General features: G+C 71.3%; 839 protein-coding genes, 7 tRNA genes, 3 rRNA genes, 17 pseudogenes and 3 riboswitches (2 of these 869 cut by a window edge). Of the genes and pseudogenes, 546 read left to right on the forward strand and 320 right to left on the reverse strand.

Annotation, left to right across the window (positions count from 1 at the left end):
* The 3 genes from QOL88_RS20130 to QOL88_RS20140 all read left to right on the forward strand — a co-directional run.
* A protein-coding gene (locus QOL88_RS20130; protein ID WP_179879129.1) for a response regulator transcription factor crosses the window boundary here: on the forward strand, positions 1–224 show its 3' portion. The gene continues 436 nt to the left of window position 1, outside the view; the window shows 224 of its 660 coding nt (coding positions 437–660); its start codon lies beyond the left edge, outside the window; it ends in the stop codon at positions 222–224.
* Positions 225–321: 97 nt separating this feature from the next.
* Complete coding sequence (locus tag QOL88_RS20135; RefSeq protein WP_097217968.1) at positions 322–1080, forward strand: ScbR family autoregulator-binding transcription factor; 759 nt, start codon at positions 322–324, stop codon at positions 1078–1080.
* Positions 1081–1199: 119 nt separating this feature from the next.
* A complete protein-coding gene (locus QOL88_RS20140) occupies positions 1200–2597 on the forward strand; it encodes a cytochrome P450 family protein (RefSeq protein ID WP_257027834.1) in 1398 nt (465 codons plus the stop codon).
* A gap of 4 nt (positions 2598–2601) precedes the next feature.
* On the opposite strand, the gene QOL88_RS20145 is transcribed toward QOL88_RS20140, so the two are convergent.
* The gene (locus tag QOL88_RS20145; RefSeq protein WP_097217970.1) at positions 2602–3528 is read right to left on the reverse strand and encodes an NAD-dependent epimerase/dehydratase family protein; all 927 of its coding nucleotides are present in this window, start codon (positions 3526–3528) and stop codon (positions 2602–2604) included.
* The gene (locus QOL88_RS20150; RefSeq protein WP_097217972.1) at positions 3525–4532 is read right to left on the reverse strand and encodes a ScbA/BarX family gamma-butyrolactone biosynthesis protein; all 1008 of its coding nucleotides are present in this window, start codon (positions 4530–4532) and stop codon (positions 3525–3527) included. The genes QOL88_RS20145 and QOL88_RS20150 overlap by 4 nt, the downstream gene beginning before the upstream one ends.
* Positions 4533–4799: 267 nt before the next feature.
* On the opposite strand from QOL88_RS20150, the gene QOL88_RS20155 reads away from it, so the two are divergent.
* The 4 genes from QOL88_RS20155 to QOL88_RS20170 all read left to right on the forward strand — a co-directional run bounded on the left by QOL88_RS20155 (position 4800) and on the right by QOL88_RS20170 (position 8491).
* Positions 4800–5483, forward strand: a complete 684-nt coding sequence (locus QOL88_RS20155) for a ScbR family autoregulator-binding transcription factor (RefSeq protein ID WP_097217974.1) — start codon at positions 4800–4802, stop codon at positions 5481–5483.
* A gap of 135 nt (positions 5484–5618) precedes the next feature.
* The gene (locus QOL88_RS20160; RefSeq protein ID WP_097217976.1) at positions 5619–7058 is read left to right on the forward strand and encodes a DUF2252 domain-containing protein; all 1440 of its coding nucleotides are present in this window, start codon (positions 5619–5621) and stop codon (positions 7056–7058) included.
* Between the two features lie 186 nt (positions 7059–7244).
* Positions 7245–8096 (forward strand): hypothetical protein, encoded by an 852-nt coding sequence (locus QOL88_RS20165; protein WP_097217978.1) that lies wholly within the window; start codon positions 7245–7247, stop codon positions 8094–8096.
* Positions 8097–8161: 65 nt separating this feature from the next.
* On the forward strand, positions 8162–8491 hold the full coding sequence (locus tag QOL88_RS20170; protein ID WP_097217980.1) for a rhodanese-like domain-containing protein: 330 nt from the start codon (positions 8162–8164) through the stop codon (positions 8489–8491).
* A 98-nt stretch (positions 8492–8589) separates the two neighbouring features.
* On the opposite strand, the gene QOL88_RS20175 is transcribed toward QOL88_RS20170, so the two are convergent.
* The gene (locus QOL88_RS20175) at positions 8590–9723 is read right to left on the reverse strand and encodes an acyl-CoA dehydrogenase family protein (protein WP_097217982.1); all 1134 of its coding nucleotides are present in this window, start codon (positions 9721–9723) and stop codon (positions 8590–8592) included.
* A gap of 388 nt (positions 9724–10111) precedes the next feature.
* Here QOL88_RS20175 and QOL88_RS20180 point away from each other — a divergent pair, with 388 nt between their 5' ends.
* From QOL88_RS20180 to QOL88_RS20190, 3 genes are read left to right on the forward strand one after another with little or no spacing between them, the layout of a single operon-like run.
* On the forward strand, positions 10112–11131 hold the full coding sequence (locus QOL88_RS20180; protein WP_097217984.1) for a DUF5819 family protein: 1020 nt from the start codon (positions 10112–10114) through the stop codon (positions 11129–11131).
* On the forward strand, positions 11128–12339 hold the full coding sequence (locus QOL88_RS20185; protein ID WP_097217986.1) for an HTTM domain-containing protein: 1212 nt from the start codon (positions 11128–11130) through the stop codon (positions 12337–12339). The genes QOL88_RS20180 and QOL88_RS20185 overlap by 4 nt, the downstream gene beginning before the upstream one ends.
* Positions 12336–13079 carry a TrmH family RNA methyltransferase gene (locus QOL88_RS20190; protein ID WP_097217988.1) on the forward strand — a complete coding sequence of 248 codons (744 nt, stop codon included), beginning with the start codon at positions 12336–12338 and terminating at the stop codon, positions 13077–13079. Before QOL88_RS20185 ends, QOL88_RS20190 begins: the two co-directional genes overlap by 4 nt.
* Before the next feature lie 104 nt (positions 13080–13183).
* Here the strand turns inward: QOL88_RS20190 and paaN are convergent, their stop codons facing one another.
* On the reverse strand, positions 13184–14875 hold the full coding sequence (paaN, locus tag QOL88_RS20195) for a phenylacetic acid degradation protein PaaN (RefSeq protein WP_097217989.1): 1692 nt from the start codon (positions 14873–14875) through the stop codon (positions 13184–13186).
* 160 nt (positions 14876–15035) lie between these two features.
* Between paaN and QOL88_RS20200 the strand changes: the two genes are divergently transcribed.
* Both QOL88_RS20200 and QOL88_RS20205 read left to right on the forward strand, forming a co-directional pair.
* On the forward strand, positions 15036–16556 hold the full coding sequence (locus tag QOL88_RS20200) for a 3-hydroxyacyl-CoA dehydrogenase (RefSeq protein WP_097217991.1): 1521 nt from the start codon (positions 15036–15038) through the stop codon (positions 16554–16556).
* Positions 16553–17143, forward strand: a complete 591-nt coding sequence (locus QOL88_RS20205; protein WP_097217993.1) for a TetR/AcrR family transcriptional regulator — start codon at positions 16553–16555, stop codon at positions 17141–17143. Before QOL88_RS20200 ends, QOL88_RS20205 begins: the two co-directional genes overlap by 4 nt.
* 15 nt (positions 17144–17158) lie before the next feature.
* On the opposite strand, the gene QOL88_RS20210 is transcribed toward QOL88_RS20205, so the two are convergent.
* On the reverse strand, positions 17159–17644 hold the full coding sequence (locus QOL88_RS20210) for an Lrp/AsnC family transcriptional regulator (RefSeq protein ID WP_097217995.1): 486 nt from the start codon (positions 17642–17644) through the stop codon (positions 17159–17161).
* A 190-nt stretch (positions 17645–17834) separates the two neighbouring features.
* Here QOL88_RS20210 and pdhA (QOL88_RS20215) point away from each other — a divergent pair, with 190 nt between their 5' ends.
* The 6 genes from pdhA (QOL88_RS20215) to QOL88_RS20240 all read left to right on the forward strand — a co-directional run bounded on the left by pdhA (QOL88_RS20215) (position 17835) and on the right by QOL88_RS20240 (position 25231).
* Entirely contained in the window at positions 17835–18980 is a 1146-nt protein-coding gene (gene pdhA, locus QOL88_RS20215; protein ID WP_097217997.1) for a pyruvate dehydrogenase (acetyl-transferring) E1 component subunit alpha, read from the forward strand.
* Positions 18977–19981 carry an alpha-ketoacid dehydrogenase subunit beta gene (locus QOL88_RS20220; protein WP_097217999.1) on the forward strand — a complete coding sequence of 335 codons (1005 nt, stop codon included), beginning with the start codon at positions 18977–18979 and terminating at the stop codon, positions 19979–19981. Before pdhA (QOL88_RS20215) ends, QOL88_RS20220 begins: the two co-directional genes overlap by 4 nt.
* Positions 19981–21438, forward strand: a complete 1458-nt coding sequence (locus QOL88_RS20225) for a dihydrolipoamide acetyltransferase family protein (RefSeq protein WP_097218001.1) — start codon at positions 19981–19983, stop codon at positions 21436–21438. The genes QOL88_RS20220 and QOL88_RS20225 overlap by 1 nt, the downstream gene beginning before the upstream one ends.
* A 183-nt stretch (positions 21439–21621) precedes the next feature.
* Positions 21622–22731: an NTP transferase domain-containing protein gene (locus QOL88_RS20230; RefSeq protein ID WP_179878913.1), complete on the forward strand. Its 1110-nt coding sequence runs from the start codon at positions 21622–21624 to the stop codon at positions 22729–22731.
* Positions 22728–24125, forward strand: coding sequence for a molybdopterin molybdotransferase MoeA (locus tag QOL88_RS20235; RefSeq protein ID WP_097218002.1), 1398 nt, complete (start codon positions 22728–22730; stop codon positions 24123–24125). Before QOL88_RS20230 ends, QOL88_RS20235 begins: the two co-directional genes overlap by 4 nt.
* Entirely contained in the window at positions 24122–25231 is a 1110-nt protein-coding gene (locus tag QOL88_RS20240; protein WP_097218004.1) for a potassium channel family protein, read from the forward strand. The genes QOL88_RS20235 and QOL88_RS20240 overlap by 4 nt, the downstream gene beginning before the upstream one ends.
* 112 nt (positions 25232–25343) lie before the next feature.
* Here QOL88_RS20240 and QOL88_RS20245 read toward each other — a convergent pair whose 3' ends face one another.
* Together QOL88_RS20245 and QOL88_RS20250 are read right to left on the reverse strand one after the other, a co-directional pair.
* Positions 25344–26192 carry an ABC transporter permease gene (locus QOL88_RS20245; RefSeq protein ID WP_097218006.1) on the reverse strand — a complete coding sequence of 283 codons (849 nt, stop codon included), beginning with the start codon at positions 26190–26192 and terminating at the stop codon, positions 25344–25346.
* Positions 26189–27208 carry an ATP-binding cassette domain-containing protein gene (locus QOL88_RS20250; RefSeq protein ID WP_097218008.1) on the reverse strand — a complete coding sequence of 340 codons (1020 nt, stop codon included), beginning with the start codon at positions 27206–27208 and terminating at the stop codon, positions 26189–26191. Before QOL88_RS20250 ends, QOL88_RS20245 begins: the two co-directional genes overlap by 4 nt.
* Positions 27209–27401: 193 nt before the next feature.
* On the opposite strand from QOL88_RS20250, the gene QOL88_RS20255 reads away from it, so the two are divergent.
* Positions 27402–28391 (forward strand): NAD(P)H-quinone oxidoreductase, encoded by a 990-nt coding sequence (locus QOL88_RS20255; RefSeq protein ID WP_097218010.1) that lies wholly within the window; start codon positions 27402–27404, stop codon positions 28389–28391.
* Positions 28392–28590: 199 nt separating this feature from the next.
* On the opposite strand, the gene QOL88_RS20260 is transcribed toward QOL88_RS20255, so the two are convergent.
* Entirely contained in the window at positions 28591–29247 is a 657-nt protein-coding gene (locus QOL88_RS20260) for a hypothetical protein (RefSeq protein WP_097218012.1), read from the reverse strand.
* A gap of 140 nt (positions 29248–29387) precedes the next feature.
* Between QOL88_RS20260 and QOL88_RS20265 the strand changes: the two genes are divergently transcribed.
* Positions 29388–29957 carry a PadR family transcriptional regulator gene (locus QOL88_RS20265; protein WP_097218014.1) on the forward strand — a complete coding sequence of 190 codons (570 nt, stop codon included), beginning with the start codon at positions 29388–29390 and terminating at the stop codon, positions 29955–29957.
* A gap of 85 nt (positions 29958–30042) precedes the next feature.
* Positions 30043–30582, forward strand: coding sequence for a bacterial proteasome activator family protein (locus tag QOL88_RS20270; protein ID WP_097218016.1), 540 nt, complete (start codon positions 30043–30045; stop codon positions 30580–30582).
* A 212-nt stretch (positions 30583–30794) separates the two neighbouring features.
* On the opposite strand, the gene QOL88_RS20275 is transcribed toward QOL88_RS20270, so the two are convergent.
* Positions 30795–32438, reverse strand: coding sequence for a protein kinase domain-containing protein (locus QOL88_RS20275; RefSeq protein WP_097218018.1), 1644 nt, complete (start codon positions 32436–32438; stop codon positions 30795–30797).
* 347 nt (positions 32439–32785) lie between these two features.
* On the opposite strand from QOL88_RS20275, the gene QOL88_RS20280 reads away from it, so the two are divergent.
* The 4 genes from QOL88_RS20280 (at position 32786) to QOL88_RS20295 (ending at position 38419) form a co-directional block, all read left to right on the forward strand.
* Complete coding sequence (locus tag QOL88_RS20280; RefSeq protein ID WP_097218020.1) at positions 32786–34375, forward strand: protein kinase domain-containing protein; 1590 nt, start codon at positions 32786–32788, stop codon at positions 34373–34375.
* A gap of 427 nt (positions 34376–34802) precedes the next feature.
* Positions 34803–35993 carry a pyruvate dehydrogenase (acetyl-transferring) E1 component subunit alpha gene (gene pdhA / locus QOL88_RS20285; RefSeq protein WP_097218022.1) on the forward strand — a complete coding sequence of 397 codons (1191 nt, stop codon included), beginning with the start codon at positions 34803–34805 and terminating at the stop codon, positions 35991–35993.
* Position 35994: 1 nt separating this feature from the next.
* On the forward strand, positions 35995–36972 hold the full coding sequence (locus QOL88_RS20290; RefSeq protein WP_031109371.1) for an alpha-ketoacid dehydrogenase subunit beta: 978 nt from the start codon (positions 35995–35997) through the stop codon (positions 36970–36972).
* 10 nt (positions 36973–36982) lie between these two features.
* Positions 36983–38419: a dihydrolipoamide acetyltransferase family protein gene (locus tag QOL88_RS20295; protein WP_097218024.1), complete on the forward strand. Its 1437-nt coding sequence runs from the start codon at positions 36983–36985 to the stop codon at positions 38417–38419.
* Positions 38420–38831: 412 nt separating this feature from the next.
* On the opposite strand, the gene QOL88_RS20300 is transcribed toward QOL88_RS20295, so the two are convergent.
* Complete coding sequence (locus tag QOL88_RS20300; RefSeq protein WP_097218025.1) at positions 38832–39731, reverse strand: D-alanyl-D-alanine carboxypeptidase family protein; 900 nt, start codon at positions 39729–39731, stop codon at positions 38832–38834.
* 208 nt (positions 39732–39939) lie between these two features.
* Between QOL88_RS20300 and QOL88_RS20305 the strand changes: the two genes are divergently transcribed.
* Together QOL88_RS20305 and QOL88_RS20310 are read left to right on the forward strand one after the other, a co-directional pair.
* A complete protein-coding gene (locus tag QOL88_RS20305) occupies positions 39940–40590 on the forward strand; it encodes a GntR family transcriptional regulator (protein WP_097218027.1) in 651 nt (216 codons plus the stop codon).
* Positions 40587–41882, forward strand: a complete 1296-nt coding sequence (locus tag QOL88_RS20310; RefSeq protein ID WP_097218029.1) for an MFS transporter — start codon at positions 40587–40589, stop codon at positions 41880–41882. Before QOL88_RS20305 ends, QOL88_RS20310 begins: the two co-directional genes overlap by 4 nt.
* Before the next feature lie 6 nt (positions 41883–41888).
* Here QOL88_RS20310 and QOL88_RS20315 read toward each other — a convergent pair whose 3' ends face one another.
* Entirely contained in the window at positions 41889–42623 is a 735-nt protein-coding gene (locus QOL88_RS20315; RefSeq protein WP_097218031.1) for an SAM-dependent methyltransferase, read from the reverse strand.
* Between the two features lie 319 nt (positions 42624–42942).
* Positions 42943–43767 carry a maleylpyruvate isomerase family mycothiol-dependent enzyme gene (locus tag QOL88_RS20320; protein ID WP_097218033.1) on the reverse strand — a complete coding sequence of 275 codons (825 nt, stop codon included), beginning with the start codon at positions 43765–43767 and terminating at the stop codon, positions 42943–42945.
* A gap of 182 nt (positions 43768–43949) precedes the next feature.
* Between QOL88_RS20320 and QOL88_RS20325 the strand changes: the two genes are divergently transcribed.
* The gene (locus QOL88_RS20325) at positions 43950–44747 is read left to right on the forward strand and encodes a carbon-nitrogen family hydrolase (RefSeq protein ID WP_097218034.1); all 798 of its coding nucleotides are present in this window, start codon (positions 43950–43952) and stop codon (positions 44745–44747) included.
* A gap of 10 nt (positions 44748–44757) precedes the next feature.
* Here the strand turns inward: QOL88_RS20325 and QOL88_RS20330 are convergent, their stop codons facing one another.
* Together QOL88_RS20330 and QOL88_RS20335 are read right to left on the reverse strand one after the other, a co-directional pair.
* A complete protein-coding gene (locus QOL88_RS20330) occupies positions 44758–45249 on the reverse strand; it encodes an LURP-one-related/scramblase family protein (RefSeq protein ID WP_097218036.1) in 492 nt (163 codons plus the stop codon).
* Positions 45246–46250 carry a GlxA family transcriptional regulator gene (locus QOL88_RS20335; protein ID WP_097218038.1) on the reverse strand — a complete coding sequence of 335 codons (1005 nt, stop codon included), beginning with the start codon at positions 46248–46250 and terminating at the stop codon, positions 45246–45248. Before QOL88_RS20335 ends, QOL88_RS20330 begins: the two co-directional genes overlap by 4 nt.
* A 52-nt stretch (positions 46251–46302) precedes the next feature.
* Here QOL88_RS20335 and QOL88_RS20340 point away from each other — a divergent pair, with 52 nt between their 5' ends.
* Both QOL88_RS20340 and QOL88_RS20345 read left to right on the forward strand, forming a co-directional pair.
* Positions 46303–46695 carry a cupin domain-containing protein gene (locus QOL88_RS20340; protein WP_097218040.1) on the forward strand — a complete coding sequence of 131 codons (393 nt, stop codon included), beginning with the start codon at positions 46303–46305 and terminating at the stop codon, positions 46693–46695.
* A gap of 124 nt (positions 46696–46819) precedes the next feature.
* Positions 46820–47807: pseudogene (locus QOL88_RS20345) on the forward strand (RNA-guided endonuclease InsQ/TnpB family protein).
* A gap of 34 nt (positions 47808–47841) precedes the next feature.
* Here QOL88_RS20345 and QOL88_RS20350 read toward each other — a convergent pair.
* From QOL88_RS20350 to QOL88_RS20365, 4 genes are all read right to left on the reverse strand, one after another.
* Positions 47842–48096, reverse strand: coding sequence for a DUF6458 family protein (locus QOL88_RS20350; RefSeq protein WP_097218042.1), 255 nt, complete (start codon positions 48094–48096; stop codon positions 47842–47844).
* An 88-nt stretch (positions 48097–48184) separates the two neighbouring features.
* Positions 48185–49483 carry a M18 family aminopeptidase gene (locus tag QOL88_RS20355; RefSeq protein WP_097218044.1) on the reverse strand — a complete coding sequence of 433 codons (1299 nt, stop codon included), beginning with the start codon at positions 49481–49483 and terminating at the stop codon, positions 48185–48187.
* Positions 49484–49559: 76 nt separating this feature from the next.
* On the reverse strand, positions 49560–51386 hold the full coding sequence (locus tag QOL88_RS20360; protein WP_097218046.1) for an acyl-CoA dehydrogenase: 1827 nt from the start codon (positions 51384–51386) through the stop codon (positions 49560–49562).
* A 134-nt stretch (positions 51387–51520) separates the two neighbouring features.
* The gene (locus QOL88_RS20365) at positions 51521–52327 is read right to left on the reverse strand and encodes a dioxygenase family protein (protein ID WP_097218048.1); all 807 of its coding nucleotides are present in this window, start codon (positions 52325–52327) and stop codon (positions 51521–51523) included.
* Between the two features lie 122 nt (positions 52328–52449).
* Here QOL88_RS20365 and QOL88_RS20370 point away from each other — a divergent pair, with 122 nt between their 5' ends.
* Entirely contained in the window at positions 52450–52914 is a 465-nt protein-coding gene (locus QOL88_RS20370; protein WP_030846788.1) for an SseB family protein, read from the forward strand.
* Positions 52915–52955: 41 nt separating this feature from the next.
* Here the strand turns inward: QOL88_RS20370 and QOL88_RS20375 are convergent, their stop codons facing one another.
* A complete protein-coding gene (locus QOL88_RS20375; protein ID WP_097218050.1) occupies positions 52956–53687 on the reverse strand; it encodes a TetR/AcrR family transcriptional regulator C-terminal domain-containing protein in 732 nt (243 codons plus the stop codon).
* A 147-nt stretch (positions 53688–53834) separates the two neighbouring features.
* Between QOL88_RS20375 and QOL88_RS20380 the strand changes: the two genes are divergently transcribed.
* The 3 genes from QOL88_RS20380 (at position 53835) to QOL88_RS20390 (ending at position 57812) form a co-directional block, all read left to right on the forward strand.
* A complete protein-coding gene (locus QOL88_RS20380; RefSeq protein ID WP_097218052.1) occupies positions 53835–55334 on the forward strand; it encodes an MFS transporter in 1500 nt (499 codons plus the stop codon).
* A 179-nt stretch (positions 55335–55513) separates the two neighbouring features.
* A complete protein-coding gene (locus tag QOL88_RS20385) occupies positions 55514–56491 on the forward strand; it encodes a pirin family protein (protein WP_097218054.1) in 978 nt (325 codons plus the stop codon).
* A gap of 253 nt (positions 56492–56744) precedes the next feature.
* Complete coding sequence (locus QOL88_RS20390; protein WP_097218056.1) at positions 56745–57812, forward strand: AI-2E family transporter; 1068 nt, start codon at positions 56745–56747, stop codon at positions 57810–57812.
* A gap of 92 nt (positions 57813–57904) precedes the next feature.
* Here the strand turns inward: QOL88_RS20390 and QOL88_RS20395 are convergent, their stop codons facing one another.
* Entirely contained in the window at positions 57905–60043 is a 2139-nt protein-coding gene (locus tag QOL88_RS20395; RefSeq protein WP_097218059.1) for an ATP-binding SpoIIE family protein phosphatase, read from the reverse strand.
* Positions 60044–60334: 291 nt separating this feature from the next.
* Here QOL88_RS20395 and aspS point away from each other — a divergent pair, with 291 nt between their 5' ends.
* From aspS to QOL88_RS20410, 3 genes are all read left to right on the forward strand, one after another.
* Positions 60335–62098 carry an aspartate--tRNA ligase gene (gene aspS / locus QOL88_RS20400; protein ID WP_097218060.1) on the forward strand — a complete coding sequence of 588 codons (1764 nt, stop codon included), beginning with the start codon at positions 60335–60337 and terminating at the stop codon, positions 62096–62098.
* A 117-nt stretch (positions 62099–62215) separates the two neighbouring features.
* On the forward strand, positions 62216–63190 hold the full coding sequence (locus tag QOL88_RS20405) for an intradiol ring-cleavage dioxygenase (protein ID WP_097218062.1): 975 nt from the start codon (positions 62216–62218) through the stop codon (positions 63188–63190).
* Between the two features lie 160 nt (positions 63191–63350).
* Positions 63351–64709, forward strand: coding sequence for an MFS transporter (locus tag QOL88_RS20410; protein WP_097218064.1), 1359 nt, complete (start codon positions 63351–63353; stop codon positions 64707–64709).
* A gap of 68 nt (positions 64710–64777) precedes the next feature.
* On the opposite strand, the gene QOL88_RS20415 is transcribed toward QOL88_RS20410, so the two are convergent.
* The 4 genes from QOL88_RS20415 to QOL88_RS20430 all read right to left on the reverse strand — a co-directional run bounded on the left by QOL88_RS20415 (position 64778) and on the right by QOL88_RS20430 (position 69384).
* Positions 64778–65023, reverse strand: a complete 246-nt coding sequence (locus QOL88_RS20415; RefSeq protein WP_097218066.1) for a hypothetical protein — start codon at positions 65021–65023, stop codon at positions 64778–64780.
* A 178-nt stretch (positions 65024–65201) separates the two neighbouring features.
* On the reverse strand, positions 65202–65567 hold the full coding sequence (locus QOL88_RS20420; RefSeq protein ID WP_097218068.1) for a PH domain-containing protein: 366 nt from the start codon (positions 65565–65567) through the stop codon (positions 65202–65204).
* A 145-nt stretch (positions 65568–65712) separates the two neighbouring features.
* Positions 65713–67428, reverse strand: a complete 1716-nt coding sequence (gene metG, locus QOL88_RS20425; protein WP_097218070.1) for a methionine--tRNA ligase — start codon at positions 67426–67428, stop codon at positions 65713–65715.
* A 177-nt stretch (positions 67429–67605) separates the two neighbouring features.
* On the reverse strand, positions 67606–69384 hold the full coding sequence (locus QOL88_RS20430; RefSeq protein ID WP_097218072.1) for a VWA domain-containing protein: 1779 nt from the start codon (positions 69382–69384) through the stop codon (positions 67606–67608).
* A gap of 279 nt (positions 69385–69663) precedes the next feature.
* On the opposite strand from QOL88_RS20430, the gene QOL88_RS20435 reads away from it, so the two are divergent.
* Complete coding sequence (locus QOL88_RS20435) at positions 69664–71760, forward strand: PhoX family protein (RefSeq protein ID WP_097218074.1); 2097 nt, start codon at positions 69664–69666, stop codon at positions 71758–71760.
* 28 nt (positions 71761–71788) lie between these two features.
* On the opposite strand, the gene QOL88_RS20440 is transcribed toward QOL88_RS20435, so the two are convergent.
* Positions 71789–72748 carry a LysR family transcriptional regulator gene (locus QOL88_RS20440; RefSeq protein ID WP_097218076.1) on the reverse strand — a complete coding sequence of 320 codons (960 nt, stop codon included), beginning with the start codon at positions 72746–72748 and terminating at the stop codon, positions 71789–71791.
* A 172-nt stretch (positions 72749–72920) separates the two neighbouring features.
* Between QOL88_RS20440 and snpA the strand changes: the two genes are divergently transcribed.
* Positions 72921–73595: a snapalysin gene (snpA, locus tag QOL88_RS20445; RefSeq protein ID WP_097218078.1), complete on the forward strand. Its 675-nt coding sequence runs from the start codon at positions 72921–72923 to the stop codon at positions 73593–73595.
* Positions 73596–73668: 73 nt separating this feature from the next.
* Here the strand turns inward: snpA and QOL88_RS20450 are convergent, their stop codons facing one another.
* Together QOL88_RS20450 and QOL88_RS20455 are read right to left on the reverse strand one after the other, a co-directional pair.
* The gene (locus tag QOL88_RS20450; RefSeq protein WP_257027836.1) at positions 73669–74670 is read right to left on the reverse strand and encodes an endonuclease/exonuclease/phosphatase family protein; all 1002 of its coding nucleotides are present in this window, start codon (positions 74668–74670) and stop codon (positions 73669–73671) included.
* A 43-nt stretch (positions 74671–74713) separates the two neighbouring features.
* Positions 74714–75523, reverse strand: coding sequence for an alpha/beta fold hydrolase (locus tag QOL88_RS20455; RefSeq protein WP_097218083.1), 810 nt, complete (start codon positions 75521–75523; stop codon positions 74714–74716).
* Between the two features lie 79 nt (positions 75524–75602).
* On the opposite strand from QOL88_RS20455, the gene QOL88_RS20460 reads away from it, so the two are divergent.
* Entirely contained in the window at positions 75603–76949 is a 1347-nt protein-coding gene (locus QOL88_RS20460; protein ID WP_097218085.1) for an aminotransferase-like domain-containing protein, read from the forward strand.
* On the opposite strand, the gene QOL88_RS20465 is transcribed toward QOL88_RS20460, so the two are convergent.
* Together QOL88_RS20465 and QOL88_RS20470 are read right to left on the reverse strand one after the other, a co-directional pair.
* Positions 76846–77814: a hypothetical protein gene (locus QOL88_RS20465; RefSeq protein WP_257027837.1), complete on the reverse strand. Its 969-nt coding sequence runs from the start codon at positions 77812–77814 to the stop codon at positions 76846–76848. The two genes, QOL88_RS20460 and QOL88_RS20465, sit on opposite strands and share 104 nt — an antisense overlap.
* A gap of 157 nt (positions 77815–77971) precedes the next feature.
* On the reverse strand, positions 77972–78412 hold the full coding sequence (locus tag QOL88_RS20470) for a hypothetical protein (RefSeq protein ID WP_097218087.1): 441 nt from the start codon (positions 78410–78412) through the stop codon (positions 77972–77974).
* A 204-nt stretch (positions 78413–78616) separates the two neighbouring features.
* On the opposite strand from QOL88_RS20470, the pseudogene QOL88_RS20475 reads away from it, so the two are divergent.
* From QOL88_RS20475 to QOL88_RS20500, 6 genes and pseudogenes are all read left to right on the forward strand, one after another.
* Positions 78617–79747, forward strand: a pseudogene (locus tag QOL88_RS20475) (PP2C family protein-serine/threonine phosphatase); the annotation flags it as partial.
* Positions 79748–80034: 287 nt separating this feature from the next.
* The gene (locus QOL88_RS20480; protein ID WP_097218091.1) at positions 80035–81096 is read left to right on the forward strand and encodes a hypothetical protein; all 1062 of its coding nucleotides are present in this window, start codon (positions 80035–80037) and stop codon (positions 81094–81096) included.
* A gap of 124 nt (positions 81097–81220) precedes the next feature.
* The gene (locus QOL88_RS20485) at positions 81221–81556 is read left to right on the forward strand and encodes an effector-associated constant component EACC1 (RefSeq protein ID WP_257027838.1); all 336 of its coding nucleotides are present in this window, start codon (positions 81221–81223) and stop codon (positions 81554–81556) included.
* Between the two features lie 3 nt (positions 81557–81559).
* On the forward strand, positions 81560–84298 hold the full coding sequence (locus QOL88_RS20490; RefSeq protein ID WP_097218098.1) for a substrate-binding domain-containing protein: 2739 nt from the start codon (positions 81560–81562) through the stop codon (positions 84296–84298).
* Positions 84298–85689 carry an extracellular solute-binding protein gene (locus QOL88_RS20495; RefSeq protein WP_097218100.1) on the forward strand — a complete coding sequence of 464 codons (1392 nt, stop codon included), beginning with the start codon at positions 84298–84300 and terminating at the stop codon, positions 85687–85689. The genes QOL88_RS20490 and QOL88_RS20495 overlap by 1 nt, the downstream gene beginning before the upstream one ends.
* A gap of 86 nt (positions 85690–85775) precedes the next feature.
* On the forward strand, positions 85776–86288 hold the full coding sequence (locus QOL88_RS20500; RefSeq protein ID WP_097218103.1) for a hypothetical protein: 513 nt from the start codon (positions 85776–85778) through the stop codon (positions 86286–86288).
* A 190-nt stretch (positions 86289–86478) separates the two neighbouring features.
* On the opposite strand, the gene QOL88_RS20505 is transcribed toward QOL88_RS20500, so the two are convergent.
* The gene (locus tag QOL88_RS20505; protein ID WP_097218108.1) at positions 86479–86913 is read right to left on the reverse strand and encodes an ATP-binding protein; all 435 of its coding nucleotides are present in this window, start codon (positions 86911–86913) and stop codon (positions 86479–86481) included.
* Positions 86914–86999: 86 nt separating this feature from the next.
* On the opposite strand from QOL88_RS20505, the gene QOL88_RS20510 reads away from it, so the two are divergent.
* Positions 87000–87848 carry a helix-turn-helix domain-containing protein gene (locus QOL88_RS20510; RefSeq protein WP_097218110.1) on the forward strand — a complete coding sequence of 283 codons (849 nt, stop codon included), beginning with the start codon at positions 87000–87002 and terminating at the stop codon, positions 87846–87848.
* On the forward strand, positions 87808–88005 hold the full coding sequence (locus QOL88_RS20515) for a DUF397 domain-containing protein (protein WP_097218112.1): 198 nt from the start codon (positions 87808–87810) through the stop codon (positions 88003–88005). Before QOL88_RS20510 ends, QOL88_RS20515 begins: the two co-directional genes overlap by 41 nt.
* Before the next feature lie 34 nt (positions 88006–88039).
* Here QOL88_RS20515 and QOL88_RS20520 read toward each other — a convergent pair whose 3' ends face one another.
* Positions 88040–88192 (reverse strand): hypothetical protein, encoded by a 153-nt coding sequence (locus QOL88_RS20520; protein WP_179878914.1) that lies wholly within the window; start codon positions 88190–88192, stop codon positions 88040–88042.
* 128 nt (positions 88193–88320) lie between these two features.
* On the opposite strand from QOL88_RS20520, the gene QOL88_RS20525 reads away from it, so the two are divergent.
* On the forward strand, positions 88321–89664 hold the full coding sequence (locus QOL88_RS20525) for a helix-turn-helix domain-containing protein (RefSeq protein ID WP_097218115.1): 1344 nt from the start codon (positions 88321–88323) through the stop codon (positions 89662–89664).
* Between the two features lie 295 nt (positions 89665–89959).
* Entirely contained in the window at positions 89960–90754 is a 795-nt protein-coding gene (locus QOL88_RS20530; protein ID WP_097218117.1) for a GAF and ANTAR domain-containing protein, read from the forward strand.
* 117 nt (positions 90755–90871) lie between these two features.
* Here the strand turns inward: QOL88_RS20530 and QOL88_RS20535 are convergent, their stop codons facing one another.
* A complete protein-coding gene (locus QOL88_RS20535; protein ID WP_097218119.1) occupies positions 90872–91657 on the reverse strand; it encodes a hypothetical protein in 786 nt (261 codons plus the stop codon).
* A gap of 348 nt (positions 91658–92005) precedes the next feature.
* Here QOL88_RS20535 and thrS point away from each other — a divergent pair, with 348 nt between their 5' ends.
* The gene (gene thrS / locus QOL88_RS20540) at positions 92006–93256 is read left to right on the forward strand and encodes a threonine--tRNA ligase (protein WP_306456179.1); all 1251 of its coding nucleotides are present in this window, start codon (positions 92006–92008) and stop codon (positions 93254–93256) included.
* Between the two features lie 29 nt (positions 93257–93285).
* On the opposite strand, the gene QOL88_RS20545 is transcribed toward thrS, so the two are convergent.
* The gene (locus QOL88_RS20545) at positions 93286–93831 is read right to left on the reverse strand and encodes a pyridoxamine 5'-phosphate oxidase family protein (protein WP_097218123.1); all 546 of its coding nucleotides are present in this window, start codon (positions 93829–93831) and stop codon (positions 93286–93288) included.
* Positions 93832–93922: 91 nt separating this feature from the next.
* Positions 93923–94843 carry an RNA polymerase sigma factor SigJ gene (sigJ, locus tag QOL88_RS20550; protein ID WP_097218125.1) on the reverse strand — a complete coding sequence of 307 codons (921 nt, stop codon included), beginning with the start codon at positions 94841–94843 and terminating at the stop codon, positions 93923–93925.
* Between the two features lie 151 nt (positions 94844–94994).
* Between sigJ and QOL88_RS20555 the strand changes: the two genes are divergently transcribed.
* A complete protein-coding gene (locus QOL88_RS20555; protein ID WP_097218126.1) occupies positions 94995–95537 on the forward strand; it encodes a YceI family protein in 543 nt (180 codons plus the stop codon).
* 91 nt (positions 95538–95628) lie between these two features.
* A complete protein-coding gene (locus QOL88_RS20560; protein WP_179878915.1) occupies positions 95629–96585 on the forward strand; it encodes a nucleoside hydrolase in 957 nt (318 codons plus the stop codon).
* A 112-nt stretch (positions 96586–96697) separates the two neighbouring features.
* On the opposite strand, the gene QOL88_RS20565 is transcribed toward QOL88_RS20560, so the two are convergent.
* A complete protein-coding gene (locus QOL88_RS20565) occupies positions 96698–97633 on the reverse strand; it encodes an LAETG motif-containing sortase-dependent surface protein (protein WP_097223095.1) in 936 nt (311 codons plus the stop codon).
* A 309-nt stretch (positions 97634–97942) separates the two neighbouring features.
* On the opposite strand from QOL88_RS20565, the gene QOL88_RS20570 reads away from it, so the two are divergent.
* Positions 97943–99604 (forward strand): glycoside hydrolase family 13 protein, encoded by a 1662-nt coding sequence (locus tag QOL88_RS20570; protein WP_097218129.1) that lies wholly within the window; start codon positions 97943–97945, stop codon positions 99602–99604.
* 222 nt (positions 99605–99826) lie between these two features.
* On the opposite strand, the gene QOL88_RS20575 is transcribed toward QOL88_RS20570, so the two are convergent.
* Positions 99827–100315, reverse strand: coding sequence for a hypothetical protein (locus QOL88_RS20575; RefSeq protein ID WP_097218131.1), 489 nt, complete (start codon positions 100313–100315; stop codon positions 99827–99829).
* 57 nt (positions 100316–100372) lie between these two features.
* A complete protein-coding gene (locus QOL88_RS20580) occupies positions 100373–100747 on the reverse strand; it encodes a DUF6479 family protein (RefSeq protein WP_097218133.1) in 375 nt (124 codons plus the stop codon).
* 127 nt (positions 100748–100874) lie between these two features.
* On the opposite strand from QOL88_RS20580, the gene QOL88_RS20585 reads away from it, so the two are divergent.
* Positions 100875–101810 carry a hypothetical protein gene (locus QOL88_RS20585; RefSeq protein WP_097223096.1) on the forward strand — a complete coding sequence of 312 codons (936 nt, stop codon included), beginning with the start codon at positions 100875–100877 and terminating at the stop codon, positions 101808–101810.
* A 206-nt stretch (positions 101811–102016) separates the two neighbouring features.
* Complete coding sequence (locus QOL88_RS20590; RefSeq protein ID WP_097218135.1) at positions 102017–102430, forward strand: DUF5994 family protein; 414 nt, start codon at positions 102017–102019, stop codon at positions 102428–102430.
* Position 102431: 1 nt separating this feature from the next.
* Here the strand turns inward: QOL88_RS20590 and QOL88_RS20595 are convergent, their stop codons facing one another.
* Complete coding sequence (locus QOL88_RS20595) at positions 102432–102794, reverse strand: DUF1304 domain-containing protein (RefSeq protein WP_097218137.1); 363 nt, start codon at positions 102792–102794, stop codon at positions 102432–102434.
* A 612-nt stretch (positions 102795–103406) separates the two neighbouring features.
* On the opposite strand from QOL88_RS20595, the gene QOL88_RS20600 reads away from it, so the two are divergent.
* Complete coding sequence (locus tag QOL88_RS20600) at positions 103407–103976, forward strand: tellurite resistance TerB family protein (protein ID WP_097218139.1); 570 nt, start codon at positions 103407–103409, stop codon at positions 103974–103976.
* Positions 103977–103994: 18 nt separating this feature from the next.
* Here QOL88_RS20600 and QOL88_RS20605 read toward each other — a convergent pair whose 3' ends face one another.
* Together QOL88_RS20605 and QOL88_RS20610 are read right to left on the reverse strand one after the other, a co-directional pair.
* Positions 103995–104867, reverse strand: coding sequence for a serine hydrolase (locus QOL88_RS20605; RefSeq protein ID WP_097218140.1), 873 nt, complete (start codon positions 104865–104867; stop codon positions 103995–103997).
* On the reverse strand, positions 104864–105814 hold the full coding sequence (locus QOL88_RS20610; protein ID WP_257027839.1) for a LysR family transcriptional regulator: 951 nt from the start codon (positions 105812–105814) through the stop codon (positions 104864–104866). Before QOL88_RS20610 ends, QOL88_RS20605 begins: the two co-directional genes overlap by 4 nt.
* Positions 105815–105929: 115 nt before the next feature.
* Here QOL88_RS20610 and QOL88_RS20615 point away from each other — a divergent pair, with 115 nt between their 5' ends.
* The 4 genes from QOL88_RS20615 to QOL88_RS20630 are packed head-to-tail and all read left to right on the forward strand — an operon-like array spanning position 105930 to position 109672.
* A complete protein-coding gene (locus tag QOL88_RS20615; protein ID WP_097218144.1) occupies positions 105930–107573 on the forward strand; it encodes a penicillin-binding transpeptidase domain-containing protein in 1644 nt (547 codons plus the stop codon).
* A gap of 32 nt (positions 107574–107605) precedes the next feature.
* Positions 107606–108607, forward strand: a complete 1002-nt coding sequence (bla, locus tag QOL88_RS20620; protein ID WP_179878916.1) for a class A beta-lactamase — start codon at positions 107606–107608, stop codon at positions 108605–108607.
* Positions 108604–108966 carry a DUF952 domain-containing protein gene (locus QOL88_RS20625; protein WP_097218146.1) on the forward strand — a complete coding sequence of 121 codons (363 nt, stop codon included), beginning with the start codon at positions 108604–108606 and terminating at the stop codon, positions 108964–108966. The genes bla and QOL88_RS20625 overlap by 4 nt, the downstream gene beginning before the upstream one ends.
* Positions 108967–108970: 4 nt before the next feature.
* Positions 108971–109672, forward strand: a complete 702-nt coding sequence (locus tag QOL88_RS20630) for a DUF4328 domain-containing protein (protein ID WP_097218148.1) — start codon at positions 108971–108973, stop codon at positions 109670–109672.
* Here the strand turns inward: QOL88_RS20630 and QOL88_RS20635 are convergent.
* Positions 109669–110532, reverse strand: a complete 864-nt coding sequence (locus QOL88_RS20635) for a putative RNA methyltransferase (RefSeq protein ID WP_097218150.1) — start codon at positions 110530–110532, stop codon at positions 109669–109671. The genes QOL88_RS20630 and QOL88_RS20635 overlap by 4 nt on opposite strands.
* A gap of 221 nt (positions 110533–110753) precedes the next feature.
* On the reverse strand, positions 110754–112316 hold the full coding sequence (locus tag QOL88_RS20640; protein WP_097218152.1) for a right-handed parallel beta-helix repeat-containing protein: 1563 nt from the start codon (positions 112314–112316) through the stop codon (positions 110754–110756).
* Between the two features lie 216 nt (positions 112317–112532).
* Here QOL88_RS20640 and QOL88_RS20645 point away from each other — a divergent pair, with 216 nt between their 5' ends.
* Positions 112533–113555, forward strand: coding sequence for a cytochrome c oxidase assembly protein (locus QOL88_RS20645; protein WP_097218154.1), 1023 nt, complete (start codon positions 112533–112535; stop codon positions 113553–113555).
* A gap of 388 nt (positions 113556–113943) precedes the next feature.
* On the opposite strand, the gene QOL88_RS20650 is transcribed toward QOL88_RS20645, so the two are convergent.
* Genes QOL88_RS20650 through QOL88_RS20665 form a run of 4 tightly spaced genes read right to left on the reverse strand, consistent with a single transcriptional unit; the run spans position 113944 to position 115931 of the window.
* On the reverse strand, positions 113944–114471 hold the full coding sequence (locus tag QOL88_RS20650; protein WP_097218156.1) for a hypothetical protein: 528 nt from the start codon (positions 114469–114471) through the stop codon (positions 113944–113946).
* Complete coding sequence (locus QOL88_RS20655) at positions 114455–114946, reverse strand: RNA polymerase sigma factor (RefSeq protein ID WP_031113208.1); 492 nt, start codon at positions 114944–114946, stop codon at positions 114455–114457. Before QOL88_RS20655 ends, QOL88_RS20650 begins: the two co-directional genes overlap by 17 nt.
* Positions 114943–115557: a class F sortase gene (locus QOL88_RS20660; RefSeq protein WP_097218158.1), complete on the reverse strand. Its 615-nt coding sequence runs from the start codon at positions 115555–115557 to the stop codon at positions 114943–114945. The genes QOL88_RS20655 and QOL88_RS20660 overlap by 4 nt, the downstream gene beginning before the upstream one ends.
* Entirely contained in the window at positions 115554–115931 is a 378-nt protein-coding gene (locus QOL88_RS20665; RefSeq protein WP_097218160.1) for a Tat pathway signal sequence domain protein, read from the reverse strand. Before QOL88_RS20665 ends, QOL88_RS20660 begins: the two co-directional genes overlap by 4 nt.
* Positions 115932–116141: 210 nt before the next feature.
* On the opposite strand from QOL88_RS20665, the pseudogene QOL88_RS20670 reads away from it, so the two are divergent.
* The 4 genes and pseudogenes from QOL88_RS20670 to QOL88_RS20685 all read left to right on the forward strand — a co-directional run.
* Positions 116142–116501: pseudogene (locus QOL88_RS20670) on the forward strand (NAD(P)/FAD-dependent oxidoreductase); the annotation flags it as partial.
* A gap of 109 nt (positions 116502–116610) precedes the next feature.
* On the forward strand, positions 116611–117948 hold the full coding sequence (locus tag QOL88_RS20675) for a hypothetical protein (RefSeq protein WP_097218162.1): 1338 nt from the start codon (positions 116611–116613) through the stop codon (positions 117946–117948).
* A gap of 138 nt (positions 117949–118086) precedes the next feature.
* Positions 118087–119334, forward strand: a complete 1248-nt coding sequence (locus QOL88_RS20680; protein ID WP_097218164.1) for an AAA family ATPase — start codon at positions 118087–118089, stop codon at positions 119332–119334.
* Positions 119331–120638, forward strand: coding sequence for a vWA domain-containing protein (locus tag QOL88_RS20685; RefSeq protein WP_097218166.1), 1308 nt, complete (start codon positions 119331–119333; stop codon positions 120636–120638). The genes QOL88_RS20680 and QOL88_RS20685 overlap by 4 nt, the downstream gene beginning before the upstream one ends.
* Before the next feature lie 8 nt (positions 120639–120646).
* Here QOL88_RS20685 and QOL88_RS20690 read toward each other — a convergent pair whose 3' ends face one another.
* The 3 genes from QOL88_RS20690 to QOL88_RS20700 all read right to left on the reverse strand — a co-directional run bounded on the left by QOL88_RS20690 (position 120647) and on the right by QOL88_RS20700 (position 124751).
* Positions 120647–122587, reverse strand: coding sequence for a glycoside hydrolase family 97 protein (locus QOL88_RS20690; RefSeq protein WP_097218168.1), 1941 nt, complete (start codon positions 122585–122587; stop codon positions 120647–120649).
* A 402-nt stretch (positions 122588–122989) separates the two neighbouring features.
* Positions 122990–123391, reverse strand: a complete 402-nt coding sequence (locus QOL88_RS20695) for an ATP-binding protein (protein WP_306456180.1) — start codon at positions 123389–123391, stop codon at positions 122990–122992.
* A gap of 145 nt (positions 123392–123536) precedes the next feature.
* A complete protein-coding gene (locus QOL88_RS20700) occupies positions 123537–124751 on the reverse strand; it encodes a helix-turn-helix domain-containing protein (protein ID WP_097223098.1) in 1215 nt (404 codons plus the stop codon).
* A gap of 37 nt (positions 124752–124788) precedes the next feature.
* On the opposite strand from QOL88_RS20700, the gene cutA reads away from it, so the two are divergent.
* Positions 124789–125025, forward strand: a complete 237-nt coding sequence (gene cutA / locus QOL88_RS20705) for a divalent-cation tolerance protein CutA (RefSeq protein WP_373559296.1) — start codon at positions 124789–124791, stop codon at positions 125023–125025.
* Positions 125026–125110: 85 nt separating this feature from the next.
* Here the strand turns inward: cutA and pip are convergent, their stop codons facing one another.
* Genes pip through QOL88_RS20720 form a run of 3 tightly spaced genes read right to left on the reverse strand, consistent with a single transcriptional unit; the run spans position 125111 to position 127696 of the window.
* Positions 125111–126073, reverse strand: coding sequence for a prolyl aminopeptidase (gene pip, locus QOL88_RS20710; protein WP_097218173.1), 963 nt, complete (start codon positions 126071–126073; stop codon positions 125111–125113).
* A gap of 43 nt (positions 126074–126116) precedes the next feature.
* Positions 126117–126749, reverse strand: coding sequence for an ankyrin repeat domain-containing protein (locus tag QOL88_RS20715; RefSeq protein WP_257028072.1), 633 nt, complete (start codon positions 126747–126749; stop codon positions 126117–126119).
* 2 nt (positions 126750–126751) lie between these two features.
* On the reverse strand, positions 126752–127696 hold the full coding sequence (locus QOL88_RS20720) for a LysR family transcriptional regulator (protein ID WP_097218175.1): 945 nt from the start codon (positions 127694–127696) through the stop codon (positions 126752–126754).
* A 105-nt stretch (positions 127697–127801) separates the two neighbouring features.
* On the opposite strand from QOL88_RS20720, the gene QOL88_RS20725 reads away from it, so the two are divergent.
* Positions 127802–128164, forward strand: a complete 363-nt coding sequence (locus QOL88_RS20725) for a YybH family protein (RefSeq protein ID WP_097218177.1) — start codon at positions 127802–127804, stop codon at positions 128162–128164.
* Between the two features lie 377 nt (positions 128165–128541).
* Here QOL88_RS20725 and QOL88_RS20730 read toward each other — a convergent pair whose 3' ends face one another.
* On the reverse strand, positions 128542–129528 hold the full coding sequence (locus QOL88_RS20730; protein ID WP_097218181.1) for a LacI family DNA-binding transcriptional regulator: 987 nt from the start codon (positions 129526–129528) through the stop codon (positions 128542–128544).
* A gap of 323 nt (positions 129529–129851) precedes the next feature.
* Between QOL88_RS20730 and QOL88_RS20735 the strand changes: the two genes are divergently transcribed.
* Complete coding sequence (locus QOL88_RS20735) at positions 129852–131906, forward strand: glycoside hydrolase (RefSeq protein ID WP_097218183.1); 2055 nt, start codon at positions 129852–129854, stop codon at positions 131904–131906.
* A gap of 141 nt (positions 131907–132047) precedes the next feature.
* On the opposite strand, the gene QOL88_RS20740 is transcribed toward QOL88_RS20735, so the two are convergent.
* Entirely contained in the window at positions 132048–132674 is a 627-nt protein-coding gene (locus tag QOL88_RS20740; RefSeq protein ID WP_097218185.1) for a TetR/AcrR family transcriptional regulator, read from the reverse strand.
* A 157-nt stretch (positions 132675–132831) separates the two neighbouring features.
* Here QOL88_RS20740 and QOL88_RS20745 point away from each other — a divergent pair, with 157 nt between their 5' ends.
* The 3 genes from QOL88_RS20745 to QOL88_RS20755 are packed head-to-tail and all read left to right on the forward strand — an operon-like array spanning position 132832 to position 137054.
* The gene (locus tag QOL88_RS20745; RefSeq protein WP_097218187.1) at positions 132832–133602 is read left to right on the forward strand and encodes an SDR family NAD(P)-dependent oxidoreductase; all 771 of its coding nucleotides are present in this window, start codon (positions 132832–132834) and stop codon (positions 133600–133602) included.
* A 45-nt stretch (positions 133603–133647) separates the two neighbouring features.
* Positions 133648–135456 carry a flavin-containing monooxygenase gene (locus tag QOL88_RS20750; protein WP_097218189.1) on the forward strand — a complete coding sequence of 603 codons (1809 nt, stop codon included), beginning with the start codon at positions 133648–133650 and terminating at the stop codon, positions 135454–135456.
* The gene (locus tag QOL88_RS20755) at positions 135453–137054 is read left to right on the forward strand and encodes an SMP-30/gluconolactonase/LRE family protein (protein ID WP_257027840.1); all 1602 of its coding nucleotides are present in this window, start codon (positions 135453–135455) and stop codon (positions 137052–137054) included. Before QOL88_RS20750 ends, QOL88_RS20755 begins: the two co-directional genes overlap by 4 nt.
* Positions 137055–137070: 16 nt before the next feature.
* Here QOL88_RS20755 and QOL88_RS20760 read toward each other — a convergent pair whose 3' ends face one another.
* The 5 genes from QOL88_RS20760 to QOL88_RS20780 form a co-directional block, all read right to left on the reverse strand.
* A complete protein-coding gene (locus tag QOL88_RS20760) occupies positions 137071–138519 on the reverse strand; it encodes a DEAD/DEAH box helicase (protein WP_097218191.1) in 1449 nt (482 codons plus the stop codon).
* A 151-nt stretch (positions 138520–138670) separates the two neighbouring features.
* Positions 138671–138874 (reverse strand): cold-shock protein, encoded by a 204-nt coding sequence (locus QOL88_RS20765; protein ID WP_003991681.1) that lies wholly within the window; start codon positions 138872–138874, stop codon positions 138671–138673.
* Positions 138875–139250: 376 nt separating this feature from the next.
* Positions 139251–140429 (reverse strand): serine hydrolase domain-containing protein, encoded by a 1179-nt coding sequence (locus QOL88_RS20770; RefSeq protein ID WP_097218193.1) that lies wholly within the window; start codon positions 140427–140429, stop codon positions 139251–139253.
* Positions 140430–140525: 96 nt separating this feature from the next.
* Positions 140526–141236 (reverse strand): response regulator, encoded by a 711-nt coding sequence (locus QOL88_RS20775; RefSeq protein WP_097218195.1) that lies wholly within the window; start codon positions 141234–141236, stop codon positions 140526–140528.
* Positions 141233–142408 carry a sensor histidine kinase gene (locus QOL88_RS20780; protein ID WP_097218197.1) on the reverse strand — a complete coding sequence of 392 codons (1176 nt, stop codon included), beginning with the start codon at positions 142406–142408 and terminating at the stop codon, positions 141233–141235. The genes QOL88_RS20775 and QOL88_RS20780 overlap by 4 nt, the downstream gene beginning before the upstream one ends.
* 170 nt (positions 142409–142578) lie before the next feature.
* On the opposite strand from QOL88_RS20780, the gene QOL88_RS20785 reads away from it, so the two are divergent.
* The 7 genes from QOL88_RS20785 (at position 142579) to QOL88_RS20815 (ending at position 149087) form a co-directional block, all read left to right on the forward strand.
* On the forward strand, positions 142579–142932 hold the full coding sequence (locus tag QOL88_RS20785; protein WP_143668872.1) for a hypothetical protein: 354 nt from the start codon (positions 142579–142581) through the stop codon (positions 142930–142932).
* Between the two features lie 208 nt (positions 142933–143140).
* A complete protein-coding gene (locus tag QOL88_RS20790) occupies positions 143141–144052 on the forward strand; it encodes a LysR family transcriptional regulator (protein WP_097218201.1) in 912 nt (303 codons plus the stop codon).
* Positions 144053–144216: 164 nt separating this feature from the next.
* Positions 144217–145386: a CaiB/BaiF CoA transferase family protein gene (locus tag QOL88_RS20795; RefSeq protein WP_097218203.1), complete on the forward strand. Its 1170-nt coding sequence runs from the start codon at positions 144217–144219 to the stop codon at positions 145384–145386.
* A gap of 19 nt (positions 145387–145405) precedes the next feature.
* The gene (locus QOL88_RS20800) at positions 145406–146182 is read left to right on the forward strand and encodes a crotonase/enoyl-CoA hydratase family protein (RefSeq protein WP_097218204.1); all 777 of its coding nucleotides are present in this window, start codon (positions 145406–145408) and stop codon (positions 146180–146182) included.
* Between the two features lie 7 nt (positions 146183–146189).
* Positions 146190–146936: an acetoacetate decarboxylase gene (locus QOL88_RS20805; protein WP_097218206.1), complete on the forward strand. Its 747-nt coding sequence runs from the start codon at positions 146190–146192 to the stop codon at positions 146934–146936.
* Positions 146933–147883: a 3-hydroxyacyl-CoA dehydrogenase NAD-binding domain-containing protein gene (locus QOL88_RS20810; protein WP_097218208.1), complete on the forward strand. Its 951-nt coding sequence runs from the start codon at positions 146933–146935 to the stop codon at positions 147881–147883. Before QOL88_RS20805 ends, QOL88_RS20810 begins: the two co-directional genes overlap by 4 nt.
* A gap of 1 nt (position 147884) precedes the next feature.
* Positions 147885–149087 carry an acyl-CoA dehydrogenase family protein gene (locus tag QOL88_RS20815; protein WP_097218210.1) on the forward strand — a complete coding sequence of 401 codons (1203 nt, stop codon included), beginning with the start codon at positions 147885–147887 and terminating at the stop codon, positions 149085–149087.
* A 13-nt stretch (positions 149088–149100) separates the two neighbouring features.
* On the opposite strand, the gene QOL88_RS20820 is transcribed toward QOL88_RS20815, so the two are convergent.
* Together QOL88_RS20820 and QOL88_RS20825 are read right to left on the reverse strand one after the other, a co-directional pair.
* A complete protein-coding gene (locus QOL88_RS20820; RefSeq protein WP_097218212.1) occupies positions 149101–149376 on the reverse strand; it encodes a hypothetical protein in 276 nt (91 codons plus the stop codon).
* Positions 149373–150206, reverse strand: coding sequence for a phytanoyl-CoA dioxygenase family protein (locus tag QOL88_RS20825; protein WP_179878917.1), 834 nt, complete (start codon positions 150204–150206; stop codon positions 149373–149375). Before QOL88_RS20825 ends, QOL88_RS20820 begins: the two co-directional genes overlap by 4 nt.
* A 70-nt stretch (positions 150207–150276) precedes the next feature.
* Here QOL88_RS20825 and QOL88_RS20830 point away from each other — a divergent pair, with 70 nt between their 5' ends.
* The 5 genes from QOL88_RS20830 (at position 150277) to QOL88_RS20850 (ending at position 155699) form a co-directional block, all read left to right on the forward strand.
* Positions 150277–151062, forward strand: a complete 786-nt coding sequence (locus tag QOL88_RS20830; protein ID WP_097218214.1) for an AraC family transcriptional regulator — start codon at positions 150277–150279, stop codon at positions 151060–151062.
* Between the two features lie 592 nt (positions 151063–151654).
* On the forward strand, positions 151655–152866 hold the full coding sequence (locus tag QOL88_RS20835) for a cation:proton antiporter (protein ID WP_097218215.1): 1212 nt from the start codon (positions 151655–151657) through the stop codon (positions 152864–152866).
* 530 nt (positions 152867–153396) lie between these two features.
* The gene (locus tag QOL88_RS20840; protein ID WP_097218216.1) at positions 153397–153840 is read left to right on the forward strand and encodes a hypothetical protein; all 444 of its coding nucleotides are present in this window, start codon (positions 153397–153399) and stop codon (positions 153838–153840) included.
* A gap of 33 nt (positions 153841–153873) precedes the next feature.
* The gene (locus tag QOL88_RS20845; RefSeq protein WP_097218218.1) at positions 153874–155007 is read left to right on the forward strand and encodes an FAD-dependent oxidoreductase; all 1134 of its coding nucleotides are present in this window, start codon (positions 153874–153876) and stop codon (positions 155005–155007) included.
* A 119-nt stretch (positions 155008–155126) separates the two neighbouring features.
* Positions 155127–155699, forward strand: coding sequence for a CGNR zinc finger domain-containing protein (locus QOL88_RS20850; RefSeq protein WP_097223103.1), 573 nt, complete (start codon positions 155127–155129; stop codon positions 155697–155699).
* Here the strand turns inward: QOL88_RS20850 and QOL88_RS20855 are convergent.
* From QOL88_RS20855 to QOL88_RS20885, 7 genes are all read right to left on the reverse strand, one after another.
* The gene (locus tag QOL88_RS20855) at positions 155677–155964 is read right to left on the reverse strand and encodes a DUF4190 domain-containing protein (RefSeq protein ID WP_031109362.1); all 288 of its coding nucleotides are present in this window, start codon (positions 155962–155964) and stop codon (positions 155677–155679) included. The genes QOL88_RS20850 and QOL88_RS20855 overlap by 23 nt on opposite strands.
* Positions 155965–156086: 122 nt before the next feature.
* Positions 156087–156683 carry a TetR/AcrR family transcriptional regulator gene (locus QOL88_RS20860; protein ID WP_097218219.1) on the reverse strand — a complete coding sequence of 199 codons (597 nt, stop codon included), beginning with the start codon at positions 156681–156683 and terminating at the stop codon, positions 156087–156089.
* A 19-nt stretch (positions 156684–156702) separates the two neighbouring features.
* Entirely contained in the window at positions 156703–158766 is a 2064-nt protein-coding gene (locus tag QOL88_RS20865) for a galactose-binding domain-containing protein (RefSeq protein WP_097218221.1), read from the reverse strand.
* A 227-nt stretch (positions 158767–158993) separates the two neighbouring features.
* Positions 158994–159341, reverse strand: coding sequence for a helix-turn-helix domain-containing protein (locus tag QOL88_RS20870; protein ID WP_097218223.1), 348 nt, complete (start codon positions 159339–159341; stop codon positions 158994–158996).
* A gap of 457 nt (positions 159342–159798) precedes the next feature.
* Positions 159799–160032: a CBS domain-containing protein gene (locus QOL88_RS20875; RefSeq protein ID WP_097218225.1), complete on the reverse strand. Its 234-nt coding sequence runs from the start codon at positions 160030–160032 to the stop codon at positions 159799–159801.
* A 43-nt stretch (positions 160033–160075) separates the two neighbouring features.
* Positions 160076–161560 carry a DEAD/DEAH box helicase gene (locus QOL88_RS20880; protein WP_097218228.1) on the reverse strand — a complete coding sequence of 495 codons (1485 nt, stop codon included), beginning with the start codon at positions 161558–161560 and terminating at the stop codon, positions 160076–160078.
* A 182-nt stretch (positions 161561–161742) separates the two neighbouring features.
* Entirely contained in the window at positions 161743–161946 is a 204-nt protein-coding gene (locus QOL88_RS20885; protein WP_028799214.1) for a cold-shock protein, read from the reverse strand.
* A gap of 553 nt (positions 161947–162499) precedes the next feature.
* On the opposite strand from QOL88_RS20885, the gene QOL88_RS20890 reads away from it, so the two are divergent.
* The 6 genes from QOL88_RS20890 (at position 162500) to QOL88_RS20915 (ending at position 169286) form a co-directional block, all read left to right on the forward strand.
* The gene (locus tag QOL88_RS20890) at positions 162500–163189 is read left to right on the forward strand and encodes a DUF4232 domain-containing protein (protein ID WP_097218230.1); all 690 of its coding nucleotides are present in this window, start codon (positions 162500–162502) and stop codon (positions 163187–163189) included.
* Positions 163190–163287: 98 nt separating this feature from the next.
* Positions 163288–163974, forward strand: coding sequence for a GntR family transcriptional regulator (locus QOL88_RS20895; RefSeq protein ID WP_097218232.1), 687 nt, complete (start codon positions 163288–163290; stop codon positions 163972–163974).
* Between the two features lie 127 nt (positions 163975–164101).
* Positions 164102–165433 carry a phosphatase PAP2 family protein gene (locus QOL88_RS20900; RefSeq protein WP_179878918.1) on the forward strand — a complete coding sequence of 444 codons (1332 nt, stop codon included), beginning with the start codon at positions 164102–164104 and terminating at the stop codon, positions 165431–165433.
* Between the two features lie 97 nt (positions 165434–165530).
* Positions 165531–166376: a hypothetical protein gene (locus tag QOL88_RS20905; RefSeq protein WP_097223104.1), complete on the forward strand. Its 846-nt coding sequence runs from the start codon at positions 165531–165533 to the stop codon at positions 166374–166376.
* A 171-nt stretch (positions 166377–166547) separates the two neighbouring features.
* Positions 166548–167387, forward strand: a complete 840-nt coding sequence (locus QOL88_RS20910) for an SDR family oxidoreductase (protein ID WP_257027841.1) — start codon at positions 166548–166550, stop codon at positions 167385–167387.
* Between the two features lie 120 nt (positions 167388–167507).
* Positions 167508–169286 (forward strand): cation:proton antiporter, encoded by a 1779-nt coding sequence (locus tag QOL88_RS20915; protein WP_097218237.1) that lies wholly within the window; start codon positions 167508–167510, stop codon positions 169284–169286.
* Positions 169287–169289: 3 nt separating this feature from the next.
* On the opposite strand, the gene QOL88_RS20920 is transcribed toward QOL88_RS20915, so the two are convergent.
* The 3 genes from QOL88_RS20920 to QOL88_RS20930 all read right to left on the reverse strand — a co-directional run bounded on the left by QOL88_RS20920 (position 169290) and on the right by QOL88_RS20930 (position 172931).
* Positions 169290–171122 carry a glycoside hydrolase family 15 protein gene (locus tag QOL88_RS20920; protein ID WP_097218239.1) on the reverse strand — a complete coding sequence of 611 codons (1833 nt, stop codon included), beginning with the start codon at positions 171120–171122 and terminating at the stop codon, positions 169290–169292.
* Between the two features lie 303 nt (positions 171123–171425).
* Positions 171426–172055, reverse strand: coding sequence for a sigma-70 family RNA polymerase sigma factor (locus QOL88_RS20925; protein WP_257027842.1), 630 nt, complete (start codon positions 172053–172055; stop codon positions 171426–171428).
* Between the two features lie 186 nt (positions 172056–172241).
* Positions 172242–172931, reverse strand: a complete 690-nt coding sequence (locus QOL88_RS20930; RefSeq protein WP_097218246.1) for a hypothetical protein — start codon at positions 172929–172931, stop codon at positions 172242–172244.
* A 260-nt stretch (positions 172932–173191) separates the two neighbouring features.
* Here QOL88_RS20930 and QOL88_RS20935 point away from each other — a divergent pair, with 260 nt between their 5' ends.
* Together QOL88_RS20935 and QOL88_RS20940 are read left to right on the forward strand one after the other, a co-directional pair.
* On the forward strand, positions 173192–173629 hold the full coding sequence (locus QOL88_RS20935) for an NfeD family protein (RefSeq protein ID WP_097218248.1): 438 nt from the start codon (positions 173192–173194) through the stop codon (positions 173627–173629).
* 29 nt (positions 173630–173658) lie between these two features.
* On the forward strand, positions 173659–174771 hold the full coding sequence (locus QOL88_RS20940) for an SPFH domain-containing protein (protein WP_097218250.1): 1113 nt from the start codon (positions 173659–173661) through the stop codon (positions 174769–174771).
* A 181-nt stretch (positions 174772–174952) separates the two neighbouring features.
* On the opposite strand, the gene QOL88_RS20945 is transcribed toward QOL88_RS20940, so the two are convergent.
* Positions 174953–175429, reverse strand: coding sequence for an ArsI/CadI family heavy metal resistance metalloenzyme (locus tag QOL88_RS20945; protein ID WP_097218252.1), 477 nt, complete (start codon positions 175427–175429; stop codon positions 174953–174955).
* 80 nt (positions 175430–175509) lie between these two features.
* Here QOL88_RS20945 and QOL88_RS20950 point away from each other — a divergent pair, with 80 nt between their 5' ends.
* Genes QOL88_RS20950 through QOL88_RS20960 form a run of 3 tightly spaced genes read left to right on the forward strand, consistent with a single transcriptional unit; the run spans position 175510 to position 177102 of the window.
* Positions 175510–175908, forward strand: a complete 399-nt coding sequence (locus tag QOL88_RS20950) for an ArsR/SmtB family transcription factor (protein WP_097218254.1) — start codon at positions 175510–175512, stop codon at positions 175906–175908.
* Positions 175905–176696: an aquaporin gene (locus tag QOL88_RS20955; protein WP_097218256.1), complete on the forward strand. Its 792-nt coding sequence runs from the start codon at positions 175905–175907 to the stop codon at positions 176694–176696. The genes QOL88_RS20950 and QOL88_RS20955 overlap by 4 nt, the downstream gene beginning before the upstream one ends.
* The gene (locus tag QOL88_RS20960) at positions 176680–177102 is read left to right on the forward strand and encodes an arsenate reductase ArsC (protein ID WP_097218259.1); all 423 of its coding nucleotides are present in this window, start codon (positions 176680–176682) and stop codon (positions 177100–177102) included. The genes QOL88_RS20955 and QOL88_RS20960 overlap by 17 nt, the downstream gene beginning before the upstream one ends.
* Before the next feature lie 87 nt (positions 177103–177189).
* Here the strand turns inward: QOL88_RS20960 and QOL88_RS20965 are convergent, their stop codons facing one another.
* Genes QOL88_RS20965 through QOL88_RS20985 form a run of 5 tightly spaced genes read right to left on the reverse strand, consistent with a single transcriptional unit; the run spans position 177190 to position 179396 of the window.
* A complete protein-coding gene (locus QOL88_RS20965; RefSeq protein ID WP_097223106.1) occupies positions 177190–177657 on the reverse strand; it encodes a DUF5994 family protein in 468 nt (155 codons plus the stop codon).
* Between the two features lie 53 nt (positions 177658–177710).
* The gene (locus QOL88_RS20970; RefSeq protein ID WP_097218262.1) at positions 177711–178124 is read right to left on the reverse strand and encodes a DUF5994 family protein; all 414 of its coding nucleotides are present in this window, start codon (positions 178122–178124) and stop codon (positions 177711–177713) included.
* Entirely contained in the window at positions 178121–178621 is a 501-nt protein-coding gene (locus QOL88_RS20975; protein ID WP_097218264.1) for a DUF5994 family protein, read from the reverse strand. Before QOL88_RS20975 ends, QOL88_RS20970 begins: the two co-directional genes overlap by 4 nt.
* A 60-nt stretch (positions 178622–178681) precedes the next feature.
* Positions 178682–179086 carry a hypothetical protein gene (locus QOL88_RS38615; protein WP_306456181.1) on the reverse strand — a complete coding sequence of 135 codons (405 nt, stop codon included), beginning with the start codon at positions 179084–179086 and terminating at the stop codon, positions 178682–178684.
* Positions 179087–179093: 7 nt separating this feature from the next.
* Positions 179094–179396 (reverse strand): hypothetical protein, encoded by a 303-nt coding sequence (locus QOL88_RS20985; RefSeq protein ID WP_097218267.1) that lies wholly within the window; start codon positions 179394–179396, stop codon positions 179094–179096.
* A gap of 595 nt (positions 179397–179991) precedes the next feature.
* On the opposite strand from QOL88_RS20985, the gene QOL88_RS20990 reads away from it, so the two are divergent.
* Positions 179992–180669, forward strand: coding sequence for a hypothetical protein (locus QOL88_RS20990; protein ID WP_097218269.1), 678 nt, complete (start codon positions 179992–179994; stop codon positions 180667–180669).
* A 33-nt stretch (positions 180670–180702) separates the two neighbouring features.
* Here QOL88_RS20990 and QOL88_RS20995 read toward each other — a convergent pair whose 3' ends face one another.
* Entirely contained in the window at positions 180703–182418 is a 1716-nt protein-coding gene (locus tag QOL88_RS20995; protein WP_257027843.1) for a SpoIIE family protein phosphatase, read from the reverse strand.
* Positions 182419–183001: 583 nt separating this feature from the next.
* Between QOL88_RS20995 and QOL88_RS21000 the strand changes: the two genes are divergently transcribed.
* The 3 genes from QOL88_RS21000 (at position 183002) to QOL88_RS21010 (ending at position 184724) form a co-directional block, all read left to right on the forward strand.
* The gene (locus tag QOL88_RS21000) at positions 183002–183598 is read left to right on the forward strand and encodes a DUF5994 family protein (protein WP_097218274.1); all 597 of its coding nucleotides are present in this window, start codon (positions 183002–183004) and stop codon (positions 183596–183598) included.
* Positions 183599–183615: 17 nt separating this feature from the next.
* Positions 183616–183918, forward strand: a complete 303-nt coding sequence (locus QOL88_RS21005) for a hypothetical protein (RefSeq protein ID WP_143668873.1) — start codon at positions 183616–183618, stop codon at positions 183916–183918.
* A 434-nt stretch (positions 183919–184352) separates the two neighbouring features.
* Positions 184353–184724: an STAS domain-containing protein gene (locus tag QOL88_RS21010; RefSeq protein ID WP_097218279.1), complete on the forward strand. Its 372-nt coding sequence runs from the start codon at positions 184353–184355 to the stop codon at positions 184722–184724.
* Here QOL88_RS21010 and QOL88_RS21015 read toward each other — a convergent pair.
* A complete protein-coding gene (locus QOL88_RS21015) occupies positions 184708–185949 on the reverse strand; it encodes a PP2C family protein-serine/threonine phosphatase (protein WP_097218281.1) in 1242 nt (413 codons plus the stop codon). The genes QOL88_RS21010 and QOL88_RS21015 overlap by 17 nt on opposite strands.
* Before the next feature lie 197 nt (positions 185950–186146).
* On the opposite strand from QOL88_RS21015, the gene QOL88_RS21020 reads away from it, so the two are divergent.
* Both QOL88_RS21020 and QOL88_RS21025 read left to right on the forward strand, forming a co-directional pair.
* Positions 186147–186329: a hypothetical protein gene (locus QOL88_RS21020; protein WP_097218283.1), complete on the forward strand. Its 183-nt coding sequence runs from the start codon at positions 186147–186149 to the stop codon at positions 186327–186329.
* A 61-nt stretch (positions 186330–186390) separates the two neighbouring features.
* Entirely contained in the window at positions 186391–186618 is a 228-nt protein-coding gene (locus tag QOL88_RS21025) for a hypothetical protein (protein WP_097218286.1), read from the forward strand.
* A gap of 148 nt (positions 186619–186766) precedes the next feature.
* On the opposite strand, the gene QOL88_RS21030 is transcribed toward QOL88_RS21025, so the two are convergent.
* The 3 genes from QOL88_RS21030 to QOL88_RS21040 form a co-directional block, all read right to left on the reverse strand.
* Positions 186767–187810 (reverse strand): fatty acid desaturase family protein, encoded by a 1044-nt coding sequence (locus QOL88_RS21030; RefSeq protein WP_097218288.1) that lies wholly within the window; start codon positions 187808–187810, stop codon positions 186767–186769.
* A gap of 731 nt (positions 187811–188541) precedes the next feature.
* Entirely contained in the window at positions 188542–188865 is a 324-nt protein-coding gene (locus QOL88_RS21035) for an aromatic-ring hydroxylase C-terminal domain-containing protein (protein WP_257027844.1), read from the reverse strand.
* Between the two features lie 382 nt (positions 188866–189247).
* Positions 189248–189673: a hypothetical protein gene (locus QOL88_RS21040; protein ID WP_097218290.1), complete on the reverse strand. Its 426-nt coding sequence runs from the start codon at positions 189671–189673 to the stop codon at positions 189248–189250.
* A gap of 175 nt (positions 189674–189848) precedes the next feature.
* On the opposite strand from QOL88_RS21040, the gene QOL88_RS21045 reads away from it, so the two are divergent.
* From QOL88_RS21045 to QOL88_RS21060, 4 genes are all read left to right on the forward strand, one after another.
* Positions 189849–191027, forward strand: a complete 1179-nt coding sequence (locus QOL88_RS21045; RefSeq protein WP_097218293.1) for a sensor histidine kinase — start codon at positions 189849–189851, stop codon at positions 191025–191027.
* 8 nt (positions 191028–191035) lie between these two features.
* Positions 191036–191719 carry a response regulator gene (locus QOL88_RS21050; RefSeq protein WP_097223108.1) on the forward strand — a complete coding sequence of 228 codons (684 nt, stop codon included), beginning with the start codon at positions 191036–191038 and terminating at the stop codon, positions 191717–191719.
* Between the two features lie 150 nt (positions 191720–191869).
* Positions 191870–192142, forward strand: coding sequence for a hypothetical protein (locus tag QOL88_RS21055; RefSeq protein WP_097218296.1), 273 nt, complete (start codon positions 191870–191872; stop codon positions 192140–192142).
* 5 nt (positions 192143–192147) lie between these two features.
* Positions 192148–194313 (forward strand): MMPL family transporter, encoded by a 2166-nt coding sequence (locus QOL88_RS21060; protein ID WP_373559297.1) that lies wholly within the window; start codon positions 192148–192150, stop codon positions 194311–194313.
* Positions 194314–195000: 687 nt separating this feature from the next.
* Here the strand turns inward: QOL88_RS21060 and QOL88_RS21065 are convergent.
* Entirely contained in the window at positions 195001–195504 is a 504-nt protein-coding gene (locus tag QOL88_RS21065) for a GNAT family N-acetyltransferase (protein WP_097218302.1), read from the reverse strand.
* A 390-nt stretch (positions 195505–195894) separates the two neighbouring features.
* Positions 195895–196371 (reverse strand): HD domain-containing protein, encoded by a 477-nt coding sequence (locus tag QOL88_RS21070; RefSeq protein WP_097223109.1) that lies wholly within the window; start codon positions 196369–196371, stop codon positions 195895–195897.
* On the opposite strand from QOL88_RS21070, the pseudogene QOL88_RS21075 reads away from it, so the two are divergent.
* Positions 196310–196475, forward strand: a pseudogene (locus QOL88_RS21075) (FtsK/SpoIIIE domain-containing protein); the annotation flags it as partial. The gene QOL88_RS21070 and the pseudogene QOL88_RS21075 overlap by 62 nt on opposite strands.
* A 1-nt stretch (position 196476) precedes the next feature.
* Positions 196477–196707, forward strand: a pseudogene (locus QOL88_RS38880) (tyrosine-type recombinase/integrase); the annotation flags it as partial.
* A 49-nt stretch (positions 196708–196756) separates the two neighbouring features.
* Here QOL88_RS38880 and QOL88_RS21080 read toward each other — a convergent pair.
* Positions 196757–196830, reverse strand: a tRNA-Gly gene (locus QOL88_RS21080).
* A 565-nt stretch (positions 196831–197395) separates the two neighbouring features.
* Between QOL88_RS21080 and dcd the strand changes: the two genes are divergently transcribed.
* Complete coding sequence (dcd, locus tag QOL88_RS21085) at positions 197396–197971, forward strand: dCTP deaminase (protein WP_030846430.1); 576 nt, start codon at positions 197396–197398, stop codon at positions 197969–197971.
* Positions 197972–197982: 11 nt separating this feature from the next.
* Positions 197983–198480, forward strand: coding sequence for a phosphoribosyltransferase (locus QOL88_RS21090; protein ID WP_097223110.1), 498 nt, complete (start codon positions 197983–197985; stop codon positions 198478–198480).
* 64 nt (positions 198481–198544) lie between these two features.
* On the opposite strand, the gene QOL88_RS21095 is transcribed toward QOL88_RS21090, so the two are convergent.
* From QOL88_RS21095 to QOL88_RS21120, 6 genes are all read right to left on the reverse strand, one after another.
* Positions 198545–199555 carry a Yip1 family protein gene (locus QOL88_RS21095; protein ID WP_097218307.1) on the reverse strand — a complete coding sequence of 337 codons (1011 nt, stop codon included), beginning with the start codon at positions 199553–199555 and terminating at the stop codon, positions 198545–198547.
* 134 nt (positions 199556–199689) lie between these two features.
* Positions 199690–201042 (reverse strand): FG-GAP and VCBS repeat-containing protein, encoded by a 1353-nt coding sequence (locus QOL88_RS21100; protein ID WP_097218309.1) that lies wholly within the window; start codon positions 201040–201042, stop codon positions 199690–199692.
* 17 nt (positions 201043–201059) lie between these two features.
* A complete protein-coding gene (locus QOL88_RS21105; RefSeq protein ID WP_097218311.1) occupies positions 201060–202505 on the reverse strand; it encodes an FG-GAP-like repeat-containing protein in 1446 nt (481 codons plus the stop codon).
* A 37-nt stretch (positions 202506–202542) separates the two neighbouring features.
* Positions 202543–203958, reverse strand: a complete 1416-nt coding sequence (locus QOL88_RS21110) for an FG-GAP-like repeat-containing protein (protein ID WP_097218313.1) — start codon at positions 203956–203958, stop codon at positions 202543–202545.
* Between the two features lie 199 nt (positions 203959–204157).
* Positions 204158–205573, reverse strand: a complete 1416-nt coding sequence (locus tag QOL88_RS21115) for an FG-GAP repeat protein (protein ID WP_097218316.1) — start codon at positions 205571–205573, stop codon at positions 204158–204160.
* A gap of 67 nt (positions 205574–205640) precedes the next feature.
* A complete protein-coding gene (locus QOL88_RS21120; protein WP_257027845.1) occupies positions 205641–207170 on the reverse strand; it encodes a VCBS repeat-containing protein in 1530 nt (509 codons plus the stop codon).
* A 680-nt stretch (positions 207171–207850) separates the two neighbouring features.
* Here QOL88_RS21120 and QOL88_RS21125 point away from each other — a divergent pair.
* Together QOL88_RS21125 and QOL88_RS21130 are read left to right on the forward strand one after the other, a co-directional pair.
* Positions 207851–208399 carry a hypothetical protein gene (locus QOL88_RS21125; protein WP_143668874.1) on the forward strand — a complete coding sequence of 183 codons (549 nt, stop codon included), beginning with the start codon at positions 207851–207853 and terminating at the stop codon, positions 208397–208399.
* Positions 208400–208417: 18 nt separating this feature from the next.
* Positions 208418–208798 carry a hypothetical protein gene (locus tag QOL88_RS21130; protein ID WP_097218324.1) on the forward strand — a complete coding sequence of 127 codons (381 nt, stop codon included), beginning with the start codon at positions 208418–208420 and terminating at the stop codon, positions 208796–208798.
* A 306-nt stretch (positions 208799–209104) separates the two neighbouring features.
* On the opposite strand, the gene QOL88_RS21135 is transcribed toward QOL88_RS21130, so the two are convergent.
* On the reverse strand, positions 209105–211441 hold the full coding sequence (locus QOL88_RS21135) for a (Fe-S)-binding protein (RefSeq protein WP_097218327.1): 2337 nt from the start codon (positions 211439–211441) through the stop codon (positions 209105–209107).
* A 309-nt stretch (positions 211442–211750) separates the two neighbouring features.
* On the opposite strand from QOL88_RS21135, the gene QOL88_RS21140 reads away from it, so the two are divergent.
* The 9 genes from QOL88_RS21140 (at position 211751) to QOL88_RS21180 (ending at position 222764) form a co-directional block, all read left to right on the forward strand.
* Entirely contained in the window at positions 211751–212770 is a 1020-nt protein-coding gene (locus tag QOL88_RS21140) for an MraY family glycosyltransferase (protein WP_097218330.1), read from the forward strand.
* Between the two features lie 94 nt (positions 212771–212864).
* Positions 212865–214724 carry a molecular chaperone DnaK gene (gene dnaK, locus QOL88_RS21145; RefSeq protein ID WP_097218333.1) on the forward strand — a complete coding sequence of 620 codons (1860 nt, stop codon included), beginning with the start codon at positions 212865–212867 and terminating at the stop codon, positions 214722–214724.
* Positions 214721–215377, forward strand: coding sequence for a nucleotide exchange factor GrpE (gene grpE / locus QOL88_RS21150; RefSeq protein WP_097218336.1), 657 nt, complete (start codon positions 214721–214723; stop codon positions 215375–215377). Before dnaK ends, grpE begins: the two co-directional genes overlap by 4 nt.
* A 33-nt stretch (positions 215378–215410) precedes the next feature.
* Positions 215411–216598 (forward strand): molecular chaperone DnaJ, encoded by a 1188-nt coding sequence (gene dnaJ, locus QOL88_RS21155; protein ID WP_097218338.1) that lies wholly within the window; start codon positions 215411–215413, stop codon positions 216596–216598.
* 5 nt (positions 216599–216603) lie between these two features.
* On the forward strand, positions 216604–217056 hold the full coding sequence (locus QOL88_RS21160) for a heat shock protein transcriptional repressor HspR (protein ID WP_062928190.1): 453 nt from the start codon (positions 216604–216606) through the stop codon (positions 217054–217056).
* Positions 217057–217406: 350 nt separating this feature from the next.
* Positions 217407–218516, forward strand: a complete 1110-nt coding sequence (locus QOL88_RS21165) for a sugar ABC transporter substrate-binding protein (protein ID WP_373559298.1) — start codon at positions 217407–217409, stop codon at positions 218514–218516.
* A gap of 852 nt (positions 218517–219368) precedes the next feature.
* Entirely contained in the window at positions 219369–219743 is a 375-nt protein-coding gene (locus tag QOL88_RS21170; RefSeq protein WP_143668875.1) for a hypothetical protein, read from the forward strand.
* Positions 219744–219915: 172 nt separating this feature from the next.
* On the forward strand, positions 219916–220602 hold the full coding sequence (locus QOL88_RS21175) for an ABC transporter ATP-binding protein (RefSeq protein ID WP_097218346.1): 687 nt from the start codon (positions 219916–219918) through the stop codon (positions 220600–220602).
* Complete coding sequence (locus tag QOL88_RS21180) at positions 220599–222764, forward strand: hypothetical protein (protein ID WP_143668876.1); 2166 nt, start codon at positions 220599–220601, stop codon at positions 222762–222764. Before QOL88_RS21175 ends, QOL88_RS21180 begins: the two co-directional genes overlap by 4 nt.
* Before the next feature lie 67 nt (positions 222765–222831).
* Here QOL88_RS21180 and QOL88_RS21185 read toward each other — a convergent pair whose 3' ends face one another.
* The gene (locus QOL88_RS21185; protein WP_143668877.1) at positions 222832–223608 is read right to left on the reverse strand and encodes a LuxR C-terminal-related transcriptional regulator; all 777 of its coding nucleotides are present in this window, start codon (positions 223606–223608) and stop codon (positions 222832–222834) included.
* A gap of 396 nt (positions 223609–224004) precedes the next feature.
* On the opposite strand from QOL88_RS21185, the gene QOL88_RS21190 reads away from it, so the two are divergent.
* Positions 224005–225042, forward strand: coding sequence for a helix-turn-helix transcriptional regulator (locus QOL88_RS21190; RefSeq protein ID WP_097218357.1), 1038 nt, complete (start codon positions 224005–224007; stop codon positions 225040–225042).
* On the opposite strand, the gene QOL88_RS21195 is transcribed toward QOL88_RS21190, so the two are convergent.
* Together QOL88_RS21195 and QOL88_RS21200 are read right to left on the reverse strand one after the other, a co-directional pair.
* Positions 225005–225991, reverse strand: a complete 987-nt coding sequence (locus QOL88_RS21195; RefSeq protein WP_097218359.1) for a helix-turn-helix transcriptional regulator — start codon at positions 225989–225991, stop codon at positions 225005–225007. The genes QOL88_RS21190 and QOL88_RS21195 overlap by 38 nt on opposite strands.
* On the reverse strand, positions 225988–227007 hold the full coding sequence (locus QOL88_RS21200; protein WP_179878919.1) for a helix-turn-helix domain-containing protein: 1020 nt from the start codon (positions 227005–227007) through the stop codon (positions 225988–225990). The genes QOL88_RS21195 and QOL88_RS21200 overlap by 4 nt, the downstream gene beginning before the upstream one ends.
* Positions 227008–227323: 316 nt before the next feature.
* On the opposite strand from QOL88_RS21200, the gene QOL88_RS21205 reads away from it, so the two are divergent.
* Positions 227324–227659, forward strand: coding sequence for a Rieske (2Fe-2S) protein (locus tag QOL88_RS21205; RefSeq protein ID WP_030846386.1), 336 nt, complete (start codon positions 227324–227326; stop codon positions 227657–227659).
* Positions 227660–227827: 168 nt separating this feature from the next.
* Here QOL88_RS21205 and QOL88_RS21210 read toward each other — a convergent pair whose 3' ends face one another.
* The gene (locus QOL88_RS21210; protein WP_097218367.1) at positions 227828–228244 is read right to left on the reverse strand and encodes a TIGR03618 family F420-dependent PPOX class oxidoreductase; all 417 of its coding nucleotides are present in this window, start codon (positions 228242–228244) and stop codon (positions 227828–227830) included.
* Between the two features lie 104 nt (positions 228245–228348).
* Here QOL88_RS21210 and clpB point away from each other — a divergent pair, with 104 nt between their 5' ends.
* The 5 genes from clpB (at position 228349) to QOL88_RS21235 (ending at position 235417) form a co-directional block, all read left to right on the forward strand.
* Positions 228349–230946: an ATP-dependent chaperone ClpB gene (clpB, locus tag QOL88_RS21215; protein WP_097218369.1), complete on the forward strand. Its 2598-nt coding sequence runs from the start codon at positions 228349–228351 to the stop codon at positions 230944–230946.
* A gap of 329 nt (positions 230947–231275) precedes the next feature.
* Complete coding sequence (locus QOL88_RS21220; RefSeq protein ID WP_097218371.1) at positions 231276–231686, forward strand: hypothetical protein; 411 nt, start codon at positions 231276–231278, stop codon at positions 231684–231686.
* Positions 231687–231744: 58 nt separating this feature from the next.
* Positions 231745–232437, forward strand: a complete 693-nt coding sequence (locus tag QOL88_RS21225) for an ABC transporter ATP-binding protein (RefSeq protein ID WP_257027846.1) — start codon at positions 231745–231747, stop codon at positions 232435–232437.
* The gene (locus QOL88_RS21230) at positions 232434–234722 is read left to right on the forward strand and encodes an FtsX-like permease family protein (RefSeq protein ID WP_097218373.1); all 2289 of its coding nucleotides are present in this window, start codon (positions 232434–232436) and stop codon (positions 234720–234722) included. Before QOL88_RS21225 ends, QOL88_RS21230 begins: the two co-directional genes overlap by 4 nt.
* A gap of 167 nt (positions 234723–234889) precedes the next feature.
* Positions 234890–235417, forward strand: coding sequence for a YbjN domain-containing protein (locus QOL88_RS21235; RefSeq protein WP_031106386.1), 528 nt, complete (start codon positions 234890–234892; stop codon positions 235415–235417).
* Positions 235418–235529: 112 nt separating this feature from the next.
* Here the strand turns inward: QOL88_RS21235 and QOL88_RS21240 are convergent, their stop codons facing one another.
* A complete protein-coding gene (locus tag QOL88_RS21240; RefSeq protein WP_097218376.1) occupies positions 235530–235976 on the reverse strand; it encodes an ATP-binding protein in 447 nt (148 codons plus the stop codon).
* 191 nt (positions 235977–236167) lie between these two features.
* On the opposite strand from QOL88_RS21240, the gene QOL88_RS21245 reads away from it, so the two are divergent.
* From QOL88_RS21245 to QOL88_RS21255, 3 genes are all read left to right on the forward strand, one after another.
* The gene (locus QOL88_RS21245) at positions 236168–237085 is read left to right on the forward strand and encodes a helix-turn-helix domain-containing protein (protein ID WP_097218378.1); all 918 of its coding nucleotides are present in this window, start codon (positions 236168–236170) and stop codon (positions 237083–237085) included.
* Positions 236982–237209 (forward strand): DUF397 domain-containing protein, encoded by a 228-nt coding sequence (locus QOL88_RS21250; RefSeq protein WP_257028073.1) that lies wholly within the window; start codon positions 236982–236984, stop codon positions 237207–237209. The genes QOL88_RS21245 and QOL88_RS21250 overlap by 104 nt, the downstream gene beginning before the upstream one ends.
* A gap of 198 nt (positions 237210–237407) precedes the next feature.
* Complete coding sequence (locus tag QOL88_RS21255) at positions 237408–238295, forward strand: hypothetical protein (protein WP_097223113.1); 888 nt, start codon at positions 237408–237410, stop codon at positions 238293–238295.
* 142 nt (positions 238296–238437) lie between these two features.
* Here the strand turns inward: QOL88_RS21255 and QOL88_RS21260 are convergent, their stop codons facing one another.
* The 3 genes from QOL88_RS21260 to QOL88_RS21270 all read right to left on the reverse strand — a co-directional run bounded on the left by QOL88_RS21260 (position 238438) and on the right by QOL88_RS21270 (position 240422).
* Positions 238438–238806, reverse strand: coding sequence for a PIN domain-containing protein (locus QOL88_RS21260; RefSeq protein ID WP_097218383.1), 369 nt, complete (start codon positions 238804–238806; stop codon positions 238438–238440).
* An 8-nt stretch (positions 238807–238814) separates the two neighbouring features.
* Entirely contained in the window at positions 238815–239072 is a 258-nt protein-coding gene (locus QOL88_RS21265; RefSeq protein ID WP_097223114.1) for a hypothetical protein, read from the reverse strand.
* A gap of 141 nt (positions 239073–239213) precedes the next feature.
* Positions 239214–240422, reverse strand: a complete 1209-nt coding sequence (locus QOL88_RS21270) for a pyridoxal phosphate-dependent aminotransferase (protein ID WP_097218386.1) — start codon at positions 240420–240422, stop codon at positions 239214–239216.
* A gap of 127 nt (positions 240423–240549) precedes the next feature.
* Between QOL88_RS21270 and QOL88_RS21275 the strand changes: the two genes are divergently transcribed.
* The 19 genes from QOL88_RS21275 to QOL88_RS21365 all read left to right on the forward strand — a co-directional run bounded on the left by QOL88_RS21275 (position 240550) and on the right by QOL88_RS21365 (position 260738).
* Complete coding sequence (locus QOL88_RS21275; protein ID WP_097218389.1) at positions 240550–240864, forward strand: hypothetical protein; 315 nt, start codon at positions 240550–240552, stop codon at positions 240862–240864.
* 563 nt (positions 240865–241427) lie between these two features.
* The gene (locus QOL88_RS21280; RefSeq protein ID WP_179878921.1) at positions 241428–241955 is read left to right on the forward strand and encodes a DUF2617 family protein; all 528 of its coding nucleotides are present in this window, start codon (positions 241428–241430) and stop codon (positions 241953–241955) included.
* Positions 241956–242089: 134 nt separating this feature from the next.
* Positions 242090–243742, forward strand: a complete 1653-nt coding sequence (locus QOL88_RS21285) for a polyamine aminopropyltransferase (protein WP_097218395.1) — start codon at positions 242090–242092, stop codon at positions 243740–243742.
* A gap of 159 nt (positions 243743–243901) precedes the next feature.
* The gene (locus QOL88_RS21290; protein ID WP_097223115.1) at positions 243902–244750 is read left to right on the forward strand and encodes an SRPBCC domain-containing protein; all 849 of its coding nucleotides are present in this window, start codon (positions 243902–243904) and stop codon (positions 244748–244750) included.
* Between the two features lie 88 nt (positions 244751–244838).
* A complete protein-coding gene (locus tag QOL88_RS21295) occupies positions 244839–245663 on the forward strand; it encodes an aldose epimerase family protein (RefSeq protein ID WP_097218397.1) in 825 nt (274 codons plus the stop codon).
* Between the two features lie 10 nt (positions 245664–245673).
* The gene (gene pyrE / locus QOL88_RS21300) at positions 245674–246222 is read left to right on the forward strand and encodes an orotate phosphoribosyltransferase (protein ID WP_097218400.1); all 549 of its coding nucleotides are present in this window, start codon (positions 245674–245676) and stop codon (positions 246220–246222) included.
* A gap of 148 nt (positions 246223–246370) precedes the next feature.
* Entirely contained in the window at positions 246371–247393 is a 1023-nt protein-coding gene (fbaA, locus tag QOL88_RS21305) for a class II fructose-bisphosphate aldolase (protein ID WP_097218402.1), read from the forward strand.
* A 237-nt stretch (positions 247394–247630) separates the two neighbouring features.
* Positions 247631–249097, forward strand: a complete 1467-nt coding sequence (locus QOL88_RS21310; protein WP_097218404.1) for an MFS transporter — start codon at positions 247631–247633, stop codon at positions 249095–249097.
* 102 nt (positions 249098–249199) lie between these two features.
* Positions 249200–249613: a DUF3151 domain-containing protein gene (locus tag QOL88_RS21315; protein WP_097218406.1), complete on the forward strand. Its 414-nt coding sequence runs from the start codon at positions 249200–249202 to the stop codon at positions 249611–249613.
* A 150-nt stretch (positions 249614–249763) separates the two neighbouring features.
* Positions 249764–250594: a tryptophan 2,3-dioxygenase family protein gene (locus QOL88_RS21320; protein ID WP_097218408.1), complete on the forward strand. Its 831-nt coding sequence runs from the start codon at positions 249764–249766 to the stop codon at positions 250592–250594.
* Entirely contained in the window at positions 250587–251774 is a 1188-nt protein-coding gene (gene kynU, locus QOL88_RS21325) for a kynureninase (protein ID WP_097218410.1), read from the forward strand. Before QOL88_RS21320 ends, kynU begins: the two co-directional genes overlap by 8 nt.
* 175 nt (positions 251775–251949) lie before the next feature.
* Positions 251950–252813 (forward strand): alpha/beta hydrolase, encoded by an 864-nt coding sequence (locus QOL88_RS21330; RefSeq protein ID WP_097223116.1) that lies wholly within the window; start codon positions 251950–251952, stop codon positions 252811–252813.
* 188 nt (positions 252814–253001) lie between these two features.
* A complete protein-coding gene (locus tag QOL88_RS21335) occupies positions 253002–254018 on the forward strand; it encodes an alpha/beta hydrolase (RefSeq protein WP_097218412.1) in 1017 nt (338 codons plus the stop codon).
* Positions 254011–255222 carry an acyltransferase family protein gene (locus QOL88_RS21340; RefSeq protein WP_097218415.1) on the forward strand — a complete coding sequence of 404 codons (1212 nt, stop codon included), beginning with the start codon at positions 254011–254013 and terminating at the stop codon, positions 255220–255222. The genes QOL88_RS21335 and QOL88_RS21340 overlap by 8 nt, the downstream gene beginning before the upstream one ends.
* A complete protein-coding gene (locus tag QOL88_RS21345) occupies positions 255215–256594 on the forward strand; it encodes a sensor histidine kinase (protein ID WP_097218417.1) in 1380 nt (459 codons plus the stop codon). Before QOL88_RS21340 ends, QOL88_RS21345 begins: the two co-directional genes overlap by 8 nt.
* Complete coding sequence (locus tag QOL88_RS21350; protein WP_097218420.1) at positions 256591–257274, forward strand: response regulator; 684 nt, start codon at positions 256591–256593, stop codon at positions 257272–257274. The genes QOL88_RS21345 and QOL88_RS21350 overlap by 4 nt, the downstream gene beginning before the upstream one ends.
* Positions 257275–257383: 109 nt before the next feature.
* On the forward strand, positions 257384–258724 hold the full coding sequence (locus tag QOL88_RS21355) for a sensor histidine kinase (protein WP_097218423.1): 1341 nt from the start codon (positions 257384–257386) through the stop codon (positions 258722–258724).
* Positions 258721–259386 (forward strand): response regulator, encoded by a 666-nt coding sequence (locus QOL88_RS21360; RefSeq protein ID WP_030846299.1) that lies wholly within the window; start codon positions 258721–258723, stop codon positions 259384–259386. Before QOL88_RS21355 ends, QOL88_RS21360 begins: the two co-directional genes overlap by 4 nt.
* Positions 259387–259535: 149 nt before the next feature.
* On the forward strand, positions 259536–260738 hold the full coding sequence (locus QOL88_RS21365) for a cytochrome P450 (protein WP_097218425.1): 1203 nt from the start codon (positions 259536–259538) through the stop codon (positions 260736–260738).
* On the opposite strand, the gene QOL88_RS21370 is transcribed toward QOL88_RS21365, so the two are convergent.
* From QOL88_RS21370 to QOL88_RS21380, 3 genes are read right to left on the reverse strand one after another with little or no spacing between them, the layout of a single operon-like run.
* Positions 260722–260946: a hypothetical protein gene (locus QOL88_RS21370; RefSeq protein WP_179878922.1), complete on the reverse strand. Its 225-nt coding sequence runs from the start codon at positions 260944–260946 to the stop codon at positions 260722–260724. The two genes, QOL88_RS21365 and QOL88_RS21370, sit on opposite strands and share 17 nt — an antisense overlap.
* A 46-nt stretch (positions 260947–260992) precedes the next feature.
* On the reverse strand, positions 260993–262621 hold the full coding sequence (locus QOL88_RS21375) for an ABC transporter permease (protein WP_097218429.1): 1629 nt from the start codon (positions 262619–262621) through the stop codon (positions 260993–260995).
* Positions 262618–263532, reverse strand: a complete 915-nt coding sequence (locus QOL88_RS21380; RefSeq protein ID WP_097218432.1) for an ABC transporter ATP-binding protein — start codon at positions 263530–263532, stop codon at positions 262618–262620. The genes QOL88_RS21375 and QOL88_RS21380 overlap by 4 nt, the downstream gene beginning before the upstream one ends.
* A gap of 74 nt (positions 263533–263606) precedes the next feature.
* Between QOL88_RS21380 and QOL88_RS21385 the strand changes: the two genes are divergently transcribed.
* Positions 263607–264122 (forward strand): GbsR/MarR family transcriptional regulator, encoded by a 516-nt coding sequence (locus QOL88_RS21385; protein WP_097218434.1) that lies wholly within the window; start codon positions 263607–263609, stop codon positions 264120–264122.
* Between the two features lie 115 nt (positions 264123–264237).
* Here the strand turns inward: QOL88_RS21385 and QOL88_RS21390 are convergent, their stop codons facing one another.
* Positions 264238–265119: a diacylglycerol kinase family protein gene (locus tag QOL88_RS21390; protein ID WP_097218436.1), complete on the reverse strand. Its 882-nt coding sequence runs from the start codon at positions 265117–265119 to the stop codon at positions 264238–264240.
* A gap of 185 nt (positions 265120–265304) precedes the next feature.
* Between QOL88_RS21390 and QOL88_RS21395 the strand changes: the two genes are divergently transcribed.
* Both QOL88_RS21395 and QOL88_RS21400 read left to right on the forward strand, forming a co-directional pair.
* Positions 265305–266588: an adenylosuccinate synthase gene (locus QOL88_RS21395; RefSeq protein WP_030846276.1), complete on the forward strand. Its 1284-nt coding sequence runs from the start codon at positions 265305–265307 to the stop codon at positions 266586–266588.
* 134 nt (positions 266589–266722) lie between these two features.
* Entirely contained in the window at positions 266723–267016 is a 294-nt protein-coding gene (locus QOL88_RS21400; protein ID WP_097218438.1) for a hypothetical protein, read from the forward strand.
* An 89-nt stretch (positions 267017–267105) separates the two neighbouring features.
* On the opposite strand, the gene QOL88_RS21405 is transcribed toward QOL88_RS21400, so the two are convergent.
* The 3 genes from QOL88_RS21405 to QOL88_RS21415 form a co-directional block, all read right to left on the reverse strand.
* Positions 267106–267756, reverse strand: coding sequence for a putative DNA-mimic protein (locus QOL88_RS21405; RefSeq protein ID WP_097218441.1), 651 nt, complete (start codon positions 267754–267756; stop codon positions 267106–267108).
* 121 nt (positions 267757–267877) lie between these two features.
* A complete protein-coding gene (locus QOL88_RS21410; protein ID WP_097218442.1) occupies positions 267878–268579 on the reverse strand; it encodes a GntR family transcriptional regulator in 702 nt (233 codons plus the stop codon).
* A 122-nt stretch (positions 268580–268701) separates the two neighbouring features.
* Positions 268702–270057, reverse strand: coding sequence for an aspartate aminotransferase family protein (locus QOL88_RS21415; protein WP_097218445.1), 1356 nt, complete (start codon positions 270055–270057; stop codon positions 268702–268704).
* 184 nt (positions 270058–270241) lie between these two features.
* On the opposite strand from QOL88_RS21415, the gene QOL88_RS21420 reads away from it, so the two are divergent.
* From QOL88_RS21420 to QOL88_RS21435, 4 genes and pseudogenes are all read left to right on the forward strand, one after another.
* Complete coding sequence (locus tag QOL88_RS21420; protein WP_097218447.1) at positions 270242–270856, forward strand: DJ-1/PfpI family protein; 615 nt, start codon at positions 270242–270244, stop codon at positions 270854–270856.
* On the forward strand, positions 270853–271329 hold the full coding sequence (locus tag QOL88_RS21425) for a MarR family winged helix-turn-helix transcriptional regulator (RefSeq protein WP_097218450.1): 477 nt from the start codon (positions 270853–270855) through the stop codon (positions 271327–271329). Before QOL88_RS21420 ends, QOL88_RS21425 begins: the two co-directional genes overlap by 4 nt.
* 79 nt (positions 271330–271408) lie before the next feature.
* Positions 271409–273433, forward strand: coding sequence for a serine/threonine-protein kinase (locus tag QOL88_RS21430; protein ID WP_097218453.1), 2025 nt, complete (start codon positions 271409–271411; stop codon positions 273431–273433).
* A 31-nt stretch (positions 273434–273464) separates the two neighbouring features.
* Positions 273465–274022, forward strand: a pseudogene (locus tag QOL88_RS21435) (substrate-binding domain-containing protein); the annotation flags it as partial.
* A 110-nt stretch (positions 274023–274132) separates the two neighbouring features.
* On the opposite strand, the gene QOL88_RS21440 reads toward QOL88_RS21435, so the two are convergent.
* Complete coding sequence (locus QOL88_RS21440) at positions 274133–274894, reverse strand: SLATT domain-containing protein (RefSeq protein WP_097223117.1); 762 nt, start codon at positions 274892–274894, stop codon at positions 274133–274135.
* 276 nt (positions 274895–275170) lie between these two features.
* Between QOL88_RS21440 and QOL88_RS21445 the strand changes: the two genes are divergently transcribed.
* The 3 genes from QOL88_RS21445 to QOL88_RS21455 all read left to right on the forward strand — a co-directional run bounded on the left by QOL88_RS21445 (position 275171) and on the right by QOL88_RS21455 (position 276858).
* A complete protein-coding gene (locus QOL88_RS21445) occupies positions 275171–275512 on the forward strand; it encodes a YbaB/EbfC family nucleoid-associated protein (protein ID WP_097218455.1) in 342 nt (113 codons plus the stop codon).
* Between the two features lie 94 nt (positions 275513–275606).
* On the forward strand, positions 275607–276206 hold the full coding sequence (recR, locus tag QOL88_RS21450; RefSeq protein WP_003991835.1) for a recombination mediator RecR: 600 nt from the start codon (positions 275607–275609) through the stop codon (positions 276204–276206).
* Positions 276199–276858: a DUF5063 domain-containing protein gene (locus tag QOL88_RS21455; RefSeq protein ID WP_097218456.1), complete on the forward strand. Its 660-nt coding sequence runs from the start codon at positions 276199–276201 to the stop codon at positions 276856–276858. The genes recR and QOL88_RS21455 overlap by 8 nt, the downstream gene beginning before the upstream one ends.
* Positions 276859–276862: 4 nt before the next feature.
* Here QOL88_RS21455 and QOL88_RS21460 read toward each other — a convergent pair whose 3' ends face one another.
* Positions 276863–277699 (reverse strand): PhzF family phenazine biosynthesis protein, encoded by an 837-nt coding sequence (locus QOL88_RS21460; protein WP_097218457.1) that lies wholly within the window; start codon positions 277697–277699, stop codon positions 276863–276865.
* Between the two features lie 172 nt (positions 277700–277871).
* Here QOL88_RS21460 and QOL88_RS21465 point away from each other — a divergent pair, with 172 nt between their 5' ends.
* Positions 277872–278399 carry an SgcJ/EcaC family oxidoreductase gene (locus QOL88_RS21465; RefSeq protein WP_097218458.1) on the forward strand — a complete coding sequence of 176 codons (528 nt, stop codon included), beginning with the start codon at positions 277872–277874 and terminating at the stop codon, positions 278397–278399.
* A 6-nt stretch (positions 278400–278405) separates the two neighbouring features.
* Here the strand turns inward: QOL88_RS21465 and QOL88_RS21470 are convergent, their stop codons facing one another.
* Positions 278406–279767 carry a sensor histidine kinase gene (locus tag QOL88_RS21470; RefSeq protein WP_097218459.1) on the reverse strand — a complete coding sequence of 454 codons (1362 nt, stop codon included), beginning with the start codon at positions 279765–279767 and terminating at the stop codon, positions 278406–278408.
* On the reverse strand, positions 279764–280468 hold the full coding sequence (locus QOL88_RS21475) for a response regulator transcription factor (RefSeq protein ID WP_097218460.1): 705 nt from the start codon (positions 280466–280468) through the stop codon (positions 279764–279766). The genes QOL88_RS21470 and QOL88_RS21475 overlap by 4 nt, the downstream gene beginning before the upstream one ends.
* A 234-nt stretch (positions 280469–280702) precedes the next feature.
* On the opposite strand from QOL88_RS21475, the gene QOL88_RS21480 reads away from it, so the two are divergent.
* The 4 genes from QOL88_RS21480 to QOL88_RS21495 all read left to right on the forward strand — a co-directional run bounded on the left by QOL88_RS21480 (position 280703) and on the right by QOL88_RS21495 (position 285406).
* The gene (locus tag QOL88_RS21480) at positions 280703–281980 is read left to right on the forward strand and encodes an aspartate kinase (protein WP_097218461.1); all 1278 of its coding nucleotides are present in this window, start codon (positions 280703–280705) and stop codon (positions 281978–281980) included.
* Positions 281980–283065, forward strand: a complete 1086-nt coding sequence (locus QOL88_RS21485; protein WP_097218462.1) for an aspartate-semialdehyde dehydrogenase — start codon at positions 281980–281982, stop codon at positions 283063–283065. Before QOL88_RS21480 ends, QOL88_RS21485 begins: the two co-directional genes overlap by 1 nt.
* 599 nt (positions 283066–283664) lie before the next feature.
* A complete protein-coding gene (locus QOL88_RS21490; protein WP_097223118.1) occupies positions 283665–284240 on the forward strand; it encodes a SigE family RNA polymerase sigma factor in 576 nt (191 codons plus the stop codon).
* On the forward strand, positions 284237–285406 hold the full coding sequence (locus QOL88_RS21495; protein WP_257027847.1) for a hypothetical protein: 1170 nt from the start codon (positions 284237–284239) through the stop codon (positions 285404–285406). The genes QOL88_RS21490 and QOL88_RS21495 overlap by 4 nt, the downstream gene beginning before the upstream one ends.
* Before the next feature lie 218 nt (positions 285407–285624).
* Here the strand turns inward: QOL88_RS21495 and QOL88_RS21500 are convergent, their stop codons facing one another.
* Both QOL88_RS21500 and QOL88_RS21505 read right to left on the reverse strand, forming a co-directional pair.
* On the reverse strand, positions 285625–286419 hold the full coding sequence (locus QOL88_RS21500) for an SURF1 family protein (RefSeq protein ID WP_097218464.1): 795 nt from the start codon (positions 286417–286419) through the stop codon (positions 285625–285627).
* A gap of 100 nt (positions 286420–286519) precedes the next feature.
* Entirely contained in the window at positions 286520–287344 is an 825-nt protein-coding gene (locus QOL88_RS21505) for a class I SAM-dependent methyltransferase (protein ID WP_097218465.1), read from the reverse strand.
* A gap of 102 nt (positions 287345–287446) precedes the next feature.
* Between QOL88_RS21505 and QOL88_RS21510 the strand changes: the two genes are divergently transcribed.
* Positions 287447–289306, forward strand: coding sequence for a S9 family peptidase (locus QOL88_RS21510; RefSeq protein ID WP_097218466.1), 1860 nt, complete (start codon positions 287447–287449; stop codon positions 289304–289306).
* A 254-nt stretch (positions 289307–289560) separates the two neighbouring features.
* On the opposite strand, the gene QOL88_RS21515 is transcribed toward QOL88_RS21510, so the two are convergent.
* Positions 289561–291453 carry a potassium channel family protein gene (locus QOL88_RS21515; RefSeq protein ID WP_097218467.1) on the reverse strand — a complete coding sequence of 631 codons (1893 nt, stop codon included), beginning with the start codon at positions 291451–291453 and terminating at the stop codon, positions 289561–289563.
* A 183-nt stretch (positions 291454–291636) separates the two neighbouring features.
* On the opposite strand from QOL88_RS21515, the gene QOL88_RS21520 reads away from it, so the two are divergent.
* From QOL88_RS21520 to QOL88_RS21530, 3 genes are all read left to right on the forward strand, one after another.
* On the forward strand, positions 291637–292695 hold the full coding sequence (locus tag QOL88_RS21520; protein WP_257027848.1) for a permease: 1059 nt from the start codon (positions 291637–291639) through the stop codon (positions 292693–292695).
* Positions 292692–293441, forward strand: a complete 750-nt coding sequence (locus QOL88_RS21525; protein ID WP_097218469.1) for a TIGR03943 family putative permease subunit — start codon at positions 292692–292694, stop codon at positions 293439–293441. The genes QOL88_RS21520 and QOL88_RS21525 overlap by 4 nt, the downstream gene beginning before the upstream one ends.
* Positions 293442–293505: 64 nt before the next feature.
* The gene (locus QOL88_RS21530; RefSeq protein WP_097218470.1) at positions 293506–293916 is read left to right on the forward strand and encodes a Pycsar system effector family protein; all 411 of its coding nucleotides are present in this window, start codon (positions 293506–293508) and stop codon (positions 293914–293916) included.
* Positions 293917–294025: 109 nt separating this feature from the next.
* Here the strand turns inward: QOL88_RS21530 and QOL88_RS21535 are convergent.
* The 3 genes and pseudogenes from QOL88_RS21535 to QOL88_RS21545 form a co-directional block, all read right to left on the reverse strand.
* Positions 294026–294731: pseudogene (locus tag QOL88_RS21535) on the reverse strand (DUF5994 family protein).
* Between the two features lie 40 nt (positions 294732–294771).
* Positions 294772–295119: a hypothetical protein gene (locus QOL88_RS21540; protein ID WP_097218471.1), complete on the reverse strand. Its 348-nt coding sequence runs from the start codon at positions 295117–295119 to the stop codon at positions 294772–294774.
* Positions 295120–295397: 278 nt separating this feature from the next.
* A pseudogene (locus QOL88_RS21545) lies at positions 295398–295610 on the reverse strand (phosphorothioated DNA-binding restriction endonuclease family protein); the annotation flags it as partial.
* A 252-nt stretch (positions 295611–295862) separates the two neighbouring features.
* On the opposite strand from QOL88_RS21545, the gene QOL88_RS21550 reads away from it, so the two are divergent.
* Together QOL88_RS21550 and QOL88_RS21555 are read left to right on the forward strand one after the other, a co-directional pair.
* Positions 295863–298553, forward strand: coding sequence for an AAA family ATPase (locus tag QOL88_RS21550; RefSeq protein WP_257027850.1), 2691 nt, complete (start codon positions 295863–295865; stop codon positions 298551–298553).
* A gap of 55 nt (positions 298554–298608) precedes the next feature.
* Complete coding sequence (locus QOL88_RS21555; RefSeq protein WP_097218474.1) at positions 298609–298980, forward strand: 6-pyruvoyl trahydropterin synthase family protein; 372 nt, start codon at positions 298609–298611, stop codon at positions 298978–298980.
* 334 nt (positions 298981–299314) lie between these two features.
* On the opposite strand, the gene QOL88_RS21560 is transcribed toward QOL88_RS21555, so the two are convergent.
* From QOL88_RS21560 to QOL88_RS21570, 3 genes are all read right to left on the reverse strand, one after another.
* Positions 299315–299388, reverse strand: a tRNA-Pro gene (locus QOL88_RS21560).
* Between the two features lie 47 nt (positions 299389–299435).
* The gene (locus QOL88_RS21565) at positions 299436–300206 is read right to left on the reverse strand and encodes a Pr6Pr family membrane protein (RefSeq protein WP_097218476.1); all 771 of its coding nucleotides are present in this window, start codon (positions 300204–300206) and stop codon (positions 299436–299438) included.
* A gap of 339 nt (positions 300207–300545) precedes the next feature.
* Positions 300546–301484 carry a metallophosphoesterase gene (locus QOL88_RS21570; RefSeq protein WP_097218477.1) on the reverse strand — a complete coding sequence of 313 codons (939 nt, stop codon included), beginning with the start codon at positions 301482–301484 and terminating at the stop codon, positions 300546–300548.
* Positions 301485–301619: 135 nt separating this feature from the next.
* Here QOL88_RS21570 and QOL88_RS21575 point away from each other — a divergent pair, with 135 nt between their 5' ends.
* Positions 301620–302084 (forward strand): GatB/YqeY domain-containing protein, encoded by a 465-nt coding sequence (locus QOL88_RS21575; RefSeq protein WP_030846180.1) that lies wholly within the window; start codon positions 301620–301622, stop codon positions 302082–302084.
* A 219-nt stretch (positions 302085–302303) separates the two neighbouring features.
* Here QOL88_RS21575 and QOL88_RS21580 read toward each other — a convergent pair whose 3' ends face one another.
* Positions 302304–304598 carry a transglycosylase domain-containing protein gene (locus QOL88_RS21580; protein WP_097218480.1) on the reverse strand — a complete coding sequence of 765 codons (2295 nt, stop codon included), beginning with the start codon at positions 304596–304598 and terminating at the stop codon, positions 302304–302306.
* Between the two features lie 407 nt (positions 304599–305005).
* Between QOL88_RS21580 and wblA the strand changes: the two genes are divergently transcribed.
* On the forward strand, positions 305006–305344 hold the full coding sequence (wblA, locus tag QOL88_RS21585; RefSeq protein ID WP_030846174.1) for a transcriptional regulator WblA: 339 nt from the start codon (positions 305006–305008) through the stop codon (positions 305342–305344).
* Positions 305345–305496: 152 nt separating this feature from the next.
* On the opposite strand, the gene bagB is transcribed toward wblA, so the two are convergent.
* Positions 305497–306915 carry an ATPase BagB gene (gene bagB, locus QOL88_RS21590; protein WP_097218482.1) on the reverse strand — a complete coding sequence of 473 codons (1419 nt, stop codon included), beginning with the start codon at positions 306913–306915 and terminating at the stop codon, positions 305497–305499.
* A 205-nt stretch (positions 306916–307120) separates the two neighbouring features.
* Positions 307121–308098: an ATPase BagA gene (gene bagA / locus QOL88_RS21595; RefSeq protein ID WP_097218485.1), complete on the reverse strand. Its 978-nt coding sequence runs from the start codon at positions 308096–308098 to the stop codon at positions 307121–307123.
* A gap of 107 nt (positions 308099–308205) precedes the next feature.
* Here bagA and sp36 point away from each other — a divergent pair, with 107 nt between their 5' ends.
* The 4 genes from sp36 to QOL88_RS21615 all read left to right on the forward strand — a co-directional run bounded on the left by sp36 (position 308206) and on the right by QOL88_RS21615 (position 310628).
* Complete coding sequence (gene sp36, locus QOL88_RS21600; protein WP_097218487.1) at positions 308206–308364, forward strand: Sp36 family protein; 159 nt, start codon at positions 308206–308208, stop codon at positions 308362–308364.
* The gene (locus tag QOL88_RS21605; protein WP_030846166.1) at positions 308364–308825 is read left to right on the forward strand and encodes a RidA family protein; all 462 of its coding nucleotides are present in this window, start codon (positions 308364–308366) and stop codon (positions 308823–308825) included. The genes sp36 and QOL88_RS21605 overlap by 1 nt, the downstream gene beginning before the upstream one ends.
* A gap of 106 nt (positions 308826–308931) precedes the next feature.
* Positions 308932–309801, forward strand: a complete 870-nt coding sequence (locus QOL88_RS21610; protein ID WP_097218490.1) for an NUDIX hydrolase — start codon at positions 308932–308934, stop codon at positions 309799–309801.
* Positions 309798–310628 carry an MBL fold metallo-hydrolase gene (locus QOL88_RS21615; RefSeq protein WP_097218492.1) on the forward strand — a complete coding sequence of 277 codons (831 nt, stop codon included), beginning with the start codon at positions 309798–309800 and terminating at the stop codon, positions 310626–310628. The genes QOL88_RS21610 and QOL88_RS21615 overlap by 4 nt, the downstream gene beginning before the upstream one ends.
* Positions 310629–310702: 74 nt before the next feature.
* On the opposite strand, the gene QOL88_RS21620 is transcribed toward QOL88_RS21615, so the two are convergent.
* Positions 310703–311377: a Crp/Fnr family transcriptional regulator gene (locus QOL88_RS21620; RefSeq protein ID WP_020129286.1), complete on the reverse strand. Its 675-nt coding sequence runs from the start codon at positions 311375–311377 to the stop codon at positions 310703–310705.
* A 335-nt stretch (positions 311378–311712) separates the two neighbouring features.
* Here QOL88_RS21620 and nth point away from each other — a divergent pair, with 335 nt between their 5' ends.
* The 3 genes from nth to QOL88_RS21635 all read left to right on the forward strand — a co-directional run bounded on the left by nth (position 311713) and on the right by QOL88_RS21635 (position 314936).
* The gene (gene nth, locus QOL88_RS21625) at positions 311713–312828 is read left to right on the forward strand and encodes an endonuclease III (RefSeq protein ID WP_179878923.1); all 1116 of its coding nucleotides are present in this window, start codon (positions 311713–311715) and stop codon (positions 312826–312828) included.
* Between the two features lie 199 nt (positions 312829–313027).
* Positions 313028–313723, forward strand: a complete 696-nt coding sequence (locus tag QOL88_RS21630) for an NUDIX hydrolase (RefSeq protein WP_097223120.1) — start codon at positions 313028–313030, stop codon at positions 313721–313723.
* A 13-nt stretch (positions 313724–313736) separates the two neighbouring features.
* On the forward strand, positions 313737–314936 hold the full coding sequence (locus tag QOL88_RS21635; RefSeq protein WP_097223121.1) for a MarP family serine protease: 1200 nt from the start codon (positions 313737–313739) through the stop codon (positions 314934–314936).
* Between the two features lie 67 nt (positions 314937–315003).
* Here QOL88_RS21635 and QOL88_RS21640 read toward each other — a convergent pair whose 3' ends face one another.
* The 6 genes from QOL88_RS21640 to QOL88_RS21665 all read right to left on the reverse strand — a co-directional run bounded on the left by QOL88_RS21640 (position 315004) and on the right by QOL88_RS21665 (position 323114).
* The gene (locus QOL88_RS21640) at positions 315004–315186 is read right to left on the reverse strand and encodes a hypothetical protein (RefSeq protein ID WP_078885154.1); all 183 of its coding nucleotides are present in this window, start codon (positions 315184–315186) and stop codon (positions 315004–315006) included.
* Positions 315187–315314: 128 nt separating this feature from the next.
* Positions 315315–316265 carry an alpha/beta fold hydrolase gene (locus QOL88_RS21645; RefSeq protein ID WP_097218500.1) on the reverse strand — a complete coding sequence of 317 codons (951 nt, stop codon included), beginning with the start codon at positions 316263–316265 and terminating at the stop codon, positions 315315–315317.
* Positions 316262–316750 (reverse strand): phage holin family protein, encoded by a 489-nt coding sequence (locus QOL88_RS21650; protein WP_097218503.1) that lies wholly within the window; start codon positions 316748–316750, stop codon positions 316262–316264. The genes QOL88_RS21645 and QOL88_RS21650 overlap by 4 nt, the downstream gene beginning before the upstream one ends.
* 121 nt (positions 316751–316871) lie before the next feature.
* Positions 316872–318308 (reverse strand): Na+/H+ antiporter NhaA, encoded by a 1437-nt coding sequence (gene nhaA / locus QOL88_RS21655; RefSeq protein ID WP_097218505.1) that lies wholly within the window; start codon positions 318306–318308, stop codon positions 316872–316874.
* A 197-nt stretch (positions 318309–318505) separates the two neighbouring features.
* Positions 318506–320461, reverse strand: a complete 1956-nt coding sequence (gene acs / locus QOL88_RS21660; protein ID WP_097223122.1) for an acetate--CoA ligase — start codon at positions 320459–320461, stop codon at positions 318506–318508.
* 283 nt (positions 320462–320744) lie between these two features.
* On the reverse strand, positions 320745–323114 hold the full coding sequence (locus QOL88_RS21665; protein WP_097218507.1) for a bifunctional SulP family inorganic anion transporter/carbonic anhydrase: 2370 nt from the start codon (positions 323112–323114) through the stop codon (positions 320745–320747).
* A gap of 290 nt (positions 323115–323404) precedes the next feature.
* Between QOL88_RS21665 and QOL88_RS21670 the strand changes: the two genes are divergently transcribed.
* Positions 323405–324697, forward strand: a complete 1293-nt coding sequence (locus QOL88_RS21670; RefSeq protein WP_097218509.1) for a polysaccharide deacetylase family protein — start codon at positions 323405–323407, stop codon at positions 324695–324697.
* Between the two features lie 132 nt (positions 324698–324829).
* Positions 324830–325654, forward strand: coding sequence for a Fic family protein (locus QOL88_RS21675; RefSeq protein ID WP_097218511.1), 825 nt, complete (start codon positions 324830–324832; stop codon positions 325652–325654).
* A gap of 379 nt (positions 325655–326033) precedes the next feature.
* Here the strand turns inward: QOL88_RS21675 and QOL88_RS21680 are convergent, their stop codons facing one another.
* Positions 326034–326867 carry an HAD family hydrolase gene (locus QOL88_RS21680; protein ID WP_097218513.1) on the reverse strand — a complete coding sequence of 278 codons (834 nt, stop codon included), beginning with the start codon at positions 326865–326867 and terminating at the stop codon, positions 326034–326036.
* A gap of 574 nt (positions 326868–327441) precedes the next feature.
* On the opposite strand from QOL88_RS21680, the gene ssd reads away from it, so the two are divergent.
* The 7 genes and pseudogenes from ssd to QOL88_RS38885 form a co-directional block, all read left to right on the forward strand.
* Positions 327442–328554 carry a septum site-determining protein Ssd gene (gene ssd, locus QOL88_RS21685; RefSeq protein ID WP_097218516.1) on the forward strand — a complete coding sequence of 371 codons (1113 nt, stop codon included), beginning with the start codon at positions 327442–327444 and terminating at the stop codon, positions 328552–328554.
* Positions 328551–329759, forward strand: a complete 1209-nt coding sequence (locus QOL88_RS21690) for a TadA family conjugal transfer-associated ATPase (protein ID WP_097218518.1) — start codon at positions 328551–328553, stop codon at positions 329757–329759. The genes ssd and QOL88_RS21690 overlap by 4 nt, the downstream gene beginning before the upstream one ends.
* Before the next feature lie 105 nt (positions 329760–329864).
* Positions 329865–330737, forward strand: a complete 873-nt coding sequence (locus QOL88_RS21695) for a type II secretion system F family protein (protein WP_097218520.1) — start codon at positions 329865–329867, stop codon at positions 330735–330737.
* Positions 330734–331525 carry a type II secretion system F family protein gene (locus QOL88_RS21700; RefSeq protein ID WP_097218523.1) on the forward strand — a complete coding sequence of 264 codons (792 nt, stop codon included), beginning with the start codon at positions 330734–330736 and terminating at the stop codon, positions 331523–331525. The genes QOL88_RS21695 and QOL88_RS21700 overlap by 4 nt, the downstream gene beginning before the upstream one ends.
* Positions 331526–331602: 77 nt before the next feature.
* Entirely contained in the window at positions 331603–331812 is a 210-nt protein-coding gene (locus QOL88_RS21705; RefSeq protein WP_078899406.1) for a DUF4244 domain-containing protein, read from the forward strand.
* Positions 331799–332158: a TadE family type IV pilus minor pilin gene (locus tag QOL88_RS21710; protein ID WP_031103557.1), complete on the forward strand. Its 360-nt coding sequence runs from the start codon at positions 331799–331801 to the stop codon at positions 332156–332158. The genes QOL88_RS21705 and QOL88_RS21710 overlap by 14 nt, the downstream gene beginning before the upstream one ends.
* A 95-nt stretch (positions 332159–332253) precedes the next feature.
* Positions 332254–332451 (forward strand): annotated as a pseudogene (locus QOL88_RS38885) (Rv3654c family TadE-like protein); the annotation flags it as partial.
* Between the two features lie 40 nt (positions 332452–332491).
* On the opposite strand, the gene QOL88_RS21720 reads toward QOL88_RS38885, so the two are convergent.
* Positions 332492–335101, reverse strand: a complete 2610-nt coding sequence (locus tag QOL88_RS21720) for a DEAD/DEAH box helicase (protein WP_257027851.1) — start codon at positions 335099–335101, stop codon at positions 332492–332494.
* A gap of 78 nt (positions 335102–335179) precedes the next feature.
* Here QOL88_RS21720 and bldG point away from each other — a divergent pair, with 78 nt between their 5' ends.
* From bldG to QOL88_RS21775, 11 genes are all read left to right on the forward strand, one after another.
* Positions 335180–335521: an anti-sigma factor antagonist BldG gene (gene bldG / locus QOL88_RS21725; RefSeq protein WP_003991900.1), complete on the forward strand. Its 342-nt coding sequence runs from the start codon at positions 335180–335182 to the stop codon at positions 335519–335521.
* Positions 335522–335643: 122 nt separating this feature from the next.
* Entirely contained in the window at positions 335644–336081 is a 438-nt protein-coding gene (locus QOL88_RS21730; RefSeq protein ID WP_097218528.1) for an ATP-binding protein, read from the forward strand.
* A 274-nt stretch (positions 336082–336355) separates the two neighbouring features.
* Entirely contained in the window at positions 336356–338761 is a 2406-nt protein-coding gene (locus QOL88_RS21735; protein ID WP_097218531.1) for a sodium-translocating pyrophosphatase, read from the forward strand.
* A 192-nt stretch (positions 338762–338953) separates the two neighbouring features.
* Positions 338954–339544 carry a small secreted protein gene (locus QOL88_RS21740; RefSeq protein ID WP_179878924.1) on the forward strand — a complete coding sequence of 197 codons (591 nt, stop codon included), beginning with the start codon at positions 338954–338956 and terminating at the stop codon, positions 339542–339544.
* Positions 339545–339834: 290 nt separating this feature from the next.
* A complete protein-coding gene (locus QOL88_RS21745; protein ID WP_179878925.1) occupies positions 339835–341373 on the forward strand; it encodes a DUF7059 domain-containing protein in 1539 nt (512 codons plus the stop codon).
* A 250-nt stretch (positions 341374–341623) separates the two neighbouring features.
* Positions 341624–341821 (forward strand): hypothetical protein, encoded by a 198-nt coding sequence (locus QOL88_RS21750; protein ID WP_097218539.1) that lies wholly within the window; start codon positions 341624–341626, stop codon positions 341819–341821.
* A gap of 246 nt (positions 341822–342067) precedes the next feature.
* Positions 342068–344899 carry a type I DNA topoisomerase gene (topA, locus tag QOL88_RS21755; RefSeq protein WP_097218542.1) on the forward strand — a complete coding sequence of 944 codons (2832 nt, stop codon included), beginning with the start codon at positions 342068–342070 and terminating at the stop codon, positions 344897–344899.
* 153 nt (positions 344900–345052) lie between these two features.
* Positions 345053–348331 (forward strand): dTMP kinase, encoded by a 3279-nt coding sequence (gene tmk, locus QOL88_RS21760; protein WP_097218545.1) that lies wholly within the window; start codon positions 345053–345055, stop codon positions 348329–348331.
* A 171-nt stretch (positions 348332–348502) separates the two neighbouring features.
* On the forward strand, positions 348503–349708 hold the full coding sequence (locus QOL88_RS21765; RefSeq protein WP_097218547.1) for a DNA polymerase III subunit delta': 1206 nt from the start codon (positions 348503–348505) through the stop codon (positions 349706–349708).
* A 161-nt stretch (positions 349709–349869) separates the two neighbouring features.
* Positions 349870–351492: an alpha/beta hydrolase gene (locus QOL88_RS21770; RefSeq protein WP_097218550.1), complete on the forward strand. Its 1623-nt coding sequence runs from the start codon at positions 349870–349872 to the stop codon at positions 351490–351492.
* 107 nt (positions 351493–351599) lie between these two features.
* Positions 351600–351676 (forward strand) — tRNA-Thr (locus QOL88_RS21775).
* A 55-nt stretch (positions 351677–351731) separates the two neighbouring features.
* Here QOL88_RS21775 and QOL88_RS21780 read toward each other — a convergent pair.
* Positions 351732–352613 (reverse strand): AraC family transcriptional regulator, encoded by an 882-nt coding sequence (locus tag QOL88_RS21780; RefSeq protein WP_283445901.1) that lies wholly within the window; start codon positions 352611–352613, stop codon positions 351732–351734.
* 206 nt (positions 352614–352819) lie between these two features.
* Here QOL88_RS21780 and QOL88_RS21785 point away from each other — a divergent pair, with 206 nt between their 5' ends.
* Together QOL88_RS21785 and QOL88_RS21790 are read left to right on the forward strand one after the other, a co-directional pair.
* Positions 352820–353713, forward strand: coding sequence for a glycosyltransferase family 2 protein (locus tag QOL88_RS21785; protein WP_097218553.1), 894 nt, complete (start codon positions 352820–352822; stop codon positions 353711–353713).
* Between the two features lie 425 nt (positions 353714–354138).
* The gene (locus QOL88_RS21790) at positions 354139–357192 is read left to right on the forward strand and encodes an AfsR/SARP family transcriptional regulator (RefSeq protein ID WP_097218556.1); all 3054 of its coding nucleotides are present in this window, start codon (positions 354139–354141) and stop codon (positions 357190–357192) included.
* Here the strand turns inward: QOL88_RS21790 and QOL88_RS21795 are convergent, their stop codons facing one another.
* Positions 357193–358980: a bifunctional 3'-5' exonuclease/DNA polymerase gene (locus QOL88_RS21795; protein WP_097218558.1), complete on the reverse strand. Its 1788-nt coding sequence runs from the start codon at positions 358978–358980 to the stop codon at positions 357193–357195. It abuts the gene before it with no gap.
* A 54-nt stretch (positions 358981–359034) separates the two neighbouring features.
* Positions 359035–359775 (reverse strand): Clp protease N-terminal domain-containing protein, encoded by a 741-nt coding sequence (locus tag QOL88_RS21800; protein ID WP_097218560.1) that lies wholly within the window; start codon positions 359773–359775, stop codon positions 359035–359037.
* Positions 359776–359872: 97 nt separating this feature from the next.
* On the opposite strand from QOL88_RS21800, the gene QOL88_RS21805 reads away from it, so the two are divergent.
* Positions 359873–360976 carry a DUF2786 domain-containing protein gene (locus tag QOL88_RS21805; protein ID WP_097218563.1) on the forward strand — a complete coding sequence of 368 codons (1104 nt, stop codon included), beginning with the start codon at positions 359873–359875 and terminating at the stop codon, positions 360974–360976.
* Between the two features lie 24 nt (positions 360977–361000).
* Here the strand turns inward: QOL88_RS21805 and QOL88_RS21810 are convergent, their stop codons facing one another.
* The 4 genes from QOL88_RS21810 to rpmB form a co-directional block, all read right to left on the reverse strand.
* Entirely contained in the window at positions 361001–361528 is a 528-nt protein-coding gene (locus QOL88_RS21810) for a DUF4232 domain-containing protein (RefSeq protein WP_097218566.1), read from the reverse strand.
* A gap of 434 nt (positions 361529–361962) precedes the next feature.
* A complete protein-coding gene (locus QOL88_RS21815; RefSeq protein WP_502961616.1) occupies positions 361963–362478 on the reverse strand; it encodes a hypothetical protein in 516 nt (171 codons plus the stop codon).
* A gap of 136 nt (positions 362479–362614) precedes the next feature.
* Entirely contained in the window at positions 362615–362920 is a 306-nt protein-coding gene (gene rpsN / locus QOL88_RS21820; protein ID WP_097218572.1) for a 30S ribosomal protein S14, read from the reverse strand.
* Positions 362920–363156 carry a 50S ribosomal protein L28 gene (gene rpmB, locus QOL88_RS21825; RefSeq protein WP_097218575.1) on the reverse strand — a complete coding sequence of 79 codons (237 nt, stop codon included), beginning with the start codon at positions 363154–363156 and terminating at the stop codon, positions 362920–362922. Before rpmB ends, rpsN begins: the two co-directional genes overlap by 1 nt.
* 64 nt (positions 363157–363220) lie before the next feature.
* Here rpmB and rpmG (QOL88_RS21830) point away from each other — a divergent pair, with 64 nt between their 5' ends.
* From rpmG (QOL88_RS21830) to QOL88_RS21850, 5 genes are all read left to right on the forward strand, one after another.
* The gene (rpmG, locus tag QOL88_RS21830; protein WP_097218577.1) at positions 363221–363385 is read left to right on the forward strand and encodes a 50S ribosomal protein L33; all 165 of its coding nucleotides are present in this window, start codon (positions 363221–363223) and stop codon (positions 363383–363385) included.
* A 2-nt stretch (positions 363386–363387) separates the two neighbouring features.
* Complete coding sequence (locus QOL88_RS21835; protein ID WP_097218579.1) at positions 363388–363645, forward strand: type B 50S ribosomal protein L31; 258 nt, start codon at positions 363388–363390, stop codon at positions 363643–363645.
* A 4-nt stretch (positions 363646–363649) separates the two neighbouring features.
* The gene (locus QOL88_RS21840) at positions 363650–364852 is read left to right on the forward strand and encodes a CobW family GTP-binding protein (protein WP_097218582.1); all 1203 of its coding nucleotides are present in this window, start codon (positions 363650–363652) and stop codon (positions 364850–364852) included.
* A 6-nt stretch (positions 364853–364858) separates the two neighbouring features.
* Complete coding sequence (gene rpsR, locus QOL88_RS21845; protein ID WP_097218584.1) at positions 364859–365092, forward strand: 30S ribosomal protein S18; 234 nt, start codon at positions 364859–364861, stop codon at positions 365090–365092.
* A gap of 702 nt (positions 365093–365794) precedes the next feature.
* Positions 365795–366013 (forward strand): DUF397 domain-containing protein, encoded by a 219-nt coding sequence (locus QOL88_RS21850; protein ID WP_045296613.1) that lies wholly within the window; start codon positions 365795–365797, stop codon positions 366011–366013.
* Positions 366014–366105: 92 nt separating this feature from the next.
* Here QOL88_RS21850 and QOL88_RS21855 read toward each other — a convergent pair whose 3' ends face one another.
* A complete protein-coding gene (locus QOL88_RS21855) occupies positions 366106–366621 on the reverse strand; it encodes an ATP-binding protein (protein WP_179878926.1) in 516 nt (171 codons plus the stop codon).
* 330 nt (positions 366622–366951) lie between these two features.
* On the opposite strand from QOL88_RS21855, the gene QOL88_RS21860 reads away from it, so the two are divergent.
* The 6 genes from QOL88_RS21860 (at position 366952) to QOL88_RS21885 (ending at position 372562) form a co-directional block, all read left to right on the forward strand.
* A complete protein-coding gene (locus QOL88_RS21860) occupies positions 366952–367788 on the forward strand; it encodes a Sco1979 family transcriptional regulator (protein WP_502961626.1) in 837 nt (278 codons plus the stop codon).
* 183 nt (positions 367789–367971) lie between these two features.
* Positions 367972–369435, forward strand: a complete 1464-nt coding sequence (locus QOL88_RS21865) for an aldehyde dehydrogenase family protein (protein WP_097218593.1) — start codon at positions 367972–367974, stop codon at positions 369433–369435.
* A 141-nt stretch (positions 369436–369576) separates the two neighbouring features.
* Positions 369577–370128 carry a DinB family protein gene (locus QOL88_RS21870; RefSeq protein ID WP_097218595.1) on the forward strand — a complete coding sequence of 184 codons (552 nt, stop codon included), beginning with the start codon at positions 369577–369579 and terminating at the stop codon, positions 370126–370128.
* A gap of 10 nt (positions 370129–370138) precedes the next feature.
* Positions 370139–370780 (forward strand): PadR family transcriptional regulator, encoded by a 642-nt coding sequence (locus tag QOL88_RS21875; protein ID WP_097218598.1) that lies wholly within the window; start codon positions 370139–370141, stop codon positions 370778–370780.
* A 73-nt stretch (positions 370781–370853) separates the two neighbouring features.
* A complete protein-coding gene (locus tag QOL88_RS21880) occupies positions 370854–371804 on the forward strand; it encodes an ATP-binding cassette domain-containing protein (RefSeq protein ID WP_097218600.1) in 951 nt (316 codons plus the stop codon).
* Positions 371801–372562, forward strand: coding sequence for an ABC transporter permease (locus QOL88_RS21885; protein ID WP_179878928.1), 762 nt, complete (start codon positions 371801–371803; stop codon positions 372560–372562). The genes QOL88_RS21880 and QOL88_RS21885 overlap by 4 nt, the downstream gene beginning before the upstream one ends.
* Positions 372563–373127: 565 nt before the next feature.
* Here the strand turns inward: QOL88_RS21885 and gad are convergent.
* Complete coding sequence (gene gad, locus QOL88_RS21890) at positions 373128–374534, reverse strand: glutamate decarboxylase (protein WP_097218603.1); 1407 nt, start codon at positions 374532–374534, stop codon at positions 373128–373130.
* Between the two features lie 38 nt (positions 374535–374572).
* On the reverse strand, positions 374573–375865 hold the full coding sequence (locus QOL88_RS21895; protein ID WP_373559299.1) for an ion channel protein: 1293 nt from the start codon (positions 375863–375865) through the stop codon (positions 374573–374575).
* A gap of 96 nt (positions 375866–375961) precedes the next feature.
* On the opposite strand from QOL88_RS21895, the gene QOL88_RS21900 reads away from it, so the two are divergent.
* On the forward strand, positions 375962–376723 hold the full coding sequence (locus tag QOL88_RS21900; RefSeq protein ID WP_097218605.1) for a MerR family transcriptional regulator: 762 nt from the start codon (positions 375962–375964) through the stop codon (positions 376721–376723).
* 19 nt (positions 376724–376742) lie between these two features.
* On the opposite strand, the gene QOL88_RS21905 is transcribed toward QOL88_RS21900, so the two are convergent.
* On the reverse strand, positions 376743–377108 hold the full coding sequence (locus QOL88_RS21905) for a YbjQ family protein (RefSeq protein WP_097218607.1): 366 nt from the start codon (positions 377106–377108) through the stop codon (positions 376743–376745).
* 134 nt (positions 377109–377242) lie between these two features.
* Here QOL88_RS21905 and QOL88_RS21910 point away from each other — a divergent pair, with 134 nt between their 5' ends.
* Positions 377243–378196: a DedA family protein gene (locus QOL88_RS21910; RefSeq protein WP_097218610.1), complete on the forward strand. Its 954-nt coding sequence runs from the start codon at positions 377243–377245 to the stop codon at positions 378194–378196.
* 109 nt (positions 378197–378305) lie between these two features.
* Here the strand turns inward: QOL88_RS21910 and QOL88_RS21915 are convergent, their stop codons facing one another.
* Together QOL88_RS21915 and QOL88_RS21920 are read right to left on the reverse strand one after the other, a co-directional pair.
* Entirely contained in the window at positions 378306–380003 is a 1698-nt protein-coding gene (locus QOL88_RS21915) for a threonine/serine exporter family protein (protein ID WP_097218612.1), read from the reverse strand.
* 119 nt (positions 380004–380122) lie between these two features.
* Positions 380123–380614, reverse strand: a complete 492-nt coding sequence (locus QOL88_RS21920; RefSeq protein WP_003975424.1) for an inorganic diphosphatase — start codon at positions 380612–380614, stop codon at positions 380123–380125.
* A 79-nt stretch (positions 380615–380693) separates the two neighbouring features.
* Here QOL88_RS21920 and dacB point away from each other — a divergent pair, with 79 nt between their 5' ends.
* The 6 genes from dacB to folE all read left to right on the forward strand — a co-directional run bounded on the left by dacB (position 380694) and on the right by folE (position 388327).
* Positions 380694–382280, forward strand: coding sequence for a D-alanyl-D-alanine carboxypeptidase/D-alanyl-D-alanine endopeptidase (gene dacB, locus QOL88_RS21925; RefSeq protein WP_097218614.1), 1587 nt, complete (start codon positions 380694–380696; stop codon positions 382278–382280).
* Between the two features lie 104 nt (positions 382281–382384).
* Positions 382385–383512, forward strand: a complete 1128-nt coding sequence (locus QOL88_RS21930) for an Rv3626c family coenzyme F420 biosynthesis-associated protein (RefSeq protein WP_097218617.1) — start codon at positions 382385–382387, stop codon at positions 383510–383512.
* A 196-nt stretch (positions 383513–383708) separates the two neighbouring features.
* The gene (tilS, locus tag QOL88_RS21935) at positions 383709–384746 is read left to right on the forward strand and encodes a tRNA lysidine(34) synthetase TilS (RefSeq protein WP_097218619.1); all 1038 of its coding nucleotides are present in this window, start codon (positions 383709–383711) and stop codon (positions 384744–384746) included.
* Between the two features lie 83 nt (positions 384747–384829).
* Positions 384830–385369, forward strand: coding sequence for a hypoxanthine phosphoribosyltransferase (gene hpt / locus QOL88_RS21940; protein WP_257027852.1), 540 nt, complete (start codon positions 384830–384832; stop codon positions 385367–385369).
* A gap of 186 nt (positions 385370–385555) precedes the next feature.
* A complete protein-coding gene (ftsH, locus tag QOL88_RS21945) occupies positions 385556–387595 on the forward strand; it encodes an ATP-dependent zinc metalloprotease FtsH (RefSeq protein ID WP_097218624.1) in 2040 nt (679 codons plus the stop codon).
* A gap of 126 nt (positions 387596–387721) precedes the next feature.
* Entirely contained in the window at positions 387722–388327 is a 606-nt protein-coding gene (gene folE / locus QOL88_RS21950) for a GTP cyclohydrolase I FolE (protein ID WP_097218627.1), read from the forward strand.
* A gap of 12 nt (positions 388328–388339) precedes the next feature.
* Here the strand turns inward: folE and QOL88_RS21955 are convergent, their stop codons facing one another.
* From QOL88_RS21955 to QOL88_RS21980, 6 genes are all read right to left on the reverse strand, one after another.
* Positions 388340–388828, reverse strand: coding sequence for a DUF3180 domain-containing protein (locus QOL88_RS21955; protein WP_097218629.1), 489 nt, complete (start codon positions 388826–388828; stop codon positions 388340–388342).
* 58 nt (positions 388829–388886) lie between these two features.
* A complete protein-coding gene (folK, locus tag QOL88_RS21960; protein ID WP_097218632.1) occupies positions 388887–389498 on the reverse strand; it encodes a 2-amino-4-hydroxy-6-hydroxymethyldihydropteridine diphosphokinase in 612 nt (203 codons plus the stop codon).
* On the reverse strand, positions 389495–389854 hold the full coding sequence (gene folB, locus QOL88_RS21965; protein WP_097218635.1) for a dihydroneopterin aldolase: 360 nt from the start codon (positions 389852–389854) through the stop codon (positions 389495–389497). Before folB ends, folK begins: the two co-directional genes overlap by 4 nt.
* A gap of 237 nt (positions 389855–390091) precedes the next feature.
* On the reverse strand, positions 390092–390598 hold the full coding sequence (locus tag QOL88_RS21970) for a nuclear transport factor 2 family protein (protein WP_097218638.1): 507 nt from the start codon (positions 390596–390598) through the stop codon (positions 390092–390094).
* Entirely contained in the window at positions 390595–391485 is an 891-nt protein-coding gene (gene folP / locus QOL88_RS21975) for a dihydropteroate synthase (RefSeq protein WP_097218639.1), read from the reverse strand. Before folP ends, QOL88_RS21970 begins: the two co-directional genes overlap by 4 nt.
* A gap of 71 nt (positions 391486–391556) precedes the next feature.
* Positions 391557–393392 (reverse strand): phosphatidylglycerol lysyltransferase domain-containing protein, encoded by a 1836-nt coding sequence (locus tag QOL88_RS21980; protein ID WP_097218642.1) that lies wholly within the window; start codon positions 393390–393392, stop codon positions 391557–391559.
* A gap of 230 nt (positions 393393–393622) precedes the next feature.
* Here QOL88_RS21980 and QOL88_RS21985 point away from each other — a divergent pair, with 230 nt between their 5' ends.
* Positions 393623–394741: an alpha/beta hydrolase gene (locus QOL88_RS21985; protein WP_097218644.1), complete on the forward strand. Its 1119-nt coding sequence runs from the start codon at positions 393623–393625 to the stop codon at positions 394739–394741.
* A gap of 134 nt (positions 394742–394875) precedes the next feature.
* Positions 394876–396222 (forward strand): hypothetical protein, encoded by a 1347-nt coding sequence (locus QOL88_RS21990; RefSeq protein ID WP_097218647.1) that lies wholly within the window; start codon positions 394876–394878, stop codon positions 396220–396222.
* Positions 396223–396362: 140 nt separating this feature from the next.
* On the opposite strand, the gene QOL88_RS21995 is transcribed toward QOL88_RS21990, so the two are convergent.
* Positions 396363–397697, reverse strand: a complete 1335-nt coding sequence (locus tag QOL88_RS21995; protein ID WP_097218649.1) for a PH domain-containing protein — start codon at positions 397695–397697, stop codon at positions 396363–396365.
* Positions 397694–398224, reverse strand: coding sequence for a PH domain-containing protein (locus QOL88_RS22000; protein WP_097218652.1), 531 nt, complete (start codon positions 398222–398224; stop codon positions 397694–397696). The genes QOL88_RS21995 and QOL88_RS22000 overlap by 4 nt, the downstream gene beginning before the upstream one ends.
* A 31-nt stretch (positions 398225–398255) precedes the next feature.
* Here QOL88_RS22000 and QOL88_RS22005 point away from each other — a divergent pair, with 31 nt between their 5' ends.
* On the forward strand, positions 398256–399407 hold the full coding sequence (locus QOL88_RS22005) for an NADH-quinone oxidoreductase subunit D (protein ID WP_097218654.1): 1152 nt from the start codon (positions 398256–398258) through the stop codon (positions 399405–399407).
* A gap of 7 nt (positions 399408–399414) precedes the next feature.
* Here the strand turns inward: QOL88_RS22005 and QOL88_RS22010 are convergent, their stop codons facing one another.
* A complete protein-coding gene (locus QOL88_RS22010; protein ID WP_097218656.1) occupies positions 399415–400410 on the reverse strand; it encodes an SAM-dependent methyltransferase in 996 nt (331 codons plus the stop codon).
* Between the two features lie 118 nt (positions 400411–400528).
* Between QOL88_RS22010 and QOL88_RS22015 the strand changes: the two genes are divergently transcribed.
* A complete protein-coding gene (locus tag QOL88_RS22015) occupies positions 400529–401722 on the forward strand; it encodes a sensor histidine kinase (RefSeq protein ID WP_097218658.1) in 1194 nt (397 codons plus the stop codon).
* 54 nt (positions 401723–401776) lie between these two features.
* On the forward strand, positions 401777–402445 hold the full coding sequence (locus QOL88_RS22020) for a response regulator (RefSeq protein WP_097218660.1): 669 nt from the start codon (positions 401777–401779) through the stop codon (positions 402443–402445).
* Positions 402446–402576: 131 nt separating this feature from the next.
* On the opposite strand, the gene QOL88_RS22025 is transcribed toward QOL88_RS22020, so the two are convergent.
* Positions 402577–403683 (reverse strand): DUF5937 family protein, encoded by a 1107-nt coding sequence (locus QOL88_RS22025; RefSeq protein WP_097218662.1) that lies wholly within the window; start codon positions 403681–403683, stop codon positions 402577–402579.
* Positions 403684–403842: 159 nt separating this feature from the next.
* Here QOL88_RS22025 and QOL88_RS22030 point away from each other — a divergent pair, with 159 nt between their 5' ends.
* A complete protein-coding gene (locus QOL88_RS22030; protein ID WP_097218663.1) occupies positions 403843–404028 on the forward strand; it encodes a hypothetical protein in 186 nt (61 codons plus the stop codon).
* Here the strand turns inward: QOL88_RS22030 and QOL88_RS22035 are convergent.
* On the reverse strand, positions 404021–405229 hold the full coding sequence (locus tag QOL88_RS22035; protein ID WP_097218665.1) for a threonine aldolase family protein: 1209 nt from the start codon (positions 405227–405229) through the stop codon (positions 404021–404023). The genes QOL88_RS22030 and QOL88_RS22035 overlap by 8 nt on opposite strands.
* A 181-nt stretch (positions 405230–405410) precedes the next feature.
* Here QOL88_RS22035 and QOL88_RS22040 point away from each other — a divergent pair, with 181 nt between their 5' ends.
* The 10 genes from QOL88_RS22040 to QOL88_RS22085 all read left to right on the forward strand — a co-directional run bounded on the left by QOL88_RS22040 (position 405411) and on the right by QOL88_RS22085 (position 413886).
* Complete coding sequence (locus QOL88_RS22040; protein WP_283445902.1) at positions 405411–406340, forward strand: Rossmann-like and DUF2520 domain-containing protein; 930 nt, start codon at positions 405411–405413, stop codon at positions 406338–406340.
* Entirely contained in the window at positions 406337–407338 is a 1002-nt protein-coding gene (gene panC / locus QOL88_RS22045) for a pantoate--beta-alanine ligase (RefSeq protein ID WP_097218667.1), read from the forward strand. Before QOL88_RS22040 ends, panC begins: the two co-directional genes overlap by 4 nt.
* Entirely contained in the window at positions 407335–409044 is a 1710-nt protein-coding gene (locus QOL88_RS22050; RefSeq protein WP_097218669.1) for an L-aspartate oxidase, read from the forward strand. Before panC ends, QOL88_RS22050 begins: the two co-directional genes overlap by 4 nt.
* A gap of 5 nt (positions 409045–409049) precedes the next feature.
* Positions 409050–410024: a carboxylating nicotinate-nucleotide diphosphorylase gene (gene nadC, locus QOL88_RS22055; protein ID WP_097223125.1), complete on the forward strand. Its 975-nt coding sequence runs from the start codon at positions 409050–409052 to the stop codon at positions 410022–410024.
* Between the two features lie 14 nt (positions 410025–410038).
* Positions 410039–410836 carry a type III pantothenate kinase gene (locus tag QOL88_RS22060; protein WP_097218670.1) on the forward strand — a complete coding sequence of 266 codons (798 nt, stop codon included), beginning with the start codon at positions 410039–410041 and terminating at the stop codon, positions 410834–410836.
* Between the two features lie 445 nt (positions 410837–411281).
* On the forward strand, positions 411282–411914 hold the full coding sequence (locus QOL88_RS22065) for a hypothetical protein (protein ID WP_097218672.1): 633 nt from the start codon (positions 411282–411284) through the stop codon (positions 411912–411914).
* 18 nt (positions 411915–411932) lie between these two features.
* Positions 411933–412121, forward strand: coding sequence for a hypothetical protein (locus tag QOL88_RS22070; RefSeq protein WP_097218674.1), 189 nt, complete (start codon positions 411933–411935; stop codon positions 412119–412121).
* A gap of 184 nt (positions 412122–412305) precedes the next feature.
* On the forward strand, positions 412306–412743 hold the full coding sequence (locus tag QOL88_RS22075) for a BlaI/MecI/CopY family transcriptional regulator (RefSeq protein WP_373559346.1): 438 nt from the start codon (positions 412306–412308) through the stop codon (positions 412741–412743).
* Between the two features lie 9 nt (positions 412744–412752).
* Entirely contained in the window at positions 412753–413286 is a 534-nt protein-coding gene (locus QOL88_RS22080; protein WP_031111859.1) for an amino-acid N-acetyltransferase, read from the forward strand.
* A 264-nt stretch (positions 413287–413550) separates the two neighbouring features.
* The gene (locus tag QOL88_RS22085; protein ID WP_010048839.1) at positions 413551–413886 is read left to right on the forward strand and encodes a histone-like nucleoid-structuring protein Lsr2; all 336 of its coding nucleotides are present in this window, start codon (positions 413551–413553) and stop codon (positions 413884–413886) included.
* Between the two features lie 9 nt (positions 413887–413895).
* Here QOL88_RS22085 and QOL88_RS22090 read toward each other — a convergent pair whose 3' ends face one another.
* The gene (locus QOL88_RS22090; RefSeq protein WP_097218680.1) at positions 413896–414612 is read right to left on the reverse strand and encodes an SCO3374 family protein; all 717 of its coding nucleotides are present in this window, start codon (positions 414610–414612) and stop codon (positions 413896–413898) included.
* 429 nt (positions 414613–415041) lie between these two features.
* Between QOL88_RS22090 and QOL88_RS22095 the strand changes: the two genes are divergently transcribed.
* Complete coding sequence (locus tag QOL88_RS22095; protein ID WP_097218684.1) at positions 415042–417567, forward strand: ATP-dependent Clp protease ATP-binding subunit; 2526 nt, start codon at positions 415042–415044, stop codon at positions 417565–417567.
* 68 nt (positions 417568–417635) lie between these two features.
* Here QOL88_RS22095 and QOL88_RS22100 read toward each other — a convergent pair whose 3' ends face one another.
* On the reverse strand, positions 417636–418280 hold the full coding sequence (locus tag QOL88_RS22100) for an HAD family acid phosphatase (RefSeq protein ID WP_097218687.1): 645 nt from the start codon (positions 418278–418280) through the stop codon (positions 417636–417638).
* Positions 418281–418720: 440 nt separating this feature from the next.
* On the opposite strand from QOL88_RS22100, the gene QOL88_RS22105 reads away from it, so the two are divergent.
* Complete coding sequence (locus QOL88_RS22105) at positions 418721–419434, forward strand: M23 family metallopeptidase (protein ID WP_097218689.1); 714 nt, start codon at positions 418721–418723, stop codon at positions 419432–419434.
* Positions 419435–419456: 22 nt separating this feature from the next.
* On the opposite strand, the gene QOL88_RS22110 is transcribed toward QOL88_RS22105, so the two are convergent.
* Positions 419457–420053 carry a TetR/AcrR family transcriptional regulator gene (locus tag QOL88_RS22110; RefSeq protein ID WP_097218692.1) on the reverse strand — a complete coding sequence of 199 codons (597 nt, stop codon included), beginning with the start codon at positions 420051–420053 and terminating at the stop codon, positions 419457–419459.
* Between the two features lie 123 nt (positions 420054–420176).
* Here QOL88_RS22110 and QOL88_RS22115 point away from each other — a divergent pair, with 123 nt between their 5' ends.
* From QOL88_RS22115 to QOL88_RS22125, 3 genes are all read left to right on the forward strand, one after another.
* Positions 420177–421760, forward strand: coding sequence for an MDR family MFS transporter (locus QOL88_RS22115; RefSeq protein WP_097218694.1), 1584 nt, complete (start codon positions 420177–420179; stop codon positions 421758–421760).
* Between the two features lie 116 nt (positions 421761–421876).
* Positions 421877–422311 carry a helix-turn-helix transcriptional regulator gene (locus QOL88_RS22120; RefSeq protein WP_097218696.1) on the forward strand — a complete coding sequence of 145 codons (435 nt, stop codon included), beginning with the start codon at positions 421877–421879 and terminating at the stop codon, positions 422309–422311.
* 131 nt (positions 422312–422442) lie between these two features.
* Positions 422443–422889 carry a VOC family protein gene (locus QOL88_RS22125; protein ID WP_097218698.1) on the forward strand — a complete coding sequence of 149 codons (447 nt, stop codon included), beginning with the start codon at positions 422443–422445 and terminating at the stop codon, positions 422887–422889.
* 15 nt (positions 422890–422904) lie between these two features.
* Here QOL88_RS22125 and cseC read toward each other — a convergent pair whose 3' ends face one another.
* The 5 genes from cseC to QOL88_RS22150 all read right to left on the reverse strand — a co-directional run bounded on the left by cseC (position 422905) and on the right by QOL88_RS22150 (position 427546).
* Positions 422905–424254, reverse strand: a complete 1350-nt coding sequence (gene cseC / locus QOL88_RS22130) for a two-component system sensor histidine kinase CseC (RefSeq protein ID WP_097218700.1) — start codon at positions 424252–424254, stop codon at positions 422905–422907.
* 14 nt (positions 424255–424268) lie between these two features.
* On the reverse strand, positions 424269–424970 hold the full coding sequence (gene cseB / locus QOL88_RS22135; protein WP_097218703.1) for a two-component system response regulator CseB: 702 nt from the start codon (positions 424968–424970) through the stop codon (positions 424269–424271).
* Between the two features lie 128 nt (positions 424971–425098).
* Positions 425099–425755 (reverse strand): hypothetical protein, encoded by a 657-nt coding sequence (locus QOL88_RS22140; RefSeq protein ID WP_179878929.1) that lies wholly within the window; start codon positions 425753–425755, stop codon positions 425099–425101.
* Positions 425743–426282: a SigE family RNA polymerase sigma factor gene (locus QOL88_RS22145; RefSeq protein WP_030251439.1), complete on the reverse strand. Its 540-nt coding sequence runs from the start codon at positions 426280–426282 to the stop codon at positions 425743–425745. Before QOL88_RS22145 ends, QOL88_RS22140 begins: the two co-directional genes overlap by 13 nt.
* A gap of 322 nt (positions 426283–426604) precedes the next feature.
* Positions 426605–427546: an HhH-GPD family protein gene (locus QOL88_RS22150; protein ID WP_097218706.1), complete on the reverse strand. Its 942-nt coding sequence runs from the start codon at positions 427544–427546 to the stop codon at positions 426605–426607.
* A 119-nt stretch (positions 427547–427665) separates the two neighbouring features.
* Between QOL88_RS22150 and QOL88_RS22155 the strand changes: the two genes are divergently transcribed.
* Together QOL88_RS22155 and QOL88_RS22160 are read left to right on the forward strand one after the other, a co-directional pair.
* Positions 427666–429243 (forward strand): sensor histidine kinase, encoded by a 1578-nt coding sequence (locus QOL88_RS22155; protein WP_097218708.1) that lies wholly within the window; start codon positions 427666–427668, stop codon positions 429241–429243.
* Positions 429240–429896, forward strand: a complete 657-nt coding sequence (locus QOL88_RS22160; RefSeq protein WP_097218711.1) for a response regulator transcription factor — start codon at positions 429240–429242, stop codon at positions 429894–429896. The genes QOL88_RS22155 and QOL88_RS22160 overlap by 4 nt, the downstream gene beginning before the upstream one ends.
* 169 nt (positions 429897–430065) lie before the next feature.
* Here the strand turns inward: QOL88_RS22160 and QOL88_RS22165 are convergent, their stop codons facing one another.
* Complete coding sequence (locus QOL88_RS22165) at positions 430066–430707, reverse strand: phosphatase PAP2 family protein (RefSeq protein WP_097223127.1); 642 nt, start codon at positions 430705–430707, stop codon at positions 430066–430068.
* A gap of 175 nt (positions 430708–430882) precedes the next feature.
* Here QOL88_RS22165 and QOL88_RS22170 point away from each other — a divergent pair, with 175 nt between their 5' ends.
* The gene (locus tag QOL88_RS22170) at positions 430883–431740 is read left to right on the forward strand and encodes a hypothetical protein (RefSeq protein ID WP_097218713.1); all 858 of its coding nucleotides are present in this window, start codon (positions 430883–430885) and stop codon (positions 431738–431740) included.
* Positions 431741–432097: 357 nt separating this feature from the next.
* Here QOL88_RS22170 and disA read toward each other — a convergent pair whose 3' ends face one another.
* On the reverse strand, positions 432098–433222 hold the full coding sequence (gene disA / locus QOL88_RS22175) for a DNA integrity scanning diadenylate cyclase DisA (protein WP_097218715.1): 1125 nt from the start codon (positions 433220–433222) through the stop codon (positions 432098–432100).
* A gap of 80 nt (positions 433223–433302) precedes the next feature.
* Positions 433303–434712: a DNA repair protein RadA gene (gene radA / locus QOL88_RS22180; RefSeq protein WP_097218719.1), complete on the reverse strand. Its 1410-nt coding sequence runs from the start codon at positions 434710–434712 to the stop codon at positions 433303–433305.
* Positions 434713–434908: 196 nt separating this feature from the next.
* Between radA and QOL88_RS22185 the strand changes: the two genes are divergently transcribed.
* Positions 434909–436633 carry a BACON domain-containing protein gene (locus tag QOL88_RS22185; RefSeq protein ID WP_097218721.1) on the forward strand — a complete coding sequence of 575 codons (1725 nt, stop codon included), beginning with the start codon at positions 434909–434911 and terminating at the stop codon, positions 436631–436633.
* 8 nt (positions 436634–436641) lie between these two features.
* On the opposite strand, the gene QOL88_RS22190 is transcribed toward QOL88_RS22185, so the two are convergent.
* Positions 436642–437460 carry a DUF3109 family protein gene (locus tag QOL88_RS22190; RefSeq protein WP_097218723.1) on the reverse strand — a complete coding sequence of 273 codons (819 nt, stop codon included), beginning with the start codon at positions 437458–437460 and terminating at the stop codon, positions 436642–436644.
* A 71-nt stretch (positions 437461–437531) separates the two neighbouring features.
* Between QOL88_RS22190 and QOL88_RS22195 the strand changes: the two genes are divergently transcribed.
* The 4 genes from QOL88_RS22195 (at position 437532) to ilvD (ending at position 442082) form a co-directional block, all read left to right on the forward strand.
* On the forward strand, positions 437532–438464 hold the full coding sequence (locus tag QOL88_RS22195; RefSeq protein ID WP_097218725.1) for a Ppx/GppA family phosphatase: 933 nt from the start codon (positions 437532–437534) through the stop codon (positions 438462–438464).
* Positions 438465–438546: 82 nt separating this feature from the next.
* Positions 438547–439371: a sugar phosphate isomerase/epimerase family protein gene (locus QOL88_RS22200; protein ID WP_097218728.1), complete on the forward strand. Its 825-nt coding sequence runs from the start codon at positions 438547–438549 to the stop codon at positions 439369–439371.
* Between the two features lie 37 nt (positions 439372–439408).
* On the forward strand, positions 439409–440041 hold the full coding sequence (locus tag QOL88_RS22205; RefSeq protein WP_097218732.1) for a TetR/AcrR family transcriptional regulator: 633 nt from the start codon (positions 439409–439411) through the stop codon (positions 440039–440041).
* 187 nt (positions 440042–440228) lie between these two features.
* A complete protein-coding gene (gene ilvD, locus QOL88_RS22210; RefSeq protein WP_097218734.1) occupies positions 440229–442082 on the forward strand; it encodes a dihydroxy-acid dehydratase in 1854 nt (617 codons plus the stop codon).
* Between the two features lie 61 nt (positions 442083–442143).
* On the opposite strand, the gene QOL88_RS22215 is transcribed toward ilvD, so the two are convergent.
* Both QOL88_RS22215 and QOL88_RS22220 read right to left on the reverse strand, forming a co-directional pair.
* Positions 442144–442284, reverse strand: a complete 141-nt coding sequence (locus tag QOL88_RS22215; protein ID WP_179878930.1) for a hypothetical protein — start codon at positions 442282–442284, stop codon at positions 442144–442146.
* The gene (locus tag QOL88_RS22220; protein WP_097218737.1) at positions 442265–444400 is read right to left on the reverse strand and encodes a protein kinase domain-containing protein; all 2136 of its coding nucleotides are present in this window, start codon (positions 444398–444400) and stop codon (positions 442265–442267) included. Before QOL88_RS22220 ends, QOL88_RS22215 begins: the two co-directional genes overlap by 20 nt.
* Before the next feature lie 181 nt (positions 444401–444581).
* Between QOL88_RS22220 and QOL88_RS22225 the strand changes: the two genes are divergently transcribed.
* Positions 444582–444902: an SH3 domain-containing protein gene (locus QOL88_RS22225; protein WP_097218739.1), complete on the forward strand. Its 321-nt coding sequence runs from the start codon at positions 444582–444584 to the stop codon at positions 444900–444902.
* Between the two features lie 132 nt (positions 444903–445034).
* A complete protein-coding gene (locus QOL88_RS22230) occupies positions 445035–445535 on the forward strand; it encodes a hypothetical protein (RefSeq protein ID WP_097218741.1) in 501 nt (166 codons plus the stop codon).
* 24 nt (positions 445536–445559) lie between these two features.
* On the opposite strand, the gene QOL88_RS22235 is transcribed toward QOL88_RS22230, so the two are convergent.
* Complete coding sequence (locus tag QOL88_RS22235) at positions 445560–446138, reverse strand: TetR/AcrR family transcriptional regulator (protein ID WP_097218743.1); 579 nt, start codon at positions 446136–446138, stop codon at positions 445560–445562.
* 71 nt (positions 446139–446209) lie between these two features.
* Between QOL88_RS22235 and QOL88_RS22240 the strand changes: the two genes are divergently transcribed.
* From QOL88_RS22240 to proC, 5 genes are all read left to right on the forward strand, one after another.
* Positions 446210–446803 (forward strand): dihydrofolate reductase family protein, encoded by a 594-nt coding sequence (locus QOL88_RS22240; RefSeq protein ID WP_097218746.1) that lies wholly within the window; start codon positions 446210–446212, stop codon positions 446801–446803.
* A 159-nt stretch (positions 446804–446962) separates the two neighbouring features.
* Positions 446963–447817, forward strand: coding sequence for a class I SAM-dependent methyltransferase (locus QOL88_RS22245; RefSeq protein WP_097218749.1), 855 nt, complete (start codon positions 446963–446965; stop codon positions 447815–447817).
* Between the two features lie 71 nt (positions 447818–447888).
* Positions 447889–448749 carry an ABC transporter ATP-binding protein gene (locus QOL88_RS22250; protein ID WP_097218751.1) on the forward strand — a complete coding sequence of 287 codons (861 nt, stop codon included), beginning with the start codon at positions 447889–447891 and terminating at the stop codon, positions 448747–448749.
* On the forward strand, positions 448746–449525 hold the full coding sequence (locus tag QOL88_RS22255) for an ABC transporter permease (protein ID WP_097218754.1): 780 nt from the start codon (positions 448746–448748) through the stop codon (positions 449523–449525). Before QOL88_RS22250 ends, QOL88_RS22255 begins: the two co-directional genes overlap by 4 nt.
* Before the next feature lie 116 nt (positions 449526–449641).
* The gene (gene proC / locus QOL88_RS22260; protein WP_179878931.1) at positions 449642–450454 is read left to right on the forward strand and encodes a pyrroline-5-carboxylate reductase; all 813 of its coding nucleotides are present in this window, start codon (positions 449642–449644) and stop codon (positions 450452–450454) included.
* Between the two features lie 44 nt (positions 450455–450498).
* On the opposite strand, the gene trpS (QOL88_RS22265) is transcribed toward proC, so the two are convergent.
* The gene (gene trpS / locus QOL88_RS22265; protein ID WP_097218759.1) at positions 450499–451533 is read right to left on the reverse strand and encodes a tryptophan--tRNA ligase; all 1035 of its coding nucleotides are present in this window, start codon (positions 451531–451533) and stop codon (positions 450499–450501) included.
* Between the two features lie 831 nt (positions 451534–452364).
* Here trpS (QOL88_RS22265) and QOL88_RS22270 point away from each other — a divergent pair.
* From QOL88_RS22270 to QOL88_RS22320, 11 genes are all read left to right on the forward strand, one after another.
* Positions 452365–453890 (forward strand): 16S ribosomal RNA (locus QOL88_RS22270).
* A 303-nt stretch (positions 453891–454193) separates the two neighbouring features.
* A 23S ribosomal RNA gene (locus QOL88_RS22275) occupies positions 454194–457313 on the forward strand.
* 96 nt (positions 457314–457409) lie between these two features.
* A 5S ribosomal RNA gene (gene rrf / locus QOL88_RS22280) occupies positions 457410–457526 on the forward strand.
* Together the 16S, 23S and 5S rRNA genes form the textbook arrangement of a ribosomal RNA operon.
* Positions 457527–457588: 62 nt before the next feature.
* Positions 457589–458233, forward strand: a complete 645-nt coding sequence (locus tag QOL88_RS22285; RefSeq protein WP_097223128.1) for an HAD family hydrolase — start codon at positions 457589–457591, stop codon at positions 458231–458233.
* 89 nt (positions 458234–458322) lie between these two features.
* The gene (locus tag QOL88_RS22290; protein WP_097218762.1) at positions 458323–459543 is read left to right on the forward strand and encodes an MFS transporter; all 1221 of its coding nucleotides are present in this window, start codon (positions 458323–458325) and stop codon (positions 459541–459543) included.
* A complete protein-coding gene (locus QOL88_RS22295; RefSeq protein ID WP_097218764.1) occupies positions 459494–460666 on the forward strand; it encodes an acetoin utilization protein AcuC in 1173 nt (390 codons plus the stop codon). The genes QOL88_RS22290 and QOL88_RS22295 overlap by 50 nt, the downstream gene beginning before the upstream one ends.
* 84 nt (positions 460667–460750) lie before the next feature.
* Entirely contained in the window at positions 460751–461566 is an 816-nt protein-coding gene (locus QOL88_RS22300; protein ID WP_097218766.1) for a phosphatase, read from the forward strand.
* 129 nt (positions 461567–461695) lie between these two features.
* Positions 461696–461908, forward strand: coding sequence for a helix-turn-helix domain-containing protein (locus QOL88_RS22305; RefSeq protein WP_004984898.1), 213 nt, complete (start codon positions 461696–461698; stop codon positions 461906–461908).
* Between the two features lie 155 nt (positions 461909–462063).
* Entirely contained in the window at positions 462064–462162 is a 99-nt protein-coding gene (locus tag QOL88_RS22310) for a 30S ribosomal protein bS22 (RefSeq protein ID WP_003948845.1), read from the forward strand.
* Positions 462163–462391: 229 nt separating this feature from the next.
* Positions 462392–463453, forward strand: a complete 1062-nt coding sequence (locus QOL88_RS22315; protein ID WP_097218769.1) for an NAD-dependent epimerase/dehydratase family protein — start codon at positions 462392–462394, stop codon at positions 463451–463453.
* A 14-nt stretch (positions 463454–463467) separates the two neighbouring features.
* A complete protein-coding gene (locus tag QOL88_RS22320) occupies positions 463468–464523 on the forward strand; it encodes a lysophospholipid acyltransferase family protein (protein WP_097218771.1) in 1056 nt (351 codons plus the stop codon).
* A 238-nt stretch (positions 464524–464761) separates the two neighbouring features.
* Here the strand turns inward: QOL88_RS22320 and QOL88_RS22325 are convergent, their stop codons facing one another.
* The 3 genes from QOL88_RS22325 to QOL88_RS22335 form a co-directional block, all read right to left on the reverse strand.
* A complete protein-coding gene (locus QOL88_RS22325) occupies positions 464762–466012 on the reverse strand; it encodes a DUF5667 domain-containing protein (RefSeq protein ID WP_179878932.1) in 1251 nt (416 codons plus the stop codon).
* Between the two features lie 236 nt (positions 466013–466248).
* Complete coding sequence (locus QOL88_RS22330; protein ID WP_030840376.1) at positions 466249–467019, reverse strand: ECF subfamily RNA polymerase sigma factor, BldN family; 771 nt, start codon at positions 467017–467019, stop codon at positions 466249–466251.
* A 349-nt stretch (positions 467020–467368) separates the two neighbouring features.
* Positions 467369–468286: an HAD family hydrolase gene (locus QOL88_RS22335; protein WP_097218776.1), complete on the reverse strand. Its 918-nt coding sequence runs from the start codon at positions 468284–468286 to the stop codon at positions 467369–467371.
* A 162-nt stretch (positions 468287–468448) separates the two neighbouring features.
* On the opposite strand from QOL88_RS22335, the gene QOL88_RS22340 reads away from it, so the two are divergent.
* The 5 genes from QOL88_RS22340 to QOL88_RS22360 all read left to right on the forward strand — a co-directional run bounded on the left by QOL88_RS22340 (position 468449) and on the right by QOL88_RS22360 (position 474344).
* The gene (locus QOL88_RS22340; RefSeq protein WP_086603661.1) at positions 468449–468727 is read left to right on the forward strand and encodes a glutaredoxin family protein; all 279 of its coding nucleotides are present in this window, start codon (positions 468449–468451) and stop codon (positions 468725–468727) included.
* 313 nt (positions 468728–469040) lie between these two features.
* On the forward strand, positions 469041–469802 hold the full coding sequence (locus tag QOL88_RS22345; RefSeq protein ID WP_097218779.1) for a redox-sensing transcriptional repressor Rex: 762 nt from the start codon (positions 469041–469043) through the stop codon (positions 469800–469802).
* Complete coding sequence (locus QOL88_RS22350) at positions 469799–471565, forward strand: glutamyl-tRNA reductase (protein ID WP_097218781.1); 1767 nt, start codon at positions 469799–469801, stop codon at positions 471563–471565. The genes QOL88_RS22345 and QOL88_RS22350 overlap by 4 nt, the downstream gene beginning before the upstream one ends.
* 164 nt (positions 471566–471729) lie before the next feature.
* Entirely contained in the window at positions 471730–472641 is a 912-nt protein-coding gene (gene hemC / locus QOL88_RS22355) for a hydroxymethylbilane synthase (RefSeq protein ID WP_373559347.1), read from the forward strand.
* Positions 472638–474344, forward strand: a complete 1707-nt coding sequence (locus QOL88_RS22360) for a bifunctional uroporphyrinogen-III C-methyltransferase/uroporphyrinogen-III synthase (RefSeq protein ID WP_097218782.1) — start codon at positions 472638–472640, stop codon at positions 474342–474344. The genes hemC and QOL88_RS22360 overlap by 4 nt, the downstream gene beginning before the upstream one ends.
* 20 nt (positions 474345–474364) lie before the next feature.
* On the opposite strand, the gene QOL88_RS22365 is transcribed toward QOL88_RS22360, so the two are convergent.
* Positions 474365–475753 (reverse strand): FAD-binding oxidoreductase, encoded by a 1389-nt coding sequence (locus QOL88_RS22365; RefSeq protein ID WP_097218785.1) that lies wholly within the window; start codon positions 475751–475753, stop codon positions 474365–474367.
* Between the two features lie 460 nt (positions 475754–476213).
* On the opposite strand from QOL88_RS22365, the gene hemB reads away from it, so the two are divergent.
* Positions 476214–477212, forward strand: coding sequence for a porphobilinogen synthase (hemB, locus tag QOL88_RS22370; protein ID WP_097218787.1), 999 nt, complete (start codon positions 476214–476216; stop codon positions 477210–477212).
* 8 nt (positions 477213–477220) lie between these two features.
* On the opposite strand, the gene QOL88_RS22375 is transcribed toward hemB, so the two are convergent.
* The gene (locus QOL88_RS22375) at positions 477221–477949 is read right to left on the reverse strand and encodes a DUF4232 domain-containing protein (RefSeq protein WP_097218790.1); all 729 of its coding nucleotides are present in this window, start codon (positions 477947–477949) and stop codon (positions 477221–477223) included.
* Between the two features lie 228 nt (positions 477950–478177).
* Between QOL88_RS22375 and QOL88_RS22380 the strand changes: the two genes are divergently transcribed.
* The 3 genes from QOL88_RS22380 (at position 478178) to QOL88_RS22390 (ending at position 482033) form a co-directional block, all read left to right on the forward strand.
* Entirely contained in the window at positions 478178–479632 is a 1455-nt protein-coding gene (locus QOL88_RS22380; RefSeq protein WP_097218792.1) for a helix-turn-helix domain-containing protein, read from the forward strand.
* A 105-nt stretch (positions 479633–479737) separates the two neighbouring features.
* A complete protein-coding gene (locus QOL88_RS22385; RefSeq protein WP_097218794.1) occupies positions 479738–480640 on the forward strand; it encodes an SAM-dependent methyltransferase in 903 nt (300 codons plus the stop codon).
* A gap of 160 nt (positions 480641–480800) precedes the next feature.
* Positions 480801–482033 (forward strand): aminotransferase-like domain-containing protein, encoded by a 1233-nt coding sequence (locus QOL88_RS22390; protein WP_097218796.1) that lies wholly within the window; start codon positions 480801–480803, stop codon positions 482031–482033.
* Here the strand turns inward: QOL88_RS22390 and QOL88_RS22395 are convergent.
* Complete coding sequence (locus tag QOL88_RS22395) at positions 481999–482784, reverse strand: DUF4253 domain-containing protein (RefSeq protein ID WP_097218798.1); 786 nt, start codon at positions 482782–482784, stop codon at positions 481999–482001. The genes QOL88_RS22390 and QOL88_RS22395 overlap by 35 nt on opposite strands.
* 95 nt (positions 482785–482879) lie before the next feature.
* Here QOL88_RS22395 and QOL88_RS22400 point away from each other — a divergent pair, with 95 nt between their 5' ends.
* A complete protein-coding gene (locus QOL88_RS22400; RefSeq protein WP_097218800.1) occupies positions 482880–483380 on the forward strand; it encodes a DinB family protein in 501 nt (166 codons plus the stop codon).
* A 63-nt stretch (positions 483381–483443) separates the two neighbouring features.
* Here QOL88_RS22400 and argS read toward each other — a convergent pair whose 3' ends face one another.
* Positions 483444–485207: an arginine--tRNA ligase gene (argS, locus tag QOL88_RS22405; protein WP_097218802.1), complete on the reverse strand. Its 1764-nt coding sequence runs from the start codon at positions 485205–485207 to the stop codon at positions 483444–483446.
* A gap of 149 nt (positions 485208–485356) precedes the next feature.
* Here argS and lysS point away from each other — a divergent pair, with 149 nt between their 5' ends.
* The gene (gene lysS, locus QOL88_RS22410; RefSeq protein ID WP_097218804.1) at positions 485357–487102 is read left to right on the forward strand and encodes a lysine--tRNA ligase; all 1746 of its coding nucleotides are present in this window, start codon (positions 485357–485359) and stop codon (positions 487100–487102) included.
* 47 nt (positions 487103–487149) lie between these two features.
* Here the strand turns inward: lysS and QOL88_RS22415 are convergent, their stop codons facing one another.
* The 7 genes from QOL88_RS22415 to QOL88_RS22445 form a co-directional block, all read right to left on the reverse strand.
* A complete protein-coding gene (locus QOL88_RS22415) occupies positions 487150–488247 on the reverse strand; it encodes a class I SAM-dependent methyltransferase (RefSeq protein WP_257027854.1) in 1098 nt (365 codons plus the stop codon).
* Positions 488244–489509, reverse strand: coding sequence for a tetratricopeptide repeat protein (locus tag QOL88_RS22420; RefSeq protein WP_257027855.1), 1266 nt, complete (start codon positions 489507–489509; stop codon positions 488244–488246). Before QOL88_RS22420 ends, QOL88_RS22415 begins: the two co-directional genes overlap by 4 nt.
* A 53-nt stretch (positions 489510–489562) precedes the next feature.
* Complete coding sequence (locus tag QOL88_RS22425) at positions 489563–490714, reverse strand: MFS transporter (RefSeq protein WP_097218808.1); 1152 nt, start codon at positions 490712–490714, stop codon at positions 489563–489565.
* The gene (locus tag QOL88_RS22430; RefSeq protein ID WP_257027856.1) at positions 490711–491826 is read right to left on the reverse strand and encodes an ATP-grasp domain-containing protein; all 1116 of its coding nucleotides are present in this window, start codon (positions 491824–491826) and stop codon (positions 490711–490713) included. The genes QOL88_RS22425 and QOL88_RS22430 overlap by 4 nt, the downstream gene beginning before the upstream one ends.
* 458 nt (positions 491827–492284) lie before the next feature.
* Positions 492285–493574, reverse strand: coding sequence for a DUF2637 domain-containing protein (locus QOL88_RS22435; RefSeq protein WP_097218813.1), 1290 nt, complete (start codon positions 493572–493574; stop codon positions 492285–492287).
* Between the two features lie 115 nt (positions 493575–493689).
* Positions 493690–494580 carry a DUF3558 family protein gene (locus QOL88_RS22440; protein ID WP_179878933.1) on the reverse strand — a complete coding sequence of 297 codons (891 nt, stop codon included), beginning with the start codon at positions 494578–494580 and terminating at the stop codon, positions 493690–493692.
* A 134-nt stretch (positions 494581–494714) separates the two neighbouring features.
* Positions 494715–495530 carry a hypothetical protein gene (locus QOL88_RS22445; RefSeq protein ID WP_097218818.1) on the reverse strand — a complete coding sequence of 272 codons (816 nt, stop codon included), beginning with the start codon at positions 495528–495530 and terminating at the stop codon, positions 494715–494717.
* Between the two features lie 171 nt (positions 495531–495701).
* Between QOL88_RS22445 and QOL88_RS22450 the strand changes: the two genes are divergently transcribed.
* On the forward strand, positions 495702–496895 hold the full coding sequence (locus tag QOL88_RS22450) for an RtcB family protein (RefSeq protein WP_097218821.1): 1194 nt from the start codon (positions 495702–495704) through the stop codon (positions 496893–496895).
* Between the two features lie 26 nt (positions 496896–496921).
* Here QOL88_RS22450 and QOL88_RS22455 read toward each other — a convergent pair whose 3' ends face one another.
* Entirely contained in the window at positions 496922–497698 is a 777-nt protein-coding gene (locus QOL88_RS22455; RefSeq protein ID WP_097218824.1) for an SDR family NAD(P)-dependent oxidoreductase, read from the reverse strand.
* Positions 497699–497795: 97 nt separating this feature from the next.
* Between QOL88_RS22455 and QOL88_RS22460 the strand changes: the two genes are divergently transcribed.
* A complete protein-coding gene (locus tag QOL88_RS22460) occupies positions 497796–498176 on the forward strand; it encodes an ester cyclase (RefSeq protein ID WP_097218827.1) in 381 nt (126 codons plus the stop codon).
* Between the two features lie 15 nt (positions 498177–498191).
* On the opposite strand, the gene QOL88_RS22465 is transcribed toward QOL88_RS22460, so the two are convergent.
* On the reverse strand, positions 498192–498527 hold the full coding sequence (locus QOL88_RS22465; RefSeq protein WP_030840287.1) for a YnfA family protein: 336 nt from the start codon (positions 498525–498527) through the stop codon (positions 498192–498194).
* Between QOL88_RS22465 and QOL88_RS38890 the strand changes: the two are divergent.
* Positions 498463–498717, forward strand: a pseudogene (locus QOL88_RS38890) (zinc-binding dehydrogenase); the annotation flags it as partial. The gene QOL88_RS22465 and the pseudogene QOL88_RS38890 sit on opposite strands and share 65 nt — an antisense overlap.
* Before the next feature lie 13 nt (positions 498718–498730).
* Here the strand turns inward: QOL88_RS38890 and QOL88_RS22475 are convergent.
* Positions 498731–499573, reverse strand: a complete 843-nt coding sequence (locus QOL88_RS22475; RefSeq protein ID WP_097218831.1) for a DUF6597 domain-containing transcriptional factor — start codon at positions 499571–499573, stop codon at positions 498731–498733.
* Between the two features lie 62 nt (positions 499574–499635).
* On the opposite strand from QOL88_RS22475, the gene QOL88_RS22480 reads away from it, so the two are divergent.
* The 4 genes from QOL88_RS22480 to QOL88_RS22495 all read left to right on the forward strand — a co-directional run bounded on the left by QOL88_RS22480 (position 499636) and on the right by QOL88_RS22495 (position 503623).
* Positions 499636–500226: a TIGR03086 family metal-binding protein gene (locus QOL88_RS22480; RefSeq protein WP_097218834.1), complete on the forward strand. Its 591-nt coding sequence runs from the start codon at positions 499636–499638 to the stop codon at positions 500224–500226.
* Positions 500227–500290: 64 nt separating this feature from the next.
* The gene (locus QOL88_RS22485) at positions 500291–501367 is read left to right on the forward strand and encodes an LLM class flavin-dependent oxidoreductase (protein WP_097218836.1); all 1077 of its coding nucleotides are present in this window, start codon (positions 500291–500293) and stop codon (positions 501365–501367) included.
* 117 nt (positions 501368–501484) lie between these two features.
* Positions 501485–502204 carry a response regulator transcription factor gene (locus QOL88_RS22490; RefSeq protein WP_097218838.1) on the forward strand — a complete coding sequence of 240 codons (720 nt, stop codon included), beginning with the start codon at positions 501485–501487 and terminating at the stop codon, positions 502202–502204.
* Positions 502205–503623 carry a sensor histidine kinase gene (locus QOL88_RS22495; protein ID WP_097218839.1) on the forward strand — a complete coding sequence of 473 codons (1419 nt, stop codon included), beginning with the start codon at positions 502205–502207 and terminating at the stop codon, positions 503621–503623. It abuts the gene before it with no gap.
* 25 nt (positions 503624–503648) lie between these two features.
* On the opposite strand, the gene QOL88_RS22500 is transcribed toward QOL88_RS22495, so the two are convergent.
* The 5 genes from QOL88_RS22500 to QOL88_RS22520 are packed head-to-tail and all read right to left on the reverse strand — an operon-like array spanning position 503649 to position 509170.
* On the reverse strand, positions 503649–504080 hold the full coding sequence (locus QOL88_RS22500) for a PPOX class F420-dependent oxidoreductase (RefSeq protein ID WP_097218840.1): 432 nt from the start codon (positions 504078–504080) through the stop codon (positions 503649–503651).
* A gap of 5 nt (positions 504081–504085) precedes the next feature.
* A complete protein-coding gene (locus QOL88_RS22505; RefSeq protein ID WP_097218841.1) occupies positions 504086–505333 on the reverse strand; it encodes an ATP-grasp domain-containing protein in 1248 nt (415 codons plus the stop codon).
* Between the two features lie 2 nt (positions 505334–505335).
* Positions 505336–506592: an ATP-grasp domain-containing protein gene (locus tag QOL88_RS22510; RefSeq protein ID WP_097218842.1), complete on the reverse strand. Its 1257-nt coding sequence runs from the start codon at positions 506590–506592 to the stop codon at positions 505336–505338.
* A gap of 57 nt (positions 506593–506649) precedes the next feature.
* Positions 506650–507885 (reverse strand): MFS transporter, encoded by a 1236-nt coding sequence (locus QOL88_RS22515; RefSeq protein WP_097218843.1) that lies wholly within the window; start codon positions 507883–507885, stop codon positions 506650–506652.
* Between the two features lies 1 nt (position 507886).
* A complete protein-coding gene (locus QOL88_RS22520; RefSeq protein ID WP_097218844.1) occupies positions 507887–509170 on the reverse strand; it encodes an ATP-grasp domain-containing protein in 1284 nt (427 codons plus the stop codon).
* A 140-nt stretch (positions 509171–509310) separates the two neighbouring features.
* On the opposite strand from QOL88_RS22520, the gene QOL88_RS22525 reads away from it, so the two are divergent.
* Positions 509311–510411, forward strand: coding sequence for a helix-turn-helix transcriptional regulator (locus QOL88_RS22525; RefSeq protein WP_097218845.1), 1101 nt, complete (start codon positions 509311–509313; stop codon positions 510409–510411).
* A gap of 138 nt (positions 510412–510549) precedes the next feature.
* Positions 510550–511584 (forward strand): LuxR family transcriptional regulator, encoded by a 1035-nt coding sequence (locus tag QOL88_RS22530; protein WP_143668879.1) that lies wholly within the window; start codon positions 510550–510552, stop codon positions 511582–511584.
* Positions 511585–511696: 112 nt separating this feature from the next.
* Here QOL88_RS22530 and QOL88_RS22535 read toward each other — a convergent pair whose 3' ends face one another.
* From QOL88_RS22535 to QOL88_RS22565, 7 genes are all read right to left on the reverse strand, one after another.
* On the reverse strand, positions 511697–513292 hold the full coding sequence (locus tag QOL88_RS22535) for a uracil-xanthine permease family protein (RefSeq protein ID WP_257027858.1): 1596 nt from the start codon (positions 513290–513292) through the stop codon (positions 511697–511699).
* A 105-nt stretch (positions 513293–513397) separates the two neighbouring features.
* Positions 513398–514633: an ATP-grasp domain-containing protein gene (locus QOL88_RS22540; protein WP_097218847.1), complete on the reverse strand. Its 1236-nt coding sequence runs from the start codon at positions 514631–514633 to the stop codon at positions 513398–513400.
* A gap of 56 nt (positions 514634–514689) precedes the next feature.
* Complete coding sequence (locus tag QOL88_RS22545; RefSeq protein WP_257027859.1) at positions 514690–515739, reverse strand: isopenicillin N synthase family dioxygenase; 1050 nt, start codon at positions 515737–515739, stop codon at positions 514690–514692.
* A 41-nt stretch (positions 515740–515780) separates the two neighbouring features.
* Positions 515781–516341, reverse strand: coding sequence for an LOG family protein (locus QOL88_RS22550; RefSeq protein ID WP_031102743.1), 561 nt, complete (start codon positions 516339–516341; stop codon positions 515781–515783).
* 19 nt (positions 516342–516360) lie between these two features.
* Positions 516361–517125, reverse strand: coding sequence for an FAD-dependent thymidylate synthase (gene thyX / locus QOL88_RS22555; protein ID WP_031102742.1), 765 nt, complete (start codon positions 517123–517125; stop codon positions 516361–516363).
* 53 nt (positions 517126–517178) lie between these two features.
* Entirely contained in the window at positions 517179–517364 is a 186-nt protein-coding gene (locus QOL88_RS22560) for a hypothetical protein (RefSeq protein WP_097218850.1), read from the reverse strand.
* Between the two features lie 209 nt (positions 517365–517573).
* Positions 517574–517894, reverse strand: a complete 321-nt coding sequence (locus QOL88_RS22565; protein ID WP_257027860.1) for a hypothetical protein — start codon at positions 517892–517894, stop codon at positions 517574–517576.
* Positions 517895–518546: 652 nt separating this feature from the next.
* Here QOL88_RS22565 and QOL88_RS22570 point away from each other — a divergent pair.
* Positions 518547–518867 carry a DUF6087 family protein gene (locus QOL88_RS22570; RefSeq protein ID WP_097218852.1) on the forward strand — a complete coding sequence of 107 codons (321 nt, stop codon included), beginning with the start codon at positions 518547–518549 and terminating at the stop codon, positions 518865–518867.
* Between the two features lie 46 nt (positions 518868–518913).
* Here the strand turns inward: QOL88_RS22570 and QOL88_RS22575 are convergent, their stop codons facing one another.
* Positions 518914–519351 carry a hypothetical protein gene (locus QOL88_RS22575; RefSeq protein WP_003974483.1) on the reverse strand — a complete coding sequence of 146 codons (438 nt, stop codon included), beginning with the start codon at positions 519349–519351 and terminating at the stop codon, positions 518914–518916.
* Between the two features lie 509 nt (positions 519352–519860).
* On the opposite strand from QOL88_RS22575, the gene hemL reads away from it, so the two are divergent.
* A complete protein-coding gene (hemL, locus tag QOL88_RS22580; RefSeq protein ID WP_097218857.1) occupies positions 519861–521177 on the forward strand; it encodes a glutamate-1-semialdehyde 2,1-aminomutase in 1317 nt (438 codons plus the stop codon).
* The gene (locus QOL88_RS22585; protein ID WP_097218860.1) at positions 521174–521872 is read left to right on the forward strand and encodes a histidine phosphatase family protein; all 699 of its coding nucleotides are present in this window, start codon (positions 521174–521176) and stop codon (positions 521870–521872) included. The genes hemL and QOL88_RS22585 overlap by 4 nt, the downstream gene beginning before the upstream one ends.
* Positions 521873–522040: 168 nt before the next feature.
* Here QOL88_RS22585 and QOL88_RS22590 read toward each other — a convergent pair whose 3' ends face one another.
* Positions 522041–522664, reverse strand: coding sequence for a LysE family translocator (locus QOL88_RS22590; protein ID WP_097218862.1), 624 nt, complete (start codon positions 522662–522664; stop codon positions 522041–522043).
* A 472-nt stretch (positions 522665–523136) separates the two neighbouring features.
* Here QOL88_RS22590 and QOL88_RS22595 point away from each other — a divergent pair, with 472 nt between their 5' ends.
* From QOL88_RS22595 to QOL88_RS22635, 9 genes are all read left to right on the forward strand, one after another.
* Positions 523137–524432 (forward strand): polysaccharide deacetylase family protein, encoded by a 1296-nt coding sequence (locus QOL88_RS22595; protein WP_097218865.1) that lies wholly within the window; start codon positions 523137–523139, stop codon positions 524430–524432.
* Positions 524433–524498: 66 nt separating this feature from the next.
* On the forward strand, positions 524499–525146 hold the full coding sequence (locus tag QOL88_RS22600; protein ID WP_097218868.1) for a TlpA family protein disulfide reductase: 648 nt from the start codon (positions 524499–524501) through the stop codon (positions 525144–525146).
* A gap of 13 nt (positions 525147–525159) precedes the next feature.
* The gene (locus QOL88_RS22605) at positions 525160–525933 is read left to right on the forward strand and encodes a cytochrome c biogenesis CcdA family protein (RefSeq protein ID WP_097218870.1); all 774 of its coding nucleotides are present in this window, start codon (positions 525160–525162) and stop codon (positions 525931–525933) included.
* Between the two features lie 3 nt (positions 525934–525936).
* On the forward strand, positions 525937–527673 hold the full coding sequence (resB, locus tag QOL88_RS22610) for a cytochrome c biogenesis protein ResB (protein ID WP_097218873.1): 1737 nt from the start codon (positions 525937–525939) through the stop codon (positions 527671–527673).
* Positions 527670–528752, forward strand: coding sequence for a c-type cytochrome biogenesis protein CcsB (gene ccsB, locus QOL88_RS22615; RefSeq protein WP_097218876.1), 1083 nt, complete (start codon positions 527670–527672; stop codon positions 528750–528752). The genes resB and ccsB overlap by 4 nt, the downstream gene beginning before the upstream one ends.
* Positions 528753–528978: 226 nt before the next feature.
* Positions 528979–529194 (forward strand): hypothetical protein, encoded by a 216-nt coding sequence (locus tag QOL88_RS22620; RefSeq protein WP_257027861.1) that lies wholly within the window; start codon positions 528979–528981, stop codon positions 529192–529194.
* Positions 529184–529840: a hypothetical protein gene (locus QOL88_RS22625; protein WP_143668880.1), complete on the forward strand. Its 657-nt coding sequence runs from the start codon at positions 529184–529186 to the stop codon at positions 529838–529840. Before QOL88_RS22620 ends, QOL88_RS22625 begins: the two co-directional genes overlap by 11 nt.
* Positions 529841–530058: 218 nt before the next feature.
* On the forward strand, positions 530059–530997 hold the full coding sequence (locus QOL88_RS22630; protein ID WP_097218883.1) for an alpha/beta hydrolase: 939 nt from the start codon (positions 530059–530061) through the stop codon (positions 530995–530997).
* Positions 530998–531007: 10 nt separating this feature from the next.
* Positions 531008–531775 (forward strand): helix-turn-helix transcriptional regulator, encoded by a 768-nt coding sequence (locus QOL88_RS22635; protein WP_097218885.1) that lies wholly within the window; start codon positions 531008–531010, stop codon positions 531773–531775.
* On the opposite strand, the gene QOL88_RS22640 is transcribed toward QOL88_RS22635, so the two are convergent.
* From QOL88_RS22640 to QOL88_RS22650, 3 genes are all read right to left on the reverse strand, one after another.
* Entirely contained in the window at positions 531772–533169 is a 1398-nt protein-coding gene (locus tag QOL88_RS22640) for a condensation domain-containing protein (protein ID WP_097218888.1), read from the reverse strand. The genes QOL88_RS22635 and QOL88_RS22640 overlap by 4 nt on opposite strands.
* Before the next feature lie 135 nt (positions 533170–533304).
* Positions 533305–533769 carry a nucleoside deaminase gene (locus tag QOL88_RS22645; RefSeq protein ID WP_097218890.1) on the reverse strand — a complete coding sequence of 155 codons (465 nt, stop codon included), beginning with the start codon at positions 533767–533769 and terminating at the stop codon, positions 533305–533307.
* On the reverse strand, positions 533762–534511 hold the full coding sequence (locus tag QOL88_RS22650) for a MerR family transcriptional regulator (RefSeq protein ID WP_097218892.1): 750 nt from the start codon (positions 534509–534511) through the stop codon (positions 533762–533764). Before QOL88_RS22650 ends, QOL88_RS22645 begins: the two co-directional genes overlap by 8 nt.
* Positions 534512–534604: 93 nt before the next feature.
* Here QOL88_RS22650 and uvrA point away from each other — a divergent pair, with 93 nt between their 5' ends.
* Positions 534605–537097, forward strand: a complete 2493-nt coding sequence (uvrA, locus tag QOL88_RS22655; protein WP_097218895.1) for an excinuclease ABC subunit UvrA — start codon at positions 534605–534607, stop codon at positions 537095–537097.
* 51 nt (positions 537098–537148) lie between these two features.
* Here uvrA and QOL88_RS38630 read toward each other — a convergent pair whose 3' ends face one another.
* Entirely contained in the window at positions 537149–537754 is a 606-nt protein-coding gene (locus tag QOL88_RS38630) for a DUF7848 domain-containing protein (RefSeq protein WP_097218897.1), read from the reverse strand.
* A 104-nt stretch (positions 537755–537858) separates the two neighbouring features.
* On the opposite strand from QOL88_RS38630, the gene QOL88_RS22665 reads away from it, so the two are divergent.
* Both QOL88_RS22665 and QOL88_RS22670 read left to right on the forward strand, forming a co-directional pair.
* Positions 537859–538818, forward strand: a complete 960-nt coding sequence (locus QOL88_RS22665; RefSeq protein ID WP_097218899.1) for a helix-turn-helix domain-containing protein — start codon at positions 537859–537861, stop codon at positions 538816–538818.
* A complete protein-coding gene (locus QOL88_RS22670; RefSeq protein WP_257028075.1) occupies positions 538766–538879 on the forward strand; it encodes a DUF397 domain-containing protein in 114 nt (37 codons plus the stop codon). The genes QOL88_RS22665 and QOL88_RS22670 overlap by 53 nt, the downstream gene beginning before the upstream one ends.
* A 1-nt stretch (position 538880) precedes the next feature.
* Here QOL88_RS22670 and QOL88_RS22675 read toward each other — a convergent pair whose 3' ends face one another.
* The 3 genes from QOL88_RS22675 to QOL88_RS22685 all read right to left on the reverse strand — a co-directional run bounded on the left by QOL88_RS22675 (position 538881) and on the right by QOL88_RS22685 (position 540245).
* Complete coding sequence (locus QOL88_RS22675; RefSeq protein WP_097218903.1) at positions 538881–539225, reverse strand: hypothetical protein; 345 nt, start codon at positions 539223–539225, stop codon at positions 538881–538883.
* A complete protein-coding gene (locus tag QOL88_RS22680) occupies positions 539222–539788 on the reverse strand; it encodes a DUF6232 family protein (protein ID WP_179879136.1) in 567 nt (188 codons plus the stop codon). The genes QOL88_RS22675 and QOL88_RS22680 overlap by 4 nt, the downstream gene beginning before the upstream one ends.
* 163 nt (positions 539789–539951) lie before the next feature.
* Entirely contained in the window at positions 539952–540245 is a 294-nt protein-coding gene (locus QOL88_RS22685) for a PLD nuclease N-terminal domain-containing protein (protein WP_030840172.1), read from the reverse strand.
* Between the two features lie 66 nt (positions 540246–540311).
* On the opposite strand from QOL88_RS22685, the gene QOL88_RS22690 reads away from it, so the two are divergent.
* Positions 540312–541763 (forward strand): menaquinone biosynthesis decarboxylase, encoded by a 1452-nt coding sequence (locus tag QOL88_RS22690; RefSeq protein ID WP_097218905.1) that lies wholly within the window; start codon positions 540312–540314, stop codon positions 541761–541763.
* Complete coding sequence (mqnP, locus tag QOL88_RS22695) at positions 541760–542662, forward strand: menaquinone biosynthesis prenyltransferase MqnP (RefSeq protein ID WP_097218907.1); 903 nt, start codon at positions 541760–541762, stop codon at positions 542660–542662. The genes QOL88_RS22690 and mqnP overlap by 4 nt, the downstream gene beginning before the upstream one ends.
* Here mqnP and QOL88_RS22700 read toward each other — a convergent pair whose 3' ends face one another.
* A complete protein-coding gene (locus QOL88_RS22700) occupies positions 542663–543271 on the reverse strand; it encodes a rhomboid family intramembrane serine protease (protein WP_097218910.1) in 609 nt (202 codons plus the stop codon).
* 115 nt (positions 543272–543386) lie between these two features.
* On the opposite strand from QOL88_RS22700, the gene QOL88_RS22705 reads away from it, so the two are divergent.
* The 8 genes from QOL88_RS22705 to QOL88_RS22735 all read left to right on the forward strand — a co-directional run bounded on the left by QOL88_RS22705 (position 543387) and on the right by QOL88_RS22735 (position 549405).
* Positions 543387–544049, forward strand: coding sequence for a UbiX family flavin prenyltransferase (locus tag QOL88_RS22705; protein WP_097218913.1), 663 nt, complete (start codon positions 543387–543389; stop codon positions 544047–544049).
* A gap of 57 nt (positions 544050–544106) precedes the next feature.
* Positions 544107–544562 carry an Lrp/AsnC family transcriptional regulator gene (locus tag QOL88_RS22710; RefSeq protein ID WP_031103084.1) on the forward strand — a complete coding sequence of 152 codons (456 nt, stop codon included), beginning with the start codon at positions 544107–544109 and terminating at the stop codon, positions 544560–544562.
* An 82-nt stretch (positions 544563–544644) separates the two neighbouring features.
* Positions 544645–545808: an aminofutalosine synthase MqnE gene (gene mqnE / locus QOL88_RS22715; protein WP_097218916.1), complete on the forward strand. Its 1164-nt coding sequence runs from the start codon at positions 544645–544647 to the stop codon at positions 545806–545808.
* 151 nt (positions 545809–545959) lie between these two features.
* A complete protein-coding gene (locus QOL88_RS22720) occupies positions 545960–546484 on the forward strand; it encodes a GNAT family N-acetyltransferase (RefSeq protein WP_097218918.1) in 525 nt (174 codons plus the stop codon).
* 102 nt (positions 546485–546586) lie between these two features.
* A complete protein-coding gene (locus tag QOL88_RS22725) occupies positions 546587–546886 on the forward strand; it encodes a DUF4229 domain-containing protein (protein ID WP_097218920.1) in 300 nt (99 codons plus the stop codon).
* A 140-nt stretch (positions 546887–547026) separates the two neighbouring features.
* Entirely contained in the window at positions 547027–547128 is a 102-nt protein-coding gene (locus tag QOL88_RS38635; RefSeq protein WP_324616928.1) for a putative leader peptide, read from the forward strand.
* Between the two features lie 66 nt (positions 547129–547194).
* The gene (locus QOL88_RS22730; RefSeq protein ID WP_097218922.1) at positions 547195–548517 is read left to right on the forward strand and encodes a dicarboxylate/amino acid:cation symporter; all 1323 of its coding nucleotides are present in this window, start codon (positions 547195–547197) and stop codon (positions 548515–548517) included.
* Positions 548518–548739: 222 nt separating this feature from the next.
* Positions 548740–549405 (forward strand): TetR/AcrR family transcriptional regulator, encoded by a 666-nt coding sequence (locus QOL88_RS22735; protein ID WP_097218924.1) that lies wholly within the window; start codon positions 548740–548742, stop codon positions 549403–549405.
* On the opposite strand, the gene QOL88_RS22740 is transcribed toward QOL88_RS22735, so the two are convergent.
* Positions 549393–550247, reverse strand: coding sequence for a MaoC/PaaZ C-terminal domain-containing protein (locus tag QOL88_RS22740; protein WP_097218927.1), 855 nt, complete (start codon positions 550245–550247; stop codon positions 549393–549395). The genes QOL88_RS22735 and QOL88_RS22740 overlap by 13 nt on opposite strands.
* On the reverse strand, positions 550247–551572 hold the full coding sequence (locus tag QOL88_RS22745) for a 3-oxoacyl-ACP reductase (RefSeq protein WP_097218929.1): 1326 nt from the start codon (positions 551570–551572) through the stop codon (positions 550247–550249). Before QOL88_RS22745 ends, QOL88_RS22740 begins: the two co-directional genes overlap by 1 nt.
* 134 nt (positions 551573–551706) lie before the next feature.
* On the opposite strand from QOL88_RS22745, the gene QOL88_RS22750 reads away from it, so the two are divergent.
* The 4 genes from QOL88_RS22750 (at position 551707) to kstD (ending at position 558457) form a co-directional block, all read left to right on the forward strand.
* The gene (locus QOL88_RS22750) at positions 551707–552996 is read left to right on the forward strand and encodes an acetyl-CoA C-acetyltransferase (RefSeq protein ID WP_097223134.1); all 1290 of its coding nucleotides are present in this window, start codon (positions 551707–551709) and stop codon (positions 552994–552996) included.
* 232 nt (positions 552997–553228) lie between these two features.
* The gene (locus tag QOL88_RS22755; protein ID WP_097218932.1) at positions 553229–555148 is read left to right on the forward strand and encodes an AMP-dependent synthetase/ligase; all 1920 of its coding nucleotides are present in this window, start codon (positions 553229–553231) and stop codon (positions 555146–555148) included.
* A 152-nt stretch (positions 555149–555300) separates the two neighbouring features.
* Positions 555301–556377: a sugar ABC transporter substrate-binding protein gene (locus QOL88_RS22760; protein ID WP_179879137.1), complete on the forward strand. Its 1077-nt coding sequence runs from the start codon at positions 555301–555303 to the stop codon at positions 556375–556377.
* Between the two features lie 298 nt (positions 556378–556675).
* Complete coding sequence (gene kstD / locus QOL88_RS22765; RefSeq protein WP_097218938.1) at positions 556676–558457, forward strand: 3-oxosteroid 1-dehydrogenase; 1782 nt, start codon at positions 556676–556678, stop codon at positions 558455–558457.
* 130 nt (positions 558458–558587) lie between these two features.
* Here the strand turns inward: kstD and QOL88_RS22770 are convergent, their stop codons facing one another.
* From QOL88_RS22770 to QOL88_RS22775, 3 genes and pseudogenes are all read right to left on the reverse strand, one after another.
* Complete coding sequence (locus QOL88_RS22770) at positions 558588–559241, reverse strand: class I SAM-dependent methyltransferase (protein WP_257028076.1); 654 nt, start codon at positions 559239–559241, stop codon at positions 558588–558590.
* A gap of 261 nt (positions 559242–559502) precedes the next feature.
* Positions 559503–559619: pseudogene (locus QOL88_RS38895) on the reverse strand (glycine zipper domain-containing protein); the annotation flags it as partial.
* A gap of 173 nt (positions 559620–559792) precedes the next feature.
* The gene (locus tag QOL88_RS22775) at positions 559793–559996 is read right to left on the reverse strand and encodes a cold-shock protein (protein ID WP_004984723.1); all 204 of its coding nucleotides are present in this window, start codon (positions 559994–559996) and stop codon (positions 559793–559795) included.
* 321 nt (positions 559997–560317) lie between these two features.
* Here QOL88_RS22775 and QOL88_RS22780 point away from each other — a divergent pair, with 321 nt between their 5' ends.
* A complete protein-coding gene (locus tag QOL88_RS22780) occupies positions 560318–561166 on the forward strand; it encodes a menaquinone biosynthetic enzyme MqnA/MqnD family protein (RefSeq protein ID WP_030840117.1) in 849 nt (282 codons plus the stop codon).
* Positions 561167–561258: 92 nt separating this feature from the next.
* Positions 561259–563145 (forward strand): serine/threonine-protein kinase, encoded by a 1887-nt coding sequence (locus tag QOL88_RS22785; RefSeq protein WP_097218944.1) that lies wholly within the window; start codon positions 561259–561261, stop codon positions 563143–563145.
* On the opposite strand, the gene QOL88_RS22790 is transcribed toward QOL88_RS22785, so the two are convergent.
* Positions 563060–563725 (reverse strand): hypothetical protein, encoded by a 666-nt coding sequence (locus tag QOL88_RS22790; protein ID WP_143668881.1) that lies wholly within the window; start codon positions 563723–563725, stop codon positions 563060–563062. The two genes, QOL88_RS22785 and QOL88_RS22790, sit on opposite strands and share 86 nt — an antisense overlap.
* Before the next feature lie 110 nt (positions 563726–563835).
* Here QOL88_RS22790 and QOL88_RS22795 point away from each other — a divergent pair, with 110 nt between their 5' ends.
* Together QOL88_RS22795 and QOL88_RS22800 are read left to right on the forward strand one after the other, a co-directional pair.
* Positions 563836–566235 (forward strand): serine/threonine-protein kinase, encoded by a 2400-nt coding sequence (locus tag QOL88_RS22795; RefSeq protein WP_097218949.1) that lies wholly within the window; start codon positions 563836–563838, stop codon positions 566233–566235.
* Positions 566236–566333: 98 nt separating this feature from the next.
* The gene (locus QOL88_RS22800) at positions 566334–570812 is read left to right on the forward strand and encodes a type VII secretion EssC family protein (RefSeq protein WP_097223135.1); all 4479 of its coding nucleotides are present in this window, start codon (positions 566334–566336) and stop codon (positions 570810–570812) included.
* A 68-nt stretch (positions 570813–570880) separates the two neighbouring features.
* On the opposite strand, the gene QOL88_RS22805 is transcribed toward QOL88_RS22800, so the two are convergent.
* Both QOL88_RS22805 and QOL88_RS22810 read right to left on the reverse strand, forming a co-directional pair.
* Positions 570881–571501: a DUF3592 domain-containing protein gene (locus QOL88_RS22805; RefSeq protein WP_143668882.1), complete on the reverse strand. Its 621-nt coding sequence runs from the start codon at positions 571499–571501 to the stop codon at positions 570881–570883.
* 304 nt (positions 571502–571805) lie between these two features.
* The gene (locus tag QOL88_RS22810; RefSeq protein WP_097218954.1) at positions 571806–572066 is read right to left on the reverse strand and encodes a WXG100 family type VII secretion target; all 261 of its coding nucleotides are present in this window, start codon (positions 572064–572066) and stop codon (positions 571806–571808) included.
* Between the two features lie 203 nt (positions 572067–572269).
* On the opposite strand from QOL88_RS22810, the gene QOL88_RS22815 reads away from it, so the two are divergent.
* Positions 572270–572530: a hypothetical protein gene (locus QOL88_RS22815; RefSeq protein ID WP_097218956.1), complete on the forward strand. Its 261-nt coding sequence runs from the start codon at positions 572270–572272 to the stop codon at positions 572528–572530.
* Positions 572531–572567: 37 nt separating this feature from the next.
* Entirely contained in the window at positions 572568–573407 is an 840-nt protein-coding gene (locus QOL88_RS22820) for a hypothetical protein (protein ID WP_097218960.1), read from the forward strand.
* Positions 573408–573455: 48 nt separating this feature from the next.
* Here the strand turns inward: QOL88_RS22820 and QOL88_RS22825 are convergent, their stop codons facing one another.
* From QOL88_RS22825 to QOL88_RS22850, 6 genes are all read right to left on the reverse strand, one after another.
* The gene (locus tag QOL88_RS22825; RefSeq protein WP_097223136.1) at positions 573456–574892 is read right to left on the reverse strand and encodes a PE-PGRS family protein; all 1437 of its coding nucleotides are present in this window, start codon (positions 574890–574892) and stop codon (positions 573456–573458) included.
* Positions 574893–575072: 180 nt separating this feature from the next.
* Positions 575073–575750 (reverse strand): hypothetical protein, encoded by a 678-nt coding sequence (locus QOL88_RS22830; protein WP_097218963.1) that lies wholly within the window; start codon positions 575748–575750, stop codon positions 575073–575075.
* Positions 575751–575882: 132 nt separating this feature from the next.
* The gene (locus tag QOL88_RS22835) at positions 575883–576665 is read right to left on the reverse strand and encodes a hypothetical protein (protein WP_097218965.1); all 783 of its coding nucleotides are present in this window, start codon (positions 576663–576665) and stop codon (positions 575883–575885) included.
* Positions 576646–577002 carry a DUF6406 domain-containing protein gene (locus tag QOL88_RS22840; RefSeq protein WP_097218983.1) on the reverse strand — a complete coding sequence of 119 codons (357 nt, stop codon included), beginning with the start codon at positions 577000–577002 and terminating at the stop codon, positions 576646–576648. Before QOL88_RS22840 ends, QOL88_RS22835 begins: the two co-directional genes overlap by 20 nt.
* Entirely contained in the window at positions 576992–578485 is a 1494-nt protein-coding gene (locus tag QOL88_RS22845) for a C2 family cysteine protease (protein WP_097218986.1), read from the reverse strand. The genes QOL88_RS22840 and QOL88_RS22845 overlap by 11 nt, the downstream gene beginning before the upstream one ends.
* Complete coding sequence (locus QOL88_RS22850; protein ID WP_097218989.1) at positions 578485–578841, reverse strand: hypothetical protein; 357 nt, start codon at positions 578839–578841, stop codon at positions 578485–578487. The genes QOL88_RS22845 and QOL88_RS22850 overlap by 1 nt, the downstream gene beginning before the upstream one ends.
* Positions 578842–579284: 443 nt before the next feature.
* On the opposite strand from QOL88_RS22850, the gene QOL88_RS22855 reads away from it, so the two are divergent.
* The 5 genes from QOL88_RS22855 (at position 579285) to QOL88_RS22875 (ending at position 583769) form a co-directional block, all read left to right on the forward strand.
* Positions 579285–579782, forward strand: coding sequence for a hypothetical protein (locus QOL88_RS22855; protein WP_257027862.1), 498 nt, complete (start codon positions 579285–579287; stop codon positions 579780–579782).
* 71 nt (positions 579783–579853) lie between these two features.
* Positions 579854–580669 (forward strand): hypothetical protein, encoded by an 816-nt coding sequence (locus QOL88_RS22860; RefSeq protein ID WP_097218994.1) that lies wholly within the window; start codon positions 579854–579856, stop codon positions 580667–580669.
* 122 nt (positions 580670–580791) lie between these two features.
* A complete protein-coding gene (locus QOL88_RS22865) occupies positions 580792–582030 on the forward strand; it encodes a mucin-2 (RefSeq protein ID WP_097218995.1) in 1239 nt (412 codons plus the stop codon).
* Positions 582031–582157: 127 nt separating this feature from the next.
* Positions 582158–582733 (forward strand): hypothetical protein, encoded by a 576-nt coding sequence (locus QOL88_RS22870; RefSeq protein WP_097218997.1) that lies wholly within the window; start codon positions 582158–582160, stop codon positions 582731–582733.
* 457 nt (positions 582734–583190) lie between these two features.
* The gene (locus tag QOL88_RS22875) at positions 583191–583769 is read left to right on the forward strand and encodes a hypothetical protein (RefSeq protein WP_097219000.1); all 579 of its coding nucleotides are present in this window, start codon (positions 583191–583193) and stop codon (positions 583767–583769) included.
* 242 nt (positions 583770–584011) lie between these two features.
* Here the strand turns inward: QOL88_RS22875 and QOL88_RS22880 are convergent, their stop codons facing one another.
* Positions 584012–585007, reverse strand: coding sequence for a hypothetical protein (locus QOL88_RS22880; RefSeq protein WP_373559300.1), 996 nt, complete (start codon positions 585005–585007; stop codon positions 584012–584014).
* An 89-nt stretch (positions 585008–585096) separates the two neighbouring features.
* Complete coding sequence (locus QOL88_RS22885) at positions 585097–585768, reverse strand: hypothetical protein (protein ID WP_097219006.1); 672 nt, start codon at positions 585766–585768, stop codon at positions 585097–585099.
* 456 nt (positions 585769–586224) lie between these two features.
* On the opposite strand from QOL88_RS22885, the gene QOL88_RS22890 reads away from it, so the two are divergent.
* The 5 genes from QOL88_RS22890 to QOL88_RS22910 all read left to right on the forward strand — a co-directional run bounded on the left by QOL88_RS22890 (position 586225) and on the right by QOL88_RS22910 (position 592879).
* On the forward strand, positions 586225–586557 hold the full coding sequence (locus tag QOL88_RS22890; RefSeq protein WP_097219008.1) for a hypothetical protein: 333 nt from the start codon (positions 586225–586227) through the stop codon (positions 586555–586557).
* A 50-nt stretch (positions 586558–586607) separates the two neighbouring features.
* Positions 586608–588593, forward strand: a complete 1986-nt coding sequence (locus tag QOL88_RS22895; protein WP_097219010.1) for a DUF6571 family protein — start codon at positions 586608–586610, stop codon at positions 588591–588593.
* A 34-nt stretch (positions 588594–588627) separates the two neighbouring features.
* Positions 588628–589254: a hypothetical protein gene (locus QOL88_RS22900; RefSeq protein ID WP_097219012.1), complete on the forward strand. Its 627-nt coding sequence runs from the start codon at positions 588628–588630 to the stop codon at positions 589252–589254.
* 531 nt (positions 589255–589785) lie between these two features.
* Complete coding sequence (locus QOL88_RS22905) at positions 589786–591681, forward strand: bifunctional polysaccharide deacetylase/glycosyltransferase family 2 protein (RefSeq protein ID WP_502961617.1); 1896 nt, start codon at positions 589786–589788, stop codon at positions 591679–591681.
* A gap of 34 nt (positions 591682–591715) precedes the next feature.
* Complete coding sequence (locus QOL88_RS22910) at positions 591716–592879, forward strand: LCP family protein (RefSeq protein WP_097219017.1); 1164 nt, start codon at positions 591716–591718, stop codon at positions 592877–592879.
* A 12-nt stretch (positions 592880–592891) separates the two neighbouring features.
* On the opposite strand, the gene QOL88_RS22915 is transcribed toward QOL88_RS22910, so the two are convergent.
* The gene (locus QOL88_RS22915) at positions 592892–593593 is read right to left on the reverse strand and encodes a hypothetical protein (protein WP_097219020.1); all 702 of its coding nucleotides are present in this window, start codon (positions 593591–593593) and stop codon (positions 592892–592894) included.
* Positions 593594–593652: 59 nt separating this feature from the next.
* Positions 593653–595647 carry a hypothetical protein gene (locus QOL88_RS22920; RefSeq protein WP_257027863.1) on the reverse strand — a complete coding sequence of 665 codons (1995 nt, stop codon included), beginning with the start codon at positions 595645–595647 and terminating at the stop codon, positions 593653–593655.
* Between the two features lie 737 nt (positions 595648–596384).
* On the opposite strand from QOL88_RS22920, the gene QOL88_RS22925 reads away from it, so the two are divergent.
* The 10 genes from QOL88_RS22925 (at position 596385) to QOL88_RS22970 (ending at position 603523) form a co-directional block, all read left to right on the forward strand.
* Positions 596385–597125, forward strand: a complete 741-nt coding sequence (locus QOL88_RS22925; protein ID WP_097219024.1) for a hypothetical protein — start codon at positions 596385–596387, stop codon at positions 597123–597125.
* A gap of 17 nt (positions 597126–597142) precedes the next feature.
* Positions 597143–598033: a hypothetical protein gene (locus QOL88_RS22930; RefSeq protein ID WP_097219027.1), complete on the forward strand. Its 891-nt coding sequence runs from the start codon at positions 597143–597145 to the stop codon at positions 598031–598033.
* On the forward strand, positions 598030–599337 hold the full coding sequence (locus tag QOL88_RS22935; RefSeq protein ID WP_097219030.1) for a TadA family conjugal transfer-associated ATPase: 1308 nt from the start codon (positions 598030–598032) through the stop codon (positions 599335–599337). The genes QOL88_RS22930 and QOL88_RS22935 overlap by 4 nt, the downstream gene beginning before the upstream one ends.
* Before the next feature lie 46 nt (positions 599338–599383).
* The gene (locus tag QOL88_RS22940; protein ID WP_179879138.1) at positions 599384–600334 is read left to right on the forward strand and encodes a type II secretion system F family protein; all 951 of its coding nucleotides are present in this window, start codon (positions 599384–599386) and stop codon (positions 600332–600334) included.
* The gene (locus tag QOL88_RS22945) at positions 600334–601257 is read left to right on the forward strand and encodes a type II secretion system F family protein (protein ID WP_179878934.1); all 924 of its coding nucleotides are present in this window, start codon (positions 600334–600336) and stop codon (positions 601255–601257) included. The genes QOL88_RS22940 and QOL88_RS22945 overlap by 1 nt, the downstream gene beginning before the upstream one ends.
* A 74-nt stretch (positions 601258–601331) precedes the next feature.
* On the forward strand, positions 601332–601583 hold the full coding sequence (locus tag QOL88_RS22950; protein WP_031107180.1) for a hypothetical protein: 252 nt from the start codon (positions 601332–601334) through the stop codon (positions 601581–601583).
* 46 nt (positions 601584–601629) lie between these two features.
* On the forward strand, positions 601630–602091 hold the full coding sequence (locus QOL88_RS22955; RefSeq protein ID WP_097219035.1) for a TadE family protein: 462 nt from the start codon (positions 601630–601632) through the stop codon (positions 602089–602091).
* On the forward strand, positions 602092–602520 hold the full coding sequence (locus tag QOL88_RS22960) for a TadE/TadG family type IV pilus assembly protein (protein ID WP_097219037.1): 429 nt from the start codon (positions 602092–602094) through the stop codon (positions 602518–602520).
* A complete protein-coding gene (locus QOL88_RS22965; RefSeq protein WP_097219040.1) occupies positions 602517–602987 on the forward strand; it encodes a pilus assembly protein TadG-related protein in 471 nt (156 codons plus the stop codon). Before QOL88_RS22960 ends, QOL88_RS22965 begins: the two co-directional genes overlap by 4 nt.
* Positions 602988–603292: 305 nt before the next feature.
* The gene (locus tag QOL88_RS22970) at positions 603293–603523 is read left to right on the forward strand and encodes a hypothetical protein (protein WP_097219042.1); all 231 of its coding nucleotides are present in this window, start codon (positions 603293–603295) and stop codon (positions 603521–603523) included.
* Between the two features lie 64 nt (positions 603524–603587).
* Here the strand turns inward: QOL88_RS22970 and QOL88_RS22975 are convergent, their stop codons facing one another.
* The 3 genes from QOL88_RS22975 to QOL88_RS22985 all read right to left on the reverse strand — a co-directional run bounded on the left by QOL88_RS22975 (position 603588) and on the right by QOL88_RS22985 (position 605944).
* Positions 603588–603968: a hypothetical protein gene (locus QOL88_RS22975; protein ID WP_097219044.1), complete on the reverse strand. Its 381-nt coding sequence runs from the start codon at positions 603966–603968 to the stop codon at positions 603588–603590.
* Between the two features lie 240 nt (positions 603969–604208).
* On the reverse strand, positions 604209–605297 hold the full coding sequence (locus tag QOL88_RS22980) for a hypothetical protein (RefSeq protein WP_097219047.1): 1089 nt from the start codon (positions 605295–605297) through the stop codon (positions 604209–604211).
* Positions 605294–605944: a hypothetical protein gene (locus QOL88_RS22985; RefSeq protein ID WP_097219049.1), complete on the reverse strand. Its 651-nt coding sequence runs from the start codon at positions 605942–605944 to the stop codon at positions 605294–605296. Before QOL88_RS22985 ends, QOL88_RS22980 begins: the two co-directional genes overlap by 4 nt.
* Before the next feature lie 439 nt (positions 605945–606383).
* Between QOL88_RS22985 and QOL88_RS22990 the strand changes: the two genes are divergently transcribed.
* The 5 genes from QOL88_RS22990 to QOL88_RS23010 all read left to right on the forward strand — a co-directional run bounded on the left by QOL88_RS22990 (position 606384) and on the right by QOL88_RS23010 (position 612973).
* Positions 606384–609278, forward strand: coding sequence for a BTAD domain-containing putative transcriptional regulator (locus QOL88_RS22990; RefSeq protein ID WP_373559301.1), 2895 nt, complete (start codon positions 606384–606386; stop codon positions 609276–609278).
* On the forward strand, positions 609275–610003 hold the full coding sequence (locus tag QOL88_RS22995) for a prepilin peptidase (protein WP_097219055.1): 729 nt from the start codon (positions 609275–609277) through the stop codon (positions 610001–610003). The genes QOL88_RS22990 and QOL88_RS22995 overlap by 4 nt, the downstream gene beginning before the upstream one ends.
* A gap of 25 nt (positions 610004–610028) precedes the next feature.
* On the forward strand, positions 610029–611018 hold the full coding sequence (locus QOL88_RS23000; protein ID WP_257027864.1) for a CPBP family intramembrane glutamic endopeptidase: 990 nt from the start codon (positions 610029–610031) through the stop codon (positions 611016–611018).
* A gap of 70 nt (positions 611019–611088) precedes the next feature.
* Positions 611089–612288, forward strand: coding sequence for a cyclic dehypoxanthinyl futalosine synthase (mqnC, locus tag QOL88_RS23005; RefSeq protein ID WP_097219057.1), 1200 nt, complete (start codon positions 611089–611091; stop codon positions 612286–612288).
* Between the two features lie 7 nt (positions 612289–612295).
* Positions 612296–612973: an imidazolonepropionase-like domain-containing protein gene (locus tag QOL88_RS23010; RefSeq protein WP_097219059.1), complete on the forward strand. Its 678-nt coding sequence runs from the start codon at positions 612296–612298 to the stop codon at positions 612971–612973.
* Positions 612974–613035: 62 nt separating this feature from the next.
* Here QOL88_RS23010 and QOL88_RS23015 read toward each other — a convergent pair whose 3' ends face one another.
* A complete protein-coding gene (locus QOL88_RS23015; protein ID WP_097219062.1) occupies positions 613036–614058 on the reverse strand; it encodes a chitinase in 1023 nt (340 codons plus the stop codon).
* 289 nt (positions 614059–614347) lie between these two features.
* Here QOL88_RS23015 and QOL88_RS23020 point away from each other — a divergent pair, with 289 nt between their 5' ends.
* From QOL88_RS23020 to QOL88_RS23035, 4 genes are read left to right on the forward strand one after another with little or no spacing between them, the layout of a single operon-like run.
* Entirely contained in the window at positions 614348–614656 is a 309-nt protein-coding gene (locus QOL88_RS23020; protein WP_306456183.1) for a hypothetical protein, read from the forward strand.
* A gap of 13 nt (positions 614657–614669) precedes the next feature.
* Positions 614670–616907, forward strand: a complete 2238-nt coding sequence (locus QOL88_RS23025) for a bifunctional polysaccharide deacetylase/glycosyltransferase family 2 protein (RefSeq protein ID WP_097219068.1) — start codon at positions 614670–614672, stop codon at positions 616905–616907.
* Positions 616907–618130: an acyltransferase family protein gene (locus tag QOL88_RS23030; RefSeq protein WP_097219070.1), complete on the forward strand. Its 1224-nt coding sequence runs from the start codon at positions 616907–616909 to the stop codon at positions 618128–618130. The genes QOL88_RS23025 and QOL88_RS23030 overlap by 1 nt, the downstream gene beginning before the upstream one ends.
* On the forward strand, positions 618127–618822 hold the full coding sequence (locus QOL88_RS23035) for a demethylmenaquinone methyltransferase (RefSeq protein WP_031105539.1): 696 nt from the start codon (positions 618127–618129) through the stop codon (positions 618820–618822). The genes QOL88_RS23030 and QOL88_RS23035 overlap by 4 nt, the downstream gene beginning before the upstream one ends.
* Before the next feature lie 46 nt (positions 618823–618868).
* Here QOL88_RS23035 and QOL88_RS23040 read toward each other — a convergent pair whose 3' ends face one another.
* Together QOL88_RS23040 and QOL88_RS23045 are read right to left on the reverse strand one after the other, a co-directional pair.
* On the reverse strand, positions 618869–619213 hold the full coding sequence (locus QOL88_RS23040) for a PASTA domain-containing protein (protein WP_257027865.1): 345 nt from the start codon (positions 619211–619213) through the stop codon (positions 618869–618871).
* Positions 619214–619287: 74 nt separating this feature from the next.
* Positions 619288–619812 (reverse strand): GNAT family N-acetyltransferase, encoded by a 525-nt coding sequence (locus QOL88_RS23045; RefSeq protein ID WP_097219075.1) that lies wholly within the window; start codon positions 619810–619812, stop codon positions 619288–619290.
* 100 nt (positions 619813–619912) lie between these two features.
* Here QOL88_RS23045 and QOL88_RS23050 point away from each other — a divergent pair, with 100 nt between their 5' ends.
* Positions 619913–621205, forward strand: a complete 1293-nt coding sequence (locus QOL88_RS23050; RefSeq protein ID WP_097219078.1) for a geranylgeranyl reductase family protein — start codon at positions 619913–619915, stop codon at positions 621203–621205.
* A 33-nt stretch (positions 621206–621238) separates the two neighbouring features.
* Here QOL88_RS23050 and def read toward each other — a convergent pair whose 3' ends face one another.
* Both def and QOL88_RS23060 read right to left on the reverse strand, forming a co-directional pair.
* Positions 621239–621928, reverse strand: coding sequence for a peptide deformylase (gene def, locus QOL88_RS23055; RefSeq protein ID WP_373559349.1), 690 nt, complete (start codon positions 621926–621928; stop codon positions 621239–621241).
* A gap of 20 nt (positions 621929–621948) precedes the next feature.
* Positions 621949–622779, reverse strand: coding sequence for a C40 family peptidase (locus QOL88_RS23060; protein WP_097219083.1), 831 nt, complete (start codon positions 622777–622779; stop codon positions 621949–621951).
* 725 nt (positions 622780–623504) lie between these two features.
* On the opposite strand from QOL88_RS23060, the gene QOL88_RS23065 reads away from it, so the two are divergent.
* The 15 genes from QOL88_RS23065 to recQ all read left to right on the forward strand — a co-directional run bounded on the left by QOL88_RS23065 (position 623505) and on the right by recQ (position 641939).
* Complete coding sequence (locus QOL88_RS23065) at positions 623505–623864, forward strand: NADH-quinone oxidoreductase subunit A (RefSeq protein ID WP_003974383.1); 360 nt, start codon at positions 623505–623507, stop codon at positions 623862–623864.
* A gap of 13 nt (positions 623865–623877) precedes the next feature.
* Positions 623878–624432: a NuoB/complex I 20 kDa subunit family protein gene (locus QOL88_RS23070; protein ID WP_018528252.1), complete on the forward strand. Its 555-nt coding sequence runs from the start codon at positions 623878–623880 to the stop codon at positions 624430–624432.
* Positions 624429–625169, forward strand: a complete 741-nt coding sequence (locus QOL88_RS23075) for an NADH-quinone oxidoreductase subunit C (RefSeq protein ID WP_097219085.1) — start codon at positions 624429–624431, stop codon at positions 625167–625169. The genes QOL88_RS23070 and QOL88_RS23075 overlap by 4 nt, the downstream gene beginning before the upstream one ends.
* Positions 625166–626488 (forward strand): NADH-quinone oxidoreductase subunit D, encoded by a 1323-nt coding sequence (locus tag QOL88_RS23080; protein WP_097219087.1) that lies wholly within the window; start codon positions 625166–625168, stop codon positions 626486–626488. Before QOL88_RS23075 ends, QOL88_RS23080 begins: the two co-directional genes overlap by 4 nt.
* A complete protein-coding gene (gene nuoE / locus QOL88_RS23085) occupies positions 626485–627345 on the forward strand; it encodes an NADH-quinone oxidoreductase subunit NuoE (RefSeq protein WP_097219089.1) in 861 nt (286 codons plus the stop codon). Before QOL88_RS23080 ends, nuoE begins: the two co-directional genes overlap by 4 nt.
* Positions 627345–628691 carry an NADH-quinone oxidoreductase subunit NuoF gene (gene nuoF, locus QOL88_RS23090; RefSeq protein WP_097219092.1) on the forward strand — a complete coding sequence of 449 codons (1347 nt, stop codon included), beginning with the start codon at positions 627345–627347 and terminating at the stop codon, positions 628689–628691. The genes nuoE and nuoF overlap by 1 nt, the downstream gene beginning before the upstream one ends.
* On the forward strand, positions 628688–631192 hold the full coding sequence (locus tag QOL88_RS23095) for an NADH-quinone oxidoreductase subunit G (protein ID WP_097219095.1): 2505 nt from the start codon (positions 628688–628690) through the stop codon (positions 631190–631192). The genes nuoF and QOL88_RS23095 overlap by 4 nt, the downstream gene beginning before the upstream one ends.
* Complete coding sequence (nuoH, locus tag QOL88_RS23100) at positions 631189–632598, forward strand: NADH-quinone oxidoreductase subunit NuoH (protein WP_283445903.1); 1410 nt, start codon at positions 631189–631191, stop codon at positions 632596–632598. The genes QOL88_RS23095 and nuoH overlap by 4 nt, the downstream gene beginning before the upstream one ends.
* Positions 632591–633256, forward strand: a complete 666-nt coding sequence (gene nuoI / locus QOL88_RS23105; protein ID WP_097219098.1) for an NADH-quinone oxidoreductase subunit NuoI — start codon at positions 632591–632593, stop codon at positions 633254–633256. The genes nuoH and nuoI overlap by 8 nt, the downstream gene beginning before the upstream one ends.
* Positions 633253–634095 (forward strand): NADH-quinone oxidoreductase subunit J, encoded by an 843-nt coding sequence (locus QOL88_RS23110; protein WP_097219100.1) that lies wholly within the window; start codon positions 633253–633255, stop codon positions 634093–634095. Before nuoI ends, QOL88_RS23110 begins: the two co-directional genes overlap by 4 nt.
* Complete coding sequence (gene nuoK, locus QOL88_RS23115) at positions 634092–634391, forward strand: NADH-quinone oxidoreductase subunit NuoK (RefSeq protein WP_003992252.1); 300 nt, start codon at positions 634092–634094, stop codon at positions 634389–634391. Before QOL88_RS23110 ends, nuoK (QOL88_RS23115) begins: the two co-directional genes overlap by 4 nt.
* 15 nt (positions 634392–634406) lie before the next feature.
* Positions 634407–636371, forward strand: a complete 1965-nt coding sequence (nuoL, locus tag QOL88_RS23120) for an NADH-quinone oxidoreductase subunit L (RefSeq protein ID WP_097219102.1) — start codon at positions 634407–634409, stop codon at positions 636369–636371.
* Positions 636372–636376: 5 nt separating this feature from the next.
* Positions 636377–637948 (forward strand): NADH-quinone oxidoreductase subunit M, encoded by a 1572-nt coding sequence (locus tag QOL88_RS23125; RefSeq protein ID WP_097219105.1) that lies wholly within the window; start codon positions 636377–636379, stop codon positions 637946–637948.
* Positions 637945–639594: an NADH-quinone oxidoreductase subunit NuoN gene (gene nuoN, locus QOL88_RS23130; protein ID WP_097219107.1), complete on the forward strand. Its 1650-nt coding sequence runs from the start codon at positions 637945–637947 to the stop codon at positions 639592–639594. Before QOL88_RS23125 ends, nuoN begins: the two co-directional genes overlap by 4 nt.
* Positions 639595–639803: 209 nt before the next feature.
* Complete coding sequence (gene recQ, locus QOL88_RS23135; protein WP_097219110.1) at positions 639804–641939, forward strand: DNA helicase RecQ; 2136 nt, start codon at positions 639804–639806, stop codon at positions 641937–641939.
* Between the two features lie 44 nt (positions 641940–641983).
* On the opposite strand, the gene QOL88_RS23140 is transcribed toward recQ, so the two are convergent.
* From QOL88_RS23140 to fahA, 8 genes are all read right to left on the reverse strand, one after another.
* Complete coding sequence (locus tag QOL88_RS23140; protein WP_257027866.1) at positions 641984–644800, reverse strand: fumarate reductase/succinate dehydrogenase flavoprotein subunit; 2817 nt, start codon at positions 644798–644800, stop codon at positions 641984–641986.
* 11 nt (positions 644801–644811) lie between these two features.
* Positions 644812–645657: an ABC transporter ATP-binding protein gene (locus QOL88_RS23145; RefSeq protein ID WP_257027867.1), complete on the reverse strand. Its 846-nt coding sequence runs from the start codon at positions 645655–645657 to the stop codon at positions 644812–644814.
* Positions 645641–646537 (reverse strand): ABC transporter permease, encoded by an 897-nt coding sequence (locus QOL88_RS23150; protein WP_097219112.1) that lies wholly within the window; start codon positions 646535–646537, stop codon positions 645641–645643. The genes QOL88_RS23145 and QOL88_RS23150 overlap by 17 nt, the downstream gene beginning before the upstream one ends.
* Complete coding sequence (locus QOL88_RS23155; RefSeq protein WP_373559302.1) at positions 646534–647895, reverse strand: ABC transporter substrate-binding protein; 1362 nt, start codon at positions 647893–647895, stop codon at positions 646534–646536. Before QOL88_RS23155 ends, QOL88_RS23150 begins: the two co-directional genes overlap by 4 nt.
* Positions 647896–647940: 45 nt before the next feature.
* On the reverse strand, positions 647941–648168 hold the full coding sequence (locus QOL88_RS23160) for a 4Fe-4S dicluster domain-containing protein (protein ID WP_097219115.1): 228 nt from the start codon (positions 648166–648168) through the stop codon (positions 647941–647943).
* A 33-nt stretch (positions 648169–648201) separates the two neighbouring features.
* Complete coding sequence (locus QOL88_RS23165; RefSeq protein ID WP_179878936.1) at positions 648202–648990, reverse strand: GntR family transcriptional regulator; 789 nt, start codon at positions 648988–648990, stop codon at positions 648202–648204.
* Between the two features lie 195 nt (positions 648991–649185).
* On the reverse strand, positions 649186–650124 hold the full coding sequence (locus tag QOL88_RS23170; RefSeq protein WP_097223142.1) for a M56 family metallopeptidase: 939 nt from the start codon (positions 650122–650124) through the stop codon (positions 649186–649188).
* A gap of 217 nt (positions 650125–650341) precedes the next feature.
* A complete protein-coding gene (gene fahA, locus QOL88_RS23175; RefSeq protein WP_097219120.1) occupies positions 650342–651553 on the reverse strand; it encodes a fumarylacetoacetase in 1212 nt (403 codons plus the stop codon).
* Between the two features lie 310 nt (positions 651554–651863).
* On the opposite strand from fahA, the gene QOL88_RS23180 reads away from it, so the two are divergent.
* The 5 genes from QOL88_RS23180 to QOL88_RS23200 all read left to right on the forward strand — a co-directional run bounded on the left by QOL88_RS23180 (position 651864) and on the right by QOL88_RS23200 (position 659016).
* The gene (locus QOL88_RS23180) at positions 651864–653123 is read left to right on the forward strand and encodes a DegT/DnrJ/EryC1/StrS family aminotransferase (protein ID WP_097219123.1); all 1260 of its coding nucleotides are present in this window, start codon (positions 651864–651866) and stop codon (positions 653121–653123) included.
* The gene (locus QOL88_RS23185; protein WP_257027868.1) at positions 653116–655383 is read left to right on the forward strand and encodes a lipopolysaccharide biosynthesis protein; all 2268 of its coding nucleotides are present in this window, start codon (positions 653116–653118) and stop codon (positions 655381–655383) included. Before QOL88_RS23180 ends, QOL88_RS23185 begins: the two co-directional genes overlap by 8 nt.
* 248 nt (positions 655384–655631) lie before the next feature.
* A complete protein-coding gene (locus QOL88_RS23190; RefSeq protein WP_097219126.1) occupies positions 655632–657449 on the forward strand; it encodes a glycosyltransferase in 1818 nt (605 codons plus the stop codon).
* Complete coding sequence (locus QOL88_RS23195) at positions 657446–657874, forward strand: hypothetical protein (protein WP_097219128.1); 429 nt, start codon at positions 657446–657448, stop codon at positions 657872–657874. The genes QOL88_RS23190 and QOL88_RS23195 overlap by 4 nt, the downstream gene beginning before the upstream one ends.
* Complete coding sequence (locus QOL88_RS23200; RefSeq protein ID WP_257027870.1) at positions 657871–659016, forward strand: glycosyl hydrolase; 1146 nt, start codon at positions 657871–657873, stop codon at positions 659014–659016. The genes QOL88_RS23195 and QOL88_RS23200 overlap by 4 nt, the downstream gene beginning before the upstream one ends.
* Before the next feature lie 13 nt (positions 659017–659029).
* Here the strand turns inward: QOL88_RS23200 and QOL88_RS23205 are convergent, their stop codons facing one another.
* The 3 genes from QOL88_RS23205 to QOL88_RS23215 form a co-directional block, all read right to left on the reverse strand.
* Positions 659030–659785, reverse strand: a complete 756-nt coding sequence (locus tag QOL88_RS23205) for a polysaccharide deacetylase family protein (RefSeq protein ID WP_097223144.1) — start codon at positions 659783–659785, stop codon at positions 659030–659032.
* Positions 659786–659868: 83 nt separating this feature from the next.
* Positions 659869–661251, reverse strand: a complete 1383-nt coding sequence (locus QOL88_RS23210; protein WP_257027871.1) for a glycosyltransferase family 2 protein — start codon at positions 661249–661251, stop codon at positions 659869–659871.
* 21 nt (positions 661252–661272) lie between these two features.
* Complete coding sequence (locus QOL88_RS23215; RefSeq protein ID WP_257027872.1) at positions 661273–662337, reverse strand: GNAT family N-acetyltransferase; 1065 nt, start codon at positions 662335–662337, stop codon at positions 661273–661275.
* A 192-nt stretch (positions 662338–662529) separates the two neighbouring features.
* On the opposite strand from QOL88_RS23215, the gene QOL88_RS23220 reads away from it, so the two are divergent.
* Positions 662530–663378, forward strand: coding sequence for an HAD family hydrolase (locus tag QOL88_RS23220; RefSeq protein ID WP_097219133.1), 849 nt, complete (start codon positions 662530–662532; stop codon positions 663376–663378).
* On the opposite strand, the gene QOL88_RS23225 is transcribed toward QOL88_RS23220, so the two are convergent.
* Positions 663342–664121, reverse strand: coding sequence for a transglycosylase SLT domain-containing protein (locus tag QOL88_RS23225; protein WP_097219136.1), 780 nt, complete (start codon positions 664119–664121; stop codon positions 663342–663344). The genes QOL88_RS23220 and QOL88_RS23225 overlap by 37 nt on opposite strands.
* Before the next feature lie 3 nt (positions 664122–664124).
* Positions 664125–664302, reverse strand: a riboswitch (cyclic di-AMP (ydaO/yuaA leader).
* 501 nt (positions 664303–664803) lie between these two features.
* Between QOL88_RS23225 and QOL88_RS23230 the strand changes: the two genes are divergently transcribed.
* From QOL88_RS23230 to QOL88_RS23245, 4 genes are all read left to right on the forward strand, one after another.
* Positions 664804–665814, forward strand: coding sequence for a polyprenyl synthetase family protein (locus QOL88_RS23230; protein WP_097219138.1), 1011 nt, complete (start codon positions 664804–664806; stop codon positions 665812–665814).
* A gap of 231 nt (positions 665815–666045) precedes the next feature.
* Positions 666046–667287, forward strand: a complete 1242-nt coding sequence (locus QOL88_RS23235; protein ID WP_097219140.1) for a LolA family protein — start codon at positions 666046–666048, stop codon at positions 667285–667287.
* Positions 667288–667328: 41 nt separating this feature from the next.
* Positions 667329–668315, forward strand: a complete 987-nt coding sequence (locus tag QOL88_RS23240; RefSeq protein ID WP_097219142.1) for an ABC transporter ATP-binding protein — start codon at positions 667329–667331, stop codon at positions 668313–668315.
* Positions 668302–669219, forward strand: coding sequence for an ABC transporter permease (locus QOL88_RS23245; protein WP_179878937.1), 918 nt, complete (start codon positions 668302–668304; stop codon positions 669217–669219). Before QOL88_RS23240 ends, QOL88_RS23245 begins: the two co-directional genes overlap by 14 nt.
* Before the next feature lie 3 nt (positions 669220–669222).
* On the opposite strand, the gene QOL88_RS23250 is transcribed toward QOL88_RS23245, so the two are convergent.
* The 3 genes from QOL88_RS23250 to QOL88_RS23260 form a co-directional block, all read right to left on the reverse strand.
* A complete protein-coding gene (locus QOL88_RS23250; protein WP_030839865.1) occupies positions 669223–669804 on the reverse strand; it encodes a flavodoxin family protein in 582 nt (193 codons plus the stop codon).
* An 86-nt stretch (positions 669805–669890) separates the two neighbouring features.
* Positions 669891–671015 (reverse strand): amidase, encoded by a 1125-nt coding sequence (locus QOL88_RS23255; RefSeq protein ID WP_097219144.1) that lies wholly within the window; start codon positions 671013–671015, stop codon positions 669891–669893.
* Positions 671016–671050: 35 nt separating this feature from the next.
* Positions 671051–671554, reverse strand: a complete 504-nt coding sequence (locus QOL88_RS23260) for a DUF6668 family protein (RefSeq protein WP_097219147.1) — start codon at positions 671552–671554, stop codon at positions 671051–671053.
* A gap of 159 nt (positions 671555–671713) precedes the next feature.
* On the opposite strand from QOL88_RS23260, the gene QOL88_RS23265 reads away from it, so the two are divergent.
* Complete coding sequence (locus QOL88_RS23265) at positions 671714–673252, forward strand: hypothetical protein (RefSeq protein WP_097219150.1); 1539 nt, start codon at positions 671714–671716, stop codon at positions 673250–673252.
* A gap of 15 nt (positions 673253–673267) precedes the next feature.
* On the opposite strand, the gene QOL88_RS23270 is transcribed toward QOL88_RS23265, so the two are convergent.
* Positions 673268–674218 carry a M28 family metallopeptidase gene (locus QOL88_RS23270; RefSeq protein ID WP_097219152.1) on the reverse strand — a complete coding sequence of 317 codons (951 nt, stop codon included), beginning with the start codon at positions 674216–674218 and terminating at the stop codon, positions 673268–673270.
* A 268-nt stretch (positions 674219–674486) separates the two neighbouring features.
* A complete protein-coding gene (locus tag QOL88_RS23275; protein WP_097219154.1) occupies positions 674487–674960 on the reverse strand; it encodes a VOC family protein in 474 nt (157 codons plus the stop codon).
* Between the two features lie 69 nt (positions 674961–675029).
* Between QOL88_RS23275 and QOL88_RS23280 the strand changes: the two genes are divergently transcribed.
* The gene (locus tag QOL88_RS23280; protein ID WP_097223146.1) at positions 675030–675605 is read left to right on the forward strand and encodes a CGNR zinc finger domain-containing protein; all 576 of its coding nucleotides are present in this window, start codon (positions 675030–675032) and stop codon (positions 675603–675605) included.
* Here QOL88_RS23280 and QOL88_RS23285 read toward each other — a convergent pair.
* Positions 675592–676041, reverse strand: a complete 450-nt coding sequence (locus QOL88_RS23285; protein ID WP_097219157.1) for a winged helix-turn-helix transcriptional regulator — start codon at positions 676039–676041, stop codon at positions 675592–675594. The genes QOL88_RS23280 and QOL88_RS23285 overlap by 14 nt on opposite strands.
* A 167-nt stretch (positions 676042–676208) precedes the next feature.
* Between QOL88_RS23285 and QOL88_RS23290 the strand changes: the two are divergent.
* A pseudogene (locus QOL88_RS23290) lies at positions 676209–677288 on the forward strand (MFS transporter); the annotation flags it as partial.
* 80 nt (positions 677289–677368) lie between these two features.
* Here QOL88_RS23290 and rarD read toward each other — a convergent pair.
* Together rarD and QOL88_RS23300 are read right to left on the reverse strand one after the other, a co-directional pair.
* The gene (gene rarD / locus QOL88_RS23295; protein ID WP_306456184.1) at positions 677369–678382 is read right to left on the reverse strand and encodes an EamA family transporter RarD; all 1014 of its coding nucleotides are present in this window, start codon (positions 678380–678382) and stop codon (positions 677369–677371) included.
* Between the two features lie 125 nt (positions 678383–678507).
* Positions 678508–679362, reverse strand: a complete 855-nt coding sequence (locus QOL88_RS23300; protein WP_097219162.1) for an SDR family oxidoreductase — start codon at positions 679360–679362, stop codon at positions 678508–678510.
* A gap of 91 nt (positions 679363–679453) precedes the next feature.
* Here QOL88_RS23300 and QOL88_RS23305 point away from each other — a divergent pair, with 91 nt between their 5' ends.
* Positions 679454–679834, forward strand: a complete 381-nt coding sequence (locus tag QOL88_RS23305) for a winged helix-turn-helix transcriptional regulator (protein ID WP_097219164.1) — start codon at positions 679454–679456, stop codon at positions 679832–679834.
* 34 nt (positions 679835–679868) lie between these two features.
* Here QOL88_RS23305 and QOL88_RS23310 read toward each other — a convergent pair whose 3' ends face one another.
* The 5 genes from QOL88_RS23310 to QOL88_RS23330 all read right to left on the reverse strand — a co-directional run bounded on the left by QOL88_RS23310 (position 679869) and on the right by QOL88_RS23330 (position 686729).
* Positions 679869–680948, reverse strand: coding sequence for a 2-oxoacid:ferredoxin oxidoreductase subunit beta (locus QOL88_RS23310; protein ID WP_097219165.1), 1080 nt, complete (start codon positions 680946–680948; stop codon positions 679869–679871).
* Complete coding sequence (locus tag QOL88_RS23315; protein ID WP_097219166.1) at positions 680941–682869, reverse strand: 2-oxoacid:acceptor oxidoreductase subunit alpha; 1929 nt, start codon at positions 682867–682869, stop codon at positions 680941–680943. Before QOL88_RS23315 ends, QOL88_RS23310 begins: the two co-directional genes overlap by 8 nt.
* A 178-nt stretch (positions 682870–683047) precedes the next feature.
* A complete protein-coding gene (locus QOL88_RS23320; RefSeq protein ID WP_502961627.1) occupies positions 683048–683707 on the reverse strand; it encodes a LuxR C-terminal-related transcriptional regulator in 660 nt (219 codons plus the stop codon).
* 230 nt (positions 683708–683937) lie between these two features.
* Positions 683938–685299 carry a sensor histidine kinase gene (locus tag QOL88_RS23325; protein ID WP_097219167.1) on the reverse strand — a complete coding sequence of 454 codons (1362 nt, stop codon included), beginning with the start codon at positions 685297–685299 and terminating at the stop codon, positions 683938–683940.
* 221 nt (positions 685300–685520) lie between these two features.
* A complete protein-coding gene (locus QOL88_RS23330; RefSeq protein ID WP_097219168.1) occupies positions 685521–686729 on the reverse strand; it encodes a sensor histidine kinase in 1209 nt (402 codons plus the stop codon).
* Positions 686730–686953: 224 nt separating this feature from the next.
* On the opposite strand from QOL88_RS23330, the gene QOL88_RS23335 reads away from it, so the two are divergent.
* The 12 genes from QOL88_RS23335 (at position 686954) to QOL88_RS23390 (ending at position 699024) form a co-directional block, all read left to right on the forward strand.
* On the forward strand, positions 686954–687361 hold the full coding sequence (locus QOL88_RS23335; protein ID WP_030234112.1) for an NADH-quinone oxidoreductase subunit A: 408 nt from the start codon (positions 686954–686956) through the stop codon (positions 687359–687361).
* Positions 687352–688014, forward strand: a complete 663-nt coding sequence (locus tag QOL88_RS23340; RefSeq protein WP_097219169.1) for an NADH-quinone oxidoreductase subunit B — start codon at positions 687352–687354, stop codon at positions 688012–688014. Before QOL88_RS23335 ends, QOL88_RS23340 begins: the two co-directional genes overlap by 10 nt.
* Positions 688011–689561, forward strand: coding sequence for an NADH-quinone oxidoreductase subunit C (locus QOL88_RS23345; protein WP_097219170.1), 1551 nt, complete (start codon positions 688011–688013; stop codon positions 689559–689561). Before QOL88_RS23340 ends, QOL88_RS23345 begins: the two co-directional genes overlap by 4 nt.
* The gene (locus QOL88_RS23350) at positions 689558–690526 is read left to right on the forward strand and encodes a complex I subunit 1/NuoH family protein (protein WP_097219172.1); all 969 of its coding nucleotides are present in this window, start codon (positions 689558–689560) and stop codon (positions 690524–690526) included. The genes QOL88_RS23345 and QOL88_RS23350 overlap by 4 nt, the downstream gene beginning before the upstream one ends.
* A gap of 2 nt (positions 690527–690528) precedes the next feature.
* A complete protein-coding gene (locus tag QOL88_RS23355) occupies positions 690529–691275 on the forward strand; it encodes a NuoI/complex I 23 kDa subunit family protein (RefSeq protein ID WP_097219174.1) in 747 nt (248 codons plus the stop codon).
* Positions 691272–691952 (forward strand): NADH-quinone oxidoreductase subunit J family protein, encoded by a 681-nt coding sequence (locus QOL88_RS23360; RefSeq protein ID WP_097219176.1) that lies wholly within the window; start codon positions 691272–691274, stop codon positions 691950–691952. Before QOL88_RS23355 ends, QOL88_RS23360 begins: the two co-directional genes overlap by 4 nt.
* Entirely contained in the window at positions 691952–692350 is a 399-nt protein-coding gene (nuoK, locus tag QOL88_RS23365) for an NADH-quinone oxidoreductase subunit NuoK (protein WP_097219178.1), read from the forward strand. The genes QOL88_RS23360 and nuoK (QOL88_RS23365) overlap by 1 nt, the downstream gene beginning before the upstream one ends.
* Positions 692347–694341, forward strand: a complete 1995-nt coding sequence (locus QOL88_RS23370) for an NADH-quinone oxidoreductase subunit 5 family protein (RefSeq protein ID WP_097219180.1) — start codon at positions 692347–692349, stop codon at positions 694339–694341. Before nuoK (QOL88_RS23365) ends, QOL88_RS23370 begins: the two co-directional genes overlap by 4 nt.
* Before the next feature lie 6 nt (positions 694342–694347).
* Complete coding sequence (locus tag QOL88_RS23375) at positions 694348–695922, forward strand: complex I subunit 4 family protein (RefSeq protein WP_097219182.1); 1575 nt, start codon at positions 694348–694350, stop codon at positions 695920–695922.
* Entirely contained in the window at positions 695919–697442 is a 1524-nt protein-coding gene (locus QOL88_RS23380; RefSeq protein WP_097219184.1) for an NADH-quinone oxidoreductase subunit N, read from the forward strand. The genes QOL88_RS23375 and QOL88_RS23380 overlap by 4 nt, the downstream gene beginning before the upstream one ends.
* A gap of 329 nt (positions 697443–697771) precedes the next feature.
* Positions 697772–698635 carry a zinc metalloprotease HtpX gene (gene htpX, locus QOL88_RS23385; RefSeq protein ID WP_097219186.1) on the forward strand — a complete coding sequence of 288 codons (864 nt, stop codon included), beginning with the start codon at positions 697772–697774 and terminating at the stop codon, positions 698633–698635.
* A complete protein-coding gene (locus QOL88_RS23390; RefSeq protein ID WP_031108328.1) occupies positions 698632–699024 on the forward strand; it encodes a YccF domain-containing protein in 393 nt (130 codons plus the stop codon). The genes htpX and QOL88_RS23390 overlap by 4 nt, the downstream gene beginning before the upstream one ends.
* 361 nt (positions 699025–699385) lie before the next feature.
* On the opposite strand, the gene QOL88_RS23395 is transcribed toward QOL88_RS23390, so the two are convergent.
* Positions 699386–700642, reverse strand: a complete 1257-nt coding sequence (locus tag QOL88_RS23395; RefSeq protein ID WP_097219188.1) for an APC family permease — start codon at positions 700640–700642, stop codon at positions 699386–699388.
* Between the two features lie 194 nt (positions 700643–700836).
* On the opposite strand from QOL88_RS23395, the gene QOL88_RS23400 reads away from it, so the two are divergent.
* Positions 700837–701103, forward strand: a complete 267-nt coding sequence (locus QOL88_RS23400; RefSeq protein WP_097219189.1) for a GlsB/YeaQ/YmgE family stress response membrane protein — start codon at positions 700837–700839, stop codon at positions 701101–701103.
* Positions 701104–701414: 311 nt separating this feature from the next.
* Here the strand turns inward: QOL88_RS23400 and QOL88_RS23405 are convergent, their stop codons facing one another.
* The gene (locus QOL88_RS23405) at positions 701415–701903 is read right to left on the reverse strand and encodes a YajQ family cyclic di-GMP-binding protein (RefSeq protein WP_031108414.1); all 489 of its coding nucleotides are present in this window, start codon (positions 701901–701903) and stop codon (positions 701415–701417) included.
* Between the two features lie 219 nt (positions 701904–702122).
* On the opposite strand from QOL88_RS23405, the gene QOL88_RS23410 reads away from it, so the two are divergent.
* The 4 genes from QOL88_RS23410 (at position 702123) to rox (ending at position 705883) form a co-directional block, all read left to right on the forward strand.
* Positions 702123–702204: transfer RNA gene (locus tag QOL88_RS23410), tRNA-Tyr, on the forward strand.
* A 345-nt stretch (positions 702205–702549) separates the two neighbouring features.
* Positions 702550–703377, forward strand: a complete 828-nt coding sequence (locus tag QOL88_RS23415) for a hypothetical protein (RefSeq protein ID WP_097219192.1) — start codon at positions 702550–702552, stop codon at positions 703375–703377.
* Between the two features lie 295 nt (positions 703378–703672).
* On the forward strand, positions 703673–704230 hold the full coding sequence (locus QOL88_RS23420) for a CAP domain-containing protein (protein WP_097219193.1): 558 nt from the start codon (positions 703673–703675) through the stop codon (positions 704228–704230).
* A gap of 222 nt (positions 704231–704452) precedes the next feature.
* The gene (gene rox / locus QOL88_RS23425; protein WP_097219195.1) at positions 704453–705883 is read left to right on the forward strand and encodes a rifampin monooxygenase; all 1431 of its coding nucleotides are present in this window, start codon (positions 704453–704455) and stop codon (positions 705881–705883) included.
* Positions 705884–706019: 136 nt separating this feature from the next.
* Here the strand turns inward: rox and QOL88_RS23430 are convergent, their stop codons facing one another.
* Positions 706020–706202, reverse strand: coding sequence for a hypothetical protein (locus QOL88_RS23430; RefSeq protein WP_097219196.1), 183 nt, complete (start codon positions 706200–706202; stop codon positions 706020–706022).
* A 160-nt stretch (positions 706203–706362) separates the two neighbouring features.
* Between QOL88_RS23430 and QOL88_RS23435 the strand changes: the two genes are divergently transcribed.
* Positions 706363–706575, forward strand: coding sequence for a hypothetical protein (locus QOL88_RS23435; protein WP_097219198.1), 213 nt, complete (start codon positions 706363–706365; stop codon positions 706573–706575).
* 32 nt (positions 706576–706607) lie between these two features.
* Here the strand turns inward: QOL88_RS23435 and QOL88_RS23440 are convergent, their stop codons facing one another.
* Entirely contained in the window at positions 706608–707264 is a 657-nt protein-coding gene (locus QOL88_RS23440) for an NAD(P)H-binding protein (protein WP_097223147.1), read from the reverse strand.
* A gap of 537 nt (positions 707265–707801) precedes the next feature.
* On the reverse strand, positions 707802–709061 hold the full coding sequence (locus QOL88_RS23445; protein WP_097219200.1) for an amidohydrolase family protein: 1260 nt from the start codon (positions 709059–709061) through the stop codon (positions 707802–707804).
* A gap of 238 nt (positions 709062–709299) precedes the next feature.
* Between QOL88_RS23445 and QOL88_RS23450 the strand changes: the two genes are divergently transcribed.
* The 9 genes from QOL88_RS23450 (at position 709300) to QOL88_RS23490 (ending at position 714554) form a co-directional block, all read left to right on the forward strand.
* Positions 709300–709372: transfer RNA gene (locus QOL88_RS23450), tRNA-Thr, on the forward strand.
* Positions 709373–709419: 47 nt separating this feature from the next.
* A tRNA-Met gene (locus QOL88_RS23455) sits at positions 709420–709492 on the forward strand.
* Between the two features lie 90 nt (positions 709493–709582).
* Positions 709583–709747, forward strand: a complete 165-nt coding sequence (rpmG, locus tag QOL88_RS23460) for a 50S ribosomal protein L33 (protein ID WP_003948671.1) — start codon at positions 709583–709585, stop codon at positions 709745–709747.
* 100 nt (positions 709748–709847) lie between these two features.
* Positions 709848–710300, forward strand: coding sequence for a MaoC family dehydratase N-terminal domain-containing protein (locus tag QOL88_RS23465; RefSeq protein WP_030839763.1), 453 nt, complete (start codon positions 709848–709850; stop codon positions 710298–710300).
* A gap of 8 nt (positions 710301–710308) precedes the next feature.
* Positions 710309–710737 (forward strand): MaoC family dehydratase, encoded by a 429-nt coding sequence (locus tag QOL88_RS23470; RefSeq protein ID WP_097219202.1) that lies wholly within the window; start codon positions 710309–710311, stop codon positions 710735–710737.
* A 169-nt stretch (positions 710738–710906) separates the two neighbouring features.
* Positions 710907–711461 carry a TetR/AcrR family transcriptional regulator gene (locus QOL88_RS23475; protein ID WP_179878938.1) on the forward strand — a complete coding sequence of 185 codons (555 nt, stop codon included), beginning with the start codon at positions 710907–710909 and terminating at the stop codon, positions 711459–711461.
* 92 nt (positions 711462–711553) lie between these two features.
* Positions 711554–712990, forward strand: a complete 1437-nt coding sequence (locus QOL88_RS23480; RefSeq protein ID WP_097219205.1) for an MFS transporter — start codon at positions 711554–711556, stop codon at positions 712988–712990.
* A gap of 30 nt (positions 712991–713020) precedes the next feature.
* Positions 713021–713401: a DUF3291 domain-containing protein gene (locus QOL88_RS23485; protein WP_097219207.1), complete on the forward strand. Its 381-nt coding sequence runs from the start codon at positions 713021–713023 to the stop codon at positions 713399–713401.
* A gap of 97 nt (positions 713402–713498) precedes the next feature.
* On the forward strand, positions 713499–714554 hold the full coding sequence (locus QOL88_RS23490) for a UDP-N-acetylmuramate dehydrogenase (RefSeq protein ID WP_097219209.1): 1056 nt from the start codon (positions 713499–713501) through the stop codon (positions 714552–714554).
* A gap of 438 nt (positions 714555–714992) precedes the next feature.
* Here QOL88_RS23490 and QOL88_RS23495 read toward each other — a convergent pair whose 3' ends face one another.
* Positions 714993–716024 carry an adenosine deaminase gene (locus QOL88_RS23495; RefSeq protein ID WP_097219211.1) on the reverse strand — a complete coding sequence of 344 codons (1032 nt, stop codon included), beginning with the start codon at positions 716022–716024 and terminating at the stop codon, positions 714993–714995.
* Positions 716025–716164: 140 nt separating this feature from the next.
* Positions 716165–717391 carry a pyridoxal phosphate-dependent aminotransferase gene (locus QOL88_RS23500; RefSeq protein WP_031102574.1) on the reverse strand — a complete coding sequence of 409 codons (1227 nt, stop codon included), beginning with the start codon at positions 717389–717391 and terminating at the stop codon, positions 716165–716167.
* Positions 717392–717697: 306 nt separating this feature from the next.
* On the opposite strand from QOL88_RS23500, the gene QOL88_RS23505 reads away from it, so the two are divergent.
* The 16 genes from QOL88_RS23505 to tuf all read left to right on the forward strand — a co-directional run bounded on the left by QOL88_RS23505 (position 717698) and on the right by tuf (position 737279).
* Positions 717698–717770 (forward strand) — tRNA-Trp (locus tag QOL88_RS23505).
* Between the two features lie 108 nt (positions 717771–717878).
* Entirely contained in the window at positions 717879–718163 is a 285-nt protein-coding gene (gene secE, locus QOL88_RS23510; protein WP_030839741.1) for a preprotein translocase subunit SecE, read from the forward strand.
* Positions 718164–718243: 80 nt separating this feature from the next.
* Complete coding sequence (nusG, locus tag QOL88_RS23515; RefSeq protein ID WP_097219213.1) at positions 718244–719107, forward strand: transcription termination/antitermination protein NusG; 864 nt, start codon at positions 718244–718246, stop codon at positions 719105–719107.
* 166 nt (positions 719108–719273) lie between these two features.
* Positions 719274–719708 (forward strand): 50S ribosomal protein L11, encoded by a 435-nt coding sequence (gene rplK / locus QOL88_RS23520; RefSeq protein WP_003992325.1) that lies wholly within the window; start codon positions 719274–719276, stop codon positions 719706–719708.
* 77 nt (positions 719709–719785) lie between these two features.
* Positions 719786–720511 carry a 50S ribosomal protein L1 gene (gene rplA, locus QOL88_RS23525; RefSeq protein WP_097219215.1) on the forward strand — a complete coding sequence of 242 codons (726 nt, stop codon included), beginning with the start codon at positions 719786–719788 and terminating at the stop codon, positions 720509–720511.
* A 128-nt stretch (positions 720512–720639) separates the two neighbouring features.
* On the forward strand, positions 720640–721497 hold the full coding sequence (locus QOL88_RS23530) for an SCO4651 family lipoprotein (protein ID WP_097219217.1): 858 nt from the start codon (positions 720640–720642) through the stop codon (positions 721495–721497).
* Positions 721498–721589: 92 nt separating this feature from the next.
* Positions 721590–722417 (forward strand): SCO4651 family lipoprotein, encoded by an 828-nt coding sequence (locus tag QOL88_RS23535; protein WP_097219219.1) that lies wholly within the window; start codon positions 721590–721592, stop codon positions 722415–722417.
* Positions 722418–722725: 308 nt separating this feature from the next.
* The gene (gene rplJ / locus QOL88_RS23540) at positions 722726–723256 is read left to right on the forward strand and encodes a 50S ribosomal protein L10 (RefSeq protein WP_030839726.1); all 531 of its coding nucleotides are present in this window, start codon (positions 722726–722728) and stop codon (positions 723254–723256) included.
* Positions 723257–723370: 114 nt separating this feature from the next.
* Positions 723371–723754, forward strand: a complete 384-nt coding sequence (rplL, locus tag QOL88_RS23545) for a 50S ribosomal protein L7/L12 (RefSeq protein ID WP_030839722.1) — start codon at positions 723371–723373, stop codon at positions 723752–723754.
* A gap of 570 nt (positions 723755–724324) precedes the next feature.
* Entirely contained in the window at positions 724325–727810 is a 3486-nt protein-coding gene (rpoB, locus tag QOL88_RS23550) for a DNA-directed RNA polymerase subunit beta (RefSeq protein ID WP_030839719.1), read from the forward strand.
* Between the two features lie 94 nt (positions 727811–727904).
* Positions 727905–731804, forward strand: a complete 3900-nt coding sequence (locus tag QOL88_RS23555) for a DNA-directed RNA polymerase subunit beta' (protein ID WP_097219222.1) — start codon at positions 727905–727907, stop codon at positions 731802–731804.
* A 274-nt stretch (positions 731805–732078) separates the two neighbouring features.
* Positions 732079–732600 (forward strand): DUF1707 and DUF4190 domain-containing protein, encoded by a 522-nt coding sequence (locus QOL88_RS23560; RefSeq protein WP_373559303.1) that lies wholly within the window; start codon positions 732079–732081, stop codon positions 732598–732600.
* Positions 732601–732920: 320 nt separating this feature from the next.
* Positions 732921–733292, forward strand: coding sequence for a 30S ribosomal protein S12 (gene rpsL / locus QOL88_RS23565; RefSeq protein WP_003948652.1), 372 nt, complete (start codon positions 732921–732923; stop codon positions 733290–733292).
* Between the two features lie 2 nt (positions 733293–733294).
* Positions 733295–733765, forward strand: a complete 471-nt coding sequence (gene rpsG / locus QOL88_RS23570; RefSeq protein WP_003992340.1) for a 30S ribosomal protein S7 — start codon at positions 733295–733297, stop codon at positions 733763–733765.
* Positions 733766–733804: 39 nt separating this feature from the next.
* Positions 733805–735931 carry an elongation factor G gene (gene fusA, locus QOL88_RS23575; RefSeq protein ID WP_097219227.1) on the forward strand — a complete coding sequence of 709 codons (2127 nt, stop codon included), beginning with the start codon at positions 733805–733807 and terminating at the stop codon, positions 735929–735931.
* Positions 735932–736085: 154 nt separating this feature from the next.
* Positions 736086–737279 (forward strand): elongation factor Tu, encoded by a 1194-nt coding sequence (tuf, locus tag QOL88_RS23580; RefSeq protein ID WP_030839706.1) that lies wholly within the window; start codon positions 736086–736088, stop codon positions 737277–737279.
* Positions 737280–737448: 169 nt separating this feature from the next.
* Here the strand turns inward: tuf and QOL88_RS23585 are convergent, their stop codons facing one another.
* The 4 genes from QOL88_RS23585 to QOL88_RS23600 form a co-directional block, all read right to left on the reverse strand.
* Complete coding sequence (locus QOL88_RS23585; RefSeq protein WP_097219230.1) at positions 737449–737706, reverse strand: hypothetical protein; 258 nt, start codon at positions 737704–737706, stop codon at positions 737449–737451.
* Entirely contained in the window at positions 737703–738140 is a 438-nt protein-coding gene (locus QOL88_RS23590; protein ID WP_373559304.1) for a hypothetical protein, read from the reverse strand. Before QOL88_RS23590 ends, QOL88_RS23585 begins: the two co-directional genes overlap by 4 nt.
* Complete coding sequence (locus QOL88_RS23595; protein ID WP_097219232.1) at positions 738137–739003, reverse strand: helix-turn-helix domain-containing protein; 867 nt, start codon at positions 739001–739003, stop codon at positions 738137–738139. Before QOL88_RS23595 ends, QOL88_RS23590 begins: the two co-directional genes overlap by 4 nt.
* Positions 739004–739215: 212 nt before the next feature.
* Positions 739216–739668, reverse strand: coding sequence for an ATP-binding protein (locus QOL88_RS23600; RefSeq protein WP_097219235.1), 453 nt, complete (start codon positions 739666–739668; stop codon positions 739216–739218).
* A gap of 155 nt (positions 739669–739823) precedes the next feature.
* Between QOL88_RS23600 and QOL88_RS23605 the strand changes: the two genes are divergently transcribed.
* Both QOL88_RS23605 and QOL88_RS23610 read left to right on the forward strand, forming a co-directional pair.
* Positions 739824–740702, forward strand: coding sequence for a helix-turn-helix domain-containing protein (locus QOL88_RS23605; RefSeq protein WP_097219238.1), 879 nt, complete (start codon positions 739824–739826; stop codon positions 740700–740702).
* Entirely contained in the window at positions 740699–740887 is a 189-nt protein-coding gene (locus tag QOL88_RS23610; protein ID WP_097219240.1) for a DUF397 domain-containing protein, read from the forward strand. The genes QOL88_RS23605 and QOL88_RS23610 overlap by 4 nt, the downstream gene beginning before the upstream one ends.
* Here QOL88_RS23610 and QOL88_RS23615 read toward each other — a convergent pair.
* Positions 740884–742278, reverse strand: a complete 1395-nt coding sequence (locus QOL88_RS23615; protein WP_097219243.1) for a S41 family peptidase — start codon at positions 742276–742278, stop codon at positions 740884–740886. The genes QOL88_RS23610 and QOL88_RS23615 overlap by 4 nt on opposite strands.
* Positions 742279–742416: 138 nt before the next feature.
* Between QOL88_RS23615 and QOL88_RS23620 the strand changes: the two genes are divergently transcribed.
* The 40 genes and pseudogenes from QOL88_RS23620 (at position 742417) to truA (ending at position 767415) form a co-directional block, all read left to right on the forward strand.
* On the forward strand, positions 742417–743112 hold the full coding sequence (locus QOL88_RS23620) for a hypothetical protein (protein ID WP_257027875.1): 696 nt from the start codon (positions 742417–742419) through the stop codon (positions 743110–743112).
* Between the two features lie 48 nt (positions 743113–743160).
* Positions 743161–743808 carry a hypothetical protein gene (locus QOL88_RS23625; protein WP_097219246.1) on the forward strand — a complete coding sequence of 216 codons (648 nt, stop codon included), beginning with the start codon at positions 743161–743163 and terminating at the stop codon, positions 743806–743808.
* On the forward strand, positions 743808–744275 hold the full coding sequence (locus tag QOL88_RS23630) for a hypothetical protein (RefSeq protein ID WP_097219248.1): 468 nt from the start codon (positions 743808–743810) through the stop codon (positions 744273–744275). Before QOL88_RS23625 ends, QOL88_RS23630 begins: the two co-directional genes overlap by 1 nt.
* 192 nt (positions 744276–744467) lie before the next feature.
* Complete coding sequence (locus QOL88_RS23635) at positions 744468–745172, forward strand: putative T7SS-secreted protein (protein WP_257027876.1); 705 nt, start codon at positions 744468–744470, stop codon at positions 745170–745172.
* Between the two features lie 335 nt (positions 745173–745507).
* Positions 745508–745627: pseudogene (locus QOL88_RS38900) on the forward strand (DUF6531 domain-containing protein); the annotation flags it as partial.
* 1462 nt (positions 745628–747089) lie between these two features.
* Positions 747090–747980 carry an SUKH-3 domain-containing protein gene (locus QOL88_RS23645; RefSeq protein ID WP_257027877.1) on the forward strand — a complete coding sequence of 297 codons (891 nt, stop codon included), beginning with the start codon at positions 747090–747092 and terminating at the stop codon, positions 747978–747980.
* 128 nt (positions 747981–748108) lie between these two features.
* The gene (locus QOL88_RS23650) at positions 748109–748318 is read left to right on the forward strand and encodes a hypothetical protein (protein WP_097219254.1); all 210 of its coding nucleotides are present in this window, start codon (positions 748109–748111) and stop codon (positions 748316–748318) included.
* A 13-nt stretch (positions 748319–748331) separates the two neighbouring features.
* Positions 748332–748844 (forward strand): hypothetical protein, encoded by a 513-nt coding sequence (locus QOL88_RS23655; protein ID WP_097219257.1) that lies wholly within the window; start codon positions 748332–748334, stop codon positions 748842–748844.
* Between the two features lie 53 nt (positions 748845–748897).
* Positions 748898–749536: a hypothetical protein gene (locus tag QOL88_RS23660; protein WP_097219259.1), complete on the forward strand. Its 639-nt coding sequence runs from the start codon at positions 748898–748900 to the stop codon at positions 749534–749536.
* Positions 749537–749951: 415 nt separating this feature from the next.
* Positions 749952–750260, forward strand: coding sequence for a 30S ribosomal protein S10 (rpsJ, locus tag QOL88_RS23665; protein ID WP_003948644.1), 309 nt, complete (start codon positions 749952–749954; stop codon positions 750258–750260).
* 17 nt (positions 750261–750277) lie between these two features.
* The gene (rplC, locus tag QOL88_RS23670; protein WP_030839681.1) at positions 750278–750922 is read left to right on the forward strand and encodes a 50S ribosomal protein L3; all 645 of its coding nucleotides are present in this window, start codon (positions 750278–750280) and stop codon (positions 750920–750922) included.
* A 7-nt stretch (positions 750923–750929) separates the two neighbouring features.
* The gene (gene rplD, locus QOL88_RS23675) at positions 750930–751586 is read left to right on the forward strand and encodes a 50S ribosomal protein L4 (protein WP_097219261.1); all 657 of its coding nucleotides are present in this window, start codon (positions 750930–750932) and stop codon (positions 751584–751586) included.
* Positions 751586–752005 carry a 50S ribosomal protein L23 gene (gene rplW / locus QOL88_RS23680; protein WP_031105224.1) on the forward strand — a complete coding sequence of 140 codons (420 nt, stop codon included), beginning with the start codon at positions 751586–751588 and terminating at the stop codon, positions 752003–752005. Before rplD ends, rplW begins: the two co-directional genes overlap by 1 nt.
* 40 nt (positions 752006–752045) lie before the next feature.
* On the forward strand, positions 752046–752882 hold the full coding sequence (gene rplB, locus QOL88_RS23685) for a 50S ribosomal protein L2 (protein WP_030839671.1): 837 nt from the start codon (positions 752046–752048) through the stop codon (positions 752880–752882).
* A gap of 12 nt (positions 752883–752894) precedes the next feature.
* Complete coding sequence (gene rpsS / locus QOL88_RS23690) at positions 752895–753176, forward strand: 30S ribosomal protein S19 (RefSeq protein WP_003992359.1); 282 nt, start codon at positions 752895–752897, stop codon at positions 753174–753176.
* A 42-nt stretch (positions 753177–753218) separates the two neighbouring features.
* Positions 753219–753566: a 50S ribosomal protein L22 gene (gene rplV / locus QOL88_RS23695; RefSeq protein ID WP_031141295.1), complete on the forward strand. Its 348-nt coding sequence runs from the start codon at positions 753219–753221 to the stop codon at positions 753564–753566.
* Positions 753566–754393, forward strand: coding sequence for a 30S ribosomal protein S3 (gene rpsC, locus QOL88_RS23700; protein WP_097219264.1), 828 nt, complete (start codon positions 753566–753568; stop codon positions 754391–754393). Before rplV ends, rpsC begins: the two co-directional genes overlap by 1 nt.
* Positions 754394–754398: 5 nt before the next feature.
* On the forward strand, positions 754399–754818 hold the full coding sequence (gene rplP, locus QOL88_RS23705; protein ID WP_003992362.1) for a 50S ribosomal protein L16: 420 nt from the start codon (positions 754399–754401) through the stop codon (positions 754816–754818).
* Complete coding sequence (gene rpmC, locus QOL88_RS23710; RefSeq protein WP_003974259.1) at positions 754818–755042, forward strand: 50S ribosomal protein L29; 225 nt, start codon at positions 754818–754820, stop codon at positions 755040–755042. Before rplP ends, rpmC begins: the two co-directional genes overlap by 1 nt.
* Positions 755042–755329, forward strand: a complete 288-nt coding sequence (rpsQ, locus tag QOL88_RS23715; RefSeq protein WP_097219266.1) for a 30S ribosomal protein S17 — start codon at positions 755042–755044, stop codon at positions 755327–755329. The genes rpmC and rpsQ overlap by 1 nt, the downstream gene beginning before the upstream one ends.
* Before the next feature lie 101 nt (positions 755330–755430).
* Positions 755431–755799, forward strand: coding sequence for a 50S ribosomal protein L14 (rplN, locus tag QOL88_RS23720; protein WP_003992364.1), 369 nt, complete (start codon positions 755431–755433; stop codon positions 755797–755799).
* Positions 755800–755801: 2 nt separating this feature from the next.
* Complete coding sequence (gene rplX, locus QOL88_RS23725; RefSeq protein WP_003992365.1) at positions 755802–756125, forward strand: 50S ribosomal protein L24; 324 nt, start codon at positions 755802–755804, stop codon at positions 756123–756125.
* Positions 756125–756682 (forward strand): 50S ribosomal protein L5, encoded by a 558-nt coding sequence (rplE, locus tag QOL88_RS23730; protein WP_030839657.1) that lies wholly within the window; start codon positions 756125–756127, stop codon positions 756680–756682. Before rplX ends, rplE begins: the two co-directional genes overlap by 1 nt.
* Positions 756683–756687: 5 nt before the next feature.
* Positions 756688–756873, forward strand: coding sequence for a type Z 30S ribosomal protein S14 (locus tag QOL88_RS23735; protein WP_003948630.1), 186 nt, complete (start codon positions 756688–756690; stop codon positions 756871–756873).
* A 213-nt stretch (positions 756874–757086) separates the two neighbouring features.
* Entirely contained in the window at positions 757087–757485 is a 399-nt protein-coding gene (gene rpsH, locus QOL88_RS23740; protein ID WP_030839654.1) for a 30S ribosomal protein S8, read from the forward strand.
* 24 nt (positions 757486–757509) lie between these two features.
* Positions 757510–758049 carry a 50S ribosomal protein L6 gene (gene rplF, locus QOL88_RS23745; protein ID WP_030839651.1) on the forward strand — a complete coding sequence of 180 codons (540 nt, stop codon included), beginning with the start codon at positions 757510–757512 and terminating at the stop codon, positions 758047–758049.
* Between the two features lie 3 nt (positions 758050–758052).
* Positions 758053–758436: a 50S ribosomal protein L18 gene (gene rplR, locus QOL88_RS23750; protein ID WP_007494754.1), complete on the forward strand. Its 384-nt coding sequence runs from the start codon at positions 758053–758055 to the stop codon at positions 758434–758436.
* A gap of 41 nt (positions 758437–758477) precedes the next feature.
* A complete protein-coding gene (gene rpsE, locus QOL88_RS23755) occupies positions 758478–759086 on the forward strand; it encodes a 30S ribosomal protein S5 (protein WP_097219269.1) in 609 nt (202 codons plus the stop codon).
* Positions 759086–759268 (forward strand): 50S ribosomal protein L30, encoded by a 183-nt coding sequence (gene rpmD / locus QOL88_RS23760; protein ID WP_005481207.1) that lies wholly within the window; start codon positions 759086–759088, stop codon positions 759266–759268. Before rpsE ends, rpmD begins: the two co-directional genes overlap by 1 nt.
* A 2-nt stretch (positions 759269–759270) precedes the next feature.
* The gene (gene rplO / locus QOL88_RS23765) at positions 759271–759726 is read left to right on the forward strand and encodes a 50S ribosomal protein L15 (protein WP_030839644.1); all 456 of its coding nucleotides are present in this window, start codon (positions 759271–759273) and stop codon (positions 759724–759726) included.
* Positions 759727–759961: 235 nt separating this feature from the next.
* Positions 759962–761275, forward strand: a complete 1314-nt coding sequence (gene secY, locus QOL88_RS23770; protein WP_097219271.1) for a preprotein translocase subunit SecY — start codon at positions 759962–759964, stop codon at positions 761273–761275.
* Positions 761275–761937, forward strand: a complete 663-nt coding sequence (locus QOL88_RS23775) for an adenylate kinase (RefSeq protein WP_097219274.1) — start codon at positions 761275–761277, stop codon at positions 761935–761937. Before secY ends, QOL88_RS23775 begins: the two co-directional genes overlap by 1 nt.
* 132 nt (positions 761938–762069) lie before the next feature.
* Positions 762070–762906 (forward strand): type I methionyl aminopeptidase, encoded by an 837-nt coding sequence (gene map, locus QOL88_RS23780; protein WP_097219276.1) that lies wholly within the window; start codon positions 762070–762072, stop codon positions 762904–762906.
* Between the two features lie 235 nt (positions 762907–763141).
* Positions 763142–763363 carry a translation initiation factor IF-1 gene (infA, locus tag QOL88_RS23785; protein ID WP_003948620.1) on the forward strand — a complete coding sequence of 74 codons (222 nt, stop codon included), beginning with the start codon at positions 763142–763144 and terminating at the stop codon, positions 763361–763363.
* Between the two features lie 56 nt (positions 763364–763419).
* Positions 763420–763533: a 50S ribosomal protein L36 gene (gene rpmJ, locus QOL88_RS23790; RefSeq protein ID WP_003974245.1), complete on the forward strand. Its 114-nt coding sequence runs from the start codon at positions 763420–763422 to the stop codon at positions 763531–763533.
* A 187-nt stretch (positions 763534–763720) separates the two neighbouring features.
* On the forward strand, positions 763721–764101 hold the full coding sequence (rpsM, locus tag QOL88_RS23795; protein ID WP_003974244.1) for a 30S ribosomal protein S13: 381 nt from the start codon (positions 763721–763723) through the stop codon (positions 764099–764101).
* 64 nt (positions 764102–764165) lie between these two features.
* Entirely contained in the window at positions 764166–764570 is a 405-nt protein-coding gene (rpsK, locus tag QOL88_RS23800) for a 30S ribosomal protein S11 (protein ID WP_003956432.1), read from the forward strand.
* Positions 764571–764735: 165 nt separating this feature from the next.
* Positions 764736–765758 (forward strand): DNA-directed RNA polymerase subunit alpha, encoded by a 1023-nt coding sequence (locus tag QOL88_RS23805; RefSeq protein ID WP_003966937.1) that lies wholly within the window; start codon positions 764736–764738, stop codon positions 765756–765758.
* A gap of 168 nt (positions 765759–765926) precedes the next feature.
* Positions 765927–766412 carry a 50S ribosomal protein L17 gene (gene rplQ, locus QOL88_RS23810; RefSeq protein ID WP_097219278.1) on the forward strand — a complete coding sequence of 162 codons (486 nt, stop codon included), beginning with the start codon at positions 765927–765929 and terminating at the stop codon, positions 766410–766412.
* Between the two features lie 148 nt (positions 766413–766560).
* Entirely contained in the window at positions 766561–767415 is an 855-nt protein-coding gene (truA, locus tag QOL88_RS23815; protein ID WP_097219281.1) for a tRNA pseudouridine(38-40) synthase TruA, read from the forward strand.
* A gap of 7 nt (positions 767416–767422) precedes the next feature.
* On the opposite strand, the gene QOL88_RS23820 is transcribed toward truA, so the two are convergent.
* Positions 767423–768292: a hypothetical protein gene (locus tag QOL88_RS23820; RefSeq protein WP_097219283.1), complete on the reverse strand. Its 870-nt coding sequence runs from the start codon at positions 768290–768292 to the stop codon at positions 767423–767425.
* A 74-nt stretch (positions 768293–768366) separates the two neighbouring features.
* Here QOL88_RS23820 and QOL88_RS23825 point away from each other — a divergent pair, with 74 nt between their 5' ends.
* The 4 genes from QOL88_RS23825 (at position 768367) to glmM (ending at position 771418) form a co-directional block, all read left to right on the forward strand.
* Entirely contained in the window at positions 768367–768678 is a 312-nt protein-coding gene (locus tag QOL88_RS23825; RefSeq protein WP_097219286.1) for a hypothetical protein, read from the forward strand.
* A 217-nt stretch (positions 768679–768895) separates the two neighbouring features.
* Positions 768896–769339, forward strand: a complete 444-nt coding sequence (gene rplM / locus QOL88_RS23830; RefSeq protein ID WP_010036634.1) for a 50S ribosomal protein L13 — start codon at positions 768896–768898, stop codon at positions 769337–769339.
* A gap of 42 nt (positions 769340–769381) precedes the next feature.
* Positions 769382–769894 carry a 30S ribosomal protein S9 gene (gene rpsI / locus QOL88_RS23835; protein ID WP_097219289.1) on the forward strand — a complete coding sequence of 171 codons (513 nt, stop codon included), beginning with the start codon at positions 769382–769384 and terminating at the stop codon, positions 769892–769894.
* Between the two features lie 165 nt (positions 769895–770059).
* Complete coding sequence (gene glmM, locus QOL88_RS23840; protein ID WP_097219292.1) at positions 770060–771418, forward strand: phosphoglucosamine mutase; 1359 nt, start codon at positions 770060–770062, stop codon at positions 771416–771418.
* An 81-nt stretch (positions 771419–771499) separates the two neighbouring features.
* On the opposite strand, the gene QOL88_RS23845 is transcribed toward glmM, so the two are convergent.
* Complete coding sequence (locus tag QOL88_RS23845) at positions 771500–772453, reverse strand: DUF389 domain-containing protein (protein WP_097219296.1); 954 nt, start codon at positions 772451–772453, stop codon at positions 771500–771502.
* Between the two features lie 31 nt (positions 772454–772484).
* Positions 772485–773453, reverse strand: a complete 969-nt coding sequence (gene coaA, locus QOL88_RS23850; RefSeq protein WP_179878939.1) for a type I pantothenate kinase — start codon at positions 773451–773453, stop codon at positions 772485–772487.
* 315 nt (positions 773454–773768) lie between these two features.
* Here coaA and glmS point away from each other — a divergent pair, with 315 nt between their 5' ends.
* On the forward strand, positions 773769–775616 hold the full coding sequence (gene glmS / locus QOL88_RS23855) for a glutamine--fructose-6-phosphate transaminase (isomerizing) (protein ID WP_097219301.1): 1848 nt from the start codon (positions 773769–773771) through the stop codon (positions 775614–775616).
* Positions 775617–775697: 81 nt separating this feature from the next.
* On the opposite strand, the gene QOL88_RS23860 is transcribed toward glmS, so the two are convergent.
* Complete coding sequence (locus QOL88_RS23860; RefSeq protein WP_097219303.1) at positions 775698–776057, reverse strand: hypothetical protein; 360 nt, start codon at positions 776055–776057, stop codon at positions 775698–775700.
* 155 nt (positions 776058–776212) lie between these two features.
* Here QOL88_RS23860 and QOL88_RS23865 point away from each other — a divergent pair, with 155 nt between their 5' ends.
* Positions 776213–776584 (forward strand): holo-ACP synthase, encoded by a 372-nt coding sequence (locus tag QOL88_RS23865; protein ID WP_097219305.1) that lies wholly within the window; start codon positions 776213–776215, stop codon positions 776582–776584.
* Positions 776585–776642: 58 nt separating this feature from the next.
* Here QOL88_RS23865 and QOL88_RS23870 read toward each other — a convergent pair whose 3' ends face one another.
* A complete protein-coding gene (locus QOL88_RS23870) occupies positions 776643–776915 on the reverse strand; it encodes a hypothetical protein (protein ID WP_097219307.1) in 273 nt (90 codons plus the stop codon).
* 139 nt (positions 776916–777054) lie between these two features.
* A complete protein-coding gene (locus tag QOL88_RS23875) occupies positions 777055–778209 on the reverse strand; it encodes a hypothetical protein (RefSeq protein ID WP_097219310.1) in 1155 nt (384 codons plus the stop codon).
* A gap of 165 nt (positions 778210–778374) precedes the next feature.
* On the opposite strand from QOL88_RS23875, the gene QOL88_RS23880 reads away from it, so the two are divergent.
* The 5 genes from QOL88_RS23880 (at position 778375) to QOL88_RS23900 (ending at position 783817) form a co-directional block, all read left to right on the forward strand.
* Complete coding sequence (locus QOL88_RS23880) at positions 778375–779808, forward strand: NAD(P)H-hydrate dehydratase (RefSeq protein WP_097219312.1); 1434 nt, start codon at positions 778375–778377, stop codon at positions 779806–779808.
* A 561-nt stretch (positions 779809–780369) separates the two neighbouring features.
* Entirely contained in the window at positions 780370–781536 is a 1167-nt protein-coding gene (alr, locus tag QOL88_RS23885; RefSeq protein ID WP_097219314.1) for an alanine racemase, read from the forward strand.
* Between the two features lie 133 nt (positions 781537–781669).
* Positions 781670–782929 (forward strand): alpha/beta fold hydrolase, encoded by a 1260-nt coding sequence (locus tag QOL88_RS23890; protein WP_097219317.1) that lies wholly within the window; start codon positions 781670–781672, stop codon positions 782927–782929.
* Positions 782898–783416 carry a tRNA (adenosine(37)-N6)-threonylcarbamoyltransferase complex ATPase subunit type 1 TsaE gene (gene tsaE, locus QOL88_RS23895; RefSeq protein ID WP_097219319.1) on the forward strand — a complete coding sequence of 173 codons (519 nt, stop codon included), beginning with the start codon at positions 782898–782900 and terminating at the stop codon, positions 783414–783416. The genes QOL88_RS23890 and tsaE overlap by 32 nt, the downstream gene beginning before the upstream one ends.
* A gap of 233 nt (positions 783417–783649) precedes the next feature.
* On the forward strand, positions 783650–783817 hold the full coding sequence (locus tag QOL88_RS23900; RefSeq protein ID WP_179878940.1) for a hypothetical protein: 168 nt from the start codon (positions 783650–783652) through the stop codon (positions 783815–783817).
* A 24-nt stretch (positions 783818–783841) separates the two neighbouring features.
* Here QOL88_RS23900 and QOL88_RS23905 read toward each other — a convergent pair whose 3' ends face one another.
* Complete coding sequence (locus QOL88_RS23905) at positions 783842–784408, reverse strand: hypothetical protein (protein WP_097219322.1); 567 nt, start codon at positions 784406–784408, stop codon at positions 783842–783844.
* 111 nt (positions 784409–784519) lie between these two features.
* Between QOL88_RS23905 and tsaB the strand changes: the two genes are divergently transcribed.
* The 4 genes from tsaB to QOL88_RS23925 are packed head-to-tail and all read left to right on the forward strand — an operon-like array spanning position 784520 to position 787008.
* The gene (tsaB, locus tag QOL88_RS23910) at positions 784520–785173 is read left to right on the forward strand and encodes a tRNA (adenosine(37)-N6)-threonylcarbamoyltransferase complex dimerization subunit type 1 TsaB (RefSeq protein WP_097219324.1); all 654 of its coding nucleotides are present in this window, start codon (positions 784520–784522) and stop codon (positions 785171–785173) included.
* The gene (rimI, locus tag QOL88_RS23915) at positions 785170–785676 is read left to right on the forward strand and encodes a ribosomal protein S18-alanine N-acetyltransferase (RefSeq protein ID WP_229829107.1); all 507 of its coding nucleotides are present in this window, start codon (positions 785170–785172) and stop codon (positions 785674–785676) included. The genes tsaB and rimI overlap by 4 nt, the downstream gene beginning before the upstream one ends.
* A complete protein-coding gene (tsaD, locus tag QOL88_RS23920; protein ID WP_097219326.1) occupies positions 785669–786754 on the forward strand; it encodes a tRNA (adenosine(37)-N6)-threonylcarbamoyltransferase complex transferase subunit TsaD in 1086 nt (361 codons plus the stop codon). The genes rimI and tsaD overlap by 8 nt, the downstream gene beginning before the upstream one ends.
* A complete protein-coding gene (locus QOL88_RS23925) occupies positions 786751–787008 on the forward strand; it encodes a hypothetical protein (RefSeq protein ID WP_097219329.1) in 258 nt (85 codons plus the stop codon). Before tsaD ends, QOL88_RS23925 begins: the two co-directional genes overlap by 4 nt.
* An 18-nt stretch (positions 787009–787026) precedes the next feature.
* On the opposite strand, the gene QOL88_RS23930 is transcribed toward QOL88_RS23925, so the two are convergent.
* Complete coding sequence (locus QOL88_RS23930; protein ID WP_097219331.1) at positions 787027–789327, reverse strand: beta-xylosidase/alpha-l-arabinosidase; 2301 nt, start codon at positions 789325–789327, stop codon at positions 787027–787029.
* Positions 789328–789464: 137 nt separating this feature from the next.
* On the opposite strand from QOL88_RS23930, the gene QOL88_RS23935 reads away from it, so the two are divergent.
* The 5 genes and pseudogenes from QOL88_RS23935 (at position 789465) to QOL88_RS23955 (ending at position 793871) form a co-directional block, all read left to right on the forward strand.
* Positions 789465–790526: a LacI family DNA-binding transcriptional regulator gene (locus QOL88_RS23935; RefSeq protein WP_097223151.1), complete on the forward strand. Its 1062-nt coding sequence runs from the start codon at positions 789465–789467 to the stop codon at positions 790524–790526.
* Positions 790527–790607: 81 nt separating this feature from the next.
* Positions 790608–790837: pseudogene (locus tag QOL88_RS23940) on the forward strand (cellulose binding domain-containing protein); the annotation flags it as partial.
* 73 nt (positions 790838–790910) lie between these two features.
* The gene (locus QOL88_RS23945) at positions 790911–791960 is read left to right on the forward strand and encodes an LCP family protein (protein ID WP_097219334.1); all 1050 of its coding nucleotides are present in this window, start codon (positions 790911–790913) and stop codon (positions 791958–791960) included.
* Between the two features lie 130 nt (positions 791961–792090).
* Positions 792091–792447, forward strand: coding sequence for a YciI family protein (locus QOL88_RS23950; RefSeq protein WP_097219336.1), 357 nt, complete (start codon positions 792091–792093; stop codon positions 792445–792447).
* 218 nt (positions 792448–792665) lie between these two features.
* Positions 792666–793871 carry an RNA polymerase sigma factor gene (locus QOL88_RS23955; RefSeq protein ID WP_257028079.1) on the forward strand — a complete coding sequence of 402 codons (1206 nt, stop codon included), beginning with the start codon at positions 792666–792668 and terminating at the stop codon, positions 793869–793871.
* A 3-nt stretch (positions 793872–793874) separates the two neighbouring features.
* On the opposite strand, the gene QOL88_RS23960 is transcribed toward QOL88_RS23955, so the two are convergent.
* Positions 793875–795038, reverse strand: coding sequence for a class I SAM-dependent methyltransferase (locus QOL88_RS23960; protein ID WP_097219338.1), 1164 nt, complete (start codon positions 795036–795038; stop codon positions 793875–793877).
* Positions 795039–795156: 118 nt separating this feature from the next.
* On the opposite strand from QOL88_RS23960, the gene QOL88_RS23965 reads away from it, so the two are divergent.
* Complete coding sequence (locus QOL88_RS23965; protein WP_179878941.1) at positions 795157–796095, forward strand: polysaccharide deacetylase family protein; 939 nt, start codon at positions 795157–795159, stop codon at positions 796093–796095.
* On the forward strand, positions 796092–796808 hold the full coding sequence (locus QOL88_RS23970) for a polysaccharide deacetylase family protein (protein ID WP_257027878.1): 717 nt from the start codon (positions 796092–796094) through the stop codon (positions 796806–796808). Before QOL88_RS23965 ends, QOL88_RS23970 begins: the two co-directional genes overlap by 4 nt.
* On the opposite strand, the gene QOL88_RS23975 is transcribed toward QOL88_RS23970, so the two are convergent.
* Positions 796805–797173: a transposase gene (locus tag QOL88_RS23975; protein ID WP_257027879.1), complete on the reverse strand. Its 369-nt coding sequence runs from the start codon at positions 797171–797173 to the stop codon at positions 796805–796807. The genes QOL88_RS23970 and QOL88_RS23975 overlap by 4 nt on opposite strands.
* 53 nt (positions 797174–797226) lie before the next feature.
* A pseudogene (locus QOL88_RS23980) lies at positions 797227–797463 on the reverse strand (maleylpyruvate isomerase family mycothiol-dependent enzyme); the annotation flags it as partial.
* 170 nt (positions 797464–797633) lie between these two features.
* Between QOL88_RS23980 and QOL88_RS23985 the strand changes: the two are divergent.
* The 4 genes from QOL88_RS23985 to QOL88_RS24000 all read left to right on the forward strand — a co-directional run bounded on the left by QOL88_RS23985 (position 797634) and on the right by QOL88_RS24000 (position 802300).
* Positions 797634–798536: a hypothetical protein gene (locus QOL88_RS23985; RefSeq protein WP_257027880.1), complete on the forward strand. Its 903-nt coding sequence runs from the start codon at positions 797634–797636 to the stop codon at positions 798534–798536.
* A gap of 512 nt (positions 798537–799048) precedes the next feature.
* Entirely contained in the window at positions 799049–799357 is a 309-nt protein-coding gene (gene groES, locus QOL88_RS23990) for a co-chaperone GroES (protein ID WP_003974211.1), read from the forward strand.
* Positions 799358–799478: 121 nt separating this feature from the next.
* On the forward strand, positions 799479–801104 hold the full coding sequence (gene groL / locus QOL88_RS23995) for a chaperonin GroEL (RefSeq protein ID WP_097219340.1): 1626 nt from the start codon (positions 799479–799481) through the stop codon (positions 801102–801104).
* Between the two features lie 140 nt (positions 801105–801244).
* A complete protein-coding gene (locus tag QOL88_RS24000; RefSeq protein ID WP_179878942.1) occupies positions 801245–802300 on the forward strand; it encodes a hypothetical protein in 1056 nt (351 codons plus the stop codon).
* 58 nt (positions 802301–802358) lie between these two features.
* Here QOL88_RS24000 and QOL88_RS24005 read toward each other — a convergent pair whose 3' ends face one another.
* The 3 genes from QOL88_RS24005 to QOL88_RS24015 form a co-directional block, all read right to left on the reverse strand.
* Complete coding sequence (locus tag QOL88_RS24005) at positions 802359–803066, reverse strand: ester cyclase (RefSeq protein ID WP_097219342.1); 708 nt, start codon at positions 803064–803066, stop codon at positions 802359–802361.
* A gap of 118 nt (positions 803067–803184) precedes the next feature.
* Entirely contained in the window at positions 803185–803958 is a 774-nt protein-coding gene (locus QOL88_RS24010) for an SDR family NAD(P)-dependent oxidoreductase (RefSeq protein ID WP_097219344.1), read from the reverse strand.
* 94 nt (positions 803959–804052) lie between these two features.
* Complete coding sequence (locus QOL88_RS24015; protein WP_097219347.1) at positions 804053–804721, reverse strand: MOSC domain-containing protein; 669 nt, start codon at positions 804719–804721, stop codon at positions 804053–804055.
* An 81-nt stretch (positions 804722–804802) separates the two neighbouring features.
* On the opposite strand from QOL88_RS24015, the gene QOL88_RS24020 reads away from it, so the two are divergent.
* The gene (locus QOL88_RS24020; protein ID WP_097219350.1) at positions 804803–805702 is read left to right on the forward strand and encodes a LysR family transcriptional regulator; all 900 of its coding nucleotides are present in this window, start codon (positions 804803–804805) and stop codon (positions 805700–805702) included.
* 62 nt (positions 805703–805764) lie between these two features.
* Here QOL88_RS24020 and QOL88_RS24025 read toward each other — a convergent pair whose 3' ends face one another.
* Complete coding sequence (locus QOL88_RS24025; RefSeq protein WP_097219352.1) at positions 805765–806094, reverse strand: WhiB family transcriptional regulator; 330 nt, start codon at positions 806092–806094, stop codon at positions 805765–805767.
* A gap of 380 nt (positions 806095–806474) precedes the next feature.
* Here QOL88_RS24025 and QOL88_RS24030 point away from each other — a divergent pair, with 380 nt between their 5' ends.
* The 4 genes from QOL88_RS24030 (at position 806475) to QOL88_RS24045 (ending at position 811022) form a co-directional block, all read left to right on the forward strand.
* Entirely contained in the window at positions 806475–807086 is a 612-nt protein-coding gene (locus QOL88_RS24030) for a response regulator transcription factor (RefSeq protein WP_003948568.1), read from the forward strand.
* A 460-nt stretch (positions 807087–807546) separates the two neighbouring features.
* On the forward strand, positions 807547–808134 hold the full coding sequence (locus QOL88_RS24035) for a sigma-70 family RNA polymerase sigma factor (protein WP_097219354.1): 588 nt from the start codon (positions 807547–807549) through the stop codon (positions 808132–808134).
* 153 nt (positions 808135–808287) lie between these two features.
* On the forward strand, positions 808288–809793 hold the full coding sequence (gene guaB / locus QOL88_RS24040) for an IMP dehydrogenase (RefSeq protein ID WP_031110302.1): 1506 nt from the start codon (positions 808288–808290) through the stop codon (positions 809791–809793).
* Positions 809794–809897: 104 nt separating this feature from the next.
* Positions 809898–811022, forward strand: coding sequence for a GuaB3 family IMP dehydrogenase-related protein (locus QOL88_RS24045; protein ID WP_031110303.1), 1125 nt, complete (start codon positions 809898–809900; stop codon positions 811020–811022).
* 545 nt (positions 811023–811567) lie between these two features.
* Here QOL88_RS24045 and QOL88_RS24050 read toward each other — a convergent pair.
* Positions 811568–812776: a nucleotide sugar dehydrogenase gene (locus tag QOL88_RS24050; protein ID WP_097219357.1), complete on the reverse strand. Its 1209-nt coding sequence runs from the start codon at positions 812774–812776 to the stop codon at positions 811568–811570.
* A 271-nt stretch (positions 812777–813047) separates the two neighbouring features.
* On the opposite strand from QOL88_RS24050, the gene QOL88_RS24055 reads away from it, so the two are divergent.
* Complete coding sequence (locus tag QOL88_RS24055) at positions 813048–814754, forward strand: glycerol-3-phosphate dehydrogenase/oxidase (RefSeq protein ID WP_097219359.1); 1707 nt, start codon at positions 813048–813050, stop codon at positions 814752–814754.
* Positions 814755–814964: 210 nt separating this feature from the next.
* Here the strand turns inward: QOL88_RS24055 and QOL88_RS24060 are convergent, their stop codons facing one another.
* A complete protein-coding gene (locus QOL88_RS24060) occupies positions 814965–816008 on the reverse strand; it encodes a serine hydrolase domain-containing protein (RefSeq protein WP_097219363.1) in 1044 nt (347 codons plus the stop codon).
* Between the two features lie 171 nt (positions 816009–816179).
* Here QOL88_RS24060 and QOL88_RS24065 point away from each other — a divergent pair, with 171 nt between their 5' ends.
* The 8 genes from QOL88_RS24065 (at position 816180) to QOL88_RS24100 (ending at position 831429) form a co-directional block, all read left to right on the forward strand.
* Complete coding sequence (locus QOL88_RS24065) at positions 816180–818234, forward strand: serine/threonine-protein kinase (RefSeq protein ID WP_097219365.1); 2055 nt, start codon at positions 816180–816182, stop codon at positions 818232–818234.
* 153 nt (positions 818235–818387) lie between these two features.
* Complete coding sequence (locus tag QOL88_RS24070; protein ID WP_257027881.1) at positions 818388–820943, forward strand: serine/threonine kinase C-terminal domain-containing protein; 2556 nt, start codon at positions 818388–818390, stop codon at positions 820941–820943.
* A gap of 168 nt (positions 820944–821111) precedes the next feature.
* Positions 821112–822824, forward strand: a complete 1713-nt coding sequence (locus QOL88_RS24075; RefSeq protein WP_097219371.1) for a serine/threonine-protein kinase — start codon at positions 821112–821114, stop codon at positions 822822–822824.
* 100 nt (positions 822825–822924) lie between these two features.
* Complete coding sequence (locus tag QOL88_RS24080; RefSeq protein WP_097219373.1) at positions 822925–824124, forward strand: serine/threonine-protein kinase; 1200 nt, start codon at positions 822925–822927, stop codon at positions 824122–824124.
* Between the two features lie 240 nt (positions 824125–824364).
* Positions 824365–826020, forward strand: a complete 1656-nt coding sequence (locus QOL88_RS24085; RefSeq protein ID WP_097219376.1) for a serine/threonine-protein kinase — start codon at positions 824365–824367, stop codon at positions 826018–826020.
* 72 nt (positions 826021–826092) lie between these two features.
* Positions 826093–827817, forward strand: a complete 1725-nt coding sequence (locus QOL88_RS24090; RefSeq protein ID WP_097219378.1) for a serine/threonine-protein kinase — start codon at positions 826093–826095, stop codon at positions 827815–827817.
* A gap of 145 nt (positions 827818–827962) precedes the next feature.
* Positions 827963–829600, forward strand: coding sequence for a succinic semialdehyde dehydrogenase (locus QOL88_RS24095; RefSeq protein WP_097219381.1), 1638 nt, complete (start codon positions 827963–827965; stop codon positions 829598–829600).
* Positions 829601–829638: 38 nt separating this feature from the next.
* The gene (locus QOL88_RS24100) at positions 829639–831429 is read left to right on the forward strand and encodes a GMC family oxidoreductase N-terminal domain-containing protein (RefSeq protein WP_097219383.1); all 1791 of its coding nucleotides are present in this window, start codon (positions 829639–829641) and stop codon (positions 831427–831429) included.
* 91 nt (positions 831430–831520) lie between these two features.
* Here the strand turns inward: QOL88_RS24100 and QOL88_RS24105 are convergent, their stop codons facing one another.
* On the reverse strand, positions 831521–832501 hold the full coding sequence (locus tag QOL88_RS24105; RefSeq protein ID WP_179878943.1) for an LAETG motif-containing sortase-dependent surface protein: 981 nt from the start codon (positions 832499–832501) through the stop codon (positions 831521–831523).
* Positions 832502–832715: 214 nt separating this feature from the next.
* Between QOL88_RS24105 and QOL88_RS24110 the strand changes: the two genes are divergently transcribed.
* Positions 832716–833858, forward strand: coding sequence for a hypothetical protein (locus tag QOL88_RS24110; protein ID WP_097219386.1), 1143 nt, complete (start codon positions 832716–832718; stop codon positions 833856–833858).
* A gap of 628 nt (positions 833859–834486) precedes the next feature.
* Here the strand turns inward: QOL88_RS24110 and QOL88_RS24115 are convergent.
* On the reverse strand, positions 834487–835104 hold the full coding sequence (locus QOL88_RS24115) for a chorismate mutase (RefSeq protein ID WP_306456185.1): 618 nt from the start codon (positions 835102–835104) through the stop codon (positions 834487–834489).
* On the opposite strand from QOL88_RS24115, the gene guaA reads away from it, so the two are divergent.
* Positions 835098–836678, forward strand: coding sequence for a glutamine-hydrolyzing GMP synthase (guaA, locus tag QOL88_RS24120; RefSeq protein WP_097219389.1), 1581 nt, complete (start codon positions 835098–835100; stop codon positions 836676–836678). The two genes, QOL88_RS24115 and guaA, sit on opposite strands and share 7 nt — an antisense overlap.
* A gap of 9 nt (positions 836679–836687) precedes the next feature.
* Here the strand turns inward: guaA and QOL88_RS24125 are convergent, their stop codons facing one another.
* Positions 836688–837161: a pyridoxamine 5'-phosphate oxidase family protein gene (locus QOL88_RS24125; protein ID WP_097219391.1), complete on the reverse strand. Its 474-nt coding sequence runs from the start codon at positions 837159–837161 to the stop codon at positions 836688–836690.
* 189 nt (positions 837162–837350) lie between these two features.
* Between QOL88_RS24125 and QOL88_RS24130 the strand changes: the two genes are divergently transcribed.
* A complete protein-coding gene (locus QOL88_RS24130) occupies positions 837351–838145 on the forward strand; it encodes a class II aldolase/adducin family protein (protein ID WP_097219394.1) in 795 nt (264 codons plus the stop codon).
* 12 nt (positions 838146–838157) lie between these two features.
* On the opposite strand, the gene QOL88_RS38905 is transcribed toward QOL88_RS24130, so the two are convergent.
* Positions 838158–838436, reverse strand: a complete 279-nt coding sequence (locus QOL88_RS38905) for a hypothetical protein (protein ID WP_373559305.1) — start codon at positions 838434–838436, stop codon at positions 838158–838160.
* A 162-nt stretch (positions 838437–838598) separates the two neighbouring features.
* On the opposite strand from QOL88_RS38905, the gene QOL88_RS24140 reads away from it, so the two are divergent.
* Together QOL88_RS24140 and QOL88_RS24145 are read left to right on the forward strand one after the other, a co-directional pair.
* Entirely contained in the window at positions 838599–839969 is a 1371-nt protein-coding gene (locus QOL88_RS24140) for a hypothetical protein (protein ID WP_373559350.1), read from the forward strand.
* Between the two features lie 147 nt (positions 839970–840116).
* Positions 840117–840647 carry a DoxX family membrane protein gene (locus QOL88_RS24145; RefSeq protein WP_179878944.1) on the forward strand — a complete coding sequence of 177 codons (531 nt, stop codon included), beginning with the start codon at positions 840117–840119 and terminating at the stop codon, positions 840645–840647.
* A 14-nt stretch (positions 840648–840661) separates the two neighbouring features.
* Here QOL88_RS24145 and QOL88_RS24150 read toward each other — a convergent pair whose 3' ends face one another.
* Positions 840662–840886, reverse strand: a complete 225-nt coding sequence (locus QOL88_RS24150; protein ID WP_097219398.1) for a hypothetical protein — start codon at positions 840884–840886, stop codon at positions 840662–840664.
* The gene (locus tag QOL88_RS24155) at positions 840873–842324 is read right to left on the reverse strand and encodes a PspC domain-containing protein (protein WP_097219401.1); all 1452 of its coding nucleotides are present in this window, start codon (positions 842322–842324) and stop codon (positions 840873–840875) included. The genes QOL88_RS24150 and QOL88_RS24155 overlap by 14 nt, the downstream gene beginning before the upstream one ends.
* 177 nt (positions 842325–842501) lie before the next feature.
* Here QOL88_RS24155 and QOL88_RS24160 point away from each other — a divergent pair, with 177 nt between their 5' ends.
* Both QOL88_RS24160 and QOL88_RS24165 read left to right on the forward strand, forming a co-directional pair.
* Positions 842502–843794, forward strand: a complete 1293-nt coding sequence (locus tag QOL88_RS24160; RefSeq protein ID WP_097223158.1) for an ATP-binding protein — start codon at positions 842502–842504, stop codon at positions 843792–843794.
* Positions 843791–844531, forward strand: a complete 741-nt coding sequence (locus QOL88_RS24165) for a LuxR C-terminal-related transcriptional regulator (RefSeq protein WP_097219403.1) — start codon at positions 843791–843793, stop codon at positions 844529–844531. Before QOL88_RS24160 ends, QOL88_RS24165 begins: the two co-directional genes overlap by 4 nt.
* Before the next feature lie 9 nt (positions 844532–844540).
* Here the strand turns inward: QOL88_RS24165 and QOL88_RS24170 are convergent, their stop codons facing one another.
* Positions 844541–845599: a C40 family peptidase gene (locus QOL88_RS24170; RefSeq protein WP_097219406.1), complete on the reverse strand. Its 1059-nt coding sequence runs from the start codon at positions 845597–845599 to the stop codon at positions 844541–844543.
* A gap of 421 nt (positions 845600–846020) precedes the next feature.
* Here QOL88_RS24170 and QOL88_RS24175 point away from each other — a divergent pair, with 421 nt between their 5' ends.
* The gene (locus QOL88_RS24175) at positions 846021–846374 is read left to right on the forward strand and encodes a hypothetical protein (RefSeq protein WP_097219410.1); all 354 of its coding nucleotides are present in this window, start codon (positions 846021–846023) and stop codon (positions 846372–846374) included.
* On the opposite strand, the gene QOL88_RS24180 is transcribed toward QOL88_RS24175, so the two are convergent.
* Complete coding sequence (locus tag QOL88_RS24180; RefSeq protein WP_097219412.1) at positions 846352–847293, reverse strand: SLAC1 family transporter; 942 nt, start codon at positions 847291–847293, stop codon at positions 846352–846354. The two genes, QOL88_RS24175 and QOL88_RS24180, sit on opposite strands and share 23 nt — an antisense overlap.
* 78 nt (positions 847294–847371) lie before the next feature.
* The gene (locus QOL88_RS24185) at positions 847372–848547 is read right to left on the reverse strand and encodes a C40 family peptidase (protein WP_097219414.1); all 1176 of its coding nucleotides are present in this window, start codon (positions 848545–848547) and stop codon (positions 847372–847374) included.
* Between the two features lie 8 nt (positions 848548–848555).
* A riboswitch (cyclic di-AMP (ydaO/yuaA leader) is annotated at positions 848556–848714 on the reverse strand.
* Positions 848715–849042: 328 nt separating this feature from the next.
* Here QOL88_RS24185 and pcrA point away from each other — a divergent pair.
* Positions 849043–851520: a DNA helicase PcrA gene (pcrA, locus tag QOL88_RS24190; protein ID WP_097219416.1), complete on the forward strand. Its 2478-nt coding sequence runs from the start codon at positions 849043–849045 to the stop codon at positions 851518–851520.
* A gap of 58 nt (positions 851521–851578) precedes the next feature.
* Here pcrA and QOL88_RS24195 read toward each other — a convergent pair whose 3' ends face one another.
* Entirely contained in the window at positions 851579–853156 is a 1578-nt protein-coding gene (locus QOL88_RS24195; RefSeq protein WP_097219418.1) for a M23 family metallopeptidase, read from the reverse strand.
* 219 nt (positions 853157–853375) lie between these two features.
* Positions 853376–854239, reverse strand: a complete 864-nt coding sequence (locus QOL88_RS24200) for an esterase/lipase family protein (RefSeq protein ID WP_097219421.1) — start codon at positions 854237–854239, stop codon at positions 853376–853378.
* Between the two features lie 527 nt (positions 854240–854766).
* Between QOL88_RS24200 and icmB the strand changes: the two genes are divergently transcribed.
* Positions 854767–855183, forward strand: coding sequence for a coenzyme B12-dependent isobutyryl CoA mutase small subunit (icmB, locus tag QOL88_RS24205; RefSeq protein WP_097219423.1), 417 nt, complete (start codon positions 854767–854769; stop codon positions 855181–855183).
* Between the two features lie 209 nt (positions 855184–855392).
* Here icmB and QOL88_RS24210 read toward each other — a convergent pair whose 3' ends face one another.
* Together QOL88_RS24210 and QOL88_RS24215 are read right to left on the reverse strand one after the other, a co-directional pair.
* On the reverse strand, positions 855393–857072 hold the full coding sequence (locus QOL88_RS24210) for a DUF5691 domain-containing protein (protein WP_097219425.1): 1680 nt from the start codon (positions 857070–857072) through the stop codon (positions 855393–855395).
* 133 nt (positions 857073–857205) lie between these two features.
* Positions 857206–858558 (reverse strand): SWIM zinc finger family protein, encoded by a 1353-nt coding sequence (locus tag QOL88_RS24215; RefSeq protein WP_097219427.1) that lies wholly within the window; start codon positions 858556–858558, stop codon positions 857206–857208.
* Positions 858559–858703: 145 nt separating this feature from the next.
* On the opposite strand from QOL88_RS24215, the gene QOL88_RS24220 reads away from it, so the two are divergent.
* The 3 genes from QOL88_RS24220 (at position 858704) to QOL88_RS24230 (ending at position 863664) form a co-directional block, all read left to right on the forward strand.
* Positions 858704–859834, forward strand: a complete 1131-nt coding sequence (locus QOL88_RS24220; RefSeq protein WP_030842011.1) for an ATP-binding protein — start codon at positions 858704–858706, stop codon at positions 859832–859834.
* Between the two features lie 127 nt (positions 859835–859961).
* Positions 859962–862361 (forward strand): DUF5682 family protein, encoded by a 2400-nt coding sequence (locus QOL88_RS24225; protein WP_097219429.1) that lies wholly within the window; start codon positions 859962–859964, stop codon positions 862359–862361.
* A 136-nt stretch (positions 862362–862497) separates the two neighbouring features.
* On the forward strand, positions 862498–863664 hold the full coding sequence (locus tag QOL88_RS24230; RefSeq protein WP_097219431.1) for a VWA domain-containing protein: 1167 nt from the start codon (positions 862498–862500) through the stop codon (positions 863662–863664).
* A 211-nt stretch (positions 863665–863875) separates the two neighbouring features.
* Here QOL88_RS24230 and QOL88_RS24235 read toward each other — a convergent pair whose 3' ends face one another.
* Positions 863876–864064 carry a hypothetical protein gene (locus QOL88_RS24235; protein WP_143668883.1) on the reverse strand — a complete coding sequence of 63 codons (189 nt, stop codon included), beginning with the start codon at positions 864062–864064 and terminating at the stop codon, positions 863876–863878.
* A gap of 744 nt (positions 864065–864808) precedes the next feature.
* Between QOL88_RS24235 and QOL88_RS24240 the strand changes: the two genes are divergently transcribed.
* From QOL88_RS24240 to sucD, 3 genes are all read left to right on the forward strand, one after another.
* Entirely contained in the window at positions 864809–865231 is a 423-nt protein-coding gene (locus QOL88_RS24240; RefSeq protein ID WP_097219434.1) for a hypothetical protein, read from the forward strand.
* 513 nt (positions 865232–865744) lie between these two features.
* Positions 865745–866923, forward strand: a complete 1179-nt coding sequence (gene sucC, locus QOL88_RS24245; RefSeq protein WP_030842026.1) for an ADP-forming succinate--CoA ligase subunit beta — start codon at positions 865745–865747, stop codon at positions 866921–866923.
* 21 nt (positions 866924–866944) lie between these two features.
* Positions 866945–867829, forward strand: a complete 885-nt coding sequence (sucD, locus tag QOL88_RS24250) for a succinate--CoA ligase subunit alpha (protein WP_097219437.1) — start codon at positions 866945–866947, stop codon at positions 867827–867829.
* A 203-nt stretch (positions 867830–868032) separates the two neighbouring features.
* Here the strand turns inward: sucD and QOL88_RS24255 are convergent, their stop codons facing one another.
* Complete coding sequence (locus QOL88_RS24255; protein ID WP_097219440.1) at positions 868033–869373, reverse strand: helix-turn-helix domain-containing protein; 1341 nt, start codon at positions 869371–869373, stop codon at positions 868033–868035.
* Between the two features lie 113 nt (positions 869374–869486).
* On the opposite strand from QOL88_RS24255, the gene QOL88_RS24260 reads away from it, so the two are divergent.
* Positions 869487–871469 carry a cell division protein PerM gene (locus tag QOL88_RS24260; RefSeq protein WP_257028082.1) on the forward strand — a complete coding sequence of 661 codons (1983 nt, stop codon included), beginning with the start codon at positions 869487–869489 and terminating at the stop codon, positions 871467–871469.
* Between the two features lie 88 nt (positions 871470–871557).
* Here QOL88_RS24260 and QOL88_RS24265 read toward each other — a convergent pair whose 3' ends face one another.
* Positions 871558–872361 (reverse strand): hypothetical protein, encoded by an 804-nt coding sequence (locus tag QOL88_RS24265; protein WP_097219443.1) that lies wholly within the window; start codon positions 872359–872361, stop codon positions 871558–871560.
* A 307-nt stretch (positions 872362–872668) separates the two neighbouring features.
* Between QOL88_RS24265 and purN the strand changes: the two genes are divergently transcribed.
* Positions 872669–873307 carry a phosphoribosylglycinamide formyltransferase gene (gene purN / locus QOL88_RS24270; RefSeq protein ID WP_097219446.1) on the forward strand — a complete coding sequence of 213 codons (639 nt, stop codon included), beginning with the start codon at positions 872669–872671 and terminating at the stop codon, positions 873305–873307.
* On the forward strand, positions 873304–874866 hold the full coding sequence (gene purH, locus QOL88_RS24275) for a bifunctional phosphoribosylaminoimidazolecarboxamide formyltransferase/IMP cyclohydrolase (protein WP_097219449.1): 1563 nt from the start codon (positions 873304–873306) through the stop codon (positions 874864–874866). The genes purN and purH overlap by 4 nt, the downstream gene beginning before the upstream one ends.
* Before the next feature lie 67 nt (positions 874867–874933).
* Here the strand turns inward: purH and QOL88_RS24280 are convergent, their stop codons facing one another.
* From QOL88_RS24280 to QOL88_RS24290, 4 genes and pseudogenes are all read right to left on the reverse strand, one after another.
* A complete protein-coding gene (locus QOL88_RS24280) occupies positions 874934–875530 on the reverse strand; it encodes an ALF repeat-containing protein (protein ID WP_097219451.1) in 597 nt (198 codons plus the stop codon).
* A 104-nt stretch (positions 875531–875634) separates the two neighbouring features.
* Complete coding sequence (locus tag QOL88_RS24285) at positions 875635–877284, reverse strand: protein kinase domain-containing protein (protein ID WP_097219453.1); 1650 nt, start codon at positions 877282–877284, stop codon at positions 875635–875637.
* Positions 877285–877310: 26 nt separating this feature from the next.
* Positions 877311–877385 (reverse strand): annotated as a pseudogene (locus QOL88_RS38910) (FHA domain-containing protein); the annotation flags it as partial.
* Positions 877386–877521: 136 nt separating this feature from the next.
* Positions 877522–878100, reverse strand: coding sequence for a hypothetical protein (locus QOL88_RS24290; RefSeq protein WP_097219455.1), 579 nt, complete (start codon positions 878098–878100; stop codon positions 877522–877524).
* A gap of 275 nt (positions 878101–878375) precedes the next feature.
* Between QOL88_RS24290 and QOL88_RS24295 the strand changes: the two genes are divergently transcribed.
* From QOL88_RS24295 to QOL88_RS24340, 9 genes are all read left to right on the forward strand, one after another.
* Positions 878376–879230 (forward strand): bifunctional methylenetetrahydrofolate dehydrogenase/methenyltetrahydrofolate cyclohydrolase, encoded by an 855-nt coding sequence (locus tag QOL88_RS24295; protein ID WP_097219458.1) that lies wholly within the window; start codon positions 878376–878378, stop codon positions 879228–879230.
* 229 nt (positions 879231–879459) lie between these two features.
* The gene (locus QOL88_RS38915) at positions 879460–879903 is read left to right on the forward strand and encodes a DUF3017 domain-containing protein (protein ID WP_097223159.1); all 444 of its coding nucleotides are present in this window, start codon (positions 879460–879462) and stop codon (positions 879901–879903) included.
* Between the two features lie 376 nt (positions 879904–880279).
* Complete coding sequence (locus QOL88_RS24305; protein WP_097219460.1) at positions 880280–881671, forward strand: helix-turn-helix domain-containing protein; 1392 nt, start codon at positions 880280–880282, stop codon at positions 881669–881671.
* A gap of 479 nt (positions 881672–882150) precedes the next feature.
* Positions 882151–883140, forward strand: coding sequence for a malate dehydrogenase (locus QOL88_RS24310; protein ID WP_097219463.1), 990 nt, complete (start codon positions 882151–882153; stop codon positions 883138–883140).
* A 580-nt stretch (positions 883141–883720) separates the two neighbouring features.
* Positions 883721–885241, forward strand: coding sequence for an aldehyde dehydrogenase family protein (locus QOL88_RS24320; RefSeq protein ID WP_097219466.1), 1521 nt, complete (start codon positions 883721–883723; stop codon positions 885239–885241).
* A gap of 114 nt (positions 885242–885355) precedes the next feature.
* Positions 885356–886888 (forward strand): GMC family oxidoreductase, encoded by a 1533-nt coding sequence (locus tag QOL88_RS24325; RefSeq protein ID WP_097219469.1) that lies wholly within the window; start codon positions 885356–885358, stop codon positions 886886–886888.
* Between the two features lie 32 nt (positions 886889–886920).
* Positions 886921–887991 carry a quaternary amine ABC transporter ATP-binding protein gene (locus QOL88_RS24330; protein ID WP_097223160.1) on the forward strand — a complete coding sequence of 357 codons (1071 nt, stop codon included), beginning with the start codon at positions 886921–886923 and terminating at the stop codon, positions 887989–887991.
* Complete coding sequence (locus tag QOL88_RS24335; RefSeq protein WP_097219471.1) at positions 887991–889940, forward strand: ABC transporter permease; 1950 nt, start codon at positions 887991–887993, stop codon at positions 889938–889940. Before QOL88_RS24330 ends, QOL88_RS24335 begins: the two co-directional genes overlap by 1 nt.
* Before the next feature lies 1 nt (position 889941).
* A complete protein-coding gene (locus tag QOL88_RS24340) occupies positions 889942–890898 on the forward strand; it encodes an ABC transporter substrate-binding protein (RefSeq protein WP_097219474.1) in 957 nt (318 codons plus the stop codon).
* A gap of 3 nt (positions 890899–890901) precedes the next feature.
* Here the strand turns inward: QOL88_RS24340 and QOL88_RS24345 are convergent, their stop codons facing one another.
* The 3 genes from QOL88_RS24345 to QOL88_RS24355 are packed head-to-tail and all read right to left on the reverse strand — an operon-like array spanning position 890902 to position 892609.
* Positions 890902–891621, reverse strand: coding sequence for an isocitrate lyase/PEP mutase family protein (locus QOL88_RS24345; RefSeq protein ID WP_097219476.1), 720 nt, complete (start codon positions 891619–891621; stop codon positions 890902–890904).
* Complete coding sequence (locus QOL88_RS24350) at positions 891618–892094, reverse strand: carboxymuconolactone decarboxylase family protein (protein ID WP_283445904.1); 477 nt, start codon at positions 892092–892094, stop codon at positions 891618–891620. The genes QOL88_RS24345 and QOL88_RS24350 overlap by 4 nt, the downstream gene beginning before the upstream one ends.
* Positions 892091–892609, reverse strand: a complete 519-nt coding sequence (locus tag QOL88_RS24355; protein WP_097219479.1) for a carboxymuconolactone decarboxylase family protein — start codon at positions 892607–892609, stop codon at positions 892091–892093. The genes QOL88_RS24350 and QOL88_RS24355 overlap by 4 nt, the downstream gene beginning before the upstream one ends.
* A gap of 47 nt (positions 892610–892656) precedes the next feature.
* Here QOL88_RS24355 and pdxR point away from each other — a divergent pair, with 47 nt between their 5' ends.
* Both pdxR and QOL88_RS24365 read left to right on the forward strand, forming a co-directional pair.
* Positions 892657–894078 (forward strand): MocR-like pyridoxine biosynthesis transcription factor PdxR, encoded by a 1422-nt coding sequence (gene pdxR / locus QOL88_RS24360; protein WP_097219481.1) that lies wholly within the window; start codon positions 892657–892659, stop codon positions 894076–894078.
* A 49-nt stretch (positions 894079–894127) separates the two neighbouring features.
* Positions 894128–894595: a carboxymuconolactone decarboxylase family protein gene (locus tag QOL88_RS24365; protein ID WP_097219484.1), complete on the forward strand. Its 468-nt coding sequence runs from the start codon at positions 894128–894130 to the stop codon at positions 894593–894595.
* A 93-nt stretch (positions 894596–894688) separates the two neighbouring features.
* Here the strand turns inward: QOL88_RS24365 and QOL88_RS24370 are convergent.
* Both QOL88_RS24370 and QOL88_RS24375 read right to left on the reverse strand, forming a co-directional pair.
* A pseudogene (locus tag QOL88_RS24370) lies at positions 894689–895021 on the reverse strand (aminotransferase class IV); the annotation flags it as partial.
* Positions 895022–895076: 55 nt separating this feature from the next.
* Positions 895077–895937, reverse strand: a complete 861-nt coding sequence (locus QOL88_RS24375) for a DMT family protein (RefSeq protein WP_097219487.1) — start codon at positions 895935–895937, stop codon at positions 895077–895079.
* A gap of 126 nt (positions 895938–896063) precedes the next feature.
* On the opposite strand from QOL88_RS24375, the gene QOL88_RS24380 reads away from it, so the two are divergent.
* From QOL88_RS24380 to QOL88_RS24390, 3 genes are all read left to right on the forward strand, one after another.
* Positions 896064–896417 carry a hypothetical protein gene (locus QOL88_RS24380; protein ID WP_097219489.1) on the forward strand — a complete coding sequence of 118 codons (354 nt, stop codon included), beginning with the start codon at positions 896064–896066 and terminating at the stop codon, positions 896415–896417.
* Positions 896418–896431: 14 nt separating this feature from the next.
* The gene (locus tag QOL88_RS24385) at positions 896432–897613 is read left to right on the forward strand and encodes a glutathionylspermidine synthase family protein (protein ID WP_097219491.1); all 1182 of its coding nucleotides are present in this window, start codon (positions 896432–896434) and stop codon (positions 897611–897613) included.
* 121 nt (positions 897614–897734) lie between these two features.
* Positions 897735–897820: riboswitch (ZMP/ZTP riboswitch) on the forward strand.
* Between the two features lie 33 nt (positions 897821–897853).
* A complete protein-coding gene (locus tag QOL88_RS24390) occupies positions 897854–899302 on the forward strand; it encodes a glycine hydroxymethyltransferase (protein WP_097219493.1) in 1449 nt (482 codons plus the stop codon).
* A gap of 48 nt (positions 899303–899350) precedes the next feature.
* On the opposite strand, the gene QOL88_RS24395 is transcribed toward QOL88_RS24390, so the two are convergent.
* Positions 899351–899938 (reverse strand): hypothetical protein, encoded by a 588-nt coding sequence (locus QOL88_RS24395; protein WP_257028083.1) that lies wholly within the window; start codon positions 899936–899938, stop codon positions 899351–899353.
* A gap of 652 nt (positions 899939–900590) precedes the next feature.
* Between QOL88_RS24395 and trpS (QOL88_RS24400) the strand changes: the two genes are divergently transcribed.
* Both trpS (QOL88_RS24400) and QOL88_RS24405 read left to right on the forward strand, forming a co-directional pair.
* Positions 900591–901604, forward strand: coding sequence for a tryptophan--tRNA ligase (gene trpS / locus QOL88_RS24400; protein ID WP_097223162.1), 1014 nt, complete (start codon positions 900591–900593; stop codon positions 901602–901604).
* Between the two features lie 139 nt (positions 901605–901743).
* Positions 901744–902322, forward strand: coding sequence for a 2'-5' RNA ligase family protein (locus tag QOL88_RS24405; protein WP_097219496.1), 579 nt, complete (start codon positions 901744–901746; stop codon positions 902320–902322).
* 13 nt (positions 902323–902335) lie between these two features.
* Here QOL88_RS24405 and dprE2 read toward each other — a convergent pair whose 3' ends face one another.
* A complete protein-coding gene (gene dprE2 / locus QOL88_RS24410) occupies positions 902336–903091 on the reverse strand; it encodes a decaprenylphospho-beta-D-erythro-pentofuranosid-2-ulose 2-reductase (RefSeq protein ID WP_097219499.1) in 756 nt (251 codons plus the stop codon).
* Positions 903092–903113: 22 nt separating this feature from the next.
* Positions 903114–904496, reverse strand: coding sequence for a decaprenylphosphoryl-beta-D-ribose oxidase (dprE1, locus tag QOL88_RS24415; protein WP_097219501.1), 1383 nt, complete (start codon positions 904494–904496; stop codon positions 903114–903116).
* A 133-nt stretch (positions 904497–904629) separates the two neighbouring features.
* Between dprE1 and QOL88_RS24420 the strand changes: the two genes are divergently transcribed.
* The 4 genes from QOL88_RS24420 to QOL88_RS24435 all read left to right on the forward strand — a co-directional run bounded on the left by QOL88_RS24420 (position 904630) and on the right by QOL88_RS24435 (position 907481).
* Entirely contained in the window at positions 904630–905151 is a 522-nt protein-coding gene (locus QOL88_RS24420) for a phosphatase PAP2 family protein (RefSeq protein WP_097219503.1), read from the forward strand.
* Complete coding sequence (locus QOL88_RS24425) at positions 905144–906088, forward strand: decaprenyl-phosphate phosphoribosyltransferase (RefSeq protein WP_097219505.1); 945 nt, start codon at positions 905144–905146, stop codon at positions 906086–906088. Before QOL88_RS24420 ends, QOL88_RS24425 begins: the two co-directional genes overlap by 8 nt.
* A gap of 83 nt (positions 906089–906171) precedes the next feature.
* Positions 906172–906576 (forward strand): GtrA family protein, encoded by a 405-nt coding sequence (locus tag QOL88_RS24430; RefSeq protein WP_097223163.1) that lies wholly within the window; start codon positions 906172–906174, stop codon positions 906574–906576.
* Positions 906564–907481, forward strand: a complete 918-nt coding sequence (locus QOL88_RS24435) for a YihY/virulence factor BrkB family protein (protein WP_179878946.1) — start codon at positions 906564–906566, stop codon at positions 907479–907481. Before QOL88_RS24430 ends, QOL88_RS24435 begins: the two co-directional genes overlap by 13 nt.
* Here the strand turns inward: QOL88_RS24435 and QOL88_RS24440 are convergent.
* Positions 907429–908144, reverse strand: partial view of a D-alanyl-D-alanine carboxypeptidase family protein gene (locus QOL88_RS24440; RefSeq protein ID WP_097219508.1) — the 3' portion only. 592 nt of this gene lie beyond the right edge of the window; only the last 716 of its 1308 coding nucleotides appear in the window; the start codon falls outside the window, past its right edge; the stop codon is at positions 907429–907431. The genes QOL88_RS24435 and QOL88_RS24440 overlap by 53 nt on opposite strands.

The raw sequence follows: 908144 nt of genomic DNA on the forward strand, positions 1-908144 counted from the left end.
TGCGCCGCCGCCGCGATCCGCTGGAGCGGCTCACCCCGCGCGAGCGTGAGGTGCTGGCGCTGATCGCCGAGGGCAGGTCCAACGGCGCGATCGCACGCGAACTCGTCGTCTCCGAGGCGGCCGTGGGCAAACACGTGTCCGGCATCCTCACCAAGCTGGACCTGCCGCCGGCGGACGCGACCCACCGCCGGGTGCTGGCCGTGCTGGCGTACCTGCGGGCTTGAGGACGCGCCCAAGGCCGTTGGGCCGTCGACGCGTTGTGTAAAAACCAGCGAGTTGGTTTCATTGCGTCGCCATCAGAGCCCTGCAGGGGAGCCACGGGTGACCAAACAGGACCGGGCCGTCCGGACCCGTCTCGCGCTGATCCGGTCGGCGGCCGAACAGTTCGAGGCCCGCGGATACGTCCGGGCCAGCCTGGCGGAGATCAGCGCGGGAGCCGGTGTCAGTTCCGGCGCGCTGCACTTCCACTTCGCCAACAAGGCCGCCGTCGCCGAGGCCGTCGAGCATGCGGCCGAACAAGCCCTGCGCGAGGCCGCGGCCGGTCATCGCGACGGGGACGGCAGCGCCCTGCAACGCCTCGTGGACGTCACCCACCACGTCGCCCGGCTGCTCTGCGCCGACGTCGTGGTCCGGGCCGGGCTGCGGCTGAACGCCGAGCAGGCTGCCGGGCGGGTGCGGGACCTGCGCCGGGGATGGCGGGAGTGCGTGCAGGGGCTGCTGGCCGAGGCGGAGCACGGGGGTGAACTCGCCGCCGGGGTGACGCCGCAGCGCACCAGCGCGGTCGTCCTGGCCGCCACGACCGGCATCGAGGTGCTGGCCCGCGAGGACGACGGCTGGCTCGCCCGGCCCTCGCTGACCGACCTGTGGCGGGTGCTGCTGCCGTGCCTGGCGGCGCCGTGCCTGGCCGGGGCGCTGGATCCGGCGGGGAGTGAAGCGGTGCGGGGTGAACCCGCGGGGAGCGGATCGGCGGGGAGCGGGCCGACGGGAAGCGGATCGGCGGGGAGCGGGCCTGCGGGGAGCGGGCCGGCCGGGTCGGGCGTCCAGGCGGAGGCGGGCCGGGTGGGGCTCGCGCTGCGGTAGCCACCCGCCGTCGGCCGACCGTGGGTGAAGTCATGGCCAAAACAAACCGGTTGCCAAGTTTTTCCGGCCTGCGGATCGCACGATGGTCCCCCAGCCTCTGGACCAAGGAGCGATGAGTCATGGCACAGCAGGTCTGCCCCTTCCTGTCGATCGACCCGACCGGTCAGGACCTCTACGGCGAGATCTCCCGGATCCGTGCCCAGGGCCCGGCCGTGGAGGTCGAACTCCCCGGCGGTGTACGGGCGTGGTGGATCACCGGCCTGGAGCTGAACAAACGGCTCCTGGCCGGCCCGGAGACGAGCAAGGACGCCTACCAGCACTGGCCGGCCTGGATCAACGGGGACATCTCCCGCACCTGGCCGCTCGCCATCTGGGTCTCGGTGCGCAACATGGTCACCGCCTACGGCTCCGACCACAGCCGGCTGCGCAAGCCGATGGCCGCCGCCTTCACCAAACGCCGCGTCGACGCGCTGCTGCCGCGCGTCCAGGAGATCGTCGACCGGGCGCTAGACGCCCTGGAGTCCCTCCCCGAGGGCGAAGTCGTCGATCTGCGGGCGGCGTTCGCGGCGCCCGTCCCGCACGAGGTGGTGTGCGAGCTCTTCGGCGTACCGCCCGGCGAGGACGGGCCGCGCGCGGCCCTCTACCGCATCATCAGCCGCTTCTTCGACACGGCGATCTCCCTGGAGGACGCCCAGGCCAACGCCGTCGACCTCTACGGCACGCTGACCGCGTTCCTCCGGTACAAGCGCGAGCACCCGGCCGACGACCTGACGACGGCGCTCATCGCCGCGCACGACGAAGGCAGCATCGGTGAACAGGAGTTGATGGACAACCTGATCCTGCTGCTCACCGCCGGGTTCGAGACGACCGTCAACCTCATCGACAACACCGTGCACAGCCTGCTCGCCCACCCCGACCAGCTCGACCTCGTCCGCTCCGGGCGGGCGACCTGGGAGGACGCCCTGGAGGAGTCGCTGCGCTTCGAGGCGCCGGGCGCCATGTCGGGTCTGCGCTACGCCGTCGAGGACATCGAGATCGAGCCGGGCCTGACCATCCCGAAGGGCGACCCGCTCGTGGTCTCCTTCGCGGGCGCCGGGCGCGACCCCGAGCGGCACGGGCCGGACGCCGAACGCTTCGATGTCACACGTGTCACCAGCCGCGACCACGTGTCCTTCGGCCACGGCGTGCACCACTGCCTGGGCCGGCCCCTGGCCATGACCGAGGCCACCGTGGCTCTGACGTCGCTGTTCGCACGCTTCCCGCGGCTGGCCCTGGCCGATCCGTCGCGTCCGCCGAAGCGGCTGCGGTCCATCATCTCCACCGGCCACGAGGAGCTGCCGGTGCTGCTGCACGGCCGGGATCCGGGCGGCGGCCCGCGCCCGGAGGAGGCGGAGAGGACGGAGACGGAGGCGGGGGAAGCGGAGGCGGAGAGGACGGAGACGGAGGCGGGGGAAGCGGAGGCGGAGAGGACGGAGACGGAGGCGGGGGAAGCGGAGGCGGAGGTGGCGGAGGCTTAGGCGGTCAGGAGACTTTCCGGCCCTGGAGGAACGCGCGGTACCAGGGCGCCGCGCGGCGGAACGCGGCAGCGAACCCCTCGCCGGGCGAGCAGTCGAAGTCCTTCCAGAACGCGTCGTCCACGAACCAGTGGTCGACCGTGAGCATGCCGAGGTGATGGAGGGCGAGGGGTGACCCGGCGGCCCGGTCCAGGGCGGTGACGACGTCCACGGGCGCCCCGCCGCCGGGCTCCTCCACCTCCCGTCCCACGGACGCCAGCAGGTCGGGGACCGCCACCGGCTCGGGATGGTTGACATGGTGCACGCCGCCGCCGGACGCCAGGGAGAGCGCGGCGGCCACCACCGCACGGCCCAGGGTGTCGACGTCGATCATCGACTGCAGCGCCGCGCAGTCGGTCAGGGTGGTGGCCGACAGTTCCTTCATCAACCACACCAGGCCGGGGATCACCCAGCGATCGCCCTCGCCGTACACGAGGTGCGGGCGCAGCACCAGGCCGCCCGCGTCGAGGACGTACCGCTCGGCGGCGGCCCGGGTGCGGCTGGTGGGCGACGCGGGCGCGACCGGCACCTCCCCGGGGCCCACACCGCGGAAGGGGCCCCGGCCGTGGACGGCGGCCGTGCTGACGTACACGATCCGGCGCACTCCGGCGCGTACGGCCTCCTCGACCAGGGCACGGGTGCCGTGGTCGTTGACGGCCTCGGCGGTCTCGGCGTCGCCGCCGATCCGCGTGGCGCAGTGCACCAGGACATCGGTGTCGGCGCAGACGCCGCGCAGGGAGGGCGGGGCGCAGAGGTCGCCGTGGACGTACTCGGGGCCGTGCGGTGCGTGCCGGGTCAACAGGCGTACGTGGGCGCCCGGTTGACGCTGCGCCGTGGCGGCGACCCGGCTGCCGACGAAGCCGCTCGCGCCCGTGATCAGAATCTTGACCGTCACGACAGGGACCGTACCCGCGTCGGCCGGGCGGCGGTCAGGGCGGCGGTGAAGACGGACTCGCCGTCCTGCCGCCCCGACACTCGTACGGTCACCTCCCCGGGGCGCTCGTCGAGGATCTCGGTCTCGATCCGGCAGGGGCTGTGCAGTTCGGCGTACCGGGCGAAACCGGCCGTCATCGTGATCGGCAGGAAGGGGTGCAGGCCGGACGCGGCGGTCGCGGCCTGGCGGGCTGCCTCGAACAGGACCATGCCGGGGACGTGGTCGTTGGGCCGTGCGAAGAGCACCGGGTGGCCGGTGTCGACGCGCAGGTGCCAGACGCCGGGGCGGTCCGCGGGTGCGAGGACGACGTCCTCGGCGCGGGCCCGTCCCGCGGTCTGCGGGGATATGCCGGGCAGCAGTGGCACCGGGGTGTCGGGGGCGTTCAACCTGTCCGCCCGCAGGCGGCGGTAGGCGCGCGGGGAGGTGCAGCCGGTGCTGCCGGTGCCGCGGGCGACGAGCCGCCCCGCGCGGCGGAACTCCATCGTGGTGCGCATGCTGTGCAGCCCGCGGCCGCGGCGGCGCACCTCGGAGCACACGACGTCGAACTCGACCGGCTCGGCGGCGTCCGCCAGCAGGAGCGCGGACGGGTCGACGTGGACCGTCAGGTCCCACATGACGAAGTGCGTGTCGGCCGGGGCGCCGAACTCGGCGTGCGCCAGCACCATGGAGGCCTGCCGCAACGTTTCGCCCACGACCATCGGGTCCTGGTGGCGGCCGTCCACGGGGCCGAAGAAGGGATGGGCGGCCGGCCAGTGCGCGGTGAAGCGGAAACGGGTGCCGGAGATTCGGACCCACCGGGCGGGGAAGACGTCCGTCTCGGTGGTGCGATGGGCGAGTTCCTTGGTGACGGTGGTGTGGGAGTGGTGCTGCGGGGCTTCGGCGGGCGAGGCGGCTTCGGCAGTGGCGGTGGTCGGCGGGGTGGGTTCCCCGGTGGTGGGACGTGGTGGTGCAGCGTCTGGGGGCACGGTGGTGTGTGGCGAATTCTCGACGGTCGTAGCGGTTCCGTTTGCCGGACGGCCCCCGTGTCCGGTCTGATCGTCCGTGAGTGCGCTTAAAGGCCCTGTCTGCGGCATGAGAACCCCCCGGATCGGCTGCCTGGTCGCGATCGACGCCTGACTAAGATACGGACGAGCCGGTTTTTTTCAAAGGGTCAGCCAAGCCGCTGGGACTGGCCCTCGCGCCCTCGCCACACAGCGACTTCACAGGGATCGACGGAGATCAGGAGGCACCCGATGGCGCGACAGGAGCGCGCGATCCGCACCCGGCGGACCATCCTGGAGGCGGCGGCGGCCGTCTTCGACGAACGCGGCTACACCTCGGCGACCATCGGCGAGATCCTGGACCGGGCAGGCGTCACCAAGGGCGCGCTGTACTTCCACTTCGGCTCCAAGGAGGAGCTGGCGGTGGGGGTGTTCGAGGAGCAGCTCGCGATCACGCTCCCGCCGCAGTCCGTCAAGCTCCAGGAACTCGTCGACTCCGGTCTGGTGATGGCCCGCCGGCTGCGATCCGAACCGCTGGTGCGGGCCAGCGTGGGGCTCGCCCTCGACCAGGGAGCCATGGACCTCGACCGCACCCCGGCCTTCCGGATGTGGATCGACCAGAACAGGCAGGTGCTGGGCGAGGCGAAGACCCGGGGCGAGCTGTTGCAGCACGTCGACGTGCCGGAGACGGCGGAACTGCTGGTCGGCAGCTTCTCCGGAGTGCAGCTGCTGTCCCAGCTGCGCTGCCAGCGGCAGGATCTGGAGCGCCGGGTCGTCGTGCTGTTCGAGAACTTCCTGCCCAGCATCACCGTTCCGGCGGTGCTGGCCCGGCTCGACATCACCGTGGACCGGGCCGAGCGGCTGCTGGCGCAGGCGCAGACGGTTCCGGGCGCGGCGGCGGTGCCGCAGGGGGCCACCGTGCCCTCGGGTGCGTAGCCCGCCACTGCCCTGCGGACCCGGCACGGATTGTCCACAGCTGTGGAGTTGTCCACAGGGTCTGACGCGTTTCGGCCGCCGGTTGTACGGTCGGAACGAGTTGATGTTCGTGCGCGTGCGGGGGAGGCGGTCGGGATGACCAGGGATGGAGCTCAAGGCGAGGGCGGCGCCACGACGAGGGACGGGGCGCCGCGCCGCCTGCCCCGGGTGCGCGGCTTCGCCGCGTGGCCGGCCGAGGGCTCGCCCAAGGACGAGGGCAAGGCCCTGCGCAAGCGGATCCCGCGCAGCGCGCACGCCACGCTCGACCTGGAGGCGTCCCGGCCCGACGCGGTGAGCGCCGTCGAGGAGTCGGGCCGCGGACGGCTGCCCGAGCTGACCCCGATCCGGGTCGGCCGCATGGCCGCCAACCCGTTCGCCTTCCTGCGCGGCTCGGCGGGCCTCATGGCCTACGACCTGGCGCGCACGCCCATGACCAGGATCCGGGTCCAGCTCTGCGGCGACGCCCACGCGGGCAATTTCGGCCTGTACGGGGACGCGCGCGGCGGCCTGGTCATCGACCTGAACGACTTCGACGAAACGGTGTTCGGCCCCTGGGAGTGGGACCTCAAGCGTCTCGCGGCCTCCCTGGTGCTCGCGGGCCGGGTGACCGGCGCCGACGAGGACCAGTGCCGCAAGGCGGCGTACGACGCGGCGGGCGCGTACCGCAGGACCATGCGGCTCCTGGCCAAGCTCCCGGTGCTGGACGCGTGGAACGCCATCGCGGACGAGGAGCTCGTCTCCCACACGGACGCCCATGATCTGCTCGGCACGCTGGAGCGCGTCTCCGAGAAGGCCCGCCACAACACCAGCGGCCGCTTCGCGGCCAAGTCGACCGAGGCCACCGAGGACGGCGGACGCCGGTTCGTCGACGCCCCGCCGGTCCTGCGGCGCGTTCCGGACGCTGAGGCAGCCGCGGTGGCCGCGTCCCTGGAGGAGTACGTCGGCACCCTCCAGGAGGACCGCCTGCCGCTCCTCGCCCGGCACGCGGTGCACGACGTGGCCTTCCGCGTCGTCGGCACCGGAAGTGTCGGCACCCGCTCCTACGTCGTGCTGCTCCTGGACCACCGGGGAGAGCCGCTGGTGCTCCAGGTGAAGGAGGCGCGGGCGTCCGCCCTGGTGCCGCATCTGGTGACGGCCGGTTTCGATGCGCCGAAGGCCGGTCACGAGGGCCGTCGGGTCGTGCTGGGCCAGAAACGGATGCAGGTCGTCAGCGACAACCTGCTGGGCTGGACGACGGTCGACGGACTCCCCTTCCAGGTCCGCCAGTTCCGCAACCGCAAGGGCAGCGTCGACCCGGCCGCCCTGGCCGCCGACCAGATGGACGACTACGGCCGCATGACCGGTGCGCTCCTGGCCCGCGCGCACGCCCACAGCGCCGATCCACGGCTCATCGCCGGGTACTGCGGGAAGAACGAGGAGCTGGACGAGGCGATGGCGGACTTCGCCGTGGCCTACGCGGACCGGACCGAGGCGGATCACGCGGAGCTGCTGGTGGGGGTGCGGGCGGGGAAGGTCGCGGCGGAGATGGGGGTGTAGGGCAGGCCGGCCCGGGACCACGTGCGCTGCCCGGGGCCGCCTGCGCTGCTGGGGCCCACGTGCGCCGCCTGGGCCGGCCGTACCTGTGCCGTCCGGCCGCACCCGTGCCGCCCGGGCCGGTCGGCAGGGCCCCGGTCCTGTCCTCCGGGGCGCGGGTGCCGTCGGTTCGTCACCTAGGCTGGTCGGGTGACGACCCCGGAAGCTGAGCAGGACGGCGACGACGCCGCACGGCCCGAGGCGCGGCTGGAGCGGGCCGTGCGGGCCGCCGAGCAGGCGTTGATCGAGTACGAGATCGCGGTGGAGACCTTCCGCGTCGAGGTCGAGAACTTCTCCCGGCTGCACGAACAGAAACTCGGCCCGCTCTACGCCCGGCTCGAGGAGCTGGACGCCCGCATCCTGGAGGCCAGAGCGGCCCGCAGCGGTGACCCCGCGGACCGGCAGCGGGCGGACGAGGCCCGGGCCCGGCTCGCCCCCATCCCGGGCGTGGAGGAACTGCTGCACGGCTGGATGGACGGCGACGGCCTGTTCCCGGAGGCCTCCGCGATGCTCACCGACCAGCCGGTGCGGCCCCCGCAGCGGGTCCGTCCCAGCGAGGAGGCCCGCAAGCTCTATCGCGACCTCGCCCGCAAGGCCCACCCGGACCTGGCGCAGGAGGAGAAGGAGCGCCGGCGGCGCGAGGAGTTCATCACGCGCGTCAACGCCGCCTACGCCCGGGGCGACGAGGCGGAGCTGCGTGAGCTCGCCGCGGAGTGGGCCAAGGGGCCCGAGCTGAAGCGGGGCCCGAGCCGCGCCGAGGAGCTCTACGCCCGCCTCGAATGGCTCGCCCAGCGCAAGGAGCTACTCGGCCTGCTCGCCAGGGAACTGGAGGACAGCGCCATCGGCCACATGCTCCAGCTCGCCCCGGACGACCCGGACCGGCTCCTCGACGAGATCGGGCAGGGTCTGCTCGCCCAGGTCTCCGAACGGGAGACGGAGCTGACCGCGCTGCTCGGCGAGGGAGAGGGCCAGGGTCAGGGCGACGGCGGGGGACAGGGCTGAGCCGCGCCCGGGCCGGTGCTCCGGCCGGTTCGGGTAGCGTCGGACGCATGAGTTTTGGAGCTGGTGTGCCCACGGTCGCGGTCGCGGACCTCAAGGACGGTGACTTCCTGCTGGACGTCCGGGAGGACGACGAGTGGAAGGCCGGTCACGCCGAAGGGGCGCTGCACATCCCCATCAGCGAGTTCGTCGCCCGGTACGGCGAGCTGACCGAGGCCGCCCCGCAGGACGGCCGGGTTCATGTGATCTGCCGTTCCGGCGGCCGGTCCGCCCAGGTCACGATGTACCTGGCCCAGCAGGGCGTCGACGCCGTGAACGTCGACGGCGGCATGCAGGTCTGGGAGGCGGCGGGCCGTCCCGTGGTGACGGACGAGGGGCAGCAGGGGTTCGTCCTCTAGCGTCCCGGTACCGGTCCCAGCCCCGGTCCCGGTCCCGGTACCAGCCCTCAGCCGGCATCCGGCCGTCTAAGAGCACCCCCGGTCCCCGGCCCGCGCGATCAGGCCAGTGGGTGGGCCGCCAGCAGGTCGCCCAGGGCCTCTTCGTGGGCCGCGGCCGGGCCGAGTGACAGTTCCAGGTGCTTGGCCCAGGCGTGGTAGCGGTGCAGGGGGTAGTCGACGTCGGCGCCGAACCCGCCGTGCAGGTGCTGTGCGGTCTGCACGACCCGGCGTACGCCCTCCGCCGCCCAGATCTTGGCGACGGCCACGTCCCCGGCGGCGGGCAGCGGGCCCGGTGCCCCGGAGGCGATCCGCCACGCGGCCTGCCACAGCGTGGCCTCCATCGCGCGCAGGTCGATGTAGCGGTCGGCGGCCTGCACGGCGACGGCCTGGAAGGTCGCGATCGGGAACCCGAACTGCTCCCGCTCGGCCGTGTACTCCCCGGTCATCCGCAGCACGCGCTCCCCCAGTCCGAGCGCCAGCGCACACGTCCCGGTGGCCAGCAGGTCCCGCAGCCACTCCCATGCCCCGTCGGTGTCGATGACGTCCCGGGCGGCCAGCCGTGCCGACTCCAGCCGCAGCTCCCCGAGGCGCTCGCCGCTGGTGGAGAACTGCTCCGCGAGGACGGCGCCCTCGTGCCCGCGCGGCACCAGGGCGAGCACGGTCCGGCCGGTCTCGGTGTGCGCGGGGACGAGGGTGACGTCGGCGTCGTAGGCCCAGGGCACGGCCGTCTGCACCCCGTCCAGCACCCAGGTCCCGCCGTCCTGCCGGGCGGTCACGGCCTGTTCGGCCGGGTCGTGGCCGGTGCGGCCGTGCGCGGCGACGGTCAGGACGATCTCGCCCCGGCCGGCCCGGGCGAGCAGGTCCGCCTTCGCCTCTTCACCGCCGTGGGCCTGGATGGCCGCCGCTGCCGCGCAGCTCTCCAGCAGGGGCACCCTGGCCAGGACCTTCGCCGACTCCCGCAGCACCAGGCAGAGCGCGACCGCGTCCAGACCGGCACCGCCGTACCGGGCGTCGAGCAGCAGGCTCAGCAGGTCCGCGTCGGCGAGCCTGGCCCACAGGGCGCGGTCGCAGGTCTCGGCGACGGCGCCCGGGGTCATGGCCGGGCTGGGCACGGCGTCCGGTGCGACGCCGGCGAACACGCCCTTCGCCGCCTCGGCCGCCGCCTGCTGCTCCTCGCTGAAGGTGAAGTCCACGGTGCCTGTCCTTCCGGCGGATCCCGTTGAGCTGACGGGGCGTCAAGATAGAACAGGTTCTAGAAGAAGGGAATGGGTGTACGGGCGGGCGCCGTAGGGTGTCACTCCTGCGGACGACCGGCCGGCGCGCCCTGTGGATAACCTGCGTGGGTCCCCTGTGGACCAGGGGGACCCCGGTTCTCGGACGGTCGCGCTCGCCGTACGGTCGGCCTCCGTGGTGTGGCGACGGCCACGGCGGGACCTTGCGGGACCTGCGGACAGGGGCTGTGCCCGGGTGGGTGTCCTGAGTACCGTGCCCGTGCCGACGCCGCGCAGACCGCGCGGGCGGTACGACGCCCTCACGGCCGGGCGGACGAAACGAGGGACCGGGATCGTGGAACGGGGCGGAATGGACGCGTACGACGAGGGCTCGAACGCCCGGCACGGCCCGGACGCGCCTCGCCGCCCGGCCCCGCCCGCGCAGCGGGGCCCCGCCCCGGCGGACTCGGCCGAGCCGGTCGCGGCTCCCGGGCCTGAGCCTGAGCCGGTCGCGCCCCCCGGGCCTGAGCCTGAGCCGGTCGCGCCCCCCGGGCCTGAGCCCGGGCCGGACGTGCACCCCGGGCCTGAGCCCGGGCCGGTCGCGCACCCCGGGCCTGAGCCCGAGCCGGACGTGCACCCCGGGCCTGAGCCCGAGCCGGTCACGTCACTCGCGCCTCCCCAGCCGGTCGCGTCACTCGCGCCGTCCGAGCCGTACCCGTCCGGTGAACCCCGTATCGGCATCGCCGCGCTCTCCCCCCGCTATCAGGTCGGGGTCGCCCTGGCGCTCGCGGTCGTCGCCATCGGCGTGTGCGTGCACATCGGCATGACGTTCCTGCACATCGCTCCGGCGAACACGGTCACCCGGGCGCACGGCGAGGCCGTGGACGACTGGATCTATCCGGAGTTCGAGCAGAACTGGAAGCTGTTCGCGCCGAACCCGCTCCAGCAGAACATCTCGATCCAGGTCCGTGCCGGGGTCCGCGGGCCGGACGGCATGACGCTGACCACCGGCTGGTACGACCTGTCGGCCGAGGACGGCCGGGCCATCGACGGCAACCTGCTGCCCAGCCACACCCAGCAGAACGAGCTGCGCCGCGCCTGGGACTTCTTCGTCGCCACGCACGACAGCGAGAACCGCCCGGTGGGCCTGCGCGGCTCGCTCTCGGAGTCGTATCTGCGCCGGATCATGGTGCTGCGCCTCGACCGCGACGACGCGGTGCGGGCCGCGACCGGGAGTTCCGGGGTGATCGAGCGGGTGCAGGTGCGCTCCCGGACCAGCAACGTGCCGCCGCCCGAGTGGAGCCGGGAGAAGGTCTCCACGACACCGTCCTACCGGGAGCTGCCGTGGTGGAGGGTCCCGCAGGACGAGGCCCGGGGAGGCGTGCGGTGAACCGGTTCTCGCTGGCCGTCTCGGGCGGTATCGCCCGCGTCACCGAGGCGGCCCTCGGCCCCTACCAGACGGCCGTCATCCGCATCGGCTTCAGCGCCACCTGGCTGCTGTTCCTGCTCCGCGAGCTCCCCCACCGCCACGAGCTCTACGGGCCCGACGGCCCCTGGAGCTGGGATGCCGCCCAGCAGCTGGTCGGGTCCAACGGCTCGTTCACCGTCCTGATGTGGTCGGACGGCCGGGTCTGGTTCGAGATCGTCTACGCGCTGGCGGTCCTCTCCGCCGCCCTGCTGATGCTGGGCTGGCGCACCCGCACCATGTCGGTGCTGTTCATGGTCGGCGTGCTGTCGCTGCAGAACCGCAGTGTCTTCATGGGCGACGGCGGCGACAACGTGCTGCACCTGATGTCGATCTACCTGGTGTTCACGCGGTGCGCCCAGGTGTGGTCGCTGGACGCCCGGCGGGCCGTGCGGCACAGGGCGGCACGCGCGCGGGGCGAGCGGGTCGCGGACCGGACCGGCCCCGCCCTGTGGGGCGTGCTCGGGTTCGTGCTGGTCGCGGTCACCCTGGTCGGCCGGATGCAGGGCGACTGGCTGATACCGGCGCTGCTGTGGACGGTGTGGGTCGTGCAGGCCCTGTGGTGGCTGGTCGGGCGGCGGGCCGGGACCGGTGAGCCGCGGATCATGCTGGACGTGATCGCCGACGTCGTGCACAACGGCGCCCTGCTCGTGATCATGGCCGAGGCGTGTCTGATCTACGCGACGGCCGGCTGGTACAAGATCCAGGGATCGCGCTGGCAGGACGGCACCGCGGTCTACTACCCGCTCCACCTGGAGTACTTCTCGCCCTGGCCGGCCCTCGCCGATCTGCTGTCGGCCAGCGGCACGATGGTGATGCTGGTGACCTACGGGACGGTCCTCGTGCAGGTCGCCTTCCCGTTCACCCTGTTCAACCGGCGGGTGAAGAACGTCCTGCTGGCGGTGATGATGACCGAGCACGCCGTGATCGCCGTGGTCCTGGGACTGCCGTTCTTCTCGCTGGCGATGATCGCGGCGGACGCGGTGTTCCTGCCGACGGGCTTCCTGCGCCGCCTGGGCGACCTGGCGGCACGCGCGCGTGACCGGCTCCGGTGCGGGGGCGGACGTACGCCCCTGCCCGGGCAGCGCACCCGGGGGAGTTCCGAGGCCACGCACGTAGGCTTCGGGGCATGACCGACCCCGTGACCGTCTGGCACCGGCTCGCCGGCGACACCGTCCTGCTCGACGGGTTCCACGCGCTCAAGCACGCGCTGCGCTTCGGCGCCGAGGTGCCGGTGGCGGTCACCGCCGACCGGGCGGCCGCCCTCGCCCTCGCCGACGAGCTGGCCCCGGACGTACGGGACGCGCTGGCCGGGCTGCTGACGCAGGTGCCGCACGCGACGTACGCGTCGTTCGTGCCGCGCCCGCACCCCACCGCCGTGGCCGCCCTGGCCGTACGGCCGGCCCGCGCCTCCAACCTGGAGAAGCTGGCGCGCATGCCCCGCACGGCCCCGGTCGTGGTCCTCGACAACCCGCGCAACCTGGGCAACGCGGGGGCGGTGATCCGCCTGGCCGCCGGTTTCGGGGCGACCGGTGTGGTGACGACCGGGACGGTCGACCCCTGGCACCCGACGGTCGTGCGGGGCGGGGCGGGACTGCACTACGCGACGACGGTGGAGCGGCTGGCCGCCGAGGAACTGCCGCCGGGCCCGCTGTTCGCCCTGGACCCGGAGGGCGACGACATCCGGGGCGTCAAGCTCCCGGACGACGCCGTCCTCGCCTTCGGCTCCGAGCGCACCGGTCTGTCCACGGAACTACGCGCGCGTGCGGACCACTTGCTGTCCCTCCCCATGCGCCCCCAGGTCAGCAGCTACAACTTGGCGACCAGCGTGGCGATGACCCTGTACCACTGGAGTTTCGGAGCACCCCTTTAGAAGCGCCCCGTCAGGGGCGCGGGGAACCGCGCGAGCAACCACGACGCATCGGCACCCGCGCGCCGAGGAGAGCCCCCGAGCTCCTGGGCACCCCCGAGCCCCGGCTACGCGTCGCGCCGCACCTCGACCACCCGGAACCGGTTGGCCACGAACGCCCCGTCGCACAGCGCCGCACTGGCCGCCGGATTGCCACCGGACCCGTGGAAGTCGGAGAACGCGGCCGTCTGGTTCACGTACACCCCGCCCGTGAGGTTCAGCGACAGCTGCGCCGCCTCCTCCAGGCAGACCTCCTGCACGGCCTGCTCGACCTCCGGGTCGGTCGTGTACGCCCCGACGGTCATCGCGCCCTTCTCGCGGACGGTCCGCCGCAGCAGCTCCGCCGCGTCCGTGGCCGAGTCGACCGCGACGGCGAAGGACACCGGGCCGAAGCACTCGCTCATGTAGGCGGCCTCGTCGTCCGGCTTGGCCCCGTCCAGCTTCACGATCACCGGCGTGCGGACGACCGCCCCAGGGAAGTCCGGGTTGGTGATCTCGCGGGAGGCCAGGGCGACCTCGCCCAGGCCCGCCGCGGCCTCCAGCCGGGCCTTCACGTCCGGGTTGACGATCGCCCCGAGCAGGGCGTTGGCCCGGGCGTCGTCGCCGAGCAGCCCGTCGACGGACTTGGCGAGGTCCGCGACGACCTCGTCGTAGGACTTGGGGCCCTGGTCCGTGGAGATGCCCTCGCGGGGGACGAGGAGGTTCTGCGGGGTCGTGCACATCTGGCCGCTGTACAGGGACAGCGAGAACGCCAGGTTGGAGAGCATGCCCTTGTAGTCGGACGTGGAGTGGACGACGACGGTGTTGACGCCGGCCTTCTCCGTGTAGACCTGCGCCTGGCGGGCGTTGGCCTCCAGCCAGTCGCCGAACTCGGTCGAGCCCGTGTAGTCGATGATCCGGATCTCGGGGCGCAGCGCGAGGGTCTTGGCGATGCCCTCCCCGGGGCGTTCGGCGGCCAGGGCGACCAGGTTCGGGTCGAAGCCGGCCTCAGCGAGCACCTCGCGTGCGACCTGCACGGTGAGGGCGAGCGGCAGCACCGCGCGCGGGTGGGGCTTGACCAGGACCGCGTTGCCGGTGGCGAGGGAGGCGAACAGGCCCGGGTAGCCGTTCCACGTCGGGAAGGTGTTGCAGCCGATCAGCAGGGCGATGCCGCGCGGGACCGGCGTGAACTGCTTGTTCATGGCCAGCGGGTCGCGCTTGCCCTGGGGCTTGGTCCACTCGGCGTTGTCGGGCGTGCGCACCTGCTCGACGTACGCGTAGGCCACCGCCTCCAGGCCGCGGTCCTGCGCGTGCGGGCCGCCCGCCTGGAACGCCATCATGAACGCCTGGCCGGAGGTGTGCATGACCGCGTGCGCGAACTCGTGCGTCCGGTCGCTGATGCGCTTGAGGATCTCCAGGCAGACCACGGCGCGCTGCTCGGCGCCCGCGTCCCGCCAGGTGCGCTGACCGGCCTTCATGGCGGGCAGCAGCACGTCGAGGTCCGCGTGCGGGTACGTCACGCCCAGGTCGATGCCGTACGGGGACGTCTCGCCGCCCACCCAGTCGTCCGTGCCCGGCTGGCCGAGGTCGAGGCGGGAGCCGAGCAGGGCGTCGAAGGCGGCCTTGCCCGCCGCCGCGTCCAGGCTGCCGTTCTCCCCGTAGGCCTTGGGGTGCTCGGGGTGCGGGGACCAGTAGGCGCGCGTGCGGATCGCTTCCAGCGCCTGGTCGAGGGTGGACCGGTGCCGGGCGATCAGCTCGTGCGCCGAGAGTGCGGCGGTCATGGGTGACCAACTCCTCGTCTCAAGAACTCTTCGTCGAGTTCATGACCTGGGCAGAAACCTGGGCAGGAACACTCGGACAGAGCTAGAGTAACCGAACGATCGGTCGGTTCAAGGGGGTCCGCCGCATCTGTGGAAAACCCCGTGCGGGAGGATCGCGCACATGACAGCACTCGACCTCAGCAGCCCCGTGGCCGTCGTCGGCACCGGCACCATGGGCCAGGGAATCGCCCAGGTCGCGCTGGTCGCGGGCCATCCCGTACGGCTGTACGACACCCTCCCCGGGCGGGCCCGGGAGGCGGCAGACGCGATCGGTGCCCGCCTGGACCGGCTCGTCGAGAAGGAGCGGCTCAGCGACGCCGAGCGGGACGCCGCCCGCGCCCGGTTGCTGCCCGCCGAGGACCTCCCCGAGCTCGCCGACTGCGCCCTCGTCGTCGAAGCCGTCCTGGAGCGGCTGGACGTCAAGCAGGACCTGTTCCGCGCGCTGGAGGGCGTCGTCGCCGACGACTGCCTGCTCGCCACCAACACCTCGTCGCTGTCCGTCACCGCCATCGGCGGCGCCCTGCGCAACCCCGGCCGGTTCGTCGGCCTGCACTTCTTCAACCCCGCGCCGCTGCTGCCGCTGGTCGAGGTCGTCTCCGGCTTCGCCACGGACGTCTCGTCGGCCACGCGCGCGTACGAGACCGCCCGCGCCTGGGGCAAGACGCCCGTCGCCTGCGCGGACACCCCCGGCTTCATCGTCAACCGCATCGCCCGGCCCTTCTACGCCGAGGCCTTCGCGGTCCACGAGGCGCAGGTCGCCGACCCGGCCACCATCGACGCCGTGCTGCGCGAGTCGGGCGGCTTCCGGATGGGCGCCTTCGAGCTGACCGACCTGATCGGCCAGGACGTCAACGAGTCCGTCACGCAGTCGGTCTGGCAGTCCTTCTTCCAGGACGTGCGCTTCACGCCGTCCCTCGCCCAGCGGCGCCTGGTCGAGTCCGGCCGGCTCGGCCGCAAGACGGGCCACGGCTGGTACGACCACGGGCAGGACGCCGAGCGCCCCGAGCCGGACACCGCCGAGAAGCGGCAGCCGCCCGCGTACGTCGTCGCCGAGGGCGACCTGGGCCCGGCGTCCGGCCTGCTCGACCTGATCCGCGAGGCGGGCATCCCGGTCCGTGACGACAGCGACGACGACGACCAGGGGGCGTGCCTGCTCCTCCCGAGCGGCGGCCGGCTCGTCCTCGCCGACGGGCAGACCGCCGTGGAGTACCGGGACTTCGTCTACTTCGACCTCGCCCTGGACTACCGCACGGCCGGCCGCATCGCCCTGTCCGCCTCCCAGGACACCTCCCCGCAGGTCCTCGCCGAGGCCATCGGCCTCTTCCAGGCGCTCGGCAAGCGGGTCAGCGTCATCGGCGACGTCCCCGGCATGATCGTCGCCCGCACGGTCGCGCGCATCATCGACCTCGCGCACGACGCGGTCGCCAAGGGCGTGGCCACCGAGGAGGACATCGACACCGCGATGCGCCTCGGCGTCAACTACCCCCTGGGCCCCTTCGAGTGGAGCCGCCGCCTCGGCCGCACCTGGGCCTACGTGCTCCTGGACGACCTGCACCGCCGCGACCCCTCCGGCCGCTACGCGCCCTCCCTGGCCCTGTACCGCCACGCCCACGCCTCCGACCCGCGGGAGGGCACCACATGACCACCGCCAAGCGCGACACCTACACCCCGGACACGCTGCTGTCCGTCGCGGTCCAGGTGTTCAACGAGCGTGGCTACGACGGCACCTCCATGGAGCACCTCTCCAAGGCGGCCGGTATCTCCAAGTCGTCGATCTACCACCACGTCGCCGGCAAGGAGGAGCTGCTGCGCCGGGCCGTGAGCCGGGCCCTGGACGGCCTCTTCGGGATCCTCGACGAGGAGCACGCGCGCGTGGGGCGCGCCTCGGACCGCCTGGAGTACGTGGTCCGGCGCATGGTCGAGGTGCTCATCGCCGAGCTGCCCTACGTGACGCTGCTGCTGCGCGTGCGCGGCAACACCGACACCGAGCGGTGGGCCCTGGATCGGCGCCGCGACTTCGACCACCGGGTCGCCGACCTGCTCAAGGCGGCCGCCGCGGACGGGGACGTGCGCGCCGACATAGAGGTGCGGCTGGTGACCCGGCTGGTCTTCGGCATGATCAACTCGATCGTCGAGTGGTACCGGCCGGATGGCCGCGGCATGAACGAGCGCGAGGTGGCCGACGCGGTGGTGCGGCTGGCCTTCGGGGGCCTGCGCAAAGCCGCCTGACACGCCCCCGGCCCACTAGCCCTGCGGCTCCAGGTCCTCCTCCTCGAACACCAGCAGCGTGCGTGTGCTGAGCACCTGCGGGATCGCCTGGAGCCGGGTCAGCACCAGCTCGCGCAGCGCCCGGTTGTCGGACACGTGCACCAGCAGCAGCACGTCGAAATCGCCGCCCACCAGGGCGATGTGGGAGGCGCCTGGCAGCTGTCTGAGCTCCTTGCGCACCGTGCGCCAGGAGTTCTGCACGATCTTCAGCGTGATGTACGCGGACGTGCCCTGGCCTGCCCGCTCGTGGTTGACGCGGGCGCCGAAGCCGCGGATGACGCCGTCCTCGACGAGCCGGTTGATGCGGGCGTAGGCGTTGGCGCGCGAGACGTGGACCCGGTCGGCGACGGACCGTATCGAGGCGCGGCCGTCCGCCTGGAGCATGCGCAGGATGTCCTGATCGATGGCGTCCAGGGGCCGCGGCGGCGGAAGCACACCGCTGTCGTCCTGGCTCTCGGCCATTTGTTCAGATGCCACCCGCCCCCGCCTCTCTGCCATGGACGTACTGCGTCCATCACAGGCTGTGGAGAACCGTTTGTCCACAGCCTGAGGCCACCCATAGCCAAATTGTGCCGTCGACCGAACAATCGGTAGGTGAGGCGGGCCACAGCCGACGCGCCTCTTCGAGCCGCTCCCACGAGGAGGTGCCGTCATGACGGTCATGGAGCAGCGGGGCGCGTACAAGCCGACCCCGCCGCCCGCCTGGCAGCCCCGGACGGATCCCGCGCCGCTGCTGCCCGACGCCGAGCCGTACCGCGTCCTCGGCACCGAGGCGGCCGCGAAGGCCGACCCCGAGCTGCTGAGGACGCTGTACGCGCAGCTGGTGAAGGGCCGCCGCTACAACGCGCAGGCCACCGCCCTCACCAAGCAGGGCCGTCTCGCGGTCTACCCCTCCACCACCGGCCAGGAGGCCTGCGAGGTCGCCGCCGCGCTGGTGCTGAAGGAGCAGGACTGGCTCTTCCCGAGCTACCGCGACACCCTCGCCGTGGTGGCCCGCGGCGTGGATCCCGTCGAGGCGCTCACCCTGCTGCGCGGCGACTGGCACACCGGCTACGACCCCTACGAACACCGGGTCGCCCCCCTGTGCACCCCACTCGCCACCCAGCTGCCGCACGCCGTCGGTCTCGCGCACGCCGCTCGCCTCAAGGGCGACGACGTGGTCGCGCTGGCCATGGTCGGCGACGGCGGCACCAGCGAGGGCGACTTCCACGAGGCGCTGAACTTCGCCGCCGTCTGGCAGGCCCCGGTCGTCTTCTTCGTGCAGAACAACGGCTTCGCGATCTCCGTCCCGCTGGCCAAGCAGACCGCGGCCCCGTCGCTGGCCCACAAGGCCGTCGGCTACGGCATGCCGGGCCGCCTGGTCGACGGCAACGACGCAGCCGCCGTGCACGAGGTGCTCTCCGACGCCGTACGCCACGCCCGCGCGGGCGGCGGTCCCACCCTCGTCGAGGCGATCACCTACCGCGTCGACGCCCACACCAACGCCGACGACGCGACCCGCTACCGCGGCGACGCCGAGGTCGAGACCTGGCGCGAGCACGACCCGATCCGGCTGCTGGAGCGCGAGCTGACCGCGCGCGGCCTGCTCGACGAGGCCGGCATCGAGGCCGCCCGCCAGGACGCCGAGACCATGGCGGCGGCCCTGCGCGAGCAGATGAACCAGGACCCGGTCCTGGACCCGATGGACCTGTTCACCCACGTCTACGCCGAGCCCACCGGGCAACTGCGCGAACAGCGGGCCCAGCTGCGGGCCGAGCTGGAGGCCGAGGCCGACACCGAGGGGGGCACACACCGATGACCACCGTCGCCGTCAAGCCGGCCACCATGGCGCAGGCCCTCACGCGCGCGCTGCGCGACGCCATGGCAGCCGACCCCGCCGTGCACGTCATGGGCGAGGACGTCGGCACCCTCGGCGGCGTCTTCCGCGTCACCGACGGCCTCGCCAAGGAGTTCGGCGAGGCCCGCTGCACGGACACCCCGCTGGCCGAGGCCGGCATCCTCGGCACCGCCGTCGGCATGGCGATGTACGGCCTGCGCCCGGTCGTGGAGATGCAGTTCGACGCGTTCGCCTACCCGGCGTTCGAGCAGCTCATCTCGCACGTGGCCCGCACGCGCAACCGCACCCGCGGCAGGATGCCCCTGCCGATCACCATCCGCGTCCCCTACGGCGGCGGCATCGGCGGCGTCGAGCATCACAGCGACTCCTCCGAGGCGTACTACATGGCGACTCCGGGGCTCCATGTGGTCACGCCCGCCACGGTCGCCGACGCTTACGGGCTGCTGCGCGCCGCCATCGCCTCCGACGACCCGGTCGTCGTCCTGGAGCCGAAGCGGCTGTACTGGTCGAAGGACTCCTGGAACCCGGAGGAGCCGACGCCCGTAGAACCGATAGGCCGCGCGGTGGTGCGGCGCCCGGGCCGGAGCGCCACGCTCATCACGTACGGGCCGTCCCTACCCGTCTGCATGGAGGCCGCCGAGGCGGCCCGGGCCGAGGGCTGGGACCTCGAAGTCGTCGACCTGCGCTCCCTGGTGCCGTTCGACGACGAGACGGTGTGCGCCTCGGTGCGGCGGACGGGACGCGCGGTCGTGGTCCACGAGTCGGGTTCCTTCGGGGGCCCGGGCGGGGAGATCGCGGCCCGGGTCACGGAGCGCTGCTTCCACCACCTGGAGGCGCCGGTGCTGCGTGTGGCCGGGTTCGACGTCCCGTACCCGCCGCCGATGCTGGAGCGCCACCACCTGCCCGGTGTGGACCGGATCCTGGACGCCGTGGGGCGCCTGCAGTGGGAGGCCGAGAGCTGATGGCACACGCTTCTGGTATGCACAGCCTGGAGTTCAAGCTGCCCGACCTCGGGGAGGGGCTCACCGAGGCGGAGATCGTACGGTGGCTTGTCGAGGTCGGCGACCTCGTCACCATCGACCAGCCGGTCGTCGAGGTCGAGACGGCCAAGGCGATGGTCGAGGTGCCGTGCCCCTACGGCGGTGTGGTCACGGCCCGCTTCGGCGAGGAGGGCACGGAACTGCCCGTCGGGGCACCGCTGATCACGGTGGCGGTGGGGGAGCGGCCCGCTTCCGCCTCCGGCTCCGGTGACACCGCCTCCGAGGGGTCGGGCAACGTCCTGGTCGGATACGGCACCTCCGAGGCGCCCGCGCGGCGCCGCCGGGTACGGCAGGAGCGGCCGGTGTCCGGCGCGTCCGCGACCGCCGGGCCGTCCGGTGCCGCCGCAGCGCCGGGGCACGCGCGGGCCGCGGGCCCCGCGGCCGCGGTGGCCACGCAGGCGGGCGAGCCCTCGGCGCGGGCGAACGGGCAGGCCACCGGCCTCGGGACGGTCGACGGTCCCGTCCCCGTGATCTCGCCCCTGGTGCGCCGCCTGGCCCGGCAGAACGGCCTGGACCTGCGGGAGCTGACCGGGTCCGGCCCCGACGGGCTGATCCTGCGCGCGGACGTCGAGTACGCCCTGCGCGCATCGGTCCAGGGCGCATCGGCACCGGTGGCCGAGCCGCACCCGCATGTGCCGCAGACACCGAGTCCGGCCCTCGCGTCCCGGTCCTCGGCGCCGGCGGCCCCCGGCGAGATCCGCACCCCGCTCAAGGGCATCCGGGGCGCCGTCGCCGACAAGCTGGCCCGCAGTCGCCGCGAGATCCCGGACGCCACCTGCTGGGTGGACGCCGACGCCACGGAGCTGATGCGGGCGCGCGCGGCCATGAACGCGGCCGGCGGTCCGAAGATCTCTCTCCTGGCCCTGCTGGCCCGGATCTGCACCGCGGCCCTCACCCGCTTCCCCGAGCTCAACTCCACGGTGGACGCGGAGGCCAGGGAGGTCGTCCGGTTCGACCACGTGCACCTGGGCTTCGCGGCGCAGACCGACCGGGGCCTCGTCGTCCCGGTCGTACGGGACGCGCACGCGCGGGACGCCGAGTCGCTGACCGCCGAGTTCGCGCGGCTGACCGAGGCGGGCCGCACGGGGACGCTGACACCGGGCGAACTCACCGGCGGCACCTTCACGTTGAACAACTACGGCGTCTTCGGCGTCGACGGCTCCACCCCGATCATCAACCACCCCGAGGCCGCCATGCTCGGCGTCGGACGCATCGTCCCCAAGCCGTGGGTGCACGAGGGCGAGCTGGCGGTGCGGCAGGTCGTGCAGCTCTCGCTCACCTTCGACCACCGGGTGTGCGACGGGGGCGTGGCGGGCGGCTTCCTGCGGTACGTGGCGGACTGCGTGGAACAACCGGCGGTGCTGCTGCGAACGCTCTAGCCGTCGGCTGCCGTGAGCGACACGGACGTCGTGATTCCCTTTCGGCCCGCGCGCCGGACGCTGTGATTCCTTTCGGCCCGCGCGCCGGACGCTGTGATTCCCTTTCGGCTCGCGCGCCGGACGCCGTGATCGCATCGGTTCCCCCGCGTTCCCTGTGATCGCGGGGGCACGCATACTCGGGGGGTGACCGCCTACGAGCCCCCCGGTGTACCCGGCACCGGCACCGGCCCCTCGCCGGGCGCGGATCCCGCCGGGTACGACGCCGTCGTGCTCGCCGGTGGTGCCTCCCGGCGTCTCGGCGGCACGGACAAGCCCGGTGTGCGCGTGGGCGGCCGGGCCCTGCTCGACCGGGTGCTTGCCGCCTGCGGCGGTGCCCGGAGCACCGTCGTCGTCGCCGCGCCCCGGCCGACCGCACGGCCCGTGACCTGGGCCCGCGAGGACCCGCCCGGTGGTGGACCGCTCGCCGCGCTCGACGCCGGGCTCCGCCACACCACGGCCGAGCACGTCGTGGTGCTCTCCGCCGACCTGCCGTTCCTTCAGGAGCCGACCGTGGGCCGCCTGCTGGGCGCGCTGCGGGCGAGCGGCCGCGACGGCGTGCTGCTGACCGACCCCGGCGGCCGTGACCAGCCGCTCGTGGCCGCCTACCGTGCGCCGCGGCTGCGTGAGGAGCTCGCGCTCCTCGCCGGACGGCACGGCGCTCTCGCCGGTCTCCCCCTGCGGCGTCTCACCGCCGAGCTGGACCTCACCCGCGTCTCCGACCCCGTCGCGTCCTTCGACTGCGACACCTGGGACGACATCGCCACCGCCAGGGCACGTATCAGGGAGCATGGGCACGTGTTGGATGAATGGATTTCCGCCGTCAAGGACGAACTGGGCATCGACCTCGAAGTCGACACCCGCGGCCTGCTCGACCTCGCCCGCGACGCCGCCCACGGGGTGGCCCGGCCCGCGGCGCCGCTGACCACCTTTCTCGTCGGCTACGCGGCCGCGCAGGCCGGCGGCGGCCCCGAGGCGGTCGCGGAGGCCGCCCGCAAGGCCGTGGCCCTCGCCGCCCGCTGGGCGCAGGAGAGCACCTCCGAGGCCGAGCCGTCGGGCGACGGACCGCAGCCGACAGGTGCTGAGACGCAGTCGACAGGCACGGGTCCGCAGCCGACAGGTGCTGAGACGCAGCCGTCAGGCACGGGGACGCAGTCGACAGGCACGGGATCGCAGCCGTCCGGCGACGGCCCGCAGCCGTCTCCGGGCGATGTCGCCCCCGACGCCACCCCCGACACCCGCCCGGACGCCGGATGACCCCGCACGGCGCCCGTGCCGGTGAGGACGCCGAGGACCTCGACGTCGAGGAGGTGCTCGCCCTCGTGAGGAACAGCAACGGCGATCACCTGCCCGACCCCGCGGCACGCAGTGAGGGAGGTGAGACCGGCAGCGCCCACACCCCCCACCGGCCCGACCCCTCCGCCCGGCCCGACACCCGCCACCGCGCCACCCCCTGGCCCGAGGCCCGGGCCCTCGCCGAACGTGCCGGCCGCGACGCCGCCCGGGCGGCCCGCCGCGACCCCGTCTCGGCGCCCCTCGACACCGCCCTCGGCCTGACCCTCGCCGCCCCGCTCGACGCCCTCACCGACCTCCCCTCCTTCGACACCTCCGCGATGGACGGCTGGGCGGTCTGCGGCCCCGCCCCCTGGCACGTGCGGGACGAGGGCGTCCTCGCCGGGCACGCCGCGCCCCCGTCCCTCACCGACGGCGAGGCCGTCCGGATCGCCACCGGCGCCCGCATCCCCCCGGACACCACCGCGGTTCTGCGCAGCGAGCACGGCCGCACCGACGACAAGGGCCGCCTGTACGCGACCCGGGACGTCGTCCCCGGCCAGGACATCCGCCCGCGCGGCCAGGAGTGCCGCACCGGCGACCAGCTTCTCGCCGTCGGCACCCTCGTCACCCCGGCCGTCCTCGGGCTCGCGGCGGCGGCCGGCTACGACGCCGTCACCGCGGTCCCCCGCGCCCGCGCCGAAGTCCTGGTCCTCGGAGACGAGTTGCTCACCCAGGGCCTGCCGCACGACGGCCTGATCCGGGACGCGCTGGGCCCCATGCTGCCGCCCTGGCTGCGGGCGCTCGGCGCCGACGTCATCGCCGTCCGGCGCATCCGCGACGACGCCGACGCCCTGCACCAGGCCGTCACCGCCTCCGACGCCGACGTCATCCTCACCACCGGCGGCACCGCGGCGGGCCCCCTCGACCACGTCCACCCCATCCTGCGCCGGATCGGCGCCGAACTCCTCGTGGACGGCGTCAAGGTGCGGCCGGGCCACCCCATGCTGCTGGCCCGCACCAGGCCGGCCCAGCACCTCGTCGGCCTGCCGGGCAACCCGCTCGCCGCCGTCTCCGGGTTGCTGACGCTCGCCGAGCCGCTGCTGCGGATCCTCGCGGCCCGCCCGGCCCCGGAGCCGTACACGATGCCGCTCCGGGACGCCGTGCACGGGCACCCGCACGACACCCGGCTCGTCCCCGTCGTCCTGCGCGGCGACGACGCCGTGCCGCTGCACTACAACGGCCCCGCCATGCTGCGCGGCATCGCGGCGGCCGACGCGCTGGCCGTCGTGCCGCCGGGCGGCGCACGTCCCGGGCAGGAGGCGGAACTGCTCGACCTGCCCTGGGCGTCCGCAGGGATCGGGGTGTGTTTCACGTGAAACTTCCGGGCCAGGACGCGATCGCCCGCCAGGCCGACGAGCATCTGGTGACCTATCGGGTGAAACTTCCGAGGAAAGTGGTCGAGCACCCGATCCGCCAGGTCGCCAAGCGGCTCTGCATGGCGCTGTTCGTCCTCGTGCTCACCGCGTTGATCGTCTACGCCGACCGCGACGGCTACAACGACAACGCGGGCGGCGGCATCAGCCTTCTCGACGCGTTCTACTACGCGACCGTCACCCTCTCCACCACCGGCTACGGTGACATCACCCCGGCGGGCGAAGGCGCCCGGCTCACCAACATCCTCGTCATCACGCCGCTGCGCGTGCTGTTCCTGATCATCCTGGTCGGCACCACCCTCGAAGCCCTCACCGAACGCACCCGGGAGGAGTGGCGGCTGACCCGCTGGAGGTCCACGTTGCGCGATCACACCGTCGTCATCGGCTTTGGCACGAAGGGCAGGTCGGCGATCCGGACCGTCTGTGCGACGGGTCTGAAGAAGGAACAGGTCGTCGTGGTCGACCCCAGTTCCAAGGTGGTCGACGCCGCGACCGCCGAGGGCTACGCCGGCATCGTCGGGGACGCGACCCGCAGCGAGGTGCTGAAGCAGGCCGAGGTGCACAAGGCGCGCCAGATCATCATCGCGACCCAGCGCGACGACACCGCGGTCCTGGTGACGCTGACGGCCCGCCAGCTCAACCGCGGGGCGAAGATCGTGGCCACCGTGCGGGAGGAGGAGAACGCGCCGCTGCTCAAGCAGTCCGGCGCCGACGCGGTCGTCACCAGCGCCAGCGCCGCCGGCCGGCTGCTCGGCCTGTCCGTGCTCAGCCCCTCCGCCGGCATGGTCATGGAGGACCTCATCCAGCAGGGCAGCGGCCTCGACATCGTCGAACGGCCGGTCGTCAAGGCCGAGGTGGGCAAGACGCCTCGGGAGGTCACCGACCTGGTCGTCAGCGTCATACGCGGCCACCGGGTCCTCGGCTACGACGACCCGTCCGTCGGGAGGCTGGAGCTGACCGACCGGCTCATCACGATCGTGCGGAAGACCCCGGCCACCCAGATCGCGCCGGACATCCGCCCGATGCCCCCCATGCCCCGCAACAACTGACGAGCGCGACGAACGGCCGGCCGCTCCGCACCCGTACGGTGCGCGACGAACGGCCGGCCGCCCCGCACCCATCCGATGCGCGACGGCCGGCCGAAAGCGCGGGGGTCCAGGGCTACTTCCGGTTGTAGAGCCGCATCGTGACGGGCCCGAAGACCAGCACGAACAGCGCCGCCCAGCCCAGCGACCAGGCGACCTCGTCGGCCGGCCAGTCCCCGCCCATCAGGCCGCGCACCGCGGACGCCAGATGGGTGATGGGGCTGTTGTTCACGAACGCCTGCAGCCAGCCCGGCATGGTCGTCGGGTCCACGAACACGTTGGACAGGAACGTGAGCGGGAAGATCACCATCATGCTGACGCCCATCACCGACTTCTCGGTGCGCAGCATCAGCCCGAACATCGTCCAGATCCACGAGAAGGCGAACGAGAAGGCCACCAGCAGGGCGATCCCGGCGAGCACCCCGGCGACCCCGCCGTCCGGACGGTAGCCGAGGATGATGCCGACGGTGAGCATCACGATCGAGGCGATGGTGTACCGCAGGGCGTCACCGAGCAGATAGCCGACCATCGTCGACGGCCGCCAGATCGGCAGGCTGCGGAACCGGTCGAAGACGCCCTTCTCGATGTCGGTGTTCACGGAGACACCCGTGTACATCGTGATCATCACGACCGACATCACGAGGATGCCCGGCAGCAGGAACTGGATGTACTCCTCCGGCGAGCCGGCCAGCGCCCCGCCGAACAGGTACGTGTACATCAGCACCATCATGATCGGGAACGCCGTGACGTCGAAGAGCTGCTCCGGCACGTGCTTGATCTTGAGGACGGCCCGCCAGCCGAAGGTCATCGAGGCCGACCACGCGCTGGGCCGCGGCGGCCGCTCCTTGGCGACGAGCAGGGCGGCGAGCGACTCGGCGCTGACCGGGGCGAGCTCTTTGCTCTCGGTGGTCGTCGCGGTGCTCATGCCGCCACCTCGTCCTTCGGGTCGTCGGAGCGGTCGGAGGAGTCGTGCGTGTCGTGTCCGGTGAGGGCGAGGAACACCTCGTCCAGACTGGGCTGGCCCAGCGAGAAGTTGTCCACGGTGATCCCGGCGCGGGCCAGCTCGCCCAGGGCGCGGGAGGCCTGCTCGGCCGCGGAGTCGTCGCTCGCCGCCGTACCGAGGCGGGCGGTCAGGGCCACCGGGTCGGGCTCCGGCTGCACCCGCGCGTCCAGGGCGCGGCGCAGCAGCTCGGCCGCGAGGTCGCGCTGGTCGGGATCGCGCAGCCGCAGATGCACGGACCCGGCCCCGACGGACGACTTCAGCTCGCCCTTGGTGCCCTCGGCGATCACTCTGCCGCGGTCGATGACGGCGATCCGGGACGCCAGCTGGTCGGCCTCGTCCAGATACTGCGTGGTCAGCAGCACGGTGGTGCCCTGGGCGACCACGGCCCGCACGATCTCCCAGACCTGGTTGCGGCTGCGTGGGTCCAGGCCGGTGGTCGGCTCGTCGAGGAACAGCAGGTCAGGGGTGTTGAGGATGGACGCGGCGATGTCGATACGGCGCCGCATGCCGCCCGAGTAGTGCTTGACCTGCTTCGCGGCGGCCTCCGAGAGGCCGAAGGCCTCCAGGAGCTGGGCGGCGCGCTCACGGGCGGCCTTCTTGTGATGGCCGAGCAGCCGGCCCAGCAGGACCAGGTTCTCGGTGCCGGTGAGGTCCTCGTCGACCGAGGCGTACTGGCCGGTGAGGCTCACTCGGCCGCGCACCTCGCCCGCCTCGCGGACGATGTCGTGGCCGAAGACATGCGCTTCGCCGCCGTCCGGCCGCAGGAGTGTGGCGAGCATCTTCACGGTGGTGGTCTTGCCGGCGCCGTTCGGGCCGAGGACGCCGTAGACCGTGCCCGCGGGCACGGACAGGTCGACGCCGTCGACGGCCCTCGTCTCGCCGAACGTTTTCACCAGGCCCGCGGTCTCGATCGCCAGGCCGGACATCTGCGTGCTCATGCTTCGGGTCCTTCCGCGTGCTTGGGCTACGCATGGGGAGACCTTTACCGTCGCGCAAACTCATCGGTGACGCACTTGGGTTTTCGCCGGGACCGGCCCCATGGCGTAGGGGCGGGGGTCCCGGGGACGGAGTCCCCTCGCTCCCCCGGGCGGAGGGGACTCCGTCCGGGGACCGAGGGGTACGGTCCCTTGCATGCATGCGATCACGATTCCCGAACCTGGTGGGCCCGAGGCGCTGGTCTGGGACGAGGTCCCCGACCCCGTGCCCGGCGAGGGCGAGGTCCTGGTCGAGGTGGCGGCCGGTGCCGTCAACCGGGCCGACATCCTGCAGCGGCAGGGCTTCTACGAACCCCCGCCCGGCGCGTCCCCCTACCCCGGTCTGGAGTGCTCCGGGCGGATCGCCGCGATCGGCACCGGCGTCTCGGGCTGGAACGTCGGCGACGAGGTGTGCGCGCTCCTCTCCGGCGGCGGTTACGCCGAGAAGGTGGCCGTGCCGGCCGGGCAGCTGCTGCCCGTGCCCGACGGGGTCGGCCTGACCCAGGCCGCGGCGCTGCCCGAGGTGGCCTGCACCGTCTGGTCGAACGTCTTCATGGTCGCCCACCTGCGGCCCGGCGAGACGCTCCTCGTGCACGGCGGCTCCAGCGGCATCGGCACCATGGCCATCCAGCTGGCCAAGGCGGTCGGTGCGCGGGTGGCCGTGACGGCCGGTACGAAGGAGAAGCTCCAGCGGTGCGCCGAACTGGGCGCCGACATCCTGGTCAACTACCGCGAGCAGGACTTCGTCGAGGAGGTCAGGAAGGCGACGGACGGCGCGGGGGCCGATGTCATCCTCGACAACATGGGCGCCAAGTACCTGGAGCGCAACGTCAAGGCCCTGGCCGTCAACGGCCGGCTCGCGATCATCGGCATGCAGGGCGGCGTGAAGGGCGAGCTGAACATCGGCGCCCTGCTGGCCAAGCGCGCCGCCATCAGCGCGACGTCCCTGCGCGCCCGGCCCCGGGAGGAGAAGGCGGCCATCGTCGCCGCCGTCCGCGAACATGTCTGGCCGCTGTTCACCGGCGGCCACCTGCGCCCGGTCGTCGACCGAGAGCTCCCGATGCCGGAGGCCGCCGCCGCGCACCGTGTGGTGGAGGAGAGCGGCCACGTCGGCAAGGTCCTCCTGATCGCCCCGAACACGGCCTGACCCTCCTCGCCGGGCCGACCGCGCCCCGTTCCGCCGGCATGCGGCGGGCCCCGGGCAGCCCACGACAACGGCAGGGGCGCTGCCGGCCCGGGGCAGCCCACGACAACGGCAGGGGAGCGGCGGGCCCGGGGCAGCCCACGACGACGGCAGGGGCGCGGCGCGGGCCCGGGGCAGCCCACCACGACGGCAGGGCCCGCCCCTAGACCCGCCGCAGCCGCAGCGCGAAGAAGGCCAGGCCCAGGCCCAGGCCGATCAGGAGCAGGCCGCTGCCCAGGGGCAGGATGCGCAGGACCTGGCCGGCGGGGCGCTCGGCTGTCGCCGCCTCCCGGACGGGCTGCTCCGCCGGGGCGGAGGGCTCGGGTGCGGTCTCCAGCGGCTCCTCGGGGACGGCCGTGGCGTCCGCGACGCCCGGCTCCTCCCCGGCGTCCTCCGGCCGTCCCGGCCGCACCCGGCCCTCCCCGGCCCGGCTCCCGGCCCGCGAGGGCTCACCTGCGGCGGAAGGGGCCGCCACCGCGGACGGGGTCGGCGAAGCCGCCCGGGCCGACGGGACCGCCAAGGGCGAGGGAGCGGACCGGGACGACGGCGCCGCCCGCGTGGACGGGGCCGACCACGGGGACCGGGACGACGGTGCCGTCGGACGCGTAGGGGCCGACAGGGTGGGCTCGGACGTCCGGGCCGTGGCGTGCCCGGACCCCGTGTCCTCGTCCGCCGCCCCCTCCTCCTCCGCCGCCCCCTCCTCGTCGTACGCGAGGACAGCCCCGTGGGACGGGACGGATCCGTAGGGTGAGACGACCGCGCCGGCCCCCAGGGCGAGCACCAGTCCCGCCGCCCGCAGTGCGCGTAGCCATGGAGTCACGTGGGTGACCCCCTCCCGCCGCGTGCCCGGTGGGGCAGGCACGGCAAGTTCGGTCATATCCAGGCAATCAGCCTCACACCGTCCCTGGCTCCCGGCACTCCGGGTTCGGCCGACGGGCGGAATCGCTGCACAATCCGGTTATGTCGATACGTCACGGGCTGCTGGCCCTCCTGGCGGCCGGCCCCCGCTACGGCTCCCGCCTGCGCACCGACTTCGAGACCCGCACCGGCGGCACCTGGCCGCTGAACATCGGGCAGGTCTACACGACGCTCGGCCGCCTGGAACGGGACGGCATGGTCGCCCAGGACGACGTCGACGCCGCCGGGCGGACGCTGTACGCGCTCACCGAGGCCGGCCGGGCCGAGCTGCGGGCCTGGTACGACCGCCCCGTCGAACGGGCCGGCCCGCCGCGCGACGAACTGGCGATCAAGCTGGTGATGGCGCTCGGCGCGGACGGCGTCGACGCACGGGAGGTCGTCGAGGCACAGCGGCGGCATGTGGCGCGGGCCCTGCACGACCATGTGCGCCAGCGCGCAGAGGCCCTGGCCCGCGCGCCGGAGCACCCCGAGGAGATGGCCCGGCTGCTCGTCCTGGAGCAGCTCGTCTTCCAGGCCGAGGCCGAGGTCCGCTGGCTGGACCACTGCGAGGCCCGCCTGCTCCGTTTCACCCGCGAGGAGGAACCGCCCGGCCGCGAGCAACCCGAAGGCTGACCGACTCGTCTCCTCCGGCGTGGTGGATCAACCTCCCTGGGGGGCACCACGGAGGTGAGGTGCAGGCGTGCGAGAGAATGGCGGCATGGAGATGCCGAGGAACGAAAGGTCGCCGGAGAACCCGCAGATCCTGGTCGTGGGCCAGGACGGCATGGCGCTCGGTGGCGGCAGCGGAGACGAGGACTCCCGCGAGACCCCGGTCACGGAACAGGTGGAGCAGCCCGCGAAGGTCATGCGGATCGGCAGCATGATCAAGCAGCTGCTGGAGGAAGTGCGCGCGGCTCCCCTGGACGAGGCCAGCCGGGTGCGGCTGAAGGACATCCACGCCAGCTCGGTGAAGGAGCTGGAGGACGGTCTGGCTCCCGAGCTGGTCGAGGAGCTGGAGCGGCTCTCCCTGCCCTTCACGGACGAGGCGACCCCCAGCGACTCGGAGCTGCGCATCGCGCAGGCCCAGCTGGTCGGATGGCTGGAGGGGCTCTTCCACGGGATCCAGACGACGCTGTTCGCCCAGCAGATGGCGGCCCGCGCCCAGCTGGAGCAGATGCGCCGCGCCCTCCCGCCGGGGGTCGGCGACGGCCTCGACGAGCAGCCCCCGGGCGGCCGGTCGGGCGGCCCCTACCTGTAGCCGTCCGCAGGCCGCGGCCTGTAGCCGTCCGCAGGCCGCAACCTGTAGCCGTCCGCAGGCCGCGACCTGAAGCCTTCCGCAGGCCGCGGCCTGAAGCCTTCCGCAGGCCGCGACCTGTAGGCGTCCCAGGCCGCGACCCGTAGCCGTCCGCAGGCCGCACAGAGCGAAGGGCCCGGCAGCCGAAGCTGCCGGGCCCGTGTGCGTCCGGGACGTCAGGAGGGCGGATTGCCCGTCGAGACGCTGAGCTCGATCTCCGGCATGTCCTTAGGGTCGACGTCGGTGTCGGGGGACGGGAACTGGTTCATGACCGTGCCGTCGCCGTAGGTGTTCTCGTCGACCTTCTTCTCGTTCAGTTCCCAGCCGGCCGCCTGGAGACAGGCCTTGACCGACTTGATGTTCTTGAACTTGAAGTCCGGGATCTGGATCTTGTCGGGGTCGTTGTACGACTCCCGCGGCTCCGTGCACTCCTCGGTGTCGATCGTCCTCGTGGTGTCCGGCCCGCGGTAGCCGGGCTTCTTCTCCGCCGAGGCCGACGCACTCGCGCCGCTGCCGCCGCCCTTGTCGTCCTCGCCGCCGCCGTTCATCAGCAGCGCCGTGACGAGGCCGCCGACGGCGACGACCGACACGATGATCGAGCCGATGATCACCGGCTTGTTGTTCCTGCCGCCGCCGGAGGAGGCCCCCGCGGTCTGGGGCGTCAGGTTGTACGGCGGCGGCGTCGACGGGCCGGGCTGCGGGGAGTACGCCGCCGGGGACGGCGTCTGGTAGCCCCCCTGCTGCGGATAGCCGTACGCCGGGGTCGGGCCCGTCGGGGCGGGCGTGCCGTACGGGTTCGGGGGCGGGGTCGGCTGGTACGGCGTCTGGACCGGGCCCGAGGGCGTCGGGGTCGCCTGGTCGACCGGCGGGAACACGGCCGAGCCGACGCCCGCGCCGCTCGGGGCCTGGGTGCCCGGGACGATGCTCGGCGGCGCGGCGGTGATGGACGCCGCCACCCGCAGGCATTCGTCGCGCATGGCCTCGGCGCTGGGGAAACGCTCGTTCGGGTTCTTCTTCAGCGCACGGGCGATCAGCGCGTCCACGGCCGGGGGCAGCGAGCGGTTGATCGAGGACGGAACCGGCGGCTCCTCCTGCACGTGCGCGTACGCGATGGCCAGCGGCGAGTCGGCCTCGAACGGCAGCCGCCCGGTGACCAGTTGGAACAGCATGATGCCGACCGAGTACAGGTCGGAGCGGGCGTCCACGCCGCGGCCGAGGGCCTGCTCCGGCGAGAGGTACTGCGGGGTGCCGACGACCATGCCGGTCTGCGTCATCGACGTCACGCCGGACTGCATGGCGCGGGCGATGCCGAAGTCCATGACCTTGACCACGGCCCGCTTGGTCATCATCACGTTGCCCGGCTTGATGTCGCGGTGGACCAGGCCCATCTCGTGACTGATCTCCAGCGCGGCCAGCACGTCCGCGGTGATCTTCAGCGCCTTGTCGGCAGGCATCGCGCCCTGCTGCCGCACGTCCTCGTCGAGAACCGAGCCGAGCGGGCGGCCCTCGACGTACTCCATGACGATGTACGGCGTCGTCATGCCGTCGAGGGTGTCCTCGCCGGTGTCGAAGACCGACACGATGTTGGTGTGCGTGAGCTTGGCCACGGACTGGGCCTCGCGGCGGAACCGCTCGCGGAAGGCCTGTTCCCGTCCGAGATCCGTGTGAAGTGTCTTGATGGCGACCTGCCGGTCGAGCACGCTGTCGTACGCGAGGTGCACCGAGGCCATGCCGCCCTGGCCGAGGAGATCACGCAACTGATAGCGGCCACTGGCGAGCGCCCGCCCCGTGTACTGGCCCTGTGCGCCGTCCTGGCTCATGTTCCCTGTCCCCCGTAGCCCCTGCAGGCGCCGCCGACTGTCGCTGATCCGCCGTTGATCCAAACCGCCATTCCCGGCCAAGTCTGCCCGAGGGCACCGACACGTCAAGCTCGGTGCCCGTTCCGTGACCGTACGCGAAAGAAGCGTCGCGTAAGCGTTACAGGGGGCGTGCGAGCGGGACACAGAATTTGCACGACAGTAAGGAGTGAAGGTTTCATGGCCGGTCCGTCTCGTGCCGGTCCCGGTGCCCCTTCCCGGACCGGAGGCTTGCGCGGAGGCTGTAGCGTGGCCGACGGAGACCGTAACAACACCGCGCGCACCGCGGGCAGAAACGACGGCGAGGACTGATGGCACAGCAGCAGGCCGCTCAGGGCCCGTCCGACCCCGAGGCGTCTGGCGGCGGCATGTCGGACGCGCCTGAGCTCTGGGGTAACGGCGGGCTGGTCGGGGACGGCCGGTACCGGCTGACCCGCAGACTCGGCCGGGGCGGCATGGCCGAGGTGTTCGCAGCCGAGGACGTCCGTCTCGGACGCACCGTCGCGGTCAAGCTGCTCCGCTCCGACCTCGCCGAGGACCCGGTGTCCAAGGCGCGCTTCACGCGCGAGGCCCAGTCGGTGGCCGGCCTCAACCACCACTCGATCGTCGCCGTGTACGACTCCGGCGAGGACTTCGTGGGCGGCCAGTCCGTGCCGTACATCGTCATGGAGATCGTCGAGGGCCGCACCATTCGCGACCTGCTGCTGAACGCGGAGGCCCCCGGCCCCGAGCAGGCGCTGATCATCGTCTCGGGCGTCCTGGAGGCGCTCGCCTACTCGCACCAGCACGGCATCGTGCACCGCGACATCAAGCCCGCCAACGTCATCATCACGCACAACGGCGCCGTGAAGGTGATGGACTTCGGCATCGCCCGCGCCCTGCACGGCGCGTCCACCACGATGACGCAGACCGGCATGGTCATGGGCACCCCGCAGTACCTCTCCCCCGAGCAGGCCCTCGGCAAGGCCGTCGACCACCGCTCCGACCTGTACGCCACGGGCTGTCTGCTCTACGAACTCCTCTCGCTGCGCCCGCCGTTCACCGGCGAGACCCCGCTGTCCGTGGTCTACCAGCACGTCCAGGACATCCCGACGCCCCCGTCCGAGGCGTCCGAGGCCTGCCCGCCGGAGCTGGACGGCCTGGTCATGCGCTCCCTGGCCAAGGAGCCCGACGACCGCTTCCAGACGGCCGAGGAGATGCGCGGGCTGGTCCAGTACGCGCTCCAGATGCTCTACGACCAGGGCGGCCACACCGGCACCTGGAACACCGGCCCGGTCGACGTGCACGACGGCCGGCACACCCCGTCGGGCGGCTTCGCCGGCACGGCCGTGATGGGCCACCCCGGGGACGCCTCCGGCACCACGCAGATCCCCGCGCCGATCCTGCCCGGCGGCTACGGCAACGGGGACGACGGCGGCTTCGAGGGCCACGGCAACAGGGGCGGTGGCCGCGGCAAGCTGTGGATCCTGGCCGTGCTCGCGGTGATCGCCGTCGCCGCGGGTGTCGCGCTGGCCCTGCAGAACACCGGCGGCGGCAACGACGACCCGAGCAAGAAGCAGTCGCCGACCACCTCGCAGACGACCGAGAAGAAGACGCCCAGCGAGACGCCGAGCGACGACGACACCGGCGAGCCGACCGACACGTCCACGGACGACGGCACCGGGACCGGCTCGGGCAACGGCAACTGGACGCCGTCCTACACGCCCTCCTACACCCCGTCGAACAGCGCTCCGCAGACGCCCACCGGCGAGCCGACGGGCGATCCGACCACGGCGGAGCCGACCGGCGAGCCTACGGACGAGGAGCCCACGGACCCGGGCACGCCGACCGGTGACTCGGGCGGTGCCGACGGTGGCACCACGGAAGGCGTCGTCGGAGGCGCGGGCGGCGGCGAAGGCTGACCCCCTCCAGCTCACAGGCATGATCCACGCGCGCGTGGGGCCCGGGAACGGGGCCCGCGCGCGCGTGCCGTTTGGGCGCGCCGAAAAGTGGACTCTTCCCGTGACCTGGGTCACCGGGTTAACGTGCGGTTGCTCCGGCCTCCTGCAAGGCTGTGACCAGGGCCCCTTCCACGCCTTCCCGATTTACTTGGATATCCAAGCAAAATCGCAGGTCAGAGGGGGTTTCACAGAAATGTGGCGCACTGGGTAACGTGCTTTCTGCAGGGCGCTCGCCGGGGCACCTGTCACGCCTGTTCCCGGCCGAGTGGCACCCACCCCGTGTCCCGGTGGTCGAGAACAGGTGAGCCGCTCCCTCAAGCTCAAAAGAGCAGGGGGGACCCCCAGGCCTACCGGCAACCCCGTGGCCCGGACCGACGGAGGAGCACACGTGACCGTGGAGAGCACTGCCGCGCGCACACCGCGACGCAGCGCCGGAAGCAAGGCCGGCACCACCGGCACCAAGCGCACCCGCACGACCGCCAAGAAGGACGCCGGCGCCGAGCCCCAGCTCGTGCAGTTGCTGACGCCCGAGGGCAAGCGCGTCAAGAACGCCGAGTACGACAAGTACGTCGCCGGCATCACCCCGGAAGAGCTCCGCGGCCTCTACCGCGACATGGTGCTCACCCGTCGCTTCGACGCCGAGGCCACCTCCCTGCAGCGCCAGGGCGAGCTGGGCCTGTGGGCGTCGCTGCTCGGCCAGGAGGCCGCCCAGATCGGGTCGGGCCGGGCCACCCGGGAGGACGACTACGTCTTCCCGACCTACCGCGAGCACGGCGTGGCCTGGTGCCGCGGCGTCGACCCGGCCAACCTGCTGGGAATGTTCCGCGGTGTGAACAACGGCGGCTGGGACCCCAACAGCAACAACTTCCAGCTGTACACGATCGTCATCGGCTCCCAGACGCTGCACGCCACCGGCTACGCGATGGGCGTCGCCAAGGACGGCGCCGACAGCGCGGTGATCGCGTACTTCGGCGACGGCGCCTCCAGCCAGGGCGACGTGGCCGAGTCCTTCACCTTCTCCGCGGTCTACAACGCCCCGGTCGTGTTCTTCTGCCAGAACAACCAGTGGGCCATCTCCGAGCCGACCGAGAAGCAGTCCCGCGTGCCGATCTACCAGCGCGCCCAGGGCTTCGGCTTCCCGGGCGTCCGGGTGGACGGCAACGACGTGCTCGGCGTCCTCGCGGTCACCCGCTGGGCCCTGGAGCGGGCCCGCACCGGCGAGGGCCCGACCCTCGTCGAGGCGTTCACCTACCGCATGGGCGCCCACACCACCTCCGACGACCCGACCCGCTACCGGGGCGACGAGGAGCGCCAGGCCTGGGAGGCCAAGGACCCGATCCTGCGCCTGCGCCGGTACCTGGAGGCCTCAAACCACGCGGACGAGGGATTCTTCGCGGAACTGGAGGCCGAGTCCGAGGCGTTGGGCAAACGAGTGCGCGAGGCGGTCCGTGCCATGCCGGACCCGGACCACTTCGCGATCTTCGAGAACGCCTACGCGGACGGGCACGCGCTCGTCGACGAGGAGCGCGCCCAGTTCGCCGCGTACCAGGCGTCGTTCGCCGATGAGGGGGGTAACTGAGATGGCCGACAAGATGGCACTGGCCAAGGCGATCAACGAGTCGCTGCGCCGCGCCCTGGAGTCCGACCCCAAGGTCCTGATCATGGGCGAGGACGTCGGCAAGCTCGGCGGCGTCTTCCGGGTGACGGACGGCCTTCAGAAGGACTTCGGCGAGAGCCGCGTCATCGACACCCCGCTGGCCGAGTCGGGCATCGTCGGCACGGCGATCGGCCTGGCCCTGCGCGGCTACCGCCCGGTGGTGGAGATCCAGTTCGACGGCTTCGTCTTCCCGGCGTACGACCAGATCGTCACGCAGCTCGCGAAGATGCACGCCCGCTCGCTGGGCAAGGTCAAGCTCCCGGTCGTCGTGCGCATCCCCTACGGCGGCGGCATCGGCGCGGTCGAGCACCACTCGGAGTCCCCCGAGTCGCTCTTCGCGCACGTGGCGGGCCTGAAGGTGGTCAGCCCGTCGAACGCGTCGGACGCGTACTGGATGATGCAGCAGGCCATCCAGAGCGACGACCCGGTGATCTTCTTCGAGCCCAAGCGCCGCTACTGGGACAAGGGCGAGGTCAACGCGGAGGCGATCCCGGGCCCGCTGCACAAGGCCCAGGTGGTCCGCGAAGGCACCGACCTGACCCTGGCCGCCTACGGCCCGATGGTGAAGCTCTGCCAGGAGGTGGCCGACGCGGCCGCCGAGGAGGGCAAGAACCTGGAGGTGCTGGACCTGCGCTCGGTCTCCCCGATCGACTTCGACTCGATCCAGGCCTCGGTGGAGAAGACGCGCCGCCTGGTCGTCGTCCACGAGGCCCCGGTGTTCTTCGGGTCGGGCGCGGAGATCGCCGCGCGGATCACGGAGCGCAGCTTCTACCACCTGGAGGCCCCGGTGCTCAGGGTCGGCGGTTACCACGCGCCGTACCCGCCGGCCCGCCTGGAGGAGGAGTACCTGCCGAACCTGGACCGGGTACTGGACGCCGTCGACCGCTCGCTGGCGTACTGAGGAGAGGGTCGTGACGACGATGACGGAAGCGTCCGTGCGCGAGTTCAAGATGCCCGACGTGGGCGAGGGACTCACCGAGGCCGAGATCCTCAAGTGGTACGTCCAGCCCGGTGACACGGTCACCGACGGCCAGGTGGTCTGCGAGGTCGAGACGGCGAAGGCGGCCGTCGAGCTGCCCATCCCGTACGACGGCGTGGTCCGGGACCTGCACTTCCCCGAGGGCACCACGGTCGACGTGGGCACGGCGATCATCTCGGTGGACGTGGGCGGCGGCAGCGCCGCACCCGCGCCCGCCGCCGAGCAGCCCGCCGCCGAGCAGCCCGCGGCGGCCGCGCCCGCCGAGGAGCCGAAGGCCGCGGGCTCGGGCCGCCAGCCGGTCCTGGTGGGCTACGGGGTGGCGACCTCGTCCACCCGCCGTCGCCCCCGCAAGGGCCCGGAGGTCCCGGTCCAGCAGGCCTCGACGGCGATCCAGACGGAGCTGAACGGCCACGCCCCGACGGCCCCGGAGCCCGCCCCCGCCGCGGCTCAGGCCGCCCCGGCCGGCCCGGACCGCCCGCTGGCCAAGCCCCCCGTCCGCAAGTTGGCCAAGGACCTGGGCGTCGATCTGACGACGGTCGTCCCGACCGGCCCGGACGGCATCATCACCCGCGAGGACGTGCACGCGGCGGTCGCCGCCGCCGTCCCGGCGGCCCCCGAGCCGTCGGTCGCGTCCGCCCCGGTCGCGGCCCCGGCGTCCTACGACACCGCGCGCGAGACCCGCATCCCGGTCAAGGGTGTCCGCAAGGCGACGGCGGCGGCGATGGTCGGCTCGGCGTTCACCGCGCCGCATGTCACCGAGTTCGTGACGGTCGACGTCACGCGCACGATGAAGCTGGTCGAGGAGCTGAAGGCGGACAAGGAGTTCGCGGGCCTGCGTGTGAACCCGCTGCTGCTGATCGCCAAGGCGCTGCTGGTCGCGATCCGCCGCAACCCGGACGTCAACGCGTCCTGGGACGAGGCCGCTCAGGAGATCGTGGTCAAGCACTACGTGAACCTGGGCATCGCGGCCGCGACCCCGCGCGGTCTGATCGTGCCGAACATCAAGGACGCGCACGCCCAGACGCTGCCGCAGCTGGCCGAGTCGCTGGGCGAGCTGGTGTCGACGGCCAGGGACGGCAAGACGTCCCCGGCGGCGATGCAGGGCGGCACGGTGACGATCACCAACGTCGGCGTCTTCGGCGTCGACACGGGCACCCCGATCCTCAACCCGGGCGAGTCCGCGATCCTCGCGGTCGGCGCGATCAAGCCGCAGCCCTGGGTCCACAAGGGCAAGGTGAAGCCCCGTCAGGTCACCACCCTGGCGCTGTCGTTCGACCACCGCCTGGTCGACGGCGAGCTGGGCTCGAAGGTGCTGGCCGACGTGGCGGCGATCCTGGAGCAGCCGAAGCGCCTGATCACCTGGGCGTGAGCCGACTGCGGCGGCCCCCTGCTCCTGCGGGCGGGGGGCCGCCGGCGTCTGCCCGCGGGGTTGAGCGCCGGTGGTGCGAGGAGCACACGGCCGGTCCGGGGCGCGGCGCGGATCCGCGGCCGGCAGCTGGAGCCGGGCGCGGGTGGGGGCTCCCCGGTGAACGTGCTGTCGGGCGGGCGGTACAAGGCGGGCCGGGCCCTGGAGCGCCGTCGGCGCACCGCCGCGTGAGCGCTGTATGACCATCGGGCGACCGCCGACCGCCGACCGCCGACTGCCGACCGCCGACCGCCGACCGCCGACTGCCGACTGCCGACCGCCGACCGCCGTACCGCCGTATCGCCGTACCGCCGTACGACGAAGGGGGCTCCGTCGCGGTGCGCGGCGGAGCCCCCTTCGTCGTGCTGCTCGCGTTCTACCTGCTGAAGCCGTAGTTGAGCAGCTTCGTGGCGTCCGACTTGCGGGCGTCCAGGCCGGTCGAGGCGAGCACCGTGCCGATGACCGTCTTGCCGCTGCGGGTGGCGGCGAAGACCAGGCAGTACTTCGCCTCCGGGCCGGAGCCGGTCTTCACACCGATCGCGCCGCTGTAGCTGCTGAGCAGCGGGTTGGTGTTCTCCCACGGCGCCATCGTCCGCGTGCCGCCGGACTTGGTGGTCGTCTTCGCCGTGTACTTCTTCGTCTTGACGACCGTGCGGAACGAGGAGTTCTTCATCGCGGCGCTGGCGAGCTTCGTCAGGTCGCGCGGCGTCGAGTAGTTGGCGCCGTGACCGATGCCGTCGAACGAGTCGAAGTGGGTGTTCTTCAGACCCAGGCTCTTGGCGGTGGTGTTCATCTTGCCGATGAACGACTTCACGCGCGCCGCACGCGTCGAGCCCGAGCCGAACTTGTCGGCGAGCGCGTACGCGGCGTCGCAGCCGGACGGCAGCATCAGCCCGTACAGCAGCTGGCGGACGGTGACCTTGTCGCCGACGATCAGCTTCGCGTTGGACGCGTAGTTGTTGTCGACGATGTAGTCGCTGTACGCCTTCTGGATCGTGACCTTGCTGTCCATGTTCAGGTTCGACTGCTTCAGCACCACCAGCGCGGTCATGATCTTGGTGGTCGAACCGGTCGAGCGGCGGGTGTCGGCCGCCTTGGTGTAGAGCGACTTGCCGGTCGCGTTGTTCATCACGTAGCCGCCCTTGGCGGCGATGGAGGGCGCCGAGGCGGCCTGCGCCGGCGCGACGGTGAGGGCACCGGTCGCGAGCATGGCGCCGGTGGTGACGGCGACGGCCGCGGCTCTGCGGAGACGAGTGCCCTTAATGCCGGTTATCAAGTGAAGTACCCCGATTGCGTCGAATGCCCCAACGGTGCGGCCGAGTTGAGGACAAGGGGAAAGGGGCCGCACGTGTCTGACTTGTAACTAGCACACGTGGTTGTGCTGTTGCCGAGCCGGACCCCCGCTTTGCCACAGATGTGTGACATACAAGTCCGCATACTGGACGTATCTCTTCATGCGTACCTGTTGTATCTATGCTGTCCGCATGACCTTGGCCGTGAAGCAACCGCCCGCCGCCGATCGCGTCTACGCCCATGTCAAACAGGGCGTCCTGGAGCGCCGCTACGAGGGCGGCACCCTCCTCACCGAGGGCGAGCTCGCCGAAGCCGTGGGCGTCTCCCGCACACCGGTCCGCGAGGCGCTGCTCCGGCTGGAGGTCGAAGGGCTGATCCGGCTCTACCCGAAGAAGGGCGCCCTCGTCCTGCCCGTCTCCGCGCAGGAGATCGCCGACGTCGTCGAGACACGGCTGCTCGTCGAGGAGCACGCGGCGCGCAAGGCCGTACCCGCGCCCGCCGGGCTCATCGAGCGCCTGGAGGAACTGCTGGCCCGGCAGAAGAAGCAGGCCGCCGCCGGGGACCTCGCCGGAGCCGCCGTCACCGACCGCTGCTTCCACGCCGAGATCGTCCGCAGCGGCGGCAACGAGATCCTCTCCCGCCTCTACGACCAGCTGCGCGACCGCCAGTTGCGGATGGGCGTCGCCGTCATGCACTCCCATCCGGACCGCATCGCCAAGACCCTCGCCGAACACGAGGAGATCCTCGAAGCGCTGCGTTCCAACGACGCGGAGACGGCCGTCGGCCTCGTCCACCGGCACATCGGCTGGTTCTCGCACCTGGCCCGGGGGGAGGTCCGATGAGCTCCGTCGCGATACCCGGCGATCCGCCCGGCGGCCGCCGCGCCCTGGCCGTCTGGGGCACGGGCGTCTCCGTCTACTTCGTCGCGGTCATCTTCCGCACGTCCCTGGGCGTGGCCGGCCTCGACGCCGCCGACCGCTTCCACGTGAACGCCTCCGCCCTCTCCACCTTCTCCATCCTCCAACTGCTGGTCTACGCGGGCATGCAGATCCCCGTCGGCCTGCTGGTCGACCGGCTCGGCACCAAGAAGGTGCTGGCGCTCGGCGCGGTCCTGTTCACGGCCGGGCAGCTGGGCTTCGCCTTCTCCCCCTCGTACGGCACCGCCCTCGCCTCCCGGGCGCTGCTCGGCTGCGGTGACGCGCTCACGTTCATCAGCGTGCTGCGCCTCGGCAGCCGCTGGTTCCCGGCCCGCCGCGGTCCGCTGGTCGCCCAGTTCGCGGGACTGGTCGGCATGGCGGGCAACCTGGTCTCCACGCTCGTCCTGGCCCGGCTGCTGCACGGCATCGGCTGGACGGCGGCGTTCGCCGGCAGCGCGGCGGCCGGTGCCGTGGTGCTCGTCCTGGTGCTGCTGTTCCTCAAGGACCACCCCGAGGGCCACGAGCCCGAGCCCCTCCCGCACCAGGGCGCGGCCTACGTACGACGGCAGATCGCCGCCTCCTGGCGGGAGCCCGGCACCCGGCTCGGCCTCTGGGTGCACTTCACCACCCAGTTCCCGGCGATGGTGTTCCTGCTGCTGTGGGGCCTGCCGTTCCTCGTCGAGGCACAGGGGCTGTCCCGTGCGGTGGCCGGTGAACTCCTCACCCTCGTCGTCCTGTCGAACATGGTGGTCGGCATGGTCTACGGCCAGATCGTCGCCCGGCACCACGGCGCGCGGCTGCCGCTCGCCCTCGGCACGGTCGGCACGACGGCGGTCCTCTGGGCGGCGACGCTCGCCTACCCGGGCCCGCACGCCCCGATGTGGCTGCTGATCGTGCTGTGCACGGTGCTCGGGGCCTGCGGGCCCGCGTCGATGATCGGCTTCGACTTCGCCCGCCCGGCCAACCCGCCCGAACGGCAGGGCACCGCCTCCGGCATCACCAACATGGGCGGCTTCGTCGCCTCCATGACCACGCTGTTCGCGATCGGTGTGCTCCTGGACGCCACCGGCGACGACTACTCCCTGGCCTTCTCGGTGGTGTTCGTCCTCCAGGCGGTCGGCGTCTCCCAGATCCTGCGGCTGCGCGGGCAGGCGGCACGGCGGGAACGGGAGCGGCTGGTGGCCAGCCGGGTGGAGACGGTGCACGTGCCCGCGTGAGGTCCGTCAGGCGGTCGGTACGAGGGTGAGGTACGCGAGGCCGAGGACGCCGCGGTAGGCGAGCCACCGGGCGCGGTGCCGGTCGACGCGCTGCCGCGTCTCCTCCGCCAGGGGGTGACGGGGGTTCTCGGCGAGCCACACCTCGGTGTCCGCGAGGTACCCCGACTCGAACTCCTCCCACTCGTCGAGGCTCGCGGTCTCCGTCCACTCCGGCCGGAACCCGGCCCCGATCGCCAGGTCGATGAGCGTCGCGAGGTCGTGGTGGTCGGTGACGGCCGCGTCCGGCCACATGCGGGACAGCTCGTCAGGGGCCGGGGTGCGCTGCCAGAAGCCCTCGCCCAGCAGGACGCGGCCGTGGTCGGTGACCAGACGGCGGAGTTCCCCGAGCGCCTCGGGGAGACGGTCGCCGAGGGCCTGGCTCGACCCCACGCACAGCACGAGGTCGGCGGGGCCGCGGGTGGTTCCGGTGGCGGACTCCTGAAGGAAGCGGGCCCGGGACGCCAGTCCGCGGTCAGCGGCGGCCTCGCGTCCTCGGGCCAGGTCGTCGGTGTCCAGGTCGATGCCGGTGCCGGTCGCCTCCGGCGCGGCGGCCAGGACGCGGAGCATCAGCTCGCCCGAGCCGCAGCCGATGTCCAGGACCGTGGTGGGGTGGTGGCGGGTGAGCCGTCGCACGACGGCGTCCGCGCGGGTCTCGGAGAGCGGGCCGTGGAAGGTGAGGCGGGTGCGGTGGGGTGGGGTCATGTCGGGGGACGCTACGGGGGGTTGTGGGGCAGCGGCACGGGGTTTTCCGGTGCTCGGCGCTCGTGCCGGGGCCGGGTGGGTCCGCGGCCCGGCGTCGCGGGGGTGCCGCTCTTTTTGGGACGGGCGGGCGACGCCTCTGGCGGCACGCATGCGGGGGCTGGGCGGCTGGGCGTGCCCGCGGCTGGGTGGCGCGCATGCTCGCTGCTGGGGCGGCTGGGGCGGCTGGGGCGGCTGGGGCGGCTGGGCGTGCCCGCGGCTGGGCGGCCGCGCGTACCCACGGCTGGGCGGCTGCGCAGGCCCCGGATTGGCCGGGTCGTCCCTACTGCGTCACCGTGAAGTGGTTCAGGATCGCCGCCGTCAGTTCCGGGTCGCCCTCCGTCTTCAGCCGGTCGGACACCGACTCCGCGCTCACGCGGCCGCAGGCCAGGCGGACGTACGTCTCCCAGTCGAGCGTGAGGGTCGCGGCGGGACCGAGGGCCGGAGCCGTTTCCAGGGTGCCGCGGCCCTGGATGTCGACGCGGATCGTGCGCAGGAACTCCACGGGCCCGTGCACGTCGAAGACGATCGCCGAACTGCGCGGCGCCTGCGCGTCCTCGGCGACCACGCCGGGGAGTTCACCGAGCAGCACGTCACGGGCGACCAGTGCGCCGGGGGAGTCGAGGTTGCCGGGCCGGCCGAGGGCCGTGCGCAGGTCCTGCTCGTGCACCCACACGTCGAACGCGTGCCGCCGCATCGACTCCTCCAGGGTGAGCTCGCTGCCGAGCGGCCCCCGTACCTTCGTGCCCGGGTCGCGCGACTCGTTCCGCAGCTGCCGGTTGCGGCGGATGATCACGTACTCGAGCTCGGAGGTCATCTCCGGCGCCGTGTGGTGGCGGCGGACGTCGACCTGCATCTCCATGTAGCGCTGGTGCTCGTTGGTGACGTGGAAGAGGTCGCGCGGGAGGCTGTGGATGGGCCGCGGGTCGCCGAGCATCTCGCAGTCCAGGCCGATGACATGGGAGACCACGTCCCGCACCGACCACCCCGGGCACGGCGTCCGCCGGTTCCACTCGGCCTCCGGGAGCGACTGGAGCAGCTCGGATATCGCTTCGATGGAGTGGGTCCAGGCGTCGGCGTAGGGCTGGAGGGTGGGATGCAGACTCACGGAACGGGACCCCTCGGCGGTTCGTTGCACGGGCAGGTGGTGGCGGCGTTGCCAGTGGGAGGTGGCGGCTGTCGGCGGGCGTCTTGCGAGCTAAGTTACGCTGCTGTGAGGCACCCCGGCAGTGCTTTCGTGTGACGATCGTAGGCCCGAGTGGACGGCTCGAATGCCAGGACGGTGGTAGTGTGCGCGCCTCTGTGATCCAGATCGCCGTAAACGAGGACGAATCGGTCGAAGCGCGCCGCCGACGCGTGGCGGCGTTGGTCCGTGAGCAGGCCGGGGCCGACCTCGTCGTCCTGCCGGAGCTGTGGACCACGGGTGCCTTCGCCTACGAGGAGTTCGGGCGCGAGGCCGAGCCGCTCGAGGGGCCGACGTACGAGGCGATGGCGAAGGCCGCGAGCGACGCGGGCGTGTGGCTGCACGCCGGTTCCATCCCGGAGCGGGACCCCGACGGACCGCTCTACAACACCTCCCTCGTCTTCTCCTCCTCCGGCGATCTGGCGGCCGCCTACCGCAAGATCCACCGCTTCGGCTTCGACAAGGGCGAGGCCGTGCTGATGGGCGCGGGCGCGGAACTGGTGACGGTGCGTCTGCCCGAGACGACCCTGGGCCTGTCCACCTGCTACGACCTCCGCTTCCCCGAGCTCTACCGCGGTCTCGTCGACGCCGGTGCCGAGACGCTCGTGGTGTCGGCGGGCTGGCCGGAGCGCCGCCGGTCCCACTGGACGCTGTTGGCTCAGGCACGGGCGGTGGAGAACCAGTCGTTCCTCCTCGCCTGCGCAACGGCCGGGACCCACGCCGGAGTTCCCCAGGCCGGTCACTCGATCGTGGTCGACCCGTGGGGCGAGGTGCTGGCGCAGGCCGGTGCCGGCGAGGAGGTCCTCACGGTGGAGTTCGACCCGGGGAAGGTCGCGGCGACCCGGGAGCAGTTCCCGGCGCTGAAGGACCGGGTGCTGGGCCTCCAGCCGCCGCGCAGGCCCTGACCGGCGCTTCTCAGTCCTCCCGTTCCTTCTCCGCCAGGTGGATCACACACACGGCCACCGCGATCAGCAGCGCCGGATCCGCGTCCTCGCGGACGACGTCCACACCGTAGGTGTCCCGCAGGGTCAGCAACCGCCGGGAGATCACCGCCAGCAGCTCCCCGTCGTACTCGACGGCGAACTCCCGGTCGAGGATCTTGCCGCTGACGTCCAGCTCATTGCCGTCGGCCAGGGACACCCGGTAGTGGTTGCGCAGCAGGGACAGCCGCTTGCGGCGGATCGTCGCCAGCGGCTCACCGCTCCGCTGGAGCACCATGGTGTCGCGCAGGGCGAGCATCTTCTGGTGGATGTCGACGAGGACGCGCCCCTGGGTGTCCTTCAGCTCCCAGGTGTCCCGCAGCCGCAGGGCCTTGCCGTCGACGAGGAACACCTTGCTGCCGCGGTCGTCCTCGATCCAGTAGTCGTCACCGAAGCCGAGGAGCCGGTCGTACACGAGGAATCTCATGAGACCAGGGCTTCCCCGCCGCCGCTCCCGAAACGCCGCCGATAGGCCGACGGGCTGAGCCCCGTCGCCCGCCGCAGGCGCGTGCGCAGGTTGGCGGCCGTACCGAGCCCGCTCCGGGCCGCCACCACGTCCAGCCGCTCCTCGCCCCGCTCGATCAGTCGGCAGGCCAGCGCCACGCGCTCCCCCGTGAGCCACGCGAGCGGGGTCGTCCCCAGCTGGCCGCGGAAGCGGCGATGCAACGTGGCGGGGCTGACACGCGCGCGTGCGGCCAGTTCCGACACCGTCAGCGGCTCGCCCAGCCGCTCCTGCGCCCACGCCAGCAGCGGGGCCAGCGACTCGTCCCGGACCTCCGGCACCGGCCGCTCCACGAACTGCCGCTGCCCGCCGTCCCGGTGCGCGGCGAACACCAGCCGACGGGAGACGTGGTTGGCGATCTCCGCGCCGTGATCACGCCGCCAGATGTAGAGCCCGAGATCGAGCGCCGCCGCGCTGCCGGCGGCCGTGAGGATGTCGCCCTCGTCCACGAACAGCACGTCCGGCTCCAGCAGTACCTTCGGGTGCAGCCGGCGGAACGAGTCCGCCCAGCGCCAGTGCGTCGATGCCCGCCTCCCGTCCAGCAGCCCGGCCTCGGCGAGAGCGAAGGTGCCGGTGCAGAAGCTCACGACCCGGGTGCCGCGCGCGTGGGCGCGCCGGATCGCGTCGAGCACGTCGGGGCCGCGCGGTACGACGTTGTCCGGCCGACCAGGCACGACCAGCGTGTCCGCGCGGTCCACCGTGTCCAGGCCCCGGACGCCGGTGAGCGTGAAGAAGCCGTGGTTCATCCGGATCTCCGGGGTGGGCGCGCACAACGTCACCTCGTACAACGGCCCCGGCAGACCCAGCTCGGGTCGCGGCAGCCCGAAGAGCTCGGTGGCCACGCCGACCTCGAAGGGGTTGGTGCCCTCGTCGATGATCACGGCGACCCGGTGCGGAGGCTGCGTCTGCGAGGATCCTTGCGACATGTGCGATTCCTAGCACTCGCGGACGACGTACGGCACCCCGCAGGATCCCTTCATGACCCAGGAACCCGTCTCCCTCGCTCACGCCCTGGCCTCCTTCTCCGAGCAGTGGAGCCCCCGAATCGTCACCGCCGTCAACGACTACGACGTCCGCGTGGCGAAGGTCGAGGGCGAACACGTCTGGCACGTCCACGACCACACCGACGAGTTCTTCCTCGTGCTCGACGGCGAACTGCACATCGCCCTGCGCGAGCCGGCCGGCGAACGCACGGTCGTCCTGCCGAAGAACAGCGTCTTCACGGTCCCCCAGGGCACCGAACACAAGCCGTACGCCCCGGTCCCCACCGCGATCCTCATGTTCGAACCGACCGGCACCCTGACGGTCGGCGACCGCCACGACGAGATCCCGGACATCGTGGATGTCACAACGGGGCATGCACTGGCCTGAGTTGCGAACACGTGTGCCTGTCGTCGCTGGTCGGGGTGGTGTCCTCAGGGTTGGGTACACGCGTGCGGTGGCCGTACATATGGTCCCCTGGAGGGCTCGGGAGGCCGTGTCGGTGAGGGGGCACATGGAGGCAGTTGTTGAGGCTGGGTATGCGCGCTATACCTACCGGCTGCGTGTGTCGGCTGCCGCCCGTGCGGCCTTGGTGGCGGAGTGGGACCGGTGCCGGTGGGTGTGGAACGAGTGCGTCGCCAAGTCCAAGGCCGTTCATCTGCATAACAGGGCCACGGGGGAGAAGGAGACGAGTGGTCCGGCGCGGCTGGACAGAATGCTGACTGAGGCCCGGCGGGCGATCCCGTGGCTGGGGGAGGGGTCGTCGGTTGTCCAGCAGCAGGTCATCCGCGATTTCGGCCGGTCCCGTGCCAAGGCGCAAAAGGACATCCGGGAGCGCCTGCCCAAGGCTCGTAGGGCGGGTATGCCCACGCATAAGAAGAAGCGTGAGGCGCTGCCGACCCTGAACTACACCCGGCGTGGGTTCCGGGTGAGAGACGGCAGTCTGCACCTGGCGGGCGGGATCGTCGTGACCGTGGTGTGGTCGCGGGGACTGCCTGCTGAGCCGTCCGCCGTGCGGGTATACCAGGACAGTCTCGGGCACTGGTACGGCTCCTTCGTCGTGCCCGCCGAGGTGCAGCCGCTGCCCGGAACCGGTCGCGTTCTTGGTGTCGACTGGGGTGTGAAGGAGACCGCGACCACCACCTCCGACGCGCACGATCTCCCCCATGCCGGGCACGGCAGAAAGGCCCACCATGGCGCGCAAGGCCGCGGACGCCGCCATCGGCGCCACCAAGAAGGCTCTGGTCGAGATGGGCCGCAAGCACGGGCGGGACATCCGCCTGGTCCAACCCGCGCACACCACGATGGACTGCGCCAACTGCATGACGAGAGCCAAGCATGCACTGCCGCTGGGTGAGCGCACCTACACCTGCACCGCATGCGCGACCGTGTCCCCACGGGACAAGAACTCCGCACGCGTGATGCTCCACCGGGCTGGTCTCAACCCGACTGGTGCCGATGGCACAAGACCTCCTGGAGCGCTGCTCCAGGAGGCAGCCTGAGCCAGGAATCCCCTTCCTCCAGGGAGGGGAGGATTCAAACGCCGTATCCGTCGCTGTAGCCGTCACGGCGGTGGTGGACCGCCGGGTCCTCGACGACACCGGGCGTCGTCGGGGGCACCACCACGCGGCGGCGCCGGGCGATGCTGCTGAACGTGGTGACGCCGATCAGTCCGACGATCATCAGGATGATGCCGACGAGGTCGATGTTGACCCCTTGCATGTCCCAGTCGGTCGCGAACGTGAGGATGGCTCCCACGGCGATGAGGATGATGCATCCGCCGAGGCCCATGTGTGTCGCCTCCCTGTACGGTCCGGTCGTTCCGGTCCCGGAACACCGGGTACCCCCGAGGCGAACACCCATGCGGGGGCGGCCCGTTCTACCTCTCCAGGAACGCGGTCAGCGCGCCGGCGAGGAGGAACGGGTCGTCGGCGCCGCACAGTTCGCGCACGCTGTGCATCGACAGGATGGCCACGCCGATGTCGACGGTCTTGATGCCGTGCCGCGCGGCGGTGATCGGGCCGATCGTGGTGCCGCAGGGCATGGAGTTGTTGGAGACGAACGACTGGAAGGGCACGTCGGCCGCCTCGCAGGCCGCCGTGAACTCCGCCCGGCCCGAACCGTCCGTGGCGTAGCGGTTGTTGACGTTGACCTTGAGGATCGGGCCGCCGTTGACGCGCGGGTGGTGCGTCGGGTCGTGCCGCTCGGCGTAGTTGGGGTGGACCGCGTGGCCCGTGTCGGAGGACAGACAGATGGTGCCGGCGAAGGCGCGGGCGCGGTCCTCGTAGGAGCCGCCGCGGGTGTAGACCGAGCGTTCCAGCACGGTGCCGAGCAGCGGCCCGTCCGCGCCGGTGTCCGACTGGGAGCCGTTCTCCTCGTGGTCGAAGGCGGCCAGGACCGGGATGGAGGCCGGCTGCGACGAGGAGGAGGCGACGGCCGCGAGGGCGGCGGTGCCGGCGTGCACCGACAGGAGGTTGTCCATGCGGGGGCCGGCCAGGAGCTCGCGGTCGCGGCCCAGGTAGGCGGGCGGTTCCACGGAGTGCGTCATCAGGTCCCAGCCGGTGACCTCGCCCGCGGGGATGCCGGCCGTCTCCTCCAGGAAGGCGATCAGGTCGCCGTCGCGGACGTCGCGGCCGAGGCCCCAGACCGGCTGCATGTGCCGCTGCTTGTCGAGCTTGAGGCCGTCGGCCGTCACCGAGCGGTCGAGGTGGATGGCGAGCTGCGGGACGCGCAGCAGCGGCCGGTCCACGTTCACCAGGCGCGTCGATCCGTCACGCAGGGTCAGCCGGCCCGCGATGCCGAGGTCGCGGTCCAGCCAGGAGTTGAGCAGCGGTCCGCCGTAGATCTCCACGGCCACCTGGCGCCAGCCGTGCGCCCCGGTGTCGGGGAGCGGCTTGACGCGCAGGTTGGGGGAGTCGGTGTGGGCGCCGACGATCCGGAACGGCGTGTGGGGTGCGGCGCCCTCCGGCACGTACCAGGCGACGATCGCGCCGCCGCGCAGCACGTACTTGCCGCCGCTCGTCCCGTCCCACGCGTCCGTCTCGGCGACCTGCTTGAAGCCGGCCTTCTCCAGTCGCTCGGCGGCTGTGGCCACGGCGTGGTACGGCGTGGGGCTCGCCGCCAGGAAGGTCATGAGGTCGTCGGTGTGGCCGCGGTCGAAGCGGACTGGTTCGGTCATGGGTTCACCTTAACGACGGACGAGGGCCCGTTCCCGGCGTAGGGGAACAGGCCCTCGAACAGAGGACGTGAGGGATCTAGAACGCGGCCTCGTCCAGCTCCATCAGGTCCAGCTCGACGCCCTCGGCGACCTTGCGGGCCAGGGTGACGCCCGGCAGGACGTTCGCGGCGAAGAACTTCGCGGCGGCGATCTTGCCGGTGTAGAAGGCCTTGTCCTTCGCGGAGGCCGTCTCGAGCTTCTCGGCGGCGACGGAGGCGCCCTTGAGCAGCAGGTAGCCGACGACGACGTCACCGGAGGCCATCAGCAGGCGGGTGGTGTTGAGGCCCACCTTGTAGATGTTCTTGACGTCCTGCTCGGTGGCGGCGAGGTCGGTGAGCATCAGGCCGACGATGGCCTCCAGCTCGACGGCGGCCTTGGCGAGGTGCTCGCGGGCCGCGCCGAGCTCCTCGCCGCCCTCGCCGAGCGCCAGGAACTTCTTGATGTCCTCGGCGAGGGAGTTCAGTGCGGCGCCCTGGTTGCGGACGATCTTCCGGAAGAAGAAGTCCTGGCCCTGGATCGCCGTGGTGCCCTCGTAGAGGGTGTCGATCTTGGAGTCCCGGATGTACTGCTCGATCGGGTACTCCTGCAGGAAGCCGGAGCCGCCGAAGGTCTGGAGCGACTGGGCGAGCTGCTCGTAGCCCTTCTCGGAGCCGTAGCCCTTGACGATGGGCAGGAGCAGGTCGTTCAGGGCCTCCAGGGCGGAGATGTCCTCGCCCGCGGCTTCCTTGACCTGGATCTCGTCCTGGATGGAGGCCGTGTAGAGCACCAGGGCGCGCATGCCCTCCGCGTACGCCTTCTGCGTCATGAGCGAGCGGCGCACGTCGGGGTGGTGGGTGACGGTGACCTTGGGCGCGGTCTTGTCCATGAAGTTGGCCAGGTCGGGGCCCTGGACGCGCTCCTTGGCGTACTCCAGCGCGTTCAGGTAGCCCGTCGACAGCGTGGAGATGGCCTTCGTGCCGACCATCATGCGGGCGAACTCGATGATGCGGAACATCTGGCGGATGCCGTCGTGCTTGTCGCCGATCAGCCAGCCCTTGGCGGGGTGCTGGTCGCCGAAGGTCATCTCGCAGGTGTTGGAGGCCTTGAGGCCCATCTTGTGCTCGACGTTCGTGGCGTAGACGCCGTTGCGCTCGCCCAGCTCGCCGGTCTCGAAGTCGAAGAGGTACTTCGGGACGAGGAAGAGGGAGAGGCCCTTGGTGCCGGGGCCGGCGCCCTCGGGGCGGGCCAGCACGTAGTGGAGGATGTTCTCCGACATGTCGTGCTCACCGGACGTGATGAAGCGCTTCACGCCCTCGATGTGCCAGGAGCCGTCCTCCTGCTGCACGGCCTTGGTGCGGCCGGCGCCCACGTCGGAGCCCGCGTCGGGCTCGGTGAGCACCATCGTGGAGCCCCACTGCTTCTCCGTGGCGAACGTGGCTATGTGCTTCTGGACCTCGTTGCCCTCCTCGAAGAGGATGCCGGCGAACGCCGGGCCCGAGGAGTACATCCACACGGCCGGGTTGGCGCCCAGGATCAGCTCGGCGTAGGCCCAGATCAGGGAGCGGGGCGAGGTGGTGCCGCCGATCTCCTCGGGGAGGCCCAGGCGCCAGTACTCGGAGTCCATGAAGGCCTGGTAGCTCTTCTTGAACGACGCGGGGACCGGCGCGGTGTTGGTCTGCGGGTCGAAGACCGGCGGGTTGCGGTCGGCGTCGATGAAGGATTCCGCGAGCTCGTTCTCCGAGAGGCGGGTCATCTCCTCCAGGATGCTCTTCGCGGTCTCGACGTCCATCTCCTCGAACGGACCGGTGCCGTACACCTTGTCGCGCCCGAGTACCTCGAAGAGGTTGAACTCGATGTCGCGGAGATTCGACTTGTAGTGCCCCATGGCGACGGCTCCCGGCTCCGTAGAGAGATCGGCGAGGCACTGGATCCTCGCGCTAGTTCACGTACCAACAAGTAGCTACGATGATGCTACCCGTCGGTAATAAGAAGCAACCCCGATCCGTCATCTGTGACAGGTCACACCGGAACGGTCAGTGCCGCGGTATAGCCGTCCCCCGTACTCCCCTTCATCGCCGCCAGCTGCCGGTCGTGGCCGTCGCGGAAGATCCCGTCGTCCTCCAGCGAGAGGGCGCTCAGGTTCCGCACGCTCGCGTCGTAGCCGTCGGTGGCGTAGACGGTGTCGCAGACCTCCTTGGGGAAGGCGAGCTGCGAGGTGTTCGTGATCGACGTCGCCGCGGTGGCGTCCGCCAGGCTGCCGTAGACCTCGAAGTGGACGTGCGGCCAGCGGCCCGGGTAGCAGCCGGGGAAGACGCTCCGGAAGGTGACCCGGCCCTCGTCGTCCGTCTCCTGCACGCCCCGCAGGTAGTTCTCGTCGGTGACGCCCTCGGAGTAGAGGGAGTAGGCGCCCTCCCGGTCGCACTGCCAGAGGTAGACGGCGGCGCCCCGCTTCGGCGTCCCGCAGCCCGAGGCCGCGTCCACCACCGTGAGCGTGATCGTCAGGGGGACGCCGTCGGCCGTGCCGCCCGCGGAGTCGCCGAAGCTGCGGGTGATGTCGCCGCGGACGACCCCGCTCTCCTTGAGGACGTTCACGCCGCCCGAGCCGTCGCCGGGGTAGGGGCCGGCCGTCTCCTCGGGGATCTCCGCGCACGCCGCTGACGAGGAGGAGGGGGCCGCCGAGGTCTTCCCTTCCGGTGTACAGCCCACCAGCGGGATCAGGCTCGCGCCCGCCATCAGCCGGATCATCCGCCGGCGAGCGAGGACGGGGAGGTCGTGGGAGAGGCCTCCGCCGTGCTCGGGCGGGCCCTCGTCATGGCGTCCGTTCATGACACGACGCTACGAGCCGCCGCCCCGGCGATCCACAGAGCGGGCGCTGTCGACTCGCTGTCGGTTTGCCGGGACCGGCGTACCGGCCCGCCGGCCCGTCCGCGCTCGGTACGCTTGCGCTCATGTACGGCTACGACCAGACAGCGGGCCCGCAAGGGCAGTACGCCCCTCCGCAGCAGCCGATGTCCGGCGGGTACGGGCAGCAGCCGCCCCTGTACCCCGAGCCGTCCCCGCCCTCCCTCACGGACGCGGTGCGCGCCTTCACCACCGGGCAGATGGCCGCCGAGGACTTCCAGCAGGTCTTCGCGACGTCGAAGGTCTACTGCCCGCGCGGCGACAACCCCGGTTTCCTGGCCCTGCACAACACCCAGCAGCCGGTGATCCCGATGTTCAGCACGCTCAAGGAGCTGCGCCGGTACGCGGGCAAGGAGTCCAAGTACTTCGTGATCACCGGCGCCGAGGTGCTGGACCTGCTGCCGACCGGCTACGGCTTCGTCCTCGACATGGAGGGCGAGCACCGCATGGTGTTCGACGCGAAGGCCGTGGAGCAGATGGTCGAGTTCGCGATGCGCCGGATGTATGGCTAGACGCCATTGCTGCGCAGATGGCGGCTGAGACCAGGCCGTAGTCACTTGGGCAGGCGCAGCGCCAGGCCGTCCAGGACGACCTCGAGGCCGTAGGCGAACTTGTCGTCGCGGAGCTTCGCGGGATCGGAGGCCTGCGCGGAGGTCTCGGGTCCGGCGGCCGCCAGGTGGTCGTAGCCGGCCGAGGCCTGCTGGGCCGCGGGCAGCAGCCGGGCGACGAACTCCGACTCGCTCTCGCCGGAGCGGGCGACGGTGGTGAGCCACGCGGCCTCGGTCGTGCTCATGCCGATGACGTACGAGAAGACGGCGTCGATCGCCCGGCTCGGCTCCGGGAATCCCGCGGCGGTGAACAGGGCCGCCAGCCGCTCCGAGAAGTTCATGTAGTTCGGTCCGAGGTAGGCGAGTCCGGCCTGCCCGAGGACCAGGGTGAGCCAGGGGTGCCGTAGCGCCGTCGTGCGGAAGGACCCGGCCGCCTCGGTCACCGCCGCGCGCCAGTCGGGGCCGTCGGCCCGCGGGACGTGGATCTCGGCGGCGACCTCGTCCACCGCGAGCTCCATCAGCTCGTCCTTCGTGGCGACGTGCCGGTAGAGCGAGGTCGCGCCGGCGTTCAGCCGGGCACCGAGCTTGCGCATGCTGAGCGCCTCGATCCCCTCGGCGTCGAGCATGGCGATCGCCTCGCGGACGATCGCGTCCCGGCTGAGCGCGGGCTGGTCGGTACGGCGCTGCTCGCGGGCCCATACGGACGGGATGGGGTTCTTGTCCTTCGTCCTGCTCATCGGGGTCCTCCTGGTGAACCTCTACGTGCGAACAGCGTGCGCAATCAGCGTACAGAACTCAAGGCTTGCGCACACTGTTCCGCCATGCGTACAGTGTGCGCATCGAAGGAACGGTGTTCGCAGTAAGTTCGCGGGAGGGGAACGGAAATGGACGCTCGCAATCCACGCCGCTGGTGGATCCTGATCGTGCTGTGCCTGAGCACGCTGGTGCTCGTCGTCGACAACATGGCGCTGACGGTGGCGGTGCCCGCGCTGACCGAGGACCTCGGCGCGAGCGCCCAGGACATGCAGTGGATCCTCGACTCCTACACCCTGGTCTTCGCCGGGCTGCTGCTGACCTCGGGGAGCCTGGGGGACCGGTTCGGGCGCCGCAAGGTGATGCTGATCGGGCTGCTGCTCTTCGGGGCGGCCTCGCTGGGGGCGGTGTTCTGCTCCACGCCCGGTGAGCTGATCGCGGTGCGGATCGCCATGGGCGTCGGCGGGGCGCTGATCATGCCCTCGACCCTGTCGATCCTCATCACCGTCTTCGACGAGGACGAGCGGCCCAAGGCGATGGCCGCATGGGGTTCGGTGTCGATGCTGGGTCTGGTGGGCAGTCCGGTGCTCGGCGGCGTGCTCATCGACCACTTCGCCTGGCAGGCCATCTTCCTGATCAACGTCCCGATCGTCGGCCTGGCCCTGCTGGCCGGTGTGCTGCTGATGCCGGAGTCGAAGGCGCCCTGGCAGAAGCCGGACCCGCTGGGCGCGGTGCTGTCGGCGGTGGGCATGACCGCCCTGGTGTGGTGGATCATCGAGATTCCGCAGCACGGCGCGTTCGAGGGCCGCTCCCTCGTCGTCCTGGCCGTCGCGGTGCTCGCCCTGGCCGGCTTCGTGATCTGGCAGAACGTGACCCCCGCGCCGATGGTCCCGCTGGTCCTCTTCAAGCACCGCAATTTCAGCGGGGGTTCGCTCTCCCTGGCACTCGTCCAGATCGGCAACGCCGGTCTGCTGCTGGTGCTGACCCAGTACCTCCAGTTCGTGCTCGGCTGGTCCGCCGTGAAGGCCGGCCTGGCCTTCCTGCCGCTGGCCGTCGCCGCGCTGGCCGGCAACACGGCCGGGGCGCAGTTCGCCGTGAAGTTCGGCAGCCGGTTCGTCATCCTCGGCGGGATGCTGCTGATGGTCGCGTCCTTCGGGCTGCTGACCACGCTCACCGCCGACAGCGGGTTCACGGTCCCGGCGGTGGCGCTGGGGATCCTGGGACTGGGGGCCGGTCTGGCCATGCCGGCCGCGGTGGCCGCGCTGATGGGCACCATCCCGGAGGACAAGGCGGGCGTCGGCTCGGCCCTCAACGACACCATCCAGCAGTCCGGCACCGCCCTCGGCATCGCGATCCTCGGCTCCCTGCTCTCCAGCGGCTACACGGACGAGATGCCGGCCGGCGCCCCCGAGCAGGCCCGCGAGTCCATCGGCGGGGCGCTGGCCGTCGCCGGCGGGGACGCGGGGCTGGTGCGGGCGGCCCGGGAGGCCTTCGCCGCCTCGATGTCGACGACCTTCACGATCAGCGCGGCCGGTGTCCTGGCCGCGGCGGTCGTGGCCACGCTGGTGATGCGGGACCGCGAATCCGGGCCCGCCGGGGCGGGGCGCGAGGAGCGTGAGCTGGCCGCCTGACCTGCCCCGGACACCGAAGGCCGTCACCCCGCAACAGGGTGACGGCCTTCCGCCGTGCCGGTCTCCCGTGATTCGCTGCGCCGTCGCCCGGGTCGGGAATGCCTTCCCGGTTTTCTCTGTTTGGGGTGGCAGAAAGTTCAACGCTCAACTAAACTGGGCGTACACGAGGAGGAACCGACATGCCTGCAGTGACCGTCGAGAACCCGTTGACGCTGCCCCGAGTGACCGCGCCTGCCGACGCCGTGGCACGTCCCGTGCTCGCCGTCACGACCGCTCCGAGCGGTTTCGAGGGCGAGGGCTTCCCGGTGCGCCGGGCGTTCGCGGGGATCAACTACCGCCATCTCGACCCGTTCATCATGATGGACCAGATGGGCGAGGTGGAGTACGCCCCGGGTGAGCCCAAGGGCACGCCCTGGCATCCGCACCGCGGATTCGAGACCGTCACCTACATCATCGACGGGATCTTCGACCACCAGGACTCCAACGGCGGTGGCGGCACCATCACCAACGGGGACACCCAGTGGATGACCGCGGGCTCGGGCCTGCTGCACATCGAGGCCCCGCCCGAGCATCTCGTCGTCTCCGGCGGGCTCTTCCACGGCCTCCAGCTGTGGGTGAACCTCCCGGCCAAGGACAAGATGATGGCCCCGCGCTACCAGGACATCCGCGGCGGCTCGGTCCAGCTGCTCAGCACCCCCGACGGCGGCGCGCTGCTGCGGGTCATCGCCGGTGAGCTGGACGGGCACGCGGGCCCCGGCGTCACGCACACCCCGATCACGATGGTCCACGCGACCGTCGCCCCGGGTGCGGAGCTCACGCTGCCGTGGCGCGAGGACTTCAACGGGCTGGCGTACGTGCTGGCGGGCAAGGGCACGGTCGGACCCGACCGCCGCCCGGTCCACATGGGCCAGACGGCCGTCTTCGGCGCCGGTTCCTCGCTGACCGTCCGCGCGGACGAGAAGCAGGACTCCCACACCCCGGACCTGGAGGTCGTCCTGCTCGGCGGTCAGCCCATCCGTGAGCCCATGGCCCACTACGGCCCGTTCGTCATGAACACCCGCGAGGAACTCCAGCAGGCGTTCGAGGACTTCCAGAAGGGCCGCCTGGGCACGGTCCCGGCCGTGCACGGAATGACCGCGAGCGGTCCGCAGGACTGACGTCGCACCAGGGCGTGAGGCCTGCGGGGAGCGGTCGCACCAGGGCATGAGTCCTGCGGGGACCGGCTTCGCGCCTGGGCGTGAGTCCTGCGGGGTCCGGCTTCGCATCGGGGTGTCAGTCCTGCGGGACCGGCTTCGCGCCGGGGCGTGAGTCCTTGCGGAGACCGGTTTCGCGCCGGGGCGGCTGACGCCCCGTCACCCTGGCGGGCCTTCCTGACGGGACGGCCCGCCCGGGGCGTGGTCGGGTGGGGATGTGCAGGCCCCCACCCCGCTCCTCCCCGTCCCCGTCCGGCGCTTCGCCGCCTGGTGTGCTGTGCTGCTGCTGGTCGCCGGGGTCGTCTACGTCGGGATCCGGCTGGTCGTGGAGTTCCGGACCGCCGTCGTGCCCGTGCTGCTCGCCCTGCTCGGGACGGCGCTGCTCGGGCCGCTGCACCGGCGGCTCGTGAAGGCCGGGGTGCACCGGTCGGTCGCGGCCGGGCTCACCTGTGTCGCGGTGGTCGCCGTGGTCGGCGGGGCCGTGTACATCGTGGTCGCCGCGCTCATCGACACCGGAGACGAGATCGTCGCCTCGCTCAAGCAGGCCGCCCGCGCGGTCTCCGAGCACTTCGGCGCGGCCGGCACCTCGCTGGACGACCTGGCCTCCAACGCCCGTGAACTGCTGGGCAAGTTCGGCGGCACGGCCGCCTCCGGCGTGATCAGCGGGGTCAGCGTGGTCGGCGAGTCCATCGCCATGGCCGTCCTCGCGCTGCTGCTCGTCTTCTTCTTCCTGCGCGACTCCGACAAGGCCGCCGGGACACTGCGCTCCCTGTCGCCCCGGGGTGCGGCCGACACCCTGGAGGCCATGGCGCGGCGGGCGCTGAGGGCCGTCGAGGGGTTCATGCGGGGGACGACCCTCATCGCGCTCATCGACGCACTGCTCATCACCGTGGGCCTGCTCGTCCTCGACGTGCCCGGAGCGGCCGGACTGGGCGCACTGGTCTTCGTCGGGGCGTACATCCCCTACCTCGGCGCCTTCATCTCGGGCGCCCTGGCCGTCCTGGTCGCCCTCGCCGACCGGGGGTTCGTCATCGCGCTGTGGGCGCTCGGCGTGGTCCTGGCGGTGCAGGTGCTGGAGGGGCACGTCCTCCAGCCGATGATCCAGAGCCGGACCGTGCAGATGCACCCGGCGGTGGTGATGGTGACGATCACGGCCGGGGCCTCCGTCGCCGGAGTGCTCGGCATGCTCCTCGCGGTCCCCCTCACCGCGGCGGCCTTCGGCATCGTCCAGGAACTGCGCACCCGTTACGGCGACCAGGAGCCGTCGCCGGCACCGGAACCGTGACCGGTCACGGCGACCAGCCAGCCACCGTCCTCTCCTGCGTCGTGACCGTTACGGCGACCAGCCAGCCACCGTCCTCTCCTGTGTCGTGACCGTCACGGCGACCAGGAGCCGTCGCCCGAGCCGTTCACGGACTCGTAGAGCTCGAACCAGATGCTCTTGCCCTCGCCGCGCGGGTCGACGCCCCAGGCGTGCGCGAGCAGTTCGATCAGCACCAGGCCGCGGCCGGAGGACGCCAGCTCCCCGGGTCTGCGCCGGTGCGGCAGGTCGTCGCCGGCGTCCGTGACCTCGATCCGCAGCCGCCGCCCACCCACCTCGCCCGTGATCTCGGCGACCAGCAGCGCGTCGTGGTCGGTGTGCACGAGGACGTTCGTCAGCAGCTCGGACAGCAGCAGCACCGCCGAGTCGACCTGGTCGGGCGAGGCCCAGTCGTGCAGCAGCTCACGCAACTGCTGCCGGGCGACCGCGACCCGCTCGGGCTCGGCCTGCGCGACCGTCAGCACCGAGCGCCGCACGGGAGGCCGTACGGTCATCGCGGCACCGCAGCCGCAGCCCCCGCCCTCCCGGCTCAGCAGCAGCATCGCGATGTCGTCCTCGCGGCGGTCCGCCAGCGGGCCGGTGGTGTGGTGCGAGGACGGCCCGTGCACGGCCTGCACCAGGGTGTCGGCGAGTTCCTCCAGATCGCCCTTGTGGTCCTCCAGGATCCCGCGCAGCCGCCGCCAGCCGGAATCCAGGTCGTGGCCGCCGGTCTCCAGCAGGCCGTCCGTGCAGATCAGCATCGTCTCGCCGGGCTCCAGCGCGAGCCGGGTCGTGGGGTAGTCGGCGTCCGGGTCGATGCCCAATGGCAGACCGCCCGACGTCGGCCGCGTCAGCACCGTGCCGTCGGCCATCCGGATCGCCGGGTCCGGGTGCCCGGCACGGGCGATGTCCAGCACGCCATTAGCCGGGTCCACCTCGACGTAGACGCAGGTCGCGAAGCGCTCGTCGGCCGGGTCCTCGTCGCCGATGCCGTGCAGGAAGCGGGAGGCGCGCGACAGCACCGCGTCCGGCCGATGGCCCTCCGAGGCGTAGGCCCGCAGGGCGATCCGCAGCTGGCCCATCAGCCCCGCCGCCCGCACGTCGTGGCCCTGGACGTCACCGATGACCAGCGCGAACCGCCCGCTGGGCAGGGGGATCACGTCGTACCAGTCGCCGCCGACCTGGAGCCCGCCGCCCGTCGGGACGTAGCGGGCGGCGACGCTCATGCCCGGGATGCGCTGCGGTCCGAGCCTCGGCAGCATCGTGCGCTGGAGTCCGTCGGTCAGGGCCCGCTCGCTCTCGGCCAAGCCCGCCCGGGTCAGGGCCTGCGCCAGCATCCGCGCCACCGTCGCCAGCACGGACCGCTCGTCCGGGGTGAACGCGACCGGGTAGGTGAACGCCGCCATCCACGCGCCCATCGTCCGCCCGGCCACGGTCAACGGCAGGAACGCCCAGGAGCGGCGGCCGAAGCGCTCGGCGAGCGGCCAGGTCAGCGGGTAGCGGGCCTTGTAGTGCTCGGCGGAGGACAGGTAGACGGCCCGGCCCGTCCGCACCACCTCGGCGGCCGGGTAGTGCGTGTCCAGCGGCATGTCCGAGAAGGGGCTCTCGGTGCCCCGCTGCTGCCCGTGGTGGCCGATGATCGTCAGGCGATCGCCCGAGACGCCGAACACCGCCAGCCCGTCCGGCGAGAACCCGGGCATCGACAGATTCGCCGTGACCCGCAGGACCTCCTGGGTGGAGCGCGCCTCCGCCAGGGCCCGGCCCGCGTCCAGCAGGAACGCCTCCCGTGAGCGCCGCCAGTCGCCGGTGACCGCGCTGCGCCCGGCCGGGGTGCCCGGTGTCGGCTCGGTGACCTCCTGGAGCGTGCCGATCAACCGGTACGCCTTGCGGGCCGGGTCGAAGGACGGCTTGGAACGGCTGCGGACGACCCGGACGACCCGGCCCAGCTCGTCCATGATCCGGATCCGGACCTCGGCGAGGGTGCCCTCGGCCACGGCCAGCTGGACCACGCCGGTGATCTCGTTCCAGTCGACCGGGTGCAGCCGGGCCCGGGCCTGGGCCTCCGTGAGGCTGACCTGCTCGGCGGGCAGCCCGAGCAACCGGGCCGCCTCGGCATCGACCGTGACCAGCCCGGTGGCGGTGTCCCAGTGCCACAGGCCGGTCGCGAGGGCGGCGAGGGCCTCCCCCACGGCGGGCAGAGGCTCGCCAGTGCGCATTGCCCTACTTTAAGAAGAGGCCGTCGAACGCTGCCACCGATAGCGGACGTCTGCCCGAACGACGGCGCGTGTGTGCTCGACAACCGATCACGGCGTGCTCGACCAACGAGCGACGACCGATCACGGCGTGCTCGACCAACGACCACCGCGTAACGACCACCGCGTGCTTCGATCGACAACCACCGCGCTCGATCCATAACTGTGGAGAGCCGATCTTCGCCTGCCCGGTACGCTGGGGAGGCGTTTCACGTGAAACACAGACCCCGATCAGCGAAGACTGGATGAACGACGATGCATCGGTACAGGTCCCACACCTGCGGCGAGCTCCGCTCCTCTGACGTCGGCAGCGACGTCCGGCTGAGTGGCTGGCTGCACAATCGGCGCGACCTGGGCGGCATCCTCTTCATCGATCTGCGCGATCACTACGGCATCACGCAGCTCGTGGCCCGTCCCGGCACCCCCGCCTACGAGGCCCTCGACAAGCTCTCCAAGGAGTCGACCGTCCGTGTCGACGGCAAGGTCGTCTCCCGGGGTGCGGAGAACATCAACCCCGAGCTGCCGACCGGTGAGATCGAGGTCGAGGTCGGCGAGGTCGAGCTGCTCGGCGCGGCCGCCCCGCTGCCCTTCACGATCAACACCGAGGACGGGGTCAACGAGGAGCGGCGCCTGGAGTACCGCTTCCTCGACCTGCGGCGCGAGCGCATGCACAAGAACATCATGCTGCGGTCGTCGGTGATCGCCTCGATCCGCTCGAAGATGGTCGCCCTCGGGTTCAACGAGATGGCGACGCCGATCCTGTCCGCCACGTCCCCCGAGGGCGCCCGCGACTTCGTCGTCCCCTCCCGTCTGAACCCGGGCAAGTTCTACGCCCTGCCCCAGGCGCCCCAGCAGTTCAAGCAGCTGCTGATGATCTCCGGCTTCGACCGGTACTTCCAGATCGCGCCCTGCTTCCGCGACGAGGACGCTCGCGCCGACCGCTCGCCGGGCGAGTTCTACCAGCTCGACATCGAGATGAGCTTCGTCGAGCAGGAGGACGTCTTCCAGCCCGTCGAGAAGCTCATGACCGAGCTCTTCGAGGAGTTCGGCGGCGGCCGTCACGTCACCTCGCCGTTCCCGCGGATCCCGTTCCGCGAGGCGATGCTGAAGTACGGCTCCGACAAGCCCGACCTGCGCGCCCAGCTCGAACTCGTCGACATCACCGACATCTTCGAGGGCTCGGAGTTCAAGGCGTTCGCCGGCAAGCACGTGCGTGCCCTGCCGGTGCCGGACGTCTCCGGCCAGCCCCGCAAGTTCTTCGACCAGCTCGGCGACTACGCCGTCTCGCAGGGCGCCAAGGGCCTGGCCTGGGTCCGTGTCGCCGAGGACGGCTCGCTGACCGGCCCGATCGCGAAGTTCCTCACCGAGGAGAACGTCGCCGAGCTGACCAAGCGCCTGTCGCTCGCGGCCGGCCACGCGGTCTTCTTCGGCGCGGGCGAGTTCGACGAGGTCTCCAAGATCATGGGCGCGGTCCGGGTCGAGGCCGCCAAGCGTGCCGGGCACTTCGAGGAGGGCGTCTTCCGGTTCTGCTGGATCGTCGACTTCCCGATGTACGAGAAGGACGAGGAGACGGGCGCGATCGACTTCTCGCACAACCCGTTCTCCATGCCGCAGGGCGGCCTGGAGGCCCTGGAGACCCAGGACCCGCTGGACATCCTCGGCTGGCAGTACGACATCGTCTGCAACGGTGTCGAGCTGTCCTCCGGCGCGATCCGGAACCACGAGCCGGAGATCATGCTCAAGGCCTTCGAGATCGCCGGGTACGACCGCGAGACCGTCGAGGAGAAGTTCGCGGGCATGCTGCGCGCCTTGCGCTTCGGCGCCCCGCCGCACGGCGGCATCGCCCCGGGCGTCGACCGCATCGTCATGCTGCTCGCCGACGAGCCCAACATCCGCGAGACCATCGCCTTCCCGCTCAACGGCAACGCCCAGGACCTGATGATGGGCGCGCCGACGGAGCTGGAGGAGGCCCGGTTGAAGGAACTGCACCTGTCGGTGCGCAAGCCGCAGCCGAAGTAGGCGATCTCCCGTGAGTGGCTCGGAACCGTCGCCGGTTCCGAGCCACTTTCGCGTCCAGGGCTCTTACCCAGCTCTTACCCAGGCTCCTGACAGCCGCGCTCCCTAGCTTCCCTTCCCATGACGGGACAGGAGACGGCCCAAGGGCCGAAGCACAAACGGGATCTGACACGCCGCAAGGTCGTCGCCGCGGGCGCCGGTGCGGTGGTGGCGGTGGGTGTCGGCGGTGCGTTCGCCGCGGGCGCCTTCGCCGGCGAGGAGACGACGGCGGGCAAGGGGAAGACGGCCGGAACCTCGGGCGAGGCCTGCTACAAGCTGACCTCCGAGACGACCGAGGGCCCCTACTACATCGACGCGGACAAGCTCCGCCGGGACGTCACCGAGGACCAGGAGGGCATTGCGCTCACCCTGCGTCTGAAGGTGATCGACTCCGACACCTGCAAGCCCCTCGCCAACGCCGCCGTCGACATCTGGCACTGCAACGCGCTGGGCGTGTACTCCGGGTACGAGTCGATGGGCAGCGGGGGCGGTGGAGGGGGCGGTGGCGGTACGCCTCCCTCCGGTACGCCCTCCGGTACGCCGACCGGGACTCCCACGGGTGCGCCTCCGGGAGGCGGTGGTGGCGGTGGAGGGCACGAGGAGCCCACCGATGACGAGCGCTACCTGCGGGGCACGTGGCGGACGGACCGGAAGGGTGAGGTCGTGTTCCGCACGATCTTCCCCGGCTGGTACCAGGGGCGTTGCGTGCACATCCACACCAAGGTGCATGTGAACGGCACCTGGACCGACGCGGGCTACGAGGGCGGCACGACCTGCCACACCGGGCAGCTCTTCTTCGACGAGGCGTCCGTGCTGGCCACGGCCGAGGTCGCGCCGTACTCCACCAACACCACGACCCGCACCACCCTCGACGACGACACCATCTACCCGGGCAACGGCACCGAGGGCGGCCTGCTGCAGCTGAAGTACAAGAAGGGCGCCATCGCGAAGGGCGTCACCGCCACGCTCACCATGGGAGTCGACCCCGAGGCCACGCAGGACGGCACGGGGGCCTCCGTCCAGCCGGGCGCATCGGCCACGGCGTCCGCGGGCTGAGGGAGACGGGTGGGGCGGACGTATACGTGACGTCCGCCCCGAATTCACATACATGTACTTCTACTCAACCCGTTGACCCGGAAGGCGGGCCTCCATAAGGTCCCTTCGAGAACGCGTACGTGATTGCTGTTCATGTACGTGTACAGCAAGGGAGACAACGATGTCAGACGCCGCGACAGCGATACCCGAGGCCGAGCAACGGGCGGTGGGCAAGTTCCTGCGCCGCATGCTGCCGATCCTGGTCCTGATGCTGCTGGTCAACCAGATGGACCGGACGAACGTGGGCTTCGTCCAGGACGAACTGCGGGCCGACGTCGGAGTCAGTGCCACCGCCTACGGGCTCGGCGCGGGCCTGTTCTTCATCGGGTACGCGCTGTTCGAAGTCCCCAGCAACATGTGGCTGGAGCGGTTCGGCGCCCGGGTCTGGCTGACCCGCATCATGATCACCTGGGGTCTGGTGATCGTGGCGATGTGCTTCATCCACAACGTGTGGATGTTCTACGGGCTGCGCTTCCTGCTCGGTGTCGCGGAGGCCGGCTTCTTCCCCGGCGTGCTGCTCTACTTCACGCAGTGGCTGCCGGACTCCAGCCGGGGCCGGGCGAGCGCCATCTTCCTGGGCGGCTCGGCGACGGCCTACATCGTGACCGGCCCGATCACGGGCGCGCTCCTCGAACTGCACGGCGCGGGTGGCATCGCGGGCTGGCGCTGGATGTTCGCCCTGGAGGGCGCCTTCTCCATCCTGGTCGGCTTCATCGCCGGGTTCTTCCTGGTCTCCCGCATCCAGGACGCGAAGTGGCTCACGCAGGAGGAGAAGGACGCGCTGAGCGAGGCCGTGGCGCGGGACAAGAAGGTGCGCGACCGGGCGCCGTCGGTGTCCCGCATGAAGCTGATCTTCCACCCTCAGGTGGCGGTCCTGACCGGGGTCTTCTTCGCGATGGCCCTCACCGGCTACGCGATCACGTTCTGGCTGCCGAGTCTGGTGGAGGAGATCGGCGGGCTGTCGCCGTTCCAGATCGGGCTGCTGTCGGCGATCCCCTGGATCTGCGCGGTGATCGCGATGTACACGATGAGCCACTTCACGGACCGCGCCCCGGACCGCCGCCCCTACCTGGCGATCGCCCTGGTCCTGTCCGCCACCGGCACCTTCCTCGCCACGCTCGGCTCCCCCTGGTTCGGCCTCGCCGCCCTGACGCTGGCCGCGGTCGGCGGCAAGTGCGCGGCCACCCTGTTCTGGCCGATGGCCCAGTCGGGCCTGGACCTGAGGATCGCGGCACCGGGGCTGGCCCTGGTCAACTCCATAGGAAACCTGGGCGGCTTCGTCTCCCCCACGCTCTTCGGCTACCTGAAGGACACGACGGGCAGCACGAACGGGGGCCTGTACACGCTGTCGGCGGCGTCGATCCTGGCGGTGCTGGGGGTGGCGTTCGTGCGGCACACACATCGCGGTGAGCGGATGGGCTCGGGGGGCGGGGAGGTCGCGGCGGTGACGGGCAAGCCGGCAGTGGGCGAGGCCCGCTGACCCACCCCGACTCAGGCGTGAGGCCCGCTCCTTGTGAAGGGGGCGGGCCTCATGCCGTTGCCGGCCGATCAGGCGTCGGCGAACAGGTCCTCCACCGCGGTGGCTGTCAGGGAGCGATCGAACCAGAGGGTGAGGGTGTCGAGGTCGGTGCAGGTGGTGATGCGGTCGCGGGTGGCTTCGGGGACGGGGATGCCACGCTTGTCCAGCACGCTCAGGATGGACTCGGCCTTGCCCTCGGCCTTGCCCTCAGCCTTGCCCTCCAGGTACGTCTCCTCGAAGAGGGTTCCCCTGCCCGGGAAGTAAGTGGCGACCATCTTCTCCAGCTCTCTCCATGTCTCCCGGACCGGAGTGTTCTCCAGCCCGACTTCCAGCCATTCACACCAGTATTTCGCTGTTGCCTTGTCGAACGACCGCATGCCGCGGGCCAGCAGTTCCAGTGGCGGCGGCGTTCGCGCTTTCGCTATGGACGATGGCGGAGAAGGCCAGCGCCGGTTACCCCGCCACGAACTGGGTCAGGATGGCCTGGACCTCGTAGATGTCGACGCCCTTCGTGAAGGTCTTCTCAATGGGGGTCGGGGTGCCGGAGATCCAGATCTTGAGTTCGGCGTCCAGGTCGAAGGTGCCGGCCGTTTCCACCGAGAAGTGGGTGATGCTGCGGTAGGGGACCGAGTGGTACTCGACCTTCTTGCCGGTGATGCCCTGCTTGTCGATCAGGATCAGTCGGCGGTCGGTGAAGAGGATGGTGTCGCGGATCAGCAGGAACGCGGCGTGGACCTGCTCGCCGTGGCCGAGGAGGCGGGCGTAGTCCTGCTGGGCCGATTGCGGGTTCACGGTGTGTGCGTTGCCGAACAGTGCCATCGGTGTCCCCCCGTTTGTTGGCCGGATGCCTCGCTCATCCTACGAACAGAGGCCTTCGCAGGGCGATAAGCCTGGGGACGAACCGATCGGGAAACCCGTCCGCCCCCAGGAGGAGATCCCCCTAGGGGCGGGTGCGCGGCGCGGGTTACGCGGACTCGCCGCCGAAGCGCTCCTTGTACGACTCCAGGTCCTCGTCCGTGAGCTTGGCGAACAGGACCGGCGGGATGGTGAACGCGGTGCCCGCGGGGACGGAGGTCAGAGAGCGGGCCTCGTCCGGGGTGACCCAGGTCGCGGTGTCGTTCTCCAGGGAGAAAGCCTCACGCATCTTCTGCGCCGACGTCGGGATGAACGGCTCGGAGACCACGGCGTAGAGGTGGATCAGGTTCATCGCCGTGCGCAGGGTGAGCGCGGCGCCCTCGGGGTTGGTCTTGATCTCCAGCCAGGGGGCCTTCTCCTCCAGGTAGGAGTTGCCCGCCGACCACAGGGCGCGCAGCGCGGCCGCGGCCTTGCGGAACTGGATGGCCTCCATCTGGGACTCGTACTCCGCGAGCAGGCGGGCGATCTCCTCGCCCAGCTTCGCCTCCGCGTCGCCGGGCTCGGCGCCCGCCGGGACCTCCTCGCCGAAGCGCTTCTTGGAGAAGGACAGGACGCGGTTGACGAAGTTTCCGAGGGTGTCGGCCAGGTCCTTGTTCACCGTGGCGGTGAAGTGCTCCCAGGTGAACGACGAGTCGTCCGACTCGGGGGCGTTCGCCATCATGAAGTAGCGCCAGTAGTCGGCCGGCAGGATGTCCAGGGCGTCGTGCGTGAAGACGCCTCGGCGCTGGGACGTGGAGAACTTGCCGCCGTAGTAGTTCAGCCAGTTGAAGGCCTTGATGACGTCGACCTTCTTCCACGGGGCGCGGGTGCCCAGCAGCGTCGCCGGGAACATCACGCTGTGGAAGGGGACGTTGTCCTTGCCCATGAACTGCGTGTAGTGGACGTCGGCGTCCGACTCCCACCACCACGAGCGCCAGTCGCGGTTGGCCGGGTCCTGGTCCGCCCACTCCTTCGTCGCGCCGATGTACTCGATCGGGGCGTCGAACCAGACGTAGAAGACCTTGCCCTCCGCGGCGAGGTCCGGCCAGGTGTCGGCGGGGACCGGGACGCCCCAGTCCAGGTCACGGGTGATCGCGCGGTCGTGCAGGCCCTCCGTGAGCCACTTGCGGGCGATGGAGGAGGCCAGCACCGGCCAGTTGTCGGCGCGCTCGTCGACCCACGCCTCGACCTCGCCGGCGAGCGCCGACTGGAGGAGGAAGAGGTGCTTGGTCTCGCGGACCTCCAGGTCGCTGCTGCCGCTGATCGCGGAGCGGGCGTCGATGAGGTCGGTCGGGTCCAGGACGCGCGTGCAGTTCTCGCACTGGTCGCCGCGGGCCTTGTCGTAGCCGCAGTGCGGGCAGGTGCCGATGATGTAGCGGTCGGGCAGGAAGCGGCCGTCGGCGATCGAGTACACCTGGCGGATCGAACGCTCCTCGATGAAGCCGTTCGCCTTCAGCTCGCGGGCGATCTCCTGCGTGATCTCGTGGTTCTGCGGGGAGGAGCTGCGGCCGAAGTAGTCGAAGGCCAGGTTGAAGCCGTCGTAGATCGCCTTCTGCTGGTGGTGCGCGTCCGTGCAGAACGCGTCCACGGGGACGCCCTGCTCCTTGGCGGCGAGCTCCGCGGGGGTGCCGTGCTCGTCCGTCGCGCAGATGTAGAGGACCTCGTGGCCGCGCTGGCGCAGGTACCGGGAGTAGACGTCCGCCGGGAGCATGGACCCCACCATGTTGCCCAGGTGCTTGATCCCGTTGATGTACGGAAGGGCGCTGGTGATGAGGTGTCGAGCCATCGCGGGCTGCTCCCAAGTCGCTACGTGGGGTGACGATCTCGTGGTCTCGGTCGTCTACGGAACCTTGAAATCGTAGCTGACATGGGTACGCCGCCCGCCTCCCCTTTTGCGGGGTGGGACGCGGGCGGCGTGAGGCGGGGCGGGTGGGGGGTGCCGGTGGGCCGGTGGGGCTGAGGGTTACGGGCGCCAGTTCGCCAGTACGCCCTCGTAGAGCTCCTTGTCCGTGAGCTCGCGGGGGGTTTCGCCGGCGAGGAAGTGGGACGTGTTGGGCGTCTTGAGCTTGCGGAGGTAGTCGAAGGCCTTGTTCTCCGGGTCTCCGAAGGCGACAAAGGAGAAGAAGACGGTGGGGTGGGTCTTGGCGGCGTCGGTGAGGGCCTGGGTGGCCGGGGTCTTCGCGTCCGGGGCGCCGTCGGTCTGGAAGACGACGAGGGCGGGGGTGGAGGGGTCCGCCTTGGTCTTGTCGTGGTGGGCGAGGACCGCTTCGACTGCTGCGTGGTAGCTGGTGCGGCCCATGCGGCCGAGGCTCGCGTGCAGGTCGTCGATCTTGTTCTCGTGGTCGGTGAGGGTGATCTCGCCGGTGCCGTCGAGTTCTGTGGAGAAGAAGACGACCGGGACGGTTGCCTCGGGGTCGAGGTGGGCGGCGAGGGCGAGGGTCTGCTCGGCGAGGGCCTGGGCGGAGCCGTCCTTGTAGTACGGGCGCATGGAGGCGGAGCGGTCGAGGACGAGGTAGACCCTGGCGCGGGTGCCGGTGAGGTTGTGGGAGTCGAGGGTGGTGGTGGCGGCCTTGTAGGCGGTGGTCAGGCCCGGGGCGCGGGTCTTGACGCGGGTGAGGGGGAGGGCGGGGCCCTCCTCGGCCTTCGGCTCGGTGTCGGGCTGTGGTGTTGCCTTGGGCTTCGGCTCGGTGTCGGCCGTGGGCTTGGGCTTGGGCTCAGTCTTCGGTGTGGTCTTGCGCTTCGGCTTTGCGTCGGCTGTGGGCTTGGCCGCCTCGGCTTCGCCTTCGGCGGTCTTGTTCCCGCCCGCACCACCCGTGCTGCTTTCGTCGTCGGGTGCGGGTGGCCCCTGTGGGGCCGGATCGCCGTCGGCGGCCGCCGGCTCGGGTGCGGCCGTCTCGGCCGCGGCCTTCGGCTCGGCCGTCTTGGTGGTCTTGGTGGTCTTGGTCTTTGCGGCGGCCTTCGGTGCGGTCTCGGCCGCCGGCTCGGTTGCCTGCGCGGCCTTGGCGTCTGCCTCGGCCTTCGGCTCGGCTGTCTTCTTCGCGGCCTTGGTCTTCGGCTCGGCCGTCTTCTGCGCGGCCTCGGGCTCTGCCTCGGCCTTCGTGTCCGTCGGTGCCGCGGGCTCGGGACGCTTCTCGGCCGCGGGGCTGGCCTCCGGCTGCTCGGCCGTCTCGGCGGACGCGGTCGACTTGTCCTCCTCGGTCGGCTGCTCCACCGGCGCCGGCTTCTGCGCCGTGACCTCGTCCGTCACCGTCGGCTCCTCGGCGGCCGGCGTCTCCGCCGAAGCCGTCTTCGCCGAAGCCGTCTCCGCCTTCGCCTCCGTCGCCTTCTCCGCGACGGCCGGGGCCTCGGCGGCAGCCGCCTTCTCGACGGTCGCCGACTCCGCGACAGCGTCCGGCTTCGCCTCAACCGTCGGCTTCGCCTCAACCGTCGGTTCCTCGGCTGCCGCCTTCTCTCCCGTCGGGGCGCTCTCCGTCGAGTCGGCGGGGCGTGGGACCGCGACCTTGTCGAAGGCCGCCGACACGAGGTCGTGTTCGTCGTCGCGCGGTTCGGGGACGTTCGCGATCGGACCCGGTGTGGGTTCCGGGGAGGGGGACGGGACCTTGGGGGCCGCCGCAGGTGCTGTCGGAGTGTCCTCGGAGGTCGTCGGTTCGGTCGGCGTGGTCTGCGCCGCACCCTCCGCCTCGGCGGTTTGTGACTTGCGGGATCGTCCGAACGCGTTCCGCAACCGAGTGAGAATGCCCATGTGCGCGCAACCCTTCGCGTGAGTTGAAGCCCGTCAATCCCTGGCCAGGACGGACACGTAAGGTTAGCGGCCCTCCTGTGTGATCTTGGGCAGGGTCTGTTGTGCCAGGTCCACCTTGTCAAGGGGGCATCCGGCCCGTGCAGGTGTCGCCGCCCTGAATCGCCTCAACCCCCGTACGTCACCCGTGGGTTCAACCGTTGTTCACCCGGGCGCCCGACTGTCGCACAAATGCGCCCCTACGGTCACGCTGACACCAAGGGCATCCATGGGGAGAGTAAAGTGCGCAAGCTGCTGCCGTTGATCGGAACACCGTCCGGTTCGCATCCCGGCGGCCGGTCGGCCATGACCTGTCGTTTCCGGTGTGGTGACGCCTGCTTCCATGAGGTGCCCAACACCAGCTCCAACGAGTACGTCGGTGACGTGATCGCCGGTGCGATCGGCCGCCGGTCGATGATGCGTGCCGCGGCCGTGGTGACCGTGGCCGCCGCGGGGGCGGGTGCCGCCGGTGTCGTACAGGCTCCGCGGGCCGCCGCCGCCCCGGCCACCGGCGCCCCGTCCGCCGCTGCCGCCTCCGAGGCGGCCCGGCGCAAGCACAAGGGCGCGCGCGGGCTGCGCTTCGCGCCCGTCGCGCCGAACACCGCCGACGCCGTGACCGTGCCGGAGGGGTACCGGCAGAACGTCGTCATCCGCTGGGGCGAGCCCATCCTGCGCGGTGCGCCCGCCTTCGACCCGGAGAAGCAGACCGCCAAGGCCCAGGCCGCGCAGTTCGGCTACAACTGCGACTTCCTCGCCCTGCTTTCGCTGCCCGGGGAGCGCGGCCGGCAGCTGCTCGTCGCCAATCACGAGTACACCGACGAGATCCTGATGTTCCGCGGGTACGACGCCGCCAACCCGACCCGTGAGCAGGTCGAGGTCGCCTGGGCCGCGCACGGGCTGTCCGCCGTCGTCGTGGAGGAGGACCGCAGGAGCGGCAAGCTCACCGCCGTCACCCGGCATCAGCTGAACCGGCGGGTCACCGCCACCACCGCGTTCCGGCTCACCGGGCCCGTCGCCGGCTCCGAGCTCGTGAAGACCTCCGCCGACCCGACCGGCACCAAGGTGCTCGGCACCCTCAACAACTGCTCCGGCGGCGTCACCCCGTGGGGCACGACCCTGCACGGCGAGGAGAACTTCAACCAGTACTTCGCCAACAGCGGCCGGGCGACCGACAAACGCTACGGGATCGGCACCGGGGCGTCCGAGCGCAAGTGGGAGAGGTTCGACAAGCGGTTCGACGTCGCCCGGGAGCCGAACGAGGTGCACCGGTTCGGGTACGTGGTGGAGTTCGACCCGTACGACCCCGAGTCCACGCCGCGTAAGCACACCGCCCTCGGGCGGTTCAAGCACGAGGCGGCCACCGTGCGGCTCACCCACGACGGGCGGCCGGTCGTGTACTCCGGCGACGACGAGCGGTTCGACTACTTCTACAAGTTCGTCGGCAGCAAGCGGATGAAGCGCGGCTCGTCCCGTTCCGTGCGTGAGCACAACCTCTCCCTGCTCGACGAGGGCACGCTGTACGTCGCCAAGCTCACCGGTGACTCCCCCGCCATCGAGATCGACGGCACGGGCAAGCTGCCCAAGGACGGCGAGTTCGACGGGAGCGGCGAGTGGATCCCGCTCGCCACCGCCACCGCCGAGGGCGCCGTCTCGCACGTGGACGGGATGAGCGCCGAGGAGGTGTTCGTCTTCACGCGGCTCGCCGGTGACAAGGTGGGGGCGACCAAGATGGACCGGCCCGAGGACATCGAGCCCAACCCGGTGACCGGCAAGGTCTACGTCGCGCTGACCAACAACACCAACCGCGGTGTCGGCTCCAACGCCACGGCGGACGAGGCCAACCCGCGCAGCGCCAACAAGCACGGGCACGTGCTGGAGCTCACCGAGCGGTGGAACCGGCCCGAGAGCACCCGGTTCGCCTGGTCGCTGTTCCTGGTCGCCGGTGACCCGGACGACCCCGCGACCTACTTCGCCGGGTTCCCGAAGGACGCCGTCAGCCAGATCTCCTGCCCGGACAACGTGGCCTTCGACCCCCACGGCAATCTGTGGATCTCCACCGACGGTGCCCAGCTCGGCTCGCACGACGGGCTGTTCGGCGTGGCGACCCGGGGCGAACGGCGCGGTGAGCTCAAGCAGTTCCTGACCGTGCCGAAGGGCGCCGAGACCTGCGGCCCGATCATCCAGGACCGGCGCGTTCTCGTCGCCGTGCAGCACCCGGGCGAGATCGACGGTGCGTCCGTGGAGAAGCCGGCCAGCGCCTGGCCCGACGGGCCGGGCTCGTACGTCCGGCCGGCGGTCGTGGCCGTCTGGCGTGCCGACGGCCGCGACATCGGCGTCTGAGTCGTCTGAGTCACCTGGCAGCAGCCGGTCAGGGAAGGGCCGGGCTCGGGGGTCTGAGCGGGCCCCCGGGTGCCGGCCCTTCCCGCCCCAGCCACTCCCGGTAGGCCGGTGCCTGCCGGGCCACCTCCCCGTACGCCTCCTCCAGCGCGGGGTAGACGCCGTCGAGGTCGGTCTCCGTGCGGGCGGCGGCGAGCAGCCGTACGCCGAGCGGGTCGCCCTTGATGCGGCGTACCGCCATGTCGGGCCGGGGGGTGCGGGTCGGCTGGCAGACGGTGACCACCTCGCCGGTCGCGACCAGGGCGTCGGCCGTGTGGTAGTCGCCGTGCAGGACGTGCGGGCTGACGCGGGCGGCGCGGAACATCCGCTGAACGGCGTCCCATTCGCCGTCGACCGTGGGGTCGATCATCCAGCGGTCGCCGGCCAGGTCGGCCAGGTCGACCTCCTGCTTCACGGCCGCCGGATGGTCGACGGGCAGGGACACGCACTGCGGTTCGCGCTCCACCAGGACGCGCTGCCGGAGCTCCGCGGGGATGCGCAGCGGGCTGCCCTCCACCTCGTGCACGAAGGCGACGTCGAGCTGGCCGTCGGCGACCATGCGGAGCAGGGCGTTGGGCGAGACGTTCATGTGGAGGCTGGGGTTCTGGCCGTGGGCGCGCAGCCGGCGCAGCCAGCCCGCCAGGGCCTTGCTCGCGGTCGAGCCGATGCGGAGCTCGGCGCCGCCGGACGCCGCCGCCCTCGCCTCGGTGACCAGCAGGTGCAGGTCGGCCATGAGCGGACGGGCGCGGCTCAGGACCAGACGGCCGAGCGGGGTGGGGCGACAGCCGGTATGGGAACGCAGGAAGAGCGGTCCGCCCAGCTCCTGCTCGATACGGCGCAGTTGTGTGCTCAACGACGGCTGGGCGACGCCCAGCTGCCGGGCGGCACGGTGCAGACTGCCGGTGTCGGCTATGGCGCACAGCGCGCGGAGGTGCCTCACCTCGAGCTCCATGCTCTGTGAGGCTAAAGCGGAATCGCGGCGTTAACCAGCCACATAATTCATCGCTAAACCAGGTGAATTGGGCAGCCGATAGCGCGGTCCTATCGCCGGTTGCCATCATCACAGGCGTCGCACAGGCATCGAGACTCACCGGTGAGACTCAACCCCACCCAAGGAGTCCTCGATGCGAAAGTCCCTGTCTTCTCTGGCGGTTCTCGGCCTCGGCCTCACGATGGCCGGACTCGGAACGGCTGCCCCCGCCGCGGCGTCCCCGGTCGCGGAGCCCCACGCCGGGTTCGTCGCCAAGTCGTCCCAGTCCGCGCAGGCCGACTCCGACGCGAGCAGAGCCTTCTTCCAGGCGGTCCTGAAGTCCGTCGCGGAGAAGCGTGCCGAGAACCCGAGTGCCACCGCGGCCGTCACCGTCGTCTACGACGCCTCCCGCGCGCCCACGTTCAGCGCCCAGATAGCGCGCAGCACGCAGATATGGAACAGCTCGGTGTCGAACGTGCGGCTCCAGTCCGGCTCCGCGTCGGCGGCCGACTTCAGCTACCGGGAGGGCAACGACTCCCGCGGCTCGTACGCCTCCACGGACGGCCACGGCAGCGGCTACATCTTCCTGGACTACCGGCAGAACCAGCAGTACGACTCCACGCGGGTCACCGCCCACGAGACGGGCCACGTCCTCGGTCTTCCCGACCACTACTCGGGCCCGTGCAGTGAGCTGATGTCCGGCGGCGGGCCCGGCACGTCCTGCACCAACGCCGTTCCGAACGCGACCGAGCGGTCCCGTGTCGACCGCCTGTGGGTCAACGGCCTGGCGGCGGCGATGGACAAGGCCCTGGAGAAGTCGGCCCGCTGAGACCCCCACACGGCTACGGCCGCCCCGCTGCTGCGCGGGGCGGCCGTAGCCGTGTGCGCGGAGAGGCGCCGGGTCAGCGGCGCTCGTGGAGCGTGAGGTCCGTGACGACCGCGCGGTGGTCGGTGTCGGCCAGGTCCAGGATGCGGGTACGGCTCGCCCCGAAGTCCTCGGACACCAGGACGTGGTCGATCTGCGCGCCGAGCGTGGGTGCCGTCCGGGCCGGCCAGGTGGCCGTGCGGTCGGCGCCGTCCAGGCGGGAGGCGTCGCGCAGGCCGGTGTCGAGGATGCGGCGGAAGGCGGCGTGGTCCTGGGAGGCGTTGAAGTCCCCGGCCAGGACCAGCGGGGTGCCCGGGTCGGTGCGCGCCGCGTCGCGCAGGGCGCCGAGCTCCCGGCGCCAGAGGTCCACCTGGCCGGGCAGCGGGGGCATGGGGTGGGCGAGTTGCAGCCGTACGGCGTGCCCGTCGATGTCGGCGACCGCCCCGGGCATGCCCATCGTGCCGCGCACGCCGTCGGTGGGCCGGAGCGGGAAGCGGCTGAGGATGACGGAGCCCTCGGAACCGCCGCCCTCCACGGCCCGGCGGTGCGGATAGTCCGGGGAGAGGTCCCTCTTCAGCAGCGCGTCGCACGCGTAGTCGCATTCCTCCACGAAGACCACGTCCGGTTTCTCGCGGCGGACGGCGGTGACGAGGGAGACGGTGCCCTGGCCGAACTCGACGTTGGAGGTCAGCACGCGCAGTTCGGCGACCGGCCGGCCCGAGGGGTCGTCGGCCTTGCCGTACGGCTCGATGAACCAGGCCAGCAGGCCGAGCAGGACCACGCCCCACACCGTCCCGAGCCACCACCGGGACAGCAGCGTGAGCAGCAGGGCCACGGCGGTGGGGACGAGCAGCCAGGGGAGGAAGGCGAGGAACTGGGGGACGGGGGTGATGCCGTCGCTGTCGGCGGCCCGGAAGCCGACGATCACGCTCACCCCGGTGAACAGCAGGCCGGCACACCAGGCGCCGAACCGCCGTCCGGGAGGACGGTGCTCGCGCCCGTCGTCCCTGGCGGTCCACTCGGCGGCGGTGGTGTCCAAGGCCCGGCCTTCCGTTCGCGGGGTGGGATGCCCGAATCCTCCCTCAAAGACGGGGTGGGGCGGAGAAAGGTTGCCGGGCATCGACCCGGGCCAGGAATTCCTCCAGCGCCTGATCGAAGACGTCCGGGCGTTCCAGGTTCGGCATGTGTGCCGCGCCGTCGACGATGTGCAGCTCCGCGTCCGGGAGGGCCGCGTGCAGGGCCAGGGCGTCGGAGACGGGCGTGAAGGTGTCGTCGGCTCCCACGACGACCAGGGCCGGGACGGTGACGCGCGGCAGCAGGGCGGCGTAGTCGGGGCGGCGGGCCCGGGCGCGCAGGGCCGCGGCGGCGCCCTCGGGGGCGGTGGCGGTCATCATGCCGTGGACGTGCGCCTTGACCTCGGCGGAGGCGTAGGGGGCGACCATCCGCTCCAGGACCTCGTCGGCGTAGCCGCGCATGCCCTCGGCAAGGAGGCGGTCCGCCATGGCGTCGCGGGTGCGCACGCCCTCGGGGGTCTCCGCCGCCGGGAAGGTGTCGGCGAGGACCAGGCCGCGGACGCGCTCGGGGAAGAGGCGGTAGCAGTCCATGACGATCTGCCCGCCCATCGACAGGCCCGCCAGGACGAACGACTCCACCTTCAGCTCGTCCAGCAGGGCCTCGATGTCCCGGGCGAATCCCGAGAAGTCCGTGACGGCCGGGGTCGTGGGGGAGGCGCCGTAGCCGCGCAGGTCGGGAGCGACGACACGGCGGGTACCCGGGAACCTCTCGAGCTGCGGGGTCCACATCGTGCGGTCGAAGGGGTGGCCGTGGACGAGGACCAGGGGTACCCGATGCGTGTCGGGGCCTTTGTCCTCGTATGCGAGGAAGGGTGCCATGGCGTCGACCCTAGGCCGCCCAACTACTCGGTGCAATAAGATCTTTGCTCTCGGTGCAATCCAAGGGGGAGTCCGGCCGATGAGTGACTACCGGCGCATCGCCGACCGCATCGCCGACGACATCGCCACCGGTCGGCTGCGGCCGGGGCAACGGCTGCCGCCGCAGCGGGCGTTCGCACGGCGGCGCGGCATCGCCCCGTCGACGGCCGGGCGGGTGTACGGCGAACTCGTGCGGCGCGGGTTGGTCGTCGGGGAGGTCGGGCGCGGCACCTTCGTACGGGCCGCACCGGACGGCCCGGCAGGGCGGGCGCTCATCGAGCCCGGCCCGGCCGCCACGCCCGTCAACCTGGAGCTCAACTATCCCTCCGCCCCCGGCCAGCCGGAGCTGCTCGCCCCCGTCCTCGCGCCGCTGCTGCGCCCCGACGTGCTGGCCGAGGCACTGTTACCGGCCGCCGCCACCGGCACCGAGGCCGCCCGGGAGGCCGCGGCCACCCTGCTCATCACCCCGGGCTGGCGCCCCGCTCCGGAGCGGCTGCTGTTCACCGGCAACGCCCGGCAGGCCATCGCCGCCGTGCTGGCCTCGCTGGTCCGGCCGGGCGGCCGGGTCGGGGTGGAGCAGCTGACGTATCCGCTGGTCAAGGAGATCGCGGCGCGGCTCGGCATCACGCTGGTGCCGCTGGCCGGGGACGCGTCCGGGCTGCTCCCGGAGGCGGTGGCGGCCGCGCACCGCTCGGCGCCGCTGTCCGCCCTCTACGTGCAGCCGACCCTGCACAACCCGACGTCCCTGACGACGACCCGGCCGCGGCTGCTGCAACTCGCCCAGCTGGTCCACGACCTGAACCTGCCGGTGGTGGAGGACCGCATCTGGTCCTTCCTCCGGGAGTCCGGTGATCCGCTCGCCGCGCACGCCCCGGCCCTCACCCACGTCGTCGACGGGCTCTCCAAGCGGGTCGCCCCGGGGCTCACCGCCGGGTTCCTCGTCGTGCCGCCGCACCGGGTCGGCGCCGTGGCCCGGGCCGTGCGGTCGGGCGGCTGGAGCGCGGGACGGTTCGCGCTGGAGGCGGCCGTGCGGTGGGCCGGGGAGGGGACGGTGGCGCGGCTGGTGGCGGCCAAGCGGGCCGACGCGGCCCGGCGGCAGCGGATCCTCGCCGAGGAACTGGCGGGCTTCACCGTGCGGTCCGACCCGGGTTCCTGCTTCGCCTGGTGGGAACTGCCCGCGCCGTGGCGCGCGGACACCTTCACGGCCGCCGCCGCGGCCCACGGCATCGCCGTCACACCCGGCTCCGCCTTCGCCGTCGCCCCCGGGCACACGCCCGACGCCGTCAGGCTCGGGCTCGCGTCGGCTCCGGAACCGGATCTGCGACGGGCGCTGCGGACCCTCGCCCATGTCGCCGCGCGGCGAGCCGGGGACCGTACCGGCCCGTGACCCAGGCGCCGGCCGCCACCGCCAGGCCCAGCAGGCACAGCAGCCAGGACACCGTGCGCAGGGTGGTGGTGAGGGCGTCGTAGACCGCGCCCGCGGCCGGGCGGTGCGGGGCGTCGGGCAGGTCGGCGAGGGTGAGGCGGCGGCCGATCGCCACGGCGAGGACCAGCAGCGCGCCGCCCAGGGCCGTGCCCAGCCCGAGGGCGGTGACCGCGCGGCGGCGGCACGCGGCGACGGCGATCGCGGCGACCGCGAGGACGGCGGCGGCGAGCGGCAGCCAGAAGGCGGCGGTGTCCAGCACGTGGTACCCCTTGCGCAGTCGGTCCACGTCCTCGGCCGGAAGCACCGGGATCCGCGTGTGCGTGACCGGGATGCGATGGGCGAACGGCACGTGGTCGTCGGAGAATTGCTGCTTGACCCGGGCGATGACGGGAGCGGCGTCGACGGTGACCGGGGCCCCGTGGGCCCCGTCGTCGCGCAGGGCGCGCAGCACCGCGTCGTGCACGGCCCGGTTCGCCGCGTCCCAGGCCGCGCGGTAGGCCTCGGTGCGGGTGAAGGAACGGGCCGCGTCGTGCACGAAGGGCCCGACCGCCCCGCGCAGCGGGCCGGTGTCGACCTCGCGCCCGGCCTGCCGCATGACGCCCTCCCCCATGGCGTCCGCGACCGCCCTCCGCACGTCCGGGTCGGCGGCGAGCGGCGCCATCGTCCGCACGTAGCGGCCGGTGTCGGTGAGCCCGTGGGCCGCCCAGGACGCGAGCGCCCCGAACGGCACGAGCAGGCACGCGAGGGTGAGCAGAACGGCCGACAGGACGTTCCGCGCTCGTGGGGGCGCCTGCTGGGGACGGGGCGCCCGGTCGCGCTCGGACACCCTTCCAGGCAACGGGCCCCGGGCCGGGCCCGCGAGCGCTGCGACGCCCTCCGCCGGTCCGTCCGCCGCGCCGCACGGCACTCCACCTGCGAGAAGCGGCGTCGGCCGGACCCGGTGCCGGGCTCCCCCGAACGGGTGCCCCGGTCCCCTCGCGGCCTCAGCCGATGCGCCGGCCCGCGGCGTCCTCATGCGTGTAGTAGCGGTAGAACACCATCGCGAGGACGCCCGCCCCCACCGCGAGCCCCAGGCCGCTGGAGCTGAGCACGGTCGCACCGGACTGGCTGTACAGGAAGCCGGTCGCACCGCCCGCGAAGACGAACCAGCACACCGCGTGCAGCTCGCGGCGCAGCAGCGGTGCCAGCGCGCACACGGCCGCGAACAGCGCGGCGAACACGAGCGCCGTGACGAACCCGAACAGCAGGTTCCAGCCCGTGATGGGCCCGGCGTCGCGCCGGATGGCGGCGGCCCAGTAGCCGTAGGTGAGCCCGAGCACGATGGGCAGGCCCACCTTCACGGCGAGGTGGGTCCGCGCGCCGAAGACGTCGGGCCGGCGCCGTGGCGTGATCATCCTGCGTGAGGCGGGTGCCGCATGAGCCATGACAGCTCTCCTCTCTGTCCCTGCCCCTGGATCCAGGGCACACCGGCGGGCAGCCCCTGGCAAGTCGGCGGTGCGGGGGAACGGGATGCGGCCACCGCGGGCCCGTGTTTCGCTGGGGCCGTGAGCCGCCACCGCGTCCGGCACGGCCCGCTCGTTAGGCACGGCCCGCTCGTCCGGCGCGCGCGGGCCGGGCGCCGAGACGTCGTGCGGCGGCAGGAGCTGCTGCGGCTGCGGGGCCGCAGCGTGGCCTGGGTGCCGCCGCTGCTGCTGCTCGTCGCCATCGCCGTGGCCGACTACCACACCATCGGCGAGTTCCGCATGATCTCCTGGATCGTGCTGGTGCCGGCCATCGCCGCCACGATCTGCGGGGTGTGGGGCACGGCCCTCTTCGCCGTCCTCTCCCTGGTGACGTACGTCGTCGCCGACAGCACCTGGCCGCACGAATACCGGGCGGGCCGCGCCGACTTCGTCCTCGTCGCCCTCGGCGGCATCCTCGCCACCCTGGCCTGCGTGATCCGGGTGCGCGACGAGAACCGCGCGCTGCACATGAGCGACGTCACCGACACCGTCCGCCGTACCGTGCTGCGCCCCCTGCCGCCCGGCTGGGGCGGCCTGGACCACGCCGGTGTGTATCTCACCGCCGACGCCCACGCCCGCGTCGGCGGCGACTTCTACGACATCCAGCCCGGCCCGCACGGCACCCGGGTGCTCCTCGGCGACGTGCAGGGCAAGGGCCTGGGGGCGGTGGAGGCGGCGGCCGCGCTGCTCGGCACGTTCCGGGAGGCCGCGTACCACGAGACGGAGCTGGTGACGGTCGCCGAACGGCTGGAGACGCGGATGGTCCGGCACCGCGGGCACACCGTCGCCCTGGGCCGCTCCGACGGCGACCGGTTCGCCACGGCCGTCCTGCTCGGTTTTCCCGACGACGAGCGGGAGGCGGTGGACGTCCTGCTGTTCGGGCACGAGCCGCCGCTCGCCGTCGGGCCGGGCGGGGTGCGCACCCTGTCGGCCGGGGCCGGGCTGCCGCTCGGCTGCCGGGACCTCGCGCCCGGGCCGCCCCGGACCCGGCGGTGGCGGGTCGCCGCCGACGAGACGCTGCTGCTGGTGACGGACGGCGTGACCGAGGCCCGGGACGGCACCGGCGCGTTCTATCCGCTCGCCCACGAGGTGACCCGGGCCGTCGCCGAGGACCCCGGCACCGCCGAACCGGCCCGCCTCGCCGCCTTCGTACGGGACGGCACACTGCGACACGGCGGCGGGCGCCTGGGCGACGACACCACGGTGTTCGCCGTCCGCAGGAGACCCGGGGGTGGATCCGGGGGCGGGCCCGGTGGCGGACCACGGGGCGGACCGGGGGGCGGAGCCGGGAGCGGAGCCGGGAGCGGACCCGAGGGCGGACCCGAGGGCGGAACCGGGAGCAGACCCGGCGGCGGACCCGGGGGACCCGAGGGCGGAGCCGGGAGCGGACCCGAGGGCGGACCCGAGGGCGGACCCGGGAGCAGACCCGGCGGCGGACCCGGGGGCGAAGCCCCCGAAGGCGGACGTTTGCGGTCCTGAGACCCTCCTTTGCAGCCGCAGCGGTTACGGTGCTGACGTACGTGATCGACACAGGGGGTGGGGCCATGCCCGGAACCGTGCTGCTGCTGGCGGCCTCGCCGGTGGGCAGGGGGCGCCTGGTGGACGCCGCCTCGGTGCTCCCCGTCCTCGCCGCCGTCGCGCCCGCGGTGCTGTCCGGCACCGACACCGCGAACGTCGTCGAACTCGCCGATCCGCTGGAGCCGCAGGCCGTCCTCACCCGGCTGCGCGCCGCCGCCGCGGCCCCCGGGCCCCTCACCGTCTACGTCACCGGGCAGCTCCAACTCGACCGCCGGCAGCGCCTGCCCCACCTCGCGCTGGCCCGCACCACCGCCTCCACCGCCCGCTACACGGCCTTCCCCTGGCACTGGTTCCGGGAGGAACTGCGGCTCAGGCCGGCCGGCGCCACGACTTTCCTGCTCGACCTGCACGCCGACGCCGAGACCTGGGAGCTGCTGCGGAGCACCCCGCTGGACTCGGGGCGCGGCAACGCCGTTCACGGTCGCATCGCGCCCCCGCCGTCCAGACGCAGGGTCGCGGCACCGGCGTACATGAAGGCCGTCGCGACGATCCTGCGCAGCGGATTCCGGCCGCCCGTCGAGCAGTTGCACCAGCAGGCGCTGACCCGGATCGCGCCGGACAGCGCGGGCACGGACCTGGTGCTGAGCACGCCCGGCCCGACGGGCGGGGATCCGCACGCCGCCATCTCCGCCGCCGTCCAGTCCGGCCGGCACCCGGACGCCGACGCGCTCGCCGCCCGGCACGAGCAGGCCGCCGTCATCGCGCACGGGCCCGCGTCCGAAGAGGCCCTGCACTGGGCCGAGGTACGGGCCGACCTGGCGATGTTCGCCGGGGACGCCGCCCGCAGCTGCCGCACCTGGCTGATGATCGCCACCGCCCGTCTGAACGCCGGGCAGGCGCCGGACGCCCCGGCCGTCGAGGCCGCCGTGGACCGGGCCCACCACCAGTGGGGTCAGGTCCACGACACCGTCCCCGCCCGTGAACTGGGCGCCGCGCTCGCCGCGTTGCGCGGGCGGGTGCCCGGGCGGCGCGAAGGAGCACTGGACCATGTGCAGCGCCAGCTGAGGCAGTTGCAGACCCAGGGCTGAGTCGCGTGCGCCGTGTGCGCGTGGCGTGAAGGGGGCGCGCGATCGCTTTCGCCGGTCACGTCACGGGTCTGCCGCCGGGGCCTGACCCGGTGTCATGATGTCGGACATGACAGAGGGGGACGAAGTGGCTGTCTTAGGCGTGCGCGTCCGGCTGGGCGCCGGCGCGACCGTGGATGACGTCAGAGCTCTGAAGACGTGGCTGGAGCGCGAGGAGCCGCTGGAGGAACTGCTCGCCGGCCGGCACCTGCGCATCGAGGAGCAGACCGGCACGGACGGCACCCCGGGACGCCTCGGGCCCGACCTCGAGCTCGTGATGAAAATTCTCGGTGACGTCGTCACGGTCGCGGCGCTCACCGAGTACACCGCCCGCGCGGTGAAGACCTGGACGAACAACCGCCGTCGGCTGCAGGGCGGCGATCCCGATCCGCAGATCCGCCCACTGGACCCCGACGGGGAGTAGGCGGTGAGCCGCTTCGACCCGCGCGGCAAGGCGAACCGGGCGCTGCTGGCCGGTGTGTCCGAATACGACCACACGGCACCGGATCCCCAGGGCGTGGCCGGCCAGCTCCCGGCCGTGCGGCACAACCGGACGACACTCGAGGACGCGCTGCACCGGGGCGGGGTGTTCGGCGCCGGCGAGGTGCGGGCGCTGGCCTCGCCGAGCCCGGACGACTTCACGGGTGCGCTGCGCCGTGCCTGCCGCGAGGCCAGAGGGCTGCTGCTGCTCTACTTCGCCGGGCACGCCGTCACCTCCACCTCCGGCAACGAACTGCACCTCCAGATGCGCACCGCGCGGGTGCTCACGGGCCACGGGCTGCCCGGCTCGGTGAGCTTCAGCCAGGTGCTGGGCGAGCTCGCCGAGAGCAACGCCGAGCAGGTGGTGGTGATCCTCGACTGCTGCTACGCGGGCAACGCCGCGGGGATCTGGCACCGCTTCGACGATCCGAAGCGCAAGAAGCACAAGATCCTGCTGCTGATGAGTGTGCAGTCCAACCGCTGCATCCTGGGCGGGGACGCCGACGTGGCGACACCGTTCACCCGCGAACTCACCCACGCCCTCGACGCGGGCGGCGAGGTGTGGCTCTCCGAGCTGTACGCCGGGGTGAAGGAGCGGATGGCCGCGGCGAAGTACCGGGCGGAGGACGACGATCCGCAACGGCCGCAGGCGCTGGCACCGCCCTGGGACCCGGAGGCGGACGTGCTGCTGGCGGCGGGCCCTGCGATGCCCCCGCCCCCGCCCCCGGGCGACCCTTGGCTCCTCCGATTACGAGCTCTGCTCACCCGCGGCGCCGGGGACACCGGGGGGCGGGGTGTCGGTGGGCGAGAGATCGGTGGGTGGCAGATCGGTGCTGGGGAGGCCGGTGGGCGGGGGGTCCGGGCTGGGGAGACCGGTGGGCGGGAGGGCGGTACCCGGAAGGCCGATGCGCCGGGGGCCGGTGCCGGGGAGGCCGGCGCCCGAAGGGCCGGTGGCCGCAAGGCCCGTGCTCGAAAGTCCGCCGCCCGGTCCGGCCGCACCGTGCTGGCCGCGCTGCTCGCCCTGCTCGCCACCGGCGCCGGCGGCTACGGCATCCTGGCCCTGACCGGCGACTCCGCTCCTTGCGGACCGTCCCTGGAACTGCGCGTCCTCACCGACCCCGACCTGGAGCCGGTGATCCGGGCGGCGGCGGACGCCTACGTCACCTCGGACGCCAACACCACCGGCGACGGCTGCCGGCGCAGCGGCGTCACCGTCAACAGCGCGGGTGCCGCGGCCGTGGTGACCGCGCTGGGCGAGCGGACCGACGCCTGGCAGCAGCCCCGCGAGGACGACAACCCGCAGCGGGACATCGGCCCGCAGCCGGACGTGTGGATCCCCGCCACCCGCGCCGACGTCGACCGGGTCACCTCGGCCGCGGCCCGGGAGGACCGCGTCTTCGCCCGGCTGGAGCCACGGGACGGGCCCCTCGCGTACTCGCCGGTCGTGCTGGCCGTTCCGACGGCACGCGGGGCCGGTCTCGACCCCACCGGCCGGTCGCTGGCCGAGCTGCTCGCCGACCTGGAACAGGCCGACGCGACGACGGAACTGCACCGCTCCGACCCGGAGTCCACCGACTCGGCGCTGCTGGCGACCATGGGCCTGTACGGCGACCGGCCCGGGGCACGCGGCGCGGCCGACGCACGCGCCGCGGAGCTGCGCCTCGCCCGGACCGCACGGCCCGAGCCCTCGGCCGCGCGGCTGCTGTGCACGCTGCCCGGCGACCACGCGGTGGACGGTCGCAGCGCGGCACTGGTCCCGGAGTTCCTGCTGAAGACGGGCATCGGCTGCCACCCGGCCACCCGTGTCCCGCGCGTCGCGGCCTACCCCGACGACGTGCCCGGTCTGGAACCGGCGTTCGTGCGGGTGCGCTGGGAGGACGGCGACCGGGACGCCGAGGCGCGGGACGACGCCGTGGACCGCTTCCACACCTGGCTGACCGGGACGGACGGCCGGACGGTGCTCGGCGAGCACGGCTTCAGGTCCGCGACCGGCGAACGCGGCCTGCTCGACGCGACGTCGGCCCCCGAGGGCCTCGCCGAGTCCGTCCGCCCCGCCCGGCGGGCCGACCCCTCGACGATGGAAAAGGCCCTGGTGCGCTACGGCAACGCGCACGGCCCCGGCCGCGTCCTGTTCCTGCTCGACAGCTCCGGCTCGATGGCCGGCCGGTGGGACGGCTCCAGCGGCGGCCCGGGCATCCTGAAGCAGACCCTGCCCGGGCTCGGCGGGGAGGACGAGTACGGCGTGTGGGCGGTGCACGGCACCGGCGACCGGACGCACACCGCGCTTCTGCCCTTCGGCACACACGAGCGCCCCGCTGCCGAACAGGCCCTGGACAAGGCCGAGGTGCGGGACGCGGAGGCCGATCCAGCGGGGGCCCTGCGGGACGCCCTGGAGTTCATGCGGGAGCGCGGCACCGACGACGAGCGGCCGCAGCTGATCGTGTACCTCACCGACGGCGAGGACGACGGCCGCCTGAGCGGCGAGGCCCTCGATGACGTCCTCGACCTGGCCCGTGGCGCGGGTGTGCCGGTGGCCATGGTGTCCCTGAGCGGCTCCGGCTGCGACCAGGACCGCCCCGCCACCCGCATCGCCGAGGCCGGCCGGGGCCGCTGCCTGGACTTCGGGGACGACCTCGTGCCCGCCCTGCACGACGAGGTCGCCCGCACCGGAATGGGGGAGGAATGATGGCCCGCCGTCTGACGGCCGCCGCACTGTCGCTGCTGTCCCTGCTCGCGCTCACCTCATGCACCGGCACGGACGCCCGGGAGCAGCCGCAGGACACCGACCCGCCCCGGATCGTGGTGGCCAGCGGCCAGGACGTCACCGGGAAGAACGGCATCCGCCAGCAGCTCATCGACGCCTGGAACGCCAAGGAGGGCGAACACGGCTACCGGGCCCGCCTGGTGGAACTCCCCGGCTCCGCCGACCAGCAGCGCAGCCAGCTGCTCGGCGCGCTCCAGTCGGGCGGGGCCGAGTACGACGTGGTGAACCTGGACGTGACCTGGATCCCGGAGTTCGCCGCCGCCGGCCTGATCCGCCCGCTGACCGGCGCGGCGGTGAAAGCGCCCGGCGACATCATCCGGTCCGTCGACAGCACGTCGTTCTGGGACGGACAGCGGTACGCGGTTCCCTTCAACAGCGATGTGGGCCTGCTGTACTACCGCAAGGACCACCTGCGGAAGGCCGGCACCTACCGGACCGATCTGGGCCGCGGCGTCACCTGGGACGTCCTGCGGCAGCTCATCGACGTCGTCAACGACCGGCCGAAGTCCGAGGGGTACGAGGACGGGTGGACCACGCAGCTCGCCGCCTACGAGGGCCGCACGGTCAACGCGATCGAGGCGTTCGCCTCGGCCGTCCCGGACTTCGCGCTGACCGACCAGGACGGCCGGTATGCCGCCGATGAGGCGCAGTTGACGGCCGGGGTGGCCGAACTGCGGGAGCGCACGGCGCCGTCGTACATGGACGCGGAGGCCACCGGGTCCCGCGAGGCCGAGTCGCTCAGCGCCTTCGCGGAGGGTCGCACGACCTTCCTGCGGCACTGGCCGTACGTCTACCCGTCCCTGTACGAGACGTTCAAGGGGAACCTCGGTGTGACCCGGCTGCCCGGCAAGGCGGTGCTCGGGGGCCAGAACCTGGCCGTCACCTCCTCCACCTCCGAGCAGCGCGCCGCGAAGGCCGCCGAGCTGATCGCGTTCCTGACCGACCCGGACAGTGAACGCTGCCTGCTGCGCGCCGGGTTCGCCGCGACCCGCACGTCGGCCTACCGGGCTGCCGGCAGCACTCCGGAGTGCCGGCACGCCGCCGCGTACTCCGAGAGCGCCTCGGCGTCCCCCACCGGAGAGAGCGCCGAACTCAAGGCGCCCGACCGGCTGGCGGGCGGCCTCAGCTACTCCCGGGACATCCTGCTGCCCGCCCTGAGCGAGGCCGTTCAGCGTCCCCGCACGCCCCTGTACGGCGCCGTCACGCAGACCCTCATCACGGAACTGGACGCCCTGTACGGCCCGCACTCGGTGGGTGACGTGCAGGTGGCGAAGAATCTTGACGAGGCATTGAGCAAGGTTTTACCCGGTTAACTCGGTTGGATTTCCTCCCGATGATGTTCACACTTCCTCCATTGTGAAGGCCTGCCCCCGTAGGTAGCCTCGATTTCGCACTGACCATGCAATTCACGCAACTCAATAAAACGGGGACGGACTTCGTGAGCGTACGAAGCAAGGGAATTTCTTCTGTCATCGCCTTCGCCATGACCGGCGCGCTGTGCGGTGTCGGAGCACAGGCCGCACAGGCGGCTCCGGCGCAGCCGGAACTGCGCGCCGGGGCGGACGAGATCTGCGCGGTCCTGGGGATCGGCAGCGGCGCGGCGGGCCTGAGCAAGGCCCTGGCCAAGGGCGCCTCGTGGGTCGGGATCGGCGCGAGCATCGGGTGCTACGCGTACACGAAGGCGAAGGAGGCCACGCCTGCGGAAAGGCGGGCCGCCATGATCGCGTCGTACAAGAAGTACCAGGCCATGAGCGACATCAAGAAGCTCGATGCGCTCGGCTACTACTGCCGGAAGGAAAGCGGCGGCGGCGGTGGAACCGATGTCGCCCCGGCCGACGCGTCGGTGAAGGTGGGCTGGCGCGACATCAAGATGAAGGGCGTGACCTACAAGTGCACGGCCAACAGGGACTGACCGGCCGTCGCGGCCCGGGCCATGGAGAACGGCTGCTGTTCTCCGTGGCGCTGGTCGTGGTGAGCCTGCTGTGGATCACCCAGGACCTGGCCACGTGGGCGACGGCGACATGCGTGGCAGGCGCCGCCGTCGGTGCGGCTGGAATTCTCTATTTCGGGTGGCGCTATATTCGCTCTCGCGGGAATGCGCGCTAACCGGATTCCTTGAGGGCGTCACATTCGAACCAGACGGTCTTCCCGGGCCGGTGGGGGAGCGGATCCCACCCCCACCGGTCCGTGACGGCGTCGACGATCAGCACGCCGCGTCCCTCCTCGGCGAGTTCGTCCACAGCTGGGGACAGCGGCGGTCGCGGGCACGTGTCCGTGACCTCCACGCGCAGTCCCCGCCCGTCCGGCCGCCGCAGCACCAGCACCGCGGCGCGCCGGTCGGGCGTATGGCGTACGACGTTCGCGACCAGCTCGGTGAGGGCGAGCGAGGCGGAGTCGCACAGTTCGGCCATCTCCCAGGCGGCGAGATACACCCTGAGGATGCGGCGCAGATGCCGGGCGGAGTGCTCACCGAGGGTGAATTCGACGCCATACCTGGAGCCAAGTCCTGGCCCCGGCTGGTGGGTTACGTGATTCATGCCACCAGCGTGGAGTGGTGTGGTTACTCTCGGCTACAGACCGAAATGAACGCCGCAGGGCGTTCGGACCCGGGGGTGACCGCGCCATGCCCAACATCCGCCGACTCGACCCCACCGCCTCGCCGTTGGACTACTTCGGCTCGGAGTTACGCCGCCACCGGGAGGGCGCGGGGCTGTCCCAGCAGGAACTGGGCAACTGCATCTTCTGCACGGGTTCTCTCGTCGGCCAGATCGAGACCGCGCACAAGGTCCCGACCAGAGAGTTCGCGGAGCGCGCGGATGCGGCGCTGATGACGGACGGCTGTTTCTCGCGGTTGGTGGGGCTGGTTCTGCGGAGTCAGTTGCCGACGTGGTTCCAGGCGTATGCGGAGATGGAGCGCAGCGCGTCCTACATCTCCACGTATCAGTGCCAGTTGGTGTACGGCCTCCTTCAGACGGAGGCCTACGCCCGGGCCGTACTGGGTGTCGAGCAGAAGGAGAAGCTCGACGAGATGGTGGCGGCTCGCAGGGAACGACAGCGCATCTTGGAGCGCGAGCAGCCCCCGGCGCTGTGGACGGTGCTGGACGAGGCGGCGCTTTACCGGGAGATCGGCAGTCGTGACGTCATGCGAAGCCAACTGGCGCACCTGTTGGGCCTCGTCGGGCAGCCGTGGACGCACCTCCAGATCCTGCCGTTCTCGGCCGGACAGCACGCGGCGATGATGGGCTCATTCACCCTCCTGCGGTTCGATGACGACCCGGACATCCACTACAGCGAGAGCTACGACCAAGGTCATATGACGGCCAATCCTCAGCTGATCAGGGAACGTTCGGTCGGCTACGCTCGCCTACAGGCCGATGCCCTCTCCGAGGGGGAGTCGGCGGCCTTGATCGCCCGCGTGATGGAGGAACGCTATGGGGAGCAGCCCGGACCTGACGCGTGCGCAGTGGCATAGGTCGTCGTACAGCGGCAGCAGCGGTGGCGAATGCGTCGAGGTCGCCGACCTCAGGCCCGGCGTCGGTGTCCGCGACTCCAAGAACCCCGAGGCCGGCATCCTCACCGTCTCTCCGGAGGCCTACGCCGACTTCGTGACATACGTCAGCGCGTCCTGAAGGGGACCGGCACCAGCAGGTCATGACCCGGCGCTCAGCGGGAGTCGGCGACGGTCCGCTGCTCGGGCTGCGGGGCCTCCGCTCTCGCCGGCCCCGCGTTCGCCGCGAGCAGCAGCGTCGCCACGGCCACGAGGGCTGCGGTGAAGCCTCGGGCGTACCGCTCGGCGGTGCGTGTGCGTTCGAGCACGGCGACCTCGCAACTGGGGCGGCGACTACGGCGGCAACGTGTTAAGCACGTTCGACAATGCGGCTTAACACTCCGTTTAACCTAGGGGCGGTGAAGGTCTAACGGCAAGAGGCGCAGGGGGAGTTGGCGTGGGGGAGCGCGATGATCCGGGGACCATCGGCCGCCGGGTGCAGCGGTTGCGTGTGGAACGCGGACTGACACAGCGGCAGTTGGCGGAACCCGTGTACACACCGGCCTACATCTCCACCCTGGAGTCCGGCCGGGTGCGCCCCTCGGACGACGCCCTGCGGCATCTCGCGGAGCGCCTCGGCGTCGCCTTCGACGAACTCGCCGGCGGGCACTCCGCCCGGCTCGTCACCGGACTGCGGCTGCGGCTGACCGAGGCCCGGCGCACCCTAGCCCTCGGCGAGGCCGAGGCGGCGGCGGAGCAGTACGCCGAGCTGCTCGTCGAGGCCGAGGCGAACCATCTGACCGCGGAGCAGTCCGCCGCGCTGCTCGGGCTCGGCGAGTGCGCCCTGGAGACGGGCGAACTCGTGGCCGGCCGGCAGTACTTCGAGCGGGCCGAGGAATGCCTGGCCGGCGCCCCGCTGCCCGCCCGCGTCCCGGCCCTGCGCGGCCGGGCCGTGGCCCACTACCTCGCCGGTGAACTCCGCTACGCCGTCTACCTGCTGGAGAGCACCCTCGACGAACTCAACCGCGGCGGCCTGCACGACCCGGACGCCCTCCTCCTGCTCTACGCCAGCGCCATCGGCCCCTACATGGACATGGGCGCGCACGCCCGGGCCGCCCAGGCCGCCGAATTCGCCCTGGCCCTCGCCCCCCGGTCGGAAGATCCCGCCCTGGTCGCCCGCATGCACCGGTCCGTCGCCCGCACCCTGGTCGCCGAGGGCCGTCTCGCCGAGGCCGACGCCTCCCTGGCCAAGGCCGCCGAGCTGTACCGGACCCTGCAGATCCGCACCGAGCTCGCCAACTGCCACTGGATGCGCGGCTACGTCTACGCCCAGGACGGCCGGCTGGAACGCGCCGAGGAGGAACTGCGGCAGGCCCTCGGCATGCTGTCGGCCAGCCGCGCCGCCCTCTACAGCAGCCAGGTCGCCGTGGAGCTGGCCGACGTGCTGCACCGGCGCGGCCGGTCCGACGAGGCGGCGGCCCTGCTGCACGACGTCCTCGGGCAGCTGTCCCCCGAGCGCGGCGCCGTCCACTCCGCCGCCGCGCACCGCCTGCTCGGCATCATCGCCGAGGACGCCCGCCGCACGGAGGACGCCGAGGAGCACTACGTCCGCGCCCTGAGCCTGCTGGAACGGGCGGGCGCCGCCGGTGACCTGGCCGACCTGTGCCGGCTGCTCGGGGACCTGCTGCGGCGCACCGGGCGGGTGGAAGCTGCCCTGGACGCCTACCGGACGGGCCTCGGGCACCGCACGGCCCCCGGCACCACCACCCTCGGGCCCGCCCCCGCTCAGCCTCCGCTGTGAGAAGGCAGGGCCCTCGTACAGCCGCGCGGGTCAGTCACCGGTCGTCGACGCGACCTCCCTACGGCGGGTGCGGCAGCCGGACAACCCGTACGACAAGCACCGCGGCCCCGGCCCTCACGGCGACGCTCCACCCGGGGGTTTTGCCCCCCTGCAACGGGTACTCGGGCCACGGTTCCAGGAGGGCTCGGAGTGATCCGGGCGGGTGCCGGGCCCGGTGCCGGGCGGGCACCGGGCCCGGATGCGGTCGCGTGCTGTGGTCGCGTGCTGCGATCGGCCGCGGTGATCGAAGGAGGCGGTGGTCGTGCGGCCCAGGGACGATCCCCGAGGCGCCTCCGACAGCGACGGCGCCCAGGGCCACGGCCGCACCAGGGGTGGGGACCCGGACGGAGCCCGGGCCGCCGACGTGATCGCCAGAGGCGTGCGGGGCGCCGAGCCCGGAGAGGTTCCGGGGCGGCTGTGCGAGGTGGCGGTGGAACTGCTGCCGGTGATCGGCGCGAGCGTGTCGTTGCGCAGCGAGGGCATGCCCGTGCAGCTGAGCGCGAGCAGCCCGCAGGCCGCGCACCTGTCGCAGATCCAGGCGACGCTGGGCGACGGCCCCTGCCAGAGCGCCGTGGAGGGCGGTGCGCCCGTGCTGGCCTGCGACCTGACCACCGGCCGCGACGCGGGACGCTGGCCGGTCTTCGCCCAGCAGGCGACGGAGGCCGGGGTACGGGCCGTGTACGCGGTTCCGCTGGGCAGCGGCGCGGCGTGCGTGGGCACGCTCGACCTGTACCGCGACCGCCCCGGAGCCCTCACCGATCGCCAGCTGCACGTGGCCCGGATCGTGGCCGGCGTGATGACCGTGGCCCTGATGGCACTCCCGCACGGCGACGAGCCGGAGACGGGGGACGGGGAGGACGACTGGCTGAGCGGCCTGGCCTCCGACCACGACGAGGTCTACCAGGCCGTCGGCATGATCATGGCGCAGCTCGGCGTCGGCGCGGACGACGCGCTGGCGCGGCTACGGGCCGACGCCTTCGCGCGCGGGCGTACGGCCCTGGACGTGGCCCGAGACGTGATCGCCCACCGCACGCGCTTCGACCGGTCCTGACCCCTGAGATCCGGTCTTGACCCTGCGATCGCTCCCGGCCCTGAGATTCGGTCCCGGCCTGAGATCCGGTCCCGGCCGGCCCTCAGGCCCGGTCATGGCTCCCAGGACCGGGGGCCGTCAGATCTGCGCCCGGCCCTGTTTCCTGATGTCGGCCAGTCGCTGCGCCCCGAGCTGCACGGCCTGTTGGGTGACCTCCGCGTACACCTCGTCGAGGCCCGCGTTGGTGAGGGTGATCGTCTCCTCGCCGACGCGGACGGCGGCGAGGTCGACCGTGAGGTACGTCAGCTCCCCCTCCTCCGTCTCGCCGGCCAGCGTGACCCGCAGGGCCTGCCGGGCGTCTCCCACCGGCGGCAGCGGCAGGTCGCCGACCTCCACGCCCTGGATGCCGCCGCGGGTGGTCGCGGCCGTGAACTGGCCGCACCTGCCGGGCAGCGACTTCATCCAGTCCAGCGTGCGGTCCACGTCGGCCGGGGGGTGGGCGGTGACCCGGTAGTGCAACTGGGCGTCGGTGTCGCCGTCGTCGAGCGAGGACGTCGCCTGCGGGCCCTTCGGCGTGCCGAACGGCTCCTCCGTGTAGAGGGCGTCCAGCAGCCGCTGGCAGTCGCGGTCCTCCGTGGTGGCCTTGAGCAGCCCGTCCCGCCAGGTGCGCGCGCCCCGGGTCGGCGCCCACGGCTCCCCGAGGTCGGCCTCGGTGACCAGGGCCGCCCGGGCCTGCGCCTCGGTGAGGGCGGCCCCGGAACCGGCGGGCTGCTCGCCGGCGGGTGACGCGCCGGACGCGGACGCGGAGGCGGAGAACCACCGGGGCCGCGGCTCGTCGTCGACGGAGCAGCCGGCCGTGGCGAGCAGGGCGGTCGCGGACAGCGCGGAGGCCAGGAGGGCACGGGTGGCCGGGGGACGGGTCATCGGGGTGCCTCCTGCGGGGGCTCATGGAGGCGCCTTCGTGCGGGGGCGGGCTCTCCAAGATCGGGTGAGTGCTCTTACGGCACCACCGCGACCGCCCGCCCACCAGCGATACGGGCCGTCCGGGTGACCGGCCCGCAACGCCCACCGCCCCATGAGGACCAGAAGACACCCCCCGCCCTCTGTCCGAAAACCCGTCGCCCGCCGCCCCGCCCCCTGCTACGGTCACGCCATGCAGCGAGTCCAGCCGTTCCCGTCCTCCACGACGACGCCGGAGAGAGTCCCGGCGCGCTGACAGCTGACCCAGATGTCCGAAGCCCCGGGGCGAGTGCCCCGGGGCTTCGTCGCGTGGTGCTCGCCTCCCAGACACGAGGAGCCACCATGCACGACCACCGCCGACTCGGCCGTGAACTGGACCTGTTCGACACCGATCCGCTGATGGGCGCCGGTCTGCCGTACTGGCTGCCCGACGGCGCGGTCGTGCGGCACACCCTGGAGGAGTACATCCGCGACGCGGAACGGCGGGCCGGCTACCGGCACGTGTACTCGCCCGCCCTCGGCAAACGCGAGCTGTACGAGATCTCCGGCCACTGGGAGCACTACGGCGACGACATGTTCCCGCCGATGGACGTGGGCGCCGAGCAGGTCCTGCTGCGCCCCAGCCTCTGCCCCCACCACGCCCTGATCTACCGCTCCCGTTCCCACAGTTACAGAGAACTACCCTTGAGAATGGCCGAGTTGGGCGGCATGTACCGCTCGGAGCTGTCCGGTGTCCTCGGCGGCCTGACCCGGGTGCGGTCCATCACCCTCAACGACGCGCACATCTTCTGCACCCTCGAGCAGGCCGTCGAGGAGGCCAGGGCCGCGCTGGAGCTGATCGGTCGCGCCTACGCGGACCTGGGCATCCGCGCGGCCCGCTACCGGCTGTCCCTGCCCGGCGAGGGCGGCAAGTACGTGGCCGACCCGGAGCTGTGGCGGCGCGCCACCGCCCTGCTCCGGGAGGTCCTGGACGGCTCCGGCATCCCGTACGAGGCGGCCGAGGGCGAGGCGGCCTTCTACGGCCCCAAGATCGACGTGCAGATCACCGACCCGGCCGGCCGGGAGGCCACCCTCTCCACCGTGCAGATCGACTTCCACCAGCCCGAGCGCTTCGACCTGCACTACATCGGCCCCGACGGCGCGAAGCACCGCCCGGTCATGGTGCACCGCAGCATCATCGGCAGCGTGGAGCGCGCGGTCGCCCACCTCCTCGAGGAGCACGGCGGCGCCTTCCCGCCGTGGCTGGCACCGGTGCAGCTGATGGTCCTGCCGGTGGGGGAGGAGCAGTCCGAGGCCGCCCACGCCCTGGCCGGACGGGCCCGGGAGCGCGGTCTGCGTGCCGAGGTCGCCGGCCCCGAGCAGGGCACCCTCGCCGCCCGGATCCGCTCGGCGCGGCTGGTGCCGTACCAGGCGGTGATCGGCGGGCGGGAGGCCGCCGCCGGCCTCGTGGCCCCCCGGCTGCGGGACGGCAGCAGGCCGGACACCCTGCCCGGGGACGAACTGCTGCGCCGCATCGGCGACCGGGTGGCGGCCCGCGGCCCCGGGCTGTGGGACCCGTCGTAGGGACGGGTCCGCCCGCGTCGCGGCCGGTGTCAGAACGTCCAACGCGTGTGGCTGTACACCCCGTTGTCCCGGCCGAAGCCGTACGCCGCGTCCGGGGTCACCGCGAACACCACCGCGTCGCCGCTGCGGAACGAGTCCCCGATGCCGTGGAAGGTGCCCTCGGGGGAGGTGATGTGCGGGCCGTACTTCGTCTCGTACGCCGTGATCACCTCCTCCAGGCGCGCCCGGTCGGCGACCGGCTCGGCCGTGCCCTCGACCACGAGGTCGAGCCCGTCGGTGAGGGAGTTCGCCCCGGTGGTCAGCGCGCAGTGGGCGTCGTGCGCCAGGTTCTTCGCCTTCTGCTCGGTGCGGCCGGTGGAGAAGTACAGCACCCCGTCGTGCCAGGCGGCGATGCAGGGCGTGACGTGCAGCCGGCCGTCCGGCCGCACGGTGGACACCCAGAAGATCTCGGCGGCCTCCAGCCGCCCCTGCGCCTCGGCCCAGGCGGTGGCGGTGACCTCCGAGGCACCCGGGCGGGGGTTGAGCGCGGAGCTGTAGCGGGCGTCGAGCTCTGTCGTCGGTTGCTGTGCGGGCATGGCGGGACTCCTTCCTCGTCTCCTGCCCGTAACGACCGTCCGGCGGGGCCGGAATCATCGCCGCGTCCGTTCGGGTGGCCGGCGGCGCCGGTCAGCGTGCCGTCCAGGGGCGGAGCTTGTCGGGGTTGAGTACGGCCCAGACGTGCTGGATCCGGTCGCCCGCGATGTCGAACGCCAGCACCGACACGGTGACGCCGTCCTTGCGGGCCACCAGGCCGGGCTGGCCGTTGACCGCGCACTCCTCGAGCGAGATGCCGGGTACCGCGCGGGCCCGGTCGGCGAAGAAGCGGGCGACCCGCTCGGCGCCCTCGACCGGGTGGAGCGCGGCCGACACGAGGCCGCCGCCGTCGCCGGTCGCGGTCGCGTCGGGGGCCAGCACGCCGATGAGACCGTCGATGTCCTGGTCCTCCCAGGCCCGCCGGAAGGCCCTGACCACGTCCGCGCGCCGGGCCTCGGGCGTGGCGGGAGGCCGCTGCGCGCGGACCCGGCGACGGGCCGAGGAGGCCAGCTGGCGGCAGGCGGCCGGGGTGCGCCCGACGATGTCGGCCACCTCCGCGAACGAGTAGCGGAAGACGTCGTGCAGGACGAACGCGACCCGTTCGGCCGGGGTCATCGACTCCAGCACGACGAGGAAGGCCATGGTGACCGACTCGTCGAGGGTGACCCGGTCCGCGGGGTCGGCCGGCCCGGCCGCGGTGCCCCCGCCGACCCACTCCGTGCGGCCGGGCAGCGGCTCCGGGATCCATTCGCCCACGTACCGTTCGCGCCGGGCCCGGGCCGAGCCGAGCAGGTCGAGGCAGATCCGGCCGGCGACCGTCGTCAGCCAGCCGCCGGGGGAGGCGATGGCGTCCCGCTGCTGCTGCGACAGGGCGTACCAGCGGACGTAGGTCTCCTGCACGACGTCCTCGGCCTCGGCCAGGGAGCCGAGCAGCCGGTACGCGAGATTGATCAGCTGCCGCCGCTCACGCGTGATCGCGTCCAGGTCGTCGGACGGTTCGGACGGGGTGCTCATGGTGTGTCGTCCCTCGGTCGCAGGTGCCCTTACCCGTCCGACGAGACAGCGCACCGGAATGTGAGGCCGGCGGGCCACCTCACATTCCGCGGGGCTGTGTCGTCGTACTGCTGAGACCGATATCAGGACCCCTTTCCCTTCAGGAGCGATCATGACCACCGCGACCGCACTCGGCGAACTGACCGGTGACTACGTCCTCGACACCGACCGCACGCGCATCGGCTTCACGGCCCGTGCCGCGCTGGTCGGCAAGGTGCGCGGCCGGTTCGAGGCGTTCGAGGGCAGCGCCCGCCTGGACGGGGGCAGCCCGTCGCAGTCCGCCGTCCGGCTCACGATCCGGGCGGCGAGTGTCCAGACCCGCAACACCAAGCGCGACGACCATCTGCGCAGCGGCGACTTCCTGGACGCCGAGTCCCATCCGGCCCTCACCTTCGCCTCGACCCGCGTGGAGCCGACCGGCGGGACCGGCTTCCGGGTCACCGGCGATCTGACCGTGCGGGGCGTGACCAGGCAGGTCACCGTCGACTTCGAACTGACCGGATCCGGCCGCGATCCGCAGGGCGGAGGCCACCTGGCCGCCTTCACGGGCCGGACGGTCATCGACCGCCACGACTGGGGTGTCAGCGGGGCCCGCGGCATGGTCGGCCGGAAGGTGACGCTGGAGTTCGACGTCATGGCGGTACGCCGGTCCTGACGCGGGTGGGAGCCCGGAACGGGCCGGGGCCCAGGCCGTAGGGTCGTCGGTGCGGAGCTTTTCCGCGCAGCCACTGGAAGGAGTCCCCGCCGTGACGGACGGTCAGCCCATCCCGGTGATCATCGACTGCGACACCGGTGTCGACGACGCCCTCGCCCTGCTGTTCGCCGTACGGCACCCGGCGCTCGACGTGCGGGCGATCACCTGCGTGGCCGGGAACACGGACGTCGACGGCGTCGTCCGCAACACCCTGACCGTGTTGGAGGTGGCCGGCGCCGGTGACATCCCCGTCGCCCGGGGCGCCGAGCGTCCGCTGATCGAGCCCGTACGGACGGCCCGGCATGTGCACGGGCAGGACGGGATGGGCGATCTGGGGCTGCCCGCGCCGACCCGCGTGCCGGTCGACGTGGACGCGGTGACGCTGCTGCGCCGCGAGATCCTCGCCTCGCCGAGGCCGGTCACGCTGATTCCCACGGCGCCGTTGACGAACATCGCGCTGCTGCTGCGGACGCATCCCGAGGTGACCCGCAACATCGAGCGGATCGTGTTCATGGGCGGCGCGGTGGCGACCGGGAACGCCACGCCGGTCGCGGAGTTCAACGTGTGGCACGACCCGGAGGCGGCCGCGGTGCTGCTCACCGCGGGGGTGCCGATCACGATGTACGGGCTGGACGTGTTCAAGAAGGTCCTGGTGCCCGCCGGCGAGGTGCAGCGGCTGCGGGCGAGCGCGGAGCCGAGCCTGCGCATGGCCGGTGAGCTGCTCGCCCACCGGGACCCCGCCACGTCCGGCGATCCCACGCCCATGGGCGGCCTCGGTGACGCGGGTGCGGTCTGCGCGGTCGTCGATCCGAAGGGCCTGACCACCGAGCGCCTGCCGGTCGAGGTCGTCCTGGCCCCCGGGCCCGCGCGCGGCCAGACCGTCGTCGACCGCCGACCGGTCCCCGGCGAGTCCGAGATCCACGAGGGCATGCGCGAACAGCCCTTGGTGGAGGTGGCGTTGGACGTGGACGTGGAGCGGTACGTGAACCTGTACCTGGAGACGGTGTAGCGACCTCGTCCGAAGCCCCCGCCCCGACGGGTCCTGGTGGGACACCGTCAGGGCGGGGCGTGCGCAGCCCGGCGCCAGGGGAGGCCGCGCCCGGCGTGGGCTGATTCAGTGCTTACGCGTCGCGCTTGGCCGCGCGGCGACGGGTCGCGACGACGAGGGCCGCGCCGCCCGCCAGCAGGGCCGCCGCACCGAGCGCGATCGGGCCGGTGCTGCTGTCGGCGCCGGTCTCGGCGAGGTCGCCGCCACCGCCGTTCGGCTTCGGCGCGACGGGCGTCGACTCCGAGGCGCTCGGGGTGGGCGTGTCCGTGTCGGAGGACGGCGGCGTCGAGGGCTCGGCCGGCTCGGACGGGGACGCCGGGGGCGTGGTCTCCTCGGCCGGCTCGGACGGGCTCGCGGGCGGCGTGGAGGCGGGCGGCGACGTCTGCGCGGGCGGCGGGGTCGTGCAGTTCTTCGTGCCGCCGTTCCAGGCCGCGATCAGCTTGTCCTTGATGACCGGGCGGTCCGGGCCCTTGGGCAGCTCGCCGTGCTCGAAGCCGTCCTTCGCGTCGAGCTCGCCGTCGAACTTCACCGCGCCCCGGTAGAGGTCGATCTGCCCGAAGCAGCCCTTGTCCGGGATGGCGATGTCGAGCGACTCGGTGCCGCCCGGCTTGACCGTCACCGTGTCGAAGTCGACGAACACCTGCTCGCCGGAGGTCGCGAACGTCGCGCCGTGGGCGAGGTAGGAGGCGAGGGAGGCCGTGCAGGTGGCCGCGTCGCCGGCGGTGCGGACCTTGATGTGGACCTTGCCGTCGTCGGTCGGCTTCAGGTTCTGGTCGTCGACCTTGACCGAGTCGTGGAAGGTGGTGCCGTCGAGGGAGAACTGGCAGCGATCGGTCCCGGTCTCCGTGCCCGCGCCCGTGCCGGGTTTGTAGCTGCCGCCGGACGACCAGCCGTCCCCGCCGGGCGTACCGTGCGCGAACGCGGTCGTGGCGGAGGCGGCGCAGAGGGCGAGGGCCGCGGCGCCCGTCCCCAGCAGGCGTCGGGCGGTGACACGTCTCGCTATGGACATGCGCATCCCATTTCTTGGCGTGTGCCGAACCCGGGTGGCGGCATGCGGGCAGCGCGCGGCTGCCGGGGCCGTACCGGGGGGTGAGTGGTCTGAGAAACACTGGGCTCATTGGTCACATGCGCCTCAGTGGCCCCCATCGTGGCGGCGCCGCAGCACGCTGTCAACCTGCGGTAATGAAAAGAAAGTTGCGCCGTCATCACACTTTCGCCACAGCAGGAATGGACTGCTCCGATCGGCGCGATGGTTCCTTTTTCCGGCATTCTGGACAGATTCAATGCTGTCGCCCGTACGCCCTGCGAAGGAGACCGCGTGACTGATCGCTCCACCCTCGACCTGTCGTCCCGTGACCCCGACTGGTGGCGCCAGGCCGTCGTCTACCAGATCTACCCGCGCAGCTTCGCCGACGCCGACGGCGACGGCCTCGGTGACCTGCGCGGCATCACCCGCCGCCTCGCCCACCTCGCAGCCCTGGGCGTCGACGCCCTGTGGCTGAGCCCGTTCTACCCGTCCGAACTCGCCGACGGCGGCTACGACGTCGTCGACCCCCGGGGCGTCGACCCGCGCCTGGGCACCCTCGACGACTTCGACGCCCTGGTCGCCGAGGCCCACCGTCTCGGCCTGAAGGTCATCGTCGACATCGTGCCCAACCACTCCTCGCACCGGCACGTCTGGTTCCAGGAGGCCCTGGAAGCCGGACCCGGCTCGACGGCCCGCGACCGCTACGTCTTCCGCGACGGACGCGGCGAGCACGGCGAACTCCCGCCCACCGACTGGCAGTCCGTCTTCGGCGGCAGCGCGTGGAAGCGGGTGGCCGACGGCCAGTGGTACCTCCATCTGTTCGCCCCCGAGCAGCCCGACCTCAACTGGGAGAACCAGGAGGTCCGCGCCGACCACCGCACCACCCTGCGCTTCTGGTCCGACCGCGGTGTCGACGGCTTCCGCGTCGACGTCGCCCACGCCCTCGCCAAGGACCTGAGCGAACCCCTGCGCGACCTCGGCGCACCCGAGCTGAGCGGCGAGGAGGCACTCGCCGCGATGCCGCCCGGCACCCACCCCTTCTACGACCGCGACGACGTGCACGAGATCTACCGCGACTGGCGCAAGATCCTCGACTCCTACCGCCCGCCCCGCATGGCCGTCGCTGAGGCGTGGGTGCCCGGCGCCCGGCGTGCGCTGTACGCCCGCCCGGACGAACTGGGCCAGGCCTTCAACTTCGAGTACTTGCAGACCGGCTGGGACGCGGAGGAACTGCGGCAGGTCATCACCGACTCGCTCGCCACCGCCCGGACGGCGGGCGCCTCGGCCACCTGGGTGCTGTCCAACCACGACGTCGTACGGCACGCCTCCCGCCTCACGCTGCCGCCCGGCACCGACTCCAACGCCTGGCTGCTCTCCGGCGGCCACGCCCCGGCCCTCGACGTGGCGGCCGGGCTGCGCCGGGCCCGGGCGGCCACCCTGCTGATGCTGGCGCTGCCCGGCTCGGCGTACGTCTACCAGGGCGAGGAACTCGGCCTGCCCGAGGTCGCCGACCTGCCCACCGAGGTCCTCCAGGACCCGATCTGGGAGCAGACGGGCCACGTCCGCAAGGGCCGCGACGGCTGCCGGGTGCCGCTGCCGTGGACGACGACCGGACCGTCGTACGGCTTCGGGCCCGGCGGTGCCTGGCTGCCGCAGCCGCCCGCCTTCGCCGCCTACGCCGTCGAGGCGCAGGACGGCGTCGAGGGCTCCACCCTGGAGCTGTACCGCACGGCCCTGCGGCTGCGCCGCAAGCTCCTCGACGGCGAGGAGCTGACCTGGGCGGACGACGTCCCGGACGGCGTGCTCCGGTTCGACCGCTGCGAGGGGTGGCGCTGCGTCACGAACCTCTCCGGCAGGGCGGTCGAGCTGCCGGCCGGTGAGGTGCTGCTGACCAGTGCGCCGCTGGAGGACGGGTGGGTCGGGCCGGACACGACGGTGTGGCTGGGCCGGTGAGGGCTCCGCGGGGGGTGCGGTGGGGTCGTCCTCGGCTGCGGCGTCGCGGTGGCTGGTCGCGCAGTTCCCCGCGCCCCTTTGGGGCGCGCCCCCTTCGGCGCTGCTGAGCCGCTCGCGTGGATCAGCAGGGCGTGCCACCCCGGGTCAGGCCCGTGCCCTGAACGGGGTGAGTGCGACGAGCGAGCAGATCGACATCGTGGTGGCGGAGGCCGGCGCGGGTCGTCAGTAGCGCACGGCGCGGGCCACGTCCGTGCGGACGTCGCCGGAGAGGTCGTGGGTGCTGCGGGCGGTGGCCGTGGCGGAGTCGCCGGCCTGTACGTGGTCGACCGTGACGATGACGGTGTCGACCAGGTCGCCCCCGGAGCTCTTGAAGTCGACCTGGACGGCGAAGGAGCGGGTCGCGTCGTCGGAGTTGCGGACGGTGACCTCGGCCCGGACCCGGCCGTCGGAGCCGGCGACGGGCGTGCCGATCCGCACGTCGCCCTTGACGTCGACGCCGTCCTGGATGTCGTCGAGGCGACGCCCGGCCTCCGCCGTGGCCGACTCGATCGCCTCGGAGGCCCCGGACGCGATCGACCCCACCGCGGACTCCGCCTTGCCGGCGGTGTCCGCGGGAGTGTCGTCGCCGCTGCAGCCGGTGAGCACGGCGGACAGGGCGAGCGCCAGGGCCGCCCCTCCCGTCGCCCAGCGGGTCCGGTGGCGGGCAGCCATGTCGCCTCCCTGGTCCTCTGCGGCTTTGGGACCTTACGGTCCTACGGCCTCACTGCCTCATGTGCGGCCGAGTCCGCCGCCGCCGAAGGATCCACTGGATCCCGGCGACCAGCGGCGCGGCTTCTGGTCCTTTCCGGTCCTGGTGCTCGCACGGTGGAGCTCATGCGGCATGATCCGCTGCCCGTCGCGCGTCACGACCGGCACGTCGTCGGGCTCCCGCATCTCCCGCATCTCGCGGACCGGCCCGCCGTCCGGGACGTGCGGCTGTTCTTCCGGGGAGGGGTGGTGGGTGTCCGTGTCCATGACCCGCATCCCGACCCGCACGGCCCAGATCAGCGCACAGGCCACGATCAGCCCGCCGACGAAGGCGATGGCCACGGCGACCGCGTGATCTGACGACGCCGCCAGTTCTGCATACGTTGCCGTATTCATGCCCCAAGTATCGCCGACGGAATGCGATAAAGCGCCCGGAATGTCCCTTGGGTATGTGCCCGGCAACCCGGGCCGCGCCGGTGACGACCTCACGGTGACACCCCGCCCCCCACACGTGGAGATCACCATGCGCAGACACCTCGCGCGGCTGCTCACCGTGCTCGCCGTCCTGGCGGCCGCGTTCGCCACGCCCGGCATGGCGTCCGGCACGACGTCCGGCACGACGCCCGGCATGGCGTCCGGCACGACGTCCGGTACGGCGTCCGGCACGACGTCCGGCATGGCGTCCGGTACGTCGCGGGCCGCCGACGAGTGGAACCCGCCCGCACACCTCGCCCAGCCCCTGAACGAGGTGTGGAACCACGTCTCGTCGACCTACCCGGACCTGTACGGCTTCCGGAACTACGGCTGGGACCAGGTCATGGCCAACCGGGGCAGCGTCAACTACTGCGTGCGCTGGGAGTCCGACGCCCCGGTCAGCGCCGCCCTGCGCGACCGGATCCACGCGGCGCTGAAGAAGCAGTTCGGCACGTGGATGTCCGCGATGGTGGTGAACGGCAAGGGCCACAACGCCTGGCCGTACACGTCGGTCCCGGTCAACATCGTCGGCTGGGCGGTGAAGAACCGCTCCACCCTCCAGTGGACCGACAACTCCGTCGACATCTACAGCGGCGTCCTGGACAGCGGCGGCGCCCCGCAGTGCGCCCCGGACTGCGGTCGCTTCTTCCACCAGGACGGCGACTACTCCAAGTGCCCGGGCGGCGCCGCCCGCCACTACGACCAGTCGCTGTGGCTGACCAAGGGCTTCCAGGGCGGCGCGGGCGGCGACTGGGGCCAGCGCGTGGGCCAGGAGTACTTCACCGGCGCCCTGGGGCAGGAGAACATCCACATCTACCTGCACGAGGTCGGCCACACCTTCGGCCTCGACGACTTCTACGACTGGTCGCCGACCGGTCAGTGCTGCTTCCTGATGAAGGCGGGCAGCGCCACGCAGATCACCGAGTTCGACACGTGGATGCTGCGCGACTTCTGGCGCCATCTGAAGAGCCGCTACGGCCTGTGACGGGCCGCGGGCGGTGCGGGTGGCCCCGGCCCCCGTACCGCCCCGCGGGGTACGGTGGAGGAACCGAGGGTATGTCGCAACCGGTGGCCGAACCGGTCTCGCCCCGGCGCTCCACGCACTGCCGGGACGCTCCCGGGACCTCCCCACCGGGCTCGCGGCTTCGCCACCTCGTGGCCACGCACCCCCATCGCAGCAGGAGCCCCTCGATGACCTCCGCCTCTTCGCCCCCGCCGTCCGTCCCCGCGCCGAGCGGGGCCCGGCTGCGGATCGCTGACCAGCCCCGCCGGGGCAGCACGGCCCGACGGATCGACGGGGCGTGGTGGCCCCGCTCGTACGACCTGGCCGCCGAACTGCCCGGGCTGCTCGGCGGGCTGCCGGACGCCTGGGGCCGGATCGACAGCGTCCTGGTCAACGGGGACACCTGGCCGGCCTGCCCGGAGCGGATGGTCGTCGCGGGCCAGGAGGTGCACGTGGGGCGCACGGACTCGCCGACCGCTCCGCACACCGTCTGCCTGCTCGCCCCCGGGCGTGGCCGCTGGGACCTGCTGGTGGTGCCGCCCGACACCGAGGAGACGCAGGCCGTCCGGCTCATGGAACGGGCCGTCGAGCAGGGCGTCTGACTCAGCGCGCGAGCAGGACCAGGGCCAGGGCGGCCAGCGCCGGGACGGTCTGGACGAAGACGATCTTCCGGCTGGCGGTCGCGGCGCCGTAGATCCCCGCGATCGCGACGCACACCAGGAAGAACACCGAGACCTGGAAGCCCACCGGGTCGGACGCGACCGCGCCCCACACCAGTCCGGCGGCGAGGAAGCCGTTGTAGAGGCCCTGGTTGGCCGCCAGGGCCTTCGTCTCGGCGGCGAACCCGGCGCTGGTACCGAAAGCGGCCCGGGCCCGCGGCGTGGTCCACAGGAACATCTCCAGCACCAGGATGTAGGCGTGGAGCGCGGCGAGGGCCAGCACCGCGAGCGTGGCGAGGGTCGACATGCGCTCATCATCACAGCACGCCCGATCACAGCACGCCCGGCCCGTCTCGTCCTGGTCGCGTGCCAGCCCTGGATCGCGAAGAGAGTGCGCCGCCCTCGTTCGGGCCCTCCCGGGAGGCACCGCGGGTCTCGGACTGGCAGATTGCGCCCAGAGGAAGGCCGGCCCCGGCCGTCGCGTCCCCGCGTGTGCCGCTCGGGAGCCGGGACCGGCCTTCCCGCTTGCGGCGCGGTGCCCGGTGACGGGGCGCGGGCGGTGGCGGCGGCACGGGTGCCGAGACCGGTTCGTCCACCGGCAACGACCCCACCACGGGCGGCGGTGGCGGTGGCTCCAGCTTCGCCGAGCCGGCACAGGCGGTATCGGCATCCTCCTCGCGGCGGCGGCGGCCCTGGCAGCGGTGGGCTTCGCGGCATTCCGCCTCGCCCCCCGCCTGAACCTCCGCTCACGCGACAACACCTGACGACCCGCCACGGAGACTGCCCGCCCCCGGCTTCGGGGTGCGGGCGGTCTCCGTTTCGTTTTGCGGAACCTTTGCCCGGGAGTCGGGCGTTGGGAGGGGTGTGCGCGCGTGAGCGGGTGCGCCAGGTGAGGCCTACTAGTACCGAGGTGACGTCAATGGCAGTGTGGGACCGGCTCAAGGACCAGGCCAAGGCTCTCCAGCAGGGGCAGGGCGGGCGAGGCGCTGCGACCGGTGGGCACGGCAGTGGTGGGCACGGCAGCGGTGGGGCGAGGCCCGGTGGTGGCGGCAAGGCCCAGCTGGTCGGTCTGCTGAAGACGCAGCTCGGGTCGTTGAAGAACGAGTTGAAGAGCGGTGCGTACCGGGACGCGAGCATGGCGGTGTGCGCCCTGGTCGCGGCGGCCGACGGGACTGTGGACCCGGCCGAGCGTCAGCAGGTCGAGTCGATGATTCTCAGCAACGACGTCCTGCAGAACTTCCCGCCGGAGCAGTTGCGCACGCGTTTCAACAAGCATGTGGACCAGCTGACCGCCAACTTCCAGCACGGCAAGTCGGAGGCCATGCAGGAGATCGCCAAGGCCGCCAAGAAGCCCACCGAGGCCAGGGCCGTGATCCAGACCGGCATGGTCATCGCCGGTGCCGACGGCCACTTCTCCCAGGCCGAGGCGACGGTCCTGCGCGAGGCTTGTGCGACGTTGGGGGTGAATCCCGCCGAGTTCCAGCTCTGACCGGCGGGAGCCGGCCGCTCAGGGGGCGCGCAGGGCGTCCACGGCCAGGCGGGCCGCCGTGCCGATGACGGCGTCGGCGGCGGGCAGGAGCGCGGAGGTGCGGGCCGTGCGGGTGAAGACGGCGACGGCGTAGCGGCCCCCGTCGGGGTATTCGACGACGCCGACCTCGTTGCGCACGGTCGGCAGGCTGCCGGTCTTCCCCGCGATGTGCACGTCGTCGAAGGGGAAGCCGGAGGCCAGCCGGTGCGGCCACACCTGGAGGCCGAGGATGCGGCGCATGGCCGCACCGTGCTCGGGCGTGCACGCCTCGTCGCGCCAGACGGCGGCGAGCAGCCGGGTCATGTCGCGCGGAGTGCTGCGGTTGGTGCGGGCCGGGTCGAGTGCGCGCAGCCGGGTGACGACGAGCGGGTCGGCCAGGGACCGGGCGCCGCCCGGCCCGGCGTCCTCCTTGATGGTGGAGAGGAGTTCGCCGAAGGTGTGCACGGCCAGGGTGCGGGCCAGGCCGAGGCGGGCCGTGGTGCGGTTCACGGCGTCGAGACCCACGCGCTCCAGCAGCTGATCGGCGGCCGCGTTGTCGCTGACCGACATCATCAGGTAGGCGAGGTCGCGCAGGGACAGCCGGGCGCCGTCGAGCATCGCCGCGAGCCCGGTCGGGCCGGTGGTGCGGGCCTGCGGGGAGCACTCGACCTGCTCGGTGAGGTCCAGGAGTCCGGCGGCGGCCTGCTCGTGGAGCGTGACGAGCAGGCACAGCTTGTGGACGCTGGCGGTGCAGACGGGCTGGTCCGCGCCGGCGTCGAGCTGCGCACCGGAGTCGATGTCGAGGGCGTGCAGCCGGCCGGTGACCCCGGCGTCGGCGAAGGCCGCGTGGATACGGGCGAGGGCGTCGGTCACAGCCAGTACTCCGAGGCCGGGCGCAGATGCAGCGGGCGGGCGGGCAGATCGGGGCTCGCCCCGGCGGTGTTGCGCAGCGCCCGCGTGGCGGCCTCGGTGAACGCGGCGACGGCGGCGTCCCCGCGCCCGCCGGGCCAGGCCACGGAGTGCCGCAGGGCGAGCGGGGCGCCGGTGAGGGGCCGCCAGACCACGCCGGCGGCGGGGCTCGGCCGCTGGTCCCCCTCCCCCTGGCCGTGCGCGTCACGCGGGCTGAGCGCCACCGCCCGCGCCGACAGCACCAGGCCGCGGACGAAGCTGGTGCCCTGGGCGTGGCGCACGGCGGGTGGGGTGTAGCCGTTGCGGGCGCAGGTGGTCAGGAGGTCGTCGTAGACGGCCGGGGCGCCGACGCGGGGGAAGAGGATCAGGTCGTAGCCGGTGAGCGAGGCGAGCGGGACCTCGTCGAGCGCGGCCGCCGCCGCGTCGCGGGGCAGCAGCACGCCGAGCTCGCGCCGCAGCACCGGGCCCAGCTCGAGGCCGGAGACGTCACAGGGGTGGTGGATGAGCCCGACGTCCAGCTCGTGCGCGGCGAACCGCTCCAGTTGCTGGGCGGTGGGTAGCTCGTGCAGTTCCAGTTCCAGGCCGGCGGCGGTGCCGGAGAAGTGCGCGAGCAGTGCGGCGACGGTCTCGCCGGACACGTCGGGCGGCAGCGCGGCCCGCAGCAGGCCGGTCTCGCCGTCGCGGATGCGGCGTGCGGTGGCCATGAGCGCCTCGGAGCGGGCGAGCACCTCCCGGGCCTCGGCCAGCAGCAGCGTCCCGGCCTCGGTGATGGTCACCTGCCGGCTCGTGCGTTCGAAGAGCCGGACGCCCAAGTGTCTCTCCAGGCGTTGGATGCGCTGCGAGAGCGGCGGCTGGGCCATGCCGAGGCGGGCTGCGGCACGGCCGAAGTGTGACTCTTCTGCAACAGCCACAAAGCACTCCAGGTGCCGCACCAGGTCCACGAGCAGCAATCATATCGGCTGCATATTGATCCGACATCGATACCGGTCTTGGACAGAGTGCCGGTGCCGCTGCTGTTCTCGGCCCATGGACTCTTATGCCGACCACTCCAGTGTCACCACCGGCGGTCCCGGACCGCGCGGGAAGGCCACGCGGGCCGTCATCGCCGGGGCGGTGGTGCTGGCCGCCGTCGCGGGTGGGGCGTACGCGGCCGGTGTCGGCCCCTTCGAACGGGACACCGGGCCCGACCCGGCGGCCGGGAAACAGGCCCGGGCGTTCCTCGCCGACTGGGCCGCCGGCCGCATGGAGAGCGCGGCGGACCGTACGACCAGTCCCGGCACGGCACAGCGGGTGCTGGACAGCTTCACCACCGGCCTGGACATCGACGAGCCCGAGCTCACGGCGAAGCCCGCGACCGAGACCGGGGACGGCACGGTCGCCGTCCCGTTCACCGCGCGGATGCCCGTCACGGGCCTGGGCACCTGGACCTACGAGTCGAAGCTGCCGCTGCGCGAGCAGAGCGACGGCTCCTGGAAGGTGGACTGGCGGCTGTCCCTCGTCCACCCCCGCCTGAGCGACACGGAGAAGTTCAGCCTGGAACGGGAGGAGACCGAGCCCCCCGAGGTCACCGACCGGGACGGCACGCGGCTCACCGGCGACGACTTCCCCTCCCTCGCGCCCCTGATGACCCGGCTCGCCGGGGGGAGCGGCAAGAACTCCGGCGCACGCGGCGCGATCCGCCTCGTCGACCGCACCACCGGCGAGGTGGAGCGCACGGAGGCGTCCTTCGGCGCGAAGACGCTCGGGGCGGACAAGGGCCCGGTCCCCACGACCCTCGACGCCGACTGGCAGTCCGCCGCCGAGAAGGCACTCGCCTCCCGGGCCGAGGGCAAGAACGCCGCGCTCGTCGCCCTGCGCATCGACGACGGCGAGATCCTGGCCGTCGCCAACTCCCCGTCCACCGGCTTCAACCGCGCGCTCTCCGGCACCTACGCCCCCGGCTCCACCTGGAAGATCGTCACCAGCAGCGCCCTGCTGATCGACGACGCCGTCGCCCCGGACGACGTGGTGGACTGCCCCAAGTACCTCACGGTGGGGAAGAAGTTCCAGAACGTGGAGCTCTCCGAACACCCGGGGGCCACGTTCCGCAAGGACTTCACCGAGTCCTGCAACACGGCGTTCATCAGCCTGCGCGACCGGCTCGACGACGGGCAGCTGGGGGAGGTCGCCCGCACGTACTTCGGGGTCGGCCAGGAGTGGCACGTCGGGGCGCCCACGTACGACGGTTCGGTGCCGGTGCCCAAGGACGAGACGGAGAAGGCCGCCTCCATGATCGGGCAGGGCCGCGTGCAGGCCAATCCGCTGATCATGGCGTCGGTCACCGCGACCGCCGTGTCCGGCACCTTCCACCAGCCCTCGCTCACCGCCGGCAACGAGGACGGCACCCGCACGACCCCGCTCCCGCGAGGTGTCGTCACCCAGCTGCGCGCGATGCTGCGCGCCACCGTCACCGACGGCACCGCGAAGGTCCTCTCGGACCTGCCCGGAGAGATCGGCGCGAAGACCGGCACCGCCGAGGTCTCCGACGACCAGGACAACAACGGCTGGCTCGTCGCCCACCGCGGCAACGTCGCCGTCGCCTGCGTCGTGGAGGAGGGCGTCACCGGCGGCGGCTCGGCCGGCCCGATCGTCCACAGCCTGCTGTCCGCGGTCCCGGACGACTCCGCGTGACACCCAGCCCATTGTGTGAAGGAGCCCGCCGTATGACCCCCGACCGGAGTGTGACGCCCGACCGCGCAACCCCCTCCCGTCGTGCCCTCCTGGCCGCCGCGGCCCTGCTTCCGCTCGCCGCCTGCGGCACGGACGATCGCCCCGCCGATCACGCGAGGCGGCGAAGCCCAACGCCCACCGGTTCGCCGTCCGGCAGGCCCACCGTGCACCGCCCCCGGCTGGCGGACCTGGAGCGCGAGTACGGTGCACGCGTCGGGGTCTACGCCCTCGCGACCGGTACCGGGGCCACGGTCGTGCACCGGGCCGGTGAACGCTTCGCGTTCTGCTCCACCTTCAAGGCGCTGGCCGCGGCGGCGGTCCTGCACCACCGCTCCGCGGGCGGGCTGGACCGCCGTGTCACCTACACCGAGGCCGACCTGCGCTCCACCGCGCCCGTCACCGGCAAGCACGTCGCGACCGGGATGACCCTGCGTGAACTCTGCGACGCCGCCGTCCGCTTCAGCGACGGCACGGCGGGCAACCTCCTGATGCGCGACATCGGCGGCCCCGCCGGACTCACCGCCTACCTGCGCGGGCTCGGCGACACCACGAGCCGGATGGACCACTACGAGCCCGAACTGCACGACGTTCCGCCGGACGACCCCGCCGACACCACCACCCCGCAGGCCATCGCCACCGACTTCCGCGACCTGCTCCTGGGCACCGCCCTGCCTGTCCGCGAACGCCGGCTCCTCATGGGCTGGCTCTCGCGCAACGCCACCGCCGTCGGGGCCCGCCGCATCCGGGCCGGGCTGCCCGGGGACTGGAAGGTGGCCGACAAGACCGGCACCGGCGACTACGGCCGGGCCAACGACATCGCGGTCGTCCACCCGCCCCGCACCGGGCCGCTCGTCCTGGCCGTCATGACCGACCGGCCGGGCCGTGACGCCGAGCCCTCCGACGCCCTGATCGCCGAGGCGACGCGGCGGACCGTCGCCGCCCTGAAGCTCCCGGGGCTCCCCGGGCACCCGTCGCCGTCTATAACGGGGCCATGATCTATCACGTCGTACCGCGCGCCGTCTGGACCACCGCCACCGGCCCCGCCTACGCGCCCGACTCCCTCGCCGGGGAGGGCTTCGTGCACTGCTCCCCGGACGAGGCGACCACGCTGGCCGTCGTCAACGCCTTCTACCGGGACGCGCCCGGGCCCCTGCTGGTGCTCGCCCTCGACGAGGCGCGGCTCACCGCCCGGGTGGAGTGGGAGGCGGCGGCTCCCGCCCCGCCGCCCGGGGTATCCGGGGACACCCTGTTCCCGCACGTGTTCGGCCCCCTCGACCGGGACGCCGTCGACCACGTTCTGGAAGTGCGGTTCGACGAGGAGGGCCGGGCCTCGGAGTTGCGTACGGCAGGATGACCGGATGATCGAACAGAATTCCGCACCGGCCGCCCCCGAGCCCGTCCTGCGCCCCATCCGGGGAACGTCCCGATGCGCCATCGCGGCCCTCGCCCTGGCCGCGGTCGCCTGGGCGGCCCGGGCGGTCTGGCACCTCCGGCTCTCCGCCGCGGGGGAGCCGGCGTCCGGCCCGCCCGACCAGGGCGGCGGCGTGCACCGTCCGCTGAACGCGCTGGAGGACTCCTACCACCTGGTCTCCTCCGTGGGCAGCGCCGTCACGTTCGTCTGCGTGCTCGCGTTCCTGTTCTGGCTGGATCAGGTGCGGGACAACGCCAAGGCCCTGTCGGGCACGGCCCCGCGCTACGGCTACCCCTGGCTCTGGCTGGGCTGGATCGTGCCCGTCATGAACCTGTGGATACCCCGGGGCGTCGTCGCGGACGTCCACCGCTCGGTCTTCCCCGAGCGGCGGCTGCCCGCCGTCGTGAACTGGTGGTGGGGCCTGTGGCTGGCCGGTCTGGCCGGCGGCGTGGGGATCATCTACGCCGACGACACGGACGAGGTCATCGCCCGTGCCTACAGCGAGGTCCTGCCGCTGCTCGCCGCCGACCTGGTGATCGTGGCCGCGGCCGTGGCCGCCGCCCTCATGGTGCACACGCTCACGACGGCCCAGCAGCGGCGCATGGACGAACCGGCCCCGGCGGCACAGGGCTCGGCTCCGGCCGCCTAGGAGAGGGCCGGGCGCGGTTCCCGGCGCGGCCGGTACACCGACGCGACGAACGAGGCGGTCACCCGCACCGACGCCGCCATCTCCGCCACCCGGCCGCGCAGTTCCGCCGCGTCGACGTGACGCGCGGCCGGACTCATGGCCACCAGGGTGGCGACCTCCCCGGCCGTGAGGCTCATGGCGTACTCCAGCGGCTCGGCGCGCTCGCGCCGGAAGTGCGCCCCCAGGGTCCGGCGCAGGCGGTCCTCCTTCAGCGGGTCGACGGCCGGCAGCCCCGTGGACGCGCGCAGCTCGCGCAGATGCCGGGCGGTGGGGGTGACGACGAGCAGCGCGCCGTCCGGGCCGAGGACACGGTGGAACTCGGGCCCGTTGCGGGGCGCGAAGACGTTGAGGACGAGGTCGGCGCAGCCGGTGCGCACGGGCCAGGGCTGCCACACGTCCCAGCCGGCGGCCTCCGCCCGGGTATGGGCGCGGGCCGTCGCGCGCAGGGCGGGCACGGAGCTGTCCAGTCCCAGCCCCAGGGCCTCGGGGAGGGCGTCCAGAACGGCCGCGAGGTAGTGGCCGGTGCCCGCCCCGGCGTCCAGGACGGTGGCGTCCGGCGGGGCCAGTTCCGTGGCGAGTTCCGCGAGCACGCGGGCGAGCGGGTCGTAGTGCCCGGCACCGAGGAACGCGGCGCGGCTGCGGACCATGTCGGGGGAGTCGGCGCTCGGTGCCCGCCGGTGGCCGGTCAGGAGGCTGACGTAGCCGTGGCGGGCGATGTCGAAGGTGTGCCGGCCGGCGCACCGCAGGGCGCCGTCGGTGCGACGCAGGGCGGCCGGGCACAGGGGGCAGGTCAGGACGGACAGAAGTCGGTCGGAAGGCAAGGGTGCTCCTCGGAACGCGGGGCACCGCGGCGGCGCGGGGCACCGCGTGCGGGCGGCGGACGGTGAGGCGACGGCGCCCGCCGGCCGGCTCGCCGTGAACCGGCGGCCGGGGGGCGGGTACGCCGAGGACGGCGACGTGAGCGATTCACGTCGCCGTCCTCACCGCGGCGTCAGAGGAAGCAGTGAGGCAGGGCGTTGCATGCCAGTGCCATACGGCCAGGCTACCGGCTGCCGCCGAAGGTCACGACGAGCCGCCCGTCCGAGGCGAACGACCAGCGCAGGGCACCGGCGTAGGAGGAGCAGCGGGAGCCGTTCGAGCCGGACCAGAACTGGTTGGAGCTGTCGGAGGTGCCGATGATCCGGTCGTTCGACCCGCTGTCGCAGGACGTGTTCGAGCGGAACACCGACGTACTGCCGGAGTCGAAGTTGAAGTTGCGCTGCTCGTTGCCGACGCTGACGTTGTCCGAGATCTGCATCGGGCCGGTGTTGCTGTTGTAGGTGAAGCCGTGCTTGCCGTTGCCGTAGGCGATGCTGCGCCGGACGACGTGGCCGACGCCGATGTCCTCACCGCCGAGCTTGTAGCCGTTGCGGTCGCCGTTGCTGGCCTGGGAGCCGTCGCTGAGGGTGCCGTTGCCGAAGGCGAGGGAGTCCTCGATGGTCACCGCGCCGATGGGGCCGGTGTCGGGCTTGGTGTAGAGGTCGTAGCCGTCGTCGATGTTGTGGTGGGACACGGTGTAGCGGAAGACGTTGCCGGGGCCGACGGTGAGCTTCGGTGCAAAACCGTCCGCGTCCTCGCCGTCGGAGTCGGCGTTGTCGTGCGACTCCGTGCTGACGATGAGGTTGCGGGACGGCCACTGGTCCTTGGGTGTGCTGGACAGCGCCCGCGACAGTTGCAGGCCCGAGTCGCGGTTGAAGCGGGTCACCGTGCGTTCGACGACGTTGTCGCTGCCGCTGAGGAAGATGCCGTTGTCACCGGCCCGTTCGACGACGAGGCCCTTGACGTGCCAGTGGTTCGCGTTGAGGGCGAGGCCGCGGTTGGCCGGGTCCTCGCTCTGGGCGGAGAAGTCGAGCACGGGTGTCTCGCCCGGGTAGGCGAAGAGTTCCGTGCGGTCGCCGGAGGTGCCGTTGCGGCCCGCCGGGACGGTGACGGTCTGGGAGTAGCGGTAGGTCCCGCCGCGCAGGTAGATGGTGCCGCCGGCCGTGACGCGGCTGATCGCGGAGGTGAGTGTCGTCGGGCTCGACTCCGTGCCGGCCGCGCTGTCGGTGCCGTTCGGCGACACGTACAGGACCGGTCCGGTGGGTTGCGGTTCGCTGCCGCCCGTCTCGACCTCGACATAGTCGACGTTGGGCAGGCCGGCGGAGGTGGTCGGGCTCAGCCGGACGGTGTTGGCGCCCGCCCGCACCGGGACGGTGAGTGTCTTGGTCGCCCAGGTGCTCCACGCGCCGGTGCCCTCGAAGGACGCCGTGCCGGTCGTCGTGCCGTTGACCACGAGGCCGGCGGCGCGCGCGGAGGTCGTGCCGTTGGCGAAGCGGACCTTCAGGGTCGCCGTGCCGGCGGCGGGGGAGTTCACGGTGAACTGGGCGTATCCGCCGGTGCCGTTGTCGCCGTTGCAGAAGCCGCTGCCGGAGAATCCGGCCCAGTCCGAGTCGATGGTGCCGGTGCAGACCGCGGGCGAGACCTCGGCCTCGTAGCGGGTGGTCGCCGCCTGGGCGGTGGGGCCGGACAGGGCGACGAGGCTGCCGGCCAGGAGGCCGACGGACGCGATCACTGGTCTCAGGTGCATCGTTCGTCTCCAAAGGGTGGTGACGGTGACGTGTGCGGAACCCGGCCGGGGTAAGCGCTTTCTGTGATGTCCTGAGGGGAACGTAGAAGCTTGCTGTGAACGCGTCAATAGCTCTGTACGTGATTGTCATTCAGCACCGTGAACGACCTCGGGTGTTGTGCGGCACCCGCCCACCCTGCCACCGCCCCCCGGTACTTCGGCGGCTATCGTCCGCTCGTGAGCGAACTGTCGGCTGTGTGCCTGCCGGAACCGACCGCCGGACGGCTGCTGGGATCGTGGCAGTGGGACGTCCCCGCCCTGCTGCTCGTCGCCGTGCTGGGCGGGCTCTACGGCTGGGGTGCGGTCCGGGTGCGCCGACGCGGCGGGTCCTGGCCGCCGGCCCGCCTCGCCGCCTTCGCGCTGCTCGGTCTCGGCGCGATCGTCGTGACCACGATGTCCGGCCTGGCCGTCTACGACCGTGAACTGTTCTGGCCGGCCGCCGTGCAGAACGTCGGGCTCGACCTGCTCGCGCCGCTGGGCCTCGCCCTGGGCGACCCGCTGCGGCTCGCGGTGGAGGCACTGCCGGAGGGCGGCGCGGCCCGGGTGCGGCGGGCGCTGACCGGCCGGATCGTCAGACTGCTGACGTTCCCCCTGGTCAGCACGGTCCTGGTGCTGGCCACCGAACTGACCGTCTACTTCACGCCGTACTTCGACACCGCGCTGCGCGTGGGCTGGCTGCACGAGCTGATGTACCTCCATCTGCTCGCGGCCGGCTGCCTGTTCGTGCTGCCGGTGCTCACCCGCGAGCAGGCCCTGCCCGCCTGGTGCACCCACCCGGTCCGGGCGGCCCTGGTCTTCCTGGACGGGATCGTCGACGCGCTCCCGGGGCTGGTGGTCATGACGCACGGCACCTTGATCGCGGGCGCCTGGTACCTGCACCACGCGCCGCCCGGCTCCGACGTCCACCACGACCAGCAGCTCGGCGGCGGCGCCATGCTGGGCATCGCCGAACTGGTCGCGATTCCCTTCCTGCTGACGGTCCTCGCGCGGTGGGCGCGGGCCGAGCGCGACGGGACGGCCGCGATGGACCGGCGTCTCGACGCCGAACTCGCCGCCGCCGCGGTCGCCTCCGCGGTCGCCGCCCCGGTCGACGCCGCGAACGGGACCGCGAACGGGGCCGCCGAACTGGTCCGGCCCTGGTGGGAGACCGAGGAGGGCGAGGTGGCGGAGCGGGTGCGGAGGCAGGGGCCGGGCGACTGACGCGGGGCCATGCGGAGCCGGGCAGCGGTGTCCGTCCGCCGCCTCTTCCGGTGTCGGTCGGTGGTTGCTGTCCGCCGCCTCTTCCGGAGTCGGGTCGGTGGTTGTTGTCCGCCGCCTCTTCCGGAGTCGGGTCGGTGGTTGCTGTCCGCCGCGCCTTCCGGAGTCGGGTCGGTGGTTGCTGTCCGCCGCCTCTTCCGGAGTCGGGTCGGTGGTTGCTGTCCGCCGCCTCTTCCGGAGTCGGGTCGGTGGTTGTTGTCCGCCGCGCCTTCCGGAGTCGGGTCGGTGGTTGTTGTCCGCCGCGCCTTCCGGAGCCGGGTCGGTGGCTGCCGTCCGCCACCCCTTCCGGCGTCGGCCAGCGGCTGCCCTCCGCCCCCCCTCCAGCGCCGGGTCAGTGGCTGCCGTCCGTCGCCCTCCGGTCCGTGCTCGGGCGGGCCTTGGAGGGGACGGGCTGCACCGACGTGGGTGTGGCCGACGGAGCGCGGGACACGGCCGCCGGGCCGGTCGCCTCGTCGGTGACGGGGGTGCCCGGGCCGGACGTGCGGGGGGTGTCGGTGCCCGGCCCGGGCGTGCCCGGGACCGACGGGCGGGACTCGGACGGGGACGGCTCGGGGGTGGGGGACGCGGAGGGCGTGGGCGGCGCCGTCCCGGAGGCGGGCGGGGCCATCGGGATCGTCGGAGTCGTGGGGCGCTCGGGCGCCGTGTGACGCAGGGGGACGGCGATGAGGACGGCCGCCGCGCAGCACAGGCCCGCCCCGGCCGCGGTGCGCAGCAGGCGGCGGCGGGTCGCCCGGCGGCGGATCGTCTCGTACTGGCCGGGGGGTGCGCCCAGGTAGTCGGGCGAGGAGGGGCGCAGGATCACGGCGAGCGGGTCGTCGGGGCCGGACTGCGGGCCGTCGTCGTCAAGGCGTGTGGTCAAGGCTTCTCCTCAGGTGGACGCGGAGCAGTTCCCGGGCCGCGTGCAGGTCGGCCTTGACGGTTCCTTCCTTGCGCCCGGTCAGCGCGGACACCTCCCGGATCGGCATGTCAGCGTAGTAGTGGAGGAGGATCGGGACGCGCAGTCGCTCCGGCAGCGACTGCACGAGCAGCCGCACCGACGGGTCGGCCTGTTCGGGGTGGGGGCGTACGGCGGCCTCCGAGGTGACGCGGTGCATGGCCCGGCGCTCGCGCTCCAGCTTGCGCCAGTGGTCCCGGACCAGATTGGCCGCGGTGACGTAGAGGAACCCGCGCGGTTCCTCCACGGACGTCCAGCGGGCCCAGAGCCGGGTGAACGCCTCCGAGGCGATCTCGTGGGCCGTCCCGTCGTCGTCGACGAGCCGGCGGCACCAGCCGGCGAGGCGCGGGTAGAGGGCGGCGAACAGCTCGGACGCCGCCTTCTCACGGGACCGTTTCAACGCTCTCCAGAGGTGGGGGACTTCGTACCGCTCAGGGCCGCGAACACGATCACGTTGTCCGCGTAGCCGTCGCCGGTCCGTGCTCCGCCGCACGTGATCAGCCGCAGCTCCGGGCGGTCCACGTTCCCGTAGACGTCGTCGGCCGGGAAGTCGGTTTTCGGGACGGTCCGCACCGCCGTGACGGCGAACTCCGCCGCGGTGCCGTTCTCCAGGCGCGCCACGATCCGGTCGCCCCGGTGCAGCCCGGCGAGCCGGCGGAAGACGCCGTCGCCGTACGGGCCGACCGTGACATGGCCGAGGATCACCGACGGGCCCCTCGCACCGGGCGTCGGCGAGTGCCGGTACCAGCCCGCCCGGTCGTGGGCCGTGACCGGCGGCACCTGCACCGTGCCGTCGGCCGCCAGGCCCAGCCGGATGACCGGGGTGTCGACGCCGATGGCCGGGATCAGCAGCCGGACCGGGACCGAACGGCCCAGGGGGCGGGCCCTCTTGGCCGGAACCGGCCGAGCGGTGGCCGTCGGCCGGGGCGCGCCGCTCCCGTGGCTGGTGCACGCCGTCAGCAGGGACGCCAGCGCCCCGGCCGTGAACGCGCGCCTGGAGAACGGGCTCATGCCCCGGTCGCCCGGCGGCGGCGCACGACGAAGACCGTGCCGCCGCCCAGGGCCAGCACCGCGGCGGCGCCCGCGCCGATCGCCGTACCGCCGGTCCCGGAGGCGTCGGCCTCCGTCACACCGGTGTCGGGCGCGCCGCTCGGCCGCACGGAGACCTGGCCGTCGGCCGGTGCCCGGGTCGGCTCCGCGGTGGGCGTCTTGCCGGCCGGCTCGGGGGTCCGGGTCGGCTCCGCGCTCTCCGCAGGCCGGGTGGAGGGCGCGGCGTCCGAGGGGACCGGGCTCGGGGTCGCCGGCCCGTCCGCGAACGCGGGTCCGGTGCCCATCAGGACGGCGGTGCCCGCCAGGGCCAGGACGCTCAGGACAGTTCGGCGCATGGAATCGCACTCCTTCGTCGGTCCGCCCGACGGTCGGCGGGCGGGGTGACAGTTCGTGCGGAGAGACGAGGCGGCACCGGGGCGGGTTGTAAAGAGATGGCAAAGTCACCGGAGCCGGGCCGGCGAAGCCGATCCCCAGCTCCCTGCAGGCCGGCAGCACGTCGGCCTCCACGTCCCGCGACCACACCGCTGCTCCGACGTCCGGTCTTCGCCGACCCCGCCCAGCCCGACGGCTTCGACACCACCTGGCCTCCCGAGTGGCTGGAGCTGTTCCGTGACGTCGTACGCCAGCGCGCCCCCGCCCTCGCCGGCATGGCCACGGCGGGCGGCTGGGCCGGGCTCTACGAAGTCACCCCCGACCACAACGCGCTCATCGGCCGCTCCACCGAGGTCGTCAACTTCCTCTACGCCACCGGCTTCTCGGGGCACGGCTTCCTCCAGGCCCCGGCGGTCGGCGAGATCGTCCGCGACCTCTGCCTGGACCGCACGCCCCCGGTCGACGTCGGCCCGCTCGCCGCCGACCGCTTCCGCACCGGCGCCGGGACCCGGCCCGAGTCGCACATCGTGTGAGGCGCGAAATATTCGGCTGCGCACGGGAGTCGGGGCCGTTAGCATCCGACGCGATGACGACTCACTCCCTGAACAGATTGGGGGACCCGTCCGCGCAAGGTGAGTGCTGATGCCCACCGACCTCGCGAACGGGGACTCCCCGCTTTCCTTCTGGCCGCGCGTGCGCGAGTTCGCCGTGCCGCCCTCCATGATCGAGACCGCGACCGCGCGCCGCCGTGCCGGTGACTGGGCGGGTGCCTGCGCCGCCGCGCACATCGACGTCGACCTCCAACCCCGCCTGGTGGCACGGCGATACGGCCGGGACTTCGCCGCCCGGCTGCGGTCCGACCTCCGCCACCTCGCCCCCGACCTGCTGCGCTGGCACATGCCGAGGATCGCTCCCGACGGGCTGCTGCGGCCGGGCCTAACCATCACCCTCGCCCGGTACGGCGCCCCGGGCACCGCAGCGCCGCACCTCGTGGTGCGGACGCCGCCGGCCTGGGCGGACGCCGGGCAGCGGATCAGCCTCGCCCTGTGGGACGCGTCCCGCACGCGGGAGACCTGCCGGGGCCATCCGCACCCCCGCCCCAGCCGACGCTTCCGGTTCGACCTGCACCCCCACCTGTGGGACGCGCGCCGGGCCGGTGAGCTGCGGGCGCGCTCCGGTGACGGCGGCCCGGACCCGGATCACGGCGGGCTGCTGCCGCCCGGGCACCGGTGTGCCGTGGACCGGTGGGCGGCCGAGGCGGAGCTCCTGCTGCGGGCCGAGGGGCGGCCGCGCGGCCGGGTCTGCGTACGGCTCGGGGCCCGGCACCGGATGGTCCTGGACGTGCCCGGCGACGGCCGTGGCGCCGCCCTGTCGTACGCGCCCTCCCGCGGCCCCTCCCTCCCCGTGCTGCCCGACGCGGCGACCTGGGTACTGCCCGACCTGGAGCTGCTCCGGGCCGGGGCGATCGACGCCGGACGCCTGCATCCGCTGGTCGCCTCCGCGTTGGGGGCCGAGCGTCCCGGCACCGCCGGGGCCCCGGAACGGGCGGACGACCCACGCGTCGTGGAGTGCCGGGGCGCCCGGCACCGGATCGGCCTGGTCGACGGCGTCCTGGCCGCCCTCGACCACGATCCGGCCGAGGTCCGCCGGGAGGAACTGCTCGCCGCCTTCGGCGGACCGCCGCTGCCCTGCCTGCGGGCCGTCGACGAGGCACACCGCCGGCCCGACTGCCTCCCCGGCGTCCGCGAACGCCTCCGGCACGGCGACGTCGCCGGTGCGCTCGCCGCCGTGGAGACCCTGCTGGGGCCCGAGGCGGTGCTGCGTGACGGCCCGCTGCGGGACGCGCTGGAGACGGCGGCACGGCGTCGCATCGCCCACGGGCTGTACCGGGCGGGCCTGGAAGGCCCCGCGCCCGGCAGCCTGCGCCCCTGGGACCGCCGCCGCTCCCGCGGCGACGGCCCACACCCACGCCACATGTGACCCGACCCGGCAGGCCTTCTGCCCCCTCCTTCGTCACACCACGGCCCTCTGCCCCCCTCCTCTTCGTCGCACCACGGCCCTCTGCCCTCTTCTTCGTCACACCGAGACGGCTCACCACCGGCACACAGGTGATCACCCATGCGCACACACACCTCGCCCCTGCCCGACACCGCCACCCAGCTCGACGTGGCCGGCGACCTGCTGGCCCTGCTGCGGGACACCACCACCGAACCGCGCCCCGACATCCAACTGGAGGCCCTCACCCTGGCCGTGGCCGCCGACCTGCCCGTGCTGCTGTGGGGCGAGCCCGGCATCGGCAAGACCGCCGCCCTGACCCAGCTCGCCACCGCCCTGGACCTGCCGCTGACCACGGTGATCGCGAGCGTGCACGAGCCGTCCGACTTCTCCGGGCTGCCCGTCGTCGGCGACGACCCCGCCGAGCAGGGCGTTCCGATGGCCCCGCCGGACTGGGCCGTACGCCTGGTGCGCGCCGGGCGGGGACTGCTGTTCCTCGACGAACTGTCCACCGCGCCGCCCGCCGTGCAGGCCGCCCTGCTCCGGCTCGTGCTGGAGCGGCGGATCGGGGCGCTGCGGCTGCCGCCGGGTGTGCGGATCGTGGCCGCCGCCAACCCGCGCTCCTCGGCCGCCGACGGCTGGGAGCTGAGCCCGCCCCTCGCCAACCGCTTCGTCCACCTGCAGTGGACGCACGACACCGACGTCGTCGTGCGCGGCCTCGGCGGGGTCTGGCCCCGGGCGACCCTGCCACGGCTCGACCCGCGGAAACTGGCGGAGGCCGTGGACTTCGCCCGCCGTGCCGTGTGCGGGCTGCTCGGCGCCCGTCCCGCTCTCGCGCACCGGCTGCCCAGCGGCGAGGTGCGCCGGGGCGGGCCCTGGCCGTCCCCGCGCAGCTGGGAGATGACGCTGCACCTGATCGCCTTCGCGACCGCGGCCGGCTCTTCCCGTGACGTCCTCTCCCTACTGGTGCGGGGCACGGTCGGGGACGGGCCCGGTCTCGAACTGCTGGCGAGCCTGGACCGGATGGACCTCCCGGACCCCGAGACACTGCTGGCCGACCCGGCCGGTGCGGTGCTGCCCGAGCGGGGGGACCTGCGGCAGGCAGCGCTGGACGGGGTCGTGGTCGCGGTCCGCGACCGTCCCGAGCGGGCCCGCTGGGACGCGGCCTGGGCGCTCCTGGTCAACGCCCTGGAGACCGGCCCCCCGGACGTGGTGGTCGTCCCCGCGACCACCCTCGCCGCCCTGCGCCGCGACGACTGGGACGTCCCCGCGTCGATCGAGCGCCTGGCAGGAGTGGTGTCGCTGTCCCGGCGCGCGGACCGGACCACGGCGGCGGTCGCCGCGGCGACCGCGGCGAAGGCGGGCCGATGACGACGGACGCCCGCGAGACCAGCGCCGCTCCGGAGGCCACCGCCACCCCGGAGACCACCGCCGCCCCCGGGACCGCCCCCAGACCCCTCGACCGGGACAAGCTCTTCACCGCCCGGCTGCACGCCGCCCGCGTCCGCCCCTACCTCGCGACGGCCCTCTTCGCCCTGCACGTCGTCGAGTCGCGGCGCGTGCCGACGATGGGCGTCGACCGGTACTGGCGCTGCTACGTCTCGCCGGGGTTCGTGGACCGCACGCCCGTCGAGGAACTGGCGGGCGTGTGGGTGCACGAGGTGTCGCACCTGCTGCGCGACCACCACGGACGCAGCGACCGGGTCGCGAAGGAGCGGGGCCTGCACGGCCCGGCGGAGCGCCTGCGGATGAACATCGCCGCCGACTTCGAGATCAACGACGACGTCTACGGCGATGGCCTGGCCCGCCCGGCGGGAGTCGTGGAACCGGGCGATCTCGGTCTGCGCGAGGGCGAGTTGATGGAGGAGTACCTGCGGCAGTTCAGCCTGGGCCCGCGTGCACAGGACCTGGCCTGGCTGGACTGCGGCAGCGGCGCCGACGGCCTGGACCGGGAGTGGGAACTGGGCCCGGACGGCGCGCACGGCCTGAACGAGCGGGAGCGGGACGCGGTCCGCTTCCGGGTCGCGCAGGGCATCACGGGCCGCCCCGGGCACGCCCCGCAGGGCTGGCGGCGCTGGGCCGAGGAGGCCTTCCACCCGCCCCAGCCGTGGCGGCAGCTGCTGGGCGCGGCGGTCCGCTCGGCGGCGTCCGCCCCCGGCGCGGGCGAGGACTACACCTATGGCCGGCCGGCCCGGCGCGCCACCGCGCTGCCCGGCACGGTCCTGCCGAGCCTGCGCCGCCGCCCGCCCCGCGTGTCCGTCGTCATCGACACCTCCGGCTCGGTCAGCGACGCCGAACTGGGCAGTGCGCTCCTGGAGGTCGCCGCGATCGCCCGGGCCGTGGGCGGCCGCCGCGACCTGGTCACCGTCGTCCCCTGCGATGCCTCGGCCGGGGTCGCCCGCCGCCTGTGCCGCGCCGAGGGCATCGCGCTCACGGGCGGCGGCGGCACGGACCTGCGCGCCGGCTTCACCCGCGCCCTGCGCACCCGCCCGGCCCCCGACGTCATCGTCGCCCTCACCGACGGCCAGACCCCCTGGCCGGGCACGAGACCCCCCTGCCGCACGGTGGTGGGCCTGTTCCCCCGCCACTACGAGAACCACGCCTTCGACGAGTCCAACCCGGAGTACGTCCCGGACTCACCCCCGGAGTGGGCGAGGGTGGTGGACATCGGCTGAACGGGCCGTCAGCTCGGCCTCAGCACGACCGCCTGCCCGCCCGCCGGGGCCATCGCCACGTCGAAGGTGTCGTCGCGGGTGACGGTCCGGGTGCCGACCACGACCGGGGTCTGGTACGGGTTCGCGCCCGGGGTGCCGTCGGCGTAGATGGTCGCCGTGTACGAGCCGCCGCCGAGGAAGGACAGCGGCAGCGACAGGGTCCTGGGCGACTCGTTCGTCATCGCGCCCAGGTACCAGATGGCGCCGTCCCGCCGGGCGACCGCGACGTACTCGCCGATCGAGCCGGCCAGGGTGCGGCTCTCGTCCCAGGTGACCGGGACGGCGTGGAACCAGGGCAGGCCGGGCCAGTTGGCCGGGTTGGTGTACTTGGACGGCTTGTCGTACCAGAAGAGGAAGTTGAGGGGCTGGTAGTACACGGCGGCCATCGCCATCTGGTGGGCGTCGGTCGTCTTGTCGCGGGACTGGCCGTAGCAGATCGTGTAGTCCATCGGGCCGCCGATGTTGCGGGCGAAGGGCAGGGTCACGTTGTGCGTGGCCGTCGGGAACTGCTCGTTGCCGCGCACGCCCTCCAGGCTGATCCAGTTCGGGTACGTCCGCTCGTAGCCGAACGGCCGGACATCGTCGTGCATGTCGATTAGCAGCTCGTACTCGGCCGCCGTCCGCGCCCAGTCGATGATCTGGTCGGTCATCGTCCGTGTGCCGTCGTTGATGAAGCCGAGCTTGATGCCCTGCACACCCCAGCTCTTGTACAGGCCGAACAGGGAGTTCGCGTCGGTCAGCGCGAGCCGGTTGACGTAGAGGAAGACCCCGATGCCCTGGCTCGTGGCGTAGGAGATGACCGAGGGGAGGTCGATCGCGGCGATCGGCTTCGTCGCGTCCGGTGTGCTGAACTCCGGGCCGTACCAGCCGGCGTCGTACTCGATGTACTGCAGGCCCCGGGCCACGGCGAAGTCGACGCCCTGGAGGCCGGCGGCGGTGGTGAGTTCGCAGCGGAAGACCTTGCCGGGCTTGATCCAGGAGGTGTCGGCCAGGGCGCTGGGCGGGGCGAGGTTGAGGACCAGCTCGGCGTTGTCGGCCAGTTCGGCGTGCGTGGCGCCGATGACCACCGCGCGCCACGGGGTGGCGAAGGGCGTGGTGACGGTCGTGGCCGTCTCCACCGGGCCGGTGCCGCGGGCGGTGTGCTCCATGAGGAAGGCGGAGAGGGCGTTCGTCTCACCCCGGACCGAACCGAGCATCAGGCGAGGGTAGTTCACCCGTGACGACTCGCAGACGCAGGCGATGAGGCCGTCCGGCAGAGTGGCGGTCAAGGGCAGGTCGGTGAGGGGGCCGTGGTCGGTGCCCGCGGCGCCGCTGGCCGGCACGGCACCGGGCGCCACCGGCTCGTAGGCGTTCTCGTCGCGGGCGCTGTAGACGGTGGTGCCGTCGGGGAAGACGAACGTCGTGAGCTCGTCGGCGATGGTGGCGGTGCCCCGGTCGAGCAGGACGTAGCGCAGGGCGACGCCGGTCCTGTAGGCGCGGACCTCCACGCCGAAGCGGAGGCCGGTGACCCGGTCCCTCAGATTCCAGCGCTGCTCCTGGTAGTGGTCGGTGACCGTCGCGTTGCGGCCGTAGACCGGCGTCCAGGTGCCGCGGTGGGCGCGATGCCGGTGACCGGTCAGCCTGACATCGTTGCCGAGGACCGTGCCGTCGCCGAGCCGGAGTCCGAGGGCCGAGGCGCCGATCACCGTCCTGCCGCCGCGACGGGCGGACCAGCGGAGGGTGCCGCCCGCGAGGGACAGGGTGATGGAGGTGCCGCCGAGGCGGGCGGTGACGCTCTCCGGCCTGCCGCCGCCGGCCGCGTGCGCCGAGGACGCGCCGGCCATCCCGGTGGCGGCCAGCCCGGCACCAGCGGCCGCGCCCTTGAGCACGACCCGGCGGGACGTCGGCCACTGCTCTGCTGCAGTACTCATCGTGCGGGACCCCTCTCGGCGCCGGACCACGGCAGCAGTAACCGCTTTCTATCGAGTGCAAGTTGTACGGGCTGCCGCCAGGGGGGTCAAGACCCGGGAACCCCGGACGTCTGCCGTGGGTGCGGACGTCCGGGGTTCGTGGGCGGGGCGGTGCGCGGTGGCCTGCGCGGGTCGGTGCGCGTGGCCGGCGTTCACTTGCGGAACAACCTCATAGCCGTCCTTGCATCTCCTCACACGGCGTCACGACTTTCAGCCGCTCCGGGTGTCGGGAAGTCCACTGCCCCGGCCCGCGTTCCGGCCGTAGCACCCAGATCGTGCCACCTCGCACGTCCGTGATGACGCCGTGCCGTTGAGCAACCTCATCGCGGGCCAGGTCACCCACCCACGGCGTGCGCTCCCTGGTCATCGGCGTTCTTTCGCGCACAGCTCTGCCCACACCCGCTTGCCCCAAGGCAGTTGGTCGACGCCCCAGTCCGTCGCAAGTGTTTGCACGAGCGTGAGGCCGCGTCCGGTCTCGGCTTCCTCATGCGGTTCCCGAAACCTCGGTAAACACCTGGACTTGTCCACGACGCCGATGCGTACCAGCACCGACTCGGGTCGGGTGATCGTCACCCTGATGGAAGGACTTCGCGCGTGCCGGACAGCGTTGGATGCCAGCTCGGAGACGATGAGCATGCCGTCGTCCACAAGGTCGTCCAGATGCCATGCGGCCAGCGTGACGCGCACCAAGCACCGGGCTTTGCCCACGCTACCGGGCTCGCGGGTCAGGGTCTGGCTGTACCCGGGGCAGCCGGTGGGGCTCACCCGGGTCGTAGGGTGGGGCATGTCGGTCCGCTCTCTCGGATCGGCCAAGCCCCGGGACCGTTCGCGTGGTCGCCGGAGCACTGCCCGTCATGAAAGCGGCATGCTCAGAATGGTGACAGGGGCGCAACGTCCCACTTTCTCCACGCTATTCGGCGACTCCCAGGAACTCCGCCAACGCTCGCAGTCCCGGGGGATGGTTGGGAAGCGCCCACAGGTCGCGCACGATCGCCACGGCCAGCGTGTGGTGTTGCATCCACGTCGGTGCCACCCGGCGAAGGGACTCGAGAGTTTTCACCGCCCCGGACGCGTCGCCGAGGTCCGTATGGGCTCGAGCCACATCCAGCAGCAGCCAAGTCCGCCAGGACGGCGGGGTGTCCTTGCTGAGCCGCATGCCCTTGGCCAGCGCCAGGGCGTCGTGCGGGTGGCCGTACTGCACGGCCAGACGGACGCGTTCGATGCGGACCGACGAAGGGCTGAAGACGCTGACCATGCGGCTGTCGCTCCCCTCCGGCAGTTTCGAGACGCGTCCGGCTTCCTTCTCCGCCTTCTCCATCATCGCGGCAGCGCGCTCGTAGTCCCCGCTACGGGCTGCTGACGTGGCGGCGCTCATGATCAGTGCGCCCCATACCTTGAGTCCGTCGGCCGTGCCGGTCTGCTTGGCGTCCGCCATGTCGGCGGTGGCGCGGAGAGCGATGCTCAACGCGTCCTCCAGGCGGCCTTGTCGTTGGTAGGTCCACGCCATGGAGTTGACGACCATGGGCACAAGCAATGGATCGGAGGACCGGCCCGCGGCCTCTATGGCGCGCTCCAGGCTCGTCAGCGCCAGGTCCGTCTTACCCATCCGGACGGCGACGTGGCCGGCGAGCTGGAGGGCCTTGCCCAGGACGGCGAAACTGGCCTTGCGACTGTCCTCCTTCTCCGACGCCGTGGCGGTACGCGCATCGGCGATGAGGTCCGGCAGTGCCTTCATCACTGTGTCGAACTCGGCCGCGTGGTACTGCGTCCAGCCGTCGGCGATCTGGTCCCGCAGCCGCTCCATCGAGAAGCCGGGTCCCGGCGGCTCCGTCTTCTGCCCCCAGAGCACAGGCATGATGGCTCGGCGTACGGCTACGAAGCGCGGACCGTCGTTCTCCCCCGTACCGGAGACCGCGGGTGGGTCACCGAGGAGAGTGGTCAGCTCCACACCGAGACCATTGGCCAGGGCGTGCAGCGTCGGGAGGCGTGCCGAGTGCTTGCGTCCCTGCTCCAGCTGGCGGATCACGTCGACGGACACGCCGGACCGTTCTGCCAGCTCTTCCTGTGTCAATGAGGCCAGACGGCGCAAGCGGCGCAGGGTCCGTCCCAGGTCATCGTTTGCCACGCTGCCACCGTACGCCGTCCCCGGACGGGAAATCGGTGTGCTCGATACGGGCCGGATTCCCGTCACCTCCGTCTTCTGGCACGAAGGCGAGTTCGGCACCGGCGAGGAGTGGCAGCTGCTGCTGAAGACCCAGCAGAGCCGGTACGCCGAGCTGGAGGCGCACATCCTGAAGCTCCACCCCTGGCAGAACCCGGAGATCGCGGCCGTGCCGATCGTGGCCGGATCGGAGGCCTGCCTGCGGTGGCTCGCCGCGAACACCACGCCGGCCGAGTAGCTCAGCCGCGCGCCCCCGTTCAGGCCCCGCGCCTCGCCTCACCCCGGCTCGCCGAGCGCAACCGGCCTCTACACCCCTTCGCCCCTCACACCCCCCGGAACCCGTCCGTAGCCGCTACCACCGCCCCCGTCGTGGAGACCCCCGACAACCCGTGCCCCTCGTCGCCGATCAGCACGAGCTCCGCGTCCGGCCACACCTGGGCCAGCCGCCACGCGATGTCCACGGGCGAGCTGATGTCCATCCGGCCGTGGATCATCACGCCCGGGATGCCGGCCAGCCTCCCGGCGTCGCGCAGCAGCGCCCCGTCGTCCAGGAAGGCGGCGTGCCGCCAGTAGTGCGTGACGAGGCGGGCGAAGCGCATCCGGAAGAGCGGGTCGTCGTAGCGGGGGTCGGGCCGGTGCCCGGGATGGGTGGAGACGTGCACGTCCTCCCAGCGGCACCACTCCCGCGCGGCCCGCTCCCGTACGGCCGGATCGGGGTCTGCGAGCATCCGGGCGTAGGCGTCCACCAGGCTGCCGTCGCGCTCGGGCTCCGGTACGGCATCCCGGAACCGGGCCCACTCCCCGGGGAAGATCCGCCCCATGTCCCGGGTGACCCACTCCACCTCGCGCCGCGTGGTGGTGGTGACGCTGAACAGGACCAGCTCGGACACGGAACCGGGGTGCTGCTCGGCGTAGGCCAGTGCGAGGGTCACGCCCCAGGAGCCGCCGAGGACCAGCCACTCCTCGATGCCGAGGTGCCGCCGCAACCGCTCGGCGTCGGCGATGAGATGGTGCGTGGTGTTGGCGGCGAGCGAGGTCCGCGGATCGGCGGCGTCGGGCGTACTCCGCCCGCACCCGCGCTGGTCGAGGAGCACGACGCGGTACGCCGCCGGGTCGAACAGCCGGCGCCAGAACGGCCCCGCCCCCGACCCCGGACCGCCGTGCAGCACGAGGGCGGGTTTGCCCGCGGGATTGCCACAGGTCTCCCAGTACACGCGGTTGCCGTCGCCGACGTCGAGCAGGCCGTGCGCGTACGGCTCGATACCGGCGGGATGGAGCTCGGCCATGCGAGAGGTCCTCTCCGAAGCGGCGTCGGGGGCGGGCGCGGGCCTATTTGATCGCGGTCCAGCCCGTCGGGGTCACCTTGTAGTGGACCCCGTCGTCGGCGTCCATCCGCGAACTCGCGTGCACATGCACGTAGTCCCGCTCCAGGTGGTACCGGAAGCCGCCCATCATGCCGACCACCGTGAAGACGACTTTCACGGCGGGGCCCTCGGTGAGGGGCGCGAGCGGTGGCAGCAGGTGTTCGATCTCCTCGAAGCACCGGCCGGTCGACTCCCGCATCAGGGCGTGGACGTGGTGCTGCAGGGCGTCCGGCGGGGAGGGCAGGGGCCGTACCGTGACCGGTTCGAGGAGGTCCAGCAGGTGGGTGTGCCCCTGCTCCCTCGCGATGTCGACGGGGCGGCGGCCGTCGCGGGTGCGCTGGGTGCGCCAGGCGCCGTGTGCGATCAGCCGGGACACCACGGCGAAGTCCGCGCCGTGCCAGGCCGCTTGATGCAGCGGGGAGAAGCCGCTGCGGTTGCCGGGCCGGGGCAGGTTGACCCACTCCGGCTGTTCTCCCAGCACCTCGAAGAGACGGCTCCAGGCGGCGTCCCGGGCCAGGTCCGAGAACTCGTCCCGCTGGTCCAGGTACCACTGGTTGAAGCGATCGCGGTCGGTGAGGCCGTCCCACTGCAGCAGCATGATCACCCGGTCACGCTAACGGAGTGCGGCGCAGGCCCGTCGGGCTGCCCCACGGTGACGGCTCGGCCCCCGCGCACGCCGAACTCCTCCTCGCAGCGCGCCAGAAGCTCCCGCACCGCAGGACTCGGCCCGCCCCTCCAGATCAGCGCGAGCAGCGCCGGTGTGGCGAGGTCGTCGATGGTGCGGACGACGAGCCGGCCCCGGTGTGCCGCGGCCATCGACTCGCTGAGGACGGCGACGCCCAGCCCCCGGGCCGCGAGGTCCGCGATGGCGTCCGCGGCGCTGGCCTGCAGCGCGATCCCGGGCCGGAGGTCCTGCGCGGCGCAGGCCCCGTCGAAGACGGTCCGCAGACCGGTGCCCGGGGGCATGCACACGATCGGATGGGCGGCGACGTCCCGCAGCGCGATCCGCCGCCGCGCCGCCAGCGGGTGCCCCTCCGGCACCACCACGACGAGCCGCTCGCTGATGATGGTCAGCGCCTCCAGCCCCTCCGGGGCGGCGGCCGTGCCGACCAGGGCGACATCGACGGTGCCCAGGCGCACCGCCTCCACGAGCCGGTCGGAGTTGTCCTCCAGCAGGGAGACCTCCACCCCCGGATGGGCCCGGTGGAACGCGGAGAGGGCGTTGAACAGGGGCGTGACGGTGCAGCCGATGACCATGCCCACCACGAGCCGGCCCCGGATCAGCCCGGTCACCTCACCCACCGCCTGCCCGACCGCCCCGGCCGCGGCGAGCGCCGCCCGGGCGTGGTCGAGCGCCGCCCTGCCGGCCGCGGTGAGGGTCGCGGTGCGCGCCGACCGGTCGAAGAGCTCGGCCCCGAGCTCCCGCTCCAACTGGCGGATCTGGGCGCTGACTCCGGACTGGCTGATGTGCACCCGCTCGGCGGCCCGCGTGAAGTTCCGCTCCTCGGCGACCGCGATGAAGTACTCCAGCTGCCTCAGTTCCATAACTGCCAATTCTAGCTTCGATCTGATCCATCTGTTGGACTTCTGATCACTGCCCGACGAGGCTGGAGGCATCGCACCGAGACATTCCGAGGTCAGGAGGACCCCGTGCCGGAGTACGAGAAGGCCATGCGCCCCGAGGACATCACCCGTCTGTTCGTCGAGCGCTCCAACGCCGGTGACGCGGCCGGGGTCGCCGCGCTCTACGAGGAGGACGCGGTCCTGGCCTACCCGCCCGGCCGCCGCACGGTGGGCCGCGAAGCGATCCGCGCCCTCTGGGAGAAGGTCCTGGCCGACCGCCCCCACTTCGAGCCGGAACAGCCCCTGCCGACCCTGATCCACGGCGACATCGCCCTCACCTCCACCCCGCCGAAGGACGGCACGGGGGCGCGGGCGCAGGTGGTGCGCAGGCAGGCGGACGGGAGCTGGCTGCGGATACTGGATCAGCCGGAGTTCCAGCCGGCCTCCTGACCGGCGTCAGCGGTGGCCCGGAGGCCGGGACACGGTGAACCAGCCCGGCCTCACCTCCGTCGGCAGGTCGGGCAGCCCCGACCGCCGACGGCAAGGGCGTCCGCCGGGGGGACGGGCGACGCCGGCAGGCACAGGCTCCGGGCGCACCGGCTCGGGCGCCAGGGGTCGAAGACCCGCCTGAGCGCGACATCGGCGGCGCCGAGCGCGCGGACGAAACCGAGCACGGTCTCCCGTGCGGATGTGCCCTGGTCGTCGCGACCGTCCCCCGGCCCCTCGTCACGCTCGTCTCCCGGCCCCTCGTCACGCTCGTCTCCCGGCCCCGCGTCGCGCTCGTCTCCCCGCCCCGTCACGAACGTCTCCCCGCGACGCCGAGCCCTTCACTCCGCCCTCCGAGCCGTACTCGCCCGCCGCACCAACCGCGTGGGCACCAGCGTCGTCCCGTGCTCCGCCCCGTCCTCCCGCATCTTGCTGAGCACCCCCTCCACGCACAGCCGCCCCACCTGGGCGAAGTCCTGGTGGATCGTGGTCAGGGGCGGGAGGAAGGACGCCGACTCGGGGATGTCGTCGAAGCCGATGACGCTGACGTCGTCGGGGACGCGGCGGCCGCGTTCGTGTAGGGCGCGGAGCAGGCCGAGGGCCATCTGGTCGTTGGCCGTGAACACGGCTGTGCAGTCCGGCTCGTCGGCGAGGAGGAGGCCCGCCCGGTAGCCGGATTCGGCCGACCAGTCGCCGCGGACCAGGGGCGGCGTCACCCGGCCCGCGGCACTCAGGGTGTCGCGCCAGGCGTTGGCGCGGCGCTGGGCGGCGAAGGAGCCCTCCGGTCCGGCCAGGTGCCACACCGTGCCGTGACCGAGGTCCAGCAGGTGCCGTACGGCGTCCCGGGCGCCGCCCGCCTGGTCGGTGTCCACGACGGTGTAGCGGTCGCCGGCGTCGGAATCGGCCACCACGACCTGCACGCCGGGCGGCAGGGAGACCGTCGCCGCGTCGAGCAGGTGGATCTCCATGATGACGATGACGGCGTCCACGGCGAGCTCGCCCAGCCGGGAGAAGGCGCCGTTCACCTCGTCCTGGGTGGGGACGGCCACGGGCAGCAGGGTGACGGCGTACCCGTGCTCGGCGGCGGAGGTGGCGATGGCCTCCAGGGTGCGGATGTTGCCCATGGTGGACAGGGAGAAGGTGATCACGCCGAGGGTGCGGAACTCGCCCCGGCGCAGCGCCCGGGCCGCGCTGTTGGGGCGGTAGCCCAGTTCCCGCATGGCGGCCATGACCTGCGCGCGGGTGTCCTCGGTGACGCCCGGGAAGCCGTTCGAGACGCGGGAGACGGTCTGGGACGAGACCCCGGCGAGCTGCGCGACATCCGCCATGGACGCGCCCTGACGGGGCCGGTCCGCACGCCTTCTCGTACGGCTCGCGCCCCCCGGCTGGCTCTCGCCGCCCACGGTGCCCACCTGCCCCTCGTTCCCCTCGCCGCGCACCCGGCGCAATTTCGGTCCGGCACGAGTCCTTGACCCCTGAGATTCGGACAGTGTAGACATCCCGCCAGTGGATGTTTACGTAAACATTGCCTAGTCGAAATCGTATGAGAAGGCGCCGAATCCGCACCAGTCGCACCACGTAGGCCCCGATCTCCGCGTCCGCCGGGAGCCCTCGTCACCGCGCGGCACGCAGAAGAGCTGGAGTACTCGAGATGGCACACCGCACCCGCAAGAGAAGGCTCCTCGGGGCCATCGGCGTCACCGCCGTGGCGACCGGAACCCTCCTGGCCACGACGACCCTGCCCGCCGCGCACGCCGAGCCGGCCCAGGCCGCGGCCGCCGGCGTCACCGTCCGGCCCGACCCGTCCTACTCGGGCGACACGTTCGAGGGCTGGGGCACGAGCCTGGTCTGGTTCGCCAACGCCACCGGCGACTACCCGCCCGCGGTCCGCGAGAAGCTCTACAAGCTCCTCTTCGGCGACGACGGTCTCAACCTGAACATCGCCCGCTACAACATCGGCGGCGGCAACGCCCCCGACGTCAAGGACTACCTGCGGGCCGGCGGCGCGGTCGAGGGCTGGTGGAAGGCCCCCGCGGGCACCACCCGCGAGGACGTCGACTGGTGGGACGCGGACGACCCGGCCGACTGGAACAAGAACGCGGACCACACGCAGCGCTGGTGGGTCGACCGCATCAAGAAGGACATCACCCACTGGGAGACCTTCAGCAACTCCCCGCCCTGGTTCATGACCGAGAGCGGCTACGTCTCCGGCAACTTCGACGCGGGCAAGGACCAGCTGAAGCCGGGGTCGGTCGACGACTTCGCCAAGTACCTGGTCGGTGCGACCGAACGCCTGGAGAAGGCCCACCACATCAAGGTCGACACGCTCGACCCGTTCAACGAGCCGAACACCGACTACTGGGGCACCAAGCTCGGCCCGGACGGCCAGCCGACCGGCGGACGCCAGGAGGGCGCCCACATCGGCCCCGAGCTCCAGCAGAAGGTGATCCGCGCGCTGGCTCCCGTCCTGAAGAAGTCCCGGTCGGGCGCGGAGATATCCGCGATGGACGAGACCAACCCCGGCACGTTCGCGACGAACTGGAACTCCTACCCGCAGCAGGTGCGCGACCTCGTCGGCCAGATGAACGTCCACACCTACGGCACCGGCCAGCGCACCACCGTCCGCGACCTGGCCAAGGCCGCCGACAAGCCGCTGTGGATGAGCGAGGTCGAGGGCGACTGGGGCGACGGCCAGAGCTTCACGGACATGCGGCCCGGCCTGGGCCTCGCCCAGCGCATGGTCGACGACCTGCGCGAACTGGAGCCCAAGGCCTGGGTGTTCTGGCAGCCCGTCGAGGACTACGACAACATGAAGCCGGGCGGCGAGTCCGCCAAGGGCGGCAACTGGGGCGAGATCCAGCTCCCGTTCAGCTGCACCTCGAAGGACACCCTGAAGTCCTGCCCGATCTACACCAACACGAAGTTCGACACGGCCCGCAACTTCACGCATTACATCAAGCCCGGCGACCGGCTGATCAAGACGAACGACACGTCCAGCACCGCGGCGGTCTCCCGCAAGGGTGACGCGGCGACCGTCGTCCACGTCAACAGCACGACCGAGGCGCGTGACGTCACCCTCGACCTCTCCGAGTTCGGCCGGGTCTCCTCCCGCGCCACGGTCACCCCGGTGGTGACCAGTGCCGACGGCAAGCTGGAGAAGCAGAAGCCCGTCCGCGTCACCGGCAAGCGGGCCACGCTCGCCGTGCCCGCCCAGTCGGTGACGTCCTTCCTGGTCAAGGGCGTCTCGGGGGTCGCCAAGGACGCGGCCGAGCTGCGCAAGGGCCACACCTACCGCCTGACCGGCGTCCAGAGCGGCAAGGACCTCACCCTCGCCGGCAACGGCACGGGCCTGGTCATCAAGACCCCGAACACGACCGACCCCAGCGGGCAGCAGTGGCGGGTGGAGCAGATCCGCGGCGAGGGCAACCGCAAGCGCTACGTCCTCACCGAGACCGGCGCGGACAAGCGCCTGGCCATCCGTGACGGCGCCCTGGTCGCCGAACCCGACAAGGGTCGCCGCGACGACGCCGCGCAGTGGATCGCGTCCTCGACCGGCGACGGTTCATGGACGCTCGTGAACGCGGCGACCGGTCAACTCCCGGACGTCGGCGGCCAGTCCACGAACGACGGCGCCTCCGTGGGCGTCTGGCAGCCGAACTCCGGATCCAACCAGCGGTGGAAGGTCACGGAGGTGGCGGGCGACTGACCCCTCGTTCAGCGTCCCGCCCTCGACGCCCCCGGCGCCGCGGCCTCCCATCGGTCGTGGCGCCGGGGGCGTCGTGCGTCACGCATCGTGTGTCACCCGGCTCCCGCGTGACCTGTGGGGGGGGGAGTGCCCCCGGTGGGATCACCCCGAGGCGTTCCCCGACCTCCCGATCATCCGCAAGGCCCGCGTCACCGTCTCCGCGAACGACGGCCCCGCCGCACGGTCTGAGCGCAGGGCCCAGTCCTCCACGCCGATGCGCAACGCCGTGTTCAGGACGCCCGCCTCGACCCGGACCGCGAGGTCGCCGGCGGGCCGTCCCGTGCGGGCGGCGATCATCGCGGCGAACGCCGCCTCCGCGTCGTAGTGCGCGTCCAGCCACACCGCCCGCAGCCCCGGCTCGTCCCGGCACAGCCGCAGCAGGTCGCCCAGGGCCCGCAGGCGCGGGGTGGCGTCGTCGTCCTGCTGGAGGTTCAGGATCGCCTCGGCGAGGGAGCGGTGGTCTCCGGAGGAGTCCCGCAGCCGGTCCGTCAGCAGATCGAGGCCCGTCGTGAGCAGGGGGCGTACGCACTCCTCCTTGGAGCGGAAGTAGCGCCACAGCGTGCGCGTCGACACCCCCGACGCGGACGCGATGTCCTCCGCGGTGACCGCCGCCACGCCCTTGGCGGCGAAGAGCCGGACCGCCTCCTCGGCGATCTCCCTCCGCGTCTCGGCGCGCCGCCGCTCCGTCAGCGGTGGCCGCCCCGTGGCACCACCTGCTCGTCCGGCCATGCGCCCTCCTCGACTTGCCGTGCTCACTCTATTTTATGTCCTGTCCTGTCTTGATGGCATCAGATGCCCTCATGGCACGCCGCGTCTTTATGTCGCACTGAGACAGAAAGCAGTACTGTGCCTGACGCCACGCCAGTTCGACGAGCGGAGGAGCGCCATGGGCGCCACGGGTCTGTCAGGCAAGAGCGTCATCGTCACGGGAGCCGCCTCCGGCATCGGCCGCGCGGCAGCCCTGCGCTTCGCCCGGGAGGGGGCGAGGGTCGTGGTCGCCGACCTGAACGCGGAAGGGGCCAAGAGCGTGGTGGAGGCCGTCGAGTCCGCCGGGGGAACGGCCCTCGCCGTCACCGGGGATCTGAGCGAGACCGCCGTGGTCGACGCGGTCGTGGCCGCCGCCGTCGGCACCTTCGGCGGCATCGACGTCCTGGTCAACAACGCGGGCGTCATGGACACCATGTCCGCCGCGGCGGACGTCACCGACGCCGAGTGGGAGCGGGTGCTGCGGATCAACCTCACCGCGCCGTTCCTGCTGACCCGGGCCGTGCTGCCGCACATGATCGCGGCGGGCGGCGGCGCCATCGTCACCACCGCGTCCGAGGCGTCGCTGCGCGGCAGCGCGGCGGGCACCGCGTACACGGCCTCCAAGCACGGCGTCCTCGGCCTGACCCGCTCCCTCGCAGTGATGTACCGCGAGCAGGGAATCCGCGCCAACGCCATAGCCCCGGGCGGCACCGCCACCGGCATCACCGCCGATGTCCGCATCGACCCCGGGGCCCACGGACCGTCCGTCATCGGCCGGCACTTCGTCAACATGGGCCGCATCTGCGAGCCGGAGGAGCAGGCCGCCGCCATCGTCTACCTCGCGTCCGACGCGGCGAGCGGGATCAACGGCGTCGTCCTGCCGGTGGACAACGCCTGGGCGGCCGTCTGACCGCCGCCTCCCACCCACCCGCGGCACGAGAGGAAGAGGACCCGCATGTCCACCCCCCACACCCCCTTGTCCCCCGACCTGGACTTCGACCCGGACGCCCTGCGCGAGCGCTACCGGGCCGAGCGCGACCGGCGCATCCGCCCCGACGGCAACCGCCAGTACCGCCGCACCACGGGCGAGTTCGGCCACTTCGACGACGACCCGCACGCCGAACCCGGCCTCACCCGCGAGCCCCTGACCGACCACGTCGACGTCCTGGTCATCGGCGGCGGGTTCGGCGGCCTGCTCGCCGCCGCCCGGCTGCGCGAGGCCGGCCTGCGCGACATCCGGGTCGTCGAGAAGGGCGCCGACTTCGGCGGCACCTGGTACTGGAACCGCTACCCGGGCATCCACTGCGACATCGAGTCCTACGTCTATCTGCCCCTGCTCGAAGAGCTCGGCTACGTCCCGAAGTGGAAGTACGCGCCGGGCGAGGAGATCAGGGAGCACGCCCGGGCGATCGCCCGGCACTTCGGCCTCTACCGCGACGCCTGCTTCCGCACCCAGGTGACCGAACTGCGCTGGGACAAGGGCGAGTTCGCCTGGAGCGTCACGACCGACCGCGGCGACCGGATGACCGCGCGGCACGTCGTCGTGGCGACCGGGCTGCTCAGCCAGCCCAAACTCCCCGGCATCGAAGGCATCGAGACCTTCAAGGGCCGCATGTTCCACACCAGCCGCTGGGACTACGACTACACCGGCGGCGACGCGAACGGCGGTCTGACGAAGCTCGCCGACCGGCGCGTGGCCCTGATCGGCACCGGCGCCACGGCCATCCAGGTCGTCCCCCATCTCGGCCGGGACGCGCGGCACCTGTACGTCTTCCAGCGCACGCCCTCCTCCGTGGACGTGCGCGGCCAGCAGCCCACGGACCCCGAGTGGGCCGGTTCGCTCACCCCCGGCTGGGCGCGGCGCCGCAGGGACAACTTCCTCGCGGTCGTCACCGGTGCCGGGAGCGACGAGGACCTGGTGGCCGACGGCTGGACGAGCAGCGCCCGCCTCCAGCAGAAGCTCATCCCGACCCACCACTTCTCCGGCCTCACCCCCGAGGAGCGCGAACGCCTGGAGGAGATAGCCGACTTCCAGAAGATGAACGAGCTGCGGGCCCGGGTCGATGCGGTCGTCGAGGACCCGGAGACGGCGGAGAAGCTCAAGCCCTGGTACCGCTACATGTGCAAGCGGCCCACCTTCAGCGACCAGTACCTCCAGACCTTCAACCGGCCGAACGTCACCCTCGTGGACACGGCCGACCACGGGGGAGTGGAGCGCATCACCGAACACGCCGTCGTGGTGGGCGGGGTGGAGTACGAGGTCGACTGCGTCGTCTTCGGCACCGGTTTCGAGGTCGGCGTCTCCGGGCTGCTGTCGGGGCGGCTCCCCGCGTACGGCAGGGACGGCGTCGCCCTGCTCGACGCCTGGCGGGCGACCGGCCCGAGGACCCTGCACGGCTTCTACAGCCGTGGCTTCCCCAACCTGTTCATGTTGGGCTCGGTGCAGAGCGCCGCCTCCGTGAACTACGTACACGTGCTGGACGAACAGGCCGGCCATGTCGCCGAGGTGATCGCGGAGGCGCACCGGCGCGGGACCCGGATCGTGGAACCGTCGGCCGCGGCCGAGGACGCCTGGGTGGCCACGATCCGCGAGAAGTCGGCCGACCTGTACGCCTTCCAGTCCGAGTGCACCCCCGGCTACTACAACGCCGAGGGCATGCCGAGGCCCCGCAGCGAGTCCTACGGCGACGGCCCCATCGCCTTCTACGAACTGATCAGGCGCTGGCGTGCGCAGGGCGGCATGGGCGAGGTGCTGGGATCGTGACGGAGCGTGCGAGCGGCTACGGCGTGCCCCGCCCCCGCCGGGAGGCCCGCCGTCTCAACCCGCCCCATCCGCTGTGGGGTTCCAACGGTGTGGCGTTCGGCCCCGACGGGCGGCTGTACGTCGCCCAGTTCCTCGCCGGGCGGATCAGCGCCGTCGACCCGGCCACCGGGGACGTCGAGACCGTCGTACCGATGGACGGCCCCGTCCAGTCGCCGGACGACCTGGCCTTCGGCGCGGACGGCTCGATGTACATCGCCGACCTGGTCCCCGGCCGGGTGTGGCGCCGCAGCCCCGCCGGCGCGTACACGCTGGTCTCCGACGAGGTGAAGGTGCCCAACGGCATCACCTGTGTCGGGGACCGGTTGTTCGTCAACGAGATGAAGGCGAACGGCCGGCTGCTGGAGCTCTTCCCGGAGGGCGGCGACCCGGTCGTCCTCACCGACGGGCTGGCCTTCGGCAACGCGATGCAACGGGGCCCGGACGGCTGCCTCTACTACCCGCACATGATCAGCGGGCAGGTCTGGCGCATCCCGCCCGACGGCGGGGTGCCGGAGATGGTCGCCGAGGACGTGCACGATCCCGTAGCGGTCCGCTTCGACCGGGGCGGCGTCCTGCACGTCCTCTCCCGCGGCCCCGAGGGCATCGTCACCCGCGTCGACCTGCACGGCGGCGGCACCCGCTCGCTCGTCACCAGCGGCGTCACGGGCCTGGACAACGCCGCGTTCGACGCGGAGAACCGCATGTTCGTCTCCAGCTTCGCCAGCGGCGGCATCACGGAGCTGCACCCCGACGGCCGCACCCGCCCCGTCGTGCCGCGCGGCCTGGACGGCCCCTACGGCGTGACGATCGACCTGGGCGGCACGGTCTACGCGGCCGACCACTACCGCGTGGCCCGCCCCGAGCACCCCGCCGACGACGGCGGTTCGGGCGACGTGGCCACCGAGATCCTCCAGCCGTTCTTCCACGGCATCACCGCCGACGGCGGCCTCCTGCACACCACGTCCCAGTACGGCGGCGTCCAGACCTACGACCCCGCCACCCGGGCCACCCGGGTCAGGGCGAGCGGCCTGAACCAGCCGCTGGGCCTCGCGGTCCGGTCCGACGGCCTGCTCGTGGTCGCGGAGACGGGAGCGGGCCGCGTCATCGGCGTGGACGCGGCCGACACGGTCAGCGTGCTCGCCGAGGGCCTGGACCACCCTGTGGACGTCGCCTTCGACACCGGCGGGCGCTGCTACGTCAGCGACGACCGGCTCGGCGCGGTGCTCCGCGTCGACGACGAGGGGCCGGTGGTCCTGGCGGACGGTCTCGGCGCCCCGCAGGGCCTCGCGGTCCACGGCGACGACCTGTTCACCGTGGACGTCGAGCACCGCAGGCTGTGGGCGGTGTCCCTGACCACGGGCGAGCGCCGCATCGAGGCCGAGGATCTGGCCGTCGGGCTGCCCCCGGGCGTCGCACGCCGACCCGACCCGGCCCTCTTCGCCCACGGCGTCCCCGGCCTGGCCCCTCGCTTCGCCGGCCTCGCCGCGGCCCCGGACGGCTCCCTGCTCCTGTCGTCGAACGGGGAGGGCACGGTGCTGCGGCTGGCCCCGACCCCGTAGGGCCCGGGGGGCCGGTTCAGCGGCGGCGGCCCCGGGACGGCCTGCTCCGCCGTCCGTTGGAGGCGGAACCCGTGCGCGCCGGAGGCTTCTCGGCGGGCGGCGGGGTGAGGACGACGGGCACGCCCGACGGCTCCTGCGCCCCGGTGATGCGGCTCAGTTCGTCCTCGCCCGAGCGGACCCGGGTGATCTGCGGGGTGATCCCGGCGTCGGCCATCAGCCGGGTCATCTCACGCCGCTGGTGCGGCAGGACCAGCGTGACGACGGTGCCGGACTCGCCGGCCCGCGCGGTACGGCCGCCGCGGTGCAGGTAGTCCTTGTGGTCGCCGGGCGGGTCCACGTTGACCACGAGGTCGAGGTTGTCGACGTGGATGCCGCGGGCGGCGACGTTGGTGGCCACCAGGACCGTGACCTGGCCGTCCTTGAAACGGGCCAGGGTCTTGGTCCGCTGCGACTGGGACTTGCCGCCGTGCAGCGCCATGGCGCGCACGCCGACGGCGAGCAGCTTCTTGGCCAGCCGGTCGGCGGCGTGCTTGGTGTCCAGGAACATGATCACGCGTCCGTCGCGGGCGGCGATCCGGGTCGTGGTGGCGTGCTTGTCGTCGTCCTCCACGTGCAGCAGGTGGTGCTCCATCGTGGTGACCGCGCCCGCGGACGGGTCGACGGAGTGGACGACCGGGTCGTGCAGGTAGGTGCGGACCAGCCGGTCGACGTTGCGGTCCAGGGTGGCGGAGAAGAGCATCCGCTGGCCGCCGGGGCGCACCTGGTCGAGCAGGGCGGTGACCTGCGGCATGAAGCCCATGTCGGTCATCTGGTCGGCCTCGTCGAGGACGGTGATGTCGACGTGGTCCAGGCGGCAGTCGCCTCGGTCTATGAGGTCCTTGAGGCGTCCGGGCGTGGCGACGACGACCTCGGCGCCGGTACGCAGCGCGTTCGCCTGCCGGCCGATCGGCATGCCGCCGACCACCGTGGTGAGCCGCAGCCGCAGCGCGCGGGCGAACGGGGTGAGGGCGTCGGTGACCTGCTGGGCCAGCTCACGGGTGGGCACCAGGACGAGGGCCAGGGGCTGCCGGGCCTCGGCCCGCCGTCCGTCGACGCGGGCCAGCAGGGCGAGCCCGAAGGCGAGCGTCTTGCCGGAGCCGGTGCGCCCGCGGCCGAGCACGTCCCGGCCGGCCAGGGAGTTCGGCAGGGTCGCCGCCTGGATCGGGAACGGCGCGGTCAGGCCCTCGGCGCGCAGCGCGGCCAGCAGCCGCTCGGGCAGGTCGAGCTCGTCGAACGCCTCGACGGCCGGCAGCGCCGGGGTGAGGGTGGCGGGCGGTGCGAACTCCTGGCTGGGGGCGGGGCGACGCCCGCCGCGCCCGGCGCCCGCCGGACGGGAGGCGGTGCCTGCGCCGCCCGACTTACGGGAGCGGAACCCGTTGCCGCGGGAGTGGGGGGAGCCGTTGCTCCTGCGAGCCGTGCGGTCCATGGGGAACCTTCCTCGATGCGGCACGCGTCGAGGAATGCGCGACGGCAGGGGAGAGCCGCGGGATTCGCAAGATGTGAGCCGGATTGGAACAAAACGAGCCGAGGCCCGCACCGCGAGGGTGCGGGCCCCGGTCAGGGCATACGCGTACGCGTCAGGCGGGAACGATGTTCTCGGCCTGCGGGCCCTTCTGGCCCTGCGTGACGTCGAAGGTGACCTTCTGGCCTTCCTGGAGCTCACGGAAGCCAGAGGTGGCGATGTTCGAGTAGTGGGCGAAGACGTCCGGGCCGCCACCCTCCTGCTCGATGAAGCCGAAGCCCTTTTCCGAGTTGAACCACTTCACGGTACCGGTAGCCATATGAATCTCCCTTGAGGGCAGTACTCAGGGTCCGCACCTTGCGGACCCGTAGTCGCCGAAATGATCACCCTAAGGAGATCCGAGAATCCTCGGAAACAAAAAAGAGTGCTCGTCGACAAAAGGTCGAAAGAGCACTCGAAGTCTCTGGGAACCAAAACTGCAACGCGATCCAAGGTAGCACAGGCGGCGTCGGATGGCTCGGGAATCTTGTACCCGAGGTGGAGCCGCCCCTCCGTACGTACGGCGGGTGTCGGCAGGCGCTGATCACCTTCGGCTCGCCGCTCATGCCGGGCACCCGGTCGCCGTCCTCGTTCGTCATCGCGTACCGGACGGGGCTGGTACGGGCCACGCCCCGCCGGTGACGTGGGCGGGCGGCCTACGGCCTGCCGTAGGCCGCCACCATGATCTTCTCGGCGGTCCGGTTCATGTCCTGGCCCTTGGCGTCGGTGGAGTTGACGCTGTAGACGAGGGTGCGCGAGCCGTTGCGGGTGGAGGCGATGGCGGTGTTGTACCCCCAGCGCCCGCCCGTCTTGCCCCAGACCTCGCGCCCGCCCAGCACCTTCATGGACAGACCGACGGAGTAGGCGGCCGGCTTCCCGGTCCTGACGTCGGTCACCTCGGGCAGCGTGAACATCTCCTCCAGCAGCGGCCCCCGTACGATCCGCCCCCGGAACAGGGCTCGGGTGAACGTCTCCAGGTCCGCGGTGGTCGAGATGATGTTCCCGGCCGCCCACGCGTCCGTCGCCCCCCACACGGTGACGTCCCGGAGCCCGGTCGTGCCGTCGTCGAGCCGCATCGTCTGGTAGCCGTGGTTGTGCGGCCCGGTGATGCGCGGGTTCGTCCCCGGGAAGTAGGTGTCCCGCAGCCCCAGCGGCCCGAGCACCCGCCGGGCCACCTGATGCTCGTAGGAGTCGTGGGTGACGCGCTCGATGAGCAGGCCGGCGACGGTGTAGCCGATGTTGAGGTAGTGCTGCCGCTCGCCCGGCGCGAACTCGGGCCTCTTCGACGTCGCCGAGCGGACCAGGTCCCGGGGGTCGTACACCCGGAAGCGGTTGGCGTACGCCTCCTCGACGGTGCTACCGGGGAAGTCGGGGGCCGGGATGCCGTGGGTGTGGTCGAGGAGCTGCCGGACGGTGACGCCCGCGTACGTCGCCGGGATGAGCTCCGGCAGGTAGGAGCGGGCGCTGCGGTCCAGGTCCAGGCGGCCCTCCTCGGCCAGTCGCAGGGCGACCACGGCGGTGAAGACCTTGGTGACGGACCCGGCGCGGAACCGGGCGGCGGGATCGGCGGGCCGGCCGCTCCGCAGGTCGTGGACGCCCGAGCTGCCGTGCCAGGTGCCTTCCTTGCCGCCGACGCGCACGAGGGCGGCGGTGGCGTCGGCGTCGGGGAGGCCGGCGAGGGCGGCTTCGAGGGCGGCGTTCGGGGACTGCCCCGTGGTGGACCGCGCGGCCGACGGCACGGCCGGGGCGGAGGCGGCGGCCGGGAGCACGGACGGCCCCGCGGCGATGCCCGCGACGAGCAGGGCGGCGGTCAGCAGGCTGGTGCGGGTCTTCATGACGAACTCCGTTGCGAAGGAGGGGGGTTGGGTGATGCCCTCATCCTCCGGAGCCGCGCCGCCGCGCGGATCGCCCTCACCGGCGGTCCTGCGGCGTCACTTCCTCGCCGACGCGGGGGAGGGCCCGGCCCGGTCCGCTCCCCCGGGCGGGGGATCCCCGGCGGCGACGAGGCCGGTCTCGTAGGCGCAGATCACGGCCTGGATCCGGTCCCTGAGGCCCAACTTCGCGAGCACGTTGCCGACATGCGTCTTGACGGTGTGGTCGCTGACCACCAGCTCGGCGGCGATCTCGGCGTTCGACAGGCCACGCGCGAGCAGCAGCAGCGTCTCGCGCTCCCGGGCGGTCAGGACGTCCAGCCGGGGATCGGACCGGCGGGGCCGGGAGGCGGGGCGGGTGTACTGCTCCACCAAGCGCCGGGCGACGGAGGGGGCGAGCAGCGAGTCGCCCCGGGCGACGACCCGCACGGCGTGCACGAGGTCGTCCCGGCGGACGTCCTTGAGCAGGAAGCCGCTCGCGCCCGCGTGCAGCGCCTCGTACACGTACTCGTCGGAGTCGAAGGTCGTCAGCATCACCGTCCGGCAGTCGCCCGCGGCGCTGATCGCCCGGCAGGCCTCGATGCCGTCCACACGGGGCATCCGGATGTCGAGCAGCGCCACGTCCGGCGCGTGCCGCCGCACCGCCTCGACGGCCTCGGCGCCGTCACCCGCCTCGGCGACGACCTCGATGTCCGGCTGCACGTCCAGGATCATCGCGAAGCCGCTGCGCACGAGTTCCTGGTCGTCGGCGACCACGACCCGGATCGTCACGCCCTCACCTCCGCCGCCGCGGGGACGGGGATCCGCACCCGTACCTCGAACCCGCGCCCGCCCGGGCCCGGCCCGGCGACCGCGCCGCCCCCGTGGGCCGCGGCCCGCTCCCGTATCCCGACGAGCCCGTGCCCGCCGCGACGGGGCACGGCGTACGACCCCCGCCCGTCATCGCTCACGGCGACCTCCAACTCGGCAGCGGAGTACGTCACTTGAACCTGCACGGTATGTGCGTCCGCATGCTTGAGGGTATTGGTCAGGGCCTCCTGCACCACCCGGAAGACGGTGGCCCCCACGCCCTCGGGGAGGGGGCGGACGTCCCCCACGGCCCGGTACGTCACGTCGAGCCCGCTCGCGCGCACCCGGTCGAGCAGTCCGGGCAGTGCGGCGAGCCCGGGCTGCGGCTCGCGCGGGGCGGTGCCGTCGCTCTCGGCACCGTCGTCCCGCAGCACCCCCAGCATGTGCCGCAACTGCGCCATGGCGTCCCGGCCGGCCGCGGAGATGGCGTCGAAGGCCGCCTCGGCCCGCTCGGGCGCGGCACGCACCGCCACCGGTCCGGCCTCGGCCTGCACGATCATCAGGCTGACGGCGTGGGAGAGGATGTCGTGCATCTCCCGTGCGATCCGGGCCCGTTCGCGCGCCGCGGCCTGCTCGGCCTCGACCCGGTGGGCCCGCTGCCGGGCGTCGGTGAGCCGCCCGAACACGTAGGCGGCGGCGAACACGAAGAGGGAGAAGGTCAGTTCGCGCGCCGACCGGCTGTTGAGCCACACCCCCACCGGCACGGCGAGCAGCAGGACGCCTCCGGTGACGGCCCGCTTCCGCGCGGACGACAGCGCGGCGATCGTGTACACCACCACCAGTCCGACGTACGGCAGAGGCTGCCCGGGCCCGTCCACGGCCAGGCCGTACAGCGCGGCGGTGGCCAGCACCGCGAACAGCACCGCGACGGGAGCGCGGCGCCGCCAGACCAGGGGCAGTGCGGTGAGTGTGCTCAGCCCGTACGCGCCCCACGTCGCGGGCGGTGCCCCGGCCGCCCGGGGAACGACGAACGGCATGGTCACCGCCCCTTGCACGAGGAGCGCGACACCGACATCGACGAGAAGCGGATGGGCCGACGTCAGCGCCCGCCCGCTCTCCCACCACGCTCGCAGATCCCCGCGCAAGTCCCCCATGACCGCCCAAGATAGTGCGCCTGTCCGGGCGGAAGGCCGACGCCCTCTCTCGGCATCCTTCACGGAACCGGCACAGGCCCTTTCCGTCCCCCATTCACCATTCGACGGTGTGTCACTGCCGGACTGCTAGGTTGGATTCGACCGCAATACCATGTCAAGAACGGGGTGTCATGCGTAAGAAGGTAATGGGCGCACTGAGTGTCGTGGCGCTGGCGGGTCTCGCTTTCTCCTCAACTCCCGCGGTTGCCGCGGCGACCGCCCCTTCGGGCGACGTCTCCGTGAGCGCCACCTGCGCGCGCGGTGAAAAGGTGAAGGCGCGGGAAAGCGTCAAGATTCGGAAGACGAAGAGCATTTCGGGAACCGCCCTCGGGCTCTTCCCGAAGGGGAAGACCGCTTGCAGCCTCAAGAACGAGAAGGCCAAGTGGTACGACAGCAAGTGCGGTCAGGGCAGCGACCAGTTCGACTACATCAACTACCGGGGCACCAAGGGCTGGGTGCCCACGACGTGCATCGTGCTCGACTGACCCCGTTCCGCTGACGCGAAAGGGCCCGTTCCGTATTCCGGACGGGCCCTTTCGCCTCCGCCGGGCCGCCGGCCGATCGGCCCCAGGGTTTCCCTGTTCCGCAGGTGAATGACCGGCGAGACATCTACGCCGAGCCCACGCCCGCCACGGCCCGTCGTCCGGGCGCCGGCGGTCGGACAGCGCGGCCCCAGCGGCTAGGCTGACCGCCGTGGAGCTCCTGCACCTGCGCTACTTCCTCGCCGTCGCCCAAGAGCTGAACTTCTCCACCGCGGCCCGCAAACTGCACATGGCGGCCTCCCCGTTGAGCCGGCGGATCAAGGACCTCGAGAACGAGGTCGGGCACCGGCTGTTCGACCGGGACACCCACCACGTGCGGCTCACCCCGGCCGGCAGCGCGCTGGTGCCGATCGCGCGCGGGGTGCTGGAGCAGGTCGACTCCATCCGCTGGCGGCTGGACGAGACGGCCCGGCCGCGGCGGACCACCCTGCTGCTCGGCGTTCCCAGTGGCGTCCATCCCGACCTGCGGGAACGGATGGACGCCCTCGCCGAGCGGGTCGGCGACCGGTTCGAGATCAAACGCTGGCCCGGCGGCACCGACCGGCTCGTCGACGCGGTGTGCGACGGCAGGCTGGCGCTGACCCTGGCCCGGCTCCCGGCCGGCGGGGACCCGGCGCTGGAGCAGATGCCGGTGATGTCGGAGCGGCTCGGCGCGGTCGTGCCCCGGGACCGGTTCGCGGGACGCGAGTCCGTCGCCCTCGCGGAGCTGGCCGAGCTCGCCTACGCGGGCTCCCCGACGGCCGTGACCAACGCCTACTTTCGCGGCCTCGACCAGCAGCTCGCCGAACTCGGCATCAAGAAGCGCGTGGAGCTGGGCAGCGCCACCTTCGACGGGGTCTCCGAAATAGTCTCCAGCGGTCTGGCGTTCTCCATTTCCATGCTGGATTCCAGAAGTCCCGTGCAGAATTACCGTCTCGACAATGTCGTCGTCCTTCCCTTCTCCGATTTCCACCCCCGTCTGGAGACCGGTCTGATCTGGCGCAAGGACCGGGCGCACGGCGGTGACCTGGAAGAAGTCGTGGCAGCGGCCCGCGAGGTGTTCGCCGAACCGCTCCACTCATAATCACCTGAAAATCTTCACGAAGAGCGGTATGACCACAGCGGTCATACCGCTCTTCGTTATTCGGTCATTCCATTCGGCCTCTTTCGCTTTCGTTCGCCGCGCGTATCGCGCTAACTTAGTTTCCAGATACACACACATGGCGAACCGAGGAGTGAAGAAAACCGATGACGGACATCACCGACACCGTCGCCGGCCCGCTGGAGGGCATCCGCGTGATCGACCTCTCGACCGTGGTGATGGGCCCCTACGCCGCCCAGATCCTCGGCGACCTGGGCGCCGACGTGATCAAGATCGAGTCGCCCTCCGACACCGTGCGCACCGGCCACTACCGCACGACCCCGGGCATGACCCCGCTGAACCTCAACGTCAACCGCAACAAGCGCAGCGTCGCCCTCAACCTCAAGGACGACACCGACCGCGAGCGCGCCCTGCGGCTGATCGACACCGCGGACGTGCTGATCACCAACATGCGCCCCGGCGCCCTGCACCGCCTCGGCCTCTCCCACGACGACATCGCCGCCCGCAACCCCGGCCTCGTCTACGCGCACGCCCAGGGCTTCCGCAGCGACTCGGACCGGGCCGGCAACGCCGCCTACGACGAGACCGTGCAGGCCGCCTCCGGCCTGGTCGACATCGCCGACCGGGCGCTCGGCGAGCCCGTCTACCTGCCGACCATCATCGGCGACAAGGTCTCCTCCCTGACTATCGCCTACAGCGTGCTGGCCGCCCTGCTGCACCGGAACAGGACCGGCCAGGGCCAGCTCGTCGAGATCCCGATGACGGACACCCTGATCGCGTTCAACCTGGTCGAGCACCTCGCGGGCCACACCCACGTGCCCGAGACCGGCCCCACCGGCTTCGCGCTGTCCATGCTGAAGGGCCACAAGGCCGTGCGCACCAAGGACGGCCTGGCCTGCGTCATGCCGTACAACCCGCAGAACTACCGGGACTTCCTCACCGCCGCCGGACGCCCGGACCTCGCCGAGGACCCGCGGGTCAACGGCGACGCCATCGACAGCGCCGACCACGAGGACCTGGCCGCGCTCCTGGAGACGTGCGCCCCGGCCCTCACCACCGAGGAGTGGGCGGAGGTGTGCGCCAAGCACAGCATCCCGATGGCGCCCGTGCTGGAGCTCGACCGCGCCCACGACGACCCCTACGTCCAGGGCGGCCACCTGCTCGACACCGTCGAGCACCCGACCGAGGGCACCGTCCGCACGATCGGCATCCCGCTGCGCTTCTCCGCCACCCCCGGCTCGATCCGCCGCCTGGCACCGGTCGCGGGCCAGGACACCGAGGACGTCTTCGCCGAACTCGACGCCGCCGCCCGCTGATTGCCACAGGAGGACAGTCATGAGCACCCCCACCCCTCCCGTCGTGCGCACCGAACGCATCGGCTCCGCCCTGCTGATCACCCTCGACCGTCCCGAGGCCCGCAACGCCGTGAACGCGGCGACCGCCACCGCCCTGGCCGCCGCACTCGACGCACTGGAGGCCGACCCCACGCTGCGGGCCGGCGTCCTGACCGGCGAGGGCGGCACGTTCAGCGCCGGCATGGACCTCAAGGCCGCCCTGCGCGGCGAATCGCCCGAGGTCGAGGGCCGCGGCTTCGGCGGCCTGACCGAGGCCCGGCCGGACAAGCCCCTCATCGCCGCCGTCGAGGGCTTCGCCATGGGCGGCGGCTTCGAACTGGCCCTGGCCTGCGACCTGATCGTCGCCGCCGAGGACGCCCGGTTCGGGCTGCCCGAGGTCAAGCGCGGCCTGATCGCCGCGGGCGGCGGCGTGATCCGGCTGCCCCAGCGCATCCCGCACCACCTCGCGATGGAACTGCTGCTCACCGGCGAGCCCGTCGACGGCCGCCGGGCGGGCGAACTGGGCCTGGCCAACCGGGTCACCGCCAAGGGGCAGGCCGTCGCCGAGGCGCTCCGGCTGGCCGAACGGGTCGCGGACAACGCCCCGCTCGCGCTGGCGGCCGTCAAGCGCGTCGTCCGCGCCGCCGATGGAGCCTCCGACGAGGAGGCCTTCGCGTTCCAGCGCGGCGAGATGAAGACCCTGATGACCTCGGACGACGTCCGCGAGGGCATGACCGCCTTCGCCGAGCGCCGTCCCGCGCGGTGGACGGGGCGGTGAGCCGGGCATGAGGACCGAGGACGTACGACAGCACCTCACCACTCCGCTCACCAGCCCGGCGTTCGCGCCGACGGTCCCGCGGTTCACGGACCGCGAGTACCTCAACGTCGTCTACCGCACCGACCCCGACGCGCTGCGGGCCGTCGTCCCCGAACCGCTGCGGGTCGAGGAGCCGCTGGTCCGGTTCGAGGTCATGAAGATGGGCGACGTCAGCGGCTACGGCCCCTACACCGAGGCCGGGCAGGCGATCCAGGTCGGCTTCGAGGGGGAGCGGGGCGAGTACCTGCACGCGATGTACCTCGACAACTTCCCCGCGACCGCCTCCGGACGAGAGGTCTCCGCCTACCCGAAGGTCATGGGCTCCCCGGCGCTGTACGTCGACTCCGGCGCGCTCGTCGGCACCCTCGACCACGGCAGCCTGCGGGTCGCCACCGCGACCATGGGCTACAAGCACCACGAGCTGGACCGGCGCGAGGCCGAGGAACAGATCGGCGTGCCGACGTTCATGGTCAAGACCGTCCCCGGCTACGACGGCATGCCGCGCGTGCAGGAACTCGTCCGCACCCGCATCACCGACCTCACCGTCAAGGAGGCCTGGACCGGCCCCGCCCGGCTCCAGCTGTTCCAGCACGTGCTGGCCCCGCTGGCCGACCTGCCGGTGCTGGAGGTCGTCTCCGCCAGCCACATCCTCACCGACCTGACGCTGTCGGGCGTCGAGCCGGTCCACGACTACCTGAAGGGGGTCGCGTCATGACCCGCCCCTTCCGTACGGCCGCCGTCATCGGCGCCGGGACCATCGGACTGTCCTGGACGGCCCTGTTCGCCGCGCACGGACTGACCGTCCTGGTGAGCGACCCGCGCGAGGACCTCGCCGAGGCCGTCACCGAGGCCCTGGAGCAGTACGCCCCGCACCTGGCCGCCCGGGGCCTGGACGTGACGGGCATCGCCGACCGCGTGCACATCGCCGCCGATGTCACCGAGGCGGTCCGGGACGCGGACGTCGTCCAGGAGAACGGCCCCGAGCGGGCCGAGTTCAAGAAGGACCTGTTCGCCACCCTGGCCCGCGAGGCCCCGGCCCACGCCCTGCTGCTCAGCTCGTCCTCGGCGATCCCGTCGACCGCGTTCACGGGGGAACTGGCGGATGAGGACGCCGCCCGCGTCCTCATCGGCCACCCCTTCAACCCGCCGCATCTGGTCCCGCTGGTCGAGGTCGTGCCCGGCGAACGCACCGGCGAGGACGCCGTACAGGCCGCGCTGGACTTCTACACCTCGGTCGGCCGCACCCCGGTCGTGGAGCGCAAGGAGATCCCCGGCTTCGTCGGCAACCGTCTGCAGAACGCGCTCGCCCGCGAGGCGGTGCACCTCGTCGACCAGGGCGTGGTCACCCCCGAGGACCTCGACAAGGTCGTGATCAACTCGCTGGGCCTGCGCTGGGCCACGGTCGGGCCGTTCCTCGGCTCGCACCTGGGCGGCGGGCCGGGCGGCTACCGGCACCTGGTCGCGCACATCGGCGCGTCGATGCAGCAGACGGGCGCGGGCGGCGCCACCTCGCCGCTGGACGAGGAACGACAGGAACGGCTCATCGAAGCCGTCGAAAAGGCCTACGGCTCCTCCACGTACTCGGAACTCACCGAGACGCGCGACCGCAGGCAGCTCGCTGTCCTGGCCGCCCTGGACAGCACCGAAAAGGAGGAGAACTGAGATGACCACCACCATGGAGCTCCTGGAGGACCTGCCGGCCGCCGACTTCTACGGCTACGAGTCGCTGCTGCCGGACGACGAGCGCAAGATCCTCCTCAAGGCCCGCGCCCTCATGCGCGACGAGGTCAAGCCGCTGGTCAACGACAACTGGGCCAAGGGCGAGTTCCCGAAGGAGCTCATCACCCTGTTCCGCGACAGCGGCCTGGCCGGCCTGCCCTACGAGGGCTACGGCGAGCACAAGCCGGCCGTGAGCAACCTCCTGTCCGGCATGCTCGCCATGGAGATGACCCGCACCGACGCCTCCGTGTCGACCTTCTTCGGCGTCCACAACGGCCTGGCCATGTACTCCGTGTACTCCGGCGGCGACCAGGAACAGCGCGACCGCTGGCTCCCGGCCATGGCGGCCATGGACAAGATCGGCGCGTTCGCCATGACCGAGCCCCTCGGCGGCTCCGACGTCGCGGGCGGCATGCGCACCACCGCCAAGCGCGAGGGCGACACCTGGGTCCTGAACGGCGCCAAGAAGTGGATCGGCAACGCCACCTTCGCCGACCACGTCGTGGTGTGGGCCCGGGACGTCGACGACAACCACGTCAAGGGATTCGTCGTCGAGAAGGACATGCCCGGCTTCGACCCGGTGAAGATCCAGAACAAGCTCGCCTTCCGGATCGTGGAGAACGCCGAGATCACCCTGACCGACGTCCGGGTGCCCGAGGCGAACCGTCTCCAGAACATCAACTCCTTCCGGGACGTCGCCGAGATCCTGCGCGCGACCCGCGCGGGGGTGGCCTGGCAGGCCCTCGGCGTCATGGCCGGCGCCTACGAACTCGCCCTGGACTACGCCCGGGAGCGCCGCCAGTTCGGCCGTCCGATCGGCGGCTTCCAGCTCGTGCAGGACCTGCTGGTCAAGAGCCTCGGCAACATCACCGCGTCCTGGGGGATGCTGGTGCAGCTCGCCAGGCTCCAGGACGCCGGGATCTTCCGGGACGAACACTCCGCCCTGGCCAAGGCGTTCGTCACCTCCCGGATGCGGGAGGTCGTGGCCTGGAGCCGGGAGATCTTCGGCGGCAACGGCATCCTGCTGGACCACGACATCGCCCGCTTCTTCGCCGACGCGGAGGCGATCTACTCCTTCGAGGGCACCCGCGAGATGAACACGCTGATCGTCGGCAAGTCGATCACCGGCGAGAGCGCCTTCGTCTGATCACCGGCCGCCCTCAGTGAGCGACGAGCTTCTCGAAGAAGAACTCGTGCTTGAGGAACGAGGTGGCGTGCTCCGCCCCCGGGTACGGCGGCACGAGCGGGGCCGCCTGAAAGAGCCGCCAGCCGTCTTCCAGGGCGCCGACCCCCGTCTCGTACGGGGGTTCGTCGCTGTCGCCGGTCGTCGGGCGGGTCGAGCCCGTGCCGTCGTAGCGGGCCCAGCCGACGACCTCGGAGTCGAGGGCCGAGGTGGCGAGGTAGAGGACGAGGACCTGCTGCCGGGTGGTGGTCATGCGGTGCTCCTCCGAGAGACGGGCGCTGCGGGCCGGTTGGTGATGCGGGTGGCCCAGTGGTCGACGTCGAAGCCGGGGTCGGCGGACAGGGCGCGCCACAGCAGGATCCGGTTGTGGATCTCCAGCCGGGCGGTGGCCTGCTCGTACCAGGGGAACGTGCGCCGCAGCTCCTCGCGCACGGCGGGGGAGTCGGCGTCCCGCGTGTCCCACAGCCGTACCTGGGGCACGGTCGGGTTGAAGCGGATCTTGTACATGTGGCGGACGGTGTCGCTGTCGTTGCGCCGCCCGCCGTGCCAGATGCCGTGGTGCAGCAGGAGCACGGTGCCGGCCGGGCAGGTCAGCCGGGTCTGGCCGCGCAGGTTCTGGTAGCGGCCGGTGTCGGACTCGTTGGTGCGGCGCAGATGGCTGCCCGGGACGACGAGTGTGCCGCCCATCCCGGCGGTCACCTCCTGCGGGTAGTACATGAGCTGCACGTCGAAGGCGTCGGCCCGCACGTCGATGAGGGCGTCGGCGTGCAAGGGCTGCGCACTGCCCTCATGGGGCAGGCGGGTGTGCACGAAGTGGTGGTCGACGGCCGGGTCCGGACCCACCAGGCTCTCCAGCGCGCCCGCCACAGCGGGCAGTTCGAGGAGCCGCCGGGCGAAGGAACCCTCGGGGAAGGCCTTCGGCACGGGAGTGCCGTAGGGCACGGCGGGCAGTGGCCCGGCGGCGAAGACACCGAGCGCCTCCTCGTTCATCTCCCGGGGCACGACGCCGTCGAGGCGCAGGAAACCGTGGGCCGTGAACCGCGCCACCTCGACGGAGCTCAACAGCTGCTGTGTGGTTGGCATGACGCAACCGTAGAAGCGCGGAAGCCCGTAGTCGTGGGGTGTAATCGGCGACCACTGGTAATTTTCCACCATGCCGACCTTCGTGGAACTGCCCCTCGATCTGCCGCCCGACCGGGTGCACGCGGGCGTGGGCGTGCACGGCTCCGCCGGCCCGCACGAGGTCTTCCGCCTCCCGCAGCTGTGGCAGCTCCACCTCTACGGCTACTCCGGCACCCTGGAATTCGACGGCGCGCGGCACCCGATCCGTCCCGGGCACCTCAGCCTCGTCCCGCCCGGCACGGAGGTGCACTTCCACTACGACGCCCCGCGCTGCGAGCACCTCTACGCCCACTTCCGGCTGCCGGGCGACGGGGAGCGGCGCCGGGTCCCGGCGATGCAGGACGCCGGCCCGGAGGCGGCGGTGCTGAGCGCGCTGCTGCGCCAGACGATCGCGGCGGGCGCGCAGTCCCCGGTCCGCGCCGCCGCGGAACTGTGGGCGGTGCTGTGGCGCACGACCGGCCTGGCCGAGGCCACGGAGGCGCCCTCCGGGGCCCGGCATCCGGCGGTGCGGGCGGCCATGGCGCACATCGAGGAGCACCTGGCCGACCCGCTGAGCGTCCCCGGCATCGCCCGGGCCGCCGGGGTGTCCCACACGCACCTGACCCGGCTGTTCCGCGAGGACACCGGGCACACGGTCGTCGGCTACGTACGGCGGCGCCGCATGGAGCGCGCCCGCCATCTGCTCATCGCCTCGACCCTGGCGATCCCGGCCGTCGCGGCGACGGTCGGGATCCCCGACCTCCAGGCCTTCAACAAGACCTGCCGCAAGGAACTCGGCGCGTCGCCACGTGCCGTGCGGCAGGCCGCGGGCGCATAGGCGTCAGCAGCCGCGCCACCGCGATGCCTCGCGGTCCGGTGAGCGGCTCTTCGGGTGACACCCTCAGAACTTCTGTGCGATCAAGGGCTTTTGGCGTGCGCTAGGATTCTTTACCGAGCCATTACATTCGGTTGAGCGCCGCCGTGCACAGTCGGCCGGCCGCTCGGTTCGTCGGCACAGTGGCCGCCCGGATTCCCGGGCCGGCGTGAGGGGGCGTGACATGGGGCGAGTGGTGCCCGTCCGCGTCCACAACGCCGCCCGTGACGGCGTTCCTGATACCGACAGCGCGGTGTGAGCGTTCTCCCCGCCTTCTGACGCGTGACGCGTGGCGCATGACGCGTGGCGCGTAAGGCGTGACGCCTGACGCCTGAGGGCCGAGGCCCTGCGCAGCACGCCTGCTCCGGCCGACGACCGCCGGAGCGGAGCACACCGCCGACGCCGCAGCACCGCGTGATCCACCGTCCGGGCCGCCCGGGCGCGGGGGTCGCGCCCCCTCTCTTCTCCTCTTCTCCCGCTCACCGAGCCGTACCACCGGGCCCTCGCGCCCACTGGCACAGACGCCGCAGACCCGATCAACGGAGGTCAGACGCCCGTGCACGACACCACCGCCATGCTCATCGAACTCGGGGCGATCATCCTCGTCCTGGGACTCCTCGGACGCCTCGCCGGACGGGTGGGCTTCTCGCCCATCCCCCTGTACCTGCTGGCCGGACTCGCCTTCGGGCAGGGCGGCATCCTGCCGCTGCAGGCCAGCGAGGAGTTCGTCGCCACCGGAGCCGAGATAGGCGTCATACTCCTGCTGCTCCTGCTCGGCCTGGAGTACAGCGCCTCCGAGCTCGTCACCACGCTGAAGACCCAATACCCCTCCGGCGCCGTCGACTTCGTGCTCAACGCCGTGCCGGGGGCCGCGATGGCCTTCCTGCTCGGCTGGGGGCCGGTGGCCGCCGTCGCCCTGGCCGGGGTCACCTGGATCTCCTCGTCCGGGGTCATCGCGAAGGTGCTGGGAGACCTGCGGCGGCTCGGCAACCGCGAGACACCGGTCGTCCTCGGTGTGCTGGTCCTGGAGGACCTGGCCATGGCGGTCTACCTGCCGATCCTCACCGCCCTGCTGGCCGGGGCGGGCCTCGCGGGCGGCGCGGTCACGCTGCTGATCTCGCTGGGCACCGTGGGTGCCGTCCTCTACGTGGCGCTGCGGCACGGCCGTCTGGTGAGCCGTGCCGTGTCGTCGGACAGCGCCGAGATGCTGCTGCTGGCCGTCCTCGGCCTGACCCTTCTCGTGGCGGGCCTCGCCCAGCAGTTGCACGTCTCCGCGGCCGTCGGCGCGTTCCTGGTCGGCATCGCCCTGTCCGGCGAGGTCGCGGAGGGCGCCAGCAGTCTCCTCACCCCGCTGCGGGACCTGTTCGCCGCGGTGTTCTTCGTCTTCTTCGGCCTGCACACCGACCCGGCCGCCATCCCGCCCGTGCTGCTGCCCGCGCTCGCCCTGGCCACCGTGACCACCCTGACGAAGATCGCCACCGGCTACTGGGCCGCCCGCCGCGCCGGGATCTCGCCCCGGGGCCGCTGGCGCGCGGGCGGCACGCTCGTCGCACGCGGTGAGTTCTCCATCGTCATCGCCGGCCTCGCCGTCGGCGCCGAACCCCGCATCGGCCCCCTGGCCACCGCCTACGTCCTGATCCTGGTCATCCTCGGCCCCCTCGCGGCCCGCTGGACAGAACCCCTGGCACGCCGCGTCCCCCGCCGCGCGCCACACCGGACGCCGGCCGCCGCCGAGCCGCCCAAGGAGGCGGCTCCCGCCCACCGTTGATCTGCCGAGCCGGGAAATCCCGGGCGGCGGCCACGGCGCACGGCACCCCGCCGCCTGCCGGGCACGTCCGGCGGGCGCGCGACCCGCGCTCCGGCAGCAGAGCCCGCTCGGCGATGACGATGACCCGCCGGGCTGGCGCCGGCGGCGGTGTCTCACCCGGGACACCGCGCCCCGCCCGCCGCCTGCCGCCCGCCGCCTGCCGCCCGCCGCCTGCCGCCTGCCGCCCGGCGACCGGTGCCTGCCGACCGGCCGTCTGCCGACCGACGCCTGCCGCCCGGCGACCGCCGCCCACCGCCGACCACCGCCGCCCACCGTCCACCCACCGCTTCGCCGAGCCACCCAAAGGAGGCCGGTCGGAGGGCCGTCAGGGCTTTGCCGTGTCCGGTCGGAGGCCCTGGGCGCCCGGCGTGGCTGTCCGGATTGGCTGTTTCCCGGGCATGGGCTTGCTGGCACTCTGGCGAGCACCCCGGGAGCCGGTGGGGGAGACCAGGGGAGAATTCCGTACAGGAGGACCGGAAGGAAGCGCCAGCATGATCGAGTGGATGCCCTTGGGGACCGGAGCCAGACCCGTGCCGCAGCCCGTGGCCACGCCGCTGGTCTGGGCCGGGGCCGGCGGCGGCGCACTGGTGCTGGTGGCGCTGCTCAACACCGTGGTGGGACCCGACCGGCCGGAACTGGCCCTGACCGCGCTGTCCCTGCTCGCCGCCCTGCTGGGTCTGTGCGCACGCTTCACTGCCGCCCCCGGGACGGCCCTGCTGTGCTGGCTGTTCCTCAACGGCTTCGCCATACCGCCCGCCGGCGCCCTCACCTGGGCCGGGCACCGCGACACCACCTGGCTGGCCTGCCTGCTCACCGCCGCCCTCATCGGCACGGCCCTCGCCCGTGTCCTCCACGCCCGCGCCGCCTACCGCCGCCTGGCCCCCGACCGGGCCCGGCCCGACACCGCGATGGGCGACGGGCCGTACGATTCCTGACGTAGGGCCGCGCGAACCGAAGGGGCGTCAGGCGTGGGGCAGTTACTCGTCATCGGCGGCGGAGCAGCCGGCACCGCGGCGGCGCTCGCCCTGCACAAGGCCGGGTTCGACGTCGCCGTGTACGAGGCGCATCCGGACGCGGCGGAGGACATCGGCGCGTTCCTCACGCTGGCGAGCAACGGCATGCGCGCCCTCGCCCAGATCGATGCCACCGCCGCGGTCACCGCCCTCGGCTTCCCGCTGACCGGGATGCGCATGCTCGACGGCTCCGGCACGGAGAGGGTGGCCAGGCCCCTCGGGGAAGCGGAGGACCCCGCCCTGCGCTACCGGTGCCTGCGGCGCGGCGACCTCAACACCGCGCTCCAGGCCGAGGCGGCCCGCAGGGGCATCCCCGTCCGGCACGGCGCCCGGCTCGTCTCCGTCGACGAAGGCCCGGACTCCGTCACCGCGCACTTCGCCGACGGCGCCGCCGCGACCGCCGACCTGCTCATCGGCGCCGACGGCCTGAACTCCACCGTCCGCCGTTCGATCGCACCCACCGCCCGGCCCCGGTACGCGGGCGAGCGGGTCTTCTACGGCCGCACCACCGACGCCCCCCGCCCCGGAGCGAGCGACGTCATCACCTTCATCCGCGGCGCGTCCGTCGCCTTCGGCCACACGGCGTCCCCCGAGGGTGAGACCTACTGGTTCGCCCGCGTCGCCGGCGACCCCCTGACCCCCGAGGAGATCGCCCGGGGCACAGCGGCCCGCCACCGCGACCTCCTCGTCCCGCTCCTGCGCGAGGACACCACCCCCGCCGCCGGCATCGTCGCGGCCACGGCCGACGACATCCTGGTCACCAACGCCACGGAACTGCCCAGGGGAATGCCCTGGCGCTCCGCTCGCTGTCTGCTCATCGGCGACGCGGCCCACGCGGCCTCCCCGGCCACCGGTCAGGGAGCCTCCATGGCGCTGGAGGACGCCGTCATCCTGGCCAAGGCGTTGCGCGACGCACCGGACCCCGACACCGCCCTGACCACCTACGAGAATCTCCGCCGCCCCCGCGTGGAACACAACATCACCGTCAGCGGCGACATCTCCCGCGGCACCCACACCCGCCCGGCCGCACCGGCGCCCCGCCCCGGCGACGGGGAACTGATCGCACAGCTGGAGTGGGACGGCCGTTGACCCGCGCGCGGTGCGGCAGGGGGTCTCAGGGGAGTCAGCCGGCGACAGCCGTGACGGCGACCGGGATGTTGCCGCCCGTGGCCTTGGAGCAGGGGATGGTCACCGGTCAGAATGGTGACGTGAACCTCGATCACGTCTTCGTCTGCGGAAACCCGGCACTCGACTTCGCCGCCACGCTCCGGGCCCGCCGTTCGGTGCGCTTCGAGATGTTCGTGACGCCGGACCGGCTGAACGCCTGGTACGTGGAGTCCGGCCTGGTCGACGCGGTCTCCCCGGGCCAGGAGGCCGACGTCGAGCGGGCGAGGGCCGTACGGGAGGCCGTCTACCGGCTCGTCACCGCCCGCCGGCTGGGGGAGGAGTACGACGGGGCGGCGCTGACCGTCGTGAACAACGCCGCCCGTACACCGCCCGCCGTGCCCCAGCTCACCCCGTCGGGGCGCTGGACGCAGGCGACGCCGGACGAGGCCCTCTCCCTGGTGGCGCGGCACGCCGTCGAGCTCCTGAGCGGCCCGGACGTGCCCCTGCTCAAGGAGTGCGACAACCCGGAGTGCACCCGCACCTACCTCGACCGCTCGCGGGGCATGCGGCGTCAGTGGTGCGGGATGGACTCCTGCGGCAACAAGATCAAGGCCGCCGCGTACCGCGCCCGCAAGAGGACCGCGACGGAGGCTAGCCGCCGACGTACCAGCTGAAGCCGCCGTTGCTGCTGGCTATGGCCAGGAGCACGAGCCACAGGACCACGTCGACGATGCCGAGGATGATGCCGGCCTTCGCCATTCCGGCACCGTTCTTGACCGACGCCTGCCGACGGGCGACGGCGCCGAAGATGATGGCCAGCGGGCCGAGGATGATGTTCAGGAAGAACAGGCCGATGATGCCGCAGCACAGGCTCGCGATCGCCAGGCCGTTGGTGCGCGAACCGGAGGACGCGGCAGAGGAACCGCCGTAACTCGCCATGGAAAACTCCCAGTTGTCGATGGCACGGACCGAACGGGCCGCACTCTCCTCACTTTCGACTTGTTTTGTTCGAATGCCCCTCAGGGCCGTTCCCATGACAACCAATTCGGGGGAGTGTCCCGTCAGTTCTCGTGCACCAGCCCGGCGACGTGCGCGGTGACCATGTCGAGGACGCCCGTCCAGGCCATGTCGTCGCCGAGTACGAGGTGATTGAGCGTCAGGCCATCGGTCATGGCGGCCAGGTAGCGGGCCAGGACCGGGACGGGCACGCGCAGACGCAGCCCCATGGCCTGCCGCAGCTGGTCGATGAGCTCGGTGTAGGCCTCGGCGTACAACTCGTACTGACGGCGCGCCAGATGTTCGAAACCGGGCTGGCGCAGGGCGTACTGCGTGAGTTCGTAGGTGAGCATGTGCTCGTCGGGGTGGGCCCGGACGTGGTCCCAGTACGCCTGGAAACCCGCCCGGACCGTCTCCTCGAGGGTGGCCCTCGGCCGGATGGCCTCCTTCACCACCGTCACGTAGTGCCCGGTGATGGTGGTGATCACGGACTCGATCAGCTGCTGCTTGGAGTCGAAGCAGTAGTGGAAGACGCTCAGCGAGACACCCGCCTCGGCGGCGATGGACCGGGTCGTCGTCCTGGGGACGCCGTCCCGGGCCATCGCCCTGATCGCGGCTTCGGTGAGCTGTCGCCGCCGCTCGGCGGACGGCAACCGTGCCATGGAGCCCCTCTCCTGGGTGTCAGCCGCCGTGGACGCCGACCTCGTTGAGGGAGTAGCCCCAGCCGGTGCCGCGCTCCAGCCCGTGGACGCGGACGTACCGGGCCGGTGTGCCGGCGAACCGCGCGGTGTCCAGGCCGCCGTCACCGGCGGTCGTGGACCAGGCGGTCCGCCAGTTCACGCCGTCGGCGGACAGCTCGATCCGGTACGACTTCGCGTACGCGCGCTCCCAGTCGAGGGTGACCCGCCCGACGGTCCGCGCCGAGCCGAGGTCGACCTGGTACCACTGGTCGTCGCTCCAGTCGCTGGCCCAGCGGGTCCGGCGGTCGCCGTCGACCGCCCGGTGCGGCTGGTAGCTCGTGAACAGGCTCCACTCCGAGGAACTGGCCGAAGTGGCCGCCCCGGCCGCGAGGTTGACGCCGGACGTGTGGCTCTCGGTGGCCCCCCAGGTGCCGAGGTAGGACTCCGCGCCCCGGAACAGGTCGTCGACCGTGTCCTGGCCGCCGACCCGGCGGATGTCCTCGATCCAGTCCGGGACGAGGCCGTAGTGGGCGGCGCCGTCGGTGTTCAGGTCCCAGGTGCGCTCGCCGGTGGTCTGCCGGTCGATGACCGAACCGCCGTCGACGCTCTTGAACGGGTAGGTGACCTTGTTCGGCGCGTCCGCCCCGCGCGGCCCCGGCCAGCCGCCGACGCCGTTCATGTCGGTGCCGTAGCCGTAGCCCACGCCGTACTTGTCGCGCAGGGCCTCGGTGCGCTTCGCCTCCGCGACGAAGCCCTCGGAGCCGTGCATGTACTGCGCGACGAAGCCGCCGAGGCCGTAGACCCGCTCGGTCCAGTCCATGTCCATCCAGCTGTGCGAGGAGAGCACGCCGGGGTAGGACTCGGACTCGAAGATGTCGAGCACCCGGCCGGTGGCCTTGACGCTCATGTGGTCGATCTCCAGCATCATGCCGCGCTTCATCATGCCCCGGACGGCGTACTCGCCGAGATCGGTGAGCCCCCGCACGTTGCACTGCGCGTCGGCGCTGTACGACGGGACCTCCTCGCCCGCCGGAAGCTTCTTCTCGGCCTCGGGCGCCGCCGCGTTGCCGATGGGGTTGTCGTGCTGCGGGCCCTTGCACGTCTCGGTCTTCCAGTAGGTGCCGGTCGACAGGAACTGGCCGACGTTGATGGCCGTTCCGAGCGAACCCGAGTCGAAGCGCACCCCGCACAGGGCGTTGTCGAACTTGTGGCACAGGAACATGCTGCGCACGCCCAGCGCGTGCAGCTCGTCCAGGCCCTTGTCGATGTCCGCCCTGCTGCACTGCGCGATGTCCAGGACCTGCTTGCAGCCGAACGGCTCGGAGGTCTCGACCCCCATGACCACCGCCAGCTTGCCCTGCTCGATGACCTTCCGGGCCTGCGCGCTGTCGGTGACGACCCGGAACCAGCCCTTGCCGGGCCCGCCGTACATCGTGTCGACGTAGGCCTGCATGTCGTACGTCAGCTTGGCCTGGAGCCGGATGGACGTCATCTCGTCGCAGGAGCGGTCCTTGAAGAAGTACACCGAGCAGATCACGCCGTTGGTGACGAGGTCGTTGACCAGCACCCGCTGCCCGCCGCGCCAGGCCCGCTCGATCCAGGCGTAGTAGTTCTGCTGGTGGGTCAGCGAGTCGTGCCGCGGCCAGTCCTTGAAGGTGGGCCAGCCGTTCGGGTCGTGCTTGCCGTCACCGCCGTTGGTGATGTAGTCGAAGACCGCGAGCGAGCCGTCGGGGTAGTGCTCCGGGCAGTCCTTGAGCGCGTCGGCCACGCCCTGCTCGGAGAACGCCTTGCCGCAGATCAGCCGGCCGCCGAAGGCCTCGTTGGCGAAGATGTGGTCGTGCGCGTCGACGAACCCGCGCACCCGGCCCTTGGCGTCGGTGCCGGTGAAGGGCTCGCCCGTGACGTTGATCCGGGAGTCCGGCGCGGGCCGTGCGGTCGGGTCCCACCAGTCGTTCCCGGCCGCCGCACTCGGTGTGGGGCCGAGCGCGATCGACAGCACGAGCAGGAGCAGCGACACAACGGTGACGTTCTTGCGTCTGCGGTACGGGCGTCCGGAACTGGTCACAGCCCACGTCCCTCGGTCGGCGGGTCGCGGGGTCGCCTTGTCATGACCTCGCAAAGGGTGCGACGAGAATCGCCACTGCCGCTCGATGAGTCAAGAGTCCGGGACGGTTGACCTGATGGCGCGATCCGCCCCGGGGGGTCGCACGCGGACCGGGGCAACAACGAACCCCAGGTCGCCGACCCGGGGTTTCAGGGAGCGGGTGACGGGCCCCGCCTGCCGTCGCGCGATCAGCTCGGAGCGGGAGCGGAACCACCGGAGGCTCCGTGCGCGGCACGGTACTCGGCGTTGATGCGCTGGGCTTCCTCGAGCTGGTCCTCGAGGATGACGATGCGGCAGGCGGCCTCGATCGGGGTCCCCCGGTCGACGAGCTCGCGGGCGCGCGCGGCGATCCGCAGCTGGTAGCGGGAGTACCGGCGGTGTCCGCCCTCCGAGCGCAGCGGCGTGATCAGCCGGGCCTCACCGATGGCTCGCAGGAAGCCGGGAGTGGTGCCGAGCATCTCGGCGGCCCGGCCCATGGTGTAGGCCGGGTAGTCGTCGTCTTCCAGACGATCACTGAGCGGGGTATCTGCTGGCATGTCACCTCGTAGTACAACGCGTCGAGGGGCCCTGGTGCCGTACGGCACCAGGGCCCCGAAGGAAATTCAACACCATCTGTCGGCCCTTAGGCGGTGCCGACCTTCTGTTTCGCTACCCGGCCCGGCTGCGGGAGGGGTAGCGAGGATCGCGGCTGCGTGACCGGGGACCACCATCCAATCCGGGGTCTTGCGGTACCCGGACCGAGAGCTTCCCGGCCGGGCGATCCTGATGGCGTCTGCTCCTCCGTCCTTCCTCGGTTCTGTCTGTCCATGTCTACGAGAAGAAGGCTAACCACGACGGCGAGCAATGTCTACCCTGACAAAGACAGATTTTGGAGTCCGATGGGTGCAGTCATCCTGTGGCGTCCGATCGGGTGGGCGACATGGCAATGGGGCCCTGTCGACGCGCGTCGGCAGGGCCCCACTGGGTCCGTGATGGCGGTGACCCGCCCGTGTGTCACCCCTCCGGGAGATCCCGCACCCTTACTCGGTCCGTGTAGGTGGGGGTGTTCCGTTGAACGGTGAGACGGGCCAGGGTGACCAGGCCCGTGCTCTGGTCGTCCCCGTCGCACAGGACGAGGTGATCGACCTGCGCACCGGCCATGAGGGACAGCGCCACCTCGACCGTCATGTCGTCACGGATGCGAGGTGCGTGGGCCATGGAGTGGTACTGCGTCCGGGCCGGCGTCATGGGTGTCTCCTGCCGTCAGGGGAGGGCGAGTGGGCGCGGGGCTCTACGCGGCCGAGCCGGAACCGGTCCGCCGCTGCGCCCTGGGGCGTGCCGCTTCACCCGCGGGGCGGCCCTGCCCGGCGGGACGGCGGCCCCGGCGGCCCCGAGCCCCGGCGGACGCGCCGCGGGGGCGTTCCGCGCGCGGGGCGGGGATGACGACCGGGACCCCGGAAGGGGCCTGGGCACCTGTGATGCGGCTCAGCTCCGCCTCGCCGGAACGCACCTGGGCGATCTGCGGCGTGATGCCCGCCGACGACATCAGCCGGCTCATGCCGCGCCGCTGGGCCGGGGTCACCAGGGTGACCACGCTGCCGGACTCGCCGGCCCGGGCCGTACGGCCGCCGCGGTGCAGGTAGTCCTTGTGGTCGCTGGGCGGGTCCACGTTGACGACCAGGTCGAGGTTGTCGACGTGGATGCCGCGCGCCGCGACGTTCGTCGCCACCAGCACCGTGACGTCCCCGCTCTTGAACTGGGCGAGGGTCCGGGTCCGCTGGGGCTGGGACTTGCCGCCGTGCAGGGCCGCGGCGCGGACACCGCTGCTCAGCAGGTGCGAGGTCAGCCGGTCCACCGCGTGCTTGGTGTCGAGGAACATGATCACTCGGCCGTCGCGCGCCGCGATCTCGGTGGTCGTCCGGTGCTTGTCGGCGTCGTGCACATGGAGGACGTGGTGCTCCATCGTGGTGACCGCGCCCGCGGACGGGTCGACGGAGTGCACCACCGGGTCGTGCAGGTAGGTGCGGACCAGCCGGTCGACGTTGCGGTCCAGGGTGGCGGAGAACAGCATCCGCTGGCCGCCGGGGCGCACCTGGTCGAGCAGGGCGGTCACCTGCGGCATGAAGCCCATGTCGGCCATCTGGTCGGCCTCGTCGAGGACGGTGATGTCGACCTGGTCCAGGCGGCAGTCGCCCCGGTCGATGAGGTCCTTGAGCCGGCCGGGCGTGGCGACGACGACCTCGGCGCCGCCGCGCAGCGCGCTGGCCTGCCTGCCGAGGGACATCCCGCCGACGACGGTGGCGAGCCGCAGGCTCACGGAGCGGGCGTACGGGGTGAGCGCGTCGGTGACCTGCTGGGCCAGCTCACGGGTGGGCACCAGGACGAGGGCGAGCGGCTGCCGGGGCTCGGCGCGCCGCCCGGCCGTGCGGGCCAGTGCGGCGAGGCCGAAGGCCAGGGTCTTGCCGGAGCCGGTGCGGCCACGGCCCAGGACGTCCCGGCCGGCCAGGGAGTTCGGCAGGGTCGCCGCCTGGATCGGGAACGGCGCGGTCACGCCCTCGCGGCCGAGGGTGGCCAACAGCCGCTCGGGCAGGTCGAGATCGGCGAACGACTCGACGGCCGGCAGCGACGGAGTGATCGTCTTCGGCAGGGCGAACTCGCCCTGGGGAGCACGGCGATTCACGAAGCCGCCGGAGCGGCGCGGACGACCGGAGCGACGGTCGGCCCCGCCGCCCTGCTGGAAACGGTCATGGGTACGGGATGTGTAGGCACGCTTCATGCGGGACCTTCCTTGACGGGCGCGTAGCAAGGAAATCCCGCAGCAGAGGAGCAGCGCAGAGAATCTCGAGACGAGCCGAAGTCGATGCGGCCGGATCGGGCCGGCGGGGAAAAAACGGCGAGCTGGGGCCCGCACCCCTTCAGGTGCGGGCCCCAGCTGCGAAATATGCGCGAGCGCCGATGTCAGGCGGGCACGATGTTCTCGGCCGTCGGGCCCTTCTGGCCCTGCGCGATGTCGAACGACACCTTCTGGCCTTCGAGCAGCTCGCGGAAGCCCTGGGTGGCGATGTTCGAGTAGTGGGCGAAGACGTCAGCGCCGCCGCCGTCCTGCTCGATGAAGCCGAAGCCCTTTTCAGCGTTGAACCACTTCACGGTGCCAGTAGCCATTTTGTTTCTCCTTCGGAGGCGGTTTCGGGAATTCACCCTTTGTGAATTCCGTGTCGCCGTGATGATTACCCCGTAGGAAATGAACCTTCTGGCAACCACACCTGCAACTGAGATCGACAGTAGCACGGTGAGTTCGGCGCCGCGGCGATCGAATATTCCGCCCCGACGGCTGATCGAGGAATATTCGGCGGGCCCGGCTTCTATTTCTCATTTTGCGGGCACAGATATTGCCCTCCGCGGGCGCGGAGCTTCCTGCCGCGCCCTCGCCTGCCGGCCCTGTGACCTCCGCCGACGGGCGATGTGCCGGTGCCGCCGTGGTCGGCGCACGGCACGGCGGCACACGCGCCGGTGCGCCACGGCGGCGACGAAGGTCACATCCCCCTGACGGCCCAGTCTCGCGGCAACTACGTGGACATGTCACCGATCGGTGACGGAGGTGTGCGGGAACGAAGACGACGGGATCCCCGCGGCTCCCGGCCCCCTCCTAGTGATCAAGAAGCACCGGGGGCCGGACCGACCACGGCCTCACCCGACCGACGAATCAGGGGATTTCATGTCCGGCAACCGTCGCAAGGCCTTCCTCGTCTCCGCAGTCCTCGTGGGCGGCGCCCTGCTGATGACCGCATGCCAGGACACGGACAAGGCCGCGGACACCGGAGCCTCGCAGGGTTCCGCGTCCTCGTCCGCGTCCTCGCCCGGAGGCGCGGCCACCCCGTCCGGCTCCTCGGCCGCGGGCAGCGGCAAGGGCTCCGGCGCGGCGGGCAAGGGCTCCGGGGCGACCGGCGGGACCGAGGACGGGGCCGGCTCCGGCGCCGACACCGGCAACGGCAAGCGGGAGCCCGTCGGGCAGGGCTGCGGCGCCAACGACATCTCCTGGAACGCCAGGTCCGAGACCCAGGCCGGCGGCTACATCCTCATCTCCGCGAAGGCGAAGCCGGGGATCACCTGCGTCCTGCCCGCCGCGCTGCCGACCGTCGCCTTCGGATCCGACGGCACCGAGGCGGGCCCCGCGGAGCAGGCCGTTGGCGAGCAGATCACGCTGAGCGGGAACACCACCGCCTACGCCGGGGTCGACCCCAAGAGCACCAACAGCGACGGCGGCAAGGAGCTTGACAGCATCATCGTCGCCGTCGGCGACGACGACCCCGACCCGGTCTCCCTGAAGGTCGGCACCATCACGGTCGACAAGCCGGTCGTCACCAACTGGCACACCTCCGCGACGGACGCCGTCCCCTTCAGCTGAACGGACCCGCCGCTCCCCTCGGGGCTGCCACGGCACCTCGCCCTCGTCGTCGAAGAAGGCGCCGACCGCCCGAAATGCGGCGATGTACTGTACGCAATATGTCACTCGACCGTCCCGTCTCCCGCCGTCTCCTCAGTGACGAGGTCTTCGACCGCCTGCGCGACTCCATCGTGCGCGGGGAACTGGTCCCCGGCGAGAAGGTCAGGGACGGCGAGCTCGCCGGGCGCCTCGGTCTGAGTCGCACCCCCGTGCGCGAGGCGCTCGCCCGGCTCGCCGACATCGGCCTGGTCGAAGCGAAGCCCGGCGTCTACACCCGCATCACCACCCTCGACCGGCGCGACGTCGAGAACACCCTCGCCGTCCTGCGCTCCCTCGACCAGCTCGCCGTGGAAGCGGCCGTCCCGGTCATGACCGACGAGGACCTCGGGCGCATGCGCGAGGCCAACCGCGACTTCGAGCGGGCCGTCGGGGCCGGCGACACCGCCGCCGCGCTCGCGGCCGACGACCGCTTCCACGCCGTCCCCCTCACGGCCGCCGGCAACCCCGTGCTCAGCCGGATCGTCGAGCAGCTCCACCCGCAGATCCACCGCGTCCTCCACCGCGAGTTCTCCACCCTGCTCGGCGGACGCGACACCATCGAGCACCACGACCGGCTCGTCGAGGCCTGCGCCGGCGGCGACGCCCGCGCCGCCGCCGACCTCTCCGGACGCCACTGGCTGGAGCTCGGCGGGCACATCAACGAGCTGTTCGACACCAAGCGGTTCGCGGCAGCGGCGACCGGATGAGGCCCTCCGATAGCATGTTCGACCGCGCGGTGGTCCCGCCATCGCTGTCCCTCCCCCCAGCCATTCGGATGAATCGGCCAGAAGATTGATAGCCAGAAGATCGCGGGTGTTCTCGCGAATAGGCGGCATGACGTCGTGGGGTGCGTGGCGCCATGGGCGCGCGATGCTGTGGATCGCGGCGGGTGTGGTGGCGTGCGGGTTCCTCGTCGCGCTGGAGATCGCCTCCCGCCGCTACGGCGAGCCGGGGCCGATCACCAACCAGGTGAAGGCCCTAGTCTTCGCCCCCAAGCCGGGCCCGCTGTACGGCGGCCTGGTGCTGATGATGGTGGTGCTGACCTGGCGGCAGCGGTTCATCGCGGCCGGCGCCGCGATCGGTATCGACTCCGTCCTCCTGCTGGTGCGATGGGCGGCCGGTATCGAGGCGGCCGACGGCGAGTTCTTCGGCACCGGCGCGCTGTGGGTGATGCTGGGCTTCGCGGTCGTCGCCGTCACCCGCCGCACCGGTGGTGAACGCGTCCTGCTGCTGAAGGGCGTAGGGCTGGGCCTGTTGCTGGTGGCCGCCCGCAAGACCGGTGACACCTGGCTGCTCATCACGTCGAAGACCCGCCCGACGGTGCTCGACCAGTACGTGGCGATGGCCGATCACGCGCTGGGCAACCCGTCCTGGCTGGCGGGCCGGCTGGTCGAGGCCACCGACCCGGTCAGCTCCCACGTCCTTCAACTGGTCTACGGCCAGCTCGCGGTGGCCGCGGTGGTCGTCGCGGCGTACCAGCTGCGCCACGTGGTGGCCGAGCGCCGCTTCCCGCCCCATCACCTGGTGCGCACCTTCCTGGTGATAGGCCTCCTCGGCCCGGCCTTCTACATGCTCTTCCCGGTGGTCGGACCGGTCTTCGCCTACGGCCCGGGCGCCTCCGGCACCGGCGGTGTGGAGTGGGCGGCGGCCAACCTGTGGCCGCACACGCCGCTGCCGATCACCGCCCCCGCCCCGATGACGTACGACGGGATCACCCCCCGCAACTGCATGCCCAGCCTGCACACGGCCTGGGCCGTCGCGATCTTCGTCCACTCCCGCCGGGCGCCGCGGCTCCTGCGGTTCGCGGGCACCTTCTGGCTGGTCGCCACCCTCGCCGCGACACTGGGATTCGGCTACCACTACGGCGTCGACCTGGTCGCCGGCGTGGTGTTCGCCCTCACCATCGAGGGGGCACTGCGCTCGGCCGAACGCGGCTGGGACCGGCGCGGCGTCCAGCTGGTCGCCTACGGCACCGCGGTCTTCGTCGCGCTCCTGGTGTCGTACCGCTACCTGCCGATGGAGATGGCCCGTCACCCGGAACTCTTCGGGCCCCTGCTCATCCTGGCGATGACCTCGGTGATCTACGGCTACGTACGGACCACCAAGCGGTGGGAATCGGCGCTCGCTCCGGCCCGGCAACCGGAACCGCAGCCCGAACCGGTCTGAGCCCGGTCGGGGGGCACCAGGGACGTGCGACCGCACTCGCGGGGGCGTGCGGCGTTTCGTCCGTGAGGCCGCCTGGCCGGCGATCTACCCTCGGCCGGTGGCACGAACCGAGCAGCGCGCCGAGGGAGCGGGACCGTTCACCACCCGGCTCACCTGGGACCTCCCGGACGGCGGCACCGCCGTATGGGAGTCACGGCCCGCCCGTCGGCGCGGGACTCTCGCCGTCCGGGCGCCCGGCTCGGCCACCACGCGGCACACCAGCGCCGGTGACGTCGCGCTCCGCCGCCTGCGCAGGCTCAACACCATCGCCGCGACCGCCTTCGTCATCGGCGGAGCCCTCTTCGCGGTGGGCGCCGGTATCGCCCAGTTCGGCTCCGGCGACGCGACCACCTGCGCCTCCGTCTACTTCGCCGGCGGCCTGTTCTTCAACACCGGCGGCTACGTCTCACTGCTCCAGGTCGTCAACGCTCCCCGCCACCTGCCCGGCGGCGAAGGACGGCTTGTCACCCACGGCTGGCGCTGGTGGAGTTACGAGCCGGGGCGAGTGGACTGGCTGAGCGCGTTCGTCCTCTTCGCCGGCACTCTGGTGTTCGCCGTCGACCTGCTGGACTCCTTCCTCCAGGGGCTGACCGTCCAGCAGGTCAACCGGCTGATCTGGGCGCCGGACGTCATCGGGTGCGTGCTCTTCCTGGTCTCCGGGCACCTCGGGTTCGTCGAGATCTGCCACGGCCGGCTGTGCGTCCGCCAGCGCAGTCTCGGCTGGTGGATCGTCGCAGTGAACCAGCTCGGTTCCGTCCTCTTCATGCTCTCCGCGCTCGTCGCCTTCACCCGGCCCTCCACCGGCAGCCTGATCAACGCCGACATCGCCAACTGGGCGACGGTGATCGGCGCCTCGTGCTTCTCCGCCGCCGGCCTCCTGCAGCTCTACGAGCGCCCGTCCTAGCCGCCCGGACACCGGGCGTCGTCTCCGGCCGGGGGAACATCATCGGCCAGGCAGCGCAACACCAGCCCGCCGCCGGCGACGCCCCCCGGCCCCGGTGATTGTGTGACGCGCGAGCGCGACGGGCCGCGGCCCGACCGTACGGGGCCGTGCGAGTGCAGGAGGCAGTCGATCGTGAGTTCCACCGAGGGCGCACCCCAGGGCGTGATCCCCGCCCATCTGCTCCGGGGCCAGAAGGCGCTGGTGACCGGGGCCAACTCCGGCATCGGCAAGGCCACGGCCATCGGCCTCGGACGGGCCGGGGCGGACGTGGTCGTCAACTACGTGGCCGGCCGGGAGGAGGCCGAGAAGGTCGTCGAGGAGATCGCCTCGTTCGGGGTGCGGGCGGCGGCGTACGAGGCGGACGTGTCCGACGAGGGCCAGGTCGCGGCCATGACGCAGCGGATGGTCGAGGAGTTCGGGACGATCGACATCCTCGTCGCCAACGCCGGGCTGCAACGGGACGCCCCCCTCACCGAGATGACCCGCGCCCAGTGGCAGAAGGTGCTGGACGTCAACCTCACCGGGCAGTTCCTCTGCGCACGCGAGGCGACCAAGGAGTTCCTGCGCCGCGGGGTCGTCCCCGAGGTGTCCCGCGCCGCGGGCAAGATCATCTGCATGAGCTCGGTGCACCAGCTCATCCCGTGGGCGGGGCACGTCAACTACGCCTCTTCCAAGGGCGGTGTGCAGATGATGATGGAGACCCTGGCCCAGGAACTCGCCCCGAAGAAGATCCGGGTGAACGCGATCGCCCCCGGGGCCATCAAGACCCCCATCAACCGCAGTGCCTGGGAGACGCCGGACGCCGAGCGGGACCTCCTGCGGCTGATCCCCTACGACCGCGTCGGCGCTCCCGAGGACATCGCCCACGCGGCCGTCGGCCTCGCCTCCGACCTCATGGACTACGTCGTGGGCACCACCCTCTACGTCGACGGGGGCATGACCCTCTTCCCCGGATTCGCCACCGGCGGCTGACCCCCGCTCACCCGCGTCGCCGTCGAGTCCCTCACCGACGCAGACCTCCGCCGACGCGGTGCCGGGGACCACGGCTGACCCCGCGGCTACACGGCCGCGTTCGACAGGGACGGGACGGTCATGAGCGAAGAGCGGATCCTGCTGGGGATCGGCCTGGTCGTCGTGCTCGCGGTGGGCTCCCAGATCCTGGCGCACCAGCTGCGCGTCCCGTCCCTGATCGTGCTGCTGCCCGTCGGCTTCACCGCCGGGGCACTCACCGACGTCGTCCACCCCGACCGACTGGCACCCGACTTCACGGCTCTGGTGTCGCTCGCGGTGGCCGTCATCCTCTACGACGCCGGGCTGGGCCTCGATCTGCGGTATCTGAAGGGCGAGACGCGGAGAGTGGTCGCCCGGCTGATCGTGCTGGGGGTCCTTCTCACCTGGGGAGCCTGTCTGGGGCTGGTCACCGTGCTGTTCGACGTCCCGCTCACGGTGGCGGTGATGGTCGGCGTGATCCTCGTGGTGTCCGGGCCGACCGTCGTCGGTCCCCTGCTGGACCATGTCCGGCCCACCGACCGGGTGCGTAGGATCCTGATCTGGGAAGGGTCCCTGATCGATCCCCTCGGCGGCATCCTCGGCGCGGTCGTCTTCCACGTCATCGTCCGCTCCCAGGACAACAAGGGGTTCCGGTTCGGGACGTTCGCCGGGAGCATCGCGGTCGGCCTGGCCGGCGGCGCCGTCGGCGTCGCGCTGTTGTGGCTGGCCCTGCGCAGGCTTCGGCTCGGCGGGACGCTGGGGACGCTCGCGCAGCTGGCGGCCGTCGTCGCGGTGTCGGCGGGGTGCGACATGGTGTTCGACGACACCGGGCTCATCGCGGCGATCGCCATGGGGATGGCGCTGGTGAACATGCCCGGCTTCGACATGCCGGCCCGCCGGTCCTTCTTCGAGACCGTCGTCGCACTGGTCATCGGTCTTCTGTTCATCTCCATCTCGGCCACGGTCACGCCGAAGTCCGTGGTTCCCGTGCTCCTGCCCTCGCTGGCGCTCGTCGCCGTGCTCGTCCTGGTGGTGAGGCCACTGGTCGCCGTGGGCGCGGCGGCACGGACGCGGCTCGGCTCCGGGGAACGCGGATTCATCGGCTGGATGGCACCCCGGGGCATCGTCGCCGCCGCCACCGCCTCGACGTTCTCCGCCGCGCTCGTCGACAAGGGGCTGCACGGCGCCGAGAAGATCCTGCCGATCACGTTCCTGGTGATCGTCGGAACCGTTCTGGTGTACGCGCTGACGGCACGGCCGGTGGCCGCCAGGCTCGGCGTCGTCCGGCCGTCGCGGACCCGGCCCCTGCTGGTGGGCGGCGCGCCCTGGGCGATCGAGATGGCACGGTCGCTGCGCGCGGCCGGTCTGGCCGTGCTGATGTGGGCCGGACACACGCGGGAACGGGACCGCATCAGGACAGCGGGGATCGAACTGGCCCCGGGCGAGCTCCTGGCCACGGTGACCGACCCCGAAACCCGCCTGGAGGGAGTCACGGCCGTCCTCCTGCTCACGGACGACGACGACTTCAACGCGCTCGCCTCCGTCGTCGTGCAGGACAGGGTCGAGGGACCGGTCTACCGCGTCGGCCCCCCGCCCGGCAGCCAGGGCGTGGTCGCCCCGTACACCGGGGGCGGCGTGCTCTTCGGCGCCGGCCTCCTCCGGGACACCCTGGCGGACCGCCATGAGCGTGGCGCCCGCTTTCTGGTGCAGCCCGCCTCCGAGCAGCGGCCCCCCGGGCACGACACGTTGTTCGTCGTCCGGGCCGACGGCCGTCTCGAACCGGTCACCGAGACGCGGGAGGCCGCCTGGGCCGAGGGAGACACCCTCGTGCTCCTCGGACCCGCACCGCACGGTTCCGCGGGCACGAGCGCCTCGGGCTGACCGTCAGCGCCGGTTCAGAGCCGCGTCGAGGGTGATGGCCGCGTCGATGAGCGCCAGATGGGTGAACGCCTGCGGGAAATTACCGAGTTGGCGTCCCGTCAGGGCGATCTCCTCGGAGTACAGGCCGAGATGGTTGGTGTACCCGAGCATCTTCTCCAGGACGAGCCTGGCCTGGTCGGTCCGCCCGGCGCGGGCGAGCGCGTCGACGTACATGAAGGTGCACAGCGAGAAGGTCCCCTCGGAGCCGCGCAGCCCGTCGGGTGAGGCCTCCGGGTTGTACCGGTACACCAGGCTGTCGGTGACCAGTTCCTGCTCCATCGCGTCCAGCGTGGAGGCCCACATCGGGTCCTCGGGCGTGATGAAGCCGACCGTCGGCATCCGCAGCAGCGAGGAGTCGAGCACATCGCCGCCGTAGTGCTGGATGAAGGCCCCGCGCGACTCGTTCCACCCCTGTTCCATGACCTGCTCGTAGATGGTGTCCCGCACGCTGCTCCAGCGTGCGGCCGTGGCCGGGCGGCCGGTGGCCTCCGCGAGCCGTAGCGCGCGGTCGAAGGCGACCCACGACATCACGCGGCCGTAGGTGAAGTGCCGGCGGCCGCCGCGGGTCTCCCACAGGCCTTCGCCGGCCTGGTCCCAGTGCTCGGTCAGCCAGTCGAGGACGGCGAGCAGCTCGGTCCATTGCCGGTGTCCGGGATGGATCCCGTGCCGGTGGGCGAAGTAGATGCTGTCCAGCGCCTCACCGTAGATGTCCAGCTGGATCTGCGTGGCGGCGCCGTTGCCGATGCGTACCGGGGCCGACCCCTCGTAGCCCTCCCAGTGGTCCAGGGTCTCCTCCTTCAGGTCGGAGGAGCCGTCGACCGCGTACATGATGTTCAGCGGCCCGGAACCCCCTTCGCCACCGGCCCGCTCCTTGATCCGCTCGCCGAGCCACCCGATGAACGCCTGGGCCTCTTCGGTGAAGCCCATGCCCAGCAGGGCGTACACGGAGAAGGAGGCGTCCCGGATCCAGGTGAACCGGTAGTCCCAGTTGCGCTCGCCCCCCAGCTGTTCGGGCAGCCCCGCCGTGGGGGCCGCCACCACGGCGCCGGTGGGGGCGTAGGTCATGAGCTTCAGCGTGATGGCGGAGCGTTCCACCGACTCGCGCCAGCGCCCGGAGTACCGTGACTTGCTCAGCCAGGAGCGCCAGTACCGGATGGCGTCGTCGAAGATCTGCTGGAAATCGGCGAGCCGGATCTCCCGGGGCGGCCCGTCGGCGGCGGACTCCAGGACCAGTCCGCGCTGCTGCCCCGCCTGGAGGCTGAGCGTGAGGTGCAGGTCCTTGTCGACGGTCAGGGAGTTCAGCAGGCGCTCGTCGTCCGGTTCCCGGACCGGATGCACCGTCAGGTTCGTCCCCTCCGATACGAACACCGCCCCGTGCTCGGTGACGTGCAGTTCGTGCGGCTTGCGTCCGTAGTCGAAGCGCGGCGCGATGTCGATCTCGAAGCTCATGCTGCCGCGCACACAGCGGACCAGGCGGACCAGCCGGTGGCGCGGGGTGACCGTGGTGCCGGTCACCGGCATGAAGTCGACCACCTCCCCCGCACCCGCCTCGGTCATGAACCGGGTCACCAGGATCGCCGTGTCGGGCAGGTACAGCTGCTTGGTCGCGTACGTCGTATGAGCGGGCCTGACCGTGCAGTGTCCGCCGTCGTCCTTGTCCAGCAGCGCGCCGAACACACTCGGCGAGTCGAAGCGCGGACAGCAGAACCAGTCGACCGTCCCGTCGGTGGTCACCAGCGCCGCGGTCTGCAGATCACCGATCAGGCCGTGGTTCTCGATCAGTGGGTACTCGTCCATTCAGGCGCCCCTTCCGACGTGCGGCGTCACCCGGACAGCGGCCCCCCGACCAGCGTAAGCCGGGGTTCGGCCACCGTCCTCCCGGCTGCTCCCGTCACCCCGGCGGCCCCTCACCCGCGGTGGGTGCTCCGGCCCGCCACGGAGGTGGAGGCTGTCCGCGTTCCCGTGGTGGTCGGTCGCCACCATGGCCCTGTCCGTGCTCGTCAGAGACGACTGCGGACAGCCCCCGTGGCAGCGGAACCGCGGACCGCTGACCGTGTGATGAGCCCCCGTGCCACCAGCGGGCGGCCGTCTCGCGGTGGGTCAGGCCGCCGCCCCGGCCGGTTCCGGGCGTTCCGCGTCCCGCAGCGACGCCACCAGGGAGGTGCGGGCGCGGGCGACGCGGGACCGGACGGTGCCGATCGGGCAGTCGCTGAGGTGTGCCGCCTCCGCGTAGGGCAGTCCGACGAGTTGGGTGAGGACGAAGGCCTCACGCCGGTCCTCGGGCAGCTGGGCCAGCAGTTCGGCGAGCGCGACGCCGTCGTCGAAGCCGGGCAGACCGCGCGGTTGGACCCGTTCGGCGGCGTACTGCCAGTCGTCGGTGTCGGCGAGGCGGGGTCGGGCGGCGGCGTGGCGGAAGCTGTCGATCACCGCGCGGCGGGCGATGGACAGCAGCCAGGTGCGGGCCGAGGAGCGGCCCTCGAAACGGTGCAGGCTGCCGAGTGCGCGCAGGAACGTCTCCTGGGCGAGGTCGTCGGCGGCCTGGGGGTCCGCTCCCAGGTAGGTGACGTAGTGGCGGACGTCGCGATGCAGGGCGCGGACGAAGCGTTCGACGGCCTCGGGGTCACCGCCGCGGGCCGCGAGCGCCCACGCCGTTATCGACTCCTCGGCCGGCGTCGTGATGTCGGCGTGCACCGTCTTGTCGCGCGAGGCGGGCAGGACAGAAGTGATCACCTGGTGTCCTTCTCGGGAATCCGGCATCCGGGCCGACGCGGGGGCCGGTGGATCCGGTGAGGGTGTGGGGTGCGGCCCTACGCGCGCACGGTGGCGCATCACAGGCGGATGCGCGGCGCGGCGTTCGACCGGTGCCCGAGCCGCCCGGGCGCGGTGGCGCCGTGGGCGGTCGGGAAGCCGGCTGTCTCAGGCGACAGCGGTCCCCACGGGCGGACCCCGCGTGGTGATGGCGTGGGTGAGAAGGAGCCCGCGTGGTGCCCTGGCGGAATCACCGCGGCGGGCGCGGACGCGGGGGCGGTGCGGTGGTGCCGGAAGGCGGAGCAGCAACCGCAGGGGCGCGACGAGCCATCCGGCCAGCGCCCGCAGGACGCGGAAGGCGGCACGCTCGCCGTGCGCGAGCCACAGCCCGCAGAGCAGGGCGGCCAGCAGGTGCGCGGCGAGCATGCCGGTGGAGGACATACCGGTCATGCCGTGCCCTGCCGACGCCAAGGTGTCCATGCCGTGCCCCATGGAGGCCATGCCGTCCATGTCATGGCCCGAGTGGGGCATGGGCATGGGGTGCGTGCCGTGCTCCATGGCGTGCATGTGCGCCGGCATCGAGGGCGCCGGCGCCGGGCTCACGGCCGTCTGCGCGTAGGAGAACCACGCGTGCAGCGCCGTCTGGGCGGCGACCGTGAACGGAACGACGACGTGGAGCCCGCGCTCCCGGCCGGCCAGCAGCCACGCCGAACCGCCGACCGCCGCGGCTCCGGCGACCAGCGCCCACCAGGCCACCGCGGCCTCCGCCATCATGACGTGGCCCAGAGCGGCGAGCACCACACAGACGGCCGCGAACACCGCGGCCCGTCCTGCGCGTGAACACCACCCTGCTGTCATGGCGGTTCATCCTCGCATCCGTGGATCCGGCGTCAGGGGTGGGTACGGAAAGCCCCCTGGTGTCACGCTCAACGCGACCTCCGTGATACACGCCACACGCCACGGAGGGGAAGAGCCAGGCACTTCAGGGCGGTCCGGTCCGACTGCTGTTCCCGGGGGGAGGGGGTGATCAGGATTCACTGCCTGCCGCCGCATGTCTGTCCTGTCCGGAGTTCCGGGCGGTAGCTTGGTGGAGAGGGCCCCTGAAGAAGGGCGATTCGATGGCGTGGTTCGCGTGGCTGCTCGCCGCCGCAGCACTGGGCGTCGCGGAGTTCTTCACCCTGACCCTGGTCTTCGGGCTTCTGGCGGGTGCCGCCGTGGTCGCCGCCGTCGTCGCCGGTGTGGGCATCGGCGTGGTCGGCCAGTTCGTGGCCCTCGGAGTCGCGGCGGCCGCGGGTTTTGTCGTCGTCCGTCCTGTAGCGCTGCGGCAGATGACACAGCAACCCCTCACCCGCGACGGCAGCGACGCGCTGATCGGCAAGCGGGCCGAGGTCATGCAGGAGGTCACCGCGACCCGCGGTCTGATCAAGCTTTCCGGCGAGGAGTGGTCCGCCCGCACGCTCGACGAGAGCCACGTGATCCCGGTGGGAGCGCTGGTCGACGTCATGGAGATCGAAGGCGCCACGGCCGTCGTCTACCCCCGCGAGCTTCTTCCGTGAACGGCTGAACGCACAGCAACGGAGGCACTGTGGAACCAGTTGTCGTCCTCGCCCTGGTGGCGGCCATCGTCGTCGTCTTCCTCGTGGCCTCCAGCGTGCGGATCGTCCCGCAGGCGCGCCGCTACAACGTCGAGCGGTTCGGCCGCTACCGCCGGACGCTGCAACCCGGGCTGAACCTGCTCCTGCCGGTGGCGGACCGCATCAACACCAAACTCGACGTGCGCGAGCAGGTCTATTCGTCCGACCCCAGGCCGGTGATCACCGAGGACAACCTCGTGGTCAACATCGACACCGTTCTCTACTACCAGATCACCGACCCGCGGGCGGCTGCCTACGAGGTCGCCGACTACCTGCAGGCGATCGATCAGCTCACCGTGACCACGCTCCGGAACGTCATCGGCAGCATGGACCTGGAGGAGACGCTCACCTCGCGCGAGGAGATCAACTCCAGGCTGCGCGCGGTCCTCGACGACGCCACCGGCAAGTGGGGCATCCGGGTCAACCGCGTCGAGATCAAGGCCATCGATCCACCGCACACCATCAAGGAGGCGATGGAGAAGCAGATGCGGGCCGAGCGTGACAAGCGCGCGGCCATCCTGCACGCCGAGGGCGAGCGGCAGGCCAAGATCCTCACCGCGGAAGGTACGAAGCAGAAGGACATCCTGGAGGCGCAGGGCACGCAGCAGGCCATGATCTTGCGGGCGGACGGTGAGGCGAAGGCGGTGGAGCTCGTCTTCCAGGCCGTCCATCGCAACAACGCCGACGCGAAGATCCTGGCCTACAAGTACCTGGAGACGCTGCCGCACCTGGCGAACAGCGACAACAACACGTTCTGGGTGATCCCGGGGGAGCTGACCGAGGCGATCCGGACCGTCACCACCGCGTTCGGCGACCAGTCGACAGCGGGCCAGTCCCCACCCGCGCCACCCGAGGAAGCAGCCACGGCCGGCCCCGGCGACACGTCGTACGAAAGCCGGACTCCGGAGCTCGGTGCGGCCTCGACGGCCTCGCTCGCCGCCGCCGCGGCAGCCGACGAGGCGGGGAGGCAGGCCGCCGCGGCGGTGAGCGACGCCAAGGCCGAGGCCGAGGCCGCGAAGTCACCTCAGACGCCGCGGCGGGGGCCGACGCCCGGGGGGTCGTGAGGTCGGTTCGGCCGGTGCGGGGCACGAGACATCGGCGAGGCGGTGACGGGGGTGGCGGCAAGGCGTAACGGGGGTGGCGGACGCCGACCGGCCATACCGTTCGCTCCCCGGGGGCCATTCCGCTCGCCCACCGACCGGCCATACCGTTCGCGCCCCGGTCGGCCATGCCGCTCGCCCACGCTCACCCGCCGCAGGCACACCCGGCGGCCGCCGGGGCCTCCTCCTCGGTGGCCCGGCCGGTGCAGCAGCCGTCTCTGCCGACGTCGGGGTCGGCGCTCTTGCCCAGGGTGGTGGCGTCGGCCTTGACCACGTAGACCTCCCACGGCTCCTTTCCGGGGCCGTGGACCCACACCTTGTCCTGGAGGGCGTAGCAGCAGGAGGTGTCGTTCTCCTCGAAGGTGGCCAGGCCGGCGTCCTTGAGCCGGGTGGTGGCGGCGGTGACCAGGTCGGTGGATTCGACCTCGACGCCGAGGTGGTCGAGGCGGGTCTCCTCGCCGGGCCGGCCTTCGATGAGCACGAGCTTGAGCGGGGGTTCGGCGATGGCGAAGTTGGCGTATCCCTCGCGCCGCTTGGCCGGTTCGGTGCCGAAGAGCTTGGAGTAGAAGGTGATCGACGCTTCGAGGTCGCTGACGCGGAGGGCGAGCTGAGCACGCGACATGACGTGATTCCCATCTGCTTGCATTGACGTCTATCGATGCAAAGCTTGCACCTTGGATAGAGAGACGTCAACATAGAAGGATGTCGAATCAGGAGCTTGTGGTGATCGGTCAGGACGGCGAGTCCGCCAACTGCTGCCCAGGGCTGGCGGCAGCCCCTCTGGACGACGCCCAGGCGGCGGAGCCGGCGAAGCTCTTCAAGGCGCTGGGCGACCCGGTACGGCTGCGTCTGCTGTCGATGATCGCCTCGCGGTCGGGCGGTGAGGTCTGCGTGTGCGACCTGACCCCGGCGTTCGACCTGTCCCAGCCGACGATCTCGCACCACCTCAAACTGCTCCGCCAGGCAGGACTGATCGACTGCGAGCGTCGCGGTACGTGGGTGTACTACTGGTTGCTTCCCGGCACCCTGGACCGGCTGTCCGCGTTCCTGGCGACTGCTCGGACGGCTGAAGCCGAGGCCGAGTCTGAGGCGACCGCGTGAGTGCGTCCCTCGGGCGCCGGGCCCTTGCCGAGGCGGTGGGCTCGGCCGCCCTGGTCGCGGTGGTGGTCGGCTCCGGCATCCAAGCCACCGAGCTGACCCACGACGTCGGCGTCCAGCTGCTGGCCAACTCGCTGGCCACGGTGTTCGGCCTGGGCGTGCTCATCACCCTCTTCGGGCCCGTCTCCGGCGCGCACTTCAACCCGGTGGTCACGCTCGCGGCGTGGTTCACCGGCCGCCGCACCCCGGACGGACCGACACGTCGGGACCTGGCCGCCTACCTCCCGGCGCAGATTGCCGGTGCCGTCGGGGGTGCGGTCCTGGCCGATGCCATGTTCGCCAGGCCTCTGGTGCAGTGGTCCACCCATGACCGCTCCGCCGGCCACCTGTGGCTGGGCGAACTCGTCGCGACGGCCGGACTCGTCCTGCTGATCCTCGGCCTCACCCGCACCGGCCGGGCCCAAGCCGCTCCCGTCGCCGTGGCGTCCTACATCGGCGCGGCGTACTGGTTCACGTCCTCCACCGCGTTCGCCAACCCCGCGGTCACCATCGGCAGAGCCTTCACCGACACCTTCGCCGGGATCGCCCCCGTCTCTGCCGGCCCGTTCATCGCGGCCCAACTGGCGGGCGCCGCGCTGGGGCTGGGCCTGGCGTTCGTCCTCTTCGGACGCCCGGCACCCGCACCACCGGCCCCCGCCGGCACGCGGGCGGAATCCCAACTCGCCGCCCCTGCCCCTCCCGCACCTGCCTCCTCCGTCGGAAGTCGCATCCGCCATGAACACTCCTCCTGAACAGCCGTCCGTGCTCTTCGTCTGCGTGCACAACGCCGGGCGCTCGCAGATGGCCGCCGCCTTTCTCACGCACCTCGCAGGTGAACGCGTGCAGGTGCGCTCCGCCGGATCAGCGCCCGCCGCGACGGTCAACCCGGCCGTCGTGGAAGCCATGGCGGAGGTCGGCATCGACGTCTCGGCCGAGATTCCCAAGGTGCTGACCGTCGAAGCCGTGCGGGCCTCGGACGTGGTCATCACGATGGGCTGCGGCGACACCTGCCCCGTCTTTCCCGGCAAGCACTACCTCGACTGGGAACTCCGCGACCCGGCCGGGCAGGGCGTCGACGCGGTGCGCCCCATCCGCGACGAGATCGAAAAGCGCATCCGCGGCCTCGTCGCGGAGATCGCCCCGTCGGGCCGGGCGTGAGTCCTGAACCGTCTCTCTCGGCGGTCGGGGTGCCGTACCAGCGCGGGATGACTCGTATGTCGGGTCGACGACGTCATCGCGGCTGAGTCAAAGGCTGGTGTCGATCAGGATCTGCTGGGCCTGCTTGGGGTTGCCGGATCGGACCGCTTCGGTCATCGCGGTTCGGGCCACCTCGGGGGGCGTGTCCGGTGGGACCACCAGCAGGGAGAAGTGGTCCTGGTCCCCCCGGGTCACGAGCGCGGTTTCGTCGCCCACCGAGAAGACGTCGATGTGCACCACACGGTCGTCGACGGTCACCCGCGTCGGTATGTCGTCGTCCCAGGCCGCGGAGTCCAGGCCGATCCGTGTGATCGGCCCGAGGCGCTCGGTCAATGCGCTGATCAGGCCGGGCAGTTCGGAGGCGAGATTCCTTGAACGGGGCCACCACGCGCCGTCGAGGATGCTCTGGCGTTCGTGTGTGGTGGTGAGCCGCAGAAGCGCCGTTCCGGGACGCACGGATTCGTGTGCACCGTCCGCCAGCAAACCTGCCGGAGGCGGGGAATCGGGATCGGGCATCGTGCTCACCTGCCTGTTCGAGGCCTCCCCGCGTCCACGCTACTCCTGGCGGGTCAGGCGCGGTCGCCGAGCACGGCGGTCATGATCGGTTCGGCCGCCTCCTCGGTGGTGTCGGGCGGCACGACCAGCAGGTCCCAGCGGCCGTGGCCGGGGGCGAGCAGGACGACGGTGTCCGGGGCGTGCGCGGCGACCGACTTCCGCAGTCGTACGACCTGGTTGGCGACGAGCATCCGGCCAGGTGCCGCGGACCAGGCCGCTCCGTTCACCGTGACGCCGGCGATGTGTCCCCAGGCGCGCGGCAGTGCGGCGAGCAGCTGCGGAAGCTCCGCCAGGAGGTCGTACGAACGGGGCCACCACACCCCGTCGAGACGACGTGGCAGCGCGCTGTGGGGCGCGAGCCGCAGGCGGAGGAGAGGGCGGATGGGCGGTGGAGGTGCGGGTGATGCGGGTGGCGCTGTGGTGATCATGGCGTTTCCTTCGACGGGTTGTGGAGCTCGGCCGCCAGGAGCTCGCTCGCGGTGAGGTGGAGCGCGGGGTCGGCAGCCGCGGCCATGAGCCGTGCGGCCGTGGCGGTCTCGGTCCGGGGTGGGACGACGAGCAGGTCCCAGCGTCCGACGCCGTACGAGAAGAGCCGAATCATGTGCGGGTCGACACCGGAGGCGAACCACGCGGCCTTCACCGTGTGCCCGGGAACGGGCAGGTCGCAGGGCGCCGCCGGCCAGGTGTCGCGGTGGGACGCCATGCGCGACACGCGTCCTCGCGTCGCGTCGAACGCCTCGGTGAGCGCGGGCAGTTCGGCCATCAGGTCATCGGTGTGGGGCCACCAGGCGCCGCAGAGGGGGCCGGGCGGGAAGGTCGGCGGGCGCAGGGCGAGCCGGGCAGGGCGCGGTGGCGTGCGTACCGGGCGGCCGGCGGCGCGGTCGCCGGTCCTCGGCGGTGGGCCCGTGCCGGTGTGCGGGTTCATGGTCGCGGTTCCTGTTCTCGGGCGGCCGTCCTACGACTGCCGGTGCTGCTTGGGCCGACGTCAGCCAGGCTCGTCGGTGTGGGCGCGTCGTGCCTGGGTGTGGCTGGTGGCCGGCCAGGGCGACTGGGTGAAGGTCGCTTCGCCGACCTGCCCGGTGTCGACGGTGAGATGGAGCAGGGTGCCCTGCCCGTCGGGGCCAGCGGGGTAGCTGCGGGGCTCGTCGCAGCGGAGGTTCCGGCGCAGCAGCTGCGCCACTCGTTGGGCGATGTCGGGGCTGGCGGCGATGATGCGGACCTCCGCGAGGTCGCCCCTGGGGAGATCACCCTCGGCGGTCTCGTACGCCGGCGGATCTTCGCTTGTGCCGTGACCGGTGCCGGTGCCGGTGCCGGTGCTGGGGCCCTGGCTGCGGCTACGGCTGCGGCTGAGTGGCGCGGCCATGGACGTGACCTCTGTTCTGTCGGCCATTTCGGCCTCAACGCGCCGCGGCGTTCCGCGTGTTGTGCGTCGTCCGTTGCCGGTGGCGGCGCGGCCGGAAGCGCCCCCGCCCGCCGTCGCGATGGTCACGACGGTCGAGCGCGGCGGACGGGGTGGAGTGCGAGGGGGGCGGCGGGGTGGTTCCGGCGGCTCGGTCGGCGGCGGCTGAGGGGCCGGCCAGCAAGCGGTTGTAGGAACGCAAGGCGATCCCTTCGCTGTGTGCGGGGTTGAGCCGGTGGATCACGTACGCTCCGGCGGCGATGAGCACGAGAAGCGCGGCGATGCTGAGGTCGATGTCCATGGCGGTCACGACCTGACGGTCGGTCGGACGCGAGAAGAGCCGGGGAGAAGCGGGCTCGCCGTCCCTGGGGCGCGTGATGGTGCATGGGGGCCGGTGGTGCCGTTCGTGCTCATGGTGCCGTTCGTGCTCGTGGCGCCGGTGGTGAAGAGCTGCAGTACGGCCCTGCGCGGGTCGGGCACCGGCCACGCGTCGGCGGCGGGGAGGGAATCGAAGGCCGGGGCCATCGTGCTGACCTGTCTCCGGAAGCTCCTGCGCTGCGTGAGGCTTCCGGCGAAGTGTCTCGCCGAGGACGAGACCAGCGCGGAAGCCGGTGTGCGACGTGCCCTCGGTACCTCCACCGTACTCCCGTGCGCCCCCGACTGCCGGGAAGCGGACGGAACCGCCGTACCCGCCTCGGCGTTCTCGTCCACCGTCGGTCCGGAAGGGCGCGGCCGCGGGAGTACGGCCGTCCACCGTCGGTCCGGAAGGCGGCGCGGCCGCGGGAGTACGGTTGAGGTCACCGAGGGCGTCGCGCGCCGACTCCGACACCGGTGCCGCTCTCGGTGACCGACGACGCCGGGCCGGGTCCGTCCGTGCCCGAAGCGGGGCTTGCCTCATGACCGTGAACGTGCCGGCTGCGCCGACGACCACAGAACTCCTCGCGCGTCCCGTCGGTGCGCACCCGCCCGCGACGCGGAAGCCCGGCGGCCCGAGGCCGGAACGGGGCTCCTCGCCCCGGGAAGGGCAACGCGTCCGTGCGCTGACCCGGCGTCAGATCGAGGACCACTTGCAGGAACTGGGCGATCTGTACGCGGAGACGTCCGGCGGCGGCCCCTGGGCGTGGAACCAAGCCCGCAGCGCCTTCCTGCGGCGGCTTGCGGCCGACGCACGGCGACCGGGATTCGAGCTGCTGATCGCGGAGACCACCGCGCTGACCGGTTGCGCCTACGGTTTCCCCGTAGGCGGCGACGGCCCCTGGTGGGAGGGCTTCGACGGATACCTTCCGGGGCGGCTGCTCCGGCTTGCCGCCTCCGGACGCCTCTTCGTGATCTCCGGGATCCACGTTCCCTCCCGGGTCCGCAGGCAGAACCAGGACCGCGCCTGGAACCTCGCCCGGCGCCTGCAGAAACGGCTGCTCACCGACCACGGTGCCGCCGTCGCCGTCACGTTGGTGAAGCGCTCCGACCACAGGACCGTCGAGGCCCTGCGGTCCTGGGGATGGCGGTACATCGAAGGCGACACACCGCGCACGGCCCCGTTCGGCCCGTTCCGCGTCCTGGTCCTCGACACCTGAGCCCCCGGCCCCGCCGCGCCGCGGTCACCGCCTTCAGGGCGACGGCAGACGCAGGGCGAGGAGAGCCACGTCGTCGGTGCTGCCGGGTGGCATGCGGGCGGGCAGTTGGTCGCACAGCGTGTCCAGCGGTTCGTGGGCGAGAGCGAGGGCGTGGCGGCGCAGACGGGCGAGGCCGGTGTCCAGGTCGCTGCCGGGGATCTCGATCAGGCCGTCGGTGTAGAGCAGGAGAGTGGAACCCGGTGGAAGGGACTGCGCGGCGCTCGGCCGGTTGCCGCCGGTGCCGGGAGGGGCACCGAGGAGGAGTCCCTGTCCCGCTTCGAGGTACTGCGCCTGTCCGTCCTGGGTCAGCAGCAGAGGCGGCGGATGCCCCGCGCTGGTCCACCGCAGCGTCCAGGGACCGGTGTGCGGGTCGCCTTCGAGTACGGCGAGGACGAGGGTGGCCATGGGGACGGTGGTGATGGCGGGCATGGCGTCGTCGAGGCGGTCGACGACGGCACCGGGCGGGCCGGTGTGGTCCCAGGCCAGCGAGCGCAGGATGCCGTGCAGTTGCGCCATTCCGGCCGCCGCGGTCAGGTCGTGGCCCACGACGTCGCCGATGACCAGCGCGAGCGTGCCGTCCTTCCGCTCGAACGCGTCGTACCAGTCGCCGCCCACCTGGGAGCCGGCCGGGGCGGGCTGGTAGCGGGCGGCCAGCCGCAGGCGGCCGGGCTGGGGCAGCGGGGCGAGCAGGTTGCGCTGCATGGCCTCGGCGACGGCGCGCTGGCGGCCGAACCGCCGTGCGTTGTCGATGACCAGGCCGACCCGGCGGCCGATGTCGCTCACGACGGTCAGATCGTCGGTGTCGAAGGGGTGCGCGGGGTCCGTGCGCACCAGCGTCAAGGCGCCGGTGACCTGACGCCCGGAGCCCAGCGGCACCGTGACGGCGGACCTCGCGCCGACGGCCCGCAGGAAGCCGTTGTGGACGGTGGCCAGGGCGGAGGTGACCGGTGCGGCCATGTCCGCCTCGTGCCGCAGGACGGGTTCACCGCCGTGCAGCACCTGGACCAGAGGCGAGTGGCCCTCCTCCCCGGCCTCGGGAAGGTGCTCCTGCCAGTCCTCCTGCGTGGCGTCCCGGCCCTCGGGGCCCGTCACCGCCACACGGTGGATCTGTCCGGAACCGACCCGGAGATCCACCGCCGCCCAGTCGGCGAGGCGGGGAACCAGCAGGCGGCCGAGCCGGGCAAGGGCCTCATCGGTCTCCAGGGTCTGACCGAGCACGTCGGTGATCTCCGCGACCAGCGTCAGCCGCTCGGTGAGGTCTTCCAGAGCACGCGTGTAGGCCGCACGCTCCCGACGCGCGCTGCGGTCGCCGGCGGCATCGGTGAGCAGCACGGCCATGCCCAGGAAGGCGCCGTCGTCCGTCAAGGGAGAAGCGGACCAGTAGGTCGCGATCAGACGACCGTCACCGCGCAGACAGACGCGGCCCTCCTCCCGTGTCTCCACCCTCTCGGCCACGGCCCTCAGCAACGTGCACTGCTCCCGGGGGATCCTGCGGCCGTCCGCATCCCGGTGCAGCAGGTCGTGTGTGTCCTCCCCGAGCATTGCCGGGGCGGCGCGGCCGAGCAGCCGCTCGGCCGCCGGATTGACCGCGAGGATCCGTCCGGCGGGATCCACCACGATCAACGCCGTGCCCAACTGCCCGACGACCCGCTGCCAGAAACCCGGCTCGGCCGCCGACCGGCTCCCCTCGCCTCCCGCACCCTTCACCACGCCACCCCCTCCGTCAGGGAAACCCTCGCCGAAGCCCGCGGGCGCATCGGGGGACCGACACACCAATGGATCGATATTCCCCCGACTCGGCACGGATCAGCTCGGCTCCGTCGTGTGGCCATGGTGTTCCCCCGGCGCGAGACGCTACGACCACCCTGCCGCGGCACGAGCTCGGGCTGCCGGAACAACTCCTCTCCGTGAAAGCGACTTCGGCCTGAGCGGGTGACGAGAACCGAACGCACCCTCCCGGCTCGGGAGGCGGCGGCGCTTGGGCAGGTGCAGGGAGCCTGACCTGCGCGTACGCGGTCCGGGGCCGGAGGGCGAGAGCCTGGATCGCACCGCCTCCGGCCGCGTCGGATCGAAGCTGTCCGCGACTCGCCCGGAATCGCTGCCTCAGGGGCGGCGGTTGAGGGGGAGGACGCAGCGGAGCGTTCCTCCGTTGTCCGCACGGTCCGGCGGGCCCGTCCGAGGAGTACGCTGGATTTACCGAGGATATTTCGAACACCGGCTTTCAGGCTCGTGTCGTTTTCGGCGATTCAATAGTCCGGGCCGGTCTCGGTCGGCCCGGGGCAGGGTTCGCGTCATGATGGCGACCATTTCCCTCCCGCCGACGACCGAAGCCGATGACCGGCTCTCCTCGCTCTCTCTGCGTCTGTCGCTGGCTCCCACCGACTCCGCGCCGGCTCTGCTGGACGGCGCCTGGTGGCCCCGCTCGCGCGATCTCGAGGCGGAACTCCCGTCCCTGACCGCCGTACTGGATCCGCTGTGGGGGCGGATCACCCGGGTCACGGTGAATCCCACCCAGTGGCCGGTCATTCCGCGCAAGGTGCCCGTCGCCGGGCACGTGGTGAACGTGGGCTGGTTCCGGGACGAGCAGGATCCGCACGAACTGCTGCTGCTCTCCTACCACGTGGGCCGCTGGAACCTCTTGGTCGTCCCGCCGCAGACGGCCCCCGACACGGCCGCCTGGCTGATGGCCGCCGCGAGTGACCCGCGGCGTGTGTCGAGCGCGAGCCGGTTGATGGAGGAGGCGGCGCGCCTGCGGACGCGGCGCGACGCCGACCGGGCCGTGGAGGCGGTCTGGGACTCCGAAGGGGGGCACGAGTCAGGCGACTCGGCCGCATCTCCACGGGTGCCGGCCATGACCGGCACGGTGCCGCAGCAACCGAGGGGCAGGTGAGGACGGTGGAGACCTTCGTGACCGTTGCCGTGATCCTGGGAATGATCGTGGTCGGGGCGCTCCTCATCCGCCTGCTGAACTCACAGCACGGCGACCGCATGGCCGCCATCCACTACGGCCACACCGGGATGCCGGTCGCGGGACCGGCTCCGTCGGCCCGGCGCAGGGCCCGCGGCAGGGCGGCGACGAGCGGTACCGGCCGCCCCGACCGAGGAGCCGGGCCCGGCGTACGCGGGCGACTCCGCCCGCGTGCCCGTGAAGGAGCGAGCCCCACTCTTCCGGCAGGCTCGCCCGGCCCGTCGCCGGACGGGCGGAACTGACCGCACCGACAGCACAACCCGCAGTCCGGGACCCCGGCCGCAACCGCGCACATGACAGGCCGGGGGGCGCGCACATGACAGCCCGGGGGCCAACCCGCGTCCGGTGACCGCAGGCCGGGGGCCCACCCGCGTCCGGTGACCGCAGGCCGGGGCAGCCGGCCTCCAGGACACGATGCCGTCGGGCGCGGACCTTCTGTCCGGACCTTGCTGTCCGGACCTGCTGTCCGGACCTGCTGTCCGGATCTGCTGTCCGGACCTTCTGTCCGGTTCGTGGCGCATCCCCGGACGGCGGCCCACCACGATGCCCGCCGACCCGGGCTCGTGAAACGGCCCTCCAGCCGCCACCCCGCACACCCCGTATCGGCGGCAGCCGCGAGGACAGGACCCGGTCCGGTCACGACGTCTCGCCGACGGGCACTCCGAACCGAGGAGCCATGCCCCTTCCACGGCTGAACGTCCACCGGCACGACCAGACCACCCGCACGCTGATCACCCTTTCGGGGGAGATCGACCTGGCCACCGCCCCGCTCGTACGGGCCGCGCTGTCCGAGTGCCTGAACGACGGCAGGGGCATCACGGACGTCGATCTCACGGGAGTCACCTTCTGCGACGCCAGCGGGCTCAACGTCTTCCTCATCGCATCGGGGCTGGCCACCGAAGCCGGCCTGATTCTCCGGCTGCACCATCCACCGCCGATCATGGCCCGCATCATCGAGATCACCGGCTCCGGTTTCCTGGTTCACGAGTTCGCCACCGGCAGGACGCCTTCACGGCGGTCTCCGAGAAGGCTCAGTCGAGGGTGGTGAGGTGATCGGCGCTGCCGCCTCGCCACTCGACGAGGAAGATGGTGGCGTCGTCGGTCGTGGCGCCGCCCCGTTCGTGCTTCAGGGCGTGGGAGAGCGCCCGCACCACCGCCCGTACCTCGGTGCGGGCGCGGAGGATCCGGTTGGTCCACTCGATGAGCTGTTCTTCACCGAACTGCTGCCCGCCGGTCTGGTGCTCCTCGATCAGGCCGTCGGTGAAACACAGCAACCGGTCGCCGCGTCGCAGCATCCGCTCGCTGACCACCGGCTCCTCGCCGCCGAAGCCGACGGGCAGCGTGGTGGGGCTCTCCAGCCGGTCCACCACGGCGCGGTCACGGATGAGGAGCGGAGCCGGGTGGCCGGCGTTGACCCACTGCAGCAGACCTGTGTCGATGTTCAGGACCATCATCTGCGCGGTGACGAAGTGCTCGTGGCCGAACTGCTCGTTGATGGCCCGGTCCATGAACGCGTACACCTGGGACAGGTCGGTGTGGGCCCGTCGCGTATGCCGGTAGGCGCCGACGGCCACCGTCGCCATGGTCGCCGCGTCCAGTCCGTGGCCCATCGCGTCGAGCATGGCCATGTGAAGGATGTCGCCGTTGAGGGCGTAGTCGAAGCTGTCGCCGGCGACGTCGTAGGCGGGCTCCAGGATTCCGGCCACTTCGACCTGCGGCACGGTCATCGACAGCGGTGGCAGCAACGACCACTGGATCTCCGCGGCCACGCTCATCGGGGCGCTGCGGCGGGCCTGGAAGAACTGGTCCGTGTAGGCGTCCTTGGTGACGATCATGTCCGCGACCAGGCCGGCGAGCCTGCGCAGCAGCCGCCGGTCGTCGTCATCGACGCTGTCCAGGGTGACGGCCATGACGCCGATCTGGTCACTGCCGTCCAGCAGCGGCAGATACATCCGCACGCTGCCGTCCTGCGGGACCTCCACAGATCTGCGGCTGAGGAACGCATCGCCGGCGGGCGAGTCCTCGACCGGCTCGGGGCCGCCGACCTTCAGCCTGCGGCCCGGCAGCGGCACCAACAGGACCTGTTCGTAGTCCTGTAGGAGGATGGAGACCTCCCGCCCCCCGACCCTGGCCACCTCTTCCGCGATGAGTGGGGCGATCAAGTCCGGCGGCATCTCGTGGGCCCGGTCCAGCAGCAGACCCAGCAGTCGTTCGCCGAACCCCTCCGACCGGTCCACCCCGATTCTGTCCGGCTGGCGCCCACCGTCCGTCATCGCTCGATTCCCTTCGTCCCGGGGTGATGGCGAGCCGATTGCGCCTGGGTGGCATGTCGGACCGAGCGCCCCTCGCCGCACATGGCCTGGGCAGAAGGGGTATCCCCCGCCATCGTAGGTCTCATTGCACCATTTCATCCGGAATTGTTTACAAAGCGGACGAAGAGGAGTCAGAGTCGAGGGGGCAGGAGGCAGCCATGACCGTCCTCGCGGCACTTCTTCTCTTCATCGGGACGATATTGATCCTGGTGGGGGCGCTGCTGATCCTGGTCGGGACGGTTCTGATCGCCCTCGGGGCACTGCTGATCCTCATCGGGATCGCCCTGGTCGCTGTCGCGGCCTTCCTGCTCATCCGGAGAGCGCTGAGGCGGGAAGAGTAGGAGACGGCCGGACCGGAGCACGGGGACCGGATCAGGCCCGGTGCGTCGAAAGGAGCGCGTGATGAGCAGAGGCGTGGTGGGCTTGATCGCGGGAATGGCGCTGGGGTTCGCCGCGTACTTCGGTGACTTCTGGGCCTTCCTGCTGGTGCTGGGGCTGGGCATCGTCGGTCTCGTGATCGGGCGGCTCATGGACGGTGACCTCGAACCGGGCGACTTCATCCACCGCCGGGACCGGCAGGACCGCATCCGCGATGACCGGCGACGGGCCAGGGGAGACCGGCTGCGCTGACCGGGGAGCCGATCGGCGCCCGGGCGTCCGCGGCTGGCGCGGTGCCGTCACCGCCGCCGACGGTCCTCGCGGAGATCGGCATCCGCGGTGTGGCGCGGTGCCGTCACCGCCGTCGACGGTCCTCGCGGAGATCGCCGGACGCCCGCTCCTACGCGGGAATCCGGGTCTTCCGGAGCGGTGCTCCCGCCTGATGCAGGCTGATGAGAGCCAGCCGGTAGGAGGTGATCAGCCCGGTCTCCATGTACTCCACGCCCAGGTCCTCGCAGTGGCGCCGCACGATGGTCCGCGCCCTGCGCAGATTGGGGCTGGGCATGCTGGGGAACAGGTGGTGCTCGATCTGGTGGTTCAGCCCGCCCAGCGCGATGTCGGTGAGCCGGCCGCCGCGCACATTGCGCGAGGTGAGCACCTGGCGGCGCAGGAAGTCCGGGCGGTCTTCGCCCTTCAGGATCGGCATGCCCTTGTGGTTGGGCGCGAAGAGGGAGCCGAGGTAGACACCGAACAGGCACTGGTGGACGGCGAGGAAGGCGATCGCCATACCGAGGGGCAGTAGCCAGAACAGGACGGTCAGGTACACCGCGAAGTGCGCGAACAGCAGGACGCCGTCGAGCGCTCGGTGCTTGAGCGAGCGATTGGCCAGCGACCGCACGCTCGACACGTGCAGGTTGAAGCCCTCCAGTGTCAGGAGCGGGAAGAACAGGAACGCCTGCCAGCGGCCGATCAGACGAGGGAGGCCGGTGGCGGCCCGGGCCTGGTCCTGGGACCAGACCAGCAGGTCGGGGTCGAGGTCGGGGTCGAGGTCCTCGTGGTTGGGGTTGGCGTGGTGGCGGGTGTGCTTGTCCTGCCACCACCCGTAGCCCATCCCGATACCGGCCCCGGCGATCCGTCCGGACACCTCGCTGGCCCGGCGCCGGCGGAACACCTGACGGTGGGCCGCGTCATGGGCGAGCAGGGCGACCTGACCGAAGACGACGGCCAGGAAAGCGGCGACGGTCAGGGTCCACCAGCTGTCACCGACGAGCGCGACGGTGGCCCACCCGCCGACGTAGAGCCCGGCGACCACGGTGATCCGCAGGGCGTAGTAGCCGGGACGGCGGCCCATCAGGCCGGCATCGGCGATCTTCCTCGACAGTCGGGCGAAGTCACTCCCGGACCTCTCCGAGGGCGGGGGGCGGACGACGGAATGCGTGGTCATGACGGTTGGTCTCCCCGGGTGAGGCCGATGACTCGGCGCTGCCCGGGAGCCGCTGAGACCGGGCCGTAGGTAGGGATGCGCTTCCTCCATTGCCGGAAGCGCATCGCGCGACCGCGGAGCAAGGACGACGTCTGCTTCGTCAGCGGGCGGCCGCGCAGGCCCTCTATCTCCATGCGTGTTCCCTGCCGGACGGGACTCACACGCCGCGACGGCACCGGGCTTGCGGGAGCGGGCCGCGACTTCGACGTCATGGCCGGATCGGCGGCAGGGGCAAAAGCGCTCCGCCTGCGGCGAGTTGCGGAAGACCGTGATCAAGCAGGGTGAAGGGGGCGTTGGGCCTGTCCGGTCATGCGGCGAGGGCGAGAGCAACGTACGACTCGGCCGGTGTTCCGACTCCGTTCCGCCGTGTTCTCCGAGCGGGGCCACCAGTTGGTGGCCTCCCCGCGAGGCGTCCGGGCTCTCCGTCGCGGCTGTGTCCACAACCTGTGGACGTAAGCCCGTGGCCCTTGTGGTGCGGAAGGGATGCGGAGGTGGCACGCGGCCGAGAATCGAACTCGCGCCCTCAGCTTGGGAAGCGACGGCGCTTGCGCGGCCGCAGGGCTGCTGACCTGCGTGGATTCGTCGTGCCGGCGTGGTCGCGCGGCCCCGGCCGCAAGGAACGACGTCCATCATGCTGCGGCAGACCGGTGTCGCATCGCCGCGATCTCCCGCGGCAAGCCTCTTGTCTCGGTTCAGTCGGCCGTGGCCGGGCCGAACCAGTCGGTGAGGGCGGTCCGGAGGGCGGCGGGGTCGGGGGTGGTGCCGGCGTGTGCGGTCCAGGCGACGTGGCCGTCGGGGCGGATGAGGAGCGCGGCGGGGGCGGGGGTCTCGTCATCCGGCCAGACGGGCCAGTGGTCGGCCGTGGACCGGGCTTCGACGAGGTCGACGCGATCGGCCCAGCTCTCGGCCGTGGCCGCCAGTGCGGTGTCACCGCGGAGGTCGAGCAGCACGGGGCGCGCCGTGCGCAGCAGTTCGAAGACGCGACGCCGGCCGTCACCGGTCTTCAGATCGGCCAACAAGTCACCCGATCCAGGACCCCGTTCGAACCAGACCGAGCGCACGACCGGATAGAGAACGGCCAGCTGGACGCCGGTAGACGAACCTGCCTTCCGCACAGACCGGTTCGAGCATCGCGGCGGCCCGCGCGGACCGGCAAGCCGGCGCCACGGCAGGCCGCCTGTTCCTCTATGTGGACGCCGGTGACTGGCTGGCGCCGTCTGGGTTCGCGGGGGGTAGTGCTCCTGGTGGCGGGTCGGGTGGTGGCTGGGGAGCGGCGGAGAGGGATGACGTACCCCAGCCGAGGAAGGCGTCCTCGTCGCCAGGGCAGAAGCGCCTTGTCGCTCGCTCGAGGTCGACAGGGCCCGACTCGTGACTCCTGCCCAGTCCAGGCGCTCGCGCTCAGCGGCGGATGACACGCACCCTGCGCAGCCCCATCGCGCAGGCTCCGCAGAAGGCGCCCCAGGCGGCGTTGACGAGGAAGAGCGGGACGATCGCCTGGGGCTGGGCCAGGGGGCCCTGGAGTTTTCCGGTCAGGAGTGGTGAGAGGGCCGCGCTGAGGATCAGGGCGGCCAATGCGTACGCCACGCCGGTGACCACGAGGGTCAGGAGCGGGTCGCGTACCCGGCTGAGACCGACCGCGAGAATCCAGGTCATCGTGATGGCCAGGGTGAGGATCACCGGGGTGAGGGGTTTCCCGAGCGCTTCGCTCCAGCCGGTGATGGAGAACAGGGGCCGGACGAGGGCGACGGCGGTCAGGGCGGCTACCAGCGGCCGGTTCACGCCGCGCAGGCGCTGGGCGATCGGGAGAGGGGGATCTGCGTTCACGGCTTCATCGTCGGGGAAGGGATACCGCCGGGGCGTCGGTCTGCGGCGGGCAGGTGCCGTACCCCGTGGGTTGTGGCCCGACGGGGGTGCGTACCCCGGTGGTTGCGAGGCGGGGCCCGCGCGATTCCGCCACGCGGAGGAGGGCGCCGGGGTCACGGCCGCTTACGCTGACGGCATGGCCCTCGGTGCTGTCTCACGTCTCCGGCCGCGCCCTCCGCGCGGCCGCGCGGCGGATGCCGCCCTGGCCTGTGGGGTCTTCGTGCCGGTGGCGGTGGGCAGTCTGAGGTCGCTCATCGGTGAGCGGGAGGAGTCCTGGTCGGCGACCGTGGTCGGCTGGACACTGATCGTCGCCGCCTGCGCGGCGCTGTACCTGTGCCGCCGCCGTCCCGTTGTGGTCGCCGCGTTCGTGCTGGCCGCCACGGCCGCCTACTACCTCGTCAGCGTCTACGACGGTCCTCTCATGGTCGCGTTCGTCGTCGCGCTCTACGTGGTCGCCACCCGGGGACACCTCCAGGCGGCCGTCGCTCTGGCGGCGCTGACCGTGATCGCGACCGGCATCGGCACACTCGCGGGAAACCACGACGTGAACGGTGTCGCCGTGTTCATGCTGACGGGATGGCTGGTCGGAGTGGTCGCACTGGGCTGGGTGCGGCACAACCGCCTGGCCCTCGCCCGGGAGAGCGAGGAGCGCGCAGCGAGTGAGGAGCGGTTGCGGATCGCGCGTGAACTGCATGATGTCGTGGGCCATCACCTCTCGCTCATCAACGTCCAGTCCGCTGCTGCCCTGCGCCGTCTGCGCAAGCACCCGGACAACGGCGCACAGAGCGCGCAGGACGCGCTGGGAGCGATCAAGGACACCAGCCGGGACGCCCTGCGGGAGCTGCGGGCGACGCTCGGGGTGCTGCGGCAGGTCGACGAGATGGCGCCCGTCGCGCCCACGGCCGGACTGGACCGTCTCGGCGAGCTGGTGGCATCCGCACGGCTCGCCGGACTCGACGTGCGGGTGCGGTGCAGCGGCGAGCGGGAGCAACTGCCGACAGAGGTGGACCTGGCCGCGTACCGCATCGTTCAGGAGTCGCTCACCAACGTGAGCCGCCACGCCCATGCGACAGTCGTCACCGTCGGCATCCATCGCGAGGCGCGGCAGGTCACGGTCGAGGTCACCGACAACGGGCAGGGGCCGGCGGTCGCGAACGGCGCAGCGCCGGGCAACGGCATTCGCGGGATGCGCGAGCGGGCCCACGCGCTGGGTGGCGAACTGACCGCGGGGCCCGGGCCGGGCGGCGGATTCACCGTACGGGGCTGGATTCCCTGCACGAACACCTCTACGAACGGAGCGCGTTCCCCTTCATGAACCGGGCCGTGATCAAGATTCTTCTGGCGGACGACCAGCGCCTGGTACGTGCCGGGTTCCGTTCGATCCTCGAGGACGAGGACGACTTCGAGGTGGCCGGTGAGGCGGGCGACGGCGAGCAGGCCGTGGCCTCCTGCCGCACCCTGCGCCCCGATGTGGTGCTCATGGACATCCGCATGCCCGGCGTCGACGGCCTTCAGGCGACCCGGCAGATCGCCGGTGATCCACGCCTGGACGGCATCAAGGTGGTCATCCTGACCACCTTCGACCTGGACGACTACGTGTACGGCGCGCTGCGCGCCGGCGCCACCGGCTTCCTCGTCAAGGACACTGAGCCGGAGGAACTGGTGCACGCCGTACGGGTGGCGGCGCGTGGCGACGCGCTGATCAGCCCCTCCGTCACACGCCGGTTGATCGCGGAGTTCGCCGTGCGGGTCGAGGCACCGGAGCCCGGCCCGCGCCTCAAGGCCCTCACCGACCGCGAGCGGGAGGTGATGGAACTGGTCGCCGCCGGCCTGACCAACGACGAGATCGCCGCCCGCCTCGTCCTCAGCCCTGCGACGGCCAAGACCCACGTCAGCCGCATCATGACCAAAGTGGGCGCCCGTGACCGTTCCCAACTGGTGGTCCTGGCGTACGAGTCCGGCATGGTCCGCCCGGGCTGGCTGAACGGTCGGCCACCACCGGCATAGCCGGTCGGCCACCACTGGTAGAGCCGGAACGCGGCGGCGTACAACCCACCAGCGGTGTAAGCCGGGCGCCGAGACCGCAACCGGCGGGGTAGGCAGGTGTCCGCCGCAGGCCGATGCGCCGTGGCATGCCGCAGCCGGACCCTGCGGGACATGAGTACACGCTCCCCTGTCCACCCGCCTTCCGCCAAGGCCCCGGCCGCCCTCGTCGGCCTCCTCGCCGGCGGCGCCGCCGGTTTCCTGGTGACCGAGACCGTGGGCGCCTTCTCCGCCTTCGTACTCGGCCGCGCCCTCGACGTGACCGCCACCGGCGGCGTGCTGCTGGCCGCATTTGTCGTCGTGCCGTTGATCTGCGCCGTGCTCGGTGCGGTCATAGCCGTCCGCCGCGCCGAGCAGAACCGCCGCTCGCACCACCGAGGCCGGTGAAAGCCATGTCACCAGCACGCGACATGATCGCGATCACCGGTCCCACCACCGACCGGGCGGGTGTCTTCGGGCGTCTGGCCCTGTGGTCCCAGCGCCACCGCTGGAGCGCTCTGCTCCTGTGGATCCTCGCCGTCGCGGTCATCGCCGTCGGTGCCCGGAGCGCGGGCAGCGCCTACCGCAACGACTTCACCCTGCCCGGCACCGACTCCCAGGCCGCCGCCGACCTGTTGAAGCGGCACGGCTCCGCGCAGGCGGGCGGCAGTGTCCAGATCGTCTTCCAGGACAGGGACGGACTGAGCGGTGATCGCCCGGCCATCGTGCGGACCCTCGACCGGGTGCGCGGCCTGCCCGGCGTCGCCGACGTCCGCAGCCCCTACGCGGACGCCAACGCAGTCTCCGAGGACGGCACCATCGGCTATGCCACCGTCATCCTGGACGCCAAGGCCGAGGACGTCCCCGAAGAGGACGTCGCGCGGATCGTCGACACTGCCAAGTCGGCCGCCCAGGACGGACTGCGGGTCGAGGTCGGCGGGGACGCGGTGCGCGGCGCCGAGGAGGAGAGCGGCGGGGGCGCCGAAGGCGCGGGCATGCTCGCCGCCCTCGTCATCCTCGTACTGCTCTTCGGATCGGTGGTGGCTGCCGCGCTGCCGCTGGTTACCGCGCTCTTCGCGGTCGGCGGCGCGATCGGCCTGATCACGCTGGCCTCCCACGTCTTCACCGTCGCCGACTTCACTCCGCCGATCATGATGCTGGTCGGCCTCGGCGTCGGCGTCGACTACGCGCTGCTGATCTTCTACCGCTACCGGCACGAACTCACCCGCGGCGCGGACCGGCAGACCGCCACCCGAACCGCCCTGGATGCCGCGGGCCGTACGGTCTTCTTCGCCGGGTGCACCGTCATCATCGCCCTGTTCGGCCTGGTCGCCCTGGGCCTCGGCTCCCTCCAGGGGGTGGCCGTCGCCGTCGCGCTGACCGTCCTGGTCACCATGGCCGCCTCGCTGACCCTGCTGCCCGCTCTCCTCGCGCTCTTCGGCGACCGCATCCAGCGACACGTACTCACGCGCTCCGCCAAGGCGCAAGTCAAGGGCAGGGAAGAGGGCGTGCGCTGGCGGCGGCTGGCCTCCGCCGTGCAGCGGCGCCCGCTGCCCGCCCTGCTGGCCGCCGTCATGGCCCTCCTGGCCCTGTCCGCCCCGGCTCTCGGCATGCGCCTCGGCTTCGCCGACGCGGGTAACGACCCTGCATCGTCCACCAGCCGAAGGGCCTACGACCTGCTGGCCGAGGGCTTCGGCGCCGGCTTCAACGGTCCGCTGCTCGTGGTCAGCCGGGGCGATGCCGACGCCGCCGAGCAACTGCGGACCACTCTGACCCGTACCGAGGGCATCGCCGCCGCCACGCCACCGCTGCCTTCCACGGACGGCACCGTGTTCACCGTCATCACGTTCCCCACGACCTCACCACAGGACGCGAGCACCGCCGCCCTCGTTCACACCCTGCGCGACGATGTCCTGCCCCGGCTCGCCGAACGCACCGGCGCCGACTACCTGGTCGGGGGGCCCACCGCGGCCGCCCAGGACTTCGCCGACTCCGTCTCGGCCCGGATACCGCTCTTCGTCGCCATCGTCGTCGGTCTGTCCGCGCTGCTGCTCATGCTGGTCTTCCGTTCCGTTCTGATCCCCTTGAAGGCCGCCCTGCTCAACCTCCTGTCGATCGCCGCCGCGCTCGGCGTGATCACCCTGGTCTTCCAGCACGGCTGGTTCGGGGTACAGCCGGGACCCGTCGAGGCGTTCATCCCTGTGATGATCTTCGCGATCGTCTTCGGCCTCTCCATGGACTACGAGGTGTTCCTCATCTCCCGCATCCATGAGGAATGGGAGGGGACACACGCCCACTCGCTCGCGGTCCGCGAGGGCCTGGCAGCCACGGGCAAGGTCATCACGGCCGCGGCGGCCATCATGATCGTGGTCTTCGCCGCCTTCGTACTCAGCCCCGATCGCATGCTCCAGCAGTTCGGTCTCGGCCTCGCGGTCGCCGTCTTCCTCGACGCCGTGGTGATCCGCTGCCTGATCGTCCCGGCCGTGATGCAACTCTTCGGCCCCCGCGCCTGGTGGCTGCCCGCTCCGCTGGCCCGACACCTGCCGAAGGTGGCACTGGAACGGCCGACCCACGAGTGACCGGAGACGGGCGGGGCTCACGGTAGGACTCATAACGCGGTGGGGAGGGACTGAGCTTGTCGTTTGACTACATCAGGGACTGATGTAGTCGCCCCACCAGAAGGTGGCGACGTAGGCTCGTCCAAGTGCCTCTCCGCCTCGTCCGCCCCTGATATGGATGACGATCAACGCCAGGAGGAACCAGGCGGTGAAGCATCCCGCGACGATCAAAGCCCACCGAGCCCGAGACAATAGCGATGACGACCAAGGCAATGATCGTCACGGCCAGCCCAATGTGGCCGTCGCCGATATCCGTGCCGGACATGTTGCCGCCTGTCATTAGTGCCCCGCTGAAGATCACGCCGTCCTGCGTCAAGCACTCTACGGGGCCCTGTCTGCGCTGTCAGTGCCCCTTGAACGACGGGGCTTGGTGCCCTTCTTGTGGTGGGTAGGGCGGCTGTACGCCTCGCCGGTCGCCAGAATGCGGCCCACGTCGCGGCGGGTGGCCGGGTGGCGGGTGGCCGGGCGTTGGGTTCCTTGCGCCCGGTGGTCGTCCTGGCCGGGCGGGACGGTTTGGGTGCACCGGCCGAGGAGCCGGTCTTCGGGCGCAGGTTCCTGAACCCGCGCCCGACACGGGCAGGGGTGAGTCTGTGCGGCTCGGCTGGTGGAACTTCCGGGCCAGCCCAAGAGCATTACGACAACAGCTGCTTACGCGTCGGGATGTTCTGGCAGGGCGAGCCAGTCCGACCAGGAGATCTCGCGGCCGAGGAAGCGCGGCTGCTCGAACGGCCAGTCGGCGGCGATCCACTGCGGCACCAGCGCGTCGAGGGCCTGCTCGACCTTGCTGCCCACCAGCTCGTCCACCACCCACCAGGAGATCTCGCCGTCGGCGCCGACCCTCTCCGGTGGGTCGATGTAGACACAGCCGAGCAGGGCTGTCTCCGCCGCGTCGAACAGCGCGTAGTTGAAGGACTGGTGTGCGGCGATCTCCTTCTCGTGCCGCAACAGGTCGGCCTGGTCGGCCTCGTAGGTCATGGTGGGCGCGGGCCAGCCCCAGGCCGGGCCGAAGATGGTCCACAGCCGCTCGCGCGAACCCATCACAGCCGGATAGTCGAGCGGGGTGTCCGCCTCCCGGATCGGCCGCAGGTGATGACCACCGCCAGGCAGCGGTACCAGGACGGGGTGGACGAAGTCATCGGGAAGCCAGCTCATGGCGCCCGACCGTAACAGCGCGCGGCCGTCCGCTCTACGGACTCCGCGATCGGTATGGCTACGGCTTCTAAAGCCGTGGAGCCGACCGCCCCAGCCACGACGCACCCCTTCTGTGGCATCAGGTTGCTGATTGCTGTGCGCGCGGCACGGCGCCGGCTGGGCTGGAGCGGGGCGGAGACAGGAGCGAGCCGCCTTGAACCAGTAGAGAAGGTTGTAACTCACTCCGTGGTACGGGGCTTGGAGTCGTGCGCACACGCTGGGAACCGTTGCCTCGGCGGTGAGCGAGGGGCAGGGAGAGCGCTGGTCGGACAGTCCAGGTGATGCGGGTGGACGCGAAGGTCCCCTCACGCCCGAAGGTGAGAGGGGACCTTGTTGTGTCCGGGGGCGTTGCTATTCCCCCATGGTGCTGCGCAGCCAATCCAGCGGGTCCATCTCGAGGAGTTGATCGGCGAGTGCGTTCGCCGTCTTCGTGGTGAGCCGGTCGCGGCTGTTGTCGATCCAGCGCTGGGCGAGCTCGTAGCCCTGGGCCTTGTACTCGATGCCCTGCAGCATGCACTCGAGCTTGTCCGCGTCTCGGGCACAAATCGCTTCGGGAGACTCTCGGGCCTTGTACTCGCCGATCAGTTCGCGCAGGGTGGCGGCGAGGGCCTCGGGCATTCCCTTCATCTGGTCGGCGGTCACAGCCTGCGGGTCTGCCTCGCCGGCGTACTTCTTCGACAGGTGGTTGATGTCGCCGGTACGCGTCTCCTGCGAGTCGTGCCACACCGCCAGGAAGGCGGCACGCGCGGGGTCCGCCCCTTCCAGCTTGGCAACGGTCGGGCTGCCGGTCCCGGCGGCCCGGCTGCTGGCCTCGTGCTCCTCGACCATGGACGTGCGGTCTGACGGTCGAGCCGTCCCGGTGGCGGGCACTGGCCGTCAAGGCGACCACTCGCCGTGAGGTCCTTCCGGCGGCCCCTCGTCGGGGCATGATCGTTCTACGACCTCCGGCACACCCTGTCGACGCGGTCCGGGGCCACTCTCAAGGACACGATGGTGCGGGCGGGCAGTCCTCGGAGAAGGCCGCGCTGATCTATCAGCGCCGACGAGGAGGGACAGGAAGAGGTTGCCGCCGGCCTCGACGCCACGGTCCAGAAGGCTCGGGAGGAGGCTGCCCGGAAGGCCGCCGAGAAGCGTTCTGGCGCGAATCTGGCACGCGACGACTGATCACAGCGGACAGCAAAAGGGCCCAGGTCTCTGACCTGGGCCTTCTTCGTGGAGCGGGTGACGAGAATCGAACTCGCGCTCTCAGCTTGGGAAGCTGATGTTCTACCATTAAACTACACCCGCGTAAGACGCCGACCGGGGTCGGTGTCGAATGCTCGCTCACTCTACCTCATGCCAGGCCTCCGTCGTTCGCGCCGCGGGGCCTGAGGGCGTTTCAGGGATGGGATGCGGCTGCGGGGGAACGGAGTTGGGGCGTACGGTGGTGGGGCGTAAGAGGGTCCGGGCGGGACCGGAGTGCCGCCTGGAGGGGCTTCCCTTTGATCCCGTACTGTGGCTTTTGTCGTCAGGCAAGCAGCAGCCAGACGCGGCTCTGGGGAAGGGACTCTGGGACTTGATGGAGCGCACCGTCGTCCGTTGTGCCGATGGGCACGTGTTCAGCACCGCTTCGTTCCCGATGCAGCAGGCCGAGCGGCTCGGCCCCGGGCGGCTGCTTCGGTGCCCGCGATGTGCGCGGCTCCGGAGCGTGGTGCCCGTCAGCTATCAGAAGCGGTAGCGGCGGCAGCAGCGGAAGCCCGGTAGCAGTGGCAGCACGGCCGTTGCGGTAACGGACAAGCAGTAGGCAACAGGCACAAGGCGCGCGGAGACGTCCGGTTGTGGTCGCTCCGCGCGCCTTGCGTATCCTCGGGGCGTGCTTCTCTCAGACAAAGACATCCGGGCCGAGATCGATGCAGGGCGGGTGCGGATCGACCCGTACGACGAATCGATGGTGCAGCCGTCGAGCATCGATGTGCGCCTCGACCGCTACTTCCGGGTGTTCGAGAATCACCGGTACCCCCACATCGACCCCGCCATCGAGCAGGCCGACCTGACCCGCCTCGTGGAGCCGGAGGGCGACGAGCCGTTCATCCTCCACCCCGGGGAGTTCGTCCTCGCCAGCACGTACGAGGTCATCACCCTGCCCGACGATCTCGCCTCCCGGCTGGAGGGCAAGAGCTCGCTGGGGCGCCTGGGGCTGGTGACGCACTCCACCGCCGGGTTCATCGACCCCGGCTTCAGCGGGCACGTGACCCTGGAGCTGTCCAACCTCGCCACCCTGCCCATCAAGCTCTGGCCGGGCATGAAGATCGGGCAGCTGTGCATGTTCAAGCTCAGCTCGCCCGCCGACTTCCCGTACGGCAGCGAGCGGTACGGGTCCCGGTACCAGGGCCAGCGCGGGCCGACCGCCTCCCGGTCGTTCCTCAACTTCCATCGGACCCAGGTGTGAGCGACATCAGCATGAGCGCAGTGCGGGAAAACCTGACCTACGAGAAGTTCGGCGTCGCCGTGCGCGAGCTCGCGCAGGCCATCGCCGACGACGGCTACGAGCCCGACATAGTCCTCAGCATCGCCCGCGGCGGTGTCTTCGTGGCCGGCGGGCTCGCCTACGCCCTCGACTGCAAGAACATCCACCTGGTGAACGTGGAGTTCTACACGGGTGTGGGGACGACCCTCGAGATGCCCGTCATGCTCGCGCCGGTCCCCAACGTGATCGACTTCTCGCGGAAGAAGGTGCTGATCACCGACGACGTCGCCGACACCGGCAAGACGCTCAAGCTGGTGCGCGACTTCTGCCTCGACACCGTCGCCGAGGTGCGCAGCGCCGTCGTCTACGAGAAGTCCCAGTCGCTCGTGAAGTGCGAGTACGTGTGGAAGCGCACCGACGACTGGATCAACTTCCCGTGGAGTGTCGAACCGCCCGTCGTGCGGCGGGCCGGGCAGGTTCTCGACGCCTGATCGGCCGGGTCAGAGACAGAGGAGGGGCTCCCCGTGGGGAGCCCCTCTCTCGTACCGCAGCGTCTCAGACCGTGCCCAGCTTCACGATCGACAGCAGTGCGATCAGCTGGATCGCCGACGCGCCGAGCGCCTTCGGCCAGGGCAGGTCGTGGGAGCGGCTGACCATCAGGGTCAGCAGGACGCCGCCCGCCACCCACGTGGCCCAGCCCAGCAGCTGGACGAACGTCGCGTCACCGCCCGCGAACATCGCGAAGACCAGGCGGGGCGCGTCCGTGAGGGACATGATCAGCATGGACAGGCCGACCGTGGGCTGCCAGGCGCCGTCGCCGCCGAGCTGGCGGGCCAGCGTGTGGGTGACCACGCCCAGGACGAACGCGCTCAGCACCATCGCGACGGCCGTCGTCAGGACGATCGGCACCGCGTTCGACAGTGTGGCGTTTATCGCATCCTCGCGGGCGCCGTCGAAGCCGAAGACGGCGAGCAGGCCGTAGAGGAACGTGACGACGAGGGCCGGGCCCCACATCGAGTAGTCCCGCATCTGGAGGAAGGTCTGGTTGGGGGCGAGGACGATCCCCCGGAGCAGCTGCTTCCAGTGCAGGCGCGGGCCGACCGGGCCGGGCGCCGGGGCCGCCGCGCCGGCGCGGTAGGTGTCGCCCTGCGTGTAGGGGTCCTCGCCGACCGAGAAGGCCTGGGTGTGGCCCGGGTTGTTCGCCGCGTACGGATCGTGCGGACCCTGCGGGCCGGGCGGGTACGCGCCGTCGCCGAAGTACTCCGGCTCGCCCTGGCCGCCGTAGCCGCCGCCGTGCCCGGCGTCGGGCTGCGGCCACGAGGGGCCGCCGCCGTTGCCGTACGGCTGTTGCGGTGGGTACGGCTGCGGCGCCGGCGGGGAGCCGTACGACGGTCCCTGCGGCGTCTGCTGCCCGTACGGAGGGTTGTGCGGTCGCGTCTGAGGAGCGCCGTTGTTCCGGCCGCGTCCGATCCTGAATCCAGCCACGTCTTCGAACGTACCTGGTCCCCGGCGGTGGTGTGCCGGGCGCAGGCTTTCGGGCCCGGCTTTGCGGCCGAGCTGTGACATCCCTTAAGGGGAAGGGGCTTTGGGTGTCCGTGGGGTGTCAGGGTTGGGCCGTACGGGCCATGCCCTGCCCCATGTCCCGGCCCGGCCCGGCCGGGGGGCGGTGTGCCCCGGGCGGCCGGGCCGGTCGGGTCCGGTCAGTCGGCGAAGGAGCCGCCCAGCTCCGGCAGGGTGATCGCGCCGGTCTTCGTCGGGACCGTGCTCGTGCCGCGCATGAGCAGCGCGCCGCCCGCCGCGCCCACCGCCAGGTCGGCCTTGCCGTCGGCGGTCAGGTCGCGCAGGCGCAGCGTGTAGCCGAAGGCGGCGTGGGAGTCGGCCGGGCCGAGCACCGTCTGGGCGATCCACGAGGAACGCGCGCCGCTCAGGCCGCCGGAGCCGCCGCGGAAGACGTGGACGCCGCCCTGGTCCTCGTCGCCGTCGACGTCCTCGTGCGGGACGCCCACCGCGAGGTCCGCGTAGCCGTCGCCGTTGGTGTCGGCGGCCGAGATCGCGTAGCCGAAGTTGTCGTCGGCCTCGGGGCTGCCGGAGACGCCGGAGGTGGCCTGGGTGAGGGTGACCGACGTGCCGGGGCCGGACGACGTGCCGCGCCAGATCGTGACCGCGCCCTTGCCGTTGTCCTTGTCGGGCACGCCGAGGGCGATGTCGCCGTAGCCGTTCTTGTCGAAGTCGCCGATGACGGGGCTCGGGTAGAGGCCCTCCTGCCGGTCGCTGAGCGTCTTGGAGGTGCCCGAGGCGAGGCCGGAGGAGGTGCCCTTGAGGTACCAGGCGCGCTCGCGGATCTGGCTGCCGTTGATCTCCGTGCCGATCACGACCAGGTCCGTCTTGCCGTCGCCGTCGACCTTTCCGGCGGCGAGGGCGGAGGAGTACCAGCCGCCGGACCCCTTGTCGATCTTGCTGACCTTGCCGGTGGTGCCCGACTTGGTGAACGGGCCGCGGTACAGCCACGCCTCCTCGCCGCCGATCACGGCCAGGTCGGGGGAGCCGTCGCCGGTGAAGTCGCCGGTCGCCAGGTCGCGGCCGAAGTGGCCGCCCGCGCCGCCGACGGGGGCGATGTTGGTGCCGCCGGACAGGCCGGTCTTCGAGCCCCACAGGACGGTGACGGTGCCGCGGTAGTCGTCGCTGCCCACGTGCTCGGTGGGGTTGCCGACGACGAGGTCCGCGTAGCCGTCCTTGTTGAGGTCCGCGCTCGCGAGGGACGCGCCGAACTGGTCGTCCTCCTCGCCGGAGCCGGGGATGCCCGCACTGTCCTGGTGGAGGTACTTCGGGTGGGCGGTGTCGAGGCCGGTGGTGGTGCCGTACACGACGGTGATCGTGCCGCCCTCGCGGTCGACGTCGTTGTAGCCGCCGTAGGCGAGGTCGCGACGGCCGTCGCCGTTGAAGTCGTCGTAGTGCTTGGCGACGGCCGCGGCGGCGGGGCCGGTGAGGAACACGGGGGTGACGCCGGTCGCCAGCAGGGCGGCGACCAGGGCGGTGGTGGTGGATCTGCGCATGGGGATCTCCTGGTTCGTCAGCCGATGAGGCCGGCGCCGAACGCGCCGTAGGAGCGGGTCTGGGCGAGGCTGCCGGGGCCGAAGGTGCGGGCGCCGTCGGTGACGGGGCCGGTGGCCGAGCCGCGCAGGGCGGTGATCGCGCCGATGCCCTCGTCTTCGAAACCCGCCGTGACGGTGAAGTCGGCGTGGCCGTCCTTGCCGACGTCGGCCAGCAGCAGGTCGGAGCCGAAGTAGTCGGTGGCCTCGGCGGAGCCCGGGATGCCGGCGGTGTCCTGGGTGAAGGTGCGGGCGCCGGTGCGCGAGACGCCGGAGGCGGAGCCGTTCATGAGGATCGTGGCGCCGGTGTCCTCGATGGTGCCGACGTCCTCGAAGACGACGCCGATGGCGAGGTCGCCGTAGCCGTCGCCGTCGGTGTCGCCGATGGAGAGCGCGCTGCCGAAGCCGTCGCCCGCCTCGTCGGCGCCGGGGACGCCCTCGGAGTCCTGGGTGAGCTCGGCCATGGGCGCGTCGCCGTTGACCGGGCCGCCCTCCGAGCCGCGGATGACGACGACCCGGCCGCCGAGCGAACCGCTGTGGTCGTCCTCCTTCGAGAAGACGTTGCCGAGGGCGATCTCGTCGTATCCGTCGCCGTCGACGTCACCGAGGGCGATCGACGTGCCGCCGTTCAGGGGGCGGGGGAGGGAGGTGTCCAGGCCGGTGGCGGTGCCGAGGTAGGCGGCGCCCTTGGACCAGCTGCCCGTCCCGTCCTCGTGCAGACGGACGCGGTAGGTGAGGGCCAGGTCGGACCGGCCGTCGTCGTTGGTGTCGCCCGCCGCCATGGCGTCGACGCTGTACGACGCCTCGGGCAGGGCGACCCGCTGGACGGCGCCGGTGGTGCCGGTGGTGGTGAAGGGGCCGCGGACGACGTACGGGTCCGCGTAGGCGCTCGCGGCCAGGTCCGCCCTGCCGTCGCCGTCGAAGTCGCCGGCGGTCAGCAGGGTGCCCCAGTGGTCGTGTCCGGAGACCGCCGGGTCCTTCACCGTGGTGCCGTTCTTCAGGCCGCTCGCGGAGCCCCACAGGACGGTGACGGAGCCGCCGTCGACGTCGTCGCCGACATCCTCGCCGGGGGAGCCGACCGCGAGGTCGGTGTAGCCGTCGCCGTTGAGGTCGGCCGGGGCGATCGCCTCGCCGAAGCTGTCCTCGGCCTCGGCGGCGCCGGGCACACCGGCGGTGTTCTGGCTGATCACGGTGTGCTTGGCCGGGTCGAGGCCGGTGGCGCCGCCGTAGACCACGGCGACGTAGCCGGCCATGCCCTTGCCGTCGACCTTGGCGTAGGGGGCGGCGAAGGCCACGTCGCCGTAGCCGTCGCCGTTGAAGTCGGCCGTGGGGCCGGCGGCGGGTGCGGCGGTGGCCGTCGCCGCGGGCAGGGCCGTGAGCAGGCCGGTGGTGAGGGCCGTGGCCAGGAGGAGGGTGCGCTTGCGCATCAAGGTCCCCGTCGGGTCGTCGAGTGGGAGGCGGTGGTCAGGAGTTGAGCGCGGTGCCGTAGCCCGGGGTGCCGGCCGTCGAGATGCCGGTGGTGGCCGGGCCGAAGCTCGTCGAGCCGGAGGTCGCCGTGGCGCGCAGGGACCAGACGGCACCGTCGCCGGCGTTCTCGCCCGGCGCGGAGACGGACAGGTCGGCGCGCCGGTCGCCGGTGTGGTCGGTGAGCGTGACGCGCTCGCCGAACCGGTCGCCCGTCTCGGAGGCACCCGGCACACCGGCGGTGTTCTGGGTGTACGAGGTGGCGCCCTTTGTGGTCAGGCCGGACGCCGAGCCGTACAGCACGGTGACGGCACCGGCGGAGCCGTTCTCGCCCGCGGTGCCGATCGCCAGGTCGGCGTACCCGTCGCCGTTGACGTCGCCGAGCGAGACGCCGCTGCCGAAGCGGTCGCCCTTCTCGGAGGCGCCGGGCACACCGGCGCTGTCCTGGGTGAGGACGAGCGGGGCGCGGCCGCTGTCACGGCCGTCGGGTCCGCCGTAGACGACGGTGACCTTGCCGCCGAGGGCGCCCGCCGGGTCGGCCGACGTCTCCCGGTCGTTGCCCACGGCGATGTCGTCGTGGCCGTCGCCGTCGATGTCCCCGACGGCGGAGACGTAGCCGGCGGGCAGCTTCTGCAGCCAGTCGTTGTAGTTGCCGATCTTCATGTCGGCCAGGCCGGTCGCCGCGTCGTCGGTGTTCGCGGCGCGGCCGTGCAGGACCACCCGGGGGTGACCGTCGCCGGTGATGTCGCCGGCGGACAGGTGGGTGACGCCGTAGGAGGAGGCCCACCAGTCGTTGCGCGAGCCCGAGCCGCCGTTGGACGCGCTCGTCCTGGTGATCGGGCCGCTCACCAGGGAGAGGGTGACCGGTCCTGTGGAGCCGACCGCGACGTCGGTGTCGCCGTCACCGTCGAAGTCGCCGGCGGCGAGGGTCTGGCCATAGCGGTCGTAGTCGGTGCTGAAGAAGCTGAACAGCGAACGGGCCCCGGACAGGCCGGAGGCACCGCCCCAGACGAGGGTGACCGTGCCGTCGTTGCTGTCGCTGCCGTCCTCGCCGGGCGTGCCGACCAGCAGGTCGGCGTAGCCGTCGGTGTTCAGGTCGGCGGAGGCGAGCGCGGAGCCGAAGGCGTCGTCGGGCTCGGCCGTGCCGGGCATTCCGGCGGTGTTCTGCGTCAGCAGGGTGCGCGTGGAGGTCTTCGGCCCGCCGGTGCTGCCGTAGACGACGGTCACAGCGCCCGCCCTCGCCTGCCCGGCGACCGTGGCGCCCGGCGCGCCGATCGCCAGGTCGGTGCGGCCGTCACCGTTGAAGTCGTAGGGGGCGGCGGCCGGCACGGCGTGCGCGGCCGGGGCGGAGAGGGTGAGGGCGAGCGGGGTCAGGGCCGCGGCGAGGACGGCGGTGGTGATGCGGGTGGTGCGCATGGGTGTACGTGCCTCACAGGGGAGTCGGCGGGGCGTGCGTCGCGGTCGAGTCGTGTCACTGGGACGCGGTCGAGTCGCGTCACTGGGTCACGGTCGAGTCGCGTCACTGGGTCACGGTCGAGTCGCGTCACTGGGACGCGGTCGAGTCGCGTCACTGGGTCACGGTCGAGTCGTGTCACTGGGACGCGGTCGAGTCGTGTCACTGGGACACGGTCGAGCCGAGGTCGACGCTGCCCTTGAGGGAGACGGCGCTGCTCGTGATGCCCTGCGCGCCGCTGGTGGTCAGGCCGGTGGCGGAACCGCGCAGGGTCCACAGGCCGCCGGTGTTGTTCTCGCCGTGGACGCCGATGACCAGGTCGGCCTTGCCGTCCTTGGTGACGTCGGTCAGGCCGACCGCGGAACCGAAACGGTCCGAGGCCTCGGCGGAGCCGGGCACCCCGGCGGTGTCCTGGGTGTACGACTTCACGCCGCTGCCGGTCTTCAGGCCGGAGGCGGAGCCGAACAGCACGGTCACCGAGCCCGCGTCCTTCGCCGAGCCGATGTCCTCGCCGGGGGCGGAGACCACGACGTCGGCGTACCCGTCGCCGTTGATGTCGCCGGTGCTCACCGCGCTGCCGAAGCCGTCCTCGGCCTCGGCGGCGCCGGGCACGCCCGCGGTGTCCTGGTGGACGACGGTCGGCTGCTGCGCCGGGTCGGGGCCGTTCGGGCCGCCGTACCAGACGGTGATCTGGCCGCCCTTGTGGCCGCCGGGCTTGAGGTCGTACGGGTCCGTGGGGTCGCCGAGGACGAGGTCGCCGTAGCCGTCGCGGTTGATGTCGCCGATGGAACCGGGGTAGCCGTCGGCGTTCGGCAGCTCGGCCATCTTGTGCGTCGTTCCGGTCCAGCGGAAGTAGTCGATCTCGCCGCCGATGTCGCCGTCCACGTCGAAGGGGTAGACGCGCTCGGCCGCGCCGTCGCCGCTGAGGTCGCCCGCGATCACCTCGAACGTGGTGCCGACCTCACCGACGCGGAGGTTGTTCAGCGGGCCGGCGGTGCGGGTGAAGGGGCCGTTGTAGATGCGGGTGTGGGTCTGGCCGGTGAGCGTGACGTCGGTGTCGCCGTCGCCGTCGAAGTCGCCGGTGGCGATGCCCCGGGAGAAGTTGCCGTACTCGGAGAGCGTCGACGGCTGCGGCAGGCCCTTGCCGCCGGCCAGGCCGGACTTGCTGCCCCACAGCACCGTGCCGGAGCCGACGCCGTCCCGGTCGCCGATGCTCTCGTTGCTCGCGCCGACGACGAGGTCGGAGTAGCCGTCCCGGTCCAGGTCCCCGGCGGCCAGGGCGGAGCCGAACAGGTCGCCGGCCTCGGCGGTGCCGGGCACGCCCGCGGAGTTCTGGGTGATGACGGCCCTGCGGGCGGCCGAGACACCGGACGCCGAGCCGTACAGCACGACGACGGCACCGGCGCAGGAGGCCGAGCCGACGTCGGCGCACGCGGCGCCGGCCGCGACGTCCCGGTATCCGTCGCCGTTGAAGTCCCCGGCGAGACTGGAGGGGGCGGCGGTGGCGGGCGAGGCCAGGGCGGTGGTGAGCAGGCCGGTGGTGAGCGTGGCGGCCAGCAGGAGGGTGCGCTTGCGCAAGGGAGTGCTCCGGTGAGGAAGGGACCGGACCTGGACGGCCCGGCCCCCGAGGGGTGTAAAGGACGGCTCAGTCGCCGAAGTTCGCGCCGAAGTTCGGGTAGCCGGTCGTGGAGACGCCTGAGGCGCCGGGACCGATCGCCCGCGAGCCGGTCGCGGTGATCTTCGTGCCGGTGGACGGCAGGTAGAGGACCGAGCCGTCGCCGGCGTTCTCGAACGAGCCGGCCAGCAGGTCGGCGCGGCCGTCGCCGTTGACGTCGTCGAGCTTGACGTCGACGCCGAGCATGTCGCCCTTCTCGTCCGAGCCGGGGACGCCCGCGGTGCTCTGTGCGAACGACTGCGCGCCCGAGGCCGTGTTGATGCCGGAGTCCGAGCCGTACAGCACCACCAGCTGACCGGCGTCGGTGACGGAGCCGATGTTCTCGCCCGCGACGCCGATCACCAGGTCCTGCTTGCCGTCGCCGTTGACGTCGCCCAGGTCCAGCTCGTAGCCGAAGTAGTCGTTCTTCTCCGAACTGCCGGGGACGTTCCCGGTGTTCTGGGTGATGCCGGTGGTGGAGCCGATGCCGTCCGCGGCGCCGTAGGTGATCCACACCTTGCCGCCGTCGGCGGCACCGGGGAACTCCACCCCGTCGTCCGCCTTGTTCCAGTACATGCCGCTGACGATGTCGCCGAAGCCGTCGCCGTTGATGTCGCCGATGCCGGTGATGGGACCGGCCTTCAGCTGCCGGGCCCCGGAGGCCGACAGGCCCGTGCTCGTGCCCATCAGCAGGTAGTTGGCGTTCCAGTAGCGGCCGGTCTCCGTCTCGAAGCCGTCGACGACCAGGTCGGTGCGGTGATCGCCGTTGACGTCGCCGGCGGTGAGGTTGACCGCCCCGGACCCCTCGCCCGAGGTGTACACAGGCGCCTTCACGGCGGCGCGGCCCTTGACCGCGGTGCCGGTGGCGCTGATGCCGCCCTTGAGCACGTAGATGACGTTGGAGGTCGTGCCGACGGCCAGGTCCGCCTGGCCGTCGCCGTCGAAGTCGCCGGCGGCGAGCTTCCTGCCCCAGCGGTCGTGCTTGGTGGGGGCCGCGTCCGCGATCGTGACGCCCTTGCCGGTGATGCCCTGCGCCGAGCCCCACAGGACCGCGACGGTGCCGCCGTCCTTGTCGCTGGCGACGTCCTCCATGGGGGCGGAGACGGCGAGGTCGTCGTAGCCGTCGCCGTTGAAGTCGGCGTAGGCGCTGTCGGCGCCGAACACGTCACCGGCCTCGGCGGTGCCCGGGCTGCCGGCGGTGTTCTGACTGATCACGGACCGCTTCGCGGAGGTCACGCCGCTCTTCGTGCCGTACAGCACGACGAGCTGCCCGGCGTCCTTCGTGCCGCTCACGTACGCGCCGGAGGCGGAGAACGCCACGTCGCCGATGCCGTCGTGATTGAAGTCGGCCTGCGGGGTGTGCGTCGCGTCGGCGGCGGTCGCCGTGCCGGCGGTGGCCGTCAGCAGCGTGCCGGTCAGCGCCGCGGCGGCGGCCGTCGCGAGGGCCAGGCGCAGGCGGGGGTGCAGGCCGAGGCGCTGGGACGGGTGCGGGCGCCCGGCGGGGCGCTCGTGCTGGTGCATGCGAGGTCTCCTGCTGCATGCGGGGGATGTCTGGCGGACATCCGCAGTCGATGTGGGGCCGGTGCCGTCCGGTTCGCCGGGAGTTGTCCGGGCGTTCACGGGCGGTCGGCGATCAAGAGACCTGCGCGGGGGCGTAAGGGTTGTACGTGAGTTCGGTGAATTTTCGAGGCCGGTGGGATGCGGGGCCGGCGAGCCCCGGGGCACGGTCGCACCCGTCGACGTGGCCGGGTGGCCCCTGCGTGTGCGGGGCGGAGGCGGGTCGGCCTCCTGCGCCGTGGACCGGCCGGACCGCGAGAACGCATCACCAGACGCTGCTTCGAGGGACGTTGCCATGGCGTCGGATCCACACGGGGGACCGCCCTAGGGGTTGGGCCACCAGCTTCGGGTATTGCCCGGGATTCCGGGTGGCGGCCTGAAAGGTCCGTTGTGCTTTCAACGAAATCCCTCTGCTGAGCGAGAACGCTCCCGTCGACGACACGTCTCGCATGACAACAACAGCGAGTAACCGGGCTGACATTCACGCAGCTTTCATCAACCTCAGCAGTTGCTCAAATTCGTGGACGTTCAAGATCATGTGATCAATACTCACATGCGGGTCACGGAAGTCCACTTGACCAGGGACGATGCCGTGCCGAGTCCAGTGCTGACCGACTGGATGAAAGAAAAACGAGGGGAACATCTTGAAGATCAAGCGACTGACCGCCACCACTGCTGTCATAACCGCAGCCGCCATCCTGAGCACGGGCCTCGGCCAAGCGGCCATGGCCGCCGATCGAGGCACGACGGCCGGCTCGGTGACGGTCGCAGCTCAGGAGTCCATGACCGCTGCCGAGGAGCTGGAAACGGCTGACGGGCAGAAGCTGCTTGCCATGCTGAAGGTGATCGAGGAGATCCCTGACAGCGTCGAGCAGCAGGGGGAAGCTGCGGTCAAGGCGTATCTCGACAAGAACCTCCGTGGTGACAAGCCGAGCCTCGTGGCCTTTGGCTGGTGGCAGAAGGCCAAGTGCGTCGGTTCCATCACGGCCGCCATCGCCGGTGGCGCAGTTCCCATCGCCAAGATCCTGAAGCTGAAGGCATTCATCAAGAAGGCCGGTTCGGTCAAGGAAGCCGCTTATCTCCTCATCCGCATTTCCAAGGGCGAGGAAAAGATCAGCGAACTGGGTGCGACGCTCGGTGGCCTCGCCTCGGTGGTCCTCGGGATCGACGGGATCAAGAAGAACTGCAAGTGATGGGAACGCTGTAGCGTTATGACGAGCACCAAAGCACGTACCACCGCACTGATCACGCCCATCGAGCAGGCAGCACAGGACGAAGCGAGGGCCCTGGCTCGTGAGGGGCGCACCGCCAAGGCCATCCGGCGGTTGCGCAAGGATTCGGGACTCGGTCTGTCCGCAGCCCCCGTGGCAGTGGACCTGCTCACTCAGGGACACGCACTGCCCACTACCTATGGCGAAGCGTTGGAAACCCTGCGGGCACTCGATGCGCCTCTGGTCGTCGAGATGGCCGATCTGCTGGGCAGCGGCGACCGCGACTCGGCGATCAAACTGCTCCGGGAGCGGACCGACATCGATCTCGCTGGGGGGTACCACCTCGCCATGGAACTGAGCGGCCAGTTCGATGGACGGTGATGGCTTGGCCGACCACTGCTGAGGTGATCGGCTCGCAGTAGACAGAGTCGCAAGAGGCCCCGCCGTCCATGGCGGGGCCTCTTCGTTGCCCTCAGCCATCCAGCCCATGTCGGCATGTTCAGGCTGCCCCGCTGGGGGGGGGCCGACGCGGACCTGCGCTTGACGGTGCTGGACCGCGTGATCCCCCAAACGCGGTCCGGCCCCCGGCCTCACCGGCCATCCGTAACCACGTTCCCGGAACGCCGACACCCCCCGCCCGGTGGCCCGGACAGGGGGTGTGAAGCGCGGAGGTGCGGAAGGCGACGGTTACTTCACCGGCTCCGGCGCCGGCGTGTTCTCGGAGTCCGACGTGCCCGCCGGTGGCTCGCCGTCGTCGCCGTCGGAGTCGTCCGGGCCGTCGTCCGCGGCCTCCGCCGGGACCGGCGTCTTCACCGAGTCCAGCAGCAGCTGGGCGACGTCCACGACCTGGATGGACTCCTTCGCCTTGCCGTCGTTCTTCTTGCCGTTGACGGAGTCCGTGAGCATGACCAGGCAGAACGGGCAGGCCGTCGAGACGATGTCGGGGTTGACCGACAGGGCCTCGTCGACGCGCTCGTTGTTGATGCGCTTGCCGATCCGCTCCTCCATCCACATCCGCGCACCACCGGCGCCGCAGCAGAAGCCGCGCTCCTTGTGGCGGTGCATCTCCTCGTTGCGGACACCGGGGACGGCGGCGATGATCTCGCGCGGCGGCGTGTAGATCTTGTTGTGGCGGCCCAGGTAGCACGGGTCGTGGTACGTGATGATGCCCTCGACCGGCGTGACCGGGATCAGCTTGCCCTCGTCGACGAGGTGCTGGAGCAGCTGCGTGTGGTGGATGACCTCGTAGTCGCCGCCGAGCTGCGGGTACTCGTTGCCGAGCGTGTTGAGGCAGTGCGGGCAGGTGGCGACGATCTTCTTGGCCGACTTGGGCTTCGCCGACTCGGCGACGACCTTGCCCTCGTCGTCCATCTCCTCGCCGAACGCCATGTTCAGCGCCATGACGTTCTCCATGCCGAGCTCCTGGAACAGGGGCTCGTTGCCGAGACGCCGGGCGGAGTCACCGGTGCACTTCTCGTCGCCGCCCATGATCGCGAACTTGACGCCCGCGATGTGGAGAAGCTCCGCGAAGGCCTTCGTGGTCTTCTTGGCGCGGTCCTCCAGGGCGCCGGCGCAGCCGACCCAGTACAGGTACTCGACCTCGGACAGGTCCTCGATGTCCTTGCCGACGACCGGGACCTCGAAGTCGACCTCCTTGAGCCACTCCAGGCGCTGCTTCTTCGCCAGGCCCCAGGGGTTGCCCTTCTTCTCCAGGTTCTTGAGCATGGTGCCCGCCTCGGACGGGAACGACGACTCGATCATCACCTGGTAGCGGCGCATGTCGACGATGTGGTCGACGTGCTCGATGTCGACCGGGCACTGCTCGACACAGGCGCCACACGTGGTGCAGGACCACAGGACGTCCGGGTCGATGACGCCGTTCTCCTCCAGCGTGCCGACCAGGGGGCGCTCGGCCTCGGCCAGCGCTGCCGCGGGCACCGAGGCGAGCTGCTCCTCGGACGCCTTCTCCTCGCCCTCCATGGTCTTGCCGCCGCCGGCCAGCAGGTACGGCGCCTTGGCGTGCGCGTGGTCCCGCAGGGACATGATCAGCAGCTTGGGGGAGAGGGGCTTGCCCGTGTTCCAGGCGGGGCACTGCGACTGGCAGCGGCCGCACTCGGTGCAGGTGGAGAAGTCCAGCAGGCCCTTCCAGGAGTACTGCTCGACCTGGGAGACGCCGAAGACGTCGTCGTCACCGGGGTCGGTGAAGTCGATCGGCTTGCCGCCCGAGGTCATCGGCTGGAGCGCGCCGAGGGCCGTGCCGCCGCTCGCCTCGCGCTTGAACCAGATGTTCGGGAAGGCGAGGAAGCGGTGCCAGGCGACACCCATGTTGGTGTTGAGCGACACCACGATCATCCAGATGAACGAGGTGCCGATCTTGATCATCGCGACGAAGTAGACGAGGTTCTGCAGCGCCGTGACGCTCAGCCCCTTGAACGCGAGCACCAGCGGGTACGACGCGAAGTACGACGCCTCGTAGTGGTCGACGTGGTGGAGCGCGCCCTCCAGACCCCGCAGGACGTAGATCGCGAGGCCGATGGTGAGGATGACGTACTCGACGAAGTACGCCTGGCCGGCCTTGGAACCGGCGAAGCGGGACTTGCGGCCCGGGCGGCTCGGCAGGTTCAGCAGGCGGATCGCGATGAGCACCGCGATGCCCAGGATCGTCATCACGCCGATGAACTCGATGTACAGCTCGAACGGCAGGAACTCGCCGACGACCGGCAGCACCCAGTCGGCCTTGAACAGCTGGCCGAAGGCCTGGGCGAGGGTCGGCGGGAGCGTCAGGAAGCCGACGGCGACGAACCAGTGGGCGACACCGACGATGCCCCACCGGTTCATGCGCGTGTGGCCGAGGAACTCCTTCACCAGGGTCACGCTGCGCTGGTAGGGGTTGTCGGTCCGGGTACCGGCCGGGACCGGCTGGCCCAGCTTGAAGTACCGGACGAACTGGCCGATCGCGCGTGCGAGCAGCGCGACGCCGACCACGGTCAGAACCAGCGACACGATGATCGCGGCGAGTTGCATGGGGGCTCCTCGGGCCTGCGAGGGTCTTGTCAGGGGGACCTGTCGTTCTTCAGGCTTCCCCGAGATTACTAAGCGGTAACTTATGCAGTCCGTCTGAGACTACCCTCATCCTCCGCCGCACTGTAGCCGGGTGGGCAGTGATCTGAATCGCTGAGGGTTGCCTCAGAAACGGACCGGATCCGGTCACCCTCCCGACGCGATCCCGCCTCGCGATCCTGATGCGATGCCGCCGTGGTTCCGTCGCGATCCCGACGTCATCTCGCCGTGTTATTCATACCGAAATGTCATAATCCCGCCTACCTTATATCCGTGCTCTACGGGATCAGCGCCGCCGCCACCGCCCTTCTTCTCACCGCCCTGCTCGCGGCCGCCCTGCGAACCCCCGCGCTACGGCTGCGACTGGTCGAGCGGCGGCGGCAGCGGGACGTACCGCTGTCCGGGGGCGTGGCCGTCGTGCTCGTCACCGGTCTGGTCGTCGGGGCCGGGGAGTGGCTGGGGATCGCGCCGCCCGCCGACGGCGTGCGCGGGGTGCTCGTCGCCGCGGGCGCCGTCGCCCTGCTCGGGCTCGCCGGTGACGTGTGGCGGCTGCGCCGACGGGTGCTGGCCGCCGGTACGGGCGTGGCGGCCGCGTGTGTCGTGCCGTACGGGGAGACGGGGGTGGGGACCGGGCTGCTGGCCGTCGCGTGGGTCGTGGCGGTGGTGTTCGGGTTCCGGGGGCTCGATCACGCCGACGGGCTGGCGGGCACGGTCGGGGTCGTCACGGCCTTCGGGGTGGCGGCCTGTGCGGCCGTCGAGGTGATGGACGGGATCGCGGGGCTGATGAGCGTGCTGGCCGCCGCGCTGACCGGGTTCCTGCTGCACAACTGGCACCCCGCGCGCGTGGCGCTGGGCAGCTGCGGGTCCATGTCCGCGGGGTTCGTGATCGCCGTGGGGGCCGTGTACGCGCGGGCCGGGTACGGAGTCGTGGAGAGCGCGGGGGTCCTGTTCGCGCTGACCGCGGTGGTGGCCGCCGATGCCGTACTCGTGCTGGGAGTACGGCGGTTGGCCGGGCGGGGCGTGGGACGCGGCGGGCCCGACCATCTGGCGCACCGGCTGCGGCGGCTCGGGCTGACCGCTCCGGGGGCGAGTCTGCTGCTGGGAATCGGGGCGTTGTCCGGGATGCTCGTCGGGGTACTCGCGCATGCGGGCCACATCGGGGCCGGCGCCCTGTGGTGGGTGGTGGGAGGGGTCCTCGTCGTGGTGTTCACCCTCTCGCGTGTCCCTGTGCACGGCCCCCGACGCAGCGTATCTCCGCAGGTCGGAGCCCCATTGCGCGTAAGGAACGGATAAGAGTTGAGCCTGCCCGACTCAGCTCTGTTGACCGGTTGGGGGCCGTCGTGCACACTTGAGTCCGTTCCACTCAAGTCAGCTGGAGGAATCAACCATGGCACGTGCGGTCGGCATCGACCTGGGCACGACTAACTCCGTCGTCAGCGTTCTGGAGGGCGGCGAGCCCACCGTCATCACCAACGCCGAGGGCGCCAGGACCACGCCGTCCGTCGTCGCCTTCGCCAAGAACGGTGAAGTGCTCGTCGGAGAGGTGGCCAAGCGCCAGGCGGTCACGAACGTGGACCGGACCATCCGCTCCGTGAAGCGTCACATGGGCACGGACTGGAAGATCGAGCTCGACGGGAAGCCCTTCAACCCGCAGCAGATCAGCGCCTTCGTGCTCCAGAAGCTCAAGCGTGACGCCGAGTCCTACCTGGGCGAGAAGGTGACCGACGCGGTCATCACCGTCCCGGCGTACTTCAACGACTCCGAGCGTCAGGCCACGAAGGAGGCCGGCGAGATCGCCGGTCTGAACGTGCTGCGCATCGTCAACGAGCCCACCGCGGCCGCCCTGGCGTACGGCCTCGACAAGGACGACCAGACCATCCTGGTCTTCGACCTCGGTGGCGGTACGTTCGACGTCTCGCTGCTGGAGATCGGCGACGGCGTCGTCGAGGTGAAGGCCACCAACGGTGACAACCACCTCGGTGGTGACGACTGGGACCAGCGCGTCGTCGACTACCTGGTCCAGCAGTTCCAGTCCGGCCACGGCGTGGACCTGGGCAAGGACAAGATGGCCCTGCAGCGTCTGCGCGAGGCCGCCGAGAAGGCGAAGATCGAGCTGTCCTCGTCCACCGAGACCTCGATCAACCTGCCCTACATCACCGCCTCCGCCGAGGGCCCCCTGCACCTCGACGAGAAGCTCACCCGCGCCCAGTTCCAGCAGCTGACCGCGGACCTCCTGGAGCGCTGCAAGACGCCGTTCCACAACGTCATCAAGGACGCCGGCATCTCCATCAGCGAGATCGACCACGTCGTCCTGGTCGGCGGCTCCACCCGTATGCCCGCCGTCGCGGAGCTCGTCAAGGAGCTGACCGGCGGCAAGGACGCCAACAAGGGCGTCAACCCGGACGAGGTCGTCGCCATCGGCGCCGCCCTGCAGGCCGGTGTCCTCAAGGGCGAGGTCAAGGACGTCCTGCTCCTCGACGTCACCCCGCTGTCCCTCGGCATCGAGACCAAGGGCGGCATCATGACCAAGCTCATCGAGCGGAACACGACGATCCCGACCAAGCGGTCCGAGATCTTCACCACCGCCGAGGACAACCAGCCCTCCGTGCAGATCCAGGTCTACCAGGGCGAGCGCGAGATCGCGGCGTACAACAAGAAGCTCGGGATGTTCGAGCTGACCGGTCTGCCGCCGGCGCCCCGCGGCGTCCCGCAGATCGAGGTGTCCTTCGACATCGACGCCAACGGCATCATGCACGTCACGGCGAAGGACCTCGGCACCGGCAAGGAGCAGAAGATGACCGTCACCGGCGGCTCCTCGCTGCCGAAGGACGAGGTCGACCGCATGCGCCAGGAGGCCGAGCAGTACGCGGAGGAGGACCACAAGCGCCGCGAGGCCGCCGAGTCCCGCAACCAGGGCGAGCAGCTCGTCTACCAGACCGAGAAGTTCCTCAAGGACAACGAGGACAAGGTCCCGGGCGACATCAAGACCGAGGTGGAGGAGGCCGTCGCCGAGCTGAAGGAGAAGCTCAAGGGCGAGGACTCCGCCGAGATCCGCACCGCCACCGAGAAGGTCGCGGCCGTCTCGCAGAAGCTCGGCCAGGCCATGTACGCGGACGCCGGCGCGGCCCAGGCCGCCGGTGGCCCCGCCGGTGACGCGGGTGACGCCGCCGGTGGTGCCAAGGCCGCTGACGACGACGTCGTCGACGCCGAGATCGTCGACGAGGACCGGAAGGACGGTGCCGCGTGACGGAGGAGACCCCGGGCTTCGACGAGCAGCAGCCCGACGTCCCTTCCGGCGCCACCTCCGACGACGCCGAGCCGAAGGCCGCCTCCCCCTCCGCGGAGGAGGAGACGGCCCCGGCCGGGGACACGGGCCAGGACGTGGCTCTGGTGGCCCAGCTGGACCAGGCCCGCACAGCGCTCGGTGAGCGCACGGCGGACCTCCAGCGCCTCCAGGCCGAGTTCCAGAACTACCGCCGCCGGGTCGAGCGCGACCGGATCGCGGTCAAGGAGATCGCCATCGCGAACCTCCTGACCGAGCTCCTGCCCGTGCTCGACGACATCGGCCGCGCACGCGAACACGGCGAACTGGTCGGCGGCTTCAAGTCCGTCGCCGAGTCGCTGGAGAGCACCGCGGCGAAGATGGGCCTGCAGCAGTTCGGCAAGGAGGGCGAGCCCTTCGACCCGACGATCCACGAAGCCCTGATGCACAGCTACGCACCGGACGTCACCGAGACGACGTGCGTCGCGATCCTGCAGCCCGGGTACCGGATCGGCGAGCGCACCATCCGCCCCGCGCGGGTGGCGGTGGCCGAACCCCAACCGGGGGCGCAGACGGTCAAGGCGGACGAGTCCGCCGACGCCGACGACAAGGAGAGCGGTGGCCCGGACGAGGGCTGACGTCATCAACGAAGGGAAGGAGGGGCGTCGAGGATGAGCACCAAGGACTTCATCGAGAAGGACTACTACAAGGTCCTCGGCGTCCCCAAGGACGCCACCGAGGCCGAGATCAAGAAGGCGTACCGGAAGCTCGCCCGCGAGTTCCACCCGGACGCCAACACCGGCAACGTCAAGGCGGAGGAGCGCTTCAAGGAGATCTCCGAGGCCAACGACATCCTCGGCGACCCCAAGAAGCGCAAGGAGTACGACGACGCGCGCGCCCTCTTCGGCAACGGCGGCTTCCGCCCGGGGCCGGGCGGCGCGGGCGGCTCCTTCAACTTCGACCTGGGCGACCTCTTCGGAGGCGGCGCCCAGGGCGGCGGCCAGGGAGCCGGCGGCTTCGGCGGCGGACTCGGTGACGTTTTCGGGGGCCTGTTCAACCGCGGCGGCGCGGGCGGGCCGGGGACGCGTACGCACCCCCGGCGCGGCCAGGACATCGAGTCCGAGGTCACGCTCAGCTTCACCGAGGCGATCGAGGGCGCGACCGTCCCGCTGCGGATGTCGTCGCAGTCTCCCTGCAAGGCCTGTTCGGGCACCGGCGACAAGAACGGCACGCCGCGCGTGTGCCCGACCTGCGTCGGCACCGGGCAGGTCGCCCGGGGCAGCGGCGGCGGCTTCTCCCTGACCGACCCCTGCCCGGACTGCAAGGGCCGCGGCCTGATCGCGGAGAACGCCTGCGAGGTCTGCAAGGGCAGCGGCCGGGCCAAGTCCTCGCGGACCATGCAGGTGCGCATCCCCGCCGGCGTCAGCGACAGCCAGCGGATCCGGCTGCGCGGCAAGGGAGCGCCGGGCGAGCGCGGCGGGCCGGCGGGCGACCTCTACGTGGTCGTGCACGTCGACACCCACCCGGTGTTCGGCCGCAAGGAGGACAACCTCACGGTCACCGTCCCGGTGACCTTCACCGAGGCGGCCCTCGGCGGCGAGGTGCGGGTGCCCACCCTGGGCGGCCCGCCCGTCACGCTGAAGCTGCCTCCGGGCACGCCCAACGGGCGCACCATGCGCGCCCGGGGCAAGGGCGCGGTCCGCAAGGACGGCACCCGCGGCGACCTTCTGGTCACCGTGGAGGTGAGTGTTCCGAAGGACCTGACGGGGAAGGCTCGTGACGCACTCGAGGCGTACCGCGAGGCGACCGCGGGTGAGGATCCGCGGGCGGATCTGTTCCAGGCCGCGAAGGGAGCATGAGTCAGATGGACGGTCGTCGGCGCAATCCGTATGAACTGACCGAGGAAACCCCGGTCTACGTCATCTCGGTGGCGGCCCAGCTGTCCGGCCTGCACCCCCAGACCCTGCGCCAGTACGACCGGCTGGGCCTGGTGTCCCCGGACCGCACCGCGGGCCGGGGCCGGCGCTACTCGGCTCGCGACATCGAGCTGCTGCGCACCGTCCAGCAGTTGTCGCAGGACGAGGGCATCAACCTGGCCGGTATCAAGCGCATCATCGAACTGGAGAACCAGGTCGCCGCGCTCCAGGCCCGGCTGGCCGAGATGCAGGACGCGCTCGACGGAGCGGCGGCGGCGATGCGCCAGCGCGAGGCCGCGGTGCACGCGTCGTACCGCCGCGACCTGGTGCCGTACCAGGAGGTGCAGCAGACCAGCGCGCTGGTGGTGTGGCGGCCGAAGCGGCAGCAGCAGTCCGACTGACGCGGATGCGCACATGAGAGGGCCGGGAGCTCACTCCCGGCCCTTTCGTGTGCCTTGGTGTGGTCTCACCCGGTCTCACCCGATCTCAGCCGGTCTCATGCGGTCTCACCCGGCCTCACCCGGCCTCACCCGGTATCACCTGGTCTCGCTCGGTCTCCTGCGGATGACCGGAACGTGCGCGGCACTTGAAGGTGATTCCGCAGAGTCTTCACAACTGCTGCGGAGCGTGGTGTTGTCATCTCGTTAAGTGGTTCCGCTTGACGCTGGGGGCGCATCCGCGTTGGCTTTTCAGTCACATGGGTCCCAAAAGCGGTGCCCACGTCCGAATCACACGCGAAGTGAGCTCCCGCATGCGTCGTCGCCTCTCCATATCCGTGGCAGCCGCCACGATGTCCGTCACGCTCGCCGGTTGCGGCGTGCTCAACGCGACGGGGAGCAGTGACGACGCGAGCCCGGCGAAGGGCAACGACATCACGGTGGGCCTGCTCCTGCCGGAGAAGGCGAACACGCGGTACGAGAACTTCGACTACCCGATCATCAAGCAGAAGGTCGAGTCGCTCACCAACGACAAGGGCCGCGTCGAGTACGCCAACGCCGAGGCGAACGCGGACAAGCAGGCGGGCCAGCTGCAGCAGATGATCGACGACCGGGTCGACGTGATCCTGCTGGACGCCGTCGACGCGCAGGCCATCGCGAGCGGCGTGAAGAAGGCCAAGGAGGCCGGCATCCCGGTCATCGCCTACGACCGGCTGGCCGAGGGCCCGATCGACGCCTACATCTCCTTCGACAACGAGCTGGTCGGCGAGGTCCAGGGCCGCACCCTGCTGGAGGCCATCGGCGAGAAGGCGAGCCTCTCCGACAAGATCGTCATGATGAACGGCTCGTCGACGGACCCGAACGCCAAGCAGTTCAAGGCGGGCGCGATGTCCGAGCTGAACGGCAAGGTGACGATCGCCGAGTCCTTCGACACCAAGGACTGGAAGCCGGAGAACGCCGAGGCCAACATGGCCGACGCGATCCGGAAGATCGGCAAGGGCAACATCGCGGCGGTGTACTCCGCCAACGACGGCATGGCGGGAGGCATCGTCAAGGCGCTGGAGGCCGCAGGCGTGTCCGACCTGCCCCCGATCACCGGGCAGGACGCGGAGCTCCCCGCCGTGCAGCGGATCCTCAGCGGCGAGCAGTACATGAGCGTGTACAAGTCCTACCCGCAGGAGGCGGAGAACGCCGCGGAGATGGCCGTCGCCAAGGTCCAGGGCCGCGACATCCAGTTCGCCGCCCTCACCCGCGACAAGGTCGACAGCCCCACGGACAAGGGCATCCCGGCGCAGCTCGTGCCCGTGGTCGCGCTCACCAAGGAGAACATCAAGGACACGGTGGTCGCGGACGACATCTACAAGCTGTCGGACATCTGCACCGCCGAGTACAAGGCGGCGTGCCAGGCTGCCGGTCTGAAGTAGGCGAGCCTCGTGCCGGGGCCGGCTGGGCCCGTTAGCAGCCCCTGCCCAGGGCTTCGTTCTGGTGCACGCGACCGACGAGGGATCCGCCAGGGAGCGGGGCCGAGCGGCGGGCGCGCCAGCCGGGGACCTGTGTGAATGAGGGCAGGAGAGGGTCACCCGGCAGCTGAGGGCGCTCGTCGACATGAAGGAGGCCGAGGGGGAACGACCTCGGTGGTGACGCCGACCTGTACACGCCTCAATTCCGTTACGGGGCGGTGTACGAGCGGCTGGAGCCGCTGCCTGCCCGCGACGGCTCTTGGCCGCGCCCGGCCGTTCGCGTTCGCAATCCCCTCGTGAACCGTAGCCGGGCGTCCGTCCCACGTACCGGGTACGTGATAGGACACGTCAGCCGCCGCATGCACCCGGCGGAACGCGTCAAGCCCTCACCGGTCACCGGTCACCTGGACCGGCACGGCGCTGACCCGCCTCAAACGACAGCTCCTTGCCCGATCCCACTCGCTGCTCCGTGCTCATCGCCATTCCGTTCGGCTTCGCCTGATCCACCGTCCCTCTCGCGATGCTTCCCCTCGGCGTCCTGCTCAGCGGGCAGTTCCCAGAGAGTCCCATGAGGGGTCTCGCCCCAGGGAGGGACTCAGCCCGGTCCGGATCCCAGACCCGCCACCCGTGTGTGGGCGGGCCCCCTCACGGGTGGGGCCCAGGTGTCATACCCCCCGATGGGTGGGTTCCTCCGGTGATCGCTGCCCGGCAGTCTTGAGGAACACGGGACGCACGGCTTTTCGCGGTGCGTTCCCGACCCTTCCGAACCGCGGCGGAAGGAGAACACCATCAGGGAGAGGAAGCACCTTCGTGAACATGAGAACCGCACGGCGCGTGGGGGTCGGGATCATCGCCGCTCTCGCGCTCGGAACGGCGACGCCTGCCTTCGCGGACGAGTTGGGGCCGCACTACTACGAGGGCGAGCTCAAGTTCTGGACCGAGAGCAACCGCACGATCATGAACATCAAGGACACGGGCAACGACCACTGGGTCAAGGCGGAGTACTACCGAGTGGCCCATCCGGACGACAAGCTGACCCTGTGGAACAAGGACGGTCCCAACGGGCCCAAGGACAACGACGGTAACAAGGGCACGGTCGAGAGCGGCAAGGCATCCGAGATTTTCAAGGCTCGCGGCACCGTCTCCCGCAACAACCTGCCGGACTGGCACACCGATTGGTTCTCGAGCTGAGTGAGTTGAACTCGTAGGCCTAGCCCGTGTCGGTATGCACCGGTGCACACCGACACGGGCCGAAAGCCTGACCGGAGGGGGCCCACAGCGCCTTCCGGTCAGGCTTGTCCTCGTGTGACGCACCGCCCCCCTTCTATGCAGTTGTCATTCCGACTCGGCCGAGGAGCCCCGCGTGAACCCACCCCCCGCCCCACCCGTGTTGCACCTGAGCGAGGTGGCCTACGGCGTCTCCGGTCGGCGTCTTCTCGACGGCGTCGATCTCACCGTGTCGGCCGGACAGTCCGTCTCCGTGATGGGGCCCTCAGGCAGTGGCAAGTCGACGTTACTGATGTGCCTCATGGGGCTGATCCGCCCTCAGTCGGGCCGGGTGGAGGTAGCGGGTGAGGACATCACTCGGTTGTCGGCTCGAAAGCTTGCCGCTCACCGGCGACAGCACATCGGCATGATCTTCCAGTTCGGCGAACTCCTCCCTGAACTGACTCCGGTGGAGAACGTGATGATCGCGAGCCTCCTGGCCGGCGACCCCGTCGACGACGCGCGCAACCGGGCGACGAGTCTGCTCACCGATCTCGGGGTGCCCGAGGCTGCGACTACGCAAGACCTGTCCGGAGGTGAACGGCAACGGGTCGCCGTGGCCCGCGCCCTGATCAATACGCCCGAACTACTGCTCGCCGACGAGCCGACCGGTGCCCTGGATGGGGATCAGCGCGAGGCCGTCGCAGATCTGCTCTTCAGCACCCCGCGCAACCATGCGTGCGCCTTGCTCGTGGTGACCCATGACCTCGCGGTGGCAGGTCGAGCCGACGTTCAACTGCGCTTGCACGAAGGCCGCTTGGTTCAACTGATGGATGCGCGATGAACGGCGGAGGACTGCGTCGGCGGCTGCTGCGCATGGGCTGGGCCGCTTCGCAGGCGGCGGAGGCCGGTCGCATTCGGTTCTACGCCTTGTTCGCCGCCACCGCGGTCGCTGTTCTCGTGGTCGCCGGATCCCTGCTAGCCGCATCCTCCTTCGACGGCCGTACGGAACGTAGCTCTGCCCGGTGGCCCCAGGTGACTGACGGCGCGCACGCCACATTGCTGTGGCGCGCGACAATTGCATCCGTCGGGGAGCGCCAGTACGACGTCGTATACATCGAGCCCCTCACGGCCGACGCCCCTCTGCCGCCCGGACTGAGCCGCTGGCCCGAACGCGGTGAGGCCGTGTTGTCGCCCGCCCTCAAGAGAGCCGGGGTGCGCACGGAGTACGGCACGCCCGTGGGTTCGATCGCCAGGAAGGGGCTGGAGTCGCCGAGCGAGTTTTTCGCCTATGTGCGGCCCACCGCTGAGCGGCTGGACACCAAGAGCATGACCAAAGTATCCGGCTTCGGCGTCCCATGGTCCCCACCTCTCGGCGAGCATCTGTACAACTTCGGTGACGCGGAATTCCGCTGGGCCTACCTCGCCATGGTCGGCCTGCCAGCCGGACTGTTCGTCGTGATAGCAGCCCGGGTCGGCGCTGCGGGACGTGACCGGCGTACCGCTGTGCTGGCGGCACTGGGCGCCTCGACCGGCGCGCGCGCCTGGTTCACGGTGGGCGAGGCGCTCATCCCGGTAACCCTCGGCGCGTTGCTGGGGGCGTCGGCACTCGCTCCGGTGCTCGCCACCGACATTCCGCTGCCCGTGGTCGAGTTCGTGTTGTATGCACCCGACGCGTGGGCGGCCCTGCCCGCGCTCATGGGCGCCGTGCTGGGCGTGCCGTTCGCCGTTCTGGTGGTCGTCGTGTTGCTGCAGCCGCCGTACCGGCCTGGGCGCTCGACCCGGCCGACCGCCGCGAAGCAGCGGCGGGAGTGGCCGCTGTGGTTGTTCCCCGTAGCCCTGTTCGGCACGGTGCGGGGCGTCGACCTGGCTCCCTACGACTTTCGTCTGCCCGTTCTCGCGGGTGGCAGCGTCCTCACCATCGCACTGCTGCCCCGGGTGATCGGAGCAGTGGTGGCAGCCACCGGTCCCGCGATGGCTAAGGCCGGTGCGGCCCGTGGCAGGGTCGGGATGCTCATTGCCGGGCGGCGTCTGGCGGTTGGTGCGCGACCGGTCGCACGGTTGGTTGCAGCGGTGGTCATCGCGATCGGGCTGGCTGCCCAAGGACAGATCGCCATCAGCTTGTTCACCGAGATGAGCGATCGTGTGCACAGTGTGGAGCGCCAGCTGGGCACCAGCGTGCTGAGTGTCTCGACGACGCTGTCGACGGCCCATGCCGACGTAGCGGCCTTCGAACGCGCCCTGGGGCCGGAAACGCACGCCGTGGCCGTGACGGTGGGTTCCGAGGGCGGGCGGCTGGATCTCGTCGCCGGTTGCAGGGCGTGGCGAGCGCTCGGCACACCCTGCCCCCCTCGTGGCCGGGCCACCGAACTGCGGCGCACCGGGCACGAGGGCCTGGCCCAGGCCATCGGGCTGGAGCGGTCCGTCGGAGTACGCCTCTACGCCCGAACCGGCGACGCCGCCGAGATCACACGCGATGCGGAGAGCGCGTCGCTGATGGTCCTGGCGGGGGACGGCAGACAGCTGTCGCTGTCACAGGTGCACCGCTCGGCCAACGCCCACCTCGCCATGGCCACGAAGGTGCAGGTGTTCGCCATGACCGGCACGATGGGTGGCAGTGGTGAGGGCATCGCCGCCCAGCGGTGGCTGGAGTTGCTCTCCGTGACCGGCGTGCTGGTGATCGTGCTGGTGGCCGGGACCGGTTCGGTGGCTCAGTTCGTCCGGGCAGGACGGGAGTTGGGTCCGGTGTCCGTGCTGACCGGGAACGGCCGGGTCTATTACGCCGTCTCCGTATGGTCGCTGCTGGTGCCGGCCGTCTTCGCGGTCGGCATGGCGGTCGTGGTGACCTGGTACGTCACGACCCCTCTGCAGGCGGCCTCCGGAAGCCGACTGGCGGCCCTGTCCACGGTGGGCGCGGCTGGTCTGCTTTGCGCATCCCTGATCGCATGGTGGGGAGCCCGCACCGCCTCGTCCGCAGGGGCGGCCTGGCGGCCGCGCAACGACTGAACGGCCCGATGCATGGCCGCCGGTCGGTGCACTGCGACCGACCGGCGTCGTCGTGCGTGCGGTCCGCTCAGCCCGGCTCGGGAACGCTCACCCCGCGCTGTGCGGCTGTGGCCGGTTCGGCCAACGTGAAGTGGCGGCGGACCTCGGGTACGGACCCCGAGCACTCGGTGTGCTCCGAGGTACCACGGGCGTGCTCCGGAGGCTTTGGTCCGGGACGGCTACGGGCCTGCCACAAGATCAGGGCCGCTTGGATGCGGTTGTTGGCGGAGAGCTTGGTGTAGATGGCCCGGATGTGGTCCTTGACGGTGTGGCCGCTGATACTCAGCGTCTCGGCCACGACCGGGTTGGAGGCGCCGTTGGCGATCAGCTCGAGGATTTCCCGCTCGCGAGGGCTGAGCGATGTCAGCAACTTTCGCGCGCTGGTGACCTCCTCGGACAGTTGCCCTGGCCTTACGTACTGGTCGACGACGAATCCGGCCGCGGCCGGCGTCAGTGCGAGGCTGCCCGCGGCGGTGGCCCGGACTGCCCACAACAGATGCTCCACGCAGTCGTCCCGCAGCAGTACGCCGCGGACACCGAGCCGTAGCAGCATGCGTGTGGCATGCTCCGTCAGTCGGCTGACCAGGACGATGCGAGCGGGTACGGAAACGCGGTAGGTCCTCAGGGCGCTCAGCGCCTCCTCAGGGTCGTTGTGGCTGGCGACGAGGACGTCCGGCCGTGTCGACCGTACGATATTCGGTGCCTGGTTCCAGGTTCCTTCGCCGACGATCCGGACCCGGCTGTCATCCTGCAAAACGGCTCTGATACCGGCCAGTTCGAGCGATTGGTAGCCGAGTATGGCCACGCGTATCACTTTTCCCCCTGGGTTAGCGGCAGGCCGAAGCTCACGCGAAAGGGCTTCCCCCGGTCGCTCGTGCGGGGGCCGCACATGACCCCGACGCGGGCGCGGTGGGTCGGGGCATCCTCGGTGTGATGTCTCCGGTCGGCCATGTCGAAGTGGTTGGTCTGAACGCCCCACTGACAGGCGGAGTGGTCAATCTCCGCTTCATGCAGTGTGCACGGCATGGTCGATGCGTCGCTACCTTCAGCTTGTTGCACCGCGCCTTTGCGGAGGGGTTCATCTATCGGGTGTTGTGGTGCGTTTTGGCTCATGCGGCGGGCCGAGCCGTGTTGCGGAGCACGTCCCGTCCGCGCATAGTTGCGCTGCGGCAGGACGGCGAAACCGGGGGTGGGATGGGCGATGGCCGGGCACGGGGCGGATGAGCATCCCCATGGTGCCGACCGACTGTGCGACACCGGGGATCGCGTGTACTCCCGGGCCGTACGGCGCGGCCGGGTGCCGCGCCGGGACGCGGAACCGGTGCCCTGCCTGCTGGAACTCGCCCTGCTGCACCCGGATCCCGACGACATGGACTGGCTGGTGCCGACCTCCCCGCAGGAGGTCATGACCCGGCTGCTGCGCGGGATGCACGACGAGGTCAGCGCGAGCCAGCGGCGGGTGGGTTCGGCCGTCGCGGCCGTCGAGTGGTACGCCGGGCTGAGCCGCCAGGTGCGGCCGGCCGCGTCGGGGGCGGAGGGCCCGGCGATCCGGGTCCTGGACGGACTCGCCCGGATCCAGGCCGCGATGGACGAGGCGACCCAGGCGTGCACGGCCGAGGTGCTCACGGTCCAGCCCGGCGGGATCCGCCGCGAGGCGGAGCTCTCCGAGGGGCTGCATCGGTCGCTGGCGCTGCGCGGCCGGGGCGTGCGCATGCGGGACCTGTACACGCATGTCGCCCGGCACGGGCAGGGGCTGCTGACCTATCTGGAGCTGATGGGCGACGCCGTGGAGGCGCGCACGCTGGACGAGGTGATAGACCGGCTGATCCTCTTCGACCGCACGGTCGCCTTCATCCCCGCCAACTCCGACCGCACGATGGCCCTGGAGCTACGGCACCCGGCGATCGTCGAATACCTCGTCACGGTCTTCGAACGGCTGTGGCGCCTGGCCATCCCCCTCACGGCCCCGCTCCCCGACACCGGCATCGAGGGCATCTCGCACCGGGAGCAGTCGATCGCGGCGCTGCTGGCGGAGGGGCACCAGGACGCGGTCATCGCGGAACGGCTGGGCATAAGCGTCCGGACCTGCCGGGCACACATCGCGCGCCTCTCCGAGACGCTGGGGGCGGCGAGCCGTACGCAGTTGGGCGTACGCATCGCCCAGGCGGGCCTGGACGGTCCTCAGCACCCGTCGGCTTCCGTCAGCGTTCCTGGTCAAGAATCCCCGAGCGTCCGATGAGAAACCCGAGTTGCGCCCTGCTCTGACTCCCCAGCGTCGCCGCGAGCTTGGCGATGTGGACGCGGGCGGTGCGGATGTTCATGCCCAGCCGCTCCGCGATGACGGCGTCGGTGTGGCCTTCCACGAGCAGGGCGGCTATGGCGTGCTGGCGGGGGGTGATGCCGTTGTGGGAGGGCTGGGGGGCGGCTTCGGGGTACATGGGTGTGGCCAGACGCCAGAGGCGGTCGAAGGTGACAGCCAGGTGATCCACGATGGCCGGATGACGGATCTCCAGAGCGAGTCTGCCGTCCTCACCGGCCGGGACGAAGGCCACCGTGCGGTCGATGAGGATAAGACGGTCGGGGACCTCGTCCAGCGTGCGGATCTGAACGTCGCCCTTCAGCCGCTCGCAACGGGCCGCGATGATCGGAAAGTGGCGCAACGTGTGCGGGTACAAGGTGCGTATGCGGCAGCCACGGTCCAGCGCTGCCTGGTCACGGCCGAGTGACGCGGCGTCGGCGACCTGACCGCGTTCGCCGGTGAGGCCGGTGCGGGGCTGGACGGTGATCAATTCCTCGGACGCATCGACCACCGCGTCGGTGATGGCCCGATTGATCTGCTCTGTGCCGGTGAGGAGCTGGATCGTCGGAGTTCCGCCGGCCGTGGGCTGCGGGTCGGCGATCCGCATGAGGGAGTCGAATGTCTCGGCCAGCCGTGCTTCGCGCTGCCGTTCGCTCGCGATCCGCTCCTCGGAGCTCCGCAGCAGCCGGTGCAGCGCGATCACAGGGGCGACGGGCTCCAGCCGGGCGGGGTCGTCCAGGGCGGGGTGCAGCAGGCCCAGGTCGACGAGGCAGGGAGCGGCCTGGGCGTCCTCGGCCGGTAGCGGCCCCTGGCGCAGCGCCCGTTCGTACAGGTCCGTGCCCGCGGAGCACAGATCCTCCGTGCCGTGCTCGCGGTGCCGTGCGCTCACTGCGCCGCGCCCTGTGGCTCCAGGATGCCGGACTGCGCGATGAGATAGCCCAGTTGGGCGCGACTCCCGCTGCCCAGAGCTGACGCCAGCTTGGCGATATGAGCCCGGCAGGTGCGGACGTTCATGCCCAGGCGGCGGGCGATGGCCTCGTCGACATGGCCCTCGACCAGAAGCTTGGCGATGGAGTGCTGAATTTCTGTGATGCCGTCCGGGGCGGTTTCGTAGGGGGCGCCGGCGCTGAGCGGAACGGCTCGGTCCCACATGAATTCGAACACCTTGATCAGGTAGCAGACGAGACCCGGATGACGGAGTTCCAGTGCGACCTTCTGGTCGTCGCGCGTGGGGATGAAGGCCACGGTCTCGTCGCAGACGATGAGCCGCTCGACCAGTCCGTCGATGGTCCGGTGCTCCACCTTGCCGTCGGAGAACTGGCCCGCGTAGGCCAGCCTCTCGGGGTTGTGACGCGCCGTGTGTGGATACAGCGTTCGTATGCGCACACCACGTTCGATCAGCGGCCGGTCGCGTTCCAGGCCCTGGATCAGGCTGCGTTCGGGCCGGTGACCGCTCGGCTGGATCGTGAGCATTTCGGACTGGCACTGGGCCGTGGCCAGGTTGAGCGCCGCGTTGATGCGCTCGCTGCCCTCCAGCACCGTGATGGAGTCACTGGTCGTCGTGGCTTGTGCGCTGAGCGCCATGAAGGGGGCGAAGGTGTCGGACAGTTCGATCGACACGCGCCGGCGCTCGGTGATCTCGTTCTCGATGGGATTGAGCCGCTGCGCGAGTGCCACGGCCGGGGGGATGGGGCGCAGCCAGTCCGGATCGTCGGGGTCCGGGTGGAGAAGGGCGAAATCGATCAGGCAGGGAGCCGCTTCCACGTCTGCTCGCAGAACGCGTCCCGCACGCAGGGCGTTCGCGTAAAGTCGGCCACCTTCCTCGCACATCTCGGTCACCACATGGGGATGTGTCACCTTGGTCCGATTCGTTGTCAAATCTCCACCCCCCAGGGTCCTGAACATGCAGGAACATGATGCATCGATTCTGTGGCCATGACGTGCCCGAATGAGCCATCGTCGTATTCGACGGGGGAAGAGGGGACCTTCAAGTGAGGACGAAGCCGACTATGCGTAACAGAATGCTTCGCTTGGGGCTTGTCGCCGCCTTCTCTGCCGTCGTGGCCTTCGGAACCGTAAGTGGCCTTTCGGACGCGAACGGCGACGACCGGGCGGACAGTGTCTGGCCGGCGGCTGCCAAGAGTCATGTTCTGGCGGACAGTGTGTGGCCGGCGGCGGCGCAATCCACGGAGACCGCAGCAGACGGAGCCGGGAGCTGACCGTGACCACTCCACCCGACGACCGCTCCTTCCGTCGTGAAATGGCCACCGCCTACCGCTCCGGCTGGCACTTCATCGACCTGGTCACCGCCATCCCCCACAGCGGTGACTCGTTGATGGTGACTGTTTTCGGTGAGCCGGTGGTCGTGACGCGGGACGACGACGAGGACGTACGGGCGTACCGGTGTCTGCGGCGGCCTCGGGGGGCGCCGCAGCCAGTGCGATGTGCCGTACGGTACGGAATGATCTTTGTGAACCTGGACCAAAGGGACCACCAGCAGGTGGAGGCCGACTCTCCTGCCCCGAGGACCATCTCTGCCACCCCCCGCAGTGCCTGACGCGATTCCCCCGTCGTAACAGATCGCTCAGGTGCTTCCCCCCGCAGCGGCGTCACCGTGACCTGAACACGGTGACGCCGCTGCAGTTTCCGGGGATATTTCCGGGTATCGGCGCAATCCGGCGGGTGGCTTGATCCAGTCGATCACCGGTGTGGATTTTCACTTCGCTCACCCCCGCCCCATCGCCCGCGTCAGGTGGATCTCGATCACCACGCGTGCCGGATTGGGCGACGGCGTCCTGCCGTAGCGCTCCGCGTAGCGCCGCTCCGCCTCGGCGACCCGGTCCGGTTCGTCGTGAACGAAGGCCCGGCCCTCCAGCGTCGCCCAGCGGCGCCCCTCCAGCTGGCAGACGGCGACGGCCGCCCCCTCCTCGCCGGCGGCCCGCACGTACCGCACTTTCGCGCTCGCCCGGTTGGTGATGACCCGAGCCAGACGGGCCTCGGGATCGTATGTGACCCCGACGGGTACCAGATGCGGAGTGCCGTCCGGGCGGGGAGTCGTCAGGGTGCACAGGTGCCGCTCCCGCCAGAAGTCGAGATACGACGGGTCCGGAGCGCCGGGGTCCACGGAGTACTTGGTCGCCATGCCCCGGAACTTAGACCCCCCGAGCCTCCCGGAACCGTCCTTGAGTGCACTAGACTCAACTTTGTGCAAGCCGTTCGGGTCAGTGCAAGGAGGAGAACGCGAACGTGGACGCCGAGCTGACCAACCGGAGCCGGGACGCGATCAACGCTGCCAGCAACCGGGCCGTGACCGAGGGACACGCCGACCTCACCCCTGCCCATCTGCTGCTCGCGCTGCTCCAGGGACAGGACAACGAGAACATCACCGACCTGCTCGCCGCGGTCGACGCCGACCAGGCCGCCGTCCGCTCCGGAGCCGAGCGCGTGCTCGCCGGGCTGCCGAGCGTGACCGGGTCGACCGTCGCGCCGCCCCAGCCCAACCGCGAGATGCTCGCCGTCGTCGCCGACGCACAGGCCCGCGCCAAGGACCTGGGCGACGAGTACCTCTCCACCGAGCACCTCCTCATCGCCCTCGCCGCGAAGGGCGGCGCGGCCGGCGAGGTGCTGTCCCGGCAGGGTGCCGACGCCAGGAAGCTCCAGGCCGCTTTCCAGAAGACACGAGGGCAACGACGCGTGACCACCGCCGACCCGGAGGGGCAGTACAAGGCCCTGGAGAAGTTCGGGACCGACTTCACCGCCGCCGCGCGGGAGGGCAAGCTCGACCCCGTCATCGGGCGAGACCAGGAGATCCGGCGTGTCGTGCAGGTGCTGTCCCGGCGGACCAAGAACAACCCCGTGCTGATCGGCGAGCCCGGCGTCGGCAAGACCGCCGTCGTCGAGGGGCTCGCCCAGCGGATCGTGAAGGGCGACGTGCCCGAGTCGCTGAAGGACAAGCGGCTCGTCGCGCTCGACCTGGGAGCCATGGTCGCCGGGGCGAAGTACCGGGGCGAGTTCGAGGAGCGGCTGAAGACCGTCCTCGCCGAGATCAAGGGCTCCGACGGGCAGATCATCACCTTCATCGACGAGCTGCACACCGTTGTCGGGGCCGGCGCGGGCGGCGACTCCGCCATGGACGCCGGGAACATGCTGAAGCCCATGCTCGCCCGCGGCGAGCTGCGCATGGTCGGAGCCACGACCCTCGACGAGTACCGCGAACGCATCGAGAAGGACCCCGCCCTGGAGCGGCGCTTCCAGCAGGTGCTGGTCGCCGAGCCGACCGTCGAGGATTCGATCGCGATCCTCCGTGGGCTCAAGGGCCGCTACGAGGCTCACCACAAGGTCCAGATCGCCGACAGCGCGCTCGTCGCCGCCGCGTCGCTCTCCGACCGGTACATCACCTCCCGCTTCCTGCCCGACAAGGCCATCGACCTCGTCGACGAGGCGGCCTCCCGCCTCCGCATGGAGATCGACTCCTCACCCGTCGAGATCGACGAACTCCAGCGCGCCGTCGACCGGTTGAAGATGGAGGAGCTGGCGATCGGCAAGGAGACCGACGCCGCCTCCCGCGAGCGCCTGGAGAAGCTGCGCCGCGACCTCGCCGACAAGGAGGAGGAGCTGCGCGGCCTCACCGCCCGCTGGGAGAAGGAGAAGCAGTCCCTCAACCGCGTCGGTGAACTGAAGGAACGCCTCGACGAGATCCGCGGCCAGGCCGAACGCGCCCAGCGCGACGGCGACTTCGACACCGCCTCCAAGCTCCTCTACGGCGAGATCCCCACCCTGGAAAAGGAGTTGGAGGCCGCCTCCGAGGCCGAGGAGGAGGTCGCCAAGGACACCATGGTCAAGGAGGAGGTCGGCTCCGACGACATCGCCGACGTCGTCGCCTCCTGGACCGGCATCCCGGCCGGGCGCCTGCTGGAGGGCGAGACGCAGAAGCTGCTGCGCATGGAGGACGAGCTCGGCAAGCGGCTCATCGGCCAGACCGAGGCCGTGCGCGCGGTCTCCGACGCCGTACGACGCTCCCGCGCCGGCATCGCCGACCCCGACCGCCCCACCGGCTCCTTCCTCTTCCTCGGCCCGACCGGCGTCGGCAAGACGGAACTGGCCAAGGCCCTCGCCGACTTCCTCTTCGACGACGAGCGGGCGATGGTCCGCATCGACATGTCGGAGTACAGCGAGAAGCACAGCGTGGCCCGGCTGGTCGGCGCCCCGCCCGGATACGTCGGCTACGAGGAGGGCGGCCAGCTCACCGAGGCCGTGCGCCGCCGCCCGTACTCCGTCGTCCTGCTGGACGAGGTGGAGAAGGCCCACCCGGAGGTCTTCGACATCCTGCTCCAGGTGCTGGACGACGGCCGGCTCACCGACGGGCAGGGCCGCACGGTCGACTTCCGCAACACCATCCTGGTGCTGACGTCGAACCTCGGCAGCCAGTACCTGGTCGACCCGGTGACCAGCGAACAGGAGAAGAAGGAGCAGGTCCTGGAGGTGGTGCGGACCTCCTTCAAGCCGGAGTTCCTCAACCGCCTGGACGACCTGGTCGTCTTCGCCGCGCTGACCAAGCCCGAGCTGGAGCGCATCGCGAAGCTCCAGCTGGAACGCCTGGCCAAGCGGCTCGCCGAGCGGCGCCTCACCCTGGACATCACGCCCGAGGCCCTGGCCTGGCTCGCGGAGGAGGGCATGGACCCGGCGTACGGCGCCCGGCCGCTGCGACGCCTCGTCCAGTCCGCCATCGGCGACCGGCTCGCCAAGGAGATCCTGTCCGGCGAGATCAAGGACGGCGACACGGTCCGGGTGGACCGCTTCGAGGACGGGCTGCTGGTGGGCCCGGCAACGGGCAAGACCCCGTAGGACGTCACACCGGGACGCCGTAGGACGTCACATCGTGAACGCCGAGAACCGCACCAGCGCGGTCTCGGCGTTCTCGTACTCGACCCTCTGACTACACGCCCTCGATGTCGGCGACTCCGTCACGAAATCCCTGGTCACCGCCGACACGTCTCATGGTCATGGCCACGTCGAAGACGTAAACCCTCCGTAAAGGGCGCCCCTCGAAAAGCCGGACAGATGGGGCTAGATCGAACACTCTGCCGCTTCCTCTCCTTTACTCGGTGGTAACTTTCACCGCCGCTCTGCCCTGACCAGCAGAGCCACACAACAGAACACAAACGGGAGAAGACATGCGTAAGTTGGCAGTAGGCGCCCTCGCGGCCGGCCTCTTCGCCATGGGGGCGGGCACGGCGTTCGCCGCCTCGTGGCACGACATTCCGACGCTCTCGACCGGCGGTGCGAAGTTCCACCACGGCCAGTACAAGTGGCACCCCGCGGGCCAGAATCACGGCGCCTTCGAGTGGAAGGGCCAGCTTCAGGACACCGACCACGGTGACGGCCACAACGTGTACGTGCAGGTGAAGGTCGAGGGCTACGACTGGAGCCGCTACGACGGCAAGCAGAAGAAGACCGTCCCGGTGGGGGCCTCCAACTGGGCGGGCGCGCAGCGCTACACCGACGACGCGTACATCCGTGTCTGCCGTGACAAGGGTTCGTTCAACCCGGACAACTGCTCGGCCACCAAGCACTACCAGCGGTAAGCGAAAGCACACCGCCACACCCCGGGCCCAGGTCGACCCCCTGGGCCCGGTCGCTTCTTTGGGGGAAGCCATCAGTACGTCAGAAGTCCTTTCGGCCCAGGGTGTCGACCTTCGTTACGGCAAGCAACTGGCTGTCAGCGACGCCCACCTCTCGATCTCCCGAGGGGAGGTCGCGGCCATCACCGGACAGAGCGGTTCGGGGAAGTCCTCGCTGCTGTACTGCCTTGCGGGTGTGCTGCCTCCTGCGCGCGGGCAGGTGCGGTTCGAAGGAACAGCCCTCGGCGATCTCAGCGACGACGAGGTCAGTACGCTGCGCCGTGAACGCTTCGGTTTCGTCTTCCAGTACGGCGAACTGCTCCCCGAGTTGACCATCGAGGAGAACACCGCCCTGCCGCTCCGCCTGGCCGGGCAACGCAAGCGGCCCGCGCTCGCGGCCGCCGGCGAGGTTCTCGCCCGGCTGGGACTCGGCGAACTGCGGGAGCGCCGCCCGTCGCAGGTGTCGGGCGGTCAGAGCCAGCGCGTCGCCGTCGCACGGGCCCTGGTCCACCGCCCGGCCGTCGTGTTCGCAGACGAGCCGACCGGGTCCCTGGACAGTGCCAACGCGTCCGCCGTACTGAAGGAGTTCCTCGGCCTGGCGCGCTCGCAGGGCACCGCCGTCATCCTGGTCACCCATGACCCCGCCGTCGCCGCGCAGGCCGACAGCCTCTACACGATGTCCGACGGAGTCCTCACGCCCCGGGAGGCGGCGTGAGGGAGTTCCTGCTCGGTCTGCGCCTGCTCTTCGGTGCCGGCCGCGGCAACCGCGTCCGCTTCTTCCTCATGGCGGCCGGCGGTTCCCTCGGGGTGTGCTGCCTCGCCCTCGTCCTCACCATCCCGCAGATTCTCGACGCTCACGACGGCCGGGCCGCAGCACGACAGCCGCAGACCACTTCAGCCCGGCCCGCGGATGCCACCCTCCTCCTCCAGCGCACCGACCCGTACGGCTCCAAGGCATTCACCCGGGTGTTCATCGCCAAGGGGACCGGCCACGCCGACGAAGCCCCGCCCGGGCTGAAGGAACTCCCGGGCCCTGGTGAGGTGTTCGTCTCCCCCCGCGTACAGGACCTGCTGCGTGACCAGCCCGCGGTCAAGGGGCTCCTGCCAGGTCACGAGAGGGGGCTGATCGGCGCGACGGGGCTCGCCCACCCCGACGAGCTGTTCGCCTACATCGGCACGACACGCGACAAGATCGCCGACGAGGGACGCGCCCTGAAGGGCTGGGGGTACAGCTACGCACCCTTTCCCGCCGTCGAACCCTCGACCCTGACCTACATCCGCTTCGCCCTGGGATCTCTGGTCCTGCTCCCCCTCGGCATCTTCCTCTCCGTCTGCGCCCGGCTCTCCGCCGCCAGCCGGAACCGCCGCCTCGCCTCCCTGCGTCTGCTGGGCCTGAGCACCAAGGGCACGCAGCGGGTCAACGCCGCCGAAACCGTGGTGGCGGCCCTGTTCGGCGCGATTCTCGGTCTCGGCGAATACTGGGTCCTCAATCAGGTGATGACCCGGACCGGACTGCCCAGTCTGAGGTGGTATCCGGCCGATGGCGCGCTGTCCGCGACGACCATCGCCGTCTGCCTGATCGGCTGCCCGCTCCTCGCCTGGTTCGTCGGCCGGGCCAGCGCACGCGATGCCGCCGCCAATCCACTGGCGGTACGCCGCACCGCCGCCCCCAAGCACCCCACCAAGTGGGGCGGCCTGCTCCTGGTGACCGGCCTCGGCATCGTGGCCGGCTACTGCGCCACCGGCTTCACCGACCACCCCGCCGACAGCCTCGGCCTCAACGCGTTGCTGATGCCGGCAGGCATTCTCCTGACGGGCCTGGGGCTGGTGCTGACACTGCCCCTGATCTCCTACGCCCTCGCCCGCCGACTCGCGCGCACCACTCAGTCCCTCACCCTCAACCTGGCGATGCGCCGCAACGAGGTCGAACCGGGCAGCACCATGCGGGTCGTCACCGGCCTCGTGCTGCTCGTCTTCTCCGCCTCCCTCGCCCAGGGCGTCCTCATCCAGCTGGAGCAGGTCACCCGGCCGTCCGCTCCTGTGCAGGACTACTCGATCCCCTTGTCCTCGCTCACCCTGCGACAGCAGCAGGAAGTCGCCGATGTACCGGGGGTACGCGCGCACGCCGTGACGGTGGAGTCCTGGACCGACCCCGATGGTTCCGCCGACCAGCCCTGGGCCAGTGCCGTCGTCGCCACCTGCGACCAGCTGACCAGGCTGGTACGGCATGTGGAGCGCTGTGTGGACGGCAAGGTGATGCGCCTCAGTGACCCGAACGCGGGCACTGGTCAGGGCGCGCGCCCTGGCGACACCCTCCCCTTCCGCATGTCGGAAGGCGGTCGTGGCGGTCGCGGCAAGACCCTGGATATCACACTCCCGCACGACCAGATCGCCTACCGTGCGTACGACCCGTCGGCGGTCCACGGAGTGGATGTGCTCATCCCGCCGTCGGCACTGCCCGCCACGGCTCGACCGGAAGGGGCGCGGTACGTCCTCACCAGCAGCTCCGACCACGATGAGGTCCGCAGGGTCCTTGACGGTATCGCCGCCGTCACCCCGACCACCGCCGTCGAACCCGTCGGTGTGAACGTCGAGGGCCTCCAGCAGATCGCCGTCCTCGAGACCCTGCTCGCCGTCGGCATGATCATGGGTCTGGTGATCGGGACCGCGGCGTTCGTGGTCTCGGCGACCGACCGGGCGGTGGAGCGGCGCCCGCAGGTCACCGCCATCACGCTGGTCGGAGCGCGGGCGCGGACGATGCGAGCCGTGCAGTGCCTACAGGTCGTGCTCCCTCTGAGTGTCGGGCTGACACTGGCGCTCCTGGCGGGCAAGCTCGCCGAGTCCTGCTATCTGATCACCGGGGGCAGCGAGATCTACTGGGACTCCGGCGGCGTCCCGGTGCTCGCGCTCGCGGCGGCGGGCGTGGCGGCCGTGTCCGCCCTCGCCGCCCTCCCGCTCGTAGGACGGCGCGTCAACCCGGAACTGATCCGCCGCGACTGATCACCCGCGCTCGACCGCCCGCGTCGGTCGGGCCCAGGTGAGTAGACCCCTGCGGGTTGCGGTTGACCGGATCGTGTCAGCCATGGGCTTAGCGGGGTAGTCGGGGCTTGCCACCCCCCTCCCCGCATGGGGGAGGATGGCGGAATCCGTACGAAGGGAAATTCACGGTGACCATCGACCCGTCCTCGATTCCGAACTTCGGGGGCCAGCCCGAGCCGCAGCCCGGCGGCCCGGCCGGCCCCGTCGTCCCGGATCAGGACCTCGTTAAGCAGCTCCTCGACCAGATGGAGCTCAAGTACGTCGTCGACGACGAGGGTGACCTCGCGGCGCCGTGGGAGCAGTTCCGCACCTACTTCATGTTCCGGGGTGAGGGAGACCAGCAGGTCTTCTCCGTGCGGACGTTCTACGACCGGCCCCACGAGATCGAGGCCAAGCCGCAGATCCTCGAGTCCATCGACGACTGGAACCGCCGGACCCTGTGGCCCAAGGTCTACAGCCACACCCACGACGACGGCACGGTCCGCCTGATCGGCGAGGCCCAGATGCTGATCGGCATGGGCGTCAGCCTGGAGCACTTCGTCTCCTCGACGGTCAGCTGGGTGCGCGCGGCGATCGAGTTCGACAAGTGGCTCGTCGAGCAGCTCGGTATCGAAGAGGAGATCAACGAAGCGGAGAAGCCCGAGGACGAGGAGTAGATCCTCAGCCGGCCCCGCAGCGGCGCGTCGGCGCGTACGAGAAGGTACGCGCTGTACGCGCCGTACGCCTTTTTCGGGCGCCGCTGCCTCCCCTCCCTCGCCGTGGGGCGGATCAGACGTCAAGACTCAGCTCCGCCCATACCGTCTTGCCCACCGGGCCGCGAGGCGTCGACCCCCAGCGCTCGGCCAGGACGTCCACCAGGAGCAGCCCCCGGCCGGACTCGCCTTCGGGGTACGACGAGGGCGCGGCCGTGGGCAGCCGCTTCGCGGAGGAGGCGTCCGCGACCTCCACACGCAGTACGCCCGCGGCCCGGTCCAGGGCGAGCCGGAGACCGAACTCCCGGCCGGGAACCCGACCGTGCTGTACGGCGTTCGCCGCGAGTTCGCCGACGACGAGGGCGAGAGCGCAGGAGACGTCCGACGCCGGCGGGTGGCCCCGTTCCCCCATCCACCGGACGGCGTGACGCCGGGCGAGCTGCGCACCGCGCGGGGTGGAGGGGAACTGCATGGTGAGTGACCTGAGCGGCTTGTCTCCCGGGGCGGCGGTTTCTGTCAGCACGGCCTGTACGTCCCTTTCCGTCGAGTCGAGTCGAGTCGAGTTGTGGCGTTCCGTGACGCACACGAGTCGTCACGTTCCGTGCTCAAGAGTCGACCGATCGTCCTACGCTCGACAGGGGGCACAGCCTTACTTGTGAGGCCGTAAGGAACGGAAGTGATGCCTTGGCCAACGGAATTGACCCCAGTGCGTCGATGGCCGCGCTGTTCGGAGCGCGGGTGCGCAGACTCCGGACGGCGGCGGGGCTGACCCAGGCCGAGCTGGGCGACCTGACGCATGTGGTGAGCACGCGGATCACGCAGATCGAGCGGGCGTCCGGAGCGAAGCCGACGCTGGAGCTGACGCGTGCGCTGGACGCGGCGCTCGGTGCGGAGGAACTGCTGGTGGAGCTGTGGCCGTACGTGTACCGGGAGGCGTTTCCGGACTGGTCGCGGAAGTTCATGGAGTACGCGGAGCGGGCGGTGGCCGTCTGCGAGTACGCGGCTCATGTGGTGCCCGGCTTGCTACAGACAGAGGACTATGCGCGGGCGGTGCTGCGGGTCGGTCGAACCCTCGACAATGAGGAGCAGTTGGACGAACGAGTCACGTTTCGTATGGGCCGGCAGAAGCGCCTCGCTGCGCCCGACCGACCGGAACTGTGGGTGGTCCTCGACGAGGCGGTACTCAGGCGACCGGTCGGCGGCAACGCGGTGATGCGTGAGCAGTTCGGGCGGTTGCTCGCGGCAGCGACGGAAGCTCACATCACCTTGCAGGTACTGCCGTTCGACCAGGGCGAGCACGAGGTCATGGGCGGCTCGCTCACGCTGCTCACCATGCCGGATGACTCGGAGATCGCCTACACCGAGGGCGCGCACTACGGTCAACTCATCGAGGATCCAGACGAAGTCAGGCGCTTCGCACTGACCTACGATCGGCTGAGGGCGGCAGCTCTGCCCCCGCTCATGTCCCTGGACATGATCCGATCCGTGATGGAGGACAACCACCGTGGAGCGAAGGTCCCGTCCCGATCTGAACGCCGCCGCCTGGCGCAGGAGCAGCTACAGCAATCAGGAAGGCGGCAACTGCGTGGAGGTGGCCGACGGGTTCCGGGGGGCCGTCGTCCCGGTCCGTGACAGCAAGGCCCCGCAGGGCCCCGCGCTGTGTTTCGAAGCCGCCTCCTGGGGCGCCTTCATAGGCGAGTTGAAGGCCGCACCGGGCCCTTGTCCCCGAGGGCCCGGCGGTCCGCTGACCTCCTGAAAGAACCGGGGGAAAGAACTACCCACCCACCCACCCTCCCCGCGCCAGACGCGGGCGTCACCCGTCCGAGTGACCGGCTTGCAGGCGCGGGTAACGGGCCGTTACGTTCGCCGCGACAACCGCAAACAGATACGGCCCCCGGCCGGGACTGGCATCCCGATCGAGGGCCTGACCGATCAGGAAGTGAACGCCTTCCCGATGGCTGACTCGCAGTCTAACGCGCGCCTGCGCGCCGACGCCGGAGCTCCGACCACCGGCGTGATCCACGTACGCACCCGGCTGACGGCCGACTTCACGGTGATCTCCAACGCCCTCGCCCAGCGGCGCGGCAGCGCGGTCACGGTCGGCGTCGCGGCGTACATCGCCTCTCTGCCCGACGGCACTTCCGTGACCATCACCGCTCTGTGCGAGCACTTCAGCGAGGGCGAGATCCTCATGTCGCGAGCGCTCAGAGAACTCGAATCGGCCGGATACCTGGAACGCCGCCGCGAACGCACGCCCACCGGGCAGGTACGCACCCGGACGTACTTCTACGACGTACCGCGCGGAGAAGGCCCGGACGACCCGCCCGAGCCGCCGAAGCCCCGACCACGGAAGCGGCCCACCGTCCCGGAAACCCGACGGGAGACGGCGCCCGCTCCCGCTCCCGCTCCTGAGGAGCCCGGCCGCCCGGCACCCGCCGTCGCCGGCGCCGACGCCGACCCCGAGGCAGTCGCCGTACTGGCCGCCCTGCGCCGGGTCGACCCCCGCCTGGTCCTGTCCGCGCAGGAGGCCGCCCGACTGGCGCCGGCCGTCGCCGAGTGGCTGGCGGCCGGAGTCGGCCGGCGGGAGATCACGGAGCTGCTGACCGTACGGCTCCCGGACCGTTTCCGGACCCGCCCGGCAAGCGTGCTCGCCTTCCGCCTCCGGGAAACCCCGCTGCCGTTGCCCTCCCCCGCACCGCTCCCGCCGAGCGTCGAGCGCCCGGCCGTACTGCCCTTCCAGACCTGCGACGGCTGCGAGCGTGCCTTCCGCGCCCCGGGGCCCGGACACTGCCGGAGCTGCCGGGACCGACTCGCCGGGGAACGCCTGCGTGCGGCGGGCTGAGCGGGTGGACGGGTGTGCCGTTCACCCCTGAGGGGCAGGGCATCGCCGTCAGGGTGACTGCGACGCACAGGCCGGCCGCAGAACGTGAACCCGAGCAGGTCGACGAGCTGTGCCGGGCAGTGGTTCGCCTTGCCGCCTGAGTTCAGGGGCTGAGGTCCAAGGTGCGCACCGGCTGCTCCTTCCACGTGTGCGGCCTGGTGGTCGCGATCACCGCACCGTCCGGACGGTCGGGACTTGGCTGGGCGGCATAGAGGGTGTGAGCATCGGCCCATGTAGTCGCACGGGCCACCGACAGGGCAGCCGGCAGATCCAGATCGACGATCGTGATGCCGGGCAGGGCGGCGATGTGCTCCGCAGTGCCCGGCCGAGCCCGGTCGGCCTCGACCAGGGCGCACACGCTGACATACAGGAACCAGCCCGGCTCAGTGTGAGCGCGGTGGATGAGCCGGGAGGTCAGGACGCTACCCTCCCCGGCGGCCACCATCGCGCTGTCGTCGAGGAACACATGCACATCACGGGTCACGTGGCACCCGCTTCGGCCATACGGCGGTCCAGTTCGGTGTCCAGCTCGGCCTGCTCGCCCGCGTCCGGGTCGTATCCGTTCCACTCCCGCAGAACGGCCCGTGCTTTCTCCGCCCGCTCGGCCCGCTCGGCTGGAGTGAGCAGGGTCTCGGCGAGTCGGGCGAGGTAGGCGCGCAGGGACAGCCCTTCCTCAGCCGCGATCTCGGCAAGCCGATCGCGGGCCTCGGCGGGGATACGGATGTTGGCGTCCGGCATCATGCGGGCTCCCTCTTCGCTCACCATCACAGATCGCGTGCGGGTACGTACCCGTACCCGCACTGTCACTCTAGCTGCCCGAAGTGCCGCCGCCCGCGAGTTCGCGGCGGGAGCCCACAAGGCGGTGCCTGTGCAACGCGTCTAGAGCGCCGCGCTCAGCCGCTTCGCCGCCTCCTCCAGCACCCCCGTCCGCTTGCAGAACGCGAACCGTACGAACGGGGCGCCCTCCTCCCGGTGGTCGTAGAAGACCGCGTTGGGAATGGCGACGACCCCGGCGCGCTCCGGCAGGCCGCGGCAGAAGGCGAAGCCGTCGCCCTCTTGAGACAGCACAGCGCCGAGGGGGCGGATGTCGGTGGTGATGAAGTAGGTGCCCGAGGGGCGGAAGACCCGGAACCCGGCCTCCGCCAGGCCCGCCGCCAGCAGATCCCGCTTGGTCAGCATGTCGGCGCGGAAGTCCGCGAAGTACGACTCGGGCAGTGAGAGGGCCTCGGCGATCGCGTACTGGAACGGGCCCGCCGAGACGTACGTCAGGTACTGCTTCGCCGAGCGCACCGCCGTGACCAGCTCCGGGGCCCCCGTCACCCAGCCGACCTTCCAGCCGGTGAAGGAGAACGTCTTGCCGCTGCTGGAGATGGTGACCGTACGCTCGCGCATCCCCGGGAACGTCGCCAGCGGCACGTGCTCGGCGTCGTCGAAGACGAGGTGTTCGTACACCTCGTCCGTCACCACCAGCAGGTCGCGCTCCACCGCCAGCTCGGCGATCGCGGCGAGCTCCTCGCGGGTGAGGACCGTGCCGGTCGGGTTGTGCGGGGTGTTGATCAGCAGCAGCCGGGTGCGGTCGGTGACGGCGTCGCGCAGCTCGTCCAGGTCGAGGCGGAAACGGCCCTCGTCCTCGTGCGCCCGCAGGGTGACCGGCACCCGGCGCCCGCCGGCCATCGCGATGCACGCCGCGTAGGAGTCGTAGTACGGCTCGAAGGCGATCACCTCGTCGCCGGGCTCCACCAGGGCCAGCAGGGCGGCGGCGATGGCCTCCGTGGCCCCGGCGGTGACCAGGACCTCCGTGTCGGGGTCGTAGGCCAGGCCGTAGCAACGCTGCTGGTGGGCGGTGATCGCGGTGCGCAGCTCCGGCACGCCGGGGCCGGGCGGGTACTGGTTGCCGCGGCCGTCCCGCAGGGCCCGCACGGCGGCCTCCCTGATCTCCTCGGGGCCGTCGGTGTCGGGGAAGCCCTGCCCGAGGTTGATGGCGCCGGTGCTCAGAGCCAGGGCGGACATCTCGGCGAAGATCGTCGTCCCGAACTCGGCGAGCCGGCGGTTCAGGAGGGGGCGCGCGCTGGAGGTCATGCCGGTCATCCTGCGCCGAAGCTCTGGAGTTCCTCAACTCTGTGTTGGGCCGGGAGCGGGGAGGGCATCACCGCCTCACGCAAGAGCGAGGCGCCCACGGGGGGCCGCTTCGGGGGAAGGAAAGGAGGGTGGCGCCATGATCATCGGCATCATCCTGGCGGTGTTCGCGGTTCTGCTGATCGGGCTGCTGGTGCCCCTGGCTCGCAGGGACCGTTCCCGTTCCCGGCGGACGGCGCGTCGCGGGGCGTGGGCGTCCTCCAGTTCGAGCAGCGGCAGCAACAACAGCTGGTGGGCCGGTGGGGGAGACTCCGGCTCCTCCTCCGGCGACGGCGGTGGACACCACGGCGGACACTCCTGCGGAGGCGGGTCGTCCTGTGGAGGCAGCTCGTCCTGCGGCGGCGGCTCGTCCTGCGGGGGTGGTGGCGGTGGCTGCGGCGGCGGAGGCAGCTGACTGACGTCGGCCGTCTTCGCGACGGAGGCATCGCATTCACCGAACGCGGGGTCCGCACCTGGGGCGAACCCCGCGTTGTCATGTCCGGAGCTTCTCGGACGGATCACCGGCCGAACGCCTGTCGGGCGGTTTCGACGAGGTCCCGGCAAGGTCCCCTGCCTGTAGGACAACTCGCGCCCGCCCTGGCGTGCCTCCGGCAACTGCACGCGTCGAACCGCCCTTTCGGGGGTCGGCCGGAATCCCGGGCTTCCATCCGTCGCGACTCCGGGCGCGAGGCACGGCGCACCGGCGCACGCCTCCCCGGCACCGGCGCACGCCGTAGTTGAACAGTTGAGCTGTGGAGCCCTCTGAGGGATGGAAACCCTACGAACTTGGGTAAAAACGCTGTGACGGCGCCACCGTTCATGATTCCCTCTTAGTCACCGACGCAGCCCTGCCCGGACGTCCTGCGGACACCTTCCTGAAACCGGCCGACCGGGTTGCTCGGGCCGACATCCCCCGGTGCGCCCGGGGCGCAGCGGACCCATCTCCCTCTCCTTTTTGTGTGCTTGCGGAGTCGACCCATGCTCACGACCCTGAACACCTCCTACACCGACACGCGCGCGGCCGATCTCGCATGGGCCCTGGGGCGTGAGCCGCTTCCCGCACTCGCCGCACTCGATCTCGAACTGGCGGACGTCAAAGTGCAGTTGCGACTCCTCGGCGCGTCCCACCAGGTCCTGCTGGAGGAGGAGCGGGGCATCTGCTCGGAGACGGTGGCGTGCATCGCGGGCAGCAGCACTCCGCTTCCGCTCGGCGTCGCCAAGCGGGTGGACGACTGGGAGTACGAGTTCGCGGCCCGGGTCGAGGTCCTCCCGCCCGGCTCCTTCGCGGGCCGCGCCCAGGAGTTGCTGGCCCTCGTCTCCGACCATCCGCACGGCCTCGTCGGCGTCTTCCCCGGCAGCCCGTACGCCTTCACGGCCCTGCTCGCCCAGCATCACGAGGGGCAGGTGCACTGGCGGACCTGGCATGCCTACCCGCAGGACGGGCAGTTGGTGGCGACCCGCACGAGGGTGGGCGTGCGCGTACCGGCGGCGGTCTACGTCAACTGACCCTGGCCCCCTGATGTCCGGCCCACCGAACCGTATGTGGTGAACCGAATCTCGTACCGGTATCCGGCCCCGGTAAACCAGCACCACACGTGTGGGTGACGATCCGCAGTCGAGGCGTGACGTAACGTCGCAGCGTGATCGAGCCGCACGCGCCCGCCCCGCCCCGCTCCCCGGCGCCCTGGAGCGCCCCGGGCGGCCCCGACGGCCCGGCGCGACTGCCGGTGCGGCCCGGCACCGGACGGTTCCTCGTCCTCGCCGGCGTGTTCGTCTGTGCGGCCTGCGGACTCGTGTACGAACTGGAACTCGTCGCGCTCGCCTCGTACTTGATGGGCGACTCCGTCACGCAGGCGTCCGTCGTGCTGTCCGTGATGGTCTTCGCGATGGGCATCGGCTCCCTCGCCGCGAAGCGGCTGCGCCGGCTCGCCGCGGCGGGTTTCGGCGCCGTCGAGGCCGCCCTCGCGCTCGTCGGCGGATGCAGCGCGATGGCCCTGTACGCCGTGTTCGCCTGGACCGGCGACTGGGGCGGGATGTGGGCCAACGGGTCGCGCTGCCTGCTGGTCGCCTTCTCCCTCGCCATCGGACTGCTCATCGGCGCCGAGGTCCCGCTGCTGATGGAGCTGATCCAGCGCATCCGCCGCCAGGACGCGGGCGGCGCGGTGGCCGACCTGTTCGCCGCCGACTACGTCGGAGCACTCGTCGGCGGCCTCGCCTTCCCCTTCCTGCTGCTGCCGTTCCTCGGGCAGTTGACCGGCACGCTGCTCACCGGCGCGGTCAACACGGTCGTCGGCGGGGCGCTGGTGCTCGGCCTGTTCCGGCGGGACCTCACCCGCCGGGCCCGCTGGCTGCTGCTGATCGGCAACTGCCTCGTCCTCGCCGTCCTCGCCTCCGCCGCCGTCCTCGTCGACGACTTCGAACGGGCCGCGCGGCAGGCGATGTACGGCCAGGACGTCCGCGTAGCGCTCCAGACCGATGTGCAGGAGGTGGTCCTCGCCGGCGGTACGGACGGGCGGCCCCTCGACATCTACTTCGACGGCCGGCTGCGGGTCAGCGGGCGCGACGAACCGCGCTTCCACGAGGCACTCGTCCACCCGGCCATGACCGGGCCGCACGCGCGCGTGCTGATCCTCGGCGGCGGCGACGGCCTCGCGGTACGCGAGGTGCTGCGGCACTCCGGGGTGGACCGGGTCGACGTCGTCGAACGCGACGCGGAGGTGGTCCGGCTGGCCCGCACCGACCCGGCCCTGTCCGCGCTCAACGAGCACGCCTTCGGCGACCCGCGCGTGCGGGTCACGACCGCGGACGCCTTCGGCTGGCTGCGCGGGGCGACCCCGGCGGCGTACGACGTGGTCGTCTCGGACCTGCCGGACCCGGGCATCACGGAGAGCACGAAGCTGTACTCGCAGGAGTTCTACGGCCTCGCGCGGCGCGTGCTGGCCCCCGGCGGGCGGCTCGTGGTGCACGCCGGGCCGGTCGCGTCCGGCCCCCGCGTGTACTGGACGGTCGAGGCGACCGTGCGCGCGGCCGGTCTGCGCACCGCCCCGTACGGCACGGAGGACCGACGCGCCGGTGGCGCCGGGCCCGACCGCCCGCCCGCCGAACGCGCCCGGGCGCCCCGGGACTGGGGTTTCGTGCTGGCCGCCCGCACGGACCCGCGCCCGCGGCTCGACCCGGACGGTCCGCGGCCCAGCGGCCTCACGGAGGCGTCCCTGGCCGCGGGGCAACGGGCGGCGCGCAGGGCGCGGATCGCGGGTCTGCCCGCGTCGACGCTGGTGCATCCGCGGTACTGAGGGGACGGTGCTTTCCGGACGGGCCCGGAGGACATCCGCGGTACTGAGGGGACGGGGCCCGCTTGACGGGCCCGGAGGATACGCCTGGTGGGGGTGGAACGGGGGTGAATCCCCCGGGCGGGGGTGCGTTTCGGGCTGTGCTGGGTAGAGTCCGTCGACATGGAGCACGAGGTGTTCGTTCCGGTTCCGGCCGAGCGGCTCAGGGAGGTGCTGGACGACCCCGCGCGGGTCGCCCGGGCTGTCCCCGGGCTCCAGCAGGACGCCGGCGCCGAACCGGTCGCCGGGCGGCTGAAGATCCGGGTCGGCAGCCACTCCGTCACCTACCGGGGTGCCGTACGGGTCTCCCGGCGCGACGATGACGCGTACGCCGTCGAGGGTGAGGCGGAGGAGTCGCGGGGCAGCGGGTCGGTCAAGCTCAGCCTGCGGATCGCCCTGCGCGCGGCGGAGGGCGGCTGCACCGTCGTGTACGACGGCACGGCCTCCGCGGACGGACGGATCAAGGACCTCCCGGCGGACGCCGTGGAAAGTGCCGTCACCCGGCTGCTGAACCGTTTCGCGGAGCACCTCGCCGCGGCGGCCACGGGCCCGGACGACGAGGCGCCGACGCCACCGCCACCGCCACCGTCCCCGGCCCCGTCCGGCCAGGGCACGGCCGCGGAGGCCGAGGAGAAGGCCCCCGCCGATCCCGGTCTCACCGAGGAACCCCCGGCCACCCCCGAGCGCCCCTCCGTCTCCGGCGCCGACGTCCCGCCCTCCTCCCTCGGACCCGAGGACGGGCAGGACCAGGAGGACGACGAGGGCATCGCCGAGGCGGCGCACGCGCGGCGGACCATGATCGGGCGCAGCGCCGAGGAGGTCGACCACGCGCCGCCGCGCGGCCGGTACGCGCCCGTGCCCGCGCCGCAGACCGTGACGCCCCCGGCCCCGCTGCGCTGGGCTGCCCCCGCGGCGGCGCTCGCGGTGGCCTCGGCCATCGTGGCGGTCCGGGCCCTGCGCCGACGCCGCTGAGCCGCACACCGCGTGCGGTCCGGGCGGACATGGCCGAACCACCCCGCAACCGGTGAGGCCCTCTTGATCACCGCAGTAGGGTCGACCCGTGAGTGACGAAGACATCACGCTGACCGCGGGTGACGCGGAGGTGACCGTGCAGCCGGGCAACGGCGGCCGGGTCGGAGGGCTGCGGATCGGCGGCGTCGAACTGCTCCGCCAGGGCGACGGGGTCCCCCCGGGCGAGCGAAGCCGAGCCTGGGGGAGGTTCGGGTGCTTCCCGATGGTGCCGTGGTGCGGCCGGATCCGGGACGGACGGTTCCTGGACGGCGCCGAAGTGCGGCAGATGCCGCTGAACGCCCCGCCGCACGCCATCCACGGCACCGTCCGCGACCACGCCTGGCGCACCGCCCGCACGAGCACGGACGAGGCCGTCCTCACGTACCAGCTCGTCGACCCCTGGCCCTACCCGGGCCTGGTCACCCAGATCATCGCCCTCACCGAGGACGCGCTGACGCTGACCATGTCCGTCGAGACATACGAGTCGTCCTTCCCGGCGCAGATCGGCTGGCACCCCTGGTTCAACCGCAACATCGGCGGCGAGGACGTGGCCCTCGACTTCGCCCCCGCCTGGCAGGAGGAGCGCGGCGACGACCACCTGCCCACCGGCAACCGCCTCGACCCGAAGCCCGGCCCCTGGGACGACTGCTTCGGCATGCCCGGCGGCGTCGAGGCCACCCTGACCTGGCCCGGTCAGCTGGAACTGAAGGTGACCAGCCGGGAGGAGTGGGTCGTCGTCTACGACGAGCAGCCCGAGGCCGTGTGCGTGGAACCGCAGACCGGCCCGCCCAACGGGCTCAACACCCTGCCGCGCCTGGTCACACCCCTGGAGCCGCTGGAGGCCACCACGACCTGGAGCTGGCGCCGCCTCTAAGCTGGGCGCCATGACGGACACACGCGGCGCGCTGCTGCAGCAGATCAAGGACAAGGCCGTGGTGCACGGCAAGGTGACACTGTCGTCGGGTCTCGAGGCCGACTACTACGTCGACCTCCGGCGCGTCACGCTCGACGGGGAGGCCGCCCCGCTGGTCGGCCAGGTGCTGCTGGACCTGACCGCCGAGCTGGACTTCGACGCCGTCGGCGGCCTGACCATGGGCGCCGACCCGGTCGCCGCCGCCATGCTGCACGCGGCCGCCGCGCGCGGGAAGCGCCTGGACGCCTTCGTCGTGCGCAAGGCCGCCAAGGCGCACGGCCTGCAGCGGCGCGTCGAGGGCCCGGACATCGCCGGCCGCCGCGTGCTGGTCGTCGAGGACACCTCCACCACCGGCGGCTCCCCGCTCACCGCCGTCGAGGCCGTGCGCGAGGCCGGGGCCGAGGTCGTCGCCGTCGTGACCATCGTCGACCGGGCGACCGGCGCCGCGGAGAAGATCCAGGAGGGCGCCGGGGTGCCGTACCTCTTCGCCTTCTCCAAGGACGAGCTGGGCCTCGACTGACCGGGGACCGACCAGGGCGTGGACGGTGGCCTGGACCTTCCGGCCAAGTCTGGAAAGATGGGGCCGACGATGACGTCGCACCCCAAGGTCTAGGTCAGGGCCGTTAGACACAGCAGTACGTCAACCCGCAGATACAAGGAGCGGACGCATGCCCATCGCAACTCCCGAGGTCTACAACGAGATGCTGGACCGGGCGAAGGCAGGAAAGTTCGCCTACCCGGCCATCAACGTGACCTCCACCCAGACCCTGCACGCGGCCCTGCGCGGTTTCGCTGAGGCGGAGAGCGACGGCATCGTCCAGATCTCCACGGGTGGCGCCGAGTTCCTGGGCGGTCAGTACAGCAAGGACATGGTGACCGGCGCGGTCGCCCTGGCCGAGTTCGCGCACATCGTCGCCGAGAAGTACCCGGTGAACATCGCGCTGCACACCGACCACTGCCCCAAGGACAAGCTCGACGGGTACGTACGTCCGCTCCTGGCGCTCTCCCAGAAGCGGGTCGAGGCCGGTCTGAACCCGCTGTTCCAGTCGCACATGTGGGACGGCTCGGCCGAGACCCTCGCCGACAACCTCTCCATCGCGCAGGAGCTGCTGGAGCAGGCCCGCGCCGCGAAGATCATCCTCGAGGTGGAGATCACCCCGACCGGTGGCGAGGAGGACGGCGTCACCCACGAGATCAACGACTCCCTCTACACCACGGTCGACGACGCGATCCGCACCGCCGAGGCCCTCGGCCTCGGTGAGAAGGGCCGCTACCTGCTCGCCGCGTCCTTCGGCAACGTGCACGGCGTGTACAAGCCGGGCAACGTCGTCCTGCGCCCCGAGCTGCTGAAGGAGCTGAACGAGGGCGTCGCCGCCAAGTTCGGCAAGGGCTCCCCGTTCGACTTCGTCTTCCACGGCGGATCCGGCTCCACGGAGGCGGAGATCCGCACCGCGCTGGAGAACGGCGTCGTGAAGATGAACATCGACACCGACACCCAGTACGCGTTCACGCGCCCCGTCGCGGACCACATGTTCCGCAACTACGACGGCGTCCTGAAGGTCGACGGCGAGGTCGGCAACAAGAAGACCTACGACCCGCGCACCTGGGGCAAGCTGGCCGAGGCCTCCATGTCCGCGCGCGTCGTCGAGGCCTGCGGCAACCTGCGCTCGACCGGCACGAAGATCAAGTAAGTCCGGTCCGTACTGGTCCGTACTGGTTCGCGCTGGTCCTTACTGGCCCACACCGGCCCACACCGGCCCACACCGGTCCGCACCGGTTCCAGTCGGTTCGCGGCGGTCCGCACCGGTTCCAGTCGGTTCGCGGCGGTACGCAGCCGGCTCGCACCGGTTCGCATCCGGTTCGCACCGGTTCGCTCGCGTGGAGCCCGGCACCTCCTGAGGTGCCGGGCTCTTCCGTATGCTCCCTGCATGCCCGATGTCCGGTTGGCCTCCCCGCAGGGCAAGTGGATCCTGCTCACCACCGTCCTCGGCTCCAGCATGGCGATGCTGGACTCGACCGTCGTCAACGTCGCCCTGCCGCGCATCGGCCGCGACCTCGACGCGAACCTGTCCGCCCTGCAGTGGACGGTCAACGCCTACATGGTCACGCTGGCCGGACTGATCCTGCTGGGCGGGGCGCTCGGGGACCGGTTCGGGCGGCGCAAGGTGTTCGTCGTCGGCGTGGTGTGGTTCGCGCTGGCGTCGCTGCTGTGCGGCATCGCGCCGAACGCGGGCGTGCTGATCGCCGCGCGGGCACTGCAGGGGGTCGGCGGCGCGCTCCTGACCCCCGGGTCACTGGCGCTGATCCAGGCGTCCTTCCACCCCGACGACCGGGGGCGGGCCGTGGGCCTGTGGTCCGGGTTCGGCGGGATCGGGGCGGCGGTCGGGCCGTTCGTCGGCGGCTGGCTGGTGGACGGGCCGGGCTGGCGGTGGGTGTTCCTGCTGAACGTGCCGCTGGCCCTGGTGTGCGTGCCGGTCGCCCTGCGGCACGTTCCCGAGTCGGGGGACCAGCAGGCGCACGGGCGGTTCGACGTGCTCGGGGCCGTGCTGGGGGCGCTGGCCCTCGCGCTGGTGACGTACGCGCTGATCGAGGCCGGTGACGGCGGTCCGGTGGTGGTGGTCTCGGCGGTGGCCGGGCTGGCCGCGGCCGTCGCGTTCGTGGTGGTCGAGCGGCGCCGGCCCGACCCGATGATGCCGCCGGACATCTTCGCGTCCCGGCAGTTCACGGCCGTCAACCTCGTCACGCTGTGCGTGTACGCGGCCCTCGGCGGGTTCTTCTTCCTCGCCGCGCTCCAGCTCCAGGTGGTCGTGGGCTACTCGGCCCTCGCCGCCGGTACGGCCCTGCTGCCGACGACCGTGCTGATGCTGCTGCTGTCGGCGCGCTCCGGGGAGCTGGCCGGCCGGATCGGGCCGCGGATCCCGCTGACGGTGGGGCCGCTGCTGTGTGCGGCCGGGATGCTGATGATGCTGCGGGTCGGACCGGGCGCGTCCTACGTCGCCGACGTGCTGCCGGCGCTGGTGGTGCTCGGGCTGGGTCTGGTCACTCTGGTGGCGCCGCTGACGGCGACGGTGCTGGGCTCGGTGAGCGTGGTGCGGGCGGGGCTGGCCAGCGGTATCAACAACGCGGCGGCCCGGGCGGCGGGTCTGATCGCGGTGGCGGCGCTGCCGCTGCTGGCGGGGATGGGGGAGGAGGCGTACCGGGAGCCGGCCGCCTTCGACGCGGCGTTCGGCAAGGCGATGGGCTGGTGTGCGGGGGCGCTGGTGGTGGGGGCGGTGATCGCGGCCGCGGTGGTGCGCAGGCCGCCGCCGGACTGCAAGCGGCCGGAGTGCCTGCGGCACGGCGGTGTGACGGCGCCGCCGCTGGAGGGGGAGCCGGTGCGGAAGCGGCTGGGGTAGAGGGGCGGGGGAACTGCTGCCGGGCAGCCGGGTGCCGGTGCTCGGGCCGCGGCTGGGCGGGACCGGTGCCCACGGCCGAGTGGGATGGCGCAGACTTGGGGCATGTCCATTCACGAGAACCTTCTCGGGGGTCCGCCCCCGACCCACCTCCCCGACGACCCCGGACCGCGGGACATGCTCGCCTCGGGTGCCGCGCCCGCCGAGGTCGCCGGTGCGCACCCCACCTCCTCGCTCGCCTGGGCGCAGCTCGCCGACGAGGCGTTCGAGCGGGGCGCCGCCGTGGAGTCGTACGCGTACGCGCGCACGGGCTACCACCGCGGTCTGGACGCGCTGCGCCGCAGCGGCTGGAAGGGCCACGGCCCGGTGCCGTGGGAGCACGAGCCGAACCGCGGCTTCCTGCGTGCCCTGCACGCCCTCGCCCGCGCCGCGCAGGCGATCGGCGAGCAGGAGGAGTACGAGCGCTGCTCCCAGTTCCTGAAGGACTCCTCGCCGACTGCGGCGCAGGTCCTGGGCTGACACACGGTCCGTGCACGCGAGGCCCGCCCCCGAAAGGCGGGCCTTGCGGTTTCGGGGGACGATTGCGCAAGATGCCCTCGGGGACCGGGGCCCCCGTGTCGGATTCGGCAGGGGCGGACCGCTACCCGGAGTTACACGCAGGAGACAGCGATGTCCCACGAGGCTCACGAGCCCGAGACCCCGCATCTCGACTTCCACGGCACGACGCCGTACGAGGACTACGTCAAGGCAGACGTACTCACCCACCTCCAGCACACCCTCTCCGACGACCCCGGAGAAATGGTCTTCCTGGTGACGACCCAGGTGATGGAGCTGTGGTTCACCGTCATCGTCCACGAGTGGGAGACGGCCGCAGGCGCGCTCCGGGGTGACGACATCCCGACCGCCATCCACGCGCTCAAGAGGTCCGTCCGCGAACTGGAGGCGCTCAACCACTCCTGGAAGCCGCTCGCCCAGCTCACGCCGGCCCAGTTCAACTCGTACCGCAGCGCCCTCGGCGAGGGCTCCGGCTTCCAGTCGGCGATGTACCGGCGCATGGAGTTCCTGCTCGGCGACAAGTCCGCGTCGATGCTCGTCCCGCACCGGGGCGCACCGCGCGTGCACGCCGAGCTGGAGAAGGCGCTGCACGAGCCGAGCCTGTACGACGAGGTCGTGCGGCTGCTGGCGCGGCGCGGACACGACATCCCGGAGGCCGTACTGCGGCGCGACGTCTCGCGGCGCTACGAGCCGTCGCCGGAGGTGGAGGCGGCCTGGACGGCCGTCTACTCGGGCGACGAGAGCGACGAGGTCGCCCGGCTGGGCGAGGCGCTGAGCGACGTCGCCGAGCTGGTGTGGCGCTGGCGCAACGACCACCTGGTCGCCACCCGCCGTGCGATGGGTGCCAAGACCGGCACGGGCGGCTCCGCCGGGGTGGCCTGGCTGGAGAAGCGCGCGCAGAAGAACGTGTTCCCCGAGCTGTGGACGGCGCGGTCCCATGTCTGAGCTCGCCATCGCCGCTCAGAAGCTGGACGCCGTCGACGAACTGGCGGGCGAGCGCGCCGAGTTCGTGCTCGACGACGAGGTCGTCTACCTCGACGGCAACTCGCTGGGCGCGCTGCCCGCCGTCGTGCCCGGCCGGGTCGAGGACGTCGTACGCCGCCAGTGGGGCGAGCTGCGCATCCGGTCCTGGGAGGAGAGCGGCTGGTGGACGGCGCCCGAGCGGATCGGCGACCGGATCGCCCCGCTGGTCGGGGCGGCGCCCGGGCAGATCGTGGTGGGCGACTCCACCAGCGTCAACGTCTTCAAGGCACTGGTGGGCGCGGTGCGGATGGCCGGGGAGGGCCGTGACGAGCTCCTCGTCGACGCGACGACCTTCCCCACCGACGGGTACATCGCCGAGTCCGCCGCCCGCATGACCGGTTGCACCCTGCGGCCCGTGGCACCGGCGGACGTGCCGGGCGCGCTGGGCGAGCACACCGCCGCCGTCCTCCTCAACCACGTCGACTACCGCACCGGCCGGCTGCACGACCTGCCCGGTCTGACGGCCGCCGTGCGCGAAGCGGGCGCGGTCGCGGTCTGGGACCTGTGCCACAGCGCGGGCGCGCTGCCGGTCGGGCTGGACGAGCACGGCGTGGACCTCGCGGTCGGCTGCACCTACAAGTACCTGAACGGCGGGCCCGGTTCACCCGCCTACCTGTATGTGCGGCGGGAGCTGCAGGACCGTTTCGACTCGCCGCTGCCCGGGTGGAACTCGCACGCCGAGCCGTTCGGCATGCGCACCGGCTACGAACCCGCCCCCGGCGCCCTGCGCGGCCGGGTCGGCACGCCCGACATCCTCTCCATGCTCGCCCTGGAGGCGGCCCTGGAGGTCTGGGACGGGGTGTCGGTCGAGGCGGTGCGGACCAAGTCCCTCGCCCTGACGGACTTCTTCCTTCAGTGCGTGACGGCGTACGTGCCCGAGGGCCGGGTCGTGTGCGTGACGCCGATGGCGCACGAGGAGCGGGGCAGCCAGATCGCCCTGCGCTGTGACGATGCCGGTGACGTGATGAAACGGCTGATCGAGCGAGGGGTGGTCGGCGACTTCCGGGCGCCGGACGTGCTGCGCTTCGGCTTCACGCCGCTGTACGTCGGGTTCGCCGACGTGGAGCGGGCGGCGCGGGTGCTGGCGCAGACACTGGCCTGAGCGGCGGCGGGGCCGGGACGCCCCGGTGGTGTCCCGGCACCGCGGTGTCCGCCCGGTCTTCACCGAGCGTGACATCTGCGTGTCCGCGCATGTCACGCGCCTGGTACCGTCCCGGCCAACGGCTGACCCCCTCAACTGGTCCGCCGCGTACGGTACATCGCTGGAAGGTTGGAGCATGACGGACGACGTCGCAGCAGCACGGGCCGCTGCCGAGGAGAAGTCGGCCTTCTCCCACGCGCCCGTCGACCCCGACGCCACCGCGGCCTACGGCGACCACCCCGACCAGGTCATCGACTTCTTCGCCCCGCGCCGGGCCGGCGGCCCCGGACCCGCCCCGGTCGTCTTCGTCCTGCACGGCGGTGCCTGGCGGGCCCCCTACGACCGGCGCCACATCAGCCCCTTCGCGGACTTCCTCGCCCGCCGCGGGTTCGCCGTGGCCAGCGCCGAGTACCGGCGCGGCGGCGCTGACGACTCCGTCGCCGGCCGCTGGCCCGACACCTTCGACGACGTCGCCGCGGCGCTGGACGCCCTCCCGGCGCTGGTACGGGAGTTGCTGCCGCAGGCCGACCCGCGCCGTACGGTCCTCACCGGCCACTCGGCGGGCGGGCATCTCGCGCTGTGGGGTGCCGCCCGGCACGTCCTGCCGGCCGGCTCGCCCTGGCGGGGCGGCAGCCCGGCGACGCTGCGCGGCGTCGTCGCCCTCGCCCCGATCGCCGACCTCGCGATCGCCGACAAGCTGGACGTGTGCGGGGGCGCCGCGCGTCAACTCCTGGGCGGGGACGAGAACTTCGCGGAGCGCCAGCCGTACGCGGACCCGGCGCTGCTGCTGCCCACCGGCATCGCCACCACCCTCGTCCAGGGCCGTACGGACCTCGATGTGCCGCAGGCCGTCGCCGAGTCGTACGCGGAAGCGGCGGCGAAGGCCGGGGAGATGGTGGGGGTGACGCTGCTGGAGGACGTGGGGCACTTCCCGCTCATCGACCCGGCGGCGGACGCGTGCGCCGTGGTCGTGGAGGAGATCGCGCAGCTGGCCTGGTGAGCACCGCCGCGCGGCCTTCGCCGTCAGCGCCCTCGGCGGGTCCGTAGGGAGCAGGCCCCGGTCATACCCGTAGTACCTGAGAGCTACACGGCAGATGAGTTCCTGGGCGGGACGCGGACGAGGTCGCCCGCTCCGTAACTTCCCTTCCATGCAGACCCGATGGCCGGGTGCGCTGGAGGGGGGCGACCATGGGGTCCGCACCGAAGTACCGTCGTGCCGACGGCGGACACCGTACCGGGCGATGGCGCCGTACCGGGCGATGGCGCCGGGCCGCGCTCGCCGCCCTCGTCACGGGCGCCGTGGTCCTGCCCCTCTCCGCGGCCGTGCGACCGGAGACCCCCGCACCGGCCCCCGCCTCCCTCGCGCCCCTCGACGCGGCGACGCTCGACGAGGCCTACGCCGCCAACCGGGCCAACGCCGCCGAGGCGTCCCGCATGGCCGCCGCCCACCACGACCGGAGCCGGGCCGCGACGGACCGCCGGCTGGCCGCCCCCACCCGGCACCTGCTCCACTTCGACGGCCGCGGCTCCGGCCGGGTGACGGAGGTCCTCGGCGACCTCGCCCGGGCCGACCGCGTCGCCGTCCTCGTCCCCGGCTCCGACACGGGCCTCGACACCTACGGCCGGTTCCACGCCGCGGCCTCCGCCCTGCACCGGCAGCTCGCCCGGCAGGCCCCGGCGGGCGCGCGCACCGCGGTCGTGGCCTGGATGGGCTACGAGACGCCGGGCACGGTCAGCACGACGGTCACGACGACCGGCAGGGCGGAACAGGCGGCCCCGCGCCTGCGCGCCCTGGTCGCCGACCTGCGCGCGATATCCGGCGAAGGAGCGCGCGTCTCACTGCTCTGCCACTCCTACGGCTCGGTCGTCTGCGGCCGTTCCGCCGCCGGGCTCGACGTCGACGACATCGCGCTCGTCGGCAGCCCCGGCACCGGCGCGGACACCGCCGCCGCCCTGCACACCCGCGCCCGGGTCTGGGCGGGCCGGGGCGGTGACGACTGGGTGGAGAACGTCCCGCACCTCGACCTGGACCTGTTCGGCACCACGGTCGGCTTCGGCACCGACCCCGTCTCCCCGGCCTTCGGCGCCCGGGTCTTCACGGCGGGCGACGGCGGCCACAGCGACTACTTCAGGCCCGGCTCGACCTCCCTGACCAACCTGGCCCGGATCGTCCTGGGCGAGACCAAGGCGGTGACCCATGACTGACATCGGCGTACGGGCCGTCCGGCAGGGAGTGCGCCGCCGCGCCGACCGCATCGGCGCGGCCACCCCGCCCGGCCGCGACCGGGCCGTGGACGCCCTGCGGGCCGTCGCCGTCCTGGGCGTCGTCCTCGGGCACTGGCTCGTCACCGCCCTGGTCTCCGACGGCCGCACCCTGCGCACGGCGAGCCCCTTGCAGCACATGCCCTGGCTGGCGCCCATCTCCTGGATGTTCCAGACACTCGCCGTGTTCTTCCTGGTCGGGGGCCATGTCGCCACCCGCGGTTACGCCTCGGCCCGGGCCCGGGGGGTGCCGTACCACCAGTGGCTGACGGGCCGTCTGACCCGGCTGTTCAAGCCGGTCGCGGCCGTCCTCGGCCTGTGGACGGTGACCGCGCTCGGCCTGCTGCTGTCGGGCACCGAGTTCGGCACGGTCCGCACGCTGGTGAAGCTGGCCCTGTCCCCCCTGTGGTTCCTCGTGGTGTTCGCCGGCCTGACGGCGGCGACCCCGCTGCTCGCCCGGCTCAACCCGCTCTGGCCGCTGGCCGTCGTGCTCCACGTCGACCTGCTGCGCTTCGGACTGGGCGGCCCCTCCTGGCTGGGCTGGGTGAACGTGGCAGCGGCCTGGGCGGTGCCGTACACGCTGGGCGCCGCCTGGACCCGCGGTGAGCTGGAGCGCCGCCGCGCGGGATGGACCCTGCTGGGGGCCGGGGCGGCGGCGACCGCGGCGCTCGTCGCAGGGGCGGGTTATCCGGCGGCGATGGTCGGCGTCCCGGGCGGGGGCATGTCCAACCTGGATCCGCCGACGCTCGCCGTCGTCACGTTCGGCCTCGCCCAGTGCGGTCTCGCCCTGCTGCTGCGCGAGCGCCTGCGGCGCGTGACGCGCCGGCCCGTGGTGTGGGCGGCGGTGGCGCTCGTCAACCTCTCCGCGATGACCGTCTTCCTCTGGCACCAGACGGCCCTGATGGCCACGACCGCCACCGGTCTCCTCGCCGGCCGGCTGCCCGGCCTGCACACCCCGCCCGACGGGCTCGGCTGGGTCGGTGTCCGGCTGTTGTGGCTGCCCGTGTTCGCACTCGCCCTCACGGTCTGCTGGGCCGCCTTCCGCTCCTTCGAACGAGGCGGTGGCGGCCGGGGCCGCAGGTCGCGGGTGGTGCGGGCGCACCGTCCGTCCGACCGGGGCACAGCGGCGAAGGCGCGACATGTCTAGGCTGGGCCGCGTGACGGACACGGGGGTGGGCCGCGCGTCGCGAGCGCGCGTCACGGGCTGGCTGCGGGCACTGCGCGGGGACCTGTGGACCGTCCGGGTGGACCCGTTGCCGCCCTCCACCTGGATGCGCTGGCTGCCGCACGGGCTGGTGTGCCTGGCCGCGTTCGGTGTCACGCTCGGCGCGGTGGGGCAGCTCGTCGACAACGGCGGGGTGGGTCCGCAGATCGCCTTTCCGCTCGGGCTGGCGCAGGGCGGTGCCATGGTGTTCGCGCTGTGGCGGCCCATCCCGGCGTGGTGGCTCTCGACGACGGCCATGGTGCTGGGCGCCCTCGAGGTGCGCCGCCAGTTGTTGGCCGGTGGCGCCCCCGACTTCACCTGGCCCTGGACGTCAGCGGGGATCATCGGACACATGGCGGTGCTGCTGCTGCTCGCCCTGCGGGTGCGGACCCGGGTGTCCGTCGAGGCGCTCGCGCTGACCGCGCTCCTCACCTACGTCATCCAAGGGCTGCTGGGCGCGGCCGGCTATTCGTCCACCGGCGTCCTCGCGGTCTCCCTGTTCACCATCGTCGTGATACTGGGCAGCGCCCTGCGCGGCCGCCGTGAGGCCCGCGCGGAACTCGTCGAGCAGACCACGCTCACCGCCGAGGAACGCACCCGGCGCACCCTCCTGGAGGAGCGCAGCCGCATCGCCCGGGAGCTGCACGACGTGGTGGCCCACCACATGTCGGTCATCTCCATCCAGGCGCAGGTCGCCCCGCACCTCGTCGAGAACCCGCCCGACGAGCTCAGGGAGAACCTCGCGGGCATCCGGCAGAACGCGCTGGAGGCACTGACCGAGCTGCGCCGCGTGCTGGGCGTGCTGCGCTCGGAGCACACCGGGCCGGGGGAGTCGCCCGACGGCCCGGGTGACGGGACCGCGCCGCACGCCCCCCAGCCCACGCTCGAACGGCTCGACGCGCTGGTGGAGAACACCCGGGCCGTAGGCCGCGAGGTCGTCACCGACATCAACGGCGAGCGGCGCCCGCTGCCGCCCGGCGTGGAGCTGTCGGCGTACCGGATCGTGCAGGAGGCGCTGAGCAACGCCCTGCGGCACGCGCCCGGCGCGAACATCACGGTCCGCCTCACGTACGAGACGGACGGCCTGGAGGTGGAGATCGTCAACGGCCGTCCGACCGCCCCGCCCCCGCCGTCGACGGGAGCGGGGCACGGACTGCTCGGGATGCGGGAGCGGGTCGCGATGCTCGGTGGCACGATGACGGCGCACCCGTGGCACTGGGACGGCTTCAAGGTCACCGCCTTCCTCCCGGAGACCCCGCCCGCCGACACCCCGGGCACCGACCACCCCACGGCTCCCAGGAAAGGGACCTCATGACGAGCGGCACCGGCAACCAGATCCGGGTTCTCATCGTCGACGACCAGGCGATGGTCCGGCAGGGCTTCACCGTGCTGCTCGGCGTCCAGCCCGACATTGAGGTCGTCGGCCAGGCGAAGGACGGCGAGGGCGGCATCGCGAAGGCCGCCGAGACCCTCCCCGACGTCGTCCTCATGGACATCCGCATGCCCGGCATCGGCGGCATCGAGGCGACCGGGCGCATCACCGCCGCGCACCCGGAGATCAAGGTGCTGGTGCTCACCACCTTCGACCTCGACGAGCACGTGTACGACGCGCTGCGCGCCGGAGCCTCCGGGTTCCTGCTGAAGGACGCGTCGGCGGAGCAACTCGCCGAGGCGGTCCGGGTGGTCGCCGCCGGGGAGGCGCTGCTCGCCCCGGTCATCACCCGCAAGCTGATCGCCGAGTTCTCGCGGCTCGACAGCAAGCCCCGCTCCCCGCTCAAGGAACGCGTCGGCGATCTGACCGAGCGGGAGACGGAGGTGCTCGCGCTGATCGCGCAGGGCCTGTCGAACGCGGAGATCGCCCGGCACCTGTATGTGGCCGAGCAGACGGTGAAGACCCACGTGGGCCGGATCCTGGTGAAGCTGGGCCTGAGGGACCGGACGCAGGCGGCGGTGTTCGCCTACGAGTCGGGGCTGGTGCGGCCGTCGGGGTACTGAGGGCGGGGCCGATCGCTCCTGGTCATCCCCGTAGTACCTGAGAGGGACCCCTGATGACCCCTCTCACAGGGGACGACCGGGAGCCGGGGGTGCGCCTACCGTTCTGTACGTGACCGAGACGACTCACATCCAGACCCCGCCGCCGGGGGACGGGGCCAAGCCGCGCAGCCCGGAGTACCGGGTGGCCGTGGACTCCCTGCGCGGGCTGCGGCAGGACCTCTTCCACGACGCCTTCGCCTACCGGCCGCTGCCCCGCAGGAGCACGGCCGGGCGGTTCGTCCGGCGGCTGCCCGTGCGGCTGCGGGAGTACGCGACCTGGACGCCGCACGCCCTGATCATCCTGGCCGCCCTGATCACCCTGCTGCTCGCCGGCGTCGACACCGGCGGCCCGACGCTGCTGATGGTGCCGCTGGCCGTGCTCCCGGTCCTGATGACCATGGTCCGCCCGGTGGGGGCCTTCTGGCTGTCCATGGCCGCCACCCCGATCACCGGCATGGTCGGCAGCGGCTGGGGGGAATGGCCGTGGCAGGCCGGCAGCTTCGCCAGCCATCTGACGGTGCTGACCGTCGTGGCTATACGCACCCGGCCGCGCACGGCGGGGTGGATGTGGGCGCTGACCGCGCTGTACGCCCTCGTCGCGGACACCGGCATCGGCCCGAACAACGTGTACGGCAGCAACTCCGCACCCATGCTGGTCTTCTCGGCGATGATCCTGCTCTGCGTCACGGTCTGGCACATCCGCCGCCACGCCGAGCAGGAGGTCACCGCCCAGCAGACGGTCACCGCGCACGAGCGCTCCCGCCGCACCCTGCTGGAGGAGCGCACCACCATCGCCCGCGAGCTGCACGACGTCGTCGCCCACCACATGTCGGTCGTCGCCATCCAGGCGGAGGCCGCGCCCTACCGGGTGGAGAACCCGCCGCCCGAGCTGGAGAAGGCGTTCGCCACGATCCGGGAGAACGCGGTGGCGGCCCTGACCGAACTGCGCCGGGTGCTCGGCGTCGTCCGCGCCGAGGACTACGAGGTCCCGGACGCCCCGCAGCCCACGCTCGCCGACCTGGACGGCCTGCTGGCCAATGTGCGGGAGGCCGGGCTGACCGTGCAGAAGACGGTGACGGGCGCGGTGCGGGAGCTGCCGCAGGGCGTGGAGCTGTCGGCGTACCGCATCGTGCAGGAGGCCCTGAGCAACACCCTGCGGCACGCGCCGGGGGCCACCGCCCGGGTCGAGATCGGGTACGTGCTCGGCGGCCTGGGGCTGCGCATAGTCAACGGCCCGCCGCCCAACCCGAGCCTGGTCAAGCCCTCGCCCGGGGCCGGGCACGGCATCACGGGCATGCGGGAGCGGGTGTCGATGTTGAACGGTGAGATGACCGCGGGCGGCGCGGACGACGGAGGATACGAGGTGACGGTGTTCCTGCCGGTCGCCCTGCCGGGCGAGGACGACGCATGACCATCCGGGTCCTGATCGCGGACGACCAGATGATGGTGCGCGAGGGCTTCTCGGTCCTGCTGAACGCGATGCCGGACATCGAGGTCGTCGGCGAGGCGGTGAACGGCCGTGAGGCCGTCGCCAAGGTGCGCGAGCTCGCCCCGGACGTGGTGCTGATGGACATCCGCATGCCCGAGCTGAACGGCATCGAGGCGACCCGCGAGATCGTCGCCGCCGACGGCGCGGCGAAGGTGCTGGTCCTCACCACGTTCGACCTCGACGAGTACGTGTACCAGGCGCTGCGCGCGGGCGCCTCGGGTTTCCTCCTCAAGGACGCCTCGGCCCGCCAGCTCGCCGACGGGGTGCGGGTGGTGGCGTCGGGGGAAGCGCTCCTGGCCCCCTCGGTGACCAGGCGCCTGATCACCGAGTTCTCCAAGCTTTCCGAGAAGCCGCGCCTGATGCCCTCCGCGCAGGCGGCCTACGGGGATCTCACCGAGCGGGAGACGGAGGTGCTGGTCCTCATCGCGCAGGGCCTGTCGAACTCGGAGATCGCGGAGCGGCTGGTGGTCGCCGAGTCGACGATCAAGACGCACGTCAGCCGGATCCTGGTGAAGCTGGGCCTGCGGGACCGGACCCAGGCGGCGGTGTTCGCGTACGAGGCACGGCTGGTGACGCCCGGATAGCCGTGGGACGTCGCCTCGCGGGCCCAGCTGCAGCTTGATCCAGGAGCCTGATCAACGATCTCGAGGTCGCAAGATCGTCTCCGTCATGTCCCTGCCGTGTGAAGGAACACCCCTGGTCAGAGAGGGGGTCCGGGAGCTAGCGTCCCAGCATGGCTGCATTCGACCCGTGGGACCCGGCGTTCCTCGCCGACCCGTACCCCGCCTACGCCGAACTGCGTGCCCGGGGCCGCGTGCACTGGTTCGAGCCCACGAAGCAGTGGCTCGTCCCGCACCACGCGGACGTCTCGGCACTGCTGCGCGACCGGCGCCTGGGCCGGACGTACCAGCACCGGTTCACGCACGAGGAGTTCGGCCGCGCGGCGCCCCCGCCGGAGCACGAGCCCTTCCACACGCTCAACGACCACGGGATGCTCGACCTGGAGCCGCCGGACCACACCCGCATCCGCCGCCTGGTGTCGAAGGCGTTCACGCCGCGCACGGTGGAGCGGCTGAAGCCGTATGTGCGGGGCCTGGCCGACGACCTGGCGTCCGCGCTGGCCGAGGCGGGCGGCGGCGACCTGCTGAAGGACGTCGCCGAGCCCCTGCCCGTCGCGGTGATCGCCGAGATGCTCGGCATTCCGGAGTCCGACCGGGCCCCGCTGCGCCCCTGGTCGGCGGACATCTGCGGGATGTACGAGCTGAGCCCGTCCGGAGACACGGCGGCCAAGGCCGTCCGGGCGTCGGTCGAGTTCTCCGGCTACCTGCGCGACCTGATCGCGGCCCGCCGCAAGGAGCCGGGCGAGGACCTCATCTCCGGGCTCATCGCGGCCCACGACGAGGGCGACCGGCTCACCGAGCAGGAGATGATCTCCACCTGCGTACTGCTGCTCAACGCCGGCCACGAGGCCACGGTGAACGCCACGGTCAACGGCTGGTACGCCCTGTTCCGCAACCCGTCCCAGCTGGAGCTGCTGCGCGCGGACCACACGCTCATCCCCTCCGCGATCGAGGAGCTGATGCGCTACGACACCCCGCTCCAGCTGTTCGAACGCTGGGTCCTGGACGAGATCGAGATCGCCGGCACGACGATCCCGCGGGGCGCGGAGATCGCCATGCTCTTCGGCTCCGCCAACCACGACCCGGCGGTGTTCCGGAACCCGTCCGCCCTCGACCTCACCCGCGCGGACAACCCCCACATCTCCTTCAGCGCCGGCATCCACTACTGCATCGGCGCACCACTGGCCCGAATCGAACTGGCCGCCTCGATGGGGGCGCTGCTGGAGAGGGCGCCGACGCTGCGCCTCGCCGAGGAGCCGGAGCGGAAGCCGAACTTCGTGATCAGGGGGCTGGAGGGGCTCAGCGTCGAGGTCTGAGCCGCCGGAGCAGGGCCCAGGCCGCCAGGGCGGCGGCGGCACCGCCGAGGACCGCAAGCGGCAGTTCGGCGTAGAGCACGCTCCAGTCCGGGGCCGCCTCGAACCGCCGGAACCGTCCCCGGGCACCGACGGCCCACACCGCGAGTCCCGCGCCGGCCCCGAGGGCGGTGGTCAGACATCCCGCGACGGCCTGCGTACGTTGTCCCATGCCCGGCATGGACGTACGTGGACCGCTGCCCAGTTCCCGCCGCCGCTCAGGTCGACATGTCGCGGCGGCGCAACCCCGCCAGGCCCGCGGCCACCAGCAGCACCGTCAGCCCGGTCAGCACCAGCACCGGCCCCCACTGCATGGAGCCGCCCGGCAGCTTCGGCAGGTGCCCGAACGGTGAGATGTCCAGCACGGCCTGCGGTGCGTCCAGCGCGGGCCCGACCCAGCCGATCAGGAGCACGGCCCCGGCGACGCCCCACGCCGCCATGGCCGCCCGGGGCAGGACCCCGTGCAGCAGCACCGCCAACCCGCCGATCACCCACACCGCCGGGAGCTGCACCAGGCACGCCGCCAGGATCGGGCCGGTCTGCTTGCCGTAGCCGACGGCGAAGCCGAGCCCGGCCAGCAGCATGATCAGGGCGGCGCCGCCGAAGGCGATCACCAGGTGGCCGGCGGCCCAGCGCACCCGCCCCACCGCGTTCGCCAGCACCGGTTCCGCCCGGCCCGAAGTCTCCTCGCCGTGCAGGCGCAGCACCGACGCCACGATGTACAGCGCCGCGATCAGGCCCAGCATCCCGACCATCGACGCCAGGAACGCGTCCGTCAGGCCGGACTGGCCGCCCATGCGCTCGAAGACGCGCCGGGCGTTCTCGTTGTCGCCCACCAGGTCGGCCGCGCCCTCGGTCATGCCGCCGTAGACGACCCCGGCCAGGAAGAATCCGATGCTCCAGCCGAGCACGCCGCCGCGCTGCAACCGCCAGGCCAGGGCGCCCGCGCTGCCCAGCCGGCCGGACGCCGGGCCCGGCCGGGTCGGCAGGAAGCTCATGCCGAGGTCCCGGCGGCCGGCCAGGGCGTAGGCCACCGCGCCCTGGAGGGCCACCGCCCCGGCGAGCAGGGCCAGCACCCACCAGCGCTCGGACGCGTAGGGCCGCAGGTTCTCCAGCCAGCCCAGCGGCGACAGCCAGGTCAGGGCCGACGAGCCTCCCCCCGTGCCGAAAGCCTGGGAGGTGCCCCCGTCCGTCGCCGAGTCGCCCGCCGCGCGCAGGACGAACGCGGCTCCGAGCGCCGCCGCCGTCAGGCCGCGTGCCAGCCGCGCGCTCTCCGTCAGCTGCGCGACGATCGCGGCCATCGTGGCGAAGACCATCCCGACGGCGGCGATCCCGAGCCCGAGGGCCAGGGCACCGGTCGTGCCCTGCCCGGCCAGCCCGGCCGTCACCAGCAGCGCCAGGACCCCGTTCGCGACCGCCGCCGCGAGCAGGGCCGCCGTCAGGGAGGCCCGGCGGCCCACCATCCCGGACGCCACCAGCTCCTGACGGCCGCTCTCCTCCTCGTCCCGGGTGTGCCGTACGACGATCAGCAGGCTCATCACGGCCGCCAGGGCACCGGCGTAGATGCCGACGCGCCAGGCCGTCAGGGCGCCCAGCGAGTCGCCGAAGACCGGGCCGACCATCGCGCGCAGCGAGGAGTTGGTCTCCATCTGCCGGAGCAGGTCGGCGCGTTCGGCCGGGGTGCCGTACAGGCCCTCCAGGGTGCCCGGCATGGAGAGGACCATCAGCGCGTTCACCGCGATCCACACGGGGATCATCAGCCGGTCGCGGCGCAGGGCGAACCGCAGCAGGGTGCCCGTGCCGGCCAGTTGGCGTGAACTGCCGGGCCGTACCGCGAACGTGGTCATCGGGCCACCGCCGCGTCCGGCTCGGCCGTCTCCTCCTGGTAGTGCCGCAGGAACAGCTCCTCCAGCGTGGGCGGTGTCGACGTCAGCGACCGTACGCCCGAGTCGCTCAGCGACCGCAGGACGGCGTTCAGCCGGTCGGTGTCGACCTGGAGCCGGACGCGGTGCCCCCGCACGTCGAGGTCGTGCACGCCGGGCAGCTCCGCCAGGCCGTCGGGCGAGCCCGCGAGCTCGGCGACGACGCTGGTGCGGGTGAGGTGGCGCAGGTCGGCGAGCGAACCGCTCTCGACCGTGCGGCCGTTACGGATGATGCTCACCCGGTCGCACAGCTCCTCGACCTCGCTGAGGATGTGGGAGGAGAGCAGGACCGTGCGGCCCCGGTCGCGCTCCTCCTCCACGCACGTCTGGAAGACCTCCTCCATCAGCGGGTCCAGACCCGAGGTCGGCTCGTCAAGGATCAGCAGGTCGACGTCCGAGGCGAACGCGGCGACCAGGGCGACCTTCTGCCGGTTGCCCTTGGAGTAGGTGCGGCCCTTCTTGGTGGGGTCGAGTTCGAAGCGCTCGACCAGCTCCGCGCGGCGCCGCGCGTCGAGCCCTCCGCGCAGCCGGCCGTAGAGGTCGATGACCTCGCCGCCGGAGAGGTTGCGCCACAGCGTGACGTCCCCGGGGACGTAGGCGATGCGGCGGTGCACCTCCACCGCGTCCGTCCACGGGTCGCGGCCGAGGACCTGCGCGGCGCCCGAGTCGGCGCGCAGCAGGCCGAGCAGGACCCGGATGGTGGTGGACTTCCCGGCGCCGTTGGGGCCGAGGAAGCCGTGGACCTCGCCGGCGGCGACCTCCAGGTCGAGCCCCTCGAGAGCATGCGTCCGCCCGAAGGACTTGTGCAGTCCGGAGACGGTGATGGCCTTCGTCATGTTTCAGAACGTACGCTTCTTTCAGAAATTTGTGAAGTTAAGGAAGCGTGTGAATCGCGGATAGGATGAGGTCCATGACGGAATCAGCCGGGACCGGCCGGGACGCGGAGGTCGTGTCGAGGTTCGTGGAGTCCTTCGCGGCGCAGCTCGTCGAGGCGGGGATGACGCGCATGCCCGCCCGGGTCTTCGCCGCGCTCCTGTCCTCCGACGCGGGCTCGATGACCTCCGCCGAGCTCGGGGAGCAGCTGCGGATCAGCCCCGCGGCGGTGTCCGGGGCGGTGCGCTACCTGGCCCAGACGCACATGGTCTCCCGCGAACGGGAGCCGGGCTCGCGCCGGGAGCGCTACCGGGTGCACGGCGACCAGTGGTACGAGGCCCTGACCAACCGCGACGCCGTCCTCAAGCGGTGGGAGGCCGCCCTGCGCGAGGGCGTCACCAGTCTCGGCGCCGACACCCCGGCCGGCCGCCGCCTGTCGGAGACGCTGGCGTTCTTCGAGTTCTTCGACGGTGAACTCGTCGCGCTGATGGAGCGCTGGCGGGTGCACCGCGAGAAGACGTTCGGACCGGAAGGCCCAGGCCCTCAGGGCTGACTCACCGTCCCGACGGCACCGTAAGCCCGCAGGGCTGACTCACCGTCCCGACGGCACCGTAAGCCCGCAGGGCTGACTCACCGTCCCGACGGCACCGTAAGCCCGCAGGGCTGACTCACCGTCCCGACGGCACCGTCAGCCCCCACGCGGCCTCCCGCACGACCCACGTCCGGGTCCGCACCGGCCCCGAGACCACCGTGTCCGCGCGGTAGCGGAAGTGCGCCCCGGACACCGTCACCGTCCGGCCCTGCGCCAGCAGCGGCGAGGCCTCCGCGCCCACCGACACCGGCCTGACCTCCACCGACGCGACCCCCGCGGCGACCGGTGCCACCGACACGGCCTCCACCGGCTGGTCCAGGTCGACGAGCGTCTCTCCGTCCACCTCGACCCGCAGCCGGGAGGGCCCCGGCTCGGGCGCGGCCGCGAGCCGGGACGGGCGGCCCGCCGGGACCAGCGTCCGGACCAGGGACTGGCAGGTCCGCAGCCACGGGTGGCCCGGCACCGCGTCCGCGTCCGCCGTGCCCTCCGGGGCCGTCCCGGCCGGAGCGGGCCGCAACGGCGGTATCCGCAGCGCGCCGAGCACCACCCCGTCGCTGTCGTCGACCATCAGGTCCATGCGCCGCTCGACCCCGTCGAGCACCGCCCGTGCCGCCGCCACCGTCCCCGTCGGCACCCCCAGCGACCGGGCCAGGGACAGCGCGCCCCCGACCGGCACCACCGACAGCGCACATCCGGCCAGCTCCCGGTGCCGGTGCAGCAGCGCCACCGCGCGGATCAGGGCCCGGTCGTCGCCCACCACCACGGGTCGCCGCGAGCCCCGCCGGGCCAGCGCCCGGGCGAACTCCTCCGGCCCGTCCGGCAGGCACAGCTTCATGTCGGCGCCCGCTCCGAGCACGTCTTTCGCGATCCGGACGGACTCGCCGTCCGATCTACGGGCGACCGGGTCGACCACCACCAGCAGCTGCTCGGACGTCGCGGAAGTCGCCACCTCGGCCATGCCTCGCTTCCTCGGGTAGCATCTTTGTGCAAGAGCCCCTTGCGCTATTGCGCCAGGGGCTTCGTCTATTCCGGGGCATCCGGTCCGACGGTTGGCGGCCAACGACGGTCGCGGTGCACGCGGCTGCGATCCTGCGCGTTCGCCCTCGACCATGGACATGCCCCGCCCGGAAGGGGTGTACGCGCGTGCCCGCACTTGTGCTGCTCGGTGCTCAGTGGGGTGACGAAGGCAAGGGAAAGGCCACCGACCTTCTCGGTGGCTCCGTGGATTATGTAGTGCGCTACCAGGGCGGCAACAACGCCGGCCACACGGTGGTCGTGGGTGACCAGAAGTATGCACTGCACCTCCTCCCTTCCGGAATCCTGTCTCCCGGCTGTACGCCGGTCATCGGAAACGGCGTCGTCGTCGACCCGTCGGTCCTGCTCTCCGAGCTGAGCGGTCTGAACGAGCGTGGCGTCGACACGTCCAAGCTCCTCCTCAGCGGAAACGCGCACATCATCACCCCGTACAACGTGACGGTGGACAAGGTGACCGAGCGCTTCCTCGGCAAGCGGAAGATCGGCACGACCGGGCGCGGTATCGGCCCGACCTACGCCGACAAGATCAACCGCGTCGGTATCCGCGTGCAGGACCTGTACGACGAGTCGATCCTCACGCAGAAGGTCGAGGCGGCCCTCGACGTCAAGAACCAGGTCCTCACCAAGCTCTACAACCGGCGCGCGATCGCCGTGGAGCAGGTGGTCGAGGAGCTGCTGGGCTACGCCGACAAGCTCGCGCCGTACGTCTCCGACACCGTCCTGGTCCTCAACCAGGCGCTGGAGGACGACAAGGTCGTCCTGTTCGAGGGCGGCCAGGGCACGCTCCTCGACATCGACCACGGCACGTACCCCTTCGTCACCTCGTCGAACCCGACCGCGGGCGGTGCCTGCACCGGCGCCGGTGTCGGCCCGACGAAGATCAGCCGGGTCATCGGCATCCTGAAGGCGTACACGACCCGCGTCGGCGCCGGCCCGTTCCCGACCGAGCTGTTCGACGAGGACGGCGAGGCGCTGCGCCGCATCGGCGGGGAGCGCGGTGTCACCACCGGCCGTGACCGTCGCTGCGGCTGGTTCGACGCGGTCATCGCCCGCTACGCGACCCGCGTGAACGGCCTGACCGACTTCTTCCTCACCAAGCTCGACGTCCTCACCGGCTGGGAGCAGATCCCGGTCTGCGTGGCGTACGAGATCGACGGCAAGCGCGTCGAGGAGCTCCCGTACTCCCAGACCGACTTCCACCACGCCAAGCCGGTCTACGAGATGCTCCCCGGCTGGAACGAGGACATCTCCAAGGCGAAGACCTTCGGTGACCTGCCGAAGAACGCCCAGGCGTACGTGAAGGCGCTGGAGGAGATGTCCGGCGCCCCGATCTCCGCGATCGGCGTCGGCCCGGGCCGGGACGAGACGATCGAGATCAACTCGTTCATCTGACCCGCCCCGCGTCCGCAGGCCGGCCCCCGTGCGAACGGGGGCCGGCCTGCGTTCCGTCGCAGGGAGAGTTGCCGGGAACAGGCATACGCTGAAGCCATACCCCCGCGTGCGTCGACCAGAAGAAGGTGAGTGCGATGCGCGTACTGCTCAAGGCGTCCATGGACACGGAGAAGGCCAACGAGGCCATCCGTAACGGGACCCTGCCGAAGCTGATCCAGGAGTCGCTGGAACAGATCAAGCCCGAAGCGGCCTACTTCACCTCCGACCACGGCAAGCGCACCGCCTACCTGGTCTTCGACATGCAGGGAAGCTGGCAGATGCCGGTCTTCAGCGAGCCGTTCTTCATGCATCTGGGCGCGGAGATCACCTACACGCCGGTGATGAACGTCGAGGACATGCAGAAGGGCCTCTCCCAGCTGGGACGCTGAGCCTCGGGCTCAGCCGACGACGGTCGGACTGAGCCGACGACGACCGGGCTCAGCTGAAGACGGTCGGGCTGAGCCGACGACGACCAAGCTCAGCTGAAGACGATCATCGACCCCTGGGCGAGACTGCGGGTCACGGCCGCGTGCAGGCCGAGCCAGACGTGCCGTTCACGGGCGAACGGACTCGGGTCGTACGGGGCCGGCACGGCGGGTTCCTCCAACTCCGTCGGCGCGAGCGGCGCCTGGGGGGCCGCCGGCGGGTTGGCCGGATCGATGCCGAGGGCCGGGGCGACCACCGCCAGCTCCCGCAGCAGCGCGTGCGAGGAGCCCAGCGGGCCGCCGCCGGCGAGGAGTGCGTCGTCGGCGAGCGGGCTGGGGAAGTCGACCGGGACGTAGGCGCCCGCGTGGTCGTAGTGCCAGACCAGGTGCGACTGCTGGGCCGTCGACTCGAACATCTCCAGCAACTGCTCGTAGTCCCCGCCGAGTTCGTCCACGGGCGTCACCGGCAGGCCGCACACCTGGAGCAGATAGGCCCGGCGCAGGAAGTGCAGCGCGTCGTAGTCGAAGCCCGCGACCGGGGCGACCTCGCCGGACAGGCCCGGCATGTACTGGTACACCGGCACCGGCGGCAGACCGGCCTCGGCGAGCACCTTGTTGTATTGCGCGAGTTCCTCGGCGAAGGGGTTGTCCGGCGTGTGGCACAACACGTCGACGAGCGGTACCAGCCACAGGTCACAGGCCAAAGAAGGCTCCTCGCTCAGCGCGGTGGTCGGGTAGCACGGTGGTCAAGAAGGGTAGCGGGGCGCCGCGGTCACGGCTCCCGCCGTGCATGTCCCATACCCACACGGACAGCGGCGACTCGGGTCACTGGGAGGCGAGCCGCTCGATCAGGCTGAGCGAGTGCGTGTTGTACGCGGCGATGATCGTCCGGGCGGCGTCGTTGTCGCGGTCGATGAGCGCGTCGACCAGCTGGGTGTGGCCGGCCCACAGCTCGCCGCGCAGATCGGTGAGCCGCCGCAGGTGCTGCACCGCGCACACCCAGGTCTGGACGCGCAGCCGGTGCAGGAAGTCGGCGAGGTAGGGGTTCCCGAAGCAGGCGCCGAGCTCGCGCCAGAAGCGCAGGTCGTAGCCGATGAGGACGGTGAGATCACCGGCGGCGGCGGCCCGCTGTGCCTCCTCGCCGCGCCTGCGGACCCCGGCGACCACGGCGGCGGACCGGGGGTCGTCGGGCCGCACCGCGTTCGGGCGCCCCGCGGTCAGCGCGAGGAACATGCCCTCGATGACCAGCCCGCGGGCCTCGATCATGCCGCGGAAGTCGTCGACCGAGTACTCGTGGACCCGGAAGCCGCGGTGCTGGTCGGCCTCCAGGAGCCCCTGCGCGGAGAGGTCGACGAGCGCCTCGCGCACCGGCGTCGCGGACACCCCGTACTGCTCGGCGATCTCCTTGACCGTGAACTCCTGCCCCGGCTGGAGCCGCCCGGCCAGCACCTCGTCACGAAGGGCGTCGGCGATCTGCTGCCGCAGGGTGCTGCGCGTCACGGCGCCGTTGCCGGAGCTGGCGGGCATGGTCAGGGCGTCTCCCTCGTCGCGTTCGGGTGGCGTGCGCGTATATGTATGTCTACGAGCACGCCACCTTACGCGTTCGAACGGGACGCGAGGATGTCGGTTACTGACGGGTTTACAGGTGTTTACCCGGTGTACTCGTCCGCCACCGACAGCGCGGCGTCCAGCACGGCGAGGCCCTCCTTGAGCTCCGCCTCGCTGATGTTGCAGGGCGGCACGACATGCGTCCGGTTCATGTTCACGAAGGGCCACAGGCCGCCCTTCTTCGCGGCGGCGGCGAAGGCGGCCATCGGGGCGTTCGCCTCGCCGGCCGCGTTGTACGGCACCAGCGGCTCCCGCGTCTCGCGGTCGCGCACCAGCTCCAGCGCCCAGAACATGCCCACGCCGCGCACCTCGCCGACGCTTGCGTGCCGCTCGGCGAGCGCCCGCAGCTCCGGACCGACCACCTCGGCGCCCAGCCGGGCCGCGTTCTCGACGACACCCTCCTCGGCCATGACGTTGATCGTCGCCACCGCGGCGGCGCACGCCAGCGGGTGCCCGGAGTACGTCAGGCCGCCGGGGTACGGGCGCTTCCCGAACGTCTCGGCGATCGCGCCGGAGATCGCGACCCCGCCCAGCGGCACGTATCCGCTGTTCACGCCCTTGGCGAAGGTCAGCAGGTCCGGCGTGACGTCGAACAGGTCCGCCGCGAACCACTCACCGGTCCGCCCGAACCCGGCCATGACCTCGTCCAGGACGAAGACGATCCCGTACTTGTCGCAGAGCTCCCGGACCCCGGCGAGGTAACCGGGCGGCGGGACCATGATCCCGGCCGTGCCCGGAATGGTCTCCAGGATGATCGCCGCGACGGTCGAGGGCCCCTCGAAGGCGATCGTCGTCTCCAGGTGCTCCAGCGCCCGCGCGCACTCCTGCTCCTCGGTCTCGGCGTAGAAGCGGGAGCGGTAGAGGTAGGGCGCCCAGAAGCGCACGACCCCGGCCGTGCCGCTGTCGGAGGCCCAGCGGCGCGGGTCGCCGGTGATGTTCACGGCCTGCTGCGTCCCGCCGTGGTACGAGCGGTACGCCGAGAGCACCTTCGGGCGGCCCGTGTGCAGACGGGCCATCCGGATCGCGTGCTCCACGGCGTCGGCGCCGCCGTTGGTGAAGAAGATCTTGTCCAGGTCGCCCGGGGTCCGCTCGGCGATCAGCCGGGCCGCCTCCGACCGCGCCTCGACCGCGAAGGCGGGCGCGAAGGTCGTCATCCTCGCGGCCTGCTCCTGGATCGCGGCGACGATCTTCGGGTGCTGGTAGCCGACGTTGGTGTAGACGAGCCCGCTGGAGAAGTCGAGGTAGCGCCGGCCGTCGTAGTCCCAGAAGTACGACCCCTCGGCACCGGCGACGGCGAGCGGGTCGATGAGCTCCTGAGCGGACCAGGAGTGGAACACATGGTCACGGTCGGTGGCCTTGACGGCGGCACCGGCTTCGGGGTTCGGCTGAGGGGTCATGCGGGCGAGCGTAGGCGTGGGGGAGAGGGCGGTGAAATCGGCGGCCTGTCTGGAGTCGGCGGCGGCTCCCCGACAGGTTGTCCAGGCGGGGCGACCGGTTGTCCGGGGCGGGACGACGGGCATTGACAGTGTGCTGTCTTCTCGACAGAATGCTGTCATAAACGTACGGGATCGAGGAGGAGTCATGAACGCCACCCCCGGCAAGCCCGTCCATCTCGCCGTCTACGACACCCTCGCGGACTGGGAGACCGGCCACGCCACGGCCCAGCTCGCCCGCACCGGCCACGAGATCCGGACGGTCGGCCCGTCCACCGCCCCCGTGCGCAGTGTCGGGGGCCTGCGCATCCGGCCCGACCTGGCCCTGGACGCCCTGCGGCCCGAGGACAGCGCGCTGCTGATCCTGCCGGGCGCCGACCTCTGGGACACGACCGACGACCTCGCGCCCTTCGCCCGCACGGCCAGGGCCTTCCTCGACGCGGGCGTCCCGGTCGCCGCCATCTGCGGCGCCACCGCCGGACTCGCCCGCGAGGGCCTGCTCGACAACCGCGACCACACCAGCGCGATCTCCTTCTACCTGGCCGCGACCGGCTACGCGGGCGGCGGACGCTACGTCGAGGCCGACGCCGTCACCGACGGCCCCCTGATCACGGCGGGCCCCACCGAGCCCGTCGCCTTCGCCCGGGAGATCCTCCGGCTCCTCGGGGTCTACGAGGGGGAGGTGCTGGACGCCTGGTACCGGCTGTTCCACGACTCCGACCCGGCGGCCTACGGGGTGCTGGAGAAGGCCGGCGCACTGTGAGCCGTGAGCGTCAGGACCTGTTCAGCCGCAGCGCCCTCGGGGTGTTCAGGCTCAACGGCCAGTTCCTCGCCGTCGCGGAGGAACTGGCCCGGCCCGCCGGGCTCACCGCCGCCTGGTGGCAGGTGCTCGGCGCGGTCCTCGGCGAACCGCTGCCGGTCTCCGGCATCGCCCGCGCCATGGGCATCACCCGGCAGAGCGTCCAGCGCATCGCCGACCTGCTGGTGGAGCGGGGGCTCGCGGAGTACCGGCCGAACCCGGCGCACCGCAGGGCCAAGCTCCTCGCGCCGACCGAGGAGGGCCGTGCGGCGATCGCCCGCATCGGCCCCGGCCACGCGGCGTTCGCCGACCGGCTGGCCGAGGCGTTCGGCGAGGCGGACCTGGCGGAGGCGGTACGGCTGCTCGAACGGCTGTCGACGGTGCTGGACGAGGTGGGGCTGCCCGGCCCGCCCCCCGCGCCTGTTACGGAACCGTAGAGTTCGCCCCGGCCACCCCGCCCCGGCCCGGCACTATTCTCGATCTGTTGCTCACGTGTGGGGGGAAGGCGGCTGAGCGATGGAGAAGCTGGGGCCCGGGGATCCGCTGGGGGTGCCCCCAGGCGTTAAGCACTGGGGGAGCATTGGCGCCTACCGGTTGCTGGCGCGGCTCGGTGCGGGGGGCATGGGGCACGTCTATCTGGCCCGCTCGGAGCGGGGCCGTACGGTCGCCGTGAAACTCGTGCGCGAGGAGCTGGCCGCGCAGGAGGAGTTCCGGGAGCGGTTCCGGCAGGAGGTGCAGGCCGCGCGGCGGGTCGGCGGGTACTGGACGGCGCCGGTGCTGGACGCGGACACCGAGGCGGCGGTGCCGTGGGTCGCCACGGGCTATGTCGCCGGGCCGAGCCTCCAGCAGGTCGTCGGGCACGACCACGGTGCCCTGCCCGAGCGGACGGTCCGCATCCTCGCGGCCGGGCTCGCGCACGCCCTCAAGGACATCCACGCCGCGGGCATCGTCCACCGTGACCTCAAGCCGTCCAACGTGCTGGTCACCATCGACGGCCCGCGCGTCATCGACTTCGGCATCGCCCGCGCCCTGGAGACCGTGACGGACGGCGGGCTCACCCGTACCGGCGCGCTCGTCGGATCGCCCGGCTTCATGGCGCCCGAGCAGGTGCGGGGCGACCGCATCACCCCGGCGTGCGACGTCTTCTGCCTCGGCTCGGTCCTCGCCTACGCCGCGACCGGCGCCCTGCCCTTCGGCACCGCCAACAGCGGCGTGCACGCCCTGATGTTCCGCATCGCCCAGGAGGAACCGGACCTGGACGGCGTCCCCGAGGGCATCGCCGACCTCGTCCGGGACTGCCTGCGCAAGGACCCCGCCGCCCGGCCCTCCCTCGACCGTGTCCTGGAACGCACGGGCGCGGACGACACCGTCTCCGACGGCCGCGCCCTCGACCCCTGGCTGCCGAGCGCACTCGTGGCCCAACTGGGGCGGCACGCGGTGCGGTTGCTGGACGCGGAGGACCCCGAGGGGGCCGGCTCCGCCGAGGAAGCCGGTGCTCCCGAGCCACCCGCGGGCGGGCAGGGTTCCGGCCCCGACGAGAACCCCGGCCCCGGCCCCACCCCCGAACACGCCCCCGCCGCCGACGAGTCGTCGCCGCGCCCGGCGCTGCCCCCGGCGCTGCCCCCGGCTCCCGCGGCGGCGCCCGCCGCGACCCCCGCCCCGCCCCCGCCGGGCCGGCCGGGCGAGGGCCCGCCGGTCAACCATCTGCCCACCATGGTCGCGGGGCAGGGCGCACCCCCGGCGCCCCGGCAACTCCCGCCCGCGGGCGCCCCGCCCCACCCGCAGCCGGGGACACCCCCGCCCCACCCGCAGCAGCAGACACCCCAGCCCCCGTACCCGGCGTACGGCTACCCCCAGCAGCACCCCCAGCCCCATCCCGCCTACGGCGGCCTCGGCTCCACCCCGCCCTACGGTCCGCCGCCCTACGGCACGACCCCGCCGTACGGCCCCCCGCAGTCACAGCAGCCGCGGGGGAACGGCCGTTCCACCGCGCTGCTCGTCGTGATCGCCCTGGTCGTCGCGCTGGCCGCGGGCGGTTCGGTGTACGCGCTGATGCAGGGCGGCGGCGACGACCGGGCCGACGACGGCGCCGGCCCGACGCAGGGCACGAGCGCCCCGCCGACCACCCCGGGCCCGTCCTCGACGACCTCGCAGCCGGACCCTTCCGCCTCCCCGGCGGACGGCACGATCCCGGCGGGGTACCTCGGCACCTGGACCACGACCATCGACAACGCCGACGGCGAGCACAGCCGTTCGCTCACCATCCAGCAGGGCGAACCGGGCGACACGATCCTCTCCCTCGTGGCCGACGGCCCGACCAAGGGCGGTGGCGGCAGCTACCACTGCGTGTTCGAGGGGCGGTTGACCGCGGCCCCCGGTACCGGCGGCGCGCTGGCGATCGGCCCGTCCACCGTGAAGGTCGGGCAGCCGCGCACCGCCTGCACCCCGGGCGCGGCCACCGAGGTGACCCTCCTGTCCGACGGCACGCTCGAGCGCGTGAACACGAGCAGCGGGGAACGGCTGACGTACACGAAGCAGTGACCAACTCACCTCGGCCCCGAGGTCGTTGAACGCCGGTGTGGCCCTGTCGGACGGCCCCAAGCCCGCCGGCCTGCCCGACCTGCGGGAGAACCGGGTGGCGGTGTCTGTCTTCGCGCTCGTGGTCAACGACGACGTGCGGCTGACGAACCTGTCGACCGCCGACGTCCGGCGTCTCTACCGGGGCGAGATCCGCAACTGGCGGCAGCTCGGCGGCCCCGACCTGCCCGTGCTTCTGGTGAGCCGGGACGCCAACTCCGGGACGCGGCAGGTCTTCCAGCGCCGGGTGCTGGGCCGGGGCGAGATCGCCAACTCCTCCGTCGACTGCGTCCACCGGGACGACCCCACGGCAGCCGTCATCCGCTGCGAACTCGACTCGACCGAACAGGTCCTGGAGACGGTCGCCGGCCTCCCCGGCGCCATCGGCTACAGCGAACGCAACCTCGCCGGCCGCGCGAAGGGCCTGCACGCGCTCCGCCTGGACGACGATCCCGCCTCGGTCGACGCCATCGAACACGGCACGAGCGACTACCCGTACCGGGAGATCGAGTACGCCTACACCTACGGCCGGCCCCCCGCCGACTCCCTCGCCGGGCTGCGGACCCACCCGGCCCCGGCATCAACGCAGCGGCCCCCCGCTACGCCAAGCTGCGAACCCACCCGCCCCAGTACAGACGCCGAGCACCGGGAACCCAATGCGGCTCACCGCGGCTCCGGCGGCCGCTGCCGAGGCATGTTCGGCCGGGCCGCCCCATGCGGCGGCGGCACAGTGAACCGCCCGTTCACCCCCGCCTCGTTCCCGCGCCCCGGCCCCGGGAACACCACCGCCTGCAACCCCGCCGGCGCCGAACCCCCGGTCCGGAACTCCCCCATCCAGTCCGCCGTCTCCACCCTGACCAGCTCCGTCAGGTCCTCGGAGAACCTCCGCAGCACCCCGAGGCACCGCTCCGCGGCCTCCCCGGCCGTCCCCTCCGCAGGACCCAGCACCTCCCGCACGCTCTCCGCCGCCCAGTCGAACTGGAGCGCCTGCAACCGCCGCTGCACGGCCTGCGCGGTGGCCACGTCCCGCATCCACCCGGACGTCACCCCGAAGTACCGGTCGACGGCCACGCACGCCGCCCCCACCAGCAGCGCCAGACACCCCCAGGGCGCGATCCCGCCCGCGACCCCGGTCAGATCCAGCAGGGGCAGCGCGACCCCGGTGACCGCCCCCACCGCGGCCCCGCAGCGCAGCACCCGCGCGCACCGCCGCTTCCACACCCGGTCCGCGAGGTACCAGGCCGCCGTCCGCAGCGCCCCGTGCTCCACCCACCGGTACAGCTCGTCCAGCCGGAGCGCCGGCTCACCCCAGTCCCCGAGCGGGAAGACCCGCCCGGTCAGATCGCCCGGCCGCAGCCCGGCCGCCGCCTGCTCGCCCCGCCCGTCCTGAGGCGGCCCCTCGGGCTGCATCTCCGGCTGACCCACCCGGCACTCCTCACTGACCACGAATGACCACGTACGGTTCACTCACCGATCACGCTGCGCGATGGACGAAAGCCCGCACCCTGCACGCGCCCGACCCTTCCTACCTCCCAATGGGTGGCGAAGACGTAGCTTTCGCCTCTTTTCCGCCCGGAAGTATTCCTTGATCAGGTATAGGGCGCGAGAGGGACTCACTCGAAAGAGTGCTGGGGCGACGGCAGCCCCGAGCACGTAGGCTCGTGCCCAACGGGAAAACCCGTACCGAGCAAGGAGCTGATCGTGATCCCCGGTGGTGGCCAGCCCAATATGCAGCAGCTGCTCCAGCAGGCCCAGAAGATGCAACAGGACCTGGCACAGGCGCAGGAGGAACTGGCGCAGACGGAGGTCGACGGGCAGGCGGGCGGCGGTCTGGTGACGGCCACCGTCACCGGCGCCGGAGAACTGCGCGCCCTGAAGATCGACCCGAAGGCGGTGGATCCCGAGGACACCGAGACCCTCGCCGACCTGGTCGTGGCGGCCGTGCAGGCGGCCAACGAGAACGCGCAGGCGCTCCAGCAGCAGAAGCTGGGCCCGCTGACGCAGGGCCTGGGCGGCGGAGGCATTCCCGGCCTGCCGTTCTGACCCGGCGCACCGCCTTCCTCGGACAGGCGGCAGACAACTACGGTACGTACGGGACGGTGCGTACCGACCCAGAAGACCCAGGAAGGGCAGTCCGTTGTACGAAGGCGTGGTCCAGGACCTGATCGACGAGCTGGGGCGGCTGCCCGGCGTCGGTCCGAAGAGCGCCCAGCGGATCGCCTTCCACATCCTCCAGGCCGAGCCGACGGACGTACGGCGTCTCGCGCAGGCCCTGATGGAGGTCAAGGCGAAGGTCCGCTTCTGCGCGACCTGCGGCAACGTCGCGCAGGAGGAGCTGTGCAACATCTGCCGCGACACCCGCCGCGACCCGGCCGTCATCTGCGTGGTCGAGGAGCCGAAGGACGTCGTGGCGATCGAGCGCACGCGTGAGTTCCGGGGCCGCTACCACGTCCTGGGCGGCGCGATCAGCCCGATCGACGGGGTGGGCCCCGACGACCTGCGCATCAGGGAGCTCCTGGCCCGCCTGGCGGACGGGACGGTCACCGAGCTGATCCTGGCCACGGACCCGAACCTGGAGGGCGAGGCGACGGCGACGTACCTCGCCCGCATGATCAAGCCCATGGGCCTGAAGGTCACCCGCCTGGCCAGCGGCCTCCCGGTGGGTGGGGACCTGGAATACGCGGACGAGGTCACCCTCGGACGCGCCTTCGAGGGGAGACGACTCCTAGATGTCTGACGCCACGCTGCACGCGACCGAGCAGAACCCGGACGATTTCGCGGTCCAGATCGCGGACCAGATCGAGAGCTTCCTGGTCGCCGTCACGGAGGTCGCCAAGGGCGACGAGCCGGAATCGGCCGTGCCCTTCCTCCTTCTGGAGGTCTCCCAACTCCTCCTGGCCGGCGGCCGGCTCGGCGCGCACGAGGACATCGTGCCCGACGAGCGCTACGAACCCGACTCGGGCCCCGAGCCGGACGTCGACGCGCTCCGCGAGAACCTGGCCCGCCTGCTGGACCCGATCGACGTCTACTCCGAGGTCTTCGACCCCTACGAGCCCCGCAAGGCGCCCGTGCCGGCCCGGATCTCCGACGACCTGGCCGACGTCATGGCCGACCTGCGCCACGGCATGTCCCACTACCGCGCGGGCCGCACCAGCGAGGCCCTGTGGTGGTGGCAGTTCTCCTACTTCTCCAACTGGGGCTCCACGGCCTCGGCAACCCTCCGGGCCTTGCAGTCGGTCCTCGCCCACGTCCGCCTGAACCAGCCCCTGGCCGAACTCGACGGCCTGGACACGGACCAGGGCATGGGCGACGACACGCTGGAGATCGAGGCGGGCCGGGTCATGGCCGAGGAGATCGCGGGGCCCCTGGGGCTGCGCCCGGCGAAGTAGCCGGTCAGATCCGAACGGCCGTGCCGGTGACGCCGATTCCGCTGTGCGGGTCCGCCGGCACCGTCACGGTGATCGTGCTCGGTCGTCCCATGTCCACGCCCTGATGGATCGTCAGCGTCGCGGGGGTCGGCACGAGTTCGAGTTCCCTGAGGTAGCCGCCGAACGCCGCCGCCGCCGCTCCCGTCGCCGGGTCCTCCATCACGCCGCCGGGCGGGAACGGGTTGCGGGCGTGGAAGACGGTGGGTGACTCGCGCAGGACCAGGTCGATCGTGGTCCAGTCCCGGCGGGCCATGAGGTCGCCGAGCGCGGCCATGTCGTAGTCCAGGTCCGCCAGCCGGTCCCGGCTCGCGGTGGCGATGACCGGGTGCCAGGCACCGGCGAAGGCCACCCGGGGCGGCAGTTGCGGGTCCAGGTCCTCGGTGGACCAGCCGAGGATCGCCAGCAGTTGCCTGAAGTCGGCCTCTTCGAGGGGGACCGTGCGCGGGGCGACGCTCACCAGGGTCGCCACGAGGGTGCCGTCCGCCGCCCGGTCCGTGGTGACGGTGACCGGGCCGGCCTGGGTGCGCAGGTGGAGCCGGCCGGTGCCGTGCCGCTCCGCGTGGGCCACGGCCGTGGCGATCGTCGCGTGGCCGCAGAACGACACCTCGGCGAGCGGGCTGAAGTACCGGACGTCCAGGGTGCCGTCGCCGGGGTCCACCACGAACGCCGTCTCCGAGTAGCCGACTTCGGCCGCCGTCGCCAGCATCATCGCGTCGTCGGCGCCGCTCGCGTCGAGCACCACCCCGGCCGGGTTGCCGCCCTCGGGATCCGTGCTGAACGCCACGTAGCGCAGTATCTCCATGCCCAGACGGTAGCGCCCGGCCCTCTGCCGCGCCGCCGGATTTGGAGGCTCCTTGTACGTGCCCTGTACGTGGGCTGCACGGCCCCTAACCGGTGAAACGCGAGGCTGGAGTCACTTCCACCGCAGAGAACGCGGAGGCAGGCCGACTCCCTTCGATCTCACTGGAGATGTCATGAACCGTCGCCCCGTCCGCCGGAGCATAGTCGTCGCCGCCACCGCCGGCGCGGTCCTGGCCGCCGGCGCCCTCGCCGTCGGCGCCGGAGCGGCCGGAGCCGACTCCCGGGGCAAGGGCGAGAAGCACGCCAAGCCGGTGACCAAGGCGCAGGTGCTCGGACTCTTCGACCGCTGGAACGCCGCGCTGCAGACCGGTGACCCGAAGAAGGTCGCCGACCTGTACGCCAAGGACGCGGTCCTGCTGCCGACCGTCTCCAACCAGGTGCGTACGGACAGAGCCGCGATCGTCGACTACTTCGAGCGCTTCCTGCGGAACAAGCCGGTCGGCACGAAGGTCGAGTCCGTCGTCAACGTCCTCGACCGCGACACCGTCATCGACACCGGCGTCTACGAGTTCACGCTCACCGACCACGGCACGGGCGAGAAGAGCACCGTCAAGGCCCGCTACACCTACGCCTACGAGAAGCAGCCGAACGGCACGTGGCTCATCGTGAACCACCACTCCTCGAAGATGCCGCAGGGCTGATCCGGTTCAGCCACCGCCCCGGTGGGACGACGCCCGCAGCGTGATCGTCACGCACAGGCCACCACCGGGCGTGTCCGTCAGCGTCACGGTCCCGCCGTCGTCCGTCGCCAGCTGTCTGACGACGGCCAGACCGAGGCCGGAGCCGGACTTCCCGGTCAGGCCCCGGCCGCGCCAGAAGCGGTCGAAGGCGCGGGACTTCTCGGTGTCCGACATGCCGGGCCCCTCGTCCAGGACCGACACCCCCACCACATCGCCCCGGGGCTCCACCCGCACGGTGATCGTCCCGCCGTCGGGCGAGACCTCCAGGGCGTTGGAGAGCACGTTGTCCAGCATCTGGTCCAGATGACCAGGGCCGGACAGCACAGACGGCCGGCCGTCGATACTCCCCCTGAGCGCGACGGTGACTCCGCGCTCGTCGGCGGCCGGCCTCCACACGGCGAGCCGCTCCCGCACGATGTCCATCAGCGGGAGCGGCTCGGCCGCCGTCACCTTCGCCTCGGCCCGGGCCAGCACCAGCAGCCCGCTGACCAGCCGGCTCATCCGGACGACCTCCGCCGTCGCCTGCTCCACGTCCTCCCGTACGAACTCGTCGTCCGTCCCGTCGGCGATGTTGTCCAGGGACAGCCGCAACGCAGTGAGCGGGGTGCGCAGTTGGTGGGAGGCGTCCGCGACGAAGATGCGCTGGGCCGCGATCAGCGTGTCCAGGCGCTCCGCGCCCTGGTTGAGGGTGCGCGCCAGGGTCTGGGTCTCGGGCGGGCCCGTCACGGGGGAGCGGGCGGTCAGATCGCCGTCGCTGAACTTGCTGGCCATGTCGTTGAGCTGGCGCAGCGGCCGGGTGAGGCGCCGGGCCACCCCGACGCCGAGCAGGGCGGCCACCCCGAGCACGAGCACGGCGAGGATCGCCCGGAAGCCCCAGATCTGCCAGAGCCGGCTGGTCATCTCGTCGGTGGAGTACACGATGCGTACGGCGCCGACGATCCGGTCCGTGCCGGCGGCGCGGGCGGGCACCGTGATCACCAGCTCGGGGCCCCAGATGAAGGAGGAGCCCCAGTCGGTCGTGGGCCTGCCGTCCTTCAGCGCCCGGGTCAGTGCCGCGTCCGCCGCCGGGCGCGGCAGGTCCGCCGGGCAACCCGCGGTGCGGGTCACCTGGATCTCGTCGTCGTAGGCCTTGGCCAGTTCCTCCAGGGCCTGGCAGGAGGCGGCCCGGCCGTCGCCCAGCAGCAGGGCCATGGCGTCGGCCTCGCGCATGACGGCCGACCGGGTGTCGTCCCGCAGCTGGTCCGTGAGCGTGAACGCCACCGGCACGGTGAACAGCGCGATGGCGACGGCGACGAGCAGGACGTAGCTGCGGACGAGCTGGCGGATCATGAGGCGGTGCCGTCCCCGTCGGCGTCCTTCGCGATCTCCAGCCGGAAGCCGACCCCGCGCACCGCCTCGATCGTGACCGCCCCCGCGAGCTTGCGCCGCAGCGCCGCCACGTGCACGTCCAGCGTCTTCGTCGGCCCGAACCAGTTCGCGTCCCAGACCGCTTCCATGATCTGCTCGCGCGACATCAGCGCCCCGGGCTCCTCGGTGAGGAAGGCCAGCAGGTCGTACTCCTTGGGCGCGAGGGCGACCTCCTCGCCGTCCAGGCGTACCCGGACCGCCTTGCGGTCGATCGTCAGGCGGGTTCCGTAGCGGTCGGGGCCGGTGTCGGGCGTCCCGGCGGGGGTGCGGGGCCGCGTGCGGCGCATGACCGCCCTTATTCGCGCGATGACCTCACGGACGCCGAACGGCTTGGAGACGTAGTCGTCCGCGCCGAGCTCCAGCCCGACCACCCGGTCCGTCTCGTCGCTGCGGGCGCTGATCACGATGATCGGGACGTCGCCCCGCTCGCGCAGCGCCTTGCAGACGTCCAGCCCGTCGGTGTCGGGCAGGCCGAGGTCCAGCAGGACGACGTCGTACGGGCCCTCGTGATCGAGAGCCGCCCCGCCCGTGGTGACCCACTCGACCTCGAAGCCGTAGCGCCTGAGGCCACGGCGCAGGGACTCGGCGACCGGTTCATCGTCTTCCACCAGGAGTACGCGCACAGCCGAACCCTAGTGCTTGAAAGTTGCGTGACCAGGGCCGTGGCTCGTGCGATTGTGACGCCGGGCACTTTCCCGAGTGGCCGGTGCCCAGATGGGCATGAGCGACTCTGGACGGGCGGCCCGAGATCTCACCATGCGATATCGCGGAGGGGTTTTTCGGACGCTCGTTAGACTGAGCCGACCGCGGTACGAATGCGTATGAGCGGATAGAGACGGATTGAGCGAGGAGCGCACGTGGGCCTTGTCGTGCAGAAGTACGGAGGCTCCTCCGTAGCCGATGCCGAGGGCATCAAGCGCGTCGCCAAGCGAATCGTGGAAGCGAAGCAGAACGGCAACCAGGTGGTTGCCGTGGTTTCCGCGATGGGCGACACGACGGACGAGCTGATCGATCTCGCCGAGCAGGTTTCCCCGATGCCTGCCGGGCGCGAGCTCGACATGCTGCTGACCGCCGGAGAGCGGATCTCCATGGCCCTGCTGGCCATGGCGATCAAAAAGCTGGGCCACGAGGCCCAGTCGTTCACCGGCAGCCAGGCGGGTGTCATCACCGACTCGGTCCACAACAAGGCCCGGATCATCGACGTCACGCCGGGCCGGATCAAGACCTCGGTGGACGAGGGCAACATCGCGATCGTGGCCGGTTTCCAGGGCGTCTCCCAGGACACCAAGGACATCACCACGCTCGGCCGCGGCGGCTCCGACACCACGGCGGTGGCTCTCGCCGCCGCCCTCGACGCCGACGTCTGTGAGATCTACACCGACGTCGACGGCGTGTTCACCGCCGACCCGCGCGTGGTGAAGAAGGCCCGGAAGATCGACTGGATCTCCTTCGAGGACATGCTCGAACTGGCGGCGTCCGGGTCGAAGGTGCTGCTCCACCGCTGTGTGGAGTACGCCCGCCGGTACAACATCCCGATCCACGTCCGGTCCAGCTTCAGCGGACTTCAGGGCACATGGGTCAGCAGCGAGCCGATTACGCAAGGGGACAAGCAGGTGGAGCAGGCTCTCATCTCCGGTGTCGCGCACGACACCTCCGAGGCCAAGGTCACGGTCGTCGGCGTGCCGGACAAGCCGGGCGAGGCGGCCTCGATCTTCCGCACGATCGCCGACGCCGAGATCAACATCGACATGGTCGTGCAGAACGTGTCCGCGGCCTCCACGGGCCTGACGGACATCTCCTTCACGCTGCCGAAGACCGAGGGCCGCAAGGCCATCGACGCGCTCGAGAAGAACAAGTCCGGCATCGGCTTCGACTCGCTGCGCTACGACGACCAGATCGGCAAGATCTCCCTCGTCGGCGCCGGCATGAAGACCAACCCGGGCGTCACGGCCGACTTCTTCACGGCCCTGTCCGACGCCGGCGTGAACATCGAACTGATCTCGACCTCCGAGATCCGCATCTCGGTCGTCACCCGCGCCGACGACGTCCCCGAGGCCGTCCGCGCCGTGCACTCCGCGTTCGGGCTCGACTCCGACAGCGACGAGGCCGTCGTCTACGGAGGCACCGGCCGCTGATGGCCGATCTCCGACAGGACGCCCGGACCGTACGGTCCGGGCGTCCGACGCTTGCCGTGGTGGGGGCGACCGGAGCCGTCGGCACGGTCATGCTCCGGATCCTGTCCCAGCGGGCCGACATCTGGGGCGAGATCAGGCTCATCGCCTCCCCGCGCTCCGCCGGCCGCAAACTGACCGTGCGCGGCGAGGAGACCGAGGTCGTGGCCCTCAGCGAGGAGGCCTTCGACGGGGTCGACGTCGCCATGTTCGACGTCCCCGACGAGGTCGCCGAGCGATGGGCACCGCTCGCCGTCGCCAAGGGCGCGGTGGTGGTCGACAACTCCGGCACGTTCCGGATGGACCCGGACGTGCCGCTCGTCGTGCCCGAGGTCAACCCGCACGCCGTGCGGATGCGGCCCCGCGGGATCATCGCCAACCCCAGCTGCACGACCCTCTCCATGATCGTCGCCCTGGGCGCGCTGCACGCCGAGTTCGGGCTGCGCGAGCTGGTCGCCTCCTCGTACCAGGCAGTCAGCGGCGCCGGGCGCGCCGGCGTGGAGACCCTGCGCCGGCAGCTGTCCCTGGTCGCCGGCACGGAACTGGGCACCCACCCCGGCGACGTGCGCCGGGCCGTCGGGGACCACACCGGGCCGTTCCCGGAGCCGGTCGCGCTGAACGTCGTGCCGTGGGCGGGCACGGCGCAGGAGGACGGCTGGTCCTCGGAGGAGCTGAAGGTGCGGGACGAGTCCCGCAAGATCCTCGGCCTGCCGAAGCTCCCCGTGGCCGTCACCTGTGTCCGGGTGCCGGTGATCACCACCCACTCCCTGACCGTGCACGCCCGCTTCGAGGGTGAGGTCACCGTCGACAAGGCCCGCGAGATCCTCGCCACGGCGCCCGGGGTCGTGCTGTTCGACAACCCGGCCGCGGGGGAGTTCCCGACCCCCGCCGACGTGGTCGGCACCGACCCGACCTGGGTCGGGCGGGTCCGGCGGGCACTGGACGACCCCACGGCGCTCGAACTGTTCGTGTGCGGGGACAACCTGCGCAAGGGTTCCGCGCTCAACACGGCGCAGATCGCCGAGGTGGTCGCGGCCGAGCTGTCCTGACGAGGCCGAGCCGGCCCGACGCGTCGGATGCGCCCTGGCCAGGCCGGGTGGTGTCCTGACGAGGCCGAGCGATCCTGACCGGGTGGCCGCCCGGGTTTCGTGAAGTTTCGCGGCGCGGAATTCCCCGGCCGATTGTCAGAGACGGTTTGTAGGATCTGTGGACGACATGTGAGCCGGTCCATGGTCCGGACCACTTGTTCGTGGCGCTTCGGCATCAGAGGATTTATCTCCCCGTCCTCCGCAACCGTGCGGAGGGCGGGGAGCGTCTTTGCGGTCGCCCTTCGGCCGTGGGAGCGCTTCATCAGGCGTGGGGACGCCTGGAACCGGGCGTGGGGACGTCCGTTCACATCTGGACATAGGGGAAGAGCGGGACGCATGAGGGCATTTGATGCACCATCGGTTGTGCTGCCTGACGCGGGTAGACCGTCGACGGCGACGGTCGGCGTGAAAGTGACGCCCGGCACGTACAACCCTCACGGGGGTCAGCGTGTCAAACAAGCGTGGCAGAGGTACTCGACTTCAGCGCGGCACGCGGCACGGTCCTTCGACCGCCCCGTCCGGCGGCTCTACGACCCCGCATGGCCGGTACGCCCGGTGGCATGCCGGTGATCGCGCCCGTGCCCGCAGCGCGGCCGGCCCGCATCCCCAGTCAGCGCGAAGGCGCGGAGGACGGCCTCGCGGCCGGCACCACCGTCGACCACCTCACCGAGACCTACCGGGCGCACTACCGCTCGCTGCTGGGTCTCGCCGCGCTCCTCCTCGACGACACCGCCTCCTGCGAGGACGTCGTCCAGGAGGCGTTCATCCGTGTCCACTCCGCCCGCAAGCGGGTGCGCGACCCCGAGAAGACCCTGGCGTACCTGCGCCAGACCGTCGTCAACCTCTCGCGCTCCGCGCTGCGCCGCCGCATACTCGGCCTGAAGCTGCTGTCGAAGCCCATGCCCGACATGGCCAGCGCCGAGGAAGGTGCCTACGACCAGCTGGAGCGCGACTCCCTCATCAAGGCGATGAAGGGGCTGCAGCGCCGCCAGCGCGAGGTGCTGGTGCTGCGCTACTTCGCGGACATGACCGAGGCACAGGTCGCCGAGACACTCGGCATATCGCTGGGCTCGGTCAAGGCCTACGGCTCGCGCGGTATCGCGGCGCTCCGGATCGCCATGGAGGCGCCGGCATGAGTGACGGCAACCGCGCGGGCGGCAACGGGCGCGACCGCCCCGAGCCCGCCGAGCGCCTCGACGAGCGACAGGCGCCGACCAGGCTCCACGGGCAAGATCCGAAGCAATCGCACGCTGGGAACGGAACTGTGAACCACGGCCCCGACGACCAGAGCCCCGACGGGTTCGGCTCGGACGAGCTGGACCTGCGCAGGATGCTGCACCAGGTGGTGCAGGAGGTGGAACCGCGCGACGGCACCCTGGACTACCTCCGCAAGGCGGTACCGCAGCGGCGGACCCGCAAGCGGCAGGCCGTCGTCGGTATGGCCGCCGCCGCGCTCTTCATCGGCACCGCCATCCCCGCCCTGGTGCACGTCTCCAACGCCACCGGCTCCGACGCCAACCCGTCCGTCGCCGGACACGCCTCCGAGACCCAGGGCGGCGCGAGCCAGGGCAAGGGCCCGGACGGCGGCGAGAGCACCGCGGGCGGCTCCTCCGGCAAGGCCGAGGGCAAGGACAAGGGCGACAAGAAGGACAAGGGCAAGGGCAAGGGGTCCGGCGCCTCCACGGGCGCGTCCCAGGGCGCCGGCCCCTCCTCCACCACCGCCGCCGGCATCCCGGCGTGCACCCCGGCCCAGCTCGGCCCCGCCTCCGGTAGTAGCAACGCCCCCGACTCCACGGGTGCGGTCTCCGGCTCCTTCCGTGTCACCAACGTCTCCGGCGCGGCCTGCACGGTCACCGGCCCCGGCTCGGTAGCCGCGCTGCCGCAGGGCGCCGCCGACATGAGCAAGGTCGGCTCGGCCCGGCACGCCGCGGGCGACGCGGCGGCCGGACTGCTGCCCGACCCCTCCCTGGAGGCCGCCCAACTGGTCCTCCAGCCGGGCATCGGCTACGACGTGAAGTTCGCCTGGGTCCCCTCCGAGACCTGCCCCACCCCCGGCGGCAGCGTCGGCGGCCCCGACCCCACCCCCGACCCCACCCCGTCGGACGACCCGGCGGCCACGGGCGGCACCTCCACCGGCGGCGACACCGGCACGGCCCCCCAGCTCGTCAGGGAGGACGGCACGGTCGACGGCAGCGTGGCAGTGACGTACACCCCGGTCACGGGCTCGGGCGCGACGTCGGTGACGGTGTCCAACGCGTGCGCGGGGACGGTGTTCTGGACGGGCGTGCTGGCGGGAGCGTAACGCCCTGAGCTGCGGGCATGCGTGCCGCTGGGGGCGGCGTCCGTCCCAAGGAGAGCGGCACCCCGCTACGCCGGGCTGCGCACCCATCCGGGCCGGCCTGAGCACTCACCTGGACCGGGCTGCGCACCCGCCGGGCCGGCCTGAGCACCCACCCGGACCGGGCTGAGACGTCGCTCACTTCACGTCGGACCCACGGGCCACTGCCGCCCGGACGCCGCTCACTTCACCACGGCGTCCACGGCGACGGGCTCCTCGTCCGCCACCAGCCCCAGCTCCGCGTCGCGTACGGACTCGGCCTCGCGCCGCAGCAGCCGGAACCACATGAAGATCACGAACCCCACGAAGGCGAACCACTCGGCGGTGTAACCCAGGTTCTGGAAGGCCTTCAGGTCCAGCCCCGAGTCCGGCGGCGCGGCGGCCGGCACGGCCTGCATGCCCGAGTCGCCCTTCGCCAGCGTGATCCACGCGTCGTACACGTCGTACGGCACCAGGTTCACCAACGACGCCGCGCTGATCGCCGCGGTCTGCCCGGCCGGCAGCCCGCCCTGCGCGCTGACGCCGTTGTCCCCGGGCGTCTCCGACGCCTGGAGCGCACCGGTGACCGTGACCTCACCGGCCGGGGGAGCGGGAATCTTCGCCGCGTCGGCGGAACCGGGCAGCCATCCCCGCACCACCGGCAGCGCCTCACCCGAGCCGGTCCGCAGCAGCGTCAGCACGTAGAAGCCCTGCCTGCCGTCGAGCTCCCGCCCGGGCACCAGCAGCTGCTTGCCGTACGTCCCGCTCGCGGTGACCAGCTTCCCCGACGTCGCCTTGTCCACCGGCAGCATGTCCCTCAGCGGCCGGGGCGCCTCGTGCCGGGCCTCGGACACCTGCTCGGTCGCGGTCCGGTGATCCTGCACACGGTCCTCGAACCGGCTCAGCTGCCAGGACCCCATGAAGATGCAGAAGGGGATGGACAACAGCACGAAGACGTTGATCCCCCACCATCGGGGCGTCAGCAGAAACCGGTACACACCCCCACGGTACGGGGCTGTCGGACAGCCCCGGCCCGCGGGGGTCGGCAACGGAGCGGGCCCGACGGCCGGTTCCGGACGGTGGGAACGCCGCGTACGGTCAGTCCTTGCGGGCCCGGATCGAGTACATCAACGGAATCCGCGGCCGGCCCTGCGGAAAGCGGAAGTAGCCGTCCCGCCGCTCGAAGCTCCCGAACCGCCGGAACAGCGACACGTCGTGCTCGTGCAGGAACTCGATCCGCAGCCCGGCCGCCGCGAGTGCCGAGACGACCTCGCCCACCGGATGCTGCCACTCGACCCGCCGGCTGTGCGTGAACGCGGCGCCCTCGGCCGCGTACGACCCCGCGCTCTCTTCGACCCAGGCGTCCCGGGCGAAGTAGTCGTGCGTGATCCGCGAGCCGGTCTCGTCGTCGAGGACGTCGGTGAGCGGGTGGAACTCGGAGAGGTAGAAGAACCCGCCCGGGGCCACGAGCGCCGCGACGGTCTCCGCCCAGCGCCCGATGTCGGGCAGCCAGCACAGCGCGCCGACGCCCGTGTACACGATGTCGTACGACGGGTCCGGGACCGCGGCCGCCGCGTCGTACACGTCCGCCGCGACGAACGCCGCCCGGTCCGGGCCGAGGCCGAGGTCGCGGGCGAGCCCGCGGGCCAGGTCGACGGCGGGTTCGGAGAAGTCGAGACCGACGACACGGGCGGCGCCGTGCCGGGCCCAGGACAGCGTGTCGAGGCCGATGTGGCACTGCAGATGCAGCAGAGAGCGATTGCCGACATCACCCACCTCGGCGAGCTCGAAGTCCCGCAGGGGGTCCTCACCGGCCCGGAAGGCGTCCAGATCGTAGAAATCACCGGCCACGTGCAGCGGCACCCGCTCGTCCCAGTGGGCGCGGTTGGCCTCGTTCCAGTCGGCCGGGGTGGGGGAGTACAAGGGTGCGACTCCTGACCTGCTCGGAGGGGGGACCGGTGGAGGTTATCCACAGGCTGGGGACCTCGCCAGCGAATTGTCGGCCGGGGCGGGCAGTATGGGGCCATGACTGAGAGCAACGGGTCCGACGCGCGGGATCAGCGGGACCAGCACGAGCAAGCGGTACAGGCGGGACGGCAGGAGCGGATGCCGGACTGGGAGAAGCGCTTTCGGGCGCCCCGGGTGTCCCTGCCCGACTGGGCGGAGGACGCGCCGGACCACTCCCTGTTCGTCTCGAACGCGACCGGGACGTACGAGCTGTACGCCTGGGACCGGTCGACGGGCGAGCAGCGCCAGGTGACGGACCGGCCGAACGGCACGACGGACGGCGTGCTGTCCCCGGACGGCGCGTGGATCTGGTGGTTCGACGACAAGGACGGCGACGAGTTCGGCGTGTGGCGCCGCCAGCCCTTCACGGGCGGCGCGGACGAACCGGCCGCCCCGGGCCTGGACGCCTCCTACCCTGCGGGCCTCGCTCTCGGCCGTGACGGGCGTACGGCGGTCGTGGGCCGTTCCACGGACGAGGACGGCACGACCATCCATCTCGTGCGCACCGGCGAGGACCCGGTGGAGATCTACCGGCACCGCGAGTCGGCCGGCGTCGGCGACCTCTCCCACGACGGCTCGCTCATCGCCCTCGAGCACACCGAGCACGGCGACGCGATGCACTCGGCGCTGCGCGTCCTGCGCCCCGACGGCACGGCGGTCGCCGACCTCGACGACACCGAGGGCGGCACCCGCGAGCTGGGCCTGGAGGTCCTCGGCTTCGCCCCCGTCGACGGCGACACGCGCCTGCTCATCGGCCACCAGCGCCGCGGCCGCTGGGAGCCCCTGGTGTGGGACGTGGCCACCGGCGAGGAGACGGACCTGGCGCTGGAGCTGCCGGGCGACGTCAGTGCCGAGTGGTACCCGGACGGCAGCGGCCTGCTCATCGCGCACAGCTTCGAGGCCCGCAGCGAGCTGTTCCGCTACGACCTGGCCGGCCGCACCCTGTCGGAGATCCCGACCCCGAAGGGCACGGTGTCCGGTGCGACGGCCCGGCCCGACGGCAGCGTGGAGTTCCTGTGGTCCTCGTCGGCCGAGCCGTCGGCGGTGCGCTCCACGACGGGCGGTGTCGTGCTCGACCCGCCCGGCATGAAGTCACCCGGCTCGGTGCCGGTGGAGGACGTGTGGGTGGAGGGCCCGGGAGGCCGCATCCACGCCCTCGTACAGAAGCCGCAGGGCGTGACCGGCCCGCTCCCCACGGTCTTCGACATCCACGGCGGCCCTACCTGGCACGACAGCGACTCCTTCGCGGCGGGCCCGGCGGCCTGGGTCGACCACGGCTACGCGGTGATCCGTGTCAACTACCGCGGTTCCACGGGCTACGGCCGTGCCTGGACGGACGCCCTGAAGAACCGTGTCGGTCTCATCGAGCTGGAGGACATCGCCGCGGTCCGCGAGTGGGCCGTCACCTCCGGTCTCGCCGACCCCGACCGCCTGATCCTCACCGGCGGCTCCTGGGGCGGCTACCTCACCCTGCTCGGCCTCGGCGTCCAGCCCGACGCGTGGACGCTGGGCATCGCGGCGGTGCCCGTCGCCGACTACGTCACGGCGTACCACGACGAGATGGAAGCGCTGAAGGCGATGGACCGCACGCTCCTCGGCGGCACCCCCGAGGAGGTCCCCGACCGCTTCGAGGCGTCTTCCCCCCTCACCTACGTCGACCAGGTCAAGGCTCCGGTCTACATCTCGGCCGGTGTCAACGACCCCCGCTGCCCGATCCGCCAGATCGAGAACTACGTCGAGCGCCTGGAGAAGAGAGGCGCGGTGCACGAGGTGTACCGGTACGACGCCGGTCACGGCTCCCTGGTGGTGGACGAACGGATCAAGCAGGTCCGGTTGGAGCTGGAGTTCGCGGAGAGGCATCTGAGCCGACGTCCGTGAACCACGGGCATGCGTGCCGCCTGGGGCGGCACGGGTGGGCGCGAGCGGCACCCCGCTGCGCCGGGTCGCGCCACGCCCCGGCCTGAGCGCACCGCCGAGCATGTGGTGACGCCGGGCGGCGAAAGGCCCGTTCGGCGTCATCGAGTGCACGGCCGAGCATCTGGTGACGCCGGGCGGTGAAAGGCCCGTTCGGCGTCACCGAGTGCACCGCCGAGCATGTCGTGACGCCGGGCGGCGCAGGACCCGCTCGGCGTCTACGCCCCCGCCCGATCCCGCCTCCTGCGCCCCAGCAACTCCGCCAACCCCCGCCGCGTCGCCGCCAGCACCACCCGGTCTCCCGCCCCCAGCACATACGTAGGAGGCAGATCCCACACCAGCCCCGAGGCCGGCGCGCTGTCCTCTTCCCCGCTCTCCCCCTCACTCCGCCGCCGCCCAGGAGGTGACGTATTGAGCGCCAGCACCCGCCACGCCCCGGCACGGAACGCCTCCCCGACCGTCCGCCCCTCCAGCTGCGGATGCCCGGCCACATCCACCTCCGCGAACAGCAGCACCCGCCGCTCCACCGGGATCGCCCCCAGGATCTGCCGCCCCATCATCGCCCCGGCGAACGCGGGCGCGGCCAGATGCGACACACTCCGGCTGCGCGTGAGGGCGAACGGGTGCGCGGCCCGCAGCGTGCGGTACACGGCCGTCGCGAAGTCGTCGTCGTACAGCCGCAGCACGACCCGCAGATCGGGCCGTACGGACCGGGCGTACAGCGAGGCCTCCAGATTCGTCGTGTCCGCGCTGGTCAGCGCCAGCAGCGCATGGGCGCGGTGGATCTTCGCGGCCTCCAGGACCCCTTCCTGGGTGACGTCCCCGAGCACCACCGGCACCCGCAGCCGCCGCGCCGTGGCCATCCCGCGCGCGTCCGGATCGGACTCCACGCACACCACGGGAATGTGCAGCTCCCGCAGCCGCGTCAGCACCCGAGTCCCGATCTTGCCGAGCCCGAGCAGCACCACATGACCGCCGAGTCCGCGCGGCGGCTTCCGCAGCGCGGACGCGCTGCGGAACGTACCGAGTGCCTCCAGCACCGCGGCCAGCAGCACCGGCAGCAGCAGCAACCCCACCAGCCCGGACAGCAGTTGCAGCACCTGACGCGCGGTCGACTCGTGGAAGGCGGGATCGTTGATGCCGAAGAGATCGAGCAGCGTCACGTACGTGGCGTACAGCGGATTCTCGCCGGTCACGATCATCAAGCCCACGGCGAGCGCCAGCACACAGGCCACCAGCCCGGCCAGCGACCACCGCAGCCGCCGCGAGAACAGCGAGGCGAACGGCGGCACACCTCCCCGCCCGGCGGGCAGGGACGGCCCGGAGTACGACACCTGCTCCAGGACGACGGTCCCGCGCCCCGTCGCCGAAGCCACCGCCGCCTCGTCCGGCAGCAGATGCGGCCCGTGCTCCCCGCTGCCCTCGGAACCGTCCGCACCGGCCGGGTCGTTGCTCGTCGCGGACAGCAGCGCCAGGGTGCACAGCCCCGGGTCGGCCACCTCGCCCGGCAGCGGCGGCTGCCGTTCCACCGCGCGCAGCACGAGCCCTTCCGTCTGGACGACCTTGCTGGTGCCCACGAGGGCGGTGGCGGCCAGCGCGGGCGCGGCCGTGTCGGCGTCGGACAACACCGTCGTCGACGCGTCGAGGCCCGCTCCCTGCCCGTCCCCGGCGGCCACGGCCGCGGTCTGGTCCAGCAGTTCCTCGATGTGCTGCCCCAACCGCCGGTTGTAGAGCCGCAGTACGAGGCGGATGCGGGGGTTGAGCCGGCGGGCGGTGAGGGCGGCCCGGATGTTGGTCTCGTCGTCGTCGTAGACGAGCGCCAGGGCCGCCGCCCGGTCGGCGCCCACCTCCGTGAGGACGGCCTCGGTGATCTCCGGAGCCTCCACGACCTGCTCGTTCGAGGCCGGTTCACCGCTCGTGCCGGTCCGGTTGACGGCCGCGTTCACGACCCGGTCGAGCAGTGCCGCCGAGGCGGCCCGGGCCCGTCCGACCACGGGCTGGCGCACCCGTCTCCCGGAGGGCGGCACGACGAGCGTGACCTGCTCGGCGTAGACACCTCGGAGTTCGGCGGCCAGCCGGTGCGCGAGCCCGTCGTCACCGCACACGATCATGTGCGTGGCCGGATCACTCGGCTGGCCTTGGTTCGGAACGCTCCCCACGAGGAGAAGACTGCCTCACCGGGACGGCCGGTTCCAGAAGGGGACGGTGGGGCGTGAACGCCCGGCCGTCGCCGTCCGTACGCAAGGGGAGGGAATGGGGCAATGCCCTCGCGCACCACCGGAGGTACCGGGCCCGTGGCCATCACGAAGACCGCCCCGCAGGACGGCGCCGATCCTGGGGAAGCCGAGCGCGGGGATACCGAGCCTGCGGACACCGCGCCGGTCGGCGGCACGGAAGAGGAGGCACGGCACCTCAACTCCCCCCTCCTCCTGACCCTTTTGCTGCTGACGGCGGTGATGTTCCAGGACCCGCTCCGCGGGGCCCTGGCCGCACCGGTGATGCAGAGCTGGATGACGGTGTTCGTCGCGGTCATGGTCCAGGCGCTGCCGTTCCTGGTGCTCGGCGTGCTGCTGTCGGCGGCGATCGCGGTGTTCGTGCCGCCGTCGTTCTTCGCCCGGGCCCTGCCGAAGCACCCGGCCCTGGCGGTCCCGGTCGCGGGCGCGGCGGGCGCGGTACTGCCCGGCTGCGAGTGCGCGTCCGTGCCGGTGGCCGGCGCCCTGGTCCGCCGCGGCGTCACACCGGCGGCGGCCCTGGCCTTCCTCCTCTCGGCGCCCGCCATCAACCCCATCGTGCTGACGGCGACGGCCGTGGCGTTCCCCGGCAACCCCGAGATGGTCCTGGCCCGTTTCGTCGCCAGCCTGCTGGTGGCCTGCTCGATGGGCTGGCTCTGGCACCGCGTCGGCCGCACGGACTGGCTGCGTCCCCCGGCCCGCGCGTCGTACGAGGGACAGAGCAAGGGTGCGGCCTTCTGGGGCTCGGTCCGCCACGACGTGACGCACGCGGGCGGCTTCCTGGTGGTCGGCGCGATGGCCGCGGCGACCCTGAAGGCGGTGGTCCCGGCGGACTGGCTGGGCGTCGCGGCCGGCCATCCCGTGCTGTCGGTCCTGTTCCTCGCGGCCCTGGCCGTGCTGCTCTCCATCTGCTCGGAGGCGGACGCGTTCGTGGCGGCGTCCCTGACCCAGTTCTCGCTGACGGCCCGTCTGACGTTCCTGGTCGTCGGCCCGATGATCGACCTGAAGCTCTTCGCGATGCAGGCGGGCACCTTCGGCCGCGCCTTCGCCCTGCGCTTCGCCCCCGCGACCTTCGCCCTGGCCGTCGTCGTATCGGCCCTGACCGGAACGGTCCTGCTGTGAACCGCCTGGCCCAGACGGCCCTCCTCTTCCTGCTCGGCGCGACCCTCCTGCACGCCGGCACCACCGACCTCTACCTGCGCTACGTCAAGGAGGGCCTGCGCCCCCTGGTCCTCCTGGCGGGCGCGGTCCTGATCGTCACGGCGGCGGCAACCCTCTGGTACGACCGCCGCGGCGCCTCCACCCACGACCGGGGCGCCCCCGCCCATGACCCGGGCGCTGCCACCCACGACCACCACCGCGAGCCCCGCATCTCCTGGCTCCTCACGCTCCCGGTCCTCGCCCTGATCCTGGTCGCCCCGCCGGCCCTGGGCTCCTACAGCGCGGCCCACACCGGCACGGCCCTGACCAAGCCCTTCGGCTTCCCGGCCCTCCCCGCCGGCGACGCCCCCCTCCACCTCGCCGTGGCCGACTACGCCGGCCGCGCGATCTACGACGACGGCCGCGCCCTCCGCGACCGCGAGCTGAAGATCACCGGTTTCGTCACCCTGGACCGCAAGGGCGCCCCCTACCTGGTCCGCATGGGCCTCAACTGTTGCGCGGCGGACGCCCAGCCGGTCAAGATCGCCCTGGCGGGCAACGTCCCTCCCGTCCTGCGCCCGGACACCTGGCTGGAGATCACCGGCACCTACACACCCCGCCGTACGAAGGACCCGGTCAACGACGGCCCGATCCCCTACCTGGAGGTGACGACCGCGAGACCGGTCCCCACCCCGCACGACCCTTACGACGAGACGTGGAACACCTGAACTGCGGTATGACACGGCCTCGTTGGGGTACCCGCAAGGAACCGCTGATCAGCGAGGGGCACCCATGACCACACTCCGAGGCGGCCACACCGCGGACTTCGACCGGCCGCTGCTGCCCGAGGCGATCCGCGAGGAACTGGCGAAGGCCGACCACCGGGCCAACCTGACCCTGGCCACCCTGGGCGCCACCCTGGCCGCCCTCCTCACCGCGATCACCGCAGGCGTCCTCACCCCCACCCAGTACGCCACGATCCCCCAGCTCCTCCTCTGGACGGGCTGCGCGGCCTGCGCCCCGTCCCTGGTCCTGCTGAGCCTGGCGAGCAGACCCGACCCGGCCACGACGGCCGCCACCCCGACCCAGCTCCTGAGCCGCACCACCTGCACCAAGCGCCGTCGCATACGCCATGCGATGGTGTGGGGCGGGGCCTTCCTCACCCTGACCCTCGCGGGGACGCTGGCGGGAATCCTCTCCTAGGCCCGCCCTCCGCCTCTCGGTCGGCCATCGCGTCGGCGCGGGCCGATTCGGCAACCCGTACACGCGGTCGGCGAAGACACCGCCTGATCAACTGTGATGAGTGATACGGCTACGGCGCGGCGGGAAGCGGCCGCGGCCCCCGTCGCGGTGGTCCCGCCGTTCGCCGACGGTCGGCCGTTGACACCGCGGAGGCGCCGCCCTCGTACTCCCGTGCCTCGTCCGGGCCCAGTGGCTACTCGGCCGCGACGCCGTGCCGGGACTCCTCCGCGGCGATGAGCGCACTCGCGGTCAGCGGCGGGCCGTCGTGGCCGGAAGCGGCAGCCATCAGCCGGGCCGCCGACTCCGCCCCGGTCTCGGGCGGGACGACCAGGAGATCCCAGCGGCTGGTGCCGTAGGAGAGCAGCAGCAGCTTGTGCGGGTCGATCTCCCTGGTGAACCAGCCGACCTTGACGATGTGGCCGTCCACGGGAACCTTGCCGGGGATGACCGGCCAGTGCGTCGGGTTCACGGCGATGCGGGTGATGCGGCCCCACAAGGGGTCCAACACGTCGGTGAGTGACGGCAGTTCGCGCAGCAGATCCCGGGAGCGAGGCCACCAGGCACCGTCCAGGAGTCCGCAGGAGGCGCCGTCGGTCTTCAGGGCGAGACGCGCGGCCGGGGCTGCGACGGGCTCGTGGTGCGGCAGGGTTGGGTACAAGGTCGCCGACATGATGCGGACCCGTCTCCGGGCCGCCTGGGGCGGCCCGGGTTTCATCCTTCGCCGAGAACGACCCGGCGTGGAAGCCGGTGTGCGGAATGCTCTCGGTGCTGTCCACACTACTCCGCGTTGTGCCGCGGCAGGGAGTATGCGGCCGCCTAGAGCTGGAGCAGCCGCTGGGTGATCTCCCGGTACTGCCTCAGCGCGTGCCGGAGTTCGTCGGACTGTGTACCGGGGCTCTGGTCCTCCCATCCGGCGCGCAGGAGACGCCGCCGCTCCGCGAGGGCGTTCACGAGCTGGGCGGTGGCTTCGTCGTAGGCGCTCTCGGCCTCTTCCAGCGCCTCGCGTGGAGTGTCGGCGAAGGTGTTGAGGGCGTGCCGGAGGCGCTGGAGGATCGTGTCCCTTTCGGCCGACGGGAGCAGCGGCTCCGGGCCCGGGGTGCGGCGTTCGGCGGAGCCCCCGGTGGGGCCCGCGGGCTGCTGGGCGCGTGTCTGGTCGTACATCATCGGTTGCCGCTTCCGTTCCGCCCGAAGGCGCTCTTGGTCTTCTCGACGGCCTGCTTCAGGCTTCGGAGACCCGGTCGATCCTGCCTCGGCGTTGCAGTCGCTTGTCGCGGGCGACCCTGTTGTCCGGTAGTGGCATGGCTTGCGCCGTACCGCCAGTCAACGTCCGGCGACAGTCGGTGTCAACGAGGTGGCCACGCGATCCGGCCCGTGATCCAGACCGGCGCGGTGGTCATGGACGGCATCTGAATGAGGGGTCCGAAGCGGTAGTCACGCTGCGGATGGCGTTTTACCTGTTCAGAGCGTCTGGTGGGCGGTCCGTACTCGGTCAGCGGGCGCTGCAGATCCTCCTCCACCGCGCCGTACCGCAGTTCACCGTCGGCATCCTGCTGGAACCGGCCGAGCGCGTACAGGAACAACAGCGGCTTGTGCGGAGCGCGGCTCCCACTTCTACTCCACTGCCTCAGCTTTGCGGTGCGCTCCAGCCAGTCCATGACCGGCGATCGTAGTCGTGCCTTGTCGACAGCGACCCGCGCAAGGTCTGCAGGTCGCATCCGACAAGCCGAAGTTGAGTGCGGGAACGTCACACTCCACGATTGCGGCCGAAAGCAGCGTCTGTGGTGGGCCACCTCAGTAACCCACACGATGAGCCGACTGGGAGACGCGTTTCACATGATCTACCGTGGGCGGCAAGTGGCGCTGTGAGTGCGGAAGTTCGGTGACCAACGACCGAAACGGGGGCTGTGGTGCGGACCGGGTTTGTCGACCGCGTGGAGCACATGGACGAGCTGCGCTCGTTGCTGGCAGACGTGACCGAAGGGCGCGGTGGCCGGGCGATGGTGGTCGACAGCGTCTCGGGTATGGGGAAGTCTGCATTGCTGCAGGCGTTTGAGTCGGAGACCGCCGCCTCTCACGGGCCGGGCCTCTGTCGTGTCGTATCCGTGCGGTGTCAGCCGTCGATCGGGTCGGCTCTGCACTACGGAACGATTGTCGAACTGCTCCTTCAGTTGGCCCGGGATCAGGAGGTCAAGCAGCCCGGAGTCTTCCGTCGGCTGCTGAGCTTCACCGGTCAGGGCGTTGTCCGCTCTGCTCCTGAGGTGCTGTCCGCGATCGTGCCCGGCCTGGGCGCCCTGTTCACCCTGGGCAAGGAAGTGGCGGAGACGTCCCTCGCTTCTGGATCGATGCCGTTCGACAGCCTGCTGCCTTTCCAGCAGGGAGCAGCGGCACAGATCGTGGACGCTCTGCTGGATCTCGTTCGGCAGGGTCCGCCCACCGTCGTGCTCATCGACGACATCCAACACGGCGATCCGAGCAGCTTGCTGGTCCTCGACCGATTGCTGCGGCGGCTGCCCGGCGAGCCGCTCGGCCTGGTACTCAGCCACACCACGGACGGGGCCTACGTCGATGGCCCGGAATCCATGGTCGAAGATCTGCTGCACGACTGGGCGAAGGACGGACTCCTGCGACGGCGGGTGCTGGGCGGCCTGCCACACGACGCGGTCGCCGAGTTGGTGCGCTACCGGCGCCCGGACGCCCCACCGACATTGTCGGAGCAGCTGAGTCGGCTGACCGCCGGCCACGCCGTCTTCGTCACCCTCTGCCTGGAGGAGTGGCGTCCGGACACCGGCCCCACAGTCGAACTGCCCAGCAGTCTCTCGCGCGTGGTGGAAGAACGACTCCGGCTGCTCACCGAGCTGGATCGCGAACTGCTCATGATCGGGGCGACCCACGGCGAGACGTTCCTGTCACGCACGGTTGCCGAGGTCAAGGGAGCACCCCACGACGAGGTGATGGAGCGGCTGCGGCTCATCGCCGCCCAGCACCGGTTCATCCTGCCGACACAGCCTCCCGGGTGGGCGCGACTGGACGCCTCCGACTGTTATCGATTCGAACACAGCGCTCTGTGGGGCGTGGTGTACGACCAGCAGACCCCTCAGCAGATGCGGTCTCGGCACGCCCGCATCGCGGCGGCGCTCACGACCGGCCCGCTGGACGGGATGCCACTGGAACGTCGGCTGGAGATCGCCCGCCATCTCCGCAACGGCGGTACCGAATGCCTGCTCGTCTCGGCCGAGGTGCACTACGGGCTGGCCCGGGACGCCGCGATGGAGGGGCTGTCCTTCGCCGAGGCGGAGCGGCACTGCGAAGAAGTCATCAAGGCGGTCCGGGACCTGCCGCAGCAGGAGGAGAGCCGGGACCAGTGGCTCGTCCAGGCCGTGGAACTGCTGCTGTCCCTGACAGAGGTGCGCTGGCGCGGCCAGCACCAGTCGGCCGGCGGGCCGGACATCGACGCCCTGGCCGCCGAGGCCGAAGCCGCGGCGAGGCGCTGCTGCAGCCCTGAGTTGGCGATCCGTACGACGCTCCTGCGCGGCAAGACCCTGCTTGCTACCCAGGGTCTGGTGCCGTCCCTGGACAAGCTTCGCGCGGCCGTGGAACTGGCTGAGCAGCACGGCGATCCGGTACCGCTCTTCGTCGCCCGCGTCGAATACGGGCGGCAGGTGTCAAAGCGACGGCTGGCCGACGGTCTGGCTCAGCTGCAGGAGGCCGAGCGCATGTATGCCTCCGACCCACGACTCGGCGGCACCACTGATCCGGTGCTCCAGCACGCTCGCAACCTGGGAGAGATGCAACTCGGCATCACCCTCTACGACAGCGGACACCTCAGCGAGGCCCAGGCCCGGCTGAGCCGCTGCGTCCAACGGCTGCGCGACGAGCCGCTGAAGGCGGAGCTGCCCATAGCGCTCAACTACCTGGCGCAGGTGCATATGGGCCTCGGCGCGTACGAGGATGCCGAGGAGGTCCTGGGCGAAGCCCTCGCCTTCGAAGCCGACCGCGGAGGCGACAGCGGCTGGCACGCCTACAACAAGGCGTTGCTCGCACATCTCCTCATCCAGCAGCGGGCGAAGCGCGCCCAGGCCCTGGAACTGATCGCCGACGCATGGGCGGAGACAGAGCGGACCTGGCTGGCCAACCTCGTCCCCATCGTCCGCAATCTGTACGCAGAGATCCTGCTTCTCGCCGCTGACGCACCCGGAGAACTCCTGGATCAGGCCGACCGCCTGGCTGTGGCCACCTGTGTCGAGACCCAACGCAGCGGCATGATCCGTAGCGAGATCGCCGCGCACTCCCTGCGCAGCCGCATCCTGCTCCGGGGAGGCGACACGGTTGGAGCTCAGGAACAGGCGCGACAGGCCGTTCGCATCCTGGACGAGGTCGGGGACATGCCCGCTCTCCGCACGGAGGAGGTGCTGTACCACTCCGGCGTGGTGCTGGCCGCCGGGGGCGTGCGGGAGGAGGCATCCGTACTCCTCCAGCGGGCCCGGCGTGAGGTCGACCGCAAGGCGGAGCAGGTCACCGACGACTTGTCGCGCGACCGGTTCCTGACGCGTGTCCCCCTCAATAACGCCATCCTCCATGGCGAGGGGGCCGCCCAGTGACCAGGCCGGACGGCCGACGAGGGGTTCTGACGGCAGGTGGCAGACTGGAGCCGTCATGCTGACGATCACCAAGGAGTTCCACTTCTCGGCCAGTCATGTCCTCGACCGGCTGCCGAGCTGGCACCCCTGCGCCCGCATGCATGGCCACAACGACGTCGTCGTGCTGGAACTGTCCGCCCGCCGCGAGGACCTCACCGAGGCAGGCTTCGCCCGTGACTACCGCGACCTCGATGCTTTCAAGAAATGGCTGGACGAGACCCTCGATCACCGTCACCTGAATGAGGCGATGGGGGGGGGTATCTCTCCGTCGGCCGAGAATCTGGCTGCATGGATCTTCGACCTCTGGACCGAGCGTTTCCCCGAGTTGACCGCAGTCAAGGTCTCGGAGACGCCCAAGACGTGGGCTGAATACCGGCCGTCGCGGTGAATGGCGACGGCCAGCCCCTGCGGCTGACTTGTCCGCCTCTTCAACCAGCTGGTTTCGAGGGACGCAGGGGGCAGGCAGGTCATCCATCCGGCGTGGTGTCGGAACGAGGGCTATAGCCCGCCCGGTCGGACCTCTCACGCGGTCTTCCGGGGCACCGCTGGCGAACGTACAGATCTGGCTGGCTGCCTCCGCTACGGAGCAGCTGGCAGCGGCGTGATCACCTGTGAGACCTCCGGCCAAGATCTTCTCCCGGATTTCTCCCAAACGATCTCCGGAAAGCCGTCAGGGGCCTGATCCACTCACTGGATCAGGCCCCTGACCTGCTAATTCGCTGTCGGGGTGGCGGGATTTGAACCCACGACCTCTTCGTCCCGAACGAAGCGCGCTGCCAAGCTGCGCTACACCCCGATGTCGCTGCTGTCGCGGCGACGACGTTTACTTTAGCCCACCGGTGGCTAGAGACGAAATCCGGTTTTGCCGCGGTGGCGGATGGGGTTCGGGCGGGCGTGGTCGAGGCCCACGAGGAGCACGGCCAGGGCGTAGAAGGAGAGGCCCAGGAGGAGGGCGTTGCCGAGTACGCGCTTGAAGCCGTCCTGGCCGACGTCCAGGAAGGGGTAGAGGTAGCGGTCGGGGGTGCCCGGGAGGAGCAGCTCGCCCCGGGTGAGGCAGAAGGCCAGGTAGGCCATGGGGTAGAGGAGCCAGGTGCTGGCCTGGCGGAGGTGCATGCGGCCGGGGGACGTGAGCAGGAGCCAGTCGAGTGCCGCCGCGATCGGGGTCACCGTGTTCAGCACCGCGTGGGAGAGGGCCTGCCGGCCCGTCGGGGTGGCGGCCTCACCCGTGAGGGAGAACGGGCTCGCCGCGTTCGCCAGGAGCAGGTGGTGCACCAGGGCCGCGATGACGACGTAGAGCAGCGTCGCGCCCAGTACGGCACCCGGCAGGGGCCGGCTCGCCGTCCAGGCGCGGCGGGCCGAGAGTGCCATGACCAGCGCCAGCAGCATGTTGCTCTGGATCGCGAAGGAGCTCAGGACCCGGGACGGGTCGCCGAGGAGCAGTTCGACGGTGACACCAGCGACCGCCGCGAGGGCGATGAGCAGGCGGAAGGCCGCGGCCGCGGGGCGGCGGACCGGGGTGACGACGGCCGTGGCCGGCACGGGGGCGGGCTTCAGCGCCGGCGGGGACGGTATCGCTGGGAGGTCCGGGATGTCCCGGGGTATCGGGGCGGTCATGCCCCCACGCTGACAGAAACGGACATAGGGGGCGATGTGGGCGGGGCTGTGCGGGTTACCCACCTGGGTACGTCGCCCGGGCCGGTCCACCTGGGTAGATCCGCCCGGACCGTCCACCCGGGCCGGTCCTCTGGGTAGGGCCGCCTGGGCCGTCCACCTGCGTCGGTCCACCCGGGCCGGTCCACTGGGCAGGTCCGCCCGGGCCGTCCACCGGGCAGGTCCGCCCGGGCCGTCCACCTGCATCGGCCCGCCCGGCCCGGTCTGCCCGGCGCGCCCGCGCGGCCCGTTCCGCCCGGCCCGGCCTAGCCGGGGCCGTCCACCCGGGGCGGCCCCCTCGCGTTACCTTCCCCGGACCTCGCGCCCCACCAACGTCAGCAACGTCGCCTCCGGCGGGCACGCGAACCGCACCGGTGTGTAGCGGTTCGTGCCGCAGCCCGCCGACACGTGGAGGTACGACGTATGGCCCTCCGCCGTGTGCGTGGACAGGCCCTTCACCCGTTCCGTGTCCAGGTCGCAGTTGGTGACCAGGGCGCCGTAGAAGGGGATGCACAGCTGGCCGCCGTGGGTGTGGCCGGCCAGGATCAGGGGGTAGGCGTCGGCCGTGAAGGCGTCCAGGGTGCGCAGGTACGGGGCGTGCACGACGCCCATCGAGAAGTCCGCCGCCTCGGACGGGCCGCCCGCCACCTGCGCGTAGCGGTCCCGCTTGATGTGCGGGTCGTCCAGGCCCGTGAGCTCCACCGAGCCGCCCTCGAGCTTGAGCTCGCCGCGTGTGTTGGTCAGGTTGAGCCAGCCCGCCGCGTCGAAGCCGTCCCGCAGGTCCTCCCACGGGTTGTGCACCACGCCCTCGGCCGGCGCGTTGCCGTTGAGCCCGTGGCGGCCCTGGGCCTTCTCCAACAGATAGCGGGCGGGGTTGCGCAGCTTGGGGCCGTAGTAGTCGTTGGAGCCGAAGACGTACGCGCCCGGGAAGTCCATCAGGGGGCCGAGGGCGTCCAGGACCTCCGGGACGGCCTCCGGGTCGGAGAGGTTGTCGCCCGTGTTGATCACGAAGTCGGGGCGCAGGCCCGCCAGGGACCGCAGCCACCGCTGCTTCTTGCGCTGGCCGCCGACCATGTGGATGTCGGAGACCTGGAGCACGCGCAGGGGACGCATTCCCGCGGGCAGGACCGGGACGGTGACCCGGCGCAGGCGGAAGGAGCGGGCCTCGAAGCCCGCCGAGTACAGCAGTCCGGCGGCGCCAGCCGCCGCGATTCCCAGGGGTACTCCATATCGCGCGCGCATACGACCATCGTGTCAGACCCGGGCCGTGGCCCGTGCCGGAGCCGTGCCCGAAATCCCCTGACGGCACCGGGCATTAGACGGCCGCCCCGCAAATCGAGGGGCGCCGCTCCTCCCGCACCTGCGACAATCGGCCCCATGACCACGCTCAAGTCGAAGCTGCAGGAAGACCTCAACGTTGCGATCAAGGAGCGCGACGAGCTGCGCTCCTCGACGCTCCGGCTGACGCTCGCCGCGATCACCAAGGAGGAGGTCGCGGGCAAGGAGAAGCGCGAGCTCTCCGACGACGAGGTGCAGAAGGTGATCACCCGGGAGGCGAAGAAGCGGCGTGAGGCGGCCGACGCCTTCGCGCAGGGTGGTCGTGCCGAACAGGCCGAGCGGGAGAAGGCGGAGGGCGAGGTCCTCGCCACGTACCTGCCGCGGCAGCTGTCGGACGAGCAGCTCCAGGAGATCGTCGCCCAGGCCGTCGAGGAGGCGAAGGCGGCCGGTGCGGAGGGGCCGCGGGCCATGGGTGCGGTCATGAAGATCGTGAACCCGAAGGTGGCCGGGCAGGCCGAGGGCGGCCGCGTCGCCGCCGCTGTGAAGAAGCTGCTGGCCGGCTGATCCTCCCGTACATCTCGGTCGGACGTCGGCTGATCTTTCACTCAGCTGATCTTTCGGTCGGCTGATCTTTCGGTCGGCTGATCTTTCGGTCAGTTGACCTTTCGGTCTGCTGATCTTTCGGTCAGGCGCGGGCCGACCTCTCAGTCGAACGAAGACGGCCCCCTCCCACCCACGCGGGTGAGAGGGGGCCGTTGTGTCGCGTGAGGTCGCGCCGCCGGCTCAGCCGAACCGGCCGCCGTTGCCGTTCCCGCCGTTGCCCTGCCCCCGGATGAAACCCTCCGGGATGGAGAACGAGGGCGTGGGCTCGTCGCCGCCACCGCCGTTGTTGCCGCCGACCAGGCCGCCGATGAAGCCGTCGTTGCCGCCGTCGCTGCCGTTGTCGCCGTTGCCCCCGTCGTCACGGCCGCCGTCCCCGTCGCCGTCACCGCGGTCCCGGGGCTTGCTGTCGGGGAGATGGACGGAGTTGAAGTTCTCGACGGGCTTGCCCTCCAGCGCGCCGGACATCATGTCGCGCCAGATCGGGCCGGGGACCTCGCCACCGAAGACCTTGCCGTACGACCGGCCGCCGATGGTGATGCCGGACATCTTCCGCTTGTGCGCCGGGTCGCCGACCCAGACCGCACCGGCCATGTTCGGCGTGTAGCCCACGAACCAGGCCGCGTAACGCTCGTCCGTCGTACCGGTCTTGCCGGCGCTGGGACGGCTGCCGAGGCCCGCCTTCGTGCCCGTACCGTCCTCGACGACGCCCTTCAGCAGCGCGTTGATCGTGTCGGCGGTGTCCTCCGACATCGCGCGCGAGCAGGTCGACTTCGGGACCTCCAGCGACGTGGTCTTGTCACCGACCCGCCGGTTCACCGACTCGATGGCGATCGGCGTGCAGTACATACCGCGCGAGGCGAAGGTCGCGTACGCGTTCGCCATGGTCAGCGGGGACATCTCCTGGGTGCCGAGGGCGATGGAGGGCACCTGCGGCATCTTGTCGCCGTCGGCCCGCACGACGCCCATCTTCTTGGCCATCGTCGTCACCGGGCAGATGCCGATGTCGCTGATCATCTGCACGTAGTAGGTGTTGACCGACTTGGCGGTCGCCTCCCGCATGTCGTACGGGCCGACCTCGGAGGAGTTCTCGTTCTGGAGCTTCGCCGGGCTGTTGGGGTCGTTCACCCACCGCTTGCCGTCACAGGCCGAGACCGGGCTCGGGTACGCCATCCGGTACGGCGACGAGTACACCTTGTTCGCCGGCATGCCGTCATCGAGGGCCGCGGCGGCCACGATCGGCTTGAACGTCGAACCGGGCTGGTAGCCCATGCCGCCGCCCATCGACTGGTCGACGGAGAGGTTGATCTGCGTCTCGTTCTTCTTGAAGCCGTACGGACGCGACTGGCCCATGGCGAGGATCTTGCCGGTGCCGGGCTGGACGATGGAGGCGGCGGTGGCCACCTCGTCGCTCTTGTAGACGTGGTCCTTGATGGAGCGCTGCGCCGCGTCCTGGGACTGCGGGTCCATCGTCGTGCGGATGGTGAGGCCGCCCTGGTTCCAGATCTTCGCGCGCTGCTCCTTGGTCTTGCCGAAGACCGGGTCGGTCAGGAAGACCTCGCGCACGTAGTCACAGAAGAAGCCCGCGCCCTTGACCGCCGTGATGCAGCCGTTCTTGGGCTTGCTGACCTTCAGGCCGAGCGGCGCCTTCATCGCGTCGGCGGCCTGCGCCCGGGAGATGTCACCGACGGCCGCCATGCGCTGCAGCACGGTGTTGCGGCGCTTGGTGGCCTCCGCCTCGTCGTTGACCGGGTCGTACCGGCTGGGCGACTGGACGATGCCGGCGAGCAGGGCCGCCTGCTCCACGCTGAGGTCCTTGGCGGACTTGGAGAAGTAGCGCTGGGCGGCGGCCTCGACGCCGTAGGCCTGCTGGCCGAAGAACGTGATGTTCAGGTAGTTCTCGAGGATCTTCTTCTTGCCCAGCTCCTCCTCGACCTGGATCGCGTACTTGAGCTCGCGGATCTTGCGGCCGATGGTCTGCTGGGTGGCCTGCGCGACCTTCGTCGGGTCGTCGCCCGCCTCCTCGATGAAGACGTTCTTCACGTACTGCTGCGTCAGCGTGGAGGCGCCCTCGGAGACTCCGCCGGTCTGCGCGTTCTTGTTGAGGGCGCGCAGGACGCCCTTCAGGTCGACCGCGCCGTGCTGGTAGAAGCGCGAGTCCTCGATCGCGACGATCGCCTTCTGCATGTACGGCGAGATGTCCTTGAGGGGGACCACCGTGCGGTCACGCGAGTAGACCGTGGCGATCTGGCCGCCGTCGGCGTCGAGGATCGTGGTGCGCTGACTCAGCGGCGGGGTCTTCATGTTGGCCGGGAGCTCGTCGAAGCTCTCGACCGATCCCTTGGACGCCAGTCCCAGCGCGCCCACCGCGGGCAGCGCGATGCCGGCCAGCACGGCTCCCGCGAGGACACTGACACCGAGGAACTTGGCGGCCTGCTGCGTGGGGGACAGACCACCGCCCGAGCGCTTCTTTGGCATGAGGGCAGCCTACGTTCTCATTCGCCGGACAGGCGTATAGGCCTTGGCCTAAGCTGCTCTCAACTGTCACAGCAGTGAGGTCACGTATCAATACGTCCGACGACCCCGAATCGTTCTGGGTGTTCCCCAACTTTTTGATGGGGACGTGTCCGAATCCGCCTTGTGTGTCATACGGCGTCCCATGTGACGCAACTGAACTGTCCCGGTTTGCCGGGAAGGTTACGTATGTCGCCAGCTCACTCCCCCGGGTGATCTGCCGCTTACCCATAGTCCGTTCGGGCCATTCAAGATTGGGCCCGAAGGGGGTGTTGCGCTGTGCCCACCTTCCGTAACGTCCTCAACTGGCGGCGGTGAATATGCCGCTGCCGCCGTGGGGGAGCCTCGATTCGGGAGAGGACGGCGCCGGTATGGGCTGGGTAGTCGACTGGAGTGCGCAGGCGGCCTGCCGCACTACCGATCCGGATGAACTGTTCGTTCAAGGAGCAGCGCAGAACAGGGCCAAGGCGGTGTGCACCGGATGCCCGGTGCGCACGGAGTGCCTGGCCGACGCGCTCGACAACCGCGTCGAGTTCGGTGTGTGGGGAGGCATGACGGAGCGGGAGCGCCGCGCACTGCTGCGCAGGCGTCCCACTGTGACCTCCTGGCGCCGGCTGCTGGAGACGGCGCGCACGGAGTACGAGCGGGGGTGCGGTGTCCTGCCCCTCGACGACGACGAGATCTACGAGAACTACGCGGCGGTGAGCTGAGCGGCGAGCTGAGGAGCCCTCCCTCCGGGGAGCCTCCCAGGTCCAGGTCCAGGTTCGAGGGCCCTCTCCGGGCCCTTCGCCATCGCCTACGGGTTCTTCGCCCCTCGTCACGAGCCCTGCGCCCTCGCCGGGTTGCCCTCCAGGCACGCGCCTCAGGCACGCGCCTCAGGCGGTTCCGGCTGGTCGGCAGGGTCGGGCAGCTCGCGTTCGTCGGCCGCGAGGCGGTCGCCGATGTCGCGCAGTCCCGCGAGGTCGTGCACGTCGCCGGGCAGTGCGGCCACTTCCGTCACGGCCACCTCGGGGTGGAGGGCGGTGAAGCGGTCACGCGTGCGCTGCTCACGGGAGAGCAGCTGCATGCGATCGGCGTGCAGCCTCAGCAGGCCTGCGGTGAGCTGGTCGACGGACCGCTCGGTGTCCGCGGTGTGCTCAGGGTCCTCGGCATGCTCGGCGTCTTCGGTGGGGGAGCCACCCTCGGGAGCCGATGCCGGGGTCTGAATTGGTGCTCCGGACGTGGGAGAGTCTGAACTGTCGGGTGCGTCGGGGGAGTTACGAAGTCTTGCTTTCCCGCCCTCCTGATCCACAATGCGGGGCTCTTCAAGATTTTCCGCGGCGGCGAGCGCCCGCTCGGCCGACAGCCGGTCGGCCCCGCTGCCGTGCACCCGGTTGAGCACCAGACCGGCGAGCGGCATGTCCTCCGCGGCCAGCCGCTCCACGAAGTACGCGGCCTCGCGCAGCGCGTCCCGCTCCGGGGCCGCCACCACGAGGAACGCCGTGCCCGGCGCCTGGAGCAGCTTGTACGTCGCGTCAGCGCGCGTGCGAAAGCCGCCGAAGGTGGTGTCCATCGCGGACACGAACGTCTGGACGTCCTTGAGGAGCTGACCGCCGAGCAGCTTGCCGAGGGTGCCGGTCATCATCGACATCCCGACGTTCAGGAACTTCATCCCGGCGCGGCCGCCCAGCTTCGCCGGTGCCGTCAGCAGCCGGATCAGCCGGCCGTCCAGGAACGACCCGAGCCGCTTGGGCGCGTCCAGGAAGTCCAGCGCCGAACGGGAGGGCGGGGTGTCGACGACGATCAGGTCCCACTCGTCCCGGGCGCGCAGCTGCCCGAGCTTCTCCATCGCCATGTACTCCTGCGTGCCCGCGAAGCCCGCCGAGAGCGACTGGTAGAAGGGGTTGCCCAGGATGGCGGCCGCCCGCTCGCCGTCCGCGTGCGCCTCGACGATCTCGTCGAAGGTGCGCTTCATGTCGAGCATCATCGCGTGCAGCTCGCCGCCCGCGGAGTCGTCGATGCCCTTCACCCGGCGCGGGGTGTTGTCGAGGGAGTCGATGCCCATGGACTGGGCCAGCCGGCGGGCCGGGTCGATGGTCAGGACGACCACCTTGCGGCCCCGCTCGGCCGCGCGCAGGCCCAGGGCCGCCGCGGTGGTGGTCTTGCCGACCCCGCCCGAACCGCAACAGACCACGATCCGGGTCTTCGGGTCCTCCAGCAGCGGATCGATGTCGAGCAGGCGCGCGGGGGCGAGGGGCGGGCGGGCCGGGTCGTGGGTGTGGGCCGGGTCCGAGCGACTCATGACATCCCCTGCTTCCGACTCATGACGGGCCTTGCCTGTCCATCGCGCCTCGTGCCGCGCGTTGCTCGCGTGCCGTGTTCGTCGTGCCTCGTGCCGCGCGCTGCTCGCATGCCGTGTTCGTCGTGCCTCGTGCCGCGCGCTGCGCCCGTGCCGTGTCCGTTCTCGCTCGTGCCGCGCGCTGCGCCCGTGCCCTGTCCGTCCTGGCTCATGACACGCCCTGCTCGCGCAGCTCGCGGGCCAGCTCGTACAGCCCCGCCAGGTCCATGCCCTCCGCGAACAGCGGCAGTTCGTGCAGCGGCAGGTCCAGTTCGGTCAGGACCGCTCGCTGCTCGTGCTCCAGCGTGTACCGCTCGGCGTACTCCTCGGCCTGCGTGAGCAGCGGGTCCACCAGCCGCTCGGCGTGCCCGCCGCGCCGCGCCCCGCCGAGCCCCGCGGACGACAGGGACCGCGCGACAGTGGAACGCGGGACCGTCCGTACGAGTTCCAGGTCCGTCTCGTCCAACACCTCCGGCCGGACCATGTTCACGATGATCCGCCCCACCGGCAGTCGCGCCGAACGCAGCTCGGCGATGCCGTCCACGGTCTCCTGGACGGGCATCTCCTCCAGCAGCGTCACCAGGTGCACGGCCGTCTCCGGTGACTTCAGCACCCGCATCACGGCCTGCGCCTGATTGTGTATCGGGCCGATCTTGGCGAGGCCCGCGACCTCGTCGTTCACGTTCAGGAAGCGGGTGATCCGCCCGGTCGGCGGGGCGTCCATGACGACGTAGTCGTACGCGAACCGCCCGCTGCGCTCCTTGCGGCGCACCGCCTCGCACGCCTTGCCGGTCAGGAGGACGTCCCTGAGGCCGGGCGCGATGGTGGTGGCGAAGTCGATCGCGCCGAGCTTCTTCAGGGCCCGTCCGGCGCTGCCCAGCTTGTAGAACATCTGGAGGTAGTCCAGAAGGGCCAGTTCGGGGTCGATGGCGAGGGCATACACCTCCCCGCCCCCGGGTGCTACTGCGATCTTCCGTTCCTCATAAGGCAGCGCCTCCGTTTCGAAGAGCTGCGCGATGCCCTGACGGCCCTCGACCTCGACGAGAAGCGTCCGCTTCCCCTCCGTGGCCAGGGCCAGCGCTAGGGCCGCGGCCACCGTGGTCTTGCCGGTACCGCCCTTGCCGCTGACGACCTGGAGCCTGCTCACGTATTCGAGCCTAACCAGTCCGCGCCCGCGCTACGCGGGAGGCTGTGGATAACCGGTGCGGTGATGGGCCGCGTGGCCCCCGCCCGCCAGGGGCTAGAGTCGGCCGCATGACCAAGTGGGAATACTCGACTGTGCCGCTGCTCGTCCACGCCACGAAGCAGATTCTGGACACCTGGGGCGAAGACGGCTGGGAGCTCGTCCAGGTCGTGCCCGGGCCGAACAACCCCGAGCAGCTCGTGGCCTACCTGAAGCGGGAGAAGCAGTAGTGGGCGCCGTCGAGGCGAAGCTGGCCGAGCTCGGCCTGAGCCTGCCCGCGGTGGTCCCGCCGCTCGCCGCGTACCAGCCGGCCGTGCAGTCCGGACCGTACGTCTACACCGCCGGGCAGCTCCCGATGGTGGACGGCAAGCTTCCGGTCACCGGCAAGGTCGGCGCGGAGGTCACCCCGGAGGAGGCCAAGGAGCTGGCACGCACGTGTGCGCTGAACGCCCTGGCCGCCGTGAAGTCCGTCGCCGGTGACCTGGACCGCATCGCGCGCGTGGTGAAGGTCGTCGGCTTCGTCGCCTCGGCCTCCGACTTCACGGGCCAGCCCGCGGTGCTGAACGGCGCGAGCGAGCTGCTCGGCGAGGTCCTCGGCGACAAGGGCGTGCATGCGCGCAGCGCCGTGGGCGTCGCGGTGCTGCCGCTGGACGCACCGGTCGAGGTCGAGATCCAGGTGGAGCTCGCGTAGCACCCGGCCGCGCACCCCGTACCCCGCCCTCTTCGATGGCCCCAGCTGCGGATTCCGTCCCCGGGGCCACTCGAACATCCGCCCGTCACGGGATAGCCTCGCGCCCATGGCGAACGGTCAGTGGTACCCCCCGGAGTGGCCGGACCGCATCCGCGCACTCGCGGCCGGCACCCTCACCCCGGTGACCCCGAAGCGCGCGGCCACCGTCATGCTCCTGAAGGACACGGACAGCGGTCCCGCCGTCCACATGCTGCGCAGGCGCGCCTCCATGGCCTTCGCCGGAGGCGCGTACGCGTATCCGGGCGGCGGCGTCGATCCGCGCGACGACGACCACCACGTCCGCTGGGCGGGCCCCACGCGCGCGTGGTGGGCCGACCGGCTCGGCGTCGACGAGACGGCGGCCCAGGCGATCGTCTGCGCGGCCGTGCGCGAGACGTACGAGGAGGCGGGCGTGCTGCTCGCCGGACCGGCGGCCGACTCGGTCGTCGGTGACACCACGGGAGCCGACTGGGAGACCGACCGGGCCGCCCTGGTCGCCCGGGACCTGTCCTTCGCGGAGTTCCTGGACCGGCGCGGCCTGGTCCTGCGCTCCGACCTGCTGGGCGCCTGGACCCGCTGGATCACCCCGGAGTTCGAGGCCCGCCGTTACGACACCTGGTTCTTCGTGGCCGCGCTCCCCGAGGGGCAGCGCACCCGCAACGCCTCCACGGAGGCCGACCGCACGGTGTGGATCACCCCGCGCGAGGCGGCGGCCGGGTACGACAAGGGCGAGCTGCTGATGATGCCGCCGACGATCGCGACCCTGCGCCAGCTGACGGCGTACGAGACGGCCGCCGGGGCGCTCGACGCCGCCCCGGGGCGTGACCTCACGCCCGTCCTGGCCACCGCCCGCCTGGTCGACGGGGAGCTCGTGCTGTCCTGGCCGGGCCACGACGAGTTCACCAAGCACATCCCGACCGGTGGAGCCACCGCATGACGGACGCAAGCGCCCTTCCCGGCCAGCCCCGCGGCGGGGTCCTCTCGGGGCCCGCCACCGCGCGGGCCGTCAACGTCCTGGCCCCCAACGCGTCGGCGATGACCCTGGACGGCACGAACACCTGGATCGTCTCCGAGCCCGACTCGGACCTGGCCGTGGTGATCGACCCGGGGCCGCTGGACGACGAGCACCTGCGCCGGGTTCTCGTCACGGCCGAACAGGCAGGCCGGCGCGTCGCCCTCACCCTGCTGACCCACGGCCACCCCGACCACGCGGAGGGCGCCGCCCGCTTCGCCGAGCTGACCGGCACCCGCGTGCGTGCCCTCGACCCGGCACTGCGGCTGGGCGACGAGGGCCTGGCCGCCGGAGACGTGATCACGACCGGCGGGCTGGAACTGCGCGTCGTGCCGACCCCCGGCCACACAGCCGACTCCCTCTCCTTCCACCTCCCGGCCGACCGGGCGGTCCTCACCGGCGACACGATCCTCGGTCGCGGCACGACGGTCGTGGCCCACCCCGACGGCCGCCTCGGCGACTACCTGGACTCCCTGCGCCGCCTGCGCTCCCTCACGGTCGACGACGGCGTCCACACCGTCCTGCCGGGTCACGGCCCGGTCCTGGAGGACGCCCAGGGCGTCGTCGAGTACTACCTCGCCCACCGCGCCACCCGCCTCGCCCAGGTCGAGACGGCCGTCGAGGACGGCCACCGCACCCCCGCGCAGGTCGTCGCCCACGTCTACGCCGACGTGGACCGCTCCCTGTGGCCTGCGGCGGAACTGTCGGTACGGGCCCAGCTGGACTACCTGGCGGAGCACGGGCTCATCTGACCGTGCGCGGATACGACGTCGGGCCCCGTCTCGTGAGGAGACGGGGCCCGATGACGTACGGGAGGGTGTGCGCGTCAGCGCGAGCGCTTCGCGAGGCGCTCCACGTCCAGGAGGATCACCGCGCGGGCCTCCAGGCGCAGCCAGCCGCGCTGGGCGAAGTCCGCGAGGGCCTTGTTGACCGTCTCGCGGGACGCGCCGACGAGTTGGGCCAGCTCCTCCTGCGTGAGGTCGTGCACGACGTGGATGCCCTCCTCGGACTGCACGCCGAACCGGCGCGACAGGTCGAGCAGGGCGCGGGCGACACGGCCCGGGACGTCCGAGAAGACGAGGTCGGACATCGCGTCGTTGGTCTTGCGCAGCCGGCGCGCGACGGCGCGCAGAAGCGCCGTGGCCACCTCCGGGCGGGCGTTCAGCCAGGGCTGGAGGTCGCCGTGGCCGAGGCCGAGCAGCTTGACCTCGGTCAGTGCCGTGGCGGTCGCGGTGCGCGGGCCCGGGTCGAACAGCGAGAGCTCACCGATGAGCTCGCTGGGGCCGACCACGGCAAGCATGTTCTCGCGACCGTCGGGGGACGTGCGGTGGAGCTTCACCTTGCCCTCCGTGACCACGTACAGGCGGTCACCGGGGTCGCCCTCATGGAACAGCGAGTCACCGCGGGCGAGGGTCACCTCACTCATGGAGGCGCGGAGCTCCGCGGCCTGCTCGTCATCGAGCGCCGCGAAGAGCGGATTGCGCCGCAGAACGTCGTCCACGAGTTCTCTCCTATTCGACCTGCTCAGGGGATCTTGCTCCCCCGTGTACCGAGGGACCGTGGTGCCCATTTTGTCGGGCGGTCCAAACAGTGTGATCTGTCACAAGGATGCCGCACACGTGTCCCGGGGTACGCGGCAGGGGTCCAATTGGGCGCCGATCTTCAGGGGCCGGGGCGGATGTCGGTGCCGGGCCTTAGGCTGGCCGGGTGTCCAAATCGCCGGTGAGAGCACAGGCCGAGGGGGCTGCGCGGGTGGTTGTACGTCGCGATTCCGCTGTGGGCGAACAGAGCCCCGATGGCGGTAGGAAAACGGCGAAAGAGAACAAGACGGAACCGGTGAAGAAGGCGGCGTCCGCGAAGGGCGCCGCGTCTGCGAAGAAGACGGCCTCGGCGAAGGAGACGGCCTCCGCGAAGGGCGCCGCGTCTACAAAGGAGACGGCGTCCGCGAAGAAGGCCGCGTCCGCGAAGAAGGCCGCGTCCGCGAAGAAGGCCGCGTCCGCGAAGAAGGCCGCGTCCGCCACGAAGCGCGCTTCCAAGACCTCTGCCGCCAAGAAGGCCTCGCAGGGTGCCGCCGTGAAGAAGGCGCCCGCCGCCAAGAAGGTCGCGGTCGCGCCCAAGAAGGCCACCGCCCGGCTCAAGGGCACCGCCCCCGCCAAGGCCGTCGTCCACCCGCCGGGCGACGAGTCGCCCACCGCCCTGGTCCGCCGGGCCCGCCGGATCAACCGCGAGCTCGCCGAGGTCTTTCCGTACGCGCACCCCGAGCTGGACTTCGAGAACCCCTTCCAACTGGTCGTCGCCACGGTCCTGTCCGCCCAGACGACCGACCTGCGCGTCAATCAGACGACACCCTCGCTCTTCGCCAAGTACCCGGCCCCGGAGGACCTGGCCGCCGCCAACCCCGAGGAGGTGGAGGAGATCCTCCGCCCCTGCGGCTTCTTCCGGGCCAAGACGAAGTCGGTCATAGGGCTGTCGAAGGCCTTGGTGGAGGACTTCGGGGGTGAGGTGCCCGGCCGGCTGGAGGATCTGGTCAAGCTGCCCGGCGTCGGCCGCAAGACCGCGTTCGTCGTGCTCGGCAACGCCTTCGGCCGTCCCGGCATCACCGTCGACACGCACTTCCAGCGCCTGGTGCGCCGGTGGCGGTGGACCGGCGAGACCGACCCGGACAAGATCGAGGCCGCCATCGGCGCGCTCTTCCCGAAGAACGACTGGACGGATCTGTCGCATCACGTCATCTGGCACGGCCGCCGCATCTGCCACGCCCGCAAGCCCGCGTGCGGCGCCTGCCCGATCGCCCCGCTCTGCCCGGCCTACGGCGAGGGCGAGACCGACCCGGAGAAGGCGAAGAAGCTCCTCAAGTACGAGAAGGGCGGCTTCCCCGGGCAGCGTCTGAAGCCCCCGCAGGCCTACCTGGACGCGGGCGGCAAACCGGCGCCGCCGCTGGGGGCCGGATGAGCTGCCCGAGGCGCCCGCAGCATCCGACGCGCCGCCCGAGCGGCCCGGCGGGCGACGCGAAGAGCCCCGCGCGCCATCAGAAGGACCCCACGCGCCGTCCGAAGAGCCCCACGCGCCGCCTGTTCAGGGGATCCCGGGCGTTCGCGGAACGATCTCGGACCCGTCGTGCGTTGGATGCGGCAGGACGACGGGGGTGGCGATGACGCGTGCGAGCGACACACAGGGCGGCCGGGTGGCGCTGAGCAAGGACGGGCTGCCCGGCTGGCTGGACCCGGTGGTGCACGCCGTGGAGACCGTCCGGCCGCGGCAGCTGAGCCGGTTCCTGCCCCCGGAGGACGGGGCGGGGCGGCAGTCCGCCGTGCTGGTCCTGTTCGGTGAAGGGGCGCACGGCCCGGAGCTGCTGCTCATGGAGCGCGCGAGCTCCCTGCGCTCGCACGCCGGCCAGCCCTCCTTCCCGGGCGGTGCCCTCGACCCGGAGGACGGCGACCCGTACGGCGACGGCCCGTTGCGGGCCGCCCTGCGCGAGGCGGAGGAGGAGACCGGCCTCGACCCGTCCGGCGTCCAGCTCTTCGGCGTCCTGCCCCGGCTCTACATCCCGGTCAGCGGCTTCGTCGTCACACCCGTGCTGGGCTGGTGGCGCGAGCCGAGCCCGGTCGGCGTCGTCGATCCGAACGAGACCGCCCGGGTCTTCACCGTCCCCGTGGTGGATCTCACGGATCCCGCCAACCGAGCGACCACCGTCCACCCCAGCGGCCACCGAGGTCCGGCATTTCTGGTCGAATCCGCCCTTGTCTGGGGTTTCACGGCCGGAATCATCGACCGGCTGCTGCACTTCGCGGGCTGGGAGCGGCCCTGGGACCGCGAGAAGCAGGTCCCGCTCGACTGGCGCGCATGACAGGGTGGCCTCCGTGAACGTGCTGGACATCTTGTTGCTGGTCGCCGCCGTGTGGTTCGCGGTCGTGGGGTACCGCCAGGGGTTCGTCGTCGGCATCCTGTCGGTGATCGGCTTCCTGGGCGGTGGCCTCGTCGCGGTCTACGTGCTGCCCGTCATCTGGGACGCGCTGACGGAAAACGCGGAGGTGAGCACGACCGCCGCCGTCGTCGCGGTCGTCGTCGTCATCGTCTGCGCCTCCGTCGGCCAGGCCCTCACCACCCACCTCGGCAACAAGCTGCGCCGGCACATCACCTGGTCCCCGGCCCGGGCCCTCGACGCCACCGGCGGCGCCCTGGTCAACGTCGTGGCGATGCTCCTGGTCGCCTGGCTGATCGGCTCGGCCCTCGCGGGCACCACGCTGCCGACGCTCGGCAAGGAGGTCCGCAACTCGAAGGTGCTGCTGGGCGTCTCGCAAGCCCTGCCGGACCAGGCCGCCACGTGGTTCGCGGACTTCTCCTCCGTCCTCGCGCAGAACGGCTTCCCGCAGGTCTTCAGCCCCTTCTCGAACGAGCCGATCACCGACGTCCAGCCGCCCGACCCGGCGCTGGCGAACAGCCCCGTGGCGAACCGCGCCCAGCGCTCCATCGTCAAGGTCATGGGCACGGCCCCGAGCTGCGGCAAGGTCCTGGAGGGCACCGGCTTCGTCTTCTCCGACCGCCGCGTGATGACCAACGCGCACGTGGTGGGCGGAGTCGACGAGCCGACCGTGCAGATAGGCGGCGAGGGCAGGAAGTACGACGCCAAGGTCGTGCTCTACGACTGGCGGCGCGACATCGCCGTCCTCGACGTGCCCGATCTCAAGGCGCCCGTGCTGCGGTTCACCGAGAAGGACGCGAGCAGCGGCGACGGCGCGATCGTCGCGGGCTTCCCGGAGAACGGGGCGTACGACGTGCGGGCCGCCCGCGTGCGCGGCCGCATCACCGCCAACGGCCCGGACATCTACCACCGCGGCACGGTCCGCCGCGACGTCTACTCCCTCTTCGCGACCGTCCGCCAGGGCAACTCCGGCGGCCCGCTGCTCACCCCCGACGGCAAGGTCTACGGCGTCGTCTTCGCCAAGTCGCTCGACGACGCCCAGACGGGATACGCGCTGACCGTGGACGAGATCCGGGGGGACATCACCAAGGGGCGTACCGCCACCCAGCAGGTGGGCAGCGACAGCTGCGCCTTGTAGGGCCCGACGGCTCTAGACGCGGTCCGGGAGCGGCAGGTGGCGGGGCGTCACTCGCGCGAGTGACGCCTCAGTCGCGAGTGTGGCGCAGTCGTACGGAGACCCAGCGGGCCCGGCGGCGGAGGATACGCGGAATCCCGACCCGGGGGTCCGCGGTCGCCATCTGCGGTGCGCCGCTTCGCCGGTGGGGGTTCGCACCGCCGGCAGAGCGGCGATTGCGGGTTGCGTCACTGTAGTCGTGCGTCCAGCCCATACACCGACGTGTGCCCCCGCCCCATGGTCGATAACCGCTCCCCGGGCGTCCAATTGGCCTATGCGCCAGGCAATTGGCCGTTCGTCAGACAAGCGTTCACATGTCGGTGACGGGGCGGGGCGGACCGGTCACCGGTCGGGTTCGGGATCCCGCAGCCAGTTGATGAGTTCCGAGGAGAACGCGACCGGGTCCTCCTCGTGCGGGAAGTGGCCGAGTCCGTCGAACAGGCGCCAGCGGTAGGGGGCTTCGACGTACTCGCCGGACCCGGCCGCGCTCCGCGTGCGCATCACGGGGTCGAGCGAGCCGTGCAGATGCAGGGTCGGCACGCGCACGGGCCGCTTCATCCGCCGGTTGAACTGGATGCCGTCCGGGCGGGCCAGAGAGCGCACCATCCAGCGGTACGGCTCGACCGCGCAGTGCGCCGCGGAGGGGATGCACATGGCGCGGCGGTACGCGTCCAGCGCCTCGTCCTCGGGCGGGCGCGGCCCGGACCACTCCTGGATCAGCTCCGCGACGAGGGCCCCGTCGTCGGCGGTGAGCTGCCGCTCCGGGATCCAGGGCCGCTGGAATCCCCAGATGTGTGAACCGGCGCGGCTCTGCTTGACGTCCCTCAGCATGGCCGAGCGCCAGCGCCGCGGGTGCGGCATGGACGAGACCGCCAGCCGCCGCACCAGCTTGGGGCGCATCGTGGCGGCCGTCCACGCGAGGTATCCGCCGAGGTCGTGGCCGACCAGCGCGGCGTCGGGCTCGCCGAGGGAGCGGATGACGCCGGTGACGTCGAGCGCGAGGTTGGCGGGGTCGTAGCCGCGCGGTGTGCGGTCGCTGCCGCCGACGCCCCGCAGGTCCATGGCGACGGCCCGGAAGCCGGCGTCGGCGAGCGCCACCAGCTGGTGCCGCCAGGTCCACCAGAACTGCGGGAAGCCGTGCAGCAGCAGGACCAGCGGCCCGTCCCCCAGCTCGGCGATGTGGAAGCGGGCGCCGTTGGCGGCGACGTCGCGGTGGCTCACCTCGCGCCCGCCGGGAACGTCGAGGAGGACAGCCGAGGCCGGTTGTGCGGGGGGATGGGCGGGGTCTGTCATGACGACGAGCGTGCCACAGCCTCGATGGCCTCGGGGACCCGGTCCTGCGGGAGCTCCGGCCGCGGGTGCGGCTTGGCCTTCTGGAGCACGACCGCGGACTCCTTCATCGACGCGGCGACCTTCTGCGGGCCCTTGCTCTTCTTGGCCTTCTTCGCGAAGGTCACGCCGACCAGCGCGAGGACGCCCGCGACCAGCACGTTCGCCGCGAACGACAGCAGGAAGCAGACCGCGAGGTTCCAGTCGCTCCAGGTGCGGATGCCGTACGCCAGCGCGAAGTTCAGCATCGGCAGGGAGAAGATCAGCACCGCGCCGGCCGCCGAGAAGGCGCCGCCGCTCGTGGCGCCGCGCTTCACGTCCTGCTTGAGCTGCGCCTTCGCCAGCGCGATCTCGTCGTGCACCAGCGCCGACATTTCCGCCGTCGCCGAGGCGAACAGCTGGCCGATGCTGCGTTCGGCGCCGACCGGGCTGCCGTCGGGTGCGCTCATCGCGGTCTCCCTCTTCTGCGTACGGTCCGATGTCCGCGTCTTCCGTCTGACTCGTGCGCAGTCGTCCGACTGCGCATGGCATGACCGCGTACGGACCCGTCTTTTGTACCGTCTCGTCAGATCATGCCGGACGGTGGTGGTCCTCGCCTGCCCCGCCCGGTACTTCGGCAAGCCCGTGGCGCGCCGCTGCCTTCTCCTGGGCGATCCGGCGGTGTTCGGCGGCCTTGCGCTCGTACAGCGTGGCGAGCCGCAGGTGGTAGGCCGGGTCGTCCTCCTCGTAGATGTCCGGGATGCCGTCGGCGTCCTCGTCGCGCTCCTCTTCCTCCCACAAACGGCGGTACTTGGCGTTCCGCAACTTCAGCAGGACTGTCGCGAGTGTCGCGGCGATGAGCGAGCCCAGCAGGACGGCGGCCTTCACCTCGTTCGTCATCGTCTGGTCGCCGGTGAAGGCGAGTTCGCCGATGAGCAGCGACACGGTGAAGCCGATGCCGGCGAGACTCGCCACCGCGAAGACGTCGGGCCAGGCGAGGTCGTCGCTGAGCGAGGCCCGGGTGAAGCGGGCCGTCAGCCAGGTCCCGCCGAAGATGCCGAGCGCCTTGCCGACGACGAGCCCGAGGACGACGCCGAGGGTCTCGGGCGAGGTGAACACGTCGGCGATGGCACCGCCGGACACCGCGACGCCCGCGCTGAACAGCGCGAACAGCGGCACCGCCAGTCCCGCCGACAGGGGCCGCACGAGGTGCTCGATGCGCTCACCGGGGGAGTGGTCCTCGCCCTCGTGGCGGTGGCAGCGCAGCATCAGGCCCATGGCGACACCGGCGATGGTGGCGTGGATGCCGCTGTTGTACATCAGCCCCCAGACGACGAGGGCCAGCGGCACGTACACGTACCAGCCGCGTACGCCGCCCCGCAGCAGCAGCCAGAAGAGCACCAGACCGGCGACGGCGCCGCCGAGCGCGGCGAAGTTCAGCTCGGCCGTGAAGAAGACGGCGATGATCAGGATCGCGAAGAGGTCGTCGACGACGGCGAGGGTGAGCAGGAACGCCCGCAGCGCGCTCGGCAGGGACGTGCCGATGACCGCGAGCACGGCGAGTGCGAAGGCGATGTCGGTGGCGGTGGGCACGGCCCAGCCGGCCGGCGAGCCGCCGCCGGTGACGTTGGTGACGACGTAGACGAGCGCCGGTACGGCCATGCCGCACAGGGCGGCGACGACCGGCAGCGCGGCGGCTTTCGGATCGCGCAGGTCACCCGCGACGAGCTCGCGCTTGAGCTCGATCCCGGCGACGAAGAAGAAGATCGCCAGCAGTCCGTCCGCGGCCCAATGCGCGACGGACAGGTCGAGGCCGAGGGCGGCGGGGCCCAGGTGGAAGTGGGAGACGCTCTCGTAGCTGTCGCGGAGCGCGGGGATGTTCGCCCAGAGCAGCGCGGTGACCGCGGCGGCGAGGAGCAGCACCCCGCCGACGGTCTCGGTGCGCAGCGCGTCCGCCACGTAGGTCCGCTCGGGCAGCGACAGCCGGCCGAGGACCTTGCGGGGGGTGGTGGAGCGGGGCGCGGTCACGAGGGAACCTCCGGTCGGTGGGCAGGACGGAACACATGCCGACCAGACTTCCCGGCGCACCATGGAGCACTTGTTTTGCTTAGTTTAGGTAAACGTACGGCTGTGCGCATCCGGCGGCCCTCGCCGCGGGGACGCGCCGACGGAGGGTACCCGGTGATCGGGTGCCCTCCGCCGGCCTCGTCGTTCTGGTGCCGCGATCAGTCCTCGCTGGGCGCGGCGGGGAGCTTGGACTGGATGAGGTCCATGACCGTGGAGTCGGTCAGTGTGGTGACGTCACCCAGCTGACGGTTCTCGGCGACGTCCCGCAGCAGCCGCCGCATGATCTTGCCGGAGCGGGTCTTGGGCAGCTCGGCCACGGGCAGGACTCGCTTGGGCTTGGCGATCGGGCCGAGGGCGGTGCCGACGTGGTTGCGCAGTTCGGCGACCAGGTCTTCGGTCTCCGAGGCCGTCCCGCGCAGGATCACGAACGCGACGATCGCCTGCCCGGTCGTCTCGTCCGCCGCGCCGACCACGGCCGCCTCGGCGACCGAGGGGTGGGAGACGAGCGCGGACTCCACCTCGGTGGTGGAGATGTTGTGGCCCGAGACGAGCATGACGTCGTCGACCCGGCCGAGCAGCCAGATGTCGCCGTCGTCGTCCTTCTTGGCACCGTCACCGGCGAAGTACTTGCCCTCGAAGCGCGACCAGTACGTGTCGATGAAGCGCTGGTCGTCGCCCCAGATGGTGCGCAGCATCGACGGCCACGGCTCGGTCAGCACCAGGTAGCCGCCACCGCCGTTCGGCACCTCGTTCGCCTCGTCGTCGACGACCGTCGCGGAGATGCCGGGCAGCGGCGTCTGCGCGGAGCCGGGCTTGGTGGCGGTCACGCCCGGCAGCGGGGTGATCATCATCGAGCCGGTCTCGGTCTGCCACCAGGTGTCGACGACCGGGGTGCGGTCGCCGCCGATGTTCTTGCGGTACCAGACCCACGCCTCGGGGTTGATCGGCTCGCCCACCGAGCCCAGCACCCGCAGGCTGGACAGGTCGAACTTGGCGGGGATGTCGTCGCCCCACTTCATGAACGTACGGATCGCGGTCGGCGCGGTGTAGAGGATCGTCACGCCGTACTTCTGCACGATCTCCCAGAAGCGGCCCTGGTGCGGGGTGTCGGGCGTGCCCTCGTACATGACCTGCGTCGCGCCGTTCGCCAGCGGCCCGTAGACGATGTACGAGTGACCGGTGACCCAGCCGACGTCGGCGGTGCACCAGTAGACGTCGGTCTCCGGCTTGAGGTCGAAGACGGCGTGGTGCGTGTAGGCGGTCTGTGTGAGGTAGCCGCCGGAAGTGTGCAGGATGCCCTTCGGCTTACCCGTGGTGCCCGAGGTGTACAGGATGAACAGCGGGTGCTCCGCGCCGAACGCCTGCGGGGCGTGCTCCGCGCTCTGGCGGCCCACCACGTCGTGCCACCACACGTCGCGGCCCTCGGTGAAGGCGACCTCCTGCCCCGTGCGGCGCACGACCAGGACGTGTTCGACGATGCCCGCCTTCTCGACGGCCTCGTCCACGGCCGGCTTGAGCGCGGACGGCTTGCCGCGCCGGTAGCCGCCGTCGGAGGTGATGATCACGCGCGCGTCGGCGTCCTGGATGCGGGTGGCGAGCGCGTCCGAGGAGAAGCCGCCGAAGACGACCGAGTGGGCGGCGCCGATCCGGGCGCAGGCCAGCATCGCGATCGCCGTCTCGGGGATCATCGGCATGTAGACGGCGACCCGGTCGCCCGCCTGGACTCCCAGCTCCAGCAGGGCGTTGGCGGCCTTGGAGACCTCGTCCTTGAGCTCGGCGTAGGTGATCGCGCGGCTGTCGCCCGGCTCGCCCTCGAAGTGGATGGCGACACGGTCGCCGTGCCCGGCCTCCACATGGCGGTCGACGCAGTTGTAGGCGACGTTGAGCTCGCCGTCCTTGAACCATGTGGCGAACGGCGGGTTCGACCAGTCGAGCGTCTCGGTGGGCTCCTTGGCCCAGGTCAGCCGACGGGCCTGCTCGGCCCAGAAGCCGAGCCTGTCAGCCTTGGCCTGTTCATACGCCTCCGCGGTGACGTTGGCGTTCGCGGCCAGGTCGGCGGGGGGCGCAAAGCGTCGCTCCTCCTTCAGAAGGTTGGCCAGGCTTTCATTGCTCACGGCATCTGCCTTTCCCAGGGTGTCCGTTGTGTCCCAGGCCACAGCTCATCAGACCCGGGGGTGCGATGACAAGGGCCGACCGCCGATTGGTTTAGACCTGTCGGGCGGTGCTGCAGGGGACCGGGGTCATCCGTACCCACGGACGCCGACCAGGGAAAGTTCAGTGCCTGTGCCGCCGGTCACCCTGCTCACGGTCCGACGGGCCACCGGGTGTGCCCCCGCTGTCGATCGGGGGCACACCCTCCTCCGGTGCGGGGCGAGACGCTCCGCGCCAGGCGTCGGCTCACACCGACAGATCCGGCTCCCGCACACGGTCGAAGACGCCGCCGGTCTCCGTCTCGGTGAGCAGGTACGCCTCGGCCTCGCCCACGTGGAAGTACATCCCGTGCAGTTCCAGGGCGCCCTCGTCGAGGGCCCGGGCCACCGAGTCGTGGGCACGCAGGTGCTCCAACTGCTGGACCACGTTCGTCAGGCAGAGCTGCTCGACCGCGTCCTCGGGGGACCGTCCGGCCAGCCTGCCCCAGGACAGACTGTCGTCGGCCATGCGCTCCAGGCTCGGCAGCCCGTGCCGCAGCCATCGCTTCAGCGGGGTCCGGGCGCCGCCCGGCTCGGAGTTGAGCAGGGCCTGCATGGCGCCGCATCCCGAGTGTCCGCACACCGTGATGGACCGCACCTGGAGCACGTCCACGGCGTACTCGATCGCCGCCGACACCGAGTCGTCGCCGCTCTCCTCGCCGGGGCGCGGGACGAGATTGCCCACGTTGCGCACCACGAACAGGTCGCCCGGACCACTGGAGGTGATCATCGATGTGACCAACCGGGAGTCGGCGCAGGTCAGGAAGAGCTGCGAAGGCCGCTGCCCCTCTCTCGCCAGCCGGGCCAGCTCGCTGCGCACCAGGGGTGCTGTGTTGCGCTGGAACGCGCTGATGCCACGCGCCAGTTCGTGCCCGCTGGCTCCGCCGGCGCCCGACGGGTCCGGCTCGGAGCGGTCCGACCCGTCCGGGTTCTTCTCGGCAGGGGGTACGGACTGGGGGCCGTCGCACTGGTGGTTGCGCCAGGGTGTCCAGGGCCGGCAGCGGCAGTCGCCGGAGGCCTGGGGCTCGGAGATGCGGGTGCCGGTATGCCGGCCGGTGATCTCCACGGTGCCGCCCTGCGCGGTGTGCGTCTTCTGCCAGTCCTGCAACGTCTCGTACGCCGCGTGGTCCATGAACGACCCGTCCAGCTCGACGACGGTGTCGGCGCCGTGGGGCACGAGATGCAGGGCCCGGCTGAGCCGTGGCACCGCGAGGAACGTCAACTGTCCTCTGACGTGGACGTGATGGACTCCTTCCCTCTCGTCGTGCGTGATGCGGGTGCGGGTGAGGCGGTGCAGGGCGACGCCGACGGCCATGGCGATGCCGAGCGCCACGCCCTCCAGGACGCCGAGGAAGACCACGCCGAGGGTGGTGACGGCGTAGACCCAGACTTCCCGGTGGCGGGTCACCGTGCGGATGTGGTTCAGGGACACCATCTGGATGCCGACGGCCATCACCAGGGCGGCGAGCGAGGCGAGCGGGATGAGCTCCAGGATCGGGACCATCAGCAGCGCGGCGATCACTACGAGAACGCCGTGCAGCATCGTGGAGTTCCGGCTGACGGCGCCCGCGTGCACATTCGCCGAACTCCGCACGGCGACACCGGCGATGGGCAGTCCGCCGAGCGTGCCGGAGACGATGTTGGCGGCGCCCTGCCCGAGCAGTTCACGGTCGAGGTGCGAGCGCCCGACACGGGTCGACAAGCCCGGGCGGCCGGCCACCAGCTTGTCCACGGCGACCGCGCCGAGCAGCGACTGCACGCTGCACACCAGCGTGGTGGTGAGCACGGCAGCGACCAGGCCGAGCACGGGGCCCTCGGGCAGCCCGGCCAGGGCGTGGTTGCTCCAGGAGGGCAGGTCGACCTTGGGCAGGCGGAGCCCGACGAGGGCGGCGACCGCGGTGGCTCCGGCGACGGCTACGAGCGCGGCCGGGACCTTGCGCAGCAAGCGTCCGGCCCGGCCGGGCAGTCTCGGCCAGAGCAACAGCAGTGCCAGGGTCAGCACACTCACCGACACGGCCGCGGGGCGCATGTGCGCCAACTGGGCGGGCAGCGCGCGGAGGTTGTCCGGTACGGAACTCTGCGGTGTGCCGCCGAGGACGATGTGCAGCTGGGCGACGGCGATGGTGACGCCGATCCCGGCGAGCATGCCGTGCACGATGGCGGGGCTGACGGCGAGGGCGCCGCGGGCCACGCGCAGGCAGCCCAGGCCGAGTTGGGCGAGGCCGGCGAGGACGGTGATGGCGCAGGTCGTCCGCCAGCCGTAGCGCTGGATGAGGTCGGCGGTGACGACGGTGAGCCCGGCGGCCGGGCCGCTCACCTGGAGCGGGGAGCCGCCGAGCCGACCGGCGACCAGGCCGCCCACGGCGGCGGCGACGAGGCCGGCCTGGAGCGGGGCGCCGGTGGCGAGGGCGATGCCCAGGGACAGGGGCAGGGCGATCAGGAAGACCGCGATCGAGGCCGACACATCGGCACCCGCGATCCTGAATCGGCGGGGTCCGGTCGGCGGCGGACTGTGGGGCGGATGGGTGCGTTCGGTGCGGTTCGGATCGGCGGCGCGTGTGGGGACGCAGGCTGACATGGTTTCCCGTCTCCTCCGGGGCTGCGCGGTCGCGTAACTGGGGGGTCCCGCTCGGGGCGGGTTCGGTCGCGGCGGTCACGGCGTAAATCGGCGGGATGCATCAACGCTCGGTAAACGAATCGTAATGCAGAGTAAAGGCCGAGCATGGGCATTACGGGCAAATGGGTGAATAGATCACTCTGAAGGGTGAAGTGGTTATTTGATCGGCTTGTCGTACTAATTCCTTCTCGAACTCGTGCGAATTTGGCGGCGCTGTCCGCACCCGAGAGAAGGAAGAAGGTGGGCGGAACATGGCCGCCACCCACAGGATCGCCGCGAGTTCCGTGATCGCCGCGGTCTGCGCCGCATCGCTCGCCGGTTGCGCGACCGGCACCCCCCGGCAAGAGGCCCCCGACCCGCAGAAGGCGACACCGGCGCAGGCGCCGAAGAGCGCCGTCCGGCTGATCGGAGACGGCTCCACCGCCTACACCGGCGCCCAGCCGCACCTGCCCAGGCCGGAACGCCTGCGGCCCGGTCAGAAGCCCCCGCAGTTCGTCGTCTTCTCCTGGGACGGCGCGGGCGAGGACAGTCAGAAGCTGTTCTCCCACTTCCGCAAGGTCGCCAAGAAGAACAACGCGACCATGACGTACTTCCTGAGCGGCGTGTACATGCTGCCGGACGAGGAACGCGACCGGTACCGGCCGCCGCAGCACTCCCCGGGCCGCTCCGACATCGGCTTCAACGACCGCCGCGGCATCGCCGCCACCGCGAAGCAGCTGCGCCTGGCATGGCTCGAGGGCAACGAGATCGGCACCCACTTCAACGGCCACTTCTGCGGCAGCGGCGGAGGTGTCGGCGAGTGGTCCGTCCAGGACTGGAAGGACGAGATCTCCCAGGCCAAGCAGTTCGTGAAGACCTGGAAGACCAACACCGGCCTGACGGGCGCGGCCCCCCTGCCCTTCGACTACGACAAGGAGCTCGTCGGCGCCCGCACGCCCTGCCTCGAGGGCCAGCGCAACTTCATGAGGGCGGCCCGCGACCTGGGCTTCCGCTATGACACCAGCGGCGTGAACGACCAGGTCTGGCCGAAGAAGAAGCAGGGCCTGTGGGACGTGTCCATGCAGCTCGTGCCGTTCCCGGGCCACTCCTTCGAGCAGCTCACCATGGACTACAACTTCATGGTCAACCAGTCGGGCACCAAGACCCAGGGCAACCCCGCCATGCACGACTTCTGGGGCGACCAGATGCGCGACGGCCTCCTCAAGGGCTTCTCACGGGCCTACAACGGCAACCGCGCACCCCTGATCATCGGCAACCACTTCGAGTCCTGGAACGGCGGCACCTACATGCGGGCCGTCGAGGAGGTCATCGAGACGGTGTGCACCAAGGAGGAGGTGCGCTGCGTCTCGTTCCGGCAGCTCGTGGACTGGCTGGACGCCCAGGACCCGAAGACGCTGGAGAAGCTGCGCACCCTGCAGGTGGGCCAGGCGCCCAAGGCGGGTTGGGCGTCCTTCCTGTCGGACCGGCCCGCCCCGGCACCCAAGGGCGTGCCCGGTGCTCCGGCGGCCCAGGGGGTCCCGGGCGCCCCGGCGGCCAAGGAGTAGTCCTTCGGGCGGACATGGCCGGACGCACGCGCGTGAAGGCCGGACGCACGCGCGTGAAGGCCGGACGCACGCGCGCGTGAAGAAGGCCACTCCGCCGCGGAGCGGGGCCCTGGGGTGCGTAGGGTCGTACTCATGAGTACAGCAGGCGCGAGCGCCGATCCCCTCGCGGCCCTGGGGGCGCTGCCCGGAGTGGCCGATTCCGTGGAGTCCGTCCGCAAGGCCGTCGACCGGGTCTACGGGCACCGGGTCATGCGGCGGCGCAGCAACGCGATCACCTCCGAGGCCGCTCTGCGCGGCGCCCGCGGTTCGGCCGCGCTGTCCGGCGCGGACTGGGCCCTGGAGGAGGTGCGCCGGCGCACGGATTTCAGCGGTGACGACGATGCCCGCACCGTGGGTGCCGCCCTGCGGCTCACCGCGGAGGCGGGCCAGCTGCTGTCGATCTGGCGGCAGTCGCCCCTGCGGGTGCTGGCCCGGCTGCACCTGGTGGCGGCCGCGGACAAGGCCGACCAGGTGGGACGGCCCCGCAAGGAGGGCGAGCCGGTCGACGAGCCGCTGGTCGGGCTGCCGCTGCCGAGCGCCACCGAGACGCACGGCAGGCTGGACGGACTGGCCGGGCTGATCATCGCGGGCGGCTCCGCACCGGCCCTGGTGACGGCCGCCGTGGTGCACGGCGAACTCCTCGCGCTGCGTCCCTTCACGTCCCACAACGGCCTCATCGCACGCACGGCGGAGCGAATCGTCCTCATCGGCAGCGGCCTGGACCCGAAGTCGGTCTGCGCGGCCGAGGTCGGCCACGCGGAGCTGGGGCGCGAGGCCTACCTGGAGGCCCTCGGCGGGTACGTCTCCGGTACCCCGGAGGGCGTGGCAGCCTGGATCGCCCACTGCGGCAGGGCCGTGGAGCTGGGTGCTCGCGAGTCGATGGCGGTGTGCGAGGCGCTCCAGCGCGGGGCGGCATGACATCGCGGGCGTGACATCGCGGTGCGGCGCGAGAGGGCACGGCAAAAAGCACGGCCGGAAAAATGATGCGGCGGTACGAGTTCTCGTACCGCCGCTGGCATGAGCATCGGGTTACCAAGCGTCCTCGATATATGCCCATCAGGTCGGGAGCTTTGCCCGTCACCTGGTGCGGCTGGCCCGTATTCGACGGGTCGACGTCGCGTGGGTGCCCGGTGTTCATGCTCGGTCCGTGGGGCCAAATGCGTTAAAAGGTGATCCTCTCGGATGTCCTTGGTCTCGCGGGCCGTTGAGTCCTTTGTACTCCTGCCCCGGTGCGAGCGGAAGTCCAGGCTGCACTTCTTTACTTTTGGGTTCACATAGGACTGGGCATCGTCACAGGTCAAGCGACCGTCGCCCGGCGCCTGTTCGCGTACCAGACGAGTCCCGCCGTGGCCGCCGCTGCGCCTATCGCCGCGACCGCCACGAGCGCCGGACGGGGCGGGACGGAGAACGCGGGAATGCGCTGCTTCAGCCGGACCGGGCGGTGGAAGTCGAGGATCGGCCACCCGCGCGCGAGGGCCTCGCGGCGCAGCGCCCGGTCCGGGTTCACGGCATGCGGATGGCCGACGGACTCCAGCATCGGCACATCGGTCGCCGAGTCGCTGTAGGCGTAGCAGCGGCTCAGGTCGTACCCCTCGGACTCGGCCAGCTCCCTGACGGCCTCGGCCTTGGTCGGGCCGTACGCGTAGTACTCCACCTCGCCGGTGAAGCAGCCGTCGTCGCCCACGACCATGCGGGTGGCGACCACGCGGTCGGCGCCCAGCAGTTCGCCGATCGGCTCGACCACCTCGGCGCCCGAGGTGGACACGATCACGACGTCGCGGCCGGCGGTGTGGTGCTCCTCGATGAGGGAGGCGGCCTCGTCGTAGATGATCGGGTCGATCAGGTCGTGCAGCGTCTCGGCGACGATCTCCTTGACCTGCTGCACGTTCCAGCCCCGGCACAGGGCGGACAGATATGCGCGCATGCGCTCCATCTGGTCGTGGTCGGCGCCACCGGCCAGGAAGACGAACTGGGCATATGCGGTGCGCAAGACGGCCCTGCGGTTGATCAGACCGCCTTGGTAGAACGACTTGCTGAACGTGAGCGTGCTCGACTTCGCAATGACCGTCTTGTCCAGGTCAAAGAAGGCGGCTGTGCGGGGCATCGAGTGGTTTTCCACGCCCCAGAGCATAGGGGCAGCCCATTCGGCGTAAGGTGGGGCGCGTGGGTTTGCCTGAGAAGGCTCTCGGGTACACCATGGAAGTCACGGATCGTTCGCGACCGTGCTAACCCGGCCCGACTCCTCCCCCCCCGAGTCGGCCGTGGGGACGACCCCCGCTCTCCCCCCCGGCGGGGGTCGTCGCATGTCCGGATGGGTTTTCAACCTCTTCGCGCGCCTTGAAATCCGCTTCGACGCTGTTGTGGCGGTGCATTTGTCATGCACCTGACCTATCACGCTGGGTAGTTGCCGGACTGCTCTGTGCCGCTCGCGCGGAGGGCCTGAGCCGCTCACCGGTATGGGTGACGGCGATATTCACAACCCCCGGGACGTCCACAGTTATCCACCAAGATCCACACGATTTCAGGGATCGCTGCACCGTGATTCCAACGCGTCCCGCTCGCGGCGAGTTCATGGCCGGTTCCGAGTACCCGGGGGCGTTTGGCCGGTTTCTGTCGGCCGTTCACAGGAAGGCCGCTTGTCGGTTCTTCCCACGTTTGGGTTTCGCGGGGCCGCAGGGGCCGCGCGAGCCATGCAGCGAAGGGGGATGGAAAGCGTGTCCGGAACCGTCACACACGATCCGCAGCCCGCCGCCGGAGGGCGGCAGGGCGGACCGCTGATCGTCACCGAGGACAGCGAACTCCTCGACGACCTGCTGCGCCTGTGCGCGGCGGCGGGCGCCACACCCGAGGTGCACCACGGAGTGCCGGAGCGCAGAGGCAGCTGGGAGGCCGCGCCCCTCGTCCTGGTCGGCGACGACGCCGCGCGGCGGGTGCGCGGGGCCGTGCGCAGAAGGGGTGTCGTGCTCGTCGGCCGGGACCAGGACGACTCCGGGGTGTGGCGGCGTGCCGTCGAGATCGGCGCCGAGCACGTCCTGATGCTGCCCGACGGCGAGCAGTGGCTGGTCGACCGGATCGCCGACGTGGCCGAGGGCGTCGGCCGGCCCGCCCTCACGGTGGGCGTCATCGGCGGCCGAGGCGGTGCCGGAGCCTCCACGCTCGCGTGCGCCCTCGCCGTCACCTCCGCGCGGGAGGGACTGCGCACGCTCCTCGTGGACGCCGATCCGCTGGGCGGGGGACTCGATGTCCTCCTCGGGGGTGAGACGGCCGAAGGGCTGCGCTGGCCCGCGTTCGCCTCCTCGCGCGGACGGGTCGGCGGGGGAGCCCTGGAGGAGTCACTGCCCGAGCTGCACTCGCTGCGGGTGCTCAGCTGGGACCGCGGCGACCGGATCGCGGTCCCGCCGCAGGCGGTACGCGCGGTGCTCGCGGCGGCCCGGCGCCGCGGCGGCACGGTCGTGGTCGACCTGCCGCGCCGGATCGACGACGGTGTCGCCGAGGTGCTCACCCAGCTGGACGTGGGCGTGCTGGTGGTGCCCGCCGAGCTGCGGGCCGTCGCGGCCGCGGGGCGGGTGGCCTCCGCGGTCGGCATGGTCCTGCGGGATCTGCGGGTGGCGGTCCGCGGCCCCTACCCGCCGGGGCTCGGCGACCGTGAGGTCGCGCGGCTGCTGGGACTGCCCCTGGTCGGCGAAGTGCCCGACGAGCCGGGGCTGTCCCGCCCGGACGAGGGCACGGCGCCACCGGGTGCCGCCCCGCGCGGACCGCTCGCCCGGTTCTGCAAGGGGTTCTGGGAGCGGGCGCTCGTCGAGGCGGGTGCGGCATGAGCACTCTGGCCGGACTCGAAGGTGCGGCGCTGCTCGACGGGGTGCGGCGGTGGCTGGCGGAGAGCGGGGCCGAGCCGACCCCCGCGCGCGTGGCGCAGGCCCTGCGGGACCAGGGGCGCGTCCTCGGGGACGCCGAAGTCCTGGGTGCCGCCGCGCAGTTGCGGTCCGAGCTGATCGGCAGCGGACCGCTGGAGCCGCTCCTGGCCGATCCGTCGGTGACGGACGTGCTGGTGTCGGCCCCGGACCGGGTCTGGGTGGACCGGGGCGGCGGACTGGAGCTGACATCGGTGCGGTTCGCGGACGCGGCGGCCGTACGGCGGCTCGCCCAGCGCCTCGCCGCGGTGGCCGGACGACGGCTGGACGACGCCCGACCCTGGGCCGACGCCCGGCTGCCCGACGGGACCCGGTTGCACGCCGTGCTGCCGCCGGTGGCGGTGGGCTGCGCCTGCCTGTCGCTGCGGGTGGTACGGCCGCGAGCCTTCACCCTCGGTGAGCTGGTCACGGCCGGCACAGTGCCGCCAGGCGGGGACCGCATCCTGCGCGCCCTGCTCGACGCTCGGCTGTCTTTCCTGGTCAGCGGCGGGACCGGCACCGGAAAGACCACGCTGCTCAGTGCCCTGCTCGGGTTGGTGGGGCCGGACGAGCGGATCGTCCTCGCCGAGGACTCGGCGGAGCTGCGGCCCGACCATCCCCATGTCGTGCGGCTGGAGACCAGACCCGCCAACCAGGAGGGGGCGGGCCTCGTCACCCTTGAGGACCTGGTGCGCCAGGCGCTGCGGATGCGGCCGGACCGGCTGGTCGTGGGCGAGGTGCGTGGGCCCGAAGTGGTGCATCTGCTGGCCGCGTTGAACACCGGTCACGAGGGCGGCTGCGGGACCGTGCACGCCAACGCCGCCGCCGATGTACCGGCCCGGCTGGAAGCGCTCGGCACGGCCGCCGGGCTCGACCGGGCCGCGCTGCACAGCCAGTTGGCGGCCGCCCTCTCCGTGGTGCTGCACCTGGTGCGCGACCGGGCCGGGCGGCGACGGATCGCGGAGGTGCACGTGCTGGAGCGGGACCCGTCGGGGCTCGTGCGCACGATGCCGGCGCTGCGGTGGGGAGCGCAGGCGTTCGCACGCGAGCGGGGGTGGGAGCGGCTGCGGGGGCTGCTTCGGAGCGAGGCGAGCGGGCCGGGTGAGGTCGCGGTGGAGAGGGGCGCGTCATGACGGGGGTGCTTGAGGTGTCGAGGGGTGTGGCCGTGGTGGGGGAGGCGAGGTCTGGCGGGGTGCTTCAGGTGTGGAGGGGTGTGGCCGTGGTGAGGGAGGCGCGTCATGACGGGGGTGCCTGAGATGTCGATGGGTGCGGCCGTGGCGTGCATGGGGGCGGCTGTCTGGCTGCTGGGTGAGCGTGAGGAGGCGGCGCGGCGGGCGCGGCTGCTGCTCGCGGACGGGGCAGCCGTCGGAAGCGGCCCGCCCGGGTGGCGGCGGATGACCGGTGGGCTGCGGCGTGTCCGTGGGCGGCTGCGGGCCGAGTGGTGGTCACCGGTGGCCGGGCTGGTGCTGGCGGTGCTCGGGGCTTCGGTGCTGCCGGCCGTCCTCGGGGCGGCCGGCGTGCCGCTGCTGCGGCGGACCCGGCTGGCCGGCGAGGTGCGGCGGGACCGAGAGCGCCGGGCCGACGCGGTGATCGCGCTGTGCGGGGCGCTCGCCGGTGAGGTGCGGGCCGGGCGCCAGCCGGGTGAGGGGCTGCTGCGGGCCGCCCGGGACTGCGGCGGGCTCGCGGACGCGCAGGCGACGGTGCTTGCGGCGGCGCGGTTCGGCGGTGACGTGCCGGAGGCGCTGGCCACGGCGGCGCGGCAACCGGGCGCCGAGGGACTACGGGGACTCGCGGCGTGCTGGCGGGTGGCCGTGGACCAGGGCGCGGGCCTCGCGGCCGGTCTCGACCGGCTCGCCGCCGCCCTGCGCGCGGAACGGGACCAACGGTCCGACCTGCGAGCCCAGCTGGCGGGCGCCCGGGCCACGGCGGTGATGCTCGCCGGATTGCCGGCCCTGGGGCTCCTCATCGGCACCGCCCTCGGGGCCGATCCCCTCCACGTCCTGCTGCACACCGGGGCGGGACTGGGATGTCTGGCGGCCGGCGGGGCGCTGGAGGGCCTGGGGCTGTGGTGGGTGCAGCGGATCGTGCGAGGCGCGGAGACGGCGGCATGAGCGGAGAAGTTGTCCACAGGCTGGGGGTGACCCTGGGGATCGTGCTGGCCTGCGGATTGCTGGTGTGGTCGCTGCTGGAGGCGCGGCGCCGCAGGAGGACGCGCCGGCGGCTGACGGAGCTGTCGGGGGTACGGCAAGCGACGGCCCCTGCCATGAAACCGGCCGTGCGGGGGCTCGCGCGGACGTGGCTGGCCCCGGTGGGCGTGGCGTGCGCCGGATGGGCGCTGGTCGGAGGCCTCGCCGGGCTCGCGGTGGGGCTGGCCGGTGCGGTGGCGGTGTGGCGGTGGCGCCTGAGTCGGGAGACGGCCGGCGCGGCCCCGGGGGCACCCGACCTCGCTGAGGCGGCACGGCAACTGCCCCTCGCCGCCGACCTGCTGGCGGCCTGCATCGCGGCGGGCGCCGGCCCGGTGATCGCGGCGCAGGCGGTGGGTGAGGCCCTGGGTGGCCCTGTCGGCGACGCCCTCGCCCGGGGAGCGGCGGAGGTTCGGCTGGGCGGCGAACCGGGCGTGGCCTGGCGGAGGTTGGGTGCCGTTCCGGGTGCCGGAGGTCTGGCCCGGCTGCTCGAACGGGCCGATGTGTCCGGGCTGCCCGCGGCGGTGCCGGTCGCGCGGCTCGCCGCGGAGGCCCGGGCCGACTGGGGCCGCGCCGCGACGGCCAGGGCCCGACGGGCGGGCGTGATGGTGAGCGCGCCGGTGGGGCTGTGCTTCCTGCCCGCGTTCATCGCGGTCGGCGTGCTGCCCGTGGTGATCGGACTCGCGGGCGGGGTGCTCGGAGGGGGTGGTGGGTGAGGCGGCAACGGACCGGAAGCAGTGAGCGACAACCAGCAGCAGTGTGGAAGTTCGGACTCTTTCTTACGGGGGTTGAGATGTATCAGGCGGTACGGGCACGGCTGCGTGCCCTGGTGTGCGGGATGCGGGCGGCGCGGAGGGACGCGGGGATGGTCACCTCCGAGTACGCGATGGGAATCGTCGCGGCGGTGGCGTTCGCGGTGGTGCTCTACAAGGTCGTCACGAGCGGCCCGGTCAGCGCGGAACTCCAGAACATCGTGAAGGAGGCCCTCAATGCGCGGATGTGAGCGGGGCGCGGACCGGGGGTTCGTCACGGCGGAGTCGGCCGTGGTGCTGCCCGTGCTGGTGATGTTCGCGATGGCGCTGGTGTGGGGGCTGCTGGTCGTGGCCGCGCAGATCCAGTGTGTGGACGCGGCGCGGACGGGTGCGCGTGCGGCGGCCCGACAGGACTCGCCCGGCGCGGTCGTGGAACTGACCCGCGAGGCGGCACCGCCCGGCGCGAAGGTGACCGTCAGCCGGGGCGCGGAGCACGTCCGGGTGACCGTCGTGGCCGAGCCGCCGGTGCTGCGCGGTCTGTCCTTCGCCGTGCGCGAGGAGGCCGTGGCGTCGGTGGAGGAGGCGGTGGGCACGTGACACGGGGCCGGGGATGTACCAGTGGTCGGGGCGCCGGTTCGGACCAGGGGTCCGCCACCGTGTGGAGCGTGGGGGCGATCGCCGTTCTGTGTGTGGTGTTCGGGGTCGTCCTGGCGCTCGGGCAGGCCGTCGTCATCCGGCACCGGGCGGCGGGCGGTGCGGATCTCGCGGCGCTCGCCGCGGCGGACCACTGGGCCGACGGCGGTTCGGCGGCCTGTGCCCGGGCCGGCCGGGTGGCCCGGGCACAGGGCGTACGGCTCGTGCGGTGCGAGGTCGTCGGGGAGATCTCGGACGTGACAGCGGCGTCGGGACGGGGACCGTTCACGGCGGAGGTCAGGGCGAGGGCGGGGCCTCCGGCGGCTCAGCCGGATCCCCGGTCGGCCGCTCAGGTGCCTCGGCCGCCGCCTCGTTCTCTTCCGGAGCCCTCTCCTCCTCCCTCGGAGCACCCTCCTTCGCTCCCGGAGCGCCCCCTTCTCCCGGATCACCCTCCTTCTCCTCGGGAGCCCCATCCAGCAGCACCGTGAGGAGCCGCACGGCCCCCCTCTTGTGCAGCGGGTCGTTGCCGTTGCCGCACTTGGGGGACTGGATGCAGGACGGGCAGCCGGCGTCGCACTCGCAGGAGGCGATGGCCTGGCGGGTGGCGGTCAGCCAGGTGCGGGCGGTGTGGAAGGCGCGCTCCGCGAAGCCCGCGCCGCCCGGATGACCGTCGTAGACGAAGACCGTGGGCAGGAGCGTGTCGGGGTGGAGCGGGATCGACACGCCGCCGATGTCCCAGCGGTCGCAGGTCGCGAAGAGGGGCAGCAGGCCGATCGACGCGTGTTCGGCGGCGTGCAGGGAGCCGCCGAGGATCTCCGGGTTGATCCGGGCCCGGTCCAGCTGGTCCTCGGTGACGGTCCACCACACGGCGCGGGTGCGCAGCGTACGGGGAGGGAGGTCGAGTTTGGTCTCGCCGAGCACCTCTCCGGTGATGAGCCGTCTGCGGAGGAAGGAGACGACCTGGTTGGTGACTTCGACGGAGCCGTAGCAGAGGCGGCCGTCGCCCCACGGGATCTCGACGTCCGTCTCCAGGACGGAGATCGACGTCGTGTCGCGGGCGACCGTGGAGTACGGCGGGGCGGCCTCCTCGACGAGGGCGACGGAGTCCTCCAGGTCCAGCGACCGCACCAGGTAGGTGCGGCCCTGGTGGAGGTGGACCGCCCCCTCGTGCACCGTCGAGTGCGCGGCTCCGGCGTCGACCGTGCCGAGCAGCCGGCCCGTGCCGGTCTCGACGACCTGAACCGGGCGTCCGCCCTCACCCCGGATGTCCGTCAGGTCGGCGGCGCGCTCGCGACGGGTCCAGTGCCAGGCCTTCGTGCGGCGGCGCAGCAGCTTCGCGGCCTCCAGCTGGGGCAGGAGGCCCTCGCTGGCCGGGCCGAACAGGGCGAGGTCCTCGTCCGTCAGAGGCAGCTCCGCGGCGGCCGCGCACAGGTGCGGGGCCAGCACGTAGGGGTTGTCCGGGTCGAGGACGGTCGATTCGACGGGCTGGTCGAACAGGGCCTCGGGGTGGTGGACGAGGAAGGTGTCCAGCGGGTCGTCGCGGGCGACCAGGACGGCCAGCGCCCCCTGCCCGGACCGTCCGGCCCGGCCCGCCTGCTGCCACAGGGAGGCACGCGTGCCCGGGTAGCCGGCGATGACGACCGCGTCGAGGCCGGAGATGTCGATGCCGAGTTCGAGGGCGTTCGTCGCGGCGAGGCCCAGCAGTTCACCCGAATGGAGGGCTTGTTCGAGAGCACGGCGTTCTTCGGGGAGATAGCCGCCCCGGTACGCCGCGACACGCCGGGCCAGCGACCGGTCGACCTCGGCGAGACGCTCCTGGGAGATGACCGAGATCAGCTCGGCGCCGCGCCGGGAACGGACGAAGGCGACCGAGCGCACACCCTGCACGGTGAGGTCGGTCAGCAGGTCGGCGGCCTCGGCGGTGGCGGTACGGCGGACCGGGGCGCCCTTCTCGCCGTGCAGCTCGGTCAGCGGCGGCTCCCAGAGGGCGAACACCAGTTCACCGCGGGGGGAGGCGTCGTCGGCCACTTCCAGCACCGGCACGCCGGTGAGGCGGCGGGCGGCCACGGAGGGCTCGGCGGCGGTCGCGGAGGCCAGCAGGAACACCGGCGACGCGCCGTAGCGGGCACACAGCCGGCGCAGTCGGCGCAGCACCTGGGCGACGTGCGAGCCGAAGACGCCACGGTAGGTGTGGCATTCGTCGATGACGACGTACTTCAGCGACTTCAGGAAGGAGGACCAGCGGGGGTGGGACGGCAGGATGCCGCGGTGCAGCATGTCCGGGTTGGTCAGCACGTAGTTGGCGTACTGACGGATCCACTCGCGTTCCTCGAACGGAGTATCGCCGTCGTACACGGCTGGGCGCACGGAATTGCCCAGCGGATGTGAAAGTTCCTTCACGGAGCGGCACTGGTCCGCCGCGAGAGCCTTGGTGGGAGCCAGGTAGAGGGTGGTCGCGCCGCGGCCGTTCGGGGCCTCCGAGCCCTCCAGGAGGGTGGAGAAGACCGGCACGAGGTAGGCCAGGGACTTGCCGGAGGCCGTGCCGGTGGCGACGACTACCGACTCGCCGTTCAGGGCGTGCTCGGCCGCGCGTGCCTGGTGGGCCCAGGGATGTTCGATGCCCGCGGCGCGCACGGCCGCGATGACCTCGGCGCGGATCCGGTCCGGCCAGACGGCATGCCGACCCTCGCGCGGGGGCAAGTGCTCCGTATGAGTAATGCGAGAAGCCCTGCTGGGGCCGGACGCGAGCCGGTCCAGGACCGCGCCCGGCGTGGGTCGGGAGGCGGGGTCCGTCGGGGTTCGATCGGATCGGTGATTCTTGGCCATCGGCACCGAGTGTGTCACTGGCGTGACGGACAATGGAGCCAAGGCGTCGTGCACGCCTGCCGGTAAGTGATTGAATGCCATCGCGGCTGGCGAAGCGTCCAGGGGCTGAAGCCGAATGCCCCTAGGGCGACCGCTCGATAGCAAGGTGCTGGAGGATCCGTGGACCTGTCCCTGTCGACCGAAACCATGGGCGATCGCACGATCGTCAGGGTCGGTGGCGAAATCGACGTATATACCGCGCCCAAGCTGCGCGAGCAGTTGGTCGAGCTGGTGAACGACGGCAGTTTCCACCTTGTCGTCGACATGGAGGGCGTGGACTTCCTCGACTCCACCGGGCTCGGCGTACTGGTCGGCGGTCTGAAGCGTGTGCGGGCCCATGAGGGCTCCCTGCGCCTGGTCTGCAACCAGGAGCGCATTCTGAAGATCTTCCGTATCACCGGCCTCACCAAGGTGTTCCCGATTCACACCTCGGTCGAGGAAGCGGTTGCGGCCACCGACTGACACCGGTCCCGGGCCGAGTGCCCGGGCCGGCCGACATTCGGCAAGAGTGAAGACCGAGGGGGCCCGGGTTTCGCCGGCCCGGAGCCTCTCGACAGCACGCCCGCTAGTTGCGAGGGGGATGCATGGCCACCGTTGAGCTCCGCTTCAGCGCGCTGCCCGAGCATGTCAGGACCGCCCGGCTGGTGGCGGCGGCGGTGGCGCGCAGGGCCGGAGTGGACGAGGCCGTCCTCGACGAGGTCAGGCTCGCCGTCGGCGAGGCGTGCACCCGAGCCGTCGGACTGCATCAGACCGGCGGTATCTCGGCACCGGTGAAGGTGCTGCTGATCGAGGAGGAGAAGCAGTTCTCCATCGAGGTCGGCGACGAGGTCCCGCACGCGGTCTCCGGCGAGCGCGCCCCCGGGGACGGACCCGGTGACGCCGACGGTGAGGCCGACGAGGACGAAATGGGCCTCGCGGTCATCAGCGGACTCGTCGACGACGTCGAGGTCAGCGCGGGAGAGCACGGCGGGCTGATCAAGATGACCTGGCCGACCACGCCGCCGCCGACGATCCTGGTCTGACCCCGCCACCGCGCACACCGTTCTTTCCGAAGGGCCCCACCCGTGGGGCCCTTCGTCATGTGCGGGTGTCGGTGCCCGCCTTTACAGTAGGTCCTGTGCCGTTCACCGCGTGAATTCGTTCACGATCATTCGCGCGCCCTCCGACAGCCTCAGAATGCTTTCAGGGCATTACTTCGGGACGCCAATTCCGTTTATCGCGCTCTGTTTTGATCAGGTTCCGGTACCTACAATCCCGTCCACATCTTGAGCTCAGCCCAAGCGTCAAGGAGGACGAATGGCGGGGCTTTCCCTCTCACAACAGTCGGGCCATCCCACAGACCTCGCAGCCGCCGTACTGACCGATGGCAACCGTGTCCTCATCGTGGTCATCGCGGTCGTCGCACTGGCGGCCCTGGTGCTCGCGGGGGTCCTGGTGCGCCAGGTACTCGCGGCCGGCGAGGGCACCGACAGCATGAAGGAGATCGCGGCAGCGGTCCAGGAAGGCGCGAACGCCTATCTGGCCCGTCAGCTGCGCACGCTCGGCGTATTCGCCGTGGTCGTGTTCTTCCTGCTCATGCTGCTGCCCGCGGACGACTGGAGTCAGCGTGCCGGACGGTCGGTGTTCTTTCTGATCGGAGCGGCGTTCTCGGCGGCCACCGGCTATATCGGCATGTGGCTCGCCGTACGCAGCAATGTGCGTGTCGCCGCGGCGGCGCGTGAAGCCACTCCGGCTCAAGGCGAGCCGGAAAAGGATCTGACCACGGTCTCGCACAAAGCGATGAAGATCGCTTTCCGTACGGGCGGTGTGGTCGGCATGTTCACGGTGGGCCTCGGCCTGCTCGGCGCCTCCTGTGTGGTGCTGGTGTACGCGGCCGACGCGCCGAAGGTGCTCGAGGGCTTCGGCCTCGGGGCCGCGCTGATCGCGATGTTCATGCGTGTCGGCGGCGGCATCTTCACCAAGGCCGCCGACGTCGGCGCCGACCTGGTCGGCAAGGTCGAACAGGGCATTCCGGAGGACGACCCGCGCAATGCCGCGACCATCGCCGACAACGTGGGCGACAACGTCGGCGACTGCGCGGGCATGGCGGCCGACCTCTTCGAGTCGTACGCCGTGACCCTGGTCGCCGCTCTGATCCTCGGCTCGGCGGCCTTCGGCGACGCCGGACTCGGCTTCCCGCTGCTCGTGCCGGCGATCGGGGTGATCACCGCCATGATCGGCATCTTCGCGGTGGCGCCCCGGCGCGCCGACCGCAGCGGCATGAGCGCCATCAACCGCGGGTTCTTCATCTCCGCGGTGATCTCGCTGGTGCTGGTGGCGGTGGCCGTCTTCGTCTACCTGCCGGGCAAGTACGCCGAGCTCGACGGGGTCACCGACGCCGAGATCCTGGGCAAGGAGGGCGACCCGCGGGTCCTCGCGCTCGTCGCGGTGGCCATCGGCATCGTGCTCGCCGCCCTCATCCAGCAACTGACCGGCTACTTCACCGAGACCACGCGCCGGCCCGTCAGGGACATCGGCAAGACCTCGCTCACCGGCCCGGCCACCGTCGTCCTCGCCGGTGTCTCCGTCGGTCTCGAATCCGCCGTCTACACCGCCCTGTTGATCGGTCTCGGTGTGTACGGGGCGTTCCTGCTCGGCGGCACCTCGATCATGCTGGCACTGTTCGCGGTGGCGCTGGCCGGCACCGGCCTGCTCACCACGGTCGGTGTGATCGTCGCGATGGACACCTTCGGGCCCGTCTCCGACAACGCGCAGGGCATCGCGGAGATGTCCGGCGACGTCGAGGGCGCGGGCGCGCAGGTGCTCACCAACCTGGACGCGGTCGGCAACACCACCAAGGCGATCACCAAGGGCATCGCGATCGCCACTGCCGTGCTCGCGGCGGCGGCGCTGTTCGGGTCGTACCGCGACGCGATCTTCACCGGCGCGCGGGACGTGGGCGAGAAACTCAGCGGGGAGGGCGCCCCGATGAGCCTGATGATGGACATCTCGCAGCCCAACAACCTCGTGGGTCTCATCGCCGGCGCGGCGGTCGTCTTCCTCTTCTCGGGGCTGGCGATCAACGCGGTGTCACGGTCGGCGGGTTCCGTGGTGTACGAGGTCCGGCGGCAGTTCCGTGAGAAACCCGGGATCATGGACTACAGCGAGAAACCGGAGTACGGCAAGGTCGTCGACATCTGCACCAAGGACGCCCTGCGCGAGCTCGCCACGCCCGGTCTGCTGGCCGTGATGGCGCCCATCTTCATCGGGTTCACGCTCGGTGTCGGCCCGCTCGGGGCGTTCCTGGCGGGCGCGATCGGCGCGGGCACACTGATGGCGGTGTTCCTCGCCAACTCCGGCGGCGCCTGGGACAACGCCAAGAAACTCGTCGAGGACGGCCACCACGGCGGCAAGGGCAGCGAGGCGCACGCGGCGACCGTGATCGGAGACACGGTCGGTGACCCCTTCAAGGACACCGCGGGGCCCGCGATCAACCCGCTGCTGAAGGTCATGAACCTGGTCTCGCTGCTCATCGCGCCCGCGGTGATCAAGTTTTCCTACGGTCCCGACAAGAGCATCGGGGTGCGGATCCTGGTCGCCGTCCTCGCGTTCCTCGTGATCGCCGGGGCTGTGTACGTGTCAAAGCGGCGTGGAATCGCGATGGGTGACGAGGACAACGCCGACTCGGAGCCCAAGTCGGCCGATCCGGCGGTGGTTTCGTAGGGAGGATTCCAAGCCCCGTTTCAAGGTGCGGGCGGGCGGCGCGCGTTGACGCGTCGCCCGCCCGCGCTGTGTGGGTACACGTTCACGCGTGAGCCTTCTCTCGCTTGGTGCAAAAGGTTACAAAATGGTCTTAATAGACGCTCGGCGTGCGGTTGCCGTGCATCTGGCGTGTATGTTCCGGGGCCGAGAGCCATGGAAGGGACCAAACCGGTGAACAAGAAGCTCGCGGCCGCACTGTCCGGCGGTGCGGTACTGGTACTGGCGCTGTCGGGCTGCGGCGGCGACGACAGCAACGACAAGCTGGACTCCTGGGCCAAGCAGGTCTGTGACGCCGTACAGCCGCAGGCCAAGAAGATCGAGTCGGCCAATGCGGCGATCCAGAAGGAGACCTCGGACAACAGCACGCCCGAGGACGTCCAGAAGACCGACGCACAGGCCTTCCAGGACATGTCCGACGCCTACAAGGCGATCGGGAGCGCCGTGAACAAGGCCGGGGCCCCGGACGTGGAGAACGGCGAGAAGAAGCAGCAGGACGCGGTCAAGGAGCTCAACGCGATCTCCACTTCGTACGCCTCCCTGAAGAAGCAGGTCGACGGTCTGGACACCAAGGACCAGGGCAAGTTCGCCGACGGTCTGAAGGACATCGCCACCGAGCTGGACAAGCTGAGCCAGAGCGGCAACGACGCCCTCAAGAACCTGGAGGAGGGCGAGGTCGGCCAGGCGATGGCCCAGCAGTCCAGCTGCAAGGCGGCCACGGCGCCGGCGGGGGCCACGCAGAGCTGAGGCCCCGAACGGCGGGCAGTGCAGTGACGCGGGCGTGACGGCTGAGTCGTAGGTGACCGCCGGTGTCTGATGTGCCGTACGGCGGGAGCGTGTGTCGCGCGCGGCGCGAGCGAGTGCCGAGCGGGCGCGGCGCGAACGCGTGCCGTGCGGCGAGAGCACGCGCCGTACGGCGGGAGGGAGCACATGCCGTGCGGCGGGACACGTGCCGTGCGGCGGGACACGTGCCGTAAGGCAAGAATGTGTGCCGTCCCGCCGCAGGGGCAGGTGCGGCCCCCGCACCGGCGGCCACAATGGGGGGCGTGAGTAACGCCAGCCAGTCACCCCTGCCCCCGCTGCCCGCCTCCGACCGTCCCGATGTCGCCGCCCGGCTCCGGGACGCCCTGCTCGCGGCCTCCTTCACCGCCGACGGACTGCTCGAACTGCTCGGCGCCCCCGCGTACGCGGCTCTGGCCCGGAGCGAGACCGTGCCCGCGCTCCGGGCGACCCGCGGGGACACGCCGCTGGAGATGCTCGTCCGGCTGTTCCTGCTCCAGCAGCCCGTGCCGCACGCGCGCGTGGCGGAGGTCCTGCCCGTGGACGCCTGCCTGGACAGCGGCTGGCTGACCCGGGCCGGCGCGGACGGACTCGCCGCCACCGTGGACGTCCGGCCCTACGGCGGGCCCGGCGGCGAGGACTGGTTCATCGTGTCGGACCTCGGCTGTGCGGTCGGCGGCGCCGGCGGGATCGGCCGGCGTGAGGAAGGGGTCGTCCTCGGAGTCGGCGGAGCCTCCACGACCCTCGCCGGCATCACCGTCCGTACGCCCGTCGGCGCAGCGCTCGACCTCGGCACGGGCTCCGGCATCCAGGCCCTGCACGCGGCGCAGCACGCCACGCGCGTGGTGGCCACCGACCTCAACCCGCGGGCCCTGCACATCACCGCCCTCACGCTGGCGCTGTCCGGCACCTCGGCCGTCGAGCGGCGCGAGGGCTCCCTCTTCGATCCGGTCGGCGGCGACGAGACCTTCGACCTGATCGTGTCCAACCCGCCCTTCGTCATCTCTCCCGGCGCCCGGCTCACCTACCGCGACGGCGGGATGGGCGGGGACGATCTGTGCCGCACGCTCGTTCAGGAGGCAGGGGAGCGGCTGAACGAGGGCGGGTTCGCGCAGTTCCTCGCCAACTGGCAGCACGTGGAAGGGGAGGACTGGCAGGACAGGCTCAGGTCATGGGTGCCCCGGGGCTGCGACGCGTGGATCGTGCAGCGCGAGGTGCAGGACGTCAATCAGTACGCCGAGCTGTGGCTGCGTGACGCCGGCGACCACCAGGGTGACGCGGCGGAGTATCAGGCGCGGTACGACGCATGGCTCGACGAGTTCGAGGCGCGCAAGGTGAAGGCCGTCGGCTTCGGCTGGATCACCCTGCGCAGGACGAGCGCCGCCGTGCCGTCGCTCACGGTGGAGGAGTGGCCGCATCCGGTCGAGCAGCCGCTCGGCGACACGATCCGGGCCCACTTCGACCGCCTCGACCACCTGCGCGACCACGACGACGCCGCCCTGCTCGAAGGACACTTCCGCCTCGCAGCCGAGATCGTGCAGGAACAGGTCGGGCTGCCCGGCGCGGAGGATCCCGAGCACGTGGTGCTGCGCCAGAACCGCGGCATGCGCCGGGCGACCCGGGTGGACACCGTCGGCGCGGGATTCGCGGGCGTCTGCGACGGCACGATGAGCGCGGGCCGCATCCTCGACGCCATCGCGCAGCTGATCGGCGAGGACCCGGTCATGCTGCGCGACCGCACCCCGGCCCAGATCCGGCTGCTGGTCGAGCAGGGGTTCCTGGAGCCGGTCCGCTGATGGGACTGAAGGGATTGAAGGGGCTGAAGGGACTGCCCAGGGGCGGTCCCGGGGGTCGTGGAGGAGACTCGCCGACAAATTCGAGTCGATTTGAACACCTCGTCCGAGACGGGTCACGAGGAATCGGACGCCCTTGATCCGCCGCCGTGTCGCCTCTGCGTTCACCTCGGGTTCGCCTGCCCGCCGCCCGTGCGTGTCAGCCTCCCGTGGCTGGGGATGCGCGGACAGGGGAAAAGGGGCACGGCGGGTCATGGAGAGTGAACCGGCGATCTTCGCGGGAGCGGTGTTCTCCCTGTTCGGAGGCGGACTACTGGCGTGGACCGTGATCTGCGTGCGCCGGCAGCGGCCCATCGCCGTAGGTGTGAGGCCCGTCGCATCGGCGACCCTCGCGGGTGCCGTCTCGGTGCTCGCGCTGGCGCTCGGAACGTGGTGCTTCACCCGCCTCTGAGGCGGGCTCCGGCGACGCAGCCGCCGGTAACCGGGGGGTCGCGCTCCGCACAGGGGCCGCCCTGCTCCCGGTACTCCGGGCGGCAGGATTGGTGGTAGTCGGGTTACCGTTCGAGTGGCCGTTGCGGGCTTTTCCCGTTTGACACGGGGGCGGGATGTACCGTCACACTCCGCAGCGTCACCACGTACCCAGCCCCGGTGAGCGACTCCGGGGAGGCCCCAGCGTCGACCGGAGAGAAGAGCGAAGTTGTCCCCGACCAGCGAGACCGCGAAGGGCGGCCGCCGACTCGTCATCGTCGAGTCGCCTGCCAAGGCGAAGACGATCAAGGGCTATCTCGGCCCCGGCTACATCGTCGAGGCGAGCGTCGGGCACATCCGCGACCTTCCCAACGGCGCCGCCGAGGTGCCCGAGAAGTACACCGGCGAGGTCCGCCGCCTCGGTGTGGACGTCGAACACGACTTCCAGCCGATCTATGTGGTCAACGCCGACAAGAAGGCGCAGGTCAAGAAGCTCAAGGACCTGCTCAAGGAGTCCGACGAACTCTTCCTCGCCACCGATGAGGACCGCGAGGGCGAGGCCATCGCCTGGCACCTCCAGGAGGTGCTCAAGCCCAAGGTCCCGGTCAAGCGGATGGTCTTCCACGAGATCACCAAGGCCGCGATCCAGGCCGCCGTGGCCAACCCGCGCGAGCTCAACCAGAAGCTCGTCGACGCCCAGGAGACCCGCCGCATCCTCGACCGCCTCTACGGCTACGAGGTCTCGCCGGTCCTGTGGAAGAAGGTCATGCCGCGGCTGTCCGCGGGCCGCGTCCAGTCCGTCGCCACCCGACTCGTGGTGGAGCGGGAACGCGAGCGCATCGCCTTTCGTTCGGCTGAGTACTGGGACCTGACGGGCACCTTCGCGACCGGCCGCTCCGGGGACTCGTCGGACCCGTCGTCGCTGGTCGCGCGCCTGCAGACCGTCGACGGCAGGCGGGTCGCGCAGGGCCGCGACTTCGACTCCCTGGGACAACTGAAGAGCGCGAACACCCTCCACCTCGACGAGGCGAACGCCCGCGCCCTGGCCGCCGCCCTGGAGCAGACGCGGTTCGCCGTCCGCTCGGTCGAGTCCAAGCCGTACCGCCGCTCGCCGTACGCCCCGTTCCGTACGACGACGATGCAGCAGGAGGCCAGCCGCAAGCTCGGCTTCGGTGCGAAGGCCACCATGCAGGTCGCGCAGAAGCTGTACGAGAACGGCTACATCACCTATATGCGTACGGACTCCACGACCCTGAGCGACACGGCGGTCGCCGCCGCCCGCGCCCAGGTCACGCAGCTGTACGGCGCCGATTACCTGCCGCCGCAGCCGAGGACGTACGCCGGGAAGGTCAAGAACGCGCAGGAGGCCCACGAGGCGATCCGCCCCTCGGGTGATCGTTTCCGCACTCCCGCCGAGACCGGACTGACCGGTGACCAGTTCAAGCTGTACGAGCTGATCTGGAAGCGGACCGTCGCCTCCCAGATGAAGGACGCGACCGGCAACAGCGTCACGGTGAAGATCGGCGGCACGGCGGCCGACGGCCGCGACGTCGAGTTCAGCGCGTCCGGCAAGACGATCACCTTCCACGGCTTCCTGAAGGCCTACGTCGAGGGCGCCGACGACCCGAACGCCGAGCTGGACGACCGCGAGCGCCGGCTGCCCCAGGTCTCCGAGGGCGACGCCCTGAGCGCCCAGGAGATCACGGTCGACGGGCACGCCACCAAGCCCCCGGCCCGCTACACCGAGGCCTCCCTGGTCAAGGAGCTGGAAGAGCGCGAGATCGGCCGCCCGTCGACGTACGCGTCGATCATCGGCACGATCCTGGATCGCGGCTACGTGTTCAAGAAGGGCACGGCCCTGGTGCCGTCCTTCCTGTCCTTCGCCGTGGTCAACCTCCTGGAGAAGCACTTCGGGCGGCTCGTCGACTACGACTTCACCGCCAAGATGGAGGACGACCTCGACCGCATCGCCCGCGGTGAGGCGCAGTCCGTGCCGTGGCTGAAGCGGTTCTACTTCGGCGAGGGCACGGTCAGCGGCGGTGCGGCCGACGCCGGCAACGGCGACGGGGACCACCTCGGCGGCCTCAAGGAGCTGGTGACGGACCTGGGCGCGATCGACGCCCGCGAGGTGTCGTCGTTCCCGGTGGCCAACGACATCGTGCTGCGGGTCGGCCGCTACGGGCCGTACATCGAGCGCGGCGAGAAGGACACCGAGCAGCACCAGCGCGCCGACATCCCCGACGACCTGGCGCCCGACGAGCTGACCGTCGACCTCGCGGAGGAGCTGCTCGCCAAGCCGAGCGGCGACTTCGAGCTGGGCGCGGACCCGGCCACCGGCCACACGATCGTCGCCAAGGACGGCCGCTACGGCCCGTACGTGACGGAGGTCCTCCCCGAGGGCACCCCGAAGACGGGCAAGAACGCGGTCAAGCCGCGCACGGCGTCCCTGTTCAAGACGATGTCCCTCGACACGGTGACCCTCGACGAGGCCCTCAAGCTGATGTCGCTGCCGCGTGTCGTCGGCGCCGACGCCGAGGGCCAGGAGATCACCGCGCAGAACGGCCGTTACGGCCCGTACCTGAAGAAGGGCACGGACTCGCGCTCGCTCCAGGCCGAGGAGCAGCTCTTCACGATCACGCTGGACGAGGCGCTGGCGATCTACGCCCAGCCCAAGCAGCGTGGCCGGGCCGCGGCCAAGCCGCCGCTGAAGGAGCTGGGCACCGACCCGGTCAGCGAGAAGCCCGTCGTGGTCAAGGACGGCCGCTTCGGCCCGTATGTCACCGACGGGGAGACGAACGCGACCCTGCGCTCCGGCGACAGCGTCGAGGAGATCACCCCGGAGCGCGGTTTCGAGCTGCTCGCCGAGAAGCGCGCCAAGGGGCCGGCGAAGAAGACCGCGAAGAAGGCGGCCAAGAAGGCGCCGGCCAAGAAGACGACGACGGCGAAGAAGACCGCGGCGAAGAAGACCACGACCGCGAAGAAGACGACGGCGAAGAAGACCACCACCGTCAAGAAGACGGCCGCAAAGACGGCGACCGCCGCCAAGTCCACGGAGGACTGAGGTCGTTCGAGCCCTGTTCGAACCCGGACCACCGCGTCCGGATCTTCGCCCAGGGTTCGGAAAGCGAACGCCCCGGCAACACTTCGGTGTCGGGGCGTGCGCATGCCAGACCGCGCCCCCCAGGGTGTCGGTGGCTCCCGATAGGCTGAACGCATGACGCGAGCCGACCACCCAACGGCCCCTCAGCCCGCCCCCGACGACGTCCTGGTCGCGGACTCCCGCGAGCGTGCCGTCCGCGCCCTGCTGCGACGACCGCAGCTGAAGCGGTTGTGGAGCGCACAGCTCGTGGGCGGCGTGGGGGACACCCTCGCCCTTCTCGTGCTGGTTCTCCTGGCACTTCAGGCGGCCATCGCCGAGGGCTCTTTCGGAGGCGGCTACCGGGGCGTGGCGTTCGCAGTGGCGACCGTTTTCGGGGTGCGCATCCTCGCGACGCTCCTGTTCGGCGCCGTTCTGCTCGGCCCGCTCACCGCGCTCACCTCGCAGGACGGCCCGCTCGACCGGCGCTGGACCATGGTGGGCGCCGACGGTCTGCGCGCCGCGCTGCTCATCGTCGCGCCCCTGTGGATCGACTGGACGCCGGAGAACGCACTGGCCGTCCTCCTCGTCACGGCCTTCGTCGCCGGGGTCGCCGAGCGGTTCTGGACGGTGTGCCGTGAGAGCGCCGCGCCCGCGCTGCTCCCCGCCCCGCCGCCGGAGGGGGCGACGGTCCGGCCGCTGCCCGACCACATGGACGCACTGCGCCGGCTGTCCCTGCGCACCGGCTTCGTGGCGATCCCCCTCGCCGCCGTCGCGCTGGTCGTCGCGTCCCTGTTCAACAACCTGCTGGGCGCCGGCATCGACTGGTTCGGCCAGCACCAGGCGGCCCTCGCCTCCTACGTGGCCGCCGGGCTGTTCGCCGCGTCCCTGTCCGTGCTGACCTTCCTGGAGCTGCCCGGTACGCGCACGCCGCGCGCGCGGTCGCCGCTCGAGGGACTGCGCCGCCCGAAGACCGGCACCGGCTCCGACAAGGGCCGCACCGGCGCGATGCCGCTGCTGGTCCTGTCCTGCGCGGCCGTCGCCGCGGCGGTGGCGGCCGCCGTCGCCGTGGCCGTGCTGCACGCCAAGGACCTGGGCGGCGGCCCGGTGCTCTACGGCCTGTTCGTGGCCGCGCTGACCGGCGGTGTCGTCGTCGGCATCCGTACGGCGCCCGCCCTGGTGCCCGCCCTGTCGCGCCGCCGGCTGCTCGCGCTGACCATCGCCTTCACCGGTGTCGCCCTGCTGGCCGCCGGGCTGATCCCGGACGTCACCACCGTGCTGCTGATCCTCGCGCTGGCCGGCGTCGGCGCGGGCCTGTCCGCCAACATCGGGCACACCCTCCTCGACCAGGAGGCCGAGGAGTACCGGCGCCCCCGTACGACGGAGCATCTGCACGCGGTCGTCCGGGTCTGCGTGGCGCTCGGCGCGCTCATCGCCCCGCTGGTGGCGGCGGCGATCGGGCCGCACCGGCTGGAGAGCGGGAAGTTCGTCTTCGCGCACGGCGGCGCGGCCTTCACGCTGATGCTGGCCGGTGCCCTGCTGCTGCCGGTCGCCGCGCTGGTGCTGGCCAAGGTCGACGACCGCTCCGGTGTGCCGCTGCGGCAGGACCTGAAGGACGCGCTGCTCGGCGGCGACGACCCCGAGCAGGGGGCCGCGGCCACCGGCTTCTTCATCGCCCTGGAGGGTGGCGACGGCGCCGGCAAGTCGACGCAGGCCGAGGCGCTCGCCGAGTGGATCCGCGCCAAGGGCCACGAGGTCGTGCTGACGCGCGAGCCCGGTGCGACGCCGGTGGGCAAGCGGCTGCGGTCGATCCTGCTGGACGTGTCGAGCGCGGGCCTGTCGCACCGCGCGGAGGCGCTGCTGTACGCGGCCGACCGCGCCGAGCACATCGACACCGTCGTACGACCCGCCCTGGAGCGTGGCGCGGTCGTCATCTCCGACCGGTACATCGACTCCTCCGTCGCCTACCAGGGCGCCGGCCGCGACCTGTCGCCGACCGAGATCGCCCGGATCAACCGCTGGGCGACGAACGGACTCGTGCCGCATCTGACCGTGCTGCTGGACGTCGCGCCGGAGACCGCGCGCGAGCGGTTCACCGAGGCGCCGGACCGGCTGGAGTCGGAGCCCGCCGAGTTCCACGCGCGCGTGCGGGCCGGTTTCCTCACCCTGGCCGCCGCCGACGCCGGGCGGTACCTGGTGGTCGACGCCGGCCAGGAGCCCGAGGCCGTCACGACGGTCATCCGGCACCGGCTCGACCAGGTGCTGCCGCTGTCCGAGGCCGAGATCAAGGCCCAGGAGGAGGCGCGGAAGAAGGCTGAGGAGGAGGCCCGCCGCAAGGCCGAGGAGGAGGCCGCCCGCAAGGCCGAGGAGGAGCGCCTGGAGCGTGAGCGCCAGGAGCAGCTCGCCAAGCTGCGCGCCGAGGAGGAGGAGCGCAAGCGCCGCGAGCTGGAGGAGGCGCAGCGCCGCGAGGCCGAACGGCAGGCGGAGGAGGCCCGGCGCCGGGCCGAGGAAGCGCAGCGGAAGGCCGAGGAGGAGCGGGCCCGGCTCCTCGCGGAGGAGAAGGCCCGCGCCGAGGAGGAGGCCCGCCGCAGGGCGGACGAGGAGCGGCGCCGCAAGCAGGCCGAGGAGGAGGCGCGACTGCGTGCCGAGGCCGAGGCGCTCCGCCTGGAGAAGCAGCGCAAGGCCGAGGCGGCACTGCTGCGGGCCGAGGAGGCCCGGCGGCTCGCCGAGGCGGCAGCGGCTGCGGCCGAGGCCGGTCCGAAGATCACCGCTCCGAGGAGCACCGCTCCGAAGGGCACCGCGGGTTCCGTGACCGGTCAGGACGCGGCGACCGTGCCCACGCCGGTGGTGGCACCGGGGGGTGCGGGGGACGACACGACCGTGCTGCGCCCGGTGCGGGACGACGAGCAGGGTCCGGGCTGGGCCTCCGCCGGGTCGGAGGCCGAGGTGACGGCCGAGCTGCCGAAGCCGCCGGTTCCGCCTCGCTTCGGGGACGACACCGAGGTGCTGCCTCCAGTGCCCGACCGGGACGCCTCCGGTGCGGCCGACGAGACGGCGGTACTGCCTCCGGTCCGGCCGGATGCCGAGGAGACCGCGGTGCTGCCCCCGGTCCGGCCGGCGGACGCCGAGGAGACGGCTGTCCTCCCGCCGGTGCGCGGGGACGAACCGGCGGACCGGGTTCCGCCCGGGTACTTCCGGAAGGACGACCCGGCCCCCCGGCCCGACGGCACCGAGGACCGTACGCGGGAGATGCCCCAGGTCGACGCCGACGGGGCGCCGCGCCGCCGCCGGTCCGACTGGGCCGAGGAGACGCCGCTGGACGACCTGCCCTCGCTGGCGGACGAGCTGCTCGGGCCGCACGACGAGGAGCCGGACGAGGGACGTGGCCGCCGCGGCAGGGGTGGCCGGGGGCGCTGACGCCTCCGGCGGACCGTCCGCGGGAGCCCGGACTCGGGGCTCCTGCGGACCGCACGGTCGGGCGGGCCGGCAGACGCTGACCGCGAGGTGGGGTCGGCGGCAGGCGTTGTCAGTGGTCGCCCCCACAATGGATCTCGCAACGCGGAACGTGACGGAAGGGCGGCGTGACCCATGACCGTGTGGGACGACCTCGTCGGGCAGGAGCGGGTGAGCGAGCAGCTGGCCGCTGCCGCCCGGGACGCCGACGCCCTGGTCACCGCTGCCGTCACCGGCACCCCGCCGCCCGAGGCGTCGAAGATGACGCACGCGTGGCTGTTCACGGGCCCGCCCGGAGCCGGGCGCAACCAGGCGGCCCGCGCGTTCGCTGCGGCGCTGCAGTGCGTCAGCCCCGATCGCGCCCTCGGCGGATCCCCGGGCTGCGGCTTCTGCGACGGCTGCCACACGGCACTGATCGGCACGCACGCCGACGTCACCTCCGTCGCCGCCGTCGGCAGTCAGATCCTCGCCGAGGACATGCGCGACACCGTCCGCAAGTCGTTCACCTCGCCGGCGACCGGCCGCTGGCAGATCATCCTCGTCGAGGACGCCGAGCGGCTGAACGAGAAGTCGGCCAACGCCGTCCTCAAGGCCGTGGAGGAGCCCGCCCCGCGCACGGTCTGGCTGCTGTGCGCCCCCTCCATCGAGGACGTCCTGCCGACCATCCGCTCCCGCTGCCGCCACCTGAACCTGAGCACCCCGAGGGTCGACGCCATCGCCGACATGCTCGTCCGCCGCGAGGGCATCGAGCCGGGCGTCGCCGCCGCGGCGGCCCGCGCGACCCAGGGCCACGTCGAGAGGGCACGCCGCCTGGCCACCGACCCGGCCGCGCGGGAACGCCGTGCCGCCGTGCTCAGGCTGCCGCTGCGCGTCGAGGACATCGGCGGCGCGCTCAAGGCGGCCCAGGAGCTGGTCGACGCGGCCGCCGAGGACGCCAAGCAGCTCGCGGAGGAGACGGACTCCAAGGAGACCGAGGAGCTGAAGGCCGCTCTCGGCGCCGCCCAGGGCGGCCGCATGCCCCGGGGTACCGCGGGCGTGATGAAGGACCTGGAGGACAAGCAGAAGCGCCGCAGAACGCGCACGCAGCGTGACAGCCTCGATCTCGCCCTGACCGACCTCACTGCCTTCTACCGCGACGTCCTCGCCCTCCAGCTCGGCTCGCGCGTGGCCATCGCCAACGCGGACGCCGAGGACGCCCTGGAGCGCCTCGCCCGCGGCAGCTCCCCGGAGTCCACGCTCCGCCGCATCGAGGCGATCGCCGCCTGCCGCGACGCCCTCGACCGCAACGTGGCGCCGCTGCTGGCGGTGGAGGCGATGACGATGGCGCTCAGAGCGGGCTGAAGCACGGACGGCTGGTCCGGCCGCGCACATGGAGAGGGCCCGGCCCTGACGGCGCCGCACCTGTTCGCCGGCGGGGCGGCTCCGGGTTGACGCCGTAACTCGTACGAGGCACAACGCGCACGCACAGCACCCATCTCGTCGCCCAGAGTTACGCTCGCTGGATGGACACACGGCGCACCCCCCGTTCCGCCTCCGGCTCCGGTGGTCTCCACCGCAGGACACGAAACCGGGCCAAAACCGCCGCCGGTCTGCTCGCCACGGCCGCGCTGCTCATCTCCGCCTGCTCCTCCGGGAGCGCGACGACGTCAGCCGCCTCAGCGGCGGCGGAGGCGGCGCTGGTCGAGCTGCCGCAGGCCACGCCCGCGGCGCTGACGTCGTACTACGGTCAGAAGCCGGCCTGGCGCGGTTGCGGTGTCCCCGGCTTCGAGTGCGCCACCCTCAAGGCACCGCTCGACTACGCCAAGCCGTCGTCCGGTGACGTCCGGCTCGCCCTCACCCGCAAGAAGGCCACCGGTCCCGGCAAGCGACTGGGCTCGCTGCTCGTGAACCCGGGCGGGCCGGGCGGCTCGGCGATCGGCTATGTGCAGGCGTACGCGGGCATCGGCTACCCGGCCGAGGTGCGGGCCCGCTACGACATGGTGGCGGTCGATCCGCGCGGCGTGGCCCGCAGCGAGCCCGTCAAGTGTCTGGACGGGCCGGACATGGACACGTACACGCAGACGGACGCCACCCCCGACGACGGCAACGAGACGGACGGGCTGGTGGCGGCGTACCGGCAGTTCGCGGAGGGCTGCGGCGCGGACGCGCCCCGGCTGCTGCGCCATGTGTCCACCGTGGAGGCGGCCCGGGACATGGACATCGTGCGGGCGGTACTCGGCGACGAGAAACTGAACTACGTCGGGGCCTCCTACGGCACGTTCCTCGGGGCGACGTACGCCGGGCTCTTCCCGGACCGGGCGGGGCGGCTTGTGCTGGACGGCGCGATGGACCCGTCGCTGCCGGCCCGCCGGCTGAACCTCGAACAGACGGCGGGCTTCGAGACGGCGTTCCGGTCGTTCGCGAAGGACTGCGCACGGCAGACCGACTGCCCACTCGGCGGCAAGGGCACCTCGCCCGAGCGGGTCGGGGAGAACCTCAAGGCGTTCTTCGCGAAGCTGGACACGCGGCCCGTCCCCACCGGCGACGCCGACGGCCGCAGGCTCACCGAGTCGCTCGCCACGACCGGCGTGATCGCGGCCATGTACGACGAGGGCTCCTGGGAGCAGCTGCGCGAGGCGCTGACGTCCGCGATGAAGGAGAACGACGGCTCCGGACTCCTCGTCCTGTCCGACGGCTACTACGAGCGGGATGCCGACGGCGCGTACAGCAACCTGATGTTCGCCAACGCGGCGGTGAACTGCCTGGACCTGCCGGCCCCCTTCGACACCCCCGACGAGGTGAGCAGGGCCCTGCCCGAGTTCGAGAAGGCGTCGCCGGTCTTCGGCAGGGGCCTCGCCTGGGCCGCCCTGAACTGCGCCTACTGGCCGGTGCAGGCCACGGGCGAGCCGCATCGCATCGAGGCGAAGGGCGCCGCGCCCATCGTCGTGGTCGGCACGACCCGCGACCCCGCGACGCCGTACCGCTGGGCGAAGGCCCTGGCCGGCCAGCTCTCCTCGGCGCGCCTGCTGACCTACGAGGGCGACGGCCACACGGCCTACGGCCGCGGCAGCTCCTGCATCGACCGGACGATCAACGCCTACCTGCTCCGCGGCACCCCGCCCACGGACGGAAAGCGCTGCTCATAGCCCTGCTCCCGACCCCGGAAGGCCTGCCTCCGGGGCTGGTGCGGAGCACCCTTCGAAACTGTGTAGACTTACCGTCGTTGCTGATCGCACCATAGTGTGGACAGCGCGCCGCCTTAGCTCAGATGGCCAGAGCAACGCACTCGTAATGCGTAGGTCTCGGGTTCGAATCCCGAAGGCGGCTCCACCAGAACCCCAGGTCGGACGGACTCCGGCCTGGGGTTCTTGCGTGTGTCCGGGTGTCAGTGGGTCGATTCGCGTTCCACCGGCAGCCACAGCTCGGCGTCCGCCTCCGTGCCGTCGGGGGACAGCTGGGTGCGGAGGATCTCCGGGCCGGGGCGGGTGCGGTAGGGGTTGGACGGGAACCACTCGGTGAACACGTCGCGCCACAGCTCCTGGATGGCCTGGGGGGCCGGTCCCGAGGTGGTGAAGACCGCCCAGGTGCCCGGGGGGACAGGGAGGGCGGTGGTGCCCTCGGGGACGCCCGCCGGGGTCGGGGAGGAGGTGATCACGGCCTGGTAGTAGTCGAGTTCCGTGCCCTCCGCGCGGCTCGGGTCCAGGTCGTCGCAGACCGCGACGACGCCCCCCGGCTCCTGGTCGGACAGTTTCTCCAGGGCCTCCACGGCAGTCTTGTCCAGGCCCCGGACGAAGTCGATGATCGCCTGGTTCGGACCGGAGTGGATCAGGGGGATCCGGGTCTTGAAGCCCGTGACGGTGAAGGCCGGGCGGTCCACGACGCGGTAGTGCATGCTGCTGTTCCCTTCGACGGTGAGGCGGAAGGCCAACCGGGGCTGGGAGACGAGCGCGGCGCCGGTGCGCCGGGCCTCGCCCGGGCCCACGCCGTGCATCGCGCGGAACGCCCGTGCGAACGCCTCGCCCGAGCCGTAGCCGTAGCGGACCGCGATCTCCAGCAGCGTCGCGTCCCCCGACAGCACCTCCGCGCCCGCGACCGTCAGCCGCCGGCGCCGGATGTACTCCGACAGTGGCATCCCTGACAGGGCCGAGAACATACGGCGCAGGTGGTACTCCGAGGTGCATGCGGTACGCGCCAGGTCCGCCACGTCCACGGTGTGGGCGAGGTTCCGTTCGATCCGGTCCATCGCCTGATTGAGCCGGTCCAGCACGTCCGGTCTCCTTCCTTTCGTGCCTTCACGCTAGGCAGCGTGTGCCCTGCCGCACCCAACATCCTGTGCCCGCTCCGGTCGGGTGGCGCCTGCGCTGAACGGCGTAGGGGAACCGCCGTCCGGCAGGCGTACTCAAGGCGTCCCTACCGTGAACGGCTAGCATCGCCCGTCAATCAGTCAGCTGCCGACCGGTACGAGGTGAGGACATGGGGGCGCCCAGGATCGCCGTCGCCGTGGTGACGATGGGCAACCGGCCCGACGAGGTCGACGCCCTGCTGGAGTCCGTGGCCAAACAGGACGTGCCGCCCGAGCGGATCGTCATCGTCGGCAACGGCTGCCCGCTGCCCGACTTCGCCCGGAGGCTGTCGCTGCCCGGCGAGGTCACCGCCGTCGAGCTCGACGAGAACCTCGGCTGCCCCGGCGGGCGCAACGCGGCCCTGGCACGGCTGCGGGAGTTCGGTGACATCGACGTCGTGGTGGACCTGGACGACGACGGTCTGCTCGTCGACCCCGATGTGCTGCGCCGTGTGCGGGACCTGTACGCCGCCGACGAGCGGCTCGGCATCGTCGGCTTCCGCATCGCCGACGAGCTCGGTGAGACGCAGCAACGGCATGTGCCCCGGATCGGCGACTCGGACCCCCTCCGCGGCGGTTACGTCACCGGCTTCCTCGGGGGCGGGCACGCGCTGCGGATGGCGATGCTCGACGAAGTCGGCGACTGGCCCGCCGAGTTCTTCTTCGCCCACGAGGAGACCGACCTCGCATGGCGCGCCGTGGATGCCGGGTGGCGGATCCTGTACGCGCCGGAGCTGCTGCTCCGGCACCCGAAGACCTCGCCCGCCCGGCACGCCATCTACTTCCGGGTGAACGCCCGCAACCGGGTCTGGCTGGCCCGCCGCCGGCTGCCGCTCGCGCTCGTCCCCGTCCACCTGGGCGTGTGGGTGCTGCTCACCCTCGCCCGGAACCGGTCGGGCGCCGGACTGCGGGCGTGGTTCGGCGGATTCGTGGAAGGCGTACGGGAGCCGGCGGGGGAGCGGCGGCCGATGCGGTGGCGGACGGTGTGGCGGCTCACCCGGCTGGGACGGCCGCCCGTCATCTGACGCTGTGCAGGTGGCGGAGTGAGCGATTGAGAGGGCTCCGACTCCGCTGGGGGCGAGCGATTGAGAGGCCCCCCTGGGGCGATCGAGCGGGACCGCCGGAGAGATTGAGTAGGCCCCGGCCGATCACCTCTGCCGACCGGGACCCGGATCCGGCCGCGGCGGCGACACTCCCCCGAGTTGCGCGTCCAGACGCGCGCACCGCCGGGCCAGATCCGATGTAGTGATCACATCAGGCTTTGCCAACCGATCGCTAACATATGGCCAACGGTTCGCCGTTGCGTCGTTTTCCGATTGGCCGGAAGTCACTGAACCAACGTCGAGGACGGCCAGGGCAGCGGCAGGTCCCGGTGGAACCGGTGGAGTCGAGGTGGCGGAAATCCGCTGCCCCGGGGTGGACATTCGGCACGACGGGGGGCACGGGGGCTATGCGGTTCGGGTTGCTGGGGCCGCCGGTGCTGTTCCACGGCGTGCAGGAGGGCGGCCGCTCCTCCGGTCGGTACGAAGCCCGGGCCATCGCGAGCCCCAAGTCCCGTGTGCTGCTCGCCGCGTTGCTGCTCGACGCCGGACGTGTCGTCTCCGTCGAGTCGCTCAAGGACGCGCTGTGGGGCGGGGAACCGCCCGTGTCCGCCCAGGCCTCGCTGCACAATCACATCACCCGGTTGCGGCGGCTGCTCGACGATCCCGGACGGCTGCGCACCGTGCCGTCCGGGTATGTACTGCGGATAGACGAGGGCGAGTTGGACGTCCATGCCTTCGACGCCCACGTCACCGAGGCGCGTGCCGCACACGCCGACCGGGACTGGCGGAGGGTCGTGCGCGAGTGCGCCGGCGCGCTCGCCCTGTGGCGGGGCGCGCCGCTCGCCGGGCTGCCGCCGGAGGTGGGCGGGTACGCCTTCGCGCAGCGGCTGCGCGAGGCCCGGCTGCTGCTTCTGGAGTGGCGCTACGACGCCGAGTTGGCGCTGGGAGGCCCGCGACTGCACGAGCTGGTGCCGGAGCTGGCGGCGCTGACCGGCGAGTATCCGCTGCGGGAGGTGTACCACCGGCAGCTGATGCTCGCCCTGCACCGCACCGGCCGCCAGGCGGAGGCCCTGGCCGTCCACCGCGAACTGCGCATCCGTCTCGTCGGCCGGCTCGGCATCGAGCCCGGGCCCGGGGTCCGGGAGGCACACGTGGAGGTGCTCCGGGGAGCCGCGGGCGAAAGGGACTCCAGGGGGTCGAAGGAGTCCCAGGGGGTGAGGGACTCGAAGGGTTCGAGGGACTCAAAGGGTTCGAGGGACTCAAGCGGCTCGGGCGGGCCGGGCGGGCCGGGTGAGCCGGGCGGGCCGAATCCCTCGCCCGCCCAACTGCCCCCGCCCCCGGCCCATTTCATCGGCCGCACCGCCGTACGCGACGCCCTGTACCGCACGCTCACCGCACCCGATCCGTACCCCACCGCCGTCATCAGCGGGATGGCCGGTATCGGCAAGAGCGCCCTCGCGCTGCACGTCGCCCATCAGCTGGCGGAACGTTTCCCCGATGGTCAGCTCCACCTCCACCTGCACGGCGCCACCCCGGGCATGACCCCCCTCACCCCTGGTCAGGCCCTCACCACCCTGCTCCGCGACCTCGGCACCGAGCCCTGCCGGATCCCCGAAGAGCCGGAGGCCGCAGCCGCGTTGCTGCGTTCGCTGCTCGCGCCGACCCGCACGCTCCTGGTGCTGGACGACGCCGCGAGCGCCGCGCAGGTACGGCCGCTGCTGCCGGGTGGTGCCGGCTGCGGGGTGATCGTCACCAGCCGCTCGCCGCTGACCGCCCTCGACGGCGCGGCCCGGTTCCCGCTCGCCCCGCTGTCGGACGACGAGAGTGCCCAACTCCTGCGCAGGGCCTCGGGCCGCGACGGCCTGGACGGCACGGACGCCGCCCGGCTCCTCGTCGAACTCACCGGCCGGCTCCCGCTGGCCCTGCGGGTCGTCGCCGCGCGGCTCGCCGCGCGCCGGGCCCTGACCCCCGACGCCCTCGCCGGACAACTGGCCGCCGCCGACGTCCGGTTGCACCACCTGGAGTACGACGACCTGAGCGTCCGCCGCTCCCTGGCCGTCGCGCACGACGCGCTCGCCGCCTCCGAGCGCGAGGTCGACCGGGACGCGGCCCACACCCTGCGCCGTATCGGCGCGCTCGACCTGCCCACGTACGGCGCCCCCCTGCTCGCCCGCCTCGCGGGCACGGGCGCACACCGCACCGAGGCCGCCCTGGACCGCCTCCTAGACGTGGCCCTGCTGGAGGAGACGACCTACGGCCGCTACGCACCGCACGCCCTGGTCCGCGACTTCGCCCGTGAACGGTCCGGGGAGCAGGACACCGCCGGTATCGCCGAGACCGCGCTGCACTGGTACGCCGCCGTCGCCGAGCGGGTCCTCGCCGCGATCGTGGAACCCGGCCCCGACCGGGACGACCGCTGCCGACCCACCCCGAGCCGGCCGGGCGGCCATGCGGCCCACGTCGACCCCGTCGCCCCCTTCGCCGGTGCCGAAGAAGCCTTCGCCTGGGGGGACAGGGAGCTGGAGAACGTCGTCGCCCTGGCCACGCGGTACGCGGACGACCCCTCGGAGCAGCGCGCGGGCCTGGTCTCCACGCTCACCCGGCTGATCTTCCCGTACGCCCATCGCCGCGGCCGCGTCGCCGAGATGGAGGTGCTCGGGCAGGCCGGCCTCCGGGTGGCCCGGCGGCTCGGTGACGCGGCGGCGGAGGCCTGCACGCTGGTCGACCTCGCCGGGCTGCGCTTCCTGACCGGGCGGCTGCTCGACGCCCTCGCCCTCAACGACAGCGCGCTCGCCATCTGGCGGCGGCTGGACCACCCCTCCTGGATCCGCCGCTGCCTCAACAACCGCGGACTGCTGCTGGCCGGACTCGGCCGGCGCACCGAGGCGGGCGAAGCACTGGAGCGGAGCCTGGAGTACGCACGGCGGCTGGAGGACCCGTACGGCGAAGCCGTCACCCACAGCCACCTCGGCAACCTCGTCGAGCACACCGACCCGCGGGCCGCCATCGAGCGGCACCGGCGTTCGCTCGCCCTCGGGGACGAGATCGGCGCCGTGATCGTGCGGCACTCCGCGCACCGCAACATCGGGTACGCGCATCTGCGGCTCGGCCAACCGGCCGCCGCGCTGCCGCACTTCGAGGAGAGCCTGCGCATCCTCGGCGGGCACGGCGACTGGCATGGCGAGTCCCAGACCCGGCTCGGCCTGGTCCGGGCCCTGCGTCTGCTGGGGCGCGACGGGCGGGCCGCCCGCGAGTGCGCCGAGCTGCTCGGCCGGGCCGACGCCCGCGCCGACGGCTACACCGGCGCTCTCGCCCGCCACCAGCACGGGCTGCTGCTGCGCGAGCGGGGGCACATCGGCGAGGCGCGCGAGGCGTGGGGCTCCGCGCTGGCGGCGTTGGAGGGCACGGACGAGCAGGCGGTGGTCAGGGAGCTGCGTGAGCTCCTGGCGCGTTCCGTCTGATCACTTGGCGTCCGCGTAGCACTCCACCACCGCCGTGGTGAACGGGAACCGCACCGGTGTGTCCCCGAAGGTCAGCCGCCCCGCCAGGTCCGCCGCCTCGCGGATCGCCGCCACGACCGCCTCCGTCTCCTCCTCGGGGCAGTGCACGATCACCTCGTCGTGCTGGAAGAAGACCAGCTCGGCCGCCAGCCCCGCGCAGCTCCTGCGCAGCGCGGCGAGCAGGAGCAACGCCCAGTCGGCGGCGCTGCCCTGGACGACGAAGTTGCGGGCGAAGCGGCCTCGGGCGCGGGCGTTGGTGGAGGCGTATCCGGGCACCCACTGCCCGCCGTCCGACTGGTCGTCCTCCCCGGAACCGGAGCCGGAGCCGGAGCCGGAGCCGGAGCCGGAGCCGGAGCCAGAACGGGAGCGATAGCCATAGCCGCCCCCGGAGCCGGAACCTTCGGCAGCCGTCGGGATGCCGGCCTCCTCGCTCGCGTCGTCCGTCCCCCGGGCCGCGGGCGGGCAGGTCCGGCCGAGCCAGGTCCGCACGAGCCGGCCCTCCTCGCCGGCCCGGGCCGCGTCGTCGACGTACGCCACCGCCCTGGGGAAACGGCGTCGAAGCGCGGCGAGGTTCTTCAGGCCGTCGCCGGAGGTCTGGCCGTAGACCGCGCCGAGCACGGCGAGTTTGGCCTGGGAGCGGTCGCCGGAGAAGGCGCGGTCGGAGACGGACTGGTACAGGTCGGTCTCCCGGCCGGCCACCTCCATCAGACCGGGGTCGCGGGAGATCGCCGCGAGGACGCGCGGCTCCATCTGGTCGGCGTCGGCGACGACGAGCCGCCAGCCGGGGTCGGCGACCACGGCCCGCCGGATCACCTTGGGGATCTGGAGCCCGCCTCCGCCGTTGGTGACCCAGCGCCCGGTCACCGTGCCGCCCGCGAGGAACTCGGGCCGGAAGCGGCCCTCGCGGACCCAGTCCTGGAGCCAGGACCAGCCATGGGCGACCCAGATGCGGTACAGCTTCTTGTACTCCAGCAGTGGTTTCACGGCCGGATGGTCGACTGTCTCGATCTCCCACTTCCGGGTCGATGAGACCTTGATCCCGGCCTGGGAGAAGGCCTTGACCACGTCGGCGGGCAGATCGGGGCGGACGCGTCTGCCGAACGCGGCGGACACCTCGTCGGCCAGCTCGGCCAGACGGCGCGGCTCGCCGCCGCCCGCGTACCGCTCGCCCAGCAGGTCCTGCAGCAACGCGCGGTGCACCTCGGCGCTCCAGGGCAGCCCGGTGCGGTTCAGCTCGGCGGCCACCAGCATGCCCGCCGACTCGGCGGCCGTCAGCAGCCGCATGCGGTCGGGGTGCTCGGCGCTCGCGTGCCGCCGCTGCTGCTCGGCGTAGACGGCGAGGAGGTCCGGCAGGGGCAGGTGGACGCCCTGGGGCTCGAACAGCGAGGACTGGGAGCCCGGTTCGGCGGAGCGCTGCGGTGGATCGGGCGGCACGGGGCCGCCGCGCAGCCGGGCCAGGGCGGCCGCGGCCGAGCGCGGTTCCCCGTACCGCCCCTCGTGGCCGAGGAGGAGGGTCTCGGCGGCCTCGATGTCGTAGCACCGCTCGGCTCGCACCCCCGTGGCGAGCAGGCGCGGGTAGACCTCGGCGGTGGACCGCCACACCCACCGCGTGACGCCGGGACGGCTCCGGACGGCCTCGGCGGGATCGGCCTCCCGCCGCACCGGGCCGGCGGGCAGCCCGTCCGGACCGAGGGGGGCGACGTCCACGCCACCGTCCTCGGCCGGAGCGAGTGCCCACCGGTCGGCCATGCTGCGAGTGTGCCAGGGGGGTCTGACAACGCCCCCTGCCGCGGCCGGGGAGGATCAGGACTCGTCCAGCACGTTCTCCTGTGCCTGCGCGATCTTCTCCAGCACCCGGGCGACGTACTGCTCGGTCCGCTCCTTGCCGATGCCGAGGCCGCTGAGGACGCCCTCGCCGTTCTCGTGCTCCAGCAGCGCGAGCAGGATGTGCTCGGTGCCGATGTAGTTGTGGCCGAGGCGCAGGGCCTCGCGGAAGGTGAGTTCCAGGACTTTCTTGGCGGCCGGGCCGTACGGCACGAGCTCCGGGGCGTCCTCGACGGCCGGCGGGAGCGCCGCCGTGGCTGCCGCGCGGACCGCGTCGAGGGAGACCCCCTGCTCGACGATCGCCTTCGCGGCGAGGCCCTCCGGTTCGGCCAGCAGGCCGAGGACGAGGTGTTCGGGCAGGCCCTCGGCGTTGTGTGCGGCCTTGGACGCGTTGTGCGCCGCCATCACCACGCTGCGGGCGCGCGGCGTGTACCGGTTGAAGCCCTGGCTCGGGTCGAGGTCGGCCGACTCCTTCGGCACGAACCGCTTCTGGGCGGCCTGCCGGGTGACGCCCATGGACTTGCCGATGTCGGTCCAGGACGCGCCGGAGCGCCGGGCCTGGTCGACGAAGTGGCCGATCAGGTGGTCGGCCACGTCGCCCAGGTGGTCCGCGGCGATCACCGCGTCCTGGAGCTGGTCCAGCGGCTCCTCGTGGACCTTCTTGATGGCCGCGATGAGGTCGTCGAGACGGATGGATGACGTGGTGTCGGGGTTCGTCATGTGTCAACCGTAGGTTGCGCTCCCGTGACTGTCAACCGCGAGTTGACACTCGTTCGCGGGTTCCGGGCCGGGCGTGCCGACATGGCACCATCGGCGCGTGAGTAGTACGTCCACCACCGTCGACCGCGCGTTCGAAGCGGCCCTCTACGAGACCGGCGAGACGGCCCTCGACACCGGCGCGTCCCTGCTGGCCTCCGACCCGGCGGCGGACGCCGAACTCGACCGGCGTGGGGAGGAGTTCGTCGCGGCGGCCTGGCGGCGCGGCTGGCAGCCCGCCGATGTCGTACGGATCGTGCGGCGCGAACTGGACGACGTCCACGTACTCCTCGTGGCCGCGCTGATCCGCGCGCAGGCACCCGGCGACGGACCCCGGGGTCACCGCTGGAACACGCAGCTCGCGGAACTCCCCGCCGACGCCCCGCCCCGAACCGACCGCTTCTCGTACGCCACCGCCGCGCTGGAGCTGTACCGCCTGCTGCTGCGGCTGCCCTCCCTGGAGGCCCTGGAGGAGGCGCCCGGGGAGGCACGGACCGAGTCCCGCATGCTCACCCGTATCCGCGCCCTGCTCGCCAAGGCCGAAGCCACCGGGTTCCCGGAGGAGGCGGAGGCGCTCAGCGCCAAGGCGCAGGAGCTGATGGCCCGGCACAGCGTCGACGAGGCGCTGCTCGCGGCGCGGGCACCCTCCGGGGACACACCCGGAGCATGCCGGATCGGGGTCGAGCCGCCGTACGAGCAGGCCAAGGCGGTGCTGCTGGACGCCGTCGCCGACGCCAACCACTGCCGGGCGGTGTGGAATGAACCCTTCAACTTCTCGACCGTCGTCGGCTTCGAAACCGACCTGGAGGCGGTCGAACTCCTCTACACCTCACTCCTGGTGCAGGCCACGACCGCGATGACGAAGGCGGAGGCCGCGCAGCGGGCGGGCGGGCGCAAGCGCACCAAGACGTTCCGGCAGTCGTTCCTCGCGGCCTACGCCCACCGCATCGGCACCCGCCTGGCGGCGGCTGCCGAGACCCAGGTGACCGACGACCTGCTCCCGGTCCTCGCCTCCCGCGAGGTCGCCGTCACCGGGCGGCTGGACCGGATGTTCCCGGAGACCACCACGACCCGGCTGCGCGGGGTGCGGGACGCGGCGGGCTGGACGGAGGGCGCGCGGGCGGCGGACCGGGCTCAGGTCCGGCACCGGCCGCCGCTGCGCTGACCCGCCGTCGTGCGGTCAGTGCCGTCAGTCGCCCGACGTCTCGAAGCCGCTCACCGAGGGCTTCTGGTCATCCCTCCAGTCGACCGCGCCGTACGACCAGGTCAGTTCGTGCGCCGTCCTGGTGTCGCCGGGCAGGGTGAAGGACGCCTTGTGCACGTCGAGGCTCTCCGCGGAACCCGCCTCGCCCCGTACGTAGGTGATCGTGAAGGACGTGGTGGCGCCCTTCCCGAGGGTCAGCGACTGGGCCTTCGCGCCCTCGTCCGGGGAGACGGAGGTCGTCTTGTCGTCGGCCAGCAGGTCCACGCCGGGGAAGCCCTTCAGCGTGCACTGCGCGCCCTTGTTGGCGAGCGTCACAGTGACGGTGCCGGTGTCGCCGGCGGCCGGGGCGGCGGCGGCGCCGACCTCCACGCCCATGTCACCGAGCGCGCAGGCCGAGTCGCTCGGCCGGTCCGCGTTCTTGACGTCGTCGCCACCGGACTTGTCGTCGCTGCAGCCGGTCAGCAGGACCGTCGCGGCGAGGGCGGCGGCCAGGGTGAGGGGGTAGGTGCGCATGAGGTCCTCTGGACGTGTCGAACGAAAGCGGCATCGGGCCCCTGGATCATCACGCACGCGACTGCCGCAGGGGCACGCACCCCCTACGATTCCCCCGAACGCCGGACGGGCGGGCCCTCGGGTTCGCGGTGGCTCCCGAACGCCGGACGGGCGGGCCGTTGGGTTCGCGGTGGCTCCCTGGACGCCCGGTGGCCCTCGGGTTCGCGGTGGCTCCCCGGACACCGGACGGGTCCTTGGGTTCGTAGGTGACCACCCGGACACCGGCCGGGCGGGTCACTGGGTTCGCGATCGCTCCCCGAATGCCGGGCGGGCCCTTGCGCTCGCGGTGACTCCCCGAACACCGGCCGGATCACCGGCCCCCGGTGAGCCCCCCAACGCCGGACGGGCCGCGCCGCCCTCACGCGATCCCCGGCCCGTCCGTACGCCGTCGGGTGTCAGCCGAGGCTCGCCGTCGGCAGTCCCGTCGGGAGCTTGCCGCCCTCGGTCTTCCGGTAGGTCTCCGCGCCGACGCCGCCCTCCCAGGTGACCTTGAGGCTGCTCCCGTTCACGGAGTCGACCATGCCGGTCGCCCGGTCCTTGGAGCCGTCCGTGCACTTCAGGCGGATCATGCGCATCCCGGACTCCTCGCCCGCGGTGCCGCTGCACACGCTCCCGCCGGTGCCGAACAGCGCGGCCTGCTTGCCGGTGATCACCAGGGCCACGGCCTTGCCGTCGGTCGTCGCGAGCCAGCTGCCCGCCAGCTCGCCGCCGGCCGAGTCCCCGGAACCGGACCCGGAGTCGTCGCCCGTACCGGCGGACGCCGAGGTGGACGGGGACGCGCTGGAGGCCGGGTCGTCGCCCGAACCGCCGTCGCTGCTGCACGCGCTCAGCACGAGCACGCCCGCCAGCCCGGCGGCCGCCGCCGCTGCGCGCACGGCGCCGGAGCGGCGCGAGAAGATCACCGAAGTCACTGCAAGCCCCCAAGCTGTAGCCGGCCGACCGGCCCGGACGGCACCGGCCGGCCTCCTGGCCGGAACGACCGCAGCAAGCTACCAGGGCCCGTCAAGGGCCCCCGGGGTCGCCTCGCACCAGGACGACGGCCGCCACTCACCAGGACGACTTGCGCACCCCCGGCAGATACCCCGCGTGCGCCTGCTCCCGCAGACTCACCCGGGACAGCCCGAAGGCCCGGAAGTAGCCGCGCGGCCGGCCGTCGACGCCGTCGCGGTTGCGCACGCGCGTGGCGCTCGCGTCGCGCGGCTGCCCGCGCAGCTCCGCCTGTGCGGCGAGCCGTTCGGCCTCCGTCGACGACGGGCGCCGGATGATCTCCTTCAGTTCGGCCCGCCGGGCGGCGTACCGCGCGACGACCTCCTGCCGCCTGTCGTTCTTCGCGATCTTGCTCTTCTTGGCCATCAGAGCCTCACTCCCCGGGCGCGGATCCGGGCGACGGCCGCCTCGATCCCGATCGTGTCGACGGTCTTGATCCCCTTGGTGCTGAGCCGGAGCCGTACGTGCCGGCCCTCGCTCGGCAGCCAGTAGCGCTTGGACTGGATGTTGGGGTCGAACCGGCGCGACGTGCGCCGGTGGGAGTGCGAGACGCGGTTGCCGAAGCCCGGCCGGGTCCCGGTCAGCATGCAGTGTGCGGACATGGGTGGTGACGTACCTCTCTGCTCAGGTAGTGGAAATGGATTTCATTTTCAGTATCATAGCGGCATGGCACGCAACGAACTCCGTCCGGTCATCAGGCTCCGGTCCACCGCCGGGACCGGTTTCACCTACGTGACCCGCAAGAACCGCCGCAACGACCCGGACCGCATGACCCTGCGCAAGTTCGATCCGGTCGCCGGCCGCCACGTCGACTTCCGAGAGGAGCGCTGACCATGCGCCAGGGAATACACCCGCAGTACGGCCCCGTCGTCTTCCGCGACCGTGCCGCGAACTACGCCTTCCTCACCCGCTCGACCCTGTCCGCCACGGTGAGCGAGAAGACCGTCGAGTGGGAGGACGGCAACACCTACCCGGTCGTCGACGTCGAGATCTCCGACGTGAGCCACCCCTTCTACACCGGCACGGCCCGCGTCCTGGACACCGCCGGCCGCGTGGAGCGCTTCGAGCGCCGGTACGGAAAGAAGGGCTGATCCCGTGGCTGTCCCTCCCGGTCTCCCTGTCGTGATCGTCGGCGGGCTGCACGCCGACGCCCGCAGGGCGGCCGTCGCGCGGCTGCTCGCCGACGTCCCCGGCAGTGTCGTCCTCCACCACGATCTGGCGACGGCCGCCACGGGCACGGTCGTACGGACCATCAGGGACGCCTCCGGCATCCTCGACGCGGGGGAGGCGTCGCTGGTCAACGACTGCGCGTGCTGCGCCCTGCGCGAGGACCTGGTGCCGGAGCTGGAGCGGCTGCGGGACGCCGGCGGTACCCGGCTCGCCGTCGTCGAGCTGTGGGACTCGGTCGAGCCCAAGGCCATGGCCGAGGTCGTCACGGCCGGCGGGCTCACCGTCACCGGTGTGATCACCGCCGTCGACCCGGCCCTGGTCCTGCCGTACCTCGGCGACGGCGACGACCTGGCCGACGGCGGTCTCGCCGCGGCCGCCACCGACCAGCGCACGGTCGCCGACACCTTCGCGCGCCAGCTGGAGTACGCCCCCGTCCTCGCGGTCGCCGACTCCCCGGAGGCCGACGACGAGGACCGCGAGCTTCTCGCGCAGCTGCACCCGACGGCCCGCCAGGTCCCGATCGGCCGGGCAGCCCCCGGGGGCCCGGCCGACGACGGTCTGACGGTGCCGACCCCGCGCCCGCGTCCGCTCTCCCCGCTGGCCGGGGCCGCCCTGGCCGGCTTCGACGTGGAGGCGGCCGCCGCCGCCCAGCACCCGGCCTGCGCCCTGCTGCCGGCCGAGGCCGACGCGCACGGCGTGTCGACGCTGGTCTGGAACCGGCGCCGCCCCTTCCACCCGGAGCGGCTGTACGCCGCGCTGGAGGACCTGACCTGCGCGGCCGCCCGCAGCCGGGGCCGCTTCTGGCTCGCCGACAAGCCCGACACGCTGTTCCACTGGGACGCGGCGGGCGGGGCCCTGTGCGTGGAGAGCGCGGGCCCCTGGCTGGCCTCCCTGCCGGACGCGGCCTGGGAGATGGTCCCGCCGGTGCGCCGGGCCGCCGCCGCGCTGGACTGGGACGCCGAGCACGGCGACCGCTGCCAGCACCTCGTCTTCACCTCGCCCGGCCTGGATCGGGACGGCCTGGAGCGGCTGCTGGAGTCCTGCCTGCTGACCGACGCCGAGTACGCCGCCGGGCGCGACGCCTGGCAGCGGCTGCCGCACGCCTTCGACACCCTCCTGGAGGTCTGACCCCCCATGCCGCGCAAGCCCGACCGCAAGCCGGCCAAGGACCGGCCCAACCCCCTGGACCGGGCCGGGATCACGTACATCGACTACAAGGACACCGAGCTGCTGCGGACGTTCATCTCCGACCGCGGCAAGATCCGCAGCCGCCGGGTCACCCGGGTGTCGTCCCAACAGCAGCGGCAGCTGGCCAAGGCGATCAAGAACGCGCGCGAGATGGCGCTGCTGCCGTACGCCACCCGCTGAGCGGGTCCGGACAGGGTGAGGTTCCCCACGCTTGACGGGTGGGGGCCTCCCACTCATGGCGTGACAGGGCCGGAGGCCACCACCGGCAGACGGCCGTGGCACGGGTCGCGACGAGCCGTCGGGACCGGGCTGGACACCGGTCGGGCCCGCCGGGCGGCGGTCGTCGTCCGGGGTGGCCCGGGACGCGTGCCGCGCGGGTCGTCCGGGGCCGGACGCCGAGCGGGTGTCCGACGATGGTCCGAGCACCGCACCCGCAGGAAGGATGACCCGTACCTCCTGCGACCGGCCCATTTCTCCCCGTCCTCGCAGGCCGCAGCGGTGTTCCGGATGCCGGTCGGCCGGTCGAACGGCCGTCCCGCGGCCCCGCGCCTCAGCTCCCGCTTCTCCGTCGCGGCCCCGCCGCGGCCGCCCCGCACCGCCGCCGAGCGGATGCTCCGCCTCCACCGGGCCTCCCCGAATCCGGCGACTTCGGCGCGGGCCTCCGGGAACGAGAGACGGGTCGGGGCCGTCAAACAGTCGAGAGCTTCGGTAAAGCGGCCGTCAAAGCTGTAACCGTGGGAGTACCCGGCGTGCACGTGCATCTGCCCATGCACCTGCACATGAACAGGGCTATGATCCGGGTCAGTTGACCAATGCACCAATGGCCACACCAGCCAGTGCACCACCGGGGAGCGACCTGTGGATCACGACGCGTACAACGGTATGGCGGCCGCCGGGCTGCACGGTGTGGCCTGGCAGAAGAGCCGGCACAGCAACTCGCAGGGCTCGTGCGTGGAGTTCGCCCGGCTGCCGGGCGGCGACGTGGCCGTGCGCAACTCGCGCTTCCCGGACGGCCCCGCGCTGGTCTACACCCGTGCGGAGATCGAAGCGATGCTGCTGGGTGTGAAGGACGGCGAGTTCGACCACCTGGTGGGCGGCTGACGATCCGCCCGGCCCCGGAGGAAACGGGGCAAACCGCACTTAACGCGCGGTGACGCGCGTAGAACCGCGACGCGAGGAAGCGCCGCGGTTTCTCATTCGCCGACCGCCCTTGAACCGGTCCGCGGCAGCCGGAACAGCGCCCAGACCACCTTGCCGTCGAGCGCGCCCGCGAGCGGATGCCAGCCCCAGCTGTCACTGAAGGAGTCGACGAGGAACAGCCCGCGGCCCGACTCGGCCGAGAAGTCGTCGGTCTCCCGGGCGACCGGGCTGTCGTGACTGGGGTCGCGCACCGCGCACACCAGTCGCTCGGTCCACCGCATCAGGTGCAGCCGCACGGCGGCTTCACGGCCGCCGGTGCACGCGTCGCCCGCCGGGAGGCCGTGCCGCAGGGCGTTGGTGACGAGTTCCGAGACCACCAGACAGACGTCGTCGAACCGCTCGCCCATGTCCCACTGGTCGAGGGTTCTGCGCGTGAACCGCCGCGCCTCGCGCACCGCTTCGTAGCGGGCGGGCAGAGCGCAGGAGGCGGCGTCGGACACCGCTGCGGGATCCAGCGGCGGAAGGCCCTGCCGTAACGGCTCGAGCATGGTCGATCCATTCGTCCCCATGCGAGGCACTCCCGGGATTCGCGGTCGGTGCGATGCGGCGGTGGTGCGGGACCATGGTTTCGGATGCGTACAGCAGATGCAAGGGCAGATGCACGTGCACGTGACCGGAATGCGATGTCCCGTACCGCTTGTTGGTCAATTTTTCCGTCATCTTCGGGTCCCTCTTCGGCCGTTCACTTGCCTTCTTCTTGCTCCCGCGCGCGAGCGTCGACCGTCTCGATTCCGTTTCCGTAACCGGACGAGTACTGCTCGAAGTGTTTTAGTGGCAGACTGCGGCCCCTGAAGACGTTGGGGAGGCTGGCGAACGTGAGCGCGGGAGAGCCGGGATCGGTGGTGCGGCGCATGCTGCTCGGATCACAACTCAGGCGACTGCGTGAGGCGCGGGGCATCACGCGCGAGGCGGCGGGCTATTCGATCCGTGCCTCCGAGTCGAAGATCAGCCGGATGGAGTTGGGCCGGGTGAGCTTCAAGACCAGAGACGTCGAGGACCTGCTCACCCTGTACGGCATCACGGACGAACAGGAACGCGCCTCCCTGCTGTCGCTGGCGAAGGAGGCCAACGTCGCCGGGTGGTGGCACAGTTACTCGGACGTGCTGCCCAGCTGGTTCCCGACCTACGTCGGCCTGGAGGGCGCCGCCTCACTGATCCGGGCGTACGAGGTGCAGTTCGTGCACGGCCTGCTGCAGACCGAGGCGTACGCCCACGCGGTGGTCCGGCGGGGCATGCAGGGCGCGAGCGAGGCCGACGTCGAGCGCCGGGTCGCGCTGCGCCTGGAGCGGCAGAAGTACCTCGTCGACGAGCGTGCGCCCGACTTCCACATCATCCTGGACGAGGCCGCGCTGCGCCGCCCGTACGGCGACCGCGAGGTGATGCGGGGCCAGCTCCAGCACCTCATCGAGATCTCCGAGCGGCCCAACGTGCGCCTCCAGGTGGTGCCGTTCAGCCTCGGCGGCCACTCCGGCGAAAGTGGCGCGTTCACGATCCTCAGCTTCCCGGAGTCCGACCTGTCGGACGTCGTCTACCTGGAGCAGCTCACCAGCGCGCTGTACCTGGACAAGGCCGAGGACGTCGCCCAGTACGAGAGGGCGCTCAAGGAACTCCAGAGCGACAGCCCGGGCCCCTCGGAGAGCCGGGACCTTCTCCGGGGGCTTCTCCAGCTCTCCTGAAGGAGCCGTGCCGCTCTCCTGGAGGAGCCGTGCCGCTCTCCTGATGGCGCCGTGACGATCTCCTGGAGGGGCCGGGTCTCTCTCCCGAAGGACCCCTCCAACTCGCCGAAACACAAGTACGATGACGTGTGATCAGATCGTGAAGGCGCGATCAGGGGTCTGCTTAGGGATCGAGGGATCACATTGTCGTCGTCCTGCTTCACCGACCTTGCACAGCAGTACATCGACGGTGAGTGGCGCCCGGGCACCGGTTCCTGGGACATCATCGACTTCAACCCGTACGACGACGAGAAGCTCGCGTCGATCACCATAGCCACGGCCGACGAGGTCGATCAGGCGTACCGGGCGGCGGCCCGCGCCCAGAAGCAGTGGGCCGCGACCAACCCCTACGCCCGCCGGGCGGTCTTCGAGAAGGCGCTGCGCCTGATCGAGGAGCGCGAGGCCGAGATCTCCGACGCCATCATCGCCGAGCTCGGCGGCACGCGCCTGAAGGCCGCCTTCGAGCTGCACCTCGCCAAGGAGTTCCTGCGCGAGGCGGTCCACCTGGCGCTGGCCCCCGAGGGCCGGATCATCCCCTCGCCGGTGGACGGCAAGGAGAACCGCGTCTACCGCGTGCCGGTCGGCGTCGTGGGCGTGATCAGCCCCTTCAACTTCCCGTTCCTGCTGTCGATCAAGTCCGTCGCCCCGGCGCTCGCGCTCGGCAACGCCGTGGTGCTCAAGCCGCACCAGAACACCCCGATCGTGGGCGGCTCCCTGGTCGCGAAGCTCTTCGAGGACGCCGGGCTGCCCGGCGGGCTGCTGAACGTCGTCATCACGGACATCGCGGAGATCGGCGACGCCTTCATCGAGCACCCGGTCCCCAAGGTCATCTCCTTCACCGGTTCCGACGCCGTCGGCCGGCACGTGGCGACCGTCTGCGCCCGGCTGTTCAAGCGCTCCGTCCTCGAACTGGGCGGCAACAGCGCGCTGGTGGTCCTCGACGACGCCGACCTCGACTACGCCGTCGACGCGGCGGTCTTCAGCCGGTACGTCCACCAGGGCCAGGTCTGCATGGCCGCCAACCGGATCCTCGTGGACCGGTCGGTCGCGGACGAGTTCACCGAGAAGTTCGTCGCCAAGGTCAAGACCCTCAAGACGGGCGACCCGCGCGACCCGGAGACCGTCATCGGCCCGGTCATCAACTCCTCGCAGGCGGAAGCCGTCTCCGGCGTGGTCGAGCAGGCCCTCGCCGAGGGCGCCACGGCCCTGGTGCGCGGCGGTCGGACCGACAACCTCGTCGAGCCGTCCGTGCTCACGGACGTCCCCGCCGACTCCGCGCTGCTGCGGCAGGAGGTCTTCGGGCCGGTCGCGTTCCTGGTTCCGTTCGACGGCGAGGAGGAGGCCGTACGTCTCGTCAACGACACCCCGTACGGCCTGAGCGGTGCCGTCCACACCGGGAACATCGAGCGGGGTGTGGCGTTCGCCAAGCAGATCGACACGGGCATGTTCCATGTGAACGACGGCACGGTCCACGACGAGCCGATCGTCCCCTTCGGCGGTGAGAAGCACTCGGGCATCGGCCGGCTCAACGGCGACACGATGCTGGACTCGTTCACCACGACCAAGTGGATCTCGGTGCAGCACGGCCGGAGCGGGTTCCCCTTCTAGAACCTTTCGGCTTCCGGGACCTTTCGGCTTCCGGGACCTTTCGGCGCGCCCGGGCCCTTGCGGACAGAACCTGACCGCAAGGGCCCGTAGCTTGGTCGGTGTCGGGGGAGAGGCCCCCTGACCAGGTGAAAGGCGGCGTTCATGGTCACTCACGTTCCGGCCGAGGCACACGGGGACGAGCGCGGGGCGCTGCTGTCGTTCATCGCCGAGCAGCGCGGCGGGGTACGCCGGGCGGTGCTCGGTCTGACGGACGAGCAGGCGAGTTCCCGCCCGAGCGCCAGTGAGCTGTCCCTCGCCGGGCTGGTCAAGCACGTCGCCGAGGTCGAGCAGATGTGGATCTCCCTGGCCAAGGGTGAGCCGCCGGCCGTCGTGCGGGACCGGACCAACTGGCACGAGTGCTTCCGGCTGGTCGAGGGCGAGACGGTCGAGTCGCAGCTGGCGTACTGGGAGAAGGTCGCCGCCGAGACGGAGGCGTACATCCGCTCGGTGCCGAGCCTCGACGACACCTTCGCGCTGCCGGCGCAGCCCTGGTTCCCGCCGGACGGCCGGGTCTCGCACCGCTGGCTCTGCCTCCACCTCATCCGCGAGACGGCCCGGCACGCCGGTCACGCCGACATCGTCCGCGAGTCCCTGGACGGCAGGACCGCCTTCGAGCTGGTGGCCGAGGAACAGCAGGTGACGGCCGGGTCATAACCTGGACCGCATGTCAACCATCCGTCTCCTCGTGCTCGGCGCGGTCCGTATGCACGGCCGCGCCCACGGCTACCAGGTGCGCAACGACCTGGAGTACTGGGGCGCGCACGAGTGGTCCACCGCCAAGCCCGGCTCGATCTACCACGCCCTGAAGCAGATGGCGAAGCAGGGGCTGCTGCACGCGCACGAGATCGCCCCGTCCACGGCCGGCGGTCCGCCCCGCACGGAGTACGAGGTCACCGGGCAGGGCACCGAGGAGTACTTCCGGATGCTGCGGGAGGCGCTGGTCACCTACGACCAGCGCGGGGACCTGAAGACGGCCGCCGTCGGCTTCGTCGTCGACCTGCCGCGTGCCGAGGCGGTCGCGCTGCTGAAGGAGCGGACCCTGCGGATCGAGCAGTGGCGGGCCGCCGTCCTGGAGCACTACGTGCCCGAGGAGGGCCCGGTGCAGCTCGGGCACATCGGCGAGATCATGAACATGTGGGTCCACACGGCCGACTCCGAGACCGAGTGGACCCGCGGTCTCATCGAGCGCATCGAGGGCGGCGCCTACACCTTCGCCGACGAGGGGGATCCGTTCGTCGGCGTCCTGGCGGAGGGCGAGGAGAACCCGTACGCGACGGGGGAGCGGCACCCCGGGGATGCCCACTAATCAAGTTTGACGAATGGCTCGGACGGGTTTACGTTTGCGCCTGTAGTCAAGTTTGACTAGCGAGGGAGACCCAGTGGCCGACACGGCGATCACCGTCGAAGGCGCGGAGAAGACGTACGGCGACAAGAAGGCGCTCGACGGGCTCGACCTCACGGTCGCGCGCGGCACGGTGCACGGAGTGCTCGGCCCGAACGGTGCCGGCAAGACCACCCTGGTGAGGGTCCTGTCCACCCTGCTGCGGCCCGACGCGGGCCGGGTCGAGGTGGCAGGGCACGACGTGGTGCGCGAGGCGTACGCCGTGCGGCTGCGCATCGGTCTGCTCGGCCAGCACGCCGCGCTCGACGAGGAGCTCGGCGGCCGGCAGAACCTGGAGCTGTTCGGCCGGCTGCACCACCTGGGAGCGAGGCGGGCACGCGCGCGTGCCGGGGAACTCCTGGAGCGCTTCGATCTGTCCGACACCGGCCGCAAGGCGGTCCGGCAGTACAGCGGGGGCATGCGGCGCCGCCTGGACCTGGCCGCCTCCCTGATCACCGAGCCGGAGGTGCTGTTCCTGGACGAGCCGACCACCGGCCTCGACCCGCGCGGCCGCGCCGAGGTGTGGGCGTCCGTCCGCTCCCTGGTCGGCGGCGGTACGACGGTCCTGCTGACCACGCAGTATCTGGAGGAGGCCGATCAGCTCGCCCACCGCATCTCGGTCGTCGAAGCCGGCCGGGTCATCGCCGAGGGCACGGCGGACGAGCTGAAGGCCGAGACCGGCGGCGACCGTATCGACGTGACCCTGCGGCACGCCGGTCAACTGGAGGCGGCCGTCGCCCTGTTGCCCCTCACCGGGGTCAGCGTCGACGCCGACCGGCGGCTGCTGAGCGCGCCGGTGACCGACCGCATGGAGGCGCTCTCCGGGGTCGTGCGGGCCCTGAAGGAGGCCGGGATCGAGGCGGAGGACGTCGCGCTGCGCCGCCCGACGCTGGACGAGGTGTTCCTGCACCTCACCGGGGACGACCGCCGAGTGAAGGAGGCCGCGTGAGCGCCTACGCCCTGACCGATTCCTGGACCATGACCCGCCGGGAACTCGCCCGCTGGGGGCGGCAGCCCGTCCAGCTCGTCGTCAACCTGGTCTTCCCGGTGATGCTGCTGCTGATGTTCGGCTACCTGGTCGGCGGCGGCCGGGGGGTGAGCGGCGAGTACCGCGACTACCTGATCCCCGGCATGCTCGCGCTCACCATGGCCTTCGGCCTGGAGGGCACGATGCTCGCCGTCACGCAGGACCTCAACAAGGGCGTGATCGACCGCTTCCGCTCGATGCCCATGGCCAACGGTGCGGTGCTGGTGGGCCGTTCGGCCGCCGACATGCTCCAGTCGGCGCTCGCCCTGGTCGTGCTCATCGGCGTCGGCGCCGCGCTCGGCTGGCGTCCCGGCGGCGGCCCGGCGGCCCTCCTCGGGGCGATGGGCCTGCTGCTCCTGTTCCGGTTCGCCATGCTGTGGATCGGCATCCACCTGGCCCTGATGGCCGGGAAACCGGAGATGGTCCAGGCCGTGCAGATCCTGGTCTGGCCGGTCGGCTTCCTGTCCAACGCCCTGGCCACCCCCGGCTCGATGCCCGGCTGGCTGGGCACGGCCGTCGAGTGGAACCCGATGTCCCACACGGCCACGGCCGTACGGGACCTGTTCGGCGTACCCGGCACGGAGCCCGGGCACGTGTGGGCGGCGGTCGTGTGGCCCCTGGCCCTGCTTGCGGTGTTCTTCCCGCTGGCGGTACGGCGGTTCGGCCGGCTGAGCCGTTAGCCCCGGCGGGCGGGGTAGGGGTGGTTGAGCTGCTGGCTCCGGCAGGGCGGGGTGCGGGTGGTGAGCCGGTGGCCTGGGTGGGCGGGGTTCGGGCGGCCTGCCCGTCGGGTCCGGCCGCGAGGTACCCGCGGCCGCGCCGGTGGCCCGGGCCAGCGGGTAGGGGTGGTTGAGCCGCTGGCTCTGGCAGGGCGGGGTGCGGGTGGTTGAGCCGCTGGCCTGGGCGGGTGGGGTTCGGGCGGCAGACCCCGCCGGCCCTGGCAGGCGAGGTACCGGCGGCCGGCCCGCAGGCCCCGGTAGGCGAAGTTCACGGCTGGGCCGCTGGCTCCGGCAGGGGGACGGGCGGCTGCGCCGCTGGCCCGGGCCAGCGGGTAGGGGTGGTTGAGCGGCCGGCCTGGGTGGGCGGGGTTCGGGCGGCCGGCCCGTCGGCCCTGGCAGGTGAGGTACCCGCGGCCGGCCCGCAGGCCCCGGCAGGCGAAGTCCCGCAACTGAGCCGCCGGCCCCGGCAAGCCAAGTACCCGCAGCAGATCCGCCGACCCCGGCGGGCGAGGTACCCGCGGCTGGGCCGCTAGTGATGGAAGCTGGTGGCCGCCCCCTTGTCCCGGGTCAGCGGGCGCTGCTGCCGGCGCAGGTCGGGCAGCAGCCGCTCCAGGTCCTGTGCGAGCAGATCGGCGAGGTCGTTGGAGAAGCCGTTGCGGCACACCACCCGTAGCACGGACAGGTCCTCCCGGTTGGCCGGGAAGGTGTACGCGGGCACCAGCCAGCCGTGTTCGCGCAGGCGCCGCGACACGTCGAAGACGTCGTACGCCGTCACGTCCGGCGCGGTCGTGAAGGCGAACACCGGCAGCTCGTCGCCCCGGGTCAGCAGGTGGAAGTCGCCGAGCGCCTCGACCCGCCCGGCCAGCTCCGTCGCCACGTCGCGCGCGGCCTGCTGCACGGCCCGGTAGCCCTGTCGGCCCAGCCGCAGGAACGTGTAGTACTGCGCCACGACCTGCGCGCCCGGCCGGGAGAAGTTCAGCGCGAACGTCGGCATGTCGCCGCCCAGGTAGTTCACCCGGAACACCAGCTCCTCCGGCAGCGCCTCCGCGTCCCGCCACAGCGCCCAACCGACACCCGGGTACACCAGCCCGTACTTGTGCCCCGAGGTGTTGATCGACGCCACCCTCGGCAGCCGGAAGTCCCACACCAGGTCCTCGTCGAGGAACGGCGCGACCATGGCCCCGGACGCCCCGTCGACGTGCACGGGGACGTCCAGCCCGGTCCGTTCCCGCAATCCGTCCAGCGCCGCGCACAGGTCCGCGATCGGCTCGTAGGACCCGTCGAAGGTGGAGCCCAGGATCCCGACGACCCCGATGGTGTTCTCGTCGCACAGCTCGGCCGCGGCCTGCGGATCCAGGTGGAACCGTTCGCCCTCCATGGGCACCAGCCGGGCCTCCACCTCCCAGAAGTTGCAGAACTTCTCCCAGCAGACCTGCACGTTCACGCCCATCACCAGGTTGGGCCGCGCCCCGGGGTAGCGGTCGGCGTTGCGCTGGGCCCAGCGCCGCTTCAGCGCCATGCCGGCGAGCATGCACGCCTCGCTCGACCCGGTCGTCGAACACCCCACTGCGGTCGAGGGGTCGGGCGCGTTCCACAGGTCGGCGAGCATCGCCACGCAGCGCCGCTCCAGCTCGGCGGTGCGTGGGTACTCGTCCTTGTCGATCATGTTCTTGTCGCGGCACTCCGCCATCAGGATCCCGGCCTCGGGCTCCATCCAGGTGGTGACGAAGGTGGCGAGGTTCAGCCGGGCGTTGCCGTCGAGCATCAGCTCGTCGCGCACCAGCTGGTGGGCGGTCGCCGGGGCCATCGGCTGGTCCGGGAGCCGGTGCGTGGGCGGGGCCTCGGCCATGTCCCCGAGCGGGTTGGCGGGGCCGTAGAAGGGGTTGACGGACAGGCGGCGTTCGCCGGTACGGGGGGTGCCTTCGCTGAACGGCATGGGGGCCTCCAGGGGGTGGGTTCGGGAGAGGGGTGGCTTCATCGGACCGACGTGCCGTCCTTGCGCAGTTGCATCTGGGGCCGGCCGGTGACCAGCAGCCAGGCCGGCAGCGAGGCGACGCAGAGCAGGGCGACGACCCCCGGCTCGGCGACCAGCACCGCGGCGACGAACAGGCTGATCCAGCCCTGCCGCGTGATCGCCAGCAGCACGCCGAGTACGCCGGCGGACACCCCCACGGAGGGATGAACCCCGGACACCAGGGCCTGCGCACACAGGCCGAGGGCGGTGCCGACGAACACGGCGGGGAAGATCCGCCCGCCGCGGAAACCGCAGGACGCGGCGACCACCAGCGCGGCCAGTTTCACCACCGTCATGACGGCGAACTCACCGGCCGACCAGCCGTCCGGGTCGTGCGCCAGCGTGGCGATCTCGTCGAGTCCCTTGAACAACGTCAGATGACCGCCCAGGGCCGCGAGAGCACCGAGCACGACCCCGCCCGCCGGGAGCATCAGCATCGGATGCCGCAGCCGCCGGAACGCGGCGTGGACGTACGGGAACGCGCGCACGGCGCCCATGCCGAGCAGCGCGCCCACGGAGGCGACCACCACCGCCGCGAGGAGGTCCGCCCAGCCCGCGTCACCGAACGACGGCAGGTCCAGGTCGAAGCTCGGGTGATCGAGGAGGGAGACGGTCAGGGACCCGGCGGCCGCGGCGGTCAGCGGAGCGAAGAGGTTGTCCCACAGCAGTCCGCGCGTCTCCTGCCGGCTCAGCACCTCGGAGATCACCAGGGCGGCCGCCACGGGCGTGCCGAACAGCGCGCCGATGGTCGCCGCCTCCGCCAGGGCCGGCCAGATCCGCCCGGGAGCCCGGGGGATGAACCGGCCGCCCAGCCAGACCGCCAAGGCGACGTTCGTGGTGATGATCGGGTTCTCGGGGCCGAGACTCGGGCCGCCGGCCAGCATCAGCGCGTTCGCCAGCAGCAGCCCGGGGATCACCAGGGGCGGCAGGACGGGGGCGTCCAGGCCGACGGTGGCGGGATCGGGGCCCGCGCGCCCCGGCACCTTCCACACCACCAGCCCGACCGCGATGCCGGTCGCGATGAGCACGACGAACATCCACGCCACGGAGTACCGGCCGATCCCGAGCGCGTCGGGCACGGTCTGCCAGAGCACGTCCTGCAACTGCTCGGCGGCGGCCTCCACCCCCACCAGGATCAGGGCGGAGACCACGCCCACGGCGACGGCGGGCACGATCGACGGCAGCAGGGTGCGGGCGGGGGTCGACGGGGTGACGGAGGGCGCCTGGTCTTCGGAGTCCTGGACCACGGGCACACGATAAGCGGATCAAACAGCATAAACCGGAAACACGCTTGCACCTCACGTGGCGTGAGGCCCGACCGTGGAGCACGGAAGAAGGAGGGAGCGGAAGTGAACTACTCGGTGGGACAGGTCGCGGGCTTCGCCGGCGTCACAGTGCGCACGCTGCACCACTACGACGGCATCGGCCTGCTCGTCCCGAGCGACCGCAGCCACGCGGGCCACCGGCGCTACAGCGACGCCGACCTCGACCGGCTGCAGCAGATCCTGTTCTACCGGGAGCTCGGCTTCCCGCTCGAGGAGGTCGCCGCGCTGCTCGACGACCCGGACGCGGACCCGCGCGCGCACCTGCGCCGCCAGCACGAACTGCTGACCGCCCGGATCGAGAAGCTGCGGAAGATGGCGGCGGCCGTGGAGCACGCCATGGAGGCACGCACGATGGGACTCAACCTCACGCCCGAGGAGAAGTTCGAGGTCTTCGGGGACAAGGACCCGGAGCAGTACGCCGAGGAGGTGGAGGAGCGCTGGGGCGACACCGACGAGTACGCCGACTCGCAGCGCCGCACCGCGAGCTACACCAAGGAGGACTGGAAGCGCATCCAGGCCGAGGCCGCCGACTGGGGCGAGCGCTACGGCGCCCTGATGTCGGCGGGCGAGCCGTCCACCGGCGAGGCGGCCATGACCCTGGCGGAGGAGCACCGCCGGCACATCTGCACGTGGTTCTACGAGTGCTCCTACGACATCCACCGCTGCCTGGGCGAGATGTACGTCTCCGACGAGCGGTTCAAGGCGTTCTACGACGCGCTGCGCCCGGGCCTCGCCGAGCACCTGAGGGACGCGATCGCCGCGAACGCCGCGCGTCACACCGCCTGACCCCCGGCCCGGGAGTGCCTCACTCCCGGGTCAGCACCACCGCCGTGCCGTACGCGCACACCTCGGTGCCCACGTCGGCCGCCTCCGTCACGTCGAAGCGGAACGCGAGGATGCCGTTGGCGCCACGCGTGCGTGCCTGTTCGATGAGCCGCTCCATGGCCTGGTTGCGGGTCTGCACGAGCGTCTTGGTGAGCCCGCGCAGCTCGCCGCCGACCATCGACTTCAGTCCGGCGCCGATCTGGCTCCCCACGTGGCGGGAGCGCACGGTCAGGCCGAAGACCTCGCCGATCACCTCCCGCACGTGGTAGCCGGGTACGTCGTTCGTGGTGACGACGAGGACGTCGGGCTCCGGGCCCTGTCCGCCGCCGTATTCATCGATGCCCATGGTTCACAGCTTTGACCGGGGGCGGGCACAGTGCATCCTGAGTACGCCCATGGAACCTGGGTCGTGACGGCTGCGTTGATACTTTGAGGCAGCCAGCCCCGCCCGTCCCCCACAGCAGCAGGAGCCACATCCCCGTGACCACGCTTGCGCTCGGCCCCGAGTGGCTCAGCCCGGACTACCTGATCTCCACGTTCAGCCTGCCCGGCATCCTGCTCATCGTCTTCGCGGAGTCCGGTCTCTTCGCGTTCCTGCCGGGCGACTCCCTGCTGTTCACAGCCGGTCTCTTCGTGGCCGAGGGCACCTACATCACCCAGCCGCTGTGGCTGGTCTGCGCGCTGATCGTGCTCGCCGCCGTCATCGGCGACCAAGTGGGTTACATGATCGGCAAGTTCCTGGGCCCGAAGCTCTTCAGCCGCCCCAACTCCAAGCTCTTCAAACAGGAGAACCTGGACAAGGCCCACGAGTTCTTGGAGAAGCACGGTCCCAAGGCGATCGTGCTGGCCCGATTCGTGCCCATCGTGCGCACCTTCGCCCCCATCGTGGCCGGTGCCGGCCGCATGAAGTACCGCACGTTCGTCACGTACAACGTCATCGGCGGCGTCGCCTGGGGCACCGGCGTCACCCTCGCGGGTTACTGGCTCGGCCAGATCGGCTTCATCAAGAAGAACGTCGAGTCGATCCTCATCCTGATCGTCCTGCTCTCCGTGGTCCCGATCATCATCGAGTACCTGCGCGACCGCTCGAAGAAGAAGCGCGCGGCGGCCGAGGCCCCCGCGCAGCGGCAGCAGCACCAGGCCATGGACGACGCGACGACCCAGCTCCGCCGCGTCACCCCGGACGACGAGCCGCCGCACCAGCGGCCGCAGCAGCAGCCGTACAACGACCAGAACGGCTACAACGACCAGAACGGCTACAACGACCAGAACGGCTACAACGACCAGCAGTACTACAACCAGTACCCGCAGGCCCCGGGCTACGGCCAGCAGCAGCCGTACGGGACACAGCAGCAGCCGCACGGCACGCAGCAGCCGTACGGGACCCAGCAGCCGTACGGCACGCAGCAGGGGCCCTACAACAACGGCTACTGAGCCGGCCTTCCCGCGGGGGGCTCCGGGGGGCGCGGGAAACTGCGCGAACAGCTCCACGGGCCCGTGGCCGCCCACGGAGCCGCCGCCCCCACGCCGTAGGCACCCGGCGCTAAAAGCCCCTGGTGCGCTTGGCGGCCCGCCGCTTTTCCGCGGACCCGATGCGCAGGAACATCCGGGAGATCTCCGACCCGAGGTTCACCCCGATGGCGATGGCCATGGCGAGCGCCACCGCCTTCGACAGCGACACCAGCCCTTCGTCGATCTCGTTCTGCGCGATCGCCAGCAGCCCGAAGTACGTGGCGGAACCCGGCAGCAGGGGCCCGATCGCCGCCGTCGTGTAGGGCAGCGCGGAGGCGAACTGATACCGGGACAGCAACTGCCCGAACAGCCCCACCAGCCCCGCGGCCGCCGCCGTGGACGCCACCGGCGAGATGTCTCCCACGTAGTGCATCGCGCCGTAGACGACCCACGCGACACCGCCGTTCAGCGTCACCCACATCACGGTGGATCGTTCCTGCTGGAGCAGCACCGCGAACGCCAGCGACAGCAGCATCGACGCCCCGATCATCATCACCGGGTCGTCGGAGGCACCGAGCGCCTGGTCGGGGTTGAGCCGCGCCCCCAGCTGCACGCCGAAGTACAGCACCAGCAGCACACCCGCGACGATGCCCACGAAGAAGTACATGACCTCCAGCAGGCGCGCGGACGCGGTGATGTAGAAACCGGTCAGACCGTCCTGCACCCCCGCCACCAGCGCCCGTCCCGGCAGCAGCGCGAACAGACCACCGGTGATGACCGCGGACGCCTTCACATCCACGTGGCCCAGCGTCAGCGCGATCCCGATCGCGGCCGGCGGCGTCGCGGCCACGGTGAACTGGTAGAACTCCGGCAGCCCGCGTCCCGCGCACAGCCACGCCAGCCGGTCACCGAGCATCGCGCCCAGCGCCGCGGCGACGAACACGATCAGGTCGCCGCCCACGAGCACGGAGGCCGCACCGGCCAGCAGCCCGCTCGCACCGGTCAGCGCCCAGCCGGGGTAGGGGTGCCGGTTACGGCGGATCTCCGCCAGCCGCCGGTAGGCCTCCTCCAGGGAGACCGCCGTCTCGTGGTCGCTGAGGTCGTCCACCAGCTGGTACACGGCCGCCAGCCGCGTGTAGTCCGTACCTCGCCGGCGCACCGTCCGCGACGCCGTGACCGGGTCGTCAACGAGGGACGGCTGGTACGAGATCGCCAGCAGCGTGAAGGTCACGTTGGGCTCGCAGCGGTCAAGACCGTACGACCGGCACACGGCGAACATCGCCGCCTCCACGTCCTCGGCGCCCTCACCGCCCGCCAGCAGCAACTCCCCGATACGCAGCGTCAGGTCGAGCACGCGCGGCACCGCCGGCCCGCTCTCGTCGCCGCCGCGCTGGCTCGCCTCCGGCGCCGGCCGCTCCGCCACCGGCATGCGCAGCATCGTGCGCATCCGGTCCTGCCAGGGCACGTCCTTGGTCAGGCTGACCACGGGGATCCCGCTCGGCGGTGTGAAGGCCGTCGGGGCGTGCTTCGAGCTGTATGTGCTCGGCGGGGTGAACGCCGACGCCTCCTGCTCCGCCGCGGGCGCCGCATGGACGTCCAGCCCCTGCGGCACGGCGAACTCGGACGTCGTCTCGGACTCCGCGCCGGATGCTTTGGGCAGAGCCAGTCCGTCGGGGATCGCGAACTCCGACGTCGTCGACATGTCCCCGTCGACGCCGGTCCCGGCCGGAGGCAGGAACGCGTTCCTCGCCTCGTCCGACCTCGGCTTGCGGTCCTCCGCGTCCGTCACTGCCTGGCGCTCCCTGTACGACACGTCAGCCTCGTACCCCCCACAGCCTCAGTATGCGCACAGACGGACGGACGGGCCGCACACGCAGGCGTGCGGCCCGTCAGCAACAGCAGAGGAGGTCAGTGACCGCCCTGGTCCTTGAACCGCTTGTAGGACCGCTCGATCTCGGCCTCGGCCTCGGTGCGGCCCACCCAGTCGGCACCCTCGACCGACTTGCCGGGCTCCAGGTCCTTGTACACCTCGAAGAAGTGCTGGATCTCCAGACGGTCGAACTCCGACACGTGGTGGATGTCCCGCAGGTGCTCCACACGCGGGTCCGTCGAGGGCACGCACAGCAGCTTGTCGTCGCCGCCCGCCTCGTCCGTCATGCGGAACATGCCGATCGCGCGGCAGCGGATCAGACAGCCCGGGAACGTCGGCTCGTCGAGGATGACCAGCGCGTCCAGCGGGTCGCCGTCCTCGCCGAGGGTGTTCTCGACGAAGCCGTAGTCGGTCGGGTAGGCGGTCGAGGTGAAGAGTCGCCGGTCCAGGCGGATACGACCGGTCTCGTGGTCCACCTCGTACTTGTTGCGCGAACCCTTCGGAATCTCGATCGTGACGTCGAACTCCACCGGTGGCTCCTCCATGATCAACACATAGTTCTGGTGGTTAAGTGTCCCTCACGCAGGTGTGTGATCGCGAAAGGGGCTGGTGGTCGTGCCAGAGCTGAGGCCTTGGCGGGCCGCGAAAGCGCACGTGGTGCGCCTCGCGGATGCCGTACGACCACGCCTGGCCCGGGTCGCAGCGGCCACGAAACCACAGGTCGCGCGGCTCGCACGAGCCGGGAAACCGCAGGTCGCGTGGGTCGCGCTGCCGAAGACCTGGCAGTACACCGCGGGTGCCGCCACCGCCGGACTCGCACTCGCCGCCGGTGTGGTGACCGCCGCCGGTCCCTGGGACTCCTCCGGTCAGCGTACGGCCGAGCGGGACCGGGCAGTGGCGCTGGGCCGCGCGGGTGGCACAGATCACGGCAGCGCCCCCGGCGCACCCGGCCGGCCGCGGCCCGCCCCCAGCGCCGGACCCGTGCTGACCGGCCTCGGCGGCATCAGCACCGTGAAGTCCGCCCCGGAAAGCAAGGCCCTCGCGGGCGCCCTCGACCCCCTGCTGAAGGACCCGGCCCTCGGCTCCCGGCCCGCCGCGGCCGTCATCGACGTGACCACCGGCAGGCGCCTGTACGGCTCCGGCTCCGGCACCGGGCTCACCCCGGCCTCCACCACGAAGGTCGCAACAGCCGTCGCCGCGCTGTCCGCCATGGGCACCGACCACCGCCTCACCACCCGCGCCGCCCTCGAACCCGACACCAAGGAAGTCGTCCTGGTCGGCGGCGGCGACCCCACCCTCACGGCCCGCGAGAAGGCCGAGGGCTCCGCGAGCCTGCGCACCCTGGCCGCCGGCACGGCCGCCGCCCTCGCCGACCGGGGCGTCCGCGAGGTCACCCTCTCCTACGACACGACCCTCTACGCGGGCGACGAGATGCACCCGATCGGGGTCGACGGCAACCTCGCCCGCGTCACCCCCCTGATGGCCGACGAGGGCCGCACCGACGACTCCACGAGCGGCCCCGTCGCACGCGTGCCCGACCCGGCGGCGGACGCCGCCCGCCGCTTCGGTGACTTCCTGAAGTCCCACGGCATCAAGACCACCGCCCCCGGCCCCTCCAAGGCCACCACCCGCGCCAAGACCCTCGCGACGGTCTCCTCGCCCCCGCTCTCCGCCCTCGTCGAGCGCATGCTGACCAACAGCGACAACGACATCGCCGAAGCCCTCGCCCGCCAGACGGCGATCGCCACCGGCGACCGCGCCGACTTCGCCGGCGCCGGCAAGGCCATCGGCTCCCAGCTGCGCAGGCTCGGCCTCCCCGTCAAGGGCGCCGCCTTCAAGGACGGCAGCGGCCTCGACCGCGCCGACCGGCTCACCCCCGACCTCCTCACCGCCCTGCTCGCCAAGGCCGCCGACCCCGCCCACCCCGAACTCCGCCCGGCCCTCACCGGCCTCCCCGTCGCCGGCTTCACCGGCACCCTGACCACCCGTTACACGGACGGAGCATCCGGCGTCGTCCGCGCCAAGACCGGCACCCTCTCCGGCGTCCACACCCTCGCGGGCACCCTCGTCGACGAGGACGGCCGCCTGCTGGCCTTCGCGTTCATGGCCAACGGCACCGACGGGATCCTTCCCACCACGACCCAGAAGGCCCTGGACCGGATCGCCACCGCCCTGGCGGCGTGCGGCTGCCGGTGACGGACCCGTCCACCCGCCCGCCGGCTCCGGCCGGAGCCGGGCCCGGGCGGCCTCCGGCCATCGCCGCCCTGCCCCAGCGGCGAGCGCTCACGTACGGTTGACGCATGACGAGCATCGGTGGTGCTTCAACCGGCATGGTCGACTGGAACCTCGCGGTCGCGACCGCGACCCGGCTCGTACGGCCGGGCCCCGAGATCAGTCGCGACGAGGCCCGCGCCGTCGTCGCGGAGCTGCGCCGGCATGCCAAGGCCTCGGAGGAACACGTCCGCGGATTCACCCGTCTGGGCACCGAGGAGGGCCACGACACCCCCGTCCTGGTCGTCGACCGCCCGGGCTGGATCCGGGCGAACGTCGCCGGGTTCCGGGAAATCCTCCGGCCCCTGCTCGACAAGATGCAGGAACGGCGCGGCAACACCGCGGGCGGCTCGGTCATGAGCGCCGTCGGCGGCAAGGTCACCGGCGTCGAACTGGGCATGCTGCTCTCCTTCCTGTCCTCCCGCGTCCTCGGCCAGTACGAGACCTTCGCCCCCGCCACCCGCGAACTCCCCAGCGGACAGAACGGCGGCGGACGGCTCCTCCTCGTCGCCCCGAACATCGTCCACGTCGAACGCGAACTCGACGTCGACCCGCACGACTTCAGGCTCTGGGTGTGCCTGCACGAGGAGACGCACCGCACCCAGTTCACCGCCGTGCCCTGGCTGCGGGACCACCTCGAGGGTGAGATCCAGTCGTTCCTGCAAGAGACCGACGTCGACCCCATGACCGTCCTGGAACGTGTCCGGGAAGCCGCCCAGACCCTCGCCGGAGGCCGACCCGAAGCCGAGGAGGACGACGGCGGCCGCTCCCTGGTCGAGATCGTCCAGACCCCCGCCCAGCGCGAGATCCTCGGCCGCCTCACGGCCGTCATGTCCCTGCTGGAAGGCCACGCCGACTTCGTGATGGACGGCGTCGGCCCGTCCGTCGTGCCTTCCGTCGGCGAGATCCGCGAGAAGTTCCAGCAGCGCCGCGCCAAGGGCGCCTCCCGCCTCGACCTGGCCCTGCGCAAACTCCTCGGCCTGGACGCCAAACTCCGCCAGTACCGGGACGGCGAACGCTTCGTGAAGGCCGTCGTCAACGAGGTCGGCATGGACGGCTTCAACCGCGTGTGGACCTCGCCCAACACCCTCCCCACCAAGTCGGAGATCGCCAAACCGGCGGACTGGGTCGCGCGGGTGCACCGCAAGGCCGAGTAGTGAACAACGCGGGAAGGTCGTGAAAGGAAAACGGCCGACGGCAGGCGAACGCCCCTCCAATCACCCGTCCGAGGGACCGTGAGGCAGGGGTAGGCGTGCAATGCTCGGGGAACGGCCCGGTTCTGTCACCATCTACACACTCTGCGTGACCGACACGCGGGCTCACCCCCCGAAAACTTCATGAAGGGAACCGGACATGGGTCCCCATCCTGCGGTCGCGGCGATACGCCTGGCGGTCCGCCGCGTCCTCCACGACCTCCTCACCGAACACCACCGCGCCCCCGCCGCGGTCCCGCACGCCCCCTCGCACGAGCCCCCACCCCCGCCGCTCGTGCTCGTGGCATGCTCCGGTGGCGCCGACTCCATGGCCCTCGCCTCCGCCCTCGCCTTCGAATCCCCCAAACTCGGCATCAGGGCCGGCGGCGTCACCGTCGACCACGGCCTCCAGCCCGGCTCCGACACCCGCGCCGCGGAAGTCGTCCAGCGCCTGCGCGAACTCGGCCTCGACCCCGTCGACTCCGTCGCCGTCACCGTCGGCCGCACCGGCGGACCCGAAGCCGCCGCCCGCGACGCCCGCTACGCCGCGCTCGACACCGCGGCCGAACGCCACGGCGCCGCCGCCGTCCTGCTCGGCCACACCCGCGACGACCAGGCCGAAACCGTCCTCCTCGGCCTCGCCCGCGGCTCCGGCATCCGCTCCCTGTCCGGCATGGCCGCCGTCTCGGGGACCGAGGGCCGCTACCGGCGCCCCTTCCTGGAACTCGACCGGCAGACCGCCCGCAAAGCCTGCATGGTCCAGTCCCTGCCCGTCTGGGACGACCCCCACAACGCCGACCCGGCCTACACCCGCTCCCGGCTGCGCCACGAAGGCCTGCCCGCCCTGGAGAAGGCCCTCGGCAAAGGCGTCGTCGAAGCCCTCGCCCGTACGGCCCAGCTCTCCCGTGACGACGCCGACGCCCTCGACTCCTGGGCCGGCCAGGCCGAGGCCACCGTCCGCGACGCCACCGGACTCCTCGAATGCGCCAAGCTCTACGCCCTGCCGCCCGCCGTACGCCGCCGCATCCTGCGCCGCGCCGCCATCGCGGCCGGCGCACCCGCCGGCTCACTCTTCGCCCGCCACATCGAGGAAATCGACCGGCTGATCACCGGCTGGCGCGGTCAGGGAGCCATCAACCTCCCCGGCAAAGTCGTGGCCCAGCGGCAGGGTGGCAGACTGGTGATTCGGCAAGGCTGAACCACGACCCCTCCCCACAGCCTGGCGGAGGGGCCGATCGGCCGCTGGGACGACCGAAAGTGATGCGGGTGGACGCGAAAGACATGGGTGCCGACCTCGAGAAGGTGCTCATCACCAAGGAAGAGATCGACACCAAGCTGGCCGAGCTGGCAGCGAAGATCGACGCGGAGTACGCGGGCAAGGACCTGCTCATCGTCGGAGTCCTCAAGGGCGCGGTGATGGTCATGGCCGACCTCGCCAGGGCGCTGTCCACCCCCGTCACCATGGACTGGATGGCCGTATCCTCGTACGGGGCGGGCACCCAGTCCTCCGGTGTGGTGCGGATCCTCAAGGACCTCGACACCGACATCAAGGGCAAGCACGTCCTGATCGTCGAAGACATCATCGACTCCGGCCTGACCCTGTCCTGGCTGCTCTCCAACCTCGGCTCGCGCGAGCCCGCCTCCCTCAAGGTGTGCACGCTGCTGCGCAAGCCCGAGGCCGCGAAGGTCGCCATCGACGTGGAATGGGTCGGCTTCGACATCCCCAACGAATTCGTCGTGGGCTACGGACTCGACTACGCCGAGAAGTACCGCAACCTCCCGTTCGTCGGTACGCTCGCGCCCCACGTGTACGGCGGCTGAAACCCCGGCCGCGGTGCCGTCACGGTGATCGGGAACCCCAGCGGGCTTCCCGCCGTTGGAGCAGGCGTAGGCGGATCGCCAGCCGTCCCACGCGGCTTCAGGTGACAATGCTGGGGTACCGTCCGAAGAACAGTCTTTATCAAACTCACTATGGCAGGAGGGACGGGGCGGCACCGCTCCGTATGGATGGACGTGAAGCGATACTTCCGTGGGCCGGTCATGTGGATCGTGCTGGCCGTCCTTGCCGTGGTCGTGTTGATGCAGGTCGTCGGCTCGTCCGGCGGCTACAAGACGGTGGACACCGGCCAGGTCGTCCAGGCGATCAACCAGAACAAGGTCGAGTCGGCCAAGCTGACCACCGGTGACGAGCAGACCATCAAGGCCACGCTCAAAGACGGTGTGAAGGTCCAAGGCAGCTCGAAGATCCAGGCGAGCTACATCGGCGACCAGGGCGTCGACATCGCCAACACGCTGCAGAACAAGTACCAGGACAAGCAGATCCCGGACGGCTACACCGTTTCGCCGTCCAAGCAGAACCCGTTCGTCGGCATCCTGCTCTCCCTGCTGCCCTTCGTGCTGATCGTGGTCGTGTTCCTGTTCCTGATGAATCAGATGCAGGGCGGCGGCTCCCGGGTCATGAACTTCGGGAAGTCCAAGGCGAAGCTCATCACCAAGGACACCCCCAAGACCACCTTCTCCGACGTCGCCGGATCCGACGAGGCCGTCGAGGAGCTCCACGAGATCAAGGAGTTCCTCCAGGAGCCGGCCAAGTTCCAGGCCGTCGGTGCCAAGATCCCCAAAGGCGTCCTGCTCTACGGGCCTCCCGGCACCGGCAAGACCCTGCTCGCGCGCGCCGTCGCCGGCGAGGCGGGCGTCCCCTTCTACTCGATCTCCGGTTCCGACTTCGTCGAGATGTTCGTCGGTGTCGGTGCCTCCCGAGTCCGTGACCTGTTCGAGCAGGCCAAGGCGAACGCCCCGGCGATCGTCTTCGTCGACGAGATCGACGCGGTCGGCCGCCACCGCGGCGCCGGCCTCGGCGGCGGTCACGACGAGCGCGAACAGACCCTCAACCAGCTCCTCGTCGAGATGGACGGCTTCGACGTCAAGGGCGGCGTGATCCTCATCGCCGCGACGAACCGGCCCGACATCCTCGACCCGGCGCTGCTGCGCCCCGGCCGTTTCGACCGGCAGATCGCCGTCGACCGCCCGGACATGCAGGGCCGCCTGGAGATCCTCAAGGTCCACCAGAAGGGCAAGCCGGTCGCGCCCGACGTCGACCTGTCGGCCATGGCCCGCCGTACGCCCGGCATGACGGGTGCCGATCTGGCCAACGTCCTGAACGAGGCCGCCCTGCTGACGGCCCGCAGCGACCAGAAGCTGATCGACAACCACATGCTGGACGAGGCGATCGACCGTGTGGTCGCGGGCCCGCAGAAGCGGACCCGGATCATGTCGGACAAGGAGAAGAAGATCACCGCGTACCACGAGGGCGGACACGCCCTGGTCGCGGCGGCTTCCCCGAACTCCGACCCCGTCCACAAGATCACGATCCTGTCGCGAGGCCGCGCCCTCGGCTACACGATGGTGCTGCCGGACGAGGACAAGTACTCCACGACGCGCAACGAGATGCTGGACCAGCTGGCCTACATGCTGGGCGGCCGCGCGGCCGAGGAGCTCGTCTTCCACGACCCGACCACGGGTGCCGCCAACGACATCGAGAAGGCCACGGGCCTGGCCCGCGCGATGGTCACGCAGTACGGCATGACCGAGCGTCTCGGCGCGATCAAGTTCGGTGGCGACAACACCGAGCCCTTCCTCGGCCGTGAGATGTCTCACCAGCGCGACTACTCGGAAGAGGTCGCCGCGCTCGTGGACGAAGAGGTCAAGAAGCTCATCGAGACCGCGCACAACGAGGCCTGGGAGATCCTGGTCGAGAACCGCGACGTCCTCGACAACCTCGTGCTGCAGCTGCTGGAGAAGGAGACCCTGGGCAAGGAGCAGATCGCCGAGATCTTCGCCCCCATCGTCAAGCGCCCGCCCAGGCCCGCCTGGACCGGCTCCTCCCGCCGCACGCCGTCCACCCGTCCGCCGGTCCTCTCCCCCAAGGAGCTGGCCCTGACGAACGGTGCGAACGGCGCGACGCCGGCCATCTCCACCGCGAAGAGCACCGCGGCGGAGCCCGCCCCGGCGCCCGAGCGGACCCCGGAGGACCGCCCCGAGAGCTGACCGAGCTCTCCCGGCGGCCCAACGCCCCGGAATGGATGCCGCGCCCCCCAGGTTTTAGCCTGGGGGGCGCGGCTTTTCGCCATTTCCGCAGGCCGCCCCGTGAAGGACACAGGAACGAGGCATCAGATGACCGACCCCGTGACGCTGGACGGCGCCGGCCATATCGGCGAGTTCGACGAGAAGCGCGCCGAGCACGCCGTACGCGAACTCCTGATCGCGGTCGGCGAGGACCCGGACCGCGAGGGCCTCCGGGAGACGCCGGCGCGGGTGGCGCGGGCGTACAAGGAGATATTCGCGGGGCTGTGGCAGAAGCCCGAGGACGTGCTGACCACGACGTTCGACCTAGGGCACGACGAGATGGTCCTCGTGAAGGACATCGAAGTGCTGAGCTCCTGCGAACATCACCTCGTGCCGTTCGTCGGCGTTGCCCACGTCGGCTACATCCCGTCCGTCGAAGGCAAGATCACAGGCTTGTCGAAGCTCGCTCGGCTCGTGGACGTCTATGCCCGGCGCCCGCAGGTCCAGGAGCGGCTCACCACTCAGATCGCCGACTCCCTGATGGAGATCCTGGAGCCGCGCGGCGTGATCGTCGTCGTCGAGTGCGAGCACATGTGCATGTCGATGCGCGGCGTCCGGAAGGTGGGCGCGAAGACGATCACCTCGGCGGTCCGGGGGCAGCTGCGCGACCCGGCGACCCGTAACGAGGCCATGAGCCTCATCATGGCCCGCTGACATCGCCCTGCCTCACACCGTCGGGGCGACCCCCGTGCCGTCGTTCTCGTCGTCTTCGGGGAGCTTGCAGACGCGCTCCAGGAAGATCGCTGCCGCTATGACGCCGATGCCCGCGAGGACGGAGAGGCCGGCGTAGATGGCCTGGTCGCGGCGGGCGGGGATGTCGAGGGACTCCAGGAGGAAGACGCCGGTGCCGCCGTACATGCCGGCGACCAGGGCGGCGACCAGGGCGCTGGCGTGGCCGAAGACGACCGCGCGGGCGGCCATGAGGGGGTCGACGCCCTTGGCCTCGGGGCGGCGCTCGCGCTGGGCCTTGAGGCGGGCGCGGATCGAGAGGGCCGTGGCCAGCAGGACCACGGCGATCACGGCGAGGACGATGGGGGCGGCCAGGGGGACGCTCGGGAGTGTTCCGACCGAGTTCCACAGGCGGGCGCCCGCCCAGGAAAGGATGCCGGCCACGACGAAGACGGCGGCCAGCACCCTGATACGCAGCTCTCTCACGGTGTCCCTTCGGTTCCCCCGGCTTCCGGCCCGTTCGCGGCCGTCTTGACCTTAACGGCTACTCGGGCAGCCGGAGTTCCAGGTCCTGGCGGGGCGTCACGCCGTCGCGGGTGACGGTGTCCAGGAGGCCGGCGACGGGTCCGCGGCCGGGCAGCCGCGCCTCGGGGTCGAGGTCGTGCCAGGGGGCCAGGACGAAGGCGCGCTCGTGGGCGCGGGGGTGGGGGAGGACGAGCTGAGGGTCGTCGGAGACGACGTCGGCGTAGGAGACGATGTCGACGTCGAGGGTGCGGGGGCCCCAGTGTTCGTCCCGGACGCGGTGGAAGGCCTCCTCGACCGCGTGGGCGCGCTCCAGGAGCGAGGACGGCGGGAGGGTGGTCTTGAGGACCACGACGGCGTTGAAGTAGGCGGGCTGGCTGCCGGGGTCGACGCCCCAGGGCTCGGTCTCGTAGACGGGGGAGACGCCCTTGATGCGCAGGCCGGGCGTGTCGCCGAGGGCGTCGACGGCCCCTTGGAGGGTCTCCAGGCGGTTGCCGAGGTTGGAGCCGAGGGCGACCACGGCCCATTTGGGGTTGGACAGGGTCGTGTCGGCGGCGTCGACCTTCTCGACGACGGAGGCGGGTACCGGCTGTACGGTCGGGTCGCTGGGACCCTGGATGAAGGGCGCGGTCATGCTCGGCTCCGGGTGATGGTGACGGTCACGTCGTCGAAGGGGACGGTGATCGGGGCGTCCGGTTTGTGGACGCAGACCTCGACCTCCTGTACTCCCTCGTGCTTCAGGCAGACCTGGGCGATGCGCTCGGCGAGCGTCTCGATGAGGTCGACGGGCTCGCCCTGGACGACGGCCACGACCTCCTCCGCCACGATGCCGTAGTGCACGGTCTTCGTCAGGTCGTCGTCGGCCGCGGCCGGTCGGGTGTCGAGGCCGAGGGCGAGGTCCACGATGAAGGTCTGGCCCTCTTCGCGTTCCCTGGGGAACACGCCGTGGTGCCCGCGGGCCTTCAGGCCGCGCAGCGCGACACGATCCACGCGAATCACTCCTGCAATCGTCGGTCAGGGCCGGTCGGTGCCGTGTGCGGTCGGCACACCGGCCTCGGTCGAATCTACCTGCGCGCACGGACGGGGCCGGGCCACGGGGGTGGGGGCTCTGGCCGGGCCCGGCGGGATTCATCCAGCGTTTCCCCTGGGGAACCCGTCGGTGCACAGGTTGGTAGCCGCCCCTACCCGGGCGTCCGTGATTCCAACCACTTCCTGCCGCCTACCCACTCAGGTGGGGGTGTCGTCCTGTTCGTCCTCGTCGGTTTCCGCCAGGACGGGGGAAGCGTGGTGCGACCAGAGTTTCCACCCCTGGGGCGTGCGCCGGAACACGTTGGTGGCGACCACGAGCTGCCCGACGAGCGGGCCGAGTTCCTCGCCGGCTCCTTCGGGGGCGGGGCCGCCGCTGAGGATGTTCTCGGTGCAGTTGACCAGGGCGGTGTCGCCGGTGACGGAGACGTGCACGTCGGTGAGGAAGAACTGGATGTAGTCGGTGTTCGCCATGATCAGCGCGTACGACCGGAGGACTTCGCCGCGGCCGGTGAGGACGGGCCAGCCGGGGTGGACGCAGGAGACCACGCCGGTGTCGGCCGGGTCGTGGTACGACTCGTCGACGCCCAGGTCGGCGGGGGTCAGCCAGAGCGACGCCAGTTCCTCGAAGTCGCCCTGCTCCAGTGCCTCGTAGAAGGCGGTGTTGGCGGCCTCGACCTGCTCGACGTCGGTGTGCGGGGCGCTCACCGGGCTCCTTCTGCGCCGGTGCTCGTGCTGCGCGCCCCCGCGATGGCGCGGGCGACCCGGACGGCGTCGGCGGTGGCGCGTACCTCGTGGACGCGGACCGCCCAGGCGCCCGCGTGTGCGGCGAGTGCGGAGACGGCGGCGGTGGCGGCGTCGCGTTCGCGTGCGGGGGGTGGGGGGCCGTCGGGGCCGGCGAGGACCCGGCCGAGGAAGCGTTTGCGGCTGGCGGCGACGAGCAGTGGGTGGCCGAGGGTGAGGACCCGGTCGAGGCCGGCGAGGAGGGCGAGGTCGTGTCCGGCGTCCTTGGAGAAGCCGAGGCCGGGGTCGACGACGATGCGCTCGGGGGCGATGCCGCCGGCCAGGACGGCCTCCACGCGCGCGTGCAGCTCGTCGACCACTTCGGTGACGACGTCGGTGTACTCGCCCCGGACGTTCCCGCCTTGGAGGAAGCCGCGCCAGTGCATGACGACGAAGGGGGCGCCGGCGTCGGCGACGGCCGGGATCATGCGGGGGTCGGCGAGGCCGCCGCTGACGTCGTTGACGAGGGCGGCCCCGGCCGCGAGGGCCCGTTCGGCGACGGAGGCGCGCATGGTGTCGACGGAGACCGTGACGCCCTCGGAGGCCAGGCCGCGGACGACGGGGACGACGCGGCGCAGTTCCTCGTCCTCGTCGACGCGGGTGGCGCCGGGGCGGGTGGATTCGCCGCCCACGTCGACCAGGTCGGCGCCTTCGGTGACCAGGTCGAGGCCGCGTTTGACGGCGGCGGTGGTGTCGAAGAAGCGGCCGCCGTCGGAGAACGAGTCGGGGGTGACGTTCACGACTCCCATGACCGCGCAGCGGTCCCATTCCGGTAGGCCCGCCACGCGCCCGCGTCCGCTCTGGTTGCTCATATGTTCAGCGTAGGCCCCGGCGGGGGCCGTCAGGCGCTGCGGCCCGGGCGACGGCCCCGTGGGAGGCGGGGTCATGCCGCCCGGATGTCCCGTTCCGCGCGGGTGGCGTGGGCACAGGGGCGGGGGGTGGAGAGGCGCCGGCGGCGCAGGAAGCGCGGCAGGGGCAGGGCGAGGGTGACGAAGCCCTCGGCCTGCATGGCGGCGAAGCCGATGCGGGGCAGGTCGGCGGAGGCGCGGTAGACGACGAAGCGGGGCTCCCAGCGTGGCTGGAACTTGGCGTTGAACTTGTAGAGGGACTCGATCTGGAACCAGCGGGAGAGGAAGACGAGCAGTCCGCGCCAGGCGCGCAGCACGGGTCCGGCTCCGATCTTCTCGCCGCGGGCGAGTGCGGCGCGGAACATGGCGAAGTTGAGGGAGACGCGTGCGATGCCCAGTTTGGGGGCGGCCTGGAGGGAGGCCACGATGAGCAGTTCGTTCATGCCGGGGTCGGCCGAGCGGTCGCGGCGCATCAGGTCCAGGGAGACGCCGTCGGTGCCCCAGGGCACGAAGTGCAGGATCGCCTTGAGGTCGCCGTAGGGGCCGGGGTGCTCGTCCTGCTTGTGGGCGGTGGCGATGAGGCAGTCGCCGTCGGCGGGGTCGCCGACGCGGCCCAGGGCCATGGAGAAGCCGCGTTCGGTGTCGGTGCCGCGCCAGTCGTCGGCGGCCTGGCGGATGCGCTCCAGTTCGGTTTCGCCGAGGTCACGGACACGTCGTACCCGGGTTTCGTAACCGGCGCGCTCGATGCGCTTGACCATCTGGCGCACGTTGCGCATCGCGCGGCCGGCGAGGGAGAAATCCGCGACGTCCACCACCGCCTCGTCGCCCAGCTCGAGGGCGTCGAGCCCGGTCTCGCGGGTCCACACCTCGCCGCCGGTCTCGGAGCAGCCCATGACGGCGGGGGTCCAGGAGTGGGCCTTGGCCTCGTCCATGAAGCGTTCGATGGCGCCGGGCCAGGCCTCGACGTCGCCGATCGGGTCGCCGCTGGCGAGCATCACGCCGGAGACGACGCGGTAGGTCACGGCCGCCTTGCCGCTGGGGGAGAAGACGACGGCCTTGTCGCGGCGCAGGGCGAAGTGGCCGAGGGAGTCGCGGCGTCCGTGCTTGTCCAGCAGGGCGCGCAGGCGGGTCTCGTCCTCCTCGGTGAGCTGTGCGGCCGGGTGCTCGGGGCGGAAGGCCAGGTAGATGGTGGTGACGGCGGTGAGCAGGCCGAGGGCGCCGAGGGAGAAGGCGACGGTCCAGGAGGTGTCGCCCTGGTAGTCGACGGGACCTTCGAAGCCGAAGAGGCCGTAGATGACGTGGGTGATGCGGTCGGCGAGGCTGGGGTCGCCGATGATGTGCTCGCCGTGGACGCTGACGATGAGCAGGCCGAGCAGGAGCGAACCGGCGCTCATGAGGACGAAGTTGGCGAGGGCCCGCCAGCGGCTGCGCGGGTCGGGCAGGGCGTTGAACTGGTCGCGGTGGCGCAGCAGGGGTGCGAGCAGGGCCAGGGAGATCAGTGTGCCGACGAGCGAGTGCCGGTAGGTGAACTGCGCGACGGCGCCGGCGGGCAGGAGCGCGACCGCTGCTCGCCAGGCCCGGCGCTTGCCGCGCTTGAGGCCGTGGGCGAGGAGCAGCAGCAGCACGCCGGTGCTGAGGGACAGGGCGGCCGCGAACGGGCCGAGCGCGCCGGGCAGGACCTCGGCGATGGCGTGCATCCGGCTGTGCCGGAAGCGGGGGAAGACGCCCGCGGCGATGTCCAGGACGCCCACGAGGGCGCAGGCTCTGCCGACGAGGACGGGGACGGCTTCGGGGCGTGGCCCGCGCAGTATCCGGCGCATCCGGCCCGGACGGGCCGTGCCGCTGCCGCGACTCGGAACCTCGCCCGACATTTCCTCATCTGTCCTGACAGACATCGCATCCCGTAGTTCTGCGAGAGACCTTGGATCCGGTGCCGATTCGGGCATCCGGCGACATTGCGCCCTCTAGGACGGTGTCTTGGGGGAAGAGGTTCACTCCCCACGTCAAAGCCGTTTCAAAGGCCGAGGAAAGTCCGGGACAAGCCCTTGCGAAGGTGTGAACGCGAGGGCCCGGGCGGAGAGCGCGAGCAGGTAACCGACGTATGGGTCTGACGAGCAACAAGGTGCTGGTTCTGGTGGTGTTGTCCGCCGTGCTGCTGTTCGCCGGCACCGTCTGGGTCTGGCCACGGCTGGCCCGGCGCAGTTGGCGCGCCGTGGGCGGGCGGGTCGGTCTGCTGCTGGGCACCCAGCTGGTCCTGTTCGCGGCGGTGGGCCTCGCCGCCAACCAGGCCTTCGGGTTCTACGCGAGCTGGGCCGACCTGTTCGGGCAGGAGAAGGACCAGGGTGTGGTCGTCGACCACACGCCGGGCGGCGGCCCGCTGGAGGTGGTCGGCTCGCGCCGGGTGCCGGGGGCGGGCGGTGCGCTGCCGCAGGCCGGCGGGCGGGTCCAGCAGGTCGACATCGTGGGCCGTACGACGCGTATCGCCACGCCCGCGTACGTCTATCTGCCGCCGGAGTACTTCCAGCCGCGGTACCGCACCCACCGGTTTCCGACGGCCGTCGTGCTGACCGGGTACCCGGGTACGGCGTCGGCGCTGGTGGAGAAGCTGCGTTATCCGCGTACGGCACTGGAGCTGGCGCGGGCGGGCCGGGCGAAGCCGATGATCCTGGTGATGCTGCGGCCGACGGTGGCGCCGCCCCGAGACACGGAGTGCGTGGACATCCCGGGCGGGCCGCAGACCGAGTCGTTCTTCGCGAAGGATCTCCCCGACGCGTTGCGCACGCACTACAGGGTGGCCGAAAAGCCGGGCGGCCTGGGCATCATCGGCAACTCGACGGGCGGCTACTGCGCGTTGAAGATCGCCCTGCACCATCCCGATGTGTACGCGGCGGGGGCGGGCTTGTCCGCGTACTACAAGGCGCCGATCGACGCGACGACGGGCGATCTCTTCCAGGGCGACAAGGCGCTGCGCAATCGCGCCGATCTGGGGTGGTACGTCGCGCACATGCCCGCTCCCGATACGTCCCTGCTGGTCAGCAGCAGCAAGCAGGGAGAGGGCAACTACAAGGACACGCTGAAGTTCATCGAGCGGGTGGAGGGCAACGGGCGGACGCGGATCTCGTCGATCATCCTCGAAAGCGGCGGCCACAACTTCAACACCTGGCGGCGTGAGATTCCGGCGGCGCTGGAGTGGATGAGCGGGCGTCTGGGCGAGCGTTGAAATGATCTTGGGAATTGGATGAGCGGTCGATTCCGCTTCTTCCCGAGTTCTGATGCGGTGTGAACGTTTCGGTGTGGCTTTGATTTTGCGGGGTGGGTCACCAAGATTTGCCTACGCGCGGTAAGTTTCTGGCCATGCCACGTGGACGTCACCGCCATTCCCCGCCCCTGCACAGGATGCTGCCCCCGTCGGCGATCGCAGGCGTCTCCCTCGTCTGCGCCCTGGCGCCCTGGGTGTTCACGGAGCCGATGGTGCTCCGCGGCCTGGCCGCGGCCGCCGCGGCGACGGCGGTCATCGGCGCGTTCGTGCTGCGCCGCTGGGACGCCCAGGCGGGCAAGCGCGTCGCCGACCTCACGCGCGCGCGGGCGAGCGACGAGTGGCGCTTCGAGGAGCGGGTCGCCGAACTGGAGGCCGACCTCGAGGAGTCGCGCGAGCTGCGCGGGAAGCTGGAGCAGCGGCTGCGCGCCAAGCGCACGGAACTGGCCGGGCTGCGCAACGAGCACGCCGCGCTGCTGCGCCGGTACGCCACGTCGGAGGCCGAGCGCGCGAGCGTCCTGGAGGAGCGCCGGGTGCTCGAGATAGAGGCGACGGCTCCGGTGCGGGCCGCGCTTCCGGCGGGTACGTCGGACACGGCGGCCGCTGCGCCGGAGCCGGACGAGACGGTCGCCGATCTCGCCGTCGAGGAGGGGCCCGAGGTCCCCGCCGTGTTCTCGCCCGAGGGTTCCCGGCTGTTCCTGCGGGCCGCTGCCGCGCTCGCCCGGTTCGACGGCGAGAGGGTCCCGGTGCCGGACCCGGACGGTGGCGGCGACGGCGACGGCGTCCCGAAGGGCGAGGACGCGGAGCCCGCGCAGGAGCCGAAGCCGGAGCGGACGGAGCCGCGGGAGCAGGCGCGGCAGGACGAGACCGAGGCGCAGGGGCGTTCCGAGGCGGCCGACGGGCACGAGCGGGCGACGGCCGAGACGGGCCGTGAGCGTTCCGCGCAGGCGGCCGAGACCCCCGAGCCGGCCGTCGACACCCCCGAGCCGGCCGTCGACACCCCCGAGCCGGCTGCCGAGGCGTCGGCGTCGGCCACCGAGACCTCCGTGCGGCCCGGCGCCACCGGCCAACTCCCGGCGGGCGCGCGGGCCGAGGAGACGGCCCGGCCCGAGCAGCCCGGAGGCCGGCTCCCCGGCCACTACACCGTGCCCACCGCCGTGGCCGTCCCGCCGCAGGCGCCGGTGCGGCGCCCGTCGGCCGGGGGCGGGTTCGACTTCTTCGGCACGAAGGCCGGCACGTCCCGGGCGGCCCTGGAGGCCGTGCAGAACGAGGATCTCGCCGATGTCGTCGGCCAGGAGGCGCTCGCCCTGCACAAGGCCGAGACCGAGGCCCGCTACAAGCCGGTCGACGAGGAGTCGCGCGGTATCGGCCAGGTCATCGACCTGACGGCGCACGACGAGACGGAGCAGATCGACGTACAGGGACTGCGCAGTGCGGTGTCCTGAGGCGTGTGCGGACGCTTGATCCGACGGAGGGCCCCCGGCTACGGCCGGGGGCCCTTCGTGTGTCGGCGGTCATGCCGTCTGTGTGTCGGCGGTCAGGCCGTCTGTGCGTCGGCTGGTCAGGCCGTTCAGTGGTCCGGCGGTCAGGCCGTCCAGGGGTCCGGCCGTGCGTCCCTGCGCCCCGTCCGGGACCGCTGCGCCTGCGCCGCCAGCAGCTCGCGCGCCTCGGCCGCGTCCCGCAGCCGGGCCCGCACCGTCTTGTTCGCGCCCGTGTCCACACACACGTCGGCGACGCCCCGGGCCCGCTCCCACGGCCCCTGCGTCATCCGCACGCTCTGCACCTTGGCGTGCGGTACCAGCGCCAGGCTCCGCCGCAGCAGCCCGGACCGGGCCGCGAACACCGCGTCCGTCACGGCGAGTCCGTAGCCGCGCCACCACAGCGGCACGCACCAGCGGGCCCTGCGCGGCGCAGGTGACAGGGCCGCGGCCTCCGGCACGCTCACCCCGGGCAGCACGCGCGCGACGACGTCCTCGGCGATCTCGCGCGGAGCGACCGGCACCAGCACGGAGTTGGACGAGCCGGCCACGTCCAGCTCGACACGCACCCACCCGCGCCGCCGCCACAACAGCGGTTCCACGAGCCGCACGGTCTGCACGCGCCCCGGCGGCACCGTCTCGTGGGCCCGGTCCAGCAGGCCGTGGTCGATGCGCAGCCCGTCGGGCGACTCGCCCACCGTCCAGTCGTACTCGGCGACGAACCGCCCGACGCTGCTCGCGCCCGCCGCGCCCAGCAGCGGCAGGGCGACCGCGAGGACCGTCCACAGGCTGTGGGTGAGCAGCCACAGCACCGGCGGCACGACGAGCGCCGCGGCCAGCGACATCCAGGTCGCACCCGTCAGCACCAGCGACAGGGCGAGCACACGGGGCGGCACCCGCAGCAGCTGCCGGGACGGCGCCTCGCCGACCTCGTGCGCGGTCTCGGGTGCGAAACCGGCCGCCCGGGCGAGCAGTTCGGCCCGCAGCGACCGTGCCTCGTCCGCGCCGAGGAAGGCCAGCTCGTCCTTCTTGTCGGTGCCTATGACGTCGAGTTTGAGCTTGGAGACGCCCGCGACCCGGGCCAGCAGCGGCTGGGTGATGTCGATGGCCTGGATTCGCTCCAGCCGGATGTGCGCGGTGCGCCGGAAGACGAGCCCGGTACGGATGCGCAGTTCGCTCTCGGTCACCGCGAAGTGCGTGAACCACCAGGAGCAGAAGCCGTAGAGGGCGGCCGCCGGGACGAGCACGGCCAGGCCGATGAGCAGCGTGGTCGTCGTCAGACGGGTCAGCTGGCGCTGCGCCCCGTCGGGGTCGTGCACGGCCCAGCCGATGAGCACCGCGACCGGTGCCCAGGCGCGGCGCAGCGGGGTGACGGGGTGCAGCCGCCGCTCGGTGACCTCGGCGACGGCCTCGGAGGCCTCGGCGGCCTCGGGCGCCGTCACAGCCCCGCCGACCGGGCTTCGCCCAGCTCGGTGAGCCGGTCGCGCAGCCGTTCCGCCTCGGCCGGATCCAGGCCCGGGATGGTCGCGTCGCTCGCGGCGGCGGCCGTGTGCAGCTGCACGCTGGCCAGCCCGAAGTGCCGCTCCACGGGCCCGGAGGTGACCTCGACCAGCTGCATCCGCCCGTACGGCACGACCGTCTCCTCGCGCCACAGCACACCCCGGCTGATCAGCAGGTCGTCGGCCCGCTCGGCGTACCGCCAGGAACGCCAGTTGCGCTCGATCATCACCCAGCCCCAGGCCATCAGCGCCAGCGGCGGCAGCGCGAAGGCGGCCCAGGCGGGACCGGCCAGCAGCCCCGGCAGCAGCCCGGCGGCCAGGGCGATCAGCCCGAGCCACACCACCAGCAGCAACCGGCGCATCTTCAGCAGGCCGGGCGGCAGCGCGATCCACACCGGCTCGTTCCCGACGGCCTGGATCGTGCCCTGCGGCCCGTCCGGCCCCGTGTTCTGCGGACTCCCCGTCTCCATGGGGCCAGCGTACGTAGGGGAGACTGTGTCCATGACTCCTACGACGGAGACCATGGTCGGAATCGGCGGCGCCGCGGAGAGCACCGACATGGTGCTCAACATCGGGCCGCAGCACCCCTCCACCCATGGCGTGCTGCGGCTGAAGCTCGTCCTGGACGGCGAGCGCATCAGGCACGCCGAGCCGGTGATCGGCTACATGCACCGCGGCGCGGAGAAGCTGTTCGAGGCGCGCGACTACCGCCAGATCATCATGCTCGCCAACCGCCACGACTGGCTGTCGGCGTTCTCCAACGAGCTGGGCGTGGTCCTCGCCGTGGAGCGGATGCTCGGCATGGAGGTCCCCGAGCGCGCGGTGTGGCTGCGCACACTGCTCGCCGAGCTGAACCGGGTGCTCAACCACCTGATGTTCCTCGGCTCGTACCCGCTGGAGCTCGGCGGGATCACCCCGATCTTCTACGCCTTCCGGGAGCGCGAGGAGCTCCAGCACGTCATGGAGGAGATCTCCGGCGGGCGCATGCACTACATGTTCAACCGGGTGGGCGGCCTCAAGGAGGACCTGCCGGCCGGGTGGACCACGCGTGCGCGTGCCTCCGTCGCCGACGTGCGCTCCCGGATGGACCGCTTCGACGACCTGGTGCTCGGCAACGAGATCTTCCGGGGCCGCACCCGGGGCGTGGGCACCCTCACCGCCGAGGCCGTGCACGCCTACGGGGTCAGCGGGCCGATCGGGCGGGCCTCGGGCGTCGACTTCGACCTGCGCCGGGACGAGCCGTACCTCGCCTACGGCGAGCTGGCCGATGTCCTGAAGGTGGTCACCCGGCAGGAGGGCGACTGCCTGGCCCGCTTCGAGTGCCTCCTGGAGCAGACGCACAACGCCCTCGACCTGGCCGACGCCTGCCTGGACCGGCTCGCCGAGCTGCCGCCCGGGCCGGTGAACCAGCGGCTGCCGAAGGTCCTGAAGGCGCCCGAGGGCCACACGTACGCGTGGACCGAGAACCCCCTCGGCATCAACGGCTACTACCTCGTCAGCAAGGGTGAGAAGACCCCGTACCGGCTGAAGCTGCGCTCGGCGTCGTACAACAACATCCAGGCGCTGACGGAGCTGCTGCCGGGGACGCTGGTCGCCGACATGGTGGCGATTCTGGGGTCGATGTTCTTCGTGGTCGGGGACATCGACAAGTAGCGCCTGGCTAGAAGGGGTCCTCGACGCCGACGGGCTGTACCAGCCAGCCGAAGTCGCCCAGCCCGCCCGTCGCGGTGAGCTCGGCGGCCTCTCCGGCGCTCGCGAGGGCGCGCACGTATGCGCCGGGGTCGGTGGAGGCCAGCGTGAGCGGGGGGCGTGCGCCGGCCACGCCCAGGGCGCGCAGCGCCTCGCGTTGGGGGAGCACGCGTCCGCCGGGCAGCGCGCACGCGTCCAGGGCGACATGGGCCGTGAGGTCGCAGGAGCCGTCCGGGACGGGTGTGGTCTCGCGGCCCTCCCGGAACCCGGTGAGCGTTCCGTACGGCGGCCTTGTGTCCGCCGTGTGCGCGTAGTCCACGGCGACGGCGACTCCCCGCCGGAGCGTCGCGACCGCCGTGGCCCAGGCCTCGTCCCGGGACAGGCCGATCTCGGCCCGCAGCCCCTCCTCGCCCGGCAGCGGCCACCACCGCTCCAGCCACCGCGCCGGCTCCCCGTCCACCGGCTCGCCGAGCCGCTCGGTCCCGTCCTCCCGGACCAGCACCAGCCGCGCGACACCCGCGCCGTCCACCTCCGCGACCTCCACGGGGACGTTGTCCAGCCACTCGTTGGCGAACAGCAGCCCGGTCGTCCCCCTCGGGGGCTCGGCCAGCCACTCGATCCGGTGATCGAGCCCCGCGGGGCGCTCGGCGATCTCGACGGCGCACACGCGCGTGCGGGCCGCCACGTCCGCGGGCAGAGCGGCGAGCACCCCGCCGGCCAGCTCGCCCCGCCCGGCCGCCATGTCGACGAAGTCCAGCACCACGGGCCGTCCCAGCGCCTCGTCGACGCGGCACAGCAGCCGCGCCACGGCCCGGGCGAACAGGGGCGACGCGTGCACGGACGTCCGGAAGTGTCCGGCCGGCCCCTCCGCGCGCCGGTAGAAGCCCCCCGGCGCGTACAGGGCGTCCCGCGCCGCCGCACGCCACCCGCGCCACTCCTGCCACTCATCCCTCGTCCCTGCCGTCACCGGGCCAGGCTATGCGGACACAACGAACGCAACTCCACCTTGCGGAGTACGCGGGCCCGATGCGGATCGGTCCTCCGGTTGACCCCTGCACCTATCGCGCTTCCCTACGCTGGGTTACGTGCAGCGCCTCTATGACTTCCTCCGCAAGCACCCGATGTGGGTCGACGGCTTCTGGGCCGTGGTCCTCCTCGGGATTTCGGTAGTGGGCGGGGCGGCGGGCGAGCAGATCGGCCCCTGGGCCGCGGTAGTTCCGATCACGCTGCTGCTGAGCCTGGTGGTGGCGCTGCGCCGCCGGATGCCGGAGAAAGCGCTGCTGCTCGCGGCCGCGGTCGGCGTGGCGCAGCTGGTCACCGACGTCGCGATCCTGCCCTCGGACTTCGCCATGCTGGTGATCGTCTACACCGTCGCGGCGGAGGGCGCCCGCTGGGCCTCCCGCTTCGCGCTGATCGCCGGCCTGTGCGCGGCCCCGCTGGCGCAGGTGCGCTGGTCGAACGAGCAGACGGGGGTGGCCGGCGACATCGCCCTGGCCGTCCTCCAGACCGTCCCGTTCGCCCTCGCCTGGGTGCTCGGCGATTCCATCCGCACCCGCCGCGCCTACTTCGCGCAGCTGGAGGAGCGCGCCGCCCGCCTGGAGAAGGAGCGCGAAGCGCAGTCCAAGGTCGCCGTCGCCGCCGAACGCGCCCGGATCGCACGCGAGTTGCACGACGTCGTCGCGCACAACGTGTCGGTGATGGTGGTCCAGGCCGACGGCGCCGCCTACGTCCTCGACGCCGCGCCCGACCAGGCGAAGAAGGCCCTGGAGACCATCTCCTCCACCGGCCGTCAGGCCCTCGCCGAGATGCGCCGCCTGCTCGGCGTGCTGCGCACCGGCGAGCACCAGGAGGCCGGCGAGTACGTGCCACAGCCCGATGTGCAGCAGATCGAGGACCTCGTCGAGCAGTGCCGCACCTCCGGACTGCCCGTCGACTTCAAGGTCGAGGGCACGCCCCGCCCGCTGCCCAGCGGCGTCGAACTCACCGCCTACCGCATCGTGCAGGAGGCGCTCACCAACACCCGCAAGCACGGCGGGGCCAACGCGGGCGCGAGCGTGCGACTGGTCTACTTCGACGACGGACTCGGCCTGCTCGTCGAGGACGACGGCAAGGGCGCCCCGCACGAGCTGTACGAGGAGGGCGGGTTCGACGGCCAGGGCCACGGCCTGATCGGCATGCGCGAGCGGGTCGGTATGGTCGGCGGCACCCTGGACGCCGGCCCGCGCCCGGGCGGAGGATTCCGCATCAGTGCCCTGCTGCCGCTCAAACCCGCGCACTGACACCGGCGCACGCCCCCTGCTGACACCTGTAACGACCCCCATGGAAGAGGCCCGATGACGATCCGCGTGATGCTCGTCGACGACCAGGTGCTGCTGCGCACCGGGTTCCGGATGGTGCTCGCCGCCCAGCCGGACATGGAGGTCGTGGCGGAGGCGGGCGACGGCGTCGAGGCCCTCCAGGAACTGCGGACGACCGAGGTCGACGTGGTGCTGATGGACGTCCGCATGCCCAAGCTCGACGGGGTGGAGACGACCCGCCGGATCTGCGCCGACACCGACCCGCCGAAGGTGCTCATCCTGACGACCTTCGACCTCGACGAGTACGCCTTCTCCGGGCTGAAGGCGGGCGCCTCCGGCTTCATGCTCAAGGACGTGCCGCCCGCCGACCTCCTGGCCGCGATCAGGGCCGTGCACAGCGGTGACGCGGTCGTGGCGCCCTCCACCACCCGGCGGCTCCTGGACCGCTTCGCGCCGATGCTGCCGGGCACCAAGCAGCCCCAGCACAAGGAGCTGGAGCGGCTCACCGAGCGCGAGCGCGAGGTCATGGTGCTGGTCGCGCAGGGCCTGTCCAACGGCGAGATCGCGGCGCGGCTGGTGCTGTCGGAGGCGACCGTGAAGACCCACGTGGGCCGCATCCTGACCAAGCTCGGGCTCAGGGACCGGGTGCAGGTCGTGGTGCTGGCCTACGAGACGGGGCTGGTGCGGGCCGGCGGGCACGGCTGATCCGTACGCGCACACCCTGCCCGCACTCAAGCACGTGAGCCGTACGCGCACGTGAGCCGTACGCGCACCCGATCCGTACGCGCGCATGGCTGATCCGTACGCGCGCACGGCTGACCCCGCACGCGGGTCTGCTACCTGAGGATCCCTTCCAGGAACTCGCTGCCGAGCCGGGCCACCACCGTCACGTCCAGCTGGTGCAGGACGTAGCGCCCACGGCGGCGGGTGGTGATCAGGCCCGCCTTCTTCAGCACGGCCAGATGCCGGGATATCTCCGGGGCCGTCATGCCGTGCACCTGCGCCAGCTCGCTGGTGGTGTACGCGCTGCGGGCCAGATGGCGGCACATGCGCATCCGGACCGGGTGGGACAGCGCGGTCATCCGCATGGCCAGCTGCTCCAGGGTCTGCGGTGCGGCGAGCTCCGGGGAGCCCACCGGGTAGTGCAGCACCGGCTGCCAGCCGTACCGGTGCAGGACCATCAGATGCGGCCATCCCAGGCTGGTGGGGACGAGCAGGAGGCCGCCGTCGCCCGTGGACGTACGGCCGTCGCCCAGCTTGTCCACCGTGATCCGGCCGGCGGCCTCGTCGAGGGTGACCGCCGGGGACACCGCGGCCAGCGCCTCCGCCAGACCCTTGCGCCGCAGCAGGTCCGTCTTGTGCCGGGCGTCCGCCGCGAGTTGGTGGCGCAGCCGGGCCCAGGCCTCCGCGAAGAACGCCTCGTCGCAGTCCCGGAGGAACTGCCGCAGCCACCCCCGGATCCGGGGCGGGTCGGCCAGCAGCCGCTCCCCGAACCGCAGTTGCCGCGGCCCCCTCGCGGTAGCCAGGTCCAGCGCCCGGCGGCGCGTGTCCGGGTCGGACAGCGCCGTCGGCCCGCACCCGCCGTAGCCGGTGGCACAGGTGAACTCCAGTGCCGCGTCCACGAACTGCTCGTCGGACAGCTTGTCGAGCTGGTCCAGCTCCTCGGCGAGGGTGGCGCCCGGGAGCGCACGCCGGTCCGGCAGGCCCGCCCAGGGCAGGAACAGGTCCGAGAACGTCGTCCGCCACAGGAAGTCCGCCTCGCACATCCGGTCGGCCAGATGCGGGTCGAGGCGGGCCGTCACGCCCGTCACCCAGCCCTGCAGGCCCGGGTGGTGCGCCGGTTCGGACAGCGCGTGCAGCGCCATGCCCAGCTCGGCCAGGGGCGAGGGCACGACGGCGGCCTGCTCCGGCCTCAGCCCCGTGATGTCGATGTGCACGCTCATGCCCTCATGGTGCACCCGGCCACCGACAACGCCCCCGTCGATTGACGGGCCCCGTCAATCGACGCGACGCCGTCCCCGGGGCGGGCGCAGGGTGGGATCACCGGGGCAGCCGCGGAGCCTTCGGACCTCCATCACCCCGTCCCGCAGAGGCGATTCACCATGAGCGTCACGCAGCAGCACCTTCTCGACACCTACCGGGCCCTGACCCTCGGCGAGCCCGCGCCGCCCGCGCCGGGCACGCACGACCGGCGGGTCGTACGGGAGCGGCGCGACGAACGGCGCTCCCGCGCGGGCCGCCACGTGCTCCGGGACGCCCTGAGCCGGTGGTGGCGGCGCCCTACCTGATCCGCTCCGGCAGCCGGGCCGTGAACTCCGCCACCGCCGCCTTCACGTCCTCGGCGGTCCACTCCAGGCCGTCGGCCCGCACATGCACCTCCGTGAGCGCCAGGCCGGGTCCGCCCCGGTCCCAGGCGCTTGCGAACAGGACGACCCCGGTCTCCTCGGCCGTACGGACCGCCGCCTCCGCGAGGACCTCCGGCTCGTACGGCAGCCACACCTGGAAGTCGTGGGTGTGCGGCACCTCCGGGTGCACGCGCGCCCACGGCACCCCGGCCGCCGCGAACCCCTCGCGCAGGGCGGCGGCCACCACGCGCGCGTGGGCCACGTATTCCGGCAGCCGGGGCAGTTGCCGCTCCAGCCCGACCAGCGCCGACAGCGCCGTGGGGAACTGCTGGAAGACCATCCCGCCGTACCGGTGCCGCCAGGTCCTCGCCTCCTCGACGAGCTCCTTCGGGCCGGCGAGCGCGGCGCCGCCGAAGCCCTCCAGGGACTTGTAGAACGACACGTAGACGCTGTCGGCCAGGCCCGCGATCTCCGCCAGGGGCCGGCCGAAGTGGACGGTGGACTCCCACAGACGGGCCCCGTCGAAGTGCACCACCGCGTCCCGTTCCCGGGCGGCGTCGACGACCTCGGTGAGCTCCTCCCAGGTGGGCAGCACGAAACCGGCGTCCCTGAGGGGCAGTTCCAGCATCAGCGCCCCGAACGGCTCCTCGAAGTCGCGCACCTCGGCAGCGGTCGGCATCCGCGGCTCCCCGGTCAACCGCACCGGGCGCAGCCCGCCCACCTCGCTGAACGCGTTCCGCTCGTGCACCTCGGGATGGCTGAGCGCGTGCAGGGCGACGGTCGGGTTCCCGGTGCGGCCCGCCCAGCAGCGCAGGGCCACCTGCTGGGCCATCGTGCCCGTCGGGAAGAACACGGCGGCCTCGGTGCCGAGCAGCCCGGCCACCTTCGTCTCCAGCGCCTCGACGACACCGTCGCCGTACACGTCGGACAGCTCGTCCAGGTCGTGGACGCCCTCCGCCTCCTCCAGCACCGCCAGGCGCTCCCGGAGGGTGCGGTGGAAGCCGAAGCGCGCGAACACGCGCCGTGCCGTGCGGTGGGCGGCCAGCCGCCGCTCCCGCAGCCCTGGGCCCCGGTCCTCGTCCGCCAGCCCTGGGCCCCGGTCCTCGTCCGTCACCTGATCGTCGTGTTCCGCGGTATCGGTCATGCCCGGGATCCTCCCGCGCGCCCCCGGGGCGGGGCATACGCATTTCCGTACGCCGTTCCGGGAAGGCCGCACAGGTGTGCACAGCCTGTGGACAACCGAACGCCCCTCGAACCGATCGCGTTAACATGACGAGAAATCGTCCGGTACCCGGAGCGGACTGGAACGGGAAGGCCGCCGTCGAGTGAACACAACCCCACAGCCAGACCCCAAGGACCGCCCCGCGCGGCTCACCGTCGGCGTCGTCGGCGCCGGCCGCGTGGGTCCCGCGCTGGCGGCGTCCCTGCAGCTCGCCGGGCACCGCCCGGTCGCCGTCTCCGCGGTCTCGGAGGCCTCCCGGCGCCGCGCCGGGCAGCTGCTGCCCGACGTGCCGGTGATGCCGCCCGCCGAGGTGCTCCAGCGGTCCGACCTGGTGCTGCTGACCGTTCCCGACGACGCCCTGCCCGACCTGGTCACCGGCCTCGCCGACACCGGATCCGTGCGGCCCGGGCAGCTCATCGTCCACACCTCCGGGCGGTACGGCACCCGGGTCCTCGACCCCGCCCTGCGCGCGGGCGCCCTGCCGCTCGCCCTGCACCCCGCGATGACCTTCACGGGCACGCCCGTGGACGTCCAGCGGCTGGCCGGCTGCTCCTTCGGCGTCACCGCCCCCGAGGAGCTGCGCCTCGCCGCCGAGGCCCTCGTCATCGAGATGGGCGGCGAGCCGGAGTGGATCGCCGAGGAGAACCGGCCGCTCTACCACGCGGCGCTCGCCCTAGGCGCCAACCACCTGGTCACGCTGGTCGCCCAGTCCATGGAGCTGCTCAGCGCGGCCGGGGTCGCCGCCCCCGACCGGATGCTCGGCCCGCTGCTCGGCGCGGCCCTGGACAACGCCCTGCGCTCCGGCGACGCGGCCCTCACCGGCCCGGTCGCGCGCGGCGACGCGGGCACGGTCGCCGCCCATGTGACGGAGCTGCGCCGGCACGCACCGCAGACCGTCGCCGGCTACCTGGCGATGGCCCGCGCGACCGCCGACCGGGCCCTGGCCCACGGCCTGCTGAAGCCGGAACTCGCCGAGGACCTCCTCGGGGTACTCGCCCACGGGACCGACGGCACCGAAGGGGACGCCCGATGACCACCACCCTGCTGCGCACCGCGGGCGAACTGCACGCACGCACGCGTACGGGCCGGCGCGCCGTGGTGATGACCATGGGGGCGCTGCACGAGGGCCACGCCACGCTGATCCGCACCGCGCGCACCATCGCCGGCCCGGACGGCGAGGTCGTCGTCACCGTCTTCGTCAACCCGCTCCAGTTCGGCCAGGGCGAGGACCTCGACCGCTACCCGCGCACGCTGGACGCGGACCTCGCCCTCGCCGAACAGTCGGGCGCGGACGTCGTGTTCGCCCCCGCCGTGGACGAGGTCTACCCGGGCGGCGAGCCCCAGGTCCGCATCACCGCGGGCCCCATGGGCGAGCGCCTGGAGGGCTCCTCCCGCCCCGGCCACTTCGACGGCATGCTCACCGTCGTCGCCAAGCTGCTGCACCTGACCCGCCCCGACGTCGCCCTGTACGGCCAGAAGGACGCCCAGCAGCTCGCGCTGATCCGCCGCATGGTGCGGGACCTGAACTTCGGCGTGGAGATCGTCGGCGTGCCCACCGTCCGCGAGGAGGACGGCCTGGCCCTGTCCAGCCGCAACCGCTACCTGTCGGCCGCCGAGCGGCGCACCGCCCTCGCCCTGTCCGGGGCCCTGTTCGCGGGCCAGGACCGGCACGCCGCGCAGGAGGCACTGCGTGCCCGGGCCCGCGAAGTGCCCGCCACGCGCGCGCGTGCCGAGGCCCTCAGCGCCATAGGGGAGTCCCGTGCGGCGGCCGACGCGCACGCCGTGGCGACGGCCGTCCCGGGCGGCCCGGCGGCCGTCCGCGCGGCCGCCCGCCAGGTCCTCGACGAGGCCGCCCGCCTCGAACCGCCGCTCGCGCTGGACTACCTCGCCCTGGTCGACCCGTCCGACTTCACCGAGATCGGGGACGGCTTCACCGGCGACGCGGTCCTCGCCGTCGCCGCCCGGGTCGGGGCGACCCGGCTGATCGACAACGTCCCCCTCACCTTCACCAGCTTCGGAGCCGCCTCGTGACCACCACAGGCATACGACTGCACGCCCCCGCCGCCGGGTGGTCCATCGCCGCGGACGTGGTCGTCGTCGGCTCCGGCGTCGCCGGGCTGACCGCCGCCCTGCGCTGCGAGGCCGCCGGCCTGCGCACGGTCGTCGTCACCAAGGCCCGTCTCGACGACGGCTCCACCCGCTGGGCCCAGGGCGGCATCGCCGCGGCCCTCGGCGAGGGCGACACCCCCGAGCAGCACCTCGACGACACCCTGGTCGCGGGCGCCGGGCTGTGCGACGAGGACGCGGTCCGCCTCCTGGTCACCGAGGGCCCCGACGCCGTACGCCGCCTCATCGGGACCGGTGCCCGGTTCGACGAGTCCTCCGAAGGCGATCTCGAACTGACCCGGGAGGGCGGCCACCACCGCCGCCGCATCGCGCACGCCGGCGGCGACGCCACCGGCGCCGAGATCTCCCGCGCCCTGGTCGAGGCCGTCCGCGCGCGGGGCGTGCGCACCGTCGAGAACGCGCTCGTCCTGGACCTCCTCACGGACGCGGAGGGCCGTACCGCAGGGGTGACCCTGCACGTCATGGGGGAGGGCCAGCACGACGGCGTGGGCGCCGTCCACGCCCCCGCGGTGGTCCTCGCGACCGGCGGCATGGGCCAGGTCTTCTCCGCCACCACCAACCCGTCGGTGTCGACGGGCGACGGCGTGGCGCTCGCGCTGCGGGCGGGCGCGGAGGTCAGCGACCTGGAGTTCGTCCAGTTCCACCCGACCGTGCTGTTCCTGGGCCCGGACGCGGAGGGCCAGCAGCCCCTGGTCTCCGAGGCCGTGCGCGGCGAGGGCGCCCACCTGATCGACGCCGACGGCGTCCGCTTCATGGTCGGACAGCACGAACTCGCCGAACTCGCCCCCCGCGACATCGTCGCCAAGGGCATCCTGCGCCGCATGCTGGAGCAGGACGCCGAGCACGTGTACCTCGACGGCCGGCACTTCGGCGCGGAGATGTGGGAGCACCGCTTCCCGACGATCCTGGCCGCCTGCCGCGCCCACGGCATCGACCCGGTCACCGAGCCCATCCCGGTCGCCCCGGCCGCCCACTACGCCTCCGGCGGCGTCCGCACCGACTCCCACGGCCGCACGACCGTCCCCGGCCTCTACGCGTGCGGCGAGGTCGCCTGCACCGGAGTGCACGGAGCCAACCGGCTGGCGTCCAACTCCCTGCTCGAAGGCCTCGTCTACGCCGAGCGCATCGCGGCCGACATCGCGGCGAACGGCCTGCACGCGCGCGTGCCCCAGCCGGTCCCGCACCCCGAGATCCCCGAGCACCCGCTGCAGACCCCCGAGGCCCGCTTCGCGATCCAGCGGATCATGACGGGCGGGGCGGGCGTCCTGCGCTCGGCCGGGTCCCTCAGCAAGGCCGCCGACGAGCTCCAGCGCCTGCACACCGACGCCCGGGAGGCCCTCGCCGAGCACGGCAAGACGGCCGAGGCGGGCGTCGACACCTGGGAGGCCACCAACCTCCTGTGCGTGGCCCGCGTCCTGGTCGCCGCCGCCCTGCTGCGCGAGGAGACCCGGGGCTGCCACTGGCGCGAGGACCGCCCCGAGCGCGACGACGCGGCCTGGCGCCGCCACATCGTCGTGACCCTGAACCCGGACCGCACGCTGGCCGTGCACACCACGGACACCACACACTTCCCTCCGACCCTCCCGCCCCAGGCCCCCCAGGAGCAGTGACCGACGTGAGCACCCCCGACCTTCCCCTCGTCTCCTCCGGAGGCTGCGGAGACGGCTGCGCCTGCGGCGCGGACGACGAGGCGTACCTGGAGTGCGGCCTGGACCCCGCACTCGCCCAGCTCTTGGCCGACGCCGGCCTCGACCCCGTCGAGGTCGAGGACATCGCCAACGTGGCCCTCCAGGAGGACCTGGCCCACGGCGTGGACGTGACGACGGTGGCGACCATCCCCGAGGACGCGGTGGCCACGGCCGACTTCACCGCACGCGAGGCGGGCACCGTGGCCGGTCTGCGCGTCGCCGAGGCGGTCATCTCGGTGGTCTGCGAGGAGGAGCTCGAGATCGAGCGCCACGCGGAGGACGGCGACCGCGTCGAAGCGGGCCAGAAGCTCCTCTCCGTCACCACCCGCACCCGCGACCTCCTCACGGCCGAGCGCAGCGCGCTGAACATCCTGTGCCGCCTGTCGGGCGTCGCGACGGCCACGCGCGCGTGGGCGGACGCGCTCGACGGGACCAAGGCGAAGGTCCGCGACACCCGCAAGACGACCCCCGGCCTGCGCAGCCTCGAAAAGTACGCGGTCCGCTGCGGCGGCGGCGTCAACCACCGCATGTCCCTCTCGGACGCGGCCCTGGTCAAGGACAACCACGTGGTCGCCGCGGGCGGCGTCGCCCAGGCCTTCCAGGCGGTCCGGGAACGCTTCCCGGACGTCCCCATCGAGGTCGAGGTCGACACCCTGCACCAGCTCCGCGAGGTCCTGGACGCCGGGGCCGACCTGATCCTGCTGGACAACTTCACGCCGGGCGAGTGTGCCGAGGCCGTCGAGATCGTCCAGGGCCGCGCCGCCCTGGAGGCCTCGGGCCGCCTCACCCTCGGCAACGCCAAGGCCTACGCGGACACCGGCGTCGACTACCTCGCCGTCGGAGCCCTCACCCACTCCTCGCCGATCCTGGACATCGGCCTGGACCTGCGGCCGGCGGAGTAGGGCGGATACGGGTCATGCTGCTGACGATCGACGTAGGAAACACCCACACCGTCCTCGGCCTGTTCGACGGCGACGAGATCGTCGAACACTGGCGCATCTCCACGGACGCGCGCCGCACCGCGGACGAACTGGCGGTCCTGCTCCAGGGCCTGATGGGCATGCACCCGCTCCTCGGCGACGAGCTGGGCGACGGCATCGACGGCATCGCCATCTGCGCCACCGTCCCCTCGGTCCTGCACGAGCTCCGCGAGGTGACGCGCCGCTACTACGGCGACGTGCCCGCGATCCTCGTCGAACCGGGCGTCAAGACGGGCGTGCCGATCCTCATGGACAACCCCAAGGAGGTCGGAGCCGACCGCATCATCAACGCGGTCGCGGCGGTCGAGCTCTACGGCGGCCCCGCCATCGTCGTCGACTTCGGCACGGCGACGACCTTCGACGCGGTCAGCGCGCGAGGGGAGTACGTCGGCGGGGTCATCTCACCCGGCATCGAGATCTCCGTGGAGGCCCTGGGCGTCCGCGGCGCCCAGCTCCGCAAGATCGAGGTGGCCCGGCCCCGCAGCGTCATCGGCAAGAACACGGTCGAGGCGATGCAGTCGGGTGTCATCTACGGTTTCGCCGGCCAGGTCGACGGAGTGGTCAACCGCATGGCCCGCGAGCTGTCGGAGGACCCGGACGAGGTCACCGTCATCGCCACGGGCGGTCTCGCACCGATGGTCCTGGGCGAGTCGTCGGTGATCGACGAACACGAGCCGTGGCTGACGCTGATCGGACTACGGCTGGTCTACGAGCGGAACGTGTCGCGCATGTGAGCGGCGGAGGAGGGGGGCGCAACCCGACGAGGAATCGGACTGCGCCCCCCACCCCTAGCCGCGACCGCCCCCGGCATCCCGGCCGAGCCGCCTGGCGTCCTTGGTCGCGCTGCCTCTGGTGTCCCCCGGCCACGCCGCCCCCGGCATCCCCGGCCCGTCGCTTCCGCCCCGGCCACGCCGCCCCGGGCGTCTCCCGGCTACGCCGCCCCCGGCATCCCCGGCCCGCCGCTTCCGCCGCCCCGGCCGCGCCGCCCCCGGCATCCCCCGGCCCGCCGCTTCCGCCGCCCCGGCCGCGCCGCCCCCGGCATCCCCCGGCCACACCACCCCCGGCTTCCCCCACCCCCACCCGAGTGTTCCCCCGCGCCACACCCATCCCCTATACGTAATTTGTCTGATTAGCGCGTATCGTCGCCGCATGCCCACGCCATACGGATCCCGCGGCGGCATGGCGTTCGGTGTGGAGGAGCTGCGTGTGCTCCGCCGCGCTCTCGCCCTCGCCCTCGACCCCACACCCGCCTCGGCCGACGACGTCCAGGACTGTCTCCGTCTCGCAGAGTCACTCGACGAGGCACTGCGGGAGGGGGCCAGGCTGCGCGCCTTCCTCGTGGCCGACCTGGGCCGGTATCGCGCCGCCCTCCCCGGAACCGCCGCCGGCTACCTCGCGCTCCTGGACGAGGCGCTGGGTGCCGGCTACCGCCCCCTGCCCGACGACCTCGCCGCCCTTCGCGCCCTGCGCGGCAACCCCGCCGCGGCGGCCCTGCTGGATCGCTGCGCGGTCACCCCCCTCACCCCCGCCGCTCTCCCCGTGGCCGCCGTTCCCGGCTCCCGCGCCCGCCTCCTGGCCATCCCGGGAGGCCGCTGCGCCCTGGCCGGCGCATCCGCCGGGGACGGCCCGGAGGAGCGGCCCGAGAAGAAGCCCGCCCGCAAGCCACCGGCCCCGGCCCCCAAGCCCGCCCCGGCGCCCGGCCCCGACACACCGAAGCCCTCCCGCCCGATCCCCACCCCGGGCGAGGTCTTCCCGCGCCGCAAGCCGGCCCCGCCACCCCCCGCGAACCCCCAGCAGCTCGCCGCCGGCTGACGTGGCTACCCTGGATCCATGGACTACGTCTCCGCGCTCCTGCCCCCGGTCGTCATGGCCGTCTTCTTCATCGGCGTGATCCGGGTGATCGTGAAGACACAGGGCGGCGCCAACAAGGCCAAGGAGGACGCGGCCGTGGACGCAGCCCTCGCCCGCGTGGACGGTGCCCGCCAGACCACCGTGACCTCCCCGAAGGCCGAGGCCTGACCCCACCCCCTCCGAGGGCGTACGACTCGGCGGACCCGCACCCCGCGGCGCCCGCACTCACGAGCCGTACGCCCTTTTTGTTACCTTTCGCCGCTCCCGCGCACGTCCGCCACGCCATTACCGGGATCTCCCACTATTGTTCTGAGCTGTGCCTCGCCCATTGGGAGAACTCGAAGACGCGGTCATGTCGCGGGTGTGGAAGTGGAACCGCCCGGTGACCGTTCGAGAAGTCCTGGAAGATCTTCAGAAGGAGCGGTCCATCGCGTACACCACCGTGATGACCGTTTTGGACAATCTCCATCAGAAGGGCTGGGTGCGCCGCGAGGCGGAAGGCCGTGCCTATCGATATGAGGCGGTCTCCACCCGCGCCGCCTACGCAGCCGCCCTGATGAACGACGCCTGGTCGCAGAGCGACAACCCCGCCGCCGCTCTCGTCGCCTTCTTCGGCATGATGAGCGAGGAACAGCGGCAGTCTCTCAGCGATGCCGTCCGCATCGTGCAGGGACCGGAAACCCCGGAACCGACCGAACCGTCGGAATCCGCAGAACCGGCCGAACGAGCGGAACCCGGGGAAGAGCCCGAGGAGAACCCCGCCTCCGCTCGGGACCTCGGCGGGCGATAGCGTCCCGTCATGTCCGCGAAGAGCCCCGAAGCCACCGCAAAAGCCATCACCGTCCGACGGGCCCGCACCAGCGACGTCCCGGCCGTGCGGGGCCTCCTTGACGCCTACGTCCGCGGCCGCATCCTGCTCGACAAAGCAACGGTGACGCTTTACGAGGACATCCAGGAGTTCTGGGTCGCGGAACGGGACGACAACGCCGAGGTCGTCGGCTGCGGCGCGCTGCACGTGATGTGGGAAGACCTCGCGGAAGTCCGCACTCTCGCGGTGAAGCCCGGCTTGAAGGGCGCGGGCGTCGGACACCGTGTGCTGGAGAAGTTGCTGCAGACCGCCCGCTGGCTCGGCGTTCGCCGTGTTTTCTGTCTGACCTTCGAAGTCGACTTCTTCACCAAGCACGGCTTCGTGGAGATCGGCGAGACGCCCGTCGACACGGATGTCTACGCGGAGCTCCTGCGTTCCTATGACGAGGGTGTCGCGGAGTTCCTCGGACTCGAACGAGTGAAACCGAACACCTTGGGCAACAGCCGGATGCTTCTGCATCTGTGATCGCCGTGCGCCAGTAGACCGCTAGCGGGTCCGGCCGGTTCGTCAAGGCATATTCCGCGGCGCCCGCCCCTGCCCCGGTTCCCTATGTCCGAAACGCGCACGTTTCCGGACCGGGGCCGGCTGCCGGGCTCTGCCGGGGGTTTGTGTTTTTCCGGCAAAAGCGGTTTGCTTTCCGACGTACTGCAGTACTGCATATAACAAGGGGACGGCGATACGGCGGACGCCGGCACACCCGCCCTGAAGATATCGATGAAAGGAAATCCGGTGGCACAGAAGGTTCAGGTCCTTCTTGTCGACGACCTCGACGGTGGCGAGGCGGACGAGACCGTGACGTTCGCGCTGGACGGCAAGACGTACGAGATCGACCTCACCACTGCCAATGCGGACAAGCTCCGTGGCCTTCTCGAGCCTTACGTGAAGGGCGGTCGTCGTACCGGAGGCCGTGCTTCGGGCGGGCGTGGAAAGGCGCGCGCCGCTTCGAGCGGCAGCCAGGACACCGCGGCGATCCGCGCCTGGGCGAAGGAGAACGGTTACGAGGTCAACGACCGCGGCCGTGTTCCGGCGACCATCCGCGAGGCTTACGAGAAGGCCAACGGCTGAACAGCGGCCCTACCGACCCTGCGCACGCATGGCCGGCGGCTGGGCGCACGCGCGCCGCAGCCGGACCCGGTGGCACTGTGTGGCCACCGTGTTCACCAGCCGCACGAGATCGGGGGCGCCCCCAACGCCCCCCAGCGCCGACAGCGTCGGCAGCGAGGCCTCTACCTCGCGTCCCGGCTCGGGGGGCCGCAGCCACACGGCGGCCCCCTGGGAACCGGCCCGGCCCCAGGGAGCAGGCGGAGCCCCCGCCGCGCAGGGCGCCGCGGTGCGCGACCCGCGTGCCGGCGGTACCGGCCTCTCCCCGTGAGGCACCGCACTCTCCCCGTGAGGCACCGGGGGCGGCGGCGCCTCGATGAGCCCGCCCGCGCCGATCGCCACCAGATCCAGCGACAGGGGCCCCCAGTCCAGCCAGTCCAGCAGCCCGGGGAGCTCCTCCGCGCCGCCCGCGGCCACCAGGAGCAGCATCCGGCCGCCGTGCAGCGCGACGGGGGATCCGGGCGCCAGGCGCCGCAGGGCCGCGTGCCCCGCCTCCGCCGGGACGTCCAGGACGTCGTAGCGCACCCCCACCGGCAGCCGCAGAGGATCGCCGGGCACCGTCGGCCACCCCAGTTCGTTCTCGTACCACCGCCGGACCTGACCGCTCGCGCCGGACGGGCCGAGCGGCCGGCGGGGGAGCGGGACGAGCGGGGTCGAGGATGCGGTCACGGGCTGAGAGGCGCCGAACATGCCAAGTGCAACAGCCGGAAGACCCTGCGGGTTACGCTGGGTGGCGGCGCGAGCGCACTGCGTGGCGAAATGGGGGCGCGCGGGGGTGCGGGGAGGCGCAAGGTTGTTCGCCCGTAGCGGAGGGAACGGGGGTGCCCGGCATGGACTTCCGGTGCCCACGGGTAAGACATCCCTAGTGGGAGGGGGCGACACGCAGGAAAGGGCGTCTCACGTTCGCCATCGGCGTACTGGCGAGTGGGGTATCTGCCTGGCCTGCGGGAACATCGTCTCGCACCATCGGGTTGGAGCAGATGTCGGCGTTCGGGGTCAGGAGGCCAAGGACGGTGTCGGCAGTTGGAATGAGCGGTCCCCGCTTGCGGGACTAAGCTGCGGAAGGACAGGGAGGGGAAGTTCCCCCCACTGCCTGACCGCTCTGAGGAGCGATTAACGATGTTCGAGAGGTTCACCGACCGCGCGCGGCGGGTTGTCGTCCTGGCTCAGGAAGAAGCCCGGATGCTCAACCACAACTACATCGGCACTGAGCACATCCTCCTGGGCCTGATCCACGAGGGTGAAGGTGTCGCCGCCAAGGCCCTTGAGAGCCTCGGGATTTCGCTCGAGGCGGTCCGCCAGCAGGTGGAGGAGATCATCGGCCAGGGCCAGCAGGCCCCGTCCGGCCACATCCCCTTCACCCCCCGTGCCAAGAAGGTCCTGGAGCTGTCGCTCCGCGAGGCCCTTCAGCTGGGCCACAACTACATCGGCACGGAGCACATCCTGCTCGGCCTGATCCGCGAGGGCGAGGGCGTCGCCGCCCAGGTCCTCGTGAAGCTGGGCGCAGATCTGAACCGCGTGCGGCAGCAGGTCATCCAGCTGCTCTCCGGTTACCAGGGCAAGGAGACCGCCACCGCCGGTGGTCCTGCCGAGGGCACCCCCTCCACGTCCCTGGTCCTCGACCAGTTCGGCCGGAACCTCACCCAGGCCGCTCGTGAGTCCAAGCTCGACCCGGTCATCGGGCGCGAGAAGGAGATCGAGCGGGTCATGCAGGTGCTGTCCCGCCGTACCAAGAACAACCCGGTGCTGATCGGTGAGCCCGGCGTCGGCAAGACCGCCGTCGTCGAGGGCCTCGCTCAGGCCATCGTCAAGGGCGAGGTGCCCGAGACCCTCAAGGACAAGCACCTCTACACCCTGGACCTCGGCGCGCTGGTCGCCGGCTCCCGCTACCGCGGTGACTTCGAGGAGCGCCTGAAGAAGGTGCTCAAGGAGATCCGCACCCGCGGCGACATCATCCTGTTCATCGACGAGCTCCACACGCTGGTCGGTGCGGGTGCCGCCGAGGGCGCCATCGACGCGGCTTCGATCCTGAAGCCGATGCTGGCCCGCGGTGAGCTGCAGACCATCGGTGCCACGACGCTGGACGAGTACCGCAAGCACCTGGAGAAGGACGCCGCCCTCGAGCGCCGCTTCCAGCCCATCCAGGTCGCGGAGCCGTCCCTGCCGCACACGATCGAGATCCTCAAGGGTCTCCGTGACCGGTACGAGGCCCACCACCGCGTCTCCATCACCGACGAGGCGCTGGTCCAGGCCGCCACGCTGGCCGACCGGTACATCTCGGACCGCTTCCTGCCGGACAAGGCGATCGACCTGATCGACGAGGCCGGTTCCCGGATGCGCATCCGCCGGATGACCGCGCCGCCGGACCTGCGCGAGTTCGACGAGAAGATCGCCGGCGTCCGCCGCGACAAGGAGTCCGCGATCGACTCGCAGGACTTCGAGAAGGCCGCCTCCCTGCGCGACAAGGAGAAGCAGCTCCTGGCCGCCAAGGCCAAGCGCGAGAAGGAGTGGAAGGCCGGCGACATGGACGTCGTCGCCGAGGTCGACGGCGAGCTGATCGCAGAGGTCCTCGCCACGGCCACCGGCATCCCGGTCTTCAAGCTGACCGAGGAGGAGTCCTCCCGTCTGCTGCGCATGGAGGACGAGCTCCACAAGCGGGTCATCGGCCAGGTCGACGCCGTCAAGGCGCTGTCGAAGGCGATCCGCCGTACGCGTGCCGGTCTGAAGGACCCGAAGCGTCCCGGTGGCTCGTTCATCTTCGCCGGCCCCTCCGGTGTCGGTAAGACCGAGCTGTCCAAGGCGCTCGCCGAGTTCCTGTTCGGCGACGAGGACGCGCTGATCTCTCTCGACATGTCGGAGTTCAGCGAGAAGCACACGGTCTCGCGGCTCTTCGGTTCGCCCCCCGGTTACGTGGGCTACGAGGAGGGCGGCCAGCTCACCGAGAAGGTCCGCCGCAAGCCGTTCTCCGTCGTCCTCTTCGACGAGGTCGAGAAGGCCCACCCGGACATCTTCAACTCGCTGCTGCAGATCCTGGAGGACGGTCGCCTGACCGACTCCCAGGGCCGGGTCGTGGACTTCAAGAACACGGTCATCATCATGACGACCAACCTCGGCACGCGGGACATCTCCAAGGGCTTCAACCTGGGCTTCGCGGCCCAGGGCGACACGAAGTCCAACTACGAGCGCATGAAGAACAAGGTCTCGGACGAGCTCAAGCAGCACTTCCGGCCCGAGTTCCTCAACCGCGTCGACGACGTGGTCGTCTTCCCGCAGCTCAGCCAGGACGACATCCTCAAGATCGTCGACCTGATGATCGACAAGGTGGACGAGCGCCTGAAGGACCGGGACATGGGCATCGAGCTCTCCCAGTCCGCCAAGGAGCTGCTGTCCAAGAAGGGTTACGACCCGGTGCTGGGTGCGCGTCCGCTGCGTCGCACCATCCAGCGTGAGATCGAGGACTCGCTGTCGGAGAAGATCCTCTTCGGCGAGCTGCGCCCCGGTCACATCGTGGTCGTCGACACGGAGGGCGAGGGCGATACCAAGACCTTCACCTTCCGTGGCGAGGAGAAGGCGCCTCTCCCGGACGTCCCGCCGATCGAGCAGGCGGCCGGTGGCTCGGGCCCGAACCTGAGCAAGGACGCCTGAGCGTAGCGACCCAGTGAGAAGGGGCCGGTGCTGAAAGCACCGGCCCCTTCTCCATGCCCGGACGCTCCCTAGGACAGCTGCCCGTCGTAGTCCGGCAGCTTGTACGTCCGCTCGGCGTGGCCGCCCGAGAGGTCGGTGCCGCTGTTGCCGATGTTCGCGATGATCGTGTAGCCCTTGCGCTCGACGTCGACGCGCTGGGCCGTCTTGTAGTCGGCGACGTTCTTGAAGAGGTCGATGAAGCCGCGGACGTAGAGGCCTGAGACCTGGTAGCCGGCCTGCTTCAGGTTGTACTGGGTGAACGAGGCGATGATGTCCGGCCGGGCGGTCACGAAGAACAGGGCGACGCCGCGCTCCTGCGCGTATCTGGCGGCCTCCAGGACCGGCTTGTTGGCCGGTTGCGGGTAGCTGAAGCCGAAGTCCGTCTCCAGCGTCGTGTTGTCGATGTCGAAGACGATGGCCTGTTTCTCGCCCGGCTTCGTGGCCGCGATGCGCTGCTTCAGATAGGGCATGGCCTGGTCCATCACGGCCTGGCAGTCCTTCTGCCAGGTGTCGTAGTCGACGTCCGCGGCGGTGGAGGTGGTGGCGGTCGCGGTGGCGGCCGTGGAGGCCCGGCTGGTGGTCGTGGCGTCGGCCGGTGCGGCCATGGCCACGAGGGCCGCCGCCGAGACGGCGGTCACTGATGCGCGGCGCAACCAGGGGCGTCGGGTCTGCATGTCGTGGGGGTCCTCTCACGTCAGTGACGCTGCCAACATGTCGTGTGCATGCTCGTGCGCGAGGGTGGCGCGAGGGGAACCGTAGGGTTACCGGGCGGTAGGTGCCTAGAGGCGTGCGCCACATTTCCGGAATGGCTGAAGAGGGCCCCCGGTGACATGGCGCACAGGCGATATGTCCGTTACTAGATGGAATAGTGGATAACGGACCGGGAGGAAAGGGATTCTTGCCCCATGGTGGGGGTGAAAGTGCGGGCCAGTGCCCGGATTCGTCCCGAATGACTGCTGTGTCAAGAGACGTAGAACACTGAACCAAATTACTAACTAGCGTCGTAGATCACGCTTTTGGGAGTTTGTCGGACTTCGGGTTACCAAGGGATGGCCACACGGCGAGCGGTTGTGCGCCGGGTGGTTTTCTCCGTCCCCTTCCACACGAGGTTTCGATGTCCCAGCGCGTCACGTCCCGTTCTTCCCGTACGTCCCAGCTCCGCACCCGTGCGACCGTGCTGGCCGCCGGCCTTGGTGTCTCGGTCGCACTGGGAGCCGGGGTCGCGTCCGCCGCCGACACCACGGCCGCGTCCGGTGCCGCCAGTGCCGTGCAGGCGCAGGCCGCCGCCCAGGCCAAGGTCGCCAAGGCCGAGGCCGTGAAGGCCGAGAAGGCCGCCAAGGCCGCCGCCGCGAAGAAGGCGGCCGAGAAGAAGGCCGCCGCGAAGAAGGCGGCTGCCAAGAAGGCCAAGCCCTCCTGGGTCGACCCGGTGAAGAAGTACAGCCTCTCCGCGAGCTTCGCCCAGAACGGCGGCATGTGGGCGCACAAGCACAGCGGTCAGGACTTCGCCGTGCCGAGCGGCACCCAGGTCGTCGCCGCCCACGGCGGCACCGTGGTCAAGGCCGGCGGCAACGGCGCCGGTGACGGCCCCGCGTACGGCAACGCCATCGTGATCAAGCACGGCAACGGCACGTACTCCCAGTACGCCCACCTGTCGAAGGTCACCGTGCACGTCGGCCAGATCGTCAAGACCGGCCAGGAGATAGCCAAGTCCGGCAATACCGGCAACTCGAGCGGTCCCCACCTGCACTTCGAGATCCGTACGACCCCGAACTACGGCTCGGCGGTCGACCCGGTGAAGTTCCTGCGCGCCAACGGCGTGAAGGTCTGACCCCAGGTGCGATCCCCAGGCCCTAGGAGCCCCCGGCTCCCCGGTGGGCCTGGGTCACCAGGTCCGTGGCGACCTCGAGGACGGCTTTGTTCTTCTCCTCGGGGTCGCCTTCCATGTCCTGGAGCAGGAACATCCCGGCGTGCAGCGTGAACAGCGCGCTGACGCAGCGGACCTGGTCGGCCATGTCCGCGTCGGGGTCGATGATGATGTCGCGCAGGCTGCGGATGCGCTCCTTGAAGGAGTCGCCGATGCGCAGCTCCCGTACCGTCGCCTGGTTCTCGTGCATGAAGCGGAACAGCGGGGCCGCCTGGGCGAGCGTGTCGGCGTAGCGGCGGATGATCTCCTGCTTGGTCGCGAGGGTGTGCGGCTGCTGCCGGCCCCACTCGATCAGGTCCTCGATCGGCTGGGTGAGGTCCTCGAAGATGCTGACGAGGATCTCTTCCTTCGTTTTGAAGTGGTAGTAGAGCGCGGCCTTGGTGACGTCCAGGCGCTCGGCGATCTCGCGCAGGGAGGTCTTCTCGTAGCCGTGCTCCGCGAAGAGTTCGAGGGCCACGTCCTGGATGCGCCGGCGGGTGTCCCCGCGGCGCCGCTGCTTGGTGCCGTCCATGGTGCCGCCCATCCTCCTACGCCCCCCGCTTTCCATAAAACTTACTTGACGCCCGGCTAGTTGCGCCGCTAGCTTCCGAGTGTAGTCACTAGCCGGTCGGCAAGTAAGTAGCGGTAGCAGGGGGAGTGGGAAGCGATGACGGACACGACGGACACACCGGCGGCCGACGCCGGGGGGAAACAACCGAAGAGCGTGCGGGTGGTCCTGCTCGCGCTGATGATCGCGATGATGCTCGCGATGCTCGACAACATGATCATCGGCACCGCGATGCCGACGATCGTCGGTGAGCTGGGCGGGCTCGAGCACCTCGCGTGGGTCGTCACCGCCTACACGCTCGCGACCGCGGCCTCCACCCCGCTGTGGGGCAAGCTCGGCGACATGTACGGCCGCAAGGGCACGTTCATGACGTCCATCGTGATCTTCCTGGTCGGTTCCGCGCTCAGCGGCATGGCCCAGAACATGGGCGAGCTGATCGCGTTCCGCGCCGTGCAGGGCCTCGGCGCCGGCGGCCTGATGGTCGGCGTCATGGCGATCATCGGTGATCTGATCCCGCCCCGCGAGCGCGGCAAGTACCAGGGCATGATGGCCGGGGTCATGGCGCTGGCGATGATCGGCGGCCCGCTGGTCGGCGGCACGATCACCGACAACTGGGGCTGGCGCTGGGCCTTCTACATCAACCTGCCGCTCGGAGCGGTGGCGCTCGCCGCCGTCGGTGCCGTGCTGCACCTGCCGAAGAAGCGCTCCGAGGCACGGATCGACTACCTGGGCGCCGCGCTGCTGACCATCGGCATCACCGCGATCGTGCTCGTCACCACATGGGGCGGCACGGAGTACGCCTGGAGCTCCGCGCGGATCATGGAGCTGATCGGCATCGGGGTCGCCGCGCTGGTCGGATTCGTGTTCTGGCAGACCAGGGCCGCCGAGCCGATCCTGCCGCTGCACATCTTCCGCAGCCTCAACTTCACGCTGATGTCGGTCATCGGCTTCATCACCGGCTTCGTGATGTTCGGCGCGACGCTCTTCCTGCCGCTGTACCAGCAGTCCGTGCAGGGTGCTTCCGCGACCAACTCCGGGCTGCTGCTCCTGCCGATGCTCGGTGCGATGCTCGTGACCTCGATGGTCGCCGGGCGGGTGACCACCAACACCGGCAAGTACAAGGTCTTCCCGATCGCCGGCAGCGCGCTGATGATCGTCGGCCTGTACCTGCTGTCCACGATGGACACCGGCACCTCCCGACTGACCTCGGGTGTCTTCATGGCCGTGGTCGGGCTCGGCATGGGCTGCCTGATGCAGATCACCATGCTGGTCGCGCAGAACAGCGTGGAGATGAAGGACATGGGCGTCGCGTCCTCCTCCACCACGCTCTTCCGCACCCTCGGCTCCTCCTTCGGCGTCGCGATCATGGGCGCGCTGTTCAACAACCGCGTCCAGGACGTCATGAGCGAGCGGGCCGGGGCGCTCGGCTCCAAGGTGACCGAGCAGTCGGCACAGCTCGACTGGAAGAGTCTGCAGAAGCTGCCGGTGCTGGTCCGGGAGGCGTACCAGCACGCGGTCTCGGCCGGCACGCACACGGCGTTCCTGCTCGGAGCCGTGGTGGCGGTGATCGCACTCGTGGCGGCCGTGTTCGTCAAGGAGGTCCCGCTGAAGGGAGCGGGACCGAAGGAGGACGGCACGCCGGACACACCGGCGGCGCAGCCGCCCATGGTCGAGGCCGTCTGACCGCACCGCACGAGGCCCCCGGGAGTGTCCGCCCGGGGGCCTCGTCATGCCCGGCCGCGAGATGCCCGGTCGCGGGCGAGGGGCCGCTGTCAGACCCCCGTGCCACCATCGATCCCATGGACAGGACGCGGCGGATGCGGCTCGCCAAGGACGCCATGGACCGGGACTGGGCCGACCCGGAGCTGGACCTGGGCACCGTCGCCGCGCACGCCGGGTATTCGCGCTACCACTTCATCCGCGCCTTCAAGGAGGCCTACGGCGAGACCCCCGGCCAGTACCTCACGCACCGCCGCATCGAGCGCGCCGAGGACCTGCTGCGCACGGCGAACCTGTCGGTGACGGAGATCTGCCACCTGGTCGGCTTCAGCAGCGTGGGCACGTTCTCGGCCCGCTTCAAGGCCTGGACCGGGCTGACACCCAGCGAGTACCGCACGAAGCACGTGGGCCGGGGAGCCGCCCTCATACCCGGCTGCTACGCCATGCTCTGGGCCGGCGGCTTCCGTTCCGCGCCCGGCGCCGGCGAGAAGCGCAATTCCGGAGAAGCGGGCTGACACCCGCGCTGCCTACCGTGGCAGGGCGGGCACAACCGGCCGCAGTCGGAGTCGCAGTCGTAGTCGTAGTCGTAGTCCCAGCCGCGAGCCGCAGCCCAGCCACAGCCTCACAGTCAGAGCAGGAGCACGCCATGATCAAGGGTCTCGCCATCTCGACCGTCTGGGTCCTCGACCAGGACCGGGCCAAGGAGTTCTACACGGAGAAGCTGGGCCTGGAGGTCCGTACGGACATGACCATGGGCGAGGGCGGCATGCGCTGGCTCACGGTCGGCTCGCCGAACCAGCCCGACGTCGAGCTGACGCTGATGGTGCCCGGCGGTCCGGCGATGGACCCGGAATCCGCCGAGATGCTCCGCAAGCTGGTGACGAAGGGCGTGCTCGGCGCGGGCGTGCTGACCACCGACGACATCCACGGCGACTACAAGAAGCTCAAGGACCGGGGCGTGGAGTTCCTCCAGGAGCCGCAGGAGCGCCCGTACGGCACGGAGGCGCTGCTGCGTGACGACTCGGGCAACTGGTTCTCGTTCACCCAGCCGCGCGAGGGCGGACTCGACATGGACCAGGACTGGAGCTGCTGATCCGCCGCGGCACCCTCACGACCCCGGCAGCATCGGGTAGCTCCCCGTGTTCGTCGGCGCGTGCTCCGGCAGCCACAGCACGGCGACCGCGCCCTCGGCCGGGAGGTGCTCCGGCGTCCCGGGGGTGCGGACGTTGCGGAAGGTCAGCCGGGCGCCCAGCACCCGGGCCTGTCCGGCCGCGATGGTCAGGCCGAGACCGTGTCCGTGCCCGGCCCGGTCCACGCTGCCGGTGCGGAAGCGGCTCGGCCCCTCGGCGAGCAGGTCCTCGGGGAAGCCCGGGCCGTGGTCGCGCACCCGGATGACCCGGCCCTCGACGCTGACCTCGATGGGCGGCTTGCCGTGCCGGGCCGCGTTGGCCAGCAGGTTGAACAGGACGCGCTCCAGGCGGCGCGGGTCGGTGGTGACCTCCGACTCGTGCACGACACGCACCTTGATGGCCGGATCCTTGGCCGCCACCCGCCGGGCGACGAACTCGCCCAGCATGATGTCCTGCAGCTCCGCCCGCTCGGAGGCCCCGTCCAGCCGGGCCACCTCCAGCACGTCCTCGACCAGCGTGCGCATGGCCTTCGCCCGGTCCAGCACCAGCTCGGTCAGGCGTCCGGGCGGCAGCAGTTCCGCCGCGGTCAGCAGCCCGGTCACCGGGGTGCGCAGCTCGTGCGCGATGTCGGCGGTGACCCGCCGCTCGGCCTCGATGCGCTGGCGCAGCGCGTCCGCCATGGCGTCCACCGCGCTCGCCAGGTCGTCCGTCTCGTCCCGTACGACCCCGCCCATGGCGTCCCGGACGCGCACGTCCGTCTCGCCGCCCGCGAGCTGGCCCGCCGCGATGGCCGCCTTGCGCAGCCGCCGCGACAGGTGCCCGCCGATGAGCACCCCGAGCGCGCTGCCGCCGAGGACGACCGCGATGGACCCGATGAGCAGGGCCTGGTCGAGGTCCTGAAGGATGTCCGAGCTGCGGTCGGTGAAGCCCGAGTGCAGCGACATCACCTGCCCGTTCTTCAACGGCACGGCGGCCCATATGTCGGGCACCTCGCCCGGCCGGTCCGCGACGTACGTCGCCCGCTGGCCCGCCTCGACCCGGCCCCGCAGGGCATGCGGCAGATCCGGGTCGTTGATCTTGGTGTTGGGGAAGTTCATCCGCCCGGACAGCTCGAAGTTGCGCTGGGCGATCATGATCCGCTCGTCGGCGAGGTCACGCGCGTTGTCCAGCATCGAGACCCGGGCGGCGTTGTGCACGACGAGGCTCAGCGCGATCGCCACCAGCGCGCCCACCAGCGCGATGGCCGCGCTCAGCTTCCATCTGAGGCCCGTACGGATGCCCGCACGCTCCAAGCCCGCGGCGACCAGGCGCCGGAATCGCCCCCTCATACCCCTGCCCCTGTTCAGGCCTTCAACTTGTAGCCGAACCCGCGGACCGTCTCGATCCGGTCCTGGCCGATCTTCTGCCGCAGCCGCTGCACGTGCACGTCGACGACGCGGGTGTCCCCGCCCCAGCCGTAGTCCCACACCCGCTCCAGCAGCTTGTCGCGGGAGAGCACCGTGCCCGGAGCCGAGGAGAACTCCAGCAGCAGCCGCATCTCGGTCGGCGTCAGCGCCACCGGCTGCCCGGCACGGCGGACCTCCATGCCCTCGGTGTCGACCTCCAGTTCCCCGAAGGCCAGCACGCCACCGTCGGCCGGGGCCTCCGGTTCCTCGCCCCGGCCACCGCCGGCGTGCCCGAAGCGGCGCAGCACCGCGCGGATCCGGGCGACCAGGACGGCACCGTCGAACGGCTTGGTCACATAGTCGTCGGCGCCCGCTTCCAGGCCCAGCACGACGTCGATGGAGTCGGCCCGCGCCGACAGCATGATGACCGGCACGGTCGACGCGTCGCGGATGCGGCGGCACAGGCTGACACCGTCGAGTCCGGGAAGCATGACGTCCAGCAGCGCGATGTCGGGGCGGTCCGTCCGGAACGCCTCCAGGCCCGACAGCCCGTCGGGCATTGCGGTGACCACGAAGCCGTCCCGTTCCAGGGCGAGCTGCGTGGCCTCGCGGATGACGTCGTCGTCCTCGACGAACAGGACGTGGGTCTGGTCTGCCATCCCGGTGCTCTCAGTCCTCTGTGGTCCATGGGGGTGCGTTCTCCTGCTGGGACGCACGGTCCCGGCGATGCGTTCACCGGGTGATCGGTCAGAACGGCCCGATCGGTTCACGCGGCCGTCCGCCCGCGTCAGCTCGCGGGCACCGGCGTCGCGCTGTCGCCGACGACCTTCCCGTAGTCGTTGTGCGTGCGGTACTTCTCCGCGAAGTGACCGGAGGTCCATCTGTACGTGATCACGTTCTCCCCGGAGGGACTCGACACCGGGTCGCCCTTCTCGTACACCTGCTTGGTCACCACCAGGTCCCCGCGGTCGATCTCCGCGTAGACCGGCGGCTCCTCCGCCTTGAACACGTTCTCGTACGAGCCGTCCCGCTCGCGGTACACGTAACTGCCCACGCCCACCGCGTCACCGCAGGTCAGCACGTTGACGACGACGTCGTCCGACGAGCCCTTCGTCAGGTTGCCGTAGGAGACGTCGACCGGGTACTCGTCGGCGACGCACGGCTTCAGCTCCCGCTTCACCTCGGGCGCGACCTTCGGATCGTCCTTGACGAGCTTGACCGCGTTCACGGTATCGGGCGGCTTCGACGGCGTGGCGGACGGTGTGGCCGCGGCGGCGCCGGCCACCGAGTCGGCGTGCGCAGGGCCCTCGTCACGGGCGCCGGTGCCGCCCGCACCGCACCCGGTCACCAAAAGGGCGAGGGCGGTGGGCACGGCCAGTGCCGCGCTCACCGCCTGGAAACCGCCCCGGGTCCGTGCAGAACCCTCGCCGGTCAGGCCGCGCACCGCTCCCGCTCCTCACGCTCCAGCGCGCGTGCGTCCAGATCGCGGGACTCCAGCTCCTCGCGGAGCCGGGCGAGCGCCCGGTGCAGCGTGCTCTTGACCGTTCCGGCCGACATGCCGAGGGCGGCGGCCGTCTCCTCCGTGGACATCTGCTCCCAGTGTCGCAGCACCACGACACTGCGCTGCTTCGGGGCGAGCACCTTCAGGATGTCCATCAGCAGGGCGCGGTCCGCGTGCTGCTCGGTGGCGTCGTCGACCGAGGCGTCCGGGAGCTGCTCGGTCGGGACCTCCTCCAGCTTCCGCGCCCGCCACCACTCCGTGCGGGTGTTGATCATCACCCGGCGCAGGTAGGCGTCCGCCAGCCGCTTGTCCTCGATGGTCTCCCACCGGCCGTACGTCCGTACCAGTGCCGTCTGCAGCAGGTCCTGCGCGTCCGTCGGGTCCGGGACCAGGCGGCGGGCACTGCGCAGCAGCGCGTCCTGCCGGGTGCGGACATACTCCTCGAACTCGAGCACCTCGCCCTGCGCCATGGTGAACCGCCTCCCGTTTCCCCGTTCGGGCCGGCTCCCCGCCGCCCGTGTACTGCCTGTGGTCTTCAGTCGTCCCGTGTCTTCCGGGAACGCATCTGAAGGTACGGAGGCGTTGTCACGGCGCTGTCCGAAGCAGCCTTCGGCCAGCGCTCGGCTGTCCGTCGGTTGTGTAACGGAAGCCGTAACGGGGTAGAGCGCTGGGGGTGTTGAGGGCGGTTCGGGGCGATTTGTCCACCCTGGCTCTGTGACGGACGGCGGTCCGCGGCTGTGACCTGTCTGTACGTCAGGTCTGTGGGCCAGGTCTGTGGGACAGATCTGTACGTCAGGTCAGCGGCAGCCGGTACGAGCCGCCCGCGAGCGGCTCCACCAGACCGTCGGCGACGAGGCCGTCCAGGGCGCGGGCCCGCTGCACCGGCTCGTGCCACACCCGGTCCAGCACCGCCTGCGGAACGGCCCCGTGAGCCTCCCGCAGCACGGCGAGCAGCCGCCCGCGCACCTGCCGGTCGGTGCCCGCGTAGGTCTGGCCGCGGCGCGGCGGTCCCTCGTGCTCCGGCTTGCCCGCCAGCCGCCACGCGCACTGCGCGGCGATCGGGCAGCGGTGGCACGACTCGCTCTTCGCCGTGCACACCAGCGCGCCCAGTTCCATGGAGGCGGCGGCCCAGCGGGCGGCGGTCGGCTCGTCCTCGGGCAGCAGCGCGCGGGCCAGCTTGCGTTCGGCGGCGGTGGTGGCGTTCGGCGGGTACTGCACGCCGGTGACCGCCCGGGCGAAGACCCGCCGCACGTTGGTGTCCAGCACCGGGTGCCGCTGCCCGTAGGCGAAGGAGGCGACGGCGGCGGCCGTGTACTCGCCGATGCCGGGCAGCGCCAGCAGCTGTGCGTGGTCGGCCGGTACGTCACCGCCGTGCCGTTCCGTTATGGCGACGGCGGCGCCGTGCAGCCGCAGCGCCCGGCGCGGGTAGCCGAGCCGCCCCCAGGCACGGACGGCCTCGCCGGGCGCGTCCTTGGCCAGGTCGGCGGGGCGCGGCCAGCGCTCCAGCCACTGCTCGTAGACGGGCAGGACGCGGCTCACCGGCGTCTGCTGGAGCATGAACTCACTGACCATCACCCCCCACGCCCCGGCCTCGGGGCGCCGCCACGGCAGGTCACGGGCGTGTTCGCCGAACCAGTCGATGACGGGGGAGTGCAGGTTCTCTCCGAGGGGCGGCCCGGAGGGGGTGTCGGCGGAGGCGGCGGTGGGGCGCGGGGGCTTCGTGGGAGCAGTCATGGCCCTTCGATGGTGCCACGCAGAACCGTCCATTCGGGCACACCACCACCTCCGAGGACGACGAGTACCTGACGATCGGCAGCAGTGCGGGCAGGTCGGGCGCTTGTAGCGTCACGCGCATGGAACGTCCTGGCGCGGTGTCCTTCGCCCGTGGCGCCCTCCTCTGGGCCGCCTTCGCCGTCCCGGCGCTGACGGCGGACCGGGTCGGTCTGAACGAGCCGCGGCCGGGCTGGCAGCAGGCGGCCGGCGTGGTGGTGTTGGCCATAGCCGTCGCCGTGTCCCGGCGGCTGCCGCTCATGGCTTTCGGGCTGGCGGCGGCCCTGAGCCTGGCCGCCGCCCCGGCCGTGTTCACCGTCTCCTACGGCCCCGCCCTCAGCGGCTGCGCACTGCTGCTCGGACTGCGGGCGGCCCGGGCGCGCCCCGCCGTACTGTGCTTCACAGCCGTCGGCTGCGCGGGCACCGTCCGGATCGCGCTCCTCGGGGTCGACCCCGCCCCCGAGTGGCTCGTCATGACGGGCACGCTGCTCTTCGGATGTGTCTTCCCCTGGCTCGGCGGGCGCTACTGGCAGCAGAGCCGTGAACTGGCCGAGGCGGGGTGGCTGCGCGCCGCCCGGCTGGAGGACGAGGCCCGCTTCGCCGAGGAACGCGCCCGGCTGCGCGAACGCGCCCGGATCGCCCAGGACATGCACGACTCCCTCGGCCACGAGCTGAGCCTCATCGCCCTGCGGGCGGGCGCCCTCCAGGTCGCCCCCGGCCTCGGAGGCGAACACCGGGCGGCTGCCGCCGACCTGCGCACGGCCGCCGCCGACGCCACGGACCGGCTGCACCGCATCATCGGCGTGCTGCGCGAGGGCGACGACGAGCCGGTGCGGCTGACGCCGGCGGGCGAGACCCTGGAGCAACTCGTCACCCGTGCCGCCGAGTCGGGCCTTCCCGTGCGCTGGGACCCCGCCGGACACGACCCCGCCGCGGACGCCGACGAGGTCGCCGAGCGGCTGTTGCACCGCGTGGCCCGGGAGGCCCTGACCAACGCGGCACGGCACGCACCGGGCGCGCCCGTGGCCGTGGCGGTCACGGGACACACGGCGGGCACCTCCGTCACCATCACCAGCGGCCGGGCCACACAGGACGGTTCCCCGCCCTCCGGAGGCGGTACGGGCCTGCTCGGACTGCGGGCAGCGGTGACCTCCGTCGGCGGGGAGTTCGAGGCGGGCCCGCACGGCGAGGGCTTCCGGGTCCGGGCGCTCGTCCCCCGGCGGCCGACCGCCGTCCTGCCCGCGCGCCCCGGCCGGGCGCCGTTCGCCCACGCCCGCCGCAGGGTCGCCGTCGGTCTCGCCACCGCCGCCGGCGTGGGAGTGGCACTCGTCGCCGCGGCCGTCGGCTGGTACGCCTGGACGGAGAAGCGCTCGGTGCTCGAACCCGCCGTGTACGCGGCCCTGCGACCGGGCGCCCCGGCGGCCGACGTCGAACGGATGCTGCCCGAACGGGACGTGCGCGATCCTCCCGCCGAGCGGGCGCCGACACCGGAACCGGAGGGAGCCGACTGCCGTTACTACCGGGCGAGCGGTGAACTGTTCGTCTCCGTGGACCACTTCAGACTGTGCTTCGACGCGGGACGGCTCGTCGCCAAGGACGTGGTCCCGCGAGCAGGGCTGTCCCGCGAAGGCGGGAAAGACGACGAGGAGTTCTCACGGTGATCCGCGTGCTGCTGGCCGACGACGAGACGATGGTCCGGGCCGGAGTCCGCGCCATCCTGGGCAGCGACGGCGGGACAGAGGTCGTAGCCGAAGCGGGCGACGGGCGCGAGGCGGTCGAGCTGACCCGCGCGCACCGCCCGGACGTGGCCCTGCTGGACATCCGCATGCCCCGCCTGGACGGCCTCGCGGCGGCGGAGGAGATCGTACGGACGGTGCCCGGCACGGCCGTCGCGATGCTCACCACCTTCTCCGAAGACGCCTACGTGACCCGCGCGCTCGGCGGAGGTGCCACGGGCTTCCTGCTGAAGTCCGGAGACCCGTACGAACTCATCGCGGGCGTCAAGGCGGTGGCCGCCGGTGCCGCGTTCCTCTCGCCCAAGGTGGCCCGGTACGTCATCGGCGAGGGCCTCGGCGGCGGCCGTCTCATCCGCGAGGAACAGGCACGGGCGCGTGCGGCGGCCCTGAGCCCTCGTGAACGCGAGGTGCTCGGTCTGGTCGGCGCGGGCCTGTCCAACGCGGAGATCGCCGCCCGGCTGCACCTCGTGGAGGGCACGGTGAAGGCCTATGTCAGCGCGGTCCTGAACCGGCTGGGCGTACGCAATCGAGTGCAGGCGGCGATCGTGGCCTATGAGGCGGGGCTGGTGGAGTCGTAGCGGCCGGGGAGGGCGCGGCGCCCGTGAGCGGCGGACGAGCGACTGGGCGCCCTGGGGGGGGCGTGTACCGCTCGACAGTGCGCTCGTCCTCCTGGCTCGACGGCGCGCGTGTGGAGCGGCCGGGCAGCGCTCGGGCGTCCTGGCGCGGCGCTGCGCCGCGCGTACCGGCTCACCGGCGCGCGGGCGTTCGGTGCGACGGGACGGCCGCCGGGCCCGGCCCCAGCACCCATCGCACGGCCGGTGCCGGCGACCTGCGCATCGCCTCTGTCAGCCGCGTCATCATCCCCGCGCCCAGCCGTACGGCGACGAGGGCGACCAGCGAGCCCAGCCCGAGCCCCGCGATGACGTCGTGCGGATAGTGCACCCCGACGAAGACCCGGGAGAAGGCCATGAGCAGGGCGAGCGGGGCCGTCAGCCACACCGGCGCGCGCCGGGCCAGAGTCAGGGCGACAGCCGAGGCACCCGCGATCGTGGCGTGGTTGGAGGGGAACGACCAGTCACCGTGCGGCGGGCACTCGGCCAACGACACGGCCGCGGCTGCCACCGCCCGGCACGGACGCTCCTCCGTGACAGCGGACTTGAGCACCTCACTGCACACGTATGCCGTAGCTGTGGCCAGAGGTGCAAGGACCGCTATCGCGAACGCGCGGGGACTGTCGCGACGCGCGCGCCACCAGCCGGCGGCGAACAGCGCGACGAAGACGAGCAGTCCGGCCTCCGTCCATGTCCCGGCCCCCTGTTGTACCCAGATCGGGGTGTCCTGAGCGAAGTCGGTGATGTCGCGGTAGAGCGCGGTGTCGTCGAAGGTCATGGTCACTGACGGTAGGCGTCGGGGTGATCTCGTCACACCCAGCGATCGTCATGTGCCGTACCCGACGAAAGACCAGGGTGGGAACGCGATTTCCGGGATGATGATCCGGAAAAGTTGTCGCTCCGAGCGGCGGGTGGGACCGGTGAACGCGCCGATCTCTCGTAAGGTTTGCGCCGTGGGATCTCTGCGCAATCCGGTCGGGCCGCTTCCCTCCTCCATCTACTGGCGTCGGAGGGTCGTACTGGTGTCTGTAGTCGCCGTGTTGGCGCTGCTGACCCTGTGGATCGTGACCATGGGCGGCGGAGGCGGCAAGAACGGCGACAACGGCGCCAACGGCAAGAATCCCGCGCCCTCCATCACGCCCGGCCCGTCGAGTTCGGGCCCCGCCATCAGTCAAGCGCCGGGCGGGCGTGACGAGTCGGGGGACGAGGGCTCCGGCGGTTCGGGCGACGGCTCCGGAAACGGCTCGGGCGGCGGCTCCGGGGGCGGTTCCGGCTCGGGATCCGGCGACGGTTCCGGGTCCGGCGGCTCGGGCGGCTCCGAGGGCGCGGGCGGCACCGGCGGCTCGGGGAGCGGTACCGCCGCGGGCGGCGTGGGCGCGGGCGACACCCTGCCGGCCGGCTCCACCTTGCCCAACTGCACGGCGAGCGCGGTGAAGTTCAGCCTGCGCAGCCGCCACAACACCTACGACCCCGAGCAGACGCCCACGTTCCTGCTGACCGCGCGGAACGTCTCCGGCAGCGACTGCAAGATCGATCTCGGGCCGAAGAACGCGGTGTTCACGATCGCCCCGGCGAGCAGCGACGACGACTACTGGTCCTCCGAGGACTGCCCCAAGGCCGCCGCGCACCAGCTGTACCGGGTCGCCGCCGGCAGCGGCATCACCTACACCCTGAAGTGGGACCGCAAGCCGAGCGCCCCCGAGTGCGCCACGCCTCCCGCGGGCTCGGCCGGGTCCGGCACGTACCTGGTGGAAGCCAAGGCCCCGGGCTACGCGAAGGTCCAGACGTCGTTCGTCCTCTCGGCCGACTAGAGCCGCAGGGCCGGAGAGACACGGGCACCTCTGGTCCGCGGGGGCCGCAGGGCCGGAGAGGCACAGGCATCTCTGGTCCGCGGTCCGCCGGGGGCGCAGGGCCGGATTCGCACCTCAGGTCCGCCGGGCCCACAGCGCCCGAGACGCACCTAGGGCCCGCCAGGGCCGCCGTGCCCGAGACGCACCTCGAGTCCGTCAGGGCCGCAGTGCCCGAGACGCACCTCAGGTCCCTCGGGCCCGCAGCGCCCGAGGTGTCCTCCTGGCCGGCCGGCCGGGCCGGGCCGGGCCGAGAACGACCGAGGGCGGTACCCCTTCCCGGGTACCGCCCTCAGCCGTTCCAGCCGGGTGCCGTGCGCGTCAGACGTACCGCTCCAGAATCGAGGACTCCGCCAGCCGTGACAGCCCCTCGCGGACGCTGCGGGCCCGGGCCTCGCCCACGCCGTCCACCGCCTGGAGGTCGTCGACGCTCGCGGCGAGCAGCTTCTGCAGTCCGCCGAAGTGCTCGACGAGGCGGTCGATGATCGCGCCGGGGAGCCGGGGCACCTTGGCGAGGAGACGGTACCCGCGCGGGGAAACCGCCGAGTCCAGCGTCTCGGGCGCGCCAGTGTAGCCCAACGCCCGTGCCACCGTGGACAGTTCGAGTAGCTCGGCATGGGTGAGGGCGTCGAGTTCGGCGAGGGCCTGGTCGACCGTGCGGGAGCGCTTGGCCGTGGGCTCGGGGACGTAGTCCCGCACGACCAGCTCGCGCTCGGGTTCCACGCCCGCGATCAGCTCGTCGAGCTGGAGGGCCAGGAGCCGGCCGTCCGTGCCGAGCTCCACGACGTACTCGGCGATCTCCGTGGCGATGCGGCGCACCATCTCCAGACGCTGGGCGACCGCCGAGACGTCCCGGACGGTCACCAGGTCCTCGATCTCCAGCGCCGACAGCGTGCCCGCGACCTCGTCGAGGCGGAGCTTGTAGCGCTCCAGGGTGGCGAGCGCCTGGTTGGCGCGGGACAGGATCGCCGCCGAGTCCTCCAGGACGCGGCGCTGCCCGTCGACGTACAGGGCGATCAGCCGCATCGACTGGGAGACGGAGACCACCGGGAAACCGACCTGCTTGCTGACGCGGTCCGCGGTGCGGTGCCGGGTGCCCGTCTCCTCCGTCGGGATCGTCGGGTCCGGGACCAGCTGCACGCCCGCACGCAGGATCTTCGACAGGTCGGAGGACAGCACGATGCCGCCGTCCAGCTTGCACAGCTCGCGCAGACGGGTCGCGGTGAACTCGACGTCCAGCACGAAACCGCCGCTGCACAGCGCCTCGACCGTCTTGTCGGAGCCGAGCACGATGAGTCCGCCGGTGTTGCCTCGGAGCACGCGCTCCAAGCCGTCACGCAGCGGGGTGCCGGGTGCCACGGCGCTCAGGGAGGCGCGCATCAGGCCATCGGTACCGGCGCTCCCGCCGGATTTTCCGGGAGCAGATGCCCGGTCGTTGGCTGCCACTGCACTCCTCCGGTCGCAGGTTCTGGGCGCCCCCGTGTCGCGCGCTCGGTTCGCACGGACGGGCGAGACCAGGGCAAAGTCTACCGGCGACCCTCCTCGTCCCGTGGGGCCTCTCTGCGACGGGAGCGGGGGAGGACCCTCAGGGCGTCCCCTATGTCCGCGACTTCCAGGACCTTCATGCCCGCCGGGATCTTGCCCGGATCGCCCGGGACCAGCGCGTGCGTGAAGCCCAGACGGTGGGCTTCGGCCAGTCTGCGCTGCACTCCGGTGACCCGCCTCACCTCGCCCGCGAGCCCCACTTCGCCGATCGCGACGAGATTCTTCGGGAGAGGTGTGTCACTCGCCGCGCTCGCCAGGGCGAGGGCGACGGCCAGGTCCGCGGCGGGCTCGGTGAGCCTCACCCCGCCGACCGTCGCGGAGTAGATGTCTCTTTTGCCCAAGGCGCTGATCCGCCCCCGCTGTTCCAGCACCGCGAGCATCATCGAGACGCGGGAGGTCTCCAGGCCCGAGGTGGTGCGGCGCGGGGAGGGGATCTGCGAGTCGACCGTGAGCGCCTGGACCTCGGCGACCAGCGGGCGGCGGCCCTCCAGGGTGACGGTCAGGCAGGTGCCCGGGACCGGTTCGGCCCGGCGGGTCAGGAAGAGCCCGCTGGGGTCGGCGAGACCGGTGATGCCCTCGTCGTGCAGCTCGAAGCAGCCGACCTCGTCGGTGGTGCCGTAGCGGTTCTTGACGCCGCGCACGAGGCGCAGGCGGGCGTGCCGGTCGCCCTCGAAGCTCAGGACGACGTCCACCAGGTGCTCCAGCAGGCGCGGGCCCGCGATCGCGCCGTCCTTGGTGACGTGGCCCACCAGCAGCGTGGACATGCCGCGTTCCTTGGAGGCCCGGATGAGGGCGCCGGCGACCTCCCGCACCTGGGCCATGCCGCCGGGCGCTCCGTCGATCTCGGGGGAGGCCACCGTCTGCACCGAGTCCATGATCAGCAGCGACGGCTTCACCGCGTCCAAGTGGCCCAGCACCGCGGCCAGATCCGTCTCGGCCGCCAGGTACAGGTGGTCGTCGATGGCGCCGATGCGGTCGGCGCGCAGCCGGACCTGGCTCGCCGACTCCTCACCCGTGACGTACAGCGTGCGGTGCTCGTCGCTCGCGGACTTGGCCGCCACGTCCAGCAGGAGCGTGGACTTGCCGACGCCCGGTTCGCCCGCGACCAGCACCACCGCGCCGGGGACCAGGCCGCCGCCGAGCACGCGGTCCAGCTCGGGCACGCCGGTGGGGCGGGCGGTGGCCTGGCGGCCGTCCACCTGGCCGATGGGCAGTGCGGAGGTGGTGACCCGGCCGGGGGTCGTCGTACGCACCGCGGGCGCGCCGTACTCCTCGACCGTCCCCCAGGCCTGGCACTCGGGGCAGCGGCCGAGCCACTTCGCCGTCTGCCAGCCGCATTCCGTGCAGCGGTAGGACGGGCGGTCCTTGGTGGTCTTCGTACGGGCAGCCATGGACGAAACCGTAGCCGCCGGCACTGACATCGCGGGACCGGCCGACGGCCGCCGCCCGCGCGCCACGCGTTCGCCACCCCGCGCCAGCGGCGGAACAACCGGTTCGTGTCCCCGATTGAGGGATCGTTTCACCCGTACGGATTAAATGTGCTCAAGCCGCCTGATGGTGCCTCTCCCGGCGTCCTACGGTCGCCGAATGATGAGCAGTACTCCGGAGATCTCGACCCGTTCGGCCCGCACGGCCGGCGCCCACCGGGCGCACCGGGAGGCGCGCGACCGCGGGGCGGCGCGCACGCTGGCGCAGCGGCCGCCCGCGCGCTACGAGCCCTACCTGGACGGCCTGTTCACCTACTGCCTGTCCGTGCTGTGCGACCACGAGGCCGCGACCGCCGCCCTGGGCGACGTCCTCGCCCTCGCCGAACGCCGCGGCCGGCACGTCCCCGAGGCACCCGCGGACCGCAGGGCCTGGCTGTACGCGCTGGCCCGCTGGGCGTGCCTGCGCAAGCTGGCCGAGGCCAAGCAGAAACGTCTGAGCAGCCATGCCGTGGGCCGTGCCGACCGGCAGCGCGCCGACCGTCCGGCCGCCCCGGCCGCGTCCGAGGAGGTCCAGGAGCGGCGCCGTCGCGAACTGGCCCTGCTGGCCTGGCCGGAGGCCGCCGGCACCACGCCCGAGCAGCGCGAGGCGCTCGAACTGGCCGTGCGCCACCACCTCACCGCCCGCGAGGTCGCCGCCGTCCTCGGCATGGACCCGGCCGCCGCCCGCGATCTGCTCGCCTCCGCCGCCTGCGAGGTGGAACGCACGCGTGCGGCCCTCGCCGTGGTCGAGACCGGGGCGTGTCCGAGCGTGTCGCAGTTCGCCGGTGCCGACCGGCTCGTGCTCGGCACGGCCCTGCGCCGCGAGCTCGTCCGGCACGTCGACGACTGCCCGCGCTGCCGCCGCACCGCCGAGCGAGCCATCCCCGGCCGCTGGCCCGGCACCAGCGTCACCCCCGCCGAACTGCCCGTCCTGCCGGCGCCCCGAGCGGCCCTGCACGTCGCGATGGCCCACCACCCGCGCGCGCGGAACGCCGCACCCCGCTTCGACCGGCGCGGCTTCCCGATGGACCCCAAGGACCATGCCGCCCGCAGGGACCGCCTGCGCGCGCGTGCCGTCACCACGACCGTCGTCGCCACCGTCGTGGCCGCCCCGGTCCTCGCCCTGTGGGCCGCCTACCGGGGCACCCCGATCGGCGAGGGCCAGGACGGCCGCTCGGCCTCCGCGCGCGAGGCGGACGACCCGTTCGGCCTGGACGGCGAGATGGCGGGCGGCGGCTACGAGAACACCGGCAACGCGAGCACCCGCCCCGGCCCCCGCTTCGGCAAGGACGGCAAGGCCGACGTCTCCGTCGAGGTGATCGGCGTCGCCGGCGCGGGACGCGAGAGCGCCCTGGAGGTCACGGCCGACAACAGCGGCGACACCACCCTGGTCACGCTGACCGCGAGCGGCCCGGCCCCGGTCCGCTGGTCCGCGTCGACGGGAGCCCCCTGGCTCTACCTCAGCCAGTCCTCGGGAACGCTCCGGCCCGGCGAGTCGGTGACGATCAAGGTGTACGTCGACCACCTGCGGGAGCCCGCGGGGCCCTGGCGCGCGCAGGTCGCGGTCGCGCCCGCGGGCGCCGTCGTCCGCATCGAGGGCTACGGCACCGCGCCCAGCCCCTCCGACCCCGGCCCGGACCCCCGCCCCAGCAGCCCGGGCGGCCCGGCGCCGACCCACCCCGACCCGACGCCCACGACCTCCGCCCCGGACCCGGACCCGACGCCGACCACTGCGCCCCCGTCGACCGACCCGGATCCCACGCCGACGGACCCGGCCCCGACCGAGCCCACGGGCTCGACGCCACCGCCCTCGGACAGCGGCGACCCGAGCCCGGTCACCTCGTAGCCGGGCCCTCAGGCCCCGGGGCTCGCCGGATGCGCGGGATCCGCGGGGTGCGGTGCCAGCAGCGGCAGCTGCGAGGCCAGCCGCTCCTCGCACAGCTCGACCAGCCGGTCGTAGCCGGCCTTGCCCATCAGCTCGATCAGCTCGGGCCGGTAGGAGACGTACACGGGATCGCCCGCGCCGTGGGCCGACGTCGCCGAGGTGCACCACCAGTGCAGGTCGTGGCCGCCCGGACCCCAGCCGCGGCGGTCGTACTCACCGATCGACACCTGGAGGACGCGCGTGTCGTCGGGCCGGTCGATCCACTCGTACGTCCGTCGTACCGGCAGCTGCCAGCACACGTCCGGCTTGGTCTCCAGCGGCTCGCGGCCCTCCTTCAGGGCCAGGATGTGCAGCGAGCAGCCCATGCCCCCCTTGAAGCCCGGCCGGTTCTGGAAGATGCACGAGCCCTGGAAGGGCCGCGTCTGCCGCTCGCCGTCCTCGTCCTCGGAGACCCAGCCGCCCCGCGTGCCCTCGGCATGGTGCTGCCAGATGTCCGGCGTGAGCCTGGCCACAAACCCGGCGACGCGCTTCTCGTCGTCCTCGTCGGAGAAGTGGGCACCCAACGTGCAGCACCCGTCATCCGCACGGCCCGCCTGGATGCCCTGGCAGCCGCTGCCGAAGATGCAGTTCCAGCGAGAGGTCAGCCATGTCAGATCGCAGCGGAAGACCTGCTCGTCGTCCGCCGGATCAGGAAACTCCACCCATGCGCGAGCGAAGTCGAGGCCCTTCTCGTCGGATTCCACGACGCCCGGTGATTTGTCGCGCTTCGCCTTTTTCGTCTTTGGCACGAGTCCAGGGTACGGGCCTCGTGCCCCCACCGAGGACGGCGGAGGGCCCGGCGGGCAGTAGCGTTCCGTACATGAGACTCGGTGTCCTCGACGTGGGATCGAACACGGTGCATCTGCTCGTGGTGGACGCGCACCCCGGCGCGTGCCCGCTGCCCGCGCATTCGCACAAGGCGGAACTGCGCCTCGCCCAGCTCCTCGACGACGACGGCGCGATCGGCCCGCACGGCGTCGACCAGCTGATCTCGGTCGTCCAGGAGGCGCTCCAGGCCGCCGAGGACAAGGGCGTCGAGGACCTGCTGCCGTTCGCCACCTCCGCCGTGCGCGAGGCCCGCAACGCCGACGACGTCCTCGCCCGCGTGCGCGCCGAGACGGGCGTCGAGCTCCAGGTCCTCACCGGCGCCGAGGAGGCCCGGCTCACCTTCCTCGCCGCCCGCCGCTGGTTCGGCTGGTCCGCCGGGAAGCTGCTGGTCCTGGACATCGGCGGCGGCTCCCTGGAGGTCGCCTACGGCATCGACGAGGAGCCCGACGCGGCCGCCTCGCTGCCGCTGGGCGCGGGTCGCCTCACCGCCGGCTGGCTCCCCGGCGACCCGCCCGCCCCGGACGACGTCCGCGCCCTGCGCCGTCACGTGCGGACCGAGATCGCCCGCACGGTCGGCGAATTCAGCCGCCTCGGCACCCCCGACCACGTCGTCGCCACGTCGAAGACCTTCAAGCAGCTGGCCCGCATCGCCGGCGCCGCCCGCTCCGCCGAGGGCCTCTACGTCCAGCGCGAGCTCAAGCGGGAGTCCGTGGAGGGCTGGGTCCCGCGCCTGGCCGCCATGACCGAGCGGGAGCGCGCGGAGCTGCCGGGCGTCTCGGAGGGCAGGGCCGGGCAGCTCCTGGCCGGCGCCCTGGTCGCCGAGGCCGCGATGGACCTCTTCGGCGTGGAGCGGGTCGAGATATGCCCCTGGGCGCTGAGGGAAGGCGTGATCCTGCGTCGCCTGGATCACATGGAGTCCGCGTAGGAGCCCGCTCGTCTATGGCAAACACCACAACGGCCAAGAGGCCCCCCACGCCACCCCGACCACACCCCGTAATCTGTCCTGCATGGCAGAGCCAGCCGTGAAGATCCCGGACGCGAAGGTCGCCCTGTCGACGGCCTCGGTCTACCCGGAGTCGACGGCCACGGCCTTCGAGATCGCCGCGCGCCTCGGCTACGACGGAGTCGAGGTCATGGTCTGGACCGACCCGGTCAGCCAGGACATCGAGGCCCTGCGCAGACTCAGCGACTACCACCGGATCCCGATCCTGGCCGTGCACGCCCCCTGCCTGCTCATCACGCAGCGCGTCTGGTCCACCGACCCCTGGACCAAGCTCCAGCGGGCCCGCGTGGCGGCGGAGAAGCTCGGCGCGAGCACGGTCGTGGTCCACCCGCCGTTCCGCTGGCAGCGCCAGTACGCCCGGGACTTCGTCACCGGCATCTGGCGCATGGCCAACGAGACGGACGTACGGTTCGCCGTCGAGAACATGTACCCCTGGCGCTACCGCGACCGCGAGATGCTCGCGTACGCGCCCGACTGGGACGTGACGAAGGACGACTACCGGCACTTCACGATCGATCTCAGCCACACCGCGACGGCCCGCTCCGACGCGCTGGACATGGTCGACCGCATGGGGGACCGCCTCGGCCACGTCCACCTCGCCGACGGCCGGGGCTCGGCCAAGGACGAGCACCTGGTGCCCGGCCGCGGCACGCAGCCCTGCGCCGAGGTGCTGGAGCGGCTCGCCCTGACCGGCTTCGACGGGCATGTCGTCATCGAGGTCAACACCCGCCGCGCCATGTCGAGCGCGGAGCGCGAGGCGGACCTGGCGGAGGCCCTGGCCTTCACCCGCCTGCACCTTGCCTCGGCCGTGAAGGTGCCGCGGCGATGACCGGGCACCTGGCCTCGCCGGTGAAGGTGCCGCGGCGATGACCGGCCGGCCCCCGGCCGGCAGCGGCCCCGGCACCGCCGCCCGCCGCCGTGGCCGCCCCCCGCGCACGGAGGCGGCGGACACCCGTGACCGCATCCTGAGCGCCGCCCGCGACGAGTTCTCCGAGCGCGGCTACGAGAAGACGTCCGTGCGCGGCATCGCCAAGTCCGCCGGGGTCGACCCGGCCCTTGTGCACCACTACTTCGGCACGAAGGAGCAGGTCTTCGAGGCGGCGATCACCCTGTCCTTCGGACCGGCCCTGCAAGCCCCGAAGGCCATCGAGGAGGGCCCGCTGGACGGGGTGGGGGAGCGCCTGGCCCGCTTCTTCTTCGGCATCTGGGAGAACCCGGCGACCCGCGCGCCGCTGCTCGCCATCGTCCGCTCCGCCCTCACCAACGACACCGCGGCCGCCGTCTTCCGGCGGATCATCGCCACCCAGGTGCTGCGCCGCATCGCGGTACGGCTGGAGCTGCCGGACGCCGAGCTGCGGGCCGAGCTCGCGGCGGCGCAGCTCGTGGGCACCGCGATCCTGCGCTACGTCCTCAAGATCGAGCCGCTGGCCTCGGCGGACCCGGAGCAGGTCATCGCGAGGCTCGCGCCCGTCGTACAGGGACATCTGACCGATCCGTAAGGCGTGCGGGTGGCCGATCCGTAAGGCGTGCGGATGACCGATCCGTAAGGCGTGCGGGTGCCGTCGTCCGAGACAGGCGTCCCGCATTCCGGACGCACCGTCCCGCCCACTGGATGACCGGCGTACGCTCGGTAGCAGTCAGAAATCTCCGAACTCTCTGACGCCGTCTTTGAAGGAGCGAGCGACGATGCCCGAGCTGAGGTCCCGCACAGTCACCCACGGCCGCAACATGGCGGGCGCACGCGCCCTGATGCGCGCCTCCGGTGTACCGGGCACGGACATCGGCCGCAAGCCGATCATCGCGGTCGCCAACAGCTTCACCGAGTTCGTCCCGGGGCACACGCACCTGGCGCCGGTCGGCCGGATCGTCAGCGAGGCGGTCGTCGCCGCCGGCGGCATCCCGCGCGAGTTCAACACGATCGCCGTCGACGACGGCATCGCCATGGGCCACGGCGGCATGCTGTACTCCCTGCCCTCCCGCGACCTGATCGCGGACAGCGTGGAGTACATGGTCGAGGCGCACTGCGCCGACGCCCTGATCTGCATCTCCAACTGCGACAAGATCACCCCGGGCATGCTGAACGCCGCCCTGCGGCTGAACATCCCCACGGTCTTCGTCTCCGGCGGCCCGATGGAGTCCGGCCGTGCCACCCTGGTCGACGGCACGGTCCGCACGCTCGACCTGGTCGACGCGATCTCCGACGCCGTGAACGACAAGATCTCGGACGAGGACATCCTCCGCATCGAGGAGAACGCCTGTCCGACCTGCGGCTCCTGTTCCGGCATGTTCACCGCCAACTCGATGAACTGCCTGACCGAGGCCATCGGTCTCTCCCTCCCGGGCAACGGCTCGGTCCTCGCCACGCACACGGCCCGCAAGCAGCTGTACGTGAACGCGGCCAACACGGTCATGGACATCACCCGCCGCTACTACGAGCAGGACGACGAGACGGTCCTGCCCCGCAGCGTGGCGTCCGTCGCGGCGTTCGAGAACGCCATGGCCCTCGACATCGCCATGGGCGGCTCCACCAACACGATCCTGCACCTGCTGGCCGCCGCCCAGGAGGCCGGCGTCCCCTTCGGCCTGGACGAGATCAACGCCGTCTCGCGCCGCGTGCCGTGCCTGGCCAAGGTCGCCCCGAACGTCGCCAAGGACCGCACGTACTACATGGAGGACGTGCACCGCGCCGGCGGCATCCCCGCCCTGCTCGGCGAGCTGCACCGGGCCGGCCTGCTCAACGAGGACGTGCACTCCGTGCACAGCCCGTCCCTCGGCGACTGGCTGAAGACCTGGGACGTGCGCGGCGGCTCCCCGTCCGCCGAGGCGGTCGAGCTGTGGCACGCGGCCCCCGGCTGCGTCCGCTCCGCCGAGGCCTTCTCCCAGTCCGAGCGCTGGGAGGCCCTGGACAAGGACGCCGAGGGCGGCTGCATCCGCTCCGCCGAGCACGCCTACTCCAAGGACGGCGGCCTCGCGGTCCTCAAGGGCAACCTGGCGGTCGACGGCTGCGTCGTGAAGACGGCCGGTGTCGACGAGTCCATCTGGACCTTCGAGGGCCCGGCGGTCGTCTGCGAGTCGCAGGAGGAGGCCGTCCAGAAGATCCTCACTCAGCAGGTCAAGGAAGGCGACGTCGTCGTCATCCGCTACGAGGGCCCCAAGGGCGGCCCCGGCATGCAGGAGATGCTCTACCCGACCTCGTACCTGAAGGGCCGCGGCCTCGGCAAGACCTGCGCGCTGGTCACGGACGGCCGCTTCTCCGGCGGCACCTCCGGCCTGTCCATCGGCCACGCCTCGCCCGAGGCGGCCGCGGGCGGCACCATCGCCCTGGTCGAGGACGGCGACCGCGTCCGCATCGACATCCCGGGCCGCTCCATCGAACTGCTGGTGGACGATGCCGAACTGGCCCGCCGCGACCAGGCGCTGAACGGCGTGTACGCCCCGAAGAACCGCGACCGCAAGGTCTCGGCGGCGCTGCGGGCCTACGCGGCGATGGCGACGAGCGCGGACAAGGGCGCGGTGCGGGACGTGTCGAAGCTGGGCTGACCCCCACTCCACACGCCGAGGGCCGCCTCCCGCCGTCGGGGGCGGCCCTCGCCGTGTGCGCTCACCAGGCGGACGGATCACGCCCGTTGACCGCGAACACCGTGCCGTCCGGGGCGCTGTCGTACACCCGGTCCCCCACCACCACCGGCTCGGGAAGGGAGGCCGGCACCGGGTCGGACCGCTCACCAGGCGGACGGATCACGCCCGTTGACCGCGAACACCGTGCCGTCCGGGGCGCTGTCGTACACCCGGTCCCCCACCACCACCGGCTCGGGAAGGGAGGCCGGCACCCGGTCGGACCGCTCACCCAGCCGCACCGGCGTCTGCCCGACGAGCTTGCCCCGCCGGGCGTCGACGGCGAGCAGCCGCCCGTCGGGCGCGCTCACGTACACATGCCGCCCGTCGGCCGCCGGCCTGGACGCCCGCGCGACCCCCGTCTCCAGGCTCCACAACTGCGCGCGCGTCTTGAGGTCGACGGCCGTCAACGCCCCTCCGCTCGCCATGAGGTGGACGACGTCCCCCCGCACGCTGCCCTGGACCTGCGCCAGGGGGACGCGCAGCGGCACCCGCACGGTCCTGCGGTCGCGGGGGTCGTAGCGCACGACGGCCCGGGCCTCACCGCGCACGGCGTCGACGGCCAGCGCAACGAGCGATCCGTCCGCCGTGCCGACCGCCTCCAGGTTCCCGTCGAGTCCCGCCTGCCACCGCACCGCGCCGGTCCGCGGATCCACCGCCGTGGCCCGCGTCCGGCCCCCGTCACCCGACACGCTCACCGCGTACGCGAGCGGGTCACCGGGGAACGACACGAAGTACGGCACGTCCTGCCCCGGCACCCGGTGGCTCCACCGCACCCGGCCCGAGGCGGCCTCCACCCCGCTGACCGTGCCGTCGGACCCGGTGAGCAGCACCATGCCCCCCACGGCCCGCAGCCCGCCGTACGCCGGCAGCTCCCGCCGGGACACCTTGCCCGACGCCAGGTCGACGGCCGTCAGCTCCCGCCCCTGGCCGAGTCCGCCCAGCACCTTGCCGTCCGCCACGACCGGAGCCCCGGCCGGCGGCCCGCTCGCGGCGGCGCCCTTCAGCGCCCGCCGCCACAGCAGCCGCCCGTCCACGGCGTCACGCGCGAACACCAGCCCTTCCTGCGCGCACACCACGGCGTCCGTCGCGAAGGAGCACTGCGGCACGCTCCGGCCGTCGAGCGGCTCGGCCTCCCATCCGGAGAAAGCGGCGGCCGTGGTCCGCGGCGAGGCGACCCCCCGCGCCGGATCCGCGCCCCCGGGCAGCCCCACCACCGCCAGCACCCCGGCGACCGCCAGCCCCAGGGCCCCGGCCACCACGGCCCCCCGCCTGCGCAACCGGCCGGACGCCTCGCGCCCTTCCACCCCGGCGGCCGCCGCGCCGGGCGCGGCTCCCCCCGGTGCCTCCTCCGGTTGCTCTTCCGGTTCCTCCTCGGCGCGCTGCCGCGGTATGAAGGCCTGCGTGTCGTACGAGGCCGACACCGACCGCAGCTCCCGCATCAACTCGTCGGGGGAGGGCCGGTCCTCGGGCTCCTTGGCCAGGCAGCGCAGCACGAGCGGAGCCAACTCCTCGGGCACGCCGGTCAGTTCCGGTTCGTCGTGCACGACCTGGTAGGCGACCACGTACGGGCTGTCCGAGTCGAACGGCCCCCGTCCGGTCGCCGCGTGGACCATCACCGACCCGAGCGCGAACACGTCGGCGGCTGGCCCGACCTCCCTCGGCCGCCGGAACTGCTCGGGCGCCATGAACGGCGGCGTCCCGATGAGCTTCCCGGTCTCGGTGCGCAACTCGCTGTCCTTCGGCCGGGAGATGCCGAAGTCGATGACCTTCGGCCCGTCCTCGGCGAGCAGCACGTTGCTCGGCTTCAGATCCCGGTGCACGACCCCGACCCGGTGGATGTCCCGCAGCGCCTCCGCGAGCCCGGCCATCAGCCGCCGCAACCGGGCGGGTGCCAGAGGCCCGTTCCGCTTGACCTCCTGGGCGAGCGTCGGGCCCGGGATGTACAAGGTGGCCATCCAGGGGCGCCCGGCCTCGGGATCGGCGTCCACGACCGGCGCGGTGAAGGCCCCGCTGACCCGCCGGGCGGCCCGCACCTCCTGCCGGAAACGCCCCCGAAACTCGGGGTCCTTGGCGAACTGGGCGTGCACGACCTTCACGGCGAGCGTCATCCCGGAGGTGCTGCGCGCCAGGTGCACGACCCCCATCCCGCCGGAACCCAGGCAGGACTCCAGACGGTAGTGGCCGGCGTATTCGGGAAGTTCCGCTTCCGCGCCCGCTCCGGCGTTCCGCTGTGGCGCCATGGGACCACCCCCGTGCTGTTCGTCCGCGCGCGCGACGCACGGAGCCTAGTCGAAGACTCGTATGGGACAGAGGCGGCTTGCTAGCCTCCACGCACGAGTTGCGCACACGTGTTTCATGGCGTGACGCGGGGGAATCAACGGCACCCCATGGCAGCCATGGGGTTCAACGGGGGAGAAACGCATGTCTGTCGACCATGTCGAGGAACTCGAAGGCAGAGGCGATGAAGAAGCCGTTACGTTGGCGGCGTCGGCCCTGCGCTCGTACGCCGTCGCCCCGGGCGTCCGCCTGAACGTCCGCAGCGGCCCCGGCACCGGTTACGCCCTCGTCCGCGTCCTGCCCGAGGGAGCCAGGGTCACCATCTTCTGCCAGCGCCCCGGCACCACGGTGGCGGGTCCTTACGGCACCACGAACATCTGGGACAACATCGACGACGGCGAGTACGTCTCGGACGCCTATGTGCAGACCGGCAGCGACGGCTACGTCCGCCCGCGCTGCTCCTGAACCCACCGCCACTACGCCGGGACCACATACGTCTCGGACGCCTACGTGAGAACGGGCAGCGACGGCCACGTCCGGCCCCGCTGCGGCTGAGCCGCTCGGAGCCCGCGGTCACCCCGGGGCCATAATCGACGCGTGAGCGACGACACCGGCCTTCAGGAAACCCCCGCGGGCTCCACCGGCCCCCGCCCCGAGCCGATCCGCTTCTTCGGCACCACCTGGGTCGACCACGACAACGGCTACACCGCACGCCGCATCGCGGTCTCCGTCGGCTCCCTCGCGGCGGCCGCCGCCTCCTGCCTCGTCCTCCGCCTCGCCTACCAGGGCCTCCAGATCGCCGCGATCGGCGGCTTCGTCACGCTCCTCATGGTCGTGATGTTCGCGATCTGCAGCGCGATGGCCTTCCGTCACACCTGGGACGGCTTCACCCGACGCCCCGACCCGGACCGCCAGGCGTCCCTGCGCGGGCTCCTGGCCGTCGGCTTCGTCGGCTCGCTCTTCGCCTACTTCTTCCGCTCCCTCACCGAGGCCCCCGGCGAGAGGCTCCACCGCGAGGAGTACGAAGAGGCCCACAAGCAGTACGAGAAGCGCACGACCCGCCGCTCGGGCAACCCGAAGAACCGCCGCCGGGCGTAGTCGCCACCAGCGAGGTCCTGCCGCCTACCGCTCCGCCACGATGCGCTCGACCGCCGCCGTCACCAGCTCTTCGCGCTCCGCCTCGGTGAAGACGTCCGGCAGGGTGAGCTGCTCGACGATCAGCCAGTTCAGGGTCAGCATGAGCAGCTTGACGGCCATGGCGTCGCCGGGGAGGCCGGAGGCCTCGTGGTACGCGACGTTGGCATCGACATCGGCACGGACCCGCTCGGTGAGGACCTTGCGCAGTTCGGGACGACGCGTGGCCTCGAGACGCAGTTCGAGCAGGGCGAGGTACCCGGTGCGGAACCCGGCGACGCGGCCGACGAGCTCACGCATCAGCACCACGTAGGTCTCCCGGTCGCGGCCGGCCGCCCGCTGGCGGGCGATGGTCGCGTCGTCGGGCTGGAGCCGCTCGTAGACCCGGGCACCGGCCTGGGTGAGGAGATCGTCCCGGTTGGCGAAGTAGTTGGACGCGGTCCCCGCCGGTACGGCGGCCTCGGCGTCCACCGCCCGGAACGTCAGACCGCGTGCACCCTCCCTGGCCAGCACCTCGATCGCCGCGTCGACGAGCGCGGCACGCCGCTGGTCGTTCCGTCGCACCATTGACACCACTCCAGTTGTAGTACTACTTTCAAACCACTTCAAGGAGAGTACTACGTATGGAGTTATCAGAGATGCGAAAGCTCGTCTACTACATCGCTGTCACGCTCGACGGCCGCATCGCCGGCCCCGACGGCGAGTACGACTTCTTCCCCGCCGGCGACGAACGGCAGAGCGCCGCCTACAGCGCCTGGGCCAACACCCTGTACCCCGAGACGGTCCCGACCGCCTACCGCGCCGCCGCCGGCCTCGCCGACACCCCCAACCGGTACTTCGACACCGTCGTCATGGGCCTCGGCCCCTATCGCGCCCCCTTCGAACAGGGGGTCACCAGCCCCTACGCGCACCTGCGCCAGTACGTGGTGTCCAGCACGCTCCGGCCCGACGCCGACCCGGCCGTCACCGTCGTCCCGGGCGACCCGCTCGGCCTGGTCCGCGCACTGAAGAAGGAGGAGGACAGCGGCCTGAACGTATGGCTCTGCGGCGGCGGCAAGCTCGCCGGCGCGCTCCTGCCCGAGATCGACGAACTGGTCGTCAAGAACTACCCGGTGGTCGCCGGAGCCGGAGTACCGGCGTTCGACGGCGCCTTCGACCCCACCGTCTTCGATGTCGCCGAGCGCACCGCCTTCCCCAACGGCGTCACCCTCACCCGCCTCACCCGCCGTTAGGGCATGTCCCGAGCTCTCGGCTCCCGAACGGCCCGGCCGTCCACCCCACTTCGGCATCCGCTCGGGCAACAGAGCCTCACCCAACGGGATCAGCCCGCCCCCCGCCGATCTCACCGAAATCTCACCGCACCCCGCCCCGCCCCCGGCCACCATGGCCGTATGACCACATCACCCTCCGCCCACCACCCCACCGGAGCCGACCCGACCCCCGAGCCCCCTGCCGACACCCCCGAGCCCCCTGCCGGCACCCCCGAGCCCCCTCGGAGCGCCCGGGCCCACTCGTTCAACGCCGCGGCGGCCCAGTACGCCGCCAACCGCCCCTCCTACCCCCCGGCCCTCTTCGACGCGATAGAAGACCTGACCGGCCGTCCCCTCACCGGCACCCGCGTCGCGGACGTCGGCGCCGGCACCGGCATCGCCACCGCCCTCCTGCACGCCCGGGGCGCGGACGTCGTCGCCGTGGAACCCGGAGACGGCATGGCGGCCCAGTTCCGCCGCACCCTGCCCGACATCCCGGTCATCCGCGGCACGGGCGACGACCTCCCCCTCACCGACGCCTCCGTCGATCTCGTCACCTACGCCCAGGCCTGGCACTGGACCGACCCCGCCCGCGCCGTCCCGGAGGCCCTGCGCGTCCTGCGCCCCGGCGGCGCCCTCGCCCTGTGGTGGAACACCGACGCGCTCGACGTCCCCTGGATCGCCGAGGCCGCCGCCCGCATGGCTCGTCACTTCGACATCGACGTCTCCGCCGAGAAGCGCAACGTCGACGCCCGCGCCGCCGACCCCACCGGCCTCCTCGACTTCACCCGCCGCACGGTCCGCTGGAGCCGCCGCGTCCCGGTCGACACCCACCTGGCCAACATCGGCAGCCACTCGGTCTTCCTCGTCCACGGCGCCGACCACACCGCGTCGTTCCTGGCCGAGGAACGCGAGCACCTGCTCCGGTCCTTCCCGGACGGCTTCGTCGATGAGGTCTACGAGGTCGTCCTGCTCCTCGCCAGGACGCCGGCCTGACGCTCACCCACCCGAAGGCCGCCCACCGCAGCGGCTTGACGCGTCCGACCCCCGGGAGCATTATTCATCGCATGATGAATAATGCTCCCGGCTCGCCACGCCCGGGCCCGGCACCCATCCCCGGCCAGTCCCCGGACCCGGACACCCCAGCCGTCCACGCCGAGAACCTCACCGTCGTCCGCGGCCCCCGCACAGTCCTGCGCAACCTCGGCTTCACCGTCCCCCGGGGCCAGATCACCGGCCTCCTCGGCCCCTCCGGCTGCGGCAAGTCGACCCTGATGCGCGCCCTCGTCGGCACCCAGGCCAAGGTCACCGGCACCCTCGACGTCCTCGGCCGCCCCGCCGGCCACCCCACCCTGCGCACCCGCATCGGCTACGTCACCCAGGCCCCGTCCGTCTACGACGACCTGACCGTCCGCCAGAACCTCGACTACTTCGCCGCGATCCTCGACCCCGGCCGCCCGGCAGCCGACCGGCGCGACGCCGACGTCACCCGCGCCATCGCCGACGTCGACCTCACCACCCACGCCGACGCCCTGGCCGGCAACCTCTCCGGCGGCCAGCGCAACCGCGTCTCCCTCGCCGTCGCCCTCCTCGGCTCCCCGGAACTCCTGGTCCTCGACGAACCGACCGTCGGCCTCGACCCGGTCCTGCGCCGCGACCTGTGGAACCTCTTCCACGACATCGCGACCGGCCGCGGCGCCACCCTCCTCGTCTCCTCCCACGTCATGGACGAGGCCGAGCGCTGCGACCGCCTCCTCCTCATGCGCGACGGCGAACTCCTCACTGAGGGCACCTCCCGGCCGGAGGCCGGGGGAGAAACACCCGACGCCCTGCGCACCCGCACCGGCGCCACCACCGTCGAGGAGGCCTTCCTGCGCCTGGTGGACGAGGCGAAAGCAGCAGCCCGCACGAAGGAGACGACCCGATGACCACCACCGCGACCCGGCCGACCACCCCACCGAGGGCCCTGAGCGCCTCCCGCACCACCGCCACCGCGGCCCGGGTCCTGCGCCAGCTCACCCACGACCCCCGCACCATCGCGCTGCTGATCCTCATCCCCTGCGTGATGCTGTTCCTGCTGCGCTACGTCTTCGACGGCAGCCCCCGCACCTTCGACAGCATCGGCGCGTCCCTCCTCGGGATCTTCCCCCTGATCACGATGTTCCTGGTGACGTCCATCGCCACCCTGCGCGAACGCACCTCGGGCACCCTCGAACGCCTCCTCGCCATGCCGCTGGGCAAGGGCGACCTCATCGCCGGCTACGCCCTCGCCTTCGGCACCCTGGCGATCATCCAGTCCGCCCTGGCCACGGGCCTCGCGGTCTGGTTCCTCGACCTCGACGTCACCGGCAGCCCCTGGCTCCTGCTCCTGGTGGCCCTCCTCGACGCCCTCCTCGGCACGGCCCTCGGCCTCTTCGTCTCGGCCTTCGCGGCCTCGGAGTTCCAGGCGGTCCAGTTCATGCCGGCGGTGATCTTCCCCCAGCTGCTCCTGTGCGGCCTGTTCACCCCGCGCGACACCATGCACCCGGCCCTGGAGGCCATCTCCGACGTCCTCCCCATGTCCTACGCCGTCGACGGCATGAACGAGGTCCTCCGCCACACGGACATGACCGCCACGTTCGTCCGGGACGCCCTGATCGTCGCGGGCTGCGCACTCCTGGTCCTGCTCCTGGGCGCGGCGACCCTCAGGCGCCGGACGGCGTAACCCCACGCGGACAACCCGCCCCGGACATCCCGCCCACCGGACACGCCCGCCGCCCGCCACCCCCGAGTGGGAGGATGAACCCGGACGACGCGCAACCCCCGGAGGGCACCTCAGCCATGACCCAGAAAGTCGCAGTCCTCGGCACCGGCAAGATCGGCGAAGCCCTGCTCAGCGGAATGATCCGCGCCGGCTGGACCCCGTCCGACCTCCTGGTCACCGCCCGCCGCCAGGAACGAGCCGAGGAACTCCGCAGCCGCTACGGCGTCACCCCGGTCACCAACCCCGAGGCCGCCAAGTCCGCCGACACCCTGATCCTCACGGTCAAGCCACAGGACATGGGCACCCTCCTCGACGAGCTCGCCCCGCACGTCCCCGCCGACCGCCTGGTCATCAGCGGCGCCGCCGGCATCCCCACGGCCTACTTCGAGGAGCGCCTCGCCTCCGACACCCCGGTCGTCCGCGTCATGACGAACACCCCCGCCCTCGTGGACGAGGCGATGTCCGTCATCTCCGCCGGCACGCACGCCACCGCCGACCACCTCGCCCACACCGAGGAGATCTTCGGCGCCGTCGGCAAGACACTCCGCGTCCCCGAGTCCCAGCAGGACGCCTGCACCGCCCTCTCCGGCTCCGGCCCGGCCTACTTCTTCTACCTGGTCGAAGCCATGACCGACGCCGGCATCCTCCTCGGCCTGCCCCGCGACAAGGCCCACGACCTCATCGTCCAGTCCGCCATCGGCGCCGCGACGATGCTCCGCGACAGCGGCGAACACCCGGTCAAGCTCCGCGAGAACGTCACGTCCCCCGCCGGCACGACGATCAACGCCATCCGCGAACTCGAGAACCACGGCGTACGGGCCGCCCTCATCGCCGCCCTCGAAGCCGCCCGCGACCGCAGCCGCGCCCTGGCCTCCGGCAACAACAGCTGACCACCGGGGGCGGGCCGGACACCCGCCCCCGCAGCCGCCTCACCTCACACCGTCACCACGGCCCCGGCACCGGCCGTCTCCGCCGCAGCCGGCAACAACCCGATCGCCCGATACGCGGCATCCACCGTCGGCCGTGCCATCCCGCGAGCCCGCTCCGCCCCGGCCCGCAGCACCCCCTCCACATGACCGGGATCGGCGCACAACTTCTTGTGCCTCTCCTGCAACGGCCGGAGCACCTCGACCACAGCCTCGGCGGTGTCCTTCTTCAAGGCCCCGTACGACGTGTACGCACCACTGAGCGCCTCGGGCTCGCCACCCGTGCACGCCGCGAGGATCTCCAGCAGGTTCGCGAGCCCCGGCCGGGTCTCCCGGTCGTACACGACCTCGTGCCCGCTGTCGGTCACCGCCCGCATGACCTTCTTGCGCACCATGTCCGGCTCGTCCAGCAGGTAGACGATCCCCGGCCCGACGTCATCGCTCTTGCCCATTTTCGACGCCGGATCCTGCAGGTTCATCACCCGCGCCGCCACCCCCGGCCGGGTGGCCCGCGGCACCACGAACGTGTGCCCGTACCGCTGGTTGAACCGCACGGCGAGGTCCCGGGCGAGCTCCACATGCTGGCGCTGATCGTCCCCGACCGGCACCTCACCGGCCCCGTACGCCAGGATGTCCGCCGCCATCAGCACGGGATAGGTCAGCAGCGACAGCCGCACACTCCCGCCCCGCTGCCTCTCCCGCGCGGCCTTCTCCTTGTACTGGATCATCCGTCGCATCTCACCGTCGGTGGCCACGCACTCCAGTACGTAGGAGAGCCGGGCGTGCTCGTCCACATGGCTCTGCACGAACACCGTGCAGAGCTCCGGATCCAGCCCGGCCGCCAGCAGCAGCGTCGCCGACTGCCGGCTCAGCCTGCGCACCCGCGCGGGATCGTGGTCCACGGTCAGGGCGTGCAGATCGACTACGCAGAACAGGGCGTCGGCCTCGTGCTGGTCGACCGCGGCCCACCGCCGCATGGCCCCCAGATAGTTCCCCAGCGTCAGATGCCCCGTCGGCTTGACCCCGCTGAAGACCCGTGTCATCTCTCCACCTCCTGGTCGGGACCGCCGCCCCGGGCGGCCGCCCCTCCGTGGATCCGGGAGGGAGAAACGAAAACGGCCGCCGAAGCGGCGGCCGTCGCGTGCATACGTGGGGACGGCCGCCGTCAGGCGGCCCACCACAGCTGGGTGCACGTACGCGTCGTCATGGCGCCCAGGCTACGCCCCCGAAGCGGCGTCCGCCCCCTGAGTTGACACACCCTGACCCCGTCCGTAGTGTTCTCCGAGTTGTCCGACGTGAGCGCCGACTCCGGTCGGTCCCCGGGCAGCCAATCCGCAGGTACCAACCACTATTCGACGCAGTACGCCTGTCGTCGTTTCATTGGCATGTGTATTCACGGAATGAGGAATCCACGTTCGAAAGGACGAGGCCCCCGATTCGCTCGGGAGCCGGGGAATCCGCTAAAGTCTCACTCGTCGGAACGGCCCAACAGCCGCGAAGACAAACCCCGCTGACCGGGGATCAGGCCCGAAAGGATCTGATAGAGTCGGAACCGCCGGAAAGGGAAACGCGGAAGCGGGAACCTGGAAAGCGCCGAGGAAATCGGATCGGAAAGATCTGATAGAGTCGGAAACGCAAGACCGAAGGGAAGCCCGGAGGAAAGCCCGAGAGGGTGAGTACAAAGGAAGCGACCGTTCCTTGAGAACTCAACAGCGTGCCAAAAGTCAACGCCAGATATGTTGATACCCCGTCCATCGGATACCCGATGGTCGAGGTTCCTTTGAAGAAAACACAGCGAGGACGCTGTGAACGGTCGGGCTTATTCCGCCTGACTGTTCCGCTCTCGTGCGTGTCATCCCGATTACGGGAAAACATTCACGGAGAGTTTGATCCTGGCTCAGGACGAACGCTGGCGGCGTGCTTAACACATGCAAGTCGAACGATGAACCACTTCGGTGGGGATTAGTGGCGAACGGGTGAGTAACACGTGGGCAATCTGCCCTGCACTCTGGGACAAGCCCTGGAAACGGGGTCTAATACCGGATACTGACCACCTTGGGCATCCATGGTGGTCGAAAGCTCCGGCGGTGCAGGATGAGCCCGCGGCCTATCAGCTTGTTGGTGAGGTAGTGGCTCACCAAGGCGACGACGGGTAGCCGGCCTGAGAGGGCGACCGGCCACACTGGGACTGAGACACGGCCCAGACTCCTACGGGAGGCAGCAGTGGGGAATATTGCACAATGGGCGAAAGCCTGATGCAGCGACGCCGCGTGAGGGATGACGGCCTTCGGGTTGTAAACCTCTTTCAGCAGGGAAGAAGCGAAAGTGACGGTACCTGCAGAAGAAGCGCCGGCTAACTACGTGCCAGCAGCCGCGGTAATACGTAGGGCGCGAGCGTTGTCCGGAATTATTGGGCGTAAAGAGCTCGTAGGCGGCTTGTCACGTCGGTTGTGAAAGCCCGGGGCTTAACCCCGGGTCTGCAGTCGATACGGGCAGGCTAGAGTTCGGTAGGGGAGATCGGAATTCCTGGTGTAGCGGTGAAATGCGCAGATATCAGGAGGAACACCGGTGGCGAAGGCGGATCTCTGGGCCGATACTGACGCTGAGGAGCGAAAGCGTGGGGAGCGAACAGGATTAGATACCCTGGTAGTCCACGCCGTAAACGGTGGGCACTAGGTGTGGGCAACATTCCACGTTGTCCGTGCCGCAGCTAACGCATTAAGTGCCCCGCCTGGGGAGTACGGCCGCAAGGCTAAAACTCAAAGGAATTGACGGGGGCCCGCACAAGCGGCGGAGCATGTGGCTTAATTCGACGCAACGCGAAGAACCTTACCAAGGCTTGACATACACCGGAAACGTCTGGAGACAGGCGCCCCCTTGTGGTCGGTGTACAGGTGGTGCATGGCTGTCGTCAGCTCGTGTCGTGAGATGTTGGGTTAAGTCCCGCAACGAGCGCAACCCTTGTCCCGTGTTGCCAGCAGGCCCTTGTGGTGCTGGGGACTCACGGGAGACCGCCGGGGTCAACTCGGAGGAAGGTGGGGACGACGTCAAGTCATCATGCCCCTTATGTCTTGGGCTGCACACGTGCTACAATGGCCGGTACAATGAGCTGCGATACCGCGAGGTGGAGCGAATCTCAAAAAGCCGGTCTCAGTTCGGATTGGGGTCTGCAACTCGACCCCATGAAGTCGGAGTCGCTAGTAATCGCAGATCAGCATTGCTGCGGTGAATACGTTCCCGGGCCTTGTACACACCGCCCGTCACGTCACGAAAGTCGGTAACACCCGAAGCCGGTGGCCCAACCCCTTGTGGGAGGGAGCTGTCGAAGGTGGGACTGGCGATTGGGACGAAGTCGTAACAAGGTAGCCGTACCGGAAGGTGCGGCTGGATCACCTCCTTTCTAAGGAGCACTTCTAAGCCGGGCTTGCCTGGTTCAGAGGCCAGTACATCAGCGAATGTCTGATGCTGGTTGCTCATGGGTGGAACGTTGACTATTCGGCATACTTGATCGTCTTCTCCTTCTAGTACTGCTCTTCGGAGCGTGGAACGTTGAGGGGAGCGGGGAGTGTGTCGGGCACGCTGTTGGGTGTCTGAGGGAACGAAATTTCCTCAGTCGCCGGCCCCAGTGAACTCGCCTGTTGAGGGCGGGGTGATGGGTGGCTGGTCGTTGTTTGAGAACTGCACAGTGGACGCGAGCATCTGTGGCCAAGTTTTTAAGGGCGCACGGTGGATGCCTTGGCACCAGGAACCGATGAAGGACGTGGGAGGCCACGATAGTCCCCGGGGAGCCGTCAACCAGGCTTTGATCCGGGGGTTTCCGAATGGGGAAACCCGGCAGTCGTCATGGGCTGTCACCCGCTGCTGAACACATAGGCAGTGTGGAGGGAACGCGGGGAAGTGAAACATCTCAGTACCCGCAGGAAGAGAAAACAACCGTGATTCCGGGAGTAGTGGCGAGCGAAACCGGATGAGGCTAAACCGTATACGTGTGAGACCCGGCAGGGGTTGCGTATGCGGGGTTGTGGGATCTCTCTTCCACGGTCTGCCGGCCGTGGGACGAGTCAGAAACCGTTGATGTAGGCGAAGGACATGCGAAAGGTCCGGCGTAGAGGGTAAGACCCCCGTAGTCGAAACATCAGCGGCTCGTTTGAGAGACACCCAAGTAGCACGGGGCCCGAGAAATCCCGTGTGAATCTGGCGGGACCACCCGCTAAGCCTAAATATTCCCTGGTGACCGATAGCGGATAGTACCGTGAGGGAATGGTGAAAAGTACCCCGGGAGGGGAGTGAAATAGTACCTGAAACCGTGTGCCTACAAGCCGTGGGAGCGTCGGGCAAGCACTTGTGCTTGCCTCGTGACTGCGTGCCTTTTGAAGAATGAGCCTGCGAGTTTGCGGTGTGTTGCGAGGTTAACCCGTGTGGGGAAGCCGTAGCGAAAGCGAGTCCGAATAGGGCGTTTCAGTAGCACGCTCAAGACCCGAAGCGGAGTGATCTAGCCATGGGCAGGTTGAAGCGGAGGTAAGACTTCGTGGAGGACCGAACCCACCAGGGTTGAAAACCTGGGGGATGACCTGTGGTTAGGGGTGAAAGGCCAATCAAACTCCGTGATAGCTGGTTCTCCCCGAAATGCATTTAGGTGCAGCGTCGTGTGTTTCTTGCCGGAGGTAGAGCACTGGATAGGCGATGGGCCCTACCGGGTTACTGACCTTAGCCAAACTCCGAATGCCGGTAAGTGAGAGCGCGGCAGTGAGACTGTGGGGGATAAGCTCCATGGTCGAGAGGGAAACAGCCCAGAGCATCGACTAAGGCCCCTAAGCGTACGCTAAGTGGGAAAGGATGTGGAGTCGCAGAGACAACCAGGAGGTTGGCTTAGAAGCAGCCACCCTTGAAAGAGTGCGTAATAGCTCACTGGTCTAGTGATTCCGCGCCGACAATGTAGCGGGGCTCAAGCGTACCGCCGAAGTCGTGTCATTCACACAATAGGGCCAACGCCTGTGTGGATGGGTAGGGGAGCGTCGTGTGCCGGGTGAAGCAGCCGCGGAAGCGAGTTGTGGACGGTTCACGAGTGAGAATGCAGGCATGAGTAGCGATACACACGTGAGAAACGTGTGCGCCGATTGACTAAGGGTTCCTGGGTCAAGCTGATCTGCCCAGGGTAAGTCGGGACCTAAGGCGAGGCCGACAGGCGTAGTCGATGGATAACCGGTTGATATTCCGGTACCCGCTGTGAAGCGTCAAACATCGAGCATCGTGATGCTAAGGCCGTGAAGCCGTTCCGGACCCTTCGGGGAAAGGAAAGTGGTGGAGCCGCCGGACCAAGCGGTTAGTAGGTGAGTGATGGGGTGACGCAGGAAGGTAGTCCATCCCGGGCGGTGGTTGTCCCGGGGTAAGGGTGTAGGCCGTGCGATAGGCAAATCCGTCGCACATAAGGCTGAGACCTGATGCCGAGCCGATTGTGGTGAAGTGGATGATCCTATGCTGTCGAGAAAAGCCTCTAGCGAGTTTCATGGCGGCCCGTACCCTAAACCGACTCAGGTGGTCAGGTAGAGAATACCGAGGCGTTCGGGTGAACTATGGTTAAGGAACTCGGCAAAATGCCCCCGTAACTTCGGGAGAAGGGGGGCCACACCTGGTGAGAACACTTGCTGTTCGAGCTGGGGGTGGCCGCAGAGACCAGCGAGAAGCGACTGTTTACTAAAAACACAGGTCCGTGCGAAGCCGTAAGGCGATGTATACGGACTGACGCCTGCCCGGTGCTGGAACGTTAAGGGGACCGGTTAGCTCCATTTCGGTGGGGCGAAGCTGAGAACTTAAGCGCCAGTAAACGGCGGTGGTAACTATAACCATCCTAAGGTAGCGAAATTCCTTGTCGGGTAAGTTCCGACCTGCACGAATGGCGTAACGACTTCTCGACTGTCTCAACCATAGGCCCGGTGAAATTGCACTACGAGTAAAGATGCTCGTTTCGCGCAGCAGGACGGAAAGACCCCGGGACCTTTACTACAGTTTGATATTGGTGTTCGGTTCGGCTTGTGTAGGATAGCTGGGAGACTGTGAACTCTGGACGCCAGTTCAGGGGGAGTCGTCGTTGAAATACCAGTCTGGTCGTGCTGGATGTCTAACCTGGGTCCGTGATCCGGATCAGGGACAGTGTCTGATGGGTAGTTTAACTGGGGCGGTTGCCTCCTAAAGAGTAACGGAGGCGCCCAAAGGTTCCCTCAGCCTGGTTGGCAATCAGGTGTTGAGTGTAAGTGCACAAGGGAGCTTGACTGTGAGACCGACGGGTCGAGCAGGGACGAAAGTCGGGACTAGTGATCCGGCGGTGGCTTGTGGAAGCGCCGTCGCTCAACGGATAAAAGGTACCCCGGGGATAACAGGCTGATCTTCCCCAAGAGTCCATATCGACGGGATGGTTTGGCACCTCGATGTCGGCTCGTCGCATCCTGGGGCTGGAGTCGGTCCCAAGGGTTGGGCTGTTCGCCCATTAAAGCGGTACGCGAGCTGGGTTTAGAACGTCGTGAGACAGTTCGGTCCCTATCCGCTGTGCGCGTAGGAATATTGAGAAGGGCTGTCCCTAGTACGAGAGGACCGGGACGGACGAACCTCTGGTGTGCCAGTTGTTCTGCCAAGGGCATGGCTGGTTGGCTACGTTCGGGAGGGATAACCGCTGAAAGCATCTAAGCGGGAAGCCTGCTTCGAGATGAGTATTCCCACCTCCTTGAGAGGGTAAGGCTCCCAGTAGACGACTGGGTTGATAGGCCGGATATGGAAGCACGGTAACGTGTGGAGTTGACCGGTACTAATAGGCCGAGGGCTTGTCCTCAGTTGCTCGCGTCCACTGTGTTGGTTCTGAAACCACGAACGGCCCCATGCCATCGTTAATGGTGTGGTGCGGCATTGTTCGACAGTTTCATAGTGTTTCGGTGGTTATAGCGTAGGGGAAACGCCCGGTTACATTCCGAACCCGGAAGCTAAGCCTTACAGCGCCGATGGTACTGCAGGGGGGACCCTGTGGGAGAGTAGGACGCCGCCGAACAATTTTTGGGAAAACCCCCGCATCTTCGGATGCGGGGGTTTTCTGCGTTTAAGCTCGAATCCATGCGCTATGACCTCGTGATTTTCGACAACGACGGTGTGCTCGTCGACAGTGAGCCCATCTCCAATCGGTTGCTCGCGGCGTACCTCACCGAACTGGGGCATCCCACCTCCTACGAGGAGTCCATTCGGGACTACATGGGGTCGGCGATGCACCGCATTCACGAGCTGGTCCTCGATCGGACCGGACAGCGGTTGCCGCAGGACTTCGACGACGTCTTTCACACACGGGTGTTCAGGGCCTTCGAGCAGGAACTCGTGGCCGTGACCGGAGCCTCCGAGGTGCTGGAGAAGCTGGCCGCCGACGGGGTGCCGTACTGCGTGGCCTCCTCCGGGAGCCATGAGCGGATCCGCGTGGGACATCGGACGACCGGGCTCGACCGGTGGTTCGACGAGGAGCGGATCTTCAGCTCGCAGGACGTCGGGCGGGGCAAGCCGGCCCCCGATCTCTTCCTGTACGCGGCCGAGCGGATGGGGGTCGCGCCGCAGCGGTGCGTCGTCGTCGAGGACAGTCCGCTGGGGGTGCAGGCGGCTGTCGCAGTCGGCATGGACGTGTACGGGTTCACCGCCATGACGCCCGCGGAGAAGCTCACCGGGGCCACCCGGCTCTTCTCCGACATGGGGGAGTTGCTCGACCTGCTGGTGTGAGCCGTTCCCGACGACCCGGCCGAAGCTGAGAAGAATTCATCTTTGGCTGGATCTACCCACGGGTAGGCCTGGGCCCTACGCTCGCCGCCATGACTGATGTGCTGCGGCGCGGCAGGGGCTCGTTGGCGTTCGGCTTCCTGGTGCAGGGTGTCGCCTTCGCGCTGCTCGTGACGAGGATCCCGGCCATCCAGGACCGGTACGGGGTGTCCGACGCGCTGCTGCCCGCGTTTCTGGCCGCCGTGCCGATCCTCGCGGGGGTCGGGAGCGTGACCACCGAGCGGTTGGTGAAGCGGGTACGGCCGAGCCGGTTGCTGCGGTGGTCCCAGCCCGTGGTGCTGCTGGCGCTGCTCGGCATCGGGTCCGGGGAGCGGATGGTGGAACTCGGGATCGCGCTCGCGGCGTTCGGTCTCGCCGTCGGCGTGCTGGACGCGTCGATGAACATGCTCGGGGTGAGCCTCCAGCGGTCGTACGGGCGCAGCATCATGCTCAGCTTCCACGCGGTCTACAGCCTGGGCGGGATCGTCGGTGCCTCGCTGGCGTGGGTGGGAGCGCACTGGCATCTGGCGTTGTGGGTGTCGTACCTGCCGGTCGTGCTGGTGCTGCTGCCGGCTGTGCTGGTGGGGAGCCGGTGGTACGTCGACGACCGGGGCGGTGCGGCGGGCGAGGCGGAGGGGCCAACCGGGGAGGGCCGGGTCCTCGTCTTCAAGTGGCTCTTGCCGCTGTGTCTGGTGATGACGGTCGCGTACATCGGGGACTCGACGGTCTCCAACTGGAGTGCCAAGTACCTTCAGGACGTGCTCGGAAGCTCGGAGCAGATGGCGACGGTGCCGTACAACGTGTACATGGTCACCACGCTGCTGGGGCGCGCGATCGGGGATCTCGGGGTGCGGAGGTTCGGGGCGGTCGCGGTGGTGCGGGGCGGTGCGCTGGTGGCGGCGGGCGGGTTCGCCGTGGTGGCCGGGGCGCCCGGGGCGTGGGTCGGGATGCTGGGGTTCACGCTGCTGGGGCTGGGGTTGTGTGTGCTGGTGCCGCAGACGTTCGCGGCGGCCGGGAGGCTGTTCCCGGGGGCGTCGGACGCGGCCGTCGCCCGGCTGAATGTCTTCAACTATGTGGGGTTCTTGATCGGTTCGCCGTTGGTCGGGGCGCTCGGGGATCTGTGGAGCTACCGCGGGGCCATGCTCGTGCCGATGGTGTTGGTGCTGGTGACGCTGGTGTACGCCCGGTCGTTCGCGGCTCAACCGGACCGATACGGTGGCGGGCATGAGCGGCCGCGCACAGCTGATGTGGGACGAGGCAGTAACGGGCTATGACTTCGGTCCCGGGCACCCGATGGACCCGGTCCGGCTCGCCCTGACCCGGAGACTGGTCGACGCCTTCGGGCTGGACCGTGAGGTGGAGGTCGTCGCCGCGAAGGCGGCCGGGGAGTCGACGCTGCGGCTCGTCCACCGCCAGGACTACATCGGGGCGGTGAAGGCCGCGTCGGCGGATCCGGGGGCGGCGGACCAGTCGTACGGGCTGGGGACGATGGACGATCCGGCGTTCGCCGGGATGCACGAGGTGTCGTCGCTGATCGCCGGGCAGTCGGTGGGGGCGGCGGAGGCCGTGTGGCGGGGTGAGGCGCTGCACGCGGTGAACTTCGCGGGCGGGCTGCACCACGCGATGCCGGGTGGTGCGTCCGGGTTCTGCGTCTACAACGACGCCTCGCTGGCGATCGCTCGACTGCTGGAGCTCGGGGCGGAGCGGGTCGCGTACGTCGACGTCGACGTGCACCACGGGGACGGGGTCCAGGCGGCGTTCTGGGAGGACCCGCGGGTGCTGACGATCTCGCTGCACGAGCATCCCCGGACGCTGTTCCCGCAGACCGGGTGGCCGGAGGAGACCGGGGCGGACTCCGCGGAGGGTTCGGCGGTGAACGTGGCGCTGCCGGCCGGGACGGGCGACGCGGGGTGGCTGCGGGCGTTCCACGCGGTCGTGCCGGAGCTGATCGCCGACTTCCGGCCGCAGGTGCTGGTGACGCAGCACGGGGCCGACACGCACTTCGAGGATCCGCTGGCGCACCTGGCGGTGTCGCTGGACGCGCAGCGGGCGGTGCAGGTGGCCTGTCACGACCTGGCGCACGAGTACGCCGACGGGCGGTGGGTGGCCCTGGGCGGGGGCGGTTACGCGGTGGTCGACGTGGTGCCGCGCTCCTGGACGCACCTGGTCGCGATCGCGGCCGGGCGGGCCGTGGAGCCCGAGGCGATGATCCCCGAGGGCTGGCGTCAGGAAGTGTTCGCGAAGACGCGGCAGTTGGCCCCGGCGCGGATGACGGACGGGCGCTGGCCCGTGAGCTGGTCGGGCTGGGACGAGGGGTACGACCCGGCGGACCGGCTGGACCAGGCGGTGCTGGCGACCCGGCGGGCGGCGTTCCCGCTGCGGGGGCTGCTGGCGTGAGGGAGTGCCGGCGGGCGTAGGCCGACCGTGCGGTGTTCGCGGGTTCTCGGGACAGGGGGAGTTCCGGTCACGCACGCTCTTCTTGTGCTGACCACCGAAGCCCTGCGTGCGCATCTGGTGGGCGCTCGGCTCGCCGGGACCGTGGCGACCTCGCGGGAGGAGAGCCTGCGCCGTTACCGGCTCTTCGCCGCCCGGGACCCCCGGGTGCTGCTCGGCATCGATCCCGAAGGTGCCTGGGGGCAGCGGGAGTTGATCGAGCTGATGGCGGACCGGTGTGGTGTTTCGGCCGATTCCCGGCGGGTTTCCGGCCAGGACGTGATCGATCCGGAGCGGACCCTGGCGGCTCTGGACGCCTTCGCGGAGCGTCTCGCCGAGGCCGCCGGGCGGGGTGCTCCCGTGCTTCTGGGGACCGGGCATCCGCACCGGCTGCTCGGCTTCTACGGCGCTCTGGCAGACGCGCTGTCGGCGGCTGGATGTGCCGTTCTCACCCCGGCGCAGGGTCGGTGTGTCGACATAACGACCCGGTTCGGCCTACGTACGTACAACCTCGATTACGTACGAGGAGTCGCGCTGGTGCGGACCCCGGGCGTGGAACGCCCCGGTTGTGAGCCCGGCGCACATACGCACTCACCTCTCCCGGTTCGTACCGTACTGGCCGCTTGCGCGGAGGCCGGCGGGCCTCTTCCGGAGCTGGTGATCGGGGATCACGGGTGGGTCTGCGGGGCAGGTCAACTGGGGTTCGAGGCCATCGGGCCGGCCGATACGGACGACCCGGCGCTGTTCGTGGGGGAGGCCGAGGGGTCCGTGGCCGTGGCCGTTCCACTTGATGACGGTGTGCGGTCCGATTACTACCTGCCGCTTACCCGCTACGTACTCAATCGGGCGTGTCTGTCACAGTAGGTCGCCGATGGCTGCACCTCTTCCCCACTCGCATCACTGGCACCTACATTGGGGAGTGAGCACGCAGCGACGAAGAGTCACCGGAAGGGGAAGCCGGTGGCCGTCGAGTGCGGAAGGTTCAGGTGTGTCATGGCTGCAGCTGGCGAGAGGCCTCTGAACGAGGTTCAGTTCCTTACCGTGGCGGAAGTCGCCTCGGTGATGCGAGTGTCGAAGATGACCGTGTACCGGCTGGTGCACAGCGGTCATCTGCCCGCGATCCGTGTGGGGCGGTCCTTCCGCGTCCCGGAGCAAGCGGTTCACGAGTACCTCCGCGAGAGTTACGTGGGGGTGGAAACCGCCTGACGGCAGGGCCGGGGCGATCCCCCACAGGGCACTCGGGATCCCCCCGGCCTCCTCGATTACGACCTCAGCGCTCGGACGGGTAGGCTGGCCCCTCGTAGGTCGTATGGGCCCATGGCGCCCAAACACCGAGTGATGAGAAGTGAGCGAGGGTAGTCGTGGGCTCTGTTATCAAGAAGCGGCGCAAGCGGATGGCGAAGAAGAAGCACCGCAAGCTGCTCAAGCGCACGCGCGTTCAGCGTCGCAACAAGAAGTAAGTTCGCGACGCGCGAGCCGCGAAAGCGTTGCTGTGGCCCCCCACCCACCGGTGGGGGGCCACACGCGTATCCGCCTCGGGACCCGCGGCCGAGGCCTCACGCTCCTGCGTCCGGCTGCTTCGGTCACTTCGCGCATCGGGCGGTCATCACAGCGCAACGACAACCCGCTAAGTTGGCCCCACGGGGGAACGCGGCGGGGGCAAGACGTTCTGGAAGGAAGGCGCTGATCTTGGGCAAGGTCGTGCTCGTGACCGGAGTGGCCCGCCAGCTGGGGGGCCGGTTCGTCAGGCGGATCCAGCGGGACCCCGAGGTGGACCGGGTCGTCGCCGTGGACGCGGTGCCGCCCGAGCACCATCTGGGCGGCGCGGACTTCGTCCAGGCCGACATCCGGCAGCCCGGGATCGCGCGGGTGCTCGCCGAGACGGGCGCCGACACGATCGTCCACCTGGACGTGACGGGCACACCGCTGGGCAGCGGCAACCGGGCCTCCCTGAAGGAGACCAACGTCATCGGCACCATGCAGCTGCTCGGTGCCTGCCAGAAGTCCCCGGCCGTGCAACGGCTGGTCGTGAAGTCCAGCACGAACGTCTACGGCTCCGCGCCCCGCGACCCGGCCGTGTTCACCGAGACGACCCCGCCCAAGTCCCTGCCGAGCGGCGGCTTCGCCAAGGACACCGTCGAGGTCGAGGGCTATGTCCGCGGCTTCGCGCGCCGCCGGCCCGACGTGGCCGTGTGTGTGCTGCGGTTCGCCAACATCCTGGGCCCGACCGCGGACACCCCGCTCGTCTCGTACTTCGCGCTGCCGGTCCTGCCGACGGTGTTCGGCTACGACCCGCGGCTGCAGTTCGTGCACGAGGACGACGTGATCGAGGTGCTGCGGATCGGCTCGCACGAACCCCGGCGGGGCACGCTCAACAGCGGCACGTTCAACATCGCCGGCGACGGTGTGCTGCTGCTCTCCCAGTGCTCCCGGCGGCTCGGGCGGCCCACGGTGCCGCTGCTGCTGCCGGCCGTCACGTGGGCGGGCTCGCTGGTGCGTACGCTGGGCATGACGGACTTCTCGCCCGAGCAGATCCGGCTGCTCACCCACGGCCGGGTGGTGGCCACGGGCCAGATGCGCGAGACGCTGGGATTCCAGCCCAAGTACACGACCGCGGAGACGTTCGCGGACTTCGCCCGCAGCCAGGGCCCCGGACTTCTTCCGCCCGAGGCCCTTGCGGGGGCCGTCGACCGGATCGCCGACTCGCCCCTCGCGGGCGGCGGACACTCCCCGACGCAGAGCGCCAACTGAGGAGCGCATCAACGATGGCGGACGCCAAGGTCATTCCGTTCGACGACGACCGGTCCCGCGGGAGCGCCGTGCAGCGCCCGCAGCGGCGCCGGGGCGCCGGGAACCGCCGCTCGGGCGCGGAGTCCGTGCCGGTACGTGAGGTGCAGCCCCTGCCCACCAGGGCTGTTGCGCAGGATGATGTTCCTGTGACTTCCGATGAACAGCCGCCGGAGCCTTCCCGGGACGGCGAGGGCGGGCTGGAACGGCGGATCGCGGGCGGCCTGGCCTTCCTGCGCCGCCGCCTCACCGGGGACTACGAGGTCGACGACTTCGGCTACGACGAGGAACTCACCGACCAGGTCCTGATGTCCCTGCTGCGCCCGCTGTACGACACGTACTTCCGGGTCGAGGTGAAGGGCATCGAGAACATCCCGTCCGAGGGCGGCGCCCTGATCGTCGCCAACCACTCCGGCACACTGCCGATGGACGGCCTGATGATGCAGGTCGCCGTGCACGACAACCACCCGGCGGGCCGGCATCTGCGGCTCCTCGCCGCGGACCTGGTGTTCATGCTGCCGGTGGTCAACGAGCTGGCCCGCAAGCTGGGTCACACCCTGGCGTGTGCCGAGGACGCGTCCCGGCTGCTGGAGCAGGGCGAGCTGGTCGGGGTGATGCCGGAGGGCTTCAAGGGTCTCGGCAAGCCCTTCGCGGACCGCTACAAGCTCCAGCGCTTCGGCCGCGGCGGTTTCGTCTCGACGGCGCTGCGCGCGGGGACGCCGATCGTGCCCTGCTCGATCGTCGGGGCGGAGGAGATCTACCCGATGATCGGCAATGCCAAGACGGTCGCGCGGCTGCTGGGCTTCCCGTACTTCCCGATCACGCCCACGTTCCCGTGGCTCGGGCCGCTCGGGGCGATCCCGCTGCCGACCAAGTGGACGATCCAGTTCGGCGAGCCGATCCCCACGGACGGCTACCCGCCGGAGGCGGCCGAGGACCCGATGCTGATGTTCAACCTGACCGACCAGGTCAGGGAGCAGATCCAGCACACGCTGTACAAGCTGTTGGTGCAGCGGCGGTCGGTGTTCTTCTGACGCCGGCGTTCGCAACGGCCGGCCGGTCGCCCGGAGCCGCCGGACGGAGTGCGGCGCAGCTGTCCGAAGCCTGCGGAGCGGTGCGAGGGCAGCGGACGGGAGGGGTCAAGCTGTTGGTGCAGCGGCGGTCGGTGTTCTTCTGAACCTGCCCGCGTACTGAGCCGGCCCGCGTACTGAGCCGGCCCGGGTACGACGTTGGGGGCGCCCCTTGCCGAGGGGGCGCCCCCAACGTCGCCGTCTAGTCCGCGTCCTCGCTGTCGATGCCCAGGCCGGGCAGCAGTCCGGGCAGGAGCGGTGGGAGTGTCACATCCGGCTCGGGGACGGGTGTGTGGCCCTCTGCCGACGGAGAGGTGCTCGCCTCGCCGTCCTTGTCCTTCGGCGGGTCGAGGAGGCCGCCGGTGTTGCCGCCGAGCAGGCCGTCACCGTCGCTGCCGGAGCCGGCCGAGCGGCTGGGGCTGCCGCTGCCGGTGAGGCCCTCGTCGCTGTGCCTGCCGCCGCTGTCGTTGGGGCGGGCCGAGCGGTCGGTACCGGAGGAGCCGCCGGGGGCCGACTCGGAGGCGCCGCGCCGCTTGCCGTCGCCGCCGCTCGTGGCCGGGGGCTCGGGCAGCAGGGACTCCAGCGGGGCGACGTCCTCGTCTATGGCGTCGAACACGGACGACACCTGCTCGCTGACGTCCCCGAGCTGAACGGGCAGTCGCTCGCGCAGTTCGCCCCAGGCCTCGCGGTGGGAGCGGGAGAACGCGGACAGGGCCTGGATGGGGCCCAGCGAGTCCGGGTCGCGCTTGTACGCCTCGCTCAGCAGCCGGTGGCCCTCCGACGCGTCGTGCCGCATGCCGGACAGGGCACGGCGGATCTCGCCGAGGGACTCGTGGTCCAGCGGGCCGCTGCGGCCGCGCTCCATCAGGCGGCGTGCCTCGCTGAGCCGGGTGGAGGCGTGGTCGAGGTAGACCCGGCCGCGCTCGTCCGACCCGTCGGCGAGGCCGAGCGTGACGTCCTCGATGCCGCGCTTGAGGCCGTAGAGCGAGTCGCCGGGCAGGGCGTCCGAGCTGGCGGCGGAGACTCCGCCGAAGGCGCTCGCGGCCACCCCTACGCTGAGTCCGCCCGCGGTGAGGCCCTTGGCGAGCCGGGAACGCGGCCGGAACTTCTTCAGCGAACTCGCACGGTGCGCGCCGCGAGCCCGGGACCGCTGCTCGGGAACCGCGCTGTCCGTCGCCCCGCCGCCCGCGGTGCCCTCCTGGAGCATGGCCTCGAAAGCGGCCACCAGCTGGGCCCGCTGGACGACCTTGACCTCCGGGTCGAGCGCCGGCTTGGGCAGCGCGCCGAGCCCCGAGGCGAGCGCCAGATGGCGGTCCTGCTCGCTCGGTTCCGCGGCCGCCGGGGCCGGTGCGGATCCTTCGGGCTGCTCGGCCGCCGTGCCCTGCTCGGGCTGCTCCTCCAGGGCCTGGGCGAAGGCGTTCGCCCGCCGGTGCGCCGATACGTTCGCGATCACTGGCGGCACCTCCTCTCGTCATGACGGTCGACTCCCCAGGGGGTCCTGAGGGTTGCACACCCTGACCACGACCACACGATCGAGTGATCGGAGTCGGCCAGGGGGTGACCACAGGGAGCCTGCATCCCGCACAACGAGCGGCGCGGCACTTGGGTTACGGACACCGGCTGATCGGATGCCGAAGCCAACGAACCGTCACGGAACGTGAGTTGAATGTCGCCTAACGTGCGGGGCGGTCAGCGGGCGTCTTCCGGGAGGAGCCGGGCGAGGGTGCGGACGGCCCGGTACTGGAGGGTCTTGATGGCGCCCTCGTTCTTGCCCATCACCCGTGCGGTCTCGGCGACGGAGAGGCCCTGGAGAAAGCGGAGCGTCACGCACTCCTGCTGCTGGGGGTTGAGCCGCCGTACGGCGTCGAGCAGGGCGGCGTTGGAGAGGGACTCCAGGACGGAGTCCTCTGGGGAGCGCTCGACCTCGTTGGCGTCGAGCATCTCGCCGGTGGTGACCTCGAGGCGGAAGCGGCTGGACTTGAAGTGGTCCGCGACGAGGTTGCGGGCGATGGTCACGAGCCAGGCGCCGAAGTCACGGCCCTGCCAGGTGAACGTGCCGATGCGGCGCAGGGCGCGCAGGAAGGTCTCGCTGGTGAGGTCCTCGGCGGTCGCCTTTCCACCGACCCGGTAGTAGATGTAGCGGTAGACAGTGTCGCTGTACTGGTCGTAGAGGCGGCCGAAGGCGTCGGACTCGCCGGCCTGGGCGCGCTCCACGAGGTCCATCATCCGGGCGCTGTCGCTGTCCGCCGCGGGGCGGCGGGCGGTGGCCGCCCCGGACGGGCGGCCTCGTCTGCCGACCGCGGCGCTGCCGTCGGCCAGTGCGTAGCACGGGCCGACGGGCGCGGCGGTGGCGAATGCGGGGACGGCGTACGCGGTGGGGACGAAGCCGCGCAACAGGTCTTGGACCGTTGCGCGCAGCGTAGCCAGGCCCGAGGCGTCAACCCCGACGTGTGGGTACACGGGACTCCCAGAGGCAGAGCTTCCATCACGTGCAGTGCGGGACCTTTCACCCGTCGTAGCGACGGAGGGGTACCGGATTGCGTCTGAGGAGAATAACGCTTCGTGCAGGCACTGCTACACCGAGTTGCTCAAATCATCGATTACGTCGCTTCCGTAACCGATTGGCGCCGCATCAAGTGCCGGAGAGTGGGCGGTTGTTGATCGAAAGGGTTCGGATTGCGGCTGAGTCCGGGGCGTGTTGTGGCCGTGTCCAGCCAAGAGGACTGGATACGAGGTTGTGGGGGTACGCCAGTTGGATTTACGGCGATTGTCAGGCCGTAAACGATGGTGTCCCGGTTTGATCGGTTGGTCAGCGGCGCCGGCGGTGCAGGGCGATGGCGGCCGCGGTGCCGCCGGCCACCGCGCCGACGCCCGCCGCGGCCGGGATGCCGACCTTGGCGGCCTTGCGGCCCGTGCGGTAGTCGCGCAGCCGCCACTCCAGCCGGCGGGCGTGCTTGCGCAGCTTGCTGTCCGGGTTGATGGCGTAGGGGTGGCCGACCAGCGAGAGCATCGGGATGTCGTTGTGCGAGTCGCTGTAGGCGGCGCAGCGGCCGAGGTCCAGGCCCTCGGCGGCGGCCAGGGCGCGGACGGCCTCGGCCTTCGCGGGGCCGTGCAGCGGTTCGCCGACGAGTTTGCCGGTGTAGACGCCGTCGACGGACTCGGCGACCGTGCCCAGGGCGCCGGTCAGGCCGAGGCGGCGGGCGATGACCGTGGCGATCTCGACGGGCGCGGCCGTCACCAGCCACACCTTCTGGCCGGCGTCCAGGTGGGCCTGGGCGAGGGCGCGGGTGCCGGGCCAGATGCGCTCGGCCATGTACTCGTCGTAGATCTCCTCGCCGATCGACTGCAGTTCGGCGACGCGGTGGCCCTGGACGATCGAGAGGGCCGAGTCGCGGGCCTCCTGCATGTGTTCGGGGTCCTCGACGCCGGCGAGGCGGAACCACGCCTGCTGCCAGGCGAACTTCGCGAGCTCGCGCGTCTCGAAGAACTTCCGCTTGTACAGGCCGCGTCCGAAGTGGAAGAGGGCCGCGCCCTGCATGACGGTGTTGTCCAGGTCGAAGAAGGCGGCGGCCTGGTCGTCGCCGTGCACCGGGAACTGCGGTTCCTCGGTCGTGCCGGCGACTTCCTGCGTGGACTTGCGGGCTGCCTCCGCCGAGGCCTCGCCTGCCAAAACGCTCCGCGCCGTGGCGGAGCGCCTACGGGGAGTGAGCCATCCTAGAGCGGCCATGGCGTGAGCATAGCCAGTTTGTTCGGGGGTTCCGGAGTCGGAAGGTTGGGAGCCTGTGAACTCTCGGCAAGCGTGTCGTTAAAGAGGCCGCGCGGGACGGGCGCGGTCGGCGCGTCCCCTCGCGCTTTCGCGAGGGTTCCGCCCGGGCGCGGCCGCGCGACAATGGCCGACATGAGTCCCCTCTTCCGTCGCAGGCCCCCTCGGGACCGGCTCGTCACCCTGATCCGCAAGCCAGGCTGTCATCTGTGTGATGACGCACAGGTCGTTGTGGAGAAGGTGTGCGGTGATCTCGGAGTCCCCTGGGAGCAGAAGGACATCACCGAGGATCGGGAACTGCACGACCAGTACTGGGAGCAGATCCCGGTCGTGCTGGTGGACGGCAGGCAGCACACGTTCTGGCGCGTGAACGAGGACCGCCTGCGCAAGGCGCTGACCGACTGATCCCGCCCGGTGAGCGACTGACCGATCAGTCCAAAGCGGCCGTGGAGTCGCTTAGGATCGATGGTGACTTGGTCTCGGGGGCGGGATTCGCTGAGGAGAGTGTGCGGTTTTGCCCCCGAAAGACAAGGAACGGCGGTGCGTATGCGCCGGTTCCCTGCGCGTGCGCCGGGGGCGCGTGACCCCGGTCACGTTGGCCGGGCAAATCGGACACCATCTTTGTGCACGCGTTCACAAAGACATAGCCTGCTTTCGACGGGGCGGTCATGTAGGGACGTATGACCGCCTACAGCCCCGCTCTACCCGCAGGAGCACCGTGGCAACTGGCCGAACTCACCGACCGGCGACCCGCAGCCGAGGGATTCCCGAGGCCACCGTCGCCCGGCTTCCGCTGTACCTCCGCGCTCTGACCGCGCTGTCGGAGCGCTCGGTTCCCACGGTTTCCTCCGAGGAGCTCGCGGCCGCGGCGGGGGTCAACTCCGCGAAGCTGCGCAAGGACTTCTCCTACCTCGGCTCCTACGGGACCAGGGGTGTCGGCTACGACGTCGAGTATCTCGTGTACCAGATCTCCCGCGAACTGGGGCTCACCCAGGACTGGCCGGTTGTGATCGTCGGTATCGGTAACCTCGGCGCCGCCCTCGCCAACTACGGCGGGTTCGCCTCCCGCGGCTTCCGGGTCGCCGCGCTGATCGACGCCGACCCGGCCATGGCCGGCAAGCCCGTCGCCGGGATCCCGGTGCAGCACTCCGACGACCTGGAGAAGATCATCCAGGACAACGGCGTGTCCATCGGTGTCATCGCCACTCCCGCCGGTGCCGCCCAGGCGGTCTGTGACCGGCTCGTGGCCGCCGGTGTCACCTCCATCCTGAACTTCGCGCCGACCGTGCTGTCCGTCCCCGAGGGCGTCGACGTGCGCAAGGTCGACCTCTCCATCGAGCTGCAGATCCTCGCCTTCCACGAGCAGCGCAAGGCCGGGGAGGGCGCCGCCTCCGACGGTGGCGTCCCCACCGCCGCCGCCCGCAGCGACTCCGCCGACCAGGGGCCCGACGGGGACATGCCCGCCGTGATGCCGGCATGAGCCTCCTCGTCGTCGGACTCAGCCACCGCAGCGCCCCGGTCAGCGTGCTGGAGCGGGCCGCGCTGAATGCGGACGCGCAGGTCAAGCTGCTCCAGGACACGGTCGCCGCCGAGCCGGCCTCCGAGGCCGCGGTGCTCGCCACCTGCAACCGCATCGAGCTCTACGCCGACGTGGACAAGTTCCACGCCGGTGTCGCCGAGCTGTCCACGCTGCTCGCCCAGCACAGCGGCGTCGGCCTGGAGGAGCTCACCCCTTATCTCTACGTGCACTACGAGGACCGGGCCGTCCACCACCTGTTCTCGGTGGCCTGCGGGCTGGACTCGATGGTCGTCGGCGAGGGGCAGATCCTCGGCCAGATCAAGGACTCCCTGGCCCGGGCACAGGACGTGCAGTCCGCGGGCCGGCTCCTGAACGACCTGTTCCAGCAGGCCCTGCGGGTCGGCAAGCGCGCCCACTCCGAGACCGGCATCGACCGCGCCGGCCAGTCCCTGGTCACCTTCGGCCTGGAGCAGCTGGCCCGGGGCGGGGACGTGCAGCAGTGGGCGCGGGGCAAGAAGGCCCTGGTCATCGGGGCCGGGTCGATGTCCTCCCTGGCCGCCGCCACGCTCGCGCGGGCCGGGGTCGCGGAGATCGTCGTCGCCAACCGCACCTTCGACCGCGCCGAGCGGCTCGCCCAGATCCTCATGGAGGGCGACGACACGGACGTGGCGGCCCGCGCGGTACCGATGGAGTCGGTGCCGGCCGAGCTGACACGTGCCGACGTCACCGTCTCCTGCACGGGCGCGACGGGCCTGGTCCTGACGGCCGAGTCGGTCGCCCAGGCGGTCGAGGGCCGTACTCCGCCGTCGGCGGTGCCCGGCGCGGACGGGCCGACGGCGCCGGGCGGCGAGCCCGGCCGTACGGCCGGGGCGCAGCGCGGTGGTCCGTCGGGCACCAGCCTCGGCAGCGAGGACGGCTGCCCGCTGGAGCTGTCCTCGGTGCAGGGCACCGCCGGATTCTCCGTGCTGGGCGAGGCGGCCGTGGCCGGGATGGCCGCCGCCGAGCTGGAGCAGCACGCGGCGTGGGTGGACAAGGGCACGGTGGGCGGCGCCCAGCGTGCGGCGGGCGGTTCGGCCCGGCCGGGAACGGCCGGCACGCTCGACCCCGCCGCGGACACCGACGCCATCGCCGCGCTCGCCGCGACCGTCGCCACCGTCGGGCGGATCCCCGAGCGGCGCCGGCCCGAGCCGGTCGAGGAGCCCCAGCGGCCCGAGCCCGTGCTCTTCCTGCTGGACCTCGCGATGCCGCGCGACATCGACGCGGCCGTGCACCGGCTGGCCGGGGTGCGGCTGGTGGACATCGAGTCGCTGGCGGAGGCCTCCGCGGGCGCTCCGATGGCTGCCGATGTGGACCAGGTACGGCGTATCGTCTCCGACGAGGTCGCGGCCTTCGGGGCAGCACTGCGGGCCGCGCACATCACCCCGACCGTGGTCGCCCTGCGCACCATGGCCGCCGATGTCGTGGCCGGCGAGATCGCCCGGCTGGACGGTCGGCTGCCCGGTCTCGACGACAAACACCGAGCGGAGATCACCCAGACCGTGCGGCGCGTGGTCGACAAACTGCTCCACGCGCCGACCGTGCGGGTCAAGCAACTCGCGGCCGAACCCGGCGGCGCCGGGTACGCGGACGCACTGCGGACCCTGTTCGACCTCGACCCCGAGACGGTGGCCGCCGTCTCCCGGGCCGAGGACAGCACCACCGAGAAAGACCGAGGGCCGGCATGAACGACACGCGTGAGCCGCTGGGGCGCGCCGGCGCCGAGGGCACGAGCGCGCGGAGGCCCGAAGGGCTGAGCACGGTCGAGTCCTCGGCACCGGCTGAGGCGCCCCAGCGGGGAGCGGATGCACAAGGGGCGCTGAGGCTCGGTACCAGGCGCAGCAGGCTCGCCATGGCCCAGTCCGGCCAGGTGGCGGAATCCGTGAGCCGGGTGACCGGGCGGCCCGTCGAGCTCGTCGAGATCACCACGTACGGAGACACCTCGCGCGAGCAGCTCGCCCAGATCGGCGGCACCGGCGTGTTCGTGACCGCCCTGCGCGACGCGCTGCTCAAGGGCGAGGTCGACTTCGCGGTGCACTCGCTGAAGGACCTGCCGACCACGCAGCCCGACGACCTGGTCGTCGCCGCCGTGCCGGTGCGCGAGGACCCGCGGGACGTGATCGTCGCCCGGGACGCGCTGAAGTTCACCGACCTGCCCTCCGGGGCCCGCATCGGTACGGGTTCGCCGCGCCGCATGGCGCAGCTCAACGCGTACGCCCGCAGCCACGGCCTGGACATAGCGACGGTCCCGATCCGCGGCAACGTCGACACCCGCATCGGGTTCGTGCGCAGCGGGGAGCTCGACGCCGTCGTGCTGGCCGCCGCCGGACTCAACCGGATCGGCCGCGGCGACGAAGTGACCGACTTCCTGTCGGTCGACACGGTTTTGCCCGCCCCCGGCCAGGGGGCCCTGGCGATCGAGTGCACCGCGGGCAACGCGGACCTCATCGCCGCGCTCGCCGAGCTCGACGACCCGTTCACGCGGATCGCCGTGACGGCCGAGCGATCACTGCTCGCCGCCCTGGAGGCCGGCTGCAGCGCACCTGTGGGCGCGTTGGCCGACCTTCTGGCCGACGGGCAGATTGTCAAGGAAATGCGCCTGCGCGCCGTCGTCGGGACAACCGACGGCACGCGCATGGTGCAGCTGTCCACCACCGGTCCCGTGCCCGAGACGCACGACGGGGCAATGGCGCTCGGTCGCGAACTCGCGGCCGAGATGCTCGCCCAGGGCGCGGCCGGTCTGATGGGGGAGCGAGCACAGTGAGCCCCACCACCCTTTCCGCCGGTCCTGAACACGGGCACGTCACCTTCCTGGGTGCCGGACCCGGAGATCCGGGACTGCTGACTCTGCGCGCCGTGGAGGCGCTGGCGAGTGCCGACGTCCTCGTCGCCGAGCACGAAGTGCTCGACGTCGTACGTCAGCACGCCAGGCAGGGCGTGTCCGAAGTGCACACGGACCCGGATCCTTCCCAGGATCCGGCGCCGGGCACAGGGACGCCCCAGCTGACGGTAGTTGACGGCACGTCAACCACCGTCGCCGCCCCCGCGGTGCGGGATGCCGCACATCTTGTCATGGAGGCCGCACGGGGCGGCAGGCGGGTCGTGCGTGCGGTGTCCGGGGACCCGGGCCTCGACACGTACGCCGCCGAGGAGATGCTGGCGTGCGCCGCCGCCGGGGTGCCCTTCGAAGTCGTCCCCGGCATCGCGAGCGCCGTCGGCGTGCCCGCGTACGCCGGTGTGCCGCTGCGCGACGCGCAGGGCGCGGACGTGCGGTTCGTGGACGCGCGGACGGCGTCGGACCGCTGCTGGACGGAGGTCGGGGCGTCGGACGGCACGGTCGTCGTGTCCACGACGCTGGACTCCGTCGCCGCGGCGGCCGGCGAGCTCGTCTCCGCCGGGCGCAAGCCGGACACCCCGATGACGGTCACCGTCGCCGGCACCACCACCCGGCAGCGCACCTGGAGCGCCACGCTCGGCACGATCGCGCAGACGCTGAAGCAGCTCAAGGTGCTGCCCTCGCCCGACGGCGGCCGGCCGGTGATAGCCGTGGTCGGTGAGCGTTCCGCCGCCGCCCAGCGCGACCAGCTCGCGTGGTTCGAGTCCAAGCCGCTGTTCGGCTGGAAGGTGCTCGTGCCGCGGACCAAGGAGCAGGCGGCGTCGCTCTCCGACCAGCTGCGGTCGTACGGGGCCGTGCCGCACGAGGTGCCGACGATCGCCGTCGAGCCGCCGCGCACGCCCCAGCAGATGGAGCGCGCGGTCAAGGGGCTCGTCACGGGCCGCTACGAGTGGATCGCCTTCACCTCGGTCAACGCGGTCAAGGCCGTGCGGGAGAAGTTCGAGGAGTACGGGCTCGACGCGCGTGCCTTCGCGGGCATCAAGGTCGCGGCCGTCGGCGAGCAGACGGCGAAGGCGCTGATCGCGTTCGGCGTGAAGCCGGACCTGGTGCCGAGCGGTGAGCAGTCGGCCGCCGGTCTGCTGGAGGACTGGCCGCCCTACGACCCGGTCTTCGACCCGATCGACAGAGTGTTCCTGCCGCGCGCCGACATCGCCACGGAGACGCTGGTCGCCGGGCTGATCGAGCTCGGCTGGGAGGTCGACGACGTCACGGCCTACCGGACCGTGCGGGCCTCGCCGCCGCCGGCGGAGACCCGCGAGGCGATCAAGGGCGGTGGCTTCGACGCCGTTCTGTTCACCTCGTCGTCCACCGTGCGGAACCTGGTCGGCATCGCCGGCAAGCCGCACAACGTCACCGTGATCGCGTGTATCGGCCCGGCCACGGCGAAGACCGCCGAGGAGCACGGGCTGAGGGTGGACGTCATGGCTCCCGAGCCGTCCGTGCACAAGCTGGCGGAAGCCCTGGCCGACTTCGGCGCGAAGCGCCGTGCGGCGGCTTTGGAGGCCGGCGACCCGGTGACGCGGCCGAGCGAGCGGCGGCCGGGGGCTCGGCGGAGGCGTTCGACGACGTGAGCGACCCTCACTGGCTGCGGCTACGCGGGAGTCACCGCGTGGCCGTAGCGCAGGAGGTTGTCCGGGTCGTAGACGGATTTGTCGTGGCGTAGGCGGGCGTAGACCTCCGGGGTCCAGGCGCGGGCGCGGTCCTGTTCGTCGCCCGGGGTGCCGTGGATGTTGACCATGGTGCGGCCCGTTCCGTACGGGGCCATGGCCGTGTAGAGGCCGCGTGTCGCCTGCTCGACGGCCTCGGCCACGGGTGGGGCGGGCATGATGCCGACCGACTCCATGAAGTAGCGGGCGTCGCGGGAGCAGACGGCGTCCTCGACGGCGGACGGGCGGGACAGCGCGCCGCCCATGTGCCGCAGGGAGGCTACGAGGAGGGGGTACTCGGCGCCGGCTGCGGGGCCGACCTGCTCCAGGAACGTGCCCATGGCGTCGGGGGGCAGGTCGCGCAGGAGCATGCAGCACTCGCGTGCCGGGAGCGGGTCCTGGGGTTCCATGTGGATGCGGTCCATGGCCGCGTGATCCATCTCCTCGACGGTGTCGACGGCGACGGGGGCGGCCTCGCGCAGCGGCGCGATCAGGGCCTGGCCCTCGGCCGGGTCGCCCGGCCACGCGATCGCGACCCGGGCCCAGAAGCCGCCGCGCAGGGGCTCCGGGATCTGCGGGATCGGCGGCAGGCGCAGCACCGAGAACATGCTGCACATCTCGTCCGGGACCGTGCGGGTCCACTCCGCCCAGGCCCGCAGCAGCGTCCGGGTGTGTTCGGCGTGGCAGTGGAGGCCGCCGCCGTACAGGCGGGGGAGCGGGAGCAGTTCGGTGATCAGTGAGGTCACCACGCCCACGTTGCCCTTGCCGCCACGCAGCGCCCAGAACAGTTCCGGTTCGTGGCGTGGGTCCGACTCGCGCAGGTGCCCGTCCGGGGTGACGACCTGGAAGGAGCGGACCAGGTCGGCGGCGTGGCCGTAGGCCCGGCCGAGGACCGGGAGTCCGCCGCCGAGGGTGTAGCCGACGACGCCCGCGTCCGTGGAGGTGCCGCACAGGCCCGCCAGGCCGTGCGGGGCGGCCGCGGCCATGACGTGGCTCCACTTGGCGCCGGCGGCGATGGTGGCGGTGCGGGTGGTGGGGTCGACGTGGACGTCCGTCATGCGGGACGTGTTGATCAGCAGGCCGTGCTCGATCGGGAAGTTGGCGCCGTGGCCGGTGGCCTGGACGGCGACGGGGGTGTGGGTGGCGTGTGCCCAGCGCATGGCGGTGACGATGTCGTCGGGGCCGGTGGCGCCTATGGCCACGTCCGGGGTGTGCAGGGAGGCCAGGTTGAAGCCGGTGACCTCGTCGGCGTAGGCGTCTTCTCCGGGGCGTAGGACGGGGCCGTGGATCTCTGAGAGGGCGAAGAGGTCGGGGGTGTGGTGGGGGGCGGTCATCGCGTCCTCCGTGGGGGCGGGTACGGAGGGACTGCGGCGGTGGGTGTGGGCCGGCCGTCGGGGTCCTTGTCCTTGCTGTTTCAGGATGGACCTGGGGGTGTGGGGGCGCATGCGGGGGCTGTGGGCTTCGGGGGTGCTCGGCGTGGGTGCCGGGTGCCGGGTGCTGCTTGCCTCGTGCTGGGGGGCGGGGGGTTTCGAAGCCCGGCGGAGCGGGGTGTCGCGGCGTTAGGGCTGGGGGCGGGTGGGTCCGCAGCCCGGCGGAGCGGGGTGCTGCTGCGCCCACCCGTGCCGCCCTTAGCGGCACGCATGCCCGCAGTTGGAGTGGGAGCGCATGCCCGCGGGCGGAGGCGGCCCGCAGCCGGGCGGGCGCCCCGTACCTGGGCGGGGCGGGCGTCCGCAGCTCGGCGTGGCCGACAAGGCGTCGGTATCGGGGGGTTTGGGGCGGGCGTAGCGTAGGGGCATGACGACGTACGGATCTTTCCCCGGTACTCGGCCGCGGCGGTTGCGGACCAACCCCGTGATGCGTCGGATGGTCGCCGAGACCCGGTTGCACCCCGCCGATCTCATTCTCCCGGCCTTCGTGCGGGAGGGCGTCAGCGAGCCCGTGCCGATCACCGCGATGCCGGGGGTCGTGCAGCACACCCGGGACAGTCTGAAGAAGGCCGCCGCGGAGGCGGTCGCGGCGGGGATCTCCGGGATCATGCTGTTCGGCGTGCCGGAGGAGTCGAAGAAGGACGCGCTCGGGACGCCGGGAACGGACCCGGACGGGATCCTCCAGGTCGCCCTCCGGGACGTGCGGGCCGAGGTCGGCGACGATCTGCTCGTCATGTCCGACCTGTGCCTCGACGAGACCACCGACCACGGGCACTGCGGCGTCCTCGACGAGCAGGGCCGGGTCGACAACGACGCGACCCTGGAGCGGTACGCCGAGATGGCCCAGGTGCAGGCCGACGCCGGCGCTCATGTCGTCGGGCCCAGCGGGATGATGGACGGGCAGGTCGGGGTCGTCCGCGACGCGCTCGACCAGATCGGGCGGGAGGACGTCGCCATCCTCGCCTACACCGTCAAGTACGCCTCCGCCTTCTACGGGCCCTTCCGGGAGGCCGTCGGCTCGTCCCTGCGAGGGGATCGCAAGACCTACCAGCAGGATCCCGCGAATGTGCGTGAGTCGCTGCGGGAGCTCGCCCTCGACGTGGAGGAGGGCGCCGACATGGTGATGGTCAAGCCGGCCGGTCCCTACCTGGACATCCTCGCCCGGGTCGCGGACGCCGTGGACGTGCCCGTCGCCGCCTACCAGATCTCCGGCGAGTACTCGATGATCGAGGCCGCCGCCGAGAAGGGCTGGATCGACCGGGACCGGGCGATCATGGAGGCCCTGACCGGCATCCGCCGGGCCGGTGCGCGGAGCATCCTCACCTACTGGGCCACCGAAGTGGCCCAGAAGCTCAAGGATCAGTAGGTCGAGGATCAGTAGGTCAGCGCGTCGTCCATGTCGCGCAGCCAGTACGTGACCGTGAGCGTGCTGTCGTAGTACACGCCCTTGGCCGGCAGGGTCGGGAGCGCGGAGGGGCCGCCGTCGCTGTTCGGCGTGCGGCCCTGGAAGCCGACGGTGAGCTTGTGGCTGGTCGTGCCCCACTCGCCGCTGCCGTCTGCCGCGGACAGTGAGACACCCGCGTAGCCGGACTCGCCGGGGGCCAGCGTCGTCACCGCCTGCGGCTTGGAGTCCTTGATCGGCCGCGGGACCCACTGCATCTCGTCGAAGCGCAGGACCGGGTAGTAGGTCAGGTCGCACATCTTCGAGCCGGTGTTCTTCACCGTGAGCAGCATGTGGTTGAGGGGGCGGCGGACCGGCTGGGCGGTGACGGTGGTGTTGGAGCCGTTGCAGGACACGCGGGTCGCCGTGGTGCCCTTCGCGGCCTTGTCGCCCTTCGCGGACTTGTCCCCCTTGGTGGGCTGCGTCCCCGTCGCGCCGGTCGTGCCCTGCGCGCCGGTTGCCCCGGTCGTGCCCTGCGTACCGGTCGCGCCGGTCGTTCCCTTCCCGCTGTCCCCGTCCCCGGCCGGGTCCGTCGCGGTGACGGTCGCCGAGGCCGGGTCGGGGTGCGCCGCGCCTTCGTCCTTCGTGCCCGTGCCGTTCTGGCAGGCCGTCAGGGCGAGGGCGGCCAGGAGGGCGACGGGGAGGGCGTGGTACTTGCGCATATCTTGCGTTTCCTTTCGGACAAAGGCAGTGGGAAGCGGGCCCTGGCGGGTCGCGCTGTCGGTGGGCCGGGAGCGGCGTGCTTGGATGACCAGAGCTTGTGCGGTGGTCCGTCCCGGCCGCCAGACCCGGCGGGGGATCAGGGACGTTGGAACGCCCGCAGATGCTGTGACCAGGGAGAACAGTCATTCCCTGGAACGGGGGAACGGGACACGGGGCATGGAGGAGCGGTGTCGGAAGGCACGACCGCGGCGGCATTCGCCGCCCTGCTGGGGGAGTTGAAGGAGCGCTCGGGGCTGAGCTACGGGGTGCTCGCCAAGCGGCTCCACATGAGTACGTCGACGCTGCACCGGTACTGCAACGGGGATGCCGTGCCGACCGATTACGCGCCGGTGGAGCGGCTCGCCCGGCTGTGCAAGGCGTCGCCGGAGGAACTCGTCGAGCTGCACCGTCGGTGGGTGCTGGCGGATGCGGGGCGGGTGCGCAAGGGGAGTGGCGGCGGTACGGGGAACGGCGTTTCGGGGGGTGTGGGTTCGGGGGGCCCGGCTGCGGGGAGTGGCGCTTCGGGGGTGAGCTCGCCGGAGGTGCCCCCGACAGAGGTGACTTCGACAGACGTGACTTCGACAGACGTGACTTCGACAGAGGCGGCTTCCTCGGAGGCCGGCGTCCTGGTGCCGAAGGGCGCGACCTCGGAGGCCGACGTACCCGAACCGTCAGAGCCCGCGGGCCGCCCGCGCCCCCGTCGCGCCCTGCTCGTCGGTGTCGCCGCGGCCGTGGTGCTCGGCGGAGTCGGTCTCGCCGTGGCCGTTCCCTCCGGTGGGTCGGACGACGAGGGGCGACGTGGTGCGGCGGCGGCCTCCGGCGGTGGCGGCGGGCAGGAGGGAAAAGGCACGGCTGCGTCCGTGTCGCCCTCGGCCGGTTCGTCGGCGGGCCGCGAGGACAAGGACAAGAGCAAGGACGGGAAGGGCAAGGGGAAGCAGACTGCGTCCGAGTCCCCCACCTCGGCCTCACCCGGCACAGGCACCGGCAAAGGCAGCGGCGCCGGTGGCACCGGGCGGGACAACGCCCCCGCCTCCGCTCCCCTCACCGTGGACACGGAGCCGCACGCATGGGAAAGCCCCTGCTCCCAGCGCTACTTGATCGATCTGCCGCCGGGGCGGGTCGGGCCGCCGCCGCCGGAGCAGGACGCGCCCGGCTGGGTGGCGGCCAACGGGGCCGTGCCGTCGGGGGAGCAGTTCCTGAAGCTGACCGTGCAGGGGAAGGGCCAGGAGACCGTGGTCGTCAAGCGGCTGACGGTCCGTATGGCCGGCAAGCGGGCGCCGCTCGCCTGGAACGACTACGCCATGGGGTATCCCGGCGTCGGCTGCGGCGGTGGCGTGCCGACCCGGTTCTTCACCGTCGCCCTCGACGCCGCGCGCCCGGGGGTCGTGCCCGAGGCGGGGCACGCGAACTTCCCCTTCAAGGTGAGCGAGAGCGACCCGGAGGTGTACTACATCCGGGCCGACGCCTCCGCGTACGAGGTCAGTTGGTACCTGGAACTGGCCTGGTCCAGCGGCGACCGCACCGGCACACTGACCGTGGACGACCACGGCCGGCCCTTCCGCACGAGCGGCAACAACGGGCGCCCGGCGTACGAGTTCCCGCTGGGCGGCGAGAAGTGGGTCGAGGAGGGGACCACGCAGTAGTCGGCCCCGGGCGATCGTACGGGCACCGCCAACTCGGTTGAACCGTTAGGTTGTTGACCGTAGTGGTGGTTGCTGATTGAACAACCTACTTTCAGGGAGACGTCCATGTCCGGTGATGCCCTCAGCCAGGATCCCGCCGAGCTGCAGAGGAGGATCGACAGCAGCAAGGCGCACCCGGCCCGCGTCTACGACGTCTTCCTCGGCGGCAAGGACCACTACGCTGCCGACCGGGACGCGGCCGCCGCCGCACTGGCCGCCAACCCGCGCGGGTACCTCGACGTACGGCACAACCGCGACTTCCTCCGGCGTGCGGTGACCACGCTCGTGGAGCAGGACGGCATCCGGCAGTTCCTGGACATCGGGACCGGGCTGCCCACCGCCGAGAACGTGCACCAGATCGCGCAGCGGATCACGCCCGAGTCGCGGGTCGTGTACGTCGACAACGACCCCGTGGTGCTCGCGCACGCACGCGCCCTGCTGACCAGCGGACCCGAGGGGCGTACGGACTACATCGACGCCGATCTGCGGGACCCGGCCCGCATCCTCGAACAGGCCGCCAAGACCCTGGACTTCGACCGGCCGGTCGCGCTCTGCCTGGTCGCGGTCCTGCACTTCGTCGCGGACGAGGAGGCGTATCCGCTGGTGAGCGGGCTGCTCGACGAACTGCCCGCCGGCAGCCGGCTGGTGCTGAGCCACCTCACCGAGGACCTCAACCCCGAGAACATCCGCGCGGTCCAGCGGACCTACACCGAGCGGGGGTTCACCTTCGTGCTGCGGTCCCGGGCCGATGTCGAGCGGTTCTTCACGGACAACGGGCTGGAGATCGCCGACCCGGGCATCGTCCCGGCGCACCGCTGGCGGCCCGACCACGCCGCCCCCGTCCCCGAGCAGCCGGAGGAGTCCTACCTCGCCGGACTGGAGGCGATCGAGAAGGTGCGCTACCGCGACATCAACGACGTGACGGACGCGGACATCAACGTGTACGCGGCGATCGGCGCCAAGGGCTGAGCCGCGGGTCGCCCGGTCCGCGCCCCGTGCGCGCGGCGGCACCAGCCGCGCCGCCGCGTGACCGGCGGGGCGTCCGGATCCCGGAAACCTGCTTGTAGGCGACACGTACTTCCTTAGGCTGCGGGGCACCAGGCGTCACCGCAGCCGAAGGAGCCGTGTCATGACCGTCGCCGAGCCCCTGCCCACCCACTCTCCCGTGCCGCCCCTGGCCGCCCGGGCGCGGGCCGTCGGCGGCTCCCCCGTACGGGACATCCTCGCCGTCACCGCCCGACCCGAGGTGATCAACTTCGCGGGCGGGCTCCCGGCACCGGAGCTGTTCGACGCCGAGGGCATCGCCGCCGCGTACGAGACGGTGCTCGCCGAAGCACCCGCGCGGGCGCTGCAGTACTCCACGACCGAGGGCGAACCCTCGCTACGGGATGCGCTCGCCGCCCGGACCACCGCGCGCGGCCTGCCGACCGGCCCCGACGAGCTGCTCGTCACCACCGGCTCCCAGCAGGCCCTCTCGCTCCTGGCCACCGCGCTGCTCGAACCCGGGGACACCGTCCTCGTCGAGAGCCCCTGCTATCTGGCCGCGCTCCAGGCCTTCGGCCTCGCCGGGGCGCGCATCGTGGCCGTGCCCGGCGACGAGCACGGCATCGACCCCGGGGCGCTGGAGGAACTCGTCGTGCGCGAGCGGCCCAAGCTGCTCTACACCGTGCCCACCTTCCAGAACCCCACCGGCCGGACACTGCCCGCCGAGCGGCGCGCCGCCGTGGCCTCGGTCGCCGCCCGGCGCGGACTGTGGATCGTCGAGGACGACCCGTACGGGGAACTGCGCTACGACGGTGAACGCGTGCCGTGGATCGCCGCCCACCCGGGCGCCGAGGACCGGACGGTGCTGCTCGGCAGCTTCTCCAAGGTCATGGCGCCCGGGCTGCGTCTGGGCTGGCTGCGGGCGCCCGGCGAGCTGCGGCGCGCCTGTGCCGTCGCCAAGCAGGCCGCCGATCTGCACACCCCGACCGTCAACCAGCTCGCCGCGGCCCGCTACCTCGCCGACAACGACCTGGACGCCCATGTCGCCCGCGTCGCCGGCGTGTACCGCGACCGCCGCGACGCGATGCTCTCCGGGCTCGCCGGGGCGCTGCCCGAGGGGTCGGCCTGGCACCGGCCCGAGGGCGGCATGTTCCTCTGGGCGCGCCTGCCGGAGCCGTACGACACCACGGCCCTGCTGCCGCAGGTGGTCCGGCAGAACGTGGCCTACGTCCCCGGCGCCCCCTTCTACGCGGGCACGCCCGACCGGACCACCCTGCGGCTGTGCTTCGTGACGCAGACGCCGCAGGAGATCGGGGAAGGACTGCGCAGGCTGGGGGAGGGGCTCAGTCCCACCAGAAGTGCCACGTCCGCCGGTTGAGGACCTGGTGCTCGGCGTAGGCGCGGAGGGTCGGGTCCGCGCCCTGGTGGATGTTGTCGGGGCAGAACGCGAGGTGCTCGGCGGCGACGGCTCGCGCGGCGGCCGGGGTGGTGGGCGGGGCGGCCACGGACACCAGCAGGTGATCGAAGCCGAGGGCTACGACACGTATGCCGAAGCGGTCCTCCCAGGAGCGGAGCACCGCGCTGAGCCGGGCCGTGTCGCCCTCGTGGTTCACCGGGCCCGTCCAGCCGATCGCCGTCGGGATGTCCGCGCTGCGGCGGGCCGGAACGAGGGCGAGGCGGGGGTCCTTGAGGGGGCCGCCGTCGCCGAGCAGGGCGTCCACGGTGCCGGCGGCCACGCTGTCCGGGTCCTGGGCCCCGGGGGCGGCATCGGCCGGGCCGGGCCAGGCTTCGCCCTGCGCGGCGTGCTCTTCCCAGTGCTCCGCCAGGACCTCCTCGGCGTCGTGGTCCCCGGGGTAGGACACCTCGCCCGGCATCAACTCCCAGCGGTCCGGGCCGCCGTGGCCGTCGCCCGTCTCCAGGACGACCGGCAGGAGTCCCGCACGACGGGCCGGCTCCAGCGCCGTCCAGCCGCCCGGGACGGCCCGTTCGCCGGCGCACCACAGCAACGGCTCGTGCCAGGGGCCCTCGTCGGTGGTGTCGAGGAGCGTCCCGGCGGGGAGCCGGAGGCCGAGCGAGCCGCCGCTCGGGTCCGCCGCCAGCTTCGGCAGGAGGTTGGGAAGAGTCGCCATGGTGGTGACTGTAGAGCCGCGCACTGACAATCCGACCCGGCCGACGACCGCCGTAGCGGACAGCAACTGACCTATTTCCTCCCTACGGTCGGGACATGACCACTTCCTCAGAGAAGACGGACCTGCTCGCCGCGTTCGCGGAGCAGCGCGCGCTGTTGCTGATCACCGTGCGCGGACTCACCGACGCGCAGGCCGGGCGGCGTACGACGGTGAGTGAGCTGACGCTCGGCGGCATCGTGAAGCACCTCACCACGGGAGAGGAGATGTGGACCCGGATCATGTCCGAGCGCGACGGTGAACTGCCCGACGGCATGCTCGACACGGCGCAGTACCGCATGGCCGAGGGCGACACGCTCCCCGCGCTGCTGGAGCGCTACGCGTCGGCCGCCCGGGCCACCGAGGAGGCGGTGTCCGCGCTGCCGGACCTGGACGTCAGCGTGCCGCTGCCGAAGACGCCCTGGTCCCCGCCGGAGCCCGAGTTCCGGTCCGCGCGCCGGATCCTGCTGCACCTGATCAGGGAGACCGCCCAGCACGCCGGACACGCGGACCTGGTCCGGGAGACCCTGGACGGCGCGAACACCACGGCGCAGCGCTGACGCCCGAGGGCGGCACCCCCTGTGGGAGTGCCGCCCTCGGCGCGGTCGCGGGAGAACCAGGCGTCAGAGCCGCTCGGGCGTCCGGATGCCCAGCAGGGCCATGCCCCGGTGGAGTGTGCGGGCCGTGACGTCGCAGAGGAACAGGCGGTTCTCGATCTGCTCCTGCGTCTCGGCCTTCAGGACCGGGCACTTGTCGTAGAACGTCGTGTACAGCGACGCCAGCTGGTACAGGTACGCCGCCAGCTTGTGCGGGGCGTACTCCGTCGCCGCCTCCGCCACCGTCGCCGCGAACGAGTCCGCGTGCAGGCCCAGCGCGCGCTCCGCCTCGTGCAGCTCCAGCTCAGGGTGCGCGGCCGGGCGGGAGGCGCCGGCCTTGCGCAGGATCGACTGGATACGGGCGTAGGCGTACTGGAGGTAGACGGAGGTGTCGCCGTTGAGCGAGACCATCTGGTCCAGGTCGAACTTGTAGTCGCGGTTGGCCGACGTCGACAGGTCGGCGTACTTCACCGCGCCGACGCCCACCTGGGTGCCGCGCTCGGCGATCTCCTCCTCGGAGAGGTCCTGGGCCTTCTCGCGGACGACCGCCGAGGCGCGGTCGATCGCCTCGTCGAGGAGGTCGACCAGGCGGACCGTCTCGCCCTCACGGGTCTTGAAGGGCTTGCCGTCCTTGCCGAGGACCGTGCCGAAGGCCAGCTGGTGGGCCTTCACGTCGTCGCCCAGCCAGCCCGCCTTGCGGGCCGTCTCGAAGACCATCTTGAAGTGGAGCGACTGACGGGCGTCCACCACGTAGATGATGCTGTTCGCCTTGAGGTTGAAGACGCGGTCGCGGATCGCGGAGAGGTCCGTCGCCGCGTAGCCGTAGCCGCCGTCGGACTTCTGCACGATCAGCGGGACCGGGTTGCCGTCCGGGCCCTTGATGTCGTCGAAGAAGACGCACAGGGCGCCCTCGGAGCGGACCGCGACGCCCGACTCCTCCAGGAGGCGGCAGGTCTCGGCGAGCATGTCGTTGTACCCCGACTCGCCGACGATGTCCTCGTCGCGGATCTCCATGTCCAGCTTCTCGAAGACGGAGAAGAAGTAGATCTTCGACTCGTCGACGAACTTCTGCCACGTGGCGAGGGTCTTCGGGTCGCCCGCCTGGAGGTCCACCACCCGGCGCCGGGCACGGGTCTTGAACTCCTCGTCGGCGTCGAACAGCTTGCGGGCGGCCTTGTAGAGGCGGTCGAGGTTCGACATCGCCTCTTCGCCGGACGTCTCGTCGGCCTTGTGGTCCAGCTCGTGCGGGTGCTCCTCCAGGTACTGGATGAGCATGCCGAACTGGGTGCCCCAGTCGCCGATGTGGTGACGCCGGACCACGTTCTCGCCGGTGAACTCCAGCAGCTGCACCACCGCGTCGCCGATCACCGCGGAGCGCAGGTGGCCGACGTGCATCTCCTTGGCCACGTTCGGCTGGGCGTAGTCGATGACCGTGGTGCCCGGCTGCTCGGCGTGCGGCACGCCGAGGCGGCCGGTGTCGTCCGCGTAGCGCGCGGCGAGGTTCTGGGTGATCGCGCGGTCGGTGAGGGTGATGTTGAGGAAGCCGGGGCCGGAGACCTCGACGTCCTTGATCAGCTCACCCGACTCGACCCCGGAGACGACCTGCGTGGCCAGCTCGCGCGGGTTGGCCTTCTCCTTCTTGGCGAGGGCCAGGATCCCGTTGGCCTGGAAGTCGGCCCGGTCGCTTCGTCGCAGCAGCGGGTCCGCGGAGCCGGCCTGCGGCAGGGCCGCCGACAGGGCCGCCGCGAGGCGCTGGTGGACGGAGTCGCTGAGGGACGTGACCGAGGCCATAGGTAAGGGTGCCGTTCTCCTCGAGGGAATCGATAGACACGGCCAGTATCCCATGGGGGTAAAGCCGTTTTTCCGGGCGCGAGGTGGTCTGGGACAATGGGGCGGTCAGCCGTGCGACCGTACCGGCTGCCCGATGCAGAAAGAAGGACGTGCCGATCGTGGCTCAGAGCACCGAGACCACCGACTGGGTCTCCCGTTTCGCGGATGAGGTCATCGAGGAGTCGGAGCGCCGGGCCCCGGGCAAACCCGTCGTCGTCGCGTCCGGCCTGTCACCCTCGGGCCCCATCCACCTCGGCAACCTGCGCGAGGTCATGACCCCGCACCTCGTCGCCGACGAGATCCGCCGCCGGGGCCACCAGGTGCGGCACCTGATCTCCTGGGACGACTACGACCGGTACCGCAAGGTGCCCAAGGGCATCGCCGGGGTCGACGAGGAAAGCTACAAGGAGCACATCGGCAAGCCGCTGACGTCCGTCCCGGCGCCGAAGGGCTCCTCGCACCCGAACTGGGCCGAGCACTTCAAGGCCGCGATGATCGAGTCGCTGGCCGAGCTGGGCGTGGAGTTCGACGGGATCAGCCAGACCGAGCAGTACACCACCGGTGTGTACCGCGAGCAGATCCTGCACGCCATCAAGCACCGCGGCGACATCGACGCGATCCTCGACCAGTACCGCACGAAGAAGGCACCGGCGAAGAAGCAGGGCCAGAAGCCGGTCGACGAGGCCGAGCTGGAGGCCGCCGAGGGCTCCGGCGCGGCCGGTGAGGACGACGGCAGCTCCGGCACCGTCGGGTACTTCCCGTACAAGCCGTACTGCGGCAACTGCGAGAAGGACCTCACCACCGTCACCTCCTACGACGACGACTCCACCGAGCTGACCTACGCCTGCACCGCGTGCGGCTTCTCGGAGACGGTCCGGCTGAACGAGTTCAACCGCGGGAAGCTGGTCTGGAAGGTCGACTGGCCGATGCGCTGGGCCTACGAGGGGGTCGTGTTCGAGCCGTCCGGCGTCGACCACTCCTCCCCGGGATCGTCGTTCCAGGTCGGGGGGCAGATCGTCGGGATCTTCGGCGGGAAGCAGCCGATCGGGCCGATGTACGCGTTCGTCGGCATCTCCGGCATGGCGAAGATGTCGTCCTCGAAGGGCGGTGTGCCCACCCCGGCCGACGCCCTGCAGATCATGGAGCCGCAGCTGCTGCGCTGGCTGTACGCGCGCCGCAGGCCCAACCAGTCCTTCAAGGTCGCCTTCGACCAGGAGATCCAGCGGCTCTACGACGAGTGGGACCGGCTGGACGCCAAGGTCGCCGACGGCAGCGCCCTGCCGGCCGACGTGGCCGCGCACGCGCGCGCCGTGGGCACGGCCGCCGGTGAGCTGCCCCGGACGCCCCGGCCGCTGCCGTACCGGACGCTGGCGTCCGTCGCCGACATCACCGCCGGGCACGCGGACCAGGCGCTGCGCATCCTCAGCGAGCTGGACCCCGACCAGCCGCTGACCTCGCTCGACGAGGCGCGCCCGCGCTACGACAAGGCCGAGGCCTGGATCAACACGCACGTCCCCGCCGACCAGCGGACGATCGTGAGGGACGAGCCGGACGCCGAGCTGCTGAAGTCGCTCGACGAGGCCTCCCAGCAGTCGCTGCGGCTGCTGCTCGACGGGCTGGCCGACCACTGGTCGCTCGACGGTCTGACGCACCTGGTGTACGGCGTGCCGAAGGTGCAGGCAGGGTTCTCCGCCGACGCCACGCCGAAGGAGCTGCCGCCGGAGATCAAGACCGCCCAGCGGTCGTTCTTCGCGCTGCTGTACCACCTGCTGGTGGGCCGGGACACCGGGCCGCGGCTGCCCACGCTGCTGCTGGCGGTGGGGCAGGACCGGGTGCGCGCGCTGCTCGGCCAGTAGTCGCCCGACAGGGAAGGGGCCCTCCGGCCGGAGGGCCCCTTCTCGTGTCAGGCCCCGGGCTTCTGGAACAGCAGCATCGTCGACGAGCCGAACGCCTCGGTGTCCGTGTGGGTGCTGCTCACCAGCCGGAAGCCGTGCCCGCTGATCTCCTCGGTGAGGGCGTCACCGGACCGCTCCGCGTAGGGGAGCACCTCCAGGCCGATGTTCTTCTCGCCGTCCTCGACGCGGATCCTGCGGGAGATGACCCGCCCCGGGACGAGGTCGGCGGAGATGCCGTCGTAGTCGGGGATGGAGAAGAAGCCCTTCCCCCACTCGCTCGCGCAGTGGTCCACGACGAAGTGCCCGCCCGGGCGGAGGATCTCGTGGACGCGGGAGATGTGGCGGGCCCGCTGCTCCTCGTCGACCAGCATGTGCAGGCAGCCCATGTTCATCGCGAGGTCGAAGCCGCCCTCCTCGAAGCCGCGCAGGTAGATGATGTCGCGCTCCATGAACCCGGAGGCGTCCAGGTTCGCGGCGGCGGCCCGCTCCCGGGCGCGGGACAGCGCCGAGTGCGACACGTCGACCGAGACGACGTCGTGGCCCTGCGACAGCAGGTAGAGGGAGTCGCGGCCCTCGCCGCAGCCCAGGTCGATGATCCGCCCGGCGAAGACGTCCGGGCGCTCGGCCATCATCTGGCGCAGGGAGGCGTTCGGCTCCGCCGACTCCCACAGCTCGGCGCCGTGCTCGTACACGGTCCGGTAGCGGTCCTCGTAGCCGTAGTAGTAGTCGTCGAGGGTGCCGACGATGCTGCGGACGTCGTCGCTGGTGGGGGAGAACTCCACCGGGGCGGCCGTGACGTCCGCGTCCGCGCCCAGCACCAGCAGCGCGGTGTCGTCCAGCAGCCCGATGGCCAGCAGGTACTGCGACTCCGTGCACTCGACGGCCTCGCCGACCCCGAAGGGCGCGCAACACTCCTTCAGGGCGTCCAGGGTCAGGGCCCCCGCCTTCTCGCACACGAAGACCGCCGCCCGGCCGTCGGTCACCTTGGCGGCGAAGCCGGACGGGCTGTCGAGCTGCCACACCGTGGTCCGGTCGGCGAGTTTGATCGTGCTCGGCGGCACGTCACCGGGCGCGGTCTCGTCGAGTATCGCTTGGTAAAGGCTCACTTCAGTACCCCCTGGGTGTGGCGTTCGGATGTGCGTAGCGCCGCCAGCCGGGCCGCGTACTCGTCGAGCACGGGGCTGCGGTGGCGGAAGATCCGGCCGGACTCGCGCAGGTGCTCGGCGAGTTCGTAGTTCCGGGAGCGGAGGGCCGCCTCGATCCCGGTGAGTTCGACGACGTCGCGCTGGGCGTTGCTGCCGCCCATCGCGAACGCCCGGTGGTAGGACCTGGCCAGCCGGTCGGCGGCGTCGGCGTAGTCGCCGGTGGTGAAGGAGCGGAAGCCGAGGAAGACGTCGACCATCTCCTCGGGCACCTCCTTGCCACGGGCCAGGACGGCTTCCAGGAGGGCGTCGGCGCGGCCGTACTCGCCGACCTGGCAGTAGGTGAGGTACGCGTGGAAGTCGTTGAAGAGGTACCAGCTCTCCTCCAGGTACTGCTCCCAGTCCTGGTAGAGCGAGCGCCAGTAGGCGGAGAGGTCGAGCTGCGGCCTGATCAGGGCGAGGCGCCAGAGCAGGGTGACGGCGTCCAGGTCCTCGGCCGAGCGCAGGGACGTCTTCCTGCGGATGCCGATGCGGTAACAGGCCAGCACTTCCTGGATGTTGTCCGCGTAGAGCTCGAACAGGGCGTAGTGCCACCAGACGTGGATGCGCATGGGGGTCGAGGCGTCCCGGCCGCGCATGTAGTCGCGGATGTAGCGGGCGCCCTCCTCGTGCCGGCCGGTCTCGTACAGGCAGTGCACCATCGCGTGCATCGCGTAGATGTCGTCGGCGTTCAGCGCGAGGGCGAGCCGGCAGCGTTCGATCGCCGCCTCGATCAGGCCGTTCTCCTCCAGCGCGAAGGCGTGCAGGCCGTGCAGATAGCCGATGACCGGGTCGTCGGGGGCGAAGGCCGACAGGGAGTCGGTCGTCGTGGCGAGCATGTGCGGGGCGTCGCCGAGGAAGAAGTCCAGCATGTGCACGGCGTAGATCGACACGGCGTCGCCGGGATACGTGTCGACGAGGGTCTGGAAGCCGTTGCGGGCGGCGACCAGGTCCCCGGTGGTCCAGAAGCCGAGGGCGGAGCGCATCGCCTCGGTCCGGGCGTCGGCGGGGCCGGTCTCCGCCGGCGCGGCGAGGATCGCGCCGGCCTCCTCGACCGCCGGGCGCTCCATGGAGCACAGCAGGTCCACGGCCAGGATCAGTTGAAGGGCCGCACCGGAGCGGCGACATCGGTCGTGGTCCAGTTTCATGGAGACGAGTTGGACGATCGCCCTCTCGACCCTTTCCATGTCCGGCGGGCTTTCCACGTGTTGCGGAACGCCTCGGGAATCGGTGAGCACGGTCATTCGGACACCTCCGCCGGTACGAGTCGGTTGTGCTGGGCCTTGCGAATGGCGTGGAACGAGAGAACGAGCAGCAGGGTCAGCGCGAACGGCGCCAGCCAGATCTGCGCGGAGAAGAATCTGCCGCCCGCGAGGACCACCGACAGCAAAAGGAGGGAGCAGGCGTTCGCGTTCGCCACGATCGCGCCCACCTGGCGTGGCGAGAAGTTCTCCGCGGCTTCCGCGCGCAGGAGTACACGCAGGGAACCGAAGGCACATCCGAGAGCGAACACGGCGACCAGCTGCGCCGCTCCGAATACCGGGACGACGGCCCAGATCACCATCGCCGCGGCCACCGCGGCGGCGGCTCCCGTCAGAACCCAGCGCACGTCCAGGGTTTTCGTCAGGCGGTGCAGGAAGGTTCCGGCAACGGCCATTCCGATGCCGAGCAGCATGTCCAGGACGCCGACGGTGAGCATGCTCCTGCCGTGGGCGAGGGCCTGCAGCGGCAGCATGAGGTTGAACGTCCCGAGGATGGGCCAGACCAGCAGGAAGGCCAGGAGGTAGAGCCCGTTGACGCCGCCCGCGCGCTGCGGCCCGGCCGTCTCGGGTTCCTCCTGCGCGCCGGTCGCGGTGCGGTGCGATCCGAGGCTCACGACCGCGACGACGGCGAACAGTCCGGCGCACACGACCAGCACCCACTCGGTCCGGATCAGGCGCGTGAACAGCGGGGCGAACAGCGGACCGACCATCAGGGCGACCTGGTTGACGGTCATGGTGAGCGAACTGTGCTTGCGCAAGGCCTCACCGCGCACTCCGGACGCCTCGTCGTTGAACCAGACCTCCCAGGTCGACTCCAGGTAGAAGAAGAAGATCCACAGGACGAAGTTCAGGGCGACGACCGCGTGCACCTGCGACCAGCAGGCGGCGATCGCGAGCAGCGTCAGACAGATCCCGGTGAGGCCCGCCGCGGTCATCCGCGCCCCGCCGGTGATCGGCGTGAAGCGAATCAGCGGCGGGACGAAGACGGCCGGGACGAAGGAGAGCGTGGTGGAGACGGCCAGCGCGTCGTAGCCGCCCCCCTGCGCGGACGCGATGTGCCAGTTCAGGAGCAGCAGCACCACTCCGTTGAAGAATCGGTAGAGACCGGAGTAGAGCGTGTACCGCGTCACGCCCCGGCCGCCTCACCCGTCACGAAGATCTGGCCGGACAGGTCCTTCGCCACCGTCACCGGCAGTGGCGTCTTCGCATCGAACAGCTCGTCCCATTCGAGCTCGACGAGGCCTTCCCGGGTGCTCCAGTTCTTGGCCGCGTGGGAGACATCGCCGGGCTTGGCGGCGATGTTGACGCTGCGCACCTCGGGCGGCAGCGGCTTCCCGTCGAGCACGTCCAGGATCCGGCCCGGCGCGGCCTTGAGGAACGCGATCGCCGAGGTCCTGACGGGCGTCGCGGCGGCGACGGTGTCCAGGAGGTCGAGGCCCAGGTAGGAACCGACGTGCAGCCGGTAGGGGTTGAGTTCGTAGGCCCGCTCGACCTGGTCCATGATCCCGTCGCCGCCCGGGCGGGCCGCCACCTCGATCACCCAGGGCGTCCCGTCCGCGCCGAACTTGATCTCCACATGGGCGAGACCCCGGTCGATGCCCAGCGCGACACACGCCCGGACGGCGAGGTCGGTCAGCGCCTCGTCGCCCGTGCGGTGACTCGGCACCAGGTGGGCGAGCTCGGCGAACCAGGGGCGCGGGGACAGGTACTTCTCCGTCACGGCGAGGACCCGCGCGCGCCCGGCACCGCAGAGCACCTCCACGGACACCTCGTCGTCGGAGTCGACGAACTGCTCGACCAGGTACTTGTCACCGAGGATCTTGAACGCCGCGCCGTACTGGGCGATGACGCCCTTGGACTCCGCGAGACCGGCCAGCGCCTCCTCGCGGGTGGTGGCCAGGACGACGCCGCCGCTGCCGCCGAAGTCGTACGGCTTGACGACGACGGGCAGGCCGAGGTCCTCGACCGCGTCGAGCAGTTCCTCCTCGGACTGCACCAGCCGGGACCGGGGGGTGCGCACACCGGCGGCCAGGAGGGCCTGCTTCATCGCGTGCTTGTTGCGGGCGTTGGTGACCGCGGTGGCGTCCAGGCCGCCCAGGCCCAGGGTGCGGTTCACGACGTTCGCCGAGTCCACCGTCCAGTCGTTGAGCGGCACGACGACCCGGGGGTGCCAGCCCCGGGCGGAGTGCCGGCGGATGGCCCGCAGCAGGGAGTCCGCGTCCTTGGGGTCGGCGGAGAGCATGGTGTCGAACGTGCGGTTCAGTCTGCGGACGGCGTCTTCCGACGCCGCCCAGACCGGTAGGCCGATGGCCTCTTTCGCGCCCGAGAAGGCTCTTTCCCGGAGATATTGGTCGGCTCCGAGCAGGAGTACATATTCTTTTGGCTGCATGGCTGCGCCCCCAACTTCCAGAATTCCCCCGCCATGCGACGTCGCTACGTGACATCGTCGCCCGGGAGTTGGGTGATAAAGTGAATCAATTCATCGCCGAGAGGGTCGCCGCAGGCTGCTTGCGGCGAACTCGTGTCATCTCTATCGGCGTGTCAGTGAACTGCCTGCATAGATCCCCCGCTTCCGCCGCAGGATCGTAGCCACGCGGCGCGGGGGCGCGCAAGGGATCGTTTTCGGAAATGGCCTGAACAGAGCCGTGTGCCGACCGGGGGCCCGGCGACGGAGCAAATGATTCCGAAATTTCCCCCCGGCTATGCGATGTGGTCCTCTTCCAGTTCCGCGTTGTGACGGTTCGTGAAGCGGTTGACCATGCGCTTGGCATCCTCCGGCGGGAGGCCGATGCCGAACTCTGCCTCCACGTTGTCGATGAGCTCGCGCGGCGTGGGGTAGCTGCCGTTGATCGACTGCTTGAAGACCTGGTAGAACGACTCCTCGTCCGGCTCCGGGAGGGGCGCGGAGCCGGGGGGCGGGGTGCCGCCGCCCTCGCCCAGTTCACGGGTGCGGCCCGGCCCCACCGGGATGGGGAAGCTGCCCGTGTCCTCCGGGGACGGGTCGAGCGGCTGGTCCTCCAGGTACTGCTCGGCTTGTTGCTGCTCCGCGAACCACTGGGCGTACTGCTCCGGGTCGTAGGCAGGGTCGTAGCCACCCTGGTACGCGACCTCGCGCGGGGTGTTGAACCACGGACTCTGGTCGGGTTCGGGCTCTGCTTCCAGGAACTCGGGAGCGGGGGCGCCGCCGAGCTCCGGGCGCTGCTCGCCGGGAGGCGCCGTCGCCCTGCGGGGGGCGGGAGGGGAGGAACCGGCAGGACCGCCTCCGTCCCGGGCGGGCGGGGTCGCCGCGTCCAGCGCCTGCTGGGGAGCCGGCGGGATCAGCGCCGGCTCGATACCCGCCGCCGCCAGCCCGGCCGGAGCCGTCTCGGCCAACGGCACCCCGTACCGCGCCAGCCGCAGCGGCATCAGGGACTCCACCGGAGCCTTCCTGCGCCACGACCGCCCGAACCGCGACCGCAGCCGCGCCTGGTAGACCAGCCGCTCCTGCTCCAGCTTGATGACCTGCTCGTAGGAGCGGAGCTCCCAGAGCTTCATACGGCGCCAGAGGAGGAACGTGGGGACGGGGGAGAGGAGCCAGCGGGTGAGGCGGACCCCCTCCATGTGCTTGTCGGCCGTGATGTCGGCGATACGGCCGATCGCGTGCCGGGCCGCCTCGACCGAGACCACGAACAGGATCGGGATCACCGCGTGCATGCCCACACCGAGCGGATCCGGCCACGCGGCCGCGCCGTTGAAGGCGATCGTCGCCGCGGTCAGCAGCCACGCCGTCTGGCGCAGCAGGGGGAACGGGATCCTGATCCAGGTGAGGAGCAGATCCAGGGCCAGCAGGACGCAGATGCCCGCGTCGATGCCGATCGGGAAGACGTAGGAGAAGTTCCCGAAGCCCTTCTTCAGGGCCAACTCGCGGACCGCCGCGTACGAACCGGCGAAGCCGATACCGGCGATGATCACAGCACCGGCCACGACCACGCCGATGAGAACGCGGTGCATCCGAGTCAGCTGCAGTGGCGCGGCCACCCGTACTCCCCTCCCCTTGCATGTTGTTGCGCGCAACAGGGTGGCACATGCGTGCGGAGAACGGGTGGCCGGTTCCCGTCGGAGATGCTCAGCTCTTCGACGCGGGCTTCTTCGACGGCGAGGCCGAGGCGTCCTTCGAGGGCTCGTCCGAGGCTTCCTTGGACGCGGACTTCGACGGCGACTTGGACGGCGACTTGGACGCGGACTTGGACGGGCTGCCGCCCGCCTTGCCGCCGCCCTTGCCGTTCGCCTCGGACACGGCGTCCACCGCCTCCTTGGCGGCCTTCTTCGCGTCCTTCAGCATGTCGGAGCCCTTCGGCGTCTTGTCGCCGGCCAGACCCGCGCCGTTGTAGTCGAGCGTGACCACGACGTTCTCGACGCGCGCCACGACCGTCTGCTGCTTGAAGGTGCCTTCCTTCTTCTTCAGGTCGTAGTGCACGGCCGTCGCCTGGTCGCCCGTACCGGTCACCGGCTCCGTCTTGACGCTCTTCGCGCCCTCGACGGCCTGGGCCTCCTGCACCTGCTTCTCGAAGTACTCCCCGGCCAGCTTGTCGGCCGGGCCGCGGGTGACATCCGACTCGAAGCGCAGCATCGACACGTTCAGCCAGCGGAACTGCGAGCCCTTCACGCCGTTGTTGTCGAGGCTGTTCCAGGAGCAGCTGCCCCGGGTCGAGATGTCGTCCGACTTGCCCTCCTTGCCGGACTTGCCCTTCGGGACGAGGTCCTCCAGCGTCTTCTTCGAGAACGCCTTGCACGGCTCCGGAAGCTTGCCGTACGCCGCCGCCTGCACGGTCGGTGACGGGCTCGCGGACGCCGAAGCGGCGGCATTCGCCGCCTTGTCCTTGCTGTCGCCGGAGCCGGAGTCCGAGGAGCAGCCGGCGGCGACCAGCATCACGGGGACGGCGGCCGCGCAGACAAGGACGCGGCCCCGGCCCTTCGCTCGCTGATCTCGCTCTTCACGCTGTGCTCGTCGCTGCATGGTTCCTTCACTCATGACGCTCGTGGTTCCCTGCGGTCGGAACGGGTCCGAGTGGTCACCGTACGCGGTGAGGCAACGGTTTGTTCTTCCTTCGGGTGCTTTGCGGGTACGCGTGAAGGGGCCGTGAAAGGGCCTCACTCGCTCAGCGAATCCGCCAGCTGCGAGGCCAGTTTCTGCGCCCTGTCCTGCATTTCCTTGCTGTCCGGGACGACGCCGACGGTCGCCGGCTGCTCCGCGTACTCGATGGTCACGATGACGTTGGACGTGCGGAACGCCACAGTCACCGTCCGCTGCTTGGCCGTCGAACCGGAGCTGCTGAGCCCGTCGTCGAGGAAGGCCTCGTCGCCGAGGTCCTCCAGCACCCGGGGCCGCAGTTCGGTCGGGGCGGCGGACACGGACGCCGAGGGCGAGGAGGAGCCGGACGGGGAGGGGGAGCCGCTCGGGGACGCGCTCGCACCGCCCGCCGGGGTGCTGCCGGTGGCCGTCTCGGTCGCGGTCGGCACGGGCAGGTGGGCCGAGGCCTCCCGCTCCGCGAAGAGCTGCTCGGCCTGGTTGTCGTCGCTGACGGCGTTGTCGTAGGAGACGACCCGCTCGAAGTCGATCAGCAGGTGGTCGGTGGCCTCCGGGGAGTCCACCTTCCAGCGGCAGCCGACCTTGCGGTCGGTGTCGAACGTGGTCGTGGGCTCGCCCTCGTAGGCCTTCTCGCGCTGCTCCTCGTCGCCGATCTTCGGAATGCCCGGGAGGAGTTCGTCGAGCGTGCTCTCGCCGACCTCGGCGCAGGGCTCGGGGAGCGTGCGGTAGCGGCCGGGCTCGGCGGCGGGCGATGCCGTGCCGGAGTCGCCCGGGTTGGAGCCGTCCGTCGTCCCGTCGTCGCCCGAACCGCCGGTGCAGCCGGCCAGAACCGCCGCGAGGAGCACGGCGATACCGGGTACGTACGCCTTCCGTTGCACGTGGTGGCCTCTCTCGACACGGATATTGGCTTGCCGCCCCAGGCCGGGCGATGAACACAATGTGTATCGCACGCACTGCCGTGAACGCCGGTCCGATTTCCCTTTCGTCGACCTTGGCTCCGGTATTTGCTGTTGAAGACTTCTGTTCGTTTACGGGGGATTGAGGGTGTTATGTCGTATGTAGAGATACCGGGTGCGAAGGTACCGATCCGGATGTGGACCGACCCGGCCACGGTCGAGGAGGGCGCGCTCCAGCAGCTGCGGAACGTGGCCACCCTGCCCTGGATCAAGGGCCTCGCCGTCATGCCCGACGTGCACTACGGCAAGGGCGCGACGGTCGGCTCGGTCATCGCGATGCGGGGTGCGGTGTGCCCGGCGGCGGTGGGCGTCGACATCGGCTGCGGAATGTCGGCGGTGAAGACGTCCCTGACGGCCAACGACCTGCCCGGCGATCTGTCCCGGCTGCGGTCGCGGATCGAGCAGGTGATTCCGGTGGGGCGGGGGATGCATGACGACCCGGTGGATCCGGGGCGGTTCCATGGAATGGCCACCGCCGGGTGGGACGACTTCTGGTCGCGGTTCGGCGGGGTCGCGGAAGCAGTCAAGTTCCGTCAGGAACGTGCCACCAAGCAGATGGGAACGCTCGGCGGAGGAAACCATTTTGTCGAGGTGTGCACGGATACCACCGGATCTGTCTGGCTGATGCTGCACTCCGGTTCCCGGAACATCGGCAAGGAACTGGCCGAGCACCACATCGGTGTGGCCCAGAAGCTCCCGCACAACCAGAACCTGGTCGACCGCGACCTCGCCGTGTTCGTCGCGGACACCCCGCAGATGGCGGCGTACCGCAACGACCTGTTCTGGGCGCAGGAGTACGCGAAGCGCAACCGCTCGATCATGATGGCGCTCCTCAAGGACGTGATCCGCAAGGAGTTCAAGAAGGCCAAGCCCACCTTCGAGCCGGAGATCAGCGCGCACCACAACTACGTGGCCGAGGAGCGCTACGACGGGATGGACCTGCTCGTGACCCGCAAGGGCGCGATCCGGGCCGGCTCCGGCGAGTACGGGATCATCCCCGGCTCCATGGGCACGGGTTCGTACATAGTGAAGGGCCTCGGCAACGCCAAGTCCTTCAACTCGGCCTCGCACGGCGCGGGCCGGCGCATGAGCCGCAACGCGGCCAAGCGCCGGTTCACCACGAAGGACCTGGAACAGCAGACCCAGGGCGTGGAGTGCCGCAAGGACTCCGGGGTCGTCGACGAGATTCCCGGCGCCTACAAGCCGATCGAGCAGGTCATCGACCAGCAGCGCGACCTCGTGGAGGTCGTGGCGCAGATCAAGCAGGTCGTGTGCGTGAAGGGCTGACCGGCTGCGTGAAGGGCTGACCGGCGCTACGCGTCCCGGTGCACCTTCGTGTTGGACGCCTGGGCGCGGGGGCGCAGGACCAGGAGGTCGACGTTGACGTGGGCGGGGCGGGTGACCGCCCACGTGATCGTGTCGGCGACGTCGTCGGCCGTGAGGGGCTCGGCGACGCCCTGGTAGACCTTGGCCGCCTTCTCCTCGTCGCCGCCGAAGCGGGTCAGGGCGAACTCGTCCGTCTTGACCATGCCGGGGGCGATCTCGATGACCCGGACCGGCTGTCCGACGATCTCCAGGCGCAGGGTCTCGGCGAGGACGTGGGAGCCGTGCTTGGCGGCGACGTAGCCGCCGCCGCCCTCGTAGGTGCCGTGGCCGGCGGTGGAGGAGACGACCACGACCGTGCCGTCGCCGCTCGCGATCAGCTTGGGCAGCAGGGCCTGGGTGAGGTTGAGGGTGCCGATGACGTTCGTCTCGTACATCTGCCGCCAGTCGGCCGGGTCGCCGGTGGCGACCGGGTCGGCGCCGAGCGCGCCGCCCGCGTTGTTGACCAGCACGCCGATCGTCTTGAACGCCGTGGCGAACTCGTCGACCGCGGCGCGGTCGGTGACGTCGAGGGGGTACGCCGTGGCCTGGTGGCCCGCTGCGGTGATCTCCTCGGCCAGGGCCTCGATGCGGTCCTTGCGGCGCGCGGTGAGGACGACGCGGTAGCCCGCCGCGGCGAGTTGCCGGGCCGTGGCGGCGCCGATCCCGCTGCTCGCACCCGTGACGACGGCGATACGGGAGGCTGCGGGCGGGGCGGCGGTGGCCATGGGGTGCTCCTCGGGTCCTCGGGCGTGGGCGGGCCCGGCGTCCGCGTCGGGCCCGTGGCCAGGATAGGCGGGGCCTTGGGCGGGAGAACGAGGACGGGTGATCCCCGGTGAGGGTGAGCTGCGCGGGCGCGACTCGATCGTCGAGTTCTGGCGGACGATGACCGGGGCGTTGCCCGGGGCGACGTTCGAGGTGCCGCACTCCTGCGAGGCCGGGGACACGGCCATCGACGAGGGGATCCACCGCGGGCGGAACACCGGGCCGCTGGAGCTGGCCAACGGCGAGACGCTGCCGCCGACGCAGAAGGAGGTCCGGATCCGCGGGGTGGACATCCACCAGCGCCGCCGCCGCGGCCAGCCGCACCGCCCGCCGCCTCCTCTCGCCACCGTGCGGGACGGGCGGATCGTCGACTACCGGCTGTACTTCGACGAAATGGATTTCCTCGGGCAGCTGGGCCTGCTGTCCGACGAGCCGTTCTGAGGCCCGGGGGTCCGGTCAGTTTCCCCGCGGGGCGTACATGATGACGGCCATGCCCGCGAGGCAGACCAGCGCGCCCGTGATGTCCCAGCGGTCCGGGCGGTAGCCGTCCGCGACCACGCCCCACAGGATCGAACCGGCGACGAAGATCCCGCCGTACGCGGCGAGGACGCGGCCGAAGTGGGCGTCGGGCTGGAAGGTCGCGACGAAGCCGTAGGCGCCGAGCGCGAGGACGCCGCCGGCCGCCCAGAGCCAGCCCTTGTTCTCGCGCACGCCCTGCCAGACGAGCCAGGCGCCGCCGATCTCGAGGAGCGCGGCGAGGACGAAGAGGGCGGCGGAGCGGAGCACGGACATGGCGGTCAGCTTCGCACGCCCGGCAGAGGTGAGCCCGGACGGGGCGCGGCCGGCGGAGCTGGTGCGGCTGGTGGACGAGGGAGTGCTGACGGCGCGGGTGGCCGGGACGTTCGCCCTGGGGGACGCCGCGAAGGCGCACGCCCGGCTGGACGGGGGCGGTGTGCGGGGGCGGCTGGTGATCGTGCCCTGAGAAGTACGGGCTCTCAGGGCTCGGCGCGTCCGGCCCGGGTCTCCGCCGCGTACGCGGTGGGCGGCACCCCCACCGTCGCCGTGAAGTCCCGTACGAGGTGGGCCTGGTCGGCGTAGCCGAGGTCGGCGGCGAGGGTGGCCCAGTCGATGTCGTCGCGGGTGCCGGCCTGTTCCAGGGCCTCGTGGATGCGGTAGCGGAGGATGACCCACTTGGGGCTCACCCCCACGCAGGTGGCGAACAGCCGTTGCAGGGCACGCACCGACAGGCCCTCGGCGCGGGCGAAGTCGCCGACGCGGCGCACGGTGCGGTCGGCGCGGATGTGCCGGACGAGATCGATCGCGAGGTCGGCCTGCGGGTCCGGGGCGTGGGGCAGGGAGAGCAGGAAGGCGTCCAGGGCGGCCACCCGGGCCTGGTCGCCGGCGGCGGTGACGACGGTGCGGGCGGTGTCGCCGGTGATCTGCGGGAACACCTCCCGGGCGGGCAGCGCGCGGCCCGTCCACCGGGAGACGGGTACCTCGGGGGTGTAGGGCCGGAAGCCGCCGGGGCGGAACTTCGCCCCGCAGACGCGGCCCCGTCCGGTCAGCTTCCTGGTGTACAGACCCAGGGCGACGCCGGTGACCTCGGCGTACGGCGGCCCTTCCGTCTCACCGGACTCGTCCCACTGGAAGGTGAGGTTGACGGCGGGGTGCGGGACGACGTGGGAGGCGTAGGGCGCGGGCAGGTCCCAGTCGATGAGCCAGTACCACTCGACGTACCGGCGCAGGGGCTCGGCGGGCTCGTGGCGGCGGAATCGGACGCGGTCGAGCAGCGCGGACGGGTCGACGATCCCGCGGGTGTCGTGGCGGGGTGCCTCCATGGCCGGATCGTACGTCGCGTTTCTTCAAGAGGGGCGGACCCCGGCCTGCCTAGGGTCGGGGTATGGACACGAACGCGGTGAGGACCCACGGCATCGGTGAGCTGCTGGCCCTGGCGAGGGAGCGGGCGGTGCCGGTGGTGCGGGGCATTCCGGACGCGGCGCTGGCCGCTCCCACGCCCTGCGCCGAGTACGACGTGCGGGCTCTGGTCGATCACCTCTTCCAGGTGATCGCGCAGTTCCAGCGGCTGGCCGCGAAGGAGGCGTCGGACTTCGGTGAGACGGCCGGTGTGGTCGCCGAGGATCCCGGATGGCGTGAGCGGTTCGCGCGGGAGGCGGACCGGCTGGTGGCGGCCTGGTCCGTGCCGGGTGCCGAGGAGGGCACGACCGGTGCGATGGACATGCCGGCCCGGCTGGTCGGCTCGATGGCGCTGCTCGATCTGACGGTGCACGTGTGGGACCTGGCGCGGGCGACGGGCCAGGACTTCCCGGGCGCCGACGAGGCGGTCGTGACGGAGCTGGCGGGCGCGGTGGACCAGCTGGCGCCGACGGCCCGGAAGATGGGCGTGTTCGGGGAGCCGGTTCCCGAGGGTGCGGGCGCGTCGGCGTTCGAGCGGCTGCTGGCGCGGACCGGCAGGGACCCCCGCTGGGAATAGCCCCACGTGGGCCGCCGTTCTCCAGGTATGGTTGAACCGTAAACAACCTGGAGGGTGAGCGACCATGCAGTTCGGGATCTTCAGCGTCGGCGACGTCACGCCCGACCCGACCACCGGCCGGACCCCGACCGAGCGCGAGCGGATCAAGGCCATGGTCGCCATCGCGCTGAAGGCCGAGGAGGTGGGGCTCGACGTCTTCGCGACCGGCGAGCACCACAACCCGCCCTTCGTGCCCTCGTCGCCGACCACGATGCTCGGCTACGTCGCGGCCCGCACCGAGCGGCTGATCCTCTCCACGGCCACGACCCTGATCACCACCAACGACCCGGTGAAGATCGCCGAGGACTTCGCGATGCTCCAGCACCTGGCCGACGGCCGGGTGGACCTGATGCTGGGCCGCGGGAACACCGGCCCGGTCTACCCCTGGTTCGGGCAGGACATCCGGCAGGGCATCAACCTCGCCGTCGAGAACTACGCCCTGCTCCACCGCCTGTGGCGCGAGGACGTCGTCGACTGGGAGGGGAAGTTCCGCACGCCCCTGCAGGGCTTCACGGCCACGCCCCGCCCGCTGGACGGCATACCGCCCTTCGTCTGGCACGGCTCCATCCGCTCCCCGGAGATCGCCGAGCAGGCCGCGTACTACGGCGACGGCTTCTTCCACAACAACATCTTCTGGCCGGCCGACCACACCAAGCGCATGGTCGAGCTGTACCGCACGCGCTACGCCCACTACGGCCACGGCACGCCCGAGCAGGCGATCGTCGGACTCGGCGGGCACGTCTTCATGCGGAAGAACTCCCAGGACGCGGTGCGCGAGTTCCGGCCCTACTTCGACGTCGCGCCGGTGTACGGCCACGGGCCGTCGCTGGAGGACTTCACGGAGCAGACGCCGCTGACCGTCGGCTCCCCGCAGCAGGTCGTCGAGAAGACGCTGGCCTTTCGCGAGTACGCCGGCGACTACCAGCGCCAGCTGTTCCTGATCGACCACGCCGGGCTGCCGCTGAAGACCGTGCTGGAGCAGATCGACCTGCTGGGCGAGGAGGTCGTGCCGGCGCTGCGCAAGGAGTTCGCCGTGGACCGCCCGGCGGACGTGCCGGACGCCCCGACGCACGCGTCCCGCCTCGCCCGCGACCCTCGGTGAGGAGACGGCAGGACCCGGCTCCCGGGTTGCCCGGCCCCCGGTGAGAGGGGAGTAAGAAGGACGCCCCGGCGCAGCGCATACGGCCTGGGGGGCCGGGCGGCTTGGCACACTGGACGCGTGCCCCACACCGTGCTGCTCGCCGAAGACGACCGCGCCATCCGCAACGCCCTGGAGCGTGCCCTGACCCTGGAGGGCTACCAGGTCATGGCGGTCGCCGACGGGGTCGAGGCGCTCGCGCAGGCCCACCGCAACCGCCCGGACGTGCTCCTCCTGGACGTGATGATGCCCGGCATCGACGGGCTCCAGGTGTGCCGGGTGCTGCGCGCCGAGGGCGACCGCACGCCGGTGCTGATGCTGACGGCCCTCGTCGAGACGGCCGACCGGATCGCCGGGCTGGACGCGGGCGCCGACGACTACGTGGTCAAGCCCTTCGACGTGGAGGAGGTCTTCGCCCGGCTGCGCGCCCTGCTGCGCCGCACCAGCCCGGTGGGCGCCGGCGGCGCACCCGCGGCCGAGGCTCCCAAGGCGCTCCCGGAGCGGTTCATCGAGGCGGCCGGCATCCGCATGGACCCGCAGGCGCGCCGGGCCTGGCGCGGCGCGCGCGAGCTGGAACTGACCCGCACCGAGTTCGAGCTGCTGGAACTGCTGGTGCGCAACGCGGGCATCGTCCTCGACCACTCCACGATCTACGACCGCATCTGGGGCTACGACTTCGGGCCCGGCTCGAAGAACCTCGCCGTCTACGTCGGCTACCTGCGCCGCAAGCTCGACGAGCCGGACGCGCCGCAGCTGATCCACACGGTGCGCGGCGTGGGTTACGTGCTGCGGGAGGACTGAGTGGGGCGCCTGCGCCGCCTGCTGGCCGGGCGGCGGCCGAAGCTGGTCTCGCTGCGCACCACGTTCGCCGTGTCGTTCGCGGCGGTGACGGCGGCCGTGACGATCCTGGTCGGCATCCTGTCCTACAGCGCGGCCGCCCGGCTGGTGCGGGTGGACCAGCAGACGGTCTTCGACGAGGTCGTGCAGGACCTGCGCGACGAGGTGCGGCAGAACCACATGACGCCCGGCGACTTCTCGTCCGCCGCGCCCGGCCACGACCTCGTACGGCCCGCCCGCACCGACGTGCAGGTGCTCGGCCCGGACGGGCACGTCGTCGACGCGGGCAGTCCGGGGCTGCCGGTCACCGGCACCGACGCGCGGATCGCCGCCGAGGAGCCGTCCGGGCAGGTGGCCGAGCACAAGGACGTCGACGTGGGCAGCGACGTCTACCGCGTCGCCACCGTCTCCCTCGGCGGCGGGCGGGGTGCGGTGCAGGTCGCGCAGGAGTTCAGCGACGTCGAGGACCTGCTGCGGGCGCTCCAGCAGCGGACGCTGCTGCTGATGGCCGCCGTGGTGGTGGGCGCGGGCTTGTTCGGCTGGTGGCTGGCCCGGCGGATCACCCGCCGCCTGGTCGTGCTGACCGACGCCGCCGAGGACGTCGCCCGCACCCGCCGGCTGGGCATCCAGGTGCCGGTGGCCGGTCATGACGAGGTGGGCCGGCTCGGCCGGGCCTTCGACCGCATGCTGGGCCGCCTCGCGCAGTCCGAGGAGGACCAGCGCCGTCTGGTCCAGGACGCGGGCCACGAGCTGCGCACGCCGCTGACCTCGCTGCGTACCAACATCTCCCTGCTGCGCCGGATCGACGAACTCCCGCCGACGGCCCGCGAGGAACTGGTCGCCGACCTGGGCCAGGAGGCCCGGGAGCTGACCGACCTGGTCAACGAGCTGGTGGATCTCGCGGCCGGGCAGTCCGACACCGAGCCGCCGCGCCGGGTGGACCTCGCCGACATCGCCGAGGAGGTGGCGGGGGTGGCCCGGCGCCGCAGCGGCCGGGAGATCCGGCTGCGCGCGAGTGGCGACACCACGACCGACGGACGGCCCGGGATGCTGACCCGGGCGCTGTCCAACCTCGTGGAGAACGCGGTGAAGTTCGACCAGGGCGGCAGGGCACCCGTCGAGATCGTCGTCTCGGGGCCCGCCCGGCCCGGCCGGATCCGGGTCGAGGTCCTCGACCGGGGGCCGGGCATCGCCGAGCGCGACCTCACCCGGGTCTTCGACCGCTTCTACCGCGCCGCCGACGCCCGCTCCCTGCCGGGCTCGGGCCTCGGCCTGTCCATCGTCCGCGAGGTGGCCCTCGCCCACGGGGGAGCGCCCTTCGCGTTCCGGCGGGAGGGCGGCGGCACGGTCACCGGCTTCACGGTGGGCGGCGGCCTCGACTGACGCGGCGGGCCTCCCGTCCGTGCCGCTAGTCCGCGATGCCGCCGTACGCGAGGACCTCGTGCACCGTCGCCCGCACCAGGTACTCACCCGGCACGGAGTTGCGCTCGCCGTACCGGCCGGCCAGGTCCTCGCCCATGTAGCGCGCGCCGATGCGGGTCGCCCAGTGGCGCAGCTCCTCGGGGTCCTGGGTGAGCTGCGCCGTGCAGTCGAGCATCACGTAGCTGTACGGCGGCTCCTGGTCGTCCACGCACAGCGCGAACCGAGGGGAGCGCAGCAGCGCCCTGGCCTTGAGGGAGGCGTGCCAGGTGGTGAACACGATCTGCGGTGCGCCGTCGGGGGTGTCGTCCAGGAGGAACCACACCGGGGTGACGTGGGGCCGTCCGTCCTTGCGATGCGTCGCCAGCTTCCCCGTGCGGGTGCCGGTGAGGACGAACGACCTCCACTGCCCTTCGGACATCGGCCTCACGCGGCGACCGTCTCCGCCGCCGGCATCGCCACAGCCGATACCCGGAACCCGCCGGCCGTCTCCTTCAGCGCGGCCTCCACCTCCCCGCTCGCGCGCCCGCGGAAGCGGAACCGGCCGCCGACGTGCTCGTAGTAGGCGTCCGCGAGCGGCAGGACCTCGCCCACGTCGAGCAGGGCCTCGGCGTAGGGGCCGGGGGTGCGGCCGGTCATCGGCGTGACCTCGGTGATGCGGCAGGGGCGCGCGGCCGGGGCCGGGATCAGGAGGTAGCCGCCGAACTCGCGGTCCGGCTTCGGCGCGCCGGGCGGCAGGGGGCGGCCCAGCTGGAACCGGAAGGCCGCGTGCATCAGGTCGTAGTCGTGCACCTCGCGCCACACGAAGGCGATCTCGGCGCCGCCGACCCGCGCCCCGACCTCCAGGAAGCTGACGTGCGGCCGGCCCGCGACGGTGTCGACGAACACCTCCAGGTGGAAGACGGTCGCCTGCCCGGTCAGGGCCTTCAGGGCCTCGACGGCGTAGGCGCCGATCGCCGCGAGGACCCCCTCGTCGTCCTCCTCGACCGAGCCGAGGAAGCTGCCCGTGCGGAAGCCCAGGCAGGTGTTGACGTACCGGGACGCGGTCCAGTGCAGCAGCTCGGAGCCGGTGAAGACGCCGTCGACGTGGTAGATCCGGCCCGCCTGGAAGCGCTGCACGAGCAGCGGTTCGCCGGTGAAGTCCAGCCGGGGTACGTCCTCGGGGCCGTCGAGCCGTACGACGCCCTCGCTGCAACTGCCCCGGGTGGGCTTCACCACCAGCGGCCAGCCGTGCGTCCGGCCGAAGTCCACGACGGTGCGGGCGTCGGGTGCGAGGGCGAAGTCCGGTACGTCGAGACCGGCTTCGGCGACGGCGGTGGCCATCAGGAACTTGTCGCGGAACGGCTCCAGGAACTCCGTGCGCGGGCCCGGGCAGTCCCACTCCTCGCGCAGGGCCGCCGCGACCAGCAGGTCGTCCTCCTTGAGGGTGACGATGCCCTGGGGCGGTCCGTACCGGGCGGCGAGCAGCCGGGTGGCGGCGCGTACGGCCTCCAGGTCGTCGGTGCGCTCGACCAGGACGACGTCGACGGCGGCCTGAGGCACGGAGGGCAGGCCCACTTCGGTGGTGATGTACGAGACGTGGTGGGTGTCGTGGTCCACGTACGCGGCATAGCGGGCGTAGCTCTCGCGCCAGCGGTTGATGACCACGAGGTGCGGCTTCGGGGCGCGGGGCATGCTCACTCCTCCCCGGCCAGCTCGTACATGCCCTCGCCGTCGAGGTAGTGGATGGTGCCGATGTCGCGCATGACGACCTCCTCCATCTCGTGGAAGAGCCGCACGAAGCCGACGTAGGTCATGTCGTCGGTGGTGGGCACGATCTCGCCGCCGGCGGGGACGAACTGCGAGAAGTCGTAGAAGCTCTCCAGCTTCTTGATGTCCTCGATGTGGCGCAGCGCGGCGAGCCGGCCGGTGGTCGGGGAGACCAGGCCGACGGAGGCGAAGTGCTGCTTGATCGTGTAGTCCTGGGCGTGCCGGGCCTGGAAGCGCTCGGGCCGGACGTAGGCGTCGACGGCCCAGTCGAAGGGGGACTCGCCGGTGGCGTGACGGACGTAGTACGGCAGGTCGCCGCCGCAGATCCGGGCGCCCATCTCGATCAGCACCGGCCCCTCGGGGGTGAGCTTCAGCTCGATGTGGGCGGGGCCGTGCCGCACGCCGAGGGCGTCCAGGACGCTCAGCGCGTAGGGGACCAGCCGGTCCTGCACATCGCCGCGACGGGGCAGCAGGTAGACGGAGTTGGAGATGTCGTGCACGCCGTTCACCGAGATGCGGGTGGTGGCGATGATGTCGGTGACGTGGTGGCGGCCGTCCCGGCTGACGGTGTTGACCATGTACTCGCCGCCGTAGAGGTACTCCTGGGCGACGACGCCCTCGTTGCGCTGCGAGAACAGGTTGTCGGCGCCGGTGAGTTCGCGGAAGGCGGCGGCGCTGTCCTGCGGGGTGTCGCAGAACCGGATGCCGTCGTTGCCGGCGCTGGACAGGGGCTTCACGACGACGCGGCCGCCGTGCTCCGCGTGCCAGGCCTCCAGTTCGTCGGCGCTGGTGGCCAGCAGCTGGCGGGCGCCGCGCAGCCCGGCCGCCTTGATCGTCTCGATCATCGTGAACTTGTCGCGGCGGGCCTTGCTGAGGGCGGTGCCGTTGGTGGGCAGGCCCAGCGCCTCGCTGAGCCGGTCGGCGAACTCGACGCCGAACTCGTGCCCGGCCATGACGGCGACCGGCTCGTAGGCGCTCACCCGGCGCAGGGTGTCCTCGAAGTCCCCGTGGTGGACGATGTTGTCCGCGTAGAGGGACAGGTCGAGCGAGGAGGCGAAGGCCGCCGGCTGCTCGGGGGTGCTCTGCACGCGCACGCACTCATAGCCGGCGTCGCGGAACTCCGGCGGGTAGAACCGCGCCGTGCCGAAGGCGTCGACGAGGACGACGTGACCCTTGGTGCTCATCACTTCTCCTTGCTGCGTCAGGGGGTTGTGAGGTCGGGCGGGTGGCCGTGCGGCGGCTCAGGCCTTCGCTTCGGCCAGGGCGGCGCGGTCGGGCTCCGGTGTGCTGCTCCCGGTGGGGCGGCGGCCCAGCCAGAGGTGTCCCGTGAGGGCGAGGGCGGACAGGGCGGCACCGGCCAGGCCGATGACGACGAAGGCCCAGCGGGGGCCGGCCGAGTCCTGGACCGCTCCGGACAGGGCGGGTCCGACGCTGTTGCCGACGGTGAGGGCGGCGCTGTAGCAGCCCATGACGACGCCGCGGGAGCCTTCCGGGGCGAGGGCGCTGGCCGCGCTGCCGGTGGAGGCGAACGCGGGTGAGCACAGGGCCGCCGGGAGCACCATGGCGAGGCAGAGCAGCCGCCAGTCGCCGGTCGCGAAGCCGCCGACGACGGTGGTGAGCCCGACCAGGCCGGCGATGACGGCGAAGCCGGGCGGGCGCTTGATCGTGCCGTAGACGAGGGCGCCGATCAGCGAGCAGAACCCGCAGACGGTCAGCACCAGGCCGGAGAACTCCATCTGGCCCGCGTGGCGCAGTCCGCCGACGATGGCCGTCTCGTACCCGGCGGTGGCCAGGGTGGTGGCGGTGGTCGCCATGAGGACGGGCACCAGGGCGGGCGTGAACCACTGCCGGAACGTCGGCTTCGGTGGCTGGGTGCCGGTGGCGGCCGGGGATGTGGCCGCCTTCACCGCCGGGTCGAGCGCGGCGAGTCCGAGCCCCGCGAGGCTGATGATGACGCCGAGTCCGCGCATGGAGGCCGTGCTGGAGACGGCGGTGGCGACGGTGACGCCGAGGGCGGGGCCCACCATGTACGAGATGTTGGAGGTCATGGCGTCCAGGGCGAAGGCCGCGTTGCGGTCCTCGTCGGGGATCGCCACCGCCAGCCGCAGCCGCACCAGGGCGAAGCCGGGCAGGTTGAGCAGCCCGACCGCGAGCGCGCCGGCGATCAGCCCCTCGTAGGGCAGCAGCGGGCCCAGGCCCCAGAAAAGCACCTGGGCGGCGACCGAGGCCAGCAGCACCGGGCGGGCTCCGTGGCGGTCCATCATGCGGCCCTGGAGGGGCCCGCCGATGCCCACGCCGACCGTCCAGGCCGTGATGACCAGTCCGGCGGCGCCGAACCCGCGGTCCAGGCCGAGGACCACGGCGAGGTTCAGGACGACGGGGATCGCCACCACGGCGATCTTGGAGAACAGGCCCAGGAGCATCAGCGATCCGATGCCCTGGTGGGCCAGCACCTTGCGATACGTTTTCATGTTCATGTCACTGAACCGGTTCCGTCAGGTCGGGCACGGCGGCCCCCACGGCCCGCGCGATCTGCGCCAGGAGCGCCTCGGCGGTGAACCGGTGCCGCCGCCACAACGAGGCGAGCTTCGCGGGCAGTTCGGGCCGGTCCTCGAGTGCGCAGGTGAGGATGATGTTGGGGTGCCGCACACCGTCGATGGTGAGGGTCTGGGTGCGGACGACGTCCAGCTCGCGGCCGGCGTCGCGGACGAACTCCGGTGTCGGGTCGTGGATCGGGAACTGCAGGCACACCTGCCGGACGGGTGCCACGGCCGGCACCCCGGGCGCGGGCCAGCTGCCGTCCAGGATCGACAGCAGACAGTCGTAGGTGTTGAAGCCGGACGCGGCGATGCAGGGGGTGGTGGTGCCGGTGACCCGGGGGTTGATCTCCAGGATCTTGTAACGCCCGTCCTGGTAGATCATGTCGATCCCGATGGCGCCCTCCAGGTCCAGCGCGCGGCACAGCGCCTGGAGCTTCTCGGCGACGGGCGCGAACGCCTCGTCGTGCCCGGGGCGCGGAGCGGCGTAGCGCAGCCGGCCGAAGTTGAAGACCGGTCCGGCCTCGGCCGGGCCCTGCCACACCCGGGGCTGCACCACGTAGGAACCGCGGGCGCCCACGACCTCCACCGAGCAGATCTCCCCGGAGACGCACTGCTCCAGAATGAAATTGCCGTCGTGCGGCCGGGCCAGATGCTCCTGGAGTTCACTCTCGTCGGATATCGCCACCATGCCGACGCCCATGCAGTCCCACAACGGCTTGCTGATCAACGGATATCCGAGATCGGAAGCCTGCATCAGAATGGAGTCGACATAGGCGGGGATCCGCAGTCCGCGGCCGGCCAGCACATCGCTGTCGACGAGGATGCCGCCGGGTATGTCGAAGCCGTGGTCCCGCAGCAGGCCCTTCGTCTCCCACTTGTTGGAGCCGACGTGCACGGCCGCCAGGCTGTGGCCGACCATGGGGATGCCGACGGGCTCCAGGATCCGCTTCACCACCGCGTCACGCAGGGCGTTCTCATCCGCGATGGACAGCGACACCACGCCGTCGGCGGACCAGTCGATCACCTTCTTGGCGAGTTCCGCCGGCGAGATGTCGCCGGGCAGCTTCTCGGCCGTACCCGGAAAGTCGTCCGGCCCGCAATCGCCGTCCGTGTAAAAGAGTTTGGCTTCTATTCCCTCCCGTTCGAACCTCGACTCAAGACTTGTGAGATAAGGCTTGGTCTGCTGAATCTCGATGGATCGCAGGAAAGCGATTCGGCGCATTCTTCACCCTTTCGGGGGGCCATGGCCGCACAGCCATGCCGATTCGTGCAGCGCGATACGAGGATTCTGGCAGCGTTCCTGCGCCGAGCGGAGAGATAATCGGTGGCCCAAGGTGGCCTGACCGGAAGAGGAAGCCGACGATGGAGCGTTCGGGAACACAGCAGCGGGAACCGGAACCGACGCTCCGGCAGGGCTCGTTGCTGCTCTACGAGTGGACCCTGCGCCACGGCACGCTCCGTGACCCCGGCGAGGCCGCCCGGGAACTGGGGCTTGCCGAAGGGGAGTTGAGCATAGCCGCCGACGACCTGGCGCGCCTCGGTCTGCTCCAGCGGCTCGGCGACGACGAGGCGTGGACGCCGGTGGACCCGACCGTCGCGGAGGTGACCGCGCGGGCCCCGCTGGAGCGCGAGATACGCGAACGGCAGCGGGAGTTGACCCGGCTGCACACCCGGCTGAGGCCGCTTGCCGCGCTGTTCGCCGAGCACTCCCGCAGCGGGCGCAGAACCGACCGGCTCCGGCAGGTGGACAGCCCCGCCGAGGTGCGGCGGGAGCTGTCGGCGATGACCCGGCTGTGCATGGAGGAGATGGTCAGCATCCAGCCCGGCGGCGGCCGCAGCCCGAACACGCTGCACGGGATCGTCGCCGAGAGCGTCGGGATGCTGGAGCGGGGGGTGCGGGTGCGCACGCTCTACCAGCACACCGCGCGGGCGAGCCTCACGACCCAGACCTATGTGCGTGCCGTGTCGGCGGCGGGCGCGCAGATCCGCACCACCGCCGAGGTGTTCGACCGGGTCATCATCTTCGACCGGGAGACCGCGTTCGTTCCGCAGCCCCGCGTCGAGGGACGCCCGCCGGGCGCGTCGATCGTCACCGACCCGACCGTCGTGGGGTTCCTGTACCGGATGTTCGAGACGCTGTGGCGGTCCGGGCGGCCGTTCGACCTCGACGACGTGAACGGCGGACGGCTCACCGAGCAGGCCGAGACCGCCCAGGACCGGCTGGCCTCCGACGATCTGAAACTGGCCATCCTGCGGCTGATGGCGGCCGGCCTCAAGGACGACGTGATCGCCCGCCGCCTCGGCATGGCCCCCCGCACCCTGCGCCGTCACCTGCGGGACATCACCGACGAACTCGACGCCGAGAGCAGGTTCCAGGCCGGATACCGCGCCTGGCGCCTGGGACTGCCCCTGGAGGACGGGGCCGGCGACGGGGAGCCCGAGGACCGGGCGGTGGACGGGTAGGCCTGACCGGAAGTCGCCCCCGCCCGCGGAAATATTGCCCCGGCATTACGCTGCGCGATTGTCTGCACGCGGACAGATGGGAAAGAGTTACACTCTCGCGGGTTTGCGACTACCGACCTCACTCCGGGGGAGTTGGCGATGAGTCCAGCAAAGTCCGTGGTCCCGATACCCAGCACCAGAGCCCGCTCGACCTATGTCGAGTTGCTCCGCAAGGAATGGCTCGGGCAGTCGGGCGGCAGTGCCGAACCGGTCCGCCGGGAGGACTGCGACCTCGACGAGGGCACGCTCGGCGAGCTGTTGGCGATGGGCATGGTCAGTCAGGATCCGGCCGCACCCGAGCAGGTGTCCGTCGTCGACCCCGGCGTGGTGGAGGCCCGGCTCGGGGCCCTGCTGCGGTCCACGGCCCTGACCATGCTGGACGAGGCCCGCAGCCTGACCGACCTGTTGCAGCCCCTGATCGCCGAGTCGCGCAAGGGCCCGCGCCCGCAGGACGGCGAGCCCATCGTCCGTATCGAGGGCAAGGCCGCGATCAGCGCGATCGTCAACGAGTCGGTGCAGCAGGCCACCAAGGAGCTGTTCACCGCGCAGCCCGGCGGCGGGCGGCCCAAGGACACGTTGGAGAAGGTGCGGATGCAGACGGCCGAGCTGCTCGGCCGCGGTGTGGAGGTCCGCACGCTCTACCAGCACACGGCTTGGCACGACAGCCCGACCCGGCAGTACGTGGCCGACATGACCGCGCTCGGCGCCCAGGTGCGCACCATGGACGAGCTGTTCGACCGGCTGATCGTCATCGACCGCAGCGTGGCGTTCATCCCGGCCGACAACGAACGCGACCAGGCGGTGATCATCCGGGAGCCGGCCGTCGTACGGTTCCTCGTGGGCGTGTTCGAGCGCAACTGGCTGCGGGCGAAGCCGTTCGAGGGATCGCGCACGCCGAACGAGTCCAGCCACATCAGCGGGGTGCTGCGCGAGACCATCATCCGCTGCCTGATCAACGGCGACAGCGACACCGCGATCGCCAAGCGGATCGGGCTGAGCACCCGGGCCTACGCCACGCACCTGGCCAAGCTGAAGTCCGAGCTCAAGGCGGAGACCCGGTTCCAGCTCGGCTACCAGCTGGGCATGCTGGCGGCCCGTTCGGTCGCGGAACCGGGAGACATGGCCGGGCCGTGAGCCACCGGCACGGAAGAGGGCCGCGAGCGGAGGGATGCTCGCGGCCTTCGGCGTGTGAACAGGGCCGCGAGCGGGAGGATGCTCGCGGCCCTGCGGGGTGAGGCGTGTTGGGTCAGACCGCGGTGGGCTCGGCCGGCCGCTGGTCCTTCGGCCGGTTCCCTGCGATGGGCTCGGGCTGCGGTTCCGTCGTCCGGTTTCCGGGGGTCGGTTGCGCTTCCTGCGGCCGGTTCCCGGGGGCCGGCCGCGGTTCCTTCGGTCGGTTCCCTGCGACCGGCCGAGGCTCTTCCGGACGGTTCCCTGCGACCGGCCGAGGCTCTTCCGGTCGGTTCTCGGTGGCCGGCTGCGGCGTCGGCTCCGGTACCTCCGCGCCCCAGCGGCGGCCCGCGGCGAGCAGGTGGTACCCCAGCAGCGTCACCACCGTGCCCAGCGCGATGCCGCCGACGGAGAAGTCGCCCAGGGTGACGGTGACCCCGCCGATGCCGAGGACCGAACCGGCCGCGATGGGCACCAGGTTGACCGGGTCCGAGAAGTCCACCCGCGCCTTGATCCAGATCTTGGCGCCGAGCAGCCCGATCATCCCGTACAGCACCACCGTGATGCCGCCCAGCACCCCACCGGGCGTGGCCGCGACGAGCGCGCCGAACTTGGGGCAGAGCCCGAAGGCCAGTGCCGCGCCCGCGGCCGCCCAGTACGCGGCGGTGGAGTAGACCCGGGTCGCCGCCATCACACCGATGTTCTCCGCGTACGTCGTCGTGGGCGGGCCGCCGACCGCCGCCGAGACCGCGGTGGCCAGGCCGTCGCCGAGCACGGCACGGCCGAGCACCGGGTCGAGGTTCTCGCCGGTCATCTCGCCCACCGCCTTGACGTGCCCGGTGTTCTCCGCGATCAGCGCGATCACGCCCGGCAGCACGAGCAGCGCCGCGGAGACGCTGAAGGACGGGGAGTGCAGGGTGGGCAGCCCGAACCAGTCGGCGGAGGCGACCGAGTCCAGCTGCACGCGTGCGTGCGTGGTGACCTTGCCGTCCGGGCCGGGCGCGGTGATCGGGCCGGCCACCCGGTCCAGGGCCCAGGACAGGACGTAGCCGAAGACGAGTCCGACGAACACGGCGAGCCGGCTCCAGAAGCCGCTCAGCAGCACACCCGCCGCGATGACCACGCTCATGGTCGCGAGCGCCGTCCACTGGTCCTGCGGCCAGTAGATGTCCGCCACCACCGGAGCAAGGCTGAGGCCGATCAGCAGCACCACCGCACCGGCCACCACGGGCGGGAACGCCCGGTTGACCAGGCCCGGTCCCATGCGGTGGACGAGCAGGCCGACGACCGCGAGGACCAGGCCCGCGACCACGATCGCGCCGGTGACCTGGGCCGTGCTGCCGCCCGCCGCGCGGATCGCGGCGACCCCGCCGACGAACGACGCGCTGGTGCCCAGGTAGCTCGGCACCCGGCCCTGCACGACGAGCAGGAACAGCACGGTCGCCACGCCGGACATCATGATGGCGAGGTTCGGGTCGAGGCCCATCACCACGGGGAAGACGAACGTCGCGCCGAACATCGCCACCACGTGCTGGGCGCCCAGGCCCAGGGTGCGCGGCCAGGAGAGGCGTTCGTGCGGCAGCACGGCCGCTCCGGGACGGGGCGCCCGGCCGTCGCCGTGCAGCCGCCATCCCACGCCCAGCCTTCTTCGTGCCGGACCTTCCGTGTCCTTCATGGGATCTCTCCGGTTTTCGGTCATGCCGCACGACGACGGCCACGAACTGGTGTACGAATCAAAGGGAGTGGACCGCCGTCGACCGTGTGCCGGTGCGGGGTGGGCTCAGGCCTCCACGTCGCAGTCGACCAGTGTCATGACGGCCTCGGCCCGCCGGTCGGCCTCCGCCGGAGCGTCCGCCGTGACGATCACATGGCCCACCCGGGTGTGGGTCGCCGCGGCACCGCCGATCAGTTCGCCCGGGTCGACGTAGGAACGCGCGGCGGCCAGATGCGGGTTCAGCACGAGCCCCGTCAGGCCCCGGAAGGTGCCGTGCGCCGAGGTGTTGATGAAGCGCAGCGCGGCGGCGCCCCGGCGCACCGGCCGCGCCGTCGGCTCCTCGCCGAGCACGGCCTGGACGTACGCCTCGGCCAGGTCGATTCCGGTGGCGTGCTGGATCGCCTGCAGCACGGCCCCGTCGGGCGGGCCGGCGTCGATCTCGATGAGCACCGGGCCCTCCGGCGTCAGCTTGAGGTCGGTGTGCGCGATCCCGTCCCGCAGGCCGAGCGCCCGCAGACCCCGCAGCACGGTGCCGGCCGCCCGGGCCGCCGTCCGCTCGTCCAGGCCGTGCGGCACGGTGTACCCGGTCTCCTCGCGCTCCCGGCCCTCGGTCGTGTACTTCCGGGTCAGCACCGAGTGGGTGCAGTTCCCGGAGTGCAGCACGCTCACCATGCTGTACTCCGGGCCCTCCAGGTACTCCTGGGCGAGGGCCACCGTGTCGTAGGCGAGGCCGTACGTCGGATCCGAGGAGTGGTTCAGCGCCCGGCGGACGGCCGGCCGGAGCTCCCCGGGTCCGTCCATCACGCTCACGCCCACCGACCCGGTGTTCTCCACCGGTTTGACCACGACGGGGTAGTCAAGACCTGCCGCCGCCAGGCGCTGCTCGGCGGCCTCGAAGGAGACCAGGGCGACGGTGCGCGCACTGGGCACGCCGCCCCGCTGCAGCGCCTGCGCCATCTGCCACTTGTGACGACTGGCCGGAGCGAGGCTCTCGGAGTGCCCCGGCGCGCCCAGCCGGACGGCGAGGGCCGCGGCCAGCGGGGAGAACTGCGCCCCGCTGACCGCCACCGCCTCGATGCCCTGCCGGGCGCAGTAGTCGGCGAGTTGGTCGACGGCCTGGTCGGCGGAGCGGAAGTCCGTGAACACCACCCCGCCCAGCTCTCCGCGGATCTGCGGACGGCACCGCTCGTACAGGTCCCGGTGCGTGGCGGCGTGCACCCGCACGTCGAGGCGCCGCGCCGCCCGCACGATGCACTCGGCCGCCGTGTTCTCGACGCCGAGAAGCAGAGCTGCTCTGGCCACGTCATCTCACCTTGCTCTCGCCGGTACCACCGCCGGGCGGCGTGCGGGCTCCACCGTCAACCGCCGTACGCCCTGCTGAACTTCCCGGTGATGTAGTCGCCGGACCGTACCGACGCGTGCCTGGGCGGGTTGTCCGGCCCGGTACAGGTGGGGATGCACTCGATCAGCGCATCGTAGGACGGCTGGTGGAAGAACGGCACCGAATAACGTTCCCGGTCGGCCAGTTCGCGCGGCGGGTTCACGACCCGGTGGACCGTGCTCACCCAGCGGTTGTTGGTCCAGATCGCCATCAGGTCGCCGATGTTGACCACGAACGAGCCCTCGATGTACGGCACGTCGAGCCAGTCGCCGTTCTTGTCCAGGACCTGGAGGCCGCCGGGGCCGTCGTCCTGGTACAGGATCGTCAGGCTGCCCCAGTCGCTGTGGATGCCCTTGCGCAGCTGGCCCGGGGCCGGCGGCACGGTCTGACGCGGGTAGTAGTTCGCCGTCAGGTTCGTCATGTGCCGGTCGATCTTGTCCTCGAACCAGTCCTCGGGCAGGTCGAGGGCGAGCGCGAACAGCCGCATGATGTCGGCGGCCAGGACCTCCATGGCCCCGTAGTACGACCGGTAGGCCTCGGCGAAGCCGGGCAGCGCGGGCCAGTGGTTCGGGGTGGCCAGTGCCGGGTCGGCGTCGGCGGGGAGCCGGTCCTTGCCGTCCGGCTCACCGAGCCGGTTGATCGTGAAGGTCTCGGAGACGTCGGGCAGGCTGCGCTCGCGCTCCACCTCGGCGTCCGTGTTGGAGGCGGCGAGGCTCCCCTTGCGGCCGAAGCCGCGCATCAGCGGGTCCTCCGGGACCGCCAGCAGTTTCGCCTTCTCCTCGGCGGGCAGCGCGAAGAACTCGCGGGTGGCCCGGTACATCTCCCGTATGGCGTCCTGCGGCACCCCGTGACCGACGATCACGAGGAACCCGCTGGTGCGGCAGACCTCGTCGATCACGGCGCCGAGCCGGCGGTCCGCCGCGGCCGACGACCGTGCCGAACTCAGGTCGATCACCGGGACGTAGCCCTCGACCACGGTCACCTCGGCGGTCCGGCCGACCGCGCTCTCAGCATTCAGTAGCGACATCGCTCCTACTCTCGATTTCAGCCCTGGCGAGGGTGTTTCGGTCAGCCCCAGCGCGGCGGCGGGGGCTCCCAGTCCCGCACGAGGCGGAGGAACTCGGCGGCGTCCGCGACGGGCGCGAGGGTGCCGAGTTCCTCCTCGCGCAGGAAGCCGCTGAGGGACATGCGGCAGGTCATGCGCAGCAGCCGGTCCCAGTAGCCCTCGACGTTCAGCAGCGTGACGGGCTTCTGATGGGTGCCGAGCACCAGCCAGGCCCACACCTCGAGGATCTCCTCGGCGGTGCCCACCCCGCCCGGCAGCGCGATGAACGCGTCCGCGAGGTCGGCCATGAGCTGCTTGCGCTGGTGCATGGTGTCGACGACGTGCAGTTCGGTCAGACCCCGGTGGGCGACCTCGGCGTCGACGAGATGGGTCGGCATGACGCCGGTGACCCGGCCGCCGGCCGCCAGCGCGGAGTCGGCGACCACACCCATGAGGCCTGCCGCTCCGCCGCCGTAGACGATCTCGTGGCCCGCGGCGACCATCTCCTTGGCGAACACGGCCGCCGCTTCCCGGTAGACCGGCCGGTTGCCCAGGGCCGATCCCGCGTAGACGGTGATACGCATGGCAGGGACCCCCTCCGGGTCAGGGGCTGACCCGGCCGAACTTCTCGAACGCCTCGTGGGTCAGCGGCATCAGACGGGCGAACTGCTCCTCCATCTGCTCGGCCACGACCTCGATCTCGCGCTGCGGGTGCGAGACGTAGGCGGCGTCGGCGCGGTTGGTGCGCAGGCCCAGGAAGTGCATCAGGGAACGGGCGTTGCAGGTCGCGTAGACGGTGGAGTACGTCGCCACCGGCAGGACCACGCGGGCCAGTTCGCGGGCGATGCCGGCGTCGAGCATCCGCTGGTACTCGCGGAACGCGGCGCGGTAGGCCTCACTGGTGGCGGTGCTCACCAGGTCGTAGTCCTGCTCGTCGCCCGGCACGTACTGGTAGTGGCCCGGCTTGCCGATCTGCTTCAGGGCGCGCTCGCGGTCCGGTACGTAAAACACGCTCTTCAGGTCCTTGTAACGCGCGCTTTCCTCGTTGAAGGACCACATTCGGTGCCGCATCATGTGCCGGATCGTGAAAATCGGCGCGTGCACCAGGAAGGTCATGGAGTTGTGCTCGAAAGGGCTGCCGTGGCGGCTGCGCATGAGATATCGGATGAGGCCGCCTATGTAATCGTCGCCGCGTTCCTCGCGGTGCGCCTCCTCGCCGGCCGTGGACACGCGCGCCGCACGGACGACGCCGAGGTCGGACGCGGTGTGATCGACGAGCTCGACGGTGATCTCGCTGCGCAGTTCGATCTCGGGGGTGAAGACGGTGCTCTCGTCGGGGGCGGTCTCGATCGCCGGGCTGATCGTCATTGCGTTTCCCTCCGTTGACCTGGCTTGATGTCGGCTGGCTGAAGTGGTGCGGGTCAGTCCCAGCCGTGGTCGTCGGGCGTCTCGCCCGCGACGACCGTGGTGGCGGCGGGGGCGCCGGCCGGGCCGGCGACCGCGGGGACGGCGGCGGCGGCGAGGAAACCGGCGGCGGCGACGGCGGTCAGGGTGCGCAGACCACGGACGCGGGTGGCGGTCAGGTGAAGGGAGATCGTGCGGAGCATTTCGTTCCTCTTTCTCGTCCGGTGTTTTGAGCGGCTCCCCCGCTCGCAATGTCCATTCTTCGGCCGCGACTGCTCCGCAATAAGGTCACACTTGTGCAGTGCGTAGGTGGGAATCCACTGCAGGTACCTTCCGGCATATGCGAAGAGCCCCGTCGCCGGCGGCTGAAAACCGCTCCATGGCGACGGGGCAACGTCGTTGAATGCAACGCCTATCGGTCGAGTCCGCAGACCACCCTTCCGGGGCCGCCGGGGGCGGCGGCCTGCTCGCCGCGTTCCCGGTCGTGGATCTCGCGCACGGCCACGGTCGCCGTCACCACGGCGGCCCGGGCCGCGCCCAGCACGTCACGGGCGGAGGCCAGATCGCGCTCGGGCAGCCGCACCACGACGTCCGTGGCGCACTCGATGAGGTGCAGCGCGGCCCGGGCGAGCGAGTCGTCGCAGGGGTAGCTCTGCTCCACGGCACTGCGGGCGCCCTGCAGCAGGGCGGCCGCGCTGAGGGTCTGCTGGGACGTGTCCAACTCGGTTCGCATACGGGCCTTCCTCGAAGTCGTTCGTACGGGGGCTGGACGCAGAAGCAGAACGACTGTGCTGGCGCATACAGGGCGCCCGGAAGGGTCATAGGCGTGCAGTGCAGGGTTGTGCAGGGCGGCGGTGCGCGCGGTCAGCCGCCGACGGACTGGTTCGGTCTGTCGACGGTGGCGCAGTCGCCCTGGGAGAGGGGCACCGGAACCGGATACTCGACAGCACTGATGTGGCACCGGCTCGGTAGCGAGAGGGTGACCTCGATCGAGACGGACGAAGGCGTGGCCCGACGAGCCGGCCACGCGCCCTCACCGAATCCGGTCATACCCCCCAGCTGCTGGTGAGGGACGGCCGCGCCGGCCACCCCGACGGAGCCCCATACGACCGGCTGATCGCCACATGCGGCTTCCGCAGCATCCCGCCTGCTTGGCCTCGCTCCCACGGACAGCGGCTGGCAAGTCCGCCAGGGCGGCCCCCGCCGCCTGTGGGACGCGGTCGAATCGGCGGTGGCTACCTGGGAGGAGCACGGCTCACCGAACACCGCGGCGTTCGGCGTGACCGTCTCCCGCGACCAGCATGCCGTCTGGCTCGGGAACCCGAACGGCCCGCAGTGGCCGCTACCCTCCTGAGATAGCCGCCACCGACGTGAGGAACGCCAGGATGGACGACGAGCCGCTGCAGGACTGGGCGGAGCGCCGTGACACGAGGATCGGCCGACTTCGCGCCGTGCCTGTTGTGTTCGGCGACGGGCCCAGGGCATCGCATCTGAACCCGGATGCGCCCCGCGCCGTCGAGCGCTGGAACGGGCACACCTGGGAGCTGTACGGGTTCGCCGCCGGCCTGGCCGAGGCCCAAGCCATCCTGTACCCAGAGGCCAACGGGCCCTCACCTTCAGGGCCCGTGCCGAAGCCACTCGGCTCCGGCACCGGCAAGCACCGCAAACCCCAGGGACCCAGGCCGGACAGTGGCGGCCGGGCATGACGAGGGCGGGGTCAGAAACCCCGCCCGAAACCCCTGAAACCCCAGCTCAGGGCCACACCAAGCAATAAGGCTGATGCCCCGCCTCATGCAGCCGATGGCTGAAGTCTTGCCACTCGTGCAGCAGTTGGTACACGTTGAACGCGTCCCGGGGCCCGCCCCGGTCCGGGACCGTCGACCAGATGAAGGCCGCCGCGCCCACCGCTTCCTCGCCGATGCCGCGCAGGGGGTCGACGACCGTCATGGGGAGTTTGACCACGGCGTAGTCGGGGTGCAGGACGACCAGTTCAAGGGGTGGGACCTTGTGCAGGGGGACGCCCTCGATGCCCGTGAGGACCATGGCCGCCATGGTCTCCGGCTTGATCTTCGTGAACATGCCGTTCATGCCGAGCTCGTCGCCGCCGAGCTCCTCGGGGCGCATCGAGATCGGGACGCGGGCCGCGGTCGCGCCGTCGGGCGCACCGAAGTACTTGTACGTCACCCCCACCCGACCACCATTCCCGCTGTCCCCGGCCCGAAGATCGTCCACCTGGCGTTCAGTACGTCCGGCGGCCCGCTCCGGTTCACTCGGCCGATCCTGTGTCTGACGCGGTTCCTGAGCGTCCTCCGCCTCGCGCCGGTGCCTTCCCCGCCGGGCACGTCGAGGACCCAGGTCATCAGTCCCCTCGCCCAGTCCGCCACCGCGATGCATATCTCCACCCGACTGCTTTTCTAGGACGCGTCGCCCCCGCCGCGCAACCCGATCATCGTGTCAGTGACCTCCCCCACGGCCGCCCGCCGAAACGTGCGCTGAAACATCTGCCCGCAGGATCTCCGCAGCCTCCGACCACCCCGGGCCGTTCGAGCTGTGTGTATCAGGGACCAGTCTCGCAGACGACGGCGACCTGGGGGCCGGTTGTCCCACGCCCCGCCCGCGCACGCCCCTGGCCTACCCTGAACAGGTCACTGGCACCCGGAGCCCGACAGCGTCGGAGAAGGTCGGAGAAGTCGCAGGTCATGAGTGAACTGGCATATCCGTATGAAGCACCGGCCTCGCAGGCTCTGTTCGACCGCGCGGCGGCCGTCACGCCCGGCGGTGTGAACTCCCCGGTGCGGGCCTTCCGAGCCGTCGGCGGCACGCCGCGGTTCATGGTGTCCGGCACCGGTCCCTATCTGACGGACGCGGACGGCAGGGAGTACGTCGACCTCGTCTGCTCCTGGGGGCCCATGATCCTCGGGCACTCCCACCCCGAGGTCATCGCCGCCGTGCAGGACGCCGTCTCCCGCGGCACGTCCTTCGGCACGCCCGGTGAGGGCGAGGTCGCGCTCGCGGAGGAGATGGTCGCGCGGGTCGCGCCGCTCGAGCAGGTGCGGCTCGTCTCCAGCGGCACCGAGGCGACCATGTCCGCGATCCGGCTCGCCCGCGGCTTCACCCGGCGCACCAAGGTGATCAAGTTCGCCGGGTGCTACCACGGGCACGTCGACTCGCTGCTCGCCGCGGCCGGCAGCGGCGTCGCCACCTTCGCGCTGCCCGACACCCCGGGCGTCACCGGCGCGCAGGCCGGCGACACGATCGTCCTGCCGTACAACGACCTCGACGCCGTCCGCGAGGCCTTCCGGGCGCACCCCGGCGAGGTCGCGTGCGTGATCACCGAGGCCTCCCCGGGCAACATGGGCGTCGTCCCGCCCGCCGACGGGTTCAACCAGGGCCTGAAGGACATCTGCTCCGAGAACGGCGCGCTCTACGTCTCCGACGAGGTCATGACCGGCTTCCGGACCAGCCGCGCCGGCTGGTTCGGGGTCGACGGCGTCGTCCCCGACCTGATGACCTTCGGCAAGGTCATGGGCGGCGGCTTCCCCGCGGCGGCCTTCGGCGGACGGGCGGACGTGATGGCCCACCTCGCCCCGGCCGGGCCCGTCTACCAGGCCGGCACCCTCTCCGGTAACCCCGTCGCCACCGCCGCCGGGCTCGCCCAGCTGCGGCTCCTCGACGACGCCGCGTACGCCAAGGTCGACGCCGTCTCGAAGGAGATCCAGGGGCTCGTCACCGGGGCCCTGACCAAGGAGGGCGTCGCGCACCGGCTGCAGACCGCCTCCAACATGTTCTCGGTGTTCTTCACCGACCGGCCGGTGCGGAACTACGAGGACGCCAAGACGCAGGAGTCCTTCCGCTTCACCGCGTTCTTCCACTCGCTGCTCGCCGACGGCGTCTACCTGCCGCCGTCCTCCTTCGAGTCCTGGTTCGTGTCCACCGCGCACGACGAGCGGGCCGTGCAGCGGATCGCCGACGCCCTTCCGGCGGCGGCCCGGGCGGCTGCGGAGGCGACGGCATGAGCGACCAGCGGAACGACAGCGCCGAGGACATCACCGTCGTCCACGTCATGCGGCACGGCGAGGTCGCCAACCCGGACGGCATCCTCTACGGCCGCCTCCCCGGCTACCACCTCTCCGACCTGGGCCGGCGCATGGCCGACCGGGTCGCCGAGCACCTGTCCGGCCGCGATGTGACGCACGTCGTCGCCTCGCCGCTGGAGCGGGCGCAGGAGACGGCCGAGCCGATCGCCAAGGCGCACGGGCTGGACCTGGCGACCGACGAGCGGCTGATCGAGGCCGACAACATCTTCCAGGGCAAGACGTTCGGCGTCGGGGACGGGGCGCTGCGCAACCCCGGCAACTGGAAGCACCTGGTCAACCCGTTCCGGCCGTCCTGGGGCGAGCCGTACGTGGACCAGGTCGTCCGCATGATGAGCGCGCTGGGCGCGGCGAAGGACAAGGCCCGTGGGCACGAGGCGGTCGTGGTCAGCCACCAGCTGCCCATCTGGATCGTCCGGTCGTACGTCGAGCGCCGCCGCCTCTGGCACGACCCGCGCAAGCGCCAGTGCACGCTCGCCTCGCTGACGACCTTCACGTACCAGGGCGACCGGATCGTCTCCGTCGGCTACTCCGAGCCGGCCCGCGACCTCGTCCCGGCCCATCTCCTCGCCGGTGCCAAGCCGGTGAAGGGGCAGGCCAAGGCTTTCGGCGCGTAGCGCGTGGCCTGTGGGTCGGCTGCTGGGGCGGCCGACCCACAGGCAAGCGATGGCTGACGGCCGACGCTCGTCAGCTGTGCGGTCAGTACCGGGGGCCGACACTCCCAGCCGCCGATCGCGGACGCGTGCGCCTGGGCCGGGCCACGAACCGCTGCCGTGTTGTAAAGATCAAGACAGCAGGATCTCGCCGAAGATCGTCCCGGCCAACACCACGTAAACGATGCACGCAATGTAGTTCAGCACGGCCGTTGCTTTGGTCGAGCCGACAAGACGTGCGTGAAAAACTCCCGCGAGAACTCCGATGCATCCGTAAAGGATCACCTCCATCAGGACGTTGACCGCACCGAGCATCGCCATCTGCAATGCCGGGTTGTCCGCGCTTCCGATGAACTGCGGTAGCACCGCAAGGAAAAAGAGAATGATCTTCGGATTCGTGATGCTGACGAAGACGCCTCGCAGATACCCGCGTCCGGCCGTGACATCACTGTGCCCGCCGATCGCACGACGCGCATGACGCATCGTCGCGTATGCCAACCATAGAAGATATGCCGCACCTAAAATCCTGACCGTATCCAGTATTAATGGGTACGATCGGGCGATTTCTCCCATGCCGGCGACGACGGCGGCGGCGTAGACACTCATGCCGGTTCCGATGCCGAGGATGGCTTTCACCGCGGACCGGCGACCGCCTTCGAGGCCCACTGCGAGCATGTAGGCCATGTCGGGCCCGGGAGGGGCGAGGAAGAGCAGGATCACCGCCATGTAGCCCGGCAGCACCGTCGGATCGACCATTGTCAGCGACCTCCAGCCCTGGCATGGCGTACGCGCGCTCCGCAGTGCCGGTGGCCATCACTCCATGCTGGGTTGCCGCCGGCGGGGCAGGGGCATCCGATGCCGGCCTTGGAGGGTGTCATGAGATCTCCCAGTCGAGGCGGAACCATCTTAGGCGGTTCCAGCGTAGGCCCAGGAGTGAGGTGGAGCTCCCGCTCGTATCTTCCGAACGGCTCGGCGGCCGTGTCATCGACCTGGCCGTCGGCCCGCACGTCACGGAACGCCGGGCCATCGGTATGGCGGCGGTCGCCGTCGCGGACGCGTGCCCCGGCGGCCGGGGCGGCGGCGGGAAGCGCGTAAGCTCGTGGGTCCGTCGCCCCCTTCTGATCGCTTACGACTGCTTTGTTACGGAATCTGCGCACTTAAGTGGAACCTCCCCGTTCTTCACGTCCTCTGACTGGGTGACCAGCACGACGTACGAATCGGGGATGCCATGCGCGCTCTCTCCCGCAGGGGAATGCTCGGACTCGGCGCGGGAGCCGCCGCCGTCTCACTCGCCGGATGCGGCGGTCTCGCGGGCTCGGACGATTCCAGCCACGCCGACGGTTCCGGCGGCGACGCCGCACAGGGCGGATCGAAGCCGAAGCCCAAGCCCACCGCCCGCCCCATCGGTGACGGCTCCACCGCCCACACCGGCAAGCAGCCCCACCAGCCCGCGGCCCCCGAGCCGCTGGAGCCCGGTCAGACCCCGCCGCAGTTCGTCGTGTTCTCCTGGGACGGCGCCGGCGAGGTCGGCAACGGCCTCTTCCCGCGCTTCCTGGACCTCGCCAAGGAGCACGGCGCGAGCATGACCTTCTTCCTGTCCGGGCTGTACCTGCTGCCCGAGTCGAAGAAGCGCCTCTACAACCCCCCGAACAACCCCCGCGGCGCCTCCGACATCGGCTACCTCTCCGACGACCACGTCAAGGCGACCCTGAAGAACGTCCACCGCGCCTGGCTCGAAGGCCACGAGATCGGCACCCACTTCAACGGGCACTTCTGCGGCGAAGCCCACGGCTCGGTCAAGAACTGGACGCCCCGGCAGTGGCGCAGCGAGATCGACCAGGCCAAGGCCTTCGTGAAGGAGTGGCGCACCAACACCGGCTGGACGGACCTGCCGTCGCTGCCGTTCGACTACGACAAGGAACTCGTCGGCGGCCGTACGCCCTGCCTCCTCGGCCAGGACAACCTGCTGCCCACCGCCCGCGAGCTCGGCTGGCGCTACGACGCCTCCTCGCCCGGCGGCCTCCAGGTCTGGCCTGCCAAGCGCCAGGGCATATGGGACCTGCCCCTGCAGCAGATACCTTTCCCCGGCCGCGGCTTCGAGGTCCTGTCGATGGACTACAACATGCTGGCCAACCAGTCCCTCGCGACCACGAAGGCACCCGCCCACAACTACCCGGGCTGGCGGAGGCAGTCGGCGCAGGCGTACATCCAGGGATTCAAGCGGGCATACGAGACAAACAGGGCACCCTTCTTCATCGGCAACCACTTCGAGCAGTGGAACGGCGGTATCTACATGGACGCCGTCGAGGAGGCCTTCAAGCACATCGCGCGCGAGAAGGAGAAGGGCGCGGATGTGCGTCTCGTCTCCTTCCGGCAGTTCACCGACTGGCTGGACGCGCAGAAGCCCGAGGTGCTCGCCAAGCTCCGCACGCTCGGCGTCGGGCAGCAGCCGGCCGGTGGCTGGCGGGAGTTCACCGGCCGGACCTCCACACCCAGCCCGGACGCCTCGCGGAACGCCGCCTGAAATGCGGTTTTCCGCCCGCAAGGGGGGTGGGCGAGACCCCCAGAACGGGCATGCGAAACTTTTCACATGAGTGCCGCCAGCGCCCCCCAGCGTTCGAACCGCACGACCCGTGCCACCGAGCGCACCCGCCGTGTCCGCCGTAGCGCCGCCCTGACCGCCGGTCTCGCCGCGACCGCGCTGCTCGTCACCGCGTGCGGCTCCGGCGGCACCTCCGGCGGGGGCGGCAACACCAACTTCGTCACCGGCACCGACGGCGTCGCCACGGCCGCGCAGGGCAAGCGCGCCCCGGCCCCCGACCTGTCCGGCAAGACCATCGCCGGCAAGACGCTCGACGTCGCCGACTACAAGGGCAAGGTCGTCGTCCTCAACGTCTGGGGTTCCTGGTGCAACCCCTGCCGCGCCGAGGCCAAGTACTTCGCGAAGGTCTCCAAGGCGTACGCGGACAAGGGCGTGCAGTTCGTCGGCATCAACACCCGGGACACCTCCACCGGCGCGGCCCTCGCCTTCGAGAAGGACTGGGGCATCACCTACCCCAGCCTCTACGACCCCACCGGCAAGCTGCTGCTGCGCTTCAAGAAGGGCACGCTCAACCCGCAGGCGATCCCCTCCACGCTCATCCTCGACCGGGACGGCAAGATCGCGGCCCGCTCCTTGTCCGCGCTCAGCGAGGAACGGCTGCTGAAGATGCTCAAGCCGGTCGTCGCCGAGAAGTGAGCGGAGGAGTGACGTGAGCGCAGTCACCACGCTCGCCGAGGTCGCGGACCCCAACGGCACGGTGCTCAACGGCGCCCTGCTCGTGGCCCTGCCGATCGCGCTGCTCGGCGGCCTCGTCTCGTTCTTCTCGCCGTGCGTCCTGCCGCTGGTGCCCGGCTACCTCTCCTACGTCACCGGAGTCAGCGGCACCGACCTGGCCGAGGCCAGGCGGGGGCGGATGGTCGCCGGTGCCTCGCTGTTCGTCCTGGGCTTCACGGCGGTGTTCGTCTCCGGCGGGGCCCTCTTCGGGTACTTCGGCCAGACGCTCCAGGAGGAGCGGGGCGTGCTGACCAAGGTGCTGGGCGTCCTCATGATCCTCATGGGCGTCTTCTTCATGGGCCTGATGCCCTGGCTCACCCAGCGCGAGTTCCGTTTCCACAAGAAGCCGGCGACCGGCCTCGTGGGAGCCCCCGTGCTCGGCGCCCTCTTCGGTATCGGCTGGACGCCCTGCATCGGCCCGACGCTGTCCGCCGTGCAGACACTCGCCTGGCAGCAGGGCACCGCCGGTCGCGGGGCCATACTCACCTTCGCGTACTGTCTGGGCCTGGGCGTGCCCTTCGTGCTCGCCGCGGTCGCCTTCCGCAAGGCCCTCGGAGCCTTCGGCTGGATCAAGCGCCACTACGTCTGGGTGATGCGGGTCGGCGGCACCATGATGATCGTGACCGGTCTGCTGCTGCTGACCGGCGCGTGGGACCGCATCGTGCAGGAGATGCAGGTCTGGTCCGACGGCTTCACTGTGGGGATCTGATCGATGAGCAAGACCACCGCCTCCGACCCGGCCCCCTCCGCCGCCGAGGACCAGGAGCTGGGCGACGCCGGCTCCCAGCTGTCCACCGCCCCCAAGGAGGAAGCGCCCAACCTGCCCGCCCTGGGCGTCATCGGCTGGGCCCGCTGGTTCTGGCGGCAGCTGACCTCCATGCGGGTCGCCCTGCTGCTGCTCCTGCTGCTCTCCCTCGGCGCGATCCCCGGCTCGCTCATCCCGCAGTCCGGCCAGGACGAGACGAAGGTCGCCGACTTCCGCAAGGCGCACCCCGCCCTCTCGGACGTCTACGACAAGATCGGCATGTTCCACGTCTACAGCTCGGTGTGGTTCTCCGCGATCTACATCCTGCTGTTCGTCTCCCTCATCGGCTGCATCGTGCCCCGCACCTGGCAGTTCGTCGGCCAGCTGCGCGGTCTGCCGCCCGGCGCGCCCCGGCGGCTGAACCGGCTGCCCGCCCACACCACCTGGCGCACCACCGCCGAACCCGAGCAGGTCCACCAGGCCGCCCTGGCCCTGCTGAAGAAGCGCCGCTTCCGCACCCACCTCACCGGGAACGCCGTCGCCGCCGAGAAGGGCTACCTGCGCGAGGTCGGCAACCTCGCCTTCCACATCGCCCTCATCGTGATGCTGACCGCCTTCGCCTGGGGCCAGCTGTACAAGTCCGAGGGCAACAAGCTGGTCGTCGAGGGCGCCGGCTTCTCCAACACCCTCACCCAGTACGACGACTTCAAGTCCGGCAACCTCTTCACGTCGGACGACCTGGTGCCGTTCAGCTTCAACCTGAAGAAGTTCACCGGCACCTACGAGCGCACCGGCCCCAACAAGGGCACCCCGCGCGTCTACAAGGCCGACATCACCTACAGCTCGGGCGCCTACGGCAAGGACGAGAACGACACCGTCGAGGTGAACCACCCGCTGGAGATCGGCGACTCCAAGGTCTACCTCGTCAGCCACGGCTACGCCCCGGTCATCACCGTCCGCGACGCCAAGGGCAAGGTCGTCTTCGACGACGCCGTGCCGCTGCTGCCGCTGGACGCCAACGTCACCTCCTCCGGTGTCGTCAAGGTCCTCGACGGCTACCGCAACGCCCAGGGCAAGAAGGAACAGCTCGGCTTCAACGCGTTCTTCGTGCCGACCTTCGGCGGCCATGCCAGCGGCACGATGCTGTCGCAGTTCCCCGCGCTGGACAATCCGCTGCTCGCGCTGTCCGCCTACCACGGCGACCTGGGGGCCGACTCGGGCATCCCGCAGAGCGTGTACCAGATGGACCGCACCAACATGAAGGAGTTCAAGGACTCGAAGGGCAAGCTGTTCAAGAAGCTGCTGAAGCCCGGCGAGACCATGAAGCTCCCGAACGGCGCCGGTTCGGTCACCGTCGGCAAGGACGTCAAGGAGTGGGCCGGCTTCCAGGTCGTCCAGCAGCCCGGCAGCGGCTGGGCCCTCGCCGGTGCCCTCGCCGCGATCGGCGGCCTCGCCGCCTCCCTGTTCATCCAGCGCCGCCGCGTCTGGGTGCGCGCGGTCAAGGGCGCCGACGGCGTCACCGTCGTCGAGATGGCCGGCCTCGGCCGCAGCGAGTCCGCCAAGGTCCCCGAGGAACTGGGGCACCTCGCCGGCGACCTCTACGAGCAGGCGCCCGGCGCCCCCGACGACCCCGCAGATTCCCCCGACACCGACCAGGAGCCGGGTACCGAACCCCCCGTACCTGCCGAAGGGGCTGAGCAGTGACTCTCGCCGCCGCCACCAACGAAAACCTCGCGCAGATCAGCAACGTGCTGATCTACTCCGCGATGGCCGTCTACACCCTGGCCTTCTTCGCGTACATCGCCGAATGGCTCTTCGGCAGCCGCAGCAAGGTCGCCCGGACCGCCGCCGCGCTCACCACCAAGGCGGACGCCGCGAAGGCGGCCCCGGCCGTCACCGTGAACCAGGCCGGCGGCACCGCCGTGCTGGAGCGGCCGAAGGTCACCGTGCGGGCCGCGGCCGGTCAGCGCGACGTGCCGGACGGTCCCGGGGCGCACGGCGGGGACGAGCAGGGCGACCTGTACGGCCGGATCGCCATCTCCCTCACGGTGCTCGCCTTCCTGATCGAGTTCGGCGGTGTCCTCACCCGCGCCCTGTCGGTGGAGCGGGCGCCGTGGGGCAACATGTACGAGTTCAACATCACGTTCTCCACGGTCGCGGTCGGCGTGTACCTCGGGCTGCTGGCCCTGAAGAAGAACGTGCGCTGGCTCGGCCTGTTCCTGATCACCTCGGTCCTGCTCGACCTGGGCCTGGCGGTCACGGTCCTCTACACCGCCAGCGACCAGCTGGTCCCGGCACTGCACTCGTACTGGCTGTACATCCACGTCTCGACGGCGATCTTCTGCGGCGCGGTCTTCTACGTGGGCGCGGTCGCCACGATCCTGTACCTGTTCAAGGACTCCTACGAGAGCAAGCTCGCGAGCGGCGGCACGCCCGGCACCTTCGCGACCTCCGTCCTGGAGCGGCTGCCCTCCTCCGCCTCCCTCGACAAGTTCTCCTACCGCGTCAACGCGGCCGTCTTCCCCCTGTGGACGTTCACGATCATCGCGGGCGCCATCTGGGCCGGCGACGCCTGGGGCCGCTACTGGGGCTGGGACCCGAAGGAGACCTGGTCCTTCATCACCTGGGTCGCCTACGCCTGCTACCTGCACGCCCGCGCCACCGCCGGCTGGAAGGGCCGCAAGGCCGCCTACCTGGCCCTCATCGCCTTCGGCTGCTGGCTGTTCAACTACTACGGCGTGAACATCTTCGTCTCCGGCAAGCACTCCTACGCGGGCGTCTGAGCCCTCCTCCCGTACACCGGCGGCACCGTCGGTGTACGGGAGTCGCGCGGCGTGTACAGCCGAACGGCATCCCGTCTGATGCGCCGTCTGTACGGACACGTTTACGACGACAAGTCCTGCGGGTCGGTAGATTCAGCCATCCGGGGTATGTAACTGTCGGCGAGCGGTTGAATACGCGATGCTGTGTAGGTCACGCAGCACGCCACAACCGTCTGGGGGGTAGACGATGAGTGTGACGATCGACGAGCGGGCGATGACGGACCACGAGGACGACATCGTGATCGTCGTGTCCGACGCCGACTACCGGGACGCCGCGCAGCGAGCCCTCGACGAGCTCGGACTCACCTACGCCGAGCTCGAAGAGCAGGCGAAGGAGGGGAACTTCACCTCGTCGCAGGCACATGCTCTGTGGGTGTCCATCGGCGGCACGGTTGACCTCTGACCTGTCGAAACAGGCCTACAAGTTCGCCAGGGAGTTACAGGAGACCCTCAACGGGACCGTGTGCCAGCATGTGCGGATCACCGCCGTGCTGCGTCCACGTTCCGCAGTCGGTCCTGTCTTCACTCTCGGGCATGGCCTGTCCGCCGCCAATCCCACCCAGCCGACAGCGTTCCCGCTCCGCGTCGATCAGAAGAAGCCGCGGTCCTGGATGAACCTCTCGTTCCAGGTCCGTCTGGACGACGAAGCGGACTTCTTGACGGTCCATTCGTCCTACTGTGGCATCTTCACCGATGAGGCTCTGGAGACCTGTCTGCTCCACTGGGACTACGAACGCGAGAAGGACAAGTACACCAGCGCGCACGTCCAGGTGTATGGCACGTCGCCCGCACTGGAGGCGCTCAACCGGAACAACGATCACAAGCGCTCCCTGGACAAGCTCCACATCCCGGTAGGGGGAAGACGCTTCCGGCCCTGCATCGAGGACGTCATCGAGTTCCTGATCACCGAACGACTGGCCGATGGTCGTGAAGGCTGGGAGAAGCGCGTCGAGGAGGGGCGCAATCGCTATCGACGCGGCCAGTTGCTGGCGGCGATGAGGCGCAATCCCGATGTGGTCGAGGAGTACCTCGAGAGCCGCGGCGAGTAGCCGCTCGAAGAGCCGCGACGCCCTGCCCGGCGTGTCCGGGCAGGGCGTCACCGTGCCGGCTGCCCCGGCGGGGTGCCCTTCTCGATCGGTCTTCGTCCCCTCGCAGGCTGTGCCGTCCCGGCGCCCCGCGCCGATCGGACGTGACATCGGGAGTGTGACGGGCCTCACCGAGAATGGGTGACAGGACGTTGTCGTGGAAGGCTGCGACCGTCGGCGGTATGACGATCACGGACGAGGACTGTCTCGCTGAGACCCTGGCCTTCAACAAGCAGTTCGAGGCCGCTGCCGCGGACCGACCGGTGCGCGAAGGGGCGCCGGACGCGGCCCTGCTGGCCGCCCTGCGGCGTAACCGGCTCGGCGGCGACTCGCCACCGGTAAGACTGCCGCACGGCCAGGACCGCGTCGTCGAGGGCGGGGTGAAGGTACGGGTGTTCGTGCCGGACCAGGTCGACGGCGTGTACCTGCACATCCACGGAGGCGGCTGGGTGTTCGGTTCCGCGGACGGGCAGGACGAGAGGCTGTGGCTGCTCGCCGAACGGGCGCGGCTGGCCGTGGTGAGTGTGGACTACCGTCTCGCTCCGGAAGACCCGTTCCCCGCCGGGCCCGACGACTGTGAAGCGGCCGCCCGGTGGTTGGTGAAGCACGCTGCGGCCGAGTTCGGTACCCAACGCCTGCTGATCGGCGGTGAATCGGCGGGCGCCCACCTGAGCGTCGTGACGCTGCTGCGCCTTCGCGACCGGCACGGCATCACCGGCGCATTCCGGGCGGCTCACCTGCTCTTCGGCCCGTACGACCTGTCGATGACGCCGAGCCAGCGGTCGTTCGGCTCCAGGCGGCTGCTGAGCAACACCGACACGCTGCGGCGGACCTACGAGCTGTTCACACCCGGCATGGGGGCGGAAGAGCGCCGTGACCCCGAGGCCTCACCGCTTTTCGCCGACCTCGCCGGCTTGCCGCCGGCCCGGATCGTCGTCGGCACCGAGGATCCGCTGCGGGACGACTCGCTGTTCCTGGCCGCACGGTGGCAGGCGGCAGGCGCACCTGTGAAGCTCGGTGTCGTCGCGGGTGCCATGCATGGCTTCTCGCTGTTCCCGCTGACCATCACCGAGCGGGAACTGCGGCGCGAGCGGGACTTCCTGTCCGGCGCGGGAAGGTAGCGTCGGGAGCGTGAACCGCACGGCTCGGCTCTATGCGCTGGTGGAGGAGTTGCGCGCGGCGGCGCCCAGGCCACTGACGGTCGCTGTGCTCGCCGCGCGGTTCGAAGTGAGTACGCGGACGGTGCAGCGCGACCTCCAGGCGCTGATGCAGACCGGCGTCCCGGTACGCACCACCCCCGGGCGCGGCGGGGGCTGGTCGATCGACCCGGCGATGACCCTTCCTCCGATGCACTTCACCGCCGACGAGGCCGCGGCGCTGGCCGTGGCGCTCGCCACGACGGGCGCCTCCACCCCGTACGCCGGCGCGGCCCGCACAGCAGCCCAGAAGATCGCGGCGTCGATGACCGGCCCCGCCTCGGCGGCGGCACGGGAACTCGCCGCACGGATCGTCACGCTGCCCTCGCCGACCGACTCCGCAGTCCGCGCCGCGGTGGAACAGGCCCTCTCCTCCCACACCGTCCTGCGCCTGTCCTACATCGACGCGGCAGGAGGCGAGAGCGAGCGGGTGGTGGAACCGGCCGGACTGCTCACCGCCGACGGCCGGTGGTACCTCATCGCCTGGTGCCGCATGAGACAGGCGGGCCGGGGCTTCCGGCTGGACCGCATCACGGCGGCGGCTTCAACCACCGAGCGGGCTCAGCCCTACGACCTGGCCGAACTGCTGCGCGGCTCGGCCGCAGCCGACGCCGTACCGCCCAGCACGGTGGCTCCACTCACACCCCCGCCTCCACCGGCCGGGAGGCACCGCGCCGGTGCACCGTTCCGGTCACGGCACTAGGCACGGCGGACCGTGCCGGTCACGATGTCCCGCAGGCGTTCGACGTACAGCCGCAGGTTCTTGTGGGCCACGTCCGTGTCGGGGTAGCGGGCCGCGAACCACAGGCCCTCGTGGAGCCGGGTGACCCAGGCGCAGACCTGGTCGCCGTAGGACACCCGGATCAGGCCGTAGGCGTTGCGCTCGGTCCAGGCGGTGGACTCGGGGATGCCGCGGGCGTCGGCGAACGACACGATGGAGTACATGTCGGGGGACGTCGGCCGGAAGTCGGCGCCGAGCAGCCGCAGCACCCGGGCCAGCGGCATGCGGGCCAGCGGCCGGGTGGTGTGCAGCGCGGCCCGGACCGTCCTCAGCATGTCGGTGAAGTCGGACGTCTCGGTGACGGGCACCTCGATCGGCGCGCCGCCGACGTACCACCCCACCGAGTCCGAGTACGCGGACTTCGCCCGGGTGTGGAAGGGCACCACCGTCCGGTAGACGGGCTCGCCGCCGATCTCGTGGACGATCAGGGCCGTGGCCGCCAGCAGCCCGACCAGGGAACCGCCGAAGGGGCGGCAGTACGCCTCGAAGGCGGCAGCCGCGTCGGCGTCGACGAGCATCTCGCGCATGAGCTTCTGGGTCGGCAGCGCGCCGTCCGCCTCCAGGCCGAGGTCCACGGGGAAGCTCGGCAGCCGCCCGTCGCAGCGCCGGATGAACTCCCGCCAGCGGGCGACGATCTCGTGGTCGGCGTCGATCCGGTCGGCGTTCGCCCGCTCGGCCTCGCAGAAGTCGACGTAGCTGGAGACGGGCGGCTGCTCCGGGGCGCTGCCGGTGAGGTGAGCGGCGTACAGCTCCTGGATCTCCGCGGGGATGCGGTAGATGGAGAACGCGTCGACGTTGCTGTGGTCGAAGGCCATGTACACGCTGGTGCTGTCGTCCCGGACGACGGCCGTGTAGATGATGTTCGGCCAGCGCAGGGCGTCGGCGGTGGTGTCGAAGCGGTCCTGGAGGTGCTGGGCCAGGGCCGCCGGGTCGGTGAACTCCCCGGCGTCCTCGCGGTGCAGGGAGACCGACGCCGGGTCGAGGGTGAAGCGGCGGATCGAGTCGCCCGGGCCGCCCGCCCAGCGGAAGCCGCTGCGCAGCGTCTCGTGCCGCAGCGTCCAGGCGCGCAGCGCCTCACCGAGGGCGCCCAGGTCGGCCCGGCCCGGGAGGTCGAAGGCGGCGCCGATCCAGGTCGGCACGAACAGCCCGTCCTCGCGCACCGACCGCGCCGTCCGCAGATGTGACTCCTGGATGTAGGCGGGGGGCCTGGAGTCCTCCGGCAGGGCCTTCGCCGTCGCGACGGTCGCCGGACTGAGCGTCCATTCGACGAGTCGTCCAGGCCGGACCTCGCAGCGCTGGATGTCGGTCATTCGCACGGGGCGTCTCCGTTCGCAGGTGGGACAGACCCGATCAAGGGAATGCCGAGCCGGCCACCGGCCACACCGCGTGTCGCCACATTTCAGGAGAACGGATGGCATCTCGAACGGCGATACGGGGCCCGCCTGATGTGCTCAGTTGACGCCGATGTCCTCGTTCCAGAGGGCGGGATGTTCCGCGATGAAGTCGCGCATCAGCCGGGTGCACTCCGCGTCGTCCAACAGCACGATCTCCACACCGTGTTCGGCGAGCCAGTCGTGGCCGCCGTGGAAGGTGACCGCCTCGCCGATCACCACCCGGGAGATGCCGAACTGCCGCACCAGGCCGGAGCAGTACCAGCAGGGCGACAGGGTCGTCACCATCGTCGTGCCCCGGTAGGTGCGTTGCCGCCCGGCCGCGCGGAAGGCCGCCGTCTCCGCGTGCAGGGACGGATCGCCGTCCTGGACGCGGCGGTTGTGGCCGCGGCCCAGCAGGGTGCCGTCGGCGCCGTACAGCGCGGCACCGATCGGGATGCCGCCCTCGGCGAGCCCGGAACGGGCCTCCTCGACGGCGGTCGTGAGCCATCTGCGTGCCTGTGCCCGGTCCGTGACCTCATCCATGATCCTGGTCTGCCCTTTCGTGACCTGGCCCGATCTTCGCCGCGTCGAGGTAGGCGTGCAGGGCCCCCGCGCCCTCGATCATGACCCTGGTGCGGGCCGTCAGTGCCTCGCCGCGCGCTGCGACGGCCGCCCGCAGCGCCGCACTGCTGCCCTCCCGCCGCAGCCCCTCCAGCACCGGCCTGATCTGGTCGAACAGGTAGTGGCTGCGGCGCAGGGTGTGCACGAGCCGGGCATCGCGCACATCGGCCGGCTCGTAGACCCGGTAGCCCGTCGCGCGCTCCCGGCCCGGAGTGAGCAGTCCGGCGCCCTCCCACACCCGCAGTGCGGACGTCCGTACGCCCAGGAGTACCGCCACCTCGCCGATGCGCAGGCCGCCCGACCGGGGCAGCGGGGCGGGCGGTTCGGCCGCGAGCAGTTCCAGGGCCTCGCTCGCCGCCCGCAGCGACACCCGCTCCTCGTGCAGGGCGGCGTGTGCGGCGTCGAGCAGCGCGAGCGCGCCGGGGACGTCCCCCTCGTGCACGGCCCGCATGATCGTCGTCGCGGTCACCGGCCCGTACCCCCGCATCAGCGTCCGGTACGCCAGCAGCGCGCCGCGGTGCGTCTCCCCGAAGACGCGGTAGCCGGACGCGGTCCGCGCGGCGGGCGGGAGCACACCGGCGTCCTCGTAGTTGCGGATCTGCTGCGTCGAGACACCGGCCGACCGGGCCAGGTCGACGGGGCGGAGGCGGCGATCGTTCGTCATCGATTTGAAGGTTACGGCAGGAAGCAGGCAGCGTATACCGCACGGCATCCCTCTCAAGTCTCAAGACCGCACTTCAATGGAAGACTTGAAGGAATGGACGACTTCATCCGCGTCACCGGTGCCCGGCTCCACAACCTCAGGAACGTCTCCCTCTCCCTGCCGAAGAACAAGCTGGTCGTCCTGACCGGCCTGTCCGGCTCCGGCAAGTCCACCCTCGCCTTCGACACCCTCCACCGGGAGGGCCAGCGGCAGTACCTGGAGTCGCTGGGCATGGTCACCGGCTTCGTCAGCAAGCCCGCCGTCGACTCGATCACCGGCCTGTCCCCGTCGATCAGCGTCGACCAGCACCACACCAACCGCAGCCCCCGCTCCACGGTCGGCACGGTCACCGAGGTCTTCACCTACCTGCGGCTGCTGTGGTCGCGCATCGGGGTCCGGCCCTGCCCCGGCTGCGGCAAGGACATCCCGCCGTCCTACGCCGACGACGCCGAGGCCGACGAGGACGCCGAAGCCGGGCAGCGGCCCTGCCCGCACTGCTCCACCTCCGTGCCCGAACTGGTCATGGGCTCCTTCTCCTTCAACAAGCCCGCCGGAGCCTGCCCGGCCTGCACCGGCCTGGGCGAGGTGATCCGGCCCGACGTACGGCGCCTGGTCGACGACGGCAAGTCCGTCGCGCAGGGGGCGGTGCACGGCTGGAACGCCAAGTTCACCGACTGGAGCCTCCCCGTGCTGCGGGCCGCCGCCGGCCACTACGGCTTCGCCTTCGACGTGGACACACCGCTCGGCGAACTCGGTGACAGGCAGCGGGACCTGCTGCTCCACGGCGTCGAGAGCCACGAGTTCCGGCGGCACTTCCCCGAGACCGAGCCTCCGGCGACCGTGGCGGCGGGCCGCTTCGAAGGGGTCGCGACGGCCCTGCTGCGCCGCTACAACGACCGCGCCGACGACCCCGAGTACCGCGAACGGGCCGAGCGGCAGGGCCTGGTGAAGCAGCCCTGCGGGGAGTGCGACGGGACCCGGCTGGGCGCTGCCGCCCGGGCGGTGACCGTGCACGGCCTCACCGTCGTCGAGGCCACCCGGCTTCCGCTGACCGACCTGGCCGACTGGCTGGGCGGCCTGCGCGAACGCTCTGCCGAGGACGAGTGGCCGCTCGTTGAGCCCGTCGTCGCCGACCTGGAGGAGCGGGTCCGCCGCCTGCTGGACGTCGGCGTCGGCTACCTCACCCTGGGCCAGGCCACCCCCAGCCTCTCCGCGGGCGAGACCCAGCGGCTGCGCCTGGCCGCCCTGCTCGGCTCCGGCCTGACCGGTGTCCTCTACGTCCTGGACGAGCCGACCATCGGCCTGCACCCCTCGGACACCGCCCGCCTGGTCGGCGTCCTGCGCCGCCTGCGCGACCTCGGCAACACGGTGCTGGTCATCGAGCACGACCTGGACGTCCTGAAGGCCGCGGACCATGTGGTGGACGTAGGGCCGGGGGCGGGCCGGGACGGCGGGCGGATCGTCGCCGAGGGCACACCGCAGGAGATCGCGGCGACGGAAGGCTCCCCGACCGGGGCGTATCTGTCCGGACGGGCGGCGCAACCGGCCCCACGGGGACGCGGCGACAGCGGAACGGCCCTGGTGATCCGGGGCGCCCGGGCCCACAACCTCAAGGACCTGACCGTACGCATCCCCCTCGGCCGGCTGGTCACGGTCACGGGCCCGTCCGGATCGGGCAAGTCCACACTGCTCCTCGACATCCTGGACCGGGCCGCGCGGCGGCGCTTCAACGGTGCGGGGGAACAGCCCGGCGAGCACGACGGCATCGACGGCTGGGAGCACCTGGGCAAGATCGTGACGGTCGACCAGGAGCCGGTCAGCCGGATGCCGCGCTCCAACGCGGCGACGTACGGAGAGGTGTTCACGCCGATCCGGGAGGTGTTCGCGGCGCGCTCGAAGGGGGCGCTCACAGCGGGCCACTTCTCCTTCAACACGGCCGGCGGCCGATGCGAGCGCTGCGAGGGCGCCGGAGTGCTGTCGGTGCACATGCACTTCCTCCCGGCGGTCGAGGTGCGCTGCCCGTCCTGCCGGGGCAGGCGGTTCCGGCCCGAGGTGCTGGGCGTCCGGTACCAGGGGTACGACATCGCGCAGGTGCTGGCGGCCACGGTGGACGAGGCGCTGGAGGTGTTCCGGGAGGTGCCCGCGGTGGCCGCCCGGCTGCGCCGCATGGCCGACGTCGGCCTCGGCTACCTCCCGCTGGGCCAGCCCGCGCCGACGCTCTCCGGCGGCGAGGCCCAGCGCCTCAAACTGGCGAAGGAGTTGGGCCGCCGGGCGGCCGGCCGCACCCTCTACGTCCTCGACGAGCCGACGACCGGACTGCACGCGGCGGACACGGCACGGCTCCTCGGGGTGCTGCAACGGCTGGTGGACGCGGGCCACTCCGTCATCACCATCGAACACAACGTGGACGTCATGCGGGCCTCGGACTGGCTGATCGACCTCGGGCCGGTCGGCGGGGCGGGCGGCGGCCGGGTCGTGGCGGAGGGGACCCCGGGGGAGGTGGCGGCGGCCCGGGCGTCCCGGACCGGTGGGTTTCTGGCTGGGTGACGTACGCCGCGCTCTCGGGGCCGCGCGCTTCTTCGGCGGGTTCGTGCCCCGTCAGCCCTGCCTCTCCAGCACCGCGTAGTCGGCGAAGCAGCGGCGGTAGCGCAGGTGCCTCGTCTCCTGGGTGTGCCTGCGCTGCCACTCCTCCACCTCGCCGGGCGCCTGACGCGGGCCCGAACCCGCCCCGCAGTCCTCTTCCTCGCCCGAGACGCACCGCGCCTCGTACTCGGGCTGCGCCGACGCGTCCTGCACGATCGTGTACGGCACGTACCGGAAGATCCTGCGGCCGGTCGACTCCCCACCGTGCTCGTCGCGTTGGTGCTGGCGCAGCAGCACGTTCGCGTCGGTCACGGCACTGCCGTCGAACGCGGCCCGTGCCCTGTCCCGCCGGAGCGCCAGCTCCTCGCAGCCCACGCACCCGGGCACCGGTGAGGGCGGCCGGTGCGGATCGGCCGACAAGCCCTCCCTGGAACGGTCGTTGAGCGCGCGTACGCCCGCGCTGAGCCGCTCGTCCAGGGTGGCCTCCCGGATCCTCGCCGGGTCGGCCTGCCATTCCCGGCCGCCGCCGACCGGGCGCAGCATCACGTACGGGCCGGTTCTGTCCTGGTACTCGCCGACCTTGCGCGTGTGCGGGTCGTAGACGAGCGTTCCCGGTTCCATTTCGCATACCTCCGTCACTCTGGGTGTATCGAGCGTTGCGCACGGGAACGGTCCGGTTCAATGCTTGGCGTGTGACACCGGTGCACTGTCACGGAGGGGGAGCGGTGAGCCGACGGAACGGCGGGGCGGAGTCGGGGGCGAGTACGGCTGCCGTGTTCGGGGAGGTGCTCCGGCATTTCCGCGAGGCGGCGCTGCTCACGCAGGAGGCACTGGCGAGGCAGATCCCGTGCGACCGCTCGCACGTGGCGCGGGTGGAGGCGGGCACGAGGGTTCCGCAGGACACGTTCGCCAAGACCTGTGACGAACTTCTGGATACGGGTGGGGTGTTGCTTCGGCTGTGGGCCAAGATCGACTGGTATCCGCAGGTGGAGCATCCGGATTGGTTCCGGCGGCGGGCGGAGATGGACGAGGTGGCCGTGACCCTGCGGGAGTACCAGGAGCGGGTCATCCCGGGGCTGTTGCAGACGGCTGACTATGCCCGGGCGCTGTTCTCGCGGCTGGTGAGTGGCGAGGAGTTGGAGGAGCGGTTGCGAGCCCGACTGAGCCGTCAGCAACGCTTCCTGGCGGAGGGGGGCCCGCTGTACCTCGTCGTCCTGGACGAGAGCTGCCTACGCAACGTCGTCGGCAACCCGGGCCTGATGAGGGACCAGTGCGCGCACCTGCTCGACGTCGGGCGGCGGCCCAACATCCGTATCCAGGTCGCCCCCGCGGACCGCCTCGGCCTGTTTCGCCCCAGCGGCTCCATGTCGCTGATCGAGCTGCCGGACGGGCATCGGTGGGTCTACTCGGAGTCCCTGGATCGCGGCCACTTCAACGACGATCCGGCCCTCTATGCACGCCACAGCCACTCCTATGATGTGCTCAGGGCGGACGCTCCGTCAGCCCCCGGGTCCGCTGCTCTGATCAGCGACGTGATGGAGAGGTACGAGCGTCATGAAGAAGCCCGAACTCAGCGGGGCGCAGTGGATCAAGAGCAGCTACAGCGACGCCAACGGCGGCAACTGCATAGAAATAGCCCCCGCTTACCCCGAAACCGTCCCCGTCCGCGACAGCAAGAACCCTGACGGACCGGTCCTGGTCGTCACCCGGTCCGCCTGGTCCGCGTTCGTCGGATCCCTGCGCTGACCTACTGCCCGCTCACCATCTGCAGGATCCGGTTGGCCGCCTCCGCGACCGGCTGCCCCACCGACCCGACGGCCGCGGCGATCGCGGCGATCGCCATCAGTGCCCGGTGCCGCTCCTGCGCGGGCGCGGCGTCCGCGGCCAGCACCGGCAGGGACTCGTCGATGAGCTGCGCGCTCGGCTGCGGCAACTGATCGCGCAACTCCCGGACCTCGCGGATCAGTTCGGCGAGGGCCATCCGCAGGGCGGGGTCCGTGTCGCCCGAGGCCCCGTTCTTCACGATGCCCGTGTTGCCGCTGCCGCCGTGCATGTTGACGTTGTCGCCGTAGTAGTAGCTGTTGCCGCTCATGCCGCGATCCCCACGTTTCCGCTGCCGCCGTACATGTTGACGTTGTCGCCGAAGTGGTAGTTGGTGGGTGAGTTGATGGTGAGCTGCTCCACCGTCACCTGGAACTCGGTGTCGGGGTTCTCCAGCGCCCCCGAGACGTAGCCGACGAGCCGGTCCAGGTGCTGCGGGTCGGGGCTGGTGACCATCGCGGTGGACGGACCGGCCGTCTCGATGGCGAGGACGTAGTGGGACGGCGCCGTGACCACGGAGAGCATCTCGACGAAGAAGTAGATCAGCGCCGCGCCGGAGCAGATCCATACGAAGATGATCAGCCCACCGCCGCCGGACTGCTCACTCTCGTACGGGCCGCTGGAACTGCTGGCGAGGGAGATCAGACCGCCGACGATCGACAGGCCGATGGCCACGGCCAGGATGATCCCGGCGCGTTTCAGAAAGCGGAAGACCGCCTCCTTGCGCTTCGGACGGAGGGTGAACGTGTACACCCGGGCGATGTTGCGCAGCGGGTAGGCGGCTGTGCCGACCCATAACAGGCGCTTGTGGACGCGTAGTTCGATGTCCGTCATGGCGCGCGGTGGCGTGGAGGGCGGGGGCGGCACGTCCCACTGCCCCGGTGGCTGCTGGATCTCCATGGCGTCCTTCTGAAGGCCGGTGGTCACACTGTGAACACCATTGACGACCATGCGTGTGTCCGAGGCAACCCGTTTCCCGAAAGCTCCTCAGGGCCCCTCAGGACTCGTCGCGCCTCGGGTCGTCGTCCTTGTTCTTGTCCTCGTCGAGGGACTTCAGGAAGTCCGGATTGTCGTCCGGCGCCACCCACTGCCGCGGACGCTCCGCCGCGGGCACCCGCTTCTTGCCGGCGATCAGCCAGGAGATCGACCCGACGAGCGGGAACACCAGGACGAGGAGTGCCCACAGCGGCTTGGGCATGTGGCGGATCTCGTCGTCCTTCGTGCTGATGCAGTCGATGAACGCGTACACGCTGAGCGCCAGCGGCACGAGGAACATCAGTACCCGGAGCATGCGGCCTCTCAGCGAAAGCGGTGGGTGGTTCCAGGCCAGGGTAGCGGCTCGGGGATACTGGACCCCATGGCTTACGACGATCTTCGCTCCCTGCTCAGGGCGCTGGAGCGCGAGGGCGACCTCAAGCGCATCAAGGCCGAGGTGGACCCGTATCTGGAGGTCGGGGAGATCGTCGACCGGGTGCAGAAGGCGGGTGGCCCGGCGCTGCTCTTCGAGAACGTGCGCGGGTCGAGCATGCCGCTGGCGATGAACGTGTTCGGCACGGACCGGCGGCTGCTGAAGGCCCTGGGCCTGAAGTCGTACGCCGAGATCTCCGAGCGGATCGGCGGGCTGCTGAAGCCCGAGCTGCCGCACGGCTTCGTCGGCGTGCGCGAGGCCTTCGGCAAGCTCGGCGCGATGACGCACGTACCGCCGAAGAAGGTGAAGGACGGCCCCGTGCAGGAGGTCGTCCTGACCGGGGACGACGTCGACCTGGACCTGCTGCCGGCCCTCTTCACCTGGCCGAAGGACGGCGGGTCGTTCTTCAACCTGGGACTGACCCACACGAAGGACCCGGAGAGCGGCGTCCGCAATCTCGGGCTGTACCGCCTCCAGCGCCACGACAAGCGCACCATCGGCATGCACTGGCAGATCCACAAGGACAGCCGCAACCACTACCAGGTGGCCGCGCGCAGGGGTGAGCGGCTGCCCGTCGCCATCGCCTTCGGGTGCCCGCCCGCCGTGACGTACGCGTCCACGGCCCCGCTGCCGGGGGACATCGACGAGTACCTGTTCGCCGGGTTCCTCGCGGGCAAGCGGATCGAGATGGTCGACTGCAAGACCGTGCCGCTCCAGGTGCCGGCGCAGGCCGAGGTCGTGATCGAGGGCTGGCTGGAGCCGGGCGAGATGCTGCCCGAGGGGCCGTTCGGCGACCACACCGGCTTCTACACGCCGCAGGAGCCCTTCCCCGCGCTGACGATCGACTGCATCACGATGCGGAAGCGGCCGCTGCTCCAGTCGATCGTCGTGGGCAGGCCTCCGACGGAGGACGGGCCGCTGGGCCGGGCGACGGAACGCTTCTTCCTGCCGCTGCTGAAGATCATCGTGCCGGACATCGTGGACTACCACCTGCCGGAGGCGGGCGGCTTCCACAACTGCGCGATCGTCTCGATCGACAAGAAGTACCCGAAGCACGCGCAGAAGGTCATGCACGCGATCTGGGGCGCGCACATGATGTCGCTGACCAAGCTGATCGTGGTCGTCGACTCCGACTGCGACGTGCACGACCTGCACGAGGTCGCCTGGCGGGCCCTGGGCAACACCGACTACGCCCGCGACCTGTCGATCGTCGAGGGCCCGGTCGACCACCTCGACCACGCCTCCTACCAGCAGTTCTGGGGCGGCAAGGCCGGCATCGACGCGACGAAGAAGTGGCCCGAGGAGGGCTACACCCGCGACGGCGGCTGGCCCGACATGGTGGAGTCGGATCCGGAGACGGCGGCGAAGGTGGACCGTCGCTGGAAGGAGTACGGACTGTGAGTTCCGCTTCCGCCGCGATCCCCCAGCCGGGACGCACCAAGGCGTTCCTGCGGCTGGTGATGATCGAGCACTCGGTCTTCGCGCTGCCCTTCGCCTACATCGCCGCGCTCACCGCGATGTTCCAGTGGGACAAGAACATCCACTGGGGCCGGCTGCTGCTGGTCACCATCTGCATGGTGGGCCTGCGCACCTTCGCGATGGCGGTCAACCGGATCATCGACCGGGAGATCGACGCGCGGAACCCGCGCACGGCACAGCGCGAGCTGGTGACGGGCGCGATGTCGGTGAAGCACGCCTGGACGGGTGCGCTGATCGCCCTGGTCGTGTTCCTGACCGCGGCCGCCCTGCTGAACCCCCTGTGCCTGGCACTCGCCCCCATCGCGGTGATCCCGATGGTGGTCTACCCGTACGGCAAGCGGTTCACGAACTTCCCGCAGGCCATCCTCGGCCTCGCCCAGGCGATGGGCCCGGTCGGCGGCTGGCTGGCGATCTCGGGGGAGTGGTCCTGGGACGCGGTGATCCTCGGCCTCGCCGTGGGCATCTGGATCGGCGGCTTCGACCTGATCTACGCCTGCCAGGACGTGGAGACCGACCGCGAGATCGGCGTCATGTCCGTCCCGGCCCGCTTCGGCATCCCGTCGGCGATCTGGGGCGCGCGGGTCTGCCACGCCCTGACGACGGCCCTGTTCGTCTGGTACGCCCTGGCCACCGGCGCCGGCGCCTTCTTCTGGATGGGCCTGCTGATCGTCGCCGCCGCGTTCCTCTACGAGCACTCGATCGTGCGCCCCCACGACCTGTCCCGTGTGAACCGTGCCTTCTTCAGCGTCAACGGCTTCATCGGGATCGCGCTGTTCGTGTGCGCGCTGCTCGATCTGCTGGTGCGGGGTCTGACCGTCTGATCACGGTGCGGTGAGCGCGCGGCTCGCCTCCGGGCGGCGGCGGAACAGGAACGCCGCCGCCACGCCCGCGAGCAGGCCTATGAGGTGGCCCTGCCAGCTGACGCCCGTCTGCGTGGGGGCCAGGCCCGTGAGGATGGAGCCGCCCCAGATCGCGGCGATCACGACCCCGGCCAGGATGCCCAGGGGGCGGCGCTCGACGAAACCGGTGATCAGAAGGAACCCGAACAGGCCGAAGATCACGCCGGAGGCGCCCGCGGTGTTGGTGTGGGCCGGGGCGATCAGCCAGACCCCCAGGCCGTCCACGACGATGATCAGCGCACAGACCAGCAGAAACCGGCGCAGCCCCGCGAGCGCGGCGAGGAAGCCGAGGACCAGCAGCGGCACGGTGTTCGCCGCCAGATGGGCGAAGCCGAAGTGGATGAAGGACGAGGGGACGACATCGACCAGCTCGGAAGGCTCGCGCGGGGTGACACCGAAGCCGTCCAGCGCATGGCCCGTGACCACGTCCACCACTTCCAGCAGCCACAGCAGCGCCACCCAGGCCAGCATCAGCTTGCCCGCGGCCAGCGCACGATCGCTCTGTGACCACCCGGCTCGCGGATCCGGCATGGCGACCCCCAGTGCTCGCTCGTCCCCTCCGTGCAACGGCCCGCACCCCTTGGCCGGTTCCCACCCTGCGACGCCGGATAGGCTCGGTGTTGTGAACCCAGTCAAGCCAGGCGAGATGCCGCGTACGCCTTGGATCGTAGGGGTGTCCGGGGCCTCCGGCACCCCGTATGCCGCTGCCGTGCTGAGGGCGCTTCTCGACGCCGGCGAGAGCGTCGATCTCGTGGTGTCCCGGGCCTCCCGGCTCACCCTGCTGGACGAGACCGGGATCTCCTTCCGGGACGCCCACTGGCAGGACGACCTGCGGGAATGGCTGTCCCGGGGCGCCGACGGCAAGCCGGGCACCTTCTCCGTCGACATCGACGCCGTACGGCACTGGAGCGCCGGCGACCTGGCCGCCGGGCCCTCCTCGGGGTCGTACCCCACCAAGGGCATGCTCATCGTGCCCGCCTCGACGGCGAGCGTGGCGGGGGTCGCGCTCGGTCTGTCGAAGGACCTGCTGCAACGGGCGGCGAGCGTGACTCTCAAAGAGGACCGCAAGCTGATCGTGGCCGTGCGCGAGACCCCGCTGAACGGCCAGACCCTGCGGCACCTGGTCACCCTCGACGACGCGGGCGCGACGGTCGTGCCCGCCTCACCCGCCTTCTACGCGGGCGCGACGCACATCCAGGACCTGGTGGACTTCGTCGCCGGACGCGTACTCGACGCGGCGGGCGTGCCGCACCGGCTCTACCGCCGTTGGCAAGGTGAACTCGGCGGCGGTGCGCACCGCGACGGCTGAGCAGCACCCGAACCCCATCGGACTCAACTACAACTTCAGCGGAAGGCTTCGATCGCAATGGACGCGGTGGACAGGCAGCTCATCCAGGCCCTGAGGGAGAACGGCCGGGCCTCCTACGCGGAGCTGGGACGCCTCGTCGGACTGTCGGGACCCAGTGTCACCGACCGCATCAACCGGCTGGAGGCGGCCGGAGTCATCACCGGCTACCGGGCCACCGTCGACGCCGCCTCGCTCGGCCTCGGCGTCACCGCCCTGGTCGGCATCTCGCTCTCGGACGCCACCGACCACGAGGACGTGGCGCAGCGGCTGAAGGACCTCTCGGAGATCGAGGACTGCTGGTTCATCGCCGGCGACGACTCGTACATGCTCAAGGTGCGGGCGGCCGACGTGGACGGCCTGGAGAAGATGATCCGGCGGCTCAGCGGCACGAAGGGGGTCTCCCGGACGCGTACGACGATCGTGCTCTCCACGAAGTGGGAGAACCGGGTCGGGGAACTGCCCGAAGAGGAGTAGGCCCGGAGGGCCGTTTGGGGGCACCTCCCGCCCGAAGGGTGGGGGCGTACGGTAAGGGACGTCGTCGTAGAAAGGTGTGGGCATGGATCTCGGGCTCAAGCGCGAGCTGGAGGAGAAGGTCAGGGCGGGTGTCCGGCTGACCCGTGAGGACGGCGTCGCGCTGTACGAGTCGGACGACCTGGCCTGGCTCGGCGGCCTGGCGCACGAGGTGCGCACCCGCAAGAACGGCGACGTCGTGCACTTCAACGTCAACCGGCACCTCAACATGACGAACGTGTGCACGGCCTCCTGCGCGTACTGCTCCTTCCAGCGCAAGCCGGGGGAGAAGGACGCGTACACGATGCGCATCGAGGAGGCCGTCAAGCTCGCGAAGGCGATGGAGTCGGAGAACCTCACCGAGCTGCACATCGTCAACGGGCTGCACCCGAACCTGCCGTGGCGCTACTACCCGCGGTCGCTGCGGGAGCTGAAGGCCGCGCTGCCGGACGTCTCGCTGAAGGCGTTCACGGCCACGGAGATCCACCACTTCGAGACGATCTCGGGGATGAGCGCGTCGGAGATCCTCGACGAGCTCATCGACGCGGGTCTGGAGTCCCTCACCGGTGGTGGCGCCGAGATCTTCGACTGGGAGGTCCGGCAGCACATCGTGGACCACCGGACCCACTGGGAGGACTGGTCCCGGATCCACCGGCTCGCGCACGAGAAGGGTCTGAAGACCCCGGCCACCATGCTCTACGGCCACATCGAGGAGCCGCGGCACCGGGTGGACCACGTGCTGCGGCTGCGTGAGCTGCAGGACGAGACCGGCGGCTTCCAGGTCTTCATCCCGCTGCGGTACCAGCACGACTTCGTCGACATGAAGGACGGCAAGGTCCGCAACCGGCTTCAGGCGCGGACGCAGATGGCGACGGGGGCGGAGGCGCTGAAGACCTTCGCGGTGTCGCGACTGCTGTTCGACAACGTGCCGCACGTCAAGGTCTTCTGGGTCATGCACGGCGTACAGACCGCGCAGCTCGCCCTTCAGCACGGGGCGGACGACATGGACGGGTCGGTCGTCGAGTACAAGATCACTCATGACGCGGACAACTACGGGACGCCGAACAAGCTGACGCGTGAGGATCTGCTGGATCTGATCCGTGACGCCGGGTTCCGGCCCGTGGAGCGGAACACGCGGTACGAGATCATCCGGGAGTACGAGGGGCCCGACGCGGAGCGTCGTGAGTCGCCGCAGCCGATGCGGGTTTGATCGCTTTCGCTTTCGGGTGCGGGTGCGGGTGCGTGGGGGGCTGGTCGCGCAGTTCCCCGCGCCCCTGAGGGGGGACCCGGAGGGCATGGTCAGGACCTCGGCACCCTGAAAGTGGCGGCGCACGCACTGTCGTAATAGCTAGAATCCGCGCATGCCCCTTACCTTCACGCTCGACCCCGCCGTCACGCCCGAGCTGCGTGACGGCCTGCTCGATCTGTGGACCGATGTCTCCAACGCCGGCGGAGCCGTCGGGTACGTGCCGCCGGTGACGCGCGAGGAGATCCGCCCCGCGCTGGTGCAGCACTTCGCGTCGATGGCCGAGGGACGGGTCAAACTGCTCGTCGGGCACGACGAGGAGGGGCGGGTCGCCGCCACCGCGTTCCTGACCTACAACACGCACCACCTGATGACGCACTGGCTGTGGCTGTACACGGTGATGGTGCACCCGCGGCACCAGGGCAAGGGCTACGGCCGGGACCTGCTCGGTGCCGCAGCCGACGCGGTCCGGCGCATGGACGGCATCGAGGCGATCCGGCTGACCTGCCGGGGCGGACTCGGTCTCGAGCGGTTCTACGCGTCCTGCGGCTACAAGGAGGTCGGTCGCATCCCCGGGGCGATCCGGGTGGCACCCGGGGACGACCGCGACGACGTCATCATGCTGCTGCCCCTGGCCTGACCCTGGCCTGACCCCCCTGCAAGATCGGCCGCTCGGCGTGCTTCACTGGACGGTGCCCCTTTGGGTGCGTTCCGACCGTTCGAACCGGAAGAGTGGATTGAGATGCTCCGCTACACGCTGATGCGCCTCGGAGTCTTCGTGGGCTGCCTCGTGGTCGTCTGGGGCGCCGTCTACTCCGGCATCGCCCCGCGCGGTCTCGGCAACAGCAACGGGCTGTGGGTCGTGCTGCTCGCCCTACTGATCTCCGCGCCGATCAGCTTCGTCGTACTGCGCAAGGAGCGGGACCGGGCGTCGGTCCAGGTCGCCCAGCGCGTCGACCGGATGAAGGCCAACCTGGACGCCAACCGCAGCCAGGAGGACGTGGCCGACGACGGCGCCCGGGCCCAGGGGCAGACCTCGTAAGGTCCCCGCACGCGTTCGCAGCGCCCCGTTTCCGTACATGCTCGGAAACGGGGCGCTTTGCGTTGTATGGGTGTGTGTGCGTCGTCACCTGTCAAAGCCAGGCTTTGGGGTCCCCAAAGCTCAGGTGTTAAGGTCGTGGTATGAAGTCAGCAGTCGCGCCCCATTCGCCCCCGAGCGCTCCGCTCGTGGCGCGACTGCACGTGGATCTCTGTCGGTGCGCGTCCGCTTTCTGTCGTCCCTGACGTAACGCAACCCCCCGTCGTCTCCCACGTCAGTTCCCCCCTCGCGTCCCCCAACGGAGTCAGTCCGTGTCCTCACACACGAAGTCCTTCAAGGTGCCCTTCTGGGCCCAGATACTCGCCGGTCTCGTCCTGGGTGTGCTGCTCGGCTGGCTCGCCCGCGACCAGGACGTGTCCTGGCTGGTCACGACACTGGAGAAGGTCGGCGACACCTTCATCGGGCTGCTGAAGCTCGCCGTCGCCCCGCTCGTCTTCTTCGCGATCCTGGTCTCGATCACCAACCTGCGGAAGGTCAACAACGCGGCCCGCCTGGCCTCGCGCACCCTCCTGTGGTTCATGATCACGTCGCTGATCGCGGTGAGCATCGGCCTGATCATCGGCCTGGTCACCAACCCCGGCGCCGGTACCGGCCTCACGCCCAAGGACGGCGCGAAGCCCAAGAGCACCGGCTCCTGGATCGACTTCCTGACCGGCATCATCCCGACGGACGTCATCACGCCGTTCACCCAGCTGAACGTGCTGCAGATCGTCTTCATGGCCGCCGTCGCCGGTATCGCGGCGCTCCAGCTCGGCGAGAAGGCCCAGCCGATCCTCACCCTCAGCGAGTCCGCCCTCAGCCTGCTCCAGAAGGCGCTGTGGTGGGTCATCCGGCTCGCCCCGATCGGCACGATCGGCCTCATCGGCTACGCCATCGCCACCTACGGCTGGGACCTGATCGGCAAGTACGCGACGTTCACCGCCGACATCTACGTCGGCTGCCTCATCGTGCTGTTCGGCGTCTACCCGACGCTGCTCGCGACCGTCGCCAAGGTCAACCCGATCCAGTTCTTCAAGGGCGCCTGGCCCGCGATCCAGCTGGCCTTCGTCTCCCGCTCCTCGGTCGGCACCATGCCGCTGACGCAGAAGGTCACCGAGCGGCTCGGCGTGCCGAAGGAGTACGCGTCCTTCGCGGTGCCGTTCGGCGCGACGACCAAGATGGACGGCTGCGCCGCGATCTACCCGGCCATCGCCGCGATCTTCGTCGCCCAGATCTTCGATGTCCAGCTGGGCGTCGGCGACTACCTGCTGATCGCGTTCGTCTCGGTGGTCGGCTCCGCCGCCACGGCCGGCCTGACCGGCGCGACGGTCATGCTGACCCTGACCCTCTCCACCCTCGGCCTGCCGATGGAGGGTGTGGGCCTGCTCCTCGCGATCGACCCGATCCTGGACATGATCCGCACCGCGACCAACGTCGCCGGGCAGGCGCTGATCCCCGTCCTGGTCTCCGCCCGCGAGAACCTGCTCGACCGTGACGCCTACGCCACGGCCGACGGCTCCTCCCTGGACGACCCGTTCGACGAGCCGCGTGACGAGCCGCGCGACAGGACCGAGCCGGTCGGCGCGACCGCCTGACGGCACTCCGGCCTGACGGCACTCCGGCCTGACGGCACTCCAAGGGGCGCCCCCTGCTACCGCGGCAACTCGCCGTAGAGCAGGCGGTGCCCCTGTGTCGTGTCCATGTGCGCGCGCACCCCGTCCCGCGCGACCAGGCGGGGGGAGTCCTCGCAGAGGAAGCGCACGATCGCCTCGCGGCCGACAGGGGCGGCGGCCCGCCGGGCCCGTACGCTAAGCGGTATGGGTGCCGTGAAGACGAAGCGGATGCCGCGCGCGGTCCGTGAGCAGCAGATGCTGGACGCCGCCGTGCAGATCTTCGGCCAACGGGGCTACATGGCCGCGTCGATGGACGAGATAGCCGAACTGGCCGGTGTGTCCAAGCCGTTGGTCTACCTGTACCTCAACTCGAAGGAAGACCTCTTCAGCGCCTGCATCCGACGGGAGGCGGGGGCCCTCGTCGAGGCGGTACGGGCCGGGGTCCGCCGCGACCTGCCCGCCGACCGGCAACTGTGGGAGGGCCTCGGCGCCTTCTTCACGCACACCGGCGAGAACCCGGACGCGTGGTCGGTCCTGCACCTCCAGGCGCGTACGCACGGCGAGCCGTTCGCCGCCGAGGTCGCCTCGATGCGCGAGGAGATCGTCGCCTTCGTGACGCAGCTGATCCTCGCCGGTGCCCGCGAGGTTCACCGCGACCCCGACCTGCCCGAGCGTGAGGTCGCAGGGCTCGCCGAGGCCCTGGTCGGCGCCGCCGAGTCGCTCGCCGCCTGGGCCAACGCCACCCCGGGCGTCACCGCCCGCCAGGCCGCGGCCACGCTGATGAACTTCGCCTGGGCCGGGCTCGGGGACCTCATGGCGGGACGGCCCTGGGCGCCCCCGGAGGAGCAGCCGGGCCCTCACACCGGGTAGACATCCCCCGTCACATGGATCCGGTCCTGCCCGCCGCGCAGCTCGAACCGGCCGTCCCGCTCCGCGTACGTCACCTCTCCGGGCAGCAGGACCGGGGCCCGGAACTCCGCGCGCAGATGGCAGGACTCCGGGACGCCGTGCGCGGCGAGGCAGCGGGCCACGGTCCACATGCCATGGGCGATGGCCCGGGGGAAGCCGAACAGCCGCGCCGTGAGCGGGTGCAGATGGATCGGGTTGCGGTCCCCGGAGGCGGCCCCGTAGCGGCGTCCGACGTCCCCGGCGAGCCGCCACCGCGCGGCCTCGGGCAGCGGCTTGCGGGCCTCCGCCTCCCGGGGAGCCGCGACCGGCCCCTGCGTGCGGTGCCGGGCCAGGTAGGTGCTCCTGGACTCCCACACGAGGCCCCCGTCGCCGCGCACCTCGGTGACGACCGTGGCCTCCGTGCCGCGCCGGTGGGGGGCCAGCCCCTCGATGTGCACGGAGAGTTCGTACGTGCCGCTCGCCGGCATCCGTGCGTGCCGGGTGACGGTGATCGACGTGTGGACGAGGCCGAGCAGCGGCAGCGGGAAGCCCCGGCCGCTCATCAGCCGCATGGCCAGGGGGAATCCGAGCACGTGCGGATACGTCACCGGCAGCGCGTCCTCCCCGGTCGTGAACCCGCAGACCCGCTCGTATGCCGCGAGCCGCGCGAGGTCCACGCGCAGGCCGCGCAGGACGAGCCGGGTGCGGGGGAACTCCCCGTCGGGGTCCGGGCGTTTGAAGGGCGACAGCAGGGCGCCCCGGGCGAGGAGCGGGGCGAGGGAGGGGGACTCCGTGAGGACGAGAGCGGCGGCGGAGTCGGCCATCACGCCCCCAGCAGGCTCTGGCCGCAGACGCGGACGACCTGGCCGTTGACCGCGCCCGAGGCCGGGTGTGCCAGCCAGGCGGTGGTCTCGGCGACGTCGGCCGGGAGGCCGCCCTGCGCGAGGGAGTTCATGCGCCGGCCCGCCTCGCGGATGAACAGCGGGACGGCGGCCGTCATCTTCGTCTCGATGAAGCCGGGCGCGACCGCGTTGACCGTCACACCGTGCTCGTCGAGGGCGCGCGGCGCGAGGGAGCGGACCAGGCCGACGACGCCCGCCTTGCTCGCCCCGTAGTTGGTCTGGCCGGCGTTGCCGGCGATCCCCGCGATCGAGGCGGTGGCGACGATCCGGCCGCCGCGCTTCAGCGTGCCGTCCTTCAGCAGGGCGTCCGTGGTGCGCAGCACACTCGCCAGGTTCACCTCCAGGACGGAGATCCAGCGTTCGGCGGGCATGTTCACCAGGCGCCGGTCGCGGGTGATGCCCGCGTTGTGGATCAGCAGGTCCAGGCCGTCGGGCAGCGCCTCGGAGATCCGGGCGCCCGCGTCGGCGGACGTCATGTCGAGCAGCAGCGCGGTGCCCCCGAGCCGCTCGGCGACCCGCCGGGCGTCCTGCTCGGCCTGCGGCACGTCGAGCACGACGACCCGGGCACCGTCCCGCGCGAGGGTCTCGGCGACCGCCTCACCGATGCCCCGGGCGGCGCCGGTGACGAGAGCGGTGCGGCCGGACAGGGGGCGGTCCGGGTCTGCGGCGGTCGGCTCCCGGTCGGCGGCCGCGGGCTCCCGGTCGGCTCCGACCTCGATCACCTGCCCGCTCACATAGGCCGACTTGGGCGACAGCAGGAAGCGCAGTGTCGACTCCGTGGCGGCGGCGTCCGTGAGCCGGACCAGGTTCACCGTCCTGCCCCGGCCGATCTCCTTGCCGAGGGAGCGCGTGAAGCCCTCGAGGGCCTGCTGCGCCGCGGCCTGGTGGTGGTCGGCGGGGTCGAGCGGCGCGCCGAGCACCACGACGCGCCCACTGGAGGCGACCGACCGCACGACCGGATGCAGGGCGGCGTGCACCTCGGCCAGGGCCTCGACGTCCCGCACCCCGGTCGCGTCCAGGACGACGGCGGCCGTGCGACCGTCGCCGGCCGGGCCGGTCCCGGTACGGGCCAGGACCGGAGCCAGGTCGAGGGCGGACCGGCCTGCGGTGAGGTGCAGCAGGCCGCCGTCCAGGGCGGGCCGTTCGGCGGACCAGCGGGTCAGCGCCGCGGGCTGCGGCAGCCCCAGCCGCCGGGTGAGGAAGCGGCCGGGCGCGGTGCCGGTCAAGCGCAGATAGCGGTCGGCCATGGACGACTCCCAGTTCCCGAAAACGGCTCACCGAAGCCCCACTCCTGCTTACTCTGGAGTAAGGTTACCGGAGGTAAGGCTACGTCACGGACGAGGAGCAGGTCGAGATGAGCTGGTCAGATGGGCTGGTCGAGATGAGCCCCCAGCAGCTGTCGCAGTCGGTGCGGCGCGTGGCGGTCGTCGGCGGAGCGCGCATTCCCTTCGCCCGCTCCGACGGCCCCTACGCCACCGCCTCCAACCAGCAGATGCTCACCGCCGCCCTCGACGGCCTCGTCGAGCGGTACGGGCTCCAGGATCCGGGCGCGGTCGGCGAGTTCGTCGCCGGGGCCGTGCTCAAGCACAGTCGCGACTTCAACCTCGCCCGCGAGACCGTCCTCGGCTCGAAACTCCACCCGCGCACCCCCGCCTACGACATCCAGCAGGCCTGCGGCACCGGCCTCCAGGCCGTCATCGCCGCCGCCAACAAGATCGCCCTAGGCCAGACCGAATCGGCCGTCGCGGGCGGCGCCGACACCGCCAGCGACGCGCCCCTCGGCGTCAACGACTCCCTGCGCCGCATCCTCCTCGAAGCCCGCCGGGCGAAGTCGACCGGGGCCCGCCTCAAGGCCCTCGCGAAGGTGCGCCCGGGCCACCTCGTCCCCGACATCCCGCGCAACGCCGAGCCGCGCACCGGCCTGTCCATGGGTGAACACGCCGCCGTCACCGCCCGCGCCTGGGGCATCCCCCGCGCGGCGCAGGACGAACTCGCCGCCACCAGTCACCAGCGGCTGGCGGCGGCGTACGAACGCGGCCTCTTCCAGGACCTGGTGGTCCCCTTCCGCGGCCTGGCCCGCGACCAGAACCTGCGCCCCGGCTCGACGGTGGAGAAACTCGCCTCCCTGAAGCCGGTGTTCGGGCTCGGCCACCCCGACCCGACCATGACGGCCGGAAACTCCACCCCGCTGACGGACGGCGCCGCGACCGTCCTGCTGGCGAGCGAGGAGTGGACCCGCGAGCGCGGCCTGGAGCCGCTGGCGTACCTCACCGCGTACGAGACGGCGGCCGTCGACTTCGTGGGCGGCGATGTGGCCGGCGGCGAGGACGGACTGCTCATGGCGCCCGCCCACGCCGTCCCGCGCATGCTGGAGCGGGCCGGGCTGGGCCTGGACGACTTCGACCTCGTCGAGATCCACGAGGCGTTCGCCTCCCAGGTGCTGGCGACGCTCGCCGCCTGGGAGAAGCAGGGCCTCGGCACCGTGGACCGCGCCCGGCTGAACGTCGCCGGCTCGTCGCTCGCCACCGGCCACCCCTTCGCCGCCACCGGCGCCCGGATCGTCGCCACCCTCGCCAAGCTCCTCACCGAACGGGACGCCCCCGCCCGCGGCCTGATCTCCGTCTGCGCGGCGGGCGGACAGGGGGTGACGGCCATCCTGGAACGCGCCTGAGGGGGGACGGCCCCACGGAACCTGAATGACCCTCACGTAACCCCCGAGATTGCACAGGCCTGGCTCCGGACCATCCCCTAACCCGCACAAAGCCGCCACGTGAGCGCCGTACGATCCCGTTCCTACCGTCAGTAACCCCTTTCTGGGGGTTCCGCCGGTTGAGCGCCTCGGCGTGCGAGGCACGTACCTCATGCAGCAAGCAGTCCTTCGCTGCACGCCCCAGGAGCCGCCCGTGTCCACTGCGTATCCCTCCTCCGCCTACGGCGACGCCTACGGAGGTCCGGTGCTCGTCGAGCCCGAGGTGCGGCGGCTGGACGGGGCGGTACGGGAGGTCTCCGTACCGCCGCTGGCCCCGCCGTGGACCCACGGGTCGCTCGCCGACCTGCCGTTCGACAACGCGAGCGCGAACCCGGGCGCCGCGGCCCTCAGCCGCAAGGACGCCGAAGGCCGCTGGCGCGACGTCACGGCGGCGCAGTTCGCCGACCAGGTGCGGGCCGTGGCCAAGGGCCTGGTCGCCGAGGGCCTGATGCCGGGCGACCGGATCGCCGTGATGGCCCGCACCATCTACGAGTGGACCGTCCTGGACTTCGCCGCCTGGGCGGCCGGACTGGTCACCGTCCCCGTCTACCCCACCTCCTCCGTCTTCCAGGCCCGCTGGATCCTCCAGGACTCCGGCGCGGTCGCCCTGGTCACCGAGACCGCCGCACAGGCCGCCGCCCTCGGCCCGGAGCGCGAGCGACTGCCCGACCTCCAGCACCTGTGGATCGTCGAGAAGGGCCACGTGGACCGGCTCGCGGAGGCCGGGGCGCACCTGCCCGACCAGGAGGTCGAGGTGCGGCGCGGCATGCTCGGCCCCGGCACCCTCGCCACCCTCGTCTACACCTCGGGCACCACGGGCCGCCCCAAGGGCTGCGCCCTCACCCACGGCAACTTCTTCGCCGAGGTCGACAACGCCATCGAGCTGCTCTACCCCGTCTTCCGGGCCAAGACCAGCGAAGAGGCCTCCGTCCTGCTGTTCCTGCCGATGTCCCACGTCTTCGGCCGCATGGTGGCGATCGCCTGCGTCCGGGCCCGGGTCCGCCTGGGCCACGCGCCCAGCATCAAGGCCGAGCACCTGCTGCCCGACCTCGCCGGCTTCCGGCCGACCTGTCTGCTGGCCATCCCGTACATGCTGGAGAAGGTCTTCAACTCGGCCCGCGCCAAGGCCGAGTCGGGCGGCCGGGCCTCCTCGTTCGACCGCGCGGTGTCGGTGGCGCAGCGCTACGGAGAGGCCCTGGAGGCCCAGCAGACCGGCACCGGCCCCGGCCCCTCCCGCGCCCTGAAGGCCGCCCGCGCCCTCTACGACCCCCTGGTCTACCGTCGCATCCGCAACGCCATGGGCGGCAGGGTCCGCTACGCCATCTGCGGCGGCTCCCCGCTCGGCCGCCGCCTCGCCGCGTTCTACGCCGGTGCGGGCATCGAGATCTTCGAGGGCTACGGCCTGACGGAGACCACCGGCGCGAGCACCGTCACCCCGCCCCTCAAGCCCCGCCTGGGCACCGTCGGCTGGCCGCTGCCCGGCACCCGCGTCCGCATCGCCGCCGACGGCGAGATCCTGGTCGGCGGCGACCACGTGCTGCGCGGCTACTGGGACCCGCAGGCCGGGGGCGTCGTCTCCGCCGCCCCCGACGGCTGGCTCGCCACCGGCGACCTCGGCGAACTCGACGACGAGGGCTATCTGACGATCACCGGCCGCAAGAAGGAACTGCTCATCACCGCGGGCGGCAAGTCCGTCGCCCCGGCCCCGCTGGAGAACTGGCTGCGCTCGCACCCGCTGATCTCCCAGTGCCTCGTCCTGGGCGACGGCCGCCCCTTCGTCTCGGCGCTGATCACCCTCGACCCGGACGGCATCACCCACTGGCGCCAGATGAACGGCAAACACCCCGTGCCGCCCACGCTCCTCGTCGACGACGAGGAACTGCGCGCCGTCCTGCAACGCGCGGTCGACGAGGCCAACAAGTTGGTCTCCCGACCGGAGTCCATCCGCCGCTTCGCCATCTTGCCCGAGGACTTCACGGAGGAGGCGGGCCATCTGACCCCGTCGATGAAGCTCCGCCGGGAGGCCGTGCTGCGTGCGTTCGCCTCGGAAGTGGAGGGCCTGTACACCCGGTGAGTCACCTTTGCGATCTCTTCACACGTGGTTCTTGACGACGCACGGCGTCTGCCCGTTGGCTTTCGTCCACCTCGTCACGATGCTCCCCCCATCGGAAGGCACCACCAGTGATAGCGCGCAACCCCCGTCAGGCCGCCGTGCGGCGCATCTCCATGGCCCTGGCGGTCTCCGTATCGGCCCTGTCCCTCGCCGCCTGCGGCGACGGCGGGAGTGACGACTCCGCCGCGAAGAAGGACAACGACATCACGGTGGGCCTGCTGCTGCCCGACCGGGACACGGCACGCTTCGAGAAGTTCGACTACCCGCTGATCAAGCAGGAGGTCGCGTCCCTCACGGAGAACAAGGGCACGGTCCGCTACGCCAACGCCGAGGCCAGTGTCACCAGACAGAGCGAGCAGTTCCAGAAGATGATCGCCGACAAGGTGGACGTCATCCTCGTCGACGCCCTCAACTCCAAGGCCATCGCCACGGACGTCCGGAAGGCCAAGGACGCCGGCATCCCGGTCATCGCCTACGACCGGCTCGCCGAGGGCCCGATCGACGCCTACGTCTCCCACGACAACGAACTCGTCGGGCAGGTCCAGGGCCGCGCCATCGTCGGAGAGCTCGGCGACAAGGCCGAGAAGAGCAAGGTCGTCATGATGAACGGCGACCCCGGCGACCCGAACACCGCCCGGTTCAAGGACGGCGCGCTGAGCGAGCTCCGGGGCCAGGTGAACATCGTCGAGGAGTACGACACCAAGGAGTGGAAGCCCGCGATCGCCAAGGCCAACATGAAGAAGGCGATCCAGTCCGTCGGGCTGAACAACATCGCCGCCGTCTACTCGGCCAACGACGGCATGGCCGGCGCCGTCATCGAGGCGCTCCAGGAGGCCGGGGCCACCAGGATGCCGCCGGTGACCGGGCAGGACGCCAACCTCGACGCGGTGCAGCGGGTCGTCTCCGGCGAGCAGTACATGACCGTGTACAAGTCCTTCCTGCTGGAGGCGACCAACGCCGCGAAGATCGCGGTCGCCAAGGTGCAGGGCCGCGCGATCGAGTTCGCGGCACTGACCCGGCAGACCGTCGACAGCCCCACGAAGAAGAGCATCCCGGCGATGCTGGTGCCGGTGGTCGCCCTCACCAAGGACAACATCAAAGACACGGTGATCACGGACGGCGTGTACACCGTGAAGGACATCTGCACCTCCAAGTACAAGGCGGACTGCGCGGCCATCGGGCTCGGGTAGCGGACGGACGCGGACGGACGTGGGTGGCCGTCGGGTCCGGGGCGCGGGGTTCCTCTTCGTCGGCGGCTGCGGGCTGCCGTGGCTCATCGCGCAGTTCCCCGCGCGCCTGAAAGAAGGGCGTTGCCCCGTCGCAGGGTTCGTGCGGAGGGGGCGCGTGGTCTCGGCTCCGGCTCCGGCTCCGGCTTCGGCTTCGGGTGCGGGCGCGTGGTCGCGGTGGGTGTCGCGTGGGTCTTGACTTCGCAAGACCCCCGCGCGACATTCCCCACCCCTTTCGCGTTCTCGTCGGGCTGGAGCGGCCATGACCACACGCACGGACACCGCGGGCACTGCCACGGCCCCGACCCGAAGACGACTGCTGGCCGGGGCCGCCGGTGCCGGCCTCGCCGTCGCCACGGGCGTCCAACAGAGCGCCCGGGCAGCGGACTTACCCCCGCTCGGCACGTACGACGTCGTCGTCATCGGCTCCGGGGCCGCCGGCATGACCGCCGCGCTGACGGCCGCGCGGCAGGGCCTGAGCTGCGTCGTCGTGGAGAAGGCACCGACCTTCGGCGGCTCGGCCGCCCGCTCCGGCGCCGGGATCTGGATCCCCAACAACTCCGTGCTCCTCGCGGCCGGCGTCCCGGACACCCCCGCGAAGGCCGCTGCCTACCTCGCCGCGGTCGTCGGCCCGGACGTCCCCGCCGACCGGCAGCGCGCCTTCCTCACCCACGGCCCGGCGACGATCTCCTTCGTCATGGCGAACAGCCCCCTCCGGTTCCGCTGGATGGAGGGCTACAGCGACTACTACCCCGAGCTCCCCGGCGGTCTGCCGAACGGCCGCTCCATCGAGCCCGACCAGTTCGACGGCAACCTCCTGGGCTCCGAGCTGGCCCACCTGAACCCGCCGTACATGGACGTCCCCGCCGGCATGGTCGTCTTCAGCGCCGACTACAAGTGGGTCGCCCTGGCCGCCGTGAACGCCCGGGGCGCGGCCGTCGCCGCCCAGTGCCTCGCCCGCGGCGTGCAGGCGGCGACGCTCGGCCAGAAGCCCCTGACGATGGGCCAGGCGTTGGCGGCGGGCCTGCGCGCGGGCCTGGGTTCGGCCGGAGTCCCGGTCTGGCTGAACACACCCCTGACCGACCTGCACGTCGAGAACGGCACGGTGACCGGAGCCGTCGTCACCCGCGACGGCACACCCGGCCTGGTCCGCGCCCGCCGCGGCGTGATCGTCGGCTCGGGCGGCTTCGAGCACAACGCCGCGATGCGGGAACGCTTCCAGCGCCGGCCCATCGGCACGGACTGGACCGTCGGGGCCAAGGAGAACACCGGCGACGGCATCCGGGCGGGGGAGCGGCTGGGCGCGGCGCTCGACCTGATGGAGGACGCCTGGTGGGGCCCGGCGATCCCGATCCCCGGCCGGCCCTACTTCTGCCTGGCCGAACGCACCCTGCCCGGCGGGCTGCTCGTGAACGCCGCGGGCCGCCGCTTCGTCAACGAGGCCGCGCCCTACAGCGACGTCGTGCACACCATGTACGACGTCCACGACACCGACCCGGCCATCCCGTGCTGGCTGATCGTCGACCAGAACTACCGCAACCGGTACCTCTTCAAGGACGTCCTGCCGACCCTGCCCTTCCCCGACGACTGGTACGAATCCGGGGCCGCGCACAAGGAGTGGACCCTGGACGCCCTGGCGGCCTCCATCGGCATGCCCGCGGCGGCCCTGCGCAGCAGCGTGAACCGCTTCAACGCCCAGGCGCGGCAGGGCGAGGACCCCGACTTCCACCGCGGCGACAGCGCCTACGACCACTACTACACGGACCCCTCGGTGCTCCCCAACTCCTGTCTGGCCCCCCTCTGGCTGCCCCCGTTCCACGCCTTCCGCATCGTCCCCGGTGACCTCGGCACCAAGGGCGGCCTCCGCACGGACGCCCGGGCCCGGGTGCTGCGCGAGGACGGCTCGGTGATCCCGGGCCTGTACGCGGCGGGGAACGCCAGCGCGGCCGTGATGGGCCACAGCTACGCGGGCGCGGGCTCGACGATCGGCCCGGCGATGACGTTCGGGTACATCGCGGCGCGGGACATCGCGGGGGTGCTGTAGGGACCGGAGGCCGGCCGGCGCAGGGGGCCGGGGCGTGTGGGTCGGCAGCGGGCTCGCGCTGGGGAGCGCACGCCCGGCTGCGGGGGCCGCTCGGGCATCACAGTGGGGCTGCGGCGATGCCCCGGGCGGCTTACTCCCCGGGCTTGCGCGCCACGAGGCTCGCCTGGGCGACCGGCTCGCCCCGTGCCTCGTCGGGCTCTCGTACGGTCGTGGCGCGGACGGTGAAGCCGGCGCCGCTCAGCAGGGCGCCGACGCGCTCCGGCCGGCCCCGGCGGAAGGTCAGGGACACCTGGTGGCCGAAGGCCTCCTCGTAGCGGCGGGGCTCGTCCCCGCACTGGAAGCCGACCAGCAGATGGCCGCCGGGGCGCAGGACGCGGTGGAAACCGGCGAAGAGGGCGGGCAGGTGCTCCTGGGGTGTGTGGATGATCGAGTACCAGGCCACGACACCGTCGAGTGAGCCGTCCGGCAGGTCCAGCTCCTGCATCGAGCCCTGCTCGAACCGCAGGCCCGGGTTCTCGCGGCGGGCGATCGCGAGCATCGACTCCGACAGGTCCAGCCCGAACACCGACAGCCCCTGGGACGCCAGGTACGCCGTCACCCGCCCGGGCCCGCACCCCAGGTCGGCGACCTCGCCCCCCTCGCCCACGAGCTCCGCGAACCCGTGCAGCACGCCGCGGTCCAGCGGCGTCCCCGGGCGCAGGTCACCGAACTGGACGGCGTACTCCTCGGCGACGGTGTCGTAGAACAGGCGGGTCTCGGACACGAAGTCGGGGGCGTCGGTCACGAGGGCAGGGGCGTCGGTCACTGGACCGGGGGTGTCGGTCACAAGACCGGAGGTGTCGCTCACGAGGTCAGGGGCGTCATTCACGCGGTCAGGGGCGTCGGTCATGGCCGGAGACCCTAGCGCGAGCCGCTGTCTTCCCGGCCCTCGTCCGACCGGCCGTCCGCCTGGTTCCGGCCATGCTCCCCGTCCCCCTCGTTCTCCCCGTCCCCCTGGACTCGCGAGGCCCGCCCCCGCGCCGATGCCCGCGCCCGCCCCCGCTCCGATCGCCGTGCCGAAACCGAGGCCCAGGGCCAGGCCCAGCGCGAGATTGTCGAAGACGGTCATGCCGAGCACGATGCCTATGGCCGTGCCGAGGGACAGGCCGACCGACAGGCCCATGGCCAGGGGCTTTCGGCGGGCGTACCGCCGGCCTCCCCACTGTTCTCCTGGTCTTCCCGCATCCGCTCATCGTCCCACGGCCGGAATTCGCCGGGAATTCACCGGACAGAAGGGCTTGGATAAGGGCAGGAGCCCCGTCGCCTGGCGGCGCGGGGCTCCTTGGGTACTACAAATCAGACCGGCGTGACGTTCTCAGCCTGCGGGCCCTTCGGACCCTGCGTGACGTCGAAAGACACCTGCTGGTTCTCCTCGAGCGACCGGAATCCGGTCGCATTGATCGCGGAGTAGTGGACGAAGACGTCGGGGCCGCCGCCCTCTTGGGCGATGAAACCAAAGCCCTTTTCGGCGTTGAACCACTTAACGGTTCCGGTAGCCATAAGCCCTCCTTGGGCCCAAAAGGGTTGCCCTGCTCCAGAACCAGCAAGTGTGAAGATGAATTCCGCACAAGTGCATATGTCTGAGAATGACGAGAGCCCGCGGTCACATGCTCCGCAGGCTCTGTACTGCAAGGGAAACCAAACTGCAACTTGCGACGAGCCTAGCACGCAGGCCGCGGAATGCAATAGGGGTCAAGATCACGTCACCCGAATGTTTGAACATCGTCCGGCCGACTGGCGGAGAGGGCGCCCGCAACGGGCCCACACCCCGACGGCGGGGTCGCGCGCCCGTCCGTACGCCGTGAGGGCTAGCCTCACGATGTGGACAATCCTCGCACCCGGCCGCGCGTCGGCCACATCCAGTTCCTGAACTGCCTGCCCCTGTACTGGGGGCTCGCGAGAACGGGCACGCTCCTCGACTTCGAGCTCTCCAAGGACACCCCGGAGAAGCTCAGCGAGAAGCTGGTGCAGGGCGAACTCGACATCGGTCCGATCACCCTCGTCGAGTTCCTCCGGCACGCCGACGACCTGGTCGCCTTCCCCGACATCGCCGTCGGCTGCGACGGCCCGGTCATGTCCTGCGTGATCGTCTCGCAGGTCCCCCTGGACCGGCTGGACGGCGCCCGCGTCGCCCTCGGGTCGACCTCACGCACCTCCGTGCGCCTCGCCCAGCTGCTCCTCGCCGAGCGGTACGGCGTCCAGCCGGACTACTACACCTGTCCGCCCGACCTGAGCCTGATGATGCAGGAGGCCGACGCCGCCGTCCTCATCGGCGACGCCGCGCTGCGCGCCAACATGCTCGACGGGCCGCGCTTCGGCCTGGCCGTGCACGACCTGGGCGCACTGTGGAAGGAGTGGACGGGCCTGCCGTTCGTCTTCGCGGTCTGGGCGGCCCGCCGCGACTACCTGGAGCGCGAGCCGGTCATCACGCGCCGGGTGCACGAGGCCTTCCTCGACTCCCGCAACCTCTCCCTGGAGGAGGTCGGCAAGGTCGCCGAGCAGGCCGCCCGCTGGGAGGCCTTCGACGAGGAGACCCTCGCCCGCTACTTCACGACCCTCGACTTCCGCTTCGGCGGCCCGCAGCTGGCGGCGGTCGCCGAGTTCGCCCGGCGGGTCGGCCCGACGACCGGCTTCCCCGCGGACGTGAAGGTGGACCTGCTCCAGCCGTGAGCCGGACGGTGCTCCCGCACTACTCTGCTGGTGGTGCAGGCGTACCGGGACCGGAGCCGTCCCCGCCTGCCCACGGGGGAGGGGTGACGCTCATGCGGCCGCTCGATGTCGACGAACCCACCGTCGTGGGGCCCTACCGGCTGCTCGGCCGGCTGGGCTCCGGCGGCATGGGCCGGGTCTACCTGGGCCGCAGCGCCGGTGGCCGCACGGTCGCCGTGAAGATCGTGCATCCGCACTTCGCGCTGGACGAGGAGTTCCGGGCGCGTTTCCGGCGCGAGGTCGAGGCCGCGCGCCGGGTGGGCGGCGCCTGGACGGCTCCCGTCCTGGACGCCGACCCGGGGGCACGGGTGCCCTGGGTGGCCACCGCGTACGCGGCCGGTCCGTCCCTGTCGGCCGCGGTCACCGACGGCGGGCCCCTGCCGGCCCACACCGTACGGGCCCTGGGCGCGGGGCTCGCCGAGGCGCTGGCGGCGGTGCACGAGCTGGGCCTGGTGCACCGGGACGTGAAGCCGTCGAACGTCCTGCTGACCCTCGACGGCCCGCTGCTGATCGACTTCGGGATCGCCCGGGCCACCGACGGCACGGCGTCCCTCACCTCCACCGGCGTGTCCATCGGCTCGCCCGGCTACATGTCGCCCGAGCAGATCCTCGGCAAGGGCGTCACGGGCGCGGCCGACGTCTTCTCGCTGGGCGCGGTCCTCGCCTACGCGGCGACCGGCCGGCCCCCCTTCCCCGGCGACTCCTCCGCCGCCCTCCTCTACAAGGTCGTCCACGAGGAACCGGAACTCGGCGCGCTGGACGGCGAGTTGCGGGGCCTCGCGGCGGAGTGCCTCGCCAAGAACCCGGCGGCGCGGCCCGCCCCGGCCGAGCTGGCCCGCCGCCTGGCCCCCGAGGGGGCGGCCAGGCTGGTGGCGGGCGGGTGGCTGCCGGGGACGCTGGTGGAGCAGGTGAGCCGCAGCGCCGTGCGGCTGCTGAACCTGGAGGCGACGACGGGGACGGGAGCGGAGGTGGGGGCCGGGGGCCCCTCCGGGCTGGTCGGGTTCAGCAGCCCTTCGGTGGGGGCACCGGAAACGGCCGGGGGTGAGGAGCGGGGGCTCGGAGTATTCGGACCGCCGCCGGTGATGCCATCGCCCGGGACAGCGGCGCAGACCCCCGGCATCGCCGCCGTACCCGAACCCCGGGACGGCGACCACCCGCGGGGCGCGGTACCCGAACCCCGGGACGGTGACCACCCGCAGGGCGCGGTACCCGAACCCCGGGACGGTGACCACCCGCAGGGCGCGGTACCCGAACCCCGGGACGGTGACCACCCGCGGGGCGCGGTACCCGAACCCTGGGACGGTGACCACCCGCAGGACACCGCCCCGACCTCCGGTCGGCGGCCCGGCAGGGTCACCGTCTCCGTCGCGGCGACGTCCACGCCGGAGGGCGACGGCGGCGGACGGGTGCGCAGGCTGAGCTGCTCCGTGGCGCTGGCGGTCGCGGGGGCGATGGCGGCCGTGACGATCGGGTCGGTGTTCGTGTTCGACCTGCTGCCGGACCGGGGCGGCGGCCAGGACGACGCGGACTCGTCCAGCGGTTCCGACTCGCCCCCGGCGGCCACCGCGAGCTCCGCTCCCTCCGCCGGTGCGGTGCCCGCCGCGTACCTCGGCACCTGGGAGGGCCAGGGTGTCGCCCTCGACGGCAGACTGCCCCTCGGCACCTTCCGCATCACGGTCGAACGGGCCGCCGTCGGCCAGGAGTTGGGCAAGCTCCGCCAGACCGACCAGATCGGCGGCGTCTGCGTCGACGTACTCACCCTGAAGCAGGTCACGAAGAAGGAGCTCGTCGCGACGTCGGTCGGAGCGAAGACCAACCACAGCGGCTGCAACCCCGCGAAGACGACGGTCCACCTCAAGCCGGTGGGCGACGACCTCCAATACCAGTCGGAGAGCGAGGAGTCGGGGCGGCCGCAGGCTCGGATGTCGAGGGTGGGGTAGAGGTTGCCCTGCGGCTGAGCCTGACGAGCAGGATGATCAACAGCGCGGCCGCCACGAGGGTGGCGATCAGGCCGGCAGCCCAGAGCCACGGGTAGTGCACGTGCACCCAGCACGGCCCGCCGCGGCTGTAGCAGTCGGCATCCCAGTTGCGGCGCCGCTTGGGCCGTGCGGTCGTGGCGATCACTCCGGCGACCAGGTAGCAAGCGGCCAACCCGGGCAGGGACGCTGCCACCCAGGCCAGCGAACGCCGCTTGCTCCTCTTCCAGTTCATCCGGGTCAGCGGCGCCACCCAGGCGAAGAAGACCACCGGCACCAGGGCGCCGACCGTGCCGGCGAAGGCGTACGCACCGCCCGGCCACGCCGGAGCGACGTCGCCCCAGAGCTCGTGGCCCCAGTACATGTCGAAGAGGACCAGCGGCATGATCAGGGCGACGAAGCCGGGGAGTACCAGACAGGCCCACAGACAACCCCAGCCCTGCTTCTCCTGCTCGGAGACTGACGGGCGGCCCGGCCGGTGCTCGTACCGTAGCGCCGACCCCGCCGCCTTCCTCCGCTTCGGCCTCGCCGAACTTCCGCTCATGGCCCCTAATTCTCACCCTGGTTCGGGCGCTCACTACTGTGTCTGCTAAAGCGAACACCATCACAGACGAATGACGCATGCCCCATCGGGCCATGCCGGGAAGGCCCACCATGGAGACACTGCAGCCGGACGACCCTGCGGAGTTGGGCACGTACCGACTTCTGCGAAGACTCGGTGTCGGCGGCATGGGGCGCGTCTACCTCGCCCGTTCACCCGGTGGCCGTACCGTCGCAGTGAAGGTCGTACGTCCGGACCTGGCCGCGGACGGCGATTTCCGCGACCGTTTCCGGCACGAAGTCGAGATAGCCAAGGCGGTCTCCGGCCGCTTCACCGCCCCGGTCGTGGACGCCGACCCGGACGCGCCGCTGCCGTGGCTGGCGACGTCGTACGTGCTCGGCCCGGACCTCACGGACGTGGTCGCAGCGCATGGCGCGCTGCCGGAACGTACCGTCCGAGCGTTGGCCGCCGGCCTCGCCGCCGCCCTTCAGGAGGTACACGCAGCGGGGTTGATCCACCGCGACCTGAAGCCGTCGAACGTCCTGCTGGCGGCAGACGGTCCGCGCGTCATCGACTTCGGGATCGCGCGGGCGGTGGACGGAAACCGTATGACGCAGACGGGAGTCGTGGTCGGCTCGCCCGGCTACATGTCGCCGGAGCAGGCGCTCGGCAAGGATGTCGGCACAACGAGCGATGTCTTCTCGCTCGGCGCCGTGCTCGCGTTCGCGGCGACCGGCCGGGGCACCTTCGGCCATGGCACCGTCTCGCACGCCTCGCTGCTTTATCAGGTCGTGCACGGTGAGCCCGACCTTGAGGGCGTACCGCAACAACTGCTGGGCCTCGTCCGCGCGTGTCTCGCGAAAGACCCAGCGCATCGGCCGGTGCCGTCCGAGATCGTGACTGCGCTCGCACCGCAGGGCGTAGAGGGCGTCCTCAGCGACTGGCTGCCGTCGGCGGTGGCATCGACCATTGCCACGCATGCGGCCGGAATCCTGGACCTGGAGGCACCGCAGCAGCCTCAGCCACCGGCCGCCGCGTCCTTCGGGCCCGCACCGGCGATGACGGACGGGACACGGCGGTCTGGGGGCACACCCACGCCGGGGTACGGGTATCCGCAGGCCCCGGGCTACGGCGGCTCCCCAGCGGCTGCCCACGCGACGCCGGCGCCGGGCTACGCCACACCCCCGGGCGGCGCGCCCACCCCGGGATACGGGACGCCCCCGCCAGGTCACGGCGCTCACGAACAGCCCGGCACAGTGGGACCGCCCTCCACTGTGGCCACTGCCTCCACGGCTCCCTCTTCCCGCCGCCGCGTCCTCGGCCTCGCCCTCGGTGGTGCCGCCGCCGTCGCGGCGGCGGGCGTGGGCGCCGCTTGGTGGCTCGGGCAGGAAAGTGACAACTCCGGTGCGGCGAACGGCACGACTGGCGCCGACGGTTCCGCGCAACCCGTCGAGGAGAGCTTCACCACCCCGCCGGCCGGAGTCGCCCCCCAGCCCCTGTGGCACGAGACGGCGGCGGAGGACAGCACCACCACCGACGTACCGCTCCTCATCCATGACGGCCTGCTCCTGATCAGCGGCGACCCCCTGGTGGCGTACGACGTGAAGACCAGCGAGGCCCGCTGGTCCAAGCCTGACGTCTGTGCCCCCGGCTCCCAGCTTCTGTTCCACGACGGCAAAGTGTTCCTGACCGACGGTGGCATCGAGGGAGTCCTCGTCGCGCGCGACGTGAAGACCGGCGAGGAAGTGTGGCGCAGCCGCCTCGGGAAGAAGATCGGCATCGAGGGCACCATCGCCATCGACGACAAGAACGTGTACGTCACGGCGACCGACTACGCCCAGGCCACCAGCGCCACCAAGTACCGCACCGCTATCGCCGCCATCAGCCACAGCACCGGGAAGAAGGTGTGGCTCCAGCACCGCGACTGGGGCACGAGGGACTACGACGTCCAGGGCACCGTTTCCGGCAAGTACCTCGTCTACGCGGACTCCAACCAGAACCTCACCGTGCGCGACACCGCGACCGGCGACCAGTTGTGGACGCAGAAGATCGGCGACGACTGGGCCTGGCAGCCCACGGTCGCGAACGGCCTTGTCTTCCTGCCCGGCGAGAAGCTGACAGCCGTCGACGCGGAGACCGGCCGCACCCGCTGGACGCTCTCCCCCAAGGGCCGACGCGGCTTCAACAACCCGGCCGTCATCGACGGCGTGCTCTACGTCAGTGACTACGACCGCGGTATCTGGGCTGTCGACGTCAAGACGCACCAGCGGATCTGGCTCTGCGAGGACCAGGACCGTGGCGGGGCGGAGTCGTTCGTGCGGGTCGGCGCGACGCTGTACTGCGCCGCCGGGCCCCTGTCGGGAGGAGTCATCGCCCTCGAGGCCAAGACGGGCAAGGTGCGCTGGACCTGGACGGACGACAAGGACTCCGGCGCCCCCTGGCAGATCGCACCGGCAGGAAACCGGCTGTTGGTGACGAACGGGCCGGAGATCTACGCGCTGCCCGCGGTGTGACACCGGGGCGCTGGGGCGCTGTGCCGGGGACTGCCATAGTCTCCGTTAGCTGAAGTTAATGAACGTGGCCACAGGGGCCGACGGGGAGGTTGACCATCATGCGGATGCTGGTCACGGTCGTGCGCGAAGGCGGTGAGCCGGAGGACGTGGTCGTCACGACCGACGACACCGCCACGGCAGCCGATGTCGCGGAAGTGCTGGCGCAGACCACCGGGCTCAGCGCCGCCGCGCCTGTAGGTGGGACGGGGAACGTCGTGGCCATGCCCGGCACCTCACTGGCTTCGTTGCCCGGCTACGGGACGGCGGCGACCGGAGCGCCGGCGCTGTGGGCCGACGGTGAGCTGTGCGATCCAGCGTCGCCGGCAGCCGGTGTCCTGCGGGACGGCATGCGGGTCTCCGTCGACCGTTCGATAGGACCGCTGCTGCGCAAGGGCGAGCCCGTCGGACAGTACGAACTGCGGGTGGCCGGCGGTCCCGGGTCCGGGCGGGTGGTCCGGCTGGGCGTCGGCGTCGCGACCGCCGGATCGGCGCCGACCTGTTCGCTCCCTATGCCCGACGCCTCACTGCCGCCGGTCGCCCTCCGGCTGACGATCGACCTCCAGGGCAACGTCACCCTCACCCCGGAGGCAGGGGCCGGCATCCGACTGAACGACGACGCGGTGACGGCCGGGACTCCCTGGCCGCTCGGTGGTGTCGTACGGGTCGGTGACTCGCTGCTGGTGCTCGACAAGGTGGCCGAGCCGGACGCGCACCTGTCCGCGATGAGCGAGGGCGGTCTCGCCTACAACCGCCCCCCTCGGCTGTCGCCGCTGCGCCCCCGGCGGCGGCTGGCCGTGCCGGTGCCCCCTTCCAAGGGGGAACGGGCACGTTTCCAGTTCATCATGGCGTTCATGCCCATGCTGTTCGGGCTGTCCATGTACTTCATCACCAAGCAGATCTACATGCTGCTGTTCTGTCTGATGAGCCCGCTCATGATGCTGGGCCAGTGGATCAGTGAGAACCGCGACGGCAAGAAGAAGCACAAGACGTCGCTCAAGCAGTACAAGAAGGACCTCGCGGCGCATGAGGCCGAACTCGTCACCCTCAGCAAGGAAGAACAGCGCGCCCGCCGCGAGGACAACCCTGACCCGGCCGAGATCCTCCTCTTCGCGACCGGCCCCCGCCGCCGCCTCTGGGAACGCCGACTCACCGACCCGGACGCGATGCAGCTGCGCATCGGCGTCGGCGCGCTGCCTTCCGACGTGGAACTCGTCTTCGCGCGCGGGGGCATGGCACACGACGAGGAGCCCCCGGAGCCTCCGGTCCTTCCGGATGTCCCCGTCACCCTGCCTCTGGCCCGGCTCGGCGTGGTCGGCATCGCGGGCGATCGTGCCCGCGCCCTCGCCACCGCGCGTTGGCTGAGCGTGCAGGCCGCCGTTTTGCACAGTCCCCGGGACCTGTCACTGGTGTCCCTTGCCGCGACGCCCGCCGCCGGCGCCGAGTGGCACTGGGCGCACTGGCTGCCGCACACCAACCCTGACGAGGGCCAGGACTGCGTCGCGCTGGTCGGCTTCGACTCGGAGGCCATCAGCCGCAGGGTCAACGAACTTCTCAACGAGCTGGCTCGACGCAAGGCGGCCCGCGAGCAGCACAACATGACGGGCCAGCTGTATCCGGACGCCAACGTGCTCCTGATCCTGGACGGGGCACGGCTGTTGCGCCGTGTACCCGGCGTCCCGCAACTCCTGACCGAGGGCCCGCAGTACGGCATCTTCGCCCTCTGTATCGACGAGGACGAGCGGCTGCTTCCCGAGGAGTGCAAAGCCGTCGTGGCCTGGTCACCGGACGCGGCCCACCACGTGAGGGCGCGTGGCTACGGCCTGGAGGCCGTCGGCGACGTCCTGGCCGACCAGGTCCCCTACGAATGGTGCGAACTCCTGGCCCGCTCGCTCGCCCCCGTCCGCGACGTCAGCCGCGACGACGCCGGTTCCGCCCTGCCCACCTCGGCTCGGCTGCTGAACCTGCTGAACATGCCCAACCCGGCCGGTGCCGACGTGCAACGCATCTGGCAGGCGGGCGGCTCGACCACGTCCGCACCCATCGGACTCGCTGCCGACGGTGCGTTCGTCCTGGACATCCGCCGCGACGGACCGCACGCGCTGGTCGCCGGTACAACGGGTGCCGGTAAGTCGGAACTCCTCCAGACGATCATCGCCTCGCTGGCGGTCGCGAACCGTCCCGACGCCCTGAACTACGTCCTCATCGACTACAAGGGCGGCAGCGCGTTCATGGACTGCGCACGCCTGCCCCACACCGTCGGCATGGTCAGCGACCTCGACGCCCACCTGACCGAGCGGGCCCTGGCCTCGCTCGCGGCCGAACTCCATCGCCGGGAGCGCATCCTCTTCGACGCCGCTGCCAAGGACATCGAGGACTACAACGACACCCGCAAGCTCCGCCCCGAACTGGAACCGATGCCCCGGCTGGTGCTCGTCATCGACGAGTTCGCCTCCCTGGTCGCCGAACTGCCCGACTTCATCGCGGGCCTGGTCGACATCGCACGCCGGGGCCGCTCGCTCGGCGTGCACCTGATCCTCGCGACGCAGCGTCCGGCGGGTGTGGTGAGCGCGGACATCCGCGCCAACACCAACCTCCGCATCGCCCTGCGCGTGACGGACGCCTCCGAGTCCATGGACGTCATCGACGCACCGGATTCGGGCGCGATCGCGAAGTCGACTCCAGGCCGTATGTACGTCCGCTCCGGCGCCCAGTCCCTGGTCGGCGTGCAGTCGGCCCGCATCGGTGGCCGCCGCCCCGCCACGGGGCAGACGGGCCCCAAGGCGACACTGATCCCCCTGCCCTGGAACGCCTACGCCCGTCCGCTGCCCAAGCGGGACGAGGCTGAGGACGACGGCACGATGGTCACCGACCTGGCCGTCCTCGTGGACGCGGTACGCGAAGGCGCGGAGCGGATGGGCTTCGGCGAGCAGCGCAGCCCGTGGCTGCCACCGCTGGCGGAGTCCGTCACGCTCGACGAACTGTCTGCCTACGGTGGTGCACCGGCCGCCCCGGGCGGCGACGTGGCCCCGATCCCGTACGGCCTGGTCGACCTCCCGGCGAAGCAGAGCCGTGTGCCGGTGTCCCTGGACCTGGTGCACGGCGAGCACACACTGCTGCTCGGCGGCGCCCGCTCCGGTCGCTCGACGGCGCTTCGTACGCTGGCCGGCTCCCTGGCCCGCAACACCTCGCCGCTCGACGTGCATGTGTACGGCATCGACTGTGGCTCCAACGCCCTTCTGCCGCTGGTGCGTCTGCCTCATGTGGGCGCTGTAGTGACCCGCGACGAGCCGGACCGAGCCCGCCGTCTGATCCAGCGCTTGCAGGTGGAGGTCGCTCGTCGACAGCAACTGCTGGCGATGGAGGGCGCGTCGAGCGCGGCGGAACAGCGCGCGGGTGCCGCTCCGGAAGAGCGCCTGCCCTGGATGGTGCTGCTGTTGGACAGTTGGGAAGGCTTCGCGTCCACCTTCGAGAACTACAACTACGGTCAGTTGCTGGAAGCAGCCCAGAGACTCTTCCGCGAGGGCTCGGCAGCGGGTCTGAAGGTCGTCATGACGGCCGACCGCAGTGGCCTCAGCGGTCATGTCTCCTCGGCCTTCGCCGACCGTCTCGTCATGCGCTTCGCCGACCCGAACGACTACTCCACGGCAGGTCTGCAGGCTCGCGAGGTGCCGAAGAACATGCCGCCCGGGCGCGCCCTGCGGATCACTGACACCGGTGTGGACGAGACCCAGATAGGCCTGCTGGCGCAGGACCCCGCCGGCCAAGCCCAGGTCCGTGCGCTCCGCGAGATCGCGGAAGAGGCGCGAACCCGCTACGGCCGCGTCCCGGCGGGTCGGCGTCCCCTGCGGGTCGACGCTCTGCCGACGCGCATCACGGCGTCGGAGGCAATGGCTCTGGACCCGGACTTCGCCCCGTCGTCGCCCCTGTGGGCTCTTCTCGCCGTGGGCGGCGACGAACTCCACCCCATCGGTATCGACCTGGAGGAGAACGGCCCCGGCTTCGTCATCGCGGGTCCGCCGAAGTCCGGCCGCTCGACGGCACTGCTGTGCGCCGCCGAGTCGCTTTTGCGAGCAGGTACGCCCCTGGTGGTCGTGACACCTCGCCGGTCCCCGCTGCGGGACCTCGAGGGGCGAGAGGGTGTGCTCGGTCTGCTCAACGCGGACAGCTCGGGTGACGACCTGGAGGAGATCCAGGATCAGCTCGACGGACAGCCGTACGTCGTTGTGGTCGACGACGCCGAACTCCTCTACGACACGCCGCTGGACGAGCCACTGGAAGGGGTCATCCGCAAGGGAGCCGACGGTGGTGTGGGCCTGCTCGCCGCCGGCACGACGGACTCATTGTCCGGCCAGTACCGTGGCTTCACGGTCGAGGCCCGCAAGTCCCGCAACGGCCTGCTGCTGACCCCGCAGAGCTCCTCGGACGGCGAACTGTTCGGCATCCGGCTCCCTGCGAACAGCGGGGGCGGGGCAGCGGGTAGCGGGTTGTTCGTGGCGGGCGGGGCGTTCGTGCCGGTGCAGGCTGTGATGAACGGCTGACCCACGGGTCATGACAGCACTGCGGGTCCCGCCTGAAGGGCGGGACCCGCAGTTTGATTTCCCGGTGGTCAGGGCTTGGTGAGCCGGACAGACTTGGTACCGGCCTTCTGCGGGTGTTCCGGATCGGAGACCGGGGACTCCGGTGGCCAGGTCCGCAGGATCCAACGGCGGCGGAGCGTCAAAACGACTGCTCCCGACAGGAAGAAGGCAGCGAGAGCCGAGACGCCGTACAGCGGCAAGTTGGCGGGAGGGGCCATCACCCAACTGTGATCAAGACTGCGCGACGGGTCGTTGGGATCGTAGGTCACCTGCATCGAATCCCCGGAGTGTGCGTCCGGAAGCATTCCGGCGATCTCCGAGAGCTTGACCGTGGTGCCTCGCCTGGGTCCCTGGGCGAAACGGACTTTGACGTACTTGGGCTTGGTGTCGACGTCGACTACCGTCGCGGCCACCGTGACGCCACGGGAGCGCAGGTCCTCGACCAGGGAGCGCGACGGGAGCCAGAAGACAAGGGCCATCCCTACGCACAACGCGACAAAGCCGATGCAAGCCCAGATGACACGCCATGGAGGAAGCGGTGGCCGTGGCTTGAAGTCGGCCCGTCCGGCGGCAGCCTGCCGTGCGCGTTCCACATTGGGCGGTAGCTGATATTGATCCGCAGGACGGCGCTTCTTTTTCTTCTTACTCATCTATCAACCTCATGAAAGCCATCCGCCCACCGTATTTGGGCAACTCGTCATCGAGCCGGCCGGTGATCTTTCCGATTTCCGACAGGTTGGCGATAAGGTTTGGGTCACACGAGTGATCTGTTGCCGCAGGCTTGACGCTGCACGGTCCTCGGCCGCCGGACGTTGCTCGATGATGCGTCGGCGTCGCCTACAAGCGCCTAGCCGTATCTCCTGCTGAAATGCCGCCGGGGGCATCCCGTCCGAGGCGTAACGGCCTCGAAGGAATGCCCCGGCAGGCTGCGATGTCCGCGTGTTCCGCGTCGACTCAGGTGGCGCGCTCGATGTTGTCGGCGCTGGTGTTGGCCGACTTGCTGGCGTCGTTCAGCGTGTCGACCCACTTGTCGAACGTCGGCTTGATGTCGTGCCAGTCGTTCCGGAAGCGGTCGGCCTTGGGGCCCTTCCAGTAACCCGAGCTGTGGCTCGTGGCGGACTCCAGCGCCTTGATGAGGCCCTGGAGGTCGGTGGCCTTCTTGCCGAAGAGCTTGGACAGCTCCCGAAGCTGAGTGAGATCTGCACCGCGATCCATGGCGATCCTCCCCGTGTCACACACGTAAACGGACTATCCGTTTGCAACAAGGGACGCTACCGCACCAGACGTAGTTGCGATCCAGTGCCTTGGGGATGGGGGTTTCATGTGAACAAGTGGTGTTGGCCTCGGCCGGGATCCCCAAGAAGGTCTACACGCGGCGCCAGTATGCTGAGGCTCCTGGGACAGCGGGGGAGGCTGCTATGGCAAATCCAGACATTCAGGAACTCAATCAGCGGGCGGGCCAGCTGCGGTCGCTGGCCGACCACATCGACGCACTCGTCGATGCGGCCAAGAAGCACAGCACCACCGGTATGAAGACCTGGTCGGGACCGAATGCGGACGACGTGCGCGGGCGTCTCAAGGGCTGGCAGACGACGTGCGGCACCGTCGCCAAGGCTCTGCGCGACGAGGCGCACAAGTGCACGCAGGAAGCCAAGGACCTGAAGGACGAGAAGAAGTAGCAGGCCTTGGTCCTGCTGCAGCGAGAGGAATGCACCAGTGCCCTCTTACGACAGTTCCCGAGCACGCTTCCGACTGGCCGACCGTCACATCGCCGTGTTCGCCCACCTCCTGGACGGCGAGACGGCCCCTGAGCCGCTGTGGGACTCACTTGTCGAACTACAGCGCATCGGCTTGGTGGGTGAGGAGGGAGAGCTGGCGCCGATTCTCCGGGAGCCGCTGGGCGCCCTGGCCGACCCGATGGTCATGATCCAGGTGGAGATCACGGGTGAGCACGGCGCGGTCAACCACGGGGTGATCGTCGGCCAGGAGGCGGTGATCTCCCACGATGGCTGGCCGGGGGAGGAGGAGTCCGAGTACGTCTCCATCGAGCCGAACACCCTCGTGTGGGAACTCGCACGCAAGGTCAACCTGCACCGGACGGAGAAGCCGGAGGAAGGCGCTCCCGAGGTTCGGGTCGAGACGACCATGGGAGCCTTGGACGCCGCGTTCGTCGCCCTGGAGGAGCCCGGCGCCGACGAGGACGTGACCCGCGAACGCGTGCGCAAGGCACTCGCCGAGGCTGACACCAGCCTCGAGGGCCGGGCCCTCAGCCAGTTCCTGGACCTGGTCGTCTCCCTCAACGCCACCTGGCGCATCACCGTCGCCTGGGACGGCGAGAACGAGGGCCGGGGCTCCACGATGATTCGCGCTCTGGCGGCCTGGGACTGCGGCCCTCTCGGCTACTGGATCCGCGAACAGCCCGAAGAACCCATCATGCCGGGGCAGGTCGGGCCGGACAGCGCACTCGTCCTGGTGAAGTCCAACTCAGCCGAAGTGTGGGAGAAGATCACCGATCTGCTGCCGGACAGGGAAGACCTGCTGGTCGCGGACGAGTGAGCCGTCGGGCGTGGACAGAGCGCCCCGGGTGTTTTCGCGTGTGTCCGGTCAGAACCAGTTCATTGGATTGGCCTTGGACTTGGCGATGCTCTTCCCCAGATCCTTGGCCTTGTCACCGACCCAGCCCGCCGCCTTGCCCGCGCCGTCCTTGATGTCGTCCCAGTGCTGGACGACCTTCGCCCCGCCGTAGATGAGCCCCGTTCCGACCGCGAGGCCGATGGTGACCGGGTTCGGAGCGACCATGGCCGCCGTGAGGGAGGCGTTGAAGCCGACCTCGGCGACGTCGGCGACGTATGCCGCGCCCTTCTTCTTGAAGGCGTCGACAGGGTTGCCCTGCGAAATGACGTTGGCCGCGCTGAAGCCCGTCGACAGGACACCGCCCACAATGCTGGCGCCGCGCAAGAAGCCGGCGGTCTTGGCGGCGGCGCCGAGGCCCGTGCGCAAGGCCCCCGCACCCCGCGCGGCATTGGTGGCCTCCGCGACGGAGTTGGCGAACCGCTGGCTGTTCGCCGCCTTGGTGAACACCTTGATCAGGCTCGCGTTGCCCGCGCGGGCAACCGCCTGGCCCGAGTGAGTGAAACCGCCGTACATCCTGGCCGCCTGGTCCGACCCGACCAGAAAGTCGATGACCCCGTTGGCGCGGAGGGTGTTCATCAAGGGCGTGGCGCGCACCCAGTTGTAACCCTGACCGATCAAGTCGCCCCGGAGCCCGCTCGTGAGGGGAATGCGGGAGAGGCTCTGATAGGTGCTGCTCCGGCCGAAGAGGGAGCCGAGTTGACCTGGCAGCCAACTACCAGGGGCACTCAAGGAGCGTATTTTCGGCGCCCACTTGACCAGGCCGTTGCCGGCGGACCGGATGAGGCCGTTCTCGGATCCCCGCAGGACGACCCCGAGCCGCGTCTTCCAGGTGCGCAGCGCACCCGCCTTGAGGGAGTTGCCCAGCAGCACCTTGGTGAGGGAGGTGCCCTGCATGGTGACGACGGCCGTGGCTGCCGTCACGGATCCCCAGTCGCCGTAGAGGCCGATCATCGTGGCGATCGTCTCTTCGTGTGGCTGGAGCCCGGGTATCTGGGAGATGGCATGGGCCTCAAGGCGTTCGATCCAGTCCGCCAGCGACTCATCCGGCTGACGCTTGAACTTGTAGGCGTTCGGATCGTCACTGGCTGCCACGGAGTTGGCCAGCACAAGGGCGTCCGGACCGAGGCCCTCGCTCTTGTACTGCTCGATCTCCTTGGCGCTGAACCCGGCCCACATGAGTCCGGCCTGCGGGTCCCCGCTTTCCAGCCGGGCGAAGACGGCCCGTTTGCGCAGGTCCGGTGCGGTGTCCTTGACCCAGCTGCGCAGGGGCTTGAGCGTGGTCAACTTGCTTGGCACGCCGAGCCGGGACGCTCTGGTGAATGCTTCATCCACTTTGTCCTGGACCCCGCCGCGCCCGTCGAGCAGCTTCGCGAGCTGATCCAGATCGTCCGGATTCACATTCCGCATGCCCACGTTTCAAATCCCCAGCGCGTGTGTTCCGGAACCAGCCGGTCAAGGCTGTGGAGTCGCACCCCCACTTTACGGACAGAGGTTCGTACGAGGCTGTTGGATCACCGTCTCTTTACCCTGTGCAAACGCACTCTTGGGGAAGGTCACCGCGTCGACACCGCATGTTCGGGAGTGTGCTCATCCCGTACGCAGGAGTGCGTATGCGAACACCAGGCGTCGGTCCAGCCATGCCGCCCGAACCAGGAACCTGTGGTCGCCCTCGGAGGTCAGGACGAGTTCGTCACCGGCCTTCCATTCGAGTACCCGCGACTTGGCCGGTTGGTCGCCGCCCTCCGCGCCCATGTCGGCGACGGCCTGCACGACGCCCAGGAGCAGCTTGCCGGCACCGCGCTGGACCATTTCCCTGGCACCGCCCTTCGCCCATTCCGCGCTGCTGACGATCTCGGGGTGCCCCGGCTGGACGATGCGCCACGTCGGCTTCACGGCGTGCTTCAGCGGTGCGATGCGCTGGATCGTGCCGATGGTCTCGCCCCGTGCGTCGCGCACCTCGTAGTGGCGCCGGCCCTCGATGTCCTGAGGCTCGTCGAGCGAGCAGATCAGCCTGCTGCCCCCGGTGTCCTCGTACAGGCGACGGGCGCCCCCGTCCGACGGCTGTGGCGGAAAGAAGGCACAGGGGGCGTTGACGCGTTGTCCTGCCAGACCTTGCGGGACCCTGAACGCACGGACGCCGAGCGCGGCCCGCTTGCGCTGTCCCCCGGCAGGCCGTTCCTCCTCGGTGATGGCGAACTCCCAGGCGTCCGCCCAGGGGACAAGAGGGATGGAAGGTTCATCGACGTGCCGATTCTTGCCGAACACGGTGGGTCTCTCCGGGTCACTTCGGGGACGGGCTCCGACCATAACCCCAGCCTGTGAAGAGGGCGTGAGGGCTGCGTGGCCGACGATGCCCGCCCCGGGACCCGGGCTGTCACGGCGGACCGTTGCTGCGTGCTACTCGCTCGTCCGGGTGAGGCGTACCGCCTGCTCCGTGAGCCCCGACACCTTGAACAGCACCCCGGCGAGTTCGACGGTGTCGCCGACCCTCACGTCCTTGTACTGGGCTACCGGAATCCCGGCACAGTTCGCGCCGAGACCGGCCGTGCCCGCCGCGCTGTCGATGTACGAGACGGTGAGGGACGGACCGGTGGGCAGTTGCTTCACGCCGCCGTTAGCGAGGAGGGACAACGTCTGTCCCTTGGCAGGGAAGCTCTTCGCCGCGGCTGCCAGGACGGCGCGGTTGGTGGTGAAGCACAGGGGGTTGTCGGCGGCGCCGCCCGCGGACTTCATGGACTCGGGAGCGGCAGCGAGAGCCGCCTTGTCCTTGGCGTCCTTCGGTTCCAGGACGACACGGTAGGAACAGACCTGCCGCACGGTGTAGGCGTGGCCCGAGAGGGTCAACCGGGATCCCGGCTTCACGGTCCACTGCCGCTGTCCCGCTCCGTAACCGGCCCCGTCGCGCATTGTCGCAGTACGCGACGTTCCGTCAGCGCTCGCGGCCGCGTACTGCACGCCTCCACCGCCGGGCAGCCGGAAGCCGCCTCCTCGCAGGACGTGCACGCCGTCCGCCAGGGCTTCACCGACGCATTGCGGACCCTTGTCCTTCGCCGCCGCCCGTGTGGTCGTGGGTGCGGCCGTCGGGACGTCACCGCCGCCGGACGACGATCCGCAGGCGGTCAGCGCCCACAAGGCCAGGGTGGCACTCGCGATGCCGTACCTACTTGCCGGGCTGAACACCGGTGTCCTCCTTGCAACCGTCGATCACCTGCTCCAGCACGATGCGGGTTCGGTAGTCGACACCCACCACCCGCCATCTGTCCCCGGTGATGTCCAGAACGTCACCCAGGGTCAATCCGTCGAACTCCCCGACGGGTCGGCCTTCGCAGCCGATCCGGACCCGTCCGTGCACAGACGGTTCGGCGAAGACGGACGCCAGGACCTGATAGGTCCGGCCATCGTGTTCGACGGTGTACGGAATCTGGTGACGAAGGGCCCAGCGACCGTCGACGGCGAAGGGGTACTTCACCTTCTCGCCTTCGGACACGCTGCTCGCCTCCCGGGCGTCACGGGGCATCGAAGGCCTCCGCTCCGCCGAAGTACTTGTTGAACTGCTCCTGCGACACGGTAATCGGCGGATAGCCGGAGACGCCCCAGGGGTTTCCGAGGATGACCTTGCCATCGTCGGTGAATCCCCGGACGTAATAGGCGTGGTTGCTGTGGTAAGTGTTGCCCCACTCGGCCGGGTGGTTCTTGTCCAGCTCCTCGTCGGCCGGGGTGGACACGGTGACGACCTTTCCGGAGCTGTAGGCCTCCTTCAGCGACTCCAGGCTCTTGTCCTCGTGTTCCCCGATCCCCAGGAAGCCCCCGGTGGTCAGGTCCTCGCCTTCCTTGCCGGTCAGGTACGGAGCGGACTTCTTGGGGTCGTCCCCCTCGATGCCGCCATATCCACGCTCGTCGTCACCGTCGTCCGAGTAGACCATCGCAAAGGCCTTCTCGTAGTACGCGGGCCAGCTCTCCCCATTGCCGTACGTGCCGATGGGGTCGCCGTTCTGGTCGGACGGCAGATCGGCCGTCATCGTCACCCAGTGGTAGTTGCCCTCTTTGTCCCAGACGCGGACGCTCACCGTGCCGTTCGGGTTCTGCTTGATGCCCTCCTGCACGAAAGCGGGGTCCTTCTGCGCCAGGCCGGCCAGTGATGCGACGTACCAGCAGTCGCCGAACTGGCGTTGATTGACGTCATCGGCGGACACCCCGTCCTGGAACAAGGGGTCCGCAGGCGGTGCCCAGTGAATGCCGTTGTTGGTCTGACCGTTCTGGCTGTTGCCGCCCGCCTCGTACGCGTCGGTGTTCGTGAACGTGGGCTGCACGCCCGGGAATGCCGCCGTGAACTTGCCCACGTTCTCCGGGCTCACCTTGGACAGCATCAGGCTCAGCGTGTCCCGTCGCTTGTCCTCGGGCAGGCCGTTGTCGTCGAATGGGTTCCAGACGGAGTCGTCGGTGCAGGTGAGCAGCTGGTTGTAGAAGGCCAGGTCCTTGGGCGAGGCCTTCGTCACGACGGAGTCCAGTTCGGCGGCGGTCAGTCCGCCGAGCTCACCGGAGATCTGCTCCAGGTCGTCGCGGTTGCCGTTAGAGCCGAAGTCCTTGCCCTTCAGCTCCTGGAGATGGCGGAGGGCATCGTCGATCTTCTTCGCGTCGGGCGCCTTCTCATCGAGGAAGACACTGCTGTCGCTGACGGGGTATCCCCGCTTCTCCAGCTCCTGCAGGCCCTCGATCTGCTTGATGCGGCGTTTCATCGACGACTGCATGTCGCCGAGTTCGCCACCCAGGGAGCCCGGCAGACGCGGGCGACGGAAGAACGACGGCATCGGGATCACATCGCCGACGAGATCCTGGAGGTCGGGGTTGCGGGAGGCGTTCTGCCCCGACGGCAGGTTCTGCTGGGCGGTGGTGAGCACGGCGGCCAGCTGTGAATGGAGCTTCCCTGAGTTCTGAGCGAGGGTGTCCAGGTGGCCGGCCAGAGTCGTCAGTTTGGCGGCATCGAAGCCCCGGAAGCCCATCAGCTGCCACCCGTCCCAGCCTGGGCCTTGTTCTTCTCCCCGGCCTGCCGATCCAGTTCGTCGGCCTGGCTCTCCCAGCGGGTGGCGTCTCCCAGCAGCGCGGTGCCCATGCTGTTCAGCGTGCGCTGCCGTTGCTGCAGCTTGGCTGTGCACTCATCGGCGAACGGCCCCTGCCAGATGGCGCCCTCGCCGCCGCCCGTTCGGAACGCTGCGGCGCGCGGGGTGGCCTTCTTCACCGCGTCGTCGAGGTACGGCCCCAGTCTGCGGGCGAGCGCTCGGGCCTCACGCGCACAATCTCGCAGCCGTTCGGCCCGCTTCTTCAACTCGGCTGCGTCATCGCCTGGTGTGGGCCCCACGTTTGCTTCCTCCCCCGTTTGCTGCCGGCGCCCGCCGCACCTCGCACGTGGCGCCTCGGCATCGCTGAGGAAGCATACGGGGGAGGTGTTCGGCCCTTCGAAGCCGTGGGAAATCTCCGCGAACGTCACATGGTTGCCACAATCCCCACACCCCCTCATTGCAGGCATCTGCTGATCGTGTCGACAGCAATTGCGTCTGTTCTGATCAGAGAAACTCCGCTATGCCCGATAGTCCCTATATGGCACCCATGGTCGCCGGGTAACTGGTCCTCAGGCGTTGCGATTACCTTTGCTTTACAGTGGCTTTGCGCGCGCCGCTCCGGTCGGCCAGTGTTCAGGAGACAGAGGGAAAGGGCAGGCGTATGGGTGGACTCACCTTTGAGCTGCAGCGGGCGGCGTCCACACGAGGTGCCCGTGGTGACGTTCACCTCTGGGCAGGTGAAGTGGACGGCCTCGGCCGTATCGAGCTCGCATTCCCGACAGAGCACAGCGACTATCCGTCGGAGTACTGCGAGGTGGCGGTGAGCGGCGAGGGCTTTCCGCTGATCACCTACCTCGGGCTGCGGTACCTGCGGCGGCCGCTCCTGGCGAGAGGTGAACTAAGGGTCGACTGGGATCCCGCGGATCTCTCCCGGAACGTGTGGTGGCCCGGGAAGAAGGGCCGGGCCCTTCGCATCCGGGTCAAGGGACGGACGTACACGTATGCCGAGCGGGGTGGCAAGCGGCGCCACGAGCTGGTCCGCCCCGGTGCCGCCGTATGCATGACGCGTTCGAGCTGGAGGAACCCGAGCACGCTGTCCGGGACGTGGAGCGGCGAGGCGGACGCCCTCGACATCGGTATCGCGCTCGTCCTCGAGGGCGTGTACACACGGAACCTGTCGATGCCCGGCGCGCTGGTGTCGTTGCCCGGACGCTTTCTCAATCGGTTCAACGATCTCTGACCGGTTCCACCTTCCTCATCAGTTCAGAAGCTTCTGATTCAGTGAATTCGAATTTCAGGGGGACGAGAAGAATGCCTTCCGTGGATGCGGCTCGGCGTCGGCTGCGGCTGTCCGATGCCCATGTGAGCGTGCTGGGGCTACTCGTGGAAGAAGGCCAGATTCCGGCCGAGCTGACGGGTGCGCACACCGAGCTTCGGGAGGTGGGCATCCTCGACACGGACGGCAAGATATCCGCCGACCTCTACCCTCTGGTTTCCACGCTCATGGAGCCCCGTGTCATCGCCAGGGTCGAGACCACCGGGCCTCAGGGCCTCACACGCAGTGGTGCCGTCGTCGGCGACGACTTCATCTTCACGCACGAGAGCTGGCCGGGCGAGGCCGAGTCCGAGTACGTCCCCGCCGAGCCCGAGACGCTCGTCTGGGCGCTGGCCAGGATGGTGGACCTGCACCGTGACTTCACGTCCGAGAACGAGTCCGGTGAGGTGATCGTCTCGACGATGGGAACGCTCGACCAGGTACTCGTCAGCATGGAGAGCGGCCGGTTCGAAGAGCCTGAGGCCGTGGCGGAGGAGGCGGGATGCCCGGTGCGGCTGGCCGAGGTCCTGTCCCAGCTGAACTGCATGTGGCGGATGACCGTGGTGTGGAAGGGAGCCGAGGAGCAGCAGGGCGAGGACGGGCTGGGCGTCTCCGCTCTGTCGGTCTGGGACTGTGGTGTTGAAGGGTACTGGCTGCGTGAGTTGCCCGCCGAGCCGATCCTCGAAGGCCAGGTGGACAGCGACAGCGAGCTCCGGGTCCGGCGCACCTCGTCCAAGGAGCTGTGGCAGCTGATCACCGACCTGCTGCCGGACGGAGCGCAGCTCGCCGCCGTCGAGCCGCAGTCCCGCTGAGGGCTGTTCGCGTCCCGGGACACGAGACCCGAGAGCCCGGAACGCGCTCAGTCTCCCGCCGGCGCCCTTCGCTGACCGGCATGTAGTCCTCCACCCAGCGCAGCGATCGATCACGGGGAAAAATGAGCGACAGTTCCAAGCGCATGGCCAATCCGGACAGCCTCGAGCACCTGGCCAAGCTGTTCGACGGCAGAGGAAATCTGCGGGATCGGCTGGACGAGGCCTTCACCCGGGCCTCCCGTCTCGGTGTGTCCGACAAGCTGAGCTCGCTGAAACCCCTGCGGGGCTGGGCCGATGACACAGCGGTCGACCTGCGGCGGCGTGCGGCCGTACTTCGGGCCGAGAACGGGGATCCCAAGGCGGCGGCGCTCTACGCCGGCTTCAAGCCGGAGGACCTCAAGGGCGGGCAGCTGCCCCCGGACGCCATGCTGATCGCCAATGCCTCCGTCGCGAACGGCGGCCAGTTCGACCCCGGCTGGCTCAAGCGCAAGCCGGGCGAGACCTACCAGGACTGGTTGCAGCGCATACCCGGGGACGCTGCCGCGAAGGTCAGCGGCGATGAGAACATCGGTGAAGTCGTCGGCGATTACATTGAGTTGACCGCACTTGCCTCGACCGTTCCGGGTGCCTTCAAGATGGCCGCCGCAGGAACGATGCATCTGATCAAATACTTCAAGAACGGCACGTTCCTGAAGTCGCCCGGCACGACACTCGCTCAGATCCTCAAGGGACGGCCGCCTTCTTACATTCCGGCACGCATCGCCCAGTTGGGCGCGCAGATCGGCAGGACCACTCCGACCGCGGTCCTGGATGTCCTGACGGGGTCCGACAAACTCGCGCAGATTCACGGTGGAAAGCTGTGGGCCTGGGAGGCCAATCTCCTCAAGACCGGCAAGAGCGCCGGCACGGCCGCGCGCGTGGCGGGCGCAAGTCGTCTGGGCGCCTTCGCCTCCGGGACCGGGACGGCTCTGCGCACGGCAGGCTGGTGGCGTGCGGCCGGCGTTGGCGGAAGCGCCGTGGCCACGGTGGTCGGTGCCGTCGACGTCATCCAGGAAGGCAACCCTGTCGAGGCCTTCAAGCGGGACAAGGCCGGATACGTGGCGAAGGTGTCGGGCACGGCCTTCAACGCGTCACTCACCGCAGCCATGATCGCTCCCAACCCCGTGACGATCGGTGCGGCAGTCGTCACGGGTGCCGTCTACGGCGTCGCCACGATCGTCGACAACTGGGACACCGTGCGGCAGTTCCCCGGCAAGGTGGCCGATGCCGGACGCTGGGCCGGGAAGAAGATCGGCGAAGGGGCAGGGAAATTGGTCGACGGAGCGAAGAAGCTGGGCAGCGCTCTCAATCCCTTCGACTGAAGAGGCGGTCGGCGTTCAGGACGAACCCACTGTCTGCGTATCCGACCCCGGCACCCGCCATTGCACGGGGGACCGGGGTCGAGATCCTCGGGCCGATGTAAGACATCGAGAAGTGAAGGGAGCGGTCATGGGCGACGCGGGCGATTCCGGAGAGGACGCATCGACTGCTGGGTACGGGCGGGCGGTGATGTACACCGAGCCGCTGCCGAGACGCTGGATGATCGCCACAGCGGTGGTTCTTGCCGTCTGGATCGTTTATCAGGCCGGTGCCCTGCTGCCTGAGGACAGTGCGGTTTGGTTCGTTGTCCTCGCCAGTTCGATGCTTTTGGCGTTCGTGTTCAATGCCGTACCGATTTCGAAACGCATCTACAACCGGATTCGTGTTCAAGAGGGACGACTGACCGTGGGGCGGGAGACGATCCTTGTGGAGTCGTTGACAGTCGGCTCACTTCGGGATGCTCGCGATCAGCCGACGGATGCGGAGTTCGTGGCGGCCTTGGCCTCGCGGTCACGTGAGGAGCTTGCGGAGTTGCGACAGAGTAGCCGTGCGAGCAGACCACCCCGGATCGTGGGTGGCGGATGGTCCGTGCCGATGGGCATGGACCAGATAGTGGTCGAGACTGCTGAGGGTGAATCGCTGCTGATCGCCACCCACCACCGTGCGGCGCTGCTGGACGCACTGCTGCGAGCGCGCCAAGTCTAGAGACAGGGCCCGGCCTGCGCGCCTCGAGGACGGCAATCCGCTGGGCGGCTGGGCTGTTGCTTGCCGGGTTCACTTCTGAGCAGCAAGTCGCTCGTCTCGTACTTCAAGGCCTCCAAAGTGCTTCATGCGCCGGACACTTTGACGTCGCCACTGATCAATGGTCACTGGGACAAGGTGTCCAGGATTCCGAGGGCGGGGCGTTGGTTGAGCCGTGTGCCGGTCAAGGAGGATTAGAAGAAGTAAGCCTCCCCCTCGTCTGGGACGACTGAGACAGCATCAGCAATGGTGCGGAGGAGGCTGCGGACTGGGTCGGTGACAGGGCAGAGAAGGCCTGACAGGGCAGAGAAGGCCGGTGAGGCCACTCCGACGGCGTCAAGGCGCTCGGAAGCGCCCTCAATCCGTTCGACTGATACCGACCATGGCACATCCGCGCCGAGCGGCGCGAGGGGAAGGAATCATGCAGCAGCACGTGTACACGCTCGACCACTGGGAGGACCGCTCAGGTCATCGGATGTCCTGGAAGTTCGGGTATCGCGGTACGGCAGGGCCGTTCGGGAGTGTCGAGGTGGTCTACCCCGCGAGGAGGCACGGAGACCGGCACGTCACCGAGGTCAAGGGGGACACCGTGCCCGTCACCTCCTTCGACGGATGGGCCTACGGCCGAAAGCCCTCGCTCTTCTCGGCGCAGCTCAGTGTCGCTGGGGAAGGAATCCGGCTCAAGCGCAACCGCTGGGCACAGACCCGAGCCGGCCGTGCGCTGCGGATGCAGGTCGTCGGGCGGGAATACCGCTACCTCGCGACGAGCGCCCGGCACCGGGACCGGGCCTTGACCCGGCACGGCGTGGAGATTCGGACCAGACGGCACGGCAGCGGTGCACGGAAAAAGGCCACGTTCACAGTCCAGGGCCCGGCCGACGCTACTGACATTGCTCTGGCCGCTGTGATGTGTGGTGTGAACACCCGCAACCTCACCCGGAGCGGGGCTGTTCGCGCCTTCCTGGGCAGATCGCTGAACCTGTTGGACGTGTTCCAGTGAATGACGTTGCCACGCCCGAGATCGATGCCACGGAGGGAGCCCTGCCATGTAGGCACGCGGGGTGCGCGGTATGGGACTGCGGGCCCCTCGGTTACTGGCACCGTGAACTGCCCGCCGAGCCGGTCCTGCCCGGCCAGGTGGATGACACCACTCCGCTGAAACTGGTGTCCCGGGCCGTGCCGCACAACGGAGAGTGAGTCCGCTGCGCGGCAGGCCTGGTGCGCCCAGGTGAAAACCCTGCCTTACCTGTTGACGGCCTGGATCTCCTGGACGGTGACCGCCTGGTCGTTGCCGAAGGTGCCGTTGGGGAGCCGTGTCGGGTTGGGGCTGCCCGTGCCGGTCCAGGTGATCTCCCATGTGACGGTGGCCCGGAGTTTGTACGTGCCGTCGCCGGAGGAGCGGAGGTAGCGGACTCCGCACGGCGGGGTCTCGTCGGCCTTGCCCTTGGCGTAGGGCTCGCCGATGGAGTCGTCGGCGTTCATGACGCACTCGCCCGAGGCCGGATAGGTCACGGCGTCCTCGGTGCCCGGCTCCAGCTTGAGCGACACAGGCTTGGCGGTGGTGGTGGCCTGGATGTTGAAGCCTGGGACGTTGAGGGCCGCCGTCGCCTGGACCTCGTCGAAGACGGCCTTGTCGAGCCAGGCCCAGGTCGGCAGGTTCACCTTGGTGGTGGCCTCGGGGGCGAGAGTCACCTCGGTGTCGGGCAGCTGCATGTGCTGGTAGGCGAGAGCGGCGAGCATCTCCGGGGAAATGGCCTCTTCGTACTGGGGCGGCGGCGCATCCCCGTTCTCCACCCAGAAGGGGAGGTCGGTGCAGGAGGACCGCTTGAGGTAGTCCGGTTCGTCGGGGTTTTCGACCCCGGCCCAGAACATCCCCCTGCCGTCGTTCTTGACGTTGTAGTCCTTGTAGCCGGGGGTGTCGCCCCAGCCGTACCCGTCCTCGTAGTGGCGCTGCGTCTCGCCGATGGCCGACCCCGCGGTTCCACCCATGCCGGGTGCCTTCAACTGGCTGTCGATGTGCTTCGACATCTCCTTCTTGAAGTCCTTGGCGCCGAGGTATGGGGCGTACCAGCAGGGCGGGGGAGTCCAGTTGACGTCCGAGGACGTCACGTTTCCGGCGCCGCCGCCCTTGGCCACGGATCCGGAGTACTGGATGCGGGCGGCGGCGTAGATGCCGCTCTTGTCACCGCCGCCGACCTGTTCGGTGCTGGCGCCCTGGTTGTTGCCTGTCGGCTCCACCCCATAGGCCGGTTCCGTAAGGATGAGAACGCCGAGAACCAGCGACAGAGCAACGGTGCTCGTGCGAAGGGAGTTTCTCCTGGCCCTGATCACTGGCACTTCGCCGCCTTGGCCTCAACGAACACCTTGGACGCTTGCCAAAGACCTTGGCCAGTAGGGAACTTGACCATCACGATCTTGAAGTGGTCGAAGTCAGCGATACTGGGCTTGCTCTTCAGGATTTTCTGGGTCTTGACTTCTTTTCCGTAGAACTTGCTCGAGTCCACGCAGAATGCGACTTCCACCGATTTGCCATTAGGGGCGGACCGCGTGGTGGCCTGGTAGTGGCGCCGAGTGCCAGTGGCAGTCCATCCGCCTTCGACCCTGCTGTCGATCTGGGTCTTTGCGTAACGCAGCCCCTCACCCGTGGAATAGGCGGTCACGGCCGCTTCATTGGACGTACGCTTGTACACGCCGTGGTAGATGGCGCGGACGAAATTGGCCGCGTCATCCATCGCCGCAGCTTCGTTCTTGTCCTTCGGCTTGTCCCAGTCGAAGACCAGGTCCATGTCGCCGGGCAGGGACACGTCCACGCCGTCCGGCTTGTCCCCTGCCGGTGCTCCCGAGGCGGATGCCGACTCCTTCGGCGTCTCCGCAGCCTGGCTGGCGCCGGCGATCTTGTCGTTGTCGCCGGACTTGTCGTCTCCGCTGCCGCAGGCCGTCAAGAGCAGTGCTGCCGTCGCCGTCAACGCGGCGGCAACGGGCAATGAGCGGCGCTTCACAGTGACTCCCCGTGAGAGACAGAAGTTCAGTTGGTGCCCTGACGGTACCGGTGAGGTTTCCAGTTTCACCAGAGCGAACTTGCCTAAGGGAAGGGGTGATCTAGGGTATATGGGACTCTCGTGGGGCTGGTCGTGTCGGATAGCGCCTTGGCAGGTGACGGCGCTGGATGCCGCCGTACCCAGGCGTCCGGAGCCTGTGGTGAGAGCTTTCGATTCTCTGGCGTGGGCGCAGAATCGCCACAACCCGCACACATGTCAATCACGAGAGTCGCCCGACCGGCGAGGCACGACCACTGCGTGCTGCCTCTCGGTGGTGATCCGGGCGCGGCGCGGCACGACGTGACGAGGGTGCGCCGTCCCGTATGTAGGGGTGCCCTGAACGCGTTTGCTCATCGGTGCCGGTGAAGTCGAAACGAAACGTTTGCTGTGTAGGGTGCGCTCGGATGAGGGGGAGGCATGGGAGCCGAAGGCGACGAGCCAAAGGTGGACAACCCGGACCGCGAGCGGCTCCAGAAGCTCAAGCGAGAGCTTGAGAAGGAGCGGGGCGACTTCGTGAGCTCGTTGAAGAAGGCGGCCACGGACGTCGGGAAAGGCGGCCGGGACTCGGTGAGGTCATGGGTCGGGAAGAACGCCGACAAGTGGCACGACGATGTGGCTGGCCATCGCAAGACGGTACGAACGCGCATTGACAAGGTACTTGAGGACGTTCAGCGCGAGATCGACCGTATGCCGGAGAAGGTCACCCAAGAGGAAGCCAACTCGATGAACCGCAGCAGACACATGTACTGACGCGGCCTGAGAGCCGCACTGGATCCGATGCGAGCGGAACGGGGAACGGCATGCGCCCGGACGACGGGGGAAGCAGCGGGGGCATCTTCTCGGGGATCGACCCGGAGAAGCTCAAGGGCACGATCGACTCGGTACGACGTGGGCAGGAGACCCTGCGGGACCGGGCCTCCTACTACAAGACACAGCTCGCCTATTGGGGTGTGGGTGTCCAGGAGCTTGCCGAAATCCTGAAGGTGGCGTCCTGGGCCCAGGCTGAACTTCCCATGCTGAAGCGGCGTTACCACTTGGCCCTCAACGTGGACAACGACCCGTACTCCGGTTTCGCGGGCATGGTCCAGATCAACGAGGCGCAGGTGAGCAGGGCCGCCAACACCGCGGCGGCCAAGGCCGCCAAACGCGCCACGGAGCTGGCGAAGAAGGACCCCGAGGATCTCAGCCCCGAGGAGTTCGACGAGTTGGACGCCCTCTTCGCCGAGAACTACGACGAGTATCCCTTTGCCGAAAAGGTCGTCGGAGCTCTCGGAGCGAGGAGGACGCTGCAGCTCTGGGACAAGATGAGCAACCTGGACAGGCCTTCCGGGTACGGCGAAACCTCGGACTTCGAGCGGGCCGATGAGCTCGACGAGATGCAGAAGAACCTGAGTCTCACCGTGGCCGCAGCCACCAACTCAGATGCTCCGGAGATGAGGAAGTGGAAGAAGGACATGGTCGAGATCGGTGACGATCCGATCTCTGATCAGGGTCCTGCCCCGCACGGGAGCTCCGGCGGCCCTGAGGGTTTCATCGTCATGAGCAACCTCATGCGCTACGGCGACTATGACGACAAGTTCCTCGAGGACTACGGAACCGCGCTCGTGAAGGAAGACAAGCGGGTCATGGAGGGTGCCGACAAACTCTACGGATCCGGTTGGAGTACCACGAGCACGGTCAACCACCTGGGCAACGATGAGGGTCACGATCCTCTCACCGGTTACATGAAAGCACTTGCCAACAGCCCTGGAGCGGCGACCAAATTCTTCACCGCCAAGCAGAAGAGCGACGACGGTAAGGCCGAGACCAACTTCAAGTACCTCTTTGAAGAGCGCAAGTGGCCAGACGACAGCATCGAAGGCAAGGAGAGCGTGACCGGTCGGAACTCGATGGGGCACGCTCTCGAGGCGGCAACCACCGGCCACCGGCCCGGTGAAGCGGCTACGGCCGAGGACGTGAAGCACTCGAAGGAACAGGCAGGTCTGTTCAGCGCCCTTGTGAAGTCGGTGTCCGAGGATCAGGACCGACTGCGGGAGCACGAGTATTTGTCGGACAGTTTTGCGAATATCTCGGCCGAGTACATGCCCGACTTGCATAGGTCGCTCGATTACGACATCGCCAACGGGGGCGGGCTCTTCCCGACGCCGGGAGTCACCGCTCGGATGGACAAATACGATGCCGCACGGTTCTTGAACGCGCTGGCCCGCAACTCGGAGGGGTACGACCGGCTCAACGTCTCCCAGCACGTGTACGCTGCCGCGCTTATGGAGGCGCAGGCCAAGAACCCTGATGCCTACCCGCTGAATACGAACGACACGATCAACAAGATCGCTTACGAGACGGGCCTCTTCCAGGGCGTCATTGGTGAAGGGCAGCATTTCCAGGCTGACAAGGATGATGCAGATTCTGCTGCACGAAATGAAGCGTGGAAGGGGCACGCGAGTACCTGGGGAGGGTCTCTCGTCGGCAGCGCAACGACCATTGCGACCTCATCCTTCACCGGCCCCGGGGGCGTTGTCGTAGGTGGCCTGGTCGGAACGGCCGCGGGCGAGGTGTTCAAGGGGTTCCTCGATGGCTTCGGAGACGACGGCGAGAAACAGAAGGAGCAGGTCTACCAGAACGTCCAGCGCATGGATCAGGTCGAACGCTCGGCCATCCTGACCACGCAGCGGTCCGCCAAGGCCGCCACCGGGTCCGAGGTGGCCGAATCCACGGCTGGCGACCAGGCGGGCAAGGGGTTCCGTGATGCCCACGACCTGGTCGAGCAGAGCAAAGCCAACCAATAGCATGCTAGCCATTCGAAGGTATGGGTGATCGACCTTGACGGAATCGAGCGACCGAAAATCTCGCCGGAAGCCGTTCATCTATGCCGCCGTGGCCGTGACTGCGGCCACCGGTCTCCTCGTCGCCCATCTGGGAGGAGTGTTCGAGGCCGAGCGCGGGACTATCACGGCTGACGATGTGTGCCGCAACCTTCCTGACAGGAAAGCGGCTGCCGACATCCTCAACTCCGTGTTGCCACGAGCTGCCCGCTACGACTTCGTGACGAGATCGACGCCGACACCAGACTGGGACTATATGAGCAACTGCAGCGGAACGGGTGATGGCAAGAACGTCCTCAACCTGCACGCTAAGGCGGGTGTCGCCATGCCCTGGCGGCAGTGGGCCGACCATAACTTGCCACCGACCTCCGGAAAACGCACCTACTTCAACTCTGGAATTAAGGGCGTCTCGGCAGCGGATCTGGCTGCCATTTATATTCCTTGCTATCGCAGCGAGAAGAAGACCAAGGAGCCGCACAACCTGACTGTTTTCGCCCAGGCCCCGGAAGGCCTTGAGGGCTCGGACAACGAAGCGCGGCGGAAGCTCATCGATCTGGCCACGGCCGTTGGTCGCTACGCCCACGAGGAAGCGAAGTGCGACCTCCAGTCCAAGCTGCCGAACTGACAGCAGCGTCCTCCCCGCGCCGGGCGTTGAAGGCCTGGGGGATCTTTGCTGAGCTCCGACACGCTGCGTCAGCGGGTAGCTCCCAGGGCTGCCCGTCGCCGCACTCGGAGCATCGACTCCGTTCCCTTGCGAAGCTCTGCGTTCCAGCCCTGTGGCCCGGTCTCCGAAACTACACTCGCCCCCCATGCGCAACTCCCGCAACATCACCGCGAATACGGCAGCCGCCACCGACAGCGCGTTCCACGCCGGCGTGTGGAGACGGCGGCCCGCGCAGGGCGTGGGAGTCGGACGATGGCCGGAGCCCGGAGGCGGTGACGCCCCCTGACCCCCGCCGCGTCCAGGCGCCGGGCCCGGGCCCGTCACAAACAGTCCCGCGACCCCCGAGCCCACTGGCTCCTCCTCGCCCTCACCCTCCCCCTCCTCTTCGCCTTCCTGATCTTCGAGGGCTGGACCCAGCACGAGGTCGACGCCGCGAAGACGCGGACGCCCTGTGCCTCGCCCGTGCCCGATGCCGTGGCGAAGGGCGGGCCCGTGATCGGGATCAACCGGGACGGGATACGGACCGGCTCGATGCCCGCGCGGACCGTCGCGCTCACCTTCGACGGGGGGCCCGACCCCGTCTGGACACCCCGGATCCTCGACCTGCTGCGCAGGAACAACGCGCGTGCGACCTTCTTCGTGCACGGGGCCCAGGCCGCCCGGCATCCCGAGCTCGTACGGCGGATTCGGGCCGAGGGGCATGAGATCGGGTCCAATACCTACACCGGGGCCGTGCTGGGGGAGTCGTCCGCGCCTCGTCTCGAAGCCGAACTCGAGTTGACCCAGAGTGCGTTGGCCGGGACCACCGGGCAGCGGACCAACCTGCTGCGGATGCCGCGGACGACGACTCCCGAGACGCTGTGCGGCCGTGAGTGGGACGCGGCGCGGCGGGCCACCGGGTACGGGTACGTGCTCGTCGCCGCGGACAAGGGCACGCGGAAGCCGGCGCAGGGGATCGTCCGGCAGTTGAGTCAGACGGAGAGCGCCTATGCGGAGGCGCGCAGGCTTCTGAAAAACCGGACGGTCGACCGGTTCACCACCGTGTCCGACGGGCTCGGGCTCGTTCCGTACAAGTCCGCCTCGTTCGTGGAGCGGTGGTCGGGGCAGGGGCTGATCTGGACCACGCGTATCGGGCAGGTCTTCTCCACCGCCATGATCTGGATCCTCGGCGTCGCCGGTGGCCTCGGCGTGCTGAGGCTGTTGCTGCTCGCCCTCTTCGCCCGGGCCCATGTGCGGCGGCTGGAGCGGTTCCGGACCGGTGCGCCCTGGATGGGGGAGTCGTCCGGGCCGGTCACCGTGCTCGTCCCCGCGTACAACGAGGAGGCCGGGATCGGGGCGACCCTGCGGTCGCTGCTCGACTCCCGGCACCGGGAGCTCCAGGTCGTCGTCATCGACGACGGTTCCACCGACCACACCGCCGACATCGCCGCGAACACGGGGGACCCGCGGGTGGAGGTCGTACGGCAGGCCAACTCCGGCAAGGCCGCCGCCCTCAACACCGGGCTCGCGCACGCGCGGTCCGACATCGTCGTGATGGTCGACGCCGACACCGTCTTCGAGCCCGACGCCATCGAGCGGATCGTGCAGCCGCTCGCGCACCCGGCCGTGGGTGCCGTCAGCGGCAACACGAAGGTGGGTAACAGACGCAGTCTGCTCGGCCGTTGGCAGCACCTGGAGTACGTCTTCGGCTTCAATCTCGACCGGCGCATGTTCGAGGTGCTGGAGTGCATGCCGACCGTGCCGGGTGCCATCGGGGCGTTCCGCCGGGACGCCGTGCTTGGTGTCGGCGGGGTCAGCGAGGACACCCTCGCCGAGGACACCGACCTGACCATGGCCCTGTGGCGGTCCGGCTGGCGGGTGCTGTACGAGGAGTCCGCCGTCGCCTGGACCGAAGTGCCCACCACCATCAGCCAGTTGTGGCGGCAGCGGTACCGGTGGTGCTACGGCACGCTGCAGGCGATGTGGAAGCACCGGGGAGCTCTCCTCGGCCGGGGCCCGGCCGGGCGGTTCGGGCGGCGCGGGCTGACGTATCTCGCGCTCTTCCAGGTCGCGCTGCCCCTGCTAGCGCCCGTCATCGACGTGTACGCCCTCTACGGCGTGCTGTTCCGCGACCCGTGGGAGTCGGCCGCGGTCTGGTTCGCGTTCCTCGGCGTGCAGATCGTCTGCTCCGGCTACGCGCTGAGACTCGACGGCGAGCCGGTGCGGGCCCTGTGGTCCATGCCGTTCCAGATCGTCGTCTACCGGCAGTTGATGTATCTCGTCGTCATCCAGTCGCTGGTCGCGCTGCTGCTCGGAAGCCGGCTGCGGTGGCAGCGGATGCAGCGGTCCGGGACGGCCGGTGAACAGATCGGTGGGCCCGTTCCGTATAGGGGTGTGCCGATGCGCTGACCCGAGACCCCCCCACCGCACCTTCGAGGCGTCGATGAGCGACTGGACCGGCCGGCCGGGAGAACCCCCGCCGGAGTGGAGCGCGCGGCGGGAACCCCTCGCTCCGCCGCCCTCGACCCGCACCGCCCCCCTGCCCGGCATGCCCTCGCCCGCCGCGCCCGGCCGTTACGACAGCGGCCCGGATCCCCGCGGCGGGCGCGGCAGCCGTGATCCTCGGCTCCGGGCGGGCAGGGGCCGCCGGTGCCTGCGGACGGCGGCCACCCTGTCGGCTCTGCTGCTGCTCGGCGGCGCCGGTACGTACGTCTGGGCCGACACCCGGCTCAAGCAGGAGGTCGATCTCGGCGCGCTCGGTGCCCGGGTGCCGGCCGGCGAGGGCACCAACTACCTGGTCGTCGGCTCCGACAGCCGCGAGGGACTGTCGGAGCAGGACCGCAAGGACCTCAACACCGGCTCGGCCGAGGGCCGCCGCACCGACTCGGTGATCCTGCTGCACACCGGCGCGAACGGCACCACGATGCTCAGCCTGCCGCGCGACTCCTGGGTGACCCTCCCGCCCTACGTCGACCCCGACACCGGCCGCAGCTACCGCGCGGCGCCGAACAAGCTGAACGCCGCGTTCTCGCTGGGCGGCCCCGACCTGCTGGTGCGGACCGTGGAACGCAACACCGGCGTGCGCGTCGACCACTACGCGGAGATCGGCTTCGCCGGTTTCGTGGAGGTGGTCGACACCGTCGGCGGGGTGGACCTGTGCCTGGACAAGGCCGTCCGGGACGAGGACTCCGGCGCCGACCTGCCCGCCGGCTGCCAGACCCTCGACGGTGCCGAGGCGCTGGCCTTCGTACGGCAGCGCAAGCAGGAGGCCCAGGGGGACCTGGGCCGTACCCGCAACCAGCAGAGGTTCCTCGCCGCCCTCGCCCGGAAGGCCGCCACCCCGTCCACCCTCGCCGACCCGTCGAAGTCGTTCCCCACCCTGGACGCGGGACTCGACACGCTCATCGTCGACGAAGACACCGAACTGCCGGACCTCATGGGGCTGTTCGACGCCCTGCGGAAGACCACGGGCGGCGGAGGGCGGCGGCTCAACGTGCCCGTGGCCGATCCGGACCTGCGGACCTCCAAGGGCAGCGCGGTGAAGTGGGACGACCGTCGGGCCCGCGCCCTGTTCGACGCCCTGCGCGAAGACCGGCCGCCCGGCTGATCGACGGGCCGCTCACTTCGCGAGCTTGGAGTTCTGCGCCCGCACCACGTTCGCGGGCATCGTGGCGTCGCTGGGCCGCTTGCTGTCGGCGATGGCGAAGCCGTTCACCGCGAAGTAGACGGCGAGCACGTCGCCGTCGCGGACGGCTTCGGTGTGCAGCGTGTGGGTGACACCCCGGAACGTCATCGTCGAGCGGAAGGCGACGGCACCGGCCGCCGTGCCCTTCTCGGCGGTGACCGAGCCGTAGGCCGTGCTGTTCTTGCCCGCCTTCGCGGTGAACCCGCCGCCGCACTTCGAAACGGCCTTGGCCAGCCCGGCCAGTGACGACTCGGCCTCGGCCGCCGGTTCGTACGAGGCGAGCGTGACGTACGTGCTCGTCTTGCCGTAGCCCGCCCCGGCGCTGCGCGTGAGGTCGGCCTGTGGTTTACCGAGCGGGAGTTGATTCATCGCGTAGGCCAGCGGTGCACAGCCGGGCTTGTCGACCGTGACCTCGTCCGCGGACTTGGCGAAGGCGTACTGGGCTTCCAGCTCGGACACGTTGTAGCCGGGCAGGTCGTCCTCCGTCACCATGGCCTTGGCCAGCCGCTGCGCAGGAGTGATCTGCTTGGCTTTCGGCGTCGTCGGCGCACTGGAGGGGGTGTCCTCGCCCGAGCAGGCGGTCAGTGCGGAGGTCAGGGCCAGGGCGGAAACTACGGCCAGAGCGGCGCGCTTCAATGGGGGGCTCCTAGTCGCTGATGGGGCGAAGATCATGGCATGGCGGCTCCGGAAGCTCCTCAGTGGACACCTACGGTTTCCCTCACCCTGTCGATGAGCCGGGCGATGCCGTCGGGTACGGCGGTCAACGGGCCGCCGGTGATGTCGTAGTAGGGGAGGCGGGTGTTGCCGAGGGAGGCGTCGGGCAGTCCGAGCAGCCGGGCCGGGATGCCTCTCGGATCGACGATGGCCGTGTCGCGGCAGGGCGCGCACACGGGGAGCAGGCGGCGGCGGTTGCCCTCGGCGGAGACGCGGACATGGTGGCGGTGTTCGGCGGGGCCGTGCAGCGGGTTGACCCCGCAGCACAGGTTCGACGGCCGTCCGGTGAGGGCGGCCCGGCTCGCTCGGGCGAGCACGATGACGGCGACCAGAGTCGCGGGATCCACCCCGGGGCGCCGGGCGCGGCCGGGGTCGCCGTCGACCAGGAGCAGCGCGGCGTCGAGGTGGTCCCAGGCGCGGTCGCGGTCGTCCGGGGCGCTGAACTCGGCGCTGAGGGCGGTGAGTTCGGCGTACGCGGTGCGCCGGAGGTAGGACGTCGACGGTGCGGTCGGGGCGGTGAACGGCATCCGGTCGAACGGCTCGGGCGCGGGTGAGCGTCGGCGCAGCAGGCCCCGGACGATGTACGTCGTCCCGGCGACGACCGCCGACAGCAGCAGGGCCGCGAAGGCGCCGACGAGCAGGCCGGGCCAGAAGTCGGTGGAGTACAGGGCCGGGAGGGTGTTCTCGTCGGCGGCCCTCGGCGCGGTGGCCGGGGCGGTTTCGTATTGCGGCCGGTCGGTGCGTGGGGTCTCGTCGAGGAAGGTCATCAGCCGGTCGAGACGCTCGCCGAGGAGGTGGTCGTCGGCCTCGTCCGCTCTGCTGTCGCCCAGGGTGAGGGAGTCCGGCAGGTCGAGGAGCAGATGGGTGGAGTCCAGGCGCAGCCCGTGGTTGTAGACGTCGATCGTGCCGTCGTCCGGATCGGCGACGACGTACACGCCGTCCCCGCCCACCTTGGCGTGCACCGCCGCGGCGAACAGCTCCGCGTCACCGGCCGATTCGCTCTCCGGGGTCTGCGGCACGACGGAGACGTACACCGGGCCGCCGGCGTCCGAGCGCCGGAAGTGCCGGATCCGCTCGTGCAGCCGGTCCAGTTGCCGGGCGTCGAGGACGCGCGGGCTCTCCGGATCGGCGTAGACGGGGTCCTGCTTCAGCCCCGCCGCGACCCGCTCCACGCGGGCGGACATCTCGGCGGGGGTGGGGGGTCGTGCCGCGCTCGACTTGGTCTCGTCGAAGACGACGGGAGCGGTGAGGGCGATCGCGGCGGCGGACAGGAGCGCTGCGCCCGGGACGAGCAGGCGCAGAGCGGGTTTCGCGGTGCGCCCGCGCCTTACGAAGGCCGCCGACAGCAGGATCGACAGCGGTACGCCGGTGAGCAGGATCCCCGTGAGGAACGACTGGTTCTGGCGGTCGGACGGGCCGATGTACATCTCGGCGGGCTCTTCGTCACGGTACTTCTCGCGAACGGCCTCGGCGCGGGAGGCGGCCTTCTCCTCGCCCTGCGCGATGACGTCGACGAAACGCTCGAAGCTCAGCAACGGGCCCGCGTCATAGGCGAGTTCGTACTGCGTGACCGTGACGGCGGCGTCAGCGGGGGCGCGGACGCCGTAGGCCGTGGCCTGTGCGACATCACTCCCCTCGATCAGGACGTACAGTCCGTCGCGCCCGAGCCGGTCGTGCACCGCGCCGAGCAGCTGCTTGCCCTCCGTGCTGCTCATCATGGGCAGGACCAGGACGTAGGTCGGGACGCCGGTCTTCTTCGCGAGCCTCGCGAAGTCGGGGGCGGTGGACCGGGGTACCTCGCGCGGGAGTTGGTCGGTGACGTGGACCGGGTTCTCGCGCAGGCGGCCGGCGAGGTAGGCGGCCTGGGTGGCGGGAGCCTGGTTCGCCGCGTGGGCCGGGGTGGCGGTCGCGGCCCGGGTGGCGGGAGTCGTGTCCGCCGCGTGGGCCGGGGTGGCGGTCGCGAAGACGGCCGGCAACGCGCAGAGTGCGAGGAGGAGTCGGAGTGCGCGGGTGCGGCCGTCGCTCCGGGCCCGTATTCGTCCTGCCCAGGCGTGGTTCGTCCTCACTGCTCTCACCGGTGAGCCCCCCACGGTCCGATCGCTGTCCGCGCGGCACTCTACTTGGGGCTTCGCGAGTGCTACAGGTCGCCCGGCTGTGGCGTGGCCGGCTCGCCGGAGGGGCCCATCAGGATGCCGTGGGTCTCGTGGAGGTCCTTGCCCGCCTTCACCGGGACACGGGACTCGGCCAGGACGATGCCGCTCGGGAGGCGACTGAAGGTAAGGGGTCGGGAGCCTGAGAGGCAAGATCAAGAACGCACTCGCCCCCGGCTTCGTGAGTGAATCGTGCAGGCATGATGGCCGACGAGTGACGAACCCGCCCATCGGCGCGCGCCGTTGGGGCCGGCGGCGATTCACTGGCGCACAGGTCATGTTGTCATCCGGGACTGGTCCCGGCCGGGTTGAGCCGGTTCGGCGTTGCAGATGGATAACAGGCCGCACCCTGCGGCCCGTGAGGCCGGACGTGCCTTGAGGGGCTTATGTGCGGCTGATACGGTGCGATGGCTTGACACTCACCCCCAGTGCTGGCTATTCGCCCAGGTCGGGCGGGTGCGTCCGGCCCGTCCCGCACTTCTCCGTGCGGGTCGACGCGGGTGAAGTGTCCGAATTTGAAGGCACATGACAGACATCTTCTTGGGTGTACGGGGAGCGGTTGCGTGAAGATCCAAGAGCGTACGGGGGCGGGCGCAGGCCGTTCTGCCGTTCCGGCTCAGCCGTCGGTCGGCGACCGGCTTCCCACCCCTCCTCGCGAGCGCAAACCGGCACTGGCCGCGCTCGCGGTGCTGCTGATCCTGGTGGGTGCGCTGGGCGCGACCATGCTCGTGCTCCAGGCCGGTGACCGCATCGAGGTCGTCAAGGTGACGGCGCCGATCCCCGCGGGCGGCTCGGTCAGCAAGTCGAACACGACCTCCGTCATGGTCGCCAAGGACGACAGCATCCACTACGTCGAGTGGACCCAGCTGAACGAGCTGAAGAAGCTGAAGGCCGTCAACGCCATCCCCGCCGGAGTCGTCGCGGTCGGCGAGATGTTCGGCAGTGAAGCGGGTGTCGCCGCCGGCAAGGCCACCGTGGGCCTGTCCCTCAAGGCCGGCCAGTACCCGACCGGCATCAAGCAGGGCGACACCGTCGCGGCCTACCGCGTCAGCTCCGCCACCGGCTCGGGCAACAGCAACAGCAACAACAACTCCTCGTCGTCGGCGTCCAGCAACTCCGTCATCGCCGACAGCGCCCGCGTCAGCTACGTCCCGGGCCCGAAGGACAGCGGCGACGAAATCGTCGGCAGCACCAACCTGGCGGTCACCCTGACAGTCGACAGCGACAAGGCCGCCGATCTGGCCCAGGCCGCCTCCAACGGCGAGGTCGCTCTCGTCAAGGTCCCCGGTAACTCCGGCAACTAGAAGGCGGCACTCGACCCATGGCGCTCATCGCTCTCGCCGCCGACAAGGGTTCCCCCGGCGTCACCACCGCGGCCGTCGCGCTCTCGGCGGTCTGGCCGCGGCGTGTCCTGCTCGCCGAGGCGGACCCGGCGGGCGGTGACCTCGTCTACCGCAGTGCCGCCGCGCACGGCGGACCGCTCAACCCCAACACCGGCATGCTGTCCATCGCCGCCACCGCACGCCGCGGCCTCGTGCCCGACCAGCTCTGGGACCACGTCCAGCCGCTGAGCGGAGGGCTCGAGGTCCTCGTCGGGCTCGGGATCGCCGAACAGGCCGCCGGACTCGCCGGGCTGTGGCCCACCCTCGGGCACGCCTTCAACTCCCTCGCCGACTCCCCGCACGCCGCCGCCGACGTCATCGCCGACTGCGGACGCATCAGCGGCGACACCCCGGCCGTGGAGATGTTCCCGCACGCCGCGCTCGTGCTGCTCATCTCGCGCACCGAGCCCGAGGCCATCGCCCGCGTCCGTGACCGCGCCGCCGCCCTCGCGGGCAAGCTGCACGGCGGAGCGCGGGGCGCCGCGAGCCTCGGCACCCCGATGATCGGTGTCGTCCTGATCGCCGACACCGGCACGGCCGGCAAGCTCGCCTCGCAGGTCAACGACATGCTCGTACACGCCCAGACCGGCGCCCGCGTGGTCGGCACCCTCGCCGACGACCCGGCCGGTGCCGACCAGCTGGCCGGCCGCAAGCGCGGCCGCCTCGACAAGTCGCTGCTGATCCGCTCGGCCCGCAAGGTCACCGCCGACATCTACCAGCAGTACGGCGCCGCCTGGGCCGCCTCCGCGCAGGCCAACCAGGCGCCCCAGGCCCACCACGCCCCGCACGCCCCGGGCCGGACGCAGGGCCACGCGGGGGCCGGCGCATGACCGCTGTCGACCACCAGTTGGTCAAGCGGTTCCGCCAGGACGCCGGCGACCGCATCGCCGAGCAGCGCCGGCAGGACCAGGTCGCGGGCGTCACCCCGATGTCCACCGAGGACGAACGGCAGTACGCCCGGGCCGTCATAGCCCAGATCCTGGAGGAGTACGCCCGCTCCGAGATCAACGCGGGCCGTACGCCGCTGGACGCCGAGACCGAGGAGCAGTACGCGGCAGCCGTGCACGCCGCGCTGTTCGGCGTCGGCCGGCTCCAGCCGCTGCTGGACAACCCCGAGGTCGAGAACATCGACATCAACGGCTGCGACCAGGTGTTCATCGGGTACGCCGACGGCCGTGAGACGCAGGGCGACCCCGTCGCCGAGACCGACGAGGAGCTCGTCGAGCTCATCCAGGTGCTGGGCGCCTACTCCGGTCTGTCCTCCCGGCCCTTCGACTCGGCCAACCCGCAGCTCGACCTGCGCCTGCCCGACGGTTCGCGACTGTCGGCCGTCATGGACGTCACCCGGCGCCCCGCGCTGTCCATCCGCCGGGCGCGCATGGGCAAGGTGTTCATCTCCGACCTCGTCGGCAACGGCACCCTGTCGCCCGAGGTCGCCCACTTCATGGCCTGCGCGGTCCGCGCCCGCAAGAACATCATGATCGCCGGGGCCACCAACGCCGGCAAGACCACGCTGCTGCGCGCCCTCGCCAACGAGATCCCGCCGCACGAGCGCCTCATCACCGTCGAACGGGCCCTGGAGCTCGGCCTCGACACCTTCCCCGACCTGCACCCCAACGTCGTCGCCTTCGAGGAGCGGCTGCCCAACTCCGAGGGCCAGGGCACCATCTCGATGGCGGAACTGGTGCGACGCTCGCTGCGTATGAACCCCTCCCGCGTCATCGTCGGTGAGGTTCTAGGCGACGAGATCGTCACCATGCTCAACGCCATGTCGCAGGGCAACGACGGCTCCCTGTCCACGATCCACGCCAACAGCTCGCACGAGGTCTTCAACCGTATTTCCACCTACGCGCTGCAGGCCACGGAACGGCTGCCCATCGAGGCCAGCCAGATGCTGATCGCGGGCGCGGTCAACTTCGTCGTCTTCATCCAGCGGCGCAACAACTACGGCAGCGGTGGCCGCCTCCAGCGCATGGTCACCTCCGTCCGCGAGGTCAACGGCGTCGACGGACGCGTGCTGTCCAGCGAGGTGTTCGCGGAGGCCCCCGACGGCCGGATCGTGCCGCACGCCCCCATAGCCTGCCTGGAGGAACTGATGGCACACGGCTACCGGCCGACCGGGACCTGGGGGTGAGCCGGGAATGACCACGAACCTCGCGGCACTCGGCTCGCTCGGCTCCATGGGCGGCCTGTTCTCCACCACCGTCCTGTACTCGATAGGGAGCGGCGTCGCCGTCGGCGGCGGCCTCGCCCTCCTCCTCATCGCCGTACGCGGGCTGCCCGCCAAGCCCGACCACGAGAAGCAGAAGGCCGCCGAGCGGGCGAGCGAACTGATCCGCTTCGCCGGGCAGCGCGGCTCGCTCGCCGCCATCGTCGGGCTGGTCGTCCTCGTCCTCACCCGCTGGGCGGTCGCGGGTATCGCGGCCGGTGTCCTCGTCTTCTTCTGGGACCGCCTCTTCGGCGGAGCCGGTGAGGAACGGGCCGCCATGCGCCGCGTGGAGGCCCTGGCCTCCTGGACGGAGTCGCTGCGCGACACCATCGCCGGCGCCGTGGGTCTGGAGCAGGCCATCCCGGCCTCCGCCCGCGCCGCGGCACCCGTCCTGCGCCCCCACCTCGACGCCCTCGTCGACCGGCTGCGCTCCCGCACCCCGCTGCCCGAGGCGCTCCAGCAGCTCGCCGACGAGATCGACGACGCCTCCGCCGACATCATCGTCGCGGCCCTCATCCTCAACGCCCGCCTGCGCGGCCCGGGTCTGCGCCAAGTCCTCGGCGCCCTGGCCAAGTCGGCCCGCGAGGAGGTCGACATGCGCCAGCGGGTCATGGCCCAGCGCGCGTCGACGCGTAGGTCCGTGCAGATCGTCGTCGCGGTCTCCATCGCCTTCGTCCTCGGCCTGTCGATCTTCAACCGCGACTTCGTGGAGCCGTACGGAACGGCCGTCGGCCAGCTCGTCCTGGCCTGTGTCTGCGGCCTGTTCGCGCTCGGCTTCTGGTGGCTGCGCAAGCTGTCCACCATCGAGACGCCGGAGCGCTTCCTGGTCCGTGACGAGGCCTCCGTCCAGTTCGTCCGTCCCAGGACGCCGTCGCACGCGCAGTCCCAGCAGCGGATGCCGCAGGAAGAGGGGGCACGCTGATGGACCTCACGATGCCGCTCGTCGTCGGCGCCGTCATGGGCCTGGGCATCTACGCCCTCGTCCGCGCCCTCATGCCCAGCAAGCGCAGCGCGATCTCACAGGTCGCGCGGATCGACGCGATGCGGGCCCGCGGCTCGGCCTACGAGTCGGCCCGCGTGGAGCGGGAGAAGGGACGCCTGGGCGCGCTGCGGGCCGAAGTCGGCCTGCGCGTCTCGGAGTTCTACCTCCAGCAGGGCTGGGAGCAGCGCTCGCTGCGCGCGGACCTGGCGGTGCTGGACCGCAGCTGGGAGAAGTTCCTGGCGACGAAGGTGCTGCTGGGCGTGGCCGGCCTGTTCTTCGGCCCGTTCCTGTTCGCCATCGTCTACACGCTGGGCTTCGGCCGCAGCCCGATCATCCCGGTCTGGCTGGCCCTGCTCTTCGGCGTGATCTTCTTCTTCCTGCCCGACCTGGAGGTACGGCGGGACGCCGCCGACAAGCGGCGCGACCTGCGGCGGGTGATCGGCGCCTACCTCGACCTGGTGTCGATGAGCCTCGCCGGCGGACGCGGTCTGCCCGAGGCGCTGATGGCGGCGGCCGAGATCTCCGACGGCTGGGCCAACCAGCGCATCCGCAACGCCCTGTCCGACGCCCGCATCACCGGCGTCAGCCAGTGGCAGGCACTCGGCGCGCTCGGCGAGGAGATCGGCGTCGAGGAGCTCAAGGACCTCTCCGCCTCCCTGGCCCTGGTCGCGGACGACGGAGCCAAGGTCCGCGAGTCCCTGGCCTCCCGCGCCGAGACCATGCGGCACCGCGAACTCGCCGAGATCGAGGGCAGCGCGGGCGAGAAGTCCCAGTCGATGCTCGTGGCGCAGCTGCTGCTGTGCGCCGGGTTCCTGGTGTTCCTGATCTTTCCGGCGGCGATGCGGGTGTTCCAGGTGCAGTGAGCCGTGCGTGAGCCTTGCAGCGACCTTCACAACTCCAGAACTGCCCCGAACCGATTTCGAAAGGACAAGACGTCATGAACGGACGCACCTTCCACACCGGCATCCCCGCCGTGGACTTCCTCGTCACCTTCCTCCAGGCCCGCACCGAGCGGGCCCGCTCCGGCGAGCTGGACCGCGGTGCCTCCGCGGTCGAATGGGTCATCATCTCCGCGGTCGTCGTGGCGATCGTCGGTGTCGTGGCGGCCATCATCAACGCCGCGCTCAGCGAGGGCGCCAACAAGGTCGGCGACTGCATCAAGGGCGCGGACGCGGGCAAGACCTGCTGATCGCCTCAGAACCATCAGGAGCATCAGAGCAACGGGGTTCACGGGGATGCCGGCAGACGTCAGCAGACGGGTACGCCGCTGGGTGCGGGCCGCACGGGAACGGGCGGCCACCCGCGGCGACTCAGGCATGACCGCGATCGAGTTCGTGCTGCTCACCCCGGTCCTCTTCTTCATGATCTTCGCGACCGTGCAGTTCGCCCTGTACTTCTTCGCGGACCACGTCGCCCAGGCGGCGGCGCAGGCCGGAGCCCGCAAGGCCCGTGCCACGGCCGACGAACAGCCGGGCGCGTGGCGGGGCGAGGCGCGGGACGTGGTGGACAGCTACATCCGTCAGCTCGGCCCCCAACTGGTCCTGTCCCCGGACGTGACGATGGTGCAGCCGGAGCAGAACACGGTGGGCGTGGAGATCGCGGCGAGGGTGCCGACGGTGTTCCCCGGGCTGGATCTGACGGTGCACGCGCAGTCGGTGGGGCCGGTGGAGCGGTTCGTACAGGAAGAGGGCAACTGAATGTCCGTCCCTTCCCTCGCCCAGGGCCGCCGGCCCGTGGACGACAGGGGCTTGTCCACCGTCGAGGTCGTGATCCTCGCGCCGGTGATGATCCTCTTCATCCTGGTCCTGGTGGCCTTCGGCCAGCTCGTGGACGGCCGCGGAGCGCTCGACGGAGCGGCCCGGGACGCGGCCCGCGCGGGATCGATCCAGAAGGACCACGCGACGGCCATGGCCGAGGCCAGGAAGGCCGCCGAGGCGAACCTGTCGGACGTCTGCTCGGGCCCCGTGACCGTCACGCAGACCAGCCAGGGCTTCGAACCGGACACCATCTTCACGGTCGAGGTGAGCTGCCAGGTGCGGGGTCTCGCCATGCTCGGCCTCGACGTCCCGACGACCCTGTCGGCGAGCTTCAGCTCCCCGCTCGACCCGTTCCGGAGGTCGGTGTGAGACGCCTTCGGTCCTTCGGGCCGGCCTGGTGGGCGGCCCGTGCCGCACGTCTGGACGACCGCGGCTCCGGCGCCGGCGCGGTCATCATCTTCACGCTCGTCTTCCTCTCCCTCTCCGCGTTCGTCATCGACGGCGGCCTGTCCATCTCCAAGCGGGAACGCGCCGCCGACATCGCCGAACAGGCCGCCCGTTACGCGGCCCAGGACATCGACCGCGACGCCCTCTACGAGAACGAGGGCGGCCCGGCGCCGATCAACTTCGAGAACTGCAACGCCCGGGTGAAGGCCTTCGCCCGCGAGATGGACATGACGGGCGCGGACATCGGCGCGACCCACTGCGTGGCGGCCGACGCCCAGCAGGTACAGGTCGAGGTCCAGCTCACGTACTCCCCGGTCTTCTCGGGCATGTTCTACGGCGGCGACGTGGTGGTCCACGGTGAAGCGGTGGCGCAGAACGAGGTCGGCTGAGACGGTCCGGAACATTCGGTGAATCTGCACACCGTTCACCGTGAGGTCGGGACGGAGCGGGGCAGAAACCGAGGCCGGCTCACTTCTTGTGCTGCGGAACGCATTTCCGCACCGCGAAGTGGCAGAAGGTGTGAAGGCAGCGAGGTCTCGGGTGACCGAATGGTCACACCCATGAATGCGCGCCCGAAAATCCACGCACATTCATATCCACGGACCGGGCACTGACTGGCCGCCCCTTCTTCCGACGTGCTTTGATCAGTCGCGCTCGAGCACTTCGAATTGTTGAACGAAGGGAACCGCCCCCCATGGCCTTCACCCCGCAGATCCAGACCGCCCAGATGTCCGACGCCGAGTTGGACTCCATCGCCGGCGGCCAGGCGGGCGGTGCTGCCGCGGGTGCCGGCGCCGCTGCCGGTCTCTACGTCGAGACCACGGCCGCCGGCCTCACCGCCGGCGTCGGCGGCGGCCTGGGCCTCGCCGTCTCGCCGCAGGGCATCGCGGCGGACCTGCACCTCAACGCGACCGTCGCTTCCTGACGAACGCGCAGGAAGGGCCCCGGATCTCCGGATCCGGGGCCCTTTCGCGTCTTCGGCGGCGGTTCTACTTCCCCCCGCCATCCCCCTTACCGCCGGTGCCGCCCTCCCCGCTCTTACCGCCCTTACCGCCCCGCTTGTCCTCGGTCTTCATGGCGTCGTTCGCCTTCTTGGCGAGTTCGTCATCCAGCTTCTTGAACTCGCGCACGACGGCATCGGACATACTCGCCAGCGCATCGAGCTGCTGCGTGATGTCCTCGCGCCCGTCTTCCCAGTTGGACTCGAAATCGCCGAGCGCGTCATTGACACTGCCGTCGCCGATGTCGTCCTTGTACGACTCGAAGAGCTTCTTGGTGTGATTCAGACGCGTCTTGATGGACCGCAGCCGACGCCCGTAGCTCTCCAGCTCGGTCAGCGGGAGCGCGAGGTCGCTCTTGCCCTTGCCCATGCGGCAGTCCCCCAACGTCCGGCACTTCGATCTCAGCAGAACCGTACCCCGGCCCGATCTTTCCGTCGAACGACTGTGCCTTGTAAGTTCACGTGTGCATACGGTTGTTGACGTTGGTGTACGCGTGACGGGGGTTGCGGTATCCCCGAACAGGGCGCAGCGGTGTTCCGTGCATACGACCAAGCACTCGAAGCCCTGACGACGACCGCCTGAGCGCCCCGGGCACGAGAGTGCGGCGCGTCAGCGGTTGATCGACTGGATTTCCTGGACGTTCATGTCCTGGGTGGTCTCGAAGGTGCCGTCGGGCAGTTTGCCGCCGGAGCCGTCCGATCCTTCCCAGGTGATCTGCCAGGTGACGCTGGCGGAGAGCTGGTAGGGGGTGCCGTCGGTGGCGCGGAGGTAGCGGATGCCGCACGGGGGCGTCTTGTCGCCGTTGCCCTTGGTGTACGGGGTGCCGATGGAGCCGTCGTCGTTGATCTCGCAGTCGCCCGAGGCGGGGAAGACCTCGGCGTCCTTGGTGCCCGGGTCCAGGTGCAGGGCGACCGGCTTGGCGGTGGTCTCCGCCCACAGGCCCGTGTTCGGCAGGGCGGCGCGGACCTTGACGTCCTTGAAGGTGCCCTTGTCCAGCCAGACCCAGGTGGGCAGGTTCACCGTGGACTTCGCGGCCGGCTTCAGTTCGACCTTGGTGTCAGGAACCTTGACCTTGTTGTAGGCGTACTCGGCGAGTGTCTTCGGGGTGGGCGCGTTCGGGTCGTCCGGGACCTTGCCGGCGTCGACCCAGAACATGATGCGGCCGCAGTCCCACGAGTCCGGATCGCTGGGGTCGGGGGCGACGCCCCGCCAGAAGTAGCCGTCCTTGCCGAGGTTGTAGTCCTTGTAACCCTCGGCGGAACTGTTCGTCGCCGCGTGCATATCGAAGTTGTCCGCCGGCTTGCCGTCCCGGTAGTGGTCGGTCCACAGGCCCTTGCCGATCCAGGACTCGTGGATGCCGACGTCTCCGCCGCCGTCCGTGTCCACGAAATTCTTCAACCGCTCCGGGCTGAATGCGGGCTCGTACCAGCAGGCCGGAGGCTTCCAGTTGGGATCGACCGTGCCGAGGTTGCCTTCTTTGCCGCCGCCGTCACCGCCACTCACGTACGTGATCTTGATGTTGGAGACGGAAGCCGACAGGCCACCCTTGCCGTCCGCGCCGCCGCCGCTCTGCTGGTCAGCCGGTGGCACATTCGTGTTGTCCCCCGGCCCCGCTCCGTACGCGGTGCCGCCGGTCCCGAGTACGGCGGCCACGGTCAGCGCGGTGGGCCAGGCCAGCGTGCGTCGCAGGTGACTCATCGACGGCAGCCCTCCACGCGCCCCTGCACCTCGATCTGCAGCACCTTCCACACCTTTTGGGATCCCCGTGGCGGCTTCATCAGAAGGCGGAACTCCTGGAAGTCGTTGAGGCTTTGCTTCGTGTACCGGATCTTCTTCGTCTTGACGTTCTTGCCGTAGAACTTGCTCTGATCCCGGCACATCGTGACGAGCACACCACCCGATGTGCCGACGTCGTCGGTCCTGCCCCGGTAGTAGCTGTCGGAACCTGTCGCGGTCCAGTCGTCGTCGACCCATGCCTGGATCTGCGACTTTGCGTACTTAGTGGCACTTCCCAGTGCGTAGAACCGGTAGGCAGGGTCGTCCGGGTTCTGGGCAGTGATGCCGTGGTTGAGGGCCAGGATGTAGTTCTGCGCGTTGTCGAGGGCTGCCGCGTGGCGTGTGTCGGACGGCTTCGTGATGTCGAACTCGACCTTGAGGTCACTCGGCAGACTGACGTCCGGTCGGCCGGAGGCCGCAGACGGGGAAGCCGAAGGGCTGTCCGTGCCGGTGTCCGCCCCCTTGATGTCGTCCGAAGACTCGTCGCCGCCCCCGCCGCACGCGGTGAGCAGAAGCGCCGCCGTCGTGGCGAACGCGGCGGCTGTGGTGGTCAGTGCGCGGCGGGCCACGGCTTCTCCCCCGAAGTTCGGTGTGTGCAACAGAGAACGAAGCTATCAGTGGCCCGCGATGCTCCCCGGGCGACCATGAGGGATTGTGTGGAGAGCGTGACGAGTCTGCGTGGCAGTTGCGAAGAGGGGACTCCCCGTCGCCCGGTCACAGCAGTAGGTGTTCCCGGCTACAGGGGCAAATCGGACGCCAGTGGGGATCCTTCGAACCGCCCTTCGACGACCCCGATAAGAGTCCATAAGATCTCTGTAGGCTCAGCACACCCCTCACCTCACCGCTCGGCCTCACCTCACCCGACTCACTCCACATCACTCCACACACGACCCCAGGACACCCGCCATGCCGCGACGCCGCACCTCAAGCTCGTCAAGCTCGACGGGAAGTACGACGGGAACGACGACGGGGGGCACGGCCGCCCCGCGGAACCGGACCCCGCAGCCCGTGCGGATCCGGCGGCGGTCGTTCGGGGACTTCGTGAAGGCGTTCTTCGCCTTCGTCGCCCTGGCCGTGCTGCTCGTCGGTGTGCCGGGCGCGCTGGCCACGCAGATCGGGTGGCCGCTGCCGGACGGGGTGCCCAGTTTCGACTGGCTGCAGCAAGAGATCACCGTTCACACGTTCCTGAACATCCTCACCGTCATCGTGTGGCTGGCGTGGGCGCAGTTCACGGCGTGCGTGCTCGTGGAGATGAAGGCCGCGCTGTCGGGCGTCGGCGTGCCGGGCCGGGTGCCGGGTGGGGGGCCGAGTCAGTTGCTGGCGCGCCAGCTCGTCGCCGCGCTGCTGCTCGTCGGCGCGACCGCCGCCAGCTTCACGCCCGGGCTGTCGCAGCTCGGGAACAGCTACGACGCCAACCAGAAGCCGACCGTCGCGGCCGCCCAGGCCACCCCGGGCATCTTCGCGCAGCAGCAGGAGCAGGCCTCCGGCGCCGCTGCGGCCCTCGCCGAGCAGGCCTCGCACGCCGCCGCCCACGCCGACGCCGGCGGCAGCACCGCCAAGCAGGGCGACACGAAGTACTACCGGATCCAGCCGCCCGAGGGGCGTCACCACGACTCCCTCTGGGAGATAGCCCAACGGCACCTCGGTGACGGGCGCCGCTACAAGGAGATCTTCGAGCTCAACAAGGACCGCGTGCAGCCGGACGGGTCCAAGCTCTCCGAGGCCAGTCTCATCCGGCCCGGATGGATCATGGAGATGCCGGGTGACGCCCGCGGCGGCGACCTCGTGGAGATGCCCGACGAGGCGCCCAACGTGTCGCCGGACGTGCAGCAGCAGATCGGCGACTACGCCCGGACCGGCGACCACGCCCAGGGCGGTGGCGGCTCCGGCGCCCAAGGCGGCGGACACGAGCACGCCGGCGGCGGCGCCACCCAGGTGTCCGTCCCCGACCAGCAGCGGCCCGCCCACGACACCGGCCACCAGCAGGCCACCGCCGTCGGCGCCGAGTCCGACAGCTCCTTCGGTCTTCCCGAAGCCCTCCTCACCGCCCCCCTCCTCGCCGCCGGTCTCCTCGGCGCCCTGGGCCGGCGGCGCCGGCAGGCGCTGTGGCAGTCGGCGTTCGGGGCCGTCGGCGGGCGGCGCGGCATGGAGCCGCCCACGCCGAGCGGTGACGCGCAGGACGTCCAGGACGCGCTGCTCGTCGGCGCCGACCCCGAGGGCGTACGGCTGCTCGACCGCAGCCTGCGCGGTCTCGCCGCCTCCCTCGCCGAGGAGTCGCGCGCGCTGCCGGTCGTCTACGCGGCCTGGCTCAGCAACGGCGATCTGCACCTCCAGCTCGCCCAGCCCGCCGGGAAGCCCCCGGCCCCCTGGCAACAGGGCCAGGACCAGACGTTCTGGATGCTGTCCCGGACCGACGCCGAGCGCTACGAGGACACCGACACCGCAGCGCCCTACCCGGGTCTCGTCAGCCTCGGCACGATGGACGACTCACGGCTGCTGCTCAACCTGGAGGCCGTGCCCGGCATCGTGTCGCTGAGCGGCCGGGAGGCCGACCGGGCCGCCGTCTTCGCGTCCGTCGCCGCCGAGTTGGCGACCAACGGCTGGTCCGACCGCATGACCATCACGCTCGTCGGGTTCGGCGAGGACCTCACCCCGCTCGCCCCGAACCGGATCCGGCACCTCGAGGACATCGAGGCGCTCGTCGAGACCATGGAGGCCGAGACGCGGCAGCGGCGCGGAGCGCTGGGCGCCGCCGGGCACGACTCGGTCCTCACCGGGCGCACCGGGCCCGCCCAGCACACCCGTTGGGCCCCGCACCTCGTCCTGCTCGCAGCGCAGCCGTCCGCCGAGGACGCCGTCACGCTCGCCGAACTGGCCGCCGACGCGAGCCGTCTCGGCATCGGCTACCTCGTCGGCACCGACACCGGCGATCTGCCGGGCGCCGCCTGGGAGATGGAGATCACCGGCGAGGGCAAGCTGCTCGCGCCGCTCCTCGGGCTGGAACTCGACGCGCAGTTGCTGCCGGTGGCCCAGCAGCGGGCCGTGGTCGAGCTGTTCGTCGAGGCCGACCCGGAGCGCGAGACCGACGGGCCCGTGACCACGCCGCCGTTCCTCGTCGACATCAGCGAGCAGGGGCGTCCGGCCGTCTACGCGAGGCTGGTCGGACCGTACGAGATCATCGGCCTGGACACCCCGGACGGGGAGCGCAGCGCGCTGTTGCACGAGGCGCTCGCCCTGCTGCTCCTGCACCGCGAGGGCGTCCACCCGCGGGTGCTGTCCTCCGCGCTGTGGCCGCGCGGCGTCACCGAGGACGTGCGCAGCGCGTTGCTCGACCGGCTGCGGATCTGGCTCGGCACCGACCCCGACGGCACGCCCCGCCTCGGCAGGGACGCGAGCGGGCGGCTCACCCTCGCCAAGACCGTCGTCTCCGACCTGGACGTGCTGCGCTCCCTCTACCACGAGGCCACGCAGGGCAAGGGCGTCGGCAGCCGGGCCGTGCGCGGGCGGCTGCTCACCGACGCGCTCGTGCTGGTGCGCGGGCCGCTGCTCGCCGACCGGCCCGAGGGACGCTACCGGTGGCTCACCCACGAGATCGTCGACGCCCAGCTGCCGCTCCTCGTCGCGGACACGGGCCTCGCGCTGTGCGAGTTCCACATGGAGAAGAACCGGGCGGAGAAGGCGATCGAGGCGCTGAACGCGGCCCTGCGTACCGCGCCGGCCGACGAGCGCCTGTGGCACGAGCTGCTGCGCGCGACCCACTCCACCGGCGACTCGGAGCGGCTGACCGGACTCGCCACCGACCTCATCGGCCGCAGCGGAGCCCGCGGGCTGCCGCCGCGCACCGAGGCACTGCTCGACGAGCTGCTGCCGACGTGGCGTGACGCGATCGCCGCGACGGGATGAGCGTCTGGGTGCTGGTCGTCGCCGCCGCGCTGTGGGGCGCGGCGGCGGGAGCGCTGCTGCCGCGGGCGGCCTACCGGTTCTCGGCGCCCTCGGGTGAGCCGTGGCGGGGGGAGTGCCCCGGCGGGCACGCCCTCAGGGGCTGGCTGGGGCGCGCGGCGTGCCCGGAGTGCGCGGAGCGCGGATACGGGCCGCGCACGACCCCCATGGTGATCGCCACCGCCCTGGTCTGCGCCCTCCTCGCCGCCGCGACCGGCACCCGCCCCGAGCTCGGCGTCTGGCTGCTGCTCGCCCCGGTCGGCGTGCTGCTCACGGTCGTCGACTTCCGCGTCCGGCGCCTGCCCGACCCGCTCACCCTCCCTTTCGCCGGTGCCGCCCTGGCCCTGCTGGGCCTCACCGCACTCGTCCCCGAACACGCGGGCGTCTGGACGACCGCCCTGCTCGGCTCCCTCGCGCTGGGCGGCGGCTACTTCGTCCTGTTCCTCGTCAACCCCGCGGGCATGGGCTTCGGCGACGTCAAACTCGCCCTCGGCATGGGCGCGGTCCTCGGCTGGTACGGCTGGCCGACGGTCATGCTCGGCACCTTCGCCGGCTTCCTCCTGGGCGCCCTGTACGGAGCCGCCCTGGTCGTCACCCGACGAGCCACCCGCAAGACAGCGATCCCCTTCGGCCCGTTCCTGATCGCGGGGGCGTACCTGGGGCTTCTGGTGGGTTCCTACACGGCCTGACCCGGTGCCCGGCATGCTTGTGATCATGACAAACATGCCTCCGTACCCCACCGCCCCGTCCCCGTTCCCCACGGCCCCGCCCCCCGACCCCACCGGCCACCCGTACCATCGCCTGGACCGGGCCACCGGGCGTCACCGCTGGTGGCGGCCGCTGGTCGGTACCGTGCTGATGAGCCTCGCCTACGTCGTCCTCCTGCTCGTGCTGCTGGCCGTCACCTACGGTCTGGGAACGGCGCTCGGCGCGCCGGAACTGCCCGACGGGGGTGTCGACTTAGGGCCGCTCGGGAACACGGCGATGGATCTGGTGTCCCTCGCGATAGCCCTGCCCCTGGTGCTGCTGGCCACGCTCTGGCCGGCGAGACGGGCCGTCGGGACCGTCACCTCGGTCACCGGACGGCTGCGGATCGGCTGGCTCGGGTGGTGTCTGCTGGCCGGGCTGCCGCCCATCCTCCTGCTCACGGTGATCGCCCTCTTCCTGCCGGGCGACTCGGGCGAGTCCGACACCTGGGTGGGGTGGAGCTCCTTCCTCGCGGCCCTGGCCGTGCTGGCCGCCCTCGTGCCGTTGCAGGCCGCGGCCGAGGAGTACGTGTTCCGGGGCTGGCTGACCCAGGCGGTCGGGGCGTTCGTGCGCTCCCCGTGGTTCGCCGTGCTCCCGCAGGCCGTGCTGTTCGCCGCCGCCCACGGCTGGGGCACCAGGTGGGGCTTTTTCGGACTGCTGGTGAACGGCCTGGTGGCGGGGCTGCTCACGATCCGCACCGGCGGGCTGGAAGCGGCGATCGCCCTGCACGTCCTGAACAATCTGCTGGCCTTCGGCGCCTCCGCCGCGGTCGTCGGCGGACTGTCGTCGGACGAGACCGCGGCCGACGCGCCCTGGCCGCTGGCCCTCACCGCCGTGGTCACCGACCTGCTCTACGCCGCGCTCGTGCTGTGGCTCGCCCGGCGTCACACGCCACAGCGCCTCTCGGCACCGAGCGCCCCGCCCGCCCTCGCCCCACACCCCGCCCGCACGGCCTGACGTCCAGCCCGCCGAACCCCTGGCGTACGCTGGGCTGGTCCGTCCACAACCCTTACGAAAGGGACGCCCGGTGACCGAGAAGGCCGACCTTCAGCCCATCCTCGACCGCGCAGCCGCCGGTGGGCGGATCACCCCGGACGAGGCACTCGTGCTGTACCGGGACGCCCCGCTGCACGCGCTGGGCGCCGCCGCCGACGCCGTACGCCGCCGCCGGTACGCCGGGACCGAGCACATCGCGACGTACATCATCGAGCGCAACATCAACTACACGAACGTGTGCGTCACGGCGTGCAAGTTCTGCGCGTTCTACGCCCCGCCGAAGGCCACGGACAAGGGCTGGACGCGTGACCTGGACGACATCCTGCGCCGCTGCGCGGAGACCGTCGAACTGGGCGGCACGCAGATCATGTTCCAGGGCGGGCACCACCCGGACTACGGCGTCGAGTACTACGAGAAGCACTTCAAAGCGATCAAGGACGCCTTCCCCCAGCTGGTGATCCACTCGCTGGGCGCCTCCGAGGTCGAGCACATGGCCCGGATCTCCCAGGTGAGCGTGGAGGAGGCCATCCAGCGCATTCACGCCGCAGGCCTCGACTCCTTCGCCGGTGCCGGTGCCGAGCTGCTGCCCGAGCGGCCCCGCAAGGCCATCGCCCCGCTGAAGGAGTCCGGCGAGCGCTGGCTGGAGATCATGGAGATCGCGCACAACCTGGGCGTGGAATCCACCTCCACCATGCTGATGGGCACCGGCGAGACCAACGCCGAGCGCATCGAGCACCTGCGGATGATCCGGGACGTCCAGGACCGCACGGGCGGCTTCCGCGCCTTCATCCCGTACACCTACCAGCCCGAGAACAACCACCTGAAGGGCCGCACGCAGGCGACGCTCTTCGAGTACCTGCGGATGATCGCCATCGCGCGGCTGTTCATGGACAACATCGCCCACATCCAGGGCTCGTGGCTGACCACGGGCAAGGAGGTCGGGCAGCTCTCCCTGCACTACGGCGCCGACGACCTCGGCTCGATCATGCTGGAGGAGAACGTGGTGTCGTCGGCCGGTGCCAAGCACCGGTCCAACCGGATGGAGATCATCGATCTGATCCGGAAGGCGGGCCGGGTGCCCGCCCAGCGCGCGACCACGTACGAGCACCTCGTCGTCCACGACGACCCGGCGAACGACCCGGTCGACGACCGCGTCGTCTCGCACATCTCCTCCACGGCCATCGAGGGCGGCACGGCTCATCCCGAGCTGAAGCTGCTGGCGCCCAACTGACCTGACCGTGCTGACGATTCACGCCGCCCCGCTGGTCCTCCCGGCGGGTGCGGCACCCGGCATGGACACACCCGTCGTGGACGGCGCCGTCGTGGTCGACGGCGCCCGGGTCACGGCCGTGGGGCCCTACGACGAGGTCGCCGAGGACGCGCCCGGCGCGCGGGTGCGGCGCTGGCCCGGCGTGCTCACCCCGGGTCTGCGCCAGTGGCACCCGCTGTGGCTGCTGCGCCACTGCTACCACCCGGACCCGCGTGAAGCCGATGAGCTGGGCGAACAGCCCCTGTGGGGCGAGCGGCTGGCCGCCCTGGGCGACCTCACCGAGACCCGCTGGTCGGGCAGCGTGCGGCGCGGTGTGCAGCGGATGCTGCGCTACGGCACGACCGCGGTCGCCTCACCCGGCGCCCGCTTCCGCGATCCGCTGGTGGCCACGTCCGTCGCCCGCTCCGGGCTGACCGTCATGGGGACCACAGGGGCTCCCGGCATGCTGCTCGGCGAGCGGCCCGACCTCGACCCGTTCGCGGAGGGGTACGACCTCCCGGGCACGGTCCACGGCCCGTTGACCGTTGGCGGCCGGGCCGACCTGGCCGTTTTCGACGTGCCCGACGAGGCGGCCCTGCGCGAGCGCGGCGCGGCGACCTGTGTGGCGACCGTGCTGGCCGGCCGGCTGGTGTACCGGGCCCGCTGACCCGGGCTCCCGGGCTCCCTGACCGCGGGCCCCCTGACCCCGGGCCCCGACCTATGGTCGGCTCAGCCCGCGAGGGCCTTGCCGAACGCCCCCGACCCTTGCGTCACCCCGCTGCAATCCGTCGCCGCCGCGGTCGACTTGGAGCCGTCCGCGCACTGGCGGTCCCGGGCCGTCGACCACATCGACACCCAGGCGATGCCCTTCTCCTCGGCGAACGCCCGCACCTCGGCGGCGTCCGCGAGCGTGAAGGTCTCGTTCTCGACGTCGTTGACGCCGATCATCGAGGTGAGCGCCATGCCCTGCCAGGCGGTCGCGTCCGAGGTGCCGAAGACCTTCCTCAGCTGGGTGTGCGCGGCCTTGGCGGACGTGAGGGCGTAGCCGCCCATGTCACCGTCGTACGAGGAGCCGTAGTTCATCGTCATGAGGTTGACGGTGGAGACCTCGACGCCGTTGTCGTTGGCGGAGGCGAGCAGCGCGAGGCCGTCCTTGTCCAGGCCCGAGGGCATCACCGGGAGCGTGAACGAGACCTCCAGGCCGCTCCGTTCCTTCTGCAACCGCGCGAGCGCCTTCGAACGCAGGCTGACGGAGGCGGAGTCGGAGAGTTCGTCGCCCTCGACGTCGAAGTCGGCGAGGGTGGTGCCGGCCGCGTCCAGGGCCGTGCCGTACGCCGCCGCCAGCTCCGCGGCGCTGTCGCAGTTCGCCGCGAGTTCCTTGCCGGAGGCGCCGCCGAAGGAGACCCGGACCCGGCCGCCGTCCGCCTTGAGTTTCGCGATCCGGGAGGTGACCGTCGCGTCGCCGATCGCGTGCGTGCCGTTCCAGCGCGGGGTGCAGTCGTCGCCGTCGGCTATGACGAACGCCAGGTTGTACGTCGTGGGGGAGCCGGCGGTGTCGGTGCCGGCGGCCTCGGTGGCGCTGAGGTACGGGGCGTACGAGGTGCCGGCCGCGGCCGCCGCTGTGGGAGACGTGGTGGACGTGGGGGCCTCGGCGGCCGGAGGGGCCGCGTCGCCCTGCCCGGAGCATGCGGCGGTGGCGAGGGCGAACAGGCAGCCCAGCCCGGCCGCCGCCGGTTTCCGGTAACTCCTCATGACGTGCGCTCCCGTTCTCGTGAGGTCAGGGGTAGGACAGGAAGTACGTTTCCCGGCAGCAAACGTCTCACGAGGTCGGTTGCGCGCGGCGAGTTCGGCGGGCATTCCCGAGAACTCTCAGAGAAAGGACAGCTTCCATCGTTTCTCATGGGTCTCTCACAAGAAAACCCGAGTTTAGATCACATAAAGGCGCCCTACTGTCCGGGGAATGCATTCCGAGCCTGCCATCGAAATCCGCGCCCCTCGCGGTCGCCGCCGCAAACGCGGCAACGGGTCCGTCGAAGGCCCCGTGTTCGTTGACAACTCCGGACGCCGCGCCCGGCTGCTGCGCCGGATCGGCCTCCTCCTGGGGGCCGTCTGCCTCGGGTACGCGGCCGTCCTCGGCGCGGCCTTCATGGGCTGGGGGACGTCCCTGACGCCGTCGCAATTGCTGCCGTTCGCGGGCGCGGGGCCCGGCGGTGGTCAGCCGGAGGGGGTTCCGGGCGGTCCCGGCGGCCCGGGAGTCCGGCCCAGCGGTGCCCCGGCTGCCCCGGCCGGGGCAGCCGTGAGCACCTCGTCACCGACGGCTTCCGTGTCCGCCTCCGCCGGCGCCAACTGACCGGGGGCGCGCCATGACCACGACCACCCCCTCCCGCGGCCGACGCCGCGCGCCCTCCCGGATGGAACGGGTCGCCGGCAAGGCCGCCGCGCTGCACCGACCGCGCGTCATCCTCGCCCTGCTGCTCCTGCTCGCCCTCGTCTGCGTGATGCTCCTCGACGGCTATCTGCGCGCCGAGGTCGGCGGCGACCAGCGCGTGCGCACCGGGGCCGGCACCAGTGAGGTACCCGAGGACGTTCTGGACGGCGGGCCGATCGTCACCTTCCGCGGCGGACAGGCCACGACCGTCTCCGTCCCCGACAAGACCATCGCGCTCACCTTCGACGACGGCCCCAACCCGACCTGGACGCCCCAGGTGCTGGCGATCCTCGAGAAGTACGACGTGCCCGCCACGTTCTTCCTGGTCGGCTCGATGGTGTCGCGCTACCCGAGCGTCGTGCGGGACATGGTCGACCAGGGCCACGAGGTAGGGATCCACACCTTCACGCACGTCGACCTGTCGTACCAGAGCGACGCCCGCGTCCGGCGCGAGATGGAGCAGACCCAGCTCGCGCTCGCGGGCGCGGCCGGCATCACGACCACCCTGTTCCGGGCGCCGTACTCCTCGGAGACCGACGCCATCGACAACTACAGCTGGCCCGTCTACAAGAAGCTCGGCCAGGACGGCTACACCAGCGTCTTCGTCGACACCGACAGCGACGACTGGAAGCGGCCGGGCGTGACGAAGATCGTCCAGTGGGCCACGCCGAAGAAGAACAAGGGCGCCTCCGTCCTCTTCCACGACGCGGGCGGCGAGCGTTCGCAGACGATCAAGGCGCTGCCGGAGTACATCGAGAAGATGCGGGCGAAGGGATACACCTTCACCACCATCAGCGGCGTCCTGGACAAGCAGCAGGGGCAGCAGGTGCCTGCCGGAGCGGCGCCGGGCACCGGCGGGTCCCGTCTCCAGGCCGCACACCGCGAGGCCACCGGCGCGATGCTCTACGAGGGCAAGGCCCTGGTAGCGGCCGTCGCCGTCGCCGAGTGGGCCGTCCCGACGCTCTCCGTCGGTCTGATGGTCGTCGGCATCGCGGTCATGGGCCGCTTCGGGATGATGCTGCTCCTCGCCCGCCGCCACCACCACCTGCGCAACAGACGCCGGTTCAGCTGGGGGCCGGAGATCACCCGCCCGGTGACCGTGATCGTCCCCGCGTACAACGAGAAGGAGTGCATCGCCAACACCCTCGACTCGCTCGCACGCAGCACCCATCCGATCGAGATCATCGTCGTGGACGACGGCTCCACGGACGGCACGTCCGAGATCGCGCGCGAGGCGGCCCTCGCACGCGGCATGACCAACGTCCGGGTCATCCGCCAGGAGAACGCGGGCAAGCCGGCCGCCCTCAACAACGGTGTCCGCAGCGCCCGGCACGACATCGTCGTGATGATGGACGGCGACACCGTCTTCGAGCCGGACACCGTACGGCAGCTCGTCCAGCCCTTCGCCGACCCCGAGGTCGGCGCGGTCGCGGGCAACGCCAAGGTCGGCAACCGCACCACGGTCATCGGCGCCTGGCAGCACATCGAGTACGTGATGGGCTTCAACCTCGACCGGCGCATGTACGACCTGCTGCGCTGCATGCCGACGATCCCCGGCGCGATCGGGGCGTTCCGCCGCGAGGCGGTGCTCCAGGTGGGCGGCATGAGCGAGGACACCCTCGCCGAGGACACCGACATCACCATCGCCATGCACCGCGACGGCTGGCGGGTCGTCTACCAGGAGCACGCCCGCGCCTGGACCGAGGCGCCGGGCTCCCTCAAGCAGCTGTGGTCCCAGCGCTACCGCTGGTCGTACGGCACCATGCAGGCGCTGTGGAAGCACCGCAAGTCCCTGACGGACAAGGGGCCTTCGGGGCGCTTCGGGCGGGTCGGCATGCCGCTGGTGGTGCTCTTCCAGATCGTCACGCCGGTGTTCGCCCCGCTCATCGACGTGTTCACCGCCTACTCGATGATCTTCATCGACTTCAAGGCGGCGCTGCTGGCGTGGCTCGCGGTCCTCGGGGTCCAACTGGTGTGCGCGGCCTACGCGTTCCGGCTGGACCGCGAGAAGTACCGCTACCTGCTGATGATGCCGCTCCAGCAACTGGCCTACCGGCAGATGATGTACCTCGTCCTCATCCACTCCTGCGTCACCGCCCTCACCGGCGGCCGGCTGCGCTGGCAGAAGCTGAAGCGGACCGGCGAGGTCGGCACCCCGGCGGGAGCGGGCTGATGGGCGCGCACAGCAAGACGCACAAGCAGACGTACAGCAAGGCGCCCGATCAGACGCACAGCCAGACGCACAGCAAGGGGGCCGCCCCTGCGGCCGCCCCTGCGGCGGCCCCTTCGGCGGCCCCGGCGGCGGGCCCGGCGGCGGCCCCGGACCGGCCCGCCCCCGCCGGCCGGGATCGCTATTTCGACACCCTCCGGGCCGTCGCCCTGGTCCGCGTGGTCGCGTACCACACGTTCGGGTGGGCCTGGGCGGGACTGGTCTTCCCCTCCATGGGAGTGATGTTCGGCCTGGCCGGCACTCTCATGGCGCGCTCCCTGCGGCGCCCCGCGCTCCAGGTGATCAGGAGCCGGGTGCGCCGGCTGCTGCCGCCCTTCTGGTTCTGGGGCGTGTTCGTGGTCGCCGCGATGCTGGTGCACGGCTGGATGCCCGGCTGGCAGATCGTCTACTGGGTCGTGCCGCTCGGTGACCCGCCGGGCAACGCCTGGGGCGAGCAGGCCTGGGAGATCCTCTGGTACCTGCGCACCTACCTGTGGTTCGTGCTGCTCTCCCCGCTCCTGCTCCGGGTCTTCCGGCTCGCCCCCGTCCCGGTGCTGCTCGCCTCCCTCGTGCCGGTGCTGGCCTTCCAGCTCGTGTGGCAGCCGCCGGACGGCCGGCTCGGCGCCGCGCTGTGGGACCTGGCGACCTTCCTGTGCTGCTGGCTGCTCGGCTTCGCCCATCAGGAGGGCGTCCTGGCCCGGCTGAAGCCCGCCGCGGTGGTCCCGCTCGCGCTGGCCGCCCTCGCGTGCGGCGGCTGGTACGCCTTCACGCACCAGGCCGAGTACGGCACGTACGACCTCGACGAGAACCCGCTCGCCCAGGCCTTCTGGTCGGCGGGGTTCGTGACGCTGCTGTTGTACGCCAAGGCCCGCTTCGGGACCGACTTCGCGCACCTGGTCCGGTTGCGGCGGCTGGACCGGCTCGTGACGGTCTTCAACGCGCGGGCGGTGACGATCTACCTCTGGCACGAGATCGCGCTGATCCTCGCCGTACCGCTGATCGACCGCTTCTGGGACGTGCCCGCCTTCGAGGTGTACCTGCCGCTGGACAGCCAGTGGTTCATGTTCGGCGTGGGCTGGGTGCTGATCGCGGTGTTCGTGCTGCTGTGCGGCTGGGTGGAGGACGTGGCGGCTCGCAAGCGGCCGCGGCTCCTGCCCGGAGGGGGTACTGCAAGAATGGGCCCGTGACCCGCGCATCCCTGGACAAGCAGCCGCACGAAGTCGCCTCGATGTTCGACGACGTGGCGGAACGGTACGACCTGACCAACGACGTGCTGTCCCTCGGCCAGGACCGGCGATGGCGCAAGGAGGTCGCCAAGGCGGTCGACGCGCGCCCCGCGCAGAAGATCCTCGACCTGGCGGCGGGCACGGGCACCTCCTCGCTGCCCTTCGCCCGCACCGGCGCCTACGTCGTCCCCTGCGACTTCTCCCAGGGCATGCTCCAGGTCGGCAAGCAGCGGCAGCCCTGGCTGCCGTACACCGCCGGCGACGCGACGCGGCTCCCGTTCAAGGACGACACCTTCGACGCCGTCACCATCTCCTTCGGGCTGCGCAACGTGCAGGACACGGACGCGGGCCTGCGCGAGATGCTCCGGGTGACCCGGCCCGGCGGGCGGATCGTGATCTGCGAGTTCTCGCACCCGACGTGGGCGCCGTTCCGCACGGTCTACACCGAGTACCTGATGCGCGCCCTGCCGCCGGTCGCCCGGGCCGTGTCCTCCAGCCCCGACGCCTACGTCTACCTCGCCGAGTCCATCCGCGCCTGGCCCGACCAGCCCGCCCTCGCCGAGCGGCTGGGCAAGGCCGGCTGGTCGCGGGTGGCCTGGCGCAACCTGAGCGGCGGAATCGTCGCCCTGCACCGGGGCTTCAAGGCCGAGTGAGGCCGGGTCCGTCGGCCTCGGACCGGGACCTCTCAGGGCAATACCCCTAGGGCGAGCTGAGGACCATGTATGGGTCGCCCGGCTCGTCCAGCTCGCGCTGGAGACCGCCCCTGGGCGGACGCGGGATCCGCGGTTCGTGCACGCCCCCGCCGCCCTCACCGGGGCCGAAGTCGAACCACACGTAGACCATCGACTCCCGCGGCACCTCGGCACCGGGCTGCGGGTACTGGCGTACGACGTAGTCGACGACGAGGGGGAGCTCGGGCCGGTCCGGTGCGGTGAGGAGGAGGCCCTGCGCCCGGGCCGTCTCCCTCGCGTCCACGGCCATCAGGCCGACCAGACGCGGGACGCGCACTTCGGGTGTCTTGCGGGATATCTGCACAGATGTCACCCCCAGCGGTACAGGAAGGGTAACTCCCGCCCCGTACCGACCGGAAGCGATCGATGTCGGTCTGTGACAGTCGACTACTCTCCGTCAGTCGTCCGGAGATCGAGGCGGTAGCAGTGCCCCGCCCGCTGCGCGGCCGGGGTCGTGAACGTCTCGGCGAGACGCATCCCCAGGCGCTGGGTCACCGCGATGGAGCGGCTGTTGCGGGCGTCGACCATGGCGACGACGCCCGGGACGCCACGGGCCCGCATCCGCTCCAGCGTCTGCCGCGCGGCCGCGGTGACGTAGCCCTTGCCCCAGTGCTCCCGGCCCAGCCGCCAGCCGATCTCGATCTCGCCGGCCGGGCCCCAGGACCGCTCCCACGGCTGGGCGCCGGTGAAGCCGAGGACCTGCCCCGACTCGTCGAGCACGGTCCACAGGCAGAAGCCGAGCTCCGCGTCGTGCCGGCGCTGGCGGGCGGTGAGCTCCTCGTAGACCGAGAGTTCCGCGGCCCTGCCGCCCTGGAACTCCATGACGTCCGGGTCGTCGAAGATCCGGTGCCAGGCGAACGCGTCCTCGTGGGTGGGGACGCGAAGCCGCACAGCGGGGAGAACTCGATTCACGAAGGCAGCCCTTCAGCCGGGTGATGAATGCTGCTGCATAGACTGCCCATGTCCAGTGCCGGTCGGCACGCAAGATTGACGAACTTGGGGAGATCCCGCCGTGACCGTCGTGACCGAGCCCCTCTCCGAGAACACCGCCGATGTGATCGTCGTGGGCGCGGGGCCGGCCGGCTCCACCACCGCCTACCACCTGGCCAAGGCCGGACTCGACGTCCTCCTGCTGGAGAAGACCGAGTTCCCCCGCGAGAAGGTCTGCGGTGACGGCCTCACCCCGCGTGCCGTCAAGCAGTTGGTGGCGATGGGCATTGACATCTCGGAAGAGGCCGGCTGGCTGCGCAACAAGGGCCTGCGCATCATCGGCGGCGGGGTGCGGCTCCAGCTCGACTGGCCGGATCTCGCCTCCTTCCCGGACTACGGCCTTGTCCGCAAGCGCGACGACTTCGACGAGCAGCTCGCCCGGAACGCCCAGAAGGCCGGTGCCCGGCTCTTCGAGCGGTGCAACGTGGGCGCGCCGATCCTGGACGAGCGCACGGGCCGCATCACCGGGGTGCACGCCAAGCTCGGTGAGGACAAGCGCGAGGTCACCTTCCGCGCGCCGCTCGTCGTGGCCGCCGACGGCAACTCCACCCGGCTGTCCCTGGCGATGGGCCTGCACCGCCGCGAGGACCGCCCGATGGGCGTGGCCGTGCGCACGTACTTCACCAGCCCGCGCCACGAGGACGACTACCTGGAGTCCTGGCTGGAACTGTGGGACCGCCGCGGCGCCGAGGACCGGCTGCTGCCCGGCTACGGCTGGATCTTCGGCATGGGCGACGGCACGTCGAACGTCGGCCTCGGCGTCCTCAACACCTCCGACTCCTTCAAGGAGCTGGACTGGCGCGAGGTCCTGAAGGCCTGGTGCGCGTCCATGCCGGAGGACTGGGGCTACACCCCCGACCACATGACCGGCCCGATCCGCGGCGCCGCGCTCCCCATGGCCTTCAACCGCCAGCCGCACTACACCAAGGGCCTGCTGCTCGTCGGCGACGCCGGCGGCCTGGTGAACCCCTTCAACGGCGAGGGCATCGCCTACGCCATGGAGTCCGGCCAGATCGCCGCCGACGTCATCGTCCAGGCCCACGCCCGGCCGACCCCGTCGAGCCGTGAACTGGCCCTCCAGCGCTACCCGCGCGTCCTGAAGGACACCTACGGCGGCTACTACACGCTCGGCCGCGCCTTCGTGAAGCTCATCGGCAACCCGAAGGTCATGCAGATCGCGGCCCAGCGCGGTCTCACCCACCCGATGCTGATGAAGTTCACCCTGAAGCTCCTCGCGAACCTCACCGACCCGACGGGCGGCGACGCGATGGACCGCATCATCAACGGACTGAGCAGGGTGGCCCCGAAGGCCTGAGCGGGTGGTCGGCCTGCGATTCCGACGGCCTGATCAGGCGCTCGACGCCGCGATGTTGGCGGCCCGGCGGGCGTACACCGACTCCCGCCGGTCCGCCGTCTGCCGCAGCGCGGCCTTCCGCTCCCGTGCGGAGAGCCGGTCCAGGTAGAGCCGTCCGTCGCAGTGATCGGCCTCGTGCGCGAGGCAGCGGGCGAAGTAGCCGGTGCCCTCGATCACGAGCGGCTCGCCGTCCCGGTCGACGCCGCGCACCACGGCCCGGTCCGGACGCGGCACGTCCATGGTGGCGCCCGGCACGGAGAGGCAGCCCTCCGCCTCGTCGAGGAGCCTCCTGCGCGACGCGTCGAGCGGATCCAGGACCGGGTTGACGATGTGCCCGACGTGCCGCACCCCGTCGTCGTCGGGGCAGTCGTACACGAACACCCGCACATCGACCCCGACCTGGTTCGCCGCTAGCCCGGCCCCGTCCGCGATGTACATGGTCAGGAACATGTCAGCTGTCGGCGTCAACACCCGGCCAGGACGTGACAATTCGGGCGCAAGATGCCGGAGTGACGGCAGCGTACGGGCGGGTTGCGATGCCGAGTGGCCCCCAGAAAGGCTCTGAAGGCCCCTGGAGCGGCCCAGGACCGGGCCGGGAGGGTCACGGGGCCCGGACGGCCCCGGACAGGCCGGGAGGGCCGATGCCTCGCTGCGGCAACGACCCTCGAGCCCGAACGTACGGATGTGTCAGACGACGTGTGACGTCACAGGACGCGCACCGCGCCCGACGCCGGGTAGCCCGACAGGTCCTGGATGACGACGCCCTTGGACGGGTTGGCCGCGTCCAGGTACTGGCCGTTCCCGATGTAGACACCCACGTGGTACGCGGAGCCCTTGCCGCCCCAGTACAGGATGTCGCCGACCTGGACGCTGGACAGCGGCACGTCCGTGCCGGCCATCGACTGGTCCTGCGAGACGCGCGGCAGATCCACACCAACCTGCTTGTACGCGGCCTGCACGAGGGAGGAGCAGTCCCAGGCGTTGGGACCGGTGGCGCCCATGACGTAGGCGTCGCCCACCTGGGCCTTGAGGAACGCGATGACCGTCGCGACGCTGCCGCTGGCGGGCGCCGACACGGAGGTCGAGGTGGACGCGGAGGCGGAGAGGGTGGCGCGGTCGGCGCTGCGCGTGGCGCGCTCGGCGGCGGCCTTGCGGGCGGCCTCGGCGGCCTTCTTCTTGGCCTCGGCCTTCTTCGCCGCGGCGAGGTCCTTCTTGGCTTCCGCGGCGGCCTTGGCGGCGGCCGCGTCACGCTCGGCGCGCAGTTCGTAGTTCGCGGCGGCCTGCTGGGTGGCGGCCGCGGACTGGGCGACCTGAGCGGACAGGTCGGCCGTCAGGGTGGGCAGTTCGATGGTCTGCGTCACCGGCTCGGCGGCGCTCGCCGAGGCCGACGCACCTGCCGCCGCCATGCTGAGAACGCCACCGGCAACTCCGGCACGCACGGCGATCGAGGAGGTCGCGCTGCGGCGGGGTTTCCGGTGGCTGCGTATGTGAGCGGTGTGGGACATGGGAATAACCGGTACCAGGGGCTCCTTCATATCTTCAAGAAACGTGTGCTGCGCCACAGTTGTTCATCCGGGCCCTCAAAACCCCCCAACGGGCCCCTTTATTGACGCCGTAACGGACATTGCGGGCGCACCGTGACCGGCCTGTGATCACGGTGTTTGATCAATACGCCCGAATTGCCCCGCGCCTACCACCGGTTGGCTTGATTGGCCAAGCCCCGTTCTCATGGGTCTCTCATCAACGTGACGGAGGTCACGGAACGGCTGGCCCGTCGGTCGCGTCCCGGCGCACAGATCACGGCGGGGTCACGACCTCGCGAAGATCGTGAACGCGCGCACACGTCCACACTCCGCCTCGCCTGCCCCCCTGACGTGTGAACGCGCCTCTATCAAGAGATCAAGTCCATCGCCAATTTGCATGCAAGAGAACCATCTTGATATTGAGACGACCCCTCCGGCCTGCACTGACGAGCCAAAATGTCACCTCTCGTGATCACTCGGACGCTTCGCGTGTGAAGATCACCGCTCATCCGACTTCATGATCGATCGTCAGGTGGTGGAGATCACAAAGGTTGAGTAATACCCCGTGTCGCAGATCACAGAGCGTCGGGCATAAGATGCACGCGGTTGGGCTTGTGACCTGCTTCACATGTTCCCGATCTTCGCCGGGGCGGGCGGGGTTCGAGGGACAGGTGGGGCGGAAGTGAGCCCGACGCAAACCGCCAGCAGTCAGTGCCGACTGAGAGGAGCGAGGAGCGGTGAACGCTTATGCGCCCATCCTCGTACTGGGAGCCCTCGGGGCAGGCTTTGCGATCTTCTCCGTGGTCATGGCCACGTTGATCGGGCCCAAGCGGTACAACCGGGCCAAGCTCGAGGCCTACGAGTGCGGTATCGAGCCGACCCCCACGCCGGCCGGCGGCGGGCGCTTCCCCATCAAGTACTACCTGACGGCGATGCTCTTCATCATTTTCGATATCGAGATCGTCTTCCTCTACCCCTGGGCCGTCACCTTCGACGCCCTGGGGATCTTCGGGCTCGTGGAGATGCTGCTCTTCGTGCTCACCGTCTTCGTCGCGTACGCGTACGTATGGCGGCGCGGCGGCCTGGAATGGGACTGAGGGGCCACACGTCATGGGACTCGAAGAAAAGCTGCCGAGCGGCTTCCTGCTGACCACCGTCGAGCAGGCCGCGGGCTGGGTGCGCAAGTCGTCCGTCTTTCCTGCCACGTTCGGCCTCGCCTGCTGTGCCATCGAGATGATGACCACCGGCGCGGGCCGCTACGACCTGGCGCGCTTCGGCATGGAGGTCTTCCGGGGCTCGCCGCGCCAGGCGGACCTGATGATCGTCGCCGGCCGGGTCAGCCAGAAGATGGCGCCGGTGCTCCGGCAGGTCTACGACCAGATGCCGAACCCCAAGTGGGTGATCTCGATGGGCGTCTGCGCCTCGTCCGGCGGCATGTTCAACAACTACGCCATCGTCCAGGGCGTCGACCACATCGTGCCGGTCGACATCTACCTCCCCGGCTGTCCGCCCCGGCCGGAGATGCTCATGGACGCGATCCTCAAGCTCCACCAGAAGATCCAGAGCTCCAAGCTCGGCGTGAACGCCGAGGAAGCGGCCCGCGAGGCGGAGGAAGCGGCGCTCAAGGCGCTGCCCACCATCGAGATGAAGGGGCTGCTGCGGTGAGCGACGCGAACGGCAACGGGGTCAACCCCGAGAAGGACCTCTCCGCGGAGAACCTCCCGGGCCAGCGCGGCCAGGGCGGTGAGGAGATCCGCGTCCAGCGCGGCATGTTCGGTGCCGACAACGGAGGAGACACCTCCGGCTACGGCGGCCTGGTCCGCTCGGTCCGGCTCCCGGGACCGGCGAGCCGCCCCTACGGCGGGTGGTTCGACGAGGTCGCCGACGAGCTGGAGGGCGCCCTGGAGGAGCAGGACCTGCTCCCCGGCAACGCCATCGAGAAGACGGTCGTCGACCGCGACGAGCTGACCTTCCACATCGAGCGCGAGCATCTCGTCCGCGTCGCCCGCACCCTGCGCGACGACCCGGCCCTGCGCTTCGAGCTGTGCACCGGCGTGAGCGGCGTGCACTACCCGAACGACAAGGGCCGCGAGCTGCACGCCGTCTACCACCTGCGCTCGATCACCCACAACCGGGTGATCCGCCTGGAGGTCAGCGCCCCCGACAGCGACCCGCACATCCCGTCACTGTTCGAGGTCTATCCGACGAACGACTGGCACGAGCGCGAGACGTACGACTTCTTCGGAATCGTCTTCGACGGCCACCCGGCCCTGACGCGGATCATGATGCCGGACGACTGGCAGGGCTTCCCGCAGCGCAAGGACTACCCCCTCGGCGGCATCCCCGTCGAGTACAAGGGCGCCCAGATCCCGGCTCCGGACCAGCGGAGGTCGTACTCATGAGCACTTCCCACGCCTCCCCTCGGGAGACGACCGAGGGCACCGTCTACACGGTCACCGGCGGCGACTGGGACGAGGTCGTCCAGTCCGCGGCCCGCGCCGACGACGAGCGCATCGTCGTCAACATGGGCCCGCAGCACCCGTCCACCCACGGCGTGCTCCGTCTGATCCTGGAGATCGACGGCGAGACCGTCACCGAGGCCCGCTGCGGAATCGGTTACCTGCACACCGGCATCGAGAAGAACCTCGAGTACCGGACGTGGACGCAGGGCACCACCTTCGTGACGCGCATGGACTACCTGACGCCGTTCTTCAACGAGACGGCGTACTGCCTCGGCGTCGAGAAGCTCCTCGGCATCGAGGACCAGATCCCGGACCGCGCCTCGATCATCCGCGTGCTCCTGATGGAGCTGAACCGCCTCTCCTCGCACCTGGTGTGCATCGCCACCGGCGGCATGGAGCTCGGCGCGACCACGATCATGATCTACGGCTTTCGTGATCGTGAACTCATTCTCGATATCTACGAGCTGATCACCGGCCTGCGGATGAACCACGCGTACATCCGCCCCGGCGGACTCGCCCAGGACCTGCCGCCCGGCGCGGTGGACCAGATCCGCGAGTTCGTGAAGAAGATGAAGAAGAACCTCCCGGAGTACGACAAGCTCGCCACCGGGAACCCCATCTTCAAGGCCCGTATGCAGGACGTCGGCTATCTCGACCTGGCCGGTTGCATGGCCCTCGGCGCGACGGGCCCGATCCTGCGCTCCACCGGCCTGCCGCACGACCTGCGCAAGGCGCAGCCCTACTGCGGCTACGAGACCTACGACTTCGAGATCCCGACCGCCGACACCTGCGACTCCTACGGCCGCTTCCTCATCCGGCTGGAGGAGATGCGCCAGTCCCTGAGGATCGTCGAGCAGTGCCTGGACCGGCTCCAGCCCGGCCCGGTCATGGTCGCCGACAAGAAGATCGCCTGGCCGGCCCAGCTCGCCCTGGGCCCCGACGGCCTAGGCAACTCCCTCGACCACATCAAGAAGATCATGGGCACCTCCATGGAGGCCCTGATCCACCACTTCAAGCTGGTCACCGAGGGCTTCCGCGTCCCGCCGGGACAGGTGTACGCGGCGGTCGAGTCGCCCAAGGGCGAACTCGGGGTGCACGTCGTCTCCGACGGCGGCACCCGCCCCTACCGGGTCCACTTCCGCGATCCGTCCTTCACCAACCTTCAGGCCATGGCGGCGATGTGCGAGGGCGGCCAGGTCGCCGACGTCATCGTCGCCGTCGCGTCCATCGACCCCGTGATGGGAGGCGTCGACCGGTGACCACATCGTCTTCCGAGCGGGGCGTCAGCCTGGGCATGCCCGAACTGCCCGCACCCGCCTACCCGGACGACGTCCGGGCCCGACTGGAGACGGACGCGCGCGAGATCGTCGCCCGCTACCCCGACTCCCGGTCCGCCCTGCTGCCGCTGCTGCACCTCGTGCAGGCGGAGGAGGGGCACGTCACCCGCACCGGCATGCGGTTCTGCGCGGACGTGCTCGGCCTGACCACGGCCGAGGTCACCGCGGTCGCCACCTTCTACACCATGTACCGCCGCCGGCCGAGCGGCGACTACCAGGTGGGGGTGTGCACCAACACCCTGTGCGCGGTCATGGGCGGGGACGCGATCTTCGAGGAGCTCCAGGAGCACCTCGGCGTCGGCAACGGCGAGACCACCGGCGACGGCAAGGTCACCCTGGAGCACATCGAGTGCAACGCGGCCTGCGACTTCGCGCCGGTCGTGATGGTCAACTGGGAGTTCTTCGACAACCAGACCCCGGCCAGCGCCAAGGGCCTCGTCGACGACCTGCGCGCGGGACGGCCGGTCACACCCACCCGCGGCGCGCGCATGTGCACCTTCAAGGAGACCGCCCGGATCCTGGCCGGCTTCCCCGACGAGCGGGACGGGGCCGTGGAGTCCGGCGGAAGCGCGGGACCCGCCTCCCTGATCGGCCTGAAGCTCGCCAAGGGGGAGGCCTCTCCCGCACGCGTGGTGCACCCGCGCGGTGAGGCGGCCCGGACCGGGACACCGCACGAGCCGTCACCGACCGAGCACCTCAGCTCGCACGACGCGCCGCAGGACACATCGGCCTCCGACCCGGCCCACCCGGCCGGGCCCACCGCCGAGGAGGGGGAGTGATGACCTTGGCACCCGAGCTGAAAGACACCAGCCCCGAGAAGCTGCTCGCACCGGTGCTGTCGGCCTTCTGGGACGAGGACAAGTCCTGGACGCTGGACGTGTACCGCAGGCACGACGGCTACGAAGGGCTGCGCAAGGCGCTCGCCATGTCGCCGGACGACGTGATCGCGTACGTCAAGGAATCCGGTCTGCGCGGACGCGGCGGCGCGGGCTTCCCCACCGGCATGAAGTGGCAGTTCATCCCGCAGGGGGACGGCAAGCCGCACTATCTCGTTGTCAACGCCGACGAGTCGGAGCCGGGGACGTGCAAGGACATCCCGCTCCTCTTCGCGAACCCGCACAGCCTCATCGAGGGCATGATCATCGCGTGCTACGCCATCAGGTCGTCGCATGCCTTCATCTATCTGCGTGGTGAAGTCGTCCCGGTGCTGCGGCGGTTGCACTCCGCCGTGCGCGAGGCCTACGAGGCCGGCTTCCTCGGCGAGAACATCCTGGACAGCGGACTCGACCTCGACATCACCGTGCACGCGGGCGCGGGCGCGTACATCTGCGGTGAGGAGACCGCACTGCTCGACTCGCTCGAAGGCCGCCGGGGCCAGCCGCGGCTTCGTCCCCCCTTCCCTGCCGTCGCGGGCCTCTACGCGTGCCCGACTGTGGTGAACAACGTCGAATCGATCGCGTCGGTTCCCGCGATCATGCAGCGGGGCAAGGAATGGTTCCGGTCGATGGGGAGTGAGAAGTCGCCCGGCTTCACGCTCTACTCCCTCTCCGGCCATGTCGCCGGCCCCGGCCAGTACGAGGCGCCGCTCGGGATCACGCTCCGCCAGCTCCTCGACATGAGCGGCGGGATGCGCCCCGGGCACCGCCTCAAGTTCTGGACGCCGGGCGGCTCCTCGACCCCGATGTTCACCGACGAGCACCTCGATGTCCCCCTCGACTACGAAGGGGTGGGCGCCGCGGGTTCCATGCTCGGCACCAAAGCCCTCCAGTGCTTCGACGAGACGACCTGCGTGGTCCGGGCCGTCACCCGCTGGACGGAGTTCTACGCCCACGAGTCCTGCGGCAAGTGCACGCCCTGCCGCGAAGGGACCTACTGGCTCGTGCAGTTGCTGCGCGACATCGAGGCCGGCAAGGGACAGATGTCCGACCTCGACAAGCTGAACGACATCGCCGACAACATCAACGGCAAGTCGTTCTGCGCCCTCGGCGACGGCGCCGCCTCGCCGATCTTCTCCTCGCTCAAGTACTTCCGCGAGGAGTACGAGCAGCACATCACGGGCCGGGGATGCCCCTTCGACCCGGCCAAGTCGACGGCCTGGGCCGACCGCACGGAGGTGAACGCATGACCGTGACCACCAGCTCTCCCTCCGGCGGGGGAGAAGCGGCGGTCCCGCCGGAGGACCTCGTGTCGCTGACCATCGACGGCGCGGAGATCAGCGTGCCCAAGGGCACCCTGGTCATCCGGGCCGCCGAGCAGCTCGGCATCGAGATCCCCCGGTTCTGCGACCACCCCCTGCTCGACCCGGCCGGCGCCTGCCGCCAGTGCATCGTCGAGGTCGAGGGCCAGCGCAAGCCCATGGCGTCCTGCACCATCACCTGCACCGACGGGATGGTGGTGAAGACCCACCTCACCTCCCCGGTCGCGGAGAAGGCCCAGAAGGGTGTGATGGAGCTCCTGCTCATCAACCACCCGCTGGACTGCCCGGTCTGCGACAAGGGCGGCGAGTGCCCCCTGCAGAACCAGGCCATGTCGCACGGCGACGCCGACTCCCGCTTCGAGGGCCGCAAGCGGACCTACGAGAAGCCCGTCCCGATCTCCACACAGGTGCTGCTCGACCGCGAGCGGTGCGTGCTCTGCGCCCGCTGCACCCGGTTCTCCAACCAGGTCGCGGGCGACCCGATGATCGAGCTGATCGAGCGGGGCGCGCTCCAGCAGGTCGGCACCGGTGAGGGCGACCCCTTCGAGTCGTACTTCTCCGGCAACACCATCCAGATCTGCCCCGTCGGCGCGCTGACCTCGGCGGCGTACCGATTCCGCTCCCGCCCCTTCGACCTGGTCTCCTCGCCGTCGGTGTGCGAGCACTGCTCCGGCGGCTGCGCCACCCGCACCGACCACCGGCGCGGCAAGGTCATGCGCCGCCTCGCGGCGAACGACCCCGAGGTCAACGAGGAGTGGATCTGCGACAAGGGACGGTTCGGCTTCCGCTACGCGCAGCAGCGTGACCGGCTTCAGACGCCGCTGGTGCGCAACGCCGAGGGCGAGCTGGAACCGGCCTCCTGGCCGGAGGCGCTCCAGATCGCGGCCCAGGGGCTGCTGGCCTCCCGGGGCCGCACCGGCGTCCTGACCGGCGGCCGCCTCACCGTCGAGGACGCCTACGCGTACAGCAAGTTCGCGCGGGTGGCGCTCGACACCAACGACATCGACTTCCGCGCGCGCGTGCACAGCAGCGAGGAGGCCGACTTCCTCGCCGCCCAGATCGCCGGGCGCGGCCGGGACCTCGACGGCACGGGCGTCACGTACACCGCGCTGGAGAAGGCCCCCGCCGTCCTGCTCGTCGGGTTCGAGGCGGAGGAGGAGGCCCCCGGCGTCTTCCTGCGGCTGCGCAAGGCCTGGCGGGGGCACGGGCAGAAGGTCTACTCCCTGGCCACGCACGCCACCCGCGGCCTGGAGAAGGCCGGTGGCACGCTGCTGCCGGCGGCTCCCGGCACCGAGACCGAGTGGCTGGACGCGCTCGCGAGCGGCGCCGCCCTGGAGGGTGACGGTGCGCTCGCCGCCGAGGCGCTGCGCGCCGAGGGCGCGGTGATCGTCGTCGGCGAGCGGCTGGCCGCGGTGGCCGGCGGGCTCACCGCCGCCGCGCGCACCGCCTCCGCGACCGGCGCCCGGCTGGTGTGGATCCCGCGCCGGGCCGGGGAACGCGGTGCGATCGAGGCGGGCGCGCTGCCGTCGCTGCTGCCGGGCGGGCGCCCGGCCACCGACCCCCGCGCGCGTGACGAGGTCGCCGACGTCTGGGGCGTCGCGGGCCTCCCGCACCGCTACGGACGGGACACCGGCCAGATCGTGGAGGCCGCCGCGACCGGCGAGCTCCAGGCCCTGCTGGTGGCCGGAGTGGAGATCGCCGACCTGCCCGACCCGGCACGCGCGCGTGCGGCGCTGGACGAGGTGGGCTTCCTGGTCTCGCTGGAGCTGCGGCCGAGCGAGGTCAGCCGCAAGGCCGATGTCGTCCTGCCGGTGGCGGCGGTCGCCGAGAAGGCCGGTACCTTCCTGAACTGGGAAGGCCGGATCCGCTTCTTCGAGTCCGCGCTCAAGCCCGACCAGATGACCCGCAGCTCGGCGCCCACCGACGCGCGCGTGCTCCAGATGCTGGCCGACGCCATGGACGTCCACCTCGGGCTGCCGGACCTGCGCACCGTACGCGGCGAGATCGACCGGCTGGGCGCCTGGGGCGGTCCGCGGGCCGGCGAGTCCCTGGAGACCGCGGCCGCGCTGCCGCGGCCCGCCGCCGGGGAAGCCGTCCTCGCGGGGCACCGGCTGCTGCTCGACCAGGGCCTCCTCCAGCAGGGCGACGAGGCGCTCGCCGGAACGCGGCACGCGGCACGCGCGCGCGTGTCGGCCCCGACGGCCGCCGAGGCGGGCGTCAAGGACGGCGACCTGCTCGCGGTGACCGGCCCCCAGGGGGTCGTGGAACTCCCGCTCCAGATCAGTGACATGCCCGACCGGGTGGTGTGGCTGCCGCTGAACTCCACCGGCGGTGGCGTCGCCTCCGACACCGGGGCGCGGCCCGGCTCCCTCGTCCGCATCGGCCCGGCGACGCTCGCCGGCGAGGCCCCCAAGGAGGTGGAGGCATGAGCCCGTACCTCGCCGCTGAAGACCTCTCGATGTTCGGCACCGACCCCTGGTGGCTGGTCGTCATCAAGGCGGTGTTCTGCTTCGCCTTCCTGATGGTGACCGTGCTGGTCTCCATCGTGATGGAGCGCAAGGTCGTCGCGTGGATGCAGCTGCGCATCGGCCCCAACCGGCACGGCCCCTGGGGCATGCTCCAGTCGCTCGCCGACGGCATCAAGCTGATGCTGAAGGAGGACGTGATCGTCAAGCGCGCGGACAAGGCGGTCTACGTCCTCGCGCCCGTCATCGCGGCCATCCCGGCCTTCATGGCGATCGCGGTGATCCCGTTCGGCCCGGCCGGCAACGAGATCTCGATCTTCGGCCAGCGCACCACGATGCAGCTCACCGACCTGCCGATCGCGATGCTCTACATCCTCGCGGTCGCCTCGGTCGGCATCTACGGCATCGTCCTGGCCGGCTGGAGCTCCGGCTCGACCTACCCGCTGCTGGGGGGCCTGCGCTCCTGTGCGCAGATGATCTCCTACGAGATCGCGATGGGCGCCGCCTTCGCCTCCGTCTTCCTCTACTCGGGGTCCATGTCGACCTCGACGATCGTCGAGCAGCAGGCCGACCGCTGGTACATCGTGCTGCTGCCGGTCTCCTTCGTCATCTACATCGTCACGATGGTCGGCGAGACCAACCGCGCCCCCTTCGACATGCCGGAGTCCGAGGGCGACCTGGTCGGCGGCTTCAACACCGAGTACTCGTCGATCAAGTTCGCGATGTTCATGCTCGCCGAGTACGTCAACATGGTGACCGTCTCGGCCGTCGCCACCACCCTGTTCCTCGGCGGCTGGCGGGCTCCCTGGCCCATCAGCACCTTCTGGGAGGGCGCCAACCACGGCTGGTGGCCGCTGTTGTGGTTCACGGTCAAGGTCCAGCTGCTGCTCTTCATGTTCATCTGGATCCGCGGCACCCTCCCGCGCGTGCGCTACGACCAGCTGATGAAGCTCGGCTGGAAGGTCCTCATCCCGGTCTCGCTGGTGTGGCTGATGCTCGTCGCGAGCGTGCGGGCCTTCCGGAACGAGGGCTACGACTTCGCCGACATCGCCCTGTACGTGGGTGGCGGCGTCCTCGCCCTGCTGCTGCTCTCCTTCGTCGTCGACATGTTCCGCGAGAAGGCCAAGACGACCGACCAGCCGGCCGAGACCCCGGCCGCCTTCGACCCGATGGCGGGCGGATTCCCCGTACCGCCCCTGCCCGGACAGGAACTTCCGCCGGTCCCGCGCCGCTCGCGATGGGGGTCCCCCCGCGGGAGCGAATTCGAGCGTGGGGGAGAGCGGGAGTTGATTGTCAGTGGTGGACCCGATACTCAGAGTGACGAATCTCGGGGCGGAACTACGGATGGAAAGGAGGCGTCCGATGGCTGAGGAACTCGAGCCCTCGAAGGCTGAGGAACCCAAGGACACCAAGCCCGGTTTCCAGAACCCCGTGGCCGGCTTCGGCGTGACCTTCAAGGCCATGTTCAAGAAGCGGCTGACCGAGCAGTACCCGGAGCAGCAGAAGACCACGGCTCCGCGCTTCCACGGACGGCACCAGCTCAACCGCCATCCGGACGGCCTGGAGAAGTGCGTCGGGTGTGAGCTGTGCGCCTGGGCCTGCCCCGCCGACGCCATCTACGTGGAGGGCGCGGACAACACCGACGAGGAGCGCTACTCGCCGGGCGAGCGGTACGGCCGCGTCTACCAGATCAACTACGCCCGCTGCATCCTGTGCGGCCTGTGCATCGAGGCCTGCCCCACCCGCGCGCTCACGATGACCAACGAGTTCGAGCTGGCCGACTCCAGCCGGGCCAACCTCATCTACACCAAGGAGCAGCTGCTCGCCGGTCTGGAGGAGGGCATGGTCGACGCGCCCCACGCCATCTACCCGGGGACGGACGAGCAGGACTACTACCGGGGCCTGGTGACGGAGGCGGCGCCCGGCACCGAGCGGCAGGTCGCCCACTCCAAGGGCGAGGTCGTGCAGGAGGCCGACTCGACCTCCGGCGGGACGGAACCCGCCTCGGAGAAGGTGATCGGCCGATGACCACCCAGCTCGCCGCCTACTCCACCTCCACCGGAGAGGCCTTCCAGTTCTGGATCCTCGGCACCGTCGCGGTGATCGGCGCCCTGTGCACCATCCTCATGAAGAGGGCCGTGCACAGCGCGCTCTGCCTCGCCGGCACCATGATCATCCTGGCGGTGTTCTACCTCGCCAACGGCGCCTACTTCCTGGGCGTCGTCCAGATCGTCGTCTACACCGGCGCGATCATGATGCTGTTCCTGTTCGTGGTGATGCTCGTCGGCGTCACCGCGGCGGACTCCCTGAAGGAGACCATCAAGGGCCAGCGCTGGCTGGCCCTGCTGTGCGGACTCGGCTTCGGCGTCCTGCTGATCGCCGGGATCGGCAACGCGTCCCTGACGGAGTTCAACGGCATCGGCCAGGCGAACGCGGGGGGCAATGTGGAGGGCCTCGCCGCCCTCCTCTTCACCAAGTACGTCTTCGCGTTCGAGATCACCGGCGCCCTGCTCATCACGGCCGCCGTCGGCGCCATGGTGCTCACCCACCGCGAGCGCACCGAACGCGCCAAGACGCAGCGGGAGCTCGCCGTGGAGCGCGTCCGGTCGGGCAAGCAGCTGCCGCCCCTGCCGGCACCGGGTGTGTACGCCCGGCACAACGCGGTCGACATCGCGGGCCTGCTGCCCGACGGCACCCCGTCCGACCTCACCGTCAGCAAGACCTTGCGCGAGCGCGGCCAGATCCGTGACGTGTCGCAGGAGGCGCTCAACGACCTCAAGGCCCTGGAGCAGCGGTCCGAGGAGCGTCTCGAACGCAGGGCGGTCGGGCCGGCGAAGTTCCAGCGGCCCGAGGAGGCGTCGAAGTGAACCCCGTCAACTACCTCTATCTCGCGGCCCTGTTGTTCACGATCGGCGCCACCGGCGTGCTCATCAGGCGCAACGCGATCGTCGTGTTCATGTGCATCGAGCTCATGCTCAACGCCTGCAACCTCGCGTTCGTCGCCTTCTCCCGGATGCACGGCAACCTCGACGGGCAGATCATCGCCTTCTTCACGATGGTCGTCGCCGCCGCCGAGGTCGTGGTCGGGCTCGCGATCATCGTGTCCCTGTTCCGTGCCCGCCACTCGGCCTCGGTCGACGACGCCAGCCTGATGAAGCTGTAAGGGGTCGGAAGAATCGTGGAGAACCTCATTGCGCTGCTGGTGGCGGCGCCCCTGCTCGGAGCGGCGGTCCTGCTGTGCGGCGGGCGGCGGCTGGACGCCGTCGGCCACTGGATCGGCACCCTGTTCGCGGCCGTCTCCTTCGTGCTCGGCCTGGTGCTGTTCACCGACATGCTGGGCCAGAGCGCCGAACACCGCGAGATGTCCCAGCACCTGTTCAGCTGGGTCCCGGTGGAGGGCTTCCAGGCGGACGTCGCCTTCCAGCTCGACCAGCTGTCCATGACGTTCGTGCTGCTGATCACGGGCGTCGGGTCGCTGATCCACCTGTACTCCGTCGGGTACATGGAGCACGACGAGCGCCGCCGCCGCTTCTTCGGCTATCTGAACCTGTTCCTCGCGGCGATGCTGATCCTCGTCCTCGCCGACAACTACCTGCTGCTGTACGTCGGCTGGGAGGGCGTCGGTCTCGCCTCCTACCTGCTGATCGGCTTCTGGCAGCACAAGCCCAGCGCCGCCACGGCCGCGAAGAAGGCCTTCCTGGTCAACCGCGTCGGCGACATGGGCCTGTCCATCGCGATCATGCTGATGTTCCTGTGGTTCGGCACCTTCGCCTTCGGGCCGGTGCTCGGCACCCACACGGAGGCCGGGCTCGCCGGTGCCGCCGGTGAGGACAAGCTGACCGCGATCGCGCTGATGCTGCTCCTCGCCGCCTGCGGCAAGTCCGCCCAGGTGCCGCTGCAGTCCTGGCTCGGGGACGCTATGGAGGGCCCGACCCCGGTCTCGGCCCTCATCCACGCCGCGACCATGGTGACGGCGGGCGTCTACCTGATCGTCCGCTCCGCGGCCGTCTTCAACGGCGCCCCGGACGCGCAACTGGTCGTCACCATCGTCGGTGCGGTCACGTTGCTGTTCGGTGCGATCGTCGGTTGCGCGAAGGACGACATCAAGAAGGCCCTGGCCGGCTCGACCATGTCGCAGATCGGCTACATGATCCTCGCCGCCGGCCTCGGCCCCATCGGCTACGTCTTCGCGATCATGCACCTGGTGACGCACGGCTTCTTCAAGGCCGGGCTGTTCCTCGGCGCCGGCTCGGTCATGCACGGCATGAACGACGAGGTCGACATGCGCCGCTACGGCGGACTGCGGAAGTACATGCCGGTCACCTTCGTCACCTTCGGCCTCGGCTACCTGGCCATCATCGGCTTCCCGGGCCTGTCCGGCTTCTTCTCCAAGGACAAGATCATCGAGGCGGCGTTCGCCAAGGGCGGCACCGAGGGCTGGATCCTCGGCGCCTGCGCCCTGCTCGGCGCGGCCATCACGGCGTTCTACATGACGCGCGTGATGCTGATGACGTTCTTCGGCGAGGAGCGCTGGCGCAACGCCCCGACACCGTCCCCGGCCCGGCCGGACGTGGAGCCCGCCGCCGAGACCCGCGGCGAGTACACGCCGCCGCACCCGCACGAGTCGCCCAAGATCATGACGATCCCGATGATCGTGCTGGCCGTCGGGTCGGTGGCCGGAGGCGCGTTCTTCAGCATCGGCGACCGGTTCATGCACTGGCTGGAGCCCGTCACCGGGCACAGCCACGGCAACCCGCCGATCAGCGCGGGTGTGGTCACCGGCGCGACCGTCGCCTGCATGGTCATCGGCGTCGCCGTCGCCTGGGCCCAGTACGGCCGCCGACCGGTCCCGGCCGTCGCCCCGCGCGGCTCGCTGCTCACCCGGGCGGCCCGGCGCGACCTGCTCCAGGACGACTTCAACCACGTCGTCCTGGTCCGCGGCGGGGAGCACCTCACGCGGTCCCTGGTCTACGTCGACCACACCCTGGTCGACGGCGTCGTCAACGGCACGGCGGCCTCGGTCGGCGGCCTCTCCGGGCGGATGCGCAAGCTGCAGAACGGCTTCGCCCGCTCCTACGCGGTCTCGATGTTCGGGGGTGCGGCGGTCATCGTCGCCGCGACCCTGCTGATGAGGGCGGTCTGATACCGATGTCCTTTCCTCTGCTGACAGCGACAGCGGCGCTCCCGGCCGTCGGGGCGATCGCCACGGCCGCCGTACCGGCCGCGAAGCGCACCGCCGCCAAGTGGCTGGCGCTGCTCTTCTCGCTCGCCACGCTCGTCCTGGCGATCACCGTCCTGGTCCGCTTCGACCCGGACGGCGCCCGCTACCAGCTCACCGAGTCCCACGCCTGGATCGCGGACTTCGGCGTCCGCTACGAACTGGGTGTGGACGGCATCGGTGTGGCGCTGGTCGCGCTCACGGCGCTGCTGATCCCCTTCATCATCCTGGCGGGCTGGCACGACGCCGACCCCCTGGAGACCGGCAGCAGCCGGTGGCGGCCGACGCAGGGCTTCTTCGCCCTGATCCTGGCCGTCGAGGCGATGGTGATCCTCTCCTTCGAGGCCACCGACGTCTTCCTCTTCTACATCTTCTTCGAAGCCATGCTGATCCCGATGTACTTCCTCATCGGCGGCTTCGGGGACCGTGCCCACGAGCACGGCGAAAAGGCGGCGGCGACCCAACGGTCGTACGCGGCCGTCAAGTTCCTCCTCTACAACCTGGTCGGCGGTCTGATCATGCTGGCCGCGGTGATCGGCCTGTACGTGGTCGCCGGGAACTTCTCGCTCCAGGCAATCGCCGAGGCCCGTGCCAACGGCACGCTCGACATGGCGACCGGCACCGAACGCTGGCTGTTCCTCGGGTTCTTCTTCGCCTTCGCGGTGAAGGCGCCGCTGTGGCCGCTGCACACCTGGCTGCCCAACGCCATGCAGGAGTCCACCGCCCCGGTCGCCGTGCTCATCACGGCGGTCGTCGACAAGGTCGGCACCTTCGCGATGCTCCGCTTCTGCCTCCAGCTGTTCCCGGAGGCCAGCAAGTGGGCCACGCCGGCCATCCTCGTCCTCGCCCTGATCAGCATCATCTACGGGGCGTTGCTCGCGGTCGGCCAGCGGGACATCAAGCGGCTGGTGGCGTACGCGTCGATCTCCCACTTCGGCTTCATCATCATGGGCATCTTCGCGATGACCAGCCAGGGCCAGTCGGGCGCGACGCTCTACATGATCAACCACGGCATCTCGACGGCGGCGCTGATGCTGGTGGCCGGCTTCCTGATCTCCCGGCGCGGCTCGCGGCTCATCGCCGACTACGGCGGAGTGCAGAAGGTCGCCCCGGTGCTCGCCGGCACGTTCCTGATCGGCAGCCTCGCGACGCTGTCCCTGCCGGGGCTGGCGCCGTTCGTCAGTGAGTTCCTGGTCCTGGTCGGCACCTTCACGCGTTACCCGGTGATCGGCATCATCGCCACCTTCGGCATCGTGCTCGCCGCGCTCTACACCCTCGTCCTCTACCAGCGGACGATGACGGGCCCGGTGAAGCCGGAGGTCTCCGCGATGCCCGACCTCAGGATCCGTGAGCTCGCGGTCGTCGCCCCGCTGGTCGTGCTGTTGATCTTCCTGGGCGTCTACCCGAAGCCCGTCACGCAGATCATCGATCCGGCGGTCAAGCAGACCATGTCCGACGTCCAGAAGAAGGACCCCCAGCCCGAGGTGGAGGCGGCCAAGTGAGCGCAACAGCCGTCCACAGCCTGTGGACAACCGCGGCCGACCCGATCTCCAAGATCGACGCGCCGAAGTTCGAGTACGGCCAGCTGTCGCCGACCCTGATCGTCGTCGGCGCGGCGATCATCGGGATCCTGATCGAGGCGTTCGTCCCGCGGAAGTCGCGCTACTACGCCCAGATGTTCGTGTCCGTCGTCGCCCTCGCCGCCGCCTTCGCCGCGGTCGTGGCGCTCGCGGCCGACGGGTACGGCACGACCAAGGCGCGCATCGCGGCCATGGGCGCGATCGCCGTCGACGGGCCGGCCCTGTTCCTCCAGGGCACGATCCTGCTGGCGGCCCTGGTGGGCCTGTTCACCTTCGCCGAGCGGCGCCTGGACCCGGTGGTGCACGGCAACCGCGTCGACTCCTTCGCCGCGCAGGCCGCGTCCGTGCCGGGCAGCGAGAGCGAGAAGGCCGCGGTCAAGGCCGGGTTCACCACCACCGAGGTGTTCCCGCTGCTGATGTTCGCCGTCGCCGGCATGCTCGTCTTCCCGGCGGCCAACGACCTGCTGACGCTGTTCGTGGCGCTGGAGGTCCTCTCCCTGCCGCTGTACCTGCTGTGCGCGCTGGCCCGCCGCAAGCGGCTCATGTCGCAGGAGGCGGCGGTCAAGTACTTCCTGCTCGGTGCCTTCGCCTCCGCGTTCACCCTGTTCGGCATCGCGCTGCTCTACGGCTACGCGGGCTCGATGTCGTACGCGACGATCGCGCAGGTCGTCGACGGCACCGTCCAGGACGTCAACCCGGCGCTCGCCGGCACCATGGGCAACGACGCGCTGCTGCTGATCGGCGCCGCGCTGGTGGTCATGGGCCTGCTGTTCAAGGTGGGCGCGGTGCCGTTCCACATGTGGACGCCGGACGTGTACCAGGGCGCGCCGACGCCGGTGACCGGCTTCATGGCGGCGGCGACGAAGGTGGCGGCGTTCGGCGCGCTGCTGCGGCTGCTGTACGTCGTCCTGCCGGGCCTGCGCTGGGACTGGCGGCCGGTCATGTGGGCCGTGGCCATCGTCACCATGCTGGGCGGTGCGATCGTCGCGATCACGCAGACCGACATCAAGCGGCTGCTGGCGTACTCGTCGATCGCGCACGCCGGGTTCATCCTCGCGGGTGTCATCGCGACCACGCCCGACGGTGTGTCGTCGGTGCTGTTCTACCTGGCGGCGTACTCGTTCGTGACGATCGGCGCCTTCGCGGTGGTCACGCTCGTCCGGGACGCCGGGGGCGAGGCGACGCACCTGTCCAAGTGGGCGGGGCTCGGGCGCAGGTCCCCGCTGGTGGCGGCCGTGTTCGCGGTGTTCCTGCTGGCCTTCGCGGGCATTCCGCTGACGTCCGGCTTCGCGGGGAAGTTCGCCGTGTTCAAGGCGGCGGCGGAGGGCGGGGCCGCCCCGCTCGTCGTCATCGGTGTGATCTCGTCGGCGATCGCGGCGTTCTTCTACATCCGCGTCATCGTGCTGATGTTCTTCAGCGAGCCGCGGCCGGAGGGCCCGACGGTGGCGGTGCCGTCACCGCTGACGATGACGGCGATCGGGGTGGGCGTGGCGGTCACGCTGGTGCTCGGTGTGGCGCCGCAGTACTTCCTGGATCTGGCGGGGCAGGCGGGCGTGTTCGTCCGCTGACGTCCGCGCAGGGCTGCGTGGGGTCCGGTCTCCTTCGGGAGCCGGGCCCCACGGCGTTTCCGGGCGGGGTGCCGCAGTGGCGAGCCCTGTCGAACGTATGTATGCGCATCGCCTTCACCGGGCGGGACCTGTGGATAACTCCGGGACTGTCGGTGCGGGCGCCTATGGTGGACGCAGTGGTCGAGGCGCGACGCACGGGGGACGCAACGATGGGCGCGACGGGCGGGACGGGTGTGATGACGGAACTGGACGCGGTGACCGGAGCCGGGGCGACCGGAGCCGGGGTCGGCGCGGGCAGTGGTCCCGCCGGGCCCCTCGGCGCCGACGCGAGCGAGGCGCTGGCCGCGCTGCACCGGGTCTTCGGGTACGAGGCCTTCCGCGGTGAGCAGGAAGCGGTCATCGAGCATGTGGTGGCGGGCGGCGACGCCGTCGTGCTCATGCCCACCGGTGGCGGAAAGTCGCTGTGCTACCAGATTCCATCCCTGGTCAGGCCAGGTACGGGTGTGGTCGTCTCCCCGCTCATCGCCCTGATGCAGGACCAGGTGGACGCGCTGCGGGCCCTGGGCGTGCGGGCCGGGTTCATGAACTCCACGCAGGACTTCGACGAGCGGCGGATGGTGGAGGCCGAGTTCCTCGCCGGCGAGCTGGACCTGCTGTACCTGGCGCCGGAGCGGCTGCGGGTGGGGAGCACGCTCGATCTGCTCTCCCGCGGCAAGATCTCCCTCTTCGCGATCGACGAGGCGCACTGCGTCTCCCAGTGGGGCCACGACTTCCGGCCCGACTACCTGGCGCTGTCCCTGCTCGGTGAGCGCTGGCCGGACGTGCCGCGCGTCGCGCTGACGGCGACGGCCACGCACGCGACGCACCAGGAGATCACCGAGCGGCTGAACATGCCGACGGCCCGCCATTTCGTGGCGAGCTTCGACCGGCCCAACATCCAGTACCGGATCGTGCCCAAGGCCGACCCGAAGAAGCAGCTGTTGAGCTTCCTGCGCGAGGAGCACGCGGGCGACGCGGGCATCGTCTACTGCCTGTCGCGCAACTCGGTGGAGAAGACCGCCGAGTTCCTCAGCCGCAACGGCGTCGAGGCGGTGCCGTACCACGCGGGCCTGGACGCGGGCACCCGCGCCGCCCACCAGTCCCGCTTCCTGCGGGAGGACGGCCTGGTCGTGGTGGCGACCATCGCCTTCGGCATGGGCATCGACAAGCCGGACGTCCGTTTCGTCGCCCACCTCGACCTGCCCAAGTCGGTCGAGGGCTACTACCAGGAGACGGGCCGGGCCGGCCGTGACGGGCTGCCGTCGACGGCCTGGATGGCCTACGGACTGAACGACGTCATACAGCAGCGCAAGCTGATCCAGTCGGGTGAGGGGGACGAGGCCTTCCGGCGCCGGGCCCAGGCCCACCTGGACTCGATGCTGGCGCTGTGCGAGACGGCCCAGTGCCGCCGCGGCCAGCTCCTCGCCTACTTCGGCCAGGACCCGGACCCGTCCGGCTGCGGCAACTGCGACACCTGCCTGACCCCGCCGGAGACCTGGGACGGCACCGTCGCGGCGCAGAAGGCCCTGTCCACGGTGGTCCGGCTGCAGCGCGAGCGCGGACAGAAGTTCGGCGCGGTGCAGATCGTCGACATCCTGCTGGGGAAGCGGACCGGCAAGGTCATCCAGTTCGACCACGACCAGCTGTCCGTGTTCGGCATCGGCGAGGAGCTCACCGAGGGCGAATGGCGGGGCGTGATCCGGCAGTTGCTCGCCCAGGGGCTGCTCGCGGTGGAGGGCGAGTACGGCACGCTGGTGCTGACCGAGGCCAGCGGGGCGGTGCTCCGGCGGGAGCGGGACGTGCCGCTGCGCAAGGAGCCCGAGAAGCCGGTGACCTCCCGCTCGGGGTCCTCGTCCACGGGATCCGGGCGGGGCGAGCGCAAGGGCAAGGCCGCCGCAGCCGAGCTGCCCGAGGAGCTGCTGCCGGCCTTCGATGCGCTGCGCGCCTGGCGCGCCGAGCAGGCTCGTGAGCAGGGCGTCCCGGCGTACGTGATCTTCCACGACGCCACCCTGCGGGAGATCGCCACGGTGTGGCCGACGTCGGTGGGGGAGCTCGGCGGGATCAGCGGGGTCGGCGAGAAGAAGCTCACCACGTACGGGGAGGGTGTGCTGGAGGTGCTCGCGTCGCTGGGCGGGCCGGCGGCCTCCGCCCCCGCGGGCGACTCGTCCCCGGCCCCGACGGCGTCCGGCCAGGCTCCGGCTCACACCCCCGGTCAGGCTCCGGCTCACACGCCCGGTCAGGACGCGGGCGAGCCGGACCACTGGCCGGAGATGGATGAGGAGCCGGAGCCCGACGACTGGATATAGAGCCGGGCTCCGGCCGGGTCAGACGGATCCGGAAGCCGGGCCGGTCACAGCGCCCGTCCCGCGTACGCCCTGACATCCGCGTCGGAGTCCGTCGTCGCCGTGGCGAGCGCCGCCCGGGCCTCCTCGGTGCCGCGGTGCCGGGTCAGTGCCAGGACGGCGGCCTTGCGGACGTCGGCGTTGGCGTCCGCCAGGGCCTTGGCGAGCGCCGGGACGGCCACGTCGGGGTCGGCGACCGACAGGGCGGTGGCGGCTCCGGACCGGACCTGCCACGCCGTCTCGGACAGGGCGGCCACGGCTCGTGCGGTGAGGGACGCCGGGCAGCCGGTGGTGCCGAGTGCTCCGTAGGCCGCGGCCCGCACCAGGGCATCGGGGTCGTCGAGGAGGCCGGTGAGGGCCGCTTCGATGGCGCCCGCGGCGGGATCGGCGGCGGCAGGGGCGTCCTCCGCGAGCCGCTCGGCCCCCACCGTGGCCAGGCCCTTGGCGATCGCGACCCGGACCTCGCGGGAGGGATCGGCGAGCGCCGCGCGGGCCAGTTCGCCGGCGGCGTCGACGGACACCAGGGCGCGTACGGCCTCGATGCGCACGGCGATGTCGGAGTCCGCGAGAGAGTCCGCGAACAGGGCGGCGTCTCCGAGGCGCAGGGCGCGCAGGACGTCCAGGGCCGCGGCGCGCACCACCGGGTCCGGCTCGGCCAGGGCGGCGGCGAGACCGTCGCGCAGGTCCGGCTCGGCCGGGAGCGTCTCGACCAGCTCACGCAATGACGCGGCGGCGGCGGCACGCACCTCGGCGGCGCTGTCGCGCAGGGCGGCGGCGAGGGCGGTGCCCGTCCCCGGTGGGAGCGTCTCGGTGAGCACGGCGACGGCCTCACGGCGGACGGTGGCGACAGGGTCGGCCAAGTAGGGACGAAGAGCTGCGAGTTCGGGCTCCTCCTCGGCGAGGGCGACGAGTTCGAGGAGACGGGCGGCGGACAGCTCATCGGAGGGCGCGACGGCCGAGGACAGCGGTGGCGAGACCGGCTCCGTCGCCGCGACATCAGCCCCGGCCGCGACCGGCGCCAGGTCACGCGAGCCCGCCGTGGCCACCTCCTCGGCGTGGACCTCGCCGATGGCCCGGGAGGGGCCGCCGACGGGGTCGAAACCGTCGACCGGAACGAGATAGGGAGCCACGGGCCGGGCCGTGAACTCCATCGCACCAGAGGGGGACTTGTGCAGATCGAGGTGGTGGAACCAGGACGCGTCGTCGCGCTGCGGATGGTCGAGACGGTCGTGGTAGAGGCCCCAGCGGGACTCCGTGCGGGCCAGGGAGGACCGGGCGGCCATCTCCGCGCAGTCGCGGATGAAGGTGACCTCGGCGCAGCGCATCAGCTCGTGCGCCGTGCGGGCGCCCATCCCGGCGATGTCGGTGTGCATCCGCTCGAAGGCCTCCAGGGCCAGCGACAGCCGGGCGCCGGACTTGGGCGGGGCGACGTAGTCGTTCACGAAGCGGCGCAGCTTGTACTCGACCTGGGGCTGCGGCGGGCCGTCGGGATTGCCCAGCGGGCGGTAGATCAGCTCGTGCGCCTCGCGCAGCTGATCGGACGGCAACTCGCCCGTGTAGGCCTGGTACCGGGACGCGTCCGCGCCCGCCAGGTCGCCGAAGACGAACGCGCCGATCATGTAGTTGTGCGGCACGCAGGCCAGGTCGCCGGCGGCGTAGAGCCCGGGGACGGTCGTGCGGGCGTGCTCGTCCACGCGGACGCCGGAGGCGGAGTGGCCGCCGCACAGGCCGATCTCGGAGATGTGCATCTCGATGTCGTGGGTGCGGTAGTCGTGGCCGCGGCCGGAGTGGAAGGTGCCGCGGGTGGGGCGCTCGGTGGAGTGCAGGATCGTCTCCAGGGCCGAGACCGACTCCTCGGGGAGGTGGCTCAGCTTCAGGTAGACGGGCCCCCGGTCGGACGCCACCTCGGCGGCGAACTCGGCCATCATCTGGCCCGACCAGTAGTCGGAGTCGACGAAGCGCTCGCCGTGCCTGTTGACCTGGTAGCCGCCGAAGGGGTTGGCGACGTAGGCGCAGGCCGGGCCGTTGTAGTCCTTGATCAGCGGGTTGATCTGGAAGCACTCGATGCCGGTGAGTTCGGCGCCCGCGTGGTAGGCCATGGCGTAGCCGTCGCCCGCGTTGGTGGGGTTCTCGTAGGTGCCGTAGAGGTAGCCGGAGGCGGGCAGCCCGAGGCGACCGCAGGCGCCGGTCGCGAGGATCACCGCGCCCGCGCGGACCTGGACGAACTGCCCCGTGCGGGTGTTGAAGCCCGCCGCTCCGACAGCCCGCCCGTCCGCCGTGAGGACCCGCACCGGCATCACGCGGTTCTCGATGCGGATCTTCTCCCGCATCTCGCGCCGCCGCAGCTGCCGGTAGAGGACCTTCTTGACGTCCTTGCCCTCCGGCATCGGCAGTACGTAGGAGCCGGAGCGGTGGACCTGGCGGACGGAGTAGTCGCCGTGTTCGTCCTTCTCGAACTTCACGCCGTAGGACTCCAGCCGCTGCACCATGTCGAAGCCGCGGGTGGCGGTCTGGCGGACGGTGGACTGGTCGACGATGCCGTCGTTGGCGCGGGTGATCTCGGCGACGTAGTCGTCGGGTTCGGCCCGGCCCGGGATGACCGCGTTGTTCACGCCGTCCATGCCCATGGCGAGCGCGCCGGAGTGGCGGACGTGCGCCTTCTCCAGCAGCAGCACGTTCGCGCCGTGCTCGGCGGCGGTCAGCGCGGCCATGGTGCCGGCGGTGCCACCGCCGATGACGAGGACGTCGCAGGTCAGTTCCTCGGCGTCGGCGAGGGACGGGACGGCCAGGGGGGTGTCCGCAGGGGGGTTCACGGAGGTGGTCACCGGGGTGCCTTTCACGTACCGAGCGAGGTGAGGACGTCGCGCCGCAGGGCCACGCGCGCCGGGTCGTCGTGCGCGCCGCGCTCGCGCGGGCGGGGGATGTCCCGAACGGCGACGAGGCCGCCCGCGCCGAGCAGGGCCACGCGGTCGCCGAGGAACAGGGCCTCGTCCACGTCGTGGGTGACGAAGACGACGGTGGCGCCCGTGCCATGGAGCACCTCCACCAGCAGGTCCTGCATACCCGCCCGGGTCTGCGCGTCGAGCGCGCCGAACGGTTCGTCCATCAGGACGGCGCGCGGGCGCCCGGCCAGGGCGCGGGCCAGCTGGACACGCTGGCGCTGCCCGCCGGAGACCCGGTGCGGCAACTGCCGTGCCTGCGAGCCGAGTCCGACCCGCTCCAGCCAGGTCTGGGCCTGCTCCCGGCGCTCGGCGCGGGGCACGCCGCGGATGGCGAGGGGCAGTTCGACGTTGGCGCGCAGGGTGCGCCAGGGGAGCAGGGCGTCCTCCTGGAAGACCAGGGCCCGGTCGGCCGACGGGCCGGTCAGCGGTTGCCCGTCCTGGGCGATCTCGCCCGCGAGCGGCGCCAGCAGGCCGGCCAGGGTGCGCAGCAGGGTCGACTTGCCGCAGCCGGACGGGCCGACGACGGTGAGGATCTCGCCGGGAGCGACGTCCAGGTCGACCTTGTCCAGGGCGGGTGCGCCGGGGCGGCCGAGGGATGCGCCGGTGAGGGTGAGCCGGGTGCCGCGCACCGGGGCGGCGGGGGCGGCGGCCCCGGACGACGTGCCGCGGTCGGTGTCGGTCGACCTGTTCGGGGCGGTGTCGGACGGCGTGTTCGGGACGGTCTCAGACGAGGTGCTCATCGCGTGCCTCCTCGGATCGGGTCACGCCGGTGGCGGTGGCGGTGGCGGTGGCGGTGGCGGTGGCGGCCGGTGCCGGCGTCACGGACCGGTCGGGCCGGGGCGGCCGGGCTCCGGGCACGTACGCGGTGCGCGGCAGCCAGCGGGTGAGGCGGCGGCCCAGGAGTTCCACGGCCGTGGAGGTGAGCCAGCCGAGGACGCCGATGGTGACCATGCCGACGAACACACCGGGGTAGTCGACGACGGTGTAGTCCTGCCAGGTGCGGTACCCCACGCCGTACTGGCCGGAGATCATCTCGGCGGAGATCACGCAGATCCACGAGACGCCGATGCCGACGGACAGACCGCCGAACACACCGGGCAGCGCGCCCGGCAGCACGACCGAGCCGAGGATCCGCCACCGGCCGCCGCCCATGGTGCGCACGGCCTCCTCCCACACGGGGGTCAGGGCGCGCACGGCGTGCCGGGTGGAGACCAGGACGGGGAAGAAGGCGGCGGTGCAGGTGATGAAGACGATGCCCTGCTCGTTGGAGGGGAACAGCAGGATCGCGACGGGGACCAGGGCGATGGCCGGGATCGGCCGGATCACCTCCAGCACCGGACCGAGCAGGTCCTCGGCGAGACGCGAGCGCGCCACGAGCACGCCCGTGGCCACACCGAGGACGGCGGCCAGCAGGAAGCCGGTGAGGATCCGGGTGAGGCTGTCGGTGAGGTCCGTCCAGTAGTCCGGCCCGGACACCCGGGCGGCGAAGGTCCGGGCCACGTCGGTGACCGTCGGGAACTGCGAGAAGCGCAGCCACAGGTCGATGTTCAGGCTGGTCAGCGCCTGCCACAGCCCCAGCGCGGCGGCCAGCGACACCACGCGGAGCGCGTACCGCTTCACGACGCCCGCTCCAGGGCGTCGGTGTACGGGACGACCCGCGCTCCGCCGTGCCCGGCGATGTACGCCTGCGCGGTGTCGGGGGCGACGAAGGGCAGCAGCTTGTCGCCGTCGGCCACCCACACGGCCTTGTCGGCGAACCAGAGGGTGCCGGTGGTGGTGTCGGGGACGTAGGCGGCGCGCAGGGCGTCGCGGTGTCCGGCGACGTAACGCAACAGCTTGGAGGGGGAGTCGAACGTGACGGTCTTCGAGGCGTCCTTGGGCCAGGCCTCGCTCGCGGCGGGCGCCGGCTTCGTGGCGAGGTGCTCTGCGTACGCCGCCGGTCCGAGGGCCTTCTTCACGTACCGGTCGTCGACGAAGGAGTCGACGTCCACGTCGCCGGTGAGCTTCGCCGACTTCAGGATCGACACGTCCTGCTTCAGCGCGGAGACGAGCTGGGGCTTGATGGCCGGGTCGAAGGTGGCGATGCCGTGATCGCCGTTGTAGAGGTAGACGACCTCGGCGGGCAGGCCCGTCGCCTTCGCGACCTTCTCGGCGGCGTCCACCGGGTGGTCGTTCAGGTAGTCGGTCGCCTCCGCCTGGGCCTTCAGGAACGCCTGCAGCACGGCCGGGCGCTCCTTCGCGAAGTCCTCGCGGGCGGTGACGCCGTGGAAGGTGGGCAGGTTCAGCCGGGCGCCGTCGTAGATCGCCTTCGCCTTGCCCTGGAAGGCGAGCAGGCCGGGCCAGGCGACGAACTGGGAGAGCGCGTCCGTGCTGCCCGCCGTGAGGGCGGAGGCGCCGACGGAGGGCTGCTGGTTGAGCTTCTCGATGCCGCCGTTCGGGTCGATGCCGGCGCGCTGGAGGGCCCGTACGAGAGTGCCGTCGGCGGCCGAGCCGACGCTCGTGGAGACCTTCTTGCCCTTCAGGTCCTTCAGGGAGGTCAGCTTGGAGCCGGGCGCGGTGACGATGGTGTTGAGGCCGCCGCGGAGGTTGTAGCCGGTGACCGAGACCAGGCGTGTGGGGCTGTTCAGCTGCTGGCCGCGGGCCGCGTTGATGAGTAGTGGGAAGTCGCCCATCGAGCCGATGTCGATCTTCCCCGCGGTCATCTGGGCGGTGATGGGGGCGCCGGTGGCGTAGTCCTGCCAGTCCACCTTGTAGTGGACGCCGTCGTGCAGGGAGTTCAGCTGCTTCTCGAACGCGCCGAGCGAGCGGAGCAGGGTGCCCGCCGTGACGGTGTTGATCGTCCTGGACTGGTAGCCGACGGTGACGGTGACCGTGGAGCCGCTGCCCGCCTCGGCGTCACCGCCGCAGGCGCTGAGCGGGAGCAGGAGTACGCCGGCGGACATCGCGACCGCACCGCGTTTCAGGGTGGTTCGGGACATGACGTTTCGGGACGTCGTCGTTCGGGACATGACGGTTTCGGCCTCTCACCGGAGCAGATAGGGCATGTTGACCGTGACGGCTCCGGTGGGGCAGCGGGCCGCGCACGGGCCGCAGTACCAGCACTCGTCGACATGCATGTAGGCCTTGCCGTTGCGCTCGTCGATGGCGAGGGAGTCCAGCGGGCACATGTCCACGCAGAGCGTGCAGCCGTCGATGCACTTCGACTCGTCGATGGTCACGGGCACGTCGGCCCGCTGGTGCGCCAAGGGCATGGCTGTCTCCAGGGATGTGCGCGAGCGGGGTGGTTACCGGGTCCGGTGCAGCAGGCCGCTCATGGTGATGCGGTCGCCGCGGAAACGGATGAACTCCAGGTCGACCGGGCGGCCGTCCGCGAGGTGGGTGAGGCGTTCCAGCATGAGGACGGCGGCGCCGCGCGGGGCCTCGAGCACGGCGGCCGAGTGGGTGTCCGCGCTGACCGCTTCCAGGGTGATCTCGGCGTGGCCGAGGTGCTGGCCGGTGACGGCTTCCAGGAGGCGGAAGACGTCGGTGTTCTCCAGGTCGGCGCCGAGCAGTTCGGTGCCGATGTCGAGGGGGATGTAGGTGAGGTCGAGGGACAGGGGCAGACCGCCGAGCCTGCGCAGGCGTTCGATGTAGAGGACGTCGGTGCCGGGCGCGAGCCCGAGGCGGTCGGCGACCGGGGCGGGTGCCGGGGCGGGGCCCATGGTGCGGACCTCGTTGGTGACCCGCCCGTGTTCGCGGAGGGTTTCCGCGAGGCCCATCAGGCGGTCGAGGCCGTGGGAGTACTTGTGGGCCACGACCACGGTGCCGACGCCGGGCTGACGCTCCACGAGACCCTCCGCCCGCAGCAGGTCGAGCGCCTCGCGGACCGTGTTGCGGCTGGTGCCGTACTCGGTGGCGAGGGTCGACTCGTGGGGGAGGGTGCCGCCGGGGAAGGCGCCGGTGAGCGCCTGCTGGCGGAGCAGGTCGGCCAGTTGCCGGGCCCGGTCGGCGCGCAGCCGTCGCCGCGCGCGGTGGGCGGCGACGGTGGTCGCGGCTCCCTGTCCGGCGTGGTCTCGGATGCGGTCACTGGGCATGACTCGGACCATACCTACCCGATAGGAAAAGTAGTGTTGCGGGAATGTTGCGCCACCGGGAGTGTGACCTGTTCGACTGTTGAGCTGCGGTTTCGGCCGGTCCGCGGGGAGATCCGCCACCACGGCACGGCACGGCACGGCACGGCACGGCACGGCACGGCACGGCACGGCACGGCACGGCACGGGCCCGCCCGGCTACGACAGCGCCGTCAGCCCCGGGGCGAACGCGATCAGCAGGGGAAGCAGCGGGACGAGCGCGGCCGTCGTGGTGGTGAGGGCGCGGTGCAGGCGGTCCAGCCGGGGCGGCGGTTCCAGGAGCCGGTCGACCCGTTCGCCCAGCAGGCGGTTGCTGGAGGCGCAGGACAGCACGCCGCGGTGCTGGTTGAGCTCGATCAGGGCCAGGGCGGTCGTCAGGTGGCCGCAGCGGCGGGAGGCCGTGTCGTCGGCGGCCAGTTCGACCAGGCGGTGCGTCTGGTCGCAGAAGTGGGCGAACAGCGGGATGCGGGGGAAGCCGGTGGCCAGGGCGGTGGAGAGGTGCAGCAGCCAGTCGTGGCGGGCCCGGGCGTGGCCGCGCTCGTGGGTGAGGACGGCGTCGAGCTGGTGGCCGGTGAGGCGGTGCAGGGCGCCCGTGGTGACGATCAGCTGGGGCGGGCTCCCCGGCATCCACCAGGCGTCCGGGTACTCGTCCTCCAGGACGAGCAGCGGACCCCGGGCCGCCGGCAGGCCGGCCGGCAGGTCGGGGGCGCGCTCGCGCAGATGGGCGCGCGCCTGGGCACGCCGCCTGCGCGCCTCGACGAGCTCCCGCGCGAGCATCGCCGTCGTCCAGGCGGCGCCGCAGGCCAGCAACAGGGTGAGGGCGGCGGCCCACGGCGGGGCGGTGGACAGGTCGTACGCCGCGGTGACCGCGGGCGGCGCCGGGGCGAACAACTGGGCCCGGACCGTGCCGAAGACGGCGGCGGCGCCCAGGGAGAGCGCCGTCACGCAGGCCAGCAGGACGGTGGCGACCAGGCACTGCCAGACCCACAGCGCGACCACCGGTTCCCGCTCGGGCCACGCGGCCCGGGTCAGCGCCCGGGGAACGGGCACGGCGGCCGTCACGGCGACGACGCTCAGCAGGAGCAGGCAGACGGTCATGGCCACGGGCTCCGGTTCCTCGTCGGAAGAGGGGCGGACACGGGTGGTGCGGGGGAGGGCGGCCGCCGCGCGCACCGATGGCCACGGCGAGCGTGACGTACGTACGGGCACACCGCCCCGCGCCCAGTATGACGGGCCGGGCGGTGTGCGTCAGGGTTCGAACGGCAACGGAAAGGGACCGCAGGGGCGACCGTCGGCCGTCCCCGGCCGTCCGGCGTCAGCCCTGGACCACTCGCCCGGTCACCTCGCCCAGCCCCACCCGCACGCCGTGCGGCCCCGGCGCCCAGGCCGAGAGGGTCACCTCGTCGCCGTCCTCCAGGAACGTCCGCTTGCCGTCGGGGAGTTCGAGGGGCTCGCGGCCGTTCCACGTCAGCTCCAGCAGGGAACCGCGCTCCCGTTCCGCCGGGCCGCTGACCGTGCCGGAGCCGTAGAGGTCGCCGGTGCGCAGGGAGGCGCCGTTGACGGTCATGTGGGCCAGCTGCTGGGCGGCGGTCCAGTACATGGTGGAGAAGGGCGGCTCGGAGACGACGTGACCGTTGATCGCGACGCTGATCCGCAGGTCGTAGCCGCCGGGTTCCTCGTCGCCGTCGTCCAGGTACGGCAGCAGCTCGTGCGTCCGGGCCGGGGGCGTCACGAGGGCCTCCTCCAAGGCGTCCAGCGGGGTGATCCACGCCGACACCGACGTGGCGAAGGACTTGCCGAGGAACGGGCCGAGGGGCACGTACTCCCAGGCCTGGACGTCGCGGGCGGACCAGTCGTTGAGGAGGCAGAGCCCGAACACGTGCTCGCGGAAGTCGCCGAGGGCCACCGGCGCGCCCATCCGGGACGGCACGCCGACGACGAAACCGACCTCGGCCTCGATGTCCAGGCGGACGGACGGGCCGAAGACGGGAGCGGCGTCCGTGGGGGCCTTGCGCTGGCCGGACGGCCGTGCGATCTCCGTGCCGGAGACGACGACCGTGCCGGAGCGGCCGTGGTAGCCGATGGGCAGGTGCTTCCAGTTGGGGGTGAGGGAGTCCTCCGCGTCGGGGCGGAAGATCTGCCCGACGTTCCGGGCGTGGTTCTCGGAGGCGTAGAAGTCGACATAGTCCGCGACCTCGAACGGAAGGTGCAGATCCACCGACGACAGGGGGTGGAACAGCGGTGCGACGGTCTCGCGGTGGGACGGCACGGTCACCCAGGCGGTCAGTGCCCGGCGCACGTCCGACCAGGCGGTGCGCCCGGCGGCCAGCAGCGGGTTGAGGGTCGGCCGGGCGAGAAGGGAGGCGTACGGCGAGCCGAGCGCGTGGGCCGCGGCGCCCGCGTCCAGCACATGGTCGCCGAGCCGGACGCCCACGGTCCGGTGGGACGAGCCGGGCAGGGAGAACACGCCGTACGGCAGATTGTGCGGGCCGAAGGGGTCGCCCTCGGGGACATCGAAGGGGGGCATCGGGTGCTGCCTCGCTTTCGGGTGTGCCATCTCGTCACCACGTATTCGTGGTCGTGCCACACGTTACGGGTGACACGACGGTCCTGGGCAGAGTCCGAGGAGGTGGAGAGGGACGAACGGGGCAGGTGGGCCCGGGTGGGACCGGACGGGGCGACTCCGGCGGGCCGGACGGGACGCCACATTCGTACGTGCCGGAAGTTATCCACAGGACGCGACGCAATCTTGACGGAGCGGTGCGAACGGGGCGACTCTGGGCGGGTGCCGGAAGGCCTCGGGGAGGGGGCTTTCCCACGGCACATCTGGGGGGCGGATGGCCATAGGGGAGGCCGGTCCGGGTTCGGTGCGGCGTGGTGCACAGCCGAAGCGGCTGGAAGAGACCATGCGCGTCCGGCTCGGCCGGGAATGTGTGTACGTACCGTCGTGCCGTTTCGGGCTGTACGTGGCGCTGCGCCACTGGTGCCCGCCCGGCGGACGCGTGCTGATGTCGCCGGTCAACGACGACGTGATCTTCTTCGTCGTGCTCGCGGCCGGACTGCGCCCGGTGCAGGCGCCGTTGAACCCGCTCGACGCGTCCATCGACATCGATGCCGTGCCGGACGAGGTGTGGGGCTCGGTGTCGGCCGTGCTCACGACGAACCTGTACGGCAACCCGGACCCGGCGCCGCGCCTGAGGCAGAAGTGCGACGCGCTGGGGATCCCGCTGTTCGAGGACGGGGCGCACGCGATCGGCAGCCGGGTGGGGGACCGGCCGGTCGGGGCGTGGGGCGAGGCCTCGGTGTTCAGTCTGTCCAAGCACGTCGGGGCGAAGGCCGGAGGCATGCTCTCGCTCGCCGACCCGGGGTTACGGGAGGCGGTGGAGAAGACCTGCGCGGGACTGCTCGCGCCGCGCCGGACGAGCGCCGAACTCGCCTACCTCGTCCGGCCGTACGCGGAGGCGACGGTGCGCGGGCTGCGGCTGCGGCGTGCCGCCTGGGCCGCGATCCGGCTGCTGGGGATGGCGGACCGCGAGGAGATCCGGATGCCGCTGCGCCCGGACGAACTCGCCCTCGCCGCCCGTGAGACGCCCGGGCTCGACGCCCACCACCCGTGGGTGCGCGTCGACATGCACGACTACCGCCTGGAGCCCGGCCGGCTGCGGCTGCGGCGCATCGGCCACAAGCTCGACCGGCTGGACGAGGTGCTGGACGCCTGCCGGACGGGCACGGAGCTGCTGCTGTCCACGCCCTGGGCCAAGCCGCGCGAGGGCGCGGGGACGCAGCCGCTGTTCCGCGTCCCGCTGTTCGTGGCCGACCGGGACGCGGCGATCGCGGCCCTGGCCCGGCAGGGCATCGTCGTCGGCTACCTCTACGACCCGCCCCTGGACGACTACGCCGGTGCCGAGTTCACCGACCCCTCACCGGCCCCCGAGGCGGCCCGCTGGTTCGCCCGGCACGCGCTGCCCGTGGACCCGCTGCGGGCGCGGACGGTCGTCGAGGTGCTGGAGCGCTCCGGGGCACAGCCCGTCCGGGCGCCGGGCGAACTGCCCGGGAGCAGGCCGACACCGGGAGGGCTGGGACAGTCCCGTGGCTGAGATCCAGGTGCACGAGCCCGCCGCCGCGCGCACCGACGGCGGCGGACCGAAGCCTGCCGGCAGCGACCACACCCACGACTCACTGTTCAAGAACGCCTACTTCCTCATGCTCAGCACCGGCGTCTCCGCCGTACTGGGCCTGGGATTCTGGCTGGTGGCCGCCCGCTACTACACGGAGGAGGCCGTCGGCCAGGGCTCGGCCGCGATCGCCGCGATGCGGCTGCTCGCCAGCATCACCGCGACGACGATGATCGGCGCCGTCGTCCGCTTCGTCCCGCGCGCGGGACGGGAGACCGGGCGTCTGGTGTGGGGCATGTACGTGGCCAGTTCGCTGGTCGTGGCGCTCGCCGCCGCCGTCTTCCTGCTCACGCTCGACGCCTGGGGAGCGTCCTACGCCCCTCTGGGCACGCCCATGGCGGGCGCGGTGTTCGTCGCGGCCTGTGTGGCCTGGGCGTTGCTCACCCTCCAGGACGGGGTGCTCACCGGACTGCGCAAGGCGGAGTGGGTGCCCGCCGGGAACGCGGTCTTCTCCGTCGGGAAGCTGGCCCTCCTGGCCGTCTTCGCCGGCACGCTGCCCGTCCTCGGCATCTTCGTCTCCTGGGCGGCGGCGATCGCCTTCTCCACACTGCCGCTGGGCTGGCTGATCTTCCGCCGGCTCATCCCGCGGCAGGCGGAGACCGACCGCGACAAGGAACCCCCGAAGGTCAGGGACATGGGCCGCTTCCTGGCCGGGGACTCGCTGGGCGCCCTGTTCAGCCTGGCGATGATCAACCTGCTGCCGGTGATGGTCGCCGTCCGCTTCAGCGCCGCCGAGAACGGCTACTTCTACGTGGCCTACACCGTCGGCGGCACGATGGAGTTCATGGCCATCAACATGGCCTCGTCGCTCACCGCGCACGCCTCGCACGACCCGCGCCAGCTCGCCGACGGCGTCCGGGGCGCCCTGCGGCGCATGACACTGCTGCTGGTCCCGGTCGTGGCCGTGCTGGTCGTCTTCGCCCCGTACATCCTCACGCCCTTCAGCCCGGACTACGCCGAGCACGGCTCGACCGTGCTGCGGCTGCTCGCTCTCGGCGCCCTGCCACGGGTGGTGGTGGAGCTGTACATCGGCGTGCTGCGCGTCCAGGGGCGCACGGGTGTGCTGGCCGCGCTCCAAGGCGCCATGTGCGCCCTGGTGCTGGGCTGCGCCGCCGTGCTGTTCACCCCGGCCGGGATCGCCGGCGCCGGCTGGGCGGTGCTGCTGAGCATGACGCTGATCGCCGTCGTCTCCATGGCCGGTCTGCGCGCGGCCCTGCGCCACGACGACAGCGCACCCCCCGCCCGTACGCCCGCCGCCCCCGCCTACGGCACCCACTGGGCGAAACTCAACGCCACCGCCGGGTACGGCACGACCTGGGCCCGCCGGGCCGCCTACCAGCCCAGGGACGGCGACCAGGACACGGTCACGCTGTTCATCGGACGCCCCGGCTACGAACGCGAGGCGCTCCAGGCGGACACGCTGGCGCTGATCGTGCGCCCGGAGGGACCGACCAGGGAACCCCCGCCCCACGAGCCCGGAGAACCGGAGCAGGAGCCGCAGGAGCGGCGGCTGAGAGGCGCCCTGTGGAGCCTGCTCGCGGTGGCCTGCCTCTTCTTCCTCGCTCCGTTGCGGGACCTGCCGTGGCTCGACGGCGTCTCGCGGGCCGCCCTGACCGGACGCCGGCTGCTGGAGGGCCTGCCCCTGCCGTCGCTCACCGCGGGCGGCCTGCTGCTCGTGGTGTTCGTCGCCGCCGTCACGCTGAGCACCCGGCGCGACCCGTGGCTGCCCGGCACCGCACTGGCCGCCGCCCTGCTCGCCCTGTACGCCGCACCGGTCGCCCTCGGACGGGAACCGCGGCCGGTGGACGGGGCGTTGTATGAGAAGACGGCCGGCTTCCTGGCGGACGCGCTCGGGCTCGACGGGCCCGAGCCGCTGCTGCGCTGGGCGCCGCCGGCCTGCCAGCTGCTGTGTCTCGTACCGCTGGGGCTGCTGCTCGCGAGGGCGGGCGGCCGGCTGACGTGGCCGGGGCGCTGGGGGGTTCTGTATCTCGTCGCGGTCGGCGGCTGGGTGTGGCGCGACGCGCTCGCACCCCTCGCGCCGCCCCTGCTCGTCGCCCTCGCGCTGCTCCTGCTGCTCCATCGCGCCGCGTCGGCGTGGGCGCGCTCCCGCACCACGGCCCCACCAGGCCTCGTAGCCAACCGAAGGGCCGGCGGACCACCGACCGGTCCGCCCCGCGACTGATCGCACCCGAAGCCGATACCGATCCGGGTCCGGGGCCGAACAAGCCGAAGCAGAGCCGAGACAGAGCCGAAGAGAGCAACCGCCAGGGGGGAACCACCGTGCGTCCGCCAACCACACCGAGGGAGAGATCCACGCCGGAACCCACACCCGCACGGGACGGCGCGAACACCTCCGGCAGCGGCCCCGAGACGGCCAGCCAGTCCTCCAGCCCCTCCTCCTCGGAGTCCTCCAGCCCCGCCCACGAGCCCGTGACGGATCTGTCCGACCTGCCCCCCGCCTGGTCCGGGCGGGGCGCCCAGGCCTGGCCCGGTGTTCCACTGCTCGTCGCGCTCGCACTGTGGGCATACGCCATACGGCACACCGACGTCTCACGGCTCGACGACTACGGGCTGGTCAGCGCGCTGCACCCGGCCTTCTGGGCGGGGCTCGCGGTGCTCACCACCGGCTTCTGGTTCACGGTCCGCGAGGCGCGCCGGCCGGCCGCCTGGTCGGCGGCGTACGTGCTCGGTCTGCTGGTGATGGAGCGGGCCACACAGGCGGTGCTCTACCCGACCCCGCTGTACGCCTGGGCGTGGAAGCACGAGGCGGTCATCGACCATCTGCTCACGGCCGGTGGTCTGCAGACGGCCGATCAGGTCGGCGACATGGCCGTGTACGACCAGTGGCCGGGCTTCTTCGCCGCCCAGGCCGCCCTGCAGCGGCTGCTGGGCGTGGACTCGGCGGCGATGTTCATGGCCTGGTGGCCCCTGGCCTCCAGCCTGATGCTGCTGCTCCCGCTGCTGCTGATCTACCGCACCTTCACCGAGGACCGGCGGCTGATCTGGACCGCGGTCTGGCTCTTCTACGTCGCCAACTGGGTGGGGCAGGACTACTTCTCCCCCCAGTCGGTGGCGTACGCGCTGCACGTGGGCGTCCTCGCCGTCGTCCTGCGGCGCTTCGGCCGGTCCGCGGTGCGGCGGGGCCGTCCGCGGCAGGCCGTGTGGACGGTGGTGATCACCGTCATGATCGTGGCGATCGTCATCTCCCACCAGCTCACCCCGGGCATGCTCGTCGTCTGCCTGCTCGCCCTGTGCCTGAGCCGCCGCTACCGCGACTGGGTCCCGGTGGTCACGACCGTCGTGATCTTCCTGGCCTGGTGTCTCACGGCCGCGCTGCCCTTCCTGTCCGCGGCGATGCCGGACATGATCCGCTCCATCGGTGACGTCGGGGCCAACGTCGAGACGGGCTACGGCGCCACCCCGACCGGCACCGGAGCGATCGCCACCTCCTGGGCGGCCCGGCTGCTGTCCGGTTCCGTGCTGCTGCTCGCGGCCGTCGGCGCGCTGCGCCAGCGGGTGCTGCGCCACCGCGCGTGGCCCCTGCTGCTGGTCGCGGCGGCCCCGCTGCCGATGTTCGCGGCGAGCAGTTACGGCAGCGAGATGATCTTCCGGGTGCTGCTGTTCATGCTGCCCGGCGCCGCCTTCTTCGCCGCCGCCGCGCTGCTGCCCAAGGTCCGCACCCTGGCCGCCGACGCCGCCGCGCAGGAGGCCGGCGACCGCCGGGCCACCGGCCCCGCCAAGGCCCGCCGATGGGGGACCGGCACCTGGGTGCCGCTGGCCGCGCTGCTCGGCGCAACCCTGGCGTTCGTCCCGGCCTACTCGGGCAAGGACCGGATCAACTACTTCCCGCCGCAGGAAGTGGCCCTCGTACGGCAGCTCTTCGACCAGGCACCGGACGGCTCGCTGGTCGTGGCCGCCAACCGCAACTACCCGGACGCGTACGCCTCCTACTGGAGCGTCGACCACTACTGGTTCCTCGACGACGCCCGCAGTCACGTCGACCGGATCGTCAGGAGCCCCGCCGCCACCCTCACGCGGGACATGGCCGGGGTGGAGCGGCCGGGCCGGGCCTACTTCCTGCTCACCCAGGGGCAGCTGGCCAACTCCGAGATGAACGGGCAGCTCGACAAGGCGCAGCTGAACCGCATCCAGAGGTCCGTCGCCGCGTCGCCGCGGTTCCGGCTGGTGGCGGAGAACAGCGCCGGATGGCTCTACGTGCTGAAGCAGTCAGGGGGAGCGGAGCGATGACACCGCAGGAACTCGTGGTCCGGATGCTGCCCCCGTTCGGCGGCTGGCTGGCGCTGGCCGCGCTCGCCCTGCCCGGCGGATCGCCGCTGCGGGGCGCGGCGGTCGTGCTCTTCCTGGCGGCGGGCCCGGGCGCGGCCGTGGTCAGAGTCTGCGCCCCCGCCCTGGGGGCGCGGCCCGCCGAAGGGCCCGTGGAGCGCCGGGACCCGGACTTCGCCCGCCACTCCGACCTGCTGGAGCGGCTGATGCTGACGCTGTTCCTGAGCATCGGCGCCCTGATGCTCGTCGCGACCATGCTGATCGCCACACACACCTTCAGCGCACAGCGGGTATTGCTGACGCTGGCGCTGTTGACCACACTCGCCGCGTTCTGTCCGCCCCTGCGCGCCTCCCCGCGGCCGAGGACACCGAAGGGTTCCACTCAGTGAGGTTCAACCGCCCCCACCGTCCCTTTCGCCGCACGCCGAGCACGACCGCAGGACAGCACCGAAAAGATCCACAGGAGGAGCGGTCCGCCGCCCCGTCGGCATCGGGCCGGCGCCGACTGCTGATCACGGCCGCCACGGTCGTCAGCGCCGTCCTGGTCGCCGCTTTCGCCCTGCGGGACGCGTCGGGGCCGGACTCGGGAGCCACCGGCTCCAAGGCGGACTGCCGCCCCACGGCCCTCCTCGAGCCGCCCTGCGGCGCCTGGTTCGGCGCGTTCGTGCCGCACGAGCGGGACGACCTCCCGGAGAAGGTGCGCGCCTACGAGAAGCGCGTGGGACGCGAGCTCGACATCGTGTACACGTACCACGACATGTCCCTGGCCTCGGGCACCCGCCGCGAGGGGCAACTGCTCACCCCGGAGGAACAGCGCGTCGGCGAGGACCATCTGCTGTTGCTCTCCTGGGAGAGCAAGCGGTGGGGCGGCACCAGGCAGCAGCAGCCGACCTGGAAGCAGATCGCCTCCGGCGAGCTGGACGACAAGGTCATCGACGTCCAGGCCCGGCGCATCAAGGACTACGGCAAGAAGGTGTTCCTCTCCTTCGACCTGGAGATGGACACCCGCACCCCGGCCAGCGGCACACCCGCCGACTATGTGAAGGCCTACCGGCACATCCACGACCGGTTCCGCGACCTGGGCGTGGACAACGTGGTGTGGACCTGGATCACCACCGGGTACCTCGACCACGCGGACGAGATCAAGAAGATGTACCCGGGCGACGACTACGTCGACTGGGTCGGCTACAACCAGTACAACTACTACCGCTGCCACGACGCCGGCTGGCTGACCTTCGCGCAGACGCAAGCCGCCACACACGACTGGATCCGGGCGAACATCTCCGACGACAAGCCGCTGATGCTCTCCGAGTTCGGCACCGCCGCGGACGCGAGCCGACCGCGGCGGCAGGCCGAGTGGTACGCGCAGGTGCCCGGAGTGCTCAAGGACCTGGACGGCGTCAAGGCCGCCCTTCAGTGGAACTACCGCGACCCCGGACCGCACTGCAACCTGGCGCTGGCGAACGACGCGGCCTGGGACAGCCTGCGCAAGGCGGTCGCCGACCCGTACCTCAACCAGCCGCCGCGGTAGTCCCCGCCGGAGGTCATCCCGCGAACTCGGGCCCGTGCACCACCGCACGGGCCCGGCGGTACCAGCGCCAGGCGATCGTCCTCGGCCCGTCGCGGTACGGCGCGACCCGCGCGCCCGCCCCCGCCAGCCAGCCCTCGACGTCGGCGACGGTGTGGGTGCGCCGGACGATGAGCCGGGCGATGCGGTACCGCTCGTCGCGGCCGGAGCTGAGCGCGTGCCGCACCGCGGTCGCCGTCTCGTAGCCCGCCCGGGCCGACATGGCCCGCACCCGGGGGCTGTTGTAGCCGTGCGGATAGGCGAGGTGCCGGATCTCGTGCCCGAGGGCGTCCTCCAGCACGGCCTTGGAGGTGCGCAGTTCGTACGCCAGGGCCTTGGCGGACAGGGTGTCGAGCTGCGCGTGCGTGACGGTGTGACTGCCGATCTCCATGCCGGAACGTTCCAGCTCCGCCGCCCGGGCCAGGGCCATCATCGGGGCGGGCGGCAGCAGACTGCGGCCGCCCGGGGCGATGGCGCCGGTGGTGAGGTAGGCGGTGGCGGGCAGCCCGCGTGCGGCCAGGACCTCGGCGGTGGGGCCGGGCAGATCGGCGAACCCGTCGTCGAAGGTGAGCAGCACGGGCCGGGGCGGCAGGGGTGCCCGACCGGCCAGATGATCGGCGACCGCGCTGATCGTGACGGGCGTCCGCCCGCTGCCGGCGATGACGTCCAGATGTGCCGCGAACTGCCGTGGCGTGACCGTGAACTCGGCGATCCACTCCGGCGGGTCGTCCATCACGGCGTGGTAGAGGAAAACGGGGATGGCCGGGATGCCCGAGGGCGATATCGGCCCCTCCCCACGGGTACGTGCCGACGTCGTCATCTCGCCCCCTGGGCGGTCTTCGCCCCCCGAACGGCCTGCTCCCGCTGGGCGGTTTTCGCCCCCTGGGCGGTCTGGGCGGTCTTCGCCCGCTGAGCTCTCTGCTCCCGAACCGTCGCGCGCAGCGCGTACCGCGCCCGCAGATAGCCGACGGGCCCGTAGACCATCCCCCTGCGCTGCAACCGCGACAGCCGCCGCGGCCAGGGATGCGTCCGCTCGTCGTGGTCGCCCGGCGTGCCGGCGCCGCCCGCCGCGTCCGTGTCGCGCACGGCCGTCAGGGTGCGGGCGTGGGCGAGGCCGCGGGGCAGCCTCGCGAGGAACGCCGGCAGCAGCGCGGGCCGGTTCACGAGCACCGCGGTGAGGTACGCCGTGAGCCCGGCGCCGTAGCCGTACGCCTGGGTCTCCAGATCCCGCCAGGTCTCCCGGTGGTGGTGCCACACCAGGGCGTACGGCGTGTAGTGCAGCCGGTGGCCCTGGGCCAGGACGCGGACGAAGCCGTAGAGGTCGTCGCCGCCCCGGGCCGCCGTGCCGGCCCCGGTGGCCGGGTCGAAACCGCCGACGGAACGCAGCACCGCCGTGCGGAACGCCATGTTCGCGCCCGAGCCGAACCGCCCGGCGGTGAACGGGAACAGCGGCTCGTCGCCCGGCGGACGCGCAGGGTCGTACGTCCTTGGAGTGAAGCCTTTCGCGAAGCCGCCGTGGCTCTCCAGCAGCACCTGGGCCGGGGTCGTCAGCCGCGCCGGCAGGATCAGCCCGGTGCTGCACCCGAGTCCCGCGTCGGCGGCGAAGGGCGCGGTCAGCTCGGTCAGCCAGCGCGGGTCGGCGACCACGTCGTCGTCGGTGAAGGCGACCACCTCGCCGCGCACGGCGTCCAGCCCGGCGTTGTGCGCGGCTGCGAGCCCCGGAACGGGCTCACAGACGTACCGCACGCGCTCGGCGTACTTCCGCTCGACCAGTTCCCGCGTCTCGTCCGTGACCGGCGCGTTGTCGACGACGACGATGTCGAACCGCGGATGGTCCTGCGCCAGCAGCGAGTCCAGCGCCCGGCCCAGCTGCCCGGCCCGCTCCCGGGTCGCGACGACGACGGTCGTGAACGGCGGCTCCCCGGGTCCGCCGAAGACGGCCGCCCCGCACTCCGCCCGCGCCCGCCCCGCCAGCACGGCCTTCGCGTCCGCCCCCTCCGGTACCCGTCCGAGCAGCGTGCCCACGGGCCGGCCGCCCCTCCTGACCAGGACGAACACCTCTCCGTGCGTCACGGGCGGACTCCCCGGGCCGGGTCTGAGCACCGCCTCGTCACCATCGAGGTCCAGCTCGGCGACCTGCACCGCCCCGATGTCCAGGAACCGCCGTATCTCCTCCTGCGCACGCGCCGAACCGGCCATGCGCCCACCCCCCTCGTGAAGTCAGCTGCGGCGCAGCCGAGCCGCGCCCTTCAGCGTCCGCGCGGCCAGCGACGCGAGCTGGGGCCTGCTGCGGACGAAGCTGTGCGCGCGGCGTGCCGGTTCGCGGCTCAGCCAGTGCAGTGCCGCGCCCGCCCCCGGACGGGTCACCGCACCCTCGTACACGGGCAGTTCGCCCGTCTTCAGCGCGTCCTTGTACTCGGCCGCGCCCCTGCCCAGGTCGAGCGTGCCGATCCCTTCGGCGGCCGCCGCCTCGGCCATCCGCAGGTGCAGCACCAGACCCGGCGAGAACTTCGCGAACTCCGGGTCGTAGGCCGGGAACCAGCAGGCCAGCACCGAGGCCGAACGCAGCCCGAAGTGCGCGGCGACGGGCCGCTCACCGGCGTACAGCACGGACAGCGTGCCGCTGCACTCCGGCGCCCGGGTCCGGGCCAGCTGCCCGACGAGCCGGTTGATCCACTCCTGGGCGAACCGGTCCCGGCGGCCGGTCCTGCGGTACTGCGCGGACTTCCACTCCATGAGCGTGCGCAGCGCGGCCGGATCGCGTTCGTCGAACACGAAGCGCAGCTCGCCGGCCTGCCGGCCCAGCCTGCGCTCCTTGGCCAGCGTGGTCTTCAGGAACTTCGGCGACTGCGCGCGCAACACCGACTCGTACGTCTCGTAGCCCTTCTCCACGTCGATGACGTAGGTGGCGTACTCCTCGGCCGCGTACCGGACGAACAGCCGCTGCTCGGCCTCCAGATTGTCGAAGGCGAAGCTCGACAGCGAGCATGCCTTCAGCAGTTCGCCCGTCTCCAGGTCGAGGCCGGGCCGCAGGATCGCGCCCTGCGCGTCGGAGACACCGAGCCCGATCGCCCGGCCCTGGCCCAACGGGCCCCGCTCGTAGGGCAGGAAGCCGACCGGCTCCGGCCCCTCGTACACCACGGCGATGCGGGCCCCGGGCCTGACCCGGCCGACCGCCTCTGTGAACTCCGGCTCCATGAAAGGGTTGCGCGGTGCCTCCGAGGCGGCGCGCAGCGCACGCCAGCGCTCCCTCTCCCCTTCGCCGAGCTCCCCGTGCCCAGCCACGCGAATGCGCCCACTGCTCAACCTGACCCCCCGATCAAGTCCCCCCTGGACACTTGGAAGGTACCGCTCTATGCGGCCCCAGGGGTAGGTAGCGGAGCATGTTGTTGCCAACTGGTACAGAGGCCTTCAACCGGGCAATCGGCGTCCACCGAGCGATGAAACGAAGGGCCGCACTGTCCGTATTCTCTGATCATGGCCGCACCCCTCGCATATTCACTCATCGCCACCGACCTGGACGGGACGCTGCTGCGCGGCGACGACACCCTCTCCGACCGGTCCCTCGCCGCGCTCGCGCGGGTGGCGGACGCCGGTGCCCAGCACCTCGTGGTGACGGGCCGGCCGGCGCCGAGAGTGCGGCCGCTCCTGGACGACCTCGGGTGCACCGGGCTCGCGGTGTGCGGGCAGGGCGCTCAGGTGTACGACGCCGGCGCGGACCGGCTGCTGTGGTCCATCACCCTGGACCGGGAGCTGGCCGAGGCCGCCCTCGGCAAGATCGAGGCCGAGGTGGGGCAGGTGTACGCGGCGGTCGACCAGGACGGGGTCGACGGGCTCACGCTGATCGAGCCGGGGTATCTGATGCCGCACCCGACCCTGCCCGCCGTGCGCGTCGACCGGCGCGAGGAGCTGTGGGGCGAGCCCATCAGCAAGGTGCTGCTGCGCCATCCCCATCTGTCGGACGACGAGTTGGCGGCGACGGCCCGCTCGGTGGTCGGCTCGCTGGCGACGGTGACGATGTCGGGGCCCGGCACGGTCGAGCTCCAGCCGTGCGGGATCACCAAGGCCACGGGTCTCGCGCTGGCCGCCGAGCATCTGGGGCTGCGGCCGGCGGACACCATCGCCTTTGGTGACATGCCCAACGACATCCCGATGTTCGACTGGGCCGGCCACGGCGTCGCGATGGCGAACGCCCATCCCGAACTCAAGGCCGTGGCCGACGAGGTCACCCTGTCGAACGAGGACGACGGCATCGCCGTCGTCCTCGAGCGACTGCTGGGCGGTACGGCTCAGTACGGGCCGTTGACGTTGTCGATCGAGCCGTAGCGGTCGGCCGCGTAGTTGCAGGCCGCCGTGATGTTGGCGACCGGGTCGTACGGGTCGAAGGAGGTGCCGTCCACGTGGTAGGCGGCGAACGTCGGGTCGATCACCTGGAGCAGGCCCTTGGACGGGGTGCCCGCGACGGCGTTGGAGTCCCAGTTGTTGATGGCCTGGGGGTTGCCGGACGACTCGCGCATGATGTTGCGGTAGATGCCGTCGTAGGAGCCCGGGATCCCCTTCTGCGCCATGATGTCCAGCGACTCGCGGATCCACCCGTCGAGGTTGTCCGCGTAGGTCTTCGCGGACGCCTGGGTGGCCTGGGCGACGCCGCCGGCGGGCTTGGCGGCCGGCTTGGCGGGGGCGGACGACGGGGTCGCCGTCTTCTTCGCCGCGTCCGTCTTGGTGGTCTTCACCGTCAGCTTCAGACCCGGGTGGATCAGCTTCGGGTTGTCGCCGACGGTGGCGCGGTTGTCCTTGTAGAGCTGCTTCCAGCCGCCCGAGACGTCGTACTTGTCCGCGATACGGGCGAGCGAGTCGCCCTTGACCACGGTGTACGTGAGGGACTTGGCGGGCTGGGCCGCCCGCGGCACGGACTGTGCGGCGGCGGGTGCGCTCTGGGGCTCGGCGGCACTCGCGTGGGTGGCGCCGAGAAGCGGAAGGGTGAGTGCTGCTCCGCCGGTACCGGCGGCGATGATGCCTCGGGTCAGCGGGTTGGTTCTGGGGCGACGGTGCTTGCCTCGTGCGGCCATGGCGATGTTCCTCTCCGGCGCCTGCGAGGTGAGCTGTCGGGTTCGGGCCGGGAGGTGCCCGGCCGCGTACGGCGCTGTGTGCCGTGCGCGGCTTCACCCCGAGCCGTGCCGCTGTGCGGACCGGCGACTTACCTGGGTCCCCCGCTCCTGCCCTGCGTGAGTGAGTCGGTTCCGTGGGAAGTCCGGGCGGCGGCAGGATTAGGCGTCCGCCGGACAGGGCCGGAACGTATGCGAGAGCACATGTCGGGAACAAGCACCTCAGTCACATATCGCGCGGTTGACCTTGGTCGGGGGTGTTTGGGCCGCTTGATCCTTTGCGGGAGCCAAGGCTCAACTGGCTTTCGGGGGAAGGCGTTAGGGGCAGCTGTCGCGGGGAGGGGGAAAAGCGGAAGGAGTGATTCAACTCACTGATCACGAGTCCGTAGGGCAATTTCCGCCAAGGGGAATTCACCGACTCATCACGGCAAATCGTGCATAACTCGCTACCCCTGGGTAAGTCGATAAATATCTGTTCTTATAGGTTGATCGAAAACATAACGGTCGTGATCGGATACCACCCGGCCTGTAGTCATGGGTGCTGGCGGTGATCGAAACGTGACCGGATACGCTGACTCGAGTGAGGGCAGCGACCTATCGACAATCCGCGTAACCACCGGCAGACACAGCAGACAGGAGACCCCTCGTGACCGACGTCGGGCCGTTCGGGCTGAGCGTGCGGGACCAGGCTCTGGAAGCCGATGTCCAGGCCGGACTGGCGGCTGTCGAGGAAGGCTTGCTCGAGGCCACCAAGAGTGAGGTGCCCTTCATCACGGAGGCCGCCCAGCATCTGGTCCGGGCCGGCGGCAAGCGGTTCCGCCCGCTGCTCGTGATGCTCGCCGCCCAGTTCGGGGACCGCCACGCGCCCGGCATCGTGCCGTCGGCCGTCGTCGTGGAGCTGACCCACCTCGCCACGCTCTACCACGACGACGTCATGGACGAGGCCGCCGTGCGCCGCGGCGTCGCGAGCGCGAACACCCGCTGGGGCAACTCCGTCGCGGTCCTCACCGGCGACTTCCTCTTCGCCCGCGCCTCGCACATCCTGGCCGACCTCGGCCCGGAGGCCGTGCGGGTGCAGGCCGAGGCGTTCGAGCGGCTGGTGACCGGCCAGATCCTGGAGACGGCCGGACCGCAGGACGGCCGCGACCCCGTCGAGCACTACCTGGACGTGCTGGGCGGCAAGACCGGCTCGCTCGTCGCGGTGTCGTGCCGGTTCGGCGCGATGATGTCCGGCGCCGACGAGACGGTCGTGGACGTCCTGACCCAGTACGGCGAGCGGCTCGGCGTCGCCTTCCAGCTCGCGGACGACGTCCTGGACATCGCCTCCGACTCCCACGAGTCCGGCAAGACCCCCGGCACCGACCTGCGCGAGGGCATCCCCACGCTGCCGGTGCTGCGCCTGCGCGAGCGGGCGGCCCGGCTCGGACTCGCCGAGGACATCGCCCTGTGCGAGCTGCTCGACTCCGACCTCACCGACGACGCACGGCACGCCGAGGCCCTGCGCCTGCTGCGGGCCCACCCGGCGTTGGAGCAGGCCCGGCAGGACACCGTCCGCTACATCCAGGACGCCCGCTCGGCGCTGGCACCGCTGCCGGAGTGCACCGCGAAGGCGGCGCTCCTGGAGCTGAGCGACGCGGTGGTGCACCGGGCCGGCTGACACGTCCGACCCGTACGACCCCTACGGGTCGGGGGAGAAGCCGCCCCGCCGTGTCATACCCCAGCAGTACACGGAGTTGAGCCCGGGGTCTGACGTATCTCCCTGGCCGATTTGGTCAGATGGTGACCACGGAAAACACCACTCCTCACCTGTTCGGGTGAGAATGGCGGCTCAGGGACGAGTGCGTGGACGACACGGACAGCCGCCGCCGACCACGGAGGTAGGGCACACATGGCACCGTACGCATCCGACGACAGCACGACCGCCGGGGAGGTCGACGAGCAGCGCTCCGGGCGGCGCAAAGCCGCGCGGTACGTCGTCCCGGTCACGGTGATAGGGGTGGCGGCCGCGACGATCGGGCTGGTCCCCGCACTCGCCGACTCCGGTGACCCCGACCTCCCGGAGATCACCGCGCAGCAGCTCATCGAGAAGATCGCCACGTCGGACGTCCAGCAGGTGGCCGGCACGGTGAAGATCAGCACCGACCTCGGCCTGCCGAACCTCGGCGGCCTGGAGTCCGGCCTGCTCTCCGGCGCCGCGGGCCAGGGCGAGGGCGGCTCCTCCGCCGACCCGACGGCCAAGCTCACCGAACTCGCCTCCGGCACGCACACCCTGCGCGTCGCCGCCGACGGCCCCGACCGGCAGAAGCTGTCGCTGCTGGAGAACGCCGCCGAGTACAGCATCATCCACAACGGCAAGGACGTCTGGGGCTACGACAGCAAGTCCAACGAGGTCTACCACGGCACCTCTTCGAAGAGCCCGGAGCGCGGCAAGGACCAGCAGCCGCCGGCCACGCCGAAGGACTTCGCCGAGGAGGCCCTGAAGGCGGTCGACGACACGACCTCCGTGACCGTCGACGGCACCGCCCAGGTCGCCGGCCGGGACGCCTACAAGCTCGTCGTCAAGCCGAAGCAGTCCGGCTCGACGGTCGGCGCGATCAGCGTCGCGGTGGACGCGAAGACCGGCATGCCGCTGAAGTTCACCCTGACCCCGGCGAGCGGCGGCGCGGCCGTGGTCGACGTCGGCTTCACGAAGGTCAGCTTCGCCAAGCCGGCCGCCTCGACGTTCGACTTCACCCCGCCCAAGGGTGCCAAGGTCACCGAGGAGAAGGACGCCGGCAAGGACTCGGAGAAGGCCCCCGGCAAGGCCTTCGGCAAGGGCGGGGCGCGTGACCACGCCCCGAAGGCCGGGGAGGACTTCGGCCAGGGCCTCGACGGCATGAAGACCATCGGCGAGGGCTGGAACGCCATCGCCACCTTCGACACCGGCGGCGAGGGCGTGCCCTCCGGCGGGGCCGGCGGCGACCTCGGCGGCTTCATGGACTCGCTCGGCGACAAGGTCCACGGAAAGTTCGGCTCGGGCACGGTCTTCTCGACCCGCCTGGTCAACGCCCTCATCACGGACGACGGCAAGGTCTACGCGGGCCTGGTCACCAAGGACGCGCTCGTGAAGGCGGCCGACGCCGGGAAGTAGGTCCCGTAGGCGTACGGGGCGTCGAGAGAACGAGGAAGCCGATGGGCGAGGTGTCCGCCGCGGAACCGGAGCGGAGTGAGGCGCGGGCCGAGACCGGGGAACCGGTCATCGCCACCCGCGGACTCACCAAGCGCTACCGCGGCGGACAGCTCGCCGTCGACGGCCTGGACCTGGCCGTCCCGGCGGGCAGCGTCTTCGGCTTCCTCGGCCCCAACGGCTCCGGCAAGACCACCACCATCCGCATGCTGATGGGCCTCATCGAGCCCACCTCCGGCACGGCCCGGGTGCTGGGGCAGCCCATGCCCCGGGCCACCCGCGCCGTGCTGCCGCACGTCGGCGCCCTCATCGAGGGCCCCGCCCTCTACGGCTTCCTCTCCGGCCGCGACAACCTGATCCGCTACGACAGCGCCGACCCGGCCGCCGACCCGCGCACCCGGCGCGCCCGGGTCGCCTCGGCCCTGGACCGGGTGGGCCTGACGGCCGCGGCGGGCAAGAAGGCCAAGGCGTACTCCCTGGGCATGAAACAGCGGTTGGGCCTCGCGGCCGCGCTGCTCCAGCCGCGCCGGCTGCTCGTCCTCGACGAGCCGACCAACGGTCTCGACCCGCAGGGCATGCGCGAGATCCGCACCCTGGTCCGGGAACTGGCCTCGGACGGCACGACCGTCTTCCTCTCCTCCCACCTCCTCGACGAGATCGAGCAGGTCTGCACCCACGTGGCCGTGATGGCGCAGGGCCGGCTGCTCACACAGGGCCCGGTCGCCGAGCTGTCCGCCGGGGCGCGCGGCAGGCTGGTCGTGATGACACCGGACCCGGCGGAGGCGGCCCGGGTGCTGAAGGAGCAGGGCGTCGGCGACGTCGTCGTCACCGACGACCGGGTGACCGGCGAACCACCGGACCGCGACCTCGCCGAGGTGAATGCCGCGCTGGTGACGGCCGGGGTCCGGGTGCGCGGATTCACGGTCGAACGGGCCTCGCTGGAGGACGCGTTCGTGGCGCTGACGGGGGAGGGCTTCGATGTCGCGGGCTGATCTGAGCGCCCCTCAGGGGCATGGGGAACTGCGCGACCGGCCACAGACGGCCCGCACCCGCCGTACGATCTTCCGCGCCACCCTCCTCCGCAACGAACTACTGACCACGTTCCGCCGCTGGCGCACCTTGGTCCTGCTGGCGGTGTTGGCGGCCGTCCCCGTCCTCGTGGGCATCGCGGTGAAGATCGAGACCGGCGACGGTTCCTCGGCCGGCCCCGGAGGCGGGGGCGGCGGACCGGCGTTCATCTCGCAGATCACCAACAACGGCCTGTTCCTCGTCTTCACCGCCCTGGCCGCCACGCTCCCGTTCTTCCTGCCGATGGCGATCGGTGTCGTCGCGGGAGACGCGATCGCCGGCGAGGCCAACTCCGGCACGCTCCGCTATCTGCTGGTCGCCCCGGCCGGCCGCAGCCGCCTGCTGCTCACCAAGTACGCGACGGTCGTCGTCTTCTGCCTGGCCGCCACACTCGTGGTCGCCGTGTCGGCGCTGACGGTCGGCGCGCTGCTCTTCCCGCTCGGCGATCTGACGACCATCTCCGGTACGCGGATCAGCTTCGCCGAGGGCCTGGGCAGAGCCCTGCTGATCGCCCTGGCCGTCGCCGCGTCACTGATCGGCGTCGCCGCGCTCGGTCTGTTCGTCTCGACCATGACGGGCAGCGGCATCGCGGCGATGGCGACCACGGTCGGCCTGCTGATCACGGTCCAGATCCTCGACCAGATCCCGCAACTGCACGCCCTCCAGCCGTACTTCTTCTCCCACTACTGGCTCTCCTTCGCCGACCTCATGCGCGAGCCGGTCTACTGGGACGACCTGACGAAGAACCTGGGCCTCCAGGCCCTGTACGCGGCGGTGTTCGGATCGGCGGCGTGGGCGCGCTTCACGGCGAAGGACGTCACCGCGTAACGCTCAGTCCTCGTACAGGAACCTGGCCAGGGGTGCCTCCTGCTCGAAGAAGGTCTTGGCGCGGGTCAGTGCCGCGTCGTCGGTCAGCACGTCACCGGGCTTGCTGCCGTTGCCGAGCAGTACCCCGCCGAAGCGCATCCCCATGTACGCCGCGGAGTTGTGGAGCGTCCCGACCAGCGGGTCGGCGACCACCTCCTGTGTGTGCGCGAGGGCGGTGACGCCCCACAGGGTGCGGCCGGCCAGGGTCGCCTTGAAGTCGAGGCCGGGCGTGCGCAGCCAGCCCGACCAGTAGTCGAGGTAGCGCTTGGTCTGCGCGGAGACCGAGTACCAGTACAGGGGCGAGACGATCACGATGTCCGTCGCGGCGAGCGTGGCGTCCAGCAGCCGGGCCACGTTGCCCTCGGTCGGGCGGACGTGGTCGCTGTCGTGCCGCAGGTCCTCGAAGTCCGGCACGGGGAGCTCGGTGAGGTCGATCCACTCCTGCTCGACGTCCGGGGGCAGCTGCTCGGCGGCCCGGCGGGCCAGCAGCTCGGAGTTGCCCTCGGCGCGAGCGCTGCCCAGGACGAAAAGGAAACGGCGGGTCATGGTGTCCCCCAGAGGAAGAAGGGCGTACGGCGATTACAGGCGTATGCATCATATGCGTGCGCATTCAAATTCGCCAGGGGTGCCCGTCAGCCTCCGGTCCGCGCCTCCGCCTCCCGCGCCACGGCCGGCAGCAGCGCCTCCCGCCCGTGCGGCGCGACCAGCTGCAGCCCGGCCGGGCAGCCGTCGCTGCCGAACCCCGCGGGCAGGCTCAGGGCAGGATGTCCGCTGAGGTTGAACGCCCAGGTGAGTGAGGTGGAGTAGCGCTCCCCGGGCCCCTCGTGGCCATGCGGGGCGGTGGGGGCCGTGGGTGTCAGCAGCAGCTCGGCGTCGGCGAACAGGGCGGCGAGCCGCCGGTCGTTCTCGGCCCGGACGTGGTGGGCCCCGGCCAGGTCGGCGCCGGGCGTGCGCAGCGCGAGCCATGCGGGCCCGGGATCCATGAGCCGCACCGGCACCCGCGGCCGTACGAGCCGTATGACACCCGCGGCCACGAGCCGTTCCACCGCGGCGCGGCCGAGCGCGACCGGCTCCGGATCGGGCCCGGCGAAACCGAGGTCGGGGGACCAGACTGCGGTGACGGGGAGGGTGGGCAGGGCAGGCTCCGGCTCGCCCGCCACCACCTGCCACCAGCTCGCCGCGTCCGCGGCGGAACGGGCGAGCACACCGGGGACCGCGAGCCCCGTACGGTCGGCGGAGGGCAGCCGCCCGGCCGTGGTCTTCAGCCCGACCACCCCGCACCACGCCGCAGGGATCCGCACCGACCCGGCCCCGTCGCTGCCCGTCGCCAGCGGCACCAGCCCGGCAGCCACGGCCGCCGCCGCCCCGGCCGACGAGCCGCCCGGCGTACGGTCGGCCCGCCACGGATTGACGGTACGGCCCCGGGTCCCGAGCCCCCAGGTCTGCCAGGGCGTGCCGGGCCCGGGCACGGACGTCGCCCCCACGGCCACGGCCCCGGCCGCGAGCAGCGGACCCGCCGTGCGCAGCCCGTGCCGCCCCTTCACGGCGACGGGCACCCCGGCCAGCGGAAGGGAGAGATCCGCGCCCCGCCGGTCGAGTCGCCGGTCCACCTCACCCGCCCGCCGCAGCGCCTCCTCGCCCCACACCTCGACGAACGCGCACAGCTGCGGATCGGTCCGCTCGATCCGGTCCAGGGCCTCCGCGACCACGTCCGCCGCGCGCAGCTCCCGGGCTGTTACACCCGCCGCGATCTCCACGGCCGACAGGGGCGCGGCCGGCCCGGGGGCGGCCGTCAGCGTGCCGCTCCCGTCAGCCGGGCCAGGGCCTCCGTCTCGCGCGGCGGGTGACCGAGCTCGCCGAGCCGCCAGGACGGCACCCACGGGACGCGGTAGACGTCGATGACCGACTCCAGCGCCCTGACCCGCTGGGTGAGCGGGCGCGGCAGCCGGCCCGGGGCGTCCGCCACGAGGACGACGGCGTCCAGGTCGAGCCCCTGCGGAGCCCTGCCGCGCCGGAAGATCTCCACCGCCCCGGCGACCGTGTCCAGCCCGGCCGCGTGCGTCCGCGCGACCAGCAGCACCGACGGGGGATCGCCCGGCCCGGGCCAGGACCGGCCGCAGTCGTGGCCGCCATAGACCGCGGCGAGCGTGGAGACGCCCGCGCCGCCGTGCGTGCCGACCCAGGAGAAACGCCGTGCCGCGGCATGGGCGTGCGCGGGTTCGGGCGGCACCGGTTCCGGGGGCGTCACCGGGCCGCGCAGCCAGATCTCCGGTCCCTGTCGCCTGCCTGTGTGCATGCCCCTCTCCTCCCTCGTACGCCCGCTCTTCATGCCCGTCGCCACGACCGAGCCGGGGCCGACGGCCCTTGGGACGAGCCTGTGACACCGTGGTGACGTGAGAAACCGGGGCGAGCGGACACACTCGACCGTAGGTGTACGACGCCGAGTGAGGGGACGATGTCGCGACTCAGCCGCGAGAAGAAGCGGGAACAGAAGCAGGCCGCACGCGCGGCGACCCCGGCGGCGCCGATCGACGTCCATGTCCCCGGGGCCGGAACGGACGTGGGAGGGGGAGCCGGCGGGGTGTCCGACGGTGCCTCCGTCGGTGGCGTCCCGGTCTTCGCGGCCCCCGGTGAGGAGATCCAGCGGGCCGTTCTGAACCGCCTCCACCACATCGCCCTCGCCTCCGGCCACCCCGTCCTCGCCACGATCCGCGACGAGCGCATCGGCTACGTCGTCCCGCTCCAGGTCGACCCGGACGGCTCCAGCCACTTCACGGCCGAGCCGGTCGCCACGGCCCCGCCGGAGCCGCCGCGGCACGCCCGTGGTGACATGCCGCCGGAGCCCCAGCACGCCCGAGGCATCGACGCCGTGCAGCCGCCGATGCCTCAGCCTGCCCGGGGTGCCGACGCCGTGCAGCCGCCGGTGCCTCAGCCCGCCCGGGGTGCCGACGCCGTGCAGCCGCCGATGCCTCAGCCTGCCCGGGGTGCCGACGCCGTGCAGCCGCCGATGCCTCAGCCCGCCCGGGGTGCCGACGCCACGACGCCGCCCGAGCCGGAGCACGCCCGGAGCGGCGACGCCCCGGCGCCCGAGCCCCAGCACGCGCGCGAAGACAGCGCCACGCACGTGTTGCGCCCGCCGCAGGCGTCCGGCTCGGCCCCGACGTTCCCGCTGCGGGCCGTGCCCGAGCCGCAGCCGGCCGATGAACCCGTGCCGACGTTCGAGCTGCGCGCCGTACCGGAGTCGGCGGAGCCCGCGCCGGGGCCCGCGCCGCAGGACGTGCCACCGGCCCCGGGCACGGCCATGCCGCCCGGCACCGTCGCGCCGCCCACCGGCGCGTTCGGCCCGCCCCCGCCCATGGACGCGAGGCCGCTCCCCGTTCCGGAAACACCCCCGGCTCCGCGACCCGGGGCGCTCCCCGACCACGCCCTGATCGCCGCCGACCCCGACCCCAAGCCCACCCCTCCGCGCGGCTTCGACGCCGTCGCGGAGGCCGTGCTCGGGGACGAACCCCTCACCGCCCCGGGCGACCCCGGAGCGCCCGCGCTCCTCGCGGAGCCGGTCGGGCGGATCAACGAGGCGGTGAAGGAGGGCAGGATCGAGGACGCCGCCGGGCTGGCGGAGCAGACCGTCCGACAGGCGTCGGGGGCGCTGGGGCCGGAGCACCCCGAGGTGCTCCGGCTGCGCGAACTCACCGCGTACATCGCCTACTTGACGGGCGACCCGCTCCGCGCCTGCCGGCTGTCGCTCGACCTGGCCGGTGCCCGCCGCCGGGCCGGCGACGCGGAGGCCGCCTACGGCAACGTAGAGAGCGCGGCCACCGCCTGGCGGGCGGTGCGCGACCCGGCGCTGGGGCTGGAGCTGGGGCGGGACCTGATCGGCCTGTGGACGGAACTCGCCGCGGAGGGCGGCCCGGCCGCCGAGGAGGTCGAGCAGCTGGAGTCGGCCCGCGCCCGCATGGGCCGTCTCACCGAACGCGCCGCCCGCAACCCGTAGGCGCTTTGCCGGGGGCTACTCCGACAGCTCCCACACCGCGTACGCGAGGGCGTCGCTGTTGCGGTTCAGGGCGGTGTCGTTGATGTTGGCGGTGGTGTCGCAGGAGGAGTGGTAGCAGCGGTCGAAGGCTCGCCCCGCCGTACCGCCCCACTTGGCCGCCTGCGCCGCCGTCATCGTCCGGCTCGCCCCGGTGAACAGACCGCCCACCGGCACGCCCGCGCTCTTGAAGGGCGCGTGGTCGGAGCGGCCGTCGCCCTCGGTCTCGATCTCGGTCGGGACGCCGATGCCGCCGAAGTAGTCCTTGAAGGTCTTCTCGATCGCCGGGTCGTCGTCGTAGACGAAGTAGCCGGGGTTCGGGGAGCCGATCATGTCGAAGTTCAGGTAGGCGCTGATCCTGGAACGGTCGCCGGTGGCCAGCTGGTTGACGTAGTAGCGGGAGCCGACCAGGCCGAGTTCCTCCGCGCCCCACCAGGCGAACCGCAGGTGCTTGGTGGGCTTCAACTGCGCCCGGGACACGGCCAGGGCGGTCTCCAGGACGGCGGCCGAGCCGGAGCCGTTGTCGTTGATGCCGGCACCCGAGGAGACGCTGTCGAGGTGCGAGCCGGCCATCACGACCTGGTTCGCGTCGCCGCCCGGCCAGTCGGCGATCAGATTGTAGCCGGTGCGGCCGGACGCGGTGAACTGCTGGATCGCGGTGGTGTACCCGGCGGCGTCCAGCTTGGCCTTCACGTAGTCGAGCGAGGCCTTGTAGCCGGCCCTGCCGTGCGCCCGGTTGCCGCCGTTGGCGGTGGCTATGGACTGCAACTGGGACAGGTGGGTCTTGACGTTCGCCACGGGTATGTCCGGCGCGGCGGCGGATCTGGAAGGAGCGGATGACGCGGCGTCGGCCACGGCACCGCCGGTCAGGAGCATGGCTGTTGCCATGCCGCCCGCGGCGACGGCGCGCGCGGAAACGGAGAGCTTCATGTGGGGGCTCCGGATTCCGTCGGGAAGCCCGTGGGGTGTCCACGGGCCGCCCACAGTGAATGGGGTGCCTGGATGGTGAAGCTGGTACTGACTCTCCGTCAAGGTGCGTATTTGGCCAGGGCGTTACGGAGTGCAGGGCTCCGGCGTCCGTGTCGCGGGGTGCGGAACCCGGTCCCCGCTCGGCGTCCGTGTCGCGGGGCGCAGAACCCGGTCCCCGCTCGGCGTCCGTGTCGCGGGGCGCGGAACCCGGTCCTCACCGGCGCCCATGTCACTGCACGCAGAACTCGTTCCCCTCCGGGTCCGCCATGACGACCCACTCGCCGCCCTGCTCCTTCACCCGCCGCAGCGCACCGGCCCCGAGCCCCTCCAGCCGTGCGACCTCCTCGTCGCGGCGCCCCGCGCCCGGGTGCAGATCGAGGTGCAGCCGGTTCTTGCCCGTCTTCGCCTCCGGCACCCGCTGGAACAGCAGCCTCCGCCCCAGCCCGGTCCCGCTCTCCTCCTCGTACGGATCCTCGGGGTGCCGTACGGCGACCAGGTCCCGGAAGGCGCGGCGGCCGTGGAACTCGACCGTGGCCTCCTCCGGCAGAGCGCCGAAGCCGAGCAGCTTCCCGATCAGGGCGCTGTTGTCCTCGACCTCGTAGTGAAGGGCGGCAGCCCAGAAGTCGGCCTGCGCGTGCGGGTCGTTCGCGTCGATGACGAGTTTCCAGTGCACGGGGGTCGGAGATGCGGGCGTCTGTGTCATGTAACCACTTATACTGGTTAGGTGAGTGGACGCGTGGGGGAAACGCCGGATCGAACGCCCGGTCTGACACTGGTCTCGGGCCAGGGCAAGCCCTACCGCTTCGACCCCGGCACCCTGTGCCTGGAGCTGACGGTGACGGGCGGCCCCGGGGCCTTCGCCCGCTGGGAAGTGCTGCACGAACCCGCCGACCTGGTCACCTGGGCCGGGCGCAGCCGGCTGCCGGACGGACTGGACCTCACCGTCTCCGCCGCGGAACTGCAACGGGCCCGGACCCTGCGCGACGCGGTGTTCCTGCTCGCGGCCGACCGCGCCCACGGCCGCCCCCTGCGCACCGCACAGCTGGACGTCGTCAACGCGGCAGCGGCCGCGCCCCCGCTCGTCGCCCGCATCGAGCCCGACGGCGCCCGGGCCTGGGCCCCGGGCGCCACCGGCACCCACCTGCTCGCGACCGTCGCCCGCGACGCGATCGACCTGTTCACCGGGCCCCACGCCGACCGCGTCCGCGAGTGCGGCGCCCACAACTGCCACCTGCTCTTCGTCGACACCTCCCGCCCGGGCCGCCGTCGCTGGTGCGCGATGGAGCACTGCGGAAACCGCGAGAAGGTCCGGGCGCACCGCGCCCGCCACACGTCTACGCAGTCGTAGCCTCCGCGGCCTGAGCCGCACGCGTGTCGTACGCGGTCCGGGCCGCCGCGATCTCCTCCTGGTGCGCCTCCGTCCAGGTCACCAGGGACTGGATCGTGGTGTGCAGCGTCCTGCCGAGGGAGGTCAGTTCGTACTCCACCCGCGGCGGGACCACCGGGTACACCGTCCGCTTCACCATGCCGTCCCGCTCCAGCGAGCGCAGGGTCACCGTCAGCATCCGCTGGCTGACACCGTCGATCTCCCGGCGCAGCTCGGTGAAGCGCAGCCGCCGGTTGTCCAGCAGCGCGATGACCAGCAGCGACCACTTGTCGGCGATCCGGTCGAGGATCTGCCGGACCTGGCAGTCCTCCCGGGTGTCCCACTGGAAGGGATCGGCGTCGCCGTGGCCCACGGTGCTCTCACAGTGACTCGGTGACTTCGAAGTGCCTTCTTCCATGTCCATCGATGCTGCCGCAGGGTGGGCCGTGGTTACAAGAGGGAACCGACCCTCACTTGCGTAACCGCCCCTTACCGGAGGAGTGTTGACTCATGGGCACCCGTGCCTGGGCGCTGCTGCTCGTTCTGTGCGGAACGATCTTCCTCGAGGGCATCGACGTCGCGATGATGGCGGTGGCGATCCCGGCCGTCCGCGCCGATCTCGGCCTCGCCACCGGCACCGCGGCCTGGGTGATGAGCGCCTATGTGCTCGGCTACGCCGGCTTCACCCTGCTGGGCGGGCGAGCCGCCGACCTGCTCGGACGGCGGCGGATGTTCCTGCTCTGGCTGACCGTCTTCCTCGCCTTCTCGGGGCTCGGCGGCTTCGCGACGGGGGGCTGGATGCTCATCGTCGCCCGGTTCGTCACGGGCGTCGCCGCCGCGTTCATGACCCCGGCGGCGCTCTCCCTGATCACCACGTCCTACGACGAGGGCCCGCCGCGCAACAAGGCCCTGCTGGTCTTCGCCGGAACGGGCGCGGCCGGCTTCTCCCTCGGCCTGGTGATCGGCGGCCTGCTCACCGAGATCGGCTGGCGCTGGGTGTTCTTCGCCCCCGTGCTGCTGGCCGCCGCCCTGCTCCTCGCGGCCGTACGCCTGATCCCGCGGCGCGACGCCCCGCCCAAGCGGGGGCGCACCTTCGACCTGCCCGGCGCGGTCACCGCCGCCGGCGCCATGCTGCTCGCCGCCTACACCGTCGTGCGCCTGGAGCACGGCCTGCACCACTGGCCGCTCACCCTGGCCTCGGGCCTCGCGGCGGTGATCACGGCCGGCGTCTTCGTCGCGGTCGAGCGCCGCTGCCCCGACCCGCTCGTCCGGCTCGGCATGCTGCGCTGGAGCCCGGCCCTGCGCGCCGACCTCGGGGCGCTGCTCTTCCTCGGCGCCTTCTTCGGCTTCCAGTTCGTCGTCACGCTCTACTTGCAGGAGCTGCGCGGCTGGTCGTCCCTGCAGACGGCGGTGGCCCTGGTCGTCATGGGCATCGACGCCGTCCTGGCGCCGACGCTCACGCCCAGACTGGTCGCCCGCTTCGGCCACGCCCGGGTGATCGCCGGCGGTTTCGTCCTGGCCGTGGCCGCGTACGCGCTGTTCCTGCCGGTCGGCATGGACTGGTCCTACGCCATGATGTTCCCGACCCTGCTGCTCTCCGGCTTCGCGTTCGCCCTGGCCTACGGACCGCTGACGATCGCGGCGACGGACGGGGTGGCCGGGTCGGAGCAGGGCCTGGCCGGCGGGCTGCTGACCACCGCCACCCAGTTCGGCTCCGCGATCGGGATCTCGGCGGTGACCGCGGTCTACGGCCTGGCGTCCACCGGGTCCGGCCCGGAGGCCACGCTCTCGGCGTTCCGCGCGGCACTGACCGTGCCGGTCGCCCTGGTGGTGCTCGGCACGCTGATCTCGCTGGTCAGCGTCCGGGAGGCCCGGCGGGCGGCGCGCAGGGCGTCCCAGGTGAGCAGCGTCAACGCCAGCCACACCAGCGCGAACCCGGCCCAGCGCTCCGGCGGCATCTCCTCGTGGAAGTAGAGGATGCCGAGCAGGAACTGCAGGACCGGCGTCGAGTACTGAAGCAGGCCGATGGTGGACAGGGGCACGCGGATCGCGGCCGCGCCGAAGCAGACCAGGGGGAGCGCGGTGACGATGCCGGCCGAGGCGAGCAGCGCCGCGTGCCCCGTGCCCTCGCCGGCGAAGGTGGAGTCGCCCCGCGCGGACAGCCACACCAGGAAGCCGAGCGCGGGCAGGAACTGGATCACGGTCTCGGCGGCCAGCGACTCGATGCCGCCGAGGCCCACCTTCTTCTTCACCAGCCCGTAGGTGGCGAAGGACAACGCGAGACAGAGCGAGATCCACGGGGGCCGGCCGTAGCCGATGGTCAGCACGACGACCGCGACGACGCCGGTCCCGACGGCCGCCCACTGCACCGGCCGCAGCCGCTCCTTCAGCAGCAGCACGCCCATCGCGATGGTGACCAGCGGGTTGATGAAGTATCCGAGCGAGGCCTCGACCACGTGCCCGGAGTTCACGGACCAGATGTACAGGCCCCAGTTGACGGTGATGACCGCCGCCGCGACCGTGATCAGCGCCAGCTTGCGGGGCTGCCGCAGCAGCTCACCGGCCCAGGCCCAGCGGCGCATCACCAGCAGGGCGGCGCCCACGAACACCAGCGACCACACCATCCGGTGGGCCAGGATCTCCACCGCGCCGGCCGGCTTCAGCAGGGGCCAGAACAGGGGGACGAGCCCCCACATCCCGTAGGCCGCGAAGCCGTTCAGCAGTCCTATGTGCCGCTCACCCCTCGGCTTGCCGGTCACGGGCCCCTCCTTCGCGCCTGGCGTGTGTCCGCGTGGACGACGGTAACGCCGAGCGCCCCCGGCTGTCATGCCCGTATCGGCATACGGTCATGACAGTCCGGGGGTGAGGTGACGGCGGGGGAGTGTCAGCCCTTGAGCGCGGCGGCGATGGCCTCGGCGAACGGGGTGGTCGGGCGGCCGGCCAGGCGGGACAGGTCGCCGGTGGGGACGACCAGCTCGCCCTTCTCGATGGCGGCGTCGACACCCGCGAGGATCTGGGCGAACGGCTCCGGCAGGCCCGCGCCGGTCAGGATGCCGACGAGGGCCTCGGGGGAGACGGCGTTGTAGGCGATCTCCTTGCCGGTCTGCCGGCTCAGCTCGGCCGCGTACTCGGCGAAGCTCCAGGGGGTGTCGCCGCCCAGCTCGTACGTCTTGTTCTCGTGCCCCTCACCGGTCAGTACGGCGACGGCGGCAGCGGCGTAGTCGGCGCGGGAGGCGGAGGAGACCTTGCCCTCACCGGCGGCGGCGACGACCGCGTTGTGCTCCAGCACCGGGGCGAGGTTCTCGGTGTAGTTCTCGTGGTACCAGCCGTTGCGCAGCAGCGCGTAGGGCACGCCGGAGTCCAGCAGGATCTCCTCGGTGCCGCGGTGGTCGTCGGCGAGCGCGGCGGTCAGGGTGCCGGGGGCGCTGGTGTAGGCGAGCAGGGCGACACCGGCGGCCTTGGCGGCGTCGATGACGACCTTGTGCTGCTGCACCCGGCCCTTGTCGAACTCGTTGCCGGAGATCAGCAGCACCTTGTCGCCCGCGGTGAAGAGGCCGTCGTAGGAGGCGGGGTCGTTGTAGTCGGCGAGAGCGACCTTCACGCCGCGCTCCGCGAAGTCGGCGGCCTTCTCCGCGGAACGCGTGACCGCGGTGATCTGCCCGGCGGGCACCTTCTCCAGCAGCTGCTCCACGACGTGGCGGCCCAGGTGTCCGGTGGCTCCGGTGACGACGATGCTCATGGTGAGGACTCTCCTTGTGGGGTGCGTTGGCACTAACCCTAGGGGATGCGCTAACTCTTCGAAAGTACCCACTTTGAAGTAAGGTACTGGCATGTCGGTAAGTAACAGTGAAGCCCTGTGCCCCTACCGCCTGGTCCTGGAGCACGTGACCAGCCGCTGGGGCGTGCTCGTCCTCACCGAACTCCTGAACCGCCCCTACCGCTTCAGCGAACTGCGCCGCGCGATCAGCGCCCTCGGAAGCCGGGGCGTCAGCGAGAAGATGCTGACCCAGACCCTCCAGACCCTGGAGCGCGACGGACTCGTCCACCGCGACGCCAAGCCCGTCATCCCGCCGCGCGTCGACTACTCCCTCACGGACCTGGGCCGCGAGGCCGCCGAGCAGGTGAAGGCCCTCGCGGCCTGGACGCGCCGGCGCATGGACGAGGTGGAGCAGGCCCGCCGGGCGTACGACGAGGCCCGGGCCGCGTCTTAGGCGGCCCGGGCCTCGGGGGTTCCCTTCGGCAGGGTCAGCCGACGACCGTCCAGGTGTCGCCGCCCGCCAGCAGCGCGCCCAGGTCGCCCTTGCCGTGCTGCTCGATCGCCGTGTCGAGCTGGTCGGCCATCTGCGTGTCGTAGACGGGCCGCCCGACCGAGCGCAGGACACCGATCGGCGTGTGGTGCAGGGTGTCCGGGTCGGCCAGGCGCGACAGCGCGAACGCCGTGGTCGGGGACGGGGAGTGCGCGTCGTGGACGAGCACCTGGTCCTCGTTGTCCGGCGTCACCGCCACCACCTTCAGATCACCGGTCAGCGGATCCCGGACCACGCCCTTGGCCTGGTCGGCGCCGAACCGGATGGGCTTGCCGTGCTCCAGCCGGATCACGGCCTCCTCGGCCTGCTGCTTGTCCTTCAGGGCGTCGAAGGCGCCGTCGTTGAAGATGTTGCAGTTCTGGTAGATCTCGATCAGCGCCGTGCCCTGGTGGGCGGCGGCCTGGCGCAGCACCTCCGTCAGGTGCTTGCGGTCGGAGTCCACCGTCCGCGCCACGAACGACGCCTCCGCGCCGATCGCCAGCGACACCGGGTTGAACGGCGCGTCCAGCGAGCCCATCGGCGTCGACTTCGTGATCTTCCCGACCTCGGAGGTCGGCGAGTACTGGCCCTTGGTCAGACCGTAGATCCGGTTGTTGAACAGCAGGATCTTGAGGTTGACGTTGCGGCGCAGCGCGTGGATCAGGTGGTTGCCGCCGATGGAGAGCGCGTCACCGTCACCGGTGACGACCCAGACCGACAGATCCCGGCGGGAGCTCGCCAGGCCCGTGGCGATGGCGGGGGCGCGGCCGTGGATGGAGTGCATCCCGTACGTGTTCATGTAGTACGGGAAGCGGGAGGAGCAGCCGATGCCCGAGACGAAGACGATGTTCTCCTTCGCCAGCCCCAGCTCGGGCATGAAGCCCTGCACCGCCGCGAGGACGGCGTAGTCACCGCAGCCGGGGCACCAGCGCACTTCCTGATCGGACTTGAAGTCCTTCAGCGACTGCCTGCCCTCGGCCTTGGGGACGAGAGAAAGCGCCTCGATGGTGCCCGTGCCGTGCGTGGACGTCTCAGCCATCGATGGCCTCCTTCAGCGCCGCGGCGAGCTGCTCCGCCTTGAACGGCATGCCGTTGACCTGGGTGTACGAGTGGGCGTCGACCAGGTACTTCGCCCGGATGAGCGTGGCGAGCTGCCCGAGGTTCATCTCGGGGATCACCACCGTGTCGTAACGCTCCAGCACGGAGCCCAGATTCCGCGGGAAGGGGTTGAGATGGCGCAGATGGGCCTGCGCGACGGACTCCCCGGCCCTGCGCAGCCGCCGCACCGCCGCCGTGATCGGGCCGTACGTCGAGCCCCACCCCAGGACCAGCGTCCTGGCATCGTTGGGGTCGTCCACTTCTACGTCCGGGACGTCGATGCCGTCGATCTTCGCCTGCCGGGTGCGCACCATGAAGTCGTGGTTGGCCGGGTCGTAGGAGATGTTGCCCGTGCCGTCCTGCTTCTCGATGCCGCCGATGCGGTGCTCCAGACCCGGCGTGCCCGGGATCGCCCACGGGCGGGCCAGCGTCTGCGGGTCCCGCTTGTACGGCCAGAACACCTCGGAGCCGTCGTCGAGCGTGTGGTTCGGCCCCTGGGCGAACTGCACCCGCAGGTCCGGCAGCTCCTCGATGTCGGGGATCCGCCAGGGCTCGGAGCCGTTGGCCAGGTAGCCGTCGGACAGCAGGAACACCGGCGTGCGGTACGTCAGCGCGATCCGCGCCGCCTCCAGCGCGGCGTCGAAACAGTCCGCCGGGGTGCGCGGCGCGACCACCGGGACCGGCGCCTCGCCGTTGCGCCCGTACATCGCCTGGAGCAGGTCCGCCTGCTCCGTCTTGGTGGGCAGACCCGTCGACGGGCCGCCGCGCTGGATGTCCACGACCAGCAGCGGCAGCTCCAGGGAGACCGCGAGACCGATCGTCTCCGACTTCAGCGCCACGCCCGGACCGCTCGTAGTGGTCACGGCCAGCGAACCACCGAAGGCCGCGCCCAGCGCGGCCCCGATGCCTGCGATCTCGTCCTCCGCCTGGAAGGTCCGCACGCCGAAGTTCTTGTGTTTGCTCAGCTCGTGCAGGATGTCCGACGCCGGAGTGATCGGGTACGACCCCAGGTACAGCGGCAGATCCGCCTGCCGGCTCGCCGCGACCAGCCCGTACGACAGGGCGAGGTTGCCGGAGATGTTGCGGTAGACACCCGGCGGGAACGCCGTGGCCGCCGGGGCGACCTCGTAGGAGACGGCGAAGTCCTCCGTCGTCTCGCCGAAGTTCCAGCCCGCCCGGAACGCCGCGATGTTGGCCGCCGCGATGTCCGGCTTCTTCGCGAACTTCGACGTCAGGAACTTCTCCGTGCCCTCGGTGGGCCGGTGGTACATCCAGCTCAGCAGGCCCAGCGCGAACATGTTCTTGCTGCGCTCGGCCTCCTTGCGGCTGAGGTCGAACTCCTTCAGCGCCTCGACCGTGAGCGTGGTCAGCGGCACGGGGTGCAGGTGGTAGCCGTCCAGCGACCCGTCCTCCAGCGGGGACGTCTCGTAGCCGACCTTCTGCATCGCCCGCTTGGTGAACTCGTCCGTGTTGACGATCACCTCGGCGCCGCGCGGCAGGTCGCCGATGTTCGCCTTCAGCGCGGCCGGATTCATCGCCACCAGCACGTTCGGCGCGTCACCGGGGGTGAGGATGTCGTGGTCGGCGAAGTGCAACTGGAAGGACGACACACCCGGCAGGGTTCCGGCGGGCGCCCTGATCTCGGCCGGGAAGTTCGGCAGGGTCGACAGGTCGTTGCCGAACGACGCGGTCTCCGAGGTGAAACGGTCACCGGTGAGCTGCATACCGTCACCCGAGTCCCCCGCGAACCTGATGATCACCCGGTCGAGGCGACGGACATCCTTCGCGCCCGCCGCTTTGCGCTGCTCTCCTACGACTGCTCCGTCGGCCTGCTCCGCTGGGCTACTGACCTGGCTGGTCACTGAACTGGACCTCCCTCGAGGACGCTGTTCGGGACAGGCCTTCCCGCAGGCCTCCCCGGATCAACCCTACGACCGCAAGGGTCGCCTTCTTCGGGTCATTCGCATCTTGGACACGACTTTGGGATGATCGCGCGCCCTGACTTGTCCGGATTTTCCGCACGTCTCAAGTAGGGGCGCATCAGGAGTTGAGGTAGGTCAGCACCGCCAGCACCCTGCGGTGGTCGCCCTCGCTCGGGGAGAGACCCAGCTTCAGGAAGATGTTGCTGACGTGCTTCTCGACCGCCCCGTCGCTGACCACGAGCTGCCGCGCGATCGCCGAGTTCGTCCGCCCCTCGGCCATCAGCCCCAGCACCTCGCGCTCCCGGGGGGTGAGCCCCGCCAGCACGTCCTGCTTACGGCTGCGGCCCAGCAACTGCGCGACCACCTCCGGGTCGAGCGCCGTACCGCCCTCGGCCACCCGCACCACCGCGTCCACGAACTCCCGCACCTCGGCCACCCGGTCCTTCAGCAGATAGCCGACCCCCCGGCTCGACCCGGCGAGCAGCTCCGTGGCGTAGCGCTCCTCCACGTACTGCGACAGCACCAGCACCCCGAGTCCCGGGTGCGCCTTGCGCAGCTGCACCGCCGCCCGCACTCCCTCGTCCGTGTGAGTCGGCGGCATCCGCACGTCCGCCACGACCACGTCCGGCAGCTCGCCCTGCGCGTCCAGCTCCGTGATGGTCTTGATCAGAGCCTCGCCGTCACCCACACCGGCGACCACCTCGTGCCCGCGGTCGGTCAACAACCGGGTCAGGCCCTCTCTGAGCAGCACCGAATCCTCGGCGATGACCACCCGCACCCTGTCCTCCACGATGTCCGGCCCCCCACAGCCCGATGCCGCCCGTCCGCAAGCCCACAACGGCTCAGCGCCCACCCGTGCGACGGGTCCAGCATTTCAGGGTCGGAGGGTGCATGGGGGCGGGACCGGCTTCTTGACTGGCCGATCGGGTGGTGAGGGAAAGATGAGGGGCCAGAGGCGACCGCCTCCGGCCCAGTCACGGCTCGCGGGGGTCGAGCCCCCGCGAGCCGTCACCGCACGTGCGCTCCCCGCCACGGCAGCTCGGCGGTCACCCGGGTCGGCCCGCCCACCGGCGAGTCCACCACCAGGATCCCGTCCACCGCGTCGAGCCGGTCCGCCAGTCCCGCGAGACCGGACCCCTGGGACACGTCTGCCCCGCCCACGCCGTTGTCCACGACCTGCAGCATCAGCCGGTTCTCCGTCCGCCACACCTCGACGGCCGCCCACGTCGCCCGCGCGTGCTTGCTGACGTTCTGCAGCAGCTCCGACACCGTGAAGTACGCGATCCCCTCGATCGCCGGCGCCGGCCGCTCGGCCAGGTCGACCTCGACCTGCACCGGCACCGTGCACCGCGACGCCACCGCCGACAGCGCCGCGTCCAGCCCCCGGTCCGTCAGCACCGCCGGATGGATCCCCCGGGCCAGGTCCCGCAGCTCCTGCAACGCCGTCTTCACCTCGCCGTGCGCCTCGTCCACCATCCGCGCGGCCGCCCCCGGGTCCTCCTGGAGCTTCTCCTTGGCCAGACCCAGGTCCATGGCCAGCGCCACCAGCCGGGCCTGCGCCCCGTCGTGCAGATCCCGCTCGATGCGCCGCAGGTCGGCCGCGGCCGTGTCCACCACGACCCCCCGGTCCGACTCCAGCTCCACCACCCGCGAAACCAGCCGCGACGGCCCGAGCAGCCCGTGCACCATCAGCCGGTCCACCATCGTCAGCGCCCGCACGATCCACGGCGTGGCGATCGTGAACAGCAGCCCCACCAGCGCGGTCACCGTGATCTCGAACGGGTTGTCCAGGTAGATCCGGTGCGCCTCGTCGCCGTACAGCTGCACCCCGTCCTGCCCCGCGTACACCGGGAACACCCAGAACCACAGCGGATACGTCAGCAGCGCCCAGCCCAGCGCCCATACGTTCACGGCCACCACGAAGGAGAACACCGCCCAGGGCAGGTGCAGCACCGCGTACAGCAGCGCCCGCCACGAGGCGCCGCTCTTGAGGACGGCCCCCATCCACGCCATCGCGCCCGGCTTCCTCATCCGCAGCGGCTCCGGCTCGGCCACCTCCAGGCCCAGCAGCCCCCGCGCCCGCATCCGCTCCAGCGCCCCGAAACCGCGGCACCCGGCGAGCGCCGCCGCCAGCACCGGCACACCGAGGAACGTGACCAGCAGTCCCGCGCCCAGCGACGCCATCGTGACCGCGTAGGTGAACAGCAGGATGCTGATCGGCAGGCTGAGCAGCACATGGGTGAGCTCCAGCCAGGTGCGGCCCTCGACCGGCGCCCGCAGCACGGCCGGCAGCCGGTGCCGCCGTTCGGTGCTCCCCGGGAAGCTCGACCCGCTGTCGAGCCCGTATCCCTGTCCGTACTCCGTGGCCATCGGCGTCGTCCTTCTCCTCGTCCCGCGGCTGTGCTCTCGTACCTCCACCCTGCTCCGCCGCAGGTCGGCGGACCATGGAGTCCGTCGGCGTCTTGGACGGGGGGTTTTCCCCACCCCGGGGCCCCTGTCCCGGGGCTCCTGTCCCGGGGCTCCTATCCCTGGGCCCCTGTTCCTGGGCCCTACCCCGGGGCTTCTATCCCCGGGCCCTTGTCCTGGAGCCCCTATCCCGCGGCCCCGGACCGGTCACGCCATGGCAGTTCCGCCGTGACCGTCGTCGGGCCGCCCTCGGGCGACTCCAGGACGAACAGCCCGTCGACGGCGTCCAGCCGCTCCGCCAGGCCCTTCATCCCCGTACCGCCGTCGAGGCTCGCGCCCCCCTGCCCGTCGTCCCACACCTGAATGAGCAGCCGGGTGTCGGTCCGCCACACATCCACCGAGGCCGACCTCGCCCGGCTGTGCTTGCTGACGTTCTGCAGCATCTCCGAGACGGTGAAGTAGGCGATGCCCTCGATGGCCGCGGCCGGCCGGTCCGGCAAGTCGACCGTCACCTTCACCGGGACCGTGCAGCGCGAGGCGACCGAGGACAGGGCCGCGTCCAGACCACGGTCGGTCAGGACCGCCGGATGGATGCCGCGCGCCAGATCCCGCAACTCCTGGAGCGCCAGCTTCACCTCGCCGTGCGCCTCCTCGACCATCGCCGCCGCGGCGTCGGGATCCTCCAGCACCTTCTCCTTGGCCAGGCCCAGCCCCATGGCCAGATTCACCAGCCGCGCCTGCGCCCCGTCGTGCAGATCCCGCTCGATGCGCCGCAGGTCCGCCGCGGCTGTGTCCACCACGACCCCCCGGTCCGACTCCAGCTCGGCGATCCGCCGCTCCAGCTCGTCGGAGGGCGACAGCAGCGCCCGCACCATGGCCCGGTCGGCGTTGGTCAGCCCCCGCGCGATGAACGGCAGCACCGGCCACAGCACGAACAGCGAGGCCAGCGTGACCGTGAAGGTGAGCATCCCCCACGGCAGCCGGATGAACTCGTACAGCGCCGTACGCCAGCCCACCGGGTCCTTCAGCTGCATCCACAACTGCTGGACGAAGCCACCCCCGCCCCGCATCCGCAGCCGGCTCGGTTCCTCGATCCGCACCCCGAGCAGCGCCCGGGCCCGCGCCCGCTCCAGCCTGCCCAACTGCCGCGCCCCCACGAGTCCGGCCGCGAGGAGCGGGAACCCGATCACCGTGACGGTCAGCCCGAAACCGGTGGAGAACACCGTCACGACATAGGTGAAACCGAGCAGCGCGACCGGAAGGTTGGCCAGCAGGTGCGCGATTTCCTTCCAGGTGTGCCGGTCGTAGGCGAGCCGGGCCGGCGGCGGACGGTCGTCCTGCCCGGCGGCCCCCCGGGCCGCCGACGTCCCCGGGGACGGAATGCGTTGGGTCATATGCGTTAGCGTGCCCGGCGCCGGGCGACGGCGCCATGAGGTGGACCGCCAGGATCAACTGAGGAAAACCCCACCCTCGCGTGCCGGGCCCGTGACGGGCTGCTTACCCTGCCTTTATCAGGGCCTAGACTCCCGTGCGTACAGATCGTCGAACGGCGGCGTCCCCGTGAGCCGCAGCATCGTCGCAGGATCCAGGTCCGAGTTTCAGGGAGCGAGGGACGGACGTGCCGGAACCGACCGTCGTCACCACGACCGTCGTCGCGGCGGACTACTTCCAGTCCTACTCGGTCGTCGGACTGCTCGCCGTGGTCGGCGTGCTGTTCGTCGCCGTCGCCTTCGGAGCCGGCCGCTTGCTGCGGCCCGTCGTCCCCACCCCCGAGAAGCTCCTGACGTACGAGTGCGGCGTCGACCCCGTCGGCGAGGGCTGGGCCCACACCCAGGTCCGCTACTACGTCTACGCCTTCCTCTACGTGATCTTCGCCGTCGACTCGATCTTCCTGTTCCCCTGGGCGACCGTCTTCGCCGCCCCCGGCTACGGCGCGGCGACCCTGGTCGAGATGTTCATCTTCCTCGGCTTCCTGGCCGTCGGCCTGCTCTACGCATACAAGAAGGGCGTCCTGGCATGGACGTGAACCCCTCGGTGTCCGAGCCTGTCCTGCTGCCCGAGCCCAAGCGGCTGGGTGCCCTGGCCCGCCTCGCCCCCGAGCCGATGAAGGTCATCCTCAACTGGGGCCGCCGCTACTCGCTCTGGGTCTTCAACTTCGGCCTCGCCTGCTGCGCGATCGAATTCATCGCCGCGTCGATGGCCCGCCACGACTTCATCCGCCTCGGCGTCATCCCGTTCGCCCCGGGCCCGCGCCAGGCCGACCTGATGGTCGTCTCCGGCACCGTCACGGACAAGATGGCCCCGGCCGTCAAGCGCCTCTACGAGCAGATGCCCGAGCCGAAGTACGTCATCTCCTTCGGCGCGTGCAGCAACTGCGGCGGCCCCTACTGGGACTCCTACTCCGTCACCAAGGGCGTCGACCAGATCATCCCCGTCGACGTCTACGTCCCCGGCTGCCCGCCCCGGCCCGAGGCGCTGCTCCAGGGCATCCTCAAGCTCCAGGAGAAGATCGCCCGCGAGTCGCTGGCGGAGCGCTACGGCAGCGGGACCGGGCGCCCCTCGGCCGCCGCGCTGCAGAGCGGTCTCGTGCAACCCCCGGCCCCCGCGCCGGGCTCCGACGCGGGCTCCGACGCGGGCTCCGACCCGGGCTCCGGCTCGACGCCGGGGGAGGGACGATGACCGCCGTCGGCTGGCTGCCCGCCGACGCCGAGGAACTCTTCGGCCCGGACGCCACGGCCGAGGAGTCCTACGACGTCCTGACCGTCGACGTACCTCCGGCCGCCTGGATCACCGCCCTGGAGACCGCCCGCGACCGGCTCGGCTGCACCTACTTCGACTGGCTGAGCGCGGTCGACGAACCGGGCACGGGCTTCCGCGTCACCGCCCACGTCGCGGCCCTGTCCCCCCTGCGACGCCTCCTCCTGCGCACGACGGTCCCGCACGAGGCTCCCGCCCTGCGCTCCGCCGTCGGCGTCTACGCGGGTGCCGCCTGGCACGAACGCGAGACGCACGAGATGTTCGGCATCACCTTCGAAGGCCACCCGGCGCTGGACCACCTCCTCCTGCCCGAGAACTTCGAAGGCCACCCCCTGCGCAAGGACTTCGTCCTGGCCGCCCGCGTCGCCAAGGCCTGGCCCGGCGCGAAGGAACCGGGCGAGTCGGAACACGGCGGCCCCAAGCGCCGCCAGATGCTCCCACCCGGCGTCCCCGACCCCAACGAATGGGGCCCCCTCAAGGGCCAACTCCCTCCCGCCCCCACCCGAGGCGCCGGCCGCGCAGCGGGCGACCGCCCCACCCGAGGCGCAGCCCGCCCCGCGGGAGAACGCCCGGCACGGCGCACGCGCTCGGTGTCGGAGGGCTCGGCGAGCCAGTCTGCGGCCGGTGCGGAGACGCCGACCGGCGGGACGGGGGCTTCGGGCGGTGGTGCGGGGGCTCCGGCTGGTCCGCGTCGGGCGCGGTCGGTGTCTGAGGGCTCGGCGAGTCAGTCTGCGGCCGGTGCGGAGACGTCGACCGGCGGTGCGGAGACGTCGACTGATGGGGCGGGGGTTTCGGGCGGTGGTGCGGTGACGCCGACCGGCGGGGCAGGGGCTCCGGCTGGTCCGCGTCGGACGCGCTCTGCCGCTGAGGGCTCGGCGAGCCAGTCCACGCCAGCTGAGTCGGCCCCTCCGGCTTCGGCGGGTCCCCGGCGCAACCGCTCGGCGTCGCAAGGGTCGGCGAGTCAGCAGCGCGGCGGTTCCGCATCTCCTGAGCCCGGCTCCGCGTCCCCGGCTACCGGCCCCGGGTCCGCGACGCCAGGCTCCGCATCCCCGACCTCCGACGCCCCCTGGCACCATGCCCGCCCGGCCTTCGATGAACAGCCGTCGGTTACGCCCGAGAGCCCGGCACCATCGGAGTCGTCGAGTACGCCCGAGAACTCGGCACCATCGGAGTCGTCGAGTACGCCCGAGAGCCCGGCACCATCGGAGTCGTCGAGTACGCCCGAGAGCCCGGCACCATCGGAGTCGTCGAGTACGCCCGAGAACTCGGCACCACCGGAGTCCTCGGGCACGCCCGAGAGCCCGGACTCCAAGGACGCCGCGGATGCCCAGGACTCGGTGACGGAGCCGCAGCCCACGGACGACGACGTGAAGCCCGCCGTCGGCCCGAGCAAGCTCGAGGACCCTGAGGACACCGAGAGCCCAGGTAACCCAGATAACCCCGAGGATCCCGCAGGAGGCCCGCAGTGAACGACGTGCTCGACGTCGCCCTGCGACTCCTGGTCGTCTTCGTCGTCTTCCTCACCCTCCCTCTGGTCATCGGCCAGACCGAACACAAGGTGATGGCCCACATGCAGGGCCGCCTCGGCCCCATGTACGCCGGCGGCTTCCACGGCTGGGCCCAGCTGATCGCCGACGGCGTGAAGTTCGCGCAGAAGGAGGACGTCGTCCCCGCGGGAGCCGACCGCCGCATCTTCCAACTCGCCCCCGCCGTCGCCCTCCTGCCGTACCTCCTCGTCCTGCTCGCCATTCCCATCGGCCCCGGTGAGGGCGCCGTCGGCCAGGTCGTCGACGCGGGTGTCTTCTTCGTCCTGGCCGTCATGGGCGTCGGCGTCCTCGGCTCGCTCATGGCCGGCTGGGCGTCCGCGAACAAGTTCTCCCTCCTCGGAGGCCTGCGCACCGCCGCCCAGCTCCTCGCCTACGAGTTGCCGATGCTGCTGACCGCCGCCTCGGTGGCGATGGCGGCCGGCACCGTCTCCCTCCCCGGCATCCTCGACGCCTTCGAGTGGTGGTGGCTGCCCTGGCAGATCGTCGGCGCGATCGTCTTCTTCGTGGCCGGCCTCGCCGAACTCCAGCGCCCGCCCTTCGACATGCCCGTCGCCGACTCGGAGATCATCTTCGGCGCGTACACGGAGTACACCGGCCTCCGTTTCGCTCTCTTCCTCCTCGCCGAGTACGCCGGAATCGTCGTCCTGTGCGGCCTCACCACCGTCCTGTTCCTGGGCGGCTGGCACGGCCCCTGGGGTGCCGACGGACTCGGCTGGGTCTGGACCCTGCTGAAGACCGCCGTCCTCGCCTTCCTCGTGATCTGGCTGCGCGTCACCTACCCCCGCCTGCGCGAGGACCAGCTCCAGAAGCTGGCCTGGACCCTCCTCGTCCCCCTCTCCCTCGCCCAGATCGCCCTCACCGGCATCGTCAAGGTGGTGATCCAGTAACCATGGCCCCCATTCCCGGCAGTGGCCTCGCCAAGGGCCTGGCCGTCACCCTCCGCACGATGACGAAGAAGTCCGTCACCGCGCAGTACCCGGACGCCCAGCCCGACCTCCCGCCCCGCAGCCGCGGTGTGATCGGCCTGTTCGAGGAGAACTGCACGGTCTGCATGCTGTGCGCCCGCGAGTGCCCCGACTGGTGCATCTACATCGACTCCCACAAGGAGACGGTCCCGGCGGCGACCCCGGGCGGCCGCGAGCGCAGCCGCAACGTCCTCGACCGCTTCGCCATCGACTTCTCCCTGTGCATGTACTGCGGTATCTGCATCGAGGTCTGTCCTTTCGACGCCCTGTTCTGGTCTCCCGAGTTCGAGTACGCCGAGACCGACATCCGCGACCTCACCCACGAGCGCGACAAGCTCCGCGAGTGGATGTGGACCGTCCCGGCCCCGCCGGCCCTCGACCCCGGCGCGGAGGAACCGAAGGAACTCGCCACCGCCCGCAAGACCGCCGACAAACTCGCCGCCCAGCAGGCCCCGCCGGCCACCGAGCCCCACGCCGACGAGCAGGCCCGCGCCGCCGAGCAGCCCACCCTGCCGCAGGGCGACTCCAAGCAGCAGACCGACCAGCCGAAGCCGAAGCCGGACCGCCCGGAGCCGGGTGACGCGACGCTCGATCAGCCGAGTCCCGATCAGCCGAAGCCGGATCAACCGGAGCCCGATCAGCCGAAGCCCGGGCAGGAGGGCTCGGAATGACCCTCGCCATAAACGCCGCGCTTCTCGCGACGGGCCCGACCCCCGGTGCCGCCGCCGGAACGCACGGCTTCCTCTCCCCGACCGGCGTAGAGATCGCCTTCCTCCTGGTCGGCCTGGTGACCTTCGGCGCCGCGCTCGTCACCGTCACCACCCGGCAACTGGTGCACGCCGCCCTGTGGCTGGTGGTCACCCTCGGCGGCCTCGCCGTTGAATACCTCCTGCTCACCGCCGAGTTCATCGCGTGGGTGCAGGTCCTCATCTACGTCGGTTCCGTCGTCGTCCTCCTCCTGTTCGGTCTGATGCTCACCAGAGCCCCCATCGGCCGCTCCCCGGACGCCGACTCCGGCAACCGCTGGGCCGCCCTCACCGTGGCCGCCGCCGCGGCCGTCGCCCTGGTCTGGGTCGTCGTCGACGCGTTCCGCACGACGTGGATCGACCTGGACGGCCCCGCCTCCGGCTCCACCCAGGCCACCGGCTCCAGCCTCTTCCAGAACTGGGTCCTGCCCTTCGAGGCCCTCTCCGTCCTCCTCCTCGCCGCCCTGGTCGGCGCGATCGTCCTGTCCCGCAAGGCGAAGGCGGATTCGAGCTCTCCTCCTATGAACGCCCCGGCCGACACCGAGAGTTCCCGAACGGTTACAGAAAGTTCGGGGAGTTCTGAGCAGGAAGGTGCCCGCTGATGCACCTCGCCTATCCCGCCGTGCTCTCCGCGCTCCTCTTCTGCACGGGCCTGTACGGCGTCCTCGCCCGCCGCAACGCGATCCTGGTCCTGATGTCGGTCGAGCTGATACTCAACGCCGTCAACCTCAACCTGGTCGCCTTCGACGTCTGGCTCAGCAGGACCGCCGAGGAGACCCTCCACTCCGGCCAGGCCCTCACGCTGTTCACCATCGCCATCGCCGCAGCCGAGATCGGCATCGGTCTGGCGATCGTCCTCGCCGTCCACCGCAACCGCGGCACCGCGGACATCGACAAACTCCGCGACACCTCCGAGCGGCACGACCCCGACGACCCAGACCACGACGCCCGCAGGGCCGGGCAGCCAGACGAGGCCAAGAAGGCTGAGGCCACCGCGTGACCACGACCACCCTCGCCGTCCTCGTCCCCCTCCTTCCGTTCCTCGGCGCCGCCGCCGGCCTGCTCCTCGGCCGCACGGCACCGGGCTTCGCCCGCCCGCTCGCCGTCCTGCCGACGCTCACCTCCCTGGTGCTCGCCGCAATGGTCGCCGTACGTCAGGGCGGCGGCGCGGCCGTCGACTCGGCCACGGAACTCACCCCCACCGGCTCGGTGCCGATCGAGCTCGCCCTGCACATCGACGGCTTCGCCGCGCTCGTCGCCGTGCTGGTCGGCCTGGTCGCATCCTGCGTGCAGATCTACTCGACGGGCTATCTGCGCGACGATCCGCGCTACCCCTCCTATGCCGCCCTCGTCTCCCTGTTCACCTCCGCGATGTTCCTGGTCGTCTACTCCGGCGACCTGATCGTGCTGCTGGTCGGCTGGGAAGTCATGGGCATCTGCTCCTACTTCCTGGTCGGCCACTACTGGGAGACCCCGGAGGCCCGCGCCGCCTCCCTCAAGGCCTTCCTGGTGACCAAGCTCGGCGACGTCCCCTTCCTCATCGGCCTGTTCGCTCTGGCCACCGACGCCGGTTCGTTCCGCATCACCCGGATCCTCGGCACCGTCGCGAGCGGCGGACTCGACCACCCGACGCTGATCGCCCTGCTGCTCCTCGCCGGTGTGGCGGGCAAGTCGGCGCAGTTCCCGCTGCACACCTGGCTCCCCGACGCGATGGCGGGTCCGACTCCCGTCTCCGCGCTGATCCACGCCGCGACGATGGTCGCCGCCGGTGTCTACTTCATCGCCCGGCTCCTTCCGGTCTTCGAGGCCTCCCAGGCCGCGATGGTCGTCCTCGCCGTCATGGCCGCTGTGACGATGACCGGCTCGGCACTCGCCGCGCTCGCCCAGGACGACATCAAGCGCGTCCTCGCCTACTCGACGATCGGCCAGCTCGGCTACATGACCGGCGCCCTCGCCGTCGGTGACCGCGGAGCCGCCGTCTTCCACCTCCTGTCCCACGGCGCCTTCAAGGCGCTGCTGTTCCTCGCGGCCGGCGTGATCATCCACGCCGCCGGGACCAACTCACTCGCTGCCATGTCCCGCATGCGGAACCTGCACGACCGCGTCCCCGACGCCTACTGGACGATGACCGTGGCGCTGCTCGCGCTCGCCGCTATCCCGCCGTTCAGCGGCTTCTTCTCCAAGGAGGCCGTCCTCGGCGTCGCCGAGCACGTCGTCACCGGCCACACCGAGCACGCGCCCGCCGCGGCGGGCTGGATCGTCCTCGTCGCCGGTCTCGTCGCAGCCGTGCTCACCGCCGCCTACGCGATGCGTCTGTGGCTGCTGGCCTTCCGGGGCCGGGGCATCGAAGCCCCCGACCACGGCCGGCAGCCGCTGACGATGACCGTCGTGCTGTGGGTGCTGGCCATCCCCTCCCTGGCTCTCGGAGGGTTCGCGTTCCGCCTGCTGCCCGACTGGTTCGACGGCCGCGACCTCAGCCCGACCCTGACCACCTCCGTGCTCGGCACGGGCGTGGCCCTGGTCGGCGGCATCGTCACCTACGCCGCCTGGCGGCACACCACCGCGCTCACCGCCCGTGTCCCGCTCGGCGCGGTCGCGGCCCACCCGGAGGCCCCCGCCGCCCAGGTCGAGGCGGAGGCCATCGCCACGCACGAGCCGGCCTACGGGGACATCGCCTACGCGCCGGACCCCGCCGACCCGGGGCGTCTGCTGCTCGGCCCCCTGCACCGGCACGCCGCGGCCGGATTCCACCTGGACGCCGTGTACACGGCCCTCTTCGTCCGGCCGGTCCAGGCTGGAGCGAGCCTCGTCCGGTTCCTCGACCGCGAGGTCGTCGAGACCTACGTCCGCGGCGCGGGTGCGCTGCCCCGCTGGCTCGGCGCCGCCGTACGACGCGCCCAGACCGGCAACGTCCAGACCTATGTGAGCGCGCTGCTCGCCGGCACCGTAGTCCTCGCGGTCGCCGTCGTCCTCGCCGCCACGGGAGCGTGAGCAGGCGTGATCGATATCAACGAGTCCGTGATGCAGTTCCTTCTGGCGTTCGTCGTCGTCGGGCCGCTCCTCGGCGCCGCCGCCGCTCTCCTGCCGGCCCCACCCGGACTGAAGGGGAAGTCACCCGAGCAGGCCGTGCTCCGGCACGGCGTCACCGTCACCGGCGCGGTCCTCATCGCGGCGATCGTCCTCGCGCTCGGCTTCGACCACGACCAGCCGTCGAAAATGCAGGCCAGCACCGACATCAGCTGGATCCCCGCACTCGACGTACGCATCTACCTCGGCATCGACGGCATCTCCCTCCCCCTCCTGGTCCTGACCGCGCTGCTGACCTTCCTCTGCGCGCTCTACTCGTACTTCAAGATGCCCGAAGGGCCGACCCCGAAGGCCTTCGTCGCCCTGCTGCTCGTGCTCGAGTCCGGCACACTCGCCACCTTCGCCGCCCTCGACCTGGTGCTGTTCTTCCTCGCGTTCGAGATGGTCCTCATCCCGATGTACTTCCTCATCGCCCGCTGGGGCGGCGAGGGCCGGAGCCAGGCCGCCTGGCGATTCATCCTGTACACGCTGCTCGGCTCCGTGGTCATGCTGCTCGGCCTGCTCCTGATCGGAATCAAGGCGGGCACGTTCGACATGGTGGCACTCGCCACTGACAACGGCCGGTCGCTGACCACATCCGTGCAGGTCATCGCTGTTTTGTCGATCGGCATCGGGCTCGCCGTCAAGACGCCGATGTGGCCGTTGCACAGCTGGCTGCCCGACGCCCACACCGCAGCGCCGACCGTCGGCTCGGTCCTCCTGGCCGGTGTCCTGCTGAAGATGGGTACGTACGGGTTCGTCCGGATCCTGCTGCCCATCGCGCCGGACGGGTTCCGCACCTTCGCGCCCTACCTCGCCGCCCTGGCCGTCGTGGGCATCATCTACGGATCGCTGGCCTGCCTGGCCCTCGCCAAGCAGGGCGCGAAGGGCGACCTCAAGCGCCTCATCGCCTACTCCTCCGTCGGCCACATGGGCTTCGTCCTGCTCGGCATCGCCACGATGACCCCGACCGGCGTGAACGGCGCCCTGTTCGCCAACATCGCCCACGGCCTCATCACCGGCCTGCTCTTCTTCCTGGTCGGCGCCCTGAAGGACCGCACCGGTACCACCGACCTCGACACCCTCGCCGAGGAGACCGGAGCCGCCCTCTACGGCAAGGCCCCGCGCCTCGGCGGCCTGCTCGCCTTCGCCGCCGTCGCCTCGCTGGGACTGCCCGGGCTGGCCGGCTTCTGGGGCGAGATGCTGGCCCTGTTCGGCGCGTTCCAGCCGGCGGAGGGCCTCAGCCGCTCCGCCTTCCTCACCTTCATGGCGATCGGCGCGTTCGGCACCCTGCTGACAGCCGCGTACCTGCTGATCGTGGTCCGCCGCGTCTGCATGGGCGCCCTGCCCCAGGACGCCCCGAAACTCACCGACGTGCGCTCCTACGAGTTCGCGGCGTGGACCCCGCTCGTCGCCCTCACCATCGTCGCGGGCCTGTGGCCCAAGGCACTCCTCGGCCTGAGCGACCCGGCCGTACAGCAGCTCCTCGCAGGAGGCACCCGATGAGCTCCCCGGCCCAGCCCCTGGCCGCCTCGCTGGTCCAGTCCGTCGACTGGCTCACGATCGCCCCGCCCACCATCGTGGCGGTCGTCGGACTCGTCGTCCTGGTCGCCGATCTGTTCGTCGCCGAGCACCGCAAGACACTGCTCGGCTGGACGTCGGTGGCGGGCCTCGCCGCCGCCACGGCGATGCTCCTGCCCCTCCTGGACGGCGACCGCAGCACCTTCTGCCTGACCGGCGACACCGCCGTGTGCAGCTACACGGCCGACCGCTTCACCCTGGCCATCCAGTTCCTGGTCCTCGGCGGCGCCCTCCTCGCCGCCCTCCTGTCGGTCACCGCCCTGAAGGACGCCCGCAAGGAGCTCCCCGAAGGCGAGTACTGGTTCCTGCTGCTGTCCTCCGCGGCCGGCGCCGCCCTCCTGCCCGCCTCCCGCGACCTCGCGACCCTGATCGTCGCCCTGGAGGTCGCCTCCCTGCCCGCCTTCGCGCTGGTCGGCCTCAAGTACGGCGACCGGAAGTCCTCCGAGGCGGCCCTGAAGTTCTTCCTGTCCTCGGTCACCGCGACCGCGGTCAGCCTCATGGGCATCAGCTTCGTGTACGCCACCACGGGGACCCTGTACCTCACCCAGGTCGCCGACCGTATCCAGGACGTCGACGGGCAGTTCCACACGCTCGCCCAGACCGGAGTCGTCCTCACCCTCGTCGGATTCGCCTTCAAAACGGCCGCCGTGCCCTTCCACTTCTGGGTGCCCGACACCTATGTGGGCGCGCCCCTGCCGATCGCGGCCTACCTGTCGGTCATCGGCAAGGCGGTCGGCTTCAGCGGCCTGATCCTCGTCACCGTCGTGGCCCTCCCGTCGTACGCCGACGTGTGGGGTCCCGCACTGGCGGTCCTGGCCGCGCTCACCATGACCGTGGGTAACGCCGGAGCCCTGCGCCAGCAGGCCACGCGCGCGTACAGCGCGGTACGCCTGCTCGCCTGGTCCTCCGTCGGCCAGGCCGGCTACCTCCTGGTGCCGATCGCCGCCGCCGCGTACTCCGGGGACGCCGAGAAGTCGATCGGCTCCACCGTCGCCTACGCCCTGATGTACGGCGCCGTGAACCTCGGCGCCTTCGCCGTGGCCGCGCTCGTCGGCCGGACGAAGGTCCTCAACCGCGTCGCCGACTACCGCGGCCTGTACGCCTCCAGCCCCGCGTCCGCGCTGCTCCTGGCCTTCTTCCTCCTGTGCCTCGCAGGGCTGCCACCGGGCATCATCGGCCTCTTCGCCAAGGTCACCGTCTTCTCGGCGGCCATCGACGCCGGCCTCGGCTGGCTGGCCGTGGTCATGGCCGTCAACGTCGTCATCGCGCTCTTCTACTACCTCCAGTGGACGGCCCTGCTCTTCCGCGCCCCTGAGGGGGAACCCGAGGAGCACCGCGTTCCCGGCCCGGTCACCGCCGCGATCGCCGTGACCGGCGTCCTCGGCATCGCCCTGTCCGGCGCCCCCCAGCTGGTCCTGCGCTTCACCGACACCGGGCTCTTCTGAACGGTCCGGCACCGGGCTCTTCGGCGACAGACCGACACCGGTCTTTCTGCAACAGCCCGGCACTGGGGCCTTCTGCAACAGACCGGGCTCTTCGAAAACCGGCCGCTTACACCGCGCGCGGTGTGGCACTCGCCCTCACGCGCGCGTGCCGCTTCCCGGTGCCGTCACCCGGACGGTCCACACCCGCCGCCGCACGGGCCAGGGAACTAGTGCTTCCCGCCTGGCGTTGACCAGTACGGGAAGGTCCACTGGACGTGAGACGCGGCACCAGTGGCACCGCAGACACAGCAAGCAAGGGTCCCCCTGCCGTACCACTAGGAGGACGTACCGTGCACCGCCGGCACAACGGGCTCAGGACGGCGATCCTCCTGGGAGGACTGTCCGCACTCATCATCGTCATCGGCAGCTTCTTCGGCCGCATGGGGCTCGTCATCGCCGTTCTGGTAGCACTGGCCACCAACGCGTACGCGTACTGGAACAGCGACAAGCTGGCACTGCGCGCTATGCGAGCCCGTCCGGTGAGCGAGTTCGAGGCCCCGGCGCTCTACCGCATGGTCCGCGAGCTCTCCACCCAAGCCCGCCAGCCCATGCCGCGCCTGTACATCTCCCCGACGGAGGCACCCAACGCCTTCGCCACGGGGCGCAACCCGCGTAATGCCGCCGTGTGCTGCACCGACGGCATCATGCGCCTGCTGGACGAGCGCGAGCTGCGCGGCGTCATCGGCCACGAACTCAGCCACGTCTACAACCGGGACATCCTCATCTCGTCCGTCGCAGGCGCCCTCGCCTCCGTCATCATGTTCCTGGTCAACTTCGCCTGGCTGATCCCCATCGGACGCTCGGACGACGATGACGGCCCCGGCCTGCTCGGCATGCTGCTGATCATGATCTTGGGCCCGCTTGCCGCCTCGCTCATCCAACTGGCCATCAGCCGCTCCCGGGAATACCAGGCGGACGCCTCCGGCGCCCAGCTCACCGGCGACCCGCTCGCCCTCGCCAGCGCTCTGCGCAAGCTCGAACTGGGCACGAAACAGCTCCCGCTGCCGCCCGAACCGCGCATCGAGACCGCCAGCCACATGATGATCGCCAACCCGTTTCGGCCCGGTCAGGGCCTCTCGAAGATGTTCTCCACACACCCGCCGATGGCGGAACGCATCGCCCGGCTCGAGAAGATGGCAGGTGGGAACCAGTGAGGACCATACTCAACGTCATATGGCTCGTCCTGAGCGGCTTCTGGCTGTTTCTCGCCTACATGCTCGCGGGCCTGCTGCTCTGCATCACGATCATCGGCATCCCGTTCGGTATCGCGGCCTTCCGCATCGGCGTCTACGCCCTGTGGCCCTTCGGGTACACGACGATCGAGCGACGTGACGCGGGCGCGCCGTCCTGCGTGGGCAACGTGCTGTGGCTGGTGCTCGCGGGCTGGTGGCTCGCTCTCGGCCACATCGCCACCGGCATCGCCCTGTGCGTCACCATCATCGGAATCCCGCTGGGCATCGCCAACTTCAAGCTCATCCCCGTCTCGCTGCTCCCGCTCGGCCGCGACATCGTGCGGACGGACGAGCCGTTCGCGGTGCGCTGACGGAAGGGCCGGCGGCCCGCCGACTACAGCCCCACTTTCCACAGCCCCGGGGTTATCCACAGGCCCGCCCGGTTGTCGGCGGCGACCCGCATGATGAACCCATGACCGCGACCGAGCAGTTGCCGACCCGTACGACGGCCAATACCCACACCACTCGCCCGCAGGCCACCACTTCGCACTCCGCGTCGGCTGCCTCGGTGAAAGGCGCCAAGAGACCCAGGCCACGCGGCTTGGAGGAACCCGGTTCGAGAGGCTCCTGAGGCCTGGCCTGGCCCCCGTCGGGCCCCGTCTGGCTCCCTCCCGGCTCGACCCGGCCACCCGACCCACCAGGCCCGTAGCGGAGGGGGCTGCCGGGCCGGCCCTACCCCCGCCCCGCCCAGGCCCTCATCCGCCCTCGCACGGCGTACCCAACCGCCCCCACCACCAGCACCCCGGCGCCCACCACCACCGACACCACGGGCAGCGAGAACGCCAGCACCACACACCCGACCAGCCCCACCACCGGCACCAGCCGCGCCGCCGACGTCGAAGACAGCGTCCAAGCCGACGTGTTGGCCACGGCGTAGTACGCCAGCACACCGAAGGAGGAGAACCCGATCGCGCCCCGCACGTCCACCGTGGCGGCCAGGACCGCGACCACCGCACCCACGGCCAGCTCCGCCCGGTGCGGCACCTGGAACCGCGGATGCACGGCGGCCAGCGCCCCCGGCAGATGCCGGTCCCGCGCCATGGCCAGCGTCGTCCGCGACACCCCGAGGATCAGCGCGAGCAGCGAGCCCATCGCGGCCACGGCCGCACCGAGCCGCACCACCGGCACCAGCGAGGGCACTCCGGCCGCCCGCACCGCGTCGGCCAGCGGCGCCGTCGCATTCCCGAGACCGCCCGACCCGAGTACCGAAAGGACAGCCACCGCCACACACGCGTACACCACCAGCGTGATGCCCAGCGCCAGTGGGATCGCGCGCGGAATGGTGCGCGCCGGATCCCGCACCTCCTCGCCGAGCGTCGCGACCCGGGCATACCCGGCGAAGGCGAAGAACAGCAGACCGGCCGCCTGCAGCACCCCATCCGCCCCGCCCGAGGCCGCGATGTCCAGGCGCCTGGCATCGGCCTCACCCGAGGCCAGACACGCAACCACCACGGAAGCGAGGAGAGCCAGGACCAGCGCCACGATCACCCGCGTCAGCCACGCGGACTTCTGGACACCGCCGTAGTTCACCGCGGTCAGCGCCACCACGGCCGCGACCGCCACCGCGTGCGCCTGCTCCGGCCAGAGGTACGTGCCCACGGTGAGCGCCATCGCCGCACAGGAGGCCGTCTTCCCGACCACGAACGACCAGCCGGCGAGATACCCCCAGAACTCCCCGAGCCGCTCCCGCCCGTACACATAGGTGCCGCCCGAGGCCGGATACAGGGCGGCGAGGCGAGCCGACGACATGGCGTTGCAGTACGCGACCACGGCGGCGACCGTGAGCCCGAGGAGAAGCCCGGAGCCGGCTGCGTGCGCGGCCGGTGCGAGAGCGGCGAAGATCCCGGCCCCCACCATGGAGCCGAGTCCGATGACGACGGCGTCGCCCACGCCGAGAGTGCGGCGCAGTCCGGAACCGGAGACTGTCATGCGTCGCACCCTACTGATCAGTGCAACCGGTGGATGGGCCCCGCACGTCCTCCCCACCAAGACGGTGTGAACGTGCGGGGCAAAGAGGCCGCGCTCGGGGCGCCCGACGTACGACGCACGGGCCCGGCCTGGCCGAAAGCAAGATCACATGGCCGGGACAGTGCGGGCACAGCGTGAAAGGGCAGGTTCACGGCATGACCATCATCAGCTGGATCATCCTGGGGCTGTTGGCCGGAGCCATCGCGAAGTTCCTGCTGCCGGGGCGCGACCCCGGCGGCCTCATCGGCACGACCCTGATCGGCATCACGGGCGCGTTCATCGGCGGCTGGATATCGGCTCGCTGGATGGACCACCCGATCACCAAGGGCTTCTACGACGGTGCGACCTGGGCAGCGGCGATCGGCGGATCGCTCGTCCTGCTGATCGCCTACCGGCTCCTCTTCGGCAACTCCCGCGACTGATCGCGCCAACCGACTGGCCGAGCCACCGCCTGGCCGAGTCACCGACTTGCCGCGCCAACGACTGGTCGCGCCACCAGCCGACCCCGCCACCAGCCGACCCCGCCACCAGCCGACCCCGCCACCGGCTGACCGGGCCACCGACTGGCCGCGCAACCGACGACAGCCGGCACGCGAAAGCCGAAAGCCGAAAGCCGAAAGCCGAAAGCCGAAATCCGCAGGCCGGCAGTCGGCAGTCAACAGTCGAGAAGGGCGGGCACCGCCGGCGCCCACCCTTCCTCGTATCCGTGCGGGCGTAAGCCCGAGGGCCGGACCTACCGGTAGTTCACGAACTGCAGGGCGAAGTCGAAGTCCTTGCCCTTCAGCAGGGCGATGACGGCCTGCAGATCGTCACGGTTCTTGGAGCTGACGCGCAGCTCCTCGCCCTGCACCTGCGCCTTCACGCCCTTGGGGCCCTCGTCGCGGATGGTCTTCGCGACCTTCTTGGCGTTCTCCTGGGAGATGCCCTCCTTGATCGACGAGAAGATCTTGTACTCCTTGCCGGAGAGCTGGGGCTCACCCGCCTCCAGAGCCTTCAGCGAGATGCCCCGCTTGATCAGCTTGGACTGGAAGACGTCGAGGATGGCCTTCACCCGGTCCTCGGAGTTCGCCTCCATGAGGATCTGCTCACCGGACCACGAGATCGAGGCACCCACGCCCTTGAAGTCGTAGCGCTGCGAGATCTCCTTGGCGGCCTGGTTGAGTGCGTTGTCGACCTCCTGCCGCTCGACCTTCGAGACGATGTCGAAACTGGAGTCGGCCATGTCCTGTGGCTCCTTGTATCGGGGTGCGTATCGTGCGTACCGGCGTATGTGGGCGGTCGCAGGGCCCGTTCAGGTCCCGGGCCGCATCCGGCAAGCCTAGCCACCCGTGGCCCTCCGAGCGCCGATCAATCGGGTGGCGGAGCACCCCTCCGCATCGGGTATTGTTTACGTCGTTGCCACGGAGCGCCGCGGAAAGCGGCTCGATGGGCAGCAAACCCCGGCGGTGTGCCCGAGCGGCCAAAGGGAGCAGACTGTAAATCTGCCGGCTCAGCCTTCCCAGGTTCGAATCCTGGCGCCGCCACACTGGGGAAGACCCCCTCCGAACTGCGGAAACGCAGAGCGGAGGGGGTCTCTTCGTTGCACCGGGGCGTCGTCCCGCCCGGCTCGAAGGCCGCCGAACACCTCCGCGCACACTCGATCGGCTCCGCCCAGCGCCGAGCCGGAGAAGCCTCCCGTGACGAAGGTCATAAAGAGCTGCCCCTCGGCCTTCACCCCGCCTCACGGACCCACGCGGCAAACGCCCCCGTCGTGCCCCCACGGCATTGGCTCTGCCCAAGGCTCTGTCCGACGACCGGGCGATCGGAGGGCATGAACGCGTCAGATAGGCTGCCGCCTCTTTCAACGGCATGTTCCTGATGAGGTGTGAATGAAAACAGGCAGACGGACCGTCGCGGTGGCCACGCTCGTGGGGGCGCTGGGGCTTTCGGTGCTGAACGCGCCGGCGGCTCAGGCGGCGGATACCGGTATCACCGTGTCAGGCATCGTCATCAACGACGGCAAGCCGATCGTCGTAGGCACGTCGAAGGAGGTGGAGCCGCCCATCAGTTTCGACATCGCGCTGCCTTCCGGCTACACCACCTCCAATCCCTCCCGTTACGACGCCTACCCCTTCCTCTACCGCGGCAGCATCAAGACGGCGGCGGACACGGGCGAGAACTTCATCCAGCCGGGCAGCTACACCTGCTACGAGACCGACTCCAAGCACGCTCACTGCGAGGGCGACCTCTATATCGACCCGCACCCGAGCCAGGAGCACGTCGACTCCAACAGCGACGCCACGACCTGGAAGGTCGGTGTCTCACTGAAGCTGTGGAAGGCAGACGGCGGCCTCAAGACCGGGGAGCTGGAGACACGGTCCGCGACCGCCCAGCTCAAGCGCGCGGCCAAGGCCACCACCAACGCCTCGCCGGAGCCGGTCACCAAGGGCAAGCCGATCACCGTCACGGGCAAGGTGACCCGGGCGAACTGGAGCACGAAGAAGTACGACGCCTACAGCGGCCGTACCGTCAGCCTGCAGTTCCGCGCCAAGGGAAGCGACAGCTACAAGACGCTCAAGAAGGCCACCACCAGCAGCACCGGAGCGCTGAAGGCCACGGTCACCGCCTCGGTCGACGGCTACTACCGCTGGGTGTACTACGGCAACTCCACGACCGGCGTCGCCACCAGCGCGGCCGACTACGTCGACGTACGCTGACGCCTTTCACCGGGCTCCTTTGCAACTGCGGAGACGCAGTCGAAAAGGAGCCCGGTGCTTTGTGCCGTCACCCCGTGCCATTACCCCGTGCCATTACCCCGTTCCGTTTCCCCGTGTCGTCACCCCGTGCCATTACCCCGTCCCGTTTCCCCGTGTCGTCACCCCGTTCCGTTCCCTCGGATGAACGGCCCGGCGCGGCAGCAGGCATGGATATCACTACGGTGTTCAGTGCGATGCGCGGAACGAGGAACGCACAACGCGGAGAGCGGAACGCCGAGAAAAGAAGAGGGAGAAGATGACCGGGATGCGCAGGGCCGCGCTCGCCCTGGGAGTCACCCTTTTCGCCTGGGCCGGGCCGCCCCTGCCGATGCCGCCGCCCTACCAGGAGTCACCCTCGTGGCCCCTGCCGGCGCCCGGGCCGGTCCAACCCCGGGACAGCACCCCTCACACCCGCCCGGACCAGGTCCGTGACGACACGGCGGCCGAGGTCGTCGACGCCGTCAACCGACAGCGTGCCCGGGCCGATTGCAGGCCCCTGCGGCTCCGCACCTCCCTCAACCGCGCCGCCCAGCGGCACAGTGCCGACATGGCCCGCGAGCAGCGCCTCACCCACACCGGCAGCGACGGCAGCAGCCCGGCCGCACGGATGCGGGACGCCGGCTACCACCCCGGCTACGTCGCCGAGAACATCGCCGCGGGCCCTGGCACTCCCGAGTCCGCCGTCCGCACCTGGATCGACAGCCCCGAGCATCGGGACATCATCCTGACCTGCCGTTACACCCACGCGGGCGTCGGCGTTGCGAACGGCCGCGGGGGACCCTGGTGGACGCTGGACCTGGCCACCGGATACTGAGCCGGGCACTGCTCTTCCTCGGTAGACCACATGCCGGCCGCACCACATGCCGCAGCTCCCCTTTCCATAGCAATGGAGGGGAGGGGCAAAAGGAAAGGCAAGGAGTCGTCCGCTCCTTGCCACTCTCAACATATAGCGCATGGGGGGCCTTGCGGCAAGACCCCCGTCGTGCCGCAGAATCTCCGACCTGAAGCCGGAAACAGGCGAAAACTGGGGTCTGTCTTGATTGATGTGATCATTACCGGCGGTGGCCCGACCGGAATGATGCTGGCCGGAGAACTGCGGTTGCACGGCGTCGATGTGCTCGTGCTGGAGAAGGAGGTGGAGCCGCCTCCGAATGTCCGCGCGCTCGGTCTCCACGTACGCAGCATCGAGGTGCTGGACCAGCGCGGTCTGCTTGAGCGGTTCCTGGCCGAGGGCAACACGCACCCGGTCGGCGGTTTCGCCGGCCTCACCAAGCCGTCACCCGACCGGCTGGACACCGCACACGGGTATGTCCTCGGCATCCCGCAACCCGTCACCGACCGCCTCCTGGCCGAGCACGCCGCCGAACTCGGCACCGACATCCGGCGCGGCCGCACACTCGTCGGGCTGAGCCAGGACGGCGACGGTGTGACCGCCGAACTGGCCGACGGCACGCGGCTGCGCTCCCGCTACCTCGTCGGTTGCGACGGCGGCCGCAGCACGGTGCGCAAGCTGCTCGGCGTCGACTTCCCCGGCGAGCCCTCCAGGGTCGAGACGCTGCTGGGCGAGATGGAGTTGACCGCGTCACAGGAGGAGCTGGCGGCCGTGATGGCCGAGGTCCGCAAGACCCACTTCCGGTTCGGGGCCATGCCGTTGCGGAACGGGGTGCACCGGGTCATCGTGCCCGCCGAGGGAGTGACCGAGGACCGCACGGTCCCGCCGACCCTCGACGAGTTCAGGCGGCAACTGCGGAAGTTCGCCGGCACCGACTTCGGCGTGCACTCCCCGCGCTGGCTCTCCCGTTTCGGCGACGCCACCCGGCTGGCCGAGCGCTACCGCGTGGACCGGGTCCTGCTCGCCGGCGACGCCGCGCACATCCACCCGCCGACCGGTGGGCAGGGACTCAACCTCGGTATCCAGGACGCGTTCAACCTCGGCTGGAAGCTGGCGGCCGCACTGCGCGGCTGGGCACCGGAAGGCCTGCTGGACAGCTACCACAGCGAACGCCACCCGGTAGCCGCCGCCGTTCTGGACAACACCCGGGCGCAGATGCAGCTGCTGTCGCCCGAACCGGGGCCGCAGGCCGTGCGCCGACTGCTGGCGGAACTGATGGACTTCGAGGAGGTGAACCGGTACCTGATCGAGAAGATCACCGCGATCACCGTCCGCTACGACTTCGGGGAAGGCCACGAACTGCTCGGCCGGCGGCTGCGGGACGTGCGCTTGCGGCAGCGGGGCCGCCTCTATGAGCAGATGCGCGCCGGCCGCGGACTGCTGCTCGACCAGACCGGCGGCGGGCTCTCGGTGGCGGGCTGGGCGGACCGGGTCGACCACGTCGTGGACGTCAGCGAAGAACTCGACGTGCCCGCGGTGTTGCTACGACCGGACGGCCACGTGGCCTGGGCCGGCGAGGACCAGCGGGACCTGCTCGACCGGCTGCCGCGGTGGTTCGGAGCGGCAACCGGCTGAGCGAGCCTTCAACGGCCGTTGGAGTAGGCGCCTTGAACGGCCGATGGGGTAGGGGCCTTGAACGGCCGGTGGGGTGGGAGCCTTGAACGGCCGACGGGGCGGGGGCGGTCGGACCCGCCGCCCACCTCGCCCGCGCCTATTCCCCGGCGTGGGCGAGTTCGATGTCGTGGTCGTCCACGCCGGCGCTCGGGACCGCCAGCGACGCCGCCCGGGGCGGGTAGCCGGTCGCGATGACCGTGTACGCGCCGGTGTCCAGGCCATTCGCCCGTGATGCCGTGAGCCCCCCGGTGTCGGCGGGTCGGGAAAGGGCGTGGGACATGGCCGGGCCTCCGTAGGGGCGTCAAGGGACAGCGCGACCCGACCAAGCTAGGCCAATTGATTGACTTAAGCAACCGGATCGCAGGCCCGCGGCACCCCGCAAAAGGGCGACCCCGCAGGGGAGAGGCATGTCCGGCCCACCCGCGCGGCACACTTGCCCCATGTCCTCCCGCCGCAGAGTCTGCCCCGAGTGCCGCCGCGAGATCGCCGTCGTCGCCGGGCGGTACGCGCGCCACGACCCGCCCGGCGCCCGCCAGCACGGCGAACTCACCTCATGCCCGGGCTCCCGCCGCCAGGCCCGCCCGGGCCCTGAGCAACCCTCGCTGGACGGCTACACGGTCCCGGACTTCCCCGGCCAACTACCCCTGTTCTAGGCCGGCCCCGACCAGGCGGCCGGCCACCGGCGTCAGTTGCCCGCCACCGACTTCACCGCCACCGACACCGGCGCCGACCCGCTGATCAGCTCCAGAGTGAGCCCGGCCGTCGCGGAGGTATCCACCAGCTCCGCCAGCACGGCGGCCACGTCGTCGCGCGGGATCGGGCCTCGGCCCGTGCGCGCCTCCAGGCGGACGAGACCGGTGCCGGCGTCGTCGGTGAGTTGGCCGGGGCGCAGGACCGTCCAGTCCAGGGCGTCCAGTCCGCGCACGTACGCGTCCGCCTCGCCCTTGGCGCGCAGATACACGTCGAAGATCTCGTCCCCCTGGTGGCGCGGGTCGGCGCCCATGGACGACACGATCACGAAACGCCGTACGCCCGCCCTCACCGCCGCGTCCGCGAAGAGGACCGCCGCGGCCTTGTCCACCGTTTCCTTGCGGGCCACCCCGCTGCCCGGGCCCGCGCCCGCCGCGAAGACCGCCGCGTCGGCGCCCCTGAGGCGCTCCGCGACCTCGTCCACGGACGCCGACTCCAGGTCGAGCACGACCGGTTCAGCACCGGCCTCCCGCAGATCGTCGGCCTGTTCGGCCTTGCGGATGATTCCCGCAACCTCGTCCCCGCGCGCGGCGAGCAGCCGCTCCAGCCGCAACGCGATCTGACCATGACCACCAGCGATGACAATGCGCATGCCTTCGACCGTACGCCTGGACAGCACCACCCGCCGCACGACCCCGCCCACACCACGCCACCCATCCCTCGGCACTTCGCCCCGCCCCCGCCGCGGGTGCGACGACTCTCCGCTCACACCACGCCACCCGTCCCACGGCACTTCGCCCCGCCCCCGCCGCAGGCGCTACGACTCTCCGCCCACACCCACGCCACCCGTCCCACGGCACTTCGCCCCGCCCCCGCCGCAGGCGCTACGGCTCTCCGCCCACACCACGCCACCCGTCCCACGGCACTTCGCCCCGCCCCCGCCGCAGGCGCTACGGCTCTCCGCCCACACCACGCCACCCGTCCCACGGCACTTCGCCCCGCCCCCGCCGCGGGCGCTACGACTCTCCGCTCACACCACGCCACCCGTCCCACGGCACTTCGCCCCGCCCCCGCCGCGGGCGCTACGACTCCCCGCCCACAAAACGCCGCAGGCCCACGGCACTCCGGCCCCGCCCCCACCGCATGCCCAACAGCGCTCCGCCCGCTCCCGCCCCCCCGCCCCCCGCCCCTACGGCACGTCACCCCGCCCCTGCCGCGGCAGCCCCAGCTCCGCCGAAGACGCCGAACTGCAGTACTCCCGCACCGCGCTGGTCCGCGCCACCACGCGCCCCTGGTGCACCACAATCCGGCTGTACGCCAGCGACAGCACCCCCGCGAGCCGCTCCCCGCGCACCGCGAGCAACTCGGCCGGGAATCCCGCCTCCACCCGCACCTCGGGCAGCCCCAGCACCGCCCGCGCCGACGCGCTCACCGCGTCGTACGCCTCCTCGGGAGGCAGGCCGTAGCGCGAGGCCAGCAGGAAGGCCGCCTCCAGCGGGTCGCCACGCCCCACCGGGTTGGACACGTCCCGCAGTGCACCGCTCCCGGCGGCCACCCGCACCCCGGCCGCGCGCAGCAGCCGTACCGGAGCCGCCCCCCGACGGTCGACGCCGCCGCAGCCGCCCTGCGGCAGGCACACCACCGCCACTCCGGCAGCCGCGAGTTGATCGGCCGTCCGCGAGGCCACCTCGGAGGGCAGCCGACCGAGGTCGCCGCACGGGCTCAGGGTCACGCCGGGGCGCAGTCCGCCCGCCATCGCCGCGAGCCGGGCCAGTCGGGCCGGGTCGCCGGCGTCCGTGTGCAGGTCGACCGGGCAGCCGTGCTCGGAGGCCATCTCCAGGACCGCCTCCACGTACCCCGTCGGATCCGGGTCGAGGTCCGGCCGCCCGCCCACCACCGAGGCGCCCATCTTCACCGCGTCCCGCAGCATCGCCAGCCCGTCCGCGCCGGCGACCCCGGTCAGCACCCGGGGCATCGCCACCGTCGTCAGCTCCGCCAGTCCGCGCAGCGACCGCCGCGCCCGCAGCACGGCCGTCAGCGCGCCCAGCCCCTGGACGTCCCCCACGCGTACGTGCGCCCGCATCGCCGTCGCCCCGTGCCCGAGCTGGAGCAGCGCGGCCTCCGTCGCCCGGCGCTGCACGTCCTGCGGTTCGTAGGAGACAGGACCTTCGGCGTCGGCCGACAGGGCGGTGTCGGCGTGGGCGTGCGGCTCGGCGGGGGCCGGCAGCAGCAGATAGCCGCTGAGGTCCACCCGTGCCCGGCACGCGCGCGTGCCGCCCGCTCCCAGGCTGCCGGTCGTGCCGACCGCCTCGATGCGCCCGCCGCCCAGCCGTACGTCCACGGTCCGGCCGTCGGTGAGCCGCGCTCCGCACAGCAGCAGCGAGGACGGGTCGGCCGGGCCGGGCGAGGACGACGGGGGCGGTGGGGGCTGCGGCCGGCTGTCGGGCATCGCACTCCAGGGGCTCGGGCTGCGCGCGGGAGGACGCGTGATCACGCAGAGTGAGACGAGCCTAGGACGGCCTCCCGTCCGTGGCCGGGAGGAGCGCAATAGTCGTACCGGCGTGGTCCGCTCGCGGGGCGGGAGGCGCCCCGCGGGGCTGCCGGGAGGACGGTCCGGGCGCCCGGACCGGGTGCCTCGAAACGGATTTGGGTGAACGGCGGCGGAGCGTGTAATGTCTTCATCGCTCGCCCCAATAGCTCAGTCGGCAGAGCGTCTCCATGGTAAGGAGAAGGTCAACGGTTCGATTCCGTTTTGGGGCTCTGGTGTGACTGGCTCCCGTCGCGAGACGGGGTCCGGACCACATCAAAGCGGTGTAGCTCAGTCGGTAGAGCAAGCGGCTCATAATCGCTGTGTCACCGGTTCAAGTCCGGTCACCGCTACTGACAGTAGCCGATTGCGGGGTCGGTCCTTCGATCGGCTACTCTTGCTTGCGTTGAATAAGTCCATCCGTTCGTCTTAGGAGCACTCACGTGGCTGCCACCGACGTCCGCCCGAAGATCACGCTGGCCTGCGTGGAGTGCAAGGAGCGGAACTACATCACCAAGAAGAACCGGCGTAACAACCCGGATCGTCTTGAGATGAAGAAGCACTGCCCGCGTTGCAACGCGCACACCGCGCACCGCGAAACGCGATAATTCAGGCTCGTACACGAGGCCGTTCCCGAGAGATCGGGGGCGGCCTCGCGTCGTTGAGGGACCCGTACCGGTCAGTAGAGCTACCAGGAGGTACCGAGCCATGGCGCTCGACCAGTCCTTCGTGGGGCGGACGTACCCGCCCACCGCGCCCTACGAGGTGGGCCGGGAGAAGATCCGTGAGTTCGCCGAGGCGGTCGGGGACGCCAATCCGGCGTACACGGACGCGGAGGCCGCCAAGGCACTCGGTCACCCCGACGTGATCGCCCCGCCGACCTTCGTCTTCGCGATCACCTTCAAGGCCGCCGGCGAGGTCGTCCAGGACCCGCAGCTCGGCCTGGACTACAGCCGCGTGGTGCACGGCGACCAGAAGTTCGCCTACCGCCGCCCGGTCCGCGCCGGCGACCGGCTCACGGTCACCTCGACCATCGAGGCGATCAAGTCCCTCGCGGGCAACGACATCGTGGACATCCGCGGCGAGGTCCACGACGAGGCCGGCGAGCACGTCGTGACCGCCTGGACCAAGCTCGTGGCCCGTGCGGCCGAGGAGGCGTGAGCGACCCCATGACCGCGAAGATCTCCTACTCCGACGTCGAGGTCGGCACCGAACTGCCCGCGCAGACCTTCCCCGTGACCCGCGACACCCTCGTCCGGTACGCGGGCGCCTCCGGCGACTTCAACCCGATCCACTGGAACGAGAAGTTCGCCAAGGAGGTCGGCCTGCCCGACGTCATCGCGCACGGCATGTTCACCATGGCCGAAGCGATCCGCGTGGTCACCGACTGGACCGGCGACCCGGGCGCGGTCGTCGAGTACGGCGTCCGCTTCACCAAGCCCGTCGTCGTCCCGAACGACGACCAGGGCGCCGTGATCGAGGTGGCCGGCAAGGTTGCCGTCCTGCTCGACGACAACACCGTTCGCGTGGACCTGACCGCGACCTGCGCCGGGCAGAAGGTGCTGGGCATGTCCAGGGCCGTCGTGCGACTGGCCTGACACGGCCGCGACACGCTGTAAGGGGCGCTCTCCATGGAGGGGCGCCCCTTACGTGTGGAGTGACTCCCTCAACGCATCACGTGTGGAGTGACCCCCTCAACGCATCGCACGCATGCACAGCTCGTCGCCCGCTTGACTTAGTTAGTGATTGAGCACTAACTTCTAATGCATGGCAAGGATGAGTGCGGAAGAGCGGCGCGAGAGCGTCATCCGGGCCGCGACGACGGAGTTCGCCCGCGGCGGTTACCACGGCACTTCGACCGAGGCGATCGCCCGCCGGGTCGGCGTCTCGCAGCCGTATCTCTTCCGCCTCTTCCCGGGCAAGAAGGCGATCTTCCTGGCGGCGGCCGAGCGGTGCGTCGAGGACACCATCCGGATGTTCGCCGAGGCGGCTGAGGGGCTGGAGGGCGAAGAGGCCCGCCGCGCCATGGGCGATGCGTACGTCGAGGCCATCTCCGAGCAGCCCGATCTGCTGATGATGCAGATGCAGATGTACCTCGCCGTGGCGGCCGCGGAGGAAGAAGGGGACCGCGAGTTCGGGGAAGCCGTACGCACGGGCTGGATGCGACTGTGGGACACCATCCACCTGCCGCTCGGCGCCGACGCCCACGAGACGACGACCTTCCTCGCCCAGGGCATGCTCATCAACTGCCTGGTGGCCATGGGCTTCCCGGACGATCACCGGGTCTGGGCGGGGCTGGCCCCGCCGGAGTTCGACAGCTGACATGTCAGGGCGGGGAGTCAGGCCCTCTTCATGACCTCGAAAGTTAGTAATCAATAACTAATTGATCACGGCACACACTCCATGGGGGAGCGATGTCACAGCAGACCGCACGTCGCGGGGGAGCCGCCTGGGCCCTCGTCATCACCAGCGTCGCCGGATTCATGGCGGCCCTCGACAACCTCGTCGTCACCACCGCCCTGCCCTCCATCCGCGAGGACCTCGGCGGCGGACTGCACGACCTGGAATGGACCGTGAGCGCCTACACGCTCACCTTCGCCGTCCTGCTGATGTTCGGCGCGGCCCTAGGCGACCGCTTCGGCCGCCGCCGGCTGTTCATCGCCGGACTCGCCGTCTTCACCGGCGCCTCCGCCGCCGCGGCCATGGCGCCCGGCATCGACTCCCTCATCGCCGCCCGCGCGATCCAGGGCGTCGGCGCGGCCGTGATGATGCCGCTGACGCTCACCCTGCTGACCGCCGCCGTGCCCGTCGCCAAGCGCGGCATGGCCTACGGCATCTGGGGCGCCGTCAACGGACTCGCCGTCGCCTCCGGGCCGCTCGTCGGCGGCACCCTCACCGAACACATCTCCTGGCAATGGATCTTCTGGCTGAACGTCCCGCTGGGCCTGGCCCTGCTGCCGCTCGCCCGGCTGCGCCTCGCCGAGTCCCACGGCACCGGAGCCCCGCTCGACGTCCCCGGCACCCTGCTCGCCAGCGGCGGCCTCTTCGGCATCGTCTACGGCCTGGTCCGCGGCCCCGTCGACGGCTGGACCGGATCCCTCGTGCTGACGGGCCTGTTCGCGGGTGCCGCGCTGCTCGCCGGCTTCATCCTCTACAGCACCCGCGCCAAGAACCCCATGCTCCCGATGCGGCTGTTCCGCTCCCGTGCCTTCGCCGGCATCAACGCGGCGAGCCTGCTGATGTTCCTCGGCATGTTCGGCTCGATCTTCCTGCTCAGCCAGTACATGCAGGGCGTCCTCGGCTACTCGCCCACCGAGGCGGGCCTCAGGATGCTGCCCTGGACCGGTATGCCGATGCTGGTCGCCCCCATCGCCGGCATCCTGGCCGACCGCATCGGCGGCCGCCCGGTCGTCGCCACGGGCCTCTTCCTGCAGGCCCTCGGCCTCGGCTACATGGCGGTGGTGGCCACGACCGACGCCTCCTACGGCTCGCAACTGCCCGCCCTGATCGTCAGCGGCATCGGCATGGCGCTGTACTTCGCCCCCGCTTCGCACCTGGTGATGTCCAGCGTGCGGTCGTCGGAGCAGGGCATCGCCTCCGGGGCCAACAACGCGCTGCGCGAGGTGGGCGGGGCGCTCGGCATCGCCGTCATGGCGTCGATCTTCGCCGCCCAGGGCGGCTACGAGACCGGCCAGACCTTCGTCGACGGCATGCGGCCCGCCCTGGTGACGGGCTCCGCGGTGGTCGCCCTCGCCGGCATCGCCGCCCTGCTGATACCGACCCGGCGGCGCACGGAACGGCAGGAGGACCCGGGCGCACAGGCACCGGTGCTGGAGACGGCCGCCCACTGACCCCGAAGGACCCGAACAAGGAGAAGCGGCATGCCCACCCTTCCCTGGACCGTCCCGAACACCCCGCCCCGCGACACCGAGGTGCACGTCTTCGCCTCCCGCTTCGAGACCCGCACGCTGTGGGGCGCCCTGAAGTTCCTCGCCGGGACGCCCGCCGTCTGGCGGCAGGTCCGCCGGAGCCCCGGCGCCTACGGGGCGACCCTGAAGGCGAAGCCGTTGAAGCGGACCTTCTGGACCCTGTCCGCCTGGGAGTCCAAGGACGCGCTCCATGCCTTCGTTCGCGCGGGTGCCCACGGCCCCTCCTCCCGGGGCCTCGCCCCGCACATGAGGGACTCGGCCTTCACCACCTGGCAGGCGAGCAGCGAGGACCTCCCCATCTCCTGGTCCGAGGCACTCCGCCGGCTGCCCTGACAGCCACCACGCGCGCGTGCGGCCCCGCTCCCCCGCGGAACGGGGCCGCCCGTACGCGTGCCCGGCCCTGTCGGTGCCGTCTCGTACTCTTGAGCCCGTGCAGGAACTCCACGACGCCCCCCTCGCCCCGCTGACGACCTTCCGGCTGGGCGGCCCCGCGACCCGGCTGGTCACCGCGACGACGGACGACGAGGTGATCGCCGCCGTCCGGGAAGCCGACGAGGCGGGCACCCCGCTGCTGCTCATCGGCGGCGGCTCGAACCTGGTCATCGGCGACAAGGGCTTCGAGGGCACCGCCCTCGTCCTCGCCACCAAGGGCTACTCCCTCGACGGCACGAACCTGGAGCTCGCGGCCGGCGAGGTCTGGACCGACGCCGTCGCCCGCACGGTCGAGGCGGGCCTGGCCGGCATCGAGTGCCTGGCCGGCATCCCCGGCTCGGCGGGCGCGACCCCCATCCAGAACGTCGGGGCGTACGGCCAGGAGGTCTCCTCGACGATCACCGAGGTCGTCGCCTACGACCGCAGCACCGGCGAGACGGTCACCCTGGCGAACGAGGACTGCGCCTTCTCCTATCGCCACAGCCGCTTCAAGTCCGACCCCGAGCGCTACGTGGTCCTGCGCGTGCGCTTCTCCCTGGAGGACGCCGAGGGCCTCTCCGCGCCCCTCCGCTACGCCGAGACGGCCCGGGCCCTCGGGGTGGAAGCGGGCGACCGCGTCCCCCTCACCTCGGCCCGCGAAACGGTGCTCAAGCTGCGTGCCGGCAAGGGCATGGTCCTCGACCCCGAGGACCACGACACCTGGTCGGCCGGCTCCTTCTTCACCAACCCGATCCTCACGGACACGGACTTCGCGGCGTTCCGCGCCCGCGTGCGTGAGCGGCTCGGCGACGGGGTGGAGCCTCCCGCGTACCCGGCCGGTGAGGGCCGCACCAAGACCTCCGCGGCCTGGCTGATCGACAAGTCCGGCTTCACCAAGGGCTACGGCGACGGTCCGGCCCGCATCTCCACGAAGCACACGCTGGCGCTCACGAACCGGGGGAGTGCGACCACCGAGGATCTCCTCGCCCTGGCCCGCGAGGTCGTGGCCGGAGTCCGCGAGGCCTTCGGAATCACCCTGGTCAACGAGCCGGTGACGGTCGGAGTCAGCCTGTAGGCACCCGGCGCGGGTCCTGAGGCCGGGTGGATCCGCGACCCGGCGTCGGGAGGTGCCGCTGCGTCGGTGCTGAGGCCGGGTGGGTCCGCAGCCCGGCGTAGCGGGGTGCCGCTGCGCCCACCCGTGCCGCCCCTAGCGGCACGCATGCCCGCAGCGGGGGCGGCCCGCACCCGCGTACGGCGAGAAGGGGCCGTGTCGGGGGGTGTCCGCCCGCAGCGGTTGGCGCGTCAACGAGCAGTCAGTCGGCGTCCGACCCCATCGCGCCGTTCCGAGGACGGACACCCCCCGGCGCGGCCCCGACCCACCACCCGGCGCAGGCGGCCCCGCCCCCCCACCCGGCGCAGGCGCGGCCCCGCCCCACTCGGCGCAGGCGCGGCCCCGCCCCCACTCGGCGCAGGCGCGGCCCCGCCCCCCACCCGGCGCAGGCGAGGACACGAGCTACGACGCCAACCAGTCGTCCACCCCCGACAACAGCTTCGTCTTCACACCCTCAGGCGCCGCCGACCCCCGGACCGACTGCCGGGCCACCTCCGCCAGCTCAGCGTCCGTGAACCCGTGATACCGCCGCGCGATCTCGTACTGCGCGGCAAGACGCGACCCGAACAGCAACGGATCGTCCGCGCCCAGCGCCAACGGCACCCCCGCCTCGAACAGCGTCCGCAGCGGCACGTCCTCCGGCTTCTCGTACACCCCCAGCGCCACGTTCGACGCCGGACACACCTCGCACGTCACCTGCCGGTCCGCCAGCCGCTTCATCAGCCGCGGATCCTCCGCCGCCCGCACCCCGTGCCCCACCCGGTTCGCCCCCAGGTCGTCCAGGCAGTCCCGCACCGACGACGGTCCCGCGAGCTCACCCCCGTGCGGCGCCGACAGCAACCCGGCCTCACGCGCGATCCCGAACGCCCGGTCGAAGTCCCGCGCCATCCCCCGACGCTCGTCGTTCGACAGCCCGAACCCGACGACCCCCCGGTCCGCGTACCGCGTCGCCAGCCGCGCCAGCGTCCGCGCGTCCAGCGGATGCTTCATCCGGTTCGCCGCGACCAGCACCCGCATCCCCAGCCCGGTCTCCCGCGACGTCGTCTCCACCGCGTCCAGGATGATCTCCAGCGCCGGAATCAGCCCGCCCAGCCGCGGCGCGTACGACGTCGGGTCGACCTGGATCTCCAGCCACCCCGACCCGTCCCGCACGTCCTCCTCCGCGGCCTCCCGCACCAGCCGCTGGATGTCCTCCGGCTCCCGCAGGCACGAGCGCGCCGCGTCGTACAGCCGCTGGAAGCGGAACCAACCCCGCTCGTCCGTCGCCCGCAGACTGGGTGGCTCCCCGCCGGCCAGGGCCTCGGTCAGCGCGTCGGGCAACCGCACCCCGTGCTTGTCGGCCAGTTCCAGCACGGTCGAGGGGCGCATCGACCCGGTGAAGTGCAGGTGAAGATGGGCTTTCGGCAGTTCAGAGACATCACGTTCACGCTCCATCCCAGGATCCTGCCGCATGCCCCAGCAGTCCCGACAGCGTTTTCCCCGAACGTGGTCTTGCTCGCATGCGCACACGACAAAGCGGGCCGCCCCCGCAAGGGGAACGGCCCGCTCCAAACTACTCACGTGAGTAGGCTGGATCAGTCCCTGGCCTCCGCCAGCAGCTTCTGGATCCGGCTCACGCCCTCGACCAGATCCTCGTCACCCAGGGCGTACGACAGCCGCAGGTACCCGGGCGTACCGAACGCCTCACCCGGCACCACCGCGACCTCGGACTCCTCCAGGATCAGCGCGGCGAGCTCGACCGTGTCCTTGGGCCGCCGGCCCCGGATCTCCTTGCCGACCAGGGCCTTCACCGACGGGTAGGCGTAGAACGCACCCTCCGGCTCCGGGCACACCACGCCGTCGATCTCGTTCAGCATCCGCACGATGGTCTTGCGCCGCCGGTCGAACGCCTCACGCATCTTCGCGACGGCGTCCAGCTCACCGGAGACGGCGGCCAGCGCGGCCGCCTGGGCGACGTTGGACACGTTCGACGTGGCGTGCGACTGCAGGTTGGTCGCCGCCTTGACGACGTCCTTCGGGCCGATGATCCACCCGACACGCCAGCCCGTCATCGCGTACGTCTTCGCGACACCGTTGACCACGACGCACTTGTCGCGCAGCTCCGGCAGCACCGCCGGCAGCGACACGGCGGAGGCGCCGCCGTAGACGAGGTGCTCGTAGATCTCGTCGGTCATCACCCACAGGCCGTGCTCGACGGCCCAGCGGCCGATGGCCTCGGTCTCCTGCTCGCTGTAGACCGCGCCGGTCGGGTTGGACGGTGAGACGAAGAGGACGACCTTCGTCTTCTCCGTGCGCGCCGCCTCCAGCTGCTCGACGGACACCCGGTAGCCGGTCGTCTCGTCGGCGACGACCTCCACCGGGACGCCCCCGGCCAGCCGGATCGACTCCGGGTACGTCGTCCAGTACGGCGCGGGCACGATGACCTCGTCGCCCGGGTCGAGGATCGCGGCGAAGGCCTCGTAGATGGCCTGCTTGCCACCGTTGGTGACCAGGATCTGCGACACGTCGGGCTCGTAGCCGGAGTCCCGCAGCGTCTTCGCGGCGATGGCGGCCTTCAGCTCGGGCAGGCCGCCGGCCGGCGTGTAGCGGTGGAACTTCGGGTTCTTGCAGGCCTCGATCGCGGCCTCGACGATGTAGTCCGGGGTGGGGAAGTCGGGCTCACCGGCGCCGAAGCCGATCACCGGCCGCCCTGCGGCCTTGAGGGCCTTGGCCTTGGCGTCCACGGCGAGGGTGGCGGACTCGGAGATCGCGCCGACTCGGGCGGAGACCCGGCGCTCGGTGGGAGGGGTTGCAGCGCTCATGGGCCCCATCGTTTCAGACCGGAAACGCGCGCGGCACGGGGGTTTCACAGACTGAACAACGTCGGGCAAACCCTTGAACAACCGTGCGGATCCCCCGCACGGCCTGGGCGATCTTCAGCGCCTTCACGTCAGTCCGCCCCCGGTTGCGGAGGCGATCTCGCGCCAACGAGCCCTGCCGCGGGCCCTTTCTGTTCGACGACCGGCCGCCGAGCACGTACACTCACACCTCGTTGGCCTCTCGCAGGCCGCGCCCGTTCGGTGCACACCAAGCATTCGGATGGATGCGGTACGTTGGGGGACACACAAAGGGTCGTAGCTCAATTGGTAGAGCACTGGTCTCCAAAACCAGCGGTTGGGGGTTCAAGTCCCTCCGGCCCTGCTACACACACCTTCGCCAGGATGTGTGCGCATGTACGTACAGCAATGCACCGCCGTGCGGCTCAGACCGGGCGCGGCACGGCCACGACCCGGAATCAGGTGAGGACGAGTGACGGACGCCGTGGGCTCCATCGACATGCCTGATGCCCAGGACGAGGCGCCGGAGTCCAAGAAGACTCGCAAGGGCGGCAAGCGCGGCAAGAAGGGCCCGCTGAAGCGGCTCGCCCTCTTCTACCGTCAGATCGTCGCGGAACTGCGCAAGGTCGTCTGGCCGACGCGCAACCAGCTGACGACCTACACGACCGTGGTGATCATCTTTGTCGTCATCATGATCGGCCTGGTCACCGTGATTGACTATGGGCTCAGCAACGCCGCCAAGTACGTGTTCGGCTGAGCAGTCCGCGAAGAGCGCCGAGGTACCCGGCGCTCCTTTCGCATGTTCCACCCCCATGTATCCAGGAAGAAGCAGCCACCGTGTCTGACCCGAACGTGAACGACGCCATCGAGCCTGTCGAGTCCGTCGAGGACGAGCTCGACATCGTCGAGGGTGCGGACAGCGAGGACACCGAGGCCTCCGCCGAGGCTGCCGACGCCGTCGCGGACGACGCCGCCGAGACGGAGACCGAGGACGCCGAAGAGGCCGCGGGAGACGCCGCCGAGGCGGAGACCGAGGACGCCGAAGAGGCCGCGGAAGAACTCGAGGAAGAGCCCGAGGACGACCGCGACCCGATCGAGAAGCTCCGCGAGGAACTGCGGGTTTTGCCCGGCGAGTGGTACGTCATCCACACCTACGCCGGCTACGAGAACCGCGTGAAGACCAACCTGGAGCAGCGCGCCGTCTCGCTGAACGTCGAGGACTACATCTTCCAGGCCGAGGTGCCGCAGGAAGAGGTCGTCCAGATCAAGAACGGCGACCGCAAGACGATCAAGCAGAACAAGCTCCCGGGCTACGTCCTCGTCCGCATGGACCTGACGAACGAGTCCTGGGGCGTCGTCCGCAACACCCCCGGCGTCACCGGCTTCGTGGGCAACGCCTACGACCCGTACCCGCTGACCCTGGACGAGATCGTCAAGATGCTCGCCCCCGAGGCCGAGGAGAAGGCCGCCCGCGAGGCCGCCGAGGCCGAGGGCAAGCCGGCTCCGCAGCGCAAGGTCGAGGTCCAGGTGCTGGACTTCGAGGTCGGCGACTCGGTCACCGTCACCGACGGCCCGTTCGCCACGCTGCAGGCGACCATCAACGAGATCAACCCGGACTCGAAGAAGGTCAAGGGCCTCGTCGAGATCTTCGGCCGCGAGACGCCGGTCGAGCTCTCCTTCGACCAGATCCAGAAGAACTGACTTCCGGATTCACCGCTTCCGCGCAGGTCAGGCGATCGCTCGAGCGTCCGCCTGACCTGCGCGGTTTTTGGCCGCGCATCTATACCCGTTATCGTTGTGCGGTATGCCTGCGTCCGGGTGGTCCCCGTACGCAGGCAGGACCCGAATCGAAAGGACCCGGAGAGCTATGCCTCCCAAGAAGAAGAAGGTCACGGGGCTCATCAAGCTCCAGATCCAGGCCGGTGCCGCCAACCCGGCCCCGCCGGTCGGCCCCGCGCTGGGTCAGCACGGCGTGAACATCATGGAGTTCTGCAAGGCCTACAACGCCGCGACCGAGTCGCAGCGTGGCTGGGTGATCCCGGTGGAGATCACGGTCTACGAGGACCGTTCCTTCACCTTCATCACCAAGACGCCGCCGGCCGCGAAGATGATCCTGAAGGCCGCGGGCATCGAGAAGGGCTCCGGCGAGCCGCACAAGACCAAGGTCGCGAAGATCACGCGTGACCAGGTCCGCGAGATCGCCACGACCAAGATGCCCGACCTCAACGCCAACGACCTGGACGCCGCCGAGAAGATCATCGCCGGCACCGCCCGCTCCATGGGCGTCACGGTCGAGGGCTGAGCCCCAACCACCACCAGCAGTAGTGGCGGGGCCTGCTCGGCCCGGACCACGACTCCTAAGAATCCACAGGAGCAGTAGTGAGCAAGCGCAGCAAGTCCCTTCGCGCTGCGGACGCCAAGGTCGACCGGGAGAAGCTCTACGCCCCGCTCGAGGCCGTCCGTCTCGCCAAGGACACCTCCACGACCAAGTTCGACAGCACCGTCGAGGTCGCCTTCCGCCTGGGTGTCGACCCGCGCAAGGCCGACCAGATGGTCCGTGGCACCGTGAACCTTCCGCACGGCACCGGTAAGACCGCCCGGGTCCTGGTCTTCGCGACCGGTGACCGTGCCGAGGCCGCGCGTGCCGCGGGCGCCGACATCGTCGGCGCCGACGAGCTGATCGACGAGGTGTCGAAGGGCCGTCTGGACTTCGACGCCGTCGTCGCCACCCCGGACCTCATGGGCAAGGTCGGCCGCCTCGGCCGTGTGCTCGGTCCGCGTGGTCTGATGCCGAACCCGAAGACCGGTACCGTCACCCCCGACGTCACCAAGGCCGTCACCGAGATCAAGGGCGGCAAGATCGAGTTCCGCGTCGACAAGCACGCGAACCTGCACTTCATCATCGGCAAGACGTCGTTCGACGACACCAAGCTGGTGGAGAACTACGGCGCGGCCCTGGAGGAGATCCTCCGTCTGAAGCCGTCCGCCGCCAAGGGTCGCTACATCAAGAAGGCCGCCATCAGCACCACGATGGGCCCCGGCATTCCGGTCGACTCCAACCGCACCCGCAACCTCCTCGTCGAGGAGGACCCGGCTGCGGTCTGAGCCTGACGGCTCACCCAACCGGTCACGGGCCCCGCACCTCTTACAGGTGCGGGGCCCGTTCCCTTTTCCGGTACGTACGCCGGTGGCCTGGGTTAACGTGCGGGAACCGGATGCGAACGGGGGGACGTATGCAGGGCTCGACCGTGCGCCGCGTGGGCCTGGTGCTCGCGGTGGCGACCGCGCTGACGGGGGTGGCCGCCTGCACGTCCCAGGACTCCTCCGACGGCGGCGGCCAGGACGACCGGGCTCCGCAGGGGCGCACCCTCGCGGCCCTGCGCTCCGCCGAGCGCGCCACCGAGCACGCCGAGTCCGCCCGGGTCGAGTCCACGACCACCATGGGCTCGCTGATGTCCATGACCGCCGACGGCACCCTCGGCTGGAACGACGGCATCACCGGCACCCTCACCATCACGTACACCGGCGGCACCGTGGCTGACACCCTGCGCCGGCTCGGCACCACCTCGATGGAGGCCCGCTATCTGCCCGACGCGTACTACGCGCGCATGGGCGAGAAGTTCGCCGAGAAGACGGGCGGCAAGCGGTGGATCCGGTACGCCTACGAGGACCTCGAAGCCCTGGCCGGCGGCTCGGGCGGCCACCTCGGCGACCGGATGCGCAGCACCACGCCCAACCAGTCCGTGAAGCTCCTGCTGTCCTCCGGCGACGTCAGGAAGGTCGGCGAGGAGTCCGTCCGGGGCCGGTCGGCCACGCACTGGTCCGGCACCGTGGCGGCGGCCGACATCGCCGACGCCGGCCTGCGCAAGCAGCTCACCGAGGCCGGTGTGACCACCGAGACCGTCGACATCTGGATCGATGAGCGGAACCTGCTGGTGAAGAAGGCCGAGAAGGCACGGACGGCCACGGGCCTGATGACCCAGACGGCCCACTACGCCGACTACGGCGCGACCGTCCGGGCCGAGCGCCCCCCACGGTCCGACACCGGGGACTTCGAGGACCTGATGCGCAAGCAGACCGGCACGCCCTGAGGTCCCGTCAATTCGGATAGATCACCTGTGCCCCTCTGGGATACGCTCACTGCCTTGCTGTGAAGCAAGCGTGTATTCCTTGGGGGGAATCAATGAGGACATCCATACCTGCTGCCGGGCTGTGTGCCCTGCTCCTCGCCGCCGGTGCGGTCGGCTGCGGTTCCGAGGAGTCGCCGGAGATGACGCCCGCGGCGGCCGTTGCCAAGGCGGCGAAGAACACGGAGGACATCACGTCCCTCCAGTACCGCATGAAGGGCACCGTCCCGGAGTCGGGCCGCGTCGAGGGCGAGGCGTCCATGCGCCTGAAGCCGACGATCGCGATGAGCATGAAGATGAAGGCGCCCGACGAGGGCGCCGGTGAGACCGTCGAGATCCGTCTCGTCGACAAGGCCATGTACCTCGGTGGGGGAGCCGAGATGGCCAAGGGGATGGACGGCAAGCGCTGGCTGAAGTTCGACCTGTCCGGCACCGACGCGGCCAAGGACATGGACCGGATGGGGTCCACGAGCCAGGCCGAGCAGAACCCCGCGGCCGAGTCCACCTTCCTCACGGGCGCCAAGGACGTGAAGAAGGTCGGCAGCGAGAAGGTCGAAGGTGTCGAGACCACCCACTACACGGGCACGGTCACCCTCGACGCCCTGCGCGCCTCGCTCAAGGACGGCAAGGCGGAGACCCGCAAGCAGCGCGAGAAGAGCATCAAGCAGTACGAGAAGATGGGCGTCGACAAGCTCACGATGGACATGTGGGTCGACGGCGAGGACCACACCAAGCAGTTCCGCATGAAGGGCCAGGCCGACAAGGGCCCGATGGACATGACCATCACCTTCCTCGATTACAACAAGCCGGTCACCGTCACGGCCCCGCCGGCCAACGAGGTCGCGGACCTCGGCGAGATGTTCAAGGAGATGGAGCAGGGCTGAACCGCCCCGCGCTGATCAGCCGTACGGGCGGATTTGCTTGACGGCGATCCGTTCCCGTACTCTCCTACAGAAGCCAAAGACCGCTGGTCGTTACCGCGCGCTCATCAGAGGGCGCGGTGGCCGAAGGATCCGCTGAACGGCGGACGACCCGCGCAGGTGACACTGGAGAAGCTCCCGGAGTCCGCCGCTCAGTGCGTGCGTGAAACCGGTCGAGCTACGCCCCGTGCGCTTGCGCCGGGGCGTTTCGTTTTCCCCAGTCCTCCTTCGGGTCCGCGCGGTCCGACACACCCGGAAGGAGGCCGAGGCTCATGGCGAGGCCTGACAAGGTCGATGCCGTCGAGGAGATGCGGGAGAAGTTCCGCAACTCCAACGCTGCCGTCGTTACCGCGTACACCGGTCTCACCGTCGCGCAGCTCCAGCAGCTGCGTCGTTCACTCGGTGAGAACGCTCAGTACCGTGTGGCGAAGAACACGCTGACCAAGATTGCGGCCAACGAGGCCGGGATCACGACGCTGGACGACCTCTTTGCGGGTTCGTCGGCCGTCGCCTTCGTGACCGGTGACCCGGTCGAGGCGGCGAAGGGTCTCCGTGACTTCGCCAAGGACAACCCCAACCTCGTCATCAAGGGCGGCGTCCTTGACGGCAAGGCGATGTCCGCCGATGAGATCAAGAAGCTTGCGGACCTCGAGTCCCGCGAGGTTCTGCTCTCCAAGCTGGCGGGTGCCTTCAAGGGCAAGCAGTCCCAGGCTGCTCAGCTCTTCCAGGCGCTTCCCTCGAAGCTCGTCCGCACCGTGGACGCGCTCCGTGCCAAGCAGGACGAGCAGGGCGGTGCCGAGTAACTCGGCTCGCATCCCGGCCGCCGCTGCCTGAACGCGGCGACCGTCGCGGGCCAGTAGTACGCCCGCCTCACATGTACATCCGGCACCTGCCGATTTAGTGGAAGGACCGCCATCATGGCGAAGCTCAGCCAGGAAGACCTGCTCGCGCAGTTCGAGGAGATGACCCTCATCGAGCTCTCCGAGTTCGTGAAGGCGTTCGAGGAGAAGTTCGACGTCACCGCCGCCGCGGCCGTCGCCGTCGCCGGTCCGGCCGGCCCCGCCGCCCCGGCCGAGGCCGAGGCCGAGCAGGACGAGTTCGACGTCATCCTCACGGGTGCCGGCGACAAGAAGATCCAGGTCATCAAGGTCGTGCGTGAGCTGACCTCCCTGGGTCTGAAGGAGGCCAAGGACCTCGTGGACGGCGCCCCGAAGCCCGTTCTCGAGAAGGTCGCCAAGGACGCCGCCGAGAAGGCCGCCGAGTCCCTCAAGGGCGCCGGCGCCTCCGTCGAGGTCAAGTAACACCCTCGGATCCGTCAGGATCCACGACACGTCCCACCGGACGTGTAACGCGTAAGCGCGGAAGAGCGATCATCCATCCGGGTGGTCGCTCTTCGGCGTTCTCGGGGGCGGGCCACGGTTGCCTTGAAGCCCCGGTGACGGGGGGTATGGTGATCTTCGTCGTGTCTCCGGGCGGTCCGGGATCGGGCAGGGGGGCCTTGACGAACCGCACGCAGCGCGCAATTCTCAGGACGCGTCGTCACAGGATCCGAATCCGAGGCATGGATCGGCGACGAAGAGGGCAGTACTAACGTGCGTTGAGGGCAGCGCCGTGTCGCAGGAGTGGAACAACGAGGGTGAACACGGGTTCCAGGACCCGCACTGGACATCAGTGTGCCGAGTGGCTACACTGACCCTTTGCGCTGCCTGTTAGCTGTCCCCTGCCCGTCACCAGGGGTCTGCCCTCGCCCGAGCATCGACGACAAGATCCGTTGACCTGGCCTTCCGGCCGGACCGACGCAGCTTGTCTCCGTGTACGGGAGAGGGGCCGGTACGCGCGTAGTGAGTCCGAGCCCTCGGAAGGACCCCCTCTTGGCCGCCTCGCGCAACGCCTCGACCGCGAATACGAACAACGCCGCCAGCACTGCCCCGCTGCGCATCTCTTTTGCAAAGATCAAGGAGCCTCTCGAGGTTCCGAACCTGCTCGCGCTGCAGACCGAGAGCTTCGACTGGCTGCTCGGCAACACCGCCTGGCAGAGTCGGGTCGAGGAGGCTCTCGAGAACGGTCAGGATGTCCCCACCAAGTCCGGGCTCGAGGAGATCTTCGAGGAGATCTCCCCGATCGAGGACTTCAGCGGGTCGATGTCGCTGACCTTCCGCGACCACCGCTTCGAGCCGCCGAAGAACTCCATCGACGAGTGCAAGGACCGCGACTTCACGTACGCGGCCCCGCTCTTCGTCACCGCTGAGTTCACGAACAACGAGACCGGCGAGATCAAGTCCCAGACGGTCTTCATGGGCGACTTCCCGCTCATGACGAACAAGGGCACCTTCGTCATCAACGGCACCGAGCGTGTCGTGGTGTCGCAGCTCGTCCGTTCGCCCGGTGTCTACTTCGATTCCTCCATCGACAAGACGTCCGACAAGGACATCTTCTCGGCCAAGATCATCCCGTCCCGGGGTGCCTGGCTGGAGATGGAGATCGACAAGCGCGACATGGTCGGTGTGCGCATCGACCGCAAGCGCAAGCAGTCCGTCACCGTCCTGCTCAAGGCGCTCGGCTGGACCACCGAGCAGATCCTCGAGGAGTTCGGCGAGTACGAGTCGATGCGCGCCACCCTGGAGAAGGACCACACCCAGGGCCAGGACGACGCGCTGCTCGACATCTACCGCAAGCTGCGTCCGGGCGAGCCCCCCACGCGTGAGGCCGCGCAGACGCTGCTCGAGAACCTCTACTTCAACCCCAAGCGCTACGACCTGGCCAAGGTCGGCCGCTACAAGGTCAACAAGAAGCTGGGTGCGGACGCTCCGCTGGACGCGGGCATCCTGACCGTCGAGGACATCATCTCGACGATCAAGTACCTGGTGAAGCTGCACGCGGGCGAGACCGAGACGGTCGGCGACAGCGGTACGAACATCGTCGTCGAGACCGACGACATCGACCACTTCGGCAACCGCCGCCTGCGCAGCGTCGGCGAGCTCATCCAGAACCAGGTCCGTACGGGTCTGGCGCGTATGGAGCGTGTCGTCCGCGAGCGGATGACGACCCAGGACGTCGAGGCGATCACGCCGCAGACCCTGATCAACATCCGGCCGGTCGTCGCCTCCATCAAGGAGTTCTTCGGCACCAGCCAGCTGTCGCAGTTCATGGACCAGAACAACCCGCTGTCGGGCCTCACCCACAAGCGCCGTCTGTCGGCTCTTGGCCCGGGTGGTCTGTCCCGTGAGCGGGCCGGCTTCGAGGTCCGTGACGTGCACCCCTCGCACTACGGCCGCATGTGTCCGATCGAGACGCCCGAAGGCCCGAACATCGGTCTGATCGGCTCGCTCGCCTCCTACGGCCGGGTCAACGCGTTCGGTTTCGTGGAGACCCCGTACCGCAAGGTGTTCGAGGGCCAGGTCACCGACGAGGTCGACTACCTGACCGCCGACGAGGAGGACCGCTTCGTCATCGCGCAGGCCAACGCGCAGCTGACGGACGACCTCCGCTTCGCCGAGGCCCGGGTTCTGGTCCGCCGTAAGGGCGGCGAGGTCGACTACGTCACCGGCGAGGACGTGGACTACATGGACGTCTCGCCGCGCCAGATGGTGTCGGTCGCGACCGCCATGATCCCGTTCCTCGAGCACGACGACGCCAACCGTGCCCTCATGGGCGCGAACATGATGCGTCAGGCCGTGCCGCTGATTAAGTCCGAGTCCCCGCTCGTCGGCACCGGCATGGAGTACCGCTCCGCGGTCGACGCCGGCGACGTGGTCAAGGCCGAGAAGCCCGGTGTGGTCCAGGAGGTCTCCGCGGACTACATCACCACCGCCAACGACGACGGCACGTACATCACGTACCGCCTGGCCAAGTTCGCCCGCTCCAACCAGGGCACCTCGGTCAACCAGAAGGTCATCGTCAACGAGGGCGACCGGATCATCGAGGGCCAGGTCCTGGCCGACGGTCCGGCCACCCAGAACGGCGAGATGGCGCTGGGCAAGAACCTGCTCGTGGCGTTCATGCCGTGGGAGGGTCACAACTACGAGGACGCGATCATCCTGTCGCAGCGCCTCGTGCAGGACGACGTCCTCTCCTCGATCCACATCGAGGAGCACGAGGTCGACGCCCGTGACACCAAGCTCGGCCCCGAGGAGATCACCCGGGACATCCCGAACGTCTCCGAGGAGGTCCTCGCCGACCTCGACGAGCGCGGCATCATCCGTATCGGTGCCGAGGTCGTCGCCGGTGACATCCTCGTCGGCAAGGTCACGCCCAAGGGTGAGACCGAGCTGACGCCCGAGGAGCGCCTGCTGCGCGCCATCTTCGGTGAGAAGGCCCGTGAGGTCCGTGACACCTCGCTGAAGGTGCCGCACGGCGAGATCGGCAAGGTCATCGGCGTCCGCGTCTTCGACCGCGAGGAGGGCGACGAGCTTCCCCCCGGTGTGAACCAGCTGGTGCGCGTCTACGTCGCGCAGAAGCGCAAGATCACCGACGGTGACAAGCTCGCCGGCCGCCACGGCAACAAGGGCGTCATCTCGAAGATCCTGCCGATCGAGGACATGCCGTTCCTGGAGGACGGCACCCCGGTCGACATCATCCTCAACCCGCTCGGTGTGCCGTCCCGAATGAACCCGGGTCAGGTCCTGGAGATCCACCTCGGCTGGCTCGCCAGCCGCGGCTGGGACGTCTCCGGCCTCGCGGACGACTGGGCGCAGCGCCTGCAGGCCATCGAGGCCGACCAGGTCGCGCCGGGCACCAACGTCGCCACCCCCGTCTTCGACGGTGCGCGTGAGGACGAGCTGGCCGGTCTGCTGAACCACACCATCCCGAACCGCGACGGCGAGCGCATGGTGCTCCCGACCGGTAAGGCGCCGCTGTTCGACGGCCGCTCCGGCGAGCCGTTCCCGGAGCCGATCTCGGTCGGCTACATGTACATCCTCAAGCTGCACCACCTGGTCGACGACAAGCTGCACGCCCGGTCGACCGGTCCGTACTCGATGATCACCCAGCAGCCGCTGGGTGGTAAGGCCCAGTTCGGTGGCCAGCGCTTCGGTGAGATGGAGGTGTGGGCGCTGGAGGCTTACGGCGCCGCGTACGCCCTCCAGGAGCTGCTGACCATCAAGTCCGACGACGTGACCGGCCGCGTGAAGGTCTACGAGGCCATCGTCAAGGGCGAGAACATCCCCGAGCCCGGCATCCCCGAGTCCTTCAAGGTGCTCATCAAGGAGATGCAGTCCCTGTGCCTCAACGTGGAGGTGCTGTCCTCGGACGGCATGTCCATCGAGATGCGCGACACCGACGAGGACGTCTTCCGCGCTGCGGAGGAGCTTGGCATCGACCTGTCCCGGCGCGAGCCGAGCAGCGTCGAAGAGGTCTGACGGGAGTCCGGAGGCCTTCGCGATGAAGGCCTCCGGCCCCAGGACCCCCGTATCAGACCCCATGACTTACAACCCTGAGAGGGATTGACGCATAGTGCTCGACGTCAACTTCTTCGACGAGCTCCGGATCGGTCTGGCCACCGCTGACGACATCCGTCAGTGGAGCCACGGCGAGGTCAAGAAGCCCGAGACGATCAACTACCGCACGCTCAAGCCCGAAAAGGACGGACTCTTCTGCGAGAAGATCTTCGGTCCGACCCGGGACTGGGAGTGCTACTGCGGCAAGTACAAGCGTGTCCGCTTCAAGGGCATCATCTGTGAGCGGTGTGGCGTCGAGGTCACCCGCGCCAAGGTGCGCCGTGAGCGGATGGGCCACATCGAGCTGGCCGCGCCGGTCACGCACATCTGGTACTTCAAGGGCGTCCCGTCGCGTCTGGGCTACCTGCTCGACCTGGCCCCCAAGGACCTCGAGAAGGTCATCTACTTCGCGGCGTACATGATCACGTACGTCGACGAGGAGCGCCGTACGCGTGACCTGCCCTCGCTGGAGGCCCACGTCTCCGTCGAGCGCCAGCAGGTCGAGCAGCGCCGCGACGCCGACCTGGAGGCCCGCGCCAAGAAGCTCGAGACCGACCTGGCCGAGCTCGAGGCCGAGGGCGCCAAGGCCGACGTGCGCCGCAAGGTGCGCGAGGGTGCCGAGCGCGAGATGAAGCAGCTGCGCGACCGTGCGCAGCGCGAGATCGACCGCCTCGACGAGGTATGGAACCGCTTCAAGAACCTCAAGGTCCAGGACCTCGAGGGCGACGAGCTGCTCTACCGCGAGCTGCGTGACCGCTTCGGCACGTACTTCGACGGCTCGATGGGTGCCGCGGCGCTGCAGAAGCGCCTGGAGTCCTTCGACCTCGACGAGGAGGCCGAGCGTCTCCGCGAGATCATCCGCACCGGCAAGGGCCAGAAGAAGACCCGTGCGCTCAAGCGCCTGAAGGTCGTCTCCGCGTTCCTGCAGACCAGCAACAGCCCCAAGGGCATGGTGCTCGACTGCGTGCCGGTCATCCCGCCGGACCTTCGCCCGATGGTGCAGCTGGACGGTGGCCGCTTCGCGACCTCCGACCTGAACGACCTGTACCGCCGTGTGATCAACCGGAACAACCGCCTGAAGCGCCTTCTCGACCTCGGTGCGCCCGAGATCATCGTGAACAACGAGAAGCGCATGCTCCAGGAGGCCGTCGACGCGCTGTTCGACAACGGCCGTCGTGGTCGTCCGGTCACCGGTCCCGGTAACCGCCCGCTGAAGTCCCTCAGCGACATGCTGAAGGGCAAGCAGGGTCGCTTCCGTCAGAACCTGCTCGGTAAGCGTGTGGACTACTCCGCGCGTTCCGTGATCGTCGTCGGTCCGCAGCTGAAGCTGCACCAGTGCGGTCTGCCGAAGGCGATGGCGCTGGAGCTCTTCAAGCCGTTCGTGATGAAGCGCCTGGTCGACCTGAACCACGCGCAGAACATCAAGAGCGCCAAGCGCATGGTCGAGCGCGGCCGCACGGTCGTGTACGACGTGCTGGAAGAGGTCATCGCGGAGCACCCGGTTCTGCTGAACCGTGCGCCCACGCTGCACCGCCTCGGCATCCAGGCCTTCGAGCCGCAGCTGGTCGAGGGCAAGGCCATCCAGATCCACCCGCTCGTCTGCACCGCGTTCAACGCGGACTTCGACGGTGACCAGATGGCCGTCCACCTGCCGCTCTCCGCGGAGGCGCAGGCCGAGGCCCGCATCCTGATGCTGTCCTCGAACAACATCCTCAAGCCCGCCGACGGCCGCCCGGTGACGATGCCGACCCAGGACATGGTCCTCGGTCTGTTCTTCCTCACCACCGACGGCGAGATGCGCGAGCTCAAGGGCGAGGGCCGTTCCTTCGCCTCGGTCGCCGAGGCGATCATGGCCTTCGACGCGGGCGAGCTGTCGCTCCAGTCGAAGATCGACGTCCGCTTCCCGGTCGGCACCATCCCGCCGCGCGGCTGGACCCCGCCGGCGCGTGAGGAGGGCGAGCCCGAGTGGCAGCAGGGTGACACCTTCCGGCTGAACACCACGCTGGGCCGCGCGCTCTTCAACGAGCTGCTGCCCGAGGACTACCCGTTCGTCGACTACGAGGTCGGCAAGAAGCAGCTCTCCGAGATCGTCAACGACCTCGCCGAGCGCTACCCCAAGGTCATCGTGGCGGCGACGCTCGACAACCTGAAGGCGGCCGGCTTCTTCTGGGCGACCCGCTCCGGCGTGACCGTGGCCATCTCCGACGTCGTCGTTCCCGAGGCGAAGAAGGAGATCGTCAAGGGCTACGAGGCGCAGGACGAGAAGGTCCAGAAGCAGTACGAGCGCGGTCTGATCACCAAGGACGAGCGCACGCAGGAGCTCATCGCGATCTGGACCAAGGCGACCAACGAGGTCGCCGAGGCGATGAACGACAACTTCCCGAAGACCAACCCGATCTTCATGATGGTGAACTCGGGTGCACGAGGCAACATGATGCAGATGCGTCAGATCGCCGGTATGCGTGGTCTGGTGTCGAACGCGAAGAACGAGACGATCCCGCGTCCCATTAAGGCCTCCTTCCGTGAGGGCCTGTCCGTGCTGGAGTACTTCATCTCCACGCACGGTGCCCGTAAGGGTCTGGCGGACACCGCTCTGCGTACCGCCGACTCGGGTTACCTCACGCGTCGTCTGGTCGACGTCTCCCAGGACGTCATCATTCGCGAGGAGGACTGTGGCACCGAGCGCGGTCTGCGTCTGAAGATCGCCGACCGGAACGCCGAGGGCGCGCTGATCAAGACGGAGGACGTCGAGACCTCCGTGTACGCGCGCTGCCTCGCCGAGGACATCGTGGTCGAGGGCCAGGTGCTGGCTCCGGCCGGCACCGACCTGGGCGACGTCCTCATCGAGGAGCTCGTGCAGCGTGGCGTCGAGGAGGTCAAGACCCGCTCGGTCCTGACCTGCGAGTCCGCCGTCGGCACCTGCGCGATGTGCTACGGCCGTTCGCTGGCCACCGGCAAGCTGGTCGACATCGGTGAGGCGGTCGGCATCATCGCCGCCCAGTCCATCGGTGAGCCCGGTACCCAGCTGACGATGCGTACCTTCCACACCGGTGGTGTGGCCGGTGACGACATCACCCAGGGTCTGCCGCGTGTCGTCGAGCTCTTCGAGGCCCGTACCCCGAAGGGTGTCGCCCCGATCTCCGAGGCCCAGGGCCGCGTGCGGATCGAGGAGACCGAGAAGACCAAGAAGCTCGTCGTCACCCCGGACGACGGCAGCGACGAGACGGCGTTCCCGATCTCGAAGCGCGCCCGTCTCCTGGTCAGCGAGGGCGAGCACGTCGAGGTGGGCCAGAAGCTCACCGTGGGTGCCACCAACCCGCACGACGTGCTGCGCATCCTGGGCCAGCGTGCCGTCCAGGTCCACCTGGTCGGCGAGGTCCAGAAGGTCTACAACTCGCAGGGTGTGTCGATCCACGACAAGCACATCGAGATCATCATCCGGCAGATGCTGCGCCGCGTGACGATCATCGAGTCCGGCGACGCCGAGCTGCTGCCCGGTGAGCTGGTCGAGCGCTCGAAGTTCGAGACCGAGAACCGTCGTGTGGTCCAGGAGGGCGGTCACCCGGCCTCCGGTCGTCCGCAGCTGATGGGTATCACCAAGGCCTCGCTGGCGACGGAATCCTGGCTGTCGGCCGCCTCCTTCCAGGAGACGACCCGAGTCCTGACGGACGCGGCGATCAACGCCAAGTCCGACAGCCTCATCGGCCTCAAGGAGAACGTCATCATCGGTAAGCTCATCCCGGCCGGTACGGGTCTGTCCCGCTACCGCAACATCCGGGTCGAGCCGACCGAGGAGGCCAAGGCCGCGATGTACTCGGCCGTCGGCTACGACGACATCGACTACTCGCCGTTCGGCACGGGCTCCGGCCAGGCCGTTCCGCTGGAGGACTACGACTACGGTCCGTACAACCAGTAAGCGGGTCGCTTGATCTGAAGGGCGGTCATCCTGCGGGGTGGCCGCCCTTCGGCGTTCCCGGAGCCCGCGTCCCGGGTGGGTCCGGCCCGCACGCCGTTTCGGCGGGCCTTCAGTGCCTCCCGGCGTACGAAGGTGAGGCCTGGACGTGTGCCCGCTCCGGAGCGCGTCTGTCGGCTGTCTGGCCGACATGCGACGCCCTTCCGTCGACGCACCGGTGCCAGAACCCCCGTATCGGCGCATCATGGAAGGACTCCGGCCTCCGGGGAGGTGCTCCGTGTCGCAGTCGCACTATCCGTCCTGGCAGCCCTGGCAGGGTCCTGGTGCTCCCTCGATGCTGGCGTCGCATGCCGATCGGGAGCGGGCCGTGGACGTGCTCAGAGCCGGGTACGGCGAGGGGCGGATGGAGCAGGGCGAGTTCGAGCAGCGGGTCGGGCGGGCGTACGCGGCGCGGACCGTGGGGGAGCTGGCGCTGCTCGTCGCGGATCTGCCGCAGGGGCCCTTGCCGCAGCCGGCCTCGGTCGTGCCCGTGCCGGCGACGTTCATGCCCGTGCCGCGGGCGCGGACCAACGGGAAGGCCGTCGCGGCCGGGGTGTGCGGGCTGCTGTGCGTGCCGACGATGGGGCTCACCGGCATCCCGGCGGTCGTGCTGGGGCATGTGGCCCGGGCCGAGATCCGCAGCCGGGGAGAGCTGGGGGACGGGCTCGCGCTGACCGGTGTGGTGCTCGGATGGTTGTCCACGGCGGGCTGGGCACTCGTTCTGGTGTTGCTCACGGTGGTGTCCGTCGTAGCATCGTGAAGGTGTGCATTTCGGACACGTGTCGCCGAATTGAAGATCGACAACGGCTCGGGGGCTTGACATGTCCCGCCTGGCGATGCGGGCAGTGCCCATTTGTTTTGACCGCAGCGAATGCGGTAGGTACGCTCAGACCTTGTGCCTGGGGTGTGCCCTGGCTCGCGTGTGTGCCATGAACCGCACGGCGAGCTGACACCGGCCACCGTAATCTGCGCAGTTTTCTGCCTCGCGGCGGAAGTCCGCGGGTTCGACACACCCGACCGCGTGGGTCGGAGGCGTTCCAGGTTAGCTTCACCATTCGGCACACAGAAACCGGAGAAGTAGTGCCTACGATCCAGCAGCTGGTCCGGAAGGGCCGGCAGGACAAGGTCGAGAAGAACAAGACGCCCGCACTCGAGGGTTCCCCTCAGCGCCGGGGCGTCTGCACGCGTGTGTTCACGACCACCCCGAAGAAGCCGAACTCGGCCCTGCGTAAGGTCGCGCGTGTGCGTCTGACCAGCGGGATCGAGGTCACCGCTTACATTCCGGGTGAGGGACACAACCTGCAGGAGCACTCCATCGTGCTCGTGCGCGGCGGCCGTGTGAAGGACCTGCCGGGTGTTCGCTACAAGATCATCCGTGGCTCCCTCGACACCCAGGGTGTCAAGAACCGCAAGCAGGCCCGTTCCCGCTACGGCGCCAAGAAGGAGAAGTAAGAATGCCTCGTAAGGGCCCCGCCCCGAAGCGCCCGGTCATCATCGACCCGGTCTACGGTTCTCCTCTGGTGACGTCGCTCATCAACAAGGTGCTGCTGAACGGCAAGCGCTCCACCGCCGAGCGCATCGTCTACGGTGCCATGGAGGGTCTGCGTGAGAAGACGGGCAACGACCCGATCATCACGCTGAAGCGCGCGCTGGAGAACATCAAGCCGACCCTCGAGGTCAAGTCCCGCCGTGTCGGTGGTGCGACGTACCAGGTTCCGATCGAGGTCAAGCCCGGTCGTGCCAACACGCTCGCGCTGCGCTGGCTGGTCGGTTACTCCCGCGCCCGTCGCGAGAAGACCATGACCGAGCGTCTGCTCAACGAACTTCTCGACGCGTCCAACGGCCTCGGTGCCGCTGTGAAGAAGCGCGAGGACACCCACAAGATGGCCGAGTCCAACAAGGCCTTCGCGCACTACCGCTGGTAGTCGCTACCCACATCGAGACCGAGAGAAGACTGAAGCCTTATGGCTACCACTTCACTTGACCTGGCCAAGGTCCGCAACATCGGGATCATGGCCCACATCGACGCGGGCAAGACGACCACCACCGAGCGGATCCTGTTCTACACCGGTGTGTCTTACAAGATCGGTGAGGTCCACGACGGCGCTGCCACCATGGACTGGATGGAGCAGGAGCAGGAGCGTGGCATCACGATCACGTCTGCTGCGACCACCTGTCACTGGCCGCTCGAGGACAACGACTACACCATCAACATCATCGACACCCCGGGTCACGTCGACTTCACCGTCGAGGTGGAGCGCTCCCTGCGCGTGCTCGACGGTGCCGTGACGGTGTTCGACGGTGTCGCCGGTGTCGAGCCGCAGTCCGAGACCGTGTGGCGTCAGGCCGACCGTTACGGCGTGCCCCGCATCTGCTTCGTGAACAAGCTGGACCGTACCGGCGCCGAGTTCCACCGCTGCGTGGACATGATCTCGGACCGTCTGGGCGCCCAGCCGCTGGTCATGCAGCTGCCGATCGGTGCCGAGGCGGACTTCAAGGGCGTCATCGACCTCGTGACGATGAAGGCCCTGGTCTGGTCGGCCGAGGCGACCAAGGGCGAGATGTACGACACCGTCGACATCCCGGACACCCACGCCGAGGCTGCCGAGGAGTACCGCGGCAAGCTGCTCGAGGCCGTCGCCGAGAACGACGAAGAGCTGATGGAGCTGTACCTGGAGGGCACCGAGCCCACCGTGGAGCAGCTCTACGCCGCGATCCGTCGTATCACCATCGCGTCCGGCAAGAGCGGCGGCACCACCGTCACTCCCGTGTTCTGCGGCACCGCGTTCAAGAACAAGGGCGTTCAGCCCCTGCTCGACGCGGTCGTGCGCTACCTGCCCACCCCGCTCGACGTCGAGGCCATCGAGGGCCACGACGTCAAGGACCCGGAGCAGGTCATCGCGCGCAAGCCGTCAGAGGACGAGCCCCTCGCCGCGCTGGCGTTCAAGATCATGAGCGACCCGCACCTCGGCAAGCTCACCTTCGTCCGCGTGTACTCCGGCCGCCTCGTGTCCGGCACCGCCGTGCTGAACTCGGTGAAGGGCAAGAAGGAGCGCATCGGCAAGATCTACCGCATGCACGCGAACAAGCGTGAGGAGATCGAGTCGGTGGGCGCCGGCGACATCGTCGCCGTGATGGGTCTCAAGCAGACCACCACGGGTGAGACGCTGTCCGACGACAAGAACCCGGTCATCCTGGAGTCCATGGACTTCCCGGCGCCGGTCATCCAGGTCGCCATCGAGCCCAAGTCGAAGGGCGACCAGGAGAAGCTGGGCGTCGCGATCCAGCGCCTCGCCGAGGAGGACCCGTCGTTCCAGGTCCACTCGGACGAGGAGACGGGCCAGACCATCATCGGTGGTATGGGCGAGCTGCACCTCGAGGTGCTGGTCGACCGTATGCGCCGTGAGTTCAAGGTCGAGGCCAACGTCGGTAAGCCGCAGGTCGCCTACCGTGAGACGATCCGCAAGGCCGTCGAGCGCGTGGACTACACCCACAAGAAGCAGACCGGTGGTACCGGTCAGTTCGCCAAGGTGCAGATCGCGATCGAGCCGATCGAGGGCGGCGACGCCTCGTACGAGTTCGTGAACAAGGTGACCGGTGGTCGTATCCCGAAGGAGTACATCCCTTCGGTCGACGCCGGTGCGCAGGAGGCCATGCAGTTCGGCATCCTCGCCGGTTACGAGATGACCGGCGTGCGCGTCACCCTGATCGACGGTGGCTACCACGAGGTCGACTCCTCCGAGCTGGCGTTCAAGATCGCCGGTTCGCAGGCCTTCAAGGAGGCCGCGCGCAAGGCCAGCCCCGTGCTGCTCGAGCCGATGATGGCCGTCGAGGTCACCACGCCCGAGGACTACATGGGTGAGGTCATCGGCGACATCAACTCCCGCCGTGGTCAGATCCAGGCCATGGAGGAGCGGGCCGGTGCCCGCGTCGTGAAGGGCCTCGTGCCCCTCTCGGAGATGTTCGGCTACGTCGGAGACCTCCGCAGCAAGACGTCGGGTCGCGCAAGCTACTCGATGCAGTTCGACTCCTACGCCGAGGTTCCCCGGAACGTCGCCGAGGAGATCATCGCGAAGGCCAAGGGCGAGTAACGCACCGCGTCTACACGCCGTAGGCTTGACTCCGGTGCTCGAGGGGCATTCCGCCGCAATCGTGGTGGGAATGCCCCGAGGCCCGGGCTTTCCAGCAAAGATCACCTGGCGCCGATGAGTAAGGCGTACCAGAACCACTCTCAGGAGGACCCCAGTGGCGAAGGCGAAGTTCGAGCGGACTAAGCCGCACGTCAACATCGGCACCATCGGTCACATCGACCACGGTAAGACGACCCTCACGGCCGCCATTACCAAGGTGCTGCACGACGCGTACCCGGACCTGAACGAGGCCTCGGCCTTCGACCAGATCGACAAGGCTCCTGAGGAGCGCCAGCGCGGTATCACCATCTCCATCGCGCACGTCGAGTACCAGACCGAGACGCGTCACTACGCCCACGTCGACTGCCCCGGTCACGCGGACTACATCAAGAACATGATCACGGGTGCGGCGCAGATGGACGGCGCCATCCTCGTGGTCGCCGCCACCGACGGCCCGATGCCGCAGACCAAGGAGCACGTGCTCCTGGCCCGCCAGGTCGGCGTTCCGTACATCGTCGTCGCGCTGAACAAGGCCGACATGGTGGACGACGAGGAGATCCTGGAGCTCGTCGAGCTCGAGGTCCGTGAGCTCCTCTCCGAGTACGAGTTCCCGGGCGACGACCTGCCGGTCGTCAAGGTCTCGGCGCTCAAGGCCCTCGAGGGCGACAAGGAGTGGGGCAACTCCGTCCTCGAGCTCATGAAGGCCGTGGACGAGAACATCCCGCAGCCCGAGCGTGACGTCGACAAGCCGTTCCTGATGCCGATCGAGGACGTCTTCACGATCACCGGTCGTGGCACCGTCGTCACCGGTCGTATCGAGCGTGGTGTCCTCAAGGTCAACGAGACCGTTGACATCGTGGGCATCAAGCAGGAGAAGACCACCACCACGGTCACCGGCATCGAGATGTTCCGCAAGCTGCTCGACGAGGGCCAGGCCGGTGAGAACGTCGGTCTGCTCCTCCGTGGCATCAAGCGCGAGGACGTCGAGCGCGGCCAGGTCATCATCAAGCCGGGCTCGGTCACCCCGCACACCGAGTTCGAGGCGCAGGCCTACATCCTGTCCAAGGACGAGGGTGGCCGCCACACGCCGTTCTTCAACAACTACCGCCCGCAGTTCTACTTCCGTACGACGGACGTGACCGGCGTGGTGACCCTCCCCGAGGGCACCGAGATGGTCATGCCGGGTGACAACACCGAGATGAAGGTGGAGCTCATCCAGCCCGTCGCCATGGAGGAGGGCCTGAAGTTCGCCATCCGTGAGGGTGGTCGGACCGTGGGCGCCGGCCAGGTCACCAAGATCAACAAGTAAGTCTTCGGACTGGCTTGAGGGTCTACTGACCTGAGTGGCTCGAAGGGGCCCGTACGACTTCGGTCGTGCGGGCCCTTTTGCCGTTTCCGGGGGCGGTTCGGCGGACCGGCGAGCCGGCGGGTCTCACCTTGCCCTGGAACGGGCCGGTGAGCTGCGTTCGTGCGGCGGGTCAGAAGCCGAGGTACGTGATCTGGACGACGTAGATCCGTTCGCTGCGGACGACGACCCGATACGTGAACATGCCGCCGGGGACGATGATGGTGCCGCCGCCCGGTTCGGTGCCGTCGTAGGCGCGTCCGTGGATGTGCAGTGCTTCAGCTGCTCTGACCAGCTCTTCCGCCTTGCTTTCCACCTCAGCGAGGAAGCTGGTGGGAGCGGTTCGGGCCGCTTCCTCGGCCCCGAAGGCGTACTCCCATTTCCAGCTCACTCCCGGATGGCCTTCATGGCTTCGTCCAGGACGGCGCTCAGCTCGCGCAGGGCCTCCTGGGCGAGGGCGGGGTCCTCGTGTTCCAGGTTGTCCTTCGCGCGGGTGTACCGGGTGGACAGGTCGGGACGACGTGCGATCTCGATGTCCCGGGCCCAGGCCAGCACCCAACTCTGCACAGGGCTCAAGGACTGCCACTCGACCGCCTTCGCGAAGGCGTCGTCCTTGCTGGCCTGCATCTCTTCCAGGCGAGCCGGATCCACGGAAGCGAGAGCTGTCCGTAGGGCATCGGGAGTCTGCCGGGGGCGGGGGATCAGCTCGTGTCCGTGGTCGGCCTGCGTGCTCATCGTGTCCACCTCCGGGAAGTGCCCCACCCAGGCTATCCCGCCCCGACGGCAGAGGAGCGGGGAGACCTGGGCGGCAGTTGTTCCGTTCATGCGGTTTCCAGCAGCTTGGCACGGTCGGATCGGCAGTCGCGGCAGTGGCCGGGGTCCGGGCTGCGGAAGGCGCGGTCGCAGCCGTCGCAGGTCTGGAGGGGGTGCCGGGTGGGAGGCGGGGGCGCCTGCGGTGGGGCGAAGGGCGGTGGGGGTGGTAGTTGGGCTGCCAGGCGATGGGCCAGGAGGGCGGCCGGGCGGTGCAGGGGCTCCGGTGGGAGGTCCGTCGTCAGGGCGTGCCGTACGGCGGCCGGGGTGACGTCTCGTTCGAGCCAGGCCGCGACGCCCGGGGCGAGGTGGGCGGTGTCGCACGTGGACAGCAGGAGGCGGGAGTCGTTGCGGCGGAGCCGGCTGAGGAGGTCCGTGGCCTGCTGGATGAGGGCGGGGGCCGGGTATGCCGGGCGCGGTACCGCGGGCAGGGGTTTGCCACCGGGTTGCCTGGTCCGCTTCCTCGGGGTGGGGCGCGGGGTGTCCGTAACGCTGTGACCCGGCTGGTTGCAGGAGGTCGTGCGGGTGATGATCCGGCCGTCCGGGACGCGCTCGCGGGTGCGGCGCAGGTAGCCGTGTGTCTCCAGCTCGCGCAGGGCGGTGGCGATACGGGTCGTGCCCTCCGGGAAGCGGGCCGCGAGCGACTTGATGTCGATGCGGGCGCCGGGCGGGAGGGACTGGATGTGCACCGACAGTCCGATCGCGAGCAGCGACAGCTCCGGGTGCTGGGCCAGGTGGTTGCCGATCACCGTGAAGCGGGCGGTGTGGCGGGTGTTCTCGTGCACCAGGCCGGAGTGGGGGTGCCGCCGGTTCGGGTGCTTCTTTCCGGCAACCCGAGTGTGGGCGTGCGAGGGCACGTTAGGGTTCTGCGTATCCATCGGGAAGGCCTTTTCTTCCTCGGTGGTCAGGCCCTCGCACTGGGATTGCCGTCCCGGCGAGGGCCGTCGCATGTCTGCGGTTGTGGCGTGACGTGTTGCGCTGAGCGTAGGGCAGGCGAGGGCCTCCGAATCCAGCTGAGTTGGTGATGTTCACCCGCGAGGGTGAGGCAGCCCTGCGGCTGGGAGGAGGGGTGGGGTTTGGTCGGGTTCTTTCACCCTTGTGGTCCTTGGAGGAGGGCGCCTGTACCGCCGGAGCACGGACTTTCGGGTTCCGGCGCGAGATCGAGTTCGGCCCAGACGGTCTTGCGGGGCGGCAGCCCCCGGGTGACGCCCCAGCGATCGGCGAGTGCGTCGACCAGGAGGAGGCCCAGGCCGAGGCGGGCTGTCGGCAGGCGGTCTGCACGGGTGTCCGTCACCTCGATGCGGAGGGTGCCGGCGACGACGTAGAGGAGCAGGCGGAAGTCGCGGCCGGGGGTTCGACCGTGTGTCGCCGCGTTGACCGACAGCTCCGCGACGACCTGCCGCGCCGGGTCCAACGGCAGTCCCCAGGAGCGCAGTTGTTCGACGGCGAGGAGCCGGGCCAGCCGGGCGCCGCGCGGGGTGGCGGAGAGCTGGAGGCTGAAGTTGCGGACGGGGATGCCGAGTTCGGGGGAGTTCTGCTTCACGTCACTCAGCGTGGCCGTCCGCGCTTACCGTGAACAGTGACTCGGCGGGTGCGTACGGTGACTGTCCGGAGCTTGTCCGGCGTTGTCCGGGCTGTCGGGGCCGGGCGTACGGGTAGGGCGCTGGGCACGGTCGTACGACGGCGGAAGGGTGCGGGATGACGGCGGTCGAGGCGGACTCGGGGCGGCTCAAGGGCGAGGCGGACGAGCCGGGTTGGGAGGTCGATCCCGACGACGAGTGGGGTGTCGCGGTCATCGCGACCGTCGGGCGGCAGCTGAAGCTGCGGCGTGAGGCGGTGGGGATGCGGGCCGCCGAGTTCGGGACGGCGGTCGGCTACGGCGAGGACATGGTCTACAAGATCGAGGGCGGGAAGCGGATTCCTCGGCAGGACTATCTGGTCAGGGCCGATGAGGTGCTGGGGGCGGGTGGGCTGATTGCGGCTGCCTGGGAGGACGTGAAGAGGGTTCGGTATCCCAAGAAGGTGCGGGAGCTTGCCAAGTTGGAGGGGCAGGCGGTGGAGATTGGGGTGTACGAGTGCATCAGCATCAATGGGCTGTTGCAGACCCCCGACCATGCGCGATCCCTGTTCGAGTCCTGGCAGCCCGCGTACTCGCCGGACGAGGTGGAGCGCTTGGTGGCCGCGCGCGTGGCCCGGCAGTGTGTGTTCGAGCGGTCGCCCGCGCCATCGCTCAGCTTCGTCCAGGAGGAGGCGACGCTGCGACGCCCGGTTGGGGGCACAATGGTCTGGCGTCAGCAGCTTGAACGCCTGCTGGAGGTGGGGCGGTTGCGCAACGTCAAGCTCCAGGTGATGCCGACGAGCAGCGACGCCCACCCCGGTCTGAACGGGAGGATCGAGGTGCTGAAGTTCGGGGACGGCACTGCGGTGGGCCGGTCGGACGGTGCGTTCAACGGTCGACCGAGCACTGATCCCAAACAGGTCCGGATCCTTGAACTGCGGTATGGCACGATCCGGGCTCAGGCCCTTCCGCCACGGGAGTCGCTGGCCCTTATTGAGCAACTGCTGGGAGAGACATGATCCGCAACGCTGAACTGGCGTGGTTCAAGAGCAGCTACAGCAGTGGCCCCGACGGTGACTCCTGCGTCGAGATCGCGATAGGCCCCGAGACCGCCACCATCCACGTCCGGGACTCCAAGCACCACGAAGGCCCCCGGCTCGCGCTGGCGCCGGAGGCCTGGTCGGACTTCGTGGCCTCTGTTTAGCCGTCGTTCCGAAGGACGCTCACCGCGCGGTCGAACGCCGAGTCCCGGTTCTTCGCGAACTCCTCCTTCGTGAAAACCGGTTCGGTCAGGTGGGGCGGGATGCCCGTGCCGTCGTAGGTCCGGCCCGACCGGTTGAGGAACTCCTCGTTCGGGAGGATCGCCGCCATGCCGTTGGGGAGGCTGCGTTCCATGACGTCGGAGAAGACCCCCTGGGTCGGCTGCCCGATACGAACCGTGCCGCCCGGCCGGTCGATCAGGGCCTGCGTGAAGGTCTCACCCGCGCTGACGGTCGTGCCCGAGGTCAGTACGGCGACGGGCCCGGTATAGCGGGGCCCGGACGCCGGTACGACCCGGATGGGCTCGGGGCGGGTGTGCCGGCCCGGGTCGGTGGGGTGGTTCCGGGCGCGCTTGGCGTAGGCGACGTAGGGCGTGTCCGTGAGGCGTTCGGCGATGTGGATGCCGAGGGCGTCGGAGCCGCCGCCGTTGATGCGCAGGTCGATGATCAGGCCCTTGAGCCGCTGGGTGCGCTCGGTGGTGAGGATCGTGTCCAAGGCCTTGTCGAGTTCGGCGAGGTGGACGGGATAGGGGGCGCCGTCAGGGGCGTAACCGCCGAAGCCGGAGATGCGGAGGTAGCCCTGGCCGGCGGCGTGGCCGGACAGATCGGCGTAGGTGATGCGGCCGTTGGCGAAGTCCTGGCGGTATGGGGCGTTCTTGAGGTCGTGTTCGGTGATGAACTTCTTGACCTTGGTGTCCAGTTCCTCGCCGGGCGGTTGGGTGCCCGGGCGGACCTGGGCGAAGACCTGGTCCCCGTCCCGGACGGCGACATGCGCGTCGTAGAGGGGCCGCACCATGTCGCTGAAGATGCCGAAGAGTTCCTTGCGGGTGGTGTCCTGGTGCACCTTCGGCCGGTACCGGTCCCTCATGTCCTGCCAGTCGACGCCGCCCTTCGCGGCGAAGAAGGGGTAGTTCTCGGCGAAGGAGTGCCAGAAGACGTCGAAGGCGGTGCGGGGGTCCTTGGAGGTAGGGCGGGTGCAGTCGGCCGGCAGTTCGTGGATCCGCCGCAGCGAGCGGTGTCCGACCGAGGTGTCGTAGCCCAGGGTGGCGCGGTTCCCGCCGGGGCCGGGTCGGACGGTCAGTGTGGCGCCGTCGGCGGTCGCGTACGTGCCGGGGCCGCTCCGTCGGGCACTGTCACCCTTGAGGCAACTGACGGATGTCGTCTGGAACTCCTGGAGGGTGTCGCCGTCGAGGGAGAGGACGGTGCCGTAGCCGTCCGTGCGCCAGAGGCCGTCGGAGCCCGGCTTGCCGGAGATGGAGGCGGCCGTGGCGGGCGCCGTGGCGGCTGCGGCGAGGGCCAGGGTGAGGGCGGTGGCGGTGGCGGTGGTGGTGCGCACGGATAGGTTCCCCCTGTTGTGTGGTCGGTCCCCTTACGGTGCCTGGGGGAGCGGGGGGCGAGCCATCCGGTGGGCCGGAGGGCGGGGGTGGGGACAGCCCCCGGCCGGTTCGCCACTGCCGGGCCGTAACACTGGAGCATGACTTCAGATGCGGCGCCCGACGCACTCGACCTGGACGCGATCGACGAACTGTGCAGGTCCGCCACCCCAGGGCCGTGGCACGTCAGAAACCTTGACGATGACCACGCCATGAACCTGGTCGGGGTCAGCACGGTGCCGGACACGGGCCGGGCCGGGCGATGGCCCGACTTCGACCACCGGGAACTGATCGCGGCCACCCTCGTCCAGCAACCGCGCTACGTCGACTGCGCCGACGGACTCTGGGACCAGAACGCCGCGTTCATCGCCATGGCCAGGGAGGCGGTCCCACAGCTCGTGGCAGAGGTCAGGCGCCTGCGGTGGCTGGTGGAATTCGGGGCGTGCCCCACGGCCGGCACGACAGGCACGGAGTTCGTGATGCCCCTCGACGACGAGATGCTCGGGTACTTCCGGGAGATGGCGGACGTACTGGTGGAACGCGTCGGCATCTGCCGCGCGGAGGCGATCGCCAGGATCAACGCGGTGTACGGGACGCGGGAGTCGGTTGCCTTCGGTGTGGACCTGATGGGCCACGAGCTCCCGGAGTACTGGGCCTACGGGATCTACTACGGCCGAGACCACCGGGGCCGTCTTCCCGTCGGAGACCCGACCGCCGACGCGGACATCGACTTCGCCACCCATCCCGTCCGCCCGGCACCTCCGAAGGACTCACCGTTCTGGACGCTGGAGGAGTAATGGCACGATGTGCGCACACGTGATCGAGCGAACGGGGAGACCGGCGTCATGGCCCGCTACATGGAGACACTGACCGTCGAGCGGGGCGGTTTCCGGATCAAGGTGCCGGAGTCCTGGTGGGAGTTCGACGTACGGCCGGAGTCGCGGGACGACTCGATCCGGCGCATGGTGAACGAACGGGTGCAGCAGCGCCCGGAGTTGGAGCAGCACCGGGACGCCTACGTCGACTTCCTCCGGAAGGCCGCCACGGACGCCTGGAAGTCGGGCGCGATGTACTGCGGCTGCATGGCGGAGAGCTTCGGCGGGGACACGCCGATCACGGGTTCGGTGACCGTCTCGCTCGTCGGCGGCCGCAACGAGCGGGGTGAGCCGCTGTCGAACGACCCTTCCGTCATCGCGAGCCAGCTCGCGGTCAAGGAGGCGAAGCGTGAGGGCGACTCTTGGCGGAAGGTCACGACGGTAGACATCCCGGGTGTCGGCCCGGCCGCGCGCACGCAGGGCATCGAGGACATCGCCGTACCGGGCGACGCGCTCAACCGCACGATCCGCGCCGTGCTGATGCAGACGTACATCCCGGTCCCGGGCCAGGAGGGCAAGGTCGCCCTGGTCGCCGGAAGCAGCCAGGTCCTCGACCTCGCGGACTCCTTCTTCGACATCTTCGACGCGATCACGTCGACGTTCCGGTTCACGGGCTGATGTCCCCGGGGTGGGACTGGGAGCGCGGCGAGAGCCTGCTGGCGCTCGACAGCCCGGAGGAGTGGGACGCGGCATTCGAGCGTGGCGAGGCCGGTCTCGGGACGGCAGTGATCGGTTTGGCGTTTCACTGTCCGCTGGCGGACGTGTCCCCGAGGATCGTCAAGGCGATGCAGCTGCCGGACGCCGGTCAGCGAGGGTTCGCGTTCACCGCGGCGGGTCACGCCGCCCGGCTCAACGGGGAGTTGACCCCGGAGTTGTACGACGCTCTGCGCGCCGAAGGCCCCGGTGGTTTCGCCGTGAACGCCATCGCGGACACACTCACCTTCGTGCCGTTCCGGAAGCTTCCGCCATGGTTCAAGTGGCGGTGGGCGTATGAGGCGGTCCGGAACAAGCTGGACGCCTGGTGGTTGCAGTCCGTGTATGCCCTCGAGGATGTCTGGCGGGCCGTGCGCGGACGCGGCGCTTGATGCCGGTCTTGGTGGTTCACGATCCGAGCCCTGCCTTTCCGCCGAACAGTTGTGCCTTGTAAGTTCACGTGTGCATACGGTTGTTGCTGCAGTGGTGCGCGTGACGGGGGTTGCGGTATGGCGGGGCACAGGCCTTCGGACTGGCATGTCCTGGACTTGGACAAGGATCCGACGCCTGGTGATCCGCAGCGGGTGCGCACACTCACGAAGCACCTGCACGACTTCGCCGACGATGTCTCCGACGCGCTGCGTCTGGTCAAGGGCATGGCGGGTGAGGGCACGCTCCTGGAGTGGGCGGGCAAGTCGGCGGATGTCTTCAAGGAGGACATCGCGGATGTGCCGAAGAACCTCAAGAAGCTGAAGAAGTCCTATGAGATGTGCGGTGACGCGCTGTCGGACTTCTGGCCGAAGCTGGAGCGGGCGCAGTCGCTGGCGGACAAGGCCCTGCGCAAGGGCCGTGAGGCCCGCGACACCCTCTCCTCGGCCCAGTCCCGCCTCACCTCGGCCGACTCGTGGGTGACGCGGGCGGGCAAGGAGGCGGACAAGTACAAGGACGACCCGAACGGCAGCAAGTCCGACGCCGACAAGCCTGATGAGGCGAAGGTGCGGGCCGCGACGCGGGATGTCCAGCACGCCAAGTCGGCCCAGTCCAAGGCCCAGTCGGACGTCTCGGATGCGCAGGACGCGCTGGCCGCGGCCAAGAAGATGGCGGCGGACGCGCGCAAGATGCGTGACGACGCGGCGCGTGAGGCGAAGTCGAAGATCGACGAGGCCTCCGACGCGGGCATTCAGAACCGGTCGTGGTGGGAGGAGGTAGGCGACTGGTTCACCGACAACTGGGACACCATCGTCGCGGTCTGCAGGTCGTCGTCACGGTCGTCGGGATCGTCGCGATGATCATCGGCGGTCCGATCCTGGGCGCGATCGTGCTGATCGCGGCCGCCGTCGTACTCGCCGACACGCTCTACAAATACTCCAAGGGGCAGGCGTCCCTATGGGACGTGGGGTTCGCGGCGCTGGACTGCATCCCGGGCATGAAGGGGCTGACCACCCTCGGCGGGCTGGCCAAGGGAATGAAGGCCCTGGGTAAGGGCGGACTCAAGGCCATGGCAAAGGGGCTTGGGAAGAAGGGGCTCCGAAGAGAAGCCGACGACGCCGTAGCCAGCGCCAAGCCCGGTAAGGGGCGGTGCCTGAACGGCGACCCGATCGACATGGTTTCCGGCGAGATGTACATGGCCGAGACCGATGTCGAGCTGTCCGGGCTGCTGCCCTTGATCCTGCGGCGTACCCACTTGTCGTCCTACCGAGCCGGGCGTTCCTTCGGCCTGTCCTGGGCTTCGACCTTGGACGAACGTCTTGAGCTGGACGACCAAGGCGTCGTCCATGCCACTGAGGACGGAATGATCCTCCTCTATCCGGTGCCCGTGCCCGGCGCTTCGGTGATGCCGCAGGAAGGACCGCGCCGGCCGATGCACTGGGACGGCGGTCCCGGGGCGCCGGTCAGCATCACGGACCCGCTCACAGCAGTCACCCGTCACTTCGCTGCCCCGCAGCGGCCGGCTGCGAACGAGGAGGCGTTCTCCCTCTTCCTCGTCGCCCTGACCGACCGCAACGGCTATCGGATCGACATCGACCGCAGCGCCGACGGCACGCCGGTCGCCGTGCGGGACTCCGGAGGCCGACACGTTTACGTGGACACGGAGAGCGGGCGAGTCACCGCGCTGAGGTTGCGCGATCCGGAGGCCGGCTCCGAGGGCACGTTGCTCAGGCGCTTCGACTACAGCCCCGAAGGCGATCTCACCGAGATCCGTGACTCAAGCGGTCTTCCGCTGAAGCTCACGTACGACGACCACTCCCGCATCACCTCCTGGATCGATCGCAATGGCTACTGGTACCGCTTCACTTACGACGACCAGGACCGCTGCGTAGCCGGTGAGGGCACCGACGGCCTCCTGCGGTGCACCATTGCCTACGACACCGACAACCGTGAGACCCGCTACACCGACGCGTCGGGCAACACGACGACGTACCGCTGGAACGAGCTGTACCAGCTCGTCGCCGTGACCGATCCTCTGGGGCACACCACCCGTTCCGAGTGGGACCGGCACGACCGGCTGCTCACACGGACGGACGCCGGTGGCCGTACAACCCGCTACATGTACGACGAAACGGGTGCCCCAACCGCCGTCATCCGGCCCGACGGCAGCCGGGAGACGGCCGAGAACAATGCGTGGGGCCAGCCCGTCACCGTGGTCCAGGCCGATGGTCACGCCTGGCACCTGGAGTACGACGAGCACGGCAATCTGATCGCCGAGACGGACCCCGCGGGAGCCCGAATCAGCTACCGGTACCGGGCCGACGGCGCACTCACCGAAATCACTGACGCGCTCGGTCGTACAGCTGTGCTGGAGCCGGACGCGGCGGGGCTGCCTCTTACGGCCACGGATGCCGAGGGCGGCATCACACGGTACAGCCGTGATGCGTTCGGAAGGGTGGTCGCGCAGGTAGGCCCCGACGGGTCCGTCACACGGATGAGCTGGAGCCCGGAAGGCCGTCAGCTCGGACTCGACCTGCCTGACGGCAGCACGGAACGACGCCGGTACGACGCTGAGGGCAACCTCGTCGAGCACGCCGACGCACAGGGCCGGGTGACTCGCTTCGAGTACGGCGGCTTCGACCTGCCCGTCGTGCAGGCATGTTCTCGAAGAACTAGGCGTTCGGACGGTGTTGTAAGTGAGCGACGACTACACGCGGGACTGGTCCCCGCAGACCGCAGACGTACTACGCCGCGCGGGCTGGCGCCCCGGGCGGTCGGTGCCGACCGTCACCTGGGAGTCGGTTCTGAACGAGCGCGGGGCCTTTGTGGCCCACGATGCGGCACGCCGGTTTCTCTCGGAATTCGGTGGGCTGGTGACCTACGGCTGGCCGGCCGATTCGATCACCACATCGTCCGCCATCCGGTTCGATCCCCTCCGCGCCCAGTGGCAGGACGAGCGGTTCGCGAAGGCGAGCCGGGAAGCGGGGGCGTCCCTCTACCCCGTGGGCACGGCCGATGAAGGCGCCAGCTTCGTCGGCATCACCGAGGACGGGGCGCTCCACCTTGTAAGGGACCGCGTGGAACTGCTTGCCTCGACCACCGACCAGGCGCTGGATCGCCTGGTCGGTGTGCAGGGCGCTCAGTCCTCACTCTGGGTGCCCGGTGCTCCCGCGCCCGAGCACCCCTTCTGGAAGCGGCTGAATACCGTGGAGACCGTCCCGGACACCGGGACGCGATGGCCCGAGGAGACGGACCGGGTGCTGCGGGCAGGCGGCTGGTTCCCGGGCCGGTCGGTCCCTACGGACACCTGGGAGGGCATCCTTCTGCAGACCGGCGAGTTCGAGATGCACGATGCGGCACGACGGTTCCTGTCGGAGTTCGGTGCCGTCGGGGCGCCCTACCGTGAGCCATGGGACTCGATGCCGTGGATGGAGTTCTCGCTGGACCCGCTGCTGGCGCTCTGGGACGCGGAGATCATCGATGACCTTGCCGAGCAGGCGGGCGTCGACCTGTACCCCATCGGCATGCGCGACCGCGGGAACCAGTACCTGGCCATGGCGGAGGACGGCTCGGTCCATGCCGGCATGGACAGCGTCTGGCTGCTGGCTCCCACATCCGACGAGGCACTGCAGAGGCTCACCAGCAGGATCCGGCCGACCGCCGCCTGACAGCCTGTGATCCACGCCTGAGGGCGCCCGGGGGTGCACGGCAGGCTCTTGGTGGTCGATCTCGTGGAGCTGAAGCCCGCCTTTCCCTCGTACGGCATGGCGGACCATGCCGCCCCGGGGAAGACCCCGTGGACCGCCGGTACGTACACAGCGCAGGCGGTCCCGTCGAGACGATCGACGCCGAAGACGGCAGGAAGCTCTACGAGCTGGACGCCAAGGGCCGGGCCACCGGTGTCCGTGCGGAGTCGTCGACCCAGAGCTATGCGTACGACTCCGGTGGACGGCTGGTCTCCTCCCGCCAGGAGCAGGGGGAGAGTTCCGAGGATGAAACGGTATGAGCGGAATGAGTAAATGGTTGACGTAAGCGCGGAACTGGGTCAGCTGTCCGAACTCGACGAACTCACCGGCCCGGCTGTGGCCGCCGTTCTCGACGCATCTGGCTGGGAAGGCGAGCGCAGGAACCGGGCGAAGGAATGGGCCACCACGTGGCGCCGCGATGACGCGCACGCCTGGATCCAGGGCGACGGCCCGGTGGAGGTCGAGTTCACGCTCTGGTATCGGGAGGTCGAGGACGAGCGGCCGGACCCGGACACCTACATCGACGAGCTGTACGACCTCGCTTCCGCCGAACTCCCTCGCGTTGTCGCCCAGTTGGAATCCGGAGTGCTCGGGGCGCGCATCGAGGCCGTCGACGAGGACCTGACGGACGGGGCGGACTACATCGATCACACCGCGTGGCGGATCGCGGACAAGGTCCTCCTGGCCGGCGTCAAGCATGACGACACCGACGCACCCGTTCAGCTGGTGGTGGTGATGCGGGGGTACGGCACGGGTGAACAGGACGACGCGGGGGAGTGGCTCTGACGCGCAGCCTGGCGTGCGGCGACGCCAGGGTCCCCGCAGCCCGAGCCGAGCATATGGCGCGTGCGGTCTTCGCCGCCCTCGGCGGCATCGTGGAGATCGGCACCGTCCGCTCCACCGGAACCTGGCTGCTCCCCGACGTCTCGGTCGAGGCGTTCCTCGAACCCCGGCAGCAGGACCTGGGCCGCCTCATGGAGGGTGTGCGCGTGGTCGGGCGGTTCTCCGGCGAGGTCATGGCCATCGCCGACGAGCTCGGGTACTTGGCGGACCACGAGGTGCCCGCGGCTTCCCTGCTGCTCTGGTCCGAGGGGATCGCCGGCGTTCCCGAGGCCCCGGAGCGGCTGGAGGAGCCCGCGCTGGTGCGGCGCATGTGCCGTATCGGTGCCGATCTTCAGCTGACCCGGCTGCTTCAGGCCCTCGTCACCGCCGCACTCGCTGCCGGCACCGAGTCGGGGGAGGGAGTCGCCGGGATCGCGGAGATCCTCCGTGTCGCGTGCGACCTCGTCGATCCGGGCCGGGCCGGGATCACCCCCGCCGACGTCCACCGCATCTGGCGCGTCGCCCACCTCCCCGCCATCCTCCGAACGGCGTCCGACGCACCCGACTGGGGGAAGGCCGGCTATCGGGCCTACGACGCAGAGCTGGAGCGGCTTCTTCAGGGGGAGGAGCCCGGGGCCGTCCGGGCTTGTGTTTGACCCACGTCACCCCCGGGGTATTCTCCTCGGCTCGATTGGCGTCGGCCCTGCCCCATATGGCAGACTGTCCGAGTTGCTCGGTCGAGTGTTGATGCTGCGCGCCTCCCGCCGGGGGGACCGGAAGCGAGTCCCACAGTACTCGTCGCCCTAACTGCCTCTCGGCAGCGCTGGGGCGGACGTACGGGAATCTTCCGGGAAGTGTCAGCGCGGCACCGACCAGGCACCCGGTGGGCCTTCGCCCCCGGCCTGCGGTTCCGGAAGGGCCGTGCGCATTCCCAGCAGGGATGTTCGAACAAGGGACATCTGTGTCAGCGGGAGAGCGACACGCCCGACCGCGTGGGTCGGAGGAACGAAGGCAGCAGAAGGAATCCACCGGGTTCCAGAGCGTTAGAAGAGACAGGACTACTGAGTAGCCATGGCGGGACAGAAGATCCGCATCCGGCTCAAGGCCTACGACCACGAGGTCATCGACTCTTCGGCGAAGAAGATCGTCGAGACGGTGACGCGCACTGGTGCGTCGGTCGCGGGCCCGGTGCCGCTGCCCACTGAGAAGAACGTGTACTGCGTCATCAAGTCGCCGCACAAGTACAAGGACTCGCGCGAGCACTTCGAGATGCGCACGCACAAGCGCCTGATCGACATCCTCGACCCGACCCCCAAGACCGTTGACTCTCTGATGCGACTCGACCTCCCGGCCGGTGTCGACATCGAGATCAAGCTCTGAAGGCCGGTGATCTGAGAATGGCTAAGCAGATCAAGGGCATCCTGGGCGAGAAGCTCGGCATGACGCAGGTGTGGGACGCGAACAACCGTGTTGTTCCGGTCACCGTCGTCAAGGCCGGCCCCAATGTCGTCACCCAGGTCCGTACGAACGACGTCGACGGCTACGAGTCCGTCCAGATCGCGTTCGGCGAGATCGACCCGCGCAAGGTGAACAAGCCCCTCAAGGGCCACTTCGCCAAGGCCGACGTCACTCCCCGCCGCCACCTCGTCGAGATCCGTACCGCTGACGCCAGCGAGTACACCCTCGGCCAGGAGATCACCGCTGAGGTGTTCGAGGCCGGCCTCAAGGTCGACGTGACCGGCAAGAGCAAGGGCAAGGGCTTCGCCGGTGTCATGAAGCGTCACAACTTCAAGGGCCTCGGCGCCGGACACGGCACCCAGCGCAAGCACCGCTCGCCCGGTTCCATCGGTGGCTGCGCCACCCCGGGCCGCGTGTTCAAGGGCCTCCGCATGGCGGGTCGCATGGGCAACGAGCGTGTCACCACCCAGAACCTGACCGTCCACGCCGTTGACGCGGAGAAGGGTCTGCTGCTCATCAAGGGCGCGGTTCCCGGTCCGAACGGCGGCCTCGTCCTGGTCCGCACCGCGGCCAAGGGGGCCTGAGGTACCGATGAGCACTGTTGACATCCTTTCGCCTGCCGGCGAGAAGACCGGTAGCGTCGAGCTCCCCGCGGAGATCTTCGGCGTGGAGAAGATCAGCATTCCGCTGATCCACCAGGTCGTCGTCGCGCAGAACGCCGCTGCCCGTCAGGGCACGCACAAGACCAAGCGTCGCGGTGAAGTCCGTGGTGGCGGCAAGAAGCCGTACCGCCAGAAGGGCACCGGCCGCGCCCGCCAGGGTTCGACCCGTGCGCCGCAGTTCGCCGGCGGTGGCGTCGTCCACGGCCCGCAGCCGCGTGACTACTCGCAGCGGACCCCGAAGAAGATGAAGGCCGCGGCCCTGCGCCACGCCCTCACCGACCGGGCCCGCCACAACCGCATCCACGTCGTCTCCGGCGTGGTCGAGGGCGAGACCCCCTCCACGAAGGCCGCCAAGACGCTGTTCGGCAAGATCTCGGAGCGCAAGAACCTGCTCCTGGTCATCGACCGCGCCGACGAGGCCGCGTGGCTGTCCGCCCGCAACCTGCCCCAGATCCACATCCTGGAGCCGGGCCAGCTGAACACGTACGACGTTCTCGTCTCGGACGACGTGGTCTTCACCAAGGCCGCCTTCGAGTCCTTCGTGTCCGGCCCGAAGGCCAATGACACCGAAGGGAGCGAGGTCTGATGGCTATCCGTCACCCCGCTATCGCCTCCAAGGCGGCGAAGAAGGCCAAGGCCGCGCGCGTCGCCAAGGCGCGCCGCCACGCCGCCGAGGGCAAGAACACCGTCGAGACCCCGCTGAGCAAGTCCTTCACGGACCCCCGTGACGTGCTGCTCAAGCCGGTCGTCTCCGAGAAGAGCTACGCGCTTCTCGACGAGGGCAAGTACACGTTCGTCGTGGACCCGAGCGCCAACAAGACCCAGATCAAGCAGGCCGTCCAGGCGGTCTTCTCGGTCAAGGTCACCGGGGTCAACACGATCAACCGCCAGGGCAAGCGCAAGCGGACCCGCACCGGCTTCGGCCAGCGCGCGTCCACCAAGCGCGCGATCGTGACCCTCGCTGAGGGCGACCGTATCGACATCTTCGGCGGTCCGACCGCCTAAGGGCGGTCCGGATCGTCCGATATCGGACGAGGACTGAGAAATGGGAATCCGCAAGTACAAGCCGACTACGCCGGGCCGTCGCGGCTCCAGCGTCGCCGACTTCGTCGAGGTCACGCGGTCCACGCCGGAGAAGTCGTTGGTCCGCCCCCTGCACAGCAAGGGTGGCCGTAACAACTCCGGTCGTGTGACCGTCCGCCACCAGGGCGGTGGCCACAAGCGCGCCTACCGCGTGATCGACTTCCGTCGTCACGACAAGGACGGCGTGCCGGCGAAGGTCGCGCACATCGAGTACGACCCCAACCGCACCGCGCGCATCGCGCTGCTGCACTACGCCGACGGCGAGAAGCGCTACATCCTCGCCCCGCGCAACCTGCAGCAGGGTGACCGCGTCGAGAACGGTCCCGGGGCCGACATCAAGCCGGGCAACAACCTTGCCCTGCGCAACATCCCGGTCGGTACCACGCTGCACGCCATCGAGCTGCGTCCGGGCGGCGGCGCGAAGTTCGCCCGCTCCGCCGGCGCCTCGGTGCAGCTGCTCGCGAAGGAGGGCTCGATGGCCCACCTCCGCATGCCGTCCGGTGAGATCCGCCTGGTCGACCAGCGCTGCCGCGCCACGGTCGGCGAGGTGGGCAACGCCGAGCAGAGCAACATCAACTGGGGTAAGGCGGGCCGTAAGCGCTGGCTGGGCGTTCGCCCGACCGTGCGTGGTGTGGTCATGAACCCGGTGGACCACCCGCACGGTGGTGGCGAAGGCCGTACCTCGGGTGGTCGTCACCCGGTGTCCCCCTGGGGCAAGAAGGAAGGCCGTACTCGTTCGCCCAAGAAGGCGTCGAACAAGTACATCGTCCGCCGCCGCAAGACGAACAAGAAGCGCTAAGGACGGGTTGAGATGCCTCGTAGCTTGAAGAAGGGGCCCTTCGTCGACGACCACCTGATCAAGAAGGTGGACGCCCAGAACGAAGCCGGCACCAAGAACGTCATCAAGACCTGGTCCCGTCGCTCCATGATCGTGCCGGCCATGCTCGGCCACACGCTCGCGGTGCACAACGGCAAGACCCACATTCCGGTGTTCGTCACCGAGTCGATGGTCGGCCACAAGCTCGGCGAGTTCTCGCCGACGCGCACCTTCCGGGGTCACGTCAAGGACGACCGGAAGTCGAAGCGCCGCTAAGCGCGGGGTGGAATGACCATGACAGACACTGGAAGGACAACCATGGAAGCCAGGGCCCAGGCGCGGTACATCCGCGTCACGCCCATGAAGGCCCGCCGCGTGGTGGACCTCATCCGTGGCATGAACGCCACGGAGGCTCAGGCGGTCCTGCGTTTCGCCCCGCAGGCCGCGAGCCAGCCGGTCGGCAAGGTGCTTGACAGCGCCATCGCCAACGCCGCGCACAACTACGACCACACCGATGTCGACAGCCTCTTCGTCTCCGAGGCCTACGTCGACGAGGGCCCGACCCTGAAGCGGTTCCGGCCGCGCGCCCAGGGCCGTGCCTACCGGATCCGCAAGCGGACCAGCCACATCACCGTGGTCGTCAGCAGCAAGGAAGGAACCCGGTAATGGGCCAGAAGGTAAACCCGCACGGGTTCCGGCTCGGTGTCACGACCGACTTCAAGTCGCGTTGGTACGCCGACAAGCTGTACAAGGACTACGTCAAGGAAGACGTCGCCATCCGTCGGATGATGACGTCCGGCATGGAGCGCGCCGGCATCTCCAAGGTCGAGATCGAGCGCACCCGTGACCGCGTGCGTGTGGACATCCACACCGCTCGTCCGGGCATCGTCATCGGCCGCCGCGGCGCCGAGGCCGACCGCATCCGCGGTGACCTCGAGAAGCTCACGGGCAAGCAGGTCCAGCTGAACATCCTCGAGGTCAAGAGCCCCGAGACCGACGCTCAGCTGGTTGCCCAGGCCGTCGCCGAGCAGCTCTCCTCCCGCGTCTCCTTCCGTCGCGCCATGCGTAAGAGCATGCAGGGCACGATGAAGGCCGGCGCCAAGGGCATCAAGATCCAGTGCGGTGGCCGCCTCGGTGGCGCCGAGATGTCCCGCTCGGAGTTCTACCGCGAGGGCCGCGTGCCCCTGCACACGCTCCGCGCGAACGTGGACTACGGCTTCTTCGAGGCCAAGACGACCTTCGGCCGCATCGGCGTGAAGGTCTGGATCTACAAGGGCGACGTCAAGAACATCGCCGAGGTCCGCGCCGAGAACGCTGCGGCCCGTGCGGGTAACCGCCCGGCCCGTGGTGGCGCCGACCGCCCGGCCCGTGGTGGCCGCGGTGGCGAGCGTGGCGGGCGCGGTCGTAAGCCGCAGCAGGCTGCCGGCGCCGAGGCCCCCAAGGCTGAGGCTCCCGCCGCCGCTCCGGCTGAGAGCACCGGAACGGAGGCCTGACCGTCATGCTGATCCCCCGTAGGGTCAAGCACCGCAAGCAGCACCACCCCAAGCGCAACGGCATGTCCAAGGGTGGCACGCAGGTTGCGTTCGGCGAGTACGGCATCCAGGCGCTGACCCCGGCCTACGTGACGAACCGCCAGATCGAGGCGGCTCGTATCGCAATGACCCGCCACATCAAGCGTGGCGGCAAGGTCTGGATCAACATCTACCCGGACCGCCCCCTCACCAAGAAGCCCGCCGAGACCCGCATGGGTTCCGGTAAGGGTTCTCCTGAGTGGTGGATCGCCAACGTCAAGCCCGGACGTGTGATGTTCGAGCTGTCGTACCCCAACGAGAAGATCGCGCGCGAGGCCCTGACCCGTGCGGCTCACAAGCTGCCGATGAAGTGCAAGATCGTCAAGCGCGAGGCAGGTGAAGCGTGATGTCGGCCGGTACCAAGGCGTCTGAGCTGCGCGAGCTGGGCAACGAGGAGCTTCTCGCGAAGCTTCGCGAGGCCAAGGAAGAGCTGTTCAACCTCCGCTTCCAGGCGGCGACGGGTCAGCTCGAGAACCACGGTCGGCTCAAGGCCGTCCGCAAGGACATCGCGCGGATCTACACCCTGATGCGTGAGCGCGAGCTGGGCATCGAGACGGTGGAGAGCGCCTGATGAGCGAGAGCAACGTGACTGAAGAGACCAAGACGGGCCGCGGTTTCCGCAAGACCCGCGAGGGCCTGGTCGTCAGCGACAAGATGGACAAGACCGTCGTCGTCGCCGTCGAGGACCGCGTCAAGCACGCGCTGTACGGCAAGGTCATCCGTCGTACGAGCAAGCTCAAGGCCCACGACGAGCAGAACGCCGCGGGTGTCGGCGACCGTGTCCTCCTCATGGAGACCCGGCCGCTGTCCGCGACCAAGCGCTGGCGCGTCGTCGAGATCCTCGAGAAGGCCAAGTAATCCCGCCTAGGGGGACCCCCTAGGCATCGTTCCGCCAGGCTCGGGGCGGGTGCGCAGCTGCGCAGCCGCCCCGGGAACCGGCAGACAATCAGGAGATAGACGTGATCCAGCAGGAGTCGCGACTGCGTGTCGCCGACAACACTGGTGCGAAGGAGATCCTTTGCATCCGTGTGCTCGGCGGCTCCGGTCGCCGCTACGCGGGTATCGGTGACGTCATCGTCGCCACCGTCAAGGACGCGATCCCCGGCGGCAACGTGAAGAAGGGTGACGTCATCAAGGCGGTCATCGTTCGCACCGTCAAGGAGCGCCGCCGTCCGGACGGCTCGTACATCCGCTTCGACGAGAACGCCGCCGTCATTCTCAAGAACGACGGCGACCCTCGTGGCACCCGTATCTTCGGCCCGGTCGGCCGGGAGCTGCGCGAGAAGAAGTTCATGAAGATCATCTCCCTCGCGCCGGAGGTGCTGTGAGCATGAAGATCAAGAAGGGCGACCTGGTTCAGGTCATCACCGGTAAGGACAAGGGCAAGCAGGGCAAGGTCATCGCGGCCTTCCCCCGCGAGGACCGCGTCCTGGTCGAGGGTGTCAACCGGGTCAAGAAGCACACCAAGGCCGGTCCGACGGCTCGCGGTTCGCAGGCCGGCGGCATCGTCACCACCGAGGCGCCGATCCACGTCTCCAACGTCCAGCTGGTCGTGGAGAAGGACGGCAACAAGGTCGTGACCCGCGTCGGTTACCGCTTCGACGACGAAGGCAACAAGATCCGCGTTGCCAAGCGGACGGGTGAGGACATCTGATGACGACCACCACCAGCCCGCGTCTGAAGCAGAAGTACCGTGAGGAGATCACGGGCAAGCTGCGTGACGAGTTCAAGTACGAGAACGTCATGCAGATCCCCGGTCTCGTCAAGATCGTGGTCAACATGGGTGTGGGCGACGCCGCCCGCGACTCCAAGCTGATCGAGGGCGCCATCCGCGACCTCACCACGATCACCGGTCAGAAGCCGGCCGTCACCAAGGCCCGCAAGTCCATCGCGCAGTTCAAGCTGCGTGAGGGCCAGCCGATCGGTGCCCACGTCACGCTCCGTGGCGACCGCATGTGGGAGTTCCTGGACCGCACCCTGTCGCTCGCGCTGCCGCGCATCCGCGACTTCCGCGGCCTGTCCCCCAAGCAGTTCGACGGCCGTGGCAACTACACCTTCGGTCTCACGGAGCAGGTCATGTTCCACGAGATCGACCAGGACAAGATCGACCGCACCCGGGGTATGGACATCACCGTGGTGACCACGGCGACCAACGACGCTGAGGGCCGCGCGCTCCTTCGTCACCTCGGCTTCCCCTTCAAGGAGGCGTGAGCGAGATGGCGAAGAAGGCTCTGATCGCTAAGGCTGCTCGCAAGCCCAAGTTCGGTGTGCGTGGCTACACCCGCTGCCAGCGCTGCGGCCGCCCGCACTCCGTGTACCGCAAGTTCGGCCTCTGCCGCGTGTGCCTTCGTGAGATGGCTCACCGTGGCGAGCTGCCGGGCGTGACCAAGAGCTCCTGGTAATCCCCCAAATAGGGGATTCGCAGGGCTCTCGGTAAGCATCTGGGGCGGCAGGACGCCCAGCCCACATGCCTTAGGCTTGTGGGGTTGGGCGTCTGCCGCCGCCCTTACGACTTACTACGCCGTAGGTCCACCGCGCCGCACCCGTCCCGTCTCGGATCGGGGAGAGGGATGGCGCACCAGGAAACCCCGGCGAGAGAGGCCACAGGCCAATTCATGACCATGACTGATCCGATCGCAGACATGCTGACGCGTCTGCGGAACGCGAACTCGGCGTACCACGACTCCGTGACGATGCCGGCGTCCAAGATCAAGTCGCACATCGCGGAGATCCTCCAGCAGGAGGGCTTCATCACGGGCTGGAAGGTCGAGGACGCCGAGGTCGGCAAGAACCTCGTCCTGGAGCTGAAGTTCGGCCCCAACCGTGAGCGCTCCATCGCGGGCATCAAGCGGATCTCCAAGCCCGGTCTCCGGGTGTACGCGAAGTCCACCAACCTGCCGAAGGTTCTGGGCGGCCTGGGCGTGGCCATCATCTCCACGTCGCACGGGCTCCTGACCGACAAGCAGGCGCAGAAGAAGGGCGTGGGTGGGGAAGTCCTCGCCTACGTCTGGTAATTCGGGAACGGAGGAGAGACAGCAATGTCGCGTATCGGCAAGCTCCCCATCCCGGTTCCCGCCGGCGTGGACGTCACCATCGACGGCCGTACGGTCGCGGTCAAGGGCCCCAAGGGCGAACTGACCCACACCGTCATCGCGCCGATCGACATCGCTAAGGCCGAGGACGGCACCCTTCAGGTGCTGCGGCCCAACGACGAGCGGCAGAGCAAGGCCCTGCACGGCCTGTCCCGCACGCTGGTGGCGAACATGATCACCGGTGTGACCACGGGATACGTCAAGAAGCTCGAAATCAGCGGTGTCGGTTACCGTGTCGTGGCCAAGGGCTCCAACCTGGAGTTCTCCCTGGGCTACAGCCACCCGATCCTGGTCGAGGCCCCCGAGGGCATCACCTTCAAGGTGGAGTCCCCGACCCGTTTCTCGGTCGAGGGCATCGACAAGCAGAAGGTCGGCGAGGTTGCGGCCAACATCCGCAAGCTGCGCAAGCCCGACCCGTACAAGGCCAAGGGTGTCAAGTACGAGGGCGAAGTCATCCGCCGCAAGGTCGGAAAGGCGGGTAAGTAAGCCATGGCATACGGACAGAAGATCCTTAAGGGCGACGCCTACAAGCGCGCCGCGATCAAGCGCCGCCACATCCGGATCCGTAAGCACATCAACGGTACGGCGGAGCGTCCGCGTCTGGTCGTTACCCGCTCGAACCGCCACATCGTGGCCCAGGTGATCGACGACATCAAGGGTCACACCCTGGCGTCGGCGTCCACCCTGGACACCTCGATCCGCGGTGGCGAGGGCGACAAGTCCGCGCAGGCCAAGCAGGTCGGCGCCCTGGTCGCCGAGCGCGCCAAGGCCGCCGGTGTCGAGGCCGTCGTGTTCGACCGTGGTGGTAACCAGTACGCGGGGCGCATCGCCGCCCTGGCGGACGCCGCCCGCGAGGCCGGACTCAAGTTCTGAGTCGGTTCCGTAGCTAGCGGAAACAGAGAGAGGTAATTCCAATGGCTGGACCCCAGCGCCGCGGTGGCGGTGCCGGTGGCGGCGAGCGGCGGGACCGGAAGGGCCGTGACGGCGGCGCCAATGCCGCCGAGAAGACCGCGTACGTTGAGCGCGTTGTCGCGATCAACCGCGTCGCCAAGGTTGTGAAGGGTGGTCGTCGCTTCAGCTTCACCGCGCTGGTCGTGGTGGGCGACGGTGACGGCACCGTGGGTGTCGGATACGGCAAGGCCAAGGAGGTGCCGGCCGCCATCGCCAAGGGCGTTGAGGAGGCCAAGAAGCACTTCTTCAAGGTCCCCCGCATCCAGGGCACCATCCCGCACCCGATCACGGGTGAGAAGGCTGCCGGCGTCGTTCTCCTCAAGCCGGCTTCGCCGGGTACCGGTGTTATCGCCGGTGGTCCCGTGCGTGCCGTCCTGGAGTGCGCCGGTATCCACGACGTGCTGTCGAAGTCGCTCGGCTCGTCGAACGCGATCAACATCGTGCACGCGACCGTGGAGGCCCTGAAGGGCCTGCAGCGTCCCGAGGAGATCGCGGCCCGCCGTGGTCTGCCGCTCGAGGACGTCGCTCCCGCGGCTCTGCTGCGTGCGCGTGCCGGGGCTGGTGCTGCGTAATGGCTCAGCTCAAGATCACGCAGACGAAGTCGTACATCGGCAGCAAGCAGAACCACCGTGACACCCTGCGTTCCCTTGGTCTCAAGGGGATCAACACGCAGGTCGTCAAGGAGGATCGTCCCGAGTTCCGCGGCATGGTGCACACCGTCCGCCACCTCGTGACGGTCGAGGAGGTCGACTGATCATGGCGGAGCAGAACCCGCTCAAGATCCACAACCTCCGTCCCGCCCCGGGCGCCAAGACCGCCAAGACCCGTGTCGGTCGTGGTGAGGCGTCGAAGGGTAAGACGGCCGGTCGTGGTACCAAGGGCACGAAGGCCCGTTACCAGGTTCCGGAGCGCTTCGAGGGTGGCCAGATGCCCCTCCACATGCGTCTCCCGAAGCTGAAGGGCTTCAAGAACCCGTTCAAGACCGAGTTCCAGGTCGTGAACCTCGACAAGCTGGCCGCGCTCTACCCCGAGGGTGGCGAGGTCACCGTCGAGGGTCTGGTGGCCAAGGGGGCCGTTCGCAAGAACAGCCTCGTCAAGGTCCTCGGCCAGGGCGAGATCTCCGTGGCGCTGCAGGTGACGGTCGACGCCGTCTCCGGCTCCGCCAAGGAGAAGATCACCGCCGCCGGCGGTTCCGTCACCGAGCTCGTCTGAACACCGCAGGCGTCTCGATGACCTGAGCGATCCCGACCGGGGATACTCCACATATGGGGTATCCCCGGTTGGTCGTTCCTAGGGCGGCAGTCTCGCCGGTAAGGTGGCTTGCACTGCCCTCTTTTCACAGGGTGCTTCACTTCGGGCACTCTGAGCGGCAGTTGACCGTTACCTATTCGTCGAACCTCAAGACCGTCACCCTTGACGCAGTTGCGCGGGGGTCGCAGGAGGCACCGTGCTCACCGCGTTCGCCCGGGCGTTCAAGACGCCCGACCTGCGCAAGAAGCTGCTCTTCACGCTCGGCATCATCGTGGTCTACCGGGTCGGTACACATATCCCGATCCCAGGCGTCGACTACCGGAACGTCCAGACCTGTATCGACAACGCCCAGGCCAACCAGGGCATCTTCGGCCTGGTCAACATGTTCAGCGGCGGCGCGCTGCTGCAGATCACGATCTTCGCTCTGGGCATCATGCCGTACATCACGGCGAGCATCATTCTGCAGCTGCTGACTGTGGTGATCCCGCGCCTGGAAGCCCTGAAGAAGGAGGGCCAGGCCGGTACGGCGAAGATCACGCAGTACACCCGTTACCTGACGATCGCCCTCGCGATTCTCCAGGGCACCGGCCTCGTCGCCACCGCCCGCAGCGGCGCTCTGTTCACCGGCTGCCCGGTGGCCAACCAGATCGTCCCCGACCAGTCGATCTTCGTCACCATCACCATGGTCATCACCATGACCGCCGGCACGGCGGCCGTGATGTGGCTCGGTGAGCTCATCACCGACCGCGGCATCGGCAACGGCATGTCGATCCTGATGTTCATCTCGATCGCCGCCACCTTCCCGTCCGCGCTGTGGGCCATCAAGACGCAGGGCTCCCTGGCCGGCGGCTGGATCGAGTTCGGCACGGTCATCCTGGTCGGCTTCGCCATGGTCGGCCTGGTGGTCTTCGTCGAGCAGGCCCAGCGCCGCATCCCGGTCCAGTACGCCAAGCGCATGATCGGCCGTCGTTCCTACGGCGGTACGTCCACCTACATCCCGCTCAAGGTGAACCAGGCGGGCGTGATCCCCGTCATCTTCGCCTCGTCGCTGCTCTACATCCCGGCGCTGATCGCTCAGTTCGCGGGAGGCACGTCGGGCTGGAAGACCTGGATCGAGCAGCACTTCGTGAAGGGAACCCACCCGTACTACATCATTTCGTACTTCCTGCTGATCGTGTTCTTCGCGTTCTTCTACGTGGCGATCTCCTTCAACCCCGAAGAAGTCGCCGACAACATGAAGAAGTATGGTGGCTTCATCCCGGGCATCCGGGCTGGCCGACCGACCGCTGAGTACCTGAGCTACGTACTCAACCGGATCACCTGGCCGGGTTCGCTGTACTTGGGACTGATCGCTCTCGTGCCGACGATGGCGTTGGCAGGTTTCGGGGCAAACCAGAACTTCCCGTTCGGCGGGACCAGCATCCTGATCATCGTGGGTGTCGGTCTCGAGACCGTGAAGCAGATCGAGAGCCAGCTCCAGCAGCGCAATTACGAAGGGTTCCTCCGCTGATGCGTATCGTCCTCGTCGGGCCGCCGGGCGCCGGTAAGGGAACGCAGGCCGCGTTCCTGGCCAGAAACCTGTCGATCCCGCACATCTCCACGGGCGACCTGTTCCGGGCCAACATCAGCCGGCAGACGGAACTCGGCAAACTGGCGAAGTCCTACATGGACGCGGGCAACCTCGTGCCCGACGAGGTCACCATCGCGATGGCGAAGGACCGCATGGAGCAGCCGGACGCCGAGAACGGTTTCCTGCTGGACGGCTTCCCCCGCAACGTCTCCCAGGCCGAGGCACTCGACGAGCTGCTCGAGGCCGAGACCATGCAGCTCGACGCGGTGCTGGACCTGGAGGTCCCCGAGGACGAGGTGGTCAAGCGCATCGCCGGCCGCCGCATCTGCCGCAACGACTCCTCGCACGTCTTCCACGTGACGTACAAGCAGCCGGCCAAGGACGGCGTCTGTGACGTCTGCGGCGGCGAGCTGTACCAGCGGGACGACGACTCCGAGGAGACGGTCCGTACGCGGCTGGAGGTCTACCACACCCAGACCGAGCCGATCATCGACTACTACAAGGCCCAGGGCCTGGTGGTCACGATCTCCGCGCTCGGCAAGGTGGAGGACGTCACGACGCGCGCCATGGAGGCGCTGAAGCGTGGCGGGGACGGCAAGTAGTCGTCCGTGCACAGCTACGGCCGCGGTTCCCCTCGGGGGACCGCGGCTGCTGTGTGGGCGGGGTCCGGCGCGCGGCCCCGTATCGTTGAAGGCGTTCGCCGTCCCCGAAGATCCAGAAAGGCCGTAGCTCCCATGGTGCAGATCAAGAGCCCCGAGCAGATCGCCAAGATGCGTGAGGCGGGGCTGGTCGTCGCGGCCATTCACGCGGCGACCGGTGAGGCCGCGGTGCCCGGGGCGACGACGAGGGATCTGGACCAGGTCGCCCGCAAGGTCCTCGCCGAGCACAACGCCAAGCCGAACTTCCTCGGCTACGGCGGCTTCCCGGCGACGATCTGCACGTCCGTGAACGAGGTCGTCGTCCACGGCATCCCGTCCGACGACGTCGTCCTCAAGGACGGGGACGTCATCTCCATCGACTGCGGCGCGATCATCGACGGCTGGCACGGCGACGCCGCGTTCACGGCCTTCGTGGGCTCCGGTCATTCCCCGGAGCTGATCGAGCTCTCCCGGGTGACCGAGGAGTCGATGTGGGCCGGCATCGCGGCCATGAAGCAGGGCAACCGCCTGGTCGACGTCTCCCGGGCCATCGAGACGTACATCCGCCGCCAGCCCAAGCCCGGCGGCGGCAAGTACGGGATCATCGAGGACTACGGCGGCCACGGCATCGGCACCGAGATGCACATGGACCCGCACCTGCTGAACTACGTCGACCGGCGGCGCGGCAAGGGCCCGAAGCTGGTGCCCGGCTTCTGCCTCGCCATCGAGCCGATGGTGTCCCTGGGGACGCCGAAGACGGAGGTCCTGCCGGACGACTGGACCGTTATCACGACCGACGGCACCTGGTCGTCCCACTGGGAGCACTCCGTCGCTCTGACGGAGGAGGGGCCGTTGGTGCTGACGGCTCCCGACGGGGGCAAGGCGAAGCTCGCCGAGCTGGGGATCGTTGCCGCGCCGGATCCGCTGGGCTGAGAGCCTTCCCGGGGCGGTGGTCCTGCCGGGCGGCGGCTGCGGGTGCATGAGGGCTTGTCGCGCAGTTCCCCGCGCCCCTTTCGGGGCGCTTAAAGCCGTCTCCGGCGGGGCAGACTTCCCCGATTCGTGTTTCCGAGGGCCCTGTCGTAGACTGACTCGTCGGCTCTTGTGTACCCGCATGCCTGCATGCGCCCCGCACAGAGTCGATCAAGGTAGTCGATTCGAAGGGCGAAGCGTGGCCAAGAAGCAAGGTGCCATCGAGATCGAGGGCACTGTCGTCGAGTCTCTTCCGAACGCCATGTTCAAGGTCGAGCTCCAGAACGGCCACCAGGTCCTGGCACACATCAGCGGCAAGATGCGCATGCACTACATCCGCATCCTCCCTGACGACCGGGTCGTGGTGGAGCTGTCTCCGTACGACCTGACGCGTGGCCGGATCGTCTACCGCTACAAGTAGATCTTGCCTGCGCCCCGGCTTCCGGGGTGGTGGCACTGACCCGGAGAACCTCACCCATGAAGGTCAAGCCGAGCGTCAAGAAGATCTGCGACAAGTGCAGGGTGATCCGCCGTCACGGCCGGGTCATGGTCATCTGCGACAACCCGCGCCACAAGCAGCGCCAGGGCTGACGCACGACCGATCCCTCTGCACTCCTCGCAGGGATTCGCGCGACGCAAGCTGAATATGTTCATACGCAGGACCCAGACCCCCGGGTCTGACACCCCCGGTCGGAGGCCGGGGACCCAGTTCGTACCTGGTACGGCGACTGGGAGTCGGTTCTGTGGAAGACCTCCGTCAAGTAACTGGAGCCATTGAATGGCACGCGTTTCCGGTGTTGACATCCCGCGCGAAAAGCGCGTGGAGATCGCCCTCACCTACGTGTTCGGCATCGGCCGGACCCTCTCGCAGCAGACGCTGGCCGCCACCGGCGTCGACCCGAACACCCGCGTTCGCGACCTCTCCGAGGAGCAGCTCGTCGCGATCCGCGAGTACGTCGACAACAACATCAAGACCGAGGGTGACCTCCGTCGCGAGGTTCAGGCCGACATCCGCCGCAAGGTCGAGATCGGTACCTACCAGGGTCTGCGTCACCGTCGCGGCCTGCCCGTCCGCGGTCAGCGCACCAGCACGAACGCTCGTACCCGCAAGGGCCCGCGTCGCGCCATCGCCGGTAAGAAGAAGCCGGGCAAGAAGTAGTCCTCAGCGGACGCTTATCAGCGGTCTTCGCTGTAGGACCGACCACCTCCCGTAGGAGTTATAGATGCCCCCCAAGGGTCGTCAGGGCGCTGCCAAGAAGGTGCGCCGCAAGGAAAAGAAGAACGTCGCTCACGGCCACGCGCACATCAAGAGCACGTTCAACAACACGATCGTCTCGATCACGGACCCCTCGGGCAACGTGATCTCCTGGGCCTCCGCCGGCCACGTCGGCTTCAAGGGCTCGCGCAAGTCGACCCCCTTCGCCGCGCAGATGGCCGCCGAGTCGGCCGCCCGCCGCGCGCAGGAGCACGGCATGCGCAAGGTGGACGTGTTCGTCAAGGGTCCCGGCTCCGGCCGTGAGACCGCGATCCGCTCCCTCCAGGCCACCGGCCTCGAGGTCGGTTCGATCCAGGACGTCACGCCGACCCCGCACAACGGCTGCCGTCCGCCGAAGCGCCGCCGCGTCTGACCCCTCGGGTCAGGTGCACGGCCGCTTGTCGGTCTGAGGGTTTTCGGGCGGTATGGCTCTTCGGGGCCATATCGCCCGTACCCTTGTAACTGCAACACAGATCGGGCTGCCGCCCGGTGGCAAGGGCATCAAATAGTGGGTGCCCCTGACTGAAGGACTCACCACATGCTGATCGCTCAGCGTCCCTCGTTGACCGAAGAGGTCGTCGACGAATTCCGCTCCCGGTTCGTGATCGAGCCGCTGGAGCCGGGCTTCGGTTACACCCTCGGCAACTCCCTGCGCCGGACCCTCCTGTCCTCGATCCCGGGTGCGGCGGTCACGTCCATCCGCATCGACGGCGTGCTGCACGAGTTCACCACCGTGCCGGGCGTCAAGGAGGACGTCACCGACCTGATCCTCAACATCAAGCAGCTGGTCGTCTCCTCGGAGCACGACGAGCCGGTCGTGATGTACCTGCGCAAGCAGGGCCCGGGTCTGGTCACCGCCGCCGACATCGCGCCCCCGGCCGGTGTCGAGGTGCACAACCCCGACCTCGTCCTCGCCACGCTCAACGGCAAGGGCAAGCTGGAGATGGAGCTGACGGTCGAGCGTGGCCGCGGTTACGTCTCCGCCGTGCAGAACAAGCAGGTCGGTCAGGAGATCGGGCGCATCCCGGTCGACTCGATCTACTCGCCGGTTCTCAAGGTCACCTACAAGGTCGAGGCCACGCGTGTCGAGCAGCGGACCGACTTCGACAAGCTGATCGTCGACGTCGAGACCAAGCAGGCCATGCGCCCGCGTGACGCCATGGCGTCCGCCGGTAAGACCCTGGTCGAGCTGTTCGGTCTCGCCCGCGAGCTGAACATCGACGCCGAGGGCATCGACATGGGCCCGTCCCCCACGGACGCCGCCCTGGCCGCCGATCTGGCGCTGCCGATCGAGGAGCTGGAGCTCACCGTTCGGTCGTACAACTGCCTCAAGCGTGAGGGCATCCACTCCGTGGGTGAGCTCGTGGCGCGTTCCGAGGCCGACCTGCTCGACATCCGCAACTTCGGTGCGAAGTCGATCGACGAGGTCAAGGCGAAGCTGGCGGGTATGGGCCTCGCGCTCAAGGACTCGCCTCCCGGGTTCGACCCGACCGCTGCCGCCGACGCCTTCGGTGCGGACGACGACGCGGACGCCGGTTTCGTGGAGACCGAGCAGTACTGATGCGGCCGCCGGCCCGTTGTGGCTGGTCGCGCAGTTCCCCGCGCCCCTGACGGGGCGCGAACCCTCCGGGCGCCAGAAATGGCGCCCGGATCTCCGACGGGCAACCGCCCGCTCGGATACTGACCCCGGTACCTGATACGGCCGGGGCAGACACCTAGGAGAAACACCATGCCGAAGCCCACCAAGGGTGCCCGTATGGGCGGCAGCGCCGCGCACGAGAAGCTGCTCCTCGCGAACCTCGCGAAGGCGCTCTTCGAGCACGGCCGCATCACCACCACCGAGGCGAAGGCGCGCAAGCTGCGTCCGTACGCCGAGCGTCTGGTCACCAAGGCGAAGAAGGGCGACCTTCACAACCGCCGTCAGGTGCTGACGGTCATCACGGACAAGAGCATCGTGCACACGCTCTTCACCGAGATCGGCCCGCGCTACGAGAACCGTCCGGGTGGCTACACCCGCATCACCAAGATCGGTAACCGCCGTGGCGACAACGCGCCCATGGCTGTCATCGAGCTGGTCGAGGCTCTGACGGTGGCGCAGGAGGCCACGGGCGAGGCCGAGGCCGCGACCAAGCGCGCCGCGAAGGACAACGAGGCTGCCGAGGCTCAGGTCGACACGACCAAGGCCGAGGACGCCGAGGAGTCCAAGGACGCGTAAGCGTCTGCCGGGTGCTGTGTGCCGGCGGCTTGCGGTTCGTCGTGGCTGTTCGCGCAGTTCCCCGCGCCCCTGAAGGGCGTTTGTCGGCGGGTCCGTTCCCTCTTTGGAGGGGGCGGGCCCGCCTTCGTGTCGGTGAGAGGATCCTGGGGTGAGTGACGAAGCAGAGGCCGGGCACGTCCGGGTCCGGCTCGATCTGTCGTACGACGGGAGCGAGTTCTCCGGGTGGGCCAAGCAGGCCGGGGGGCGACGGACCGTGCAGGGGGAGATCGAGGACGCCCTGCGGACCGTGACGCGGTCGCGGGAGACGTACGAGCTGACCGTCGCGGGGCGTACCGACGCCGGCGTGCACGCGCGGGGGCAGGTCGCGCACGTCGATCTGCCGCGTGAGGTGTGGGCCGAGCACCACCAGAAGCTGCTCAAGCGGCTCGCCGGCCGACTGCCCCGGGACGTACGGGTCTGGGCCCTCAGGGAGGCTCCCAGCGGCTTCAACGCCCGCTTCTCGGCGGTCTGGAGGCGCTACGCGTACCGGGTGACCGACAACCCCGGGGGCGTGGACCCACTGCTGCGCAGTCATGTGCTGTGGCACGACTGGCCCCTGGACGTGGCGGCCATGAACGAGGCCGCCCGGGGGCTGCTGGGCGAGCACGACTTCGCCGCCTACTGCAAGAAGCGGGAGGGGGCGACCACCATCCGCACGCTCCAGGAGCTCAGCCTGGTGCGGGGCGACGACGGGACCATCACCGCCACCGTGCGGGCCGACGCCTTCTGCCACAACATGGTGCGCTCGCTCATCGGGGCGCTGCTGTTCGTCGGGGACGGGCACCGGCCCGCCGACTGGCCGGGGAAGGTGCTGGCGGCCGGCGTGCGGGACTCGGCCGTGCACGTCGTACGGCCGCACGGGCTGACGCTGGAGGAGGTCGGCTACCCGGCCGACGAACTGCTCGCCGCGCGCAGCAAGGAGGCGCGGAACAAGCGGTCGCTGCCGTCGGCCGGCTGCTGCTGACGTCCGGTCACTCGTCGGCCGCGGCCGAGGCCTGGGCTTCGCCGCGGCGGCGGATCTGGTTGAACGTGAACTGGGCCAGGTCGTCCCCGGTCTTGTAGACCGCGGTGTCCTTGGGCGTCACGTCCTTGCCGTTGGTGAAGCCGGCGTTGGTGAAGTAGGCGTAGCGGCCGTAGGAGTTGCTGGTCGTGCGGCAGAAGCCGGACTCGCAGAACGGCTTCACGCCGCCGCCGGAGAGCGACTTGATGAAACTCTTCTTGGTGCTCTGCCCCTTGGCCTTGGCGGCCTGGGCCTCGGTGTCGAAGACGGCCACGCCGACCGTCACCGCCATCTGGTCCTTGACGTAGGTCACGCGTATCAGGCGGGTGCAGTCGTTCCCGGTGAGGATCTTGGGGAGGGTGCCGCCGGCCGCCGAGGCGCAGTTCCTCGTGTCCGCCGTGGGGCCCTTCTTGTAGACCGTCTCGCCCATGGTGAGCTGGGTGCCCGGGAAGAGGATGGCCGGGCTGAGCGGGGCCTTGTCCTTCTTCGCGCTGGCGATGAAGTCCTTCGGGTCCAGCGGGGGAGGGGCGCTGGTCGGGGCGAACGACGGGGCCGTGGCGGTCTGGCTCGGGATGTCGGCCGACGGCAGGGAGGTCGGGTTCCCCTTGTTGTCGCCGCCCGCCGAGACGACGGCCACGGCGACGGCGGTGCCGATCGCGACCGTGGCGAGCGCGCCACCGCCGATCAGCAGCACCCGGCGTCGCTTGTTGCGGGCCTCGGAGGCTTCAGCGAGCGCCGCCCAGTCCGGCGACTGGCCGCCCCCGCTGTTCCAGGGCTGCTGCGACTGCGGTTTCCAGGGATCCCACTGGGACTGAGGTCCCCCCTGCTGCCCATAGCTCATGGGCCGCATCTTAGACGGGACAAGGGGTGTGCTGGTCCGCCCGGATCGGCCCTGAAGCCCCTAGCGTTCCTCCCATGCGCACGGGCAAAGGCGACATCTTGGGGTGGTTGGGGCGACTGCTGCCGACCGTGCTGTTGCTGGGGTGCCTGCTGTCGTGGCCGGTCCTCACGGCCGGAGTGTGGCCGTCCGTCGTGGTGGGGGCGCTGGGGGCGTGGCGCCGTCCGCGCGGGAGTGGATCCGTGCTGCGCTGGTGCGCGGCGGTCGCCGTCGATGTGGCACTCTCGTCGGTGTTTCCGTTCGCGCGGCCGGTGCGACGCCGGACGCTGCGCAGGGTCGTCACGCTCTGTGCGGTCCTGTACGCCTCGGTGACCGAGCGGCTGCGGTGATACCGCGTTTTGACCCTTGTGGTGTACCCCGGTATTCTGCTTGTTCGTTGTGTATTGGCTTGCTCATTCTCACGGGACGGGCCCTTACACCGGTCCACCGGGCCGATGACCAGCGACCCCACGTACGCGGTATGCGTCGCCGCAGTGCGGTCCAGGCTGTCGTGATCGTTTCGGTGACCAGTTATGGACCATTCACTCGAAGCGAAGGCTACGAACCGTGCGTACGTACAGCCCCAAGCCCGGCGATGTGACGCGCCAGTGGCACGTCATCGACGCCCAGGACGTTGTCCTGGGTCGTCTCGCCACCACTGCCGCGACGCTCCTCCGGGGCAAGCACAAGCCGATCTACGCCCCCCACGTCGACGCTGGTGACTTCGTCATCATCATCAACGCGGACAAGGTGCACCTGTCCGGCAACAAGCGGACCCAGAAGATGGCGTACCGCCACTCCGGCTACCCGGGTGGTCTGCGCTCCGTCCGTTACGACGAGCTCCTCGACAAGAACCCCGAGAAGGCCATCGAGAAGGCCGTCAAGGGCATGCTCCCCAAGAACACGCTGGGCCGTCAGATGCTCTCGAAGCTGAAGGTCTACAAGGGTGACCAGCACCCGCACGGCGCGCAGCAGCCGCAGCCGTACGAGATCACCCAGGTCGCGCAGTAAGTCCGGCCACCCCCAAGACTGAACAGAATTCTGAGGAGAATCGTGGCCGAGACCACTGCCGAGCAGCCGCTCGAAGAGCTTGACATCGACAGCTACACCACCGAGTCCGAGGTCCCCGTCGAGGGTGAGTACACCTCGGAGTCCATGGCCTCCCGCTTCGGCGAGCCCCAGCCGGCCGCCGGCCTGGGCCGTCGCAAGAACGCCATCGCCCGCGTCCGGATCGTCCCGGGCACCGGCAAGTGGAAGATCAACGGTCGCACCCTCGAGGACTACTTCCCGAACAAGGTGCACCAGCAGGAAGTCAACGAGCCCTTCAAGGTGCTCGAGCTCGACGACCGTTACGACGTCGTCGCCCGCATCTCCGGTGGCGGTGTCTCCGGTCAGGCCGGTGCGCTCCGTCTCGGTGTCGCCCGTGCGCTGAACGAGGCGGACGTCGACAACAACCGCGGCCCGCTGAAGAAGGCCGGCTTCCTCACGCGCGACGATCGTGCGGTCGAGCGCAAGAAGGCCGGTCTGAAGAAGGCCCGCAAGGCTCCGCAGTACAGCAAGCGCTAAACGCGACGCCCGTCCTCGCGACTGGCTTCGCCTCGATCGCCCCGGCGGCACGGTTGTGCTGCCGGGGCGGTTCGTTTACACAACCCCTACAGCCCTCGGACAGTCTCAGGGGGTGTACTCGGGGATGTGAGCCGCATTCTCTTCAGTAATTCGGAGGACACCACTGTGGGACGACTCTTCGGCACGGACGGCGTGCGCGGTGTCGCCAACGCGGATCTGACGGCGGAGATGGCCCTGGGCCTCTCCGTGGCCGCGGCACACGTACTGGCCGAGGCGGGCACGTTCGAGGGACACCGGCCGAAGGCCGTGGTCGGGCGTGACCCCCGTGCGTCCGGGGAGTTCCTGGAAGCCGCGGTGGTCGCGGGCCTCGCCAGCGCCGGAGTGGACGTCCTGAGGGTCGGCGTGCTGCCGACGCCCGCCGTCGCGTACCTGACCGCGGAGCTCGGCGCCGACCTCGGTGTGATGCTCTCCGCGAGCCACAACGCCATGCCGGACAACGGCATCAAGTTCTTCGCCCGCGGCGGGCACAAGCTCGCCGACGAGTTGGAGGACCGCATCGAGTCCGTCTACGCGGAGCACCGCACCGGTGCCCCGTGGGACCGGCCGACCGGGTCCGGCGTGGGCCGCGTACGGGCGTACGAAGAGGGTGCCGACCGGTACGTGGCGCATCTGCTGGGTGCCCTGCCGAACCGGCTCGACGGGCTGAAGGTCGTCCTGGACGAGGCGCACGGTGCCGCCGCCCGGGTCTCGCCGGAGGCGTTCCAGCAGGCCGGTGCCGAGGTCGTCACGATCGGGGCCGAGCCCGACGGGCTCAACATCAACGACGGGTGCGGGTCGACGCACCTGGACAAGATCAAGGCCGCCGTCGTCGAGCACGGGGCCGATTTCGGCATCGCGCACGACGGTGACGCCGACCGGTGTCTCGCCGTCGACCACACCGGCGCGGAGGTGGACGGGGACCAGATCCTCGCCGTGCTCGCGCTGGCGATGCGGGAGCGCTCCGCGCTGCGGTCCGACACGGTCGTCGCCACGGTGATGTCGAACCTCGGGTTCAAGCTCGCCATGGAGCGCGAGGGCATCCGGCTGGTGCAGACCGCCGTCGGTGACCGGTACGTGCTGGAGGAGATGAAGGAGCACGGGTTCGCCCTCGGTGGCGAGCAGTCCGGGCACGTGATCATCCTCGACCACGCGACGACCGGGGACGGGACGCTGACCGGGCTGCTGCTGGCGGCGCGGGTGGCGCAGAGCGGGCGTACGCTCGCGGATCTCGCCGGGGTCATGAAGCGGCTGCCGCAGGTGCTGATCAACGTGCCGGATGTCGACAGGTCCCGCGTGGGGACGTCCTCGGAGCTGGCGTCGGCGGTTGCTGACGCGGAGCGGGAGCTCGGGGAGACCGGGCGGGTGCTGCTGCGGCCCTCCGGGACCGAGCCGTTGGTTCGGGTGATGGTCGAGGCGGCCGACATCGAGCAGGCTCGGTCTGTCGCGGGGCGGCTGGCTGATGCGGTGAAGTCTGCGCTCGGTTAGGAACGGGGGAGGCGGGGTGGGCGCTGCGGTCGTCGGCGGGCCGCGGGCTGTGTGTGGCTTGTCGCGCAGTTCCCCGCGCCCCTAGGGAGTTGTCCTCACGTCCCTTGGAAGTCGCCCGCGTTGCTTCCACCAGAACCACTTCTGGGCCAGCAAGGTGGCCGTGCCGGCGACAATGATGCCCAGCAGGTTCAGCAGGAGCTGCTCGGTGGAGCCCCAGGTCTGGCTCGTGTCGCCGTAGCTCAGGGCCACGGCCGCGTTCGCGGCGGCCGGGACCGTGGTGACGGAGATGGCCACCCCCACCAGCGCTCCCGACTTGGCCGAGGTCAGGGAGAGGGTGCCGGCGACGCCGGCCAGGACCGCCACGATGAAGGAGAACTTGTCGGGGGCGTAGATGAAGCCGGTGTTGGGCCGGTCGGCCTCCAGACTGCTCTCCGTGAACTGGCCGGCGGCGTCCATGAGGAGGCTGAAGCCGACCGTCACCGCCATCGCCACCGCGAAGCCCACCAGCAGCGCGATCAGAGAACGAAGGGCCAGGCGCGGATGGCGCCGGACGATCGCGGTGCAGACGCCGGTGAGGGGACCGAACTCGGGGCCCACCGCCATGGCGCCCACGATCAGGATCGCGTTGTCCAGGACCACACCGCAGGCGGCGATCATCGTGGCGAGCGTGATGAAGGCGAGGTAGGTGACGGAGAGGGTCGACTCCTCGTGCGTCGCCTCGGTGAGCTGCTCCCACAGCACCGCGTCCGCGCCCTCGCCCGGTGCGTCGGCCTCCGCCTTGTCGGCCCGCTCCGACAGGGACAGGTCGATGGACTCGACGGCGATCGAGCCGGTGGTGTCGATGCGCAGTTTCCGCAGCCCGGCGAGGAGTTCGTCGCCCGCCTCGCGGGCCACGTCGCACATCACGACGTCCCCGGCGGGGTCGCGGGCGGCGCCCGGCAGTACGACGAGGTGGGTGGTGCCGACCGTCTTCTCGATCAGCAGGACCACCTCGTCGGTCCGGTCGGAGGGTGTGATCAGACGCAGATGGAGCATGGCGCTCATCTAACCCGCCTTTTCCCCGGCGTCACAGCTTGCGCAGGCTGAGCCGCTGCACCTTGTGGTCCGGGCCCTTGCGCACCACGAGGGTGGCGCGGCCGCGGGTGGGGGCGATGTTCTCCACCAGGTTGGGCCGGTTGATCGTGCGCCACATCGTCCGGGCGTAGTCCAGGGCCTCCTCCTCCGAGACCTGGGTGTACTTGCGGAAGTACGAGGAGGGGTCCTGGAAGGCGGTCGCGCGCAGCTTGCGGAAGCGGTTGAGGTACCAGGTCTCGACGTCCTCGACGCGGGCGTCGACGTACACGCTGAAGTCGAAGTAGTCGGCGAGACCGACCCGGGTGCGGCCGTCCTTGCCGGGCAGGGCCGGCTGGAGGACGTTCAGACCCTCGACGATCAGGATGTCGGGGCGGCGGACCGTGAGCCTCTTGTCGGGGACGATGTCGTAGATCAGGTGGGAGTAGACGGGCGCGGTGACCTCGTTCTTGCCGGCCTTGATGTCGGCGACGAAACGGGTCAGGGCCCTGCGGTCGTAGGACTCCGGGAAGCCCTTGCGGGACATCAGGCCGCGGGCCTGGAGTTCCTTCGTGGGCAGCAGGAAGCCGTCGGTGGTGACCAGCTCGACGCGCGGGTGCTCGGGCCAGCGCGAGAGCAGGGCCTGGAGGAGGCGGGCGACCGTCGACTTGCCCACGGCGACCGAGCCGGCGACCCCTATGACGAACGGGGTGCCCGACTGGGAACCCTGCTCGCCCAGGAACGTGTTCAGCGCGCCTCTGAGACCGTCGGTGGCACCGACGTAGAGGTTGAGAAGTCTGGACAACGGGAGGTAGATGTCCCGCACCTCGTCGAGGTCGATCACGTCGCCGAGACCGCGCAGCTTCTCGACCTCCTCGGCCGTGAGCGGCAGCGGCGTCTTGTCACGCAGCGCGCTCCACTCGGCTCGGGTGAGGTCGACGTAGGGAGTCGCCTCCGGGCGGGGCCGGTGGGCGCTCCGGGGCATCGGGGAGACCGGAGAGATCACAGTCCATTGTTACGGGCGTACGAACAGATGGTGAGGTGGGATCCGTCACGCGAGGCGTTCGCCCCGCTTCCTCCTGGTGAAAACTGATGCAGGAGGAATGTCAGTGGTGTGCGTCACATTTGCGGGAGAGGTGGGCGGAAGGCTGGTCAAGCGGTTCAAGGAGGCCGAGGCGTCGGCCGGCGTCGACCTGGCGGCGCGCGAGGACGCGGTCCTCTCGTCTTGAGCCCCTATTATTTCCGATTTCGGGCACGCTGCGGCCGGTTCGGCGCGGGAATCGACCCTAAGCTGCCGCCCATGTGTGGAATCGTGGGATACGTGGGGCCGCAGTCCGCGCTCGAGGTCGTGATGGCCGGGCTGAAGCGGCTGGAGTACCGGGGGTACGACTCGGCGGGCGTCGCCGTCCTGGCCGACGGCGGGCTGGCGACGGCGAAGAAGGCCGGGAAGCTGCTCAACCTGGAGAAGGAGCTGGACGGCAGGCCGCTGCCGGCCGGCGCGACGGGCATCGGGCACACCCGGTGGGCCACGCACGGCGGTCCGACGGACATCAACGCCCACCCGCACATCGACAACGCGGGCCGGGTCGCGGTGGTGCACAACGGCATCATCGAGAACTTCGCCCCGCTGCGGGCCGAACTCGCGGAGCGCGGCCACGACCTGGCCTCCGAGACGGACACCGAGGTCGTCGCCCATCTGCTCGCCGAGGAGTTCTCCTCCTGCGCGGATCTCGCCGAGGCGATGCGGCTGGTGTGCCGGCGGCTGGAGGGCGCGTTCACGCTGGTCGCGGTGCACGCCGACGAGCCGGACGTCGTCGTGGGCGCGCGGCGGAACTCACCGCTGGTGGTCGGCGTCGGCGACGGCGAGGCGTTCCTCGCCTCGGACGTCGCCGCGTTCATCGCCCACACGCGCTCCGCGATCGAGCTCGGCCAGGACCAGGTGGTGGAGCTGCGCCGGGACGGCGTGACGGTGACGGGCTTCGACGGCCGCCCGGCCGACGTGCGGTCCTACCACGTCGACTGGGACGCCTCGGCCGCGGAGAAGGGCGGCTACGACTACTTCATGCTCAAGGAGATCGCCGAGCAGCCCAAGGCGGTCGCCGACACCCTCCTGGGCCGGATCGACGGTTCCGGTTCGCTGACGCTGGACGAGGTGCGGATCCCCCCGCGGGTGCTGCGGGAGATCGACAAGGTCGTCATCGTCGCCTGCGGTACGGCCTTCCACGCCGGGATGATCGCCAAGTACGCGATCGAGCACTGGACGCGGCTGCCCTGCGAGGTGGAGCTGGCGAGCGAGTTCCGCTACCGGGACCCGATCCTGGACGCGCAGACGCTGGTCATCGCCATCTCCCAGTCCGGCGAGACCATGGACACGCTGATGGCGCTGCGGCACGCCCGTGAGCAGGGCTCCAAGGTGCTGGCGATCTGCAACACCAACGGTTCGACGATTCCCCGTGAGTCGGACGCGGTGCTGTACACGCACGCCGGGCCGGAGGTGGCCGTCGCCTCGACCAAGGCGTTCCTGACGCAGCTCGTGGCGTGCTACCTGGTGGCCCTGTACCTGGGCCAGGTGCGGGGCACGAAGTGGGGCGACGAGATCCGGGCGGTGATCCGCGACCTGTCCTCGATCGCCGACGCGGTGCAGCAGGTGCTGGGCACGATGGAGCCGGTGCGGGAGCTGGCGCGCACGCTGGCCTCGAAGAAGACGGTGCTGTTCCTCGGCCGGCACGTCGGGTATCCGGTGGCGCTCGAAGGCGCGCTGAAGCTCAAGGAACTCGCCTACATGCACGCCGAGGGGTTCGCGGCCGGGGAGCTGAAGCACGGGCCGATCGCCCTGATCGAGGAGGATTTGCCGGTGGTCGTGGTGGTGCCGTCGCCGCGCGGGCGGTCGGTGCTGCACGACAAGATCGTGTCCAACATCCAGGAGATCCGGGCGCGGGGTGCGCGGACGATCGTGATCGCCGAGGAGGGCGACGAGGCGGTCGTGCCGTACGCGGATCACCTGGTCCGGATTCCCGCCACGCCGACCCTGCTGCAGCCGCTCGTCGCGACGGTGCCGCTGCAGGTGTTCGCGTGCGAGCTGGCGACGGCCCGGGGGAACGAGGTGGACCAGCCCCGGAACCTGGCCAAGTCGGTGACGGTGGAGTGAGCGGAAGGCCGGAGTGAGCGAAAGGGGCGAAGGGCCGGATGCCCTTCGCCCCTCGGATCAGCCGGTCAGACCGTCAGGTGCTCAGACGGGCAGGCAGGTCGCGGGGACCCAGCCCTCCACGCTGGTGCTGTTGGGGCCGCCGTAGTACCACTTGTTGCTCGTCTTGCCGCAGGCCGTGTAGCTGCCGCCGGTGACGGGCTTGCTGCCGCCGAAGCAGATGCCGCCGTTCTGGCCCTTGCCCCAGGTGCCGAGAGCGGTCGAGCTCGTCTTGGGCTGGCTGCGGAGGTTGACGGTCGCCTTGGGCTTCACGTTGGTCAGCGCGCTGCTGCAGTCGGGCTGCGTCGCCGCGGCGGCGGTGCCGGCGGTGGCGACGGTGCCGGTGAGGGCCGTGGCGAGGAGAGCTATGGCACTGGCCGCGGTCCCCAGCGACTTGAACTTCATGGACGGTGTCCTCCCGTTCGGTGCGATGCCGTTTGCACATCGCGGTCAGCGCGAACTCTATAGCGGGGAGGGAGAGTTGAGGATCACGGGGTCGGCCGGGCGGCACCCGGGAGCCGTTCGCCCCGGATCGGGCCCGTCACCGTAGGGTGCTGCCCATGAGCATCATCGGGGTCGGCATCGACGTTGCCGAGATCGAGCGGTTCGCGGCTTCACTGGAGCGTACGCCCGCGTTGGCCGCGCGGCTGTTCGTGGAGCGGGAGCTGCTGCTGCCCAGCGGGGAGCGGCGGGGCGTCGCCTCCCTCGCCGCGCGGTTCGCGGCCAAGGAGGCGTTGGCCAAGGCGCTCGGCGCTCCGCCCGGGCTGCTGTGGACGGACGCCGAGGTGTGTGTCGAGGACAGTGGGCAGCCCCGGCTGCGGGTGAGCGGAACGGTGGCCGCGCGGGCCGCCGAACTCGGCGTGCGGAGCTGGCACGTGTCCCTGAGTCATGACGCGGGGGTGGCCTCCGCGGTGGTGATCGCGGAGGGGTGAGGTCCTGGGGCCTGCCGTCCGGGCCGGGCCGCGGGCGCGGGGCCTGGTGCGACGGGCCCTAGGCCAGGGACCAGATCAGCGTGATCGTGCCGATGAGGCCGATCGCGCCCAGGGTCGTACCGGCCGCCGCGGGCCACAGCCTCCCCGTGCCCTTGCGGGCGTGGTGGAGGCCCATCGTCCCGAACGTCACCGCGAGGGCGCCGGCCGGCACCGTCCACGGGATCAGGAACGCCCAGGTGCCCACCACCGAGAAGGCACCGAGGATCAGGGCCGTCGGGCCGAGGGCGGTGGCGGGGCTGTCTGTGTCGCCCGGCGCTGTCGAGCTGGTCATGTCTCGCCGATCCCCCTTTTTGAACGAGTTCAAAACCCGGCTCGATCATACGCCCGGGGCGTCGTCCGTGGGGCGGGACCCCCGAAACCCCCGCCGGGTGTGATGTGGTGGCGAGGGTTTCGGAGCATGGAGGTCCGGGTCAGCAGATCGACTGGCTGCTGTTCACCCGTGTGATGTTGCGGAACGTCGTGTTCTCGCCGCACGGGCTCTCCCTGATGGCCGAGTTGGTGACCGTCAGGTTCTGGATGGTGATGTCCTTGTTGTTGGGGAACTCCGAGCGGGCCGCCAGGCGCAGTTCGCCGCCGCCCGTGATCGTGCCGCTCTGTGCCGCGAGGCTGACGTTGTAGCAGTTCTCGATCAGGACCGAGTTGTTGCCGGTGTTGGAGAGCGTCACTCTGTCGATGACGGCCCCGCCGCTCTCCGAGACGCAGAACACGCCGCGTCCGCCGCCGCGCGCGACGACCTCGCCGACGCGGATGTTGGTGGGGTAGCCGCTGCCGACCCGGCCGTTGCGGTTGGCCATGCGGAAGGCGGCGTAGCCGGTGCCCGTGCCGGCGTTCTCGGCGTCCACCTTGGTGACCTTGGCGTTGATGGTCTGGTTGAGCAACAGGCCCGACTCTCCGACGTTGCGGGCCGTCACCGTGCCGATGGTGATGCCGTCGACGCCGTAGGTCTCGACCGCGTGACTGGACGCGCCGGAGACGTAGACGTCGTCGATGCGGATGTTGCGCGTCCACTGGCTGGTGTCGCCGCGGTTGTCGATGCGGACGCCCAGGCCGCGGGTCAGGTGCATGTCGATCTGGCCGAGCACCACGTTCTGGACGTTGCGCAGGAAGATGCCGTACAGCGGGGTACCGGTGAGCTTGAGGTTCTGGACCTCGACGTCGCGGGTGCCGCGCGAGTAGACCGGCGCCTGGTCGCCCGAGCCGCTGCCGGTGACGTTGATCGTGCCGCAGACGTCGAGGACGGTGTAGCTCGGCAGCGAGATGCGGGAGCCCGCCGAGACCGAACCCGAACCGCGGACCACGACCCGTTCCTTCGAAGTGCGCCCGGAGGTGAGGCTGTTGACGGCCGCCTGGACGGCCGCGCGCATGTCGGTGCCGGTGTAGACGGTGCTGCCGCCGCGCCGGGCGGTCCAGTTGCCGCCGCTCTGCACGGCCTCGGCCTGGTAGGAGCCGTCTCCGCAGGCCAGTGCGCGCGTGGGGGCGGCCGTGGCGGGGGCGGGCAGGGTGCCGGCGGCGGTGAGGAGGGCGGTGGCACCGGCGGCGGCCAGTAATGCGGCTCTGCGTCCCATGGGGGCCTCGGTTTCGTCGAACGAGGGGGAGTGTGCAAGCGCTTTCTGCGCGGCGGGAGTCTGGCAAAGGGGCGGCAAAGCGTCAATGGACGCGACAGAGTTCGCCGGTGCGGAGGAGGCGTGGGAGGGGGAGTGGGCCGGCGGTCCTGCGGGAAACTCGACCGCATGCGTACTGCGTACAGCGTGGAGACGGTCCGGAACGCCGAACGGGAGCTGATGGCGCGGCTGCCGGAGGGGGCGCTGATGCAACGCGCCGCCGCCGGGCTCGCCGCGGCCTGCGCCGACCTGCTGGGGCGGGTGTACGGCAGCAGGGTCGTGCTGCTGGTCGGCAGTGGCGACAACGGGGGTGACGCCCTGTACGCCGGAGCCCGGCTGGCCCGCCGGGGAGCCGGGGTCACGGCGGTGCTGCTCGCGCCGGAGCGGGCGCACGCGGCGGGGCTCGCGGCGTTGCGGCGGGCCGGGGGGCGGGTCGCGGGGGCCGGTGACGGGGAGGCGCTCGTCGAGGGCGCGGACCTCGTCGTCGACGGGATCGTCGGGATCGGCGGGAAGGGCGGGCTGCGGCCGGACGCGGTGCCGTTGGCCGCCGCGGCCGGGCGCTCGCGCGGGGCCGTCGTCGCCGTGGATCTGCCGAGCGGTGTCGACGCCGACACCGGCGAGGTGCGCGGGCCTGCCGTGCGGGCGGATCTGACCGTGACGTTCGGGACGCACAAGCCGGGGCTCCTGATCGATCCCGCACGGGAGTACGCCGGGTCGGTGCGGCTGGTCGACATCGGGCTGGAGCTGCCGGTCGAGCCGGAGCTGGAGGCGTTGCAGCACGAGGACGTGGCCCGGCTGCTGCCCCTGCCGGGGGCGGAGAGCGACAAGTACCGGCGGGGCGTGGTCGGGATCGCCGCCGGGTCGGCGCGGTACCCGGGGGCCGCGGTGCTCGCCGTCTCGGGCGCGCTGCGGGGCGGGGCCGGGGCCGTGCGGTACGTCGGGCCGGCCGGGGACGCCGTCATCGCGCGGTTCCCCGAGACGCTCGTGTCGGATCAGGGGCCGAAGCACGCCGGGCGGGTCCAGGCGTGGGTCGTCGGACCGGGGGCCGGGGACGACGCGGCGACGGTGGCGGAGGTGCTGGCGGCGGACGTGCCGGTGCTGATCGACGCGGACGGGTTGCGGCTGGCGGACGCGGAGGTCGTGCGGGGGCGGCGGGCGCCGACGCTGATGACGCCGCACGCGGGGGAGGCGGCGGCCCTGCTGGGTGTGGAGCGCGGGGAGGTCGAGGGCGGCCGGCTGGCGGCGGTTCGGGAGCTGGCGCGGCGGTACGGGGCGACGGTGTTGCTGAAGGGGTCCACGACGCTGGTGGCGGACTCGGGGGGTGGGGCGGTGCGGGTGAATCCGACGGGGACGGGGTGGCTGGCGACGGCCGGGAGCGGGGACGTGTTGTCGGGGCTGGGTGGGTCGTTGCTGGCGGCCGGGTTGTCGGCGGTGGATGCGGGGAGTGTGGGGGCGTATCTGCACGGGCTCGCCGGGCGGTTGGCGGCGGATGGGGCGCCGGTGGGGGCGCATGATGTGGCGGATGCGGTTCGGGGGGCTTGGCGGAATGTTCTGGCTGAGTGACTTGGGTGGGGGTGGGGGTGGGGGTGGGGGCCTGGCGGAGGCAGGGGCGGGGGCCTGGCTGTGGCGGTGGGCGGTCGGCGCGGGTGGGTGTGGGGGTTGCTGTGGGGGTGGGTCGCCCCCTCCGCCCCTTCCCTGCCCGACTCCGGGGGCTGCCGCCCCCGGGCCCCCGCTTCGGCCTGAACGGCCTCGTCCTCAAGCGCCGGACGGGCTGAATGGCGGGGGCGTTGGCGAGTTCGGGGTCTCCGCTTTGGCCTGGACGGCCTCGTCCTCAAGCGCCGGACGGGCTGAATATCGGGGGCGTTGCCGGGTTCGGGGTCTCCGTTTCGGCCTGGACGGCCTCGTCCTCAAGCGCCGGACGGGTTGAATGGCGGGGGCGTTGCCGGGTTCGGGGTCTCCGTTTCGGTCTGGACGGTCTTGTCCTCCGGCGTTGGGCGGATTGAAGGGCGGGGGCGTTGTCAAGCGTCGGGCAGTCTGCGATCGGCTCCGTGCGGAGGCAGGAGCCGGCCCGACGGTGGGCCTGCCGCCGCAGAGGTGTCCGGGCCCTCTGAGACACTGGGCGCGATGAGCGAGAGAACAGCCCCGACCGCGCCCCTGCGGGCCCGTGCCGAGATCGATCTGGCCGCCCTGCGGGCCAATGTGCGGGCTCTGCGCGCCCATGCGCCGGGCGCGGCCGTGATGGCCGTGGTGAAGTCCGAGGCGTACGGGCACGGGGCTGTGCCGTGCGCCCGGGCGGCCGTCGCCGCGGGGGCGAGCTGGCTGGGTACGGCCACGCCCGAGGAGGCCCTCGCTCTGCGGGCCGCCGGGCTGCCGGGTCGCATCATGTGCTGGCTGTGGACGCCCGGGGGACCGTGGCGCGAGGCGATCGAGGCCGAGCTGGACGTGTCCGTCAGCGGGATGTGGGCCCTGGAGGAGGTCGTCGAGGCGGCCAGGGGCGCCGACCGGCCCGCACGCGTGCAGCTCAAGGCGGACACGGGGCTCGGACGTAACGGGTGCCAGCCCGGGGAGGACTGGGCCGCGCTGGTCCGTGCGGCTCTGCGGGCGGAGGCCGAGGGGCTGCTGCGCGTCACGGGGCTGTGGTCGCACTTCGCCTGCGCCGACGAGCCCGGGCATCCCTCCATCGCCGCCCAGCTCGGCGTGTTCCGCGACATGGTCGCGTACGCCGAGGGACAGGGCGTACGCCCCGAGGTCCGGCACATCGCCAACTCGCCGGCCACGCTCACGCTCCCCGAGAGTCACTTCGACCTGGTCCGCACCGGCATCGCCACCTACGGCATCTCGCCCAGCCCGGAGCTGGGCACCCCGGCCGACTTCGGGCTGCGCCCGGTGATGACGCTGTCCGCCTCGCTGGCCCTGGTCAAGCACGTACCGGGCGGGCACGGCGTCAGCTACGGCCACCGCTACGTGACACCCGGCGCGACCACCCTCGGCCTGGTGCCGCTGGGCTACGCGGACGGCATCCCGCGGCACGCCTCCTCGGCCGGGCCGGTCCTGGTCGAGGGCAAGTGGCGCACGATCGCCGGGCGGGTCGCGATGGACCAGTTCGTGGTGGATCTGGGGGGCGACGAGCCCGTGGCGGGGGCCGAGGCGGTCCTCTTCGGGCCCGGGGGCCGCGGAGAGCCCACCGCGGAGGACTGGGCCCAGGCGGCCGGAACCATCGCCTACGAGATCGTGACCCGGATCGGAACGCGTGTTCCTCGCGTCTATGTGAATGAGGAACAGGACGGGTAACTCGGACGGGGAACCCGTCACACGAGGAACACCGGGCACCCTGACAACATCGGCAACATCAGCCTCACCGGACCCACCGATTCACCGGGCCCGGTGAGGCACCCGACAGCACCCCGGCGAAGAGGAGCGGTACGTGAGCGAGAGCAGTGCGGAGGTCGTCGCGGACGTCGCCTCCGCGGCCGTCGCGGCCTCCGCCGCGGGGGCGGCGGGAGGCTGGCGCCGGGCGACCGGTATCGCCGGCGTGGCGATAGGCGTGGTGGCCACGGGCGCGGCCGCCGGCGTCGCCCTGGAACGGATGACGGTCGGCCGCGGCATGCGCCAGAAGGCCCGGCTCGCCCTGGACTCGGCCGGGCCGTACGGCTCACTGCGCGGCATGCCGGGCAAGGCGTTCGCCGACGACGGCACCGAGCTGTACTACGAGGTCGACGACCTCGACCCGGAGGCCGCCCCCGCCGCCCTCGGCCCGCGCCGCCGTCGGCTCTTCGGCCGGAAGTCACCCGCTCCCGTCACCGTGGTCTTCAGCCACGGCTACTGCCTCAGCCAGGACTCCTGGCACTTCCAGCGGGCGGCCCTGCGGGGCGTCGTGCGTACGGTGCACTGGGACCAGCGCAGCCATGGCCGGTCCGGGCGGGGCCTGGCCCAGACGCGGGACGACGAGCCGATCACCATCGAGCAGCTCGGCCGCGACCTCAAGGCCGTCATCGACGCCGCGGCCCCCGAGGGCCCGCTCGTGCTGGTCGGGCACTCCATGGGCGGCATGACGGTGATGGCGCTGGCCGACCAGTACCCCGAGCTGATCCGCGAGCGGGTGGTCGGGGTCGCCTTCGTGGGGACGTCCTCGGGGCGGCTCGGCGAGGTCAACTACGGCCTGCCCGTCGCCGGGGTCAACGTGGTGCGCCGCGTGCTGCCGGGGGTGCTGAAGGCGCTGGGGCAGCGGGCCGAGCTGGTGGAGAAGGGGCGCCGGGCGACCGCGGACCTGTTCGCCGGGATCATCAAGCGGTACTCGTTCGCGTCCAGGGACGTCGACCCGGCCGTCGCCCGGTTCGCCGAGCGGATGATCGAGAGCACGCCGATCGACGTGGTCGCCGAGTACTACCCGGCGTTCAACGACCACGACAAGACCGAGGCGCTCGCTCACTTCGCGGAGCTGCCCGTGCTCGTCCTGGCCGGGGTGCAGGACCTGGTCACGCCGAGTGAGCACAGCGAGGCCATCGCCGATCTGCTGCCGGACGCCGAGCTGGTGCTGGTGCCGGACGCGGGCCACCTGGTGATGCTGGAACATCCGGAAGTGGTCACCGACCGCCTCGCCGACCTGCTCACCCGCACGGGTGCCGTGCCCGCAGGAGCTACCGTGAAGGGCTATGGAAGCACCAGCACCGCACAGCCCGGCTGAGTCCGGTTCCGTCCAGATCGTCGTCACGTCCCCCGAGCAGATGCGGGAGCTGGGCCGCCGGCTCGCGAAACTGCTGCGCGCCGGTGACCTGGTGATGCTCAGCGGGGAGCTCGGCGCGGGCAAGACGACGCTGACCCGTGGGCTGGGCGAGGGGCTCGGCGTGCGCGGGGCCGTCACCTCGCCGACGTTCGTGATCGCCCGGGTGCACCCCTCGCTGGGCGAGGGACCGCCGCTGGTCCACGTCGACGCCTACCGCCTCTCCGGCGGTCTGGACGAGATGGAGGACCTCGACCTCGACGTCTCGCTGCCCGACTCCGTGGTGGTCGTGGAGTGGGGCGAGGGCAAGGTCGAGGAGCTGACCGAGGACCGGCTCCAGGTCGTGATCCACCGGGCGGTGGGCGACACGACCGACGAGGTCCGGCAGATGACGGTCACCGGTCTGGGGGAACGCTGGGCCGAGGCGGATCTGAGCGTGCTCGTCGCCTAGTGCTCGCCGCCCGAGTGCTTGCCGGCTGAGGGCTTGCTCCCCGAGGGCTCGCCGCCCGGGTTCCCGCCGCCTGAATTTGCGCTGCCCCGGTCCCGGTGTGCGGTCATTTGATGAACGTTCCGACAAGACGTCGGCAAGATGTTGCGTCCGGCGTCTTGTGCGTGGTCACATGGTATCCAGTCCGTAGTTAGGTGTACCTAACTTCGTTTGCCCCGGCCCTTCGGGAGGCGTCCATGTCGGCTACAGAGAGCAAGGGGCAGCCGCAGCGGTTCGCGGTCGCCGGGGTGTCCATGCGCGACCTGCTGGCGGCCGGCGAGGCGGCGGCGCTGATCTCCACGCCCCCGCGCGCTCCCGACCCGGAGCTCTCCGAGCGGGTCCCCGAGCACCGCGAAGCGGCCTAGGTGCACTGACCCGGACGACCGGTCCTAGCGGACCACCACCACCGTGCGGCCGATCGTCGCGAACGTCCACATCGCGTCGCCGTCCGCGGGGGACTCGCGGATGCCGCCCGTGCGGGCCTTCGGGGCGGGGGCCGGGGCGGAGGCGGTCGGGCCTCCCACGGCGGAGCTGAAGCCGACCACCACGCCGTCCACCGTCGCGAAGCGCACCACGTGCTCGACCGGGACGCCGTCGGACCCGGTGACCGAGTTCGAGCGGGACGTCACCGCGTAGCTGCCCGGCGCCGGGTCCACCGCGCTCGGGTCCACCTCGAACGTACGGCTGACCGCCTCGTCCCCGGCGACCAGCCACACCCGGTCACCGCGCAGCGAGTACACGACCCGGGCGCCCTTGCCCGAGTCGCCGGGCAGCGCCGTGGGGTCCTTCTTCACCTGGGGCGCCTTCGATGTGCCGGCCGCCGGTGCGGCGCCCGCGTGCGCCGCTCTGCCCAGGCCGGCGGGGAGGGACTCGGCCGCCTGATGGGCGAGGTAGCCGACCGTCACGAGGGCCGCGGCGGTGAGCCCGGCCACGATTCCCGAGCTGCTGGCTGACACCGGAGTCCACCTCACGTCGTATCGCTGTCGTGACGGTAGGTGACGGTAGCAGCACGTGACGACCCGACAGGTGCGGCCGTGCCGGGCCCCGGAGAGCCGTAGGCTGTTTGCGTGCTCTTGCTCGCTCTGGATACCGCCACGCCCGCCGTCACCGTCGCGCTGCACGACGGACGCGATGTCATCGCCTCCTCGAGTCAGGTGGACGCGCGGCGGCACGGGGAACTGCTGCTGCCGGCGATCGACCGGGTCCTCGCCGAGGCCGGTCTGCGGATCGACGCCCTCACGGGGATCGTCGCCGGGATCGGTCCGGGACCGTACACCGGGCTGCGCGTCGGCCTGATGACCGCGGACACCTTCGGGCTCGCGCTCGGTGTCCCCGTGCACGGCGTGTGCACGCTGGACGGCCTCGCCTACGCCGCCGACCTGGAGGGCCCGTTCGTCGTCGCGACCGACGCCCGCCGCAAGGAGGTGTACTGGGCCCGCTACAGCGACTCCCGGACCCGGGTCACCGACCCGGCCGTGGACCGGCCCGCCGACATCGCCGAGCAGGTCGAGGGGCTGCCCGCGGTCGGCGCGGGCGCGCTGTTGTACCCGGACACCTTCCCCAAGGCGCACGAGCCGGAGCACGTCTCCGCCGCCGCCCTCGCCCGGCTGGCCGCCGAGAAGCTGGCGGCCGGCGAGGAACTCCCCGCGCCCCGGCCGCTGTACCTGCGCCGCCCCGACGCCCAGGTCCCCAAGAACTACAAGGTGGTCACCCCCAAGTGACCGAACCCGTGACGTGTGCGCTGCGCGAGATGCGCTGGTGGGACATCGACTCCGTGCTGGAACTGGAGCGGGACCTGTTCCCCGAGGACGCCTGGTCCCGGGGCATGTTCTGGTCCGAGCTGGCCCATGCGCGGGGTCCCGGGGCCAACCGGCGGTACGTGGTCGCCGAGGACGCCTCCCGGATCGTCGGCTACGCCGGTCTGGTCGCCACCGGCGAGCAGGGCGACGTCCAGACCATCGCCGTCTCCCGCGAGCTGTGGGGCACCGGCCTCGGCGCCCGGCTGCTGGCCGAACTGCTGCGGGCGGCCGGCGCCTTCGAGTGCGCCGAGGTGATGCTGGAGTGCCGGGTCGACAACGTCCGCGCACAGAAGCTGTACGAGCGCTTCGGCTTCGAGCCCATCGGTTTCCGGCGCGGCTACTACCAGCCCGGGAACGTGGACGCCCTGGTGATGCGCCTGACCGCCCCCGAGAACTCCGTACAAGGAACCGAGATCAATGGCTGACGAACCCCTCGTACTGGGAATCGAGACCTCCTGCGACGAGACCGGCGTCGGCATCGTCCGGGGCACCACCCTGCTGGCCGACGCCGTCGCCTCCAGCGTCGACGAGCACGCCCGCTTCGGCGGCGTCGTCCCGGAGGTCGCGAGCCGCGCCCACCTGGAGGCGATGGTCCCCACCATCGACCGCGCGCTGAAGGAGGCGGGCGTCACCGCCCGCGACCTCGACGGCATCGCCGTCACCGCCGGTCCCGGCCTCGCCGGTGCCCTGCTGGTCGGCGTGTCCGCGGCGAAGGCCTACGCCTACGCCCTCGGCAAGCCGCTCTACGGCGTCAACCACCTCGCCTCGCACATCTGCGTGGACCAGCTGGAGCACGGCGCGCTGCCCGAGCCGACCATGGCCCTGCTGGTCTCCGGCGGCCACTCCTCGCTGCTGCTGTCCTCGGACATCACCTCCGACGTCCGCCCGATGGGCGCCACCATCGACGACGCGGCCGGCGAGGCCTTCGACAAGATCGCCCGCGTGCTGAACCTGGGCTTCCCCGGCGGCCCGGTCATCGACCGGTACGCGAAGGAGGGTGACCCGAACGCGATCACCTTCCCCCGGGGCCTGACCGGCCCGCGCGACCCGGCCTACGACTTCTCCTTCTCGGGGCTGAAGACCGCCGTGGCCCGCTGGATCGAGGCCAAGCGGGCGGCGGGCGAGGAGGTGCCGGTGCGGGACGTGGCGGCGTCCTTCCAGGAGGCGGTCGTCGACGTGCTGACCCGCAAGGCCGTCCGGGCCTGCAAGGACGAGGGCGTCGACCACCTGATGATCGGCGGCGGCGTGGCCGCCAACTCCCGGCTGCGCGTCCTCGCCCAGGAGCGCTGCGAGGCGGCCGGCATCCGGCTGCGCGTACCGCGGCCCAAGCTGTGCACGGACAACGGCGCGATGGTCGCCGCCCTGGGCGCCGAGATGGTCGCCCGGAACCGGGCGGCGTCGGCCTGGGACCTGTCGGCGGACTCGTCCCTGCCGGTGACCGAGCCGCACGTGCCCGGGCACGACCATGTGCACGAGGTCAGCAAGGAGAACCTCTACTCGTGACGGTCGCGTTGATGTGGGAGGCCCGGGCGTCCGACGGGCGGGGTGAGGACCTGCTCGCCTGGGCGCGGGCGCAGGAGCTCGCGCGCGAGCCCCTGCGCCGGGAGATCTTCCGGGCACCGCAGGACCGGGTCCTCGTCATCACCTGGTGGGACGCGCCCTACGACGCCGAGCTGCCCGAACTGCCCGAGCCGGGCGGGGAACTGGTCACCCGGGCGGTGCACCGGTGGCGGTTCGAGTCGGTCACCGGCGACTGACCGGGGCCGGCCCGGGGCCTACGACACCCCGGTCTCGCAGCGCAGCCGCCGGTCGGGGCCGAGCACCCGGACCGGGCCCGTCAGGGTGAGGTGCGCGGTGTGCCGTACGTCCGCGCTCGACGCCGCCAGCCGCAGTTCCAGGGCGCCCGGCTCGACCACCCGGCGGCCCGAGCGGTCGGTGAAGGACGACAGGTCGGCGTGGAAGCGGAAGGTCACCCGGGCCGCGTCGCCCGGGGCCGCCGTCACACGCTGGTAGCCGATCAGCCGCATGTCGGGGCGCGTCACGGACGCCACCGGGTCGTGCAGATACAGCTGCACCACCTCCGCGCCCTCGCGAGCACCCGTGTTGCGGACGGTCACCGACACCTCGTACGAGCCGTCCGTGCCGATCTCGGCCGGCCCGGTGGCGGCGGGCACCTCCCAGGCGAACGCCGAGTACGAGCGGCCGTGGCCGAAGGCGTACAGCGGGGTCGGGTCGAGGTTGCTGACCTCGCCCGCGAGGCCGAGGGGCGGCTGGAGGTAGGTCCAGGGCTGCCCGCCGGGGAGTCGCGGGACGCTGACGGGCAGGCGGCCGGAGGGGTTGACCCGGCCCGCCAGGACGCCCGCGACCGCCGGGCCGCCCTCCTCGCCCGGGAAGAAGGCCTGGACGACGGCGCCCAGGCGGCCGTGCCAGCGGCCCAGCGCGTAGGGGCGGCCGGTCAGCAGCACCAGCACCACGGGGACGCCGGTGGCGACCAGCGCGTCCAGCAGCTCGCTCTGGGCGCCCGGCAGGCCGAGGTCCGTCGCGTCGCAGCCCTCGCCCGAGGTGCCCCGGCCGAACAGGCCCGCCCGGTCGCCGAGGACCGCCACGCACACGTCCGCCTCGGCGGTGCGGGCGATGGCCTCCGCGAAGCCGCCGGTGTCCGGGTCCGTCACGTCGCAGCCCTGCGCGAACGTCACCTTGGCGTCGGGGAGTTCGGAGCGCAGGGCGTCCAGGACGGTCGGGATCTCGATGCCGACCGGCACGTCGGGGTGGTGGGGCAGGACGTGGGACGGGAAGGAGTAGCAGCCCAGCATGGCCAGGGCGTCGGCCGCCCGGGGGCCGACCACCGCGATACGGGTGTCGGGGGCCAGCGGGAGCAGGCCGTCGGGGTTGTCGAGCAGGACCACCGACTCCTCGGCCAGGCGACGGGCCAGGATCCGGTTGGCCGTCGAGTCGAGGTCGACCGCCGTGGCCGGCTCGGGCGCCCAGTCCTCGTCCAGCAGGCCGAGTTCACACTTCTGGAGCAGCACGCGGCGGGCCGCGCGTTCCACGAGCTCCTCGGGGACCTCGCCCGAGCGGACCGCCTCCAGCAGCGGCCGGCCGTAGCACTTGACGGTGGGCAGCTCGACGTCGATGCCGGCGGTGAGGGCCGCGTGGGCCGCCGCGGCCGGGCTCGCGGCGACCCGGTGGAGGGTGTGGAGGAAGCCGATGCCGAAGTAGTCGGCGACGACCGTGCCGGTGAAGCCCCACTCCTCGCGCAGGAGATGGCTCAGCAGCCCGGGGTCCGCGGAGGCCGGGACCCCGTCCGTCTCGGTGTAGGCGGCCATCACCGAGCGGGCCCCGCCCTCGCGCAGGGCCATCTCGAAGGGCGGCAGGGTGACGTCGGCGAACTCGCGCACCCCCGCCCGCACGGGGGCGAGGTTGCGGGCGCCGGCCGAGGAGGCGTACCCGGCGAAGTGCTTGAGCGTGGCGACGACCCCGGCCGACTCCAGGCCCCGCACATAGGCCGTGCCGACCGTGGCGACCAGGTACGGGTCCTCACCGATGGTCTCCTCCACGCGGCCCCAGCGCGGATCGCGTACGACGTCCAGCACGGGTGCGAGGCCCTGGTGCACGCCGGCCGAGCGCAGGTCGTCGCCGATGCGGCGGGCCATCTCCTCGACCAACGGCGGATCCCAGGTCGCGCCCCAGGCCAGCGGGACCGGATAGGCCGTGGCCCGCCAGGCGGTGAAGCCGGCCAGGCACTCCTCGTGCGCGATCGCCGGGATGCCGAAGCGGCCGGCCGCGGCGATACGGCGCTGGGCACGCGCCAGGGCCTGCGCGCCGAGTGCCGGGTCCACGGGGGCGGTGCCGAAGGAGCGCGTCAGCTGGCCGAGACCGTGGGTGATCAGCTCGGCCCAGTCGTACTCGACGGTCATGTCGTGCTGGTGCGGAGCGACTCCGTCGCCGTCCGTCGCGGCGCCCACCCACACGCCGTACAACTGGGCGGTCTTCTCCTCCAGGGTCATCCGGGAGAGCAGGTCGTCGACGCGGGCGGCGGCGGGCAGCGCGGGGTCACGCCAGGGCGCGGTGGTCATGAAGCTCCTGTCGGGTGGACGGACGGCCCTCTCACGAACGTATCCACGAATGTTTCGTTATGAACTTCGAATGTTCCGGGAACCTATGGCGGTGCGAGGACTTCGTCAAGGGGGCCCGCAGGGTTACGATCGCCGCCATGACATCCCCGGAGCCCGTTGAAAGCCGGACGCAGACCCGGACGCAGGGGCGCACCGCGCAGACCGCGACGCTCGCCGAGATCGCCCGCGAGGCGGGCGTCTCGGCGCCGACTGTTTCGAAGGTCCTCAACGGCCGTGCCGACGTCGCCCCGGCCACCCGGGCCCGCGTCGAGGACCTGCTGCGCGCCCACGGCTACCGGCGCCGCCGTGCCGAGGCGACCCGCTCGCCCCTGATCGACCTGGTCTTCCACGAGCTGGAGAGCGCGTGGGCGATGGAGGTCATCCGGGGCGTGGAGAACGTGGCCCGGGACGCGGGGTTGAGCGTGGTGCTGTCGGAGAGCGCGGGGCGGCTCACGCCGGGGCGGACCTGGGCCGACCAGGTCGCCGCGCGCCGCCCGCACGGCGTGATCCTGGTCCTGTCCGGGCTCGACGAGTCGCAGCGGGCGCTGCTGACCAGCCGCTCCATCCCGTTCGTCGTGATGGATCCGGCCGGCGACCCCGGGGCCGACGTGCCGTCGATCGGCGCGACCAACTGGCAGGGCGGTCTCGCCGCCACCCGGCATCTGGTCGAGCTGGGGCACCGCAGGATCGGCGCGATCACGGGGCCCTCGCAGATGATGTGCAGCCGGGCCCGGATCGACGGCTACCGGGCCGCGCTGGAGACGGCCGGGCTGCCGGTGGATCCCGCCCTGATCGCCACCGGCGACTTCCACCACGAGGCCGGCTACCGGCGTGGCCTGGAACTGCTGCGCCGCCCGGACCGGCCGACCGCCGTCTTCGCCGGGAACGACCTCCAGGCGCTCGGGCTGTACGAGGCCGCGCGCGAGCTGGGGCTGCGCATCCCGGAGGACCTGAGCGTGGTCGGCTTCGACGATCTGCCGGTGGCGCCCTGGGTCGGGCCGCCGCTGACGACCGTACGGCAGCCGCTGACGGAGATGGCCGAGGCCGCGGCCAAGCTGGTCCTCGACCTCGGGCGGGACGAGGGGACCGAGGCGGCGACGAGGGTGGAGCTGGCGACGAGTCTGGTGGTGCGCAGCAGCACGGCGGGACCTGCGGAATAACAGGTGCTGTATTGGCGAGTGTTCCGGACGCCTTCACGCGGTACCGAAGCCAATCGGTGGCATCAGCGAAACTTTCGGAGGTCGTGGCAGGCGAACTGGACGTTCGGTGCCGGGCAGCGGATCACCCGGGCCTGGAACGCGGACCGCACGCAGTCGGGGGTGGCGGTCAATTGCGCCAACGCCCCCTATTGGCAGTCAGTTGCGCCAACGCCCCCTGCAACGGCTCGGTACCGGACGGCGGTTCGGTGACGTTCGGGTTCAACGGCGCGTGGGACGTGAGCAATCCGGTGCCGGTGGTGACGCTGGGGTGATCCCGGGTCCTGAAATCTGAGAATTTCCGAAGAAAGGGCGTCCTGGGCTCCCTGCCCGTAATAATTCGGACTTATGTTCCTGCCCGTGACGGGACTCAACGGGGACGAGGGCACGGACGTGGGCCGGCGGTCGAGAGCGCTGAAGATCGCCGGCCTCACTCTGGCGGGGACGCTGGTGCTGGGCGCCGGAGCGGCGGGCTGGGCCTACTGGCATCTCAGCGACAACATCAAAGGCGTCGACATCGACAACGCGCTGGGCGACAACCGGCCGCCGAAGCCGGTGACCACACCGTCGCCCGCGGGCCCGGCCCTGCCGAGCGAGGCCCTCAACATCCTGGTCCTGGGCTCGGACTCGCGCAGCGGCAAGGAAAATCGCCGGCTCGGCGGCGGCGACAGCTCCGGCGCCCGTTCCGACACGGCGATGGTCGTCCACCTCGACGCCGGGCGGACCAGCGCCACGGTGGTGAGCATCCCGCGCGACACCCTGGTCACCCGCCCGTCCTGCCCGCGCCCGTCCGGGGGATCGACGGCGGTCGCCCACCACTCCATGTTCAACAGCGCGTACGAGGTCGGCGGACCGGTCTGCGCGGTGAAGACGGTCGAGGAGATGACGAACGTCCGCATGGACCACTACCTCGAGATCGACTTCTCGGGCTTCGCCAAGCTGGTCGACGCGCTCGGCGGTGTCACCGTCACCACGGACGAGGACATCGCCGACGAGGACAGCCATCTGCGGCTCAAGGCGGGCACCCACCACCTCGACGGCACCCAGGCGCTCGCGCTGGCCCGCACCCGGCACGGCATAGGCGACGGCAGCGACCTGGGCCGCATAGGCCTCCAGCAGAAGCTGGTGAAGGCCCTGCTGGAGCAGATCGCCTCTCAGGACCTGCTCACCGACCCGGCCAAGCTGTACCGCGTCGCGGACACGGTCACCGCCGGCCTCACCACCGACACCGGCCTGGACTCCCTCGCCGAACTGACCCGGCTCGCCCAGAGCCTGAAGGGCCTTCCGGCGACCAGGGTGCGGACGGTGATGATGCCCGTGGTGCGGGCCCCGTCGGATCCCAACCGGGTGGTGGCCGAGGAGCCCGAGGCGGGGAAGCTGTGGGAGTCGCTGCGCTGACCTGCGGGAACGCCTCAAGTAAAAAGATCTTCGAAGAATTCCGGCGAGCATGTCGATCCGTCGTTCTCCCGATCGACGCAGGGGTGAGAGCGGGGAAGAGCCCCGCTCCCGAAGACCCCGAGGAGTCACCATGCCGCGCTTTCTCACCCTGATCCGCATCGACGAGAAGAACGCCCCCGCCGAGGGCCCGAGCCCCGAGCTCATGGACCGGATGGGCAAGCTCCTGGAGGAGATCACCAAGGCGGGGGTCATGCTGGACACGGCCGGGCTCACTCCGACCTCGGACGGCAGTCGGGTGACCTGGGAGGGCGGACAACTCTCCGTCACCGACGGGCCGTTCACCGAGTCCAAGGAGGTCATCGGCGGTTACTCGATCAGCCAGTGCAAGGACAAGGCCGAGGCGATCGAGTGGACCAAGCGGTTCCTGTCGCTGCACGAGGACTACTGGACGATCACCGCCGAGGTCCGGCAGATCGCCGAGGACTGACCGGTCCGCGCGCCGGTTCCGCTTGGCCGGGCGGCACCACGGGTGTCTGATGGTGGGCTGTGACCCCGCAGCCCACCCCGGCCCCGCCGCCGGATCCGCAGTCGGTCCTGGCGCCTGGGTCTTCCTCGGCCTCGCAGCCGCAGCCGGCCCCGCAGCCGGCACCCCCGCCACCACCCCGGCCCGACCGCACCGCCGAGGTCATCGAAACCGTCTTCCGCATGGAGGCGCCCCGGATCATCGCCGGTGTCGCACGGGTCGTCCGGGACGTCGGGATCGCCGAGGAACTCGCGCAGGACGCACTGGTCGCGGCACTGGAGCAGTGGCCACGGGACGGGGTGCCCGACAACCCGGGCGCCTGGCTCATGACCGCCGCGCGCCACCGTGCCGTCGACCTGGTCCGGCGCCGGGAGAACTACGCCCGCAAGCTCGCGGAGATCGGCCGGGACCTGTCGGCCACGGCTCCCCCGGAGAAGCCCGCCGACCCCGACGACATCGACGACGACCTGCTCCGCCTGGTCTTCACCGCCTGCCACGCGGTGCTTTCCACCGAGGCCCGCACCGCCCTCACCCTGCGCCTGCTCGGCGGCCTGACCACGACCGAGATCGCCCGCGCCTTCCTGGTCCCGGAGCCGACGGTCGCGCAGCGCATCGTCCGCGCCAAACGCACCCTCGCGGCGAAGAACGTCGCCTTCGAGGTGCCGCACGGCCCCGACCGCGAGGCCCGCCTCGGCTCGGTCCTCGACGTCATCTACCTGATCTTCAACGAGGGCTACGCCGCCACGGCCGGCGACGACTGGCTCCGCCCGTCCCTGTGCGAGGACGCCCTGCGCCTGGCCCGGGTGCTCTCGGCCCTCATGCCGAAGGAACCCGAGGTGCACGGCCTCACCGCGCTCCTGGAGCTCCAGGCCTCCCGCACGGCCGCCCGCACCGGCCCCTCCGGCGAGCCGGTCCTGCTGAAGGACCAGAACCGTTCCCGCTGGAACCGCATGCTCGTCGCCCGCGGCATCACCGCACTGGGCCGGGCCGAGGCCACCTCCTCCGGCGCCCCGGGCCCGTACCTCCTCCAGGCGGCCATCGCCGCCTGCCACGCGCACGCGTACACCTACGAGGAGACCGACTGGTCCCGCATCGCCACCCTGTACGGCCTCCTGGCCGCCCGCTCCCCGTCCCCGGTCGTGGAGCTGAACCGCGCGGTGGCCGTCTCGATGTCCGAGGGCCCGGCCGCGGCCCTCCTCCTCGTCGACGCCCTGACCGGCGACCCCGCCCTGCGCGACTACCACCTGCTGCCCAGCGTCCGCGGCGATCTCCTCGCCCGCCTCGGTCGTACGGCCGAGGCCCGGGCGGAGTTCGAACGGGCGGCGTCGCTCACGCGCAACGAGAGGGAGCGGGACCTGCTGCTGCGGAGGGCGGCCGAGCCGTCCTGAAGGTCAGGCGGGGTGCCCGATGAGCATCGCCGGTGCCCCCGCGACCCGGGTCAGGAACACCGTGGCCGCGTGCGGCCCCTGCGGCTTGACCTTCTTGCGGAGCTCCTCCGGCTCGACCGCCGAGCCGCGCTTCTTGACGGTGAGAATGCCGACCCGGCGCTCCCTCAGCAGCGCCTTCAGCTTCTTGACGTTGAAGGGCAGATGGTCGGTGATCTCGTAGGCGGTGGCGTACGGGGTCGGGTGCAGGGCGTCGGCCGTGACGTACGCGATGGTCGCGTCGAGCAGCCCGCCGCCCACCCGGTCGGCCACCTCGGCGACCAGGTGGGCGCGGATGACGGCGCCGTCGGGCTCGTAGAGGTAGCGGCCGGGCGGGCGGACCTGCGGGTCGGGCAGGCCGCGGGAGAGCAGGGTGCGCGGTCCCGGCAGGAGGGTCGCCCGGACCGCCCCCGGCCCGGTGCCGAACCACAGCACCGCCTCCTTGACGTCCCCGCCGTCGGAGATCCACTCGGCCTCGGCGTCCTCGGGGACCGCCTCGTGCGGGATGCCGGGGGCGACCTTCAGAGCGGCGCCGCGCGGAGCCCGGCGGGCCGCCGAGATCGCCCAGGACAGGGGCGGCGAGTAGGCCTCGGGGTCGAAGATCCGGCCACGGCCGCCGCGCCGGGCGGGGTCGACGAACACGGCGTCGAAACCGGCCGTGTCCACGTCCGTGACATCCGCCTCGCGCACCTCGACGAGGCCGGACAGACCCAGCGCGTCGGCGTTCGCCCGGGCGGCCGCGGCCGTCTGCGGGTCCCGGTCCACGGCCAGTACCCGGATTCCGGCGCGGGCCAGCGCGATCGCGTCACCGCCGATGCCGCAGCACAGGTCGGCGACCGAGGTGATGCCCGCCTCGGCCATCCGCCGGGCCCGGTAGGCCGCCACGCTCGCCCGGGTCGACTGCTCGACGCCGTTCGGCGTGAAGAACATCCGGCCCGCGTCCTCGGCCCCGAACTTCGCCACCGCCCGCTGCCGCAGCCGCGCCTGCCCGAGCGCCGCCGACACCAGCTCGGCGGGGTGCTCGCGGCGCAGCCGGGTCGCGACGGCCAGCTCCTGCGCCGGGTCGGTGTCCCGCACCTCGTCGAGGAGGGCGCGGCCTTCGGGGGTGAGGAGGGGAGCGAGGTCGTTCACCGGATCATTGTCGGCCACGGCGGCGGGCGGGTGGCGTGTGGGCCAGTCGGTGGACGGTGAGGCGCCGGCCGCGGTGTCGGGCCGGGATCGACGGGAGGCGCTGCGAGGATCCGGCACCATGCGAGCAGTCGTACAAAATGACAAAAGCCGGGCGTTGGGGCGGAGGTCCGCGGGCGTACGGATCGGCCTCACCGTGCTCGTCCTCGCCGCCATCGCCTCCGGCTGCGCGCAGGACGGCGACAGCGACCAGGTCACCCCGGCGGGTGGCCAGCAGCCCCTCGAGGCGCCCCCGGCCCGCGCGCTCGACTCCTACGCCACCAAGCTGCGCGCCGCGCACGCCGCCCGGGTCGCCGCCGCGCACCGCTGGGGCCTGCGCAAGGTCCCGCGCGCCGCCCCGCCGGCCCCGCGGGAGAAGCCGAGGATCAGGACCCGCAAGGGCTTCGAGGTGGACGGTCACCGGGAACTGGACCTGCCGCCCGTCTTCACCAGGGTCCCCACCCGGGACAAGGTCGTCTTCCTCACCATCGACGACGGCGCCGAGAAGGACCCGGCGTTCCTGCGGATGATGAGCGACCTGGACGTCCCGTACACCGCCTTCCTCAGCGGCTACCTGGTCAAGGACGACACCCGCTACTTCCGGACGATGCAGTCCAGGGGCGTGGTCCTGAACAACCACACCCTTCATCACCCCAATCTGCGGGGCATGTCCTACCGGGCGCAGAAGCGTGAGATCTGCGGCATGCAGCGCTACCTGGAGCGGCGGTTCGGCAAGCGCCCCACCCTCTTCCGCCCGCCCTACGGCAGCTACGACCGGGCGACCCTGCGCGCCGCCAAGACCTGCGGCATCGCGTACGCGCCCCTGTGGAACCAGGAGGTCTTCGCCGACCACTGGGAGTACCGCGAGGGGGATCGCAAGCTGCGCCGGGGCGACATCGTCCTCACGCACTTCCGGGGCCGCGACCAGTGGAAGGGCACGATGGCCGACATGGTCCGCCGCTTCCTGAACAAGGTGACGGCCCAGGGATACGCGGTCGGGCGGCTGGAGGACTACCTGTGAGGCGGCCGGCCGCCGCCCTGCTGTGCGCGGTCCTGCTGGCCGGCTGCGCCGGGGGCGCGGGGGAGCGGCCGGGCGCCGCCGACGGCCGGGCGCAGGCCCCGCCCCGCGCGGAGGGCGCCCCCCGGCGGCTGCCGCCCGTCGTGGACCACGTCCCCACCCGCGAACCCGTCGTCTTCCTCACCTACGACGACGGCGCCGAGCGCGACCCCCGCTTCGTCGGCCTCGTCCGCGAACGGCGCCTCCCTGTCAGCATGTTCCTCACGGACAGCGTCGTGGGCCCCGGCTACGGCCACTTCGCCCGGCTGCGCGCGGTCGGCGCGTCCATCCAGAACCACACCCTCGACCACCCCGCCCTGCGCGGCCTGCCCTACGCCGGCCAGCGCGCCGAGATCTGCGGCCAGCAGCACAAACTCCGCTCCCGCTTCGGCATCAGCCCCCGCCTCTTCCGCCCGCCCTACGGCACCTACGACCGGGCGACCCTGCGCGCGGCGGCCGACTGCGGCATCACGGCGGTCGTGCTGTGGCGCGCGTCCCTGAACACCGACGGCGAACTGACCTACACCCGGGGCGAGCCGGCCCTGCGGCCCGGCGACATCGTCTCGGTGCCGGCAGGCGAGACGATGTCCCCGAGCCTGACGGAACGGACGGTGCGGCTGCTGCGCGAGATCGCGCGGACGGGGCTTCGGGTGGGGCGGCTGGAGGACCACCTCTAGTGTCCCGGTCCGGAGATCCTGTCGCAGTAGCGGCAGATGCGGTCGATGATCTGATCTGAGGTCTTGGTCCACTTGAAGGGCCGGGCCTGTTCGTTCCAGGTCTTGATCCACGCTTCGAGCCCGGTCTTCAGTTCATCAAGCGAGCAGAACACGCCGCGTTCAAGGCGGCGTCGTTCCAGCATCGCGAACGACCGCTCGACCTGGTTGATCCAGGACGAGTAGGCCGGGGTGAAGTGCAGGCGGAACCGGGGATGCGCAAGCAGCCACTTGTGCACCACCGGCGCCTTGTGGTCGGAGAGGTTGTCGCAGATCACGTGGACCGCCAGGCCGGGATCGGTCTGGCGGTCGATCTCTACGTCCGGCACGGCACCGTGGACCTGTTCGCCGCCCTGAACACCGCCACCGGCAAGGAGATCGGGAAGCTGTCCAGCACCGCGCGGTCGACCTCCGTGTGGACGTGGAAGGCGTCCGTGCCGGTCGCGGCCAGCAGCGCCGAATGGTCCGTCCAGGCGAGATGCGCGATCTGGTGGGCGACGCTCCAGCCGGGCACCGGGGTGGCGAGCGCCCACTGCTCGGCGCTCAACTCGGCCACCAGCCGGTCGAGTTCCTCGCTCTCCTCGCGCAGGTCGTCGAACACGGGCGTCGGATCGGACACGGGACGCTCCCCTCGGGCATGGCAGCGCCGAAGAAGACAAGCAAGCATGCTTGCATAGTTGTGGCCGTTCGGTGCACGGCCCAGAGCGAGGGCTGCGCGGACCCTGTGTGCTCAATACACTCGGCGATCGCGCCCATCGTGGCGCACACTCGCATATCGGGGGACGAACGATGAGCAACTGGAACCCGGGCGGACAGTCGCCCCAGGGGCCGCAGCCCTACCAGCCGCAGCCATCTCAGCCCTATCCGCCCCAGCCCTACGTGCCGCCACAGCCCCAGCCGCCCTACCCGGGGCCACCGGTGCCGCCGCCGGGCGGGCCGATCACCCGGCTGCGGCGGCGGATCGGCCCCATCCACACCGCGCGCAGGGTCTTCACCCCGTCACGGCCGGGCATCGTCTCGGATCCTGAGGTGGCGCGGATGCGGAAGATCAGGACCCTGGTCGGCGTGGGCGCGTTCCTGTGGATGTCCTACGCCTACAAGCTCGCCCCCAAGCTCAGCGATGCGGCGGACGAGCAGGTCGACAAGTCGTGGACCAGCGCCCTCGTGCTGGCGGCGACCCTCCCGGTCGTCGTCGGCGTCCTGTACGGCCTGGCCGCTCCGGCGGCGCGACGGGACCTGCTGCGCCGGGCGGGGCGGTGCTTCGGCGCGATCGTGGCCATGATGGCGGCGACCGCCGTCTTCCCGGTCATCGTGCTCTCAGGGTTCTTCGAGGGCCAGGAACCCCTCGTGGAGGGCCACTTCACCGTGACGAAGGGCCTCATCCTCGCGTTCACCCTCTTCGTCCTCTTCTGGGTGACGCCGTTCGTCGTCTGGGGCGTGGGACTCGCCGTCCAGCACGTGTTCCGCACCGCGGACATCCACGAGACGGTGCCGCCGCTGCTGATCATGGCGTTGGCGTGGGAGATGGCACTGATCGACATGTTCACCGGCGCCCACGAGGGCGTGCCGACGGTGATCCGGTACGTGTTCATCCTGGGCGCCCCGCTCTCCGTCACGGCGGTGGGCCTGTGGGAGCTGCACCGGCTGCGCGTGCACTACGGGCTGGGGATGCGGGGACTGCTGATGCGCTAGGAACGGCGCCTCGCAGGACGTACTAGTGATCTGGTTTTGAGGTCGTGGGTCGCCACGTGAGGCGTCCCCTCTGTCAGATTGCGGCGTTCTGCTGCGGCGGGTAGCGCGCTCGGGGCTCTTGCTGCGTGGATGGGCGATACCCGGCTGGATCATCGACCGCATCTGCCGCTACTGCGACAGGATCTCCGAACCAGATCACTAGGACCACCGGTAGGACCACCTGACGGACCGGCTGGAGAGCCACCCGTAGGACCACCGGTAGCGCCGCTGACAGGGCCTTCTGAGGGACCACCTGACGGACCGGCTGGAGAGAACACCCGGCCGACGCGCCGTCGGCAATTAGCAGTCCGCTTGACCGAGTGCTAATCGCAGTCATAGTCTCGGCTCTGGCACTCCCCCTAGGAGAGTGCCAACACAGCGACGGGCAGGTCCGGCACCCGCGACGACGGATCCACCTGGTCGCCACCTCAGACAGTTAACCCCGTGAGATCTCCGAAGGGGGAGGTCGGATCGTGACGACCACCAGCTCCAAGGTTGCCATCAAGCCGCTCGAGGACCGCATTGTGGTCCAGCCGCTCGACGCCGAGCAGACCACCGCCTCTGGCCTGGTCATCCCGGACACCGCCAAGGAGAAGCCCCAGGAGGGCGTCGTCCTGGCCGTGGGCCCGGGCCGCTTCGAGGACGGCAACCGTCTTCCGCTCGACGTCTCCGTCGGCGACGTCGTGCTCTACAGCAAGTACGGCGGCACCGAGGTGAAGTACAACGGCGAGGAGTACCTCGTCCTCTCGGCCCGCGACGTGCTCGCGATCGTCGAGAAGTAATTCACCCGGCATTACCAGCATTGCAGTGAACTGCGCCCCTGGCCCCCGCGACCTTATGAAGCCGGGCGTCGGGGGCGCGGTTCGTTTCACCCACGTTTTCCGAGAGGGCTGAACCGCTCCCATGGCGAAGATCCTGAAGTTCGACGAGGACGCCCGTCGCGCCCTCGAGCGCGGCGTCAACAAGCTTGCCGACACGGTCAAGGTGACGATCGGCCCCAAGGGCCGCAACGTCGTCATCGACAAGAAGTTCGGCGCTCCCACCATCACCAACGACGGTGTGACCATCGCCCGCGAGGTCGAGGTCGAGGACCCGTACGAGAACCTCGGTGCCCAGCTGGTCAAGGAGGTGGCGACCAAGACCAACGACATCGCGGGTGACGGTACGACCACCGCGACCGTGCTCGCCCAGGCGCTCGTGCGCGAGGGCCTGAAGAACGTCGCCGCCGGTGCCTCCCCGGCCGCCCTGAAGAAGGGCATCGACGCCGCCGTCGCCGCGGTCTCCGAGGAGCTCCTCGCGACCGCCCGGCCGATCGACGAGAAGTCCGACATCGCCGCCGTCGCCGGTCTGTCCGCCCAGGACACGCAGGTCGGCGAGCTCATCGCCGAGGCCATGGACAAGGTCGGCAAGGACGGTGTCATCACCGTCGAGGAGTCCAACACCTTCGGTCTGGAGCTGGACTTCACCGAGGGCATGGCCTTCGACAAGGGCTACCTGTCGCCGTACTTCGTGACGGACCAGGAGCGCATGGAAGCCGTCCTGGACGACCCGTACATCCTCATCACGCAGGGCAAGATCTCCGCCATCGCGGACCTCCTGCCGCTGCTGGAGAAGGTCATCCAGTCGAACGCCTCCAAGCCGCTGCTGATCATCGCCGAGGACGTCGAGGGCGAGGCCCTTTCCACCCTCGTCGTGAACAAGATCCGCGGCACCTTCAACGCCGTCGCCGTGAAGGCCCCCGGCTTCGGCGACCGCCGCAAGGCGATGCTGCAGGACCTGGCCGTCCTCACCGGCGCCACGGTCGTCTCCGAGGAGGTCGGCCTCAAGCTCGACCAGGTCGGTCTGGACGTCCTCGGCTCCGCCCGCCGCGTCACCGTCACCAAGGACGACACCACGGTCGTCGACGGCGCCGGCAACAAGGACGACGTGCAGGGCCGCGTCGCCCAGATCAAGGCCGAGATCGAGTCCACGGACTCCGACTGGGACCGCGAGAAGCTCCAGGAGCGCCTCGCGAAGCTGGCCGGCGGCGTGTGCGTCATCCGCGTGGGTGCCGCCACCGAGGTCGAGCTGAAGGAGCGCAAGCACCGTCTGGAGGACGCCATCTCCGCGACCCGCGCCGCGGTCGAGGAGGGCATCGTCTCCGGTGGTGGCTCCGCGCTGGTCCACGCCGTCAAGGTCCTCGAGGGCAACCTCGGCAAGACCGGCGACGAGGCCACGGGTGTCGCGGTCGTTCGCAAGGCCGCCGTCGAGCCGCTGCGCTGGATCGCCGAGAACGCCGGCCTGGAGGGCTACGTCATCACCTCCAAGGTCGCCGAGCTCGACAAGGGCCAGGGCTTCAACGCCGCCACCGGCGAGTACGGCGACCTGGTCAAGGCCGGCGTCATCGACCCGGTGAAGGTCACCCGCTCCGCCCTGGAGAACGCCGCCTCCATCGCCTCCCTCCTCCTCACGACCGAGACCCTGGTCGTCGAGAAGAAGGAAGAGGAAGAGCCGGCCGCCGCGGGCCACGGCCACGGCCACGCCCACTGACGACCAAGGTCGCCAGAGCCTGAGTGAGGGCCCGGCACCCCGGAAACGGGGTGCCGGGCCCTCACCGTTCCTCTCCACCGGTCAGGGAACCGGCGCGACCGTCTTCGGCCTCCTGAATACCGGAGCAGAAGGGGGTTGTCATGAGCCAGGTGCTCTACGAGGAACGGTCCCGGAATCCGCTGGCGCGCACCGCGGAACTCACCGAGGACCGGTTGCGCAGGGGCGGCCGGACCACACCACTGGACGAGCTGAACCTCGGCGCCATGGCCGAGGCGTATCTGCGCGGGCACTGGCTCGGCGGCGGCGGGGCCGAACGCCCCCTCGCGTCGCTCGTGCAGGGCCCGGGCATCGTCCCGGTCACCCGCGTCACCGGCACCACCACGCCCCTGAAGGTGCGCCGGACCGCCGACTTCGCCCGGGCGCTCGGCGAACTGGCCGCGCGCAGGTGCGGCGGGCCGGACCAGGTGGCCGCCCTCGCCGCTCGGGCGCAGGCGGAGGGCGTGCCGCTGTGGATCGCGCGGCGGTACGCGCCGGGGCCCGCCGGGCCGGTCGCCGTCGCCGTGGACCGGCGCCTGGTCCGCGTGGACGTCTGGGGCCCGGGCGCTCCCGCCGTGCGCCTGCGGGCTCCCTACGGCTTCCGCGGTGACTCGACGGTTCCGGGCAGTGGCCTGGTCATGACCGTCGGAGACGTCGGCGCCCGGCTGATCCTTCAGAAGAAGTTCCGCAAGTCCAAGAGCAGCGTGGAGATAGGGCTGCCCGCCCGGCGCTGGACCCTGCGCCGCGAGACCGCGGAGAGTTCGTGTCTGCTGCGCGACGGCCGGCGGGTCGCGCTGCTGACCCGTCCCGGGCGGTGGCCCGGTCCGCAGCCCGGCTCGGTGCTGCTGCCGCTGGCCGACGTGCGCCACGAGAGCCCCGACCCGCTGGACGCCGTCATGGCACACGCGGTCGCCGTCTCCTTCGGCCTCGGCGACACGACGGGCCTGGCCAGGTTCCGTGCCGTGAGGCCCGGCCGGAACACGGACGGCGACACCTGGGACCACCCCTGGTTCAGCAACCTCGGCAGGGGCCGCGACGACAACGAACCCGGCGGTGGCGACGGCTGGGGCAGTGACGGCGGAGACGGCGGAGACGGAGGGGACGGAGGCGGGGGCGACGGAGGCGGCGGTGACGGCGGGGGCGGAGGAGGCGGCGACTAGCCGGCCCGGCGGCCGGTCTTCCCCCGCCTCGTGAGCCCCTCGCCCGCCGGCTGCGGCGTCAGAGTTCCGTGGGCTCCAACGCTCCCAGCTGCTGCATCAGCCCCAGCCGGTCGTACTGCCACCAGCCCTCGGCGATCTTCCCGTCCGGCGTGCACCGGTGGATGGTCGTCCCGGTCATGGTGACGTCCTGGCCGGTCGGCGGGATCCCGAGGAAGTCGCCCGTGTGACGGCCGTGGAAGGTCCACCGGGTGCACACCCGGTCGCCCTGCGCCATCTGGTCGTGGATGGTGAACGAGAGGTCGAACCCGCTCCGCCACATCTCCACCTCGCGCCGCATGGCGTCCAGCCCGATGGTGTCCTGCACGTTGGCGGGATCGTGGTCGTGGTAGTCCTCGATGAACACGTCGTTGAGCGTGGGCGCGTCACCACGGTCGGCCAAGAGCTCGAAGAACCTGCGCGCGGTGGCCGCGTACAGCTGCTCGTCCCGCACCACGTCCAGGTCCGTGAAGGTCGGCGTCTCCTCGCAGAGCGCCACCATGTCCTGGAAGATCCGGTCGGTCTCCGGCAGCCCGGAGTTGCGCATCGCCTCCTCGTACGAGGGGAACTCCACGATCTCCACGATGTGCGAGGAGTCGGCCCGGTCCTTCGCCATCACACTGTGCGACGCGGTCCGCTTCCCCTTGGTCTGCTCGACCCACCGGTCCATCAGCCGGTTCATCTCGTCGAGCCGGCTGGTCCTGCATTCGATGAGCTGTACGAAGGTCATGGCCTCGCCTCCGGCCCCCCTGGGTCCGGCTGAACAGCTTCATTGTCCCAAGGGGAAAGCCCTCCTGCCTCCCGGCTCATGAGGCAGGAGGGCAGAAGAGGGGCCGGCCGGCGCGCGCCTACCGCGGCCCGTACTTCCGGCCCGTCCTGGACGACACCGCCCCCAGCATCCCCCGCGGCACCAGCTTCGCCGCCCCCAAGAGGGCCTTGTAGCGCGGGTCCGGGACGGACAGCGTCTTGCCGCGCGCCAGATCGTGCAGCGCCGCCGCCACCAGCTTGTCCGCGTCGAGCCACATCCAGCCCGGGATGTTGTCGGTGCCCATCCCGGCCCGGTCGTGGAACTCGGTGCGCACGAACCCCGGGCAGAGCGCCATCAGCCGTACGCCGCTGCCGGCCAGGTCGCGCGCCGCGCCCTGGGTGAACTGCACGACCCAGGCCTTGGAGGCGCCGTAGGTTCCCCGGGGGACGAAGGCGGCCACCGACGCGACGTTGACCACGCCGCCCCGGCCCCGCTCGCGCATCGCCTCGGTCGCCGCCGACGTCAGCCGCAGCACCGCCTCGCAGTGCACCTTCAGCATCCGCAGCTCGTCGGCCATGGAGACGTCCAGGTAGCGGCCCTTGTTGCCGAATCCGGCGTTGTTGATCAGGAGGTCGACGGGGTTCTTGCGGTCACCGAGACGTCCGGCCACCGCCTCGATCCCCTTGTCCTCGGCCAGGTCGGCCGTCAGCACCTCCGCCTCGATGCCGTGCCGGTCGTGCAGCTCGGTCGCCTGTTCCCTCAGCCGCTTGGTGTCGCGGGCCACCAGCACCAGGTTGTGCCCGTCCGCCGCCAGTCGCCGCGCGAACGCGGCTCCGATGCCTGCCGTCGATCCCGTAATCAGAGCCGTTGTCATGGCAGAAGGTTAGTGACCTGGACTGGGTGCATCCGCTTCCCCGTGGGGCCGTCCGTGGTGAAGGGTCGGTGGAGACAGGCGTGGTGAGCGGCCGTCAGGCCCCGTACTTCTCCTTGTACTCCCGCGCCGTGCGCAGCGCCTCCGGGTGCAGGGCCTCGCCCGCGGCCAGCAGCCGCGGCAGCAGCGTCCGCTCGGTCGTCACCGCCCGGAACTGCAGGGCCACGGTCACGTCGTGGCCGGGCCGGTGCACGATCTCGACGGCATCGCCCGCGCGGATCTCGCCGGGCACGATCACCCGCAAATACGCCCCCGGCGCCCCTCGCCGCGTGAACCGCTTCACCCAGCCCTTTTCGTCCAGGTGGCCCTGGAATGTGCGGCACGGAATCCGCCCGGAGGTGATCTCCAGCACCACCTCGGGCCCGACCCGCCAGCGCTCGCCGATCAGGGCACCGGACACGTCCAGTCCGCGGGTCGTCAGGTTCTCGCCGAACGCGCCGTCGGGCAGCGTCCGGCCCAGCTCGCGCTCCCACTCGTCCATGTCCTCGCGGGCCATGGCGTACACGGCCTGGTCGTCGCCGCCGTGGTGCTCCAGCTTGCACACCGCGTCGCCGGCCAGCCCGCTCCCGCCGATCCCCTGGGGCCCGGGCGCGGACACCCGCACCGGCCCCTCCACCGGCCGCTTGTCGATCCCGGTCACGCCCCCGGGGCCGTCCGCGTACGGCGCGGCCTCGGCACGGCCCAGATTCACAGACAGAAGCTTCATGCACCGCACGCTAAGCGACCGGACCCCAAAGCGTCGACGCATTATTCGCATCGCCGTCAAAGGGTCGCTTATCCTTGACGGGTGATCGAAGCTCGTCATCTCCGCGTTCTGCGCGCCGTCGCGACCACCGGCTCCTTCTCCGCCGCGGGCCGCGAGCTGGGCTGCACCCAGCCCGCCGTCAGCCAGCAGATGAAGGCCCTGGAAACCTCCGTCGGCACACCCCTGCTGATCCGCACGGGACGCGAGATGCGCCTGACCCAGGCCGGCGAGGCCCTGGTGCGGCACGCCTCCGGGATCCTCGCCGGGCTCACGGCCGCGGAGGAGGAGGTCGCCGCCATCGCCGGGCTGCGCGCGGGCCGGGTCCGGCTCGTCTCCTTCCCCAGCGGCAGCTCCACCCTCGTCCCCACGGCCCTCGCCGCGCTGCGCGCGGCGCACCCCGGCACCCGCGTCTCCCTGGAGGAGGCCGAGCCGCCCGCCTCCGTCGGCCTGCTGCGCGAGGGCGACTGCGACGTGGCGCTCGCCTTCCGTTATGAGGGGGCCGCGGGCGCGGAGGAGTGGGACGACCTCGTCGTACGGCCGCTGCTGTCGGACCGGCTCGTCGCGCTCGTGCCGGAGCGGCACCGGCTCGCGGGCGCGGAGTCCGTCGACATCGGCGAGCTCACCGGGGAGCCGTGGATCGCGGGCTGCCCACGCTGCCGCGGACAGCTGATCGAGGTGTGCGCGGCGGCCGGCTTCACCCCGCGCATCGACTTCGCCACCGACGACTATCCGGCGGTGGTCGGGCTGGTCGGCGCCGGCCTGGGTGTGGCCGTGCTGCCCCAGTTGGCCGTCGAGTCGGTACGGCCCCGGGGGGTGCGCACCGTGCGGCTCGAACCGGCGGTGCGGCGGGAGATCGTCGCGCTCACGCTGCCCGACCTCGCGCAGGTCCCGGCGGTGGCCGCGACGCTCGACCAGCTGGCCCGGGCCGCCCGCCGGCAGTAGCGGCCCACCCGCGTCAAAAACCAACGGCACGCGTGCGCGTGCCCGTTCGAAGAAACGTTCCTTCAGTTGTTCGAGGCGGTTTGCCCGCCCGATGCCGACGCCGACACCAGCCGGTTGCGCGCCCGCCCCATCAGCTCTTCGCGCTCGTCCTCGGTCAGCCCGCCCCACACGCCGTACGGCTCACGCACCGCCAGTGCGTGGGCAGCGCACTCGGCGCGTACCGGGCACCTCATGCAGACCTCTTTGGCCGAGTTCTCACGAGCGCTCCTCGCCGCACCGCGCTCGCCCTCCGGATGGAAGAACAGCGAGCTGTCCACCCCGCGACAGGCAGCCAGCAGCTGCCAGTCCCACAGGTCCGCGTTCGGTCCGGGAAGGCGGGAGAAATCTGCCATTACGTGACCCCTTGTAGCCGTTCTGGGCGGATCCGGTGTCTACGACCGTACAACTACGATCTAAGGAGATGAAAATATGACTCATTGCGAATCTAGCTCCAGACACTGGCAAAGCGGAAGAAATGGGTCTGAATGGGGCATAGGTTGTGATGAAAGTTCGAGGGTCTGCTGCGCATATCTGCACCGTGTCCGCCCCCTCACGTAGAGTGCCGAAGATGGCAGCCACCCCCGTAACTCTTTCGAGTGACCGTCGTTGAGAGTGCGAGGCGGTTGAAGGAACAAGCGCTCGGGCGGGTGTCCGAGACGGTCGACCGCACAGGTGACGATTTCGTACCAGCCTGGAGGCTCAAGGTGACGTGCATCAGCTGCGGAGGGCGGTCATGACATCCGTCCTCGTCTGCGACGACTCCCCGCTTGCCCGAGAGGCGCTCCGTCGTGCGGTCGCGACCGTGCCCGGCGTAGAGCGCGTGACGACGGCGGCCAACGGCGAGGAAGTCCTCCGCCGCTGGGGGGCCGACCGCTCGGACCTGATTCTGATGGACGTACGCATGCCCGGCCTGGGCGGCGTCGAGACGGTCCGGCGGCTGCTGTCCGCCGATCCCGGTGCGCGCATCATCATGCTCACCGTCGCCGAGGACCTGGACGGCGTGGCCCTCGCGGTCGCCGCCGGTGCCCGCGGCTATCTGCACAAGGACGCCTCCCGCGCGGAACTGCGCGCGACGGTGACCCAGGCCCTGGCCGACCCGACCTGGCGGCTCGCCCCGCGCCGGCTGCGCTCGGCCGAGATGGGCGCGGCGCCCACGCTCACGGCGCGTGAGATCCAGGTCCTCGAAGGCATGAGCCACGGCCGCTCGAACGCCGAGATCGGCCGCGAGCTGTTCCTCTCCGAGGACACCGTCAAGACGCACGCCCGGCGCCTGTTCAAGAAGCTGGGCGCCTCGGACCGGGCCCACGCCGTGGCGCTCGGCTTCCGGTGGGGTCTGGTGCGCTAGGGCCTGTCCTTCGGATCGGGTCGGCCGCGGCGCGCGGCCTCCGGCGAGGGTCGGGGAGCGGGGGCATGTGGATGCCCCCGCGCGAGCCGTACCCGCGCGGACCGGAGCCGGCGGCCGGCGGTGACGCCGGTGGGAAGCCGCTTCCGCCCGGGCGAGGTCGAGGTCCCGCGAGGGCGAGGGACGAGGTCCCCGGAATGATCCGAACGGCAGGTCCCAGCGGTCGTGGTGAGAGCACGGAACGCCAGGTGGGCGCGGGTGGATCGGGGGTCCGCCGGAGGCCTGCTGCTCGTTTCGCCGCGGATGCCGCATCCTTGAGGGTGTGGAGTTCCTCGGGGACGAGTCGGTCGAGCGGAAGGGGAGGGCGCAGGGGATGAGTGCCGGCGCACCTGCTCATAACGCTTCGGTGCACAACAACGGGCGCGGTGCCGCGGACCCTGCGGCCGCAAGGCACCATGGACCGATGCGCGACGACGAGCCGGCCCATGCCCAGGGCCCGATCGGGGCGCTCGTCCACCGCGCCGTCGACGGGGACGAGCAGGCGACGCACGACCTGCTCGCCCATGTCCACCCCCTGGCCCTGCGCTACTGCCGCACCCGTCTGTCCCGTCTCCCGGGCGACGCGCGGCACTTCGTGGAGGACCTCGCGCAGGAGGTCTGCGTGGCGGTGCTCCTCGCGCTGCCCCGCTACCGGGACACCGGGCGTCCCTTCGAGGCGTTCGTCTTCGCCATCGCCGCTCACAAGGTCGCCGACCTCCAGCGCGCGGCGATGCGGCACCCCGGCTCGACGGCCGTCCCCTCCGACGAGATGCCCGAGCGCCCCGACGACTCCCTGGGTCCGGAGGAGCGCGCCCTGCTCAGCAGCGACGCGGAATGGGCCAAGAAACTCCTGGCCAATCTCCCCGAGAACCAGCGGGAGCTGCTGCTGCTGCGGATCGCGGTGGGGCTCACGGCCGAGGAGACCGGTCAGATGTTGGGAATGTCACCCGGTGCGGTCCGGGTGGCCCAGCACAGGGCGCTGAGCCGGCTGCGGGCGCTGGCCGAGCAGTAGCCCTGCTTCAACAACCCCTCTGTTGAACAGGCGGTGCGCCGCTTCCGTACGAACATACGAAGCCCGGAGCCAGGCGGAACCGTGGAATGAGACAGCCGCGCTTCCCGTTAGCATGGACATCCGCACCGATCAAGGCCATTTGGGGAAGGTGTCATGACTGCCAACGTCGACGGAGTGCCCGGTAAATTCGCGACACTCGGGCTGACCTACGACGACGTGCTGCTGCTGCCGGGTGCATCCGAGGTGCTCCCCAACGCGGTCGACACCTCGTCCCGCATCTCGCGCAACGTCCGGGTCAACATCCCGCTGCTCTCCGCGGCGATGGACAAGGTGACCGAGTCCCGCATGGCGATCGCGATGGCCCGCCAGGGCGGCGTCGGCGTGCTGCACCGCAACCTCTCGATCGAGGACCAGGTCAACCAGGTCGACCTGGTGAAGCGCTCCGAGTCCGGCATGGTCACCGACCCGATCACGGTGCACCCCGACGCGACGCTGGGCGAGGCCGACGCCCTGTGCGCCAAGTTCCGCATCAGCGGCGTCCCCGTCACCGACGGCAACAAGAAGCTGCTCGGCATCGTCACCAACCGCGACATGGCCTTCGAGACCGACCGCACCCGTCAGGTGCGCGAGGTCATGACGCCGATGCCGCTGGTCACCGGCAAGGTCGGCATCTCCGGCGCCGACGCCATGGAGCTGCTGCGCCGCCACAAGATCGAGAAGCTTCCCCTGGTCGACGACGCGGGTGTCCTCAAGGGCCTCATCACGGTCAAGGACTTCGTCAAGGCCGAGCAGTACCCCAACGCGGCGAAGGACTCCGAGGGCCGGCTGCTCGTCGGCGCGGCCGTGGGCGCCAGCCCCGAGGCGCTGGAGCGCGCCCAGGCGCTCGCCGGTGCCGGGGTGGACTTCCTGGTCGTCGACACCTCGCACGGCCACAACAGCAACGCGCTCAGCTGGATGGCGAAGATCAAGTCGAGCGTGGGCGTCGACGTGATCGGCGGCAACGTAGCCACACGTGACGGCGCCCAGGCGCTGATCGACGCCGGCGTCGACGGCATCAAGGTGGGCGTGGGCCCCGGCTCGATCTGTACCACCCGCGTGGTGGCCGGCATCGGCGTCCCGCAGGTCACGGCCATCTACGAGGCGTCCCTCGCGGCCCGTCCGGCGGGCATCCCGCTGATCGGCGACGGCGGTCTGCAGTACTCCGGCGACATCGGCAAGGCCCTGGCCGCCGGTGCCGACACGGTGATGCTCGGCAGCCTCCTCGCGGGCTGCGAGGAGTCCCCGGGCGAGCTCCAGTTCATCAACGGCAAGCAGTTCAAGTCGTACCGCGGCATGGGCTCGCTCGGCGCGATGCAGTCCCGCGGCCAGGCCAAGTCGTACTCCAAGGACCGCTACTTCCAGGCCGAGGTCGGCTCCGACGACAAGCTCGTGCCCGAGGGCATCGAGGGCCAGGTGCCCTACCGCGGCCCGCTGGCCAACGTGCTGCACCAGCTCGTCGGCGGTCTGCGCCAGACCATGGGTTACGTGGGCGCCGCCTCCATCGACGAGATGGAGACCAAGGGCCGCTTCGTCCGGATCACCTCCGCGGGCCTCAAGGAGAGCCACCCGCACGACATCCAGATGACGGTCGAGGCACCGAACTACAGCCGCAGCAAGTAGCGGCCGGCCTTCCGAGGGCGGCTCCGGGGCATCCGGGGCCGCCCTCGTCGTGCCCGTCGGCGATACTGGAAGACGCTGCAACGCATCAGGGAAAGGCCACAGACGTGACTGAGATCGAGATCGGGCGCGGCAAGCGCGGCCGCCGGGCGTACGCCTTCGACGACATCGCCGTCGTCCCCAGCCGCCGTACGCGGGACCCGAAGGAGGTCTCGATCGCCTGGCAGATCGACGCCTACCGCTTCGAGCTGCCCTTCCTGGCCGCCCCCATGGACTCGGTCGTCTCCCCGGCCACCGCCATCCGGATCGGCGAGCTCGGCGGCCTCGGCGTGCTGAACCTCGAGGGCCTGTGGACGCGCCACGAGGACCCGCAGCCGCTGCTCGACGAGATCGCCGGGCTGGACTCGGAGACCGCGACCCGCCGTCTGCAGGAGATCTACGCGGCTCCCATCAAGGAGGAGCTGATCGGGCAGCGCATCAAGGAGGTGCGCGACTCCGGTGTCGTCACCGCCGCCGCGCTCTCCCCGCAGCGCACCGCCCAGTTCTCCAAGGCCGTCGTGGACGCGGGCGTGGACATCTTCGTCATCCGCGGTACGACGGTCTCGGCGGAGCACGTCTCCGGCGCGCACGAGCCGCTGAACCTGAAGCAGTTCATCTACGAGCTGGACGTCCCGGTGATCGTCGGCGGTTGCGCCACGTACACGGCGGCCCTGCACCTGATGCGCACCGGCGCGGCCGGCGTGCTGGTCGGCTTCGGCGGCGGCGCGGCGCACACCACGCGCAACGTCCTCGGCATCCAGGTCCCGATGGCCACGGCGGTCGCGGACGTGGCCGCCGCCCGCCGTGACTACATGGACGAGTCGGGCGGCCGGTACGTGCACGTGATCGCGGACGGAGGTGTCGGCTGGTCCGGCGACCTGCCCAAGGCGATCGCCTGCGGCGCCGACGCGGTCATGATGGGCTCCCCGCTCGCGCGCGCGACCGACGGTCCGGGCAAGGGGCACCACTGGGGCATGGAGGCGGTGAACGAGGAGCTGCCGCGCGGCAAGAAGGTCGACCTCGGCACGGTCGGGACCATCGAGGAGATCCTCACCGGCCCGTCCCACACCCCCGACGGCTCCATGAACCTCTTCGGCGCCCTGCGCCGCGCCATGGCCACCACCGGCTACAGCGAGCTGAAGGAGTTCCAGCGCGTCGAGGTGACGGTGGCGGACTCGCAGCACCGGCGGTAGTTCGTTCCGGCGCCGAGTAGGGCCTGGTCACTCCGGGGAGTGGCCGGGCCCTTTTGCGTGCCCAAGTGGCTCTGACGGGGCGCGAGTTGCCGTCGGGGGGCGCACGGGTGCCTTCGGGCCGTTCTGACCCGTGGAAGGCGGTTTCGAGGGGCTAGTGTCCGTGATCGGCGCCCCGGTTCTTCTGGGGCCCCCTTCCAAGGACATGGTCCGGACCCCGCCCTCGGGGCCCGGCCCGATTCCGACGTGCCGTCCACCGGGTCACTGGGCGGCGTCGTGGAAGGGGGCGCCCATGGCACGTCACCGCAAGCCCACCCGCTGGGACCGACTCCGTCTTCGGACGGTGCAGTGCCGGAGGAGGTGGATCTTGCGGATTTTCGGATGGTGAGCGGCCGCCCCCAAGAAGACTAGGGGCGGACACTCCGTGATCCATCCAGGAGCCTGCCGCAGTGACCGCTGCGGTGGGCTCCATCTGTGTCCGTAAGGTACCCGCGCGGCGTGCCGCATGCCACCAGTCGCCTGGGCTCACGCACCCCGCGCGCCCCCTTTCACAACCGATGCGCCGCCCCCATGGGTGCCGCCCCCCGTGTGTCCAGCAGTAGCTGGGCCTTCACCGACAGGCCCTGGAGGTCGTACGTGCGGTGCTGCTGGAGGAGGATGGTCAGGTCCGCGTCGGCCGCTGCCTCGTAGAGGGAGTCCGCGCGGGGGACGGGGTGATCGAGGACGCTCCAGGACGGGACGTAGGGGTCGTGGTAGCTGACCGTCGCGCCCAGTTCCCGCAGGCGCAGGGCGATCTCGCGGGCCGGGGTGCCCTGGAGATCGGCGAGATCGGGCTTGTAGGTGACACCGAGGAGGAGCACGCGGGCGCCCCGGGCCGACTTGCCGTGTTCGTTCAGGAGCGTGGCGGCGCGCTGGACGACGTAGCCCGGCATGCGGTTGTTGACCTCCTGGGCCAGTTCCACCATGCGCAGGCCGCGGCCGCCGCCGGCGGTCAGGTCCTGGGGGACGGAGTGGCCGCCGACACCGGGGCCCGGGCGGAAGGCCTGGAAACCGAACGGCTTGGTCTCCGCGCAGCGGATGACGTCCCACAGGTCGACGCCCAGGTCGTTGCAGAGGACGGCCATCTCGTTGACGAGGGCGATGTTCACGTGCCGGTAGTTGGTCTCCAGCAGCTGCACGGTCTCCGCTTCGCGGGGTCCACGCGCGCGTACCACCTTGTCGGTCAGCCGCCCGTGGAACGCGGCGGCCGACTCGGTGCAGGCCGGGGTGAGGCCGCCGATGACCTTGGGCGTGGTCGCCGGCGTGACGTCCCGGTTGCCGGGGTCGACGCGGCTGGGGGAGTACGCCAGGTGGAAGTCGCGGCCCGCGCGCAGCCCGGAGCCCTCTTCGAGGAGCGGACGCAGGAATTCCTCCGTGGTCCCCGGGTACACAGGTGACTCCAGGATCACCGTGGTGTGCGGGCGCAGGTGGGCGGCCAGGGTACGGGCGGCCGCTTCGAGCTGGCTCAGGTCGAGCCCGCCGTCCGCGCCCCGCGGGGTCGGTGCGCAGATGACCGCGGTGCGCACCCTGCCGAGCTCGGCCGGGTCGGTGGTCGGCCGGAAGCCCCCCGAGAGCATCCGGCGCAGTTCGGCGGGACTGAGCGAGCCCGCCTCGGGGCCGGTCCGGTAGCCGAGGGTGGAGATGCCTGCGGCGACGGCGGCCTGGGCCAGGGGCAGGCCGTACGCGCCGAGTCCGATGACGGCGAGATCTGCGGGCATGGCGTGGCCGTCCTTCCCGATAGCCGAAGTGGGACAGGTGCGCAAGCCCTGTGGACAGGACGGGCGAGCGCAATGTCAGACTAGGAGTAAATATGACCGATATGCGGGATTGCCCGGCCGAGTTTCGGTGAGTGTTCCGTGAGCGTTGTCCACAGGCTGGGGGTCCGTGGTGGCTGAAGTCGGGCAACGCGGTCAGAATCTGGGCAGGGGGATACGGACGGGGTCTCACCCGACGGGTGCGGCCCGCGCGACCGATGAGCGGGAGGCAGCGGTGAGGACAGCGACACTCGGACCGGCGCAGCGCGCCGAGTCACTCGCATCGATGGCCGAGCGCGAGCTGGACGTGCTGGTCGTGGGTGCAGGCGTGGTCGGTGCGGGCACCGCGCTCGACGCCGTGACTCGGGGCCTGTCCACAGGTCTGGTCGAGGCGCGTGACTGGGCGTCCGGCACCTCCAGCCGGTCCAGCAAGCTCATCCATGGCGGCCTGCGCTATCTGGAGATGCTCGACTTCGCGCTCGTCCGCGAGGCCCTGAAGGAGCGCGGCCTGCTGCTGGAGCGGCTCGCCCCGCACCTGGTGAAGCCCGTGCCGTTCCTGTACCCGTTGCAGCACAAGGGCTGGGAGCGGCTGTACGCCGGTTCGGGCGTCGCCATGTACGACGCCATGTCCATGGCCCGCGGTCACGGCCGGGGCCTGCCGATGCACCGCCACCTGACGCGCTCCCACGCCCTGCGCGTGGCCCCCTGCCTGAAGAAGGACGCCCTGGTCGGGGCGTTGCAGTACTACGACGCGCAGATGGACGACGCCCGGTACGTGACGAACCTGGTGCGCACGGCGGTGGCGTACGGCGCGAAGGCCGCCAACCGGGCGCGGGTGACGGGCTTCCTGCGCGAGGGCGAGCGGGTCGTCGGTGCCCGGGTGCAGGACGTCGAGGCGGGCGGCGAGTACGAGATCCGCGCCAAGCAGGTCGTCAACGCGACCGGCGTGTGGACGGACGACACCCAGGCGATGGTCGGGGAGCGCGGCCAGTTCCACGTCCGCGCCTCCAAGGGCATCCACCTGGTCGTGCCGCGCGACCGCATCCACTCCACGACCGGGCTGATCCTGCGCACGGAGAAGTCCGTGCTGTTCGTCATCCCCTGGGGCCGGCACTGGATCGTCGGCACCACGGACACCGACTGGGACCTCGACAAGGCCCACCCGGCCGCGTCCAGCGCGGACATCGACTACCTGCTGCAACATGTGAACTCGGTGCTGGCGGTGCCACTCACCAGGGACGACGTCCAGGGCGTGTACGCGGGCCTGAGGCCGCTGCTCGCGGGCGAGTCCGACGCGACCAGCAAGCTGTCCCGCGAGCACACCGTCGCGCATCCGGTGCCCGGGCTGGTCGTCGTGGCGGGCGGCAAGTACACGACGTACCGGGTCATGGCCAAGGACGCGGTGGACGCGGCGGTGCACGGGCTCGACATGCGCGTCGCCGAGTGCGTCACCGAGGACGTGCCGCTGCTGGGCGCCGAGGGCTACCGGGCACTGTGGAACGCGCGGGCGCGGATCGCCGCCCGGACCGGGCTCCACGTGGTGCGGGTCGAGCACCTGCTGAACCGCTACGGGGCGATGACCGAGGAGCTTCTCGAGCTCATCGCCGAGGACCCGTCGCTGGGCGAGCCCTTGGCGGCGGCCGACGACTATCTGCGCGCCGAGATCGTGTACGCGGCCTCCCACGAGGGGGCGCGGCATCTGGACGACGCGCTGACCCGGCGGACGCGCATCTCGATCGAGACCTTCGACCGGGGCGCCCGCAGCGCACGCGACGCCGCGCAGCTGATGGCGCCGGTGCTCGGCTGGGACAAGGACCAGATCGAGCGCGAGGTCGAGCACTACCAGAAGCGGGTGGAGGCCGAGCGGGAGTCGCAGCGGCAGCCGGACGACCTGACGGCGGACGCGGCGCGACTGGGGGCGCCGGACATCGTGCCGTTGTAGATCGGCAGTGGCGGGCTGTGGCGGGCAGTGGCGGGTTATGGCTCGGCAGGGTTTGACGGGCCCTGCCGGGTCCCGCCGGTTCTGCTGGGTCGCGGGTTCTGCCGGGTCCCGGGTTCTGCTGGGTCGCGGGTTCTGCCGGGTCCCGGGTTCTGCCGGACGTCACTCGAATGGGTGTCGGGCAGCGGGATCTTCGTTCGGGGGCGGGTCGTTCTACGAGGTGCGGGGGCAGAACTCGGCCGCGAGCATCGCGGGTTCGAGGCCGGGATCTGCGATCGCGTCCGTGTTCACGCGGAAGGTGAGGACCCGACGGCCGTCGACGGTGGCCGCGGTGCGCACGTAGCTGCCGGATATGTGCCCGTTGTGCCCCCACACCCGCATGCCGCACGGAAGTTTCTCGGCAAACAGCCCCATGCCGTACGCGCCGTGTGCGGCACGGGTGTCGAGCATCTCGCGCAGCCAGTGCGGGGGCAGCAGCCGGCCGCCGAGCAGGGCCGCGTAGAAGCGGTCCAGGTCGGCGAGCGTGGACACCAACTCGCCCGCGGCTCCGGCCACCCGCGGGTCGAGTGCGGTGACGTCGGTTCCGTCGGCGGTGTAGGCGCGGCCGTGGGGTGAGGGCAGCGTGGACCGGGATCCGGGGAAGGAGGTGCCTGTCAGACGCAGGGGAGTGATGATGCGGCGCTCGGCCTCCGTGGCGTACGAGTGGCCGGTGACCTGCTCGATGACCAGGCCGAGCAGGACGTAGTTGGTGTTCGAGTAGGAGAAGTGGCCGCGTTCGGCCGGGGGGTGGGTGAGAGCGATGTTCAGGGCCTGACGGGGTGTGACGGGGGCGGTTCCGTCGGTGTCCGTGGTGAAGTCGGGCAGGCCGCTGGTGTGGGTGAGCAGGGAGCGCAGGGTCAGCGCGCGGCCGTCGTTGCCCGCTCCTCGCACCAGGCCCGGCAGGTGCTGCTCCACCGTGTCGGACAGCGACAGCCGGTGCTCGGCGGCCAGTTGCAGCACGACCGTCGCGATGAACGTCTTCGTGATGCTGCCGGCGCGGAAGTGGTCAGACCGGGCGATTCCCGGCCCGTCGGCGGCATAGCGGGTGGTGGTGCCCTCCTGGGCGAGCAGGGCCGCGGCCGGGGCCCTGCCCTGCGTCACCAGCAGCGGCAGCACCGCGTCGACCGGCGGCATCGAGAGGGCCGACGAGTCGGCCGGGGGCAGGGCGAGGACCGCGGCGGCCGCGGGCAGCGCCAGCAATGTCCGAAACGGCGGCATGAGGACTCCTCCCTGGTCAGGGCCCATCATGCAAGTCCGCGCGGCCCGTGCCGCGCCCGGGTGCCCGGGGGTCGGGGCCGCGGGGGCACGCCAGGGGGCCCCTGGGCGCCGGGCACTTGTCGGGTGAGAGACAATGGAGGCTCTGTCAGGGCGGGTTGTATGAGGGGACGCATGTCGGAGGCGGAGCGGGCGGGCACATCTCGTCAGGACACTCGTCAGGACACCAGGGAGCGTCTCCTCGCGGGGCGTTACCGGCTGGGCAAGGTGCTCGGCCGCGGGGGCATGGGCACGGTGTGGCGCGCCGAGGACGAGACGCTGGGGCGGACGGTCGCCGTCAAGGAGCTGCGGTTCCCGACGAACATCGACCATGAGGAGAAGCGGCGGCTGATCACGCGGACGCTGCGCGAGGCCAAGGCCATCGCGCGGATCCGCAACAACAGCGCCGTGACGGTCTTCGACGTCGTCCAGGAGGACGACCGGCCCTGGATCGTGATGGAACTCGTCGAGGGCAAGTCGCTCGCCGAGGTCATCCGGGAGGACGGCCTGCTCGAGCCCAAGCGTGCCGCCGAGGTCGGGCTCGCCGTCCTCGACGTGCTGCGGTCCGCCCACCGCGAGGGCATCCTGCACCGTGACGTGAAGCCGTCGAACGTCCTGATCTCCGACGACGGCCGGGTCGTGCTCACCGACTTCGGCATCGCCCAGGTCGAGGGTGACCCGTCCATCACCTCGACCGGCATGCTCGTCGGCGCGCCCTCCTACATCTCCCCGGAGCGGGCGCGCGGGCACAAGCCGGGTCCGGCGGCCGACCTGTGGTCCCTCGGCGGGCTGCTGTACGCGGCGGTGGAAGGCACGCCGCCGTACGACAAGGGGTCGGCCATAGCGACTCTCACGGCGGTGATGACCGAGCCGCTGGAGGAGCCGAAGAACGCGGGTCCCCTGAAGGACGTCATCCACGGGCTGCTCACCAAGGACCCCGCACAGCGGCTCGACGACGCGGGTGCCCGGGCGATGCTGAACTCGGTTCTGCGCGGGCCCGAGACTCCCGAGCCGGAGCCCGTGGACGCCACGAAGGTCGTGCCGCTGCCGGCGCAGCCCGACAGGTCCTCGCGCAAGGGGGGTTCGTCGGGTTCCGGCGGCAAGCGGGGCGAGGAGGCCGGGGAGCGGTTGCGTGGGGCGCTGCGTTCCGTGCGCAAGGCCGCCTCGGGATCGGCTGCCGGGGGAGCCGCCGCCGCATCGGCCAAGTCCGGTGCCGCCGAGGCCTCTTCCGGGTCGGCCGGCACGGCCTCCTCCGCTCCGGACAGCGGTGCGGGCCGGAGCGGGACCGCGGGTGCGTCGCCGGCGAAGCCGGGCTCGGGGGCCGGCGCGGCCGCCGGTGAGCGTGGTGCGCCGGAGACGAAGGAGGCCTCCGGGGGGCGGAGTTCGGGATGGCCCGTGGTGCCGCCGCCGGACCTGCCGCCGAGGCCCGTGCCCCGGGCACCGCTCACCGACGTGGTGCCGCGGCGGACCCTGATGATCATCGCGGTGGTCGTGGTGCTCGCGGTGATCGGCACCGTGCTCGCCATCGTGCTCAGCGGTGACGACACGGGCTCGAAGGGCGCCTCCGGCGAAGGCGGCGGGAAGACCGTCGCCACGGCGTCGGACGGCGCCGACACCAAGGGCGACAAGAGCGACGGCACGCCCTCCGGCGGCGCCGAGACGGAGGCCACGCCGTCCGGGCCCGCCTCGAACACCACACCCACCGGCCAGTCGGGCGATTCCTCGGACGAGGGCGGATCCGGCGGCGGGAAGGGCACCGCGGCGGAGTCGACTCACCAGGGGAAGCAGGGGTACTCGATCGGCCTGCCCAAGGGCTGGAAGTACCAGTCCACGGCCGCGGCGGGCGACCGTTTCACCGGGCCCGACGGGCAGAAGCTGCTCGTCGCCTGGACGTCCACGCCCAAGGGCGACCCGGTGGCGGACTGGAAGAACCAGGAGCGCTACATGGTGCGGGCGCAGTACAAGAAGATCCGTATAGAGAAGGTGGACTACCGCGGCTGGAACACCGCCGACTGGGAGTTCACCTACACGGACGGCGGCACCAAGTACCGCACCATCGACCGGGGTTTCGTGGTCGACGGCAAGTACGGGTACGCGCTGATGTACACGGCCAAGGCGGCAGGCTGGGGCGGCGACTCGCGCAAGGAGACGTGGCGGACTCTCACGCAGACCTTCGAACCCAAGTCCTGAGCATGGGGCCCTCCGGGATTGGGGAGTGAGATCTGGCATCCCCCCATTGCGGGTTGCCTGCGGCACGTATCGTAAATGTTTGCGGACCGTGCGCAGCCGAAACGGACCGCGGGGCGAACGGATGTGACCGACCGGGCTGCCGGGGGAGGCAACGTGGACGACTACGCGGGTCGGGTGCTGGCCGACCGCTACCGCCTGCCACTGCCGCCGTCCGACGAGTACGAACTCACCGAGACCCGGGCTTTCGACACCTACAGCGGACAGGAAGTCCTGGTCCGGCAGGTGCCGTTGCCCGAGGTGGTCGAGGCCGAGGTCCTCGACGCGGAGGGGTTGCCCGACGGCTTCACGGCACGTGACGGTGGTACCCGGCGGTCCGGCACCCGGGCGGGCGCGGGCACCCGGCGGCCCGCGGATCCGGTGGTGCGACGTGCGGTGGAGGCGGCGCAGGCCGCCGCGGCGATTCCCGACCACCCCCGACTCGACCAGGTCTTCGACGTGTTCGCCGAGGGCGGTTCGCTGTGGATCGTCAGCGAGTCGGTGGCCGCGCGCCCGCTGGCCGCGCTGCTCGCCGAGAAGCCGCTGACGCCGTACCGGGCCGCCGAGGTGGCCTCCGACGTCCTGATGGCCCTGCGAGTGCTGCATGCGCACGGCTGGGTGCACCGGAACATCACCGCGCGGACGGTGCTCGTCTGCGACGACGGCCGGGTGATGCTGACCGGGCTGGCCGTGGGCGCGGCCGAAGAGGCGCTGTGCGGGTACGACCCGGTGCCCGAACCGCCCTTCGAGGAGTCAGGGCAGGAGTCCGGGCAGGAGCCGGGGTCGCGGGGCGGCGGTGCCGGGCGGGCCCGTGGCGTCAGCGGTCCGGGCGGCTCCGGTCCGGGCGGTTCCGGGCCGGGCGGGGGCATCGGCGGCGCGGGTGATCCCGAGGCGGCCCGGCGCGCGGCCATAGAGGCCCGGGAGGCCAGGGGACTGCCCTCGACCGGGGGCGAGAGCGCGAGCGGCGGTTCGGTCGTACCGGTGCGTGGGCCGGTGGAGGGCGGCGGGGACCCGCGGGCGGCGCGTGCGGGAGCGATCGCGGCCTACCGGGCCGGTGCCCGGGCCGCCGCACGGGTGCAGGAGGCACAGCAGGGCGGGCGGGCGGCACTGCCCGGAGCCCGCACCGACCCGGACGCGGAGGGCGCGCCCCACGCCGACGGTTCGGCGCAGTCGCCGTACATCCCCGGGCAGGGCACCGCCCCCGGGGCCGTGCCGCCCGGGCGGATCGCCGACCCCTACGGCGTGGGCGGCCATCCACGGACGACGGCCTGGCACGGTGCGGCGCCCCGCGGCACGACCGGCGGGGCGACGGCGGCGCAGGGCCGCGAGCAGGCGGCGCTCCCCCCGGCCCCGGACACCGCGGCCCACGGCGAGCCCACCCGGTGGGACGACCTGGTCGCCGACACCCCCGCACCCCGGCGCGGTCCGGCCACGGCGCTGGCCGCCGAGCGGGCGCGGCAGGCGCGGATGGCCGTGGTCGGCCCGGTGACCGAGCGCTGGGCGCCGGAGCAGGCCGGACCCGTGCACGAGAACTGGCAGTTGGCCGCGCCCATCGGCCCCGCGACCGACCTGTGGGCGCTCGGCGCGCTGCTCTTCAGGGCCGTGCAGGGTCATGCGCCCTACCCGGAGGAGTCGACGGCCGAGCTGGTGCAGATGGTGTGCGCCGAGCCGCCCGCGTACGCCGAGGAGTGCGGGCCGCTGCGGCCGGTCGTGGAGTCGCTGCTGCGTCAGGACCCGACCGAGCGCCTCGACTTCGAGGAGGTGCGCGGCTGGCTGCGCTCGCTGGTGCGCTCGGCGCCCGAGCCGGAGGCCGGGATGCACGTGGTCGCCGCGCCGCCCGTCGACGCCCGGCGGCTGCCCGTCGTACGGCGCCGGGGTGAGCTCGTGCGCCGGCGGAAGGCCGGGCTGCCCGCGCACCACGGGCGGCACAAGCGGGCCAAGCAGGAGTCCGGTTCGCCGCGCCGCCTGGGCCGCACCCTGCTCATGCTGGTCCTGCTCGCGATGGCCGCGGCGATCGCCTACGCCATGCTCTTCATGCCCAAGGCGAAGAACGAGGGCGCGGACGGAGCCGACCGCACCGGAGCCGCCGGTGACGTCAGTCAGGCGCCTGAGCCGGACGCCAGCAGCGAGCCCCGGCCCGACCAGACCTCGCCCGGGCCGGAGAAGAGCCCGTCGTCGTCGGCCGGCGGCACCGAGACCCAGACCACCGGCCCGGACGTCGCCGACGGCTTCACCCTGCGCAAGGACTCGGCGGGCTTCCAGGTCGCCGTCGCCAAGGGCTGGGACCGCACTCCACGCAACGGCAGCGGTCAGGTCGTCTACTCCAAGGGCGACTTCGAGCTCATCGTCGTGGCGGGCCGGGACAGCGCGTCGTCGTACGGCAGCGATCCGATGGACTACCAGCGGGAGAGGGAGCGCGAGTTGCAGCCGTACCGCGACTCCAGCTGGGCCACCTCCACCGGGCTGAAAACGATCGAGGTGGGCGGACGGACCATGGCCGAGGGGCAGTTCACCTGGACCGGCGGCGACGGGGGCGAGCTGTACGTGCGCAACCTGGCGATGCTGGTCGAGGGGCGCTACCACGTGGTCCAGGTGCGCGGCCCGGAATCCGAACGGGACGAGGTGACGCGGCTGTACGAGCAGGCGGCGGCGACGTACAAGGCCACGCGATGAGCGACCGGCGCGCCGCCTGTACGCCGCAGTTCACACTCTGGTTGCCTCACGTCCCGGCAGGCGACAACCGTCACAGTGCGGTCACCGTGGCACCCCGCTTGTTCCCTGGGTGAGGGCGGGTCCTTACGCTGACCCTGTCAAGACCAATTGCGGGGCAACGTGAATCAGATGCAGGGCCTGCTCGTCGCGGGCCGCTACCGGCTGGCCGAATCCATCGGAAGTGGCGGCATGGGCCGGGTCTGGCGTGCCCATGACGAGGTGCTGCACCGATCCGTCGCCATCAAGGAGTTGACGGCCGCCCTCTACGTCTCGGAGAGCGAGCAGGCGATCCTGCTGGCGCGCACCCGGGCGGAGGCCAGGGCGGCGGCGCGCATCAACCACTCCGCGGTCGTCACGGTGCACGACGTGCTGGAGCACGACGGCCGGCCGTGGATCGTGATGGAGCTGGTCGAGGGCCGCTCCCTGGCCGACGCGGTCAAGGAGGAGGGGCGCGTCGAGCCGCGCGAGGCGGCGCGCATCGGCCTCTGGGTGCTGCGGGCCCTGCGTGCCGCGCACACCGCCGGCGTCCTGCACCGCGACATCAAGCCGGGCAACGTCCTCCTCGCACGCGACGGACGCGTCCTGCTCACGGACTTCGGCATCGCCCAGATCGAGGGCGACACGACCATCACGCGCACCGGAGAGGTCGTCGGGTCGGTCGACTACCTGGCGCCCGAGCGCGTACGCGGCCACGACCCGGGCCCGTCCTCCGACCTGTGGGCCCTGGGCGCGACGCTCTACACGGCGGTGGAGGGCCGGTCGCCGTTCCGCCGCACCACACCGCTGACCACCATGCAGGCCGTCGTGGAGGAGGAGGCCGCCGAGCTCCAGCACGCCGGTCCGCTCACGCCCGTCATCATCTCCCTGCTGCGCAAGGACCCGAACACCCGGCCCGACGCGTCCGAGGCGGAGCAGATGCTCGCCGAGGCGGCGGAGGGGCGGCGGCCGAACGGGGCGCAGGCGTACGTGCCCACGCAGTACGGCGGGGCGACGCCGTACCGGGACTCCCGCAGTGGCGCGGGGACGGCCGCCACCGGCACCTCCGGCACCGGCTCCGTCGGCACCGGCTCGGGTTCGCACACCCGGACACCGCTCCCGCCGCTGGCCGGCACCCCGGCCACCGGGACGTCCACGGCCGGCACTCCGCCGTACGGCCCCACCGGCCCCACCACGATCGGCCCGGCGGCGACGGGCCCGCAGCCGGCCGGTACGGGCAGGCGCCGCAGGCTGCGCATCCTCGCCCTGGTCGTCGCGCTCGCGGCCATCATCGGCGGGGGCACGGCCGTGGTGCTCCAGCAGTGGAACGAGAGCCGGCAGGGCGGATCCGGTTCGTCGGCCTCGACGACGGAGGAGCCGGGGGGATCGGTTCCGGACAGCTGGATACGCTACGACGACCCCGCCGGGTTCAGCCTCCACCTGCCGAAGGGCTGGAAGCGCACGCCCTTCGGCCCGCAGGGCGAGCTCAAGCAGATCGACTACTCGCCGGACGGCGGACGGCACTTCGTCCGGATCGCCGTCGACACATCACCGGACTTCTCCGACGCCAAGTCCCACCAGGAGGATCTGGAGCAGCAGGTCCAGAGACTGGTCGGCTACAAGCGGGTGACCATGGAGGAGAACATCTACCGGGACCGCAAGGGCTCGCTGTGGGAGTACACCTGGACGGCGCTGGCCAAGGACCCGCCCTACGTCGCCGGGCCGCGCCACGCCATCGAGGAGACGTACTTCTCGCGGGACGGTGTCGAGTACGCGATCTACATGTCCACACCGCAGAAGGACTGGGCGAAGACCAGCGAGCAGTTCAAGTGGGTGCTGCAGGGCTGGCGGGAGAAGACCTCCTGAGCCGGGGCCACTTCTGACGAAGGCCGGCGGGGCTGTCTGTTTCGGCCACCCGCACCTCGCCGCCCCGGAGCGCTTCCGTCCGGTGGGGCATGATGGCCGCATGGGGACCGAGGGGCACAGCAGGCGTGTCATCGCGGGCCGTTACCGGTTCGAGGAGAGGCTCGGGCGCGGTGGCATGAGTGTGGTCTGGCGGGCCACCGACCAGTTGCTCGGCCGGAGCGTGGCGGTCAAGGAGCTCCCCTACGACCCGACACTCTCCGCGGCGCAGGCCCGCCGGCAGCGGGACCGTACGCTGCGCGAGGCCCGGGCCGTCGCCCAGCTGAGCCACCCGCACATCATCGTCGTCCACGACGTCGTCGAGGACGACGAACGTCCCTACATCGTCATGGAGTTGATCGAGGGCGGCTCGCTCGCCGACCGGCTCGCCCACCGGGGTCCCGTCGACGCCGCCGAAGCGGCCCGTATCGGCATCGCCCTGCTCGGTGCGCTGGGCGCCGCGCACGCGGCCGGGGTGCTGCACCGCGATCTCAAGCCGGACAACGTGCTGCTGGAGGCGGGCACCGACCGGGTCGTCCTCACCGACTTCGGCATCGCCCAGGTCGCGGGCACCCCCACGCTCACCGAGAACGGGTCCTTCGTCGGCTCGCCCGAGTACACGGCGCCCGAGCGGATGTCCGGGTCCAGGACCGGGCCCGAGTCCGACCTGTGGTCGCTGGGCGCGCTGCTGTGCGCGGCCCTCAGTGGGGAGTCGCCGTTCCACCGCGACTCGCTGGGCGGCATCCTGCACGCGGTCGTGGTGGGCGACATCCAGCCGCCCACGCAGGTCGGGCCGCTCCTGCCCGTCGTACGCGGCCTGCTGGAGCGCGATCCGGACCGGCGGCTGGACGCGGACCGGGCGGAACGGATGCTCCGGGCCTTCCGCGACACGGGCCGCACACCCATGTCGCCGCCGCCCGACTACGCGCCGACGGTGGGGGACGTGCCGCGGCGAAGGCCGCTGGATCCCATCGTCCGGCAACCGTCGGGGCCGCCGGTCGAGCTGTCCGGCCCGGGTCGACCGGAGGAACCCTTCCTCCGGCAGCCCGCCCGGCGTGTGCTCATCGCGGCGCTGCTGGTCGCGGCGATGGCGGGAGCGGGGGTGTCCGCGGCAGCCCTGCTCGCGGGGGAGGGCGATGGGGACGGCGGCCCCACACCGACGAGTTCCGCACCGACGCCGCCGAAGACGCCGACGCCGCCGAAGACGCCGAAGGCACCGACGACCCGACCGGCCTCCCCGACAGCACCCGCGGCCACCCCGTGACGACGCCCGCGGCCACCCCGTGACGACGGCGGAGCCCGCACCGCCACGGCACCCGCGCCCGCACCGCCACGGCGCCCGCGGCCACCCCCTGACAGTGCCCGCGCCCACCCCGGGACGGCGGTCGAGTCCCGCACCGCACCGCGACAAAGAGGGCGATAAGCCCCCCTCGACGTCACGGGTCGGTGACCGGCTCGCGTCCTTTGTGGATTCGCGGGCGGTTGGCGCGATATGGATGAACCCATGAGCAACAACGGGGGAGCCCGATCCGGGGCCGACGAGCCAACGAGTTTTGTACTGCAACCGCCGAACCAGCAGACGCCGGTGCCGGGCAATCCCTACGCCACGCCGGCCGCGTCACCCACCCAGGTCGTGCCGCCCCAGGCGGCCCAGATGCCCGATGACCCCGGTGCGGGGCGCCTCATCGCCGGACGCTACCGGCTGCTGGCCAAGCTCGGGCACGGCGGCATGGGTACGGTGTGGCGCGCCAAGGACGAGACGGTGGACCGCGAGGTCGCCGTCAAGGAACCCCGCGTCCCCGAGCATCTTCCCGAACGCGAACGCTCCAACGTCTTCGAGCGGATGCGCCGCGAGGCCCGGGCGGCGGCCCGGCTCGACCACCCGGCGGTGGTCGACGTGCACGACGTCGCCGTCGTGGAGGACCAGCCCTGGATCGTGATGGAGCTGGTGCGGGGCCGCTCACTGGGTGACGCGCTCCAAGAGGGCACCCTGTCCGCGCGTGAGGCCGCCCGGATCGGACTTGAGGTGCTGGGCGCGCTGGAGGCCGCGCACGCGGCGGGCATCCTGCACCGCGACGTGAAACCGGACAACGTGCTGCTCGGCCGGCACGACCGGGTCGTCCTCACGGACTTCGGGATCGCCCAGATCGAGGGCGAGACCAACCTGACCGACACCGGCGGCTTCGTCGGCTCGCCCGAGTACATCGCACCCGAGCGCGTGCTGGGGCAGCGCCCGGGGCCCGCCAGCGATTTGTGGTCCCTCGGTGTGGTGCTCTACGCGGCGACGGAGGGCGTCTCCCCGTTCCGCCGGAGCAACACCCCCGCCACACTCCAGTCCGTCCTCAACGCCACGCCCGCGCCGCCCGCTTCGGCCCAGGGCCCGCTCGCCGAGGCCATCAACGGCCTGCTGCACAAGGACCCGGCCCGCCGCCCGAACGCCGCGCGGGTGCGGGCCCTGCTGGAGGCGGCCGCGAATCCGCCCGCCGCCCAGCCCACGCAGGCCGTGCGGGTCATGGGCCCGGGCGAGGGCGGCCGGGGAGTCCGGCTCGGCCGGAAGGCCTGGATCGGACTGGGCGCCGCGGTCGTCGCGGCGGCGGTGACGGCGTACCTGGTGATCGCGGACCCGTTCGCCGGGCCGCTGCCCGAGGGCTGGGAGGTCAAGCAGGAGAAGGACCTCGCCGCGTCGCTCGCCGTCCCCGCCGACTACCAGCGAACGGTGCCCGACCGGAAGTCCGACCCGAGCCACGTGGTCACGTACACCGACTGGAGCGGCAGCATCTGGATCGGCCTGAGGCTGGAGAAGAAGGCCGAGGACACCGGCGGCAACATCGCGGGTTCCGCGGCCGCCGAGATGTACGACGACGACACCCTGTTCAAGGAGAGCGGCAGCTACGAGCTCGACATGGACGAGGGGCCGAAGAAGTCGGACCCCAGGGTGACCACCTACCGGGACAAGAAGGCCGCCCGGAACACCGTCCCCTTCAAGACCGACGACAGCGAGAACCCCCGCCCCCGGGAACTCCAGATCCTCTACTACCGGACCCCCGGCGGCGACATGTACAAGCTCACCATCAGCTACCCGGGCAAGGGCGACTTCGTCGAGCGCGGACGCGAGGTGGCGAGCGCGGCCATCGCGAACCTGGACATCGACAAGACCTGATCCCGGTCCGTCCAACTGCCGTGAAAACGACCCGCGTCGACAATCAGGCGCCGCGCGGGGTACTGATGGGGCATGAGTAACGACGGGGGCGGGACGGACGACGCCCGGGACCGGCTGGTCGGCGGGCGCTACCGGCTGATCGAGCGCATCGGCTCAGGCGGCACCGGCACCGTCTGGCGGGCCCACGACGACCTCGCACAGCGTGAAGTCGCGATCAGACAGCCCCGGTTGCCGGGCGGCCCGGACGACGAGGGCCACCGGCGGGCGGCCCACCGCCTTCACCGTGAGGCCCGGGCCGCGGCCCGTGTCGACCATCCCGCGGCCGTCACCATCCACGACGTGGTCGTCGAGGCGGAGCAGCGGGACGAACGACCCGGTCCCATAGGCCCCGACGAACTCGACGCGGCCGAGGCGCTCGACGGGCTGCCGTGGATCGTCATGGAGTTGGTGCCCGGGGAGTCCCTGCGTGAGGCGCTCCGGCGCGGGCCGGTCGACGTGCGCGAAACCGCCCGGATCGGTCTCGCCGTGCTCGGTGCCCTGCGCGCCGCGCACTCCGTCGGCATCGTGCACCGGGACGTGAAGCCCGCCCATGTGCTGCTCGGCCCGCACGAGCGGGTCGTCGTCACCGACTTCGGTATCGCCCACGTCCAGGGCGAGGGCTTCCTCACCGCGGGCGGGGAGTCCGCCGCGGACTCGCTGGAGTTCGTCGCCCCCGAGAGGGTGTCCGGCCGCATCGCGGGGCCCGCGTCCGACCTGTGGTCGCTGGGTGCCCTGCTGTACACGGCTGTCGAGGGCTCGTCCCCGTTCCTGCGGGCCACGCCGGACGCCACGCTCGCCGCGATCCTCGCCGCCGAGCCGCCCGAACCGACGCGGGCCGGCCCCCTCGGGCCGCTGATCGCACGACTGCTGGTGCCGGACCCCGAACAGCGGCCGGCCGCCGAGGAGGTCGCGAAGGACCTGGAGGCGGCGGCGGGTCCGGCACCGACACCGACACCGGCACAGGTACCGACACCCGCGTCGGCCGAGCGGTCGCAGCCGGCCGAACCCCTACGCACCCCCGACGCCCCGGTGCCCGCCGCCGTGCCCGCCGGTCAGCCCGACCCGGTGCCCGCCGCCGTGCCCTCCGCACAGCTCGACCCCGTGCCCGCCCCCGCGCCCTCCGGACCCCCCGCCTCCACCCCCGTGCCCGCCGCCCAGGACAGCCCCCCGCCCGCCCCCCGCCAAAGCCTCCTCCGCCCCGGCCCCCTCGCCCTCCTCTCCGCCTTGCTCGCCGGTGGCATAGGGGCCGTCACCCAACTCGCGGAGCCCAGCAGCGCGGAGAGCGCAGGGCAGACCGCCGACGTGGCCGACGCCTGGGTCCCGCACCCCGAGCCGGGCATGGCGGCCGTGCTCCACCTCCCGCCCCACTACCGCCCGCTCGGCCGGACCGGCAGCGCGACCGAACAGCCCCGCACAGCGCTCTACGGCGACGAGCGGACCGGCACGGTCCAGGTCCGTCTGCGCTCCTGGGACAGCGCCCCGGCCACCCCGATGGACGAGGCCAGGAAGGCGCACGGCACCCAGGGGGAAACGCGGTACACCCGCACCACCGTCCAGGGCCGGGAAGCCGCCCTCGCCGACACCACGTACCTCCGGGGCGAAACCCCGCGACGGGTCATGCGGCTGATCGCCCGCACCGGCGGCGACCGCATGTACGAACTGCGCGTCGACATGCCCAGGGGCACGCCGGAGGAGGCGGAAGGCACCTCGGTGTTCGAGGGGGCCCGGGCGCGGCTCGGCAGCGCCCCGGGATCGTAAAAGGCCGAATCACCTCAACCGGTCACCGCACAACGTCCTGATCAGCGCGTTTGTTGCCAGCAGTCACTGGCGTCGTGTGTGCACTCGGTGAAGCCGTATTACCGACGGGTACCCAAAGCCTGCGTCGCGGCATACCCTGCGCCTCATGACGGACGCGCAGGCCGCCGAGAAGACGGCAGAGACCGGCACGGCACAGACCGGCACGAACCCCCTCGCCCCCGCCCCGGAGGGCGCCCGCACCGCGGCGGACGTGGTCACGCCCGAGCTGGTCGCCCAGCTCACCAAGGGCGTCGCCGGCTCCGGACGGACCGCCAACCACACGCCGTTCACCGGTGAGAAGCTGGCCGACCTCCCCGAGTCGACGCCCGAGGACGTGGCGAAGGCCTTCGAAGCGGCCCGGGCCGCCCAGGCCGTGTGGGCGCAGACCCCCGTACGGCAGCGCGCCGCCGTCCTGCTCCGCTTCCACGACCTGGTGCTGGAGCGCCAGGCCGAGGTGCTCGACCTCATCCAGCTGGAGACCGGCAAGGCCCGGCTGCACGCCCACGAGGAGGTCCAGGCCGTCGCGGTCGCCGCCCGGCACTACGGCCGCAAGGCCCCCGCCTACCTCCGGCCCAAGCGGCACGCCGGCGCCATGCCGACCCTGACGAAGGTCACCGAGCTGCGCCACCCGCGCGGTGTCGTCGGCCAGATCGCCCCCTGGAACTACCCCCTGGAGCTGTCGGTCGGCGACGCGCTCCCGGCCTTCGTCGCGGGCAACGCCGTCGTCATGAAGCCGGACACGGAGACCTGCCTGACCGCACTGTGGGCCCGTGACCTGCTGATCGAGGCCGGTCTGCCCGCCGACGTCTTCCAGATCGTCCTCGGCGACGGCCCGGTCGTCGGCCCCGAGGTCGTCCGGCACGCCGACTACGTCTCCTTCACCGGCTCCACCCGCACCGGCCGGGAGGTCGCCCAGGGCGCCGCGGCCCGGCTGGTGGGCGTCTCCCTCGAACTCGGCGGCAAGAACGCCATGTTGGTCCTGGAGGACGCCGACATCGAGAAGGCCGCGGCCGGCGCCGTCCGTGCCTGCTTCTCCTCCGCCGGCCAGCTCTGCATCTCCATCGAGCGGCTCTACGTCCACGAGTCCGTCGCGGACGCCTTCCTGGAGCGCTTCGCCGCTCGCACGAAGGCCATGCGCCTCGGCACGTCCCTGGCGTACGGCGCCGACATGGGTTCCCTGGTCGGCGAGCGCCAGCTCGAGACGGTCACGCGGCACGTGGAGGAGGCCGTCGCCAAGGGCGCGAAGGTCGTCGCGGGCGGTGTCGCCCGCCCCGACATCGGCCCGTACTTCTTCGAGCCCACGATCCTCGACGGGGTCGCCACGGACATGTCCGTCTGCGGCGAGGAGACCTTCGGCCCGGTCGTCTCCGTCTACCGCTTCACGAGCGAGGACGAGGTGATCGAGCGCGCCAACGCGACGGCGTACGGCCTGAACTCCTCGGTCTGGACGCGCAACGGCCGCCGCGGCCAGGAGGTCGCCGCCCGCCTGCGCACCGGCACCGTCAACATCAACGAGGGCTACGCCCCCGCCTACGGCAGCGTCCAGTCCCCGATGGGCGGCATGAAGGACTCCGGCCTCGGCCGCCGCCACGGCTCCGAGGGCATCCTCAAGTACACCGAGGCCCAGACGGTCGCCCACCAGCGCGTACTCCCCATGGCCCCCTCACTGGGCATGGACGACGAGAAGTACGCCCAGTTCATGAGCAGGAGCCTGCGCCTGATGAAGGCGTTCCGGTTCCGGTAGACGACCCTCGCTTCAGCCACTCAAAGGGGAGACGGCACGTGCCTCAGGACGCTTACGACTACGACGTCATCGTCGTGGGTTCCGGCTTCGGCGGCTCGGTGACCGCCCTGCGCCTCACGGAAAAGGGATACAAGGTCGGCGTCCTGGAAGCCGGCCGGCGCTTCACCCGCGAGACCCTCCCGAAGAACTCCTGGGACCTCAAGAACTACCTCTGGGCCCCGAAGCTCGGCATGTACGGCATCCAGCGCATCCATCTGCTGGGCAACGTCATGGTCCTGGCCGGCGCGGGCGTCGGCGGCGGCTCCCTGAACTACGCCAACACCCTCTACGTCCCGCCGAAGCCGTTCTTCGAGGACCCCCAGTGGCGTGACATCACCGACTGGCAGGACGAGCTGGCGCCGTACTACGACCAGGCCCGGCGCATGCTCGGCGTACGGCTCAACCCGACCATGACCCCCTCCGACGTGCACCTGAAGGCCGCCGCGGAGCGCATGGGGTGCGGCGACTCCTTCCACATGGCCCCGGTCGGCGTCTTCTTCGGCGACGGCGAGGACGCCGACGGCTCGGCCAAGGCCAAGCCGGGCCAGGAGGTGCCCGACCCGTACTTCGGCGGCGCGGGCCCGTCCCGCAAGGCCTGCGCTGAGTGCGGCGAGTGCATGACCGGCTGCCGCCACGGCGCCAAGAACACCCTCAACGAGAACTATCTGCACCTCGCCGAGAAGGCCGGCGCGGTCGTCCACCCCATGACCACGGTCGTGTCGGTCACCGACGACTCGCGCGGCGGCTACGCCGTCGCCACCCTGCCCACCGACGACCGCGGCAAGAAGAAGGGCCGCACCTACACGGCCCAGCGGGTGGTCCTCGCCGCCGGCACCTACGGCACCCAGACCCTGCTGCACCGCATGAAGGCGGGGGGCCAATTGCCCTACCTCTCGGACAAGCTGGGTGAGCTGACCCGCACCAACTCCGAGGCCCTGGTCGGCGCCCAGACCGACGACCGGCGCTACCGCAAGGCGCACGGCGCGGCGAAGGCCGACTTCACCCGGGGCGTGGCCATCACGTCCTCCATCCACCCCGACGCCAACACCCACATCGAGCCGGTCCGCTACGGCAAGGGCTCCAACTCGATGGGCGGCCTGTCCATCCTCCAGGTGCCGTACGCCGGGACGAACTCGGGCAGCTCGCGGGTCCTGGGCTTCCTCGCCCACGCGGCGAAGCACCCGCTGCTGGTGCTGCGCTCGCTGTCGAACCGCCGCTGGTCGGAGCGGACCATCATCGGCCTGGTGATGCAGTCGCTGGACAACTCCCTGACGACCTACGTGAAACCGTCGGGTGTCGGCCGTGGCCTGCTCACCGCCCGCCAGGGCCACGGCGCCCCCAACCCCAAGCAGATCAAGGCCGCCACGGACGGCGCGTCGGCACTCGCCGCCGAGATCAACGGCTTCGCGGGCTCCAACGTCGGCGAACTGATGGGCACCCCGCTCACCGCCCACTTCCTGGGCGGCTGCCCGATCGGCGACTCCCGCGAGTCCGGCGTGATCGACCCGTACCACCGCCTCTACGGCCACCCCGGCATCTCGGTCGTCGACGGCGCCGCGGTCTCCGCCAACCTGGGCGTCAACCCGTCCCTCACCATCACCGCCCAGGCCGAGCGGGCGATGTCCTACTGGCCCAACAAGGGCGAGGAGGACCCGCGCCCGCAGCAGGGCACCTACGAGCGTCTCCAGCCCGTCGAGCCCAAGTCCCCGGCGGTCCCGGCGGAGGCGTTCGGCGCGCTGAAGCTGCCGTTCCTCGGCATGCCGGCCGTACCGCCGAAGCCCAAGGGCTGAGCGACAGCGGGATACAGAAGAGGGACCTGCGCCCCCCTCCGAGCGCAGGTCCCTCTTCTGTTCGGTGCCGCGGCCTGTGGGCCGCTGTGGCTCAGGCCTGCACGCCGGCCTTGCGGCGACGGACCACGAAGATCGCACCGGCACCGGCGACGACCGCGGCACCGCCGACCAGGCTGATCATCGGCAGGGCGGAGCTGGAGCCGGTCTCGGCGAGGCTGCCGGTGACCTCCGGCGTGTTGCCGCTCGGCTTCTCGTCGGTGACGGGCGCCTTGCCGCCTTCCTGCGGCTTGGTGCCGCCGGTGTCCGTACCGGCGGAGACGATCTGGAACTTGTACGACACGTCGCCGAAGCCGGTGCACTCGGCGTCGTTGTCACCGTAGATCGTCGCGCCGAGCGAGAAGCCGGCGCCGACCGGGGCGGACTTGCTGACGTTGAGGCGCAGCGGGATGTCGACCTGGTACTCGGGCTTCAGCTCGTCGGTGTAGCCGACGTAACCGACGGCGTAGCCGCCCTCGTTCAGGTCGGTCCAGACCTTGCCGTCCGGGTCCCAGGCCTGGAGCTTGACCTGCTTGCTGGTGAACAGCTCCTCGCCGTTCTTGTCGGGGGAGGCCCCGGCGAAGAAGTCGAGGTCGTTCAGTGTGGAGTCGGAGTTGTTCAGCACGCTCAGCGAGAACTTGTGCCAGCCGCTGCCCGCCGCGATCTTGCCGGGCAGGCCGGAGATGCTGACGTCGACCTTGGTGTCCTCGCACACCGACGGCTCGGGGTCGGGGGACTCCGACTCCTCGGGCTCGGAGGCGCTGGGCGCCGGGGAGGACTCGCTGGCGGAGGCGCTCGGCGAGCTGGACGTCTCGGGAGCGGACTCGCTCACGGACGTGCTCGGAGCCGGCGACGTCTCGGGAGCGGACTCGCTCACCGACGGCGAGGCCGACGTCTCGGGAGCGGACTCGCTCACCGACGCGCTCGGCGTGGGCGTCGTTTCGTCGGTCGCGTACGCGGCCGGTGCCGCGAGCAGTGCCACCGGGGCTATGACCGCCGTAGCGGCCGCTGCTGCCATGGCGCGGCGAAGCTTCATGAAGACCTCGGAGAGTCCGGCGTACCGCGGGCTGCGGTACGAACGTTGGGGGAGGCCTCCGCGTGTGGGGCGCGGGAGTGGCCCTTGGTTCGGCAGGTTTGATCCGTGAAACCTGTGAAAGGTTGTGCAGGCATTCACAGAATTCTTATGTGGGCTGAGTCACACATGAGACCTTCTTGTGAAGGCGCTTACCACCCGCTTAGATCTTTGCCTTGTGCCTGAAAAGCCGTCCGACGATCAGCCGTCGGCCTCGGAGATCCCCGACGACGTCTGGGAACAGTTCACCCGCGACACCGAGCGGGACATCCGTTCCTCCGCCCCCAAGGAACCGTCCGCGCGGGCCCGCATGGTCACCGAACGGCTGCGTGAGCAGGACGCCCGGGGCGAGTTGCCGCCGGGGTGGCGTACCGGCCCCGCGTGGCAGGAGATGAACGGCCGTGCCGCCCGGCGCCGCAAGCTGTGGACCGCCCTCGGTGTGGTGGTCACCGCCGCCGTGGCGCTGGTGGCCCTGAAGCCGTCGCTGCTGCCCGGCGACCCCTTCGGCACCGGGGAGTCCTCGGCCGCTGAGGCCTCACCGCTGCCCGACGAGACGGCGGCGCCCACCGCCGCGCCCGGCGCGTCGGACGCCGAAACCCCCACCCTGGACCGGCCCTTCGCCGGTTCCCCGGCCGAGCGCTGGGCCGACGGCGAGGCCGGCATCGTCCTGCCGGAGGCGAAGGCCGTCGGCGCGGTCTCCGCGGACCGGGTGGAAAAGGCGCTGAAACTGACGAAGAAGCTGCTGGTGGGGGCCAACCTCGACCCGAGGACCGTACGCGGGGCCCGCCCCGAGGCCGCGCTCTCCGTGCTCGACCCCAAGCAGCCAGAACTCCTCGACGACCTCGGCACCGGGCTGCGCTCGCCGAGCAGGAAGCACGACCCGGTGACGCTGTTCAGCCGCTTCGACCCCGACAAGGTGCGGCCGGCCGGCGACGTGATCAAGACCCGCGGGCGCATGACGTTCAAGAAGGGCACGCAAGGAGGCGTGGCGGTGCGCGCCGACTACACCTTCGTCTACCCCGTCGTCCGGGCGGACGGCCCCACGGAGGTCACCCGCACCATCGTGCGCCGGGTCCTCGACGTCGAAGTCGCCGACCCCGCCCGCTACAAGGTCACCCCCGGCCGCCTGCTCCTGATGAACTACGATCAGGAGATAGGCAACTCCTCCTGCTTCGTCTACGACGGCTACCTGCACCCGGAGTTCCCGTCGAGCGGCTCCGCGGGCCCTGACCCGAGCGGCCCGGCGACGGACCCGTACGACCGGAGCAAGCCCATCGAGCACGGCGACGGCGGCGACTGCGGCACGGTGACCCGCACCTGAGCGGAGCGAAGGAGGTCGCAGGGAGCCGCTCGCGGGAGCAGAGCGAAGGAGGCCCGCGGGGAGCCGCCCGCGGGAGCAGAGCGAAGGGCCCTGCGGGGTGGAGCCGCAGGGCCCTTCTTCTCGTCAGCACCGACGTCAGGGCAGCGCCGGTGCCTGGAAGCGGCGCCGGGGGGTAGCGCCGCTGGTCCGCACCTTTGGCAATGTGGGCAATGCGGGTGTCCGCGGGGGGACTTGGACTGTGTACGCATCGTGCTGGATGAACGCGGCGCCCGCAACCGTTTGACCCAGACTTGTGCATTTATGCAAGGTCCGCCAGTCGGCCCCGGGCGTCCCCGGAGCCGACCGTTCTCTTGGGTGACCGGGCTGCTGTCCCCTGCCGTCCGGTCACTTCCCTGGAGCGAGGTCCCACGACGCCCGGCACGATCCGTGCGTCTCATCGCCCCAGTGAGCCACGCGTGGTTCTCTCGGGCCCGCGCCTGGCTGGCACGGACACCGGGACCAACGAAAGGGCCCGGGGGCGGTCACGCGCCGTACGGGTGAGAGGGATGCGCACGTCTGTCCCGGGAACACGCTTCCCGGGACCACGCTTCCCGGGACCCGTCGGCCCTGCCGGACTGACCGGGCCGCTTCAGATCTTGCCGCGGCAGAGCTCCAGCAGGGTCATCGCGAGCGCGGTGCCCGGCTTGCCCAGCGCCTCCCTGTAGTGGCCGAGGACGTCCATCTCGCGGGAGAGGTTCACGCGCCGGCCGCCGGAGGCGATCCGCGCCTCCTGGATGACGGCGGACACGGCCACCCGTTCCTGGATCAGGCCGATGATCCGGTCGTCGAGCGCGTCGATCCGCTCGCGCGCTCCGCTGATCACGCCGGCGGCCTCGGGAGTACGGGCGCCGGTCACGTCGATGGTGGTCACAGGGGGCTCCTCTTGGTGTGAGGCTGCCCCGGGGCGGCAGGGCCCGGACGACGACAGGCGCCCCGGGCCTTGTCGGCCCGGGGCGCCTGGGAAGTCGCTTGTCAGTTGCTCAAGCAGCACGACCATGGCGTCCGGCGGGCCGGATGCCATAGGTAAAGACGAACGTCTGCTGCTTGAACATGGGGGCAAGTATGCACCGCCTCCGAGGGCCGTCCAAGCCGGTTCGCATCCTGAGACGGGGTGGTCGTCCGGTGCACGGAAGGAGCCCGGCCGCCCCCCGGTAGAATCGGGTGGCACAAGACCCCCGCCCCACCGCCGGAAGGCACCCCGTGTCATCAGCGACTCCCGCTGCCACCGCCGCCGACACCGTCCTGGTCGTCGACTTCGGCGCGCAGTACGCCCAGCTCATCGCCCGTCGTGTCCGCGAGGCGCGGGTCTACAGCGAGATCGTGCCGAGCACCATGCCGGTCCAGGAGATGCTCGCCAAGAACCCCGCGGCGATCATCCTCTCCGGCGGCCCCTCGTCGGTCTACGCGGAGGGCGCGCCCAGCCTGGACCGCGAGATCTTCGAGGCCGGCGTCCCCGTCTTCGGCATGTGCTACGGCTTCCAGCTGATGGCGAGCACCCTCGGCGGCACCGTCGACAACACCGGCGCCCGCGAGTACGGCCGCACCGACCTGCACGTCTCCAAGGTGTCCTCCACCCTCTTCGAGGGCACCCCCGCCGAGCAGCCCGTCTGGATGTCGCACGGCGACGCCTGCTCCGCCGCCCCCGAGGGCTTCTCCGTCACGGCCTCCACGGATGTCGTCCCGGTCGCCGCCTTCGAGAACGACGAGAAGAAGCTCTACGGCGTCCAGTACCACCCCGAGGTGATGCACTCCACACACGGGCAGCAGGTGCTGGAGCACTTCCTGTACCGGGGCGCGGGGCTCACGCCGAACTGGACGACCGGCAACGTCATCGAGGAGCAGGTCGCCGCGATCCGCGAGCAGGTCGGTGACCGGCGCGCCATCTGCGGTCTGTCCGGCGGCGTGGACTCGGCGGTCGCGGCGGCCCTGGTCCAGAAGGCCATCGGCTCCCAGCTGACCTGCGTGTACGTCGACCACGGCCTGATGCGCAAGGGCGAGACCGAGCAGGTCGAGAAGGACTTCGTGGCCGCGACCGGCGTGCAGCTGAAGGTCGTGGACGCCGAGGAGCGGTTCCTCAAGGCGCTCGCCGGGGTCTCCGACCCCGAGGAGAAGCGGAAGATCATCGGCCGCGAGTTCATCCGGGTCTTCGAGCAGGCGCAGCTGGAGATCCTCCAGGAGGAGGGGCCCGAGGTCGCCTTCCTCGTGCAGGGCACCCTCTACCCGGACATCGTCGAGTCCGGTGGCGGCACCGGCACGGCCAACATCAAGTCCCACCACAACGTGGGCGGCCTCCCTGACGACATCGAGTTCGAGCTCGTCGAGCCGCTGCGCCAGCTGTTCAAGGACGAGGTCCGCATGGTCGGGCAGGAGCTCGGCCTGCCGGACGAGATCGTCCAGCGCCAGCCGTTCCCCGGCCCCGGCCTCGGTATCCGGATCGTCGGCGAGGTCACCAAGGAGCGCCTGGACCTGCTGCGCGAGGCCGATGCCATCGCCCGCGAGGAGCTGACGGCGGCCGGCCTCGACCGCGACATCTGGCAGTGCCCGGTGGTCCTGCTCGCCGACGTCCGCAGCGTCGGCGTCCAGGGCGACGGCCGCACCTACGGCCACCCCATCGTCCTGCGCCCCGTCTCCTCCGAGGACGCCATGACGGCCGACTGGTCGCGCCTGCCGTACGAGGTCCTCGCCCGGATCTCCACGCGGATCACCAACGAGGTGAAGGACGTCAACCGCGTCGTCCTCGACGTGACCTCGAAGCCGCCGGGCACCATCGAGTGGGAGTGATCCCCCTGCCTAAGTGCGCTTGATCGTGCGCAGGGGATCGCCGGGCGTCCAGACCTGGACGACGAGATACGTGTCGTCCTCGACGTAGGTCCTCACGACCTCCGTCAGCTCGGTGCGGAAGAGGTGGAACGGCTCCGGCGGTTCCACCTCTTCGACGTATCCGGCCTTGGTCTCCGCGTCGTCGACCTCGACCGCCCGGCCGCTGATCCGGACGTCGCCGCCGCCCATGCCCGTGCCCTCCCCGGGGTTCGCCTGGAGCGCGAAGCGGGGGTCGCGGCGCAGGTCGAGGGCCTTGAGCGAGTCCGGCATCATGCCGAGCCACAGTTCGCCGTTCAGGAACCGCACCTCCAGGCCGCTGGTGCGGGGCGAACCGTCCTTGCGGAGGGTGGCGAGGATGTGGTGGGTGTAGGCGCCGAAACGCTTCTCGACGGTGCCGGCCAGATCCGGTTCGGCGGTGACGAAAGCCGCCCAGTTCGCTGTCATGACACGAGTGTCGCGCCGAAAGGCGACATCTTCTGTCGGCTATTCGTGGGGTCGGGGAGCCAGGGGGCACACGAGTGGGCACACGGTGCTCACAGGGGCGCTCGTGTCATCTTCACGATTCGCTTCTGTTCTTCCCGGCCTCACGGACGGTAATTTCCGCCCGTACGCAGAACCAGTGCTGGAGGACCTATGAGCGGGCCCACCCCGCCCCCGCCGCTGCCCACCGACCGGCTGCGGTTCGCCATGCCGCCGATGCACGAGTCGGTCGAGGACGAGCGCCGGCACCGCAAGGAACGGCTCGCGGGAGCCCTGCGGATCTTCGGCCGGCTCGGCTTCGAGGACGGCGTCTCCGGGCACATCACCGCTCGCGACCCGGAATTCACCGACTGCTTCTGGGTCAACCCGTTCGGGATGCCCTTCCGGCACGTCACCGTGAGCGACCTCGTGCTCGCCAACCAGGACGGCCAGGTCGTCGAGGGCGGCTACCACGTCAACCAGGCGGCCTTCACCGTGCACGCCCAGGTCCACGCCGCCCGGCCCGACGTGGTCGCTGTCGCCCACTGCCACTCGGTGCACGGCCGGGCGCTCGCGGCCCTCGGCGAACTGCTGGAGCCGATCACCCAGGAGAGCTGCGCCTTCTACGAGGACCACGCCCTCTACGACACGTACACGGGCGTCTCTGTCGACGCGGAGGAGGGGCGGCGCATCGCGGCCGTCCTCGGCTCCCGCAAGGCACTCGTGCTGCGCAACCACGGGCTGCTGACCGTCGGCGACTCGGTGGACGCGGCGGCCTGGTGGTTCGTGTCGATGGAGCGCTCCTGCCAGGTGCAGCTGACGGCGCAGGCGGCCGGGCGGCCGGTCCGGATCGATCACCGGATGGCCGTGGCGACACGGGAACAGCTGGGCGGCGACCTCGTGGCGTGGATCAACTACCAGCCGATGTGGGAGGACGTCAGCCGGAGTGAGCCGGGCCTGCTGAGCTAGCGCCGGCCGGCCTCAGAACGTCCGCAGCACCGCTGCCTTCGTCATGGCGAACTCCTCGTCCGTGAGGACGCCGTCGCGGTGCAGCCGGCCCAGCTCGCGCAGCCGGCGCAGGAGCACGTCGTGGTGGCCGGAGGCCGGGGGCGGCACGGCGATCTCTCCGTACGTCTGCCGGAGCAGCGGCACGCGGCGGTGCAGACCGGGCGTGATCCGGACCGTGCCGCCGTCGAAGGCCCAGGTCCGTCCCGCTGGATGATCTCGGCCGTAGAGGAATTCTCCCCGCCGGGTCAACACGGCACGCCGAACTTCACCCGTGTTGACCAGAGGGGGCGGACGTGAACCGGGTGGTGTAGGGCACAATTCGCTGTCGTCGCACGGGAGTTGTACAGCGGTGTTTCCGGTGTCCGGAAGACCGGCGGTGGTTGGGTCGCGGGAAGGCGGGCGTCGGGCGTGGCGGTGCGGGAGGCGGGACAGGGTGGCGCGGACCCGGGCGGGTACGCGGGCGCGCGTGCGGGTGCCTATGCCGAGGGGTATTCGGGGCGCTACGCCGGTGGTCACACCGGCGGGCACCCGGGCGGTTCCGGTGGCGACCACGCGGGCGGGTGCGCCTGCGGGGACTGTCCGCACGGGGCGCGTGAGGGGCACCGGCGGGCCGTCGCCGCGTTCCTTCGCCGACGGGACGAGTTCGCGGCCGGGCAGGGGCTGCCGGCCGCGGTGGCCCACTCCGCGTCGGCCTCCCGCCAGTGGGTCTCCGAGGAGCTGGCGCAGTCCGCCGAGCACGTCGCCGAGCGGGGGCGGGCCGAGGGGCAGGCCTGGCTGACGGGTCTGTGGCGTCGTACCGCGGCCGTGGTCTGGGCCGCCGTGGTGCTGTTGCTGCTCGGTCAGGCCCTCACGGCGGTCGGCGCGGGCTGGACGGCGGCGCGCACGGCCGGGCTGGCCGCGGCGCTGGTGATGGCCCTGTCGCTGACCGCCGCGTCCTGGTTCCACCGGGCGAAGGGCGGGGTGCTGGCGCCGGTGATCGGTGAGGACAACAGGCTGTCCACGTCCCGTACGGTCGCCGCGGCGTGGGTGCTCTTCGTGGCCTACGCGGTGCTCGTCCTCGCGGGACGGCTGGCCGCCGCCTCCCGGGAGCGGGAGCGGGACGCGCTGATCTCCGGGCTGGATCTCGCCCGGGGCGCCGGGATCGTGACCGTGCTCGCCGTGCTGTGCGGGATCGCCGTGCTCGTACGGCGGGTGGTCGGACTGCGGGTGCTGGGGCAACGGCTGCAGAAGGTGCGCGCCGACCGGCCCCGGGCCGCCGACCTGCTGACCGACGACGCGGGGCGGGGCACCTTCGCCGACATCCAGTACGTCGTGATCAGCGGTGTCGCCCTGGTCTTCGCGGCGGTACGGCTGGCCCGGCGGCCGGAGCAGCTGCCGGACCTGCCGTGGGGGCTGGCGGTGGTGGTGCTGGTGTCGGCGGCGACGTATCTGGCCGGCAAGTACGCGGAGGGCGGCCGGCCGGTCATCCTCTCCGTGGTCCGGGCCCGGGAGGCGGGCGACCTGGACGGGCCGATCCGCACCGGGGACGACATCGAGATCCGGGGTGCCGGATTCGTGCCGCCGGGAGCGCAGGGCGCCGACCGGCTGGCCCGGATGGTCGTGCGCGTGGGCACGGTGCACGTCCATGTGCCGTTGGTCCCGGTCCCCGGCGGGTTCCGCAACCCCACGGACACCCGGCTGACGGTGCCGGTACCGGCGGATGTGGAGCCGGGGAGGGTGGAGGTGCAGGTGGTCACGGCGGCGGGAGTGGAGACGAACCGCTACGCGGTCGACGTGACGGAGTGAGCGACGGCTCCTCCGCAACGCCCTTGACGCCCCCCGCATCTTCGGCGGGACCACAAAAGCAGCGCACGCAGGGTTGAGCGCGGTCCGTTCGTCGTACGTATGGTCTGTTGAGGGGGTCTCGGCACCGGCGAGAGGCGGCTAGCAGCGATGACTCACAGTATGCGAACGGACACGCACTCCCCCCACTTCGGAGAGGGAGGAGGCTGGCGGGACAACGCCACCCGTTACGCCCTGCTGCCGCTGCGCATCTTCCTCGGCGTCACCTTCATCTACGCCGGCCTGGACAAGCTCACCGACAGCGCCTTCATGAAGGACTCCGGGGCCGGCTCGATCGGCGACATGATGCGTGCCGTGCGTGACTCCTCCGCCATCCCCGCCCTGGTGGACCTCTCCCTCAAGAGCCCGGTCGGCTTCGGTTACGCCATCGCCTTCGGGGAACTGGCCGTCGGCATCGGGACCCTGCTCGGCCTGCTCGCCCGGCTGGCCGCCCTCGGCGGAGCGCTGATCTCACTCAGCCTGTGGCTGACCGTGAGCTGGGCCTCCGACCCGTACTACTACGGCAACGACCTCGCCTACCTCATGGCCTGGATCCCGCTCGTCCTGGCGGGCGCGCCCCTGCTGTCCCTCGACGCCGCGCTACGGTCGCGGCGACGGCACAGGAGCGGCGGGTACCGGTAGCGGTCCGCTCACCGTCAGGCCGGGTCCGGGCCCGTACGGCCTCCCTGGCGGCGCCGGCGTGCGCGGCCCGTCAGAAACGCCACCGCGCCCGCGAGGCACAGCCCGCCCGTGACGAGGGGGATCGCCACGAACCACGGGGTGTCCCACGCGCCGCCCGCATCACCGGCGTAGAGCACGCCCGTCACGATGAGGACGCTGCCGGCGAGCAGTTTTCCGGGCTGGACTTCATGACGAAGCACGGGTCACCTCCGCCTGTCCCATGCCGACCTGGAGGTCCAGGTCGATGGTGCCGGACTTCTCGACGCCCTCGGCGGGGGAGAGGGTGATCTCCTTGTGCCGTCCAGGCTGCACGTCCACGTCCTTCGGTGTGTCGCCCGGCAGTTGGAGATCGCCGATGCCCACCTCGACGTCCAGCCGCACCGTCGCGTCCCGGGGCACGAGCACTCTGAGCTTGCCCATGCCGACCTCCGCCTGTGTCGTGACTGTCTGCTTCCCGGACACGTCCAGCTTGCTCAGGTCCAGCGTGCCGACACCGGTTCCCAGGTCGTATCGCGGCCGTACGTCCGCCACCGTCGCGGGCTGCCAGGTGGTGCGCGCCCAGTGGGTGTCGATGTCCTTGGGCAGGGCCGCCGCGCCGGCGAGCAGGCCCGCCGTGAGGATCGCCAGGAAGATCGAGCCCGCGCCGGTCCGGCCCAGGAAGGCGCTGACGGCTATGCCGAGGCCCAGGACGGCGAGCGCACAGGCCAGCCCCGTCTGCAGGCTGGTGCCGAGCGGATGCCCGTCCCAGGTGCGGCTCGTGCCCAGGGCTCCCGCGAGGAGGGCCAGCAGGAAGACCCAGCCGCCGATCCACCGCGGGCCGCGCGGCCGGGGCGGCTGGGGGCGCCGGACCGGTATGTCCTCGCGGGCGGGCCGGGTGCCGAGGCTGATGTTGACGGCCGCGGCGACATCGAGGTCGTGGGTGTCGCGTGGGCCCCACAGATAGCCCGTGCCGCCGATGTGGGTGCCGTCCTTGACGATCGGGTCGCGCCACCAGGAGGGCGTGGTCAGGAGCACCGGCGGCGCCTGGGGCTCCGGCGGGGCGTCGGCCGCGGCCTGCGCGGCCAGGGGGTCGGGGCTGGGGGCGCCGCGCTGACGCGACCAGTAACCGGCGCCCGCGAGCAGGAGGGAGAGGACGACGGCGAAGGTCAGCACCCCGCCGTTGTTCAGCATGGTCAGGAACACCCCGCAGCCGACCAGCGCGAACAGCACGGCCACCAGGGCCTGGCCGTCGACCCGGCCGGTGAGCAGCTTGCGGACCTCGTTCTCCTGCTCGTCGTCGTACGGGACGAAGAGCCAGGCGAAGCCGTAGAAGAGGAGGCCGATGCCGCCGGTGGCGGAGAGCACGGCGAGGGTGATGCGGAAGATCACCGGGTCCATGTCGCACTGCCGCCCGAGTCCGGCACAGACGCCGGCCAGGGTCTTGTGGCGGCGGTCGCGGCGGAAGGCGTGGGGCGGCCCGGCCGGGGCGGCGTCCTCGGCGGGGGCTGCCGTACCGGATGCTCCTCCCTGCTCTCCCGCGCCCGCCCGCCCGGGTGCGGAGCCCGCGGCGGGCGCGGCATCCTGCGGCCCGGCGCCCGGAACGGGGCGTGGGCCGGAGCCGGGTCCCGGACCCGTCGCGGCGTGCTCGTGATCGGTCATGGGTCCATGGTGACGGGCGCGGCGCCCCGGCGGGAGTCGGAACGACCCTGGCCGGACCCTGATATCGGCCCTGAGAAACCGCTCGGGAAGCGTTCGAGGCGAGGTTCGCGGAGATCAGGGAAGCTCTCGGGGTCGACCCTGATGCTCGGGCCCCCCGCACGTGTGACCATCAATGGCATGTCGGAAGCCGCAGCAGCGCCACTCGCCGATCCGCGGCCGCCGCGCAAGCTCTACCGCAGCAGTGACGGACGCTGGCTCGGGGGCGTGGCGCGGGGCCTCGCCGGGCATCTCGGGCTGCCCGTGATCTGGGTGCGGCTGGTCTTCGTCGGGTTGTTCATGGCCGACGGCCTCGGCGCGCTGCTGTACGCCGCGTTCTGGTTCTTCGTCCCGCTCGGCGTGGGCGGGGTCGAGGCGCAGAAGCCGCCGTCGCCCCTGACCGCGGAGACCTCGTCCGACGGCCGCCGCAGGCTCGTCGCGCGCAGACCCGACAAGGGCCAGATCGTGGCCCTGCTCCTCATGGTCGTGGTGGCCATGGTCTTCGTGGGCAATGTGAACCTCAGCGGCGGAGCCAGGGCGTACCTCTGGCCGATGGTGTTCGTCGGCGCGGGTGTCGCCCTGGTCTGGCGGCAGGCGGACAACGCCCGCCGGGCCCGCTGGGCCGAGGTCGGCCGCCGCCGGCGCACGGTCACGCTGCTGCGCTCGGTGGGCGGTGTGCTGCTGGTGACGGCCGGCGTCTCCGGCATCTTCGTCCTGCAAGGGTCCGCGGCCCACCTCGGATCGGTCCTCCAGGCGGCCCTCGCGGTCCTGGTCGGGATAACGCTCCTCGCGGGGCCGTATCTGGTGCGCATGACGCAGGACCTCTCCGAGGAGCGCCTGATGCGCATCCGTGCCCAGGAGCGCGCGGAGGTCGCCGCCCATGTGCACGACTCGGTGCTGCACACCCTCACCCTGATACAGCGCAACGCGGAGAACGCGAACGAGGTCCGTCGCCTGGCCCGCGCCCAGGAGCGCGACCTGCGCACCTGGCTCTACAAGCCCGAGGGCACCGGCAAGGACGAGGCCGACGAGCCCACCACCCTCGCCGACGCCGTCCGGCGCAACGCGGCCGAGGTGGAGGACAAGCACGGCGTGCCCATCGAGGTCGTGGTCGTGGGCGACTGCCCGCTCGACGAAAGGATCTCCGCGCAGATGCAGGCCGCGCGGGAAGCAATGGTGAACGCCGCCAAGTACGGTGGCGAGGGCGGCGCCGTACAGGTCTTCGCCGAGGTCGAGGGGAAGACGGTCTTCGTGTCCGTCCGGGACCGCGGCCCCGGCTTCGACCTCGGCTCGATACCCGCCGACCGGATGGGTGTCAGAGAATCGATCATCGGCCGCATGGAGCGCAACGGCGGTACGGCGCGGCTGCGCGCGGTGCCGGACGGCGGCACGGAGGTCGAGCTGGAGATGGAGAGGGCGGAGAAGACGTCATGAGCGACCCGACCGAGGCGAACGGTACGGCGGGATCGGCGGAGGGGGCCGGGCCCGCGGAGTCGGGCGGCGGCCCCGGGCGTCACGTGCGCGTGGTCCTCGTGGACGACCATCGCATGTTCCGCACAGGGGTCCAGGCCGAGATCGGACAGACCGAGCAGACCGGAGTCGAGGTCGTCGGCGAGGCCGCGGACGTCGACCAGGCCGTCACGGTCATCACCGCGACCCGTCCCGAGGTGGTCCTCCTCGACGTGCACCTGCCGGGCGGGGGCGGCGTGGAAGTGCTGCGCCGCTGCGCCCCGTTGATGGGCGACACCGAGCAGCCGGTCCGTTTCCTCGCGCTGTCCGTGTCGGACGCGGCGGAGGACGTGATCGGCGTGATCCGCGGCGGGGCCCGCGGGTACGTCACCAAGACGATCACCGGCACGGACCTCGTGAACTCCGTCTTCCGCGTCCAGGAGGGCGACGCGGTCTTCTCCCCGCGTCTGGCCGGCTTCGTCCTGGACGCCTTCGCCTCCACGGACGCGCCGCCGGTCGACGAGGACCTGGACCGCCTGACCCAGCGCGAGCGCGAGGTGCTGCGGCTCATCGCGCGGGGCTACGCGTACAAGGAGATCGCCAAGCAGCTGTACATCTCGGTGAAGACGGTCGAGTCGCACGTCTCGGCGGTGCTGCGCAAGCTACAGCTCTCCAACCGGCACGAGCTGACGCGCTGGGCGACGGCTCGCCGGCTGGTCTGAAGCCGGCGCTCACACCACCCGGGTCGCCCCCGCGAACGGCATCTCGTCCAGCGGGGCGACACGCACCGGCGCGGAGGGGTTCGGCGCGTGGATCATCCGCCCGTTGCCGACGTAGATGCCGACATGGCTGATGCCGGCGTAGAAGAAGACCAGGTCGCCGGGGAGGAGTTCGGAGCGGGAGACGCGGCGGCCGGCGGCGATCTGGGAGTACGTCGTGCGGGGCAGGGCGACGCCGGCGGCGCGGTACGCGGCCTGGACGAGCCCCGAGCAGTCGAAGGCGTTCGGGCCGGTGGCGCCCCAGACGTAGGGGCTGCCGAGCTTCTGGTAGGCGTAGGAGACGGCTGAGGCGGCGCGGGAGTTGGGCGCCTGGGGCGCGGCGGAGCCGGGGGCTGTGAGGGTGTCCCGTGCGCCCGTCGAGCGGGAGGCGCGGTCGGGCGATGCTCCCGGCCGGGAACGTTCCTGCACGTCGAGCCGGGACAGCAGCTGCCGTGCCGAGCCCAGCTTGCCGGTGATCGTCTTCTTGTGCCGCTTCAGCTCCGCCTGCCGCGACTTCAGGGAGGTCAGCTCGATGTGGGCGGCCCCGCGCAGCTGCTCGATCTCCCGCAGCTGCTTGCGTACGCCCGCGACGGCGGCGTTCTGCCGGTTGCCGGTCCGCTCCACGAACTCGGCGTTCTCGAGGTACCGGTCGGGATCGTCGGACAGGGCGAGCTGCACCGCGGGGTCGAGGCCCCCGGCGCGGTACTGCGCGGCGGCGACCGAACCGAGGGCGTCGCGGGCGGAGTTGAGCCGCTCCTCCTTGCGCGCCGCCTGGTCCTGGAGGTCCTTCAGCCGCTGCCCGGCCGCCTCGGCCTTCTCCTTCGCGCCGTTGTACTTCTCGGTGGCGACCTCCGCCTCCTGGTACAGCTCGTCCACCTTGGCCTTGACCTGGGCGGGACTGAGCTGTGGTTCGGCGTGTCCGGTGCCGTCGAAGCCCGTCGCCGTCGCCGCGCCCGCGAGGGCGATCGTGGCGGCCGTACGGGCCTTGCTGCCACCCATCGAGCGCTGTCGGGGCTTGCGGTGCGCTGCCACCTGGAGGCCACGTCCTTTCCTCGACCGCCGGGGGGCGCGTGCGGCCGCCGGGGGGAGCGGACGGGCGGCCTGCGCGTCCGGCGACGGCCCGCACAGGGGGAGCGGATCGCCGCCGGACTTTTCGGCGGTGGTGTCCGACTGCCGCCCCTGGCCCGGGCGGCGGTGGGGAGCCGGGCACCTGGTGGAGGACGCTAAATGTCTCCGTACCGGGCCCGTGGCGGGTGTGCGGAAGTGACGTGAGAGGACCGACGGTGACCGTATGCGACCGTGGGTCCGCCGGGGCGCCGTCCACTTCACTCAGCGTGATGACCGATACGCCGGATTCTGAGCGAGTGACCGTGATCGGGTGCTATAGGGCGCATTTATGCGTCAGTGGGCCGGTGTCGGGTGCCCTCGGAGCCCCTGGTTAGGCTCCGGCCTCATGGACGTACTCATCCACCTCTTCGTCGGCCTCCACATCATCGGCATCGCCTCGCTCCTGGGTGGCTTCCTCACCCAGATGAAGGCGATGGGCGAGGGTACCGCCCGCTTCAGCCCCGCGATGCTGCACGGCGCGCTCACGATGCTGGTCACCGGGGTGATCCTGGTCGGCCTCAACCAGGCGGACGACCAGTCCGTGAACAACATGAAGATCGGCGTGAAGCTGGCCCTGCTGATCGTGATCCTCGGCCTGGTCTACGTGAAGCGGGACGACGAGAAGGTGGACAAGGGCCTCTTCGGCCTGGTGGGTCTGCTGACCACGGCGAACATCTTCATCGCCGTCCTCTGGACCTGACCCGGGAGCGCCGGGCGCCGGGCCGGGAGGAGGCGAGAGCCCAGGCGGTGCACCCCAGCCAGGCGGCCACCGCGATCCACAGCAGCACCTCCCCGGCGGCGTCGAGCCAGGCGACGTCGAGCGCGGCGGCGACCGCCAGGGTGGCCGCCGCCGTCACCACCGCGGCGAACACGGTCGCCCAGCGCCGCACGTCGTAGTGGTGCCGGGGCCAGAACAGCTCGGCGAGGAGCAGCGCGACGCAGGCGATCAGCGCGAGCACGAGCAGCGTGACGGTCGTCGTGCGCAGGGCGCTGGTGTTCTCCTCGTTCCACAGGTACAGGCGCGAGCTGTCGGCGCCGAGGAGTTTCGCCCCGGCCATGGAGGAGACGGCGAGGGCGCCGGCCGAGAGCCAGTGGTCCCCGCGCCCCTCCTCCACCTGCCGGGGCTGGAAGCGGAACAGGGCGAAGCAGTAGAGGGCGAGCCCCAGCCAGAACAGCACCAGGGCCGCGTGGGCGAGCCAGGCCGCCGAGTCCGCCGCGGCGAGCGTCGCGCCGAGCACGGCGAGCCCTTCGGTGGCCACACAGCGCAGGAACACCGTTCCGCGCCGCCCCTGGGCCTCCGCGGTGAGCAGCACCGCCCAGAGCAGCATGGCGAGGGCCAGCAGGGCTTCGGCGAGGGACTGCAGGCCGGCCGCGGAGAAGCCGGTGCCCAGGACGGCGGTCGCCGCCACCGTGGTGAGCGCGGCCGGCGTCTCCGCCCGCCACGCGCCGTGCCACCGCTGGGCGAGGCCCGCGGCCGCCACCAGCCAGGCCGCGCAGGCCAGGCCGAGGGCGATGCGGGAGAGGACGTCGTACCCCGCCGAGTCGAGACCGACCGACACGATGCCGGTCGCCAGCGCATACGTCGCCCACCAGGTGGCAAACGGGGAGGGACCGGACATAGCGCCGATGCTAGAGAGCGCCGCGCGGGTTACGAGAGGGGCACGCGCGTGTGCCCCTCAAAATCGTGGCGGGACTTCTCAGGCCGGGCGCACCACGCTGTGGATCGCGGACTCGCCGTCGTAGTAGATCGACTCCTCGCGCACGTACGTGCCGGGCTTCGGAGCGTGGATCATCATGCCGTTGCCGATGTAGACCCCGACGTGGGTGACGTCGTCGTAGAAGAAGACCAGGTCGCCGGGCCGGGCCTGGGAGAGCGGGACCGTGGTGCCCGCGTTCACCTGGTCGTAGGTCGTACGCGGCAGGGTGACGCCCGCGGCCTTCCAGGCGGCCTGGGTGAGGCCGGAGCAGTCGTAGGAGCCGGGTCCGACCGCGCCCCACACGTACGGCTTGCCGACCTGGGCCCGGGCGAAGGCGAGCGCCTTGTCGGCCTTGGTGGCGTACGAGGAGTCGGCCGGTGCCGTCGAGGAGGACGAGCCGGAGCCCGGCCCCGACGAGGAGGACCCGCTGTCCTGCTGCTGAGCCGCCTCCTCCCGCGCCTTCTGCTGCGCGGCCTGCTGCCGGGCCAGCTCGTCGGCCTTGCGGGCGGCCTCCGCCCGCTTCTCCTTCTCGATCGCCGCGAGCCGGGCCTTCTCCTCGGCGGTCAGCTTCGACATCAGCTCGCGCGCGTCGGCGAGCTTGCGCTGGACGGTGGCCTTGGCCGTCCTCAGGCCGTCCTGCGAGTCGGTGAGCGTCTCGAGGCTCTCGGTGGCCTCCTGGCGCTTCTTCATCGTCTCGGACTGCTGCGTGACGTAGTCGTCGACCGCGACCTTCTGGCGGCCGGTCATCCGGTCCATCAGCTGGGTCTGGTCGAAGTAGTCCTGCGGGGTGTCCGCGAGCAGGAACGTCGCGGTGTCCGGGGCGGCGGCGCCGGTGCGGTACTGGGCGGAGGCGAAGGAACCGAGCTCCTCGCGCGCCTCGTTGAGTTTCTGGGTGCGCTCGGCGACGTCGTCGAGGAGGGTGTCGGCGCGCTTGCGCTGCTTCGCGGTCTTCTCCTTGGCCGCGTTGTACTTGTCGGTCGCCGACTCGGCCTGGCGGTACAGGTCGTCGACCTTCTTCTCGACTTCCTCGAGGCTGGGCTTGTCGTCGGCCTCGGGGGCGGCGTTGGCCGACTGGGACAGCAGGGCCACGGAGGTGAGGGCCGCCGTTGCGAGGGCGGGGGTCCGTATGCCTGCCACGCGCGTACCCGTAGGACGCGACTTGCGGTGCGACGCCAAGGGAGGCGACTCCTTCCACGTTCCGCCTACCGAGTTAGCTGTCGGGTTCGGGCGGGTGGTTCGGAAGGTTTGCCCTACGGCCGTCTCCGTACAGGGAGTCGGGCCGATTCACCCCAGGTTCACGGTTGGGTCCCCGGCTCCGGCTGCCGCTGCGGCGCGCCGGACTCGGCGGAGGCCGCGCGGCCCGGCGACGTTCGCCGGTGGGGGTCATGCGGCCTGGTCGCACGGTAGCCAACTCGTGTGGCCCCTGTGAAGGTTGATGGGTGATATGCCCGATACATTTTCGTGACCTTACGCATGAGCGTTGCCGAGAGTGAGTGATCGAGGGGGATTGGTTGCAAGTCGTCCATAATTGCGAGGGTGTAGCAGGGCGTGATCATGTGGTCATGGAGGGCGACAATGCGCCGCCGGGCGGTCGGCCGGGGGCCCCGGTGCGGGGCGATGTTCTCAGGGCGGCGGCGGGCTGTCAGTGGGGCGCCCTAGACTCGGAGAGCGATGAGCAGCCTCTTTGACGACAGCTTCCTGGCGAACCTCCAGGCCCAGCGGGGCCCGGCCGACGAGCCCCCGCCGCCACCCGAGGACGATCATGTACCGGAGTCGATTCCGGACGATCTGTTCGGCGGGAAGTTCGACGCGCCCCCGGACCGGGACGCCTACTACCGCGACGGCGCCCCCCGCCCGGTGATCGACTCCGCCGCGCTGCTGGAAGGGCTGAACGACAACCAGCGCGCCGCCGTCGTCCACTCCGGCTCCCCGCTGCTCATCGTGGCCGGAGCCGGCTCCGGCAAGACCCGGGTGCTCACGCACCGTATCGCCCACCTGCTCGCCGAGCGGGACGTGCACCCGGGCCAGATCCTCGCGATCACCTTCACCAACAAGGCCGCCGGCGAGATGAAGGAACGCGTCGAGCAGCTCGTCGGCCCGCGCGCCAACGCCATGTGGGTCATGACCTTCCACAGCGCGTGCGTGCGCATCCTGCGCCGGGAGAGCAAGAAGCTCGGCTTCACCTCCTCCTTCTCGATCTACGACGCCGCCGACTCCAAGCGCCTGATGGCCCTGGTCTGCCGCGACCTGGACCTCGACCCCAAGCGCTTCCCGCCCAAGTCCTTCAGCGCCAAGATCAGCAACCTGAAGAACGAGCTGATCGACGAGGAGGACTTCGCCGCCCAGGCCACCGACGGCTTCGAGAAGACCCTCGCCCAGGCCTACGCCATGTACCAGTCGCGGCTGCGCGAGGCGAACGCCCTCGACTTCGACGACCTGATCATGACGACGGTCAACCTGCTGCGCGCCTTCCCGGACGTCGCCGAGCACTACCGCCGCCGCTTCCGCCATGTGCTGGTGGACGAGTACCAGGACACCAACCACGCCCAGTACGCCCTCGTCCGCGAGCTCGTCGGCACCTTTGAGCACCCCGTCGACGTCCCGCCCGAGGCGGAGGTCCCGCCCGCCGAGCTGTGCGTGGTGGGTGACGCCGACCAGTCGATCTACGCCTTCCGCGGCGCGACCATCCGCAACATCCTCCAGTTCGAGGAGGACTACCCGGACGCCACGACGATCCTTCTCGAGCAGAACTACCGCTCCACGCAGACGATCCTCAGCGCCGCCAACGCCGTCATCGAGCGCAACGAATCCCGCCGCCCCAAGAACCTGTGGACCAACGCGGGCACGGGCGCGCAGATCACCGGCTACGTCGCCGACACCGAGCACGACGAGGCGCAGTTCGTCGCCGAGGAGATAGACCGTCTCACCGACGCGGGCGACGCGAAGGCCGGCGACGTCGCCGTCTTCTACCGCACCAACGCCCAGTCCCGTGTCTTCGAAGAGATCTTCATCCGCGTCGGCCTGCCCTACAAGGTCGTCGGCGGCGTCCGCTTCTACGAGCGCAAGGAGGTCCGGGACGTCCTGGCCTACCTGCGCGTGCTCGCCAACCCCGAGGACTCGGTGCCGCTGCGCCGGATCCTCAACGTCCCCAAGCGGGGCATCGGCGACCGCGCCGAGGCGATGATCGACGCCCTGTCCCAGCGCGAGAAGATCAGCTTCCCGCAGGCGCTCAAGCGCGTCGACGAGGCGTACGGCATGGCCGCGCGCTCCACCAACGCCGTCAAGCGGTTCAACACGCTGATGGAAGACCTCCGCACCATCGTCGAGTCCGGCGCCGGACCGGCCACGGTGCTGGAGGCCGTCCTGGAGCGCACCGGCTACCTCGCCGAGCTCCAGGCCTCCACCGACCCGCAGGACGAGACCCGGATCGAGAACCTCCAGGAACTCGCGGCCGTCGCCATGGAGTTCGAGCAGGAGCGCGGCGAGGAGGAGCAGAGCACCCTGTCCGACTTCCTCGAGCAGGTCGCGCTGGTCGCCGACTCCGACCAGATCCCCGACGAGGAGGACGGCGACGGCGTCATCACCCTGATGACCCTCCACACCGCCAAGGGCCTGGAGTTCCCCGTCGTCTTCCTGACCGGCATGGAGGACGGCGTCTTCCCGCACATGCGCGCCCTCGGCCAGACCAAGGAGCTGGAGGAGGAGCGGCGCCTGGCCTACGTCGGCATCACCCGCGCGCGGGAGCGGCTCTACCTGACCCGGTCCACGCTGCGCAGCGCCTGGGGCCAGCCCTCGTACAACCCGCCCTCCCGGTTCCTGGAGGAGATCCCGCCGACCCACGTGGAGTGGAAGCGGACGGGAGGGACCGCGCCCGCGTCCTCCGGGCCGGTCTCGGCGGTGGCGGCCTCGCTGTCGTCGTCCCGCTCGCGCTCGTCGGCGTCGGGCGCCTCCGGTTTCGCCACGCGCCGCACCTCCGAGAAGCCCGTGGTGTCGCTGGCGGTCGGGGACCGGGTCACGCACGACCAGTTCGGACTCGGGACCGTCGTCGGGGTCAAGGGCACGGGCGGCAACGCCGAGGCGACGATCGACTTCGGCGACACCAAGCCGAAGCGGCTGCTGCTGCGGTACGCGCCGGTGGAGAAGCTGTAGCGCCCTGAGACGGGCCGGTGGGCCCCTGTCCGCTCGACGGACGGGGGCTGCCGGGACGTTACGCCGGGTCGATGCCGTGGCTGCGCAGCCACGGGAGCGGGTCGATCGCCGAGCCGCCGCCCGGGCGCACCTCGAAGTGCAGGTGCGGGCCGGTGGAGTTGCCGGAGTTGCCGGATCGCGCGATCGGATCGCCGGCCTTCACGGTCGTACCCGAGGGGACCGTGTAGGTGGAGAGGTGGCAGTACCACGTCTCCGTGCCGTCCTTCGCGGTCAGGATCAGCATGTTGCCGTACGCGCTGTTCCACTGCGTGCGGACGGTGCCGTCGGTCGCGGCCATCACGGTCGTGCCGTACGAGACCGGGAAATCGATGCCGGTGTGCAGGGACATCCAGTTGATGCCGGACTGGCCGTAGGTGGCGCTGAGTCCGTGTCGCGCGACCGGCAGGGCGAACTTGGGGCGCAGCCGCTCCTTGCGGGCCGCCTCCTCCGCCGCCCTCTTCTTCTCGGCCGCCTGCTGGGCCTTGAGGTCGATGCGCTCCTGCGTACGACTGGCCCGGTCGGCGAAGTCGTCGGCGCCGGCGGACAGGCTCTGCAACTGCGTGTCCAGCTTGTTGTTGGCGGCGGCCGGCTTGACCGGCTGCGCGTCCGCCGCGGTCGTCTGCGCCTCCGCGGCGCTGTCGTCGGAGAACGCGCCGACGGAGGCGGCGGCGATCCCGGCGACACCCATCACACAGGCCGAGGGCACCGCGATGGTCATCAGCGCCGAGCGCTTGGGGGGCGTACGGCGGCGGGAGCGGGACCCGGCGCGCGAGGCCGCCCGGGAGGACGGGGCCGGAGTGACGTCCTCCTGGCCGTCCAGCAGCGGGGCGACGACGGGCAGTTCGCCGGTGGCGGTCGGCTCACCGCCGTCCGCGGCGGGGCCGCGGTAGTCCGTCCCGGCGGATTCGTCGTACGTGACCTGGTCGAACGTCGCGGTCTCGAGCTGGTCGAACGGCGTGGTCTCGTGCTGGTCGAAGGTTTCGGCGGGGTGCTCGTACGCGTCGGGGGCCGATACGGCGGTGCCGTCGGAGTTCCACTGCGTCGCGTCGTAGGCGCCCGTGTCGAAGGTCTGCGTGCCCCACTCCCATTGCTGGGTGTGGTCGGCGGGGTTGCCGCCCTGGTCGGGCTGGAGCCAGGCGCCCGCGTCCCACTGCCCGGTGGCGTCGGGGGAGGGGGCTTGGGAGGGGATGGCCGACATCGGTTGCTGCTCGGCCGTCCAGGACGTCGTGTCGTAGACGCCGGTGTCGTAGGCGGCGTGGTGCTGGGCCGCGTAGGCGTCGTAGTGCACGTTCTCGTGCGTGCCGGTGGGCCAGTGGCCGGTGTCGTAGGCGCCCGTGTCCTGGCCGCTGCCCGGCATGTCGCCGAAGAGGGGGTCGGTCGCGAAGCTCGCGGTGGCGTGCCCGGTGGCGTCGAAACCGGCACCCTGGGTACCGGTGACGTGGGCACCGGTGGCGTCAAAACCGGTGGCGGCGTAGTCGCCGTACGTGGTGAAGTCGCCGTACTGGGCTTCCTGGGTGCCGTACGGCGCGTAGTGCGCGGAGGCGGCGTCGGAAGCCGGAGCCGGGGTCATGGTCCCCGACGGGTGACGGTCGTTCACCAACTTCTCTTTCGCCTCGACAACAGGGGCTGCCAGAGCAGTGCGGCGACTGTACCCGGCGGTACGCGGGCACGACAATCTTCTGCAGGTTTCGCGCGCGCAGGAAACGGGCATTCGGCCGTGTTTTGGCGGACGGCGGGCACGGGTTTGGCTCTGTGTTCGAAGTTTGTTCGAGCTTGATCGGTGCTGTGGTGTCGAGTGATCGCTGTATGACGAGTCTCAGGCCACTGTCAGACCGGCGCTGTGTTCGGTGGACGGTTCACCCGGGAGGGCCGTGTCGAGGACCTGCCGTATGCCGTTGGCGACGGCGGGGTGCACGGGCAGGGCGAGATGACCGATGCCGGTCACGCGCACGTTCTGCGCCATCAGGTCGGGATGGTCGATGCAGGCCGTCTCCGGCGGGTCCATCACATGGTCCAGGTCGCTCCAGAAACCGACGAAGTGCGTACGGCAGTCAGGGGCGGGCAAAGCGAGCTCCTCGAGCACCGGTGAGCCGGGGCGCATCTGGCGCACGATGGGGTGCGCGTTCGCCACGGGCATCACTCGGGTCCCCGAGTGCGGCGTGCCGAGCGTGACAAGGGTCCGCACGCGTGCGTCGCCGCCGAGCCGCTGCACGTAGTAACGCGCTATCAGGCCGCCGAGACTGTGCCCGACGACATCGACCTGCCCGGCCCCCGTGCGCTCGCAGATCTCCTCGATGCGACGGCCGAGCAGTTCGGCGGCGGCGCGTATGTCGCAGGTCAGCGGCGAGTAGTTGAGAGACTCGATCTGCTGCCTGCCGTGCTGGGCGAGGCTGCGGCGCAGCAGGACGAAGACCGAGCGGTTGTCGATGAAGCCGTGCAGCAGCAGGACCGGCGGCTTGGCCTCCGTGGGCAGTTGGGCGGTGCCGTCCGCGGGCAGGGCCGGGACGGGGGCGCGCCGCTCCTGGGTGATGCCGGAGGGGTAGAGGACGAGATGCCCGGCCAGGATCGCGATCTCCAGTGCGGTGGCCTTCAGGAGAGCCAGGGAGAGTCCCGCCAGCCTGCTCGGCAGCAGGCGCTCGCAGAACGGAAGAAAGGGCAGAGCCGCCCTGGTGACCTTCATGGCCGACCTCCTGTCGGCACGCGGGAGGACGCCTCCGCCCCCCGTGTGCCCTCGTGGAAAGCAGCTGCGAAGACGGCCGGCGATGACCGCGAGAGCGGCGTGAGCCGCGTGAGCTGCGGGGGTAGAGCGCGGCGTGTGGCGTGTGTGACGCCGGTGGTGCGACGGAGGTCCCCGATCGGTGGGGTGACGAGGCTCCCCGCTGGTGCGCCGTGTCTGCCTTGCGTGCCCTGCGTGCGGTGCTTGCCCTGCGTGCCTTTTCCTTCGCCGAGGCGCCGTCCCGCCGCGGTGCGTGGTGGATGCGGCGATACGGCGACCTCGGTGCGGCTCCCCTTGCGCTTGTCCCATCGTGTGATTTCCCCCTCGCTATCCACCGCGAAACTGCCGGTTGCGGGATCCTGGAGATAACGTTCGTTCACTTGCCCGGACGTTTCGGGGCGGGGTGTCCGTGCGGTGCGGCGTGTACGGCTTGCCCGATGTGTGCGGTACTTGTCGGTACGGATGGATGTAGTCGCTTCATGGAGGCAGTGATGGGTGTGGCAGCCGGTCCGATCCGCGTGGTGGTGGCCAAGCCGGGGCTCGACGGCCACGATCGCGGGGCCAAGGTGATCGCGCGGGCCCTGCGCGACGCCGGTATGGAGGTCATCTACACCGGCCTTCACCAGACTCCCGAGCAGATCGTCGACACGGCGATCCAGGAGGACGCCGACGCGATCGGGCTGTCCATCCTCTCCGGAGCGCACAACACGCTCTTCGCCGCGGTGATCGAACTGCTCAAGGAGCGGGACGCGGAGGACATCCTCGTCTTCGGCGGCGGGATCATCCCCGAGGCGGACATCCCCCTGCTGAAGGAGAAGGGCGTCGCGGAGATCTTCACCCCGGGCGCGACGACGGGGGCGATCGTGGACTGGGTCCGGACCAACGCCCGCCAGCCCGCGCAGGCGTAGGACGCCGGCGGCCCGGTCCGGGCCCCCTTGTCCGGCCGGGGCCGGTGCGTCCCCGGTTCGGCGGGGCGCGACGACTGTTTCCCGAGGCCGCCCAGGTCGTCGGCGGGCGTCAAAGCGGCCGGGACTCGGGCGGCACCTGGTGCCGGATGCCGTGTGGAGAGAGTCGGGCAGCGGATTGCGGCGCGCCTCGCCGAAGCCGCGGACGAGGGTCAGGCCCCTCCCAGCTCCTCGGTCATGGCCGCGCGTAGGCGCAGGGTCGTGACCAGGCGCTGGAAGGCCTCCGCCCAGTAGCCGCCGGCTCCCGGGGACGCGTTCTCCGGCTCGTCGGGCACGGCCAGCAGGGCGTCGAGCCGGGAGGCCTCGGACGGATCGAGGCAGCGCTCGGCCAGGCCCATGACTCCGCTGAAACTCCATGGATAACTCCCCGCGTCCCGAGCGATGTTGAGCGCGTCCACCACCGCCCGGCCGAGCGGCGCCGCCCACGGCACCGCGCACACCCCGAGCAGCTGGAAGGCCTCGGACAACCCGTGGGCGGCGATGAAACCGGCCACCCACTCGGCCCGTTCGGCGGCGCCCAGCGTGCCGAGCAGCTTGGCGCGTTCGGCCAGGGACACCGCACCCGGTCCGCCCGCGTCCGGCGCCGACGGCTCGCCGAGCAGCGCCCGTGACCATTCGGCGTCCCGCTGGCGCACGGCCGCCCGGCACCACGCCGCGTGCAGTTCGCCCTGCCAGTCGTCCGCCACCGGCAGCGCCACGATCTCCCGGGGCGTGCGCCCGCCGAGCCGCCGCGGCCAGGTCGCGAGCGGGGCCGCCTCCACCAACTGACCGAGCCACCAGGACCGTTCCCCCCGCCCCGCGGGGGCCTTCGCCACCACGCCGTCGCGTTCCATGCCCGGATCGCACTCGTGCGGGGCCTCGACGGCGATCGTCGGAGCGCTCTTCATGGCTCCGGCGGGTTCCGCGTCCTCGACGCCGGCCCCTCCGGGCCGCGCGGTCCGCATGTGGTCGATGGCCACACACGCCCCCGCCCTGACCGCCATCCGCGCGGCCAGCGCCGAACCGGGCAGGGCGGACAGCAGTTCCGCCGCGGTCGCCCGGACGTTGCGGCTGCGGTCGGCCAGGGCCTGCTCCAGGAACGGCTCGTCGTCCGGGCCGAGGCCCGCGCGCAGGGAGTCGAGGAACATCAGCCGGTCCTCGGCCCGTTCCATCGCCCATGTCGACGCGAGCAGGTCGCGAGCGGCGGCCGGTTCGCGGGAGCGCAGGGCGGACAGCAGGGCGACACGCTCGGCGAACAGGCCCTCCTGCCAGAGCTGCCGGACCCTCTCGTCGTCCTCGGGGTGCGGCAGGGCCGCTCCGCCGCCCGGGCTCGCGCGCAGGGCGAACCGCCAGTCCGGGTTCAGCCGGGCCAGCCACAGGGCACGCGGCCCCGCGAACTCCAGCGCCGCCGGGCGCAGATCGGTACGGCCCCGGGCCGCGTCCAGCAGCGCCGGGAGCACCTGCGCGGGCGGTGCGAACCCACGGGCGTTCGCCACCGCGAGCCACTGCGGCAGCAGCTCCGTCAGATCGGGCGCGGCGCCCCGCCGGCCGCCGCCGGACGGGCCGGGGCGGTCGGCCAGCAGCATCGCGAGTCTGCGGGCGGCCGCCGGGGGCAGGGCCGGACGCGGGTCCTCCGGGGCGGGTCGCGGACGCTCGGCCGCCCGCGCCGGACGCCGACCGGCCCGGCGCCGTACGGTTTCCACGGCCGCCGCGTCCAGCAGGGCCGCGGGCGCGTCCGGGCCCGGCGCGGTGCCCGGCGGGGTGCGGCGGTCGGTGCCCAGCAGCGCGGTGGTGACGAGCCCCTCCCAGACGTCCGCGCCGGGCGCGTCCACAGGAGCGGAGGTCCTGGTCATGAGGTTCCTTTCCGCGGGGCGCCCGGTGGTTGAAGGCTCGCCCTTACCGGTTGTCCCGTGATGCCTGAAAGATTCTTGGATCTGTGGGATGGGCGTGAGCGGTTGCAGCGCCGTGGGCGAGACCGACGTCGGCTCAGCACAGCGCGACCGCGTCACCCGGGCCCTCGGGCCAGGCCGTCAGCGGGGTGAAGCCCAAGTGGCCGTATTCGCCGAAGACTCTGACCGGGGCACCGGCCGACAGGGCGACGAGCCGCCACAGGCCCGGCCGGGAGCGCGCGGCCGGAGTGAGCGGCAACGCCGCGTCCTCATCGGCGTCCGCCAGCTGCCAGGCCTCTCCGTCCGGGGCCGGAACGACCCGGTCCAGCGTCACCGGGACGGACTCCAGCCACGGATCGTCGCGCAGGGCGTCGCCGTAACGGGCCGCCGCCTGGGACGTCGTCATCCCCGGCGGACGTATCGACGCCGGCGCGGGCGGGGCGAACTGCTCGCCCAGGGCCACCCGCGGCTGCCCGGAACCCGGATACGCGGACACCTCTGCCTCCAGGGCCAGCCCCACCGGCAGCGCCAGCTCCGGGGCGCGGCCCGCGGCGCCATAGGAGAGGAGCAGGACGGTGCGGTGCGAGTCGGCGCCGTGCAGCCAGATCCGGCGGGTCGTCAGGCGCGGGTCCGTCGTGTCGTACTGGGCGAGGACCAGCCAGCGGTCGCGCAGCGGCGGGCCGTCCGCCGAGGCCGGAAGGCCCGTGCGGGAGCGGACCGTGGCGGCCAGGCCGTCCGGGAGCCGCTCGCGGCGCAGCCAGCCCTGACCGAGGAGATGCAGCAGCGCGCACTCCTCCAGCAGCCGCACCGGCCAGCCCGCACCCGTGGACGGGATCGCCCCCAACTCCCGCACCCGGCCCGCCAGACCCTGTGCCTGGGCGTCGACCATGCGGGCCGCTGTCTCCTCCCAGAGGCCGTACCCCGACTGCTCCGCGGTCGCCAGGCCGCCGCGCAGCAGATCGGCCAGACGCTGCTCCAGCTCCACCGCGCCCGACGTGACCCGCTCGGCCCGGCGCTCCGCCCGGCGCCGCGCCGCCTCCGGATCAGCGGACCCGGACGGCGCACCGGAGACGTCCCCGGCCTTCTTCTCCGCGCGCCTGCGCCGCCCCGCCGCCCACTCCTCGGCCCACTCCGGGGCCTGCCCCGGCGGCACGGCCGCGTCGTCGGCGGCCCACAGCAGCAGCAGCCCGAGAGCGTGTTTGCACGGGAACTTGCGGCTCGGACAACTGCACTTGTACGCGGGGCCGGAGGCGTCCGCGATGTCCACGACCGTCTGATACGGCTTGCTTCCGCTGCCCTTGCACAGCCCCCACACCGTCCCCTCGTCGGAACTCCCCGCCTCGGACCACGGCCCTGCCGCGCCGAGTTTGCATCCCGCTTTGCGTGATGCGGCGTCAGGCGCCAGTGCCAGCACCTGGTCCGCGGTCCAGCGCACCCCCTGCTGAGTCATGCCATCGAAGGTAGATCCCGCCACTGACAATCGGGTCCGCGAGCGGCCTCGGCAGGGCGTTTTCGCAGGTCGGGACGCATTGTCAGTGGGGTGGTGCAACGTTGGTGCCAGATCCGAACCGGCCGAGCTGGAGGGGGACTTTGCCATGACTGTGTCCGTGGAGCCGACGTCCGTCGAAGCGGGGGAGACGGAAGCCGCCCAGGCGTTGCGACCGCACGCCGAGGACGCCTTCGCGCAGGAACTCGCCGCGCTGGCCGCCCAGGACGATCGGCCGCGCCCGGCCCGCTGGAAGCTGTCGCCGTGGGCCGTCGCGACCTACCTGCTCGGCGGCACGCTGCCGGACGGCACGGTGATCAGTCCCAAGTACGTCGGCCCGCGCCGCATCGTCGAGGTCGCCGTCACCACGCTCGCCACCGACCGCGCCCTGCTGCTGCTCGGCGTGCCGGGCACGGCGAAGACCTGGGTGTCCGAGCACCTGGCCGCGGCCGTCAGCGGCGACTCCACGCTGCTGGTGCAGGGCACCGCCGGCACCCCGGAAGAGGCCATCCGCTACGGCTGGAACTACGCGCAGCTGCTCGCCCACGGCCCGAGCCGCGACGCCCTCGTGCCCAGCCCGGTGATGCGGGCCATGGCGGAGGGCATGACGGCCCGCGTCGAGGAGCTGACCCGGATCCCGGCCGACGTGCAGGACACGCTCATCACGATCCTGTCGGAGAAGACGCTGCCGATACCGGAGCTCGGCCAGGAGGTACAGGCGGTCCGCGGCTTCAACCTGATCGCCACGGCCAATGACCGCGACCGCGGGGTCAACGACCTGTCCAGCGCCCTGCGCCGCCGCTTCAACACGGTGGTGCTGCCGCTGCCGGAGAGCCCCGAGGCCGAGGTCGACATCGTCTCGCGGCGCGTCGACCAGATCGGCCGCTCCCTCGACCTGCCGGCCGCGCCCGACGGGCTGGTCGAGATCCGCCGGGTCGTCACGGTCTTCCGCGAGCTGCGCGACGGGGTCACGGCCGACGGCCGGACGAAGCTGAAGTCGCCCAGCGGCACGCTGTCCACGGCCGAGGCGATCTCCGTCGTCACCAACGGGCTCGCCCTGGCGGCTCACTTCGGCGACGGCGTGCTGCGGCCGGGCGACGTCGCCGCGGGCATCCTCGGCGCGGTGGTCCGCGACCCGGCGGCGGACCGGGTCATCTGGCAGGAGTACCTGGAGACGGTGGTCCGCGAGCGGGACGGCTGGAAGGACTTCTACCGGGCCTGCCGTGAGGTGAGCGTGTGAGCGACACGGGGCCGGAGCCGCGGGCGGTGGGAGGACGGCCCCGCGCGGTGGGGCGGTGGCCTCGCGCGGTGGGGCGGCGGCCGGCGGCGGGTTCGGGTGGGGACGTGCGGGGCGGGAGGGGGTTGAAGTGACCGGTGTGGAAAGCGCCGTGGGCCAGGGGGCCGGGGCGGGGCCGGTGCTGCTCGGGGTGCGGCATCACGGGCCCGGGTCGGCACGGGCGGTGCGGGCGGCGCTGGAGGAGCTCCGGCCGCGGGTCGTGCTGATCGAAGGGCCGCCCGAGGCCGACGCCCTGATCCCGCTCGCCGCCGACGAGGAGATGCGGCCACCGGTCGCCCTGCTCGCCCACGCCGTGGACGAGCCCGGCCGCTCGGCGTTCTGGCCCCTGGCCGGGTTCTCCCCGGAATGGGTCGCCCTCCGCTGGGCCCTGGACCACGACGTCCCGGCCCGCTTCATCGACCTGCCGGCCACGCACACACTGGCCTGGGGGAGCCAGGAGGACGCGGAGGCGCCGGAGGGCGAACGCCCGCTGGACGCAGAGACGGTGGCGGAGGAAGGCGACACCGGCCCAGGCCCCGCCGCCCTGCGGATCGATCCGCTCCGCGTGCTCGCCGAGACCGCCGGCTACGACGACCCCGAGCGCTGGTGGGAGGACGTCGTGGAGCACCGGGGTGCGGGGGAGGGCGACGCCCTCGCGCCGTTCACCGCGCTGGAGGAGGCCATGGGCGCACTCCGGGAGACCTACGGCAGCGGCGGGCACGACCGGGACCTGGTGCGGGAGGCGTACATGCGGCTCCAGGTGCGGGCCGCGCAGCGGGAGTTCGACGACGCGGTGGCCGTCGTCTGCGGGGCCTGGCACGTGCCCGCACTGCGGCGGAAGACCACCGTCGCCGCCGACAAGGCGCTGCTCAAGGGGCTTCCCAAGGTCAAGACGGACCTGACCTGGGTGCCGTGGACGCACCGGCGGCTGTCCCGGAGCAGCGGGTACGGCGCCGGTATCGACTCGCCCGGCTGGTACGGACACCTGTTCAGCGCCCCCGATCGGCCGGTGGAGCGGTGGCTGACCAAGGTGGCGGGGCTGCTGCGCGCCGAGGACCGGATCGTCTCCTCCGCCCATGTCATCGAGGCGGTACGGCTGGCCGAGACCCTCGCCGCGATGCGCGGCCGTCCGCTGCCCGGCCTGAGCGAGACGACCGACGCGGTGCGGGCCGTGATGTGCGAGGGCTCGGACGTGCCGCTGGAACTGGTGCGGGACCGGCTGGTCGTGGGGGACGTGCTGGGGCAGGTGCCGCCGTCCGCGCCGGCGGTGCCGTTGCAGCGCGACCTCGCCCGGCTGCAACGCCGGCTGCGCCTGAAGCCGGAGGCGCTGGAAAGGGAGCTGGAGCTCGACCTGCGCAAGGAGAACGACGCCGCCCGCAGCAGACTGCTGCACCGGCTGCGGCTGCTCGGCATCGCATGGGGCGAACCGGCCGCCTCGCGGGGCAGCACGGGCACCTTCCGGGAGACGTGGCGGCTGCGCTGGGAGCCCGAGCTGTCCGTTCGGATCGCCGAGGCAGGAGTGTGGGGCACGACCGTCCTGTCCGCCGCGACAGCCAAGGCCGAGACGGACGCCGTCACCGCGCAGGGCCTCGCCGACGTCACCGCACTGGCCGAGCACTGCCTCCTGGCCGAACTGCCCGGCGCACTGCCGACGGTGATGCGGATCCTCACCGACCGGGCGGCCCTCGACACGGACGTCGGCCATCTCGCCCAGGCACTCCCGGCCCTGGTCCGCTCCCTGCGCTACGGCGACGTGCGCGGCACGGACACCGGTGCCCTGGCAGAGGTCGCCGCGGGACTGGCCGAGCGGGTCTTCGTCGGGCTGCCCCCGGCCTGCGCCGCGCTCGACGCGGACGCCGCCGACGAGATGCGACGCCATGTGGAGGCGGTGCACCAGGCCGTGGGCCTCCTGGGCGACGCGCCCGCGACGGGACACGGCCGGCTCAGAGGCCGCTGGCAGTCGGTGCTGCGGGTGCTGTCCGGGCGGGACAGCGTGCCCGGGGTCATCCGGGGGCGGGCCGTGCGGCTCCTGCTCGACGACGGGGAGCTGGCCCATGACGAAGCCGCCCTGCTGATGGGACTCGTCCTGTCACCGGGCACACCGCCGACGGACGCGGCCGCGTGGATCGAGGGCTTCGTCGGAGGGGGCTCCGGCGGCGGGCTGCTCCTGGTGCACGACGAGCGGCTGCTCGGGCTGGTCGACGCGTGGCTGACCGGGGTTCCCGCCGAGGCCTTCACGGACGTACTGCCCCTGCTGCGGCGGACGTTCTCGGCGTACGAGCCCGGGGTGCGCCGGACCCTCGGTGAACTGGTCCGGCGCGGGCCGGGGGCCGGGGGTGGCGCGGCCGCCGCAGGCGCGAGGACACCGGGCTTCGCGGCCGACCTCGACCTGGAGCGCGCGGACGCCGTGCTGCCGGTCGTACGGCTGCTGCTCGGGCTGGACGACGTGGACGAGAACACCGACAACGACCTGGCGGGGGTGACGGTATGACGACCGTGGCACTGAGGGAGCGGACGACGACGCCGGCGGGGGACACCGCGACGGGCGGACTCCGGGTGGAAGTACGGCCTGCGACGACCGTGCCGGTGATCCCGCTGTGGGAACGGCCTCGCAAGGAAGGACGGGGATGACGGCCGAGGCGACGGACCCGGCGCAGGAGCGGCTGCGGCGCTGGCGGCTCGTGCTCGGAGGGGACTCCGCGGACGGCACCGGCTGCGCGCTGTCGGGGCGGGACGCGGCGATGGACGGGGCGCTCACCGCGCTCTACGGCAAAAAGGACGGCAGGTCACAGGGGGGCCGGGACCGTTCGGCGGGGCTCGGGGCGTCGGCGCCGTCGGTGGCGCGCTGGCTCGGGGACATCCGCACGTACTTCCCGTCCTCCGTCGTGCAGGTCATGCAGCGCGACGCCATCGACCGGCTCGGTCTCGCCACGCTGCTGCTGGAGCCGGAGATGCTGGAAGCGGTCGAGGCCGACGTGCATCTCGTCGGCACGCTGTTGTCGCTCAACAAGGCGATGCCGGAGACGACGAAGGAGACGGCCCGGGCCGTCGTGCGCAAGGTCGTCGAGGACCTGGAGAAGCGGCTGGCGACCCGCACCCGGGCCACCCTCACCGGCGCGCTCGACCGCAGCGCCCGGATCAACCGGCCCCGCCACCACGACATCGACTGGAACCGCACCATCGCGGCCAACCTCAAGCACTACCTGCCCGAGTACCGAACGATCGTGCCGGAGCGGCTCATCGGGTACGGGCGGGCGAACCGGTCCACCAAGAAGGAGGTCATCCTCTGTATCGACCAGTCGGGATCCATGGCGGCATCGGTGGTGTACGCCTCGGTGTTCGGGGCGGTGCTCGCCTCGATGCGGACGATCTCCACGCGACTCGTCGTCTTCGACACGGCGGTCGTGGACCTCACGGACCAGCTGGACGACCCGGTCGACGTGCTGTTCGGCACACAGCTCGGCGGTGGCACGGACATCAACCGGGCGCTCGCCTACTGCCAGTCGCAGATCACCCGGCCCGCGGAGACGGTGGTCGTGCTGATCAGCGACCTCTACGAAGGCGGCATCCGCAACGAGATGCTCAAGCGGGCCTCCGCGATGAAGGCGGCGGGTGTGCAGTTCGTGACGCTGCTGGCCCTCTCGGACGAGGGGGCACCGGCGTACGACCGGGAGCACGCGGCGGCGCTCGCGGCGCTGGGGGCACCGGCGTTCGCCTGCACGCCCGATCTGTTCCCGGAGGTGATGGCGGCCGCGATCGAGAAGCGCCCGTTGCCGATACCGGACGCGGCGTGAAGGGCCCGGCGGGAGGAGGCAGATGACGCCGTGTCGACGTGCCGTCGTCCGACTTGGCGCAGCAAAACGGACATGACGGGCCATCGGTAAGCAAGGGCTTGCGCAACCTCCGCACTCCCGTGCGAGGATCGGCGCCTGCTCGGCCGTGCGTGCTGCCGGCCGGGCAGTGCCGCTTCCGTCGCACGGGAGGAAGCTCCCCCTCTTGACCTGGTCAGCAGCCCTGCCCGATGCCGCGTTGCGCGCGCTGCGCACAGCGGCCGGGCGGCGTGCGCTCCAAGTGGCGCTGCTGGTGGGTGGCTTGCTGGCCATCGGGCTGCTGTGCGGGGAGCGGGCGTATGCGGAGAGCGGCGTAGGGGCGCTGCCGGAGGGGCGGGGCGGGCAGGTCATCGGCGGCGTTCACGTCCCGGGGGGTGCGCGGGACCGGCTCGGGCGCTCTGCCGGTGACGCGGAGGGGGCCGCGAGCGAGGGGGTGGCAGACAGCCGGGTGAAACCGCCGTCGCTGTCGCCACCATCGCCGTCGGCCCTGCCATCGTCCTCGCAGTCGCAGTCGCAGTCGCAGTCGCAGTCGCAGTCGTCCGAGCGGGCGTCGCACGCGGGGCGGCCGGAGCCGCAGAGGGAGCCGTCGCACCCGGCGCTGCCCAAGCCTTCGTCGCGCCCTGTGCTGCCCGACCTCCCGGCTCTGCCGCACTCCCCGGCTCCGCCGAACCTCCCCGTGCTAGCCGACCCCCCGGCTCTGCCGAACCTCCCGGCTCTGCCGAACCCCAGGGTTCCAGCCGCCTCGCCGACACCGCCCTCTTTGCCAGGGCTCCCAGTCCCACCCTCGCCAGGGCTCCCAGCCCCACCCGCCCTGCCCAGCCTGCCAAGGCTGCCCGGCTCACCCGCCCTGCCCCCCTCGCCAGCGCTGCCCGACTCACCCTCGCTGCCGGGCCTGCCGAGCCTGCCGAGCCCTCCGAGCCTGCCGGGTCTTCCGGACCTGCCGAGCCCTCCGAGCCTTCCGAGCCCTCCGAGCCTGCCGGGTCTTCCGGACCTGCCCGCACTCCCGGGCAGTGACCCCGCGCTCCCAGGCTCGCCTCCCCTCCCCGCTCTCCCCCTCCCCGCTCTCCCTCTCCCCGCCCCGGACACGGCCGGCCCGCAGTCGGGTGGGGTGACCACGCCGGTGGTCGACGCGACCGGGCCGTCGCGGCAGGCCGGAACACCGGGCGCCGCCGGCCACGGCAACGAGCCCCACGCGGCACCCGCAGGCGGCCCGATGGCTCCCGGTGTTCACACGCACCACGTCAGACGCGCACATAACACCGGGCACATCAGCCACTCCGGGCCGTCCACCCACCCCGGAAAGCCCACGCACGTCGGACCCACCCCGGCCGACCACTCGCCCGGTGGTCGTCCCGACGGGGCGCTCGGCAACCGGTCCCTGGCCGACAGCGGCTCGTCGCGGCACGGCGACGTCCATGCCGTCACCCCGGGCCTCCGGGTGCCGCTGACGCTCGTACCCGGGCTCGTGGCCCGTACCGACGCGGCCGATGCCCGGGGCATCCACCAGGACATCCCCCTCTTCCCCGGCTAGTACGGGCAGAGCGCCGAGGCTTTTCCGTCGTCGGCCCGCCCTCTGCGGCGGAGAGATCCCCCAGCTCTTCACGAGACGTCACGCCCGGACGGCCGAAAGCCGTCGGTGGTCCGAGGCCGAAACCTCGTGGAGGGGTCGATCGGTCCCCATTGGGGTGGGGGCCACCCGACCCGAGCCCCGGAAGGGCCGGGCCCTGAACAGGGCATTCGCGTTCCTCCGGGGGTGTCCGGCGGGCCTCACCGGGCCAACCCCAGCCCGGTGAGGCCCCTCACCCGCTCCTCACACCCGGCACGCCGTGCCAGAGAGCACGGCATCATGTGACAGGTATCACCGCTCAGGTGTGACCCTCGATTTAGAGGCCCCCCGGAAGCAGGGATAACCTGCGAGACGGACATGCCGCGCGCTCGGACACCGTGTGCGCCTCCCTTGTGACAGACAGCGGACGTCACGTTGCCCTCGCGGCACGCCCACGCAGACAACGAACCGCGAGATCACTGATAGGGACGGAAGCGCGTGGACCTGTTCGAGTACCAGGCGAGGGACCTCTTCGCCAAGCACGATGTACCGGTGCTGGCCGGTGAAGTCATCGACACGCCTGAGGCGGCCCGCGCAGCCACCGAGCGCCTCGGTGGCAAGTCCGTCGTCAAGGCCCAGGTGAAGGTCGGCGGCCGCGGCAAGGCCGGCGGCGTGAAGCTGGCGGCGACCGCCGACGAGGCGGTCGAGCACGCCACCAACATTCTCGGCATGGACATCAAGGGCCACACGGTCCACAAGGTGATGATCGCCGAGACGGCCCCGGAGATCGTGGAGGAGTACTACGTCTCCTTCCTCCTGGACCGTGCCAACCGCACCTTCCTCTCCATCGCGTCCGTCGAGGGCGGCATGGAGATCGAGGAGGTGGCGGAGACCCGCCCCGAGGCCGTCGCCAAGACGCCGATCGACGCCAACGTGGGCGTGACCCCCGAGGTCGCCCGCCAGATCGTCGAGGCCGCGAACTTCCCGGCCGAGGTGGCCGACAAGGTCGAGAACGTCCTGGTCACCCTGTGGAAGACCTTCATCGAAGAGGACGCGCTCCTCGTCGAGGTCAACCCGCTGGCCAAGGTCGCCTCCGGCGAGGTCATCGCCCTGGACGGCAAGGTCTCCCTGGACGAGAACGCCGAGTTCCGCCAGCCGGAGCACGAGGCCCTCCAGGACAAGGACGCGGCCAACCCGCTCGAGGCCGCCGCCAAGGAGAAGAACCTCAACTACGTCAAGCTCGACGGTGAGGTCGGCATCATCGGCAACGGCGCGGGTCTCGTCATGAGCACCCTGGACGTCGTCGCGTACGCCGGTGAGGCGCACGGCGGCGTGAAGCCGGCCAACTTCCTCGACATCGGTGGCGGCGCCTCCGCCGCCGTCATGGCGAACGGCCTGGAGATCATCCTCGGCGACCCGGACGTCAAGTCCGTCTTCGTCAACGTCTTCGGTGGCATCACCGCCTGTGACGAGGTCGCCAACGGCATCGTCCAGGCGCTGCAGCTGCTCAAGGACAAGGGCGAGGAAGTCACCAAGCCCCTGGTCGTCCGTCTGGACGGCAACAACGCGGAGCTCGGGCGCAAGATCCTCTCCGACGCCAACCACCCGCTGGTGCAGCGCGTGGACACCATGGACGGAGCGGCCGACAAGGCCGCCGAGCTCGCGGCTGCGAAGTAAGGGACGAGGGACTAAACAGCCATGGCTATCTTCCTCAACAAGGACAGCAAGGTCATCGTCCAGGGCATGACCGGTGCCACGGGCATGAAGCACACCAAGCTCATGCTGGCCGACGGCACGAACATCGTCGGTGGCGTGAACCCCCGCAAGGCGGGCACGTCCGTCGACATCGACGGCAACGACATCCCGGTCTTCGGCACGGTCGCCGAGGCGATCGAGAAGACGGGCGCCAACGTGTCCGTCCTCTTCGTCCCGCCGGCCTTCGCCAAGGCCGCCGTCGTCGAGGCCATCGACGCCGAGATCCCGCTCGCGGTCGTCATCACCGAGGGCATCGCCGTCCACGACTCGGCCGCGTTCTACGCGTACGCCGTGTCCCAGGGCAACAAGACCCGGATCATCGGCCCGAACTGCCCCGGTCTCATCACGCCGGGCCAGTCCAACGCCGGCATCATCCCGGGCGACATCACCAAGCCGGGCCGCATCGGCCTGGTCTCGAAGTCCGGCACGCTGACGTACCAGATGATGTACGAGCTGCGTGACATCGGCTTCTCCTCGGCCGTCGGCATCGGTGGCGACCCGGTCATCGGCACGACCCACATCGACGCGCTCGCCGCGTTCGAGGCCGACCCCGACACCGACCTGATCGTGATGATCGGTGAGATCGGCGGCGACGCCGAGGAGCGGGCCGCGGCCTTCATCAAGGAGAACGTGAAGAAGCCGGTCGTCGGCTACGTCGCGGGCTTCACCGCGCCCGAGGGCAAGACCATGGGCCACGCCGGCGCCATCGTCTCCGGCTCCTCCGGCACGGCCGCCGCGAAGAAGGAGGCCCTCGAGGCCGCCGGCGTCAAGGTCGGCAAGACCCCGACCGAGACGGCCAAGCTGGCGCGCGAGATCCTCGCCAGCTGAATCACGCCGTAAGGGCTGCATCACGCCCGACGGCTGCATCACGCCGCACGGCTGGATGACGCCCGATGGTTGCATCACGCCGGACGGCTGCATCCACGCCGGACGGCTGGATGACGCCGGATGGCTGAGCCGCGGAGCTCATCGGTGGGCCCGTCCCTGCACAGGGGGCGGGCCCACTGCCGTATCCGCGCTTCCGCAGCCGGTCACCGCGGCTGCGGAAGCAGCCGGTCCGGTCCCTTCTGCTCCTCCTCGCGCAGCTTCGCGCGCAGTTCCTGCTCCGACTCCGACAGTGGTCCGGGCGCGACCGGTGGCGGTACGCCCTGAACCGTCTCTCCCGCCGGCACCGGTGGCTCGTAGTGGGTGGGGGCCGTGCGGACGGTGAGGGCCGTGGTGCCGATCAGGGCCACCGTGAAGGCGATGGCGGCCCGGGTCCAGAACCGGGCCCTGCGTTCCCCGCCCTTCCGCACGACCGGCGGTTTCGCGGCCCGCAGCCGCTCGATGGACGCCAGCTCGACCAGCCGCCAGTGCAGTGTCTCCGGGTCCGCCAGCTCCGGCAGCCGCTCGGCGAGCGCCTCGCGCGCGTGTGCCAGCCGGTTCACGGCCGCGCGGGTGCTCGCCTCGGTCTCCGCCGCCGTCTCCGGCAGGCCGAGCCCGACGCCGTCGTAGAGCACCAGCGTGCGGCGGTAGGACGGCGGGAGCTGCAGCAGGGTGTCCATCAGCGCCCGGTCGAAGGCGTCGGCCGGCGGCGGCTCGGGGTGCCGGTGACGCAGCCGGAGCCGGTGCCAGGGGGAGAGGGCGCACTCGTAGGCCAGCGCGCGCACCCAGCCCGCCGGGTCGCGGTCGCGGGCCACCTCGGGCCAGCGCTGCCAGGCGATCTGGAAGGCCCGCTCCACCGACTCCCGGGCCAGTTCACGGCGGCCGGTCAGCAGATAGGTCTGCCGGACGAGCGCGGGTGCGCAGAAGGCGTAGAGCGCGTCGAAGGCCTGATCGGGGGTCAGCGCGGTGATGGCGTCGTCCGGGCGGTGCGGGGGTGTCGTACGTCGGCGTTCGGTGAGGATGACGCGGTGTCCGTGCGGGACGGCGGTGCGGCTGTGGTGCGGGGCGGGGGTGCGGCTGTGGTGCGGGGCGGGGGGACGGCTGTGGTCCGCGACGGGGGTGTGGCCGTGGTCCGGGACGGTGGCGGGGCCGCGTCCCCGGTCCTTCGCGGCGGGCGGTCGCTTCCGGTCGATGGCGGCGGCCTTGCGCGGGGCCCGGGCGGTTCGCCGGGAGACCGCGGCCGGGGGTGCCGGCTCGGGGACGTCGTCATCGACGGCGTCGTCCTGAGGTGGCGTCACCTCCGACTCGTCACCCAGCGAGTTGAGCAGCTTCGCGTACTTCTCCCCTTTGCGGCCGCGCGGCGTGACACGGCCGGTCTCCCATCCGCGCACCGTCTCACCGGTGACGCCCACCCGGGAGGCCAGCTGAGCCCGCGTCAGCGAGGCTGCCTCACGCAGGCGTCGGCGTTCCTTGGGCGGTGGGAGCGGCAGGGCAGGGCTCTGCGTCACAGGGCGCCCCTCCGTCCGAAAAAGTACATAAACGTATTTTGAGCGACACAGCGAGGGTTCGCCTGTTACGCCGGTAAAGCGCGTGTCGTTGGGAGCATGGCGGCGTGACCGAGATGACCGCTCGCCGACGTTCGCCGTCACCCCTGCTCACCCGGATGCGTGACCACTCGCCCGGGCTCGCCGGCGGCCTCACGGGTGGCGCGCTCGCGGCGGGCCTCGGGCTCGCGTCGTTCGCCATGCTCGTGATGCTGCTGTGGATCCTCTCGCCGTACCCGGACAGCGGGCCCGGCGGCGCCATGCACGTGGCGGCGGCGCTGTGGCTGCTGGCGCACGGCGCCGAGCTGGTCCGCACCGACACGCTCTCCGGCGTTCCCGCCCCCCTCGGCGTCCCGCCCCTGCTGCTGCTCGCCCTGCCGGTGTGGCTGCTGCACCGGGCGGGACGGGACGCCACGGACGGCGGGGGTGAAGGCGAGGACGACGACTGTGAGAGCGACGACGAGGGGAGCCTCGCCGTCGCCGCGAGCCGGCCCCTGACCTCCCCCCGTACCGCGTGGACGGGCGTCGTCCTCGGCTACCTCGGCGTCGCCGCGCCCGCCGCCCTCTACGCCGCCGGGGGTGTGCTGCGGCCGTCGTGGGTGTGGACCGTGGTGTGCCTCCCGCTGGTCGCCGTCGTGGCGGCGGGGGCGGGCGTGTGGTCGGCCTACGGCCGTCCGGGCCGGCCGCTGCGGCGGTTGCTGGGCGTGCTGCCGGCGGGAGTACGCCCCCTGGTGCTCGGCCCGGACGGGCGTCCCGGCATCGCCGCCCGGGCCTCGGCGGCCGGGGTGGCGGTGCTCCTGGGGGGTGGTGCGTTGCTGGTGGTGGGGTCGCTGGCGTGGCACGGTGCGGCGACCCAGGCGTCGCTGCTCCGGCTGACCGAGGGGTGGTCGGGGCGGTTCGCCGTGCTGCTGCTGTGCGTGGCCCTGCTCCCGAACGCGGCGGTGTGGGGCGCCGCCTACGCCCTCGGTCCCGGTTTCGCCCTCGGCACCGGCCACGCGGTCGGCCCGCTGGCCTCGGCGCCGGCCCCGTTCCTGCCGCCGTTTCCACTGCTGGCGGCGGTACCGGAGGCGGGGGAAGGGGCGCCGTTGCACTGGGCGGCCGGGGCGGTGCCGGTGGTCGCCGCGGTGGTCGTGGGCTGGACGGTGGCCACGGGTGCGGTGTCGGCGGAGCGTGGTGGGACAGGGCCGGGCAGCACGCGGGCGGCCGACTGGTCGACCGGCCGCACCGTCCGTGCCGCCGCGCTGGCGTCGATGCTGTGCGCTGCCGTGCTCGCGGTGCTGGCCGGGCTGTCGGGCGGCCCGCTCGGTGCCGGCGTGCTGTCCCGGTTCGGCCCGGTCTGGTGGCAGGCCGCCGCCGCGACGCTGGCCTGGCTGGGGCCGCTGGCGATCCCGACGGCGGTGGGAGTACGGGCCTGGCGGTGCCGGTCGGCCCGGGCGGAGGAGCCGAAGATCGGCAAACAGCGGGAGGACAGGGCCGAGGGCACCCACGGGGCCGGACGGCTGCGGAAGGGGGCCCGGCTCGGCCGCGGTCGGTTCACGCGCACGGGAGTGGCCGGGATCGCGGGAGTGGCCGGGGGCGTGGCCGGCACCCGGGGTGCAGGACGGGCCGACGGCTCTCGGACTGCTGGGTCATCCGCGGGTGACGAGGGCGCCGAGGGTTTCTGGGGTGCCGGGGTCGTGGACGGCACTCGGGGTGCTGGAGCCGCTGACGGGCCTCGGGGCGCCGGACGAGCCGCGGGCACGCGGGGTTCCGGGCGATCCGGGGGCGGCGACGACGCCGGGGTCTTCTGGGGAGCCGGGGGCCCGGGCGCTGACTGGGGTGTCGGGCACGCCGGGCCTGATGCCGCGCCGATGGGCAGGATGCCGTCGTCCCACACCACGGACCCGGCGTCGAACGCGCCCCTCGCGCCTCACGCCCCCTACGAGCCCTTCGATCCCTTCGAGCACGACGCCCTCTACGGCCCGCTCGACCAGGACCGCGAAACGGGCTTCGGGCTCTACGACTTCCTGCCGTCCGACCCGGCCCCCTCCGACCGGTCCGCCCCGCCGGAGAGCACCTGAGACGTCAGCCGTCAGTCATCAGGCATCAGCCATCGGTCGACAGGCATCGGTCGACAGCCATCGGTCGACAGGCATCAGCCGTCAGCCATCAGTCGTCCGTGTCCAGGAACCCCCGGAGCTCCTCCGGCAGAAGCTTGGAGCAGGAGTGCTTCGCCTCGTTCGTGAGGGCGTCGTTGGTGCACGTGTAGTAGTCGCGGTAGACCAGCTGTGCCGTGAAGGACGCGGCGACCAGGGCGATCGCCAGGGACGCCGTGACCAGGCCGCTCACCGCCGCCGTCGTCTGGGGGCGGCCACCGCCCTGCTGCTCGGGGGCGGGGGCGGGGGAGTCCGGGTCCGGCCTGCGGGGCTTGGCGCGCAGGGAGCTGATGGCCCAGTACAGGGCGAGCGCGCCGAGCAGCAGCGCCACGTACGGCCAGCTGAAGAGGGCGAAGAAGAAGGCCCACATGCCCGACAGCAGGGCATAGCGCGCCCGGCGCTGCGCGGGATCCGTCGGGTCCCAGCGCACGTTCGGGCCGCCACCCTGAGGGCCGCCGCCCTGGCCCTCGGGTCCGCCGCGGGGGCGCTCGCCGAAGCCGCCGGGGGAGCGGCCGGGCTGCTGGTCGCTCCACTGGCTGCCCCAGGGCGAGCGGTCTCCACCGTTGCCGTCATCGGAGTCCTGCGAGTCGTCGCCCGACGGGCGCCGCGGCTGCCAGGGCCGGTCCGGCGTGCCCTCGGGCGGCGGGGCGAAGGGGTTGTCCTCCTGGGATCCGCGCCCCCGCCCCTGCCCGCCGTCGCCGCCCGAAGGCGCGTCGGGCGGTGAGCTGGGGCGCTCCCGCAGCAGCACGGCGCCGCGCTCCCCTCCCTGCGGCAACAGCTGGGGGAACGTGAGGAGTCGCAGGCTGCGGTCCGGCATCAAGTGAGCGTCTTCCCGTTGTGAGGAGCAATGTGTGGACAGAACGGAACGGCGTCGGACCCGCGTCCGTCACCTCCTGAACGCACCACGTCCGGACGTCGTTCCCGAACCGGCTCCGTCCAGACGCTACCTTCCGGCCCTGCCCCCGTCCCGTGGGGGCCGTCCGGTGTGCCGGTATCGTTGCTGACGGTCGACCGGTTCGTAGGCTTCCCCGTATCCGGGGACGCAAAGCATTCGTATGAATGTACAAAACGCTGAACACCGACGACCACCTTGGACAGACGCTCCCCCGAGAAAGGCCCCCACCGTGGCCGCCAAGCCCGTGGCCCCGCGCGCCAAGCGCCTCGTCGTGCTGGTCTCCGGATCCGGCACCAACCTCCAGGCGCTGCTCGACGAGATCGCCGCCGTCGGCGCACCGGCGTACGGGGCCGAGATCGTGGCCGTCGGCGCGGACCGCGAGGGCATCGAGGGGCTGGCGCGGGCCGAGCGCGCCGGGCTGCCCGCCTTCGTGTGCAAGGTCAAGGACCACGGCAGCCGCGAGGAGTGGGACGCCGCCCTCGCCGAGGCCGTCGCGGCGTACGAGCCCGACCTCGTCGTCTCCGCCGGGTTCATGAAGATCGTCGGCAAGGAGTTCCTCGCGCGGTTCGGCGGGCGGTTCGTCAACACGCACCCCGCGCTCCTGCCCAGTTTCCCGGGAGCCCACGGCGTGCGGGACGCGCTCGCGTACGGCGCCAAGGTCACCGGCTGCACCGTCCACTTCGTCGACGACGGCGTCGACACCGGGCCGATCATCGCGCAGGGCGTGGTGGAGATCCGGGACGAGGACGACGAAGGCGCTCTGCACGAGCGCATCAAGGAAGTCGAGCGAAGGCTGCTCGTCGAGGTCGTGGGGCGCCTCGCCCGCAACGGCTATCGCATTGAGGGACGAAAGGTAGTTATCCAGTGACCGCCGAGAGCAACAAGCGGCCCCTTCGCCGGGCGCTCGTCAGCGTCTACGACAAGACCGGTCTCGAGGACCTCGCGCGCGGGCTCCACGAAGCCGGGGTCGAGCTCGTCTCCACCGGCTCCACCGCCGCGAAGATCGCCGCTGCCGGCGTCCCCGTCACCAAGGTCGAGGAGCTCACCGGCTTCCCCGAGTGCCTGGACGGCCGGGTCAAGACCCTGCACCCGCGCGTGCACGCGGGCATCCTCGCCGACCTGCGCCTGGACAGCCACCGCGAGCAGCTCGCCGAGCTGGGTGTCGAGCCGTTCGACCTCGTCGTCGTGAACCTCTACCCGTTCCGCGAGACCGTCGCCTCCGGTGCCTCGCCCGACGAGTGCGTCGAGCAGATCGACATCGGCGGTCCGTCGATGGTCCGGGCCGCCGCGAAGAACCACCCGTCGGTCGCGGTCGTCACGAGCCCGGCCCGGTACGCCGATGTGCTCAAGGCCGTCCAGAACGGCGGCTTCGACCTCGCCACCCGCAAGCGGCTCGCCGCCGAGGCCTTCCAGCACACGGCCGCCTACGACGTGGCCGTCGCCTCCTGGTTCGCCTCCTCCTACGCGCCCGTGGACGAGTCGCAGTTCCCCGACTTCCTCGGCGCCACCTGGGAGCGCGAGCACACCCTGCGCTACGGCGAGAACCCGCACCAGCCGGCGGCCCTGTACGTCTCGGGCACCGGCGGCCTCGCCCAGGCCGAGCAGCTGCACGGCAAGGAGATGTCGTACAACAACTACACGGACACGGACGCCGCCCGCCGTGCCGCGTACGACCACGCCGAGCCGTGTGTCGCGATCATCAAGCACGCCAACCCCTGCGGCATCGCCGTCGGCGCGGACGTCGCCGAGGCGCACCGCAAGGCGCACGCCTGTGACCCGCTGTCGGCGTTCGGCGGTGTGATCGCGGTCAACCGTCCGGTCAGCAAGGAGATGGCGGAGCAGGTCGCGGAGATCTTCACCGAGGTCATCGTCGCGCCCGGATACGAGGACGGGGCCCTGGAGGCCCTCACCAAGAAGAAGAACATCCGCGTGCTGCGCTGTGCCGAGGGGCCGGCCGCGCCCGTCGAGGTCAAGCCGATCGACGGCGGCGCGCTGCTCCAGGTCACCGACCGCCTCCAGGCCGACGGCGACGACCCGGCCAACTGGACGCTGGCGACCGGCGAGGCGTTGAGCGCCGACGAGCTGGCCGAGCTGGCGTTCGCCTGGAAGGCCTGCCGCGCGGTGAAGTCCAACGCGATCCTGCTCGCCAAGGACGGCGCCTCGGTCGGCGTAGGCATGGGGCAGGTCAACCGGGTGGACTCCGCGAAGCTGGCCGTCGAGCGGGCCGGTGCCGAGCGTGCCGCGGGCGCGTACGCCGCGTCGGACGCGTTCTTCCCCTTCCCGGACGGCCTGGAGATCCTCACCGCTGCCGGAGTCAAGGCCGTGGTCCAGCCCGGCGGTTCGGTCCGTGACGAGCTGGTCGTGGAGGCCGCGCAGAAGGCCGGCGTCACGATGTACTTCACGGGGACGCGGCACTTCTTCCACTGAGCCCGTCGACGGAGCGGGCCGGCGGAACTTCGCCGGCCCGCTCCCGCCATGTCAGGCGTCGGCCATGTCAGGCGTCGACCTCGTACCGCCCGGTCTCCAGGAAGTACCGTAGTTCCTCCGGCGTGCCGTCGATGACGTCCTCGGCGGCCGCGCGCAGCGCCGCGCTGATGGTCGGGTCGGCCAGGATGCGGGCGACGGCGACGCGGTCGTCCTCGGCCTGGGCGAGGCGGTAGCCGGTTTCCAGGAAGGCGCGCAGGGCTTCGGGGGTGTTGGTGTCGAGGGCCTTGGTGGCTTCGCGCTTGACGCCTCGGCCGGAGTCGGGGTCGCCGATGATGCGGACGATGGCGACGCGGTCGTCCTCGGCCTGGGCGAGGCGGTAGCCCGTCTTCAGGAACTCCCGCATGTCGTCCACGGTGCCGTCGAGCGCCTCGTTGGCCTCGCGGGTGACGCCGCGGCCGGAGTCCGGGTCGGCCAGGATGCGCGCGATCGCGATACGGAGCTCGTCCTCCGACATCTCGTCCACCGGCGTCCCGTCCGACGGCGCTGCCGACGCCACCGCGACGGCCGCGGGAGCGGTGCCGGCGGCGAACGCCGGAGTGGTGAGCAGGAGGGCGGGCGTCAGGGCGCCGGCGGCGACGAGCAGGGCACCGCGGGTGAGTCTCATGCGTGAACCTTCCTTCGGGACAAGGGAATCGAGAGCATGTTCGCATGTCCCGTTCGGCGGGGCCGCCCTTTTATGACGGCGCGTCAACGTCCCTGTCCGCGAGGTCACTTCCGACCGTCGGGCGCGTACTCCTCCAGGAAGTGGGCGACGCGGTCGGCGTAGCCGCGTACGTCCGGGGGCACCCCCTTCGTCGCGTTCACGGTGCGGTACGACGTGCGGTACGCGGAGGCGATCAGGACCTGCCGGTCGCCCGGCAGGTCCTCGTGCAGGCGTGGGGCGATCCAGCACAGGTAGCGGCCCATCGCCGGGATGGACTCGGCGGGTGGGAAGGGGGGTTGGGGGACCGTCTCGCCGGGGGTGCCGTCCTCGTTCATCCACCAGCGCAGGACGCGCGGGGTCCAACGGGCGATGCCGTACTCGTTGTTGTCGGGGTCGGAGAGGTCCGGGTCGAAGTCGCTCTCCACCTTCAGCATGGCGGCGATCAGGACCGGTGTGACCTCCTTCTGGTCGCAGTCGTGCGCCGTCTCGACGATCAGCAGCCGGTAGGCGGGCGGAACGCCCCGGTCGGTGCGGAGCTCGGAGGCGCCGTACGCGGCGGCGGAGACATGCGCGGACGCGCCGGGCCCGGTTCCGCCGCCCATTCCGTCGCCGGTTCCGCCGGCGCCCGCCCAGACGCTGATGCCGTAGGCGAGGGCGGCCAGGGCCGCGGCCGCTCCGGCCAGGACGGCCATGACGGACCCGCGGCGCAGGCGGCCGGCGGTGCGCAGACGGCCGGCGGTGCGCAGACGGCCGGCGGTGCGCAGACGGCCGGCGCTGCGCAGACGGCTGACGGTGCGCAGGCGCGGGAGGCGGAAGACGCGCCGGTCCGGGCCCGCGGCCACCGTCACACGGCGCAGCAGCTCGGTGCCGCCGATGCGCTGCCGGTGCGTCCGGGTCAGGCAGGCGCGCACGATCTCCCGCCAGTCGTCGGGCAGTTCCGGCGACAGGCGCAGTTCGTCGACGCCGCGGGCGTAGGCCGCCGCCGCGTCGCGCCGGGCGGTCGAGGTCGCCCCGGGCAGCGGGAAGGAGTCGGTGAGCACGAGGTGGGCGAGGACCCCGAAGGCCCAGATGTCGGCGGACGGGCGGATGCGGCGGCCCCGTTCGCCGATCTCGGTCCACAGGAGTTCCGGCGGGGTGTAGTCGGGGGTGGAGAAGGCCGGCGTGTAGGCGTGGGTGCCCTCCAGCTCCGCGGCCATGTTGAAGTCGGCGAGGCGCATCGAACCGTCGGCCATCAGCAGCACGTTGGCCGGCTTCAGATCGCCGTGCACCCAGCCGGCGCCGTGCAACTGGGCGAGGCCCTCGGCGATCTGCGCGAGCAGCGCGGGGCCGGCCGCGGGCCGGGGCGTCGCGGCGAGCAGGGCCGACAGGGAGCCCTCGGCCTTCTCCAGGACGAGGACGGTGGCGCCGTCCAGCTCCGGCCGCCCCGGGTCGTCGACCGTCAGCGTCTGGTACATCCGCACCAGCCGCGGGTGCCGCAGCCGCCGGTACAGCTCGACCTCCCGCTCGACCAGTTCGCGCAGGTGGGTCAGCCGGCGGGGCGTGGCCGTGCCGGTGGGCAGGAACTTCAGCGCGGCCGTGGGCGGCAGCCCGGTGCCGTCACCGACGCGCCGGGCGGCGTACACACTGCCGAAGGCGCCCGTCGCGATGGGCTCGCGCACCTCCCAGTCGCCGACCCGGTAGCCCTTGGGCACGGGAACGGCGTACGCCTCGGTCACCGTCTCGCCCCGGCCCGATAGAGGTCGGGCGCGAGTCCGATGGGGGTGCGGTTTCGCTCGTCCTCCGTGGTCGGCGGAGGTACCACGATGATGCTGAACAAGGTGCTCTCCCCGTGCCTGAACAGCTACCACCGTCAGGGTAGGGCGACGCACCAGGGCCGTGCCCCCCTCGGACGGGTGAGACACGGCCCTTGGATGTGATTGGCGTGAACTGGTGCGGTCGTCGACCGGGTCCGTTCAGTAACGGGGGCGGTTGAACCAGGCCTTGCCGTTGGCGTTGCCGACGAAGACGGCCACCAGGATGGCGAGAACGGTGTGCACCAGGCCCACGATGACGAACGGGTAGATGCCGAGGACCGCCGTGATGATGGCGAAGACCAGGATGGTGATCCGGGCGCCGTTGCCGCCGTTCTTGAACTTGGTCGCCAGGACGGCCGCGAACACCAGCCAGGCCAGGCCGAACACCACGTAGCCCCAGATCAGGCCGGTCGAATCGCCGACCAGGTCCTGAAGCGCGGGGTTCTCCTGCACGGTCGCGTCGTCCTTCGCGGCATTGATGGCCGCGGCACCGATCCCGAGGAGCACCACGGCGACGACCTGCAGACCGACGATCACCCACATCATCACGCGGGCCGCGCTCACCGAGCCGGGCATCGTGGTCGGCGCGGCGGGGCCGCCGTAGGGGGAGACCGGAGGGGCCTGCGGGTAGCCGTAACCGGGCGCCTGTGCCTGGTCCTGCGGGTATCCGTAGCCCGGCTGCTGCGGCTGCTGCCCCTGGGGCGCGCCGTAGGGGTTGTTCGGGTCGCCGTAGCTCATGGGGGACTTTCCTCCGTTGATTCCGAGTGCGGGGACGACGCGTGACATCCGCACGGAGGAAAATCTTCAGTATTGCGACCGTCCCCCCGTTGAGCTGCCCGCGGCACTTGTCGGGTCATCGTTCTTCACCACTGACCGGCTTGTCCAGCCGCATTCCCGATGTGTTGTGCAAGTGCAACATCGCTGATCATGGGCGGATACGGGAGGCCGGCCCCCCGGTGCCCGGATTGCGGTCGGATTGGAACCGCGGCGGGGTCATCCGCGAGGATGGGGCCATGACCGCCCAGATTCTCGATGGCAAGGCCACCGCAGCCGCGATCAAGTCCGATCTGACCGCCCGCGTGGCGGCGCTGAAGGAGAAGGGCGTCACGCCCGGCCTCGGCACGATCCTGGTCGGGGAAGACCCCGGCAGCCAGAAGTACGTCGCCGGCAAGCACCGCGACTGCGCGCAGGTGGGCATCGCCTCCATCCAGCGCGAACTGCCCGCCACGGCGACCCAGGAGGAGATCGAGGCGGCCGTCCGCGAGCTCAACGAGGACCCGGCCTGCACCGGGTACATCGTGCAACTGCCGCTGCCCAAGGGCATCGACGAGAACCGCATCCTCGAGCTGATGGACCCGGACAAGGACGCGGACGGGCTGCACCCGATGAACCTGGGGCGTCTCGTCCTCAACGAGCCCGCCCCGCTGCCCTGCACCCCGAACGGCGTGCTGACGCTGCTGCGCCGCTACGGCGTGGAGATCAAGGGCGCCGAGGTCGTGGTCGTCGGACGCGGCGTGACCATCGGCCGGCCGATGCCGCTGCTGCTCACCCGCCGCAGCGAGAACGCCACCGTCACGCAGTGCCACACCGGCACGCGTGATCTGTCGGCGCACCTCAAGCGCGCGGACATCATCGTGGCCGCCGCCGGTTCCGCCCATCTGATCCGGGCCGAGGACGTGAAGCCCGGCGCGGCCGTCCTCGACGTCGGCGTCTCCCGCAGCGCCGAGGGCAAGATCGTGGGCGACGTCCACCCCGACGTCGCCGAGGTCGCCGCCTGGATCTCCCCGAACCCCGGCGGAGTCGGCCCGATGACCCGTGCCCAGCTGCTCGTCAACGTGGTCGAGGCGGCGGAGCGCAGTGTCGGCTGAGCACCGGACCCCGAGCGGGGCCGAGCACCGGGCCCCGAGTGAGGCTGAGCACCGGGCCCCGGGCGGGCATGAAACGCGCGGCGGGGACGAAACGCTCGGCGGGCATGGAACGCGCGGCGGGGACGAAACGCTCGGCGGGCATGGAACGCGCGGCGGGGACGAAACACACGGCGGGGACGAAACGCGCGGCGGGCAGGAGACGCCGAGGGGACACGAGTCACCGGAGGACATCACCGTCCGGGACCCCGTCAGCGCGCCCGACGCGGAGGGTCGGCCGCGGCGGGTCACCCGGCGCTTCCCGCTGTTCACCAAGGACACCGCGCGGCCCGAGGGCGGTGGCCGGGCCGCGCCCGGGGACGCCCCCGCGCCCGCCCGGCAGTGGCCCGTCCTCGCCGTGCTGGGGCTGGCCGGGCTCGGGCTGCTGGTGACGGCGTTCGGCCAGTTCCGGATCGGGACGCTGCTGATCGGCGTCGCCCTGCTGGGCGGTGGCGCGATGCGCTGGCTGCTGCCGGGCGTCGGCATGCTCGCCGTCCGCTCCCGCTTCACGGACATCGTCACCTACGGCCTGCTGGGCACCGTGATCGTCCTGCTCGCGCTGATGGCACAGCCGAAACCGCTGCTGCAGATCCCGTTCCTGAAGGACACCCTGCACTTCACGGTCACCAACGAATGACGGGGACGGCGGGCCGTCCCCTCCCCCGAGGAAGGACGGCCCGCCGCCACGACCCACCCTCGGCCACGACGAACGGCCTGTTCAACGGCTGTCAGAGCGCTGTGGCACGGAAGTGACGGTTCCGGTACGTCCCGCTTCCGGTTTCGATCCGATACCGCACAAAGTGGTACGACGACGGGGTGGGCAGGGACAATCAGGACGGTCCAGGGGGGATCGCGCGCGGACACCGTGCTCCTGTGCGCCCCCCGTCAGGGAACTGAGATCCTGACTGGACGCATCCCTGTGGGTATCCACAACGGGGACTCGGCCAAGGCCGCCACGCGCGGGGCGAACAGCGCGAGAAATATCAGCACGACCGGGGGGAAGAGGGGGAGCAATGCCTCGTTGGAAGGCCTTGCCGGATGAGCTCGATCCACAGATCAGGGAGTTCACCAGCCAGCTGCGCAGACTCGTGGACCGCAGCGGCCTGAGCATCGCGTCGGTGGCGGACCGCACGGGCTACAGCAAGACGTCGTGGGAGCGTTACCTGAACGGCCGGCTGCTCGCGCCGAAGGGCGCGATCGTGGCCCTGGCCGAGGTCACCGGCACCAATCCGGTGCACCTGACCACGATGTGGGAGCTCGCCGAGCGCGCCTGGAGCCGCTCGGAGATGCGGCACGACATGACGATGGAGGCCATACGGATCTCCCAGGCGCGCGCCGCGCTCGGGGAGTTCGGCGGGCAGGACTTCACCGACCCCTCGGCCGGCGGCAAGGCGGCTTCGGCGGGGGAGGGCAGAGCGGCCTCCGCGGGCGACGCCAAGCCCGCCCGCCGGAGCGGCGGCACCACGGTCACGCCGGGCATCGCGGGACCGGCCGGTGTGGCCCCGACCGTGCCGCCGCAGCCGACGGCGCCCGAGGTCCAGGACTCCACCGGCGCGGGTGTGCGGGAGGAGAGCGGGTGGGCCGCCGAGCCCGAGGTCAACTCGTGGGGGCTGGCCGGGTACCAGGGCCCGTCGCCGACGGGCGGGCGCTCCGCCGGGGCCGGTCCGGGCCGGGGATCCCGGCCCGGCGCGGGGTCCGGAACCTCCGCCGGATCGCCCGGCGGCCCCGGGTGGACGCCCGGCGCCGGGACGGACCCGTACGCCGAACCCCAGGACGCAGTCCCGGGCCGGGCCGGTGGTGCAGGTGCCGGTATGGCAGGTGCCGGTGGTGCCGGTGGTGCCGGTGGTGCCGGTGGTGCCGGTGGTACCGGGGGGCCCCGCCGGACCGCCTCCGCCTTCTCCTCCGCCTCCGCGGGCAAGAAGCGGACCGTGACCTTCCTCGCGGGGGTCGTGGGCGTGCTCGTGGTGATCGCCGGCGCGTTCTACCTCACCGGCGGCGGTGGCGACGACGAGGCCAAGGGCGGCACCAAGTCGCCCTCGCCGACCGTCAGCAGCGACCCGAAGCTGCCGCCCGGCGTGAAGTGCAGCGGCGACAGCTGCACCGGCAAGGACGCGGAGGCCATGGGGTGCAGCGGTGACCTGGTGACCACCGCCCAGACCGCGACCGTCGGCACGACCGTCGTCGAGGTCCGCTACAGCGAGACCTGCAAGGCGGCCTGGGGTCGCATCACCCAGGCGACACAGGGCGACGAGGTCCAGATCACCTCGGGCAAGGCGAAGCAGACCGGCAGCATCACCGCGGCCGGTGACGCCATCGCCTACACCCCGATGCTGGCCGTGAAGAACGCCGCGGACGCCAAGGCCTGCACGACCCTGGCGGCCGGCCAGAACGGCTGCACCGACTAGCCGACGGGCGGCTCCGCCGGGCGGCCGGGCTGCATCGACGGGCCTTGGGCGGTTCTGCTGGTCGGCGGGCCGCACCCCCGGGCAGCTCCGCCGGTAGACGACGGCCCGCCCCACCCGTCGCCGACCCGCCCCGCCCGTCCACAAGCCCACCCCGCCCCACCCGGGCGAAGAATTTCCGAACGGGAGGAGTGCCCGCCGGAATCGCGGGCACGCGAACCGTACCCCCACGGGAGTCCGGCACGGTCGGTATCCCCCCAGGCGGCCGCCTTCGTCCTCCTCTCCCGGACGGGCGGCCGCCTCTCGCGTGGTGGCGGGCACGCGGAACCTGGGGTTGTGGGCCGGGCCACACCGACCCGGACGTCCGGGATCCCGGATGCGCGATAGCCTGACGGCTGGATGGATCTCTTGACGCCAAGAGATCGATCAAACGTCCGGGGCAGGGACCCCGCCCCACCGCCAGCTGTCATACGGAGAACGCCATGACCCGCACTCCCGTGAACGTCACCGTCACCGGCGCGGCCGGCCAGATCGGTTACGCCCTGCTCTTCCGCATCGCCTCCGGTCAGCTGCTCGGCGCGGACGTGCCGGTGAAGCTGCGCCTGCTGGAGATCACGCCGGCCCTGAAGGCGGCCGAGGGTACGGCCATGGAGCTGGACGACTGCGCGTTCCCGCTCCTGCAGGGCATCGACATCACCGACGACCCGAACGTCGCCTTCGACGGCACCAACGTCGGTCTGCTCGTGGGCGCCCGCCCCCGCACGAAGGGCATGGAGCGCGGCGACCTGCTGGAGGCCAACGGCGGCATCTTCAAGCCGCAGGGCAAGGCCATCAACGACCACGCCGCGGACGACGTCAAGATCCTGGTCGTCGGCAACCCGGCCAACACCAACGCCCTCATCGCCCAGGCCGCCGCGCCGGACGTGCCGGCCGAGCGCTTCACCGCGATGACCCGCCTGGACCACAACCGCGCGCTGACCCAGCTCGCGAAGAAGACGGGCTCGACGGTCGCCGACATCAAGCGCCTGACCATCTGGGGCAACCACTCCGCCACCCAGTACCCCGACATCTTCCACGCCACCATCGCCGGCAAGAACGCCGCCGAGGTCGTGAACGACGAGAAGTGGCTGGCCGACGACTTCATCCCGACCGTCGCCAAGCGCGGCGCCGCCATCATCGAGGCCCGTGGCGCCTCGTCGGCCGCGTCCGCCGCCAACGCCGCCATCGACCACGTCTACAGCTGGGTCAACGGCACCGCCGACGGCGACTGGGTCTCCATGGGTATCCCGTCCGACGGTTCGTACGGCGTGCCGGAGGGGCTCATCTCCTCCTTCCCCGTCACCACCAAGGACGGCTCGTACGAGATCGTCCAGGGCCTGGAGATCAACGAGTTCTCCCGCACCCGGATCGACGCCTCCGTCAAGGAGCTCGAGGAGGAGCGCGAGGCGGTCCGCGGCCTCGGCCTCATCTGATCGAAGCCCCCGAGGGGTTCGCGCGTGGGTCCCGCACCGGCTCTCCGGTGCGGGACCCACGCGTTTTTCGGTGCGGGACCCGCGCGTTGGTCGGTGCGGGGCCCGCGCGTTTTTCGGGCGCGACCAGCCCCCTGCCCCGACCGGACCGAAAGGCAAGCCAAGCCCGGTCCCGGGCCCATCTGCGCGAGGTGCTCGCAGACGGCGGCGCCGGCGCAGATCGGCGTGCCCGACGTGCCGGGCGTACTCCTCGACGAGCTCGACGAGCATGCGCCGCCCGTTCGGAGAGTGCCCGGCACGGCTGGTGAACGCGGCGATCCGTGCGCGAGTCGGCCGACGGGCGCGTGGGGGAGGACCCGCCGGAAGGCTTCCGGCCCTGGTGAGCTGATGCCCGGGGCGCGCCGACGCCTACGGCCGGTTCGCCGCACTTTTCGTTCCTGTTTGTCCACATCTCCCGTGATGCAGCGCACTTTCGGCCACAGGCGTGCATGCAATTGCGGGAGGAGGGCAGGCGAACTCGGTCTCTTAGTGACACGAATGTGACACAGGGGCGCTGATCAGGAACGGAAGGCGAAGAGCGATCATGGCGGAAAGTACCGAACTTCAGGCGCGTGAAACCATCCATGCGGGAGGAGAGTGGCGGGCGGCCACCTCCGGGGCCACCCGCGAGATCCTCGACCCCGCGGACGCCCTGCCCTTCGCCGTGGTCGCGGAGGGCGACGAGAAGGACACCGACCTGGCGATCGCCGCCGCCCGGCGCGCCTTCGACGAGGGGCCGTGGCCGCACACGCCCGTCACCGAGCGAGCCGCGCTGCTGCGCCGCGTCGCCGATCTCCTGGTCCGTGACCGCGAGAAGCTCGGCCGGCTGGAGGCCCAGGACGCGGGCAAGACCGTCGAGGAGGGCCGCGTCGACATCGACTGTGTCGCCGACGCCTTCCGCTACTTCGCCGACCTGGTCGCCGGTGAGGCCCCCGGCCGTGTCGTGGACGCGGGCTCGCCCGACATCCACAGCGTCGTCGTGCACGAGCCGATAGGCGTCTGCGCGATGATCACGCCCTGGAACTACCCGCTGCTCCAGGCCAGTTGGAAGATCGCCCCCGCCCTCGCCGCCGGCAACACCTTCGTCATCAAGCCGAGCGAGATCACGCCGATGACGACGATCGCGGTCATCGAGCTGCTCGTCGAGGCCGGGCTCCCCGCGGGTGTCGCCAACATCGTCACGGGCCCCGGACATTCGGTCGGCGCCCGCCTGTCCGAGCACCCCGACGTCGACCTGGTCTCCTTCACCGGCGGCCTGATCAGCGGCACCAAGGTCGCCGAGGCCGCCGCCCCGACCGTCAAGAAGGTCGCCCTCGAACTCGGCGGCAAGAACCCCAACGTCGTCTTCGCCGACGCCTGCGCCACCGAGGAGGGCTTCGACACCGCCGTCGACCAGGCCCTCAACGCCGCCTTCATCCACAGCGGCCAGGTCTGCTCGGCCGGCGCCCGCCTCATCATCGAGGAGTCGGTCCGCGACCGCTTCGTCACCGAACTCGCCCGGCGCGCCGAGAAGATCCGCCTCGGCCGCGGCACCGAGGACGGCGTCGAGTGCGGCCCGCTCGTCTCCGAGCAGCAGCGCGCCAAGGTCGAGATGTACGTCGAGTCCGCCCTCAAGGAGGGCGCCGTGCTGCGCTCCGGCGGCAAGCGCCCCGAGCCGTCCGCGCAGCGCCCTGAGAACGGCTACTTCTACGAGCCGACCGTCCTCGACCACTGCCACCGCGAGATGCGCGTCGTACGGGAGGAGGTCTTCGGGCCGGTCGTCACCGTCGAGACCTTCCGGACCGAGGACGAGGCCGTCGCCCTCGCCAACGACACCGAGTACGGACTGGCGGGCGGCGTCTGGACCGCCGACGCGGGCCGCGCCCGCCGCGTGGCCGGCCGGCTGCGCCACGGCACCATCTGGATCAACGACTTCCACCCCTACCTGCCGCAGGCGGAGTGGGGCGGTTTCGGCAAGAGCGGAGTGGGCCGCGAACTCGGTCCCGCCGGACTCGCCGAATACCGGGAGACCAAGCACGTCTACCAGAACCTCGCTCCGAAGCCGGTGCGCTGGTTCGCGGGCTGATCCCAGTCCCCTCGCCGGGCTGCCGACCCCCATCCCGGGCTGACCCCCACACCCCGGGCTGACGGCCCCGTCCCCCGAGCCCGTTCACTTCATCCCCACTGGAGCAAGCACGCCATGTCCCACACCAGTCATGAGTACGACTATGTCGTGATAGGCGGCGGAACTGCTGGTTCCGTGATCGCCTCCCGTCTCACCGAGAACCCGGACGTCACCGTCGCCGTCATCGAGGGCGGCCCGAGCGACGTCGGTCGTGACGACGTGCTGACCCTGCGCCGCTGGATGGGCCTGCTGGGCGGCGAGCTCGACTACGACTACCCGACCACCGAACAGCCACGCGGAAACTCGCATATCCGGCACAGCCGGGCCCGCGTCCTGGGCGGCTGCTCCTCGCACAACACCCTGATCGCCTTCAAGCCGCTGCCGGCGGACTGGGACGAGTGGGAGGCCGCGGGCGCCAAGGGCTGGGGCGCGGTGCAGATGGAGGCGTACTTCGCCCGGCTCAACAACAACATCGTCCCGGTCGACGAGAAGGACCGGAACGCCATCGCCCGCGATTTCGTCGACGCGGCCCAGGAAGCGCTGGGCGTGCCGCGCGTGGAGGGCTTCAACAAAAAGCCGTTCACCGAGGGCGTCGGCTTCTTCGACCTCGCCTACCACCCCGAGAACAACAAGCGGTCCTCGGCGTCGGTGGCGTACCTGCACCCCGTGATGGACGAGCGGCCCAACCTGACGATCCTGCTGGAGACCTGGGCGTACAAGCTCCAACTGGACGGCAACCGCGCCGAGGGCGTGCACGTGCGCACCAAGGACGGCGAGGAGATCCTCGTCAAGGCACGCCACGAGGTCCTGCTCTGCGCCGGCGCTGTCGACTCCCCGCGGCTGCTCATGCACTCCGGCATCGGCCCCAAGGCCGACCTGGAGAAGCTCGGCATCCCCGTCACGCACGACCTGCCGGGCGTCGGCGAGAACCTGCTCGACCACCCCGAGTCGGTCATCGTCTGGGAGACCAACGGCCCCATCCCGGAGAACTCCGCGATGGACTCCGACGCGGGCCTGTTCGTGCGCCGCGACCCCGAACAGCCGCACCCCGACCTGATGTTCCACTTCTACCAGATCCCGTTCACGGACAACCCGGAGCGACTGGGCTACCAGCGTCCGGAGTTCGGCGTCTCGATGACCCCGAACATCCCCAAGCCGAAGAGCCGCGGCCGGCTCTACCTGACCAGCGCCGACCCCGAGGTCAAGCCCGCGCTGGACTTCAGGTACTTCACCGACGAGGACGACTACGACGGCAAGACCCTCGTCGACGGCATCAGGATCGCCCGCGAGATAGCCAAGACCGAGCCCCTGGCCGGCTGGCTCAAGCGCGAGGTCGCCCCCGGCCCGGACGTCACCGGTGACGAGGAGCTCAGCGAGTACGCGCGCAAGGTCGCGCACACCGTCTACCACCCCGCCGGCACCTGCAGGATGGGCGCCGCCGACGACCGGTCCGCCGTCGTCGACCCCGAGCTGCGCATCCGCGGCCTGGAGGGCATCCGCATCGCGGACGCCTCCGTGTTCCCCACGATGACCACCGTCAACCCGATGATCGGAGTGCTCATGGTCGGTGAGAAGGCCGCCGAGTTGATCGGTGGTGGTTCCAAGTGACCGCGACCCTCGAACCCCCCACGGAGCAGACCATGGACACCACTCCCGTCTTCTCGGTGGAGGGCCTGTGGAAGGTGTTCGGCCCCAAGGCCGACCGCGTTCCCGGCGACCCCGAGCTCACCGCCCTCGACCCCGCCGAGCTGCGCTCCCGCACCGGCTGCACGGCCGCCGTCCGCGACGTCAGCTTCGACGTGCGCAAGGGCGAGGTCTTCGTCGTCATGGGCCTGTCCGGCTCCGGCAAGTCCACGCTGGTGCGCTGTCTGACCCGGCTGATCGAGCCGACGGCGGGCACCATCGTCATCGACGGCGAGGACGTCCGCGCCATGGACCGCTCCCGGCTGCGCGAACTGCGCCGCCACCGCGCCGCCATGGTCTTCCAGCACTTCGGCCTGCTGCCGCACCGCACGGTCCTCGACAACGTCGCCTACGGCCTGGAGATCCAGGGCATGGGCAAGGCCGAGCGGCGTGAGCGGGCCGCCGAAGTCGTCACCAAGGTCGGCCTCGAAGGCATGGAGCACCGCCGCCCCAGCCAGCTCTCCGGCGGCCAGCAGCAGCGCGTCGGCCTCGCCCGCGCGCTCGCCGTCGACCCCGAAGTCCTCCTCTTCGACGAGCCGTTCAGCGCGCTCGACCCCCTCATCCGGCGCGAGATGCAGGAGGAGGTGGTCCGGCTCCACCACGAGGAAGGCCGCACGATGGTCTTCATCACGCACGACCTCCAGGAAGCCCTCAAGCTGGGCGACCGCATCGCCCTGATGCGCGACGGCCGGGTCGTCCAGCTCGGCACGCCCGAGGAGATCGTGGGCTCGCCCGCCGACGACTACGTCCGCGAGTTCGTCCGCGACGTCCCGCGCGAGCAGGTCATGACCGTCCGTACGGCCATGCGCCGCCCGTCGGCCGGCCAGGACGGCAGCGGACCGGCCGTGCGCCCCGACGCGACGGTGTCCGAGGCGATCGAGGCGGTCGCCCGCGCCGGCGCTCCGGCCCGGGTCGTGGACAAGGGCCGGTGCGTGGGCGTGGTCGACTCCGACACGCTCCTCGGCGTCGTCGCCGGCACGGAGCAGCCCGCTCCGCCCGGGACGGAGCAGCCCAAGGAGGCGGTCTGATGGCTACCATCACCGCGAACCCGCCCCGCGTGGGCCTGCCCGGTCTCCTCAAGCACCGGGCCGTGCACAAGTTGCTGCTGCTCGCCCTCGCCGCCGCGGTCCTCGTGCCGCTGGCCAACGCCCGCTGGGCGAGCGGCACGTGGCCGAGCGCGCTGACCGTCGACTTCTCCGAGCCGCTCGCCAAGGCCAGCGACTGGATCATCGACAACCGCGACAGCCACCCCCTGTTCCTCTACTTCTTCGGCCACGTCAGCAACGTCGTCGTCATCGGCGTACGGGCCGTCTACCTCACTCTCCTGGCCGTCGGCTGGGCCGGCGTGACGGCCCTGGGCGCGCTGGTCGCCTGGCGCGTGGCGGGCGTGAAGCTGGCCCTCGGCACCGGCGCCGCGTTCCTGGCCTGCGGGCTGCTCGGCATGTGGGTGCCGACCATGCAGACGCTCGCCCTGATGGTCGTCGCGGTCCTCGCGTCGGTCCTGGTGGGCGTCGTGCTCGGGCTCGCCGCCGGGCTGTCCGACCGGATGGACCGCGTGCTGCGGCCGGTCCTGGACACCATGCAGGTGCTGCCCGCCTTCGCCTACCTCCTGCCGGTCGTGCTGATCTTCGGCATCGGCGTCCCGGCGGCCGTCCTGGCCACCGTCGTCTACGCCGCCCCGCCCATGGCCCGCCTCACCTCGCTCGGGCTGCGCGGGGCCGACAAGGAGGTGCTGGAGGCCGTCGAGTCGCTCGGCTCCACGGCACGCCAGCGCCTGCTGACGGCCCGGATCCCGCTGGCCCGCAAGGAACTCCTCCTCGGCCTCAACCAGACGATCATGATGGCGCTGTCCATGGCCGTCATCGCGGCCGTCATCGGCGCGGGCGGTCTCGGTGACCGCGTCTACCAGGCCCTGGCCTCGGTCGACGTCGGTGCCGCTCTCGCGGCCGGTATCCCGATCGTGCTGCTGGCCGTCGTCCTCGACCGCGTCACGGGCGCGGCGGGGGAGAAGCTCGGCGCCGAACCCGAGCCGCACAGCGGGCGCGGCTGGCTCTTGGCCCTCGCCGGCGTCGTCGTCGTGGCGGTCGCCGGGCGGCTCGCGGGCCGCCTCGACTGGCCCGACTCCTGGGTCGTGGCCATCGCCGAGCCCGTCAACCGCGCCGTCGACTGGATGACCGCGCACCTGTACTCGGGCGTCCCCGTCATCGGCGGCACCGCCGACTGGGCCGGTCACTTCACCACCTGGGTCCTCGACCCGATGCGCGACGGCCTGCAGGCGCTGCCCTGGTGGTCGGTCCTGCTGATCGTCGCCGCACTGGCCTGGGTGATCGGCACCTGGCGCACCGCGCTCACCGCCGTCCTCGCCATGGCCGCGATCGGCGTCCTCGGCGTCTGGAAGCCGTCCCTGGACACCCTCTCCCAGGTGCTGGCGGCCGTCGCCGTCACCCTGGTCGTCGGCTTCGCCGTGGGTATCGCCGCGGCCCGCAGCGACCGTCTGGAGCGGGCGCTGCGCCCGGTCCTCGACGTGTTCCAGACGATGCCGCAGTTCGTCTACCTGATCCCGGTCGTCGCCCTGTTCGGCGTCGGCCGCGCCCCGGCCGTCGCCGCCGCGATCGTCTACGCGCTGCCGGCCGTCGTCCGGATCACCACCCAGGGCCTGCGCCAGGTCGACCCGGCCGCGCTGGAGTCCTCCAGTTCGCTCGGCGCGACCAGCTGGCAGCAGCTGAAGCAGGTGCAGCTCCCGCTGGCCCGCCCGGCGCTGCTGCTCGCCGTCAACCAGGGCCTCGTCCTGGTCCTCGCCGTCGTCGTCATCGGCGGCCTGGTCGGCGGCGGCGCCCTCGGCTACGACGTCGTCTTCGGCCTCGCCCAGGGCGACCTGGCGACCGGTCTGGTGGCCGGCGGCGCGATCGTCTGCCTCGGCCTGATGCTCGACCGTGTGACCCAGCCCACCGAACGCCGTGCGAAGAAGGGAGCGTGACATGCGAGTCCGTAAGACTGCCGTGATCGCCGCGGCGAGCTCCCTGGCACTGCTCACCGGCTGCGGCGCGGCCGACATGACCAAGCAGGCCTCGCCCTTCGCCAACGCGCAGGGCGCCAAGACCGTGACCCTGTCCGTGCAGTCCTGGGTGGGCGCCCAGTCCAACGTGGCCGTCGCCCAGTACCTCCTGGAGCACGAGCTGGGCTACCGCGTCGACACCGTCCAGGTCGACGAGGTGCCCGCCTGGGACGCCCTCAGCCAGGGCCGCGTCGACGCGCTCCTGGAGGACTGGGGCCACCCCGAGCAGGAACAGCGGTACGTCAAGGACAAGAAGACGATCGCGCCCGGCGGCGAGCTCGGCGTCACCGGTCACATCGGCTGGTTCGTCCCGACGTACTTCGCCAAGAAGCACCCGGACATCACGAACTGGAAGAACCTCGACAAGTACGCCGATCAGTTCCGCACCCCGGAGAGCGGCAGCAAGGGCCAGCTCATGGACGGTTCGCCGTCCTACGTCACCAACGACAAGGCGCTGGTGAAGAACCTGAAGCTGGACTACCAGGTGGTGTTCGCCGGGTCCGAGGCGGCGCAGATCACGCAGATGAGGCAGTTCGCCAAGGAGAAGAAGCCCTTCCTCACCTACTGGTACTCGCCGCAGTGGCTCTTCAAGAAGGTCCCGATGACCGAGGTGAAGCTGCCGGCGTACAAGGAGGGCTGCGACGCCGACCCGGAGAAGGTCGCCTGCGCCTATCCGCACACCCCGCTGCAGAAGTACCTCAACGCGGACTTCGCGAAGAGGGGAGGCAAGGCGGCGGCCTTCCTGAAGAAGTTCAAGTGGACGACCGAGGACCAGAACGAGGTCTCCCTGATGATCGCCGACAAGAAGATGACGCCGGAGGACGCGGCGAAGAAGTGGGTGGACAGCCACAAGTCCACGTGGAAGAAGTGGCTGTCCTGACGTTCACCGCGCGAGCCGGTCGGCGATCTCCCGCAGGGCCCGGGCGGCCCGTCGCTGGAGACCCGGCCCGAAGGTGATCCGGGTGGCCCCGAGCGCGCCGAGTTCGGCGGGTGAGGGGCCACCGTCGGCCGGGGCCCCCACGTTGACCGGCCCCTGGATCCCGGCCCGCAGCAGCGGCAGGATCTCCGGCGGGGCCCCGATCGGGTAGACGCAGTCGGCCCCCGCGGCGACGTACAGCGCGGCCCGCTCGATCGCCGGGTCGGGGTCGTCGATCCCGCAGGCGAAGGTGTCGACGCGCGCGTTGACGAACAGCCGGTCACCGGCCGCCTCGCGCACCTCGGTCAGCCAGGCGGCGTGCGCGCGGGGGTCCTTCAGCACCCCGTCCACGGAGTCCTCCAGGTTGCAGCCGACCGCCCCCACCTCCAGCAGCCGCTCCACGAGGTCCTTCGGCGCGAGCCCGTATCCGCCCTCCACGTCCGCCGAGACGGGCACGTCGACGGCCCGGACGATCCGGGCGACCGCCGCGAACATCTCGTCGGCCGGGACCTGCCCGTCCTCGTACCCGAGCGAGGCGGCGACCCCGGCGCTGGGCGTGGCGAGCGCCGGGAACCCGGCCTCGGCGAACACCCGCGCACTGGCCGCGTCCCACGGCCCGGGCAGCACGAGCGGATCACCGGGCACCCGGCCCCGGTGCAGGGCCCGGAACACGTCGGTCTTGGTCATGGCGTGTAACCCCCTGGCGGAATCCGGCGAGCGACCATCACCCGGTTCCAGTTGTTGATGGCGACGACCAGCCCGATCAGATGGGCCAGCCGCGTCTCGTCGAAGTGCTTGGCGGCCCTCTCGTAGACCTCGTCCGGCACGAAACCTCCCCCAGAGCCGAAAGCCTGGGAGGTGCCCCCAGTCAGGACCGTCACCGCCTCCGTCAGCGCCAGCGCGGCCCGCTCCCGCTCGTCGAAGACGTCCTCCGCCTCCTCCCACGCGGCCAGCAGATCGAGCTGCCGCTGGCTCACCCCGTACTCGCGGGCGAGCGCGAGATGCATGTCGAGGCAGAACGCGCAGTGATTGAGCTGGGAGGCGCGGATGACGACGAGTTCGGCGAGGGCCGGGTCGCCGAGCCCCTTCTTCGCCGTGGCGCTGACGGCCGAGAGGGCCCGGCCGACCGCCGGGTCCAGCAGCCGGGTCCGGGTCGTCACTTGTACTGGCCGGGCTCGTAGTGCCCCGGCGCCATCCGGCAGGTCACCCCGAACCGGTTCCAGGCGTTGATCACCGTGATCGCGGCGATGACCTGCGCCAGCTCGGCCTCCTCGAAATGCTTGGCGGCCCGCTCGTAGACCTCGTCCGGCACGAAACCGTCCGTCAGGACCGTCACCGCCTCCGTCAGCTCCAGCGCGGCGATCTCCTTGGCGGTGTAGAAGTGCCGCGACTCGTCCCAGGCGCTGAGCTGCACGATCCGCTCGACGCTCTCACCCGCCGCTAGGGCGTCCTTGGTGTGCATGTCGATGCAGAACGCGCAGTGGTTGATCTGGGAGGCGCGGATCTTCACCAGTTCGTACAGCGTGTGGTCCAGGCCCTTACGGGCGGCGGTCTCCAGCCGGACCATCGCCTTGTAGACCTCGGGCGCGTGCTTGGCCCACTCCAGGCGGGCGGGCCGCTCGGGGGCGTATTCCGCGCGTGCCGGGGGCGTCGTCTCGTCGCTGTGCGTCGTCATGCCCTCGATCCTAGGGAGGAAGCAGCCCAGAGGTATGGTCCATTTCCATGGCGGAAACCTGGGCCACTCTGGGCATCGACCTGCTGGTGGAGCCGACCGGACCGGGCCTGCGCAGGGGCCTGACCGACGCCCTGCGCGAGGCCGTGCGCTCCGGCCGGCTGGCCCCCGGAACCCGGCTGCCCTCCTCCCGCTCGCTCGCGTCGGACCTGGGCATCGCCCGCAACACCGTCGCCGACGCCTACGCCGACCTCGTCGCCGAGGGCTGGCTCACCGCCCGGCAGGGCTCGGGCACCCGGGTCGCGATGGGGGCACCTCCCACGCCCTTCAGGCAGCGGGGGAGGCAGGTCGTCCCGCCGTCCGGCACGGCACCCCACCCCCGCGCCGTCACCCGCCCGGCCTACGATCTGCGCCCCGGCAGCCCCGACCTCGCGTCCTTCCCGCGCGCGGAGTGGCTCAAGGCCGCCCGCCGCGCCCTCACAGCCGCCCCGTACGAGGCCCTGGACTACGGCGACCCGCGTGGCCGCCCCGAGCTGCGGGCCGCGCTCGCCGGGTACCTCTCCCGGGCCCGGGGCGTGCGCGCCGACCCCGAACGGATCGTGGTGTGCGGCGGGTTCGCGCACGGCCTGAAGCTGCTCGGCACGGTCCTGCGGGCGCGCGGGGCACGGACGGTCGCGGTCGAGTCGTACGGCCTCGACGTGCACCGGAGGATCCTGGCCGCGTGCGGACTGCGCACCACCCCGCTGCCCTTCGACCGACTCGGCACCGACCCGGGCGAGCCGGCGGCCGCCGAGGCCGTTCTCCTCACCCCCGCCCACCAGTTCCCCATGGGCGTGCCCCTGCACCGGGACCGCCGTACGGCCGTCGTGGACTGGGCGCGGCGCACCGGCGGGCTGGTGCTGGAGGACGACTACGACGGTGAGTTCCGCTACGACCGGCAGCCCGTCGGCGCGCTCCAGGGCCTGGACCCCGACCGGGTGGTCTACCTGGGCACCGCCAGCAAGTCCCTCGCGCCCGGTCTGCGGCTGGCCTGGATGGTGCTGCCGCCGGGCCTCGCCGAGGAGGCCGCGGCGGCCAAGGGCGGCGTCGACACGTGCGGGGTGCTGGACCAGCTGACCCTGGCCGAGTTCCTCACCTGCGGCGCCTACGACCGGCACGTCCGCGCGACCCGCCTGCGCTACCGGCGCCGCCGGGACGCCCTGGTCGCCGCCGTCGCCGCCCGGGCCCCGGAAGCCCGCGTCACCGGCATCGCGGCCGGTCTGCACGTCCTGCTGCGCCTGCCGCCCGGCACCGAGCAGTCGGTGGTCCAGGCGGCGCACTGGCGGGGTCTCGCGCTCCACGGGCTCGCCCGCTACAGCAACCCCGAGGCGCAGGCCGAGCCCGTCGACGCCCTGGTCGTCGGATACGGCACACCCCCGGACCACGCCTGGTCCGGGGCGCTGGACGCGCTGTGCGCGGTCCTGCCCGGATAATCACGCGAATTCCCCTCCGGAATACGTCCCCGGCGGATATGGTCACCCCATGAGTGAAAGTTCTGCCATATCCCGCGTGGCCCTGAAGGAAATCACCCCGGACGTCTCCGCGGCAATGGGCTCTCTGCACGCCGCCGCCGTATCCGCGGCCCAGGACGCGAAGCTCGAACCGGAACTGCTGGAACTGGTCAGGATCCGCGCCTCGCAGATCAACGGCTGCGCGTTCTGCCTCGACCTGCACGCCAGGGACGCCCGCGGGCAGGGCGAGACCGAGCAGCGCCTCCACACCCTGGCCGCCTGGCGGGAGACGCCGTTCTTCACCGAACGCGAGCGCGCCGCCCTGGCGTTGACCGAGGCGGTGACACTGGTCCACGACGGTCGCGTCCCGGACGCCGTCTACGCCGAGGCGGCCGAGGTCTTCGACGAGAACCAGATCGCGGCCCTCATCTGGGCGGCCACCGTCATCAACGCCTACAACCGCATCGCGATATCGACGCGCATGGCCCCGAAAAACTGAAAAACTGAAAAGCTGGAAAAGGCGAGAGGGGAAGGGGAGCACGCCGGGTCGAATTCGACCCGGCGCTTCGTTTGCCCCGCTTTTCCCCGCGATTCAGTCGGCAGGCAGCGGCTCCGTCATGCCGTCCAGCCAAGTCCGCCATTCATCGGCCCGTTCCGCCGGAGGCACCCGCATCGGCCGTCCGGCCCAGCCCGTCACGGGCCGGATTCCGTGCAGCGCGTTCACCAGCCACACCTCACGGCCGTCCAGCCCGGCCACGGTCCGCTCCCGGTGCGCGATCCGGAACCCGGAGCGCAGCGCCCGCTCCTGAACCAGGCCGGCCGTCACACTCGGCAGGACGGGCAGCCGCGGCGGAGGCAGGCACAGGGTGTCGTCCTCCCGCCACAGGACACCGGCGGTGGCAGACTCCAGGACCGTGCCCGAGGGGGCGCGAGTTGTCCGGAAGGTGGAGAAATCCGGCAGCGGAGGAAAGCACGGCCGCTCACCGCGACGCGACGGCCCCCTCCTCCCCCTCCTCCCCCTCCTCCGCCTCCACCGGCGCCTCCCCGAACCGCGACAGCGCCAGCGCCCCCGCCACCGCCACCGCGAACCCGAGGATCGCCAGCCACCCCAGCCCCGGCCGGGTCCGGTCCCCGAGCCACACCACACCGATCAGCGCGGGCGCGACCGTCTCCCCGAGCACCAGCCCGGCCGTCGCCGTGGTCACCGACCCGCGTTGCAGGGCCGAGGTCAGCAGCAGGAACGCCGCCCCGCCGCCGAGCAGCAGCGCGTACGTCGCCGGATTGGGGAACAGTTCACCGGGCGAGAACCCGTCGATGAGCCGCACCGACACCTCCACCACCCCGAACCCCAGCCCCGCCCCGAGTCCGAGCGTCAACGCCCGCCCCCGCTCCGGCAGCCGCCCGGCCGCCGCCCCGAGCAGCAGCACCCCGGCCGCCGCCCCGACCATCGCCCACTTCAGCCACGCCGGCCCCTCCTCGTCGCCCTCCGCTCCGGCCGCCAGCCCCAGCAGCGCGAGCCCGGCACACACCACCGCCACCGCCGCCCACTCGACGCGGCTCAGCCGCACCTTGAGCAGCCGCGCCGCGACCACGGCCGTCACCGCGAGGCTCGCGGCCAGCGCAGCCCCCACGGCGTAGATGGGCACCGACCGCAGCGCGAGAATCTGCAGCACGAAACCGAGCCCGTCCAGCGCGAGCCCGGCCAGGTACCGCCACTGCCGCAGCGCCCGCCACAGCAGCGCCACGTCCCCGCCCGGCCCGGTCGCCGCCGAGCGCGCGGCGATCGCCTGCAACACCGTCGCCGTACCGAAACAGACCGCCGCACCGAGGGCACACACCATTCCAAAGATCACAAATCGACAGTAGGGGAGCGGCCGTGGACGGGGGGCCATGCGCGCCCGTTCACACCGATCTCTAGGCTGACCGTCTGTCAGTGCACAACGGGGCCACATGGGGGAGACACGCACATGGCTGAAACACGGCGAAGGCTGCGCTCGAGCACGGTGGTGCTGGGCGGCATGGGCGTCCTCGCGGCGGCCCTGTCCGCCTGCGGCTCCGACCCGGACCGCCGCTGCGTGGACCGGGACAGCTACGACTACATCAACGGCTACAAGATCGTCGCCGACAAGAACTGCTCGTCCGGCACGTCCTCCTCCGGCAAGGGCCGCAAGAAGACCGGCAAGACCAGGGTCGCCGACGCCGACTGGCACTACGACGCCGACGTCAGCGGCGGCTACGCCGAGGACGGCACCTTCAGCCGCAGCGAGGCCGTCGACCGGGGCGGCTTCGGCTGCTCCGGCTCCGGCAGCGGCGGCGGCTGAGAGCGGGCACAGCCATGGAACGCCGGACCGCCGAGCCCCGCCCCGGATGGCAACAGACCGTCGAGGAACAGGGCCTGATCTACCCGCTGACCCGCTACCCCGACGACTCCCTGCGCCCGTACTGGGACGAGAGCGCGCACTACGTCTTCTCCCTGGAGGAGATCGAGGCCCTCGAAGAGGTGGTCGAGGACCTCCACCGCATGTGCCTGACAGCGGCCGGCCACATCGTCACCGAGGACCGTTTCGCCGACCTGGGGATCACCGACCCCCGCGTCGCCCGGGCGGTCGCCGAGGCCTGGCACCGCCGTGCCGAACTGCCCTCCGTCTACGGCCGCTTCGACCTGCGCTACGACGGCACCGGCCCGGCCAAGCTCCTGGAGTACAACGCCGACACCCCCACCTCCCTGGTCGAGGCCGCGTCCCCCCAGTGGTTCTGGATGGAGGACCGCTTCCCCGGCGCCGACCAGTGGAACTCCCTCCACGAACGCCTCATCGACGCCTGGAAGAAGCAGGCCGCCCTCCTCCCGCCGGGCAGCCCCCTCTACTTCGCGTACTCCTCGGCGGACGAACTCGGCGAGGACATGATGACGGTCGCCTACCTCAAGGAGACCGCCGAACAGGCCGGCCTGGCCACCGACTGGATCGCCATGGAGGAGATCGGCTGGGACCGCCTCTCCGGCCGCTTCGTCGACAACCGCCTCCGCTTCATCCGCAGCATCTTCAAGCTCTACCCCTGGGAATGGCTCACCACCGACCGCTTCGCCGACCACGTCCTGGACACCCTCGACAACGGCGGCGGCACCGGCTCCACCCTGTGGATAGAACCGGCCTGGAAGATGCTCCTCAGCAACAAGGCGCTCCTGGCGATCCTCTGGGAGCTGTACCCGGACCACCCGAACCTCCTCCCCGCCTACCTGGACGGCCCTCGCGACCTGTCCGGCACGGGCTGGGTGGCCAAGCCCCTCCTGGGCCGGGAGGGCGCGGGCGTCACCATCCACGACCCCGGCACGGCCCCCGTCCTGCGCGACGAACCCTGCTGCTACCAGCAGCTCGCCCCCCTGCCCGACTTCGACGGCAACCGCGTCGTCCTGGGCGCCTGGGTGGTGGAGAACGAGTCGGCGGGCCTGGGCATCCGCGAGTCCTCGGGCCTGATAACGGACGAGTACGCGAGGTTCCTGCCCCACGTGATCCTTTAGAGGGGCTTGAAGAGTCACCCCTCAAGGGGCGCGGGGCTGTGTACATGTGCGGCTCCGCCGCGTGGGCGCGACAAGCCACGCACCACCCGCACTCGGCAACGGAGGGCAACCCGGTAGGCTGACCCCGGGCCGTGACTGGCGCGCTGGGATGGACGAACCATCGGGGAGCGGCCCGAGCAGACAGAGCCGTGCGCCTGGGCCGTACCGTGAACGCTGAACGCAACGTCCGGAGGTCCACACATGTCAGCCGAGCCCCTCTCCCCCGCTTCCACCGCCTACCGCGCCGCCCTCGACGTGATCCGCGCCGTCGAACCCCGCGTGGCGGACGCCATCGGCCAGGAGGTCGCCGACCAGCGCGAGATGCTCAAGCTGATCGCCTCCGAGAACTACGCCTCCCCGGCCACGCTCCTGACCATGGGCAACTGGTTCAGCGACAAGTACGCCGAGGGCACCATCGGCCGCCGCTTCTACGCCGGCTGCCGCAACGTCGACACCGTCGAGTCCCTCGCCGCCGAGCACGCCAAGGAGCTGTTCGGCGCCCGCCACGCCTACGTCCAGCCGCACTCCGGCATCGACGCCAACCTCGTCGCCTTCTGGGCCGTCCTCGGCGCCCGCGTCGAGGTGCCCTTCCTGGAGAAGACCGGCGTCCGCCAGGTCAACGACCTCACGGACGCCGACTGGGCCGAGCTCCGCCAGGCCTTCGGCAACCAGCGCATGCTCGGCATGTCCCTGGACGCCGGCGGCCACCTCACCCACGGCTTCCGCCCGAACATCTCCGGCAAGATGTTCGACCAGCGCTCCTACGGCACGGACCCGGCCACGGGCCTTATCGACTACGAGGCGCTGCGCACCTCCGCCCGCGAGTTCAAGCCGCTGATCATCGTCGCGGGCTACTCGGCCTACCCCCGACTGGTGAACTTCCGGATCATGCGGGAGATCGCCGACGAGGTCGGCGCGACGCTCATGGTCGACATGGCGCACTTCGCCGGCCTGGTCGCGGGCAAGGTCCTCACCGGCGACTTCGACCCGGTCCCGCACGCCCAGATCGTGACGACCACCACCCACAAGTCGCTGCGCGGCCCGCGCGGCGGCATGGTCCTGTGCGACGACTCGCTGAAGGACCAGGTCGACCGCGGCTGCCCGATGGTCCTCGGCGGCCCGCTCCCGCACGTCATGGCCGCCAAGGCGGTGGCCCTCGCCGAGGCCCGCCAGGAGTCCTTCCGCGACTACGCCCAGCGCATCGTCGACAACTCCCGCGCGCTGGCCGAGGGCCTGATGCGCCGGGGCGCGACGCTGGTGACGGGCGGCACGGACAACCACCTGAACCTGATCGACGTCGCCTCCTCCTACGGCCTCACCGGCCGCCAGGCCGAGGCGGCCCTGCTCGACTCGGGCATCGTCACCAACCGCAACGCCATCCCCGCCGACCCGAACGGCGCCTGGTACACCTCCGGCATCCGCATCGGCACCCCCGCCCTGACCACCCGTGGCCTGGGCACCGCCGAGATGGACGAGGTCGCGGGCCTCATCGACCGCGTCCTCACCACCGCGGAGCCGGGCACGACCAAGTCGGGCGCCCCCTCCAAGGCGTCCCACGTCCTCGACGCGAAGGTGGCGGACGAGATCTCCCAGCGCGCCACCGACCTCGTGGCCGGTTTCCCGCTCTACCCGGAGATCGACCTGGGCTGACGCCCGCGGCCCGTCACTCGTCCAGGGCCGGGCCGACCCGCACGCCCGTCACTCGTCCAGGTCGATCAGCACCTGACGCGGTTCCTCCCGCGGCGGTCCGGCTTCCCGCCGGGCCGCCGCGCGGCGTATCAGCAGCGTGCCGCCCACACCGGCCGCGAGCCCCAGCGCCCCCGCCGTCACCGCCCACCGGACGTCACCCCGCACCGGACCGTCCGGGTCCGCGGCGGCGGCCGGGCTCGCGCCGGGCCCGCCCTCCGCGTCACCGAGCAGCCGGGCCAGGTCGAAGCGCTCGAAGACGGACCGCGGCGCCCGGTGCCAGCGGATGTCGTCGTCCTCCACGGTGGGGCTGGGATCCGAGCGCACCCAGGGCGTCCCGTCCTCGGCCACCAGCAGCTGGTCCTGCCGCTCGACGGCCACGTCCCCGCCCGGCGGCCGGTTCGTGCTCGGCCAGCCGCCGACCCCGGACAGTCCCCAGAGCACCGTGCACCGCACCCGCGGGAAGTCCCCCTCCGCCCAGTCCTCCGGCACCCGTTCCGTCTCCGTGTGCGTGGGCTGCAGCAGCTGCCACAGCCGGGCGAAGTCGCGCTGCCCCGAGCGCACCGCCGCAGTCCGCCCCGTCCCGCCCCCGACGACCATCGCCACGTCGGGAACGTCCCGCCCCCGCGCCGGGGAGCCCACGGCGGTGGTCACGGCGCCCCCGGCCAGAGCCGCGGCGGTCGTCACCGGCGCACCCCCGGCCAGAGCGGCCACCAGCGCCACCGCGATCACCAGCACACGCTCCACATGCCGGGCGGCCCAGCCGCCGCGGGAACTCGCCGGGCGGCCGACCGCGTACGCGGACCAGCGGCTCGACCGGGGCTCTGCCGCCCGGCCCATGCGCCCGACGCGGCCCGCGGGCCCGCCGGAGGACGGCCCGGTGCGGCCGCGCCGCGCCCTCGCCGTGGTCCTCGGCCCGCCCGGCATCCCCGCCTCAGGTCCGCCGCGCCGCACAGCGCGCGACGCGCACCTCTCCGACCCGCCCGGGCGCCACGCTCCCGCCACCCGGTCCCGACGCCGCGCTCCCGCCACCCGGTCCCGACGCCGCGCTCCCGCCACCCGGTCCCGACGCAGCTCTCCGTCCACCCCGCACCGTCCCCACATCGGTCCACTCCCCATCGGTCCCACCCCGAGCCCGCCCGGGGCAGCCCCTCCCGTGCCTCACCCTTGTTACACCGCCGGGGCCGAACGGGAGCCCGGCTGTTTCCGGCCGGTTCCGGATCGGCCCCCGGGACCTGAGAGAATGGTGAGCATGGCCTCTGACCGACCTCGCGTGCTCTCCGGGATCCAGCCCACCGCCGGCTCGTTCCACCTCGGCAACTACCTCGGCGCCGTCCGCCAGTGGGTGGCCCTGCAGGAGACTCACGACGCGTTCTACATGGTCGTCGACCTGCACGCGATCACCATCCCGCAGGACCCGGCGGACCTGCGCGCGAACACGCGCCTGGCCGCGGCCCAGCTCCTCGCGGCGGGCCTCGACCCGGACCGCTGCACGCTCTTCGTGCAGAGCCACGTCCCCGAGCACGCCCAGCTCGCCTGGATCATGAACTGTCTGACCGGCTTCGGCGAGGCCGGCCGGATGACCCAGTTCAAGGACAAGTCCGCCAAGCAGGGCGCCGAGCGCGCCTCGGTCGGCCTGTTCACGTACCCGATCCTCCAGGTCGCGGACATCCTGCTCTACCAGGCCCACGAGGTCCCGGTCGGCGAGGACCAGCGCCAGCACATCGAGCTCACCCGTGACCTCGCCACGCGCTTCAACGGCCGCTTCGGCGAGACCTTCACCCTCCCGAAGCCGTACATCCTCAAGGAGACGGCGAAGATCTACGACCTCCAGGACCCGTCGATCAAGATGAGCAAGTCGGCGTCCACGCCGAAGGGCCTCATCAATCTCCTCGACGAGCCGAAGGCCACGGCCAAGAAGGTCAAGAGCGCCGTCACCGACACCGACACGGTGATCCGCTACGACGCCGAGAACAAGCCGGGCGTCAGCAACCTCCTGACGATCTACTCGACCCTCACCGGCGAGAGCATCGGCGAGCTGGAGGAGAAGTACACCGGCAAGATGTACGGCGCGCTCAAGACGGACCTCGCCGAGATCATGGTCGACTTCGTGACGCCGTTCCGGGAGCGCACCCAGCAGTACCTGGACGACCCGGAGACGCTCGACTCGATCCTCGCCAAGGGCGCCGAGAAGGCCCGCGCCGTCGCCGCGGAGACCCTCGCCCAGGCGTACGACAAGGTCGGCTTCCTGCCCGCCAAGCACTGAACCCGCCCCCGCGCACAGCCGTACCACCGAACAGCGCTGTACATCACTCCGGTTGCGCCTGCCCGTAACCCGGTCGTGGCCGTACAGTCGATAACCGGGTGGTCGTATCAGCGGCCACACTGACATGACAGGAGACGACGTGGGGACCGTAACGATCGGTGTCTCGATCGCGGTCCCGGAGCCTCACGGCAGCGAGCTCCAGCAGCTGCGCGCGGGCTTCGGCGACGCCTCGGCTCACGGCATCCCCACGCATGTCACCCTGCTGCCGCCGACAGAGGTCGACGAGAGCGCCCTGCCGGCCGTCGAGGCACATCTGGCCGAGGTCGCCGCGGCCGGCCGCGCGTTCCCCATGCGGCTGTCCGGCACCGGCACCTTCCGGCCCGTGTCGCCGGTGGTCTTCGTCCGGGTCGTCGCGGGCGCGGAGGCCTGCACGCTGCTCCAGCAGCAGGTCCGCGACCCCGCCGGACCGGCCCCCCGCGAACTGCAGTTCCCGTACCACCCGCACGTCACCGTGGCGCACGGCATCGACGACGCGGCCATGGACCGCGCCTTCGAAGAGCTCGCCGGCTACGAGGCCGAGTGGCCCTGCACCGGCTTCGCCCTCTACGAGCAGGGCGCCGACGGGATCTGGCGCAAGCTCCGCGACTTCCCCTTCGGCGGCTCGGTGGTCCCCCCGCAGGCCGGGCGGGTGGAACGCGGCTCCGTCCCCATCCGCTGACCCGCTCGCGGGGTCAGACCGGCAGCCGCCGGAACACCGCGCGCGGCAGGTGCCGCAGCGCCGCCATCACCACGCGCAGCGTCCCCGGCACCCACACCGTCTCCGTGCGGCGCCGCAAGCCCAGCTCCACGGCCGTCGCGACCGCTTCGGGCGTGGTCGCGAGCGGCGCCTCGGGCAGACCGGCGGTCATCCGCGTCCGGACGAAGCCGGGGCGTACGACCATGACGTGCACGCCCGTGCCGTGCAGCGCGTCGCCCAGGCCCTGCGCGAAGGCGTCGAGACCGGCCTTGCTGGAGCCGTAGATGAAGTTCGCCCGGCGGGCCCGCTCGCCCGCGACGGAGGACATCACGACCAGCGAACCGTGCCCCTGGGACTGGAGCGAACGGGCGCACACCAGCCCCGCCGAGACCGCGCCGGTGTAGTTGGTCTGCGCGACCCGCACCGCCGCCTCCGGCTCCCGCTCGTCGCGGGCCTGGTCGCCGAGCAGCCCGAAGGCGAGCAGCACCATGTCGACGTCGCCCTCGGCGAAGACCTTGCCGAGCACGGCCTCGTGGGAGGCCGGGTCGAGCGCGTCGAAGGCGACGGTGTGCACGTCGGCCCCGAGCCCGCGCAGCTGCCCGGCGGCCTCCTCCAGGGCGGGGGAGGGGCGGCCCGCCAGCCAGACGGTGCGGGTGCGGCGGGCGATCAGCCGGCGGGCGGTGGCCAGCGCGATCTCGGACGTACCGCCGAGGACGAGCAGGGACTGGGGGAGGCCGAAGGCGTCCTTCATGACAGCAGCTCCTAGAGGTTGCTCAGAGACTGAGGCGGCGGGCCAGGTCGGACACGAACACCCCGCGCGGGTCCAGTTGGGCGCGCAGTTCGCGGAAGTCGTCGAGGCGCGGGTACATGGCCGCGAGCAGCTCCGGGCGCAGCCGGGCGTCCTTGGCGAGGTAGACGCGCCCGCCCGCGGCGGCGACTTCGCCGTCGAGTTCGTCGAGGAACGCGCCGAGGCCGGGCAGCCCCGCCGGGATGTCCAGCGCCAGCGTCCAGCCCGGCACGGGGAAGGACAGCCAGCCCGGGTCGGACTCCCCGAAGCGCTTGAGGACGGCCAGGAAGGACGGGCAGCGGCGTTCGGAGATGCGGCGCACGATGCGGCGCAGGGCGTCCTCGCGGCCGTAGCCGACGACGAACTGGTACTGCACGAAGCCGCCGCGGCCGTAGACGCGGTTCCAGTGGGGCACGCCGTCCAGGGGGTGGAAGAACGGGGAGATCCGCTGGAGCCGGCCCGTCTGGGCACGAGGGGCCTTGCGGTACCAGAGCTCGTTGAACAGGCCCACGGTCGTCCGGCTGAGCAGGCCCTCGGGGAGGATCTCGGGGGTGGCCGGGAGGCGTGGGGTGCGGAAGGCGAGCGGGTCCCGGCGCAGCCGCGCGGGGAGCGCGTCCAGCGGGGCGTGGTCGCCGCGGGTGAGGACGGCGCGGCCGGTCGCGGCGCCGCGGGCCAGCAGGTCGATCCAGGCGACCGAGTAGCGGTAGCGGTGGTCGGTGGCCGCGAGCCGGGCCATCAGGTCGTCGAGGTCCGTCGCCCGCTCGGTGTCGACCGACATCAGCGAGGTCTCGACCGGCTGGAGCCGGATCGTCGCGGTGAGGATCACACCGGTCAGGCCCATGCCGCCGGCCGTCGCGTCGAAGAGCGGCGTGCCGGGGATCACCGTGCGGATCTCGCCGTCGGCGGTGAGGAGTTCGAGGGCGAGCACATGCCGGGCGAAGGAGCCCGAGACGTGGTGGTTCTTGCCGTGGATGTCGGCGCCGATCGCCCCGCCGACGGTGACGTAGCGGGTGCCGGGGGTGACCGGCACGAACCAGCCGAGGGGCAGCAGCACCTCCATCAGCCGGTGCAGGGAGACGCCCGCGTCGCACAGCACGGTGCCGCCGTCGGCGTCGATCGCGTGCACCCGGTCCAGGGCCGTCATGTCGAGCACGGACCCGCCCGCGTTCTGTGCCGCGTCCCCGTACGCCCGCCCCAGGCCCCGGGGGATCCCGCCGCGGGCCCCGCAGTCCCGGACGGCTGCCGCGGCCTCCTCGTACGACCGGGGGCGGATCAGCCAGGCGGCGGTGGGGGCGGTGCGGCCCCAGCCCGTGACGGTGGTGTGGTCCAGGCCCATGACGTCCGGGTCGGAATCGGTGTCGGCAGACATGTCTGTGACCGTATCGCCCTAGTCTGGGCGATCAGTTCGGGAACATGGCATCCCTCCCCGAAATGGGTGATTAATGGGATGTCGCTCAATATTGCCGGAGTTCAGGCCTGATGGGCGTGAACAGTGAGTCCACATGGACGACCTCGACGACCTGCACGACATGGACCACCGGATCGTTTCGGCGCTCAGGGCATGCGGCACCGACCCGCGCGTGGCAGGCGCCGCCCGTGCCCTGTCCTGGGCGGGGGAGCACGCGGCGCTGTGGCTGGCTGCGGGGCTCGCCGGAGCCGCCGTGGACGGCAGGAGGCGCGGCGCCTGGCTGCGCGGCACCGCACTGACCGCGGGGGCGCATCTGATCAGCATGGGGGTGAAGCGGGTCGTGCGCCGACCGCGCCCGGCGCACGTCGTGCCTCTGGTGCGCACCGCCGGCCGGCACTCCTTCCCCAGCTCGCACGCCACCTCCGCGGCGGCGGCCGCCGTCGCCTTCGGCGCCCTGGGCGCACACGCGGTCCCGCCGCTCGCCGCCGCCGTGTGCGTCTCGCGCCTCGTGGTCGGCGTCCACTACCCCTCCGACGTGGCCGCCGGAGCGGCCCTCGGTGCCCTCACGGCCCGGCTCGGCGCCCGCTGGATGCGGGGAGGCGCCCACCATGACTGAGACGGCCGTCCTGCGGCAGCGCACCCACGAGGAGCGGTCCGCACCACCCGGCAAGGGGGGCCTCCTGGCGGGTCTCCTCAGGACCGCGCGCCCCAAGCAGTGGGTCAAGAACGTCCTCGTGGTCGCCGCCCCGGCCGCCGCCGGCGAGCTGTTCTCCCGGCACGCCCTGGCCCAACTCGCCCTCGTCTTCGTCCTCTTCACCGCCTGCGCCGCCGCCGTCTACCTCGTCAACGACGCCCGCGACGCCGACGCCGACCGCGCCCACCCCGCCAAACGGCACCGCCCCGTCGCCGCCGGACAGGTCCCCGTACCCGTCGCCTACGCCGTCGGCGGCTGCCTCGGCGTCCTCGCGCCCGCCGCCGCGGCCTGGCTGTGCGGGCCCGCCGTCGCCGCCCTGCTGACGGCCTACCTCGCCATGCAACTGGCCTACTGCATCAGCCTCAAGCACGTCCTCGTGGTCGACCTCGCCGTCGTCACGACCGGCTTCCTGATGCGGGCCATGATCGGCGGACTCGCCCTCGGCATCCCGCTGTCCCGCTGGTTCCTGATCACCACCGGCTTCGGCGCGCTGTTCATGGTGTCGGCCAAGCGCTACTCGGAAGCCGTCCAGATGGCCGGAAAGGCGGGCGCCACACGGGCGTTGCTCACCGAGTACACCACCGGCTACCTCCGCTTCGTCTGGCAGCTCGCGGCCGGTGTCGCCGTCCTCGGCTACTGCCTGTGGGCCATGGAAGAGGGCGGCGTCCCGCACACCAGCGTCCTGCCCTGGCGCCAACTGTCCATGGTCGCCTTCATCCTGGCGATCCTCAGATACGCCGTGTTCGCCGACCGCGGCACGGCCGGCGAACCCGAGGACGTCGTCCTGCGCGACCGCGCCCTCGCACTCATCGGCGTGGTCTGGATGGCGATGTACGGCCTGGCCGTGGCGAATTGGTGACCACACGCGCGTGGCGCGGCCCGAGGCCCCCCGGGCGGGCGGCGCCGACTCCGACGGGCCCCGGCGTCCCGTGCCGCCGGGAACTGATCGGCTTCGCCACCGCCGGTCTCCTCGCCTACGCCGTCGACCTGGCCCTGTTCACCGGTCTGCGCGGCCCCGCCGGACTCGACCCGCTCACCGCCAAGTCCCTGTCCTTCCTGGCCGCCTGCACGGTCGCCTACGCGGGCAACGCCCTCGGCCCCTACCGGACCGCGCGCGCACCGGGCCTGCGCCCCTACGCCGTGTTCTTCGCGGTGAACCTCGCCGGAGCCGCCGTACAACTGCTCTGCCTGGCCGTCAGCCACTACGGCCTCGGCCTCACCTCGCAGCGCGCGGACACCGTCTCGGGCGCGGTCGTCGGTATGGCGCTGGCCACAGTCCTGCGGTTCTGGGGTACCCGTACATGGGTGTTCCGGGCGGAGGGCAGAGTCGGATCATGGACTGGCTGAAAAGGCTCCCGGTGATCGGGCCGTGGTCGGAGCGGCTGATGATCACCCACGCGTGGCGGTCGTACGAGCGGCTCGACCGCGTGAAGTGGCCTCGGCTGGCCGCCGCGATGACCTTCAGGAGTTTCGTCGCGCTGTTCCCGCTGCTGACGGTGTCCGCCACCATCGCCGCGGCCACGCTCAGCACGGAGCAGGAGGAGAGACTGCGGGACAAGCTCGCCGAGCAGGTCCCCGGCATCTCCGACCAGCTGGACATCGCCGGCCTGGTGGACAACGCCGGCACGATCGGTCTCATCGCGGGCGCGCTGCTGCTCTTCACCGGCATCAGCTGGGCCGGCTCGATGCGCGAGTGCCTGCGCGCCGTGTGGGAGCTGCCCGACGAGGAGGAGAACCCGCTCCTGCGCTACGCCAAGGACGCCGGCGTCCTGGTCGGCCTCGGCGGCGCCCTCCTCGTCACCATCGCCGCCTCCGCCGTCGCCTCCGCGATGATCGGCTGGGTCACCCGGCAGCTCGGCATCGACGAGGGCGGCTGGGGCGGAGTCCTGCTGCACATCGCCGCGATCCTGATCGCCGTCCTCGCGAACTTCCTGCTCCTGCTCTACGTCCTCACCCTGCTGCCCGGCGTCGAACCGACGCGCCACCGCCTGTTCGTCGCGGCGCTGACCGGCGCGATCGGCTTCGAACTGCTGAAGCTGCTGCTCAGCGGCTATCTGCAGGGTGTGGCCGCGAAGAGCATGTACGGCGCGTTCGGGGTGCCCGTCGCGCTGCTGCTGTGGATCAACTTCACCTCGAAGCTGGTGCTGTTCTGCGCCGCCTGGACGGCGACGCAGAGCAAGGAGGACGAAGTCCCCGAGATCAGGGACGAGTGCGGCGGCGCACCAGATCCGGCAGCGGCCAACGGCGGTTGACCAGGAACGCGCCGCCCGCGAGCAGCACCAGCACCCCGCCCGTGATGCCGAGTGCGGTCCAGACGCCGCTGGAGCCGTCCGCGGCCGGGGCGCTGGACACCGGCTTCGAACCGGTACCGGCCGTGCCGCTGCCGCCGTCCCCGGAGCCGCCCGCCTCGCCGGAGGGGTTCGCGCCCGGCTTGGCCTCCTCGGCGCCCTTGGGCGGCACCAGCTCACCCACCGGCTGCACCTTCCCGGCCGCCTTGAAGCCCCAGTCGAACAACCGGGCCGTCTCCTTGTAGACCTCGTTGTGCTCGGGCTTCTCCGGGTTCATCACCGTCACCAGCAGCACCTTGCCGCCGCGCTCGGCGACGCCGGTGAAGGTGGCGCCCGCGTTGGTGGTGTTGCCGTTCTTGACGCCCGCGATGCCCTGGTAGACGGGCACGTCGGAGTCACCGGCCAGCAGCCGGTTGGTGTTCTGGATCTCGAAGGACTCGCGGGCCTTCTTGCCCTTCTTGCCCTTCTTGGTCTGCCCGGGGAACTTGGCGCGGACCGTCGAGGCGTACTCGCGGAAGTCCTTCTTCTGCATCCCGGAGCGGGCGAACAGCGTCAGGTCGTACGCCGAGGAGACCTGCCCCTCGGCGTCGTAGCCGTCCGGGCTGACGACGTGCGTGTCCAGGGCCT

Source organism: Streptomyces sp. Ag82_O1-12 (assembly GCF_900182715.1).
GTDB lineage: Bacteria > Actinomycetota > Actinomycetes > Streptomycetales > Streptomycetaceae > Streptomyces > Streptomyces massasporeus.

Coding starts and splice junctions, on each gene's coding strand:
- QOL88_RS21320 (WP_097218408.1), top strand. CDS start 249,764: ATGTCCCACGAGGCTCACGAGCCCGAGACCCCGCATCTCGACTTCCAC.
- QOL88_RS22255 (WP_097218754.1), top strand. CDS start 448,746: ATGACCACCACCGCGACCCGGCCGACCACCCCACCGAGGGCCCTGAGC.
- QOL88_RS21310 (WP_097218404.1), top strand. CDS start 247,631: ATGCCCGATGTCCGGTTGGCCTCCCCGCAGGGCAAGTGGATCCTGCTC.
- QOL88_RS20680 (WP_097218164.1), top strand. CDS start 118,087: ATGCGCACACACACCTCGCCCCTGCCCGACACCGCCACCCAGCTCGAC.
- rpsM (WP_003974244.1), top strand. CDS start 763,721: ATGGCACGCGTTTCCGGTGTTGACATCCCGCGCGAAAAGCGCGTGGAG.
- QOL88_RS23475 (WP_179878938.1), top strand. CDS start 710,907: ATGGCAAGGATGAGTGCGGAAGAGCGGCGCGAGAGCGTCATCCGGGCC.
- rplW (WP_031105224.1), top strand. CDS start 751,586: ATGGCTATCCGTCACCCCGCTATCGCCTCCAAGGCGGCGAAGAAGGCC.
- QOL88_RS20275 (WP_097218018.1), bottom strand. CDS start 32,438: ATGAGCCAGGACGGCGCACAGGGCCAGTACACGGGGCGGGCGCTCGCC.
- rpsH (WP_030839654.1), top strand. CDS start 757,087: ATGACCATGACTGATCCGATCGCAGACATGCTGACGCGTCTGCGGAAC.
- QOL88_RS20430 (WP_097218072.1), bottom strand. CDS start 69,384: ATGGGCATTCTCACTCGGTTGCGGAACGCGTTCGGACGATCCCGCAAG.
- bla (WP_179878916.1), top strand. CDS start 107,606: ATGACCCCCGACCGGAGTGTGACGCCCGACCGCGCAACCCCCTCCCGT.
- rpsN (WP_097218572.1), bottom strand. CDS start 362,920: ATGGCCAAGAAGAGCAAGATCGCGAAGAACGACAGGCGGCAGGAGGTC.
- QOL88_RS21265 (WP_097223114.1), bottom strand. CDS start 239,072: ATGCCGGACGCCAACATCCGTATCCCCGCCGAGGCCCGCGATCGGCTT.
- QOL88_RS23965 (WP_179878941.1), top strand. CDS start 795,157: ATGCGAGCAGTCGTACAAAATGACAAAAGCCGGGCGTTGGGGCGGAGG.
- QOL88_RS21740 (WP_179878924.1), top strand. CDS start 338,954: ATGGAAGGGACCAAACCGGTGAACAAGAAGCTCGCGGCCGCACTGTCC.
- QOL88_RS24035 (WP_097219354.1), top strand. CDS start 807,547: ATGCGCGACGACGAGCCGGCCCATGCCCAGGGCCCGATCGGGGCGCTC.
- QOL88_RS21580 (WP_097218480.1), bottom strand. CDS start 304,598: ATGCCAAAGAAGCGCTCGGGCGGTGGTCTGTCCCCCACGCAGCAGGCC.
- QOL88_RS23080 (WP_097219087.1), top strand. CDS start 625,166: ATGAGCACTTCCCACGCCTCCCCTCGGGAGACGACCGAGGGCACCGTC.
- QOL88_RS22420 (WP_257027855.1), bottom strand. CDS start 489,509: ATGGAAAGGGTCGAGAGGGCGATCGTCCAACTCGTCTCCATGAAACTG.
- dprE1 (WP_097219501.1), bottom strand. CDS start 904,496: ATGTCTGCCGACACCGATTCCGACCCGGACGTCATGGGCCTGGACCAC.
- QOL88_RS22145 (WP_030251439.1), bottom strand. CDS start 426,282: ATGGCGCAGGGCGAGGTGCTCGAGTTCGAGGAGTATGTCCGCACCCGG.
- QOL88_RS21135 (WP_097218327.1), bottom strand. CDS start 211,441: ATGCAACTCGCCGCGATCATCGTGTCGCTGGTTCTGACCGTGGTCGGC.
- QOL88_RS20580 (WP_097218133.1), bottom strand. CDS start 100,747: ATGAATACGGCAACGTATGCAGAACTGGCGGCGTCGTCAGATCACGCG.
- QOL88_RS20945 (WP_097218252.1), bottom strand. CDS start 175,429: ATGTCGCGTGCTCAGCTCGCCCTCCGCGTCAGCGACCTCGAAGCGTCG.
- QOL88_RS21670 (WP_097218509.1), top strand. CDS start 323,405: ATGGCCGCCACCCACAGGATCGCCGCGAGTTCCGTGATCGCCGCGGTC.
- QOL88_RS22795 (WP_097218949.1), top strand. CDS start 563,836: ATGGAGACACTGCAGCCGGACGACCCTGCGGAGTTGGGCACGTACCGA.
- QOL88_RS20365 (WP_097218048.1), bottom strand. CDS start 52,327: ATGAACGGACGCCATGACGAGGGCCCGCCCGAGCACGGCGGAGGCCTC.
- QOL88_RS24095 (WP_097219381.1), top strand. CDS start 827,963: ATGACGGACGCGCAGGCCGCCGAGAAGACGGCAGAGACCGGCACGGCA.
- nuoI (WP_097219098.1), top strand. CDS start 632,591: ATGGCTGAGGAACTCGAGCCCTCGAAGGCTGAGGAACCCAAGGACACC.
- QOL88_RS20585 (WP_097223096.1), top strand. CDS start 100,875: ATGCGCAGACACCTCGCGCGGCTGCTCACCGTGCTCGCCGTCCTGGCG.
- QOL88_RS22220 (WP_097218737.1), bottom strand. CDS start 444,400: ATGGCGCCACAGCGGAACGCCGGAGCGGGCGCGGAAGCGGAACTTCCC.
- QOL88_RS20810 (WP_097218208.1), top strand. CDS start 146,933: ATGACCCGCCCCTTCCGTACGGCCGCCGTCATCGGCGCCGGGACCATC.
- kstD (WP_097218938.1), top strand. CDS start 556,676: ATGACCACACGCACGGACACCGCGGGCACTGCCACGGCCCCGACCCGA.
- QOL88_RS22065 (WP_097218672.1), top strand. CDS start 411,282: ATGGCGTTCGGTGTGGAGGAGCTGCGTGTGCTCCGCCGCGCTCTCGCC.
- QOL88_RS23825 (WP_097219286.1), top strand. CDS start 768,367: ATGCGCACGGGCAAAGGCGACATCTTGGGGTGGTTGGGGCGACTGCTG.
- QOL88_RS23430 (WP_097219196.1), bottom strand. CDS start 706,202: ATGTCCCACGCCCTTTCCCGACCCGCCGACACCGGGGGGCTCACGGCA.
- QOL88_RS23630 (WP_097219248.1), top strand. CDS start 743,808: ATGTCCCCGGGGTGGGACTGGGAGCGCGGCGAGAGCCTGCTGGCGCTC.
- QOL88_RS21055 (WP_097218296.1), top strand. CDS start 191,870: ATGAGTACACGCTCCCCTGTCCACCCGCCTTCCGCCAAGGCCCCGGCC.
- QOL88_RS22200 (WP_097218728.1), top strand. CDS start 438,547: ATGGCAGAGCCAGCCGTGAAGATCCCGGACGCGAAGGTCGCCCTGTCG.
- QOL88_RS22805 (WP_143668882.1), bottom strand. CDS start 571,501: ATGAGTAAGAAGAAAAAGAAGCGCCGTCCTGCGGATCAATATCAGCTA.
- QOL88_RS21790 (WP_097218556.1), top strand. CDS start 354,139: ATGCGGTTCGGGTTGCTGGGGCCGCCGGTGCTGTTCCACGGCGTGCAG.
- dprE2 (WP_097219499.1), bottom strand. CDS start 903,091: ATGAAGGACGCCTTCGGCCTCCCCCAGTCCCTGCTCGTCCTCGGCGGT.
- sucD (WP_097219437.1), top strand. CDS start 866,945: ATGGCTATCTTCCTCAACAAGGACAGCAAGGTCATCGTCCAGGGCATG.
- QOL88_RS22375 (WP_097218790.1), bottom strand. CDS start 477,949: ATGCGCAAGTACCACGCCCTCCCCGTCGCCCTCCTGGCCGCCCTCGCC.
- QOL88_RS22195 (WP_097218725.1), top strand. CDS start 437,532: ATGAGACTCGGTGTCCTCGACGTGGGATCGAACACGGTGCATCTGCTC.
- QOL88_RS20660 (WP_097218158.1), bottom strand. CDS start 115,557: ATGAGCCCGTTCTCCAGGCGCGCGTTCACGGCCGGGGCGCTGGCGTCC.
- QOL88_RS22545 (WP_257027859.1), bottom strand. CDS start 515,739: ATGTCGCTACTGAATGCTGAGAGCGCGGTCGGCCGGACCGCCGAGGTG.
- QOL88_RS20805 (WP_097218206.1), top strand. CDS start 146,190: ATGAGGACCGAGGACGTACGACAGCACCTCACCACTCCGCTCACCAGC.
- QOL88_RS21270 (WP_097218386.1), bottom strand. CDS start 240,422: ATGACCGGCATGACCTCCAGCGCGCGCCCCCTCCTGAACCGCCGGCTC.
- QOL88_RS24295 (WP_097219458.1), top strand. CDS start 878,376: ATGACCGCCCAGATTCTCGATGGCAAGGCCACCGCAGCCGCGATCAAG.
- QOL88_RS20290 (WP_031109371.1), top strand. CDS start 35,995: ATGGCCGACAAGATGGCACTGGCCAAGGCGATCAACGAGTCGCTGCGC.
- rplP (WP_003992362.1), top strand. CDS start 754,399: ATGCTGATCCCCCGTAGGGTCAAGCACCGCAAGCAGCACCACCCCAAG.
- QOL88_RS22950 (WP_031107180.1), top strand. CDS start 601,332: ATGAACGGACGCACCTTCCACACCGGCATCCCCGCCGTGGACTTCCTC.
- QOL88_RS22955 (WP_097219035.1), top strand. CDS start 601,630: ATGCCGGCAGACGTCAGCAGACGGGTACGCCGCTGGGTGCGGGCCGCA.
- QOL88_RS22645 (WP_097218890.1), bottom strand. CDS start 533,769: ATGGATGAGGTCACGGACCGGGCACAGGCACGCAGATGGCTCACGACC.
- pdxR (WP_097219481.1), top strand. CDS start 892,657: ATGGCGGAAACCTGGGCCACTCTGGGCATCGACCTGCTGGTGGAGCCG.
- QOL88_RS22740 (WP_097218927.1), bottom strand. CDS start 550,247: ATGGCCGACTCCGCCGCCGCTCTCGTCCTCACGGAGTCCCCCTCCCTC.
- rplD (WP_097219261.1), top strand. CDS start 750,930: ATGAGCACTGTTGACATCCTTTCGCCTGCCGGCGAGAAGACCGGTAGC.
- QOL88_RS24105 (WP_179878943.1), bottom strand. CDS start 832,501: ATGAAGCTTCGCCGCGCCATGGCAGCAGCGGCCGCTACGGCGGTCATA.
- QOL88_RS22105 (WP_097218689.1), top strand. CDS start 418,721: ATGTCCCAGCGCGTCACGTCCCGTTCTTCCCGTACGTCCCAGCTCCGC.
- QOL88_RS24365 (WP_097219484.1), top strand. CDS start 894,128: ATGAGTGAAAGTTCTGCCATATCCCGCGTGGCCCTGAAGGAAATCACC.
- QOL88_RS21060 (WP_373559297.1), top strand. CDS start 192,148: ATGTCACCAGCACGCGACATGATCGCGATCACCGGTCCCACCACCGAC.
- QOL88_RS23900 (WP_179878940.1), top strand. CDS start 783,650: ATGTCGGCTACAGAGAGCAAGGGGCAGCCGCAGCGGTTCGCGGTCGCC.
- QOL88_RS20860 (WP_097218219.1), bottom strand. CDS start 156,683: ATGGCACGGTTGCCGTCCGCCGAGCGGCGGCGACAGCTCACCGAAGCC.
- QOL88_RS21110 (WP_097218313.1), bottom strand. CDS start 203,958: ATGCGCACCACCCGCATCACCACCGCCGTCCTCGCCGCGGCCCTGACC.
- QOL88_RS20395 (WP_097218059.1), bottom strand. CDS start 60,043: ATGCGCACTGGCGAGCCTCTGCCCGCCGTGGGGGAGGCCCTCGCCGCC.
- QOL88_RS21990 (WP_097218647.1), top strand. CDS start 394,876: ATGCCACGTGGACGTCACCGCCATTCCCCGCCCCTGCACAGGATGCTG.
- QOL88_RS21690 (WP_097218518.1), top strand. CDS start 328,551: ATGAGCACTCTGGCCGGACTCGAAGGTGCGGCGCTGCTCGACGGGGTG.
- QOL88_RS24385 (WP_097219491.1), top strand. CDS start 896,432: ATGGAACGCCGGACCGCCGAGCCCCGCCCCGGATGGCAACAGACCGTC.
- QOL88_RS22165 (WP_097223127.1), bottom strand. CDS start 430,707: ATGACCTTCGACGACACCGCGCTCTACCGCGACATCACCGACTTCGCT.
- hemB (WP_097218787.1), top strand. CDS start 476,214: ATGACGACGTACGGATCTTTCCCCGGTACTCGGCCGCGGCGGTTGCGG.
- QOL88_RS24230 (WP_097219431.1), top strand. CDS start 862,498: ATGACGGCCGAGGCGACGGACCCGGCGCAGGAGCGGCTGCGGCGCTGG.
- QOL88_RS20370 (WP_030846788.1), top strand. CDS start 52,450: ATGTACGGCTACGACCAGACAGCGGGCCCGCAAGGGCAGTACGCCCCT.
- gad (WP_097218603.1), bottom strand. CDS start 374,534: ATGCCGTTCAGCGAAGGCACCCCCCGTACCGGCGAACGCCGCCTGTCC.
- QOL88_RS23435 (WP_097219198.1), top strand. CDS start 706,363: ATGTCCTCCCGCCGCAGAGTCTGCCCCGAGTGCCGCCGCGAGATCGCC.
- QOL88_RS23590 (WP_373559304.1), bottom strand. CDS start 738,140: ATGAACGGAACAACTGCCGCCCAGGTCTCCCCGCTCCTCTGCCGTCGG.
- QOL88_RS23015 (WP_097219062.1), bottom strand. CDS start 614,058: ATGAGGAGTTACCGGAAACCGGCGGCGGCCGGGCTGGGCTGCCTGTTC.
- nuoK (WP_097219178.1), top strand. CDS start 691,952: ATGCACCTCGCCTATCCCGCCGTGCTCTCCGCGCTCCTCTTCTGCACG.
- QOL88_RS20590 (WP_097218135.1), top strand. CDS start 102,017: ATGACCTCCGCCTCTTCGCCCCCGCCGTCCGTCCCCGCGCCGAGCGGG.
- tmk (WP_097218545.1), top strand. CDS start 345,053: ATGACGCGAGCCGACCACCCAACGGCCCCTCAGCCCGCCCCCGACGAC.
- QOL88_RS20975 (WP_097218264.1), bottom strand. CDS start 178,621: ATGAACCCGCACACCGGCACGGGCCCACCGCCGAGGACCGGCGACCGC.
- QOL88_RS21180 (WP_143668876.1), top strand. CDS start 220,599: ATGAACGGCGGAGGACTGCGTCGGCGGCTGCTGCGCATGGGCTGGGCC.
- QOL88_RS22560 (WP_097218850.1), bottom strand. CDS start 517,364: ATGCTCCGCACGATCTCCCTTCACCTGACCGCCACCCGCGTCCGTGGT.
- QOL88_RS23985 (WP_257027880.1), top strand. CDS start 797,634: ATGAGCAACTGGAACCCGGGCGGACAGTCGCCCCAGGGGCCGCAGCCC.
- QOL88_RS21465 (WP_097218458.1), top strand. CDS start 277,872: ATGAACCGTCGCCCCGTCCGCCGGAGCATAGTCGTCGCCGCCACCGCC.
- QOL88_RS23775 (WP_097219274.1), top strand. CDS start 761,275: ATGCGTATCGTCCTCGTCGGGCCGCCGGGCGCCGGTAAGGGAACGCAG.
- QOL88_RS24200 (WP_097219421.1), bottom strand. CDS start 854,239: ATGAAGGTCACCAGGGCGGCTCTGCCCTTTCTTCCGTTCTGCGAGCGC.
- QOL88_RS22775 (WP_004984723.1), bottom strand. CDS start 559,996: ATGGCTACCGGAACCGTTAAGTGGTTCAACGCCGAAAAGGGCTTTGGT.
- tsaE (WP_097219319.1), top strand. CDS start 782,898: ATGGAAGCACCAGCACCGCACAGCCCGGCTGAGTCCGGTTCCGTCCAG.
- QOL88_RS21495 (WP_257027847.1), top strand. CDS start 284,237: ATGAGTGACGGCAACCGCGCGGGCGGCAACGGGCGCGACCGCCCCGAG.
- QOL88_RS20920 (WP_097218239.1), bottom strand. CDS start 171,122: ATGGACGAGTACCCACTGATCGAGAACCACGGCCTGATCGGTGATCTG.
- QOL88_RS20235 (WP_097218002.1), top strand. CDS start 22,728: ATGACCCCGCACGGCGCCCGTGCCGGTGAGGACGCCGAGGACCTCGAC.
- QOL88_RS24260 (WP_257028082.1), top strand. CDS start 869,487: ATGACCGCTCGCCGACGTTCGCCGTCACCCCTGCTCACCCGGATGCGT.
- QOL88_RS22235 (WP_097218743.1), bottom strand. CDS start 446,138: ATGGTGCGACGGAACGACCAGCGGCGTGCCGCGCTCGTCGACGCGGCG.
- QOL88_RS23205 (WP_097223144.1), bottom strand. CDS start 659,785: ATGGACGACCCGCCGGAGTGGATCGCCGAGTTCACGGTCACGCCACGG.
- QOL88_RS24380 (WP_097219489.1), top strand. CDS start 896,064: ATGGCTGAAACACGGCGAAGGCTGCGCTCGAGCACGGTGGTGCTGGGC.
- QOL88_RS21565 (WP_097218476.1), bottom strand. CDS start 300,206: ATGACCGCCCCGATACCCCGGGACATCCCGGACCTCCCAGCGATACCG.
- QOL88_RS22365 (WP_097218785.1), bottom strand. CDS start 475,753: ATGACCGCCCCCCACCACACCCCCGACCTCTTCGCCCTCTCAGAGATC.
- aspS (WP_097218060.1), top strand. CDS start 60,335: ATGCATCGGTACAGGTCCCACACCTGCGGCGAGCTCCGCTCCTCTGAC.
- QOL88_RS22535 (WP_257027858.1), bottom strand. CDS start 513,292: ATGAAGGACACGGAAGGTCCGGCACGAAGAAGGCTGGGCGTGGGATGG.
- QOL88_RS24145 (WP_179878944.1), top strand. CDS start 840,117: ATGACTCACAGTATGCGAACGGACACGCACTCCCCCCACTTCGGAGAG.
- QOL88_RS20310 (WP_097218029.1), top strand. CDS start 40,587: ATGAGCTCCGTCGCGATACCCGGCGATCCGCCCGGCGGCCGCCGCGCC.
- QOL88_RS22185 (WP_097218721.1), top strand. CDS start 434,909: ATGATGAGCAGTACTCCGGAGATCTCGACCCGTTCGGCCCGCACGGCC.
- QOL88_RS22815 (WP_097218956.1), top strand. CDS start 572,270: ATGGCAAATCCAGACATTCAGGAACTCAATCAGCGGGCGGGCCAGCTG.
- cseB (WP_097218703.1), bottom strand. CDS start 424,970: ATGGCAGACCAGACCCACGTCCTGTTCGTCGAGGACGACGACGTCATC.
- fahA (WP_097219120.1), bottom strand. CDS start 651,553: ATGCCCCCCTTCGATGTCCCCGAGGGCGACCCCTTCGGCCCGCACAAT.
- QOL88_RS23180 (WP_097219123.1), top strand. CDS start 651,864: ATGGCCATAGGGGAGGCCGGTCCGGGTTCGGTGCGGCGTGGTGCACAG.
- QOL88_RS20410 (WP_097218064.1), top strand. CDS start 63,351: ATGTCAGACGCCGCGACAGCGATACCCGAGGCCGAGCAACGGGCGGTG.
- QOL88_RS23535 (WP_097219219.1), top strand. CDS start 721,590: ATGAGGACATCCATACCTGCTGCCGGGCTGTGTGCCCTGCTCCTCGCC.
- QOL88_RS21720 (WP_257027851.1), bottom strand. CDS start 335,101: ATGGCATTCAATCACTTACCGGCAGGCGTGCACGACGCCTTGGCTCCA.
- QOL88_RS21095 (WP_097218307.1), bottom strand. CDS start 199,555: ATGTCACAGCTCGGCCGCAAAGCCGGGCCCGAAAGCCTGCGCCCGGCA.
- QOL88_RS21470 (WP_097218459.1), bottom strand. CDS start 279,767: ATGATCCGCCAGCTCGTCCGCAGCTACGTCCTGCTCGTCGCCGTCGCC.
- QOL88_RS20690 (WP_097218168.1), bottom strand. CDS start 122,587: ATGAGTACTGCAGCAGAGCAGTGGCCGACGTCCCGCCGGGTCGTGCTC.
- folK (WP_097218632.1), bottom strand. CDS start 389,498: ATGACCGCGCCCTTCATCCAGGGTCCCAGCGACCCGACCGTACAGCCG.
- QOL88_RS22110 (WP_097218692.1), bottom strand. CDS start 420,053: ATGGGCGGCACCATGGACGGCACCAAGCAGCGGCGCCGCGGGGACACC.
- QOL88_RS20575 (WP_097218131.1), bottom strand. CDS start 100,315: ATGGCTGCCCGCCACCGGACCCGCTGGGCGACGGGAGGGGCGGCCCTG.
- QOL88_RS22910 (WP_097219017.1), top strand. CDS start 591,716: ATGAGCGACTGGACCGGCCGGCCGGGAGAACCCCCGCCGGAGTGGAGC.
- QOL88_RS21015 (WP_097218281.1), bottom strand. CDS start 185,949: ATGACGGACGGTGGGCGCCAGCCGGACAGAATCGGGGTGGACCGGTCG.
- QOL88_RS22340 (WP_086603661.1), top strand. CDS start 468,449: ATGGCCGACATGAGTCCCCTCTTCCGTCGCAGGCCCCCTCGGGACCGG.
- QOL88_RS23610 (WP_097219240.1), top strand. CDS start 740,699: ATGATCCGCAACGCTGAACTGGCGTGGTTCAAGAGCAGCTACAGCAGT.
- QOL88_RS22570 (WP_097218852.1), top strand. CDS start 518,547: ATGGACGACGAGCCGCTGCAGGACTGGGCGGAGCGCCGTGACACGAGG.
- QOL88_RS20765 (WP_003991681.1), bottom strand. CDS start 138,874: ATGGCTACCGGTACCGTGAAGTGGTTCAACTCGGAAAAGGGCTTCGGC.
- QOL88_RS22995 (WP_097219055.1), top strand. CDS start 609,275: ATGAGCGTCTGGGTGCTGGTCGTCGCCGCCGCGCTGTGGGGCGCGGCG.
- alr (WP_097219314.1), top strand. CDS start 780,370: ATGAGCGAGAGAACAGCCCCGACCGCGCCCCTGCGGGCCCGTGCCGAG.
- QOL88_RS24320 (WP_097219466.1), top strand. CDS start 883,721: ATGGCGGAAAGTACCGAACTTCAGGCGCGTGAAACCATCCATGCGGGA.
- QOL88_RS23195 (WP_097219128.1), top strand. CDS start 657,446: ATGACACCGCAGGAACTCGTGGTCCGGATGCTGCCCCCGTTCGGCGGC.
- QOL88_RS21280 (WP_179878921.1), top strand. CDS start 241,428: ATGCTCACGACCCTGAACACCTCCTACACCGACACGCGCGCGGCCGAT.
- rpsR (WP_097218584.1), top strand. CDS start 364,859: ATGCCGCGCAAGCCCGACCGCAAGCCGGCCAAGGACCGGCCCAACCCC.
- QOL88_RS23865 (WP_097219305.1), top strand. CDS start 776,213: ATGAGCATCATCGGGGTCGGCATCGACGTTGCCGAGATCGAGCGGTTC.
- QOL88_RS20330 (WP_097218036.1), bottom strand. CDS start 45,249: ATGAGATTCCTCGTGTACGACCGGCTCCTCGGCTTCGGTGACGACTAC.
- QOL88_RS20155 (WP_097217974.1), top strand. CDS start 4,800: ATGGCGCGACAGGAGCGCGCGATCCGCACCCGGCGGACCATCCTGGAG.
- QOL88_RS24155 (WP_097219401.1), bottom strand. CDS start 842,324: ATGACCGATCACGAGCACGCCGCGACGGGTCCGGGACCCGGCTCCGGC.
- QOL88_RS23395 (WP_097219188.1), bottom strand. CDS start 700,642: ATGACAGTCTCCGGTTCCGGACTGCGCCGCACTCTCGGCGTGGGCGAC.
- QOL88_RS23225 (WP_097219136.1), bottom strand. CDS start 664,121: ATGGCCGCACGAGGCAAGCACCGTCGCCCCAGAACCAACCCGCTGACC.
- QOL88_RS23275 (WP_097219154.1), bottom strand. CDS start 674,960: ATGACACAGACGCCCGCATCTCCGACCCCCGTGCACTGGAAACTCGTC.
- QOL88_RS24420 (WP_097219503.1), top strand. CDS start 904,630: ATGGACGACCTCGACGACCTGCACGACATGGACCACCGGATCGTTTCG.
- QOL88_RS24425 (WP_097219505.1), top strand. CDS start 905,144: ATGACTGAGACGGCCGTCCTGCGGCAGCGCACCCACGAGGAGCGGTCC.
- QOL88_RS20220 (WP_097217999.1), top strand. CDS start 18,977: ATGACCACCGTCGCCGTCAAGCCGGCCACCATGGCGCAGGCCCTCACG.
- QOL88_RS22800 (WP_097223135.1), top strand. CDS start 566,334: ATGCGGATGCTGGTCACGGTCGTGCGCGAAGGCGGTGAGCCGGAGGAC.
- QOL88_RS23000 (WP_257027864.1), top strand. CDS start 610,029: ATGACAAACATGCCTCCGTACCCCACCGCCCCGTCCCCGTTCCCCACG.
- QOL88_RS21165 (WP_373559298.1), top strand. CDS start 217,407: ATGCGTCGTCGCCTCTCCATATCCGTGGCAGCCGCCACGATGTCCGTC.
- QOL88_RS23405 (WP_031108414.1), bottom strand. CDS start 701,903: ATGGCCGACTCCAGTTTCGACATCGTCTCGAAGGTCGAGCGGCAGGAG.
- tilS (WP_097218619.1), top strand. CDS start 383,709: ATGGGTCCCCATCCTGCGGTCGCGGCGATACGCCTGGCGGTCCGCCGC.
- QOL88_RS23285 (WP_097219157.1), bottom strand. CDS start 676,041: ATGGAAGAAGGCACTTCGAAGTCACCGAGTCACTGTGAGAGCACCGTG.
- QOL88_RS22290 (WP_097218762.1), top strand. CDS start 458,323: ATGACTGATGTGCTGCGGCGCGGCAGGGGCTCGTTGGCGTTCGGCTTC.
- QOL88_RS21575 (WP_030846180.1), top strand. CDS start 301,620: ATGACCACGCTCAAGTCGAAGCTGCAGGAAGACCTCAACGTTGCGATC.
- QOL88_RS24305 (WP_097219460.1), top strand. CDS start 880,280: ATGCCTCGTTGGAAGGCCTTGCCGGATGAGCTCGATCCACAGATCAGG.
- QOL88_RS22860 (WP_097218994.1), top strand. CDS start 579,854: ATGCCTTCCGTGGATGCGGCTCGGCGTCGGCTGCGGCTGTCCGATGCC.
- QOL88_RS21410 (WP_097218442.1), bottom strand. CDS start 268,579: ATGCCCGCCAGCTCCGGCAACGGCGCCGTGACGCGCAGCACCCTGCGG.
- QOL88_RS21835 (WP_097218579.1), top strand. CDS start 363,388: ATGCGCCAGGGAATACACCCGCAGTACGGCCCCGTCGTCTTCCGCGAC.
- QOL88_RS21610 (WP_097218490.1), top strand. CDS start 308,932: ATGGCGAACGGTCAGTGGTACCCCCCGGAGTGGCCGGACCGCATCCGC.
- QOL88_RS24115 (WP_306456185.1), bottom strand. CDS start 835,104: ATGACACGGGGTGCCTTCCGGCGGTGGGGCGGGGGTCTTGTGCCACCC.
- QOL88_RS23805 (WP_003966937.1), top strand. CDS start 764,736: ATGCTGATCGCTCAGCGTCCCTCGTTGACCGAAGAGGTCGTCGACGAA.
- QOL88_RS21850 (WP_045296613.1), top strand. CDS start 365,795: ATGGCGGCCGCCGGGCTGCACGGTGTGGCCTGGCAGAAGAGCCGGCAC.
- QOL88_RS22975 (WP_097219044.1), bottom strand. CDS start 603,968: ATGGGCAAGGGCAAGAGCGACCTCGCGCTCCCGCTGACCGAGCTGGAG.
- QOL88_RS22735 (WP_097218924.1), top strand. CDS start 548,740: ATGGGTGCCGTGAAGACGAAGCGGATGCCGCGCGCGGTCCGTGAGCAG.
- rpsS (WP_003992359.1), top strand. CDS start 752,895: ATGCCTCGTAGCTTGAAGAAGGGGCCCTTCGTCGACGACCACCTGATC.
- QOL88_RS23595 (WP_097219232.1), bottom strand. CDS start 739,003: ATGGATACGCAGAACCCTAACGTGCCCTCGCACGCCCACACTCGGGTT.
- tsaD (WP_097219326.1), top strand. CDS start 785,669: ATGGCTGACGAACCCCTCGTACTGGGAATCGAGACCTCCTGCGACGAG.
- QOL88_RS20820 (WP_097218212.1), bottom strand. CDS start 149,376: ATGACCACCACCCGGCAGCAGGTCCTCGTCCTCTACCTCGCCACCTCG.
- QOL88_RS24395 (WP_257028083.1), bottom strand. CDS start 899,938: ATGGTCGTCGGGGGCGGGACGGGGCGGACTGCGGCGGTGCGCTCGGGG.
- QOL88_RS21350 (WP_097218420.1), top strand. CDS start 256,591: ATGACGAGCGGCACCGGCAACCAGATCCGGGTTCTCATCGTCGACGAC.
- QOL88_RS20510 (WP_097218110.1), top strand. CDS start 87,000: ATGCCCAACATCCGCCGACTCGACCCCACCGCCTCGCCGTTGGACTAC.
- QOL88_RS22225 (WP_097218739.1), top strand. CDS start 444,582: ATGTCTGTCGACCATGTCGAGGAACTCGAAGGCAGAGGCGATGAAGAA.
- rpsJ (WP_003948644.1), top strand. CDS start 749,952: ATGGCGGGACAGAAGATCCGCATCCGGCTCAAGGCCTACGACCACGAG.
- QOL88_RS22725 (WP_097218920.1), top strand. CDS start 546,587: ATGCTCCGCTACACGCTGATGCGCCTCGGAGTCTTCGTGGGCTGCCTC.
- QOL88_RS23340 (WP_097219169.1), top strand. CDS start 687,352: ATGGACGTGAACCCCTCGGTGTCCGAGCCTGTCCTGCTGCCCGAGCCC.
- rpsE (WP_097219269.1), top strand. CDS start 758,478: ATGGCTGGACCCCAGCGCCGCGGTGGCGGTGCCGGTGGCGGCGAGCGG.
- QOL88_RS24090 (WP_097219378.1), top strand. CDS start 826,093: ATGAGTAACGACGGGGGCGGGACGGACGACGCCCGGGACCGGCTGGTC.
- QOL88_RS21030 (WP_097218288.1), bottom strand. CDS start 187,810: ATGACCACGCATTCCGTCGTCCGCCCCCCGCCCTCGGAGAGGTCCGGG.
- QOL88_RS22940 (WP_179879138.1), top strand. CDS start 599,384: ATGGGCGGCCTGTTCTCCACCACCGTCCTGTACTCGATAGGGAGCGGC.
- QOL88_RS23270 (WP_097219152.1), bottom strand. CDS start 674,218: ATGAAGCTCTCCGTTTCCGCGCGCGCCGTCGCCGCGGGCGGCATGGCA.
- QOL88_RS20720 (WP_097218175.1), bottom strand. CDS start 127,696: ATGGAACTGAGGCAGCTGGAGTACTTCATCGCGGTCGCCGAGGAGCGG.
- QOL88_RS22120 (WP_097218696.1), top strand. CDS start 421,877: ATGGACAGGACGCGGCGGATGCGGCTCGCCAAGGACGCCATGGACCGG.
- cseC (WP_097218700.1), bottom strand. CDS start 424,254: ATGAGGGGGCGATTCCGGCGCCTGGTCGCCGCGGGCTTGGAGCGTGCG.
- QOL88_RS22070 (WP_097218674.1), top strand. CDS start 411,933: ATGGACTACGTCTCCGCGCTCCTGCCCCCGGTCGTCATGGCCGTCTTC.
- rpmG (WP_097218577.1), top strand. CDS start 363,221: ATGGCACGCAACGAACTCCGTCCGGTCATCAGGCTCCGGTCCACCGCC.
- QOL88_RS22700 (WP_097218910.1), bottom strand. CDS start 543,271: ATGCCGGATCCGCGAGCCGGGTGGTCACAGAGCGATCGTGCGCTGGCC.
- QOL88_RS20735 (WP_097218183.1), top strand. CDS start 129,852: ATGGCACACCGCACCCGCAAGAGAAGGCTCCTCGGGGCCATCGGCGTC.
- QOL88_RS24335 (WP_097219471.1), top strand. CDS start 887,991: ATGGCTACCATCACCGCGAACCCGCCCCGCGTGGGCCTGCCCGGTCTC.
- glmS (WP_097219301.1), top strand. CDS start 773,769: ATGTGTGGAATCGTGGGATACGTGGGGCCGCAGTCCGCGCTCGAGGTC.
- QOL88_RS20160 (WP_097217976.1), top strand. CDS start 5,619: ATGACCAGGGATGGAGCTCAAGGCGAGGGCGGCGCCACGACGAGGGAC.
- QOL88_RS22450 (WP_097218821.1), top strand. CDS start 495,702: ATGTCGTATGTAGAGATACCGGGTGCGAAGGTACCGATCCGGATGTGG.
- QOL88_RS24325 (WP_097219469.1), top strand. CDS start 885,356: ATGTCCCACACCAGTCATGAGTACGACTATGTCGTGATAGGCGGCGGA.
- QOL88_RS20960 (WP_097218259.1), top strand. CDS start 176,680: ATGAACACTCCTCCTGAACAGCCGTCCGTGCTCTTCGTCTGCGTGCAC.
- ftsH (WP_097218624.1), top strand. CDS start 385,556: ATGGACGTGAAGCGATACTTCCGTGGGCCGGTCATGTGGATCGTGCTG.
- QOL88_RS20875 (WP_097218225.1), bottom strand. CDS start 160,032: ATGACGCCGGCCCGGACGCAGTACCACTCCATGGCCCACGCACCTCGC.
- rplE (WP_030839657.1), top strand. CDS start 756,125: ATGACGACCACCACCAGCCCGCGTCTGAAGCAGAAGTACCGTGAGGAG.
- QOL88_RS21985 (WP_097218644.1), top strand. CDS start 393,623: ATGGGTCTGACGAGCAACAAGGTGCTGGTTCTGGTGGTGTTGTCCGCC.
- icmB (WP_097219423.1), top strand. CDS start 854,767: ATGGGTGTGGCAGCCGGTCCGATCCGCGTGGTGGTGGCCAAGCCGGGG.
- paaN (WP_097217989.1), bottom strand. CDS start 14,875: ATGACCGCCGCACTCTCGGCGCACGAGCTGATCGCCCGGCACCGGTCC.
- QOL88_RS24280 (WP_097219451.1), bottom strand. CDS start 875,530: ATGAGACTCACCCGCGGTGCCCTGCTCGTCGCCGCCGGCGCCCTGACG.
- QOL88_RS21210 (WP_097218367.1), bottom strand. CDS start 228,244: ATGGCGACCAAGTACTCCGTGGACCCCGGCGCTCCGGACCCGTCGTAT.
- QOL88_RS20440 (WP_097218076.1), bottom strand. CDS start 72,748: ATGGAGCTCGAGGTGAGGCACCTCCGCGCGCTGTGCGCCATAGCCGAC.
- QOL88_RS20640 (WP_097218152.1), bottom strand. CDS start 112,316: ATGCACCTGAGACCAGTGATCGCGTCCGTCGGCCTCCTGGCCGGCAGC.
- QOL88_RS24390 (WP_097219493.1), top strand. CDS start 897,854: ATGTCAGCCGAGCCCCTCTCCCCCGCTTCCACCGCCTACCGCGCCGCC.
- QOL88_RS20895 (WP_097218232.1), top strand. CDS start 163,288: ATGTCACTCGACCGTCCCGTCTCCCGCCGTCTCCTCAGTGACGAGGTC.
- QOL88_RS20515 (WP_097218112.1), top strand. CDS start 87,808: ATGGGGAGCAGCCCGGACCTGACGCGTGCGCAGTGGCATAGGTCGTCG.
- QOL88_RS20480 (WP_097218091.1), top strand. CDS start 80,035: ATGCCCGGAACCGTGCTGCTGCTGGCGGCCTCGCCGGTGGGCAGGGGG.
- sigJ (WP_097218125.1), bottom strand. CDS start 94,843: ATGAGCACCCCGTCCGAACCGTCCGACGACCTGGACGCGATCACGCGT.
- QOL88_RS21700 (WP_097218523.1), top strand. CDS start 330,734: ATGAGCGGAGAAGTTGTCCACAGGCTGGGGGTGACCCTGGGGATCGTG.
- QOL88_RS20270 (WP_097218016.1), top strand. CDS start 30,043: ATGGAGATGCCGAGGAACGAAAGGTCGCCGGAGAACCCGCAGATCCTG.
- panC (WP_097218667.1), top strand. CDS start 406,337: ATGACCACCACCCTGCTGCGCACCGCGGGCGAACTGCACGCACGCACG.
- dnaJ (WP_097218338.1), top strand. CDS start 215,411: ATGAGCACCAAGGACTTCATCGAGAAGGACTACTACAAGGTCCTCGGC.
- dnaK (WP_097218333.1), top strand. CDS start 212,865: ATGGCACGTGCGGTCGGCATCGACCTGGGCACGACTAACTCCGTCGTC.
- QOL88_RS21705 (WP_078899406.1), top strand. CDS start 331,603: ATGTATCAGGCGGTACGGGCACGGCTGCGTGCCCTGGTGTGCGGGATG.
- QOL88_RS20825 (WP_179878917.1), bottom strand. CDS start 150,206: ATGCCAACCACACAGCAGCTGTTGAGCTCCGTCGAGGTGGCGCGGTTC.
- QOL88_RS20685 (WP_097218166.1), top strand. CDS start 119,331: ATGACGACGGACGCCCGCGAGACCAGCGCCGCTCCGGAGGCCACCGCC.
- rplL (WP_030839722.1), top strand. CDS start 723,371: ATGGCGAAGCTCAGCCAGGAAGACCTGCTCGCGCAGTTCGAGGAGATG.
- QOL88_RS23860 (WP_097219303.1), bottom strand. CDS start 776,057: ATGAAGTTCAAGTCGCTGGGGACCGCGGCCAGTGCCATAGCTCTCCTC.
- QOL88_RS22620 (WP_257027861.1), top strand. CDS start 528,979: ATGAGTGTGACGATCGACGAGCGGGCGATGACGGACCACGAGGACGAC.
- QOL88_RS22745 (WP_097218929.1), bottom strand. CDS start 551,572: ATGGCCGACCGCTATCTGCGCTTGACCGGCACCGCGCCCGGCCGCTTC.
- QOL88_RS20970 (WP_097218262.1), bottom strand. CDS start 178,124: ATGATCACCACAGCGCCACCCGCATCACCCGCACCTCCACCGCCCATC.
- QOL88_RS23160 (WP_097219115.1), bottom strand. CDS start 648,168: ATGCCCTTGGCGCACCAGCGGGCCGACGTGCCCGTGACCATCGACGAG.
- QOL88_RS23820 (WP_097219283.1), bottom strand. CDS start 768,292: ATGAGCTATGGGCAGCAGGGGGGACCTCAGTCCCAGTGGGATCCCTGG.
- QOL88_RS20385 (WP_097218054.1), top strand. CDS start 55,514: ATGCCTGCAGTGACCGTCGAGAACCCGTTGACGCTGCCCCGAGTGACC.
- QOL88_RS21555 (WP_097218474.1), top strand. CDS start 298,609: ATGCTGACGATCACCAAGGAGTTCCACTTCTCGGCCAGTCATGTCCTC.
- QOL88_RS20350 (WP_097218042.1), bottom strand. CDS start 48,096: ATGGGCCTCGGCGGATGCATCATCCTCATCGCCGTGGGAGCCATCCTC.
- QOL88_RS23845 (WP_097219296.1), bottom strand. CDS start 772,453: ATGCTCCATCTGCGTCTGATCACACCCTCCGACCGGACCGACGAGGTG.
- QOL88_RS23345 (WP_097219170.1), top strand. CDS start 688,011: ATGACCGCCGTCGGCTGGCTGCCCGCCGACGCCGAGGAACTCTTCGGC.
- QOL88_RS24085 (WP_097219376.1), top strand. CDS start 824,365: ATGAGCAACAACGGGGGAGCCCGATCCGGGGCCGACGAGCCAACGAGT.
- QOL88_RS22385 (WP_097218794.1), top strand. CDS start 479,738: ATGTCCGGTGATGCCCTCAGCCAGGATCCCGCCGAGCTGCAGAGGAGG.
- QOL88_RS21415 (WP_097218445.1), bottom strand. CDS start 270,057: ATGACCCCTCAGCCGAACCCCGAAGCCGGTGCCGCCGTCAAGGCCACC.
- QOL88_RS21335 (WP_097218412.1), top strand. CDS start 253,002: ATGGGGTCCGCACCGAAGTACCGTCGTGCCGACGGCGGACACCGTACC.
- QOL88_RS22565 (WP_257027860.1), bottom strand. CDS start 517,894: ATGCGAACCGAGTTGGACACGTCCCAGCAGACCCTCAGCGCGGCCGCC.
- QOL88_RS20870 (WP_097218223.1), bottom strand. CDS start 159,341: ATGCCAGCAGATACCCCGCTCAGTGATCGTCTGGAAGACGACGACTAC.
- QOL88_RS24330 (WP_097223160.1), top strand. CDS start 886,921: ATGGACACCACTCCCGTCTTCTCGGTGGAGGGCCTGTGGAAGGTGTTC.
- hemC (WP_373559347.1), top strand. CDS start 471,730: ATGGCCCAGTCCGGCCAGGTGGCGGAATCCGTGAGCCGGGTGACCGGG.
- QOL88_RS21810 (WP_097218566.1), bottom strand. CDS start 361,528: ATGCGCACCTACCCCCTCACCCTGGCCGCCGCCCTCGCCGCGACGGTC.
- QOL88_RS21190 (WP_097218357.1), top strand. CDS start 224,005: ATGGCCGGGCACGGGGCGGATGAGCATCCCCATGGTGCCGACCGACTG.
- QOL88_RS24000 (WP_179878942.1), top strand. CDS start 801,245: ATGAGCCAGGTGCTCTACGAGGAACGGTCCCGGAATCCGCTGGCGCGC.
- QOL88_RS23415 (WP_097219192.1), top strand. CDS start 702,550: ATGAAAACAGGCAGACGGACCGTCGCGGTGGCCACGCTCGTGGGGGCG.
- QOL88_RS20380 (WP_097218052.1), top strand. CDS start 53,835: ATGGACGCTCGCAATCCACGCCGCTGGTGGATCCTGATCGTGCTGTGC.
- rpmB (WP_097218575.1), bottom strand. CDS start 363,156: ATGTCCGCACACTGCATGCTGACCGGGACCCGGCCGGGCTTCGGCAAC.
- QOL88_RS24080 (WP_097219373.1), top strand. CDS start 822,925: ATGGGGACCGAGGGGCACAGCAGGCGTGTCATCGCGGGCCGTTACCGG.
- QOL88_RS20505 (WP_097218108.1), bottom strand. CDS start 86,913: ATGAATCACGTAACCCACCAGCCGGGGCCAGGACTTGGCTCCAGGTAT.
- QOL88_RS22295 (WP_097218764.1), top strand. CDS start 459,494: ATGAGCGGCCGCGCACAGCTGATGTGGGACGAGGCAGTAACGGGCTAT.
- QOL88_RS21000 (WP_097218274.1), top strand. CDS start 183,002: ATGATGGCGACCATTTCCCTCCCGCCGACGACCGAAGCCGATGACCGG.
- QOL88_RS20985 (WP_097218267.1), bottom strand. CDS start 179,396: ATGGACATCGACCTCAGCATCGCCGCGCTTCTCGTGCTCATCGCCGCC.
- QOL88_RS20355 (WP_097218044.1), bottom strand. CDS start 49,483: ATGACCGAACCAGTCCGCTTCGACCGCGGCCACACCGACGACCTCATG.
- QOL88_RS23325 (WP_097219167.1), bottom strand. CDS start 685,299: ATGGCCACGGAGTACGGACAGGGATACGGGCTCGACAGCGGGTCGAGC.
- QOL88_RS22865 (WP_097218995.1), top strand. CDS start 580,792: ATGAGCGACAGTTCCAAGCGCATGGCCAATCCGGACAGCCTCGAGCAC.
- QOL88_RS22285 (WP_097223128.1), top strand. CDS start 457,589: ATGCGCTATGACCTCGTGATTTTCGACAACGACGGTGTGCTCGTCGAC.
- fusA (WP_097219227.1), top strand. CDS start 733,805: ATGGCTACCACTTCACTTGACCTGGCCAAGGTCCGCAACATCGGGATC.
- bagB (WP_097218482.1), bottom strand. CDS start 306,915: ATGAGTCGCTCGGACCCGGCCCACACCCACGACCCGGCCCGCCCGCCC.
- QOL88_RS22150 (WP_097218706.1), bottom strand. CDS start 427,546: ATGACTGCTCCCACGAAGCCCCCGCGCCCCACCGCCGCCTCCGCCGAC.
- QOL88_RS38615 (WP_306456181.1), bottom strand. CDS start 179,086: ATGGCCGACAGAACAGAGGTCACGTCCATGGCCGCGCCACTCAGCCGC.
- QOL88_RS20915 (WP_097218237.1), top strand. CDS start 167,508: ATGAGCGAAGAGCGGATCCTGCTGGGGATCGGCCTGGTCGTCGTGCTC.
- QOL88_RS23625 (WP_097219246.1), top strand. CDS start 743,161: ATGGCCCGCTACATGGAGACACTGACCGTCGAGCGGGGCGGTTTCCGG.
- QOL88_RS20335 (WP_097218038.1), bottom strand. CDS start 46,250: ATGTCGCAAGGATCCTCGCAGACGCAGCCTCCGCACCGGGTCGCCGTG.
- QOL88_RS22440 (WP_179878933.1), bottom strand. CDS start 494,580: ATGCAGCGACGAGCACAGCGTGAAGAGCGAGATCAGCGAGCGAAGGGC.
- QOL88_RS21640 (WP_078885154.1), bottom strand. CDS start 315,186: ATGGGCTGGACGCACGACTACAGTGACGCAACCCGCAATCGCCGCTCT.
- rpmJ (WP_003974245.1), top strand. CDS start 763,420: ATGAAGGTCAAGCCGAGCGTCAAGAAGATCTGCGACAAGTGCAGGGTG.
- QOL88_RS20750 (WP_097218189.1), top strand. CDS start 133,648: ATGTCCACCCCCCACACCCCCTTGTCCCCCGACCTGGACTTCGACCCG.
- QOL88_RS22485 (WP_097218836.1), top strand. CDS start 500,291: ATGCAGTTCGGGATCTTCAGCGTCGGCGACGTCACGCCCGACCCGACC.
- QOL88_RS23445 (WP_097219200.1), bottom strand. CDS start 709,061: ATGCCCGACAGCCGGCCGCAGCCCCCACCGCCCCCGTCGTCCTCGCCC.
- QOL88_RS21365 (WP_097218425.1), top strand. CDS start 259,536: ATGGCTGCATTCGACCCGTGGGACCCGGCGTTCCTCGCCGACCCGTAC.
- QOL88_RS21735 (WP_097218531.1), top strand. CDS start 336,356: ATGGCGGGGCTTTCCCTCTCACAACAGTCGGGCCATCCCACAGACCTC.
- QOL88_RS20830 (WP_097218214.1), top strand. CDS start 150,277: ATGCCGACCTTCGTGGAACTGCCCCTCGATCTGCCGCCCGACCGGGTG.
- sp36 (WP_097218487.1), top strand. CDS start 308,206: ATGACCAAGTGGGAATACTCGACTGTGCCGCTGCTCGTCCACGCCACG.
- QOL88_RS22720 (WP_097218918.1), top strand. CDS start 545,960: ATGCCCCTTACCTTCACGCTCGACCCCGCCGTCACGCCCGAGCTGCGT.
- QOL88_RS20460 (WP_097218085.1), top strand. CDS start 75,603: ATGAGTGACTACCGGCGCATCGCCGACCGCATCGCCGACGACATCGCC.
- QOL88_RS23875 (WP_097219310.1), bottom strand. CDS start 778,209: ATGGGACGCAGAGCCGCATTACTGGCCGCCGCCGGTGCCACCGCCCTC.
- QOL88_RS21905 (WP_097218607.1), bottom strand. CDS start 377,108: ATGGGCATCGATGAATACGGCGGCGGACAGGGCCCGGAGCCCGACGTC.
- QOL88_RS20315 (WP_097218031.1), bottom strand. CDS start 42,623: ATGACCCCACCCCACCGCACCCGCCTCACCTTCCACGGCCCGCTCTCC.
- QOL88_RS21245 (WP_097218378.1), top strand. CDS start 236,168: ATGGCCGCGCTGTTCGGAGCGCGGGTGCGCAGACTCCGGACGGCGGCG.
- QOL88_RS23880 (WP_097219312.1), top strand. CDS start 778,375: ATGCGTACTGCGTACAGCGTGGAGACGGTCCGGAACGCCGAACGGGAG.
- QOL88_RS21070 (WP_097223109.1), bottom strand. CDS start 196,371: ATGGTCGAGGAGCACGAGGCCAGCAGCCGGGCCGCCGGGACCGGCAGC.
- QOL88_RS20935 (WP_097218248.1), top strand. CDS start 173,192: ATGGCGTGGTTCGCGTGGCTGCTCGCCGCCGCAGCACTGGGCGTCGCG.
- QOL88_RS24065 (WP_097219365.1), top strand. CDS start 816,180: ATGTCGGAGGCGGAGCGGGCGGGCACATCTCGTCAGGACACTCGTCAG.
- QOL88_RS23500 (WP_031102574.1), bottom strand. CDS start 717,391: ATGAGCGCTGCAACCCCTCCCACCGAGCGCCGGGTCTCCGCCCGAGTC.
- QOL88_RS22000 (WP_097218652.1), bottom strand. CDS start 398,224: ATGGAGACGGGGAGTCCGCAGAACACGGGGCCGGACGGGCCGCAGGGC.
- QOL88_RS23655 (WP_097219257.1), top strand. CDS start 748,332: ATGGTTGACGTAAGCGCGGAACTGGGTCAGCTGTCCGAACTCGACGAA.
- QOL88_RS22650 (WP_097218892.1), bottom strand. CDS start 534,511: ATGACGAACGATCGCCGCCTCCGCCCCGTCGACCTGGCCCGGTCGGCC.
- QOL88_RS24355 (WP_097219479.1), bottom strand. CDS start 892,609: ATGACGACGCACAGCGACGAGACGACGCCCCCGGCACGCGCGGAATAC.
- QOL88_RS21105 (WP_097218311.1), bottom strand. CDS start 202,505: ATGCGCAAGCGCACCCTCCTCCTGGCCACGGCCCTCACCACCGGCCTG.
- thyX (WP_031102742.1), bottom strand. CDS start 517,125: ATGACGATCAGCCCGGCGATCGAGACCGCCCCCGACGAGAGCACCGTC.
- QOL88_RS20780 (WP_097218197.1), bottom strand. CDS start 142,408: ATGGGGGACTTGCGCGGGGATCTGCGAGCGTGGTGGGAGAGCGGGCGG.
- QOL88_RS23945 (WP_097219334.1), top strand. CDS start 790,911: ATGTTCCTGCCCGTGACGGGACTCAACGGGGACGAGGGCACGGACGTG.
- QOL88_RS22100 (WP_097218687.1), bottom strand. CDS start 418,280: ATGCAGACCCGACGCCCCTGGTTGCGCCGCGCATCAGTGACCGCCGTC.
- QOL88_RS20665 (WP_097218160.1), bottom strand. CDS start 115,931: ATGCGCCGAACTGTCCTGAGCGTCCTGGCCCTGGCGGGCACCGCCGTC.
- QOL88_RS22530 (WP_143668879.1), top strand. CDS start 510,550: ATGAGTCCAGCAAAGTCCGTGGTCCCGATACCCAGCACCAGAGCCCGC.
- QOL88_RS21390 (WP_097218436.1), bottom strand. CDS start 265,119: ATGGCCGAGGTGGCGACTTCCGCGACGTCCGAGCAGCTGCTGGTGGTG.
- QOL88_RS22945 (WP_179878934.1), top strand. CDS start 600,334: ATGGACCTCACGATGCCGCTCGTCGTCGGCGCCGTCATGGGCCTGGGC.
- QOL88_RS21730 (WP_097218528.1), top strand. CDS start 335,644: ATGGCCACCGTTGAGCTCCGCTTCAGCGCGCTGCCCGAGCATGTCAGG.
- QOL88_RS21770 (WP_097218550.1), top strand. CDS start 349,870: ATGGACACACGGCGCACCCCCCGTTCCGCCTCCGGCTCCGGTGGTCTC.
- QOL88_RS23605 (WP_097219238.1), top strand. CDS start 739,824: ATGACGGCGGTCGAGGCGGACTCGGGGCGGCTCAAGGGCGAGGCGGAC.
- QOL88_RS23110 (WP_097219100.1), top strand. CDS start 633,253: ATGACCACCCAGCTCGCCGCCTACTCCACCTCCACCGGAGAGGCCTTC.
- kynU (WP_097218410.1), top strand. CDS start 250,587: ATGTCTGAGCTCGCCATCGCCGCTCAGAAGCTGGACGCCGTCGACGAA.
- QOL88_RS23470 (WP_097219202.1), top strand. CDS start 710,309: ATGACCGCGAAGATCTCCTACTCCGACGTCGAGGTCGGCACCGAACTG.
- QOL88_RS21800 (WP_097218560.1), bottom strand. CDS start 359,775: ATGACGAACCCCGACACCACGTCATCCATCCGTCTCGACGACCTCATC.
- QOL88_RS21255 (WP_097223113.1), top strand. CDS start 237,408: ATGGCTGACTCGCAGTCTAACGCGCGCCTGCGCGCCGACGCCGGAGCT.
- argS (WP_097218802.1), bottom strand. CDS start 485,207: ATGGCCTCGGTCACGTCCCTCAGCGACTCCGTCCACCAGCGCCTCGCG.
- QOL88_RS21615 (WP_097218492.1), top strand. CDS start 309,798: ATGACGGACGCAAGCGCCCTTCCCGGCCAGCCCCGCGGCGGGGTCCTC.
- QOL88_RS20375 (WP_097218050.1), bottom strand. CDS start 53,687: ATGAGCAGGACGAAGGACAAGAACCCCATCCCGTCCGTATGGGCCCGC.
- QOL88_RS23170 (WP_097223142.1), bottom strand. CDS start 650,124: ATGACCGTCTGCCTGCTCCTGCTGAGCGTCGTCGCCGTGACGGCCGCC.
- QOL88_RS22895 (WP_097219010.1), top strand. CDS start 586,608: ATGCGCCCGGACGACGGGGGAAGCAGCGGGGGCATCTTCTCGGGGATC.
- QOL88_RS20420 (WP_097218068.1), bottom strand. CDS start 65,567: ATGGCACTGTTCGGCAACGCACACACCGTGAACCCGCAATCGGCCCAG.
- QOL88_RS24180 (WP_097219412.1), bottom strand. CDS start 847,293: ATGTCCGGTCCCTCCCCGTTTGCCACCTGGTGGGCGACGTATGCGCTG.
- pdhA (WP_097217997.1), top strand. CDS start 17,835: ATGACGGTCATGGAGCAGCGGGGCGCGTACAAGCCGACCCCGCCGCCC.
- QOL88_RS23235 (WP_097219140.1), top strand. CDS start 666,046: ATGGCACCGTACGCATCCGACGACAGCACGACCGCCGGGGAGGTCGAC.
- QOL88_RS20740 (WP_097218185.1), bottom strand. CDS start 132,674: ATGGCCGGACGAGCAGGTGGTGCCACGGGGCGGCCACCGCTGACGGAG.
- QOL88_RS22400 (WP_097218800.1), top strand. CDS start 482,880: ATGACCACTTCCTCAGAGAAGACGGACCTGCTCGCCGCGTTCGCGGAG.
- QOL88_RS23210 (WP_257027871.1), bottom strand. CDS start 661,251: ATGGCCGGTTCGGCGCGTGCGCAGGAGGAGATACGGCGGTTCCTGGAC.
- QOL88_RS23485 (WP_097219207.1), top strand. CDS start 713,021: ATGCCCACCCTTCCCTGGACCGTCCCGAACACCCCGCCCCGCGACACC.
- QOL88_RS22980 (WP_097219047.1), bottom strand. CDS start 605,297: ATGAGTCACCTGCGACGCACGCTGGCCTGGCCCACCGCGCTGACCGTG.
- QOL88_RS22005 (WP_097218654.1), top strand. CDS start 398,256: ATGACTCCTACGACGGAGACCATGGTCGGAATCGGCGGCGCCGCGGAG.
- QOL88_RS20455 (WP_097218083.1), bottom strand. CDS start 75,523: ATGGCACCCTTCCTCGCATACGAGGACAAAGGCCCCGACACGCATCGG.
- QOL88_RS24030 (WP_003948568.1), top strand. CDS start 806,475: ATGACATCCGTCCTCGTCTGCGACGACTCCCCGCTTGCCCGAGAGGCG.
- QOL88_RS23935 (WP_097223151.1), top strand. CDS start 789,465: ATGACATCCCCGGAGCCCGTTGAAAGCCGGACGCAGACCCGGACGCAG.
- rplB (WP_030839671.1), top strand. CDS start 752,046: ATGGGAATCCGCAAGTACAAGCCGACTACGCCGGGCCGTCGCGGCTCC.
- QOL88_RS21345 (WP_097218417.1), top strand. CDS start 255,215: ATGTCTAGGCTGGGCCGCGTGACGGACACGGGGGTGGGCCGCGCGTCG.
- QOL88_RS23530 (WP_097219217.1), top strand. CDS start 720,640: ATGCAGGGCTCGACCGTGCGCCGCGTGGGCCTGGTGCTCGCGGTGGCG.
- QOL88_RS24025 (WP_097219352.1), bottom strand. CDS start 806,094: ATGGCAGATTTCTCCCGCCTTCCCGGACCGAACGCGGACCTGTGGGAC.
- QOL88_RS20795 (WP_097218203.1), top strand. CDS start 144,217: ATGACGGACATCACCGACACCGTCGCCGGCCCGCTGGAGGGCATCCGC.
- QOL88_RS24050 (WP_097219357.1), bottom strand. CDS start 812,776: ATGCCCGCAGATCTCGCCGTCATCGGACTCGGCGCGTACGGCCTGCCC.
- rpmC (WP_003974259.1), top strand. CDS start 754,818: ATGTCGGCCGGTACCAAGGCGTCTGAGCTGCGCGAGCTGGGCAACGAG.
- QOL88_RS22890 (WP_097219008.1), top strand. CDS start 586,225: ATGGGAGCCGAAGGCGACGAGCCAAAGGTGGACAACCCGGACCGCGAG.
- QOL88_RS22510 (WP_097218842.1), bottom strand. CDS start 506,592: ATGAGCACCAAGGGTCACGTCGTCCTCGTCGACGCCTTCGGCACGGCG.
- QOL88_RS22935 (WP_097219030.1), top strand. CDS start 598,030: ATGACCGCTGTCGACCACCAGTTGGTCAAGCGGTTCCGCCAGGACGCC.
- QOL88_RS23495 (WP_097219211.1), bottom strand. CDS start 716,024: ATGGAGCGTGAACGTGATGTCTCTGAACTGCCGAAAGCCCATCTTCAC.
- rpsC (WP_097219264.1), top strand. CDS start 753,566: ATGGGCCAGAAGGTAAACCCGCACGGGTTCCGGCTCGGTGTCACGACC.
- QOL88_RS22475 (WP_097218831.1), bottom strand. CDS start 499,573: ATGGAGGCACCCCGCCACGACACCCGCGGGATCGTCGACCCGTCCGCG.
- QOL88_RS24220 (WP_030842011.1), top strand. CDS start 858,704: ATGACTGTGTCCGTGGAGCCGACGTCCGTCGAAGCGGGGGAGACGGAA.
- QOL88_RS23440 (WP_097223147.1), bottom strand. CDS start 707,264: ATGCGCATTGTCATCGCTGGTGGTCATGGTCAGATCGCGTTGCGGCTG.
- QOL88_RS22240 (WP_097218746.1), top strand. CDS start 446,210: ATGCGAAAGCTCGTCTACTACATCGCTGTCACGCTCGACGGCCGCATC.
- QOL88_RS20360 (WP_097218046.1), bottom strand. CDS start 51,386: ATGGGGCACTACAAGTCGAATCTCCGCGACATCGAGTTCAACCTCTTC.
- QOL88_RS20210 (WP_097217995.1), bottom strand. CDS start 17,644: ATGGCCGAGAGCCAGGACGACAGCGGTGTGCTTCCGCCGCCGCGGCCC.
- QOL88_RS21540 (WP_097218471.1), bottom strand. CDS start 295,119: ATGATGTACGACCAGACACGCGCCCAGCAGCCCGCGGGCCCCACCGGG.
- QOL88_RS20815 (WP_097218210.1), top strand. CDS start 147,885: ATGACCACCACCATGGAGCTCCTGGAGGACCTGCCGGCCGCCGACTTC.
- QOL88_RS38630 (WP_097218897.1), bottom strand. CDS start 537,754: ATGGAACCGGGAACGCTCGTCTACGACCCGCACACGCGCAAGGTCGGC.
- QOL88_RS22680 (WP_179879136.1), bottom strand. CDS start 539,788: ATGACGGACATCGAACTACGCGTCCACAAGCGCCTGTTATGGGTCGGC.
- QOL88_RS20200 (WP_097217991.1), top strand. CDS start 15,036: ATGACAGCACTCGACCTCAGCAGCCCCGTGGCCGTCGTCGGCACCGGC.
- QOL88_RS21275 (WP_097218389.1), top strand. CDS start 240,550: ATGATCATCGGCATCATCCTGGCGGTGTTCGCGGTTCTGCTGATCGGG.
- QOL88_RS20615 (WP_097218144.1), top strand. CDS start 105,930: ATGGACTCTTATGCCGACCACTCCAGTGTCACCACCGGCGGTCCCGGA.
- QOL88_RS21020 (WP_097218283.1), top strand. CDS start 186,147: ATGACCGTCCTCGCGGCACTTCTTCTCTTCATCGGGACGATATTGATC.
- QOL88_RS21750 (WP_097218539.1), top strand. CDS start 341,624: ATGGAGAGTGAACCGGCGATCTTCGCGGGAGCGGTGTTCTCCCTGTTC.
- QOL88_RS22430 (WP_257027856.1), bottom strand. CDS start 491,826: ATGCTCTCCGCCGACCCCAAGGACGCGGACTCCCTGCTGCGGGCCATC.
- QOL88_RS22350 (WP_097218781.1), top strand. CDS start 469,799: ATGAGCCTCCTCGTCGTCGGACTCAGCCACCGCAGCGCCCCGGTCAGC.
- QOL88_RS21765 (WP_097218547.1), top strand. CDS start 348,503: ATGACCGTGTGGGACGACCTCGTCGGGCAGGAGCGGGTGAGCGAGCAG.
- QOL88_RS21385 (WP_097218434.1), top strand. CDS start 263,607: ATGACGGAATCAGCCGGGACCGGCCGGGACGCGGAGGTCGTGTCGAGG.
- QOL88_RS21795 (WP_097218558.1), bottom strand. CDS start 358,980: ATGGCCGACCGGTGGGCACTCGCTCCGGCCGAGGACGGTGGCGTGGAC.
- QOL88_RS21370 (WP_179878922.1), bottom strand. CDS start 260,946: ATGGGACAACGTACGCAGGCCGTCGCGGGATGTCTGACCACCGCCCTC.
- QOL88_RS23355 (WP_097219174.1), top strand. CDS start 690,529: ATGGCCCCCATTCCCGGCAGTGGCCTCGCCAAGGGCCTGGCCGTCACC.
- QOL88_RS21400 (WP_097218438.1), top strand. CDS start 266,723: ATGCGCGTACTGCTCAAGGCGTCCATGGACACGGAGAAGGCCAACGAG.
- QOL88_RS20340 (WP_097218040.1), top strand. CDS start 46,303: ATGACCCAGGAACCCGTCTCCCTCGCTCACGCCCTGGCCTCCTTCTCC.
- QOL88_RS21120 (WP_257027845.1), bottom strand. CDS start 207,170: ATGCACCAGCACGAGCGCCCCGCCGGGCGCCCGCACCCGTCCCAGCGC.
- QOL88_RS22095 (WP_097218684.1), top strand. CDS start 415,042: ATGTTCGAGAGGTTCACCGACCGCGCGCGGCGGGTTGTCGTCCTGGCT.
- QOL88_RS20470 (WP_097218087.1), bottom strand. CDS start 78,412: ATGGCTCATGCGGCACCCGCCTCACGCAGGATGATCACGCCACGGCGC.
- QOL88_RS21785 (WP_097218553.1), top strand. CDS start 352,820: ATGGGGGCGCCCAGGATCGCCGTCGCCGTGGTGACGATGGGCAACCGG.
- folP (WP_097218639.1), bottom strand. CDS start 391,485: ATGAGCAACCAGAGCGGACGCGGGCGCGTGGCGGGCCTACCGGAATGG.
- QOL88_RS22790 (WP_143668881.1), bottom strand. CDS start 563,725: ATGAGCGGAAGTTCGGCGAGGCCGAAGCGGAGGAAGGCGGCGGGGTCG.
- QOL88_RS24375 (WP_097219487.1), bottom strand. CDS start 895,937: ATGGTGTGTGCCCTCGGTGCGGCGGTCTGTTTCGGTACGGCGACGGTG.
- QOL88_RS20885 (WP_028799214.1), bottom strand. CDS start 161,946: ATGGCTACTGGCACCGTGAAGTGGTTCAACGCTGAAAAGGGCTTCGGC.
- QOL88_RS20745 (WP_097218187.1), top strand. CDS start 132,832: ATGGGCGCCACGGGTCTGTCAGGCAAGAGCGTCATCGTCACGGGAGCC.
- QOL88_RS21420 (WP_097218447.1), top strand. CDS start 270,242: ATGAACGCCACCCCCGGCAAGCCCGTCCATCTCGCCGTCTACGACACC.
- QOL88_RS24075 (WP_097219371.1), top strand. CDS start 821,112: ATGCAGGGCCTGCTCGTCGCGGGCCGCTACCGGCTGGCCGAATCCATC.
- QOL88_RS22810 (WP_097218954.1), bottom strand. CDS start 572,066: ATGGATCGCGGTGCAGATCTCACTCAGCTTCGGGAGCTGTCCAAGCTC.
- QOL88_RS23420 (WP_097219193.1), top strand. CDS start 703,673: ATGACCGGGATGCGCAGGGCCGCGCTCGCCCTGGGAGTCACCCTTTTC.
- QOL88_RS21360 (WP_030846299.1), top strand. CDS start 258,721: ATGACCATCCGGGTCCTGATCGCGGACGACCAGATGATGGTGCGCGAG.
- QOL88_RS20255 (WP_097218010.1), top strand. CDS start 27,402: ATGCATGCGATCACGATTCCCGAACCTGGTGGGCCCGAGGCGCTGGTC.
- recQ (WP_097219110.1), top strand. CDS start 639,804: ATGGGCGCGACGGGCGGGACGGGTGTGATGACGGAACTGGACGCGGTG.
- QOL88_RS22710 (WP_031103084.1), top strand. CDS start 544,107: ATGGACGCGGTGGACAGGCAGCTCATCCAGGCCCTGAGGGAGAACGGC.
- QOL88_RS21745 (WP_179878925.1), top strand. CDS start 339,835: ATGGGGGGCGTGAGTAACGCCAGCCAGTCACCCCTGCCCCCGCTGCCC.
- QOL88_RS23070 (WP_018528252.1), top strand. CDS start 623,878: ATGGGACTCGAAGAAAAGCTGCCGAGCGGCTTCCTGCTGACCACCGTC.
- groL (WP_097219340.1), top strand. CDS start 799,479: ATGGCGAAGATCCTGAAGTTCGACGAGGACGCCCGTCGCGCCCTCGAG.
- QOL88_RS22525 (WP_097218845.1), top strand. CDS start 509,311: ATGGAGCGTTCGGGAACACAGCAGCGGGAACCGGAACCGACGCTCCGG.
- rplV (WP_031141295.1), top strand. CDS start 753,219: ATGGAAGCCAGGGCCCAGGCGCGGTACATCCGCGTCACGCCCATGAAG.
- QOL88_RS22845 (WP_097218986.1), bottom strand. CDS start 578,485: ATGGGCTTCCGGGGCTTCGATGCCGCCAAACTGACGACTCTGGCCGGC.
- QOL88_RS24165 (WP_097219403.1), top strand. CDS start 843,791: ATGAGCGACCCGACCGAGGCGAACGGTACGGCGGGATCGGCGGAGGGG.
- QOL88_RS23245 (WP_179878937.1), top strand. CDS start 668,302: ATGTCGCGGGCTGATCTGAGCGCCCCTCAGGGGCATGGGGAACTGCGC.
- QOL88_RS21650 (WP_097218503.1), bottom strand. CDS start 316,750: ATGAGCGCACCCGACGGCAGCCCGGTCGGCGCCGAACGCAGCATCGGC.
- QOL88_RS22750 (WP_097223134.1), top strand. CDS start 551,707: ATGAGCCCCCAGCAGCTGTCGCAGTCGGTGCGGCGCGTGGCGGTCGTC.
- QOL88_RS23330 (WP_097219168.1), bottom strand. CDS start 686,729: ATGACCCAACGCATTCCGTCCCCGGGGACGTCGGCGGCCCGGGGGGCC.
- QOL88_RS24435 (WP_179878946.1), top strand. CDS start 906,564: ATGGACTGGCTGAAAAGGCTCCCGGTGATCGGGCCGTGGTCGGAGCGG.
- nuoH (WP_283445903.1), top strand. CDS start 631,189: ATGAGCCCGTACCTCGCCGCTGAAGACCTCTCGATGTTCGGCACCGAC.
- QOL88_RS21220 (WP_097218371.1), top strand. CDS start 231,276: ATGCGTAAGTTGGCAGTAGGCGCCCTCGCGGCCGGCCTCTTCGCCATG.
- QOL88_RS24175 (WP_097219410.1), top strand. CDS start 846,021: ATGGACGTACTCATCCACCTCTTCGTCGGCCTCCACATCATCGGCATC.
- QOL88_RS20595 (WP_097218137.1), bottom strand. CDS start 102,794: ATGTCGACCCTCGCCACGCTCGCGGTGCTGGCCCTCGCCGCGCTCCAC.
- QOL88_RS23060 (WP_097219083.1), bottom strand. CDS start 622,779: ATGAAGGAGCCCCTGGTACCGGTTATTCCCATGTCCCACACCGCTCAC.
- QOL88_RS20965 (WP_097223106.1), bottom strand. CDS start 177,657: ATGCCCGATCCCGATTCCCCGCCTCCGGCAGGTTTGCTGGCGGACGGT.
- QOL88_RS23620 (WP_257027875.1), top strand. CDS start 742,417: ATGACTTCAGATGCGGCGCCCGACGCACTCGACCTGGACGCGATCGAC.
- fbaA (WP_097218402.1), top strand. CDS start 246,371: ATGCCCATCGCAACTCCCGAGGTCTACAACGAGATGCTGGACCGGGCG.
- rpsK (WP_003956432.1), top strand. CDS start 764,166: ATGCCCCCCAAGGGTCGTCAGGGCGCTGCCAAGAAGGTGCGCCGCAAG.
- guaB (WP_031110302.1), top strand. CDS start 808,288: ATGACTGCCAACGTCGACGGAGTGCCCGGTAAATTCGCGACACTCGGG.
- QOL88_RS21855 (WP_179878926.1), bottom strand. CDS start 366,621: ATGGGGACGAATGGATCGACCATGCTCGAGCCGTTACGGCAGGGCCTT.
- QOL88_RS23095 (WP_097219095.1), top strand. CDS start 628,688: ATGACCGTGACCACCAGCTCTCCCTCCGGCGGGGGAGAAGCGGCGGTC.
- QOL88_RS20565 (WP_097223095.1), bottom strand. CDS start 97,633: ATGTCCATAGCGAGACGTGTCACCGCCCGACGCCTGCTGGGGACGGGC.
- QOL88_RS24310 (WP_097219463.1), top strand. CDS start 882,151: ATGACCCGCACTCCCGTGAACGTCACCGTCACCGGCGCGGCCGGCCAG.
- QOL88_RS23155 (WP_373559302.1), bottom strand. CDS start 647,895: ATGTCCCGAACCACCCTGAAACGCGGTGCGGTCGCGATGTCCGCCGGC.
- QOL88_RS21485 (WP_097218462.1), top strand. CDS start 281,980: ATGGCCGATCTCCGACAGGACGCCCGGACCGTACGGTCCGGGCGTCCG.
- QOL88_RS22335 (WP_097218776.1), bottom strand. CDS start 468,286: ATGGCCGCTCTAGGATGGCTCACTCCCCGTAGGCGCTCCGCCACGGCG.
- QOL88_RS24210 (WP_097219425.1), bottom strand. CDS start 857,072: ATGACCAGGACCTCCGCTCCTGTGGACGCGCCCGGCGCGGACGTCTGG.
- QOL88_RS20600 (WP_097218139.1), top strand. CDS start 103,407: ATGGCAGTGTGGGACCGGCTCAAGGACCAGGCCAAGGCTCTCCAGCAG.
- QOL88_RS21430 (WP_097218453.1), top strand. CDS start 271,409: ATGGAGAAGCTGGGGCCCGGGGATCCGCTGGGGGTGCCCCCAGGCGTT.
- map (WP_097219276.1), top strand. CDS start 762,070: ATGGTGCAGATCAAGAGCCCCGAGCAGATCGCCAAGATGCGTGAGGCG.
- QOL88_RS21330 (WP_097223116.1), top strand. CDS start 251,950: ATGACGGACGACGTCGCAGCAGCACGGGCCGCTGCCGAGGAGAAGTCG.
- rpsG (WP_003992340.1), top strand. CDS start 733,295: ATGCCTCGTAAGGGCCCCGCCCCGAAGCGCCCGGTCATCATCGACCCG.
- rplX (WP_003992365.1), top strand. CDS start 755,802: ATGAAGATCAAGAAGGGCGACCTGGTTCAGGTCATCACCGGTAAGGAC.
- snpA (WP_097218078.1), top strand. CDS start 72,921: ATGCGAAAGTCCCTGTCTTCTCTGGCGGTTCTCGGCCTCGGCCTCACG.
- QOL88_RS20205 (WP_097217993.1), top strand. CDS start 16,553: ATGACCACCGCCAAGCGCGACACCTACACCCCGGACACGCTGCTGTCC.
- ilvD (WP_097218734.1), top strand. CDS start 440,229: ATGCCCGAGCTGAGGTCCCGCACAGTCACCCACGGCCGCAACATGGCG.
- QOL88_RS23870 (WP_097219307.1), bottom strand. CDS start 776,915: ATGACCAGCTCGACAGCGCCGGGCGACACAGACAGCCCCGCCACCGCC.
- uvrA (WP_097218895.1), top strand. CDS start 534,605: ATGGACGACTTCATCCGCGTCACCGGTGCCCGGCTCCACAACCTCAGG.
- QOL88_RS22305 (WP_004984898.1), top strand. CDS start 461,696: ATGGCTGCAGCTGGCGAGAGGCCTCTGAACGAGGTTCAGTTCCTTACC.
- QOL88_RS20190 (WP_097217988.1), top strand. CDS start 12,336: ATGACCGACCCCGTGACCGTCTGGCACCGGCTCGCCGGCGACACCGTC.
- QOL88_RS22435 (WP_097218813.1), bottom strand. CDS start 493,574: ATGCACCGCGTTCTCATCGGCGTGGTCGTGGCCGGTGCTGTGATCATC.
- QOL88_RS20495 (WP_097218100.1), top strand. CDS start 84,298: ATGGCCCGCCGTCTGACGGCCGCCGCACTGTCGCTGCTGTCCCTGCTC.
- QOL88_RS20760 (WP_097218191.1), bottom strand. CDS start 138,519: ATGGACCGCACGGCTCGCAGGAGCAACGGCTCCCCCCACTCCCGCGGC.
- rplO (WP_030839644.1), top strand. CDS start 759,271: ATGGCGGAGCAGAACCCGCTCAAGATCCACAACCTCCGTCCCGCCCCG.
- QOL88_RS20280 (WP_097218020.1), top strand. CDS start 32,786: ATGGCACAGCAGCAGGCCGCTCAGGGCCCGTCCGACCCCGAGGCGTCT.
- QOL88_RS23380 (WP_097219184.1), top strand. CDS start 695,919: ATGAGCTCCCCGGCCCAGCCCCTGGCCGCCTCGCTGGTCCAGTCCGTC.
- QOL88_RS24160 (WP_097223158.1), top strand. CDS start 842,502: ATGTCGGAAGCCGCAGCAGCGCCACTCGCCGATCCGCGGCCGCCGCGC.
- QOL88_RS22080 (WP_031111859.1), top strand. CDS start 412,753: ATGTCCGCGAAGAGCCCCGAAGCCACCGCAAAAGCCATCACCGTCCGA.
- rplF (WP_030839651.1), top strand. CDS start 757,510: ATGTCGCGTATCGGCAAGCTCCCCATCCCGGTTCCCGCCGGCGTGGAC.
- QOL88_RS38635 (WP_324616928.1), top strand. CDS start 547,027: ATGAAGTCAGCAGTCGCGCCCCATTCGCCCCCGAGCGCTCCGCTCGTG.
- rpmD (WP_005481207.1), top strand. CDS start 759,086: ATGGCTCAGCTCAAGATCACGCAGACGAAGTCGTACATCGGCAGCAAG.
- QOL88_RS22465 (WP_030840287.1), bottom strand. CDS start 498,527: ATGTCCGTGCTCCGCTCCGCCGCCCTCTTCGTCCTCGCCGCGCTCCTC.
- QOL88_RS22395 (WP_097218798.1), bottom strand. CDS start 482,784: ATGGCGACTCTTCCCAACCTCCTGCCGAAGCTGGCGGCGGACCCGAGC.
- QOL88_RS21065 (WP_097218302.1), bottom strand. CDS start 195,504: ATGAGCTGGCTTCCCGATGACTTCGTCCACCCCGTCCTGGTACCGCTG.
- QOL88_RS23260 (WP_097219147.1), bottom strand. CDS start 671,554: ATGCACACAGGCAGGCGACAGGGACCGGAGATCTGGCTGCGCGGCCCG.
- QOL88_RS20800 (WP_097218204.1), top strand. CDS start 145,406: ATGAGCACCCCCACCCCTCCCGTCGTGCGCACCGAACGCATCGGCTCC.
- QOL88_RS21665 (WP_097218507.1), bottom strand. CDS start 323,114: ATGTCAGCCTGCGTCCCCACACGCGCCGCCGATCCGAACCGCACCGAA.
- QOL88_RS21380 (WP_097218432.1), bottom strand. CDS start 263,532: ATGACGAAGGCCATCACCGTCTCCGGACTGCACAAGTCCTTCGGGCGG.
- QOL88_RS21160 (WP_062928190.1), top strand. CDS start 216,604: ATGGACGGTCGTCGGCGCAATCCGTATGAACTGACCGAGGAAACCCCG.
- mqnE (WP_097218916.1), top strand. CDS start 544,645: ATGGATCTCGGGCTCAAGCGCGAGCTGGAGGAGAAGGTCAGGGCGGGT.
- QOL88_RS20555 (WP_097218126.1), top strand. CDS start 94,995: ATGACCACCGCGACCGCACTCGGCGAACTGACCGGTGACTACGTCCTC.
- QOL88_RS24290 (WP_097219455.1), bottom strand. CDS start 878,100: ATGAGCTACGGCGACCCGAACAACCCCTACGGCGCGCCCCAGGGGCAG.
- QOL88_RS22245 (WP_097218749.1), top strand. CDS start 446,963: ATGACCACATCACCCTCCGCCCACCACCCCACCGGAGCCGACCCGACC.
- QOL88_RS21200 (WP_179878919.1), bottom strand. CDS start 227,007: ATGTTCAGGACCCTGGGGGGTGGAGATTTGACAACGAATCGGACCAAG.
- hpt (WP_257027852.1), top strand. CDS start 384,830: ATGGGTGCCGACCTCGAGAAGGTGCTCATCACCAAGGAAGAGATCGAC.
- QOL88_RS22590 (WP_097218862.1), bottom strand. CDS start 522,664: ATGGTCGATCCGACGGTGCTGCCGGGCTACATGGCGGTGATCCTGCTC.
- hemL (WP_097218857.1), top strand. CDS start 519,861: ATGAGTGAACTGGCATATCCGTATGAAGCACCGGCCTCGCAGGCTCTG.
- QOL88_RS20675 (WP_097218162.1), top strand. CDS start 116,611: ATGCCCACCGACCTCGCGAACGGGGACTCCCCGCTTTCCTTCTGGCCG.
- QOL88_RS21645 (WP_097218500.1), bottom strand. CDS start 316,265: ATGACAGACCCCGCCCATCCCCCCGCACAACCGGCCTCGGCTGTCCTC.
- QOL88_RS22930 (WP_097219027.1), top strand. CDS start 597,143: ATGGCGCTCATCGCTCTCGCCGCCGACAAGGGTTCCCCCGGCGTCACC.
- QOL88_RS22585 (WP_097218860.1), top strand. CDS start 521,174: ATGAGCGACCAGCGGAACGACAGCGCCGAGGACATCACCGTCGTCCAC.
- QOL88_RS21875 (WP_097218598.1), top strand. CDS start 370,139: ATGTCAACCATCCGTCTCCTCGTGCTCGGCGCGGTCCGTATGCACGGC.
- QOL88_RS21515 (WP_097218467.1), bottom strand. CDS start 291,453: ATGATCGTGTGCGGTGACGACGGGCTCGCGCACCGGCTGGCCGCCGAA.
- QOL88_RS24265 (WP_097219443.1), bottom strand. CDS start 872,361: ATGCCGGACCGCAGCCTGCGACTCCTCACGTTCCCCCAGCTGTTGCCG.
- QOL88_RS23305 (WP_097219164.1), top strand. CDS start 679,454: ATGTCGGTAAGTAACAGTGAAGCCCTGTGCCCCTACCGCCTGGTCCTG.
- QOL88_RS20950 (WP_097218254.1), top strand. CDS start 175,510: ATGTCGAATCAGGAGCTTGTGGTGATCGGTCAGGACGGCGAGTCCGCC.
- pip (WP_097218173.1), bottom strand. CDS start 126,073: ATGGCCGAGCTCCATCCCGCCGGTATCGAGCCGTACGCGCACGGCCTG.
- QOL88_RS21315 (WP_097218406.1), top strand. CDS start 249,200: ATGTCCATTCACGAGAACCTTCTCGGGGGTCCGCCCCCGACCCACCTC.
- QOL88_RS20855 (WP_031109362.1), bottom strand. CDS start 155,964: ATGGCGAGTTACGGCGGTTCCTCTGCCGCGTCCTCCGGTTCGCGCACC.
- QOL88_RS21045 (WP_097218293.1), top strand. CDS start 189,849: ATGGCCCTCGGTGCTGTCTCACGTCTCCGGCCGCGCCCTCCGCGCGGC.
- QOL88_RS21375 (WP_097218429.1), bottom strand. CDS start 262,621: ATGACCACGTTCGCGGTACGGCCCGGCAGTTCACGCCAACTGGCCGGC.
- pcrA (WP_097219416.1), top strand. CDS start 849,043: ATGAGCAGCCTCTTTGACGACAGCTTCCTGGCGAACCTCCAGGCCCAG.
- QOL88_RS24005 (WP_097219342.1), bottom strand. CDS start 803,066: ATGACCTTCGTACAGCTCATCGAATGCAGGACCAGCCGGCTCGACGAG.
- QOL88_RS20415 (WP_097218066.1), bottom strand. CDS start 65,023: ATGGTCGCCACTTACTTCCCGGGCAGGGGAACCCTCTTCGAGGAGACG.
- QOL88_RS22090 (WP_097218680.1), bottom strand. CDS start 414,612: ATGTTCGGCGCCTCTCAGCCCGTGACCGCATCCTCGACCCCGCTCGTC.
- QOL88_RS22075 (WP_373559346.1), top strand. CDS start 412,306: ATGTCGCGGGTGTGGAAGTGGAACCGCCCGGTGACCGTTCGAGAAGTC.
- QOL88_RS22825 (WP_097223136.1), bottom strand. CDS start 574,892: ATGCGGAATGTGAATCCGGACGATCTGGATCAGCTCGCGAAGCTGCTC.
- QOL88_RS23240 (WP_097219142.1), top strand. CDS start 667,329: ATGGGCGAGGTGTCCGCCGCGGAACCGGAGCGGAGTGAGGCGCGGGCC.
- rplJ (WP_030839726.1), top strand. CDS start 722,726: ATGGCGAGGCCTGACAAGGTCGATGCCGTCGAGGAGATGCGGGAGAAG.
- QOL88_RS22520 (WP_097218844.1), bottom strand. CDS start 509,170: ATGCGCCGAATCGCTTTCCTGCGATCCATCGAGATTCAGCAGACCAAG.
- coaA (WP_179878939.1), bottom strand. CDS start 773,453: ATGCCCCGGAGCGCCCACCGGCCCCGCCCGGAGGCGACTCCCTACGTC.
- QOL88_RS22960 (WP_097219037.1), top strand. CDS start 602,092: ATGTCCGTCCCTTCCCTCGCCCAGGGCCGCCGGCCCGTGGACGACAGG.
- QOL88_RS21980 (WP_097218642.1), bottom strand. CDS start 393,392: ATGTCGGGCGAGGTTCCGAGTCGCGGCAGCGGCACGGCCCGTCCGGGC.
- QOL88_RS23465 (WP_030839763.1), top strand. CDS start 709,848: ATGGCGCTCGACCAGTCCTTCGTGGGGCGGACGTACCCGCCCACCGCG.
- QOL88_RS20990 (WP_097218269.1), top strand. CDS start 179,992: ATGACCGTGAACGTGCCGGCTGCGCCGACGACCACAGAACTCCTCGCG.
- QOL88_RS23955 (WP_257028079.1), top strand. CDS start 792,666: ATGGAGGCGCCCCGGATCATCGCCGGTGTCGCACGGGTCGTCCGGGAC.
- QOL88_RS23025 (WP_097219068.1), top strand. CDS start 614,670: ATGACCACGACCACCCCCTCCCGCGGCCGACGCCGCGCGCCCTCCCGG.
- wblA (WP_030846174.1), top strand. CDS start 305,006: ATGGGCTGGGTAGTCGACTGGAGTGCGCAGGCGGCCTGCCGCACTACC.
- QOL88_RS21010 (WP_097218279.1), top strand. CDS start 184,353: ATGCCCCTTCCACGGCTGAACGTCCACCGGCACGACCAGACCACCCGC.
- QOL88_RS21460 (WP_097218457.1), bottom strand. CDS start 277,699: ATGGAGATACTGCGCTACGTGGCGTTCAGCACGGATCCCGAGGGCGGC.
- QOL88_RS21710 (WP_031103557.1), top strand. CDS start 331,799: ATGCGCGGATGTGAGCGGGGCGCGGACCGGGGGTTCGTCACGGCGGAG.
- rpsQ (WP_097219266.1), top strand. CDS start 755,042: ATGAGCGAGAGCAACGTGACTGAAGAGACCAAGACGGGCCGCGGTTTC.
- QOL88_RS22870 (WP_097218997.1), top strand. CDS start 582,158: ATGGGCGACGCGGGCGATTCCGGAGAGGACGCATCGACTGCTGGGTAC.
- QOL88_RS22705 (WP_097218913.1), top strand. CDS start 543,387: ATGCCGCGTACGCCTTGGATCGTAGGGGTGTCCGGGGCCTCCGGCACC.
- QOL88_RS24130 (WP_097219394.1), top strand. CDS start 837,351: ATGAGCGGGCCCACCCCGCCCCCGCCGCTGCCCACCGACCGGCTGCGG.
- QOL88_RS23265 (WP_097219150.1), top strand. CDS start 671,714: ATGTCGCGACTCAGCCGCGAGAAGAAGCGGGAACAGAAGCAGGCCGCA.
- QOL88_RS23125 (WP_097219105.1), top strand. CDS start 636,377: ATGTCCTTTCCTCTGCTGACAGCGACAGCGGCGCTCCCGGCCGTCGGG.
- metG (WP_097218070.1), bottom strand. CDS start 67,428: ATGGCTCGACACCTCATCACCAGCGCCCTTCCGTACATCAACGGGATC.
- trpS (WP_097218759.1), bottom strand. CDS start 451,533: ATGACACGGGTCTTCAGCGGGGTCAAGCCGACGGGGCATCTGACGCTG.
- QOL88_RS20250 (WP_097218008.1), bottom strand. CDS start 27,208: ATGAGCACGCAGATGTCCGGCCTGGCGATCGAGACCGCGGGCCTGGTG.
- QOL88_RS22675 (WP_097218903.1), bottom strand. CDS start 539,225: ATGAGCGGCAACAGCTACTACTACGGCGACAACGTCAACATGCACGGC.
- QOL88_RS22630 (WP_097218883.1), top strand. CDS start 530,059: ATGACGATCACGGACGAGGACTGTCTCGCTGAGACCCTGGCCTTCAAC.
- QOL88_RS22035 (WP_097218665.1), bottom strand. CDS start 405,229: ATGACCGATACCGCGGAACACGACGATCAGGTGACGGACGAGGACCGG.
- QOL88_RS20535 (WP_097218119.1), bottom strand. CDS start 91,657: ATGACCCGTCCCCCGGCCACCCGTGCCCTCCTGGCCTCCGCGCTGTCC.
- QOL88_RS20245 (WP_097218006.1), bottom strand. CDS start 26,192: ATGAGCACCGCGACGACCACCGAGAGCAAAGAGCTCGCCCCGGTCAGC.
- QOL88_RS21570 (WP_097218477.1), bottom strand. CDS start 301,484: ATGCGCGCGCGATATGGAGTACCCCTGGGAATCGCGGCGGCTGGCGCC.
- QOL88_RS23950 (WP_097219336.1), top strand. CDS start 792,091: ATGCCGCGCTTTCTCACCCTGATCCGCATCGACGAGAAGAACGCCCCC.
- QOL88_RS23480 (WP_097219205.1), top strand. CDS start 711,554: ATGTCACAGCAGACCGCACGTCGCGGGGGAGCCGCCTGGGCCCTCGTC.
- QOL88_RS21340 (WP_097218415.1), top strand. CDS start 254,011: ATGACTGACATCGGCGTACGGGCCGTCCGGCAGGGAGTGCGCCGCCGC.
- QOL88_RS23310 (WP_097219165.1), bottom strand. CDS start 680,948: ATGGCTGAGACGTCCACGCACGGCACGGGCACCATCGAGGCGCTTTCT.
- QOL88_RS22840 (WP_097218983.1), bottom strand. CDS start 577,002: ATGCCCCGTGACGCCCGGGAGGCGAGCAGCGTGTCCGAAGGCGAGAAG.
- QOL88_RS20625 (WP_097218146.1), top strand. CDS start 108,604: ATGATCTATCACGTCGTACCGCGCGCCGTCTGGACCACCGCCACCGGC.
- QOL88_RS20730 (WP_097218181.1), bottom strand. CDS start 129,528: ATGGCGGATGTCGCGCAGCTCGCCGGGGTCTCGTCCCAGACCGTCTCC.
- QOL88_RS22125 (WP_097218698.1), top strand. CDS start 422,443: ATGATCAAGGGTCTCGCCATCTCGACCGTCTGGGTCCTCGACCAGGAC.
- pyrE (WP_097218400.1), top strand. CDS start 245,674: ATGACGGACACACGCGGCGCGCTGCTGCAGCAGATCAAGGACAAGGCC.
- QOL88_RS21530 (WP_097218470.1), top strand. CDS start 293,506: ATGACCACACTCCGAGGCGGCCACACCGCGGACTTCGACCGGCCGCTG.
- QOL88_RS22500 (WP_097218840.1), bottom strand. CDS start 504,080: ATGTCCGAAGGGCAGTGGAGGTCGTTCGTCCTCACCGGCACCCGCACG.
- QOL88_RS22760 (WP_179879137.1), top strand. CDS start 555,301: ATGGCCCTGGCGGTCTCCGTATCGGCCCTGTCCCTCGCCGCCTGCGGC.
- QOL88_RS20715 (WP_257028072.1), bottom strand. CDS start 126,749: ATGCTGCTGCAGTGGGACGGCCTCACCGACCGCGATCGCTTCAACCAG.
- QOL88_RS22550 (WP_031102743.1), bottom strand. CDS start 516,341: ATGCGTATCACCGTCTACGCGGGATCGGCCCTGGGCAACCGGCCGGTC.
- QOL88_RS22155 (WP_097218708.1), top strand. CDS start 427,666: ATGGAACGTCCTGGCGCGGTGTCCTTCGCCCGTGGCGCCCTCCTCTGG.
- QOL88_RS20770 (WP_097218193.1), bottom strand. CDS start 140,429: ATGAAGACCCGCACCAGCCTGCTGACCGCCGCCCTGCTCGTCGCGGGC.
- rplQ (WP_097219278.1), top strand. CDS start 765,927: ATGCCGAAGCCCACCAAGGGTGCCCGTATGGGCGGCAGCGCCGCGCAC.
- QOL88_RS20405 (WP_097218062.1), top strand. CDS start 62,216: ATGACGGGACAGGAGACGGCCCAAGGGCCGAAGCACAAACGGGATCTG.
- QOL88_RS21170 (WP_143668875.1), top strand. CDS start 219,369: ATGAGAACCGCACGGCGCGTGGGGGTCGGGATCATCGCCGCTCTCGCG.
- rplC (WP_030839681.1), top strand. CDS start 750,278: ATGGCTAAGCAGATCAAGGGCATCCTGGGCGAGAAGCTCGGCATGACG.
- QOL88_RS23300 (WP_097219162.1), bottom strand. CDS start 679,362: ATGAGCATCGTCGTCACCGGAGCCACCGGACACCTGGGCCGCCACGTC.
- QOL88_RS23030 (WP_097219070.1), top strand. CDS start 616,907: ATGGGCGCGCACAGCAAGACGCACAAGCAGACGTACAGCAAGGCGCCC.
- QOL88_RS22320 (WP_097218771.1), top strand. CDS start 463,468: ATGGCGGACGCCAAGGTCATTCCGTTCGACGACGACCGGTCCCGCGGG.
- QOL88_RS22205 (WP_097218732.1), top strand. CDS start 439,409: ATGACCGGCCGGCCCCCGGCCGGCAGCGGCCCCGGCACCGCCGCCCGC.
- QOL88_RS22250 (WP_097218751.1), top strand. CDS start 447,889: ATGATGAATAATGCTCCCGGCTCGCCACGCCCGGGCCCGGCACCCATC.
- QOL88_RS22875 (WP_097219000.1), top strand. CDS start 583,191: ATGCAGCAGCACGTGTACACGCTCGACCACTGGGAGGACCGCTCAGGT.
- QOL88_RS22390 (WP_097218796.1), top strand. CDS start 480,801: ATGACCGTCGCCGAGCCCCTGCCCACCCACTCTCCCGTGCCGCCCCTG.
- QOL88_RS24345 (WP_097219476.1), bottom strand. CDS start 891,621: ATGACCAAGACCGACGTGTTCCGGGCCCTGCACCGGGGCCGGGTGCCC.
- QOL88_RS23400 (WP_097219189.1), top strand. CDS start 700,837: ATGACCATCATCAGCTGGATCATCCTGGGGCTGTTGGCCGGAGCCATC.
- ssd (WP_097218516.1), top strand. CDS start 327,442: ATGGAAAGCGTGTCCGGAACCGTCACACACGATCCGCAGCCCGCCGCC.
- QOL88_RS22115 (WP_097218694.1), top strand. CDS start 420,177: ATGACGGACACGACGGACACACCGGCGGCCGACGCCGGGGGGAAACAA.
- QOL88_RS21130 (WP_097218324.1), top strand. CDS start 208,418: ATGACGAGCACCAAAGCACGTACCACCGCACTGATCACGCCCATCGAG.
- QOL88_RS21930 (WP_097218617.1), top strand. CDS start 382,385: ATGACGAGCATCGGTGGTGCTTCAACCGGCATGGTCGACTGGAACCTC.
- QOL88_RS21025 (WP_097218286.1), top strand. CDS start 186,391: ATGAGCAGAGGCGTGGTGGGCTTGATCGCGGGAATGGCGCTGGGGTTC.
- QOL88_RS24340 (WP_097219474.1), top strand. CDS start 889,942: ATGCGAGTCCGTAAGACTGCCGTGATCGCCGCGGCGAGCTCCCTGGCA.
- QOL88_RS21630 (WP_097223120.1), top strand. CDS start 313,028: ATGACGCGTGCGAGCGACACACAGGGCGGCCGGGTGGCGCTGAGCAAG.
- QOL88_RS22690 (WP_097218905.1), top strand. CDS start 540,312: ATGGCTTACGACGATCTTCGCTCCCTGCTCAGGGCGCTGGAGCGCGAG.
- QOL88_RS22030 (WP_097218663.1), top strand. CDS start 403,843: ATGAGCGTCACGCAGCAGCACCTTCTCGACACCTACCGGGCCCTGACC.
- QOL88_RS21090 (WP_097223110.1), top strand. CDS start 197,983: ATGAGCGCAGTGCGGGAAAACCTGACCTACGAGAAGTTCGGCGTCGCC.
- QOL88_RS22685 (WP_030840172.1), bottom strand. CDS start 540,245: ATGCTCCGGGTACTGATGTTCCTCGTGCCGCTGGCGCTCAGCGTGTAC.
- QOL88_RS21695 (WP_097218520.1), top strand. CDS start 329,865: ATGACGGGGGTGCCTGAGATGTCGATGGGTGCGGCCGTGGCGTGCATG.
- QOL88_RS22025 (WP_097218662.1), bottom strand. CDS start 403,683: ATGAGCGTGCACATCGACATCACGGGGCTGAGGCCGGAGCAGGCCGCC.
- QOL88_RS20890 (WP_097218230.1), top strand. CDS start 162,500: ATGTCCGGCAACCGTCGCAAGGCCTTCCTCGTCTCCGCAGTCCTCGTG.
- QOL88_RS22480 (WP_097218834.1), top strand. CDS start 499,636: ATGGACACGAACGCGGTGAGGACCCACGGCATCGGTGAGCTGCTGGCC.
- QOL88_RS20880 (WP_097218228.1), bottom strand. CDS start 161,560: ATGAAGCGTGCCTACACATCCCGTACCCATGACCGTTTCCAGCAGGGC.
- nuoF (WP_097219092.1), top strand. CDS start 627,345: ATGACCTTGGCACCCGAGCTGAAAGACACCAGCCCCGAGAAGCTGCTC.
- QOL88_RS21100 (WP_097218309.1), bottom strand. CDS start 201,042: ATGCGCAGATCCACCACCACCGCCCTGGTCGCCGCCCTGCTGGCGACC.
- radA (WP_097218719.1), bottom strand. CDS start 434,712: ATGGCTGCCCGTACGAAGACCACCAAGGACCGCCCGTCCTACCGCTGC.
- QOL88_RS21680 (WP_097218513.1), bottom strand. CDS start 326,867: ATGCTCTGGGGCGTGGAAAACCACTCGATGCCCCGCACAGCCGCCTTC.
- QOL88_RS22515 (WP_097218843.1), bottom strand. CDS start 507,885: ATGAACATGAAAACGTATCGCAAGGTGCTGGCCCACCAGGGCATCGGA.
- QOL88_RS22600 (WP_097218868.1), top strand. CDS start 524,499: ATGAGTGCCGCCAGCGCCCCCCAGCGTTCGAACCGCACGACCCGTGCC.
- QOL88_RS24010 (WP_097219344.1), bottom strand. CDS start 803,958: ATGACAACGGCTCTGATTACGGGATCGACGGCAGGCATCGGAGCCGCG.
- resB (WP_097218873.1), top strand. CDS start 525,937: ATGAGCAAGACCACCGCCTCCGACCCGGCCCCCTCCGCCGCCGAGGAC.
- QOL88_RS20785 (WP_143668872.1), top strand. CDS start 142,579: ATGCGTAAGAAGGTAATGGGCGCACTGAGTGTCGTGGCGCTGGCGGGT.
- QOL88_RS20545 (WP_097218123.1), bottom strand. CDS start 93,831: ATGCCCGCACAGCAACCGACGACAGAGCTCGACGCCCGCTACAGCTCC.
- QOL88_RS21870 (WP_097218595.1), top strand. CDS start 369,577: ATGGTCACTCACGTTCCGGCCGAGGCACACGGGGACGAGCGCGGGGCG.
- QOL88_RS21455 (WP_097218456.1), top strand. CDS start 276,199: ATGTCTGACGCCACGCTGCACGCGACCGAGCAGAACCCGGACGATTTC.
- QOL88_RS21290 (WP_097223115.1), top strand. CDS start 243,902: ATGGAGCACGAGGTGTTCGTTCCGGTTCCGGCCGAGCGGCTCAGGGAG.
- QOL88_RS22595 (WP_097218865.1), top strand. CDS start 523,137: ATGCGCGCTCTCTCCCGCAGGGGAATGCTCGGACTCGGCGCGGGAGCC.
- QOL88_RS23145 (WP_257027867.1), bottom strand. CDS start 645,657: ATGAGCACCTCGTCTGAGACCGTCCCGAACACGCCGTCCGACACCGCC.
- QOL88_RS23360 (WP_097219176.1), top strand. CDS start 691,272: ATGACCCTCGCCATAAACGCCGCGCTTCTCGCGACGGGCCCGACCCCC.
- QOL88_RS22785 (WP_097218944.1), top strand. CDS start 561,259: ATGCGGCCGCTCGATGTCGACGAACCCACCGTCGTGGGGCCCTACCGG.
- QOL88_RS23220 (WP_097219133.1), top strand. CDS start 662,530: ATGGCCGCACCCCTCGCATATTCACTCATCGCCACCGACCTGGACGGG.
- QOL88_RS21490 (WP_097223118.1), top strand. CDS start 283,665: ATGCCGGTGATCGCGCCCGTGCCCGCAGCGCGGCCGGCCCGCATCCCC.
- QOL88_RS20630 (WP_097218148.1), top strand. CDS start 108,971: ATGATCGAACAGAATTCCGCACCGGCCGCCCCCGAGCCCGTCCTGCGC.
- QOL88_RS24060 (WP_097219363.1), bottom strand. CDS start 816,008: ATGCCGCCGTTTCGGACATTGCTGGCGCTGCCCGCGGCCGCCGCGGTC.
- QOL88_RS24015 (WP_097219347.1), bottom strand. CDS start 804,721: ATGAAGCTTCTGTCTGTGAATCTGGGCCGTGCCGAGGCCGCGCCGTAC.
- QOL88_RS22060 (WP_097218670.1), top strand. CDS start 410,039: ATGCTGCTGACGATCGACGTAGGAAACACCCACACCGTCCTCGGCCTG.
- QOL88_RS22020 (WP_097218660.1), top strand. CDS start 401,777: ATGACGATCCGCGTGATGCTCGTCGACGACCAGGTGCTGCTGCGCACC.
- QOL88_RS20180 (WP_097217984.1), top strand. CDS start 10,112: ATGGACGCGTACGACGAGGGCTCGAACGCCCGGCACGGCCCGGACGCG.
- QOL88_RS21510 (WP_097218466.1), top strand. CDS start 287,447: ATGACTGAGAGCAACGGGTCCGACGCGCGGGATCAGCGGGACCAGCAC.
- QOL88_RS23165 (WP_179878936.1), bottom strand. CDS start 648,990: ATGCCCAGTGACCGCATCCGAGACCACGCCGGACAGGGAGCCGCGACC.
- QOL88_RS24215 (WP_097219427.1), bottom strand. CDS start 858,558: ATGACTCAGCAGGGGGTGCGCTGGACCGCGGACCAGGTGCTGGCACTG.
- QOL88_RS20225 (WP_097218001.1), top strand. CDS start 19,981: ATGGCACACGCTTCTGGTATGCACAGCCTGGAGTTCAAGCTGCCCGAC.
- QOL88_RS20305 (WP_097218027.1), top strand. CDS start 39,940: ATGACCTTGGCCGTGAAGCAACCGCCCGCCGCCGATCGCGTCTACGCC.
- trpS (WP_097223162.1), top strand. CDS start 900,591: ATGGCCTCTGACCGACCTCGCGTGCTCTCCGGGATCCAGCCCACCGCC.
- QOL88_RS20930 (WP_097218246.1), bottom strand. CDS start 172,931: ATGACAGCAGGGTGGTGTTCACGCGCAGGACGGGCCGCGGTGTTCGCG.
- QOL88_RS20265 (WP_097218014.1), top strand. CDS start 29,388: ATGTCGATACGTCACGGGCTGCTGGCCCTCCTGGCGGCCGGCCCCCGC.
- QOL88_RS23735 (WP_003948630.1), top strand. CDS start 756,688: ATGGCGAAGAAGGCTCTGATCGCTAAGGCTGCTCGCAAGCCCAAGTTC.
- QOL88_RS23930 (WP_097219331.1), bottom strand. CDS start 789,327: ATGACCACCGCGCCCTGGCGTGACCCCGCGCTGCCCGCCGCCGCCCGC.
- rplK (WP_003992325.1), top strand. CDS start 719,274: ATGCCTCCCAAGAAGAAGAAGGTCACGGGGCTCATCAAGCTCCAGATC.
- proC (WP_179878931.1), top strand. CDS start 449,642: ATGACCCAGAAAGTCGCAGTCCTCGGCACCGGCAAGATCGGCGAAGCC.
- QOL88_RS20140 (WP_257027834.1), top strand. CDS start 1,200: ATGGCACAGCAGGTCTGCCCCTTCCTGTCGATCGACCCGACCGGTCAG.
- QOL88_RS22970 (WP_097219042.1), top strand. CDS start 603,293: ATGGCCTTCACCCCGCAGATCCAGACCGCCCAGATGTCCGACGCCGAG.
- QOL88_RS20900 (WP_179878918.1), top strand. CDS start 164,102: ATGACGTCGTGGGGTGCGTGGCGCCATGGGCGCGCGATGCTGTGGATC.
- QOL88_RS22455 (WP_097218824.1), bottom strand. CDS start 497,698: ATGGCCACCGCCGCCCCGCCCGCAGCCTCCCGTATCGCCGTCGTCACG.
- QOL88_RS20840 (WP_097218216.1), top strand. CDS start 153,397: ATGATCGAGTGGATGCCCTTGGGGACCGGAGCCAGACCCGTGCCGCAG.
- QOL88_RS22505 (WP_097218841.1), bottom strand. CDS start 505,333: ATGCCCCGCGCCCCGAAGCCGCACCTCGTGGTCATCAACCGCTGGCGC.
- QOL88_RS23660 (WP_097219259.1), top strand. CDS start 748,898: ATGGCGCGTGCGGTCTTCGCCGCCCTCGGCGGCATCGTGGAGATCGGC.
- QOL88_RS23250 (WP_030839865.1), bottom strand. CDS start 669,804: ATGACCCGCCGTTTCCTTTTCGTCCTGGGCAGCGCTCGCGCCGAGGGC.
- QOL88_RS20500 (WP_097218103.1), top strand. CDS start 85,776: ATGCAATTCACGCAACTCAATAAAACGGGGACGGACTTCGTGAGCGTA.
- QOL88_RS24125 (WP_097219391.1), bottom strand. CDS start 837,161: ATGACAGCGAACTGGGCGGCTTTCGTCACCGCCGAACCGGATCTGGCC.
- folE (WP_097218627.1), top strand. CDS start 387,722: ATGACCGACCCCGTGACGCTGGACGGCGCCGGCCATATCGGCGAGTTC.
- rplR (WP_007494754.1), top strand. CDS start 758,053: ATGGCATACGGACAGAAGATCCTTAAGGGCGACGCCTACAAGCGCGCC.
- QOL88_RS21675 (WP_097218511.1), top strand. CDS start 324,830: ATGAGTACAGCAGGCGCGAGCGCCGATCCCCTCGCGGCCCTGGGGGCG.